General features: G+C 64.0%; 846 protein-coding genes, 4 tRNA genes, 2 other RNA genes, 12 pseudogenes and 1 riboswitch (1 of these 865 running past the window's edge). Of the genes and pseudogenes, 364 read left to right on the forward strand and 500 right to left on the reverse strand.

The features are described from left to right. The first annotated feature begins 8 nt into the window (after positions 1–8). Both ACOIX3_RS29700 and mobA read left to right on the forward strand, forming a co-directional pair. Positions 9–893, forward strand: coding sequence for a formate dehydrogenase accessory sulfurtransferase FdhD (locus tag ACOIX3_RS29700; protein WP_420965512.1), 885 nt, complete (start codon positions 9–11; stop codon positions 891–893). Then, on the forward strand, positions 886–1503 hold the full coding sequence (gene mobA / locus ACOIX3_RS29705) for a molybdenum cofactor guanylyltransferase MobA (RefSeq protein WP_420965513.1): 618 nt from the start codon (positions 886–888) through the stop codon (positions 1501–1503). The genes ACOIX3_RS29700 and mobA overlap by 8 nt, the downstream gene beginning before the upstream one ends. A gap of 54 nt (positions 1504–1557) precedes the next feature. Here mobA and ACOIX3_RS29710 read toward each other — a convergent pair whose 3' ends face one another. Both ACOIX3_RS29710 and ACOIX3_RS29715 read right to left on the reverse strand, forming a co-directional pair. Beyond that, on the reverse strand, positions 1558–2547 hold the full coding sequence (locus ACOIX3_RS29710) for a LysR substrate-binding domain-containing protein (RefSeq protein ID WP_420965514.1): 990 nt from the start codon (positions 2545–2547) through the stop codon (positions 1558–1560). 163 nt (positions 2548–2710) lie between these two features. After that, positions 2711–3847, reverse strand: coding sequence for a helix-turn-helix transcriptional regulator (locus ACOIX3_RS29715; RefSeq protein WP_420965515.1), 1137 nt, complete (start codon positions 3845–3847; stop codon positions 2711–2713). A 229-nt stretch (positions 3848–4076) separates the two neighbouring features. Here ACOIX3_RS29715 and ACOIX3_RS29720 point away from each other — a divergent pair, with 229 nt between their 5' ends. Then, positions 4077–5459 carry an FAD-binding oxidoreductase gene (locus ACOIX3_RS29720; RefSeq protein WP_420965516.1) on the forward strand — a complete coding sequence of 461 codons (1383 nt, stop codon included), beginning with the start codon at positions 4077–4079 and terminating at the stop codon, positions 5457–5459. Between the two features lie 105 nt (positions 5460–5564). On the opposite strand, the gene ACOIX3_RS29725 is transcribed toward ACOIX3_RS29720, so the two are convergent. Both ACOIX3_RS29725 and ACOIX3_RS29730 read right to left on the reverse strand, forming a co-directional pair. Further along, a complete protein-coding gene (locus tag ACOIX3_RS29725) occupies positions 5565–7127 on the reverse strand; it encodes a 2-isopropylmalate synthase (RefSeq protein ID WP_420965517.1) in 1563 nt (520 codons plus the stop codon). 421 nt (positions 7128–7548) lie between these two features. Beyond that, on the reverse strand, positions 7549–8118 hold the full coding sequence (locus ACOIX3_RS29730) for a bifunctional transcriptional activator/DNA repair enzyme AdaA (RefSeq protein ID WP_420965518.1): 570 nt from the start codon (positions 8116–8118) through the stop codon (positions 7549–7551). Positions 8119–8244: 126 nt separating this feature from the next. Between ACOIX3_RS29730 and ACOIX3_RS29735 the strand changes: the two genes are divergently transcribed. Together ACOIX3_RS29735 and ACOIX3_RS29740 are read left to right on the forward strand one after the other, a co-directional pair. Next, positions 8245–8670, forward strand: coding sequence for a nuclear transport factor 2 family protein (locus ACOIX3_RS29735; RefSeq protein WP_420965519.1), 426 nt, complete (start codon positions 8245–8247; stop codon positions 8668–8670). Between the two features lie 482 nt (positions 8671–9152). Continuing rightward, positions 9153–11360 (forward strand): spermidine synthase, encoded by a 2208-nt coding sequence (locus ACOIX3_RS29740; RefSeq protein ID WP_420965520.1) that lies wholly within the window; start codon positions 9153–9155, stop codon positions 11358–11360. 252 nt (positions 11361–11612) lie between these two features. Here the strand turns inward: ACOIX3_RS29740 and ACOIX3_RS29745 are convergent, their stop codons facing one another. The 11 genes from ACOIX3_RS29745 to ACOIX3_RS29795 all read right to left on the reverse strand — a co-directional run bounded on the left by ACOIX3_RS29745 (position 11613) and on the right by ACOIX3_RS29795 (position 24057). Next, entirely contained in the window at positions 11613–12554 is a 942-nt protein-coding gene (locus tag ACOIX3_RS29745) for a polyphosphate kinase 2 family protein (protein ID WP_420965521.1), read from the reverse strand. Continuing rightward, the gene (locus ACOIX3_RS29750) at positions 12520–13530 is read right to left on the reverse strand and encodes a branched-chain amino acid ABC transporter permease (RefSeq protein ID WP_420965522.1); all 1011 of its coding nucleotides are present in this window, start codon (positions 13528–13530) and stop codon (positions 12520–12522) included. Before ACOIX3_RS29750 ends, ACOIX3_RS29745 begins: the two co-directional genes overlap by 35 nt. After that, entirely contained in the window at positions 13527–14408 is an 882-nt protein-coding gene (locus ACOIX3_RS29755; protein WP_420965523.1) for a branched-chain amino acid ABC transporter permease, read from the reverse strand. The genes ACOIX3_RS29750 and ACOIX3_RS29755 overlap by 4 nt, the downstream gene beginning before the upstream one ends. A 184-nt stretch (positions 14409–14592) precedes the next feature. After that, positions 14593–15297, reverse strand: coding sequence for an ABC transporter ATP-binding protein (locus ACOIX3_RS29760; RefSeq protein WP_420971825.1), 705 nt, complete (start codon positions 15295–15297; stop codon positions 14593–14595). Between the two features lie 5 nt (positions 15298–15302). Beyond that, entirely contained in the window at positions 15303–16076 is a 774-nt protein-coding gene (locus ACOIX3_RS29765; RefSeq protein WP_420965524.1) for an ABC transporter ATP-binding protein, read from the reverse strand. Positions 16077–16097: 21 nt separating this feature from the next. Further along, the gene (locus tag ACOIX3_RS29770; RefSeq protein ID WP_420965525.1) at positions 16098–17408 is read right to left on the reverse strand and encodes an ABC transporter substrate-binding protein; all 1311 of its coding nucleotides are present in this window, start codon (positions 17406–17408) and stop codon (positions 16098–16100) included. 168 nt (positions 17409–17576) lie between these two features. After that, positions 17577–20687, reverse strand: a complete 3111-nt coding sequence (locus tag ACOIX3_RS29775; RefSeq protein ID WP_420965526.1) for a multidrug efflux RND transporter permease subunit — start codon at positions 20685–20687, stop codon at positions 17577–17579. Beyond that, positions 20684–21856, reverse strand: coding sequence for an efflux RND transporter periplasmic adaptor subunit (locus ACOIX3_RS29780; protein WP_420965527.1), 1173 nt, complete (start codon positions 21854–21856; stop codon positions 20684–20686). Before ACOIX3_RS29780 ends, ACOIX3_RS29775 begins: the two co-directional genes overlap by 4 nt. Positions 21857–22137: 281 nt before the next feature. Continuing rightward, on the reverse strand, positions 22138–22590 hold the full coding sequence (locus ACOIX3_RS29785; protein ID WP_420965528.1) for a hypothetical protein: 453 nt from the start codon (positions 22588–22590) through the stop codon (positions 22138–22140). 209 nt (positions 22591–22799) lie between these two features. Then, complete coding sequence (locus ACOIX3_RS29790) at positions 22800–23717, reverse strand: SDR family NAD(P)-dependent oxidoreductase (protein WP_420965529.1); 918 nt, start codon at positions 23715–23717, stop codon at positions 22800–22802. Between the two features lie 103 nt (positions 23718–23820). Next, positions 23821–24057: a DUF2798 domain-containing protein gene (locus ACOIX3_RS29795; protein ID WP_092115815.1), complete on the reverse strand. Its 237-nt coding sequence runs from the start codon at positions 24055–24057 to the stop codon at positions 23821–23823. A 72-nt stretch (positions 24058–24129) separates the two neighbouring features. On the opposite strand from ACOIX3_RS29795, the gene ACOIX3_RS29800 reads away from it, so the two are divergent. Together ACOIX3_RS29800 and ACOIX3_RS29805 are read left to right on the forward strand one after the other, a co-directional pair. Beyond that, complete coding sequence (locus ACOIX3_RS29800) at positions 24130–24681, forward strand: TetR family transcriptional regulator (protein WP_092115816.1); 552 nt, start codon at positions 24130–24132, stop codon at positions 24679–24681. Between the two features lie 328 nt (positions 24682–25009). Continuing rightward, on the forward strand, positions 25010–25576 hold the full coding sequence (locus ACOIX3_RS29805) for a RidA family protein (RefSeq protein ID WP_420965530.1): 567 nt from the start codon (positions 25010–25012) through the stop codon (positions 25574–25576). A gap of 97 nt (positions 25577–25673) precedes the next feature. Here the strand turns inward: ACOIX3_RS29805 and ACOIX3_RS29810 are convergent, their stop codons facing one another. After that, complete coding sequence (locus tag ACOIX3_RS29810; protein ID WP_420965532.1) at positions 25674–26375, reverse strand: NUDIX hydrolase; 702 nt, start codon at positions 26373–26375, stop codon at positions 25674–25676. A 42-nt stretch (positions 26376–26417) separates the two neighbouring features. Further along, the gene (locus tag ACOIX3_RS29815; RefSeq protein ID WP_420965533.1) at positions 26418–27443 is read right to left on the reverse strand and encodes an ABC transporter substrate-binding protein; all 1026 of its coding nucleotides are present in this window, start codon (positions 27441–27443) and stop codon (positions 26418–26420) included. A gap of 167 nt (positions 27444–27610) precedes the next feature. Here ACOIX3_RS29815 and ACOIX3_RS29820 point away from each other — a divergent pair, with 167 nt between their 5' ends. Then, entirely contained in the window at positions 27611–28060 is a 450-nt protein-coding gene (locus ACOIX3_RS29820; protein WP_420965534.1) for a cupin domain-containing protein, read from the forward strand. A gap of 370 nt (positions 28061–28430) precedes the next feature. Next, positions 28431–29756 carry a 4Fe-4S binding protein gene (locus ACOIX3_RS29825; protein WP_420965535.1) on the forward strand — a complete coding sequence of 442 codons (1326 nt, stop codon included), beginning with the start codon at positions 28431–28433 and terminating at the stop codon, positions 29754–29756. 194 nt (positions 29757–29950) lie between these two features. Here the strand turns inward: ACOIX3_RS29825 and ACOIX3_RS29830 are convergent, their stop codons facing one another. Continuing rightward, positions 29951–30676 (reverse strand): SDR family oxidoreductase, encoded by a 726-nt coding sequence (locus ACOIX3_RS29830; protein WP_420965536.1) that lies wholly within the window; start codon positions 30674–30676, stop codon positions 29951–29953. A gap of 16 nt (positions 30677–30692) precedes the next feature. Then, positions 30693–31577, reverse strand: coding sequence for an SDR family oxidoreductase (locus ACOIX3_RS29835; protein WP_420965537.1), 885 nt, complete (start codon positions 31575–31577; stop codon positions 30693–30695). 93 nt (positions 31578–31670) lie between these two features. Between ACOIX3_RS29835 and ACOIX3_RS29840 the strand changes: the two genes are divergently transcribed. Beyond that, positions 31671–32519, forward strand: coding sequence for a helix-turn-helix transcriptional regulator (locus ACOIX3_RS29840; protein ID WP_420965538.1), 849 nt, complete (start codon positions 31671–31673; stop codon positions 32517–32519). A gap of 462 nt (positions 32520–32981) precedes the next feature. Here ACOIX3_RS29840 and ACOIX3_RS29845 read toward each other — a convergent pair whose 3' ends face one another. Together ACOIX3_RS29845 and ACOIX3_RS29850 are read right to left on the reverse strand one after the other, a co-directional pair. After that, entirely contained in the window at positions 32982–33767 is a 786-nt protein-coding gene (locus tag ACOIX3_RS29845; RefSeq protein WP_420965539.1) for an ABC transporter permease, read from the reverse strand. Continuing rightward, positions 33767–34582 carry an ABC transporter ATP-binding protein gene (locus tag ACOIX3_RS29850; protein WP_420971826.1) on the reverse strand — a complete coding sequence of 272 codons (816 nt, stop codon included), beginning with the start codon at positions 34580–34582 and terminating at the stop codon, positions 33767–33769. Before ACOIX3_RS29850 ends, ACOIX3_RS29845 begins: the two co-directional genes overlap by 1 nt. A gap of 211 nt (positions 34583–34793) precedes the next feature. Between ACOIX3_RS29850 and ACOIX3_RS29855 the strand changes: the two genes are divergently transcribed. Next, complete coding sequence (locus ACOIX3_RS29855) at positions 34794–35717, forward strand: ketopantoate reductase family protein (RefSeq protein WP_420965540.1); 924 nt, start codon at positions 34794–34796, stop codon at positions 35715–35717. A 33-nt stretch (positions 35718–35750) separates the two neighbouring features. Here ACOIX3_RS29855 and ACOIX3_RS29860 read toward each other — a convergent pair whose 3' ends face one another. Both ACOIX3_RS29860 and ACOIX3_RS29865 read right to left on the reverse strand, forming a co-directional pair. Then, positions 35751–39524: a C2 family cysteine protease gene (locus tag ACOIX3_RS29860; RefSeq protein ID WP_420965541.1), complete on the reverse strand. Its 3774-nt coding sequence runs from the start codon at positions 39522–39524 to the stop codon at positions 35751–35753. A gap of 379 nt (positions 39525–39903) precedes the next feature. After that, a complete protein-coding gene (locus tag ACOIX3_RS29865; RefSeq protein ID WP_420965542.1) occupies positions 39904–40713 on the reverse strand; it encodes an IclR family transcriptional regulator in 810 nt (269 codons plus the stop codon). 128 nt (positions 40714–40841) lie between these two features. Here ACOIX3_RS29865 and ACOIX3_RS29870 point away from each other — a divergent pair, with 128 nt between their 5' ends. From ACOIX3_RS29870 to ACOIX3_RS29900, 7 genes are read left to right on the forward strand one after another with little or no spacing between them, the layout of a single operon-like run. Continuing rightward, a complete protein-coding gene (locus ACOIX3_RS29870) occupies positions 40842–42071 on the forward strand; it encodes an ABC transporter substrate-binding protein (protein ID WP_420971827.1) in 1230 nt (409 codons plus the stop codon). A 58-nt stretch (positions 42072–42129) separates the two neighbouring features. Further along, complete coding sequence (locus ACOIX3_RS29875; RefSeq protein ID WP_420965543.1) at positions 42130–43479, forward strand: aromatic ring-hydroxylating oxygenase subunit alpha; 1350 nt, start codon at positions 42130–42132, stop codon at positions 43477–43479. After that, positions 43476–44282, forward strand: coding sequence for an SDR family NAD(P)-dependent oxidoreductase (locus ACOIX3_RS29880; RefSeq protein ID WP_420965544.1), 807 nt, complete (start codon positions 43476–43478; stop codon positions 44280–44282). Before ACOIX3_RS29875 ends, ACOIX3_RS29880 begins: the two co-directional genes overlap by 4 nt. Positions 44283–44313: 31 nt before the next feature. Then, on the forward strand, positions 44314–44907 hold the full coding sequence (locus ACOIX3_RS29885) for a 3-phenylpropionate/cinnamic acid dioxygenase subunit beta (protein ID WP_420965546.1): 594 nt from the start codon (positions 44314–44316) through the stop codon (positions 44905–44907). A gap of 15 nt (positions 44908–44922) precedes the next feature. Then, on the forward strand, positions 44923–45117 hold the full coding sequence (locus ACOIX3_RS29890; protein ID WP_420965547.1) for a hypothetical protein: 195 nt from the start codon (positions 44923–44925) through the stop codon (positions 45115–45117). Between the two features lie 23 nt (positions 45118–45140). Beyond that, on the forward strand, positions 45141–45536 hold the full coding sequence (locus tag ACOIX3_RS29895) for a hypothetical protein (protein WP_420965548.1): 396 nt from the start codon (positions 45141–45143) through the stop codon (positions 45534–45536). 6 nt (positions 45537–45542) lie between these two features. Beyond that, the gene (locus tag ACOIX3_RS29900) at positions 45543–46751 is read left to right on the forward strand and encodes an FAD-dependent monooxygenase (RefSeq protein ID WP_420965549.1); all 1209 of its coding nucleotides are present in this window, start codon (positions 45543–45545) and stop codon (positions 46749–46751) included. Between the two features lie 33 nt (positions 46752–46784). Here the strand turns inward: ACOIX3_RS29900 and ACOIX3_RS29905 are convergent, their stop codons facing one another. The 4 genes from ACOIX3_RS29905 to ACOIX3_RS29920 form a co-directional block, all read right to left on the reverse strand. After that, complete coding sequence (locus ACOIX3_RS29905) at positions 46785–47054, reverse strand: DUF3551 domain-containing protein (RefSeq protein WP_420965550.1); 270 nt, start codon at positions 47052–47054, stop codon at positions 46785–46787. 77 nt (positions 47055–47131) lie between these two features. After that, entirely contained in the window at positions 47132–47404 is a 273-nt protein-coding gene (locus ACOIX3_RS29910; RefSeq protein ID WP_420965551.1) for a DUF3551 domain-containing protein, read from the reverse strand. Between the two features lie 41 nt (positions 47405–47445). Next, entirely contained in the window at positions 47446–48156 is a 711-nt protein-coding gene (locus ACOIX3_RS29915; RefSeq protein WP_223975565.1) for a hypothetical protein, read from the reverse strand. A 124-nt stretch (positions 48157–48280) separates the two neighbouring features. After that, on the reverse strand, positions 48281–49117 hold the full coding sequence (locus ACOIX3_RS29920; protein WP_092115836.1) for a metal-dependent phosphohydrolase: 837 nt from the start codon (positions 49115–49117) through the stop codon (positions 48281–48283). A 227-nt stretch (positions 49118–49344) separates the two neighbouring features. Here ACOIX3_RS29920 and ACOIX3_RS29925 point away from each other — a divergent pair, with 227 nt between their 5' ends. The 3 genes from ACOIX3_RS29925 (at position 49345) to ACOIX3_RS29935 (ending at position 52067) form a co-directional block, all read left to right on the forward strand. Beyond that, positions 49345–49560, forward strand: a complete 216-nt coding sequence (locus ACOIX3_RS29925) for a hypothetical protein (protein WP_074131807.1) — start codon at positions 49345–49347, stop codon at positions 49558–49560. Between the two features lie 168 nt (positions 49561–49728). Next, positions 49729–50517: an ATP-binding cassette domain-containing protein gene (locus ACOIX3_RS29930; protein WP_420965553.1), complete on the forward strand. Its 789-nt coding sequence runs from the start codon at positions 49729–49731 to the stop codon at positions 50515–50517. Next, positions 50514–52067 carry an ABC transporter permease/substrate-binding protein gene (locus ACOIX3_RS29935; protein ID WP_420965554.1) on the forward strand — a complete coding sequence of 518 codons (1554 nt, stop codon included), beginning with the start codon at positions 50514–50516 and terminating at the stop codon, positions 52065–52067. Before ACOIX3_RS29930 ends, ACOIX3_RS29935 begins: the two co-directional genes overlap by 4 nt. 10 nt (positions 52068–52077) lie before the next feature. Here ACOIX3_RS29935 and ACOIX3_RS29940 read toward each other — a convergent pair whose 3' ends face one another. Both ACOIX3_RS29940 and ACOIX3_RS29945 read right to left on the reverse strand, forming a co-directional pair. After that, the gene (locus tag ACOIX3_RS29940; protein ID WP_420965555.1) at positions 52078–53790 is read right to left on the reverse strand and encodes a sulfatase-like hydrolase/transferase; all 1713 of its coding nucleotides are present in this window, start codon (positions 53788–53790) and stop codon (positions 52078–52080) included. A gap of 170 nt (positions 53791–53960) precedes the next feature. Further along, positions 53961–54653 (reverse strand): TetR/AcrR family transcriptional regulator, encoded by a 693-nt coding sequence (locus tag ACOIX3_RS29945; protein ID WP_420965556.1) that lies wholly within the window; start codon positions 54651–54653, stop codon positions 53961–53963. A gap of 109 nt (positions 54654–54762) precedes the next feature. Here ACOIX3_RS29945 and ACOIX3_RS29950 point away from each other — a divergent pair, with 109 nt between their 5' ends. Then, positions 54763–55383, forward strand: a complete 621-nt coding sequence (locus ACOIX3_RS29950) for a hypothetical protein (RefSeq protein WP_420965557.1) — start codon at positions 54763–54765, stop codon at positions 55381–55383. Positions 55384–55405: 22 nt separating this feature from the next. On the opposite strand, the gene ACOIX3_RS29955 is transcribed toward ACOIX3_RS29950, so the two are convergent. Both ACOIX3_RS29955 and ACOIX3_RS29960 read right to left on the reverse strand, forming a co-directional pair. Then, entirely contained in the window at positions 55406–55639 is a 234-nt protein-coding gene (locus tag ACOIX3_RS29955; protein WP_420965558.1) for a hypothetical protein, read from the reverse strand. Between the two features lie 28 nt (positions 55640–55667). After that, positions 55668–56066: a lysozyme inhibitor LprI family protein gene (locus ACOIX3_RS29960; protein ID WP_420965559.1), complete on the reverse strand. Its 399-nt coding sequence runs from the start codon at positions 56064–56066 to the stop codon at positions 55668–55670. A 130-nt stretch (positions 56067–56196) separates the two neighbouring features. Between ACOIX3_RS29960 and ACOIX3_RS29965 the strand changes: the two genes are divergently transcribed. Further along, positions 56197–57216: an adenylate/guanylate cyclase domain-containing protein gene (locus ACOIX3_RS29965; RefSeq protein ID WP_420965560.1), complete on the forward strand. Its 1020-nt coding sequence runs from the start codon at positions 56197–56199 to the stop codon at positions 57214–57216. Positions 57217–57398: 182 nt separating this feature from the next. Beyond that, positions 57399–58505 (forward strand): DUF2336 domain-containing protein, encoded by a 1107-nt coding sequence (locus ACOIX3_RS29970; RefSeq protein WP_420965561.1) that lies wholly within the window; start codon positions 57399–57401, stop codon positions 58503–58505. Between the two features lie 162 nt (positions 58506–58667). On the opposite strand, the gene ilvC is transcribed toward ACOIX3_RS29970, so the two are convergent. The 8 genes from ilvC to miaA all read right to left on the reverse strand — a co-directional run bounded on the left by ilvC (position 58668) and on the right by miaA (position 66809). Then, positions 58668–59687, reverse strand: a complete 1020-nt coding sequence (gene ilvC / locus ACOIX3_RS29975; RefSeq protein ID WP_375776089.1) for a ketol-acid reductoisomerase — start codon at positions 59685–59687, stop codon at positions 58668–58670. Between the two features lie 151 nt (positions 59688–59838). Next, entirely contained in the window at positions 59839–60447 is a 609-nt protein-coding gene (locus ACOIX3_RS29980) for a LysE family translocator (protein WP_420965562.1), read from the reverse strand. 7 nt (positions 60448–60454) lie between these two features. After that, entirely contained in the window at positions 60455–61333 is an 879-nt protein-coding gene (locus tag ACOIX3_RS29985; RefSeq protein ID WP_420965563.1) for an EamA family transporter, read from the reverse strand. A 43-nt stretch (positions 61334–61376) separates the two neighbouring features. Further along, positions 61377–62072, reverse strand: a complete 696-nt coding sequence (locus ACOIX3_RS29990) for a class I SAM-dependent methyltransferase (RefSeq protein WP_212310478.1) — start codon at positions 62070–62072, stop codon at positions 61377–61379. Between the two features lie 3 nt (positions 62073–62075). Next, complete coding sequence (ilvN, locus tag ACOIX3_RS29995; protein ID WP_016841057.1) at positions 62076–62618, reverse strand: acetolactate synthase small subunit; 543 nt, start codon at positions 62616–62618, stop codon at positions 62076–62078. Between the two features lie 22 nt (positions 62619–62640). Further along, complete coding sequence (locus ACOIX3_RS30000) at positions 62641–63627, reverse strand: threonine dehydratase (protein ID WP_420965564.1); 987 nt, start codon at positions 63625–63627, stop codon at positions 62641–62643. Positions 63628–63641: 14 nt separating this feature from the next. Next, complete coding sequence (locus ACOIX3_RS30005) at positions 63642–65417, reverse strand: acetolactate synthase 3 large subunit (protein WP_420965565.1); 1776 nt, start codon at positions 65415–65417, stop codon at positions 63642–63644. A 462-nt stretch (positions 65418–65879) separates the two neighbouring features. Then, positions 65880–66809 carry a tRNA (adenosine(37)-N6)-dimethylallyltransferase MiaA gene (gene miaA / locus ACOIX3_RS30010; protein WP_420965566.1) on the reverse strand — a complete coding sequence of 310 codons (930 nt, stop codon included), beginning with the start codon at positions 66807–66809 and terminating at the stop codon, positions 65880–65882. Between miaA and serB the strand changes: the two genes are divergently transcribed. After that, the gene (gene serB / locus ACOIX3_RS30015) at positions 66808–67725 is read left to right on the forward strand and encodes a phosphoserine phosphatase SerB (RefSeq protein WP_420965567.1); all 918 of its coding nucleotides are present in this window, start codon (positions 66808–66810) and stop codon (positions 67723–67725) included. The genes miaA and serB overlap by 2 nt on opposite strands. 107 nt (positions 67726–67832) lie before the next feature. On the opposite strand, the gene ACOIX3_RS30020 is transcribed toward serB, so the two are convergent. The 12 genes and pseudogenes from ACOIX3_RS30020 to ACOIX3_RS30075 all read right to left on the reverse strand — a co-directional run bounded on the left by ACOIX3_RS30020 (position 67833) and on the right by ACOIX3_RS30075 (position 78353). Continuing rightward, positions 67833–69329, reverse strand: coding sequence for a Do family serine endopeptidase (locus ACOIX3_RS30020; RefSeq protein ID WP_420965568.1), 1497 nt, complete (start codon positions 69327–69329; stop codon positions 67833–67835). Positions 69330–69515: 186 nt separating this feature from the next. Beyond that, the gene (locus tag ACOIX3_RS30025) at positions 69516–69716 is read right to left on the reverse strand and encodes a DUF2065 domain-containing protein (protein ID WP_092115850.1); all 201 of its coding nucleotides are present in this window, start codon (positions 69714–69716) and stop codon (positions 69516–69518) included. 105 nt (positions 69717–69821) lie between these two features. Next, the gene (gene hflC / locus ACOIX3_RS30030) at positions 69822–70721 is read right to left on the reverse strand and encodes a protease modulator HflC (RefSeq protein ID WP_342727683.1); all 900 of its coding nucleotides are present in this window, start codon (positions 70719–70721) and stop codon (positions 69822–69824) included. Further along, a complete protein-coding gene (gene hflK / locus ACOIX3_RS30035) occupies positions 70718–71860 on the reverse strand; it encodes an FtsH protease activity modulator HflK (protein ID WP_212310485.1) in 1143 nt (380 codons plus the stop codon). The genes hflC and hflK overlap by 4 nt, the downstream gene beginning before the upstream one ends. Positions 71861–72004: 144 nt before the next feature. Next, on the reverse strand, positions 72005–72517 hold the full coding sequence (locus tag ACOIX3_RS30040; protein ID WP_420965570.1) for a dihydrofolate reductase: 513 nt from the start codon (positions 72515–72517) through the stop codon (positions 72005–72007). Next, positions 72517–73002 (reverse strand): GNAT family N-acetyltransferase, encoded by a 486-nt coding sequence (locus ACOIX3_RS30045; protein WP_420965571.1) that lies wholly within the window; start codon positions 73000–73002, stop codon positions 72517–72519. The genes ACOIX3_RS30040 and ACOIX3_RS30045 overlap by 1 nt, the downstream gene beginning before the upstream one ends. A gap of 8 nt (positions 73003–73010) precedes the next feature. Next, the gene (locus ACOIX3_RS30050; RefSeq protein ID WP_420965572.1) at positions 73011–73805 is read right to left on the reverse strand and encodes a thymidylate synthase; all 795 of its coding nucleotides are present in this window, start codon (positions 73803–73805) and stop codon (positions 73011–73013) included. Positions 73806–73982: 177 nt separating this feature from the next. Continuing rightward, a complete protein-coding gene (locus tag ACOIX3_RS30055; protein WP_420965573.1) occupies positions 73983–74963 on the reverse strand; it encodes a tripartite tricarboxylate transporter substrate binding protein BugD in 981 nt (326 codons plus the stop codon). Between the two features lie 137 nt (positions 74964–75100). After that, positions 75101–76615: a tripartite tricarboxylate transporter permease gene (locus tag ACOIX3_RS30060; RefSeq protein ID WP_420965574.1), complete on the reverse strand. Its 1515-nt coding sequence runs from the start codon at positions 76613–76615 to the stop codon at positions 75101–75103. A gap of 7 nt (positions 76616–76622) precedes the next feature. Further along, positions 76623–77072: pseudogene (locus ACOIX3_RS30065) on the reverse strand (tripartite tricarboxylate transporter TctB family protein); the annotation flags it as partial. 139 nt (positions 77073–77211) lie between these two features. Further along, positions 77212–77745 (reverse strand): chromate transporter, encoded by a 534-nt coding sequence (locus tag ACOIX3_RS30070; RefSeq protein ID WP_420965575.1) that lies wholly within the window; start codon positions 77743–77745, stop codon positions 77212–77214. Next, positions 77742–78353 carry a chromate transporter gene (locus ACOIX3_RS30075; protein WP_420965576.1) on the reverse strand — a complete coding sequence of 204 codons (612 nt, stop codon included), beginning with the start codon at positions 78351–78353 and terminating at the stop codon, positions 77742–77744. Before ACOIX3_RS30075 ends, ACOIX3_RS30070 begins: the two co-directional genes overlap by 4 nt. Before the next feature lie 111 nt (positions 78354–78464). Between ACOIX3_RS30075 and ssrA the strand changes: the two genes are divergently transcribed. The 6 genes from ssrA to ACOIX3_RS30105 all read left to right on the forward strand — a co-directional run bounded on the left by ssrA (position 78465) and on the right by ACOIX3_RS30105 (position 82233). Then, positions 78465–78830: a transfer-messenger RNA gene (gene ssrA, locus ACOIX3_RS30080) on the forward strand. Positions 78831–78974: 144 nt separating this feature from the next. After that, positions 78975–79496 (forward strand): SspB family protein, encoded by a 522-nt coding sequence (locus ACOIX3_RS30085; protein ID WP_420965577.1) that lies wholly within the window; start codon positions 78975–78977, stop codon positions 79494–79496. Between the two features lie 176 nt (positions 79497–79672). Then, complete coding sequence (fumC, locus tag ACOIX3_RS30090) at positions 79673–81088, forward strand: class II fumarate hydratase (RefSeq protein ID WP_420965578.1); 1416 nt, start codon at positions 79673–79675, stop codon at positions 81086–81088. Positions 81089–81363: 275 nt separating this feature from the next. Next, complete coding sequence (locus ACOIX3_RS30095) at positions 81364–81552, forward strand: DUF4169 family protein (RefSeq protein ID WP_173637960.1); 189 nt, start codon at positions 81364–81366, stop codon at positions 81550–81552. After that, a complete protein-coding gene (locus ACOIX3_RS30100) occupies positions 81549–81824 on the forward strand; it encodes a ribbon-helix-helix domain-containing protein (RefSeq protein WP_024580116.1) in 276 nt (91 codons plus the stop codon). The genes ACOIX3_RS30095 and ACOIX3_RS30100 overlap by 4 nt, the downstream gene beginning before the upstream one ends. A 55-nt stretch (positions 81825–81879) precedes the next feature. Further along, entirely contained in the window at positions 81880–82233 is a 354-nt protein-coding gene (locus tag ACOIX3_RS30105) for a VOC family protein (RefSeq protein ID WP_420965579.1), read from the forward strand. Positions 82234–82299: 66 nt separating this feature from the next. Here ACOIX3_RS30105 and ACOIX3_RS30110 read toward each other — a convergent pair whose 3' ends face one another. Both ACOIX3_RS30110 and ACOIX3_RS30115 read right to left on the reverse strand, forming a co-directional pair. Then, positions 82300–86031: an AsmA family protein gene (locus ACOIX3_RS30110; protein ID WP_420965580.1), complete on the reverse strand. Its 3732-nt coding sequence runs from the start codon at positions 86029–86031 to the stop codon at positions 82300–82302. Positions 86032–86237: 206 nt separating this feature from the next. Further along, complete coding sequence (locus ACOIX3_RS30115; RefSeq protein ID WP_420965581.1) at positions 86238–87470, reverse strand: cytochrome P450; 1233 nt, start codon at positions 87468–87470, stop codon at positions 86238–86240. Between the two features lie 171 nt (positions 87471–87641). Here ACOIX3_RS30115 and ACOIX3_RS30120 point away from each other — a divergent pair, with 171 nt between their 5' ends. Then, a complete protein-coding gene (locus ACOIX3_RS30120; protein ID WP_420965582.1) occupies positions 87642–88253 on the forward strand; it encodes a TetR/AcrR family transcriptional regulator in 612 nt (203 codons plus the stop codon). Between the two features lie 4 nt (positions 88254–88257). On the opposite strand, the gene ACOIX3_RS30125 is transcribed toward ACOIX3_RS30120, so the two are convergent. Next, the gene (locus ACOIX3_RS30125) at positions 88258–89550 is read right to left on the reverse strand and encodes an MFS transporter (protein WP_420965583.1); all 1293 of its coding nucleotides are present in this window, start codon (positions 89548–89550) and stop codon (positions 88258–88260) included. Between the two features lie 705 nt (positions 89551–90255). On the opposite strand from ACOIX3_RS30125, the gene ACOIX3_RS30130 reads away from it, so the two are divergent. The 3 genes from ACOIX3_RS30130 to ACOIX3_RS30140 are packed head-to-tail and all read left to right on the forward strand — an operon-like array spanning position 90256 to position 93984. Then, entirely contained in the window at positions 90256–92025 is a 1770-nt protein-coding gene (locus ACOIX3_RS30130) for an adenylate/guanylate cyclase domain-containing protein (protein ID WP_420965584.1), read from the forward strand. 43 nt (positions 92026–92068) lie between these two features. Beyond that, entirely contained in the window at positions 92069–92950 is an 882-nt protein-coding gene (locus tag ACOIX3_RS30135; protein WP_420965585.1) for a phosphatase PAP2 family protein, read from the forward strand. Next, positions 92947–93984 carry an A4/G1 family peptidase gene (locus ACOIX3_RS30140; RefSeq protein WP_420965586.1) on the forward strand — a complete coding sequence of 346 codons (1038 nt, stop codon included), beginning with the start codon at positions 92947–92949 and terminating at the stop codon, positions 93982–93984. The genes ACOIX3_RS30135 and ACOIX3_RS30140 overlap by 4 nt, the downstream gene beginning before the upstream one ends. A 60-nt stretch (positions 93985–94044) precedes the next feature. Here ACOIX3_RS30140 and ACOIX3_RS30145 read toward each other — a convergent pair whose 3' ends face one another. The 7 genes from ACOIX3_RS30145 to ACOIX3_RS30175 all read right to left on the reverse strand — a co-directional run bounded on the left by ACOIX3_RS30145 (position 94045) and on the right by ACOIX3_RS30175 (position 102710). Next, positions 94045–94788, reverse strand: a complete 744-nt coding sequence (locus ACOIX3_RS30145) for an ABC transporter ATP-binding protein (protein ID WP_420965587.1) — start codon at positions 94786–94788, stop codon at positions 94045–94047. Beyond that, positions 94769–96568 (reverse strand): ABC transporter permease subunit, encoded by a 1800-nt coding sequence (locus tag ACOIX3_RS30150; RefSeq protein ID WP_420965589.1) that lies wholly within the window; start codon positions 96566–96568, stop codon positions 94769–94771. The genes ACOIX3_RS30145 and ACOIX3_RS30150 overlap by 20 nt, the downstream gene beginning before the upstream one ends. Beyond that, positions 96568–97437, reverse strand: a complete 870-nt coding sequence (locus tag ACOIX3_RS30155) for a branched-chain amino acid ABC transporter permease (RefSeq protein WP_420965590.1) — start codon at positions 97435–97437, stop codon at positions 96568–96570. Before ACOIX3_RS30155 ends, ACOIX3_RS30150 begins: the two co-directional genes overlap by 1 nt. 19 nt (positions 97438–97456) lie before the next feature. Further along, on the reverse strand, positions 97457–98653 hold the full coding sequence (locus ACOIX3_RS30160) for an ABC transporter substrate-binding protein (protein ID WP_420965591.1): 1197 nt from the start codon (positions 98651–98653) through the stop codon (positions 97457–97459). A gap of 163 nt (positions 98654–98816) precedes the next feature. Next, positions 98817–99800, reverse strand: coding sequence for an NAD(P)-dependent oxidoreductase (locus tag ACOIX3_RS30165; RefSeq protein WP_420965592.1), 984 nt, complete (start codon positions 99798–99800; stop codon positions 98817–98819). A gap of 12 nt (positions 99801–99812) precedes the next feature. Further along, the gene (locus ACOIX3_RS30170; protein WP_420965593.1) at positions 99813–101669 is read right to left on the reverse strand and encodes a TRAP transporter large permease subunit; all 1857 of its coding nucleotides are present in this window, start codon (positions 101667–101669) and stop codon (positions 99813–99815) included. A 9-nt stretch (positions 101670–101678) separates the two neighbouring features. Beyond that, positions 101679–102710, reverse strand: a complete 1032-nt coding sequence (locus tag ACOIX3_RS30175; RefSeq protein ID WP_420965595.1) for a TRAP transporter substrate-binding protein — start codon at positions 102708–102710, stop codon at positions 101679–101681. 157 nt (positions 102711–102867) lie between these two features. Here ACOIX3_RS30175 and ACOIX3_RS30180 point away from each other — a divergent pair, with 157 nt between their 5' ends. Further along, positions 102868–103608, forward strand: coding sequence for a FadR/GntR family transcriptional regulator (locus ACOIX3_RS30180; protein ID WP_420965596.1), 741 nt, complete (start codon positions 102868–102870; stop codon positions 103606–103608). Between the two features lie 456 nt (positions 103609–104064). Here ACOIX3_RS30180 and ACOIX3_RS30185 read toward each other — a convergent pair whose 3' ends face one another. Beyond that, positions 104065–106110 (reverse strand): adenylate/guanylate cyclase domain-containing protein, encoded by a 2046-nt coding sequence (locus ACOIX3_RS30185; protein WP_420965597.1) that lies wholly within the window; start codon positions 106108–106110, stop codon positions 104065–104067. Positions 106111–106300: 190 nt separating this feature from the next. Here ACOIX3_RS30185 and ACOIX3_RS30190 point away from each other — a divergent pair, with 190 nt between their 5' ends. The 10 genes from ACOIX3_RS30190 to ACOIX3_RS30235 all read left to right on the forward strand — a co-directional run bounded on the left by ACOIX3_RS30190 (position 106301) and on the right by ACOIX3_RS30235 (position 115957). Beyond that, a complete protein-coding gene (locus tag ACOIX3_RS30190) occupies positions 106301–107032 on the forward strand; it encodes a cytochrome c biogenesis CcdA family protein (protein ID WP_420965599.1) in 732 nt (243 codons plus the stop codon). Positions 107033–107167: 135 nt separating this feature from the next. Then, entirely contained in the window at positions 107168–107632 is a 465-nt protein-coding gene (locus tag ACOIX3_RS30195; protein ID WP_420965600.1) for a DoxX family protein, read from the forward strand. A 96-nt stretch (positions 107633–107728) separates the two neighbouring features. Continuing rightward, positions 107729–109519 (forward strand): thioredoxin domain-containing protein, encoded by a 1791-nt coding sequence (locus ACOIX3_RS30200; RefSeq protein ID WP_420965601.1) that lies wholly within the window; start codon positions 107729–107731, stop codon positions 109517–109519. Positions 109520–109840: 321 nt separating this feature from the next. Next, positions 109841–110104, forward strand: a complete 264-nt coding sequence (locus tag ACOIX3_RS30205) for a hypothetical protein (RefSeq protein ID WP_021077199.1) — start codon at positions 109841–109843, stop codon at positions 110102–110104. A gap of 184 nt (positions 110105–110288) precedes the next feature. Next, entirely contained in the window at positions 110289–110546 is a 258-nt protein-coding gene (locus ACOIX3_RS30210) for a hypothetical protein (RefSeq protein ID WP_021077200.1), read from the forward strand. Between the two features lie 103 nt (positions 110547–110649). Further along, positions 110650–111549: a DUF692 domain-containing protein gene (locus ACOIX3_RS30215; RefSeq protein ID WP_420965602.1), complete on the forward strand. Its 900-nt coding sequence runs from the start codon at positions 110650–110652 to the stop codon at positions 111547–111549. Further along, a complete protein-coding gene (locus ACOIX3_RS30220) occupies positions 111546–112331 on the forward strand; it encodes a putative DNA-binding domain-containing protein (RefSeq protein WP_420965603.1) in 786 nt (261 codons plus the stop codon). Before ACOIX3_RS30215 ends, ACOIX3_RS30220 begins: the two co-directional genes overlap by 4 nt. Positions 112332–112343: 12 nt before the next feature. Then, the gene (locus ACOIX3_RS30225; RefSeq protein ID WP_420965604.1) at positions 112344–113120 is read left to right on the forward strand and encodes a creatininase family protein; all 777 of its coding nucleotides are present in this window, start codon (positions 112344–112346) and stop codon (positions 113118–113120) included. Then, positions 113117–114106 carry a hypothetical protein gene (locus ACOIX3_RS30230; protein ID WP_420965605.1) on the forward strand — a complete coding sequence of 330 codons (990 nt, stop codon included), beginning with the start codon at positions 113117–113119 and terminating at the stop codon, positions 114104–114106. The genes ACOIX3_RS30225 and ACOIX3_RS30230 overlap by 4 nt, the downstream gene beginning before the upstream one ends. Before the next feature lie 162 nt (positions 114107–114268). Beyond that, entirely contained in the window at positions 114269–115957 is a 1689-nt protein-coding gene (locus ACOIX3_RS30235; protein WP_420965606.1) for a SulP family inorganic anion transporter, read from the forward strand. Positions 115958–116211: 254 nt separating this feature from the next. On the opposite strand, the gene ACOIX3_RS30240 is transcribed toward ACOIX3_RS30235, so the two are convergent. Together ACOIX3_RS30240 and ACOIX3_RS30245 are read right to left on the reverse strand one after the other, a co-directional pair. Next, on the reverse strand, positions 116212–116604 hold the full coding sequence (locus ACOIX3_RS30240) for a hypothetical protein (RefSeq protein WP_420965607.1): 393 nt from the start codon (positions 116602–116604) through the stop codon (positions 116212–116214). A 32-nt stretch (positions 116605–116636) separates the two neighbouring features. Continuing rightward, on the reverse strand, positions 116637–118061 hold the full coding sequence (locus ACOIX3_RS30245; protein ID WP_420965608.1) for an FAD-binding oxidoreductase: 1425 nt from the start codon (positions 118059–118061) through the stop codon (positions 116637–116639). 160 nt (positions 118062–118221) lie between these two features. On the opposite strand from ACOIX3_RS30245, the gene ACOIX3_RS30250 reads away from it, so the two are divergent. Beyond that, positions 118222–118710, forward strand: a complete 489-nt coding sequence (locus ACOIX3_RS30250) for a thioesterase family protein (protein WP_420971828.1) — start codon at positions 118222–118224, stop codon at positions 118708–118710. 45 nt (positions 118711–118755) lie between these two features. Here the strand turns inward: ACOIX3_RS30250 and ACOIX3_RS30255 are convergent, their stop codons facing one another. Next, positions 118756–118929, reverse strand: coding sequence for a DUF1328 domain-containing protein (locus ACOIX3_RS30255; RefSeq protein WP_021077209.1), 174 nt, complete (start codon positions 118927–118929; stop codon positions 118756–118758). 292 nt (positions 118930–119221) lie between these two features. Between ACOIX3_RS30255 and ACOIX3_RS30260 the strand changes: the two genes are divergently transcribed. The 7 genes from ACOIX3_RS30260 to ACOIX3_RS30290 all read left to right on the forward strand — a co-directional run bounded on the left by ACOIX3_RS30260 (position 119222) and on the right by ACOIX3_RS30290 (position 125403). Further along, positions 119222–121825, forward strand: coding sequence for an ATP-dependent helicase (locus ACOIX3_RS30260; protein WP_420965609.1), 2604 nt, complete (start codon positions 119222–119224; stop codon positions 121823–121825). Between the two features lie 102 nt (positions 121826–121927). Then, a complete protein-coding gene (locus ACOIX3_RS30265) occupies positions 121928–122341 on the forward strand; it encodes a hypothetical protein (RefSeq protein WP_229166772.1) in 414 nt (137 codons plus the stop codon). Next, positions 122338–123030 (forward strand): OmpA family protein, encoded by a 693-nt coding sequence (locus ACOIX3_RS30270; protein WP_420965610.1) that lies wholly within the window; start codon positions 122338–122340, stop codon positions 123028–123030. Before ACOIX3_RS30265 ends, ACOIX3_RS30270 begins: the two co-directional genes overlap by 4 nt. Before the next feature lie 77 nt (positions 123031–123107). Then, positions 123108–123302, forward strand: coding sequence for a type II toxin-antitoxin system HicA family toxin (locus ACOIX3_RS30275; RefSeq protein ID WP_420965611.1), 195 nt, complete (start codon positions 123108–123110; stop codon positions 123300–123302). A 7-nt stretch (positions 123303–123309) separates the two neighbouring features. Then, on the forward strand, positions 123310–123600 hold the full coding sequence (locus ACOIX3_RS30280) for a type II toxin-antitoxin system HicB family antitoxin (RefSeq protein ID WP_420965612.1): 291 nt from the start codon (positions 123310–123312) through the stop codon (positions 123598–123600). A 121-nt stretch (positions 123601–123721) separates the two neighbouring features. Then, a complete protein-coding gene (locus ACOIX3_RS30285; RefSeq protein WP_420965613.1) occupies positions 123722–124645 on the forward strand; it encodes an ABC transporter ATP-binding protein in 924 nt (307 codons plus the stop codon). Beyond that, positions 124642–125403 (forward strand): ABC transporter permease, encoded by a 762-nt coding sequence (locus ACOIX3_RS30290; RefSeq protein WP_092115897.1) that lies wholly within the window; start codon positions 124642–124644, stop codon positions 125401–125403. Before ACOIX3_RS30285 ends, ACOIX3_RS30290 begins: the two co-directional genes overlap by 4 nt. A gap of 108 nt (positions 125404–125511) precedes the next feature. On the opposite strand, the gene ACOIX3_RS30295 is transcribed toward ACOIX3_RS30290, so the two are convergent. Beyond that, a complete protein-coding gene (locus tag ACOIX3_RS30295; protein WP_420965614.1) occupies positions 125512–125841 on the reverse strand; it encodes a hypothetical protein in 330 nt (109 codons plus the stop codon). A 289-nt stretch (positions 125842–126130) separates the two neighbouring features. Here ACOIX3_RS30295 and ACOIX3_RS30300 point away from each other — a divergent pair, with 289 nt between their 5' ends. Both ACOIX3_RS30300 and ACOIX3_RS30305 read left to right on the forward strand, forming a co-directional pair. Further along, positions 126131–126922: a L,D-transpeptidase gene (locus ACOIX3_RS30300; RefSeq protein WP_420965615.1), complete on the forward strand. Its 792-nt coding sequence runs from the start codon at positions 126131–126133 to the stop codon at positions 126920–126922. Positions 126923–127168: 246 nt separating this feature from the next. Further along, entirely contained in the window at positions 127169–128014 is an 846-nt protein-coding gene (locus ACOIX3_RS30305; protein ID WP_420965616.1) for a chlorophyllase/cutinase-like alpha/beta fold protein, read from the forward strand. A gap of 48 nt (positions 128015–128062) precedes the next feature. Here the strand turns inward: ACOIX3_RS30305 and ACOIX3_RS30310 are convergent, their stop codons facing one another. Further along, positions 128063–128620, reverse strand: a complete 558-nt coding sequence (locus ACOIX3_RS30310; protein ID WP_420965617.1) for a DUF308 domain-containing protein — start codon at positions 128618–128620, stop codon at positions 128063–128065. Between the two features lie 138 nt (positions 128621–128758). Between ACOIX3_RS30310 and ACOIX3_RS30315 the strand changes: the two genes are divergently transcribed. Next, the gene (locus ACOIX3_RS30315; protein ID WP_420965619.1) at positions 128759–129340 is read left to right on the forward strand and encodes a TetR/AcrR family transcriptional regulator; all 582 of its coding nucleotides are present in this window, start codon (positions 128759–128761) and stop codon (positions 129338–129340) included. Between the two features lie 3 nt (positions 129341–129343). Here ACOIX3_RS30315 and ACOIX3_RS30320 read toward each other — a convergent pair whose 3' ends face one another. The 3 genes from ACOIX3_RS30320 to ACOIX3_RS30330 form a co-directional block, all read right to left on the reverse strand. Next, positions 129344–131608 carry a spermidine synthase gene (locus tag ACOIX3_RS30320; protein WP_420965620.1) on the reverse strand — a complete coding sequence of 755 codons (2265 nt, stop codon included), beginning with the start codon at positions 131606–131608 and terminating at the stop codon, positions 129344–129346. Between the two features lie 110 nt (positions 131609–131718). Next, on the reverse strand, positions 131719–132114 hold the full coding sequence (locus ACOIX3_RS30325) for a DUF6915 family protein (RefSeq protein WP_420965622.1): 396 nt from the start codon (positions 132112–132114) through the stop codon (positions 131719–131721). Between the two features lie 6 nt (positions 132115–132120). Continuing rightward, a complete protein-coding gene (locus ACOIX3_RS30330) occupies positions 132121–132834 on the reverse strand; it encodes a hypothetical protein (RefSeq protein ID WP_420965623.1) in 714 nt (237 codons plus the stop codon). Positions 132835–133014: 180 nt separating this feature from the next. On the opposite strand from ACOIX3_RS30330, the gene ACOIX3_RS30335 reads away from it, so the two are divergent. Continuing rightward, entirely contained in the window at positions 133015–134622 is a 1608-nt protein-coding gene (locus ACOIX3_RS30335; RefSeq protein ID WP_420965624.1) for a phytoene desaturase family protein, read from the forward strand. Positions 134623–134895: 273 nt separating this feature from the next. Here ACOIX3_RS30335 and ACOIX3_RS30340 read toward each other — a convergent pair whose 3' ends face one another. Beyond that, positions 134896–135060 (reverse strand): Flp family type IVb pilin, encoded by a 165-nt coding sequence (locus ACOIX3_RS30340; protein WP_342727636.1) that lies wholly within the window; start codon positions 135058–135060, stop codon positions 134896–134898. Positions 135061–135231: 171 nt separating this feature from the next. Between ACOIX3_RS30340 and ACOIX3_RS30345 the strand changes: the two genes are divergently transcribed. Then, positions 135232–136116, forward strand: coding sequence for a 50S ribosomal protein L11 methyltransferase (locus ACOIX3_RS30345; RefSeq protein WP_420965625.1), 885 nt, complete (start codon positions 135232–135234; stop codon positions 136114–136116). A gap of 1 nt (position 136117) precedes the next feature. Continuing rightward, positions 136118–136621 carry a hypothetical protein gene (locus tag ACOIX3_RS30350; protein WP_420965626.1) on the forward strand — a complete coding sequence of 168 codons (504 nt, stop codon included), beginning with the start codon at positions 136118–136120 and terminating at the stop codon, positions 136619–136621. A gap of 358 nt (positions 136622–136979) precedes the next feature. Here ACOIX3_RS30350 and ACOIX3_RS30355 read toward each other — a convergent pair whose 3' ends face one another. Then, positions 136980–137165, reverse strand: coding sequence for a hypothetical protein (locus ACOIX3_RS30355; RefSeq protein WP_420965627.1), 186 nt, complete (start codon positions 137163–137165; stop codon positions 136980–136982). 187 nt (positions 137166–137352) lie between these two features. On the opposite strand from ACOIX3_RS30355, the gene ACOIX3_RS30360 reads away from it, so the two are divergent. Together ACOIX3_RS30360 and ACOIX3_RS30365 are read left to right on the forward strand one after the other, a co-directional pair. After that, the gene (locus tag ACOIX3_RS30360) at positions 137353–139182 is read left to right on the forward strand and encodes an aminopeptidase P family protein (protein WP_420965628.1); all 1830 of its coding nucleotides are present in this window, start codon (positions 137353–137355) and stop codon (positions 139180–139182) included. 314 nt (positions 139183–139496) lie between these two features. Then, the gene (locus ACOIX3_RS30365) at positions 139497–140774 is read left to right on the forward strand and encodes a multidrug effflux MFS transporter (RefSeq protein WP_420965629.1); all 1278 of its coding nucleotides are present in this window, start codon (positions 139497–139499) and stop codon (positions 140772–140774) included. 163 nt (positions 140775–140937) lie between these two features. Here ACOIX3_RS30365 and ligA read toward each other — a convergent pair whose 3' ends face one another. The 22 genes and pseudogenes from ligA to rsmH form a co-directional block, all read right to left on the reverse strand. Beyond that, positions 140938–143091 carry an NAD-dependent DNA ligase LigA gene (gene ligA, locus ACOIX3_RS30370; protein WP_420965630.1) on the reverse strand — a complete coding sequence of 718 codons (2154 nt, stop codon included), beginning with the start codon at positions 143089–143091 and terminating at the stop codon, positions 140938–140940. A gap of 7 nt (positions 143092–143098) precedes the next feature. After that, positions 143099–144769, reverse strand: coding sequence for a DNA repair protein RecN (recN, locus tag ACOIX3_RS30375; protein WP_420965631.1), 1671 nt, complete (start codon positions 144767–144769; stop codon positions 143099–143101). A gap of 13 nt (positions 144770–144782) precedes the next feature. After that, positions 144783–145691 (reverse strand): outer membrane protein assembly factor BamD, encoded by a 909-nt coding sequence (locus ACOIX3_RS30380; RefSeq protein WP_420965632.1) that lies wholly within the window; start codon positions 145689–145691, stop codon positions 144783–144785. A 256-nt stretch (positions 145692–145947) separates the two neighbouring features. Beyond that, a complete protein-coding gene (gene lpxC, locus ACOIX3_RS30385; RefSeq protein ID WP_420965634.1) occupies positions 145948–146910 on the reverse strand; it encodes a UDP-3-O-acyl-N-acetylglucosamine deacetylase in 963 nt (320 codons plus the stop codon). 351 nt (positions 146911–147261) lie between these two features. Continuing rightward, a complete protein-coding gene (ftsZ, locus tag ACOIX3_RS30390) occupies positions 147262–149046 on the reverse strand; it encodes a cell division protein FtsZ (protein WP_420965635.1) in 1785 nt (594 codons plus the stop codon). Positions 149047–149135: 89 nt separating this feature from the next. Then, positions 149136–150452 carry a cell division protein FtsA gene (ftsA, locus tag ACOIX3_RS30395; protein ID WP_342727628.1) on the reverse strand — a complete coding sequence of 439 codons (1317 nt, stop codon included), beginning with the start codon at positions 150450–150452 and terminating at the stop codon, positions 149136–149138. Further along, positions 150449–151456 carry a cell division protein FtsQ/DivIB gene (locus ACOIX3_RS30400; protein ID WP_420965636.1) on the reverse strand — a complete coding sequence of 336 codons (1008 nt, stop codon included), beginning with the start codon at positions 151454–151456 and terminating at the stop codon, positions 150449–150451. Before ACOIX3_RS30400 ends, ftsA begins: the two co-directional genes overlap by 4 nt. Continuing rightward, positions 151396–151664 (reverse strand): annotated as a pseudogene (locus ACOIX3_RS30405) (hypothetical protein); the annotation flags it as partial. The gene ACOIX3_RS30400 and the pseudogene ACOIX3_RS30405, both read right to left, overlap by 61 nt. Positions 151665–151790: 126 nt before the next feature. Continuing rightward, on the reverse strand, positions 151791–152777 hold the full coding sequence (locus ACOIX3_RS30410) for a D-alanine--D-alanine ligase family protein (protein ID WP_420965637.1): 987 nt from the start codon (positions 152775–152777) through the stop codon (positions 151791–151793). Further along, entirely contained in the window at positions 152777–153694 is a 918-nt protein-coding gene (murB, locus tag ACOIX3_RS30415) for a UDP-N-acetylmuramate dehydrogenase (RefSeq protein WP_420965639.1), read from the reverse strand. The genes ACOIX3_RS30410 and murB overlap by 1 nt, the downstream gene beginning before the upstream one ends. A 271-nt stretch (positions 153695–153965) precedes the next feature. Continuing rightward, positions 153966–155369, reverse strand: a complete 1404-nt coding sequence (gene murC / locus ACOIX3_RS30420; protein WP_420965640.1) for a UDP-N-acetylmuramate--L-alanine ligase — start codon at positions 155367–155369, stop codon at positions 153966–153968. Positions 155370–155556: 187 nt separating this feature from the next. Next, a complete protein-coding gene (locus tag ACOIX3_RS30425; RefSeq protein WP_420965642.1) occupies positions 155557–156396 on the reverse strand; it encodes a class I SAM-dependent methyltransferase in 840 nt (279 codons plus the stop codon). Positions 156397–156433: 37 nt separating this feature from the next. Beyond that, complete coding sequence (murG, locus tag ACOIX3_RS30430; RefSeq protein WP_420965643.1) at positions 156434–157534, reverse strand: undecaprenyldiphospho-muramoylpentapeptide beta-N-acetylglucosaminyltransferase; 1101 nt, start codon at positions 157532–157534, stop codon at positions 156434–156436. A gap of 104 nt (positions 157535–157638) precedes the next feature. Beyond that, positions 157639–158790 (reverse strand): putative lipid II flippase FtsW, encoded by a 1152-nt coding sequence (ftsW, locus tag ACOIX3_RS30435; protein ID WP_173638004.1) that lies wholly within the window; start codon positions 158788–158790, stop codon positions 157639–157641. A gap of 178 nt (positions 158791–158968) precedes the next feature. After that, the gene (locus tag ACOIX3_RS30440; protein ID WP_420965644.1) at positions 158969–159535 is read right to left on the reverse strand and encodes a DUF4291 domain-containing protein; all 567 of its coding nucleotides are present in this window, start codon (positions 159533–159535) and stop codon (positions 158969–158971) included. A 150-nt stretch (positions 159536–159685) separates the two neighbouring features. Then, positions 159686–161086, reverse strand: a complete 1401-nt coding sequence (gene murD, locus ACOIX3_RS30445; RefSeq protein ID WP_420965645.1) for a UDP-N-acetylmuramoyl-L-alanine--D-glutamate ligase — start codon at positions 161084–161086, stop codon at positions 159686–159688. 8 nt (positions 161087–161094) lie between these two features. Beyond that, complete coding sequence (gene mraY, locus ACOIX3_RS30450) at positions 161095–162201, reverse strand: phospho-N-acetylmuramoyl-pentapeptide-transferase (RefSeq protein ID WP_097674583.1); 1107 nt, start codon at positions 162199–162201, stop codon at positions 161095–161097. Positions 162202–162211: 10 nt separating this feature from the next. Continuing rightward, on the reverse strand, positions 162212–163645 hold the full coding sequence (locus ACOIX3_RS30455; protein ID WP_420965646.1) for a UDP-N-acetylmuramoylalanyl-D-glutamyl-2,6-diaminopimelate--D-alanyl-D-alanine ligase: 1434 nt from the start codon (positions 163643–163645) through the stop codon (positions 162212–162214). Further along, positions 163642–165099 (reverse strand): UDP-N-acetylmuramoyl-L-alanyl-D-glutamate--2,6-diaminopimelate ligase, encoded by a 1458-nt coding sequence (locus tag ACOIX3_RS30460; protein WP_420965647.1) that lies wholly within the window; start codon positions 165097–165099, stop codon positions 163642–163644. The genes ACOIX3_RS30455 and ACOIX3_RS30460 overlap by 4 nt, the downstream gene beginning before the upstream one ends. Positions 165100–165148: 49 nt before the next feature. Then, entirely contained in the window at positions 165149–166921 is a 1773-nt protein-coding gene (locus ACOIX3_RS30465) for a peptidoglycan D,D-transpeptidase FtsI family protein (RefSeq protein ID WP_420965648.1), read from the reverse strand. Beyond that, positions 166918–167370, reverse strand: coding sequence for a cell division protein FtsL (ftsL, locus tag ACOIX3_RS30470; protein ID WP_092115927.1), 453 nt, complete (start codon positions 167368–167370; stop codon positions 166918–166920). Before ftsL ends, ACOIX3_RS30465 begins: the two co-directional genes overlap by 4 nt. A 2-nt stretch (positions 167371–167372) precedes the next feature. Next, positions 167373–168368, reverse strand: coding sequence for a 16S rRNA (cytosine(1402)-N(4))-methyltransferase RsmH (rsmH, locus tag ACOIX3_RS30475; RefSeq protein WP_420965650.1), 996 nt, complete (start codon positions 168366–168368; stop codon positions 167373–167375). Positions 168369–168857: 489 nt separating this feature from the next. Here rsmH and ACOIX3_RS30480 point away from each other — a divergent pair, with 489 nt between their 5' ends. Further along, positions 168858–169721: an N-acetylmuramoyl-L-alanine amidase gene (locus ACOIX3_RS30480; RefSeq protein ID WP_420965652.1), complete on the forward strand. Its 864-nt coding sequence runs from the start codon at positions 168858–168860 to the stop codon at positions 169719–169721. A gap of 11 nt (positions 169722–169732) precedes the next feature. Continuing rightward, positions 169733–171067: an alpha-amylase family glycosyl hydrolase gene (locus ACOIX3_RS30485; protein ID WP_420965654.1), complete on the forward strand. Its 1335-nt coding sequence runs from the start codon at positions 169733–169735 to the stop codon at positions 171065–171067. 16 nt (positions 171068–171083) lie between these two features. Here the strand turns inward: ACOIX3_RS30485 and ACOIX3_RS30490 are convergent, their stop codons facing one another. Beyond that, positions 171084–171221, reverse strand: a complete 138-nt coding sequence (locus ACOIX3_RS30490; RefSeq protein WP_420965655.1) for a hypothetical protein — start codon at positions 171219–171221, stop codon at positions 171084–171086. A gap of 43 nt (positions 171222–171264) precedes the next feature. Here ACOIX3_RS30490 and ACOIX3_RS30495 point away from each other — a divergent pair, with 43 nt between their 5' ends. Further along, positions 171265–171489, forward strand: a complete 225-nt coding sequence (locus ACOIX3_RS30495) for a hypothetical protein (protein ID WP_092115929.1) — start codon at positions 171265–171267, stop codon at positions 171487–171489. Between the two features lie 81 nt (positions 171490–171570). Here the strand turns inward: ACOIX3_RS30495 and ACOIX3_RS30500 are convergent, their stop codons facing one another. Both ACOIX3_RS30500 and ACOIX3_RS30505 read right to left on the reverse strand, forming a co-directional pair. Then, positions 171571–172812 carry an RNA polymerase sigma factor gene (locus ACOIX3_RS30500; protein WP_420965657.1) on the reverse strand — a complete coding sequence of 414 codons (1242 nt, stop codon included), beginning with the start codon at positions 172810–172812 and terminating at the stop codon, positions 171571–171573. Between the two features lie 66 nt (positions 172813–172878). Then, complete coding sequence (locus ACOIX3_RS30505) at positions 172879–173235, reverse strand: YciI family protein (RefSeq protein WP_342727611.1); 357 nt, start codon at positions 173233–173235, stop codon at positions 172879–172881. Positions 173236–173382: 147 nt separating this feature from the next. Here ACOIX3_RS30505 and rnpB point away from each other — a divergent pair. Both rnpB and ACOIX3_RS30515 read left to right on the forward strand, forming a co-directional pair. Next, positions 173383–173797, forward strand: an RNA gene (gene rnpB / locus ACOIX3_RS30510) — RNase P RNA component class A. Between the two features lie 102 nt (positions 173798–173899). Next, positions 173900–174079 carry a hypothetical protein gene (locus tag ACOIX3_RS30515; protein WP_420965658.1) on the forward strand — a complete coding sequence of 60 codons (180 nt, stop codon included), beginning with the start codon at positions 173900–173902 and terminating at the stop codon, positions 174077–174079. Between the two features lie 19 nt (positions 174080–174098). Here ACOIX3_RS30515 and ACOIX3_RS30520 read toward each other — a convergent pair whose 3' ends face one another. Further along, complete coding sequence (locus tag ACOIX3_RS30520) at positions 174099–174830, reverse strand: alpha/beta fold hydrolase (RefSeq protein WP_420965659.1); 732 nt, start codon at positions 174828–174830, stop codon at positions 174099–174101. 210 nt (positions 174831–175040) lie between these two features. Between ACOIX3_RS30520 and ACOIX3_RS30525 the strand changes: the two genes are divergently transcribed. Beyond that, complete coding sequence (locus tag ACOIX3_RS30525; protein ID WP_420971829.1) at positions 175041–175784, forward strand: sulfite exporter TauE/SafE family protein; 744 nt, start codon at positions 175041–175043, stop codon at positions 175782–175784. 50 nt (positions 175785–175834) lie between these two features. Here the strand turns inward: ACOIX3_RS30525 and ACOIX3_RS30530 are convergent, their stop codons facing one another. From ACOIX3_RS30530 to ACOIX3_RS30540, 3 genes are all read right to left on the reverse strand, one after another. After that, entirely contained in the window at positions 175835–177634 is a 1800-nt protein-coding gene (locus ACOIX3_RS30530; RefSeq protein ID WP_420965660.1) for an ABC transporter ATP-binding protein, read from the reverse strand. A gap of 363 nt (positions 177635–177997) precedes the next feature. Further along, positions 177998–179587 carry a DHA2 family efflux MFS transporter permease subunit gene (locus ACOIX3_RS30535; protein ID WP_420965661.1) on the reverse strand — a complete coding sequence of 530 codons (1590 nt, stop codon included), beginning with the start codon at positions 179585–179587 and terminating at the stop codon, positions 177998–178000. Between the two features lie 50 nt (positions 179588–179637). Next, entirely contained in the window at positions 179638–180969 is a 1332-nt protein-coding gene (locus ACOIX3_RS30540) for an HlyD family secretion protein (RefSeq protein ID WP_420965663.1), read from the reverse strand. Positions 180970–181158: 189 nt separating this feature from the next. Between ACOIX3_RS30540 and ACOIX3_RS30545 the strand changes: the two genes are divergently transcribed. Both ACOIX3_RS30545 and ACOIX3_RS30550 read left to right on the forward strand, forming a co-directional pair. Further along, a complete protein-coding gene (locus tag ACOIX3_RS30545) occupies positions 181159–181806 on the forward strand; it encodes a TetR/AcrR family transcriptional regulator (protein ID WP_420965665.1) in 648 nt (215 codons plus the stop codon). Positions 181807–181943: 137 nt separating this feature from the next. Further along, the gene (locus ACOIX3_RS30550; RefSeq protein ID WP_420965667.1) at positions 181944–183014 is read left to right on the forward strand and encodes a helix-turn-helix transcriptional regulator; all 1071 of its coding nucleotides are present in this window, start codon (positions 181944–181946) and stop codon (positions 183012–183014) included. Between the two features lie 12 nt (positions 183015–183026). Here the strand turns inward: ACOIX3_RS30550 and ACOIX3_RS30555 are convergent, their stop codons facing one another. Together ACOIX3_RS30555 and ACOIX3_RS30560 are read right to left on the reverse strand one after the other, a co-directional pair. Beyond that, positions 183027–183401, reverse strand: a complete 375-nt coding sequence (locus tag ACOIX3_RS30555; protein WP_420965669.1) for a hypothetical protein — start codon at positions 183399–183401, stop codon at positions 183027–183029. Positions 183402–183468: 67 nt separating this feature from the next. Continuing rightward, the gene (locus ACOIX3_RS30560) at positions 183469–186405 is read right to left on the reverse strand and encodes an Ig-like domain-containing protein (protein WP_420965670.1); all 2937 of its coding nucleotides are present in this window, start codon (positions 186403–186405) and stop codon (positions 183469–183471) included. 372 nt (positions 186406–186777) lie between these two features. Between ACOIX3_RS30560 and ACOIX3_RS30565 the strand changes: the two genes are divergently transcribed. After that, the gene (locus tag ACOIX3_RS30565) at positions 186778–187620 is read left to right on the forward strand and encodes a GNAT family N-acetyltransferase (protein WP_420965673.1); all 843 of its coding nucleotides are present in this window, start codon (positions 186778–186780) and stop codon (positions 187618–187620) included. A gap of 162 nt (positions 187621–187782) precedes the next feature. After that, positions 187783–188076 carry a hypothetical protein gene (locus ACOIX3_RS30570; RefSeq protein WP_092115942.1) on the forward strand — a complete coding sequence of 98 codons (294 nt, stop codon included), beginning with the start codon at positions 187783–187785 and terminating at the stop codon, positions 188074–188076. A gap of 77 nt (positions 188077–188153) precedes the next feature. Here the strand turns inward: ACOIX3_RS30570 and ACOIX3_RS30575 are convergent, their stop codons facing one another. The 4 genes from ACOIX3_RS30575 to ACOIX3_RS30590 form a co-directional block, all read right to left on the reverse strand. Continuing rightward, complete coding sequence (locus ACOIX3_RS30575) at positions 188154–190826, reverse strand: flavin-containing monooxygenase (RefSeq protein ID WP_420965674.1); 2673 nt, start codon at positions 190824–190826, stop codon at positions 188154–188156. 375 nt (positions 190827–191201) lie between these two features. Further along, entirely contained in the window at positions 191202–191906 is a 705-nt protein-coding gene (locus ACOIX3_RS30580; RefSeq protein ID WP_420965676.1) for an SDR family oxidoreductase, read from the reverse strand. A 78-nt stretch (positions 191907–191984) separates the two neighbouring features. Continuing rightward, the gene (locus tag ACOIX3_RS30585; protein ID WP_420965677.1) at positions 191985–192305 is read right to left on the reverse strand and encodes a DoxX family protein; all 321 of its coding nucleotides are present in this window, start codon (positions 192303–192305) and stop codon (positions 191985–191987) included. 1 nt (position 192306) lies between these two features. Further along, entirely contained in the window at positions 192307–192687 is a 381-nt protein-coding gene (locus tag ACOIX3_RS30590; protein ID WP_420965678.1) for a DUF4267 domain-containing protein, read from the reverse strand. Between the two features lie 122 nt (positions 192688–192809). Here ACOIX3_RS30590 and ACOIX3_RS30595 point away from each other — a divergent pair, with 122 nt between their 5' ends. Further along, positions 192810–193400 (forward strand): TetR/AcrR family transcriptional regulator, encoded by a 591-nt coding sequence (locus tag ACOIX3_RS30595; RefSeq protein ID WP_420965679.1) that lies wholly within the window; start codon positions 192810–192812, stop codon positions 193398–193400. An 89-nt stretch (positions 193401–193489) separates the two neighbouring features. Here ACOIX3_RS30595 and ACOIX3_RS30600 read toward each other — a convergent pair whose 3' ends face one another. From ACOIX3_RS30600 to ACOIX3_RS30620, 5 genes are all read right to left on the reverse strand, one after another. Continuing rightward, complete coding sequence (locus tag ACOIX3_RS30600) at positions 193490–193684, reverse strand: hypothetical protein (RefSeq protein WP_420965681.1); 195 nt, start codon at positions 193682–193684, stop codon at positions 193490–193492. 140 nt (positions 193685–193824) lie between these two features. Next, a complete protein-coding gene (locus ACOIX3_RS30605) occupies positions 193825–194208 on the reverse strand; it encodes a response regulator (protein ID WP_212310576.1) in 384 nt (127 codons plus the stop codon). Between the two features lie 112 nt (positions 194209–194320). After that, positions 194321–195538 (reverse strand): extensin family protein, encoded by a 1218-nt coding sequence (locus ACOIX3_RS30610; protein WP_420965683.1) that lies wholly within the window; start codon positions 195536–195538, stop codon positions 194321–194323. Positions 195539–196348: 810 nt separating this feature from the next. Continuing rightward, positions 196349–196690, reverse strand: a complete 342-nt coding sequence (locus ACOIX3_RS30615) for a hypothetical protein (RefSeq protein WP_420965685.1) — start codon at positions 196688–196690, stop codon at positions 196349–196351. 103 nt (positions 196691–196793) lie between these two features. After that, positions 196794–197630, reverse strand: a complete 837-nt coding sequence (locus tag ACOIX3_RS30620) for a DUF2147 domain-containing protein (protein WP_420965686.1) — start codon at positions 197628–197630, stop codon at positions 196794–196796. Between the two features lie 183 nt (positions 197631–197813). On the opposite strand from ACOIX3_RS30620, the gene ACOIX3_RS30625 reads away from it, so the two are divergent. The 5 genes from ACOIX3_RS30625 to ACOIX3_RS30645 all read left to right on the forward strand — a co-directional run bounded on the left by ACOIX3_RS30625 (position 197814) and on the right by ACOIX3_RS30645 (position 202924). Continuing rightward, positions 197814–198578, forward strand: coding sequence for a DUF2147 domain-containing protein (locus ACOIX3_RS30625; protein WP_420965687.1), 765 nt, complete (start codon positions 197814–197816; stop codon positions 198576–198578). A gap of 310 nt (positions 198579–198888) precedes the next feature. Further along, positions 198889–199998, forward strand: coding sequence for a helix-turn-helix domain-containing protein (locus ACOIX3_RS30630; RefSeq protein WP_420965690.1), 1110 nt, complete (start codon positions 198889–198891; stop codon positions 199996–199998). Between the two features lie 108 nt (positions 199999–200106). Continuing rightward, a complete protein-coding gene (locus ACOIX3_RS30635) occupies positions 200107–200721 on the forward strand; it encodes a septation protein IspZ (RefSeq protein ID WP_420965692.1) in 615 nt (204 codons plus the stop codon). 155 nt (positions 200722–200876) lie between these two features. Then, positions 200877–201203 carry a hypothetical protein gene (locus tag ACOIX3_RS30640; RefSeq protein WP_420965693.1) on the forward strand — a complete coding sequence of 109 codons (327 nt, stop codon included), beginning with the start codon at positions 200877–200879 and terminating at the stop codon, positions 201201–201203. A gap of 158 nt (positions 201204–201361) precedes the next feature. Continuing rightward, positions 201362–202924, forward strand: coding sequence for a FecR domain-containing protein (locus ACOIX3_RS30645; RefSeq protein ID WP_420965694.1), 1563 nt, complete (start codon positions 201362–201364; stop codon positions 202922–202924). A 123-nt stretch (positions 202925–203047) separates the two neighbouring features. Here the strand turns inward: ACOIX3_RS30645 and ACOIX3_RS30650 are convergent, their stop codons facing one another. From ACOIX3_RS30650 to ACOIX3_RS30660, 3 genes are all read right to left on the reverse strand, one after another. After that, a complete protein-coding gene (locus ACOIX3_RS30650) occupies positions 203048–203875 on the reverse strand; it encodes a methyltransferase domain-containing protein (RefSeq protein WP_420965695.1) in 828 nt (275 codons plus the stop codon). Between the two features lie 113 nt (positions 203876–203988). Beyond that, positions 203989–204399, reverse strand: coding sequence for a hypothetical protein (locus ACOIX3_RS30655; RefSeq protein ID WP_420965696.1), 411 nt, complete (start codon positions 204397–204399; stop codon positions 203989–203991). Between the two features lie 79 nt (positions 204400–204478). Further along, entirely contained in the window at positions 204479–204784 is a 306-nt protein-coding gene (locus ACOIX3_RS30660; RefSeq protein ID WP_212310798.1) for a nickel-binding protein, read from the reverse strand. A 156-nt stretch (positions 204785–204940) separates the two neighbouring features. Here ACOIX3_RS30660 and ACOIX3_RS30665 point away from each other — a divergent pair, with 156 nt between their 5' ends. After that, positions 204941–206755: a winged helix-turn-helix domain-containing protein gene (locus tag ACOIX3_RS30665; protein WP_420965697.1), complete on the forward strand. Its 1815-nt coding sequence runs from the start codon at positions 204941–204943 to the stop codon at positions 206753–206755. On the opposite strand, the gene ACOIX3_RS30670 is transcribed toward ACOIX3_RS30665, so the two are convergent. Then, the gene (locus ACOIX3_RS30670; RefSeq protein WP_420965698.1) at positions 206756–207571 is read right to left on the reverse strand and encodes an NUDIX domain-containing protein; all 816 of its coding nucleotides are present in this window, start codon (positions 207569–207571) and stop codon (positions 206756–206758) included. Positions 207572–207704: 133 nt separating this feature from the next. Then, complete coding sequence (gene asd / locus ACOIX3_RS30675; protein WP_420971830.1) at positions 207705–208574, reverse strand: archaetidylserine decarboxylase; 870 nt, start codon at positions 208572–208574, stop codon at positions 207705–207707. Between the two features lie 34 nt (positions 208575–208608). On the opposite strand from asd, the gene ACOIX3_RS30680 reads away from it, so the two are divergent. Continuing rightward, entirely contained in the window at positions 208609–210273 is a 1665-nt protein-coding gene (locus tag ACOIX3_RS30680; protein ID WP_420965699.1) for an aminotransferase class III-fold pyridoxal phosphate-dependent enzyme, read from the forward strand. 318 nt (positions 210274–210591) lie between these two features. Here the strand turns inward: ACOIX3_RS30680 and ACOIX3_RS30685 are convergent, their stop codons facing one another. From ACOIX3_RS30685 to ACOIX3_RS30695, 3 genes are all read right to left on the reverse strand, one after another. Continuing rightward, positions 210592–211209 (reverse strand): hypothetical protein, encoded by a 618-nt coding sequence (locus ACOIX3_RS30685; protein ID WP_092115970.1) that lies wholly within the window; start codon positions 211207–211209, stop codon positions 210592–210594. 241 nt (positions 211210–211450) lie between these two features. Beyond that, positions 211451–212140, reverse strand: a complete 690-nt coding sequence (locus tag ACOIX3_RS30690) for a class I SAM-dependent methyltransferase (protein WP_092115972.1) — start codon at positions 212138–212140, stop codon at positions 211451–211453. A gap of 35 nt (positions 212141–212175) precedes the next feature. Further along, complete coding sequence (locus tag ACOIX3_RS30695) at positions 212176–213231, reverse strand: glycosyltransferase family 4 protein (protein ID WP_420965700.1); 1056 nt, start codon at positions 213229–213231, stop codon at positions 212176–212178. Positions 213232–213369: 138 nt separating this feature from the next. Here ACOIX3_RS30695 and ACOIX3_RS30700 point away from each other — a divergent pair, with 138 nt between their 5' ends. Then, positions 213370–214755, forward strand: a complete 1386-nt coding sequence (locus ACOIX3_RS30700) for a TAXI family TRAP transporter solute-binding subunit (protein ID WP_420965701.1) — start codon at positions 213370–213372, stop codon at positions 214753–214755. 111 nt (positions 214756–214866) lie between these two features. Further along, complete coding sequence (locus tag ACOIX3_RS30705; protein WP_420965703.1) at positions 214867–215649, forward strand: sulfite exporter TauE/SafE family protein; 783 nt, start codon at positions 214867–214869, stop codon at positions 215647–215649. A gap of 25 nt (positions 215650–215674) precedes the next feature. On the opposite strand, the gene ACOIX3_RS30710 is transcribed toward ACOIX3_RS30705, so the two are convergent. Then, positions 215675–216895 carry an acyltransferase family protein gene (locus ACOIX3_RS30710; protein WP_420965704.1) on the reverse strand — a complete coding sequence of 407 codons (1221 nt, stop codon included), beginning with the start codon at positions 216893–216895 and terminating at the stop codon, positions 215675–215677. A 248-nt stretch (positions 216896–217143) separates the two neighbouring features. On the opposite strand from ACOIX3_RS30710, the gene ACOIX3_RS30715 reads away from it, so the two are divergent. The 3 genes from ACOIX3_RS30715 to ACOIX3_RS30725 all read left to right on the forward strand — a co-directional run bounded on the left by ACOIX3_RS30715 (position 217144) and on the right by ACOIX3_RS30725 (position 221097). Next, complete coding sequence (locus ACOIX3_RS30715; RefSeq protein WP_420965705.1) at positions 217144–217833, forward strand: L,D-transpeptidase; 690 nt, start codon at positions 217144–217146, stop codon at positions 217831–217833. Positions 217834–218040: 207 nt separating this feature from the next. Continuing rightward, positions 218041–219609 carry a DUF4403 family protein gene (locus ACOIX3_RS30720; protein ID WP_420965707.1) on the forward strand — a complete coding sequence of 523 codons (1569 nt, stop codon included), beginning with the start codon at positions 218041–218043 and terminating at the stop codon, positions 219607–219609. A gap of 273 nt (positions 219610–219882) precedes the next feature. Continuing rightward, positions 219883–221097: an ABC transporter substrate-binding protein gene (locus tag ACOIX3_RS30725; RefSeq protein ID WP_420965708.1), complete on the forward strand. Its 1215-nt coding sequence runs from the start codon at positions 219883–219885 to the stop codon at positions 221095–221097. Between the two features lie 143 nt (positions 221098–221240). Here ACOIX3_RS30725 and ACOIX3_RS30730 read toward each other — a convergent pair whose 3' ends face one another. Beyond that, positions 221241–221393: a hypothetical protein gene (locus ACOIX3_RS30730; protein WP_092115984.1), complete on the reverse strand. Its 153-nt coding sequence runs from the start codon at positions 221391–221393 to the stop codon at positions 221241–221243. A 160-nt stretch (positions 221394–221553) separates the two neighbouring features. Next, positions 221554–221856, reverse strand: a complete 303-nt coding sequence (locus ACOIX3_RS30735) for a hypothetical protein (RefSeq protein ID WP_420965710.1) — start codon at positions 221854–221856, stop codon at positions 221554–221556. Between the two features lie 501 nt (positions 221857–222357). Between ACOIX3_RS30735 and ACOIX3_RS30740 the strand changes: the two genes are divergently transcribed. The 4 genes from ACOIX3_RS30740 to ACOIX3_RS30755 all read left to right on the forward strand — a co-directional run bounded on the left by ACOIX3_RS30740 (position 222358) and on the right by ACOIX3_RS30755 (position 228324). After that, on the forward strand, positions 222358–223419 hold the full coding sequence (locus ACOIX3_RS30740) for an HlyD family secretion protein (RefSeq protein WP_420965711.1): 1062 nt from the start codon (positions 222358–222360) through the stop codon (positions 223417–223419). Continuing rightward, complete coding sequence (locus ACOIX3_RS30745) at positions 223416–225767, forward strand: ABC transporter permease (protein ID WP_420965712.1); 2352 nt, start codon at positions 223416–223418, stop codon at positions 225765–225767. The genes ACOIX3_RS30740 and ACOIX3_RS30745 overlap by 4 nt, the downstream gene beginning before the upstream one ends. Continuing rightward, entirely contained in the window at positions 225754–226725 is a 972-nt protein-coding gene (locus tag ACOIX3_RS30750) for an HlyD family secretion protein (protein WP_420965713.1), read from the forward strand. The genes ACOIX3_RS30745 and ACOIX3_RS30750 overlap by 14 nt, the downstream gene beginning before the upstream one ends. A gap of 201 nt (positions 226726–226926) precedes the next feature. Continuing rightward, entirely contained in the window at positions 226927–228324 is a 1398-nt protein-coding gene (locus tag ACOIX3_RS30755) for a glycerophosphodiester phosphodiesterase family protein (RefSeq protein WP_420965714.1), read from the forward strand. A gap of 42 nt (positions 228325–228366) precedes the next feature. On the opposite strand, the gene ACOIX3_RS30760 is transcribed toward ACOIX3_RS30755, so the two are convergent. The 3 genes from ACOIX3_RS30760 to ACOIX3_RS30770 all read right to left on the reverse strand — a co-directional run bounded on the left by ACOIX3_RS30760 (position 228367) and on the right by ACOIX3_RS30770 (position 232951). Then, positions 228367–231435, reverse strand: a complete 3069-nt coding sequence (locus ACOIX3_RS30760) for an alpha-mannosidase (protein WP_420965715.1) — start codon at positions 231433–231435, stop codon at positions 228367–228369. Between the two features lie 229 nt (positions 231436–231664). After that, positions 231665–232201, reverse strand: a complete 537-nt coding sequence (locus ACOIX3_RS30765; protein WP_420965716.1) for a PRC-barrel domain-containing protein — start codon at positions 232199–232201, stop codon at positions 231665–231667. Between the two features lie 372 nt (positions 232202–232573). After that, on the reverse strand, positions 232574–232951 hold the full coding sequence (locus ACOIX3_RS30770) for a PRC-barrel domain-containing protein (RefSeq protein WP_342727561.1): 378 nt from the start codon (positions 232949–232951) through the stop codon (positions 232574–232576). A 288-nt stretch (positions 232952–233239) separates the two neighbouring features. Between ACOIX3_RS30770 and ACOIX3_RS30775 the strand changes: the two genes are divergently transcribed. After that, entirely contained in the window at positions 233240–233977 is a 738-nt protein-coding gene (locus ACOIX3_RS30775) for a response regulator (RefSeq protein WP_092115996.1), read from the forward strand. A 2-nt stretch (positions 233978–233979) separates the two neighbouring features. Then, positions 233980–235335 (forward strand): ATP-binding protein, encoded by a 1356-nt coding sequence (locus ACOIX3_RS30780; RefSeq protein ID WP_420965718.1) that lies wholly within the window; start codon positions 233980–233982, stop codon positions 235333–235335. A gap of 29 nt (positions 235336–235364) precedes the next feature. Here ACOIX3_RS30780 and ACOIX3_RS30785 read toward each other — a convergent pair whose 3' ends face one another. Further along, positions 235365–235559: a hypothetical protein gene (locus ACOIX3_RS30785; RefSeq protein ID WP_050403193.1), complete on the reverse strand. Its 195-nt coding sequence runs from the start codon at positions 235557–235559 to the stop codon at positions 235365–235367. Positions 235560–235936: 377 nt separating this feature from the next. Here ACOIX3_RS30785 and ACOIX3_RS30790 point away from each other — a divergent pair, with 377 nt between their 5' ends. The 8 genes from ACOIX3_RS30790 to ACOIX3_RS30825 all read left to right on the forward strand — a co-directional run bounded on the left by ACOIX3_RS30790 (position 235937) and on the right by ACOIX3_RS30825 (position 243176). After that, positions 235937–236464: a transglycosylase SLT domain-containing protein gene (locus ACOIX3_RS30790; protein WP_420965719.1), complete on the forward strand. Its 528-nt coding sequence runs from the start codon at positions 235937–235939 to the stop codon at positions 236462–236464. Between the two features lie 198 nt (positions 236465–236662). Continuing rightward, a riboswitch (TPP riboswitch) is annotated at positions 236663–236806 on the forward strand. After that, positions 236794–237807, forward strand: a complete 1014-nt coding sequence (locus ACOIX3_RS30795; RefSeq protein ID WP_420965721.1) for an FAD-dependent oxidoreductase — start codon at positions 236794–236796, stop codon at positions 237805–237807. Its footprint overlaps the riboswitch before it by 13 nt. After that, entirely contained in the window at positions 237798–237995 is a 198-nt protein-coding gene (gene thiS / locus ACOIX3_RS30800; RefSeq protein WP_420965722.1) for a sulfur carrier protein ThiS, read from the forward strand. The genes ACOIX3_RS30795 and thiS overlap by 10 nt, the downstream gene beginning before the upstream one ends. A 186-nt stretch (positions 237996–238181) precedes the next feature. After that, a complete protein-coding gene (locus tag ACOIX3_RS30805) occupies positions 238182–238964 on the forward strand; it encodes a thiazole synthase (protein ID WP_420965723.1) in 783 nt (260 codons plus the stop codon). After that, positions 238951–239559: a thiamine phosphate synthase gene (locus tag ACOIX3_RS30810; protein WP_420965725.1), complete on the forward strand. Its 609-nt coding sequence runs from the start codon at positions 238951–238953 to the stop codon at positions 239557–239559. Before ACOIX3_RS30805 ends, ACOIX3_RS30810 begins: the two co-directional genes overlap by 14 nt. A gap of 163 nt (positions 239560–239722) precedes the next feature. Beyond that, complete coding sequence (gene thiC, locus ACOIX3_RS30815) at positions 239723–241621, forward strand: phosphomethylpyrimidine synthase ThiC (RefSeq protein ID WP_420965726.1); 1899 nt, start codon at positions 239723–239725, stop codon at positions 241619–241621. 168 nt (positions 241622–241789) lie between these two features. After that, positions 241790–242485 (forward strand): hypothetical protein, encoded by a 696-nt coding sequence (locus ACOIX3_RS30820; RefSeq protein WP_420965727.1) that lies wholly within the window; start codon positions 241790–241792, stop codon positions 242483–242485. 88 nt (positions 242486–242573) lie between these two features. Beyond that, complete coding sequence (locus ACOIX3_RS30825) at positions 242574–243176, forward strand: hypothetical protein (protein ID WP_420965728.1); 603 nt, start codon at positions 242574–242576, stop codon at positions 243174–243176. 39 nt (positions 243177–243215) lie between these two features. Here ACOIX3_RS30825 and ACOIX3_RS30830 read toward each other — a convergent pair whose 3' ends face one another. Beyond that, a complete protein-coding gene (locus ACOIX3_RS30830) occupies positions 243216–244937 on the reverse strand; it encodes a flavin-containing monooxygenase (RefSeq protein ID WP_420965729.1) in 1722 nt (573 codons plus the stop codon). Positions 244938–245103: 166 nt separating this feature from the next. Here ACOIX3_RS30830 and ACOIX3_RS30835 point away from each other — a divergent pair, with 166 nt between their 5' ends. Continuing rightward, positions 245104–245499, forward strand: coding sequence for a hypothetical protein (locus ACOIX3_RS30835; RefSeq protein ID WP_420965730.1), 396 nt, complete (start codon positions 245104–245106; stop codon positions 245497–245499). 262 nt (positions 245500–245761) lie between these two features. Here ACOIX3_RS30835 and ACOIX3_RS30840 read toward each other — a convergent pair whose 3' ends face one another. Then, positions 245762–246307 (reverse strand): phosphohydrolase, encoded by a 546-nt coding sequence (locus ACOIX3_RS30840; RefSeq protein ID WP_420971831.1) that lies wholly within the window; start codon positions 246305–246307, stop codon positions 245762–245764. A 46-nt stretch (positions 246308–246353) separates the two neighbouring features. Here ACOIX3_RS30840 and ACOIX3_RS30845 point away from each other — a divergent pair, with 46 nt between their 5' ends. Further along, positions 246354–246869, forward strand: a complete 516-nt coding sequence (locus tag ACOIX3_RS30845; protein ID WP_420965731.1) for a mismatch-specific DNA-glycosylase — start codon at positions 246354–246356, stop codon at positions 246867–246869. Between the two features lie 126 nt (positions 246870–246995). On the opposite strand, the gene ACOIX3_RS30850 is transcribed toward ACOIX3_RS30845, so the two are convergent. Then, a complete protein-coding gene (locus tag ACOIX3_RS30850) occupies positions 246996–247430 on the reverse strand; it encodes a hypothetical protein (RefSeq protein ID WP_050403182.1) in 435 nt (144 codons plus the stop codon). Positions 247431–247634: 204 nt separating this feature from the next. On the opposite strand from ACOIX3_RS30850, the gene ACOIX3_RS30855 reads away from it, so the two are divergent. Genes ACOIX3_RS30855 through ACOIX3_RS30865 form a run of 3 tightly spaced genes read left to right on the forward strand, consistent with a single transcriptional unit; the run spans position 247635 to position 248929 of the window. After that, positions 247635–248060: a YeeE/YedE family protein gene (locus tag ACOIX3_RS30855; protein WP_420965732.1), complete on the forward strand. Its 426-nt coding sequence runs from the start codon at positions 247635–247637 to the stop codon at positions 248058–248060. 2 nt (positions 248061–248062) lie between these two features. Next, on the forward strand, positions 248063–248539 hold the full coding sequence (locus ACOIX3_RS30860; RefSeq protein WP_420965733.1) for a DUF6691 family protein: 477 nt from the start codon (positions 248063–248065) through the stop codon (positions 248537–248539). A gap of 3 nt (positions 248540–248542) precedes the next feature. Continuing rightward, complete coding sequence (locus ACOIX3_RS30865; protein ID WP_420965734.1) at positions 248543–248929, forward strand: RidA family protein; 387 nt, start codon at positions 248543–248545, stop codon at positions 248927–248929. Between the two features lie 460 nt (positions 248930–249389). Here the strand turns inward: ACOIX3_RS30865 and ACOIX3_RS30870 are convergent, their stop codons facing one another. Beyond that, a complete protein-coding gene (locus ACOIX3_RS30870; RefSeq protein ID WP_420965735.1) occupies positions 249390–250151 on the reverse strand; it encodes an SOS response-associated peptidase in 762 nt (253 codons plus the stop codon). A gap of 62 nt (positions 250152–250213) precedes the next feature. Between ACOIX3_RS30870 and ACOIX3_RS30875 the strand changes: the two genes are divergently transcribed. The 5 genes from ACOIX3_RS30875 to ACOIX3_RS30895 all read left to right on the forward strand — a co-directional run bounded on the left by ACOIX3_RS30875 (position 250214) and on the right by ACOIX3_RS30895 (position 252709). Further along, on the forward strand, positions 250214–250714 hold the full coding sequence (locus ACOIX3_RS30875) for a hypothetical protein (RefSeq protein ID WP_420965736.1): 501 nt from the start codon (positions 250214–250216) through the stop codon (positions 250712–250714). 44 nt (positions 250715–250758) lie between these two features. Beyond that, positions 250759–251178, forward strand: a complete 420-nt coding sequence (locus ACOIX3_RS30880; protein WP_420965737.1) for an NUDIX hydrolase — start codon at positions 250759–250761, stop codon at positions 251176–251178. Positions 251179–251263: 85 nt separating this feature from the next. Then, positions 251264–251641 carry a TIGR02301 family protein gene (locus tag ACOIX3_RS30885; RefSeq protein ID WP_050424352.1) on the forward strand — a complete coding sequence of 126 codons (378 nt, stop codon included), beginning with the start codon at positions 251264–251266 and terminating at the stop codon, positions 251639–251641. Next, entirely contained in the window at positions 251631–252287 is a 657-nt protein-coding gene (locus tag ACOIX3_RS30890; protein ID WP_420965739.1) for an HAD family hydrolase, read from the forward strand. Before ACOIX3_RS30885 ends, ACOIX3_RS30890 begins: the two co-directional genes overlap by 11 nt. Before the next feature lie 155 nt (positions 252288–252442). Beyond that, entirely contained in the window at positions 252443–252709 is a 267-nt protein-coding gene (locus ACOIX3_RS30895; RefSeq protein WP_097675200.1) for a hypothetical protein, read from the forward strand. 11 nt (positions 252710–252720) lie between these two features. Here ACOIX3_RS30895 and ACOIX3_RS30900 read toward each other — a convergent pair whose 3' ends face one another. Further along, positions 252721–254055, reverse strand: coding sequence for a dihydroorotase (locus tag ACOIX3_RS30900; RefSeq protein WP_420965740.1), 1335 nt, complete (start codon positions 254053–254055; stop codon positions 252721–252723). Between the two features lie 129 nt (positions 254056–254184). Here ACOIX3_RS30900 and ACOIX3_RS30905 point away from each other — a divergent pair, with 129 nt between their 5' ends. The 5 genes from ACOIX3_RS30905 (at position 254185) to ACOIX3_RS30925 (ending at position 259737) form a co-directional block, all read left to right on the forward strand. Then, entirely contained in the window at positions 254185–255066 is an 882-nt protein-coding gene (locus tag ACOIX3_RS30905; protein ID WP_420965742.1) for a YgfZ/GcvT domain-containing protein, read from the forward strand. Beyond that, positions 255063–255689 (forward strand): DNA-3-methyladenine glycosylase I, encoded by a 627-nt coding sequence (locus ACOIX3_RS30910; protein ID WP_420965743.1) that lies wholly within the window; start codon positions 255063–255065, stop codon positions 255687–255689. Before ACOIX3_RS30905 ends, ACOIX3_RS30910 begins: the two co-directional genes overlap by 4 nt. Further along, on the forward strand, positions 255686–256297 hold the full coding sequence (locus tag ACOIX3_RS30915) for a YfbR-like 5'-deoxynucleotidase (protein ID WP_420965744.1): 612 nt from the start codon (positions 255686–255688) through the stop codon (positions 256295–256297). The genes ACOIX3_RS30910 and ACOIX3_RS30915 overlap by 4 nt, the downstream gene beginning before the upstream one ends. Positions 256298–256420: 123 nt before the next feature. Then, a complete protein-coding gene (locus ACOIX3_RS30920) occupies positions 256421–256927 on the forward strand; it encodes a tyrosine phosphatase family protein (RefSeq protein ID WP_092116044.1) in 507 nt (168 codons plus the stop codon). 110 nt (positions 256928–257037) lie between these two features. Beyond that, the gene (locus ACOIX3_RS30925) at positions 257038–259737 is read left to right on the forward strand and encodes a DUF2339 domain-containing protein (RefSeq protein ID WP_420965745.1); all 2700 of its coding nucleotides are present in this window, start codon (positions 257038–257040) and stop codon (positions 259735–259737) included. Positions 259738–259765: 28 nt separating this feature from the next. On the opposite strand, the gene ACOIX3_RS30930 is transcribed toward ACOIX3_RS30925, so the two are convergent. From ACOIX3_RS30930 to ACOIX3_RS30965, 8 genes are all read right to left on the reverse strand, one after another. Beyond that, on the reverse strand, positions 259766–259999 hold the full coding sequence (locus tag ACOIX3_RS30930) for a DUF6894 family protein (protein WP_050403167.1): 234 nt from the start codon (positions 259997–259999) through the stop codon (positions 259766–259768). Between the two features lie 137 nt (positions 260000–260136). Next, a complete protein-coding gene (locus ACOIX3_RS30935; RefSeq protein ID WP_420965746.1) occupies positions 260137–260715 on the reverse strand; it encodes a hypothetical protein in 579 nt (192 codons plus the stop codon). Positions 260716–260902: 187 nt separating this feature from the next. Further along, the gene (locus ACOIX3_RS30940) at positions 260903–261889 is read right to left on the reverse strand and encodes an MDR family oxidoreductase (protein ID WP_420965747.1); all 987 of its coding nucleotides are present in this window, start codon (positions 261887–261889) and stop codon (positions 260903–260905) included. Between the two features lie 46 nt (positions 261890–261935). Next, positions 261936–263180, reverse strand: a complete 1245-nt coding sequence (locus ACOIX3_RS30945; RefSeq protein ID WP_420965748.1) for an MFS transporter — start codon at positions 263178–263180, stop codon at positions 261936–261938. Positions 263181–263367: 187 nt separating this feature from the next. Continuing rightward, the gene (locus ACOIX3_RS30950) at positions 263368–264849 is read right to left on the reverse strand and encodes a cell wall hydrolase (protein ID WP_420965749.1); all 1482 of its coding nucleotides are present in this window, start codon (positions 264847–264849) and stop codon (positions 263368–263370) included. A gap of 123 nt (positions 264850–264972) precedes the next feature. Then, a complete protein-coding gene (locus ACOIX3_RS30955; RefSeq protein WP_420965750.1) occupies positions 264973–265095 on the reverse strand; it encodes a hypothetical protein in 123 nt (40 codons plus the stop codon). Positions 265096–265263: 168 nt separating this feature from the next. Further along, positions 265264–268179, reverse strand: a complete 2916-nt coding sequence (gene ppdK, locus ACOIX3_RS30960) for a pyruvate, phosphate dikinase (protein ID WP_420965751.1) — start codon at positions 268177–268179, stop codon at positions 265264–265266. Between the two features lie 91 nt (positions 268180–268270). Then, positions 268271–268426: a DUF3096 domain-containing protein gene (locus ACOIX3_RS30965; RefSeq protein ID WP_084518327.1), complete on the reverse strand. Its 156-nt coding sequence runs from the start codon at positions 268424–268426 to the stop codon at positions 268271–268273. A 235-nt stretch (positions 268427–268661) separates the two neighbouring features. Here ACOIX3_RS30965 and ACOIX3_RS30970 point away from each other — a divergent pair, with 235 nt between their 5' ends. After that, the gene (locus tag ACOIX3_RS30970) at positions 268662–269021 is read left to right on the forward strand and encodes a DUF1236 domain-containing protein (RefSeq protein ID WP_342727526.1); all 360 of its coding nucleotides are present in this window, start codon (positions 268662–268664) and stop codon (positions 269019–269021) included. Positions 269022–269168: 147 nt separating this feature from the next. On the opposite strand, the gene ACOIX3_RS30975 is transcribed toward ACOIX3_RS30970, so the two are convergent. The 9 genes from ACOIX3_RS30975 to ACOIX3_RS31015 all read right to left on the reverse strand — a co-directional run bounded on the left by ACOIX3_RS30975 (position 269169) and on the right by ACOIX3_RS31015 (position 277204). Further along, complete coding sequence (locus ACOIX3_RS30975) at positions 269169–270269, reverse strand: hypothetical protein (protein ID WP_420965752.1); 1101 nt, start codon at positions 270267–270269, stop codon at positions 269169–269171. Between the two features lie 139 nt (positions 270270–270408). Further along, complete coding sequence (locus ACOIX3_RS30980; protein ID WP_420965753.1) at positions 270409–270780, reverse strand: GFA family protein; 372 nt, start codon at positions 270778–270780, stop codon at positions 270409–270411. Between the two features lie 2 nt (positions 270781–270782). Further along, positions 270783–271376: a class I SAM-dependent methyltransferase gene (locus ACOIX3_RS30985; protein WP_420965754.1), complete on the reverse strand. Its 594-nt coding sequence runs from the start codon at positions 271374–271376 to the stop codon at positions 270783–270785. A gap of 3 nt (positions 271377–271379) precedes the next feature. Then, positions 271380–273551: a glycine--tRNA ligase subunit beta gene (gene glyS, locus ACOIX3_RS30990; RefSeq protein WP_420965755.1), complete on the reverse strand. Its 2172-nt coding sequence runs from the start codon at positions 273549–273551 to the stop codon at positions 271380–271382. Continuing rightward, a complete protein-coding gene (locus tag ACOIX3_RS30995; protein WP_420965756.1) occupies positions 273551–274486 on the reverse strand; it encodes a glycine--tRNA ligase subunit alpha in 936 nt (311 codons plus the stop codon). The genes glyS and ACOIX3_RS30995 overlap by 1 nt, the downstream gene beginning before the upstream one ends. 181 nt (positions 274487–274667) lie before the next feature. After that, positions 274668–274859, reverse strand: coding sequence for a hypothetical protein (locus tag ACOIX3_RS31000; protein WP_420971832.1), 192 nt, complete (start codon positions 274857–274859; stop codon positions 274668–274670). 116 nt (positions 274860–274975) lie between these two features. After that, a complete protein-coding gene (locus ACOIX3_RS31005) occupies positions 274976–275911 on the reverse strand; it encodes a S49 family peptidase (RefSeq protein WP_420965757.1) in 936 nt (311 codons plus the stop codon). 245 nt (positions 275912–276156) lie between these two features. Continuing rightward, positions 276157–276873 carry a tRNA1(Val) (adenine(37)-N6)-methyltransferase gene (locus ACOIX3_RS31010; RefSeq protein ID WP_420965758.1) on the reverse strand — a complete coding sequence of 239 codons (717 nt, stop codon included), beginning with the start codon at positions 276871–276873 and terminating at the stop codon, positions 276157–276159. Positions 276874–276976: 103 nt separating this feature from the next. Next, the gene (locus ACOIX3_RS31015; protein WP_173638095.1) at positions 276977–277204 is read right to left on the reverse strand and encodes a DUF2007 domain-containing protein; all 228 of its coding nucleotides are present in this window, start codon (positions 277202–277204) and stop codon (positions 276977–276979) included. Positions 277205–277338: 134 nt separating this feature from the next. Between ACOIX3_RS31015 and ACOIX3_RS31020 the strand changes: the two genes are divergently transcribed. After that, on the forward strand, positions 277339–278349 hold the full coding sequence (locus tag ACOIX3_RS31020; RefSeq protein WP_173638096.1) for a polyprenyl synthetase family protein: 1011 nt from the start codon (positions 277339–277341) through the stop codon (positions 278347–278349). A 388-nt stretch (positions 278350–278737) separates the two neighbouring features. Here the strand turns inward: ACOIX3_RS31020 and ACOIX3_RS31025 are convergent, their stop codons facing one another. Beyond that, complete coding sequence (locus ACOIX3_RS31025) at positions 278738–279637, reverse strand: transglutaminase-like domain-containing protein (RefSeq protein ID WP_420965760.1); 900 nt, start codon at positions 279635–279637, stop codon at positions 278738–278740. 6 nt (positions 279638–279643) lie between these two features. Then, positions 279644–280483, reverse strand: coding sequence for an AraC family transcriptional regulator (locus tag ACOIX3_RS31030; protein ID WP_420965761.1), 840 nt, complete (start codon positions 280481–280483; stop codon positions 279644–279646). Between the two features lie 237 nt (positions 280484–280720). On the opposite strand from ACOIX3_RS31030, the gene ACOIX3_RS31035 reads away from it, so the two are divergent. Together ACOIX3_RS31035 and ACOIX3_RS31040 are read left to right on the forward strand one after the other, a co-directional pair. Further along, positions 280721–281962, forward strand: a complete 1242-nt coding sequence (locus ACOIX3_RS31035; protein ID WP_420965762.1) for an ABC transporter substrate-binding protein — start codon at positions 280721–280723, stop codon at positions 281960–281962. A 227-nt stretch (positions 281963–282189) separates the two neighbouring features. Beyond that, positions 282190–283293, forward strand: coding sequence for a mandelate racemase/muconate lactonizing enzyme family protein (locus ACOIX3_RS31040; RefSeq protein WP_420965763.1), 1104 nt, complete (start codon positions 282190–282192; stop codon positions 283291–283293). 110 nt (positions 283294–283403) lie between these two features. Here the strand turns inward: ACOIX3_RS31040 and ACOIX3_RS31045 are convergent, their stop codons facing one another. After that, on the reverse strand, positions 283404–283775 hold the full coding sequence (locus ACOIX3_RS31045; protein ID WP_420965764.1) for a hypothetical protein: 372 nt from the start codon (positions 283773–283775) through the stop codon (positions 283404–283406). Positions 283776–283970: 195 nt separating this feature from the next. On the opposite strand from ACOIX3_RS31045, the gene ACOIX3_RS31050 reads away from it, so the two are divergent. Continuing rightward, a complete protein-coding gene (locus ACOIX3_RS31050; RefSeq protein ID WP_029079022.1) occupies positions 283971–284195 on the forward strand; it encodes a hypothetical protein in 225 nt (74 codons plus the stop codon). 90 nt (positions 284196–284285) lie between these two features. Here the strand turns inward: ACOIX3_RS31050 and ACOIX3_RS31055 are convergent, their stop codons facing one another. From ACOIX3_RS31055 to ACOIX3_RS31065, 3 genes are all read right to left on the reverse strand, one after another. Beyond that, the gene (locus ACOIX3_RS31055; protein ID WP_342712494.1) at positions 284286–284423 is read right to left on the reverse strand and encodes a hypothetical protein; all 138 of its coding nucleotides are present in this window, start codon (positions 284421–284423) and stop codon (positions 284286–284288) included. Positions 284424–284454: 31 nt separating this feature from the next. Continuing rightward, entirely contained in the window at positions 284455–284889 is a 435-nt protein-coding gene (locus tag ACOIX3_RS31060; protein WP_092116082.1) for a cupin domain-containing protein, read from the reverse strand. A gap of 321 nt (positions 284890–285210) precedes the next feature. After that, a complete protein-coding gene (locus tag ACOIX3_RS31065) occupies positions 285211–285867 on the reverse strand; it encodes a glutathione S-transferase (protein ID WP_420965766.1) in 657 nt (218 codons plus the stop codon). A gap of 173 nt (positions 285868–286040) precedes the next feature. On the opposite strand from ACOIX3_RS31065, the gene ACOIX3_RS31070 reads away from it, so the two are divergent. Continuing rightward, positions 286041–287264, forward strand: coding sequence for a polyhydroxyalkanoate depolymerase (locus tag ACOIX3_RS31070; protein WP_176534909.1), 1224 nt, complete (start codon positions 286041–286043; stop codon positions 287262–287264). Between the two features lie 244 nt (positions 287265–287508). Beyond that, positions 287509–288297, forward strand: a complete 789-nt coding sequence (locus ACOIX3_RS31075) for an extracellular solute-binding protein (RefSeq protein ID WP_420965767.1) — start codon at positions 287509–287511, stop codon at positions 288295–288297. A gap of 236 nt (positions 288298–288533) precedes the next feature. On the opposite strand, the gene ACOIX3_RS31080 is transcribed toward ACOIX3_RS31075, so the two are convergent. The 5 genes from ACOIX3_RS31080 to ACOIX3_RS31100 all read right to left on the reverse strand — a co-directional run bounded on the left by ACOIX3_RS31080 (position 288534) and on the right by ACOIX3_RS31100 (position 294536). Continuing rightward, positions 288534–290270, reverse strand: a complete 1737-nt coding sequence (locus ACOIX3_RS31080; protein ID WP_420965768.1) for a protein kinase domain-containing protein — start codon at positions 290268–290270, stop codon at positions 288534–288536. 60 nt (positions 290271–290330) lie between these two features. Next, complete coding sequence (locus tag ACOIX3_RS31085; RefSeq protein WP_342727511.1) at positions 290331–291149, reverse strand: formate/nitrite transporter family protein; 819 nt, start codon at positions 291147–291149, stop codon at positions 290331–290333. Between the two features lie 486 nt (positions 291150–291635). Continuing rightward, positions 291636–292382 carry a transporter substrate-binding domain-containing protein gene (locus ACOIX3_RS31090; protein ID WP_420965769.1) on the reverse strand — a complete coding sequence of 249 codons (747 nt, stop codon included), beginning with the start codon at positions 292380–292382 and terminating at the stop codon, positions 291636–291638. Positions 292383–292537: 155 nt separating this feature from the next. Next, on the reverse strand, positions 292538–292963 hold the full coding sequence (locus tag ACOIX3_RS31095; RefSeq protein ID WP_420965770.1) for a DUF4399 domain-containing protein: 426 nt from the start codon (positions 292961–292963) through the stop codon (positions 292538–292540). A gap of 34 nt (positions 292964–292997) precedes the next feature. Then, the gene (locus ACOIX3_RS31100; RefSeq protein ID WP_420965771.1) at positions 292998–294536 is read right to left on the reverse strand and encodes an SUMF1/EgtB/PvdO family nonheme iron enzyme; all 1539 of its coding nucleotides are present in this window, start codon (positions 294534–294536) and stop codon (positions 292998–293000) included. Positions 294537–294563: 27 nt separating this feature from the next. On the opposite strand from ACOIX3_RS31100, the gene ACOIX3_RS31105 reads away from it, so the two are divergent. Next, entirely contained in the window at positions 294564–294722 is a 159-nt protein-coding gene (locus ACOIX3_RS31105; protein WP_420965772.1) for a hypothetical protein, read from the forward strand. Between the two features lie 25 nt (positions 294723–294747). Here the strand turns inward: ACOIX3_RS31105 and ACOIX3_RS31110 are convergent, their stop codons facing one another. After that, positions 294748–295938: an MFS transporter gene (locus ACOIX3_RS31110; protein WP_342727507.1), complete on the reverse strand. Its 1191-nt coding sequence runs from the start codon at positions 295936–295938 to the stop codon at positions 294748–294750. Between the two features lie 75 nt (positions 295939–296013). Here ACOIX3_RS31110 and ACOIX3_RS31115 point away from each other — a divergent pair, with 75 nt between their 5' ends. Both ACOIX3_RS31115 and ACOIX3_RS31120 read left to right on the forward strand, forming a co-directional pair. Further along, the gene (locus ACOIX3_RS31115) at positions 296014–296814 is read left to right on the forward strand and encodes a helix-turn-helix domain-containing protein (RefSeq protein ID WP_420965774.1); all 801 of its coding nucleotides are present in this window, start codon (positions 296014–296016) and stop codon (positions 296812–296814) included. A 158-nt stretch (positions 296815–296972) separates the two neighbouring features. Then, a complete protein-coding gene (locus tag ACOIX3_RS31120; RefSeq protein WP_420965775.1) occupies positions 296973–298337 on the forward strand; it encodes a malonyl-CoA decarboxylase in 1365 nt (454 codons plus the stop codon). 74 nt (positions 298338–298411) lie between these two features. On the opposite strand, the gene ACOIX3_RS31125 is transcribed toward ACOIX3_RS31120, so the two are convergent. The 8 genes from ACOIX3_RS31125 to ACOIX3_RS31160 form a co-directional block, all read right to left on the reverse strand. Next, positions 298412–299473: a hypothetical protein gene (locus tag ACOIX3_RS31125; protein WP_420965776.1), complete on the reverse strand. Its 1062-nt coding sequence runs from the start codon at positions 299471–299473 to the stop codon at positions 298412–298414. A gap of 169 nt (positions 299474–299642) precedes the next feature. Then, positions 299643–300812: a mandelate racemase/muconate lactonizing enzyme family protein gene (locus ACOIX3_RS31130; protein WP_420965777.1), complete on the reverse strand. Its 1170-nt coding sequence runs from the start codon at positions 300810–300812 to the stop codon at positions 299643–299645. Between the two features lie 172 nt (positions 300813–300984). Further along, the gene (locus tag ACOIX3_RS31135) at positions 300985–301251 is read right to left on the reverse strand and encodes a DUF3297 family protein (protein ID WP_420965779.1); all 267 of its coding nucleotides are present in this window, start codon (positions 301249–301251) and stop codon (positions 300985–300987) included. Further along, complete coding sequence (locus ACOIX3_RS31140; RefSeq protein WP_420965781.1) at positions 301248–301724, reverse strand: glutathione peroxidase; 477 nt, start codon at positions 301722–301724, stop codon at positions 301248–301250. Before ACOIX3_RS31140 ends, ACOIX3_RS31135 begins: the two co-directional genes overlap by 4 nt. A gap of 89 nt (positions 301725–301813) precedes the next feature. Further along, positions 301814–303205: an amidase family protein gene (locus tag ACOIX3_RS31145; protein ID WP_420965782.1), complete on the reverse strand. Its 1392-nt coding sequence runs from the start codon at positions 303203–303205 to the stop codon at positions 301814–301816. Between the two features lie 73 nt (positions 303206–303278). Further along, complete coding sequence (locus ACOIX3_RS31150; protein WP_420965783.1) at positions 303279–303845, reverse strand: c-type cytochrome; 567 nt, start codon at positions 303843–303845, stop codon at positions 303279–303281. A gap of 72 nt (positions 303846–303917) precedes the next feature. Beyond that, a complete protein-coding gene (locus ACOIX3_RS31155) occupies positions 303918–305192 on the reverse strand; it encodes a PQQ-dependent sugar dehydrogenase (RefSeq protein ID WP_420965785.1) in 1275 nt (424 codons plus the stop codon). A gap of 183 nt (positions 305193–305375) precedes the next feature. Beyond that, the gene (locus ACOIX3_RS31160) at positions 305376–305633 is read right to left on the reverse strand and encodes a DUF6894 family protein (protein ID WP_021080047.1); all 258 of its coding nucleotides are present in this window, start codon (positions 305631–305633) and stop codon (positions 305376–305378) included. A gap of 324 nt (positions 305634–305957) precedes the next feature. Between ACOIX3_RS31160 and pqqA the strand changes: the two genes are divergently transcribed. From pqqA to pip, 6 genes are all read left to right on the forward strand, one after another. Further along, complete coding sequence (gene pqqA, locus ACOIX3_RS31165) at positions 305958–306038, forward strand: pyrroloquinoline quinone precursor peptide PqqA (protein ID WP_035635412.1); 81 nt, start codon at positions 305958–305960, stop codon at positions 306036–306038. 179 nt (positions 306039–306217) lie between these two features. Further along, positions 306218–307147, forward strand: a complete 930-nt coding sequence (pqqB, locus tag ACOIX3_RS31170) for a pyrroloquinoline quinone biosynthesis protein PqqB (RefSeq protein WP_420965786.1) — start codon at positions 306218–306220, stop codon at positions 307145–307147. Between the two features lie 20 nt (positions 307148–307167). Then, on the forward strand, positions 307168–307923 hold the full coding sequence (gene pqqC / locus ACOIX3_RS31175) for a pyrroloquinoline-quinone synthase PqqC (protein WP_163150143.1): 756 nt from the start codon (positions 307168–307170) through the stop codon (positions 307921–307923). Positions 307924–307987: 64 nt separating this feature from the next. Next, positions 307988–308296, forward strand: a complete 309-nt coding sequence (gene pqqD, locus ACOIX3_RS31180) for a pyrroloquinoline quinone biosynthesis peptide chaperone PqqD (RefSeq protein ID WP_076865728.1) — start codon at positions 307988–307990, stop codon at positions 308294–308296. After that, positions 308293–309513, forward strand: coding sequence for a pyrroloquinoline quinone biosynthesis protein PqqE (pqqE, locus tag ACOIX3_RS31185; protein WP_420965787.1), 1221 nt, complete (start codon positions 308293–308295; stop codon positions 309511–309513). Before pqqD ends, pqqE begins: the two co-directional genes overlap by 4 nt. Further along, entirely contained in the window at positions 309503–310480 is a 978-nt protein-coding gene (gene pip / locus ACOIX3_RS31190; RefSeq protein ID WP_420965788.1) for a prolyl aminopeptidase, read from the forward strand. The genes pqqE and pip overlap by 11 nt, the downstream gene beginning before the upstream one ends. 471 nt (positions 310481–310951) lie before the next feature. Here the strand turns inward: pip and ACOIX3_RS31195 are convergent, their stop codons facing one another. The 3 genes from ACOIX3_RS31195 to ACOIX3_RS31205 are packed head-to-tail and all read right to left on the reverse strand — an operon-like array spanning position 310952 to position 316071. Next, entirely contained in the window at positions 310952–312145 is a 1194-nt protein-coding gene (locus ACOIX3_RS31195; RefSeq protein WP_342712509.1) for a DUF1501 domain-containing protein, read from the reverse strand. Between the two features lie 15 nt (positions 312146–312160). After that, entirely contained in the window at positions 312161–313705 is a 1545-nt protein-coding gene (locus ACOIX3_RS31200; protein WP_420965789.1) for a DUF1800 domain-containing protein, read from the reverse strand. A 35-nt stretch (positions 313706–313740) separates the two neighbouring features. After that, on the reverse strand, positions 313741–316071 hold the full coding sequence (locus tag ACOIX3_RS31205) for a caspase family protein (protein WP_420965790.1): 2331 nt from the start codon (positions 316069–316071) through the stop codon (positions 313741–313743). Positions 316072–316266: 195 nt separating this feature from the next. On the opposite strand from ACOIX3_RS31205, the gene ACOIX3_RS31210 reads away from it, so the two are divergent. The 4 genes from ACOIX3_RS31210 (at position 316267) to ACOIX3_RS31225 (ending at position 321890) form a co-directional block, all read left to right on the forward strand. After that, positions 316267–316938 (forward strand): hypothetical protein, encoded by a 672-nt coding sequence (locus ACOIX3_RS31210; RefSeq protein ID WP_420965791.1) that lies wholly within the window; start codon positions 316267–316269, stop codon positions 316936–316938. Positions 316939–317221: 283 nt separating this feature from the next. Further along, entirely contained in the window at positions 317222–319021 is a 1800-nt protein-coding gene (locus tag ACOIX3_RS31215) for an FAD-dependent oxidoreductase (RefSeq protein ID WP_420965792.1), read from the forward strand. Continuing rightward, complete coding sequence (locus tag ACOIX3_RS31220) at positions 318991–320838, forward strand: 2-oxoacid:acceptor oxidoreductase subunit alpha (RefSeq protein WP_420965793.1); 1848 nt, start codon at positions 318991–318993, stop codon at positions 320836–320838. Before ACOIX3_RS31215 ends, ACOIX3_RS31220 begins: the two co-directional genes overlap by 31 nt. Further along, on the forward strand, positions 320835–321890 hold the full coding sequence (locus ACOIX3_RS31225) for a 2-oxoacid:ferredoxin oxidoreductase subunit beta (RefSeq protein ID WP_244069643.1): 1056 nt from the start codon (positions 320835–320837) through the stop codon (positions 321888–321890). Before ACOIX3_RS31220 ends, ACOIX3_RS31225 begins: the two co-directional genes overlap by 4 nt. A 367-nt stretch (positions 321891–322257) precedes the next feature. Here the strand turns inward: ACOIX3_RS31225 and ACOIX3_RS31230 are convergent, their stop codons facing one another. The 3 genes from ACOIX3_RS31230 to ACOIX3_RS31240 all read right to left on the reverse strand — a co-directional run bounded on the left by ACOIX3_RS31230 (position 322258) and on the right by ACOIX3_RS31240 (position 327131). Further along, positions 322258–323802 (reverse strand): SpoVR family protein, encoded by a 1545-nt coding sequence (locus ACOIX3_RS31230; RefSeq protein ID WP_342727483.1) that lies wholly within the window; start codon positions 323800–323802, stop codon positions 322258–322260. A gap of 4 nt (positions 323803–323806) precedes the next feature. Beyond that, positions 323807–325075: a YeaH/YhbH family protein gene (locus tag ACOIX3_RS31235; protein WP_420971833.1), complete on the reverse strand. Its 1269-nt coding sequence runs from the start codon at positions 325073–325075 to the stop codon at positions 323807–323809. Between the two features lie 112 nt (positions 325076–325187). After that, on the reverse strand, positions 325188–327131 hold the full coding sequence (locus ACOIX3_RS31240; protein WP_092116153.1) for a PrkA family serine protein kinase: 1944 nt from the start codon (positions 327129–327131) through the stop codon (positions 325188–325190). A 508-nt stretch (positions 327132–327639) separates the two neighbouring features. Between ACOIX3_RS31240 and ACOIX3_RS31245 the strand changes: the two genes are divergently transcribed. The 8 genes from ACOIX3_RS31245 to ACOIX3_RS31280 all read left to right on the forward strand — a co-directional run bounded on the left by ACOIX3_RS31245 (position 327640) and on the right by ACOIX3_RS31280 (position 336509). Beyond that, a complete protein-coding gene (locus tag ACOIX3_RS31245; RefSeq protein WP_420965794.1) occupies positions 327640–328257 on the forward strand; it encodes a hypothetical protein in 618 nt (205 codons plus the stop codon). 40 nt (positions 328258–328297) lie between these two features. Further along, on the forward strand, positions 328298–328747 hold the full coding sequence (locus ACOIX3_RS31250) for a DsrE family protein (protein ID WP_420965796.1): 450 nt from the start codon (positions 328298–328300) through the stop codon (positions 328745–328747). A 218-nt stretch (positions 328748–328965) separates the two neighbouring features. After that, complete coding sequence (locus tag ACOIX3_RS31255; protein WP_420965797.1) at positions 328966–331812, forward strand: bifunctional transaldolase/phosoglucose isomerase; 2847 nt, start codon at positions 328966–328968, stop codon at positions 331810–331812. Positions 331813–331824: 12 nt separating this feature from the next. After that, positions 331825–332808: a phosphogluconate dehydrogenase (NAD(+)-dependent, decarboxylating) gene (gene gnd / locus ACOIX3_RS31260; protein WP_420965799.1), complete on the forward strand. Its 984-nt coding sequence runs from the start codon at positions 331825–331827 to the stop codon at positions 332806–332808. 119 nt (positions 332809–332927) lie between these two features. Then, positions 332928–334421 carry a glucose-6-phosphate dehydrogenase gene (gene zwf, locus ACOIX3_RS31265; protein WP_420965800.1) on the forward strand — a complete coding sequence of 498 codons (1494 nt, stop codon included), beginning with the start codon at positions 332928–332930 and terminating at the stop codon, positions 334419–334421. Between the two features lie 2 nt (positions 334422–334423). Beyond that, on the forward strand, positions 334424–335176 hold the full coding sequence (gene pgl / locus ACOIX3_RS31270) for a 6-phosphogluconolactonase (RefSeq protein WP_420965801.1): 753 nt from the start codon (positions 334424–334426) through the stop codon (positions 335174–335176). A 41-nt stretch (positions 335177–335217) separates the two neighbouring features. After that, positions 335218–335706, forward strand: coding sequence for a gluconokinase (locus tag ACOIX3_RS31275; protein ID WP_420971834.1), 489 nt, complete (start codon positions 335218–335220; stop codon positions 335704–335706). Beyond that, the gene (locus tag ACOIX3_RS31280; protein WP_420965802.1) at positions 335703–336509 is read left to right on the forward strand and encodes a Cof-type HAD-IIB family hydrolase; all 807 of its coding nucleotides are present in this window, start codon (positions 335703–335705) and stop codon (positions 336507–336509) included. The genes ACOIX3_RS31275 and ACOIX3_RS31280 overlap by 4 nt, the downstream gene beginning before the upstream one ends. 7 nt (positions 336510–336516) lie before the next feature. On the opposite strand, the gene ACOIX3_RS31285 is transcribed toward ACOIX3_RS31280, so the two are convergent. Both ACOIX3_RS31285 and malQ read right to left on the reverse strand, forming a co-directional pair. Continuing rightward, on the reverse strand, positions 336517–338325 hold the full coding sequence (locus tag ACOIX3_RS31285) for a glycoside hydrolase family 15 protein (protein WP_420965803.1): 1809 nt from the start codon (positions 338323–338325) through the stop codon (positions 336517–336519). An 18-nt stretch (positions 338326–338343) separates the two neighbouring features. Continuing rightward, positions 338344–340290, reverse strand: a complete 1947-nt coding sequence (gene malQ / locus ACOIX3_RS31290; RefSeq protein ID WP_420965804.1) for a 4-alpha-glucanotransferase — start codon at positions 340288–340290, stop codon at positions 338344–338346. A 203-nt stretch (positions 340291–340493) separates the two neighbouring features. Between malQ and ACOIX3_RS31295 the strand changes: the two genes are divergently transcribed. The 6 genes from ACOIX3_RS31295 to treY are packed head-to-tail and all read left to right on the forward strand — an operon-like array spanning position 340494 to position 354515. After that, positions 340494–342443, forward strand: coding sequence for an alpha-1,4-glucan--maltose-1-phosphate maltosyltransferase (locus tag ACOIX3_RS31295; protein ID WP_420965805.1), 1950 nt, complete (start codon positions 340494–340496; stop codon positions 342441–342443). Between the two features lie 10 nt (positions 342444–342453). Then, positions 342454–345759: a maltose alpha-D-glucosyltransferase gene (gene treS / locus ACOIX3_RS31300; protein WP_420965806.1), complete on the forward strand. Its 3306-nt coding sequence runs from the start codon at positions 342454–342456 to the stop codon at positions 345757–345759. Then, positions 345756–347903 carry a 1,4-alpha-glucan branching protein GlgB gene (gene glgB / locus ACOIX3_RS31305; protein ID WP_420965807.1) on the forward strand — a complete coding sequence of 716 codons (2148 nt, stop codon included), beginning with the start codon at positions 345756–345758 and terminating at the stop codon, positions 347901–347903. The genes treS and glgB overlap by 4 nt, the downstream gene beginning before the upstream one ends. Positions 347904–347906: 3 nt before the next feature. After that, positions 347907–349979, forward strand: coding sequence for a glycogen debranching protein GlgX (gene glgX, locus ACOIX3_RS31310; RefSeq protein ID WP_420965809.1), 2073 nt, complete (start codon positions 347907–347909; stop codon positions 349977–349979). Further along, the gene (gene treZ / locus ACOIX3_RS31315) at positions 349976–351727 is read left to right on the forward strand and encodes a malto-oligosyltrehalose trehalohydrolase (protein WP_420965810.1); all 1752 of its coding nucleotides are present in this window, start codon (positions 349976–349978) and stop codon (positions 351725–351727) included. The genes glgX and treZ overlap by 4 nt, the downstream gene beginning before the upstream one ends. Positions 351728–351731: 4 nt before the next feature. Then, on the forward strand, positions 351732–354515 hold the full coding sequence (gene treY, locus ACOIX3_RS31320; protein ID WP_420965811.1) for a malto-oligosyltrehalose synthase: 2784 nt from the start codon (positions 351732–351734) through the stop codon (positions 354513–354515). A 9-nt stretch (positions 354516–354524) separates the two neighbouring features. Here treY and ACOIX3_RS31325 read toward each other — a convergent pair whose 3' ends face one another. Then, entirely contained in the window at positions 354525–354833 is a 309-nt protein-coding gene (locus ACOIX3_RS31325) for a polyhydroxyalkanoic acid system family protein (RefSeq protein ID WP_420965812.1), read from the reverse strand. A 164-nt stretch (positions 354834–354997) separates the two neighbouring features. On the opposite strand from ACOIX3_RS31325, the gene ACOIX3_RS31330 reads away from it, so the two are divergent. Next, positions 354998–355162: a DUF3309 family protein gene (locus tag ACOIX3_RS31330; RefSeq protein WP_076865768.1), complete on the forward strand. Its 165-nt coding sequence runs from the start codon at positions 354998–355000 to the stop codon at positions 355160–355162. A gap of 421 nt (positions 355163–355583) precedes the next feature. On the opposite strand, the gene ligD is transcribed toward ACOIX3_RS31330, so the two are convergent. The 8 genes from ligD to ACOIX3_RS31370 form a co-directional block, all read right to left on the reverse strand. Continuing rightward, entirely contained in the window at positions 355584–358214 is a 2631-nt protein-coding gene (gene ligD, locus ACOIX3_RS31335; RefSeq protein ID WP_420965814.1) for a DNA ligase D, read from the reverse strand. Positions 358215–358412: 198 nt separating this feature from the next. Next, positions 358413–358652, reverse strand: a complete 240-nt coding sequence (locus ACOIX3_RS31340) for a DUF6496 domain-containing protein (RefSeq protein WP_420965815.1) — start codon at positions 358650–358652, stop codon at positions 358413–358415. 163 nt (positions 358653–358815) lie between these two features. Continuing rightward, positions 358816–359505, reverse strand: a complete 690-nt coding sequence (locus tag ACOIX3_RS31345; protein WP_420965816.1) for a response regulator — start codon at positions 359503–359505, stop codon at positions 358816–358818. Further along, entirely contained in the window at positions 359502–362213 is a 2712-nt protein-coding gene (locus ACOIX3_RS31350; RefSeq protein WP_420965818.1) for a DUF4118 domain-containing protein, read from the reverse strand. The genes ACOIX3_RS31345 and ACOIX3_RS31350 overlap by 4 nt, the downstream gene beginning before the upstream one ends. 39 nt (positions 362214–362252) lie before the next feature. After that, positions 362253–362858, reverse strand: coding sequence for a K(+)-transporting ATPase subunit C (locus ACOIX3_RS31355; protein ID WP_420965819.1), 606 nt, complete (start codon positions 362856–362858; stop codon positions 362253–362255). 113 nt (positions 362859–362971) lie between these two features. Next, positions 362972–365083 (reverse strand): potassium-transporting ATPase subunit KdpB, encoded by a 2112-nt coding sequence (kdpB, locus tag ACOIX3_RS31360; RefSeq protein WP_420965820.1) that lies wholly within the window; start codon positions 365081–365083, stop codon positions 362972–362974. Positions 365084–365109: 26 nt separating this feature from the next. Next, positions 365110–366813 (reverse strand): potassium-transporting ATPase subunit KdpA, encoded by a 1704-nt coding sequence (gene kdpA / locus ACOIX3_RS31365; protein WP_420965821.1) that lies wholly within the window; start codon positions 366811–366813, stop codon positions 365110–365112. A gap of 119 nt (positions 366814–366932) precedes the next feature. Then, positions 366933–367022 (reverse strand): K(+)-transporting ATPase subunit F, encoded by a 90-nt coding sequence (locus ACOIX3_RS31370; RefSeq protein ID WP_016846764.1) that lies wholly within the window; start codon positions 367020–367022, stop codon positions 366933–366935. Between the two features lie 598 nt (positions 367023–367620). Here ACOIX3_RS31370 and ACOIX3_RS31375 point away from each other — a divergent pair. The 6 genes from ACOIX3_RS31375 (at position 367621) to ACOIX3_RS31400 (ending at position 371968) form a co-directional block, all read left to right on the forward strand. Next, the gene (locus tag ACOIX3_RS31375; RefSeq protein WP_420965822.1) at positions 367621–368085 is read left to right on the forward strand and encodes a hypothetical protein; all 465 of its coding nucleotides are present in this window, start codon (positions 367621–367623) and stop codon (positions 368083–368085) included. 13 nt (positions 368086–368098) lie between these two features. Continuing rightward, a complete protein-coding gene (locus ACOIX3_RS31380) occupies positions 368099–368374 on the forward strand; it encodes a hypothetical protein (RefSeq protein WP_420965823.1) in 276 nt (91 codons plus the stop codon). A gap of 113 nt (positions 368375–368487) precedes the next feature. Next, positions 368488–368742, forward strand: coding sequence for a hypothetical protein (locus ACOIX3_RS31385; RefSeq protein WP_342712537.1), 255 nt, complete (start codon positions 368488–368490; stop codon positions 368740–368742). Positions 368743–368751: 9 nt separating this feature from the next. Continuing rightward, on the forward strand, positions 368752–369693 hold the full coding sequence (dapA, locus tag ACOIX3_RS31390) for a 4-hydroxy-tetrahydrodipicolinate synthase (RefSeq protein WP_420965824.1): 942 nt from the start codon (positions 368752–368754) through the stop codon (positions 369691–369693). Positions 369694–369812: 119 nt separating this feature from the next. Beyond that, on the forward strand, positions 369813–371210 hold the full coding sequence (locus ACOIX3_RS31395; RefSeq protein WP_420965825.1) for an NfeD family protein: 1398 nt from the start codon (positions 369813–369815) through the stop codon (positions 371208–371210). Then, positions 371207–371968, forward strand: a complete 762-nt coding sequence (locus tag ACOIX3_RS31400) for a slipin family protein (protein WP_420965826.1) — start codon at positions 371207–371209, stop codon at positions 371966–371968. The genes ACOIX3_RS31395 and ACOIX3_RS31400 overlap by 4 nt, the downstream gene beginning before the upstream one ends. On the opposite strand, the gene ACOIX3_RS31405 is transcribed toward ACOIX3_RS31400, so the two are convergent. Together ACOIX3_RS31405 and ACOIX3_RS31410 are read right to left on the reverse strand one after the other, a co-directional pair. Continuing rightward, complete coding sequence (locus ACOIX3_RS31405) at positions 371938–372129, reverse strand: hypothetical protein (protein ID WP_420965827.1); 192 nt, start codon at positions 372127–372129, stop codon at positions 371938–371940. The genes ACOIX3_RS31400 and ACOIX3_RS31405 overlap by 31 nt on opposite strands. A gap of 1 nt (position 372130) precedes the next feature. Beyond that, positions 372131–372406 (reverse strand): hypothetical protein, encoded by a 276-nt coding sequence (locus ACOIX3_RS31410; RefSeq protein WP_420965828.1) that lies wholly within the window; start codon positions 372404–372406, stop codon positions 372131–372133. Positions 372407–372664: 258 nt separating this feature from the next. On the opposite strand from ACOIX3_RS31410, the gene corA reads away from it, so the two are divergent. The 3 genes from corA to lon all read left to right on the forward strand — a co-directional run bounded on the left by corA (position 372665) and on the right by lon (position 376654). After that, complete coding sequence (corA, locus tag ACOIX3_RS31415; RefSeq protein WP_420965829.1) at positions 372665–373681, forward strand: magnesium/cobalt transporter CorA; 1017 nt, start codon at positions 372665–372667, stop codon at positions 373679–373681. Between the two features lie 178 nt (positions 373682–373859). Further along, on the forward strand, positions 373860–374267 hold the full coding sequence (locus ACOIX3_RS31420; protein ID WP_420965830.1) for an Hsp20/alpha crystallin family protein: 408 nt from the start codon (positions 373860–373862) through the stop codon (positions 374265–374267). An 11-nt stretch (positions 374268–374278) separates the two neighbouring features. Continuing rightward, positions 374279–376654, forward strand: a complete 2376-nt coding sequence (lon, locus tag ACOIX3_RS31425) for an endopeptidase La (RefSeq protein ID WP_420965831.1) — start codon at positions 374279–374281, stop codon at positions 376652–376654. 327 nt (positions 376655–376981) lie between these two features. On the opposite strand, the gene ACOIX3_RS31430 is transcribed toward lon, so the two are convergent. From ACOIX3_RS31430 to mobB, 4 genes are all read right to left on the reverse strand, one after another. After that, complete coding sequence (locus ACOIX3_RS31430) at positions 376982–377260, reverse strand: hypothetical protein (protein WP_420965833.1); 279 nt, start codon at positions 377258–377260, stop codon at positions 376982–376984. A gap of 89 nt (positions 377261–377349) precedes the next feature. After that, positions 377350–379002, reverse strand: coding sequence for an OFA family MFS transporter (locus tag ACOIX3_RS31435; RefSeq protein WP_420965834.1), 1653 nt, complete (start codon positions 379000–379002; stop codon positions 377350–377352). 335 nt (positions 379003–379337) lie between these two features. Beyond that, positions 379338–379607, reverse strand: coding sequence for a sulfurtransferase TusA family protein (locus ACOIX3_RS31440; RefSeq protein ID WP_420965835.1), 270 nt, complete (start codon positions 379605–379607; stop codon positions 379338–379340). Between the two features lie 56 nt (positions 379608–379663). Next, positions 379664–380191, reverse strand: a complete 528-nt coding sequence (gene mobB, locus ACOIX3_RS31445) for a molybdopterin-guanine dinucleotide biosynthesis protein B (RefSeq protein ID WP_420965836.1) — start codon at positions 380189–380191, stop codon at positions 379664–379666. Between the two features lie 238 nt (positions 380192–380429). Between mobB and ACOIX3_RS31450 the strand changes: the two genes are divergently transcribed. Next, positions 380430–382991, forward strand: a complete 2562-nt coding sequence (locus tag ACOIX3_RS31450; RefSeq protein ID WP_420965837.1) for a fused MFS/spermidine synthase — start codon at positions 380430–380432, stop codon at positions 382989–382991. A 114-nt stretch (positions 382992–383105) separates the two neighbouring features. After that, a complete protein-coding gene (locus ACOIX3_RS31455) occupies positions 383106–383417 on the forward strand; it encodes a hypothetical protein (RefSeq protein WP_420965839.1) in 312 nt (103 codons plus the stop codon). A gap of 445 nt (positions 383418–383862) precedes the next feature. Here the strand turns inward: ACOIX3_RS31455 and ACOIX3_RS31460 are convergent, their stop codons facing one another. Then, the gene (locus tag ACOIX3_RS31460) at positions 383863–385812 is read right to left on the reverse strand and encodes a molybdopterin biosynthesis protein (protein ID WP_420965840.1); all 1950 of its coding nucleotides are present in this window, start codon (positions 385810–385812) and stop codon (positions 383863–383865) included. Positions 385813–385821: 9 nt separating this feature from the next. Further along, a complete protein-coding gene (locus ACOIX3_RS31465) occupies positions 385822–386943 on the reverse strand; it encodes a molybdopterin-binding protein (RefSeq protein WP_420965841.1) in 1122 nt (373 codons plus the stop codon). A gap of 306 nt (positions 386944–387249) precedes the next feature. On the opposite strand from ACOIX3_RS31465, the gene ACOIX3_RS31470 reads away from it, so the two are divergent. Next, entirely contained in the window at positions 387250–388440 is a 1191-nt protein-coding gene (locus tag ACOIX3_RS31470; protein WP_420965842.1) for an ABC transporter substrate-binding protein, read from the forward strand. A gap of 73 nt (positions 388441–388513) precedes the next feature. Here ACOIX3_RS31470 and ACOIX3_RS31475 read toward each other — a convergent pair whose 3' ends face one another. Continuing rightward, entirely contained in the window at positions 388514–389482 is a 969-nt protein-coding gene (locus tag ACOIX3_RS31475; RefSeq protein WP_420965843.1) for a TAXI family TRAP transporter solute-binding subunit, read from the reverse strand. A gap of 119 nt (positions 389483–389601) precedes the next feature. Here ACOIX3_RS31475 and ACOIX3_RS31480 point away from each other — a divergent pair, with 119 nt between their 5' ends. After that, positions 389602–390570, forward strand: a complete 969-nt coding sequence (locus tag ACOIX3_RS31480) for a Bug family tripartite tricarboxylate transporter substrate binding protein (protein ID WP_420965844.1) — start codon at positions 389602–389604, stop codon at positions 390568–390570. 196 nt (positions 390571–390766) lie between these two features. Further along, positions 390767–390842: transfer RNA gene (locus ACOIX3_RS31485), tRNA-Ile, on the forward strand. A gap of 299 nt (positions 390843–391141) precedes the next feature. Here the strand turns inward: ACOIX3_RS31485 and ACOIX3_RS31490 are convergent. The 8 genes from ACOIX3_RS31490 to ACOIX3_RS31525 form a co-directional block, all read right to left on the reverse strand. Then, entirely contained in the window at positions 391142–392389 is a 1248-nt protein-coding gene (locus ACOIX3_RS31490) for an acyl-CoA dehydrogenase family protein (RefSeq protein ID WP_420971835.1), read from the reverse strand. 68 nt (positions 392390–392457) lie between these two features. Then, positions 392458–394134, reverse strand: coding sequence for an AMP-binding protein (locus tag ACOIX3_RS31495; protein ID WP_420965845.1), 1677 nt, complete (start codon positions 394132–394134; stop codon positions 392458–392460). Positions 394135–394254: 120 nt separating this feature from the next. Next, positions 394255–394965 carry a GntR family transcriptional regulator gene (locus ACOIX3_RS31500; RefSeq protein WP_420965846.1) on the reverse strand — a complete coding sequence of 237 codons (711 nt, stop codon included), beginning with the start codon at positions 394963–394965 and terminating at the stop codon, positions 394255–394257. 96 nt (positions 394966–395061) lie between these two features. Next, positions 395062–396603 carry a sugar ABC transporter ATP-binding protein gene (locus tag ACOIX3_RS31505; RefSeq protein ID WP_420965848.1) on the reverse strand — a complete coding sequence of 514 codons (1542 nt, stop codon included), beginning with the start codon at positions 396601–396603 and terminating at the stop codon, positions 395062–395064. Then, positions 396600–397718, reverse strand: coding sequence for an SMP-30/gluconolactonase/LRE family protein (locus tag ACOIX3_RS31510; RefSeq protein ID WP_420965849.1), 1119 nt, complete (start codon positions 397716–397718; stop codon positions 396600–396602). The genes ACOIX3_RS31505 and ACOIX3_RS31510 overlap by 4 nt, the downstream gene beginning before the upstream one ends. 3 nt (positions 397719–397721) lie before the next feature. Then, complete coding sequence (locus tag ACOIX3_RS31515) at positions 397722–399833, reverse strand: ABC transporter permease (protein ID WP_420965850.1); 2112 nt, start codon at positions 399831–399833, stop codon at positions 397722–397724. A 114-nt stretch (positions 399834–399947) separates the two neighbouring features. Continuing rightward, positions 399948–400970, reverse strand: coding sequence for a sugar ABC transporter substrate-binding protein (locus ACOIX3_RS31520; RefSeq protein WP_420965852.1), 1023 nt, complete (start codon positions 400968–400970; stop codon positions 399948–399950). 56 nt (positions 400971–401026) lie between these two features. Further along, entirely contained in the window at positions 401027–402013 is a 987-nt protein-coding gene (locus ACOIX3_RS31525) for an ABC transporter permease (protein WP_420965854.1), read from the reverse strand. A gap of 1542 nt (positions 402014–403555) precedes the next feature. Between ACOIX3_RS31525 and ACOIX3_RS31530 the strand changes: the two genes are divergently transcribed. Then, positions 403556–404527, forward strand: a complete 972-nt coding sequence (locus tag ACOIX3_RS31530; protein WP_420965855.1) for a hypothetical protein — start codon at positions 403556–403558, stop codon at positions 404525–404527. A 1094-nt stretch (positions 404528–405621) separates the two neighbouring features. On the opposite strand, the gene ACOIX3_RS31535 is transcribed toward ACOIX3_RS31530, so the two are convergent. The 3 genes from ACOIX3_RS31535 to ACOIX3_RS31545 all read right to left on the reverse strand — a co-directional run bounded on the left by ACOIX3_RS31535 (position 405622) and on the right by ACOIX3_RS31545 (position 408258). Beyond that, positions 405622–406191: a hypothetical protein gene (locus ACOIX3_RS31535; RefSeq protein WP_420965857.1), complete on the reverse strand. Its 570-nt coding sequence runs from the start codon at positions 406189–406191 to the stop codon at positions 405622–405624. A 2-nt stretch (positions 406192–406193) separates the two neighbouring features. Then, entirely contained in the window at positions 406194–406358 is a 165-nt protein-coding gene (locus ACOIX3_RS31540; RefSeq protein WP_420965858.1) for a hypothetical protein, read from the reverse strand. 1729 nt (positions 406359–408087) lie between these two features. Next, positions 408088–408258, reverse strand: a complete 171-nt coding sequence (locus tag ACOIX3_RS31545; protein WP_420965859.1) for a hypothetical protein — start codon at positions 408256–408258, stop codon at positions 408088–408090. Positions 408259–409102: 844 nt separating this feature from the next. On the opposite strand from ACOIX3_RS31545, the gene ACOIX3_RS31550 reads away from it, so the two are divergent. The 3 genes from ACOIX3_RS31550 (at position 409103) to ACOIX3_RS31560 (ending at position 410276) form a co-directional block, all read left to right on the forward strand. Further along, positions 409103–409282 carry a hypothetical protein gene (locus tag ACOIX3_RS31550; RefSeq protein WP_420965860.1) on the forward strand — a complete coding sequence of 60 codons (180 nt, stop codon included), beginning with the start codon at positions 409103–409105 and terminating at the stop codon, positions 409280–409282. A gap of 104 nt (positions 409283–409386) precedes the next feature. Next, the gene (locus tag ACOIX3_RS31555; RefSeq protein WP_420965862.1) at positions 409387–409557 is read left to right on the forward strand and encodes a hypothetical protein; all 171 of its coding nucleotides are present in this window, start codon (positions 409387–409389) and stop codon (positions 409555–409557) included. Between the two features lie 491 nt (positions 409558–410048). Beyond that, the gene (locus ACOIX3_RS31560) at positions 410049–410276 is read left to right on the forward strand and encodes a hypothetical protein (protein ID WP_420965863.1); all 228 of its coding nucleotides are present in this window, start codon (positions 410049–410051) and stop codon (positions 410274–410276) included. On the opposite strand, the gene ACOIX3_RS31565 is transcribed toward ACOIX3_RS31560, so the two are convergent. Next, the gene (locus ACOIX3_RS31565; protein WP_420965864.1) at positions 410273–410473 is read right to left on the reverse strand and encodes a hypothetical protein; all 201 of its coding nucleotides are present in this window, start codon (positions 410471–410473) and stop codon (positions 410273–410275) included. The two genes, ACOIX3_RS31560 and ACOIX3_RS31565, sit on opposite strands and share 4 nt — an antisense overlap. 149 nt (positions 410474–410622) lie before the next feature. Between ACOIX3_RS31565 and ACOIX3_RS31570 the strand changes: the two genes are divergently transcribed. Further along, positions 410623–410787 (forward strand): hypothetical protein, encoded by a 165-nt coding sequence (locus ACOIX3_RS31570; RefSeq protein ID WP_420965865.1) that lies wholly within the window; start codon positions 410623–410625, stop codon positions 410785–410787. Positions 410788–411139: 352 nt separating this feature from the next. Then, complete coding sequence (locus ACOIX3_RS31575; RefSeq protein WP_420965867.1) at positions 411140–411346, forward strand: hypothetical protein; 207 nt, start codon at positions 411140–411142, stop codon at positions 411344–411346. A gap of 84 nt (positions 411347–411430) precedes the next feature. Here the strand turns inward: ACOIX3_RS31575 and ACOIX3_RS31580 are convergent, their stop codons facing one another. The 9 genes and pseudogenes from ACOIX3_RS31580 to ACOIX3_RS31620 form a co-directional block, all read right to left on the reverse strand. Then, positions 411431–411682 (reverse strand): hypothetical protein, encoded by a 252-nt coding sequence (locus tag ACOIX3_RS31580; protein WP_420965868.1) that lies wholly within the window; start codon positions 411680–411682, stop codon positions 411431–411433. Next, positions 411679–411801, reverse strand: a pseudogene (locus tag ACOIX3_RS31585) (transposase domain-containing protein); the annotation flags it as partial. The gene ACOIX3_RS31580 and the pseudogene ACOIX3_RS31585, both read right to left, overlap by 4 nt. 471 nt (positions 411802–412272) lie before the next feature. Continuing rightward, positions 412273–413643: an HlyD family type I secretion periplasmic adaptor subunit gene (locus tag ACOIX3_RS31590; protein WP_420965869.1), complete on the reverse strand. Its 1371-nt coding sequence runs from the start codon at positions 413641–413643 to the stop codon at positions 412273–412275. An 8-nt stretch (positions 413644–413651) separates the two neighbouring features. Further along, positions 413652–415364 (reverse strand): type I secretion system permease/ATPase, encoded by a 1713-nt coding sequence (locus ACOIX3_RS31595; protein ID WP_420965870.1) that lies wholly within the window; start codon positions 415362–415364, stop codon positions 413652–413654. Positions 415365–415571: 207 nt separating this feature from the next. Further along, the gene (locus ACOIX3_RS31600) at positions 415572–427331 is read right to left on the reverse strand and encodes a VCBS domain-containing protein (protein ID WP_420965872.1); all 11760 of its coding nucleotides are present in this window, start codon (positions 427329–427331) and stop codon (positions 415572–415574) included. Positions 427332–427862: 531 nt separating this feature from the next. After that, positions 427863–428057 (reverse strand): hypothetical protein, encoded by a 195-nt coding sequence (locus ACOIX3_RS31605; protein WP_420965874.1) that lies wholly within the window; start codon positions 428055–428057, stop codon positions 427863–427865. A gap of 853 nt (positions 428058–428910) precedes the next feature. Then, on the reverse strand, positions 428911–429258 hold the full coding sequence (locus tag ACOIX3_RS31610) for a phosphatase PAP2 family protein (RefSeq protein WP_420965875.1): 348 nt from the start codon (positions 429256–429258) through the stop codon (positions 428911–428913). 66 nt (positions 429259–429324) lie between these two features. Beyond that, positions 429325–429471: a hypothetical protein gene (locus ACOIX3_RS31615; protein ID WP_420965878.1), complete on the reverse strand. Its 147-nt coding sequence runs from the start codon at positions 429469–429471 to the stop codon at positions 429325–429327. A gap of 118 nt (positions 429472–429589) precedes the next feature. After that, a complete protein-coding gene (locus ACOIX3_RS31620; RefSeq protein WP_420965879.1) occupies positions 429590–429793 on the reverse strand; it encodes a CsbD family protein in 204 nt (67 codons plus the stop codon). 243 nt (positions 429794–430036) lie between these two features. On the opposite strand from ACOIX3_RS31620, the gene ACOIX3_RS31625 reads away from it, so the two are divergent. From ACOIX3_RS31625 to ACOIX3_RS31650, 6 genes are all read left to right on the forward strand, one after another. Then, positions 430037–430525 (forward strand): ferritin-like domain-containing protein, encoded by a 489-nt coding sequence (locus ACOIX3_RS31625; protein WP_420965880.1) that lies wholly within the window; start codon positions 430037–430039, stop codon positions 430523–430525. A gap of 11 nt (positions 430526–430536) precedes the next feature. Then, positions 430537–431073: a DUF4142 domain-containing protein gene (locus ACOIX3_RS31630; protein ID WP_420965881.1), complete on the forward strand. Its 537-nt coding sequence runs from the start codon at positions 430537–430539 to the stop codon at positions 431071–431073. A 105-nt stretch (positions 431074–431178) separates the two neighbouring features. Next, a complete protein-coding gene (locus ACOIX3_RS31635; protein ID WP_420965882.1) occupies positions 431179–432384 on the forward strand; it encodes an MFS transporter in 1206 nt (401 codons plus the stop codon). A gap of 76 nt (positions 432385–432460) precedes the next feature. Continuing rightward, complete coding sequence (locus tag ACOIX3_RS31640; protein ID WP_420965883.1) at positions 432461–434248, forward strand: thiamine pyrophosphate-requiring protein; 1788 nt, start codon at positions 432461–432463, stop codon at positions 434246–434248. A 142-nt stretch (positions 434249–434390) separates the two neighbouring features. Further along, positions 434391–435143, forward strand: coding sequence for a DUF72 domain-containing protein (locus ACOIX3_RS31645; protein ID WP_420965884.1), 753 nt, complete (start codon positions 434391–434393; stop codon positions 435141–435143). Beyond that, positions 435109–435918 carry an MgtC/SapB family protein gene (locus tag ACOIX3_RS31650; RefSeq protein ID WP_420965885.1) on the forward strand — a complete coding sequence of 270 codons (810 nt, stop codon included), beginning with the start codon at positions 435109–435111 and terminating at the stop codon, positions 435916–435918. The genes ACOIX3_RS31645 and ACOIX3_RS31650 overlap by 35 nt, the downstream gene beginning before the upstream one ends. 82 nt (positions 435919–436000) lie before the next feature. On the opposite strand, the gene ACOIX3_RS31655 is transcribed toward ACOIX3_RS31650, so the two are convergent. From ACOIX3_RS31655 to ACOIX3_RS31680, 6 genes are all read right to left on the reverse strand, one after another. Then, the gene (locus ACOIX3_RS31655) at positions 436001–436213 is read right to left on the reverse strand and encodes a hypothetical protein (protein ID WP_092117690.1); all 213 of its coding nucleotides are present in this window, start codon (positions 436211–436213) and stop codon (positions 436001–436003) included. 14 nt (positions 436214–436227) lie between these two features. Further along, positions 436228–436401 carry a hypothetical protein gene (locus ACOIX3_RS31660; protein ID WP_420965887.1) on the reverse strand — a complete coding sequence of 58 codons (174 nt, stop codon included), beginning with the start codon at positions 436399–436401 and terminating at the stop codon, positions 436228–436230. 93 nt (positions 436402–436494) lie between these two features. Continuing rightward, the gene (locus ACOIX3_RS31665) at positions 436495–436653 is read right to left on the reverse strand and encodes a hypothetical protein (RefSeq protein ID WP_420965888.1); all 159 of its coding nucleotides are present in this window, start codon (positions 436651–436653) and stop codon (positions 436495–436497) included. A gap of 221 nt (positions 436654–436874) precedes the next feature. Continuing rightward, a complete protein-coding gene (locus ACOIX3_RS31670) occupies positions 436875–437129 on the reverse strand; it encodes a four-helix bundle copper-binding protein (RefSeq protein WP_420971836.1) in 255 nt (84 codons plus the stop codon). A 72-nt stretch (positions 437130–437201) separates the two neighbouring features. Next, the gene (locus ACOIX3_RS31675) at positions 437202–437762 is read right to left on the reverse strand and encodes a type 1 glutamine amidotransferase domain-containing protein (RefSeq protein ID WP_420965889.1); all 561 of its coding nucleotides are present in this window, start codon (positions 437760–437762) and stop codon (positions 437202–437204) included. A 67-nt stretch (positions 437763–437829) separates the two neighbouring features. Then, positions 437830–438060, reverse strand: a complete 231-nt coding sequence (locus ACOIX3_RS31680; protein WP_420965890.1) for a hypothetical protein — start codon at positions 438058–438060, stop codon at positions 437830–437832. A 186-nt stretch (positions 438061–438246) separates the two neighbouring features. On the opposite strand from ACOIX3_RS31680, the gene ACOIX3_RS31685 reads away from it, so the two are divergent. Continuing rightward, entirely contained in the window at positions 438247–439386 is a 1140-nt protein-coding gene (locus tag ACOIX3_RS31685) for an MFS transporter (RefSeq protein ID WP_420971837.1), read from the forward strand. Between the two features lie 15 nt (positions 439387–439401). Here ACOIX3_RS31685 and ACOIX3_RS31690 read toward each other — a convergent pair whose 3' ends face one another. The 6 genes from ACOIX3_RS31690 to ACOIX3_RS31715 all read right to left on the reverse strand — a co-directional run bounded on the left by ACOIX3_RS31690 (position 439402) and on the right by ACOIX3_RS31715 (position 443523). Then, on the reverse strand, positions 439402–440487 hold the full coding sequence (locus ACOIX3_RS31690) for a YihY/virulence factor BrkB family protein (RefSeq protein WP_420965891.1): 1086 nt from the start codon (positions 440485–440487) through the stop codon (positions 439402–439404). A gap of 2 nt (positions 440488–440489) precedes the next feature. Next, positions 440490–440993, reverse strand: coding sequence for a hypothetical protein (locus tag ACOIX3_RS31695; protein WP_420965892.1), 504 nt, complete (start codon positions 440991–440993; stop codon positions 440490–440492). 55 nt (positions 440994–441048) lie between these two features. After that, a complete protein-coding gene (locus ACOIX3_RS31700; protein ID WP_420965893.1) occupies positions 441049–441867 on the reverse strand; it encodes a mechanosensitive ion channel family protein in 819 nt (272 codons plus the stop codon). Positions 441868–441971: 104 nt separating this feature from the next. Beyond that, entirely contained in the window at positions 441972–442415 is a 444-nt protein-coding gene (locus ACOIX3_RS31705; RefSeq protein WP_420965894.1) for a hypothetical protein, read from the reverse strand. Positions 442416–442419: 4 nt separating this feature from the next. Continuing rightward, entirely contained in the window at positions 442420–442641 is a 222-nt protein-coding gene (locus tag ACOIX3_RS31710; protein ID WP_420965896.1) for a hypothetical protein, read from the reverse strand. A 33-nt stretch (positions 442642–442674) separates the two neighbouring features. Then, positions 442675–443523 carry a hypothetical protein gene (locus tag ACOIX3_RS31715; protein ID WP_420965897.1) on the reverse strand — a complete coding sequence of 283 codons (849 nt, stop codon included), beginning with the start codon at positions 443521–443523 and terminating at the stop codon, positions 442675–442677. Between the two features lie 278 nt (positions 443524–443801). On the opposite strand from ACOIX3_RS31715, the pseudogene ACOIX3_RS31720 reads away from it, so the two are divergent. Beyond that, positions 443802–444510: pseudogene (locus ACOIX3_RS31720) on the forward strand (HAD family hydrolase). A gap of 133 nt (positions 444511–444643) precedes the next feature. Here ACOIX3_RS31720 and ACOIX3_RS31725 read toward each other — a convergent pair. Together ACOIX3_RS31725 and ACOIX3_RS31730 are read right to left on the reverse strand one after the other, a co-directional pair. Beyond that, positions 444644–444805 carry a DUF2934 domain-containing protein gene (locus ACOIX3_RS31725; RefSeq protein ID WP_420971838.1) on the reverse strand — a complete coding sequence of 54 codons (162 nt, stop codon included), beginning with the start codon at positions 444803–444805 and terminating at the stop codon, positions 444644–444646. Positions 444806–444825: 20 nt separating this feature from the next. Then, complete coding sequence (locus ACOIX3_RS31730) at positions 444826–445005, reverse strand: DUF3606 domain-containing protein (protein ID WP_092117711.1); 180 nt, start codon at positions 445003–445005, stop codon at positions 444826–444828. Positions 445006–445551: 546 nt separating this feature from the next. Here ACOIX3_RS31730 and ACOIX3_RS31735 point away from each other — a divergent pair. After that, positions 445552–446741 (forward strand): annotated as a pseudogene (locus ACOIX3_RS31735) (catalase); the annotation flags it as partial. Positions 446742–446803: 62 nt separating this feature from the next. Further along, positions 446804–446962, forward strand: coding sequence for a DUF2934 domain-containing protein (locus ACOIX3_RS31740; RefSeq protein WP_420971839.1), 159 nt, complete (start codon positions 446804–446806; stop codon positions 446960–446962). A gap of 30 nt (positions 446963–446992) precedes the next feature. On the opposite strand, the gene ACOIX3_RS31745 is transcribed toward ACOIX3_RS31740, so the two are convergent. The 3 genes from ACOIX3_RS31745 to ACOIX3_RS31755 all read right to left on the reverse strand — a co-directional run bounded on the left by ACOIX3_RS31745 (position 446993) and on the right by ACOIX3_RS31755 (position 449707). Then, entirely contained in the window at positions 446993–447145 is a 153-nt protein-coding gene (locus ACOIX3_RS31745; RefSeq protein ID WP_420965898.1) for a hypothetical protein, read from the reverse strand. Between the two features lie 120 nt (positions 447146–447265). Further along, positions 447266–447940 carry an HAD family hydrolase gene (locus ACOIX3_RS31750; RefSeq protein ID WP_420965899.1) on the reverse strand — a complete coding sequence of 225 codons (675 nt, stop codon included), beginning with the start codon at positions 447938–447940 and terminating at the stop codon, positions 447266–447268. A gap of 255 nt (positions 447941–448195) precedes the next feature. Beyond that, complete coding sequence (locus tag ACOIX3_RS31755) at positions 448196–449707, reverse strand: CHAD domain-containing protein (protein ID WP_420965900.1); 1512 nt, start codon at positions 449705–449707, stop codon at positions 448196–448198. A 178-nt stretch (positions 449708–449885) separates the two neighbouring features. On the opposite strand from ACOIX3_RS31755, the gene ACOIX3_RS31760 reads away from it, so the two are divergent. The 4 genes and pseudogenes from ACOIX3_RS31760 to ACOIX3_RS31775 all read left to right on the forward strand — a co-directional run. Then, the gene (locus ACOIX3_RS31760; protein WP_420965901.1) at positions 449886–450188 is read left to right on the forward strand and encodes a plasmid stabilization protein; all 303 of its coding nucleotides are present in this window, start codon (positions 449886–449888) and stop codon (positions 450186–450188) included. Positions 450189–450260: 72 nt separating this feature from the next. Further along, a complete protein-coding gene (locus tag ACOIX3_RS31765; protein ID WP_420965902.1) occupies positions 450261–450521 on the forward strand; it encodes an SDR family oxidoreductase in 261 nt (86 codons plus the stop codon). Continuing rightward, a pseudogene (locus ACOIX3_RS31770) lies at positions 450518–451026 on the forward strand (SDR family NAD(P)-dependent oxidoreductase). The gene ACOIX3_RS31765 and the pseudogene ACOIX3_RS31770 overlap by 4 nt, the downstream one beginning before the upstream one ends. A 692-nt stretch (positions 451027–451718) precedes the next feature. Next, positions 451719–451913: pseudogene (locus tag ACOIX3_RS31775) on the forward strand (hypothetical protein); the annotation flags it as partial. Positions 451914–452291: 378 nt separating this feature from the next. Here the strand turns inward: ACOIX3_RS31775 and ACOIX3_RS31780 are convergent. After that, positions 452292–452687, reverse strand: coding sequence for a hypothetical protein (locus ACOIX3_RS31780; RefSeq protein ID WP_420965903.1), 396 nt, complete (start codon positions 452685–452687; stop codon positions 452292–452294). Between the two features lie 17 nt (positions 452688–452704). Beyond that, entirely contained in the window at positions 452705–452905 is a 201-nt protein-coding gene (locus tag ACOIX3_RS31785) for a hypothetical protein (protein WP_420965904.1), read from the reverse strand. A gap of 654 nt (positions 452906–453559) precedes the next feature. Here ACOIX3_RS31785 and ACOIX3_RS31790 point away from each other — a divergent pair. Further along, positions 453560–453997 (forward strand): hypothetical protein, encoded by a 438-nt coding sequence (locus ACOIX3_RS31790; RefSeq protein WP_420965907.1) that lies wholly within the window; start codon positions 453560–453562, stop codon positions 453995–453997. Here ACOIX3_RS31790 and ACOIX3_RS31795 read toward each other — a convergent pair. Continuing rightward, positions 453985–454212, reverse strand: a complete 228-nt coding sequence (locus tag ACOIX3_RS31795) for a hypothetical protein (RefSeq protein WP_420965908.1) — start codon at positions 454210–454212, stop codon at positions 453985–453987. The genes ACOIX3_RS31790 and ACOIX3_RS31795 overlap by 13 nt on opposite strands. A 74-nt stretch (positions 454213–454286) precedes the next feature. Between ACOIX3_RS31795 and ACOIX3_RS31800 the strand changes: the two genes are divergently transcribed. Continuing rightward, positions 454287–455690, forward strand: coding sequence for a TAXI family TRAP transporter solute-binding subunit (locus ACOIX3_RS31800; RefSeq protein WP_420965910.1), 1404 nt, complete (start codon positions 454287–454289; stop codon positions 455688–455690). A gap of 451 nt (positions 455691–456141) precedes the next feature. Beyond that, positions 456142–456336: a hypothetical protein gene (locus ACOIX3_RS31805; protein ID WP_420965911.1), complete on the forward strand. Its 195-nt coding sequence runs from the start codon at positions 456142–456144 to the stop codon at positions 456334–456336. A 961-nt stretch (positions 456337–457297) separates the two neighbouring features. Here ACOIX3_RS31805 and ACOIX3_RS31810 read toward each other — a convergent pair. After that, positions 457298–457639, reverse strand: a complete 342-nt coding sequence (locus tag ACOIX3_RS31810) for a DUF1236 domain-containing protein (protein ID WP_420965912.1) — start codon at positions 457637–457639, stop codon at positions 457298–457300. Positions 457640–457782: 143 nt separating this feature from the next. Between ACOIX3_RS31810 and ACOIX3_RS31815 the strand changes: the two genes are divergently transcribed. The 5 genes from ACOIX3_RS31815 (at position 457783) to ACOIX3_RS31835 (ending at position 461072) form a co-directional block, all read left to right on the forward strand. After that, a complete protein-coding gene (locus tag ACOIX3_RS31815; RefSeq protein ID WP_420965913.1) occupies positions 457783–458043 on the forward strand; it encodes a hypothetical protein in 261 nt (86 codons plus the stop codon). A gap of 702 nt (positions 458044–458745) precedes the next feature. Then, a complete protein-coding gene (locus ACOIX3_RS31820; protein ID WP_420965914.1) occupies positions 458746–459195 on the forward strand; it encodes an Hsp20 family protein in 450 nt (149 codons plus the stop codon). Between the two features lie 83 nt (positions 459196–459278). After that, positions 459279–459776, forward strand: a complete 498-nt coding sequence (locus ACOIX3_RS31825) for an Hsp20/alpha crystallin family protein (RefSeq protein ID WP_420965915.1) — start codon at positions 459279–459281, stop codon at positions 459774–459776. Positions 459777–459868: 92 nt separating this feature from the next. After that, complete coding sequence (locus ACOIX3_RS31830; RefSeq protein ID WP_420965916.1) at positions 459869–460399, forward strand: hypothetical protein; 531 nt, start codon at positions 459869–459871, stop codon at positions 460397–460399. A 454-nt stretch (positions 460400–460853) separates the two neighbouring features. Further along, the gene (locus tag ACOIX3_RS31835) at positions 460854–461072 is read left to right on the forward strand and encodes a DUF6894 family protein (protein ID WP_420965918.1); all 219 of its coding nucleotides are present in this window, start codon (positions 460854–460856) and stop codon (positions 461070–461072) included. Between the two features lie 180 nt (positions 461073–461252). Here ACOIX3_RS31835 and ACOIX3_RS31840 read toward each other — a convergent pair whose 3' ends face one another. The 7 genes from ACOIX3_RS31840 to ACOIX3_RS31870 all read right to left on the reverse strand — a co-directional run bounded on the left by ACOIX3_RS31840 (position 461253) and on the right by ACOIX3_RS31870 (position 467407). Then, on the reverse strand, positions 461253–461381 hold the full coding sequence (locus ACOIX3_RS31840) for a hypothetical protein (protein WP_420965919.1): 129 nt from the start codon (positions 461379–461381) through the stop codon (positions 461253–461255). Positions 461382–461955: 574 nt separating this feature from the next. Further along, the gene (locus ACOIX3_RS31845) at positions 461956–462999 is read right to left on the reverse strand and encodes an aldo/keto reductase (protein ID WP_420965920.1); all 1044 of its coding nucleotides are present in this window, start codon (positions 462997–462999) and stop codon (positions 461956–461958) included. A gap of 71 nt (positions 463000–463070) precedes the next feature. Continuing rightward, positions 463071–463361, reverse strand: a complete 291-nt coding sequence (locus ACOIX3_RS31850) for a DUF1330 domain-containing protein (RefSeq protein WP_420965921.1) — start codon at positions 463359–463361, stop codon at positions 463071–463073. A gap of 60 nt (positions 463362–463421) precedes the next feature. Further along, positions 463422–465005, reverse strand: a complete 1584-nt coding sequence (locus ACOIX3_RS31855; RefSeq protein WP_420965922.1) for an MFS transporter — start codon at positions 465003–465005, stop codon at positions 463422–463424. After that, positions 464992–466113: an HlyD family secretion protein gene (locus ACOIX3_RS31860; RefSeq protein WP_420965925.1), complete on the reverse strand. Its 1122-nt coding sequence runs from the start codon at positions 466111–466113 to the stop codon at positions 464992–464994. Before ACOIX3_RS31860 ends, ACOIX3_RS31855 begins: the two co-directional genes overlap by 14 nt. Before the next feature lie 62 nt (positions 466114–466175). Continuing rightward, complete coding sequence (locus tag ACOIX3_RS31865) at positions 466176–466721, reverse strand: hypothetical protein (RefSeq protein WP_420965927.1); 546 nt, start codon at positions 466719–466721, stop codon at positions 466176–466178. A gap of 59 nt (positions 466722–466780) precedes the next feature. Then, positions 466781–467407, reverse strand: a complete 627-nt coding sequence (locus ACOIX3_RS31870) for a cysteine hydrolase (RefSeq protein ID WP_420965929.1) — start codon at positions 467405–467407, stop codon at positions 466781–466783. Between the two features lie 401 nt (positions 467408–467808). On the opposite strand from ACOIX3_RS31870, the gene ACOIX3_RS31875 reads away from it, so the two are divergent. After that, on the forward strand, positions 467809–468321 hold the full coding sequence (locus tag ACOIX3_RS31875) for a winged helix-turn-helix transcriptional regulator (RefSeq protein ID WP_420965931.1): 513 nt from the start codon (positions 467809–467811) through the stop codon (positions 468319–468321). A gap of 42 nt (positions 468322–468363) precedes the next feature. Here ACOIX3_RS31875 and ACOIX3_RS31880 read toward each other — a convergent pair whose 3' ends face one another. Both ACOIX3_RS31880 and ACOIX3_RS31885 read right to left on the reverse strand, forming a co-directional pair. Further along, a complete protein-coding gene (locus tag ACOIX3_RS31880) occupies positions 468364–470553 on the reverse strand; it encodes a molybdopterin cofactor-binding domain-containing protein (RefSeq protein ID WP_420965933.1) in 2190 nt (729 codons plus the stop codon). A 4-nt stretch (positions 470554–470557) separates the two neighbouring features. After that, a complete protein-coding gene (locus ACOIX3_RS31885; RefSeq protein ID WP_420965934.1) occupies positions 470558–471037 on the reverse strand; it encodes a (2Fe-2S)-binding protein in 480 nt (159 codons plus the stop codon). A 394-nt stretch (positions 471038–471431) separates the two neighbouring features. Between ACOIX3_RS31885 and ACOIX3_RS31890 the strand changes: the two genes are divergently transcribed. Continuing rightward, entirely contained in the window at positions 471432–471680 is a 249-nt protein-coding gene (locus tag ACOIX3_RS31890) for a hypothetical protein (RefSeq protein WP_420965936.1), read from the forward strand. Here ACOIX3_RS31890 and ACOIX3_RS31895 read toward each other — a convergent pair. Then, a pseudogene (locus tag ACOIX3_RS31895) lies at positions 471673–472455 on the reverse strand (IS5-like element ISBj2 family transposase). The gene ACOIX3_RS31890 and the pseudogene ACOIX3_RS31895 overlap by 8 nt on opposite strands. A gap of 40 nt (positions 472456–472495) precedes the next feature. On the opposite strand from ACOIX3_RS31895, the pseudogene ACOIX3_RS31900 reads away from it, so the two are divergent. Together ACOIX3_RS31900 and ACOIX3_RS31905 are read left to right on the forward strand one after the other, a co-directional pair. Then, positions 472496–473962: pseudogene (locus ACOIX3_RS31900) on the forward strand (FAD-dependent oxidoreductase); the annotation flags it as partial. A 178-nt stretch (positions 473963–474140) separates the two neighbouring features. After that, on the forward strand, positions 474141–474536 hold the full coding sequence (locus tag ACOIX3_RS31905) for a c-type cytochrome (protein ID WP_420965939.1): 396 nt from the start codon (positions 474141–474143) through the stop codon (positions 474534–474536). 81 nt (positions 474537–474617) lie between these two features. On the opposite strand, the gene ACOIX3_RS31910 is transcribed toward ACOIX3_RS31905, so the two are convergent. Beyond that, positions 474618–475070: an OsmC family peroxiredoxin gene (locus ACOIX3_RS31910; protein WP_420965941.1), complete on the reverse strand. Its 453-nt coding sequence runs from the start codon at positions 475068–475070 to the stop codon at positions 474618–474620. A 70-nt stretch (positions 475071–475140) separates the two neighbouring features. Continuing rightward, positions 475141–475974: an enoyl-CoA hydratase/isomerase family protein gene (locus ACOIX3_RS31915; RefSeq protein ID WP_420965943.1), complete on the reverse strand. Its 834-nt coding sequence runs from the start codon at positions 475972–475974 to the stop codon at positions 475141–475143. 315 nt (positions 475975–476289) lie between these two features. Here ACOIX3_RS31915 and ACOIX3_RS31920 point away from each other — a divergent pair, with 315 nt between their 5' ends. Further along, a complete protein-coding gene (locus ACOIX3_RS31920; RefSeq protein WP_420965944.1) occupies positions 476290–476928 on the forward strand; it encodes a cysteine hydrolase family protein in 639 nt (212 codons plus the stop codon). A gap of 297 nt (positions 476929–477225) precedes the next feature. After that, positions 477226–478665, forward strand: a complete 1440-nt coding sequence (locus tag ACOIX3_RS31925) for an MFS transporter (RefSeq protein WP_420965946.1) — start codon at positions 477226–477228, stop codon at positions 478663–478665. A gap of 181 nt (positions 478666–478846) precedes the next feature. On the opposite strand, the gene ACOIX3_RS31930 is transcribed toward ACOIX3_RS31925, so the two are convergent. The 3 genes from ACOIX3_RS31930 to ACOIX3_RS31940 all read right to left on the reverse strand — a co-directional run bounded on the left by ACOIX3_RS31930 (position 478847) and on the right by ACOIX3_RS31940 (position 481381). Beyond that, positions 478847–480205 carry a tyrosine-type recombinase/integrase gene (locus ACOIX3_RS31930; RefSeq protein WP_420965948.1) on the reverse strand — a complete coding sequence of 453 codons (1359 nt, stop codon included), beginning with the start codon at positions 480203–480205 and terminating at the stop codon, positions 478847–478849. A 356-nt stretch (positions 480206–480561) separates the two neighbouring features. Then, positions 480562–480768: a hypothetical protein gene (locus ACOIX3_RS31935; protein ID WP_420965950.1), complete on the reverse strand. Its 207-nt coding sequence runs from the start codon at positions 480766–480768 to the stop codon at positions 480562–480564. 61 nt (positions 480769–480829) lie between these two features. Next, entirely contained in the window at positions 480830–481381 is a 552-nt protein-coding gene (locus tag ACOIX3_RS31940) for an MFS transporter (protein WP_420965952.1), read from the reverse strand. A gap of 75 nt (positions 481382–481456) precedes the next feature. Here ACOIX3_RS31940 and ACOIX3_RS31945 point away from each other — a divergent pair, with 75 nt between their 5' ends. Then, positions 481457–481972 carry a hypothetical protein gene (locus ACOIX3_RS31945; protein ID WP_420965954.1) on the forward strand — a complete coding sequence of 172 codons (516 nt, stop codon included), beginning with the start codon at positions 481457–481459 and terminating at the stop codon, positions 481970–481972. A 279-nt stretch (positions 481973–482251) separates the two neighbouring features. On the opposite strand, the gene leuD is transcribed toward ACOIX3_RS31945, so the two are convergent. The 6 genes from leuD to ACOIX3_RS31975 form a co-directional block, all read right to left on the reverse strand. Beyond that, positions 482252–482869, reverse strand: a complete 618-nt coding sequence (gene leuD, locus ACOIX3_RS31950; protein ID WP_420965956.1) for a 3-isopropylmalate dehydratase small subunit — start codon at positions 482867–482869, stop codon at positions 482252–482254. 3 nt (positions 482870–482872) lie between these two features. Then, positions 482873–484276, reverse strand: a complete 1404-nt coding sequence (gene leuC, locus ACOIX3_RS31955) for a 3-isopropylmalate dehydratase large subunit (protein ID WP_420965958.1) — start codon at positions 484274–484276, stop codon at positions 482873–482875. Then, positions 484273–485154, reverse strand: a complete 882-nt coding sequence (locus tag ACOIX3_RS31960; protein ID WP_420965961.1) for an isocitrate lyase/PEP mutase family protein — start codon at positions 485152–485154, stop codon at positions 484273–484275. Before ACOIX3_RS31960 ends, leuC begins: the two co-directional genes overlap by 4 nt. After that, positions 485151–486377, reverse strand: coding sequence for a 2-methylaconitate cis-trans isomerase PrpF family protein (locus tag ACOIX3_RS31965; RefSeq protein ID WP_420965963.1), 1227 nt, complete (start codon positions 486375–486377; stop codon positions 485151–485153). Before ACOIX3_RS31965 ends, ACOIX3_RS31960 begins: the two co-directional genes overlap by 4 nt. 10 nt (positions 486378–486387) lie before the next feature. Beyond that, positions 486388–487731, reverse strand: coding sequence for an MFS transporter (locus ACOIX3_RS31970; RefSeq protein WP_420965965.1), 1344 nt, complete (start codon positions 487729–487731; stop codon positions 486388–486390). A 99-nt stretch (positions 487732–487830) separates the two neighbouring features. Next, positions 487831–489255 (reverse strand): MmgE/PrpD family protein, encoded by a 1425-nt coding sequence (locus ACOIX3_RS31975; RefSeq protein ID WP_420965967.1) that lies wholly within the window; start codon positions 489253–489255, stop codon positions 487831–487833. A gap of 85 nt (positions 489256–489340) precedes the next feature. On the opposite strand from ACOIX3_RS31975, the gene ACOIX3_RS31980 reads away from it, so the two are divergent. Then, positions 489341–490258 carry a LysR family transcriptional regulator gene (locus ACOIX3_RS31980; protein WP_420965969.1) on the forward strand — a complete coding sequence of 306 codons (918 nt, stop codon included), beginning with the start codon at positions 489341–489343 and terminating at the stop codon, positions 490256–490258. 136 nt (positions 490259–490394) lie between these two features. Beyond that, the gene (locus tag ACOIX3_RS31985) at positions 490395–491573 is read left to right on the forward strand and encodes a 2-methylaconitate cis-trans isomerase PrpF family protein (RefSeq protein ID WP_420965971.1); all 1179 of its coding nucleotides are present in this window, start codon (positions 490395–490397) and stop codon (positions 491571–491573) included. 113 nt (positions 491574–491686) lie between these two features. Here ACOIX3_RS31985 and ACOIX3_RS31990 read toward each other — a convergent pair whose 3' ends face one another. After that, positions 491687–492616 (reverse strand): LysR family transcriptional regulator, encoded by a 930-nt coding sequence (locus ACOIX3_RS31990; RefSeq protein WP_420965973.1) that lies wholly within the window; start codon positions 492614–492616, stop codon positions 491687–491689. A 101-nt stretch (positions 492617–492717) separates the two neighbouring features. Here ACOIX3_RS31990 and ACOIX3_RS31995 point away from each other — a divergent pair, with 101 nt between their 5' ends. The 6 genes from ACOIX3_RS31995 to ACOIX3_RS32020 all read left to right on the forward strand — a co-directional run bounded on the left by ACOIX3_RS31995 (position 492718) and on the right by ACOIX3_RS32020 (position 498692). Next, a complete protein-coding gene (locus ACOIX3_RS31995; protein ID WP_420965975.1) occupies positions 492718–493743 on the forward strand; it encodes an ABC transporter substrate-binding protein in 1026 nt (341 codons plus the stop codon). A 36-nt stretch (positions 493744–493779) separates the two neighbouring features. Then, the gene (locus ACOIX3_RS32000) at positions 493780–495225 is read left to right on the forward strand and encodes an MmgE/PrpD family protein (protein ID WP_420965977.1); all 1446 of its coding nucleotides are present in this window, start codon (positions 493780–493782) and stop codon (positions 495223–495225) included. Continuing rightward, positions 495222–495899, forward strand: coding sequence for an ABC transporter ATP-binding protein (locus tag ACOIX3_RS32005; RefSeq protein WP_420965979.1), 678 nt, complete (start codon positions 495222–495224; stop codon positions 495897–495899). Before ACOIX3_RS32000 ends, ACOIX3_RS32005 begins: the two co-directional genes overlap by 4 nt. A 1-nt stretch (position 495900) precedes the next feature. Beyond that, positions 495901–496773, forward strand: a complete 873-nt coding sequence (locus ACOIX3_RS32010; RefSeq protein ID WP_420965982.1) for an ABC transporter permease — start codon at positions 495901–495903, stop codon at positions 496771–496773. A 16-nt stretch (positions 496774–496789) separates the two neighbouring features. After that, positions 496790–497653 (forward strand): isocitrate lyase/PEP mutase family protein, encoded by an 864-nt coding sequence (locus ACOIX3_RS32015; RefSeq protein ID WP_420965984.1) that lies wholly within the window; start codon positions 496790–496792, stop codon positions 497651–497653. Between the two features lie 292 nt (positions 497654–497945). Next, the gene (locus ACOIX3_RS32020) at positions 497946–498692 is read left to right on the forward strand and encodes a hypothetical protein (RefSeq protein ID WP_420965986.1); all 747 of its coding nucleotides are present in this window, start codon (positions 497946–497948) and stop codon (positions 498690–498692) included. A 112-nt stretch (positions 498693–498804) separates the two neighbouring features. On the opposite strand, the gene ACOIX3_RS32025 is transcribed toward ACOIX3_RS32020, so the two are convergent. The 5 genes from ACOIX3_RS32025 to ACOIX3_RS32045 all read right to left on the reverse strand — a co-directional run bounded on the left by ACOIX3_RS32025 (position 498805) and on the right by ACOIX3_RS32045 (position 507053). Beyond that, positions 498805–499056 (reverse strand): helix-turn-helix domain-containing protein, encoded by a 252-nt coding sequence (locus tag ACOIX3_RS32025; protein WP_420965987.1) that lies wholly within the window; start codon positions 499054–499056, stop codon positions 498805–498807. A gap of 958 nt (positions 499057–500014) precedes the next feature. Further along, positions 500015–501385 carry a serine hydrolase domain-containing protein gene (locus tag ACOIX3_RS32030; RefSeq protein ID WP_420965988.1) on the reverse strand — a complete coding sequence of 457 codons (1371 nt, stop codon included), beginning with the start codon at positions 501383–501385 and terminating at the stop codon, positions 500015–500017. Positions 501386–502252: 867 nt separating this feature from the next. Continuing rightward, positions 502253–502564, reverse strand: coding sequence for a DUF736 domain-containing protein (locus ACOIX3_RS32035; protein WP_420965989.1), 312 nt, complete (start codon positions 502562–502564; stop codon positions 502253–502255). Between the two features lie 715 nt (positions 502565–503279). Next, on the reverse strand, positions 503280–505271 hold the full coding sequence (locus ACOIX3_RS32040) for a ParB/RepB/Spo0J family partition protein (protein WP_420965990.1): 1992 nt from the start codon (positions 505269–505271) through the stop codon (positions 503280–503282). A gap of 537 nt (positions 505272–505808) precedes the next feature. Continuing rightward, positions 505809–507053: an IS110 family transposase gene (locus ACOIX3_RS32045; RefSeq protein WP_420965991.1), complete on the reverse strand. Its 1245-nt coding sequence runs from the start codon at positions 507051–507053 to the stop codon at positions 505809–505811. A 1506-nt stretch (positions 507054–508559) separates the two neighbouring features. Here ACOIX3_RS32045 and ACOIX3_RS32050 point away from each other — a divergent pair. Then, a pseudogene (locus ACOIX3_RS32050) lies at positions 508560–508979 on the forward strand (reverse transcriptase domain-containing protein); the annotation flags it as partial. Here ACOIX3_RS32050 and ACOIX3_RS32055 read toward each other — a convergent pair. Further along, entirely contained in the window at positions 508902–510674 is a 1773-nt protein-coding gene (locus ACOIX3_RS32055) for a recombinase family protein (protein ID WP_420965993.1), read from the reverse strand. The pseudogene ACOIX3_RS32050 and the gene ACOIX3_RS32055 sit on opposite strands and share 78 nt — an antisense overlap. Positions 510675–510814: 140 nt before the next feature. Continuing rightward, positions 510815–511087: a ribbon-helix-helix protein, CopG family gene (locus ACOIX3_RS32060; RefSeq protein ID WP_420965994.1), complete on the reverse strand. Its 273-nt coding sequence runs from the start codon at positions 511085–511087 to the stop codon at positions 510815–510817. 170 nt (positions 511088–511257) lie between these two features. Here ACOIX3_RS32060 and ACOIX3_RS32065 point away from each other — a divergent pair, with 170 nt between their 5' ends. Next, positions 511258–512466: a group II intron reverse transcriptase/maturase gene (locus tag ACOIX3_RS32065; RefSeq protein WP_420965995.1), complete on the forward strand. Its 1209-nt coding sequence runs from the start codon at positions 511258–511260 to the stop codon at positions 512464–512466. Positions 512467–512895: 429 nt separating this feature from the next. Next, positions 512896–513153: a hypothetical protein gene (locus ACOIX3_RS32070; protein ID WP_420965996.1), complete on the forward strand. Its 258-nt coding sequence runs from the start codon at positions 512896–512898 to the stop codon at positions 513151–513153. A 14-nt stretch (positions 513154–513167) separates the two neighbouring features. Here the strand turns inward: ACOIX3_RS32070 and ACOIX3_RS32075 are convergent, their stop codons facing one another. Then, positions 513168–513845 (reverse strand): NAD-dependent epimerase/dehydratase family protein, encoded by a 678-nt coding sequence (locus ACOIX3_RS32075; protein WP_420965997.1) that lies wholly within the window; start codon positions 513843–513845, stop codon positions 513168–513170. Between the two features lie 32 nt (positions 513846–513877). Next, the gene (locus ACOIX3_RS32080) at positions 513878–514801 is read right to left on the reverse strand and encodes a Ku protein (RefSeq protein WP_420965999.1); all 924 of its coding nucleotides are present in this window, start codon (positions 514799–514801) and stop codon (positions 513878–513880) included. A gap of 142 nt (positions 514802–514943) precedes the next feature. On the opposite strand from ACOIX3_RS32080, the gene ACOIX3_RS32085 reads away from it, so the two are divergent. From ACOIX3_RS32085 to dinB, 4 genes are all read left to right on the forward strand, one after another. After that, positions 514944–515336: a hypothetical protein gene (locus ACOIX3_RS32085; RefSeq protein WP_420966001.1), complete on the forward strand. Its 393-nt coding sequence runs from the start codon at positions 514944–514946 to the stop codon at positions 515334–515336. Between the two features lie 43 nt (positions 515337–515379). Beyond that, entirely contained in the window at positions 515380–515829 is a 450-nt protein-coding gene (locus tag ACOIX3_RS32090; protein ID WP_420966002.1) for a hypothetical protein, read from the forward strand. Positions 515830–515832: 3 nt separating this feature from the next. Next, positions 515833–516558 carry an SOS response-associated peptidase gene (locus tag ACOIX3_RS32095; protein WP_420966003.1) on the forward strand — a complete coding sequence of 242 codons (726 nt, stop codon included), beginning with the start codon at positions 515833–515835 and terminating at the stop codon, positions 516556–516558. A gap of 65 nt (positions 516559–516623) precedes the next feature. After that, on the forward strand, positions 516624–517658 hold the full coding sequence (gene dinB, locus ACOIX3_RS32100; RefSeq protein WP_420971840.1) for a DNA polymerase IV: 1035 nt from the start codon (positions 516624–516626) through the stop codon (positions 517656–517658). A 340-nt stretch (positions 517659–517998) separates the two neighbouring features. Here the strand turns inward: dinB and ACOIX3_RS32105 are convergent, their stop codons facing one another. From ACOIX3_RS32105 to ACOIX3_RS32145, 9 genes are all read right to left on the reverse strand, one after another. Beyond that, positions 517999–519348, reverse strand: coding sequence for an MFS transporter (locus ACOIX3_RS32105; RefSeq protein WP_420966004.1), 1350 nt, complete (start codon positions 519346–519348; stop codon positions 517999–518001). A gap of 113 nt (positions 519349–519461) precedes the next feature. Next, on the reverse strand, positions 519462–520514 hold the full coding sequence (locus ACOIX3_RS32110) for a leucyl aminopeptidase (protein WP_420966005.1): 1053 nt from the start codon (positions 520512–520514) through the stop codon (positions 519462–519464). Between the two features lie 59 nt (positions 520515–520573). Continuing rightward, complete coding sequence (locus ACOIX3_RS32115) at positions 520574–521386, reverse strand: alpha/beta fold hydrolase (RefSeq protein ID WP_420966007.1); 813 nt, start codon at positions 521384–521386, stop codon at positions 520574–520576. Continuing rightward, on the reverse strand, positions 521383–522099 hold the full coding sequence (locus ACOIX3_RS32120; RefSeq protein ID WP_420966008.1) for an isochorismatase family protein: 717 nt from the start codon (positions 522097–522099) through the stop codon (positions 521383–521385). The genes ACOIX3_RS32115 and ACOIX3_RS32120 overlap by 4 nt, the downstream gene beginning before the upstream one ends. Positions 522100–522131: 32 nt before the next feature. Beyond that, positions 522132–523343, reverse strand: a complete 1212-nt coding sequence (locus ACOIX3_RS32125) for an FAD-dependent monooxygenase (RefSeq protein ID WP_420966011.1) — start codon at positions 523341–523343, stop codon at positions 522132–522134. Positions 523344–523381: 38 nt separating this feature from the next. After that, positions 523382–523870, reverse strand: coding sequence for a (2Fe-2S)-binding protein (locus ACOIX3_RS32130; RefSeq protein WP_420966012.1), 489 nt, complete (start codon positions 523868–523870; stop codon positions 523382–523384). After that, positions 523867–524742, reverse strand: a complete 876-nt coding sequence (locus ACOIX3_RS32135) for an FAD binding domain-containing protein (RefSeq protein WP_420966013.1) — start codon at positions 524740–524742, stop codon at positions 523867–523869. Before ACOIX3_RS32135 ends, ACOIX3_RS32130 begins: the two co-directional genes overlap by 4 nt. Before the next feature lie 2 nt (positions 524743–524744). Further along, positions 524745–525194 carry a CoxG family protein gene (locus ACOIX3_RS32140; RefSeq protein ID WP_057017961.1) on the reverse strand — a complete coding sequence of 150 codons (450 nt, stop codon included), beginning with the start codon at positions 525192–525194 and terminating at the stop codon, positions 524745–524747. Positions 525195–525198: 4 nt separating this feature from the next. Beyond that, a complete protein-coding gene (locus ACOIX3_RS32145) occupies positions 525199–527457 on the reverse strand; it encodes a xanthine dehydrogenase family protein molybdopterin-binding subunit (protein WP_420966014.1) in 2259 nt (752 codons plus the stop codon). A gap of 294 nt (positions 527458–527751) precedes the next feature. Here ACOIX3_RS32145 and ACOIX3_RS32150 point away from each other — a divergent pair, with 294 nt between their 5' ends. Next, a complete protein-coding gene (locus tag ACOIX3_RS32150; protein WP_225159844.1) occupies positions 527752–528219 on the forward strand; it encodes a MarR family winged helix-turn-helix transcriptional regulator in 468 nt (155 codons plus the stop codon). A 45-nt stretch (positions 528220–528264) separates the two neighbouring features. Here ACOIX3_RS32150 and ACOIX3_RS32155 read toward each other — a convergent pair whose 3' ends face one another. Next, positions 528265–528717: a DUF736 domain-containing protein gene (locus ACOIX3_RS32155; protein WP_035632290.1), complete on the reverse strand. Its 453-nt coding sequence runs from the start codon at positions 528715–528717 to the stop codon at positions 528265–528267. A gap of 1118 nt (positions 528718–529835) precedes the next feature. On the opposite strand from ACOIX3_RS32155, the gene ACOIX3_RS32160 reads away from it, so the two are divergent. Beyond that, on the forward strand, positions 529836–531056 hold the full coding sequence (locus ACOIX3_RS32160; protein ID WP_420966015.1) for a tyrosine-type recombinase/integrase: 1221 nt from the start codon (positions 529836–529838) through the stop codon (positions 531054–531056). Between the two features lie 615 nt (positions 531057–531671). Here the strand turns inward: ACOIX3_RS32160 and ACOIX3_RS32165 are convergent. Beyond that, positions 531672–532763: an ABC transporter substrate-binding protein gene (locus ACOIX3_RS32165; protein WP_028342736.1), complete on the reverse strand. Its 1092-nt coding sequence runs from the start codon at positions 532761–532763 to the stop codon at positions 531672–531674. A gap of 196 nt (positions 532764–532959) precedes the next feature. On the opposite strand from ACOIX3_RS32165, the gene ACOIX3_RS32170 reads away from it, so the two are divergent. Beyond that, positions 532960–536373: a molybdopterin-dependent oxidoreductase gene (locus ACOIX3_RS32170; RefSeq protein ID WP_420966016.1), complete on the forward strand. Its 3414-nt coding sequence runs from the start codon at positions 532960–532962 to the stop codon at positions 536371–536373. Positions 536374–536540: 167 nt separating this feature from the next. Beyond that, positions 536541–537395, forward strand: a complete 855-nt coding sequence (locus ACOIX3_RS32175) for an AraC family transcriptional regulator (RefSeq protein WP_051448008.1) — start codon at positions 536541–536543, stop codon at positions 537393–537395. Here ACOIX3_RS32175 and ACOIX3_RS32180 read toward each other — a convergent pair. From ACOIX3_RS32180 to ACOIX3_RS32235, 12 genes are all read right to left on the reverse strand, one after another. Continuing rightward, the gene (locus ACOIX3_RS32180; RefSeq protein ID WP_420971841.1) at positions 537380–538084 is read right to left on the reverse strand and encodes an ABC transporter ATP-binding protein; all 705 of its coding nucleotides are present in this window, start codon (positions 538082–538084) and stop codon (positions 537380–537382) included. The two genes, ACOIX3_RS32175 and ACOIX3_RS32180, sit on opposite strands and share 16 nt — an antisense overlap. Before the next feature lie 7 nt (positions 538085–538091). After that, positions 538092–538817 (reverse strand): ABC transporter ATP-binding protein, encoded by a 726-nt coding sequence (locus ACOIX3_RS32185; protein ID WP_028342732.1) that lies wholly within the window; start codon positions 538815–538817, stop codon positions 538092–538094. Then, positions 538814–539851 carry a branched-chain amino acid ABC transporter permease gene (locus ACOIX3_RS32190; RefSeq protein WP_225159854.1) on the reverse strand — a complete coding sequence of 346 codons (1038 nt, stop codon included), beginning with the start codon at positions 539849–539851 and terminating at the stop codon, positions 538814–538816. Before ACOIX3_RS32190 ends, ACOIX3_RS32185 begins: the two co-directional genes overlap by 4 nt. Further along, positions 539835–540704: a branched-chain amino acid ABC transporter permease gene (locus tag ACOIX3_RS32195; protein WP_420966018.1), complete on the reverse strand. Its 870-nt coding sequence runs from the start codon at positions 540702–540704 to the stop codon at positions 539835–539837. Before ACOIX3_RS32195 ends, ACOIX3_RS32190 begins: the two co-directional genes overlap by 17 nt. Then, the gene (locus ACOIX3_RS32200) at positions 540704–541933 is read right to left on the reverse strand and encodes an ABC transporter substrate-binding protein (protein WP_028342730.1); all 1230 of its coding nucleotides are present in this window, start codon (positions 541931–541933) and stop codon (positions 540704–540706) included. The genes ACOIX3_RS32195 and ACOIX3_RS32200 overlap by 1 nt, the downstream gene beginning before the upstream one ends. Before the next feature lie 60 nt (positions 541934–541993). Then, on the reverse strand, positions 541994–542548 hold the full coding sequence (locus ACOIX3_RS32205; RefSeq protein ID WP_420966019.1) for a flavin reductase family protein: 555 nt from the start codon (positions 542546–542548) through the stop codon (positions 541994–541996). A 58-nt stretch (positions 542549–542606) separates the two neighbouring features. Then, positions 542607–542963 (reverse strand): VOC family protein, encoded by a 357-nt coding sequence (locus ACOIX3_RS32210; RefSeq protein ID WP_016841231.1) that lies wholly within the window; start codon positions 542961–542963, stop codon positions 542607–542609. A 25-nt stretch (positions 542964–542988) separates the two neighbouring features. After that, entirely contained in the window at positions 542989–544857 is a 1869-nt protein-coding gene (locus ACOIX3_RS32215) for an AMP-dependent synthetase/ligase (RefSeq protein ID WP_028342728.1), read from the reverse strand. A gap of 1 nt (position 544858) precedes the next feature. Further along, positions 544859–545572, reverse strand: coding sequence for an enoyl-CoA hydratase/isomerase family protein (locus ACOIX3_RS32220; protein WP_245288815.1), 714 nt, complete (start codon positions 545570–545572; stop codon positions 544859–544861). Between the two features lie 77 nt (positions 545573–545649). Next, complete coding sequence (locus ACOIX3_RS32225; RefSeq protein ID WP_028342726.1) at positions 545650–546804, reverse strand: LLM class flavin-dependent oxidoreductase; 1155 nt, start codon at positions 546802–546804, stop codon at positions 545650–545652. Between the two features lie 261 nt (positions 546805–547065). After that, positions 547066–547833 carry a creatininase family protein gene (locus ACOIX3_RS32230; protein WP_225159861.1) on the reverse strand — a complete coding sequence of 256 codons (768 nt, stop codon included), beginning with the start codon at positions 547831–547833 and terminating at the stop codon, positions 547066–547068. Then, positions 547834–548598 (reverse strand): enoyl-CoA hydratase/isomerase family protein, encoded by a 765-nt coding sequence (locus tag ACOIX3_RS32235; protein ID WP_028342724.1) that lies wholly within the window; start codon positions 548596–548598, stop codon positions 547834–547836. 349 nt (positions 548599–548947) lie between these two features. Here ACOIX3_RS32235 and ACOIX3_RS32240 point away from each other — a divergent pair, with 349 nt between their 5' ends. Further along, on the forward strand, positions 548948–549571 hold the full coding sequence (locus ACOIX3_RS32240) for an Lrp/AsnC family transcriptional regulator (RefSeq protein WP_016841238.1): 624 nt from the start codon (positions 548948–548950) through the stop codon (positions 549569–549571). A 65-nt stretch (positions 549572–549636) separates the two neighbouring features. Here the strand turns inward: ACOIX3_RS32240 and ACOIX3_RS32245 are convergent. Next, positions 549637–550583 (reverse strand): IS630 family transposase gene (locus ACOIX3_RS32245; RefSeq protein ID WP_420966021.1). Its coding sequence is split into 2 segments (ribosomal slippage): positions 549637–550235 and positions 550235–550583, totalling 948 coding nucleotides; the frame shifts between segments, so codons are not numbered across the junction. A gap of 709 nt (positions 550584–551292) precedes the next feature. Between ACOIX3_RS32245 and ACOIX3_RS32250 the strand changes: the two genes are divergently transcribed. Beyond that, positions 551293–551499, forward strand: a complete 207-nt coding sequence (locus ACOIX3_RS32250) for a hypothetical protein (RefSeq protein ID WP_125459174.1) — start codon at positions 551293–551295, stop codon at positions 551497–551499. Between the two features lie 77 nt (positions 551500–551576). Beyond that, complete coding sequence (locus ACOIX3_RS32255) at positions 551577–552413, forward strand: alpha/beta fold hydrolase (protein ID WP_080686847.1); 837 nt, start codon at positions 551577–551579, stop codon at positions 552411–552413. Positions 552414–552578: 165 nt separating this feature from the next. Here ACOIX3_RS32255 and ACOIX3_RS32260 read toward each other — a convergent pair whose 3' ends face one another. The 9 genes from ACOIX3_RS32260 to ACOIX3_RS32300 form a co-directional block, all read right to left on the reverse strand. Further along, positions 552579–553190 (reverse strand): TIGR00730 family Rossman fold protein, encoded by a 612-nt coding sequence (locus ACOIX3_RS32260; RefSeq protein WP_420966022.1) that lies wholly within the window; start codon positions 553188–553190, stop codon positions 552579–552581. Between the two features lie 169 nt (positions 553191–553359). Continuing rightward, positions 553360–554463, reverse strand: coding sequence for an ABC transporter substrate-binding protein (locus tag ACOIX3_RS32265; RefSeq protein ID WP_077230983.1), 1104 nt, complete (start codon positions 554461–554463; stop codon positions 553360–553362). A 20-nt stretch (positions 554464–554483) separates the two neighbouring features. Continuing rightward, complete coding sequence (locus ACOIX3_RS32270; protein WP_050994230.1) at positions 554484–555263, reverse strand: ABC transporter permease; 780 nt, start codon at positions 555261–555263, stop codon at positions 554484–554486. An 8-nt stretch (positions 555264–555271) separates the two neighbouring features. Next, positions 555272–556123 carry an ABC transporter ATP-binding protein gene (locus ACOIX3_RS32275; RefSeq protein WP_420966024.1) on the reverse strand — a complete coding sequence of 284 codons (852 nt, stop codon included), beginning with the start codon at positions 556121–556123 and terminating at the stop codon, positions 555272–555274. An 89-nt stretch (positions 556124–556212) separates the two neighbouring features. Next, on the reverse strand, positions 556213–556431 hold the full coding sequence (locus ACOIX3_RS32280) for a hypothetical protein (protein WP_125459128.1): 219 nt from the start codon (positions 556429–556431) through the stop codon (positions 556213–556215). A gap of 211 nt (positions 556432–556642) precedes the next feature. Beyond that, on the reverse strand, positions 556643–557281 hold the full coding sequence (locus ACOIX3_RS32285) for a TetR/AcrR family transcriptional regulator (protein WP_016844809.1): 639 nt from the start codon (positions 557279–557281) through the stop codon (positions 556643–556645). 194 nt (positions 557282–557475) lie between these two features. Then, a complete protein-coding gene (locus ACOIX3_RS32290; RefSeq protein ID WP_035632283.1) occupies positions 557476–559767 on the reverse strand; it encodes a xanthine dehydrogenase family protein molybdopterin-binding subunit in 2292 nt (763 codons plus the stop codon). Beyond that, positions 559767–560240, reverse strand: a complete 474-nt coding sequence (locus ACOIX3_RS32295) for a (2Fe-2S)-binding protein (RefSeq protein ID WP_016844813.1) — start codon at positions 560238–560240, stop codon at positions 559767–559769. The genes ACOIX3_RS32290 and ACOIX3_RS32295 overlap by 1 nt, the downstream gene beginning before the upstream one ends. A 9-nt stretch (positions 560241–560249) precedes the next feature. After that, positions 560250–561107 (reverse strand): FAD binding domain-containing protein, encoded by an 858-nt coding sequence (locus ACOIX3_RS32300; RefSeq protein WP_420966025.1) that lies wholly within the window; start codon positions 561105–561107, stop codon positions 560250–560252. A 249-nt stretch (positions 561108–561356) separates the two neighbouring features. Between ACOIX3_RS32300 and ACOIX3_RS32305 the strand changes: the two genes are divergently transcribed. Further along, complete coding sequence (locus ACOIX3_RS32305; protein ID WP_016844816.1) at positions 561357–562310, forward strand: amidohydrolase family protein; 954 nt, start codon at positions 561357–561359, stop codon at positions 562308–562310. A gap of 24 nt (positions 562311–562334) precedes the next feature. Further along, the gene (locus ACOIX3_RS32310) at positions 562335–563282 is read left to right on the forward strand and encodes an alpha/beta hydrolase (protein ID WP_063607104.1); all 948 of its coding nucleotides are present in this window, start codon (positions 562335–562337) and stop codon (positions 563280–563282) included. Between the two features lie 86 nt (positions 563283–563368). Here ACOIX3_RS32310 and ACOIX3_RS32315 read toward each other — a convergent pair whose 3' ends face one another. Beyond that, positions 563369–564796 (reverse strand): aldehyde dehydrogenase family protein, encoded by a 1428-nt coding sequence (locus tag ACOIX3_RS32315; protein WP_077230981.1) that lies wholly within the window; start codon positions 564794–564796, stop codon positions 563369–563371. A gap of 159 nt (positions 564797–564955) precedes the next feature. Between ACOIX3_RS32315 and ACOIX3_RS32320 the strand changes: the two genes are divergently transcribed. Then, positions 564956–565732, forward strand: a complete 777-nt coding sequence (locus tag ACOIX3_RS32320) for an aspartate dehydrogenase (protein WP_168388408.1) — start codon at positions 564956–564958, stop codon at positions 565730–565732. 71 nt (positions 565733–565803) lie between these two features. Here the strand turns inward: ACOIX3_RS32320 and ACOIX3_RS32325 are convergent, their stop codons facing one another. Together ACOIX3_RS32325 and ACOIX3_RS32330 are read right to left on the reverse strand one after the other, a co-directional pair. Next, a complete protein-coding gene (locus tag ACOIX3_RS32325; protein ID WP_077230984.1) occupies positions 565804–566274 on the reverse strand; it encodes a cupin domain-containing protein in 471 nt (156 codons plus the stop codon). Between the two features lie 330 nt (positions 566275–566604). Continuing rightward, the gene (locus ACOIX3_RS32330; protein WP_028342715.1) at positions 566605–567051 is read right to left on the reverse strand and encodes a CoxG family protein; all 447 of its coding nucleotides are present in this window, start codon (positions 567049–567051) and stop codon (positions 566605–566607) included. Between the two features lie 133 nt (positions 567052–567184). On the opposite strand from ACOIX3_RS32330, the gene ACOIX3_RS32335 reads away from it, so the two are divergent. The 5 genes from ACOIX3_RS32335 to ACOIX3_RS32355 all read left to right on the forward strand — a co-directional run bounded on the left by ACOIX3_RS32335 (position 567185) and on the right by ACOIX3_RS32355 (position 572102). Continuing rightward, the gene (locus ACOIX3_RS32335) at positions 567185–568096 is read left to right on the forward strand and encodes a dihydrodipicolinate synthase family protein (protein ID WP_050994232.1); all 912 of its coding nucleotides are present in this window, start codon (positions 567185–567187) and stop codon (positions 568094–568096) included. A gap of 234 nt (positions 568097–568330) precedes the next feature. Further along, the gene (locus tag ACOIX3_RS32340) at positions 568331–569488 is read left to right on the forward strand and encodes a thiolase family protein (RefSeq protein WP_420966027.1); all 1158 of its coding nucleotides are present in this window, start codon (positions 568331–568333) and stop codon (positions 569486–569488) included. Between the two features lies 1 nt (position 569489). Then, a complete protein-coding gene (locus tag ACOIX3_RS32345) occupies positions 569490–569924 on the forward strand; it encodes a Zn-ribbon domain-containing OB-fold protein (protein ID WP_016844824.1) in 435 nt (144 codons plus the stop codon). Continuing rightward, on the forward strand, positions 569921–571447 hold the full coding sequence (locus ACOIX3_RS32350) for a class I adenylate-forming enzyme family protein (RefSeq protein WP_028342713.1): 1527 nt from the start codon (positions 569921–569923) through the stop codon (positions 571445–571447). Before ACOIX3_RS32345 ends, ACOIX3_RS32350 begins: the two co-directional genes overlap by 4 nt. 43 nt (positions 571448–571490) lie before the next feature. Continuing rightward, positions 571491–572102, forward strand: a complete 612-nt coding sequence (locus ACOIX3_RS32355; protein WP_080583573.1) for a TetR/AcrR family transcriptional regulator — start codon at positions 571491–571493, stop codon at positions 572100–572102. A 570-nt stretch (positions 572103–572672) separates the two neighbouring features. Here ACOIX3_RS32355 and ACOIX3_RS32360 read toward each other — a convergent pair. From ACOIX3_RS32360 to ACOIX3_RS32370, 3 genes are read right to left on the reverse strand one after another with little or no spacing between them, the layout of a single operon-like run. Next, positions 572673–573800, reverse strand: coding sequence for an iron-containing alcohol dehydrogenase (locus tag ACOIX3_RS32360; RefSeq protein ID WP_420966029.1), 1128 nt, complete (start codon positions 573798–573800; stop codon positions 572673–572675). A 26-nt stretch (positions 573801–573826) separates the two neighbouring features. Beyond that, entirely contained in the window at positions 573827–574264 is a 438-nt protein-coding gene (locus tag ACOIX3_RS32365; RefSeq protein WP_092116247.1) for a cupin domain-containing protein, read from the reverse strand. Positions 574265–574267: 3 nt separating this feature from the next. Continuing rightward, positions 574268–575083 carry a helix-turn-helix domain-containing protein gene (locus ACOIX3_RS32370; RefSeq protein ID WP_420966031.1) on the reverse strand — a complete coding sequence of 272 codons (816 nt, stop codon included), beginning with the start codon at positions 575081–575083 and terminating at the stop codon, positions 574268–574270. A 30-nt stretch (positions 575084–575113) separates the two neighbouring features. Between ACOIX3_RS32370 and ACOIX3_RS32375 the strand changes: the two genes are divergently transcribed. Continuing rightward, complete coding sequence (locus ACOIX3_RS32375; RefSeq protein WP_420966032.1) at positions 575114–576319, forward strand: ABC transporter substrate-binding protein; 1206 nt, start codon at positions 575114–575116, stop codon at positions 576317–576319. A 153-nt stretch (positions 576320–576472) separates the two neighbouring features. On the opposite strand, the gene ACOIX3_RS32380 is transcribed toward ACOIX3_RS32375, so the two are convergent. The 5 genes from ACOIX3_RS32380 to ACOIX3_RS32400 form a co-directional block, all read right to left on the reverse strand. Continuing rightward, positions 576473–577033 (reverse strand): hypothetical protein, encoded by a 561-nt coding sequence (locus ACOIX3_RS32380; RefSeq protein WP_420966033.1) that lies wholly within the window; start codon positions 577031–577033, stop codon positions 576473–576475. 135 nt (positions 577034–577168) lie between these two features. Further along, on the reverse strand, positions 577169–578278 hold the full coding sequence (locus tag ACOIX3_RS32385; RefSeq protein ID WP_420966034.1) for an ABC transporter ATP-binding protein: 1110 nt from the start codon (positions 578276–578278) through the stop codon (positions 577169–577171). A 12-nt stretch (positions 578279–578290) separates the two neighbouring features. Continuing rightward, positions 578291–579112 carry an ABC transporter permease gene (locus tag ACOIX3_RS32390; protein ID WP_420966035.1) on the reverse strand — a complete coding sequence of 274 codons (822 nt, stop codon included), beginning with the start codon at positions 579110–579112 and terminating at the stop codon, positions 578291–578293. Continuing rightward, complete coding sequence (locus ACOIX3_RS32395; protein ID WP_420966036.1) at positions 579112–579963, reverse strand: ABC transporter permease; 852 nt, start codon at positions 579961–579963, stop codon at positions 579112–579114. Before ACOIX3_RS32395 ends, ACOIX3_RS32390 begins: the two co-directional genes overlap by 1 nt. 25 nt (positions 579964–579988) lie before the next feature. Further along, positions 579989–581002, reverse strand: a complete 1014-nt coding sequence (locus tag ACOIX3_RS32400) for an ABC transporter substrate-binding protein (RefSeq protein WP_420966037.1) — start codon at positions 581000–581002, stop codon at positions 579989–579991. A gap of 199 nt (positions 581003–581201) precedes the next feature. Here ACOIX3_RS32400 and ACOIX3_RS32405 point away from each other — a divergent pair, with 199 nt between their 5' ends. The 3 genes from ACOIX3_RS32405 to ACOIX3_RS32415 all read left to right on the forward strand — a co-directional run bounded on the left by ACOIX3_RS32405 (position 581202) and on the right by ACOIX3_RS32415 (position 582853). Further along, positions 581202–581726 (forward strand): thiamine pyrophosphate-binding protein, encoded by a 525-nt coding sequence (locus tag ACOIX3_RS32405; RefSeq protein ID WP_420966038.1) that lies wholly within the window; start codon positions 581202–581204, stop codon positions 581724–581726. 71 nt (positions 581727–581797) lie between these two features. After that, on the forward strand, positions 581798–582349 hold the full coding sequence (locus ACOIX3_RS32410) for a thiamine pyrophosphate-dependent enzyme (protein ID WP_420966039.1): 552 nt from the start codon (positions 581798–581800) through the stop codon (positions 582347–582349). A gap of 177 nt (positions 582350–582526) precedes the next feature. Continuing rightward, positions 582527–582853, forward strand: coding sequence for a hypothetical protein (locus ACOIX3_RS32415; RefSeq protein WP_420966040.1), 327 nt, complete (start codon positions 582527–582529; stop codon positions 582851–582853). A gap of 69 nt (positions 582854–582922) precedes the next feature. On the opposite strand, the gene ACOIX3_RS32420 is transcribed toward ACOIX3_RS32415, so the two are convergent. From ACOIX3_RS32420 to ACOIX3_RS32490, 15 genes are all read right to left on the reverse strand, one after another. Then, positions 582923–584320, reverse strand: a complete 1398-nt coding sequence (locus ACOIX3_RS32420) for an NAD(P)(+) transhydrogenase (Re/Si-specific) subunit beta (protein ID WP_092116272.1) — start codon at positions 584318–584320, stop codon at positions 582923–582925. 43 nt (positions 584321–584363) lie between these two features. Further along, positions 584364–584681 carry a proton-translocating transhydrogenase family protein gene (locus ACOIX3_RS32425; RefSeq protein WP_016841609.1) on the reverse strand — a complete coding sequence of 106 codons (318 nt, stop codon included), beginning with the start codon at positions 584679–584681 and terminating at the stop codon, positions 584364–584366. Positions 584682–584692: 11 nt separating this feature from the next. Further along, positions 584693–585817 carry a Re/Si-specific NAD(P)(+) transhydrogenase subunit alpha gene (locus ACOIX3_RS32430; protein WP_420971842.1) on the reverse strand — a complete coding sequence of 375 codons (1125 nt, stop codon included), beginning with the start codon at positions 585815–585817 and terminating at the stop codon, positions 584693–584695. Between the two features lie 354 nt (positions 585818–586171). Continuing rightward, on the reverse strand, positions 586172–586876 hold the full coding sequence (locus ACOIX3_RS32435; RefSeq protein ID WP_420966041.1) for an ABC transporter ATP-binding protein: 705 nt from the start codon (positions 586874–586876) through the stop codon (positions 586172–586174). After that, positions 586863–587669, reverse strand: a complete 807-nt coding sequence (locus tag ACOIX3_RS32440; protein WP_420966042.1) for an ABC transporter ATP-binding protein — start codon at positions 587667–587669, stop codon at positions 586863–586865. The genes ACOIX3_RS32435 and ACOIX3_RS32440 overlap by 14 nt, the downstream gene beginning before the upstream one ends. Beyond that, positions 587666–588700, reverse strand: coding sequence for a branched-chain amino acid ABC transporter permease (locus ACOIX3_RS32445; RefSeq protein ID WP_420966043.1), 1035 nt, complete (start codon positions 588698–588700; stop codon positions 587666–587668). The genes ACOIX3_RS32440 and ACOIX3_RS32445 overlap by 4 nt, the downstream gene beginning before the upstream one ends. Continuing rightward, positions 588697–589569: a branched-chain amino acid ABC transporter permease gene (locus ACOIX3_RS32450; protein ID WP_092116278.1), complete on the reverse strand. Its 873-nt coding sequence runs from the start codon at positions 589567–589569 to the stop codon at positions 588697–588699. The genes ACOIX3_RS32445 and ACOIX3_RS32450 overlap by 4 nt, the downstream gene beginning before the upstream one ends. A gap of 111 nt (positions 589570–589680) precedes the next feature. After that, positions 589681–590844 (reverse strand): ABC transporter substrate-binding protein, encoded by a 1164-nt coding sequence (locus tag ACOIX3_RS32455; RefSeq protein ID WP_420966045.1) that lies wholly within the window; start codon positions 590842–590844, stop codon positions 589681–589683. Between the two features lie 278 nt (positions 590845–591122). Continuing rightward, a complete protein-coding gene (locus ACOIX3_RS32460; protein ID WP_420966046.1) occupies positions 591123–592613 on the reverse strand; it encodes a pyridoxal-phosphate dependent enzyme in 1491 nt (496 codons plus the stop codon). 41 nt (positions 592614–592654) lie between these two features. Next, complete coding sequence (gene cofH, locus ACOIX3_RS32465; protein WP_420966047.1) at positions 592655–595060, reverse strand: 5-amino-6-(D-ribitylamino)uracil--L-tyrosine 4-hydroxyphenyl transferase CofH; 2406 nt, start codon at positions 595058–595060, stop codon at positions 592655–592657. Continuing rightward, the gene (gene cofC / locus ACOIX3_RS32470) at positions 595060–595752 is read right to left on the reverse strand and encodes a 2-phospho-L-lactate guanylyltransferase (protein WP_420966048.1); all 693 of its coding nucleotides are present in this window, start codon (positions 595750–595752) and stop codon (positions 595060–595062) included. The genes cofH and cofC overlap by 1 nt, the downstream gene beginning before the upstream one ends. 8 nt (positions 595753–595760) lie before the next feature. Then, positions 595761–596699 (reverse strand): 2-phospho-L-lactate transferase, encoded by a 939-nt coding sequence (cofD, locus tag ACOIX3_RS32475; RefSeq protein ID WP_420966049.1) that lies wholly within the window; start codon positions 596697–596699, stop codon positions 595761–595763. Then, entirely contained in the window at positions 596696–597469 is a 774-nt protein-coding gene (gene cofE / locus ACOIX3_RS32480; RefSeq protein ID WP_420966050.1) for a coenzyme F420-0:L-glutamate ligase, read from the reverse strand. The genes cofD and cofE overlap by 4 nt, the downstream gene beginning before the upstream one ends. A 3-nt stretch (positions 597470–597472) precedes the next feature. Next, on the reverse strand, positions 597473–598132 hold the full coding sequence (gene npdG, locus ACOIX3_RS32485) for an NADPH-dependent F420 reductase (protein WP_420966051.1): 660 nt from the start codon (positions 598130–598132) through the stop codon (positions 597473–597475). 21 nt (positions 598133–598153) lie between these two features. Further along, positions 598154–598930 carry a LamB/YcsF family protein gene (locus ACOIX3_RS32490; protein ID WP_420966052.1) on the reverse strand — a complete coding sequence of 259 codons (777 nt, stop codon included), beginning with the start codon at positions 598928–598930 and terminating at the stop codon, positions 598154–598156. A 255-nt stretch (positions 598931–599185) separates the two neighbouring features. Here ACOIX3_RS32490 and ACOIX3_RS32495 point away from each other — a divergent pair, with 255 nt between their 5' ends. Next, positions 599186–600373, forward strand: coding sequence for a diaminopropionate ammonia-lyase (locus tag ACOIX3_RS32495; RefSeq protein WP_420966054.1), 1188 nt, complete (start codon positions 599186–599188; stop codon positions 600371–600373). A 139-nt stretch (positions 600374–600512) separates the two neighbouring features. Here the strand turns inward: ACOIX3_RS32495 and ACOIX3_RS32500 are convergent, their stop codons facing one another. The 8 genes from ACOIX3_RS32500 to ACOIX3_RS32535 all read right to left on the reverse strand — a co-directional run bounded on the left by ACOIX3_RS32500 (position 600513) and on the right by ACOIX3_RS32535 (position 609938). Next, positions 600513–601271 carry a GntR family transcriptional regulator gene (locus ACOIX3_RS32500; RefSeq protein WP_420966055.1) on the reverse strand — a complete coding sequence of 253 codons (759 nt, stop codon included), beginning with the start codon at positions 601269–601271 and terminating at the stop codon, positions 600513–600515. A 53-nt stretch (positions 601272–601324) separates the two neighbouring features. Further along, a complete protein-coding gene (locus ACOIX3_RS32505; RefSeq protein WP_420966056.1) occupies positions 601325–602545 on the reverse strand; it encodes a xanthine dehydrogenase family Fe-S subunit in 1221 nt (406 codons plus the stop codon). After that, a complete protein-coding gene (locus ACOIX3_RS32510) occupies positions 602542–603381 on the reverse strand; it encodes an FAD binding domain-containing protein (protein ID WP_420966057.1) in 840 nt (279 codons plus the stop codon). The genes ACOIX3_RS32505 and ACOIX3_RS32510 overlap by 4 nt, the downstream gene beginning before the upstream one ends. Continuing rightward, on the reverse strand, positions 603378–605804 hold the full coding sequence (locus tag ACOIX3_RS32515; RefSeq protein WP_420971843.1) for a xanthine dehydrogenase family protein molybdopterin-binding subunit: 2427 nt from the start codon (positions 605802–605804) through the stop codon (positions 603378–603380). Before ACOIX3_RS32515 ends, ACOIX3_RS32510 begins: the two co-directional genes overlap by 4 nt. 156 nt (positions 605805–605960) lie before the next feature. Beyond that, positions 605961–607238: an ArgE/DapE family deacylase gene (locus tag ACOIX3_RS32520; RefSeq protein WP_342727405.1), complete on the reverse strand. Its 1278-nt coding sequence runs from the start codon at positions 607236–607238 to the stop codon at positions 605961–605963. A 35-nt stretch (positions 607239–607273) separates the two neighbouring features. Then, on the reverse strand, positions 607274–608227 hold the full coding sequence (locus tag ACOIX3_RS32525) for an LLM class flavin-dependent oxidoreductase (protein WP_420966058.1): 954 nt from the start codon (positions 608225–608227) through the stop codon (positions 607274–607276). A gap of 27 nt (positions 608228–608254) precedes the next feature. After that, entirely contained in the window at positions 608255–609025 is a 771-nt protein-coding gene (locus ACOIX3_RS32530) for a CoA-transferase subunit beta (protein WP_092116308.1), read from the reverse strand. After that, positions 609018–609938, reverse strand: a complete 921-nt coding sequence (locus ACOIX3_RS32535; protein ID WP_420971844.1) for a CoA transferase subunit A — start codon at positions 609936–609938, stop codon at positions 609018–609020. The genes ACOIX3_RS32530 and ACOIX3_RS32535 overlap by 8 nt, the downstream gene beginning before the upstream one ends. Positions 609939–610920: 982 nt before the next feature. Between ACOIX3_RS32535 and ACOIX3_RS32540 the strand changes: the two genes are divergently transcribed. Beyond that, the gene (locus tag ACOIX3_RS32540) at positions 610921–611493 is read left to right on the forward strand and encodes a hypothetical protein (RefSeq protein ID WP_420966060.1); all 573 of its coding nucleotides are present in this window, start codon (positions 610921–610923) and stop codon (positions 611491–611493) included. A gap of 57 nt (positions 611494–611550) precedes the next feature. Here ACOIX3_RS32540 and ACOIX3_RS32545 read toward each other — a convergent pair whose 3' ends face one another. The 7 genes from ACOIX3_RS32545 to ACOIX3_RS32575 form a co-directional block, all read right to left on the reverse strand. Beyond that, positions 611551–612522, reverse strand: coding sequence for a TRAP transporter substrate-binding protein (locus tag ACOIX3_RS32545; protein WP_420971845.1), 972 nt, complete (start codon positions 612520–612522; stop codon positions 611551–611553). 153 nt (positions 612523–612675) lie between these two features. Beyond that, complete coding sequence (locus ACOIX3_RS32550) at positions 612676–613404, reverse strand: class II aldolase/adducin family protein (protein WP_420966062.1); 729 nt, start codon at positions 613402–613404, stop codon at positions 612676–612678. A 120-nt stretch (positions 613405–613524) separates the two neighbouring features. Continuing rightward, positions 613525–615072: a threonine ammonia-lyase, biosynthetic gene (gene ilvA / locus ACOIX3_RS32555; protein WP_420966064.1), complete on the reverse strand. Its 1548-nt coding sequence runs from the start codon at positions 615070–615072 to the stop codon at positions 613525–613527. Positions 615073–615460: 388 nt separating this feature from the next. Continuing rightward, a complete protein-coding gene (locus tag ACOIX3_RS32560) occupies positions 615461–616651 on the reverse strand; it encodes a M24 family metallopeptidase (protein ID WP_420966065.1) in 1191 nt (396 codons plus the stop codon). Positions 616652–616670: 19 nt separating this feature from the next. Then, complete coding sequence (locus ACOIX3_RS32565) at positions 616671–618083, reverse strand: MFS transporter (protein ID WP_420966066.1); 1413 nt, start codon at positions 618081–618083, stop codon at positions 616671–616673. 18 nt (positions 618084–618101) lie between these two features. Continuing rightward, entirely contained in the window at positions 618102–618893 is a 792-nt protein-coding gene (locus ACOIX3_RS32570) for an alpha/beta fold hydrolase (protein ID WP_420966068.1), read from the reverse strand. An 11-nt stretch (positions 618894–618904) separates the two neighbouring features. Further along, entirely contained in the window at positions 618905–620524 is a 1620-nt protein-coding gene (locus tag ACOIX3_RS32575; RefSeq protein WP_420966070.1) for an FAD-dependent monooxygenase, read from the reverse strand. Positions 620525–620632: 108 nt separating this feature from the next. On the opposite strand from ACOIX3_RS32575, the gene ACOIX3_RS32580 reads away from it, so the two are divergent. The 7 genes from ACOIX3_RS32580 to ACOIX3_RS32610 all read left to right on the forward strand — a co-directional run bounded on the left by ACOIX3_RS32580 (position 620633) and on the right by ACOIX3_RS32610 (position 626374). Further along, positions 620633–621529 carry a LysR family transcriptional regulator gene (locus tag ACOIX3_RS32580; RefSeq protein ID WP_420966071.1) on the forward strand — a complete coding sequence of 299 codons (897 nt, stop codon included), beginning with the start codon at positions 620633–620635 and terminating at the stop codon, positions 621527–621529. A gap of 254 nt (positions 621530–621783) precedes the next feature. Further along, positions 621784–623157 (forward strand): aromatic ring-hydroxylating oxygenase subunit alpha, encoded by a 1374-nt coding sequence (locus ACOIX3_RS32585; protein WP_420966072.1) that lies wholly within the window; start codon positions 621784–621786, stop codon positions 623155–623157. After that, positions 623157–623672, forward strand: coding sequence for an aromatic-ring-hydroxylating dioxygenase subunit beta (locus tag ACOIX3_RS32590; protein ID WP_420966073.1), 516 nt, complete (start codon positions 623157–623159; stop codon positions 623670–623672). Before ACOIX3_RS32585 ends, ACOIX3_RS32590 begins: the two co-directional genes overlap by 1 nt. An 8-nt stretch (positions 623673–623680) precedes the next feature. Next, positions 623681–624004 (forward strand): non-heme iron oxygenase ferredoxin subunit, encoded by a 324-nt coding sequence (locus ACOIX3_RS32595; protein WP_420966074.1) that lies wholly within the window; start codon positions 623681–623683, stop codon positions 624002–624004. Between the two features lie 37 nt (positions 624005–624041). Then, positions 624042–625355: an MFS transporter gene (locus ACOIX3_RS32600; RefSeq protein WP_420966075.1), complete on the forward strand. Its 1314-nt coding sequence runs from the start codon at positions 624042–624044 to the stop codon at positions 625353–625355. After that, complete coding sequence (locus tag ACOIX3_RS32605; RefSeq protein ID WP_420966076.1) at positions 625352–625945, forward strand: MarR family winged helix-turn-helix transcriptional regulator; 594 nt, start codon at positions 625352–625354, stop codon at positions 625943–625945. Before ACOIX3_RS32600 ends, ACOIX3_RS32605 begins: the two co-directional genes overlap by 4 nt. Positions 625946–626092: 147 nt before the next feature. Next, entirely contained in the window at positions 626093–626374 is a 282-nt protein-coding gene (locus tag ACOIX3_RS32610) for a hypothetical protein (protein WP_050401090.1), read from the forward strand. 18 nt (positions 626375–626392) lie between these two features. On the opposite strand, the gene ACOIX3_RS32615 is transcribed toward ACOIX3_RS32610, so the two are convergent. Beyond that, positions 626393–626611, reverse strand: a complete 219-nt coding sequence (locus ACOIX3_RS32615) for a hypothetical protein (protein WP_420966077.1) — start codon at positions 626609–626611, stop codon at positions 626393–626395. Here ACOIX3_RS32615 and ACOIX3_RS32620 point away from each other — a divergent pair. Beyond that, complete coding sequence (locus ACOIX3_RS32620) at positions 626600–627553, forward strand: helix-turn-helix domain-containing protein (protein WP_420966078.1); 954 nt, start codon at positions 626600–626602, stop codon at positions 627551–627553. The genes ACOIX3_RS32615 and ACOIX3_RS32620 overlap by 12 nt on opposite strands. Before the next feature lie 7 nt (positions 627554–627560). Here ACOIX3_RS32620 and ACOIX3_RS32625 read toward each other — a convergent pair whose 3' ends face one another. Further along, entirely contained in the window at positions 627561–628430 is an 870-nt protein-coding gene (locus tag ACOIX3_RS32625) for a DUF2066 domain-containing protein (RefSeq protein ID WP_420966079.1), read from the reverse strand. A 203-nt stretch (positions 628431–628633) separates the two neighbouring features. Between ACOIX3_RS32625 and ACOIX3_RS32630 the strand changes: the two genes are divergently transcribed. Continuing rightward, positions 628634–629647 (forward strand): zinc-dependent alcohol dehydrogenase family protein, encoded by a 1014-nt coding sequence (locus ACOIX3_RS32630; protein WP_420966080.1) that lies wholly within the window; start codon positions 628634–628636, stop codon positions 629645–629647. Between the two features lie 9 nt (positions 629648–629656). Here the strand turns inward: ACOIX3_RS32630 and ACOIX3_RS32635 are convergent, their stop codons facing one another. Next, the gene (locus ACOIX3_RS32635) at positions 629657–630430 is read right to left on the reverse strand and encodes an enoyl-CoA hydratase-related protein (RefSeq protein WP_420966081.1); all 774 of its coding nucleotides are present in this window, start codon (positions 630428–630430) and stop codon (positions 629657–629659) included. 101 nt (positions 630431–630531) lie between these two features. Between ACOIX3_RS32635 and ACOIX3_RS32640 the strand changes: the two genes are divergently transcribed. After that, the gene (locus tag ACOIX3_RS32640) at positions 630532–632121 is read left to right on the forward strand and encodes a gamma-glutamyltransferase (RefSeq protein ID WP_420966082.1); all 1590 of its coding nucleotides are present in this window, start codon (positions 630532–630534) and stop codon (positions 632119–632121) included. A 469-nt stretch (positions 632122–632590) separates the two neighbouring features. Here the strand turns inward: ACOIX3_RS32640 and ACOIX3_RS32645 are convergent, their stop codons facing one another. Then, entirely contained in the window at positions 632591–633814 is a 1224-nt protein-coding gene (locus tag ACOIX3_RS32645; RefSeq protein ID WP_420966083.1) for a GAF domain-containing sensor histidine kinase, read from the reverse strand. Between the two features lie 261 nt (positions 633815–634075). Between ACOIX3_RS32645 and ACOIX3_RS32650 the strand changes: the two genes are divergently transcribed. Continuing rightward, positions 634076–634477 carry a PaaI family thioesterase gene (locus ACOIX3_RS32650; RefSeq protein WP_420971846.1) on the forward strand — a complete coding sequence of 134 codons (402 nt, stop codon included), beginning with the start codon at positions 634076–634078 and terminating at the stop codon, positions 634475–634477. 2 nt (positions 634478–634479) lie between these two features. Continuing rightward, positions 634480–635469 (forward strand): alpha/beta hydrolase family protein, encoded by a 990-nt coding sequence (locus ACOIX3_RS32655; RefSeq protein ID WP_420966084.1) that lies wholly within the window; start codon positions 634480–634482, stop codon positions 635467–635469. Positions 635470–635476: 7 nt separating this feature from the next. Here ACOIX3_RS32655 and ACOIX3_RS32660 read toward each other — a convergent pair whose 3' ends face one another. The 4 genes from ACOIX3_RS32660 to ACOIX3_RS32675 all read right to left on the reverse strand — a co-directional run bounded on the left by ACOIX3_RS32660 (position 635477) and on the right by ACOIX3_RS32675 (position 639298). Further along, positions 635477–636769 carry an NAD(P)/FAD-dependent oxidoreductase gene (locus tag ACOIX3_RS32660; RefSeq protein WP_420966086.1) on the reverse strand — a complete coding sequence of 431 codons (1293 nt, stop codon included), beginning with the start codon at positions 636767–636769 and terminating at the stop codon, positions 635477–635479. 192 nt (positions 636770–636961) lie between these two features. Further along, entirely contained in the window at positions 636962–637693 is a 732-nt protein-coding gene (locus tag ACOIX3_RS32665) for an amino acid ABC transporter ATP-binding protein (protein WP_097676801.1), read from the reverse strand. Continuing rightward, the gene (locus ACOIX3_RS32670; protein WP_420966087.1) at positions 637690–638343 is read right to left on the reverse strand and encodes an amino acid ABC transporter permease; all 654 of its coding nucleotides are present in this window, start codon (positions 638341–638343) and stop codon (positions 637690–637692) included. Before ACOIX3_RS32670 ends, ACOIX3_RS32665 begins: the two co-directional genes overlap by 4 nt. Before the next feature lie 187 nt (positions 638344–638530). Continuing rightward, the gene (locus ACOIX3_RS32675; protein WP_420966088.1) at positions 638531–639298 is read right to left on the reverse strand and encodes an ABC transporter substrate-binding protein; all 768 of its coding nucleotides are present in this window, start codon (positions 639296–639298) and stop codon (positions 638531–638533) included. A 180-nt stretch (positions 639299–639478) separates the two neighbouring features. Between ACOIX3_RS32675 and ACOIX3_RS32680 the strand changes: the two genes are divergently transcribed. Next, on the forward strand, positions 639479–640126 hold the full coding sequence (locus ACOIX3_RS32680) for a cupin domain-containing protein (RefSeq protein WP_420966089.1): 648 nt from the start codon (positions 639479–639481) through the stop codon (positions 640124–640126). A 175-nt stretch (positions 640127–640301) separates the two neighbouring features. Here the strand turns inward: ACOIX3_RS32680 and ACOIX3_RS32685 are convergent, their stop codons facing one another. Genes ACOIX3_RS32685 through ACOIX3_RS32695 form a run of 3 tightly spaced genes read right to left on the reverse strand, consistent with a single transcriptional unit; the run spans position 640302 to position 644113 of the window. Next, positions 640302–642569 (reverse strand): xanthine dehydrogenase family protein molybdopterin-binding subunit, encoded by a 2268-nt coding sequence (locus tag ACOIX3_RS32685; protein WP_420966090.1) that lies wholly within the window; start codon positions 642567–642569, stop codon positions 640302–640304. A 3-nt stretch (positions 642570–642572) separates the two neighbouring features. Beyond that, positions 642573–643619, reverse strand: a complete 1047-nt coding sequence (locus ACOIX3_RS32690) for an FAD binding domain-containing protein (protein ID WP_420966091.1) — start codon at positions 643617–643619, stop codon at positions 642573–642575. Next, entirely contained in the window at positions 643616–644113 is a 498-nt protein-coding gene (locus tag ACOIX3_RS32695) for a (2Fe-2S)-binding protein (RefSeq protein WP_420966092.1), read from the reverse strand. The genes ACOIX3_RS32690 and ACOIX3_RS32695 overlap by 4 nt, the downstream gene beginning before the upstream one ends. Positions 644114–644267: 154 nt before the next feature. On the opposite strand from ACOIX3_RS32695, the gene ACOIX3_RS32700 reads away from it, so the two are divergent. Both ACOIX3_RS32700 and ACOIX3_RS32705 read left to right on the forward strand, forming a co-directional pair. Beyond that, on the forward strand, positions 644268–644912 hold the full coding sequence (locus ACOIX3_RS32700; RefSeq protein ID WP_420966093.1) for a TetR/AcrR family transcriptional regulator: 645 nt from the start codon (positions 644268–644270) through the stop codon (positions 644910–644912). A 282-nt stretch (positions 644913–645194) separates the two neighbouring features. Beyond that, the gene (locus tag ACOIX3_RS32705) at positions 645195–648329 is read left to right on the forward strand and encodes a multidrug efflux RND transporter permease subunit (RefSeq protein ID WP_420966094.1); all 3135 of its coding nucleotides are present in this window, start codon (positions 645195–645197) and stop codon (positions 648327–648329) included. A gap of 6 nt (positions 648330–648335) precedes the next feature. On the opposite strand, the gene gcvA is transcribed toward ACOIX3_RS32705, so the two are convergent. Next, positions 648336–649214 (reverse strand): transcriptional regulator GcvA, encoded by an 879-nt coding sequence (gene gcvA, locus ACOIX3_RS32710; RefSeq protein WP_420966095.1) that lies wholly within the window; start codon positions 649212–649214, stop codon positions 648336–648338. A 112-nt stretch (positions 649215–649326) separates the two neighbouring features. On the opposite strand from gcvA, the gene ACOIX3_RS32715 reads away from it, so the two are divergent. Continuing rightward, complete coding sequence (locus ACOIX3_RS32715) at positions 649327–650769, forward strand: MATE family efflux transporter (protein ID WP_420966096.1); 1443 nt, start codon at positions 649327–649329, stop codon at positions 650767–650769. 11 nt (positions 650770–650780) lie between these two features. Here ACOIX3_RS32715 and ACOIX3_RS32720 read toward each other — a convergent pair whose 3' ends face one another. Continuing rightward, complete coding sequence (locus tag ACOIX3_RS32720) at positions 650781–652046, reverse strand: D-amino acid dehydrogenase (RefSeq protein WP_420966098.1); 1266 nt, start codon at positions 652044–652046, stop codon at positions 650781–650783. A 106-nt stretch (positions 652047–652152) separates the two neighbouring features. Beyond that, on the reverse strand, positions 652153–653481 hold the full coding sequence (locus tag ACOIX3_RS32725; RefSeq protein WP_420966099.1) for an aspartate aminotransferase family protein: 1329 nt from the start codon (positions 653479–653481) through the stop codon (positions 652153–652155). A gap of 148 nt (positions 653482–653629) precedes the next feature. On the opposite strand from ACOIX3_RS32725, the gene ACOIX3_RS32730 reads away from it, so the two are divergent. From ACOIX3_RS32730 to ACOIX3_RS32740, 3 genes are all read left to right on the forward strand, one after another. After that, positions 653630–654178, forward strand: coding sequence for a cupin domain-containing protein (locus ACOIX3_RS32730; protein ID WP_018273259.1), 549 nt, complete (start codon positions 653630–653632; stop codon positions 654176–654178). 67 nt (positions 654179–654245) lie between these two features. Next, on the forward strand, positions 654246–655781 hold the full coding sequence (locus tag ACOIX3_RS32735) for a lysozyme inhibitor LprI family protein (protein ID WP_420966100.1): 1536 nt from the start codon (positions 654246–654248) through the stop codon (positions 655779–655781). Positions 655782–655879: 98 nt separating this feature from the next. After that, positions 655880–656284: a DUF4864 domain-containing protein gene (locus tag ACOIX3_RS32740; RefSeq protein WP_420966101.1), complete on the forward strand. Its 405-nt coding sequence runs from the start codon at positions 655880–655882 to the stop codon at positions 656282–656284. A 42-nt stretch (positions 656285–656326) separates the two neighbouring features. Here ACOIX3_RS32740 and ACOIX3_RS32745 read toward each other — a convergent pair whose 3' ends face one another. Further along, on the reverse strand, positions 656327–657469 hold the full coding sequence (locus ACOIX3_RS32745; RefSeq protein WP_420966102.1) for a dienelactone hydrolase: 1143 nt from the start codon (positions 657467–657469) through the stop codon (positions 656327–656329). 699 nt (positions 657470–658168) lie between these two features. Beyond that, the gene (locus ACOIX3_RS32750) at positions 658169–659728 is read right to left on the reverse strand and encodes a porin (protein ID WP_420966103.1); all 1560 of its coding nucleotides are present in this window, start codon (positions 659726–659728) and stop codon (positions 658169–658171) included. 328 nt (positions 659729–660056) lie between these two features. Between ACOIX3_RS32750 and ACOIX3_RS32755 the strand changes: the two genes are divergently transcribed. After that, a complete protein-coding gene (locus tag ACOIX3_RS32755) occupies positions 660057–660548 on the forward strand; it encodes a MarR family winged helix-turn-helix transcriptional regulator (RefSeq protein ID WP_176529592.1) in 492 nt (163 codons plus the stop codon). A gap of 4 nt (positions 660549–660552) precedes the next feature. Here ACOIX3_RS32755 and ACOIX3_RS32760 read toward each other — a convergent pair whose 3' ends face one another. After that, positions 660553–661752 carry an MFS transporter gene (locus ACOIX3_RS32760; RefSeq protein ID WP_420966104.1) on the reverse strand — a complete coding sequence of 400 codons (1200 nt, stop codon included), beginning with the start codon at positions 661750–661752 and terminating at the stop codon, positions 660553–660555. Positions 661753–661895: 143 nt separating this feature from the next. After that, positions 661896–662315 (reverse strand): hypothetical protein, encoded by a 420-nt coding sequence (locus ACOIX3_RS32765; RefSeq protein WP_420966105.1) that lies wholly within the window; start codon positions 662313–662315, stop codon positions 661896–661898. A 290-nt stretch (positions 662316–662605) separates the two neighbouring features. Between ACOIX3_RS32765 and ACOIX3_RS32770 the strand changes: the two genes are divergently transcribed. The 4 genes from ACOIX3_RS32770 to ACOIX3_RS32785 all read left to right on the forward strand — a co-directional run bounded on the left by ACOIX3_RS32770 (position 662606) and on the right by ACOIX3_RS32785 (position 666256). Beyond that, positions 662606–662815, forward strand: coding sequence for a hypothetical protein (locus ACOIX3_RS32770; protein ID WP_173638244.1), 210 nt, complete (start codon positions 662606–662608; stop codon positions 662813–662815). 104 nt (positions 662816–662919) lie between these two features. Then, on the forward strand, positions 662920–663216 hold the full coding sequence (locus tag ACOIX3_RS32775) for a hypothetical protein (RefSeq protein WP_212316400.1): 297 nt from the start codon (positions 662920–662922) through the stop codon (positions 663214–663216). A gap of 299 nt (positions 663217–663515) precedes the next feature. After that, positions 663516–665648: a flagellar biosynthesis protein FlhA gene (gene flhA / locus ACOIX3_RS32780; protein WP_420966106.1), complete on the forward strand. Its 2133-nt coding sequence runs from the start codon at positions 663516–663518 to the stop codon at positions 665646–665648. A 407-nt stretch (positions 665649–666055) separates the two neighbouring features. Then, positions 666056–666256 (forward strand): hypothetical protein, encoded by a 201-nt coding sequence (locus ACOIX3_RS32785; RefSeq protein ID WP_420966107.1) that lies wholly within the window; start codon positions 666056–666058, stop codon positions 666254–666256. 220 nt (positions 666257–666476) lie between these two features. Here the strand turns inward: ACOIX3_RS32785 and ACOIX3_RS32790 are convergent, their stop codons facing one another. The 4 genes from ACOIX3_RS32790 to fliI all read right to left on the reverse strand — a co-directional run bounded on the left by ACOIX3_RS32790 (position 666477) and on the right by fliI (position 670058). Next, positions 666477–667451, reverse strand: a complete 975-nt coding sequence (locus ACOIX3_RS32790) for an anti-sigma factor (protein WP_420966108.1) — start codon at positions 667449–667451, stop codon at positions 666477–666479. A gap of 3 nt (positions 667452–667454) precedes the next feature. Next, positions 667455–668000, reverse strand: coding sequence for a sigma-70 family RNA polymerase sigma factor (locus ACOIX3_RS32795; protein ID WP_097676823.1), 546 nt, complete (start codon positions 667998–668000; stop codon positions 667455–667457). A 204-nt stretch (positions 668001–668204) separates the two neighbouring features. Then, on the reverse strand, positions 668205–668624 hold the full coding sequence (fliJ, locus tag ACOIX3_RS32800) for a flagellar export protein FliJ (protein WP_021081901.1): 420 nt from the start codon (positions 668622–668624) through the stop codon (positions 668205–668207). Between the two features lie 108 nt (positions 668625–668732). Continuing rightward, positions 668733–670058: a flagellar protein export ATPase FliI gene (fliI, locus tag ACOIX3_RS32805; RefSeq protein WP_420966110.1), complete on the reverse strand. Its 1326-nt coding sequence runs from the start codon at positions 670056–670058 to the stop codon at positions 668733–668735. Positions 670059–670425: 367 nt separating this feature from the next. Between fliI and ctrA the strand changes: the two genes are divergently transcribed. Next, a complete protein-coding gene (gene ctrA, locus ACOIX3_RS32810; RefSeq protein ID WP_016848562.1) occupies positions 670426–671127 on the forward strand; it encodes a response regulator transcription factor CtrA in 702 nt (233 codons plus the stop codon). Positions 671128–671194: 67 nt separating this feature from the next. Here ctrA and ACOIX3_RS32815 read toward each other — a convergent pair whose 3' ends face one another. Genes ACOIX3_RS32815 through ACOIX3_RS32825 form a run of 3 tightly spaced genes read right to left on the reverse strand, consistent with a single transcriptional unit; the run spans position 671195 to position 674270 of the window. Continuing rightward, a complete protein-coding gene (locus tag ACOIX3_RS32815; protein ID WP_420966111.1) occupies positions 671195–672778 on the reverse strand; it encodes a S53 family peptidase in 1584 nt (527 codons plus the stop codon). Positions 672779–672788: 10 nt separating this feature from the next. Beyond that, on the reverse strand, positions 672789–673976 hold the full coding sequence (locus tag ACOIX3_RS32820; RefSeq protein WP_420966113.1) for a hypothetical protein: 1188 nt from the start codon (positions 673974–673976) through the stop codon (positions 672789–672791). A gap of 36 nt (positions 673977–674012) precedes the next feature. Beyond that, complete coding sequence (locus tag ACOIX3_RS32825) at positions 674013–674270, reverse strand: hypothetical protein (protein WP_420966115.1); 258 nt, start codon at positions 674268–674270, stop codon at positions 674013–674015. 217 nt (positions 674271–674487) lie between these two features. Between ACOIX3_RS32825 and ACOIX3_RS32830 the strand changes: the two genes are divergently transcribed. The 4 genes from ACOIX3_RS32830 to ACOIX3_RS32845 all read left to right on the forward strand — a co-directional run bounded on the left by ACOIX3_RS32830 (position 674488) and on the right by ACOIX3_RS32845 (position 676840). Beyond that, complete coding sequence (locus ACOIX3_RS32830) at positions 674488–674892, forward strand: DUF350 domain-containing protein (RefSeq protein WP_024583958.1); 405 nt, start codon at positions 674488–674490, stop codon at positions 674890–674892. Positions 674893–674908: 16 nt separating this feature from the next. Then, positions 674909–675328, forward strand: coding sequence for a hypothetical protein (locus tag ACOIX3_RS32835; protein WP_420966116.1), 420 nt, complete (start codon positions 674909–674911; stop codon positions 675326–675328). Positions 675329–675424: 96 nt separating this feature from the next. Continuing rightward, positions 675425–675640 carry a hypothetical protein gene (locus ACOIX3_RS32840; protein ID WP_420966118.1) on the forward strand — a complete coding sequence of 72 codons (216 nt, stop codon included), beginning with the start codon at positions 675425–675427 and terminating at the stop codon, positions 675638–675640. A 42-nt stretch (positions 675641–675682) separates the two neighbouring features. Further along, positions 675683–676840 (forward strand): glutathionylspermidine synthase family protein, encoded by a 1158-nt coding sequence (locus ACOIX3_RS32845; protein ID WP_420966120.1) that lies wholly within the window; start codon positions 675683–675685, stop codon positions 676838–676840. Positions 676841–677001: 161 nt separating this feature from the next. Here ACOIX3_RS32845 and ACOIX3_RS32850 read toward each other — a convergent pair whose 3' ends face one another. The 6 genes from ACOIX3_RS32850 to chpT all read right to left on the reverse strand — a co-directional run bounded on the left by ACOIX3_RS32850 (position 677002) and on the right by chpT (position 683653). Next, positions 677002–677871, reverse strand: coding sequence for a CheR family methyltransferase (locus ACOIX3_RS32850; RefSeq protein ID WP_420966122.1), 870 nt, complete (start codon positions 677869–677871; stop codon positions 677002–677004). Beyond that, complete coding sequence (locus ACOIX3_RS32855; protein ID WP_420966124.1) at positions 677868–679028, reverse strand: protein-glutamate methylesterase/protein-glutamine glutaminase; 1161 nt, start codon at positions 679026–679028, stop codon at positions 677868–677870. The genes ACOIX3_RS32850 and ACOIX3_RS32855 overlap by 4 nt, the downstream gene beginning before the upstream one ends. A 131-nt stretch (positions 679029–679159) precedes the next feature. After that, positions 679160–679525: a response regulator gene (locus tag ACOIX3_RS32860; protein ID WP_018273268.1), complete on the reverse strand. Its 366-nt coding sequence runs from the start codon at positions 679523–679525 to the stop codon at positions 679160–679162. Between the two features lie 63 nt (positions 679526–679588). After that, positions 679589–680059: a chemotaxis protein CheW gene (locus ACOIX3_RS32865; RefSeq protein WP_092116429.1), complete on the reverse strand. Its 471-nt coding sequence runs from the start codon at positions 680057–680059 to the stop codon at positions 679589–679591. Positions 680060–680073: 14 nt separating this feature from the next. Further along, on the reverse strand, positions 680074–682803 hold the full coding sequence (locus ACOIX3_RS32870; protein WP_420966126.1) for a hybrid sensor histidine kinase/response regulator: 2730 nt from the start codon (positions 682801–682803) through the stop codon (positions 680074–680076). A gap of 202 nt (positions 682804–683005) precedes the next feature. Beyond that, the gene (gene chpT, locus ACOIX3_RS32875) at positions 683006–683653 is read right to left on the reverse strand and encodes a histidine phosphotransferase ChpT (protein ID WP_420966128.1); all 648 of its coding nucleotides are present in this window, start codon (positions 683651–683653) and stop codon (positions 683006–683008) included. A gap of 261 nt (positions 683654–683914) precedes the next feature. Here chpT and cysQ point away from each other — a divergent pair, with 261 nt between their 5' ends. Next, complete coding sequence (gene cysQ, locus ACOIX3_RS32880) at positions 683915–684742, forward strand: 3'(2'),5'-bisphosphate nucleotidase CysQ (RefSeq protein ID WP_420966129.1); 828 nt, start codon at positions 683915–683917, stop codon at positions 684740–684742. Here cysQ and ACOIX3_RS32885 read toward each other — a convergent pair whose 3' ends face one another. Then, the gene (locus ACOIX3_RS32885; RefSeq protein ID WP_097677238.1) at positions 684743–685207 is read right to left on the reverse strand and encodes a YHS domain-containing (seleno)protein; all 465 of its coding nucleotides are present in this window, start codon (positions 685205–685207) and stop codon (positions 684743–684745) included. Positions 685208–685360: 153 nt separating this feature from the next. Between ACOIX3_RS32885 and ACOIX3_RS32890 the strand changes: the two genes are divergently transcribed. The 4 genes and pseudogenes from ACOIX3_RS32890 to ACOIX3_RS32905 form a co-directional block, all read left to right on the forward strand. Further along, positions 685361–685966, forward strand: coding sequence for a DUF1134 domain-containing protein (locus ACOIX3_RS32890; protein ID WP_097677239.1), 606 nt, complete (start codon positions 685361–685363; stop codon positions 685964–685966). 152 nt (positions 685967–686118) lie between these two features. Then, positions 686119–687414, forward strand: coding sequence for a hypothetical protein (locus ACOIX3_RS32895; RefSeq protein WP_420966130.1), 1296 nt, complete (start codon positions 686119–686121; stop codon positions 687412–687414). Between the two features lie 130 nt (positions 687415–687544). Then, positions 687545–687619 (forward strand) — tRNA-Val (locus ACOIX3_RS32900). 557 nt (positions 687620–688176) lie between these two features. Then, positions 688177–688255 (forward strand): annotated as a pseudogene (locus ACOIX3_RS32905) (DUF736 domain-containing protein); the annotation flags it as partial. A gap of 435 nt (positions 688256–688690) precedes the next feature. On the opposite strand, the gene ACOIX3_RS32910 reads toward ACOIX3_RS32905, so the two are convergent. After that, on the reverse strand, positions 688691–690016 hold the full coding sequence (locus ACOIX3_RS32910; protein ID WP_420966132.1) for a DUF3422 family protein: 1326 nt from the start codon (positions 690014–690016) through the stop codon (positions 688691–688693). Positions 690017–690115: 99 nt separating this feature from the next. Further along, positions 690116–690241: a hypothetical protein gene (locus ACOIX3_RS32915; RefSeq protein WP_420966133.1), complete on the reverse strand. Its 126-nt coding sequence runs from the start codon at positions 690239–690241 to the stop codon at positions 690116–690118. 1203 nt (positions 690242–691444) lie between these two features. Between ACOIX3_RS32915 and ACOIX3_RS32920 the strand changes: the two genes are divergently transcribed. The 4 genes and pseudogenes from ACOIX3_RS32920 to ACOIX3_RS32935 all read left to right on the forward strand — a co-directional run bounded on the left by ACOIX3_RS32920 (position 691445) and on the right by ACOIX3_RS32935 (position 696091). Then, complete coding sequence (locus ACOIX3_RS32920; protein ID WP_420966134.1) at positions 691445–691771, forward strand: DUF736 domain-containing protein; 327 nt, start codon at positions 691445–691447, stop codon at positions 691769–691771. Positions 691772–692225: 454 nt separating this feature from the next. After that, a pseudogene (locus tag ACOIX3_RS32925) lies at positions 692226–692452 on the forward strand (IS630 family transposase); the annotation flags it as partial. Positions 692453–693600: 1148 nt separating this feature from the next. Then, a complete protein-coding gene (locus ACOIX3_RS32930) occupies positions 693601–695403 on the forward strand; it encodes an ABC transporter ATP-binding protein (RefSeq protein ID WP_420966135.1) in 1803 nt (600 codons plus the stop codon). Between the two features lie 334 nt (positions 695404–695737). Further along, complete coding sequence (locus ACOIX3_RS32935; protein WP_420966136.1) at positions 695738–696091, forward strand: hypothetical protein; 354 nt, start codon at positions 695738–695740, stop codon at positions 696089–696091. 258 nt (positions 696092–696349) lie between these two features. Here ACOIX3_RS32935 and ACOIX3_RS32940 read toward each other — a convergent pair whose 3' ends face one another. The 3 genes from ACOIX3_RS32940 to ACOIX3_RS32950 all read right to left on the reverse strand — a co-directional run bounded on the left by ACOIX3_RS32940 (position 696350) and on the right by ACOIX3_RS32950 (position 699054). Continuing rightward, positions 696350–697627: a type II toxin-antitoxin system HipA family toxin gene (locus tag ACOIX3_RS32940; RefSeq protein ID WP_420966137.1), complete on the reverse strand. Its 1278-nt coding sequence runs from the start codon at positions 697625–697627 to the stop codon at positions 696350–696352. Next, entirely contained in the window at positions 697602–697925 is a 324-nt protein-coding gene (locus ACOIX3_RS32945) for a helix-turn-helix domain-containing protein (protein ID WP_420966138.1), read from the reverse strand. Before ACOIX3_RS32945 ends, ACOIX3_RS32940 begins: the two co-directional genes overlap by 26 nt. Positions 697926–698283: 358 nt before the next feature. Further along, positions 698284–699054: an SDR family NAD(P)-dependent oxidoreductase gene (locus ACOIX3_RS32950; RefSeq protein ID WP_420966140.1), complete on the reverse strand. Its 771-nt coding sequence runs from the start codon at positions 699052–699054 to the stop codon at positions 698284–698286. A gap of 333 nt (positions 699055–699387) precedes the next feature. Here ACOIX3_RS32950 and ACOIX3_RS32955 point away from each other — a divergent pair, with 333 nt between their 5' ends. Next, positions 699388–699597: a hypothetical protein gene (locus ACOIX3_RS32955; RefSeq protein WP_420966141.1), complete on the forward strand. Its 210-nt coding sequence runs from the start codon at positions 699388–699390 to the stop codon at positions 699595–699597. A 1573-nt stretch (positions 699598–701170) separates the two neighbouring features. Here the strand turns inward: ACOIX3_RS32955 and ACOIX3_RS32960 are convergent. Beyond that, the gene (locus tag ACOIX3_RS32960; RefSeq protein WP_420966142.1) at positions 701171–701458 is read right to left on the reverse strand and encodes a hypothetical protein; all 288 of its coding nucleotides are present in this window, start codon (positions 701456–701458) and stop codon (positions 701171–701173) included. A 493-nt stretch (positions 701459–701951) separates the two neighbouring features. Then, positions 701952–702026: transfer RNA gene (locus tag ACOIX3_RS32965), tRNA-Gln, on the reverse strand. 233 nt (positions 702027–702259) lie between these two features. On the opposite strand from ACOIX3_RS32965, the gene ACOIX3_RS32970 reads away from it, so the two are divergent. Continuing rightward, positions 702260–704038, forward strand: a complete 1779-nt coding sequence (locus ACOIX3_RS32970; protein WP_420966143.1) for an acyl-CoA dehydrogenase — start codon at positions 702260–702262, stop codon at positions 704036–704038. Between the two features lie 720 nt (positions 704039–704758). Here ACOIX3_RS32970 and ACOIX3_RS32975 read toward each other — a convergent pair. Then, a complete protein-coding gene (locus ACOIX3_RS32975) occupies positions 704759–704914 on the reverse strand; it encodes a hypothetical protein (protein WP_420966144.1) in 156 nt (51 codons plus the stop codon). Positions 704915–705048: 134 nt separating this feature from the next. Then, on the reverse strand, positions 705049–705345 hold the full coding sequence (rpsU, locus tag ACOIX3_RS32980; RefSeq protein WP_420966146.1) for a 30S ribosomal protein S21: 297 nt from the start codon (positions 705343–705345) through the stop codon (positions 705049–705051). A gap of 495 nt (positions 705346–705840) precedes the next feature. On the opposite strand from rpsU, the gene ACOIX3_RS32985 reads away from it, so the two are divergent. Continuing rightward, positions 705841–706074 (forward strand): DUF6894 family protein, encoded by a 234-nt coding sequence (locus ACOIX3_RS32985; RefSeq protein WP_420966148.1) that lies wholly within the window; start codon positions 705841–705843, stop codon positions 706072–706074. Here the strand turns inward: ACOIX3_RS32985 and ACOIX3_RS32990 are convergent. The 5 genes from ACOIX3_RS32990 to ACOIX3_RS33010 all read right to left on the reverse strand — a co-directional run bounded on the left by ACOIX3_RS32990 (position 706071) and on the right by ACOIX3_RS33010 (position 710575). Next, positions 706071–707129, reverse strand: a complete 1059-nt coding sequence (locus ACOIX3_RS32990) for a lytic transglycosylase domain-containing protein (RefSeq protein ID WP_420966150.1) — start codon at positions 707127–707129, stop codon at positions 706071–706073. The genes ACOIX3_RS32985 and ACOIX3_RS32990 overlap by 4 nt on opposite strands. Before the next feature lie 857 nt (positions 707130–707986). Next, on the reverse strand, positions 707987–708679 hold the full coding sequence (locus tag ACOIX3_RS32995; protein WP_420966151.1) for a VOC family protein: 693 nt from the start codon (positions 708677–708679) through the stop codon (positions 707987–707989). Positions 708680–708720: 41 nt separating this feature from the next. Then, a complete protein-coding gene (locus tag ACOIX3_RS33000; RefSeq protein ID WP_420966152.1) occupies positions 708721–709122 on the reverse strand; it encodes a nuclear transport factor 2 family protein in 402 nt (133 codons plus the stop codon). Between the two features lie 41 nt (positions 709123–709163). After that, positions 709164–709850, reverse strand: coding sequence for a hypothetical protein (locus tag ACOIX3_RS33005; RefSeq protein WP_420966153.1), 687 nt, complete (start codon positions 709848–709850; stop codon positions 709164–709166). A gap of 29 nt (positions 709851–709879) precedes the next feature. Beyond that, positions 709880–710575 carry an alpha/beta fold hydrolase gene (locus ACOIX3_RS33010; protein ID WP_420966154.1) on the reverse strand — a complete coding sequence of 232 codons (696 nt, stop codon included), beginning with the start codon at positions 710573–710575 and terminating at the stop codon, positions 709880–709882. A 236-nt stretch (positions 710576–710811) separates the two neighbouring features. On the opposite strand from ACOIX3_RS33010, the gene ACOIX3_RS33015 reads away from it, so the two are divergent. The 12 genes from ACOIX3_RS33015 (at position 710812) to ACOIX3_RS33070 (ending at position 723359) form a co-directional block, all read left to right on the forward strand. After that, positions 710812–711702 carry a LysR substrate-binding domain-containing protein gene (locus ACOIX3_RS33015; protein ID WP_420966155.1) on the forward strand — a complete coding sequence of 297 codons (891 nt, stop codon included), beginning with the start codon at positions 710812–710814 and terminating at the stop codon, positions 711700–711702. Between the two features lie 25 nt (positions 711703–711727). Continuing rightward, a complete protein-coding gene (locus ACOIX3_RS33020) occupies positions 711728–712291 on the forward strand; it encodes a DinB family protein (RefSeq protein ID WP_420966157.1) in 564 nt (187 codons plus the stop codon). A gap of 116 nt (positions 712292–712407) precedes the next feature. Then, positions 712408–713136: an alpha/beta fold hydrolase gene (locus ACOIX3_RS33025; RefSeq protein WP_420966159.1), complete on the forward strand. Its 729-nt coding sequence runs from the start codon at positions 712408–712410 to the stop codon at positions 713134–713136. 240 nt (positions 713137–713376) lie between these two features. Next, complete coding sequence (locus tag ACOIX3_RS33030) at positions 713377–714138, forward strand: crotonase/enoyl-CoA hydratase family protein (RefSeq protein WP_420966160.1); 762 nt, start codon at positions 713377–713379, stop codon at positions 714136–714138. A gap of 76 nt (positions 714139–714214) precedes the next feature. After that, on the forward strand, positions 714215–715885 hold the full coding sequence (locus ACOIX3_RS33035) for a bifunctional metallophosphatase/5'-nucleotidase (protein ID WP_420966161.1): 1671 nt from the start codon (positions 714215–714217) through the stop codon (positions 715883–715885). A 108-nt stretch (positions 715886–715993) separates the two neighbouring features. Beyond that, positions 715994–716920 (forward strand): histone deacetylase family protein, encoded by a 927-nt coding sequence (locus ACOIX3_RS33040; RefSeq protein WP_420966162.1) that lies wholly within the window; start codon positions 715994–715996, stop codon positions 716918–716920. Positions 716921–717045: 125 nt separating this feature from the next. Then, complete coding sequence (locus ACOIX3_RS33045) at positions 717046–717297, forward strand: exodeoxyribonuclease VII small subunit (RefSeq protein ID WP_028334494.1); 252 nt, start codon at positions 717046–717048, stop codon at positions 717295–717297. Between the two features lie 542 nt (positions 717298–717839). Continuing rightward, on the forward strand, positions 717840–719768 hold the full coding sequence (dxs, locus tag ACOIX3_RS33050) for a 1-deoxy-D-xylulose-5-phosphate synthase (protein WP_420966164.1): 1929 nt from the start codon (positions 717840–717842) through the stop codon (positions 719766–719768). A 136-nt stretch (positions 719769–719904) separates the two neighbouring features. After that, the gene (locus tag ACOIX3_RS33055; RefSeq protein WP_420966165.1) at positions 719905–720468 is read left to right on the forward strand and encodes a nucleoside 2-deoxyribosyltransferase; all 564 of its coding nucleotides are present in this window, start codon (positions 719905–719907) and stop codon (positions 720466–720468) included. Further along, positions 720465–721238, forward strand: coding sequence for a TlyA family RNA methyltransferase (locus tag ACOIX3_RS33060; protein WP_420966166.1), 774 nt, complete (start codon positions 720465–720467; stop codon positions 721236–721238). Before ACOIX3_RS33055 ends, ACOIX3_RS33060 begins: the two co-directional genes overlap by 4 nt. Next, positions 721231–722472, forward strand: coding sequence for a class I SAM-dependent RNA methyltransferase (locus ACOIX3_RS33065; RefSeq protein WP_420966168.1), 1242 nt, complete (start codon positions 721231–721233; stop codon positions 722470–722472). The genes ACOIX3_RS33060 and ACOIX3_RS33065 overlap by 8 nt, the downstream gene beginning before the upstream one ends. Positions 722473–722525: 53 nt before the next feature. After that, the gene (locus tag ACOIX3_RS33070; RefSeq protein ID WP_420966170.1) at positions 722526–723359 is read left to right on the forward strand and encodes a nucleotidyltransferase domain-containing protein; all 834 of its coding nucleotides are present in this window, start codon (positions 722526–722528) and stop codon (positions 723357–723359) included. 84 nt (positions 723360–723443) lie between these two features. Here the strand turns inward: ACOIX3_RS33070 and ACOIX3_RS33075 are convergent, their stop codons facing one another. Next, positions 723444–724292 carry a DUF1194 domain-containing protein gene (locus tag ACOIX3_RS33075; RefSeq protein ID WP_173641407.1) on the reverse strand — a complete coding sequence of 283 codons (849 nt, stop codon included), beginning with the start codon at positions 724290–724292 and terminating at the stop codon, positions 723444–723446. Positions 724293–724548: 256 nt separating this feature from the next. On the opposite strand from ACOIX3_RS33075, the gene clpS reads away from it, so the two are divergent. After that, positions 724549–724854, forward strand: coding sequence for an ATP-dependent Clp protease adapter ClpS (clpS, locus tag ACOIX3_RS33080; protein WP_021076758.1), 306 nt, complete (start codon positions 724549–724551; stop codon positions 724852–724854). A gap of 6 nt (positions 724855–724860) precedes the next feature. Here the strand turns inward: clpS and ACOIX3_RS33085 are convergent, their stop codons facing one another. The 4 genes from ACOIX3_RS33085 to ACOIX3_RS33100 all read right to left on the reverse strand — a co-directional run bounded on the left by ACOIX3_RS33085 (position 724861) and on the right by ACOIX3_RS33100 (position 728848). Further along, positions 724861–725748, reverse strand: coding sequence for a DMT family transporter (locus tag ACOIX3_RS33085; RefSeq protein WP_420966173.1), 888 nt, complete (start codon positions 725746–725748; stop codon positions 724861–724863). 11 nt (positions 725749–725759) lie between these two features. Beyond that, a complete protein-coding gene (locus tag ACOIX3_RS33090) occupies positions 725760–726953 on the reverse strand; it encodes an adenylate/guanylate cyclase domain-containing protein (protein WP_420966175.1) in 1194 nt (397 codons plus the stop codon). 50 nt (positions 726954–727003) lie between these two features. Next, positions 727004–728092 carry a chorismate synthase gene (aroC, locus tag ACOIX3_RS33095; RefSeq protein ID WP_024580648.1) on the reverse strand — a complete coding sequence of 363 codons (1089 nt, stop codon included), beginning with the start codon at positions 728090–728092 and terminating at the stop codon, positions 727004–727006. A 156-nt stretch (positions 728093–728248) separates the two neighbouring features. Beyond that, a complete protein-coding gene (locus ACOIX3_RS33100) occupies positions 728249–728848 on the reverse strand; it encodes a histidine phosphatase family protein (protein ID WP_420966176.1) in 600 nt (199 codons plus the stop codon). 174 nt (positions 728849–729022) lie between these two features. Between ACOIX3_RS33100 and ACOIX3_RS33105 the strand changes: the two genes are divergently transcribed. Beyond that, positions 729023–729511, forward strand: coding sequence for a sigma-70 family RNA polymerase sigma factor (locus tag ACOIX3_RS33105; protein WP_338831213.1), 489 nt, complete (start codon positions 729023–729025; stop codon positions 729509–729511). A gap of 67 nt (positions 729512–729578) precedes the next feature. After that, positions 729579–730343 carry an anti-sigma factor family protein gene (locus ACOIX3_RS33110; RefSeq protein ID WP_173641401.1) on the forward strand — a complete coding sequence of 255 codons (765 nt, stop codon included), beginning with the start codon at positions 729579–729581 and terminating at the stop codon, positions 730341–730343. A gap of 390 nt (positions 730344–730733) precedes the next feature. Here ACOIX3_RS33110 and ACOIX3_RS33115 read toward each other — a convergent pair whose 3' ends face one another. After that, complete coding sequence (locus tag ACOIX3_RS33115; RefSeq protein WP_420966179.1) at positions 730734–731702, reverse strand: DnaJ C-terminal domain-containing protein; 969 nt, start codon at positions 731700–731702, stop codon at positions 730734–730736. Between the two features lie 107 nt (positions 731703–731809). Beyond that, positions 731810–732223, reverse strand: a complete 414-nt coding sequence (locus ACOIX3_RS33120; RefSeq protein WP_420966181.1) for an RT0821/Lpp0805 family surface protein — start codon at positions 732221–732223, stop codon at positions 731810–731812. Between the two features lie 108 nt (positions 732224–732331). Here ACOIX3_RS33120 and pdxH point away from each other — a divergent pair, with 108 nt between their 5' ends. Together pdxH and ACOIX3_RS33130 are read left to right on the forward strand one after the other, a co-directional pair. Beyond that, positions 732332–732973 (forward strand): pyridoxamine 5'-phosphate oxidase, encoded by a 642-nt coding sequence (pdxH, locus tag ACOIX3_RS33125; protein ID WP_420966183.1) that lies wholly within the window; start codon positions 732332–732334, stop codon positions 732971–732973. 37 nt (positions 732974–733010) lie between these two features. Next, positions 733011–733763, forward strand: coding sequence for an SDR family NAD(P)-dependent oxidoreductase (locus tag ACOIX3_RS33130; RefSeq protein WP_092124720.1), 753 nt, complete (start codon positions 733011–733013; stop codon positions 733761–733763). 137 nt (positions 733764–733900) lie between these two features. Here ACOIX3_RS33130 and ACOIX3_RS33135 read toward each other — a convergent pair whose 3' ends face one another. Further along, the gene (locus ACOIX3_RS33135) at positions 733901–734122 is read right to left on the reverse strand and encodes a hypothetical protein (protein ID WP_176532935.1); all 222 of its coding nucleotides are present in this window, start codon (positions 734120–734122) and stop codon (positions 733901–733903) included. 131 nt (positions 734123–734253) lie between these two features. Then, entirely contained in the window at positions 734254–735231 is a 978-nt protein-coding gene (locus ACOIX3_RS33140) for a magnesium transporter CorA family protein (RefSeq protein ID WP_420966186.1), read from the reverse strand. A gap of 362 nt (positions 735232–735593) precedes the next feature. Here ACOIX3_RS33140 and ACOIX3_RS33145 point away from each other — a divergent pair, with 362 nt between their 5' ends. Then, positions 735594–736271: a L,D-transpeptidase gene (locus ACOIX3_RS33145; RefSeq protein ID WP_420966188.1), complete on the forward strand. Its 678-nt coding sequence runs from the start codon at positions 735594–735596 to the stop codon at positions 736269–736271. 23 nt (positions 736272–736294) lie between these two features. Here the strand turns inward: ACOIX3_RS33145 and ACOIX3_RS33150 are convergent, their stop codons facing one another. Further along, positions 736295–737518, reverse strand: coding sequence for an extensin family protein (locus tag ACOIX3_RS33150; RefSeq protein WP_420966190.1), 1224 nt, complete (start codon positions 737516–737518; stop codon positions 736295–736297). Between the two features lie 76 nt (positions 737519–737594). Between ACOIX3_RS33150 and ACOIX3_RS33155 the strand changes: the two genes are divergently transcribed. Both ACOIX3_RS33155 and ACOIX3_RS33160 read left to right on the forward strand, forming a co-directional pair. Then, on the forward strand, positions 737595–739223 hold the full coding sequence (locus tag ACOIX3_RS33155; RefSeq protein WP_420966192.1) for a fatty-acid--CoA ligase: 1629 nt from the start codon (positions 737595–737597) through the stop codon (positions 739221–739223). 277 nt (positions 739224–739500) lie between these two features. After that, positions 739501–740358: a DUF1499 domain-containing protein gene (locus ACOIX3_RS33160; RefSeq protein WP_420966194.1), complete on the forward strand. Its 858-nt coding sequence runs from the start codon at positions 739501–739503 to the stop codon at positions 740356–740358. A 126-nt stretch (positions 740359–740484) separates the two neighbouring features. Here ACOIX3_RS33160 and ACOIX3_RS33165 read toward each other — a convergent pair whose 3' ends face one another. From ACOIX3_RS33165 to ACOIX3_RS33180, 4 genes are all read right to left on the reverse strand, one after another. Further along, positions 740485–741402 (reverse strand): MBL fold metallo-hydrolase, encoded by a 918-nt coding sequence (locus tag ACOIX3_RS33165; RefSeq protein WP_420966196.1) that lies wholly within the window; start codon positions 741400–741402, stop codon positions 740485–740487. A gap of 142 nt (positions 741403–741544) precedes the next feature. Then, a complete protein-coding gene (locus ACOIX3_RS33170; protein ID WP_420966198.1) occupies positions 741545–742759 on the reverse strand; it encodes an acyl-CoA dehydrogenase in 1215 nt (404 codons plus the stop codon). Between the two features lie 188 nt (positions 742760–742947). Beyond that, positions 742948–744024, reverse strand: a complete 1077-nt coding sequence (ribB, locus tag ACOIX3_RS33175) for a 3,4-dihydroxy-2-butanone-4-phosphate synthase (RefSeq protein ID WP_420966200.1) — start codon at positions 744022–744024, stop codon at positions 742948–742950. Positions 744025–744220: 196 nt separating this feature from the next. Beyond that, entirely contained in the window at positions 744221–745957 is a 1737-nt protein-coding gene (locus ACOIX3_RS33180; protein ID WP_420966201.1) for a cation:proton antiporter, read from the reverse strand. Between the two features lie 59 nt (positions 745958–746016). Between ACOIX3_RS33180 and ACOIX3_RS33185 the strand changes: the two genes are divergently transcribed. Both ACOIX3_RS33185 and ACOIX3_RS33190 read left to right on the forward strand, forming a co-directional pair. Next, complete coding sequence (locus ACOIX3_RS33185; RefSeq protein ID WP_420966203.1) at positions 746017–746559, forward strand: DUF3124 domain-containing protein; 543 nt, start codon at positions 746017–746019, stop codon at positions 746557–746559. A 61-nt stretch (positions 746560–746620) separates the two neighbouring features. After that, on the forward strand, positions 746621–747859 hold the full coding sequence (locus ACOIX3_RS33190) for a PLP-dependent aminotransferase family protein (RefSeq protein WP_420966204.1): 1239 nt from the start codon (positions 746621–746623) through the stop codon (positions 747857–747859). Between the two features lie 145 nt (positions 747860–748004). Here ACOIX3_RS33190 and ACOIX3_RS33195 read toward each other — a convergent pair whose 3' ends face one another. Beyond that, entirely contained in the window at positions 748005–749285 is a 1281-nt protein-coding gene (locus ACOIX3_RS33195; protein ID WP_420966205.1) for an amidohydrolase family protein, read from the reverse strand. A 232-nt stretch (positions 749286–749517) separates the two neighbouring features. On the opposite strand from ACOIX3_RS33195, the gene ACOIX3_RS33200 reads away from it, so the two are divergent. Beyond that, entirely contained in the window at positions 749518–749733 is a 216-nt protein-coding gene (locus ACOIX3_RS33200; protein ID WP_420966206.1) for a hypothetical protein, read from the forward strand. 93 nt (positions 749734–749826) lie between these two features. On the opposite strand, the gene ACOIX3_RS33205 is transcribed toward ACOIX3_RS33200, so the two are convergent. From ACOIX3_RS33205 to ACOIX3_RS33220, 4 genes are all read right to left on the reverse strand, one after another. Then, positions 749827–750645, reverse strand: a complete 819-nt coding sequence (locus tag ACOIX3_RS33205; RefSeq protein ID WP_420966207.1) for an aldo/keto reductase — start codon at positions 750643–750645, stop codon at positions 749827–749829. A gap of 165 nt (positions 750646–750810) precedes the next feature. Continuing rightward, positions 750811–752391, reverse strand: a complete 1581-nt coding sequence (locus tag ACOIX3_RS33210) for an alkaline phosphatase D family protein (protein WP_420966208.1) — start codon at positions 752389–752391, stop codon at positions 750811–750813. A gap of 298 nt (positions 752392–752689) precedes the next feature. Next, entirely contained in the window at positions 752690–753136 is a 447-nt protein-coding gene (locus ACOIX3_RS33215; protein WP_420966209.1) for a hypothetical protein, read from the reverse strand. 237 nt (positions 753137–753373) lie between these two features. Further along, positions 753374–756847: an indolepyruvate ferredoxin oxidoreductase family protein gene (locus tag ACOIX3_RS33220; protein WP_420966210.1), complete on the reverse strand. Its 3474-nt coding sequence runs from the start codon at positions 756845–756847 to the stop codon at positions 753374–753376. 221 nt (positions 756848–757068) lie between these two features. Here ACOIX3_RS33220 and ACOIX3_RS33225 point away from each other — a divergent pair, with 221 nt between their 5' ends. The 4 genes from ACOIX3_RS33225 (at position 757069) to ACOIX3_RS33240 (ending at position 759901) form a co-directional block, all read left to right on the forward strand. Beyond that, entirely contained in the window at positions 757069–758019 is a 951-nt protein-coding gene (locus tag ACOIX3_RS33225; RefSeq protein ID WP_420966212.1) for a hypothetical protein, read from the forward strand. A 47-nt stretch (positions 758020–758066) separates the two neighbouring features. After that, a complete protein-coding gene (locus ACOIX3_RS33230; protein WP_420966213.1) occupies positions 758067–758621 on the forward strand; it encodes a carboxymuconolactone decarboxylase family protein in 555 nt (184 codons plus the stop codon). Between the two features lies 1 nt (position 758622). After that, the gene (locus ACOIX3_RS33235) at positions 758623–759423 is read left to right on the forward strand and encodes an SDR family NAD(P)-dependent oxidoreductase (RefSeq protein WP_420966216.1); all 801 of its coding nucleotides are present in this window, start codon (positions 758623–758625) and stop codon (positions 759421–759423) included. A gap of 259 nt (positions 759424–759682) precedes the next feature. Beyond that, positions 759683–759901 (forward strand): hypothetical protein, encoded by a 219-nt coding sequence (locus ACOIX3_RS33240; RefSeq protein ID WP_420966218.1) that lies wholly within the window; start codon positions 759683–759685, stop codon positions 759899–759901. 135 nt (positions 759902–760036) lie between these two features. On the opposite strand, the gene ACOIX3_RS33245 is transcribed toward ACOIX3_RS33240, so the two are convergent. Together ACOIX3_RS33245 and ACOIX3_RS33250 are read right to left on the reverse strand one after the other, a co-directional pair. Then, entirely contained in the window at positions 760037–763219 is a 3183-nt protein-coding gene (locus ACOIX3_RS33245) for an efflux RND transporter permease subunit (RefSeq protein WP_420966220.1), read from the reverse strand. 23 nt (positions 763220–763242) lie between these two features. Next, entirely contained in the window at positions 763243–764487 is a 1245-nt protein-coding gene (locus ACOIX3_RS33250) for an efflux RND transporter periplasmic adaptor subunit (RefSeq protein ID WP_420966222.1), read from the reverse strand. A gap of 203 nt (positions 764488–764690) precedes the next feature. On the opposite strand from ACOIX3_RS33250, the gene ACOIX3_RS33255 reads away from it, so the two are divergent. Next, the gene (locus ACOIX3_RS33255) at positions 764691–765290 is read left to right on the forward strand and encodes a TetR/AcrR family transcriptional regulator (protein WP_420966223.1); all 600 of its coding nucleotides are present in this window, start codon (positions 764691–764693) and stop codon (positions 765288–765290) included. A 123-nt stretch (positions 765291–765413) separates the two neighbouring features. On the opposite strand, the gene ACOIX3_RS33260 is transcribed toward ACOIX3_RS33255, so the two are convergent. Genes ACOIX3_RS33260 through phnG form a run of 9 tightly spaced genes read right to left on the reverse strand, consistent with a single transcriptional unit; the run spans position 765414 to position 772381 of the window. Further along, positions 765414–766025, reverse strand: coding sequence for a pyridoxamine 5'-phosphate oxidase family protein (locus tag ACOIX3_RS33260; RefSeq protein WP_420966224.1), 612 nt, complete (start codon positions 766023–766025; stop codon positions 765414–765416). 35 nt (positions 766026–766060) lie between these two features. Further along, on the reverse strand, positions 766061–766657 hold the full coding sequence (gene phnN, locus ACOIX3_RS33265) for a phosphonate metabolism protein/1,5-bisphosphokinase (PRPP-forming) PhnN (protein WP_420966225.1): 597 nt from the start codon (positions 766655–766657) through the stop codon (positions 766061–766063). After that, entirely contained in the window at positions 766654–767808 is a 1155-nt protein-coding gene (locus ACOIX3_RS33270) for an alpha-D-ribose 1-methylphosphonate 5-triphosphate diphosphatase (protein WP_420966227.1), read from the reverse strand. Before ACOIX3_RS33270 ends, phnN begins: the two co-directional genes overlap by 4 nt. Positions 767809–767821: 13 nt before the next feature. Next, a complete protein-coding gene (phnL, locus tag ACOIX3_RS33275) occupies positions 767822–768520 on the reverse strand; it encodes a phosphonate C-P lyase system protein PhnL (protein WP_420966228.1) in 699 nt (232 codons plus the stop codon). A gap of 8 nt (positions 768521–768528) precedes the next feature. Next, a complete protein-coding gene (gene phnK / locus ACOIX3_RS33280; RefSeq protein ID WP_420966230.1) occupies positions 768529–769326 on the reverse strand; it encodes a phosphonate C-P lyase system protein PhnK in 798 nt (265 codons plus the stop codon). Continuing rightward, a complete protein-coding gene (locus tag ACOIX3_RS33285) occupies positions 769319–770203 on the reverse strand; it encodes an alpha-D-ribose 1-methylphosphonate 5-phosphate C-P-lyase PhnJ (RefSeq protein WP_420966232.1) in 885 nt (294 codons plus the stop codon). Before ACOIX3_RS33285 ends, phnK begins: the two co-directional genes overlap by 8 nt. Beyond that, positions 770200–771303, reverse strand: a complete 1104-nt coding sequence (locus ACOIX3_RS33290) for a carbon-phosphorus lyase complex subunit PhnI (RefSeq protein ID WP_420966233.1) — start codon at positions 771301–771303, stop codon at positions 770200–770202. Before ACOIX3_RS33290 ends, ACOIX3_RS33285 begins: the two co-directional genes overlap by 4 nt. Positions 771304–771306: 3 nt before the next feature. Next, positions 771307–771915, reverse strand: coding sequence for a phosphonate C-P lyase system protein PhnH (phnH, locus tag ACOIX3_RS33295; protein ID WP_420966236.1), 609 nt, complete (start codon positions 771913–771915; stop codon positions 771307–771309). 4 nt (positions 771916–771919) lie between these two features. Further along, positions 771920–772381: a phosphonate C-P lyase system protein PhnG gene (gene phnG / locus ACOIX3_RS33300; protein WP_420966238.1), complete on the reverse strand. Its 462-nt coding sequence runs from the start codon at positions 772379–772381 to the stop codon at positions 771920–771922. A gap of 116 nt (positions 772382–772497) precedes the next feature. Between phnG and phnF the strand changes: the two genes are divergently transcribed. Further along, a complete protein-coding gene (phnF, locus tag ACOIX3_RS33305) occupies positions 772498–773223 on the forward strand; it encodes a phosphonate metabolism transcriptional regulator PhnF (protein ID WP_092124688.1) in 726 nt (241 codons plus the stop codon). A gap of 37 nt (positions 773224–773260) precedes the next feature. On the opposite strand, the gene phnE (ACOIX3_RS33310) is transcribed toward phnF, so the two are convergent. The 4 genes from phnE (ACOIX3_RS33310) to phnC form a co-directional block, all read right to left on the reverse strand. Beyond that, entirely contained in the window at positions 773261–774109 is an 849-nt protein-coding gene (phnE, locus tag ACOIX3_RS33310; RefSeq protein WP_420966241.1) for a phosphonate ABC transporter, permease protein PhnE, read from the reverse strand. Then, positions 774106–774990 carry a phosphonate ABC transporter, permease protein PhnE gene (gene phnE, locus ACOIX3_RS33315; protein WP_420966243.1) on the reverse strand — a complete coding sequence of 295 codons (885 nt, stop codon included), beginning with the start codon at positions 774988–774990 and terminating at the stop codon, positions 774106–774108. Before phnE (ACOIX3_RS33315) ends, phnE (ACOIX3_RS33310) begins: the two co-directional genes overlap by 4 nt. A gap of 80 nt (positions 774991–775070) precedes the next feature. Further along, entirely contained in the window at positions 775071–776000 is a 930-nt protein-coding gene (gene phnD, locus ACOIX3_RS33320) for a phosphonate ABC transporter substrate-binding protein (protein WP_420966245.1), read from the reverse strand. A 75-nt stretch (positions 776001–776075) separates the two neighbouring features. Beyond that, positions 776076–776891, reverse strand: a complete 816-nt coding sequence (gene phnC / locus ACOIX3_RS33325) for a phosphonate ABC transporter ATP-binding protein (RefSeq protein WP_420966246.1) — start codon at positions 776889–776891, stop codon at positions 776076–776078. A gap of 210 nt (positions 776892–777101) precedes the next feature. Between phnC and ACOIX3_RS33330 the strand changes: the two genes are divergently transcribed. Genes ACOIX3_RS33330 through ACOIX3_RS33340 form a run of 3 tightly spaced genes read left to right on the forward strand, consistent with a single transcriptional unit; the run spans position 777102 to position 779655 of the window. Beyond that, positions 777102–777749, forward strand: a complete 648-nt coding sequence (locus ACOIX3_RS33330; protein WP_420966248.1) for a chloramphenicol acetyltransferase — start codon at positions 777102–777104, stop codon at positions 777747–777749. Between the two features lie 14 nt (positions 777750–777763). Then, entirely contained in the window at positions 777764–778936 is a 1173-nt protein-coding gene (locus tag ACOIX3_RS33335; RefSeq protein ID WP_420966249.1) for an alpha-D-ribose 1-methylphosphonate 5-triphosphate diphosphatase, read from the forward strand. A 20-nt stretch (positions 778937–778956) separates the two neighbouring features. Then, complete coding sequence (locus ACOIX3_RS33340) at positions 778957–779655, forward strand: DUF1045 domain-containing protein (protein WP_420966251.1); 699 nt, start codon at positions 778957–778959, stop codon at positions 779653–779655. 152 nt (positions 779656–779807) lie between these two features. Here the strand turns inward: ACOIX3_RS33340 and hemC are convergent, their stop codons facing one another. From hemC to ACOIX3_RS33415, 15 genes are all read right to left on the reverse strand, one after another. Beyond that, a complete protein-coding gene (gene hemC / locus ACOIX3_RS33345) occupies positions 779808–780818 on the reverse strand; it encodes a hydroxymethylbilane synthase (protein ID WP_420966253.1) in 1011 nt (336 codons plus the stop codon). Positions 780819–780883: 65 nt separating this feature from the next. Continuing rightward, positions 780884–781504 (reverse strand): bifunctional nicotinamidase/pyrazinamidase, encoded by a 621-nt coding sequence (gene pncA, locus ACOIX3_RS33350; protein WP_420966254.1) that lies wholly within the window; start codon positions 781502–781504, stop codon positions 780884–780886. Beyond that, positions 781504–782322 carry an aspartate dehydrogenase gene (locus ACOIX3_RS33355; RefSeq protein WP_420966255.1) on the reverse strand — a complete coding sequence of 273 codons (819 nt, stop codon included), beginning with the start codon at positions 782320–782322 and terminating at the stop codon, positions 781504–781506. The genes pncA and ACOIX3_RS33355 overlap by 1 nt, the downstream gene beginning before the upstream one ends. Further along, positions 782322–783740, reverse strand: a complete 1419-nt coding sequence (locus ACOIX3_RS33360; protein WP_420966257.1) for a M20/M25/M40 family metallo-hydrolase — start codon at positions 783738–783740, stop codon at positions 782322–782324. The genes ACOIX3_RS33355 and ACOIX3_RS33360 overlap by 1 nt, the downstream gene beginning before the upstream one ends. Before the next feature lie 143 nt (positions 783741–783883). Further along, positions 783884–784372, reverse strand: a complete 489-nt coding sequence (locus ACOIX3_RS33365; protein WP_420966259.1) for a Rid family hydrolase — start codon at positions 784370–784372, stop codon at positions 783884–783886. 19 nt (positions 784373–784391) lie between these two features. Beyond that, entirely contained in the window at positions 784392–784802 is a 411-nt protein-coding gene (locus tag ACOIX3_RS33370; protein ID WP_420966261.1) for a c-type cytochrome, read from the reverse strand. Continuing rightward, a complete protein-coding gene (locus ACOIX3_RS33375; RefSeq protein ID WP_420966263.1) occupies positions 784799–786391 on the reverse strand; it encodes an NAD(P)/FAD-dependent oxidoreductase in 1593 nt (530 codons plus the stop codon). The genes ACOIX3_RS33370 and ACOIX3_RS33375 overlap by 4 nt, the downstream gene beginning before the upstream one ends. 124 nt (positions 786392–786515) lie before the next feature. Continuing rightward, entirely contained in the window at positions 786516–787268 is a 753-nt protein-coding gene (locus ACOIX3_RS33380) for a hypothetical protein (RefSeq protein ID WP_420966265.1), read from the reverse strand. Between the two features lie 585 nt (positions 787269–787853). Further along, positions 787854–789074: an ABC transporter substrate-binding protein gene (locus tag ACOIX3_RS33385; RefSeq protein ID WP_420966266.1), complete on the reverse strand. Its 1221-nt coding sequence runs from the start codon at positions 789072–789074 to the stop codon at positions 787854–787856. 200 nt (positions 789075–789274) lie between these two features. Then, complete coding sequence (locus ACOIX3_RS33390) at positions 789275–790720, reverse strand: amidase family protein (protein WP_420966267.1); 1446 nt, start codon at positions 790718–790720, stop codon at positions 789275–789277. A gap of 41 nt (positions 790721–790761) precedes the next feature. Continuing rightward, a complete protein-coding gene (locus ACOIX3_RS33395) occupies positions 790762–792180 on the reverse strand; it encodes an amidase family protein (RefSeq protein WP_420966269.1) in 1419 nt (472 codons plus the stop codon). A 24-nt stretch (positions 792181–792204) separates the two neighbouring features. Further along, a complete protein-coding gene (locus tag ACOIX3_RS33400; RefSeq protein ID WP_420966271.1) occupies positions 792205–792999 on the reverse strand; it encodes a FadR/GntR family transcriptional regulator in 795 nt (264 codons plus the stop codon). Between the two features lie 73 nt (positions 793000–793072). Further along, the gene (locus ACOIX3_RS33405; protein ID WP_420966272.1) at positions 793073–793573 is read right to left on the reverse strand and encodes a hypothetical protein; all 501 of its coding nucleotides are present in this window, start codon (positions 793571–793573) and stop codon (positions 793073–793075) included. A 337-nt stretch (positions 793574–793910) separates the two neighbouring features. Then, positions 793911–795032, reverse strand: coding sequence for an ABC transporter permease subunit (locus ACOIX3_RS33410; protein ID WP_420966273.1), 1122 nt, complete (start codon positions 795030–795032; stop codon positions 793911–793913). A gap of 1 nt (position 795033) precedes the next feature. Beyond that, positions 795034–796146, reverse strand: a complete 1113-nt coding sequence (locus ACOIX3_RS33415) for an amino acid ABC transporter permease (RefSeq protein ID WP_420971847.1) — start codon at positions 796144–796146, stop codon at positions 795034–795036. A 195-nt stretch (positions 796147–796341) separates the two neighbouring features. Between ACOIX3_RS33415 and ACOIX3_RS33420 the strand changes: the two genes are divergently transcribed. The 5 genes from ACOIX3_RS33420 (at position 796342) to ACOIX3_RS33440 (ending at position 801451) form a co-directional block, all read left to right on the forward strand. After that, complete coding sequence (locus ACOIX3_RS33420) at positions 796342–797217, forward strand: MurR/RpiR family transcriptional regulator (protein WP_420966275.1); 876 nt, start codon at positions 796342–796344, stop codon at positions 797215–797217. Between the two features lie 5 nt (positions 797218–797222). Beyond that, the gene (locus ACOIX3_RS33425) at positions 797223–798572 is read left to right on the forward strand and encodes an aspartate aminotransferase family protein (RefSeq protein WP_420966276.1); all 1350 of its coding nucleotides are present in this window, start codon (positions 797223–797225) and stop codon (positions 798570–798572) included. 12 nt (positions 798573–798584) lie between these two features. Next, positions 798585–799595 carry an amino acid ABC transporter substrate-binding protein gene (locus ACOIX3_RS33430; protein ID WP_420966278.1) on the forward strand — a complete coding sequence of 337 codons (1011 nt, stop codon included), beginning with the start codon at positions 798585–798587 and terminating at the stop codon, positions 799593–799595. A 91-nt stretch (positions 799596–799686) separates the two neighbouring features. Beyond that, on the forward strand, positions 799687–800322 hold the full coding sequence (locus ACOIX3_RS33435) for an aspartate/glutamate racemase family protein (RefSeq protein WP_420966281.1): 636 nt from the start codon (positions 799687–799689) through the stop codon (positions 800320–800322). A gap of 298 nt (positions 800323–800620) precedes the next feature. After that, on the forward strand, positions 800621–801451 hold the full coding sequence (locus tag ACOIX3_RS33440) for a YiiG family protein (RefSeq protein WP_420966283.1): 831 nt from the start codon (positions 800621–800623) through the stop codon (positions 801449–801451). Positions 801452–801502: 51 nt separating this feature from the next. Here ACOIX3_RS33440 and ACOIX3_RS33445 read toward each other — a convergent pair whose 3' ends face one another. Beyond that, on the reverse strand, positions 801503–802807 hold the full coding sequence (locus tag ACOIX3_RS33445) for an MFS transporter (RefSeq protein WP_420966285.1): 1305 nt from the start codon (positions 802805–802807) through the stop codon (positions 801503–801505). 34 nt (positions 802808–802841) lie between these two features. Next, positions 802842–804038, reverse strand: a complete 1197-nt coding sequence (locus ACOIX3_RS33450) for a M20 aminoacylase family protein (RefSeq protein WP_420966286.1) — start codon at positions 804036–804038, stop codon at positions 802842–802844. Between the two features lie 98 nt (positions 804039–804136). Here ACOIX3_RS33450 and ACOIX3_RS33455 point away from each other — a divergent pair, with 98 nt between their 5' ends. Beyond that, a complete protein-coding gene (locus ACOIX3_RS33455) occupies positions 804137–805033 on the forward strand; it encodes a LysR family transcriptional regulator (RefSeq protein ID WP_420966288.1) in 897 nt (298 codons plus the stop codon). Between the two features lie 150 nt (positions 805034–805183). Here the strand turns inward: ACOIX3_RS33455 and ACOIX3_RS33460 are convergent, their stop codons facing one another. Next, on the reverse strand, positions 805184–806518 hold the full coding sequence (locus tag ACOIX3_RS33460; RefSeq protein WP_420966289.1) for an MFS transporter: 1335 nt from the start codon (positions 806516–806518) through the stop codon (positions 805184–805186). 315 nt (positions 806519–806833) lie between these two features. Here ACOIX3_RS33460 and ACOIX3_RS33465 point away from each other — a divergent pair, with 315 nt between their 5' ends. Continuing rightward, entirely contained in the window at positions 806834–808033 is a 1200-nt protein-coding gene (locus ACOIX3_RS33465) for a multidrug effflux MFS transporter (protein WP_420971848.1), read from the forward strand. A 196-nt stretch (positions 808034–808229) separates the two neighbouring features. Here the strand turns inward: ACOIX3_RS33465 and ACOIX3_RS33470 are convergent, their stop codons facing one another. Continuing rightward, on the reverse strand, positions 808230–808655 hold the full coding sequence (locus tag ACOIX3_RS33470) for a DUF983 domain-containing protein (protein ID WP_420966291.1): 426 nt from the start codon (positions 808653–808655) through the stop codon (positions 808230–808232). A gap of 81 nt (positions 808656–808736) precedes the next feature. Between ACOIX3_RS33470 and ACOIX3_RS33475 the strand changes: the two genes are divergently transcribed. The 3 genes from ACOIX3_RS33475 to ACOIX3_RS33485 all read left to right on the forward strand — a co-directional run bounded on the left by ACOIX3_RS33475 (position 808737) and on the right by ACOIX3_RS33485 (position 813216). Further along, positions 808737–810113, forward strand: a complete 1377-nt coding sequence (locus tag ACOIX3_RS33475) for a PLP-dependent aminotransferase family protein (RefSeq protein ID WP_420966292.1) — start codon at positions 808737–808739, stop codon at positions 810111–810113. Positions 810114–810218: 105 nt separating this feature from the next. Beyond that, on the forward strand, positions 810219–811517 hold the full coding sequence (locus ACOIX3_RS33480; protein ID WP_420966294.1) for a serine hydrolase domain-containing protein: 1299 nt from the start codon (positions 810219–810221) through the stop codon (positions 811515–811517). A 694-nt stretch (positions 811518–812211) separates the two neighbouring features. Beyond that, on the forward strand, positions 812212–813216 hold the full coding sequence (locus tag ACOIX3_RS33485) for a hypothetical protein (RefSeq protein WP_420966296.1): 1005 nt from the start codon (positions 812212–812214) through the stop codon (positions 813214–813216). Positions 813217–813659: 443 nt separating this feature from the next. Here the strand turns inward: ACOIX3_RS33485 and ACOIX3_RS33490 are convergent, their stop codons facing one another. After that, entirely contained in the window at positions 813660–814892 is a 1233-nt protein-coding gene (locus ACOIX3_RS33490; protein ID WP_420966298.1) for a rhodanese-like domain-containing protein, read from the reverse strand. Between the two features lie 247 nt (positions 814893–815139). Here ACOIX3_RS33490 and glgC point away from each other — a divergent pair, with 247 nt between their 5' ends. After that, entirely contained in the window at positions 815140–816402 is a 1263-nt protein-coding gene (gene glgC / locus ACOIX3_RS33495; RefSeq protein WP_420966300.1) for a glucose-1-phosphate adenylyltransferase, read from the forward strand. Continuing rightward, positions 816399–817853 (forward strand): glycogen synthase GlgA, encoded by a 1455-nt coding sequence (gene glgA / locus ACOIX3_RS33500; RefSeq protein WP_420966302.1) that lies wholly within the window; start codon positions 816399–816401, stop codon positions 817851–817853. Before glgC ends, glgA begins: the two co-directional genes overlap by 4 nt. Before the next feature lie 7 nt (positions 817854–817860). On the opposite strand, the gene ACOIX3_RS33505 is transcribed toward glgA, so the two are convergent. The 9 genes from ACOIX3_RS33505 to ACOIX3_RS33545 all read right to left on the reverse strand — a co-directional run bounded on the left by ACOIX3_RS33505 (position 817861) and on the right by ACOIX3_RS33545 (position 826646). Further along, positions 817861–818169 carry a hypothetical protein gene (locus ACOIX3_RS33505; protein WP_420971849.1) on the reverse strand — a complete coding sequence of 103 codons (309 nt, stop codon included), beginning with the start codon at positions 818167–818169 and terminating at the stop codon, positions 817861–817863. A gap of 155 nt (positions 818170–818324) precedes the next feature. Further along, positions 818325–819473, reverse strand: a complete 1149-nt coding sequence (locus ACOIX3_RS33510; RefSeq protein ID WP_420966304.1) for a serine hydrolase — start codon at positions 819471–819473, stop codon at positions 818325–818327. 533 nt (positions 819474–820006) lie between these two features. Then, positions 820007–820495, reverse strand: a complete 489-nt coding sequence (locus ACOIX3_RS33515) for a DUF417 family protein (protein WP_420966306.1) — start codon at positions 820493–820495, stop codon at positions 820007–820009. A gap of 154 nt (positions 820496–820649) precedes the next feature. Next, positions 820650–821867, reverse strand: a complete 1218-nt coding sequence (locus ACOIX3_RS33520) for an ABC transporter substrate-binding protein (protein WP_420966308.1) — start codon at positions 821865–821867, stop codon at positions 820650–820652. 27 nt (positions 821868–821894) lie between these two features. Further along, positions 821895–822869: an NAD(P)H-dependent flavin oxidoreductase gene (locus ACOIX3_RS33525; RefSeq protein WP_420966309.1), complete on the reverse strand. Its 975-nt coding sequence runs from the start codon at positions 822867–822869 to the stop codon at positions 821895–821897. A 2-nt stretch (positions 822870–822871) separates the two neighbouring features. Next, positions 822872–823645 carry a crotonase/enoyl-CoA hydratase family protein gene (locus tag ACOIX3_RS33530; RefSeq protein ID WP_420966312.1) on the reverse strand — a complete coding sequence of 258 codons (774 nt, stop codon included), beginning with the start codon at positions 823643–823645 and terminating at the stop codon, positions 822872–822874. Between the two features lie 9 nt (positions 823646–823654). After that, on the reverse strand, positions 823655–824446 hold the full coding sequence (locus tag ACOIX3_RS33535) for an SDR family NAD(P)-dependent oxidoreductase (protein ID WP_420966314.1): 792 nt from the start codon (positions 824444–824446) through the stop codon (positions 823655–823657). Beyond that, a complete protein-coding gene (locus tag ACOIX3_RS33540) occupies positions 824443–825993 on the reverse strand; it encodes a class I adenylate-forming enzyme family protein (RefSeq protein ID WP_420966317.1) in 1551 nt (516 codons plus the stop codon). The genes ACOIX3_RS33535 and ACOIX3_RS33540 overlap by 4 nt, the downstream gene beginning before the upstream one ends. Continuing rightward, on the reverse strand, positions 825990–826646 hold the full coding sequence (locus tag ACOIX3_RS33545; protein ID WP_420966320.1) for a TetR/AcrR family transcriptional regulator: 657 nt from the start codon (positions 826644–826646) through the stop codon (positions 825990–825992). The genes ACOIX3_RS33540 and ACOIX3_RS33545 overlap by 4 nt, the downstream gene beginning before the upstream one ends. Positions 826647–826743: 97 nt before the next feature. Between ACOIX3_RS33545 and ACOIX3_RS33550 the strand changes: the two genes are divergently transcribed. Further along, positions 826744–827163 carry a Zn-ribbon domain-containing OB-fold protein gene (locus ACOIX3_RS33550; RefSeq protein ID WP_420966322.1) on the forward strand — a complete coding sequence of 140 codons (420 nt, stop codon included), beginning with the start codon at positions 826744–826746 and terminating at the stop codon, positions 827161–827163. An 18-nt stretch (positions 827164–827181) separates the two neighbouring features. Continuing rightward, positions 827182–828321, forward strand: coding sequence for a thiolase family protein (locus ACOIX3_RS33555; RefSeq protein WP_420966324.1), 1140 nt, complete (start codon positions 827182–827184; stop codon positions 828319–828321). Between the two features lie 22 nt (positions 828322–828343). On the opposite strand, the gene ACOIX3_RS33560 is transcribed toward ACOIX3_RS33555, so the two are convergent. Further along, a complete protein-coding gene (locus ACOIX3_RS33560; protein WP_420966326.1) occupies positions 828344–828979 on the reverse strand; it encodes a TetR/AcrR family transcriptional regulator in 636 nt (211 codons plus the stop codon). A 251-nt stretch (positions 828980–829230) separates the two neighbouring features. On the opposite strand from ACOIX3_RS33560, the gene ACOIX3_RS33565 reads away from it, so the two are divergent. From ACOIX3_RS33565 to ACOIX3_RS33605, 9 genes are all read left to right on the forward strand, one after another. Further along, positions 829231–830541, forward strand: a complete 1311-nt coding sequence (locus ACOIX3_RS33565; RefSeq protein ID WP_420966328.1) for a phytoene desaturase family protein — start codon at positions 829231–829233, stop codon at positions 830539–830541. Between the two features lie 5 nt (positions 830542–830546). Continuing rightward, positions 830547–831401, forward strand: a complete 855-nt coding sequence (locus ACOIX3_RS33570; RefSeq protein ID WP_420966330.1) for an ABC transporter ATP-binding protein — start codon at positions 830547–830549, stop codon at positions 831399–831401. After that, positions 831398–832189 carry an ABC transporter ATP-binding protein gene (locus ACOIX3_RS33575; RefSeq protein ID WP_420966332.1) on the forward strand — a complete coding sequence of 264 codons (792 nt, stop codon included), beginning with the start codon at positions 831398–831400 and terminating at the stop codon, positions 832187–832189. Before ACOIX3_RS33570 ends, ACOIX3_RS33575 begins: the two co-directional genes overlap by 4 nt. Continuing rightward, a complete protein-coding gene (locus ACOIX3_RS33580) occupies positions 832189–834123 on the forward strand; it encodes an AMP-dependent synthetase/ligase (RefSeq protein WP_420966334.1) in 1935 nt (644 codons plus the stop codon). Before ACOIX3_RS33575 ends, ACOIX3_RS33580 begins: the two co-directional genes overlap by 1 nt. Next, positions 834124–834996: a branched-chain amino acid ABC transporter permease gene (locus tag ACOIX3_RS33585; RefSeq protein WP_420966336.1), complete on the forward strand. Its 873-nt coding sequence runs from the start codon at positions 834124–834126 to the stop codon at positions 834994–834996. Further along, positions 834996–836042, forward strand: a complete 1047-nt coding sequence (locus ACOIX3_RS33590) for a branched-chain amino acid ABC transporter permease (protein WP_420966338.1) — start codon at positions 834996–834998, stop codon at positions 836040–836042. Before ACOIX3_RS33585 ends, ACOIX3_RS33590 begins: the two co-directional genes overlap by 1 nt. 34 nt (positions 836043–836076) lie before the next feature. Next, positions 836077–837237, forward strand: coding sequence for an ABC transporter substrate-binding protein (locus tag ACOIX3_RS33595; RefSeq protein WP_420966339.1), 1161 nt, complete (start codon positions 836077–836079; stop codon positions 837235–837237). Between the two features lie 201 nt (positions 837238–837438). Further along, entirely contained in the window at positions 837439–838182 is a 744-nt protein-coding gene (locus ACOIX3_RS33600) for an NAD(P)H-dependent oxidoreductase (protein ID WP_420966340.1), read from the forward strand. Between the two features lie 132 nt (positions 838183–838314). Next, positions 838315–838527, forward strand: coding sequence for a hypothetical protein (locus ACOIX3_RS33605; RefSeq protein ID WP_420966341.1), 213 nt, complete (start codon positions 838315–838317; stop codon positions 838525–838527). Between the two features lie 87 nt (positions 838528–838614). Here the strand turns inward: ACOIX3_RS33605 and ACOIX3_RS33610 are convergent, their stop codons facing one another. The 9 genes from ACOIX3_RS33610 to ACOIX3_RS33650 form a co-directional block, all read right to left on the reverse strand. Continuing rightward, on the reverse strand, positions 838615–839808 hold the full coding sequence (locus ACOIX3_RS33610; RefSeq protein ID WP_420966342.1) for an acyl-CoA dehydrogenase family protein: 1194 nt from the start codon (positions 839806–839808) through the stop codon (positions 838615–838617). Continuing rightward, complete coding sequence (locus ACOIX3_RS33615) at positions 839805–840740, reverse strand: alpha/beta hydrolase (protein WP_420966343.1); 936 nt, start codon at positions 840738–840740, stop codon at positions 839805–839807. Before ACOIX3_RS33615 ends, ACOIX3_RS33610 begins: the two co-directional genes overlap by 4 nt. Position 840741: 1 nt before the next feature. Beyond that, entirely contained in the window at positions 840742–841491 is a 750-nt protein-coding gene (locus ACOIX3_RS33620) for an SDR family NAD(P)-dependent oxidoreductase (RefSeq protein WP_420966344.1), read from the reverse strand. Between the two features lies 1 nt (position 841492). Continuing rightward, positions 841493–842287 (reverse strand): enoyl-CoA hydratase/isomerase family protein, encoded by a 795-nt coding sequence (locus ACOIX3_RS33625; RefSeq protein ID WP_420966345.1) that lies wholly within the window; start codon positions 842285–842287, stop codon positions 841493–841495. Between the two features lie 13 nt (positions 842288–842300). Beyond that, entirely contained in the window at positions 842301–842798 is a 498-nt protein-coding gene (locus tag ACOIX3_RS33630; RefSeq protein ID WP_157340290.1) for an aromatic-ring-hydroxylating dioxygenase subunit beta, read from the reverse strand. Continuing rightward, the gene (locus ACOIX3_RS33635) at positions 842798–844057 is read right to left on the reverse strand and encodes an aromatic ring-hydroxylating oxygenase subunit alpha (RefSeq protein WP_420966346.1); all 1260 of its coding nucleotides are present in this window, start codon (positions 844055–844057) and stop codon (positions 842798–842800) included. Before ACOIX3_RS33635 ends, ACOIX3_RS33630 begins: the two co-directional genes overlap by 1 nt. 194 nt (positions 844058–844251) lie before the next feature. Further along, the gene (locus ACOIX3_RS33640; protein WP_420966347.1) at positions 844252–844749 is read right to left on the reverse strand and encodes a hypothetical protein; all 498 of its coding nucleotides are present in this window, start codon (positions 844747–844749) and stop codon (positions 844252–844254) included. Further along, the gene (locus ACOIX3_RS33645; RefSeq protein ID WP_420966348.1) at positions 844746–845729 is read right to left on the reverse strand and encodes a phosphotransferase family protein; all 984 of its coding nucleotides are present in this window, start codon (positions 845727–845729) and stop codon (positions 844746–844748) included. The genes ACOIX3_RS33640 and ACOIX3_RS33645 overlap by 4 nt, the downstream gene beginning before the upstream one ends. A gap of 80 nt (positions 845730–845809) precedes the next feature. Beyond that, on the reverse strand, positions 845810–847363 hold the full coding sequence (locus ACOIX3_RS33650; RefSeq protein WP_420966349.1) for an acyl-CoA synthetase: 1554 nt from the start codon (positions 847361–847363) through the stop codon (positions 845810–845812). Between the two features lie 202 nt (positions 847364–847565). Between ACOIX3_RS33650 and ACOIX3_RS33655 the strand changes: the two genes are divergently transcribed. The 7 genes from ACOIX3_RS33655 to ACOIX3_RS33685 all read left to right on the forward strand — a co-directional run bounded on the left by ACOIX3_RS33655 (position 847566) and on the right by ACOIX3_RS33685 (position 856190). Continuing rightward, positions 847566–848789, forward strand: a complete 1224-nt coding sequence (locus ACOIX3_RS33655; protein WP_420966350.1) for an ABC transporter substrate-binding protein — start codon at positions 847566–847568, stop codon at positions 848787–848789. A 54-nt stretch (positions 848790–848843) separates the two neighbouring features. Continuing rightward, a complete protein-coding gene (locus ACOIX3_RS33660) occupies positions 848844–849959 on the forward strand; it encodes a hypothetical protein (RefSeq protein WP_420966351.1) in 1116 nt (371 codons plus the stop codon). Next, positions 849959–850885: an acyl-CoA thioesterase gene (locus ACOIX3_RS33665; RefSeq protein WP_420966352.1), complete on the forward strand. Its 927-nt coding sequence runs from the start codon at positions 849959–849961 to the stop codon at positions 850883–850885. The genes ACOIX3_RS33660 and ACOIX3_RS33665 overlap by 1 nt, the downstream gene beginning before the upstream one ends. A 211-nt stretch (positions 850886–851096) precedes the next feature. After that, positions 851097–851330, forward strand: coding sequence for a hypothetical protein (locus ACOIX3_RS33670; RefSeq protein ID WP_420966353.1), 234 nt, complete (start codon positions 851097–851099; stop codon positions 851328–851330). Between the two features lie 292 nt (positions 851331–851622). Beyond that, a complete protein-coding gene (locus tag ACOIX3_RS33675; RefSeq protein ID WP_420971850.1) occupies positions 851623–853956 on the forward strand; it encodes a TonB-dependent siderophore receptor in 2334 nt (777 codons plus the stop codon). A gap of 1 nt (position 853957) precedes the next feature. Then, a complete protein-coding gene (locus ACOIX3_RS33680) occupies positions 853958–854983 on the forward strand; it encodes an extracellular solute-binding protein (RefSeq protein ID WP_420966354.1) in 1026 nt (341 codons plus the stop codon). Next, complete coding sequence (locus tag ACOIX3_RS33685) at positions 854976–856190, forward strand: PepSY-associated TM helix domain-containing protein (RefSeq protein ID WP_420966355.1); 1215 nt, start codon at positions 854976–854978, stop codon at positions 856188–856190. The genes ACOIX3_RS33680 and ACOIX3_RS33685 overlap by 8 nt, the downstream gene beginning before the upstream one ends. A gap of 9 nt (positions 856191–856199) precedes the next feature. On the opposite strand, the gene ACOIX3_RS33690 is transcribed toward ACOIX3_RS33685, so the two are convergent. Further along, positions 856200–856727 carry a DUF4269 domain-containing protein gene (locus tag ACOIX3_RS33690; protein ID WP_420966356.1) on the reverse strand — a complete coding sequence of 176 codons (528 nt, stop codon included), beginning with the start codon at positions 856725–856727 and terminating at the stop codon, positions 856200–856202. Between the two features lie 226 nt (positions 856728–856953). Continuing rightward, positions 856954–858582: an isocitrate lyase gene (locus ACOIX3_RS33695; RefSeq protein WP_420966357.1), complete on the reverse strand. Its 1629-nt coding sequence runs from the start codon at positions 858580–858582 to the stop codon at positions 856954–856956. Positions 858583–858726: 144 nt separating this feature from the next. On the opposite strand from ACOIX3_RS33695, the gene ACOIX3_RS33700 reads away from it, so the two are divergent. After that, a complete protein-coding gene (locus ACOIX3_RS33700; RefSeq protein WP_342727198.1) occupies positions 858727–860166 on the forward strand; it encodes a helix-turn-helix domain-containing protein in 1440 nt (479 codons plus the stop codon). A gap of 83 nt (positions 860167–860249) precedes the next feature. Here the strand turns inward: ACOIX3_RS33700 and ACOIX3_RS33705 are convergent, their stop codons facing one another. Beyond that, the gene (locus ACOIX3_RS33705) at positions 860250–860693 is read right to left on the reverse strand and encodes a nuclear transport factor 2 family protein (protein ID WP_420966358.1); all 444 of its coding nucleotides are present in this window, start codon (positions 860691–860693) and stop codon (positions 860250–860252) included. Between the two features lie 196 nt (positions 860694–860889). Further along, positions 860890–862119, reverse strand: coding sequence for an MFS transporter (locus tag ACOIX3_RS33710; RefSeq protein WP_420966359.1), 1230 nt, complete (start codon positions 862117–862119; stop codon positions 860890–860892). Between the two features lie 192 nt (positions 862120–862311). Here ACOIX3_RS33710 and ACOIX3_RS33715 point away from each other — a divergent pair, with 192 nt between their 5' ends. Then, positions 862312–862497, forward strand: coding sequence for a hypothetical protein (locus ACOIX3_RS33715; RefSeq protein ID WP_420966360.1), 186 nt, complete (start codon positions 862312–862314; stop codon positions 862495–862497). A 113-nt stretch (positions 862498–862610) separates the two neighbouring features. Here ACOIX3_RS33715 and serA read toward each other — a convergent pair whose 3' ends face one another. The 9 genes from serA to deoC all read right to left on the reverse strand — a co-directional run bounded on the left by serA (position 862611) and on the right by deoC (position 873597). Beyond that, on the reverse strand, positions 862611–863864 hold the full coding sequence (gene serA / locus ACOIX3_RS33720) for a phosphoglycerate dehydrogenase (protein ID WP_420966361.1): 1254 nt from the start codon (positions 863862–863864) through the stop codon (positions 862611–862613). Between the two features lie 354 nt (positions 863865–864218). Next, a complete protein-coding gene (locus tag ACOIX3_RS33725) occupies positions 864219–865310 on the reverse strand; it encodes an ABC transporter ATP-binding protein (RefSeq protein WP_420966362.1) in 1092 nt (363 codons plus the stop codon). An 83-nt stretch (positions 865311–865393) separates the two neighbouring features. Next, the gene (locus ACOIX3_RS33730) at positions 865394–866833 is read right to left on the reverse strand and encodes an extracellular solute-binding protein (protein ID WP_420971851.1); all 1440 of its coding nucleotides are present in this window, start codon (positions 866831–866833) and stop codon (positions 865394–865396) included. Positions 866834–866882: 49 nt separating this feature from the next. Beyond that, entirely contained in the window at positions 866883–867920 is a 1038-nt protein-coding gene (locus ACOIX3_RS33735; protein ID WP_420966364.1) for a carbohydrate ABC transporter permease, read from the reverse strand. Beyond that, a complete protein-coding gene (locus ACOIX3_RS33740; RefSeq protein ID WP_092124618.1) occupies positions 867917–868792 on the reverse strand; it encodes a carbohydrate ABC transporter permease in 876 nt (291 codons plus the stop codon). The genes ACOIX3_RS33735 and ACOIX3_RS33740 overlap by 4 nt, the downstream gene beginning before the upstream one ends. A 7-nt stretch (positions 868793–868799) precedes the next feature. After that, positions 868800–869723 carry a ribokinase gene (gene rbsK, locus ACOIX3_RS33745; RefSeq protein ID WP_420966365.1) on the reverse strand — a complete coding sequence of 308 codons (924 nt, stop codon included), beginning with the start codon at positions 869721–869723 and terminating at the stop codon, positions 868800–868802. Positions 869724–869727: 4 nt separating this feature from the next. After that, positions 869728–870183 (reverse strand): RbsD/FucU family protein, encoded by a 456-nt coding sequence (locus ACOIX3_RS33750; RefSeq protein ID WP_420966366.1) that lies wholly within the window; start codon positions 870181–870183, stop codon positions 869728–869730. Between the two features lie 98 nt (positions 870184–870281). Beyond that, positions 870282–872669 carry an aldehyde dehydrogenase family protein gene (locus ACOIX3_RS33755; protein WP_420966367.1) on the reverse strand — a complete coding sequence of 796 codons (2388 nt, stop codon included), beginning with the start codon at positions 872667–872669 and terminating at the stop codon, positions 870282–870284. A 10-nt stretch (positions 872670–872679) separates the two neighbouring features. Further along, positions 872680–873597 carry a deoxyribose-phosphate aldolase gene (gene deoC, locus ACOIX3_RS33760; protein ID WP_420971852.1) on the reverse strand — a complete coding sequence of 306 codons (918 nt, stop codon included), beginning with the start codon at positions 873595–873597 and terminating at the stop codon, positions 872680–872682. A 349-nt stretch (positions 873598–873946) separates the two neighbouring features. On the opposite strand from deoC, the gene ACOIX3_RS33765 reads away from it, so the two are divergent. Then, entirely contained in the window at positions 873947–874741 is a 795-nt protein-coding gene (locus ACOIX3_RS33765; protein ID WP_420966368.1) for a DeoR/GlpR family DNA-binding transcription regulator, read from the forward strand. A gap of 80 nt (positions 874742–874821) precedes the next feature. Here ACOIX3_RS33765 and ACOIX3_RS33770 read toward each other — a convergent pair whose 3' ends face one another. The 3 genes from ACOIX3_RS33770 to ACOIX3_RS33780 form a co-directional block, all read right to left on the reverse strand. After that, positions 874822–875973 (reverse strand): substrate-binding domain-containing protein, encoded by a 1152-nt coding sequence (locus tag ACOIX3_RS33770; protein WP_420966369.1) that lies wholly within the window; start codon positions 875971–875973, stop codon positions 874822–874824. Between the two features lie 73 nt (positions 875974–876046). Then, positions 876047–877039 carry an ABC transporter permease gene (locus ACOIX3_RS33775; protein ID WP_420966370.1) on the reverse strand — a complete coding sequence of 331 codons (993 nt, stop codon included), beginning with the start codon at positions 877037–877039 and terminating at the stop codon, positions 876047–876049. Then, positions 877036–878616 carry a sugar ABC transporter ATP-binding protein gene (locus ACOIX3_RS33780; RefSeq protein WP_420966371.1) on the reverse strand — a complete coding sequence of 527 codons (1581 nt, stop codon included), beginning with the start codon at positions 878614–878616 and terminating at the stop codon, positions 877036–877038. The genes ACOIX3_RS33775 and ACOIX3_RS33780 overlap by 4 nt, the downstream gene beginning before the upstream one ends. A 263-nt stretch (positions 878617–878879) precedes the next feature. Here ACOIX3_RS33780 and ACOIX3_RS33785 point away from each other — a divergent pair, with 263 nt between their 5' ends. Next, positions 878880–880712 carry a PQQ-binding-like beta-propeller repeat protein gene (locus tag ACOIX3_RS33785; RefSeq protein WP_420966372.1) on the forward strand — a complete coding sequence of 611 codons (1833 nt, stop codon included), beginning with the start codon at positions 878880–878882 and terminating at the stop codon, positions 880710–880712. 290 nt (positions 880713–881002) lie between these two features. On the opposite strand, the gene ACOIX3_RS33790 is transcribed toward ACOIX3_RS33785, so the two are convergent. Then, positions 881003–881079, reverse strand: a tRNA-Pro gene (locus tag ACOIX3_RS33790). A gap of 78 nt (positions 881080–881157) precedes the next feature. On the opposite strand from ACOIX3_RS33790, the gene ACOIX3_RS33795 reads away from it, so the two are divergent. The 4 genes from ACOIX3_RS33795 to ACOIX3_RS33810 all read left to right on the forward strand — a co-directional run bounded on the left by ACOIX3_RS33795 (position 881158) and on the right by ACOIX3_RS33810 (position 884739). Beyond that, positions 881158–882144, forward strand: a complete 987-nt coding sequence (locus ACOIX3_RS33795) for an L-threonylcarbamoyladenylate synthase (protein ID WP_212311615.1) — start codon at positions 881158–881160, stop codon at positions 882142–882144. A 111-nt stretch (positions 882145–882255) separates the two neighbouring features. After that, positions 882256–883683 carry an FAD-binding oxidoreductase gene (locus ACOIX3_RS33800; RefSeq protein ID WP_420966373.1) on the forward strand — a complete coding sequence of 476 codons (1428 nt, stop codon included), beginning with the start codon at positions 882256–882258 and terminating at the stop codon, positions 883681–883683. Positions 883684–883697: 14 nt separating this feature from the next. Next, positions 883698–884138: a GNAT family acetyltransferase gene (locus ACOIX3_RS33805; protein WP_420966374.1), complete on the forward strand. Its 441-nt coding sequence runs from the start codon at positions 883698–883700 to the stop codon at positions 884136–884138. A gap of 19 nt (positions 884139–884157) precedes the next feature. Continuing rightward, a complete protein-coding gene (locus tag ACOIX3_RS33810; RefSeq protein WP_420966375.1) occupies positions 884158–884739 on the forward strand; it encodes a GDP-mannose pyrophosphatase in 582 nt (193 codons plus the stop codon). 419 nt (positions 884740–885158) lie between these two features. On the opposite strand, the gene ACOIX3_RS33815 is transcribed toward ACOIX3_RS33810, so the two are convergent. Then, positions 885159–885599 carry a hypothetical protein gene (locus tag ACOIX3_RS33815; protein ID WP_420966376.1) on the reverse strand — a complete coding sequence of 147 codons (441 nt, stop codon included), beginning with the start codon at positions 885597–885599 and terminating at the stop codon, positions 885159–885161. Between the two features lie 259 nt (positions 885600–885858). On the opposite strand from ACOIX3_RS33815, the gene ACOIX3_RS33820 reads away from it, so the two are divergent. Then, on the forward strand, positions 885859–886113 hold the full coding sequence (locus ACOIX3_RS33820; RefSeq protein ID WP_092124604.1) for a hypothetical protein: 255 nt from the start codon (positions 885859–885861) through the stop codon (positions 886111–886113). Positions 886114–886197: 84 nt separating this feature from the next. Here the strand turns inward: ACOIX3_RS33820 and ACOIX3_RS33825 are convergent, their stop codons facing one another. Beyond that, entirely contained in the window at positions 886198–886671 is a 474-nt protein-coding gene (locus tag ACOIX3_RS33825; RefSeq protein ID WP_420966377.1) for a hypothetical protein, read from the reverse strand. Positions 886672–886795: 124 nt separating this feature from the next. Here ACOIX3_RS33825 and ACOIX3_RS33830 point away from each other — a divergent pair, with 124 nt between their 5' ends. After that, positions 886796–887563 carry an SDR family NAD(P)-dependent oxidoreductase gene (locus ACOIX3_RS33830; RefSeq protein WP_420966378.1) on the forward strand — a complete coding sequence of 256 codons (768 nt, stop codon included), beginning with the start codon at positions 886796–886798 and terminating at the stop codon, positions 887561–887563. Positions 887564–887733: 170 nt separating this feature from the next. After that, positions 887734–887994, forward strand: coding sequence for a helix-turn-helix domain-containing protein (locus tag ACOIX3_RS33835; protein WP_021076090.1), 261 nt, complete (start codon positions 887734–887736; stop codon positions 887992–887994). Between the two features lie 3 nt (positions 887995–887997). On the opposite strand, the gene ACOIX3_RS33840 is transcribed toward ACOIX3_RS33835, so the two are convergent. Further along, positions 887998–888984, reverse strand: coding sequence for a hypothetical protein (locus ACOIX3_RS33840; protein ID WP_420966379.1), 987 nt, complete (start codon positions 888982–888984; stop codon positions 887998–888000). A gap of 129 nt (positions 888985–889113) precedes the next feature. Here ACOIX3_RS33840 and ACOIX3_RS33845 point away from each other — a divergent pair, with 129 nt between their 5' ends. Continuing rightward, positions 889114–889641 carry a collagen-like protein gene (locus ACOIX3_RS33845; protein ID WP_420966381.1) on the forward strand — a complete coding sequence of 176 codons (528 nt, stop codon included), beginning with the start codon at positions 889114–889116 and terminating at the stop codon, positions 889639–889641. A gap of 56 nt (positions 889642–889697) precedes the next feature. On the opposite strand, the gene ACOIX3_RS33850 is transcribed toward ACOIX3_RS33845, so the two are convergent. Both ACOIX3_RS33850 and ACOIX3_RS33855 read right to left on the reverse strand, forming a co-directional pair. Continuing rightward, a complete protein-coding gene (locus tag ACOIX3_RS33850) occupies positions 889698–889925 on the reverse strand; it encodes a hypothetical protein (protein WP_420966383.1) in 228 nt (75 codons plus the stop codon). Between the two features lie 97 nt (positions 889926–890022). Continuing rightward, on the reverse strand, positions 890023–890289 hold the full coding sequence (locus ACOIX3_RS33855) for a DUF2277 domain-containing protein (protein WP_375776441.1): 267 nt from the start codon (positions 890287–890289) through the stop codon (positions 890023–890025). Positions 890290–890408: 119 nt separating this feature from the next. Here ACOIX3_RS33855 and ACOIX3_RS33860 point away from each other — a divergent pair, with 119 nt between their 5' ends. Beyond that, entirely contained in the window at positions 890409–890654 is a 246-nt protein-coding gene (locus ACOIX3_RS33860) for a DUF2188 domain-containing protein (protein WP_097672852.1), read from the forward strand. 117 nt (positions 890655–890771) lie between these two features. On the opposite strand, the gene ACOIX3_RS33865 is transcribed toward ACOIX3_RS33860, so the two are convergent. Next, positions 890772–891461, reverse strand: a complete 690-nt coding sequence (locus ACOIX3_RS33865; protein WP_420966385.1) for an ArsR/SmtB family transcription factor — start codon at positions 891459–891461, stop codon at positions 890772–890774. Positions 891462–891600: 139 nt separating this feature from the next. Here ACOIX3_RS33865 and ACOIX3_RS33870 point away from each other — a divergent pair, with 139 nt between their 5' ends. The 3 genes from ACOIX3_RS33870 to ACOIX3_RS33880 all read left to right on the forward strand — a co-directional run bounded on the left by ACOIX3_RS33870 (position 891601) and on the right by ACOIX3_RS33880 (position 893254). Then, positions 891601–892002 (forward strand): nuclear transport factor 2 family protein, encoded by a 402-nt coding sequence (locus ACOIX3_RS33870; protein ID WP_420966387.1) that lies wholly within the window; start codon positions 891601–891603, stop codon positions 892000–892002. Positions 892003–892309: 307 nt separating this feature from the next. Continuing rightward, positions 892310–892663, forward strand: a complete 354-nt coding sequence (locus tag ACOIX3_RS33875; RefSeq protein ID WP_420966389.1) for a hypothetical protein — start codon at positions 892310–892312, stop codon at positions 892661–892663. 177 nt (positions 892664–892840) lie between these two features. Beyond that, complete coding sequence (locus ACOIX3_RS33880; RefSeq protein WP_420966391.1) at positions 892841–893254, forward strand: hypothetical protein; 414 nt, start codon at positions 892841–892843, stop codon at positions 893252–893254. Between the two features lie 97 nt (positions 893255–893351). Here the strand turns inward: ACOIX3_RS33880 and bfr are convergent, their stop codons facing one another. Next, positions 893352–893840, reverse strand: a complete 489-nt coding sequence (gene bfr / locus ACOIX3_RS33885; protein WP_092126895.1) for a bacterioferritin — start codon at positions 893838–893840, stop codon at positions 893352–893354. A gap of 228 nt (positions 893841–894068) precedes the next feature. Then, positions 894069–894341 carry a (2Fe-2S)-binding protein gene (locus ACOIX3_RS33890; protein ID WP_420971853.1) on the reverse strand — a complete coding sequence of 91 codons (273 nt, stop codon included), beginning with the start codon at positions 894339–894341 and terminating at the stop codon, positions 894069–894071. A 383-nt stretch (positions 894342–894724) separates the two neighbouring features. Here ACOIX3_RS33890 and ACOIX3_RS33895 point away from each other — a divergent pair, with 383 nt between their 5' ends. Further along, entirely contained in the window at positions 894725–895030 is a 306-nt protein-coding gene (locus ACOIX3_RS33895) for a hypothetical protein (RefSeq protein ID WP_050422015.1), read from the forward strand. A 236-nt stretch (positions 895031–895266) separates the two neighbouring features. Further along, the gene (locus tag ACOIX3_RS33900) at positions 895267–895551 is read left to right on the forward strand and encodes a hypothetical protein (protein ID WP_092124594.1); all 285 of its coding nucleotides are present in this window, start codon (positions 895267–895269) and stop codon (positions 895549–895551) included. A gap of 85 nt (positions 895552–895636) precedes the next feature. Here the strand turns inward: ACOIX3_RS33900 and ACOIX3_RS33905 are convergent, their stop codons facing one another. Then, a complete protein-coding gene (locus ACOIX3_RS33905) occupies positions 895637–896869 on the reverse strand; it encodes a lytic murein transglycosylase (protein ID WP_420966393.1) in 1233 nt (410 codons plus the stop codon). A gap of 243 nt (positions 896870–897112) precedes the next feature. Between ACOIX3_RS33905 and ACOIX3_RS33910 the strand changes: the two genes are divergently transcribed. After that, the gene (locus ACOIX3_RS33910) at positions 897113–898231 is read left to right on the forward strand and encodes a toll/interleukin-1 receptor domain-containing protein (RefSeq protein ID WP_420966395.1); all 1119 of its coding nucleotides are present in this window, start codon (positions 897113–897115) and stop codon (positions 898229–898231) included. 30 nt (positions 898232–898261) lie between these two features. Here the strand turns inward: ACOIX3_RS33910 and ACOIX3_RS33915 are convergent, their stop codons facing one another. Both ACOIX3_RS33915 and ettA read right to left on the reverse strand, forming a co-directional pair. Next, positions 898262–898846 (reverse strand): TIGR00645 family protein, encoded by a 585-nt coding sequence (locus tag ACOIX3_RS33915; protein ID WP_420966397.1) that lies wholly within the window; start codon positions 898844–898846, stop codon positions 898262–898264. 244 nt (positions 898847–899090) lie between these two features. Continuing rightward, the gene (gene ettA, locus ACOIX3_RS33920; RefSeq protein WP_223969335.1) at positions 899091–900740 is read right to left on the reverse strand and encodes an energy-dependent translational throttle protein EttA; all 1650 of its coding nucleotides are present in this window, start codon (positions 900738–900740) and stop codon (positions 899091–899093) included. Between the two features lie 270 nt (positions 900741–901010). Between ettA and ACOIX3_RS33925 the strand changes: the two genes are divergently transcribed. Next, the gene (locus ACOIX3_RS33925) at positions 901011–901253 is read left to right on the forward strand and encodes a hypothetical protein (RefSeq protein WP_420966399.1); all 243 of its coding nucleotides are present in this window, start codon (positions 901011–901013) and stop codon (positions 901251–901253) included. Between the two features lie 125 nt (positions 901254–901378). Beyond that, positions 901379–902341 carry a D-2-hydroxyacid dehydrogenase family protein gene (locus ACOIX3_RS33930; protein WP_420966401.1) on the forward strand — a complete coding sequence of 321 codons (963 nt, stop codon included), beginning with the start codon at positions 901379–901381 and terminating at the stop codon, positions 902339–902341. Between the two features lie 75 nt (positions 902342–902416). On the opposite strand, the gene ACOIX3_RS33935 is transcribed toward ACOIX3_RS33930, so the two are convergent. Then, positions 902417–903652: a L,D-transpeptidase gene (locus tag ACOIX3_RS33935; RefSeq protein ID WP_420966403.1), complete on the reverse strand. Its 1236-nt coding sequence runs from the start codon at positions 903650–903652 to the stop codon at positions 902417–902419. 328 nt (positions 903653–903980) lie between these two features. On the opposite strand from ACOIX3_RS33935, the gene ACOIX3_RS33940 reads away from it, so the two are divergent. After that, a complete protein-coding gene (locus ACOIX3_RS33940) occupies positions 903981–904820 on the forward strand; it encodes a hypothetical protein (protein ID WP_420966405.1) in 840 nt (279 codons plus the stop codon). Between the two features lie 10 nt (positions 904821–904830). On the opposite strand, the gene sseA is transcribed toward ACOIX3_RS33940, so the two are convergent. The 3 genes from sseA to ACOIX3_RS33955 form a co-directional block, all read right to left on the reverse strand. Beyond that, positions 904831–905688: a 3-mercaptopyruvate sulfurtransferase gene (gene sseA / locus ACOIX3_RS33945; protein ID WP_420966407.1), complete on the reverse strand. Its 858-nt coding sequence runs from the start codon at positions 905686–905688 to the stop codon at positions 904831–904833. 167 nt (positions 905689–905855) lie between these two features. After that, positions 905856–906269, reverse strand: a complete 414-nt coding sequence (locus ACOIX3_RS33950; RefSeq protein ID WP_420966408.1) for a rhodanese-like domain-containing protein — start codon at positions 906267–906269, stop codon at positions 905856–905858. Positions 906270–906324: 55 nt separating this feature from the next. Then, positions 906325–907500, reverse strand: a complete 1176-nt coding sequence (locus ACOIX3_RS33955; RefSeq protein WP_166216842.1) for a vWA domain-containing protein — start codon at positions 907498–907500, stop codon at positions 906325–906327. A gap of 182 nt (positions 907501–907682) precedes the next feature. Here ACOIX3_RS33955 and ACOIX3_RS33960 point away from each other — a divergent pair, with 182 nt between their 5' ends. From ACOIX3_RS33960 to ACOIX3_RS33975, 4 genes are all read left to right on the forward strand, one after another. After that, positions 907683–909581 (forward strand): diguanylate cyclase, encoded by a 1899-nt coding sequence (locus tag ACOIX3_RS33960; protein WP_420966409.1) that lies wholly within the window; start codon positions 907683–907685, stop codon positions 909579–909581. A gap of 114 nt (positions 909582–909695) precedes the next feature. Next, positions 909696–909941, forward strand: coding sequence for a GlsB/YeaQ/YmgE family stress response membrane protein (locus ACOIX3_RS33965; protein ID WP_420966410.1), 246 nt, complete (start codon positions 909696–909698; stop codon positions 909939–909941). 105 nt (positions 909942–910046) lie between these two features. After that, positions 910047–910889 (forward strand): AAA family ATPase, encoded by an 843-nt coding sequence (locus ACOIX3_RS33970; protein WP_092124583.1) that lies wholly within the window; start codon positions 910047–910049, stop codon positions 910887–910889. Between the two features lie 72 nt (positions 910890–910961). After that, positions 910962–912464 (forward strand): flavin-containing monooxygenase, encoded by a 1503-nt coding sequence (locus ACOIX3_RS33975; RefSeq protein WP_420966411.1) that lies wholly within the window; start codon positions 910962–910964, stop codon positions 912462–912464. A gap of 212 nt (positions 912465–912676) precedes the next feature. Here ACOIX3_RS33975 and ACOIX3_RS33980 read toward each other — a convergent pair whose 3' ends face one another. The 6 genes from ACOIX3_RS33980 to ACOIX3_RS34005 form a co-directional block, all read right to left on the reverse strand. Further along, entirely contained in the window at positions 912677–914320 is a 1644-nt protein-coding gene (locus ACOIX3_RS33980; RefSeq protein WP_420966412.1) for a GMC family oxidoreductase, read from the reverse strand. Between the two features lie 28 nt (positions 914321–914348). Further along, positions 914349–914942: a GNAT family N-acetyltransferase gene (locus tag ACOIX3_RS33985; RefSeq protein WP_420966413.1), complete on the reverse strand. Its 594-nt coding sequence runs from the start codon at positions 914940–914942 to the stop codon at positions 914349–914351. A gap of 109 nt (positions 914943–915051) precedes the next feature. After that, positions 915052–915978 (reverse strand): SMP-30/gluconolactonase/LRE family protein, encoded by a 927-nt coding sequence (locus tag ACOIX3_RS33990; RefSeq protein WP_420966414.1) that lies wholly within the window; start codon positions 915976–915978, stop codon positions 915052–915054. A 576-nt stretch (positions 915979–916554) separates the two neighbouring features. Continuing rightward, positions 916555–917442 carry a 4-(cytidine 5'-diphospho)-2-C-methyl-D-erythritol kinase gene (locus tag ACOIX3_RS33995; RefSeq protein WP_420966415.1) on the reverse strand — a complete coding sequence of 296 codons (888 nt, stop codon included), beginning with the start codon at positions 917440–917442 and terminating at the stop codon, positions 916555–916557. A gap of 261 nt (positions 917443–917703) precedes the next feature. Beyond that, positions 917704–919491: a tetratricopeptide repeat protein gene (locus tag ACOIX3_RS34000; RefSeq protein WP_420966416.1), complete on the reverse strand. Its 1788-nt coding sequence runs from the start codon at positions 919489–919491 to the stop codon at positions 917704–917706. Between the two features lie 436 nt (positions 919492–919927). Further along, entirely contained in the window at positions 919928–921586 is a 1659-nt protein-coding gene (locus tag ACOIX3_RS34005; RefSeq protein ID WP_420966417.1) for an electron transfer flavoprotein-ubiquinone oxidoreductase, read from the reverse strand. 190 nt (positions 921587–921776) lie between these two features. Between ACOIX3_RS34005 and ACOIX3_RS34010 the strand changes: the two genes are divergently transcribed. Further along, on the forward strand, positions 921777–922598 hold the full coding sequence (locus tag ACOIX3_RS34010) for a uracil-DNA glycosylase (protein WP_420971854.1): 822 nt from the start codon (positions 921777–921779) through the stop codon (positions 922596–922598). A 110-nt stretch (positions 922599–922708) separates the two neighbouring features. Here the strand turns inward: ACOIX3_RS34010 and ACOIX3_RS34015 are convergent, their stop codons facing one another. After that, positions 922709–922746, reverse strand: the final stretch of a protein-coding gene (locus ACOIX3_RS34015; RefSeq protein ID WP_420966418.1) for a glycosyltransferase family 39 protein. The gene runs 1468 nt beyond the window's last position; only the last 38 of its 1506 coding nucleotides appear in the window; its start codon lies beyond the right edge, outside the window; the stop codon is at positions 922709–922711.

Consider the following 922746-nt stretch of genomic DNA (forward strand, 5'->3'; position numbering starts at 1 on the left):
GCCGACCTGTGACCAAGAAGACCACCGCGCCCGTTATTGTTCCAGACCCGGACGACCCGCGACTGACGGAGCGCGTCATCGGCATCGATCAGACCGGCGCGCCGACCGAGATCAGGGTACCGGTCGAGCGGCCGCTGACGCTGTACCTCAACGCGCAGGAGATCGTCACGATGATGACGATCAACGACTATCCCGAATACCTCGCGCTCGGCTATCTCCTGAACCAGAACATGCTGAAATACGACGACGTCGTCACCGAGGTCGAATATGACGACGATCTTCAGGTGGTGGTGGTCCGCACCGAGCACCACACCAATTTCGAGGCGAAGCTGAAGAAGCGGACGCAGACCTCGGGCTGCGCGCAGGGAACGGCGTTCGGCGACTTGCTCGAAGCCGTCGAGAAGGTCGCGCTGCCGAAGGCCGAACTGCGGACCTCCTGGCTCTACCAGATGACGCACACCATCAACACCATGCCGTCACTCTATCTGGAAGCGGGCGCCATCCACGGCTGCGTGCTGTGTAAGGAGAGCACGCCGGTCTGCTACACCGAGGATGTCGGCCGGCACAACGCCGTCGACAAGATCGCGGGCTGGATCTATCGCCACAATGTCGATCCGGCCGACAAGATCCTTTACACCACCGGACGGCTGACTTCCGAGATGGTGATCAAGACCGTGCGGATGGGGATCCCGATCCTGGTCTCCCGCTCCGGATTCACCGCCTGGGGCGTCGATCTGGCGCGACAGGTCGGATTGACCTTGATCGGGCGCGCGCGCGGCAAGCGCTTCATCGCGCTGTCGGGTGAGGGGCGGATCGTCTACGACCAGAACCTCGACTATGTCGAAGAGGAATCGATGCGGCACAAGCGCAAGGGCGAGGCCGACAATGACTGATATCCCGGGCGTGCTGCTGGCCGGTGGCCTCGCGCGGCGGATGGGCGGCGGCGACAAGCCGATGCGCAAGATCGCCGGCCGGACCATTCTGCAACGGGTGATCGACCGTCTCGCCCCGCAATGCGGCGGGCTGATCATCAACGCCAATGGCGACCCCGCGCGCTTCGGCGCCTTCGGCCTTCCGATAGTCGCCGACGATGTCGCCGATTATCCCGGCCCCCTCGCCGGCATCCTGGCCGCGCTCGACTGGACCGCGGCCAACCGGCCGGATGCGAAGTGGGTGCTGAGCGCTGCAGGCGACTGTCCGTTTCTTCCGCGTAATCTTGTCGCACGCCTGGAGCAGGCGCGTGCGGCGGAGAATGCCGAACTCGCGGTCGCCTCATCCGGCGGCCAGACGCATCCGGTCATCGGTCTCTGGAGCGTGCGGTTGCGGAACGAGTTGCGCCATGCACTGGTCGAGGAGGACGTGCGCAAGATCGATCGCTGGACTGCGCGTTATCCGCTGGCAACAGTCGAGTGGCCGACCGAGCCGCTGGATCCGTTCTTCAACGCCAACACCGTCGAAGACATCGCGGAAGCCGATCGCATCGCCGCACTCGACGGCGGATGAGACGCGCGCCTGCGCTTGCGTCTGGAACGGACATCCCCGGTTGCGAGCACGCAGCTAGCCGAGCTGTCTGCCGGCCCGCCCTCTCCGATCCGTTTCCACGGCGCGCAGATAGTCCAGCATCAGGCGGCCGGTTGCGGACAAATGCGCGGCATCGCGGACCACGATCTTCAGCTCGCGCCGCCCCCAATCGTCCCGCAATGGGATCGCACGAAGCCCCATGCCGGCGCCGACGACCGCGAAGGCGCGATCAGGAATCAGGCCAAGGCCCATATTGGCCTGCGCCATGCGGCAGACGGCATCGAAGCCGGGCACGTTGATGCGCAGCCGCATCGTCTTGCCGGCTTGCGTGGCCGCATATTGCGAGCGCAGATAGATCGAGCTCGCGGTGTGCAGGCCGATATGGTCGAAATCGAGCGTCTCGGTGAACAGCAGTTTCTCGCGGCCGGCCAGCGGATGGTCCGGCCGCATCACGACCACCAGATTGTCGTAACGATAATGGAAGGCCTCGAGCGCGCGGCTGTCGGCCTCGGCCGAGCAGATCCCGATCTCGGCGGCGCCCTCCTCGATGCCGCGCACCACCTGCCCGCTCGGCCGCTCCTGCAGATCGACGCGAAGCAATTCATGCGCCGCGAAGAAGGCGGAGAGGTCCTCGGGCAAATACTGCACGATCGCCGAGAGGTTGGCGAGCATGCGGACATGGCCGCGCACGCCTTGCGAATATTCCGACAGCTCGACCGCGATCTTCTCGACATTGAGCAGCGTGACCCGGGCGTGATGCAGCAGCGCCTCGCCGGCCGGCGTCAGCGCCATGCCCTTGGCGAGCCGCTTGAACAGCGTGACGCCGAACGCCAGCTCGAAATCGTTCATCCGCTTCGACACTGCGGAGGCCGCAATCCCCTCGCGGTGCGCGGCGCGGGTGAGGTTCTGCTCGTCGCAGACCGCGACGAACAGGCGGAGCGTGGTGAGATCGACGCGGCGGGTCAGCGCGGTCTCCGCGGGCGTGGCGGCGCGCGAGATGTCGACGTCGATGGAGGCAAGCGGCATGGGCGGCGTCCCCGGGAAAGACCGCAGGGTAGCGCTGGAGATGGCGCGGAAGATTCCAAAACAGTGCGAGATGAGACGGATTGTTGGGAAATGATTCCAACAATGAGCTCAGTCGGCAGATTCTATCCTAAGCCGATCCGTCAGGATGCCGCGGCGGGTTGACTCAGAGCCGTCCGGAATAACTTGCGAGCAGCTTCACGAGATCGGCCTGTCGCTTCGTGGCGGTCTTTTCATAGATGCGATGCAGATGAGTCTTGACGGTTTGCTCGGAAATGCCGAGCACCGGGGCGACTTCGGGCACGCCGCCGATCTCGACGATCGCAAACATGACCCGAACCTCCGCCGGCGTCAGCCTGAACTCGTCGGCGATAGCCTCGGGCGGTGACGGTAAATCCAGCGCGGCCTTGCGGACGAACACAGCCGCCGCTGCCGAGTAGGAAACTCCGGCCTTGCGGCGCGCGCCCGAGGTCAAGGGCAGCACGTGAGCGACGTAGCGCTCGCCGGTGCGCGCGGTCAGCGGCATTGCTATCCCCTTCTTTCCGACGGCCGCATCGCCCGCCTGGGCCGCCGCGAATATTTCAAGCAGATGCCGGTTGCCCTCGGGATCAAGCGCTGCGATCCGGCCGCGGTTGGAACGCAGCACATCGGCCTCGGCGATCAGGCGATGGGCGCTGGCATTGGCATGGATGATGCGGCCGGTCGAATCGACAATGAACATGCTCGAGACGAGTTCGTCGAGACTGTCCGCCAGCGCCGCTGCCTCGACGCGATGGAGATCGATGACCTTGCCAATCAGCATGGCGCGCCGGACGTGCGGCGTAATCAGTTCGAACCGCTGGCGCATGCGGTCGTCGACCTGGCCCTGCCCGGCGTGACGCATGGCGGTGAACAGCGCGCAGCTCGTCACGCCCTTCTCCAGGTTCGAAAACAGGCCGTCGGTCAGGCCTTGCGGCAACAGCCATTCGCGAAAGAAGCGCGTCCGAACGAACTCCTCGCAGGAAATCACGTCGGGGACGGCGACCGGCTGCTCCACTTCGAAAAAGACGACGCCCGGAAAGATCGGATTGATCTTGCCGTACCCCTCCCGATAGAGCTTGAAATAGTGCGGCGCGTCGGACTCGCGGCCCCACCAGAACAGCGCGTCCGTTGCCCTGCTGACCGAGTCCTGCGAATGCAGGCTGGCGGAGGCCGCGCCGATGTAGCCGCAGATGGTTTCAAACGCACTCGGCCACAGTGCCGGGTCGAGCGAAGCATCATAGATGTCGCCGATGACCCGCGACAGTTCGTCAGCTTCACGCATGTCGGTGGCTCCAGCCTGCTGAACCGACCCCAGCATCGTAGCACGTCCGGGGAGCCGGCAGCCAGCGCCTCAATCGATCGGGTGACGCGGCGGCCGCACCGATCCGGCAAGTTACGACCGTCGGGTGACCCGCATAACGCCAGCGACCGGCAGGGCCGCGTTCCGACACGGACGGGAGCACAGGGCCCTGTGGGGCAACCCAACTGACCCGTGAGATCAGGAGAGGATCATGCGTGACGAAGCCAAGATCAAGTTGCGTGAGAGCCTGCGCGGTACAGTCATCGAGCGTGGCGAGGCCGACTACGACGAAGCCCGTGCGCTCTATAATGGCATGATCGACAAGCGGCCATTGCTGATCGCCCGCTGCGCCGATGTCGCCGACGTGATCGCTGCGGTGACGTTCGGCCGCGACAATGACCTGCCAATCGCGATCCGCGGCGGTGGCCATAATGGGCCCGGCCTCGCCAGCGTCGATGACGGGCTGGTCATCGACCTCTCCGCCATGAAGGGCGTCCGCGTCGACCCGGTTACTCGCCAAGCGCGGGTCGGTGCCGGATGCACCCAGGGCGACGTCGACCATGCCACGCACGCGTTCGGCCTTGCGGTGCCGGCCGGCATCATCTCGACGACCGGGATCGCCGGCCTGACCCTGAGCGGTGGCCACGGCTATCTCACCCGCAAATACGGCCTCACCATCGACAATCTGGTCGAGGCCGACGTCGTGCTCGCCGATGGCAGCTTCGTCGTCGCCAGCAAGGACAACAACCCTGATCTGTTCTGGGCGCTGCGCGGCGGCGGCGGCAATTTCGGCGTCGTCACCTCCTTTGTGTTCCAGCTCCACCCCGTCAACATGGTGTTTGCCGGGCCGATCGCCTGGGACCAGAAGCAGGCGCGCACCATCATGCAGCGCTATCGCGACTTCCTGCCGGCAGCACCGGAGGAACTTGGCATTTTCCTCGGGCTCAAGACGGTTCTGTCCAGTCCGCCGTTTCCGGAAGAGCTTTGGGGAAAGCCCATCTGCCTCCTGATGTGCTGCTACGACGGCCCGGAGGATGTGGCCAGGAAGGCTCTGGCGCCGTTGCTCGACGCATTGCCGGCACCGTGGCTCAACTGGATGGGGACGATGCCGTATCCGGCGGTGCAGACCATGTTCGACGGGCTCTACCCCAAGGGCATGCAGTGGTATTGGCGTGGCGATTTCGTCAAGACGCTGCCGGACGCCGCGATCGACACCCATCTCGAGCAGGCCGCGCAAGCGCCAAGCGAATTGTCGCTCATGCATCTCTACCCGATCGACGGCGCGGTGCACCGCGTCGGCAACGGCGAGACCGCATGGAATTGCCGCGATGCGACCTGGTCGATGGTCATCGCCGGCATCGATCCGAATCCGCAAAAGGCGGGGCCGCTCACCCGATGGACCAAGGCCTATTGGGAAGCGGTTCACCCGTTCGATCTCGGCGGCGCCTACCCGAATTTCATGATGGATGATGAGGGCGACGCCCGCCTCAAGGCAACCTACGGGTCCAACTATGCGCGACTGGCGGCGGTGAAGCGCAAATATGACTCCGCCAATCTGTTCCGGGTCAACCAGAACATCAGGCCGGCCGCCTGATGCCGCGGCCCGCGATATCGCGAAGGTGATGGCTTCGCGAAGGTGATCCAACAAAAACGCGGCGCCGAGGCGCCGCGTTTCCGAATGCTTTGATCGAGCGAACCGTCAGCCCGCGACCTTGGACGCCGGGACGTCGCGCTGGCGCTTCATCACGATCTTGTTCAGCGCGCCGAGATAGGCTTTTGCGGACGCGACCAGCGTGTCCGGATCGGCGGCGCGCGCGGTCATCGAGCGGCCTTCGTGGGCGAGACGCACCGAGACTTCGGCCTGTGCGTCGGTGCCTTCGGTCACGGCGTGGACCTGGTACAACTCGAGCTTGGCCTCGTGCGGCACCAGACGCTTGATGCAGTTGAAGACGGCATCGACCGGGCCGTTGCCCTCGGCTTCCTCGATCTTGATCTGGCCGTCGACGTCGAGCTTCATGGTCGCGCGCTGCGGGCCATGGGTGCCGGCGATCACGGTCAGCGAGGCCAGCTTGATGCGGTCGTGCGCGGCCGCCATCTCCTGGTCGACCAGCGCCTCGATGTCCTCGTCGTAGATGTCCTTCTTGCGGTCGGCCAGCGCCTTCATCCGCGTAAAGGCATCCTCCAGCTGGTTGGCGCCGAGCTTGTAGCCCATCTCCTCCAGCTTGTGGATGAAGGCGTGGCGGCCGGAATGCTTGCCCAGCACCAGCGAGGACTGCTTCAGGCCGACCATCTCGGGCCGCATGATCTCGTAGGTCGAGGCGTCCTTCAGCACGCCGTCCTGATGGATGCCGCTCTCATGCGCGAACGCGTTACGGCCGACGATCGCCTTGTTGTACTGCACCGGGAACGAGGTGGCGGCCGACACCACCTTCGAGGCGCGGGTCAGCTGGGTGGTGTCGATCTTGTTCCAGTACGGAAACTTGTCGTTCCGTACATTGATCGCCATCACGATCTCTTCCAGCGCCGCATTGCCGGCGCGCTCGCCGATGCCGTTGACGGTGCACTCGACCTGCCGCGCGCCGCCGACGATGCCGGCCAGCGAGTTCGCCACCGCCATGCCGAGGTCGTTGTGGCAGTGCACCGAGAAGATCGCCTTGTCGGAGTTCGGCACCCGCTCGATCAGCGTCCGCATGAAGTGGGTGTATTCCTCCGGCACGGTGTAACCGACGGTGTCCGGGATGTTCACCGTGGTGGCGCCGGCCTTGATCACGGCCTCGACGATCCGGCACAGATAGTCCATCTCGCTGCGGGTGCCGTCCTCGGCCGACCATTCGACGTCGTCGATCTGGTTGCGGGCGCGGGCGACCATTGCGACCGAGGTCTCCAGCACCTCCTCAGGCGTCTTGTTCAACTTCACCCGCATGTGCAGCGGCGAGGTCGCGATCACGGTGTGGACGCGGCCGCGGCGGGCGAACTTGACGGCTTCGGCGCAGCGGTCGATGTCGGCCGGATGGGCGCGGGACAGCCCCGCGATGACCGAGTTCTTGGAGCGGCGGGCGATCTCGCTGACCGCCTGGAAGTCGCCTTCAGAGGTGATGGGGAAGCCAGCCTCGATGACGTCGACGCCCATATCGTCCAGCAGCTCGGCGACCTCGAGCTTCTCCTCGAAGGTCATGGTGGCGCCGGGGCACTGCTCGCCGTCGCGCAAGGTGGTGTCGAAAATGATGACGCGGTCCTTCTCGGACTTGTTCACGGTGGCCATGTCAGAAATTCCTTTAAGCTTCTGCGCCCGTCATGTTGCTCCTTGAGCAATTACTGGGCGATTATCAGGGTCCGGTGATCTCGTACAAACCCCTGAGTGCCCAGGCGCAAATGCCCAGCCGGCCCTCAGGGGCAGGTAAGAAGAAGGCCGCCAATAAGCAGGGTGGGCCGTGCGGCCGGGATCGTGGCGGTAGCCTCGGCCACCTCCCCTGAAATCCCATCGATTTGGCCGCGAATCAGCATTGCCAGACCCTGTTGAGCGCGGAATCCTCGGGCAAAACCGTTGACGGTTGGTTGCCGGGAGCGCTTGGACGCCGTCGTTCTAGACGATTATGGCAAGCCGCCGCAATGGGTAAAGATGGTCAGCGGGGTTGACCTATCGTGCCGCATGGCTCGGCGCGCCCGAGCCCGTTCCTGTCCCCTCACCTCCGCCCGCGCGACGACGCGCGCAGGCTCGACGGCGAGCGGCCGTAGAGACCGGCGAAGGCGGCGTTGAAACGGCGGACGCTGCCGAAGCCGGCGCGGAAGGCGATTTCGGTCATCGCCTCATCGGTGGTGTCGATCAGCCGCTTGGCGCGCTGCACGCGGCGGGTGGTCGCGACCTGCTGCGGGCTGGCGCCGACATGGCGCTCGAACAGCCGCCCGAGATGGCGCGAGGTGATGCCGAGCCGGTCGGCCAGGGCAGCAACCGAGCCGCGCTCGAGCGCGCCGCCGTCGATCAGCTTCAGCGCGCGCGCAACCGTGGAGCGCGTGCCGTTCCACGCCGGACAGAACGGCGCGGTTTCGGGGCGGCAGCGCAGGCACGGCCGATAGCCCGCCGCCTCGGCCGCGGCGGCCGTCGGATAGTAGCTGACGTTGCGCGGCAGCGGATGCTTCACCGGACAGACCGGCCGGCAATAGATCCGCGTGGTCTTCACCGCGGTGAAGAAGCGGCCGTCATAGCGCGCGTCGCGCCGCAGCCGCGCAGCGTTGCAGACCTTGAAGCTGAGCATGATCGGACACTAGCGCATTACGTGATCGGGGAAAGTGGCCTGCGGTGATGAGGTCCGATTCCGGCCAGCGCGAACCGCAGCACTGACCTAGATCGAGCCGATCGATCACCCCCTGGAGACATCGCCATGACCACCCCGACCACCAAGGAAATCGTCCTCAACGCTTGGCAGACGTTCAGAACCCGCGACGCCAACCTGATTGCTGCACTGTTCGCACCGGATGCCGAATGGATCGCGCCGGCCCGCAACGCCACCGCGGTCGCGCTCGATCACACCGATCACATGATCGGCGCGGATGCGATCGCGCGCTTCATCGCAACCGAGATGCACCGCCTGTTCTCCGAGGTCGACATCGCGTTCCGCGCCGTTCATGCCGACGGCGACTGCGTGATCGTCGAGGAGCGCATGCGCGCGACGCTGCCGGGCGGCCGGCCCTACGACAACGACTATTGCTTTGTCTTCGTGGTCGAGGCTGGCCGCATCAAGCAGGTTCGGGAATACATGGATACGCGCAAGGGCTGGCAGATGGTGTTCGGAGAGGCTGCGGTGTGAGTGGCGCGCCTGCGCCGACACTCTCGTGCTCTTGTGAGGGACGCACAGGCGAGTGGGTTCCCTCCCCCCTTGCGGGGGAGGGTTAGGGAGAGGGGTGGCCGCACGGGTGGTCTTTCGATGTGTATCTCTGCGACGCACGATCGAGATTGCGAAGGCGACACTCCCACGATGATCTCGCCTGGGGCTTACCCCGCTCCCCACCCTCCCCCGCAAGGGGGGAGGGAGCCGAAGAGAGTGCTCACCTCACGTGCCCCCTGTCACTCCTCACATGGATAGTCGATGCCGGGACAAGGCCGGCACAAAACACGAGCGCAGCGAAACCTTTCCTACACCATGACAGCATGCGCGACGTCGACCGGCGACGGCCGCGGCGCGTACGCGGCCGGGCAAATCAATCTTTGCTCAACTGGTTGCATCTAGTGTGCCGGCGGCGACCGGGTGTTAGGGCGCGTGCTTTGGTTGGTTAAGGAGATATCAGGATCATGCCCACGACGAACCTGGCCGATGGGCCCAATCAGCGCCAAGCGGGCTTCAATCTCTTCCTGGTCGGATTCCTGATCCTGTTCCTCGAACTGGCCTGCATCCGCTGGTTCTCGGCCAAGGTCGTGTTCCTGCAATTCTTCACCAATATCGTGCTGCTCGCGGCCTTCCTCGGCATGTCCTGCGGCTGCCTTGCCGCGCGGCGGAGCACCAACTGGCTTGCGCTGTTTCCAGGGCTCGCCCTCGTGACCTTCGCCGCCGTGGCCACGATCATGATGCTGTATTCCAACTGGGGCCAGTTCGCGGTCGATGTCGGCCACCAGGCCTCGCCGCAGGAAGTGTTCTTCGGTACCGAGTATCGCAACCCGGATCTCGCCAAGTTCGTCGTGCCGATCGAGGCGATCGCCGGGCTGTTCTTCGTGCTGATCGCGCTGATGTTCGTCGGCCTCGGCCAGACGCTCGGCCGCGCCTTCGACGCCTACCCCAACCGCGTCGCCGGCTATTCGCTGAATATCGGCGGCAGCCTCGCGGGCATCGTCGGGTTCTCGCTGCTGTCGTTCGCGCAGGCGCCGCCGGTGGTCTGGTTCGGCATCAGCTGCGCCGGCATCGTCTACCTGCTCTACCAGGACAAGGCGCTGTCGCTGCTGCGCCTCGCGACGATCATCGTCGTGGTGGGATTTACCGCCTACTACACCGATCGTTCCGACAGCCACGACATCCGCTGGTCGCCCTACTACGCCGTCGACCTCAACAAATCGAACGGCGTGATCACCGTCAACAGCATCGGCCATCAGGAAATGATGCCGTTCAGCGAACGCGGCTCGTCCTATTCGCTGATCCATCTCTTGCAGAAGCACAGCGGCGGCGCGCCGTTCAAGGACGTCATGATCATCGGCGCCGGCTCCGGCAACGACCTGGCGCACGCCTTGCGCTTCGGCGTCGAGCGCATCGATGCGGTCGAGATCGATCCCGTGATCCAGAACATCGGCATCCACAATCATCCCGACAAGCCCTATCAGGACCCGAGGGTGGTGCCGCATCTCGACGACGGCCGGCATTTCCTGCGCACCACCGAACGCAAATACGATCTGGTCGTATATGCCCTCGTCGACTCGCTGATCCTGCACAGCGGCTACGCCAACATCCGCCTCGAAAGCTATTTGTTCACCGAACAGGCGTTCCAGGACGTCCGCCGCGTGCTGAAGCAGGACGGCGTCTTCGTGATGTACAACTACTATCGCCAGGGCTGGATCGTGCAGCGCGTCGCCGAGATGGCCAAGCAGGTGTTCGGCTGCGATCCGCTGGTGCTGCCGCTGCCCTACAAGGAAACGCTGACCTCGTCCGAAGCGGTCGGCTTCACCACCATCATCGCGGGCTGCAATCCGCGCATCTCGACCGCATTCCGCGACCGCGGCCAGTTCTGGCTGAACAGCATTCCGCCGAAGAACCTGGCGGTCAACGGCTTCGACAAGCCGCAAGAAAAGGGACAGGACAAGGCTGCGGCCCAGCACGGCGACTGGGTGCCGCTGGCGCCGGCGAAGCTGGTGGTCGACAATGAAGGCGCCAAGCAATCGACCAGCGACGACTGGCCGTTCCTCTATGTCAGCGGCAGGCTAATCCCCGATCTGACCGTTCGCTCGATGATCCTGCTCGGCGTGCTCGGGCTTGGCCTCGTCTATCTGTTCAAGCCGAAGGGCGCCTGGCGGCCCAATAACCGGATGTTCTTCCTCGGCGCGGCCTTCATGCTGCTCGAGACCAAGGCGGTCGTGCAGATGGCGCTGTTGTTCGGCAGCACCTGGCTGGTCAACTCGGCGGTGTTCTTCACCGCGCTGCTGCTGATCCTTGCCGCCAATCTGTATGTGATCAAGGTGCCGTCGACCCGGCTGGCGCGGCACTATGCCGGGCTGCTCGCGCTGCTGGCGGTCTCGGTGCTGGTGCCGCTCGACACGTTCCTCAGCGGCGGCATCGTCTGGCGCTACGTGATCCCGTGCGTGCTGGCGCTCGGCCCGATGTTCTTCGCCGGCGTGATCTTCGCCCGCTCGTTCCGCGACGAAGCCAATCCCGATCAGGCATTCGGATCCAACATCGCGGGATCCGTCATCGGCGGCCTCGCCGAGTCATGCTCGACCCTGCTCGGCTTCCGCTATCTCCTGATCGTCGCGATCGGCTTCTATCTGCTGTCCGCCTGGATGCCGTCGCGGAAGGGATAGCGAGTAAGGGACGCACGGGCAGAACGGTTCCCTCCCCCTTGCGGGGGAGGGTTAGGGAGAGGGGGTACCACACGTCGCACTCTCTCCGATCGGTCTGTCGGCGACGCGTGATCGAAATTGCGAAGGGCAGCGCTCACGTCGATCATCTCGCCCGGGGCCACCCCTCTCCCCACCCTCCCCCGCAAGGGGGGAGGGAGCCAGACCAACGTGCTCACCTCACGTGACGGCGGCGCGAACGGCAGACGATGGGCGCTACTTCTTCGCCGGCGCCTTCTTCTCCGCCGCGTCCCTGCCCTCTGCCTCCAGCGCGGCGCGGACGCGCTTGAATTCGCTCAGGTCGGCCTTGTCGACCTCGGGGAATTTCAGTTCGAGCCGGTTGAGCGCATTGACGATGGTCGAGCCGATCACGACGCGGGCGAACCATTTGTGGTCGGCGGGCACGATGTGCCAGGGCGCGTCTCCGGTCGCAGTGCGGTGGATCATGTCTTGATAGGCGGCCTGGTACTTGGCCCACAGCGCGCGCTCGGTGACGTCGGCCATCGAGAACTTCCAGTTCTTGGCCGGCTCCTCGAGCCGGTCGAGGAAGCGCCGGCGCTGCTCCTCCTTGGAGACATGCAGGAAGAATTTCAGGATCATGGTGCCGTTGCGCGACAGATAGCGCTCGATCGCCGAGATGTCCTCGAAGCGCTCGCGCCAGATGTCCTTGGTCACCAGCTTCTTCGGGAGCTTCTGCTTGCCGAGCACCTCGGGATGCACGCGCACCACCAGGCACTCCTCGTAATAGGAGCGGTTGAAGATGCCGATGTGGCCGCGCTCCGGCAGCGCGATCATGGCGCGCCACATGAAATCGTGGTCGAGTTCCTTGGTCGAGGGCTGCTTGAACGAGGAGACCTCGCAGCCCTGCGGGTTGACCCCCTCGAACACGCTCTTGATCGCACTGTCCTTGCCGGCGGCATCCATGCCCTGGAAGATCAGCAGCAGCGACCAGCGGTCCTGGGCGTAGAGCTTCTCCTGGAAATCGTTGAGCCGCTTGCGGTTGGCCTCGATGATCTTGCCGCCGGCGTCCTTGTCGATGCCGCCCTTCTCGGCGGTCGGATACGACTTCAGGTGAAATTCGCCTGCGCCGTCGAAGCGGAACGGCGCGACGTAGGGCTTCAGTTCATCGGCGAGCGATGGGGACGGTTTGCTGCTCATGGCCTCTCGACGGCTTGCGTGGCGATTTGATCCGGTCGATCACGCTACCAAGAATGCCCTTGGGCAGGAAGATGATGAAAAGCACCAGCAGCACGCCATAGACCAGATTGTCCCAACCGACCGCCTTGGTGCCGAACGAGATGCGCAGCACCTCGGCCAGCACGATGGTGATGATGGCGCCGACCGTCGGCCCCAGCGCGACATAGACGCCGCCGACGATCGCGGCGAACACCATCTGCAGGGAGACCGCGATGCCGCTCACGGTGTCCGGCGAGATGAACATCTGGTACTGGCAGTAGAGCGCACCGGCGAGCGCGGTCATCAGCGCGCTGATCAGCGTGATCTTGAGCTTCTCGGCGGTGACGTTGACGCCGGCCGCTGCCGCGGCATCCTCATCCTCCGAGATCGCCTCCATGGCATGGCGGATCATGCTGCGGTCGATCGCGCGCCAGATCACGAGGCCTGCGACCCAGACCGCGAGCGCGATCAGATACCAGGTGATCTTGTCGTCGAATTGCAGCGCGAACAGCCCCTTGCCGCTCGGCGCGCGCTGCGGCGTGTAGCCGAGCGAGCCGCCGGTATAGTCGCGGGTCGCGGTGATGACCTGGAGCACGATGCCCGACAGCGCCAGGGTCACCAGCACGAAATAGTGCCCGGTGATGCGGAAGCGGAAGCAGGGATAGGCGACGATCAGCGCCAGCACGCCCGCGGTCGCCATGCTCAGGGGGATGCCGATCCAGGGCGAGACGCCGAGGTGGTTCCAAAGCAGCGCGGTGACATAGGCGCCGATGCCCATGAAGCCGCCATGGCCGAGCGAGACCAGGCCGAAGCGGCCCATGATCGACCACGAGGTGTAGGCGAACGACCAGATCAGGATCAGCACCAGCACGTGCAGGTGATAGGGGTCGCGGTGCACAAAGGGCAGCGCGACGAGCGCGAGCAGCGCGATGATCCAGCCGGCGAACTTGCTGTTCACGAGCGCCTCGCCAGCAGGCCCGCGGGCCGGATGAACATCATGACGATGAAGAAGGCGAACGCCAGCACGTAGCCCCATTCGAGATCGGAGAACAGGCCGCCGAGCGAGATGATCTCGGCGAACACGAAGGCCGCGATGAAGCCGCCGATGAAATTGCCGAGACCGCCGAGCACGCAGATCAGGAAGGTGATCGGCCCGAACGACAGCCCGACGAACGGATGCACGTCATATTGCAGCACCAAGAGGCAGGCGGCGAGCCCGGCCAGCCCGCCGCCGATCGCCGAGGTGACGAGATAGATGCGCTTGGGGTCGACGCCCATCAGCGGCATGATCTGGCGGTCCTGCGCGATGGCGCGGATCGCGGTGCCGGTGAAGGTGCGGGTCAGGAACAGATAGACGCCGATCATGCCGGCCAGCGCCGCGCCGAACGACAACAGTCGCGCGTAACTGAAATTCATCTCGCCGAGCGCCAGCACCGGCAGGCGGATGCCGAGATTGCGGAAGTCGATGCCGAAGGCGACGGTGGCAAAACTCTGCAGGATGAACAGCACGCCGCCGGTGGCAAGCAGCTGGTTGATCGGCGGCGCGGTCAAGAGCGGCGCGATGACCAGGAAATGCAGCGCGGCGCCGAGCAGCGCCACCAGCAGGATGACGAGCGGCGCGGCGGCCCAGTACGGCAAATGAAACACTTGCACAAGGTAGTACATGCCGTACATCCCGATCATCACGAGCTCGGCGTAGCAGATCCAGGTGACGTCGATGACGCCGAAGATCAGGTTGAGCCCGAGCGCCAGCAGCGCCAGCACACCCCCGAGCAGGATGCCGTTGATGACGGCCTCCAGCAGGTAGATGTCGAAGATGTCGAGGAAGGATTGCATGGTCACTCTGCCCCTAGACCGTGACGTCACTCGTTCCCGTCATCCTGAGGAGCCGCGAAGCGGCGTCTCGAAGGATGTACGGCCCGGCTGGTGGCCGTCGATCCTTCGAGACGCGGCGAACGCCGCTCCTCAGGATGACGGGAAACGGGGTGAACGCGCCTGCCAGATGTGATGTCATCATCCCCTACACCCCGAGATACGCCTGCTTGATGGTGTCGCTCGCCGCAAGCTCCGCCGCCGTGCCGGCGGCGCGGATGCTGCCGGCTTCCAGGAGATAGGCGCGGTCGACCACGCGCAGCACCTGCTGCACATTCTGCTCGACGATCAGCACCGTCAGCCCACTGGCGCGGATGCGCTTGACGAGCTCGAACACCTGCTGCACCACGACCGGCGCGAGCCCGGCCGAGGGCTCGTCGAGCAGCAGCAGTTTCGGGTTCGACATCAGCGCCCGGCCGATCGCGCACATCTGCTGCTCGCCGCCCGACATGGTGCCGGCCATCTGGTGGCGACGCTCCTTCATGCGCGGAAACAGCTCGAACACGAAATCGAGCCGCTCGGCGTAATGCGCGCGGGCGCCCGGCATGTAGGCGCCCATCTTCAGATTGTCGGCCACGGTGAGCCGCGGAAACAGCCGGCGGTTCTCCGGCACATGCGCAATCCCAAGGCTGACGATGCGATGCGCCGGCGTCCTGACGACGTCGGCCCCCTCCATCGATATCTTGCCGCTGCTCGGCCGGATCAGGCCGGAGATCACGCGCATCAAGGTGGTCTTGCCGGCGCCGTTCGGGCCGATCACGCCGACCGCCTCGCCCGCCTTGACGTCGAGGCTGACGTCGAACAGCGCCTGGAAGCTGCCATAGCCCGCGTCGATCGATCGGAGCTCCAGCATGCCGGTCACGCCCCGATCCGGCGGCGCGCCTGCTCGGCGACGGCGGCAGCCAGGCTCGCATCCGCATCGGTGCCGAGATAGACCTCGATCACCCTGGCATCGCCGGCGACATCGGCCGGCAGGCCTTCGGCGATCTTCTCGCCGTGATCGAGCACCATCACGCGATCGACCACGCGCATCAAGACACCCATGATGTGCTCGACCCAGATGATGGTGATGCCGAGATCGTCGCGGATCCGGCGCAGCATGTCGGCGGCCTGGTCCATCTCGGTCTCGTCGAGACCGCCGAGGCTTTCATCGGCTAGCAAGAGTTTCGGGCCGGTGGCGAGCGCCTTGGCGAGTTCAAGCTTCTTCAACCCGGCCGCGCCCAGCCCCTCGACACTACTATGCCGATCGGTCGGCAGACCGACCATCGCCAGCGCGCGTTCGGCCGCCTCCTCGGCCTTGCTGCGGCTGTGGCGGCCCTGGCCGTAGAAGCCGGCGAGCACGACATTCTCGAAAATGCTCAGGCGATGGAACGGCCGCGGGATCTGGAAGGTGCGGCCGATGCCGCCGACGATGATCCGGTGTGGGGCGAGGCCGGCGATCTCGCGGCCGTCGAACAGGATCGAGCCCTCGGTCGGCGGCAAGGTGCCCGACAGCATGTTGAAGATCGTGCTCTTGCCCGAGCCGTTCGGGCCGATCAGGCCGAGGATCTCGCCCTGCTCGACGCGGAACGACACGTTGTTGACGGCACAAAAACCGCCAAACCGCTTGACCAGGCCTTCGACGGCGAGCACGGCGTCCCTTTCGCGAGCGAGCTATTTGTAGCTGTAGGTGGTGCCGGCCGGCAGCGGCAGCACGGTCTCGCGCTGCATCTGGCTCTTCGGCCACACCACATAGGATTTGTCGTCGATATATTGCAGCACCACCGGAAACGAGCGCGCATTCTGCCCGGCGTACTGCTCGCCCTCGCCGTAGAACTTCACGCCGTAACCGAGCATGGTGCCGCCCTCGGGAATGTCGGTGTCGAGCGCGGCCTTGCGCAGCGCATCCGGATCGATGCCGCCATACTTCTTGATCGCGCGCGGCAGCACGTCATCCAGAAACACGTAGGCGTTGGCTGCGCCGATGCCGACATGGGCGGAGCGGATCGGCACGCCGGGCTTCAGCCGGTCAAACTCCTCGCCGACCATCTTGATCACCGGCGGCAGCTTGGCATCCATGCCGTTCTGGTTGGCGAGCCAGATCGAGATCGGATCGGTGTTGAAGAGATAATTGGCGTCGGCGCCGAGGCCTTCCTTCAGCTTCTCGTAGACGCCATAGCCCGCGCCGTGGCCGACGATGGCGCCGAACTTCAGCCCCTGCTCGCGCGCCTGGCGGAATAAGAGCGTAATGTCCGGATTGTAGCCGGTATGGAAGATCACGTCGGGCTTGGCACGCTTCAGCTTGGTCACCAGCGCCGACAGATCGGGCGCGGTCGCCGAATAGCCTTCCTTGAGCACGATGTTGAAGCCGGCTTTCTTCGCGCCGGCCTCGTTGCCCTTGGCGACGTCGACGCCATAGGCGCCGTCCTCATGGATGATGGCAACGCGGAGGTCCTTCGGCTCCTTGCCGAATTTGGACATGGAGTATTGCGCGATGAAGTCGGTCGTCATCATGCCGTACTGGTTGCCGGCGGCCTGCGGGCGGAACACGTATTTGTAGTTCTTGCCGTCGAACACGCCAGATGAAATGCAGGTCGTGATCCACATGAATTTCTTCATCTGGTCGACCCGGGCCGCCACCGGCACGCATTGCGCCGAGGAGAAGAAGCCCATCACCATGTCGACCTTCTCCTGCTCGAGCAGGCGGACGGCCTCGTTGATGGCGATATCGGGCTTGCTCTGCGCGTCGGCATAGACGGCCTCGACCTTGTACCCCTCGACGCCGGTCTTGGCGTAATGGTCGAGCATTATCTTGACGCCGGTATATTGCAGCTCGGAGCCGCCGCCGGCCAGCGGGCCGGTCAAATCGAAGATCACGCCGATCTTGATCTTCTTGTCCTGCGCATGCGCGGCACCGGCCACGCCCAGCGCCGCAAGCGCGACAGACAGACCCGCGAGCCAGCGGGCGGCCTTCCTGACCGGCATGCATCCCTCCCCAGAGATTGTGCACTGCATTTTTTGTTTTCGTTCGGCCCTATCACATGGGGAGCGGCCGATGATGTCAAGCGCGATGGCTGCGTCGCCACGGCGCAGGCGTGATCAAAGCTTCAGCAAATGGTCGCGGACGCACGGGCGGGTCGATAGCCAACCATTTCATTCCGCCGCGATCGCCGGTTCGACCGGGTGGGGAGCGACCTTACGGGCCCGGCTGCGGCTGAAGCGGTGCAGCGCGAGGTAGACCACCGGCGTCGTGTAGAGCGTCAGGAACTGCGACACCAGCAGGCCGCCGACGATCGCGTATCCGAGCGGCTGGCGGATCTCCGCGCCGGTCCCGTGGCCGAGCGCAAGCGGCAGGGCACCGAGCAATGCTGCGAACGTCGTCATCATGATCGGGCGGAAGCGTTTGAGCGCTGCCTGGAAGATCGCCTCCTCCGGGTCCATAGCCTCGGTCAGCTCGGCATGGATTGCAAAATCGATCATCATAATCGCGTTCTTCTTGACGATGCCGATCAACAGGATGATGCCGATCAGCGCGATGACGCTGAGCTCGAGGTTGAACGCCATCAGGATGAGAAGCGCACCGACGCCAGCCGAAGGGATCGTCGAAAGGATCGTGATCGGATGGATCAGGCTCTCATAGAGCGCACCGAGGATGATATAAACCGCGATCAGCGCCGCGAGGATCAGGAGAGGCTGGGTCTTGAGCGAATCCTGAAACGCCTGGGCATTGCCCTGGAAGGTGGTGATCAGGGTGGCCGGGACGTTGAGGTCGCGCTTTGCCTTCTCGATCGCCTCGACGGCCTCTCCGAGCGCGGTACCTGCGGCCAGGTTGAACGACAGCGTGATCGCCGGGAACTGGCTCTGATGGCTGACCGATAGCGACCGCACGGTGCGCTTTTGTTCGACCAGTGCGCTCAGCGGCACCTGCCGCCCGCTGCTTGATGGCACGTAGATCAGATCGAGCGCGTTGGGATCGAGCTGGAATTGCGGGTCGACTTCCAGGATCACCCAGTAACTGTTCTGCTGCGTGAAGTATTGCGCGACCTTACGCTGCCCGAACGCATCGTAGAGCGTGTCGTCGATCGCCTGGGTGGCGACGCCGAGCCGAGATGCCGTATCTCGATTGATCTCCAGTCGCAGGGTCGGACCAGCGATCTGCTGGTCGGTCGCGACGTCGCGCAGCAACGGAATTCCCTGCAAGGATCGAAGCAGGATCGGCGCCCAGTGATCGAGCTCGTCGAGATCGCTGTCCTGCAGCGTAAATTGATACTGTGTGCGGCTTGCTCGTCCTCCGACATTAATGTCCTGCGACGCCTGCATGAACAGGGCGATGCCCTGCACGGCAGCAAGTTTTGGCCGCAGCCGGTCGATGATCTGGCTCGCGCTGGCATCGCGCTGGTCGCGCGGCTTGAGATTGATGAACATGCGGGCGTTGTTCACGGTCTGGTTGACGGTGCCGGCACCGACCGCCGACATCACGCCGTCGATGCCGGGATCAGCCATGAGAACGCGTACCAGTTGCGACTGACGCTCCATCATGGCCGGATAGGAAACGTCCTGTGCGGATTCCGATACGGCCACGATGAATCCGGTATCCTGCTGCGGGAAGAAACCCTTCGGAATCAGGACATAGAGATAGCCGGTCAGGACGATGGTCGCGATGGTCGCGGTCAGCGTGAGCCGCCGGTGACGCAGCACCCAGCGCAGGCCGGATTCGTAACCCGCGAGCATGCCATCGAAGAACCTCTCGCTCAGCGCAAAGAGCCGGCCGTGCCGCTTGCCCTTTTCGTCCTGCAGCAATTGCGCGCACATCATCGGCGTCAGCGTCAGCGAGATGACGGCCGACACCAGGATCGCCACGCTTACCGTGACGGCAAATTCGCGGAACAGCCGCCCGATGATGCCGCCCATCAGCAATACCGGAATGAACACCGCGATCAGCGACAGGCTCATCGAGATGATGGTGAAGCCGATTTCGCGCGAACCCTTCAGCGCAGCCGCCAGCGGCGAGTAGCCCTGCTCCAGGTACCGCGCCACATTCTCAACCATCACGATGGCGTCGTCGACGACGAATCCCGTCGCGATCGTCAATGCCATCAGTGAGAGGTTGTCGAGGCTGTAGCCGAGGACATACATCACCGCAAATGTGCCCACCAGCGACAGCGGGACAGTGATGCCGGGGATCAAGGTGGCCCAGGCGTTGCGCAGGAACAAGAAGATCACCATCACCACCAGCGCGATGGTGAGCATCAACGTGAACTGAACCTCCGCGACCGAGGCGCGGATGGTTTGGGTGCGGTCGGTCACGACATGGACATCGACGGCCGACGGGATCGAGGCCTTCAGTCGCGGCAACGCCGCCTTGATGTGCTCGACGGTGTCGATGACGTTGGCGCCGGGTTGCCGCTGAATGATGAGGATAGCCGACGGTTGTCCGTTGAAGGTGCCGGACCCGCGAATGTTTTCGGCGCCATCGACCACGGTGCTGACGTCGCCGAGCCGGACCGGCGAGCCGTTGCGCCAGGCGACGATGACCGGCCGATAGCCCGCAGCATTGAACAATTGATCGTTGTTCTCAAGCGTGAAGCCCTGGTGCTGGCCGTTCAGCGTGCCCTTGGGGGCGTTGAGCGTGGCGGTCGCGATGGCCGACCGCAGATCTTCAAGGCTCAGGCCGCGGCCCGCGAGTTCGAGCGGATTGGCTTCGACGCGTACGGCGGGCTTTTGTGCGCCGGCGATCAGCACGGTGCCGACTCCGTCGACCTGGGAAAGTTGCTGCGCGAAAATATTGTCGGCAAGGTCGCTGACCGTCGTCATCGGCAGGGTATCCGACGTCATCGCCAGCACCATCACCGGCGGGTCCGACGGATTGGTTTTCCGATAGGTCGGCGGCGACGGCAGGTTCTTCGGCAATTGCCCGCCGGCGGCGTTGATCGCGGCCTGCACGTCCTGCCCGGCGGCATCGATATTGCGGTCAAGGTTGAACTGGATCGAGATCACCGATATTCCGATGCCGCTCACGGAGGTGAGCTGGGCTACGCCCGACATCTGCGCAAGCTGCCGTTCCAGCGGGCTTGCGACCGAGGAAGCCATCGTTTCCGGGCTCGTGCCCGGCAACTGGGCCGTCACCTGAATGGTGGGAAAGTCGACCTGCGGCAGCGGCGCGACCGGCAACAGCAAATAGGCGACGAGGCCGACCATTGCGAGACCCGACATCGCCAGCGCAGTTGCGATCGGACGTCGGATAAAGGGTTCGGAAATATTCATCGTGCGCCGCCTTCGTCCCGGCCCTGTGCGGTGGAGGCGGTGCGTTCTTTCGCAGGAGCCGCCGGCGAGGGAACGGGCGCGATGCGCGTGCCGGGCCGGAGCTTGTAGTGACCGTCCAGGACGATGGTTTCACCGGCAGCAAGGCCGCTCTCGACCAGCGCCTCGCCATTGCGGCTGGCGGCGATGCGTACCGGACGGGTTTCGACCGTGGAATCCTGCCGGACGACGAACGCGTAACTGCCGTTAGGTCCCGATTGCAGCGCGGATTCCGGCACGACCGGTCCGCGGCGAACGCCGAGCAGCAGGCGGACACTGACGAATTGGCCGGGCCAAAGCCGCCCGTCGAGATTTTGAAAGATCGCCTTGAGCCGGATCGAGCCGGTGCCCTGATCGATCTGGTTGTCGATCAGTTCGAGACGGCCTTCGGCAAGCTTGATGCGGTCGTCCTGATCATACGCCGATACGACAAGCGCCCCGCCCCGCATCGCATCGACGATCTCCGGGAGATATTTCTGCGGCAAGGTGAAGATCACGCCGATCGGCGCCACTTGCGTGATGACGACAAGTCCGCCCGGATCAGAGGCATGAACAATGTTGCCCTGATCGATCAGGCGAATGCCGGTGCGGCCGGCGAGTGGCGAGACGATCGTTGTATACCCCAGCTGCACGCGCGCATTGTCGATCACCGCCTGATCATGCGCGATCGCAGCCTGATATTGCGCGACCAGCGCTTCCTGGGTATCGACGCTCTGGCGGGTGGCGAACTCCTTGACCACGAGCTTGCTGTAGCGCTCCAGGTCCAGCCTGGCATTGGCGAGCAGCGCTTCGTCGCGCGCCTTGTCGGCCTCGGCCTGATGCAGTTGCGCCTGATAGGGGCGCGGATCGATCTGCGCTATCAGGTCGCCGACCCGTACATCCTGGCCTTCGCGAAAGGCGATCTTTTGCACCTCGCCATCGACGCGCACTTTCACGGTCACGGTGTTGTAGGCCTGGACCGTGCCTAGGCCTACGCGCGAAATCGCGAAGTCCTGATCCTTCACCACACCGGCGGTCACGGGCACAGGCCGCGCAGGTGCGGCATTCGCGGCCGGTTTCATGACGCTGGACGGAATGCCTTCGCGCCAAAGATAAATGCCTGATACCGCAAGTACGGCCGCAGACAGGCCCATAATCCATATCTTAGGAGCGTTCATCGTGTTGTCCTGTCATGGAAGGAACTCACTCGTCCTTCCGCCCGCGCGTCCCTTGGAACGCGGTTATTATTTATACGACGTATAACTTATACGATGTAAAAGCAAGGGCTGATGCCGCAGAACGCCGATCAGGAGGCTTGGCTCACGGGATCTTGAAGGCCGCCGACACCCGGTGGCAGTCGGACGGCGAGAAGGCGGAGCGCGACCACGCTGTGCACCAGCTCGAATACCGAGCATGGCCGCTCGGGGTTTCAGGGCTAGTCCACCGAGAAGAGAAAAGGACTGACTGAAACGAGCCGCGTTCCGTCGCTCGTTTGCTTCACTTGAAATTCGATCTCTTTTTCCGCGCTCGTATCCAGAACGCTAACGGACAGTATCGCAATGCACGTGACTTCTCGCGTTGCCTTGTCCCTTGACTTCACGAGTATCGTGCCATCCAGGCTGTAGGCAGCGCTTTTCTTTGCACCGTCCAAGATCGCCGATTTTTCAGTTTCCGATTTCGCAGCATTCATCATTGCTTCAAGCGAACTCGAGTATTTGAGAGTAAAGGTCACCAGCTTGTTATTTTGATCGTCCGAAAATGTCTTGAGTACCGAACTGCGGGCATTCGAAGAACGACACTCCTGCTCCGCAATTTGGTCCGCTTCGCCACAGCCGCTCAACAAGAGCAGCAGAACGAAGCGTGCCAGAAGCGCCTGCCCTTCCCTCATCGGTCTCATTGGACTGCCTGTGTCGGATTGCCCCGATACGCTTTGCGCCAGACCGGCGACAGAGCGTGACGGCGGGCAGATTGTTGCGCCGGAGTTTCGGTCGGCCGAGCCATTGCACGGCCTCGATCCAAAGCGCGCCATCCCGGCGCCGCAACGGTCGGATTCCGCTTCGGTCTGTGCCGAGCACCTCATCCAAGCGCCGGTCTATATTATTTGAATTCGGCGGCATGGAGCTTCACGAAATCGCGCGTGTTCACCGGTGCTTTGCCCGTGAGCTTGTATATGGTGTCCGTCATGCGGTCGTAACGCCCCTGCCGGTTCAACTCGGTCATGGCCGAGAGATGGCTGACGACGTGCTCGGGAAATCCCGCCCGCCGAAGGCCTTCGCTCCAGGCCGCGAGCGGGACGTCGCGATATCGGATGGGCCTGCCGAGCCCCTCGGAGAAAGCCCGCGCATGGTGGTTCAGATCGGCGGATTCCGGCCCCGTCAGATCGTAGATTCGTCCGATATGTGGTGCGGGATCGTCGAGGATGACAGCGACCGCGCGCGCCACATCGACCGCCGAGATCGGCGAGGTCTTGCCATCGCCCATCGGAAGCGCCAACTCGTCGGAGGCCCGCACGCCTGCGGCGGCGAGCATCAGAAAGAAGCCCTCGAGGAACACCGTCGGCCGCACCGTGACGACCGGCAGTCCCGACCAGGCCAGCGCCTGCTCCGCCAGCCAGTGCAGCCTGTGCTGCGGGCTGTCGGTGGTTTCGTTGATGCTCATCTGCGAGACCGTCATCTGCGACATGTTCACGAAAGCCTCGACGCCGTGGTGCCGCGCCACCGCGGCAGTGTTGATCGTGGCTTCCAGGTAAGCCGCCGAGACGGACATACCGAAATAGATGCGCCGGCAACCTGCGATGGCGCGGTGCATCGAGGCGAGGTCCGTCAGGTCGCCCTTGACGACCTCGGCGCCGAGCCGCCGCAAGGCTTCGGCGCGCGCGTCCTCCCGCCGAACCAGGGCGCGCACCTTGTGGCCATTCCTGAGCAGGAATTCGGTGAGGCTGCGGCCGATGCCGCCCACGGCGCCGGCTGCTCCGGTCACGAGAATCGGCTTGTCGTGCTTATGTTTCGTCGTCATGTTGCTGACCCTTGGGTTGCGTTCAAAGGACGAATTGGCGTGATATCTGTGATGTTCGGGGGCTTGAACCCGGAGACGGGGCGCATTGTGCTGCGGCCCGACCTCAGCGCGTCGGCAATCCGGCCTGTCGCATGACGAAGCGCTGGATCCGCGGGATGACGATGATCAACATCGGGACGATCACGACGTAGCTCGTTGCCGCGGCCTTCAGCCAGCGCAGGGCGAAATCGGGCTGGAACCCATAGTTCATGGCGAGGCCGACGAACGACATGCTGGTCGACGTGATCAGGCCGGTGATCAAGGAGATCGAGGGTCCAATCAGTTTCGGGGAAAGGGCCATTTGCTTGCTCCTGGGTACGGGGTTATTATTTAGACGACGTATAACTTATACAGCGTAAAAGCAAGAGGGCCGATGCCGAGAACTGCTGATCCGGAGCTGCCTCACAGGATCTTGAAGGCCGCCGACACGCTGTGGCAGTCGGGCGGCGAGGAGGCCGTGACGATCCGCGGCGTGGCCGCGGAAGCGGCCACCACGACGCCGACGGTCTATAGCTACTACGCCGACCGGGAGGCGTTGCTGACGGCGTTACGCGCGCTGGCTTTTCAGCGCTTCTCGGCCTACCTCGCAAAATCCCGCGACTTTCAGGACACCTGCGTACGGCATCTCGAGTTCGGCAGCACCCACCCCCGCGATTATGAATTGCTCTACGGGCGCGGCTGGATGGAGCGCGTCACCACGGGTGCGCAGGCCGGCGAGATCGAACGATACACCACCCATATCGTGCGCGCCGGTGTCGATGAAAGCAGGGCCGCGCACATCGCCTATCCGATCATGATGATGCTGCACGGCGTGGTGATGCATCGGCTGTTGAACAAGAAGCCGGGTCCCCTCGGCCGGACGATTGCGGCAGCCTGCCTTGACGCCTGCATGACCCTGCTCGAAAGTGCCCGGCAGGGGAAATAGCAGATTGCGATTTAGAACCCGCGGAGACGATTGAAGAAATCCATCACCATGTCGACCTTCGCCTGCTCGAGCAGGCGGGCGGCCCTCCTGCCCGGCATGAATCCCTCCCCAGAGATTGGGCACTGCATTTTTGCTTTCGTGCCGTCCTATCACAGGGGCAGCGGCCGATGATGTCAAACGCGATGGCTGCGTCGCCACGGCGCAGGCCTGCGCCAAGTTTCGGCGAAGCGCTGCCGACGACCTTTCAGACCGGAGAACTACGGAAGGAACCTTCGCTATTTCTGACTTATCCTGAGGCTTGCGAAGTAGCTGTCATTGGAGGCGACACATGACTCATATGCTTTGCAGAGCGAGACTCATCTCGTGGTTCGGTGCGTGCGTGCTTGGATTGGGAGCGTGGCTTGCCGCTTCGTCGGCTGCGGTGGCGCAGAATTCACCTTCTGCCGAGGCCAGGCTGAAGGAGTTGAATATGACGCTGCCGCCGGTGCCTGTTCCCGTCGCCAACTACGTCGATGCGGTCCGGGTCGGCAATCTGCTCTTCCTCGCGGGAAACACCCCGGCTGCCGACTGGAAGTACAAGGGCAAGGTGGGGAAGGACCTCACCGTGCAGGAAGGTTATGACACGGCCCGTCAGGTCGGCCTGATCATGTTGGCGAAGGTGCGCGTCGCACTTGGGAGCCTCGATCGCGTCAAGCGCGTGGTCAAGGTCTTCGGGATGGTCAATTCGGTCGACGGCTTTGGTGATCAGCCGAAAGTCGTGAACGGCTTCTCCGATTTGATGGTGGAGATCTTCGGCGAGGCGGCCGGCAAGCACGCGCGATCTGCTGTTGGAATGGCGGGCCTTCCATTCAACAACGCTGTGGAGGTCGAGATGATCGTTGAAGTGGCCGAATGATCAGCCAAACGTTGCTTCAGGTCACAAGCCGTCGATGACGACCGATCCAGACAACGACCGCTTCACCCTCAGAAGCTGGCTCTTATGACTACACACCCTACGCCGGCAGCTGCGTTTCGATGAACGCGGTGACGAAGCGCGGCATCGCGGAGTTGAGATCGGCGCGGCTGCGCACCAGATGGATGCCGGCGAGTTCGGGATTTTGCTGGCGCGCGAGATTGGCTTCGATGCGCGCACGCAGCGTGTCGGCGGGCATATCGACGCGCAGGATCTGCATCATTGCGAGCGCAACGCCGGTGTAGATACAGTGCCAATCGGCATCCGCGCGGCAATCCGCTGCGGTAAGCCCGGTCTCCTCCTCGAGCTCCCGCATCACGCTGCCGGCGATATCGACGCTCTCGCCGCTGATGTCGTCGAGATCGGGCGTGCCGGAGGGAAAATAGATCCGTCCGGCATTCGCGGTCTGCTCGCCCATCACGCCACACACGAAGGCGCCATCGCTCGAGAGCAGCGCGCCCATGCCGAAGCCGTTGAAGACCTCATTGTCCGGAAAGCCCCAATCGCGCCAGGCGAGGAAGCTTGCGAAATCGGTTTCGAAATAGCTCGCGCTGAGCCGCTCGCCGGCAAACACCGGATCGCGCCCAAGCAAGACGCGGCCGTTCCACAGGTTCGGGTTGAGCCGCTGTTGCTCGGCGAAATGCGCGTCGATCTCGCCGCGCCGCTCGTCCGCGAACGGCCAGGGACGCCGCTGCAGCGCCAGATCGAGCGCGGTGACGCGACAAATCAGCGGAGACTGCATGTCACTCACCGCAAACTCATTTCGGCATGATCTCCGCGCAAGCTATTTCGTGCTTCCGGTCGTCTTCTTGACCTGATCGACGTATTTGTTGGTGTAGGTCTTGGTGACGTCGATGCCGGCTTTCGCCACTTCCGGCGAGCCCTCGCTGAACACGGCGAGCACGGCTTCGGCGCCCTTGGGGTCCATCTTGCCGGTTTCCGAATACATCGGGATCGTGTTCTTCAGCGCCGCGAGATACTGCGCCCTGTCCTTTCCGACGATCTCGTCCGGCATCTTGGCCATGATGTCTTCGGCGGTGTGCGAATGGATCCAGGCCAGCGTTCCCATGATGGCATTGGTCAGCGCCTGCACCTCCTTCTCGTGGCCGTTGACCCAGGCCGCGGTCGAATAGAGCGCGCCACCGGGATATTCGCCGCCGAACACCGCAAGCGTGTCGTGCTGGGTGCGGGTGTCGCTCAGGATCTTGAGATCGGAATGGCTGCCCTGCAGCACAGTGACGGCGGGATCGAGCATCACGGCGGCGTCGATCTGGCCCTGCTCCATCGCCGCGACCGCGGTGGCGCCGAGGCCGACGCCGATCACGGCCGTGCCGGCCGGATCGAGGCCGTTCTTCTTCAGCATGTATTTCAGGAAGAAGTCGGTCGAGGAGCCCGGCGCGCTGACGCCGACCTTCTTGCCGGCGAGATCCTTGATCGAATTGATCTCGCCGGTGTGCTTGGGCGAGACCACCAGCACGAGGCCGGGATAGCGGTCATAGACCACGAAGGCCTGCAGCTCCTGCTTCTTGGCCGCGAGGTTGACGCAGTGGTCGAAATAGCCGGAGACGACATCGGCACTGCCGCCGAGCACGGCCTTCAGCGCATCCGAGCCGCCCTTGAGGTCGACCAGCTCGACCGCAAGCCCGGCCTTGTCATATTCGCCAAGCTGCTTGGCCAGCACGGTGGGCAGATAGCACAGGCAGGCGCCGCCCCCGACCGCGATGGTGATCTTGCTTTGCGCCGCGGCAAGGCCCGTGGACAGGGTCAGCGCCAGCAGCGTTCCGGCAAGCTTGCCCAGCAGTTTGTTCATGACGTCCTCCGTTCGACTGGCCGGCAAGATAGAGGAGCAGGCCTGCCTTGAGAAGGCGACTTTCCGGTTACTGGTCAAGCCTGCGGCCACGGCATAGCATTGCAGATACAGGAAATCGCCGAACAAGCACCAAGAATATTTCAAGGGAAACTCCAAGGGAGGTCTTCATGAATCGTATTGCAACCGCGCTGTCGATCGCCACTGCCTTCGCCGCCGGCTGTGGCGTCACCCATCTGCTGCGGCCGGCGCTCGCGGCCGAGAGCATCACCGCGCAGGTCATCCACACCGGCGAGATGGAGGGCGACAAGCTCGGCGACGCCAACAAGGTCGGCTTCCGCTCCAAGACGTTCGTCTCGGCCGACGGCGCCACCGTCTCGATCCAGGACGGCAACGTGCCGAAGCACATGCACCCCAACACCAACGAGATGCAATTCGTGCTCGAAGGCACCGGCACGGTCTGGCTCGGCGACAAGGAAGTGACGGTCAAGCCGGGCGATTTGATCGTGATCCCGAAGGGGACTCCGCACGGCGGCAACAAGCCGAACGGCCGCGCCATCAAGTCGATCGCGATCAAGACGCCACCGCAGGCGCCGGATGATACCAAGCTGTTGGATTGACGACGGTCCGTCGGCCGTCATCGCGAGGCGCGTCCGACCTTGCAAGCACCGTCACCCCCGCGCAAAGGCTTCGCCTTTGTCGCTGGAGGAGGCCGCGAAGCGGCCGTCTCGAAGGGTCGACGGCCCGACTGTGGCCGTCCATCCTTCGAGACGCGCGGAGCCTGTCATCGGGCCGCGCTTCGCGCGGACCCGTTGGCGCTCCTCAGGATGACGGGGCTGAGACCGTTGCGCGCGGCAAAGCGTTCTCCAAGCATACGCCAATCTGTTACTTCGGCAGCCGTTCCGTTGCATGACGATTGACAGATAATTCACTTGCCTCACCTCTGCTCACTCCATAATATGATGATCGTCATTTTATAGAGAGCGAACCATGAGCCTGGACGATCACCCCACGGTCAGGGCGGTGCGCGCGCGCAGCAGCCAGCACGTTCACGACGTCCCGGTTTCCTCGGAACTGCTCAAGCGGATCGCGCGCGAGTGCGGCGCCGATGACGTCGGCATCATCGAGTTCGACCGCGCCGCCATCGCACCGCAACGCGACTTCATCCGCAAGGTCTACGGCCGGACGCGTTCCCTGCTCGCGATCGTGTGCCACATGAACCGCGAGCCGGTGCGCTCGCCGTCACGCTCGGTCGCCAACGAGGAATTCCACGGCACCTACGATCACGTCAACGAAACCGCGCGCGCCATCGTTCGCGCGCTCGACGCGCACGGCATCCCGGCCTGCAATTCCGTCGCCGCCTTCCCGATGGAGATGGACCTGCCCCGGATCATGATGGTCCAGCACAAGCCGATCGCGGTCGAAGCAGGTCTCGGACGGATGGGAATTCATCGCAGCATCATCCACCCGAAATTCGGCAGCTTCGTCCTGCTCGGCACCGTCCTGCTCGGATCCGAGGTGGACGCCTATGACCAGCCGATCGACTACAATCCCTGCCTGGAATGCAAGCTGTGCGTGGCCGCCTGCCCGGTCGGCGCCATCAAGCCGGACGGCGGCTTCGATTTCCTGTCCTGCCACACCCACAATTATCACGACTTCCTCGGCAACTTCACGCAGTGGGTGGAGAAGGTCGCGGATTCCAAGGACGCGAAGGATTATCGCGCCCGCGTCCCCCGCACAGAGACGCTGAACATCTGGCAATCGCTGTCGTTCAAGCCGGGCTACAAGGCAGCCTATTGCATCTCGGCCTGTCCGGCCGGCGAAGATGTGATCGGCCCCTTCCTGCATGATCGGGACGCGCATTTCACTGAGGTGGTGCAGCCGCTGATCGACAAGGACGAGTTCGTCTATGTGCTCCCGGACACCGACGCCGAGGACACGGTGACGCGGCGCTTTCCGCACAAGAAGGTCCAGCATGTCACGTCCGGCCGCCATACCGGCAGCATCCAGTCCTACATCTTCTCGCTCTCGCTTGGATTTCAGCGCGGCAGGGCCCGCGGTCTGGATTTCGTGACGCATCTGCGCTTCACCGGGGCAAGCGCGCTGGATATGACGGTCGTGATCAAGGGCAAGGACCTGCAGGTGGTGCCGGGGCGTCATGTCGGAGACGCGGCGCTGAACATCACCGCCGATACCCAGGCATGGCTGCGCATCCAGAATCGCGACCTCGACCTGGCCGACGCGATTGCCTCAGGGCTGGTGAACTACAGCGATGAGAAGCTGTTCGCGGCCTACATGCGGTGCTTCCCGCTCTAAGTGGTTGCGTAGGGTGGGTTAGCCGAAGGCGTAACCCACCATCTCTTCGCCGCACAAAGTTGGCGGGTTACGCTGCGCTAACCCGCCCTCCCTCTCCACGTCATTGCGAGCGAAGCGAAGCAATCCATCTGTCCGCGCACGCAGATGGATGGATTGCTTCGTCGCTTCGCTCCTCGCAATGACGGCGTCGTGGGTCACACCAACAGACCACCGCCATCCACTGGAAGAGTCTGTCCGGTGACGTAGCTGTTCAGCATCAGATAGACATAAGCCGCGGCGGCCTCGCCCGGCGATGCCGCGCGCGGCAACGGCAAGCCTGCCACGTAGCCGCGCACCCTCTCCTTCGGCATCTGCTTGACGCGCTCGGTGAGAATGAGCCCCGGGCAAACGGCATTGACGCGGACCGGCGCAAGATCGACGGCAAGGCCCCGGGCCAGGCTCTCCATGGCACCCGCGGCCGCGGTGACAAACGGCATCCCCTTCTGCGGGCGGTGTGCCAGCAGGCCGCCAGTCAGCGTGATCGATCCGTTCGCAGCGATCACACGGCTGGCGTGCTTGACCGCCGCGAGCGAGCCCCAGAAACGAAGAGTGAGAGCCTCGCGCGCGGCGACGAGATCGAGATCCCGCGTGGCACCGAACGCCGGGAGGCCCTGATCGCCCGCCGTGATCGCGAGGTGATCGAAGGCGCCGACCTGCTCGAAGAAGCGCGACACGCTGGCTTCATCGCGCAGATCGACGGTCATGCCCGCAGATCCCGGCAGCCGCGCGACCGCGGCATCGACATTGGCCGCCTTGCTGGAGGCAATCACCACCTCCGCGCCCTGCTCCCGCGCCAGCGCAGCGACGGCGAATCCGATCCCCGACGATCCTCCGATTGCGATCACGCGCTTGCCGTCGAGCGACATCGCAGCATCTGCCATGGCTGGTCTCCACTTCTTACTGCGCTGAATAGGCCAGCTGATCGAGATCGGCGATCAAGCCCGGCCCGACCGGCTCCCATCCGAGCTTCTTGCGCGTCTGCGCGCTGGAGGCCGGCATGTCGTAGGCCGCGAAGGTGCCGAGCCAACCAAAGAAGGCCTCGGTCTCTTGCGGGGCGATGGATTTGGCGGGCAACTTCAGGCGACGCCCGATCGCTTCGGCAATCTCGCGCATCGGAACACCCTCTTCCGCGACCGCGTGATATCTTGCGTTCGGCTCGGCCTGTTCGATCGCCAGCCGGTAGAGACGCGCCACGTCGAGGACATGCGCCGCCGGCCAGCGATTTTGCCCGTCGCCGACATAGGCGCACGCGCCCTTTGCGCGGTACACCTCGATCAATGGGGTGATGAGACCCTGCCGGACCGGATCATGGACCTGGGGAAGACGCATGACCGATGCGCGGACGCCCTTCAGCGACAGAGCCGTCTGCTCCGACACGCGGGGAAACGGGAAGTCCGGCGATATCATCTGCGTCTCAATCGCAAGCTGGCCTGCCCCGGCCAATCCCGCCAATCCACCGGTCACGATCAGGGGCCGGTCCGATCCCGCCAGGACAGAACCCAGGGCTTCGATGGCGCAGCGGTCGATCTCGCAGCTCTTCGCGAAATTGGACCAGTCGTGAACGAAGCCCAGGTGAATGACAGCATCCGAGGCGGTTGCCCCCTTGCGCAAGCTATCAAGGTCCTCGAGCGAGCCGCGAAGAACCTCCGCACCGAGGGCAGAGATCGCGTTCGCCCCCTCGTCCGAACGGGCCATGCCAAGAACCTGATGTCCGGCGGCGATCAGGTCCTTGACGACGGGAGTGCCGATAAATCCGGTGGCACCAGTGACAAACACACGCATCAGCAAAGTCTCCAGGTTTCGTTGGAGACAAGTCTGGGCCCGCGCGCTATCCTGTTAAAGTAGTGACCTTATCATGGTATAATTTCTAACAGCATGAGCGCTTCAGTCGAACAGGAGAACCTGCTCGGCGCCTATCTGAAGGACCGCCGCAGCAAGCTCGATCCGGCCGTGTTCGGCTTTCCGCCGGAGCGGCGGCGCACGCCGGGGCTACGCCGCGAGGAAGTGGCGCAGCGCGCCAACATCTCGGCGACCTGGTACACGTGGCTCGAACAGGGCCGCGGTGGCGCGCCCTCGGCCGACGTGCTCGACCGCATCGCGCGTGCGCTGATGCTGACCGATGTCGAGCGCGAGCACCTGTTCCTGCTCGGGCTCGGACGCACGCCCGAGGTGCGCTACCACAGAAGCGAAGGCGTCACTCCGCGGCTGCAACGCGTGCTCGACGCGCTGGAGCCGCGCCCCGCCGTGATACGCACCGCGACCTGGGACGTCGTCGCCTGGAACAAAGCCGCGACCGTGATACTGACGGACTACGGATCATTGCCGCCGAGCGAGCGCAACATCCTGCGCTTCATGTTCCTCGATCCGCGCGTCCGTGCTGCGCAGCACGACTGGGCCAGCGTGGCGCGCTTCGTGGTCGGCGCCTTCAGGGTCGACGCCGCGCGCGCAGGTGCTGCCGCCGAGGTGCAGCCGTTCGTCGACGAACTCTGCCGGCTCAGCCCGGAATTCGCGGCGCTTTGGCGCGACAATGACGTTCGCACCCATGGCGAAGGCATCAAGCAGCTTCGGCACCCGATCCTCGGCCCGGTCAAGTTCGAATACTCCGGCTTCGCAGTCGATGGCCGGCCCGACCTCAGCATGATCGTCTACAATCCTGTTGATCCGGAGGTGGCGGAGAAGATCAGCGGGCTGATGGAGGCGGCACCGGCGCACGAACGCGCGTGATCGTCGCGCTTCTCACAAAACGAAACGCAAATTGCGTCGCTTCTCTGACACGACCTCAGGTATAGTCGCCCCACCACCGAGCCAACGGTGGGATTTGGGAGAAGATAGCCATGAAAGCCTCGTTACTCCTCGCGGGCCTAGCTGTCGCGATCGTGTCGATTGCCCCCGCAAATGCTGAGAACAAACCCAAACTCGCCAAGCAAGCGGCCTCGGGACCGGGCTGCTCAATCTCCGGTACCTGGCCCAATCCTACGCCGGTGGTTTGCTGGCCAGAGGGCGTCAAACGTTTCCACAGCTTCAACGAATGCAGGGAAGCCTTCCTCAGGTTAGGCCATGACCCCCAGGGCATCTCGTGGTTTTGCACCAGCCAGGGATACAAGAGCTGACGGTTTCGCGCCCGGAATGCGGTGAGGCCGCCTTCGTTCGCGGCCTCTTTCGTTCCGGACGTGCCGAGCTTGTGTGTTAATCCCGCGTCACGGCTGTCGGCCGCCAGACCAGCAGCCGCTTCTCCACGACAGTCACCGCCATGTCGATCAGGATGACGAAGGCCGACAGCACGAACATGCCGGCGAATACGCCGGCGACGTCGAACACGCCCTCGGCCTGCTGGATCAGATAGCCGAGGCCGGCCGCCGAGCCGAGATATTCGCCGACCACCGCGCCGACCACCGCAAAGCCGACCGAGGTGTGCAGCGAGGAGAACATCCACGACAGCGCCGAGGGCCAGTAGACATGGCGCATCAGCTGCCGCTCGTTCATGCCGAGCATGCGGCCGTTGTCGAGCACTGTGGTCGGCACTTCCTTGACGCCCTGGTAGACGTTGAAGAACACGATGAAGAACACCAGCGTCACGCCGAGCGCGACCTTGGACCAGACGCCGAGCCCGAACCACAGCGCGAAGATCGGCGCCAGCACCACGCGCGGCAGCGCGTTGACCATCTTCACATAGGGATCGAACACCGCGGCGACACGCGGCTGCCGCGCGAACCAGAAGCCGACCAGGATGCCGCTGCCCGAGCCGATCACGAAGGCGAGGATCGATTCCCACAGCGTGATCGCCAGATGCTTCCAGATCACCCCGGTCGAGAACCATTTTACAATCTGGCCGAAGACGTCGAGCGGATTGGAGAAGAAGAACGGCGGCAGCAACACCTTGCCGAAAACCGGCACGGTGGAAAAGAACTGCCACAAGGCCAGTGTGACGACGGCGACCAGAACCTGCAGCGACAGCAACGTCAAGCGTGACATCAGGCGGCTCCCGCCTGCGTCGACTGGACATAGCCCTTCATCACCTCGTCCTTCAGCACGCCCCAGATCTCGCGGTGCAGGGCATGGAAATCCTTCTCCATCCGGATTTCGGCGATATCGCGCGGCCGCGGTAGCGTGATGCGCCAGTCGCCGATGATGCGCGCGGAAGGACCGGCCGACATGATCACGACGCGGTCGGCAAGCGCGATCGCCTCCTCGAGATCGTGGGTGACGAACAGCACCGCCTTGCGGTCGGCGGTCCACAATTCCAAGAGCAGGTTGCCCATGATCTGCCGGGTCTGGGCGTCGAGCGGGCCGAACGGCTCGTCCATCAGCAGTATCTTCGGATCGCGGATCAGGACCTGGGCGAGCGCGACGCGCTTGCGCTGGCCGCCCGATAGCATGTGCGGATAGCGGCCGGCGAAGGCGCCGAGCCCGACCGAGGTCAGCCATTTCTGCGCACGCACGAGCGCATCGGAGCGTGGCGTACCCCGGATCTCGAGCCCGATCGCGACATTGTCGATCGCGGTCTTCCACGGGAACAACGCGTCGGCCTGAAACAGATAGCCCGCGTCGCGGTTGAGGCCAGTGAGCGGCTTGTCGAAAATCCGCGCCGACCCGGCCGCCGGTTTCAACAGCCCCGCGGTGACGTTGAGCAGCGTGGATTTTCCGCATCCGGTCGGGCCGACAATGGCCACGAACTCGCCATGCGCGACCGTAAGATTGGCCTGCTCGACCGCGGTATAGACGCGTCCATCCGCCAACCGAAACGCCACCGTCGCACCGTCAAGCGCGACCGCCGTCGGCTCCGTCATCGCCACGCATTCCTCCCGAACATCAGGCAAATGGCTTAGCGGTTCGCTCGGGCAAGTTCAACGCAGGAAGAGGACGCAGGCTGCGGTCACGCAGTTTTCAGACAAGCCGGGTTGCGCACGGCGCAACCGTGTTACGCACTGCGTAACCGGGGTTGCGCATCGCGCCGACATCGTCGAGGCTGCGGCCAACGCGGTGGACAAGGAGACAATCATGCGGATCGCAGTGGTCGGCGCCGGAGGCGTCGGCGGCGGCTTTGGTGCGGCGCTGGCGCACGCCGGCGCCGACGTCACCTTTATCGCGCGCGGCGCGCACCTCGCCGCCATGCGCAGCGAAGGCCTGAAGGTTCAGGGCGGCCGCGGCGAAACCCACCTGGTCCCGACCCAGGCGACCGACGACCCCGCAAGCGTCGGCCCGGTCGATATCGTGCTGTTCTGCGTCAAGCTGTGGGACGTCGAGAGCGCCGGCGAGCACATCAAGCCGATGGTCGGTCCCGACACCGCCGTGATCCCACTGCAGAACGGCATCGATGCGCCCGACCGGCTGATCCCGATCCTCGGGCGGAACGCCGTGATGGGCGGCGTGGCGCAGATCTCCGCCTCGATCATCAAGCCCGGCGTGATCAACCAGGTCGGCACCTTCATGCGGATGATCTTCGGCGAGCTCGACGGCCGCATCACGCCGCGCGGCAAGGCGCTGCTCGATCTCTGCCTGAAGGCCGGTTTCGATGCCACGCAGAGCGAGCAGATCAACACCGAGCTGTGGATGAAGTTCGTTGGCCTCGCCACCAATGCCGGCATGACCGCGGTCACGCGCCAGCCGATCGGCCGGCTGCGCGACGATCCCGACCTGCGCCCGTACTTCGTGTCAGCCTGCGACGAGATCATCGCCGTCGCCCACGCCAGCGGCATCAAGCTGCCGCCGGACCCGCTTGCGAAGGTGCTCGACTTCATCGGCCATGCGCCGCCGGCGATGAAGGCGTCGATGGCGCTCGATCTCGAGCGCGGCAACCGGCTCGAACTGCCCTGGCTGAGCGGCAAGGTGGTCGAGCTCGGCCGCAAGCTCGGCGTGCCGACCCCGACGCACGACTTCCTCTATGCGGTACTGAAACCCTACGCGATGGGCACGCCGGCGTAGGCAGGCAACCACGCGCCGGAGCAGCGGCCCCGCTCAGGCATGTTGCGGCGGGGCGAGCGTGGCGACCTGATCAGGATGCACCGTGATGGCCGTGCCGCCATGTCCATCGCTCGCGGCGACGAAGGTGGATGCCATGTAGTTTCCGAGCAAGGCGATGCTGGCGGCGTGGACGCCGTCCGAGACGGAGAGCGATCCGCCCGCGGTGTTGCCGGCAAAGCCCACGGTCTGCCCGGCCGCAAAATTGATATTGGCGAAATCGATCGCGTCGGCTCCCGTCATGCCGGCGACGGTGCCGGAGAAGTCGGCGGGGTCATCGAGCTTCAATGTCCCGGAGCTTGATGCAAAGGAGATTTGCGCCGAGCTCGCCGACGCAAGCTCGAGGGTCTGTCCGGCTGGAATGATCGAGGGATCGCTGATCGTGAAGGCGCCGGACCAGGCGCCCCAGACGGTTCCGTCATTGGCTTTGATCCAGAGCGTGTCGGTGCCCGATCCGACGTGATACGCGAGTTGGGCGAGCTGCGAGGCTGCGACGACGTTGTCCTGATTTGCTCCCAGCGCAACACCGTTCAGCGTGAAGTAGCCGCTCCCGCCTCCGCTATTCCAAACATCATACGATGTCGCGGAACTGCCGAACGGATCCGAATAGGTGAAGAGCGAGGACACCGAGAACGTCTGGCCTTGAACGGACAGCGTGTTTGAATTGGTCGGGGTCAGCACCGGACCCGTGTCCACCGGCGCAGTCACGGTGAAAGCACTTGACCATGATCCCCAGACGGTGCCGTCGTTCGCGCGGACCCATAGCGTGTCCGCGCCCGAGCCGGATTGATAGCTCAGCGACGCCAGCTGGGCTGCCGTGACGTAATTGTCCTGGTTCGGCGCGAGCGCCACCCCGCTCAAGACAAAGTGCCCGCCACCTGTGCCGGTGTCCCAGACGTCATATTGGGTCGCTGCGCTGCCAAACGGATCGCTGTAGGTGAACAGCGCCGAGGCTGCATAGCTTTGACCGTGACCAGCAACGATGCTCGACACCGTCTCCAGGGGTCCGCTGTCGACCGGCGCATTGACAGTGAAGGCGCTCGACCACGCCCCCCACACCGTGCCGTCATTGGCGCGGATCCAGAGCGTGTCGGCCCCCGAGCCGGATTGATAGGTCAATGACGACAGCTGCGCGGCCGTGATGTAATTGTGCTGATTGGCCGACAACGCCGACCCGTTCAGAAGGAAGTGTCCGCCGCCTGTGCCCGTGTCCCAGACGTCATATTGGGTCGCAGCGCTGTTGAATGGATCGCTGTAGGTGAATAGCGACGAGGCCGCATAGCTCTGACCGTGCGGCGCAACGATGTTCGACACCGTCTCAACGGGTCCGCTGTCGAGGGGAGCATTGACGGTGAAGGCGTTCGACCACGCTCCCCACACCGTGCCGTCATTGGCGCGGACCCAAAGCTTGTCGATACCGGAGCCCGACTGATAGGTCAGCGACGCCAGCTGGGCGGCCGTGATGTAATTGTCCTGATTGGCCGGTAGCGCCACGCCGTTCAGAACGAAGCTCCCGCCGACGGTGCCGGTATCCCAGACGTCATATTGCGTTGCAGGACTGTTGAACGGATCGCTGTAAGTGAACAAGGACGAGGCCGCATAGCTCTGGCCATGAGCCGCGACAATGTTCGACACCGCCTCGACGGGACCGCTGTCGACCGGCGCATTCACGGTGAAGGGGCTCGACCACGCGCCCCACACCGTGCCGTCATTGGCGCGGATCCAGAGCGTGTCGATGCCGGAGCCGGATTGATAGCTCAACGAGGCCAGCTGGGCGGACGTGATATAGTTGTCCTGGTTGGCGGGAAGCGCCACGCCGTTCAGAACGAAGTGTCCACCACCTGTTCCGTTGTCCCAGACGTCATATTGCGTTGCCGGACTGTTGAACGGATCGCTGTAGGTGAACAAGGACGAGGCCGCATAGCTCTGGCCATGCGCCGCGACGATGTTCGACACCGCCTCGACGGGACCGCTGTCGACCGGCGCGGTGACGGTGAAGGCGCTCGACCACTGTCCCCACACCGTGCTGTCGTTGGCCCGGATCCAGAGCGTGTCCGCGCCGGAGCCGGATTGATAGCTCAATGACGACAGCAGCGCGGCCGTGATGTAGTTGTGCTGATTGGCGGCAAGTGCCACCCCGTTCAGGACGAAGTGGCCGCCACCGGTGCCACTGTCCCAGACATCGTATTCTGCGGCTGCGAGGCCGAACGGGTCGTAATAGTTGAACAGCGACGACACGGCAAAGCTCTGGCCGTGCGTTGCCGTCACGTTTGCGGCCGTCACCACGGGACCTTGCGGGGTTGCCGTGAATTCGCTCCAGGCGCTCCAGGAGACGCCGTTGAATGCCTCCACCCACAGCTGGTCGCTCGCGGGACCGAACTGATAGGCAATGCTGGACCACTGTGAGGCAGCGACGTCGATCTCGACCCCGTTCGCCTGCGCCACCCCGCCCACGGTGAAGTGTCCGTTACCGGTGGAGTTCCAAAGCGCATATTCGATGATGGGCAGAGGACTGCCCGTCGTATAGAACATGGACGATGCCGCGACCGAGGTTTGCACGCGGCCGGTTATGTTCGATGCGACCACCGTAGGCGCGACGTCGACGGCGCCGGAATTGTCGATGACGAAGTCGCCGTCCTCGCTGGCGATCTGGGTTAGCGAGACTTCAAATTGCACATCCCAGTTCTGGCCGGGATAGCTGTTGCCCCATGGATTGCGAACGATGAAATTGCCCGTCGCGCTGTCATAGCCGACGACGCCGAACGCGTGATCCGGGACCAGCTGGATATTTCCGGCACTGTCATACGTGTACGGAGACGTTGAAGGAATCTCGAGAATGACGTCGTCGTGGCTGGAGAGTGCGGCGATATAGACGGACTTGCTGCTGTACCAATTGGACGCGCTGCTCAGATAATAGTTGACGCTCGTCGCGTCGGTCAGATTCTCGAAGACGTCCGTCGGGGGATCAGCGGAGATATTGTTGTAGCTGTTGACCGCCGGGTGCCCGATCTGGCCCGTTGCGCTGAGCTGCGCGTAGGCCTTCTCCACCAGGGCAACCCACATTGCCGTGGGCTGCTCATTGTAGTTGTGGCCATAGTCAAGCTCGGTGCCACTGACGACCGGAAACTCGTCATTGACGGTTTCCCATGTCTCCTGACCATTGACATAGAAGCGCACGCCATAGGTGCCGTTTCCATTGTCGACGATCATGGAGCTCATGACCTGAGGATGAAAGACGACGACGTCGATCAATCCCGACATCAACTCGCAATCGCCGTCTGCGCCCTGACAGATGTCGTTGACGGTGGCCGCGCCCGTCGAAGAATACAACGGCCCGACAACCGCGCTGTAGCCCTGCAATGTCCAGCCGCTCCCGCCTGCATCGGGCGGCAAAGTCGGATCCGGAAGATCGGTCCCCTGGAACCACTTTCCGATCAGTTCAGACATCTGCGTCGACGTCGTGCCGACCTGCAGATTGCCGAGCGTGACGTGAGCAGTGCCGCCCCCTGTCCAGGTGGCGTTCGCCGGATTCCCATCAACGAGCTGGTTGAAAAGATGGGAGACATAGTCCGATGTGGTGAGGCCGCTGTTCAGATTGGCCGCAATCAGCTGCAGCGAGTTCAGCTCATTCGCGGTGACACTCCCGCGATTGGCGACATCCGCCAGCAACTGGATGGCTTCAGCGTCGGTGAAGACGCCGTCCGCAGCAAAGTTGAGCATGTCGGACTTGATGCCGCTGTCGACGAGGGAATTGACCCAGCTTGCCGTCATTGAATTCCTTCGCAAATCTTGACGCGATACGATTGCTGTCGGCCAGGCCTGTCCTGGCGAGGTTGCACGCGTCCCGTCGCGACGAATCCAGCAATAGATTGCGTAACTATCGCCATAGTTGTGAACGAATTCGAGACGCGTGTCGATCTTGCCGACCGCTGCCAAAAGCCAAAGCAGCCCGCATGATCGTGAAGATTCGTTAACGTCTGCCTGATGCGCCGCCGACCACCCGGGATCGCGGCAGGGGTTGGCCCCGGTTCCCCAGGGAAGCCGAACCTGGTTCGGGTTCCCTGCAGAGCATCAGCCCGCGCCGCGATCCCTTCGATGCGCTGGCTCGCGCGGCATGAACGCAGGGCTGAGCGCCGTCCGCCCGATCGAATCACGCGCGTTCGGGAGCAGCCGGCTCGGCCCCCTGAAATCCCAGCAGAACTGAAATCTGCCGGCCGGCCTCGCGCACCAGCCTGGAAAATTCCAGCAGCTTCTGTTCGTCGATGCGCGCGCCCGGTCCGTAGAGGCCGACCGAACCGACGACGTCGCCGCGGTGATCGAAGCAGGGTGCGGAGACCGCGACCGTGCCGGCGAAGATCTCGCTGTGGCTGGTCGCGTAGCCGTTGCGCCGCGCAAATGCCAGGGCTTCCTCCAGCCGCGCACGGTCAGCGCTCTCAGGTATGGTGGCGAGGAGTTCGGCCTGCCGCGCCGGGTCCATGAAGGCCAGCATCGCCTTGCCGGTCGAACCCCGGGTCAAGCTCAAACTGTCGCCGACGCCGCGGCTGATCGAGAGCACGTGACGGCTCTGGCATTCGAGGATGCAGATGCCGCGATCCTCCTGGACGCGGAACAGCGCCGCGGTCTCGCCGGTCGCCTCGCGCAGGCCTTCGACAACCGGGCGTGCGATCACGACGACCTCGAGCCCCGTCAGCCAGACATGGGACAGCTTCATCACGCCGTGGGATAGCCGAAAGCGCTGCGGGTCGCCTTCGGCCTGGATCAGGTCGCGCTGCGCCAGCGTCTGCAGCAGGCGATAAAGCGTCGGCCGGCTCAGCCCGACGCGCTTCTGGATCTCGATCACGCTCATCGCCGGCTGATCGGGCGTGAAGCATTGCAGGATCGCGATCGCGCGGTCGACTGCGCGCACGCCTGACACCCCCTGCTCAGCGTCGTGAGCTTCCGCCTTCGGTTTCTTCGCCATCCGTCCACATCCGCAAATTCGACAGGGCGCGCTGCATCCAGCGCACTTGACCAATCGGCCTGCCCGGATACTATCTCATAATATGAGAATAATGTCCACTAAATGGACATCATAGAATGACGGGAGGATTGGAATTGCTTCAGACTGACGCCACGCGCAGATGGTCCGCGATCGCCGCGCTGATGCTCTCGACGTCGCTGGCGTATGCCGCGCCTGACGGCTCGGGCATCTCCGACGGCGTGGTGCGGATTGCGGTCCTCGGCGATTACGGCAGCGGCCGCGATCTCGGCGGGCCGGGTTCGGTGACCGCCGCCAGGCTCGCCGCTGCGGATTTTCACAACAAGGTGCTGGGCAAGCCGATCGAGATCATCTCGGCCGATCACCAGAACAAGCCCGACGTCGCGGTCGGGATCGCGCGGCAATGGTTCGACGTCGAGCATGTCGACGCGGTGACCGACCTTGCGGTGAGTTCGGTCGGCCTCGCCGTCGCCGGGCTCGCCACGCAGAGCAACCGGACCGCGCTGGTCTCGGGCGCCGCGACCTCCGATTTGACCGGCGACAAATGCTCGCCCGTCATCACGCATTGGGCCGATGACACCTACGCGCTGTCGGCTGGCCTGGTCGGCGAGCTGAGCCGCCGCGTCGGCAAGGAATGGTTCTTTGTCGCGGTCGATTATTCGTTCGGCACCGCGATGGTGAAGGATGCTTCGCGCGCGGTGACCGATGCCGGTGGCAAGGTCGTCGGCGCGGTGCGCTATCCCTTCAACACCACCGACTTCTCGTCCTTCCTGCTGGCGGCGCAGAGTTCCGGCGCCAAGGTGGTGGCACTGGCCGGCACCGGCGCCGACACCGTCAACGCGGTCAAGCAGACCCACGAATTCGGCCTGCAACAGGGCGGGCAGACCATCGTCGGCATGCTGACCTTCATCTCCGACGTCCATTCGATCGGCCTGCGCGATGCGCAGGGCATGTACATCGCGTCCCAATATTACTGGGATGACGACGACGGCACCCGCGCCTTTGCCAAGCGGTTCATCGAGATCGAGAAGCGCGAGCCGACCAAGCTGCAGGCTGCGACCTACGCCGCCGTGCGGCATTATCTGAAGGCGATCGAGGCCGGCGGCAGCGACGAGGCCAAGGCTGTCAATGCCGAGATGCGCAAGCTGCCGGTCGATTTCTTCGGCCGCCCCGCGCACGTCCGCAAAGACGGCCGCGTCGTCTACGACCTGTCGCTCTATCGCGTGAAGAAGCCGGACGAGAGCAAATATCCCTGGGACTACTACCAGAAGATCGCGGTCATTCCCGGCGACAAGGCGTTCCGCCCCGAGGGCACGGGCGGCTGCAAGCTCGACAAATAGGACGCACCACCATTCGCCGCGACGCACGGTCGCGCATGCAAGAAACAAGGAGGAGCCGATGCCGCTTCGCAACGATTTCGATCAGCTTGTTGACGTCAAAAGTGGCTTCATCAGCCGCGAGATCTTCGTGGACGCCGATATCTACCGGCAGGAACTCGACAAGGTCTTCACCCGCGCGTGGCTGCTGGTTGGCCACGAAAGCCTCGTGCCCAATCCCGGCGACTTCTACACCTCGCGGATGGGCGAGGAATCCGTCATCCTCTGCCGCGACAAGAAGGGCGAGATCCACGTCTTCCTGAATTCGTGCCGGCACCGCGGCATGAAGGTGTGTCGCTATGAGCAGGGCAACACCTCGCTGTTCACCTGCCCCTATCACAGCTGGACCTACACCACCGACGGCAAGCTGCAGGGTGTTCCGCTGCACCGGACGCTCTATGACGGCGTGCTCGACCGCGAGGCCAATTCGCTGGTCTCGGTGGCGAAGCTCTGCAACTACAAGGGCTCGATCTGGGCGACCTGGGACAAGGATGCGCCCGACTTCATCACCTATCTCGGCGACGCCAAGATCCATCTCGACCAGGCGCTCGACTGCCGCGACGGCCGCGAGGGCGGCTCCGAGGTGATCGGCGTCCACAAATGGGTATTCCCCGCCAATTGGAAATTCGCCGCCGAGAATTTCCTCGGCGACACCTATCACAATCCGAGCCACCGCTCGGTCGATCTGATCGGCATCGGGCCGAGCGCAGCCGCCGGCAAGAAGGGCCGCCGCGACGACGAACTGGAGAAGGCACAGCACGTCTGGATCAGCTTTCCGGGAGGCCACGGCGTGCACAGCGCGATCCAGCCGGAAGCCAACGAATACACCGAGTCCTTCCTCGACAATCCGATCCTCGAACAATACTTCCGGCACTGTTTCGAGGAGCGCAAGCGGCGGCTCGGCGAAGGGGCGCGGCTGTTGCCCTTTGTCGGCACGATCTTCCCCAACACCTCCTATCACGGTCGCCAGCCGCGCGGACTTTGCGCCTGGCATCCGCACAGCCCGACCTCGACCGAAGGCTGGCGCTTCTTCCTGGTCGACAAGGACGCGCCACAGGAAGCCAAGGACTATCTGCGCCACTACTACATGCGCTACTCCGGCCCGGCCGGCATGACCGAGCAGGACGACATGGAGAACTGGCTCTATGCGACCGCGGCGAGCACCGGCACCGTCGCGCGGCGCTATCCCTTCAACTATCAGCAGTCGATGGGCGCCTACGTCACCGATCATCCGCTCGGCGGCGATGTCTCCACGCAAGTCACCGAGCAGATCGCGCGCGGCTTCTACCGCCGCTGGTCCAGCTACATGCAGAGCGGCGACTGGCACGAGTTGCTTGGATCGCCCGCGGGCAACCGGGAGGCCGCAGAATGACCGCGCCGCGAAAAACCATCCTCGTCAGCGGCGGCACCTTCGGCATCGGCCGCGCGATTACACTCGGCCTCGCCCGCCGCGGCCATGCGGTGGTGGCGTTCGGCCTCGAGGCGCCACAGGTCTCGAGCATCGCGCAGAACGCCATTCCGGTCCTGCGCCAGCAGCTCGATCGCGAAGGCCTATCCGCCGAATTGATGGAAGCCGATGTGTCGCAATCGGGCGATGTCGGCAGAGTGGTCGCGCAGGCGATGGCGCGGTTCGGACGCATCGACGGCGTCGTCAACAACGCCGCGATCGGTCCGCTCGGCACCGTGCTCGACACCGACGAGGCGTTGTTCGATCGCATTATCGCCGTCAATCTGAAGGGACCGTATCTGACCAGCCGCGCCGCGATCCCCCACATGATCGCGCAAGGCGGCGGCTCGATCGTCAACATCGGATCCGGCGCCGGTTGGGGCAAGCCGAACATGGCGGTCTACAGCGCGAGCAAGGGCGGCGTTGTCGCGTTGAGCGCCGCGATGGCCTACGACTTCTTCCACCAGCGCATCCGCGTCAACACCGTGATCCCTGGTGGTGGCGGCATCGTCAGCGGCATGAGCCTCGGCCGGGTCGGCGGCGATGCGGCGCGCTTCGGCAAGGGCGTGCCTGGCACCGCCGCGGGCCGGGTCGCTAGTGGCGATGACATCGCCAATGTCGTGGCCTTCCTGCTGTCGCCGGAAGCCGAAACGCTGTCCGGCACGGTGATCGACGTCGGCTGCTTCGCGCAACAGGGCGGGCCGATTCCGCCCGCTCCGGCGACCTGACAACCCCGCGATCCCTGATGAGGAGATGCCGATGACGACGACGGTTCAGGATCACGACAAGCAAGCGCACCTTGCCGGCGCCACGATCGAGCGATCGGCGGCCTACTACCGGCTGAAGGCTGACGTCGAGGATTTCTACTACCACGAGGCCGATTTGCTCGATGACCGGCGCTTCCGCGACTGGCTCGAGCTGCTCGCCGAGGATGTCAGCTACTTCATGCCGATCCGGCGCAATGTGAAGTTCGGCCAGCAGGCCGCACGCGAGAACACCAAACGCGGTGAAGGCATCAGCTGGTTCGACGAAGACAAATGGACGTTGACCAAACGGGTCGAACAGATCCTGACTGGCGTGCATTACGCCGAGGAGCCGCTGTCGCGGATCACGCATATGGTCAGCAACGTACAGATCAAGGGCGGGCGGCCGGATATCGGTGCGGCCCGCGAGCTCGACGTCACCAGCCGCTTCCTCGTCTATCAAAACCGCGTCGAGTACGAGACCTACATCTTCGTCGGCCGCCGCAACGACACGCTGCGCCTGACCGACAATGGCTGGAAGATCGCGCGGCGCGAGATATTGCTTGAACAGAATATCCTGCTGGCCAAGAATCTCACCACGTTCTTCTGAGCAAGGTGTGGTGCGATGATTGACGTGACGGCGATCAAGGTGGGGACCCGGCTCAAACTGGAAGCTGATATCGTCGCCGAGGTGGTGGAGAACATGGAGGACGGCCAGTGGCTGCAGGTGCGCTATCTGGAGTCCCCTGCCCGTCCGGGCGATGTCGGCACGGTGGAGCTTTGCCATGCCCAGGACGTCGTCAAGGTGCTCAGCGACTAGTTCCAGCCAACGGACCATCGATCATGCTGCGATTTGAATACATGCCGAGCGATTTCCATCCGCTGTTCCTGTTCCTCGGCGAGGCCGCGGATATTGCCGCGCTGGCAAGGCTGTTGCGGCGCTTTGCCGAGAATCCGCAGGCCGTTGCCGTGGCGGAGCGGATTCCCGGCGCGGTCTCGCGCAACGAACTGGTGCTCGTGCCCGCCGACGAGGAATTCGGCATGCGCGATCTCGGCGGCCGATTTGCCTGGAAGCTGACGGATTGGCAGGCCGAACGGATCGCCGAGCGCATCGAGCTCCTGACGCCTGAGGATAACAAGTCCGGCTCGGAGCTCGTCGAGATCGGCAGCGAGGGCGAGATCCCGGTCAAGGTCTCGCGTGGCGAGTTCACCGATGACTTCCTTGTCACGCGCAGATAGCGGCGGATGGATCGCGTGAGCACAAACCGCAGGCCAAAAGTCCTGATTGCCGGCGCCGGGATCGGCGGCCTCGTCGCGGGGCTGGCGCTGCTGCAGCGGGGGATCGAGGTTGAGATCTTCGAGCAGGCATCGGAGCTGCGCGAACTCGGCGCCGGCGTCCAGCTCAGCGCCAACGGCACAAGGGTCCTGATTGCGCTCGGCCTCGAGCAACACATGCAGGCGATCGCCTGCGAGCCCTCGGGCAAGGAGATCCGGCTGTTCAGCACCGGGCGGACCTGGAAGCTGTTCGACCTCGGCGCCTCCTCGCGGGCGATCTATGGCGCGCCCTACTGGATGGTGCATCGCGGCGACTTTCACCGCGTGCTGGTCGACGCATTCAATGCGCGGGCACCGGAACGTCTGCATCTCAACAGCCGCTGCGCCGGTTTTGACGAGGACGGTGACGGCATCTGGCTGCGTCTCGCCAATGGCGAGCGGCGCCGCGGCGACGTCGTGATCGGCGCCGACGGCGTGCACTCCGAAATTCGCCGGCAGATCGGCGGCGACACACAACCATTCTTCTCGGGTGTGGCCGCTTGGCGCGGCCTGGTCCCGATGCAGCGGCTACCGGCCAGCCTCAGGCGCGACGTCGGCACCAACTGGGTCGGTCCCGGCGGCCACGTCATCACCTATCCGGTTCGCCGCGGCGAGCTGCTGAACTTCGTCGGCATCTTCGAGGGCGAGAGCTGGTCGGTCGAGTCGTGGACCGAACGCGGCACGCGCGAGGCCTGCGGCGATGCCTTTGCCGGATGGCATCCGGACATCCACACCATCATCGACAACCTCGATATTCCCTACAAATGGGCACTGCTTGGCCGCGACCCGCTCGGTCGCTTCGCCGTGGTGCGGGCCTGCGTGCTCGGCGACGCCGCGCATCCGACGCTGCCGTTCCTGGCCCAGGGCGCCAACATGGCGATCGAGGACGGCATGGTGCTGGCACGCTGCCTCGCATGCTTCCCACCCGAGGAGGCGCTGCAGCGCTATCAGGCCGCGCGGCTAACGCGGACGAATATGATCGTGATGAAGTCCGCCGAGAATGCCAGGCGCTTCCACAATCCGGCGCTCGCCGACGCCGCAGGCGCCGACGCCTATGTCTCGCGCGAATGGCAATCGGACCGGGTGCGCGAGCGCTATGATTGGCTGTTCACCTACGACGCCTTGAACGTGCCGGTCTGACGGCAGGCATTCGAGCTGCCTGGTGTTCCCGCATCAGTGGGCACGATGCCGTCCGCGATGTGCCCGGCGCTTCAGAGGCAATGGCGGCGCAAAGAAGGGATTCACCGAGCACATCGCGCCCCGGCCCGACGCCGACGCCTGGCACTGCGGGATCGAGGTGAAGCTGCAATCGATGTAGCTTCCGCCGAATTTGCCCTGATAGACGTGCATGCACACCGGATAGTTCGGATCGTAGGCCTGCCCGGCGGCAGGTCCGGCGAGGGCGACCGCGAATGCGGCGATCGCGAACAGTTTCAGGCGCATCGGTCTGTCCTTGTCGCTCGGAAGGTTTCCCCACAACAGCCGGAGTTAGTCAACTGCGCCAGCGACGCGACGGCGCGCTAGTCGGCGGGCTGACGCGGTCGTTGACCCCGCTCCCTGGTCGGCTTTTTTTGACCTTTGTAGAACGAATTGACCGAGCATGTCGCCGATCGTCCCGAGGCCGTTGCCTGGCATTGCGGAAGCGACGTGAAGCTGCAATCGATGTACTCGGGCGTCAGCCTGCCGCCATAGACTTCCAAGCAAACCGGATAATTCGGATCGTACATTTGCGCGGCGGCCGGCCCGGCGATGCCGACGCCGATGGCAGCGATGATGGTGAATTTCAAGCGCATCGAATTCTCCTCAAGCTTGCTCCGCAACGCCGGGCGCGCGGCTATCGCTGCTCGCCGGCCGGCTTGCCGTCGTCCTCACCTAGACAACGGATCATGAAGGCCGTGGTGTCCCGCGGCAGAACCTGCGCGGCTCGCGCCTTGAGGCGGCATTCGAGCTGCGCGATCTGGCGTGCCCGTTGCCGTTCCGACGGCAGCGTCGATTGCCGCAGCCGGCGCAAGGTCATCGGCGAGCCATCCGACTCGAAGCTCAACTCGTACCGCTTGCCGTTCTGGTCGGTGGCGGCGCAGGTGATGGTCGACACCTGCCGCGTGATGAAGCTTCCGACCTGGCGGCAGGAGCCCGTCGACATCTCGACCAGCGGCACCGGCAGGCCATCGACACGCGGACGGTCGCTCGACTTCAGCAACATGCGGTCGACCGCGAGTTCGAACAGATTGTCCTGGGTACGCTCGGTGCTCTCGCCGGAGAACGAGACGATGTGGCTCTTGTCGGCGGGATCGTCGAGCACGACGGTGAATTCGGAACGGCCGCGCAGGGTGTGGAAGTAGGCCACCGCCTTGCAGGTATAGCTGCGGCCGGCGACGCTGACATTGCGGCAGGTGCCGGACATCAACGCATACAGGTCAACGTCGTAGACCGGCCCGGCGGCAACGGCGAGCGCAGGCCAGCACACGATAGCGATCGCAATCAATTGAGCGAAACGGGAGATCATGCTGAAACGATCGAGAACACGGTCGATGGAGAGGTCCATGGCGCAAGGTCGCCGATTTCCACGGACTGTGCAACGATGAAGCAGGCCGAAATGTGGACGTCCCGCAAGCGACCGGGGAATGCAGGCGAGCCGTGCTGAAAGGCCGCGCCGCTGGTGCCGTGCGTCAGATTTGCGGGCCGGACAGGGTGACCTCGCGCTCGGCGCGGAAGACGTTGCTGTAGAGGTTCGCGATCCACTGACGGCCACTTGCCGTCATGTTCAAGCAGTTGATGGCGCCCTGGATGTGCGGCGCGACCATATTCCAGTAGAATTGCGGATAGCGGTCGACGATATCCGCCGGCGATTCATAGCCGAGCTGGCGGTTGATGCCGACTTCCTCGAACTCGTGATAGAGCGCGTTGGCTTTCCTGATGTAGTTGGGATCGCCGAGCTGTCCGATGAAATCAGCGGCCCGGACGATCGCCGCCTCGTCGTCATATTGCTGGCCTTCGGGTGCCGGAAACCGCGTGCCTTCGATGTTGCGTGCAACGCGCTCGCGATCGAGCGGGAGGACGGCCTCGAGCCTGTCGAGCACATAGAGCTTCGAGCGGTCGACGTGATACGGCATCAGGCCGGCATCCGACGAGCCGCGCGGCAGCACGACCTTCTTGCCGGAGGCATCGATGACATAGCCATCCGGTCCGTCGCCCTTCAGCAGGCCGCGCACATAGCCGATGTCGTGCGTCAGGCAGGCGATCATCGTGTGGGTGTAATCCTCCGCGGTGACATGGGTGTGCAGCGCGCGACCGCGAATGATATCATGCCCGGCCAACGTGACCAGCATGGTGTGCTCGACATTGTGGTAGAGCGCATCGCTGTTGCCGATGCATTCCAGCGCGATGCGCGCGGCGGCGGGCAGCAGTTCGCCAAATCGCGCCTGCGAAGCCCCAAAGGTGCGGCTGACCCATGTGGCGAGAAACTTCTCCAAAGCACCTGCCGCCAACTCAGGTAACGTCATCATCGATGCAGCCCCCGACCGCGCAACGTTCCTCGCTCGCCCCGATCTCACGTCGTAGTTGGGAATAACTATAGCGCATCTGCGGGCGTGCGGCTACGCGCCGCCGAGCGCGTGATTCGTTCCGCCGTACTTTCCCGGTCTTGCCGGCTGTGACACCAAAGCCGCTGATAATGGCATGAACCGTGCATGATTCGGTTCAGACCGGGTTAATCTTACGGACAAAGACCATCATGCTTGTTACGCTCGTCGCCATCCTTTGCAATGCTCAGCTCTGCATGGAAAAGGTCGTCACCAACAGCGACCAATCCGGCATCACCATGGGCGCCTGCGCTGTGAGTGCCCAGATCGGCATCGCCGACTGGCTCGCCAAGGGGCCGTATCACGATTGGCGCTTGCAGAGCTATAAGTGCATCATGGGCAAATACGTCCCCAAGAACGAAGTGTGATGTGTGCTCACAGCCCCCGAAGGGGCTGACCCGCTTCGCGTGCCCACCTGGAACAGCCTGCGAAACCGCGTGATGCAGGCGCGTGCACCTCGAGTCTAAGTCCATTTTATGGGCTATCACTGTCGTTCACGATGGTGAGACGTGAGGTCGCCCAGGAATGGCCCGAGAATGCCCGCAACGCCGCTGATTGCCTACGCGCATGTCGGCAAGAGTTTTGACAATGGTCGCGTGGTGGCGGTCGACGACGTCTCGCTTGACGTGGCCGAGGGTGAATTCCTGGCTGTTGTCGGCGGCTCGGGCTCCGGCAAGACGACGCTGCTGCGGCTCGCCAATCGCCTGATCGAGGCCGACCGCGGCCGGATCGCCGTCGAGGGCGAAGACGTCAGCCGCGTCGACCCGATCCTGCTGCGCCGCCGCATCGGCTATGTCTTCCAGAGCGGTGGGCTGTTTCCGCATCTCACCGTCGCCGGCAATGTCGGCATCACGCCGAAGCTGCTCGGCTGGCCGCAGGCCGAGATCTCGGCGCGGGTCGACGAGCTGCTCGACCTCGTGCGGCTCGACCGCGCGCAACATCGCGACCGCCTGCCGCACGAACTCTCCGGCGGTCAGCGCCAACGCGTCGGCGTCGCGCGTGCGCTGGCTGCGAAGCCACGCATCGTGCTGATGGACGAGCCGTTCGGCGCGCTCGATCCGCTGACCCGCGACGCGCTCGGCGACGATTATCGCGCACTGCATCGCGAACTCGGACTGACCACGGTCATGATCACCCACGACATGACCGAGGCGCTGCTGCTGGCCGATCGTGTCGCGGTGATGGGTGGCGGCAAGCTGCTCGCTTTGGGCACGCCGGCGGAGCTCGCGGCCAACACCGACGCCTATGTCGGCGAACTCTTGCGTACGCCGCGGCGACAGGCGGAACGGTTGGGCGCGCTGCTGCCGCGGGACGGCACCGCATGAGCGATCCACGCTGGAGCGAGGCGCTTGCGCATCTGCCCGACTATCTCGGCAATCATGTCCGAGTCAGCGTCGCCGCGCTGGCGCTCGGACTTCTGATCAGCCTGCCGCTTGCGCTCATCGCGCGCAACCGGCCGGTGCTGCGCGGCACGCTGCTCGGGCTTGCCAGCATCGTGCAGACCGTACCCGGTCTCGCGCTGCTCGCGCTGTTCTATCCGTTGCTGCTGGCGCTCACGGCGTTGACCGCGACGTGGCTCGGCTTCAGCTTCTCCGCCTTCGGATTCCTGCCCGCGGTGCTGGCGCTCGCGCTCTATTCGATGCTGCCGGTCTTACGCAACACCATCACCGGCCTCTCCGGCGTCGATCCGGCGGTGCTGGAGGCTGCCCAGGGCGTCGGCATGACGCCGCTGCAATCGCTCACCATGGTCGAGCTGCCGCTGGCGCTGCCGGTGATGATGGCGGGGATCCGCACCGCCGCGGTGTGGGTGATCGGCACCGCGACGCTGTCGACGCCGATCGGCCAGACCAGCCTCGGCAACTACATCTTCGCCGGGCTGCAGACCCAGAACTGGGTGTTCGTGCTGTTCGGCTGCTTCGCCGCCGCCGTGCTCGCGCTGGTCGTCGACCAATTGCTGGCGCTGATCGAGAATGGCCTGCGCAATCGCAGCCGCGTCCGGACCGCACTCGGCGGGCTCGGCATTGCCGCCCTGATCGCGGCGACGCTGGTGCCCGCGATCGCGCGGCCGCAGGCGCGCTACGTCGTCGGCGCCAAGACGTTCACCGAGCAATATGTGCTGTCGGCGCTGATCGCGCAGCGGCTGCAAGCGGCCGGGCTGCCGACGACGACCCGCGCCGGCCTCGGCTCCAACGTGATCTTCGATGCGCTCGCGGCCGGCGACATCGACGTCTATGTCGACTATTCCGGCACGCTGTGGGCAAACCAGTTCCACCACGCCGACATCAGGCCCCGTGCCGAGCTGCTGAGCGAACTGAAGACGACGCTGGCGAAGCAGGACATCACGCTGTTCGGCGAGCTCGGCTTCGAGAACGCCTATGCGCTGGTGATGCCGAGGAAGCGCGCCGATCAGCTCGGCATCCATTCGATCGCCGACTTGGCAGCGCACGCCGCGACGATGTCGATCGCCGGCGACTATGAATTCTTCTCGCGGCCGGAATGGGCCGGCATCCAGAAGGCGTATGGGCTGACGTTCCGTACCCAGCGCCAGATGCAGCCGGATTTCATGTATGCGGCGGTCGCCTCCGGCGAGGTCGACGTCATCGCGGGCTACACCAGCGACGGCCTGATCGCGAAATACGACCTGGTTACGCTCGCCGACGACAGGCACGCGATTCCGCCCTATGACGCGATCATGCTGCTGTCGCCAAAGCGGCGCAACGACGAGACTCTCAAGGCGGCACTGCGGCCGCTGCTCGACAAGATCGGCATCGCCGAGATGCGCGAGGCCAACCTGCGCGCGTCAGGCAACGACGCATCATCGTCGCCCGACGCCGTGGTGCGCTGGCTGTGGGAGAAGATTGGCGGAAAATCATAGGGTGACGCGCCTACAATCCCTTGATGATCCCCGCGTCGATCAGCAGGCGGTTGAAGCGGCGCGCTTCCGCGCCGTCCTTGCAGGCGTAGAACGCGCCGTTGCAGCGAAGCATGATCGCTTTCTGCTCCTCGAACGACGGATCGAGCGGAATGCCGGCGGCTTCCTGAATGACGAGCGGCAGATAGGCGGCGTCGATCGTGTCCATCACCGTCGGGCTCTTCACCGGTTCGAAGTTGATGGCGTCGATCGCGTAATAGGTCGCGTAGTAGCGCGGATCGTAATCCATCAGCTTCTTGCCGATGCCGGCCTCGTCGAGCCCGGGATCGAGCAGTTGTGGCGAGAACTCCGGCTGATGATCGCCATAGCGCACGATCAGGAACGGCTGCGCCGGAAACTTCTTCTTCAGCGCCGCGACGAAGCCGGCATAGTCGTTGGCGCTCAGCGCCTGCCGGCGCAGATATTCGTCGACCGAAGGCGTGTTGCCGGGCCGCTTCCATGCCGGCAGCAGCTCGGGGCGGAATTTCGTCTCCCACGGGAAATGATTGGCGGCGAGATAGACGAAGGTGAACAGCGGCGTGCTGAGCGTCTTCTGCTCGGCCATCAACTTCAGCGCCTTGTCGTAGAAGAAGCTGTCGGGCTCGACGTCCTTCGCATGCAGGTCATGCGCGTCGTAGAATTGCTGGATACCGGTCGTGGTCTGGAAGCTGCGCGCGCTCATGAAGGCGCCGAATGCCGGATAGAGCGACAGCGTGTCGTAGCCGCAGCGGCGCAGCGCCAGCGGCAGGCCGCGCTCGACCCGGCCCGATGCGATACGGGTGACGAAATAGGCGAACCGGCCGAACGAGCGCGAGGACAATCCCGCCAGCACGTTGTACTCGGTGAACCAGCTCGGCCCGCCATTGCTCTCGGCGAGGAATTTGCGTTCGACGCCGTCATAGGACTTGAACTGGCTGCCATAGCCCGGCGGAACCTTGACGCCCGAAGCGGCGCGGATGTCGAAGCTCGATTCATCATGGATCATGATGATGTTCGGCCGCCGCCCGGCCGGGTGGCAGGCGTCGACCAGCGGCATCTTGAGCTGGTCGCTCGCGCTCGGATCTGACTCCATGAAGCCATAGGCAACGAAGTCGGACACCGCGGTCACGCCGGAGCGCGCGAATTTCGACAGATAGCCGTCGTCGTAATAGCCGCGCCAGGCTTCATCCGGCCAGGCGAAAGCATAGCCCGAGAGCGCCGCCGTAAAGGCAAGGCAGGCGGCAGCGGCAGGCAGGCGGCGGATGCGGAACGGATCGAGCCACCACAGCGCATACATCAAGGGCAGCGTGACGAGGCCGGCGCCGATGATCGACCAGCGCAGGCTCGGAAAGATCGTGAGCAGGAACGCCGCGGTGTCGCGATCGATCACCATCAGGTCGACGAAGTTCGCGGTCATCTGCACCACGTCGTGCTTGAACCGCGACAGCAGCACCAGCACCACGACCAGCGTCAGCGACAGCGCGCCCGACAGCGCCGGCCGGCGTAGCAGCGCGATGAACAGGAAGTTCAGGATTCCCCAGGTGAGCAGGAAGCAGAGCCGCGAGCCGAAATCGGTCTCGGTCCGCAGCATCAGGATCAGCGCGCCGAGATGCGGGGCAGCGACCGCCATCAACCGCCAGATGCCGATCGCGGCGAGACCGCCGGCGAGCGCGGCAACGGAAGAGTTTTGCTGAGGCGCGGGCGCCATGGGCGGGACGCAATACAAACCCGGCGCAATGCCACGGCCTTGACTGGCAATGGCCAGGAGGCACACCGCACAGCCGGAGTCTGCGCGGTGTCATGAAAACGTAATTGAATCGTCATGAACGCGCAATGAATTTGCCCGCCCTGGGCAACGCCCGGCCGGCGCGGCGCGCCTCAGACCTTCGCCGCAGGCCTCGCGATGCCGGCGATGAAGAGGTCGACGATGTCAGCGGCCATCTGCTCGGCCTCCGCTTCGACGACGCCCCAGCGCGGTAAATGGCCGTCGATGTGCATTCGCGCAAAGCCATAGACCAGGGCGCGGCCGGCGATCTGGACCTGCTTCAGGTCACGCGCCCCGAGTTGACCGGCTGAAAATGCCTCCGCCAGCGTGCGCTCGGTCAGGCCGATCAACTCCGCATTGTCGCTGGAGACCCCGGCCGAGCGGTCGTGGTCGAAGAAGCGGCGGCTGGAGATGATCTCGAAATGAGTCGGGTTCTTCATCGCCCAGCGCAGATAGGCGATCCCAAGGCAGCGGAAGCGGCCGAGCGGATCGCCTGACGGCGCATCGGCCAGCGCCGCCTCGATCTCGGCGCGGAAGCGGCGCTGCGCCTCCTCGGCCACCGCATTCATCAGGGCATCCCGGCTCGGGAAATGCCGGAACGGCGCGCCCGGCGAAACCCCGGCACGGCGGGCCGCCTCGCGGACGCTGACCGCCTCCGGCCCGCCCTCGCCGACCAGCTGCATGGCCGCATCGATCAGCACCCGGCGGAGGTCGCCGTGGTGGTACGGCTTGGCCGCCCGCGCCGCGGCTGGACGGGGCTTGGCAGGCCGGCGTCCGATCGGCGGGTTTTTGGCGGGGCGGCGCATGGCGCACCTCTAGCATCACCCGCTTGTGAATGTAAGCGGTGATTACACGGATTGACCGCACGCCACCGCGAAATGTAACTGGCGATTACATCAACACGGGAGGCAGGATATGGCGACGCGTCGAAACTGGTTCGAGGGCTGGCGGCTGTTCGGCCTGCTCACACTGACCCTGATCGGGCTTTCGATCTGGATCGCCGCGATGCGGCAGTTCGAGGTCGAGGGCGTGCGGATGGTGATCCGCTTCACGGCGCGGACCTCGCTGCTGTTCTTCTGCCTCGCCTTCTCGGCCGCGGCGCTGGCGCGGCTCTGGCCGAATGCCTGGACGCACTGGCAGCGCCGCAACCGCCGCTATCTCGGCGTCACCTTCGCCGCCTCGCACGCCATCCACGCGGTCGCGATCACGGCGTTCGCAATGCTCGATCCGGCCGGCTTCGCCGCCGCAACCTCTATCGTTTCCTATATCTTCGGCGGTATCGGCTATCTCGTCATCATCGCACTGACCGCGACCTCGTTCGATCGCACCGCTGCGCTGCTGGGCCAGCGCGCCTGGCGCAGGCTGCATCTGATCGGCGGCTACTATCTGCTGCTGCAATTCACGGTCTCGTTCGGCAAGCGGATTCCCGAGATGCCGCTCTATGCGCTGTTCCTGGTGCCGCTCGCCGCGGTGTTCGCGCTCAGGATGATCAGCATGGCCGCGCGGCCTGCGCCACGTCAGGCACAGGCGAGCTGAGGCGCGACCGGGTCAGATCGGATCACACCAGGTGAAACTTGCGGCCGAGCCGGCGATGCACCGACAGCACCGCGCGATCGACGTCGCTGATCAGGCTGTCGCCGAGCACGACGTTCGGGATCTCCCAGTTGCGGCCGATCTGCGCATCGGGCAGCGCGGCGACCGTCGGCACGCGGGCGGTCTCGCAGCCGGGCTGGGCGCGCAGCGCCTCCTCGGCAAGCTGGGTCAATTCGTGCTGGCTCTTTCCGTCGGTCATGACCCCGGTCCTGACTCAGGATGATGGCTCACTGATGGCCGAGGTTCTCCAGTTCCTTGGCACGGACTTCCGTCATGCTGCGCATGCATTCGCCGGCATCGAGCCGGGCGATGGTGCCCTCGCCGAGGTCGTAATATAGGCAGTTCGCGTCGCGGTACTGGATCCATAACCGCTGCGCGGTGCGCAGCTGGTCGCGCTGCTTGTCGCCGACGGCATCCTTCAATGCCTGCTGATAGGCGACGTTCATCCGTTTGTCCCATTGCGCGGTCTTGGCCTTGAGGCACTCGACCATCTGGTAGGTGTTGCCGTCGCAGGACGGCTCGGGATCGCCCTGATCGCCAGCCCGGGCCGACGAGGTGGCGATGATGAAAATGGTCGCAACCAAGGGCACGAGCCTGCACACGCCTGTCGTGAGAGCCGATTTCATGCCGCCTTCCCTTTCGATGGGTCCCATAGCGCCATACGTTAGTGCCGCGGTAGCCCATCCCGTTCACATCGGTCGCACCGCGGCTGGCCTTCCCGATCCGCGCAGGATATTTCAGGGTATGGAGGGATTCATGCGGCGGACCGTGACGCCTGCAATCGTTTTGGCCGTGCTCGGCCTGCTCGTTGGTGGGCTGTTTCGCTACGCCTTCAACGAATCCAACGAAGGGTCCGTCGCGAACTATGTGCGCAGCGCTCTCGACGGCGCCGCCCTCACCCTGATCGTCTGGGCCACGCACCTCTATCTGACCATGCGCAGCGGCCGGCTGCGGCGTCTGCCGCTCATTGTCGATCTCATTGCCCGCTCTGTGATCATAGCCCTCGTCGTCGGGGTCGCCGCGATCGCGCTGGAGGTCATTCTGTATGGGCATGGGCTCGAGGCGAAGTGGATTCGCGAGACCTTCTTCAAGATCATCGGGGTCGGCCTGCTGCTGTCGATCCCGATCACGACGATCTATGAACTGGTCCGGATGATCGGCGGGCATACGCTGCTCAGCATCGTGCTCGGACGCTACCGCCAGCCGGTGCGCGAGGAGCGCGTGCTGCTGTTCCTCGACCTGGTCGGCTCGACGACCTTGGCGGAGGCGATGGGCGAGCTGCGCGTGCAGGAGCTCCTGACGCGCTTCTTCTTCGACATCGACGAGCCGATCGTGGCGCACGGCGGCGAGGTTCATGCCTATGTCGGCGACGAGGTGATCGTGACCTGGCCGGCCGGCGCGGGCCAGCCGTCGCGGCGTTATCTCGACTGCGTTTTCGCGATCGAGGACCGCCTCGCCAAGCGGGCCGACCATTATCGCAAGGAGTTCGGCGTGGTGCCGGCATTCCGTGCCGGGATGCATGCCGGCCCGGTCGTCATCGGCGAGTGCGGCGACTCGCGGCGGCAGATCGCCTATTTCGGCGATACCGTGAACGTTACGGCGCGGCTGCAGGCGCATTGCAAGGAGGCAGGCCGGCCGCTGCTGATCTCGGGCGAGCTGCGTCGCCTGCTGCCCTCGGACCCGGATTTTGCCATCGAGCCGCTCGGCTCGACGCAGTTGCGCGGGCGCGCCGCTTCGATCGACATCTTCGCCGTCACGCGGCTCGCATCGTCCTAAACAATCTCTTAAGGCGCGCTGCCATGGTGGCGAAAGCACCAATTGCGTCCTGTCCGGTCGTAGCCCGTTAAGGATGCGATGCACCCGTATTTGCACCGGGTTCCACCTTAACGCAGGTGTAAGACGACGCCATGCATGGTGCACGGACAGGTGTCATTCAACAAAAACAAGGTCGCCCATCGATGGCGCAACAAGCGTCACAATCGATTATTGCCGAACTCGAGGATGCGGTCCGGGACGGGACGTCAGCCAAGCGCGTGCAGACGCTGCGGCAGGTCACCGATCTGTTCCTGAACGACGGCGACCGCCTCAACGATGAACAGGTCAAGGTGTTCGACGACGTGCTCTGCCTGCTCGTCGCGCGCGTCGAGACGCGCGCGCGGGCCGAGCTCAGCAAGCGGCTCGCGCCGCTCGACTACGCGCCGTTTGAGGTGATTCAGCACCTCGCCTGGGACGACGACATCAGCGTCGCCGGCGACGTGCTGACCCACTCCAGCCGCCTCTCAAACGACGCACTGCGCGAGATCGCCGCCAGCAAGGGCCAGGACCATCTGTTCGCAATCTCGGCGCGGGAGAACCTGCCGGCGTCCGTCACCGACGTGATCATCGACCGCGGCGAGGACAAGGTGATCCGGCGTCTTGCCAAGAACGCCGGCGCGCAGTTCTCCGACAACGGCTATTCCTCGATCGTCGCCCGCGCCGAAGGCGACGACGAGCTGGTCGAGATCCTCGGGCTGCGCATCGATATTCCGGCCAAGCTGCTGCGCGACCTCTTGCAGCGCGCCAAGGATACGGTGCGCGCCCGCCTGCTCGCGATCGCATCGCCGAGGGCCCGCGAGGAGATCAGCCAGGTGCTGAACGACATCGCGCAGGAAGAGGCCGCCGCCCCGCGCCGCAACTACGGCATCGCCGAGGAGCTGGTCAAGCTGATGAAGCAGCTGAACGAGCTCGACGATGCGGCGGTCTACAAATTCGCCGAGGACGGCAAGTTCGACGAGGTCACGGTCGCGCTCGCCGTGCTCAACGACATGCCGATCGCGATGATCGAGCGCCTGATGCTCGGGCTGCGCTCCGACCTGCTGCTGATCCCGTGCCGCTCGGCGCGGCTCAACTGGCCGACGGTCGAAACCATCCTGCGCAAGCGGCCGCTGCCGCATCAGATCGACCATGCGACGCTCGAGATCGCGCACCGCGATTACCGGCGGCTGTCGCTGGAGACCGCACAGCGCACGGTGCGGTTCTGGCAGCTGCACAACAGGATCGAGAAGCAGCCGATGGCGGCCGGTTAGCTGCCGCGGCTTCCTCGTCGTGACAAAGAAAAAGGGTGGGCAACGCGCCCACCCTTTTTTAATTTGATGCGTAGGGTGGGTTAGCGAAGCGTAACCCACCGCGTCTCCGCGGAACGAATTGGTGGGTTACGCCTTCGGCTAACCCACCCTACACGCCCGAGCTTAGTTCTTGCTCTTGTCGACCAGCGCGCCCTTCTTGATCCAAGGCATCATGTCGCGCAGCTTGGCGCCGACTTCCTCGATCGGATGCTGGGCGAGCTTGGCACGGGTCGCCTTGAACGAGGTCTGGTTGACCTTGTTCTCCAGCATCCAGTCGCGGGCGAACTTGCCACCCTGGATGTCGGCGAGCACGCGCTTCATCTCCGCCTTGGTCTCGGCCGTGACGATGCGCGGACCGGTGACGTACTCGCCGTATTCGGCGGTGTTGGAGATCGAGTAGTTCATGTTGGCGATGCCGCCTTCATAGATCAGGTCGACGATCAGCTTCACTTCGTGCAGGCACTCGAAATAGGCCATCTCGGGCGCGTAGCCGGCTTCGACCAGCGTCTCGTAGCCGCCCTTGATCAGCTCGACCAGGCCGCCGCAGAGCACCACCTGCTCGCCGAACAGGTCGGTCTCGCACTCTTCCTTGAAGGTGGTCTCGATGATGCCGGCGCGGCCGCCGCCGATCGCCGAGGCGTAGGACAGGCCGAGGTCATGGGCGTTGCCCGACGAATCCTTGGCGATCGCGATCAGGCAGGGCACGCCGCCGCCGCGCTGATATTCCGAACGCACGGTGTGGCCGGGGCCCTTCGGCGCGATCATCAGCACGTCGAGGTCGGCACGCGGGTCGAGCAGGTTGAAGTGCACGTTGAGGCCGTGGGCGAACACGAGCGCCGCACCCTTCTTCATGTTGTCGTGCAGGTGCTCGCGATAGATGTCGCCCTGCAGCTCGTCCGGGGTCAGCATCATGACGAGGTCGCCCCACTTGGCGGCTTCGGCGACTTCCATCACCTTGAAGCCGGCGTTCTCGGCCTTCTTGGCCGAGGCCGAACCCTTGCGCAGCGCGATCGCCACGTCCTTGACGCCGGAATCCTTCAGGTTCAGCGCGTGGGCGTGGCCCTGGCTGCCGTAGCCGACGATGACGACCTTCTTGCCCTTGATCAGGTTCAGGTCGGCATCGCGATCGTAGTAAACTCGCATCGTATTTTCCTCGTTTTGAAGGGGGCCAAAATCGGCCGATGAGTCAGGCTTTCGGAAGGTCAGAACCGCCGGGCGCCCGCGAATTTCCGGCGTTGTCTAGAGCATTTTTCCCCTCAGGGGAAACCCCCATCTCGCATGGCGCGGTGCGGCATCATGCGTCCATGAAGACCGGGTAGAGCGAGGCCAGCAGGAGGATGGCCATCACCACATTGAAGACGCGGATCGCCCGGGGCGAGGTCAGGACCGGCCGCAGGGCGGTGCCGAACAGCGCCCAGACGATGCAGGACACCGTCCCGAGGGCCAGGCTCAGGCCGACCTGGATCGCGATGTTCCAGGGGAAGGCGGCAATCGCCGCATAGGCCGTAATGGTGCCGATCACCATCACCCAGCCCTTGGCATTGATCCACTGGAACATGGCCGCGCCCCAGAAGGTCATCGGGCCGCGACCGGGCTTGTCGTCCTTGTCCGCAGAGGGCGGCTCGGCCATGGCGATGATGGCCGCGAGATACACCAGATAGGCGACGCCGCCATATTTGAGAATCGTCTGCAGCACCGGATAGGCGATGAAGACCGCCCCGAGCCCGACGCCGACCGCACCGACCATGAAGGCGAAGCCGACCGTGATGCCGGCGATGTGGGGCACCGTGCGGCGGAAGCCGTAGGTCAGCCCCGACGACAGCAGCATGATGTTGTTGGGGCCCGGCGTGAAGAACATCACGACCGCAAACACGACAAAGGCGAACATTAGCGAATGCGACATGGTGCCCTCACGCGACCTTCGGCAGAGCTTTTGGCCGCTTCGACAGCAGCATCACGGCGATGCCCGCGATGACCGTGAGCATGCCGGCGAGCCGCAGCGGCCCGAACCTCTCGCCGAACACGATGCTGGAGGCGGCGGAGCCGACGAACGGCACCAGCAGCGCGAACGGCACCACCTGCGCCGCCGGATAATCCCTGAGCAGCCGGCCCCACAGCCAATAGGCGATGCTGGTGGAAACGGTGCCGACAAACAGCATCGAGACAATGCCGGCCGGTGACAGATGCGACAGCGCCTGCCACATCGGCTTCGCGCCCAGCGTCAGCAGCGACAGGCCGAACAACGGGATCGCCGCACACAGGCACAGCCATGCGAACAGGTCGAACATGCGCGCGCCCTGCGCCGGCCGCAGCAGCAGGTTTCCGATTGCGAACGAGATCGGCGAGATCATCAGGATGGCAAAGGCGGTGACGCTGAAATCGTATCCGACGGTGCCGCAGATCATCAGCAGGCCGATCGCGGCGATGGCGATGCCGACGGTCTGCAGCCGCGACGGCAATTCGCCGAACAGGACCGCGGCAAAGCCGATGGTGAACAGCGCCTGGCTTTGCACGATCACGCTGGTCAGCCCGACCGGCATGCCGTGGGCGATGGCGATGGATTGCGCAAGGAACTGACCAAGGAACAAGGTCAGGCTGATTGCGATCAGCAGCAGCCACGACACCTGGCGCGGCCTGCGCAGGAACAGACACGGCACGGCCGCGATGCCGAAGCGCAGCGCCGTCATCAATTCGGGCGGCAGCTCATCGAGCGCGATCCGGCTCGCGACGAACGCAAGTCCCCAGATCACCGCGACCATGACGGCGATGCCAACATCGGCCGGCTTCATTGTTCTTCTTCTTTGGTTCGGTTTGGCTCTGTCGATGCAAGCTCTAGATCTGTTCGTCCGGCTTCGGCTTGCGCAGCAGATAGGTGCCGTGCAGCGGCGCGTGATAGTCGGCGGCGACCAGGGTGAAACCGGTCTCGGTCAGCATGCGCTCCATCACCCAGCCGAAGGTCGAATATTCGTCGCGCATATGGGTCATGACGCTTTCGCGCTCGAAATCGTGGTTCTTGATCGAGAAATCGGCCCAGCCCTCGACATCGCGATCGACCCCGTCGGGCATGCTGACGAACACCATGTCGCGCAGATAGAAATTCGCGCCGGGCTTCAGCGCGTTGAAGATCCGCGACAGCGCCACCGCCTTCCAGAAGTCGGGCAGATGGTGCAGCGTGAACTCGCTGACGATGACGTCGTAGGAGTTCGGCTGATAGGCAAAGGACAACAGGCCGGCCGGCTGGGTCCGGATCTTCGCCTTGCGGTCGCGCGCATAGATTTCGGCAAGCCCGATCATCGCCGGCGAGATGTCGATGGCGTCGACCTCGGCGCCCATCAGCGCCGCCTCGGTCGCCAGCACGCCGTTGCCGCAGCCGATATCGGCGATCCGCCAGCCCGGCTTGACGCCGAGCATGGTCAGCGCCTGGCGGGCACGGACATCGCTGTCCTCGCTGACGTCATAGATCGAGGCAACCGCGGTATCGAGGCCGACCTGCCGCCGTTGCGTGTAGTACCAGTCGCGCGCCAACATGATTCACATCCCTTCCGGCCCACGCGTGATCGCGGCCACCCCGGTTCGTGACACCTCGACCAGGCCCAGCGGGCGCATCAGGTCGATGAACTGACTGATCTTGGACGAGTTGCCCGTGATCTCGAACACGAAGCTCTCGGTCGTGGCATCGATCACCCGGGCGCGGAACGCATCGGCCAGCCGCAGCGCCTCGACGCGGTGATCGCCACCGCCCCTCACCTTGACCATCGCAAGCTCGCGCTCGATCGAGCTGCCGGTCAGCGTCATGTCGACGACGCGGTAGACCGGGATCATACGGTCGAGCTGATGCTTGATCTGCTGGATCACCATCGGCGTTCCCGTGGTGACGATGGTGATCCGCGAGAGGTGTTTCTGGCTCTCGGTTTCCGAAACCGTGAGACTCTCGATGTTGTAGCCGCGGCCGGAGAACAGCCCGATCACGCGCGCGAGCACGCCGGGCTCGTTCTGCACGAGAACGGACAGCGTGTGCGTCTCGTTCGGATCGTGACGCTCTTCGAGGAAGTAGGCGGAGGCGGGCTGGTTCATTGGTCGTCCCCTTGCATTCTTTTCACGCCACCGCCCGCTGGGCAGCCGGCGCAGCATCCGTCCCGATCCAGGTCCGGAACAAATCGAAATCGATATTGCCGCCGCTCAGGATCAGGCCGACCCGCTTGCCGGCGAGCCTGCTCTTTTCCTGCAGCGCGGCCGCGAGCGCCGCAGCGCCGGCGCCCTCGGCGAGATTGTGGGTGTCGGTCCAGTAGGCACGGATCGCCTGCCCGACCTCGTCGTCGGTGACCTGCACGATGCGCGAGGCGCCCTTGCGGATCAGGGCGAATGCATCCGCGTCCGGAATCCGCGTCGCCATGCCGTCGGCAAGCGTGTTGCTGGTCTCGGTGGTCACGATCTTTCCGGTCGCGAACGACAGCGCATAGGACGGGGCCTCGGTCGACTGCACGCCGACGATCTCGGTCTTCGAGCCGAGCAGGTCGCGCGCCATGATGCAGCCGGAGATGCCGGAGCCCTGCCCGATCGGCACATAGAGAATGTCGAGATCGGGCGCCGCACGAAACAGTTCGAGCGCGTAGGTCGCGACACCCAGCACCAGGTCCGGGTGGAACGACGGCACCATGTGCAGGCCGGCGAACTGGGCACGGCGCTCGGCCTCTTCCCGCGCGGCCTGGAAGTCCTCGCCGTGCTCGACGAGCTCGGCACCAAACGCGTGCATGGCGCGGTTCTTCTCGACCGAGTTGCCGCGCGGCACATAGATCACCGCGGGCACGCCGTGGCGGCTCGCGGCAAACGCCAGGCTCTGGCCGTGATTGCCGCGCGTCGCCGAGATGATTCCGGGCACATCGGGCCGCTCGCGCTTCAGCCGCTCGAGATAGACCAGGCCGCCGCGCACCTTGAAGGCGCCGATCGGCGTGTGGTTCTCATGCTTGACCACGACCTCGGTGCCGAGCCGCTCGGCCAGTAACGGCCAGGCATACGCCGGCGTCACCGGCACCGCGGTGCCGACGATCCTGTGCGCGCGCTCGAGCTCGCTGAGATCAAACATGATCCACCCTCACCTCACACCAGCGCCTTGCCGCCGGCGAAGGCCTTCGCGGTGGCCTCATCGGTCGCTTCTTCCGGCAGCAGCATCTCGTTATGTGCCTTGCCCGACGGGATCATCGGGAAGCAGTTCTCCAGCGCCGCGACGCGGCAGTCGAACAGCACCGGGCGCTTGATCGAGATCATCTCCTTGATCGCGCCGTCGAGATCGGACGGCTTGGTCGCCCGCAGGCCGACGCCGCCATAGGCTTCGGCGAGCTTGACGAAGTCCGGCAGCGCCTCGGAGTATGAATGCGACAGGCGGTTGCCGTGCAGCAGCTGCTGCCACTGCCGCACCATGCCCATGTACTGGTTGTTCAGGATGAATATCTTGATCGGCAGCTCGAACTGAACCGCCGTCGACATCTCCTGGATCGTCATCTGCACCGAGGCGTCGCCGGCGATGTCGATCACCAGGCTGTCCGGATGCGCCACCTGCACGCCGACCGCGGCCGGCAGGCCGTAGCCCATGGTGCCGAGACCGCCCGATGTCATCCAGCGGTGCGGCTCCTCGAAGCCGAAGAACTGCGCGGCCCACATCTGATGCTGACCGACTTCGGTCGTGATGTAGGTGTCCTTGCCGCGGGTCAGCTCGAACAGGCGCTGGATCGCGTATTGCGGCAGGATGATATCGTTGTTCTTGCGGTAGGACAGCGAGTTGCGCGCGCGCCATTGCGCGATCTGCTGCCACCACGCCTTGATGTCGGGCTTCTTGGCCTCCGCCTTGAACACCTGCAGCAGGTCGCCGAGCACGTTGCCGGCGTCGCCGATGATCGGCACGTCGACGCGGATGTTCTTGTTGATCGAGGACGGGTCGATGTCGATGTGGATCTTCTTCGAGCCCGGCGAGAAAGCATCGACGCGGCCGGTGATGCGGTCGTCGAAGCGCGCGCCGACGCACAGCATGACGTCGCAATCATGCATCGTCATGTTGGCCTCGTAGGTGCCGTGCATGCCGAGCATGCCGAGCCAGTTCGGCCCCGACGCAGGATAGGCGCCGAGCCCCATCAGGGTCGAGGTGATCGGGAAGCCGGTCGCCTCCACCAACTGACGCAGCAGCTTGGAAGCCTCGGGACCCGAATTGATCACGCCGCCGCCGGAATAGATCACCGGACGTTTGGCATTGGCGAGCAGCGCCACCGCCTTGCGGATCTGGGTCGCATCGCCCTTCACGCGCGGCGTGTAGGAGATGTGAACGTCCGACTTGCGCGGCGGATGATAGGTGCCGGTGGCGAACTGCACGTCCTTCGGCACGTCGACCAGCACCGGACCGGGGCGGCCGGTGGTGGCGACATAGAAGGCCTCGTGCAGCACCCTGGCGAGGTCGTTGACGTCGCGCACCAGCCAGTTGTGCTTGGTGGCGGGCCGCGTGATGCCGACCGTGTCGCATTCCTGGAAGGCGTCATTGCCGATCAGGTGGGTCGGCACCTGGCCGGTGATGCAGACCAGCGGGATCGAGTCCATCAGCGCGTCGGTCAGCGGCGTCACCATGTTGGTGGCGCCGGGCCCCGACGTCACCAGCACCACGCCGGGCTTGCCGGTCGAGCGGGCATAGCCTTCGGCGGCATGGCCGGCGCCCTGCTCGTGGCGGACCAGGATGTGCTCGACTTCGCTCTGCTGGAAAATCTCGTCGTAGATCGGAAGCACCGCGCCGCCGGGATAGCCGAAGACATGCTGCACGCCGTGATCGATGAGCGCGCGCACGATCATCGCGGCGCCGGTCATCTGATTGGGATCGTGGCTCTTGTCGGTCATGGTTCGCTCCGGATGCGCTTGTTTTTGCGCGGCTTTTGTCAGTTCTCGTCAGTTCTGTTTCGGGCAATAAAAAGGGGCCCTAGAGGCCCCATGCACACCGCCCGAATTTGGATGGCCGCTAGCCATCCCCGGCGGTGTGCCTGGGTACGACGGCGATAAGCAGTTTGGTAATAATGTTGCGCACGAGGTGACCCAGTCTTCCCAAAGGTTGCGCGAACATAGCGGCCAAAGCCCGAATGTCAAGGCAAGGCAGCCAGTTTCGCGATTTTTGAAGTGTAACGGGGTTCCAGCCGTTCGGCGAGTGTTTTTGCGCGGCGCAACGCGCATGGCAGACGGGCGTGTTGTGCCCGGAGGCGCTTCTTGAGCCCGGAGGCGCTTCGGTAGCCTGGATGAAGCGCAGCGAAATCCGGGACCAGCGTCTCCGGGGGCGAGGTCCCCGGATTGCGCTCCGCTCCATCCGGGCTACGGGACTTGCTCCTGCAGCCACCCCCTCGCCGCCTCCGGCTCAACCCATTCGAATTCCGGCAGCTGGTGGCGAAACCAGGTGAACTGGCGCTTGGCGTAGTGGCGGGTGTCGGCCCGGCCGATTTCGGCGGCCTCCTCCCGGCTGATCTCCCCCTTGAGGTGCCGGATCAGCGCCGGCACGCCATGGGCCTTCATGGCCGGCAGCAGCGGATCAAGCCCGCGCGCGGCCAGCGCCGCGACCTCATCGAGCGCACCGGTATCGAGCATTGCGCCAAACCGCGCATCGATCCGCGCATAGAGAAGCTCGCGCTCCGGCGCCAGAAACAGCGCGTGGAATTGGCCCGGCGGCAGCAACGGCGGCAGGCCATCGCGATGCCAGTCCGGCAGCGGGCGGCCGGTGGCCTCGACGACCTCGAGCGCCCGCGCGATGCGGGTGCGATCGCGCGGTTTCAGCCGTTCGGCCGACACCGGATCGCGTGCCGCAAGCTCGGCATGCAGCGCCTCCACGCCGTGCTGCTCCAGCCTTGCGCGCACACCGTCGCGCACGTCAGGAGGGATCGGCGGCACCGCCGACAGCCCGCGCGTCAGCGCCTTGAAATACAGGCCGGAGCCACCGATGAAGATCGGCAACCGTCCCTGGTCACGCGTCTCGCCGAGCACTTTTGCCGCGTCGGTCACCCAGGCCCCCGCGGAGAAATTCACGCCGGCGTCGACATGGCCATAGAGCCTGTGCGGAACCTGTGCCTCCTCGGCGGTGGTCGGCCGCGCGGTGATGATCCGGAGGTCGCGATAGACCTGCATGGAGTCGGTATTGATCACGACCCCGCCGGTCCGCTGCGCAAGCTCGAGCGCCAGCGCCGACTTGCCGCTGGCGGTCGGCCCTGCGATAAGCACTGCCTTGTCCAACAATCCTGAATGCGCCTGCATGTCCCTCGTTGCCACGCTGATCTGCAATCCTGCAAGCCCCGCGCTCGACTCCACCATCGTCGACGGTGCGCGGGCCGTGCTGCCCTCACCGGGCCCGGCGCAGTGGCTGTTCAACGAGGTCGCCGTCGACATTCCGTTCGAGAGCCAAAATTCGAGCGGAGACGCCGGCAGGGACGAGATCAGGGCCATCGAGGAGCGGCTGCGCCAGGCCCGCGGCGACCTGCCGATCGACATTGTCGTGCAGCCTCGGCTCGGCCGGCGCAAGAAGCTTTTTCTGGCCGACATGGATTCGACCATGATCGGCCAGGAATGCATCGATGAGCTCGCCGACTTCGCCGGGCTAAAGGCCCATGTCGCAGCCATTACCGAGCGCGCGATGCGCGGCGAGATCGAGTTTGAATCGGCGTTGCGCGAGCGCGTGGCGCTGCTCAAGGGCTTGCCGGTGGGCGTCGTCGACGAGGTGCTGGAGAAGCGCATCACGCCAACGCCGGGCGGCCGCGCGCTGGTCATGACCATGCGCGCACACGGCGCCTATACCTGCCTGATCTCCGGCGGCTTCACCCTGTTCACCAAGGTGGTCGCGGAGAAGATCGGCTTCCAGGAGAACCGCGCCAACCAGCTGCAGGTCGCGGACGGCAAGTTGACCGGCGAAGTGGTCGAGCCGATCCTCGGCCGCGCCACCAAGCTCGCCACGCTGGTCGAGTTGACCGAATCCTTCGACCTCGACGACATCGACACGCTGGTCACGGGCGACGGCGCCAACGATCTCGGCATGATCCAGGCCGCAGGTCTCGGCGTCGCCTATCACGCCAAGCCCGCGGTCGCAGCCGCCGCGGCGGCGCGGATCGATCACGGCGACCTCACCGCGCTGTTGTATGCGCAGGGCTATCGGCGGGATGAGTTCGTCGAGAGCTAGCTGATCACTCGCTCGTCATGCCCGGGCTTGACCCGGGCATCCATCTCACTTCGCAAAGCTTCGTCAGGTCATGGATTGCCGGGTCAAGCCCGGCAATGACCACAGTCTTACTGCACCCCGAGCGCAACGAAGCGCAGTTCGCCGTCGCCGTTGGAGACCAGCAGCAGCACGGACTTCTTGCCGTCCTTCTTCAGCTGATCGAGACGCTTCTTGATGTCGGCGGCGCTGGACACCGCCTCCTGCGCCACCTCGACGATGACGTCGCCGGCCGACAGACGCTTCTCGGCAGCATCGGAGTTGCTGTCGACGCCGGTGACGATGACGCCCTTCACGCTGTCCTTGATCTTGTACTTGGTGCGCAGGTCCTTGCTCAGCGCCGCGAGGTCAAGGCCGAGCGCCTTCTGGGTCACCGGCTTCTCGGCGGTGTCGTCCTTGGGCTTGGCGTTGGCCTGCTGAACCTTGTCGTTGTCCTCGAGCCGGCCGAGCGTGACCTTGCGGGTCTCTTCGTTGCCCTTGCGGATAACGACGACGTCGACTTCCTTGCCGACCGCGGTGTCGGCGACGATGCGCGACAGGTCCTTCGGATCCTTGACGTCCTTGCCGTCGAATTTGACGACGACGTCGCCCGGCTCGATGCCGGCCGGCTTGGCCGGGCCCTTGTCGTCGACGCCGGCAACCAGCGCGCCACGCGCCGGCTTGATGTTGAGGCTGTCGGCGATCTCGTCGGTGACCTGCTGAATGCGGACGCCGAGCCAGCCGCGGCGCAATTCGCCGAACTTCTGCAGCTGGTCGACGACGCCGGCCACCGTCTTCGACGGCACGGCGAAACCGAGACCGATCGAGCCGCCGGTCGGGGAGATGATCAGCGTGTTGACGCCGATCACCTCGCCTTCGAGGTTGAACAGCGGACCGCCGGAATTGCCGCGGTTGATGGCGGCGTCGGTCTGGATGTAGCTGTCGTACGGACCCTGGCTAATGTCGCGGTTCTTGGCCGAGACGATGCCCGCGGTCACCGTGCCGCCGAGGCTGAACGGGTTGCCGATCGCGACCACCCAGTCGCCGAGGCGGATCTTGTCGCTGTCGCCGAACTTGACCGCGGTGAGCGGCTTCGGCGGCTTGAACTTGAGGACCGCGAGGTCGGTCTTCTTGTCAACGCCGACCAGCTCGGCCTTGATCTTGGTGCCGTCGTTGAGGATGACGTTGATCTCGTCGGCGTCCGCGATGACGTGGTTGTTGGTGACGACGATCCCCGCAGTGTCGACGATGAAGCCCGACCCGAGCGAGTTGGTCTTGCGCGGCTGGAACTCGCCGCTCTTGTCGCCGCCCTTGCCGGGCGGGCCGCGGCGGTTCTTGAAGAAGTCGTCGAAGAATTCCTCGAACGGCGAGCCCGGCGGCAGCTGCGGCATCGTCCGGTCCTTGGCCTCGATCGTCTGCGACGTCGAGATGTTGACGACGGCGTCGATCACCTTCTCGGCGATGTCGGCAATACCCTCGGGGCCGCGCGCGGACGCCGGCCCGGAGCTCAGCATGCTCGCAGCACCGATCGAGATCGCAGCTCCCATCATGCGGAGGCGACGGCTCAGGGCTGGTCTGGCAGCGATCATGTCGGAGTTTCTCCAGGCAAACGGGTTCAAATTAGCTGGTCGCAGTATGCGCCCGTGATCGTAGAGTGCGCCCGAACGGGCATATGGCGCAAGCATCTCACCCGGGCATTTCGGCGAAAAACCGGCTGCGAGAGGCTCACGATTATGTTCATTCCGACGCGATCTGCGCGGTGGAACAGGCAATGATCAGCGCCGCACCAGCCAGATCAGGATCAGTCCCGCAACCGCCGAGCCGATGCCGACGATGCGCAGGATGTTGTCGGGCGTGGCCAGCGCGCTCTTCATCGCCCGGCGCATCCAGGCGGGGCTTGCCGCAAACAGGATACCTTCGAGCACGAACAGGATTCCCAACCCGATGAGGAAGTCGCCGAACGCTATGGACTTCATCGGATGGCAGCCTCCCGCTCGATGCTTATTGTTGTTGAGTGGCGGCGACGCGGTATCCGCATCGCCGCCAAATCTTGATTCAAGTCGTGATGTTCAGTCGTGACGTTACTGTTTCGGCGCGGCGGCCGCCTCAGGCCCCTTGCCGTTCGCATTGCCGAAGTATCTGAAGAATTCCGAGTCCGGCCGCAACAGGAAACGTGTGTCGCCGGAGCGCAGACTATTCTCATAGGCCGTCATCGAGCGATAGAACGCGAAGAAGTCCTTGTCCTTGCCATAGGCCTCGGCGAACAGGCGGTTGCGCTCGGCATCGCCCGCACCGCGGGTTTGCTCCGCGGTCGAGTTCGCCTCGGCGACAATCACCGTTGCTTCGCGGTCGGCCTTGGAGCGGATCTCCTGCGCCTTCTGGTCGCCCTGGGCGCGGAACTCGGCCGCTTCGCGCTGACGCTCGGACTTCATCCGGTCGTACACCGCCTGGCTGTTCTGCTCCGGCAGGTCGGCGCGGCGGATCCGGACGTCGACGACCTCGATGCCGTAGCCGTCGGCCTCCTTGTCGAGCTGCTCGCGAATCCGTGCCATCAGCTTCTCGCGCTCGTCACGCACCACCGTGATGAAGGTGACCTCGCCGAGCACGCGGCGCAGCGCCGCGTTCAAGAGCGTGGTCAGCTGCAGATTGGCGGCCTGGATCGAGCCGACGCTGGTGTAGTAGCGCAGCGCATTCTTGATGCGATAGCGCGCGAAGGCGTCGACCACCAGCCGCTTCTGGTCGGAGGCGATCACCTCCTGCGACGGGTTTTCGAGATCGAGGATGCGCTTGTCGACGTTGATCACCGAATTCCACGGCGCCTTGAAGTGCAGGCCGGGATCGGTGACGACCTCAACCGGTTCGCCGAACCGCAGGACGATGGTCTGCTCGGTCTGCGCCACGGTGAACATCGAGCTGTATCCGACGGCCAGCACGATGAAGAGGACGATCAGGGACACAATGCCGGTGACAGGGGACCTCATCGGGTGGCTCCCTGCTGCTGGCCGGTCGTGGCCGGCGCTGCCGCCGGACGCCGCGGCGTCAGTTCGCCGAGCGGAAGATAGGGCACGATGTTCTGGCCCTGGCCGCCGTCATAGACCAGCTTCTCGGAGCTGCCGAGCACGCGTTCCATGGTCTCCAGATAGATGCGCTCGCGCGTCACTTCGGGTGCCTTCTTGTATTCATCATAGACTTTCAGGAAGCGTGCGCTCTGGCCCTTGGCCTCGGCGACCGCCTGCTCCTTGTAGCCCTCGGCGGCCTGCAGGATCTGCGCGGACCGACCACGCGCTTCCGGCACGATCCGGTTGGCGTAGGTCTGCGCCTCGTTCTGTTTGCGCTCGAGGTCGGAGCGCGCCGCTTGCACGTCGCGGAATGCGTCGATCACCTGCGCCGGCGGATCGACCTTCTGCATCTGCACCTGGGTGATCTGGATGCCCGCGCTGTAGTTGTCGAGCGTCTTCTGCATCAGCTCCTGGACGTTCTGCTCGGTGACGTTGCGCGCCCCGGTCAGGATCGGCTGGATCTGCGAGCGGCCGATCACCTCACGCATCGCGCTTTCGGCGACCGCCTTCACGGTGCCTTCGGGATTCTGGATGTTGAACAAATAGGCGCCGGCCCCGCCCGGCTTGATACGCCAGAGCACGGTGAAATCGACGTCAACGATGTTCTCGTCGCCGGTCAGCATCAGGCTCTCTTCCGGCACGTCGCGCATGGTGCGGCCGCGCCGTGCGGGATCGTCGATCAGGGTCATGCCGATCGAGATCGTGTTGACGCGCAGCGCCTTCGGCAGCAGCACCGTCTCGATCGGATACGGCAGGTGATAGCGCAGGCCCGGCTGCGCATCGCGGACGTATTTGCCAAAGCGCAGCACGACGCCGAGCTCTTCGGACTGGACGCGGAAGATCCCGGTGGCGAACCAGATCGCCAGCGCCGCGACCAGCACCAGCGCGATGCCCATGCCGCTGAAATGACCGCCGGGCAGCCACTGCTGCAGCCGGTCCTGGCCGCGCCGCAGCAGATCCTCAAGATCCGGCGGCCTTGGCCCGGCCGACTGCGGACCTGTGCCCCATGGCCCTTTCGGACCCGAGCCCCACGGCCCCCCGCCTTGATTTTTCCACGGCATCAAACGTCTCCTCGACAAGTCCGGACGGGACGCCCGGCCTCGAATGTCCGGCCCGGTTATAGGGGACCGCTCAGGCCCTTACAACGCAAGCTTCCTTGCCGGACGAGCTATGCGCCGGGGCATAATTGTCAATGCAAACATTGGTTAACCCCGGCCGCGCCGACGATATGTCACATAGGAGAAGTCGGCGCTGTCGTCCGGACCAGCCGGATTTCGCACGCGCGCGACCTCGTCCCACTCTTTCGCGACGATTGTGTCGAACCGTGTATCGCCGTCCGGCCGGGCGTGGACCTCGGTGATCTCCAGCCGGTCGGCCGTGCCCATCCATTGCGCATAGATCTCCGCGCCACCGATGACGGCAATTTCAGTGGCGAAACGCCGCAGCGCGTCACCAAGCGCAATTGCGCGGGCGTTTTCGAACGACGACGTGACGATGGCGCCGCGCGCGCGGTAGTTCGGATCGCGCGTCACCACGATGTTGGTGCGACCCGGCAGCGGCCTGCGCAGGGATTCGAACGTCTTGCGTCCCATCACGACGGGCTTGTTCAGCGTGATCGCCTTGAAACGTTGCTGGTCGGATTTCAGCCGCCACGGGATTGCGTTGGCATTTCCGATCACGCCGTTCTCGGCGACCGCGACAACGAGCACGATCTCCATCAGCGCGTTCCTTCCGCGAGCGCCGACAGCGCCGGGCCGGAGACGCGGCAAATCGTCCATTCGTCCATCATCTCGGCGCCGAGCGACTTGTAGAACGCGATCGACGGTGCGTTCCAGTCGAGTACTGCCCATTGCAGGCGCGACCAGCCATTGGCGAGGCATTGCTTGGCCAGATGCACCAGCAGCGCCTTGCCGATGCCCTTGCCGCGCAGTGCCGGACGCACGAACAGGTCCTCGAGATAGATGCCGTGGCGGCCGGCGAAGGTCGAGAAGTTGACGAACCAGACGGCGAAGCCGGCCGGCTCGCCGTTCCATTCGGCGATGTCGCAATAGAGCCGCGGGTTGGCGCCGAACAGCGCGTCGGCGATATCGGCCTCGCTGGCGTGAACTTCGTGCAGGAGCTTTTCGTATTCGGCGAGCTCGCGGACCAGCGAGAACACCAGTCCGGCCTCATCGGGCCGCGCACGGCGGATGGTCAGCGACATGCAATCCCTCAGACCGCGACTTCAGCCTTGATGTGCGGATGCGGGTCGTAACCCTCGAGTTTGAAGTCCTCGTAGCGGAAGGCGAAGATATCCTTCACGTCGGGATTGATCGCCATCGTCGGCAACGGCCGCGTCGGCCGCGTCAATTGCAGCCGCGCCTGTTCGAGGTGGTTCGAGTAGAGATGCGCGTCGCCGAGCGAGTGCACGAAATCGCCGGGCTTGAGGCCCGTCACCTGCGCCACCATCATGGTCAGCAGCGCGTAGGAGGCGATGTTGAAGGGCACGCCGAGGAAGACGTCGCCGGAGCGCTGATAGAGCTGGCAGGACAGTTTGCCGTTCGCGACATAGAACTGGAACAGGCAGTGACACGGCGGCAGCGCCATCTTGTCGACCTCGGCCGGATTCCAGGCGCTGACGATCAGCCGCCGCGAGTCCGGATTGCGCTTGATCATCTCGACCACGTTCGTGATCTGGTCGATGCTGCGGCCATCAGGCGCGGGCCACGAGCGCCATTGCGAGCCGTAAACCGGGCCGAGATCGCCATTGGCGTCGGCCCATTCGTCCCAGATCGTGACGCCATTGTCGTTGAGATATTTGATGTTGGTGTCGCCGGCGAGGAACCAGAGCAGCTCGTGCACGATCGCCTTCAGCGGCAACCGCTTGGTGGTCAGCATCGGAAAGCCGGCCGAGAGGTTGAAGCGCATCTGGTGGCCGAAGATCGACAACGTGCCGGTGCCGGTGCGGTCGTGCTTCTCGGCACCGTCGGCGAGGATGCGTTCGAGCAGGTCGTGATACTGGTTCATGGCGTTGGTTTCGGACCCTTCGGGGGAAGCGGCGAACTTAACGGCCGAGGCTGCCAACCGACATGCCGATTCGGCGGATTGCACCGATTATACCCTGAAAAGTGAGCACCCTTGTGCCAAACGACAAGGGGCGGAACCGGTGTTCCGCCCCTCACCTATCTGCTTGGTCGCCTTGGCTTAACTGGCCGGCTTGAGCACCGGGGTCCACTTCGCGATCTCGCTTTTGACGAGGGTCGCGAGCGCCTCCGGCGAGCGGTTGGCGGGCGCCGGGATCACGCTGCCGAGATCGAGCAGGCGCTTGCGAACGTTCTCATCGTCGAGCGCCTTGTTGGCCGCGGCATTCAGCGTGGCGATGATCGCGGGCGAAGTTCCCTTCGGCGCAAAGATCGCGTTCCAGGCCTGGGCCTGGAACGCCGGCAGGCCTGCCTCTGCCGTGGTCGGGACATTGGGCAGCGACGGATTGCGCTCGGGGGTGGCGACCGCATAGGCCTTGATGGTGCCGGCGTTGATCTGCGGCACCGCGTTGACGATCTGGTCGCACATGTAATCGACCTGGCCGGCGACCAGCGCGTTCATGGCAGGGCCGGTGCCGTTGAACGGCACGCCGACCGGCTTGACGTCGAGGATCGAGTTCAACAGCTCGCAGGAGGCATGCGAGACCGAACCGATGCCGGCATGCGCCGCGTTGACCTTCTCGGCATTGGCCTTCACGTAGGCGACGAATTCCTTCAGATCCTTCGGCGGGAAATCCTTGCGGGCAAGGATCAGGATCGGCGTGCCCGCGAGCAGCGCGACGGGCTCGAAATCCTTTTCCGGGTGGTAGGCGAGCTTCGGATAGAGCGGCACGGACGCCGCGTGCGTGCCCATATGTCCGGTGACGAGCGTGTAGCCGTCATTGGCGGCACGGGCAGCACGCGTCGTCGCCGTGGTTCCGCCGGCACCGACCACGTTCTCGATGACGATGCTCTGTCCGAGCGTCTGCGCCATGTGCGCGGTGACGATGCGCGAGATGACATCGGTCGGACCGCCGGCTGCGAACGGCACGATCATGGTGATGGTGCGGGTTGGATAGGTTTGCGCGGAGGCCGGCGCGGCGAATGCGCCGAGTGCGGCAAATGCCGAAAGGCATGCGCCCGCAAGCGAGCGAATGGACATCATCTCAATTCCTCCCGGGAACGTTTTGACCAAATAAAAATGCCGGCCAAATCGGCCGGCATTTTCATTTCATGAGACGACATCGAGTGTCGATTCGACTTCCGCCTGCGGCGCGCGGACGCAGGGCCGGCTGAGCATACTCAGCCCTCGGACTCCACGAACACTTCGTCGCGCTTCGCACGCAAGGTCGGCAGCACGGCAAGCACCAGCAGACCCGCCGCGATCGCCAGCAGCACCGCCGACAGCGGCCGCGACAGGAACACGCTCCAGTCGCCGCGCGAGATCAGCAGTGCACGCCGCAGGTTCTCTTCCATCAGCGGGCCGAGCACCATGCCGAGCAGCAGCGGTGCCGGCTCGAAATCGTGCTTGATCAGCCAGTAGCCGACCAGACCGAACGCGCCTGCGAGCACGACGTCGACCGGCGCGTTGTTCACCGAGTAGATGCCGATCGCGCAGAAGATCACGATCGAGGGGAACATCAGCCGGTACGGCACGCGCAGCAGACGGACCCAGATGCCGACCAGCGGCAGGTTGATGATGATCAGCATCAGATTGCCGATCCACATCGAGGCGATCATGCCCCAGACCAGGTCTGGCTGCTTCACCATCACCTGCGGACCCGGCACGATGCCATGAATGGTCATCGCACCGACCATCAACGCCATCACCGCATTCGGCGGGATGCCGAGCGTGAGCAGCGGGATGAACGAGGTCTGCGCCGCGGCGTTGTTGGCGCTTTCCGGCGACGCCACGCCCTCGATCGCGCCGCGGCCGAACCGCGACGGATCCTTGGCAATCTTCTTCTCCAGCGTATACGCGGCAAACGACGCGATCACGGCGCCGCCGCCCGGCAGGATGCCAAGGATCGAGCCCAGGATGGTGCCGCGCACGATTGCCGGCGCGGAATCAATCAGGTCCTTCCTGGTCGGCATCAGACCGGTGATCTTCTGCTGCACCAGATCGCGGCTCATCTCGGCGCCGGCATCGAGATTGCGGATGATCTCCGCGAAGCCGAACACGCCCATCGCCACTGTCGCGAAGCCGAGGCCGTCGGCAAGCTCGGGGATGTTGAAGGCCATGCGCGAGGCGCCGGTCTCGATATCGGAGCCGACCATCGACAGCAGCAGGCCGAACACGATCATCGCGATCGCCTTCAGCACCGAGCCCTTGGCCAGCACCACCGCGAAGATCAGGCCGAGCACCATCAGCGAGAAATATTCGGCCGGGCCGAACGCCAGCGCGAGCTTGGTCAGCGGTGCGCCGAGCACGGCGATCAGCACGGTCGCGACGCAACCGGCGAAGAACGAGCCGATCGCGGCGATCGCGAGCGCCGGGCCGGCGCGGCCCTGTCGTGCCATCTGGTGGCCGTCGAGCGCGGTGACCACGGAAGTCGCCTCGCCCGGAATATTGACCAGGATCGAGGTGGTCGAGCCGCCATATTGCGCACCGTAATAGATGCCGGCGAGCATGATCAACGCGCCGACCGGCGGCAGGCCGAAGGTGATCGGCAGCAGCATGGCGACGGTGGCGATCGTGCCGATGCCCGGCAGCACGCCGACCAGCGTACCGACCAGTGCGCCGATCAGGCACATCAGAAGATTGATCGGCGAAAGCGCAACGGCAAAACCGTGGGCGAGATTGGCAAACAGTTCCATCACGCCCTCACTGGATCAGGAAACGCGGGAACATCGGCATCGGAAGTCCCAGCACGTAAGGAAACAACAATGCGCAGCCCAGCGTCAGACAGGCACCGACGATGGTCGCCTCCAGCCACTTCGTCTCCTCCGAGCCGAGTGCCGCGATCATGAAGCTGGCAAATGCCGTGACGACGAGCCCAAGCGGCCGGATCGACACCGCAAAGAACACGATCGCTGCCGATACGAACAGCGGCCCGCGCCATGAATAGGCCGCGATATGGGGGCCGTCGCTCAGGAGCCCCATCAGCGCGACAGCGCCGCCGAGCAGCAGCAGCAGCACGGCGAACATGCGCGGCGCGGTTCCGGCACCAAACGAGAATCCGTGCATGCCCTGCAGATCGCTCGAAGCCCACAACGCAAACAGGGCAACCGCCATCATGACAAGCCCGCCGACAAAGTCCTGCGGACCGCGCACCCATTTCGGCAAGATCGATTTGACCGGCGCCTCGCTTGGCGTATCGCTCATGACTTCGCTTCCCCCGTCAGGGCTGTCCCGCCCGTTGTGATTGAATGGCTTGTGGTGCGTTGACCGAAAGCCTTGCTAGCGATTTTCGTCAGACAACGCCAGCAAAACCCAAGAGACCTCCGGCAAGCAACATCCATAAGGGATTGATCCGTGTCGCAAATGCAAGCGCGGCTGCGACAATGGTGATCAGGATCGCGATCCAACTTTGGTCTGATGTCTGCGCCACGATCAGGCCGGAGGCGGCCATCAAGCCGATCGACAGCGGAACCAATGCGGCCTGAATGATCGCCGGCCAGCGCGCGTCGCGCGAGCGATCGAGGAAGCGGCTCACATAATAGGCAAGCAACGCGGTCGGTCCGCACATCGCAACCGTCGCGGCCAACGCCCCGGCGACGCCTGCGACAGAATAGCCTATCAGCGTCACGATCAGCACGTTCGGTCCAGGCGAAAGCTGCGAGATCGCGAACACGTCGGCGAACTGCTTGTCGGTCAGCCAGTGCTGCACGTCGACGGCGGCGCGGTGCATTTCGGGGATCGCCGAATTGGCCCCGCCGACCGCAAACAGCGACATCAGGCCGAAGGTCCAGACCAGCGCTGCGATCGGGCTGGGTTCCGAGCTCATGCCTTCACCATGCGTCGCGCCAGGACCGTGGTCGCAATGCTGAGCGGGATCGCCACCAGCAGCACGATCTGGAGCGGCCATCGGATCAGACCGATCGCGACGAAAACCGCCGCCAGAATGATGAGGCCGGTGACATCACGCCGCTTCAACAGCGGCATCATCATCTTGAGGACGACGGCGAACAGCAGCCCGACCGCGGCACAGGCGACGCCGGCGAGTGTCCGGCGCAGGACGTCGATATCGCCGTAGCGGGCGTAGAGCGCGGCAAGGATGGTCGCGATCACCATCGGCGGCCCGACCAGCCCGGCGAAGGCCGCAAGCCCGCCGGCGATGCCGCGAAAGCGCGAGCCGAATACGACCGACAGGTTGACGATGTTCGGACCTGGCAGGAAATGGCACAGCGCGAAGGTCTCGTTGAACTCCTCCGCCGTCATCCAGCGGTGCTGCTCGACGATCGACCGCCGGGCCCAGACCAGGACCCCGCCAAAGCCGGCCAGCGACATCTTGGCAAAGGCCAGGAACAGCTCGAGCAGGCCGGGCTGCAGGGGCGGAGAAGGTGCGGAGGCATCCGGCGCCGGGGCGGCAACCGGCGGGGATTCCGGGGGCATGGGCAAAATCTAGAACGGCGCCAAGACAGCGCCAAGACCTGACCAAGACCCCTGGGCAAGACGCCGGCCAACCCAAATCGGCGTGTTTCACACCTGAACAAGCCTGAATCGGCTCTATTTTTCTTCGTTCGTGCCGCCTATATTGGGGGTGCCGGTTCGCCGGCTATGGAAATAAATGGCCGTCGCAATAAACCATTCGGACCCGGGGGCGGTACCCGGCGCCTCCACCAAAACCCATCCGAGCCTCTAGCTTCGGTGGGTTTTGGCGGGGGCGAAATAGGATCGACGAGGGCGTAAAGGGCGTGTTTTTTCTCGGTATGGTTCCGCCGTTATCGGGCTAATGCAATAGTTGCCAACGACAACTTTGCTCCGGTTGCTCAGGCTGCGTAACGCAGTTTGAAAGACCATCTTAAAGTCCTAACGGGTTAAGCTCCGTTAGGCGGGGTTCGGAGGCACCTGGCAACAGAAGCCTCCACTTTATTTCCCGATCGGGCGTCCGCCCGCATTTTCCGCTGCCAGCCCTGCTGATTTCCGGGTCCCGGCGGAGTAGCATGGCCAAAAGGGCGAGTCGGACGGGTCCGGCGATGCCTTGCCGGCATTTTTCGAAGCGACAGGAATACGATGGCGACCGATCACATCCGATATGACGTGCTGGCGCGCGACGCGCTGCGCGGGGTGCTGCGCCGGGTCTTGTCCGACGCCGCCGAACATGGCCTGCCGGGTGAGCACCATTTCTACATCACCTTCCTCTCGCACGGCGATGGCGTGAAGCTGTCGCCGCGGCTGCTCGCGCAGTATCCGGAGGAGATGACCATCATCCTGCAGCACCAGTTCTGGGATCTGGTGGTGACCGAGGACCGGTTCGAGGTCGGCCTGTCGTTCGGCGGGATTCCCGAACGGCTGAACGTGCCGTTCGCCGCGGTGACGCGCTTCCTTGATCCGTCCGCTCCGTTCGATCTGCGGTTCGACGTCTCGGAGGCCTTGTCCGAGGACGCCCCGCCCGCGACGGCACCGGCCTCTCCCCTTCCCGCACCGGCCGCCCGGGCGGCAGTCGAGCCCGAGACCGCCGAGACCGAGCAGGAGCCGGCGAAGCCCAGCGAAGGCGCCGAGGTCGTGCGGCTGGACCGCTTCCGCAAGAAATAATCTAAACACCGATCGATCCTCGACCTTGTAGGATGCATTGGAGGGCCGGGATGACAGATCGTCATCCCGGACTATCTTCTGCATGAACGTGCCTCCGCGCGGACGCTGTCGCGTTGCCGCGGCGAAAAGCCGGCGCACCGCCGGATCACGTTCTGATGACGCAACGGAGAGCATCCATGGCTCAATCGACGACACCATCCAACGCCGCCACCCGTAGCGAGACCGACAGCTTCGGTCCGATCGACGTCGCCGCCGATCGCTACTGGGGCGCGCAGACCGAGCGCTCGCGGCAGAATTTCAAGATCGGCCACGACCGGATGCCGATCGCGATCATTCATGCACTCGCCATCGTCAAGCTCGCGGCAGCCGAAACCAATCGCGAACTCGGCCAGCTCGATGCACGCCGCGCCGACGCCATCATCGGCGCCGCCAGGGAAGTGATCGAGGGCAAGCTCGACGATCATTTTCCGCTGGTGGTCTGGCAGACCGGCTCGGGTACGCAAACCAACATGAACGTGAACGAGGTGATCGCAAACCGCGCCAACCAGATGCTCGGCGGCGAGCTCGGCGCCAAGCAGCCGATCCATCCGAACGATCACGTCAACATGAGCCAGTCGTCGAACGACTCGTTCCCGACCGCGATGCATATCGCTGCGGCGGACCGCATCATCGCCGACCTGATCCCTGCCCTTACCGAGCTGCATCGGGCGTTGCACCAGAAGCAGGAAGCGTTTGCGAAGATCGTGAAGATCGGCCGCACGCATACCCAGGACGCAACACCGCTGACACTCGGCCAGGAATTCTCCGGCTACGCCGCGCAGGTCGAGAGCGGCATCGCCCGGCTGCACTCGGCGGTGAAGGAGTTGTTCCCGCTGGCGCAGGGCGGCACTGCTGTTGGCACCGGCCTCAACTCGAAGCCGGAATTCGCCAACGCCTTCGCCAGGCATGTCGCCGAGATCACCAAGCTGCCGTTCACCAGCGCGGCAAACAAGTTCGAGGCGCTGGCTTCCAACGACGCCTATGTGCTGGTGCATGGCGCGATCAATTCGGTGGCGACCGGCCTGTTCAAGATCGCCAACGACATCCGCTTCCTCGGCTCGGGACCGCGCTCGGGCCTCGGCGAGTTGATCCTGCCCGAGAACGAGCCGGGCTCGTCGATCATGCCGGGCAAGGTCAATCCGACCCAGTGCGAGGCCATGACCATGGTCTGCTGCCAGGTGTTCGGCAATCAGACCACGATCACCGTCGCCGGCAGCCAGGGCCATTTCGAGCTCAACGTGTACAAGCCCGTGTTGGCATATTGTATGATAAATTCCATTCAGTTGCTGTCTGACGTTGTCCGCTCATTTACTGAGCATTGCGTTGTCGGCATACGCGCCGACGAAAAGCGCATCAACGAGCTGATGCAGCGCTCGCTGATGCTGGTAACGGCGCTCGCGCCGAAGATCGGTTACGACAACGCAGCCAAGGTCGCGAAGTCGGCGCACGCGCACGGAACGACGTTGAAGGAAGAGGCTTTGCGGCTCGGATTCGTAACTGCCGACGAATTTGATCGCCTCGTGCAGCCGGACAAAATGACACACCCCGGCTGAAGCGAAGCGCGCAATGTCCGGATAATTACGGTCAGCGCGCGTGATATAATTATGGATCATAACGCCTAAAGGCTAAGGCTGTTTGCCTATCAGCTCTGCGCTGGCGCATGGTACAGACGTCTAGTTTTCGCAGAGCGAAACGGATTCTTTGATGCTATCACAAGCATCAAATGGGGATTCGGGATGGATATCGAGCCGGGCGCTTTGCGCGATCGCTCTTGCTTTCGTCACGATGCATCACCAATTCCGCTCTGGGGACGATGAGGACGACGAGCATGGGCGACGTGGTCAACCTGAAACGATTCAAGAAGCGCGGTGAGCGCGAACAAGCAGCAAAGCAGGCCGAAGCCAATCGTGCGCTATTCGGTCGCACCAAATCCGAACGAGCGCGTGACGAATTTCTCGGCGAGCGCAGTACGCGCGTGCTCGATCAGCACCGCATCGAAAGTGGTGACGCATCATGAAGTCTCCCGTCGTCAAGCGGTCGATCGTCGTCGCCGGTCACAAGACCAGCGTCAGCCTCGAAGAAGCCTTCTGGAACGGCATGAAGGAGATTTCCGGTCTGCGGAACATGACGCTGTCGGAGTTGGTCGGCGAGATCGACAACAACCGTCAGCAGGGCAATCTGTCCTCCGCGATCCGGCTTTTCGTGCTCGACTACTTCCGCTCGCGCGCCACCCCGGCGGTGCCGACGGATGTCAGGCCGCAACAGGTCGACACGCGCCAGCAGGCCTGATGGCCTTGCCGACCGTCGCTTCAGCAGACGGTCGTTCCGCCGCGTGGACTTCAGCATGAAGGTCAATCGCATCGTCGCGAACGTTGCCGCATCAGATGTCGCGGCAGCGAAGTCGTTCTATCACGACATCCTCGGCCTCGAGCCGCTGATGGATTTCGGCTGGGTTGCGACTTACGGTTCATCCGAAACGATGCAGGTTCAAATCAGCTTCGCTTCCGAAGGTGGCTCCGGCACGCCGGTGCCCGATCTCTCGATCGAGGTCGACGACCTCGACGAAGCGCTGCAACGGGTGCAGGCCGCCGGCATCGCGATCGAATACGGACCGGTGGACGAGCCGTGGGGCGTGCGGCGCTTCTTCGTCCGCGATCCCTTCGGCCGGCTGATCAATATTCTCCAGCACCGATCGTAAGCTCTGGATTCCTGTTCCGACGCGTTTTCGCCACGCGAACCGGTAACCCACTTCGCTCGACACTTTCTAGTTCTGCACCGCCGGCCGCGGCGGCGGATTGGCGACCTGCGGCGTCAGCGACAGCGGTGGCCGCAGCGGCCTCGACCTGGCCGCACCGGGCACCGGCTTGACCTCGATCGGCGGCGGCAGCGGGGCCAGCTGCGGCTGGCTCGCAACCGGCGCAGGCGGCACAAGCGGCACAGCGGGAGGTGCTGTGGCAGCCGGCGGGATGATCGGCGGCCGTGGCGCAACGATCTTCGGCTTCGCCGGCACGCGGCGCGGATCCGGGCCGGGCACCGGCAGATTGGCGGAAGGCACTCCCGCCGAATTTGGATTGGACGCGTCCGGCGCCGGCGCGGCGGGCGGCGGAAGGGCTGCCGAGGTCGGCGGCGGCGCGGGTTCGCCGCGCTCGATCGCGTCGAGCCGCTTGGTCTCCCGGTCGATCGCGCGCACCGCAAGCCACGACGACAACGCCGCAATGTCGATGCTGCGCGACAATCCGTCGGGTGTGCCCGCCGCCAGCAGCTGGATTTCCGGGCGGCTGGTGGCGGTGCCGACCTGCGTCGATGTCAGCGCGGTGCGGATGTCGGCCTGGTCGGCCGGAATGTCGTAGCCGCCGGACACGATGACGTTGGCACCGCTCGCCGCGAGCGTGGTGACGCCGATCCGGATCCGGCCGTCGCGAATGTTGAAGGGAATTTGCGCGGAAGCGACCGACAGCCCGCCGGCTGCGAGCACCGGTTCGACGATCTGCCTCAGCCGGGCGTCGTCGGTCGCCTGCCCGGAATCGCTGGCGCGGATCGCAACGTCGAACGCGCGCGGATCGAGCCCCGGAAGGTTCAGCCCCTCCAGCGTCACGGCGCCGCTGCCGGACAGCGCACCGATCAGCGCGGAGGCGCTGCGGCCCTGCGTCAACAACGTCATCTGCATCGAAGTGCGTGCCTTGGGCATCGCGAGACTACGGTAGCGCAAGGCCGAGCCGTCGACGCCCGAAAGCTGCACATTTGCATTCAAGGCGAGTCCATTGACGCCCTGCCGCGCATCGATGGAGGCGGTCGCCTCGCCGCCACCGATCTTGCCCTTGACGCCGTCGAAGGTCAGCGACTGCCCATCCGACCTGATGGTGCCGCTGACCGGCTGCAGCTCGGCGCCGCCCGGCAGCAGACCGTGCAGCGCTTCAAACGTGACCTTGCCGCGCCAGGCGCTTGTCAGTCCCTGGCCGAGCGGCTCCGTCGCATCGTGACCGGCCGCGCCAATCGCTGCCGCGAAAACCGGCGCCAGCGTGATCTGATCGAGGCCGACTTCGCCGTCGATGCTCTTCTGATCGGCGAGCGTCAACGCCAGCCGGCCGCGCAGCCGCGAACCAGCGACGATGCTGTCGAGATCGTCGAAGGTCAGCCTGTCACCCGCAAGCGCGACCCGCGACGACAGGCGGATGTTTGCCGCAGGATCGGATGATCTCAGACCGAGCAGCGGACTGAGGTCGGCGCTGCGGACACGGAGGCTGACGTTCGATTTGCTCTCACCGGCCCCATCCTTGGACCACGGCTCCGCCGTCCCTTCCGCATCCACGTCGAGTCCGGCGCCCCAGAGCCTCGCCTTGAGGCGCAACGGCGCCTGCCACGCACCGCTCACGTTGCCCTCGAATTGCGTCGGGCCCGCACCGGCTGCGACCGCGCGGTCAAGCCCAAGCAGCGCCAGCAGCGCATTACCGTCGCCGGCGGAGAATTTTGCTTCGGCGGTCACCTCGCTGTTGCGAAGTGCGTCGAGATCCAGCGCACGGATCGCAGCTACCAGCGGCGTCGCCGAGATCACCGTATTGCCCTTTAGCTGCTGCGTGTCGAGATCGACCGTCGCGCGCGCGCTGACGCGATCGGCGGCCTTGCCCTTGCCGAGGTCGAGCGCGAGCCTGGCACGGACCGGACCGGCATCCGCACGCAGCACGCCGAGCCGCGCGGCAAGCGCCGGCGCGAACGGCTGAACCACAGCGGTCAGCCGGCCAAGCGACGCGGCGGTCGCATCGACCGCGAGCTTGCCGGTCGAATTGACGCGATCGAAATTGCCGCTGCCGTCAAGCGTGACATTGTCGGGCTGACCGATCTTGACACGCTCGAGCACGATGGTCTTCGGGCTGTAGGCGATCTTCGCGAGCAGCGGCCGCAATTCCTGTCCCGAAGAGATCGCGCGCCCGACATCGAGCGTCAGTTGCGCCTCGTCCGGCCATTCGGCTTGCGGGCCGGCCAGCGAGCGGATGAACGTTGCGGTCGCATCGAGATCAAGCCGCTCCGCCTTCAACTGCGCCTCGACCTTCGCGCCGCTGGTCGCCTCGCGATGCACAACCGCGACGCGGCCTTCGACCGTGCCGCTCTCGATTTCCGCCTTCATCGCGTCGATCGAAAAACCTGATGACGACACCGTGACGTCGCCGCGCAACCGCAACGGCTTCTGGCTGCGGTAGGCGATGTCGCCCCGCCCCTGCAGCCAGCTCATCAGCGTATCGGGGTCGGACGATTCGATGTTGAGCGCGGTCTTGAAGCTGTTCGAGGCACCGGCCTGCGCGCTGGCGCCGCTCATCGAGACCCGCGTCGATCCCGGCGCGCGAAACTCCAGCCGGCGCACGGTCCATGACTTCGCATCCGATTGCAGCTCTGCCGAGACGTCCTGTAACGGGCGGCCGCCGAGCATGATCTGCTCGGAGGTGAGCTCGACCTGCGCCGGGATCGGGCTTTGCGGAAGACCCGACAACACCGCGCGCATCGCCGGCAGCACGCGCACCGGCTCGACATTGCCGTTATTGCCGTCCTTGGCGCTGTCCTTGGCGGCGAACTTGTCGCCATCGAGCTGTCGTGCCGAAAGCGCGGCGCGCAGCAGCGGCGACGCGCCGAACTGGAGATCGCCATTTCCTGCGAGCTTCAGCGCGCGGTCCTCGCCGCCATAGCTCACCTCGACCTGGTCGAGACGTGCTGCCGAATAATCCGATTTGATCCTGGCCGCGATCCGCCAGGGCGGCATATCGCTGCCGCCGCGCTGGCCCGGCGTACCCGCCAGCGTCACGCTCCCCTCGAACCGCGGCGCGCGGGCCTCGAAGGTCAGGATGCCGTCGAGGTCGGCCGACACCGGCCGCTGGCCGGGATCGATGTTGAAGTGCAGGCGGGTGCCGCTGCCGTCGGCGCTTTGCCCCGAGGAGATCCGAAACGGGTAGCGGTTGCCGTCGAACATGAAATTGCCGTCGCCGCGGACCGCGCCGGCAAGCGAGCGGACATCGCCGCTGAAGGCTATGTCGTTCAGCTCGAGCGTGCTGCGGCTTGCGGCATCGTGCAGCGCGACGCGGCCGGTCAGATTGAGACGGTCGATCGCCAGCGAAGCCAGGTTGAAGCTCCCGCTCGACGGCGACCAGTCAATCCGCCCCTTCGGATCGAGCCCGAGATCGAGCGACATGCCGTTGATGGTGAGTTCGTTGGCGCGCCACTCGCCACGCATCAGCGAGCTCAGGCTGAGCTCGACGTCGAGATTGGCGGCCCGGACCTTGCCACGGTCGCTGGCGCCGCCGACGGTGACGTTTTTCAACCGCAGCGAGGGCGCAGGCAGCAGACGCGCGTCGAGATTGCCGGCAACACGAACCGGCATGCCGATGATCTTGGACGCCTCCGTCTCGAACTGCGGCCTGAACTGGTTCCAGTCAACGAAATACGGACCGACCAGCGCGGCGACCAGTGCAAGAATGAAGGCGATTGCCAGGCCGAGCAGCGTCGTCTGCACGGTGTCTCCCTTTGAGCCCGCTCCGCGGCGCTGAACCCTCGGCCGGAGCAACCCAAATATAGAGACAAGTATGGCGAAGTCACAGCGGCTTTACCGCTGCGACGTCAGGCGGATGACGGTTTTCCGCTCAAGCGTGCGTGCACACCGGCCGTCGCGGCAGGGTTACTGCCCTGCCGCGCGTCCGGGATGTCACCACATCCCGGATGTCACCAGCTCGCAGGGAGCCGCTTCAGCCCGCGCAGCACGAAGGTCGGCCGCCACTCCGGATTTTCCGCGTCATCGAGCCGCAGGTCGGGGATCCGGCGCAGCAGCGTCGAGATCGCGATCTCAGCCTCGATCCGCGCCAGCTGGGCGCCGAGGCAGAAATGGATGCCGCCGCCGAACGACAGCGGCCTCACGTTCGGCCGCTGGATGTCGAGCTTCTCGGGATGGTCGGGATAGACGGCCTCGTCGTGGTTGGCCGAGCCCAGCAGGCACAGCACGCTCTCGCCCTTCGGGATGCGCTTGCCGCCGAGGTCCTCGATGTCTTCCAGCGCGACGCGGCCGGTCAGCTGCACCGAGGAATCGTAGCGCAGGAACTCCTCGATCGCATTGGTGATCAGGCCGGGATTGGCCTTCAGCAGCGCGAGCTGATCCGGGTTGCGGAACAGCGCGAGCAGGCCGTTGCCGATCAGGTTCACGGTCGTCTCATGACCGGCGCCGAACAGCAGGATGATGTTGGCGGTGAGCTCCTCGTTGGTCAGCTTCTGGCCGTCCTCCTCGGCCTGCACCAGTTGCGTGGTGAGGTCGTCACCGGGCTGCTTGCGGCGCAGCTCGAACAGCTGGTGGAAGTACATCGCGGCCATCGCGTTGCCGGCGTTGCCCTGCTTGATCTCCTCTGCCGTCAGCGGCACCGGCTCGAGCAGGCGTCCGCCGTCACGCGAGCCGTTGTAGAAGGCATCGCGATGCTCCTCGGGGATGCCGAGCATGTCGCAGATGATCGTCACCGGCAGGCGGAACGCGAAATCCTCGATCAGGTCCATCTTTCCCTGCGGAACGATGCGGTCGAGCGTCTCATCGACGACGTGCTGGATGCGCGGGCGCATGTCCTCGACCCGGCGCGCGGTGAACGCCTTGACGACGAGGCCGCGCAGGCGGGTGTGGTCGGGCGGGTCCTGCTGCAGCATCCAGTGGCTCATGCTGCGGATGACCGGCTCCTCCATGATCTTGGGGCCGTAGCGGCGGATCGAGCGCTCGACATAGTCCTTGCCGAAGCGCTTGTCGCGCAGCACGAGGCTCGCCTCGGCGTGCCGGCTCGCGACGAAGGCGCCGTGCGCGTTGACATGCATCGGATCGAGGCGGCGTAGCCGCTCATAATACGGATAGGGATTGCGAATGAATTCGGGCGCCAGTGGATTGAAAAGCGGCTCGCCGCTGGCCGGCTGAACTTGCTCGTTCATGGTGACCTCGTTCGTGCGCTACGCCGGTGCCTGCACTCTGGCGCGCCTTGGTGTCATCCTCAAGACCGCACCAACACGGGTGCGGCTGTTCTGGTTTTGGCAGCTCCGGCTTTATCAACCGCAACTCGATACACTCTTGTATCGAGTTGCATTCTGCCCTAAAATGCACCGATGTCAAGGGTTCGAACCAGACCGACACGGGACGACACCTGCGAGAAGCTGTTCGAGGCGGCGGCGCGGGTGTTCGAGGAACAGGGAATCGGCGGCGCCAGCATCGAGGCGATCGCGGCTGCGGCGGGTTTCACCCGCGGCGCCTTTTACTCGAACTTCAAGAGCAAGGACGAGCTGATCTTCGCGATGCTCGAGGATCACGTCGAGCAATCGATCCGGCGCAGCCTCGATTTGCTCGCCAAGCACAAGGACCTGGCCGACTTCCTGGAGGCATTGCGCACCGTCGACCGCAGCCGGCAGGATCCGCTCGGCCGCTCGCCTCTCCTGCATATGGAGATGATCCTGTTCGTGGCGCGCGCCGAGAAGCGTCGGCCCGAACTCGCCAAGCGCCTGCGCGCGCGGCGCAAGCTGATCGCCGACATCGTCGAGACCGCGCAGAAGAACAGCGGCAGGAACGCCAGGCTCAATCCGGACTGGACCGGCGCGATCGTGCTGGCGTTGGAAGATGGTTTCCGCCTGCACCGCCTGATCGATCCGGAGACCACTCCCGCCGACAGTTGCCTGCGCGCGATCACCGACCTGCAGCGGGCGATCGGCGTTTCATCCGCCTGATGCGTCAGGCCGCGCTGGCGACCTTGTGCATCTGCCCGGCGACGGCGCGGACCTTGCGGGGCGAAGCCTGCCAGATCGCGAATGCCGACAGCACGCTGACGGCAATGCCGAGCAGGAACGCGCTGGTATAGCTGCCCGAGAGATCGTAGAGCTGGCCCGTGATCCAGGGACCGGCGGCTCCGCCGGCGAGCGCGGCCAGCATCACGGTGCCGAAGATGCTGCCGTATTGCTTGCCCTGGAAGATCTCGAGCACCACTGGTCCCATCACCGATGTCAGGCCGTAGCCGAGCGCGCCCTGGGTGAAGACCATGAGATAGATCAGCGTCATGCTCGGCCAGTATTTCAAGGCGGCGAGCGCGGCAAAGCAGATCACGAAGCCCAAGCACGAGATCGCCCACACCCATTCGCGGCCGATGCGATCGGAGAGATGCCCGAGCCAGATCTGGCCGGGAATGCCGAGCAGGCTGACGACGCCAAGCGCCCAAACGCCGACATTGGAGCTGAAGCCGATGTCGAGCAGGAATTTGGTCTGGTGCACCTGCACCGCATACCAGATGTACAGGCCGCAGAAATAGCCGGTCGCAATCCACCAGAACCGCGCGGTGCGCAGCGCACGCGACAGCGTCCAGTCGGTGCCGGCCCAAACCGGATCGACAATGTTCGATGCCGGCCTCGCCGACGTCGCCGTCGGCGCCGCATCGCCGTCCGGCTGCAGGCCGATGTCCTCCGGCTTCTTGTGCAGCAACAGGTTGATCGGCGCGAGCACGACCAGCACCACGATCCCCATTGCGGTGCAGGCGGTGCGCCAGCCGGTGTGCTCGATCATGTGCTGCACCCATGGCAGCAGCGTCACCGAGCCGATGCCGACACCGGCGAAAGCGAGCCCGATCGCGAGGCCACGGCGGCGGATGAACCAGTTCGGCACGAACAGCGATTGGCCGGAATAGCCGAGGCAGACGCTGCCGGAACCAACCAGCACGCCGATGGTGAGATAGAGATGCCAGGGCTGCGTGGTCAGCGGCGCCAGCAGCAGGCCGGAGCCCATCAAGAGCACACCGAGCTCCATCACCGCGCGCGGACCGCTGCGGTCCATCAGCCGGCCGATCAGCGGGCTCGCGATCGCGGAAGCAACAAAGCCGAACGAGAATGCGCCCGCGGTAACGCCGCGCTCCCAGCCGAATTCGGAGATGATCGGCGGATAGAACAGCGAGAATGCCGTCCGTGCGTTGACGCCGATCGCCATCGTGACGAAGGTCACCGCGACGATGACCCAGCCGTAGAAGAAGGGAAGTCGCATGGGGGTCTGAGTTGCCAAGGTTGGAGGACGAATACCTGTTTCAGCCCGCGCCCGCTGACGGTCAAGCCCCATCGACCGATAAGGTGGCTTCAAGCAAGTGTATTCCACCGGACCGCGTCAATTCGCTCAAATCGACGGCCCAATTGTGTGAAGCAATTCATAGACAGTCAGGCTAGGCGCGGCAGACTTGCGCGCGATGTCGATACCTCGGCCATGTCAGCTGACCTTCTGTTGCCTGCCGGAATTCCGAGCACACTGCATCGGACGATTGGCAGCGCTGGATACGACGATGGCGGTCGCGCCAGCGGTAACGCCGCGCTCCCGGCCAAACTCGCTCATAATCGGAGGGAAGAAGGGAGAAACCCCATTCCCGCATTGACGCAGATCAATGGTGACGCGTTTCGCCGCGGCGATGATCCAGCCATGAAGCCAAGGGACGCATTTGCGTTGCATGTTCAAGGCGCGAATGCCTGCCTGGTCCGCACCATATGCACCCGACGGGCGGATCACGATTGCGCGCCCACGGACATCCCCTCAAAGGTTGCAAACATCATACTGTACCAGCGCACTTGGCTGGCACACCCTGCCGGATGGAGCCTTCCTTTATGATCTTGATGAAGATATCCTTTTGGCGTTGGTGTTCTGTATTTTTGTGCCAGATTTTAGTCGCATATCAGTAAATTTTGCAGAAGTATCAATAATATGATGACCCCATCGGTCCCGGAAGTTCGCCGACGCCTTGCGGCAATCCTTGCGGCAGACGTGGTCGGCTATACGCGCCTGATGGAGGCGCACGAGGAAAACACCCATACCCGGCTGATGCGATTGCGCTCGGAAGTCCTCGACCCGGGCGTCTCGGCGCAAAACGGTAGGATCATCAAGAATACCGGCGACGGCTTCCTTGCAACCTTCGATACCGCGCGCGACGCGACGCGGTGTGCTCTCTCGCTGCAGGAAGCTCTTGCCGTGAATACAGCCGGGATGCCCGCTGACGAGCGCATCAGCTTTCGCATCGGGCTGAATGCCGCTGACATCATCGTTGAAGAAGATGACGTCTATGGCGAGGGCGTGAACATCGCGGCGCGCCTTCAGAACTATGCGCAAGCGGGCGGCGTCGTGGTTTCGGGAGCCGTTGCGGAGCAGATCGGGCAAGACCTGGACGTCAGCGTGATCGACCTTGGCGATCTGCATCTTCGCAACATGGGTCGGCCTGTCCGCGTGTACGCGCTCCACCGACCGATGCAGCCCGCGAAGCTTGTCGGCGAAGCCCCGGTGGGCTCGGAACCTCGCCCCTCGATTGCCGTGCTGCCGTTCCGGATGAACCTGGCCACGCCGGAAGAGGGCTATTTCGCTGATGGTGTTGTTGACGACATCATTCGCGGCCTTGCCGGGCTCAAGGAGCTTTTCGTCGTATCGCGCGGGTCCAGTCTTGGCTTCAGCGGCCGCAACGTCGACGTGCGCGAGATCGGACGTCGGCTCGGGGTTCGCTATGTCCTCTATGGCGGGATTCAGAGGACGATGACCTCGGTCCGCATCGTGACCGAGCTCAGCGACGCCGAGTCGGGCGAAGTCATTCGTTCGGATTTGCACGAAGGCGACCTTGGCGAGCTGTTTGCGCTCCAGGATCGGATTGCCATCAATGTCGTAAGACAAATCGCGCCGCAGGTTCGCGAGCGCGAGCTTATGCGATCGATGCGCAAGCATCCGCAGAACCTGACCGCCTACGACCTCGTGTTGCAGGCGCTCGATCTGCTGTACCGGATGGACTACGATTCCTTCTCCAAAGCGCGTGGCCTGCTCGAGCAAGCCATTTCATACGACCCTAATTTTTCGTTGGCCTATTCCTACGTCGCGCTGTGGTACGTGTTCCGGATCGGGGAAATCGGATCGCCGGATCCCGAGGGTGACGTCATCGCCGGCGCCAGATACGCCAAGGAAGCGATCGATCGAGGCGGTGACGATGCATTCGCGTTGGCGGTGTATGGTCACGTCCAATCATTCCTGCTGCACGACTTTCAAGGCGCAAGGATAGCGCTGGACCGCGCCATTGCCGCCGGCCCGAGTTCAGCCATGGCCTGGACCATGGCAAGCGCAACATCCGGCTTTCTCGGTGACGGCCCTGCTGCCCTGCACCAGGGTGAGCAGGGCGTCCGGCTCTCGCCGCTCGACGCGCGCTCGTTCTGGCACGAGGGTTTGTTCGGCCAGGCTCACTATGTGAATGGCGATTATGAGCAGGCATTGGAGTGGGTGCGTGGCGCACTGAACCGCAACGGACTTATTCGCTTCAATCATCGCCTGCTCATCGTCACGCTCGGTGCCTTGGGCCGTCGTGAAGAAGCGGCGGAGGCGGCGCGCCGCTACCTGGAAATTCAACCTGGATTCCGCATTTCATCCTACGCGCCACGCTGCCCGTTTCGTGGCGATGCATTGGACACCTGGCTCGGCCACCTGCGATCGGCGGGGCTTCCTGATTGACTGCTATTGCTGACGACAACTGCCGACAGAGGGAGAGACGTCAATGACAGGCAACACGGGTAACACGGGCAATACCGGAAACACCGGCAATACGGGAAACACCGGCAACGTCGGAGGGGGTGGTTGGTTTATCTCAGACCGCGTCGACTTGCCGTTCGTCACGCGGCTCGACCCCTCGGGCACCGACGAGCTGGGCAGCCTGCGGCGGACGCCGCCGGCGCATTTCGGCAGCCGGCAATGGTCGGCAAACTGGTATGCGTGGCGTGTCCTGCATCAGTTCATCGCCAATGCCCCCGGCTGGGCAACGACCATCGATGCTGACGCCACCCTCACGCAGATCCGGACCGACCTGGTCGCCGGTTATGCCGCCCAGATAGATAACCTCGTGCTCGCCGCGCGGGACGAACGGCCGGATGCCATGGGACTGATCCTTTCGCAGGACGCTGAATTCTTCACGGATTTCCTGGCTGTGCTGACCGCGAGGCCCGGCTCGCATACGCAAACCTGGCGCCTCTTGAATATCGCGAGTTTGATTGGGTCCTTTGCGGCTTTGTATTTCAAGGACAAGTACGATCTGCCTCGGCCGTCGCAGATTTGCCCTGCATTGCTGCCGCCGATCCAAGTCCCCGGTCACTCATCCTGGCCAAGCGGGCATTCCACCCAGGCGCATTTCATGAAGAACTGCATGCTTAGGGTGTTCGCCGCGACGGCGATGTCTGCGGCTGACCACGCCGTATGGAAATCCGACCTGTCGATCCTGGCGGATTCGATCGCCAGAAACCGCGAGATTGCCGGCGTGCATTATCCGAAGGATTCGGAAGGCGGCGCCAGGATCGCGGATCTGCTGGACACCGTCATTCTGACACCAAACGTCGTGCCGATGTTTGACGCCGCAATCGCGGCTGCCGCAGGCGAATGGCAATGAGCACCCGGGACGGGCGGAGCCCCACATACGACATCGAAGGCCTGAAGAAGGTCATCAAGGATTCGACGACCAGCGTGCTTCCTCCCACCGGATTTCGCACCTTGGTCGCATCGCAGGACGAGCTGAAGGCGCTCGGTTTTCCAAGACGGCCGGACCCAGTGCTGCAGCCGGCCGAGTATGCATTCTGGCAGAAGATGTTTAGTCCGACGGTGGCGTTCGAGGCGTTCGATTTCCAAGTGCTTTCCCCCGTCACCGCGGGTCTCCGCCGATCTTTCGACCAATCGCCGCGGCGGGAAAGCAGCCTCAACTGGTCCGGTGCCTACATCACACCGAGGGATGGCACCGTATTCTCGTCGGTCTGGGGGAAGTTTCAGGTGCCGACACCAACCCAGCCGGCCAGCGGCCGGGCCAGCGAGACATATCACAGTTCGACGTGGATCGGCTTTGATGGACAACGTCGATATTACCGATCGACGCTGCCGCAAATCGGCACTGCGCAGAACATCGACCCCGCCACCGGCGCGGGCAGCCCGACGACCTTGTTCTTCGCGTGGTGGCAATGGTGGGTCAGGGGCGACCCGGCCCAGGCGCATCCCATCACGCTCGTGTCGCCGAAGATTCATGCCGGCGATCTGATCATGTGCCTCATGCAGGTCGCGCCGGATCGCACCCGCGTGTCGTTCGTGATCACGAACCTCACGACCAGTCGCTCCGTGCAGTTCTCTCAAACCGCACCCCTGACCCAGCTGGGGCAACCCTTCAGGATTCCCGGCGCAACGGCGGAATGGGTGATGGAGCGGTCGGCCCTCCCGGGAAATCCAACGCCGCTGCAGCTCCCGGACTACGGCACCGTGGTCTTCCACGACTGCGGCGCGTCCGCAATCAACATGGATACCGGAGCGACGGTGGAGCGCAATCTCTCCGGCGCGAAGCTCATCGACATGTACGTCGTGAAGGAGGGCCCGGAAAGGACCGAGAAGCCCTCCATCGCGAAGCCGATCGATTCGACGGAGTTTCTCACCTACTTCCGCTAGCGCGGCGTTCGACCGCGCTCAGGCTGCGAGACTCGGCGCTGACGAAGTTGGAACGGTGCCCTACGCCAGCGCGTGGCTTTCGTGGCCGAAATAAGCACGCTCGAGCCGGTGCGCGAGGTCGGCCTCGCCGGTCACAGCCTCCAGCGCGATCGTCCCCTGCACCAGCGCATAGACCCGATCGGCGCACGCCAGCGCCTTCTCCAGCAGCTGCTCGACCAGCAGCACCGAGGTGCCCTGCTCGCGCAGCCGGCCGATGACGTTGAGGACGCGATCGACCAGCACCGGCGACAGCCCCGCGGAAGGCTCGTCGAGCATCAAGAGCCGCGGCCGGCGGACCAGGCCCTGCGCCACCGTCAACATCTGCTGCTGCCCGCCCGAGAGTGCGCCGCCGCGCTCATGGCGCTTCTCGGCGATCTCGGGGAAGAACGAGAGCGCCTCCTCGACGCGTACGGCGCGTTCCGCGCGCGGCAGGTCGTAGCCGGCGAGCAGCAGATTGTCGGTCACGGAAATCTGCGTGAACACGCGATGGCCTTCGATCACATGCACGAGCCCGGCACGCGCGGCATCGCGCGGCGTGGCGTTGGACATGTCGCGTCCGCCGAACCGGACCTGCCCGGCATTGACCGGCAACAGACCCGACATCGCGCGCAGCAGCGTCGTCTTGCCGGCGCCGTTGGGGCCGAGCAGCGCAACGACCTCGCCGGCGGCGATCGTCATGTCGATGCCATGCAGCACGCGGATCTTGCCGTAGCCGGATTCCAGCGCACTCACTCTGAGCAGAGGTTCAGCCGCCAAGGTAAGCACTGACGACCTCCTTGTGGACGCGGATCTCCGCCGGCGTTCCCGCCGCCAGCGTGCGGCCGAGATTGAGCACGGTGACCTGATGGCAGATATCGAAGATCAAATCGGCATGATGCTCGACCAGCAGCACGCCGGTGCCGCGGGCGCAGACCGCCTTGATCAGGGTCGCCAGCCGCTCGATCTCGTCGTTGGAGAGACCCGCCGCGGGCTCGTCAAGCAGCAGGAAATCCGGATCGAGCATCAGCGCCCGCGCGATCTCGATGAAGCGCAGCTCGCTGTGCTGCAGCCGATCGGCGCGCGCATCGGCGAGCGCCTCGAGGCCAACAACTCCGAGCAGCGCCCGCGCCTTGGCGGCGAGCATGCGCTCGTCCGCGCCGTTGCGCGGCAATGCCAGCATCGCCTCGACGAAATTGGCCCTGCCCTCGATCGAGCCGCCGATCATGACGTTCTCCAGCACCGAGGCTTCACCGATCACGCGCGGCGTTTGGAAGGTGCGCGCGATGCCGCTGGCCGCGCGCTTGACTGGTTCGCCCGCGGGCAACGCCGCGTCGCCGAGCGTCATGGTGCCGGCCTTCGCGGCGTAATAGCCCGAGATCACGTTCAGCGTGGTGGTCTTGCCGCTGCCGTTCGGGCCGATCAGGCCGTGGATCCGGCCAGGCGCGACATCGAGGTCGAGGCCGTCGATCGCCTTCACATTGCCGAAGCTCAGCGCGATGCCGCGCAATTGCAGCGCCTTGCCGCCGTCGCGCCGGCGCACGATGTCGGCGAGCGCGGCCGGACGCGGAACGATGGCGCGGTTGCTGGCGAGCGGACGACGGTTGCGGAAATCGAGCAGCGCCGCGATGCCGCCCGGCATCACCAGTACGATCAGCAGCAGCAGCACCGCGTAGAGGAAGGTCGACCATGCCGCCAGCGGCGCGGCGATCTCGGGCAGGATGGTCAGGATGATGGTGCCGAGCATCGGCCCGAGGATCGAGCCGCGGCCGCCGATCAGGATCGCGATGAAGAACAGCACCGAGAGATCGAAGGTGAACGCATCGGGCGTGATGTACGTCTGCAGGGTCGCGAACAATCCGCCGGCGATCGCCGCCAGCGCACCCGCGAACAGGAAGATCGCGATCAGCATGTTCGGCTTGGAGATGCCGCTGGCCTCGGCGGCGACCTCGGCATCTCGCACCGCGATTAGGGCCCGGCCGAACCGGCTGCGCGCGATATTGGCGCTCATCCAGGTCGTGAACGCGGCGAAGCCGATACAGAGGCCGTAGAAGCCCCACGGCGTGTTGAACGGCGCCGGGAATTCGGGGCCGGTGATGCCGATGCCGCCACCGGTCACGCTCTGCCAGGCCAGCGCGATCTGGGTCACGATGGTCGCAAAGCCCAAGGTCGACATCGCGAAATAGAAGGTACGCAGGCGCAGTGCCGGCAGCCCGACGATAACACCGAAGATCGCGCCGATCAGGCCTGCGACCGGCAAGGCGGCGAACACTGGAATCGCCGGCATCACGTTGCCGGCGACCAGCACGCTGGTGGTGTAGGCGCCGAGCGTCAGCAGCGCGACATAGCCAATCGCAAGGTGGCCGGCGAAGCCGACCACCAGATTGAGGCCCGACACCAGCACCCAGTAGATCGCGGCGCGGGTGCCGATCAGCACCCAATAGTCGTTGCTGACGAAGGGCAGCAGCACCGCTACGACCAAGATACCGATGAACGGCACGATATGCGGCAGCGCCGCGCGCCATGCGCCGCTGTCGGTCCGGGGCGGCGTGGCTGCGACCGACGTCATCACACTCTCCGCGCGGTCGAGGCGCCGAACAGCCCTTGCGGCGCGGCGAGCAGCACCACGATGAACAGCGTGAACACCGCGACCGAGGAGAAGATGCCGCCGACCAGGAAGTTCGCCGCCTGCTGGAACAGGCCGAGCGCCAGCCCGCCGATGATCGCACCTCGGTTATTGCCGAGCCCGCCGAGCGCCACCGGTACGAAGCCGTAGAAATTGAGCAGCGCACCATTGGCGAAGAAAGCGAGCAGCAACTGCCCGCCGGAGAATCCGGCGATGCCGCCCACTACGCCGGCGAGCGCGTAGCTTGCGACGCGCAGATTGCGCTCCGGCAGGCCGAGCGCCCGCGCCGCGAAATTGTCCTCCGCGATGGCCAGGAACGCGCGGCCGACCAGGGTGCGGCGGTAGAGATATTCAAGGCCGATGATGGTGACGGCGCAGGCGGCGACCGGCAGCCAGAACTTCTCGTCCCAAATGCCCTCGCCGAATCCTGCGATGCGCGGGAACGGCTGCGGCTCGGTGCCCCATTTGATCGCGGTGACCTGCTGGATCATCAGTGCGACCGCCAAGGTCGACAGCACGTAGAGATGCTGGTCGAGGCTCTTGAGCACCGGCCGCACCGCGACGAATTCGGTGATGATCCCGATCACCGCGCAGCACAGCAGCGTCAGCACGAAGCCCAGGGCGATCGGCAGGCCGAGTTTCAGCGTGAACATCGAGCCGAACACGCCGCCCAGCATCGCAAGCTGGCCGGCAGTGAAGCTCATCACCCGCGAGGTCGAGAACATCGTGTTGTAGGTGACGCCGACCAGCGCGTAGATCGCGCCCGCCGCGAGACCGGATGCAAGGATCGAAGTGAGCATCGAGGCCAGCATCGGCTGCGCCCTCGCCCTGCTATGTGTATCCCGGCGCCAGCGCGAAGGTGCCGTCCTTGGCGGTCGAGGCTTCCGACATCACGATCTCTTCGGTCAAATAGCCATTATGCTGCGTCGGTGAGAAGCGGTAATTGCCGAAATAGCCGGGATAGGTCGACAGCGAATTCCAGTAGTTGACGATGCCGGCGCTGTCGGTCGAGCCGCTTTCCGCGACGGCTTTCGCGATCAGCTCGATGCAATCGATGCCGCCAGCGATCCACCACAACAGCGTGTCGTTCAACGCGATGTTGGCCTTGGTCAGCCGCGCGACCAGGTCCGCGCTTTTCGGCGGCAGCTTGCCGGCGCTGTCATAGCTGCAGCTCTTGTAACCGATCGCATAGACCTTCTTCCAATTCTCGGGCTTGGCGACCAGGCTCGCGAGCTCGCCCGAGGCCAGCGAGGGATGGCCGACGAAGGGAACGTCCCAGTTCATCGCAGCGCGGGTGTTGAACATGCGCGCCTCCATGCCGGTCGAGACGCTCCACACCACGATCGCCTCGGCGCCGGCGTTCTTGGCGCGCAGCATGTCCGGCGTCATGTCGGGCTGCGTGGCGTCGATATTGGCCTGATAGACCACTTCGGCACCGTCCTTCTTGAACGCCGCGACGGAGGCGCCGACCGCGGTGACGCCATAGCCGGTGGTGTCGCCGATCACGGCGATCTTCTTCACCTTGAGGATCTTGAGGCAATAGTTGCGCACGGCGTCGTCCCATTGATTGTTCGACGGCGCGATGCGGAACGCATTGGGAAACTTGACCGGATCGATCAGGGTCTCGACGACGCAAGGATGCAGGTCGGGCATCTTGGCGCGCGCCATGATCGGCGTCGTCGCCAGCGCCTCGCCCGAATTCAGCGGGCCCCAGATCGCGTGCACCTTGGCCTGGCTGATCAGCTCCTGCGTGGCGTTCACCGCCTTGGTCGGGTCGCCCTGGGTGTCGCGCATCACGAGCTCGATCTTGCGGCCCTTCACCCCGCCCGCGCCGTTGATGGCGTCGACCGCGAAATTGACGCCGCGGTTGAACCCGACCGTCGGCGCCGAGCTCGGCCCGGTAATCGCCGCGAGACAGCCGATCTTGATCGGTTCCGATTGTGCGATGGCAGGGGCCGGGAAGGAGAATGATGCGGCGCCGAGTGCGCCGGCACTGCCCAATAAAACGTCACGGCGTGAAATGGCCATGTGATGCACTCCCTGTTTCCCTCTCGGCGCCCGTCGTTTGTTGCGGGACGTCCGTTGATTGATTGTCCGCACGCTCTGGGGCCGCGGTTTGATAGCCTGAAGTTTGGGCTGGATGTGAAGGTCTTGTCCAGCCCCGCGGACGGCATTGGGATCGGCCGAACTTTCATGGCCGCGGCCGCCGCGTCCAGTGCTCGGCATTGACAGCGCCGACGGGTATCTCTCCCGCGACGATCATCGCGACCTGGCGCACGGTCTCCGACGATTGATGCTCGATGGCCTGCGGCGTCAGGCCGCCGACATGCGGGGTTGCAATGACATTGTGCAGCTTCGCGAGCTCCGGCGCCGGCATCTGGTCGGGCGCGCGACCGACATCCATCGCCGCGCCCGCGATGCGGCCCTCGCGCAGCTCGGCCGCCAGCGCCGCCTCATCGACGAGGTTGCCGCGCGACAGGTTGATGAAGAGCGCGTGCCTCTGCATCCGCGCCAGCGCGGCCTGCCCGATCAGGTTTTCGGTCTCCGCATTGGCGATCGCAAGGCAGACGACGTAGTCGGCATGCGCCAGGAGATCGTCGAGCGGCACATGCCGGATCGCGGCATCGTCTGACGTCACGAAGGGATCGGCGACCAGCACGTTCATGCCGAGCACCTTCGCGATTCCGGCAAGATAGCGCCCGATGCTGCCATAGCCGATGATACCGATCGTGCTGCCCGCGAGCTGGCGGCCCATCACGACCTCGGGCGCCCTGCCCGCGTGATACTCGGCGGTGGCGCGCGAGACGCCGCGCGACAGATCGACCATGAAGCCGAGCGCGAGCTCGGCGACCGACTGGACGAAGCCCGCGCTCGCCTGCGTCACCAGCACGCCGGCGGCGGATGCTGCCGCGACGTCGATATTGCGGATATCGACCGCGCAGCGCACGAAGGCGCGCAGCTTTGGCAGCAACGGAAAGATATCGCCGGGCCCTGGCGTCATGCGATCGGCGACGATGATGTCGGCATCAGCCGCGGCCTCCACCAGTGCTGCCGCGTCGAGCGCCTCGTCACCCTCATGCAGCTTGACCTCGGCAACAGCGCGCAGACCGTTCAGGCTGCGCTCGCCATAATAGTCGCGGCGCATCTGCGGCGTGTGAGCGAGAAGGACCTTCACGCTTCCATTCTCCTAATAGCCGAGCGCATGCGGCAAGGCCGTGCTGATGGCGGGCACGAAGGCGATCACCAGCAGGCACAAGAGCAGCAGGCCGAGATAGCCCGAGATCGGCTTGATGGTCTGCTCGATCGGCACATTGCCGATCAGGCAGGCGCCGTAGAGGCCAAGACCAAGCGGTGGCGCAAACAGCCCGAGCCCCATCGCGATCACAAGCACGACGCCGAAATGCAGGGGATCGATGCCGAGCTTGACGGCGACCGGCAGCAGCAGCGGGCCGAAGATGATCAGCGCCGCAGCGCCCTCCAGCACCGAGCCCATCACCACCAGCACCAGGATCGACAGCAGCATGAACAGCCAGACGCCGTGGCTGCCCGAGATCGCCAGCATGAGCTCGCCGACCGCATGCGGCACCTGCTGCAGCGTCAGGATGAAAGCGAGCGACTGCGCCGCCGCGACGATGAACAGCACCAGCCCCGAGCGAACAGCCGATTGCACGAAGCAATGCGCAAGGCTCTTGGCGCCGAGTTCGCGGAACAAGAGGCTGCCGACAGCGATGGCGTAGACCGCGGCAAAGGCCGAGATTTCAGTTGCGGTGGCGAAGCCGCTCTTGAAGCCGAAGAAGATCATGAAGATCAGCCCGAACGAGGCGATCGCGCCGGTCCACAGGCCGGAAACTGCGGCGCGCGGCTCGGCTTCCTCAGTCGCGGCGGGACGCTTGCCGAACACGATCGATACCGCGATCAGCGCCAGCGCCATCAGCGCGGCGGGCAGCATGCCGGCGACGAACAATCCGCCGATCGACAGATTGGCCACGAAGCCGAGGATGATCAGGTTGATGCAGGGCGGAATGGTTTCCGCCATCACCGCGGAAGCGGCGAGCAGCGCCACCGCCCCGCCCGGGTTCTGCCGCGAGCGGCGCGCCGCCGGGATCAGCACCGAACCGACCGCGGCGACATCGGCCATCTTGGAGCCGGAGATGCCGGAGAACAGCACCATCGACATCACCATCACGACATTGAGCCCGCCGCGCATCCGCCCGACCGCGCGCTGCAACAGCTCGATCAGCCGGACCGACATGCCGTTGGCTTCCATCAAATAGCCGACCAGGATGAAGAACGGGATCGCCAGCAGCACGAAATTGTCGATGCCGCGCGCCATCTGCTGGGCGAAGATCACGCCGGGCAGCGTGCCTTCGACCCAGATGAAGATCAGCGCCGCCAGCGCCATCGCAAAGCCGATCGGCAATCCGCCGAACAGCGTGAGGAAGAAGCCGATCAGCATGAACGTTTGCGATGACGGCACGGATGATGGTGCGAGTGCATCCCAGGCCAGATAGAGGCCGACGATAACAGCGGTCGCGACGATGCCTGCCGCCATGTCGCGCAGCGGCCGGCCGCACAACGTCTCGAACGCGAAGATCGTCATGAACGCCGCGCCGACGCCCATCGGATAGAACGTCCATTCCAGCGGCAGGCCGGAGCCTGAGGTCTGGCCGGTGGTCAGCCAGCCCATCTTGACGGCGTTGAACGCGACGGTGCCGGCGACGATGGTGACGAGCAGCGCACCGACCGCGTCGACGACGCGCCGCACGCCCGGCGGCAGCATGTCGACGAAGAAGGCGACGCCGAGATTCTCGCTGCGCGCCAGCGCGCTCGCCGCGCCGAAGAAGCTCGACCCGACCATCAGGCCGCGGGCGACGTCGTCGGACCACTCGACCGGCGCATTGAACAGGAAGCGGGCCAGCACCGAGACGCAGACCACCACGAGATCGGCGGCGAGCAGGATCGCGGCGACCGCGTCACTGATGGCGAGCAGCGGCGCCGTGATCCGGTCAGTGCTGCGGCTTGTCGCAACTGCGGCGACTGACATGCGCCGACCTCAGGCCTGGGTGGCGCGGATCAGATCGACGACGGCCTTCGCCTCGGGCCGCGCCTTGATGAAATTGTCGGTCTGCGGCAGCACGCGCTTGCGGAACGCCTCCTTGTCGCATTCGACGACCGTGACGCCCTTCTCGACCAGGGTCGCCAGTGCCTCCTTCTCCACCGCGAGCCCATGTGCGCGGGTCTCGATCGCGGCCTGCTTCGCCGCATCGAGAAAGCCTTCGCGCAGCTTGGGGGCCATGCGATTAAACGTGGTGTCGCTGAAATAGACCGCGAGCGGCGAGAAGATGTGCTGGGTCAGCGCGTAGTGCTTCGCCGTCTCGTAGAACTTGCTGGCGAGGATGGTTGGCGGATCGTGCTCGAGACCATCGAGCACGCCGGCTTGCAGCGCCGTATAGATCTCGCCGAATGCCAGCGGCGTTGCCGCCGCACCCATCAGCCGCAAACATTCGGTGATGATCGGGTTGGGCAGCGTGCGGATCTTCAGGCCGGCAAGATCTTCCGGCGTCTTCACCGGCTTCTTCGCCAGCACGCTGCGGGCGCCGAAATTGTAGGCCCACGCGATGATGTGGATGCTGCCGCCCTTGAGCAGCGCGTCCTCGATCGGCTTCGCCGCGCCGGCATCGAACGCCTTGGTCTGCTGCTGGTAGCTGGTGAAGAGATAGCCGAGATCGAACGTGCCGACCAGCGGCACGAGGTTCGCCGAGATCGACGAGCCCGAGACCATCAGGTCGATCACCCCGAGCTTCACCGAGTTGATGACGTCGATCTCCTGGCCGAGCTGGTTGTCGGGGAAGAAGGTGACCTCGATCTGCTCGCCGAGCCCGTTCGCCTTCAGGCTCTTGACGAGGCTGTCGTAGTAGACGCGGCCGTTGGCGTATTTGGGGTCGTTCGGAAGCGATGACGAGCACCGCATCTTCATGGTCGCGGCCTGCGCACGGCCGATGATCGTGGGCGCCGCGGCAAGCCACGCCGCAGCAGCAGCCGACGACCGCAACACGATGCGGCGGTTCACATGCTTCGAGATCATGATGGCTCCTCCCCAGGAACGGATCTTGTTGTCTCGGCCACCCGCCTTGTCGGCGTGAGCTTGGCATCCGTTTTGTCATAATGTATGACAAAACGTATTCGGTTGCGCAAGAGCACCGCGGCGGCGGTGCAGGCAACCAACCGCAGCGAGGCTTCCGATGTTCCAGACCTCCAACGCGTTGCGCCGGAGCGTGCACAGCCAGGTCGCCGACCGTGTCGGCAGCAGCATCGTGCGCGGCGAGATCGGCGTCGGCGAGACGCTGCCGCCGGAAATGCAGATCTGCGCGATGATGGATGTCAGCCGCACCGTGGTGCGCGAGGCGATGCGGACGCTGACCGGCAAGGGGTTGATCGAGTCGCGGCCGAAGAGCGGCACGCGGGTGCGGCCGCCTGAGCAGTGGAATCAGCTCGATCCCGACGTGCTGCGCTGGCACCTCGAGACCGCGGAGATCGATCGCTATCTGGCCAAGCTGTTCCAGCTGCGCTCGGCGGTCGAGCCCGCCGCCGCAGCGCTGGCGGCGAGCCATGCCGCAGAAGACGACATCGCCCGGATCCGCGCCGGATGCGACGGGATGGACGCGGCAAGGACCGACGAGGACTTCGTCGCCGCCGACATCATGTTCCATCAGGCGATCTATTTCGCGACCCGCAACGAGTTCTTCTGGCCGATCGCGCAGATGTTCGAGATCACCCTGCGCCAGAGCTTTACGATCGCAGCCCCCGGCTCGCACCGCCCGCGCGCGCTGATCGAGCACCGCGCAGTGCTGGACGCGATCGCCGCCGGCGATGCCGAGGCGGCACGCGAGGCCACGGTGGTGCTGCTGACGCATTCGGCCGACGATCTGGTGCGAATTCGGGGACGGGAATTCGAGACGGCACGTCCAGCCAAGCGACGCTGATGTTGGTGACGGTGGCCGTGATGAGCTCACTGCTTCCCCATGGTCGTCCTGGCGAAAGCCAGGACCCATAACCACCGGCTTGTATGGGAAGAGAGATCGAGGCCCCAGCATCGTCCGACAATTTGCATTTGGGGTAATGGGTCCTGGCTTTCGCCAGGACGACATCGGATGTGTGGCGCGATCTACATCCCAATCGTCGTCCCTGCGAAAGCAGGGACCCATAGCCACCGATGCAAATTGGTTTGCAGCGCTGGGGCCGCAGCTCGCTTCAACAACAAAACCCTGTGGTTATGGGTCCCTGCCTTCGCAGGGACGACGATGAGGATGGTTCTCGATTCAAGTTGCCACACCACGCGCTGTCATCGCCCGGGCGATGACGGGTGAGGATGAGGACGCAGCTTCGCATTCAGTTGCCCGTCGGGCTGCTTTGTCGACGCCAAAGCAACAGCAGCGCCGCTATTTCGACCGCGCCACCGTGGTGCCGTCCCACTCCTCATCGGTGGGGTTGGCGAGCTGATGCCTGCATCGCGCGATCATCTGTGTCGAGGCCGCATCCGTGCCCCGGAGTTGCAAGGACCTCTCGAACGCTGCGATCGCCGCGGTGAAATCACCGGCGCGCCAGGCCGCAAGCCCGGCCTCGTACGGCGCGATCCAGTCGCGTGCGATCGCGCCCTCGTCGGCCATTGCGATCAACTCGTAGATTTCCAGCCCGCCGGCGCGGCCGTAAACGGCGAGCCGGTCCAGCTCGCGGACGACGATGCGGTCGCCGGCCAGACGCCGCGTCTCCGGACCGATGATGATGGTCGATCCATAGACCTTGTTGGTGCTCTCGAGACGGCTTGCGATGTTCACGGCGTCGCCGATCACGGTGTAGTTGAGCCGCACCTCGGAGCCGATATTGCCGACCAGCATGTCGCCGGAATTGATGCCGATGCGGATCCTGACCGGCTCCCCCTTGTCGTCGGCGAGGCCGGCCTGCGCGACCGCGCGCTGGCAGGCGAGCGCCGCCCGGCAGCAGTCCGCGGCATGGTCCGGATTGGCGGCGGGAGCACCCCAGAACGCCATCACGGCGTCGCCGATGAACTTGTCGATGGTGCCGTTCTCCTGCTGGATCGCCGCGGAGACGATGTCGAAGTAGTACGACAGCAAGGGGATGATGCGATCGCCGAGCCGTTCCGACATGCCGGTGAAGCCGGCGAGGTCGACGAACATCACGCTCATCGGCCGCACCGCGCCGCCGAGCCGCGCGCCATTGCCGTCGCTGACCAGCCGCCGCACCAGATCGGCCGGAATGTATTTGCGGAACGCGGCGAGCCCCTGCGCCATGTCGCCGATCGCACCCGACAGGTTTTCGATCTCGGCAAGGCGCGACGGATGCCGCTCGACCTTGTCGAGGTCGAAGCGCTCGACATGCCTGATCTCGCCGACCACCTTGATCAGGGGCGCCGCGATCAGGCGCTGCGCCAGCCACGCCGACAACAGCCCGGCGGCCGCGATCAGCACCGCGAGCCCGATCAAGAGGTTGCGGATCGTCATCCGCACCGGGCCGAGGAATTCGGATTCCGGCACCACCGTCACCAGCGACCAGCCCGGGAACGAGATCGGGGTCAGCACCGCCTGATAGGCCTGCCCGTCCCGCATGACCTGGGACCGGTACGCCTCGCCCTCGCCGGGATCGTAGGCCTTGCCGGCCTGCCTGACCGCGGCGACCGCAACCGGCAGCAGCGGATGGTCGGTCTTCAGCGCATTCAGTTCGTCGGCGTCCTGATCCGGGGACGCGATCACGCCACCGTCGCGATCGAGCAGGAAGGCGCCCGCCGACTTGCCGACCGTGAGCTGCGAGAGGAAGTTCGACACCCGGGTCAATTCGATGATGATGGCGAGCACGCCGGTGCGCTCGCCGTCGACGTCGATCGGCACCGACAGCATCGCGGCCAGCCGCTCGCCGCGGGGCAGCGTCGTCAGCGTCGACCATTGCTGGTCGCGGGCTGCGATCGCATCGCGAAACCAGGGCTGCTCCGTGACCAGGTATTTGCCATCCTCGACGGTGCTGTCCCTGAGCTTGATGTCGATACCAGCATAATCGTATCGATCGGCCCGTAGCTTGCGGTCGGGCGAGATGGTCAGCATCTCGACGCCGGCGTCGCCGAGCTTGTGGGCGCCAAAAAACGAGCCGTCCGGCCAGCCGAACGCGACCCACGAAATGGTCGGTTGCGACTGCAGCTGCGACAGGAACACGAACTGCCGCTTGCGCGCGTCGCGGGCGTCCAGCACCTTCTCGGTCAACAGCGTCCGCACCGCCGTCATCGACGAGCGCGCTTCGGTCGTGATCGACTGCAGCTCGTCGCCGACCGCAGAGACGATCTGGTCGTTGATGGTGTCGGCCAGCGTCTGGCTCACCCGTTGTGCGGTGCGCCACCACAACAGATGCACGCCGACGGCGCTGACCACGATCGAGGTCAGGACGAGGGCGGAGATGGCGCTGCGGATGCCGATGCGCATCGATGAGGTCCGGATCAACGGTTGCTTTACCGCATTACGGAACATATTCGGGATTGTTTCACCAGCCCGGGACGCAACGCAGCCCCCGGACACGGGCCTGTGACCATAGTTGAATGCATCTGCGACGAAACTTCTGGATTGTTGGCAGCGTACACGCCAAGACAAGCCAGCTATCTTCGAAGGTTCCTTGATGCACGACGTCACGATCCCGGCCGCCTTGATCGCCGGTCTAGTCAGCTTCCTGTCGCCCTGCGTGCTGCCGCTGGTGCCGCCCTATCTGATCTACCTGACCGGTGCGACCATCGAGCAGGTCAACCAGGACGGCGCCACCGCGGCCTCCAAGCGCGCCGTGATGACGGCGGCGGTGATGTTCGTGCTCGGCTTCTCGACCGTGTTCGTCGCGCTCGGCGCCAGCGCCTCGATCGTCGGCGGGCTGGTGCGTGCCTGGTCGGCCGAGCTCTCGATCCTGGCCGGCATCGTCATCATCATCATGGGCCTGCACTTCCTCGGCATCACCCGGATCGGCCTGCTGATGCGCGAGGGGCGGCTGACCGCGCCCAAGCCGGTCGGGCTGTGGGGCGCCTATGTCATGGGGCTGGCGTTCGCGTTCGGCTGGACGCCCTGCATCGGGCCGATCCTGGCCGCGATCCTCTCGATTGCGGCCGCGGAGGCCACGGTGACCAAGGGCGCCGGCCTGCTCGCGGTGTATTCCGCCGGGCTCGGCATCCCCTTCCTGCTCGCCGCCTTCATGGTCAAGCAGTTCTCCTCGGTGTTCGCGCGGATGAAACGCCATCTCGACACCGTCGAGCGCGTGATGGGCGTGCTGATGGTGGTCACCGGCATCGGCTTCCTGACCGGCGCGGTGTCGGGCGTCAGCGTCTGGCTGCTGGAAACCTTCCCGGCGCTGCAAAATTTCGGCTAGGGCCCGTAACAAGCCCGCTATCCCGGGCGAAACTCCCACCATGACGCGGCCGTAGCTTTTGGCTCGTGCCGGTTGACGTGCGTTCGCACCGAACGCCGGCGCCGGCTGCGTGGCGGAATATTGGGAGGGTTTCGCATGAATTTCATCACAAACCTGCTGATTCTGCTCCCGGCGCGGATCGCGTCGTATTTCTCCTGGGCCGGACCGCTGATCATGCGGATCATCGTCGGCTACACCTTCATGCTGGCCGGCTGGGGCAAGCTCACCAACCTCGCCCAGGTCACCGAGAACTTCGTCGGCTGGGGCATTCCGTTCCCGACCATCCTCACCCCGTTCGTGTCCGGCGTCGAATGCTTCGGCGGCGCGATGCTGATCCTCGGCCTGTTCACCCGCATCCCCGCCGCGATGCTCGCGGTGGTGATGATCGTCGCGATCAGGTCGGCGAAATGGGGTGACGTCGACTCGCTGGAGACGCTGCTCGGGTTCGAGGAAGCGACCTACTTCGCCGCTTTCATGTGGCTTGCGATCGCAGGTCCCGGCGCCGCCTCGCTGGACCGCTTGCTGGTCAACGCGACCGAGGGCCAGAAGGCGCCGACCTGAGCGTAACCCGCAAGGCCGGCTCACAATGCCGTGACATGGCGAGCCCCGATCCCGGCGGCCCCGTAGCTCAAACGACCTCGCCTTCGGGAGCGCGCCATGAGACTTGTCCGCAGCATCGCAATTCTCGTGGCGTTGAGCGCGTCGCCCTCACTTGCGGCGGACGCCCCGGCATGGACCGGCTGGAGCCACGATCTGTTTGCGCGCGCCACGACCGAGCAGCGCTTCGTCATCCTCGATCTCGAGGCGGTGTGGTGCCACTGGTGCCACGTGATGGAGAAGACCACCTACGCCGACCCCAAGGTGCAGGAGCTGCTCGCGGCGAAATATCTCCCGGTCCGCGTCGACCAGGACGCCAATCCGGATCTCTCGAGCCGCTATGGCGACTGGGGCTGGCCTGCGACCATCGTGTTCGCGCCTGACGGCAGCGAGATCGCCAAGATCAGGGGCTATATCGAGCCCGAGCGGATGCAGGCGCTGCTCAAGGCCATCATCGACGATCCCTCGCCGGGCCCATCGGTCGGCGAGGCGTTCGAGATCAAGCCCGCCACCTCGGCCTTTCTCGGCAAGACGCAACGCGCTGAGCTGACCAGGACCTTCGACGAATCCTACGACGACAAGCTCGGCGGCTGGGGCGAGAACCAGAAATACATCGACGCCGACAGTCTCGACCTTGCGATCAGCCGGGCCGAAGCGGGCGATGCCACCGCAACACGGCGCGCAAGGCAAACGCTCGATGCCGCGGTCGCGCTGATCGATCCGGTGTGGGGCGGCGTGTTCCAGTATTCGGAAGGCGGCTCCTGGAGCCATCCGCATTTCGAGAAGATCATCTCGTTCCAGTCGCAATATCTGCGGCAATACAGCCAGGCCTACGCGCAGTGGAAGGAGGCGAAATATCTCGCGGCCGCGCGCGATGTCGAACGTTACCTGACCGATTTCCTGCTGAGCCCCGACGGCGCCTTCTATGTCAGCCAGGACGCCGATCTCAATCACGACGTCGACGGCCACGCCTATTATGCGCTTGATGATGCCGCGCGCCGCAAGCTCGGCCTGCCGCGCATCGACAACAACCTCTATGCGCGCGAGAACGGCTGGGCGATCTCCGGCCTCGTGGCCTATTACGACGCGAGCGCCGATTCGAAGGCGCTGGCGATCGCCGAGCGCACCGCGAAATGGGTGCTCGCCAATCGCGCGCTGCCGGACGGGGGCTTCCGCCATGGCGACAAGGATCGCGGCGGCCCCTTCCTCGGCGACACCGTCGCGATGGGACAGGCCTTGCTCGATCTCTACGCCGCGACCGGCAATCGCGACTGGCTGACGGCGGCGGTACGAGCCGGCGACTTCGCCGCCACGTTCCGTGACGAGGCCGGCGGCTTCCTCACCTCGAAAACATCGGAAGGACAAGCCGGCGTATTCGCCAGGCCCGCCAAGCTGATCGATGACCAGATCCAGGTCGCGCGCTTCATGAACATGCTCAATCGCTATGTCGGCACTGACGGTACCCGTGAACTGGCCGCGCACGCGATGCGCTATCTCGGTGCAGCATCGGCCGAGATGCCGCGGCCGATGCCAGGCGTGCTGCTCGCCGATGAGGAGTTCGCCACCGAGCCGACGCATGTCACCATCGTCGGACACAAGGACGACGCCCGCGCGCAGCGCCTGCATGCGATCGCGCGCGCCCTGCCCGCCCGCTACAAGCGGCTCGAATGGCTCGACCTGCGCGAGGGCAAGCTGCCCAACCCGGACGTCGACTACCCCGACCTCGGCGAGCCCGCGGCCTTCGCCTGCAGCAACCGCATCTGCTCGTTCCCGGCGTTCAGCGCCGAGGAATTGCAGGCGAACGTGGCGCAGATGGCGAAGCTGAAGCCGGCGCGCGCCGCGCAAAACTGATTAAAATGCAGACTGTGCAACGCAGCAAGCCGGTCGGCCTGGCGCAATGAAATACTCTTTGGCCGGCGGTGTTTGACATGGAGCGGGCGTCAGACCCGGCCCAAACAAAATTTTCTTTTGAAACGCTGTAACCAAACCGCCTGATACCCCGTAGCTGATCTTGGACGAGCACTCAAATCGCGGGAAGCACCGCACCGCGGACGCCCCTGCGATCTGATTGTTCTCCGAATGTCCATCCGTTGTGCGGTCCGGGATCGAACGATCGTCGGATGCTCACGGCGCCACATTTATTGCTTTTAAACAATCACCGAGGAGATCGTCATGAAGTTGAGTTCGAAGTCCGGCGCAACGCTCGCCGTCGCTGCGGCCACCCTGTTCCTCGCCGGCTCGGTGGTTTCGACCACCTCGACGGCCGCGAATGCCGCCACGGGCAAGTGCATGGCCGGCAATGCCTGCAAGGGCCAGAGCGCCTGCAAGGGCGGCGCCAATTCGTGCAAGGGCCTGAACGCCTGCAAGGGCACCGGCTTCTCGCTGAGCTCCGAAAAGCAGTGCAACGCGATGGGCGGCAAGTTCGTCAAGGGCTGATCGCACCATCCCAGGAGGCCCGGCGACGGCGCCGGGCCTTTTCACGCCACGGCGCGGATAAATGATCCCGGCACGGGGTAACCAAAGCGGACCATATCCGTAGCTATCTTTGGGTGCAGCCTTCGGCCAACTCAGACGGTTTGCAGGCGGCGCACCTTCAACCATCTTGCACAAGGAGACGCTCATGAAGCTTACAACCAAGTCCGGCGCCACCCTCGCCGCCGCCGCAGCGACGCTTTTCCTGGCCGGAGCCGTGGTGTCGACGCAGTCCTACGCTGCGAGCGAAGGCAAGTGCGTTGGCGCCAATGCATGCAAGGGCCAGAGCGCCTGCAAGGGCGGCAACCACGCCTGCAAGGGTCAGAATGCCTGCAAGGGCCAGGGCTTTGCCGAGATGACGAAGGCCGACTGCACCGCGGCGAAGGGCAAGTTCAAGGCCGGGTGAACGGATCGGACCAAGCGGGGCCCGGTGTAGGCCGGGCCTCGTTTCCATGATAGTTTTTTGAAGTTGGGCGCCACGATCCTGGCGCCGGAAGCGCGGAGCCGCCATGAACGTTGCGAGCCGATCACCGGACAAGTCGGTGCTCGCAGAGCGCCCGCTGCAATCGGCCAAGCCGCCCTTCCTCGGCTTCGGCCTCGGCCTGCGCGCCCAGCACTACGACGAGATCCTGAACGGCAATCCGCCGATCGACTGGTTCGAGGTGATCAGCGAGAACTACATGCTGCCGGGCGGCCAGCCGCTGCGCATCCTCGACCGGATCTGCGCGCGCTATCCCGTGGTGATGCACGGCGTCTCGCTGTCGATCGCCTCCACCGCGCCGCCGAACTTCGACTATCTGCAGGGCCTGAAGGACCTCGCGGCGCGCGTGCAGCCGAAATGGGTGTCCGACCATCTGTGCTGGACTGGCGTGCACGGCAAGAACCTGCACGACCTGCTGCCGATCCCCTATACGCAGGAGGCGCTCGATCACGTCGTGAGCCGGGTGCAACTGGTGCAGGATTTGCTCGGCCGCGCCATCGTGCTCGAGAATGTCTCGACCTATGTGCAGTTCAACAATTGCGAGATGACGGAGTGGGAATTCCTCTCCGAGCTGTCGCGCCGCTCCGGCTGCTGGCTGCTGTTCGACATCAACAATGTCTATGTCAGCGCCTTCAACCACGGCTACGATCCGATGGCCTTCCTCAACGGCATTCCGCCCGATCGCGTGGTGCAATTCCACATGGCGGGCCACAGCCATATGGGCACCCACATCATCGACACGCACGACCATCCGGTGTGCGAGGATGTCTGGGACCTCTATGTTGCGGCGCTGAAGCGGTTCGGACGCGTCTCGACCATGATCGAGCGCGACGACAACATCCCGCCGCTCGACGAATTGCTGCGCGAGGTCGAGCGCACCCGCGAGATCGCCGAGCAGGTGCTGCCGATGGGCGCGCCGGCGGTATGAGCGACTTCGCGCGCCAGCAGAGCGAGTTTCAGCACGCCATCCTGAGCGGCGACGACGGCATCCTGACCGAAATCCTCGACAGCCCCAAGGAGACGCGCGCAACGCTGTTCGGCGTCTATCGCCATGCCTACGGCTCGCGGCTGGTCGAGGCGATGCGCAACGACCACGAGCTGCTGCATCGCTTTCTCGGCGACGAGATGTTCGACGAAATGGGTCATGCCTACGTCAAGGCCCGGCCGTCCGAGCATCCGAACCTGCGCTGGTTCTCGCAAGGATTGCCGGACTTCCTGAAGGCCACCGACCCGTACAGCAACCATCCCGTGCTCGCCGACCTCGCCGCGCTGGAGAAGGCGTTGAACGACGCCTTCGACGCCGCCGAGGGCGCCGTGCTGGCGCTGGAGGCGATGGCTGGCTTCGCGCCCGAGCAGTGGAACGACCTGGTGTTCCAGCCGCATCCGAGCGCTGCGAGGGTCGACCTGTCGACCAATGCGGCTGCGATCTGGATGGCCCTGAAGAACGACGAGACGCCGCCCGAGGCGGAGGCGCTCGCCGAGCCCGCCCGCCTCCTGATCTGGCGCCAGGACACCACGCCGATGTTCCGCGAGCTGCCGACGGAGGAAGCGATGATGTGGGACGAAGCCTCCGATGGCGTTCCTTTCGGCGTGCTCTGCGAGATGCTCGCGACCTACGACGATCCCGACAATGCCGCAGCGCGCGGCGCCGGCTATCTGCATGGCTGGATCACGGCGGGACTTCTGATGGCGGCTTCCATCCGCAAATAGAGGGCCCGCGACATGGGCGCCGGCATCGCCAGCCATTGCATCGAACGCCTCACCTGGGACGAGGTCGCGCGGCGAATTGCGGCTGAGCGGCCGGCGATCCTGCCGATCGGCGCCGCGGCCAAGCAGCACGGCTTCCATTTGCCGCTCAACACCGACCGCTTACAGGCCGAGTGGTTTGCAGCGCATCTCGCCGAACGCTTCGATGCGCTGATCTGGCCGACCGTCACCTACGGTCACTACCCTGCCTTCGTCGCATATGCCGGCAGCGCCAGCCTGTCGGCCGCGACGTTCGAAGCCATGGTGCATGAGATCGCCGCCGGCATCCTCGACAGCGGCGTCCGCACATTGTTCGTGCTCAACACGGGGATCAGCACGCTGGCTCCGGTCGAACGCGCGCTGGCGCCCTTCGAGCCGGCGCGGGTGAGGCATCTGCGGCTCTACGAGGGCCCGCGCTTCCGCCGCATCGCCGAGCAGATCTCCGAGCAACGCCATGGCAGCCATGCCGACGAGCTGGAGACATCCCTGATGCTGGCGCTGGCTCCGGACGTGGTCGATCCGAAACGCGCCGAAGCCAGCCCCGCCCTGCGGCGCGAGGTGCCCGGCCGCCTGACGCCGTCGGACAGCACTTCGCCGAACTACAGCCGCTCCGGCAGTTACGGCGATCCGACGCTCGCGACATCAGCCAAGGGCGAGGCGCTGCTCGCGGCTATACTCGACGATCTCAGCGATCAGGTGACTGCGGCCCTTGGCGAGAACGCCAAGCCACAGCGGCGCGGCACGCCGCGATGAAGAGCATCCCGACCTATCGCGTGATCGCTGGCGCGATGCTGGTCGCGGCAATCCTCATCGGCATCGCATCGTGCCACGTCAGGGCGCAGTCCGAGTTCATGCGCGGCGAGGGCATGCCTTACGACGCCTTCGACCGGCTGCCCAAGACCGATCTCGACGTCGCCGGCGCCACCATCCATGTCGGGTTCGCACCCGGCGAGATGGCGCTGCCGAAGGACAAGATATTCGACTGGATCAAGGCGTCCGCCCGCGCCGTCTCGATCTATTACGGCCGATTTCCCGTCAGCTCGTTGCGGCTCTTGATCGTGCCGGTCGACGGTTCGCGCGTGCGCGGCGGCACCACATGGGGCTATCGTGGCGCGGCGATCCGGCTGCCGATCGGCCGCGACGCGGGCGTCGACGATCTCAAGCGCGACTGGGTGATCGTGCACGAGATGGTGCACACCGCCCTGCCCGATCTCGACGACCGCTATGCCTGGCTGTCGGAAGGGCTCGCGGTCTATGTCGAGCCGGTCGCGCGGGTGCAGGCCGGCGATCTCACGGCGCGGGAAATCTGGCTGGCGATGCTGCGCGACATGCCCAAGGGCCTGCCGCAGGCCGGCGACGAGGGCCTTGACAAGACCGACACCTGGGGCCGGAAATACTGGGGCGGCGCGATGTTCTGCCTGTTCGCCGATGTCGAGATCCGCAAGCGCACCGGCAACAAATTCGGCCTGCAGGACGCGATGCGCGGCGTGCTCGCCGCCGGCGGCAACCACGAAAAGGACTGGCCGATCGCGCGGGTGCTCTCGACCGCCGACAAGGCGGTCGGCGTCGACGTGCTGACGCGGCTGCACGACGAATGGGGATCGAAACCCGTGACGCCCGATCTCGCCGGACTGTGGCGCGACCTCGGCGTCAGGCTGCAGGGCGACAGCGTCGAATTCGACGACCGCGCACCGCTGGCCGATATCCGCAAGGCGATCACCGAAGCGCGCGCGCGCTGAAGCGCGCTTTTTTGAGCATGATCTGTACGGAAAACCGCTTCGCACTTTTCCGGATCATGCTGCAGCGCCCCGCTTCGCGGCTGCACACAGCCCAACTGCGCTGGATTTTGCCGGCACGATGTCGGACTATCGGCGAATCGCCGCAATCCTCACGGGAGACCGATGGCCGACGTTCATCAGACACCCGCCAACTGGCCGATCTTCCGTTCGCTCAGCGCGTTCCGTCCGGGCGACCTGCCGGGCGATCTGATCGCCGGGCTGACGCTCGCCGCGATCGCAATTCCGGAGCAGATGGCGACCGCCCGGCTCGGCGGCTTCTCGCCGCAGATCGGATTCTTCGCCTTCATGGCCGGCTCGCTCGGCTTTGCGATGTTCGGCGCCAACCGCTTCCTGTCCTGCGGCGCCGATTCCACGATCACGCCGATCTTCGCGGCCGGCCTGGCGCTGATGGCAACCGCTGGCTCGCCCGACTATCAGTCGCTCGCGATGGCACTGGCGCTGATGGTCGGCGCGATCATGATCGCCGGCGGCCTGTTCAAGCTCGGCTGGATCGCCAATCTGCTGTCGACGCCGGTGACGGTCGGCTTCCTCGCCGGCATCTCCGTCCATATCTTGGTCTCGCAATTACCCGGCGTGCTTGGCCTGACCACGCCGGACGGGCCGACGCTCTACAAGCTCGGGGTGCTCACCGAGAAGATCGGCCAGACCAATGCCTACACGCTGGCGATCGGCCTCGGCGTGCTGGCGCTGGTTGCCGGATCGGAGAAGATCAGCGCGCGGATCCCCGGCGCGCTGATCGGCCTTGTGGTGGCCACCATCGCGGTCGTCGCCGGCCATCTCGAAAGCAAGGGCGTCAAGGTGGTCGGCACCGTGCCCGGGTCGCTGCCAACGCCATCGTTTCCGGACATCGCACCGGAGCGATGGATCAAATTGTTGTCGCTGGCGATCCTGATCGCGATCGTCGTCATGGTGCAGACCGCGGCGACGACGCGCTCATTTCTATCAGATCCGGACAAGCCGGCCGACGTCGACCGCGACTTCCTCGGCGCCGGTGCCGGCAGCCTGCTCGCCGGCCTGTTCGGCGCCTTCCCCGTCAACGCCAGTCCGCCGCGCACCGGCATCGTCTCGGAGACCGGCGGACGCACGCAGCTCGCCGGGCTATTTGCCGCCGCCATCGTGCTCGCGCTGCTGGCGTTCGGTGCGACGCTGCTGCAGCACGTGCCTGATGCGGCGCTCGGCGGCGTCCTGCTGTTCGTGGCGCTGCGCATCATCCGCGTGAAGCAGATCGTCTCGATCTTCCAGCAATCGTTCTACGAATTCCTGCTGGTGGTGGCGACGGCGGCCGCGATCATCGTGCTGCCGATCGAACAAGGCGTCGCGGTCGGCATCGCGCTGTCGCTGCTGCACGGCATCTGGACCACGACGCGCGGCCAGCTGGTGGAATTCGTCCACGTGCCGGGCACCACGATCTGGTGGCCGACCGGCCCGCACGTCACCGGCGAACGCAAGCCCGGCATCGCCGTGGTCGGCCTGCAGGCCCCGTTGTCGTTCCTCAACGCGGAAGGTTTTCACAGCGGCGTGCTCAAGACCATCGGCCACGCGACACCCAAGCCGAAACTGCTGGTGATCGAGGCCAGCGGCATGATCGAGATCGACTTCACGGCGGCGCAGGCGCTGCGCGACCTGTTTCGCGAATGCCGCGATGACGGCGTGACATTGGCGGTGGCGCGGCTCGAATCCTCCCGCGCCCAGGAGGCGTTCGAGCGCTTCGATCTCTACGCCGTGCTGCCGAGGGACCACGTCTTTCACAGCGTCGATGAAGCGGTCCGTACACTGGGTGGGCAGGCGTAGATTTAGTCCGTAGCCCGGGTGAGCGGCTTGTCCGCCGTAGCTCGAAGAGCGAAGGCGGAAGCGATACCCGGGAAGACCGTTCCCGCATATCGCTTCGCTCATGCAGGCTACGCAGAGTCAGAACCAGAGATCGGTGAGATCAGCAGCCGCGTAGCCCGGATGAAGCGAAGCGTGATCCGGGATTCTCCCGCACGCTGATGAACCGTCCCGGATTTCGCTTCGCTTCATCCGGGCTACGGGGACTCGCCTTCAACTCAAGCCTGCTCATCCTCGAGCGTCGGATGCTCTTTCAGCACCTCCGCCTTGATCGAGCCCGCGTGGATGGCGCGGAACAGCGCGCGCCCCGTCTTGATGTTGTTGGCCTTCATGCAAAGACCGACGATCTCGCGCACTGCGGAATCCCGCACCAGCTCGTCGGAGATCTTCATCGCGGTTTCCATCGCGACCTTGGCGGCGCGCTCGTAGCGATCGCGCTCGGTCTGCTGCTTCTTCTGCGAGCGCTTGTCGGGCGCGCCGACCGCCTCGGCGCAGCCGGCGGCATCGCGGCAGATCGCACGGATCCTCTGCGCAGCCTCAATGTCGCCGAGCGGCTGCGCGACGGGATCGTCCCAGATATCCTTCCGCTTGGCCTTATTGAACAACCACATCGCAACGTCCCGTGGACGGAAGATCCGGTTGGTTATACGGCAGGAACGATCTTGCCCGGATTGAAGATGTTCTGCGGATCGAGCGCCTGCTTCAGCGCCCGCATCGCGTCGAGCGCCTCCGGACCGAGCTCGGCCTTCAGATATTTCTGCTTACCCTGACCGATGCCGTGCTCGCCGGTGCAGGTGCCATCCATGGCTTGCGCCCGTTCGACCAGCCGATGCATGAACTCCTCGCCGCGCGCCATCTCGTCCTTGTTGTTGACGTCGCAGACGAGCGAGCAGTGGAAATTGCCGTCGCCGACATGGCCGACGATCGGCGACAGCAGATTGAGCCGCTTCAGATCGTCCTCAGTCTCGGTGACGCAGTCGGCGAGCCGCGAGATCGGCACGCAGACGTCGGTTGCGACGACGCCGATGCTGTCGCCGGGACGAATCGCCTTCACCGACCAATAGGCATCGTGCCGGGCCTGCCACAGCTTGGTGCGGTCCTCCGGCTTGGTGGTCCAGGTGAACTCGCCGCCGCCACACTCGGCGGCAATGTCGCGGAAATTCTTCGACTGCTCGGCGACCTCGACCTCGCTGCCGTGGAATTCCAGCAGCAGCAGCGGCGTCTCCGGCAGCGACAGCTTTGAATAATTGTTGCAGGCCTTGACCTGCGCGGCATTGAGCAGCTCGATCCGCGCAACCGGAATGCCGGTCTGGATCGCGAGGATGGTGGCCTGGCAAGCGCCGCGCACGGTCTCGAACGAACAGGCGGCGGCCGCGATCGTGTCGGGGATGCCGCGGAGGCGGATGGTCAGTTCGGAGATGATGCCGAGCGTGCCTTCGGCGCCGATGAACAGATGCGTCAGGTCGTAACCGGCCGACGACTTCTTGGCCCGCGTGCCGGTCGTGATGATCTCGCCGTCGCCGCGCACCACCTTCAGCGCCAGCACGTTCTCGCGCATGGTGCCGTAGCGCACCGCGTTGGTGCCCGAGGCGCGGGTCGAGGTCATGCCGCCGAGCGAGGCATCGGCGCCGGGATCGATCGGGAAGAACAGCCCCTGGTCGCGCAGATGCTCATTCAGTGCCTTGCGGGTCACACCGGGCTGGATCACGCAGTCGAGGTCCTCGGCGTGCACCTCAAGCACCTTGTTCATGTCGCGCAGGTCGATGCAGACGCCGCCCGCCGGCGCGTTGACCTGGCCCTCCAGCGAGGTTCCGGTGCCGAAGGCAATGACGGGCACGCGATTTGCGGCGCAGATCCGCACCACGTCCTGGATGTCAGCGGTTTCCTGCGCCATCACCACCGCATCCGGCGGCTGGGTCGGCAGCCAGGTGGTGGTATGGGCGTGCTGCTCGCGCACGGCCTGCGACGTCACGAGCCGGTTGCCGAACCGCGCCGCCAGCGCGTCGATCGCGCGCTTCAGGGCCTGCGGCTCAGGTCGCGTCACATTGCTCGAAATCGTTGTCGCCACGTCGAATTTCCTCCCGGCTTTAGCCGACCGTGGCAAAGCTTGTATAAGGGGTCAAGAGAGCCTGGCTTGAAAAAGTGGACGCCGGAGTCACAGAAAAGTTCATGCTCGAACGCCAACGAACCGGGGACGGATGATGACTGCAGTGACTGCCACGAGCGAGATGCCACTACCGGCCGCCCCGTTCAAATCTTCCGTGATGCAGATCGAGCCGCAATGGATCGACTATAACGGCCACCTCAACATGGCCTACTACAATGTGATGTTCGACCGGGCCATCGACGAGATGTGGCTGCAGCTCGGCATCGGGCCGGCCTACATGAAGGAGCGGCAGTGCTCGACCTTCACTGCCGAGTGCCACGTCCGTTATCTGAGAGAGATTCATCTCGGCGATCCCGTACAGGTCTCGGTTTTCCTGCTCGGCGCCGACGAGAAGCGGCTGCACACATTCGAGGAGCTGCGCCACGCCACCGAGGGCTGGCTTTCCGCGACCTCGGAGAACCTCACGCTGCACATCGACATGGAGGCGCGCAAGGTGGCGCCGTTTCCGCCTGACATTCGCGCCCGCACTCAGAAGATCGTGGATAGCTATGCGGGCGTGCCGCGGCCCGAGGGCATCGGCCGCAACGTGGCGATGCCCTCGAAGAAATAACCAGCCCTTCGCTAGACCCAGCCCTTCGCTAGACCCGGCCTTTCGCTAGACCCTTGTGCGACCGCGCGCCAATCCGACCACCGCCGACACCAGGAACAGGATGATGGCGATGAAGAAGATCGCCTTGGCGATTTCGATCGAGGCGCCGGCGATGCCGCCGAAGCCCAGAATGCCCGCGATCAGGGCGATGACCAGGAATGTGACGACCCAGCTCAACATGATCAAACCTCCGCTCTAAATCCTTGCTCGTTTCCTGGCGCAGGCGTTTGCCCGGCGCCGCATTTGTTGAAACAATCCTGCGCGGAAACGCTGGTTCCTGACCGCGAAACCGGGAAATTTTCGCCGATTTCAGGAACCAGGCGGGTTGTGCACTGCTGCCAAAACCGTTCCAGTCGGCCGCGATAAAACCTGTCAAAACGGCCGGTCAGGCCCTATATGGCCTTCAATCCCTGTTAAGAAGGCTCCCCTTCACCGTCCCACGGTGCCATCGTGGGGCCGAGACGATTCGCCAATGACCGAGCCGAGCAAACTGCCCCATCACGGCGTTCCCGAGCACCAGCCGGTGGCTGGCGGCATCGCCGCGCGTGCGCGGGCGGCGGCGGGCGCTCCGCAATATCTCAACGGCCTCAACCCGGAGCAGCGCGAGGCGGTCGAGACGCTCGACGGGCCCGTGCTGGTGCTGGCCGGCGCCGGCACCGGCAAGACGCGCGTGCTGACCACGCGCATCGCGCATATCCTGAGCCAGGGCCGCGCGCGGCCGCAGGAAATCCTGTCGGTGACCTTCACCAACAAGGCGGCGCGCGAGATGAAGCTGCGGCTCGGCCAGATGCTGGGCCAGGCGGTCGAGGGCATGCCGTGGCTCGGCACCTTCCACTCGATCGGCGGCCGCATCCTGCGCATCCATGCCGAGTTGGTGCAGCTCAAATCCAACTTCACGGTGCTCGACGTCGACGACCAGGTACGGCTGCTGAAGCAGTTGCTGCAGGCCGAGAACATCGACGACAAGCGCTGGCCGGCACGGATGCTGGCCGGCCTGATTGACAGCTGGAAGAACCGCGGGCTGTCGCCGTCGCAGGTGCCGGCGGGCGAGGCCGCCTCGTTCGGCAACGGCAAGGGCGGCAAGATCTACGCGACCTATCAGGAGCGGCTGAAGATCCTCAACGCCGCCGACTTCGGCGACCTGCTGCTCGAGAACATCAGGCTGTTCCGCGAAAATCCCGACGTACTCCGGCAGTACCAGAACCGCTTCAAGTTCATCCTGGTCGACGAATATCAGGACACCAACGTGGCGCAGTATCTGTGGCTGCGCCTGCTGTCGCAGGCGCCGTCGCGGCCGGGGCGATCGCTCGCCGATGTCATTCCGGGCGACATCACCTCTCCCGTCATTCCGGGGCGCATCGAAGATGCGAAGTCTGGTGCGCAATTGCGCACCGGAGAATCTCGAGGAGAAGAGGACTCATCTCGAGATTCCGGGTCTGCGCTTTCAGCGCATCCCGGAATGACGGAGAATGCGGCACCACTGAAAAACATCTGCTGCGTCGGCGACGACGACCAGTCGATCTATGGCTGGCGCGGCGCCGAGGTCGACAACATCCTGCGCTTCGACCACGATTTCCCCGGCGCCAAGGTGATCCGCCTCGAACGCAACTACCGCTCCACCGGCCACATCCTGGCCGCGGCCTCGCATCTGATCGCACACAATGAGGGCCGGCTCGGCAAGACGCTGCGCACCGAGGACGTCGACGGCGAGAAGGTCACCGTCACCGGCTCCTGGGATTCGGAGGAGGAAGCGCGCGCGATCGGCGAGGAGCTCGAGGCGCTGCAGCGCGCGGGCGAAAACCTCAACAACGTCGCCATCCTGGTCCGCGCCTCGTTCCAGATGCGCGAGTTCGAAGACCGCTTCGTCACGCTCGGCCTGCCCTACCGCGTGATCGGCGGCCCCAGATTCTACGAGCGCGCCGAAATCCGCGATGCGCTGGCGTACTTGCGCACCATCAATTCGCCGGCCGACGATCTCGCCTTCGAGCGCATCGTCAACGTCCCGAAGCGGGGGCTCGGCGATGCCACCGTGCAGCTGCTGCACGACCATGCCCGCAAGCGCCGCATTCCGCTGTTCGAGGCGGCGCGTGCCGTGGTCGAGACCGACGAGCTGAAGCCGAAGGCGCGCGGCTCGTTGCGCGATCTCGTGATGCAGTTCGACCGCTGGCGCGCCCAGCGCGAGGTCACCTCGCATACCGAGCTCGCCGAGATCGTGCTCGACGAGAGCGGCTATACCGAGATGTGGCAGAAGGACCGCTCGGCGGACGCCGCGGGCCGGCTCGACAACCTCAAGGAGCTGGTGCGTTCGATGGAGGAATTCGAGAACCTGCAAGGGTTTCTCGAACATATCTCGCTGGTGATGGACCGCGACGGCGAGGCCGGCGACGAAGCCGTGTCGCTGATGACGCTGCATTCGGCCAAGGGCCTCGAATTCGATAACGTGTTCCTGCCGGGCTGGGAGGAAGGCCTGTTCCCGAGTCAGCGCACGCTGGACGAACAGGGCCGCGCCGGGCTCGAGGAGGAGCGCCGCCTCGCCCATGTCGGGCTGACCCGCGCCCGCCGCCGCGCAAAAATCTATTTCGCGACCAACCGCCGCATCCATGGCACCTGGTCGACCACGATCCCCTCGCGCTTCCTCGACGAGCTGCCGGCGCACAATGTCGAGATCACCGAATCCAAGGGCGGATCGGGCTGGGGCGGCAGCGGCGGCTATGGCGCCTCGCGCTTCGACAACCTCGAATCATTCGGCTCGAGCTATTCGACCCCGGGCTGGCAGCGCGCCCAGGCCAACCGCAATCGCGGCGGCGGGGGACGCAGCGGCGGCGGCTTCGAGGAGCGGCAGTCGTCCTTTTCCTCCGATAGCTTCAGCCGCACCAAGCGCGGCCCTGTCGTGATCGAGGGCGAGCTGGTGGCGAAGTCCACGGGCACGACGTCGGAATTCTCGCTTGAGGACCGGGTGTTTCACCAGAAATTCGGCTACGGCCATGTGGTGAAGATCGACGGCAACAAGCTGACCATCGCCTTCGAAAAGGCCGGCGAGAAGAAGGTGGTCGACAGCTTTGTGGAACGGGCGTGACCGAGCTGCCTTGCTTGGCGGCCTTCCTTGGCGGCCTTCCTTGGCGGCCTTCTCTGTTCGTAGCCCTTGACCATCGCTGATTTCACGGGTTGAGATGGCCTCATGGTCCGGGGTGGGTTTTTCCTTTTTGTCATCGCGCTCACTGCGCCGTCGCTGGCGGTCGCGGAGACGATCAGCTTTGGCGATTCCGCAGCGCAGCTCGCCAAGGCCTGCGGCGCCGACATCACCGCCAATTGCCGCGGCGTGAATCTCGACTCCAACCGCCTCAAGGAGTGCCTGTCGCGCAACCGCGACGTGATCTCGCCGCAGTGCAAGGAGAGCTACTTCTCCACCCTCGATGCGATCCAGAAGCGGATCGCGGCGCGCGTGACCGTTGCCAACGTATGCACCCGCGAGATCGTCAAGGTCTGCGGCGGCTCGACCAAGGAGACCAGCAAATCGGTGCCCTGCCTCGTCGGCGCCAAGGGCCTCAGCCGCAATTGCGCCCAGGCGATCAACGACGCGGGGTATCAATGATGCGCCTGACGACGCGAGGCTTGCGCGATCTTGATCTCTTGGGCGTGCTCGGCACGCTGGTCTTGCTGGCAATGCCGCTTGCGCCGGCTCTGGCGCAAACCGCCATCACGCGCGACGACGTCATCGCCAAGCTCAATCATTACGAGACGGACGCAACGATCGACGTCCCCGCATTGCGCCAGCAAGTGCTGGAACGATCGCGGTCGCGATCGAAGAACGAGCCGCCGCCGCAAAAGCGGCCGCCGATCGCCCCGGACCTGACCAACCTGCCGACATTCAATGCCGACATCCAGTTTGATGTCGACACGCCGATCGTGCTGCCCGACTCCTACCAGTCCGTCGGGCGCATTGCCGATGCGCTGACGCACTCTTCGCTGTTGCCCTACACCTTCCTGATCGTCGGTCACATCGAATCGACCGGACGGCGCGAGAACAACGTGCTGCTCAGCCAGCGGCGCGCCGACGCGATCCGCGACATCCTGGTCAACACCTTCAAGATCACGGCGAAACGCCTGCAATCGGTCGGGCTCGGCGAAGAGCAATTGCTCGACCCCGCCCGCCCCAACGCGCCGGTCAACAACCAGGTGCAGATCATGCTGGTCGCCAAGGTCGCCGATATCGCGCCGCCCGCGCACCCCGCCCCGGCGGCGGCCGCCAAGAAGCCGGCGAAACCGGCGAAGCGGCATTAAGGGATCACGAGCCTGCTCACTTAACGCTGCTCGACCCGGGCCAGACTGTCCGGCCCTTGGTTCTCGGAACTCGTCCCATGTTGACCAACAGCCGCGACATTATCCGACGCCTGGAGCGTGAGGGATGGAGCCTTGTACGGGTTGCCGGCTCCCATCACGTATTCAAGAACCCCGCCTCGGGGGAAACGCTGGTCGTTCCGCACCCAAAGAAGGACTTGGGAAAGGGCTTGGTGCGTGCCATTTATAAGGGAGCGGGTTGGAAACCCGATTGAGGCACACTTGACCCACTACGTCGCCATCATTGAGGATGCCGGACCGGATTACGCCGTGGGCGTCTGGTTTCCGGATCTGCCCGGCTGCACGTCGGCTGGGGATGATATCGACGAGGCGCTGCGCAATGCTCCCGAGGCGCTGGAGCTTTACGCCGAAGGCCTGAGGCACGACGGACATCAATTGCCTCGTCCCAGGACATTGACCGAACTGAAGGCCGACCCGGAGGTCGCCGACGACCTGAAGTCCTACATGGTCGCATTGGTTGAACTGCCCGTCAGAGCGCACGCCGCGGAATAAATTTCTGCCCCGGCGGGTGATTGCAGAACGGAACATGCGTCCCTATCTGGGCTGAACCCGCATCACGCCCCCGCCCGGGCTGCAATCCGCGCGCGCCCTTCCCTCACGCATCCGATCCTCCATGTCGCCGATCATTTCCGTATCCAATCTGTCAAAGACCTATGGCTCCGGCTTCAAGGCGCTGAAGGGCATCAATCTCGATATCGTCAAAGGCGAGATCTTCGCGCTGCTCGGGCCGAACGGTGCCGGCAAGACCACGCTGATCAGTATCATCTGCGGCATTGCCAATCCGAGCGAGGGCCGCATTTCGATCGGCGGACACGACATCATCGCCGATTATCGCGCGGCGCGGTCGATGATCGGGCTGGTTCCGCAGGAACTGCACACCGACGCCTTCGAGTCGGTCTGGGCGACGGTCAGCTTCAGCCGCGGCCTGTTCGGCAAGCCGAAGAACCCCGACCATATCGAGAAGGTGCTCAAAGACCTGTCGCTGTGGGACAAGAAGGACAGCAAGATCATCGAGCTGTCCGGCGGCATGAAGCGCCGTGTGATGATCGCCAAGGCGCTGTCGCACGAGCCGCAGATCCTGTTCCTCGACGAGCCCACCGCCGGCGTCGACGTCGAATTGCGCAAGGGCATGTGGGAAGTGGTCCGCACGCTGCAGGCAGCCGGCGTCACCATCATCCTGACCACGCATTACATCGAAGAAGCCGAGGAGATGGCCGACCGCATCGGCGTCATCAACAAGGGTGAGATCATCCTGATCGAGGACAAGGCGACCTTGATGCAGAAGCTCGGCAAGAAGGAGCTGACGCTGCAATTGCAGAACAAGCTCGATGCCATTCCGGCTGCGCTCGCCGCCTACAATCTCGAACTCTCCGACGACGGCCACGCGGTGACCTACGACTACGACACCAAGGGCGATCGCACTGGCATCACCAGCCTGCTCAACGATCTGCGCAATGCCGGCGTCCGGATCTCCGACCTCGATACCAAGCAGAGCTCCCTCGAAGACATCTTCGTCAGCCTCGTGAGGGCGCCATGAACTACCGCGCAATCCGGGCGATCTATCTGTTCGAAATGGCGCGCACCTGGCGCACGCTGCTGCAGAGCATCGTCTCGCCCGTGGTCTCGACCTCGCTGTATTTCGTGGTGTTCGGCGCCGCGATCGGCTCGCGCATCACCGAGGTCGAGGGCGTCAGCTACGGCACCTTCATCGTGCCGGGCCTCGTGATGCTGTCGGTGCTGACCCAGAGCATCTCGAACGCCTCGTTCGGCATCTACTTCCCGAAATTCGTCGGCACGATCTACGAGATCCTGTCGGCGCCGATTTCCTATTTCGAGATCGTGATCGGTTATGTCGGCGCCGCCGCCACCAAGTCGATCGTCCTCGGCCTGATCATCCTGGCCACCGCCGGACTTTTCGTACCTTTGCATATCCAGCATCCGGTGTGGATGCTGACCTTCCTGGTGCTGACCGCGGTCACCTTCAGCCTGTTCGGCTTCATCATCGGCATCTGGGCCGATGGCTTCGAGAAGCTGCAGATGATCCCGATGCTGGTGGTGACGCCGCTGACCTTCCTCGGCGGCAGCTTCTATTCCGTGAACATGCTGCCGTCGGGCTGGCGCACCATCACGCTGCTCAATCCCGTGGTCTATCTGATCTCCGGCTTCCGCTGGAGCTTCTACGAGATCGCCGATGTCAGCGTCGGACTGAGCCTCGGCATGACCGCGGGCTTCCTGATCGCTTGCATGGTGATCGTGGCCTGGATCTTCAGGACCGGCTACCGGCTGAAGAACTGACTTGCGCAGCTGTAGCCCGGATGGAGCGAAGCGCAATCCGGGACCTTTATCGCCAAGCCTGCAGAACCCGGATTTCGCTTCGCTTCATCCGGGCTACGCACCTCCCAATCAATAGCAATGGAAATGGCCGTGGCGGTAATAGCCGCGGCAGCGGTGGCCACGGCGGTAGCCGCGATCCGGGATACCGAACACGCCCTTGACTGCGCCCATGGCGCCACCGACGCCGGCGCCGACGGCCCCACCGACCACGCCGCCTATCGGACCGGCGGCCCGGTTACCCTCATAGGCGCCTTCGTGAGCCCCGCGGATGATGCCCTGGGCATGGCCGGCATGGGGGACGGTCGTCAGCGCCAAAGCGAGGGCGGCGGCCGCAAGCAGGAGCCGCGCGGAGAGGCCGGCTGGGACGACGGCCGCGGTCTTAACCTTGGTGTTGTTCATCTGGGTTCCTTGAAGCGTGACGCGAATGCGCCGTCTTGGCGGGATTGTGAAACGCCCATGCGGGCAAATGGTTGCATGGGGGTGACCAACTGGGGCCGTTGTCGCGGCCTGCTCGCGAAAATGTCAGTCCGCCGTGACAGGCCGGCCCGGCTTCGGCCTTGTTTGCGCCGCGTGCGGGATTAACGATGCACCAGGTCCGCCACTGGAACCAAATTTCGATTCCGGGCATATTGTTTGCCGGGGACGGAGAGCCACGGCTTTGTAATCAGGCCTGGAGGCCAAAGGTAAAATGCGTTCGTTCCTTATTGCATTCACTTCCGTAATGCTGTTCACGGCCGGCGCCGCGCAGGCCAAGGTCGATATCACCATCGACAAGGACAACCAGCAGATGACCGTCGCGGTCGACGGCGTCGCGCGCTATCACTGGCCGGTCTCGAGCGGCATCCCCTCGCGCGAAACGCCGAACGGCACCTTCCGCGCCTTCCGCATGGAAGAGGATCACTACTCCAAGGAATTCGACGACGCGCCGATGCCGCATTCGATCTTCTTCACCAAGATCGGGCACGCGATCCACGGCACCGACTCGGTCAACCGCCTCGGCACGCCGGCCTCGCATGGCTGCGTGCGACTGTCGCGCGACAACGCATCGACGCTCTACGCCCTGGTCCAGAAGGAAGGCGTGCTCAACACCACGGTGACGCTGACCGGTTCGTCCCAGGTCGCGCTGGCGCGCAATCCGCGCGGGCGCAACGGTACCGCCGTCGCCCGCCGCGCGCCGCAGCAGGACGAGCAGTATGGCACCGCCGCCGCCGGCGACCCTGTCGTCCTGACACCGCAGCCGCGCGAATATCCGGCGCAGGCCCGCGCCGATGATGGCTACATCTATCCGGCCGACGGCAGCTCGACTGCGCAGCGCTACCCGGCGCCGCCGTCAAGCCGTCGCGTCTACGACGCGCAGGCCTATGGCCAGCAGCAATATTACGGCAATCAGGGCTACGCGGCGGCGCCGCAAGGCACCTATCAGCCGCGGCCGTACTACCAGCAGCAGCGCAGCTTCTACGGCAACAACTACCAAGACTGAGACGCAGTCTCTCTTGATCCACTGACGGCGCCGCAGGCAGCGCGCCGTCAGTTCACGCTCCCCTCACCCGCTTGTGACCGTCGCAAAAGGCCTGCGCCGTCGCCCATCGTCGCGCCGTCATCTGATTGTAAAATTAGCCCGATATTCGGCGCTAAGAGCGCCCGGCCCCCGGAGGCCGATTCACGCGGAATGCCCATGAAACCAGGGCGAGAAGCGCGGGTCGCGTAGGCAATATCAGAGGTCGACATGAAACGGGGCATCATTGTCCTTTGCCTGTGCATCGTGGCGATGGCCGGCTATTTCACGACGGACAGATGGGCCATCCGCCACACCACGCTGACGTTCCACGACGTTCTGCGCGACGATCGCGACGTCACGGTCGAAGTCGCGGTGCGGCGCGACCGCCAAATGCAGGCGATGGCCGAGATGATCGAGCTGCCGGTCGCGATCCTGAGCCACGGCAACACCGTCAGGAACACCGAGTACTCGTTCCTCACCAACGTGTTCGCGTCACGCGGCTATCTCGTGGTCAGCATCCAGCACGATCTCGACAGCGATGCGCCGATGGTGACCAAGGTCGGCGAGGAATATGTCGGCCGCCGCATGCAATATAATCGCGGCGTCTTCAACATCATGTATGCGATCGACGAGCTGAAGAAACTCTATCCGAACGCAAACTATCGCGCGCTGACCTTGATCGGCCACTCCAATGGCGGCGACATCTCAATGTTCTTCGCCAGGCAGCATCCTGACCTGGTCAAGAAGGTCGTGACGCTGGATAATCTGCGCGTCCCCTTCATCACCGACAGCAAGATCAAGATCCTGTCGTTCCGCTCCAGGGATCCGGTGTTCAAGGCCGATCCGGGCGTCGTACCTGACGACGAGACCTGCGCGAAGCTCGGCATCAAGGTGGTCAGAACCGAATTCCAGCACAACGACCTCAGCGACCGCGGCCCTGACAGCGCGAAATCGTCGATCCAGGCGGGCGTGGAGCAATTCCTCGACGAGGACGGCGGCGAGAGCGCGCCGACGATGCCACTGCTCGCCGCTTCGACACCCGCCTCCGCGACGACAGCACCGGAGAAGAAATAGCCATCGCGGTGACGTCGACCGGCGCTCTCCGATGCTGCCTGGCAGTGCTTACGCACGCGCGCTGCGGTGGGCCCTGGCAACGAGCCAGATCGCCGAAAGCAGGAAATAGAACGCGCCGAATCCCGCATAGGGAGCGACGTCCAGAACCGTCGGCGCGACGGTGCCGATCGATCGGCTGATCATGTAGCCGCCGGCCAGTACCGATTGCGCACCACTGAGGATCATCGCCCATTGCGCGCCAACATGACGCCAGCGCCTGACGCCGGTGGACAATTGCAGCATACCCGCAAGGATCGCCCAAACCCCGAACACCGCCAGAACCGCATAGGTGTCGCGGCCGATCGCCAACATCACGGCGAGCGTTGTGATGGCACTGACCACGACATTCAATGCCTGGGACGGGTTGGCCTTCAGCCCGCCGTTGACCCGCGCGTCAGCCAGATTGGCGATGGCGTCCCATGCCGGATAGATCACCAACAGGAACGCGGCAGGGCCCGCTTGCCCGCTGAAAAGAACGGCGGCGGCGACCCAGGTGATCGAGAAGAGAGCGCGCCCGAAATAGTAGGATTGCAGCCAGCTGGATTGGACCGAAAGTCGGCTTTGCATTGATTGACTCCCATGTTTATCTACCTACTAGTAGGTATGTAAACGTCCAGGGTCAATCGGGCACAGGGACACCTTCTTGTGTCGAACAGGTGCGCCTCCCCGCCTTGACAACTTACCTATCGGAAGGTAGGCGCCGGCATGAACCCAATGATTTCGACTTCAGAGCGGATTCTCGACGTCGCGCAGTCTCTCATCGTGGCCGGCGGCTATAACGGGTTCAGCTATGCCGACATCTCGGATGCGATCGGCATCAGGAAGGCGAGCATCCACCATCACTTCCCGACCAAGGCCGAGCTGGTTTCGGCGCTGGTCGATCGCTACCGGCAACAGACCGAGCTGGGGCTGAAGTCCCTGCTGGAGCAGTCCGCCAGTCCGGCCGACCAACTGCAGTCCTATGCGAGCTTCTGGCAGGCGTGCATTCGAGATGCCACGCTGCCGTTCTGCGTCTGCGCGATGCTTGCCGGCGAGATGCCGATGTTGCCGGACGAGGTCGCATCGCGCGTCCGCGCCCATTTCCATCATCTTGCGCGATGGCTTACGTCGGTGCTGCGAGCAGGCGCAGAGCAGCGCCTGTTCCGGCTGGACAAGCGGCCGGAACAGGAAGCTCAAATGCTGATGGCATCGGTTCATGGCGCGATGCTCTCCGCGAGGGCGTTCGACGATCCCGAACTGTTCGCCGCGATCGTCAGCTCAGAGATCGCGAAGCTGCTGGATCGCTAGAGCCTACTGCTCGCCGTCGCGCAGGCGCCGGTACACCGCGCCCAGCACGTTCGAATAATCGTCGGTCCAGACCCGCTGCTTCTCGTTGGCGTCGGTCTCGGTCCAGACGTCTGATGATGCGAGCTTGCCGACGTCCTCCTCCTCGCGCGCGGAGACCACGACCGAGGTCGAGAAAATGTATTCGTTGTCGCGCCCGGAATCCTCGCTGTAGACCCAGCTTTTCATGTCGTTGGCATCGGCGATGCCGACCACGACGCTGGCAAGTTCAAGATGCCGGTTGGAGACATGCATCACGACCGCGCCCTGCGGTGCCAACTTCTCCTTGTAGATCGCCATCGCCTCTTCGGTCGCGAGATGGATCGGGATCGCGTCCGACGAATAGGCGTCGACGATGATGAGATCGTAGACGCCGTCCGGCTCCTTGGCGAAGGTCAGCCGCGCGTCGCCGATGACTGGCTTCAGGTTCGGCTCGCAGCTCTGGATGTAGGTGAAGTATTTCGGGTCGCGCGCGGTATCGACCATCGACTGGTCGATCTCGAAGAATCGCCAGTCCTCGCCGGGGGCCGAGGCGCAGGTCAGCGTTCCCGAGCCGAGGCCGATGACAGCCACTTTCAGCGGCGCGCCCTTGCGCTCGCGCATTGCGGTGATGGCCTGCCCGATGCCGCCGTCCTTGTAATAGTAGCTGATCGGTTCGGGCTTTCCGGTGACCGGCGTGCCGTCATCGTTCTTGAACTTCTCGGCGCCATGGATCGTGGTGCCGTGCATCAGCACGTGATACTGCCCGTTCGGCGTCACCACGATCTTGTGCACGCCGAAGAAGCTGCGCACGGTTTCGACGCGGCCGTCGTCGGATGGATAGGCGCGCAGCACCACCAGCGCGACGACGACGGTGGCGAAGATCTTCCAGCGAGTGGCGTTCAGCGCGAGCGCGAGCAGCGCCGAGAGCACGCCGACCGCGCCGATCACCCACACCCGGTGGTCGTCGAACCAGTTGAAGATGTCGCCGGCCGAATAGCTCGGCGCGATCAGCGCCACTGCCAGCACCGCAAGGAACGGCCAGTACCAGGCGCTCCAGCGCGGCAGCCGCTCCGCGCCGCCGGGCGGACGGCACAGCGCCGCGAGCGCCAGCAGGATCGGATATTCGGCGATCCATGAGAAGGTGAACGGCGCGATCAGCCCGGCGAACAGGCCGCCGACCATGCCGCCGAACGACAGTGCGACATAGAAGCCGGTAAGATATTTCGCCGCCGGGCGGGTGCGCGCGAGCTCGCCATGACAGGCCATCGCGATGATGAAGAAGCAGAGCTGATGGCCGCCGAGCGTGAGCAGCAAGTTCTGCTCGCCGCCGACCGCGAGCAGGATCACGACGCCGGCGATCGCCAGCGGCTGCGCCAGCAGCATCCATTTGTGCGGCAGCAGCGGCCGCGACTGGAACACCAGCACCCACGTCAGGAGATACAGCGACAACGGCAGCACCCAAAGCAAGGGAGCAGCCGCGACGTCGGTCGAGATATGCGCCGTCACTGCGATCAGCAGGCCGGACGGCACGGCAGCCAGGAAGATCCAGCGCGCCCGCCGCGACCAGGACGGCGCCAACGCGTTGGCATCATCGACTTGCGCGTCGCGTGCGGCCGCATAGGCCGGCGACCGCAAGAGCAGCACGCCGCAGCTTGCGATCAGAACGATCAGCAGGCCATAACCGCCGGTCCAGATCAGGTTCTGGGTGCGCAACGTGAACATCGGCTCGAGCAGCACCGGATAGGACAGCAGCGCCAGGAAGCTGCCGATATTCGACGACGCATAGAGAAAATACGGGTCGGGGCCGTTGGGGTGGCCGGTGCGCACGAACCAGGCCTGCAGCAGCGGATTGTTGGCGGCGAGCGCGAAGAACGGCAGGCCGATCGAGACCGCGAACAGGCCGAGCAGCCAGACCGCATAGCCCGAGGTCGGCGGCTCGCCCCAGCCGCTTTTGATCGAGAGCGGCAATGTCAGCAGCGCGACGACGAGCAGCACGAGATGCACCACGATCGGCACCACACGGCTGTTCAGCTTCATCAAGAGATGCGCGTAAGCGTAGCCGCCCAGCAGCAGCGACTGGAAAAACACCATCGCCACCGACCACACCGCCGGCGAGCCGCCGAGCCGCGGCAGCACCATCTTGGTGAACAACGGCTGCACCGAGAACAGCAACAGCGCGCTGACGAAGATCGCGGCGGTGTAGACAACCAGCACCAGCCGGTTTCGCGAGGCGGACGGCTCAGACGACATGAATACTCCCGGTCACGATCCGGCAGATCAACACCGGGCACATGCATTGCATTGAATCATAGGGCCACGCAGCGGGCAACACGGCCACCGATGCCAATCGCTTGAGCGGTTCAGCCTGTCACGACATCATCACTTGAACTTGCCGCGCCGGTGAGCGGCGCGGCCGCGTCCATCTGCGGCCGGAACGGCGTTCGTCCCATCCAGGGCTGCATTTCCAGATGTTGCAGCCAATCCTTGACCGACGGGATCCAGCCGAGATCGTCCTTGACGTGCTGCTCGCCAACCGTCCGCACCGGCACCTGCTTGCCGGCGCTGTTGGTCAGCGTCGCGCCGAAGATCCTCTCGCAGAGGAAGATGCCTTCGCTGTGATGACGCAGCGCGCGGTGCCGCACGTCGGCGAGATGCGCCTTGCTCTCGTCGAACCAGTCGTGGATCGGCAGGTAATCCTCGGCAACACCGCCGAACAGGCGCGCGGAACGCACGGCATGATGATAGGGATGCGCCATCGCAGGCTACCTCGTGATCTCTGCGTTGCGGGTCACCGGATCGGCGGCGGGATCGTCGGTCACGGTGCCGGCGTCGAGATCGACCGTGAACGCGCCGTACAGGACATGCTCGCCGGTGCCATAGCCGCTGCCGAGCAGCATGGTCGCAAACTCCGTGCACAGCCAGTCGTGAACAAAGGAGTCGACCTGGTCGTGCTCGCTCCTCTCGTCGTACCGGCGCGTCACCCCGCGCGCGACCAGCCGGTCGAGCAGTTTGCGCGCGACGAGTTGATCGACCAGTGCAGCGGTGTCGAAGCGCGTGCCGTCGTGAAGCGTGGCACTCTCGAGCCAGGTGAATCCCTCGTCATTGCCCCCGTCATAGCGACAGTAGAGTTGCCGCACGCCGAGATCGGTGAGCACCGGAACGACCGCAGCGAGCAAACGCTGCCGGACAAAGACGGCCTGGGCGGCGCGTGCGGCATGCCAGGCTGCCGTCGCCTGCGGATTTGGCGCAGCCGGAGACTTACGGCCGCGCAGGCGATCCCACAGGCTTGGTCGCGAGACCGGCACCGTGTCCGGCTCCGGCGGTTCGGGCGGGACGTCCAGAGAAAAATGCACGGGGTCGTGTTGCCCGCCATATTCCGGCGCCGGCAGATAGACGAACTGGTCGGCACGCGGCGGCGGCAGATCGGAATCGTCGTCGGGCCACTCGATTTGAGTTTGATCAAAAACAAACGGCATTTGCACTCCACGGTTTGGCAAGACTGAACGAACGTGGCGCCCTGCCTGCCCCGCCGGGGGCTCACGGCCCCACCATCGCGGTCGAATTATCGTATCCGGATCGGTACGGTTTTGTGACCCGCCGGATGCGAGCCATCGCGGATGGTGGCCGGATGAGATCATCCGGCCTATAGAAGCACCATGTCCAATCATGAAGTCGACGTCGTCATCATCGGTGCGGGGCACAACGGCCTCACCTGCGCGGCCTATCTCGCGATGGCCGGGCTCAAGGTCAGGGTCGTCGAACGCCGCAAGGTGGTCGGCGGCGCCGCCGTCACCGAAGAGTTCTGTCCGGGCTTCCGCAATTCGGTCGCCGCCTACACGGTAAGCCTGCTCAATCCGCAGATCATCTCCGACCTGAAACTTGCCGACCACGGCCTCAAGATCGTCGAACGCCGCGCGCAGAACTTCCTCCCCGCAACCGACGGCAGTTACCTGCTGACCGGCGAAGGCCGCACCCAGCAGTCGGTCGAAAGACTGAGCCAACGGGATGCGGCGACGATCGGCGTGTTCTCGGGGGAACTCGACGCGATCGCCGACGTGCTGCGCCAGTTCGTGCTGCGCGCGCCGCCGAACCTGGTCGAAGGCTTTGGCCTCGGCGCGGTGAGCGAGGCCTTCAACGCGCTCGGCACCGCCAACATCCTGCGGCGGCTGTCGCTCGAACAGCAGCGCAATCTGCTCGACCTGTTCACACGCTCGGCCGGCGAGATGCTCGACGAGCGTTTCGAGAACGACCTCGTCAAGGCGCTATTCGGCTTCGACGCCATCGTCGGCAATTATGCCAGCCCCTACGCGGCCGGCTCGGCCTATGTGATGCTGCACCATGCGTTCGGCGAGGTGAACGGCAAGAAGGGCGTCTGGGGCCACGCGATCGGCGGCATGGGCGCGATCACCCAGGCGATGGCGCATGCCGCGCGCAGCCATGGCGTCGAGATCGAAACCGATGCACCTGTCCGCGAGGTGATCGTCGAGAAGGATCGCGCCACCGGCGTCATCCTCGACGATGGCGAGACGGTGCGCGCCAAGTATGTCGTCTCGAACGTCAACCCGAAGCTGCTCTACACGCGCCTGGTGCCGGAAGGCGCACTGGCAAGCGAATTCCGCACGCGCATCGGGCGATGGCAGAACGGCTCCGGCACATTCAGGATGAATGTGGCACTCGGCGCCCTGCCCTCGTTCACCGCGCTGCCCGGCCCGGGCGATCACCTGACCGCCGGCATCATCATCGCGCCGAGCCTTGGCTACATGGATCGCGCCTGGCGCGATGCGCGTGAGTCCGGCTGGAGCCGCGCGCCGGTCGTCGAGGTGCTGATCCCCTCGACCCTCGACGACAGTTTGAGCCCGCCGGGTCAGCATGTCGCGAGCCTGTTCTGCCAGCACGTCGCGCCGCAACTGCCCGACGGCAAATCATGGGACGACCATCGCGAGGAGGTCGCCGACCTGATGATCGCAACCGTCGACGCGTATGCCCCCGGCTTCGCGGGCAGTGTGATCGGCCGCCAGATCCTGTCGCCGCTCGACCTCGAGCGCCAGTTCGGCCTGCTCGGCGGCGACATCTTCCACGGCGCGCTGACGCTGAACCAGCTGTTCTCGGCGCGTCCCATGCTCGGCCATGCCGATTACCGCGGGCCGCTGCGCGGTCTCTACCATTGCGGTTCCGGCGCCCATCCCGGCGGCGGGGTCACCGGCGCCCCCGGCCACAACGCCGCACGGGCCGTCCTCGCCGACCATCGCGCGCTGTTCGCATAGAGCGAACAGCGCATCGGGCGCGCCGATGGCGTGGCAAGCTGTGGACAGATCTGTTGAGAAGCTGTGGGTCGATCGGGTTCAGACTTGGTGTCCCTTGGCGGGACAATCGGTGAGCATCCCGGTGGACTGCCTGTGGAACTGAGGCGGACAACCCCGAGGACGACGCGCTGGATGTCGTGTGGACAGGCTGCGTACGGCGCTGTGGACAACCTGCCAAAAAGAAAACACCGGGCCTCGTTGCCCGGTGCTTGCTCGAGAACGCCGTCTGCGAAATTACTTGAGCGAGCTGGCGACCGTGTTGAACGTCCCGCTCAAGTTCGTGCCGACGCCATTCACCGCAGCGATGATGGCGATGGCGATGCCGGTCGCAATCAGTCCGTATTCGATGGCGGTCGCGCCGGATTCATTCTTCAAAAATCTAACGAAAAGAGTCTTCATTGCAGCCCTGCCCTGGGTTGTGATGCCTTGGAACGAAGGGAGTTCCCGAGTTCCTCCACCGTACTAATACGGCGGTATCTAAGGTTGTCTGAATCGGGAACCTATCAATTCTCGCGATATTCGATTGAATCCGGGTTGAAATTTTAACAAAAACCGCGCTACCGGCCTCCGATGACCCCATCCACACACCGCGCCAGCATCACCCTGCCAGACGAATCGACCGCAAAGCGTGTGGTCGACGCGCTCTCCGAGATGTATTTCGAGGATCAGGCGGCTTTTGCGGCCTTCGAGCGGCCGGATGGCCGCTGGGATGTCACCGTCCATTTTGCCGAGCCGCCGGACCAAACCTTGCTGCGCGAGCTGGTCGGACAGGCTGTGCGGCCCGATGTCGCATCAACTTTGGTATTTGACACCATCGAGGCGAAGGACTGGGTCAAGGCCAGCCTGGAAGATCTGATCCCGGTCGCGGCCGGCCGGTTTATCGTCCATGGCCAGCATGACCGGCACAGGATACCGCCGAACAAGCTCGGGATCGAGATCGAGGCGGCGCTCGCCTTCGGCACCGGCCATCACGGCACCACGCGCGGCTGCCTGCTGCTGCTCGACCACGTGCTGAAGGCCTATCAGCCCCGCCGGGTGCTCGATCTCGGCACCGGGACCGGTGTGCTGGGGATCGCCGCCGCCAAGGCACAGCATCGCAAGGTGCTGGCGAGCGACATCGACCCACCGTCGGTCAAGGTCGCCGCCGAGAATGCCCGGCTGAACGGGGCAGGACATCTGGTCGAAGTGATCCGTGCCACCGGCTTTGCGTCGCCGCGGTTTGCCGAGGACGGGCCGTTCGATCTGGTGCTCGCCAACATCCTCGCCAATCCGCTGCGCCAGCTGGCGGGGCCGATGGCCCGGCACCTCGCATCGTCGGCGCAGGTCATCCTCTCGGGCCTGCTGACCCATCAGGCGCCGGCGGTCATTGCCGCCTATCGCGCCCGCGGGCTGGTGCCGCTGCGGCATCTGAAGATCGAGGGCTGGAGCAGCTTGCTGCTGCGCTCGGTCAGGTGAAATGGCCGCGACCGGCAGACAGTGCGGTGACTGCACGCTCTGCTGCAAGGTGATGGCGATCGACGAGCTGGCGAAGCCGGCCAACGCATGGTGTGCCCATTGCAAGCCGGGGCGCGGCTGCCGGATCTATCCAAGCCGGCCGGCGGAGTGCCGCGCGTTCAGCTGCGTCTGGCTGGTCAACGAATTGCTGGAGGAGCACTGGAAGCCCTCCCGATCGAAGCTCGTCCTGACCACGTCGGACGATGGCCTCGAGGTCAGGTGCGATCCGGGCTTCCCGGATGCCTGGCGCAGGGAGCCGTTTCGCAACGAACTCCGGGAATGGGCGATATCCGGCGAGCCGCTCGACATGACGGTCGTCGTGATCGTCGGTCAGCGCATCACGCTGCTGACGCCGGAGCGCGAATTCGATCTGGGTGTCGTCGGCCCCGATGAGCGGATCGTGCGTGAACTCGAGGGCACCAGAGTCGTCAACGTGACCGTGGCGAAGGCGTCCGACCTGGAATAGACGTCAAAGGGGTAAAGACCAGAGCCTTGCAACGGCAGGCATCATCAAGCGTTGGTCCCGAATCCTGGCAAGGGAGACCATGCGCATGAATCGTACGGTTCGCGCTTTGACTATTGCGGCGATCCTCGCTGTCGTGTCTCCGGCGGTCGCCAACGAAGGGGCCGGCATTCGGCCCGTCAGCGACCGCAGCGATGCTGGCGAGCCCTATCGCGGTTACGCGATCGGGAGGCATGACAACCGGCCGCGGCTACGCAGCGGCGATCGCGAGCCTGGCTGGCCTAGCGGATCGTATCCTCTGGAGTACGAAGACCGGGACCGAGGCGTGTACCTCGGCCAGCGTCACGACGATTGAAGAATGCTAGGTGGATGGCTCAGAATCGCGGCCGTCCGTCTCGACCTTGTCCTGACCGGCTGCACGCCTGGCACGCGCCTCGACCAAACGGTCGAGCATTTGCACGATGACGCCACGTTGCTTCTGCTCGACCGGCGCGATCGGCCCGCGACGAACCGGCGGCGAAATCTTCTCAAACGTGAATGCAGGCATCGTGCATCTCCTCACCGTTGAGTTGAGACACTCCTGGACGCCCCCCGTACGCTTGATCGGCGATGGTGGACATCGTCCGGTCACTTCCACTATGCCATGATTCAAGCATAAGTTATGCCAAAAATGTGGTCATGCTTCAGCGCGTCGGCGCGAAGCTCATGCTGCATCCGAAGAGAGTGCAAAGGCAATGTTCGAAGCCCATTTCCAGACGTTCGAAGAGCCCGAAGGCGGCGTGGCGCTGACCGCGCGCTTAAGTGCATTGCGCGAGGAATTGGCGCGGCGCAAGCTGACCGGGTTCGTGGTTCCGCGCGCCGATCAGCAGCAGAATGAGTATGTTGCCGCGTCCGAGGAGCGGCTTGCCTGGCTGACCGGCTTCACCGGATCGGCCGGGCTCGCGATCGTGCTGGGCAAGGAAGCCGCCCTGTTCGTCGACGGGCGCTACACGCTGCAGGCCGGCAAGCAGGTCGATCGCAAGGCCTGGCAGGTCGAGCCACTGGTCGATCCGCCGCCGGAGCATTGGCTGACCCGGCATCTGGCAGCCGGCGACCGCCTAGGATTTGACCCCTGGCTGCACACTTCTGCGGCAGCCGAACGGCTGGCGGCGGCCTGCGCCAAGGCCGGCGCCGAGCTGGTCGCCGTCGACGGCAACCCGATCGATACGGTCTGGCACGAACGGCCGGCGCCGCCGCTCGGCCCGGTCGCGATCCACGGCGCGCAGTTTTCCGGCGAGATCGAGGCCGAGAAGCTGAAGCGCATCCGGCTCGAGATCAACAAGCTCGGTGTCGATGCGCTGGTGCTCTCCGACAGCCACGCGGTGGCCTGGACCTTCAACATCCGCGGCGCCGATGTCTCGCATACGCCGCTGCCGCTGTCCTACGCGCTGGTGCCGAAGGAAGGCCGCCCGCTGGTGTTCATCGATCACCGCAAGCTGTCCAACACGACCCGCGACCATCTCGAGCAATCCGCCGATGTCGAGGAGCCGGCGGCACTGACGCAGAAGCTCACCGAGCTCGCCAGGCGCGGCGCCTCGATCGCGCTCGACAACGCGACCGCGGCCGACGCGTTGAGCCGCCTGATCGCCGGCGCCGGCGGCAAGCCGGTGCGCGGCAGCGATCCGGTCAGCCTGCTGAAGGCGGTCAAGAACCTCACCGAGATCGACGGCACGCGCACGGCGCATCAGCGCGACGCGGTGGCGCTCGTGCGCTTCCTCGCCTGGATCGACCGCGAGGCGCCCTCGGGCCACCTCACCGAGATCGACACCGTCGAGGCGCTGGAAACCTTCCGCCGCCAGACCGGCGCGCTGAAGGACGTCTCGTTCCCGACCATCGCCGGCACCGGGCCGAACGGCGCCATCGTGCATTATCGCGTGACGCGCAAGAGCAACCGCCGCATCGAGCCCGGCGATCTCCTGCTGATCGATTCCGGCGCGCAATATGAGGACGGCACCACCGACGTCACGCGCACCATCGCGATCGGCCAGCCGACCGACGAGATGCGCGACCGCTTCACCCGCGTGCTGCGCGGCCATATCGCGATCGCCCGCGCGATCTTCCCCGACGGTACCACCGGCGCGCAGCTCGACAGCTTCGCGCGGCAGCATCTCTGGCAGGCCGGGATCGATTTCGAGCACGGCACCGGCCACGGCGTCGGCAGCTATCTCAGCGTCCATGAAGGGCCGGCGCGGATCTCGAAGCTCGGCACCACGCCGCTGAAGCGCGGCATGATCCTGTCCAACGAGCCCGGCTACTACAAGACCGACGCCTACGGCATAAGGATCGAGAACCTCGAGCTGGTGATCAGCACCGACATTGCCGGCGCCGAGAAGCCGGTCAACGCATTCGAGACGCTGACCCTGGCGCCGATCGATCGCCGCCTGATCGAGGTGAGCATGCTGAGCGAAGGCGAATTGAGCTGGCTCAACGACTACCATGCCCGCGTCGCGCGCGTGGTGCGCCCGCATCTCGACGACAACGCCACCAAGCTGTGGCTCGACGAGGCGACGGCGGCGCTGAAGTAGCGGCGAGGTTACGGTCCCCCTCTCCTCACACTCCGTGTCATCCCCCGCGAAAGCGGGGGATCCAGTACGCCGCGGCCTATCCGTTAAGCAATGACCGCCTCTGGAATACCGGGTCCCCCGCTTTCGCGGGAGGACGACAGCTGAGATCGCGGGGACGACAGCGGAGTTTGCGGCTGACGGCACCTGCACTTGTTGCGCGAGACGAAACATCACCACGCTTCGCCACCCGAAATCGCATGGGCGTATGCCGAAACACACGTATTCCGCGCGAACGGGCACGCTACAGTCGTTCCACAATGCTGGATCGGACCTGAATGCACGGCGTGATGGGCAAGCCGCCCGGCGCGGCCACAAATAACATCGCGACATCGAAGGTCATGCTGCTGATGCTCGTCGTGATGACGGGCGTCGCGCCGATCTCGCTCTACATGCTGGTTCCGGCGCTGCCGGTGCTGGCGACGACGTTCGGCCGCGACATCGGGATCGCGCAGATGACCGTGTCGCTCTACATGGTCGGCATCGCGCTGTCGCAGCTGATCATGGGGCCGCTGTCCGACAAGTTCGGCCGCCGCCCGGTGCTGCTCGCGGGTCTCGGCCTGATGGTGGTGGCCGGCATCGGCTCTGACTTCGCCGAGACCCTGCCGCAGCTGATCGCGGCGCGCTTCTTCCAGGCGCTCGGCGGCGCCAGCGGCATGGTGATCAGCCGCGCCATCATCCGCGATCTCTATCCGCGCGAGCGGGTCGGCGCCATGATCAGCCTCGTCGTTGCCGCGCTGATGATCGCGCAGATGGTGAGCCCGCTGACCGGTGGTCTGCTGGAGACCACATTCGGCTGGCGCGCGATCCTCTATTTCATCACCGCGGCATCGCTGATCACCACGATCTTCATCGCGCTGGCGCTGCCCGAAACCCGTCGCGACCGCGCCGACAGCTCCAGCTTCCGCGGCGACCTCGGCAAACTGATGCGCAGCCGCGCCTTCGTCGGCTATCTGCTGTGCCAGGTGCTGGCCTCCCAGATCATCTTCGCCTTCGCCGGCGGCGGGCCCTATATCGTGGTCACCCAGATGGGCCGCAGCAGCGCCGAATACGGCGCCTGGTTCGCGATGACGGGGTTCGGCTACTTCATCGGCAATCTCTTGTGCGTGCGCTTCGCGCCGCGCCACTCGCTGGAGAAGCTGATCTGGTTCGGTCTGGCACTGCAGGTCGGCGGCAGTCTCTTGAACCTGATCTGGAGTTTCGCCGGGCTGAACCAGGCGCCGCTCTGGCTGTTCGGCACCCAGATGATCGTGATGGTCGCCAATGCCTTCGTGATGGCCAACTCCGCCGCCGGCGCCATCAGCATCCGCCCCGAGGCCGCCGGCACCGCCTCGGGCGCCATGGGCTTCCTGCAGCAGGGCATCGGCTCGCTGATCTCGCAGTTCGGCGCCTATCTCGGCGGCCACTCGACCACCACGCTGCCGCTGACATCGGCGCTTTTCGCGATCTCGCTCGCCTGCGCCTGCACCATGATCTTCGTGGTGCCGCGGCGGAACGTGGTGGTGAGCGAAGAGCTGATCGCGCAGGCCGAGGAGGATGAGCAAGGGGTGATGTAAGGCGTGCGCTCGTACCGCGCCCTCGCCTCGTCATCCCCCGCGAAAGCGGGGGATCCAGTACGCCGCAGCCTATCGGCTCAACAATGACTGTCTCTTGAATACTGGGTCCCCCGCTTTCGCGGAGGACGACAGCGGAGAATGCGGCGACGACGCTGCGCGCACCTCACTCCTCGATCAGCTTCAGCCAGTCGTCTTCGGTCAGCACCGCAACGCCAAGCTCGCGCGCCTTGGTCAACTTTGACCCGGCCTCTTCGCCGGCGACGACATAGTCCGTCTTCTTTGAAACCGATCCCGCGACCTTGGCGCCGAGCCGCTCGGCCATCGCCTTGGCTTCGTCGCGGGTGAACTTGGTCAGCGACCCGGTGAACACCACGGTCTTGTCCGAGACCGGCGAGCTCTTGCGCGGCTGCTCGGCGGGCTTGACCTCGATCTGCTGCAGCAATTCACCGAGCGCCTTGACGTTGCGAGGCTCGGCAAAGAACTCGACCACCGCATCGGCGACGATCTCGCCGATGCCATCGATATCGTTGAGGTCCTGGTAGGCTTCGGTGGTGTTCTCCTCGTCCGTGCTGCCCTTGGCGGCGGCCAGCATCGCCTCACGGAAATTCTCGATCGTGTGGTAGTGCCGCGCCAGCAGCTTGGCATTGCCTTCGCCGACATGGCGAATGCCGAGCGCAAAGATCAACCGGTGCAGGTCGATGTTGCGGCGAGCATCGATCGCATCGAACAGGTTGCGCACCGAGGTTTCGCCGTAGCCTTCGCGCTCCATCAATTTGCTGGTCGAACGTTGGTCCCGCTCGCGAAGGGTGAAGATGTCGACCGGCGACATCACCAGTCCGTCCTCGTAGAACTCCTGGATCTGCTTCTCGCCGAGACCGTCGATATCGAAGGCAAGGCGCGACACGAAATGCTTCAGCCGCTCGACCGCCTGCGCCGGACAGATCAGCGCACCGGTGCAGCGGCGCACCGCCTCGCCCTCCTCGCGGATCGCGTGACTGCCGCACACCGGGCAGGTGTCCGGAAACTTGTACGGCTTCGCACTCTTCGGTCGCTTGTCCAGAACGACGCCGACGACCTGGGGGATGACGTCGCCGGCGCGCTGCACCACGACGGTGTCGTCGATGCGGAGATCGACGCCATCCCGGATCGGACTGCCGTCGTTGCCGATGCCCTTGATGTAGTCCTCGTTGTGCAGGGTCGCGTTCGAAACCACGACGCCGCCGACCGTCACCGGCTCGAGCCGCGCGACCGGCGTCATCGCTCCGGTGCGCCCGACCTGGATGTCGATGCCCCTGAGAACCGTCGTTGCCTGTTCGGCCGCGAATTTGTGTGCGATGGCCCAGCGCGGGCTGCGCGACACGAAGCCGAGCCGCTCCTGCCAGTCGAGGCGGTCGACCTTGTAGACCACGCCGTCGATGTCGTAGCCGAGCGAAGCCCGCTCCTCGCCGATCTTGTTGTAGAATTTCAGGACGTCATCGACGCTCTTGCAGAGCGTGATCAGCGGATTGACCACAAAGCCTGCCCTGTCCATCCATTCCAGCATGCCGTGCTGGGTGTCGGCGGGCGGCTCGGTCATTTCGCCCCACGTATAGGCGAAGAATTTCAGCGGTCGTGACGCCGTGATCGACACGTCCTTCTGGCGCAGCGAACCCGCTGCCGAATTGCGCGGATTGGCAAACACCGTGTCGTCGGCCGCGGCCTGTTTCTTGTTCAGCTCAAGGAAGTCCTTCTTGAGCATATAGACTTCGCCGCGCATTTCGCAGGCTGCCGGAACGTTGCGTCCCTTCAGGGTGTGCGGAATGTCCTTGATGGTCCGGACGTTGGCGGTGACATCCTCGCCGGTGAAGCCGTCGCCGCGCGTCGCGGCCCGGACCAGTTCGCCATTTTCGTAGCGCAGCGAGAGCGACAGGCCGTCGATCTTCGGTTCGGCGACCAGCGCCGGAATATGGTCGGCGTCCAGCTTGAGAAAGCGCCTGATGCGTTCGACGAATTCGGTGACGTCCTCGTCGCTGAACGCGTTGCCGAGCGACAGCATCGGAACGACATGCTGCACCTTGGCAAAGCCGCGGGCCGGCGCAGCGCCGACCGTCTGCGTCGGCGAGTCCTTGCTGACGAGATCGGGAAACCTGGCCTCGATTGCCTCCAGGCGCCGCCGCAGAGCGTCGTAGGCCGCATCGGATACGGTCGGCGCGTCCTTCTGATAGTAGCGCTCGTTGTGCCCCTCGATCTCGAGTGAAAGGCGCATGTGCTCGACCTTGGCCTGGGCCTTGGTGAGCTTGTCGACGTCGACCAGCGCTTTCGTCGCCTTGGCAGCCATGGGCAGACTAGCTCGCCGCCCTGAGCAGCCGTTCCGCCGCGGCGCGGGCCTCCGCAGTGATCTCGGCGCCGGCCAGCATGCGCGCGATCTCCTCGCGGCGATGGTCGGCGGCGAGCGCGTTGACGCGGGTGGCGACGCGCTTACCCTTGTCGAGCGCATCCTTGGAGATCAGAAGATGCTGGCTGGCGCGGGCTGCGACCTGCGGCGCATGCGTCACCGCCATCACCTGCACCTTGCCGGCGAGGCGTGCCAGCCGCGAGCCGATCGCGTCCGCCACCGCGCCGCCGACGCCGGTGTCGATTTCGTCGAACACCAAAGTCGGTGCCGAGCCGCGATCGGCCAGCACGACCTTCAGCGCCAGCAGGAAGCGCGACAGCTCGCCGCCGGAGGCGACCTTCATCATCAGCCCCGGCTTGGTGCCCGGATTGGTCTGGACCCAGAACTCGACGCGGTCGATGCCCTGCGGCCCCGGCGCGGCCGCATTGGCCTCGACCTGCGTCATGAATTTCGCACGCTCGAGCTTGAGCGGCGCGAGCTCGGCATTGACGGCCTTGTTGAGCTTCTCGGCCGCCTTGGTGCGCGCCGCCGACAGCTTTGCCGCCGCAGCAGCATAGCGCTTGTCGGCCTCAGTGGCGGCCGCTTCCAGCTTCTTCAGCTGATCGGCGCCGGCATCGATCAGCGCGACGTCATCAGCGTATTGCGCCGCCAGCGCCGCCAGCAAATCGACCGGCGTCGAATATTTGCGCGAAGCGGCGCGCAGCGCGAACAGCCGTTCCTCGATGCGCTCGAGCTCGGCCGGATCGAAATCGGTCGCCGCCAGTGCCGCGTGGAGATGCTGGTCGGCCTCTTCCAGCGCGTTGATCGCGATATCGATGGCCTTGACCGCCGGCTCGATCAGGCTGGGCGCATTGGCAGCACGCCGCTCCAGCCGCCGCACTGCCGCGGACAGCGCCGACACCGGCGAATGCGAGCCGCCGATCGCCTCCTGCGCCTCGCGCAGATCGGTCGCGACCTTCTCGCCCTGCATCATGGTGGTGCGGCGGTTGGCGAGCTCGGTCTCCTCGCCCTCCTTCGGCGCCAGCGTCTTCAGCTCCTGGGAGGCATGGCGCAGATAGTCGGCCTCGCGCGCGGCGCGCTCCATGCCGGCGCGATGCCCGTCGAGATCGGCGTTGGCGGTCCGCCTGATTTCCCACAGCGCTTCCAGCGCGGCGACGTCCTTCTCGTGGCCGGCAAAGGCGTCGAGCAGCTGACGATGGGTGGAAGCGTCGACCAAAGCGCGCTCGTCGTGCTGGCCGTGGATTTCGACCAGAACCGTGCCGACCGCCCTCAGGGTCTGCACGCTGATCGCCTGGTCGTTGATGAAGGCGCGGGTGCGGCCGTCGGCGAGCTGCACGCGACGCAGGATCATTTCACCGGTATCATCGAGGCCGTTCTCGGCGAGGATCCTGGCGGCCGGATGCCCCTTCGGGACATCGAACGTGGCGGTGACCTGCCCCTGCTCGGCGCCATGGCGCACCAGGCCGGCATCGCCGCGGCCGCCGAGCGCCAGCGCAAAGGCATCAAGCAGGATGGATTTGCCGGCGCCGGTCTCGCCGGTCAGCACCGCCAGGCCACGGGAAAATTCGATATCGAGCCGTTCGATCAGGACGATGTCACGGATCGATAGACGGGCCAGCATGCGAGGACAATTCCTAGCCGAGACCTATCTTCTTGAAGGTCCTGCTGATCCAGGATCCCTGATTCTCGCTCGGTTCGAGACCGCCGGACTTTACTAGATTATACGCGTCCTTGTACCAGCGGCTGTCCGGAAAATTGTGGCCGAGCACCGCGGCCGCGGTCTGCGCCTCGCCGGCGATGCCGATCGCCATATAGGCCTCGGTGAGCCGGTAGAGCGCCTCTTCGACGTGGCGGGTGGTCTGGTACTGGGTGACCACGGTCTTGAAGCGGTTGATCGCGGCGGTGAAGTCACGCTTCTCGATGTAATAGCGTCCGACCGCCATTTCCTTGCCGGCGAGCTGGTCTCGCGCGGCCTGGATCTTGTTCTTGGCCTGGGTGGCGTATTCGGAGGTCGGATATTTGCGCACCACCTCTTCGAGCGCCGCGATCGCCTTCTCGGTGCGGCTCTGGTCGCGCGAGATGTCCGGGATCTGGTCGAAATGCGATGCCGCGATCAGGTACTGGGCGTAGGACGCGTCCGGGCTGCCGGGATGCAGCGTCACGTAGCGGGTGGCGGAGCCGATGCAGCTGTCGTAGTCGCCCGCCTGATAATACGAATAGGCCGACATCAGGAGCGACTTGCGGGCCCAGTCCGAATAGGGATGCTGACGATCGACTTCCTCGAACTTCTTCGAAGCGGCCTTCAGGTCCTTCTTCTCGTTCATCATGTACAAGCCCTCATTGTAGAGCTTGTCCGCAGGCTCATCGACGAACGTGTCGTCCTTGGACATGAACTTGTCCCACAGCGCGCCGGTGCCGCATCCTGAGAGCGGCAACACCAGCACGATCAGGCCCGCCGCGAAACGCAGCGTGCGCGCGGCCTTGGTCAGGCCGGAGACGTCAGAAGAATTGCGTTGTTCGAGCGCCATACGCATTGCCGACATGGATTGTAAAACCTGACGCCTTTGATGCGGTTAACGGCGACCCCACTCCACCCATGAACCGCGATCACGGATGCAATATCTCTCGTGCCGTTGGCGCCGGATCAAGCAACCGCGGGCCTGTTTAACCGAAAAATGACCGTCGACCAACCGAATAGGGAGCCAATCCGCCGGGAATAAGGCGACCCGGCGACGCTCACAGCCTGCTGTGGCTATTACGGAAATTGGGCTGACCGGCTAGGCGATCAGGACTGGGCGATCAGGACACGTCCGGACCGTAGGCCGGGGCGACGAGGCCGCCCACCGCGCTTGCACCGGCCTCGACATGGCCGCGGACCGGGCGCCGGGCGGTCTCCGATTCGACCACGCGCCAGGCGCTGCGGTCGGCGAGCAGCGCCTTCAGCACCGCGTTGTTGAGCTTGTGACCGCCGCGAACCGAACGGTAGCTGCCGAGCAGTGGCAGGCCGGCCAGCGCGAGATCGCCGATCACGTCGAGCACTTTGTGGCGGGCACACTCGTTGGCGTAGCGCAGGCCCTCGGCGTTGAGCAGGCGGGCCTCGTCGAACACCACCGTGTTGTCGAAGGAGGCACCGAGCGCGAAGCCGGCGCCCCACAGCCGCGCCACGTCATTCATGCAGCCGAAGGTACGGGCCCGCGCCACTTCGCGGCGGAAGCCTTCCGGCGACAGATCGAAGGAATAGGTCTGGTGACCGATCACCTTGTTGGCGAAATTGATTTCGACTTCGGCGCGGAACCCGCCGGCGAACGGACGCAGCTCGCCCATCGCATCACCGATCTTGACCTGCACCGGCTTCAGCACCTGGATGAAGCGGCGGACGCCGGGCTGGGTCACAATGCCGGCCTGATCGATGGCTGCGACAAACGCTGCAGCGCTGCCGTCCATGATCGGAACTTCTGCAGCGTCGACTTCGATCGTGGCGTTGTCGACGCCCATGCCGCGCAGCGCGGCGAGAACATGCTCCGCGGTCGAAACCAGCGGCCCTTCGCGGTCACCCAGCACCGTCGCGAATTCGGTTGCGATCACAGCGTCGGCGGTGGCGGTAACTTCGCGGTCGGCACCGTCGAGACCAGTGCGGACAAAAATAAAACCCGCGTCGACAGGCGCAGGTCCCAGCGTGAGACTGACAGGAAGACCGGAATGAACGCCTACGCCAGTCACGGTGGCTTGCGACCGAAGCGTTGTCTGACGGCTGAACTTCATTCGATAATGCCCACTACCCGACTTCGCTCAACATCAAGTGGCCAAACTTCCCCAAGGCCGACTCGCATGAGCTCCCCAAGTCCCGGCAGACCATAGTCACAGCCCTAAAGCGCGCCAACTCACGCTTCTTTACCGATTGTTACCCCATCTCCGCCGCATTCGCGCCTAGGGTTAACCAAATTGCGGCAGCGAAAACGGCCGTCGGCGAGTGGCCATCTGACCACCGAAATAATAATTAATCATTTAAAATCAGTTGCTTGTTTACCTGGTGCAACCGCCTGCCCGCCAAAAGGAGAAGGCCCCGGCGGTTCCCCGCCGAGGCCTTCTTCGTCGCCAAGGTTGTAACAAACTTCAGTTTGCCTGCCGGCGCAGGAAGGCCGGGATATCAAGATGGTCGTCACCCTGTGGCGCCGGGGCAACAGGCGCCTGACGGCCATGGGCGTCCAATCCCTGCGGTGCCGGGCGCTTCGCATATTCCGATACCGGCGATTCGTTCGCCGAGATCTGCTGGGCGACGCTGCGGGCCGGCTTGCGGTCGGGCAGCGGCGGCATCGTCGGCATCGCAGGACCCGAGGCACGGGCCGCGATCGGCGGCTCGGTCTCTTCATCGCGGCGGCCGAGGCCGACATTGGCCAACCGCTGCAACAGAGACAGCCGGGTCTTCTGCGGGTGCTCCGCCTCGCCGTCACCGCTGGCCTGGCGAATCTCGGCCTGCGCCGGCATCGGCAGATCCTCGAACTTCGGCATCCGCGGGGCACGGACCGGCGACCGCTCCGCCGCCTGCGGGATGAAGGTCTCGGGCGGCATCGGCTCGTGCTGCTCGGCGCGGGCCGCCTCGTGGTCCGGGAACAGCGTCGGCTTCTGGGCGATCGGCCGCACGGTGACGTCACCGTACGACCCCGGCTGCATCGGCGCCTGAGCCGGTGCGCTGTCCGGGGCAACCGCGGCAGCGATTGCCGCGAGCGCGGCGCGCTCGACGGCCGGACGCTGCTGGGCTGCGGCGGTAGCTGCAATCGGAGCAACCGTCACGCCCGTCGGCGGTTCCAGCTTCTGGGCGCGCTCGGCCATGCGCTGATTGTCGGCACGCAGGCGAGCCGTCAGGTCGGCCAGCCGGCTCTCGGGCGAGCCGCCCGGCTGCTGCGCGGGAGCCTGGGCACGGGAAGCGATCGCGGCCTGCTCGATACCGGTTGCGACCACCGAGACGCGAATGACGCCATCGAGCGATTCGTCGAAGGTGGCGCCGACGATGATGTTGGCGTCGGCATCGACTTCTTCGCGGATGCGGGTTGCGGCTTCGTCGACCTCGAACAGAGTGAGGTCCTTGCCACCCGTGATCGAGATCAACAGGCCGCGGGCGCCCTTCATCGAGCTATCGTCGATCAGCGGGTTGGCGATCGCAGCTTCGGCCGCGGTCAGCGCGCGCTTCTCGCCGGTGGCCTCGCCGGTGCCCATCATCGCCTTGCCCATTTCCCGCATCACGGCGCGGACGTCGGCGAAGTCGAGGTTGATCAGGCCTTCCTTGACCATCAGGTCGGTGATGCAGGCGACGCCCGAATACAGCACCTGGTCGGCCATCGCGAAGGCGTCGGCGAAGGTGGTCTTCTCGTTGGCGACCCGGAACAGGTTCTGGTTCGGGATGATCAGCAGCGTGTCGACCACCTTGTGGAGCTCGGAAATACCGTGCTCGGCGGTGCGCATCCGGCGCTGACCCTCGAAGTGGAACGGCTTCGTCACCACGCCGACGGTGAGGATTCCCATCTCGCGGGCAGCCTTGGCGATCACGGGCGCAGCCCCGGTGCCAGTGCCGCCGCCCATGCCGGCGGTGACGAACACCATGTTGGCGCCGGTGAGGTGATCGCGCAGCTCGTCCATCACCTCCTGCGCGGCCGCAGCGCCGACATCGGGCTGCGAACCGGCGCCGAGGCCCTGGGTGACCTGGGTGCCCATCTGGATGATGCGCTGCGCCTTCGACATGGTCAGCGCCTGCGCGTCGGTGTTGGCGACGACGAAGTCGACGCCCTGCAACCCGGCGGTGATCATGTTGTTGACGGCATTACCACCCGCGCCGCCGACGCCGAAGACGGTGATCCGCGGTTTCAGCTCGCTGATGTCAGGGGGTGTCAGATTGAGTGCCATGGTTGCCTCTCTCGATTATGCGCGCGTTGGTTCGTCCCGGCCGCTGGCCGCAGGAGCTGGTGAAAATGCAATGAGCCGGGGTGTGGTCATCAGAAGCCCTCGCGAAGCCATCGTCCGACCTTTCCGAAGTAACCGTCTGTCCCTGTCCTGAGCTGCCGCGTACGCCGCGGTTCGACATGTTCAAGATGTGCGTATTGCGGATAGACCAGGAGGCCCGTCGGCACCGAGAACGAGGCGCCCTTCGCCTCGTTCGGCAGCCGGCCGAAGCCGAGCGGGCGGCCGATGCGGACCTGACGGTTCAGGATACGGGTGGCAAGCTCGACGGTGCCGGTGAGCTGCGACGCGCCGCCGCTCAGCACGACGCGCGCCCTCGGCTCTGCCGCAAAGGGAGAATCCGCGAGCCGGTCACGGACCATTTCGAAAATCTCCTCGGCGCGATGCCGGACAATGTTGGCGATCGTGGCGCGGGACACGATTTGCGGAGTCTCCCGATCGTCGCCTGCAGTGGGAACGGACATCAGCTCGCGCGAGTCCGAACCGCCGGTCAGCACCGTGCCGTATAAAGTCTTGATTCGCTCGGCATCCGCAATGCACGCGCCGATGCCGCGCGCAAGATCCATCGTGATGTGTTGCCCGCCGAGCGCAAATCCGGACGCGTGCACGAGGCGGCCGCCGGAGTAAGTCGCGATCGTCGTCGAGCCCGCGCCCATCTCGACGACGGCAGCACCGAGATCGGCCTCGTCATCGGTCAGGACCGACAGGCCCGCGACATAGGGGCTCGACGCCATGGCTTCGACGTTGAGATGGCAGCGCTCGACCACCAGCATCAAGTTCTTTGCAACCGTCGCGTCCGACGTCACCACATTCATGTCGACGCCGAACTGGCGCGCCACCATGCCTTTGGGATCGCGGATACCCTTGACGCCGTCGAGCGCGTAGCCGACCGGCAGCGCGTGCAACACGGTGCGGCCGGCGCCGGCGGCGTGGCGCATGCCGGCCGAGGTGACGCGGCTGATATCGTCCGCGGTCACCGAGCCGCCGTGGATATCGGCCGCGGCTTCAACCAATTGGCCATGCAGCCGGCCGCCGGAGACCGACAGCAGGACGGATTCGACACGGACCTTGGCCATGCGCTCGGCTAGCGCCACGGCATGGCGCACCGCCTTCTCGCATTCGGCGAGATCGACGACGGAGCCGGCCTTGACGCCGCGCGACTGGATCTGGCTGTAGCCGATCAATTCGACCGCATGGGTGCGGCCGCGCAGCGCCTCGTTCGGCGGCGACGGCCTGAGCCGCGCGATCATGCAGGCAATCTTGCTGGAGCCGACGTCGAGCGAAGCCACCATCGCGGTGCGCTTCTGCATCGGGCGGGTCTTCGGGGTCAAATTGCGATCGAGGCCGGTCATGCGGAATCACCGGCCTTCTTCTTGGACTTCTTGTCCTTGAACAGCTCGTCGCGCGCCTTGCCGGCTTCCTCGGACAATTGCACGATCAGCCGATCGGGCAGCCGCATGTCGACGGCGACGATGTCGCGCGAGAACAGTTTCTCGTCCTTGTCGAGCTTGGAGAGCGCGGCCAGCGCGTTGCCGACATCGTTCTCCGGCAAGCGGACGTCGAGGCCGTCCTTGAGGCGCAAGTTCCAGCGCCGCTCGCCGACGAAGATCGCGGCCTTGGTCACCGAGCGCACGTGCGGATAACGGTCGAGCAGCGCCAGGAAGTCCTGGGCCCTGACATCCGCGCCCTTGCCAACCACCAGCGGCAGATTGAGGAAGCGGCGCGAGACGTAGGGCTCGAGCACCGCGCCGTCGGAGGCGATCACCGACAGGCGGCCGTTCTGCTGCCACAGCGCGAAAGCGGTGCGCTCGACGATGTCGATCTGCAACCGGCCCGGATAGAGTTTGAGGATCGTGGCGTCGGCGATCCAGGGATTGGCCTTCAGCTTGGCGCGCACGGTATCGGCGTCGAGGAACAGCAGCGAGGAGCGGCCATTGACGCCGCCGATCGCAAGCACCTCATCCTGGCTCAGCTGCTTGCGGCCGTTGATGCCGACGGTGGTGATGCGGAAGCCTGCGGAATTGGCCAGCGCGTTGCGGGTGTCGCTGAGCGCGGTGGTGAACTCCTCGAGATGGCCGCCCCTGACGATGCCGAAGCCCAGGCTGCCGAACAGGATCGCGAGCGTCGCGACCAGGCCGATGCGGCGCGGCAGATAGCGTTCGACCAGCAGGATGTAGCGGTTCGGCGGCTCGCGATCGATCATCTGCGGCCGCCTGGCGGGACGCCGGCGGCGACGGGCGAGATAAGCGCCGACATACTCGCGCAGCAGCATCGCCGCTCCAATAGCGGCTGCTTTCAGGTCAGCTTGAGGCCCCAGCGATCGCAGCGATCGGGTGAGGCGTCCTGCACCATCCATTGCACGAGCTCGTCACATGTTGCGCCCGCAAACCCTGCGGGGTCCCGGCACAAATCACGTCTCGGCTAGACCGGTGGGATTAGAGAGGCCCCCTGTTCCCTGGTTGCGATCCTCGAAGCGGTAATCCGCGACAGCTCACGCCCCGGCAGCCAAGCGCTACATGCGCCGCCAGCGTTAACCTTCGGGCTTCCTGGTAAACAAATGGTAAAGGAGTTCAGCCTGGAGTGTATTTTGATCAACGCTCTGAATACTTTGCCGCGAACCCGTTAGCATTTTAGCAACAGCGCCCGGGTTCCATCCGGCCGAGTCGGCCGGGTTCCCGCCCGGTTGCCCCTTAACTCCTGGCGCGGCGGCGGCCGAGCTCGATCTGGTCGGCCAGGAAATCGGCAAAGGCGATGCCCTGTGCTTTCAAGGCCTTAGGGTACAGCGATGCCGCGGTGAGGCCGGGCAGCGTGTTGGTCTCGAGGTAGACCGGGCCATTGGCCGACACGATGAAATCGCTGCGCGAATAGCCGGTGCAGGACAACGCGCGGTGCGCCCGCAACGCATGGTCCATGATCGCGGCGCTGACCTCGGGCGCGAAACGGCCGGGGCAGATCTCCTGGGTCGACTTCAGAAGGTATTTGGCTGTGTAGTCGAAGCCTCCCTCCGCCGGCACGATCTCGATCGGCGGCAGCGCGAACACCGTGCCGTCGGATTGCTCGAGCACGCCGCAGGTCGCCTCCACACCCGACACGAACGGCTCGATCAGATAGTCTTCGTGCTTCGCCGCATTGCGGACCGCGACGAGGTCCTGCTTGGCGTTGACGAAGATCAGCCCGTAGCTCGATCCGTCCCTGGCGGGCTTCGCGATCAGCCTGCCGTGCTGGGCGAACGCCTCATCGAGCTGTGCGACCGATATGCCCTGCGGCGCGTTGAGGCCCGCGATCGCGGTGAAGCGCTTCGCCGACGGCTTGTCGAACGCCAAATGCGACGACGCCGAGCCGGAGCCGGTGAACGCGACGCCGCGCATCTCGCACATCGCCTGCAATTCGCCGTTCTCGGCGCGGCCACCGTGCAGGCCGAGCACCAGCACGCGCTGCTCGGCGCCTGCTTTGTCGAGTGCCTGATCGAGCGCGATGCCGCGACCATCGGGCTTGAAGTCGACCTCGAAGGGCCGCGTGTGGCCGAGCAGCTGTTCGGACGTCACCGCATGCACGGTGTCGTCGACGTCCCAGAACCAGAGCTCCGCGTCGGGCAGCGCGCGGTGCAGCGCCTGCGCGCTCGCCACCGAGACCAGCCGCTCCTTGTTGGTGCCGCCGAACAGAATGGTCACGTGCATCAGCTTTTCCCGATCCGCTTGATTTCCCAGTGCAGCTCAATTCCGCTGGTCTGCTTGACCCGTTCGCGCACCGTCTCGCCGAGGGTCTCGATGTCATGCCCGGTGGCGTTGCCGGTGTTGATCAGGAAATTGCAGTGCATCTCCGACACCTGCGCGCCGCCGACCTTGAGGCCGCGGCAGCCGGCGGCGTCGATCAGCTTCCAGGCGCTGTTGCCGGGCGGATTCTTGAAGGTCGAGCCGCCGGTCTTCTCGCGGATCGGCTGCGCGGTTTCGCGATGGGCCTGCACCTCGTTCATGCGGGCGCGGATCGCATCCGCATCGGTGATCCTGCCGCGGAAGCGCGCCGAGGTGAACACGATGGACGGATCGACGCCGGAGTTGCGATAGACGAACTTCATGTCGGCATTGCCGAACGAGTGCTTGGTGCCGTCACGGCAGATGCCGGTGGCCTCGATCAGCACGTCCTTGGTCTCGCCGCCATTGGCGCCGGCATTCATGCGCAGTGCGCCCCCGACCGTGCCGGGAATACCGAAGAAGAATTCCATGCCGCCGATGTTTGCCGCCGCCGCCGTCTCGGCGACGCGCTTGTCGAGCGCTGCGGCGCCGGCGGTGACGACATCGCCGGCCGCACTGGTCTCGCCGAACGCACGCGGCGCCAGCCGGATCACGACACCCGGCATGCCGCCGTCGCGCACGATCAGATTGGAGCCGACGCCGACGACATAGACCGGCAGCTCCTGTGGCAGGCGCTTCAGGAAATAAGCGAGATCATCCTCATCGGCCGGCGTGAACAGCACCTGCGCCGGACCGCCGACACGAAACCAGGTCAACTCGGCCAGCGACTGGTTCGCCAGCAGCCGCCCGCGCAGCTCCGGCATCGCGGCTTTCAGGTCGGGCGTGATGTCGGGGAAGGTCATGCTGCGACAACCGGCTCACGAGCTGGATTGAGATCGCGTTGCATTGCATCTCGCGTCAGCGCCCGGGGCTTACCCCTCTCCCCAACCCTCCCCCGCAAGGGGGGAGGGAGCCGGATGAGTGTGCTCACCTTACGTCGAGTCACAACCGCGCTTTGACTCGTTGCACGAGTTAGGCAGGCACCGGCGGAAGGGTTCCCTCCCCCCTTGCGGGGGAGGGTTAGGGAGAGGGGTGAGCCGCATGGGCGGTGCTCGTGATGAGCAACGAACATCATCACCCCAGCGCCTTCAATTGGTCGGGCAGTGCGTAGGCCCATTGCGTGATGTTGCCGGCGCCGAGGCAGACGACGAGGTCGCCGGACTTGGCAAGGCCGTGCACGATCTTCGCGAGCTCGCCCGCGTTCGGCAGCGGGACAACGTTGCGATGGCCGTGGGCGCGCAGGCCGGCGGCGAAATGATCGCGGTCGATTCCTGCGATCGGTGCTTCGCCGGCCGGATAGACCTCGGCGACCACGACCGCATCGGCATCGTTGAAACAGGTGCAGAATTCCTCGAACAAGGATTGCAGGCGGGTGTAGCGATGCGGCTGCACCACGGCGATGATCTTGCCGTTGGTGGATTCCCGCGCCGCCTTCAGCACGGCCGCGATCTCGACCGGATGATGACCGTAATCGTCGATCACGGTGATGCCGTTCGTCTCGCCGGTCTTGGTGAAACGCCGCTTGACGCCGCCGAAGCCGGCCATGGCCTGGCGGATCACATCGTCGGACACGCCGAGCTGATGCGCGACCGCGATCGCCGCCGTCGCGTTCGATGCGTTGTGGCGCCCCGGCATCGGCAGCATGATGTCGGCGATCTCGTGCGTCGCGCCGGTCTTGCGATCGCGGATCGCGACCTTGAACTTCGAGCCGCCGCCCATCGGCGTCAGATCCAGCAGCTGTGCATCGGCCTGCGGATTCTGCCCGTAGGTGATGATGCGGCGGTCCTCGATCTTGCCGACCAGAGTCTGCACCACCGGATGATCGGTGCACATCACGGCAAAGCCATAGAACGGAACGTTCTCGACGAAATTGCGGAATGCGTCCTGGATCGCCTCGAAGGTCTTGAAGTGATCGAGATGCTCGGGATCGATATTGGTGACGATGACGACATCGGACGGCAGCTTCAGGAAGGTGCCGTCGCTCTCGTCGGCCTCGACCACCATCCAGTCACCGGCGCCGAGCCGCGCATTGGAGCCATAGGCATTGATGATGCCGCCGTTGATCACGGTCGGATCGAGCCCGCCGGCGTCGAGCAACGTCGCCACCATCGTGGTCGTGGTGGTCTTGCCATGGGTGCCGGCGATCGCGACGCAGCTCTTCAGCCGCATCAGCTCCGCCAGCATCTCGGCGCGCCGCACCACGGGAATGCGCCGCGCGCGGGCCGCCATCAGCTCGGGATTGTCGCGCTTGATCGCAGTCGAGACCACGACGACGTCGGCGCCATCGACGTTCTCGGCGGTGTGGCCGACCGAGATCTTGGCGCCCTTCTTGCGCAGCCGGTCGAGGTTGTAATTGTCCGACGCATCGGAGCCCTGCACGGTGTAGCCGAGATTGATCAGCACCTCGGCGATGCCGCTCATGCCGATGCCGCCGATCCCGACGAAGTGAATGGGTCCGATCTCGCGCGGCAGTCTCATGATCCGATTCCTGATATCATCGTCCGTGCGCGCCTCACATCGGTCGCGCTGAGTACTGGATGCCCCGCTTTTCCCATGCGTGACAAGGGCTTTTTCCACCTTGCGGCCGTGGAAATGTCGCTGTTGTCAGCTACCGGCCGGTGCTGGTGATCTGACGTCACGGACATCTCCATCTCGGCCCCGGCGGCTACGCCGCTCCCGGCCGCACGGCGCGCGCGGCGAACTCATCCTGCATCTCGATGACGCGAAGATAATTGCGCAGCCGGTTGGTCTCGAGCGCGCGCACCAGCTTGTTCTGGTGATAGGGCAGCACGAGCTCGGCAAGCTGTGCGCTCCAGGCGGCGTTCATGTCGAACAACACCCCTAAGCCGAACACGGCCGGGATCTCGGCGAAGCCGAACTCCCTGCCCTGCGCCAGCTCCTCCGCCAGGAAGTCATCGATTGCGGTCATCACGCCATTGCGCGCACCGCCGGCGACGTTCGCGAATGCGGCGAAGCCCGCGCCGCGAAATCCACGGCCCTCGACCAGCACCGGGCGATCCAGTGTGGCGCCGGCGTCGTAACTGTGCGGATGGCGATACGCGGCAGGAATCTGGCCGGGCGCGTAATACATGTCGCGACGCCCGCAGGGCCAGCCGACATCGTGGACGAAGACCAGAACGGGCTTGCCGTCACGGCGGCTGATCGCCTCGATCTGCCGGAGCTCGTGATAGACCGTGTACCAATTGTGGTCGCCATCGACGATCCAGGCGTCGGCGGCATCAAGCTCGCCAAACGCATCGAGGCTGGTCTTCGCCAGGTGGCGCACATCCGGATTGGCGCTCACCCAATCGAGGAATTCGCGCTTCGGCGCCGGATCGACGCTGGTGAACCGGCCACCGCGGGCCCGGCAGTGATCGGCGAGCAGCCCCGACATGCCGCCATACTCCGCACCGATCTCGACGATGTTTTGCGCATCCGAAAGGCGCAGCGCTTCGAGGATCAAGTCCGAGAATTCCGAGACGGAGTGAATCAAAAGACCCGTCATGATCAAGTCTCCCCCGGCCTCCTGCCGGATTGGCGCATCAAATTCCGGCCACCTTGGCCACCAGATCGGCCAGCCGCTCCGCGGCATCGAGCCGCCCGACGCTGCGCGCGGCATCAGCCATCGCGGTCAGTCTCTCGGGCTCCGCGGCGAAGGCCGAAATTTCGGCCGCGAGCCGTTCCGGTGTGAAGTCGCCCTGTGTGATGCGCAGCGCGCCGTTCGCCTGCGACAGCACGCCGGCATTGGCGAACTGGTCCTGATCGATCGCGCCCGGCAGCGGCACCAGGATCGAGGGCCGCCCGATCGCGGCGAGCTCGGCGACGGTGCCGGCGCCGGAGCGCGAGATCACCAATTGGCTCGAGGCAAGCCGTGCCGGCAAATCGGCGAAGAACGGCGCGAGCTCGGCATCGATCTTGAGCCGGTCGTAAACCGCGCGCACCCGCGCCATGTCCTCTTCGCGCACCTGCTGGGTGATGATCAGGCGGCTCCACAGCGCGGGCGGAAGCTTTTCGATCGCCGGTGGCACGATGTCGCTCATCACCCGCGCGCCCTGGCTGCCGCCGACGACCAGCAGGCGCAGCGACCCGTTTACTTCGGGCGGCGTGTATTTCACCGCGGCGGCCGCGAGGATCGCCGGCCGCATCGGCGTGCCGACGGTGGTGGCCTTGCCGGCGAGCGCGGGATCGCGATCGAGCACGCCGGGCAGCGAGGTCGCGATCGCGTTGACGCGGCCGGAGAGGAAACGGTTGGCGCGGCCGAGCACCGCATTGGCATCGTGGATGATGCCGGGGACGCCGAGCATCCGCGCGGCGATCAGCGGCGGCAAGGTTGGGTAGCCGCCGAAGCCGACGACCGCCGACGGCTTCAGCCGGCGCACCACATTGGCGGCCACCAGCGTGCCGTAGCCGAGCATCAGCACGGTGCGCGCCAGCGATATCGGGTTGCGGCTGCGCACGGTCGCGCTCGGCACCAGCTCGATGCTCTCTTTGCCGAACAGGCCGGAGTAGCGCAGCGCGCGGCCGTCGGTCGCCAGCCGCACCCGCAGGCCACGCCGGATCAATTCCACGGCGAGCGCTTCGGCCGGGAACAGATGGCCGCCGGTGCCACCGGCCGCCAGCAGAATCAGGGGGGACTCAGCCATGGCGACAATTTATACCGTGATTGCGAGCGAAGCGACTTGTCCGCCGAAGTCTTGGCGAAGGCGGAAGCAATCCATGGCGCTCCCCGCGATGACGGTGTCATGCATCACGCGTAGGCGCGCCGGGCGCTGGCGCCTTCCATCGATTCGATCTCGGTACGCGGCCGCTGCCGCGTCAGCGCCAGCATCATGCCGACGCCATAGGCGAGCGACACGAACGAGGAGCCGCCATAGGAGATGAACGGCAGCGTCATACCCTTGGCCGGGATCAATTGCAGATTGACCGCCATGTTGATGGTCGCCTGCACCCCGAACAGGATCGCAAGCCCCGACGCCGCAAAGCGCGAGAACATATCCTCGGTGGCATAGGCGCGGGTCAGCGTGCGGATCACGATGAAGCCGAACAGCGCGACCAGCATCAGGCAGAGGATGATGCCGAACTCTTCCGCCGCCACCGCGAACACGAAGTCGGTATGGCTGTCCGGCAGGCTGCGTTTGGCGATGCCCTCGCCCGGCCCGAGCCCGAACCAGCCACCGTTCCAGAACGCTTCCATCGCGGTATCGACCTGGAAGGTGTCGCCGGAGGCAGGATTCATGAAGCGCTTGATGCGGCCGGCGACGTGCGGCACCAGCAAATACGCACCGAACAGGCCCGCGCCGGCGGCGCCGGCGAGCCCGAACACCCAGATCATCCGCATGCCCGCGATGAAGAACAGCGCGCCCCACACCGTGAGGATCAGCATGGTCTGACCGAAGTCGGGCTCCATCACCAGCAGCGTGACCAGCATCATCAGGAGCACCAGCGCCATCGAGGTCGCCGGCATCTCCGGCCGCTTGGTCGATTCCGCAAACAGCCAGGCCGCGACGATCACGAAGGCGGGTTTTGCGGCTTCGGAGGCCTGGATGTTGACGCCGAGCAGCGTGATCCAGCGCCGCGAGCCCTTGACCTCGGGCCCGATCAGCAGTGTCAGCACGATCAGCACGATCGAGACCGCGAACACGATCAGCGCGGTGCGCCGGATCTGCCGCGGCGTCATGAACGACACCCCGATCAGCACGATCAGCGACGGCACCAGGAACATGACGTGGCGGTTGAAGAAGTGGAACGGATCGAGCCCGATCCGGGTCGCGACCGGCGGGCTCGCCGCCAGCGACAGGATGACGCCGGCCAGCATCAACGCGGCGATCGCGACAAGCAGCAGCTTGTCGACGGTCCACCACCAGTCCGAGAACGGGGTGCGTTGGTCACGGGCGAGCATGGGCGTCCCCAGATGGCAGAGATAACGTCCATTCGTGGCGCAGGATGGTTTCCAAGGGGTTAACGGGATGGGTAACTTTTGAGGGAGGTGGTTGGCGCCCCAAGCACAGCTGTCGTCCCTGCGAAAGCAGGGACCCATACTCCGCGCGCAGGGAAAGCCGGGTGCCGATCGCACCGCCCTACCGAACGTAGGCATGCTCCATGGGCAACGCAGCTTGCGCCTGATCCAGTCGACCGCGCTCGACCAAGTCGTGGATCGTGTGCGCGAGTTCGGTCACGTCGGTGATCTTTCGAATCCACTGGCCGACATAGCGCTGCACCGCTTCGCCACCGATCCCAATCTGGATCGCACGATGCGGCAGCGGCTGAAGATGCAGGTCGCGCTCCGGGTCCCATTGAATTCGCACAGGCGAATTGGCCTTGAGCTTTTCCCAATCATCCTTGCTCATCGCTGGATCAGGATGACTTGGACAGCTATGCGCCAACGCCCACTCAAAGCCCTCGCGAGTGACGTCGATCGCAAGAATCCGGTTTTGCCCCGCGTCCTTGTAGCCCCATCCGGCGCGATACATCATCCAGAGAAATGATGGCTTGATCCAAGTCATTCGCGTCATGCTGAAGGGCGGCGAGACGAACGTGCCGGCGGCCAAGGCAGCATCGGCAATCTCGTTGTTGTAGGCCTGATAGACGCGGATTGTGTGCTCATCGTAGACGGCACGGATCTGGTGTTGCGGGATGTCATTCATGACCCGCAACTTACGTCCCGGAGCGGCATACGGCAATTCGGGAGCGCCGCGGCAGTTCGTAGGGCGGATTAGCCGAAGGCATAATCCGCCACTCAGCTTGCGGCACCAATGGCGGATTACGCTTTCGCTAATCCGCCCTACGGCGTGTCGTCACGCCACGGGCTTGACGCCGGGCATCGCCTGGACGATGTCGCGGAAGGCGGTGCCGCGGATTTCGAAATTGCGGTACTGGTCGAACGAGGCGCAGGCCGGCGACAGCAGCACGACGGCCTCCGCGAGCCCCGATGCGTCCGCATCGCGCGCGGCGCTGGCGATCGCGACGTCGAGCGTGCCGGACATCTCGTGCGGGACGCGCTCGCCGAGCGTCCCGGAGAATTCGGCCGCCGCCTCGCCGATCAGATAGGCCTTGCGGATGCGCGGGAAATAGCCGGTGAGGCCGGTGATGCCGCCGGCCTTCGGCTTGCCGCCGGCGATCCAGTAGATGTCGGCGAACGACGACAGCGCATGCGCGGCGGCATCCGCGTTGGTGCCCTTGGAGTCGTTGACGAACAGCACGTTGCCACGGCGGCCGACCTGCTCCATGCGATGGGCGAGGCCCGGGAAGCTGCGCAGGGCGTTCTGCAACACGTCGGTGGCGATCCCCATCGCCAGCGCACAGGCCGAGGCGCAAGCCGCGTTCTGCGCATTGTGCAGGCCGCGTAGCGAACCGATGCCCCCTAACCGCGCCACTTCGCTGCGCGCCGCGCCTGAGGCGCGCACGATTGTCTCGTGCTCGACATAGAGACCGTCGGGCAGCGGGTTCTTCACCGAGATGCGCAGCACGCGCTTGCCGGCGCGATCGAGCCGGTCGGCGATGTCGCGGCACCAGCCGTCGTCGACGCCGACGATCGCGGTGCCGCCCTGCTGCACACCGGCGACCAGCCGCTCCTTGACCGCGGCGTAATGCGCCAGCGTGCCGTGGCGATCGATGTGGTCCTCGCTGATATTGATCAGGATGCCGACCGAGGGATCGAGCGACGGCGCAAGGTCGATCTGGTAGGACGACATCTCGATCACATGGACGCGCCCCATCCGCGGCGGCTCGAGCGACAGGATGGCGGTGCCGATATTGCCGCCCATCTGGGTGTCGTAGCCGGCGACCTTCATCAGATGCGCGATCAGCGCGGTCGTGGTCGACTTGCCGTTGGTGCCGGTGATGGCAACGAACGGCGCGTTCGGCGCGTGACGGCGCCGCTCGCGGCAGAACAATTCGACGTCGCCGATCACCTCGACACCCGCCTCGCGCGCCTTCAGCACGCTCCAATGCGGCGCCGGATGGGTCAGCGGCGCGCCGGGGGTCAGGATCAGCGCGGCGAAATTCGCCCATGACACGGTGCGCAGATCGGCAGTGGTGAAGCCGGCCTGCGCCGCCTTGGCGACGTTGTCGGCACTGTCGTCGGCCGCGATCACTTCCGCGCCACCGGCCTTCAGCGCGTGGCAGCTCGCGAGCCCGGAGCCGCCGAGCCCGAACACCGCGACCGTCTTGCCCGAGAAGGAGGTGACCGGGATCATGGTGGCGCTCAGCGCAGCTTGAGGGTGGAGAGGCCGGCGAGCGCCAGCATCACCGAGATGATCCAGAACCGGATCACGATCTGCGGCTCGGTCCAGCCCTTCTGCTCGAAATGATGGTGCAGCGGCGCCATCCGGAACACGCGTTTGCCCGTCAGCTTGAACGAGGTGACCTGCACGATGACCGAGACCGCCTCCAGCACGAACAGGCCGCCGATCACCGCGAGCACGATCTCGTGCTTCACCGCAACCGCGGTGGCGCCCAGCATGCCGCCGAGCGCGAGCGAGCCGGTGTCGCCCATGAAGATCGAGGCCGGCGGCGCGTTGAACCAGAGGAAGCCGAGACCTGCGCCAAGCACCGCGCCGCATAGCACCGCCAGTTCGCCGGTGCCGGCGACGTAATTGATCTGCAGGTAATCCGAGAACACCGCGTTGCCGGTCAGATACGAGATCATGCCGAAGCTCGCGGCCGCGATCATGACCGGCACGATGGCAAGGCCGTCGAGGCCGTCGGTCAGGTTCACCGCATTGCCGGCGCCGACCATCACGAAGGCGCCGAAGATCACGAAGAACCAGCCGAAATTGATCACGAGGTCCTTGAAGAAGGGAATCACGAGCGACGTCGAGGACACGTCGCGCCCAAGACGAACGAGCGCGTAGGTGGCGGCGAGCCCGATCGCCGCCTCGATCAGGAGCCTGAGCCTGCCGGCGAAGCCGCTGTGCGACTGCTTCGTGACCTTCAAATAATCGTCATAGAAACCGACGAAGCCAAAGCCGAGCGTCACCGCCAGCACGATCCAGACATAGGGATTGAGCGGGTTGGCCCAGAGCAGCGTCGACACCACGAGCCCGGACAGGATCATCAGCCCGCCCATGGTGGGCGTGCCCTTCTTGGAGATCAGATGCGACTGCGGACCATCGGTGCGGATCGGCTGGCCTTTGCCCTGCCGCAGCCGCAAATGATCGATGATCCAGGGCCCGAACAGGAATACGAACAGCGCGCCGGTCACCATCGCGCCGCCGGTGCGGAAGGTGATGTAGCGGAACACGTTCAGAGCGCTGCGGAATGCCCCAAACCCCGGAACGGTGTTGGACAGTTCGATCAACCAGTAGAACATTCAAAAAGTCCTATACCGCTTCTTCGTGCGCGGCCTTGTCGGGGAAGCGCTTTTCCAGCGCGCTGACAATGAGCTTCATCTTCGATCCCAGCGAGCCCTTCACCATGATCACGTCACCGGCACGGACCGCGGCGACCGCCTGCGCTTCGAGCGCCGCCGAGCTCTCGGCATAGCCTCCCCGCTTGCCGGTGGAAAGGGCATCCCACAGATTCCGCATCAGCGGACCACAACAATATACGAGGTCGATGCGGTTGGCGGTCACGGCTTCGTTGAGGCCGCGGTGCAATTCCGGCCCGGTCGGTCCGAGCTCGAGCATGTCGCCGAGCACAGCGATGCGGCGGCCATGCGGTCCGGTCGGGGCCTGGCCGAGCACGTTGAGCGCGGCGCCCATCGAGGCCGGGTTGGCGTTGTAGCTCTCGTCGATCAGCGTCGCCTCGCCGTGGCCGACCTCGAGCGTGCGGCGAAGACCGCGGCCGGTCGGCGCCTCGAGCTGCGACAGCGACAGCGCCGCGCGCGCGATATCGGCACCGAGCAGCGAGGCGCCCGCGAGCACCGCGAGCGAGTTCATCGCCATGTGGCGGCCGGGCATGCCGATCTTGTAGGTGATGTCATGGTCCAAGATATCGGCATGCACCGCCGAGCAGGTCGCGTGCAGCGAGAGGTCGATCAGCCGCGCCTCGGCGCGCTTGTCGGCGCCGAACGAGACGATGCGCGAGACGCCGGCCTTCTTGGCCTGCTTCTGCAGCCGCGCGAATTGCCCGTTGTCGCGGTTGAGCACGACCGCGCCATTGGGCTCCAGCCCTGCGAAGATCTCTGCCTTGGCGTCGGCGATCGCCTCGATGCCGGAGAAGAACTCCAGATGCACCGGCTCGATCGTGGTGATGACAGCGACGTGCGGCCGCACCATCTTCACCAGCGGCGTGATCTCGCCGGCATGGTTCATGCCGATCTCGAACACCGCAAAACGCGCACTCGCCGAACAGCGCGCCAGCGACAGCGGCACGCCCCAATGATTGTTGAAGGATGCCACCGAGGCATGGGTCTCGCCCTGCGCCGACAGCACGCGGCGCAGCGCCTCCTTGGTCGAGGTCTTGCCGACCGAACCGGTCACCGCGATGATCTGCGCCTTCAGCCGCGCCCGCGAGGCATGCGCGAGCTCGACGAGGCCGGCGAGGACGTCATCGACCACCAGCAGCGGCGCGTCGGCCGGAAATTTGTCGCGCTGCGCGGCTTCGACCACGGCGAGCCCGGCACCCGCCTTCAGCGCCGCTGCGACGAAGGCATGGCCGTCATGGACGTCGCCCTTGATGGCAAAATACGCATCGCCCGGCGCGATGGTGCGGCTGTCGATCGAGAGACCGGTGACGCCCTCCGGCAATGCGCCTTGCATGGCGGCGCGCATCGCTTGCACCATCGCATCCGAGGTCCACAACATCGTGCTCATGCGCCCTCCTCGGCCAATGCATTCGCGACCGCCTCATGATCGCTGAACGGCAACGTCGTGCTGCCGACGATCTGCCCGACCTCGTGGCCCTTGCCGGCCACGACCAGCGCATCGCCGGGCTCGAGGCCGGCAATCCCGGCGCGGATCGCGGCGGCGCGGTCGCCGATCTCGCGCGCGCCCTTTGCGGTGGCCATGATCGCGGCGCGGATCGCCTCGGGCTTCTCGCTGCGCGGATTGTCGTCGGTGACGATGATGTGATCGGCATTCTCGGCGGCGATCGCGCCCATGATCGGACGCTTGCCGGCGTCGCGGTCGCCACCGGCGCCGAAGATCACGACCAGCCTGCGCTTCGCATAGGGCCGCAGCGCCTGCAGCGCCTTCGCGAGCGCATCGGGCTTGTGGGCGTAGTCAACGAAGATCGGCGCGCCATTGTGCTCTCCGACGAATTCGAGCCGGCCTTTGGCGCCCTCGAGATGTTCGAGCGTGCCGAACACGTCATTGGCGGCGCTGCCGGTGCCGATCGCAAGCCCCGCCGCGACCAACGCATTCTCGATCTGGAATTCGCCGACCAGCGGCAGCCGGATCGCGTGCTTGCGGCCGCGGTGCTCGATGGCGAGCTGCTGGGCGAAGCCTTCGATCGCAGCGTTCGTGAGCTTGATGCCCTCGGTGAGGTCAGCGTTGCGGCCGACCGTGATGATACGCAAGCCGCGCGCCCGTGCTGCATCGATCACCTCTCGCGAGCAGTCGTGATCGGCCGAGATCACAGCGGTGCCGCCGTCGGCGACGAGATCGCGGAACAGCCGGAGCTTTGCATTCAGGTAATGCGCGACATCGGGATGATAATCCATGTGGTCGCGGGACAGATTGGTGAAGCCGCCGGCTGCGATGCGCACGCCGTCGAGCCGATACTGGTCGAGGCCGTGCGAGGAAGCCTCGAAGGCGAGATGGGTGACGCCGTCGCGCGCGATCTCGTCGAGCTGACGATGCAGCGCGATCGGATCGGGCGTCGTTAGCGAGCCGTAGACGGTTCGCTTGTCCGAGACGAGACCGATGGTGCCGATGCTCGCGGAGGAGTGACCGAGCCGCTGCCAGATCTGGCGCGTGAACGCCGCCACCGAGGTCTTGCCGCTGGTGCCGGTCACCGCCGCGATCGTCGCGGGCTGGCGCGGATAGAATTTGGCGGCGGCGAGCGCCAGCGCGCGGCGCGGATTCGGCGTGATGACGAACGGAACGCGGCCGTGACCTTGCGGCAGATGGTCGCTGGCGACCGCGACTGCGCCGGCGGCAATCGCCGCATCGACGAAGCGCGTGCCATCGGTCCTGCTGCCGGCCAGCGCGAAGAACAGGTCGCCCGGCTTCACCGCACGGCTGTCGACCGCAAGCCCTCCGACGGCGATCGCGTCGGCACTCGGATCGATCGTGGCATCGGCGCTGAAGAGGTCGCGAAGTCTCATGATCTTCCAGTCTGGCCGGCGCCGTTCTGGCGCCGCGTGATGATACGCCTTACTGGGTTGTTCTGGATGCCGCAAGAATAAGGCGGTCGGACGGCGGCAGGTCGAAGCGCGGTTCAACGCCCAAAAGCGGCGCAATTCGGGCGATCACGTTGCCGCCGGTCGGCACCGCATTCCAGCCCGAAGTGATGAACCCATGTGTTTCGGGCGTCGTCTGCGGCTCGTCCAGCATAATCAGAATCTGGTACTTCGGATCGTCGGCCGGCATGATCGCGGTGAAGGAGTTGAGCACCCGCTTCTTGGCATAGCGGCCGTTGATCACCTTCTCCGACGTGCCGGTCTTGCCGCCGACATAGTAGCCCTTGACGTCGGCGGTCTTGGCGGTACCGATCTCGGCGTTGAGCCGCATCAGATAGCGCATCTTGTCCGACGTCTCGGGCTTGATGACCCGCTTTGCCAGCGCCATCGCTTCTTGCTCGGTGCGCTTCATAAAGGTCGGCGGAATCAAATAGCCGCCGTTGACCAGCGCGTTGATGCCCATCACCGCCTGCAGGGGCGCCACCGACAGGCCCTGGCCGAACGCGATGGTCACCGTGTTCAGTTCGCCCCAGCGGCGCGGCACCAACGGGGCCGCGCTCTCCGGCAACTCGGTGCGCAGCCGGGTCAACTGGCCCATCTTGGCCAGGAACGCCTTGTGCGCCTCGACGCCCTGGCCGAGCGCGATCCGCGCGGCGCCGATATTGGACGAGTAGGTGAACACTTCCTTGGTGTTGATGAAACGTCCGAGCGTGTGGCTGTCATGGATCGTGAACTTGCCGTAGTGCAGGTTCCCGCGCGCATCCCACATCGAGTTCAGATTGATCTTGCCGCTATCCAGCGCCATCGCCAGCGTGAACGCCTTGAAGGTCGAGCCCATCTCGTAGACGCCGGTGGTCAGGCGGTTGATGCGATCAGGATCGTGCGCCTCCTTCGGATTGTTCGGATCGAAATCCGGCAGCGACACCATCGCCACGATCTCGCCGGTGCGCACGTTGGAGACGAGGCCGGAAGCGGCCTTGGCCCTGAACTTCTCCTTCGCCTTGATCAGTTCGTCGCGCAGCGCATGCTCGACGCGCAGGTCGATCGACAATTCGACCGGCTTCTGCAGCCGGTCGGTGGCGAAGCCCGCGCGATGCAGATCGGCCAGACCGTTATTGTCCAGCCACTTCTCCATGCCGGCGATGCCCTGGTTGTCGATGTTGACGAGACCGATCAGGTGGGCGACCTCGTTGCCGGTCGGATAGACGCGCTTGTTCTCGCGCAGGAAGCCGACGCCGGGAAGGCCGAGGCGGTGGATGTCGAGCTGCTGCTTCGGCGTGATCTCGCGCTTCAGCCAAACAAAACCCTTGCGCGACGACAGGCGGTCGCGCACTTCGCTGGTGTCGAGATCGGGCAAGGCCGCGGTCAAGAGCTCGATCGCCTCGTCCTTGTCGATGAGGCGGCGCGGCTCGGCGAACAGGCTCGGCGCCTTGACGTCGGTGGCGAGAATTTCACCGTTGCGGTCGGTGATGTCGGGCCGGGCGGTTGCGATCGCGTCCTGCGAGGCGGTGCGCCGCGCGCCATGGCTGTCGGCACCGACGGCGAACAGCACCAGCCGTCCGGCCAGCACGCAATAGACCGCGGCAAAGGCGAGGATCGCAAGGCCGACGCGCGCGCGCGCCTTCGCGGCGCGGTCGACATTGCTTCCGTACAGCAGCGTGCGGATCAGCCGCGTACGCCAGGGTTCAGCGGATTTTACGGCCGGCTCGCTGGCGGGTGCCGGATCGGTCATGGCAGGTCCCGTCATTGCTGATCTCCCCCGCCCTGCTCGGAATCTTCTGCGGGCGCAGGCTGGTCGGCGGCCGGCTGGTCGGTCGCCGGCTTGTCAATCGATCCGGTCGTGCTGTCGGGCGCGGCGGCGGCCTCGATGGTGTCGATCATCGCGCCGATCGGATCGCGCGAACCGGGCCGCGTGAAGTTCGGCGGCCGCTCCGGCAGGTTCTTCAGGGAATCGTACTGGTTGGCGTTGACCGGTTTCAGCGGCAGATGCCGTTCGGCGAGCCCCTGCAGTCGCAGCGGCGCGTCGAGCTTGGCCCACTGCGCGCGCAAGGCGGCGATCGCGTTGCGCTGCTCGCGGATCTCGGCATTGAGCTGCAGCACGCGCTCGACGCGCGCGGTCGATTCCATCTTGATGCGGTAGACATAGGATGCCGCGAAGATCAGCATGCCGATGACGAGGAGATGGAGGAGGCGCATCGTCAGCCTCCCCGCTTCAGGTCGGATAGCCGCGGCCAGGACGGCAGGTCGTCGTCCGCATGCGCCGGCGCCGCAGTGCGCTCGGCTGCGCGCAGCTTGGCCGACCGGGCGCGCGGATTGGCCGATATCTCCGCCTCGCCTGGTGTCACCGGGCGCTTGGTCAGGATCTGAAAGCTCGGTGCGGATTGCGCCACTTCAGGCCGATGTCGCGAGCCGCCGGAAGCCTTGCCGCGCTCGGTGAGGAAATTCTTGACGATGCGGTCTTCCAGCGAATGGAACGAGACCACGGCAAGCCGCCCGCCCGGCTTCAGCACCCGCTCGGCCGCAGCCAGCGCGCGGTGCAGCTCATCGAGCTCTTCATTGACGAAGATGCGCAGCGCCTGAAAGGTCCGCGTCGCCGGATGAATCTCGTTCGGCTTGGCGCGCACGACTTTCCCGACGATGTCGGCGAGCGCCTCGGTCGTCGTGATCGGCGCGTCCTTGCGCGCGGCCACGATGGCGCGGGCGACGCCGCGCGAATGGCGCTCCTCGCCGAAGATATAGATGATGTCGGCGAGCTGCTTCTCGGAGGCGGTTGCGACCACATCGGCCGCGGTCGGGCCGCTCTGCGCCATCCGCATGTCGAGCGGACCGCCGAGGCGGAACGAGAAGCCGCGCTCGGCCTGGTCGAGCTGCATCGAGGAGACGCCGACATCCATCACGATGCCGTCAACCTGATCCACCCCCTGCGATGCGCAGACCTCGGCGAGATCAGAAAAACGATCCTCGACCAGCGTCAGCCGGCCGTCCGCACCGTCAACCAGATCGAAGCCGCCTGTTATCGCGGTGCGGTCGCGGTCGATGCCGATGACGCGCGTATCGGGGACATCGAGAATCATGCGGCTGTAGCCGCCGGCGCCGAAGGTCGCATCGACATAGATGCTGCCGGCGCGCGGCGCGAGATAGCCGACCGCCTCGCGGCCCAGCACGGAAACGTGACGGGGAGCACGCTCGCTCATGCGCCGCCCCCGGAGAGGGCCGCGTTGCTGGCATGCAAGCTGGCTGCGCGCCGACTCATTGCGTCTCGAATCCTCGCGCTGGCTGTTCCGGCAAAAAGGCCGCTGCGTGATCCCAGCGCCAACTCCCGTCCTCGGCCGCAAATCCTGATATCCGACCGGAATTGGGAGGGTTTCCATGGGATTTCGCGCAACAGCGGGCCGTGGCCGTCCTTTGGCCGTCCCCCGAAACCGGTTCGGCACTTCACCTCTCAGTAACGGCACTTAACGTTAAGAAAACGTTGATGATCGGTTAGCGGAATCGCGCGACTTTGATCCGCATTCGAGTGATAGCCTCGGCCCTCGCTCCGGGCATCATTGCGCGGCCCATGGGGCAGACCTGGAACCGGTAGGGCCGATTGCGCGGCCCGCACGGTAAAGGAATAGTAAACGCCTATTTGTTTATCCATATGTCAAAATGCCTACTCCTGGTTCGGGTTTTGAGTGATTCGTATGGCTTCTGGTTCGTCCTCGTCCGGCAACGCTGATTCGAAGCGTCAGCGCGTCCTTCCTGTTCCGAAGGGCGTGGCCGACGTGAAGACGTTCACGCCGGATTCCTCGATCGCCTCCGACGTGATCCCGTCGGTGAATTTCGGCGACCGCGCCAATGGCCGGCAACCCGACATGATCTTGCTGCACTACACCGGCATGCCCGATGTCGAGGGCGCGATCACCCAGCTCTGCACGGCCGGCACCGAGGTCTCGGCGCATTACATCGTGCTCGAGGACGGCCGCATCGTGCAATGCGTGCCGGAGAGCAAGCGCGCCTGGCACGCCGGCGTCTCCGCCTGGGCCGGCGAGGACGACATCAATTCCTGCTCGATCGGCGTCGAGATCATCAATCGCGGCCACGATTGGGGCTATCCCGACTTCCCGCTACGGCAGATCGCGGCCGTCATCGCGCTGTGCCGCGGCATCATGCTTCGCCGCAAGGTGGTCTCGCATCGCGTGCTCGGCCATTCAGATGTGGCGCCGGGGCGCAAGAAGGATCCCGGCGAGAAATTCCCCTGGCACTCGCTGGCCAATTCCGGCGTCGGGCATTGGGTGCAGCCGGCGCCGATCGTGCGCGGCGATGCGCTGCAGCTCGGCGCGATCAGCGACAGCGTCTCCAACATGCAGGCCGCGTTCCGGCGCTACGGCTACAACATCCCGACCAACGGCAAGTTCGATGGCCCGACGATGGAGGTCGTCACCGCCTTCCAGCGTCACTTCCGCCCCGAGCGGGTCGACGGGATCGCCGACCGCTCCACCATGGCGACGCTGCACGCGCTGCTCGAGAGCCTGCCGCCGGATGCTGCGAAGCCGGCGGTGGCGTAGGCAGTCCGCCGATGCAAGACTGGATTGAAACCGCCGTGTGGTGGCACGTCTATCCGCTCGGCTTCGTCGGCGCCGAGCGTGACGCACGGGCGGACGGCAGCGTCGCGCAGCGCCTGGACCGCTTGACGGCCTGGCTCGATTATGCGGTCGAGCTTGGCGCCTCCGGCATCCTGCTGGGGCCGATCTTCGCGTCCTCCACTCACGGCTACGACACCGTCGATCACTTCCGCATCGACCCGCGGCTCGGAGACGATGCGGATTTCGATGCCTTCATAGCCGCAGCCGACCGACGCGGCCTGCGGGTCGTCCTCGACGGCGTGTTCAATCATGTCGGCCGCAGCTTCCCGGCCTTCGAACGCGCGCTTCGCGGTGGACCGGCATCGCCGGACGCCCGCTGGTTCCGCTTCGCGTGGCCAGCAGACGGCCGCACGGATGAACCGCCGAGCTACGCCACCTTCGAGGGCCATAGCCATCTGGTCACGCTGAACCATGATGAACCCGTGGTGATCGACCACGTGACAAGGGTGATGAACCATTGGCTCTCCCGCGGCATCGACGGATGGCGCCTCGATGCGGCCTACGCGGTACCACGCACGTTTTGGAGAAAGGTACTGCCGGACGTGCGATCCAAGCATCCTGACGCCTACATCTTCGGCGAGGTGATCCACGGCGACTATGCGGCATTCGTGCACGAGACGGGCATCGATGCGGTCACGCAATACGAGCTTTGGAAGGCGATCTGGAGTTCGCTGAACGACCGCAATCTTTTTGAACTGTCCTGGGCCTTGAAGCGCCACGACGCGATGCTCGATCACTTCGTGCCGCAGACGTTCATCGGAAACCACGATGTCACGCGCATCGCTACACAGCTCCACGACGAGCGACATCTCGCCCATGCACTCGTCATCCTGCTGGCCTCAGCCGGCACGCCCTCGATCTACTCCGGTGACGAGCAGGCGTTCCGCGGCGTCAAGGAGCACCGGGCGGGTGGCGATGACGCCATTCGTCCGCCGTTTCCCGCGACGCCGTCCGACCTGGCACCATACGGCTGGCGTACCTATCGCCTGCATCAGGCGCTGATCGGATTGAGGCGACGTCATCGCTGGCTTCATCGCGCGCGAAGCCGCATTCTCGGGGTCCAAAACACCAACCTCTTGCTCGAGCTGTCGCACGCCGAGAGCCGGCTCTGGGTCGTGCTGAATATGGCAGACGAGCCCATCATGCGCGTGCTCGATGCAAGGGCTCATTGTATCGCTGGCGACAGCGTCGCATCACAAAGAGGACGCGGGACCGAGATCACCGTCCCGGGGCATGGCTGGAGCGTTGTGGAGCCCGATTTGCGCTGATGCTGCTGCGGCAAGATCACCCCATCGCCGCGAGCCGCCGCGCATGGAGCCGACACTGCGGCTCGCGCGGCGTCGCGGCGGTGGCGGCAAGATCAGCCTGCTGCGCGTTGCTTTTCCGGCCAAGTGCATGCGTAAAAATGGAACTTTTCGCCATATGCCGGCTTCTTAGTTGGGGCGGTCTGAGTGGAGATTCGTCCATGTTCAAAGCACTCATCAGCGGAGCTGTCGCTATCGGCCTCATCGCAGCTCCAGTCGCCGCAGGTGCGATGTCGACCCAGGACAAGTCCATGTCGACCCATCACAAGACCCACAAGGTCCATCACGCGCAGAAGAAGATGATGGCGCCCGGCACCACGACCGGCATGTCGAGTGGAACGACGACCGGGCAATCGACCGGTGCCAAGGCCAAGACAGGGTATTGAGCGTTCAACGCCGCGCGGCGCGCTGACGATCGTTGACGTGAACGGCGCACCCTCACGGACCACGCACGAGATGAGGCGATGTCAGCCCATCTCGGCGATCCGGCGCGCGTAGAGCCGCCGCAGCGGCTCGAGTTGCGTTGCGGCAGTGGCGGCAAGATAGGCCTGCCGCGCTTCGTCCTTGCGGCCGAGGCGGCGCAGCAGGTCGGCGCGCACCGCGGGCAGCTGGTCGTACCCCTTGAGGCTGCCGCGCGCGTCCAGCGCGTCGATCAGATCGAGCGCACGCGCCGGGCCGTCGACCATCGACACCGCAGCGGCATGATTGAGCTCGATCACCGGTGACGGGCTGATGCGGAGCAGCACCTCATAGAGACCGGCGATCTGCGGCCAGTCGGTATCCTTATAGCTGGGCGCCCGCGCATGCAGCGCGGCGATCGCAGCCTGCACCGCGTAGGATTGCGGCCGGCCCGGCATCTGCAGCGCCTCCTCGACCAGCCTCACACCTTCGGCGATCTGCCGGAAATCCCACAACGAACGGTCCTGCTCCTCGAGCAGCACGATGTCGCCGCCTGCGGTCTGGCGGCCGGCGCGGCGCGCATCGTGCAGCAGCATCAGCGCCAGCAGGCCCTTGATCTCGCCGCGCGCCGGAATCAGCCGATCGAGCAGCCGCGCTAGCCGGATCGCCTCACGCGCGAGATCGGGCCGCATCAGATCCTCGCCGGCGGTCGCGGCATAGCCCTCGGTGAAGACGAGATAGATCACGGCAAGCACGCCCTCAAGGCGCGGCTCCAGCGCCTCGCGCTCCGGCACCTCATAGGGAATGCCGGCGAGCTTGATCTTCTGCTTGGCGCGCAACAGGCGCTGCGCCATCGCGTCCTCGCTCGCCAGGAACGCGCGCGCGACCTGCGCCGTGGTCAGGCCGCACACCGTGCGCAAGGTCAGCGCAACCTGGACCTCGGCGGCAAACGACGGATGGCAGCAGGTGAAGATCAGCCTCAGCATGTCGTCGTCGAGCGTCGCATCGGCCGGCTCGGGCGATGGCTCCGCATCCAGCAGCAAGTGATGCGTCAGTTCCTGCTGCTTGCCGCGAAACGAAACCGCGCGGCGAACGCGGTCGATCGCCTTGTTGCGGCCGACATTGACCAGCCAGGCGCGCGGATTGGCGGGGAATTCGCCGATCGGCCAGCGCTGCAGCGCGACAGCGAAGGCATCCTGCAGAGAGTCCTCGGCCAGATCGAAATCACCGACGAGACGGATCAGCGTTGCGAGCGCCCGGCCCGCCTCGTCGCGGAAGATTTTCTCGACCTGGCTCGGGGTTATAGCCATCAATCGTTGCTCAACGGTCGTGCCAGACGGCGCGGCCGCGGCATTCATGATGCGATAATGGCGTCATCACGGGTTGTCGTAGATCATCACCGGCCTGACTTCGATCGAGCCGGTCTTGGCGCCAGGAATCCGCGCCGCGAGGCCGAGCGCGGTGTCGAGATCCTTGGCCTCGACCAGATAGTAGCCACCGAGCTGTTCGCGGGTTTCCGCGAACGGCCCATCGGTCGTCAGCGTCTTGCCGTCACGCACCCGCACGGTGGTTGCCGTCGACACCGGCTGCAGCCCGTCGCCCGCCTTGAAGTGCCCGCTCTGGATGATCGACTGGGTGTAGGCGCCGTACTCCGCCGTCACGGCCTTGCGGTCGTTAGCGGTCATGTGGGCGTATTCCGCGTCGCTCCGGTAGATCAGCAGCAAATATTGCATCTCGTCTCTCCTCTTGATCGGCTGGATCGCCGACACCCAGTCGAATGGGCGGCAGGTCAAACGACATCTTCAGGATAAATTATTTTGGCCTCCTTGGCCGCCGTTATCCGCTTGACGGATCGGGCGGAAACGCCCATTCCGTGGGGGTCAGTCGGCCGGACGGCCGCTCCCGCTGGTGCCGAAAGGCCGCGGGGGAGGAAAGTCCGGGCTCCATCGACATGCGGTGCCGGATAACGTCCGGCGGGGGCGACCCCAGGGAAAGTGCCACAGAGAACGAACCGCTCCCTCCTCGGAGGTAGCAAGGGTGAAAAGGTGCGGTAAGAGCGCACCGCGTTTCCGGCAACGGAGACGGCATGGCAAACCACACCGGGAGCAAAACCGAATAGGGACGGCAACGCGGTTAGTTCGCGCACGCGCGATAACACCGCAGGGCGATGTCAGGCCCGCTGTCCGGGTAGGTTGCTCGAGGCGAGGTGCAAACCTTGTCCCAGAGGAATGGCCGTCGCGTACCATTCGCAAGAATGGTGCCCTACAGAACCCGGCTTACAGGCCGGCTGATATTTTGGAGTATGAAGGGCTCGGCGTAACACGCCGGGCCCTTCGCCATATCGGACACCACGGTTGCATCCTATTTTGCTAAAGTGCCCGTCGCGGAGGAACGCAGATGGACCTTCAGAAGATCATGGCAAAGGCGCGAGATATCGCCAGGACCACCGGCACGATCACGACCGAACAACTCAACGGCCTGTGCCCGAACAGCATGGAGCCCGACGATATCGCAGCTCTCTTTGCGTCCCTGCGTGCCGAGGGCATTCAACTCAAGGATAGCGACTCAGAAAAGTAGAAGCCGTCGTCTTCGGACACTAGGCCACGATCTCCTGCAGCAGCGTCATCAGCGCTTCCGGCGCCGTGACGTTCGGCGAGTGGCTGGCGTCGATCTCGAGATAGCGCCAGCCGGCTTCGTTCTTCGTGCGTTTCGCGAATTGCCCGAACGTGTCCGCCGGCGTGATGCGGGTGGCGTAAATGTAGCTGCGCGGCAGGCTGGTCTCGCCATGTTGCAGCTTCAGCTTCTGCTCGAAGCATTTGATCGGCATGTCGACGCGGCGCGCAGTCAGCCATTCGACATCTGCCGGCGACGTGTCTGGCGGCGTCGGCATCGGCGGGATACGCCAGCCGTCGCCATTGCGCGCCGCCTCCCGCATCTTGTCGATCGCCACTTCGTTGAGATCGAACAGCGACTGGCCGTCGCGCGGCACGAAGGCGTCGATATAGATCAGCTGCGCGATGCGCTCGGGCACCCGGTCGGCGACGCCGGTCGCGACCATGCCACCATAGGAATGGCCGACCAGCACGATGTCGCGCAGATCCTCGTAGGAGATGACGCTGAGCATGTCCTGGATATGCGCCTCCAGCTCGAGCCCTTGATGCGCAAGGTGCGCGCGCTCGCCGAGCCCGGTGTAGCTCGGCGTGACGAGCCGGCGCCCGGCGGCCTGCATCAGGGGATGCATTTTCTTCCACGCCCATCCGGCTGACCAGGCGCCGTGACAGACCAGAAAGGTTTTTTGCGAATTCGCAGTCGACACACTCGCAGTCATGGGGGTGCTTCCATTCGATTATCGTCGATGAGCCGCGATTTTGAAGTGTACCCGCCGCTCGCGTCGTGTAAACGTCGCGGCAAAACATGATCGTCATTCCGGGATGGTCCGAAGGACCAGACCCGGAATCTCGAGATTCTCAGGCGCGCAATTGCGCGCCATAGTTCGATGCTTCGCATCGCCCCGGAATGACGACGAAGGAGAAAGCAACTGAACGCGGCAAGCTACGCGGTCCTGTTCTTCGGCGCGCTTGCCGGCGGCTTCGTTTCCGGTCTTGCCGGCTTCGGCACCGCGCTGATGGCGCTCGGCATCTGGCTCTATGTGCTGCCGCCGACGCTTGCGGTGCCGCTGGTGCTGGTCTGCTCGGTGATCGCGCAGGTGTCGACGCTGCCGTCGATCTGGAAGACCATCGACTTCCGCCTGGTCTGGCCGTTCGTCATTGCGGGCCTCGCCGGCGTGCCGATCGGCATCTTGCTGATCGCCCGCGCCGACCCCGAGGTCTTCAAGCTGACGATCGGCGTCTTCCTCCTGGTGTTTCCGGCCCTGCTGTTCCTGCAGCGCAAGCCGATGTCGATCGCGTTCGGCGGCAAATGGGCCGACGGCGCGATCGGATTTGCCGGCGGCATCCTCGGCGGCCTCGCCGGACTGTCCGGCCCGCTGCCGATCCTGTGGGCGAGCCTGCGCGGCTGGGGCAAGCAGCAGCGTCGCGGCGTGTTTCAGATCTTCAACTTCACGATCCTGGCGGCCGCGCTTCTGGTCCAGATCGCGAGCGGCCTGGTGAAGCCCGAATTGATCTGGCTCGTGGCCTGTGCGTTTCCAGGAACGCTGCTCGGCGCTTGGCTCGGCGCGCGCCTCTACCACGCGCTTAGCGACCGCAATTTTTCCGACGTCGTGCTGGTGCTGCTGTTCCTGTCCGGCGTGGCGCTGGTGTGGAACGGGCTGGCGCCGAAATAGCCGACAGCGCGCGGCTGACGGACATCGGTCCATCAGCCACGCGCCATCGCCTACTCCGCCGCCGCCTGGCCGAACTCAGTCGCCTGCCGCTCGAATAGGCCACGGTAGATACCGCCCTGCCGCGCGGCAAGCACCTCGTGCGTGCCCTGCTCGACGATCTCGCCGCGATCGAACACCAGGATGCGATCCATGCTGCGCACGGTCGACAGCCGGTGCGCGATCACGATCGAGGTGCGGCCTTTCATCAGCCGCTCCATCGCCTGCTGGATCAGCGCCTCGGATTCCGAATCGAGGCTCGAGGTTGCCTCGTCCAGGATCAGGATCGGCGCATCGGCCAGGAACGCGCGCGCCAGCGCCACGCGCTGCCGCTCGCCGCCCGACAGCTTGACGCCGCGCTCGCCCACCAGCGTGCCGTAATCCTTCGGCAGCCGCATGATGAAGTCGTGCGCATTGGCAAGCCGCGCCGCCTGCTCGATCGCCTCCATGCTGGCGCCCGGCCGGCCATAGGCGATGTTCTCCGCCAGCGTGCGGTGAAACAGGATCGGCTCCTGCTGCACGATCGCGATCTGGCTGCGCAGCGATTGCTGCGTCGCCTTGGCGATGTCCTGACCGTCGATCAGGATTTTGCCACTGGTGACGTCGTAGAGCCGCTGCACCAGCTTGACGAAGGTCGTCTTGCCGGAGCCGGAACGGCCGACCAGGCCGACGCGCTCGCCGGCATCGATGTCGACCGACAGCCCGTCATAGAGCGGCAAGCGATGGCCGCCATAGTGGAACGTGACGTCGTCGAACACGATGCGGCCGCCCTGGATGTCGATCGCCCTGGCATCATCCGCGTCGACGATGCCGAGCGGCTCGCCATGGATCTGCACCAGCTCCTCCATGTCGTTGACCGAACGCTGCAGGTTGTTGATGTGCATGCCGACATCCCGCAAGTAAGCGTGGATGATGTAGTAGCTGGTCAGCACATAGGTGACGTCGCCCGGCGTGGCATGACCCTGCGCCCATAGCAGGATCGCGCCGCCGATCACCGAGGCGCGGAAGCACAGCAGCACCAGGAGCTGCGCCGTCGAGGTGTGGTTGTAGCGGAGCCAGGTCCGCCGCACCCGCCGGCGCCAGCGGCTGATGACGCCGTCCAGCCGCATGTCCTCGCGCGTCTCGGCGCCGAACGACTTCACCACCGCGTTGCAGGTCAAGGCATCGGCCAGCGTGCCGCCGACCTTGGTGTCCCACGCATTGGAGACGCGCGCGGCAGGCGCGACGTAGCGCACCTGGAACACCATGGTCATCGCGACATAGATCACCGAACCCACGGCGATCACCGCGCCGAGTGATGGCCAGTGCAGCCCGAGCAGGATCATCGAGCCGAGCAGCACCACGAGCGACGGCAACAGCGCCATCAGGATGGTGTCGTTCAACAAGTCGAGCGCCCACATGCCGCGCGTGATCTTGCGCACGGTGGAGCCGGCGAACGAATTGGCGTGCCAGTCGGTCGAGAAGCGCTGCACGCGCATGAAGGCCTGCTGCCCGACATCGGACATCGTCTTCAGCGTGAACGGCACGATGGTCTGGATACCGACCAGCCGCAGCAGCAGCGACAGCGCGCCGAGGCCGACGATGGCGCCGAACGCCAGCATCGCCGCATGGCGCGCGGCGGCATCGGTGGCGCCCGCGGTCAACGCATCAACCAGATGGCCGGAGAACACCGGCATGAACAGGTCGGCCGCGGTCGCACCGAGGAAGCCCGCCGTCACGGCGAAGGCACGCAGCGGCTGCTCCAGCCAATGGCGGAACACGAATGGCAGGACGATCCGGATCGCGGCCGGTCGCTTGGTCGTCAGAGCGGTCATGGCACATTCCGGCCACGCTTCTGCAGCGCAAGCCGGCTCCATCTGAGGCGACAGGCGGACGGAATCCGGCCGCTTATGTCGCTGGAAATTGTAGATAACGTGTTGGGAAGTTTAGGTGATCGGGGATCAGGCCCGATCAGCGCCGGGAGCTAACGCGAAGCCGCGTCAAGCACCATCGAACGCGGGCGCGCGATCTGCGAAATAAACGACTTCATGCGCATCTCCCGGGTTCGAGTAAGGAATGCGCTGCTTATAAATGCATCACGCGCGATTGGCAAGATGACAAGCGCGTGAGTGCGTCAATGTGTCGGCGATGCAACGCTCTGCCCGCGACCGGGCGCACTGCGCGCGAAGCCGATGCACTCAATGCGCGTCGCCGCCGCCCGCGGTCATCGACGGCGGCTTGTTGACGAACAGCACCAGCAGGCTGAGGCCGACATAGAACAGCGACAGCATGAAGAAGGCGTCGCCGTAGCTCATCACCTGGGCCTGGCGGTGCACGAGCTGCGAGAGCTGCTTCATCGCCATGGTGGCGGAATCGCCCATGCCCTGCAGGCGCTGGGTGAAATTGTTGAGGGTCTCGACCGCGGTCGCGTTGCCCCAGGTCACGCGGTCCTGCAGCCGCGAGATATGCAGATCGGTGCGGTCGTTGAGCGCTTCGTTGATCAAAGCGAGCCCGACCGCGCCGCCGAGATTGCGCATCAGGTTGAACAGGCCGGAGGCGTTCTTGACGCGGTCCTGCGGCAGCGTGGCGAGCGCGATGTTGTTGGTCGGCACCATCGCGCACATCATGCCGATGCCGCGCAGGATCTGCGGCACCAGCAGCTCGTAGAAATCGTACTCGCGCGTGATCCAGGTCATCTGCCAGGAGCCGAGCGCGAAGGTGACGAGGCCGAAGGCGATGATGTAGCGCAGATCGACCTTCTGCATCAGCCGGCCGACCACCGGGGCCATGAAGAACATGGTGACGCCGGAGACGAACATGGTCTCGCCGATCATCAGCGCGCTGTAGCCGCGGATCTCGGCGAGATAGCGCGGATAGACATAGGTCAGGCCGTAGAGCCCGATACCGATGCAGAATTGCAGCACGCAGCCGACCGCGAAGTTGCGGTTGGAGAAGGCATAGAGATCGACGATCGGCTCCTCCGCGGTCAGCACCCGCCAGAAGAAGGCGACCGCCGAGACGAAGCCGATCGCGGCGCAGATCGCGACCGAAGTGTCCTGCAGCCATTCATATTGCGGGCCTTCCTCCAGCACATATTCGAGCGAGCCGAGGAAGCCGCCCATGAAGATCAGGCCCCACCAGTCGAAGCGCTCGAGCAGCGCGAAGTTCGGCTGGTCGAAATCGACCAGCGCCAGAACGCCGACGGTGATGATGACGCCGGGCACGATGTTGATGAAGAACAGCCAGTGCCACGACATCAGATCGGTGATGTAGCCGCCGACGGTCGGCCCGACGGTCGGCGCCAGCGTCGCGACCAGGCCGATGATCGGCGCCACGATGTAGAACTTGGAGCGCGGGAAGATGGTGTAGGCCGAGGCGAACACCGTCGGGATCATGCCGGCGCCGAGGAAGCCCTGCAGCGCGCGCCACAGGATCATCTGCTCGATCGAGGAGGCGAAGCCGCACAACAGGCTCGACGCCGTGAAGCCGAACGCCGAGATCGCAAACAACAGCCGGGTGCCGAGCGCGCGCGACAGGAAGCCGGACAGCGGGATCGCGATCACCTCGGCGATCAGGTAGGCGGTCTGCACCCACGACACTTCGGTCGACGAGGCCGACAGGCCGGCCTGGATTTCGGTGAGCGAGGCCGAGACGATCTGGATGTCCAGGATCGACATGAACATGCCGAACACCATGATGATGAAGGCGACCACCCGCTTGGGCTGGAGCCGTTCGGTCTCCGAGGCGCCGGTCATCATCGAGGGAGAGGCAGTGGTCGCGTCGGCCATGGGCTCATCAGGCTCCGCGCTTCGAACCCGCGGTCCGAAGCTTCAAGGCATCACTGCGGATGGATCATCATCGGCGCGTCGAGGTCGGTATCGGCGTCGGCATCGGCCGCGCCCTCTCGCGTGTCGACGGTGGTGTAGACCGACATGCCGGCGCGCAGCATGCCCTGCCTGGCGACGCTGTTCGGCACCCGGATGCGGACCGGCAGACGCTGCACGATCTTGGTGAAGTTGCCGGTGGCGTTGTCGGGCGGCAGCAGCGTGAACACCGAGCCTGCGGCCGGCGAGATGCTGTCGACGATGCCGGTGAACTTGCGGAAGCCGTAGGCGTCGACCTTAATCGTCACCCGCTGCCCGGTGCGGATGCGCTTGAGCTGGGTCTCTTTGTAGTTGGCGTCGATGAAGACGCCGTCGAGCGGCACCACATTGCCGAGCCGCTGGCCGACGTTGATGTAATCGCCGGTGTTGACGAGACGGTTGGAGAAGGTGCCGTCGACCGGCGCGCGCACCTGGGTGAAATCGAGATCGCGCTCGGCCTTGGCGAGCTGGGTCTGCAACTCGGCGAGCTGGGCGCGGGCCTCGGCCTGCTGCGCCTTGGTGACATCGACGTTGCTCTTTGCGGCGTCGAAGGCGGCCTGCGCCGACCGCACGGCGGCCGCGCCCTGATCACGGCCGGCTTCGGAGACTTCGAAGGTGGCGCGCGAGGCAAAGCCCTTGGTGCTCAGCGCCTGCTGGCGATCGAAATCGAGATCGGCGCGCTTCAGGCCGGCTTCGGCGGAGACGAGCTGCGCCTGCGCCTGCTCGACCGCGCTTTCGGCCGCAGCGACCTGGCGGCCGATGCGCTCGATCGTCGCCTGCTGGGTCGCGATCCGCGTGCGCGCGGCGTCGACCGCGATGCGATAGTCGCCGTCATCGATCCGGAAGATCACATCGCCGGCGCGCACCACCGCGTTGTCGCCGGGCAGGATCGCCGCGATATGGCCCGCGACGCGCGCGCCGAGCATGGTGTTGTTGGCGCGGACATAGGCGTCGTCGGTCGAGATGTAGAAGCGCCCGACCAACAGGTAGTAAGCGGCATAGCTCGCGGCGGCGAGCGCGAGCAGCCCGAGCACGCCCATCATCACGAATCTGCGCTTGCCGGACTTCGGCGCCGCGGCGGCGGGCGACGCCGCCGGCTGTTCGGGCGCAGAAGCGGGCGGCGCCTCGGCAGGACTCTTGTCGCCGGGACTCTTTTCGCCTGGACTCTTGGCTTCGTCGGCCCTTTTGGCTTCGTCAGCGCGGCCCTGCTCGCCGAGATCGGCGGATGCGTCGCGTGCCATCGCGTCCGCGGCCGTCTCAGGCCCGGAACGAACAATGCGTGCAGCCTGATCCCGTGCTGCGGCCATAACCGAGGCTCCCCACCAAAAATCTCGACGCGCGCAATGGCTGGAGAAGGGCCGTGCGGCGCATCGTCACTCCAACCATACCATTGACCGAACGGTTCGGTCAATCTACATTCCCGCCCAGCGGATTATAAGGCTTCGATTCTTCCCGGACTGATTCCGGGTTGAGTTCTTTCGCGAGAAGCTAAATCAATGGTTGCAGCGCCCCCAAACCCCCTCCACCTCGTCGTCGGCGACGAGGAGTCCTCGAAGCGCCGCCAGATCCTGGACGGCGCCCGCAAGGTATTCCTGGAGCTCGGCTTCGACGGCGCCAGCATGGGCGAGATCGCCCGCGCCGCGGGGGTCTCCAAGGGCACCCTGTACGTGTATTTCCCCGACAAGGCCGGGCTGTTCGCAGCGATCGTCGAGGAGGAAAAGCACGAGCAGGGCAAGGTCGCCTTCAACTTCGATCCGGCACGCGACGTCGACACCACCCTCCCCGAATTCGGCCGCGCCTATGTCGCGGTGCTGTGCCGGCCCGGCGGCGGCTCCGCGATCCGCACCGTGATGGCGATCGCCGAGCGGATGCCCGAGCTCGGCAGCCGGTTCTACACCCATGTGATCGCCCACACCGTCGACCGCTTCGCCGCCTATCTCGAGGCGCGCGCCGCGCTCGGCGAGCTCGAGATCGACGACTATCAGCTCGCGGCCTGGCAATTCATGCAGATGTGCCAGGCAACGCTGTTCCAGGCGTTCATCTTCCAGGCCAATCCGTCGCCCTCGCCGGAGCGGATCGCCACCGTCGTGGACAGCGCGACGCGCGTGTTCTTCGCGGCATACCGGCCGAAGCAGGCGGATTGATCCCCCGCCGTCGCAAGACAGGCGAGTAACGGTCCATCCGACTATTTCTTTTGGTAGGACCGCAACTTGGCGCTTGTCGCGCGACGCCACCTCGCGCGACAATTCCCTGCATGAACGGGGATATCGACCCAGATCAAATGTCCAGCGTGATGGCGCGGCTGGGGGAGGCAGTGGTCGACCCGACGGCGTGGACCGACATCATGACGTCGATCTGCGAAGCGGTGGGCGCAACCGGCGCCGTGCTGCTGCAAAGCGACGTGCGGACCCCGGACGTGCCGCGCACCGCGTCGACCGAAGAGATGGTGCAGTTCTACTTCGCACATAACTGGCATGAGCAGGATTCGCGCGCTCCAGGCGTTCCGCGAGCCATGGCCGGCGAGGTGATCACCGATCAGGACTTGTTGACGCCCGAGCAGATCCGCTCGGATCCGATGTACAATGAGGTGCTGTATCCGTTCGGCTTCAAATGGTTCGCCGGCATCGGCTTCTGGGCCGACAGCGCACCGTGGGTACTGACGTTGCAGCGCACCGGAGAGGAAGGACATTTCGAGACACGCGAGACACGGCTACTGGCTCAGCTGGGGCCGCGCCTGACGGAGACAGCGACACTGTCGACTGCGGTCGGCCGCATCGCGCTCGCCTCCATGACCGGCATTCTCGACCGGGTGCGGCAGCCGGCCGTCGCACTCGATCGCGCAGGCCTCGTGATCGATCGCAACGAAGCCGCCGATGCCGGCTTCGATGCGGACATCAGGATCAGGGATCGCCGGCTGATCGTGCGCGACAAAGCGGCACAGGCGCGGCTTGATCAAGTCGTCGATCTGATCCCCGGCGCACCCGAGCGCGCGGCGCTGCCGATCGAACCGATCGTGATCCGCCGTGCGCACAAGGGGCCGGTGGTGTTGCGCGTGTTGCCGATCGACGGTGCGGCACGCAACGTCTTCCTCGGCGCGCGGGCGATGCTGGTCTTCGTCAATTTGACGCCACGCGCGATGCCCGAGCCCGGCATGATCGCGCAGGCATTCGACCTCACGCCGGCAGAAGCGCGGCTGGTGGCGCTGCTCGCGGGCGGCCTCTCGATCGACGACGCTGCCGAACGGCTCGGGATCGTTCGCGACACGGCACGCAACCAGTTGAAGTCCGCCTTCGCCAAAACCGGCACGCACCGCCAGCCCGAACTGGTCAACCTCGTCCTTCGGATCGCCTGACAGAGATTCGACTCAATCCACAATGATGCTCACCCGCCCGATTTCGCCCAGCACGGCCGGGCGTTGACCGCCGTACGCGCCGCTCTTGAGCACGGCCGTATACGATCCAGCCGCGCGATAGACGTGCGTCCGTCGAAAGCCGCGGATCGGTGAGATCGTGTCATCAGTCCGGCCGTCGCCGAAATCGAGCACGACCACCCCCTCCGGCATCCCCGGCCCCATGCCGGTGAAGGTCACCTCGAGCGGCGCCGCGCCCGAGATCGGCGAAGCGGCAAGAGCACTTGTCGCGTTCATCTGCGTCGTCGCGGTCATGTCGATCACACCAAGGGTGATTGCGGAGATGGCAAATGCCGGCAAACGCCACGTCATTTCGAATGTCCCGATCATCCACCCGCCGCAAGCAGATTGCGGCGGGTGGTTTCATGAATCAAGCGGCAGGACGACCTCCTCCGGCTCAGACCAGATGGAAATCACCTGCGTGCGCTTGCAGCTCCGCCGCCTTGATTCCGGCAAAGGTGATCGTATCGCCGAACGCGTCCGTTATGACGGCGCCGGCGGCGGTATCGGCCGTGTGATTGGATAGCATGTCGTTCACGCTGGTGAAGATCGACTTGTCGAGTTGCACGGCGTCATTGTGCGCAACGAAATCGGTGATCACGTTGGTGCCGAAATGCGGGCGGAACAGGAACGTGTCCGGCCCGTTGTTGCCGGTCAGCGTGTCACCATCGCCGCCGATCAGGACGTCCGGGCCATTGCCGCCGATCAGGATGTCGTGCCCCGCCGAGCCGTCGAGCACGTCCTGGCCGTTGCCGCCATTCAATGTGGTATGGCTTCCGGCCTGGTAATCGACGCCGGGATTGAACACGACGATGCTCAGCGTCGACGACGCCGTTGCGCCATGCGGATCGGCAATCGTGTAGGCGAAGGTGTCCTGCGCGACGATCTGCGACGGCAAGCCCCCCTTGTTGGCGACATAGACATAGCTGCCGTCTGCATTCAGCGTCAGCGAGCCGTAGGTGCCGGCTATGGTGTGCCCGACATTGCCGGCCGCCCCGTCCACGGCGCTGACCACCGAATGACCCTGATCGTGGATGTCAGGATCGGTGTCGTTGGACAGCACGCCGTGCGACGCGTCGACCGACAGCGTCGACTTCTTCGCCGTGCCGTTGCTGTCCGCGACCGCGATCGGGGCGTCATTGGCGCCGTTGATGGTGAGGACGACATCCTGGGTGACGGCCCCGCCATGCGCATCGTCGATGATGACGGGCACCGTGACGGTGAGGCTCTCGCCGACCGACAGGAAATCGAGATCCTTGTCGACGATGCTGTAGTTCCAGTCGATCTTGCCTGCGTTGGTGTTGCCGGCCTCGGGCATGATCGTAAAGGCTGCCTCGAGCGAGGCGATTTGTGCCGGCGTGAGTTCCGACGTGTAGTCGTGCGTCGCGTCCTGCCAGGTCACCGTCTCGCCGGCGGCATCGATCGTCGCAGTCGGCCGGTCGTTGAGATCGGGATCGGTGAATGCGATCGTGCCGGAGGTCGTATCCGGCGTCGAACTTCCGGTGACGCCGGGCAATTCGCTGATCGTGCCCGTCAGGTTGGACAGTGCCGGCACCACCGACACGGGATCATTGGTGCCGGTGAAGACGACTGTGATCTGCTGGGTCGAAGTGTCACTGACGCTCGAGCCGGTGTGGTGGTCGGCCACCGTGACGTCGTAGACCACGGTCAGCGTCTCGCCAGCCGCCAGGAAGCCCAGATTCTTGTCCGCCAGGTCGAACTGCCAGTTGAGCGTCCCGCTGGTGCCGTCGACGCCAATCGAATCGGTCAGCGCCGTTGCGAGGGCCGCCTGCGTCGCGAGCGGAACCATGACGCCGCCGGACCAGGTCGCGGTATCAAACGCCTCACTCGCGGTGTGGGTGTCGCCGGCATTCGCATCGGTGAACGTCAGTGTGCCGAGAAGTTCCTGCAGCGAGGCGGAATTGGTGGTGTTGGCCAATTCGGTCAGCGGATGCGGGGATCCCGGATCGGGCGACAGCACCGGCGGACGGTTCAGCACTTCGGTCTCGTTGAATGTGCCGTCGGCGAACTCGAATTTCTGGATGTTGGTGACGGTGTCGGTGCCGTCAGGTGACCCGCCGCGCTGGTCGGCGATCTGGATCGCGCCGCTGCCGAGCAGGGTCGCGATGTATTGCAGCCGGCTGCCGCTGTAGACGACTGTGTTGGTGCCGCCCCCGCCATCGATCGTGTCGTTGCCGCCATTGCCGCGAAGCACGTTGTCGGCGGCGTTGCCGACGATCGTGTCGTTGCCCGAGCCGCCATTGGCGTCCTCGATCAGCGATGCGGTCTCGGTCGGGTTAGTCGGATCGATCAGCGCATTGGCGATGTTGCCGCGCGCGAAATACTCGGCACCGCCCGCCCCGTTATTGCCGAGATCGGCGCGCTGCGCGTGCGCCGCGCTGGTGTCCAGTATGGTCCAGGCGCCGGGATTGAGATCGATGGAGAGGTTGGTCGTGTAGTTGGAGAAGTCGTAAGTATCGGTGCCACCGCCATCCCACAGCGTCATGAGCACGAAATTGCTTTGCGGCGCGCCCTGCCCGACGCCATCGATGAACTCCTCGCCGGTGGTCGGGCTCCAGGTGTAGGTGGTATTGCCGTTGTGCGCCGTGGCGCCATAGTTCGCGCCGTACATGTACTGCAGCGCGGCGATGTCATCCTGCATGTAGGTGGTGGGATGATCGGGCGCGTTGTCACCATTGGTCGCATTGTCGCCAGGAAACTGGCTGTAGGTCATCACCGAGTATTCGTAGGAGTTGTGATCAGCCGGCAGCGCGGGGAACGTCACGCCGTGCCCGTCCTGCGTGACGTGGCCGTGCTTCAATCCGAGATTATGGCCGGTCTCGTGCATGATGCCGGCCGCATCCTGGAAGCTGCCGAGCACCGGATTGGTGTAGCCGCCGGTGACGAACCATGCGTCGCCTTGCGCGCCCATCGCGGAGAACGGGGCGCTGCCGTTGTAGCCCAGTTCGGGCGGATTGGCCTCCGCGGTGCCGGGCGCGTTGCCGGGGACGTGCAGTCCAGTGTGCAAGGCGACACTGCTGTCGTCGGTGTAGTCGATCTTGTCGGCATTGGCGTAGCGCAGCGTCGCGCCGGCGCTTGTCGTCTCGGTGAAGGTGAGGTTGGTGAAGCTTGCGACGTTGGCGAGCGCCGCACGCACCGCCGTCTGCTGTGCCGCGGTGAACGCGCTGAAATTGTCGATCTCCTGGTAACCGTATTCAGCGCTGCTGGTGGGAAACGAAAACGTCAGATCCTGCGCGCCGCCAGATCCCCACTCCCATCCCCAGAGAATGCCATCGATATCTTGATTGCCGGACAGATTAACAACTTGAGTCATGGGAAAACTCCGTCTTGGGTGAAATGAAAAACGTCCCCAATTCCGTTCAGTTGTCGTGCTGACGTGCGATGCAATCCTTTCTGTTGAGGGTGATTCCGATTTCGAAATTTGCGGCGCAAAGGCCGCTTGATCCGGGATTCACGAGCACCGCACCTGAAATCCGCGGCGGCGTACGAGATTGTTAGGCTTGCGGCAATTGCAAGTCAAACGTGTTTCTGTATATGACAAAACTATAAATTGTTAGACGAATTCGTCGAAAATTTTGTGCGTGCTCAAGCACCGTCTGTGGGCAGTCTCACTCTGTGAGGGTAGTGTGATCGTCACAAACAAGGAGGCACGGTCCGTGACTCCAATCACACGGGATCATCGTCGATGAGCGACCTCGTCATCCGACATATGCGGCCGGACGAGATCGCGCTCGCGATCGACTGGGCCGCCGCGGAGGGATGGAATCCCGGTCTCGCCGATGCGCCCTGCTTTGCCGCCGAAGATCCGCAGGGCTTCTTCATCGGCGAGCTGGACGGCCGGCCTGCGGCGGTGATCTCCTGCGTCAATTACGGCGCGCATTTCTCCTTCCTCGGCTTCTATATCGTGCGTCCGGATCTGCGCGGCCGCGGCCATGGCCTGAAGATCTGGAATGAAGCCATCGCGCATGCGCATCCGCGCGTGATCGGGCTCGATGGCGTGGTGGCGCAGCAGGCGAACTACCAAAAGTCCGGCTTCGCGCTCGCTTACGCCAATGTGCGCTACGGCGGCACGGTCGCAGCACCCTCAGCACCGAACGCCGGCATCGTCGCGCTGGCCGATCGGCCGATCGCGCTGGTCGAGGCCGATGACGCTACGGTGTTTCCCGCACCGCGCCCGGCGTTCCTGCGCGCCTGGATCAATACGCCGGGACATGTCGGGCGCGCGCTGATGCGCGACGGCAGGCTGGCCGGCTGGGGTGTGATCCGTCCGTGCCGCACCGGCCGCAAGATCGGTCCTCTGGTTGCCGACGACCGCGCCAGCGCCGAGACCATCCTGTCCGCATTGCTCGCGAGCGCAGGCAGCGGCGAGATTTTCCTCGATGTCCCCGCGGTCAACCACGACGCCGTGGCGCTGGCGCAAAGCCTGGGGCTGTCGCCGGTGTTCGAGACCGCGCGGATGTACACCGGCGCGATCCCGCCATTGCGGATCGATCGCGTGTTCGGCGTTACGACGTTCGAGCTCGGCTAGAGGAGCCCGTGCGTTCAAATGACGCATGCTCGCAAACGCGGTTCCTGTGAAACGGCTCATAACGCGATCATTCAACGATGGAATACACCTCTGGTTGAGCGAGAGAGCCAGTTCGGCGCACTTCCGCGCGCTGCGCTCGTCCGCAACAGAAGGAGGTGTCGCATGGCGTTCCTGTTTTTCAATTTCCGCAGCATGGGCCTCAGCGAGGCACTCGCCAATGTCGGCGAGCTCAAGGGCGTCGTCGCCAACACGCTGAAGCAGAACGGCTTCACCGATGTCGTCAATACCCAGTCGGAGGTCGCCGGCAACAAGAACGGCGTCCGCGTGTCCATCCTGCATCTGCACAATGTCGATCGGCAGTTCTGGCAGGTGTTCATGGCCGGCGGCGATACCGCGGCCACCAAGCAGACGCTCGACGACGTCGTGAACAAGGTCGAGCACCTCGCCTTCCTCTAGAGCCTTCGGTTCTGACTGAACCGGAGCTCTGGAGTCGTGCAAATCCCCGCGGGCAAGCCGCGGGGATTTGCGCTCCCCTAGTTCGCCGCCGCGTTGACCCGCGGCGCGGCGACGTTGTCCTGCTCCAGCTCCTCGGGCAGTCCGGCGAAGCGTCGCAGCGCCTTCGCCATCTTCACGCGGCCGCTGACGCCGGTGATGATGACGTCGACCATCACGAACGACGAGTGGAAGTGGCCCTGCGCCTTGAGCTGCTCGACCTTGACGCCGGCTTTCGCGAGCGCGTCGCCATAGGCATTGCCCTCATCGCGCAGCGGATCGAACTCCGCAGTCGCGATGAACGCCGGCGGCAGGCCTTCGAGCTTGCCGCGCAACGGCGCGACGCGCGGATCGGTGCGGTCGGCCGGCGAACAGTACAGGTCCCAGAACCAGAACATCAGGCCGCGGGTCAGGAAGTAGCCGGCCGCGTTGTCGACATAGGACGGCCGGTCGAACGAGGAGTCGGTGACCGGGCAGATCAAGAGCTGGCCCGCGATCTCGGGCCCGCCCCGATCGCGCGCGAGCTGGCAGGTCACGGCCGCGATGTTGCCGCCGGCGCTCCAGCCTGCGACCAGCACCGGCCCTGCCCTGCCGCCGAGCTCGGCGGTGTGGGCTGCGATCCAGCGCGTCGCCGCATAGCCGTCCTCGGCCGCAGCCGGGAAGCGATGCTCGGGCGCGTGGCGATAGCCGACGCTGACGATGATCATGCCGGTGCGCCGGCACAGATCGCGGCAGAACGGATCGTCCGACAGCTCGTCGCCGAGCACCCAGCCGCCGCCGTGGAAATACACCACGATCGGATGCGGCCCCGGCGTCGCCGGCCGGTAGAGCTTGTAGGGCAGCGGACCGTCGGCGCCCTGCAGCATGCCGGTGCCGACCTCGCCGACCGGACGACCGGCAGGACGGCCCCTGTTGAACTCGTTGAGGAAGTCACGCGCGCCCTGCGCGCCCATCGTCTCGATCGGCGGCAGGTTCATCTCACCGAGCATGCCCAGCACCAGCCGCACATCCGGCTGCAAACGCACCACCTCGCCGTCATTGCACTGCTCGGCAACGCCCGGACCCGAGAGCTTGAAGCCGAGCATGCCGCGCCCGACCACCTCGTTGCAGATGCTGCGATACGGACCGACGCCGCCGGTATAGGGCATCACGCCCTGCGGCTTGCCGGGCACGTTGGCGCCCGTGTACCAGGTGTTGGCGAGCCGATGCAGCGTCAGCGTCGCGCAATCGGCCATGTGGCGTTCCCAGCCGGCCTGCGCGGTCTCGGTTGCTTCCATCGTGGTAAAGCCGGCGTCGCGCAGCGCGGCGATGCGGTCGACCACCCAGTCGACATGCTGCTCGATCGACACCGCCATGTTCGACAGCACCGACGGGCTGCCGGGACCGGTGATCATGAACAGATTGGGGAAGCCTGCGACGGTGACGCCGAGATAGGTCTGCGGCCCGTGCGCCCAGACATCCGACAGCGACTTGCCGCCACGGCCGGAGATCGGATGCACCGCCATGATCGCGCCGGTCATCGCGTCGAAGCCGGTGGCGAACACGATGACGTCGGCGTCGAAGCTGCGCTTGTCGGTCGAGATGCCGCCGGCGGTGATCGCCTTGATCGGCTCCTGCCGCAGATTGACCAGCGTCACGTTCGGACGGTTGTAGGTCGCGTAGTAATTGGTATCGAGGCAGGGACGCTTGGCGCCGAACGGATGATCGTGCGGGGTGAGCGCCGCGGCCGTCTCCGGATCCTTGACCACGGCACCGATCTTCTCGCGGATCAGATCGCCGACCAGCCGGTTGCCGTCGACATCGACCGCCTGGTCGGCCCAGAGCTGGGTCAGGATGTGGACGAGATCGCCGGCCGCCCACGCCTTCTCGAACCGCTCGCGGCGTTCGGCGTCGCTCAATTGCCAGCTCACCACGGTCTGCTGCGGATACGGCACCCCGGCCATCGACCAGCGCGCCTGGTCGCGATAGGCCGCGCGGTCGGTCTCGAAGAAGCTCTTGCGATCTTCCGGCGCCGGACCGTTGCCGGCGGGCAGTGCGAAGTTCGGCGTGCGCTGGAACACGGTGAGCTGCGCGGCCTGCTCGGCGATCAGCGGGATCGACTGAATGCCCGACGATCCGGTGCCGATCACGGCAACGCGCTTGCCCTTCAGGTCGACGCCCTGGTGCGGCCAACGGCCGGTGAAATAGATCTCGCCTTTAAAATCCTTGACGCCGTCGATCTCCGGCGGCTTCGGCGACGACAGACAGCCGGTCGCCATGATATAGTGGCGGCACGAGACGTTGGCGCCGTTGTCGGTCGCAATCTGCCAGCGCGCGGTCGCATCATCCCAGGTCGCCTGCGTGACCTTGGTGCCGAACCTGATGTCGCGGCGCAGATCGTAGCGGTCGGCGACGAAGCCGAGATAGCGCAGGATTTCCGGCTGGGTCGCGTACTTCTCCGACCAGGTCCACGCCTGATCGAGTTCGGGATCGAACGTGTAGCTGTAGTCGATGGTCTGGATGTCGCAGCGCGCACCGGGATACCGGTTCCAGTACCAGGTGCCGCCGACATCGGCGCCCTCTTCGAGCGCAACAACCGAGAAGCCCGCCTTGCGCAACCGATGCAGCAGATAGAGACCGGCGAAACCGGCGCCGACGACCGCGACGTCGACCTGCTGCGTGGTTCCGCTGTGCGTGGAGTCCGAAGCGCGTGCTGCAACTGCTGCGTCTGGCATGCCATTCCTCCCGGATGTTTTGATTTGACGGAAGGCTAGCCCTGCGTTTTCAGTTTGTCATCACGACAAACGCAATCTGAGGTCGCCGCAATTATGGCGTGCGCGGCCTGGAGCAAGATGCGTAGCGTGTGGACGCAAGTGGTGACGACGCAATGGGTACGAACGGCGCCACACACTTCGATGTCGTCCCGGCGAAAGCCGGGACCCATACTCCGCAGCGGATGTTGTGGACGCGACTCGTCGTTCCACCGAGGCGCAACAATGACCATCGGTGGTTATGGGTCCCGGCTTTCGCCGGGACGACACCGAATATTTGGTCCCGCTTGTGGATCACGAACTCACTTGTTCTCAGAATAACTGGACCCGCATTGTGCGCTACACCGACCGCATCAAGCCGCCATCGACCCGGATGTTCTGGCCGGTGATGTAGCCCGCGCCGTCGGAGACGAGGAAGGCGATCGTCGCGGCGATCTCCTCCGCCTTGCCGTAGCGCTTCATCGGCACGCTGTCGCGGCGCGCGTCGGTTGCCGGCAGGCTGTCGATCCAGCCGGGCAGCACATTGTTCATGCGGACGTTGTCGGCCGCGTAGCTGTCGGTGAACAGTTTTGTGAACGCGGCCAGCCCGGCGCGGAACACGGCGGAGGTCGGAAACATCGCGCTCGGCTCGAAAGCCCAGGCGCTGGAGATGTTGACGATCGCGCCCGACTTCTGCGCCTGCATGTGCGGTGCGACGAGCCGTGTCGGGCGGATCACGTTCATCAGATAGACGTCGAGACCGGTATGCCACTGCTCGTCGGTCAATTCCAGCACGCCTGCACGCGGGCCGTGGCCGGCGCTGTTGACCAGCGCATCGATGCGGCCCCAGCGCGCCATCACGCCGTCGACGGCGCGCTTCAGATCGTCGTTCGAACGGTTCGAGCCGGTGAAGCCGATGCCGCCGAGCTCGGCGGCCAGCGCCTCGCCCTTGCCCGACGACGACAGGATCGCAACGCGAAATCCATCTGCGGCAAGCCGCCGCGCCGCCGCCGCTCCCATGCCGCTGCCGCCCGCGGTGACGAGTGCGACCTTCTCTGTTGTCATGATCGAGATCCCATTGATGACGAAACTGACCCAAGGTCTATCATCAGGGATCGCGCGGCGCGACAGGCGGGGCGGCGCTCAGGACGAGGTCGCGGCGAGCGCGATCAAGCCGACAAAGACGCCAAGTGGCACAAGATGAGAAAAATCACGGTGGCGAAGAACGGTGAAAACCACGGCCGCAATGATGGCCACCCCAAGCACGAGGCCAGCAACCCGACTGACGGGAATTGCAATCAGAACCGCGCTGATCATCTCCAGTCCACCGGTCAAAATGCCCCACCAGCGCGGGTAGCCCCACCGAGCGAAATCGCTTTGCGTCGCCGACGTGCTGATCGCGTTGAAGAGGCCTGCGCCAAAGAAGCCGGCGGCGAGCAGCCAGATTGAAAGAGCATGCATCATCTCAGGGCACTCCAATGATCAGACGCATGGCCGCAAGGACCATGATCACCGCCGTGAGACCGTGAATGCCGAAGGCGCCTTTGGTGGAGCCTTTCGCTGCAAGAATGAGCAGCATATCCCCGATGGGGATGATGGCTTCAACCAGCAGGATGATGCCGACCTCGCGCGGCGCGCCGAACACCATGAACGCCAAGACGGCCAGTCCCGCCACAATGTCGCGCACCCCCTTGAGTCGAAGCCACCAGGCGATGTTGGTGCCATTTTCAGGAAGCGGCAGGCCGAAACTGCGTGTCGCGGTTGTCGGGCTCGCGACATAGAGGGTGCCGATCGCGATAATTCCCAGGGCCAGCAGCAACCCCGTTCCGAGCGCAAGCCAATGCATCACCCGTCCTCATCTAGCTTAAGAACAATATCTAGCACTGCTAGATATATAGCATTGCTAGAATGTCAAGCATCGGTATGATATTGATATATCTGGGCCTTCCAGGTGCGGGAGATCGAGGATTGGGTACCACGGAGCGAAAAGGCAGGGACCGGGCTGCGCGCGAGCATCGCATTGTCGCGGCAGCGCGGGCGATCGCAGAGCGCGAAGGATGGGATGCCGTTACGGTCCGCCGTCTCGCCGACGAGATCGAATATAGCCAGCCTGTGCTCTACTCACATTTCAAGAACAGGGATGCGATTGTTGCGGCAGTTGCAGTCGAGGGCTTCAAAGAACTCACGGTCGCACTTCGCGAAGCAGCGAGCGGATCGACAGGACGAAACGCCCTCAAGAATGTCGCCCTGGCCTATCTCGCCTTCGCGCTGGATCGTCCCGCGCATTACGACGCCATGTTTGTCCTGCCAACGGATTTGCGGTTCGCCGAAGCTGGCACCAGACCCGAACTGCGGGCCGGTTTCGAAGCACTCGCGGCGGTCGTCGCGCCGTTTTGCGTCGAGGTAGCTGATGTGACCGAGACTTTTTGGGCAGCCCTTCATGGGCTCGCTGCACTCGAACGTTCAGGCAGAATTCGGCCCGGCGCGCGCAACGAGCGCATCGCGCTAATTGTGCGAGCGATCGTCGTGTCAGGAAAAAGCCCGCGTACTGGCGGCTGAGGCCGCTCGGTCGAAGGACTGTTTCGGCGCATTGGGATGATGGCTGTGCGCTTATGAGTCTACACGCTCACCTGCCGCGCCGCGTCCCACTACTTCCGGAACACCTGCTTCGAACAGGCGTCGAACCTGGCCACTGGCCGGTCCATCTGCCACAGTTCGACATCATGGCGGTCGACAAGACGGCTGGCCGATGTGACGGCCTGATCGTCATCGCTGCAATCCATGTTGACCACGCCGATGGATCGGCTGTGCGGTCCGACGATATAGGCGCGATACGTCGTCATCTTCGTTCTCCGGCTGTTGCCGCGAAGATGAGCGCGAGGGCGTAGGAATTCGAGAACAGCCGTGACGGGATCTTATAAAGACGGAATAGGCGCCCGCCCCGAACAGTCCACCACGCGCGGCAGGCCGCTCGAGACCGCCGTCAGGCCGGCGCGCCGTTCTTGAGCAGCTTCGTCAGGGCCGCGACCAGCTCGTCGGGCGAGAACGGCTTGTTGAGGAGCACGCTGTCCGGCACGCCCCGGGTCGGCCATTCGTCGCCGCCGCCGCCGGTGATGTAAAGCACAGGGAATGACGGATCGATCTCGCGGGCGCCGCGCGCCACCCGCCAACCATCGAGCCGGCCAAGCAGGCGGATGTCGGTGACCAGCGCACTGTATTTGGTTCGGAACGCCTTCAGCAGCGTCAGGGCTTCCTCACCCGAGCCTGCGATCGCCGGCTCATAGCCGCCGTCCCTCAGGGCGTCCTCTACCATCATCTGAAGATCACGATCGTCTTCGATGACGAGAATGATCGGCACGTCTTGCAAAGCCATCCCCCAGAAATCAGCCGGGTGCGCCCGGTTCAGCGAGCATATGCAGCAAATAGTGGCTACCGTTTGCACGGCACCCCCAGTACAAATACGGGTATCAGACGCGTCCCTATTCGTCGGCGAATTCGTCTTCTTCGTTGACCCCCGCCTTACCCCGCGGAGCCGGCTTTCTGCCGCCAAGCGATCCTGTGACATAAGGTTCGCGCGCTGCATAGGGGCTACGGCCGCCGGCGCGCGCCGCGACCTCGTCGCCGGAGACGGCGGCGGGCTGGCAGATCAGACGCCGGCTGGCCCGGCGCATCAGATCCACATGGATGTGGTCGTAGTGATAGACGTTGGAACCCGGCGCCAGCACCGTGGTGAATTGCTGGCAGGCGGCGGCCTGGACATCACGCAGGAAGCCCTGCTCTTCCGGCAGGCCCTTCCAGCCATCCTTCACCGAGATGCGTCGGCCGTCGGAGAGCGTGAAGGCCGCGATATCGAGCGCATTGCCGAAGGCGTGCTCGGAAATATGCGCGTGCGAATTGCCGTTCATGCCGCGGCAGGAATAGGCCGAGATCTGCTTGATCTCGACGACGCGCGCGCCGAACCAGCGCTGCGCCGCCGGCTGCACGGAATCGGCGAGCCAGCGCTCCAGCACCGAGACGATCGGACACGCCAGCGTTGCTGCAGGCTTCACTGCAACCGGACCGACCGTCATCACCGGATTGCCGTTCGACGGGCCGAGCCGTGGCGGCGGTGGCGCGCCTGGCGGTTGCTGCGAATACGGCGCAGGTGAATAAGGCGCGGTCGCGCCCTCGCGCTGCGGATTACTGCGCAGGCCCGGATAATAAGGTCGCTCGCCGCTGGCATCGGGCGAGCCGTCCGGCGGCAGATCGATCTCGCCCTGCTGCGGCGGGACGCCGGGCGCCGACAGCGACACCGGTCCGTTCGGTTGGCTGCCATAGTTCGGCTGGCCGACGGCCTGTTCGGGGTACGGCGCCTGCGCGGGCGGCGGGCCCGGCTGACGATTGATCGGCCAACGCGGCTGGTTGCCGACCGACGCCGGTGGACGCAAACTGTCGTCGGCAAATCCGTAAGCCGAACCGGCTTCGCCGAGCGCGGCGACCTTGAGCGGAAACTCGGCGCCGCAGACGCCGGGGCCGGAAATCGGATCGATGCGGACGAGGTCCGGGCCTTCCTTGACCGCGCCTGATTTCAGGCAAGCGGCCTCGGCCTCGGCCCGCCACGGTTCGCGCTCGGCAGTCTGAAACAGACCGCGGCCGCAACCAGCAAGCGACACAAGGACAAGGGAGCCGACGAGATACAAACGAACTCCACGCGTCATGGCGCGGAGGTTCTGCGAATTTGATTAAAGACTCTTCAACGCATTTCGACTGATTGATTTCAGGTGTCTTTAACCATGCCTCGGAACCCGGCAGGGCAATTCGCGCGACCGCATCGATTTCGTTGTGTCATCAACTGTGGCGAATGCTCCGCATCACGTCGCAGTGGAGCGACGCCACCGCATTGTTGTGATCGAGAAGACATGGAGGTTCCATATCCTGCGGTATCGTCATTCACCTCTTGATTGTGTTTCCAAGCACCACAATCCTGCTGAGATCCGACAGACGGTATCCGGGACCGGCACCCTGACCGCAACCCGCAACGCCGCGGAATTTATTTGCGGGTGCTTCAACGCCTTGATTCGCCGCCTGTTTGAGCCACGCATCGCAATGCGGCATTGCAGGGGAACAGCGAGCTTGGCAGCAAGGCTGACTTTTTCGGCCAGGAACCTCTTGCTAGCTTTTGCGTTAGTGCGGGCAGCGTTGTGAGCCAAGGGAGCTTACCAATGGATTTCGCGAGTCCTCTGCTGAGCAAGCTGAGCATTGTGGCCGCGTACATCGCGTTCGCCTTCGTCGGCGCCATCATTCTCGGCGTGTTCTAAAGCATTCGACCAGGCCATGAGTTCAGCGCCCGGCGGCCGCCCCCGCCGGGCGCTTTTGGTTTTCTCGTCGACGCTACCACCCCGTCACCCTGAGGAGCGCGAAGCGCGTCTCGAAGGGTCGACGGCCACCAGCCGGGCCGTTCATCCTTCGAGACGCCCGCAAGCGCGGGCTCCTCAGGATGACGGTGATAGACTGCACATCGCCTACCCTCAAAAATTCGAGCAGCTCGATCCGGTGATGCCGCCGATCGTAAAGTCGTGGCAGACGAGGCCGGGATTGTCGGGATCTGGGTAGCCGTCGTCGCGACGGCGCGGCTCGCGAATGGTATGGCTGAAGCGCCAGCCGCGGGTACGCATGCAGCTCTTGTATTGCCGCGACGTCGGCGTGCCGTTCTGCGGCGCGCCGAGCTCTGCATCGCAGACCGCGGCGTCGGCATGCAGCGCGTCGTCGCCGCGCTTCTGTTTTGACATGTTGGTGTAGATGTCGTTGTCGGCATGGGCGGCGGCGACGCTGCCGGCGAGCAGCAGCGCGACCAGGCTCAGGCGTTTCATGTTTGCCTCCATCGCTTGCGAGGACAGTGCTGACCTCCATCGGTCGCGCGCGAGGCGGCAAACGGTTCGAAGGCATCCGGTTACAAATTGGACAGCTGCGCGTTCAGGAGCGCGGCTCGCCCCGGAGTTGCCCCTGCGTGATCACGCGCTGCCGTGGATGCGAGACGCGGACCCAGTCGGCGCCGGTGCAGTAGACGCGGCCGAGCGCGCAGGACGAGACCCGCAGCCTGTCGGCGCCCTTCAACTCGATCGTGCCGTAACGGATGTTGCCGCTGTCCTGGCTGGTGACGCCGCCATTCCAGCGCGCCTCCGTCTTCGGCTTCATGTTGATCAGCACCGCTTCACCGAGATCGCGCGTGGTCCTGTCGAGCGCATAGCCGCACAGCGCCGTGCCGCAGCGCCGGATGCGCACCAGATTGTCGGCTTCGGTCTGCCAGTCGCCGACCGGACCGTCGTCGGGTTCGTCGGCCTCGCGCGAGACGCGTATCACCGGCGGAGCCGGACGCGCGGGCACCGCGGCGGGCGGCGGAGGCGGAGGCGGAGCTGCGACGTCCGGCGGTGGCTGCGGCGTCATCACCCGCGGCGGCGACGGTGCAGACGGTGGCGGAGCGGCAGCAGGCGCGACTGGGGCGGGCTTGTACACGATGATCGGTGGCGGCGCAGGAGGCGCTGCCGGCACGGGCGCGGGCAGCGCGCTCACGGCCGGCGTGGCAGGGATCGCTGCCATTGTCGCCGGCGCGGGCACCGGCTTCAGCGTGCGGCCATTGTCACCGCCGTCGTCGCGCCTGGAGCCGCTCGAGACCGAGACGCAGGACAACGCGCGGCAGCGCGTCGAATCCAGATGGACGCGGTGGCCGCCAATCGAGAACGAGATGCCCGCGCCGGCATGGGCGAACGGCGTGAACAGCATCAGCGCGACGAGCAGGCAGAAGCGCTTCATCGAAGCCTCCAAAACATCCGATGACGCTAGAGGCGCCGTGCTCGCGGCGCAGTGATCTCCGTCACCGTGGCGAGCCATGCGGCTTCGCCCGGCAACGTGATGCACATCACGGAAACGGGAGCCGGCGGCACGTAGCGTCCGGACCAATCGATCCAGCCCCGCTCAACGCCATGGAGACTCAAGATGAAGAAGCTCGTTGCGATCGCCGCGCTGCTGATGGCCACCACATCGGCGCATGCCGGCGGTACCGGCATCACCTTCCAGATCGACGGCCAGCGCATCCATGTCGAGGCGCCGCGCAATTGCAGCGCGCTGTCCTGCATCCGCATCTCGGCGCCGGGCTACAACGGCACGATCGGCGGCATCAGCAAGAATCTCGGCTCGAAGTCCGACGACGATGACGATGTCGCCTCGACGAGCTCGCCGTCACCCGCGCCGCCGGCCGCACCTGCACCTTCACTTGCGCCGGTTCAGGCCGCTGCGCCGCAGCCGGCCGCTGCCGCGGTCCCGCCGCCTCCGCCGCCCCCTGCGCCACCGGCAATGGTTGCGACCACGGCCCCCGCGCCGGTTGACGCCGCACCCGCTGCGCCTGCACCGGCCCCGGTCGCCACGCAGCCCGCGCCGCAGCCGCAAGCCGCTCCGGTTGCCGTCGCACCTGCACCGGCGACCGGACCGATCGGCGTCTGGGCCACCGAGGAGAACAAGGGCAATGTCCGCGTCGAAGCCTGCGGCACCAATCTGTGCGGCTATTCGGTGAAGAGTAACGAACGCATCCTGATCAACATGAAGCCCGACGGCAGCAAGTGGAGCGGCCGCATCCACGATCCCGACTCCGGCCGCAACTACGACTCGACGATCGCGATGAAGGGCCCGAACGCGATGCGCGTACAGGGCTGCGCCTTCGGCGGCATGTTCTGCGGCGGCCAGACCTGGAAGCGGGTCAGCTAGGCCTTCGATCTCCGAGAAGGAACCGGTTGGCGTACCTCATCACGGCCGTCGTCCCTGCGAAAGCAGGGACCCATACGCCGCGGCGGATGTGATGAACGGGACTTGTCGTTACAGGGCGTTCGACAATGCCCATTGGTGGTTATGGGTCCCTGCTCCCGTGCGCAATTGCGCACTAGGCAGGGACGACACCGAGTTTGTGCATGGGGCGGTGTCCAGGTGATTGCCGGTCCGGCGGTCGCTTCATGTCGATCGCCGGACGCGCTATAAGCGTCGCCGTGTCGAGGTTGAACGAACCTGCGGGCGGCTTGCGATGGCGATGACGGCTCTTGAACTCGGTCTGCGGGGCGCGGTGGTCGCGCTGTTCCTGGTGGTTTGCGCGGTGCTGCTGCTGCGTTACGCGGCGGTGCATCGCGCCGCGCATCTCGGTGCCGCGATGGGCGTTGCCGGCGCCGCCTACGCGATCACGACCGCACCGTTCTTTCCCGCATCGTCATTCGGCTGGAGCTCTCCGTTCATCGCCTTCGCGATGGGCTCGCCGGTGATCTTCTGGCTGTGGGCGCGCGCGATGTTCGACGAGCGGTTTGCCCTGCGGCCCTGGCACGCGGCGGTATGGACGCTGGTCGCCGGCCTTGGCGTCGTGAGCCACAATTGCTGGACCATCTGGCCCGAACTCGCCGGGCCGTGCGGCCGCGCCCTGGCGCTGGCGACGATCGCCTTCGCCGGGCTCGGGATCGCGCAAATTCCGAAGGGATGGCGCAGCGCCGTAACGACGGCACGCGGCCGTATCCGGATCGCGCTGCTGATCGGCATCGGCCTTCAGATGATGTTCGCCGCCGCGGCCGGGCTCGCCGCGATTCCGACCCGTTCCATCAGCCTCAGCGCGGCGCTCGCCCTTGCCGCGTTCGCGCTGATTGCGATCTGGATGATGCTGTTCGATCCGCCCGAGAGCCAGCCGGCGGTTGCCGGCGCCGGCGGCGGAAGGGGCCAGGCCGCACCGGTCGCGCGTTCGCTCGCCAATGCCGGCCCGCCCGCCTCCAGCCAGGCCGCGCTCAATCACCTCAAGCATCTGATGGCGACCGAGCGGACCTACCGGCAGGAGGGGCTGACCATCGGCGTCTTGGCGGTCAAGCTCGGCATGCCGGAATACCGGCTGCGGACGCTGATCAACGACGGGCTCGGCCACCGCAACTTCAACGCCTTCCTCAACCGCTATCGGCTCGACGAAGCCAAGGCGGCGCTCGCCGATGCCGGCCAGGCCGAGGTGCCGGTGCTGACGATTGCGCTCGATGCCGGGTTCCAGTCGCTGGCGCCGTTCAACCGCGCCTTCAAGGCGGACACCGGGCTGACGCCGACCGAGTTTCGGCGCCGGGCGGCGGCTGCGCAAACCACGGACGCTGCGGAAATCGCTCGGTCGGAGTGAGAATTCACTCCTCGATTTCAGAAATCGATAGGCTTGCGGCCCCACAATCTGCCTAGCTGTGCCGACACGAGCGCGGATCGCGCCACGGCAAGCGGAGTTTGACGGCCGATGAAGCATTTTTTCACCGCGGCAAGATTGCTCGCCCTCGACCTGGCGTCGACCCTTGTCTTTCTTGTTCTGTTCCTGCTGACCCACAACACCGCGCTCTCGGTCGGTATCGGCATCGCGTTCGGCGTCACGCAGATCGGCATCCAGATCGTGCGCGGGAAGCGGATCGACACCATGGAATGGCTCAGCCTGTTCCTGGTGGTCACCGCCGGCACTGCGACATTGCTCACGAATGACCCGCGCTTCGTGCTGTTCAAGCCGAGCGTGATCTACGCCATCGTCGGCGTCGTGATGCTGAAGCGAGGCTGGCTCAACCGCTACCTGCCCGAGATTGCGCAGACCGTCGTGCCCGACGTCGCCGTCATGGTCGGCTACGTCTGGGCCGCCCTGATGTTCACCTCCGCCGCCGTGAACGCCTTCGTCGCGCTGACCTGCGAGATCACGACATGGGCTGTGGTGATGCCGATCTTCGGCATCGTGAGCAAGATCGTGGTGTTCCTCGGCGGCTTTGCCGCGCTTCGGCTGACCGCCAGACGCCGCATCCGCGCCATGCCCGAGGCCCAGCGCGAGGCCGTGCTCGCGCTCGAGGGGGCTCCGGCGGCGGCGACACCGTAGGCGCTGACGTTACCCGTCGGCGTGTGGTTAACGAAACAATCCGGCGTGCGACGAAACCATTTTGCCGTGCGCACGAAGAATTGCCGAAACCAAGCCTGCCTCATGATGGCCTCGACGACGCGCTGCAACGGCGCGCTCACCACAAGGGGGACATCATGGCTTTCACCGCTTCGACGCTTCGTCACGGCAAACTGCTGGCGGCAACCGCGTTCACGTTCGGTCTCTTGACCTCGGCGTCCTATGCCTACACCGACGAGCAGCAGCAGATGTGCACTGGCGATGCGATGCGGCTGTGCAGCTCGGAAATCCCCGATGTCGATCGCGTCACCGCCTGCATGGTCCGGCAGCGCGCGCTGCTCAGCGACGGCTGCAAGGCGGTGTTCCACTACGTGCCGCCGGCGACCGCCGCGCAGCCTGCAAGCTATGCGCCCGCGGCCAAGCCGGCGAAGCCACTCAACATCACTCCCCACAAGCGCGGCTAACCAAAACCCCAACAACGACCGAGCGCCGCGCTTCCTTCCGGGAGTGCGGCGCTTGATCGTTCGGGGCCGCCATGACAACAAGGCAGACCCGTTCATTCGGCATTCAGCCTGACGCGGCTCAATTGCCGATCCCCAATGCCTCCCGGGAATCAATGGTGATGCGCCGCGCCTTCCTTTACGCGCTCCTGCTTGGTGCCGGCGTCACGATCGGTTGGCATACAACGGCCAATGCCGCACCGGACCTGACGCAGCTCGCGCAAGCGCAGCCTGGACAGGCACCCTCAACCGCCCCGGCGCCGAGCGCGACACCGTCAACGCCAGCGCCTGCCACGCCTGCACCCGCTCCGGCCGCCGCGCCGCAGGCCACCGCGCCCGAGCCGATCGGCAATGTCGCGACACTGACCGGCACCGCCACGATCACGCGCAACAACACCACGACGCCGCTTCAGATCCGCGACGACATCTTCGCCAATGACGACGTCGCAACATCGGCGACCTCCTCGCTCGGCATCACCTTCAACGACGGCACCACGTTCAACCTGCGGGCCAACGCCAGGATCACGATCGACAATTATGTCTACGAGGACGGCGGCCAGCAAAACAGCGCGCTGTTCAACGTCGCCAAGGGCACGGCGGCGTTCGTCGCCGCCGCCGTCGCCAAGACCGGCGACATGAAAATCTCGACGCCGACCGCAACGCTCGGCATCCGCGGCACCACCGGCCTTGTCGAGGTGCCCGAAGGCGCGACCGCGACCAGCAACAATGTCGGCATCAAGCTCTATCCCGACGCCGACGGACACGTCGGCCGCATCGAGGTCAACGACCGCGGCGGCGCCTCGCTCGGCGTGCTGACACGCGGGGCGAGCGGTTTTGCGATTCGTCCCGGCACCGGCGGCGCGCGCTTCGCCGCGGTGCCGCTGACGATCTCGCCGCAGCAGATGACGCGCGATCAGGGTTTCGTGCGCGCGGTGCATTCCGCGCAGACGCTGGGCCGCCAGGTGGTGACCGAGCAGCGCGACTTCCGCCGCGCCAATCCCGACTTCCGCAGGGCCAATCCGGCCGCGCCCTATCCGAACCGCGGCCAGCCGGTGCAGCCGAACCCGCAGCGCCAGAACGGCCTGCCGGGCCAGAACCGCAACGCGCCGCAGCAGCCTGGTCAGCAAAACCGTCCGGGCCAGTTGCAGCAGCCCGGCCAGCCGAACCGCCCAGGCCAGCCGCAGCAACCGGGCACGCGACCGGGCACACCTGGCCGGCAGGGCTCGCAGCAGCAGCCGGGCACGCAGCAGCAAGGCGGCGCACAACACGCGCTACCCGGCCAGCCCGGCGGCACGACGCTGCCGCACACGCCCGGCGTCCAGACGCCAGCCGGACAACGGCCTGCGGGACAACAGCCCGCGCGCCAAGAGCCCGCGCGTCAGGGCGGCGCGACACAACCCGGCGGCCAACAATCGCCTGCACGTCAGGGCGGCTTGCAGCCCGGACGCACACCGGTGCCGGGCGGCGTGCGCCAGCCGGGTCAACCGGGCGTGCCGCGGCAGGGCGCGGCCCAGCCTGCGCCGCCGACACCCGGCCAGACGCGGCCCGGCATTCAGCAGGCTGCACCGGGTCCGCGTCCGGGCATACAACGGCCCGCAGTGCAGGCACGCCCCGCCTTCCAGCTACGGCGTGCACCGCCGCCGCGCGCCGCGAGGCCGCCGCCCAAGGACAAGCGTCACAATTGATCGATCGCAGCAATGTCATGCTCACCTGAGCTTCTCGGACGAGCTTCTGCGATCCAACGCGCGAGCGTGGCACCGGCGAGAACGCCGGCACCACACTCCAATCGACGAACTGCAAACCGCAGATCAGCCCTGCCTGGTGATAACAGCTTCCAGATATTCGCTGGGGATGACCAGCGTTCCATCCTTGGCGACATTGAACTGGTCCATCAGGCCGAACAGGTCGGCGGCGAGCATCTGCTGCTTGACGGCATCGATCGATCCGAAGGCTTTCAGCACCGGACCGTAATAGGTGCGGAAGATGTCGAGGAAATGCTCGCGCGACCTGTAACGGAAATTGAAGTGCTTGCGCTTGGCGTCAACCGCCGCCTGCGGGCCGAACAGCACGGCAAGGTGCGCCTCGGTGCCCCATAGCGCGGGAGATTTCACGCCAGGCGCCGGCGGCACATATTTGCCGATGGTCTTGAACACCTGGCCGATGAAACCCTCCGGTGTCCAGCTCGCAAGGCCGATCTTGCCGCCGATGCGGCAGACACGGCGCAATTCGTTTGCCGCCTGCTGCTGGTCGGCGGTGAACATGACACCGAAAGTCGACAGCACGACGTCGAAGCTCGCATCCGCAAACGGCAGCTTCTCCGCGTCCGCTTCCTGGAACGTAACCGGCAGCCGCTCCGCGGCCGCCCGCTCGCGGCCGCGCTCGAGCAGCGCTCCGACGTAGTCGGTCGAGACCACGTCGGCAAAACGCCGCGCCGCGGCCAGCGTCGCATTGCCGTTGCCGGCGGCGACGTCGAGCACCATTTGATTGCTCCGCAGGTCGACTGCCTCGCAGAGCATTTCGCCGACGATCTGAAGCGTGGTGCCGACGATCGCGTAGTCGCCCGAGCTCCAGGTGGCTTGCTGGCGCGCCTTGACGGCGGCGAGATCGACGGTGGGCATTTCGGTCTGAACGTTCATGTGTATCTCCTTCTGAAAATGTGTCGTGCGGCTGGCGGCGAACCCGCTGGCTTCGCCTGAAGTCCGCGAGTTGCGCCAAAGGGCGTCGTGCAATGACGTCAATGTGCTGCGAGCTAGCTGCGATGGTCGAGAAGGGCCGGGATGGTGGATGCGGCAACGATGCTCCAATCCGAACGGTGCCTGCAGCCGTGCCCACTGCGCTGAGACCAAACCGCCCGCTGCGCCTGAGCTGCACCGTGCTCCCGAACCACAGGCTCCTCCGCTCGCGTGAACACGGGTGACGACAGACCCGCGATCATCAGCCCGAGCAGCGCGCTTCGAATGATCGGCCGAGAGCCGCGGTTGCCGGCGCTCCTCGACCGCCCGCCGCCGAGATTGCGCGACATCAGGCAATTTGCCTGCCGCTCGCGGCGTGCAAGCATCCCCGCGACCGACTGATTGACGACCCGGCGGATGCGCAAAAGCAGAATGGAAAAATGCCTTCGCACCGGATTGTAGAAGGACTCCATGAATGAAATCGACATCATTGTTTCCTTGATCGAAGTGTGATGGCGCCCCGGATAATGGTTGGGCCGGAATGCGCCATGCGACGCCTCGCAGGCGTCATTCGGCTGCAATGGGCGGTTGGACGGGATCACCACGCACCACCACGGTGGTCGCGACCTTGTAGAATTCCTCACCCGGCATGCCGACGCAGCGCGCGTGATCCCGGATCGAGTCACCGTCACGCGCCTCGTAGATGCAGAAAGTGCCAATGCGACCATCTGCCTCATGCACGACGTAGCTGCGGATCCAGCGGACGCGGTCCGGCATCTGCTCGTCGCCGATCCTGGCGGACGTTGCGCCGGCAAGCTCCAGCTCGCCCATGTTTGCCCAGGCGCTCGGACGGCGAATGACATAGAGTTCCATCGAAATCTCCTCAGTTTACGACTGTTGGACGGCGGGCCACGATGATCTCGGGCCATGATGAGCTATAGGCGCTGTCGATGCCGACTGTCCTTACCGCGGACTGATCATTGTCTGATCTTTGCCTGAACCTTTTCCGGCGCCCCCGGACCCATACACATGGCATTCTCATTTGGACTGTTCGAGCTTGATGAAGCTGGACGCGTGCTGCTGTGCGCGCGGCAGGAAGTCGCTTTGCAGCCGCGTGTGTTCGATCTGCTGGTCTACCTTGCCCACCACCGCGACCGTGTCGTCTCCAAAGACGAGCTGCTCGAAGCTGTCTGGCCGGACGTCACGGTCACCGACAACTCGCTGCAGCGGGCGGTGAGTTCGTTGCGCGCCGCGCTGCGCAAGGGCGGCATGGAGGGCGCGATCCGGAATCTGCCGGGCAAGGGATATCGGTTGTTCGTTGATTCCGAGATCAGGCAGCCGGAACGCATTGACCACAAGCAAGTCGATGACGCCGTCGGCGCAATCGGAGCAATCGGTCTTGCCCGACGCGCAGCGGCCGGACAATTGTGGCTGCAGGCAACCACCCTGTTCGCGAGCGCGGATGAAGACGGCCGGCTCAACGCTGAAGACTTGCACCAATGGGCGCTTGCCCTGCAATGCCTCGGCAGGACCGCAGCAGCGATTCCGATTCTGGTTCGCGCGGTCGCCGCGCGCAGCGAGGCCGGCGACGTTGCCGGCGCAGCGGTCGACGCGATCACCCTCTCCGGCCTGCATTTCGAGAGCGGTCAGGCCGCGATCGGAAAGGGCTGGCTCGCGCGCGCGGAAGATTGGGCCTCGAGGCTCGACGATCCTCCGACGACGGCGCTGCTGTTATGGATGAAGTCGAAACTGGCTGCCTTCGATGGCGAGCCGGAACAGGCACTCGCGTTGGCCGACGCGGCCTACACGGCAGTCAGATACAAGGATGCGCTCAACATCGAAGCGCTGAGCCTGGCCTATCGCGGCTTCTATCGGCTATGCCTCGGCGACACGCATGGCGGACTGGCCGATCAGGATCATGCCGCCGCGGTCGCACTGTCCAGCAACAATCTGGATCCGATCATGGGCGGCAGCCTCTACTGCAACATTCTCTGGGCAGCCCGGATGTTCGGAGATTGGGCGCGGGCCGACCAGTGGACGCGGAGCTACCAGAATTTCTGTTCGAGCAGCGGCATGGAGCTGACAGGTTCATGCCAGCTGCACCGCTCCGAGGTGCTCGGCATCAGGGGCTCGCTCGACGAAGCGCTGGCTCGGATTCAGGACGCGCTCGCGCGCCTGACCAGCGATGCGCCGTGGTCGATGGGCGATGCCAACCGGGTGCTGGGCGATATCCTGGCTGCGATCGGCAATGACGACGCAGCGCTTGAAGCCTACGACAGGGCTTACACGATGGGTTGGTGCCCGGAGCCTGGCCGCGCGATGTTGCTGCTCGCAAGAGGCGAAGCGGAGGCTGCCCATGCGAGCCTCGAACGGAGCCTGATCGGCAAGACCTGGTGGACCCTGCAGCGACGGGGAATCCTGCTCGCACATCTGGCGCTGGTTGCTGCACACACGCATCGGAACGGCCAGGCCAAGGCATTGATCTGCGAACTTTCGGGAAGTCCGGATCGCTGGCCGATGCCCTCGATCCGCGCGCTCACCAACGAAGCGCAGGCGATGCTCGCGCTTTCCCGGCAGGACCATGAAGCAGCCATGCGACATCTCCATCTCGCCCGCCAGCTGTGGTCCAGCATCGAGGGACGGGTCCAAATCGTGCGGCTGAGGCTGCAGATTTCGAGGCTCCAGCTGGAGCGCGGCGACGTTCGCGGCGCCGCGGCCGAAGTTCATGCGGCACAGCTTCTGGCAAATGAATTGGGTTCGCCCAAGCGCGTTGCCGAATGTCTTGCCTTGCAGCACGACATCGACGCCTGGCAGCCAACCGCCCGACGTCAGATGTGCGGCTGATCAGGCCGCGCGGCGCAGCCAGTCGCGCACGCGCTCGATCAGGTTCTTGCGCGGGATGGGCTGCACGGCCGTGGCAACGGGTTCGATCTCGCGCGCGGATGACGGCGGCGCTTCGGACGTCGCCGCTGCCGGCGCCCCCGCAATATCGGACGTCTCCACCGTGACCCCCACCTCAGCGGGCGCCGGCGCGTCAACGACGACCGGCGTCTCGGCATCCACGGTCACTTCAGTGACCAAGGACGCTTCAGCGACCGCCGGTATCTCTGCGGCAGTCGGAGCTTCAGGGTTAGCAGGCGTATCGATGACCACGGGCGCGCCAGCGACCGGCTCGTCTTCGGCAAGCCGCGCGCGCCGTCGCTCCGCGGCCGCAACCCGCAACTGTGCGCGCCGCTCGCGCTCGGCGTTCGCCGCGGCCTGCAACGCGATCGGGCCGACATTCTCCAGGAACGCACGTTCATAGCCGCGCGACAGGCGATCGAGCGCTTCATCGAGCGGCAGCCAGTCGACTTCCCTGACGTCGCTCATCAACGCGCGCACCGGCTTGCCGCCGGCATCCATGCGCCAGTAATGCACCACCTTGGAACGGCCGCCTGAATCATAGACCAGCGTGCCGAGGAATTCGTGCACCTCGACGTCGTGGCCGGTTTCCTCCAGCACCTCGCGCTCGGCGGCGGCGCGCGGCGTCTCGCCATCGTCGAGCTTGCCCTTGGGCAGCACCCACTCATTGCGCTTGCGCAGGCGCACGACGGCGAAGCACTGCGGTGCGTCCCGCCGCAGCACAATGCCTCCCGCCGCCAGAACAGGCGTCCGCGCCATCTCGTGTCCATCAGTTTGCGATTTAGGATCGTCGCGCGACGATCCCGGCCATTCTAAAGCATGATCCGGAAAAGTGGAAACCGGTTTTCCGAGCAGATCGTGCCCAAAAAATGGCGCGCAGGAAACAGCGAGATCAGTTCGTGGGCTTTTTCAACAACGGCTCGCCGCATTTGATCCGCGTTCCCTCCGCGACATTGTCGCAGAATTCGAAATTGCCGGGCGCGAGCACGATGATGGTCGAGCCGTGCTCGAACCAGCCGAGCTCATCGCCCTTCTTCACATGCGCGTCACAGGGGAAATCCACCGGGCCGCGCGACTGCGCGTTCAGCGTGACGTCGAGGAAATGCAGGCGGAGGCTGGCGACGAGGATCGCGGCGACCGGAACCAGCGTCAGCGCCTCGCCGGTCGGAAGCTTCGCGCGCAGCACCGCGCGCTCGTTCTTGCAGAACAGCCGCTCGACCCGCTTCAACGCGATCGGATTGACGTTCCAGACGTCGCCGTGAATGAACGTGACCTTGTCGATCGCAAGATCGTACGGCGCATGGAAGCGGTGATACATGCTCGAGGTCAGCCGCAGCGTGACGAAGCGGCCGTTGCTGTGCTGCTCCACCAGCGCGGGATCGCCGACCAGATCGAGCAGCGAATAGGGCGCGCCCTTGACCTGGAACAACTGCCCATCCTCGATCCGCCCATGCGCGCCGATGATCGCATCCGACGGGCTCGCGATGATGGCGGGATCGGCCGCCGCCGGGCGCAGGCCGGGCTTGAGCTCGCGGGTAAAGCAATCGTGCAAACTCTTGAACTCGGTCTTCTTGGCCTCTGACAGATCGAGGTCGGAGAACAGCTTCCAGCAGGCGATTGAGGCGTCGCGCACCAGGGGGTTCTCGACCTTGGAGAACCAGCCCATGAAGCGGGTGATCGCCGCCCGCGGAATCCGGTTGGTTAGCAGGAAATTGAGGTCTTCCTGCTGGGTGAATGCCGAGATAAGGCCCTTGACTGTCATGAATTTGTTAGGTGCCGAGGCTAGCGCTTCTGTCATGGAAACATCCCTTCCGATTCTCTCGCTGTCCGCCGCCGCGCTCGCCGGCGCCGCCGCAGCTTTCCCCAAAATTCAGGCCCGCCTCGCGCTGTCGCGCGCCAAGCACCGCTCGCTGACCGGACATTCCAAGATGTCCAAGATGGTGGCGCGCATGGTGCCGCACTACGAATTCGACATCGACGAGTTCTTCCGCTCCGACGGAGCACCGAAGGACGTCGCGATGCAGCGGCAGGACGGCTTCTTCCGCCTCGCCGGCCTCTACGCGGATCGCTACCCCAAGGGCCGCGCGCTGACCGCCGAGGTGACGGAGCGGATCTCCGACCTGCAGTTCACCGAAACCTACCGCGTGCCGTTCCAGTACAGCCGCCTGGTGCGCGAGCATCTCGGCACCTCGGCCTTCGTCAAGTCTTCCAGCGGCGTCACCGTCACCGACCTCGACGGCAATGTGTCCTACGACCTGACCGGCTCCTACGGCGTCAACATCTTCGGCAACGACTTCTACAAGGAGTGCATCGCCGAGGGTGAGAAGCGGGCGCACGCGCTCGGCCCCGTGCTCGGCCCCTACCACCCGATCATTGCCGACAACGTCAAGCGCCTCTGCGAGATCTCCGGCCTCGACGAGGTCTCGTTCCACATGTCCGGCACCGAGGCCGTGATGCAGGCGGTGCGGCTCGCGCGCTACCACACCAAGCGGACGCATCTGGTCCGTTTCGCCGGCGCCTATCACGGCTGGTGGGGCGAAGTGCAGCCCGGCGTCGGCAACCCGGTGTCGCCGCACGAGACCTTCACGCTCGCCGACATGTCGGAGAAGACGCTGCACGTGCTGCGTACCCGCAAGGACATCGCCTGCGTGCTGGTCAATCCGCTGCAGGCGCTGCATCCGAACGGCAACGCGCCCGGCGATTCCGCGCTGGTCGATTCGTCGCGCTCCTCCCGATATGACCGCGCCGCCTACAGCGAATGGCTGAAGCAGCTGCGCGAGGTCTGCACCGAGCGCGGCATCGTGCTGATATTCGACGAGGTGTTCGTCGGCTTCCGCCTCGCCGCTGGCGGCGCCCAGGAATATTTCGGCGTCAAGGCCGACATGGCGACCTACGGCAAGAGCCTGGCCGGCGGGCTTCCGGTCGGCGTGGTGTGCGGCCGCAAGGACCTGATGCGCCGCTTCCGCGACGACCGGCCGGCCGACATCTGCTTCGCCCGCGGCACCTTCAACTCGCATCCCTACGTGATGACGGCGATGGACGAGTTTCTGAGCCGGCTTGCCAGCCCGAATTTCCGCTCGATCTACAACGGGCTCGACGAGACCTGGAACGGCCGCGCCACGGCGCTCAACGACCGGCTGAAAGCGCAGGACCTGCCGGTTCGGGTCGGCAACATCTCGTCGATCTGGACGGTCTCTTACACCGAGCCGTCCCGCTACAACTGGATGCTGCAATACTATCTGCGGGCCGAGGGACTGGCGCTGAGCTGGGTCGGCACCGGCCGGCTGATCTTCAGCCTGAACTACACCGACGCCGACTTCGCCGAGGTCGCCGACCGCTTCGTCGCGGCAGCCGAGAAGATGAAGCGCGACGCCTGGTGGTGGCACAAGGAAGGCCTCACCAACAAGAACATCAAGCGGCAGATCCTGAAAGAGATGGTCGCCGTGAGGTTCGGGCGCTAAGCCCCGGTACTGCCCTCTCGCTCCATCGCCCCGCGCTCTTGTCCGCCGAAGCCCGCCTTCGGGCGAAGGCGGATGCGGGGAGAGGGTTGGGGTGAAGGGCTGCATCCACAAAATCGGTAACAGACGGACTCGCGGTGAGCCCCCCTCACCCGGATTGCATCTGGCGATGCAATCCGACCTCTCCCCGCAAGCGGGGCGAGGTGAACTGCGCGTGGGGTCGAGAAGGCTCAACGAGAAAGTATCCGCTGTGGTCCCAAGACGTAGATGCCCGGGACAAGCCCGGGCATGACGCATATCGGAAAGATATTGGAGCAACGATCAGGCGTGCTTGACGTGCTTCTCGAGACCCGGATCGATCAGCTCGCCCTTCATCAGGAACAGCGGCGCCTTGTGATAGAGCTTCAGGTCATGGAAGGGGTCGGTGACGATCTTGGTCATCCAGACGAGGCCGGTCTCGATGTCGCGGATGAAGAACAAATGGATGGTACGGAACAGGAGACCGCCGATGCCGACCACGAGCCAGACCTTGGCGACCTGACGGGTGAAGTCGCCCATCGTGACCCAGGGCTTGAACAGACCGAACAGGGTCGGATCGAAGTACAGCACCATCGGCGACAGCGCCCAGATCGCCATCAGCACGACCTTGCGCTGCAAATTGTAGCCGACCTTGATGTCTTCCTTGTGCTCGTGGGTCGCCTGGTTGACGTGGTCATACCCCTTCGGCTCGAAGAAGAAGTGACCGGCCTGGCGCGAGGTCATCGAGACCAGCCAGCCGACCAGTGCCGACACGACCGGATCGAAGAACAGCATCACATAGGCGAACAGGAAGCTCAGCGCGCTGACGAAGTGCAGGCTCTGGTTGATCCGGCTGTGATGGTAGAAGCGATGGTCATCCCAGCGCTGGGTACGGAGCTCTTGCAGAAAATTCTTGATCATTGGTTCCCCCAACATCTTTCGGGACAGGATTTACAGGGATTCGATGTATCGCGTGTGACATCATCATAATGACATATGACAATGCGGAGCGACGCCTTGACGCAACCGGAGAAGGGTCTTGCCTCATCCCGGCGAGGTTTGCGGGGATGAGGCGAAGGAGATCGTAGCCTCCTGGCTAGGGGGGCGCTGTGCGCCACCTCACCCGGGAGGACCGGCGGGCTGGGCCGCCTGGCCAGCCGCCTCAGGCGGCTTTGGCGACGTCCGCCTTGCGGAAGCGGACCAGCGAGAAATGGCCGAGCGGCGGGATCAGGCGGCGCTCCGCGAGCTCCATGCCGCGCGCGCCGGCCAGCCACTTGGTGTAGCGCGACCAGGCGAATTCGGCGGTCCGGAACCCGAGCGGGCGCACCACCGGCTGCAGCTTCTGCTCGATAAAGCGGCGGACGCCGGCATCGGCGCTGACGCGGGTCAGGATGATCAGTTCGCCGCCCGGACGCACCACGCGGGCGAATTCGTCGAGCGCAGCTTCCGGGTTCGGCACCGCCGACAGCACGTACTGCGCCATCACCACGTCGAACGAATCGTCGGGGAATTCGAGCTTCTCGGCGTCCATCACCGCGAGGCCCTCGACATTCTTCAGACCCTGCTCGGCAACCCGCTTCTTGGCCTTCTCGAGCATCGCCTCGGAGATGTCGGTGCCGAAGATGCGCACGTTCTGGCTATAGAGCGGCAGCGAGATGCCGGTGCCGACGCCGACCTCGAGCACACGGCCGCCGATCTTGTTGGTGGCCTGGATCGCAGCCTGCCGGCCCTTGCTGAACACGCCGCCGAACACGAGGTCGTAGATCGGCGCCCAGCGGTCATAGGCCTGCTCGACCGTTTCGCGGTCGAAGTCCATGGAACGGTCGGCGCCCAGCTTGATGATTTCAGCCATAGATTAGGTCTCTCGTCTTTCGTTCGTTTGAGCTGTTAATTCGGAACCGCACTGCGGCCGGCGACGCGGCGGGCGGGCCGCGGCGCGCGGCTCGGCTGCAACGTGGCCAGATTGCCGATGAACTGACGCGCACTGTTTTCCCAGGAACGCTCCAACGCAAAATTGCGGCAGTCGGCGCGCGACATGTTCAGCGCGCGCAGGCAGGCGCTGCGCAGATCGTTGTCGATCGCGCCGATCGGATGATCCGCGATGACGTCCTTCGGGCCGGTGACCGGGAACGCCGCAACCGGCGTGCCGCAGGCCAGCGCCTCGAGCTGCACGACGCCGAAGGTGTCGGTCAGGCTCGGGAACACGAAGACGTCGGCGGCGGCGAGGTGCGAGGTCAGATCCTGGCCCTTCTTCTCGCCGAGGAAAATCACGTCGGGATATTTCTGTTCCAAGGCCGCCCGCTGCGGGCCGTCGCCGACCACGACCTTGGAGCCCGGCAGGTCCAGCGACAGGAAGGCGTCGAGATTCTTCTCCACCGCGACGCGGCCCATGGTCATGAAGATCGGCCGCGGCAGATCGAGCAGCGCCGGCTGGTCGGGATTGAAGATCCTGGTGTCGACGCCGCGGGTCCAGAAGCCGAGCTTGCGGAAGCCGCGCTCGGCAAGCTCCGTGCGCAGCGAGTCGGTCGCGACCATCGTCATCGATCCGGCCGCGTGGAAGTGGCGCAGCACGGCATAACCGACGCTATCGGGAATTCCGGTGCGAACCGAAACATATTCCGGGAAGCGCGTTGTATAGGAGGTGGTGAAGGCGAGCTTGTTGCGCTGGCAATAGCCGCGCACCGCCCAGCCGATCGGTCCTTCGGTCGCGATGTGGATCGCCTCGGGCGCGGCCTCCTCGATCCGGCGCGCGATCTCGCGGCGGTTCGGCAGCGCCATGCGCAGGCCCGGATAGGTCGGCACGCCGACGGAACGGAAGCCGTCGGGGGTGAGGAATTCGATCTCGGCGCCGAGGGTCGCTGCGCTGCGCGCAAGCGACGTCAGCGTCCGAACCACGCCGTTGACTTGCGGATGCCAGGCATCGGTCGCAACGAGTATGCGCATCGCAGGAGACCCAAATCGTTAATCTTGATTCTGCTCGCACGACGTTCTGACATGGATGTTTCAAACGTATGACGTCATCGAAATGTTAGGTTGTTTTTCACGGCGAACTGCCGGTTTTTCGTGTAACATGACAGCCAGATGTCAGAGCAGCAGAGTGAACATCCCGGCACCACGCGCCGCAGGCTCAAACGGCGAAACTCGTCGCTCCTGATCCTGGCGGCCGGCATCTTCGTGTTCGCCGTCGCCGCGGGCCTGCTGTTCTACGGGCTGCGTCCGGTGACGCTGAAGATCGCGGTCGGCCCGACCGGCAGTGACGACGTCAAGCTCATCCAGGCGTTCGCGCAGGCCTTCGCGCGTGACGGCAATTCGGTGCGGCTGAAGCCGGTCACGACACAGGGCGCCGCCGAAAGCATCGCGCTGTTCACCGCGAACAAGGTCGACCTCGCGGTCGTGCGCGGCGATCTCAGTCTGCCGGCGAGCGCCGAGGCGGTTGCGGTCCTGCGCAAGAATGTCGTTGTGCTGTGGGCGCCGTCGGGCGGGAAAGGCAAGCCGCGGTCTGCGAAGATCAAGAGCATCGACGAACTCCCGGGCCACAAGGTCGGTGTCGTCGGCAGCACCCCGGCCAACGTCACGCTGCTGCGCGTGATCCTGACCGAGTCCGGCATCAACCCCGACAAGGTCACGATCAGCCAGTTCGCCGTCAACAAGGTCGCCGATCTCGCGCGCGATCCCTCGCTCGACGCCTACATGACCGTCGGGCCGCTCGACAGCAAGATCACGGCGGACGCAATCGCGGCGACAGCGGCGGCGCGCGGCGAACCGAAATTCCTCCCCGTCGATGTCTCGGAAGCGATCGCGCAGAAGCATCCGCTCTATGAGTCCGAGGAAATCGCCGGCAGCATCTTCTCCTCTTCGCCGGCCCGGCCCGAGGACAAGATCGAGACCGTCGGCGTCAATCACCTGATCATCGCGCAACATGCGCTGCATGAGGCAACCGTCGGCGCACTCGATCGGCAGTTGTTCACGCAGCGGCTTCAGGTCGCGCGCGACGTACCGGCGGCGGCCAAGATCGAGAAGCCGGACACCGACAAGGATGCGGCGCTGCCGGCGCATCAGGGCGCGGCCGCCTATATCGACGGTACCGAGCGCACCTTTCTCGAAAAATACTCCGACTACATCTGGGGCGGCATCCTGCTGGTCTCCGGCCTCGGCACCGCGGGCGCCTGGTTGCGCCACTACGTGAAGCGCGACGAGCGCGAGCGTTACATCACCCATCGCGACGGCCTGCTGACGCTGATCTCGCGGGTGCGCGGCGCCGAGACGCCGGAGGAGCTCGCGGCAATGCAGAGCGATGCGGACGCGCTGCTGCGCGAGGCGCTCGATTGCTACGACGACGGCGCGATCGAGGACGGCGATCTCTCGGCGATCGGGCTGACGCTCGAGCAATTCCATCACGCCGTCTCCGATCGCCGCTCGGTGATCAACGGCGACCGGTCGGGCGTGCCGAGGATGCGCGTAAGCTAGGCGCGCAGGCCGATTGCACCGAGAGCAATGTGCACCGAGAGCAATGTTTGGATTGCGCGTGCATGCGCGCGTCGCCATGTTGAGCACGACCACAGCGCTCGGCACAACACCATGATCACGTCCATCATCGCAGACCTGCCCGCGCCGTTCGTGCTCGCGGTCGCGCTGGCCGGCGTGTTCCTGATCTCCTTCATGAAGGGCGCGTTCGGCGGCGGCTTTGCCATCGTCGGCATTCCACTGCTCTCGCTGGCGATGGACCCGATTGCGGCCGGCGCGCTGCTTGCGCCGTTGTTCATCGTCATGGACCTTACGGCGCTGCGGTTCTGGCGCCCGAGCACCTGGTCGCGGGTCGACCTCGCGATGCTGCTGCCGGCGCTCGTGGTCGGCATCGTGCTCGGCTATTTCGCGCTGCGCGATCTCGACCGGCATGCCGTCGAGATCGTGATGGGCCTGGTGACGCTGGCGTTCGCCGCGTTGTGGTTCATCGGCGGCGGCGAGATCAAGCCGCGGCCGCGCTCGGCGATCAAGGCGACGCTCACCGGGCTCTCTTCCGGCGTCACAACGATGGTTGCTCATTCGGGCGGACCACCGCTTGCGATGTACCTGTTGCCGCTCGGCATGCCGAAGGCGCTCTACGCCGGCACCACCAGCCTGTTCTTCACGGTCGGCAATTTGCTGAAGGCCGGTCCGTGGCTGGTGCTCGCCACGCCGTCGCGAAGCCTGTGGATGCTGATGGCGCTTTGCGTGCCGGCCGTGCCGGTCGGCGTCTGGGCCGGTTGGCGGCTGCACGAACGCCTCGACCAGCGCGCGCTGTACCGCGCCTGCTACGCCATTCTCGTCATCACCGCGGCCAAGCTGCTGTGGGACGGACTGGCCGGATACGTCCAGCTCTGAGCGCAGGCGACGTTGTTGCTGCCCGTCAGGAAGATCGCGCGCTCCGGCTGCCGCTCACGCTGACGGCGAGTGGCCCGATCCCCTCGAGCGTTCGGGCCATATCGTCCGGCTCGAGCCGCTTGCGCGCCACGAACGAGAAATGGCGGCGCAGCTTCAGGACCGGCTTCTCGATCCAGTGCCAGGAGAACGCCGCGAACGCTGTGATCAACACCAGCGCGACGGCGAACTGGACCATCAGCGACGCGTTCGGCAGCCAGACCTTCACCACCTGCTGCATGGGAAAGCCGTACAGATAGATCCCGTAGGAATAGTCGCCCCTTGAAAACAGCGGCAGCCGCGGCAGCTTCGAGACACCGAGGAATACGGTGATGTAGACCAGCGCCGGAGCAATGACGGCATTGAGGACGGGCTGGGTCATCCAGGCCGCCGGCCCAAGCAGTACGGCGCCGAGGCAGAGCGCACAGCAGGCGGCGAGAATGCGCCGGTCATAGGGGATGCGGTCACGGTAAAGGTAGACCGCGATTGCGAGCAGACAGGCGACCGGCAACTTCGCACCGCGTCCGAGAAACAGCGCCGTGCTGAAAATCTTGTCATGCAACGTGCCCGCGACGCCGGCAGGCAGCTGGGGCGGCGTTGCGGCATGCCCCGTGAACTGCACGGCAAAGCCGATACCGACCAGCACGACGACACCGGTCACGATCATGGCCGGCTTGCGCAGCAGCCCCAAGACCATGATGACCGCCATGACAGCGTAGCAGCCATATTCGAACGGCACCGTCCACAGCGAACTATTGACCTCCGGCGCGGGATTGCCGCCGAACACGCCCGGCAGGGTGTAGTTCACGAGGCCGACAACGTTCGTGAAATATTTCCAGGTGCCGGCGCTGGCGAAATAGTCCCAGAGCGGCAGCGTCGTGAAGATCGGTCCGAGGATCAGCGCCGACAGCACGATCTCGACCGCCAGCGCCGGAATGATCCGCAATCCGCGATTGATCAGGAATTCCTTAACGCTGAGCCGCAGCCCACTTGCGGCGATCAGGAATCCGCTCAATGCGAAAAACATCACGAGGATGGCAAATTGCGGAAACCAGAAGACCCCCGTCGAATCGGAGTCGCCGCGCCCGGTAGCAACATAGGACGTATGCCCCGCGACAACGGAGATCGCGAGCGCAACGCGGAGAAAATCGAACCCCGGACCAAAGCCTTTCTGCTGATCCAGCATGCTGCCGATCGAAGGCGCTGGCATGATTTCCACTCCATTCCGAACCACGCCTTCGGACAGCAAGCGCCGTGCCAGGAATGATGTCTTGAGATGGGACAGCCGCCGGCAACGCGCCCTTAACCCTGCGACGAAACACCGACGAAACAAATCCCTAACGGCACGAAACCATTTTGGCGATTTCGTGCAAACGTCCTGAAACGCCTCACCTGTACTGGTTTGAGCCAACGACGCGCCGGAACGGGCGCGCAGGGCGCAAACAACAGGGGTCGACAATGTTCAATTCCATCAAGCTGAACGCACGTCTCGCTGCCGCCGCCTTCGGTGCGCTGGCGATTGGCACCGTCGCTTTCTCGGGCTCCGCCGCGGCCGCTCCGCTGCCGCTGTTCCCCTTCATCCTGACGCCGCCGACCGAGGCGGTGCAGCCGCCGGTGCAGTCGATGCCGCAGGCGCAGGACGAAGACCGTTCCGTTGAATTGCCCGCCCGGCTGCGCCGCCAGGTCGTGGCCTATCCGACCCGCGAGGCGCCCGGCACCGTCATCATCGATACCCCGCACACCTATCTCTATCTCGTGCTGGGCAACGGCCAGGCCATGCGCTACGGCATCGGCGTCGGCCGCGACGGCTTCACCTGGTCGGGCACCCAGACCATCACCAAGAAGGCGGAGTGGCCGGATTGGACCCCGCCGCCGGAAATGATCGCCCGCCAGCCCTATCTGCCGCGCCACATGGCCGGCGGCCCCGGCAACCCGCTCGGCGCCCGCGCCATGTATCTCGGCGGCACCGTGTACCGCATCCACGGCACCAACGCGCCGGAGACGATCGGCACCCACGTCTCCTCCGGCTGCCTGCGCCTCACCAATGAGGACGTCACCGACCTCTATTCGCGGGTCAACGTCGGCACCAAGGTGATCGTGCTGCCGATGACCGACCGCCGCGCCGACCTCGGCTCGGCCGTCCGCTAGGCCCGACACATTCAGACATTGACGACGGCTCCGGCATCATGCCGGGGCCGTTGTTGCGTTCATAATCGTTAACGTCCGGATCGTTAACTTACAGGTGATCTCGGGCGACCGGCCCGCCTCCGCCCCCGAAGCAGCTTGATCCCGCCACACTGGCGCCCTCGTCGGCGGGCCTGTACAACCCGTCAAGTTGATTCATCCGGGGGAATGATGCGTCTACCGATGCATCCAAGAACAATCGCGCTCGGGCTCACGGTGGTGCTGGTCTCGTTCGCGATCAGCCTCAAGGCCATGGATTGGCTCGCGCCGAGCGTCACGGTGCAGGCGCCGCCGCTGGTGCAGCTGCCGCCGCTGCCGCAGGCGCCGCGGTCCTCGACGGTCGTGGCGCAGGTCTCGGTCGCGCTATCGGCGATCCGCGATGCCGCCGAACGCGGCGCGCCGAAGACCTTCGGCGGCAAGGCCGACAACCCGGTCCAGCAAATCCTGCAGAATGCCGACATCGGCTGGACCGCCTCGCGCGGGCCGATCGCAGCGACCGGCGCGCAGGACGTGCTGACGCTGACGACCCCGATCAACGGCACGCTGAAGGTCACCGGCGCGCTGTCGGCGCAGGCGACCGGCGCGGTCAGCAACGCACTCGGCAGCCTGCTCGGCGGCAACGTCGCCAAGCAGATCGGCGCGGTGAATATCAAGAACATCAACGCCAATGCCGACATCAAGGGCAGCGTCACGCTGACCGCGCGGCCGAAGCTCGGCGCGTCCTGGCGGATCGAGCCGAACCTGCAGGCGCAGGTCAATCTCGGCGACACCAGCCTGTCGGCCGCCGGCGTCCGCATCAGCGTGCCGGCCCAGGTCAAGCCTGTCATCGACAAGGCCGTCGCCGACCAGATTTCCGTGGTCGAGGCGCGGTTGCAGAACAATCCGGTGTTCCAGAACGCCGCCCGCACGCAATGGGTCAAGGCCTGCCGCTCGATCCCGCTGCAGGGGACCGGCGGCACCGCGTCGATGCCGCCGATGTGGCTCGAGCTGCGGCCGACCCGCGCGATCGCCGCGCAGCCGAAGGTCGATGCGTCCTCGCTGATCCTGACCATGGGGATCGAGGCCGAGACGCGGATCACGGAGACGCAGACCACGCCGAACTGCCCGTTCCCCGATAAGCTCGCGATCGTGCCGCCGATGCCGAGCCAGGTCTCGGTCGGCCTGCCGGTCGACATGTCCTTCACCACGCTGACGCAGCTCGTCGAGGCGCAGTTGAAGGGCAAGACGTTCCCCGAGGACGGCTCCGGCCCGGTCGATGTGACCGTCAAGAGCGCGAGCATCGCCGCCTCCGGCGACCGGCTTTTGATCTCGCTTCTGGTGCACGCCAAGGAGAAGAAGAGCTTCTTCGGCTTCGGCGCCGAGGCGACCGTGCACATCTGGGGCCGGCCGCGGCTCGACCAGGCGGCGCAGACGCTGCGGCTGACCGACGTCGAGCTGGCGGTCGAGTCCGAAGCCGCGTTCGGCCTGCTCGGCGCCGCCGCGCGCGCGGCGATCCCGCATTTGCAGCAGGCACTCGCCGACCGGCTGGTCGTCGACCTCAAGCCATTCGCCACCAACGCACAGCGGAAGATCACCGCCGCCATCGCCGACCTGCAGAAGAACGAGGAAGGCATCCGCGTCGACGCCGACGTCAACAGCATCCGCCTCGCCGGCATCGCGTTCGATTCGAAGACGCTCCGGGTGATCGTGGAGACCGACGGCACCATCAAGGCCGCCGTCACCGCGCTACCGGCGCTGTAGGACGCAGCTCGAGCGGATTGCTCTTTTACCTCACCCCGCTTGCGGGGAGAGGTCGGATTGCGAAGCAATCCGGGTGAGGGGTACAGGTCTCACTACAATCGCCACTCGTGGAGAAGGCCCCTCACCCCAACCCTCTCCCCGCGAAGGGCGGGGAGAGGGAGAAGACTCGGTCCGCCGCATGCCCAAAAAGTCGTCTTTGCGACAGGTTGCCGCACCGGATAGAAGGTGCCTCGTGGAAGCAACCTCGAACGAAAAATCAGGGAGAGAAACACGATGAAATCGCTCTTGGCCGCAGCAGCGGCCGGCCTCGCGCTTGCGGTCTCCGGCACCGCGGCGAACGCCCAGATCTCCGACGACGTCGTCAAGCTCGGCGTGCTCACCGACATGTCGAGCCTCTATGCGGACGCCACCGGCAAGGGCTCGGTCGCCGCGGTCGAGATGGCGGTCGCAGATTACGGCGGCAAGGTGAAGGGCAAACCGATCCAGGTCGTCGTGGCCGATCACCAGAACAAGCCCGACGTCGGCGTCAGCATCGCGCGCAACTGGTACGACAACGACAAGGTCGACGCGGTCCTCGACGTGCCGACCTCGTCGGTCGCGCTGCCGATCTCGGCCCTGACGCGCGAGAAGAACAAGATCCACATCAATTCCGGCGGCGGCTCCTCCGATATCACCGGCACCGCCTGCTCGCCCAACACCGTGCACTGGACCTACGATACCTACGCGCTGTCGAACGTCGCCGGCAAGGCGATGGTCAAGCGCGGCGAGGACACCTGGTTCTTCGTCACCGCCGACTACGCCTTCGGCATGGCGCTGCAGCGCGACGCCGCCAACGTCGTCAAGGAGACCGGCGGCAAGGTGCTCGGCGAGGTCCGCCATCCCCTCAACTCGTCCGACTTCTCGTCCTTCCTGCTGCAGGCGCAGGCCTCCAAGGCCAAGGTCGTGGCGCTGGCGAATGCCGGCGGCGACACCACCACCGCGCTGAAGCAAGCCGCCGAGTTCGGCCTGAGCCAGGGCGGCCAGAAGCTGATCGCACTTCTGATGGAAATCACCGACACCCACGCACTGGGCTTGAAGGCGACCCAGGGCCTGATCGTCACCGACGCCTTCTACTGGGACATGAACGACGAGACCCGCGCCTTCTCGAAGCGCTTCAACGAGAAGGTCGGCCACATGCCGACCATGATCCAGGCCGGCCTCTACTCGGCGACTATGCATTACCTGAAGGCGATCGAAGCGATCGGCACCGACGAGGCGCCGAAGGTGATGGAGCAGATGCGCAAGACGCCGGTCAACGACTTCTTCGCCAAGAACGGCCATATCCGGATCGACGGCCGCATGGTGCACGACATGTACCTGTTCGAGACCAAGAAGCCCGAGGAATCCAAGGGCGAGTGGGATCTCTACAAGCTGATCGCCACCGTGCCCGGCGACGAAGCCTTCCGTCCGCTCGACAAGGGCGGCTGCCCGCTGGTGAAGTCGAACTGACGAACACGTTGCCGCGCGCCGGGTCGCGCGGATGTGCGCCTGATGACAGCCAACAAGAAATGCGCCCGGCTGGCACCGGGCGCATTTTTCTTTCCGCGTTTCTTTCCGCGGCAGGTCCCGGCAATCGCCCGCGTCAGCCGGCGCTATTCGCCATTCGCGCGCGGGATCATCCAGGTCGAATACGTCTGCCAGACGCCGTCGCCCTGATTGCGTTGATAGGCGATGAAATCGGCATGGTCACCGTGCACGAGCTCATAGCGATAGTACCTTGAGAGGTCGTCGATCTGCTTGGTCATGGAACGTCTCCGTCATAAGAAGAAGCTGCTCTATTTCGACGTAGTCGAGCCGCGTCGGCGATCAATAGGATGATTATTATCATTCAATCACAGGCGCGAGAGCTGGTCTGATCCGGTTTGAGGATGTGGGCCAATCGACGCACATCCTCTTCGCTGGGCCTCAACGCCCGGCACGATGCGCACTGCGGCGCGGCATATGGACGACGCCGATGCCGCTCTCCTGCGCCTGCAGCGCCTGCAGCACCGCGGGCGGCAGCAGCACCAGCTTGGCCGCCGGCGTCGGCGCGCCGTTGTTGAGCACGTCGCGATACGGATACAGCGCCTGATAGGCTGCCGGCTCGGAGATCGCGGCCTGGGCCGAGGCGGCGGTCGCCGTGATGGCCGACAGCATTGCCGCCAGCGCGATGGTTCTGAAGGTCCTGGTTCTGAACGTCCTGGCGACGTGGGAAAGCCTGGTAGTCATGGTAACGCTCCCGCGATTTACATCGCATACGATTAATTCGCTCGCGCCTGATAAAGGCATGGCGCGGCCGGTCTTCAAGTATCACGATTTAATCGGATGCGATTTATTCGGGCACAGGGCTTCAAATATCCGTGTGACCGGCGATGCCATGCGCGGCCCGCAATGGCGGCCTGCTCGGGCCACGCGGCAGCGGCGCGAAAGTCAGCGGGCACGCTGGCGGTCGCAGGCGCGAACCCCGGCGGAACGTGGGTTCACTGCAGGATGGTTCGTCACATGCGGCGAGCACGCGGGCTCCGCGCTTCAAAGCGCCCGCGGCCGGAATTGTGCATGCAACCGCGCGTCGATGCGGCGCACATCGCAACGATATCGCTTGCGCAACACTGGACGCGGTTGCTTCGGTCAGATTCGAGCCGGATCGGACAGGCTGCCGAGGTTGGCAGGATTTAACATCCACGCCATAGTGAATGACTATCCTGGTCATGAGCCAATGTGGGGTCAGCTATGGACGTGTCACCTTCTGGTAACGAGAGCCGAAGCACGTCGGAGCCGCCACAGGCAGCACGCGAGGACAACGCGCACGCTGCGACACGCACACCGGCCATCATTGTCGGCGTCGTTGCCGCGATCATCGTTGCGCTGTCGATCTATTATCTGCTGCGGCCCGAGCCGCTGCTCGTGCAGGGCGAGGTCGATGCGACGCGGCTCGATATCGCCGCGCGCGTCGACGGACGGGTCAAGGACATCCCGGTCGAGCGCGGCCAGAACGTCGCCGCGGGCGCCGTCCTGGTGAAGATCGACAACCCGGAAACGCTTGCAAAGCAGGACCAGATGCGCGCCGCCAAGGCCGTTGCGGATGCGCAGCTCGCCAATGTCATGGTTGGAACGCGGGTGGAAACGATTGCCGCGCGGAAGGCGGAAATGGAGCGCGCGGAGGCCGCGCAGGTGCTGGCGCAGAAGACCTTCGATCGCGCCAAGACGCTGACCGAGCAAGGCAACGCGCCGCAGGCCCGCCTCGATCAGACCACCGATGCGCTGCACGAAGCCGAGCGCGGGCTCGATCAGGCGAAATCGGCCTATGAGCAGGCGGTCAACGGCTACACCAAGGAAGAACGCGCGATCGCGAAAGCCAATGTCGAGAAGGCCGAGGCCGACATTCAGAGCGTCCAGTCGGTGATCGATCAGCTCGCGGTCTACGCGCCGGTCTCAGCGCAGGTCTATCAGCGCAACGTCGAGCCCGGCGAGTTCGTCTCGCCGGGCGTGCCGCTGGTGACGCTGATCAATCTCGGCGATCTGTGGATCCATTTCGATCTGCGCGAGGACCTCGTCAAAGGCCTGAAGGTCGGCGACAAGTTCGACGTCCGGATTCCGGCGCTCGACGACCGCCATGTCACGGTCGAGGTCAAGCTGATCGCCACCAAGGGCGAATATGCGAGCTGGCGGGCGACCCGGGCCACCGGCGATTTCGATCTTAGGACATTCTCGATCCGCGCCTACCCGGTGCAGCCGGTGCCCGAGCTGCGGCCGGGCATGAGCGCCTATCTCGACTGGCGGTCGCGCCAATGAGGCTGGCATCGCAGCCCGGATTCTGGCGGGTCGCACAGCGCGAATGCCGGTGGCTGTTGCGCGACCGCGTCGCCTTGCTGCTGATCTTCGGCGTGCCGCTGTTCGCCTTCGTGGTGCTCACGACCGTGTTCAGCCAACCGGTGATCCGCGGCCTCGGCGTCACCATCGTCGACACCGACAAGTCGGATACCTCGCGCGCGCTGACGCAACAGGTCGCGGCGTCGCCGAGTCTGCGGATCGTCGACGACTCCGGCTCACTCGCGTCAGCCGTGCAGGACATCCGGTCCGGCAAGGCGATCTCGGCGATCTTCATCCCGCCGAATTTCGAACGCGACCTGAAGGCGGATCGCCGTCCGCAGGTGGTCGGCTTCTACAACCAGCAATTCCTGACCGCGGCCGGCATCGCGTCGTCGGGCCTGAACGATGTGCTGTCCGCCGCCGCGAGCGCGGCCGCTCCCGCCAACCGCGCCGCCCCCGCCCCGGCGTCGATGGGAACGCTATCGGCGGAGACCATCGCGCTGGTCAATCCGCAGAAGAACTACGCGCAATTCCTGCTGCGCGCGCTGCTGCCGACGATCATCCACGTCGTGATCACGCTCGCCGCGGGCTATTCGGTTGGCTCCGAATTCCGCCGTCGCAACGCGCGCGAGTGGCTCGAAAGCGCCGGCGGCGATCCGATCGCCGCGCTCGCCGGCAAGCTCGCGCCGCTGTTCGTGATCTTCATCCTGATCATGCTGGCCCAGCCGCTGATCCTCGAGGGCGTGCTGCAGATTCCCTTCAAGGGCGACGCGCTGTTGATGATCGCCGCGGGCCTGCTTCTGATCATCGCCTATCTGTCGCTCGGCGCGCTGTTGCAGCTTCTGGTCCGCGACCTCGCGACCGGGCTCGGCCTTGCCGGCCTGATCGCCTCCCCTGCTTTCGGCTATGCCGGTGTCGGTTTTCCCAGCATCGGCATGAATACGTTTGCGCAGGTCTGGAGCGCGATCCTGCCGCTGCGCTGGTACATGGCGGTGTTGATGGGACAGGCGGCGCGCGGATTGCCGGCCTCGGAATCGGCAATTCCGTTCGCGGCGCTCGCAGGACTCACGCTGCTGTTTGCCGCGCTCGCATGGTGGCGCATGGCGAGCCTGACGCGCCGCGGCTGGTTTGCGACGGCGCGGCCCGAGGGGCCGCCAGCGAGCGAGCCGGCGCCATCGGGCGTCGGCGGCGCCTTCCTGGCGGAGTGGCGGCGCGTGCTCGGAACGCGCAGTGCCTTCAGCCTGCTGTTCCTCGCCCCACTGGTCTACGGCATCTATTATCCGCAGCCTTATCTCAACCAGATCCTCCGCAAGCTGCCGATTGCGGTCGTCGACAATGATCTCAGCGATCTCTCGCGCCAGATCGTCGAGACGCTCGATGCCAGCGGCACATTGAGCGTCACGGTGCGCGCCCGCACCCTGGCGGAGGCAAGCACCGCGATCGACCGCGGCTATGCATTCGCCGCCGTGCAGATCCCGCCCGGCACCGAGCGCGACGTGCTCAAGGGCCTCACCGCGCACATCCCGGTCTACGCCGACGCCACCTATCTGTTCATCTTCCGGTCGACCGCAGGCGCCGTCGCCACCGCGATCGGCATGCTGACATCCGAACTGGTGTCGCGGGGTGCCCGCTCCGACGCAAGCCTGGTCAAGGCGAAGCTCGCGAGCCTCAGCCCGGCCAACGTTCTGCTGCAACCGATCTTCAACCCGGTCGGCGGCTATGCGAGCTACATCGTCCCGGCGGCGTTCATCCTGATCCTGCAACAGACGCTGCTGATCGGCGCGGCGATGCTGACCGGCACGGCGCTGGCGAATTCCCGCAGCACTGTTGCGAACTCTCGCAACTTGGTCGCGGGCGTGTTCGGGCGCGGCGTTGCCCATCTGACCATCTATCTGCCGGCGCTCGCGCTCTATCTGATCGTGCTGCCGCGGATCTATGGTTTCTCGACGCTCGGGCACCTGCCGCAGATCTTCGCGCTGGCGACCGTCTTCCTGCTGGCGACGAGCTTCCTGGGACAGGCGATCGGCGCCTGGTTCACGCGACCGGAAAACGCCACCATCCTGCTGCTGGCGACCAGCCTGCCGCAATTCTTCACCGCCGGCTTCGCATGGCCGCGCGAGGCCATCCCCCCTGCGGCCACGGCACTCGGCCGGCTGTTCCCGGCCGACTCGGCGATCGACGGCCTCGTGCGAATCAACCAGCTCGGCGCCAGCATCTGGGAGGTCTCGCATGACTGGCTCAGGTTGTGGTGTCTGGCGCTCGGCTATTTCGTGCTCGCCGTGATCTCCGCGCTGGTGTTCAAGAGAGGACAGCAACATGCCCAACGCTAGGCGCGCAGCCATGATCGTGATCCCGCTTGTGCTCGTCGCGGGTGCGCTGATCTACGCCGAGAGCCGCGCGACGCCGGCGCCCGCAATCGTCGGCGTGGTCCGCTCGACCGAGGTCAGGATCGAGCCGGAAGTGAACGGCCAGTTGGTATCGATCGCGGTCGAGAAAGGCGCGCAGGTGCACGCGGGCGACGTCCTCGCCAAACTCTCCGCGGTCGAGTTGACCGCACAGGCCGATCAGGCGAGGGCCGCGCATGCTGCCGCGGTGGCGAGCCGCAACAACGTCTATGCCGGCGTACGCCGCGAGCAGATCGACTCGCTGAAAGCTGCGATCTCCAAAGCCAATTCGCGCCTCGACTATGTGGAGACCCAGCTCAGGCGGATCACCACGCTGGCGAGCCAGAGTTTTGAAACCCAGCAGGCGCTCGACCAGGCGGAGAACGACGTTGCCGCGGCGCGCGCCGGCGTGGCGGCGTCCCAGGCGAATTACGATGCGGGTGTGGCAGGGCCGACCAAGGAGGAGCGCGCCATCGCCGACGCGCAGGTGCAGGCGGCCGCGGCTGCCGTCGCGGTGCTCGAGCGCCGTCTCGACAAGATGGTGCTGCGCGCGCCGGTCGACGGCGTCGTCAGTGTGATCGCCGCCGAAGTGGGCGAGAACGTGCGTGCGGGCCAGCCGATCCTGATGATTGCGGCGACCGGCAAGCAATGGCTATCGTTCAACGTGCGCGAGGACCATCTCGACGGCCTTGCGATGGGCAAGACGGTGAGCGTGATACCGAACGTTTCCGGCGCCGCCGCCAAGGCTGCCATCACCGAGTTGCGGCCGCTCGGGGTGTTTGCCACCTGGCAGGCCGAGCGCGTGATCGGCGATCACGACCGCAACACGCTGCGCCTGCGTCTTGACCCCGTAGGCGCCGCGGAAGGCCTCGAACCCGGCATGAGCGTCCGGATCGAACGTTGACAACACGCCGCGCTCGGCCGCGAGCCGCAATGAGGTGCGAGCTGTCGCCCTCCGGCGCGTCGCGGCAGCTTGTGTCGGCCCGCCTCGCCGAATAGTCATCGGACTGTCAGAAGATTGCGACAAGAAGACAACGGCGTCGGCCCTGTTCGGCTTGGCCTTATGGCATCGCCCCGATGCCACGCAAAAGATGGAGATTTGGCCGTGAGGCAGATTCGTTCGCGACGGAAGGTGCATGTTGGCGCGATGCTGCTCGGCGCGGCGGCCTTGGCGGTCCTGCTGCCGTCGATGGCTTCAGCGCAAACCGCCTCGGCGCCGGCCGGCGCCAAGCCGTTCCTAACCGTCGACGGCAAGCTGCCGCTGGTGATCGGGCATCGCGGCGTCCCGGGCCTGGTGCCTGAGGAGACCGAGGCCTCGTATGAGCTGGCCGCCGACCTCGGCACCGACGCGCTCGAAGAGGACCTGCATCTGACCAAGGATTGCGTGCTGGTGGCACGCCACAATCCATGGCTCGGCGACAACACCAACGTCGCCGAGGTGGCGAAGACCAATGCGGAAGTCGCCAAACGCAAGCGCACGGTGCCCGGCGTTGCCGCCAAGGTGAAGTGGGCGCAGACGCCGACCAGCGGGCCGGCCGAATACCCCACCGACCTGATCGATCCGGCCGATCCAAAATCGGTGCTGAAGGCGCTGATCGTCGACGGCGACGATCACACCAATGATTGGTCGATCACCGACTTCACCATGGCCGAGCTGAAGCAGTGGATCGCCGGCACCACCTACGATGCGGCCAACGAACGGCCGAAATTGTTCAACGGCAAGTTTCCGGTCATCAGCTTCCAGGATGTCATCGACATCGCCAAGGCCAAGAGCAAGGCGACGGGGCGTTCGATCTCGGTCTATCCGGAAACCAAGAATCCGACCTGGAACAATGCCCAGGCGATCGCCAATGGCTGCGGCGCGCCCGGCAGCCACCCGCTCGAGGATGCCCTGATCAAGATCACCAGGGATAACGGCCTCAACGCGAAGGACGCGCCGATCATCGTTCAGAGCTTCGAGCCCGGCAGCCTGAAATATATGCGCAGCCACGGACTGGAAACGCGGCAGGTCCAGCTCATCGACGGCAACGGCGTCGACTTCAAGACCGGCAAGGTGCTGCTCAACAACATCGCGAATTCCCGTCCGTACGACTGGACGGTCGCGGGTGACGGCCGCACCTTCGATGCGATGCTGACGCCCGAGGGCCTCGCGGAGATCAAGACCTATGCCGACGGCATCGGTCCGTGGAAGGCCTATATCGTCCCCTACAAGATCTCACCGTGGAAGGACAACAACGCCGACGGCACGCCCTACAAGGGATCGACGGCGGATGCCTCGACACAGGAGGCCACCAGCGTCATTGCCGACGCGCACAAGCTCGGCCTGTTCGTGCATGTCTTCACGTTCCGCAACGAGAAGAAATATCTGGCTGCCGACTATCGCGGCGACCCGAGCCTGGAATATCTGAAGTTCTTCCGTCTCGGCGTGGACGGGGTGTTCACCGATTTCACCCACACCGGCGTTGCCGCCCGCGCTGCTTACCTGCGTGAACTGGGCTGGTGACGCCGCAGCAAGGCGCGCCCGGCATCACCGAGCGCGCCTGCATCACTGCCGGAAAACCCGCAGCGTCACGATCTGGAACGGCCGCAGTGACAAACGGCAGCTCCGCGCTTCGGTCGGAATGGCCGCGATGCGATCTTCCAGCGTGTTGCTGATCCACACCGACGAGATGTCGGCGCCGAAATCGAGCGTCGCGGCGGCGCGGACGCCTGCACTCTCGTAGAGCCGCACCACCCAGCCTTCGCCATCCTCGGCGGGTTTGATCGTATCGACGATCACGTTGGCCGGCGCCGCGGTCAGGAACGACTGCCGCAGCGGCGCATGCGGCTGCCCCTTGGCCCAGAGCATCGGACGCTCAAAGCACAAAGCGCGCCCGACCGTGTCGGCCGTGCGCCAATCACCCTGGTGGGGATAGATCGCATAGCGCATCCGGTGACGTCCGATATCGGCCTGTGGATCAGGCAACTCGGAGCCGCGCAGCAGCGTCAGCGCGAGCTGGTTGCCAAACGCCGAATAGCCATGACGGCAATCGCTGAACAACGACACGCCGAAATCCGGCTCGGCGAGATCGGCCCAGCGATGACCTGGCACTTCATACTTGGCCGCATCGGCATCCGTGTTGGCATGCGTCGGCCGCTCGGTTGCGCCGAACATCGTCTCATAGGTCGCGTTCGATGCGCGGCAGGCCACGGGGAACATGATCTTCAGTGTCGTCTTGCGCTCCTGCCAATCGACCGTCGTCTCGAATTCGAGACGATCAGCGCCGGCATCGAGACGGATCACCTGGGAGAGCCCGCTCGCGCGTCCGAGCGAGCGCTCGAAACGAAGCTCACCACGCAGTCCGCTATCCGACAGCACCTCGCAACTCACCTCCCCTGCCGCGTCGCGCGCGGTCTCCAGCGCGAACGGATCGATATCCCATGCCTCGAAATCGAGCGGCCTGTCATCGAGCAGCAGCAAGCGCGCAGCCGGTGATGCGAACGTCTCGCGCCCGGTCGAGACATGCAGCAGCGATCGGACAAGCCCGGTGCGATCAATTCGCGCCGTCAGCCGCGCATTCGACAGCACGAAGCCGTCTGGATCGGGGTAGACGGCAACGCGCTCTTCGGTCGTCGTGATTTCTCCAGCCGCAAACGGCGCGGCGACAACATGGCGCAGCACTCCATCGGGATCGGACATCACCTCGGCGCGGGCCCGGCCCAGCGTATTGATTGGCGTCCAGCCGGCGGCGTCGAGATCGCAGAGCGTCGCCAGCACGGCTTGCGTGCGGCGCCTGGCCTCCTCCTCAACGCCGGCGAGTTCGACCTCCGCCCGCTCATAGACCTCGCGAATGCTGCTGCCGGGGATGATGTCGTGGAACTGGTTGACCAGCAGCGTGCGCCACAGATCTTCGATCTCCTGCGCGGACGGCGCCGGTTGCTGCCAGGCCGCAGCGACCGCGGCCACGAATTCGAGTGCCTGAAGGCCGGCCTCGCAGGCGCGGTTGAGGCGCTTGGTCTCGGCCTGCGTGGTGTAGGTGCCGCGATGATATTCGAGATAGAGCTCGCCCTCGATCGTCGCCAGATCCTGCGCTGACATCGCCAGGCGGTCGAAGAATTCGTCGGCGGTGCGGATTTGAATCCGCGGCAGGCCCTGCAGATCCTTCATCCGCCGCAACGCCTCGAGCATCGTCTCATCGGCGCCGCCACCGCCGTCGCCATATCCGAACAGGTAGAGCGCGTCGGGCGATCGATCGGCGTCCTTGTAATTGGAGGCGTGATAGCGGAGTTCGGCAAGCTGCACCGATCCGTTGTAGGTGTCCGCCGGCGGGAAATGTGCCAGCACGGTGCTGCCGTCCAGTCCACGCCAATGGAAGCTGTGATGCGGCGGCGTGGTGAACCTGTTCCACGACAGCTTCTGGGTGAGAAAGCGCGACATCCCCGCCGACTGCATCAGTTGCGGCAACTGGGCGTCGTAGCCGAACACGTCGGGATTCCAGAACACGGTGGAGCGCGCGCCAAACACGCGCTCGAAGTAGCGTTGGCCATAGAGGAACTGCCGGCAGATCGACTCGCCCCATGGCAGGTTGCAGTCCGGTTCGATCCAGCTGCCGCCGACTGGAATCCACTGCCCGGCCGCGGCCTTGGCGCGGATTCGCGCGAACAGGTCGGGGTCGTTCTCCTCGATCACAGCGTACTGATAGGCCTGCGAGCAGGCGAACTTGAAATCGGGATAGCGGTCCATCAGCGCGACAGCCGTGGAGAAGCTGCGTTGCGCCTTGCGGCGGGTTTCCGCCAGCGGCCACAGCCACGCGGTGTCGAGATGGGCGTGGCCGATCGCCGACATCTCGTGGGCAATGGTGCCGTTGCGCGCCGCCAGCAAGGTGGTGAGGATCTCCCGTGCCGCCGGCCAGGTCACGCGATCGTCGGGATCGGCGATGTTGCAAACGCGGTTGAGATCGTGCAGCAGGCGTCCCGCCCAGGTCCGATCCAGCGCCGGCTGCGCGGTTTCGCCAACAGCTCCGTACGACCTGCTCTTTATCGTGGGATCCCGATCGGCCTCGAGCTGGCGAAGCACTTCGTAGTCGAAATAGAACGCGGAAGCCTCGGGGTCGAAGCGGCGCAATTCGCACGCCGCCAGCGCGTAGGCTTGCGGGTCGTTCCAGAACGCACCGAACAGGCCGTTGCAGGCAATTTCCACATGGAAGCTGACGGTCTCTCCGCCGCGCGCCGACTGAACGAGCGGCGCGGTGTGACGGCCGGGGTTGAGGCCTTGCGACGAGCGGCCGTCGAGCCAAAGCAGCGCTTCCGAGCGGCTGTCCCAATAGAGATCGACGCGCGAGCCGGCCCAGGCTTCCGGTACGACCGCCACGACCCGCACCCAGTAGGTCGCCCAGAGCGGCCCCAGCGTCTCGCCCAATGCGACCGGCCGGTAATCGAGCTCGAGGGCTTCCGCAAGGCTGATCCGCTCAGTGGGACCGGCGATTTCGAGCGAGGTGACCGGCGCGCGGTCGGCGTGCATCTTCTGTTGCAGCCGCTCGGCAAAGCTTTCCAACCGGCGCCGCGTGTATTGCGGGTAGCGGCCGCGAATCCTGGCTACCGCGGGATTGTCGCTCTCTCGATCGGTTTCATTCATCGGGTTCTTCAGCCAGTTGACGAAAGAGTACCTAAGCGCAATTCAAGGATTGATAATAGCAATGGCGTCTCGCCGACCTCACCTTACCAAAGGTGCACGGGCGCGATATCCAAAACTGCTTCCTGCCTACTCGTTTCCCTACTCTCGACCGGGGCCTTTATCCGCAAGTCAACAAAAAGCGCGCCCGGCAGTACCGGGCGCGCTGGTCTCTTGCAGGACGCGATGTGCGTTACTCGGTCGCGTATTTGAACTCGGGCATCGCCTTCAGCTCATCCTTGCTCGCATTGTACACCGCGTGATCGGGATACCAGGGATTCGGCTTCGCCGCTGCCGCCGCAGGTGCCGCGCCCGTGGTGGTTGGCGGCGTCTTGGCCGTACCGCCGGCGTTACCGCCGGTGTTCGATGCACCGGTATAGGCGATCGGCTCACTGACGAACTTCACCTTGTCGAACGGCACGGCGACCAGATGCTCGCCGACGCCAAGGAAGCCGCCGACGCCGATCACGACCGCCTTGATGGAGCCGCCCTTGTCCATCAGGAGATCATTGATCGAACCGACGCTCTCGTTATTGTCGTTGTAGACACTGAGGCCGGCGACCTTCGACGCGCGCCAGTTACCTTGATACGAGGTGGCAGACGTGGTCGACGTTGTCGTCGACGCCGCAGGTGACATCTTGTCGCCCTTGTCGGTGGGTGTCTGTGCAATCGCGACGGTTGCAAGCAGGGCGGAGCCGGCCACGCCGGCGATGATGGATTTGACCAACATTGTTGCGCTCTCCTCGGTTCGCAAAATCGATGCTGGGAAAACCCGTGATGTCCGCGACCGTTCCTAATGAACCTGCGCTCAAAAGCCGCCCTAATGCTTGGGAACGCCATGCCGGGAACGCCGTGGAAGCGACGCGGCAAGCCAGAGGGTTGCGCAACGCATGGAACGTTGCGGTCCTTGACGAGAGCAATCGTGATCTCTCAAGTAGGCTGCGGTTGAGCCTCACGACTGCGCCGGACGCGCAGTCCCTGATGTGACGATGTTTGGCTCACTAAGTCGTCCCGGCGAACCGCGCCTGGCCAAAATCATCCGCACGCGCATGTCGCAGCGCGCCCCGCGCCACGGAAGCTGATCGAGCGCGACGTGTTGCGCTCAGAAGCCGCCCCAATAAGGCGGCACGCCGTAGAAGCGATGCAGCTCGACTTCCTGCGAGCGGTCGCCCCAATCGAAATCCTTGTCGGCGCGGAACGACGGCGCGCGCTTCAACTCGTCATCCTCGATGTCGAGCTCATAGGCCTCGAACTTCGGATTGTAGTGCAGCCGTCCCCACGGCAGCGGAAGCAGATTGGTCCCGATACCGAGGAAGCCACCGAAGCTCAGCACCGCGTACGACACCTTGCCCGAGATCTTGTCGATCATCAGCCGCTCGATATGGCCGATCATGTCGCCATTGGCGCGGCGCACCGCCGTGCCCTCGACGCGATCGCTTGCAATGAGCTGATGCGGCCTTGCCCTGACCTCGACAGCCATCTCACCCTCCTGGCCTGAAAGAGAAACAACGCATCGCCTGGGGAACGGGTTCCGGCGCTGGATATGACAGCCGCCCTTCCCTTTTCCCGGCTACCGTGGCGCCGCGGCACCGACGTGCGGCATCGGAGACTTCCGCCCGTTATTTCAACGGATTAGGCTTGATGACAGAACGCTAACTTTTCTCAACAGCGCCGACCTGTTAACTCGTTATGCCGGGCAAGATTCCAGAAATGCACTGAAACAAAATTCCTGAGCCGCTTCCCCCGAATCACGGACAAAAGAGTCGGTATGACCCAGGCTGCGCCCAATATCCTCGTCGTCGAGGACGACCGCGAAACGCGGTCTCTCATCGCAAAATATCTCCGCACCAATTCCTGCAATGTCACGACCGCCTCCGACGGCCGCGAAATGGCCAAGGCCATGACCGATCACCGCGTGGATTTGCTGGTGCTCGACGTCATGCTGCCGGGCGAGGACGGCCTCAGCCTGTGCCGCAAGGTGCGCGCGGAGTCGCAGACGCCGATCATCATGCTGACCGCGCGCGGCGAGGACGTCGACCGCATCCTCGGCCTCGAGATGGGCGCCGACGATTATTTGGCCAAGCCGTTCAACCCGCGCGAGCTGCTGGCGCGGATCAACGCGGTGCTGCGCCGGCAGGCTGCCGCGCGCAACGCCAGCGCGATCGAGGGGGCGACCACGCTGACCTTCCTCGGCTGGCGCATCGACATCCGCCTGCGCGAGCTGCGCAACCCCGAAGGCGCACGTGTTGCAATGACCAGCGCCGAATTCGACCTGCTGCGCACCTTCTGCGAACGGCCCGGCCGCGTGCTGTCGCGCGACAGCCTGCTCGACCTGACGCAGGGCCGCAGCGCCGGCTCGTTCGAGCGTTCGATCGACGTCTTGGTCAGCCGTATCCGACGCAAGATCGAGCCCGATCCGCAGGAAGCCACCATGATCAAGACGGTGCGGTCCGGCGGCTATGTGTTCACTCCGAGGGTGGAGGCGGTTGCCGCCACGAGCAACTGACCATGAAGCTGCTGCGCGTGCTGAGTCTGCGGGGGATCGGCGCCCAGATGGCGGCGCTGGTCGTCGTCTCGATCGTCACGCTGCACCTGATCATCACCGCCACCTTCCTGATCCATCGCCCGGACCGGCCGGAGCCGTCCGACCGCTGGCACACCCAGCTCGCCGCCGCCGCACAACTGCTCGGGCACGCCCCGGCGTCGGAGCGGCCGCGGCTCCAGGCCGACGTCATCAGGGCCTTCCCGCAGCTTGCGATCGCTGACTTCACGTCCGATACCAGCGCCCTCACCGAGACCGATTCGCCGAGCCTGCACGCGCTGCGCCGGCTCGGCGCCGGCTATCGCGTCTTCGAGCTGCCGCGCGAGGCGGGGACCACGCCGCATGACGGCGAGATCCGCCGCGTCGCGATCCGCCTGCCCGACGGCAGCATATTCGCCGCGAACCTGATGCCGGACCAGCACATGCGGCCGTTCTGGGGCGGGCCGTGGATGATGACGGTATTGTTCGCCGTCATCAGCGTCACCCTGCTCGGCCTGTGGGCGGCATGGGCGCTGACGGCGCCACTGTCATCCTTCGTCAAGGCCGCGGAGACCTTCAGCCTGAACGGCGCTGCCGCGCCGCTGCCCGAACGCGGCCCCGAGGAGATCCGCTCGCTGGCCAAGGCGCTGAACCGGATGCGCGAGCGCATCACGGCATTGATCGACGACCGCACCAAGATGCTGGCCGCGATCAGCCACGACCTGCGCACGCCGATCACGCGGATGCGGCTGCGCGCCGAATTCATCGAGGACGAGACCCATCGCCACCGCATGCTGCGCGACCTCGACCAGATGCGCTCGATGCTGGAATCGGTGCTGTCGTTCCTGCGCAACGACCGCAAGCTCGAGGAGATGACGCTGGTCGACATCGCGAGCACGCTGCACCTCGTCACCGACCAGTTCGCCGACATGGGACACAAGGTCAGCTACGAGGGGCCGCAGCACGCGATGGCGACCGCGCGGCCGGCCGACCTGCATCGCAGCATCACCAATCTGGTCGACAATGCCGTGCGCTTCGGCGGCGAAGTCGCCGTTCGCCTCGACGTCAAGCCGGATCGCCTCGTCATCGACATCGAGGATGACGGCCCCGGCATTTCGGACGCGCACAAGGCAAGCGTGCTGGAGCCGTTCGTGCGCGGCGACCAGGCGCGCAACATGGATGAGGCCGAAGGCTTCGGCCTTGGCCTGTCGATCGCCAACGCCATCGTGCTCGCGCATGGCGGCACGCTGTCGCTGCACGATCGCAAGCCGCACGGGCTGGTGGTCCGGATCGAGCTGCCGGCGCGGCAGCAGCAATTGCAGCCGCGGAAATCCGCGGCCTGATCAGACCGATTTGATCGGCAGCAAGCGCGTCAGGCGGCGAGCGGCGTGAGCTGCGCCGTGTCGTAGATCGCGATCGCCTCGAAGCGGTAATTGCAGGCGCGGCAATTCCACAGGAACGACGTGCGCCCCTCGCTGTGCTCCACCCAATCGGGCCGGGCAATCGGCTTGCCGCATTGCGCGCAGGGATTTTCGCGAGGCATGTAGCCGGTGTCCTGTCGGACCATGGCGCATCTCCCGAATGTTGTTTCTTGCGTGCTTTTGAATGGACAGACGTGCTGACTCAACACGCTCCCTGTCGCTGACGAGTGTAAACCTTCATCGCGTCGTTTGCACGACAATCCGCTGTGGATAGTGTGCGGCAAAAGGCGGCCAAGAAAATCGTAGAAGAAAATCGGACGCAAAAACAATTTTCGGCTGAGACGATTGAAGCAAACAATTTGAAGCATCTGTCTGCGCAAGCGCATCGCCCGCTTCACCCGCACCCGGACGATCGCGGACGCAGAACGTTCGCTGATGCGAAGGTTTTGCCACATTCCTGCCCGCTCGCCGTACCAATGAGACCGCAGAACCGACGCGCGTTTGATCACCCGGGCGACCCGAGATGAAGACCCTTCAGAGCCTTAGCTGCCTTGCCGCCGCGATTGCGGTGCTGGCGTCCTGCGCCGGTGCGCATGCACAATCGCGGGCGCAATATGAGGCGATGGTGGCGGCGGAGGCCCAGGCCAATTTGGTGCCGGAAGAGCTGGTGCATCGCGTCATCGTCCGCGAGAGCAAGTACCATCCGCAGCTGATCGGGCGCGGCGGCGCCATCGGGATGATGCAGATCAAGCTCGCGACCGCCCGCGGGGTCGGCTACACCGGTACCGCCGAAGGTCTGCGCGACGCCGCGACCAACCTCAAATACGGCGTCAAATACCTCGCGGGCGCCTATCGCGCCGCCAATGGGGATTTCGACCGAGCCGTGCGTTATTTTGCTGGCGGCTATTACTATGTCGCAAAGCGGCAGCGCGGCGGTCACCTCAAGGAGGCGATCCATGGCGGCGCGGGTGCGCCGCCGAAGGCGCTCGCCAAGCAAGAGCAAATGTCGGCCGAGACCGCCGAGCCGAAGCCAGAACAGGCTTCCAAATAGCTGCTTGCGTGGCCGGACGCGGTGCAGCCCGCAAGCGTTGCTCCGCAGAGCCGGGACCTCCGTTTCGAGAGAATGGCCCCCGGCTCGGCAGCGCACCGCTGTCGCGCGGTACTGCGTCCGGGGCACGCGCGCTCTGCGCATGCCGCGGCACAGGTCCTGGCATACAAGTTGACACATCCGCCCATCAGCCTACATTAGGGGCGTTCCGAGGGGTGCTCCGAAGGAGGAGCTGAGATACCGCAAGCTTGGACTTCGCCATCACGGCGATCAGTTCGGGACCGCGGTGACCCTTTGAACCTGATCCGGGTCATGCCGGCGAAGGGACAGGGATGTATCAGACGTCACAACCGCGGGGGGATTCCCCCGTCTCCATCATCGGCGCAGGCATAACCGGCGCCTGGCATGCGTTGTTGCTCGCAGAGGCCGGACGTGCCGTCACCCTGCATGAGCGCAGTGACGCTGCGATGACGCAATCCACAAGCTACTTCGCCGGCGGCATGCTGGCGCCGTGGTGCGAGGAGGAGGCCGCCGAGCCGGTGATCACCCGTCTCGGTATTCGCTCGCTCGACCTGTGGCGACGGCATTTTCCGGAAACGGCGTTCAGCGGCTCGCTGGTGGTGGCGCATCCGCGCGACCGCGCCGATTTCGAGCGCTTCGCCCGCCTCACGTCAGGTTATCGCCGGCTCGACGCCGACGGCGTCCGCGAACTCGAACCGTCGCTCGAGGGCCGCTTCGGTAGTGGCCTGTTCTATCCCGAAGAGGGCCATGTCGAGCCGCGCCGCGTGCTGCCGCGGCTGCATGCCGCGATCGCCAAGGCCGGCGGCGCCATCAAGTTCGGCAGCGACGTCGAGGCGGATGATCTCGACGGCCTCGTGATCGACTGCCGCGGTCTTGCCGGGCGCGACCGCGAGCCGAGCTTGCGCGGCGTCAAGGGCGAGATGATCGTCATCGAGACCGCCGAGGTCGAATTGTTGCGCCCGGTGCGGCTGATCCATCCGCGCTGGCCGCTTTACGTGATCCCGCGCGGCGACGGCCGCTTCATGCTGGGCGCGACCTCGATCGAGGCCGAGGACAACGGCGTCAGCGTGCGCTCGGCGCTGGAGCTGTTAGGGGCCGCCTATGTGGTGCATCCGGCGTTCGGCGAGGCGCGCATCGTCGAATTCGGCGCCGGCCTGCGCCCGGCGTTTCCGGACAATCTGCCCAAGATCAAAATCGAGCAGGAACGCATCACGGTGAACGGACTCTACCGTCACGGCTTCCTGCTGGCACCGGCGCTGGCCGAGCTGACGCTCGCCTTTCTTTCGCGCGGCGAAATCGACAATGAGGTGATGCAATGCGCGTGATGATCAACGGCGAGCAGCGGGAGATCGCGGCTTCCAGCGTCGATGCGCTGCTCGCCGAGCTCGACTACGAGGGAACGCATTTCGCGATCGCAGTGAATTACGACGTGGTGCCGAAGGGCCGCTGGGCCGAGACCCATCTCAAGGCCGGCGACGAGATCGAGATCATCACGCCGCGGCAGGGAGGGTGATGATGGCTAGCGCACACTCCCTCCTCCCGTCGTCCCTGCGAAAGCAGGGACCCATAACCACGACCGGTTATTGTCTGAAAGAACGTCGCCCAGCGTGCCCCATTGAAGGGCCGCGGCGTATGGGTCCCGGCCTTCGCCGGGACGACGAGCTGAGTATGGGGCTGAGAGCGGAGAGACACTGACACCATGGTCACCTTCTACGGCAAATCCTTCCCGTCCCGCCTCTTGATCGGCACCGCGCTGTATGCCTCGCCCGCGATCATGCAGGGCGCGATCCGCGCCTCGGGCGCCAGCATCGTTACCGTATCGCTCCGCCGAGAAGCGGCGGGCGGCAAGACCGGTGATGCGTTCTGGGCGCTGATCCGCGAGCTCGGCGTCACCGTGCTGCCGAACACCGCGGGCTGCCGCAGCGTGCGCGAGGCGGTCACCACCGCAAAGCTCGCGCGCGAATTGTTCGGCACGCCCTGGATCAAGCTCGAGGTGGTCGCCGACAACGACACGCTGCAGCCCGACGTGGTTGGCCTGGTCGAGGCCGCCACCATCCTGATCAAGGACGGCTTTGAAGTGTTCCCCTATTGCACCGAGGATCTCTCGGTCGCTTCGCGCCTGGTCGAGGCCGGCTGCAAGGTGGTGATGCCGTGGGCAGCGCCAATCGGCAGCGCGAAGGGCATCACCAACCGCGATGCCTTGAGGCTTTTGCGCGACCGCCTGCCCGACATCACGCTGGTGGTCGACGCGGGCTTGGGTGCGCCGTCGCATGCCGCGGAAGCGCTCGAGCTCGGCTACGACGCCGTGCTGCTCAACACCGCGGTGGCGAAAGCCGCCGATCCGGTTGCGATGGCCAACGCCTTCCGGCTCGGCGTCGAAGCCGGCCGCACCGCCTATGAAGCCGGGCTGATGGAAGCCCGCGACTTCGCCTCCCCCTCCACCCCTGTCGTTGGGACCCCGTTCTGGCATGCCGTATCCTGATCCGTTCTATCCCGTCGTCGACAGCATCGAATGGGTCGAGCGACTGACCAAGCTCGGCGTCGGCACCATCCAGCTGCGCGCGAAAGAGCTCGACGATGCCGAGGCGCTGCAGATCGTCACCGACGCGCTGGCGGTGACCAGGGGCACGGGCACAAAACTCGTCGTCAACGATTATTGGCGCGCGGCTGTTGTCGCCGGTGCCGAGCATCTGCATCTCGGCCAGGAAGACCTCGCCGACGCCGACCTCTCTGAAATCCGCAAGGCAAAACTCACGCTCGGCGTCTCCACCCATGACGATGCCGAGCTCGCGACCGCGCTCGCGGCCAAGCCCGACTACGTCGCGCTCGGCCCGATCTTCTTCACCACGCTGAAGTCGATGCGGTTCGCGCCGCAGGGCATTCCGAAGATCACCGAGTGGAAGAAGCGCATCGGCGCGATCCCCCTTGTCGCGATCGGCGGCATCAAGTTCGAGCACGCCGCCGAGATTTTCGCCGCCGGCGCCGATTCGATCGCCGTCGTCAGCGACGTCACCCAGAACGCCGACCCCGACGCACGGGTGCGGCAGTGGCTCGGCCTCCGTGCGGAGGCCGCGTGATGCTGGGTATTGCACCCTATTCGACCCGTCACCCTGAGGAGCGCGGCACGCGCGTCTCGAAGGGTCGACGGCCCGGCTCGTTCATCCTTCGAGACGCGCTTCGCGCTCCTGAGGATGACGAGAACCACGACATTCACGCACACGAATTAAACCGGAGGATCCCATGAACATCCGCTCCAACCCCGACACCACGCTCCCCGCCGTCACCACCGGCTCGCTGCCCTCCTCGCGCAAGATCTTTGCGACCCCGGAGGCCGCGCCCGACATCCGCGTGCCGCTGCGCGAGATCATCCTGTCCGAGGGTGCCGGCGAGCCGAACCTGCCGGTCTATGACACCTCCGGCCCCTACACCGATCCGGCCGTGACGATCGATGTCAACAGCGGCCTGCCGCGCAATCGGCTCGCCTGGGTCAAGGAGCGCGGCGGCGTCGAGGAGTATGTCGGCCGCGACATCAAGCCGGAGGACAACGGCAATGTCGGCGCATCGCACGCCGCCAAGGCGTTCACCGCGCACCACAAGCCGCTGCGCGGCCTTGACGGCCACAAGATCACGCAGCTCGAGTTCGCCCGCGCCGGCATCATCACCAAGGAGATGATCTACGTCGCCGAGCGCGAGAATCTCGGCCGCAAGCAGCAGCTCGAGCGTGCTGAGGCCGCCCTCGCCGACGGCGAAAGTTTTGGCGCTGCGGTGCCGGCCTTCATCACGCCGGAATTCGTCCGCAGCGAGATCGCGCGCGGCCGCGCCATCATTCCATCGAACATCAACCATGCCGAGCTCGAGCCGATGATCATCGGCCGCGACTTCCTCACCAAGATCAACGCCAATATCGGCAACTCGGCGGTGACCTCGTCGGTCGAGGAAGAGGTCGACAAGATGGTGTGGGCGATCCGCTGGGGCGCCGACACCGTGATGGACCTCTCGACGGGGCGCAACATTCACACCACCCGCGAATGGATTTTGCGCAACTCGCCGGTGCCGATCGGCACCGTGCCGATCTACCAGGCGCTGGAGAAGTGCGAAGGCGATCCCGTCAAGCTGACCTGGGAGCTCTACAAGGACACCCTGATCGAGCAGTGCGAACAGGGCGTCGACTATTTCACGATCCACGCCGGCGTGCGGCTGTCCTACATCCACCTCACCGCCAACCGCGTCACCGGCATCGTGTCGCGCGGCGGCTCGATCATGGCGAAGTGGTGTCTCGCACATCACAAGGAGAGCTTCCTCTACACCCATTTCGACGAGATCTGCGACCTCATGCGCAAGTATGACGTCTCGTTCTCGCTCGGCGACGGCCTGCGCCCCGGCTCGATCGCCGACGCCAACGACCGCGCGCAGTTCGCCGAACTCGAGACGCTCGGCGAATTGACAAAAATCGCCTGGGACAAGGGCTGCCAGGTCATGATCGAGGGCCCCGGCCACGTGCCGATGCACAAGATCAAGATCAACATGGACAAGCAGCTCAAGGAATGCGGCGAGGCGCCGTTTTATACTCTCGGGCCGCTGACCACAGACATCGCGCCGGGCTATGACCACATCACCTCGGGCATTGGTGCCGCGATGATCGGCTGGTTCGGCTGCGCGATGCTCTGCTACGTCACGCCGAAAGAGCATCTCGGCCTGCCCGACCGCAACGACGTCAAGGTTGGCGTCATCACCTACAAGATCGCGGCCCACGCGTCTGATCTGGCCAAGGGCCATCCCGCCGCACAGCTGCGCGACGATGCGCTGTCGCGTGCCCGCTTCGACTTCCGGTGGCAGGACCAGTTCAACCTCGGCCTCGACCCCGAGACCGCGAAGAACTTCCACGACGAGACCCTGCCGAAGGAAGCCCACAAGGTCGCGCATTTCTGCTCGATGTGCGGCCCCAAGTTCTGCTCGATGAAGATCACCCAGGACGTCCGCGACTACGCCGCGACGCTCAACGATCCAACCGGCGTCGGGGCGTCGATCTCAGGCACCATCGAGGACGGCATGGCGACGATGAGCGCCAAGTTCAAGGAGATGGGCGAGAACCTGTATCTCGATGCGGAGAAGGTGAAGGAGAGCAATCGGGTGCTGTGAGAAGACGCCCTCGCCGCTCGTCATGCCCGGGCTTGACCCGGGCATCCATTAGAGAATGAGAAGCCGGGCGAAAGCCCGGCTTTCTGTTGCGGATATAGACTACTTAAGATAGTACGTAATTCTCGTGATTACCCTTCGTTTGAAAATCTATTTTGAAAGACCATTTCGATGACGAATCGAAAGCTTACTGTGCGCCTCCTGATCGCTGCGATCGCGGTCATAGTGATCTTGGCCGTTTCGTTTGCAGAATATTTCACGAGAGACCCGAGCAACAAGACAACCTTTGTCGGAAGTAACGCGACTCTCTTTGCGCTACTAGTTGCCGCCTACCTGACATACGTCTTTCAGCAGCGTGGCAAGTTTGTCGACGAATTGCGCGGTTGGTGGAATGAGATCGTCGAAGCGAAATCTGCCTTCTTCATCTATTGCGACAAGGAAAATCCGACAGAAGACGAATACTTGAGAGGATTTTATGCGCTCTCCACCTCCATGGATACGCTCCGTCTCATCTACTGCAACGTTGGGCGAGCGCAAGAGAACTCCAAAGGATACTATCCATTCGAGCAGGTCCGGGACATCATGGACGTCGCGCGATCCGTCGCACACAAGAGAAAACCAACGCAAGAAGCGCGATCGGACGCCAAACAGGCGATCAGTCTGATCTTTCAATCCCTAAGACACGCGATTCAAGCCGAAGCAAACGCATCGATGCCGGATGATCCAACCCTCTTTAGCAGCGACTATCGAGCTAAGTACTTGGCTGAAATCAAACAAGAGATCGGGCTCGATATTACGAAGATCAGAGAATTCAACAAGAAGGAGGACTATTCTTCTCGCCGTGAGAAACAAGCGAACGTCGTGTGAGCGCACTAGGTCGTGAGCGTGACTGTACATGCCGCTCCCTTAGAAGAACTATCACCCGCTAGCGATTCAAGCATTCTGTAGGTCGAAAGTGCTTCCGGTCAGCAAAGACATACTCAATACAGTTGCATTCTTTCAAACAACGTTCTCGATCGTCATAGCTCTCTCCATTGGTGAGGCGTTTAAGCAATTTGTGGCTGATAAGGCCGATAAACCCGAAGACCGAGCCATCCATTGGGACCGGTTACCCGCGCTTTTGGCCTTTCTGCTCTTGGCCCTCCCATTTTTTCACGGAATGAATCGCTATTTCTTCCTAGCCTATACGAACGCAGATACAGTTCCGCAAACATACGGGCTCTATCTCATATTTGATGGGATATCGTTCATGTCTATGTCAGCCCTGTTCTTCGCTATGTCGCGATCACTACCAGCTGTCCAATGGCGACGTTTCTTTTGCCTCACGCTGCTGTTACTTTTCGTCGATTCTGTCTGGATTGCGGTGGCTGTAGAATCTAGAGGATTCCCAGTCCTTCTTTGGCAAGTCTTGAATGCCATACTTGCTATAACGTTGGTTGCTCTACTTGCGCGAGATCCCGAAAAGCCGGCTCTGTTCGTCACCGCCTGCGCATTCACCACGGCCGCAACCACCACCGTCAGCTACATCGCTAAATGGGCCGTTTTCTTTCCCCATTAGCTGGCGAAACAGAGAGCAACCGGACGAACCAAGCGACATCTAGACCTTTGTTTCCGTCCCATGCTTACGGAGTTCGCGGTTGCCTCCCCGGTCTACGCCGACGCGCTTGTGACGATCGCCAGCGCCGCCACGCGAGCTGCCGCTAAACTCAATCTCCCGATACCCCTCCGCCGCCACGCCGTTGATGATCCCCAGGAACTTCGGCGTCCCACCGTTGTAGACGAAGTAGCGCACCGTCCCCTCCTCATGGCCGGGGACGTTGGAGTTGTAGCCGGTGAACCAGCCCTTGGCTTTGCGCATCAGCATGATCTCGTACATTTTCGCGACATGCGCGGTCCAACGCTCCTGCGCTTCCAACGTGGCGTCGGCGCGGGTCAGGCCGCGGTCCCACATGTATTGCAGGAGATTGGTGCACCAGTTGACGCCGTTCTCGATGCCGCGCGGGAAGTTGGTCGAGGCCGACGCGCTTTGCGGGCCGGTCGGCATCAACAGGTTCGGGAAATCGTGGACCATCATGCCGAGGAAGGTCGACGGCGCGTGCTTCCATTTGTCGGCGAGCTTTTCGCCGCCGATGCCTGATATGTCGATCAGATCATAGGCGCCGGTGATGGCGTCGAAGCCGGTGGCGTAGACGATGATGTCGAAGTCGTAGTCGCGCTCGGTGGTGCGCAGGCCGCTCTCGGTGACGCGCACCAGCGGCGTCTCGCTGAGATCGACGAGATGCACGTTGTCGCGATTGTACGCCTCGAAATACCGGGTCTCCAGCGGCAGGCGCTGCACGCCGAAGCCGTGATCCCGCGGGATCAGTTTCTCGGCGACCTTCTGATCGTTGACGCGGCGGCGGATGCGACCTGCGATGTATTCCGACAGCTCCGCATTGGCGGCCTCATCCATGAAGATCTCGCGGAAATTCGCGAGCCAGATGCCGAAGCCGGGCTCGTCGTAGAGCCTGTCCCACAGCGCAAGGCGCTCCTCGCGGCTCACCTCGTAGAAGCCGCGCTTGTCGGGGCCGTGCACGAAGCTGCCGGGCGTCAGCGCGCAGGCGGCGAAGATCTCGTCATAGCGCGCGCGGATGTCGGCCATCTCGGCCTCCGAGATCTCGGAGTTATTCAGCGGCGCGCTCCAGTTCGGCCGGCGCTGGAACACGGTGAGCTCACCGACCTTGTCGGCGATCTCGCCGATCACCTGAATGCCGGTCGCGCCGGTGCCGATCACCGCGACCTTCTTGCCCGCGAGATCGACCGGCTCATGCGGCCAGTAATAGGTGTGAAACGAGCGGCCCTTGAAGTCGGAGACGCCGGGCACGCGCGGCATGGTCGGCGCCGAGAGCAGCCCGATCCCCAGCACGACGAAGCGGCAGGTCAGCTCGCGACCGTCGCTGATCCTGAGCTGCCAGAGATCGCGCGTCGCGTCGAACTGCATCGCCTCGACCTTGCAGCCAAACTGCATGTGCCGGCGCAGGTCGAACTTGTCGGCGACGTAGTTGAGGTAGCGCAGATTCTCGGGCTGGCCGGAGAAGCGCTCCTTCCAGTGCCACTCGTCGAGCAGCTCGCGCGAGAACGAGAAGCCGTAAGTGTAGCTTTCGGAATCGAAGCGGCAGCCCGGATAGCGGTTCCAGTACCAGGTGCCGCCGAGATCAGGCGCGGCTTCGAGCACGGTGGCGTCGATGCCGAGATCGGCGAGCCGCTTGATCTGGTAGATGCCGGCGACGCCGGCGCCGACCACGATCACCTCGTAATGGGTCTTCGGCTCTCCCGTCATGTCCTGCTCCCAAAATTCTTCTTGATCTGTTGGGCTGGATTACAGACCCTTTTGCCTGATCAGGCAACCGGGCGCGACGTGCGAAGCGGTCACGTAACTTGCGTTGAGGCGCTGCCTGCACCACATCGATCACTGCAATTCGACGCGCGCAATCCGGACGAGCGACATGGACGACAATCTGACCGGCGTCTGGGACGGCAGCTATGTTCAGCCGAGCGGCATGGTCACGTTCCTGGCGACGCTGATCGACGCCGGCGGCGCGATCGGCGGCAGCGTGACCGAACCATGCGTTGCGCCCGGCTGCCCGATCAGCACGCACAATGCCTCGCTCTCGGGTCACCGCTCCGGCAGCGCGGTGACGTTCGTCAAGCGCTACGAACCATCGGGCTACGGCTATGACACCGTCCACTATGAAGGCGCTGTCAATGCCGACGCGACGGAGATCGACGGCCGCTGGAGCATCCGCGGCACGGCGTTCTCGGGACGGTTCTTGATGGTGCGCTCGAGCCGGCCGGCGCAAGCGGTGGCGGCGGAAGACGAGATCAAGGAGCCGGTGCGTTAGCGCCTGATGAGATCAGGGCAATCGAGCCGCGACCTCGCCCTGCTTTCGGCAGGCAATCGCATATGGCTACGGACCTGTCCCGTAGCGCGGGGTGAGGCGCGCCTGCGTCATTTCGGAATAATAGAATAGTGCGACTGATTTGCCCGACATGTCAAGTGGCCGCGTCGAATGCCGGCACGCCGCCGGCTACTGTGCATGGGGTTGTTTTCGATATTTTGGCAATGCGCCCCTGCGGAGGCAGGCCATATGCGGTTGGAGCCACTCACCCCAGCGCCGCGATCTCACGCGCGAGGTTGTCGCGGGCGCGGCGGTCATAGATCGCGTCGAAACCGGCATCGGGGAAGATCACCTGGCGTGCAGCGAAGTGGCGAAGCACCTTGGCGCGGCCGGCGCGATAGTCGGCATCGGCGACATGGATGAACTCCTGCCGGATCGCCGCGGCATAGGCATCGTAGCGCGCGGGCTCGGCGCCGAGAATGCTGAGGTCGATCGAGATCAGGATCGCGCCGAGGCGATCGCCGATTTGGACATCGTGCGTCTTCGTCAGACGGATCAGGCGGCCGACCTCGCCGCCGATCCCGGCGCGAACGTGTTGTTCGGCGAGCTGCGCGCTGCGCTCCTCATTGTCCGGCCGGGTCGGATCGTAGACGACATCGTGCCACCAGATCGCTTCCGACAGGATCTCGTGCTCGGCCGCGGAAAGCCCGTCGACACGCGCGAGCGCCGCGAGGCTGTCCTCGATATGCGCGAGGTTGTGATAGTGGCGGCCGGGCGCCGTGTAGGCGGCGACCAATTCTTCGCGGGTCATCGCCGAGGTATATGACGGGAGCGACGGAAATGGTAGCGGTCGGGTCATGCCCGACAGCGACACTCACCGCCTCCCCGACCAGCTCCGCGCCGAACTGCGGCTGGTGTTCGTCGGCACCGCGGCCAGCACGCGCTCGGCCGCGGTCGGGCATTACTACGCGCATCCCGGCAACCGCTTCTGGCGCGCGCTGCATGAGGCCGGCGTCACGCCGCGGCTTTATCGGCCGGACGAGTTCGCGGCACTGCTCGAACTCGGCATCGGCTTCACCGATCTCTCCAAGACCGGCGCCGGGATGGATCACGAGATCGCGCGGGGCTCGTTCGATGTCGCGGGCTTCAGGACGAAGATCGCGAAGGTTCGGCCGAAGACCATCGCTTTCACCAGCAGGAAGGCGGCGAGCCTGTTTTACGACAAGCCGACCAGCGCGCTTGTGCTCGGCCGGCAGCCGGCCGTGAGCGGTTTTCCAGATGTGTTCGTGCTGCCGTCGCCATCGGGTGCGGCCTCGGGGCACTGGACGTTGCAGCCGTGGCGTGAGCTGGCGCAGTGGATCGCAGGTTTGTAGGGTGGGTAGAGCGCCTTGTCCGCCGTAGCTCAACGAGCGAAGGCGGAAGCGTAACCTGCCATCTTCAATCGCGGATATAAGTCGGTGGGTTACGCCTTCGGCCAACCCACCCTACGCACCGCGCCCTTACTCCTTCAACGTGATCGCAAGCCCGCTGAGATCGACATTGGCCATCAGCCCGATCTGCTTGCCGCTCAATTCGAGCACCGCGCCGTTCTGGTTGGTCAAGAGGATGCCGCGCACGCCGGCGCCGAGCGCAACGCCCATGCCCGCGGCGGCATAGACGCCGGCGATATCCTGGGCGCGGCGGATGTTGCGCACCCGCCCCTGCAACGTGGTCTGGGAGCCGCCGAACACGAGGCCGTAATCCAGCCCGCCCGCCGTGAGCCCGTAGGTCTGCCCGTGGAAGGTCAGAACGCCCTTGCCGGCGGAGCCGCCGAAGATCCAGCCGCCCTTGAAGATGACCAGCGTCACCGCGCCCTCGTCGGCCAGTGCAGCAGACGATCCGGTGAGCAGCGCCAGCGCGAACAGCACGGCGCGGGCGGCGGATGACAATCTCATGGGGAGTTCTCCGGACGAAGTGAAGCGAATCGCGGCAATCCAATCGGGCGGCGGCACGTCGAAATGCCGGCAAAACACGCGGGATTGCGCTTGTTCCTGTTGTTGCGGAGTCTATCATCGCCCATGTAGTCGCGCGACCATTGGCGCCCGCGCCCAGCGCTTTGCGCCATCGCTGAGGAGTTTGCGCAACAGGGACCCGCACCGATGCACGATTTCACCCCACTTTCCGGCCTTCTCGGCGGCGCACTGATCGGGCTCGCCGCGGCGCTGCTGATGCTGCTGACCGGGCGGATCGCCGGCGTCACCGGCATCGTCGGCGGCCTGCTCCAGCCCGATACCGCCGAGCGCGGCTGGCGCATCGCCTTTATTGCGGGGCTGATCGCGGCGCCCTTGATTGCGGCGCTATTCGGCGCGCCGCTGCCGCGGCCGGCGATGAATGCGAGCCTTGTGGTGATCGCGATCGCGGGCCTTCTGGTCGGGTTCGGCACAAGGATGGGCAATGGCTGCACCTCCGGCCACGGCGTCTGCGGCTTCGCGCGGCTGTCCGGCCGCTCGATTGCGGCCACGTTCATCTTCATGACGGCGGCGATCGTGACCGTTGCCATCGTCAGGCACGGGATCGGAGGTTAGCGATGCCCCTTCTCGCAAGCTTCGTGTGCGGCCTGATCTTCGGCGCGGGCCTTCTGATCTCGGGCATGACCGATCCGCAGAAGGTGCTCGGCTTCCTCGATCTGTTCGGCGCATGGGATGCGACGCTTGCCTTCGTGATGGCGGGTGCGGTCGCGGTCGCGGCATCAGGCTTTGCGATCGCGCGGCGGCGCACCGCGCCTGCGTTCTCGGCGCGCTTCCTCTGGCCCGACCGCAACGACATCGACGCGCCGCTGGTCGGTGGCGCAATCCTGTTCGGCATCGGCTGGGGCCTCGCCGGCATCTGCCCCGGCCCCGCGCTGGTCAATCTCGCCGGGCTCTCGCTGCCGATCGTGGTGTTCGTCGCCGCGATGCTGGCCGGCATGATCGGCCAGAATCTGTTCGGCAAGAATCTCTTGCGCCGCCGCACGCCGGCGCCGCGCCTCGGCAATCCACCTCTTCCATCTCGCGCAGACGGGTGACCCATGACTGAGATCAAGCACTTCCCTCCTCCGCCCGGCGTCACGGCGCCGCCGCTCTCGTTCGGCGCCCGCGTCGGCGAGTTGCTGTTCATCTCGGGCATTCCCGGCTTCGACGCCAACCGCGAGCTGCCCGATGGCTTCGAGGCGCAATTCGCCAACGTCGTCACCAATTTCAAGCGCGTGCTGACAGAGGCCGGCGCGACGATGCGCGATCTCGTCAAGGTCAACGTGCTGCTGACCCGCGCCAGCGACGTCGCGACGATGAACGTCCTCTATGCCGGCGCGTTCGGCCCCGCGCCCTATCCCGCGCGCACCACCTGCGTCGTGGTGGCGCTGCCCAATCCGAAGATGCTGATCGAGATCGAAGGCGTGGCACAGGTCAAGGGGTGACGGTCGTCTGTTATCGCCCGGCTCGACCGGGCGATCCAGTACGCCGCGGTCTCTCGGCTCAAGCACTAGCCTGCCTTCGCGGGTGATGACACCGCGTGATGTAGCAGCTTGAATCGAGAACCATCCTCATCGTCGTCCCTGCGAAAGCAGGGACCCATAACCACAGGCGGTCATCATTGAAAGACGGCGGAACGACGAGTCCCGTTCACAACACCCGCCGCGGAGTATGGGTCCCTGCTTTCGCAGGGACGACGATTGTTGATGCATCCCGCGCAATACATTCATCGTCGTCCTGGCGAAGGCCAGGGCCCATTACCCCACATCTCGATTGCTGCGCGACGCTGGGGTCGCGTTCCCGTTCACAATCACATTCGGTGGTTATGGGTCCTGGCTTTCGCCAGGACGACGATGCGGCTGGAGCTCAATCCCAGCGTAAGCAGCGTAGCCGTGCAGACATTCGCTAAAACAACGACCCCTGCCCGTCGTCCTCGCGCGCCGGCGCCTTGCGCGCTGCTCCCTTCTTCGCCGCCGGCGCGTCTTCCGCGGCCATTTCTTCCGCGGTCATAGGCAGCAACAATTGCGCGTCATCGTTGGCGACAGCGTTGACCCGCATCGTCACCTGGTGCCAGGCGAACTCGCCGACGTCAGGCCCCTTCAGCATCGGCTTCACGTCGTCGACATCGTTGGGCAGGCAGTCGAGCCAGCGCACGAATTGCTCGGGCCGGATCGTGACGGGCACGCGGTGATGCAGTTGCGCGAGGTCGGGGCTCGCGGGCGCAGTGACGATCGCGACTGTGTCCTGCTCCTCGCCGTTCGGTCCCATCCAGGTTTCGGCCAGCGCGGCGAAGGCGAGCGGATGGCCGTCGCGGCGATGGATGAAGAACGGCCGCTTGCGGCCGCCGGCATCGTGCCATTCGTAATAGCCGTCGGCCGGGATCAGCGCGCGGCGCCGCTTGATCGCATTCTTGAACGCCGGCTTCTCCCGCACCGTCTCGGAGCGGGCGTTGATCAGCAGCGAGAACGTGCGGGGATCCTTGACCCAGGACGGGATCAGGCCCCAGCGCATCAGTTGAAAATGCCGGCCGCCATTTTGCAGCAGCACGACCGGAATCGGCTGGGTTGGCGCAACATTATACCGCGGCGGAAAATTCGGCTGCTCGATGTAGCCGAACATCTCTCGCAAGGCCGCCGGCGGCGAGGTAATGACAAAGCGTCCGCACATATCCTGTCCAGGGTGGTATCCGTTTATTCCGCCTTAACTTGGACCGTTAAAGACTGCGACCAATGACCTCAACGGCCGCCATAGCGGGCTCTTCCCCGCGACCGACGTACCCCGACGAGGCGCGGGCGGCGCTGTTGCGCGCCGCCAACATCAATCCTCGCACCGGGCTTGCGACCGACTACCTCAATCACTTCAACGAAGCCATCATGCTGCTGGAGATGGTGCCGGACCTGCCGGAATGCGCCAGCGATTTCCTGGAATGGCAGCCACTGTCCTATGCCGAGCATTTCACCGCGTCCAACTTCAAGGCGCGCGACCTCGCGATCGAGGCCTATGAGACCGCGGACGCCCGAATCCGGGCCGAATTCGACCAGCTCACCGCCAACATGACCAGTATCCTGACCGAGGTCGGCGTGGCGATGCGGCAATTGCATCAGGACAAGAGCCGGGTCGCGCTCGCCGAGCAGGCGATCGTCTGGGTCAAGCCGCTGGTGATGCAGACCGCCGGTGTCATCAACGGCGCTGCCGAGGCCGATGTCGACCGCATCATGGCGGGCGCCTGATTTATCGGGCATGATGAAGCCCTGAAACCTGGTCACTGATTGCCTTGAGCTCTGCCGAACCTCCGATCCGCCCACAGCTCGCCGTGTCAGGCGTGATTTTCCGCGATGGCAAGGTGCTGCTGGTGCGCCGCGCCCGCTCGCCGGGCAAGGGCTTCTATTCGCTGCCGGGCGGCCGGGTCGAGTTCGGCGAGACCCTGCACGCCGCCCTGCATCGGGAGATCGACGAGGAGACCGCCCTGCGGGTCGATATCCTGGGGCTGGCCGGCTGGCGCGAGGTGCTGCCGACCGGTCCCGGCACCGGGCACTATCTGATCATGACGTTTGCGGCGCGCTGGGCCTCCCGCGAGCCTGTGCTGAACGACGAGCACGACGATTTCAAATGGCTGGCACCGGAGGAGATCGGCGATCTCAAGGTCACCGGCGGTCTCCATGAGGTCATTGCGGCCGCCCGGCGGCTGGTCTGAGGCCGGTTTCGGGGCGGTATTGGAGCCTTGCCGCCTTGCCTCGGGCGCATTGAGGGGGCATACCACGGCGATTCCGGAACCCCTGATGATCAGAGCCTTTCTCGCCGTTGTGATCCTGATGTCGGCATGCCTCGCGACGCCCGCCCGCGCGCAGGACGCGGCTGCGCCATTCGACGGCGACCTGCAGCGGCTGGCCGAGATCCTCGGCGCCCTGCACTACCTGCGCGGCATCTGCGGCTCCAACGAGGGCGCCAAATGGCGCAACGAGATGCAGGCGCTGATCGACGCCGAAACCCCCTCCGGCGACCGCCGCGCCCGCATGGTCGCCGGCTTCAACCGCGGCTACAACGGCTTCCAGCAGACCTACCGGACCTGTACGCCGGCTGCCTCGGTGGCGATCCGCCGCTACATCGAGGAAGGCTCGAAGATCTCGCGCGACCTGACGGCCCGCTATGCCAACTGAGCGCGCGATCTTCTTCGACCTCGACGGCACCCTGACCGACCCGAAGCCCGGCATCACCGGCTCGATCCAGTATGCGCTGGCCAAGCTCGGCCGGCCGGTTCCGTCGCAGGACGAGCTGACCTGGTGCATCGGGCCGCCGCTGCGCGCGAGCTTTGCCATGCTGCTCGGCGGTGAGGAGCTCGCCGACCGCGCGGTCGAGCTCTACCGCGAACGATTTGGTGATGTCGGGCTGTTCGAGAACAGCGTCTATCCCGATATCGCGGACGTGCTGGCGGAGCTGCGGCAGGCGCCGGGGCGCATCTACGTTGCGACCTCGAAGCCGCACGTGTTCGCGACGCGGATCGTCGCGCATTTCGGCCTCAGCCGGTATTTCGACCACGTGTTCGGCTCCGAGCTCGACGGAACCCGGGTCAACAAGGTCGACCTGCTGGCCTATGCGCTCGAGCAGACCGGGGCCGATCCGGCTAGGGCCGTGATGATCGGCGACCGCAGCCACGACGTGATCGGCGCTGTCAGCAACGGCATCCGCGCGATCGGCGTCACCTATGGTTACGGCACGCCGGAAGAGCTGGTCGGGGCAGGCGCCAGCCATCTGTGCGCCTCGCCGCGCGCGGTGCTGGACCATATCCACAGCTCATTTGGTTGATCGCGGCGGCGCTATCCGGAATTCCCCTTTAAATGCCGTGCCCGGCGTTAACCTTTTCGAAAGATGTGGGCTAGGCGGTACCCGCATGCGTGATAAATCTCGCGCGTCGCAGTGGTTCGCTCCTCGGACCGCGCGCATTCATTTTGCAGAGTTTCATGCGCCATCCAGCGTCTTCCCCCCATCACCAAGACCCCCGTCCCGATCACGAGCAGAAGCAGGCGGCGCTGGGCTACCTGAACGAGGCCTGGGCGGAAGCGCGTCACGACGGCGTCGATGGCGACTGCCTGGCGCAGGCGAGCCTGTTTGCGGCGCTCGCTGAGCTCGTCGGCACCTATGGCGAAGACGCGGTGGCGAAGTTCGCCGAGGGCCTCGCCGCGCGGGTGCGCAACGGCGAGTTCTCACTGGCATTGGCCAGACAGTAACCGACCAAACGCTACGGCTTCAGCGTCTCGAGGAAGCGGACCGGCTCGCCGGTCGACGGCGTCGTCACCTCGCCCTGCCACATCACGCGCTTGCCACGCACGAAGGTGCCGACCGGCCAGCCCTGCACCCGCACGCCGTCATAGGGCGTCCAGGCCGCGCGCGAGGCGATCCATTTGTTGGTGATGGTCTCGCTGCGCTTCAGATCGACCACGGTGAAGTCGGCATCGTAGCCCGCCGCGATGCGGCCCTTGCAGGCGATGTTGAACAGCCGCGCCGGACCCGCGCTGGTGAGATCGACGAACCGAGCAAGCGACAGCCGCCCGGCGTTGACGTGATCGAGCATCAACGGCACCAGCGTCTGCACGCCAGTCATGCCTGACGGCGAGGCCGGATAGGTCTTGGCCTTCTCCTCCAGCGTATGCGGGGCGTGGTCCGAACCCAGCACGTCGATAATGCCCTGCTCGATGCCGTACCAGATGCCGGCACGGTGATCGGCCGAGCGCACCGGCGGGTTCATCTGCGCCAGCGTGCCGAGCCGCTCGTAGCACTCCGGCGCGGCCATGGTGAGGTGGTGCGGCGTCGCCTCGCAGGACGCGACATCCTTGTGGTCGCGCAGATACAGGATCTCTTCCTTGGTCGAGATGTGCAGCACGTGGATGCGCTTGCCGGTCTCGCGCGCGAGCTTGACCAGGCGCTCGGTCGCCATCAGCGCCGCGGTCTCGTCGCGCCACACCGGATGCGAGCGCGGATCGCCCTCGATCCGCAGCGGCTTGCGGTCGTTGAGGCGATACTCGTCCTCGGCGTGGAATGCGGCGCGGCGCCGGATCACCTGGAAGATCCGCCGCAGGCTCTCGTCATCCTCGACCAAGAGTGCACCGGTGGAGGAGCCGATGAACACCTTGACGCCGGCGCAGCCCGGCGCGCGCTCAAGCTCCGGCAGGTCCTGCACGTTCTCGCGGGTGCCGCCGATGAAGAATGCGAAGTCGCAATGCATGCGATGGTGGCCGCGCTTGACCTTGTCGGTGAACGCCGCTTCGGTGACCGTCAGCGGGTTGGTGTTCGGCATCTCGAACACAGCGGTGACCCCGCCCATCACGGCGCTGCGCGAGCCGGTCTCGAGATCTTCCTTCTGCGTCAGCCCGGGCTCGCGGAAATGCACCTGGGTGTCCATCACGCCCGGCAGGATGTGCAGACCCTTGCAGTCGATCACCTCGCCGGCCGAAGCTTGGCCGAGCCCGCCGATCGCGGCGATGCGGCCATTGGTGACGCCGATATCGCGCACGCCCTCGCCGTCCTGATTGACCACGGTGCCGGATTTTAGAATGGTGTCGAAATGCTGATTCATCGGTCCTCGGCGCCCGCTTTCGGCTGTCGCGCGGGCCTTGTTCGGCGCACTCTAGCGCCTTAGCTTGGCAGGGGATATCCGCGCTCCGCGTGTTTCCCAAGGAACTTGGAAAAAGAGCCAATTTTGCGAATGAAAGCAGCGTTTCTTCCAGATCGCGGCGTGGTCAAAGTCTCTGGCGAGGACGCCCGCAACTTCCTCAACGGCCTCATCACGACCGATGTCGAGCAACTGGCCCCGGGGCAGGCCCGGTTTGGTGCGCTGCTGACGCCGCAGGGCAAGATCATCGTCGATTTCCTGATCACCGAGATACCCACAGGCCATGGCGGCGGCTTCCTGATCGACGCGCCGCGCCCGCTCGCCAAGGGGCTTGCCGACAAGCTCGGCTTCTACAAGCTGCGCGCCAAGGTCGTGGTCGAGAACCTCTCCGACAGTCTCGGTGTGCTGGCAGCCTGGGACGGCGAGCCGGCGGCGATCCCTGATCTCGCCTTCGCCGATCCGCGCAATGCGGCGCTCGGCTGGCGCATCCTGATCCCGGAAGATCTGAAGCAGAAACTCACTGACCTGATCGGCGCCGATCTCGTCGACAGCAGCGCCTATGAGGCGCATCGCATCGCGACCGGCGTGCCGCGCGGCGGGCTCGATTTCATGTATGGCGACGCGTTCCCGCACGAGACCAATATGGACCGCCTCAACGGCGTCGATTTCGACAAGGGTTGCTATGTCGGCCAGGAGGTGGTGTCGCGCATGCAGCATCGCGGCACGGCGCGCACCCGCACGGTGAAGATCATTCTCGACGGCCCCGCCCCCGAGACTGGCGCGACGATCCAGGCTGGCGACAAGCAGGTCGGCACCATGGGCTCGACCGCCGGCGAGAAGGGCCTCGCGCTGGTGCGCATCGATCGCGTCGCCGATGCGCTCGACGCCGGCCTGCCGCTCACCGCGGGCGGGCTCGCGCTTCACCTCGCCGATCCGGATGCTGTCCGCACCACACCCAAGAAGACCGTCGCATGAGCCGCACTGCGCAACTGCACCCCGACGGCAAGACGCGCTGCCCGTGGCCGGGCGAGGACGCGTTCTACGTCGCCTATCACGACAATGAATGGGGCGTGCCGGAATATGACGACCGCGCGCTCTATGAAAAGCTGATCCTCGACGGTTTCCAGGCCGGACTGTCCTGGATCACGATCCTGCGCAAGCGCGAGAATTTCCGCAAAGCCTTCGACGATTTCCAGCCCGAGAAGATCGCGCGCTACACCGACAAGAAGGTGCATGCGCTGATGAACGACGCCGGCATCGTTCGCAACCGCGCCAAGATCGAAGGCACGGTGGCGAGCGCCAAGTCGTATCTGGAGATCATGGAGAAGGGTCCCGGCTTCTCGAAATTCCTGTGGGACTTCGTCGACGGCAAGCCGAAGGTCAATCAGTTCAAGACCACCGCGTGCGTGCCGGCCTCGACGCCGGTCTCGATCAAGGTCTCCAAGGAGCTCGGCGCCCGCGGCTTCAAATTCGTCGGCCCCACCATCGTCTACGCCTTCATGCAGGCGACCGGCATGGTCAACGATCATCTCGTGACCTGCTTCTGCCACAAGGCCTGCAGCGGCAAGCTCCGCACACCGCGGCTCAAGAAGAAATGACTGCGCGTCGATCGACCGAGACCACTCGCGCCTGGCAGCGGATGTTGTCGGGGCGCCGGCTGGACCTGCTCGATCCGTCGCCGCTCGATATCGAGATCGTCGACATCGCGCATGGACTGGCGCGGGTCGCGCGCTGGAATGGCCAGACCTCTGGCGCGCACATCTTCTCGGTGGCCCAGCACACACTGCTGGTCGAGGCCGTGATGCGTCAGCAGATGCCGCGCGTCGATATCGGCCATCGTCTCGCGGCACTGCTGCACGACGCGCCGGAATATGTCATCGGCGACATGATCTCGCCGTTCAAGGCCGTGCTTGCCGGTGAATACAAGGTGGTGGAGAAGCGGCTTTTGGCGGCGATCCATATCCGCTTCGGCCTGCCGGCGGTGCTCGCGGACGAGATCACCCAGCAGATCAAGGCCGCTGATCGCGGCGCCGCCTATCTCGAGGCGACGCATCTGGCGGGGTTTTCGCAAGCCGAAGCCAGGCGGCTGTTCGGCCGCGATCCGGAATTGCCGGAAGCCACCGAACGCGACTATCTGACGCCGTGGACCGCTGCGAGGGCTGAAAAGCAGTTCCTCGAACGCTTCAAGACACTACACGCGTCGTAGGCGCGGCACCGCGAAGGCGGCCGCCGGTTGCGCCGCAAAACGAAGGGCCGGCATTGTGCCGCCCGGCTTTGCCCCCCCGGGAGCAGCCGTTATAGTCGGGCGCACCGATAGCCAAGGACCATCATGCTTCACGTCTGCTCGCTCGCCGCGCTCCCCGACACGGTTCGTGCCACCGGCGCCAGCCATGTGCTGACCGTGATGGCCAATGTCGATCAGGTACAGCGGCCGCCCTCCGTGCTTCCAGCCAACCATCTGAAAGTGTCGATGGACGACATCATCGAACAGATGGACGGATTCGTTGCCCCCAATGAGACGCATATCGAGCGGGTGCTGGCCTTCGTGCGCGGCTGGGATCGCCGCGCGCCGATGGTGGTGCATTGCTACGCCGGCATCAGCCGCTCGACCGCAAGCGCCTTCGCCACGGTCTGCGCGCTCAATCCGCACCGCGACGAAATGTCCATCGCCCGGCTGATCCGCGAGGCCTCGCCGATCGCGGCGCCCAACCGGCTGATCGTCAGCCTCGCCGACAAGGCGCTGGGCCGCGAGGGCCGGATGCTGCGCGCGCTCGATGCGATGGGCCCCGGCAGCATGAGCGTCGAAGGCCGGCCCTTCCACATCGACCTGGACTAGCACGGCTGGCCGCGGCCGATCGCTTGAACTTCCAGTCCTCTCAACTGCACTACTAGGTTGCGACGGGCGGCCGGCTGGCCGATGGTCCGGCGCGTCCCGCCGGAGGCCCGATGTTCGATTCGCCGTTCGAATTCCTCACGCTCGTCATTGCCATTGTCGCGATCATCTTTGCGCGCAAGGCGCTGGGCCAGATTGCGGTGCTGCAGCGCCGGCTGGATGCGGTCGAGGCCGCAGGCGTGGCCGCCGCGCGGACGGCCGTGCCGCCGCCGCTGACGCCGCTCGAGGCGTTCGAGCAGACGCTTCCGGCGGCGCCTCCCATCGCGCCACCGCCGCTGCCCGAAGCGGCGGCGAGCCAGCCGGATGCACATGCTGAGGCAGCCACGGACGCGGCTAGCGTCGCCCCACCGCCACTGCCAGAACCGCCCGCCCTGCCGCCCCCGGCGCCCGGCTTCGAGGAGACGCTCGGCACGCGCTGGGTGGTGTGGATCGGCGGCCTGACGCTCGCGCTCGGCGGCTTCTTCATGGTGCGCTATTCGATCGAGGCCGGGCTGCTCGGCCCCGGCGTGCGCACGCTGCTCGGCGGACTATTTGCGCTCGCTCTGCTCGGCGCCGGCGAGTGGGCGCGGCGCCAGGAAAGCATCTCCAATATCGCAGCGCTGCCGATCGCCAACATTCCGGCGATCCTCACCGCCGCCGGTACCGCGGTGGCGTTCGCGACCGTCTACGCCGCCTATGCGCTGTATGATTTCCTGGCGCCGGCAACCGCCTTCATCCTGCTCGGCATGGTCGCACTTGGCACGCTCGCGGCCGCGCTGCTGCACGGGCCGGCGCTGGCCGGGCTCGGCATCGTCGGCGCCTTCGTCACGCCGATCCTGGTCTCGTCCGACAAGCCGGACTTCTGGTCGCTCTACATCTATCTTGCCATCGTCACAGCGGCGGCGTTCGGCCTCGCGCGGATCCGGCTGTGGCGCTGGCTTGCGGTCACGACGATCGCCTTCGCGCTGCTGTGGACCTTCCCCTGCCTGCAATGTGGGCCGGAGATGATCGCGCCGCACGTCTTCCACGTGATCGCGGGCTTCGTGCTGGCGGCGCTGCTGGTGGTCTGCGGCTTCATGTTCGGCCCCGACGGCAAGGAGATCGAGCCGATCTCGTCCGGCTCGCTCGCGGCCTATCTGTTCGGCGCGATGCTGATCGTGCTCAACAGCGCGCATGCCGACAGCGCGATGATCGGCTTTGCGCTGCTGACGGCGGGCAGCCTTTTCGTCGCCTGGCGCGCGCCGGCCGCTGCCGGCGCGATCGTCGCCGCGTCGGCCTTCGTCTTCATCGTGTTTGGCGAGTGGGCCGTGCGCCGCAACGTCGACATGCTGGTGCTGCCGGGCGGTGCGATCCCGGGCATCGGCCCCTCCGCGACCGACGGCTCGGTCTCGCTGCATCTCGTCACTGCCGCGCTGTTCGCGGCCGCCTTCGGCATCGCCGGCTTCCTCGCGCAATTGCGCTTTGCCACCACGAAGATCACGGTGACCTGGGCCGCCGCGGCCGTGTTCACGCCGGTCGCGCTGCTGGTCGCGCTCTATGCACGCATCGCGCATCTCGATCGCTCGATCCCGTTCGCGATCCTCGCCGTGCTGCTCGCCGCCGCCTACGCGGCCGCGACCGAAGCGCTGACCCGGCGCGGCGAGCGGCCGGAGCTGTCGCCCTCGATCGCGCTGTCGGCCACCGGCGCCCTCGCCTCGCTGGCGCTGGCGCTGACCTTCGCACTCGACAAGGGCTGGCTCACCATCGCGCTGGCGCTGGTGTCGATGGGCACGGCGTGGCTGTCGGTGCAGCGGCCGATCCCGTTCCTGCGCTGGCTTGCCGCGATCCTGGCCGGCATCGTGGTGCTGCGCATCGGCTACGAGCCGCGGATCGCGGGCGACGCCGTCGGCACCACGCCGATCTTCAACTGGCTGCTGTGGGGCTATGGCGTTCCGGCGCTGTCATTCTGGGCGGGAGGCCATTTCCTGCGCCGCAATGGCGACGACGTCCCGCTGCGCATGGTCGAATCCGCTGCGATCCTGTTCACGGTGCTGCTCGCCTTCATGGAGATCCGCCACGCGGTCAACGCCGGTGACGTCTATCGCGATAGCGCCGGACTGACCGAAGTCGCGTTGCAGGTCGGCGTGACGCTCGCGTTGGCGATCGGGTTGGAGCGGCTGCGGCTGCGCAGCGGCAGCATCGTCCACAATGTCGGCGCAGTCCTGCTGACCGCGTTCGCCGGGCTTGCCAGCCTGTTCGGGTTGTTGGGGCTGGAGAACCCGATGCTGTGGTGGCAGGACGTCGGCGGCAGTTTCATCAATCTGCTGCTGCTCGGCTATGCATTGCCGGCCGTGCTGGCGTTGCTGCTGTCCTACGCGGTGGCGGGGCATCGTCCCGCTACATACGCCAACACGATCGCCGCCGGCGCGCTGGTGCTTGCGCTCGCTTACGTCACGTTCGAAATCCGCAGGCTCTATCACGGACCGGTGCTGACGCGCGGCGAGACCACGGGCGCCGAGCAATACACCTATTCGATCGCCTGGCTGATGTTCGGCGTCGTGCTGCTCGGCATCGGCATCGTCGTCAACTCGCAGCGGGCGCGGCTCGCCTCCGCTGCGGTGATCGGGCTGACGATCCTGAAGGCTTTCCTGGTCGACATGTCGACGCTCACCGGAGTCTACCGGGCGCTGTCGTTCATGTGCCTTGGCATCGTGCTGGTCGCGATCGGCTGGCTGTATCAGCGGATCCTGTTCCGCAGGCGGGTCGCTCCGCCTGTCCCGCAGGCAGAGGCTTGAAGCTTGGTGTCCTGAACGGCGAAAAGCCTCAGTCGACGGATTCGGCAACCAGCCGAATCCTGAACACGGGCTTACGGCTCTCGTCGAGCAGCTCCATGTGCCATTCGCTGTCTTGCTTCATGTTGCGCGAAATGCTGCCAAGGAAATTACCGCAGACCTTGGTCATCTCGGCCCATGCCACGTCACGGCTCTCGAACTCCGTCGCGTGATCGGACGCACCAGCGTAATCGCCATCACTGATACGGAAAAAATATTGCGCCATATGACTACTCAAATCGGTGTCCCCGTCATCCCGCCTGTCGGCGAACGCTAGGATATTGAGTAGCTATCAACGCGTGGCGACCGCCATCCGTATGACTACGGCTCGGCAGCTATTCCCGCTAACGCGCAGATGAAACGTTAGTCGGTGGAGCGGCGCAATTCCGGCGCGCTCTCGACCTTGGTGGGCTCGGCCTTGACCGGCTCGAGCTTTGCCCTTTCGACCTGCGGTGTCTCGACGCGCGACACCTCGGTCGGCGAGGCATCCGCGGATCGGGTGCGCGGGTGCAGCGAGCGCGGACGCGCCACCGCACGTGCCATCAGCATCTGCTGGCCGCCCTGGTGATGGAAATCGCAGTAGGCGAAGCCCATGCCGGAGACCGAACCGCGGAACGTGCGGTCGTCCTGCTTGTCGAGATTGAAGCACGGTTCGAACGGAATGCCCTTCAGCGAGGCGCAAACGCTCTGACCGCGGATTTGCAGCGTATTGCCGGGCAGGCGCACGTGGCGGATCGGTCCGGAGCCGGAGAACTGGATCGAGCCTGTCGCGCCGAGATCGTCGAGGATACGGCCGGCACCCCTTGTGCCGTCGAAACAGGTGAAGGCGAACACCTTGCCCGCGACGAACTTGCGGGCCTCATCGGCGTTCATGCTGCCTGCGAATGCCGGCACGACCATTGCTCCGGCCGTGACGGCCCCCAACACCAAACGCGCAAGCATGAGCTACTCCACTTACGAGCGCGGGCACCCGCTCCTTGTTGAGCATGATCCCCGCAACCGACGCTTCACGACGTCTGCGCGAGGACACCCGGCCCCCCGGGATCATGCCGCAAGTCTCTTTACCCGCTGCTTACCATACCAACCGTGGCAACATTGGAGCAGCTTGGTTGGTAAAGTCTGAACGTCCTCAGACTATTTTTACCACGATCCGGCCGCGGACCTGGCCACCGAGAATTCTTGCGCCGTACCCCATGACGTCGTCCAAGGCGATTTCATGAGTGATATCAGCCAGTTTTGCCTTGTCCAGATCGCTGGCAAGACGGCGCCAGGCGGTCCTGCGGAGCTCGATCGGGCACATCACGGAATCGATGCCGAGAAGGCACACACCCCGCAAAATGAAGGGCGCGACCGACGACGGCAGGTCCATGCCGGCCGCCAGACCGCAGGCCGCGATGGCACCGCCATACCTGGTCATCGAAAGCAGATTGGCGAGCGTGGTCGACCCGACACTGTCGACGCCGCCGGCCCAGCGCTCCTTCGCAAGCGCCTTGGGGGCGCCTGACAGCTCGGCGCGATCGATCACCTCGGTGGCACCGAGACCCTTGAGATAGTCGGCCTCCGACATCCGCCCGGTCGAGGCGATGACGTGGTAACCGAGCTTCGAGAGCACGGCGATCGCGACCGAGCCGACGCCGCCGGCGGCGCCCGTCACCACCACCGGGCCGCTCTTCGGCGTGAGACCGTGCTTCTCCAGCGCCAGTACCGAAAGCATCGCGGTATAGCCGGCGGTGCCGACCGCCATCGCGTCGCGGGCCGAAATGCCGTCCGGCAGCCGCACCAGCCAGTCGCCCTTGACGCGGGCCTTTTCCGCATAGGCGCCAAGATGGGTCTCGCCCATGCCCCAGCCGTTGCAGACGACCTTATCGCCCGCCTTCCAGTCGGGATGGCTGGAGTGTTCGACGGTACCGGCGAAATCGATGCCGGCGATCATCGGGAAGCGGCGCACCACCGGCGCCTTGCCGGTCAGCGCCAGGCCGTCCTTGTAGTTCAGCGTCGACCATTCGACGCGGACAGTGACGTCGCCGTCCATCAATTCCGCGTCGTCGAATTGGGTCAGTGCGGCGGTGGTACCCTTGTCCGCCTTGTCGATCCTGATTGCCTTGAACGTTGCCACGATGAGCACTCCCCGTAATCTTGGTTTCGGGGGAGTGTTTAACCCATCAGGCAGGCTGCGCAACCGGGCGCACGACCGGCTTTTCGACGATCGGCAGGTTGATCAGCGCCGACAGCACGCCGAACAGCACCGACAGCCACCAGATCGGCGTGTAGGAACCATACTGCTCGAACACGACGCCGCCGAGCCAGACCCCGAGGAAGCCGCCCACCTGGTGGCTGACGAAGGCGAAGCCATAGAGCGTTGAGAACCAGCGGGTGCCGAACATCAGTGCGACCAGCGCCGAGGTCGGGGGCACGCTCGACAGCCACAGCAGCCCCGAGACCGCGCCGAACGCGATCGCCGAGAACGGCGTCACCGGGAACGAGATGAAGGCGACGGTCGCCAGCGCGCGCGAAAAGTAGATCACGGAGAGCAAATAGCGCTTCGGAAAGTGGTTCTGCAGCCAGCCGACGCTGAGCGAGCCCACGATGTTGAACAGGCCGATCGCCGCGACCACCCAACCGCCGGTGGTCGCCGCAATGCCGCGGTCGGCCAGATAGGCCGGCAGATGGATCGTGATGAAGGCGAGCTGGAAGCCGCAGGTGAAGAAACCGAGCACCAGCAGCACATAGGAGCGATGGCCGAAGGCTTCGGCAAGCGCGGTCTTGAACGACTGCTGGTCGGCGGCCGGCACCTCGCCGGTCTCGGTGGGTGGCGTCACAAGCGCGAGCGAGAGCGGCACGATCAACAGCATCAGCGCGCTGAACACGACGAGCGCGGTCTGCCAGCCGAAATTGTCGATCATCGCAACGCCAAACGGTGCGAACAGGAACTGGCCGAACGAACCGGCGGCGGTGCCGGCGCCGAGCGCGATGCCGCGCTTCTCCGGCGGCAACAGCTTGCTGAACGCCGCCAGCACCAGATTGAACGACGAGCCCGACAGGCCGAAGCCGATCAGCACGCCGGCGCTGATGTCGAGCGACAATGAGGTGGTCGAGTAACGCATCAGCAGCAGGCCGGCGGCGTACAGCAAGGCGCCGACGACCATGACGCGCAGCAGGCCGAAGCGATCGGCAATGGCGCCTGCGATCGGCTGGCCGAGCCCCCACAACAGGTTCTGCAGCGCGATGGCAAGGCCGAACACGTCGCGGCCCCAGGCGAATTCGCGGCCCATCGGCTGCACGAAGAAACCGAGGCTGGAGCGCGGGCCGAAACTCAATAGCGCGATCGCGCAGCCGCAAACGATGATGACAAGCGGCGTGCGCCAGCCGCCGGACGTCGGTCGGAGATCCCCGCTGGTAACGGCCATGCTGTCCTCCCCCGCAACTGGCGGGGGAACCGCCCCGCAAAACATTACCGGGAGTTAATGCATCTGCATGGAAAGCCCAAGAGGCGGCGGAGAAAAATGTTCGCTCGCAAGGCAGCTCTGCAGAATCCGCGAGGATGACGAGCGTCATTCCGAGGCATGGCGAACCCGGAATGGAAGGCTGGAGGCGTTATCGTTTGGCGCTGGCCAGCTCGGCCGAGCTCTGGGCGGCTTCGGCGAGTTGCGCCGAGATCTTGGCGGTCTCGGCCGGATTGCCCCAGCTCGGGGCGTCGCTGCCGTCGCCCCAGGCGCGCGGGCGATAGAAGGTGTGGACGCCGAACTTGTACGTCTTCTTCATTTCACTGACCCAGGACGGCCGCACCCAATAGGCGTGGTAGTGGGTCGAGCGATCGACTTCCGGCAGCCACAATTTGCCGTCGAGGATCGCCTTCGAGATCTTCTTGGCGCGGTCCCACATGTCGGGCTCGCGGACCACGTCGGGGATGTTGTCGCAGGCGAAGGTGAACTGGCAGGCATAGTGGCGGTTCTTGTTCTGGTAGACCACGCCGCACACCGTCTCCGGATATTTGCCGGAGAAAGCGCGGTTCAGCACCACCTGGGCGACCGCGATCTGGCCGCGCACCGCTTCGCCGCGCGCCTCGAAATAGACCGCCTCGGCGAGGCACTTCTCCGACTTGGCGCGCGATTTCTCGTCGAACAGGCCGAGCCGTTCCGCCGGCGTCTTGGTGTGCTGGTCGTCGGCGTTGACCTCGCCCTTCGGCGCGATGCTCTCGCCCATCTCGCCGGCCTTGACCGGGCCGTCGGCATCGACCGGCAGTGACGCCATCACCTTCAGGTCGGGATCGGGCTGCGCTGCGGGCGCAACGACCACCGGCGCCTCGCCGGGCTGCCAGCGTTCGAGATTCTCGGGCGTGCCGAGCGACGAGCCGAAGAACAGGCTGGCGGTCTTGAATGCAAACGGGTCGCGCGCATGGGTTGCATCGGCAGGCGGCGCAGCGGCAGGCTTTGCGGGCACAGGCTTCAGGTCATCGAGCGGACTGGCCTCGAGCGACATCGACACGTCGTATTGCTGCGACGACGGCTTCACATATTGCGGCAGTGGCGGCGCCCGCAGCGCCTCCTGCAATTCGGGATCGAGCGGCGCGTTGTCGGCCGGCGCGGTCGCGGTCTTCATGCCCTTGACCGACGAATTCGATGTCGCGGGATCCTCGTTCGCCGGCGCCGGGTTCGCGGGCTGTGCAGGATCGACCTGGTCAGGCCGTCCGACGACGAGACGATCACCCTTCAGGGTGCGATCGACTTTGGGAAAATCGGATGCCTGGTAGCGCGGCGGCGTTGCTGTGATCGGGTCGCGCGTCACCGTGCCGGTGATGTCGGCGCTCGGACTGTCCAGCCGTGCGAGCAGGATTTGCGGGTCCTGCGGCGCGGAAGTTCCGATCGGACGGCCGAAGCTGTAGGTCGCGACCTGGATGGAGCCGACCGCGGAGGCGAAGACGCGCTTCTGCCAGCGCTCGGCGACGCCGGGCTGCCGGGCCAAAAGCGACGCAATATCCTGATATCCGAGCTCGGTCGGCATCAGTGCGAAGATGCCAAGACCGAGACCGAAGAGCGCAAGACGTGCGCCCTTCGGCTGGTTACGCGACACAAACATCGTACGCTCACGCAACGCTTACTGAGTGCAATCGAACGCGGTACATCCGCGCAATTCGACCTTTCCCGTTGCTAACTTGTTTAGGTTGCCGCGAAGTTAATCAGCGTTGCACGCGCGCTACACTCAAGCGATCGCGCGGGTGTTGCGCGTTGCATCACGCGCCTTGGTAAATGCGCGGCGCATGAAAGTCGTAAACACCGGGTCAACGAGGATGGTGAACAAAGTGTTGCAGGCGGTGACCGCCAACGCCTCGTCATTGCGAGGAGCGAAGCGACGAAGCAATCCATGTCGCGGCAAGCGGCACGATGGATTGCTTCGCTCCGCTCGCAATGACGCCATTTGCTGAAGCACGCGACAAAACAAAATGGCCGGGACTTGGTCCCGGCCATTGTCGTTATCGAATTGTTCGATCGCTTACGCCTGGCTGGCGATCTCCTTGCCGAGCGCGGCCTGGGCTGCGGCGAGACGCGCGATCGGCACGCGATAGGGCGAGCACGAGACGTAATCGAGCCCGACCTCGTGGCAGAACGCGACCGACGCAGGATCGCCGCCATGCTCGCCGCAGATGCCGACCTTGAGGTTCGGCCGTGTCTTGCGGCCGCGCGTCACGCCGATCCTGACCAGCTCGCCGACGCCGTCGCGATCGACCGAGATGAACGGATCGATCTCGAGGATGCCCTTGGCGACATAGGTGCCGAGGAAGCTCGCGGCGTCGTCGCGGCTGATGCCGTAGGTGGTCTGCGTCAGGTCGTTGGTGCCGAACGAGAAGAACTCCGCGGTCTCCGCCACCTCGCCCGCCATCAGGCAGGCGCGCGGCAGCTCGATCATGGTGCCGACCTGGTAGGTCAGCTTGACGCCGGTTTCCTTCATCACCGCGTTGGCCATCGCATCGATCCGCGCCTTGACCAGATCGAACTCGGCCTTGGTCGCGATCAGCGGCACCATCACCTCGAGGCCGACCGGCTTGCCGGTGCGCTTGCCGGCTTCGACGGCCGCCTCGAAGATCGCGCGGGCCTGCATCTCGGCGATCTCGGGATAGGCGATCGCGAGACGGCAGCCGCGGAAGCCGAGCATCGGGTTGAACTCGGACAGTTCGCGGGCGCGGTCGGCGAGCTTGCGCGGATCGGTGTTCATGGCGCGCGCCACTTCCTCGATCTCGGCCTGGGTATGCGGCAGGAACTCGTGCAGCGGTGGATCGAGCAAGCGGATCGTGACGGGCAGGCCCTTCATGATCTCGAACAGCTCGACGAAGTCGGCGCGCTGCATCGGCAGCAGCTTCGACAGCGCGGCGCGGCGCGACTGCTCGTCTTCGGAGAGGATCATCTCGCGCACGGTGCGGATGCGGGTCTCCTCGAAGAACATGTGCTCGGTGCGGCAGAGGCCGATGCCTTCGGCACCGAACTTCACCGCGGTGCGCGCGTCATCGGGCGTGTCGCCGTTGACGCGGACGCCAAGCTTGCGGACCTCGTCGGCCCAGCCCATCAGCGTGCCGAACTCGCCGGACAGCTCCGGCTCGATCATCGGCATGCGACCGGCCAGCACCTGGCCGACCGAGCCATCGATGGTGATGACGTCGCCGGTCTTGAAGGTGCGCGAGCCGATGCTCATGGTGCCACGGCCGTAGTCGACACGAATGGTGCCGCAGCCGGAGACGCAGGGCTTGCCCATGCCGCGCGCGACCACCGCCGCATGCGACGTCATGCCGCCGCGGGTGGTCAGGATGCCTTCCGCGGCGTGCATGCCGTGGATGTCTTCCGGGCTGGTTTCGATGCGAACCAAAATCACCTTGCGGCCGTCGGCCTGCAGCTTGGCCGCTTCGTCCGACGAGAACACGATCTCGCCCGAGGCAGCGCCAGGCGACGCCGGCAGGCCGGTCGCGATCACGTCACGCTTGGCAGCGGGATCGATGGTCGGGTGCAGCAGCTGGTCCAGCGAGGCCGGATCGATCCGCGTCACCGCATCCTTGCGGGAGATCAGGCCTTCATTGGCGAGCTCGACCGCGATGCGCAGCGCCGCCTTGGCAGTGCGCTTGCCGCCGCGGGTCTGCAGCATCCACAGCTTGCCCTGCTCGACCGTGAACTCCATGTCCTGCATGTCGCGGTAGTGTTTTTCGAGCTGCGTGTAGATCCGCGTCAGCTCCTTGAAGGCGACCGGCATCGCGGCCTCCATCGACAGCTTGTCGGAGCCGGATTCCTGGCGCGCCTCTTCGGTGATGTCCTGCGGCGTGCGGATGCCGGCGACGACGTCCTCGCCCTGCGCATTGATCAGGAACTCGCCGTACAGCTTGCTCTCGCCGGTCGACGGGTTGCGGGTGAAGGCGACGCCGGTCGCCGAGGTCTCGCCCATGTTGCCGAACACCATCGCCTGCACGTTGACCGCGGTGCCCCAGGATTCCGGGATGTCATGCAGCTTGCGGTAGGTCACCGCGCGCGCGTTCATCCAGGATGAGAACACGGCACCGATCGCGCCCCACAGCTGGGCGTGCGGATCCTGCGGGAAGTCGTGGCCGGTCTCCTTGGCGACCGCCTCCTTGTACTTGCCGACCAGCTCGACCCAGTCGTCGCCGGTGAGGTCGGTGTCGAGCGAATAGCCCTGGCCGTCCTTGAAGGTGTCGAGGATGTCCTCGAAGTGATGATGCTCGAAGCCGAGCACCACGTCCGAATACATCGTGATGAAGCGGCGATAGCTGTCATAGGCGAAGCGGCGATCGCCGGAGAGCTCGGCGAGCGCTTCGACCGTGCGGTCGTTGAGGCCGAGATTGAGCACGGTGTCCATCATGCCCGGCATCGAGGCGCGCGCGCCCGAGCGGACCGAGACCAGCAGCGGATTCTTGGCGTCGCCGAAGGTCTTGCCGGTCAGCTTGCCGACATAGTCGAGCGCCTTCTCAACCTGTGCTTTCAGTTCCTTCGGATACGTCTTGTCGTGGTCGTAGAAGTAAGTGCAGACCGAGGTCGGGAGGGTGAAGCCGGGAGGCACCGGAAGGCCGAGATTGGCCATTTCCGCGAGGTTGGCGCCCTTGCCGCCGAGCAGATTGCGCAAGGTCGCCTGGCCCTCGGCCTTGCCGTCGCCGAACGTATAGACCCACTTGCCGGCCTTGATCGCCGGCGGAGCCGCCTTTTTCGCAGCGGTGACGGCCTTTACCGGCGCCTTGCCGGCGGGCTTTGCAGCCGGCTTCGCGGTCGATTTGGCGGCGGGCTTCGGCGCCGGCTTCGGGGCGCTCTTCTTCAGCGCTTTGCGCGCCGGCGCGGCCTTCCGGGCCGGTGCCGAGGACTTTGATTTCGCTGCGGTTTTCTCGGCAGTTTTCTTGGACTTCGCGACGGCTTTGGCCATGTCAGACAACAATCCGAAAAGAGGGGTCGAAGATGCGCGCCTTACACCATTTTGGGGGGTTCCGCGCAAGCCGCGAAACCCCGCTTTCCCGCTACAGGTGCAGCCAGCGCAGCAGGCCCATTCCCACGAGCCCGACGAAGATCAGGTAGATCGCGACGATGTAGTTGAGCAGCCGCGGCATGATCAGGATCAGGATGCCTGCAATCAGAGCGACAATGTGCGGCAAATGCCCAGCGGTGATGACCATTGAAGAGTTCTCCGGCGGTTTTTGGAGGAGCGAATCGAGCGGCAGTTTATCCGCTGCGGGGGTTTCCACATCAAGACGTCCTTCACCGCCTGAGAGTTCCCGCAACTCACGAAAATTGCTCCAAAATGCCGCGTATGTGGCGGCGGTTTTTCCGGAACATCACCACACCAGATGCATTGGCTCGGCGTGCGCATCGGCGAAGGTCGGCGCGCGCATTTAAAGAATGGAGCGAGCCATGCGAAACAGAATACTTGCCGTTGCAGCGGTTGCTGCTGCGATCACGGTGCCGGCTGTTGCCGCACAGGCCCAGACCGTCGGCGTTGTCCGCGGTGGCCCGCCGGTTGCAGTCGAGGATGACGAAGGCATTGCGGTCGAGCAGCGCCCGGCATTCCGAGAATACATCGTGCGCGAGCGCGTGCCGAACTACACCGTTCCGGATCGCGTCGTGATCGGCACCGTGCTGCCGGATGCCGGCGTAACCTATTACGACGTGCCGCAACGGTTCGGCGCGACGCCCTATCGCTACACCGTCGTGAATGGCGAGACCGTTCTGGTCGAGCCGCGTTCGCGGCGGATCGTTCAGGTGGTCGAGTAGCTCAGTTCAGCACGATCGCCTGAACGAACAGTCCGGGCGCCGCGCAAGCGGATGTGCGCGAAGTTCGACCGGACCAGAAAGCCCCGCCCGGCCTCCCCACCGGGCGGGGCTCTTCTGTTGCCACGTGATGAGTTCCGACGTCGCGATCTACGACTTCAGGATCGAGAGCAGCGTCGAGGTCGACTTGTAGTTTTTGATCGCGGCGTCCTGGAAATCCTGCGTCCAGTTGGCAGCCTGGCGTTCCTCCGCGCTCATCGAGGAATATTGCTTGAGGATGCCGAGGCTGAACTGGCGCGGATCGCCGGCGGACTGGCTCTGCTTCAGCGCATCGAGCACCGCAAGCCGGGTCCGCGTGTTGAGTTCGTGCTTGGCCGCGAAGATCTCCTCGCCTGAAAACTTCTTGTCCTGGTTCAGCGAGATCGCTGACAGCGAGCGGTTGTCGAGCGAGGACAGATCGGCGAGCTGCCCGGTCTTGCGGCGGGAATCGTACACCAGTTCCTTGCCGCTCTTCGCCGCCTCGCTCTTCTGCCGATCGAGGAAGGCGCGCGCATCGCTCGCCACGCTGCCGAAGTCGCGTGGCTTACCCGTCGTGGGAGATGTGGTTCCCGTCAGCGCGGCCGCGATCGGGTCGCCTGAAATTCCCGTCGGCGCCTTGTTTGGATCCTGTTGCGTCGCCTGAACCCCCTTCAGCACCGCGGCGCGCTGACCGGCCCAGGTCGCGGTCGCCTTTTCCTCATCGCTGGCGCCGTCGAGATAGTCGAGCGCCGACTTGTAGCTGACGCTGTAGTCGCCGGTCAGGCGCGTGGTCGCAAGCGACGGCGCCAGGGCCTTGTCGAAGCGCTGCTTCAGCTCGGTGGCGGCGACCGCCTGCTCGTCCGGCGTGAACTTGCCGCCATTGTTGGTCGAGATCGCAAACAGCGAGCGGCGATCCAGCGTCGAGAGATCGATCGTGGTCTTGCCGTCGACGATCGGCTTCTTCACCCCTGCGGCCGTGTAGAGCCGGTCGAGCGCGACGCGCGCGTCATGGGTGACGGTCGCAAAATCCGGCAGCGGCGCCTTGGCGAGTTGCGCGCGGGCGGCGTCCGACAGCGTGAGGTTGGTCGCGGCGCTCGATGTCGCGGGCGCCGACAGGTCGCCGGCGCTGCCGTCGCCTGACAAGGTCGCCGCCAGCGAGGGCGTCGCGGCGGCCCGCGCATAGGCCGAGCCATATTGGGCGTAGGGATTGGGCGTGGTGCCGATCGAGGTCATCGGGGAGGTCCCTGCATTGGCGCGAGGGGCGATTTCTTAAGAAATCGTTGACTCGCCAGGACCCTCGCAGGGCATGGTTAACAAATTGCAAATCATTTCCAGATATTTCCAGCGCGACACATATCGCCACGGTGGCCGCTTACCTGTCGACGACCCACGTGTGGCGGCGCTGCGTAAAGACCGACTGCGACGGCGCGGGAAAATCGGGATCCGCGAAGGCGCCGACCGCAACGCCGATCAGATCCGGCGCGCGACCGGGTTCCCAATAGACCGACGATCCGCAATTCGGGCAGAAATGAAACACCACTGGAGACCCGCTGCCGCCGATGCGGCTGTATTCGCGCGCCTCGCCCTGCGGCTCGACATCGGCGCGCGGAAAGAACGCCGCGACGCCATAGGTGCTGCCGGTCCGCTTCTGGCACTCGAGACAATGACACAGCGATATCGTGAGGGGCTCGCCCTGACAGGTGACGCGGAGCTGTCCGCAGGCGCATGTCGCGAGCCTTGCCATCATCACCCGCCCTTGCTGGCGACCAGCCGGTGAATGACCTTGCCGGACGAGGCGCTGACGACTTCCGCGTCGAACAGCAATTCGGCCGCCGCCAGTTCAGCCCGCACCAGCGCGGTATCGAAGGCTGCATAGAGCCGGCCATGCGCATCCCGCGCGTCGTCACCCGCGGTGACGCGCCAGCTCAGATAGAAGATGCCGCCCGGCTTCACGATGTCGAACATGCGGCGCACCGACGGCACGATCAGCGCGTGATCGAGATGCATGATCACGGTCTCGCACAGCACATTGTCGAAACTGTCGGCGGCGATGCCGGATAGTTCAGGCAATTCGGCGCGCACAAAGCGCAGCGCCGGATAGCGGGTGCGAGCTTCCGCGAGCAGGCCCTCGGAGGCATCAAAGCCCTCGGCCGGGAAGCCGTTGGCATTGAGCCACGCCACCTCGCGGCCGCTGCCGCAGCCGATATCGGCGGTCGCACCGCCCTTGATGAAGAATTGCCCGACGATCTCCTGCAGGTCACGAGGTGCCGGCTGCTCGTGCCAGTCCTGCGCAAACGCCGCCGCCTCCTTGTCGTAAGCGGCGAGCGTTGCGCGGTCCATCGGTCACCCCTCGATCCGGGAGAAATCCGCCACCGCACGCGTCGCGGCGCGGATCTCGTTGAGCAGCTTCAGGCGGTTTTCGCGCACCTTGGGGTCATCGTCGTTGACCTTGACCTTGTCGAAGAACGCATCAACCGCCGGACGCAGCTTGGCCATCGCGCTCATCGCACCGGCGAAGTCTTCTTTTGCAACCGCGGCAGAGGCCTCGGCCTTCACCTGATCGATCGCCGCAGCCAGAGTCTTCTCTTCGTCGAGCCTGTAGAGCGCGGCGTCGGGCGCGCCATCAAACGTACGCTTGTCCTTCTTCTCCTCGATGCTGAGGATATTGCTGGCGCGCTTGGTTCCCGCGAGCAGGTTCTTGCCGTCGTCGCTGTCGAGGAATTTGCCGAGCGCCTCGACGCGGCGGACAATGCGCAGGAGATCATCGTCATCGTCGAGCGCGAATACTGAGTCGACAAGATCGTGCCTGGCGCCCTGTTCGCGCAACTGGACTTTCAGGCGATCAGCGAAAAAGCCCAGCAACTCTAGCGAAACATAGTACCTCTCCGACCGCGCGGGCCCGGTGTCTGGCTTTTGCGAGAGCAGATGCGCAGCGTAGGCTTCCGTATTTTCCTCCCCCGGCAGTTTGGGCGGGAACAGCGCACACGCTTCGTCGAAGAGCTTGAGCAAGTTCAACGGACGATTAAGAGTCAGAATAGTTCTCACCACGCCAAGCGCTGCTCGTCTCAACGCAAACGGGTCCTTCGATCCGGTCGGCTTCTCATCGATTATCCAGAACCCCACAAGCGTGTCCAGCTTGTCCGCCAGTGCCACGGCGACGCTCACCGGATCAGTCGGGACGCGATCGGTCGGCCCCTGCGGCTTCCAGTGCTCCTCGCTCGCCGCGGCGACCGACGCATCCTCGCCCTGCGCCAGCGCGTAGTACTTCCCCATCAGGCCTTGCAACTCGGGGAATTCGCCGACCACTTCAGTCAGCAAATCCGCTTTCGCGAGGCGCGCGGCGCGCTTCGTCTTCTCGACATCTGCGCCGACCAGCGGCGCGATCTCGGCGGCGAGACGTTCGATCCGCTTGATGCGCTCTGCCTGGGTGCCGAGCTTCTCGTGGAACACGATCTGCTCGAACTTCGGCAGCCGATCTTCCAACCTGGTCTTCAGATCGGTCTCGTAGAAGAATTTCGCGTCCGACAGCCGCGGACGGATCACGCGCTCGTTGCCGGCGACGATGGTCTTGCCGCCGTCGGGCGCCTCGATGTTGGCGGTCAGCACGAACTTGTTGGTCAATTTCCCGGTCTTGGGGTCTTTGACGACGAAGCACTTCTGGTTGTTGCGGATGGTGGCGCGGATCACCTCATCCGGGATCGACAAAAATTCCTTCTCGAACGATCCCATCATCACGACCGGCCATTCGACGAGGCCTGAAACCTCATCGAGCAGCACCTGGTCCTCGACCAGCTCGAGGCCCTGCGCGAACGCCAGCTCCTTGGCGTCCTCGAGGATGATGTCCTTGCGGGCCTGCGGATCGAGGATCACCTTGGCCGCCTTCAGCTTGGCCTCGTAATCCTCGAAGCGGCGCACGCTGATCGCGCTAGGTGCCATGAAGCGATGGCCGTAGGTGGTCTGCCCGGCCTCGATGCCGTCGACCGAGAATTTCACGACATCGGGCTCCTCGGTCTCCAGACCGAAGGTCGCGGTGATGGCGTGCAGCGGCCGCACCCAGGTCAGCGCGCCTGATTTGGCCGAGCGCGCGCCCCAGCGCATCGATTTCGGCCAGGGGAAGGTGCGGATGATCACCGGGATCATGTCCGCGATCACGTCGATCGCGGCCCGGCCGGGCTTCTCGATCAGCGCGATGTAAAAATCGCCCTTCGGGTCTTTCTGGATCTTCGCTTCATCCAGCGACTTGAGACCCGTCGCTTTCAGAAAGCCCTGCACCGCCGCATCCGGGGCGCCCATCTTCGGGCCGCGACGTTCGGTCTTCAAATCGGGCTGGCGCGCGGGAATGCCGTGCACGGTCAGCGCAAGGCGGCGCGGGGTCGCGAACGCCTTGGCGCCTTCATAGACGAGGCCCTCGGCGACCAGCTTTTCGGTCACCATGCGGCGCAGATCGTCCGCCGCTTTGGCTTGCATGCGCGCGGGAATTTCTTCGGAGAACAGTTCGAGGAGGAGATCGGGCATCAGACCGCCCTGCCCGTTTCAGTGTGGATCCATGCCTCGCCGCAGGCCTTCGCCAGATCGCGCACGCGGCCGATGTAGCTCTGCCGCTCCGTCACCGAGATGACGCCGCGGGCGTCGAGCAAATTGAACACGTGGCTCGCCTTGATGCACTGGTCGTAGGCCGGCAAGGCCATCAGATGTTCCTTGATGTTGCTATTCTCGCGCCATCCGGCGGCGAGGTATTTGCGGCAGGCCTCTTCCGCCATCCTGAATTGCTCGAACAGCATCGCGGTGTCGGCGTATTCGAAATTGTGCCGCGAATATTCCTGCTCGGCCTGCAGGAAGACGTCGCCATAGGTGACCTTCTCGGCACCCTCGCGGCCGTTGAAGTTGAGGTCGTAGACCCGGTCGACGCCTTGCACATACATCGCGAGCCGCTCGAGCCCGTAGGTGAGCTCGCCCGCGACCGGCGCGCATTCGACGCCGGCGACCTGCTGGAAGTAGGTGAATTGCGACACTTCCATGCCGTCGCACCAGCATTCCCAGCCGAGACCCCAGGCGCCGAGCGTCGGGCTCTCCCAATCATCCTCGACGAAGCGGATGTCATGGACGGCAGCGTCGATGCCGATCGCAGCCAGCGACTTCAGGTACAGCTCCTGAAGGTTCGGCGGCGACGGCTTCATGATCACCTGGAACTGGTAATAGTGCTGCAGGCGGTTGGGGTTTTCGCCATAGCGGCCGTCCTTGGGCCGCCGCGAGGGCTGCACATAGGCCGCGTTCCACGGCTTTGGCCCCAGCGCGCGCAGCGTGGTCGCGGGATGGAAGGTGCCGGCGCCCATTTCCATGTCGTAGGGCTGCAGGATGACGCAACCCTGCTCGGCCCAGAATCGCTGGAGAGCCAGGATGAAGCCCTGGAACGAACGTTCCGGGCGCATGTGGTCAGGCAGGGCGTCCATCGTCAGTACAGGTCTCGCGAGGGGGGTTGTGAAGCGCGCGGGACCGTATCGGCGGCTGCCAATGGAATCAAGGCGATGGGGGATGTTGAGCGTCATTCCGGGATGGTGCGCTAGCACCAGACCCGGAATCTCGAGATTCCGGGTTCGATGCTGACGCATCGCCCCGGAATGACGAAGGAGGCTAGCCCGGACGATAGGCTCCGGTCACGGGGTCGCGGCGCAGGGTCTTGATTTCGCTCGCGCGCGTGGCCTCGGCCACGCGGGACAATCGCGCCTCTTCCAGTTCCTGGTTGATCCGGACGGCGGTCTTGTATGCCCAGCGGACCACGGCCAGGCCACCCAGGACGCCTGCGAATGCAATCAGCGGCGGCATCGGTCGATCCTTGTCGTTCACGTCTGTCAGGCCCCCAATGGAAGGTATTCTCGCGCAAGGCGGCCTGCGCCGCAATCGCGCTTTTGGGGCTAAATGGCGCGCTCAAATCCCCGTGTTCACAGCCCGAATTTGGCCCAAATCGCCCTCGTTTCGACCGCCGAGATCAAATCGTCCGGCAAGCTTGCCAGCCCGTCCAGCGCCGCCATCGACCCCGCCCCCGGCGCCCGCCGGCCGAGCAGGCCGGACAGCATGCCGCTGGCGGGCGCGATCACCGGGGTCAGCACCTTCTCGCCATAGCGGGCCCGCAGCGTCGCGCGCAGGTCGCCGATGCCATCGGCAAGCCCGAGCCCGATCGCGGTCTCGCCCGCCCAGTATTCGCCGGTGAACAACTCCTCGTCGGGCCCCTTCAGGCGGCTGCCGCGGCTCTGTTTCACCAGCGCGATGAAGATCGCATGGATCTCGCGCTGGATCGACTTCAGCCGGGCGACGTCATCGGGGTTTTCGGGAAGGAACGGATCGAGCATCGCCTTGTGGCTGCCCGCCGTATAGAGCCGCCGCTCGACCCCGATCTTCTTGATCAATCCTTCGAGGCCGAAGCTGCCGCCGACCACGCCGATCGAACCCAGGATCGAGGACGGGTCGCAATAGATCTCGTCGCCGGCGCAGGCGATCATGTAGCCGCCGGAGGCCGCGACGTCCTCGACGAACACCAGCACCGGCAGCTTCTTCTCCGCGGCCAGTTGCCGAATGCGCAGATAGATCTGCCGCGACTGCACCGGCGAGCCGCCCGGCGAATTGATCACCAGCGCCACCGCCTTGGCATTCCGAGTGCCAAAGGCGCGCTCCAGCATCTTGGCAACGCCCGCGAGCGACATGCCGGGCCGCAGCGGCGTCACCGCGCCGATCACGCCCGACAGCCGCACCACCGGCACGACAGCCATGCCGCGCCGGAAACGTGCCGGCAACATTCCCTGCGCGCGTTCGAGCCATCCCGAACGTCCTCCAGAATGCGCTCCAGAATGTCCTTGGCGATCACTTGTTTGTTCACTCATGCCGTTACCTCGAATTAACCACTTTTTATCACGCCAGTGTCATTGGATTTCGTGGAACGCGTTTTGCATTTTGTCATTGGGGTTGCAACGCGCGGGCGGAGAGGGAGCCATGAAGATCTACCTGCTGATTTTGCTGATCGGTACACTTCTGACCGCGATCCATTTCACATCCAGGCCTGAACGCCAGTCGGAAACGGCCTCGCAGTGATTTAGTGCCAGTACGACGCGGGCAGCATCCCTGCCCGTTAGCGCCGCGCCAGCGGCAATTCCCCTTTCCCAGCCAAGATCTCCTGCACCCATTTATTGGGCACACCTGACTCTTCATTGAGCAACAGCGCGGCATGAAGCCGCGTCGGCGCCCGGCCGCCCTTGGTGGCCCGCACCAGGATTCGGATCGCCGGCGAGGCCGCCTCGCCGTGAACCGGCAGGATCTCGAGGCTGCCAAAGCCGCGGTCCAGCGCGGCCAGCACCTCAGCAATCCCGTCGGCCCGCCAGATCATCGCAAGCTGCCCGTTCGACTTGAGGATCCGCCGCGCCACGTGAACCCAGCTAGCCAGCGTGGTCGCGGTCGCGACATGGGCGCGCTGCCGCACGCCGTCCGGCGAGGCGCGGTGCCTTGAGGGATCGTTGAACGGCGGGTTCATAAGCACGACGTCGGCGCTGTCCGGTCCAAGGCCCGCGTCGTCGAACGCTGAAGCGCCGGCCTCGACATCGAGCACGATCACCTCGGCCATGATCGCGTTGGCGCTGGCGTTATTCCGGGCAAGCTCGGCCAATGCAGGGTCGATTTCGACCAGAACCAGATCGATCCCGCTCACCCGCCGTGCCACCGCGAGCCCGGCGGCGCCGACGCCGGAGCCGAGATCGACGACCCGGTCGGCTGATCGCGCCGGCGTCGCCGCGGCCAGCAGAATCGCGTCGTGGCCGGCGCGATGGCCGCTGCGGGGCTGCCGCAGCCGCAATTGCCCGCCGAGGAATCCGTCTTCGGTGATCTCGGCGGCCGGAGACTCGTTTTTGGACGCGTTTTCTTGACGCGAACCGGGGCCTACTTCGCTTGAAAACGCTCTACTCATCGGCCCGCAATTCGTGGCCCAGGCCGGCATCGGTCAGGAGCTGGCGGGCCTCGTGGTTGTCGTCCTCGTGCACCAGGATCCGCCGCGGCAGCACGCCGAGCGAGCCCTCGATGATGCTCATGTTCTGGTCCAGCACCAGATGATGGATGTTAGCGCTGTCGAGCAGCGCGCCGACGGCGGAGACCAGCACCACGTCATTGGTCCGTACCAATTCCCGCAAAATCCACTCTCCTCTCCGCCCGGCTGTGCGGCCAATGCGTCACATGTCAACAACTTCGTGGCCTTGCCGCACACCTTCGCAGTTTCTATTGTTATAGCTGAGCTAGTGCGAATTCGGCAAAATTGGAGACCAGCGTGGCGGTTATTGTACCCTTCGAAAGCCCGTCCAATGCTTCGATCGACGGGCTGGTGGGACTTGTCGCCGCCGACATGGAGCGCGTCAACGCGACCATCCTTTCGCGGACCGGCTCCGAAGTCACCATGATCCCCGAGGTCGCCAATCATCTGATCTCCTCCGGCGGCAAGCGGTTGCGCCCGATGCTGACCCTGGCGATGGCCCAGCTCGCCGACTACACAGGCGACGGCCATATCAAGCTCGCCGCCGCGGTCGAGTTCATGCACACCGCGACCCTGCTGCATGACGACGTGGTCGACGAGAGCGAGCTGCGCCGCGGCAAATTGTCCGCGCGGATGCTGTGGGGCAACGAGGCCAGCGTGCTGGTCGGCGACTTCCTGCTCGGCCAGGCGTTCCGGATGATGGTCGAGGTCGGCTCGCTGCGCGCGCTCGACATTCTCTCCGCCGCCGCCGCCACCATCGCCGAGGGCGAGGTGATGCAGCTTGCCGCCGCCAAGAACACCGCGACCACCGAGGACGAGTATCTCGCCGTGATCCGCGGCAAAACGGCGGAGCTGTTCGCCGCCGCCTGCGAGGTCGGCCCTGTCATCGCCAACCGGCCCAAGGCCGAGCAGACGGCGTGCCGCTCGGTCGGCATGAATCTCGGCATCGCCTTCCAGCTGGTCGACGACGTGCTCGACTATGGCGGCAAATCCGCCAAACTCGGCAAGAATGTTGGCGACGATTTCCGCGAGGGCAAGATCACGCTCCCGGTGGTGCTCGCCTTCCGCCGCGGCAACGACACCGAGCGGCAGTTCTGGATCCGCGCACTGGAGCGCGGCGAGATCGGCGCGGCCGATCTCGATCACGCGATCGGGCTGATGACCAAGCACCGCGCGCTGGAGGACACCATCAGCCGCGCTCACCACTACGGCGCAATGGCGGTCGACGCGCTGGCGCTGTTCCCGTCCTCGCCGATGAAGACGGCGCTGGAACAGGTCGTCGCGTTCTGCCTCGCAAGATCGCATTAAGCGCGCCACGCCCACAACCGTCGTCCCTGCGAAAGCAGGGACCCATACGCCGCGGCGAGAGTCGTGAACGGCAGTCGCCGTTCCGAAGTGTTCAAACAATAACCACTCGTGGTTATGGGTCCCTGCTTTCGCAGGGACGACAGCGAGTGTGTTGCGCTGCCCGTCGCAAAATATCGTCGTCCTGGCGAAGGCCAGGACCCATAGCCACCGAATTTCATTGTGAAAGAGATCGTGGCCCCGGCGTCGCGCAACAATTGCCATTTGGGGTAATGGGTCCTGGCTTTCGCCAGGACGACATCGAGTTTGTTGGACCGCCTGCGAGCCGCAGCTTCGCATTCTCGCGACATGGTCCGACGGGCTCGAAGTCCGACGCGCCCGCGACCTGCAGCTACAGCTCCTGCACGCAGTCGAGCACGGCGTTGAACACGGCCCTGGGAATACGCACCCGCTCATCGCGATCGAGCGCACCGAGTTCATCGACGTGAGCATCGGGCTCACGACTGACGATTGCCAGCCGGTCGAAAAAGGCGAGATCGAGTTCGCTGTCCTGCATGCGCATGGCGCCCCAAACGTCCCACGGCAGCATCTCGCGATTGTTCAGCGCGCAGATGTCGCGGACAAGATTGCCCGCAATGAACCAAAGCCCGTGCATGTCGAGGATGCCGAAGGCGCCGGGATCGCGGCTCCCCTCGCGGCAGAGCGACCAGGCATCGCCGGCAACGAGGAACTGGTCTCGGGGGACATCGGCTGCATCGAACCCGATCCCGAACAGCTCACGCTGCCGATCGTCGATCTGGGAATCGAACAATACCCAACATTGCCTGTCTTCGTTCCAATACTCCGTCACCCAATGGTCGAGGTATTTTCCGGCTTCGAAATAGGCGCCGAACCCGCAACGGGCACGCGCCGGAATGCCCTGGGTGCGCAACATCGCCACATGAAGCAGCGTGAAGTGCCTGCACACGCCGACCTGCCGTTCGTTGACGGCACGCGCCGCCGCAAGCGGCCGCGCATCGCGCGTCACGATTTCATCCAGCATCGTCTCGACGGGGCGGACCTGTGATTGCGCTTGCTGGTCGCCGCCGAGCGTAACCCCATAGGCCGGCGCGATGTGCTGATGGATCAGCAGGCCCTGCACGGTCGCCGCAAGCGCACCGGCGCCCCGCGGCAGGCCATCGAATAGAGCCGCGTGACGCCCCGGATCGCTCATGGCAACCGGTGTTTCGTATCTGTCGACGTTCATCTGAAAGGTCTCCCGCAAGTCTCGTCTCCCGCGCAACCACCACACCGGCCGCTACTCCTCGACCGGCACCCAGATCTCCAGCCCGCCATTACCGCTGTTCTTGTCGAACTTGTCGTCGTAGCGCTCGAAGTTCGGCGCGTCCGCAACCTTCATGCCGGACTGCGGCAGCCAGCGATTCCAGATCGTGTTGACGGTGCGGCGGATGGTCGAGATGTGGTCGGCGTGCGTGAACACCACATATTTCTGCGCCGGGATCCGGACCCGCGCGAACTCGCGCGGCAGGTCGGAGAAATCGGCGACCTCGACACCTGCGATGTAGTCGAAATTGCCGGCATCGTCGCCGTTGCAGCCGACACCATAGGCAACGTCACCGACCTGGCGGGGAACATGCGCGAATTGCTGGTGGAAACCGTGCCACTGGTTCGGAATGCCGGCCGTGCTGTCATTGGTGTGGTTGTAGCGCTCGCCGACGCCGGCGACGAGGAATGCGTTGCCGATCGCGATGCGCGGCGGATCGATGTGATCGAGAGCGGTCGAGATCATGGTAATCGGCTCCTGAAGCTTGAGCTTGGTCAGGCACGTCGTCGCGCGCACCGTCTCCGGCGTGACGCCGAAATGGTCGCGAAACGCGCGGGTGAATGCCTCGTGGGAGCCGTAGTCCGCATCCAGCGCGAGCGTGAGAATGTCCGGCGCACCGGCGGCGAGCTCGCGCGCGGCCTCGCTCAACCGCCGCGCCCGCACGTAGCGCATCACCGAAAACCCGGTCGCCTCCGCGAACGCCCGCACCAGATGGAAGCGCGAGACCCCGGCGACAACAGCGATATCATCGAGCGTCAGCGACGTGCGCAGGTGGCTTTCGATGTACCAGAGCGCCTTCTGGGCTGGATTCATGGACGACGGCCTTCCTGCAAAGCTCAGGCATCATGCACGGCTGCCGCGCGCGGCATTTGACAGTCCTTGCTGCGCAGCGGCGAAACTGTGGTTCCGCTCTGCGAAATTTTACTGCAAAGCCGTCGCTGGCAACACCGCTGCAATCGTGCATACTCGCAGTTGCATCGATCCGACGGCTCACCAAGCTGCCCGAAAATCAAGACTGCACGAGCCGCGGCCAGCATGTCAGGGAGGACAATGATGCATCACCACCGCCTGAGCTATGTCAACTGCGTCAAGTCTGCGGCGCTTGCGGGGCTTTTGACGATCGCCGTCGCCAGCGCCGCCAACGCCCAGAAGAAATACGATCCGGGTGCGACCGACACCGAGATCAAGGTCGGCAACATCATGCCCTATTCGGGCCCGGCATCCGCCTACGCCACGATCGGCAAGACGGAAGCCGCCTATTTCAACAAGGTCAACAGCGAGGGCGGCATCAACGGCCGCAAGATCAACTTCGTCTCCTACGACGACGGCTACAGCCCGCCGAAGATGGTCGAGCAGGCCCGCAAGCTGGTCGAGAGCGACGAGGTGCTGTTGATCTTCAATCCACTGGGCACGCCGGGCAACACCGCGATCCAGAAATACATGAACGCCAAGAAGGTGCCGCAGCTGTTCGTCTCCACCGGCGCCGCCAAGTGGAACGATCCGAAGAATTTTCCATGGACCATGGGCTGGCAGCCGAGCTACCAGGTCGAGGCGCGGATCTATGCCAAATACATCCTGCAGAAATATCCCGGCAAGACCATCGGCGTGCTCTACCAGAACGACGATTTCGGCAAGGACTACCTGATCGGCCTGCACGACGGGCTCGGCGAAGCGGCCAAGAAGCTGATCGTCGTCGAATCCTCCTACGAGACCACGTCGCCGACGGTGGATTCGCAGATCGTGCAGATCAAGGGCGCCAACCCCGACATCTTCGTCAACATCGCAACGCCGAAATTCGCGGCGCAGGCGATCAAGAAGGCCGCCGAGCTGGATTGGCATCCGGTCCAGTTCCTGACCAACGTCTCGGTCTCGATCGGCGGCGTGATGAAGCCGGCCGGCTTTGAGGCGAGCCAGGACATCCTGTCGACCCAGTATCTGAAGGATCCCGCGGATCACGAGTGGAAGAACGATCCAGCCATGAACGAGTGGCGCGCCTTCATGACCAAGTGGTATCCCGAGGGCGACCAGAACGACGCCTCGACCGTGTTCGGCTACGGCGTCGCCAAGGGGCTCGAGCAGGTGTTGCGGCAATGCGGCGACAACCTCACCCGCGAGAACCTGATGAAGCAGGCGGCCAGCCTCAACTTCGAGATCGGCATCTACCTGCCCGGCACCAAGATCAAGACCGGACCGGACGACTATGCACCGATCGAGCAGTTGCAGATGATGCGCTTCAAGGGCGAGAGCTGGGAGCGGTTCGGCCCCGTGATGAGCGGCGAGAAGAGTTCGTAGCAGCCTTCTCCACAGCTTCGGAGTTCGTGATGCCCGGCGCCACGCCGGGCATCCACGTCTTCGACACGATTCACGAGCAACACTTGCCACGAGCAAGACTTGCCAGAAGCAAGAGCTGCGATGGCTGGAACCCAGACGCCGAAGCAACACCGTCCAGGCTGCCGCATCCGGCCCTCACGAGCTTCAGGGACATCCTGCTACATCCTGCGATCGGAAGGACAACAACAATGAAGATCACCGACGTCCGCGCCCACCACATCCGCATTCCCTATGATGCAGGCCCTGCCAGCTTTCGCCAGGGCGCGTCCGCGATCTCGGCGCTCGACATGGTGCTGGTCGAGGTGTCGACCGATGCCGGTCTGACCGGCTGGGGCGATGCCTTCGCCTATGTCTGCCCGAAGACGAGCAGCATGGCGGTGGCCGAGATGATCGCGCCGCAGGCGCGCGGCCTCGAAGTGCCCGACGCGGCCAACATTCCCGCCGCGATGGAGCAGATCCAGCGCAATCTGCATCTGTTCGGCCGCTACGGCATCACGATGTTTGCGATCTCGGCGCTCGACATCGCGCTGTGGGATCTCGCCGGCAAGGTGAAGGGCGTACCGCTGCATCAATTGATCGGCGGCGCCAAGCGCAGCGCGATTCCGGCCTATGCGAGCCTGATGCGGATCGGCAATCCGGCGCACATCGCCGCCGAATGCAAGAAGGCGATCAAGCTCGGTTACGCCGCGATCAAGCTGCACGAGACCACCGTGCCGGCGGTTGCCGCGGCGCGCGAAGCGATCGGCCCCGGCGTGCCGCTGATGGTCGACATGAACTGCCCGCTGGATGGGCCGGCGGCGATCCAGTTCGCCCGCGACTGCAAGCAGGCCGCGCCGATGTTCCTGGAGGAGCCGGTCTGGCCGCCGGAGGATTTTGCAACGCTCGCGGAGGTGCGGAGAGAAGGCCGGCTCGATATCGCCGCCGGCGAGAACGCCTGCACGGTGCATCAATTCCGCCAGATGATGGCCGCGGGCGCGGTCAGTCACGCCCAGCCATCGGTGATCAAGGTCGGCGGCGTCACCGAATTTTTGCGCGTGGCGGTCCTCGCCGACGAGTTCGGCGTCCAGGTAATTCCGCACTCGCCCTATTTCGGGCCGGGCTTCCTTGCCACGCTGCATCTGATGGCGATCCGCGACGAAGGCCTGATCGAAATGTTCTTCATGAAGCGCCCCGCCTGCCTGTGGGGCGACCGCATCGACGTCGACGCCCGTGGCCATGTCGCCGTGCCGCAAGGCCCCGGGCTCGGCTACGAGCCGGATCGCGATGTGATGGAGACGTATCGGGTGGCGTAGAAGGCGCGACTACGCCCGATCCGTCATTGCGAGGAGCGAAGCGACGAAGCAATCCATCGCTCCGCATGCGTGGTGGGATGGATTGCTTCGCTTCGCTCGCAATGACGAAGCTACTTCGTCCCGTCCTTCGCCACAGGCGTCGCATCCTTCGCCGGCGGCGCGTCGGCTTTCTTCTTCAGGTCTTCGGTCAGCTTGACCTGCGCCGCCTGCAAATCGGTGACGAGCTTCTGCAAGCCCGCAATAGTGCTCTTCAGGCTCTCGATCTGCCGGTTGGCGGCGTCGAGCTTCTGCTGGTGATCCGATGTGAGCTTGCCGATCGTCTTCTGCAGGAAATCGACGTTGCTCTGCAGGCAGCTGGTGCGACGCTCCATGGTTTTCTCGACGGTGCAGATCTCGACGCCGGGAACGTCCTGCGCATGCGCGGTTCCGACGACGCCGAGTGCAAGCGGCACGAGCAAGGCAACAACGAAACGCGCGATCATCGGCATCCTCAATCACATGCGTCATTCACAGTTTTGTGCTCGCGACGCTGAAAGCCAGGCACACATACCACACTGAAACCGCATTCAAGCGGTGTGCTTGACCCATTACCGGGACTACTCGTGGGGACGGGGGCCTTCGGAACTTGTTTGGTTCGACCCCTTTTGGCTCGACCTTGGGCAGTGGAGACAGATCGTATGGCTACGCGCGAAAAACGGCTGGCGCAATTCGACGGCAATGGCGAACCTTCGCCGGAACAACGCGTGGAAGTGCTTTGTGAGGATCACAGCGGAACGTATCAGCTGCCGTTCGCCTGCCGATTCATCGACGGCCAGTGGCGTAATGACACAACCGGCGGCGCGCTGGAGGTCAATGTCATCGCCTGGCGCATGCCGCGCGTGAAGCAGGCGGGCATGGCCTGAGGGGCGCGTTGGCGCGCGCTGTTTCAAAACGCGACGCGCACGCGAGGCGTTTTAAGATTTGGAACGCGGATGGAACGAACCGCGTCCGAATCACTGATCGAGCGACGTACTCCGTTGTTCACGGCTAGATGTGGTCATCAGCCCGAGGCGGCGCACCACATACAGAAGCATGACGATCGGCCGCAACCAGCGGCCGACGACAAAGGTTAATTCCTCCGCGGACGACATTTGCGGTCCCTCCTCTGATCCTCCTTGGCGATCATTTCCATGGCGTCACCGGCGGCACCGCCTCGGTCGCCGGCGGCACATCCACGGTCTTGAAATCGGCGGGGCTGACGATCTCGAGGTATTCCATGTCCTTCGAGTAATCGAACAGATAGTGGGTGATGCCGGGCCGCTGATGGATCACGTCGCCGGCCTCGACCAGCGTCTCCTTGTCCTCGTACATGAAGCGCGCCCAGCCCTTGGTCATGATGACGATCTGAAAATCGCACAGATGCTTGTGCCAGCCGGTGCCCTCTTCCGGCGGCAGGTCGGGATTGGCCTTGACCAGATGGCAGATCACCTGCCCGCCGGTGGCATCGGCGATGCCGAGATCGCGATACAGGAAGAAGTCGCGCAGACCTCCGCCCTTGAACTCGGTGTCACCGGGTTTGACGTGGGAAAATTTGCTGACGGCGGCGTGCTGGTTCATTTCAAGCCTCCACGGTTCTCGTGTTCGCGAGATCACGGCGCCGGCTCAGCGTCCAAATTTTCGGCAGCGTCGCATCGTCGCGGTCACAGCTCGCTTGTTGCTATGCGAAATCCTTGCCAGCCCGGTTGTGCTGCGGCGATCGGTCCCGCCATGCGCCGCCGTCGCAGCGGAAGCACTTGGAGCAAAGCCTGAATTTGCGTTCGGCGCGGGCTGCGCCCGATCGCCGCGCGGCACCGATGCCGGGCGCCGACGGCACGTCCATTGAGCAAGGCCTGCCTGGAGCTTGAGCCGCCGGCGCCGGCAGGCCTTGGCGCACGCTGCCTAATATTCGACCTCGAGCTCCTCGACGTCGGCAGGCTCGGCCTTCGCCGCCTCGATCCATTCCCGCATCTCGGGCATCGCCATGATGGTCCTGGCATACGCCGCGAGAACGGGGTCGAGCTTGACGTCATAGGTCATGAAGCGGGTCACGACGGGGGCATACATCGCGTCCGCCATGGTGCGGCGTTCGCCGAACAGGAACGGTCCGCCGGACATGCCGAGGCAGTCGCGCCAGATGGTGCAGACCCGGTCGATATCGGCCTGCGCGCGCGACCAGATCTTGAAGCCGGGAAAATGCCCCTTGAGATTGACCGGCAGCGAGGAGCGCAGCGTGGTGAAGCCGGAATGGATTTCGCCCGAGATCGAGCGGCAATGCGCGCGCTGGATCCGGTCCTCGGGCAATAGCCCGGCGTGCGGCATGACCTCGTTGAGATACTCGCCGATCGCCAGCGTATCCCAGACGGTCGCGCCCTCGTGGCGCAGGCAGGGCACCAGGATCGATGACGACAGCAGCAGCAGTTCGGCCCGCGCCGAGGCGTCATCGGGCGCGGTGACCACCTCCTCGAATTCCAGCCCGGCGAATTTCACCAGCAGCCAGCCGCGCAGCGACCAGGACGAATAATTCTTGCTGCTGATGGTGAGTGTCGCTTTCGCCATATCGGATCCTCACGCCTGAACGCGTCCTTAGCCCCCGGTGACCGCGCGCCGGTCCAACCGCCGCGCCCCGAAGCCGTTCATTTTTGCAGCAAGCCACGTGCCAATTTGCCGGGCAGCCCGCCCCCTCTCTGGCGTCGATATTGCATATCCAGCCGGGCCAGGGGCGGATGCGTATGATGTCAATGATGTACCAAGCCTATCAGAACCACATGGACCTCACGGCGCCATGGCGGACCGGGGCTGCAGCGGCGCTGAAATACCTCAATCTGGTGCCGCAGGGCGCCGCCGACCGGGTGTACGGGCGGCTCGCGGCGGCGCTCGAGCTGATCTCGCGCTCCACCCTGACCTACGCCCGTCCGGACTACGCCATCGGCAGCGTGTCCGCCGGCAACCGGGAATACCAGGTGACCGAGGAGGTCGCCTATGCGACGCCGTTCGGCTCGCTGCTGCACTTCAGGAAGGTGGACGGACCGGAGCAGCCACGGCTGCTGCTGGTGGCGCCGATGTCCGGCCATTTTGCCACGCTGCTGCGCGGCACCGTGAAGACGCTGCTGCAGGACCATGACGTCTACATCACCGACTGGCACAATCCGCGCGACATCCCGCGCAAGGAGGGCCGCTTCGGGCTCGAGGACTACACCGACCACCTGATCGACTTCCTCGGCCAGCTCGGCCCGCGCGCGCATATGGTGGCGATCTGCCAGCCCTCGGTGTCGGCGCTGGCCGCTGCCGCGGTGATGTCCGAAGACAATCATCCGGCCCGGCCGGCATCGCTGACCCTGATGGCCGGACCGATCGACACAAGGATCCTGCCGACCAAGGTGAACGAATTCGCCAAGAGCAAGCCGATCAAATGGTTCGAGGACAATCTGATCAACTACGTGCCGATGCAGTGCAAGGGCGCGCTGCGTCAGGTCTATCCCGGCTTCGTGCAGCTCACGGCGTTCGTCTCGATGAATCTGGAGCGCCACATCAAGCAGCACATCGACCTCGCCGACCATCTCGCCAAGGGCGAGACCGCCAAGGCCGAGGTGATCAAGACCTTCTACGACGAGTATTTCGCCGTGATGGACCTGCCCGCGGAATTCTATATCGAGACCGTGCGCGACGTGTTTCAGGAGCATCTGTTGCCGCAGGGCATGCTGATGCATCGCGGCCGCCCGGTGAACCCGGCGGCGATCCGGCGCATGGGCCTGATGACGGTGGAAGGCGAGAAGGACGACATCTGCTCGATCGGCCAGACGCTCGCCGCCCAGGACCTCTGCACCGGCGTGCGCACCTACCGCAAGGTGCACCACATGCAGGCCGGCGTCGGCCATTACGGCGTGTTCTCCGGCAAGCGCTGGAACAACGAGATCTACCCGCTGCTGCGCGATTTCGTGCATGTGAATTCGTGACGGATTCCGCGTAGCCCGGATGAAGCGAAGCGCAATCCGGGGAAGTGTTTCCGCGGAGAGGCCGGTCCCGGATTACGCTGCGCTTCATCCGGGCTACGAAATCTCGCCTCCCGACACTGCTCCATCCGCATCATTGCGCTCCTCGCAATGACGGCGGCGCAACCCTAGCCACACCTCCCCTCGCACAGTAGTCTCCCCGCCACGACGACCCACGCGCCCCAAGAATCGTCCAGGGAGAAACTCCATGCGCGCCGCTTTCCGTGCCCTCACGCTCGCCGTCATCGGCGCCCTCGCCCTCACGTCAGCCGCATCCGCCGCCGAAGTCCATGTCATGATCTCCGGCGGGCTGACCGCGGCCTACAAGGCGCTGGTGCCGGAGTTCGAGCACAAGACCGGACACAAGGTGGTGACCGCCTTCGGACCGTCGATGGGCACCACGACCAACGCCATTCCGGTGCGGCTGGCGCGCGGCGAGCCGGCCGACGTGCTGATCATGGTCGGTTATGCGCTGGGTGACCTGATCAAGCAGGGCAAGGTGGCGGCCGACAGCCGCGTCGACCTCGTGAAGTCGCCGATCGGCATTGCGGTCAAATCAGGCGCGCCAAAGCCGGACATCAGCTCGGCCGACACCGTCAAGCAGGCGCTGCTTTCGGCGAAATCGGTCGCCTATTCCGACAGCGCCAGCGGCGTCTATGTCTCGACCGAGATGTTCGCAAAACTCGGCATCACCGACCAGATGAAGGACAAGGCGCGGATGATCCCGGCAACCCCGGTCGGCGAGATCGTCGCCAAGGGCGAGGCCGAGATCGGCCTGCAGCAGATCTCGGAGCTGAAGCCGGTTGCCGGCATCGACATCATAGGTCCGTTGCCGGAGCCGTTGCAGAAGATCACGGTGTTCTCCGCCGGCATCGCGATCGCCTCGAAGGAGCCCGAGGCCGGCAAGGCGCTGATCAGCTTCCTCGCCTCGCCGGATGCGCGCGACGCGCTGGTCAAGAGCGGGCTGGATCCGATCGCCGCCGGCGCGACGCATTAGCTGCGTCCACGTCTCTCTCCTCAAGTCGTCCCGGCGAAGGCCGGGACCCATAACCACCGATGGCGATTACTGCGCGCCGATGGAACGACGAGTTCTGCCCACAACATCCGCCGCGGCGTATGGGTCCCGGCCTTCGCCGGGACGACAGTGGAGCACGTGGCGCCGCTCACACCTCCAGCGACAAAGGCGAAGCCTTTACGCGGGGTGACAGGGATAGGTTGGCGAAATTTGGGCCGCTACCGCAAATGATGCGCGCCGTAGGCGAGCAGCACCACCACGACGAGCGCCAGCACCAGCGTCGTAGACTTCCAGAACAGCACCGGGTTGCGCTCGATCAGCGGCGTCGATGACGTCGTCAGATATCTTGCGTTGGGATTGCGCAAGTCGAACAAGAACTCCGAGAAGGTGTCGTAGCGCTTGAGCGGATTGGTGTGCACCGCGCGCTCCAGCGTGCCGTCGACCCAGGCCGGAATCTCGCGGCCGCGATGCGCGGCCGGACGATAGACCAGCCGGTTGAAGTCGGACCGGGTGCGGGCGCGCGCGATCTGCGCGCCGTAGGGCAAGCGGCCGGTCAGCATCTGATAGGTCACGACGCCGAGCGAGAACAGGTCGGAACGCGCGGTGCCGCCCTCGCCGAGGAAATATTCCGGCGCGGTGTATTGCTGGGTGCCCAGAATGTCCTCAACATCAGCCGGCGCCGCATCGGCAACGCCCGAGATCCGCGTCGAACCGAAATCGATGATCTTCACCGTACCGGTCCCGTCGATCATGATGTTGTCGGGCCTGACGTCCTGGTGCAGCATCTCCTTGCGGTGAAAGGCGCGCAGCCCTTTTGCAATTTGCTCGGTGATGTCGCGCACTGTCTCCAGCGCCGGTGCGGGATTATCGATCATCCACTGCGTCAGGGTCTGGCCGTCGATATACTCCATCGCGACATAGAGGAAGTTGCGCTTGCGCTGCGGCAGAAACGGCTTCAGCACATGCGGGCTGTCGATCCGCCGGGCGACCCATTCCTCCAGCATGAAGCGCTTCAGATAGGCGCCATCGTCACGCAGGTCGATCGAGGGGATCTTGATCGTGACCGTGGTGCCGCTCTCCTCGTCGACCGCGAGATAGATGTGGCTGCGGTGCGATGCATGCAGCTCGCGGACGATGCGGTAGCCGTCGAACAGCATCCTTGCATCGAGCAGCGGCGGCAGCGGCAGCTCGGTGGGCTGGCCGAACACCTCGCTGGCGTCGCCGTCGGGCAATTCGTCGATCCGGATGATCTGCGCGGTGAGATTGTCCGGGCTGCCGTTCTGATAGGCCTGCTCGACGATCGACTTCGCGGCGGCATCGAGATCGGCCGCGCCATCCCTGATCGTCTTCGCGAGCTGCCGCGCGGGGACGTGCTCGTAGATGCCGTCGGTCACCAGCAGGAAGGTGTCGCCGCGCTCCAGCGCGAGATTCTGGTAGTCGATCTCGAGCTGCGGATTCACGCCGAGCGCGCGGCCGAGATAGCTCTGCTGCGAGGAGATCACGACGCGGTGGTCGTTGGTCAGTTGCTCGAGGCTGTTGCCCGCGACGCGGTAGATCCTCGAGTCGCCGACATGGAACAGATGCGCCGTGGTCGAGCGGATGACCAGCGCGCTCAGCGTGCAGACGTAACCCTTGTCCTTGTCGTAGGGGTTCTGGCTGCGCCTGGTCTGCGCGTGGAGCCAGGAATTGGTGGCCTCCAGCACCCGCTGCGCCGAGGTCTTCACCGACCAGGATTCCGAGGTGCAGTAGTAATCGGTCAGGAAGCTCTTGACCGCGGACTCGGCGGCGATGCGGCTGACGCTGCTCGAGGAGATGCCATCGGCAAGCACCACGGCGATGCCCTTCAAGCCGAGCAGCGGCTCGTCGGGGATCAAGACGCCGTGGAAATCCTGATTGGTGTCCTTGCGGCCCTGATCAGAGAATTGCCCGACCGATATTGTCAGCGCGCGCGGCATCGCCCGTCCCAATGCGAATGGGGCCCTCCGTGACAGGAGAGCCCCATAAGCCGGCCAGGATCAAGCCGCGAGGCGCTGGCGCTTCGGCGCCGTCTTCACATGCGTCGTGTAGAGCGTGAGCCCGGTGAAGGCGAGGCCGCCGGCGAGGTTGCCGAGCACGGTCGGGATTTCGTTCCAGATCAGGTAGTCCATGATCGAGAACTTGGCATGGAGCATCAGTCCCGACGGGAACAGGAACATGTTCACCACCGAATGCTCGAACACCATGTAGAAGAACACCAGGATCGGCATCCACATCGCGATGACCTTGCCGGGCACCGTCGTCGAGATCATGGCGCCGACGACGCCGGTGGAAACCATCCAGTTGCAGAGCATGCCGCGCATGAACAGGGTAGCCATGCCCGCCGCGCCATGCGCCGCGTAGCCCAGCGTTCGCGCTTCGCCGACGTTTCCGATGGTCATGCCGACCTTGTCGGGCTCCTGCGTGAAGCCGAACGTGGTCACGAACGCCATCATGAACGCCACCGTGAGCGCGCCGGCAAAGTTGCCGATGAAGACGAGGCCCCAGTTGCGCAGCACGCCGCCGAGCGTGACGCCGGGGCGCTTGTCGAGCAGCGCGAGCGGCGAGAGAACGAACACGCCCGTCAGCAGGTCGAAGCCCAGCAGATAGAGCATCACGAAGCCGACCGGAAACAGCAATGCGCCGACGAGCGGCTGGCCCGTGTTGACGTTGATCGTCACGGCAAACCAGGCCGCCAGCGCGAGGATCGCACCGGCCATGTAGGCGCGGATCACGGTGTCGCGCGTCGACATGAAGATCTTGGATTCGCCGGCGTCCACCATCTTGGTGACGAATTCGGACGGTGCGAGATAGGCCATTCGTAAAATTCCCCTTGCGCAATTCGGCCGCGCCGGTTGCTTGCCGGAAGCGACGCGGGTTGGTTGAATTGCTCGTCCGTCCGGGGAGTGAGTTAGGGGGGTGCAACGATTGCTCGCGGCGCCCGGGCGGGGCGCCTTGATCCCCTCACCTCGGCCTGCATTGGCTTCGGCAATCCGGAGGACGGCAGTCGTCATTGACTGGTGCAATTAAAGCAATGCACATGCCAACTGGGGGCGCTGGCGGACGGCTTTAAATCCCTGTTAATCCAATGAGTTAGATAGGTGGCGCAGGAACCGCCCCGCGCGATGGCGCGGAATTATGCAGCATGCCCAGATGTCACCCAGTGCGCGCCTTTCCATCACCGTCATCCTGAGGAGCGCGCTCTTGCGCGCGTCTCGAAGGATGCACGGCCCGGCTGGTGGCCGTCGACCCTTCGAGACGCGCTACGCGCTCCTCAGGGTGACGGGACAGGAATGTGCGCGACTTCACTTCGCCTCGGTGCGCACCGGCGAGCCCTTCAGCCCGTTATTGTCATAGGCCTTGCGCAGCGTGCCGTTGGCGATCGCGTCGGTCATGAATTTGGTGGCGAACGCGGCGGCCAGCGGATGGTCGAGCGGCACCGCAACCGCAGTGACGGTCTGCTTGAAGGTCTCGTCCAGCACGCGGGTGCCCGGAATCTTCTTGGCCATCGCATTGAGCTGATCGCGCGACAACGCGAAGGCGTCGATTTCGCCGCTCTTCAGGAGATTGAAGATCTCGTCATAGGTCTGATAGCCCATGACCTTGGCGTGCTTGAGATGCGCGATCGCCCCGCGCATCGTGGTGGTGGCGTTGACGGCCGCGACCTTGACGCCGTCCTGGTCCAGCAACGCGAAATTCGTGATCGTTGAGCCCGACTTGACGATATAGGTGGCGTCGGCGACCTCGTAGATCGGCCCGAACGTCATCCTGGTCTCGCGCTCGGGATCCTTGGGCAGGAAGGTGATGTCCCAGCTGTTGCTCGACGCCGCATCGGTGATCTGGCCGGAATTCTGGTGCACGACATAGTCGACGGGAATGCCGAGCTGCGCCGCCATCTCCCTGCCGAGATCGACGGGAACGCCGGCATAGCCGTTCTCGGTCCGGGTCGACCAGAACGCGCCGCCCGCCGGGCTGATCGCGATCGCGACCCGGAGCTTTCCGGTTGGCGCGATCTGATCCTTCAAGGCGTCGGCATTGGTGGATGTTGCCATCGTCATCACTCCCAGAACGAGGCCAGCCAGACGCAGCAGTCGCGACAACATCGGATGCCCTCCACGCCGGGTCTTGCGCCCAGCGGCGCGCAACAAACCGCACGAGGCCGCTTTGCGCAAGCGGCGGTTCGCGCAAGGGAGCTATCCGCATCGGCCTATTTGACCCGGATGGTGATTTTTTCGGAGACGACCGGCGGGTTGAATGGATAGTGCTTGGCGTCGCCGAGCACCAGCTGCAAGGTGTGCTTGCCGGGCGCCAGATCGAGCTGCGTCTCGGTCTGGCCCGCACCGAAGTGCTGGTGAGACTTGTCCGACGGGATCGGCTCATTCGGATTGAGCGGCTCATCCACATCGATCAGAAGATGGTGATGGCCACTGTTCGGAAATTCGTCGCCGGCATGGGTGACGCCCATGTTGCGCAGCCCAAAGCGGCACGCGAACGGGCTTTTGACCTTAGCTCCGTCGCGCGGCCAGATGAAATACAGCTTGGTGTCTTTCCCCGCCGGCTTGTTCTGCGCGGTGGCCGGACCAGCGAGCAATGTCAGTGCCGCAGCGAGCATGATCAGGCCTGCACTTTTCATAACCCCTCCAAACCTGGCGCTTGCAGACGATCTCTCAGGGAGACAGCGCGACCCGGAAACCGTGGGTCGGATAGCGAACATTGGTGTCGTAATTGTCGCGATTGGCCGGACGGACGTAGCGCGCGTCATTCTTCCAGGAGCCGGAACGAATGACATGGGAGCCGCAGTCGCCGCCGGACCACACCGCGCCGTCGGCCGGGGCGCCCTGGTAGTTCCTGTGCCAGCAATCCTCGACCCACTGATCGACGCTGCCGCCCATGTCGTAAAGACCGAACGGATTCGGCTTGAGGCTGCCGACCTTGACCGGCTGCTCGGCGGCACCGGCGCCACCGCAATCCTTGCAACTGGCATTGCCCGATTGCATCTGATCGCCCCACCAGTATCTCGATTGCGTTCCGCCACGCGCCGCATATTCCCATTCGGCTTCGCTCGGAAGCCGGTAAGCCTTCTTCGTCCCCTCGGCGAGCCAGGCCACATACTGTTTCGCATCGCTCCAGCTGACATTGGTGACGGGAACGTCGTCTTTGCCACTGGCTGTGAAGCCGCACGCCTTGGCCGCCGCGCAGGCATTCCATTCCCGCACGGTGACTGGATATTTGCCCATGGCGAACGGCTTGACCGTCACCTTGCGGATCGGCCGTTCCGAGGGATCGTCATTGCTCCCCATCGAGAAGCTGCCGCCCTGGAGCGAGACCATTTCAGGCTCCGGCACCGACGCGGCGGGAGTTGCAGGGGGCGCGGCTTGAGGCGAGGCTTGCTGCGTCGGTGCGGCACCTGGGACCGGACTTGCAGCTTGGCCAGGAGCCGGGCTCGGTGCCGGCTGCTGAACGGCCGGCGATGCGGCCGGTGACGGAGGCACCTGCGCCACGTCGATCAGCTTGCTGCGCGGTTGCGCCAGCATGTACCAAAGCACGCCGCCAGCGATGACTGCGACCGCCAGTCCGAGCAGCGTAAGCAGGATGGACTCACGGCGCCGGCGCGTCCTCTGGTACGCGGCAGCGTCCGGCAACACGCGATAGACCCGGACCGGATCGGTGATGTTCTTGACCTTCTTGTCGCCGAGCGATTCATACCCGCAGACCATCTTGTGCTTGATCTGCTCGTAGATGCCGCCGGAGATGAAGACTTCGCCGGGCGCTGCAATCCCTTCCAGACGCGAGGCCACATTGACGCCGTCGCCAAAGATATCGTCGGCCTCGATGATGACGTCGCCGAGATTGACGCCGATCCGGTACTCGATCCAGTGATCTCTCGCGATCGCCGCGTTGCGGCCGATCATGTTCTGCTGAATCACGATGCTGCAACGGACGGCCTCGACCGGGCTGTCGAACATCGCGATGAACCCGTCGCCGGTTGTCTTGACCAGCTTGCCGTGGTGCTCGGAAATGGTGGGCTCGATCAGATCGCGCTCGATCCGCTTGACGCGGTTGTGGGTGCCCTCTTCGTCGAGCTCCATCAGGCGGCTGTAGCCGGCGATGTCGCCGGCAACGATCGCGGCGAGGCGGCGCGGCATCGATTCGCCGGGCGGTGGCTTGCCCGGCTTGCCGGATCTGAAGTCGCGAATTTCGCCCATGGCTTCGGCTGCTCCACAAACCACAAAATGGCAGTGATCGGCGCAACCGGCGCCTTCGGCCCGAAGGCCCATGTGGAGCGTATCACACCGCCGGGACCGGACAAGTTTGCGGACGGAATGGTGCGGTGCGCGGAAAAGCGCCATCCGCTGCTGGCGGATGGGCGCTTGGGGCTTGTTTCAGCTTGAAATGGTGCGGCAAACCGCCAGCACGTCAGTTCACCTGGGTGGCGGGCGTCCGGATCTCGCGCGGCAGGATGATCGCGGCCGCAATCGCCAAGAGGCACAGCGCCGCGAACGCGCGCAGCATCATGGAGAAGCCGCCCTGGTCGTACAGCCAGGCCACCAGGCCGACGGAGGCGCCCGCCGCGGTGAAGCCGACGAAATAGCGCACCGCGTAGGCGCGCGAGCGCCATTCCTCTGTGGTGTACTTGCCGACCATGGCATCGTTCACCGTGACCTGGCCGAACGCGCCCATCACGATGCCGATCGAGACCACGATCAGCGGCAGGTTGGACAGGCTCGCCGCCAGATATAGAAACGGCGCCAGCATGAACGACAGCGGCAGCGCCACCGTCTTCAGCGAATGCCTGTCGAGCAGCTTGCCGATCGTGTACTGCGTCATCGCGCCGAACACATAGACCCCAGCCGCGATCACGCCGAGCAGGGCCGGGCTCCTGGTCAGATCGGCGAGCCGTTCGGCGAACAGTTTCGGCAGCGCCACCGTCACCGCGTTGAACGTGGTCGAGATCGCGATCACCACGATCAGCAGCGACAGCACCACCCGCCACATGTCTTCCTTGGCGACGCGCACCTGGGCTGCGGCCTGCCTGGAGCCCTTGCGGTCCTCATGCACCACCGTCATCGCAAAGGCGATGCCGACCAGTACGGTGACCGTGCCGGGCACGATGAAGGCCCAGCGCCAGCCGAGATACTGGCCGATCACGCCGGTGACCAGCGCCGAGGAGGCGACGCCGAGATTGCCCCAGACGCCGTTGATCCCCATCTGGGCGCCGAGCTTCTCGGCATAGGATACGATCATCGCGGTGCCGACCGGATGGTAGATCGAGGCAAAGATGCCGATCGCCAGCAGTGCTGCGCCGAGTTGCAGCGGTGTCTGCACGAAGCCGACCGAGATCATCGACAGGCCGATGCCGACGAAGAAGATCACCATCATGTGGCGGCGGCTCCAGCGATCGCCGAGCCAGCCCGTGATCAGCGAGCCGGCGCCGAAGGCGATGAAGCCCGGCGTCGCATAGGGCAGCAGTTCCGAATAGGCCATGCCGAGCGCCGGGCCCATGATGATGACGGCGGCCGCGAAAATCAGCATCGCGTAGTGATCGATGAAATGGCCGGCGTTGACGAAACTGATCACCCGGCTTGGACTATTGGTGGGGCTGCTCATGAGGCACGTCTCTCACGCGATTCTTCAATTGCTCGAAAATAGGTTATAGGTCCTTGTCCTGACGGGATGTCGCCAATGACTATCGCTGAGCCGCCAATAAGAGCCCTCCACAAGGACCGGCGCGTCACCGGTGACGGGGTGCACATGGTCGCGCGCAGCTACCAAAAGGGCGTCCGCCTCGACCCGCACATGCACCGCGAAGCGCAACTGGTCTATGCCGCGAGCGGCACCATGCAGGTGACGACGCCGAAGGGCCGCTGGCTGGTGCCGCCGGACCGTGCGGTGTGGGTCCCGGCCCTGCTCCCCCACGCGATCGACGTGCTCGCCGATATCGAGATGCGCACGCTGTATTTCGACCGGGCCTGGCTCGCGCGCGAGAAGCGCAGCGACAGCCTCGGCCATGAATTCGTGGTGCGGGTGTCGCCGCTGGTGCACCAGGCGATCCTTGCGCTGTTCGACGCGGCATGCGGACGCGAGCGCACCGATCTCCTGATCAGGCTCGTGATGCTGGAACTGCACCAGGCCGAGGATTCCGCGACCTTCATCCCGCTGCCGCAGGAGCCGCGCTGCCGCCGCGCCGCCGACATCGTGCTGGCCGATCCGACGAGGGACCATGAGATCGATGCGCTGGCGCGCACGGTCGGCACCTCGGCGCGGACGCTGTCGCGCCTGTTCTCGGCGGAGACGCAACTGTCCTTCAAGAGCTGGTGCCAGCGCGCCCGCATCGCGGCCGCGATCGAACGCCTGTCGACCAACGCGAATATTTCGGTCAAGCAGGTCGCCTCCGACCTCGGTTATTCCAGCGTGCCGGCATTTTCCCATGCGTTCCGCCAGGTTACCGGCAAGACACCGACCGCGTTCGCGGAGAAAACGTGAACGGGGTTTGTCACCGCCTGCAGCTCTGACGAATTGTACCGTTGTCGCCCTGCGACATATTTCCGTACGATCCATGCGCTTGATTGCAGTCCTCCCGACCTTAAATCCCGTGTAAGGTCCGGCTTCACTGAATACGACCCGCTGGATACGAACTGCCCATGGCCAACGCCTTCTTCTCCGATCTGCTCTCGACGATTTCCGAACGCGGCCGCGTCCTGCTCGGCCGCGCCAGCCCGGCCGACGACAAGCAGGATGCGTCCGAACTTCTGGAATTGTGCGAGGCGCTGCTGTCCGGCCGCGGCGAGGCCTCCGGCACCGCGATGGCGCGCGAGGTGCTCGACCGCTACCACCATCTCGATGCCGCCGGCCGCCTGTCGTTCTTCCAGACGCTGGCCCGCGATTTCGGCCCCGATCACGCCAGACTGGCGCAGGCGATCGAGAGCTGGCGCGCCAAGGCGGATGACAAGGCCAATGGCGGCGACGCCAGCGACCTGCATTTCGCCTCCGAGCCGCGCCGTCAGGAATTGATTCGCCGGCTCAATCGCGCGCCGGGCGGTACCGGCGAGCTGGTGTCGATCCGATCGGATCTGCTTTCATTGATGAAGGGCAACAAGGACCTCGCCGCGCTCGACCGCGACGTGGTGCATCTGCTCTCGTCGTGGTTCAACAGGGGATTTCTCGTGCTGCGCAGGATAGACTGGTCGTCGCCGGCCAATATTCTGGAGAAGATCATCCGCTATGAGGCCGTGCACGAGATCCGCGACTGGGACGATCTGCGCCGCCGCATCGATCCGGTGGATCGCCGCTGCTACGCGTTCTTCCACCCGGCGCTGGCCGACGAGCCGCTGATCTTCGTCGAGGTCGCGCTGACCGAAGCCATCCCGGGCGCGATCGCGCCGCTGCTTGCCGAAGAGCGCGAGCCGGTGCCGGTCGAGCGCGCCCGCACCGCGGTGTTCTATTCGATCTCGAACACCCAGCGCGGCCTTGGCGGCATCTCGTTCGGCAGCTTCCTGATCAAGCAGGTGGTCGAGGAACTGCGCCGCGAATTGCCGAAGCTCGACAATTTCGTGACGCTGTCGCCGGTGCCGGGCTTCATGCAATGGGTGAAGCAGGCCGATGACGTGCCGCTTACCGATGAGGACCGCCAGCTCCTGGAAAGCCTCGGCAAGCCCGACTGGTTCGAGAACGCCGAGCTCGCCACGCAGCTGCGCGCCGTGCTGGAGCCGCTCGCCGCCTATTACTTCCTGAAGGCGCGCACGCCGAAGGGACGGCAGATCGATTCGGTCGCGCGCTTCCATCTCGGCAACGGCGCCCGGCTGGAGCGGATCAACTGGCTCGGCGACCTCTCGCCCAAGGGCCTGCGCGAATCCGCCGGCGTCATGGTCAACTACCTGTACCGCCTCGACGACATCGAGAAGAACCACGAGGCCTATGCCAACAATGGCGAGGTGATCGCCTCGAGCGCGGTGAAGAAGCTGTTGAAGGGCGAAGGCCGGCGGCTGCTGGACATGCGGCTGTCGTAGGCGACAGCCACTCTCCGTCCGCTATCGCGAGAGCACGATCACAGCCGTCATGAGGCCCGGGCTTGTCGCGAGCCTCACGCCGTTGCAGATCGCGGTCGCAGCCCCGCCGGTAGATGCGCCTCGAGCCAGGCGGCGATCGCACGCTCGTTGCGATGGTAGAGCAGGCCTGCGGCGATCACGGCAATTCCGATCAGCGACAGCGAGAACGGAAACCACAGCGAGTCCTTGAAGACGACGTCGGCGAGATGTCCGAGATAGATGCAGATGCCGAACGCGCCGAACACCGCATAGGCGCGCCGCATCAGGATCACCGCGACCGCGACGAGACCGATATTGAGCAGGCAATAGACCGCCTTCGAGAGTTCGGTTGACCCTTCGGACGCGGTAATGCCGCCCCAGAACGCCATCAGGCCGAACAGATGCAGCCAGAACGCAAAGTCACCATTGCGGCTGCGATAGTCGACGATCCAGGCCACCGCGAGCACGGCCAATCCGAACCACACCGACACCCGGCGCCGCGTCTCGAAGTCGGCATAATTCGTTCCGCTGAACCATGGCGCCAGATCCATCGACATGAACCACAGCGCGAACGCGATGATCGCGACGATGAAGGCGAAGCGGAAGTAGCGCAGCGCGACGATGCCGGCGGCAACGGTCGCGATCTCCATGAAGATCCAGCTGCCCTTCACCCAGATGTAGAAATCCTGCACGGTTCCGGGCTTGCCGAACTTGCCCCACCAGCCGAGCTCGTCCTGGATGCCATAGACCGCAAGCGGCGCCATCGAGACCGCGATCGCGATCAGCAAGCCGCCGGGAACCCGCAGATCCCGGCCGTACCAGAGATGGTGGCCGGCCACGGCGAATGCGGTGGCGTAGGCGATCGCGCAGGCCGTCAGCGCCCGGCCGCCCATCTGGGTGAAGGCCAGGGTCGAGAACAGGCCCATGGCGCCGATCACGATCAGCGCGCCGGCGTACCAGAGCACATGGGCGGCATCGAACCTGGCCGCAGGGCTTGCATCGCCCGCCGCGCCCTGCCCGTCATGGCTCGCCAGGAAGGCAAGCAACCGGTCCAGATCAGCGGCGCTGATCACCCCGGCATCGGCGGCGTCCCGGAGATTCTTCGCTGAATATGGCATGCGGTGATCCTCATGGCCGGTTCCGCGCCTCCCCCAATGACCCGGATAGAGGCGCCTCTCCTGCATGAGTATACCGGAACGTGAGCAACGTTCAATATTTTATTGAGCAGCGCTCAAAATAGTTTCACAGGCGGACGCGAGCCTGCCGGGCCGGCCGGATGGGCCGCGCCTACTCCGCCAACGCCTTCATCTCCTTGTAGAGGTCCGACTTGCCCTCGAAGCCGATGCCGGGAAGGTCGGGCATGACGATGTGGCCACCCTCGACGCGCACGCCGTCCGGGAACCCGCCATAGGGCTGGAACAGGTCGGGATAGCTTTCATTGCCGCCGAGGCCGAGGCCGGCCGCGATGTTGAGCGACATCTGGTGGCCGCCATGCGGGATGCAGCGGCTCGGCGACCAGCCGTGGTTCTTCAGCACCGCGAGCGTGCGCTGATATTCGCAGAGCCCGTAGGACAGCGCGCAGTCGAATTGCAGCCAATCACGATCCGTCCGCATGCCGCCGTAGCGGATCAGGTTGCGTGCGTCCTGGTGGCTGAACAGGTTCTCGCCGGTCGCCATCGGGCCGGGATAGAACTCGGCCAAGGCGGCCTGCAGCGCGTAGTCGAGCGGATCGCCGGCCTCCTCGTACCAGAACAGCGGATACTCCCGCAGCATCTTGGCGTAGGCGATCGCGGTCTCCAGATCGAAGCGGCCGTTGGCGTCGACCGCGAGCTGCGCCTCACTGCCGATCTCCTTCAGCACCGCCTCGATGCGCTCGCGATCCTCGGCGAGCGACGCGCCGCCGATCTTCATCTTCACGACGTTGTAGCCGCGGTCGAGATAGCCGCGCATCTCCTTACGCAGCGCGCCGAGATCCTTGCCCGGATAGTAGTAGCCGCCGGCGGCGTAGACGAACACCCGCGGATTGGCGGTCAGACCGTGACGCTCGGCGAGCAGCCGGAACAGCGGCTTGCCCGCGATCTTCGCCACTGCGTCCCACACCGCCATGTCGATGGTGCCGACCGCGACCGAACGCTCGCCATGGCCGCCCGGCTTCTCGTTCGACATCAGCGTCGACCAGACCTTGTCCGGATCGAGGTTGGTGCCGGAGGCATCGAGCAGCGATTTCGGATCGGCCTCGAGCAGCCGCGGCGCAAAGCGCTCGCGGATCAGACCGCCCTGCCCGTAGCGGCCGTTGGAATTGAAGCCGTAGCCGACCACCCGCCTGCCGTCGCGCACCACATCGGTGACCACCGCAACCAGGCTCGTGGTCATCTTGGTGAAGTCGATATAGGCGTTGCGGATCGGCGAGGAGATCGGCTTTGTCACCTCGCGGACGTCGACGATGCGGACGGACATGGGAGTTGCCTTCTGTGTTGGGGCCCCGCTTCTCTCCTCCGTCATTGCGAGGAGCGAAGCGACGACGCAATCCATGTCTCAACAAGCGGAGGAATGGATTGCTTCGCGGAGCCTGTCATCCGGCGGCGCTTCGCGCCGACCGGGTGGCTCGCAATGACGATTGACTGCAGCGTCAGGACTTCGCCTTATCCCGGAAATACGGCTCGACCGGCCCGTGCACCTTGATGGTCAGCGGATTGCCGTAGCGGTCCTTGGCGTTGCCCGCGGTGACCCGCACCCAGCCTTCGCTGATGCAGTACTCCTCGACATTGGTCTTCTCGGCACCCTTGAAGCGGATGCCGACATCACGCGAAAGAATCTCCGCATTGTAGTATGGGCTGTTCGGATCGACCGAGAGGCGGTCGGGAAACTGGTCATTGGTGTCGTTGTCGTCGCTCATAGCAGCGCCTCGATTTCCTTCTTCAATCCTTCGGGCCGGGCGGTCGGCGCATGCCGCGCCACGACCTTGCCGGAACGATCGACCAGGAACTTGGTGAAATTCCATTTGATCGCCGGCCCGAGCAGGCCCGACTTCTCACGTTTCAGGTGCTCGTACAATGGATGCGCGGCTGAGCCGTTGACGTCGATCTTGGCGAACATCGGAAACGTCACGGCGTAGTTGGTCTCGCAGAACGCGGCGATCTGCTTCGCATCGCCCGGCTCCTGCGCGCCGAACTGGTTGCAGGGAAAGCCCAGCACGGCAAAGCCGCGCGCCGACAGGCCAGCGTGCAGCTCCTGCAGGCCCTTGTACTGCGGCGTGAACCCGCAGGCGCTCGCCGTGTTGACGATCAGCAGCACCTGCCCCTCGAACCGCTGCAGCGGCACCTCGTCGCCGGTGAGCGACTTGGCGGTGAAATCGTAGACGGTTGCCATAGTTCTCCTCACTTGCGCATGATCTCCGCGCAAACGCGTTCCGCGTTTGTCGCGAGGGAAAACCGGTACCCACTTTTCCGGATCATGCGCTAGATCACCGGATCGATCGGCGACGACGGCGTGCCGCCGGCTTCCACCGCTTCGCCCGCGGCAAGACAGAGATCCTCGCGGTAGCGGCCGGCGACCAGCTGCACGCCGACCGGAATCCGCCCAACGAGTCCGGTGGAGACGACCAGCCCGGGAAGACCCATGAACGGGATCGCGATCTGCGGCAGCTGCGCGTGCCAGACCCGCGCGAACGACGCCTCGTCCTTGCGGTCGAGATGATCGGGGAACGGCAGCTCGCCGGAGACCGGCATCAGCAGCACCGGATATTTGTCGAGGAAGGCGAACCATTCGCGGGTCAGGGTCGCGCGGCGGGTCAGCGCCTGCGACAGGTCGAACGGATGCACTTTTGAGCGGACGCCGCGCAGGCAGGCCAGCGCGCCGGGATCGCCCTCGCGTTCCGCGAACGCGAGTTGGGCCTCGTAGCCGTCACCGAGCCAGAGCCGGGTCTGGATCTCGGCCGCCTCACGCAGAGACGGCGTATCGGCGATCTCCTCGACGATCCAGCCGGCGTCTCGCAAGCGCTTGCCGGCATCGGCCACCGCGGCGACAACTTCCGGCACCGGGTTGAGGCCATCAGGGTTGAGGCACATCGCAACGCGCTTCTCGCGCGGCGGTCCCTCGAGCGGCACCGGCGCGTACCAGGGATCGCGATAGTCGGGCGCCGACATCGCCGCGAGCGAGATGCGCAAATCGTTGACGGTGCGCGCCAGCGGGCCCGACACCGCGCTGATCTGCGGGCCGATCGGACGCTCCGGCAATGCCGAATTGAAGGCAGGGATGCGGCCCATGCTCGGCCGCAGGCCGTGCACGCCGCAGGCATAGGCCGGATAGCGGACCGAGCCCGCGATATCGGTGCCATGCGCAATGTGGCCGATGCCGGCGGCAACCGCGGAGCCGGCGCCGCCGGATGAGCCGCCCGGCGTGATGCCGGGATTGCGCGGGTTCTTGGTGTCGCCGTGAATGAGGTTGGTGGTGAACCAGCGATAGGAGACCGCCGGACAATTGGTGCGGCCGAGCAGCACCGCGCCGGCCTTGCGCAGATTGGCGACCACCGGATTGTCGGCCTTGGCGATGAGGTCGCGCTGCGCCTTCAGCCCGTTGGTGGTGGCGTAGCCCTCCTGATCGACATTGACCTTGATGGTAACGGGCACGCCGGCCAGTGGCCCGACTGCCTCACCACGCGCAATTGCCGCATCGATCGAGGCTGCCTGTGCCAGCACGTCGTCCGGCCGGTGATCGACCACCGCGTTGATCTTCGGGTTGACCGCGTCGAGCCGGGCGAGCCCGGCCTCGGCCGCTTCCTTCGCCGATACCTTCTTGGATTTGATGAGGGAGGCGAGTTCAGCCGCCGACAGACGCCAAAGATCCTGCATAAGAACACTCCGTGTGACGGACGCGTTTTAGCGCCGCACGAAGGCCAAGACCAGACGCCCGCCGCCTGATGTTTCAGCGGACATGCGCGATGTAATAGGCAAGGTCGCCGATCTGCTCCTTGGTGACCGTCTGCATCACGTCCGCCATGGTGGCGTCGTAGCCGTGGCGGCTGTTGTCCTTGTATTCGGCCAGCGTCTTGGCGAGGTAGTCCTCGCGCTGGTTGGCGATGCGGGGGACGTTGTCCTTGCCCGAAAAATCGGTATTGTGGCAGCTATTGCAGCGGTTCTGCTGCGCCAGCGCCTGGCCGCGCGCCATCCGCGCCGGGTCGCCGGCATCCGTAGGTGGCGTGGGCTTCGGCAAGGTGGCGATGAAATCCGAGAAGGTGCGCAAATCGTCGTCGGTCATCGGTTTCGCCATCTCGTTCATCGGGTCGAATACCCGCAGTTTCTCGCGAAACATGAACAGCTGGATCAGCGCATAGGGCGCCTGCTGGCCGCCGAGCGAGGGCGTATTCTCGGTTTCCGACGTGCCATGCTCGCCATGGCAGGCAAAGCACGCGACAGTGCGTTCCTGGATGGTCTCGGCATTTGCGGAGAAGCTGAGAGCGGCCAGCGCCGCGGCGAGTGCGAGCTTACGCATCGGTCCATCCTTGCGTGCAGTTCAAAAGAAAATCGGGGGCAGCGGACGCTGCCCCCGATCGCTGGTTTCAGCTTACTGATTGGCGACCTTCGGCTTGCCGTAGCTGACGCGATAGACCGCGCCGTTCCAGTCGTCGGAGACCAGCAGCGAGCCATCCTTCAGCAGCATCACGTCGACCGGGCGGCCGACATACTTGTTGTCCTCGAGGAAGCCGGTCATGAACGGCTCGACCGACTTCACGGTGCCGTCCTTGTTCAGCTTGACGACGACGACGTCACCGCCCTGCTTCTGCGACTTGTTCCAGGAGCCGTGACGCGCGACGAAGATCGCGTTCTTGTAGGCCTTCGGGAACTGGCTTCCGGTGTAGAAGCGCATGCCGAGCGAGGCGGTATGCGGACCCATCAGGCCGACCGGCGCGGTGTAGTCCTTGCAGTTCTTGCCCCAGCCGAGCTCCTGGTCGATGATGTTGCCCTGGTAGCAGTAAGGCGCGCCGAAATCCTCGCCCGCCTTGGTGACGCGGTTGAGCTCGTCTTCCGGCACCGTCTCCGACAGCCAGTCGCGGCCGTTGTCGGTGAAGTACATCTGCTTGGTCTCGGGATTCCAGTCGAAGCCGACCGAATTGCGCACGCCGAGCGCGTAGACCTCGGCGCCGGAGCCGTCGAGATTCATGCGGCGGATCTGACCGTGGTCGGCGTCGTGCAGCACGTTGTTGCCGGGCTGTCCGACCGGGACATAGAGCTTGTTGTCGGGGCCGATGGCGATGAACTTCCAGCCATGCGCCTCGTCCTTCGGCAGCTTGTCGTAGATGACGGTCGGCTTCGGCGGGTTGTCCAGATTGTCCTCGATCTTGTCGATCTTGGAGACCTTCGAGAGCTCGGCGATGTAGAGCGTGCCGTCCTTGAAGGCGACGCCGTTCGGACGGTAGAGGCCGGAGGCGATCACCTTGACCGAGCGTTTGCCGTCCTTGTTGACGATCGCATAGACCTTGTCGACGAGCCGGCTGCCGACGAACACGGTGCCCTTGTCGCCGAGCGCCAGTGAACGCGCATTGGCCATGCCCGCGGCATAGACCTCGACATTGAAGCCGGCCGGCACCTTGAGCTTGGCGAGCGGCAGCTTGTCCGGCGCGGACGGCAGCGGCGGCGGTGCCACCGGCGCGAGCTTGGCGGCGGCTTCATTGTCCGGACGCCCGATCATGGGCGAGCCCGGCGGCAGCGGCTGGGCGGCCGGTGCAGCACCAGCTGCCGGCGCGGCCGCCGGCTGTTGCGCCGCAGCGGAGAGCGTGAACGCTCCCAGCATGGCCCCCGCGAGCAGCAGGCCGCGCGGTGCGAATGAGTGTTTTTTCATGATGGTCTCCCCTGGGTGGAAGCCGTTGTTGATTGCGCCATTGACCTCGACCGGCGCCATTCGGCTGTCCGTTCATAGTCTTGCGAATTTGTCCGGACAATTGCAATCGGAAACATGCTGACGTCGGCCAACGCATGGTTGTGGCCACGCGACCTTGTCGGCGTGTCTCAGTGCCGGTCTCTCTCAGTGCCTCGTCATCGAATGATCCGGACGATCGAGAATCGCCTCGGTGAACGGAAACTCCAGCACGATCTCGCCCTCGTCGTCGGTCACCTCGATCACCGCGCTGAGCAGCGCGCCGTCGGCCCCCTCGGTCTTAAGCAGTTCGCGAATCATCGCCCGCGCCATCTCCCATGCGCGATCCGGATCGCGCAGGATTTCACCGTCAGGGTCGGAGATCAGCTCGTCGCCGATACGGGTGTTGAAGAAATAGCGTGGCATCGGCAGAACTCGGCTCGGTTAGTTGCTTCCCGTCACAGGGAAGCACAGAATCGTCATCAGGACCTTCGGAGGACCGCAAGGCTCCTGTCTCATAGTCCAAGATCACCATTCACCGTGTGGCGAACAACAGGAAAAAGGTCTGATCCCACCGGGTTTTGACGGGAAATGCGTGCACAAATTTGTGAGTGGATCGGATTTGCTTCCCGCAGTGCAGCATGCACCTCAGCAGGGCAGCTTGCCAAAAATTTAAGTGGCGAACTTTTCCAACCACAGTAGTTTAACTGTAGGGCGGAAAGTTCGTCCGGTTGCAACAAGGAGAGCCTAATGGCCTGGAAAGCACCGAAGATCGTCGAAGTGTCGGTCGGCATGGAAATCAACATGTATATGTGCGCCACCCGCAAGTAAGCGGCAGCGCCCTATACACGTTTAGCGTTTTAGCGCAGGTGGACATCCGGGCGTAACGCGCTCCCGAACATGGGGGTGTGTTCCAAAGCCGGGGTCCACCTCGTAACGTTTCTGGGTCCGGGTTATTTTCTGGGTCCGAGTCATTTGGGTCCGAGTTAAACGTCTCCAGGGGACGGATCATGCTTCGTGTCGTCGTCCTGGGTGCCGCGGCGGGTGGCGGCATTCCGCAGTGGAACTGCGGATGTGCGGTCTGCAGGACGGCACGAAGCGACCATCCCGAATTGCAGAGCACGCAAGCCTCGATCGCCGTCAGCGGCGATGGCACGCACTGGTTCCTGGTCAACGCTTCCCCGGATCTGCGTCAGCAGCTGATCGCGACGCCCCAGCTGCATCCGAAGCACGGCGCCTTGCGCCACAGCCCGATCGCCGGCGTCATCCTCACCAATGGCGAGATCGACGCCGTCACCGGGCTGTTGTCGATGCGCGAGGGCTCGCCGTTTGCGATCTACGCGCATGAGCGGGTGCTGGCGATCCTGCGTGCGAACAGCATCTTCAACGTGCTGAGCGAGAAGAACGTCGCCCGCCGGCCGATCGCCGTCGACCAGCCCTTCGAGCCGGCCCTGCCCGACGGGTCGCCGTCCGGGCTCGAGGTGCTGCCGTTCGAAGTTCCCGGCAAGGGCGCGTGGTATCTCGAGGGCAAGACGCACCCGGCGGGCGCCGACGGCGTCGGCGATACGCTTGGCCTGCGTATTGCGGATAAGCGCAGCGGCAAATACTTCTACTTCTTGGCTGCCTGCGCCCGGGTGACCGACGACCTGAAGTCACGGCTCAAGGGCGCGCCGCTGGTGTTCTTCGACGGCACGGTGTGGCGCGACGACGAGCTGATCGCGGCGGGCCTTGGCAACAAGACCGGCCAGGGCATGGGACATATCGCAATGTCGGGCGATCAGGGCGCGATCGCCAGCCTCGCCGGGCTCGACATCGGACGAAAAGTGTTTTTGCATATCAACAACTCCAACCCGGCGCTGCTTGGGACCTCGGCCGAACGCAAGGCGGCCGAACAGGCGGGCTGGCAGATTCCCTCCGACGGAACGGAGATCGTGCTGTGAATGTCGTGCTGACCTCAGGAATGACCGCGCTCTCGATCGGCAAGGGCATCACGCTCGACAGTGCCGAGGAGATGGAGGCAACGCTGCGCACGATCGGCGCGACGCGCTATCACAGCCTGCATCCGTTCCACCGCCTGCTGCATGGCGGCAAGCTCAACAAGGGCCAGGTCCAGGCCTGGGCGCTGAACCGCTACTACTACCAGAGCACGATCCCGCTGAAGGACGCGATGGTGATCTCGCGCTTCCGCGATCGCAACACACGGATCGAATGGCGCCATCGCATCGAGGATCATGACGGCGATCTCGGCAACGAGGGCGGTATCGAGCGCTGGCTGAAGCTGACCGAAGGCCTCGGCCTCGACACCGCCTATGTCGAGTCCACCGAAGGCATCCTGCCGGCGACGCGCTTTGCCGTGGAAGCCTATGTGCATTTCTGCCGCGACCGCACGCCGCTCGAAGCGATCGCCTCCTCGCTCACCGAATTGTTCGCGCCGAACCTGCACGAGGAGCGCATCTCGGGGATGCTGAAGCACTACGACTTCGTCAATCCCGACATCATGAGCTATTTCAGCCGCCGCCTCACCCAGGCGCCGCGCGACGCCGGCTTCGCGCTCGACTACGTCAAACAGCATGCGAGGACGCCAGCCGAGCGCGAGGCGGTCTGCAACGCGCTGATCTTCAAGACCAACGTGCTGTGGGTGCAGCTCGACGCGCTCTATCACGCCTATGTCGACGGCCAGATTCCGCCCGGCGCCTTCGTGCCGAAGACGAGCTAGAGCATGATCCGGAAAAGTGGGAACCGGTTTTCCGAAAGATCATGCTCAAATAAAGAGACGTAACATGGCCAGCCGCAACATCAGCGTCAGCGAGACCAGCCGGCCGAAACTGCCGCGCCATACCAAGCTGAAATTCGACGAGACGCGGCAGGTCTGGGTAATCCTGGCACCGGAGCGCGTGCTGGCGCCCGATGAAATCGCGGTCGAGGTGCTGCAGCTCTGCGACGGCGTGCGCAGCGTCGCAGAGATGGTGGACCAGCTCGCCGAAAAATACGCCGCCCCACGCGAGGCGATCGCGACCGACGTGATCGCGATGTTGCAGGATCTGGCCGACAAGGGCTTTCTCACCGAAGCGCGCGAGAGCACAGCATGACTGACACGCTCGCCGGCAACAAGACAACGACGGCAGGCTCGACCGACGGGCTCGCGGTGCTCGAGCAAACGCGCTCGGCGGCCGAGACTTACGGCATCCCGCTCGCGGTGCTGCTCGAGATCACCCACCGCTGCCCGCTGCAATGCCCGTATTGCTCGAACCCGGTCGAGCTCGACCGCGGCTCGACCGAGCTCACCACCGAGGAATGGAAGAAGGTGCTGAGCGAGCTTGCCGAGCTCGGCGTGCTGCAGATCCATTTCTCCGGCGGCGAGCCGACTGCGCGCAAGGACATCGTCGAGCTGGTGCGGCACGCGACCGATGTCGGGCTCTATTCCAACCTGATCACCTCGGCGGTGCTGCTGACCAGGGACAAGCTGTCGGCGCTGGCCGATGCCGGCCTCAGCCATGTGCAGATCAGCTTCCAGGGCAATGAACCCATGGTTGCCGATCGCGTTGCCGGCCTCAAGGACGCGCACCGCAAGAAGCTCGAAGTCGCGAAATGGACGCGCGAGCTTGACATGCCGCTCACGGTGAATGCCGTGATGCACCGGCAGAACCTGCATCAGCTCTCCGATATCATCCAGATGGCGGTCGACCTCGATGCTGATCGGCTCGAAGTCGCCAACGTGCAGTACTATGGCTGGGCGCTGAAGAACCGCGCCGCGCTGATGCCGACGATCGAACAGATCGAGGAGACCAGCCGCATCGTCGAGGAAGCGCAAGTGCGCCTGAAAGGCACGCTCGCGATCGACTATGTGGTGCCGGATTACTACGCGCTGCGGCCGAAGAAATGCATGGGCGGCTGGGGCCGCCAGTTCTTCAACATCTCGCCGGCCGGCAAGGTGCTGCCGTGCCACGCCGCCGAGAGCATCACGGGACTGGAATTCGAGTCGGTGCGCTCGAACCATTCGATCGCCTGGATCTGGCAGAACTCGGAGGCCTTCAACCGTTATCGCGGCACGGGCTGGATGCCGGAGCCGTGCAAGAGCTGCGAGTTCCGCGAGGTCGATTACGGCGGCTGCCGCTGCCAGGCGTTTGCGCTGACCGGCGATGCCGGCAACACCGACCCGGCCTGCGCGCTGTCGCCGCGGCATGAGGAGATCTTCAAGCAGGCCGAGCAGGAATCCGCCGGCGCGCAGAACCGCTTCCTCTACCGCAACTTCGCCGGCGGCACGCTGGAGACGGACGACGGCCGGGACCAATCCAATGGCGCCTGACGCCGATGCCGGCAAGGCCGCGAAGCGCGCCGACCCGTTTGCTCCGCTGACGTCGGAATGGCTCGATGTCGGCGACGGCCACGACCTGCACGTCGAGAGCGTCGGGCGCGAGGGCGGCATCCCCGCAGTCTATCTGCATGGCGGCCCCGGCAGCGGCTGTCAGCCCGATCATCGCCGCCTGTTCGATCCCGAGCGCTTTCACGCCGTGCTGTTCGACCAGCGCGGCTGCGGCCGCAGCCGGCCGAAGGGCAGCCGCGACAACAACACGACGCAGCATTTGATCGCCGACCTGGAAAAGATCCGCGAACGCTTCGGCTTTTCGCGCTGGATGGTGGTCGGCGGCTCCTGGGGCGCGACGCTGGCGCTGGCCTATGCGCAGGCGCATCCCGAGCGGGTCAGCGGGCTGGTGCTGCGCGCGACGTTTCTCGGCACAAGCGAAGAGCTGGAAGACGTGTTCCTGCGTGCCCTGCCGCGCTTCTATCCCGGCCTCTCCGAGGATTTTCTCAACTTCCTGCCCGAAGACGAGCACGCGGCGCCGCTTACGGCCTATTACCGCCGCATCCTCGATCCCGATATGGCCGTGCATGCACCGGCCGCACGCGCCTGGCACGACACCGAACGCACGTTGTCGGAGCACACGCCGAAGCAGACGCGGCTCGACCTGACGAAGACAGCAGGCGCCCTGCCCTCGACGCCGTTCATGGAAGCGCACTACTTTGCCAACAACTGCTTCATGCGGCCGAACCAGCTGATGGATGAGGCCGGCAAGCTCGCCGGCATTCCCGGCATCCTGGTGCAGGGCCGCTACGACCTGCTGTGCCCGCCCGCCACATCGCACGCGCTCGCCGCGCGCTGGCCGGGCAGCGAGGTCCGCATCATCGATGGCGCCGGCCACATCCTCTACGACCCCGGCATCCGCAACGCCGTGATGAAGGCGATCGCGGATTTGGCCGCGAAGGCAGAGTGAAGTCCGACAGCCGCAGCGACGGGACTGCGTCCCTTCGTCCCGCTCTTGCTGGCGCTGGCCTCAAACTGATGCCGGGACTAAGAGTACAGTTCGAACCCGGCTCGGCCAAAATCAGCAGACGTCCCCGTCTCGTCTAAGATTAGCCAGTCGACCGTCAAAGCGTACCTCAATGCGGCTTCGAACTGAGCTGGAGTACCGCCAGCTTGCCGGAACCGGTCCCGAAGCAATTCGATCGGGACCCATGGCTTCGCACCGGTCGAAATCGAATAAACCGTTCCAAGCAATATGCAGTCTGCGACGTAATCTGGATCGTCAAAATGTGCGGGATCTGGTTTGTTCACCTAGGCATTGCACCATTTCTGAATAATGGAAAAATACCCCTGAGTTGCCCGACGAGTCAAGTTGCCGGGTCGAACACCGGCAACCGGCTACTTTGCATGGGGTTGTTTTCGATATTTTGGCAGCGCCCCTTCAAACCAGGTTCAGGTCCTTCGGCTTGATGCCGGTGAAGATGCGTTCGAGGCTCGCCTGCTGCAGGCCGTAGACGTGCTGGATCAGGCCGGCGAAGAATGCCTTGTAGTCGGTCAGAACCGGAAAATCGCGGTTCTGGAACAGCGTCGCCTGTGCGACCTGGACCTGCTCGCCGGCCATGCGTCCGCCGTTGATGCCGCCGCCCATCACCCAATAGACGCTGCCATGGCCGTGATCGGTGCCGCGGTCACCATTCTCGCGGAAGGTGCGGCCGAATTCGGAGATCACGACCACGACCGTGTCGCGCCACATCGCCGGGCCGATCTCCTCGGAGAAGCCGGCGAGGCCCCTGCCGAGTTCGCCGAGACGGTCGGCGAGATAGCCGGTCGCCGCGCCCTGGTTGACGTGGGTGTCCCAGCCGCCGACGTCGACGAAGCCGAGGTTGAACTGCTCGCGCATCAGGCGGCCGATCCGCCGCGCCGACAGCTCGAAGCCACGCGGCGACACGGCGCCGCGGTTGGCCGCCATCATCTCCTCGGAGACCGATTTATAGACGTCGTCGCGGACCCGAAAGCCTTCCGACACCGAATTGGCGAGATCGCCCTTGGCATACATCTCCCGGATCAGCCGCGCCTGCCGGTCGTCGACACCCGGCTTGCTGACGCTGGCGATGCCGATGTTCGGGATCTGGTTCTGGCCACGGAAGATCAGCGGCAATTGATCAGTGAAGGAGATCGGCTTCACCCGCGTCAGCTCGGTCGCCAGCCGGCTCATGAAGCCGGAGCGGTAGTCGCGGCTGCCGCCGACCGCCTGGCCGAGCTCGATCGTGTCCTGGGTCTCGAAATGGCTGCGCGAGAGATCATCGCTGGTGCCGGCAAACGGGACGAATGCGATCTCGCGCTTCGCCCACAGCGGATAGATCGAATCGCGCAGTGCCGGATGCAGCCCCCATCCGGCGTCGAGCGCGAGCGCCGCATTCGGATTGCCGGCGTCGGGCCGCGCCACCGCAAGCGTCGGGCGCGAGGCGTAGTAGAACTCGCTGCCGACCGGCACCACCACATTGGCGGCGTCGTAGGCGCCGCGCAGGAACACCACGAGCAGGCGCGCGTCGGTCGCGGGCGCCGCCCAGACCCGGCCGGCAAGGGTGAGCGAAGCGGAAGCGGCGAAGGCCTTGATCAGTTCGCGGCGGTTCATTGGCGAACCTCCCTTTCAGTGCATGAACTCGGGTGACGACAGAAACAGCGTGTTCCAGTCCTGCGGCGAGACGGCCTGGTCGAGCGCGGCGAGCGTGGTCGGGCTCAGCGTCTGCTTGATGTTGCTGAAATAGAGCCCGTTCATCACGAGCGGAAACGCCGGCTGGTCGACGGCGTTGGGCTCGTTCGGCTTGAACAGCCCGGCCGATCCCGAGCCGATCGCGCGCGCGATCTCGAAACGCAGCATCATCTGCCCGGGACCGTTCCAGGCCGCCGACAGCATCGAATAGCCGTCGGGCGTCTCGTGATTGAACAGGCCCTCGGACAGCCGGTTGAGCCAGCCCTGGATCGGCAGCGTGTTGAGGACGACCTTGCTGTCGTAGGCGAGCCGCACCGACGACATCACGTAGAGCATCGGGTCCTTGAACTTGGCGCCGCCCTTCAGGCTGGTGGCGAATTCCGGCGCATGAACCAGCGTCGCCATCACAGCCGCGATATCGCCGTCGGTCTTCTGGAAGGTCTGCGCCATCTGTTGCAACAGCGCGGCCGGGGGATTGTCCGACACGAAATAGGTCGCGAGCTGCTTTGCGATATGCGCAGCGGTCGCGGGGTGACGGCAGAGGATATCGAGGGCTTCATCGACTTCGGCGAGGCCGCGGCCCTTGATCTGATGGCCGAGGAAGGTCTTGTCGCCGAAATCGTGGCGCGCCGGATTGAACTCGAAGGCGCCCTCGCGGACCAGCTGGGATTGCTGCTCGGGCTTCAGCTTCGGATCCTCCGACTTGAAGTCGATGCCGACGCCGGTGAGGATCCGCGCCAGCGCCTCGACATCGGCCTGGGTGTAGCCGGAGCCGACGCCCATGGTGTGCAGCTCCATGATCTCGCGGGCGTAGTTCTCGTTGAGGTGGCCGGCGGCGTTGTCGGCGTTGTCGAGGTAACGCAGCATCACCGGATGATGCAGCGTTGCCGAGAGCAGGTTGCGGAATTTGCCGAGCGCGTTGGCGCGGATCGCGCGATCCTCGTAGTCGCCGACCAGCACGCGGATGTTGGCCTTGTACTGGTGGACATTGAAGTGGTTGAACCAGAACCAGGTCAGGCGCTCGCGCAATTGATCGGGCGCATAGAGCGCGTGCAGGATGGTGCGGGCCGCGGCCTGCCTGGCGCGGTCGTTCATGGCCTGCTGATAGACCTGTTGCGCCGCCTTCTTCTGCTCCGGATCGGCGACCTGGTTGGCGGATTTGCCCTGCTGGTCGAACGAGGCCGCAATGTCGAACGGGAAGCGGTGCACGTCCGGCATCGCCTCGATCTGCTTCTGGACGGCGGCCGGCAATGCGGTGTTGGCCGGATGCAGTTGCTCCTGCAGCCAGCGTTCGGTGCCGACCTCGCGCAGATGCGCCGCGCTGGAGGCACTGACGCCCCAGGTCAGGCGGTCGAGCAGCGCGATGTCCTGCGCCGCGAGTTCGGCCGCCCGCACCGGCTGGTGGAACACCACCAGCCCCGCGATCGTACCGATCATCAGTTTCGCGGCTGTCCGCGCTCCGAGTGTGGCCGTGATGCTCATGAAGGCTGACCTGCCCGGCTCATGGTGTCATGCCCTCAGTGTTTGCATTTGCCGGGAGGGCATGCCGGCGCGGCTCGAGGTGCTGCTGCGGCGGGCCTTGGCGGCGGTGCCGGCCGCGGCGGCGGCGGTGCTGCGCGTTGCGCCTGCACTGCCGGCCGTGGTGGTGGCGGCGGCGCGGCACGCGGGGCCGGTGCGGGTGCCGGGCGCGGCGCAACGGCTGCGGCGCGGGGTGGCGGGGGAGCCGCGCGGGGCGGAGCTGCGACACGCGCCGGCGCGGGCCGGGAGACCGGTGCCGGCGACACCGCGGCGTGCGCGGGTGCCGAACGCGCCGCCGGCGTCTGCCGTGCCGGCGGCGTGCGGTTCGCCGGCGACGGCGCCGTCGCGGGCTTCACGTTCGCGGTCGGTGCCGTCGCCGTGAGCGGCTGCTGCCTCCCGGGCTTGCCGGCGGCCGCGGGCGAGGCCGGCGCGTTGGTCGCGGGGGCAACGCCGGGCTTCGTTGGCGGAGCCGGCTGCGCGTTGGCGGGCGCCATGGCTGTCGCCGGCTTGCCTGGTGTCACCGCGTTCGGCTTTGCCCCAGGCTGCGCGGCCCCAGGTTGCGCGGCACCGGGCTGCAGGGTGCCGGGCTGCACGGCGCCGTGCTGCTGCGTCGGGCTGGCCGGCGCGGTCGCCGACTGCGGCAGCGGCGGTCCATTCTTGGCGCCCGGCAAGGTGTGCGCACCCGGTGCGCCCGGCGCACCCATCGCATTCGGCGCGGCGGCTGCGTTCGGCGCGGCGCCGGGCGCTCCCATGGCCGCACCTTGTGCAGGCGTCACGACTTGCGGACCGCCCGGCCGTGCCAGATTGGCGCGCTGCACCGCTGCAGCCGGCAGTTGCGGCGCGGCCGTGACCGGTGCGCCGCCCATTGCCGCCGTCACGCCGGCCGCGTTGAGCTGCGCCGGCGTCGGGTTCGGATTGTTGATGACCGTGTTGATAACGGTCGTGTTGTGGATGTTGTTGAACACGATGTTGTTCTGCGGCGGCACGACATAGGCCGGTGCGGCGACATAGGCCGGCATTGCCACGAAGAACGGCGTCGGCAGCACGAACAGTCCGATCGGCGGCGGCGGTGGCGGCAGCACCACGAAGTCGGGCGGCGGCGGCGGCAGGAAGAACACCGGCGGCGGCGGCGGCGGCGCGAAGTCGAACACCGGATCGCTGTAGTAGAGCACCGGGCGGTCGACATAGACGACCTCGTCGGGCGGCGGCGGCGGCACGTCATAGTCGAGCGCCGTGAACTGCGGCGGCGGCTCCAGCGCGGCCGACAGATAAGCGAGCCGGCGCCGGGCGTCATATGCATGCGGGCCGCGCGGATAACGCCGCAGATACGACCAATACGCATCGGCCGTGTCGGCATTGTAGGTGCGCCGCCAGGTGATGGCCTCGCGCCGTGCCGCCACGATCGCGCGCACGCGCCTGGCCAGCGGATCGGTCGGATAGGCCTGCAGATAATCCTCGTAGCCTTGCAGCGTGTCGCGCTCCAGCGCCGCGGCATAGGCGTCGTGCGCCGGGAAATCGCGGATCGGCTTGGTGCGCAGTCCGGCATCGACCTGCTGCGGCGGTGCGTCCGGCTTGCGCTCGAAGAACATGAAGGGCGCGTCGACCTTCTGGGCATTCCACGGGATCTCGGCGCCCTTGGTCATCTCGTTGACGCGGAGGCGAACGCGGTCGAACACCTCGGGCAAGGTCAGGCCGCCGGCGCGAATCATTTCCGCCAGCGCTTGTGCGTAGGGCCCGTAAGGCGGCGCACCGTCAGGGGCGACGGTGCCGGGCGCCGAATTGAAGGCGATCAAGAGCTTCGGATCGGGATCGACCAGCGCAAGGCCGCCGGCCAGCGGCTGGCCGTCCTTGGCGAAGGGATTGCTGCGCGCCGCATCGAGCACGATCACGCCGGCCTTGATCGGCAATGCCGAGAGTTGATGGCTGTAATCGGAGATGCGAATCGCCTCGACCGGGATGTCGGTGTCGCGGGCGATCTTGGCATCGACCGGCACGAAGTAGTTCTCGCCGGTGAGCTGCACGCCATAGCCGGCAAGGTAGACGAAAGCCACGGCATTGGGCCCGGCGTCCTGCACCTTCTGGATGAAATCGCGGAACGACTTGCGCAGCGTCTCGCTATCGAGATCGCGCGCTCCGACCACGTCGAAGCCTGCGGCCTGCAATGTCTGCGCGATCAATCCGGCGTCGTTTGCGGCGGTCTGCAACGCGCCGGCCTGATAGGCACCATTGCCGACCACGAGCGCGAGACGTTTCTCCTGATCCTGCGCATGGACCGGAAGCGACGAGAGCGACACCAGACCGACGATCAATGCCCACAGAATGCGCGTCATAGTGGTCGTCCCTTTTCTTCTCGAGAGTTGGCGTTACGGATGGAAAGGCTACTTCCGTGAATGCGCGCTGAACAGGATTGCGGCAATTGTGGCAATCCTTGGTCTGCACGGTCGCGGGCACCCCGGAATCGGCTTCCCGGGCGCACGCTATCAGGCGATATTACGCAGATAAAACAGGCAAAAAAGGAGCACTCGATGCCAATCGCCGGACAAGGCATGCTGCTGACCTCGATGGATATCGACAGCTTACACGAAGCTGAATTCAACCGCTGGTATGATCGCGAGCATCTCGAAGAAAGAGTCGCGATCGACGGCTTCCTGGAGGCCCGCCGCTACGTCGCCCATGACGGCAAGCCGAAATATCTCAGCCTCTATTCGACCGCGACCTTCGAGGTGCTCGAAAGCCCCGCCTATCGCAAGGCGCTCGCCAACCAGACCGACCGGTCAAAGACCAACATCGCGCGCTTCCAGAACATGATCCGTGGCGTCGCGCGCATCACGATCAGCCGCGGCGTCGGCCGAGGCGCAGCCCTCGGCATCATCCGCCTGCGCCCGCCGGCCGAGGGGGCGGACAAACTTCGCGCTGCGTTGCGGGAGCAATTCGATCCAGCTTCGCGCGACGGCATCATTTCGATGCATCTGCTCGAGAACGACCCAGTGCTGTCGAAGCCGCTGACGCCGGACGCCGGGAAAGCCGATCCCGGTGCCGGCGACTGGTTCGTGCTGATCGACGCGACCGATGTCGGCGCGGTGCCTGCGGCCGCAGCAGGCATCACCTCCAACGCAGCCCTGAAGCCGCTGGTGGTCACCAGCGGCGTCTACCGGCTGTTGTGGGATGTCGCGAAGAGCGATCTTCCGCGCGGTTGAAGCAAACGCGCAACGTTTGCGTGGACATTCATACTCAAACAAGAGCGGCGCGCCGGTGCAGATCATGCTGCACCGCCGCATAACGCAAACGAGATTAACGCTACACGCGCATCAGCCGCGCGAAAGCTGATGATCGGACAATTTAGCCTTTGCCTTCTCTGGAACGGCTCTAATAAGATAAGCCTATGATCCAATTCAAAAACCAGAACAACGCCACGTGAGCGTTCGTCGTCAACGATAAGGCCGCGCGGGCAGGCATTTTTCGCGCGGGTCAAAGGTAGGAATGAAACCGACTGATATCTCGGCGCCGGATTACTTTCACAAAGTAGTCGATTGCCAATGGGCTTGCCCCGCACACACCCCCGTTCCCGAGTACATCCGGTTGATTGCTGAGGGGCGCTACAGCGACGCCTACATGATCAATTGGCAGTCCAACGTGTTCCCCGGGATTCTCGGGCGCACCTGTGACCGTCCATGCGAGCCGGCGTGCCGCCGCGGCCGGGTCGAGGACACTCCGGTCGCGATCTGCCGCCTGAAGCGCGTCGCCGCCGACTTCAAGGACGACATCAAGGACCGGCTGCCGAAGCCGGGACCGACGAACGGCAAGCGCATCGCGCTGGTCGGCGGCGGCCCTGCCTCGCTGGCCGTGGCGCGCGATCTCGTTCCTCTCGGCTATCACTGCACCGTGTTCGACGGCGATCCCAAGGCCGGCGGCATGATGCGCAGCCAGATTCCAAAATTCCGCCTGCCCGACAACGTGATCGACGAGGAGACCGGCTACATCCTCGACCTCGGCGTCGAGTTCAAGGGCGGCCAGCGCGTCGACAGCCTGAAGCAGCTGCTCTCCGAGAACTATGACGCGATCTTTGTCGGAAGCGGCGCGCCGCGCGGCCGCGAGCTCGACATTCCCGGCCGCAAGGAGGCCGCCGCCAACATCCATATCGGCATCGAGTGGCTGGCCAACGTGTCGTTCGGCCACGTCGAAAAGATCGGCCGCCGCGTCATCGTGCTCGGCGGCGGCAACACCGCGATGGATTGCTGCCGCACCGCGCGCCGCCTCGGCGGCGAGAGCGTCAAGGTGATCGTCCGCTCCGGCTTCGAGGAAATGAAGGCCTCGCCGTGGGAGAAGGAGGACGCGCTTCACGAGGACATCCCGATCCTCAACTACATGGTGCCGGTGGCATTCAAGCATGTGGCCGGCAAGCTGATTGGCGTCACCTTCCAGAAGGTGAAGGCGGAATACGACGACAAGGGCCGGCGCAATCTGGTGCCCTCGGGCGAGCCGGACGAGACCGTGTCCTGCGACGATGTGCTGGTTGCGGTCGGCCAGGAGAATGCGTTCCCCTGGATCGAGGCCGATTGCGACATCGAATTCGACAAGTGGCACATGCCGAAGGTCGACCCCAAGACGTTCGTCTCGACCAATCCGAAGGTGTTCTTCGGCGGCGATGCGGCGTTCGGGCCGAAGAACATCATCTGGGCGGTGGCGCACGGCCATGACGCCGCGCTGTCCATCCACCGGATGCTGTCCGGCGAGGACATCAACGAGCGCCCGCTGCCCGAGGTGCAGATCTCCTCGCAGAAGATGGGCATCCACGAGTGGAGCTACGACAACGACATCTCCGCCGACAAGCGCTTCAAGGTGCCGCATCGCGACAAGGTGATCGCGCTGAAGGACATCCGCGCCGAAGTCGAGCTCGGTTACGACCTCAAGCTCGCGCTCGGCGAGGCGCAGCGCTGCCTGAATTGCGACGTGCAGACGGTATTCTCCGCGCCGCTCTGCATCGAATGCGACGCCTGTGTCGACATCTGTCCGATGGACTGCATCAGCTTCACCGAGAACGGTGAAGAGGATGATTTGCGGCAACGTCTGAAAGCGCCCTCGCCGCATCACGACCAGGCGCTCTACGTCTCCGGCGACCTGAAGACCGGCCGCGTCATGGTGAAAGACGAAGACGTCTGCCTGCATTGCGGGCTGTGTGCCGAGCGCTGCCCGACCGGCGCCTGGGACATGCAGAAGTACCTCATCGATATGGTTCAAGCGGGATCAACATGTCAGTCCAAAGCCCGATCAGCAGCGTAAACGACTTCGTCGTCCGCTTCGCCAACGTCAACGGTTCGGGCTCGGCCTCCGCCAACGAACTGTTCGCGCGCTCGATCCTGCGCCACGGCGTGCCGGTGTCGCCGCGCAACATCTTCCCCTCCAACATCCAGGGCCTGCCGACCTGGTATGAAGTGCGCGTCACCGAGGACGGCCACCTCGGCGCCCGCGGCGGCGTCGACATGATGGTGGCGATGAACCCGCAGACCTGGGACAAGGACGTCGCCTCGATCGAGCCCGGCGGCTACCTGTTCTACGATTCGACCAAGCCTATGCCGACGTCGAAATTCCGCGAGGACATCACGGTGATCGGCGTGCCGCTGACCGCGATCACCAACTCGACCTATACCGATCCCAGACAGCGCCAGCTGTTCAAGAACATCATCTATCTCGGCGCGCTCTGCGCGCTGCTCGACCTCGATCCCAAGGTCGTCGAACAGCTGGTCGGCGAGCAGTACAAGGGCAAGGAGAAGCTGCTCTCCTCCAACGTCCATGCGCTGCATCTCGGCCGCGACTGGGCGCTGCAGAACCTGAAATGCCCGACCGGGCTGCGGGTGAAGAAGTCCGACAAGGTCGGCGACCGCATCTTCGTGGAAGGCAACAGCGCCGCCGCGCTCGGCGCCGTCTATGGCGGCGCCACGGTGTGCGCCTGGTATCCGATCACGCCGTCATCGTCGGTGGCGGAAGCCTTCACCAGCCACTGCAAGAAGTATCGCCACGATCCCGAGACCGGCAAGGCGAAATACGCCATCGTGCAGGGCGAGGACGAGCTCGCCTCGATCGGCATCGTGATCGGCGCCTCCTGGAACGGCGCGCGGGCCTTCACCGCGACCTCGGGTCCGGGCATCTCGCTGATGACCGAGTTCATCGGCCTGTCCTACTTCGCCGAGATCCCGGCCGTGATCATGAACATCCAGCGCGCCGGTCCCTCGACCGGCATGCCGACCCGCACCCAGCAATGCGACGTGATCGCCTGCGCCTATGCCTCGCATGGCGACACCAAGCACGTGCTGCTATTCCCGGAAGATCCGGCGGAGGCGTTCGAGTTCGCCGCGGCCTCCTTCGATCTCGCCGAGCGGCTGCAGACCACGATCTTCCTGATGCTCGATCTCGACATCGGCATGAACCATCGGCTGTGCCGCCCGCTGAAGTGGGACGACGCCAAGCAATATGACCGCGGCAAGGTGATGACGGCGGAGATGCTCGAGGAAGGCCGCGACTTCGGCCGCTATCTCGACGTCGACGGCGACGGTATCCCATATCGCACCTATCCCGGCACGCATCCGACCAAGGGCTCCTACTTCACCCGCGGCACCTCGCGCGACCGCTACGCGCGCTATTCCGAGGAAGGCGCTGTCTACGCCGACAACATGCAACGCCTGGTGCGCAAGTTCGAGACGGCGCAGGACATGGTGCCGCGGCCGCTGCAGGCCAATGCAGCGAAGCCGACCAAGTACGGTGTGCTCTATTTCGGCTCGACCTCGCCCGCGATGGACGAGGCGATCGGAATCCTGGAGGCGCGCGGCCATCAGCTCGACCGCATGCGCATCCGCGCCTTCCCGTTCCACTCCAGCGTGGCGAGCTTCATCGCCGATCACGACTTCGTCTACGTGGTCGAACAGAACCGCGACGCGCAGCTCCGCCAGCTGATCGTCAACGAGAACGGCATCGACCCGGTGCGGCTGGTGCCGATCCTGCACTATGACGGCACGCCGATCACCGCGCGCTTCATCGCCAATTCGATCGGCGACCACCAGGATCATCTCAAGGTGACCCCTCTCCGCAAGGCCGTGACATGACCTACATTGCAAAGCCGAAGTTTCATCATCCCGGCCTGAAGAAGAACGAGCTGGGCTATACCCATCGCGACTACGAGGGCAAGATCTCGACCCTGTGCGCCGGCTGCGGCCACGATTCGATCACCGCCTCGATCATCGAAGCCTGCTACGAGCTCTCGATCGAGCCGCACCGGGTGGCGAAGATTTCCGGCATCGGCTGCTCGTCGAAGACGCCGGACTATTTCCTCGGCAATTCGCACGGCTTCAACTCGGTGCACGGCCGCATGCCGTCGGTGCTGACCGGCGCCAATCTCGCCAACCGCGACCTGATCTATCTCGGCGTCTCCGGCGACGGCGATTCCGCCTCGATCGGCTTCGGCCAGTTCGCGCATTCGATCCGGCGCGCCGTCAACATGACCTACATCGTCGAGAACAACGGCGTGTACGGCCTGACCAAGGGCCAGTTCTCGGCCACCGCCGACCGCGGCTCGAAGTCGAAGAAGGGCGTCACCAATACCGACAACGCGATCGACCTGGTCGCGATCGCGCTGCAACTCGGCGCCACCTTCGTGGCGCGCAGCTTCTCCGGCGACAAGACGCAATTGGTTCCCTTGATTGCCGCTGCGATCCGCCACAAGGGCGCGTCCTTCATCGACGTGATCAGCCCCTGCATCGCCTTCAACAACCACGCCGGCTCGACCAAGAGCTTCGACTATGTCCGCGAGCACAATGACGCGGTGAACCGTCTCGACGTGCTGGTCGGCCGCGAGCCGATCAGTGTCGACTATGCGCCCGGCACCGTGCAGGTGGTCGAGCAGCATGACGGCTCCAGGCTCGCGCTGCGCAAGCTAGACGCCGACTACGATCCGCACGATCGGCTCGGAGCACAGACCTTCCTGCAGAAGCACGCGGCCAAGGGCCAGATCGTCACCGGGCTCCTTTACGTCGATCCGGATGCCGAGGATTTGCACACCCATCTCGACACCGTCGAGACGCCGCTCAACACGCTGGACGAACAGGCGCTCTGCCCAGGCTCGGCCGTGCTGGACAAGATCAACGCCAGCCTGCGCTGAGCATTCATTCTCGCCGTCACGATGACGCGGCAAGGACGTGCAAGCTCGCTGTCGTCCCTGCGAAAGCAGGGACCCATAACCACCGATGCAGATTGTCGGGCGACGCTGGAACGACGAGGTTCGTTCATAACAGAAGCCGCGGCGTATGGGTCCCTGCTTTCGCAGGGACGACAGCGGAGTTCGTGACGGCTACCTGTCCGCGCGCCGGCAATCACGTTCGCGCGCAGAACGTCATGCGTTCTCATATCCGAAAATGTTGCCGGGATGTTCATGATGTGAGCCTGCGCTGGGCACGAAGGTTCACCGAGCAAGATTTGCATTCCGCGCGACGGTCGGCGCCGCGCTCATCTCCGCGAGAGCATCATGCTTAGGCAGCGACCGCAGCCGCGCGCGGGCTGACGACGTACTCCTTCAGCACCTTGTCGGTGCCGTCGAGTTCGGTGAGTGCCACGTCGTAGGACCACAGATCGGCGAGATGCTGCAGCACGCGCCGCGTGTCGGTCTCGTTGAGCTGCGCGCCCTTCACGGTGGTGTGACGCAGCATCAGGCGGCGGTCGCCGTCGAGATCGACATCCACGACCTCGATATTGGCGTCGACGAAGCCGACGTCGTATTGCCGCGCCAGCTCGCGGCGCACCCGGCGGTAGCCACGCTCGTCATGGATCGCATCGACCTTGATGCCCTGGCTTTCGGCGGGGTCGTCGTGCAGATGGAACATGCGGAAGCGCCGGATCAGCGCCGGGCTGAGGAACTGGTTGATGAAGCTCTCGTCGCGGTAGTTGCTCCAGATCTCGCGCAGCACGCCCTCGACGTCGCCCTTGCCGGCGATGTCGGGGAACCAGGCGCGGTCCTCGTCCTCCGGAGTCTTCACGATCCGCTCGATGTCCTGCATCATGGCAAAGCCGAGCGCGTATGGATTGAAGCCGGAATAGCGGCGATCGTCGAACTCGGGCTGAAACACCACATTGGTGTGCGACTGCAGGAATTCGAGGAAATTGCCGTCGGTGAGCCGGCCCTGCTGATGCAGCCGGCTCATGATGCGGTAATGGACGTAGGTCGCGGTGCCCTCGTTCATCACCTTGGTCTGGCCCTGCGGGTAGAAGTACTGCGCGATGTGACGCACGATGCGAATGAGCTCGCGCTGCCAGCCTTGCAGGCGCGGCGCGGTCTTCTCGAGGAAGTAGAGGATGTTCTCCTGCGGCAGGCCGAGCAGCGCGCGGCGTCGCTCGGCGCTGAGCGTCGCCTTGCTCTTGGCCTTGGTGTTCGGCACCGTCCGCCACAGATCGTTGAACACGGCCTCCTCGTGCTGCCGGCGCTCGCCGGCGCGCTTCTCCTCGGCACGCAGATCGAGCGTCTTCTTTCCGGGATAGCGGTCGACACCGTGCGACATCAGTGCATGCGCGGCATCGAGCGTCCGCTCCACCGTCTCGCGGCCATGGCGATCCTCGCAGACCGCGATATAGCCCTTGGCGAATTCGAGATAATCGAGGATGCCTTCGGCGTCGGTCCACTGCTTGAACAGATAATTGTTCTTGAAGAAGTGATTGTGCCCGAACGCGGCATGCGCGATCACCAGCGTCTGCATCGTCGCGGTGTTCTCCTCCATCAAATAGGAGATGCACGGCGAGGAATTGATCACGATCTCGTAGGCGAGGCCCATCAAGCCCTTGCGATAGGACGCTTCCTGGAAGGCGAACTGCTTGCCGAACGACCAGTGCTTGTAGAACAGCGGCATGCCGACCGACGAATAGGCGTCGAGCATCTGTTCGGCGGTGATCACCTCGATCTGGTTGGGATAGACGTCGAGCCCGAGCTCCTTGCGTGCGACCTCCTCACAGGCGTCGTGAATTCGCTGCAGCGTCGGGAAATCCCAGTCGGCGCCATCGAACAGCAGTTCGCCGGAAGACCCCATTAAACTATACCCTTTCCTGGCTGGTGCGGCGCTTGAACAGGTCCTGGAACACCGGGAAGATCTCGCCGCGCTCGCTCACCTTGCGCATCGACAGCGGCTGGCCCTCGTTGCGCAGCCGCTCATAGAGCGTCCAGAGCGAGGAGTCCGGCATGTCGAAGGTGTAGTTGGCGGCCTCACCGACCTCGAGATAGGCGAAGAACTGGCAGACCGGCAGGATCTTGTCGGTCAACAGATGCCCGGTCACCCCGCTGTCGGAGGTCATGTTGTCGCCGTCCGAGGCCTGCGCGGCGTAGATGTTCCAGTCGGCGGGACGGAAGCGGGTTCGAACGATGTCGTGCATCGCAACCAGCGCGCTCGACACCAGCGTCCCGCCGGACGCCGGCCCATGGAAGAACGTATCCTCGTCCACCTCCTCGGCGCGGTCGGTGTGCCGGATGAACACGATCTCGACGTGCTTGTAGCGCCGCTTCAGGAAGACGTAGAGCAGCATGTAGAACCGCTTCGCCAGATCCTTCATGTGCTCGGACATCGAGCCCGAGACGTCCATCAGGCAGAACATCACGGCCTGCGCCACCGGCTTCGGCACCGTCTCGAAGCGGCGATAGCGGATGTCGATCGGATCGATGAACGGGATCCGCTTGACCTTGGCCTTCAGCGCTTCGAGCAGCGCCAGCAGTTCGCGACGCCGCGTCTCGTCCTCGCACGCCGCAAGCTCGGCTTCGAGCGCCTCGACCTCGTCCTTGCGCGGCCGGCGCAGCGCCACGCGGCGCGCCAGCGCCCGGCTCACCGTGCGGCTGATCGAGATGTTGGCGGGCGAGCCGGATGTCGCATAGCCTGCGCGCCGGATGCCCTCGCTCTCGGTTTCCGCAAGCTTGCGCTTGGCAAGATCAGGCAATTCGAGGTCGTCGAGGAAGAGGTCGACGAACTCCTCGCGGCTGAGCACGAAGCGGAAGGCATCCTCGCTGTCGCCCTCGCCCGCGCCGGAGCCCTTGGCACCACTCTGGTTGGGGCGCTGCAGCCAGTCGCCCTCGACGAACTTCTTGTTGCCGGGCAGCACCATGTCACGCGTGCCGCCCTCGCGCCGGAACCGCGGCTCATCCATGCCGTCCAGCGGGATGGTCACCTCGCCGCCCTCCAGGACATCCTTGATGTCCCGGTCCTGCGACGACTTCTTGACGGCACCCTGCACCAGCGCCTTGGCGCGCCGCAGGAAGCGCTGCCGGTTCTCCAGGCTCTTGCTACCCGGATTCAACCGCCGATCGACGATATGCATGACCACGTTGCATCTGCCTCACGCCGGATGCGATCATGACCAGTCGCATCGCATTTTTATTGGACGGAACGAGACGAGACGGAAAGCCGCTGCCGGCTCTCCGGATCGTGCACTAGCCGGCCTGCTTCACCCGCATGTACCACTCGACGAGCCGGCGGACCTGGCGCTCGGTATAACCGCGCTCCACCATCCGCTCGACGAACTCGCCGTGCTTCTTCTCGGTTTCGCCGTCCTTCTTGGAGCCGAACGAGATGACCGGAAGCAGATCCTCGACCTGCGAGAATATCCGCTTTTCGATCACGTCGCGAACCTTTTCGTAGGAGGTCCAGCTCGGGTTCTTGCCGTTGTTGTGCGCCCGCGAGCGCAGCGAGAACTTGACGACCTCGTTGCGGAAATCCTTCGGGTTGGCGATGCCGGCCGGCTTCTCGATCTTTGTGAGCTCCTGGTTCAGCAGCTCACGGTTCATCAGCTGGCCGGTGTCGGGATCCTTGAAGTCCTGATCCTCGATCCAGGCATCGGCATAGTCGACATAGCGGTCGAACAGGTTCTGACCGTAGTCGGAGTAGGATTCCAGATAGGCCTTCTGGATCTCGTTGCCGATGAACTCGGCATAACGCGGCGCGAGGTCGGCCTTGATGAATTCGAGATAGCGCTTCTCGGTCTCGTCAGGCAGCTGCTCGCGGCGGATCGCCATCTCCAGCACATACATCAGATGCACCGCGTCGGCGCCGACCTCGGTGGTGTCGTGATTGAAGGTCGAGGCCAGCACCTTGAAGGCAAAGCGGGTGGAGACGCCGTCCATGCCCTCGTCGACGCCGGCAGCGTCCTTGTATTCCTGCACGCTGCGCGCCTTCGGATCGGATTCCTTCAGGCTCTCACCGTCATAGACCCGCATCTTGCCGAACAGCGTCGAGTTCTCGTGCTTGCGCAGCCGCGACATCACGGAGAAGCGGGCCAGCGTTTCCAGCGTGGCCGGCGCGCACGGCGCGGCGGCAAGCTCGGAGGTCTGGATCAGCTTCTCGTAGATCTTCTGCTCCTCGGTGACCCGCAGGCAGTACGGGACCTTGATGACGCAGATGCGATCGATGAAGGCCTCGTTGTTCTTGTTGGTCTTGAAGCTCTGCCACTCGGCTTCGTTCGAGTGCGCGAGGATGATGCCGGTGAACGGGATCGCACCGATGTTCTCGGTGCCGATGTAGTTGCCCTCCTGCGTCGCCGTCAGCAGCGGGTGCAGCATCTTGATCGGCGCCTTGAACATTTCGACGAACTCGAGCACGCCCTGGTTGGCGCGGTTGAGGCCGCCGGAATAGCTGTAGGCGTCGGGATCGTTCTGGGCGTAGGTCTCGAGCTTGCGGATGTCGACCTTGCCGACCAGCGAGGAGATGTCCTGGTTGTTCTCGTCACCGGGCTCGGTCTTGGCGACCGCGATCTGGCGCAGCCGGGAGGGCTGGATGCGCGCGACACGGAATTGCGAGATGTCGCCGCCGAAGGCCTCGAGCCGCTTGTAGGCCCAGGGCGACATCAGCCCGCTCAGCCGGCGGCGCGGAATGCCGTACTTCTCCTCGATCATCGGCCCGAGCTGCTCGGGGTCGAACAGCCCGAGCGGGCTCTCGAACACCGGCGACAGTTCGTCACCCGCCTTCAGCACGTAGATCGGATGAATTTCCATCAGCGCCTTGATGCGCTCGGCGAGCGACGACTTGCCGCCACCGACCGGTCCGAGCAGATAGAGGATCTGCTTGCGCTCTTCGAGGCCCTGTGCGGCGTGGCGGAAGAAGCCGACCAGGCGTTCGATCGTGTCCTCCATGCCGAAGAAGCCGGCGAAGGCCGGATACGACCTGATCGTACGGTTCAAAAAGATACGGCCAAGGCGTGGGTCCTTGGCCGTGTCGATCATCTGGGGCTCACCGATCGCCGCTAATAACCGCTCGGCCGCATTGGCATATCGCATCGGATCGCTTCGACACGACTCCAGATACTCGGCCATCGACATGTCGGTCTGGCTTCGCGCTTCAAACGACCTTGCGAAGGCGTTGAACAAAGAATCGTTGTACATGATCCCTCTCTCCACGATATGTATCGCCGCACGACTGACACGAGTCGCAACCAGAGCGTCCTAGGATCGAATCAGCGTCGGCACGCTGGGTCCATTGGACACTCGACCGACTCATTTCGGCAATGCACGGCGCGTGCAGCCTCTGCCTTATCAACAGGCAGGAAGCTTAATGGTTCATCAATATCCCCCGTTGGTAACCTGATTTTAGCGGTTGTAACCCCTCAGCCACATCCGTGGTTTACCGGGGCCCAGGCTTCCGAGGTGGACATCCGAGCGGGGCAACTTCCCCGTCCGAAGATGAACGTTGGCCTCCCTCAAAAGGTGTGACTGTCCAGCCTTGGCGTCAAGATGTGCACGTCACAGACTCGCATGAACAAACTGTCAGGCAAGGTTGAACGTGCCTCCTTGTCGCCGCGACTAAGGCAACGAGCCCGCGCAGTTCCGCGCGGCACCATTGCCGCGCTGTAAAGATGACACCTTGGAGGCGCGGGCTATTCCCGAGGCGGTCATGAAGCAGACGTTCCTCGTTGTCGCACTTGCCGCCGCAGCCTGCGCCGGCGCGGCGTTAACCGTCGAGGCGCAGGAAGGCGTCGACAAGGCCAAGGCGTCCGCCTTCGACAACAGGATGTTCGCCGGCCCGCCCGGCGCGAAAGCCTATGCCTGCTTCGTGCGGCGCTACGATGCAAATCATCTGGCGCAGCATCCGAAGCAGAAGGTCAGTGCGATGAAGCTGCTCGTCGCCGCAGAAGATGCGCCGGAGGACAAGACCACCAACTACTCGTTCCGGCTCGGCGTCGCCTACCGCCATCGTCCCGGCAATTTCGACTCCAGCGGCTACTGCAACCATGCGATCGCGACCGAATCCGGACCCGAAATACGCTTCGAATGCGGCGTAGATTGCGAGGGCGGCGGTATCAGCGTCGCGTTGTCGAAGGACGATAAATCCGCGATCGCACGCCTGAGCAGCATCAGGATGTGGAATCGCAACAAGCCCGACGATGACGCGAGCGAAGAGCTGCTTGCCGGCGCAGACGACAAGATCTTTCGCGTCGATCGCGCGGACTCGAGCGAATGCGCCGAACTTGTGACTGACCGCAAGGAACTCGCTGCGCTCCGCCACAAGTGATAGGCTTCGGTCCTGTCAACAATATCGCGCGAGGGACGCCATGCACCGACGCAGCATCCTGTGGGGCACCCTCTCGGCGATCGGCGCTGCCTTTGCAGCGTCGCGGGCGAACGCCGCTGCTGAGACCTCACCACCGGGAAAGCTGAAGGTGGTCTATCACCTCGACGACCTCGGCAAGGTCAGTTTCGTGATCGGCAACATCCAGAACCATCTCGACGGCGTCGGCGGCCCCGGCAATGTGACGATCGCGCTCGTGGTGCACGGCCAGGCGCTGAAGGCGTTCCATTCGGCGACCGCCAATCCCGACCTGTCGAAGCATGTCGGGCTGCTCAGCAAGGACGGCATCGAGCTTGCCGCCTGCGGCAACACCATGAAATCGCAGAACATCGGCCTGAACGACCTGCTGCCCGGCTTCGTCGCCGCCGAGCGCGGCGGCGTGGTCCGCCTCGCCGAGCTGCAATCCCAGGGCTACCTCTACCTGCGGCCCTGACGCACGGCCGCGCGCCGGCAACGCGTCATAAAAATGTGCCGAGATCAGGGTCTGCTCGCACCCGCATCCGAGGGGATCGAACTGTTGTGAATGGCGTTATCCCTTGGGAATGCTGATATTCCGCCCGGGCCCCCAGCCATGTTGACAATCCGCCTCCACCCCCGAAAGCTGCCCGGGAACCCAAAAATCGACCCTCGATCGAACGAGAACAGGCACCCATGAACCCCGTCAAAGCACTCGAAAATCACCGCCAGGCCGTCTGGCTGGACTTCCTTGCCCGCGGCTTCGTCGCCAAGGGCGACCTGAAGCGGCTGATCGAGACCGACGGCGTCAAAGGCGTGACGTCCAACCCCTCGATCTTCGAGAAGGCGATCGGCAGCTCGGACGAGTATGACGGGGCGATCGGCAAGGCCCTCAAGAAGGGCGACCGCTCGGTCGCCGACCTGTTCGAGCACCTTGCGGTAGAGGATATCCAGCACGCCGCCGACGTGCTGCGCCCGGTCTACGACCAGAGCCATGGCGGCGACGGCTTCGTCAGCCTCGAAGTGTCGCCGTATCTCGCCATGGACACCAAGGGCACGATCGCGGAGGCCGAGCGGCTCTGGAAGGACGTCCACCGCAAGAACCTGATGGTCAAGGTGCCGGCGACGCCGGAGGGCCTGCCGGCGGTCGAGTACCTGATCGGCGAAGGCATCAGCATCAACATCACGCTGCTGTTCTCGCAGAAGGTCTATCGCCAGGTCGCGGAAGCCTATCTCAAGGGCCTGGAGAAGTACGTCGCCAAGGGCGGCGATCCCTCCCATGTCGCAAGCGTCGCCAGCTTCTTCGTCAGCCGCATCGACAGTGCCGTCGACAAGCAGCTCGACGAGAAGATCGCGCGCGCCAACGACCCCTCGGAGAAGGAGCGGCTCGCGGCGCTGAAGGGCAAGGTCGCGATCGCCAACGCAAAGCTCGCCTACCAGGACTACAAGCGCCTGTTCTCAGGCCCGCGCTGGGACAAGCTCACCGCCAAGGGCGCCAAGCCGCAGCGGCTGTTGTGGGCGTCGACCGGCACCAAGAACAAGGACTATAGCGACGTGCTCTATGTCGAGGAGCTGATCGGCCCCGACACCGTCAACACCGTGCCGCCGGCAACCCTCGATGCGTTCCGCGACCACGGCAAGGTCCGCGACAGCCTCGAGGAGAATGTCGAGGACGCCCGCCACGTGCTGGAGGAGCTGGAGAAGTCCGGCATCTCGCTCGATGCGATCACCGAGGAGCTGGTCAAGGACGGCGTCAAGCTGTTCGCCGACGCGGCCGACAAGCTGTACGGCGCGGTCGCCCACAAGCGCGCGACCTCGCTCGGCGGCGGCATCGACCATCAGAAGCTGGCGCTCGGCACCACGATCGAGAAGGCGCTCGAGAAGAGCACCGAGGAATGGCGCGCGTCGGCCAAGATCCGAAGGCTCTGGCACAAGGACAAGTCGGTCTGGACCGGCGATGACGAGGACAAATGGCTGGGCTGGCTGACCAGCGCTGCGACCGCCGACGTTGCCGACTATGAGGATTTCGCCAAGCGCGTGAAGGGACAGAACTTCACCGACGCCGTCGTGCTCGGCATGGGCGGATCGAGCCTCGGGCCGGAGGTGCTGGCCCAGACCTTCCCGCACAGATCCGGCTTCCCGCGGCTGCACGTGCTCGATTCCACCGACCCGGCGCAGGTCCGCGCGATGGAGGAGTATGTCGACATCGCCAAGACGCTGTTCATCGTCTCCTCCAAATCCGGCGGCACCACCGAGCCGAACGTGATGAAGGACTATTTCTTCGACCGGGTGGCCAAGGCGATCGGCAAGGACAAGGCCGGCCACCGCTTCATCGCAGTGACCGATCCCGGTTCGTCGCTGCAGAAGGTCGCGATCAAGCAGGGCTTTGCCCGCATCTTCTACGGCGACCCTGCGATCGGCGGCCGCTATTCCGTGCTGTCGCCGTTCGGCCTGGTGCCGGCGGCCGCCGCGGGCATCGACGTCCGCAGCCTGCTCGGCCATACGCTGGCCATGGTGCGCTCCTGCGGCGCCGACGTGCCGCCACAGGAAAACCCGGGCGTCCAGCTCGGGCTGGCGATGGGCATCGCCGGGCTCGAAGGCCGCGACAAGGTGACGATCTTCGCCTCGCCCGAGGTCGCCGATTTCGGCGCCTGGGCCGAGCAGCTGATCGCGGAATCGACCGGCAAGGACGGCAAGGGCCTGATCCCGATCGAGGGCGAGACCATCGGCGACGCCGCGGTCTACGGCAACGACCGCTTCTTCATCGACCTCCGCACCGAGGGCGAGCACGACGCCGCGCATGAGGCCAAGCTCGCCGCGCTCGAAGCCGCCGGCCATCCCGTGGTCCGGATCGTGATGAAATCGATCGACCATATCGGCCAGGAGTTCTTCCGCTTCGAGATCGCGACCGCGGTGGCAGGCGCGATCCTCGGCATCAACCCGTTCAACCAGCCCGACGTCGAGGCCGCCAAGATCAAGACGCGCGAGCTGACGGCAGCGTTCGAGAAGACCGGGTCGCTGCCGGCCGAGCGGCCGGTGGTGTCGGCGGATGGCGTCGAGCTCTACACCGACGCGCAGAACGCTGAGGAGCTGCGCAAGGCCGGCGCCAATGGCGACCTCAATTCCTGGATCAAGGCCCACCTCTCGCGCTCCGGCCGCGGCGACTATGTCGCCCTGCTCGCCTATATCGAGCGCGACGGCGACACCATCGACGCCATGCAGGCGATGCGGCTCAAGGTGCGCGATGCGAAACACCTTGCGACCTGCGCCGAGTTCGGACCGCGCTTCCTGCATTCGACCGGACAGGCCTACAAAGGCGGGCCCGACAGCGGCGTGTTCCTGCAGGTGACGGCCGACGACAGCAAGGACCTGGCCGTACCCGGCCAGAAGGCGAGCTTCGGCGTGATCAAGGCGGCGCAGGCGCGCGGCGATTTCGACGTGCTCACCGAGCGAGGCCGGCGGGCGCTGCGCGTGCACCTCAAGGGCGACCTCACCTCCGGGCTTGCGGCACTCGATGCCGCGATCTCGGCCGCACTGAACTGACGGAGGCGAGCAATGCAACTCGGCATGATCGGCCTCGGGCGAATGGGCGGCAACATCGTCCGCCGCCTGATGACCCAGGGTCACACCACCGTGGTCTACGACAAGGATCCGAAGGCGGTCGCGGCGCTCGTCGCCGACAATGCCACCGGTTCCTCGTCGCTGGAGGATTTCGTCCTCAAGCTGGAGGCGCCACGCACCGCCTGGGTGATGCTGCCGGCCGGCAAGATCACCGAAGCCACCATCGAGGCGCTGTCGAAGCTGATGCAGCCCGGCGACGTCATCATCGACGGCGGCAACACCTTCTGGCAGGACGACGTCCGGCGCGGCAAGGCGCTCAGGGAGCGCGGGCTGCATTACGTCGACGTCGGCACCAGCGGCGGCATCTGGGGCATCGAGCGCGGCTACTGCATGATGATCGGCGGCGACAAACCCGTCGTTGACCGGCTCGATCCGATCTTCAAGACGTTGGCGCCCGGCATCGGCGACATCCCGCGCACCTCCGGCCGCGACGGCCGCGATCCGCGCATCGAGCAGGGCTACATCCACGCCGGTCCTATCGGCGCCGGGCATTTCGTCAAGATGATCCATAACGGCATCGAATACGGCCTGATGCAGGCCTATGCCGAAGGCTTCGACATCCTGAAGAACGCCAATATCGAGGCGCTGCCGCCCGAGCATCGTTTCGATCTCGACATCGCCGATATCGCCGAAGTCTGGCGGCGCGGCAGCGTGATCCCATCCTGGCTGCTCGACCTCACCGCCTCGGCGCTGGCGCAAAACCACACGCTCGACAATTACTCCGGCTTCGTCGAGGATTCCGGCGAAGGCCGCTGGACCGTCAATGCCGCGGTCGACGAGGCGGTGCCGGCCGAGGTTCTGACGGCGGCGCTCTACACCCGCTTCCGTTCGCGCAAGGATCACACCTTCGCCGAGAAGATCCTCTCGGCGATGCGCGCAGGCTTTGGCGGCCACAAGGAGCCGCCGAAGAAGGCCTAAAAGCGTTTTCAAGCGAAGTGGGCACCGGTTCGCGTGAAGAAAACGCGTCAAGACAAGAATCGAGAGCTCGGTTCCGATACAATCGGAACGGAGCTCTAGAGATAACCGCGGAAGGTCACGTGCAGAAGAAACCCGATCCTTGCTCCTTCATCATCTTCGGCGCCACCGGTGATCTGACACACCGGCTGGTCGTCCCGGCGCTCTACAATCTCGCCGCCGGCAATTTGCTGCCGGAAAAATTCTGCGTCGTCGGCATCGTCCGCAAGGGCATGTCGAGCGAGCAGCTGACCGACAGTCTGTTGCAAGGGTTGCGCAAATTCGCCACCCGCCCCGTGGACGAGGCGATCGCAAAGCGGCTGTTCGAATGCGTCACCGCGATCGAAGCCGATCCGCGCGATCCGGCGTCCTTTGATGCGATGAACGAGCGGCTCGACAAGCTCGAGACGGCGCGCGGCACCGGCGGCAACCGGCTGTTCTATCTCGCGACCCCGCCGAGCGCCTTCCTGCCGATCAGCGAGCAGCTCGGACGCACCGGCATGCTGGAGGAGAACGGCGCCTGGCGGCGGCTGATCATCGAAAAGCCGTTCGGCACCGATCTGGCGTCGGCGAGGGCGCTGAATGCCGCGCTGCTGAAGCTGATGGACGAACACCAAATCTACCGGATCGACCATTACCTCGGCAAGGAAACCGTCCAGAACATCCTGGTGCTGCGCTTTGCCAACGGCATGTTCGAGCCGATCTGGAATCGCAACCACATCGACCACATCCAGATCACGGTCGACGAGAAGCTCGGCGTCGGCCATCGCGGCAGTTTCTACGACGCCACCGGCGCGCTGCGCGACATGGTGCCGAACCATCTGTTCCAGCTGCTGTCGCTGGTGACGATGGAGCCGCCGGCGCGGTTCGACGCCCATGCGGTGCGCTCGGAGAAGGCCGAGGTGCTGAGCGCGATCCAGATCCAGAGCGAGCAGGAGGCGCTGTCCAACTCGGTGCGCGGCCAGTATCGCGGCGGCCGGATCGGCGACAGCGAGATCGAGGACTATCTCAAGACGCCGGATGTCAGGCCGGACAGCTCGACCGAGACCTATGCCGCGCTGAAGCTGACGATCGACAATTGGCGCTGGGCCGGCGTGCCGTTCTACCTGCGCACCGGCAAGGCGCTGACCAGCAAACGCACCGAGATCGCGATCAAGTTCAAGCAGGCACCGTTCGCGATGTTCCGCGATACCGCGGTGGATCGCCTGTCGCAGAACTACCTGGTCATCTCCACCGAGCCGACCGAAGGCATCGAGCTGCAATTCAACACCAAGGTGCCCGGCCCGGCCATCAACATCGACGGCGTCGAGATGAAGTTCCGCTACAAGGACTACTTCAAGGCCGAGCCGTCGACCGGCTACGAGACGTTGATCTACGACTGCATGATCGGCGACAATCTGCTGTTCCAGCGCGCCGACAGCGTCGAAGCCGGATGGCAGGCGGTGCAGCCCTTCCTCGACGCCTGGAAGACTGCCGGCGGGCGCGGCCTGCAACCCTACAAGGCCGGCAGCGAAGGCCCGGAGGCGGCCAACGCGCTATTGACGCGCGACGGCCGCAGTTGGCGGAAGCTGAGCTGACCATGACCACGAGCGGCGAGCGCAAGATCATCACGGTCGCCGATCCGGCCGCACTGGCGCAGACCGCCGCCGAACGGGTGATCGCCAGGTTCGACCAGAACAGCGGCCGGATCGCGGTCTGCCTCACCGGCGGCTCCAGCCCCAAGGCGCTCTACCAGCTGCTGGCGACACCGGACCATCGCCGGCGGATTCCGTGGGACCGCATCGACTGGTTCATCGGCGACGAGCGCCTGGTGCCGCGCCAGGACAAGCTGCACAATATGAGCATGGCGCGCCAAGCCTTCCTCGACCGCTGCGCTCCGGCTGCGAATGTCCATCCGATCGCAACCGACACCGCCGATCTCAGGGATCCCGACGTCAGCGCGGCGCTGTACGAGAACGAGCTGATGGCCTTCTACGGCGCCGAACAGCTCGATCCGAAGCGGCCGCTGTTCGACCTGGTGCTGATGGGCATCGGGCCCGACGGCCACACCGCCTCGCTGTTTCCGGGCTATCCCGCGGTCGAGGAGACCCAGCGCTGGGCGGTCGGGGTGCCCAAGGCCAATGTCGAGCCGTTCGTGCCGCGCGTCACCTTGACCCTGCCTGCCCTCGCCTCCTGCCGCGAGATGCTGTTCGAGGTCGCGGGCGAAAACAAGCGCGCGATCTTGACGCGCCTGTTCGCAGGCGAGAACCTGCCGGCAAACCGCGCGCGATCGCTGGGCGAAACCGTCTGGCTGATCGACCAGGCCGCGCTGCCGGAGGATTCTCTTGGGTGACTCTCTTGGGTGACGGGCAAAACCCCTGCGCACTGGTCGTGATGGGCGTGTCGGGCTCGGGCAAGAGCACCATCGCCGACCGCCTTGCGATCAGGATCGGCTGGCGCTTCGAGGACGGCGACAGCTTTCATCCCCCGAGCAATGTCGCGAAGATGCATTCCGGCCAGCCGCTCACCGACGAGGATCGCTGGCCCTGGCTGCGCGCCATCGCCAATGAGATCGACCGCACGTGCGGCGTCCGCGAACGTGCCGTCATCGCCTGCTCCGCGCTGAAGCGCGCCTATCGCGACATCCTGGTGCATGGCCGCGACGATATCCGCATCGTCTTCCTCGACGGCACGCAGGAGCTGATCGCCACGCGGCTCGCCGCGCGCAAGGACCATTTCATGCCGCCGGGCCTGCTCGCCAGCCAGTTCAAGACGCTGGAGCCGCCGACGCCCGACGAACGCCCGATCACGGTTGCGATCGACCGTTCGGTCGACACCATCGTCGAAGACATTGTCAGTCAACTGAAACTGGACCGCTCATGACCCGCATCGCCCTTGTCGTATCCGATGTCGACGGCACGCTGCTCACCAAGGACAAGACCTTGACCGATGGCGCTCTGACCGCGGTGCGCAGACTGCACGAGGCTGGCATCGGCTTCACCATCGTCTCCAGCCGGCCGACCATCGGGATGGGCTTCCTCGTCACGCCGCTCGCGATCACACTGCCGATCGGCGCCTTCAACGGCTCCTCGATCGTCGATCCGCAATTGAAGCCGATCGAGCAGCATTTGATCCCCCCAGCCGTCGCCAAACGCTGCATCGACCTGCTCCGCGAGCGCGGCATCGACATCTGGCTGTTCACCAACGACCGCTGGCTGACGCGCAATCCCGACGGCGAGTACAACGCGCACGAAAAGCGCGCGATCAAGCATGATCCGACCATTGTCAGCGATTTCACGCCCTATCTCGACCGGGCCTGCAAGATCGTCGGTGCGAGCTCGGATGCGCCCTTGCTGCAGCGCTGCGAGGCGGAGATGCAGCAGATGGTCGGCAATGATGCGACCGCGGTCCGCTCGCAGACCTACTATCTCGACGTCACTCCGCCCGGCCACGACAAGGGCACCTTCGTCGAGGGCATCGCGAAGCGCCTCGGCGTGGCGCTGGAGAATGTCGCCACCATCGGCGACATGCAGAACGATCTGCCGATGTTCGCGCGAAGCGGCGTCTCGTTCGCGATGGGCAATGCCAGCGATGACGTGAAGGCGCGCGCCACCCATGTCACCGAAACCAATGAGCACGACGGTTTCGCGCGCGCGATGGATGTCGTGCTGACGATGGGCCGCTAGACCGCGATCAGGTCGACCGCTGCACTACCGGCTTCTCGGCGTCGGCCCTGGCGGCGCTGAGATTGTGCGCCGTGTTGATCAGCGCGATATGGGTCAGCGCCTGCGGAAAGTTACCGGTCTGCCGGCCGGCGTCGGAGTCGAACTCTTCCGCCAGCAGCCCGAGATCGTTGGCGACCGCGACCACGCGGTCGAACATGGTTTGCGCCTTGTCGAGATCTCCCGCCAGCACATGGGCGTCGGCGAGCCACAGGCTGCAGGCCAGGAACGCGCCCTCGATCGGCTGGATTTCGTCGGACACCTCGCGCGGATCGTGCCGCAGTACGAACCCGTCGCGCATCATGTGCCGCTCGACCGCCGCGATCGTGCCGCGGATGCGCGGATCGGACGGCGGCAGGAAGCCGACCGACGGCAGCAGCAGCAGGCTGGCGTCGAGCAGCTTTGAGCCATAGCTCTCGACGAAGCTGTTGAGACCAGGGTCGAAGCCCTGCCGGCAGACGTCGCGATGAATGGCCTCGCGCAGCACCCGCCATTTGACCAGCGGTCCCTTGAAGCCGAACCGCTCCGCGCTCTTGATGGCGCGGTCGAAGGCAACCCAGCACATCACCTTGGAGGACACGTAGTGTCTAGGCGTGCCGCGGCGCTCCCAGATGCCGTGATCCGGCTGGTCCCAGACGTCGGCGAGATGGGCAACGACGGTGCATTCGAGCGACCAGTTCTCCTCGTCGAGCTTCAGCTTGGCCATACGGGACTGGTGGAAGGCATCGATCAGCTCGCCGTAGACGTCGAGCTGCAGCTGCGCATGCGCGGCATTGCCGACGCGGACCGGTTGTGCCCCCTCATAGCCGGGCAGCCATCCGGCTTCCCATTCCAAGAGGCGCCGCTGCCCGAGGATGCCGTACATGATCTGCATGTTGGCGGGGGCGCCGGCCGCGGCCCGCAGCAGCCAGTTGTGCCAGGCGGCCGCTTCCTCGGTGTAGCCCGAATTCATCAGCGCCAGCAGCGTAAAGGTGGCGTCGCGCAGCCAGCAGAACCGGTAGTCCCAGTTGCGCGCGCCGCCGAGTTTTTCCGGCAACGACGTGGTCGGGGCCGCGACGATGCCGCCGGTCGGCCTGAAGGTCAGCGCCTTCAGCGTGATCAGCGAGCGCATCACGAGGCCGCGCTGATAGCTGCCGTCATATGTCGAACGGCTGCACCATTCCTTCCAGTATTGCTCGGTATCCTTCAGTGCCGCCTCGGGATCGATCGGCTCCGGCACCGGCTGATGCGACGCACCATATGTCAGGACGAACGGCACGGTGTCGCCTTCGCCGACCTCGAACTCGGCGATCGTGGTCAGGTCCTTGCCCGATGTCTTCACCGAGGTGCGCAGCACGGTCATGTCCTGGCCGCTGATCGCCAGCAGCCCCTCGCCGTCCGGGTTCTTCTTCACCCAGGGAACATCGACGCCGAAGCCGAAGCGGATCACCAGCTCCATGTGCATCTTGACGCGGCCGCTGATGCCACGAACCAGGCGGACCACGTCGGAGGCATGGCCGCGCGGCGGCATGAAGTCGATCAGCGCGACGACGCCGTCCTCGGTCTCGAACCGCGTCTCCAGGATCAGCGTATCGTCCCAATAGCGGCGGGAGGTCTGCCTGATCGCCCCGGCGGGCGCCAGAAGCCAGCGGCCATTCCGCGACGTGCCGAGCAGCGCCGCGAAGCAGGCGTCGGAATCGAACGCCGGCCAGCACAGCCAGTCGATCGAGCCGTCACGGCCGACCAGCGCTGCGGTCTCGCAATCGCCGATCAGTCCATAGTCTTCGATACGAGAAGCCACGCGCCGTGCTCCGCGTTGTCAGGCGTGCGACCGCTCGCGGGTTGCACGCTTGAGCGCGTCGGTGTCGATCGCCGACGCGAGATGCTCGATCGAGACCGGCAGCCGCCGTTTCCAGTTCGGATGCTCGTAGACGGTGCCGGGGATGTTCGGCTGCTCGACGATGCCAAGCAAATCCTCCATCGAAACCGCCATCATCCGCGATCGTGTCCGGGCCATGAAGTTCACCACCGAATAGAAATCATTGTGGTGGATGTCGTGCCGGCGCAGCACGTCGTCGAGATGGCCGAGCGCATCCCAGCGCCCCTGGTCGGTCTCGCCGGGATCGATCCCGAGCGCGCGCTTGGTCTTGAGGTCGCTGAACGAGCGCCAGCCGGCGTAGGTCGAGAGGTCGTGGGTGTTGAACGTCACCAGCGCGTTCGGCAGATAATAGTCGGCGTTGCGGAAGACGCCCTGGTCGTCGGTCTCGAACATCATCACGAGGTAAGACCAGATGCCCCAGCCGTTCATCTGCTCGCGGAAACCCGGGGGCACGGTGCCGAGGTCCTCGCCGATCACGACGCAGCGGCTTGCTGTGCTCTCCTGCGCGGTCGCCGCCAGCAGCGCCTCGAACGGCATCAGCACATAGGCGCCGTTGGCGGGCCCGAAGCCGCGCGGCACAAGATAGAGCCGCTTCAGCCCGAAGGCGTGATCGAGCCTGATCGCGCCGGCGTGGCGCATCGAGGCGCGCAGCATCTGCCGGAACGGCTCAAACGAGCGCTGCTCGAGGCCCGCGGCATTGAAGCCGGCAAGGCCCCAGTCCTGACCCGCGGTGTTGAGCGGGTCCGGCGGCGCGCCGACGCCGAGATGACGCGAGATCGCGATCTGCTCATTCCAGGCGTCGAAGCCATCCGATTGCACGCCGACGGCGACGTCGAGATAGAGCCCAACCCGCATGCCGAGCTTGTGCGCGAGCGCCTGGCAGGCGCCGAGCTGCCGGTCCGCGGTCCATTGCACGAATTCGACGAACTCGACCTCGGCGGCGGTGTCGCGCGCCCGGCGCAATTTCGCGCACGCCGTGTCACTGGGCTGCCGCCACTCGTCCGGCCATTCCCACCACGGCGTGTTGAATTTGTGCCGCATGACCTCGAAGCAGGCGAAGCGCGACAGCAGCACGCCCTGCTCCTTGCGATAGGCCTCGAAATCCTGCCAGCGACCGAGGCCTGGATTTGCCTTGAAGGCCGCGAAGGCCGCACGCAGCGCGGGCCATTTCAGCGCCGCGGCACCGACATAGTCGACCACGTCACGGCTGCGGAGCTGCGCCAGCGCGGCTTGCGTCTCGGCATCGGCGCGGAATTCGGGAATCTTCGCGACGTCGATATAGAGCGCGTTGAGGAACAGCCGGCTGTTCGGCGAGTATGGGCTGCAATCGCCGGGCCGATCGTCGAACAGCGCATGCAGCGGATTGAGCCCGATGCCGTCGGCGCCGAGCCGATGGGCGAATTCGAGCAGGCCCTGCAGATCGGTGAAGTCGCCGATGCCCCAGTTGCGCGCCGACCGCACGCCATAGAGCTGGACCGCGATCACCCAGCAGCGGTCGAACGCGCCGCCGAATGCGCCGTCCGGCGCCACCAGAAGCGGCACCTCCTCGCTGCCCGATGCGTCCTTGAGCTGCAACCGGTGCACGCCCTCGGGCAAGCCCGACGGCCACGTCACACTCCGCTCATTCGCCTCGCCTTGCGCGAGCACCGCAGTGCCGTTGGTGAGCTTCCATTGCACCGGAAGCCGAGCCGCCTCGGCGAGCTGAGTCTGTCCGCCATGGCCGCCTCTGACCACCACGGGATCGGCGATCATCCGACGCGGCGTCTGGGGCGGCAGCGCCGCGAGGATCGCCGTCAGCGCCTCGGGGGTTGTCACACGGCGGTGACCGCTACCATCGATATACTCGGTCTGGATTCCCAGGGTCTGGGCTTTGGCGTAAAGGTCCATTCGGCACGCTGCTTGCTCGCAACGGTATTGGGATCGTTGCTAAATTGTACAGATACGGGAAAGGGATAGTTGATGTTCAACGCTCTACCCTATCCGGCGTTCCCACCGGGAACCATTGCCCGGCGAGCGGCTTTCTATATGGGTCTGGCGTGCCTCCTTCCCGGCGCCGGGACTTCATTTGCCTATTCAATGGCGGCATCACCGTGAACAAAACCGCCCGGCCTGTCGAGAGTGCCCACAGCACTTTTCATATTACCGATGTCTATCCGTCGGTTGATGGCGGCCGCTTTGCGGTCAAGCGCATCGCAGGCGAACCTGTCGAGGTGTGGGCCGACATCTACCGGGACGGACATGAGGTGATCGCAGCGGCATTGGTGTGGCGACATGAGGGCGACGGCGAATGGCAGCACGCGCCGATGACGCTGCACAGCGACGACCGCTGGGGCGGCACCTTCGTGCCCGACCGGCCCGGCCGCTACAGCTTCGCGATCGAGGCCTGGACCGACGAATTCGCCAGCTGGCGACATCGTTTCGAGCAGAAGCAGCGCGACGGCGGCGACCACACGCTGGATGCCGTCGAAGGCGCGGGCATGCTGACCCGGGCGCAGGCCGGTGGCCCGGCCGCGGCCGCGGTCATCATCAGGCAGTGCGAAATCTTTCTGCAGACCGGCGAGCCGGGCGCGCTGCTCGCACCCGAATTGCGTGAGGCGATGGCCGGCAGCCAGTTTCGCCGCGACCTGGTGCGATCGCAGCTCTATCCCCTGACCGCCGACCGGCCGCGGGCGCGCAGCGGCGCGTGGTACCAGATATTTCCGCGCAGCCAGGGCAAAACGCCGGGCGTGCACGCGACCTTCAGCGACTGCATCGCGCGGCTGCCCGATATCGCGGCGATGGGCTTCGACGTCGTGCTGCTGGCGCCGATCCACCCGATCGGGCGGACCCATCGAAAGGGCCGCAACAATGCCGCCATTGCGCACGTGAGCGATCCCGGCAGCCCCTACGCGATCGGCGCGGCGGAGGGCGGCCACGACGCGGTGCATCCGGAGCTCGGCACGCTCGACGACTTCCGCGCTTTCGTGGCGGCATGCCGGGACCATGGCCTCGAGGTGGCGCTCGATTTCGCCGTGCAATGCTCGCCCGATCATCCCTGGCTCACGGCGCATCCGGAATGGTTCAAGCGGCGTCCGGACGGATCGATGCGCGCCGCCGAACATCCGCCGCAGCGCTGGGACGATGTCGTCAACCCGGATTTCGGATCCGAAGATGCCGCCGCGCTATGGCGCGCACTGCGCGATATCGTGCTGTTCTGGGTCGAACAGGGCGTGAAAATCTTCCGGGTCGACAATCCGCACACCAGGCCGCTGGCATTCTGGGAATGGCTGATCCGCGAGGTGCAGGACAGCGATCCGGACGTGCTGTTCCTCTCGGAGGCGTTCGCGCGGCCGAAGCTGATGAAGGGTCTCGCCAAGCTCGGCTTCACGCAGTCCTATACTTACTTCACCTGGCGCACCCAGCGCCTCGAGCTCGAAGCGTATCTCGGCGAGTTGATATCCTATCCCGATCGCGACTTCTTTCGGCCGAATTTCTTCGTCAACACACCTGACATCCTGCCCTTCCACCTGCAAAGCGGCGAATCCTGGATGTTCAAGTCGCGTCTCGCGCTGGCCGCGACGCTTTCAAGCAGCTACGGCATCACCAGCGGATTCGAACTGCTCGAGCACACGCCGGTGCCCGGCCGCGAGGAATATCTCAACTCCGAGAAATACGAGATCAGGGTTCGCGACTGGGATCAGGCCGGGAACATCAAGCCCTATATCGCGGCCCTCAACCAAATCCGGCGCGGCAATCCGGCCCTGCAACAATTCGCCAACCTGCGCTTTATCAATGTCGATGACGGCGGCGTGATCGGCTTCGTCAAGGAGGCGGCCGATCAGGGCAATGTGATCGCGGCCGCGATTGCGTTATCGTCCGAGCCCCGCGACGTCTGGCTTCCGCTCGGCGACGTCACGGTCGGCCGTGGCGACGCCCGCCGCCCCGTCACGGCCGTGGAAGACCTCGTCACCGGCGCGCGTCATGCGCTCGAATGGGGAGGCATCCGCCTGCGTCTGGATCCTGCGCGCGATCCCGCGTTGCTGTTGCGCTGTGTCGCCTGAAGGAGCCGTCATGAACGTATTCTCCTCCGTCAATAGCCGGGAGAAGGTCGCGACCGAGACCGCGGACCAGCTGTGGTACAAGGACGCCATCATCTACCAGCTGCACGTCAAGGCGTTCGCCGACAGCAACAATGACGGCATCGGCGACTTCACGGGCCTGACGGATAAACTCGGCTATCTGCAGGAGCTCGGCGTCACCGCGCTATGGCTGCTGCCGTTCTATCCCTCGCCCGGCCGCGACGACGGCTACGACATCGGCGACTATGGCGACATCAATCCCGATTTCGGGACGATGAAGGACTTCAAGCGCTTCATCCAGGAAGCCAAGCGGCGCGGCCTGCGCGTCATCACCGAGCTCGTCATCAACCACACCTCGGACCAGCACGCCTGGTTCAAGCGCGCGCGCCGCAGCCCGCCGAATTCGAGCGCGCGCAGTTGGTACGTCTGGAGCGACACCGACCAGAAATACCTCGATACCCGCATCATCTTCACCGACACGGAAAAGTCGAACTGGACCTGGGATCCGGAAGCCGGCCAGTTCTACTGGCACCGCTTCTTCTCGCACCAGCCGGACTTGAACTTCGACAATCCGCGTGTGGTGCGCGCCATCGTACAGGTGATGAAGCGCTGGCTCGACACCGGCGTCGACGGCTTCCGGCTCGACGCCATTCCCTATCTGTGCGAGCGCGACGGCACCAACAACGAGAACCTGCCGGAGACGCATGCCATCATCAAGCGGCTGCGCCAGGAGCTCGACGCCTATGCCAAGGGCAAGATCCTGCTGGCCGAGGCCAATCAATGGCCGGAGGACGTGCAGGAATATTTCGGCCATGGCGACGAATGCCACATGGCCTATCACTTCCCGCTGATGCCGCGCATCTACATGGCGATCGCCCAGGAAGACCGCTTTCCGATCACCGACATCCTCAGGCAGACGCCCGACATTCCGGCAGCCGCCCAGTGGGCGCTGTTCCTGCGCAATCACGACGAGCTGACCTTGGAGATGGTCACCGACGTCGAGCGCGACTATCTGTGGTCGACCTATGCCAACGACCCGCGCGCCCGCATCAATGTCGGCATCCGCCGCCGCCTTGCGCCGCTGATGGACAACGACCGGCGCAAGATCGAGCTGATGAACTCGCTGCTGCTGTCGTTCCCCGGCACGCCGATCATCTATTACGGCGACGAGATCGGCATGGGCGACAACATCTATCTCGGCGACCGCAACGGCGTGCGGACGCCGATGCAGTGGTCGCCGGACCGCAACGGCGGCTTCTCGCGTGCCGACCCGGCGCGGCTCTACGCGCCGATGATCATGGACCCGGTCTACGGCTACGAATCCGTCAATGTCGAGGCGCAGTCGCGCAGCCTGTCGTCGCTGCTGTCGGCGACCAAGCGGCTGATCGCGGTGCGCAAGTCGACGCTTGCCTTCGGGCGCGGCACCATGACCTTCATCCGCCCCGAGAACCGCTCGGTGCTCGCCTATGTCAGGCAGTACCAGGGCGAGGCGATCCTGTGCGTCGCCAATCTGTCGCGCTCGGCGCAGGCGACCGAGCTTGACCTCTCCGCCTTCAAGGACCGTATCCCGCTCGAGATGCTGGGACGCACGCGCTTCCCGGCGATCGGCGAGCTGCCCTACATGATCACGCTGGCGCCTTACGGCTTCTACTGGTTCCAGCTGCAGGAGCGCGACAAGTCCGAGCCGGTGAAGCCGCGGGCGGTGCCGGAGTTCGAGACGCTGGTCGTGCCGCTCGGTTCGACCTGGACGTCGCTGGCGCGGGAGCGCGGCGTGTTCGAGCACGACGTGCTGCCCGGCCATCTCGCCCGCACGCGCTGGTACCCGGAGCATTCCGCGAAGGCGATCCAGCCGACGCTGGTGTCCGCGATCCCGTTCTGCGACATCGGCGACAACCGGCCCTGGCTGATCTTCTTCGAAACCACGGAGCGCGGCAACACCAGCCGCTACGTGCTGCCGATGCAGATCGAATGGGTGCGCTTCGACCGCGAGCGCTACAACCCGCGTGCCTTTGCCGCGGTCCGTCAGGGCGCGCGCGAGGGCACGCTGCTCGATGTCTCAACCGACCAGATTTTCACCGGCCTGTTCCTGCGCAACTTGCGGGAAAATCTCACGGTCGACGAGGGCGAGCAGGGCCTGAAGCTCGAATTCCGGCCGACCAGCCGCTTCTCCGACCGCCCGGTGCGGCAGCCCGAGCGCATCCGCGTCTTCGAGAACGATCAGCCGCATTCGACCGCGCTGGTCGACAATGAGTATGTCACCAAGATCTACCGGAAGCTCGAGGTCGGCATCAATCCGGAGATCGAGATGGGCCGCTTCCTCACCGAAGTGATCAATTTCCCCAACACACCCGCATTGCTGGGCACATCGGAACTGGTGGAGGGTGACAATCGCAGCGCGATCGCGGTGCTGCACGCCATGGTGGTCAACCAGGGCGACCTCTGGACCGTGGCCGCTGCTCACCTCGATCGCCTCGTCGAGCGGCAGCGCCTGCTGGCGGCGAGCGAACATCCGGAGGAGAACGGCGATCATGCGACTTACCTGCGCCACCTGTCGCACAGCGGCAAGCGTCTCGCCGAGTTGCACATCGCGCTCGCCAGCAACCGCGAGCAGCCGGATTTCGCGCCCGAACCGACCAGGCCCGAAGATCTGCAGCGCTGGAGCGACGAGATCATGGCGCGCGCCGAACGCGTGTTCGACACGCTGAAGCAGCGGCGCGGCTCCCTGAAAGAGGCCGACCGGCTGCTGGCCGATCAGTTGCAAGCCCAGCACGACATGCTGCCGGAGCGGCTCAAGGCGCTGCTGCCGCGCGAGACCGACGGGTTCAGCATCCGCCATCATGGCGACCTGCATCTCGGCCAGTTGCTGGTCGTCAAGGACGACGTCTTCATCATCGATTTCGACGGCGGACCGGGTCGCACCATCGCCGAGCGGCGCCGCAAGGCACCGGCGGCGCGCGACGTCGCCGGGCTGATCCGCTCGATCGACTATGCCGCGACCGTCGCGCTGGAACGGGCCCTCAAGGTCGCCCCCGACGAGAGCGGCAGGCTGAGCCTCGCTTTGGCCGAATGGCGCGACCAGGCCGCGGATGCCCTGCTGGCGGCCTATCGCGAGACCATGGCCGGCCAGCGGCTGTGGCCCACTGATGCCAGGGCGGCCGACCGCCTGCTCAACTTTTTCCTGCTTGAGAAAGCCTTCTACGAGATCGAGTATGAGCTGGCCAACCGGCCGGACTGGCTCCGCGTCCCACTGACTGGCCTGTTGAGACTCCTGGCCCAACAGCCGCACGAGGTTGCATGACCAAACTGCCCGCCGAGGCCTATGCCATCATCGAGGGCCGCCATTCCGATCCGTTCCACTATCTCGGCCTCCACGCCGAGGGGGATCGCAATGTCGTGCGCGCCTTCCTGCCTGACGCCGCCAATGTCGAGGCGATCGGCGAGCATGGCGAGACGGCGCCGCTGGCCAAAATCCATGACGCCGGCCTGTTCGCAGGTCCCCTGCCGAACGGCTCGACGCGCTACCAGCTCCGCGCCCGCTTCGGAGACAACGTCGTCGAACTCGAGGATGCCTACCGATTTCCGCCGATCCTGAGCGATTTCGACCTCTATCTGCTCGGCGAGGGGACGCATCTGCGCGTCTACGACACGCTCGGCGCCCATCCGATGACGCTCGACGGCGTCGACGGCATCGGCTTCGTGGTGCTGGCGCCGAATGCGCGGCGGGTCAGCGTGGTCGGCGACTTCAATTTCTGGGACGGACGGCGGCATCCGATGCGGGTGCGCGGCCCGGGCTACTGGGAGCTGTTCATCCCGCGCGCGCGCGTCGGCGATCACTACAAGTTCGAGATCATCGGGCGCAACGGCCAACATCTGCCGCTGAAGTCCGATCCGCTGGCGTTCGCCGCCGAGGTGCGCCCGAAGACCGCCTCGATCGTGATCGACGAGCGCAAGATCCCGCATCCGCGCCCGGCGCCCGATCGCGTCAACGCTCTGAGCTCGCCGATGTCGATCTATGAGGTTCATCTCGGATCGTGGCGCCGCAAGGGCCGCAACGAGTGGCTGACCTATCGCGAGATGGCGGAGCAGCTTCCGGCCTACGCCAGCGACATGGGCTTCACCCATATCGAATTCCTGCCCATCACCGAGCATCCGTTCGACGGCTCGTGGGGCTACCAGCCGACCGGCATGTTCGCGCCGACCAGCCGCTTCGGCTCGCCCGACGATTTCGCCGCGTTGATCGACGCCTGCCACCGCGCCGGCCTCGCCGTGCTGCTCGACTGGGTCCCTGGGCATTTCCCCGACGATCCGCACGGTCTCGGCAATTTCGACGGCACCGCGCTCTACGAGCACGCCAATCCGCTGCAGGGCCGGCACCTCGATTGGGGTACGCTGATCTATAATTACGGGCGCACCGAGGTCACCAACTTCCTTGTGTCGAACGCGCTGTTCTGGCTCGATCGCTACGGCATCGACGGGCTGCGCGTCGATGCCGTCGCCTCCATGCTGTATCTCGACTACAGCCGTCCCGCCGGCGGCTGGATCCCGAACAAATATGGCGGCCGGGAGAACATCGAGGCGATCGACTTCCTGCGCCGCTTCAACACCGAACTCTACGCGCACTTCCCGCAGGCGATGACGGCGGCGGAGGAATCCACGGCGTGGCCGCAAGTGTCGCGTCCGGTCGAATATGGCGGGCTCGGCTTCGGCTACAAGTGGAACATGGGCTGGATGCACGACACGCTGAGATATATCAGCAAGGACCCCATCCATCGTAAATTCCATCACGGTGACATCCTGTTCGGCCTGCACTACGCCTTCTCGGAGAACTTCATCCTGCCGCTGTCCCACGACGAGGTCGTGCACGGCAAGCGCTCGATCCTCGGCCGCATGCCCGGCGACGACTGGCAGCGCTTCGCCAACCTGCGCGCCTATTACAGCTTCATGTTCGGCCACCCCGGCAAGAAGCTTATGTTCATGGGCTGCGAGTTCGGCCAGGAGCGCGAATGGAATCACGACCACTCGATCGATTGGCATTTGCTGCAACAGCCGAGGCATAGCGGCATCCAGAACCTGGTCCGCGACCTCAACCGGCTCTATCGCGCGCTGCCGGCGCTGCACGAGCTCGACTGCGATCAGGCCGGCTTCGAATGGGTCATCACCGACGACGCCAGCAACAATGTGTTCGGCTGGATCCGCAAGGGCAACGATGCGCGCGCCCGCTGCCTCGTGGTCCTGAACTTCTCGCCCAATGTCTACCGCAACTATCGCGTCCGGGTGCCGTTCGCGGGCAAGTGGCACGAGGTGTTCAACTCGGATTCCTCCCATTACGGCGGCACCAATGTCGGCAATATCGGCGAGGTCCGTGCCTCGGAGGGCGCCACGCCCGAGCTGAGCCTGACCATTCCGCCGCTGGCAGCGATCTTCCTCGTACCGGAAAGCTGATTGATGCGACTGACCGGGGGTACGTCCGCACGGCTCGGTGCAAGCTGGGACGGCAGAGGCACCAATTTTGCGCTGTTCTCGGCGAATGCGGAGAAAGTGGAGCTGTGCCTGTTCGACGGCCAGGGCCGCCGCGAGCTCGAGCGGATCGAGATGCCGGAACGCACCGAGGATGTCTGGCACTGCTATCTCAACGACGTCTCGCCGGGCCAACTTTACGGCTATCGCGTCTACGGGCCCTACGCGCCGGAGCGCGGCCACCGCTTCAACGCCAACAAGCTGCTGCTCGATCCCTATGCCAAGCGGCTCGCCGGCCGGCTGGTGTGGAGCGATGCGCATTTCGCCTACCGCACCGGCAGCGCCCGCGAGGACCTTTCCTTCGACCGCCGCGACAATGCCCGCGGCATGCCGAAGGCGGTGGTGGTCGACGAGACGTTCAACTGGGGCCGCCGCGAGATCCGGCCGCACATTCCGTGGGCAGACACCATCATCTACGAGGCCCACGTCAAGGGCCTGACCCAGAAGCGCGAGGACGTGCCGCCGAACCTGCGCGGCACCTATGGCGGCCTGTCATCGCCGGCGATGATCGACCATCTCAAGCGGCTCGGCGTCACCACCATCGAGTTGTTGCCGATCCACGGCCTGATCGACGACCGCACTCTGGTCGAGAAGAAACTTTCGAATTACTGGGGCTACAACACCATCGCCTTCTTCGCGCCGGAGGCACGCTACGCCCAGGACAATGCGCTCGACTCGTTCCGCACCACGGTGGCGCGGCTGCACGACGCCGGCATCGAGGTGCTGCTCGACGTCGTCTACAACCACACCGCCGAGGGCAACCATATGGGCCCGACGCTGTGCTTCCGCGGCATCGACAACGCCTCCTATTACTGGCTGAACCGCGAGAACCCGCGCTTCTATGACGACTTCACCGGCTGCGGCAGCTCGGTCAACCTCACCCATCCGCGCGTGCTGCAGATGGTGATGGACTCGCTGCGCTACTGGGTCGAGGTCTGCCATGTCGACGGCTTCCGCTTCGATCTCGCCACGACCTTGGCGCGCGGACCGAACGGCTTCGATCGCAACCATCCCTTCCTCACCGCGATCCGCCAGGACCCGGTGCTGGCGACCGCCAAGATGGTCGCCGAGCCCTGGGACCTCGGTCTCGGCGGCTACCAGGTCGGCGCGTTTCCGTCGCAATGGTCGGAGTGGAATGACCGCTATCGCAGCGCGATGCGGCGCTACTGGAGCGGCGAAGGCAGCCTGGTCGGCGATATATCCGGCCGCATGACGGCGTCCTCGGATCTGTTTCACCACGACAACCGCGCGACCCGCGCCAGCGTCAATCACATCACGGTGCATGACGGCTTCACGCTCGCCGATCTCTTCAGCTACAACGAGAAGCACAATGAGGCCAATGGCGAGGACAATCGCGACGGCTCCAACGACAACCACAGCAACAATTGCGGCCATGAAGGCCCGACCGACGATCCTGCCATCATCGCGCTGCGCCGCCAGCTCAGGAAGAACGCGCTGGCCTGCCTGCTGCTCGCACAGGGCACGCCGCTGATCCTTGCCGGCGACGAGGTCGCCAACACGCAAGCCGGCAACAACAACGCCTATTGCCAGGACAATGAGACCGGCTGGATCGGCTGGGAGAACCTCGGGACCGATGACGACGCCATCGCCTTCATCGGTCACCTCACCGCGCTCCGCCAGCGCTTCGGCCAGATCCGCTGCCAGAGCTGGCTCGACGGCCGCCGCGCCGACGGCAGCTATGGCGTGATCTGGCTGACGCCATCAGCGGAGGAGATGAAGGAATCCGACTGGAAATTCCCGGAAAGCCGGTTCCTCGCCTACGTGCTGGGGCCGATGGAACAAGGCCAGGCGCCGATCTTTATCGTGCTCAATGCCGCGCCGCAGGAGATCGTGTTCAGGATGCCGCGGATGGCGGAATACAGGAGCTGGCAACAGGTCTTGAACACGACCAAGGCAGAACAAACGGCCGAGCAATTTGCAGCCGGCGCCGACACCACGGCACCGCCGCGTTCGGTGCTGGCATTCGCAGGCTCCGCATGAGCGCGCAGCACTTCGGAGCCGAACTGACCGCGGACGGTGCGCGCTTCCGGCTCTGGGCGCCGGCGGCCAAGCGTGTCGACCTCCTGCTCGACAAGCCGCATGCGCTCACGCGCGATGCCGCCGGCTGGCACATCGCCGAGATCGCAGGCGCGCGCGCCGGCACGCGTTACAAGTTCCGCATCGATGACGACGTCGACGTGCCTGATCCGGCCTCCGCGTTCCAGCCGGACGACGTGTTCGGCCCGAGCGAGGTGATCGATCACTCAGCCTTCAAATGGCGCGCGACGGAGTGGCGCGGCCGTCCCTGGCATGAGGCCGTCATTCTCGAGGCCCATGTCGGGACCTTCACGCCGGAGGGCACCTATCGCGCCATGATCGACAAGCTCGATCATCTGGTGGCAACCGGTATCACCGCGCTTGAACTGATGCCGCTGGCGGATTTCGCCGGCCGCCGCAACTGGGGCTATGACGGCGTGCTGTGGTATGCGCCCGACAGCGCCTACGGCCGGCCCGAAGACCTCAAGGCCCTGATCGACGAAGCGCATCTGCGCGGGCTGATGGTGATGCTCGACGTGGTCTACAACCATTTCGGCCCCGAAGGGAACTACCTCGGCCGCTATGCGCCCACCTTCTTCAGCGACGCGCATACGCCCTGGGGTAGCGCGATCGATTATCGCGTGCCCGAGGTGCGCGCGTTTGCGATCGGCAGCGTCGTCAGCTGGCTGCGCGACTATCGCTTCGACGGGCTGCGCTTCGACGCGGTCAACACCATCGTCGAAGCCGGCGAAATCTCCATCCTGCATGACTTCAGCAAAGCTGCCGGCAAGCTCGCCACCGAGACCGGCCGGCACATCAACCTCGTGCTCGAAAACGGCGACAACATCGCGAGCCTGCTCGATGCCGCCGAGGATCCGCCGCACGGCAAATTCCGCGGCCAGTGGAACGACGACTATCATCACGCCTGGCACGTGCTGCTGACCGGAGAAAGCCAAGGCTATTACGGCGACTACCGCGCGCCGAAGCAGGACCTCGCGCGCGCACTGTCGTCCGGCTACATCTACCAGGGCGAAGTTTCGGAGTTCTGGGGCGGCAAGGCCCGCGGCGAGCCGAGCGGCGCGCTGTCGCCGACCTGCTTCATCAACTTCCTGCAGAACCACGACCAGATCGGCAACCGGCCGCTGGGCGATCGGCTCGAGAGCATCGCAAGGCCGGAGGCGATCGAGGCCGCGCTGGCGGTCACATTGATCGCACCGACCACGCCGATGCTGTTTATGGGCGAGGAATGGGGCGCGACGACAGCCTTCCCGTTCTTCTGCGACTTCAAGGGCGACCTCGCCGACGCCGTCCGCGCCGGCCGGCGCAAGGAATTCGCCTGGGCCTATGCCAAGTACGGCGACGACATACCCGACCCGCTTGCCGAGGAGACGGTACGATCGGCCGTGCTCGACTGGGCGGCGCTTGGCCACGATCCCGCCCGCGCGCGGCTGGCGCTGGTGCGCGACCTGCTCGCCGTGCGCCGGCGCGAGATCACGCCACACCTAATCGGGGCACGCTTCGGCGGCGACCGCGTCACGGGCGATCTTTTGACCGCGCATTGGCGGATGGGCGACGGCCGCACGCTGTGGCTCACGGCCAATTTGTCGGATCGGGATATCACCGGCACAGCGGAACCGAAGGGAACTGCGATCTGGGGCGGCGCGTTGTCGAGCGACCTCCCCGGCTGGGCGGTGCGCTGGCACATCGGATAGCACAATGCCTCCGGCGATCCCGATCGCAACCTACCGACTGCAACTCACTGCCGATTTCGACTTCGATGCCGCCGCCGCCGTGGCGCCATATCTGAAGGCACTCGGCATCAGCCATGTCTATGCCTCGCCGTTCATGAAAGCGCGCAAGGGCTCGACCCATGGCTATGATGTCGTCGACCACACCAAATTCAATCCGGAACTCGGCGGCGAAGCAGGCTTTGCGCGGTTCAGCGATGCGCTGAAGCAGAACGACCTCGGCCTGATCCTGGATTTCGTGCCGAACCATGTCGGCGTGCACTTTGCTGATAATCCGTGGTGGCTCGATGTGCTGGAATGGGGACCGGTGTCGCCGCACGCGATCTCCTTCGACATCGACTGGGACCTCTTGCCCTATCGCGCGCGCGGCGGCGTGCTGCTGCCGATCCTCGGCTCGTCCTACGGCCAGGCGCTGGAGCGCGGCGAGATCGAACTACGCTACGACGCGAGCGAAGGCAGTTTCTCCGCCTGGTATTTCGAGCACCGCCTGCCGATCGCGCCGGAGCGCTATGGTGAGGTGCTGCGGACCACCGTCCGCGAGGCGGGCGCCGAAGACAGCGCAGCCGGGCGCGCGCTGCTCGAGCTCGCCGCCAGGTATCGCGGGCTGCGTCACCCGAACCGCAAGGAAGCGCCGGCCCTGAAGGCGGCGATCAAGTCGATTGAGGGCAGTGCCGAGATCATCGCGCGCGGGCTCGATGCCTATCGCACCAGTGAGGACCGGCCGACTCAGACACTGGCGCTGCATCATCTCCTGGAACGGCAGCACTACAAGCTCGGCCACTGGCGGCTTGCCTCCAGCGACATCAACTATCGCCGCTTCTTCGACGTCAACACCCTGGCCGGCCTCAGAGTCGAGGACGCCGCCACCTTCGAGGCGAGCCATAGTCTCGTGAAGCGACTGATCGCGGAAGACCGGCTGCAGGGCCTGCGGCTCGACCATATCGACGGGCTACGCGACCCCGCCCAATACTTCCAGCGCCTGCGCCGCCTGATCCGCTCCGCGCAGGGCGCCAAGGCCAAGCTGATCTACATGGTGGTCGAGAAGATCCTCGGCGAGGACGAAAGGCTGCCGAAATTCAGCGGCGTCCATGGCACCACCGGCTATGAATGGATGAACACGATCAGCCAGACGCTGGTCGACGGCGGCGGCCTCGATCCGCTCAACGAGATCTGGCGCCAGATCAGCAACCAGTCGCCGAATTTGACGCCGGTGCTGCGCGCGGCCAAGCGCCGCGTGCTGGAGACCTTGCTGACCAGCGAATTCACCGTGCTGGCGCGGCTGCTCGCGCGTATCGCCAGCGGTCATTACTCGACCCGCGACTTCTCCGCCGACAGTTTGCGGCAGGCGCTCGAGCTCTATGTGCTGCACTTCCCGGTCTACCGCACCTATCTCACCGCCTCGGGACCAGCCGCGCATGACCGCGCGCTGATCAGCGCGACCATCGAGCGCGCCCGCGCCGACTGGTTCGCCGCCGACGAAGGCATCTTCGACTTCCTGCGCGATGCCCTGACCATGGACCTCTTGAAGCCCGGCCGGCCGCCGCACGGTGCACCACGGATCCGGCGCTTCGCGCTGAAGGTGCAGCAGTTCACCGGACCGATGATGGCGAAGTCGCTGGAGGACACGACGTTCTATCGCTACCATCGCCTGCTCGCACTCAACGAGGTCGGCGGCGATCCGGCGGCGAGCGCGATTACGCCCGCGACCTTCCACGCCATGATGCAGACCCGCGTCCGCGAATGGCCGCACGGCATGACGGCGACCGCGACCCACGACACCAAGCGCGGCGAGGACGCCCGCGCCCGGATCATGGCGCTTGCGGAGATCCCCGGCGAATGGACCAGCGCGGTGGCGCGCTGGAAGGTGCTCAACGCGCCGCATCTGGTGCTCGACGGCGAGATGCGCGCCCCGTCGGCAACGTTCGAATACATGCTGTATCAGGCCCTGCTCGGCGCCTGGGACCCGGACGACGCATCGCTGGTCGGGCGCATCCAGGCCTATGCGCTGAAGGCCGCGCGCGAAGGCAAGCAGGAGACCAGCTGGCTCAATCCGCACGAAGCGTACGAGGCAGGCGTGAAGACCTTCATCGCGCGGATCCTCGATCGCACGGTCTCGCCTGAATTCCTCGATGCGCTGGCGACGCTGACAGTGCGCACCGCGCTGATCGGCGCGCTGAACTCGCTGAGCCAGATCACGCTGAAGGCGACGATGCCGGGGGTGCCGGATTTCTACCAGGGCACCGAAAGCTGGGATCTTTCGCTTGTCGATCCGGACAACCGCCGTCCGGTCGACTTCGCCGCACGCGCGGGCATGCTCGCGGCGCTGGAGGCGCCGGATTGGGACGCGCTGGCGCAAAGCTGGCGCGATGGCCGCCTGAAGTTCGCATGGACGCGGCAACTGCTGCGGCTGCGCAACGAGCTGCCCGAGGTCTTCAGCAGCGGCGACTACCGGCCGCTCACGGTTAGTGGCCCGCATCGCGATCATGTCATCGCCTTCGCACGGCGCCATGGCCGCGAGGCGATCATCGTCGTCGTGGCCAAATCATTTGCCCCGTTCACGCAGGGCGGACGCAGCTGGCCGCGCGCTGAGGCCTTTGACGGCGAGATCGACCTCGCTGGATACGCGCTCCCGGGCGGCGACAGCAGAATTCAGCTCTCGACGCTGTTCGCCAGGCTGCCGGTCGCGGTGCTGAAGGCGAGAGCCGTCGCTGGAGCCAGGCAAGCTTCAAGGCGTGTGCGCGCGCACGGCTAGCGCCGCGCGTCAGCGCTTGGTCAGCAGCAACTGCCCGCTCTTCTGAATGGCGACCTGCGCGACCTCGGCGAAGCGTTGCAGCAGCCACGGCAGCGTCACCTCCAGGCGCACATGGGTATCCTCGACATCGAGATGTCCGGCGGCGACCTGTCCCAGCGCGCGGACGCGGAAGCTCATGCGGTTATTCTCCCAGCGCTCTTCGTCGACGCTCATCACAGGCACGCTTGCCGCTGCGCGCGACAGGCCCGTCTTCAGGCGGCGCATCGCCTCGTCGCGGCCGAGGCTGTGGGGAATCGAGACAATCAGCGGAGCCGACATCGCGGTGCACTCCTCCATGGATTCCGTTGATGTAATTCTGTTCCACCGCAAATGGAAGATCACACAGTTTTATCGCACCGCTCAAATCGGAACCTTCATAGTTGCGGGTTGTTTCCTCCCCCGAAGGGCAGAGACGACAGGCCCGTGGGCTGAGGAGAACTGAGATGTCACTTGGAACGATCATTCTTATCATTCTGGTCATTGCACTACTTGGCGGCTTCAGCGGCATCGGCGGCGGACCGTTCTACGGCACCGGCTATTACGGCGGCGGCGGCCTCGGCCTCGTGATCGTGATCCTGCTGATCTTGCTCCTGCTGGGACGCCTGTAGCGCCGAGGCGCGTGTTGCGCACGACTCCGCATCAACAACTGTCATCACCCGCGCAAGCGGGTGATCCAGTATTCCAGAGACGTCAGCGATTGAATCGATGAGCCGCGGCTTCTCCCAGCGTCGTCCCTGCGAAAGCAGGGACCCATACTCCGCGGCGGATATTGTGAACGGACGCGTCGTTCCGGCATCATCCAACAACTACCATTCGTGGTTATGGGTCCCTGCTTTCGCAGGGACGACGATGAGGGTGGGTCGCAATTCAAGATGTCAAGCAGCGGTGTCATCACCCGCGCTCGCGAAGGCGGGTGATCCAGTATTCCAGCGGCGTCAATGTTGAACCGACAGACCGCGGCGTACTGGATACCCCGCTTTCGCGGGGTATGACGACCAAGCCAGCGGCACAAGCTTACCTAAACGTTTGCTAATGCGCCGCGAGCTTCTTCATCGCCGGCTTGATCGACGAGGCCGCGTCCTCATAGCCATCCCACGCCTTGCTCTTGGCGAGCAGCGCCGGCACCGACCGCACCGTGTATTTCTTCGGATCGAGGTCGCCGCGCACCTGGCTCCAGGTCAGCGGCATCGACACCGTCGCACCCGGACGCGCCCGCGGCGACAGCACCGCGACCGCGGTCGAGAGCCGGTCGTTGCGCAAATAGTCGAGGAAGATCTTTCCGGTCCGCTTGGCCTTCGACATGTTGATCAGATAGCGCTCGGGATCGTCCTGCGCCATCCACTGGCAGATGCCTTGCGCAAACGCCTTGGCTTCCTTCCACGTCACCTTGTCCTTCGCACTTGAGAGCAGCGGCGCCACGACGTGAAGGCCCTTGCCGCCGGTGGTCTTGCAGAAGCTCTCGAGACCGACCGCGGTGAGCCGCTGGCGCATGTCCTTGGCGGCGTCGATCACGTCGGAGAACGCGACGTCGGGCGCGGGATCGAGATCGAACACCAGGCGTCCCGGCGTGTCATAGGCATCGGGCGCGCAATTCCAGGGATGCAGCTCAAGTCCGCCGAGCTGCGCGACCGCGGCCAGACCCTCGACCTGGTCGATCTGCAGGTAGGGTTTGCGGTCGCCGGAGACCTTGGCGAGCTTCAGGAGCTTCGACGTGCCGGCCATCGCGTGGCGCTGGAAGAACGTCTCGCCCTTGATGCCGTCGGGGGCGCGCACGATCGAGCATGGCCGGCCCTTGAGATATCCGATCATCCATGCGCCGACCGCCTCGAAATAGTTCGCGAGGTCGAGCTTCGTCACCGGCGCGCCGTCGCCGGCATCCGGCCACAACGCCTTGTCCGGGTGGGAGATGGCGACACCCATGACCGCGCTGGATTTTGCTTTCGCCATCGGCTTCACCACTTTGGTTACGACCGGCCGCTCGGCCTCGACCTCATGGGCCGGCTTGTCCTGGCGCAGGCCCTTGAACGCCGCCTGGCGGATATTGCCGGCGTCGGTCCAGCCGGCGAACTCGATCTCGGCGACGAGCTCCGGCTTCAGCCAGTGCACGTCGCGGGTCTTCTTCGGCGCGTCCTTGCCACCGAACGGGCTGGTGTCGGATGCCGCAGCGATCAGCGCCGGCATGATGCGGCGGACCGTGTCCTGGCCGAAGCCGGTGCCGACGATGCCGACAAACTCCAGATGATCGTCGCGATAGACGCCCGCCATCAGCGAACGGAATTTGCCGTTGGTGGTCTTCCAACCGCCGATCACCACCTCATGGCCGGCGCGGATTTTCGCCTTGGTCCAGCCATCGGAGCGGCCGGAGCGATAGGCGCCGTCGAGCCGCTTGGAGACGATGCCTTCCAGCCCAAGCTTGCGCGCGGAATCCAGCACAGCGTCGCCGCGCTCCTCGAAATGCTCGACATAGCGGATCAGGGCATTCTTACCCTTGCGCGCGGCGAGCAGCGCCTGCAGCCGCGCCTTGCGCTCGGCGAGCGGCAGCGGGCGGAGATCCTCGTTGCCGGCAAACAGCAGGTCGAACGCGTAGAAGATCAGCTGGTCGGTCTTGCCGTCGGACAATGCCGCCTGCAGCGTCGAAAAATGCGGCATGCCGTTCTCGTCGAGCGCCACGATCTCGCCGTCGATCAGCGCATCCGGCAGCTTGCCGGCCTCCTTCACGATCGCGCCGAACTTGTCGGTCCAGTCGAGCCCCTTGCGGGTCTTCACCACGGCCTCGCCGTCCTCGACGCGGAGTTGCACGCGATAGCCGTCGAACTTGATCTCGTGGCACCAGCCCGCGCCGTTGGGCGGACTCTCGACCGCGGCGCAGAGCTGCGGCGAAACGAAATCCGGCATCTCCGCCACCTGCTTCGGTTGCGCCTTCGGCCTCGTCTTCAATTGCGCTTTCAATTCTTCTTTTGGTGCCGGCGCCTTGGTCCTGGCGCGCGCATCCGCGGCCATGCCGTGATTGGACTGCCAGACCGCATCTGCTTTGGCCCTGCCGTCGCCCTTGGCCAGCATGAACGGCTTCGGCGCCCGGCCTTTGCCGGCTGCGATCTCTGCCATCGAGCGGCCGGAGGCGACCGAGCGGTCCTCGTCGAGGACCGCCTCGCCATTGCCATCAACGGCGTATTCGTCGCGATGCTTGATCAACAGCCAGTTGGTCCGCTTGCCGCCAAAGCGGTCGTTCTTCATCCGCACCAGCACCCAGCTGCCGCGCAGCTTGTCGCCATGCAGCGTGAACTTAAGGTCGCCCTTCTTGAAGCCACGCTCGGGATCGTCCGATTCCCAGGTGCCACGATCCCAGAGCTGCACCGTGCCGCCGCCATACTGGCCTTCCGGAATGGTGCCTTCGAAATCGCCATAGTCGAGCGGGTGATCCTCGACCTCGACGGCGAGCCGCTTGTCATGCGGATCGAGCGAGGGCCCGCGCGTCACCGCCCAGGACTTGAAGACGCCGTCGAACTCCAGCCTGAAATCATAATGCAGCCGCGTCGCGTCATGCTTTTGGATCACGAAGCGCCGCTGCTTGCCGGGCGCTACCTTGATGTCGCCCGCCGGCTCATTGGTCTTCTCGAAGTCGCGCTTCTTGCGATAGGTGGTGAGATTTCTCAGCGGCACGTCCAGGCCTCGGCGCGAACCACGGCCGCCGCGAGCCTGCGGCCATCAGGAACCAAAACCTACGGTATCCGTTCAAGTTCCAAACTCAAGCTGTTTGGATGACTTGACCGACGCGTCATGGCCGGGCTCGACCCGGCCATCCACGCTTTGGATGGATGCCCGGGTCAAGCCCGGGCATGACAACCGGAGTGACAGGCGCTAGCGCTTCCGCGCAGTCTTGTTCTTTGCAGCCTTCCGCTTCTTCGCGGTCTTCTTCTTGGACGCCTTCTTCGGCACCTTCCGCCCCTTCGCGCGGGCCTCTGACAAGCCGATCGCGATCGCCTGCTTGCGGCTCGTCACCTTCTTCTTGGAGCGACCGCTGCGCAGCGTGCCGGCCTTGCGCTTCTTCATCACGCGCTCGACATCGCTTGATGCCTTCCGCGAGTATTTTCTTGCCATGGCTTCTCTCCCGATAACGGAAAACAAGCCTTGATGGGAGTGAAAGTTCCGACAGTGTCGTCGCCCGGCTGGACCGGGCGACCCAGTATTCCATAGACCGTGGCGATTGACCCGAGAGGCCGCGGCGTACTGGATGCCCCGCTTGAAGCGGGCATGACAACGCCTAGTCCGCCGCGCGGAGCCGATAGCCGATGCCGGTCTCGGTCAGCACGAATTGCGGACGCTCAGGATCGGCCTCGATCTTCTGGCGGAGCTGGCGCACATAAACGCGCAGATATTGCGCGTCGGTCAATTCGTCCCACAATTCCTTCAAGAGGAAGCGATGGGTCAGCACCTTGCCGGCGTGCTGCACCAGCACGCGCAACAGGTCATATTCCTTCGGCGACAGCTTGACCTCTCTGTCACCGACCTTGACGATCCGGCGCACCAGATCGACCGAGAGATCGCCGGAGCGGAACACCGGCCGCTCGCCCTGCACCTGCAACTGGTGCCGTAGCGCCGCGCGCAGCCGCGCCAGCAATTCATCCATGCCGAACGGCTTGGTCAGATAATCGTCGGCGCCGAGATCGAGCGCCTGCACCTTGCCGGCCTCGTCACCGCGGCTCGACAGCACCACGATCGGCACGCTCTCGTTGCGGCCGCGGATCATGCGCAAGAGATCGTGGCCCTGGATATCGGGCAGTCCGAGGTCGAGGATGATCAGCGCCGGCCCCTCGCCCAACATCTCCAGCGCCAGTTTGCCGTTAGACGCCTCGAGAATGTCGTAGCCCTGCGTGCTCAGCCCCATCCGCAAGAGCTTGCGGATCGGCGGCTCGTCGTCGATGACCAGGACTTTTATCGGCGTCGCGTTCATGCAGCAGTGTCCAGCGCGTTGGTGTCGGCCGTAACAGGCAGGCGGATGGTGATGACGGCGCCGCTCCGGTCGGAACGGTTGGCCGCCGCGATCGTGCCGCGCATCGCCTCGACGAAGCCGCGCGAGATCGCAAGGCCGAGGCCGGTGCCGGGGCGGACATGGTCGCCCTTCTCGGCGCGATAGAACTTGTCGAACACGCTGTCGAGCTCGGCGGCCGGAATGCCGTTGCCTTCGTCGAGGATCTGCAACGCGATGGTGTCGCGGTCGCGCGCGCCGCGGATCGAGATCGTGGTGTCCGCGGGGGCGTATTTGGCGGCGTTGTCGAGCAGGTTGAACAGCACCTGCTCGAACAGCACGGCGTCGAGCTCCAGCATCGGCAGGTCGGCGGCGAGCTCGAGCGACACCCGGTGATGCACCAGGATCTTGGCGGCGCGGCGCAGCGCGCTGCCGACGATCTCGCCGACATCGTGCCGCGCGGTGTTGGGCACGATCGCGCCGGATTCCAGCTTGGTCATGTCCAAGAGATTGGCGATGAACCGATTGAGCCGCTCGGATTCGTCGATCACCGTGGCGAGCAGATCATGCTTCTGGGCATCGCTCAGGCTGGCGCCGAGATCGCGCAGCGCCGAAGCCGAGCCGAGCACCGAAGCCAACGGCGTCTTGAGGTCGTGCGAGATCGAGGTCAGGAGCGCGCCGCGCAGCCGGTCGGATTCCACCGTGCGCTTGACGCGATCCATGTCCTCGACCAGCAGCACGCGCTCGATTGCGAGCGCGCCTTGGTCGACCAGGGCATCGAGCAGCCGGCGCTGGTCCGGCGTCAACAAGGGCCCAGTACGGTCGTCGTCGATGCCGATCACCCCGATCGGGCCGCGGCCGGTGCGCATCGGCAGGAACAGCCGCTTGCCGCCCGGCAGCGTGTCCGAGCCGCGGCCGGCCGGGCGATCGTTGCCCCAGGCCCAGTTGGCGGCGGCGAGATCGGCCTGATCGAGCTGGTCCTCCGGCGGATAGCCGCTCTTGACGGTCAGCATCCCGCCCTCCGGCAGCAGCAGCACCACGCGCACCTTGAGCATCAGGGCGATCTGGTAGGCGGTCGCCCACAGCACGTCGTCGAGCGTCGCGGTGCCGGCGAGTTTGCGGCTGAAGGCATAGAGCGACTCGGTGGTGCGGACCCGGCCGATCGCGGTGTCGGCCTGGACGCGCACCCGCGCCGCGACGTTGGAGACCAAAAGCGCGATCAGCATGAAGAAGAAGAACGCCGCGACATTGGTCGGGTCGGTGATTGTGAAGGTATAGACCGGCGGCAGGAAGAAGAAATTGTAGCACAGCGAGGCCGCGACGCTGGCCAGCAGCGACGGCCACAGGCCGTAGCGCGCCGCCGCACCGACGACGGCGGTGATGAAGACGAGGTCGACATTCTCGATGCCGAAGAATGGCTGGATCAGCTTGGCCGCGCCGAGCCCGATCGCCGTCAGCAGCAGCGCCATCAGATAGGGCCGCGGGTTGAACGGCTCCTGCCGCTGCGCGGTCTGCACCGCCGCCTTGCCGACCGGTAGCTCGTCGCCGGCGATCACGTTGACGCTGATATTGCCGGCCCGGCGCACCAGATCGTGCACCACCGAACCGCGCGTCAGCTCGAACCAGCGCGACCGCGTCGACTTGCCGATGATGATCTGGGTGACGTTGTTGGCCTGGGCGAAATTGATGACGTCGTCGGCGATGCGGCGGCCGACGCCGGGAAGGGTCAGCGCCTCGCCGCCGAGCGATTCCGCGAGCCGCATGGTGTCGGAAAGCCGGTCGCGCTGCTCGTCGTTCAGTTGCAGGCTGCGCCGGGTCTCGATGCTGACGGCGGTCCATTGCGCATGCAGCCGGTCGGCCAGGCGCTTGGTATAGCGCACGAGCCCGGCCGCGCGCGGATCCTCGCTCAGGCAGACCAGGATGCGCTCACCCGCGGCCCAGGGTCCCTGGATGGCATTGGCCTGCATGTGGGTGAGCAGCTGCTCGTCGACCCGCTCGGCGGTACGGCGCAGGGCCAGCTCGCGCAGCGCGGTGAGATTGCCCGGCGAGAAATAGTGCTCCAGCGCGCGTTCGGCCTGCTTCGGCACATAGACCTTGCCCTCCTTCAGCCGCTGGATCAGGTCGTCGGGCGTGAGGTCGATCAGCTCGATCGCATCGGCGCGATCGACCACCGAGTCGGGCACCGTCTCGCGCACCCGCACATGGGTGATCTGCGCGACGACGTCGTTGAGGCTCTCGATGTGCTGGATGTTGATCGCGGTGTAGACGTCGATGCCGTGCGACAGCAGCTCCTCGACGTCGAGATAGCGCTTGGGATGCCGGCTGCCCGGGGCATTGGTGTGGGCGAGCTCGTCGACCAGCGCGAGCTGCGGCCGCCGCGCGATCAGGGCGTCGAGGTCCATCTCCTCGAGCGTCTGGTCGCGATAGGCCAGCCGCTTGCGCGGTATCACCTCGAGACCCCGGAGCAGCGCCTCGGTCTCCACCCGTCCGTGGGTTTCGACGACACCGACCACGACGTCGACGCCCGCCTTGAGGCGGGCGTGGGCGCTCGAGAGCATCTCGTAGGTCTTGCCGACGCCGGGGGCGGCGCCGATGAAGATCTTCAGCCGCCCCGATCGATCGGTCTCCCGGCGCGCCGCCTCCAGCAGCGCATCCGGCGAGGGTCGTTTATTGGGGTCACGCTGATTGGCCATACCGCAATATAGTCATCCTGCGAGAGCGGGCCTACTCCCCTATTTTGCCTTTGCCGCGTCGAGCGCCAGGTTGAGCGCAAGAACGTTAACGCGGGGCTCGCCGATGATGCCGGCGAAGCGACCCTGCGTGTTCTGCGTCACCAGCTCGCGCACCGCGTCCTCCGACATGCTGCGCGCCTTGGCGACCCGCGGCACCTGGAACAGCGCAGCGTCCGGCGAGATATCGGGATCGAGGCCGCTGGCCGAGGTGGTCACGAGATCGACCGGCACGCTGGCAGTCGGATTTTCCGCCTTCAGCTTCTCGACATCCTCCTTGACCCGGTCGTTCAGCGCCTTGCTGGTCGGGCCGAGGTTGGAGCCGCCGGAATTGGCCGCGTTGTAGGGCGCCGGCACGGTCTTCGTCGAATCGTTCGGATCGGGCGCGACGGTCGCCGACGGCCGGCCGTGGAAGTACTTATCCTCCTTGAACTCCTGCCCGATCAGGGCGGAGCCGATCACCTTGCCGTCCTTCTCGATCAGGCTGCCCTGCGCCTGCTTCGGAAAGATGACGCCGGCGATCGCCGTCATGGCGAGCGGATAGGCAAGACCCGTGATCGCGGTCAGCAGGACCAGCACAAGGATGGCGGGACGGATTTCTCTAAGCATTGTCGGTCTCCTCAGTCTGCTTCGTCATTGCGAGCGAAGCGAAGCAATCCACGGTTCAGCACGGGGATCGATGGATTGCTTCGTCGCTTCGCTCCTCGCAATGACGGTTGTGGTTACGCAAGGCCCAGGGCGGCGACGATGAGGTCGATCGCCTTGATGCCAATGAACGGGATGATGATGCCGCCCAAGCCGTAGATCATCAGGTTGCGGCTGAGCAGCGCGCCGGCACCGACCGCGCGATACTTGACGCCCTTCAGCGCCAGGGGAATCAGCGCAATGATGATCAGCGCGTTGAAGATGATCGCGGACAGGATCGCGCTTTGCGGGCTCGCCAGGTGCATGACGTTCAGCACCTGAAGCTGCGGATAGAACGCGAGGAACATCGCCGGGATGATCGCAAAGTACTTTGCGACGTCGTTGGCGATCGAGAACGTGGTCAGCGCACCGCGGGTCATCAGGAGCTGCTTGCCGATCTCGACCACCTCGATCAGCTTGGTCGGGTTGGAGTCGAGGTCGACCATGTTGCCGGCCTCGCGGGCCGCCTGGGTGCCGGTGTTCATGGCGACGCCGACGTCGGCCTGCGCGAGCGCCGGCGCATCGTTGGTGCCGTCGCCGCACATCGCGACCAGCTTGCCCTTGGACTGCTCGTCGCGGATCAGCTTGAGCTTGTCCTCGGGGGTTGCCTGCGCCAGGAAGTCGTCGACGCCGGCTTCGGCTGCGATCGCGGCCGCGGTCATCGGATTGTCGCCGGTGATCATCACGGTGCGGATGCCCATGCGCCGCAATTCGGCAAAGCGCTCGCGGATGCCGCCCTTGACGATGTCCTTCAGGTGCACGACGCCGAGCAGCTTGCCGTCCTTGGCGACCGCCAGCGGCGTGCCGCCGGCCTTGGCGATCTCATCGGCGATCGCCTGGATCTCGCGGGCTTCGGCGCTCATCGTCGCGGCGACCGCACGGACGGTATTGCCCGATGCGACGGTGCGGGGCGAGCCGCCGTCGACATAGGCGAGGATGGCGTCGACCGCGCCCTTGCGGACCGACGAGGTGCCGGCATCGATGCCGCTCATCCGGGTCTGCGCGGTGAACGGCACGAAGGTCGCGGCAAGCTCGTGCATGTCGCGGCCGCGGATGCCGTATTTCTCCTTGGCCAGCACCACGATCGAGCGTCCCTCCGGCGTTTCGTCGGCGAGCGAGGCAAGCTGTGCTGCGTCGGCGAGGTCCTGCTCGGAGACGCCACGGATCGGACGGAACGCGGTCGCCTGGCGGTTGCCGAGCGTGATGGTGCCGGTCTTGTCCAAGAGCAGCGTGTCGACGTCGCCGGCGGCTTCCACCGCGCGGCCGGACATCGCCAGCACGTTGAACCGCACCAGGCGGTCCATGCCGGCGATACCGATCGCCGACAGCAGCGCGCCGATCGTGGTCGGGATCAGCGTGACGAACAGCGCCACCAGCACCACGACCGAGATCGAGCCGCCGGCATAGGCCGCATAGCTCGGGATCGTCACCGTCGCGAACACGAAGATGATGGTGAGGCCCGCGAGCAGGATGTTGAGCGCGATCTCGTTCGGCGTCTTCTGCCGCTCGGCGCCCTCGACCAGTCTGATCATGCGGTCGATGAAGGTCGAGCCCTGCGCCGCGGTGATGCGGACGCGGATCCAGTCCGACAGCACCTGGGTGCCGCCGGTGACCGCCGAACGGTCGCCGCCAGACTCGCGGATGACAGGCGCGGACTCACCGGTGATCGCAGCTTCGTTGACCGAGGCGACGCCTTCGATCACCTCACCGTCGGACGGGATGTTGTCGCCGGCCTCGACCAGCACGACATCGCCGACCTTCAGTGACGTGCCGGGCACCATGCGATAGGTCCGGTCGGTGCCAGTGAGCAGCTTGGCCTGGCTCTCGGTGCGGGTCTTCTTCAGCGATTCCGCCTGCGCCTTGCCGCGGCCCTCGGCGACGGCTTCGGCGAAATTGGCGAACAGCACCGTGAACCAGAGCCAGATGATGATCTGGAAGGTGAAGCCGAGGTTGGCGCCGCCGCTGACGAGATCGCGCACGAAGATGATCGTGGTCAATGCGGCCACCACCTCCACCACGAACATCACGGGGTTCTTCATCATCAGCCGGGGATCGAGCTTGACGAAAGCCGACCAGATCGCCGGCACCAGGATTTTCGGGTCGAGCATGGTCGACGCCGTCACCTGTTTCTGCAGTTTCATGGTTTCCATGGATGTCACTCCGGACGTATTCAAAATCAGAACAGGGTGTTGGCGTTCATGGCGAGGTGCTCGACGATCGGCCCGAGCGCGAGCGCCGGGAAGAAGGTCAGGCCGCCGATGATCAGGATCACGCCGATGACGAGGCCGACGAACAGCCCGCCGGTGGTGGGGAAGGTGCCCGCCGAGGCAGGGATCGACTTCTTCTCGACCAGCGATCCCGCGATCGCCATCGCCGGCACGATCATGAAGAAGCGGCCGACGAACATCGCAGACGCAAGCGTCAGATTGTAGAACAGCGTGTTGCCGGTGAGGCCCGCAAAGGCCGAGCCGTTATTGCCGGTCGAGGACGTGTAGGCATAAAGCACCTCCGTGAAGCCGTGCGGGCCTGCATTGGCCATCGAGGCCACTGCCGACGGCAGCACCACGCCGACCGCGGTCCAGCCGAGATACATCAGCGGCAGCACCAGGATCGCGAGCATCGCCATCTTGACCTCGCGCGCCTCGATCTTCTTGCCGACATATTCCGGCGTGCGGCCGACCATCAGGCCGGCAACGAAGATCGCCAGCACGACGAACAGCAGCATGCCGTAGAAGCCGGCGCCGACGCCGCCGATGATGACCTCGCCGAGCTGCATGTTGATCAGCGGGATCATGCCGCCGAGCGCGGTGAAGCTGTCATGCATGGCGTTGACCGCGCCGCAGGACGCCGCGGTGGTGACGACGGCGAACAGCGAGGACGCGACGATGCCGAAGCGGACCTCCTTGCCCTCCATGTTGCCGCCGGTGAGACCCAGCGCCTGCAGCGCCGAGGTGCCGTTGGCCTCGGCCCAATAGGTGACGGTGACGCCGGCGACGAACAGGATGCCCATCACGGCCAGGATCGCCCAACCCTGGCGCTCGTTGCCGACCATCCGGCCGAACACGTTGGTCAGCGCGGCGCCGAGTGCGAATATCGAGATCATCTGCACCAGGTTCGACAGCGCGGTCGGATTCTCGAACGGATGCGCAGCGTTGGCGTTGAAGAAGCCACCGCCATTGGTGCCGAGCATCTTGATCGCAACCTGCGAGGCCACCGGCCCGAGCGCGATGGTCTGCTTGCCACCCTCCAGCGTGGTGGCGTCGACATAGGCGCCGAGGGTCTGCGGCATGCCCTGCCAGACCAGGAACAGCGCATAGACGATGCAGATCGGCAGCAGGACGTAGAGCGTGCAGCGCGTGACGTCGACCCAGAAATTGCCGACCGTGCGCATCGACGAACGGGTGAAGCCGCGGATCAGCGCAATCGCCAGCGCGATGCCGGTCGCCGCCGACAGGAAGTTCTGGTGGGTCAGGCCCAGCATCTGGACCAGATAGGACAGCGTGCTCTCGCCGCCGTAGTTCTGCCAGTTGGTGTTGGTGATGAAGGAGATCGCGGTGTTGAAGGAGAGATCCTCGGCAACCGCCGTCTGGCCGGCCGGGTTGAACGGCAACACCGCTTGCAGCCGCATCAGGCCGTAAATGAGAGCGAAGCCGCCGACATGGAACAGCAGCATGGCGACCGTATAGGTCAGCCAGTGCTGCTCGCGCCGCTCGTCGACGCCGCCGACCCAGTAGATGCCGCGCTCGACCGGGCGCAGCACGGGTGAGAGGAAGGTGCGCTCGCCGTTGAACACGCGGGTCATGTACCAGCCGAGCGGTTTGACCAGCGCGACCACGATCGCGCAGAACAGAATAATTTGAATCCAACCGATGACGGTCATTGCGTCAAACCTTTCGAATGGGTGCGAAGCGCAGCAGCGACGCGAACATGCCGAGCAACAGCCCGGTCAACACCGCGTCGGCCAACAGAATTGTGCAAAGCGCTGACATCGCGGGCCGCCTAGAAGCGTTCGGGCCGCAGCAGTGCGTAGGTGAGGTAGAACAGCAGGCCGAGCGAGACGAGGCCGGCGAGCGAGTAATCGAAGATCATCGCCGCCTCCCTTAAAGCCGTTCGCAGGCGTAGGCGTAGCCGATGCCGGCCGCGAAGAAGCCGATCGCGAGCGCCGCCATGAGAATGTCCATCATGAGAGACTCCTATGCATCCGAGGGGCGCGGGCGACCGTATAAGCGCTCCGCGCCGGATGACCGTGAGGTGCCATCCGGGGCATAGGATTTCGAGATGTGACGCATAAGGACGTTATAGGAATCCCATAAGTGGCGATCCGCTCTCCGCCGTCGTCCTGCACCAAATCGACCTGAAGATGCGTACTGCGTCACCCTCCCCTGGAGGGGGAGGGTCGGTTCGCATGGAGCGAAGCGGAATGCGAAACGGGGTGGGGTGATCTCTCAGCACGGGCACTGTCAGACGCGGAGGCACCGTCACCCCACCCCGCTTCGCATCGCTGACGCGATGTGAAGCGACCCTCCCCCTCCAGGGGAGGGTGAAGGGCCCGTTCCATTTTTATGGAATCCCTATATCTCCGCCGCTCGCCTCATCTCGTTTTCAAATGGCTATCCGGCCATTTTGGGCCTGCGGCCAATACCTTGAGCCTAGCCTTCTGGGGCCGCGCCTTCGACGAGATGACGCCATGACAATGCTCTCCCAACCCACCTCCACCGACCTCGGCGAACGGCTGCGCGATGCCTATACAGTGACCGCCGAGTTCATGGCCGACATCATCAGCCAGACCTGCCGGCGCTTTCCCTCGGCTGGACAAAGCGGCAAGAGCGCCCGTGTCGAGCGCCTGATCCAGTCCGGCGCATGGACCGACGCCGCGATCGCGCTGCTCGACCTCGAGCTGCCGCAATGGCAGATCCGCCGCCTGGTCTATGACGAGGGCGAGTGGCATTGCGCGCTGTCGCGCGAACGCGAGCTGCCCGACTGGCTCGACCAGTCGATCGAGACCCACCATGCGGATCTTGCGCTCGCGATCCTCAGCGGCTTCGTCGAGGCGCAGCGAATCTCGGCGCCCGAGAACCGCACCAGCGTGCCGACCGTCCGTCGCGGCATCAGCTCGCTCTACGAGCCGCTCTTCGTCGACAACATCGGCTGATGGCGGCGCCGTCGTGAACGCGAAACAACTGCCGCAGCAGCTGCAGTCGGTCCAGGTCATGGTCCGGTTCGGCTTCCGGCTTGCCATCATGATCGGCTTTGCCGTGTTCGCCGGCGCAGGCTTCGGCAGGGGCCTCGTCACGCTGCTCTGGATGTCGGCGCTGATCTGCGCGCTCGCCGGTATCGCCAAACGCGAGATGCCGTTCGCCACAAATCTCAATCATTGGGACGAGATGACCGCCTATGTCGCGCTGTGCGCGCTCGGGACCGGCATCGTCCAGCACATCTAAGCCCACCCCTCAAATCCTATGCCGCTCCTATGAAGTCGGCCGTCCTCCGCGCTCGATTTCATATCCCGCAAAACAGACATTAACGCGTGACTTCCATCTGAAGGACTATCACCGTGAAACTCGTCGAACCTCCCTCGTGTAGCGCTGTGTCCACCATCGTCTTCATCGGCCGCAACCACCGCGGCCAGTGGGTCGCCCAGCAGCAGAACGGCCTCTATGGCGGCCTGTTCGTCAACCGCGCCCAGGCCGTCAAATACGCGCTGTTCGAGAACGGCCAGCACCCCGAAATGATCGTCGAGCTGTCGCGCGAGCTCGAGCTCGATATGCGCGGCGAGACCGTGCCTCTCCCCGCCAGCCGCGTGGCCTGAGCCACCCCCATGACTGCGAAGGTCATTGCGAAGACGGTTGCGAAAGCGGATTCAGCGGCATGGCTGTCGGGCTTCATCCCCGACCTTCCGACCCCCTTCAACCACCATGACGAGATCGATACCGATGCGTTCGGCCGGCTGTGCGAGCGCCAGATCGCGGCCGGCGCCACGGCGCTGGTGGTCGGAGAGACCGCGGGTGAAAGCTCGACGCTTGAGCCTGCGGAGCGCGCCCAGCTGGTTCGCATCGCAGCCCACATCGCGCGCAGGCGGGTCCGCATCATCGCCGGCGCCGGGTCGAACGCGACCGATCGTGCCGTCACGTTCACGCGCGCGGCGGAAGCGGCCGGCGCTGAAGCCATCATGTCGGTCGTGCCGTATTACAACAAGCCAATGCCGCAGGGCATGGCGGCGCATTTTCGCGCCGTCGCTGCGGCCACGACACTGCCCGTGATCCTGCACGACATCCCGTCGCGGACGGTGAAGGGGCTGGCGGACGAGACGCTGGTTGAGCTCGCAGCATCGCCGCGCTTCATCGGACTGCGAGATGGCAGCAGCGATGTCGCCCGCCTCAGGCGCCTGCGTCCACGCCTGCCGTCGACGTTCCGGATGCTGACCGGCGACGACACCATGTCGCTCGCCTATATGGCCGCCGGCGGTGACGGCTGCATCTCGTCGATCTCGAACGTCGCGCCCGATCTGTGCGTGGCGGTGGCCCGGCACCTGCGTGAGGGCCGGCTGTATCAGGCGCGCGAGCTGCATCAGCGGCTGGTGCCGCTCGCGACGCTGCTCGAGCGCGAGCACCCCGCCGCCCTCAAATTCGCACTGGCGCTGTTGGGGTTCATGCAGCCCGCGACACGGCTGCCGATCGTTCAGCTCAACGGACCGGCGAAGGCCGAGATCGCGCGGGCGATGACCGAAATCGCCGACGAATATCTGGCCGTCGCGCACTGAGCGTGCCACAACGCAGGCCATCGCAACGCACAATGGAATCAGCCCGCCGCGTCCGTGACACCGCGCCATATTGAGGTTCCGGAACGGCATCCCATATCCACGGCAAGGGAGTGCTTGCCGTGCAGACCTTCAAGGCGGCTCTCGTTGTGGCGATCGCCCTGGTCGCTCTGGTTGTTTCCATTGGTCCCGGTACGGCCGCGGACAACAACCGTCTTGCCCTGACCATTTCAATCGACGGAGCGATCGGGCCGGCATCGGCCAGCTACGTCAAGGACGGCCTGGCGAAGGCCGCCGAGCGGCACGCCGAGATCGTCATTCTGCGCCTGAATACGCCAGGCGGTCTCAGCACCAGCATGCGCGAGATCATCACCGACCTGCTGGCCTCGCCCGTTCCCGTCGTCGGCTATGTTGCGCCCTCCGGCGCCCATGCCGCGAGCGCCGGGACCTACATTCTCTATGCGACCCATCTCGCAGCCATGGCGCCCGGCACCAATATCGGCGCCGCGACGCCGGTGCAGATTGGCGGCCCGATGCCGGGTCTGCCGGGCAGCACCCCGGACAAGGACGGCACGGACCAGAAGGACGGCGGCAACCCGTCCACGACCAAGGATACCATGACGGCGAAGGTGACGAACGATGCCGTTGCCTTCATCCGCAGCCTCGCCGAACTGCGCGGCCGCAATGCCGACTGGGCCGAGAAGGCGGTCCGCGACGCCGCCACCCTCTCCGCCAACGCGGCGTTGCAGGCCCATGTCATCGAGTTCACCGCGCATGATCCGGCCGACCTGCTCAGGCAAGTCGACGGCCGGACGGTGGAGCTTGCCGGCGGCAGGACGCAACGCCTGGCGACCAAGGATACCGTGATCGAAGCCATCGATCCCAACTGGATCTCGCGCGTGCTTGCTGTGATCACCGACCCCAACATCGCATTCGTTCTCCTGATGGTCGGCATCTACGGCCTGATCTTCGAATTCATGTCGCCCGGCGCCGTAGCGCCCGGAGTTGTCGGGACGATCTGCCTGCTGCTCGGCCTCTACGCGCTCAACATGCTGCCGATCAACTACGCCGGCTTCGCCTTGATGCTGGTCGGGATGGCGCTGCTCGCGATCGAAGCCTTCAACCCGACTGTCGTGATCGGCCTTGGAGGCATCGTCGCCTTTGTGCTGGGAGCCGCCATGCTGTTCCGGATCGAGGCGCCCGGATACCACCTGTCATGGTCGCTCATCGGCATCGTCGCGGCGATGTTCGCAGGGCTCATTCTGGTCGTGCTCGGGGCGCTGCGCCGCGCGCGCAACGGTCCGTTCCGGACAGGTGCGCAAGCCATGCGCGGGCTACCGGCCGAGGTGCTCGACTGGTCCGAGACATCAGGTCACGTCTTCACCAATGGCGAACGCTGGCAGGCGCGCGGTACCGAGGCGTTCAAGGCCGGAGAGACGGTCGAGGTGGCCAACATCGTCGATTTGACGCTGGTGGTACGGCGTGCGCCGGCGTCCGCCGGCGAAGGAGGTACAGCATGATGCTTGATTATTTCACCTATGCCGCGGTCGTCCTGCTTGTCATCATCTTCCTGACCCAGGCCGTGCGCGTCCTGCGCGAATACGAGCGCGGCGTCATCTTCACACTCGGCCGCTTCACCGGGGTAAAGGGCCCGGGGCTCATCATCCTGATTCCGATGGTGCAGCAGATCGTGAAGGTCGACCTCAGGGTGATGGTGCAGGTGGTGCCACCGCAGGACGTGATTTCCCGCGACAACGTCTCGGTCAAGGTCAACGCCGTCCTCTACTTCCGCATTGTCGATCCCGAGCGCGCCATCATCAAGGTCGGCGACTACATGGCTGCGACCAGCCAGTTGGCCCAGACCACGCTGCGCTCGGTGCTCGGCAAGCACGAGCTCGACGAGATGCTGGCGGAACGCGACAAGTTGAACGCCGATATCCAGGAGACCCTCGACAAGCAGACCGACGTCTGGGGCATCAAGGTCACCGCGGTCGAGATCAAGGACATCGATCTCAACGAAACCATGGTGCGGGCAATCGCCAAGCAGGCCGAGGCGGAACGGCTGCGGCGCGCCAAGGTGATCAACGCGATGGGCGAGCAGCAGGCCGCCGAGAAGCTGGTCGAGGCCGGCCGGATCCTCGCCCAGGAGCCGCAGGCGATGCAGCTCCGCTATTTCGCGGCGCTGCATGACATCGCCGGCGAGCGCTCCTCGACCGTGGTCTTCCCGCTCCCGATGAACCTGCTCGATCACCTGATGCGGCGAAGCGAAGCCACCTGACCCGGCTGATGCTTGGCCCGCCACGCAGGTCCCGGGCCGCGCATGTAATGCGCCTCGGGCCGGTAGCCGCTGATCGGCTCCTCGCCGATCCAGGCGAGGAATTTGAGCATTCCTTCTGCCACGCGACGCAGCAGGGCAGCGATGAATGAAGCCGCGCGCATCTCAGTAATCCCACTTCTCGCCGAGCACGACCGGCGGGCGCGGATATTTCTCGGCATCGCCGCCGAGCATGCCGACATGGAGATGGCTGCGCGCCCAGTCCTCATGGCCGCGATGCAGCAACAGCTCGTTGCGCAGCCGATGGATCTTGGCGGCGGCGATGGCGCGGTGGATGGTTCTGAAAGCAAGGCCGATCCGCCGGATCGTCCGCCGCAGCGTCAGCGGCATGGCACCGGCCGAACCGTGCGGCCGGGCATCGTGGTAATTGAGCAAGGTCATGTCCCACCTTCCTGTTGGCGGCGCGCGCGAGCGCACCGCGTCACCCAAGAACATGCTGGGACGGCCGTAGGAATTCGAGAGGACCCGCCGCGGTGCGGCATAGGGGCCGCATAAAGACCGGCCACCCCGCAGTGGGCACGGGCCGTGCCCCACGCGCCGGAACGCAACGCCTCTGCGTGTGTTGACCGGCGTCCATTCAGTGCTAGCCTTTTGGCAAGCAATAGCGTCAAGCGGGTCCGATAACCGAGGGTGGAGATCATGAACCTCGTATCGCCAACTGTCGCAACCGCCGGACCCGTCCCCTCCGATGGCGTGATCGCGGCAGGCGTCTACGTCGAGGGACGACGCGTTGCCAATATCGCGATCGATGAAGCAGCGGACTGGCGCAACAAGCCGGATCATGTGGTGTGGATCGGCCTGCACGAACCCGACATGACGCTGCTGAGCAGCCTGCAGCGGCAATTCCAGCTGCACGACCTCGCCATCGAAGATGCGGATCACGCGCATCAGCGGCCGAAGATCGAGCAATACGGCGATGCGCTGTTCATCGTGGCCCGCACCGCGCAGCTCGACGGCGAAAGTATCGCGTTCGGCGAGACGCATCTGTTCGTCGGCGAGGGATACATCGTCTCGGTCCGACACGGCGCCTCGACATCCTACACGAGGGTCAGGGAGCGCTGCGAGAGCTGCCCACGCGCGCTTGCCCGGGGCGAGGACTACATCCTCTATGCCATCCTCGACTTCATCGTCGACAACTACTCGCCGGTGCTCGAGGCGATCCAGGACGAGGTCGAGGCGATGGAGGCGGAAGTGCTGGCGAGCGCGATGACGCGGGCGCAGATCGAGCGGCTCTATCTGCTGCGGCGGGATCTGCTGCGGCTGCGCAACGCGATTGGACCGCTAGTGGAGGTCTGCCGCAGGCTGGAACGCGACGATCTGCCGATGGTGCGCGTCACAATGCGCCCGCTGTTCCGCGACGTCACGGACCATGTCCGCACCATCCAGGAACGGATCGACTCGCTGCGCGAGGTGCTTGCCTTTGCGTTTGAAGCAAGCCTGCTGGTCGGTCAGGCGCAGGAAACGGCGATCTCCAAGAAGCTCGCCTCATGGCTTGCGATCGTTGCGGTGCCGACCGCCGTCGCCGGTATCTACGGTATGAATTTCAAGTACATACCGGAGCTGCAATGGGAGTATAGCTATTTCGTCGTGATGGGCCTGATGCTGGCCGCATGCGCCGGGCTGTTCTGGCGATTCAGGCGTTCCGGCTGGCTGTAGGCGGCGATCCGAACATCGAGCCAGTCTGGTCTGGGCAAAGCCCAGCGGCGCAGCGCGACCATGTGCAAATGACCAACAATTTGGACAATTTTTCCCTCGAACGACCCCGCCCGAAGCCGGTTTACCGTCGGCGGCAAGACCGGTAACGTCGCTTCCCAATGCGACGTGGAGAGTGCCCATGCGGCCCAAGGATCAGATCAACTGGATGCTGACGGATGCGATCGAGGCGCTCGCCCGCGCCGAGCGGTTGCACCAGAGCTTCCTCAATTTGCAGCCCAGCGCGGGCGGCAGCGAGCCGAGCTGGGAACCACCGATGGACGTGATCGAGACCGAGGAGGAGATCCTGATCCTGGTCGCGCTGCCGGGGGTCGACCCCGACGAGGTCGAGGCCGCGCTCGACGGCGGCACGCTGGTGATCTCCGGCCGCCGCATCCTGCCCGCTGAGCTGCGCAACGCCCGCATCCTGCGCCTCGAGCTGCCGCAAGGCCGCTTCGAGCGCCGCATCACGCTGCCGACCGGCCGCTACACCATCAGCCGCTTTGCCGCGCATGGCTGCGTCGGCCTGCGGCTCGGAAAATCGAGCTGAGGGATTTCGACATGGCCGCAACAGACATTTCAAATCCGGCGAGCTCGGCGCCGATCCCGAGCGACGCAACGATCATCGTCCCGGTGCGCAACACCGTGCTGTTTCCGGACGTCATCATCCCGATCACGATCGCGCGCGCGACCTCGATTGCCGCCGCCCAGCAGGCGGTGCGCGAGCAGCGGCCGATCGGCATCCTGCTGCAGCGTAATCCCGAGGCCAACGATCCCGGACCCGACGGGCTCTATCGTGTCGGAACCGTCGCCAACATCGTGCGCTACATCACCGGCGCCGACGACAGCCATCATCTGGTCTGCCAGGGCGTGCAGCGCATGCGCGTGCTCGACTACCTGCCCGGCACCCCGTTCCTGGCGGCGCGCGTGCTGCAGATCCCCGAGCCGACCACGACCTCGCCCGAGATCGAGGCGCGCTTCCTCAACCTGCAGCGCCAGGCGCTGGAGGCGGCGCAATTGCTGCCGCAGACGCCGCCCGAATTGATCGCCGCGCTGCAGGGCACGACCTCGCCGGCGACGCTGGCCGACCTCGCGACCTCCTACATGGACATCAAGCCGGCGGAGAAGCAGGACATCCTGGAAACCGTCGATCTCGTGGCGCGGATGGACAAGGTCTCGCGGCATCTTGCCGAGCGCATCGAGGTGCTCAGACTGAGCCAGGAGATCGGGCAGAAGACCAAAGCCGTATTCGACGAGCGGCAGCGCGAGGCGATCCTGCGCGAACAGATGGCGACCATCCAGCGCCAGCTCGGCGAAGGCGACGGCAAGGCCGCCGAGGTTGCCGAACTGACCAAGGCGATCGCAGAAGCCAAGATGCCGCCGGAAGCCGAAAGCCAGGCGCAGAAGGAATTGCGCCGCTACGAGCGGATGCCGGAGGCGGCGGCCGAATCCGGCATGGTGCGCAGCTATCTCGACTGGCTGATCGACCTGCCCTGGAGCATTCCGGAGGAGAAGCCGATCGACATCGCGGAAGCGCGCAAGATCCTCGACCAGGACCATTATGGGCTGGAGAAGATCAAGAGCCGCATCATCGAATATCTCGCGGTGCGCAAGCTCGCGCCCGGTGGCAAGGCGCCGATCCTCTGCTTCCTCGGGCCGCCCGGCGTCGGCAAGACCTCGCTCGGCCAATCGATCGCGCGCGCGATGTCGCGCCCGTTCGTGCGTGTCTCGCTCGGCGGCGTGCATGACGAGGCCGAGATCCGCGGCCACCGCCGCACCTATATCGGCGCGCTGCCGGGCAACATCATCCAGGCCATCAAGAAGGCCGGCGCGCGCAACTGCGTGATGATGCTGGACGAGATCGACAAGATGGGCCGCGGCATCCAGGGCGATCCGTCGGCCGCGATGTTAGAGGTGCTCGACCCCGAGCAGAACGGCACCTTCCGCGACAATTATCTCGGCGTGCCGTTCGACCTCTCGCGCGTCGTTTTCATCGCCACCGCCAACATGCTCGACGGCGTCCCCGGCCCGCTGCTCGACCGCATGGAGCTGATCAGCCTCGCCGGCTACACCGAGGACGAAAAGCTCGAGATCGCCAAGCGCTACCTGGTGCGGCGCCAGCTCGAGGCCAACGGGATCAAGGCCGATCAGGTCGAGATCGATCCGGACGCGCTGCGGCTGATCATCAAGAGCTACACCCGAGAGGCCGGCGTCCGCAATCTGGAGCGCGAGATCGGCAAGGTGCTGCGCAACGTCGCGGTGCAGATCGCCGATGGCAGCACCAGCCACGTCACCATCGCACCGAAGGACATCGTGTCGCTGCTCGGCCAGCCCAGGTTCGAGAACGAGATCGCGATGCGCACCAGCATCCCGGGCGTTGCCACCGGGCTTGCCTGGACGCCGGTCGGCGGCGACATCCTGTTTATCGAGGCCTCGCGCACCCCAGGCCGCGGCGCGCTGATGATCACCGGACAGCTCGGCGACGTGATGCGCGAGAGCGTGCAGGCCGCGCTGACGCTGGTGAAGAGCCGCGCCTCGCAGCTCGGCATCGACCCCGCGGTGTTCGAGAAGAGCGACATCCACGTCCACGTTCCCGCCGGCGCCACGCCCAAGGACGGCCCGAGCGCAGGTGTTGCGATGTTCACCGCCCTCACCTCGCTGCTGACCGATCGCACCGTGCGCAGCGACACCGCGATGACCGGCGAGATCTCGCTGCGCGGCCTCGTGCTGCCGGTCGGCGGCATCAAGGAGAAGGTGGTCGCGGCCGCGGCGGCGGGCCTGACGCGGGTGATGCTGCCGGCGCGCAATAAGCGCGACTACGACGACATCCCCGCCGGCGCCCGCGCCAAGCTCGAGTTCATCTGGCTGGAGCGCGTCGACGAGGCGATTGCGGCCGCGCTGGAGCCGGCCAAGGCGACACCCGCCGCGGCGGAGTGATCCGCGGGCGGAGGGATGAAGCTCCACGTCGATCATCTCGCCCTGGGCTTGCCCCTCTCCCCGACCCTCCCCCGCAAGGGGGGAGGGAGCCTGACGAGCGTGCTCACTTCACATGCAGATGGTCTCATCGGATCAATGGATGGACGACAATGATTGGTTTGTTCGCGCCGTTCACCGTCTCACAGCGCTAACGCCCAACATCGAGCCGAACGTAAGGGAATCACCGGCGGAAGGGTTCCCTCCCCCCTTGCGGGGGAGGGTTAGGGAGAGGGGTACCGCGCGGCGTACTCTCTCCGCTCAAGTTCAGCGCATTGGAAGCGGTCGCGCTCAGCTCTTGGCCATGCAGTCCGAGATATAGAACCAGCGGTCGTCGCCGGTCAGTCCCTTCTGCTTCACCTCTTTGCGGCAGGCCTTGAGCTTGGGCTTGTTGGCGCGCCACTGCTCCTTCATGGCCTTCAATTTATCCATCGTCAGCTTGATCTTCGACGGCTTGGCCGTGGTGGTGGCGGCCGGTGCGGGTGCTGCCGGCGCCGCGGTCTGGGCTGACGCGGCATGAAGCCCTACGGCGAGCAGCGCGGCGGCAAGGCAAATCCGGGTGCGAAACATTGAAATCCCCCAATCCGATTTCTGTTCAAGGAATAGAGCGAATGCCGCGGGCGCCGGGAATCGGCGGCCCGCGGCGATGATGGTCGCGATCAGAGGATTTTGACCGCGCTGAGCAGCGTCATGTAGATGCCCCAGGCCAGCGGAATGCCGACGAACAGCCAGAACAGCGCCGCTCTGCCGTCCAGACCGCCCTTACCGATGCCGAACGATCCGGTCGCGCCGTTGCCGCCGGTTGCCGTCGCGGCCTGCAGCTTCGCCACTTCGGCGTCGCTCATGTGCCACTTCGGATCGACCGGCTTGATCATGTAGTTGCAGATGAAGCCGGCGATCAGCATGCCGCACAGGATGTACATCGTCGTGTTGTAGAGCTGATCGCGCGGCACGCCGGCGGCAAGCTGGAATTCGCGGAGGTAATTCACCACGACGGGACCGATGATGCCCGCCGTCGACCACGCCGTCAGCAGACGGCCATGGATCGCGCCGACGAACTGGGTGCCGAACATGTCGGCGAGATAGGCCGGCACGGTGGCGAAGCCGCCGCCATACATCGACAGGATGATGCCGAGGCCGAGCACGAACAACAGCTTCGAGCCCATCGCGGCGAAGGTCGGCGCCAGTGCGTAGAGCACGATGCCGAGCACGAAGAACGTGTAATAGGTGTTCTTGCGGCCGATCTTGTCCGACAGCGAGGCCCAGAAGAAGCGGCCGCCGATATTGAACAGCGAGAGCAGGCCGGCGAAGCCGGCGGCGATCGCTGCGATCTGCGCCTTCTGTGCGGCATCGAGCGCATTGAAGCCGACATTAGGCAGCCCGATCAGCTTGCCGGCGAAGATCTCCTGCAACATTGGCGAGGCCATGCCGATCACGCCGATGCCCGCCGACACGTTCAAGCACAGCACACCCCAGATCAGCCAGAATTGCGGCGTCTTGTGCGCGTTATCGAGGTGAACGTTCTTGGTCGAGATCATCGCGTTGGATTTGGCCGGCGGCGTCCAACCGTCCGGTTGCCAGCCGCTGGGCGGCAAGCGATAGCGGAACGCGCCGATCATCATGAACACGCAATAGATCGCGCCCATGGTGAGGAAGGTCTCCCAGACGCCGACCGAGGTCGGGGTCTTGAAGTAGCTCATCAGCTTGTCGGCGAGCGGCGCACCGATCATCGCGCCGCCGCCAAAACCCATGATGGCCATGCCGGTCGCCATGCCGCGGCGATCCGGGAACCATTTCACCAGCGTCGACACCGGCGAGATGTAGCCAAGGCCAAGCCCGATGCCGCCGATCACGCCGGAGCCGAGCCACATCAGCCAAAGCTGATGGGTGACGATGCCGATCGCGCCGAGCACGAGGCCGCCGCACCAGCACAGCGCGGCGACGAAGCCGGCCTTGCGCGGTCCGACCTTCTCGAGCCAGCCGCCCCACACCGCAGCCGAGACGCCGAGCACGACGAAGAACAACGTGTACATCCACCCCAAGCTCGCGACCTTCCAGTCGCAAGTCGTCGTGAACAATTCCTGCACCAGCGAGATATCGGGGCACGCCTTCGGCGCGGTCAGCCCGATCGCCCGCGACAGCGGCAGCCAGAACACCGAGAAGCCATAGGCCATGCCGATGCACAAATGGATGCACAGCGCCGCCGGCGGCACCAGCCAGCGGTTGAAGCCGGCGGTCGCGATCGTGTGTTCCTTGTCGAGGAAACCTGCGCCTGCCGTGGATACGCGTGCGGCGCTGCTCACTGTGGTCATTGACTCCTCCCCTGCAGCCGCCGTTGTCAGGCGCGTCTGCGTCTTCGATCCCGTCTCAGCCCGGTCTCAGCCCTTTGCGGCCACCGTCAGGCGGCTGCTCCGCACATTTCCTCGATGCGCCGGGACCAACCACGCGCATTCCGCAAATGCTAACCCCCAAATACGACCCGATATGCCCGGCCGTGCCGTCCCTGATCTGGACGCAGGCCGGCCGTTGTCTGTCGCTGTGCCCACATCTGGGCACAGCTCCATCTCCGCAACCCGGGAGGAGATTATCAATTCGCGCAGAATGGAAAATAGGTGTCGATTGGCAAAAGGTAGATATCAAGCCGGATCTAGCGCGTACGCGGCGCTGCAGCATTTGAATTATCTATCGTTCCATTCGCCTTCTCGATCAGGAAAACGATCCGGACGTCGCTTCGTTCGGTGATCTCGACCCTGTCGCCGGTCTCCTGGATGAGGGCCGGGATATCGATCACCGAAAGCGGGTCGGTGCAGTGCACTTCGAGGAAATCTCCCGCCGTCACGCTCTTGAGCGCCTTGCGCGTCTTCAGCGCGGGCAGCGGGCATTTCAGGCCGGTGAGATCGAGCTTTGTCGTGGTCATGGTTCGACCATGGCGAAGCCGTCCAGCATCGTCAACGGCGGCACCTTCTCACCCTATCAGCTCTCCGCCGCGGCCGAAGCCAGCACGTCGTCGACCGGAATAGCGGAGCGCAGCATCAATTCGGCGACGTCCTCGATGTCGTCGAGATGCGCGACCGCCAGCCTGGTTTCGACCGCGACGTCGCTGGCGATCCCGACCACGCGCGGGTCGTCGGGGAACAGCAGCGGCTTGCCGTTGGCGGCGCGATACACCTCGATCTTGTTGACCGGCTCGCGCTTAAAGCCCTCGACCACGACCAGATCGACCTGCGCCATCTTGGCGAGCAGTTCCGGCAGCCGCGGCTCGCTGGCGCCGCGCAGCTCATGCATCAGCGCCCAGCGCCGCGTCGAGGATACCAGCACCTCCGTCGCACCGGCCTGCCGGTGCACCCAAGAGTCCTTGCCGGGCACGTCGACATCGAATTCGTGATGGGCGTGCTTGATCACGGAGACGCGCAAGCCCCGGCCCAGCAGATAGGGGATCACCCGCGACAGCAGGGTGGTCTTGCCGGCTCCGCTCCAGCCCGCGAGGCCTATCACCTTCATACGCAATCTCCGCAGACATATAACGTCCAATGCTGCTTATATCAGCCTTGACGCAATGTCATGCCAGCCCCGCCGGCGGATGGCGATCGATCAGGCTCCCGGCCGGGGAGGATCGGCTTGGGAAAGCTCCCGGAGCAGCTGCGCCCGCGGCAGCGCAAACGCCAGCAGACCGCCCCATAAGGGCAATATTAACGGCATTTGCCGTACCAGTTCTCCCGATCAATGGGAGGCCTGTCCAGTGCCCAATCGTGATGGTGTTCGAGACGCCATAAGCCTGAAGAACCGGGTTCTGGTCACCACGATCTTCCTGGCGTCGGGCGCGGCATCCCTGATCCTCCAGGTTCTCTGGTTCAAGCAACTGCAATTCGTGCTGGGAAGCGCGACCGTCTCCGTCAGCGTCACGGTGGCGAGCTTCTTTTTCGGTCTCTCGCTGGGCAGCGCTTTCGGGGGCCGGATCGCCGACACCGTCAGCCGCCCCCTGAAGATCTACGGGTTTCTCGAACTCGCGCTTGCCGTCGTCTGCCTGGCGGTGACCGCGTTCCTGTCGCACTGGTCGACATGGGTGGGCTGGCTGTCGCCCATGCTGGACCTGGAGTCTCCACTCCGGTTGCCGCTCATGGTCGCGCTGTCGCTCGCCATCCTGTCGCTGCCGACGATGCTGATGGGCGCGACCCTGCCCTTCCTCGTGAAGTTCCTGACCCGCACGCAAACCGACCTCGCCAATCGCATCGGTCTGCTCTACGGGTTCAACACCCTGGGCGCCGCGATTGGCACCCTGGCCGTCGGCCTTGTCCTGATGGGCCTCTGGGGGATCACAGGATCGAGCCTGGTCGCGGCAGGCCTGTACGTCTGCGTCGGCGGCGTGGCCCTGCTCCTCGCGCGCGACGCAAGGCACCTGTCGCCGGTCGCGGCGGAAGCACCGGCGCAAACCGCCGGGCCGGGACGTCGCGGAACGTCCATCCTCGTCGCGATCTTCGCGTGCTCCGGATTCGTGTCCATCGCCTATGAAGTCGTCTGGTTCCGCTTCCTGACCAATGTCAGCACCTCGAGTGTCTACGCCTTCTCGGGCATGCTCGGCGTTTACCTGCTTGGGCTAGTGATCGGCGCCCTGATCTGCGCCAGGCTGCTCGCACCCCGCAAGGATCAACTGCTGCGGTACTTCGCCGTAACACAGCTGCTCATCGCGGTTGCGGCCACGCTGACCGTCGGAATCCTCGGCAAGGCGCGCACCGTGGAAGCCGTGCTGTCTCCTATCGTATCGAGCCTGGTTCCAGTCCAGGCGCAGGAGCTCTTGGGAGGTGATGTTTCATTCTTCCTGATCTGTGCCGTTGCCCTCCTGCTGCCGACTACGCTGATCGGAATCAGTTTTCCCCTGGCCAGCGAACTGACGGTGATGCAGATGAGCGCGCTGGGCCGCCGGATCGGCACGCTCTACGCCTTGAACACGACCGGCGGCGTGCTGGGCTCCCTGTCGGCCGGGTTTCTTCTGATCCCCTATCTGGGCAGCCAGGGCGCGCTCACCGCCCTGATTGTTCTGAACGTCCTGCTCTTTGTCGCGACGACCGTATCGCAACCGGGTCTTCTGAAAGAAAGCAGCCTGTGGCGGCAAGGGGCAGTCGCCGCAAGCATCATCGCGGTAGCGCTCCTGCTGTTCACCCCGCACTATCTGGAACGGGTCCTGACCGCGATCGAAGGCGGCAATGTCCTCGAGCTGCGCGAAACCAAACAAGCAACATTTGCGGTGGTCGAGTATCGCGAGAAGGCGGCGGGCACCTATCAGCAATTGGTGGTGAATTCGAAGAGCTATGCGAACAACCGTCCCGAGGGCCGACGCTACATGGCCGCGATGGGGCACTATCCCATTCTGCTGCACCCGGACCCGGTTGAAACGGCCGTCGTGATTTGCATCGGGACCGGCACCACCGTGGGTGCGGTCAGTACCCATCAGGAACTAAAATCCATCGACGCGGTCGATCTGGCCTCGACGGTTTTCGAGGTTGCGCCGCGTTTCGTGCCGATCAACAAGCAGTTCTATCAAAATCCCAAGGTCCATCAGATCGTCGCGGACGGGCGCCACTTCCTGCTGGGAACCAACGAGACATTCGACGTCATCACCCTCGAGCCCCCGCCACCCCATGACGCCGGCGTCATCAACCTCTACACAGAGGAATTCTATGCGCTGGCAAAGCAGAAGATGCGCCCTGGCGCCGTTCTCGCGCAGTGGGTGCCGCTGGATTTCAACCGCGGCATTCTTGCGAAGATGATCCTCAAGGCGATGATGGGCCAGTTCAAGCACGTCTCGCTGTGGTTGCCGTCCAGAATGGAAGGCGTGGCCATCGCCTCCGATGAACCGCTGACAATCGATCCTCGCGTGCTCGCCACGCGCATGTCGAAACCTGGGGTGGCTGAAGACCTGACAGCCAACGGCCTGGGCTCGCCCGAGGATTTCCTTGCGACGTTCATCGCCGCCGACGAAAAGCTCGCGGCCTTTGTCAGGGATGTGCCGAGCCTCACGGATGATCGGCCGCGTCTCGAATATTACAACTGGTATCCGCTGAGTTCGGTCAGCGTGGACGAACTGAAGCGCCTCCGCGAGCCCGTGGAAACTTATCTTGCCGACAAGTCCATCGACGAGGCCCGTCTCGACACCGCGCGCACCGTGGCCAATGCGATTCTGGATGAGCACCAGGCCACGGCCGAGGGTGACAAGTCCGCCGCCCGTGCCGCGCTTCGCCTGGCCGTCAAACTCGATCCGGATAATTCCTATGTCGGCTTCCTGGACCGCAAGCTGCGCGAGTGATCGGGCAACCTGCTCGCGGAGCGCCTTCGGCGGCTTATCCAGCGGATATACCTCGAAGTTTCCAATGCACCGGGCGCCCGGAACACGATATTGTGGCGTACCGGAGCACCACCTATGCCTCGCTCGCCTTCGATCGTGCCGCACCAAATCGACCACGACACCTATCTGGTGCTGAACGATTTCGGCCGGCTTGGCCGCGCCTGGTGCGAAACCGATGAAGAAGGCACCGACCGGAAAACGCTGATCCGCCGCCTGCTGGATGACCAGTACAGCCGTCCGGTCCGCATCATAGCCTTCAATACCAGCGAAGGATGGTCGCGCGACGTCACGACCGATATTGCCGACGAACTGCGGCGCCGTTTCGTCGAATACGATGAGGTCCCGCGCTCCGTGCTGGAGTTCGTCGAGACCGCCATGCGGCACTGAGCCGGATCCGCGGTCGCACCGAGACCTGCGGCAAAGCAACCCGACGGGCAACTCAGCAAAACCCTGTCAACCATGATGCAAAGCTCGGGCAACTCTTGTCGCGAGAACGCGAATGTTTGACTCACGGGCCGTGCAACAAATTCAGTGTCGTCCCGGGCTTGACCCGGGACCCATAACCACAAATGGAAGTTGTTGCGCGGCGCCGGGGCCGCAGCTCTCTTCAACGACACGACCCTGTGGTTATGGGTCCCTGCTTTCGCAGGGACGACGATTGAGAATGTAGGCAATGCCACACATTCACTGTCGTCCCGGCGAAGGCCGGGACCCATTACCCCAAATCTCAATTGTTGCGCGGCGCTGGGGCCGCAGCTCTCTTCAACGACACGACCCTGTGGTTATGGGCCCTGCTTTCGCAGGGACGACAGCGGTGAATGTCGTGGATCGCCTAGGCCGGCCTGAACCCCGCCGCTGTCAACGCGGCGCGGCTTTCGTCCGATGCCAGCGCGTCGAGAAAAGCCTGTACCGCCGGCCGCTGCTTTCGCACTGTGACCAGCGCGAAGTCGTAATGCTCTTCGGCAAGCGGAATGAAACCGAGCCCGGACGCGCGGGCGACCGGCGCAATGGTCATGCCCCAGTCGGCGCGATGCTGCGCCACCGCGGCCGCAACCGCATTGTGCGAGCGCGGCTGATTCCAGTAACCGTCGGGCCGGCTGCCTGCCAGCAGGCGATCGATCAGGATGCGGGTGCCGGCACCCTGGTTGCGGTTGACCATGATGCAGGCGGGATCGGCGAGCGCGGCGCGCACCGCCTGTTCTGCGCTCAAGCCGGCAAAGCGCGTGTCGTCCTTGCGGAACACGATGCCCTGCATGCGCCGCCAGCCCGGCACGAGCTCGAGACCGTCGGCGAGATAGGGCGTGTTGTAGGTCTCGGTCTTGTCGTCGAACAGATGGATCGGAGCGAGATCGCATTCGCCGCGCCTGGCCGCCGCAAGCCCGCCGAGACTGCCGACCGCGATCGAACGCACCACAAGGCCGGTATGCGCCAGCGGCGCGGTGACGAGATCGAGCCCGGTGCAATGGCTGCCGACGATGACGAGATCGGGCACCCGCACATGCGGCGTGAACAGCGTCACCTCGGTGTCGCTGCCGGCCGGCAACTGATCGGCCAGCGCCTCGATCTTCAGGAAGCCGTCGGCCTGCGCGAACGACGTGATCGCGCCCGATCCCTTGCCGCTCGGATAGGCGATCAGGCCGTCGGCGCCTTCGACCAGCGACACCATCACGAACTCGGTGCGCCCGAGCTCGGAGGCGATCCGCACCGGCACCTTCGCCGCCACCTTGGCATCGGAGCGCGGCGGCAGGCCGGCCATCCGCCGCAGCACCGGCACGATCATGTCGTGGAAGGTGAACATCGCGGAGGTCGGAAAGCCCGGCAGGATGACCACCGGCTTGCCGTCGCAGACCGCAAGGCAGAGCGGCTTGCCCGGCTTCAGCGCAACGCCATGCGCGATGATGCCGGGCTTGCCGAGCCTGCCGATGATCCGGTGCGAGACGTCGCCCGCGCCCTTGGAGGTGCCGCCCGACAGCACCAGCATGTCGCTGTCCGCCAGCGCCTTGCGCATCGCGGCTTCCAGCATCGCCTCATTGTCCGCAATCGCGCCGAGGAACGACGCGTCACCGCCATTCTCGGCAATCGCCGCGGTGACGATCGCACCATTGGTGTCGTAGATCGCGGCCGGCCGCAGCGTCTCACCGGGCTGCACCAGTTCGTCGCCGGTCGAGAGGATCGCAACGCGCGGACGGCGCACCACCTGAACGTCGGCAATGCCGCAGGCCGCGAGCATGCCGATCTCGCGCGACCCGATCATCGTTCCGGCGCGCAACAGCGCCTCGCCGCGCGCGATGTCGGAGCCGGCATAGGACACGAACTGCCCGGGCGACGCCGCGCGCCGGACCTCGATGGCGTCATTGCCGGCGGGTTGGGTGTGCTCGACCATCACGATCGCATCGGCGCCGCGCGGCACCGGACCGCCGGTCGCAATCGCGGTCGCGGTGCCCGGCAGCACCGGCCCGGTCGGCGCGGTGCCGCACGAAATGATCTCGTCATTCAGCGCGAGGTGCACCGGCGCGCCCTCGGCGGCGGACGCGAGATCGACGGAGCGCATCGCAAAGCCGTCGACATTGGAGCGATCGAACGGCGGCACGTCGATCGGCGCCAGCACGTCCGCCGCCAGCGCGCGCCCGAGCGCGTCAGCGAGCAGCCGCGTCTCGGACGCCAATCGGAGCGGGAACAGCGCCGCCTCGAAGCGCGCGATCGCCTCCTCGCGCGACAGGATGGTCAGGAACTGATCCTGCTCGACGGATGGGTTGGGTTTCGGCGTGAAAATATTGGTCATCTCGGGAACTCACTCCCGCAACATATAGGCATCGACAACCGTGCCCGCAGCAAAGCCCTCGGCAGCGCCAGGCACGATCAGCAGGGCTTCGGCGCGCGCGATGGCATCGAGCGACAGGTCGGCGATCGCAAGCGGGGTCCAAAAATCCTGCTGAGGACCCTGCTGACGCGTCAGCAGCACAACCTCAGCGATACCGACGCCGGAGGCGATCTTGCGTTCCAGCGGCAGCGCCAATGTCTGACGCGGCCGACGGCCGGACAGGCGGTCGAGCACCGGAAGCGCAATCGCCCACCAGGCCGCGAAAGCCTGATCCGGCGCCCCCGGCAACGCAACGACCGGCGTCGCATCGATCCGGCCGACCGCTGCGGTGCGCCCGGGCTGCAGCGCAATGCCGTGCGCGAGCAACGTGCCGCACCTCGCCAGCGCATTCACCGCCGCATCGGTGTGACCAACGCCGGTGCCGCCGATCGTGATGATGAGATCGCAACCATCTGCCTCGAGCGCGTTTGCAATCACCCCCACATCGGGCGCCGCCTCGGCATAGACGATCTCAGCGCCCGCGAGGCGCGCGGTGTCAGCGATCAGTTGCGCGGTTAGCTGACCGTTGCAGATGTTGACGATGCGAAGCCGAGGCCGCCGGACGCGCAACAGCTCCAGTCCGGCCGCGCATGCGAGCAGCAGGCCGCGCGGCAGCACCAACTCTCCCGCCGCGATCACGGCACGCCCAACCGCAATGTCGCTGCCGGCACGCCGGACGCCCTGCCCCGGGATGGCTTCGGCGAGCACCTGCGGCAACGGACCGGAGGTGTCGACGGCATCGGCATCGACCACACAGTCGGTGCCGTCGGGCATCGCCGCACCGGCGGCGACCCAGACCGGAAGTCCGGCCAGCGGCAGCGGCGCATAGGACGACGCGCCGACCAGATCATTGGCGCGCATCGCCCAGCCGTCGCCGACGGCGACATCGTGCAACGGGTATGCGCGCAAGACCGGCATCTCGGCGGCAATGCAGCGCAAGGCGTCGGCCGGCGGCAGCTCGATCGGCTGGACCGGCACGAGGTCGCGCAGCACGGCGGCCAGCGCCGCATCGAGCGGGGTGAGCGAAGCCGGAAGGCGCTGGGCGGTGATCATGGCCCGCTATGGACTGAATCGGCCCCGAAAGAAACCGGCTTGCGCCGTGCCGCGGCACCGTCATTAGGCCGATGGCGCGTTGACGCGGACCCCAAACTAGTTGCAAAAGAAACCAATATGACCGGGTCCCGGAGGCCCGGCACAACCATAATGGCCAATGCGCCAGTTCAGGAGGGAGACAGAATGATCGCCACCAGAGCGTTTTCGAGCGAAGTGGGTACCGATTCGCGTGAAGAAAACGCGTCAAAACAAAAATCTGGAGCGCCGTTCCGATTCAATCGGAACGGCATTGGCTCCAGACTAGCCGTGTTCGGGACGCTCGCAGCCGCGCTGCTGGCCTCCTCGGCCGTATCGGCGCAGGTATCCGACGACATCGTCAAGATCGGCGTGCTGACCGACATGAACGGCCCGGCCTCGACGCCGACCGGACAGGGTTCGGTCACCGCCGCGCAGATGGCGGTCGACGATTTCGGCGGCAAGGTGCTCGGCAAGCCGATCTCTGTGATCGTCGGCGATCATCAGCTCAAGCCTGATATCGGCGCGACCATCGCGCGGCGCTGGTATGACGTCGATCAGGTCGACCTGATCGTCGACGTGCCGGTGTCGGCGGTCGGGCTCGCGGTGCAGAACATCGCCAACGAGAAGAAGAAGCTGTTCATCACGCATTCGACGGGCGCGACCGACTTCCATGGCAAGTTCTGCTCGCCCTACGCGATGCAGTGGGTGTTCGACACCCGCGCGCTCGCGGTCGGCACCGCACAGGAGGTAGTGAAGCGCGGCGGCGACAGCTGGTTCTTCATCACCGACGACTATGCCTTCGGCCACTCGCTGGAGAAGGACGCCTCAGCGATCGTGACCAAGACCGGCGGCAAGGTGCTCGGCGCGGTGCGGCCGCCGTTTGCGACGCCCGATCTGTCGTCCTTCATCCTGCAGGCGCAGGCCTCGAAGGCCAAGATCATCGGCATTGCCGGCGGACCGCCGAACAACACCAACGAGATCAAGACCGCCGCCGAGTTCGGTGTCTTCGCCGGCGGGCAGCAGATGGCGGCGCTGCTCGCCTTGATCACCGACATCCACTCGATCGGCCTGTCGGCCGCGCAGGGCCTGTTGCTGACCACCTCGTTCTACTGGGACATGGACGACAAGACGAGGGAATGGTCGAAGCGCTATTTCGCCAAGATGAACCGGATGCCGACGATGTGGCAGGCCGGCGTCTATTCCTCGGTGACCGCCTATCTGAACGCGATCAAGGACAGCGGCACCGACGATCCGCTCAAGGTCGCGGCCAATATGCGCGAGAAGCCGGTTGAGGATTTCTTCGCCCGCAACGGCAAACTGCGCGAGGACAATCTGATGGTGCACGATCTCTGGCTGGTGCAGGTCAAGACCCCGGCCGAGTCAAAGTATCCGTGGGACTACTACAAGATCCTCGCCAAGATCTCCGGCGAGGATGCGTTCGGCCCGCCGGATCCGGCGTGTCCGCTGGTGAAGAAGTGAGATAGGCGAACAGCGAACAGGGAGTAGCGAATAGGTGCGATCGTCAGCTATTCGCCACTCACCATTCGCCGCGCTAGCGAGCTACCCCAATCTCACGAAAATATTTGAGCACGCCGGGGTGGATCAGGTTGATATCGGGCGCGGCGGCGACGGTGTTCGCTGCCGTGGTCTCGCAAGCCTGGGCAAGCTTCTTGCAGAAGTCAGCCTCGACGCCGTGCAGCGTCTTCGCCAATCGGTAGGCGACATCGTCGGGCAACGTCTCGCGCACCAGGATGTAGCTCCAGGAGCCGACCGAGGCGATTGCTACGGTCTGCTTCGGGTAGCTGCCGGCCGGGATCGTCAGCGGCTTCAGGAAGGTGTGCTTGGCGCGGATGCGGGCGATCTCGTCCGCGGTCGGCGCGATGAAGCGCGCACCGGTCGCGCTCTCGGCCATCTTGCTGAAGCCAGGCCAGCCGATGCCGGCGCCCCACAGCGCCGCAGCGCGGCCGTCCTCGACCATCGCGGGCCCATCGCCGGCGCGATCGAGATAGATCGACTTGAAGTCCTCGTCCTGCTTCAGCCCGATGCCGTCGAGGATGTAGCGCGACAGGATCGGCAGGCCGGAGCCCTTGGCGCCGAACGCGACGGGCTGGCCGACCAGGTCCTGGATCGTCTTGTAGGGACTGTCGGCACGCACCACGAACATGCCCGGGCTCGAATACATCGCGGTGAGGATCTTCAGCCTGGTGGCCGGCGGCCGGCCGATGCCCATGAAGGCCTCGTAGGACGGCTCGCCGGCAACGGTTGCGATGTCGACGCTGCCGGCCTCGAGCAGCGGGATGTTCTCATTGGAGCCCTTGGTGTTGCGCGGTTCGATCGACAGCGTCGCATCGGCCGCGTTCATCACCTCGGCGAAGGCATTGCCATAGAGCGGAAAGCCGCCACCCGGCGTCGCCGTGGCGAAACTGATCGTGGTTTTGGAAATGGTCTTGCCCCCCTCTTGCGCCGCCGCGCCGCCCGCGAGCAGCAGCGCGCTTGCGCAGATCATAACAGCGAATTTCATCCCGAGCCTCAGGCATTGCACATGAGCGCGACTATCGTCGCACGGGCGGGGTCGTAGGCAAAGCCAGCGTTTTGTGAAACCATGACGGCAACAGTCACAAGAAAATGACGGGAGAGACGATGTTCCGGTTCGCACGCGCCGCGTTGCTTGGTTTGATTTGCTGCCTTGCCTCGATTGCCCCCTCCTCCGCATCCGACTATCCGAACCGTCCAGTGCGTTGGCTGATCGGCTTTGCCGCAGGCGGCCCGGTCGACATCGTGGCGCGCATCATGAGCCAGTGGCTGTCGGATCATCTGGGCCAGCAATTCGTGGTCGAGAACCGCGCCGGCTCCGGCGGCAACATCGCCGCCGCCGCCGCGATCAACTCGCCGGCCGACGGCTACACGCTCCTGTTTGTCGCGCCGAACAACGCGATCTCGACCTCGCTCTACAAGAAGCTGCCCTACGATTTCCTGCGCGACACCACCCCGGTCGCCAGCATCATGCAGCTCACCAACATGCTGGTGGTCTCGAACGCGATGCCGGTGAAGACGGTTCAGGAGTTCATCGACTACTGCAAGGCCAATCCGGGCAAGATCGCCTACGCTTCGTCCGGCAACGGCACCTCGGTGCATATGTCGGCCGAGCTGTTCAAGGCGATGACCAAGTGCGACATGCAGCACGTGCCGTATCGGGGATCCGCGATCGCCTTCCCCGACATCATCTCCAACAAGGTGCAGCTGATCTTCGACAATCTGCCGTCGGCGCTGGAGCAGTCGCGCGGCGGCAGCGTCCGGGCGCTCGGCGTGACCTCGCCGCAGCGCTGGCCGGGCGTGCCCGACGTGCCGGCGATCGCCGAGACCGTGCCGGGCTTCGAGGCGGTCGGCTTCTACGGCATTTCAGCGCCGAAGGGCACGCCGCCGGAAGTCGTCGATACCCTCAACAAGGCGGTCGGCGAGGCCCTGAAGGACCCCAAGCTGGTGGCGCGCCTCGCGGAGGTCGGCGGCATTCCGAAGCCGATGACCCCGGCCGAATTCGGCAGACTGGTCGCCGACGAGACCGAGAAGTGGCGCAAGGTGGTGGAGTTCGCCGGCGTCTCGGTCGACTGAGGCCGCCGATCGTGGAGCGCGCCGGATGGTCACGGTAGATGGCTGCCCGGCCGGTGTTCCGGCGATGCCGTCCGTGAGACGCGGCGGCACGGCGGCGGAGGCGCGGGCCGGGGGGGTGGCATTGCCGAAACCCCACGCACCCTGTAAACGGAGCCCGCACCGTTGCCGGCCGCGCCCCGCGGCCCGCAAGGCGGCGGGGCCTGTAGCTCAATGGTTAGAGCCGGCCGCTCATAACGGTCTGGTTGCAGGTTCGAGTCCTGCCGGGCCCACCAAGGAAATCAATACCCTAGCTCGTTTCTGTTGGCGCCAGCGGGATGGCCGCACCAGAAACCGCACCAGATACGTGCACTTTTCGTTCGTGGGCGGTTCGCACTCCGCCCACCATTAAAGAAACTGAGAGAGGGTGAACGAGCTAACTGGCGGCGATCGCTCCGCGCGTCATCGCGGCAAAGAATCTCGCCTCGGCAAGATTGCCGCGTTTCCAACACCGCGATGCTTGCTCGCGGCAGTGTGGGTGGACCCGGCAGTTTCGACACGTGGTCGGCGAGCCCCCTCACCTTCCGGACCCCATCTAGGGTAGACTCTTTGGACGTGGCCACAGGCCTCCTTCGGACCATGATTCGGATTCTTCTGGGGACATCGGATCGGCATCGCCGCCGGTCTGCGCGGGATCGGAATTGAGCCAGCGGTGCAGCTCGAGCTTGCCTATCTGGTTGCGGTGGACTTCGTCGGGTCCGTCGGCTAGCCGCAGCAAGCGGGTCGTAGCGAGCGCCGCAGAAAGGAAATGGTCGTTGTTGGTTCCACCCCCACCGAAAACCTGTATTGCCCAGTCAACAATCGTCTGCGCCATGTTTGGCGCGACGACCTTGATCATCGCGATTTCCTGCCGCGCGGCCTTGTTGCCGACCGCATCCATCATATAGGCCGCTTTGAGAGTCAGCAGGCGGGCCTGCTCGATCTTCATGCGCGCTTCGGCCAAGCGCTCAAGCGTAACCGTTTGCTCGGCGAGAGGCTTGCCGAAAGCAACACGCTTCAGCGCTCGCCGGCACATGCGCTCGAGCACGCGCTCGGAAAGGCCGATCAACCGCATGCAATGATGGATGCGCCCAGGCCCAAGCCGTCCTTGCGCGATCTCAAATCCACGCCCCTCCCCAAGCAGCATATTGGTGGCCGGCACGCGCACATTGGTAAACATCACCTCGGATGCACGATCCGGCACACCATAGAATCCGAGCACCGGCAGCGAACGGACGACGTGCACGCCTGGCGTATCTTTCGGTACAAGAATCATCGATTGGCGCTTGTGACGGTCAGGGTGCGCCGGGGCGGTCTGCCCCATGAAGATGATGATCTTGCACCGCGGATCGGTGGCACCGGTCGTGTACCACTTCCGGCCATTGATCACGTAGTCGTCGCCGTCACGCACGATCAGGCTCGCGACATTGGTCGCGTCCGATGAGGCAACGTCAGGCTCGGTCATCGCAAACGAAGAACGAATCTCGCCCGCGAGCAAGGGTTTCAGCCAGCGTTCCTTTTGCGCCTCCGTACCGTAACGGAGGATCGTCTCCATATTGCCCGTGTCCGGTGCACTACAATTGAAGACCTCGGGAGCAAGATGCGAGCGTCCCATGATCTCGCACAGCGGCGCATAGTCAAGATTCGTCAGCCCGTCCTCGTGAGCAGGCAGAAACAGGTTCCACAAGCCGGCCTGTTGTGCGAGCAGCTTCAGTTCCTCGACAACCGGATGCACGGCCCAGGGGCCGAGGCGCTCGCCCTCTTGATAGTATCGGCGCTCATTCGGATAGATGTGCTCCGTCATGAAGCGCTCGATACGGGCGGCCAATTGCTGGCTGCGTTCGCTTTGGGTGATATCCACGTAAATTCTCCTTATCGGCAGCGCAGCCCGTCCCTGAGCGTGTTTCGGGTAATTTTTCCGGATTCTGTCTTCGGCAGATCGTCCAACACGCGAATGTCAACGGGGCATTTGTAGGCTGCCAGCCGCTCGCGACAGAATCGGGACAGCGCGGCGACATCGATTACCGTGCCGGCTTGGACGGACACGAACGCCACCACCGTTTCTCCCCGATAGGGATCGGCCACGCCAACAACGGCTGCCTCGCGCACCCCCGGAAAGCCGTAGATCACGTCCTCAACCTCACGTGGCCAGACCTTGAAGCCGGAGGCGGAGATCATGTCTTTCTTGCGGTCCACCAGATAGAACCAGCCGTTCTCGTCAAAGAAGCCGACGTCGCCACTATGCAGCCAACCATTGGTCAGCACCTCGTCGGTTTCCGCCGGCTTTCTCCAGTAGCCCGCCATCACACCCGAACCGCGCACTACCACTTCACCATGCTCGCCGGGCCCGAGCGGGCGACGCTCGTCGTCAACGACGATCGCATCGACGGCGTGCGTCGGCCTGCCGATCGACAGTGCGCCGGATTCGGGATCGACGGGAATCGGACCTTCGTTGGGCGCAAGGTGACTCGCAGAGGTCAGTTCAGTCATTCCATAAGAGCTGCGGATCGCCTGCCCAAACCGTTTCGCGAACGCGTCGATGACCGAGGGAGCAATCGGCGCGCCGCCGGAATAGAGATGCACAAAGCTCTCGAAATGGCGGCTGGTCGCGTCGGCCTGGTTCATGAGCGCGATGAACGCGGTGATGGCGCCGACGATGAATGTCGGCTGCCATTCAAGAAAGGCATCCAGCGCGACCTGCGGCTGAAAGCGATAGGTCAGCACCATCGCCGCGTGCGCGGCGAAAGCCGCGACCATCTGGATCTCGAAGCCGGTGACGTGGAACAGCGGCGCGACACCAAAGATCCGCGACAGGCCGTTCAGCTCAAAATGATCGCGACAGATCAGCGCCGTCGCCACCAGATTGCGATGCGTCAGCATCGCACCCTTGGGAACGCCCGTGGTTCCGGACGTGTAGAGCAGCAGACCGACGTCGTCCGAGGTCAGAACCGCCGCCGGCGGGGCCGGTTGGTCTTCGGCGAGGATCATGTCCAGCGCATGAGCCTGCGGCGCTCGGCCCGGCTCCGGCAGCACGCGGACATCGTTTCTCATTTGGAATTCACGAGCGGCGGTCCAGAGCACCAGTTCGGGATCGACCGTATTGGTCGCCGGGAAAACATTGTCCCATTGATCATCGTGGCAAATCACCGCCTTGGGTTCGCAGTCCTTGAACAGCTTCTGAAGCTCCGGCGTGCGGTACATCGGGTTGAGGGTGACGACCATGGCCCCTACCTTCCAGACCGCTATGCTTGCGATGACGAATTGCGGCACATTCTGAAGAATGACGGCGACCCGGTCCCCCCGTCCAACCCCTTTGCGCGCGAACACACCGGCGAGCCGGTCGCTGTACCGGTCAATATCGCCATAGGTCTGCGTCGCATCGAAATAGAACAGTGCCGGTGCCTTGCGCGGCGCGGCACGAAATAGATCGAGCGCCGTCAGCGTTCTGTGATCGGGAACAGCGACAAGCGCATCCCCGCGACGCGCCCGCAGCCTGCCTGCGGCTTCCTCATAGGCGCGCAGCCGCGACGCGGAATCGGAGTCGGCCATCATCCTTGTTGCCCGTTACCGCCGTGGTCGCGACGATGCCGGCCGTCGTGCCCGGCCCTGCGGCTCTGATAGCCGGTCGCTATCATTATCGTATCGCGGACAACGCCGTTGCTCCGGAAACTAATCATTGGACCTTTTTCCTCGATAGACCGACCCGAGGCGGGCGTGCGGCGACGCGGCGCGGTTCGCAAGGCGCGGTTGGGCCGCCCCACTCTCTTTCGCCTGAATGACAACGCGCGTGCGCCGGATGTGGAGACGTACCAACGCCTGCGCGGCGTCGACGTCGCGCGCCCGGATCGCATCCATGATCAGGACGTGCTGGGGATCGGAGAACGGAAAGCCATCCTTGGCATAGGTTTCGCTGACGAATTGTCGCCGGAAATGCTGCGTGCTGTTCCAGAAGCGCTCGACCATCGCCAGCAGTTGCGGCATCCGCGCGCGCGAATAGGTGCGCAGATGAAACTCCCGATCAAGCTGGATGTATTCCTCAAGCGTTGTGACCTGCTCGAGTTCGCGTACGATGCGGTCAAGCGCCTCGATGTCCTCGTCGGTCAGGTTCGGAACGCTTTCGCCGATGGCCAGCGGTTCGACAGCTTCGCGGATCTTGTAGATCTCGATCGACTCCTCTGAATTGACGTCGGCAATCCAGGCACCACGGTTCGGCGCCATCACGACCAGCCCCTCGTTCTCGAGCTGCTTCAGTGCTTCGCGCACGGGAATGCGACTCGCTCCGAAATGCGCCGCGAGAAGCTCCTGCCGGATCCGCGTGCCCGGCCGCATCTCCCCGCTCAACACCGCGCTGCGGATTTCGCTTGCGATCCGTTCGCTCATCAGCCGACCGCTATCGGGATCGTCTTCATTGGCGTCGCGCGCCGTGTCGTCCCAATGGGGAGGCCGCTGATAGGCACTCATGAAAGGCCCTCCTTATCAGTGAATGGCCGCGTACATGATCTTGTCTTCGGTCGCATCGGCCCGCGTCATTTCCTCGACGATACGCCCACCACGCGCGACCAGTATCCGATCCGAGATCGCCAGGATCTCCGGCAAATAGGAAGAGATCACGACGACCGCCTTGTTCTCGCCCGCCAACCCGCGGATTGCCTGGTGGATCTGCGGAATGGCGCTGACGTCGACCCCTCGCGTCGGCTCGTCGAAGATGACCACTGTCGGTCCCTGCGCCAGAGACTTCCCCACCACGACTTTCTGCTGATTGCCACCTGAATATTCCACAATCTTCAACGTTCGCTTGAGCGCCGAGATGGAAAGTGCCGAGATCCATCGATCGGCAATGCGCTTCATCTCGCGCGCGGAGTAGAGGAATCGCCTGATGCGCGGAGACGACAGATAGCCAAGATAGATATTCTGATCCACCGTCATTGTCTCGAAGAAGCCGTCAACTTTCCGATCCTCGGTGATATATGCTATTCCGTCGCGCACTGCCTGCCGCGGCACCCGGTAGCGGACGGGCTTGTCCCGCAGATAGATCATCCCGCCGCGCAGGAAGTTGCGCTTGCGCGCGCCGCTGACGATCTGCGCGATCTCGGAACGTCCCGCGCCGACCAGTCCGAAAATGCCGACGACTTCCCCGTTGAAGACAGAGAAGGACATATTCTTGACGATGCTGCCCATCGTCACATTCTCGACCGAAAGCACCTTCTCTCCGCGCGCCGAGTGCGGCTTTGGCGCATCTGGATCGGCGCCGTGGGTCGCGTACTGAGCTGCGGTTTCCTCGCGGCCAACCATCATCCGCACGAGCGAGTCGCGGGTGACGTCCTTTGCGGGCATAGTGGCGACGAGCTTGCCGTCCCGGAGTACGGTGATGCGATCGGCGATATTGAGTGCCTCTTCCAGCGCATGCGAGATAAAGATGATCCCGGCGCCTTTCTCTTTCAGGGTGTTGAGAAGATGGAACAGATGCTGCGTTTCTTCGGGCGTAAGCGACGCAGTCGGTTCATCGAAGATGAAGACCTGTGCATTGTGGCGCACGGCACGCACGATCTCGACCATCTGCCGCTTGGCAGTTCCAAGATTCTCGACCAGCACCAGCGGATCGACATTGAAGTTCATTGATTGCAACGACTGCGTCGCCGCAATATTGATCTTGCTGTAGACAGTAACCCACTTCTCCATGCCGAGTTCGAGATTCTGCGCGACCGTCATTGACGGCACCAGACTGGACTCCTGGTAGACCATCGCGACGCCGCCCTCGAGCGCCTCCTTTGGCGAGGCAAACGAGACCTTGCGTCCGCGGATCATGTAGTCCCCGGAGGTCAGGACGATTGCGCCGGCGATCGCCTTGCACAGCGTCGACTTTCCCGCACCGTTTTCGCCCAGCAGCGCGTGGATTTCGCCCGGCCGCAGATCAAAATTAACGCCATCGATCGCATGCAGACCGCCATAGACTTTGCTGCCATTGAAGACCTGCAGCAGCGGGGTGCCTGCCTGTTGTTCCGCCCGCATGGCGCTCATCCTTCCTGCGCGCCGCGACCACGCGGCAGTTCAACCAGGCAATCGCGTCCCTTGGACACCGCGAGCACGCGCGAGCCAATCGGGCGGACGGCGGTTACTCCGTGGACTCGACCATCGACCCGGCTGTGCAACGTCTCCACCGCCATGCCCTTGGCGTCCAGCCGTGCAACGAGACCATACGAACGCGGCGGCGCCCACGGCTTCTGAATGCCGAGCTTCTTGATGCGGCCGATCTGGGTCGGCTCGCGCGGATTAAGGCGACCATCCAGCACCGGCCCGATCCACAGCTCCGATGGTACTGTCCGCATCATTTCTTTGCAGAATGCCCGTTCGCGTAAGACGAATTCCGTCAGCTGCGTGCGAAGCGCGAGGAAGGCCATCCAGACCTCTCCGTCCGCACCGCGGCCAAGCCGTGCCGGATAGCCGGTATAGTTCTTGACGATCACGCGTCTCTCACCGCCGGCGCGTGGAAAAGCAGTCAGACGATGAGCCCAGGATTCGGCGACCCAGACCTCATTGCCGTCGCTGGAAGCGACCACGCCAAGTGGCCATGCAAGCTTGTCCGCACGCACGCTCGCGCCACCGAGCGAGGCATCGCAAGCGATGAGCCGGCCCGACGGGCCGCGATTCTGCATCAGGTCGGTAAGCCAGAGGTCAGCCTGGTTGGTGCGCGAACCATCGGTCAGATAGATCGCCCCATCGGGGGCTACCGTCACCGACAATGCACAGGCAATCCTCTCACCAGCGACGCTTTCGAGCTTTGCGACGATCTTCCCGACTGGCGAAAGCGCCACCAACCCAACCCCAGAGACGCAAGCCAGCAGTCTGCCATCCGGCGTGCTGGCAAGTCCGCCGACCGGCCCTTCGAGTGTTGCTAACACGGCGCGCTTGTCAAAATCATCCCCAGTACAACGCAGGATGCTGTTGCCGGTCGAGACATAGAGCGCACCGTCCTGCCCGAACGCGATGTCATCCGGCCGTTCGATCTCCGCGCCGAGCCGGCGAGCGCCATCGAGCCGCTGGTTCGGGGAAAACGCGCCGTCGAGCACCGGAATGCCATGAAGCTCCCGGTTCGGGAACAACACGCGATCGACGATATCGCCAAGCAGAGACATGGCTCAGGCCCCTCCCCAATAGGACTTGTGCGCTTCCCAGGTCGGATCAGCGTCCTGGAGGCGGATACGGCCAATGCGGTTGTTCTCGAGACCCCCGATATAGAGGTAGCCCTTGTGTTCACGGACCGAGGTGATCGTCGGATGCGAAAGCCCGCCCGGATCCCAGAGCGATTCGGTCACGACGCCATTGTCGTCGAACTTGGCCACGCAGCCGTAATTGATCCCCGGGCACAGCCACTCGTCCGGCGGTATCTGCTTGACCATACGGGTGCGGAAAACGGGATTGCGCATGGCAAGGTCATACACGGGCGTGCGCAGGCCGACGAAGGCGAGCCAATATTTACCATCCGAAGCGCGGTTGATGTTGTCGCAATAGCCCGGAAGGTTGTCGATCAGGATCTCGCTGGTGCCTGCCTTCGGGCCGGCGATCCAGTAGCGGTTGACCTGGCACAGCCAGGTGCTTGCCCACAGCACCGACCGGCCGTCATGCGAAATGCAGATGCCGTTGGGGAACGTCAGGTTCTTGAGGACGGTCTTGGTGATGCCGGTTTTCGGATCGTGGCAGATCAGGCGGCCGTTGCCGCGGCCTTCAAAGCCGTCGAGCGCCCAGTCGGTCAGTTCGTAGCGCGTCGAGGCTTCGCTGAAGTAGATCTTGCCGTCGGGCGCTACGTCGAGATCGTCGGCGAGATAGAGCCGCGAATCGTCCTTAAGGCGTGTACGCGTGCGTGTGGTGCGGTCGGTCACCTTGAAGACCGATCGATCGGGCTTGACGCCATACACGCCCATCCCGGCGATGCAGACAAGGAGGTTCTGATCCCGATCGAATGCCAACCCGAGCGGCCGGCCGCCGATGCGCGCGAACTCTTCGCGAACGGTATAGTCAGGCGCGAGAAAGCGGATGATCGAACCGTTGCGGTTGACCGTGTAGAGGTTGTCTCTGCGGTCGAGGATGACGTCCTCCGGGCCCTCGATCATGTTGAGCGCGATCGCTTCCGCGTTCTTCAAGCGGTCGTTCTCCGCGAACGGGGTGCCGCTGCCGCGCTCGACCGACGGCGGCGGCTCGAAATCAACCCAGCTCGGGGTGACGTAGACCTTCTGCAGCACCTTGCCCTTGTTCTTGACCCACTTCACGTTGAAACCGACCGCAAGCAGCAGGATGATGCCGATGATTGCGGTCGTCAGGTTGCCAGAGATGCCCAGCCGCACCATGCCGCTGGTCAGCATGAAGATGATCGCCGCGCCCATGACGGCGCGCGCGATGGTGCCACGGCCGCCGGCAAGGCTGATACCGCCAAGAACCACAGCGGCCAGCGCATTGATCTCCCAGCCGACGCCGGTGTCGGTGCCCGAACTGCTCTGCCGTGCTGCATAAAGGATCCCCGCCAGTGCCGCGATTGCCCCGGACATCACATAGGCCGAGAACAGCACGCGCTTAACGTTGACGCCGGCGTGGCGGGCCGCCTTGCGGCTCGATCCGACCGCCATGATGTGGACGCCGGGCTTGATACGGGTGAGAAATAAGTGTGTTCCGACGGCAAGCAGGATCAACACCAGCATGTTGACGGGAATGCCGAGAGCTCTGCCCGACCCAATGAAATCCCACGTACTGGAGCCGCTATCGATGCTTGCGAGTTCGTCCGTGAACGCAACTGTCACTTTGTTGTAGGCCGCGCGGACGATGATGAGGACGACCAGGGTCGTCAAGAACGGCCGGGTCTTGCCGTAGGCAATCAGGCCGCCGTTGATCGCACCCATTGCGGCGCCGAACAGGATGACAAGGACGATCATCACCGGCAGCGGCAGTCCGACAATGAGATATAGATAGAGCGCGAGGAAGTTCGACATCGCGAACACCGCGCCGACCGACAGGTCGATGCCGCCCGACAACACGGAGAAGGCCATCGCGACCGCGACCATCCCCTGCTCCGCGAAATTCCGCATCAGCTCCTGAAGGCTGCCCGCCGTCAGGTAACGCGGGATCATCACCGCGAATGCCAGGAACACCACGATCGTGAGCGTGAATGGAATGATCGGCTCCATCCACCGCTTCTCAAGCAGCTCGCCCAGGAACAATTGGGGCGAATGGCGGTGCCAGGCTCGTTGCAGGCTTTTCATCAACAGACTCCGGCGGGTTCGGCGCAGGCGCGGCCGAACGGCGGGACGACGCAGGGAATGGGGATCGGCAACTCCGGGATGCCCGCGCCGCAGGGGGCGCGGGCGCCGGAACGTTTACTTCGCGCCCTTCGGGATGCTGAAGCAGTACATCCGGTCGTCCTTCGACTTCACCCAGGCGGGGGTCGTGTAATAGGCGACGTTCTTCGAGCCCGGTTTGTCGCCGCTCTGCAAGAGCGCGATCACCGCGTCGGCAATGGTCTGTCCCTGCACGTCGGCGCGATACGACAGGTTCGCGGAGAACGCGCCCTGTTCCAGCAGATCGCAATCCGCGGGCTGTCCGTCGCTGGCAACGAACACCTTTACCTTGTCGCCCATGTTGGCCGCCTTGATCGCCTGCGCTGCGCCGGCAGTTTGCGGTCCCCAGACGCTGAGGATCCCGCACAGCTTGGGGTGCTGCTGCAACACGGTCGTCGTGATATCACCGGCCTTGTTGGCGTCCCAGCCTGTCGGCTGCGACGACACGACCTTGATCGACGGGTCAGTCTTGAACACTTCCATGGCGCCGTTCTTCATGTCGAGCGAATAGGCTGCGGTCGCCTCGCCTTCGAGGATTGCGATCTCCCCCGAGCCCTTGCCGCTGCCGCACTGGTTGATCACCTCGCGAGCGATTTTGGTGCCGAGATCCTTGGCATCGACGCCGACATAGGCGTCGCTGAGGGTGTTCGACGCCATGTTGACCTGCACGACATAAATGCCTGCGTCCATCGCTCGCTTGAGCTCCTTGGCGAGCAGCGTAACGTTCGGATTCTGGACCACGAGCACATCAGGCTTTTCGTTGATATAGTCGCTGACGGTCTGCAGCTGTATGTCGGACTTCATGTTGGCGTCGCGCGTGACGAGCTTGATGCCGTAATCGTCGAAACGATCTTTCATCACGCGTGTCCATTCGGATTCCAGAACACCCATCCAGACTGGCGACCAGGCCACCGTCTTGCCTTTCAGCGCCTTGTCGAATTTCTCGCGCAACTGGTCGCGCGGCCCGGCCGCCTGCGATGGCGCGGCCACCAGCATGGCGGTCGCCACCATCGCCGCCAACCCAATGCCGGCAAGCGCCTTCTTCTGCACTGTTTTCGTCATGTTTGTTCCTCCCCTATGTCGGCCGATTTTTGCGGCCCGTTGATGGATGCAGAGCTTCAATCGCCCTGCTTCGACGTCTCCTCGTCGCGCGGATGCAGCCGGGAATCGAGCAGGATCGCGATCAGCAGCACTATTCCCTTGACGATGTTCTGGGTCTGCACGTCCATGTCCATGATGGTCATGCCGTTCAACAGCACGCCGATCAGCAACGTTCCGGCGATGACACTCATCACATTGCCGCGGCCGCCGACGAGGCTGACGCCGCCGAGCACCACGACCATGATGACATCGAAAATGATCGTCGATTCCGCGACCTGGAGATGCATCAGTGCCGTCTGCGCGACCATCACAACGCCGCCGATGTAACCGATCGCCGCGCACAGCGCGTATTCGATCATGGTCAGTGGACGGGTCGGCAGACCGGTCTGGCGCGCCGCGTCGGGGTTGTCGCCATGCGCATAGACGAAGCGGCCGATCACGGTGCGCGACAGGAAGAGATGCACGACGACCGCAGTCGCCGCGAAGATCAAGATCGAGATCGGGACACCACCCCAGATGTTTCCGCCCAGCCGCAGGAACTCGTCGTGCCCCTTGGAAAGATAGACGACATAGTGCTGCACAGCCGTGGTGCGTACGACCCCCAATACCGCAAGGCTCGACGCCAAGGTCGTCAGCAGCGGTGGCATCTCGATTACCGAGATGAGGAACCCGTTAAGCGTTCCGATGGCGATCGCCATCACGAAGCCGACCAGCAGCGCCACCGGCGTCGTATAGCCCGAGTTCATCAGAATGATCGCGATCGCCGTGGAGGCGGCGAAGGAAGCAACTTGCGACAGATCGAGTCCACGCCCGATCACGACGACCGCCATGCCGAGCGCGAGAATGCCGAGTATCGAAATGTTGCGCGCCAGCGCGAACAGATTGCCGAGCGTCAGGAAGCCCTTCAGGAAGATCGAGAAAACGACGATCAAGACCGCGCACATCGCCAGCACGGCCGTTGTCTGCGTCAATTTCGGCCCGCGCGCTCCCGAACTGCCGGTCACCGGGTCCTCCCAAGGTTGATTTTTGTTCTAGAAGGAAACTGGACAAAATGTATCCAAAAGTCAACTTCGGTATCCAAATGGCCAAGTGACGGGATATCTCGCGCAAAGAATCGCGGCCACCGAGATCGACAACATAGTAATTATTATCAGTCAGTTACGGAGAATAACCTGCAATATTCGCAATGTCCAAAGGCGACACTATATCGAAAGCACGGAGCCGAAAAAGATAGATTGGATACATTCAACTCTACAGACTGCGCGGTCTGTCCGCGGCAAGTGAGATAGATGCCGAGCCGTATATTCGACGGGGGTGGTGCCGCGAGGTCGCCAGTCGGGCGGGAATCTGTGTGCACCCGATTATGGAGGGTGTGCCGCCGAGCGACACGCCACGAACGCGAATCTTAATGGCAACTTCCAAAGACGGATTGCCGCAACGATCTACTCGCGTTCATCAACGCTAGTGCGTGTCCGCGATTGCCAGGCGCCGCTGGGTCCGGCCTATCGACTGGACATAGCCCACCGGCACAACTGGACGTGGGTTTATGGTGCGCTCGGAGGGCGTTCGCATTTGCTACGATTTCAACTGCTTATCCCATGATGAGGATCGAACGGTCCCTATCGACCTCAAAGGGGCGTTGCCGACCCCGCGGCCCTGCGTCCCGAACGTAAATAGCAACCGAAAAAACCAACAAAAACAATGAAATTCGGTTCTGATTGACCACCGTTATCGCTCTTTGTTCACGGGGTTTCGGTGGTCAATCGGTGGTTGGCATCTGATTCCAGACGCGAGTGTTGCTTGTCAAATCGACTACCAACGAATCCGATGGTGGGCATAATGATCCGTCGGCAGTTGCAGATCCGTCGGGGGTTCGAGTCGAGAGACCGCTACCGCCTTTCCCCACACCCATCCGAACCGCGATACATCATTCAATCTTCCGCATGAAGCGCGCACGTGGTGCCAACTGTCCCACACGTTCCCTGTCCGGATCGCGGCATAGCTGACAACATCGACAGTCGGGCCAACGCGTGCTTGTCGGCTGCGACCGGTCCCGCCAGCATCGGGTATCGTTAGACCCGGCGATTAGGAAGGGCTCCGATCTCGTCGCTGAATGGCGGAATCAAAATCCGCGAGGATTTTGAGCAGTATCAACGTCGGTTCTGAATTACAGGCCATTTCGGCGGCTAATCAGATCAAGAGGTTACTGCGCAATTCAGAACGCGCGTAGGGACAGACAACGTGACTGGACCTGACGACAAGCCACCACGAGCGCCATGATCCGCCGTTGAGGCGCCTAAGCGCCAAACGGTTATAGCTCGCCAGCGGGCGCTCTGGGACCGTGCGGTGGTTTTCATTCTGGGTCTTCGTGGTCTCCTTTCGGGGTGTACTCCCGCGCGCCACACGCCCACCGAAAGTATCCCTGCGCTTGTTGTGAATGGGCTTGCCTGCGCTTTTTGGTTGCGGGAAAATCTCATCTGTTTGTTGGGGCATATTTTATGAGTGCGATACGTATTGGGAGCGCGGCAGCTTGCGCGTTTTGCGCGATGTTCTTCGCCCTCGGTCCAGGTCAATCGGCCGAGATCAAGAGCGGCGTCGGCAAGTCGGGCCAGGCGACCATCTGGATCACCGGTGAGATCGTGCCTGGCGATTTCGACAGGTTTTCAGCAGCGGTGAAGCAGGCAAACGACAGCGGCAAGTATGTCGCGAATGTCCGCCTGGATTCTCCCGGCGGTAACTTGCTCGAGGGGGCGAAGATCGCGGACGCGATCAGGTTTGGCAAAATGTCGACCAACGTCGGGAAGACGGCATTCTGCGCATCGGCCTGCTTCCTCATGTTTGCCGCCGGATCACAGAAGAACGTAAGCTACGGCGCTCAAGTTGGTGTTCACGGCGCCTCCGGTGAGAATGGCGAGGAGACGGTTGCCTCGGGGGCAGCAACGGTCTCCATGGCCAAGATGGCGAAAGAGCTCGGCGTTCCGCCAGCGATCATCGGGAGAATGGTTGTGACCGCGCCGAGCGACATGGTCTGGTTAAGCTCGCAGGATCTCCAGTCGATGGGCACCACCATGATGGGGAAGCCAAGTCAAACCGCCGCCACAGGCGCGCCGATGCCTCTGGAGTCGGGCCAGGTCGCGAGGCAGACGCCTCAACAAACACGGCCGAGTGATCCGATGAGCCTATCGCCGACGTCGAAACCCAACGCGCCGCCGTCATGGGATGACTTCGTCACTAAGGTTGTTCAACTGTCGGCCCAGCAAAACGGCGGGCGAGCAAACACGATGAGGGCCTGTCAACCGGAGCTGAAGGTCTGCAACAACGCCGTCATGTTCAAGATGGACGGTACAGACGCGATGATCAAAGTCACGAGAGATATGAACGACAGGATCATTGGCAGAGAATTGTGCACCTTCAATGGCCCTGGCGACATCCGCATCTGCATGGATTGGGACACCGAAAAAAAGCACCGCGATATGAAGGACGCGCGCGGCGACTGGATCAAGGTTGCGGACGAATAGACTTCGTGCGTTCTAGCAGAGCGGTGTTTCCCCGCCACGTGCCGTGCAGCACCGTCGATTTGGACGTCGCGCCATGACCGCTCCGCTCCTCGCAGCCGTTACCGTGTTGCTCTGTCTTGCAAGACCGGCAGCCGCGGAGTGCGGAGAGCGAGGCGGCCCCGGTTATCGTGGTCCGAATGGCAAATGCGTCGGGTGAGCTGAGATGGGTCGCATATGCGGTAATCCACCTGCCACGCGATGCAGAGCTGAAGCCGTGGCTCCGAGCGCCGCCGAGGCTGCTGGTCACGGTGCAAAGATTGAAGAACTGCGTCAGCCAGCGAAGAAGTAACAGGGGCGTCTGCGGAGAGCGGGTCATTTTGATTGTAGCAGTCGTCAGCGCTGGAAAGTTGGGGGTCCAAGCGCTGAAATGGATCAGAGATGGATCGCAGCGTTGGCTGCTGGAACTTCGGCTTACCCCCAAGCCTCGCCCTCAATGAGGACCAATAGGTCTTGTCAAAACCGGGAGAGATTTTGGGGTGCAGCATTTTTGCGTTTTGTGACTGCCCCAACTGAGGCGGCCTTACTTTTCGTCTAGTTCGACAAGCTGCTGTTCCAGATCGGCAATGATCCGCCGCAGCCTCCTCAACTCCGGATTAGAGGCGGCGTTAGGCTCCGCAGTGAGCCGCTGCTCCACGAGGCGATACCGCGTGAGTCTGGTCTCGATTCCTGCTCGTCTGTCGAATGGCATAGTTCCTTACGTAGCCACACGATCGTTAAATTCAAATTGGGCGAGCTGGAACTCCGTCACGGAGAATCCCCGGAAGGCCCAAGCTGTTGCGGCACCGCAGGTTGATTTTGATCAAGAACGAATTGCGACCTATCGAAATCTATATTGCCCAGAAAAGTGAATAGGGTTTCTCAGTAGTCCTACCGAGAACATCGGCCAAGCCGGTGCTGTCCGTCTTTATGCCCTCGTGTCCTAAGTTGATTTTGAGAGTGTTCCTGATTCCGATTAAGCGAACGGAAACCATGGCTTGGCCGATGTTCTCGGTAGGACCACGTTTCAGGCGACGAATTCCGACTCCTGAGAACGCGCGCCTGAATGTAAGGCCGCCTCAGTTGGCGGCCTCCTCGTCGTCGTCATCGTCTTCAAGGACCGCCTTTTGAGCTTCGGGCAACTTGATGAGCTTGCCGATCTCCTTCGGCCCCATCTGGACTTCCACTAGCAATCGAACGTTGGTCTCTCGGCCAACCTTGTTTCGCATCCATTCGATTTCGCCCATGGGAAGGGCTTTGGAGCCGGATTGCTGAAAGAAGCGCTTCGCCGTTTCGGCGCAAGAGCCGTCTTGGTTCACGCCATCGACAGAAATGCCATGGCGTTCTACCTCAAGTACGGCTTCATCGAATTTCCATGCGGCACGCAATGGACACCATTCAAGTAGGTCTTGGATAACGAGCCCCCAAAGAAACGGCCCCAGCGCCCTTGGAGGTCGATGCTGGGGCCGCTTCGCCGCTCCGCCGAATCGAAAGGGGCCGCCCGCGATGCGGCCCCTTGCCGGGAAAAAATTCTCGAAAATGAGATCGGGATTGAAATGTCTAGCCCCGGCAACGATTAAGCTAAAGTTTTCCACATCAAATGTGGATTCCGGGAAACCACGGGGATGGCGCCGGGCCGTGCGGCCCATGGCTAGCCGTTCTCCCTCTCTGCCACCCGCTTTCTGATGATAGTGAGCCGTGCGCTAACCGCCGCCTCGGTTCGTCCCAGTTTCTGAGCGATCTCGCGCTGCGACAGTTCGGTCTCCCGGATCATCCGCATCAGCCGTTCTTCTTCCTCTTGCAGCCACGCCGGCAATGGATTCTCCAAAATTGTCCCGCACTAGAATGCTAGCCACGATTGCAGATTATGACAGCCTCTGTCTGCCCGGTATTTCCCGGGCTGTCCTAATTCTCCGCAGCGAGTGTCCGAATTAGGACAGCACCCGTTGTTCTCGGTAGGACTACTGAGAGACCCTATTCCATGTTCTGGGCTTATAAATTTCCATAGGTCGCAATTCGTTCTTGATCAAAATCAAAGATCGGGGAGCCGATAATTTCAGGCTCATGGCATGAAGCGGGACGCCATCACCATAGCTGGCTGCGCCTCGATAGCGCTTACTGCGCTGATCCTGATCGTCGTCTTCTCGATGTAGGCCCGGGGTTCGCCGTGGGTAAACGGAGTTCCTGCTGATCTGCTATAGTCCGGGATACCCAAGGGCGAACCGGAGGGCCGGACCATGAAAATGAAGTCGCTACTGGTATCGTTTGCGGTGCTGTCGAGCCTTCTCGCCGTGAACAGTTCCAGCGCAGCCCAAGACAGCCCAACGCCGCAGCAACCAGGGGGTGCCGTGCCTGAGCCTGCGATGCCTAAGGTGCCGGCCAACGCTACCGGCGGCAGACTGCACTATGACGTGCCTTGCCGAGTTTCGTCAGTGGGCACATGCATTACTGGACCACCGCCATATAGGCCAAGGCCCTGATTTTTAAAGCCTCGGGAAGACGGGGGCGTTCGGGAGCGCTCTGCGACAATGCGCAATTACAAGGATTATATCCTTGGGGATGATGGCCACATCATCGACCGCGTGGACCTTCCATGCGACGACGACGAGACCGCGAAAGACAAGGGCAAGGAAGCTCGCCATCGGGCAGGCGGTAGAGTTGTGGGACGGCGATCGGAAGATCGCGACGTTTCAGGCGACCAATCCCGAATCCTGAGAACGCGCGCCTGAATGTAAGGCCGCCTCAGTTGGCGGCCTCTTTCATCGAGAGCCCCTTACCGTCGTCTTTGTCGCGCTCATACCCGAAATCAAATTGGTATTGCTCGCCGAACCTCGGGTAGTGGGTAGCCATGCGCCAACCCGCCCGGCGAGCGATAGCTACGCTGGTGACTACCCTGCGCGGTCCCAAGAAAGGCCCGTAGGCGCACGGCTGGAATAGGGTTACGAAGTTTGACAAGTTTGGCCATACTGAGGACCATGCGAGGGCGAGCTTGACGAAGGAAAGATTGAGCAAAGACGCTGCGGACGCGTTCCGGCTTCTTCGGGCCTTTCGCTCGATCCGGGACCCGGCGAGCCGCCAACGGGTTGTCGAAACGGTCGAAGCGATGGCGGCGGGACGCCCGGACAAGCCCGACGAAGCCGATGCTAACGAGGCAAAGCATACCGGACGGTGAACGATGGACCGTCCCCGGCTGGAGTTTCATAGATCACTACGTCGGCCGGTCCCATAAGCTGGCGCATGGCATTGCAGGCCATTGGGTGCCTGTTCTGATCCGGGCTTACTATACGATGTAGTTCGCCTGCGTTGATCTCGATATGCGGACGCCCTTGTCTGGCCGCCCGACCGATTTGAGCCTCGGCCTCTTCGCGGAATTCTTCCGTGGTGGGCATGGCACGCCCTCATTCCAATCGATTGGCAAGCAACTACTTGATCAAAATGTAATTGCCCACTCTAGCAGGTTGCCGCGGCTTCACAACCTTAGTTAGCAGCGATTGATTATTCGCGTTCTCCGAATTCGCCCGACGAGGCCTCATGTCCCATTTGGGTCATTGACGTAGGACACGCACGCGATTGATCTGGTCGATCAATTTCGGTGGCCATGACAGTCTCAGAGAAAATAGTTCGCGCTGTTCGCGAGCAGCCAGGCCGATCGACTCTTCGGAGAGAACGCAGCAATACAGCGCGTCAACCCAACGTGCCGAAAGCTGGTCGCGCACGGCTTTCTCTTGCGTCATGGCAAGGGTTGGCGCGCTGATCCATTCCGTTATCACCCGGCGAAGTCGTCTCGTTAAGCCTCCTCGCCCGCTTGCAACTTGTCCGCCAGGAAGGCTGGTCCTCGCATTGCGGAATTTCCTGTCACCGCATGGCAACATGCGCAATGTTCCATCTACCGGAACAGCATTTTAGACTCCACTCCTCAAAATCCGTGAGGCAGCCTCAATCTCAACCGGGGCTGGAAGTATTATCATTGCACTGACAGGCAATTTTCCCGGACAGGCCGCAGTGCACCTGCGCACTGCGGCCTTTTTCCATTAAGGGCAAAAGTTCTTGCGCCAAATACTAGTGCTTTTGATCATTGATGCAATAGCGGTCGCTGCTATCGTGATCGGGGTAATTTGGGTCCTCATCGACCATCTAGGCCGCCGGTCTAAGAAGCGACTCCAACGTTGAGCGATGACGCCGCTAAAAAGGGCACTTTGGGCGCTCCAAGGAAGATTTGATGATTGTCTATTTTTCATGCCGCGGCTGCGCCGCGGTTTATTCTGCGGTTCAAGAGCGGAGCGCCGCTTCCGTGATCAGCTCGGGCCTCTTTAGCTGCCTACGTTGCGGGAAGCCCGTCCATCATTGGAGCGGACTCTATTGTTTCACTGACTGGAAACCCGCGATCACAGAGGCGAATTGATAACCGATCCTGTTACCCTGCAAATGACCCGCGAAGGTATCACACCTAGACGACGCTGCCGGACAACAAAATTAGTTCTGCTCAATAACAATGTTCACCACGAACTAATCCAAAGAGTAGCGTGGTTGGTCCCTCAGTAAGCGTTCAGGGAAACCGCTATGACAGCTTTGCTGGCTAAGCTGGAACGATTTGAGAATCTCGCTACGAAGTGCGACTTGATCGCTGGCCGGCAGGCGGATGGAAGCAAGCGAGAGCTCTACCTGCGCCTGGGGGCGCACTACCGCCAGCTGGCCTGCGACATGCGCAGTGTCATTGCGACGGTCGATGCCGCCGCGTGATGGCGTTTAATTCCACGCCTTGACCAATCTCTTGTTGAGCAAGCCGTCACAACCGCGATTGCTGGCGGCTGCTCACCGCGCGCGATCGGCGCGATTATCTGCGCATGCCGTGGCGTCGCAAACCCGCTCACTTCCTCCGCTATTGGAGCGGCCCGGTCGATCGCAACGCCGGCTTCAAGACGGTGCTGGTCTTCTGCGTCGGCTGTGAGCATCACAACGGCCGACTGAAGCTGGCCGATCTGCCGGATTGGGACTGGATATCTCGGCGCACCTGAAGTGCTGCACCGCCTGCAGCAAGGTTGGCTGGGTCGATACCCGAATGGACTGGGGCGAGGTCATCGACTTCGCCCGAGGCGTGTCGGGAGCGCCTTCACGATAGCAGCGCCGCCGTAGTATCCTGGCTTTGGTGCCGACGGTCGGAAATCCGCTTTGCGGAGCTGCTGCCGCCGGGGTCCCTCCACCGGGGCCCGCCGAATGAGGACCTGCAGCCCCTCCGGCACCGCCGCCTCTTGCGTTCGCCCTCTGGTTGAGGAAAGTTGTCGGTCAGAGGGGGAGCGGATGAAGGCACTTCTTTGGGGCATCGCTCTGGGCTTGTTGTCGCCAACGTTGTGGCGTTTCTCGCTGGCACGCGCGAAGGCCTGGGCGGGCCGCGCCGAGGCTCGGCGGGGCGTGCTTTGGTGGTTCTCCGTGTGGCTGAATGGAGTTCCTGAGTGACAAGCGCTCGAATCGAGACTCATACTCGGGCATGCCACACTTGGACACTTGCTTGGGTATTCTGCGCCGGTTGATCGCTGAGGGCGACGTGAACGGCATTCCACCGGCTGAGCGTGCCATCACCGAATATCTGGAAGCAACGCCTGTGGCCGCCCGCAGAAGCGGGCTTCGCCTGCTTCAGGAAGACGTGCTGAAGCAGCGCGATGCCGTTACCGGAGATCGGCACGATTTCGCCGAAACCGTCAACGCCTACATTGAGAGGATGCTAGGTTCGTTTTAGCGCCGATCGGGCGGCCCCTTCAGCGCCAATAGGACGGCGGCGGCGGTAATCGATGCGAGCAGTGAGGCGACCTGCACGACGAGCAAAACCTCTTCGTCCTGACCGAGCCGGATTCCCAGACCCGTTCCGGCCAAAAGCGTCGTGACGGAGAAGATGATCAGGGTGCCAACAAGCACCCACCCGAACATTTCCTTCACATAGGTGCCCGCGCTGGATTAATCTCCGGTTTATTCGGAACTGGGGGAAGCAGCATGCGCCCGCAATCCGTTCTCGCTATAGCCGTCTTGGTTGCCATGCTCGGGCTTGGGGCACTTGTCTATGAGTACGTGCCTCATTAGGACCGGCCATGGCCAAGATGATTAAGTCTCTTCGCAAACAGGCTGACAAGGCAGAGCGCGCGGCCGCCTCGTCGCTCGACCCGGAATCGTCGGCCGGTCTGATGGCCCTTGCCAAAGGTTATCGGGCACAGGCTGACATGATCAAATCGAAGAAGAGAAGGAAGGCTCGGTAACGGCCTAGCGGTTGAGGACGTCGGAGAACTTTAGTGGTGCGGCCCAATACAGTGTATCACATTCTATTGCTGGTCTGGCTGGCCGCCGCTGTCGGTTGCGTAGGCTATTTCGTCATTTTTGGATAGCAAAGGGACCGCCTCGGTCGACGGTGCGCTGTAAGGTTAAGGTCCGTGTCAGCCGTGCCGCGTACCATCGGGACCATGAACCGCGATCTGCTCGATTTCCGTCTCTGGCTTGTCTGGACGGCATTTGTCGCCACCGCATTGGTCTATATGTTGGTCACATAAAGAGGCTAGCACCCGCGAACGGCCGCCGATTCGTAAATGCGCCCCAAATACCTATATTCCGGCTATGCCGATCACCCGAAAGCCGCTCGAGATCCCGCTAGAGGTGGCCCGCCAGTTCGCGGCCAAGATGCGGCTGTTCCACGCGGAGGACAGCCCACTTAAGCGAGACGAGATTGCCGCGGAGACGCGGTCTATTCTACTCCAGCAAATGCCCAAAGGCGCGAAGCTACGGCTTGCCGACGTGCTCGAACTGTTCCGGCTGATGCGATAACCGCGCCACGCTGCATTCTGTGCGACGATACCGGCTGGGTCTGCGAGAACGTACGCATCCGGCGTGGGCCGCAGGCTGGTTGGATCATTCCCGTTGCCAGCGCGTGAGCAGCTTGGGGTTTTCTTTGTAGAACCTGACGAGCTCGATCAGGTTTTCGATGCCAAAGTCGGTGAACGCCTGAACACCATCTTCGCCGACGCCATAGACCCCGATCAGGCCGTCCTCGATCTCCATTTCGATGGCAATGTCGCGCAGCCAATCTTCGTCTTCACCGAGGTCCTTTGCGACCTGGGTGATGGTGGTGACGTGATGAACCTTGTTGACGTGCGTGGTCATGCCGCTCGAGCAGAGATTGCTGATCCCGGCGTCCAATTCCAGGGCAGCAGCTCGTCCAGCCGATGAGCTGGGTGGGCGGCGATGCGGGCAAGGATATCCGTGAGCCATGCCTGCGGATCGCTATGACAGAGCCGTCCATGAAGACCATAGTGTCTAAGGTTACTCGACCGCCCTGGACGGCAATGACCCGCGTCTCAATTTCAGGCTGGTTACCGAGGACGGCGGGTCGTCGACCGCGGATGGACCGACGGTCGTGAAGCGAACCAATACAGGCGGCCATCCTCATGTCGGAGCGCGTCGGCGCCGAAAGACGATCTCCCCGCCGCCAAGTTCATGTGGGGTCAAGGTCGTCAGCGCGCGCATAAATTCGGAGTCGAACATGGCAGATCGAGAACATCGCGCGTGCATCCGAAAGAGCGAGTGCGCACCTGATCTTGTCCTCCTGATCATGTTGCCTGTTTGGCCGGATCACCGAGCATCATGATTTCCGCTGGCGACGCAGAGTACAACCATTGATCACCTCTGTGCGGCCATGGTTGCCCACCCGTTGCTAGACCGAGTGCAAACATTGCGAGACTCGTCCTTTGCGATCATTTCTGCCGGAATGACTGGTTGAACGACATCACCAGGGGCCCGACGATGTAGTCAAACGCGGTTCTCTGAACCGTCGGGATCATTACCGTTGCCGGCATCCCGGGGTAAAGATGAATGTTGGGCATGGTCGCCAGCTCGTCCTGGTCGATCCGAACGAAGGCCGTGTAGTAAGGATTGTTGGTCTTGGGATCTGTCAGGCGGTCAGCCGAGACCAGGATGACGTCGCCATGGATAATCGGAACGATCCGCTGTTTGTAGGCGGTTAGATGAACTTCTGCGCGCGTGTTCGGGTGCACATCGCTGATATCCTCGACGGCCACCTGGGCTTCGATTGTGAGCGAATCCTCATCTGGCACAATGTCCAGGATCTTGTCGCCGCGCTGGATCACGCCTCCCATCGAGAACACGCTAAGGCCAACCACGCGTCCGGTATAAGGAGCGCGAATTTCCATCCGGCCCAGCACCGCCTTGGCGTTCATTGCCTTCGGGATGACCTCCAGGAGCTTGGCCTGGGTGTCGCGCAAGTCCTTCGTGACGTCGGTCATCCGGTCGTTGTCGAACTGTGCGATCTGCTGTTCCTGCTCTGCAATCGCCTGGCGCGCCTTGGCGATGCTGGCATTCGCATCCGCGATCTGGCCTTCGAGACCGTACGCCGTCCGCTCCAGTTGCAGGATACGCGGACGGGCGATCAACCCTCGCTCGACGAGCGGAGCGACGTCCCTGGCCTCCTTGCGCACGGAGTCGATCTGGTTGGTGAACGATTTCACCTGCGCTTCCGCGCCAACGATCTGGGAGCCCAGCTGGTTGATCTTCTCGCGGACGACGCTTCGTTGCCCCTCCAGCGACGCCCGGCGGGTGTCAAACTGACTGAGCTGCCCGTTCCAGACGCTCTTGAAATAGGGATCGTCAGAGCGCGCCTTCAGATCTGGCGGCATGACAAGCTGGGAGCCATGGTCAAGCTCGGTCAGCAATCGGACTTCCGTTGCTCGCAGCACGGCATATTGCTGGGTCAGCACCTCATGTTCGGCGCGAGCCTGGGTCTCGTCGAGGACGATCAGCAAATCGCCTGAGTGCACCTTGTCGCCTTCCCTAACGTGCAATTCCTTGACGATACCGCCATCGAGGTGCTGGAGGCTCTTACGGTTGCCATCGACCTTCACCACGGCGTTGGCGACCACCGCCCCGTTGAGCGGCGCAGTCACCGCCCAGGTGCCGATGCCGCCGAAGAAGATGGCGATGATCAGCCAGCCCGCTACGGCGACGCCGCGAATGGAGTCGTTTGGCCCGTCATCCCTGTTCGCGCGCCTTGTCCGGCGTGGGGCGGCTCCGGGGCGCATCGACAGGTCTGCGACATCAAGCAATGCCATGACTTTTCCTAGCCCGCCGCGCCCCGAACTGCCGGAACCGGCACGGGCCGGGTCAGACGCGACAGGATTTCCTGGCGGGGTCCAAACATCTCGACGACGCCCTCACGCAACACCAGAACCTTGTCGACCACGCCGATGGTGGCCGGCCGATGGGAAATGATCACCACCGTGGCGCCACGTCGCTTCAACTGCATGATGCACTCGGCGAGCGCCGCATCGCCTTCGGAATCGAGGTTGGAACTCGGCTCATCGAGCACGACCAGGCTCGGATGGCCGTAGACCGCGCGTGCGAGGCCGATGCGTTGACGGTAGCCACCTGACAGGATCGCGCCCCCCTCACCGACCTGGGTGTCGTAGCCGTCAGCGAGCCGCAGGATCATCTCGTGCACATCGGCCATTTGCGCTGCCAGAATGATGGCCTTGTCGTCTCCGTTCTTGAACCGGCAGATATTGGCTGCGACCGTATCGGCAAACAGCTCGATATCCTGCGGCAGATAGCCGAGATGTTCGCCGAGCGATGACCTGATCCAGGTCGAAACATCGGACCCGTCAAGGCGAACGACACCTGCAGACGGCGCCTGAACGCCCACGATATGCCGCGCAAGCGTGGATTTGCCGGCGCCGGAGGGGCCAATAATTCCGAGGACTTCACCCGGTTCGACCTGGAATGTGACCCCGCGCAGAATGGGCCTTGATGTCCCGGGCACGGCAAACGACAGCCCTTCGACCGACACCCGCCCCTCGGGCCGCGGCAGGGTCAGTCCCGATTGACGCGGTGGATTGGCGGCCAACAGCTCGCGCACCCGCAGGAATGCACCGCGAGCGGAGATGAGGCCGCGCCATGACCCAACGATCTGTTCGACCGGCTGCAGGGCGCGGCCAAGCAGGATGCTGGCGGCAAACATGGCGCCAGCGGTGGTGAGCCGCTCGATCACGAGATAGGCGCCGAGACCGAGAATCAGGGATTGCATCGAAAGCCGCAGGAAGCGAATCACGCTCTGCATCGTGGCCGCGCGATCGCTTGCGGCAACCTGGCGCTCGAGCATACGGTCACGGTCACGGCCCCAGCGCTTCAAGAGGCCGGCGGTCATCCCCATTGCGCGCACCACTTCGGTGTTGCGCAGGCTCATCTCTGTGAAACTGTAGTTTCGATTTGCCGCCTCGCTGGATTCGGAAAGCGGAGGCTTGACGATCCATTCGTTGAGAAGGGCCATCAGGACCAGGACGATCGTGCACCCCAGCGCAAATGCGCCCAGGAACGGGTGCAGGGCGAAAATCACCGCGATATAGATCGGCGCCCAAGGCAGGTCGAAGATCGCGTGAACTCCGGACCCGGTGATGAACTGGCGGAAGGTGTCGAAATCGCGCAGCAACTGGCTGCGCGCGCCGCCGATCTTTGTCGAATGGTCAATGATGGCGGTCATCACTCGCGGCGCGATCTTCCGATCGAGGCGGATGCTAGTGCGTGTCAGCACACGAGCGCGTACCGCATCGAGACCCGCGAGCGCCATGAACGCCAGCAACAACGCCAGCGTCAGCATCAGCAGCGTGATCTCGCTGGCGCTCGAGATCACACGGTCATAGACCTGCAGCATGTACAGGGGGCCGGCCAGATAGAGCAGGTTGATGGCCAGGCTGAATATCGCGCCAGTGACAAAATAGCTCTGGCAGGCTTGCAGCGACTGCCGCAGTTCGTCCGCTTTTTTACGGGGGATACTCACGCGGAAATTGGCCGGAGCCACCCTCTAAACATGATCGCTGGCCGCCCCTGGGCGGCAGTCGAAGGATTCAAATAAATCAATCATCCAATCCCTCCATTTAGCATGGCCGACAGCCGCGTTGATAGCCGCCGCCGGCGCAAAACAGGCAGGAGGGTAAATATACGGGGTTCGCCTTCTCCCCAGTTGGTTCTCTTCCGTTCACTACGCTCAAGCGATGTGGTGCGGATCATAGGTGATCACCGTGCCGTTCGTGGTGCCGGCCTTCTCGGCGAAGCCGGCCGGATCATATTGACCGAGCAGGACGATATTCGCCGTGTGAGCTCCATCCGACACCGTCAGGGTGCCGCCGGTCGCCGCCTGGTTCTCCGTGAAGCTCAACGTGGTGCCAGTACCGAAGCTGACGCCCTTGATGTCGATGTCGTCATTGCCATCGAGGCCGCTCACCGTGCCGGAGAAGTGGAAGGCGTCATCCAGGATCAGGTGGCCGGCGGCGGTCGTGTCGAAGGTGACGCCTGCCGCCGAGGCTGCCCCGAACTCGATGGTGCCGGCCCCGCTGATCAAAGCGTTGCCATTGCCGGTCACCTCGCCCTCTGCTGCGACCGCGCCGCCATTGGCCCAGATCAGGCCGCTGTTGGCCACCGCACTGGCGAGCACCAGCCCACCCGTACCGGTCGCTTCCAGCGTGCCGGCGTTGGCGATCACGTTGGCGCCGGTATCGATCACCAGGGCATGGGTGCCTGTGGCGTCGATGATGCCCTCGTTGCTGAGCGTCAGGCTGCCCTGCCCGATCTGGCCCGCGCCGCTAATCAGGTTGTCGACGTTGTCGAGCGTGACGTTGGGGGCCGTACCGGCAATGACGTTGTGGTCATCGTCGGACAGGACCACGTGACCGCCGCCGTTGAGCGTGATCCCGGTCTGGATCAGCTGCAGCAGCGTGTCGTCGCCGGAAGCCTGCAGGTCGATCTCGCCGGTGTTGTGGATGACGCCGGACAACGGCAGCATCGCGCCGTCGCCGATGGTCATTGGACCGGGATTTTCGACCGTCGGCGTCACGTCGAACTCGAAGTTTGCTGCGGTCAGGTCCGCCGCATGCACGCCGTCGAGCGTGATTGTCTGGCCATCAGCAAGCGTGACCACGGCGTTTCCGTTGGCGTCGTCGGCGGTGTGGGCCTGGACATCGGCAAAGTTCTGCCAGCCGTAGCTGATCAGGTCGAGAGTGTCGGCTGAGATGTCGAAGCTATGGATGACATCATTGCCGATCGGTTGAGAGAAGACGAACAGGTCGTTGCCGCTTGATCCGGTGAGATGGTCGTTTCCGGACCATGCAAATATCGGCGAGCCCGGTGCATATGCTTCCACGTTGTCCGGCACGGAGCTGTTGCCGATTGTCCCGTCCGGGTTCGTCCAGGTGAGTGATAGGTGAAGCACTGCCGCGCCTGTGAAGTTGGCCGGCGTATTAACGGTCAACGCTCGCAAGTCGCCAGTCTGCAGCGACCAGGAACCATCCGCATTTTGGGTAGCGCCATTGAGTGTCCACCCAGGGAGAAGATCCGAGGCAGAAACAGTCACGAGCGAGTCGTCGGGCGCCTGGCTGTCCAGACCAAGATTTATCGGGGCGCCAGAGATACCGGCAGGCTGCGTAGCGTAGGCGCTAGTGTAAACCACGAAATCCGACGCACTTAGACTGGTGACTCCCGCAAGTGTAGTGATGTTGTTTAGGGTGGCTACTTGCACCCGATTGGCTGAGTCGTTCCAGTTATCATCAAACCAAATTTCGGCATGGTTGGTAGTTGAATTAAATACGACTACGTAGTCGTTTTTGGTTTGAGGGTTGCCTCCAGTCAGAGTCTGGATATCTGTCGTTGTGTCTGAATTTTGAAGGACGATGACTTTATTAGCCTCGTTGTTAGCGATGTTAGTTATCGAGGTACGTGTTTTATCGAAATCTGCAGTGGAGAGTGTTGCACCTGCAGCGGAGGCCGTCGTGTTGGCAAACGACACGGCACCAGCACCCGTTCCGCCGAGGAATCCAATTGTATCTTGATTACCGACTACTTTGCTGAAATCCGTAATCGTAGCAACTCCACCTCCATTAATCTGCAGCCGGAATTGATCGTTGCCACTACCGCCAGTCAGGGTGTCGGCACCTCCAATCCCATTCAGAACGTCGGCACCCGACCCACCTATCAGCGTATTGGCTCCGGATGTGCCTGTCAGGACTAGGCCAGTGGTGCCGGTATAATTCGTCGCGTCTATCGTTTCGAATCCGGAAATGCCTCCTGACAGCAGTGCGCCTGAACTGTCCAAAAAGTGACCTGTGCTCAGGTTAATTCTCGCGACGGCCAAGGTTCCCGAGCCGGTCAGCACCAGTTTATCCGTGCCGCTGCCGCCTGTTAGGCTGTCGCCAGCAAGCAGTGTGCTTGCTGTCGCATTGACGACATTCGTGCCGCTGCCGCCACTCAGGCCGATCGTGTCGGTGCCGGTCCCAAGCGTAATGGTCGCGTTCGAGGCACCGGTGCCGCCCGTCACTGTATCGGTACCGTTGCCGAGCGTCACCGCAATGGTGCCGCCGTTCCGCAATGTGAGGGACGTCGCCGCGTTGTCGACTGTCACCTTCTCAAATCCGGTGAACGCCGCCAGACTGTTCAGGTTGAACGTCCCGCCGCCGCTCAGCGCAAGCGTATCCGTCGCCCCCGTGCCGCCGGTCAGGCTGTCCGTCGAAACCAGGGTAGCGCTCGTCGCATTGACGACGTTCGTGCCGCTGCCGCCACTCAGGCCGATCGTGTCGGTGCCGGTCCCAAGCGTAATGGTCGCGTTCGAGGCACCGGTGCCGCCCGTCACTGTATCGGTACCGTTGCCGAGCGTCACCGCAATGGTGCCGCCGTTCCGCAATGTGAGGGACGTCGCCGCGTTGTCGACTGTCACCTTCTCAAATCCGGTGAACGCCGCCAGGCTGTTCAGGCTGAACGTTCCTCCACCGCTCAACGCCAGCGAGTCCGTGCCCGACCCGCCGGTCAAGCTGTCGGTGCTGTTCAACGTCGTGCTGGTCGCGTTCACCGCGTTGGTGCCAGCAACGAACGAAACAGTGTCGACCCCAGTACCAAGTGTTGCGGTGTTACCTGAAGACGCTACGCCAATGAAGTTGAGCGTACCTCCCGTACTACCTAGTGTTATGAGATTGCTGTTTCCCGAGAAGGCAATGGTGTCGTTGCTTCCCTCGGTAACCGTAATCGTCTGACTGCTGCCGCCGAGTTGAAGATCGACAAAGGTCGATCCCGTTAGATCAACCTGTTCGAAGTTTGGCAACCCAGTAGCCAGTCCGCCAAGAAGGCGCGCACCGCTCGACCCCACCCCCGTCACGACCAATCTATCGATTCCGCTGCCGCCCGTAAGACTATCAGCAAAGCCGGAGAGAGCCGTAGCGGTTGCATTGATGGTGTTGCTGCCGCTGCCGCTGCCCAAGTTGACCGTGTCTGTACCCGTTCCGAGGGTGACAGTGGTGTTCGCAACGCCTGTGCCGCCGGTCACCGAATCAGTGCCGTTACCCAAGGTGACATTGATCGTCGCCGCATTCTTCAGCGTCAGCGTCGTATTACCGTTGTCGACTGTGATGTTCTCAAATCCGGTAAACGCGGTGAGGCTGTTCAGATTGAAACCGCCGCCACCGGTCAGGGCGAGCGTATCGGTACCCGAACCGCCGGTCAGGCTGTCGCCGTTGTTAAGCGTCGAGCTGATCGCATTCACCGTATTGGTCCCGGAAGTGAACGACACCGTATCGTTGCCGGTACCCAGCGTGATCGTGTTGCCGCTGCCGGCGTTGACCGTCAGGTTCTGACCGTTCTTCAAGGTCAGGCTGTCGCCGGTGCCGCTCAGCGTCACATTCTCGAACCCGCTGAACGTCGCCAGACTGTTCAGATCGAACGTCCCGCTGTTGCCGGAGATCGCCAGCGTGTCGGTGCCGGTGCCGCTAGTCAGGCTGTCGCTACTGTTCAGGGTCGCGCCGGTTCCAATCGCGCCGTTTACAGTATTGGTACCGGAAGTGAACGATACCGTGTCGTTGCCGGTACCCAGCGTAATCGTGTTGCCGCTGCCGGCGTTGACCGTCAGGTTCTGACCATTCTTCAGCGTCAGGCTGTCGCCCGTGCCGCTCAGCGTCACATTCTCAAAGCCCGTAAAGGTCGCAAGACCGTTGAGATCGAACGCGCCGCTGCTCCCGGAGATCGCCAGCGTGTCCGCGCCGGTGCCGCCAGCCAGGCTGTCGCCGCTGTTGAGCGTCGCGCCCGTTCCAATCGTACCGCTTACGGTATTGGTACCGGATGTGAACGAGACAGTGTCATTGCCCGTGCCCAGCGTAATGGTGGTGTCGCTCCCGGCATTGATCGACAGGTTCTGACCGTTCCTTAGCGTCACGTTCTGACCGGAATATCCGGCCAGATTGATGAATTCAAATCCGGTAAAAGCAGCTAGGGTGTTGAAGTCGAAGGCGTAGGCTGGACCCGAAATATTCAATGTATCGATTCCGCTGCCTCCAGTGAGGCTATCGCCGGCTCCCAGCGTGCCGCCATTTACACTTCCGATGACGGTATTTGTTCCGCTTGTGAACGTCACGGTATCGTTGCCAGTGCCCAGCGTTATTGTGTTGCCGCTGCCGGCGTTGACCATCAGGTTCTGACCAAACTTCAGCGTCAGGCTGTCGCCGGTGCCGCTCAGCGTCACATTCTCGAACCCGCTGAACGTGGTAAGACCGTTCAGGTCGAACGTTCCGCTGTTGCCGGAGATCGCCAGCGTGTCGGTGCCCGTGCCGCCGGTCAGGCGGTCGCCGCTGTTCAGCGTCGCGCCCGTTCCGATCGTCGCATTCACCGTATTGGTACCGGAAGTGAACGACACTGTATCGTTGCCGGTACCCAGCGTAATGGTGTTGCCGCTGCCGGCGTTGACGGTCAGGTTCTGACCGTTCTTCAAGGTCAGGCTGTCGCCGGTGCCGCTCAGCGTCACATTCTCGAACCCGCTGAACGTGGCCAGACCGTTCAGGTCGAACGTTCCGCTGTTGCCGGAGATCACCAGCGTGTCAGTGCCCGTGCCGCCGGTCAGGCTATCGCCCGTGTTGAGCGTCGCGCCCGTTCCGATCGTCGCGTTCACTATATTGGTGCCGGAAGTGAACGACACAGCGTCGTTGCCGGTACCCAGCGTGATCGTGTTGCCGCTGCCGGCGTTGACCGTCAGGTTCTGACCGTTCTTCAGCGTCAGGCTGTCGCCCGTGCCGCTCAGCGTCACATTCTCAAAGCCCGTAAAGGTCGCAAGACTGTTGAGATCGAACGTGCCGCTGCTCCCGGAGATCGCCAGCGTGTCCGTGCCGGTGCCACCCGTCAGATTATCGGCTGCAAGGAGTGTTGCCCCCGTCCCGATCACCCCATTCACCGTATTGGTGCCGCTGCCGGCGCCGAAATTCACCGTGTCGGTGCCAGTGCCAAGTGTTACCGTGGCACTGGCAGCCCCGGTGCCACCGGTTACCGTGTCGGTGCCGTTACCCAGCGTGACGTTGATCGCCGCCGCGTTCTTCAGCGTCAGTGTCGTATTGTTGTTGTCGACCGTGACATTCTCGAAGCCGGTAAACGCCGCCAGGCTGTTCAGGTTGAACGTGCCGCCGCCAGTCAAGGCCAGCGTATCCGTGCCGGTGCCGCCGGTCAGGCTGTCGCCGCTGTTCAGTGTCGTGCTGGTTGCATTCAACGTATTGGTGCCAGACGTAAACTGCACCGTGTCATTGCCGGTGCCCAGCGTGATGGTGTTGCCGCTGCCGGCATTGATCGTCTGGTTCTGGCCGTTCTTCAGCGTCAGGCTGTCGCTCGTGCCGCTCAGCGTCACGGTCTCGAACCCGGTGAACGCCGCGAGGCTGTTCAGGTTGAACGTCCCGCTGTTGCCGGAGATCGCCAGCGTGTCCGTGCCGGTGCCACCGGTGAGATAGTCACCACTGTTGAGCGTTGCGCCGGCTCCTATTACTCCATTAACAAGATTTGATCCTGAGACGAAGAAGACTGTGTCAGTAGCTGTCGTGAGCGTTACGGGGCTCGTGCTGACAAGTGAAATCGAAGCCATTGCTGAGGCGGTTGAGAACGCCGTCGATCCGCCGTTGAGGCTAGCGTTACCAAGCGCACCGTTCGAGCCGGTCGTTTGATCCCACGCCTCGAATGTGATTGCGTTTGTGATTGTGCCACCGAAACCCGCGGAGGGCTGGAAGTATATGCGCGTAAATCCATCAGCTGCCAGCAAGCGCGCCGAGCTCGCGCTGATACTTCCCAGGCTTGACCAGTGACTGCCGTTATCAATCGAATACCACCACGTACCGTTCGATGTATCCGCCGCAGTTATGGCTACACCTGTTGACGCATTGGCGTCCGCATCGGAAACGTTTGCCCCGAGATTGACGAGAGAAGAAATGAGTGTCCCTACTGCTCCCGAGGGGGCGCCCGAACCTGGTGACTCCGTGTTCAAGACCTGCGAGGTGGTTGACAATACCGGCGCATCATTGGTGCCGGTGATGGTGATGGTGACCGGCTTGGTCGAGCTCAGCCCGTTATTGTCGGTGACGGTGACGTCGTAGACCACGGTGAGCGTCTCGCCCGCGGCGAGGAAGTCGAAATTGCTGTCGGCTGCGCTGAAGCTGAAGCCGACCGAGCCCGCGCCCGTGCCGGTGCTGTCGGTGCTGACGGTGGTGCTCAGCGCCGAGGCCAGCGTCGCGGCCAGGCCGCTCGGCAGCGTGCTGCCGCCCGACCAGGTCGTCGAGTGCACCAGGTTGGCAACCGAATGCGTGTCGTTGAGGTCGACGTCGGTGAAGCTCAGCGAGCCGCCCGTCGTATCCGCCGCGCTGCTGGCGGTGGCGCCGGCGACCTCGGTGATCGCGTGCGGGCCGGAGGCGTCAGCCGCCACGACCGGCGCGTCGTTGGTGCCGGTGATGGTGATGGTGACCGGCTTGGTCGAGCTCAGCCCGTTATTGTCGGTGACGGTGACGTCGTAGACCACGGTGAGCGTCTCGCCCGCGGCGAGGAAGTCGAAATTGCTGTCGGCTGCGCTGAAGCTGAAGCCGACCGAGCCCGCGCCCGTGCCGGTGCTGTCGGTGCTGACGGTGGTGCTCAGCGCCGAGGCCAGCGTCGCGGCCAGGCCGCTCGGCAGCGTGCTGCCGCCCGACCAGGTCGTCGAGTGCACCAGGTTGGCAACCGAATGCGTGTCGTTGAGGTCGACGTCGGTGAAGCTCAGCGAGCCGCCCGTCGTATCCGCCGCGCTGCTGGCGGTGGCGCCGGCGACCTCGGTGATCGCGTGCGGGCCGGAGGCGTCAGCCGCCACGACCGGCGCGTCGTTGGTGCCGGTGATGGTGATGGTGACCGGCTTGGTCGAGCTCAGCCCGTTATTGTCGGTGACGGTGACGTCGTAGACCACGGTGAGCGTCTCGCCCGCGGCGAGGAAGTCGAAATTGCTGTCGGCTGCGCTGAAGCTGAAGCCGACCGAGCCCGCGCCCGTGCCGGTGCTGTCGGTGCTGACGGTGGTGCTCAGCGCCGAGGCCAGCGTCGCGGCCAGGCCGCTCGGCAGCGTGCTGCCGCCCGACCAGGTCGTCGAGTGCACCAGGTTGGCAACCGAATGCGTGTCGTTGAGGTCGACGTCGGTGAAGCTCAGCGAGCCGCCCGTCGTATCCGCCGCGCTGCTGGCGGTGGCGCCGGCGACCTCGGTGATCGCGTGCGGGCCGGAGGCGTCAGCCGCCACGACCGGCGCGTCGTTGGTGCCGGTGATGGTGATGGTGACCGGCTTGGTCGAGCTCAGCCCGTTATTGTCGGTGACGGTGACGTCGTAGACCACGGTGAGCGTCTCGCCCGCGGCGAGGAAGTCGAAATTGCTGTCGGCTGCGCTGAAGCTGAAGCCGACCGAGCCCGCGCCCGTGCCGGTGCTGTCGGTGCTGACGGTGGTGCTCAGCGCCGAGGCCAGCGTCGCGGCCAGGCCGCTCGGCAGCGTGCTGCCGCCCGACCAGGTCGTCGAGTGCACCAGGTTGGCAACCGAATGCGTGTCGTTGAGGTCGACGTCGGTGAAGCTCAGCGAGCCGCCCGTCGTATCCGCCGCGCTGCTGGCGGTGGCGCCGGCGACCTCGGTGATCGCGTGCGGGCCGGAGGCGTCAGCCGCCACGACCGGCGCGTCGTTGGTGCCGGTGATGGTGATGGTCACCACCACGTTCTGGGTCGTGGTGCCGCCATGGCCGTCATTGATGGTGACCACATAGGTCGCCGTCAGGGTCTGGCCGGCCGCCAGGAAGTCGAAGGTCTTGTCCTGGGCGCTGTAGTTCCAGGCCACGCTGCCCGAACCCGTGCCGGTCGAATCGGTCTTGGTCAGTGCCAATGTGCTGGCTGATGTCAGCGCACTGATCTGACCGCCGCTCAGCGGGCCGCCTGACCATGCGAAGCTCGGCGTGCCCTGCGTGACGGTGTGGCTGTCCGACAGGTCGACGTCGGCAAAGGCGATGGTGCCCGACGCGCTGTCCGTTGTGGTCGAGCCGGTGACCCCGGCCGCCTCGTTGAAGGCTCCACTCGCCGTCGTCCCGGCCGAGATCGTCGGCGCGTCGTTGGTCCCGGTGATGGTCACCACCACGTTCTGGGTCGTGGTGCCGCCATGGCCGTCATTGATGGTGACCACATAGGTCGCCGTCAGGGTCTGGCCGGCCGCCAGGAAGTCGAAGGTCTTGTCCTGGGCGCTGTAGTTCCAGGCCACGCTGCCCGAACCCGTGCCGGTCGAATCGGTCTTGGTCAGTGCCAACGTGCTGGCGCTCGCCAGGGCGCCGGCCTGGCCGGTCGTGAGAGCGCCGCCTGACCATGCGAAGCTCGGCGTACCCTGCGTGACGGTGTGGCTGTCCGACAGGTCGACATCGGCAAAGGCGATGGTGCCCGATGCGCTGTCCGTTGCGGTCGAGCCGGTGACCCCGGCCGCCTCATTGAAGGCTCCACTCGCCGTCGTCCCGGCCGAGATCGTCGGGGCGTCGTTGGTGCCGGTGATGGTCACCACCACGTTCTGCGTCGTGGTGCCGCCATGACCGTCACTGATGGTGACCACATAGGTCGCCGTCAGCGTCTGGCCGGCCGCCAGGAAGTCGAAGGTCTTGTCCTGGGCGCTGTAGTTCCAGGCCACGCTGCCCGAACCCGTGCCGGTCGAATCGGTCTTGGTCAGCGCCAATGTGCTGGCTGATGTCAGCGCACTGATCTGACCGCCGCTCAGCGGGCCGCCTGACCATGCGAAGCTCGGCGTGCCCTGCGTGACGGTGTGGCTGTCCGACAGGTCGACGTCGGCAAAGGCGATGGTGCCCGACGCGCTGTCCGTTGTGGTCGAGCCGGTGACCCCGGCCGCCTCATTGAAGGCTCCACTCGCCGTCGTCCCGGCCGAGATCGTCGGCGCGTCGTTGGTCCCGGTGATGGTGACGACCACGTTCTGGGTCGTGGTGCCGCCATGGCCGTCATTGATGGTGACCACGTAGGTCGCCGTCAGGGTCTGCCCGGCCGCCAGGAAGTCGAAGGTCTTGTCCTGGGCGCTGTAGCTCCAGGCCACGCTGCCCGAACCCGTGCCGGTCGAGTCGGTCTTGGTCAGTGCCAGCGTGCTGGCGCTCGCCAGGGCGCCGGCCTGGCCGGTCGTGAGAGCACCGCCCGACCACACAAAGCTCGGCGTACCCTGCGTGACGGTGTGGCTGTCCGACAGGTCGACGTCGGCAAAGGCGATGGTGCCCGATGCGCTGTCCGTTGTGCTCGAGCCGGTGACGTTCGCGGCTTCCGTGATCGCGCCATTCGCCGTGGTCGATCCCGCAACGATGGTCGGTCCATGGTTCGGCATCCCGAACGTCAGTGTCGTCGAGGTAACGAAACCGTTCTGATCAAGCGTCGAAATGGTAAAGACGTCGGTCGGTGTCGCAAAGGACGTCACGGCGTAGCTGTAAGTGCCATCGGCATTGACCGTTAGCGTGCCGTCTGCGCCGGCCACCGTATAGGAGGTCGGAAGGGTCGCGGTCCCGTGGAGGTATTGCGCAACATTGAGCGACGGATCCAAAGAGGTCGCGGTCGTGCTTCCATTGCCAGCGGCGACGCCCACGATTTTGTACGTGTCGGTGAAGCTCGTCGAGCTGGTGCCGACTGTGTTGGTGAAGAGATTGTTGAGCGAGCCGGTGTTCGAACTCGCGCCGAGCCCCAGGTTGATCGTTGCGGGATTGACGATCTGAATCTGGAGCGCTTCCCAACCATTGAGAACGAGGCCACCGCCCGTGGTCGAGACCCCGGTGCCGGAGGTCCCGGCGGCGAAATTGAACGAATACGTCGCGCCGCCACAGCCCTGGTTCGCGGCCAACCAACTCGCATATGCCGTCAACTGCGACCGGATGAGCGCGTATTCGTCCGCAGTTAGGACGATGCGAACCGTATCGGTCCCGCCGCCGCCATTGTACCTGTCGACATCACCGGCCAGTGACTGCAATGCACCGGAGACGACTCTATAATGATCGGAAAGCGCATAGATCGCGAGAGCGCCGCCGTTGCCTGCATTTATGGTGTCGCTGCCGGCCCCTCCGATGATAACGTCGGTGCCATTTCCGACGTTGATTGTGTCGTTTCCGGCGCCGCCATAGATGATATTGCTGCCGTTGCCCGCATTGATGGCATCCGATCCGCTGCCACCGACAATGACATTGGTCCCGTTGCCGTCGCTGATGGTATTGGTGCCGGTGGTATTGGCTGCATAGATCAGGTTGCCGCCATTGCCGTCGCTGATGGTCGCGTTGCTGCCGCTGACGATGATCGTGTTGGAGCCGTTGCCGTCGCTGATGGTGTTGTTGCTGCCCGAGACCGTGATGGTATTGGTGCCGTTGCCATCGCTAACGGTATTGTTGCTTCCAGTTACGGTGACGGTGTTGGTCCCATTGCCGTCAGAGACGGTGTTATTGCTGCCCGTTACCGTGACCGAATTGGTCCCGTTGCCATCGCTGACCCTGTCGTTGCTTCCGGTCACGGTCAGCGTGTTGGTGCTGTTGTTGCCGGAGATCGCGGTGTTGTTGGTGTCCAGCACGCCCGCATAGGCCCCCTGCCCGGTGGCCGTGATCGGCGGCTCTGCAAGAGTTGAGTCGTCAAGCGACGAAATATCCCAGCTGCCGCCGCGCGCGGCGGCACCGACCCGCTGGGCCGAAGCCACCACCTTGGCGCCGGTTGCGGCCGCGATCGCGTCGATGAACGCCGCGCCGTACTCACCCTGCGCGACCGCGCAGCTCCACAACCGCAGTTCGCCGCCCTGTGTGATCGCGCTGCCCAGATCCGCCAGATCACCCGCGACACGATCCATGGCGTCAAGCGACAGCAGCCCGGCCGAAAAGGCCATCGTTCCAGGCTGTCCGTGGGCGACAATGTGGATTGCGTTCAGTTCGCTCCTGGCCTGGACCGCCCGTGCCATCTGGCGGACAGCCGGTTCATCGTCCGAGAGCAAGATCGCTTCAACATCGGGCCGGATGCCGGCAAGCAGCGTTTCGAGGTCATCGATGCCGCGGTCGATGAAGGCGATCTCGCGTTTAAAGCTTGCACCAGTGAACGTTCCCCATTGGCAATGATTGAGCCGGACCCCCGCGATGGCCGCCGAAGTGTTCGAAGATACTGAAGCCACTTTGGATTGAGCGATCATGATGCTGTCCTGCAATTGGCTGGTGCTTAAAAAGAGCGATGAGATTGCTGCCGGTAACGACCGCGATTCAAACGGGGCGTGCGGGGCGATTGGCGGCGCCTCTGTCGGGACGACGGACACATCCGACGCCGGCTGAGCAATCAACGCCGGCGGATGGTTCGTTATGGAACGTAAGGGCAAAAGATCGATCGACGTCGAAGAGGCAGAACTCGAAAGCTCGTGCAGGCGCGCTTCAACCTCGTCCCAGTTGATCGGCAGCTTGGCTTTCCGGACGAAATAAACGCGACCCAATACACACACTCCCAAAAACTCTGCCGACGCAGAGCAGGTGTGGTTGCAGTCGAAAATCAATTCATCAAACCGCCTAAACGCTCGTTCAAAAAATCTGTGAACGTTTCGGCCGACAAGCAATTGGAGCGACGTTTATATTATTTGCTCGTCCGCCGTGCTGTGAAAGACCTCGAACACACTACCCTGCCCGCTTCGGTGCGGCTCTGAGCACCGCACGCATGAAAATTCTTGTCTTTAAACTGCTTTGTCGTGGGGAGGCTTGCGCTCCTGTCCGCGAAAAATGCGGGCAAGCATCCCAAAATCTAATTTAGATGCAATTTGCCGTAAATTTGCGCGGCCGTCCAGCGCCGCAGGAGGTTCCCCCTCTTAACATTAATGATGAACCGACAACGGGTTCCTCCGCCGCACACAGGGCATCCGTAGCTTTACGGAGCGCCATCTAAAAAAGCAGTATCTAAGGCTCGCTTCGCAGCAAAGCCCTACGTGCGAGATGAGCGCTAAGCTGGTTTGGCGAACGGGTCTTTGCTGCCGTTAAGCCCTATCTTCACGCCGACTATTCATCAGGCTTTGCTTTATATGTTCCGCTTCTTCCTTCGTCAGCTTCTCAGCGAAGCGGCCATCCTTTTTTAGCTGCGCTGGTCCCTTGAGCTTTCGATCGTAGACCATCCAGTCAGTGCTTCCTCTCCGGACGATGAACCTGGCCTGTGGAGGCGGTGTGTCGATCATCGATACCTCTCGATTTCGTCAGGCCCCGATTTCAAATACACACACCGGGCGACAGTTTATTCCTGAACCGGGACACTGAAATCTCCTGCACCAGCTAAACTGCAAGGCCTATGCCGATAATGCCCTACGTTCTCGGCGAACCATTGCCTCGCTCGTCCGGCTTAACCCTGTCATGCCAATTCGGGACGATGTTCACAGCGCCTGCTGTTCCGCAGACGGTGCACATCAACCGACACGCGACCAAGGCTGATCTTGGGACAGGGCATCAAGCCTGAAGTCGACTAAGCGACCGCACCCCGCCATGGCATTGGATGCTGCAAGTGACGTGACCGTCCGCAAGCAATTTCCGCGGGGCTACCAAGCGGAAAGGAGCGGCCGGACCATTTCGTGTAGCGAAGCATGACCCGGATTGATTCCGCAACAGCCGGGCTGATGCAAATTATCAAGACCTTGGGGCAGAGAACGGCACCGAGCCACTGCAAGTCGTGGTGGCCATCAGCTTGGCTTGACGTACTCGACCGCGATGGCCGCTTTCCCGACCTCGTCCGACAACCTCTGGAGCACTTTCGCGACAATTGTCCGGGTTAGGTTTGGTTCCCGCGAGATCAGCAACGGGGGCGCGATGCGCCCGGCCTTTGCTGTCGGAACTGTGGTTCTTTCGGACCGTTACCCTCTGTCGACCTGACCGGTATTGCACCGGTATTGCAATGTAGTGCCGAGGTGTCGCCTTGGATGCACAAACCCGCCAACATAGGCCGTGCGTCGAACGGGGCGCGCCTGGCTCAAGCAGCCGCTGCATGTCGATGCAGAGATGGACCGCATGAGCAGGCGGCTGAGAAACTGTGCCATCGGCTCAGCTCCGACCGCGGCTCCCATATCCTGTCACGCGCCGTATCAGCAGCTCAAGCGCAACCCCTATCGCCGAGCCCACTGCGACATCACTCGCCCAATGCGCCAGCAATAGAACGCGCGTGGATATCAGGCCCACTCCAAGAGCCCAGACGATTCCGCGCTGGCCGAGGGGAAGCCGGCTCGCCGCGGAAGTGATGGCGCCGACCTGAATGGCATGTCCGGACGGAAAGGCATCCATCGCCTTGCCCGAGATCGGAATGCCGTGAAGATGCCCGAGCACCGTGAGCCCGTCCGGCCGCTCCTGATTGAAGACGGATTTGAGGAGGTGCGGAACCAGCGATGCGACCACGGCCGTAGCCAACAGGTGATCGCTTGCCAGGCGCTGCTGCGGCGGCCTGCTGCGGCACAGCAACCATCAGCCCAGTGTCAACGCGCAGACGACATGCTCGTCGGCAGCCCACGTCAGGACCGAGGCCGCGCGCTCGGTCGGCGGCGTCGTGTTGCGCGAGATCGCGCGCGCAAGGGCAACATCGGGCCAGGTCGGTGGGACTGTTATCGGCATGGACGCCTGTGGTTGAAGCGGTAACAGAGTCCAAACGCATCGCATTGGCCCACGTTCCACATACGGATAGCGCCAAAGAAAAGGCCCCGCAAAGCGGGGCCACCGGAGTTGATCTGACTCACCATTTTTGGCGATCGTACCAGTCGTTCACCTCCCTCGCGGCTTGATCCTTCGCATAACCGTAGCGTTGCTGCAGACGGCCCTCCAGCTGATCCTGCTTGCCAGCGATGACGTCGAGGTCATCGTCGGTGAGCTTCCCCCACTGCTCCTTAACCTTGCCCTTGACCTGCTTCCAGTTGCCTTCGACACGATTCCAGTCCATCGCGGTTCTCCCTTGAAAGATGAGACCGATCAACGGGCAGCCTGAGGCTTCGTTCCTTGACGGACTTGCGGCAAGACTTCGCAACCTTGCGGCAAGAGTTCGCAAGCCGGCCACGAGGCGTATCGTAATGCGCCCCGCGACGCGACGACAAAGCGCCTCGCCACGACGCGATCGAAGATAGGAACTTGCTTTCTGCGCGCGTGTTGGGACGTCCGAACCATCCACCAATGAACGGAGCGACCGATGTCGGAGAAAGATCTCAGCGCCCTCTTCCTCGATACCCTCAAGGACATCTATTACGCCGAAAAGCAGATCCTCAAGGCGTTGCCGCGCATGGCCAAGGCGGCTGCGTCCGACCAGCTTCGTGCGGCGTTTGACAAGCATCATGACGAGACCGAAGGACAGATCGAACGGCTCGAACAGATCTTCGATCTGATGGGCAAGCCGGCGCGCGGCAAGAAGTGCGATGCCATCGAGGGCATCCTCGACGAAGGCAAGGAGATCATGGAGGAGTACGCCGACACGCCGGCGCTCGATCCGGGCCTGGTCTCCGCAGCCCAGGCGGTCGAGCATTACGAGATCGCCCGTTACGGCACGTTAAAGGCCTGGGCGGACAAGCTCAGCATGAAGGACGCCGTCAAGCTCATCGACCAGACCCTCGCCGAGGAAAAGAAGACCGACGAAGCGCTCACCAAGCTCGCCATCAGCGCCATCAACGCCGAAGCGGCCTGAGGAGACGAGCGATGAAGCGAACCATTCTAGCGATTGCCATCGGCTGCGGGTTGACCTTGCCGGTACTGGCCCAATCGGTGGGTGAGAAAACCGGCGTCAACTCCGTCCTCGGCGTCGCGCCGAAGACGGAGGATTTCATCAAGGAAGCCGCCACGAGTGACATGCTGGAGATCGAGGCGGCGAAGATTGCCCAGCAGAAAGGAAATGCGGGCGAAAAGAATTTCGCCGATCAGATGGTGACCGACCATACCAAGACCAGTACGGAGCTGAAGGAGTTGGTCAGCGGCGAGATGAAGTCGGCATTGCCGATCGGCCTCGACTACAGCTCCGAGAAGAAGCTCGGGCGGCTGCGCGATGCCAAGGCGAGCGATTTCGCCAGTGAGTACGATCCGATGCAGGTCAGCGCCCACAAGGATGCCGTCTCGCTGTTCGAACGCTACGCCAAGGGCGGCGACGATCCGAAGCTGAAGGATTGGGCCGGCAAGACCCTGCCCGCGCTCCAGCACCATCTCGCAATGGCACAGGACCTGGAGAAAAACCGAAAGTAGTCGCCGATCGCCGACAGCCGCCGATCTGGCTGCCGGCGGTTTCGTCTGGAACGAACGCCCCGACCGCGGATTGCCTCGCTATTCCGGCTTCATGAGGCAATTCGAATGGCGCAGCTTGACGCCATGCGCACCCCACGGGTGGAACTTCGGCATACGGCGGCGTTCGCCGCGGTGGGGATGCTGCTTGCCACAGCCTTCGGCCTCAGCACCCTGATCACGCCGCTGTACCTGATTTATCAGAAGGCCTTTGGCTTCTCGCAGATCACTCTGACGCTGATCTATGCGGCCTATGCGATCGGCAATATCGCCGCACTGCTGTTGTTTGGCCGTGCATCCGACCGTGCCGGCCGGCGGGTGACGGCATTGTCGGCGATTGTGCTCCTGATCCTCGCCGCTCTGGTCTTCCTTTTCGCCCGTGGCATCGCCTGGCTCTACATGGGCCGCATCCTCAGTGGCCTTGGGATTGGCCTTGCCAGCGGCACCGGCAATGCATGGCTCGCTGAACTCGTCGGCGGAGCTGACAAAGGGCGCGCGGCCATCATAGGCACCAGCACCAATTTCCTCGGCCTCGGTGTCGCGGCGCTGCTGTCCGGGCTGCTCGCACAATATGCACCATGGCCGTTGCAGCTGTCGTTTGTTGTTTATCTCGTCGTCGCGTGCGCGGTCGCCGCGCTGATCTGGCGTACCCAGGAGACCGTGCGCAATCCCGACCGGTGGCACATTGAGGTTCGCCCCAGATTGGGGTTGCCGCGGGAGATCCAGGCGCAGTTTGTGGCCCCTGCAATCACCGGCTTCGGCTTGATGGCGCTGGTCGGCTTTTATGCCTCGTTGATGCCCGCGATTCTGGCGCATGACCTTCATATCGAGAACCGTGCCGCCGGCGGTGCGCTTTTGTTCGAGCTCGCCATTGTCGTCGGGCTGGTCATCGTGGCAACGCAGACGCTCGCCAGCCGGACCTCGATGCTGTGGTCGCTCGCGCTGATGATCCCCGCAGCCGGAGCGATCGTCACCGCGCAGGTTTCCGCATCGGTACGGGTCATGCTCGCGGCCACCACTGTTGTCGCTATATCTGCCGGGCTTGGTTATCGCGGCAGCCTTCAGGTGGTCAACCAAATCGCGCCCGACGACGAGCGCGCCGCTGTGGTTTCGACCTATTTCGTGTGCTGCTTCATCGGCAATGCGCTGCCGGTGATCGGCGTCGGCGTGCTGTCGAGCCTTACCAATACTACCGTCGCCGACATCGCATTTTCGAGCATGATCGCGGCCTTCGCGGTGGTCGCGCTGATCTTCGGTCTGCTCCACCGGCGCTGATTGCGGAACCCCTTGGATAGGAACGGCGGGCCGGTCGAACCGTTCAGCCCCGAACGTCAGCCCGAGGTGGCCTCTCATGTCCAAAACTGTCAGCGACTTCATCGTCCACCGCCTGCACGATTGGGGTGTGCGGCATATCTTCGGCTACCCGGGCGACGGCATCAATGGCGTATTTGGCGCACTCAATCGCGCAGGCGGCCGCATCGAATTCATCCAGGCGCGTCACGAGGAAATGGCCGCGTTCATGGCGTCGGCTTACGCAAAGTTCTCCGGGCGTCTCGGCGTATGCATTGCGACATCGGGGCCGGGAGCCTCTCATCTCACAACCGGCCTCTATGACGCCCTGCTGGACCATCAGCCGGTGCTCGCCCTCGTCGGCCAGCAGGCGCGCAATGCGCTTGGCGGCCAGTATCAGCAGGAACTCGACCTCGTCTCCATGTTCAAGGACGTGGCTAGTGCCTATGTTGCCCAGGCCTCTACGCCTGCGCAGGTCCGCCATTTAATCGACCGCGCCGCGCGCATCGCGCTGGCCCGGCGCACCGTGACCGCGGTGATCCTTCCAAACGACCTTCAGGAAGAGACTTACCAGGACCCGCCGCGCGCCTATGGCACACTGCGCTCCAGCATCGGATACACCCCGCCCCGCGTCGTGAGGCATGAGACTGACCTCGGCCACGCCGCGGACATTCTTAATGCGGGAAAGAGGGTTGCCATGCTGATCGGAGCCGGCGCGCTTGGTGCGACCGACGAGGTCATCGCTGTCTCGGACCGGTTGTCAGCCGGCTGTGCGAAGGCGTTGCTTGGAAAGGCCGTCCTGCCCGACGACCTTCCTTGGGTCACCGGCTCGATCGGACTGCTCGGCACCGAGCCGAGCTACGACCTGATGATGGAGTGCGACACATTGTTGATGGTCGGCTCCGCCTTCCTCTACTCCGAATTCCTGCCCAAGGAAGGCAGCGCCCGCGGCGTGCAGATTGACATCGATGCCAGCATGCTGTCGATCCGCTTTCCGATGGAGGTCGGCCTGGTCGGCGACGCCGCCGAGACACTGCGCGCCTTGCTGCCGAGGTTGCAGCAGAAGAGCCAGGACGGATGGCGCAAATCGATCGAGGGCAAAGTGCGCGAGTGGTGGACGACACTAGAGGATCGCGCGCGGCAGCCCGCCAAGCCGGTCAATCCGCAGCGCGTCACCTGGGAGCTGTCGCCCCGCATTCCCGACCGCGCCATCATCACCAGCGATTCCGGCTCCTGCGCCAACTGGTTTGCTCGTGACCTCAAGATGCGGCGCGGCATCAACGCCTCGCTCTCGGGCGGCCTCGCCTCGATGGGAGCAGCGGTCCCCTACGCGATCGCGGCGAAATATGCTGCCCCCGACCGTCCCGTGATTGCCCTTGTCGGCGACGGCGCGATGCAAATGAACAATATGGCAGAGCTGATCACGGTCGCGAAATACTGGCGGCAGTGGAAAGACCATCGTTGGATCGTCTGCGTGTTCAACAATGAGGATCTCAATCAGGTCACCTGGGAGCAACGGATCTTCAATGCCGACCCGAAGTTCGAAGCGTCGCAGCGGATCCCAAACATCTCCTATTCCCGCTTTGCTGAGATGGTCGGACTGCGCGGCATCTATGTCGATCGACCCGATCTCGTCGGGCCGGCCTGGGATCAGGCCCTCGCAAGCGACGTTCCGGTGGTGTTGGAGGTGAAGACCGATCCGGAGGTGCCGCCACTGCCGCCGCACATCACGCTGGAGCAGGCCAAGAACTTCTCCATTGCCCTGGCCAAGGGCGACCCCAACGAAGTTGGCGTGATCCGTGGTGCCGCACGGCAGGTGCTGGAGACGATCCTTCCAGGCAAAGAGTAACACGACAGTTGAAGGTATGGGTCGGGAACGAACGCGTCCACTCCGCTGCGCTCGACGGTCTCGGTGCTGGGGTGGAAAGCTGGTATTTGCCAGTCGCAGCGGATCACCAAAGGCGACTTCGTAAACTAGCCCGGACCATGGCATGACGCGCATCCTGATTGGTACCTCCGGCTGGCACTATTCGTCCTGGCGCGGACCATTCTTTCCCAAGGGGTTGCCGCTCAAGCAGCAGCTCGACTATTACGCGACCCAGTTCCCGACCACGGAGCTGAACGGCGTGTTCTACCGCACGCCGACGGCGAAGGCGGTCACCGGTTGGCACGATGCGACGGGTGCGGATTTCGTCTTCGCCTGGAAGGCTTCAAAGTTCATCACGCACTGGAAACGCCTCTCCGCGAACTCGGTCAACAGCCTTGAATTGCTCGAAGACCGTCTATTATTGCTGCGCAACAAGGTGGGTCCGATCCTGTTTCAGCTTCCGCCGAATTTCACGATCGACGCCGATCGGCTGGCGTCGTTCCTGAAATTGCTGAAGCGGCGACGGCGCCATGCCTTCGAATTCCGTCACCCGAGCTGGTACTCGCCGCGTATCCTGAAACTCCTGGCGACCCGCAACATCGCACTCTGCATTTCCGATCATCACGACGCGCCGGCGCCTTGGAAGCGAACAGCCGACTTTGTCTATGTCCGCGGCCATGGTCCAGGCGGCCGATACAGCGGCCACTACAAGCCCGCCGAGCTGTCCGAGTGGGCGAAGCGCATCCGCGGCTGGAAGCGGCAGGGAAACGACGTATATGTCTATTTCGACAACGACCAGAAAAGCGCGGCGCCGGCCGACGCCAGAAGGCTTTGCGAACTGCTTGGATCTGCGCCTCCGCGACGGCCGACCCGATAGGAACGAACAAATCCACTCCGCATTGGCTCCCAGCAAAGGAACCGACACGGGATATGCCGCTTCATCCTACCTGGACCGACATAGCCATCCGCCTCGCCCTGACTGTTCTGGCGAGCGCCATCATCCGAGCGCCATCATCGGCTTTGACCGCGGTGCGCGCGGGCATGCCGCCGGGCTCAGGACCACAATTCTGGTCGGCCTCGCCGCTTCGCTGTCGATGATCCAGGCCAATCTCCTTCTCACCCTCGACGGAAAGGACGCGGGCTCTTTCGCGGTCATGGACCTGATGCGGCTACCGCTCGGCATTTTGACAGGCGTCGGCTTCATCGGTGGCGGTACGATCCTCAAGAGAGGCGATCTTGTGACCGGCGTGACGACGGCCGCGACCCTCTGGCTCATAACGGTGATTGGCCTGTGCCTCGGTGGCGGCGAGCTCGCGCTGGGCTGCGTCGCAACCGTCATCGGGGTTGTCACCCTCTCGGTTCTTAAATGGGTTGACCAGGCGATCCCGCGGCGCCACCGCGCGGCCCTGACCGTGACCTGTGAGGCCGATTTCGGCGTGATCAATGCGCTCCCAACGCTGATCGAGCCGCTGCACTACAGCAGCCGATTTCAGGAGCAGCGACGCCATGACGGCACCGCCTACGTCGACTATCTCTTTGAGATCTCGTGGCGACGTCCCGAAAGGGCTCCTCCGCCGGTCGAACTTTTACAATTGCTCGAAACGCACTACGTCATCAAGTCGTTCGAACTGACCACCGAGAATGGCAAGTAGTGCGCCGTTGGGCGCGCCAATTATGTCAGCTCCAACTACTCAGCCGGCTTGCCGAGCGTGACGAATTCCTGCGCGAGCGGTATCAGCTTGCGCGCTTGGTCAGAGCTGCCTCGCCCTCCTCGCGTCCGGGCACGCTGACATGGACCTCGTGCCCCATCCTGATCGCCAGCGCCGCAGCAGCTGCCGCCGACTCGAACGCCGCCTCCTTGGTGGCATATCCGCCGTTGACATTGCCATCATGCAGAACGCCCCATTCTTCGCCCGCGGCGACCACCGCATATTGAGCCAATCCCATCATGTCCTCCTAAGTCAGGGAAAGCACTGTGTCATGTCTTCATTCCGCTCATACCTCTCGCCGACAATTTCGTCGCCGGTCTGAACTGATCGCCTGTTGCGGAAATGATGCTGCATCACAGCGAAAATCAGGGCGGTCAGCAGCACAAGCGCTGCGATGCCGTAGATGATTTCCAGACCCATATCCATAGGTCACTCCAGATATTGCTGAACGCCCGGCTGAGGACGTTACCTGTTCGGCGAACGTCGCGATCATAGACAATGGCCATTGGTTCGCCCGTGTCATTGCGTGTTCGATTCATGCCATTTTTCAAGGTCCGGCTTCTCGTCTCCGGAGCGCTGCTCCTTCTCGGGATTGCCTTTCCAAGGCTTGTCAGTTTGCGTATGCGAACCCCAGTCGCTGGAACGCCCGGGATCCTGCGTCACGGGTTTTTTGTTCATGACAATCTCCTCAACAGGAGAAGCCCTGACACTCCGATGTGTTCCAAAACCCGCTGTTCAGGGCCCATCCACGACCGCCGAGACGACGCCGGCGAGGCGGGCTGGTCCCTCGGCGTGGTGCTAACGCGTCGGTGATCGCACTGCTGATCATCATTCTCGTCAACGTCTTGATGAGACAAATGCGAATTAACGTGTCGGCTGTCAAACGATGAAGGCTGCTGTCAAGCTGCCATCCTCCGGCACGATTCTGCGCACGCACCGCACATCACGACACATTCGTCCATGCCGCCGACGCGTTCACAATCCTCGCTGCATTCGCTGCAAATCTCCGCGCATTTGCAGCATATGTGCTTATGATGCGGGGAGTTGATCAACATGAAATGAGCCGCCGTCCGGCACATCTCCGCGCAGCCCATCATCAGGCGAAAATGCGCCGGCTCAACGTGCTTGCCGCCGGCGACGGGGCAATGGATCATCGCCGTGGCAAGGCAGGTCTTGTAACAGAAAAGACAGGGTCTCAACGCATCGGTTCATTTCTCCCCACCACCTCACGCTGCGCTACGCTGGGTATGCCGGCCTTCCCTCACCTCCTCGATGATCTTAGCGCTGAAGGCCTCAAGATCGCCGGGGTTTCGAGACGTCACGACGCCCTGGTCGACGACGACCTCGGCGTCCTGCCAGATTGCGCCGGCATTCGCCACGTCGGTCTTGATCGACTTGTAGGAGGTCATCCTACGGCCCTTGGTTATCCCGGTCTCGATCAACAGCCAAGGCGCATGACAGACAGCTGCGGCGATCTTCTTCGCCTCGAAGATTTCCTTGATGAACTTCAGCGCCTTGGGTTCGACACGCAGCAGGTCTGGATTGATCTGCCCGCCCGGCAGGACGACCGCGTCGTAGTCGGCGGCTGCCGCTTGATCCAGCGTCTTGTCGACCTTGACCGCACGTCCCCAATTCTTCTTGTCCCATCCCTTGATCTCGCCTGCGGCGATCGACACGATTTCGACCGTGGCGCCGGCCTTCGTCAAGCGATCGCGCGGCACTTCGAGCTCCGACTGTTCAAAGCCGTGCGTTGCGAGGATAGCAATTTTCTTGCCATTCAAATTCATGAGTTGCTCCGTTGGCGTTTTTCACCAGTTCATGATCAACGCGAAGCGGCACAGTTATGCGGCACAGCTATCTGACGTTCTGCGATGGCGAGCGTAATGCCTCCGTCAGCAACCGTCGCAGGTAGCGCAGGCCGTCATAGGTCAGCCTGGTTTCTCTCACCTCGCCCTGGGCGACCTGCGCCTCGAGAAACGTCTCAAGCTCGGGAAGCGCACAATCGAACTTATCTGCGATACCCATTAGCTCGCAGGTTTCCTTGATGCGTTCGATCGGTCTTTCCAGCACGTTGACCTGAACCATTTGGCTTAAGCGCGCGCGCTATTATTGGTTCCTATGCACATCGCCGCTTGCGCGGTTGCGGAAAAAATAGCATCCGCCTCGGCATCATTCAGCGATTACGTGCGTTCATGGAACATGCGCCATCGCCAGGCAAAAGCGTCCGCCGCACCTCCACATCTGTGGCCGCTGCTTGCCGTCAATTTCTTCATGGCGGACATGCAGTCGGGGATTGGGCCGTTCGTCGGGATCTTCTTGCAGATGCATGGCTGGACCAGCGGCCTGATCGGGACCGCACTGACGCTCGGCAATATCGCGGGCATGCTGATCACGACCCCGATCGGCGGCTGCATCGACACCACGAACCACAAGCAGGCGTGGGTGATCGTGCCCGGCGTCGCCGTCGTGGTGGCATCAGCCGTCATCCTGCTGTCGCAAACATTCTGGGCCGTTGCACTGTCCCAGGTCGCAACATCGATCGCGGGTGCAGCCATCGTTCCGGCGGTCACCGGTATCACGCTCGGCATCGTCAAGCAGCGCGGCTTTAACCGGCAGAACGGTCGCAACCAGGCCTTCAATCACGCCGGCAATATGACCGGCGCCGCGGCATCTGGCTATCTCGGCTGGCAATATGGCTACGGGGCAGTCTTCCTTCTCGCCGCCCTGTTTGGTGCGATCACGATCGCCTGCGTCCTTTTGATCCCGTCCGACAGCATCGATCACCGTGCGGCACGCGGAAAGGAAGATGATCCCGAAAGTCAGCCTCACGGATTTGCCGTGCTGGTTAAGCACAAGCCGCTCCTGGTGCTCGCGGTCGCGTTGGCCGTATTTCATCTCGGCAATGCAGCAATCGTACCGCTCTACGGCCTTGCCGCGGTTGCCGGCGGTCATGCTGATGGTCCGAGCTTTGTCGCAACCACGATCGTGGTGGCTCAGGGGGTGATGGTCCTAGCATCGATCGCCGGCATGCGCGCGGCCGAGCGCCGGAACTACTGGCCTGTCCTGCTGCTGTCGTTCCTGGCCTTGCCCATCCGCGGCGTGCTCGCTTTTTTTCTGTCCGGCTGGTGGGGCGTCCTGCCGGTGCAAATCCTCGACGGCATCGGCGCCGGCCTGCAAAGTGTCGCCGTACCTGGAATGGTTGCGCGATCGTTGAACGGAACAGGGCGTATCAATCTCGGGCAAGGCGCGGTCATTACCGTCCAAGGCGTTGGCGCGTCGCTTAGCCCCGCACTCGGCGGCTGGATCGCACAATGGATCGGCTATGGCCCAGCCTTCTTGGTGCTCGGTGGACTGGGGCTCCTGTCGGTTGCGATCTGGATCGCTTTCCGGTCAACCGTGCGGCGGTATTAGACAGCGAGCCTCTTGCTACGACACCCTGCCAACCGTATCCGTCATTCTTGCGCCCCGCGTCCCGAGTGGCTTGCCTCGGCCCTCGGTCGAATCGATGGCGGTCTGATGCTCGATCTCCGAGTTCAATTCCGCCCCGCACAGCACGATGATGGCGGACATCCACATCCAGGTCATCAAGCCAATGGCCGCGCCGAGCGAGCCATAGGTCGCGCTGTAATTTTCAAAGTTGGCAAGATACCAGGAGAGCAGCGCGGAACCGATCAGCCATAGCACAGCCGCCGCGACGGCGCCGACGCTGAGCCATTGCCAGCGCGGCTGGGTTCGGCTGGGGCCATAGCGGTAAAGCACCGCAAGCGCGGTGAGGAGCAGGAGCACCAGGATCGGCCACCGTCCGAACCGGACGATGAGCTCGGCCCGTGCGCCGAGGCCAACCTGCTGTAGCAGAAGGGGCACGACGACCACCGCTCCGACCATCAGCATGATCGAGACGAGGGCTGCGACGGTGAATGAGAGGGACATCAGGTTGAGCTTGAAGAAGCCCCGCTTCTCCTTCTCCTCGTAGACGACGTTGAGCGCATCGAAGATCGCCTTCATGCCGGCATTGGCGCTCCAGATCGCAATCAGCAGACCGACCGCAAAGGTCAGACCGAGCGTCGAGGTGCCCTTCGCCAGCACACGAGCGATCTGGTCCTGGACGATCGCGAATGAGCCTTCCGGGAGCATCAGCGCCAGACTCTGCAGATTGGACGAGATCGTGGACGGATCGGCGAACAGGCCGTAACTCGAGACCAGCGCGGTGATGGCCGGGAAGATCGCCAGCAGGCCGTAGAACACGACGCCGGCGGCGGTCGCCAGCAGCCGGTCCTCCTCGATCTGCTGATAGGTTCGCAGCAGAATGTCCTTCCAGCCTGCGGCCGGAATCTGGATCGGCGCCTCAGCCGGCCGTCCACGATCCTGCGTTTCGGCCAATGCGGGCTCGACACCCTGCTCCCGTTCGACCGGCGTCGCCGATCGCGACACATGTCGATAGATCGCCACGGTTGCCAGAGCCGTTGCACCGGCAAGCATCAGGTCGTTTGACCAACTGGAGCGCCGCGCCATCGCTAGTCCTGGATGGCGTCGTGCCGACGCCTGAGGCGCGATGCGGCGAACCAGCCGACGAGCATGATTGCAGCCCCGGCGGCCAGTGTCCGTGTCGTGAGATCGACGCTTGCCCCCGATCCCGACCCGGAGGTGACGATCAGCCGCGCCGCGACGGGCACGACGATGGCGCGCTTGAGCATGTCCGCCTGCCGGCTGGGGCGCGGCACCGCCGGCGCTGGACGTGCGAGCAGCATGCGCCCCGCCAGCAGTCCTACAAGCCCGAGGAGCAGGAAGGCGCCTCCGACCACGGCGTATGCGATCCAGATGTCGTAATGCAGCTCAAGGGCATGGAAGCCCGCGGCAACCCCGATCCCGAACGCAACCAGCAGCGAAACCGCGGCGACCAGCAGAAATCCGCACGCCACCGCGTAGCCGGTCACCAGGTGGGCGATCCATCGTCGCACGTCTCCGAGATAGGAGCGAAAGACCAGGCTCAGCGAAGGCGATCGGGTGTTGGCGCCCATGGCGGTATCCACTGCAAACCGGCATCCGACAACCCGGCAGGATCATCGACGTTCCCTACCCCGCCGCTTGAGACGGCTCCGGCCGGGCGGTGCCGGAATCGGTGAGCACGGCAGTGACGAGGTCCATGAGCCGCTGCCTGACGGCGTCGGCGTCGGTCGGTTTCGTCTTTGCGCTGACCGTCAGCTCGACGATGGGGTGCGCGGCATCGGAGATGTCGACCACTTTCGAGACATGCACTTCAGGCGCAGGCTGTGCCTCGATCCGGGAGTCCTCGCGCAGATGTTTCAGAAGTTGCTCGCCGATCCGCTTGATCGGCCGCCCCGCGCGGTCCGGAAACGACACCTTCACCTCGCCCGTGCCGGGATAGGTGCTGTGATTGATGATCGCGCTACCCCAAACCGATCCGTTGGGCAGCAGGATCTGGGTGTTGCCTGATGTGATCAGCTCGGTCATGAACAGCGACAAGGCCTGCACCTTGCCGGCCTTGCCGGCGACCTCGACGTCATCGCCGATCCGAAACGGTCTGAACAATAGGAGCATCACACCAGCAGCAAGGTTTGACAATGTCCCCTGCAAGGCCAGCCCAATCGCCAGTGATGTGGCGCCGAGTACCGCGACCAAGCTTGCCGTCTGAATGCCGAACAGCTGCAGCACGGCGATACCGACCACCGCGAGCACCGCATAGCGAGCAAGGCTGGACAGGAACACCGTCACCAGGGCGTCGACACGGTGCGTGGCGGCGAGCACCCGCAATACGAAGCGTTGCGCGATGCCCGATGCGTGCCATCCGAGGACAAAGAGCAGGATCGCAAAAACGGCGTTCAGTCCGTAGAGGACCAGCGTCGCCTGCAATGTTTCGAAATTGAGCGCCATCGGCCCTCCCTGCGGCGAAAACAACCGACGCGGCCGCCCCCGCAACTTCAAACGCGTCGGGGAAAACCACGTTCCCGCCGCGTGGCCGGCCGCCAACCGAGTGCTTAGCTGATCGGAGGGAGATTTGCGCGCGGCGGCAGGGAACTTGAGAACGGCCTCGCAACCATGAGGGTCGCGCGCTCGTCGGTTTCGAGCGCGATCTTCTGGGCGAGCATCACGTCCCCCGGCACCAGACAACCGACCGGCCGGAAGCACCAGCCAATCACAACGCGGCCTGTGTCGTCTATTTCATAGACGTTGGTCGATGTCCCGTAGCAAATTCGATATCGCTTGCCGGACTCCGAGCCGACGACGTCGAAGCGGTTGCATTTCTCGAACTGCGAGCGCTGCTCGGGCGACAACCATGCGGACATCAGCGCCAGCCCGCGCGCCTCGTTTCGTTCGCGGGCCTGCCAGCGCTCCCGGATCGCGGACAACGTCGCCCCCAGCGTGCCGACGGCGCGGCGCAGTGCGGACAGCAGAGGCACGGCGCGCGGGCGGGCCATCATGGCCTTAGCCGCCGACCAGCCTTGGATAGAACAAGGTTTCCTCGGCGGTCGGATCCAGCGCGCGGACGAGCGCGGCTTCGCCGGACGATTTCCGCACTGCGGCGGTGTAGCCATCCGACGTTAGTTCGGCGAAGCGCGCGTTCGCCCGGGCGAGTTGCTCGCTGTCCCTCGGATCGAAATGATGGCGAGTGTCGCCGGTGTGGTCCATGATCAAGATCGCTGCCATCTCTGTCTCCCTCGAGCACGTTCAATCAACGATTCAAACGATCGGTACGGCGGTGGTTGGCCTACCACCCATCCATTCTGGCAGTGGTGCGCCATCGCGGTGGCGACCTCCCGCGCAGGCCGCAACCCAAGCGGCGACCGCGCCGCACAGCAGCGCCGCCGCGGCAGAGAATGCCAGGATCACCGAACTCCGCCGCGACCGCTGGATGGCGGTTCTGGCATCACCCATGACGCTGTCGACGCGCCTTTCGGCGTCGGCAGCGGGCAGCCCGGTCGCAGCCGCGACCTGCTGGATCAGATAGCTGTGATCCTCGGTGCTCACGCCGCTATGGCCAGAGCTGGTCAGCAGGATGCGGCCTGCCTCAGCCCGTTCGTACCCGATGTCAATATTGGCCGGACGCCGTGGCGACCGGTACAGGCGATCCAGCTCCGCACTCAGCAACGGCTCCGCCGCCGTGGCAGACGGCCGGTTCTGGATCGTCGGACGCGCGGCCGACAGTCCGACCAGCGCGACAACCGCCGTGCCCACGATGACGGCAAGCGCCCAGGCGGTCAGACCATGAAGCCCGTCGCTGCTTTCGATCACATCGGCCGGCGTTGCGCCGATCACGCGCTGCGCACGGCCAGCAATGTAGCCGCCGACGCCGAAGCTGACCAGCGCCTGCAGGATCAGGTACAGGCCGGACAGCAGCGCTAGCGCAGACGATGCATCGCGCCATGACGGTGAGCTTGAGCTGACGCCAAGGCCGATCGCAGCGCCGAAGCTGATCAAGATCAGCGATAGAGCCGCCGCGGCGAGCGCACCCGCGAAGACCGGGCTCCATTGCAGTCGCAAGCCGCCCTTATTGTCGACGACGTCGGCAACACTTTGGTGACTGTCCATGATGCGCCTACCGCAATCCAAAGAACGACAGCACCGCAAGGATGACCACGATCAGTCCCACCAGATAAATCAGCTGGTTCATGCAAGTCTCCTCCGCTCAATTCGTCCTGACAATCTGGCCAGGAAGCCAAAGTTCCTATGCGAGCCAATGAGCACGATGCGGGAATGAAAACTGGCGAGCGGATAGTAACAGTCGCAGAAGAATCGCGCGACTTCGCGAAAGCGGGCCGCAGACCAACTGGAAACCGGCCATCTCGACTGAAGCGCCATCGCACGGGATGAGCACTTCAGAGTCACTTGCTACCTCGCAGGAGGACTTTGAGTTGCCAAGAGCCGCCATCTTCGATTTGGACGGAACGCTTGTGGACTCGGTGGATGTTCATGCGATTGCATGGCAGGAAGCTATGCTCAAATTCGGCCACGACGTGAGCTTCGAGCAGGTTCGAAGCCAGATTGGCAAAGGAGGAGACAAGCTCATTCCCGTCTTTCTGTCGGCAGACGAGCAACGGGACCACGGCAAGGAATTGGAAGAATGGCGCGGCAATCGCTTCAAGACAAAATACCTGCCGCTGGTGCGTCCCTTTTCGGCGGTTCCAGATCTACTGCGGAGCGCGCGCAACATCGGACTTCGGATCGCTATCGCCTCCTCGGCCAAGGGAGATGAACTCGACACGTACCTCGATATCGCTGGCATCAGTGACTTGGTCGACGTGACGACTTCTTCCGATGATGTAGAGGAATCGAAACCTGCGCCGGACATCTTCGAAATTGCTCTCCGGAAGCTCAAGATCGAAGGATCCGATGCTGTCGCAATCGGTGATACGCCTTACGATTCCGTCGCAGCGCGGAAGGCAAACATCTTGACTATTGGCGTCCTTTGCGGCGGGTTTACTGAAAGCTCACTAAGGCAAGCCGGATGCGCCGACATTATATCCCGGACCGGCCGCGCTGTTCGTTTGTTTCAGAAACTCACTTCTTGCAAGATAACCGGAACGACGGATCATATGGTCCGCCAGTGGGCCGAACAGCGCGAGAAGTTCAGGCGCGATCATCCGCCAAGGCAGGCATGGACAGTTGCCTTGCCCAACCGATGCGGCTCAAAATCGGAGAGGTGAGTTGGTCACCCCGGAATCGTGGTCTTGTTGGGTTGGTCGGTCTCCGCTGGCGCGTCAGGGCTCTCGCTTTCTGCATTTAACTCAACTTCCGCCGCGTGCCAGAATTCGGCGTCCCGGCCTTCTGGCTTCCCCTCTCTCTCCCAGAGTAGGTGTGCATAGTCTCGTATCTGCTATTCGGTCGCCATGCCTACTCCTTAATGCCCAACTCTTTGCGCACCGTCGCCGCAGAATTCCCGACCTTGTCGACGGCCTTCTGAAGTTCTTCCTTCGACACGCCAAGCGCATGGGTCCAGTATTTGACCTCGAAGGGCTCGTGCATGTTTATCTTCGAGCGGTCCGGCTGTTCCTTTTTCGTTAGATTGTCCATCGGACCTTCGCTACGCATGCGGGACGACTTTGGCCCACGCACATATCAATGCGTCGACCGCGATAGCCTTTTCATCACCGATGAAATTCGGTGAAAAGTTGCCTAACCGACTTCGCTACTTCCGCGGTTAGATCAGCCACCTTCTCCAACTATTCCTCCCGGAACGACCGACCAACGCGGCCTAAAAACCTTTGTTCCTCGCGTCGATTGAGGGCCAGAAGAATGGGATCGATCGGTGGACTGGACAAAGTGCACGCATTGCGGTCAGCGGCTCAAGCCCATGATGTCTCTGGATCAGCGCACCGACCTGACCTGCCTACGCTGCGGTAAGATTGAGCAACGATCGGACAAGCAATGTCAGGTCATCAGCCAGACGATCGAGATTTCCAAGGCCCGAAGAGCCACAGGCGTTCGAAGAAACAAGCGTCCGGCGATCGGCACCCGATGCAGTTGCAAGCGCCGCTGACCAAGGTCGGCGCCCGAATAGGAACGTAGCGCGTCTCCCCGGATTTACGACTTCTTAGTTCGTCCTCCAGGAAACAAACAATGGCGAAGACAACGAAGGCAACCCGCGAACCCGGCGGGACGGCGACCATCCACGACCAAAAGCTCGAATGTGGTGAAGGAGGCGAACTCCATCAAATCGCATCATTAAGGTGCCTGTGCTCACGACGGCACAGGGCGGTCCTGTTTCCGACGACCAGAACACTCTGAAAATCAGCCCGCGCGGTCCCACGCTGCTCGAGGACTTCCACTTTCGGGAGAAAATCTTCCACTTCGATCACGAACGGATTCCCGAGCGGGGCGTGCATGCGCGCGGCTATGCGGCGCACGGCTTCTTCGAGAACTACAAGCCGCTATCGAAGTACACCAGGGCTGACCCATTCCAGCGCGCCGGTGAAAAGACACCTGCCTTCGTCCGGTTTTCGACCGTGGCCGGAAGCAAGGGCTCCTTCGACCTTGCCCGGGACGTCCGGGGCTTCGCCGTCAAGCTCTACACGCAGGAAGGGAACTGGGACATCGCCGGCAACAGCATGCCGGTTTTCTTCATCCAGGACGCAATCAAGTTTCCCGATCTGATCCACGCCGTAAAAGAGGAACCTGACTGCGCGTTTCCACATGATCATGTGGGTGATGTCCGATCGTGCGATCCCGCGCTCGTTTCGCTTCATGGAAGGTTTCGGCACGATCCGCTCCTCCAAGGGCGCAACTTCTCGTACCTCGACACCCAGCTCAAGCGCTTGGGAAGCCCGAATTTCACTCACATTCCGATCAATGCGCCTAAATGTCCGTTCGCTAACTTTCAGCAGGATGGCCAAATGGCCATGCGCAATCCGGTCGGGCGTGCCAATTACCAGCCGAATTCCTTCGGCGAAGGCCCGAGAGAGTCGCCACAGCACGGGTTCACGCCATTCGCCGACGTCGAGCAAGGGCCCAAACGTCGTTTGCGTGCCGAGAGCTTCGCAGACCATTACAGCCAGGCCCGTCAGTTTTTCATCAGTCAAACCATGGGTGAACGGGCGCACATCGCCGCCGCTCTGACGTTCGAACTCAGCAAGGTCAAAACGCTCGCGATCAGGGAACGGATGGTCTCGCATCTGCTGAACATCGATGGGACGCTGGCCAACAAGGTCGGCGGCAAACTTGGTCTGCAGAAGATGCCAAAACCCGCGGACGCTGCGGCGGCAACACGTCAGGACCTCGATCCCTCCCCGGCGCTCAGCATCGTCGAAAAGCTGCGCGTCTGGGGACGCGAGCCCAACGTCAAGATGCCCCAAACTAAAAGAGAGTCAGCGGCCTGGACGACAAGCTTCGACAACGCGCCTACGCGCTTTGGGAGCGGAGCGGCAAGGCCGACGGTTCGGAAATGGATTTCTGGCTGCAAGCCGAACGCGAAGTCGGCGCGAGGCGGCGCCTGAACCGTTGCAAGAACTCTCGGCTCTCGCCGATTTGGTGAGCTTCACAGCGCGCTTTTGGAGTACGGCGGTCAGGTCCTGAAGAAGATCATCCAAACGCCGGCCAGGATGATTACCGCCATCCCGAGGCTGACGGTCAGCAGCACCAGCATGCTCGGACCTCGTTCAGCTTGACGCGCTTCGGTTGGTGTTTCGACAATGCGCCCGTCCTCAAGCTTGGCCATTCGTGATCCCTCCTGATCGGGATCAAGCGGCAAGGCTTGTCATTCGTTCCTACGTTAGGAACTGCAATAACAACGCCGCGGCTGCTTTTCGCTCGAGACCTATGAAGGCCAAAAACTCGATCAGCGCCGTCCCCCGACCTCGTCAATCCTGCGCAACAGGTCGGCCGGGTCGTCGTAGACACGGAACGCGCCGGATTGCCTGAGTTCGTCCGGTCCATACCCGCCGCTCAGGAGACCGACCCCCAGTGCACGGCAACGGATGGCCGCCATCATGTCCCAGACGCTGTCGCCGACCACGATGGCAGTCTCGATCGGCGCGTTAAGCCGCGCGGCCGCGGCAAGAAACAAATCTGGATCCGGTTTGGCATACTTAACTTGATCCCGCGTCACAACCGAGGTTCGTGCCGGATCGACGCCCAGCGACGCAAGATTGACGGCGGCAGTTTCCATTCGACCGCTGGTCGCGATCGCCCACGGAATTCCAGCTTCCGACAACCATCGCAAAAGTTCGCGTGAGCCCGGCAGGGGGCGGACCTGGCTTGCCTGTTGCTGGTAAAAGGTCGCATGCGCGCGCCGTAGACGGTCGATCCGCTCCGCGCTGATCTCGATGCCGATCTCCCGGAGGAGTTGATTGGTGAAGAGGCCACCGCTCATGCCGATTTTGCGATGGATACGCCAGACCGATAGTTCGATTCCTTCGGAATCGAGTGCATGCTTCCAGGCCAGTACGTGCTGATAGACGCTGTCGACCAGCGTACCGTCGAGATCAAACAGAAAGACTGGCTCGATGCGCATGCGAACTCTCCGTCACAGATAGGCTTGCACCCTCACCCAGGGGCGACATAGGACTCATCGAGACGTAATCAAGGTGCTGGCCTTTGGCCAAATGGAATGTACGCTTCAGTCCTCGCCTTGCCGCTGCAATCAGTGAAGCGCACTTTTCTGCACGGGCCGCGAAATCTTAATGGCTGCAAATGTCGTGGGATCGAATTCAATCGCGCTATTTAAACACTCCACGAGAGGCCGCGGAGGTTCCGCGGTCGACTGCGCCTAACAAGGCTCACTGCGCAATCGGCGCAACTGGCCGATTTCTCTGGACGCCGCCTTCATCAAACCCCTTGCCGCCTCGCGCTCCCGACCAACCACAAACCCGGACACGAATGCCTGAGCCCTCCGATTGGCGCGAGGGGCGTTCAGTGCAGCTTTCGTCCCCATCTCGCGATGCGCCAAAAAGTCATTTAAGGAGCCAAGGGCCGATTGAATTCTTTTAAGCCGGTCGGAAAGCCCCGCGAGTTCCTTGTGATCGCTATGGGCGTAAAGGCTCTTAAAGAACTCGACGGCATACCGGATCTTCTTTATTCTTATGCGTAGCTTGTGGCGTTGCGTCGGATCGAGTTCCTGCAAGCGTTTGCCTTGTTTGCGTACCTTCCTGATGCGCCGGGCGAGCAATGCTGCCGCATATGGACCAATCAATCGCTCGTCATGGGCTGGCGCCCTGCTGGTCTCGATCCATTCGAGCACATCGAGCAAAAGACGACGAAACCGGGCCGACGCGACCGCCCGTCCAGCGCGCCTGAAGGCCGCAAGCCGTTGAGCGGCAAACTTCTTCTCGATAGCGCGGTAGCCGCGTTTTGGCACGGTCTCGTGCGCGACGGGATGAACGCGCTCTTTCAAGAATACGTCGATTTCACGAGCTGGCGCGAGCTCGCGAGTGAGCCATTCAAGCTCAGTCTTGATCTGCGCGGTATTCATTCGCGGAAGGACATCGTTGAAGAGCGAGATGGCAGCGCGCGTTCGCCGCAAGCCTACCCGCATCTGATGAACTGCCTCTGAATCAAGTGCCCGCACGGCATCCGCATTGCATGAAAAATGCCGGAGCGTCGCAAACGCAATCATGCGGAAGGCTCTGTTTGGCGCTAACTCACGATCCAGCTGAATAGGTGCCGCATGCACCGCTCCTTCGCCGTCATCTTCAAGGAGCCGATAGCCCTTCTCGGCCTTCGATCGCAAGTCGAGCTCGGCGGCGGTCTTGCGGTCGAACTTTCGCGCCAACGAAAACAGATCTGACGGACGTCCGGATTTCAATTCAAGCTCGAATTCGGCAATCGGTTGCGAGCGGCCGCCGGCGGAAATCTTGCCGCGATCAACCGCGAGCTCAATCTCGCTGCGGCGGGTTCGAATTGTCTGTGCGGCACGACGAATTGAGGTGCGAAAGACCGGCTTCAGCTTCCTGGACAAGTTCTTGGCGTTGAAGTCATCGAGCGGCGTACCGTCTGCTTTGGTAATGTCCGGCTTGAGGCGATCGACCTCAGCCTCCCATTCGCCGCGCGGGAGGTTTCCTGAGGCATTAGACTTTACCGTTTGCACAAACTTGTTGTCGACCTGACGCACCCTCAGCGTGACGTCACTCCGCTCGAGCTTGCGCTTGTTCGTATCGAAATACGTCGAGACAAGGTGTTGCTTGGACCAATCGGCGCCCCGCACACCGGGGACGCCGCCCTTCGTCATGGCCGCTAACCCGCGGGGAGAAGCTTGGAACTTCAATTCGGTTTCGACGCTCATCGTCGATTCAAAAGACGCAACCACAGAAAGGTTCCCACGGTCGCTGCGTGAGGTCTTCTTGACTGTGACTGCGCGACGGGAATTGGGCGCTGCTATCGGACCGCAACTTGTCATCACGATTGGAACCGACTGGCCTTCCCCAGTTTTGAACGTAATACTTCAATCGAGGGAGAACCCCATGCCCCGCGGCGACAAGTCTAGTTACACTGAAAAGCAAAAGCGCCAGGCCGAGCACATCGAGGAAGGCTACGAGCACCGTGGCGTTCCGGAGAAGGAGGCCGAGCGGCGCGCCTGGGCGACCGTGAACAAGGAGACCCACGGCGGCAAGAAGAGCGGCTCCGGCCGCGGGACGGAAGAAGACCATTCGCCGTCAAAGAAAGGCGGCCGTCTCGGCGGCGCCGCCTCGGCCAAGCGGCCGGCCGCGGAACGGTCGCGATCAGCCAAGAAGGCGGCGCGGACCAGAAAGCGGCGCGCTGCCTGAGAACGCGTAGATCGACAGCGGCTTCTCGGCGCGAGAATTGCTGTCGTTGCCACGGAACAGCGGGATTCCTCTATGAACGATAGGTTCCAGGAAAAGGTCATCATCGTTACCGGCGCAGCGTCTGGCATCGGCGAAGCAACAGCTCGCCGGTTCGCGGCCGAGGGCGCCAAGGTCGCGTTGGTCGGCCGCAACAAGGACGCCCTCGAAAAGGTCGCCAAAAGTCTGCCGGCCGACCGGACGATAGCCCATGCCGCCGACGTGTCGGATTCAGGGCCGTCAACGCAACGGTGGCCGCAGTGGTCGATCGCTTCGGCCGGCTGGACGTCTTCGTGAATAACGCGGGTGTCCATGAAGGCGGCGACCCGGCGAACATCAGCGACGACAGGTGGCGGAAAGTCCTGTCGACCGATGTCGATGGCGTGTTCTACGGCTGCCGCGCGGCCCTACCCCATCTTGAGAGGACCAAGGGCTCGATCGTGAACACGGCATCGGTCTCGGGGACAGGCGGTGATTGGGGCATGAGCCCCTACAATGCGGCGAAGGGCGCCGTCGTCAACCTAACGCGCGCGCTCGCGCTCGACCTCGGCAAGAAGGGCGTCCGCGTGAACGCGGTCTGCCCGAGCCTCATGCGCACGGCTATGACGGAAGACATGATGGACGACAGGGACTGCTCGCGAAGTTCGCCGAGCGGATACCGCTGGGCCGCGTCTGCGAGCCAGAGGAGGTTGCCGCCGTGATGGCCTTCCTCGCGAGCGAAGACGCGAGCTTCATGACCGGCGCTAATGTGGCGGTCGATGGTGGCGTATCCGCCTCAAACGGGCAGCCGCCGCAGGAGTAGCCATGGCGCGCCAGTCGCCTTCCTACTTCGCGAAACGGCGTGTCGTCGAGGCGACCATGACCGAGCCAAATCTGCCCCGTCAGCCACCTTGCAAATCAGCACGGAAAGCCTGTCCGTCCGCATAGGACGAAATACGGACGACGGGCTATCGTCCCTTGTGATGAATTTGCGACTCTAGTGAAGCGCACGGGGGCGATTCTGAACTCCTCTGCGAAGGACTTCGGGATGTTCCGCGTAGTCCGGCACCATATCGGCATGGCGCCTCACGGCGGGACTTTCGCCCCTCTTGTCGCGGGGATAAGACGTAGTCCGTCGCATCTGAGGCCGGTGTCCGACATAGATTTCATTGTGAAGTAATCACGAGCACGGCCGTCGGCCCTGCTCGATCTTTAAAGGAACGCCGCGCCTTCTATCCGGTTGTTTGACTGTCAACCTTGCGGGAGAAGCAGACGAAGGAGGAAGCAGTCATGCGGATACCCACTCTAATGACGCTCGTCTTCGCGGCCACGGCGCTTGGCCTTCCGGCAGCCGCCCAGCAGACGAATCCCGGGCAGAACCTTCAGAGCGAAGCCGACAAGGGCGCGAAAACCCAGAACTCAGGCGCATCGGGCTATGTCGGAGAACAAGAAAAGCCGGGTGCTGCCGCTCATCCGCCTGGTGAGCCGAATTCGGCCGCCGCAAGCACAAGTCCGGCAACGGCGCCCAGCGCCCAGAATTCCGGTGCCGGCATCAGCGGCTCAGCTGGCAACAAGAACGGGCCTGCCGCACAGAAGGGCACAGTCGGATCAAGCCAGCAAAACCTCTCGGTGCAGGAGCAGGATCCCTCGAACATCAAGGGCCTTCCGGGCGGCAAGAGCGGACCCGCCACCAAGCAATCACCCCGGTAAAGCGTCGGACTATTTGTTGTCTTGAGGAACAGGTGCCGCTGCGATCGTAGCGGCACCTATGGGTGCGCGAGGCCAAAACCCGCCCAAACTGATGAGCCATCCGATGATGTCCGCAACCTTCGCGCGTCCGCGATACGACGTGAGATCCAGTTCGCAAGCCTAACCAGCAAGGGTGGCCAGGATGCCCGCGCCCACCTCTCCTGGAAGGGATTCGTAGATGAACGCCGGAGGAAAGAACGCAAATCCCCACTGTCACTCGCTGCCGATGTCGAAGCGCTCAAGATCATCGCGACCTTCTGCGGTCCGGGACTGATCTTCGTGCTCAACGCCATGAGCTGCGGCCTGGATCTCGTCGCCTTCCGACGGCGCACACACAGTCTAGGAAGCGCTCGCCCGCGCGCGTTCGCGCCCCGCGCGGCGACGCTCTCGACGCTCGCGTCGCCGCCTTGCCCGCTCAGCGGGCTGCGGCAGCGCCGCATCTACCTTCTCGACCGGCACCGTCTCTATCGGCTGTTTGGCGCTGTGGCGCGCCTCCATGAATTCGAGAACGACGCGCCCCTTGGCGGTGATCTTCCAACCGCCGTTCTCGCGCGCCACGAGGCCTTGGGAGAAGATGTCGAGGCCCGGCACATGCGCAGCCAGTCGCCTGGTGCGATCGGCCCAGTCCGGGCCGCTGGTCGCCAGGATCGCCATGTCGCGCTTGAGGTCGGCTATCCCGGCAAATCCATCCGGGTGGCTCACCAGAATCTTCAGCACCGTGACCTGAAAATTCACCCCTCGTCCTCGGCCGGTCAACGCCACATAGTCGGTGCTTGCGAGAGAGCTTGGCGTCCAACCCGCTTCAGACCTTCGGGCGACACCTCTCCGCAGTTGGCAGCTTCCAAAATCTTCGAGGCGACGTGGGTGCGCGTCCCGATCTCGCGTTGCGAAACGCTCTCGCAGACTTCGTCGAGAACCGCGCGCAAAAGTGCGGTGGTAGCCGTATCGAACATGAAATGCCCCCTTGAGGGAAAGCCCGATCCTAGCGTAACTTTTCGCTCAGGGAATCTGGAATCTGGGTCAAAGTAATTGCCCTAGTCCCAAGGCGGCCGACGCCTCAGTCTGGCATGCCACTAAGACAAGATCGTCTTGGCACGCCGATCCGTCGTCTCATTCACCCAGGCCATGCTTGAGGCAGCCAAGCATTACGAGAACCACAATGATCGTTCCGACGGGGTCTGGGGCGCGCATGTTAGGCCGCCTTGAGTGTGGATTAGATTAGCTAACGCAAGTTTGGGACGGTTCGGTTCAAGCATCACAGGAACGGTGCGCCTGTATGGGAGAGACAGTCGCACTCGATATCGTGAGCCGACCGAAATGGACCCTATCAACGAGCTTTATATGCGATGCAAAAGTGCTCGCGACAGCCCGGTTGCCCGTTTGAAGCCACCTCGTCTCATAAGGTCAAGATCACCACGATGAACCCTTCTCAACATGCTGGCCCGGAGAGCGATAGCGAGCGCCCCCGCGCACAGTCATTGAGAGACCAGCAGCGATTGACCGTACACGGATTCGAGCGACGCTGCCCTGGCGCCGAGCTCCCATTGCCCCGCGCCGCCGGGGGGGCAGCAGCAACCATTGCCTATTTTTCCCGTTATCGGAGGGGCATGCCTAATGTGAAAGGAGTTCCGATGAAGAAGATTGCAATGTCGGCGCTGATGGTCGGCGCACTTGGTCTAGCCTCGGTGGCCACGACGTCTCCTGCCGAAGCTCACTGGCGAGGTGGCTGGGGCGGCTGGGGACCGGGTATCGCCAGCGGATTGGTTGCGGGTGCTGTTATCGGAGGGCTTGCCTCCTCGGCGTACGGCTGGGGACCCAGCTATGGCTACTACGGCGACCCCGGCTACTATGGAGCCGGCTATTATGACGGTCCCTATGGCTACGACGAACCCTATCGCTGGGGCGGCGGCTACACTACGACTTACTACTCGGCGCCCCTATCTTACGGCTACCGTTATCGCCGCGTCGTGCGCCCCGCCTATGCCTATTACCGCGGATCCTATCCGGTCGTACTGCACCGCTGGCATCGCCATCACCACTGGTGACCGGTCCATCCGAACGCAACCAAGGCCGCGCACCCGAAGGCACGGCCGCCTTTTTCATTGGGGCCGGCCTTCCGCTCACTAGTCGCCGAAGAACGGGTTGTGCCGTCGGAAAGCCAGCCGAAGGATTGGCCATCGGCGCCCGAAGTATTCTTCTCAGTCAAATCCAGGCCCGCCGTGAACTTGTTCTCGCGCGCGCGACGGAACATTCCGGTCATACACTGGTTCGTCCAAGTTATCGGCGGCGCACTTATAGTTCCCAAGTGGGCGTTTGTTCACGTAGGTTCTGCTGATGTCACCGTACGGTCCAGTCAGGAGCGCCCACGATCGACGCCAACGACGGCTACTGATCGTGCTGGCATTGGGATTTGCTGTTTTTGGCGCCGCTGCGGCCGCCCTCTTCTACGTCTTGCAGCCCGAGACTCTCCGGATCGCCGTCGGGCCCGCTGGCAGCGACGATCATCAGGTGGTCGAAGCGATGGCCGAGGCTTTCGGGGAGGAAAGCAGGACCGTCAGGCTCTCCCCGATCACGACCGGAGGAGCGGCCGAATCCCTGGCTCTGCTGGGCGCCGGCAAAACCGACTTGGCAATCGGTCGCGGCGACCTCGGCATGCCGGCCGACGCGCAGACACTGGCGGTCCTGCGAAAGAACTACGTCGTCCTGTGGTCGCTTTCCGGGGGATCTCGCAAGGACTCCAAGAAAAAGGCCGCCGGGAAGATCGGAGAGATCGCCGATCTGGCGGGTCGAAAGGTCGGCATCATCGGAAGGACCGGAGCCAACCTCGCACTGCTGCGGACCGTTCTCGTTGCCTCCGGTGTGGGGCCGGACAACGTTGCGACGGTCCAATTCGGGACCGAAGAAATCGAAAAACTTGCGCAAGACGCGACCCTCGATGCCTATCTCGCCGTCGGTCCGCTCGACAGCAAGGTTACTTCCGCCGCGATCGCCGCGACTTCGCGATCGCGCGGAGCTCCGAAGTTTCTTCCGGTCGAAGCATCCGAGGCGATCGCTCTGAGGAACGCCCGCTATGAAGCGGAGGAAATTCCCGGCAGTGTCTTCAACGCGAAACCGGCTTGGCCTGAGGACAAGGTCGAGACCATCAGCGTCAACCATCTCATCCTGGCCAGAAATGAACTGTCCGAAGCCAAGGCGGCGGCCTTCTACCGACAGCTTTTCGCTGTCCGCGACGCGATCACGCAACGTGTCGCCGGCGCCGCGCACATCACGAAGCCCGAGACGGAGAAGGAGGCGGAGCCCTCGGTGCACCGCGGCGCCGCAGCGGTCATCAACGGGACCGAGCGGACTTTTCTGGACAAGTACAGCGATTACTTCTGGTTCGCTTTGCTTCTTCTTTCCGGGATCGGTTCGGCCGCCGCCTGGCTGCGTCGCTATCTGAACCGGGACGAACGGGACGACAACACCAGACACCGCAACCGCATTCTTGCCGTGGTCTCGGACCTTCGGAATGCCGGGTCCGAACAGGACATTCTAACATCGCAACATGAAGTCGACGCGATCATCGGCGAAACCCTGAAGTGCTATGATGAGGGAGCGATCGAACAAGATGACTTGACCGCATTCGGCCTGGTCCTTGAACTGTTCGATCATGCCGTCGCCGAAAGGCGAGCGGCGCTGCAGAGCGGTCCCACCGATCAAGCAAGATCTCCGGGTCCAACCATTGCCTCTCGCCGGTAGGCGCACCCGGCACATGAGCAGCATCAACCGAAAAACGGACTCTCCATCCGGACGCGCAAGAGTAAAGGCCGCGTTAGTGGCGCGAACCCGGCACCCTTCGAGACAAACGTTCCATACCCTCTTGGAGCACTGGCGCCCGCTATAGAAACAAGTGTTCACTTTGTAACTTAAGCACTCGCCTGGCTAGCGGGGCGAAGTCGATGACCGCAATCCTGCAGAAAGTCCAAGAGATCGAGAACCAGCCGACCAAGACCTGTCGGTGCGGCAAGCCGCAGGATTTGGTCCGGACCATGCTGAACATTCGCACCGGCAAGCACGTTCGCATATTCGAATGCAGTGCTGGTGAACGAACCTGGGATGATTATGCCACGCATAGCTCCATCCCCGGAGCGGGTCGGTTTCCCGTAGCTTTCCGGTGCAACTGGTGCACGCGATTTGTTAGGCCGTACACATGCCTAGCACCTTCACACATAGAGGAATCGCCTTCACCGTGACGCGCCGCTATGACGATCAGTTTGAGATCGTCATTGAACTAGATGGCCAGTCGATACAAAGCGCGGTTCGAACCCGGCTGCCCGAGCTGGCAAAACGCCGCGCTGAAATGCTCATCAATCGCAAGCTAAAGGATCAGATCAGGCCAGCGTAAACGCTATCTGCCGGTTCAGTTTTCGCAGCCAACGCTCCCAGGCGCCTGTTTTCCCCACATGTTCCGATAGATCTAATCCAGCTCTTGCCGGGACCAGTTTTTCAATCCGAGCAAATCTTCGAGACCAGACCGGCAAGGGCCGCACGCGGGCGGCCCCTTTCGATTCCAGCAGGCTTCCCCCTCTCGGGGTCAGCCTGGGGACTGCGGTGGGATCAGCGATGCGATCATCGTGGCCGCTATCAGAAACGCTGGCCCGCAGCCGACCACAGCAGCCAGCTAAAGCTCCGCATCGGGAAACATCTCGTAGTCGCAATGCACGGACGCTCTCTATCCGCCTGCTCGAAAGGAACGGCCCCAGCGAAGGCTCGAACTAGGGCCGAGATTTCACCTGGTCATCATCCGGCATCGCCTAATGCCGTGCGGCACCGGACATATGGTTATTCGGAGGAACGTTTGATGAGAGCAGCGAAAGTAACCTTGACGGCAGCCTTTGTCTTTGGATCGATTGCGGCCGCATCCGCGCAGGGTGGAGGCGGCGGTGGTGGTGGTGCAGGCGGTGGAGGTGGCAATTCCCCCGCAGCGAAGAGCGGTCAAGGCGCTACCAGCAGTCCAGGATCCCCTAACCCCGGCGCGACCCTGAACGACACCAAGGAGCGGCGCGGATCCGGCACGATGACCTCAAGCCGATCCCACAAGCACCGCAAGCACCATAGGACGATGTGACATGACGCCGTGCGCACCGCTCGGGCCGCGGTGCCCATAGCCTTCTTCGGTGTGCTCGGCTTGGCAGTTTTGCTTGCCAGTGTAGCTGGACTTGTCGCCGCGCGGCATCATGGTCGGATCCGGCTGGATTGAGGCTCCGGAAGTAACGTATGTGAATCGGAACGAAAAAGAAGCCACCTCAGTTGGTGGCTTCTTCCTTTTGCAGGAAAACAATCACCGGAGCAGTCGTCCGCGATCGTCAATCGACTTCCTGTACGACGGTCCGGGTCTCGGGATCGACGAGCATCACGCGATCGCCAGAATAGATATAGCGATACCGAGTGAGCGAAGGCCCCCAATCGGCGGGCACTGCTTCGAGCTCGACTTCGCGCGGCACAGGTGAACCGACGACGATCCTCTCCCGCGTTTCCACCGGGCGAATCTTGTGCTCGGTCACGTAGTCGTGGATACGCGTGCGGTACTGCGGTTCGATCTGCACAGTGGCTGCGTGTCCGGCACCGGTCGTGCCGACAACCGTCTGAGCGAAGGCACCTGTTGACGCCAATATAGTAGCGATGGAAACCAGGAACAGCTTTCTCATGTGGTCCTCCTCTCCGCTGTATGCAGAGTTTCAAGAACAATGAGCAAATTGGATTGTTCCTCATCAGAATCCAGATCACCAGCTAGGCGCGTCCTCGCCTCCCTCGAAGGTTGTTTGTGGTAGCGTAAATCGGCCCAGCCGAAGTGAGCATCATCATCACCCTCTCCAATGTTAATCCCGGCCGGCTATCGAAGGCGCTGCTTGCCGCGGCGTCGATCAGTGCAACATTCCTGATCGGGGTGACACTCTGGACGGCGACGGCGATTGAGCGGTTCCTGGGAAAGACCGGAATAAAAGACCGGAATAAACGTCATAATCCGCATTCTGGCGCTCATCGTAGCGGCGATAGGCGTGCACTTCATAATGCGGGCCTTCGAAGCGAATTGCCCCGATTGGCGGGCTGAGATTCTGCCGCGGCCAGCTGCCGGCAGGCTCCGAGCCGGCGGCAGGAAGACCCGCGCGCAACCGGCTGGGGCGCTTTCCCGCCGGCTGCTTGCGGGCTGATCGTCCGCCCCTATGCGATTGTGGCGCGTCAGCGTAGGCCCCGAATCCAGGGTGTGACGTTGAACGAAATTCGAGACAAAGCCAAGAAATGCAATCCGGTGGGCGGCTCAGCTTTGCCCATTGAGCGCAAGCTGGTCCGCAAGGGCAACTGAGCGGTGGCGGTTGATGGTGGAGCGAATGGAATTGCCGTAATGGGCTGGCACGGATTTTGACAGATGTGCCTTCCCGGGGGTGGCTCGACACCGCTGCCCTCTCGAACAAAGTGCAAACGCGCCTCCAATCCCGTCTGGTACGCGGAGCGACAATGCCCCCGCATTGAGTGGGCTCAGCGCAGATCGCCCGTCCCCGTCGTGCGCTTGGTGGGCAAATTGAACGAACTCGGTTCCGGTGCGGGCTGGAATAGCCGAGCCAAACCAAGCCAAAAAAAATTTACAGCTACCCTTGAAACTGAATGCCGGTTTTCTAATTGGATTTTTGCCGCTTTCGGGCGGGTGCCGGGCGCCAGGTTGGGCTCGGCAGAGCGAACAGGGCGCCGGACAGGTGTCTTGCACCATATGTCTTGCGCTCCTTCGTATCCATCTTGCTCTCAGGAGGACTTGGCTATGAGGACATACGATTTCACCCCCCTATGGCGTTCGAGCATCGGATTCGACCGCCTCTTCGATCTTCTCGACGAAACCCAGCATCGGTCCGAAGACAATTACCCGCCCTACAACATCGAGCGGCTCGGCGAGGACCGTTACCAGATCTCGGTGGCACTGGCCGGCTTCAGTCAGGATGAGATTTCCGTGACGGCCGAGCAGAACGTACTGACCGTAGAGGGGCGCAAGGGCGATAAGGACCAGCACGAATTCCTCTATCGGGGCATCTCGGCGCGTCCTTTCAAGCGGCAGTTCAACCTTGCCGATTACGTCCAAGTAAAGACGGCAATGTTCGACAATGGTCTGCTGCGGATCGAACTCGTGCGCGAAATCCCCGAGGCCATGAAGCCTCGGCGCATCGCCATCGAAGGTGACGCTCCCGCCGGGCAAATTACGCAGAAGGCGGCCTGAGCCCGCTTCATGTTGGGTCAAATCACGCACGGACGATAGCCGCCCGTGTGCTGACCAGCTGCATGTCAAGTTAGGAGGATATCATGGGTATTCGGGATCTGGTTCCCTGGACCAAAGGTCAAGAACTCTCAACCAGACGCGAGGCGTTCGATCCGTTTCTCACGCTCCATCGCGAGATGAACCGCCTGTTCGATGACGCCTTCCGCGGCTTCGGCTCTTTCGGTCGCATCAACACTCCGCTGATGGAGGGCCAGTTCAGCTGGCCGCGCCTGGAACTGAGTGAGACCGACAAGGAGCTCGCGGTTTCTGCCGAACTTCCCGGCCTCAGCGAAAAGGATGTCCAGGTTGAAATCGCCAATGGCGTCCTTTCGATCCGCGGTGAACGGAGAGCCGAACGCAACGACGATTCCAAGTTCGTCAGCGAGCGATACTACGGATCTTTCGAGCGACAGATTTCGCTTGATGGCATCGAAGAAGACAAGGCGAGAGCCGAGTTCAAGAACGGCGTCCTCACCGTCACGCTACCGAAGTCCGAGCAATCGAGATCGAGCGTCAAGCGCATTGCGATCAATAGCAACTGACATCTGAGGTCGGCGGCGCGTAAACCTCGCCGACCTCATCCTAAACTCGTATCAACCCGTCTCTGGACGAAAGGAGAAATAGGAGACACGACATGAGCCACGTCAATCGCAATGCCAACATCATTGATCCCCTTTTCCATCCGGTATCCCACTACAATTCACCCGGAGATTTACTGCAAGATGCTCGGCTTTCGACAGACGAGAAGCGCGTCATCCTCTCTTCCTGGGCGTCGGATATGTACGCCGTCGAGTCCCAGCCGGCTCTTCGGGAAGTGCCCGGCATCCCACATAGATTGCGCCTTGCCGACATCCTGGCCGCGCTGAAGCGTTTGGACGAGGAGAATGACCCGCCGCCTCGCGGCGGAATGGCGATGCCGCTGCCTCGTTTCAGCAAACTTGTTTGCGCTGTTTCCGATCCGGAACGGCATGCTGCGACGAGGCGGCGTCGGCCGTTGAGAATATCTCGCGCCAATGCTCGGTGGACCCGCGAAGAAAATGTACGGCGATACCGGCGACTGTTGGACACTCACCTGACTGACGCTGAACGCAACTTCATCAGGCGGCGTCTTGTCGGGGAATTAAAGGGCTTGATCGCCTCCAGGAGCGAGCGTCTCACAAACTGAGTCCGGGGTTTCGACGGTGTACGACTGCGAAACTGTCTATGAAGGCAAGAAAAGATGGCAGCAGATCCGCTAGCTCAAGCGAAGATGGGTATGGAAGCCCTTGCGCTGTGTATCGCAGGCGTCTTGTGCGAACGTGACCCGTCTCTTTTGCCCGTATTGCAGGAGAGTGCGAGGATGCTTCATCGCATTCTCGATGGTCGTGGAGATCATGAGGCGGCAGCAATGATCGGCGCATTTGGTCGAGCACTAATCAAGCGTCCTCCAATCCCAAATTGACAATAGCGACGAGCCAGAAGGGTCCAAAGAACGTTCGACCTGAGTGTTCAAGGTGGAAGGAACGATTGGAGAGACATTTGATCTGTGATTTTGTCTCCATGCCAATCATGTGCGGAGCCTCGCAGCTTCGTCGCCGCGAAGGCTCATAGCGCGGTTCGATCCAGATTGCTTCCGGACGATGAGACGCTACTTCTTCGATATCCGGGAGGGCGATGAACTCGCGGTCGACGAGGAAGGCATCCTCCTGCCCGATATCGAGGCAGCGAAATCGTTAGCTGACGTTGTGCGCGATCGAGCCAGTGCCAATAGGTCGCGTCAAGTCACCATCGAGGTGCGAGATGAATCTGGGGCCATAGTGGCAGAGCTCAGTCTTCAACGTCCGGCGCGAAGGCATTGATTGACGATAGGCCACCCACGACCGCGTCGGTCGTTTCTGGTGGGAACAACGTTTTTGCGTGGGCGCTGGTCTATTCCAGCGAGAGAGTGGCCCGAGCGCGATTAATCGCTCTCATCATCGATAACCAACGGCCGGGTCGTTGCGGTGATCCGCCGCGTCCGCGGCAGCGACGAGATCGCATCAAACGGCAAATTCATCTTCGTCAGCGAAGCGCTCGTCGACCAGCCTGTACAGACTGTCGAACTCGAGAGCGGCGACCACGTCGTTACGACCCTGGACGCCGGCCTCATCGACCGCTACGGTCTTCACCCAGCTTCGCTGCGCCTCGTGAGGGGCCGTGCGAGCCGGGCGAACAGACCGCTTAACCAAAACTGTCAAGAACGTTTGTCGACAGCCATCTCGACGTCCCTCCCCCAACCCGCACTAAGGGGTACGCAGTCACTAGGCGGTAAAATCGCAGAGCTAGTCCCAATCCGTTCGAACGATCGGATAGAGGACAACAGTGCAGCGGCGGAGAGAGTGTCAGTCAATCCCCGTTGAAGGATAACGCATTCGACCTTCGCAGACCAAACCCCACCGTTTGAGCTTCCACCGGAAACTGGCGCTTTGCCCCCAACTTTTCATGGAATCCATCGTGGCACATCCAACTACTGGCCAAACCCTTCAATACCCGTCGGCAGCCTACAGCAGGATCGGTAAGCGTTTCCCTCCGAAGGCAAAGGTCACACGTTCGAATCATGTCGGGTGCGCCATTTTTCCTTTATCTTATAACGCGATATGCGCGCTCGAACCGAAACTGCAATTCAGTCTCATTCAAGCGAGTAAGCAATCTGGGGAAATCGTCGTCGAGAGTAGATGGCTTCGCAACTGACGATGTCGCGCGTCATCGCTGCGGCTTCCCGGCGTTCCTGCCTTCGTTTAAGGCGGGCCACTCGTTCTGATGCCAGGCCGGATAAGCGGGGGAGATGTCGCTGGCTGCGTCGAGCACATTGAGCTGATCGCCGGAGAGCGTCCAGCCCACCGCCCCGATGTTCTGCGCGAGTTGTTCCTCGTTGCGGGCGCCGACGATGACGCTTGCCACAGTGGGCTTCTCGATAAGCCAGTTGAGCGCCACCTGGGTGACGGTCTTGTCGGTTTCAAGCGCGACCGCGTCCAGCGCGTCGACGATCCGGAACAGGCGCTCGTCGTCATAGCGTGGACCGGTGCCGGCGATGTCACTGGCCCGCGTGCCGGGCTGTGCGGGCCGTCCGCGTCGGATCTTGCCGGTCAGCTTGCCCCATCCGAGCGGGCTCCAGACAACGGCCCCGACTCCCTGGTCGATGCCCAGCGGCATCAGGTCCCATTCGTAATCCCTATTCAGGAGCGAGTAGTATACCTGATGTGCGACGTGGCGCTGGTAGCCGTAGCGATCGGCCGTGGCGAGCGATTTCATCAGATGCCAACCCGAAAAATTGGAAGCTCCGACATATCGGATCTTGCCGTGATGTATCAGCCGATCGAGCGTTGAAAGCGTTTCCTCGACCGGGGTATTGCAGTCCTGTCCGTGCAGTTGAAAGAGATCGATATGATCGATGCCGAGGCGTCTCAACGAACCGTCGACCGCATCGATCAGATGCTGCCTTGAGGAACCATAGTCGTTTGCGCCATCGGCCGTTGGGAACGTGGCCTTGGTCGAGATCAGTAGTCGATGCCGCTTTCCCATGATCGCCTCACCGAGGATCGTCTCGGCCATTCCGTCAGAGTAAACGTCGGCCGTATCGAACATGGACACGCCGTGATCGAGGCAAACATCGATCAACCGCGCGGCGCCGCCGGCATCCGTCGATCCCCAGGCTTTGAAGAAGTCGTTGCCGCCGCCGAATGTAGCGGTACCGAAGCTGAGTGCCGGAACCCGAAGTCCGGAACGGCCGAGGCGACGGTGGATCATGATGTTTGTCCTTGACGATTATCGATGGAAGAAAATGGCCAGCCCGGCTGGCGCGAACAGGAGTTCGGGCTTTAATCGATGCCCTGGACGATAAAGGCCCGGTAATCCGCTCCTGCGTGCCGATGCGCGGCTGCTGCCCGGTAGGAGGGGCTGTCGTAGTAGGCCTTCGCCTCTTTGAAGGTGGGAAATCGGAGCACAACGGATCCTTCGATTGCCGTACCTTCCAGAACCTCGAAGTCGCCATATCGGGCGAGCATCGTCATGTTGTGACCGACGGCGGTCGCCGGCGCTAACCCGCCATAGACGTCGAGCTCGCTTTGGTCGATGGTGCGTTCGCGCGTGAAAATTAGATATGCGGACATGCTGCCTGTTCCTCTCCGTTGCGGATCGCCTCGTTCGGCGACCTGTTGGTGGAATTGCGGTTATTCTTGTTCTGGCGATAGCGGCCCCGGTGGGGCGACGCCGATCATCGCGGCGCAGGCAAGCGCTGCGATCGCGCACCACACCGTTAGCCAGAAGCCGTCTACGTAGGCCATGGTGTTGGCTTGCCGTTGAACAGTTGCGGCCAACATCGCCGCGCCTCGCGCCTGCGCCACACCCGCACCATGCGAAATAAATCGACCGGTCAAGCTCGCAAGCGCGTGGGAAACATCGGCGCTTCCTGCAGAAATCTTTAGCCCGATCAGGTTCGAGTCGACCTGCTCGCGAATACGCAACCAGGTGCCCATCAGCGCGACACCAGTTTCTGCCCCGCCTAGTCGCATCACTTGGATGTAGGCGGAGAATGCGGTCGCACGCGTCGGATCGGAGTTCGAGAGCACAATTATGATAATCGACAGCAACGTGAAGGACTGGCCCACCGATTGCAAAAGCACCATCGGGATGAAGTCGTTCAATGACCAATCGTGTGTGAGCTCGGTACCGAGCAGTCCAGCGGCGGCGAACGACGCCAGTCCAGCAACGAGCACCAGCCGAACATCGTGGTGCCTGATGAGATAGATCGAAAGGGGGACAAGGAACGCCATTGGCAGGATGGCGAAGGTAAGAAATAACGGGCCTGATTGTTGCGGCCGCAGCTGCCCTATAGTCGCGAGAAAGTTCGGTGCGAGCGAGGAGTTCGAAATGCTGGTGAACGTATATAAGAGTGTGGCAGCAAGTGCGAAGCCGATATTGCGGGAAAACAGCACCTCGAAATGCGCCCATGGATGCGCGACAAGCGACTCGTTGACGAAAAAGCCAGCGCAGAGCAATCCGCCGCCGCCGAGCAAGCCGACGACGGCGCCGGAGCCTAGCCAGTCCAGCCGATTGCCTTGGTCAAGCCCGGCATAGACCATCGCCATGCCGACGCCGAGTAGAAGCATGCCGCCCCAGTCGGCTTGCTTGAGCAGGTCCTTGTCGACGACTTCATGGGACGTCCCAAGATAGACGAAGAGCCCCATCAGGGGCGCGACGAATACGTCCTGCCAATACATCCATTGCCAGCCGACATGATCGACATAGAAACCGGCGAGTGAAATCCCGGAATTCGTCGAAAAGCCCACCCGTATGCAGTAGATGGCGATCGTCGGCAGCCACCACTTGATGGGAAGGTTGCGGAAGATAATCATCAGCGTCGCCGGCACGAAAGTTCCAAGAAGGATTCCGTGGACGAAGCTGAGCGCCAACAGGGAATTGTAATCCTTGACGAATGGAATGAGCAGCGAGATCACGGCATAGACCAGGCTGGGAATTCCGAGCACGCGGCGCAACCCGAATACCGTCGCTAACCACGCAACTGCCGGCGCGATCAGGATTTGCGACGCGGAAGTGGTCGTGCTGAGCCAGGCGCCCTCATCGAAACTGAGCGACATTGCGCCGCGGATGTCGGGCAACGCCAGTGAGAACAGCCGCGTGTCGAAGCTGGCCAAGAACGATCCAATCAGGACTGCGCCGACCGCAAACAGCGGTTGGAACCCAACTATGCCAGCAGAAACCGGTCCACTTTTGATGACGTTAGCTTGCGCCATTGGGTCCTGCGATCGACTGGTCTGTGCGGATGCGGGTCGTCGCTGACATGCCAGGCAACAGGCGCTCGATAAGTGGTTGTCCTGGATCTATTTCTATGCGCACCGAAATGCGCTGCACGACCTTGGTGAAATTTCCCGTGGCGTTGTCGGGCGGCAGAAGCGCGAATTGCGAACCGCTTGCCGGCGAAATTCTTGCCACGCGCCCGTGGAGCGGCTGGTTTGAAAAGCTGTCTACGACAATCTCGACACGCTGACCGGGCTTGACCCTGGTCAGTTGGGTCTCCTTGTAGTTCGCGACGAGATAGACTCTGGGCAGAGGTACGACATCGATCAGGCTGCTTCCTATATTCACGTAGTCACCGGGCTGCACCTGCCGTTCACCAACGACGCCGTCGAATGGTGCGACAATTTTTGTGTAACCCAGGCGCAGCCTTGCCGCGCCAAGGGTAGCCTGCGCCCCGAGCAGGTCCGCGGCGCGCTGCAACTTGGTTCCCGCAAGCACCTCCAATTGGTGCCTTTGTGCGGCGATGACCGCGGCGCTTGCCTTCACGTCCGCCTGGGCCTTGGCGTAGGCAGCGACGGCCTGTTCGGATTTCTGGCGCGTGCCGGATTGCGTCAGCGTGAGCGTCTGCTGTCGCTCCTGCTCCTGCCGAGCCTCGGTCTCGAGCGCCAGGGCGGACAATTGCTGTGTTTCGGCCTGCGTGATGGTCGCGGATTGCAGCTTCGCCTGATTTTCGAGATTGTCGAGCGCTGCACGTGCGCTTGCCACGGCTGCTTCGGCTTGGGCGACCTGGGCTTCGTAATCCGCGGAGTCAATCTGGATCAGAAGGTCGCCGACACCAACATGCTGATAATCATCGATGTTGACCGCTTTAACCTCGCCGGCAACCCGGCTGCTGAGCCTGGTCATCTGCGAACGGACATAAGCGTCGTTCGTAGTCTGTACGGAGAGCGCGCCGGTCCAACCGTCCCAACTCAGCGTCGCCACTAACGCGAATCCCGCGACGGCGGACACCGCGGCCAGCGGCGCAGCGACGCGGCGCCAAGGCCGGTGGTCCGGCCGCGGCATCACGAATGCAGCGACCGTCACAGAATCCGTCTGGGCCATGATTTTTTCTTTCAATCAGTTCGATTATAATCTGCCACCCACGGCGGATCTTCAAAGCAGGGCTATCTCCCGTCCCCGGCGACTAACGCCGCTTTGAGATTTTTGGCTAACGAGGGCGGATGAAAGCGTTTGACGCCGAAGTACCCCAGCACGATGAACACGGCCATCAAGACCAATTGTGCAGCTAAAAACGGCGGCTCGGATTGGGTTGGCGCCAAAGCCGCTAAGAACGATACTTTCTGGAAAGCCTGAACGACCGCAATGAACGAGTTCAAATACAGAGCAACGACCGCGCTAGATACGTAAATCCAGCGCCATCGTCCCTGTAAATGGCCAATGTATTGCGCCGAAAGGGCTACAGATAGAACCACCAGCGAAAGAACCCCTATGACGTGCGGTGGTCCGAAGCTGGCAGAGTGGAAGAAGAAACCCGTTACGCTGGTAGCTATTGTTGCAACTAGAAAAAGCGCATTCCAGTCACGGAGCCACCTGCCGAACAACATCGCGCCAATGGTCACAAATCCAGCGAGGGTTCCAACAAGACTGATCAAGACGTGGAGCAGCGTGAAACTTGAGGTCGAGAGTCCCAATATCATCTTCGTGTCCATTTCTTTCAATGCCCGAAACCTGAATAGACGATGTGTTCGAGAGGCCGTTTTATCCGCGCTTAAACAGCCAGTTGCTCCAGCAGTTCCTTAGTGTTCAGCATGGCGTGTGCGAACATGGGAGCATTCGTCGCGGCAGCTTTCATTCCTTCGACGCTGAACGCCGCCGTACCATCCATCACCAGCGTAACGTGGTATCCCAGTTCCATGCCAAAGCGCGCAGTTGACTCGATGCAACTGTTGGCGATCAGTCCGACGAATATGAGCTTCTGAATACCGTGCTGCTTGAGCTGCAGGTCGAGGTCGGTATTCGCGAAACCGCTCTGCGCCCAGTGCTCCTTGACAATAACGTCTCCCTCTTGGGGACCGAACTCGGCATTGAACTGGCCGCCCCAGGTTCCAACTTCAAACGCCTTGAGGGGCTTATTCTGCTCCTGAAACATGTTGACGTGCTGCCAGCCGTCATAGTCATGACCGTGAGCATCGGAACGGTGATGAGGAACGATGAAGACCTGGATTCCGGCCGCACGCACAGCCGGAATCAGCTTTCGAAGGTTGGCGAACATGCCTGAAGCGTCGGCGGTCTCCTTGATCGCGTTGTAGAGCTTACCGCCTTCGCTCATGAAATCGTTGTAGGGATCGACGATCAGGAGTGCCGTCCGGTCGGGGGCGTATGTTTTCGCGGTCATGGTGTCCTCGCGTTTCGGGGTTCGATCGGAGCCGATGCCAGGCGATCGCATGTTGCTCGTCCATGAGGGCGCAGCTCTCATCGGCTTCGGCACGCGGCAGCGTGGAAATCAAGTGGCGGCAGGCTTTAGAGCGCGCGGCTCCCAATGTCACTTCACTATATGAAGCCACGTTGGACCGGAGTCAAGGTCACTTTAATTTATGAAGCTACTTTCAGGCGGGCACGCAGAGGACGCTTCGTCCGCGGGCGAATTGCGCTGGATACTGCCGTGAATTCCTCGCGTTTTCCTTGACAAGGCTCACAAAACTGTCGCAATAGAGACAAAACTTCAAATAGTGAAGTCTCAAATTGCATATCCGAAGCCTAACAATTTCGCTTCAGACCGGAATGCAGGAGGTAACGATGAGTTGGGATGACGTGTCCGACACCGAATGTCCGATCGCCCGCGCGTGTTCGGTCGTGGGCGACCGCTGGACCCTGTTGATCCTTCGCGAGTTGATTATGGGTACCCGGCGGTTCGACGACTTGCAGGCACAAACTGGAATGTCGTCCCACCTCCTCTCGACGCGGCTGAAGCGGCTCGAAAAGGACGGGGTTGTCGAGCGAAGATTATACAGCGAGAGGCCGCCCCGATACGAATACCGACGCACGGACAAAGGCAAAGAATTGGATCCCGTGATACTTCTGCTGCGGCAATGGGGCATGAAGTATGGAGGCTTCGGAGCCAAGGACGAGCCGGCCGCCCATATGATCCACAAGAAGACCGGAAAGGTCATCGATGCCGACTGGCGGATGCCATCCACGGGCAAGAAGTTCACGTTCGATGACACCCGAAGCACGATAAGCAAGCGGTGGACTAAAGAGCGCGAAGCGAGACGAACGGCGTTTCGGGCGGCGAAAGGGCTTTCCGAATAGGGCAGCCGGGATCTGCAGCGGCCTGCCCCTCTCATGCGCTAATCAAGAGGACTTCAGCTGCGACGGATCGATCGGCAGTTTGCGCAGCCGCTTGCCGGTCAGATCAAATATTGCATTGACGACGGCGGGCGCGATGGAGGCCGTGCCGGGCTCGCCGATGCCGCCGGGCTCCTCGTGGCTATCGACCAGGTGAACCTCGATAATGGGCACCTCGTTGATGCGCATCGCCTGGTAGGTGTCGAAATTGCTCTGTTCGACGCGACCGTCCTTCAGCGTGATCTCGCCATAGAGCGCCGCGGTAAGTCCGAACAGGATGCCGCCTTCCATCTGCGCCTTGATGGTGTCGGGGTTGATCATCTGGCCGCAATCGACGGCGCAGACCACGCGCTCGACCCTGACCTGACCATCCTTGCCGACCGAGACCTCGGCAACCTGCGCGATGTAGCTGCCGAAGCCGAACACCAGGGAGACGCCGCGACCTTTGCCCGCCGGCAAAGGCTTGTCCCAGCCGGCCTTCTCTGCGACGATATCGAGTACCGCCTTGGCGCGCGGCGATTTGTCCAGCAGCACGCGGCGATAGGCGATCGGATCCTGCTTGGCGCTGGCGGCCAATTCGTCAATGAAGCCTTCGACCATGAAGGCATTGTGCGTGGTGCCGACGCCGCGCCACCAGCCGGTCGTAAGGCCGATCGGCGGCTCCTGCCGGACGTAATCGACCAGCAGATTGTCGAAGCTGTAGGGACCGAACCCGGCCTCGACCGCATCGGCGTCGAGACCGTTCTTGAACGCCGGCGGTGCCCAGCGCGCCAGGATCGAGGAGCCGGCGACGCGATGGCTGAAGGCGATAGGCTTACCCTTGGCGTCGAGGCTGGCCCGCAGCGTGTCGTAATAATACGGACGATAGACGTCGTGCTGGATGTCTTCCTCGCGGGTCCAGATGACCTTGACGGGGTAGTCGACCTGCTTGGCGATTTGCACCGCCTGGGTGACGCCGTCGACATCGAGCCGCCGGCCGAAGCCCCCGCCTAGCAGATGATTGTGCACGTTGACCTTGTCGAGCGGCAGGCCGGTGACGGCCGCGGCGGTTGCCTGCGCCCGGGTCATCACCTGGGTGCCGACCCAGACGTCGCAGCCATCGTTGCGGACGTGCACGGTGCAGTTCATTGGCTCCATCGCGGCATGGGCTAGGAACGGCATCTGATAGACCGCGTCTAGCTGGGTCGCTGCCGCAGCCATGGCCTTCACAATATCGCCCTGCTTGACGGCCACGACGCCGTCCTTGGCGGAGGCGTCCTTGAGCTGCCGCACGATGTCGGCGTTGGATACCTTGGCGCTGGCGCCCTCGTTCCATGTGATGGCGAGCGCCTCGAGTCCCTTTTTCGCCGCACCCATGTGGTCGGCGATGACAGCCACGGCGTTGTCGAGCTTGACGATCTTCAGTACGCCCTTGACTGCCCTCGCCTTGCTGTCATCGACGCTGCCGAGCTTGCCGCCGATCACCGGACAAGCCGAGACGGTCGCGACCTTCATGCCCGTCACTTTGGTGTCGATACCGTATTCGGCGGTGCCGTTGACCTTGCCGGCGGTGTCGGTACGCCTCGCCGAGGTGCCGATCAGGGTAAAATCCTTGCGGTCCTTCAGGGCGACATCGGCCGGCACAGGCAATTTCGCGGCCTGGTCGACGAGCTGGCCATAAGGCAGCTTACGGCCTGTCGAGGCGTGGATGACTTCCCCCTTGATCGCATGGCAAGACGCGGTATCGACCTTCCAGACTTCCGCCGCGGCAGAGATCAGCATCGCCCTTGCGGTAGCGCCGGCCATGCGCAGTGGCTTCCAGAAGCCGCGCACCGAGGTCGAGCCGCCGGTGACCTGAAAACCCAGCAGCGGATTGCCGTACAACTTGTCGTCCGGCGGCGCGTGTTCGAGGTTTACCTTCGACAATTCGATTTCGAGCTCTTCGGCGATCAGCATCGACATCGAAGTGTAGGTGCCCTGCCCCATCTCAACCTGATTCATGACCAGCGTCACCTTGCCGTCGCGGCCGATACGCACAAAGGCATTGGGCGCGAAGCTCGCCGCGTCGGCAGCTTCCGCACCACCTATCCAGCCCGGCATACTGACACTCAGTACCAACCCACCGCTGGCGGCGGCGCCGGCGATGAGAAATGTGCGGCGCGACGGGCGCATCGACGAAGCCGTATCGTCTTCGCGATCGATCAATTTATCGAACATGATGTTAGCCCTTCTGTCCGGTAGCAGCCGGCGCCGCAGCGGCGTGCTTGATGGCTTCGCGAATCCGGACATAAGTGCCGCAGCGGCAGATGTTGCCCGCCATGGCATCGTCGATGTCACCGTCCTTCGGGCTCGGATTGCTCGCCAGCAGCGCGGCGGCCGACATGATCTGGCCGGACTGGCAGTAGCCGCATTGCACGACTTCGAGATCGAGCCAGGCCTTCTGGATCTTCGCCCCAGCCGGCGTCTCTCCGACGGCCTCGATGGTTGTAATCTTGGAGTCAGCGACGCTGTCGATCGGGGTGACGCAAGAGCGAATCGCGCTACCGTCCTGGTGGACAGTGCAGGCGCCGCAAAGAGCCGCGCCGCAGCCGAATTTTGTGCCGGTCATTCCGAGTACGTCGCGCAGAACCCATAGCAGCGGCGTATCGCTATCGACGTCTACCAAATGGTCTACGCCGTTGACGTTGATCCTGTAGGTCATGAGATATCTCCAAGAGAGCCGGGCCGTTTGTTGTTCCGCCGTCGAGACCAGGCAATGACCGGGGCGTCGCGAAGACATGTCGATTGCAGTAGCTTCAATTTTTAGAGTTATCAATAGCAAACGTCCGGCAAAACTGCTCATTCGAGAGGCAGTTACTTTATTTTTTGAAGCGACATTGACGTTCGTCGAGCGGCGCCTCATATGCGGGTAATGCCGGTCTAGACTGCTTTCCCTGATGGCCAGCTCTCACTAGAAGCGACGCCCTAACATCGATTTCGTATTGCCCGCGGTTACCAGTTGCCGCAGCATTCCAAAACCGAAACCGAGAAGCCGGCTAAAATCGATTCAGCTCTCGAAAAGCAGATGGATCGCAATAACAGCGCTCGGAGCAATGATGTCGCTACAGTTCAGTCTCGATGAGGCCCCAACACCACTTTTTTCCGCTCGTCCTCGGTATGACCAGACTTTTCCTGTGCTTACAGCGACCGAGATCGGACGAATCCGCAAGTTCGGCGACATTAGAAGATACAAGCATGGCGAACAAATGATCCGGACCGGTATGGCACATCCGGGGATGTTCGTGCTGTTGTCTGGAACAATTGCCATTACCCAGCGTGACGGATTAGGGTTGAGACTCAATTGAGCCAATATGCGACGAGAGCGGCGAGATGAACAGCGGCCAAAAAATTACGGCCGAGCTTGTCATATCGCGTGGCGATGCGCCGGAAGTCCTTGAGCCTGCAAAAGCAGCGTTCGATGACATTTCGTCCTTTGTAGGCGCGTTTGTTGAAGCGATGGATGACGACACGGTTAGATTTATTGGGGATTACGGGCTTGGCGCCGCGACGAATGATTTCGCCGCGAAGCTTGTCGCCATCATACCCTTTGTCGGCGAGGAGCACGCTCATGGGTGGCGCGAGCGCCAGGACATCGGGAGCCGCAGCGATATCGGCATACTGGCCTGGAGTCAGATGCAGGACGACCGGCCGGCAGAGCGGATCGCTCAGCGCATGGATTTTTGTCGTGCGGCCTCCGCGCGAGCGGCCGATTGCTTGATTGTGCTCCCCCCTTTTCCGCCGGAGGCACACCGGTGAGCTTTAATCGAGGTCGAGTCGAGCGACAGTACGACGCCGTCTTCGCCAGGTTTGGCCAGCGCTTCGAAGATTGCGCACCATCGTCCTCGCTTGGCCCAGCGATTGAAGCGATTGTAGATCGTCGTGTAAGGGCCGTATTCACGTGGACAATCACGCCATCGTGCACCCGATTGCAACATGTGAATGATGCCGCTGACGATGCGTCGGTCGTCGTCCCGATCCGGCCCCGTCAGTCCCCTCGGCAGATGCGGTTCGATACGCGCCCATTGCCTGTCGTTCAGCCAAAACAAACCATCGCGCATTCTCTCGCCCCCGAATCAACACGTAGGCAAGAGAATCACGTGTCGCTATTTAGGTACAGACCCTAGGGAATGTCACTCCGAGGGCCGAGCACAGCGCGGGCCAATTCGCGGCCGAGATAGGCCAACTTTCGGGTCGGGTCGCATTGGTCGACGGACATGCCGAAGGGGACGTTGAAGCCCTGTTGATTCCTGCGGAGCGCCTTCGCGCACTGCTCGTCGCCGAAGCTGATCTAGGCGAGCGCATCATGCGCGCACTGATTCTGCGACGGGTCAACCTGATCCAGGGCGTCGGAGGCCTTGCGATGATCGGCTCCTCGACATCAAGCGGCATGGTCCGACTCCAGAGCTTCCTGACCCGCAACGGCCTGCCGCATCACGTGTTGAATCCTGCGGACGACAGGGATGCCGCCGATATAGTGGCGCGGTACGCGCCGTCGGCGCAAGAGTTGCCGCTGGTGGTTGCGCCTGACGGCACGGTGCTTCGAAACCCAACGATTTCCGAACTCGCGCGCGCGATCGGAATGCTCGACCATATCGTCAGAGGCAAGCTTTACGATGTCGCAGTCATCGGCAGCGGTCCCGGCGGCCTGTCGACGGCGGTTTATGCCGCGTCGGAGGGCCTCTCGGTCGCCGTGTGCGATGCGCGCTCTTTTGGCGGTCAGGCCGGCGCAAGCGCGCGGATCGAAAATTATCTGGGCTTTCCAACAGGGATATCGGGCCTGGCGCTGACCGCGCGTGCCTTCAACCAGGCACAAAAGTTCGGCGCCGATATGTTGATCCCCATTTCCGTAACATCGATCGACTGCCAACGCGCAAGTGGCGCATTCACGCTCCAACTGAACGACGGCGAAACCCTCCGCGCAAAGGCAGTGGTGGTCGCGAGCGGAGCGCGTTACCGCCGTCCCGACATCGATAATCTCGCCAAGTTCGAGGGGCGCGGCATCTGGTATTGGGCATCCCCGATCGAAGCGCAGCTTTGCAGGCAACAGGAAGTGATCCTTGTCGGTGGAGGCAACTCAGCGGGGCAAGCGGCTGTTTTCCTCGCGGGTCACGCCGCAAAGGTCCGAATGATGATCCGTGGCAACGGCCTCGCCGCCAGCATGTCCAGCTACCTGATCGACCGAATCGCGGCGACGCCGAACATCGAGTTGATGTACGCCACCGAGATTGCAGCGCTTGAGGGCGACGAGATCGTGGGGCTGGAACGCGTACGCTGGCGCAATCGCCTGTCAGGCGAAGAATCTGCTGGCGAGATTAAAAACGTGTTCCTGTTCGTCGGCGCTGATCCGGCGACCGCCTGGCTGGATTCCTGCGGTGTCAATCTGGACCGCGGCGGTTTCATAATTACCGGCGCGGCCGCAGAAGGGCGTGACGTGCAGTCCCTGGAAACATCGATACCAGGCGTGTTCGCAATCGGCGACGTCCGGTCCGGCTCGGTGAAGCGGGTTGGCGGGGCAATCGGCGAAGGCGCGCAGGTGGTGGCCGCGCTGCATGGATACCTGGCCAATTCGGCGGCGGCTCCTCCGTAGCGGATGAAGCCCGACCACCGCTCCGGCTACCTTCAGCCTCTGCAACCCGCTTCACGAACTCCAGAAGCTAACTGCAGCGGGCGGTTCCGAACTTCTACCCGGATTTCGATTCCAAGAAAGCGGAGACGCAATAACGCGTCGCTGCCATGCAGCGCCTAAAAGCAGAGAGACCCCTCGGATGAAACGACAAGCCCTTTTCGCGCTCATCTTGAGCGGCGCATCGACCCTGCTGGTATCAAATTCGGCAGCGCAGGACGCCTCCGCCGGCAAGTCGTCGTTCAACAAATGCCTGCCGTGCCATGCCGTCGGGGAAGACGCCAAAAGCAAGGCCGGTCCGCAGCTCAACGGCCTGGATGGCCGAAAAGTCGGTGGGATACCTGACTATTCATACTCGGCTGCGTTGAAATCTTCGGGCGTTTCCTGGGACGAAGCTCAATTCAAGGAATTCATCCAGGATCCGAAAACGAAATTTCCCGGAACCAAGATGATGATGGCGGGCATCAAGAAGAACACCGAGGTGAACGACCTTTGGGCATACGTCAAGCAGTATGACAAGGATGGCAAGGTCAAATAGCGGATTCGACTGACCGGAGAGGCGCTGTTACTTTGACCGAACTCTCCGGCGACTTTCCGCAGCGGTCGTCGGAGACTCCCCTCAGGCCGGGGCGCCAGCGTTCGCAGTCGCCCTCAGTGTGGCCGACGAAGTGATGTCACACTTCAGAACTCTTGAAATAGTGCAATTATTCCTGGCCTGCTGCACGCAGTAGTCAAACTGCTCCTTGGAGATGTTGGGAACGCTGGCTTCGACCGTAATATGCAAACTTTTTATCGCTGGGTGTCCTACGACCGAATCACCGAATTCGATTGAGACTGAGGTGCTAATGCTTTCAGCTTCAAAGCTGATCATTCCAAAATTGTTGGCCAAGGCTTGATTGAAGCAGCCGGCGTGGGCAGCGGCGAGCAGTTCTTCAGGACTCGCGCCGGGGGCTCCTTCGAAACGGCTCGAAAACGTATATGGCACATCTTTCATTGTCTTTGTCTGGGTTGAGATCGTTCCATTTCCCCGCTTCCAGGAACCGTTCCATGTCGAGTATCCCGTCGCTTTCATGATGGTTATCCTTCAATATCTAATCAGGGCCGTGTGATTGGTCATTCCAATCAATCACTCCGACCCGTTGTTAGGACTTAAGACGGACGAGTGCGTCGGCGAATTCGCGCTCAAGTGTGCTTCTCGTCTGCATACCTCCGTCGAGGAGCTCCTTGGTGCGCGCTTGGGCGCGTGGTTGTACAATTGTCTCCTGGAACAGCGCGCCGTCGGTGCGGACATCCGCGAGAGGCGAAAGTGAGATGTCGTTGACCCTCCTCTTGATTGCGGTAACGCCTGCCGGCGGGAACTTAGCGATACGGAAGGCGAGCGCCTGGACGAACGGCCCCAGGGCAGCTTGAGGCATCGCGCGGTTCACCCAACCGTAACGCTCTGCCAGATCGGCGTCGTAATCACCTGACGATAAGATTACTTCCATCGCCCGACCGCGACCAAGCAACCGCGTCAAATGCTGGATGCCGCCAGCACCTGGGACGGCGCCCAGTCCGGCCTCGATCTGGCCAAAGATTGCCCGCTCACGCGAGGCAAAGCGCATGTCGCAGGCCAAGGCAAATTCACTACCGGCACCGCGGGCGATCCCCTCCACCTGCGCAATCGTGATCTGGCGGACTTCGCTCAACCGCCGAAGCAGACCGCCAAGTGATCCGCTTGCCGAGCCGCTAATGCGGGCGGCCTCCTTGGTATATTCGGCAACCCTCGCAATATCGACATGCGGCGAGAAGAATTCCTCGTCGGCACTCGCGAACACGACGACACGCACGTCTTGGTCCTGCTCCAGACGGTCCAAAAGATCAATCAGGTCACGGACCAACTCGGGCCCGATCAAATTGATCGGGGGGTTATCGAAGGTCGCGAACAGCACGCCGGAATCGACCCGCACTCGGATGGTTTGTAATTCATGGGTCATGAAGCTCTCCGTGTCGGCACCCCCAAGCATCGATGCGGGTTCATCTCACGTTGCTGCGATGTGGATTGACCAAGCGGGGCAAGCCAGCTATAGACACTTCAATATTTGAAGTCAATAACTTCAATCCACAACCAGGCGAGATGACCGCGTCGCTTCTGTTGTTCCCGCGGACTTAGCAGTGTCAACACGATGATGCGCTGAGCAAGATAACTCCTCGAAAGTTGAAAAACGAAAAAAGTGAGATGTCGGCTCTGTAGTAACACGCGAGCGCACGAACGCTCGGTGATTTCTAAAACCTCCTGAAGGAGACGCCCTATGACTAATTCCATCTATCCAACCGACGTTTCTGCACTCGTGCTCGTCGATGTCTTGAACGATTTTCTCGCAAAGGACGGTAAGATCAATAGCTGGATCCAGGATCAGATTGAAAAGGTCGATTTCATCCGGAATATGACACGCCTCATCTCGGGAGCAAGAACCGCTGGCCTGCAGATTGTCTACGCACCGCACGGCTTACACGAACATAGCTTCGACGATGTAAAGTACGTCCCGCTACGCATGCAGACGGCGATGAAAGACCACATTTTCTGGAACAATGAATTTGGTTCAGATTTTTACGAACCGTTTCACCCCCGCAGCGGCGACATTGTCGCCGGCCGACATCGCACGTTTAACGCTTTCATGGGAACAGACCTCGATGCGCAACTAAAAAAGCGAGGGATCGAAAAGCTGATACTTGCGGGGCTGACTTCGCAAACCTGCGTGGAAGGCACCGGCCGACATGCGACCGAGGCTGGCTATCACCTGACGTTCATCAAGGACGCCGTGGCGGAATTCACACCCGAGGCGCACCGCGCGGCTGTGGATATTTCTTATCCAACTTTTGGGCACGAGGTTCTGACGGTTGATGAATTCCTGGCGTTGGTGCGCGAGGCAGTTGGGAACGCGACATGACGTAAGAGTCCGACGTGCCAAGGGAACGGAGAAGGCCTCCTCCACAAGAGGAGCTTTCTACGCGATGTCTCCGGGAACGAAGGCACGTTGCTATGGCTGGTAATCCGAAATCCTATAACCTTCCATTGTGCGAACGGCCGCTTCGCGCTTGAAGCGGTTACGCGCACGCCATCTCTCAGGTTCTGCGTGAGCGCCGGTCGAGAGGATCGGACTGCCACACATCCAATCGTTAGTGCCAAAGCGGCTCCGCTTTCTGCAGCTGGTTCTCCCAGGGTATGCGGCCTACATAGAATGCAAATGAGCAACGCCGTTCACGTTCCCTTTGACGCCGCGACCGTGCAAACAGCCGAATGTACGCGTTCGCCTGCATACCCTCGCCTCGTTGTCGCGACGACGATCCTGGCATCGAGCTTGGCGTTCATCGATGGTTCGGTCGTGAACGTTGGACTACCGGCGATCGGTCAGAGTTTTCATGCGGACGCCACCGGGCTCCAGTGGGTCGTCAATGCCTATTTGCTTCCCTTGAGCGCGCTACTTTTGCTGGGAGGAGCAGCGGGAGACCGGTTCGGGCGCCGTCGTCTCTTGATCGCGGGCGTTGCGCTGTTCGGTCTTGCTTCTCTGGCTTGCACGGCGGCGCCGACTCTTGTCCTGTTACTGATTGCCCGTTTCGTGCAAGGTGCAAGCGCGGCCATGCTGATGCCGAATAGTCTCGCGATCCTGGGCCAGAGTTTCTCCGGAGAGGCGAAAGGCCGCGCGATCGGCATATGGGCGGCGACCGGGGCCGCCGCGGGCGCGATCGGACCTGTCCTTGGCGGGTGGCTCATCGATGCCGGCAGTTGGCGCCTCGCTTTTCTGATCAACGTTCCGCTGGCCGCAACTGCAATCGCGCTGGCATCCCGCTACGTCGACAGGGACATCGACGACACGGCCGGCAGTCTCGACTGGCTGGGCGGAGCGCTGGCTACAGCCGGTTTGGGCCTCGCGACCTGGGCGTTGACCGAAGGATCCGGGCGGGCCTGGTCGCCCTCCACCTTCGTCATCCTCGGAGCGGGCCTAATCTTCTCGCTCCTGTTCCTCGCTGCGGAGCGACGGCTGGGCGACAATGCCATGATGCCGCTCTCGCTGTTTGGATCTCCGAGCTTCGTCGGCCTCACGCTTTTGACACTCCTGCTGTACGGCGCTCTCGGCGGGTTGTTCGTACTGGTGCCCTATGTGTTGATCCAGGCGGGTGGGTACACCGCGACGCAGGCCGGCGCCGCGCTCCTGCCTTTGCCACTGGTAATCGCCGTGGCATCGCCTGCCGCCGGCGCGCTGGCGGCCCGAATAGGTCCACGATGGCTGTTGATCACAGGACCGGTGATCGTCGCGGCCGGTTTTCTCCTGATGCTGCGGATCGAATCTGCCACAAGCTACTGGCTGGGGGCGCTTCCCGCGATGGTCGTGATTTCTTTGGGAATGGCTTGTGCGGTCGCCCCGCTTACGACAGCAGTGCTGATGTCCGTCGACAGTCGCCACACCGGAGCAGCGTCCGGCCTGAACAGCGCAGTAGCGCGTACTGGCGGGTTGGTCGTGACAGCCCTTATCGGACCAGTGATAGCGTCATCCGGATCTGCTTTGCTTTCGGCTTTTGATGTCGCCGCCGCGGTCGGAGCCGTCCTCTGCTCCGCAGCGGCGGTGAGCGCTGCTACATTGATCGCCCCGGCGGCGAAAACCCGACCGTCGGTACAACGATTATGACCGTGCTCACCGTCGTCCTGGTCTAAAATCCCGAGAATGCCGATCCAACTTATTCTAAGTTTGGGTCATCCCACCAGCAGGACTCCCATTTCCGTTGTCAGCACAAACCGGCGGGATGTCCTGACGAATGCCCGCTTTGCGCCAGAACCGGCCGTTCGATAACCTCGCATTGCGTCTAGGATTATGCTGCTAAACGGCGCTCCTCCTCGGCCACCTCTTGATCACCACCTGAAGCCCTCTTAAGAAAACGAGCCAGGGCAGCCTTTCGTGAATCGCGGTCTAACGCGTATGCGGTCTGCTTGAACTCAATGCCGTCAAGGAGGCCTTGAATGTAGCCCGAGATCGTGTCCGCGGCCATGATGAGCGCGGTGTCAAGCGTATGGATGTATTTGCTCGTCACCGAACCTTTGGCATGGCCGACCAGAGCGGCGATTGTTACCTCGGTAAAGCCGAGATCGTTGGCTATGCTCGCGAAGCTATGACGTAGGACATGCGGTGTCACATCCGACAGCGGGGAGTCCTCGAAGATGTGCTTCCAATGGCTCGGGAAGCTGCCGAACGCGTTGTCCTCACCCCGACCCGGGAAAACGTACGTGCCAACATCGTCAGTACGCCGTCGCTCGAGATACTCGACGACAGGCAACCCAATGGGACGGATGGATTCACCCTCCTTGCTGTCCTCCAACCGCAAGCAACTCGCCTCGGTGTCCGCCTCCGTCCATTTCAAACCGATCATCTCGCTACGCCGGCAGCCGGTCAGCGCAAGCTGACGAACGATGTCCAGGATGGTGGTGTATTTCTCCTGCTCGGGGGCGTCGCGGAGCATCCGACCGAGTATTCGATACTCCGCCTCCGACAGTCGACGCTTCCGCACGTTGTCCTTCGGCTTGCGGATGCCATGGGCCGGGTTGCTTTCGATAATGCCCGCTTCGACGGCGTAGGTAAGGATGCCGCCAAGAAGACCGACGGTGCGCGTCGCCGTTCCAGCACCGCCTCGGACGATGGCCTTTCCCCGCAGCTTCTTGGTCTTGACCGAAACCCGCGTTTTCCCGGCCATAATGTCTTTGAGGACCTTGTTGATGTCGGTCTTGGTGAGATCCTTGACCCGCCTGGTTCCTAGGAGCGGAATGATGTGCCGCTCAATACGGCCCGTGTCGGTGGTGATCGTTGAGACCTTCTTCGGTCGCCCGCCTTTCCCAAGGATGAGGCCGGCCTGCAGATCCGCGAAATAGCGGAGGCACAGTTCCTTCACAGTGATCGCCTTGTGATCGAGCTGGCGATCTTCGACGGGATCATCACCCCCAGCGACCCGACCGAGTTGCACCCTCGCCTCTCGGCGTGCGGTCTCTGGCACCCAAGCTCCGTGAAGCCCGATGGTGTAGCGACGTGAGCGGCCTTTCGTCCGATACTGGATGACATAGCTGCGCTTGCCCGAACTAAAGACCCGGAGTCCGAAGCCGGGCAATTCGTCATCCCAGATCAGGTAGTCCTTTTCTCGAGCATCCGCCGCCTCGACAACCCTTTTTGTGATCTTGACCATGACGTTCCTTCGTTCCGGGCGAGATCTCCCCAAGTAAGCAACGCGTAAGCAGGCGGGAGAAAATCGGTGCGGGGTTTCGGATAGGAACGTCGCTGTTGTTGTTGAGAATATCCAGTTGCTTCAGCCGGATAGCGTGGTGTAGCGTGCCCTATCGCACTTTTCGGACGGGTACGTTATCTTGCTCCGAAGGCAACGGTCACACGTTCGAATCGTGTCGGGTGCGTCAGATTCTGTATATTTTGCAGTTAGATGCGGGCACGCGGTCACGGTCATCTCCTTTGGGCGAGTAAGCACCGCGGAGGAAATAGCAGGCACCGGTTTGCCACCAAAGCGCGTTGCGGCGCGCCACTCCGCTGTCAAGCAACTCCTTCGCAGTTCAGCTCGCGCAGAGCCTTATCCACCCAAGAGGAATCGTGCGTCCCCGCCATTATGTTGGCGATTTGCTTATGCTCCGCCTCGTACTTTGCTGTAGCCGCCTTTATCAACTCGTCCACATCGCCAAACGGTACGCAGAGCAGTCCATCGTCATCTCCGATGATAAGATCACCTGGCTCGATCACCATGCCATCAATCGCGATCGGAGCGTTAATCTCGCCAACGCGCTGTCATCTGCTCGTTCGTCCGTCAGACACCCGAGACCAAAGCTGCCTTCATGTTGCCTTCCGTTTCCGTGTCGACCTTAAAACCCCTTGCGGATAAATCACGACCCAGGGTCTCGGGAAGCAGAAGCGAGGAGAGAATGAAGATAGTCGCAGCGGGAAGGGCCACGGCGACCATGCCGTTCAGCAGGCTTCCGCCTAGATGCCCGGCCGCAAGCGGTACAATCACGGGGGCTATGCTGCCAAGCCCACGACCTCCCATATAGAATGTAGACACCGCCGTCGCACGCAGGTTCACCGGATAGAGTTCGGAAATCCAGACGCCGGTCACACCCAGCGCCACGTTGCCAATGCCGAAGCCGATGTAGAGCCAGAACATCGGCCATTCGGTCTTCGATCCGGCGTAGAGCTGACTGCCCCAGACTGCCATACCAACCAGAGACCCGACCCAAAACAGCGCGGGCACGAGAGCTCCGAAGCGGCGGCCAGCTCTGTCGTTGAAAAAGCCGTTCGCGAGGTAGCAAATGCCGCTGACTACGGAGAGCAGGACGGCGGTCGTACGGACGACATCCTGCACTACACGTTCCTGCGGCTTGGAGATGCCCACCGTTTCGGGCCACCCCACCTGCGCCAGATCGTTCGGAAGATGGCTGTGCAGATTGCCACCGAGAAAAGCCAGGGCAATACGACCGTCACGGTGCCTGTCCATCCGGAGTTCGCCGAGAGCCTCAGGTCGGCTCGAGCAGCAAACATCATTGGTGCGGAGGTTTTCACCGGCAAGCTCGTGCGCGGCCGCGTCCTTCCGATGAACAAGAAGGCATGGGCGGCCAAGTTCAAGAAATATGCGGTCCTGGCCGACGTCAACGAGCCGAAGAAGAGCTGCCACGGCGTGCGCAAGGCCCGGGCCGAAGTTGCGGCCTATGCCGACTGTACGGAGAGCCAGATGATGGCAATGTTCGGCTGGACCGATCCCAAGATGCCCGCCCATTACATCGCTCAGGCGAATCGAGAGCGGCTCGGCATCAGCGGGATGGAGAAAATCGTCACATTCGATCAGGGTCAGTCACTCGACGACCGCTTGGACCTGCCGGGCGGGAACGGCACGCGAACACCACGTGGGAACGGAGTGGTAACTTTCCCGGGTAACATCTGGAAAAAAACCCAATAATTTCAACGTGAAATGTGCGTTTGTGGTGCGCTCGGAGGGCGTTCGCATTTCCTGTAGCTTCAATGAGTTGCAGGGGCGGAAAACGAGTTAGGGTGCATTTCGCGCTCTAAAGTGCCTTTCGGCCCTGTCATACTGCGGGCAGGGCGCAGCGGCAGGATTTGAACCTGCATTCTCTTCGACCGCGCCAAACCTAAGTAGAAATCGAAGGCTCTATGGGTATCTTCCGGCCGCTGTTCCTGAATGCCTCACGACAATAGCCTGTGATAGCGCCAGCCACTATCAGGCGCCCGACAACACCCAGACCCAGCCGCGAGCGGCGCGGTCGTACTGTTGCCAGGCAACGATGTCGTCCCGCTGCCGCGGCGTCAGCTCGATCTCGTCGATCCCTTCGAGCAATGTCTTCCGCCGGGCGGCATCAATCTCGAAGCCGATCTGCTGGCCATCGGGCAGTGCGATGGACTGGCTGACCAGGTCGACCGTCAACGGCTCGCCCTCCCCGGTCTGCGCCGAGATCGCCGTAATCGCCGGTTCCGGGAGGGCGACCGGCAGCATGCCGTTCTGAAAGCAGTTGTTATAGAAGATGTCGCCAAAGCTCTCCGCGATGACGCAGCGCAGCCCTGCCGCCATCAGCGCCCAGACCGCGCCCTCGCGTGATGAGCCACAGCCGAAGTTCGCGCCGGCAATCAGGATCGGCGCAACGCGGAACGCCGGCCGATTGAGCACGAAATCCGGATCCTCGCTACCATCCCTGCGATAGCGCAACACTTCCAGCGCATAGCGCCCGAGTTGTTCGCGCGGGACCGACGTCAACCGCTCGATGCGGATGATGACATCGGTATCGACATTGGCGCGCGGCAGCGACGCAGCGGGACCAGTGACCTCGGTGAACGGCTGCATCGCTCAGAGCCTCCGGACGTCGGTGATCATTCCCGTCACCGCGGCGGCCACCGCCATGGCGGGGCTCGCGAGATGGGTTCGTGCGCCCGGTCCCTGCCGGCCGACGAAGTTGCGGTTCGAGGTCGAGACGCAGCGCGCGCCCGCGGGCACCTGCTCGCCGTTCGCCGCGACGCACATGCTGCAACCGGGCTCGCGCCATTGAAAGCCGGCAGTCTTGAAGATGGCATCGAGGCCCTCGGCCTCCGCCTCCCGCTTCACCTTCTCCGAGCCCGGCACGATCCAGGCATGGAGCCCCGCAGCGACATGCCGGTCGCGCGCAAGCTTGGCGGCCTCGCGCAAATCGGACAGCCGCGAATTGGTGCAGGAGCCGATGAACACCCAGTCGACCTTGGTGCCCGCGATCGGCCGTCCCGGCGTCAGCGCCATATAGTCCAGCGCCTCCTGCCACGCCTTGCGAGTAACGACATTGGGCGCGGTGGCCGGATCGGGGATCGCCTGATCGATCGCGATCGCATGTTCCGGGCTGGTCCCCCACGTCACGGTCGGCGCGATGTTATCGGCGCGGACGATCTCATCGCGATCGTAGCTTGCGTCGGCGTCAGCGTGAAGCAAGCGCCAATGCATCAACGCATCGTCGAACGCCTTACCCTTGGGCGCGAAACGACGCCCTTCGACATAGCGGAACGTGGTCTCATCGGGGGCGACGAAGCCGATCTTGGCGCCGAGCTCGATCGACAGATTGCACAGGGTCATCCGTCCCTCGACGTCCATCGCCCTGATCGCTTCACCGGCATATTCGACGGCATATCCGGTGCCGGCCGACGCGCCGAGCTTGCCGATCAGATGCAGGATAAGATCCTTGGATGTCACGCCTTTGCCGGGCCTGCCTTCGAACCGAACGCGGAGTGACTTGGGCTTGCGCTGACGCAGCGTCTGCGTGGCCAGTGCGTGCGTCAGCTCGGACGAACCGACGCCGAAGGCCAGCGCACCCAGCCCGCCATTGGTGCAGGTGTGGCTGTCGCCGCAGATCAGCGAGACGCCCGGCAGCGTGATGCCGAGCTCGGGCGCCATCACATGCACGATGCCCTGCCCCATGTCGCCGAGCTCGAAATAGCGGATACCGGCCTTCTGCGAGAGATCGCGCAATCCCGCCCAGAGTCTTGCTCCGGGCTCAAATGTCTCACCGGTTCGCCCCGGCCGGGTCGAGACGACGTGATCCGGTGTTGCGAAGGCAAGCTCGGGGTTTGCGACGGTCAGCCCCTTCTGCGCCAGCGCCGCGAGGCCCGCAGTGCCCGAGAGGTCATGCAGCAGATGGCGGTCGATGTGCAGCAGCGACCAGCCATCGCCGAGATCGGCGACCACATGCAGGTCCCATAATTTGTCGAGCAGCGTCTTCGCCATGGTCATTCCGCCGCCCGTGGCGCAGCCGCATCGCGGAACCTGGTCGAAAGCGCGATCCATTCGTCGGAGCCGAGCCGGCGGAACCGCTCGCTGACCGGCATGACGCCCGCCGAGCTCGGCGGCGCGTTGGTCTCCTTGACGCCACGCAGCACGGAAATGCAGGCCTCGGTCGACGCGACCAGCAGCAGGCTCGGCAGGATCGCGAGCGCGTAGCCGATCGATTGCGCCGTTGAGAAATCGATATCCGGCGTCTTGCCGCCGCGCACCACATTGAGCAGGCACGGCCCTTTCACCAGCTTCGGCACGGCCTGCAGCTCGTCCATGGTCTGCACCGCCTCGACGAAGGCCATGTCGGCACCGGCCGCGACCGCCGCATTGGCGCGCGCAATCGCCTCGTCAAAACCAACGACCGCGCGGGCATCGGTCCGCGCGATAATGACGAAATCCTGATCGCGCCGCGCCGCGACGGCCGCACGGATCTTGGCAACGAATTCGTCGGCCGAGATGATCTCCTTGCCGTCGAGATGGCCGCAGCGCTTCGGCGCGACCTGGTCCTCGATATGAATGCCGGCAACGCCGCGGGCCTCATATTCGCGTACCGTGCGCGTGACATTCAGCTCGTTGCCATATCCGGTATCGGCATCGGCGATCACGGGTATATTGACCGAGCGCGCCAGGGTTGCCGCATTCGCCACCATCTCGGTCATCGTGACCAGGCCGAAATCGGGATAGCCGAGCGTCGCCGCGGTGCCGGCCCCGGTCATGTAGACCGCCGGGAATCCGGCGCCCTCGACCAGCTTTGCCGTCATGCCGTCATAGGCGCCGGGTGCAAGAATGATTTTGCCGGAACGCATCAGATTCCGAAACGCCGTGGTCTGTTTCACGTGGCTCTCCCAATTCTAACTTTGCCGGCGCTGCCGGCGGCTATGTCTGTGAAAGTCGAAGTCGGTACGTAGACCGTGCCATCCATGATGTGGCGCGCGGTGCGGCCGAAGCCGAGCTCATCGAATGCGACACCGCCGACCGTATTCGCAGCGCGCGCCTTGACGCGAACCTGCATGATGCCGAGCGGGTGGCCGATCCGCAGCGTATCGCGACCGTCCGGCGGCGCACCGAGCGCCTGATTGACCAGCGAACCGGGAATTCGTGACGCCGCCGCCGTGCACATCGATCCGGTCCCCGCCATGCTCTCGTGGCATTTGTTGAAGAACACCAGCCGCGCCCGCAGATCCATGTCGGAGGCAAGCACATGCTCGCGCCGCATATTGGCGTAATCCGCTGGCGGCGCGACCAGCACCAGCAACGGTCCTCCCGTCGCTTCGGCTGATGGTTCGCTGCCGCCCCGCGAAAACCCCATCCGCTCCGCCGATTTGCGGCGGATATCCTCCAGCCGGGTGAGCAGCGGGCGGTTGCCATTGATCGCATCGGGAAGCTCGCTGCCCGTGAGGCCGACATCGCTGGCGCGAAAGAACGCGCAGGGATTGCCGACGTCACACAGCGTCACCTCGATGCGATCGCCGCCTTCGAGCTCCAGCGTGTCGACGGCATTCTCGGTCGGCAGCATCCGCCCGGTGCGGGCGCCGAGCGTGAGATGATAGTCCATGAAGATCTCGGCGCCGGTCCCGGGCACCCCGTCGATGGCGAAATCGCCGGTCACCTTTGCCCGTCCGCCCTGGACCGGGACACGCGCGATCAGAACCTTGTCGGTGTTGGTGTTGTAGATGCGGACGACGGTGACGGGCGAGACGACCTCGACAAGGCCTGCGTTGATCGCGAATGGCCCGACGCCGGCGGAGATGTTGCCGCAATTGCCGCTCCAATGGATCGCATCCTGCTCGACCTCGAGCTGGCCGAAGGTGAAATCGACGTCGGCATCGCCTCGCGACGAGCGCTTGATGATCGCGATCTTTGACGTGATCAGCCGCGAGCCGCCGAGACCGTCGATCTGCACCACGTCGGGTGTCCCCATGACCCGCTTCAGCACCCGGTCGCGCAGCGCACCACGCGGCGGCAGATCGGCCTCGTGGAAATAGACGCCCTTGCTGGTCCCGCCGCGCAGGATGGTGCAGGGAATGCCGGTCTGCTCGGGCAACACGCGTTGGTTCATCCGTTCCTCCTCAGGATTTGTTCGGCACGACGGCCAGCGCTCGCTCGGGCACGAGCTCCGGAGTCTGCGAGGCTGCCTGTTCGAGCGACACCTGTTTGGTTTCCGGCCCGAACAGCTGCACCGCGATCGCCTCGATCACCAGCAGCGCTGCGAGCATCGACACGATCGCGGCAAGCCCGCCATTGGCGTAGAGGTAGACCACCAGGAACTGCACGGCCGACGTCGCCAGCCGTCCGGCGGCGCCGCAGAGCCCGGTGCCACGCAGCCGGTAGCGCGTCTCGAACAGCTCCGGCACATAGACCGTGTACGCGATCGTGTTGGTCACTCCGAGCGCTACCGCGAGCACGAAGCTGGTTGCGATGAATGCGTCGCCCTGGGTAAAGATCAGGGCGATCCCGAGCAGGGACGAGAGCAGCGCGAACAGCGTGATGCTCGGCTTGCGACCGACCCAATCCGTGAGCACGACGCCGGCGCCCGCTCCGACGACCTTGCCGACCGTCATCACCATGACGATCTGCAGCGACGATCCCAGGGTCATGCCCTGCTGCACGAAGATGGTCGGCAACCACTGCAGGAAGCCGTACAGCGTGAAGCCGACCGTGATGTTGATCAGGATGCCGATCAGCGTTCGGCGCAGCACGGGGCGCGAAAACAGGACGGCCGACGAAATCGGTTCCTGCGGCCGCACCGGCGCGGGCGGTGCGGCTTCCGGCAGCGGACCGCTTGCCGCAACGCGCGCCTCGATCTCGGACAGGACCTGGTCCGCCTCTTCGATGCGGCCGACGCTTTCCAGCCAGCGCGGTGATTCCGGCATCGACCGCCGCGCCAGCCAGATCAGCAGCGCCGCGATGCCCGGAATCGCGAACATGTAGCGCCAGCCCACGGCCGGGATCACGTAATAGGCAATGACAAGCGACACGAAGGAGGCGAAGTTGGCGATCATCGCCATCAGGGCCACCCAGCGACCGCGGTTCTTCGCAGGCAGGAATTCCGCCAGCGTCGCATAGCCGACGACGACCTCGGCGCCGAGGCCGAGCCCCATCACGAAGCGCAGACCGATCAGCACGGTCATGTTGGGTGCGAAGGCCGCGGCGAGCGATGCAATGCCGAAGATCGCGAAGTTGAGCTGGTAGCAGAAGCGCCGGCCATAGCGGTCGCCGAGCACGCCCGCGAACCATGAGCCGATCAACAATCCAAGGAAGGTCACCGACAGGAAGGTCGCATTGACCGACATGGTCGACCATCCCTCCTGCACCAGTGCCGCCAGGATGCTGCCGCCGGAATAGAGCTCGAACAGATCGACGAACATGCCGGCGGTCACCAGCGCCACCAGCCGGTAGTGCCAGCGGCTCATCGGCAACCGATCCAGCCGATTTCCGGCATTCGCGCTCATTGCGCCCGACGCAGGCGGCATGCTCCCTCCTCCAATGTGTTGTGTGGTGGTCGGCGCGATCTAGCTCTGCGGCGCCGCGGCGGCCCTGCGCAGGTCTTTGACGAGTCCGGACATCGCGGTCGCCGGGCCCATCGTCCTGACGGCCTGCTCGATGGCCGCAGCCTTCGCGCTGCCGTAGACCGGCTCGGCCAGCGAGAGGAATTTTGCCGTGAGGCCGTTCCAGTCCAGCGGCCGCTCGGGTTCGCCGAGCGGAGTGTCGATGGTCCGCGACAGCATGATCCCGTCGATCTCGACGGTGAATGACGATCCGATCTTCTTCATCGCAGGATCGACATGGGTCGTGATGCGCTGCGCCAGCGCGACGATGTCAGGCGCACCCAGCCGCTGATAGCTCGACCATTCGAGCTTGCCGTCGAGCCAGGCGGCGGCGGTCTGGAAATAGACGCTGAACTGCGCGTCGACATTGTTGCGCGGATCTAGCTTGGCGGGTGAGCGCTCGCCGACGATCTTCATTGCCACCGGCGACAGGCCGATGCGGATCCTGGCGCGCGTCAGGTCCGCCGCTGCGACCTGCTGCCGTAGCTCGATCGCGGCATCGATGGCCGAATGGGTGAAGCGACAGGATGGATACGGCTTGATCGCTGTGCGCAGCAGCGTCCACTGGGTGCCCAGACCATCCGTGAGGATGCCCGGCTGCGGCGCGCCGGTGAAGCTCGTCAGCACGCCATAACGCCCCTCGATCGCCGCGGCGGCGCCGATCACACCGGCCTCCGCCATCGTGACACAGAGAAACGCATCATGTGCGGCGAAGCCTGGGTGCAGCCGCTTGTTCCACGAGCCGTTCTCGAGATACTGCATCGAACCCGAGGCCTTGCTCAGCGCCAGTCCGAACGCGTTGCCGATGATGGCGGGGTCGAGCCCACGCAGTTTCGACACGGCTGCGACGGCTCCGAAGATTCCGGCGATCGCCGTGATGTGGAAGCCGCGGTCATAGCCGGCGATGGTAATCGCGCCGCCGACCCGGCAATAAACTTCATAACCGACGGCCAGCGCCTCGAAGAACGCGGTGCCCGTCGCGTCAACGCGCTCGGCCTCGACCAGCGCCGCCGAGATCACGGGTGCGCCGGGATGGCCCTGATTGGTGTCGTCGAAATCCAGCGTATGCGCATAGGCGCCGTTGAGCAGCGCCGCGTATTGCCAGGAATAGCCGCGCCCCTCGCCGATCACGGTGCCGGGTCCATCGGCTGCATCGAGCCGCGCGATCGCGGCGCGGATCGCCGGGCTGCTTTCGCCGTGCAGGGAGGCAAACGCCGAGTTGCCGACGTAATCGAGGAAGCAGCCGCGAAGCACGCGCACCGCCGGCTCCGGGAGGCCGGCAAACGATGTCCGCGCGACGAAGCGCGTCAGCGCATCGGTGGCGCCGACGCGATCGATCGCGGCATCGTTCTGCAGGTTTTGCGGCACGGGTTGAATAAGGCCTTGCATGCTTCGCTCCCGGAAGAAATCGTTTGACTCACACAACACCCGGAGCTTTCTTTCAACAATCCGGAAAGATCGGATCAATTGATAGATGAAACTGATCAATATCGAAGCCGCCGATTTGCAAAGCGTCCTGGCGATCGCCGAACTCGGCAGCTTTCGCGCCGCCGCGCTGGCGCTCGGCTGTTCGCAGCCGGCGATCACGGCGCGGATCCAGCGCGTCGAGGCGATCCTCGGGTTGAAGCTGTTTCACCGCACCACGAGGCGGGTGACGATCACCGAAGCCGGGCAACGGCTGAAGCTGCGGGCGGAACGCACGGTCGCAGACCTCGCCTCCATCGTGCAGGAGTTCAACGACGAGGCGCAGCTCAAGCGCGGCCGGGTGGTGCTCGGTGCCACCTCGACCGTCGCCGCCGGCCTGATTCCCACGGCGGTCAAGCAGTTCAAGGAAGAATGGCCCGGCGTCGAGGTGATCGTGATCGACGACTTCTTCGGCCGCGAGCTCGGCCGGCTCGCCAGCGGCGAAATCGATTTCGCGGTGATCCCGTTCGATCCGGAGGAGCGGCAGTTCAATTTCCAGAAACTCCTCGACGACGCCTTCATGGTGATGGTGCCGAGCGGCCATCCGCTGAGCGCGCAGCGCTCGGTCGAGCTGCGGGATTTGGTGAAATACCCGATCATCAGCTTTCCACCGAACTCGACCGCCTGGGGCAATCTCGCGCGGGTCTTTGCGGACGCCGGTTTGCCCTATGAGCCGATCCTGCTGACGCGCAACATCTTGACCAAGACGGCGATGGTGCGCGCAGGACTTGGCATCTCGTTCATCGCCGGCCTGGTCACGCCGCAGCTCAACCTCGACGGACTCAAGCTGCTGCAACTCAGGGGTCGCAAGGCAACCCGGGAGATCGGCATCGCAACGCTGCGCGGCAAGCCGTTGCAGCCCGCGGCGCAGGCCTTCGTCAAGCTGCTGCGCGCGCGTGTCGCCCGGACCGCGCGCGCTTCGCGGTAGCCGCTCGCGGCCAGCGGATTATTGTTCCGGCGGCGTGAATAATCGATCAGCCGATTGCTATTGTTGGTGGACCCGCGCGCCCGCATCATGTCCTACCGACGCGGCACCTCCGCGTGAGCGGAACAGGACCAATCCCATGACAGAACCCGATCAGGTCGCCATTCGCTGCACCATCCTGCGCGGCGGCACCAGCAAGGGTGTCTATCTGCTCGAGCACGACATTCCGCCGCCCGGCGCGGCCCGCGATCGCCTGCTCAAGCGAATCATGGGAACACCCGATATTCTCCAGATCGACGGGCTCGGCGGCTCGCGCCTGATCACCTCGAAGATGGCGATCATCAAGCGCTCGGCGCGGCCCGATGCCGACATCGATTACACCTACGCCCAGGTGGTGCTCGACCGCGACCTCGTGATGTACAGCTCCAACTGCGGCAACATCTCCGCCGGCGTCGGGCCGTTCGCGATCGATTCCGGTCTTGTCGAGATCACCGAGCCGGTGACGCGGGTGCGGATCCACAACACCAACACCGGCAAGATCCTGGTCGCGCATGTGCCGGTCGCCGGCGGCCGCGCCAAGGTCGCCGGCGATTTCGCGATCGACGGCGTGCCCGGCACTGGCGCCGAAATCCGGATGGATTATGCGGGAACGATCGGCGCTAAGACCGGCAAGATGCTGCCGACCGGCCGGGCGGTCGACAGCATCACGCTGGAAACCGGCGCGCGGCTCGAGGTGACGATCTGCGACGTCGCCAATCCGGCGGTGTTCGTCGAGGCGCACGCCATCGGCCTCGATGGCAGCGAGCTGCCGGAGCGCTTCGCCTCCGATCCTGATCTGATCGATCGGCTCAGGGAGATCCGCGGCAAGGCAGCCGAGACCATCGGCTTCTGCAGCGACTGGCGCGAGGTCGACCAGCAGTCGCCGGCACTGCCGCTGATGATGATCGTTGCCCCGCCCGCGCCCTACACCAACATGCGAGGGCAGCCGGTCGATGCGGCGACGACCGATCTGCGCAGCCGCATGGTCTGGTACAACCGCTGCCACGAGAGCATGGCCGGCACGGGATCGATGTGTACCGCGGCGGCGTCGCGGATCCTCGGCTCGATCGTCCATCGCACCATCGGCGATCTGGCCGCGCAGTCCGATCGTTTGCGGATCGGACATCCGCTCGGGGTCATGACGGTCAATGTGTCGGCGAGGCCGGCCAACCTTCCCGGCGGGGTCGCCTTCGAGGCGCTCGGATTCAGCCGCACGGCACGCCGCATCATGGACGGCCTGGTCTATGTGCCGCGGGACGTTCTCGCGGACAGCCCATGACAAAGCTGCGCGCATTTCGCAAAGACGCAGCAGTAGAATGGCCTCCGATCGGCATATCGAAGGCCATATGAGCTCGCAGTGACTTGCTACGAGTGAAGCTAAGACATTACACGCTAGACGCCGTGCTCCTGCATGTGGCTTCCGAACGTTACTGCCGAAGTCGAGCCACTGGGTATTCTGTCGATGAAACCCGTGACCACCGACGAACCCTCGTTGCTGCGGTGAGCAACGCCAAGGTCGGCACAGAGACGAGGTGAACTCAAGTGCACATAGCTTACGGCGTCGGACCGGCTGGTCATCATGCACTCGGGCACGATGGTGATGCCGAGCGACGCGGCAACGAAATTGATCGTCGAGGATATCTGAGGCGCACGCTGGGCAATCAGCGGACTAAAACCGGCTCTCTCGCAGGCCGTCAGGATCATGTCTGAAAGACCGAGGCGCGTCGCGCGTGGATAGAGGATGAACTCTTCGCCCTTCAGCTCGATCAGCCGGAGCGATCTTCGTCCCGCAAGGCGATGACGCTTGAGAACGGCAACTACCATTCGCTCGCTGTGGAGCGGCCGGAATATGAGATCGTTCCCTCGTGTCACCGGCGGCCGGACGAAGGCCACATCGATGCGTCCCTGTCGCAGCAGCTCCGCCAATTGCGCGGTACGGGCCTCCTCGAATGACAATTCCACGTTCGGAAAGTCGTGCCGATAGCGCTGGAGGGACGACGTCACCAGCGTGCTGAAGGAAGCGGACTCCGTAAATCCGATCCCGAGCCGTCCGACCATGCCCTTGGCGCTTGACTGGCTTCGCGCCACCGCGCGGCCGACTCCGTCAAGGATACGCTGCGCATCCTCGAAGAATACGCGGCCGGCATCCGTCAATTCGACGCGGCCGGGCAGGCGATGAAACAGCTTCAGTCCCAACTCGGCTTCCAGCGCCTTGATCTGCTGGGTCAGCGGCGGTTGCGCGATGCCAAGGCGCTGTGCCGCGCGCGTGAAGTGCAACTCCTCCGCGGTGGCGACGAAATAACGAAGATGGCGCAGCTCCATCGGCGATATCCAAAACGTATCGGACCCCGCCCTTTAATATATTGGACATAGGAGGGGCCGCAAGCTTTAACCGAACCAACCACAAGAATCCGGGAGGACCCATGAAGATCGCGCTGCGTGCACTGACCGCCTCGCTCGCTCTGAGCATCACCATGGCGTTAACGACAATAAGCCACGCGGCAGCGGCGGAGGCGGGTGAAATCCGCGTGTCGCGAGGCTACAGCGTCCTCTATCTGCCGCAGATGGTGATGCAGAGGAATGCGCTGATCGAAAAGCACGCCCGCGCGCTCGGGCTCGGCGACGTCAAAGTCACGTGGCGGGTCCTCGACGGCGGGAACGTGATCAATGATGCCTTGCTGTCGGGCACCTTAGATGTGGCGGCCGTCGGCACGCCCGGCTTTCTGATCCTTTGGTCGAAGGCGCTCGGCAATCCCTCGGCCGAGATTGCCGGCCTCAGCGGCATCAGTTCGACGCCGATGTATCTGAACACGATCAATCCGAAGATCAAAACGCTGACCGACTTCGGTTCCGGAGACAGGATCGCGGTCGCCGGCGTGAGGAGTTCGCTACCGGCCGGAATCCTGCAAATGATGGTCGCTCACGAATTGGGTCCCGCCAATTATGCACAGCTGGATAAATTCACCGTCGCGGTCCCCTATCCCGATGCGACGGCGGCGATGCTGAGCGGCAAGACGGAAATCAATGCCCATGTCGCCTCACCCCCGTTCTCGTTAATGGAGCTCGACAATCCCAATATCCGGCGCATCGCAAACTCGGCCGACATCCTAGGCGACATGACACTGGTGATGTCGGCTTCGCCGAAACGCTTCCACGACTCCAATCCGACGCTGTGCAAGGCCTATGTCGAGGCGCTGGATGAAGCCAATCACCTGATCGCCACTGATCCGCAGTCGGCCGCCGACCTCTACAATGAGGCCTCCGCCACCAGGGTGCCGAAGGAAATGATGCTTCGTATCCTCTCGGACAAGGACACCCATTTTTCGATCGCTCCTTCAGGCATCGCCCGCTGGGCTTCCTTCATGAAGAGCATCGGCCTGATCCGCCAGGACGTCACCGATTGGAAGCAATTCTTCTATCCGGAAAGCCATGCTTTGGCCGGAAGCTGAACCGGTCCGGAACGCATCCTCAAAGAAAAGATCCTCATGAGCAGCTCACAGCCCTCCCTTCTGCCTCACGCCACGCGCGAACTCGCGAGCTTCGCCGCCATAACCGGATTCGCCGACATCCCAACCGAGGTGATCGAACGCATCAAGCTTAGCTTGATCGACGGGCTCGGCGTGTGCCTGCATGGCGCGACCCTGCCCTGGACGCAAAAGGTCTGCGAGTTGGCGCGAGAGGAAGGGGGCAATCCGCTCGCCTCGATCTGGGGAAGCGGGCATCGTACCTCGACGACGAATGCGGTGCTGGTCAACAGTACCGCCGGCCACGCCTTCGAGATGGATGACATCCACAAGGAATCCATCCTTCATCCCAATTCGCTGGCCGTGCCGATCGCACTGGCGTTGGCCGAAGCCGATCCCACTGTCACCGGACGGGATATCGCCACGGCCCTGGCGGTCGGCTACGAGGTCGGCCTGCGCGTCGGCAATACCGCGACGATGTCGCTGTTTCTGAACGGTTTCCATCCGCAGGGCACGTCGGGGACTTTCGTCGCGGCGGCGACCGCCGGAAAAATGCTGCGGCTCAATGCCGAGCAGATGCAGAACGCGCTCGGCATTGCCGGATCGATGGCTGCCGGCCTGATGGCGTCGCAGGAAGGCGCCATGGTGAAGCGCCTCCATACCGGCCGCGCGGCGCAAGGCGGTCTTCTCGCTGCGCTCCTCGCCAAACGGAGTTTTACAGGGATATCCGACGTCGTAGAAGCCGGCTATGGCGGATTCCTGAGCTCGTTCTCACGCACGCCAAATCCTTCGCGCTTGCTGGAAGGAATTGGAGAGGACTGGGAAGCCGGCAAGGTCGGCTTCAAGATGTATCCCAACGTGACCAGCATCCACGCTGCGCTCGATGCGATGCGGTCGATCCTTACCGAGGAGAAGCTTGAGGCGGCGGATATTGCGGAGGTACATGTCGGTTGCGGCCACATGACTTTCGTGCACACGGCCTGGCCGTACCGGCCCGCCGGTGTCACGGCCGCCCAGATGAACATGTATTACGGCCTCAGCGTCATGGCGCACAAGAAAGACGTGACCGCGGCAGATTACGGCGAGGCCGATATCGCGAGCCCGCAGCTCCTGGACTTCATGTCGAAGATCAAGATCGAGGAGGATGCAGAGCTCGAGGCGAGCGGCCCGTCTCTCCGCCATGCCGCGCGCGTCCGCGTGCGGACCATCGACGGGCGTTCATTCGCACGCGAAATCCTGCACCGGCGCGGCAGTCCGGAGAATCCGGTCAAGTGGGGTGATATCGAACGCAAGTTCAACGCCAACATTGCCGGGCTTCTGGCGCCGAACCTTGGAAGGATCCTGCTCGATTCCTGCGGGACCCTCGAGAAGCTTGCGAACGTCACAGCCATCAACGACATCCTTGCAGCCACCTTTCCGGTGACGACGGCGCCAGTGTCGAAGCAACCAGCTGAAGCGCGTCGATGACACCGGCGCTCGCCAGCCCGTCAGCCCTGCTCGGCTGCGGCAAGTCGACCCTTTTGAAAGCCATCGGCGGATATCTGCATCCCGCCGAGGGCAGCATCCGATTGGCCGGACGAGAGATCGCCAAGCCCGGCCCGGACCGGATGATGGTTTTCCAGGAATTCGACCAACTATTTCCCTGGCTGACAGTGACGCAGAATGTCGCTTTTGCGCTAACAAATGGCGTCGGCATGTCGCGGGAGCTTGCGATCAAGAAGGCGCGCGATTTCGTCGGCCGAGTGGGCCTGTCACAATTTGCCGATGCCTTCCCTCACGCGCTGTCCGGCGGCATGAAGGCGCGTGTCGCCATCGCCCGGGGCATGGCAGTCGAACCGGAAATTCTGCTGATGGATGAGCCGTTCGCCGCGCTCGACGCGCTGACGCGCGCGCAGATGCAGGACGATCTCTTGCTGCTATGCCGGCAAACGAAAACGACGATCATCTTCGTCACGCATTCGATCAGCGAAGCCATCAAGCTTGGCAATCGAATCCTGCTGCTTTCGCCGCATCCGGGCCGCGTCAAGGCCGAGCTTGGTGGTGACGGCAAGGATGATATCGATCCGTCAAGCGGATTGAAGAAGTCGGAGAAAATCCACCGTCTGCTGTTCTCCGAAGACCGAAGAGCGGAGGTCGACTAGCATGGAGACGAACGCGACGACGATGCCGGAGCGGCGTGACGTCATACGTGAAGTTCCCGACGTCACCGTCGTTTCCGAACGAAGCCTTTCGGTCTGGGAGCGACTCTACAATATCGATGGAACGCGGCGCGGCGCGGTCATCCTGATGCTGGCGCTAGCGTGGGAATTGTACGGACGCTGGCTCAACAATCCCCTGCTCTTTCCAACCCTCGCCCAGACGCTGGAAGCACTCTGGTCCGGTCTTTCGACCGGTGAGTTGACCCGTCATGTCCTTGCTTCGCTGCAGACACTGCTGATCGGTTACATCGCGGGAGTAGCACTTGCGGCCATGCTTGCCGTCGCAGCGATCACCTCGCGCTTCGGCACCGACCTGCTGACCACGCTGACGTCCATGTTCAACCCATTGCCGGCAATCGCCCTATTTCCACTTGCGCTAATTTGGTTCGGTCTTGGCGTATCGAGCATCGTGTTCGTGCTGATTCACTCGGTGTTATGGGCCGTTGCGCTCAATACCAACGCCGGCTTTCGCGGCGTATCCAGGACGCTGCGCATGGTCGGACGGAATTGCGGGCTTTCCGGGCTCTCCCTTATCGGCAAGGTCATCCTACCGGCGGCTTTGCCGAGCGTGCTGTCCGGATTGAAGATCGGCTGGGCGTTTGCCTGGCGCACCCTGATCGCGGCGGAGATGGTGTTCGGCGTTGCCTCCGGCGATGGTGGGCTTGGCTGGTATATCTTGCAGAGCAAGAACTCGCTGGAGACACCGAGCGTCTTCGCGGGTCTGCTTGCGGTTATCATCGTCGGCCTCCTCGTCGAACTGATCCTCTTTCGCGCGATCGAGCGGAGCACCATTGATCGCTGGGGAATGCAGCATTGAAGACGGAGCATTAAGGATGCGCAACACGACACGACTGAAGCAGATGATGGCAAAGCGGGAGGGGCTTACGGTCCCCGGCGTCGCCAATGCCCTGTTTGCGAGAGTCGCCGAAGACCTCGGATTTCCTGCGATCTATGCGACCGGCGCCGGAATTGCCAACATGCATCTGGGCGCGCCCGACATCGGGCTAACGACCTTGACGGAAGTCGCGGCCGCAGTTGCGGCGATGGCAGATACGGTCTCGGTCCCGGTAATCGTCGATGCCGACACCGGCTTCGGCAATCCGGTCAACATGGTTCGCACCGTCCGTGTGCTCGAACGCGCCGGAGCCGCGGGGCTTCAAATCGAAGACCAGGTCTTTCCGAAGCGATGCGGGCATTTTGCCGGAAAGGATGTCATTCCTCTGGACCAGATGGTCCAGAAGATAAAGGCCGCGGTGGATAGCCGCGGCGATCGGGACCTGCAGATCATCGCCAGAACGGACGCCCGCGCGGTCGAGGGTCTCGATCGCGCGATCGAAAGAGCGCTGCGCTTTGCGGAAGCCGGCGCCGATGTGACGTTCGTGGAGGCGCCACTATCCCTCGCCGAACTCGAGCGGATCGCCCGCGAAGTGCCCGTTCCGCAGGTTGCGAATATCGTCCACGGTGGACGAACACCGGATCCCGGACGGGCCGCTTTTGCGCAAATGGGTTTTGGCATCGTCCTATATGCAAATGCCGCCTTGCAGGCGGCATTGCGCGCTTCAAGCCAGATCCTCTCGATCTTGAAGCAAGACGGCAGCCTGGAGAACGGATCTGGCTTGTTGGCAACGTTCGAGGAGCGCCAACGATCGGTCGCCAAGGATGCATGGGACAAGCTCGAACGAAGATATCGCGATTGATCCGTGAACTCGACCGGCAGAACGCTTCAGTCTAGCGTGTGCCCAGAAATGGCTTGGGCACAACAAGCACACACACCGCGCCTGTCGCGGTGATTGTCAAAAATGCGGAACGAAGAAACCTCGACGGCACATGCGGGTTTGTGGTGCGCTCGGAGCGCGTTCGCATTTACTGCGACTTCAAAGACTTGCAAGACCGAGATGCACAGCAAAGTGCATTTCGGGACCACCCTGTTCTTCAGCGTGGCCAAGTGTCCAAAATCATCAAAGAGAGCCCCGTTGAGCCCAAATCTGCGTGAAAGAGGACGTTCTGCTGCAACTGGCCCTTGCCAAACAATATGCCCACCACGCCCGATTTGCCGGCACACCGCGCCAAGCCGTGAGCGATGGCTACTCGGCGGTGGACGCGATACTCTCAGCCCTCTTGGTTCACAGCGGTCAGGAGCCACCGCGAAACCATAAGCTGAAGCTGGAAACGGCTCAGAAGGGCTTCCCAACAGCGTTTGCGGCGGAGGTCATCCACTCCGACCACGGGTCGAGCTATTCGCCTGGCGCCGATTGGGCGAGCCTTGAAGAGTTTTATAAGCAGTGGCTGGCCTCGCGTTACGAAGAGTTCGATATGGACCCTGGCGTCGCCTCCAGCAGGGTCCGTGAGGCCAATGCTGCCGTCAGCGCGGGTATCCGGTTTCTTGCGAAAGCAGAGAGGATAGATGCTGACGCCCTTGATGAGGCCGCTTCGGTGCGCGCGTTCGGCTATCAATACTCTGAGACGTCGAATGCCGTGGGCGACGTCCACGATCTACTATTTGACCAAGCCGAGCGTTACGGGGAAGAGCACGGGTCGCGCCTACGGACGACGTTGAGCAACCGCTTCACGATGCGTGGATTGCCCTGCACGTGCGCCGCGTGTGCTAGCAGCGGAGCCATGCGATCGGCCATATCAAGCGCGCGGCGCAGGTCTGCATCATCCTTCTCGCCGACACTCTCCAATGCGTCATCGATTGCGAACGGCTGGTCGTGTATCCAAGATCGCCTAAAGTAATGATAACAAAGGGATTGCTGTCGAAATTGATAGTTAGTAGTCGGGAAGACAGCCGCCCGAATCCTGGTCGCTCTGGATCGGTCCGTGCGGCGAGGTGGATTTATAGCCACGCTCAGGGACCTCTTCTCCGAGATGAGGACGCAAGTAGTAGCTTGTCAGGTGTCACGTTCAAAGCTCTTGCGATTTTCGCCAGGACTACGATTGTCACGTTTCTTTGGCGGCGTTCGACCTGGCTAATATAGGTCCGATCCACCCCCGCCTCATGGGCTAATTCTTCTTGCGACAGCCCAGCCGTCTTTCTGAGCGACCTGACGTTGTCAGCCACGACTCCGATTATTCCTTGATCGTCCTTCCCGACGGGCATCGGCCCAAAGAACGTCGGAGACGACTATCGATCCACGGACTTTGAGTCCCATTTTTTAGCCGCAAATGTTGACTATCGTCTACATTATTGCTTGATCTAGCTGCTCTTCGAGGATCAATGGCCACCTGCAAGATCGCTTTCCACAATAACGACTTGGCTCCCGAAGCCTGCGCACGATGACTGACATAGCGGAAGCGTTTTGGGAGGTTGGCGAATTGGGACCTTTGGGTCCCATGTCGTACCGCGCCGGCTATCGCCTCCGGACGGCTATTATCTGCAATGTGGAGTTACCTGCAGCGATCGTGGAGACCGCCATCTTAGCCAAGTCAACGCTTGCGATGACGATCACTCCCGACGGACACGTTAGATCGAGCATAGATGGAAGTGCGGGCTCCACGTCGAGAGCAGAACCGATCGACCAGCTCATCGCCCAGTTGCTTTCAGTCGAAAATCTGCACCTCGAGGAGATCTCGGCGACAGATTTGGCTTTGCTGTTGGAGCGGCTTGAGCGGTCGGTAGAACTTGTCCTACAGTTTATGAAACATGGGTCGAATTAGACCCCCTAGTGTCTGCGAAACGCGTTGCGGTCAGAATTGCTGTTGTGGGATTCGCCGCCGCGCTGGTTGGAACGCGAGACGGTGACAGCTTACGCGACCGGATCCAATCTGACCGGATGAGGGAATCCGCCGCCGCGCAGAACTGGCCATTGCCCACGCCGATTGGGTCATCTGGCCTCATTTGCATCAAATGCCGCGGCGGCGTCCGCACGTTCGCCAAAGAAGTTGACGCGGTATGGTGACCTCAATGTTCTTTGGGGCATCGATCCTGTGCCTGCTGCGACCAGCAAGCACGCCCAAGTGCAATTCTTCGAGGCGCGCGGCCGCGCTCCGCGGGACTTACGAGCGATCAGGGTCGCAAACGCCGACTAAGCTAGGGGCTCGCGACGACAGAACGCCACCTAAGTTGCCTGCGAGCTCGGTTGGTACCGATGCTCTACCTCGGACTTAATCGCGTCTTCAGTCACCAAGTGCTTGCTGCCGATACTAACTCCCTCGATGTTGCCTGCAGGCCCGCGAACGAGGCGGCAATCGCCGAAGGCCTGCGCCGACGCAACGATCGCCTCGTCGATCCCGGACGGGCGTAGTTCGGTCGCATCCAAGAATGGGGATAGTTGGCCCGACGCCGCAACTAGCACCTTGTCTTTGCCGGGCAACAAATCCAACGGACCCCACAGGGTCCACCAGCGGCCACGCCAGTGAGCCGTCTCAGGTCCCGGGGCACCGAGACCGTGGATGGTCGTTAATACGTGGATCACGCTCTCGAACCACACGTTCGCGAGACCGTCTATGGCATTGGTGAGGATGCTGATGGCAATATCTTGTTCCGGCAGAACCACGGTGCGCGTCAGCGTTCCCTGAAACCCACCGGCATGACCGACCCAACTCCACGGTCCCGGCGGACCGGAAATCGTGCCCAGACCGTAGTAGCGCTCGAGTTGTGAGTGGGCATCCCGCCAATGGCGTCGGGTCATCTCGCGGCGGCTTGCTGCAGTCAAAATGCTCGATTGGGCGCCGGGAGAAAGCTGGCCGAAAAACCGTGCGAGGTCGCCGGCAGTTGCCGTAAAACCTGTCGCCGAGGCCATATCGTTCGTCAAATTATCCCCGGGGATCACAAAGCGCCGGCCATAGGGTTGGCGCGTCGAGTGGCCACGGGCGAATGGGCTACAGACGGTCGGATCGAAGTCAGGCGTCGTCTCTTTGAGGCCGGCTGGGGCAACGACCTGATCATGGATCCACGGGCCATACGGCTCACCCGTTACCTTCTCGATGACTTTGCCCAGCAGCGCGAAACCGTGATTGGAGTATTTGAACGTGACGCCCGGTGCGAGCGGCTGTGGCGCGGACAGATCCGCGCGAAACTCCGCCTCGCTCAGGAAAGGCCGGCGGTCCGAGAACTGGCCGCTGTCAGGCCCGTCGCGGGTCAGGCCGGCGACATGCGAAAGCAGTTGCGAAATGGTGACGTCAGAGACCTCCGGCGTCAGATTTGCCAGATACTCACCCAACCGGTCGTCAAGGCGGATCTTATTGCGCTCGCGCAACAACATAATCCCCGCCGCCGTGAACGTCTTCGAATGCGAGGCGACGCGAAAGCGATGACGAGAGGTGAGTGGCTCGCGGGTTGCAAGATCGGCCATGCCGCTCGCGTGTTCAAGCAATACCTGACCTTTGTGAGCGATCGCCAGCGAGACACCTGGCTGATCGAATAGTTCCCGCTGATAGTCAATCCATGTGGGGATATAATCGAGCGCAGAAGAGAGCCAGTCTGACATGGGATGCTTGAAACCTATCGGAGGTGAAACCTGCGGGCCGTTCAGGGACACATTGCAGGCTGGATCGAACCCACGGTCAAGCCTCAATTCAAACCCGAGTCTTATCGTCCTATTTCGCTAGTCCTTTCGAAGTGCGCACTTACCTCCGAGAAGCTTCGATGGATGCAAAATAGTAGCGCCGATCGAAGCGGTTCTGAGAACAGTTGACGTGCCTTGGAAGCGACCGTCGCTCGGCCGCCTCCATCGACATGAAGGCTCATTCCGAAAATTTTCGCATGCGCCGTTGTCGGCGAGATTCCGGAATCTTCCATACAACAGACCCGGACGCAGCACGTTGACGGCTTTCACGCGGAGACTGAGTCACTTGAATACGTTGTGGCGACATCGCGCCCAGCACTATCTCCAACTCTTGGATGTGCAGACAACCACTTAGCCGCCTTTCGGCGACAGTGCTTTTATCTTGCCCTACACCCTACCCCGCTCCGTCCTCATGCCTGGTTGGCTTGGCTTTGCTCAAGCTGCCAAGTCGACCCGTCGCGTGTTTGATCGAAGCGGCCCGAAGCAGTGCCCTTTCGCTCAACAAACGGACGCCAATTCGAGCTCAGAGAGCACGCGCGGCGACGTCATTCCCCTTCGCGACACTGGCGCACTGTCACGCCCCGGGATCGAAAATCGGACCTCGATCCGACGCGAAATCCCGTTCGCCGAGCCCAAAACGCCGCCCCAAAATCCGTCCGATCGATCGCATTTTGACCCGCCGCGAAGCCCGTTCTCCGAACGCAAAATGCCTTTCCGCGCTCTCCCAAAGCGGGGCAAGAAACGAAAAAGCCCCGCCTCCGAAGAGGCGGGGCCGATGGTTCCGGCCAGTCAGTCGCCGCTGCGGCGCGACCAGATCAGGCTGAATCCCTCCTCGCCTTCGACCTTCACCAGCGAGGCGTAGATCGGGGCCGGGAAGCTCGGATCGTCGAGCTTGAGCGAGAGATATTCGCGATCGCTGTCGCGGACGGTCTTCTTCCAGGCCGCGCCGAACTCGGTCGTACCTACGAAGATGCGGTAGTCGGGAGCCTTGTCGTTGTCCTTCTCGGATGCAACGAGCTTGGCCTTGATGTTGAGCGTCAGCGTCTTGATCGAGCCGGTGTAGCCGGTGTCGGAGGCGGTGAAGATGCCGATGGTCGCCATGATAATCTCCGTCTGTTTTGCTCGGGCCGCGTCCATCGCAGCCTCGATGGCGATCCCTGGCCCGGGGAGCGATCGGCCCGCAGCCGCAAGGCCCGCAGCGCCAGCGGAGGACGGCGAGAGCCTGCTTTTTTTGCCTTGCGCGAGGAATGCCGCCGCTTGGAGGCAGGGGAAAAAAGCAGGCGTGAGCTGTTGCGGGAAGGCGATCGAGGCCCTTGCCGTCCTCCGGGCTTGATCAGCCCAATCGTGACTGCGTTGGAAGCGCGCCCACAACGGAGCTGACGGGATGACCATGGTGACCGCCCCTGCACCGCATCAGACACCAGCTGGATCGGTCGAAAATTGAAGCGACATCCGCGCATCAATCGCAGCGAGGACCCAGCCGGATCAACACAAGGCCCCCGGCCATCTGTTCGCACGGGAACCGATCGTACCGCCAGAATTGTCCGCCCGAATGCGTTTGCGGTACGCGCCGTCAAGCCACGATCCGCGCTTCCCGGCCCCGATCTATGCCTCTCTGGTGAAGGTCGAAGGAGCCGCGATACGGCCTCCCTGGCCGCCGCAATCGGCGTTGATCGGACGGATCGTGTCCCCGATCGGAGGGAGCTCTTGCGTGGGAAATCGCCGCTTTGCATCCATGAAATAGGCCGCGCACCTGATGGTGCGCGGCCGAAATTTTGACCCCGCCGGGGCCGCCCGCGCGGCCCCGGCGCAGGCTTCACTCCGCCGCTTGCGAATGCGGTTCGCTGCCTTCCGCCTCGCTTCGCACGTCGGTTGCCCCCTGTGGCACGACCGTCCGCAGCAGCGACGGCAGCCAGTCAGTTGCGGCCAACAGCTGCTCTGCGGCCTGCGCCATGTCGGCCTTCTTCATGTCCGACAGGCGCTCCGCCGCCTCCCCGCCGACGGCTTCGCGGACGGCCGCCAGAATGCCAGCCTTGGTGATGCGGCCGAGATAACTGCGCACCGTCGGACGCCAGTAAGCGGTCATGTCGAGGGCCACCGCGTCGGCCAAGCGCCTAGCCGCGGCCAGCGCCCGCGGCCTCCGGTCAAATGGCAATTTGACCGTATTGACCGTCAGGGAGACGCAATGCGCGAACAGCGCCATGCGGCTATCGTGGTCGAGTTCGGCCACGAATTCCCACAGTCCGGCGACGTCCTTGGGCATCTGCCGCGCCCAATTGGCATGGCGATCCGACCACATCTTGCCTGCCGGTGTGTCCTCGATCCCGTCCGCGTGCGCGGCCAGATCGGTCTTCACCGGCTGGATGCCGACCACATGCGCGGCCGCCCCGACATAGAAGATTTGGGCGGCGAGCGCGTGGGTAAGCGCCACGACGGCAACGTCGGGCTGCTCACTCAGATTGAGGCGCAGCCCCAAGGTTCGGTGCGCGGTCAGGTCGCGAATGAGCGCGTCGGAGAGCGTCTGGTCCTCGTCCTCCTCGTCGTCCTCACCGTCCGGCGCGTCGTCCTCGCCTCCCCGGTCCTTCTCATCCGGCCCCTCGGCGTCGCCGTCCGGGCCGGTTTCAGCCTCGGATTTCTCATCACCGGGACGGATAAAGCCGCGCTCGATCCGGACCGCGCCATCGTGATTGAGGACCACGAACGCGCCGCCGCGCGCGACGTCGGCGGGATCGTAGGCCTGCCGCTTTGCCTCCAGCCGCTCGATTTCGGCCTCCAATCCGCCGAACCGCGTGTCCACCTCGTCAGGCAGTTCCTCGGCCGCCTGATGCTGCTCGGTCAGCCGGTCGAACTCGGTCTGCACTGCCTGAAGGGCGACCTGATCCTCCGCCGAAAGCTCGACCGGATGCGGGTAGACGCGCCGCATGCCGTGGGCATGCGGGAAGTCGAGATGAGCTTCGGTCCACCGCCATCCCTCGGCCGCCCGCAAGGCATCCGCCTCGCGATTGAGCCTTGCCGTCACCAGCAAATCGAGCAGTGAGACGTCTTCCAGATAGCCGCCACGATCCTCGGTGAAGAGGTCGCGCAGGATCGTGCCGCCCGCTTCCGTGTAGGCCTCGAGCCCAACATAACGCGCGCGGCGATCCGTGGCGGCGACATGGGTTTCGGTGAGCAGACGGCGGATGGTCGAGGCATCCGGGTCAAAGGGCAGGCGCTCACAGAGGGCTTCCTGCCGGGCATGATCATCCGTGATAGCAAACGCCATCAGCTGCTCAAGCGTCAGATCGCCATCACGATAGAGCTGCACCAATTTGGGCGAAACCGCTCCCAATCGGAGCCGCTGCCGCACCACATGCGCCGTGACGCCGAAGCGCGCCGCGATCTCCTCCGCGCCGAGCCCGCGCTCGTCCGCGAGCTTCCTGAAGGCCTCGAACTGATCAGCCGGATGCATGTTTTCCCGGGTGACGTTCTCGTCCAGGCTGATTTCGTGGGGATCGTTCGCGGTATCGACGATGCAGCGGATCGGCTCGCTCCTCCTGATCTCCTTGCGCTGCACCCGCAGCAGCTGGGCCAGCCGCCTGCCCTCACCGATGGTCACGCAGAAGAACCCCGTCGCCGCCCCTTCGCCATCGACCTCCGGTTCAACGACCAGATTCTGCAAGATACCCTTGGCCGCGATGCTCGCCGCCAAGGCCTCGATCGCCGCATCGCTGTGCGGCGTCTTGCGCGCGTTCTTCGGCGACTTCTTGAGCTTGTGGAGCGGAATGCGAACCTCCGTTCCATCAGGTATTCCAATTGATTTAGCCGACATGATCGATCTCCTTTGCTTCCATGGGTGCAAGGCGCACTCCGCGCCTGCGCCCCTGCCCGTCGGCGAGACCGGGGGTAGCAAGCGCCAGGGCGACCCGGGCGGAGGGGACTCCCCACCTTTTGCAAGAGCCTTTTTCTCGCAAGTTCGGCCAAACATTTGCAGCTTCCCGTTCTAAACCTTTTGGGCAGGGTGAAGAGCGCAACATCGCGCTCGAAGCCCTGCCTCGCGGCGAGCAGCGGGTGTGCAAACGGAGCGAGTGCGTTCGCGGGGAACCGGCTGCAGGGAGCGTGCTATTTGTCGCCCATAACGTCACTGAGAAGCGACCGAAGCTGGGCGGAAGGCACTCCGAAGTGCGCTGAGGGCGGAGCCCTAAGTCTTCGCCGCGGGAGCGCAGCGACGCGCAAAACAACGCCGGCCCGGCGACAACACTCATAAGTGCCATCGCTCGCTGATGTGAAGAACGACTGGTTACATCCGGGCCTGTCGTCGTCGCGACGCTACGCAATTTGGAAGCTTCGCGTCTCGCCGACGGCAGGATCAGGCCGCCGCGGACTGCGGCGGCCGGCCGTTGTCGAAGAGTTCGCCGGTCCTGAGCATGGCACAAGCAACGCCAATCAACCTGCTGCCGATAGATCGGAGCGCGCGGGCATGGGAATGTCCACGCTTGCGTAAGGCGGCATATCGATTGCGTGTTTGGAAGTCATGCAGCACGGCAACGCGTGCCCAATGATAGACAGCAGTCCTCAGACGGTGCGGACAAGACTGCCTCATGACCACGACAATTTGCTTACCGCTGCGTCTCGTGACGGGCACGACGCCCGATGGTCCCCGAAGCGCCTGAGCGTCTCGGCGAACGATCGCATCGTGTCCTTCGGACAGAAGTGCCGCGAGGACGATCGTTCCGATTCCAGGCATCGACCGCAAGATCTCGGGATCGGCGTGAGGCGCGATGCCGGTCGCTGATGGAAGTTCGGCCACCGCCGAACAGAGGCGCTCGAGTTCCTTCATGGCAAGCTTCATCTGCTGCATAACCAGCCGCAGACGGCCTAGAATGAGCTCGCAATGCGCCACGCAGGCTTCCGTGACACCGGATGCAACGGATATCGGTGTGCTGCGGAGATGATTGAGCAAGGTGTCCGCAGTCCACCTCTTTACTTTACTCTCCTTAAGACGCCTTGCGATCGTCGACGTCCTCACGGCCTGTGCCCTTGTCGGTGTGGGGATCAGATCCCAAAGATCCAAAATCCACTGCTGCGACCAGTCTTCCGCGAGCTCGAGCATTTGCGGAAAATAGCGCCAGAGCTGATGACGAAAGCGGTTGGCCAGGCGATTGCGTTCGGCGGACAAGTCCTCCGTCATGCGCGACCACTCACGTAGCTGAATGATCGTCGGATGCACTGGCTCCAGGAATCGATAGAAACGCCTATCGGTCCGCAGAGCATCAGCGAGCACGAACGCGTCGAGCCGATCATCCTTGGCGCCTGCCATGGTGAAGCGATCTCGAAATCGATCAAGCTGCTTTGGATTTAGCGCATGAACCAGGAAACCTGAATCCATCAGGCTCTCGACGACTGGCCCGTGCGGGACTTCGATGCCAATCGCGATCCGGCCTGGTTCGGCCCCGGTCGTACGCAGAATCCAGTCAGCCAGTTCAGCCAACCCGTCACCGCTATGTTGGAATGAGCGATGGCCGAGCTTAGCTCCTTGGGCATCCAAAGCGTATGCGTAGTGCGTCGCCGATGCCCAATCGACGCCGACGTATGCAGCTATGTCTTCCATCATTCCCCTTCCTTTCTGCGTGGTCGGGCAGCTGCGATCCTCGCCGGCCCTGTTCTGGCGCTCAAAGGCGCAACTCCCCACGGGGCGTCGACCGCAGCTAATCCGCCGGGGCACTCGTCCCCTCTAGGCGCTCACGGCGCAGGATCGCCAGGTGGCTCCCGACGAATCAGCCCGTAGGCCGACGATAGCCCCGTGAGGAGCATCCTGATTGGAACAGGGATCGCCCGCCCGATGAGGGCCGCTTCGCGAGAAGCGGGTCTGCACAAGCGTGCGCCTATGTGGTCCCAACTCGTCAGTGTGAAAAAGCGCGGAAGACCGGGGAGACCGCTCGGGTCGGCGCCGGCGCAGCCGGCGCTTTACCCTGGCGCGCGCGAGGGGCAGCGCCCATTAGCCCTCAACAACGAGAACGCTGAGCAACTCGGAAGAATTGAAATCAAGCCAAGAGTGATAAAATCAAAAAGGCAGCCGACGAGAGGGCAGTGATAGCGACGCGGGCATGCAATGACCGCGGGCACCGAGGCGACTGCAGTCGCGAGACCGGTTAACAAGGTACCCGAACGCGGGACAGCGATAGCGACGCCGGCATGCAATGACGGTGGGGCCCGCGGGCGAGTGCCTCCGGCGAGCGACACATTATATATTGCGATGTATTGCACGCTTGATTCTCACATGTTCGCGCGAGGGATCGCAGCCGGATGGCGTGCGCCGTTGAGGCGTGGAGAAGAAGGGAGTGTTCGAAAGAATGGAGCCTGCTGGTTATGGCTCTTACTTGCCCGGCTTACCGGTGTCGGAAGCGACTGAGACTCCGAAAGGAGAACGGGACCAGAGCATGCCGGGAAACGTCTTGAAATCGGGCGCCGCAGCCCGGTGGAGAGCACAAAGTAAGGTGTGCATGGTGAAAGCTGTATTGCCTGAATCCCAGTTTCCAGTCGCCAAAGGGCTGGCAGTAGCGAACGCGGCTGACACGCTACGCCACGCGGGGCAGATCGCACCGGCCAGTGCGAACTGCCACCAGTCCGCGTGGGACGACCACCATCCGTGGGTCAAGGAGACGAATGGGACACCTAAACACACCGCAACTCCCCGCACACGCAACTACGGGATCGCCTGCAACAGGTTCTTTCGAGGACCTGTATGGCGACGGAGCCGTCATAGTACCCAAATGCCCGGCGTAACGGCCGGGACAGCCGCCGCGAGGCGGACGATCATGCGTATAAGGCCGGGCGACCGGACCGAAAGCGCCTCCGATCGGGGGAAGGACGATGCCGCGAATAACGGCATGTGCAGTATGCGTAGAAGAGATTCTTCGACGGAGAGGTTCTGCTGATGCAGGCCGGTACCATCCAGAGAAGAATTGAATCACTGCCGACTTTGTCGCGGTCGGGTAAGCGCGTAAATGGCCTTCACCGCCTGATGAGATGTCCGCATCTCTTCGAGTGGGCCTACGAAAAGGTCTCCCGCAACAAGGGAGCTCTGACGCCCGGTGTAGACGGCAAGACCTTCGACGGCATGTCGCTGGAGAAGCTCGCCGACATCGCCAGGCGCGTGGCAGATGGCACTTATCGCTTCCGGCCAGTCCGGCGGGTTTATATCCCGAAGGACAACGGCAAGACACGACCGCTGGGTATCCCCACGGTGGAAGACCGGCTCGTTCAGGAGGCGGTCAGGATTCTACTCGAAGCGATCTATGAACCTGTGTTCCTCAACGAATCACATGGGTTCCGCCCGGGGCGATCCTGTCACACCGCACTCAAGCTCATCAAGAAAAGTTGGACGGGCTGCAAGTGGCTGGTCGAAGTGGATGTGCGTGGGTTCTTCGACAACATCGACCATGACATCCTGCTTGGGCTTCTAAGGAAGCGGATCGATGACGATAAGTTCATTGGTCTGATCGAAGGAATGCTCAAAGCAGGCTACATGGAAGATTGGGTCTATGGACGCACTTACAGTGGCACGCCGCAGGGCGGCGTTATGGCTCCTCGAACGCAAAAGGTAACTTTGCGTAGCCGGCAGTGCAGCGTCCGCACTGCCGGCTGGCGGGCCGTCCCCCGGTGCCATGGGCAAAGGGATGCAGTGCCGGATGATGATCTTGTCGTCGCCGACGAGGATTTCCTTGACGAGAAGCCGCAGGACGCGCTGGCGTTCCAATACGTCGAGGGTTCCCGCCGACGACCGCAGTCGCGTAAGGAACGTGGCCAGCGTTTCAGCGAGGCGCAGGTAGGCTGCACGGTCGACTGACTGGTCGACGACCGCCTGCAGTTCGGCGTTGTCGGCTTGTTCGCGCCGCCGCAAGTTCGGCATGCGCTCGCGCAGTTCGTCCAGCGAGAGAAGGCCGTCCTGATAGGCGGTGAGCAAGCGATCGATGCTCTTGCGGATGCGAACGAGATCGCGGCGGAGAGCCTCCTCACGGCGTTTGGTCGGGTCGGCTTCTCGCGCCGCTGCGAGCCGTCGGTCGAGTTCGTTATGGATGAGTTCGGGATCTTCGAGCAGCCGCACGATTTCCGCCCAAACAACCCCGTCCAGAAGATCCTGACGCACTGGACGGTTGCTGCAAACGGGGCCGGATAGTTGCCGCCAAGCGTCTGAGCCGAGACATCGATAATAGTGGATCGCGCGTGCGCTCGATCGCGTCGATGTGCGATAGAGAGCGTAGCCGCACTTGGCGCAGCTTACGAGACCTTGCACGACGCTGGGCGTGACGGTCCGCCGCGGCGCATGAGTCTTGTTGGTCTCGAGCCGCTCCTGCGCGAGCGCAAAGGTCTCTTCGCTGACGATCGGCGGCACGGCGATCGTGATCCAATCCCCTCGCGGCTGCTCGTGGCTGGCGCTGTTGCGAGTGGCAATGCCGCCACGCATCCGTATTGGCCGCGTGATCCGTTGGCGCGGTGCAAGCGTCGTCTTACCAAAGCAGGCTTGGCCTTTGTACGCCGGATTTCGCAGCATTCCCCAAACCGTCGAGCGCTCCCACCGACCGCGTCGCTTGCAGGTGGGGATTGCCTGTTCGTTCAAGAGGCGAGCGATGGCGCCGATGCTGAGCCCCTGAACGGTGTATAGTTCGAACATCCACCGTACAATGCGAGCCTGCTCTTCGTCGATCTGGTAGTACGCAGCCGAGTGATCTGTCTTGCGGATAAAACGATACCCGAACGGAGCGCCGCTCAGTACGCTGACTTCGCCCTGACGAGCGCGATGTCGTTTGCCGCGGCGCGAGCGCTCCAGAATCTGGGCTCGTTCATATTCCGCGATCATTCCCTGGAACTGCACGAGCAATTCGTCCTCAGGCGTCGAACCGCGCGGCGCGCGCACAAACAGGGTCTCGACGCCGGCGCGGGCGAGCTCCTCGATCAAGAGAATCTGGTGCGCGTATCGTCTGCTCAACCGGTCGGGCGCATAGATGAGGACGGCCTCGATCAGCCCCTCGGCAGCAAGATCGCGCACCCGCTCAAGGCCGGGACGGATTAGGTTCGCCCCACTATAGCCGTCGTCCTCGAAGACCCACTCCTTCGGCACTTCGAATTGCCGCGCGCGGGCGAACGCAACCAGCGCCGCCGTCTGACTGGCGATCGTGTTCTCCTCCCTTTGTTTGTCCGACGATACACGAGCGTAAATTGCTGCCGTCTTCATCGTCTGCTCCCGTCACCTTTGCGCTGCCCACCACCCGGACCCGATCAGGAACCAGAATGTCGTAAGCCTGTTCGAGCTTGGCAGCGAGCAGCCGATCGAATGCGAACTCTAGATGGATGGCACGACGTATCGGTCGCTGCTCAACCATGCCTGCGCTTCACCACCAGGAAAGCCGCCACGGCCTGCCTGACGACCTCGCTTGTCGTGACGCCGCGCGCTGTTGCGTGAGCACGCAGACCGCGCGCGAGGCTTTCCGGCATTTTGAGCGTGATCGTAACCGAGTTCTCGGCCGCCAACGGCGGCGCACCCGCTCGCGCCAGTTCGAGGTAGCGATAGGCTTGTCGTCGCGACAAGCCAAACGTGCGCGATAAAGCCACAGCGGCCTCCGCCATGCCGATCTCGTCCGCGAGCAAGCGCCGCGCGGCTCTCAGTCGTTCGGCCTTTTGCACTCGCGTCGAACGAATCATCTGACATGTGGGTATTACCTTTTGCGTCTCAAATCAACCACGCACCGTCCACGCCAGCCCACAATCGCCCGTTCGAAGCGGAAGTTATCTTTTGCGTTCAGGGAGCCGTCTCGCCCTTGCTCGCCAACATCTATCTGCACGAGCTGGACCAGCACATGCAGATGATGAAGGCGGACTTCGACAAAGGCCGTGAGCGACGTCCATTCCCGCGCTACGTGGCGTTGGAACGGCGCGTCCTCAGTCTCCGCCGGAAGATTGAACGGCTCCGTGCCGAAGGCACGGATCGGGCCGAGATCGATGCTGCATTTGCGGAGATCAAAGCCATCAATAAGGAGCGACGGAAAGTGCCTTCCGTCGATCCGATGGACCCCAACTTCAAAAGGCTCCGCTACTGCCGCTATGCCGACGACTTCCTCATCGGCGTGATCGGGAGCAAGCGGGAAGCGAGTGAGATCATGGCTTGCGTCGAACGATTCCTGACGGAGACCTTGAAGCTCGCCGTGTCGCCCGAGAAAAGTGGGGTTCACGCCGCTTCAAAGGGAGTGACCTTCCTGAGCTATCGCATCTCGACATACACATCCTACGGGGCTGGACGAAAATCCGGCCGCAAGGGACCGGCTGGACGGACATGGCGCGTGATGCGTCGGCCGACCACCGGCAATGTCAGCCTGCGGGTGCCGCGCAAGGAAGTCACCAAGTTCTGCAAGCAACACGGCTATGGCGATCTCGCCAAGAAGACCGGCAGTCCGCGCGAGCAGTTCCTGGTAACCAGCGACGTTGCAACCGTCCTCGCCTATAACTCAGAGTTCCGTGGGTTTGCGAACTACCACTCGTTTGCCGACGACATCAAGAGCGCCTTGGGATTGCTGGAGCTTGTCGTGTTCCGCAGTCTTGTGAAGACGCTGGCGATGCGGCATCGGACGACGAGAGCAAGAACCATGGCGCGTCTGTGGAAAGGCACGGACTACGAGGTTAGCTCCGTGGTCCGTGGTAAGCTTCGCAGCATCAAGCTGTGGAGACTGAAACATCTCACCCGAGCCTACTGGACAAGTCCGACTATCGACAACGTCACGGCAGGTGCGTGGTGGGTCAAAAGCCCAAATGATCTGATCAATCGACTTAACGCTCGCGAATGCGAAGCGTGCAGCGATTCGACGGGACCATTCGAGATGCATCATCTCCGTCGCCTAGGTGACCTGCGAAGCGGATCGCTGACGGTCTGGAAACGGTCCGGTTGGCGGCGCAAGACCATTGTCCTGTGCCCGTCATGCCGTGCAGCCGTCTCCGGTCGAGAGCATGCGCGTACGGAAAGCCGTGTGCATTGAAAAGTGCCCGCACGGTTTGGGGGGAGGCGTAGGGATATCCTCTTCGAGGTGTCTCGCGCCTACCCTACCGAGACGTCACGCGGCTCGGTTCACAAGAGCTCGCTGCGGCCATCGCCGCACGCGCCCGGACAAGGACATGATGACTAGGTTTGACGAACCTGGACCTCCTTTCCAGCCACTGTCATCGCGTCAATGATCTGCTCGTTGGAGAGCTTTTCTTCAACCTCCTCTCCCTCGTGACGTGATGCCTTCCCGTGGGAGCAACTCAGTCTTCAGTCGTTATCCCTTGCGGGCGCGCAAAGCCGGAGCGAGCAGAGCCCCGACTCATCGGACTTCAATCATCAAGCTCAAACCGTCGCGAGTCCCAGCCACGTGATAGGAGGGGAACGAATGGCGGACACAGCGATTCGTCCGTCAGGAGCTACATCGATGCTGATGACGAGGAAACGAAGCCCGGCGATACGGACTTTGCGCGGATGGGCGATCCATGTGCTCCAGGAAGCGGGCGCCGTCCGCGAGTGCGAGGAGCACGGCTGGATGCAGGATCGCGCCGATCCGCATGCGCGGGATCGGGCCCTCGATATCGCCCGCAAATATCCACCAGCTGGCATCTCCGCTGACGAAGCGGTGGCCGTGGTTCGCGAGGTGCTGGATTCGATCGGCGATACTTGCCCCGAATGTCCCTGATCAGGAAACGACGGCTATCTGAGCGTACGAGACATCTGTCTCATGGCCTCGTTCTCGAAATGGACGACCCCGGTTTGGGTCGACCCACCGATGAACTCGGCGACAAAGGCGCGGGCGATATCGTCCTGCTCGATCGCGCCAAACCTCCCAGGAATCAAACGGCCGAGCCAGGCGACATAGCCCGGCGTGTGCGCATTGCCTGAGATGATTCCCGGGCGAAAAATCGCGAGGCGTTGGAAGCCGACCGCTTGAACCGTCTCTTCCTTGAGCCCCATGATCCGGACATAGCGGATCCTGCTTTTCGGGGTGCTTCCCACGGCCGACAGCAGAGCAAACCGTGTGATACCTGCGGCGCGGCAACCGCGGGCAAAGCCGCCGACCACGCCGATCTCAAGCGCCTTCAGCTCCTCCTCGCTCCATTTCAGGCTACCTTGTCCGACGCCGACACAGCATGCCCCAAAGACGGGATCGCCCTGCGCAATCATGCTTTGCGCAAGCTCGGTCACATCTGACGGAAGATCAGCAGCTGCCGTATCCAAAACCACCTGCCGCACACGCTGATCGGCGGGCAGAGAAATCGCCCTGCGATTGACCATCACGACCTCAGCGCAGGACGGCTCCGCCGCCAGGGCACGCACCACCGCAGCGCCCACCTGCCCCGTGCCGCCGATGATCAAGACACGGAATGCCATGCCATCACTATATCAGCCCGGATCAGCCGGACCTAGGCTGACTTCCGCTGCGGCCTTGCTGCCGGCTTCTTTGCCGCAGCTTCCTTCGCGGGTTTCTTGCCGGCGATCGGCATCAGCATTTCCTTTTGACCGCTTGCGGCCTTGCGCGGCTTCCTGGCCGGCTTGGCTGCTTGTGCGGCCTTTTCGCCGCCAATGCTCTTGCGCAGCGCGTCCATCAGATCGACGACGTTCTCGCCACGCGGCCGCTCCTTCGCGGCAATCGGCTTTCCGGCGCGCTTCCTGTTGATGAGGTCGATCAGGGCGGTTTCGTACTGGTCCTGGAACCTGTCCGGCTCGAAGTGAGCCGCCTTTTGATTGACGATGTGCCTGGCGAGATCGAGCATGTCCTTGGTGACTTTGACATCCTGGATGTCGTCGAAATACTCGCCCGCGGAACGCACCTCATAGGGATAGCGCAGCAGCGTTCCCATCACCCCCTTGTCGAACGGCTCGAGCGCGATGATGTGCTCGCGGTTGGTCAGCACCACGCGCCCGATCGCGACCTTGTTCATTTCGCGGATGGTTTCGCGGATCACGGCGAACGCATCGTGCCCGACCTTGCCGTCAGGACACAGGTAATAGGGCCGGATCAGATATCGCGGATCGATCTCGCTGCGGTCGACGAACTCGTCGATCTCGATGGTTCGCGTCGATTCCAGCGCGACGTTCTCGAGCTCCTCCCTGCTCACCTCGATGAAGGTGTCGTCGTCGACCTTGTAGCCTTTGACGATGTCCTCGTTGGCAACCTCCTCGCCAGTGTCGGCATCGACCTTAGCGTATTTGATCCGGTGGCCTGTCTTGCGGTTGAGCTGGTTGAACGAGACCTTCTCGGATTCGGACGTGGCCGGATACAGCGCGACCGGACAGGTGACGAGGGAAAGACGCAGGAAGCCTTTCCAGTTAGCGCGGGGGGCCATGGGAACTCCGATACTGATGCCGGATTCAAGACGATCCGCAGGCCCTGGTTCCGACAGCACAGCCTCCCCAACCGGACAATTTTTTCTTCGCGGCCAGGCCCGGGCAGACTCGACATTTGTTCTTGTTATGTTCTAATTCGCCATGACCGACCGACCCGCGAGCTGGCGCATGCCGACCCCGAAGCAAATGGAAAAGCTGGCCGAGGACGCCCGCAGGCCGGCTCCTTCAGCTCCGGCTCCTGATGCATCACTCCCGGCCGAGTACTGGGAATCGGTGCTCAAGGATCCTCGGGCCGGCGTAACCGATGCCCGGATGCGGCAACGACGTCTCTGCGAATTTCAGCGCCACATCCTTCGCGTCTCCTGCCGCCGCTGCGAGCGGATCGTCGAAATCCAGACCGCCGATGCAGTCCGATTGTATGGCCGCAACGCGATCTGGAAGGATGTCGCGCAGCGGCTGCTCGACAACACCTGCCAGCAACGAACTGGCAGGCACGAGGAAGACGGGTGCTGGCCGGCATTCGAAACGCCGTAGCCCGCTCCAGGTCGCCGATCCTCTCTTCGCGCCGGGATGTCGGATGGCCCCGAAGTATCACCCTACGCCGCTGTCAGGCGGCGACCGCAGGGCTCTGAGCAAGGAGCTTGGCAAGGCGCGAGCAATGGCCAATATCCTGGCCACCCGATCGGCAGAAATGCGGGCAAAGGGGGAAGCACTCATCCATCAGGCGGACAAGCTGCTGTGCGAGAGCTGGAACGAACGCATGTGGTCAGACGGAGAGCCGATCGATCCGTCCCCGACAATCGACCAGGCCGTGAATGGAGGCTTCGCTTGGCTCGCAATCAGGTGCGAAGGTTGCAAGACACCAAGTGACGTTGACCTCGCGGCGATGAAGAATCCGCGGGCCACCTTCGTGCATGATCTCGCCAGCCGGCTGCGCTGCCGAAAATGCACCACGGCGGGCCGGCGTCCCTCTGCGACTCTGTTACAACTGGCGGGGCAGCCGCGCCACCCTCGGACCAAAGCCTGACCGATGTGCAATCTCTACTCGATCACGACCAATCAGGCCGCCATCGCCGCGCTGTTCCGCGTCGTGAACCGGTACGTTGGCAATCTGGCGCCGATGCCGGGGGTTTTTCCCGATTACAAGGCGCCGATCGTGCGCAATGGGGCCGAGGGCCGCGAACTCGCGACGGCACGGTGGGGAATGCCGTCTTCGCAGCACGCCATGATGGAAGCAACCAGGAAACGCGCGGCGAAGCTCGAGGCGAAAGGTAACCCCGTCGATTTCAAGGAACTGCTGCGGATGGAGCCGGACGGCGGCACGACCAATATCCGCAACGTGAAGAGCAAGCACTGGACAAGATGGCTCGGCCCCGAAAAACGCTGCGTGGTGCCGTTCAACTCCTTCAGCGAGTTCAACAAGGCCGAGGGTGGTGATATCTGGTTCGCGCTCGACGAGACCCGTCCCCTCGCCTGCTTCGCCGGTATCTGGACCAGTTGGACGTCCGTCCGGAAGGTCAAGGAAGGCGAGACAACCAACGACCTCTACGCGTTCCTGACGACGGAGCCGAACGCCGAGGTCGGCGCCATTCACCCGAAGGCAATGCCGGTGATCCTGACGACGCCAGCAGAAGTCGACGCATGGATGACGGCACCTCCGGACGAGGCACTGAAGTTGCAGCGGCCGCTTGCCGACGGCACCCTCCAAATCGTCGCCCGCGGCGTCAAGGAAGATACGGCTGGGCTAGCCACGTGACCATCGAGATCGATGACGACCAGGCAATTGCGCCGGTCCGGCAGCGCAAGATCATCCACATCGACATGGACGCTTTCTATGCGTCCGTCGAGCAGCGGGACAATCCAGACCTCCGCGGCAAGCCGGTCGCCGTCGGAGGGTCCAGCGAACGCGGCGTCGTAGCGGCGGCCAGCTATGAAGCGAGAAAGTTCGGAGTTCGTTCGGCCATGCCGTCCGTCACGGCAAAACGACAATGCCCCGATCTGATCTTCGTCAAGCCGCGCTTTGAGGTCTACAAGACCATCTCGCAGCAAATCCGTGAAATCTTCGCGGAACACACGCCGATCATCGAGCCCCTGTCACTCGACGAGGCGTATCTCGACGTGACCGACAATTTGCAACGCATTCCATGGGCGCGCGATCTCGCGCTTGCTATCCGGGCCAAGATCAAGGCCGAGACAGGTCTCAATGCTTCGGCCGGCATCTCATACAACAAGTTTCTGGCGAAGCTCGCCTCGGATCACCGCAAGCCGAATGGCCAGTACGTCATCACGCCCGAGATGGGCTCGGCATTTGTGGAAACCCTGCCCGTCGGAAAATTCCACGGCATTGGTCCTGCGACCGGTGCCAAGATGAATGCCCTGGGCCTCTACACGGGGCTCGATATGCGCAATCAGTCGCTCGAATTCATGCAGGCCAATTTCGGCAAGGCCGGTGCGTACTACTATTGGATCTCGAGGGGCGTCGATACTCGTGAGGTCCGCGCGGATCGAATTCGGAAGTCGGTCGGCGCAGAGACTACTTTCTCCAGCGATTTGACCGAATTCCAAACATTGGCCGCCGAACTGCAGCCACTTATCGACAAGGTCTGGCGGCACTGCGAAGACAAGGCAGCGCGTGGCCGAACGGTGACCCTCAAGGTAAAGTTCAACGACTTCGAAATCATTACGCGCAGCAGGTCGGTACCTGCCGCGGTTTCGAGCCGCGCGGAACTCGCACGACTATCGATCGCGCTGCTTCAGAACGAGATACCCTTTTCCAGGTCAGTCCGGCTGTTGGGAGTTTCGCTTTCGTCCTTACAAGGCGACGATGCGGCGCCGCAACTTGACCTGCCGATCTGAAGGTCGCGGCTGACACGTCGGACGTCGTCAATTCCGGACGATACGTCCTTATCACCACGCTGTGGAAACCCAGATTGCCGACGCGGTTCTATTGCATGGCCGCAACAAGGTCTGCAAGGACGCCGCGCATCGGCCGGTCGACAACACCTGCCACCGGCGCACCGGCAGGCATGAAGAAGACGGTGCCGGCCAACATTTGATTCGCTGGTGTGCGTGTCTCGATCAGACGTCATTTGTCCGTATCGACGGCCCAGTCACGGATTGCATCTTCCGCGCCGAGCCGACGAGATGAGCGCGACAAGCTCTCATCTCGCCGGCTGCGCGTCATTTCACGGGTGCATCATACGCTCGAGGCCGGCGCAGCCTTCATCGCAGGCTCCGATTCCGCGTCGGCCTCGAAGCCCTTCGCGGACAGATCGCGACCCAGCGTTTCAGGAAGCAGAAGAGAAGCAAGAATGAAAGTAGCTGCGGCAGGAAGGGCCACGACGACCATGCCGTTCAGCAGGCTTCCGCCGAAATGAGCAGCCGCAAGGGGTACGATCACTGGCGCGATGCTGCCAAGGCCGCGTCCGCCCATATAGAATGTAGACACCGCCGTTGCGCGCAGGTTGACCGGATAGAGCTCCGAGATCCAGACGCCCGTCACGCCGAGCGCAACGTTGCCAATACCGAAACCGATATAGAGCCAGAACATCGGCCACTCGGTCTTCGAGCCGGCGTAGAGCTGACTTCCCCACACCGCCATGCCAACCAGGGATCCGACCCAAAACAACGCCGGCACGAGGGCACCGAACCGTCGGCCAGCCCTGTCGTTGAAAAAGCCGTTGGCGAGGTAGCAGATGCCGCTGACCACCGAAAGAAGAACCGCCGTGGTGCGAACGACGTCGCCCGGCGTGTGCATGTCCCGGAGCAGCAGCGTCGGAATGAAGGAGACTACGCTGTAGTAGCAAAGCATGTAGCTCATCAACCACACGAAGGCAGTGACGGTCTGCCGCGCCAGACCATTGCGGAACAAGTCTGCAAGGGGAAGAGTGCGGGCCGCGGCCGTAACCGGACCGGCCTTGCGTTGCGCCTCGTACTCCAGCCAGATCTTCGACTCAGGCATGAAGAAGCGAATGAAGATGATCAGCAGGATCGGCACTCCGCCGCTCAGCAAGCCGATACGCCAGCTCCACTCGTCGCTGAACGTCGCGATAAGCCAGATTCCGACGATCGAGGCCGTGGACGATGCAATCACGGCACAGCCCTGAAGCGCAGCCGCGCCCAGGCCTCGACTGCCTTTCTTCCAGGCCTCGTTGAAAAGCACCATGCCAACGCCGTACTCGCCGCCAAGACCGATGCCGGTGATGAACCGCAGCACCGCAAGCGACCAGTAATTCCATGCGGACGCGGAAATAATCGCCGCGACCGAGAACAGCGCGATGGTGAGCTGAAGCGAGGTCTTCCGGCCAAGGCGATCACCGATGACGCCGAACAGGGCCCCGCCGATCGCCGATCCGAATAGTGTCAGGGCCTGCAGAGAGCCGATCTCTGTCAACGATAGCGACATCGACCGCTGAATCGCGGGCAAAAGAAACGGAAAGATCAGGACATCGTAGAAGTCGAGAATGTATCCCAGCATTGCCGAGATCATGATCGAATAGCGTTGCCTGGCCGTGTAATCTTCCGCGCCTGAGACGGTTTTAGACATGCAATGCGTTCCCCGTTGAAAGAGCTGAACAGTGGATGATCGTCGCCGAAGCGCTTTACGTGTCATTTTGGGAGCCGTAACTGCAGCTCCGGGCCCCGATTCGATGGCCAGGCCTAGCGGCCGGGTGTCCTCAACTCCGGGTAGGCAAATTCGCCCTCGTCGAGAATGTGGACATCGTCGAGCCAGAGACTGCAGCCGCGAAGCGGGATATCGAGATGGCACGGCGTGTCGTTCGTGCCGCCAAGCTCGGTATTCGGTCCGGTCGAAAACAGAACGTTTCCATAAAAGGAAAGCGCGTTCATGATGTGCTCCGACGCGAGCTGCTGAGATGCAGCTATGTGGTGCCAATCGGCGCGCTCATTCGATCCCCACCCGATATGCGAGATTGCCCAACCCCGCGGATCGCCGAAACTGTCGATATAGCTCCTGATAAGCGTCGCGTCGGTGCCCTCGCCCTCGAGGTCGACGATGTAGCCGTCCTTGATGGTCAGCGTGACCGGAGACTGGATGTAGCGCTTGAATGCGCAGAGAATGTCGCCCGGCATCAGAACGACAGTGCCGTTGACGTCCCCATCCGTGGCTTGCGTGAAAGCAAATCCTGACGGGAAATGATCCCAGCGGCCCGGCTCATCGGTGTATCCGTACTCGGAAATGACCGGATACTGCTTTAGGCCGTAAGTCACATCTGTTCCGCCCGGCGACGTGATGCGCATGGTTCTGGCCGACTGCAGGAGCGTTCGTGAGAGCTCAGTTCGCCGGCGGAGATCCTCGGTCGGGAACATCTTTTTGAGAATGTGGAACGGCTCCATGACGCGCAGAATGCGCGTGCCTGCCTCCTGAATCTCGAGCTGCTCGCGTGAGAACAGCAGACCCAGAAGATCAATCACCATATCCACGCGCTTGAGCGTGTCGATCGCTGGCTGGTTGCCTGTCAGCGCGTGTCTGCCCTGCTGGCCCGCAACCTTGCTCTGGCCGTACTTGGGAACATTGAGGTGGAAGGTTGTCGCGCCGAGGCTCCGCGCGGCCAGCATGAACGTCTGGGCATATTCCGACTGCTCTTCGTCGCCGCTCAGGACAGCTACGACCTCGCCTTCCCTGACCTTGCAGAGTGTAAGCTCGGCCTTGAAGAGTTCGAGCATTTCAACATCGATGCGTTGCCGGGTCATCTTCAGTCATCTCCTTTGCCAGGCATGTATTCGCGACGCTTCAACCGGCCTCTGGGCGGTCAGGCGAGGACGTCTCTGACGATCGAAAGGAATCCTTCCGTGTCGTCGATGTGCATTTGGTGACCCGCGCTCTCCAGCCGCTTGATCTCGATGGACGGCAATAATCTTTGAATCTCTCTTTCATCTTCGGGGCGTATGACATCGCCCTTGCCGGCAACGAGCAGCGAAGTGCGGACGCTGAGGTTGGCGAGGTCATTGTGAATGTCATCGTGATGAAAACCCTTGTGACTTTCGATCAGGGCGCGCTCGTCGCAGGTGTGCATCCACTCGGCCCGGGCACGAATGTGCCTCTCGGGCCAGCGCGGCGCGGACGGGCTTCGCAGAGCCGCGTCCGCTTCTCCGAGGCTTGCGCTATGAAGCAGCTTGAGAAGAGGTCCGATCGCACTCGGGTAGGCGCGACGTCCAGGGCCGGAGACCGGTGGATCGACCAGGATCAACTGTCTTATGGACGATGGCCGCCAGCGCGCGGCACGAATGCCGATGCGGGCCCCCATGGAATGGCCGAGCAAGGTATACGTGCCTATTTCCAGCGCCTCGGCGAACGAAACCAGATCGGAGGCGCAGGCATCCAGCGAATAATTGAGATGCGGTCCGCTTTCGGAAAGGCCGCGCCCCCGGACATCGAGCACATAGACGTCGTGTCCAACGCACAAACGTTCCGCGATGAACGCCCATTGTGCCGCCGTCGTCGAGATGCCCGGGACGATGACGATGGCGGGCCCGGCTCCGCCGAACCGCAGGTAATGCTGGCGGATGCCGTTCGCACGCACATGAGCGCCGTAAAGCAGACCGGAGACCGGGGCGACCTTCATGTCGGCCGATCCTTGGTACGATCATCCGCCAGCGCGCGAAGCCGCTCGATGGCTTCCCAGGTCGGCATCACATCTGCGTACTTGCTGGCTATATCGAACAGGTTGACCGCGTGCGAAGTCGGCGAACGATCGTAGACGGCGTCGCTCGGCACGATCGATTTGAAATTCAGCGCGCACGCATCGACTACCGATGCCCTGACGCAGCCGCTGGTCGTGCAGCCGGTCACGACCAGCGAATCGATCCCGGCCCCGACGAGATACGTCGTCAGCGGGGTGCCGAAGAATGCGCTTGCCTGCGTCTTTGGCAGCAGCAGTTCCCCCGGCTCTGGAGCCACCTCGCGAACAAAGTCGTAGCCCTCGGGCGGAATTTGCATGATGCCCGGAATTTTTGCCGCGAATGCCCCCTGGTCATGGCTGACCTTGCTGGCGACATGCGGAAATATCACCGGCCATCCTCTCCCGCGAAACAACCTCATCAGTTCGGAAATCTGCGTTATGGCCTGCCAACCGGCCTCACCGCAGCTGGTTGGATATTGCTTGATCGCGTCGCGGATCGGCATCGGCCGGTCACCGACCGAGCGGTACTGCACGTCAATCACCAGGAGCGCGGGCCGCCTGCCGAATCCAGCCGCGCCACCCAACCCTGCGATGGCATAGGTCTCGCGCTCTTCGAGCGGTATTACGTCGTCCCAGGGCTTCTCTTTGCCGATCATCGTTGTACGCCGGTGCTCGTGGAGGAGAGATGTCAATGAAGAGGAACGGCGGTCGCGTCGTACTGGTAGATCCAGTCGTAACGAGCGGCGGTCGCTTCCGGCGCCCACTGGGTCCTGATGTAGTCTCCCGCCGTTTCGGCCTTGCACAGCGCCGGGTTATGGAAGATCGGCAGCATCCCGGCAGCGGACTTCACGACCCTGGTTGTGCGATCAAGTCGCAGGCTCTGGTATGTCTGGAAAGCTCTCGCGAGATCGTCGGGATGCTGCTCGAAGCAGCGGGCGAGAACGGACGCGTCCTCCAACGCCATGTTCACTCCCTGACCGAGATACGGCAGCATGGAATGGCAGGCATCTCCAAGAAGCGTGACCCGTCCTTGCGACCAACCAGCCAGCGTAGGCCGCACGAACAGGCCCCATTTGTGAAGGCTATCGACGTTGCTGACGAGCGCGATGATGTCGGGATGCCAGCCTAGGAAGTCTTTCAGGCACTCCTCGACAGAGCCCTTCTCCGACCACGATTCCAGGAGCCAGTCGTTGCGATCGACCTGACCCGAGAACGTCATCAATTCCGTGTTCTGCCAGCGGACCGGATATGCCGTGACATGCGCGGTCGGCCCGATCCAGGTAGACACCACGGGCTCGCGCTGATGCGGCTCGAGGCGGTCGACCGGCACAAGACCACGCCAGGCGATTGCATTGGTGTACTGGCTCTCGATCTGGCCGATCAGACTGGTACGAACCTTCGAATGGGAGCCGTCGGCGCCCATCAAGGCGCGACCTTCGATCTCACGGCCATCTGCGAACTGCGCCCGAACTCCCTCGTCGCTCTGGCTGAACCCGACAACATGGGCGTCCAGATGGATGGCGTCCGCCTTCAATCGCCGCACACCGTCGACAAGGATCTTCAGCAGATGCGCGCGCAGCAGCAGATAGGGTTGGTTCCGGGCCGCGTCGGAGCTCCGATTGTAGAGGGACCACGTTTCACCCGTGTTCCAGAGCCGGATGGAACGTCGCTCTGCCGCGATGCAGTTCTGCTCGACTTGCTCGGTGAGACCGAGATCACGAAGAACACGCACACCGTTCATGGAGACCCAAAGGCCGGCGCCTACCTCGCGTAACTCGGACGCCTGCTCGAAGACGTCGCAATCGATGCCGCGTCGAAGCAGCGATAGCGCCATCGCCAGACCGCCGATGCCAGCGCCTGCGATAAGGACACTCGTTCTTTTGACCTGATCAATACTCATGATATCTCCAGAAGGTAGCTGCGCTGCCTCGCACGGATTCAAACGGCATCCTGCGAGACCTGCTGGACCGCAAGGCTCTTCACGGCTTCGAAAATCTTGGTGTAACCGGTGCAGCGGCAAAGATTGCCGTGCAGGTAGTGGCGGATTTCCGCGTCTGTCGGGTGTGGCGTGGCCTTCAAGAGAGCCGTGACCGCCATGATGAAGCCGGGCGTGCAGAAGCCGCACTGCAGACCGCCATGAAGCACGAACGCCTCCTGGATCCGGGATAGTCCGTCCGGCGGCGTCACACCCTCGATTGTGGTAACCTCGCGCCGATCCACATCGACGGCGAGCGTTGTGCAGCTCGAGATCGGTTCACTGTCGAGAAGGACCGTGCAAGCGCCGCATACTTCCATGTCGCAGGAACGTTTCGTTCCCTTCAGGCCCAAACGATCTCGGATAAGATCGATCAAGAGCACATGAGCCGGGACGTCGACGGCGATCGTCTTGCCGTTCAACGAGAACGAGATGGCCAACACCTGTGTCATTTCAGCCAGCTCGTCCCGGCGATGATCGCCTCATCGGCGTTACGCAGAAGAAGCACGCCTGCAAGGTGACGCTTGTAATCGGCCCCGCCATGCCGATCCGCGTTAACCTCAAGCTGATCCAGCGCCGCGGGAAGAGCTGTCTCAATCACCCGACGAGCCTCTGCCACCGCTACGTTTCGGAGGGCACCTTCGACGGCCGTCAAAGGCTGTGGCCGCGAACCAAGCGCGCCGACCCGCACACGGGCGCTTCTGATCGTGCTCCCGCCGGCGTCCAGTGACCAGGCCATCGCGACGTTCACTGAGGGCCTCTCACCATGCTTGAACCGGCGATAAGTTACCGGTCCCGCGGGCCGCGGGAACACGATGACTCTCAGCAGCTCGTCAGGCTCGCGCACAGTTTCCATTTCGCTTCGAATGAAATCATCGGCGTGAATTTCACGCGTGCCCTTGGATCCCTCGAGCACCAGTCGTGCGTTCAAGGCCGCGAGCATCGTCGGCGGATCGGCGTGGGGCTCTCCGAAGCAGAGATTGCCGCCGATTGTTCCAACGTTCCGGACCCTGATGTTCGCCACCTCCGCGCAGAGCGATGCCAGCGCCGGCACGTGCTCGCGGATGACGGAATCGCCGCTGATCTTCCTGTGCGTGCAGCGCGCGCCGATCTCGATCTCGTTGATGTCGTTGACGGCGATGCAATCGAGCCCAGGGATGCCCTTGATGTCGATGAGGCGGTCCGCACGGATGACGCGCATTTTCATCGCGAGCAGCAACTCGGTCCCGCCGGCGTAGAACATGCCGTCGCTGGAATCCCCGACGGCGCGCACGGCGTCGGCGATGGTCGAAGGCCGCTCGAATTGGAAGGGTGACGGCAGCATGGTCAGGCCGCGCCCAGCATTTCTTTGAGCCGCTTCTCGAACTCTTCGAAGTTCTGATCGACCCGGCGCTTGATGATGCCGAACCCCATGGTCGCAAGGCGGCCCTGCACGTCGACTTTCGCGTCCACGGCAAATGTGGACCCAGACCCTTCCTGCGTGACGGTCACGTCGAGAACAACCGCCAGCCGCGTTCCTGTGATCTTGTCACGGCCCGTAGCTCGGGTGCGCACGTGAGACGGCTCGGTAATCGATTCAACGATGATGTCAGCCGGCACTTCGAGCTTGAATGGACCGATCTTCTGCCTGACGGTCGCTTTGTAGGTTGCAAGCCGCTGGATTTCCTCGACGCTTTCGCACCCGGGGATGCAACTTGATATGCGTGGAACGTCGAGCAGCGTGCTCCAAAGCTGCGCCGGCGTCGCTGGCACCGCCATAGACATGTTGAATTCCATGAATTCAGCTCCTCTTCTGTAGCGCGCGCCACACTTTTTCGGGTGTCATTGGCAGATCGGTGATTCGGATGCCGTAGGTGGAGAACAGCGCGTTGGCGATCGCCGGTGCGACTGGAAGGATTGCTCCCTCGCCCATTCCCTTGGCGCCGCCAGGCCCCGGGCCGTCGCCGTTTTCGACAAGTATCGTGTCGAACGAGGACGGCACGTCGGAGATCCGCGGGATCGAATAATCGATCGGCGTCGCGTTGACGGGTTGCCCGTCCTCGAACTCGAGGGCCTCGTAGAGCGCGTGACCGAGCCCCATGACGGCGGCGCCCTCGTCCTGACCTTCCGCAGCGACGCGATTGATCACACGACCGACGTCGGCGGCGCTGGCGTACCGAGGCACACGGATCTCGCCGGTTTCCTCATCGACGACGATCTCTGCGAGACCCGCGGATGTTTCCCAGAACAGAGGTGACTCCGCCAGGGAGCCCTTCTTCGAACGCGGCGTGATGGCGCCGCGGCCGACGACTTCTCCCGAATCGACACCCAGGCTGCGATGAAATATCTGATGGAAAGTGAGAACTTCCGAACCGGTCGAGACGCCTCCTTCGACGAGTGACAGGCCGTCGCGGGGAAGCTCCCAGACCTCGGCAACCATTTCGAGAATCTGATCGGCCGCGTCGAGAGCGGCGCTCTCGACGGAGAGGCCAACGACGACGGTCGAGCGGCTCGCGCCGGTACCCCAATCATATGGGGCGACCGCCGTATCGGAGCGCAGGACGGTGACCGCAGAAACCGGCTGCTTCAAGGTTTGCGCGGCGATTTGGGCCATCGTCGCGTGCGCACCCTGACCAACCTCGATGCTCGCGACTGAAACGAGAATCGACCCATCGATCTTGAGACGCACGATCGCATTGCTGATCGGCGTGTTCGCCGGATCGGTTGCGGCAACGGCCAATCCGCGTGCCTGACGATTGGACGCCTTCGTCTCCGATGCGAACGATTGCGCCACCCGGCCAATCAGCTCGCTCATGTCCATGTCGAGCGCGCGCAGATCGGGGCGGATGCGCTCGCCGCGCGGGACCAAGTTGAGCAAGCGGAACTCGGTCGGATCCATTCCGATTGCCGCAGCCACATTGTCCATGTGCGATTCCTTGGCCCATACGGCTTGCGGGCCGCCGATTGAGCGGAATGCCGCGCCAGGGACGGTGTTCGTGTAGACCGCACATGCCTCGAGGCTCAGATTCGGCGCCACATATGGCCCCATGATGCGATTTGCCGATTTCGTGGCGACCGCCGAGCCCGTATCTGAATACGCGCCGCCGTCGAGCAGAAGCCTGGCGCTCTTCGCGAGGATCCGTCCGTTGGCGTCGACCGCGGTTCGAATCGTGATGTCTGCGCCAAGCCTTCGACAGGTCAGCATCGATTCGGCCATGGATTGAGCGACACGAACCGGGCGCCGCACCTTCCAGGACGCGGCAGCGACCAACGGCTCGATCTTGACGGAGGCCTTGCCGCCGAATCCCCCGCCAACAAACGGAACGATTACGCGGACCTTGGCCAATGCCAGCCCAAAGAGTCTGGACAGGACCTTCTGAACCGCGGTCGGCGTCTGCGCACCGGCCCAGACCGTCAGGGAGTCCCCCTGGAAGTCGGCGATGACCGCATGCGGCTCCATCGCGAAATGCGAGATCGCCGGAAAAGTGAAGCGGTCTTCGTGAACGTACGCCGCGACCGCCTCCGCAGCGTCGACATCTCCGACGTTGTTCCTGTAAGTGTGAAAAATGTTGCTGTTCGGTGTCGGCCTGGCGCCGCCCTTGAAGTAGAAGTCTTCGAGGTTTTCGTGATGCTCATGGATGAGCGGCGCATCCGCCATCATCGCTTCACGGATGGTCGTTGCATGAGGGAGTTCATCGTACGCGATGTCGACAAGCTCCGCGGCGGCTTCGGCGATCTCGGTGGTCTCAGCGATCACCACGGCGACCGGCTCGCCCACATACCGGACTCGGTCGATTGCCATGATCGGCCGGTCCTTGAGCACGACACCCCAGCAACCGAACGAGGCGACATCTGCTCCGATGAGCACGTCGACGACGCCGGGTACGGACCTGGCGACGCTCGCGTCAATCGACGAGATGCGCGCGTGAGTAGCCGGCGAACGAACCACAAAGCCGTGCAGCATCCCGGGGATCACGAGGTCGGTAACGTATTCTGCCCGCCCCGTAACCTTCTCGATGAGGTCGGGTCGTACGGCGCTCATGCTGTCAGTCACCGACATGCTCGGATCCGGGGTGCGAGGTCGCCGCCGATGGCCAGGAAGCCTGCGCGGCTCCTCCCAGGGGGCAATCCTCAATCCCTATCGCATTTATCACTTGTATGCAAGCGCTACACTTGCACACAAGTGATGGCACACACGTTCCGGCCCACCGAGTTGATAGGGCTCGCGGTCAGACGGCATGGATTCTTGGGGGCAACGAATGTACACAAATGATCAACTCGGGACTTCCGAGGCCGAGCCATCCAGCTTTGTTCAAGCCGAGCCACGGCCAAGTGCCGCAAGAGGACGAAAATCGTGCAACCGAAAACCAAGACGGCTCCGACGGAGAAGCCGAAAGAGGCCGCACAGTCTTACAGGTTGGACGATGCACCAGGATTCCTGTTGCGCGTAGCGCTCCGTACCCACACATCGATCTTTGTCGCGAAAATGATCGAAGAACTGACCCCGCCCCAATTCTCGACGCTGGCAAAACTGAGGGAAGTCGGATCATGTTCTCAAAATCACCTGGGACGACTGATCCACTATGATTCAGCAACGATCACTGGCGTCATCAATCGCCTCAAATCGCGCGGGCTAATCAAGAGCTCCAAGGATCCTTTGGATCCACGACGACGGCAGATCGAATTAACGGACAAAGGGAGGCGGACGGCGGACGCTGCGATCGAGACCATTGGCGAGATTTCCGGCGAGACATTTGCCCCATTGACCCGAGAAGAATTTCGGACTCTGACAGAGATCCTCAAGAAAATCATACGCCGCTGAGCCCCACAGCGCTGAGCCGGCTGACAAGCTGATCCCGCAAACGCTTCAGCCGCCGAGCAAAAAAATGGCCCGGCACGAGCCGGGCCAAGTCCAGGGAGGAAGCGAAGGATGTGGATCCTTCGCAAACGCCGAACGCGGATCTCGATCGAAGACAGCCCAACGAACGATCTCAGCGACAGAACTATCTGGTATGCCGCCCGGCATTTTGTGCTGAAGAAGACGGAATTGCACTGGTTTCCGGCATTTTCGCGTGACAAGGCCGGGATAAGCCGCATCGGCGGGCGCCATGCTGCATGGACCGGAGGCTAGTTGGTCCATGCGCCGGATCCAGCCGGCCCCGATCTCGGCTCCGTGCGCGATGATGCGGAAATCTGGCTGAGCCTCAGTCGACTTGCCGCTATTGGGAACGATGTCGATGTGGGCGCGGATGGACAAGGTCTTGAGCTCACCCCTGTAGCCGCCGTTGTCCGTGCGGGTGACGAATCCGATTGCAGTCATGGTCTGTCTCCTTCGCTCTCGCAGGGCCGATCCCTCGCGATGGCGAGACCGTCATGGGGAGCGAAGTGCCATTGAACCCATCGGGGCGAAGCGCAGCGGCGCACCCGAGAGAGCGGCCTTTTTGCAGCGAAGCGGCCGCGAGGAGCCGGTCTGCCGGCGGGGAAAAAAGGAGCTGGCGAGGGTTTCGGATGGCGGGGCGCTTCCCATAGGTCGTCACGTCCATAAGCAGGGAAGTCGTCCGCGGAAGGAGCCAAAGATGGACACTGAACGCATCGAAGACGCTGAACCAAGCGTCTCAGGCGGCGCGTCAGGCCAATGCACAACCTGTCAGATCTGCCAGTATCGGCGAGACGCCCGGCCTGGTAGAATCGCGCGAGGCATATCGAGCAGCCGACGAATGTCATTGAGTCGTGAGACTGTCGGTATTTAGCCAGCGGATCAGCGAGGGAGCCAATCGCCTCACTTAAGCGAGCCGACTTCGCGCGCGTGAATTAGAAGGAGCACGCATCACCCAGTCAAAGCTAAGTTGGCCCCAAAAGCGGATGGAGCATATCGAAAAAGTGATCGACATCCGCATCTAGGACAATGTTGGCGCGCCTGTCCCGAGCCTTCTTCGCAGCCGCGCTAGCCTGCCCAAACTGCCGCTTGTCGCAATTGAGCTGCCGTCCACGAGCCGATTGTATGTGTCGATGGGCACAGATGACCTCGAGACGTCTAGCTCGCGTGGAAGAATGCCTCCTGGCGATTGCGCTGAGCGGCGCGGTACTCCCGATCATTGCGGGCGAGCACCAGCGCCTCCGATCCTCGTCCGGCAATTCAGGCCAAGCACACGCTTCAGGGGACCAGAAAAAGAACAATGGCGTTCGCGTGAAACTCGATCACCGTTAGTGCTTCGCAGATTGCGATTTCGCTAACATGGCTGACGTCTCAAATCGCCGGGAGACCATTGGCCAGCACGACCCTCTCCGGCTTTCTGTGGCCGCGGCCGTGGCATTCCCGGATGGTTCGATGACCGCTTCCGGATTGCGCCGAGAGAACGCTCGCGGGCGACTCATCATCGAGCGCATCGCCGGCAAGGACTACACGACACTTTTTCATATTGAGCGAATGAGGGAATTATGCCGCGTCGAAGCAAGGGGGCCCGGCTCCAGCTCAAAGCCGCCCGACGAGACAAGGCCGGCAACGTCACCCATAGAGCAACCTGGATCATCCGGGACAACGGCCGGGATATCGGCACAGGCTGCGCTGCAGATGAAATTACGGCCGCCGAGCAAACGCTGAAGGATTACATCGCATCGAAGTACACCCCCAAGCGCAAGGCCCAGGACATTGAATCGATCCCGATCGGCGATGTGCTCTCGATCTATCTCGATGCCGAGCTCGCCAAGCTCCGCGACCGATTCAAGATCGCCGAAGATCAAGAAGAGGCAATTCCCGGCATACGCAAGTTCAAGAAGCGGATTGGTCGGCTGAACGACTGGTGGGGCGCGAAAATGCTTGCTGACGTCGACGGCGAGCAGTGCCGTCAATTCGCAAGGGAGCGCGGCAACAAAGGAGGCTCACGGCGCGATCTCGAAGACCTGCGCGCCGCCATCAATCATCACGCTGCGGAGGGCTACCATCGGGGTATCGTCAAGATCACGTTGCCGGCAAAGGGCGAACCCCGCGATCGGTGGCTCACGAGATCCCATGCCGCGAAGCTGATCTGGACGTGCTGGCGGTACCGCGAGATGCAGAGAATGTCCCGGGGGTCATTGAAGGGCCAAAAGGTCGCGACAGGAAAACGGCCTTTGCGTCACCTCGCCCGGTTCATCCTGATTGGCGTTTACAGCGGCTCCCGCGCCGGAGCGATCGCAGCGGCCTCACCTATTCCGGCAGTCGGCCGCGCGTTCGTCGATCTGGAGCGCGGCATTTACTACCGGCGCCGCCAGGGCGACGCAAAGACCAACAAGCGGCAACCGCCGGTGCCGATCCCGCCTCGCCTGCTTGCGCACCTCAGACGGTGGCACCGGATCGATCATCACGCAAAGCACTTCGTGGAGTTCAATGGAAAGCCCGTTACCTCGGTGAAGACGGCGTTCAAGACCGCGGTGCGACTGGCCGGCTTTGGCGCGGGTATTTCGCCCCATACGCTCCGGCATACGGCAGCGACCTGGCTGATGCAGCGCGGCGCCGATCCCTGGCAGGCGGCGGGCTACCTCGGCATGTCGCTTGACGTCTTGCTCAATACCTACGGTCATCATCACCCCGATTATCTCGCGGACGCGGTCGAAAAGATCGCCAAGCGAGAGAGGAAGCTCGGGGGCAGTTTCGGGTCGGTGCTGCCACTCCGTAGATAGAAGATGCAGTTCACGTGACTTGGATTGCTAGTGGAGCCTGGATGATGGCCTCAAGTCCCCCACGTCCGAGGCGTTTTTTGTTCTCGGCGGAGAGAGTGTCAGTCAATCCGCGTTGGAAGATAAGGCGTTTTTGATCCTCCAACGCCAAAACCCACCATTTGAGCTACGGCGAATGCCTGCGTCTTGCTTGCAAACAGTTGAGCCTCAGGTGGCAGCAGAAAGCGACGGCTGCTCGATCCTCCAGATCAAACGGCTTTCCTGGGCGAGGATAAGATGCTCGGAGGCTCTAGGCCGGCCGGTCCGAATCCTTGTCGCGTGCGGCGTGCCGCCGCTCGAACTTGCCCATGTTGGGGAAGCCCCCAAAGATGGCTGGTTGAGGCCCGACCGCACTCGTGAACATGCCGAGCGGACGTTAGAGATATTTAGCCAGCGCCGCCATCGCGAAACGGCCGAACACACCGGTGAACTCGACCATCTTCCGCAGGCGGATGATGTCGATGCGCAGATCGACAAACGCATGCACGGTCATCGGACGGCTCGCATGTCATATCTCCGCGCACCCCAATCCACTCGACCGCGCCAGCCGCCATTACGTCAAGCGCGGTGATCGCCCAGTTAACGAACCGATCCGAGGTCAAACTCTTTCGCTTGCCTGATGACGGCATCACGATCGTAGTTGTTGATCTCGTCGATCAGGTCATTAGTGTACATTCGCGAAGTCGGAACGGGGCGGGCTATCTGCCCTCCTGCCAGCAGAAAGCTGCTCAAGTTTTTCCAATCTTCTTCAACGAAGAGACCGTTCTTTCCGTTGGTCTTGGCACTTCTCCACCCTGGACTTCGTACCTCGAGGATCTTCAGACCTTGAGCGAGGGCCTGCTGCGCACCCAATTCCCCAGGACGGCTCTCCGGATAGACTTTCCAGGTGATCATGACGGCCGCCACCGGATTGGCGTTGGTGAAATCGATCGCCTTTGATACCGCTCGCGCAAATCCGATCAGCATTTGCGGATTGTTCTTGATGACGTCGTTCTTCGCCAAAAGCGACAGATCCGGCAGCGCATCCAGATTCTCACCGACATCGAGATTCCGGAGAGCGAGGCCGCTGAGTCCGAACCGGACGTTGGCAACATCCCAGAACGCGATCGCATCGACGATCTTTTGCCGAACGGCGCTCACGGCTTGGGAGCCGACCCCGATCGGAATGAACGTAACGTCCCTGTCCGGGTCCAGCCCCGCTGAACGCACATAAGCTTTGCCGTAAGTGACGCCTCCACTTCCCAATGAAGGGATACCAATCTTCTTTCCTCGGAGGTCCGCGATCGATCTGATGTTGCTGTCCGCCGGCACGGACATGGACCAGATATTGCGATAGCTGTAGTCGTAGAAGTAGCGGACATCCAATGGCGCCGCTGAATTCTCTTGCATGCCGATCACGGCCTGCGAAGGACTCGCAGCACCTAGATTGGCGTTGCCGGAGGCGACTTGAATTGCGATCTCGTTCGAGCCGCCGACGGTCAGCAGATCGACGTCGAGCCCTTCCCGGCTGAAATAGCCCAGATACTTGGCGACGATGAAGGGCGCCTGCGCTTCATCCATATTTCGCACCCCGATCAAGGCTTGGACCTTGTCGGCCGCGAACGCGGGCTGGCCACAGTGCACGCCAAACGACACCATCCAGGCAAAAAGAACCAGTCGCAGATTACCCATGCCCGCCCTCCCGTGAATGGCGGATTGATACACTTGTTGACCGATTAGTCAACATGGCATAAGATCGACGTACTTCGTCGGTGAACATGCTTGCTGGCTCAACCGGTTCGTACCTCGCGACTTTTTGTGCCGCTCCGGAACAATTGCTTGCGTCAAAGAGCGCTCCAAGAGCGCGCTACACTCACGGAAATCGGCAATGGGAGAGATCCGAAGCTTCTGCACGCTGTGCGGCTCGCAATGCGGAACGATCAATGTCGTCGAGAACGACCGGCTGGTCGCCGTGCGAAATGATCCCGGCCATCCGACCGGGCACGCCGTCTGTCCAAAAGGCCGGGCCGGTCCGGAGATCGTGGCCGCAAACAATCGAATCCTCTATCCGATGCGCCGCACCCGGCCAAAGACAGATCCCGATCCAGGGTGGGTACGTATTTCCTGGGACGAGGCGCTCGATCTTTGTGCGGGAAAGTTACTCGATATCCGGGAGCGCTACGGGGCCGAAGGAGTCGCTTTTGCTGTAACGACGAAAAGCGGAACCGGTATCGCCGACAGCATCGAATGGATTGATCGGTTCGTTCGCTTGTTCGGAAGCCCGAACATCGCGAGTTCGACTGACGTTTGCAATTGGCACAGGGACGTGGCGCATCGGTTCACTTTCGGCGTCGGCATGCCGACTGCCGACTATGCGCATGCGGGGCTGATTATCCTCTGGGGGCACAACCCCACCAGCACCTGGCTGGCTCAGGCGGACGCAATTGCGCGCGGCCGCGCGAATGGCGCAGCCATGATCGTCGTCGATCCGCGAGCGACCCCGCTCGCCATTGACGCAGACGTTTGGCTCCAAGTCCGACCGGGCACTGACGCCGCTCTGGCGCTCGGCGTGTCAAATCTCTTGATCCAGGAAGGAGGGGTCGACCTGGAATTTCTCAGGCGGTGGACCAATGCGCCGATGCTCGTGCGTGAGTCCGACGGACTGCTGCTAAGGGCGCGGGATCTCCGGGATCGCGAAGGTGACGAGACGGCACAGCAATTCGTGGCGTGGGACGTTCGGACCGACGAACCTTGCATCTATGATGCGGCCCGCCTGCTTGACGTCGATACCGCTCGCCGATTTGCCCTGACCGGCCGGTATGAAGTCCGGGGTCATCACGGCGAAGCGATCGCGTGCAGGCCTGCCTTTGATCACTTCCAGCGGGCCTGTGCCGCTTGGACACCCGAGCGGGTCGAGCAGGTAACCGGCGTTCCACGCACAAAGCTGAAAGCCGCCGCATCGCTGATGGCGAGCCACAGCAAGATTGCCTACCACGCCTGGACAGGCATTGGCCAAGGCAGCAACGCGACGCAAATAGAGCGTGCGGTCGCCACGCTCTACGCTCTTCGCGGATCGTTCGACGAGATCGGTGGCAACCGCATCCTGGGCAGGCAGCCCGCGAACAAGGTCGACTCGACGGACCTCCTCGTCGAGACGCAATCGTGCAAGACGCTCGGACGCGACATCCGTCCGATGGGACCAGCAGCCGAAGGACGCGTGAAGCCGCTCGACGTCTACCGCGCCATCGTGACCAGCGATCCTTATCCGATCCGTGCGCTCGTCGGCTTCGGATCCAATCATCTCCTCACGCAGGGAGACACCGACGAGATTCGCCGAGGGCTGGAGGTCGTAGAGTTCTATGTCCACACCGACATCGTAGAGACTCCGGTGGCCCGTTATGCCGATGTCCTGCTCCCGGCAAGCACTCCATGGGAGCGGGAAGGTCTACGCTTCGGTTTCGGCATTAGTGAAGCCGCCCAGAACCTGATTCAGTTGCGCCCGGCCGTCTTGACCCCGCGGGGAGAAGCACGCTCCGATCTGGAAATCGTATTTGCCCTGGCTGAACGTCTGGGCATGGGCGACAAGTTCTTCCACGGCGACATCGACGCTGGCTGGAACTACATGCTGGCTCCTCTCGGGATCACCGTCCAGGATCTGCGGGCGAATGACGGCAAGATCGTTCGTCCGATCGAACATGCCGTACGCAAATATGGCCACGTTGATGCCAGGGATCGCGTGGCGGGCTTCCAGACTGAAACAAGACGGGTCGAACTCTACTCCGAACTGCTGCTCCGAAATCATCAATCTCCTGTGCCGATCCATGCGGAAGAGCACGTCGATCGGTCACTCTATCCGTTCACACTGATCAGCATGAAGAACGGCGTCTTCTGCCATAGTCAACATCGCGGGATCGCCTCGCTCAGGCGACGCGCCAGCCGACCGACAATCCGATTGCATGGGAGTGTTGCGCGCCTGAAGAACATCAACGACGGGCACAGTGTCGAAGTCACGAGCCGTCACGGCTCCACGCGGTTCGTCGCCGAGATCGACGATACTCTCGCATCCGACGTACTGGCCGCCGACTTCGGCTGGTGGGAGGCCTGTGAACCGCTCGGCAAGCAGTCGTACGCGCTGACAGGGGCGGCCAGTTCCAATTTCAACAGCCTCGTCTCTGCCGAGACACGCGATCCGGTCAGCGGCTCCGTCAACCATCGGGCGATCGCGTGCGACGTCCGATGTGTCGGCGATTTGGGCAGCCGCTCATGGCAGGGGTTTCGGCGTTTCATCGTGTCGGATCGGCATGCGGAATCGGACTCAGCCCTTGCCATTTCGCTGTCACCGCAGGAAACCGGCGCGCTGCCCGACTACGAACCCGGCCAGTACGTACGTATCAGGGTGGCACGTCCCGACACCGGTGAACTTCTGACGCGCGCCTATTCATTGACCGGAGCGGCGGGCATCAGAAATCGATCGGAATACAGGATCTGTGTGGGTCGCGCGTCAGCCGGCGCCAGTGACGCCTCAACCTCACTCTCGTCTCTCATACATGAGACCTTGAAGGTAGGAGATATGGTCGAGGTCGAGGCTCCGAGCGGCGCCTTTACGATGCCGACGGTATCATCCGTTCCGCTGATCCTGATGGCAACAGGCATCGGCATCACTCCGTTTATGAGCCTTCTGAATTCGCTCGATGGCGATCAAATGCCTTCGGTCACCTTGTTGTACGGCAACAGGAACGGCTCGGAGCACGCATTCAAGCGCCAACTTCGAGCTCTTGCACAACGGTTGCCGAGACTTGTTGTCAGAACTTTCTATAGTCGACCACGCGCTTCGGATGTTCCTGGAGCCGATTTTGATGTCCACGGTCGCCTCGATGCCGCTCAGATCGACGCCTCACTGGTCATGGAGCGCCCGCGATTCTATCTATGCGGCTCCGATACAATGGTCACGTCGACAACGAGGAGCCTGGTTTCCTTCGGTGTGCCAAAATTCGACATTCACACCGAAGTATTCATCTCGCCGACGAACACGCTCGAAAAAGGCCTGGGCCCTTGCTCGGTCTCGTTCAAGCGATCGGGCATTTCGTTCCAGTGGGGTCCCAAGGACGGCACGCTGCTCGAATGCGCGGAGCGATTGGGCATACGCGCTCCAAGCGGCTGTCGGGTCGGGCAGTGCGAGAGTTGTGCAGTGCGCGTGCTGGCTGGAAGCACAAGGCAGCTCTCTGGTGCAGTCCCGGAAGATTCCGGCACGGTGCTCACGTGCCGAGCGGTCCCATGCAGCGATCTCGTTCTCGATCTCTAGGCGCATGTTCGCCCTCAGCGACGTGCCGCAGGCAACAGCGCCGCTTTTCGGCTGGCTGTACTGGCGTGGAGCAGCTATGCTGTGTTGGAACGCCGTTGCGAGCCGACCCAGCGACCGGCCGCTCAAGATGTGGAAGGTTGATTCCCGGGCCCAAGCGAGCGAACGCGATGCAGATATCCGCCGCCGATGACGACTATGGCCTTCCGAGGCTGAAACTTCCCGATCTCCGGATCAACTATACTCCCATCGATCCCGACTATTTCGATCGCCCCGTCGTCTCGATGTGCATCGAGACCAGACAAGACGACGACGAGCTGCCCCTGCACTCGCACAAGAAGGGACAATTGGTGGTCGCCTCGCGCGGATCGGTCATGTGCCGGGCGCCAGGGGGACTCTGGATTGTTCCTCCTCAGGGGGCGGTCTGGATTCCCGCCGGGGTACTGCACAGCAACTGCGTGTCCGATTTCGGCAAAATCTACGTCGTCTTCATCGAGCCTTCCGCAAGCAAGCTTCCGGATTTTTGTTGCACATTCACGATTTCACCTCTCGTTCGAGAGCTGATCCAGCGTCTTGCGGCATTTCCGCCCCTGTATCCGGTCGAAGGCCCGACCAGCCGGCTCGGCCGCGTCCTTCTCGACGAACTCGTGCAGATGTCGACAGAGCAGATGTACCTGCCGATTTCCGCAGATAGTCGCCTCCAGCAACTTGCGGCTTCATTGTTGCACGAGCCCGGAGACAGGAGCACGCTTGATGAATGGGCCGCACGTTACGCAATGAGCGAGCGTACGCTTGCGCGTTTGATCGTGAAGGAAACCGGAATGACATTTGGCCGCTGGCGGCAGCGGCTCCACATCCTGGTCGCGCTGCAGCGCCTGTCCGCGGGCGCGTCCGTCCAGACCGTCTCACTCGATCTCGGGTACGAATCTCCGAGCGCGTTCATTACGATGTTCAAAAAGACCCTGGGAAAGAGCCCGCGCCGCTTCCTTACAGAGCGCACATCCTTCGACTACAGCCCCAGATAGGCGCGCCTTACATCCTGGTTGGAAAGCAAGCCCGCGCCGGTTCCCTCGAGAACAATGCTGCCATTCTCGAGAACATAACCCCGATCTCCGATGGCGAGGGAGCTCGCTACGTTCTGCTCCACGAGCAGAATCGTTATCCTGTTTCTATGCAGCTTCTTGACGACGTCGAACATCACGGTCGTCAGCGCGGGTGAAAGTCCGATCGAAGGCTCGTCGAACATGATCATCTCCGGTTCGGACATCATCGCCCTGCCGATGGCAAGCATCTGTTGCTCGCCGCCCGACAGCGTTCCTGCCGACTGTCGCCGCCGCTCATCCAGACGCGGAAACAATTCATACACCCGCCGCAGATTGGCGTCCCGGCGGCCCCGCGCTCGTTTCAACGATCCTCCGATCAGAAGATTGTCCTCTACCGAGAGATTCGGGAACACTTCGCGCCCTTCGGCGACCTGGGCGATGCCGAGCTCGCAAATCTCCCAGGGCGACATGCCCACGATGTCTCTGCCCCGCCAGGCTATCCGCCCCCTTGTCGGGCAGACGATACCCGCAATTGTGCGGATCAAGGACGTCTTTCCGGCACCGTTGGCTCCGATGACGCAGATCAGCTCCTCTGCCTGCACGGCAAGAGAGACGTCGTTGAGAGCGGCCGATCCGGCATAGCCGACGTTTAGCCCTTCGACGGCCAACAGGGGTTCCTTAGCCACGGAAGCCGTCCCCAAGATATCCGGCCAGAACCTCGGGATGCTTCACGATATACACGGGGGCTCCCTCGGCTATTTTCGCGCCGTGATGCAGAACAACGACATTCTCCGCCGCCTCCATCACAATTCGCATGACGTGCTCGACGAGCATTATCGTCAGTCCGCGCTCTACCAGGCGACGGAGAACGCGAACGACGGCCGCGGCCTCGGTTGGACGGAGCCCGGCCATCACCTCGTCAAGCAGCAACAGGCGCGGCCGTGTCGAGAGAGCCTTTGCCGTTTCAAGCATCTTTCGATCGGGAAGCGTCAGTTGGCTGATCGACGCGTTGGCCTTTGGCGCAAGACCGACCGTCTCCAGCGTATCCAGGGCGGCCTCCCTCGCTTCGGAGACCTTTCTCGTCCAACTGAACGCTCCGACCATCGCGTTTTCCAGCACGGTCATATCGCGCATCGGCCGGACGATCTGGAACGTCCGCCCAATGCCCAGACGGCATACCGCCTCCGCGCCGCGTCCGGAGATCGTCTCGCCTTCAAAGCGTATCGTACCGGCAGTCGGCCGGAACGCCCCGGCAATCATGTTGAAGCAGGTCGTCTTGCCGGCCCCGTTGGGACCGACGAGAGCCGTGATGGAGCGCTCCTTCAAACTGAAGCTGACGCCGTCGACCGCAAGCAAGCCGCCGAAGCGCTTCGAAACATTGTTGAGCTCGAGAAGCGCGGTCATTGTCCGACCTCCTGGGTCTGGACAATTCGACTGCGAATTGATCGTACTTCCTTCTTCGCCTCAAAGTGGCCGAGCAGCGCCGGCCACACGCCATCCGGCAGCAGCCAGACGACACCGATCAGAACGATGCCGTAGGCGACATTGTTCAATCCGGGCAGACCAATGGTGTCGCTGAAGGAGCTCATCAGGTGATCCAGGGGGATTATGATGAGCGCCCCGAGCAGCGGACCGAACGCCGTTCCCAGACCACCCACGATCGGCCCGATCAGGACGTCGACGGAAATCCCCATTCCCATGATCGAGTCGGGAAAAATCGATCCCTGGACCAGGGCCAGAAGACCACCGCCAATCGCAGCCCATGCTCCGGAGATCGATACAACCAGAACCTTGTGAAGGAAGGTCCTTACTCCGAGCGCCCTTGACGCATCTTCGTCATCGCGCATCGCTCGCCACACATATCCCAGAAAGGACTTCCTGATGAGCGCCGTTACGCCTACACCGACCGCAACGGCGGCGAGCGCGACAAAATAATAGAAGCGAGCGCCGCCGCGCAGCATCAGCAGGGAACTCTCGCCGGACTGAGCCGGAAAGAACAGGCCCTGCATTCCCCCCACAAAATCCCAACCGCCGAACATCACTCGGGCAAATTCAGCTGCGGCGATCGTCAACAGGCCGAAGTAGATTCCCCGCACCTCGAAGCGGAAGCTCAACCAGGCGAGCGCAGCACCGACCGCGCCGGCGATCACCGATCCCACGAGCAGCCCGAGCCAGGGGCTAAGGCCATACTTGATATCGAGCACCGCAACGGAATAGGCACCGATTCCGACAAACAGGGCGTGCCCTATGGATAGCTGCCCACCCAGACCAAGCATCAGGCTCCAGGATTGCCCGATAAAAGCGAAAATGAATACGATCGTCAGCAGAGAGACCAAATATGAATTGAACACGGCGCCAAGCAGCGCGAGTGCGGCGAACAATGCCATGCCGGCTGCCGCGCCGACGAAGTCGGGGCGAGACTCAAATCTCTTTTGCACCGAAGAACCCTCTTGGACGCAGAATGAGCACCACGATCAGCAAGGCATACGACAAGGCAGTCTTCATGGACGGTGCGACAATGAGTGCGGCAACGGCCTCGGTCACGCCGATCGTCAAGCCGCCGATCAGAGCCCCGACGAAGCTTCCAAGGCCTCCGACGATGACGGTCACGAACGCCAGCAGCGTGAAATCGACAGCGAGATAGGGCTGCGCATCGAACAGCGGCGAGATCAGCGCGCCGGCGAAGCCGGCACACGCAGTGCCAATTCCAAACGTGATCGCATAGATCTTGGGAATTGGGATCCCGACGATCAAACCGCCAAGTCGATTGTCGGCCGCCGCTCGAATGTATCTACCGAACAAGGAGTATTTGAGAAATGCGGCCAAAGCCAGGATCAGAACGGTCGTGGCACATGCAGCCTGCAAGCGCGCCAGATCGATCCGAATGCCTCCCAAGGAGATCGTTTCAAAGGACAACTGCGACACGGAAGGGTGCGGATCCGGCCCGAACCAAAGAAGCTGGATTCCCGTGAACAGGAGCGAGATGCCGATGAACAGGATGAACTGCACATGATGCGGTCGGGTGACGAACCGCGTCACCACTACGCTTTCCAGGTAATAGCCGACCGCGAACATCAGGATGCCGGCCAGCAACGCAGCCAGGATAGTCGGCATGCCCCACCAAAGTCCGGTGCAGTACCCGATGTAAAGGCCGAACACCACCATCGCGCCGTGGGCAAAGTTCACGACCCTGATCACGCCGAAGATGATCGTGAGGCCGAGTGCGATCAGCCCGTATACCAAGCCTATCAGGACCCCGCTTATGACCACATTTGCCCAGAGCAAGGCCATTAGCGGACCTCGAACGGCTTGAGCGGATACTGCAGGCTTGCGTCGGCGATAGCCCGCGGCGAAATCACCTTCGGCATTCCGCCTTGTCCCTGCAGCATCGTAACGGCACTATTGATGTTCTGTCCGTTCTCGTCGAACTTGATCTTGCCGCTGTACATCAGGACCGGATTCAGGTCGGTTTTCCTGAGAGCGGCATGGATTTCCGAGGAGACTGACGAATTTGCCCGGATGACCGCGTCGGCGACGATCTGGACCGCCTCGAAGGCACATCCGGAATTTGCGTCCAGCCACTCGTTTGGATAGCTGGCCTCAAAGCTCTTGATGATTGCGGCGGTGTCCGGCGCCTTCGGGTTATACCAGACGGTCGACAGGATGGCGCCGTCTCCATATTTGCCGAGCGCGTTATAGTACGCCTTGTCCTGCACGCCGTTTGAGTTCGGCGAAAAGATCAGCTTGGGATTCCACCCCTGCTTGATGCATTCGCGGGTGATCATGATAGCGTCGTTGACGCGCGTCACAGACACCAGCGCATCCGCTCCCGAGGCCTTTGCCTTCGCGACCTCGACGGAGAGGTCCCGCGCCTTTTCGTCGTAGGGAATGTATTCGGCGATCTTCAGCGGTACATCGACCTCTTTCCACGCCTGATCGATGCTCGCGGCCGTCGACTGCCCCATCGTGTTGTTGAGGTGCAGCACTGCAGCGCTCTTCGGCGGATTTTCGACACTCGAAAGGATCGCCTTCAATTCGAGCAACGATTGCCGAACGATCGTCAGCGACGTCGGATAGAAACGAAACACCTGGGTGAATCCCTGCGACGTGACCTGGGTGGCGCTCGCAATGTGCACGACCATCGGAACCTTGGCGGCTTCGGCCGCCTGAAGCGCCGAAATCGTAGCGCCCGAGTCCCATGCTCCAATGAGGACGGTGCAACCCTGCCTGATCAGATTGTCCGCAGCGATTCGGCCGTTTTCCGGTTTGCTCTGCGTATCCGCGTGAACGATTTCCATCTCGACGCCGAACCGCTCCTTGGCGAATTTGGCGCCAAGATTGATTCCGCGCACGCAAGCCTGGCCCGGGAAGGCCAACACGCCGCTGCTGGGCATGATCGAACCAACCTTGACGGTGCGAGATGCAGCGCTCGCATGCCATGGCATCAAGCCGGCGGCGAGGCCCATTCCGCTCCCGAGAACGGTGCGCCGCGTCAAATCCTTGCCGAGGATATTCCCCATCTGCCTTGCTCCCTCGCTGCTGTATGTTTATGGACGGTGATCGCTGCTCCCGAAGCAGGCTCATCGACCTGCTTCGGGAAGCACTTGCGGAATCGCGAACCTGCCATGCCGGTAAATCAGCCCTTCGTAGTGGTCCTGATGGACCTCGCCGAGAACCGCGCCGAAGAAGACCGTGTGGGTCCCCACCGGATGCATGCCGATGACCTGGCAGTCGAAGCTGCACAGCGAACCGATCAGGATCGGTGAGCCAGATACCAATTCCGTCCAACTGCCCTCGCTGAAGCGAATGTCCCCCTTGCTTCCATCAAGCCCTGCGAACTTTTGCGCGAGGTCCACATGGCTCGCGGTCAACAGGTTCCAACCGAAACATCCGGTCCGGACGATCGTGTCATGAGCTCCGGCCGACTTGTTGACGCACACCAGGACGGTCGAGGGGTCGACTGAAAGCGATGACGCGGCAGTGACCGTCAAGCCATGCCGTTCCGGCGCGCGGCCGGACGTCACGATCGATACGCTCCCGCTGACATTTCTGAGCGCCGTCTTGAAGGAAGCACCGTCGATCAGTCGAGCACCTTCGAGACCCTTTGTCGGGTCGACCGACATCAACTCATTCATCACGTCCGGCTCCGCGAAATGGTGTCGAGGCCTCAGTAAAGTCCCTGTACGCATCATGCTATCGATCCGCTTTGGCAGCTTCGAAGAACTGGATGACATTGCTCTCGGGATCGCAAACTTGCGCCACGCGTCCGTGACCGCCCATGTCCCGAACGGGAGCAACAAGCGTCGCGCCCGCAGCGATGGCGCGTTCGACTACCGATTCCAGCTGCTCGACTTCAAAAACCACGACCGCGTTTGCAGATGGAATCGAGGCGGACTCTTCCATTCCGGAAACGCAGAAGGCCGCACCCTCGCTCCGGAACTGGATCCAGCGTTCACCATCCGCAAAGCGAATGGTGAGACCGGTATTCGCGTAGAACTCCGCAAGCTTCGCCGGTTGACTGGCGGTGAGATAGACGTGCTTGACCTTCATTTTGCACCGATGCTTTCCGCGCCGATTATCCGACCTGCGCCTTGATCAATTTCTCCTCGGATTCGTCATAGAGCGTGTCGATCAGCGCTCGATATCGCTCCATCAGCTGCTTGCGGCGCTTCTTTCGCGTCGGCGTCATGACACCATTCTCGGGAGAGAGCTCCTCGGGAAGGATACGGAAGGCCTTGATCTGCTCGGCGCGTGCCAGGCGGTTGTTCGCCTTTGCGACCTCGCCTTCGATCATCCGGATGACGATCTCGGATTTTGCGAGGTCGGCGTATTGCGCGATGTCGGTGTCCCGCGACCTGGCCCAATCCATCGTCGCCGTGGCGTCGACCTCGATAAGAGCCGTCAGGTATTTCTTGCCCTCGCCAATGACGGCGGCTTCGGAAATGTAGGGGCTCTGCCGAATTTCGTTCTCGATCTGGGTCGGGCTGACCGACTTCCCCCCGGACGTGTTGATGATCTCCTTCTTCCGATCGACGAGCTTGAAGCTTCCATCCTGCGCGATTTCGGCGATATCGCCGGTATACAGCCATCCGTCTCGCAGCGCGGATCTGGTTTCCTCGGGTTTGTTCCAATAGCCAGTAAACAAGCCCGGTCCTCGAACGATCATCTCGCCGTCTTCCAGCACCGCGGTTTCCCAGGCTGGATCCTGAACGGGAATGCCGACGCTGCCGGCCTTCGGCCAGTCCACCATCTGGACGAGATTTCCGCCCACCATCTCGGTCTGCCCGTAGCACTCCTTGAGATTCAACCCCCAGAGCTGCCAAAGCGTCATGACCTCCGATGGCATCGGCGCGGAAGACGTATAGGCGATCTTCAGTTCGTCGAAACCAACCTCCGCCAAAAGCGGACCGAAGATGTGCCTGCGACATGCCGCGAACAGATCGCTGAGATACTGGTCCGGCGTCCGCCCCGCCTGGCGGTCATCGAGCGCCTTGCGCGCGATCCGCATCGCCAGTTGGTAATCTTTCCTTTGCTTGGCGCTGGCCGAGTGCACCACGCTGAGGATCTGGGTTGCGAATCTCTGGTAGAAGCGAGGCGGAGCCATGTAGTACGTCGGCTTGGCTTCCCGGATCGTCTGCGCGAACCCCGCGGTCGTTTCCCCGAAGTGAGGAACGGCTCCGGACAGCAATGGCAACGTGGTTGCCTGGGCTCGCGCGACCGTGTGCGACATCGGCAAATGAACCACGAGCCGCTGGGTTTCGGTCCGAATGGTCGGATGGAATGTCGTCTGCACGTGGCCACCTGCGAGCAATGACAGGTGCGTCAGCATGGCGCCTTTGGGATACCCCGTGGTACCCGACGTGTAACCAATGCTCGCCAGTTCGTCCGTTTTGGCAACTGCGACCTGCTCACGAAGAAAGGCGTCGCAATCGAATGAAACAGGCTCATAGAACTCGGCAAACGAGACGATGTTCTTCGCCCTGAGCTCGCCGGTCCACGACGGATCCATCACGACGATTTTCTCGAGCGTCGCCGCGGTGCTGGCTGCCAGCAGCGTCCGCAACTGCGTCTCGTCTCCCACGAAGGCAAAACGGGCTCCGGAATCACCGAGGTAGTAGTTCACCTCCTCGACGGATGAAGTGAAATACACGCCCACGGTCACGGCGCCGGCGCACATGGTCGCCATGTCGGCGAGCAGCCATTCCTGGGACACGTCTCCCATGATGGCGACGCGATCACCACGCGCGAGTCCCGCCATCTGGAGGGCACCCGCCAGCCGGCACACCTTCGTCGCATAGTCGTGCCACGACACCGATATCCATTCGCCGGCGCGCTTCTGGCGATATGCGACGGCCGTTGGTCTCTCGATGCGTCGGGCTTGCAGAAGCTGCGGAAGAGTTACCGAAGCAAGCTGGGCACCGGACGTAATGGACCCGACATTCATGTCACCGCTCCGCGAAACGCCTGCGCTTCTCCGCAAAGGCGGCTACCGCTTCGCGACGCTCGGGCGTAGCGAACGTAAGGGTTTCCAGGGCGGTGGACGTGTCCAACAGGAGATGCGCGAACTCCTTGACAATCTTGTTCACCGAATACTTCGTCCAGATGATTGCTTCTCGTGGACCGCTCGCCAGCATTTCCGCGTATTCGATCGCCACCTCGCGGACATCACGATCGGAAACGGCTTCGTTGATCATGCCCATCGCAACAGCCTGCTCGGCGGACACGAAGGCGCCCGTCATAAGATAGTGCTTGGCGCGGACCGGACCGATCAGAAGCGGCCAGATGACCGCACCACCATCGCCCGCCACGACGCCGGCCGTGACATGGGTATCGGCAAACCGGGCGGTGGATTGCGCAAAGATCACATCGCACATCAGGGCAAGCGTTGCGCCGAGACCGACGGCCACGCCATTGACGGCGGCAATGATTGGAGCCTCCACTTCTAGCATGTTGCGGACCAGGTGGCGTCCGCCGCGGGTCGGCGACGGGATCGGGCTCTTGTCCAGCGTCTTCTGATCGCCACCGGAGCAAAAACCACGGCCGGCTCCGGTCAGCACGATCGCCCGGACCGATTTGTCCCGATCGAGATCGACGAACACCTGCTCGAGCTCGTCATGCATGTCCCAGTTGATCGCGTTGAGGATCTCGGGACGGTTCATCGTCACGACCGCGACACCGCTCGGGCGCTTCTCGATGAGGAGATATTCGTACTTCGATTCTAACATGGACCTGTTCCTTACACTGCCTTCTTCGAGGACCCGGAGTTCTGCGGCCGCATTGCCCGGATCGTGTCGAGAATTTCCTCGGTGGGACGGACAACGTTGTTCTTGTCGTTGAAATGCGGGATCACGTAGCGCCCCACCATGTCGATCGCCTCCATGATCTTGTGGTGAGGTACCGAATCCAGGTGCAGAAGCACCTCATCCACACCGAGCGCTTCATACTGTTCGAGCTGGCGAATGACGGTATCCGGAGCTCCGCACACGGTCGTGGCGGAGTGATTCAGGAGATAGTCCCAGTCTCGCCCGGCGCGCTCCATCGACGGGACGCTCTCGCTCATGTAGGAATAGTCGTCCGCAAGCTTCGCCAGGCGCGGATACGCATCCGTCGAGATCCGCGCATAGTGCATGAGCGGTTCAGCGTAATCGTCCTTGGCTTTCTGATCGGTGGGACCGATGCCGAGGAATAGCGGGATGCCGATGCGGGGACGATCGAGCGGGCCCTGTTCGTCGCGCTTCCAGGCGCCGCGATAGGCGGCGAGCAATTTCTTCTGGACTTCCCAGCCCTGATAGATCGAGTGGCTCATCACGGCCAATCCCTCGGAGCCCGCCCAGTTGTGGCTGCGCTCGCTGGTGGCCGCTATGCCGATCACCGGGTACGGCTTCTGGACCGGCTTCGGCACAAGTTGACGCGGAGGGATCTGGTAGTATTTGCCCTCAAATGTGAAAATGTCTTCGCGCATCGACTTGCGGAGAAGCGCGATTCCTTCTTCCATCTGTGCGAGCGTTTCAGCCGGATCGACATTGAATGCCCGCATGGCAATCGTCGTATTCGCGCGCCCGCCATAAAACTCCATGCGACCGTGCGAAAGGATATCGGTGACCGCCAGACGCTCCGCGGAGCGCAGCGCGTGATTGATCCGCTGAGGCATGAGGGTAACGGCGGAACGCAGCTTGACGCGCGACGTCACCGCGGCGAGGTACCCGTAGACGACCTCCGGTGCCGAGCTGGAAATGCCGCCAAGCGCAACATGCTGCTCAGAGAGCGCGACGCAATCGAAACCCACCTTCTCGGCGAGGCGAACCTCATCAACGAGTTCATGAAGCCGCCGGGCGTAGCTTTGCCCGACCTGAGTTTCCTGCTCCGACCAGAACCCAAATTTGAGTGCCATTCTGCTGTCCTTCCGGCGTACCTGATGGACGAAACAATGTTGCAGAACCGGCGAAATTTTCCTCCGAATACGGCTCGTCGACGCCCGACTTTCAAAATTTTGTGCTGTCTGTGAACATGGGCTCGCCAGTGGCGCGCACGGAGCCGTCTTTCGCCGTGGGCTTCACGGCCTGCTCTCGACGGCGCACACGTCTTGACGACGAGCCTTTTCCGCTCGTTCGGATGCGCAAATCTCAAGCTGTGCAGGAAGGTGTGAAGCGGGTCAGTCTTCGAACGCGTCGACCAGGAGGTCGGCTATGTGCTCAAGACAGCTTTCCCCGATCGCAACCGTCGAACCACGAGGATCTCCGAGGACCCCGTTCTGCGTGACGGAGGAAATGCCGTTCCTCCACATCAGCTCCAGCTGGTGCTGCGACAGCAGACCGATGTGGCCTGGTTCGAAACGATCGATACGTACGCTGTCTGGACGAATCTTCATCATCAGTGACGTTTCGGCGATGTCGGCGTGGCCGCCTACCGCGGCTTCATCGCCACCGGCAGCGGAGACCGCTTCCCGCCACCCCTTCATCCACGCCTCGGAATCGACGAAAGCATCGATCCGTGCTCGTCCTTCAACGCTCCCGCGAAGGCGCGGCATCATGTCCCTGAGGACCGGGAAGTTGCCGATATGGCCAGAGAAGAAGATGATTCTGGAAAAGCCGTGCCGCATCAGGCTGGCACAATAGTCCGAGCACAACGCCTCGAGCGTTTCGGGACGTATCGATATGGTGCCGGGAAACGTCAGATGATGGGAAGAGCAGCCGACCCTTATTGTCGGGGCAATAAGCGTTCGACCGAGGCGGCGGGCGACCAAGGTGGCGAGGGCTTCCGCATGGTCCGCATCCATGCAAAGCGGCAGATGGGGTCCATGCTGCTCCACGGCCCCGCAAGGTACGACCACAGTGTGGAACCCGCTGCTCAGAGCCATCGAGACATCTTCGAATGTCATGAGCTCCAGGCGCAGATCGCCCATCCATCCAGGCTCGCTCATTCAGACCTTCTTGTTCTTCGCCAGAAAGCGGGCTCTGGCTTCGGCAGAACCCTCTTCGTCCAGATACGCCGGCAGATCCGCGATCGTCATGTCGTCTAGTTCACCGTCACTCATCTGACCGGTGAGATTCAAAGACCGCTTTATCGCCGCGAACAGCTTTCTGTCCTTGCTTCGGAGCTGACGACAAATCGATCTGGCTCTGTTGGCAACCTCGTCCGTGTCAACGATTTGATCGACCGCACCCAGTCTGAGGGCTTTTGACGCGTCGATCAACTCTCCCCAATACAGCAACTCCTTGGCAGCCCGCTGGCCGAGCATTCGCCCCGCTTGACGCATGCCCTTCACGGCGGGAAGCAGCCCATGATTGATCTCCGGGAACCCGACCTGGCATTCGGGATTTGCCACCACGTAATCTGCATGCAGCAGAAACTCGAAGGCTCCTCCCACGGCGTAACCGCGAACGGCACAAATGAATGGGCTCGGATACCTTTCCATTTCACACAGCAGCGCGTGAAACATCCTTAACCGTGGCGTTGCCACCTCGACGGTCGCGATCTCCTTGATGTCGCCGCCGGCGCTGAAGAAGCGATCTCCACGTCCCGTCAGGACGATACCCGGCGGAGCCTCATCTCGTGCGAAGGATTGAATTCGATCCAGAAGGACGGAGATCAGGTCAATATTCAGAGCGTTCGCCGGCGGACGATTCATCGTCATCACAACCACGTCGGCGTCGCGATCTATCAGCAGAATATCGGAGCTTGCCATGCTTGCAGGCTAGCCAAAATTCCCCTTGGTAATCTGCCGAATCTGCTGATCGTTTTCAGATACGGCAACACAAACATTCGCCGGAGCTTCCCCAATCCGCAGGTTCTGCCGCTTCGGCGCGGATTCACCTATTCTATGTGGGATCGATTTTTCTCACGATTCCAACGCCTGATAAGCAACATGGATACCGATCAGATTGTCAGTTTTTAGATACAAGTCGGCATTTTGTCGAAATTCCGCAACCGAGGGAAGCGTTAGCATCGCTGTCATCGAGATGTCACCGTGCGGAGCAACGCGCGGGACGGGAGGCCTCGACAGTCGTATCGTTTGCCCATAGGAGGACTACAGTATGACCGTGGTGGCGCTGGACAGAATCGATATCAAGATCCTGAACGAATTGCAGCAGAACGCGAGCCTGACCAACGTCGAACTCGCCGCTCGAGTTAACCTCTCTCCTTCACCCTGCCTCGCCCGGGTCAAAAACCTCGAAAAGCTTGGCGTGATTGATCGCAGAATTACAATCCTCCATGCCTCCGTGCTGGGTCTTGGCGTGACCGCATTCATCCAGGTGAGGCTCGAAAAGCAAGTACAGAACTCACTCGATAACTTCACCCGTGCAATCGATCGCATGGAGCAAGTGATGGAATGCTATCTCATGACTGGTGATAACGACTATCTGCTCCGCGTCATGGCTTCGGATATTGAGGACCTCGAAGATCTCATCGTAAACAAGCTATCGCGCATTTCGGGTGTATCCAGCATCAAATCCAATCTTGCCTTGAAGAAGATCTCGTACAAGACGGTGCTCCCGATCGACACGACGCGCCCTGTCCAGATCAGACCGTGTCAATCGACGGCGAGGTATGGTGCCGCCAAGGCAAAGTGCGAAGCCACTGCCCTTCCCGCAAGGCCAGAGCATAGCGTGACGTTCGGATTGTCGCACGCGGATAAGCCGTCGGTAGGTGCAAGCTGAGCCAACCAGGAAACTCACAACGATCAGATCTGGTAGACAATCGTTTCCGCTAGAGCATTTTCCGATCACGTTGCGTCGTAACCAGCCGCGACGAGATAGTTTTGACACTCCTCGGGTGAGAAGCGTTTGAGAGCGTTGGCGATTGCTTGCCAGAGATCAGGCATGGTGCGCGCTGCGGCGGCCCGCAACAGCGCCTTCAGTTTAGAGAAGGCCATTTCGATCGGGTTGAAGTCTGGACTGTAGGGCGGAAGATAGAGCAGGCTTGCTCCGACCGCCTGGATGGCCTCTCGAACACCATGGACCTTGTGAGCGGGCAAGTTGTCCATGATAACGGTATCGCCCGGCCGCAGCGATGGGGCGAGCAATTGCTCGACGTAGGCCAGGAAAGCGTCGCCATCCATTGGGCCGTCCAGAACAAGCGGCGCGATCAGACCGTCGGAGCGCAATCCAGCGGTGAATGTCGTCGTCTTCCAATGTCCGTGTGGGATAGCTGCACGACATCGCTCGCCGCGTGGCGAGCGCCCGTGAAGCCGCGCCATTTTGGTGTTGGCGCTGGTTTCGTCGATGAAGACGAGACGCTCAGGGTCAAGATCGATTTGCCCTTCGAACCACTCCTCACGCGCGGCATTTATATCGCCGCGCCGTTGCTCGGCGGCGTGCGCTGTCTTTTTTTAAGTGTGATCTTTCTGCGCTGGAAAAAACGCCAGAGCGACGCGATGCCAGTCGATATTCCACGACGTTTCAACAGTTCTCGCAACTCGGCGAGCGTGATATCCGGCTTCGCGGTCACCGCCTCCAGAATCAATTGCGAATGCGCTTCGATGCGCTGCGATTTGCGGTCACCGCCCTGGCGTTTAGGAACGATGTCGCCAACTTCCTTGAGGCGACCGCGCCAGCGGATCGCGCTGGCCGCGCTGACACCAAAGCGCTCGGCAGCCTGTCGACAGGACATGCCACCGTCAATCGCGGCTACCACCCTTTGGCGAAGATCAACCGAAAGCGCCCTGGCCATACATGCTGACCTCCCTCGCCAGCATGCAGCTTGAATCTGACTCGCGCCGTTTTGGGAATCCCCACCCGATTCATTCCGGTCGGAAAATGCTCTAGGATTCCATGAACGTAGACAGATCCACCGCACTTGGGTCTAATCCCTGCAGAGCCCCTCGGCCTTCTTCACCAAAGCCCGCAATCGAGGCGTGGTTCAAGTGGGCTTCAACTTGGTGCCATGCGGACTACAGACGCCACGAAGCCAACTGGCCCCCTGGACGTTGCGGATCTACATGGGATCATTTGACCGATTTAATCTACGTATCAGCCCGGCCCGTATTTCTCCTCCCGCCGACGCGCCACCCGTGAAGTTCATCACGGCGCCGCCCCAACAACACCAACGCCGCTCGCTTTAATTCCGGCTTCATTTTCGACCCTGTCGCACAAATTGAGTCATCGCTAATGAGTGCCAGCAACCCGCCGACGATTCGGTACGCTGTACCGAGGTGCATTTGCCATGAATCATGTTGACCATACCGTCAACACAATCTAGCAATATACGCGCCGCGCGATCCCGAGGGATGAAGGGAGCCCACGTTACCGTTTTAGAGCGGAGAAATCCGCGCGTAGACCGGAGGCTGTTTGGTGTGTGACGGTTGGACAGACCCTCCTCAGACCCGTCGACGAATGGTCCAAGCGGCCGCCACTGGCGACTATTGCTTCGGAGACACTAGATGACTTCTCAAAAACTTCGGCGAGTATTTGAAGCACTGAGGTGCGGGCTGGCCAAGCAGCTGGAAGCGTTGCAGCGCAACTTAGCTCAATATCCGCCTATCGATCACCCGATGGACGTCTCGGAATACGAGATACTGAGCAGCGTTTGGGCCGCCCATACCGGCCAGCTTCGCAGCCGACCTCGGGGTGGCGAATTGGAGCATTAAATCGCTCGCGGCGGCCCGTCGGATTGCCTTCCGATGCCCGACCGACTTCCGTACGACAGCTACTTGGGGAAACATTTATGAAACGACGTGACGCGCTCAAAATTGCTGGTGCAACTGCTTTTTCTGTCATCTCCGCCTCTGCAGTATCGGCAGAAGCGTCTCCGCCGACCAGGCAGAAGATAATTATGGTCCACGGATCATGGCACTGGGGCGCTTGTTTTGAAAAAGTCAGCAATTTTCTGGCTGAAGCGGGTTGCGCTGTGGCCACGCCTGACCTCAAGTCACACGGATTCGACGAGAGCCGATATGATAGCTTTTCGACTATGGGAGAATATGTGCAGCCCGTAGAGAAAATGCTGCAAGAGTCAAGAGAGCCTGTCGTATTGCTCGGCCATAGCATGGGCGGCGCCACATTGACTTATCTAGGGGAGAAGTATCCGGAGAAGATTTCGAAGCTAATCTATCTTACAGCGTTCATGGTCCCCCAAGGAAAAACGGTCTTGGATTATACTAAAGCAGATGCCACTAATCCTCAGAAAAGGGAAATCCTGGCGATAGTTAAGTTAGTTGGCGACGGTCGCGGTCTCGAGCTCGATACAACCCGGCGCGACCTCGTGAAGGCTGCGTTTTACGGCGATTGTAGCGACCATGACGTCAATATAGCTATCAAGAATTGCGTGCCCATCACTAGCACCGTGCCCTACGCTGTAGTGTCAGAGATAACAGCCGATCGGTTCGGCAAGATCCCTCGCGTTTTTATCGAATGTTCAATGGACAAAGCGATTCCAATTGAAAGCCAACGTCAAATGGCCGCTGATGTACCCGGCGCGAAGATCATTAGCATCGATACCAGCCATTCTTCCTTCTTCTCTAGGCCGGCAGAGCTCGCCCATATTATTTTAGAGAACACATAGTCACTAGGCCGTGTACTTATAGACCAGCGGGGCATGTGGCTGGTGGTGACTATGTCCACTTTGCTCCTATAGCGACCAAGTTCGTGCGGCAGCGCAGCATGTCGCTATGGGCCAACATCAGAAGCCAACGGCACCTGGCCTCATGACGTCTGAGGACGTTGAGATCTACATCTTGTCGATGATCGACGAACCACCGGCTTTGGGCGCGCCATCTTTAGCAGCGGCAGCGACAATCGCAGGGATGACATCCTCGGCACGATCGACGACCATGGGCTGAAGCAGGTGGTCTCTATGAAGGAAACCTGCGTTGCGTATGTGGTTCAGCATCGCCATCATCGGCGCCCAAAAGCCTTTGATGTTCACCAGGACCATCGGCTTGCGGTGCTGCCCAAGCTGGGCCCAGGTCATGATTTCCACGATTTCTTCGATGGTGCCGATGCCACCCGGAAGCGCCACGAAGGCATCAGAACGCTCGAACATTCTGTGCTTGCGCTCGTGCATGGTGTCGGTGATCGTCAAGTCTTCGAACGTCTTGAGCGCGTCGGTCGTCGTTTCCCAGTTGGTGAGAAATCTCGGAATGATCGCGCCGACCTTGCCGCCGTTGTCCAATGTGCCGCGAGCAACTGCGCCCATCACGCCATGGGTTCCGCCGCCATAGATCAGCGTTAATCCCGATGCAGCAAGTGCGCGTCCCAATCGTTCGCCTGCCTCGACGTAGGCAAGATCGTGTCCGGGCGAGGAACCGCAATAGACGCAGACTGCTTTGATCTTGCTCATGTTGGCGATAACCTTTCCGACGAGCGCCGTCACAAGGGCTCGATATCCGTCGTCTTCGCCCTAACATGCCCTATCCCGTTTCGAGGGAAAGCGATGCGCTATATTCAGTTTGGCACGGGTAGCCGTACAAGGCCTCTCGCAATCAGTATGGCGCCGAGCGTGACGATCCTCAATCGCCCTGGAGCTTGGAGCTTCCGTCCTTCTTCGCATCGTTGATGATGGCGGTTCGATCGTAGTTGTTGATACTATCTATGAACTGGTTCGTTAGAACGTGATCGACGGCTATGGGAGCCGGTAAGACCTTCTGGTCGACAAAGAAGTTGATTAGCCGATTCCAATCGTCGGAGACAAACGTCCCGTGTTTGTCACCAATCTTAGGCGTATTCCAAATGCCGAGCCGTGCCTGATTGACGGTTATTCCTTCCTCAAGCGCTGCAGCGCTGTCTGGGTTTTTGGAGGCAGCCTCGGGATACGCTTTCCAAGTGATCAGAACCGCAGCTTTGGGATTTGCCATCGAGTAGTCGTAGCCCTTTGCAACGGCCCGTCCAATTCCCGTTAACATCTTTGGATTGCTCTCGATCGTCTGTGTGCGGGCCAGCAAGCCCACATCCGGCAGCGCGCGCAGATTTTCCGCCACCGGTAGCTCGCGAATGCCGAGACCGGAGAACTTGAACTTGGCGAGCGCGGCATCCCAGTAGACGGCCCCGTCGACAAACTTCTGACGGATCGATGTGACGGCCTGCGCTCCAACACCTATCGGCAGAAAGGAAACATCCTTGTCGGGATCCAGGCCGGCGGCCTGCACGAACGCGCGACCAAACGTCGTACCGGCGCTCCCCATCGATTGGACGCCCAGCTTCTTGCCTTTCAGGTCGCCGAGCGCCTTGATCGGACTATCAGGTAGGACGGCGACCGACCAGATGTTCGAATAGTAGAGCCCGTAGAAGTATCGAATGTCGAGCTTTCCGGACTGAACCCCAACCAGAGCTTCACCTGGCGAGGCGGCGCCGACTTCCGCGTTGCCCGCCGACACTTGTATCGCCGATTCGTTGGAGCCGCCGACCGCGATCAGCGTAACGTCGTAGCCTTCGGATGCGAAATAGCCCTTTTCCTTGGCGACGACGAATGGTGAGAACGCTTCGTCGATATTGCGAACTGGAATCAGCAAGCGTACCTTTTCCAGGGCGCTCGCACTCTGCATTCCGCCGAAATAAACGATTATCGCGGTGGCAGCCGCCCCTAATAGTCCGCGCTTACGCAACATGGTCGACATCGGCTATCTCCTAAATTGTTTCACGTCATGACTGGCGCATCGCTACGCCTGATCCAGAAGATGTACCTGCGTGCGGCATACCTCATCAGGCCGTGCATCACCAGGCCGATCGCCGATAAGATGATCAACACGGCAAAGACGCCGGAAACGTCCATGCTGAAGTTCAGCGTAACCACCAGGTAGCCGAGCCCCACCTGAGCGCCAACGAACTCCCCAACGATGGCGCCGATAACAGCAAGGACGGCAGCGATCTCGAGGCCGGCAAAGATCAACACCAATGCCGACGGAATCCTCAGACGCATTAGGGTCTGCAATTTGGTGGCACCGAATGCCTTCATCATGTCGAGCTGATCTTTATCGGTGGAGTGAAAGCCGGCGATCACGCTGACCAACACCGGGAAGAAGCAGACGAGTGCCGTGATTACGATTTTCGACGTCAAGCCATAGCCGAACCAAATGATGAAGAGGGGCGCAATGGCGACCTTCGGCAAGGTTTGCAGCGCGACGAGATAGGGGTAGACCAGTCGCTCAAAAACCGGAATGAGCGAGATCATCGCACCGATAATCAAGCCTGCGGCGCAGCCGAGCACAAAGCCGCTCAGGACCTCGACCAACGTTGCCCAGAGATGCGGCCAGATCATTCCGCTCGTGACCAGCGCATACAGCCTGAACACTATCGAGCTCGGGGCGGGAAGCACGATGGGCGAGACCGCGAATAGGCGGCAAACGCCTTCCCAGAATGCGATCACCGCTACGGCGACGGCGATTGACTGCAACAGGTGGGCTCGCGATGGGGTCATTGGACTGCTCATAGCGATGTCGTCGTCAAGGATTGTGCTCCGAAGATATTCCGGATGTGATCGCAGATCTCTCCGAAGCGTGGAGTTGCCATTGTCTGCAGCGGACGCGGCCGGCCAACGTCGACGTCGATGATCTCGGATATCCGGCCCGGTCGCGGCGACATGACCACGACACGGTCGCCGAGCAGCACCGCCTCCGGGATGCTGTGAGTGATGAAGATGACGGTCTTCTTTTCTTCGGACCAGACCCGCATCAATTCCATGTTCATCGCTTCGCGCGTCATTGCATCGAGCGCGCCGAACGGCTCATCCATCAGCAGGATCCGCGGCTCGCGCATCAATGCCCGGCAGATCGAGACACGTTGCTGCATGCCGCCGGACAGTTCGAAGGGGTACTTCTGCGCGAAGTCCTTCAGCCCCATGAATGCCAGCAGGCGCTCGGCGCGCCTTACCGTCGCTTCCGATCGATCGCTCTTGAGGTGTGCCGACAACAGGACATTGGCCAATACGGTGTTCCATGGCAGGAGCGTCGCTTGCTGGAACACCACGCCGACGTCCGGGCGCGGCCCAGTGATCTGTGTCTGGTCGCATTGAATGACGCCTGACGATGCGCCTTCGAGACCCGCGAGGATGCGTAGCAGCGTCGTCTTGCCGCACCCACTCGGACCAACCACCGAAATGAACTCGTTCTCCTGGATATCGAGATCGACGTTTGTGAGCGCGTTTACGGTTTCGCCGGAACGCGTCCTGAACCGTTTCTCAAGACCAGCGATGTGAATCATCGGCGGTTTCGATCCGCCAGCGTTCGGAACCAGAGCGCCATATGCGCCACCCTCCACGTTAGCTTTCAAAGCAATCATTGTTTCCTTCCCACAGGGCTGACAGTCGCTCTCGAGGGGAGCAAGAACTACGCCAAGGCGCCACATGCGCCGTTTTCTATTTCTGTTGACTATTCAGTTAACTGAATTTTTGAATTTGTCCAGCGTGAAATTTGGGCTGCCTTGATCGCGACAGGATCGCCCGATCGCGCGCTTATGTTGAGATGCTCGTGGAGCCGGTCGCCGCCAGTGATCGCACGTACATTCGAGTTTGCCGCAAGAGGCATCCGGAATGCCCTCGCCTTGCGCTCTGGCGGTTGGGCAGCTTCAACTTCCAATGTTGCCAGCATGGTGATCTGCTGCGGGCGAGCTGGCGCGCCACAGTTCGCTGGTTCCGCTCAAGAGCAGATCTTGGCGAGCGGATCGAGGGCGTTAGACCGAGATGGACCTCTACGTAGACCCTGCCAGCTGCACTCTTTTCAAGCGTCTCGCTTGATGCACGATCAAGAAATGCCTTGTAAGAAGCAGCTCATCTTCCTTCGAACAGGGTGAAACGAATGCTTAGCCAGGGGTCTCTGCGAGCGCTTTGACGTTTGATTTCCGTTCTAACGCCGCGCCGGGATCCAACACGCAATACTGCAGGACGAGATTCGTAACGTGCTTGAGCCAATGTTCTCGCGACGATGCTGAGCTCAAGTCTTTATTGAGCGCATTTTCCAGCGTGTATTGGTTGGAGAGGTAATGATAGCACAGCGACGAGAGTGTCAGATACACGACTGCGGGGTCCAAACCGGAACGAAAAGTTCCGTCTCGACTACCGCGCTCCAGGATGAAACTGAGAGTTTCAACGAGCGGATTGTAGAGCTCCCGGATCCGCTTCGACTTGCGGATATATTTTCCGCGGTGCTTGTTCTCTTCGTTCAGCAGGCGGATCGCATTCGGATTGCTCTCGAGCGCCACGAAGGTGTGCTCGATCAGCTGCTTCAGCGCAAGCACAGGATCACTCGCGCGCACCGAAAGATCGCTCTGTTGATTACGAAAGTCTTCGTACATCCGCTCCAGGGCGGCGACAAACAAGCCTTCCTTGGATTTGAAGTAGTAGTACAACATGTTCTTGCTGAGACCGCAGCGCTCCGCGATGCGGTCAACCCGTGCGCCCTCGAACCCGATGCGGGCGAATTCTTCGATCGCCAGCTTCAAGATCTTCTCGCGTACGCGAGCCGGATCACTGCTACGACGCGCCAAGACGCGGCTCCCTTCGTCTACAAGAGCAATACCCTGGAAGCATTCATTTCGCCAACGGCCTTTGCATTCACCGACGCTCAGGCTGGGGACGCTCCCATTTTGCTGCACGAACAGAGCGCAACCGCACCCGAAAATCAAATGCAAAATGACTAGGTTTTAGCGTGCGATGCCTCCGCCTCCTCGACCAGTTGCCAGATCCGCGGCGGCGACAGCGGCAGCTGCATCGGTTGAACATTGAGATGGGACAGCGCGTCCGCCACCGCGTTGGCCATAAGCCCCCCCACCGGAATAAGCCCACCCTCGCCGGCGCCCTTGGCACCGAGCGGGTTGTTCGGGCACGGCCTGAGCTCAAGCGTCACCGAATCCAGTTTCGGAAAGTCCGAGGCGGTGGGCAGCAGATAGTCGGCAAAAGAGCCCGTCAGGAGCTGTCCTTCGTCGTCATACACCAAGTGCTCGAGGAAGGCGCCGCCGAGGCCTTGAACCATCGAACCGATAGCCTGACCGTGCAAGGTCAGCGGATTTATCATGCGGCCAACATCCTCGACCGACATGACCTCTATCACCTTGACATGACCCGTGCCTGGATCGACGGCGACGTGCGCAGCTTGCGTGCCATAAGCCCAGGTATATTTTTTATTGAAGAATTCGGCCTCGACCTCAAGGGGGGCTTCCGACAGATCCGCAAACGAAAGCTGGTTCCCATCGAAGCTGGCGCGTTCGCTATCGACGATCACTTCCTCCGGCTTGCAGCCGAGCCGCTCCGCTGCCGTTTTCCTGATCAGCTCCTTGAGCTTTTCGGCGCCCAACAGAATGGCCGAGCCGCCCATCACGGTCGAACGAGAGTGATACGCCCCGTAACCATCTTTCACGTAGGCGGTCGATCCATGAAGGATCGTTATCTTGTGGTAAGGCATCTCCATCGCGTCGGCCGCGATCTGGGCCATGATGGTTTCCAGGCCCTGCCCCACCGAGGATGATCCCATATACACCGACAGCGCACCGTCGGTTTCCAGCACCAGGCGCACTTCTTCCTTTGGCCCCGCCGCGCCACCCTCGATGAAGCTGCCGATCGCGATGCCGTGGTAGTAACCGTCGATCAACTTACCACTCAGCTTTTTCTTTTCTTCCCAGTCGAATTCTTTCAAGCAGCGGTCAAAAACGGTGTGATAATCGCCACTATCGAGCTCGGTCGAGCTGTCGTAGGGCGTGATCGAAGGCAGCGGATAAGGCATTTGCGCGTCGGCCACCAGATTGCGACGACGAAGTTCGATCCGATCGATCTTCAAGTCCTGGGCGGCCAGATCGATCATGCGTTCGCGGACGAAATCGGTCTCGTAGCGCCCTGGGCCGCGATAGGTCCCGCACGGCGTCTTGTTGGTGGTCAGCATCGAGCTCTTCAGGTCGACATGCTCCATGCAGTATGGACCGCACATATATTGCGCGATATTCCGTGGACCGACCGATCCGTTGGTGCGCACGTAGGCGCCGATATCCGACCAGATTTGCCCACGCAGACCTATGAAGCGACCGTCACGCGTCGTCGCGAATTCGACGTCGCATTCCATATCGCGCGCGTGGTTGGCGCTCATGAGGTGTTCGCGGCGATCCTCAGTCCATTTCACCGGACGGCCTACGATGCGCGCGGCTGCAGGGATGAGGTAGTCTTCCGGGTAGAACTCGCCACGCGAACCAAAGCCGCCACCGACATCGACCTCGATGAGATCCACCGCCTCGATCGGCAGGTCGAGCTGGGCGGCAAGCGTGCGGCGGTTATGCCAGGCAGTCTTTGCCGCGCCCCACACCGTCAGTTTCCCGGCCACCGCATCCCATTCGGCCACGAAGCCTCGCGGCTCCATGAACATTGCAGCGTGGCGTTGGACCTTGAACGTCTCCCGGCGGATGTAGTCCGCGTTCTTGAACGCATCGTCGGCATCGCCGCGAAACGCCTTCCAGGTGATCGCGACGTTGGAACCATGATCTTCGAACAATACGGATCGCTTGGCTTCGGCATGCTCGCGATTGGCCACGGCTGGCAGCGGCTCGATATCCAAAATGATATGCTCCAGCGCATCCTCAGCCATGGCCGCGCTGTCGGCAATCACGACCGCGACAGGCTCACCGACATAGCGGACTTTGCCATCGGCGATCACCGGCTGATGAAACGTTTCGAGCTGCGGCAACGGCTGCAAGCGCAGCGGAATCCGCGGAACGTTGTCCCCCAGATCCTTGCCGGTCAGTACGCGATGTACCCCTGGCAGCGCGAGCGCCGCGCTGCTATCGATCGATTTGATCAAGCCGTGCGCCGTCGAACTCCGCAAGATCACCGCATAAAGCTGGTTCGGCCGGTTGACGTCTGCGACGTACGTGCCCCTGCCGCGAAGCAGGCGCAAGTCTTCGACCCGCTCCATCGGGCGGCCAATATACGAGTTGGAGGCCTTCATCACTTGCTCCCGGGAACCTGGTAAGAACTGCGCGCTTCGAGCACCGCCTCGACGATCGGGACATATCCCGAGCATCGGCAGAGGTTGCCTGAAAGGACTTCTCGTATCCGCTCCTCGTCCGCATACGGCTCATGGCTCAACAGCGCATGCGCCGTGGTGATGAAGCCTGGCGTACAGAAGCCACACTGCAATCCGTGATGCTTGCGGAACGCGGTCTGCAATGGCGTCAGTTCATCTCCGGAAAGCCCCTCGACCGTTACAACTCGCTCGCCCTGTGCCTGGACTGCGAGCATAAGGCAGGAGCGGACGGCCTCATCGTTCACCAGCACCGTGCAAGCGCCGCAGACGCCGTGCTCGCATGCCAAGTGGGTACCGGTTTGGCCAAGATCGTCCCGGATGCAATCGGCAAGCGTGGTACGAGGTTCAACGTCGGCACTGACGGGTTTTCCGTTGAGGCTGAATTCGATCTTCATCTAAAACTCCTAAACGGCCGACTTCTTTAAACCGCGACTGAGCAGCGTCGCGACAAGGGCTGCACGGTATGCGCCAGGCGCATGAATGTCGCTCGGCGGATCGACGGTTTGCCGTGCCTTTGCCGAAGCCATCGCAATCAACTTATCGGTCACCTGATTGCCATTCAGCACCGCTTCGGCTTCGGCGAGCCGGATTGGCCGGTCGGCGATCCCAATCGCGCCGATATGCGCATCGGTGATGTGGCCGCCGCCATCGAGATCGTAATGAAGAGCAACGCCAGCCATCGCGAAATCGCCCTTGCGACGCGCAAATTCGAGGAATGCCCACCGTCGTTCCGCCGGCCACGCCGGCAAATGCACCTCGGTGAGAATTTCGTCCGGCTCAAGGCTGGTCTCCAGCGGACCGGTGAAGAAATCCGCCGCCGCCTCGACGCGCGTGCCGGCGGGGCCGACGATCGTCATGCGCGCATCGCAAGTCAGGGCGACGCCGGGCATCTCGGCCGATGGATCGGCATGCGCCACCGAACCGCCCACGGTGCCGCGATTGCGGATCTGGTAGTGGGCAACGTGCTTGATGGCTTCGGCGAGCAGCGGATGGCTGACCGCGAGCCGCCGGTCATTTTCGATATCGCACCACCTCACTTTTGCACCCAGCCGGACGCCGTCCGCCTCGATCCGGATCGCAGCGAGGTCTTTCAGGTGCCTCAAATCCACGAGCAGCTCAGGTGCAGCCAAACGATATGCGAGCATCGGCATCAGGCTCTGACCGCCGGAAATCACCTTGGCATTTCCGTTGCGCGAAGCGAGAAGGCTGACGGCCTCAGCCAGTGTCGAGGGCGCGGCGTATTCGAAAGCGGGCGGCTTCATTCTGTCTCCACCAATGCGCGATGGGCCGACTTACGGTCTGCATCGCGACCCAATAAGAACGAAAAGGAGCGCTCGCAATTCGCTCGGCCCAGCCATCGCCGGATCAGCGCTTCACGGCGTGGCCGGACTATGTCTTATGTTGACTATATAGTCAACAAACGAATAGGCTTTGGACGCAACCGGAGACGGCCCGTGGATCGACCTCACCGGAGCCAGCGCCGGCCAGAGGTACAAAAAGAGGCATTCGCCATGTTCAACGATACACCAGTGATCGCCATCGAGGAACACTATTGGGACCCCGAGATGGCGCGGCATTTCCCAGCCGGCGAGAACAACTCTCATGTGGCCGATCAGCTTGCCGAGATCGGCGACACCAGGCTGCGTGCGATGGATGAGGCGGGAATCGACGTCCAGGTGCTCTCCCATGGAGCGCCCGCAGCCCAAAAGCTGCGGCCTGAAATCGCGGTCGACTTAACGAAACGGGTCAATGATCGCCTTGCGGAGGCGTGCGCCAGACATCCCGGTCGATTTGCCGCGTTTGCTGCTCTGCCGACACCGGTGCCCGAGCAGGCGGCGCGGGAACTCGAACGCTGCGTCAATGAGCTCAAGTTCAAGGGCGCAATGATCCACGGGCTAACCAACGGCCTGTTCATCGACGACAAACGCTTCTGGCCAATCTTCGAGGTCGCCGAAAAGCTCGATGTGCCGATCTATCTGCATCCCTCGGTGCCACATTCCGAGGTCACCAAGTATTATTACGAGGACTATGCGCGCGATTTTCCCACGGTGATCCGGCCGGCTTGGGGATTTACCGTTGAAACGGCGACCGCGGCGATTCGGCTCGTGTTGAGCCGTGCGTTGGAAAAGTACCCAAGGCTACAGATCATCCTCGGCCACTTTGGCGAGACCTTGCCGTTCTTGCTCTGGCGCATTGACCAGGCCTTGGCCCGCCCTGGTCAGGAAGGCTTGGGCTTCCGTAGGCAGTTCAGCCAGCATTTCCACGTGACCTGCAGCGGCTTCTTTTCGACGCCGGCGTTGACCTGCACCATGCTCGAGCTCGGCATCGACCGCATCATGTTCGCCGTGGATTACCCTTACGTCGACAATAAGGATGGAATGAACTGGATCCGAGAACTTCAGCTTTCGATCGACGACAAACGTAAATTGGTCGGCAATAACGCCAGACGACTGCTCAAGCTGTAACTGGCGAACCAGCGAAGACACACGATGGTACGCCGACTGATGACCAAGCGCCCCGAGATCCCTTCCGATCTCCGCGTCCTGATGGCCGAGATTGGCCCAAAGTGGGCGAGCGACACCACGGGCCATGTGAGGCTGATGGTGGAGGAATTCAGCCGGGTGTTGAAGTCTTCACCGAAAGACGGGATCCAGGCTGAGACGGTGAGATATGGAACGCACGAACGGCAGGCGTTCGAGGTATTCCAACCGGCTGACGGCAGTTCCACAACGCGGCCCGGTCTGATTTTTGTCCATGGCGGCGCGTTCACCGAGGGCAGCCGCCATCGCAGCACGGAGATATACGCGAACGTACTCTATTACTTCGCGCGCCACGGGATCGTCGGCATCAACGCCGGCTATCGCCTGGCGCCCGACGCGCGGTATCCCGAAGCCACCCGGGACATCGCGGCCATCGTGCATTGGATGCGGAACAACGCGGCAAACCTGGGTGTCGACCCCAATCGGATATTTCTGATGGGACACTCCGCCGGCGGCGCTCATGTCGGAAGCTATGCCTATGATAGACGGCACCAGCCCGCGACGGGGCATGGCCTCGCGGGCGTTCTGATCGTCAGCGGCCGCGTACGGGCGGATGCGAGAGCGGACAACCCCAATGCCAAGCGTGTCACCGAATATTACGGGCCTGACGTTTCGACCTATGACGATGTCTCGCCCGTTTCGCATGTCGATAGTTCTAGTCCGCCGACCTTCGTCGCATGCTCCGAGTTCGAAAATCCGCTGATCGACGTATACTGCTTCGAGCTTGCCCACCGACTGGGGGCGGCGAAGGGTCATGCACCGCCGTTCGCCTGGATGAAAGGCCACAATCACACGTCGATCATCGCGCACTTCGACACCGCCGAGGACGTTCTGGGCCAGGCCTGCCTCGACTTTATCGCTGAAACGTGCGACGCGACCTCGGTTCAACTCGCCTGATGCAAGATCGCGTCACGGCCCCCTTTCTGAGGGCGTTCACCTGGTCCCCGGGTTTCTGCGTCTGCCGGAGCCCGATCGCGATCTGCTCAAGGTAGCCGAATGCCGGTGAATTTCGGCTGCGTGTATTCCTCGAACGCGTAGGGCAGCCCCTCGCGTCCAACTCCGGATCGACCGACGCCGCCAAAGGGATAATTGTCGAGCCGGAAGCGGCTCGCTTCGTTGATCCAGAGTGAGCCGACGTGGACTTCCTCGGACATCCGCAACGCGTTCGCGAGGCTTGACGTAAAGCACGATCCCTGCAGACCGAACTCACAATCATTCGCTATGCGGATCGCATCATCGATATCGCTGGCGCGCATCACCACAACGACGGGTCCGAATACCTCTTCCCTGATCAACCGGGTGCCTACGGGCGGATCAACCACGATCGTCGGCGGAATTATGCAATCGACCACTTCACCGCAGGTCTCGACCCGACAACCGCGACCACGCGCGTCATCGATCATCGCGGTGATCCTTGCGGCTGCGCGCGACGAGACGACTGGACCGAGATCGGTGTCAGGTAGCGTCGGGTCGCCCACTTTGAGGCGCTTTGCCGCATCAATGAAGCGTCGAAGGAATGCGTCGAATACTGACGCTTCCACAATGATGCGCTGCGTCGAGATACATTGCTGACCGCTCGCCTCGAACGACGACGGAACGATGCGCTTCACCGCATCCTCGAGATCGGCATCGGCAAGAACGATGTTTGGTGAGTTTCCACCCAGCTCGCCGATAAATCGCTTCGCGCCGGCTGCCCGGGCCAGCGCATCCCCTGCGGCAGTGCCTCCGGTCAAGGTGACGACATCGACATCGGAGTGAGCGGCCAAGCCAAGCGCCTCCTCGCGATCACCGGGAAGGACTTGCACCAGCCCCTCCGGGACGCCGCCGGCGATGAAAGCCTTGGCGATTGCTCCAGCGATCTCCGTGCCTTCCAGGCATGGCTTGATGATGACCGCGTTGCCGGTAATCAGCGCGGGAGCAAGCTTTTGCACCAAGAGGTTCGAGGGCGCGTTAAACGGCGTGACCGCAGCCACCACGCCATACGGCACGCGACGAGTAAAGCCGAACAACGCCGCGCCGTTGGGCACCATGTCGACCGGCACCAGCTCGCCTTTCAAGCTGTGCAAATGCGTCGCACAGGCGCGGACAAACGCGACACTGCGCTTGACCTCCATTTCGGCTGCCTTACGGGGTTTGCCGATATGAGCGATGGTCATCTCGACGAGGTCGACGGCCACGCTCTCCATTGCAGCTGCGGCCCCGCTGAGCCATGCGGCGCGCTGATGGGCGGGAGTTCTGAGATACGTCCGGAACGCCGTTTTCGCTACGCGCACACTGCTCGCGAGCCGAGCCGGACCGCCAGGTCGTACGTTGAAAGCGACGCCGCCGCTGTAAGGGTTTCTCACAGGGAATACCTGATCCATTGCGGACGCTGCCGTCGAAGCCGAGGTACCGACATCAGTCGTGGTCATCTTCTTCTTCCCGTTTGAGTGAAGCCGCCCAGGAGCGCGACCTCGATCGCGCGGAGTTTTCGGCACGGCTTGCGTGCAGAAGCCGAAAGCTTGACACTATGTTGACTATATAGTCAACATGATTTGGAGATGCGTAATCGTCCGGGATTGGAGGCCATCATGAGGGTTGCGGTCATTGGTTTCGGGGCGATCGGAAGCTTTGTCATCGAGCATCTGCAAGCCGATCGGTCCATCGAGGTGAGCGCGGCGTTTTCGCTCCCACGCCCCGAAGCGTGTTCAGTTCCCGTCGTCGACAGCCTCGAAGCTCTCCTGGCAACCGGCCCCGAACTGGTGGTCGAGTGCGCGGGTCACGGGAGCTTGCGCGACGTTGGCGAAGCCATCCTCCGGCACGGAACGGATCTTCTGGTCGCTTCAGTCGGCGCGTTGGCAGATTCGGTACTTGAGCATGCGCTGCGAAAGGCAGCAGCGGATGGAGGCGGCCGCCTGCTGATACCAGGCGGCGCACTCGGCGGCATCGATGCGGTCAGCGCCGCTCGTGAAGCCGGCCTCGATTCGGTGGAATATTCCGGCCGCAAGGCGCCGCAGGCTTGGAAAGGTACCCGGGCGGAGCAATTGATCGATCTGATCTCCGTCAGGCAGGCGACCGCGTTTTTCGAATCCGATGCACGAACGGCCGCGCTCCAGTTTCCGCAGAATGCCAACGTCGTCGCGGCACTGGCGCTGGCCGGGCTCGGCTTCGAGAAAACGAAAGTGCGCTTGATTGTCGATCCTGCCGCCGACGGCAACAATCACTCGTTTGTGGCGCGCGGCGCGTTCGGCGAGATTTCGGCTTCGATTCGATCAGCGACCTTGCCGTCTAATCCGAAAACATCCGTGCTGGCGCCGTACAGCTTGATCCAAACGATCAAAAAGCGGGCCGGCCTGATCCTTGCGTGATCCGCCGGCCCGAGTTCAGCGCCATCCCCTCCGTCACAGAAAGGCTCAGGCGCTCGGGAGAAACTGGCCTCCTACGACGCCTTCAAGTGCTCATCGCGGCGCTTGTAGAGCTCGTCATCCGCGTACCCCATCGTTTCGGGCTTGGCGCGACCGAGCATGACCTGGAAGTAGACGGGCTCGAGACTGTTGTTATCGTAGCCGTGGATCACACCGGCCGGACAGGAAATGCATTCCCATGGACCCAGGCGTTTGCTGATCTTGCGGCCATCTTCGTCCTGCACGAAGACGTCGAGGTGCCCCTGCAGGACAAAGAATACTTCTTCGACCTCATGGGTATGAGCGGCATTGCCCTGCCCGGGAGGGACGAACATGATCGAAAGAGTGAAATTCCCGGGCGGGATCGCCGCGACGTCGTTGTGCTTGCCCGAGCCGCCAGCGCCGATGAAGCGGTGTTGCGCGCGCTTGAAGCCTTCGATCTTGGCGTCCTCGAACGCCGCCCAATCCGCGCGGCGGTCGGCATAACGCGCGACGTAGCGATCCATGATCTGCTCCAATGAAGCCGATTCAAGCTCCTTCGAGCGAGCGTGCCTTGCCGTAGCCATCTAGTTCTCCTGTCTTCAAAACAATCTGGTTTCGCCTAGCGTCGGCGGGCACCGGCCCAACCTTTCGCATATCGCCTTAGATGGAAAAGCCGACCACAACTGGTGCCGCCACGTCATCCGGGTTGTACTCTATGTTGACTAACTAGTCAACATAGAGGCAGACTGGCGGTCTTACCGGAGCTGCTGCTCACCGCGTCGATCTGCGCTGCCCTCTAGGATCGTCTCGGGGGACGTCGGTTCGTGGAATGCGTGATCGGCCCGTCAAATGACTCAGATCTGTACTTCTTTGGCAAAGTTGCCGAAAAACTGGTCTGCCAGTTTTTTGGCCGAGCCAAGGATCAGGCGCTGCCCCAACTGCGCAAGCTTCCCGCCGATTTGGGCTTCGACATTGTAAGTCAGCAGCGTGCCACCGTCCTTTTCAACCAAAAGCACCGTCGCACCTCCTTTGGCGAAGCCGGCGACTCCGCCCTCTCCTTCACCGGAAATCTTGTAGCCATTGGGCGGGTCGAGATCGCTAAGCGTTACGCGTCCCTTGAAGCGGGCCGACACCGGGCCGACCTTCATTTTGGCGACCGCACGAAAGCCGCCGTCGTCCGTCGGTTCAAGCTCCTCGCAACCGGGAATGCACGCCTTGAGCACCTCGGGATCGTTCAACTTCGCCCATACCGCCTCACGAGACGCCAGAAGCTGGACTTCGCCGTTCATGGTCATGGCCATGCAAACCATCTCCTCTGTTCGCCACCCCTCCGCAGAGCCGGGGCCAGATTGTTTCCGCCGCATGATGTCCTTAGTTGACCAAATAGTCAACATAGGTATACTTTGCGGCAGATGCACCTGGGCGGAGCGGTCTATGACGAAGTTTCGAGGAGTGTTTCCCTATCTTCCGACGCCGCTTCGAAGCGACGGGACTGTCAATGGTCCCGCGTTACGGGCCATTTGCGATGATCTGATCAAGGCCGGCGTGCATGGTCTCGCAGCTCTCGGTTCGACGGGCGAATATGCCTATCTCAATGCCGACGCTCGTGCCGACGTCGTGCGACACACTGCCGATGCGACCCAAGGGCGGGTGCCTGTTATCGCCGGCGTCGCAGCCACCACGACTCGCGAGGCCATCCGGCAAGCCAGGCGCTGCAAGGAACTGGGAGCTGACTGCATCCTCCTGGTACTCGAGTCATACTTCCCGTTGGATGAGAGGCAAATCGAAAGCTACTTTCGTGCCGTTGCGGATTCGGTCGCTTTGCCACTCTTGATCTACACAAATCCCCAGTTCCAGAAGACCGACCTTTCGATTGACGTTATCGAACGCCTCGCCAACCATCCCCAAATTCAGTATGTGAAAGACGCCTCCAACAACACGGGGCGGCTCCTTTCAATCATGAACCGATGCCCCCAACTTGGCATCTTTGCAGCTTCTTCTCACGTTCCGGTCGCCGTCATGATGCTGGGAGGATTGGGATGGATGGCAGGTCCGGCCTGCATCCTGCCCCGCACGAGCGTCAGACTTTATGATCTGTCAGTCGCCGGGCGCTGGGAAGAGGCGGCTGCTCTTCAACGCCGGCTATGGCGCGTCAACGAGGTCTTCGCAAGGTTCAACCTGGCAGCCTGCATCAAGTATGGCCTTGGCTTGCAGGGATACGACGTCGGATTGCCCGCTGAACCGCAGTCTCCCCTGTCTGAAGCAGCAGGCGCCGAAGTTTCCGACATCCTCAAGGAATTTGGTGAACTCGGCACACTGATCTCTGAAAGCGCGCCCACCTCCTGAGGGTTCGATCTCAGTCATTTTTCGCTGGCCGCGCTGCCCGTCCGCGCCGGCACTCGTCAAACGCAGAAACGGAATCCGCGTGGTGGCCTGCTTCGACGGAAGCGTGAGGCGGACAACCGGGCCCACTGGATGTCGCGGAAGCAGCCGCCTGTCCTGCCGGCGCGCATCCAATTTGTACACTTGTACGACTATTCGTACAGATGTACAGTTTGCTGTCGACGGATAGAGGGCGCCATGAGAGACGTTGCGATCGTAGGGTACTCTGAAACAAAAATAGATGTCCGCACCGGGCGTACATCCTATGAGCTTGCGGGAGACGCTCTCGACGAGATCTTGGTCCGGACCAATGTCGATAAGTCTGAAATCGATGGGCTTTCCGTTTCGGAGACCATGAGCGAGAGCGCGAATCCATTTTGGGCGCAATACATGGCGGACGTACTGGGCATCTCGCCGAGCTGGCTCGAACTGATGGGATTGGGCGGCGTATCGAGCATCGGCGGCGTAGCGCGGGCAGCAATGGCGATCCGCGGCGGCATGTGCTCGATTGCGTTGGTTCTTGCAGCAGACGCGCAATCCAGTGGCGCGACGCCGGAGCAAGGTGCACAGCGGCACGAGTTTCAATATCCAACCGGCTTGCGCGGACCTGTCGGCGCCTTCGGCATGATCATGCGCCGCTATGACCATCTCTACGGCTTGAACAGGGACGCATTGGCAAAGCTGGCGGTCACCCAGCGGCAGCACTCGATCTTGAATGACAATGCTTGTCCGCGCCTGCGCAAGCCGATGACCGAGCACGACTATCTGAATTCGAAGTTGGTCTCCGACCCGCTGCGTGTGCTGGACAGCGTCATGGTCTGTGATGGTGCGAATGCCGTTCTGGTGATGTCGGCAGCGGAAGCGACGAGGCGGGGTCTCAAGGCGGTCTATCCGACGGGCTACGCGGAAAGGACGCACTACAAGGTGACCGAGCCGATGACTGAAATCATGGATTCCGGGTTTCTTGAGGTCGGCCCGCGGGCGCTCAAGCAGGCCGGGCTCGAAGCTTCGGACATCCAGTCGTTCCATCCATACGACGACTTCATTATCGCCATCATGTTGCAGCTTGAGCAGATTGGCTTCTGCCCACAGGGTGCGGGTGCGGATTTCGTCCTGAGCCGGGACTTGACGTTCAAGGGCGATTTGCCCCTCAACACCGGAGGCGGTCAGATATCTGCGGGTCAACCAGGTCTCGCGGGCGGCGGGCTCAATCTGGTTGAGGCCGTTCGGCAAATGTTTGGTGACGGCGGCCCGCGCCAAATCAAGAGAACCCGGAATGCTATGGTGACCGGCATCGGCGGCATTCCCTACGCGCGCAACTGGTGTACGTCCGGCGTGATGATCCTGGAGCAATAATATGATCAACGACAACATCAAGCCCCAGCGTCCACTGCCGAAGATCGGCTCCTATCTCGATACAAAGGAGTTTTGGGGCGGGGCCAAGCGCGGCAAACTCATGCTGCAGTTCTGCACACAGACGCAAAGATACCAGCACTATCCGCGGCCGATTAGTCTCTATACCGGCCGACATACGATCGAATGGCGCGAGACCTCGGGAAAGGGCACAGTCTATTCGTGGACGGTAACGCGCTCGCCCTGGCCCGGTCATGAGGCGCGGGTGCCTTACCTGTGTGCCTATGTCGACCTCGCGGAGGGAGTGCGGTTTCTGTGCAATCTCGTCGATTGTTCAGAGGACGAAGTTGTCATCGGCATGCCGGTCGAGGTTCGCTGGGACCGGCTAAACGACGAGACCGTCTATCCCGACTTCGCTCCTGTACGGGTCGCGCCGTGAAGCTTGCATCTTATCTGGCTGCGCAAGCGCAGGCGTTCCCTGACAAAGCCGCACTCGTCTGCGGCGAGACCCGCGTGACGTTTCGTCAATTGTACGAGGACAGTGATCGTATAGCGACCGCACTGCGGAAGTCGGGCGTTGCTATCGGTGATCGGGTGGCAATGTGCCTGCCCAATTGCTGCGAGTTCGTCACAGTGTTCTTCGCGATCGTGAAGAGTGGCGCGCTGGCGATGCCGATCAACATGCGATTGTCGACCAACGAGATTGCGACCATCTTTGCTGACGCGGCGCCAGCCGCGGTCTTCTTCAGCGAAGGCGAGCGTGAAGTGGTCGATCATATCTGCCGTGGAGGCGCCGTCCGCCGCTTCGTGGTCGGGCCTTCCGACGACCCGACTGAACTTTCCATTGCGTCGATGCTCGCATGTCAACCGGAACCAATTGAACTGCCTTCCGAGCACGACGATTGCATGATTTCCTACACGTCCGGTACGACTGGACACCCCAAGGGCGTCATCACCACGCAGGCGAACTATATCGTCGGAAACGGCTTCCTGAACGCGATGTATTGGAAGCTGTCGCCCGATGATCGCATCGTCGTGACGACGCCGCTTGCGCATCGCACGGCATTTGCACGGGTCGGCAACATGGCCGTGTTGGGCGCGACACTGTATATCATGCCGCGCTTTGACGTGAATGAAGCGATGCAACTGATCGAGGCCGAAAAGATCAGCTTGATTTCGATCGTTCCGACCGTCGGAAGAATGATGTTGCCCGTCATCGAGGCTGAACCGACCCGATTCAGTTCATTGCGCGTGCTGGTCGCAACGGGCGAGGCCTTTCCAGCCGAGATCAAGCGGCGTTTGCTAAAGGCGCTGCCGAAGCTCGAGATATTTTCATTTTTCGCAATGACGGAGGCCGGCTCGCTGGCGATGCTCAAGCCGGACGAACAGTTCGACCATGGGGCTTCGGTCGGTCGCGTCACTCCCGGCGTCGAAATGCGCCTCGTCGATGCAGACGGACAGACGGTCAACACCGGCGAAGCAGGCGAGATTTGGGTCAGATGCGGGTTGCCCGGACAATATCTGCTGTTCAGGACTTACTTCAATCAACCGCAGGCGATGCGAGACGCCTTCCAGGAAGGCTGGTTCAAGACAGGCGATATCGGCCGTTTCGACGCGGATGGATTTCTCTATATTGTCGACCGCAAGAAGGACATGGTGCTATCCGGCGGATACAACATCTACTCCAAGGAGGTCGAGCAAGTGCTGCTCCGATATAGCGGGGTTGCCGACGCCGCCGTCGTAGGCGTCCCCGACGACGTTTACGGAGAAGCCGTTGCCGCGTTCATCGAGCCTGAGGTGGATGTGATGCTCACCGAGGACGAATTGATTCGATGGTGCGCCTCTGAGCTGGCGAGCTACAAGAAGCCGAAGCACGTGGTGTTCTTGCGCGAATTGCCGAGGAACAGTACCGGCAAGGTGATCAAGACTGAATTGCGGACGCTATTCCGCTTACGACACTGACACGCCAAGCGTGGCTACCTAACGCACGAGCGCAACAACGCAAATGAGCGTCAATTCCTTCAAACGGACACCACCGCCTGAAACTCGCGGGCAATTGCAGCAGAAGCATATTGCCGGCGTGGTGTATGATCTCATTGCGGAGCAAGGGATCGAGAATCTCACGATGCGACAAGTTGCCGATGCTGCCAAGGTAAGTCTGGGCACCATCACGTACCATTTTCGCAGCAAGGAAGCATTGATCGCCGCTGCGCTGGAATCTGGTTATGAATTGCCGGACGACTGGGATCAGTATAAGGGCTCGCCAGCTGCCCAGCTTCGCCGCATTGCTCTATCCTACGCATTGCAGTCGCCCAAGGAGCGTTGGTGGCGATTCTGGATAAACTATGTCGCAATGAGCACCCGCGACGCTGAAATTCAGGCGATTCAAACCAGACGCTTCGACAAGCAGCGCCGGTTCTGGATCAAGCTCTTCAGGGAAGGCAAGGAGCTCGGCGAAATCCGTGGCGACCTACCGGTCGAAGAGACCGTCGATCGGATGCTGGTCGAGGTGCATGGTCATGTCATTCTGCAATTGGTCAAGCCCAATCCGAGAATGCGGATGGATGCGCGCGAGGCAATAAACAGGATGATCGACGCGATCCTCGACAAGCCGTAATTGCACATCCGTATTTGGTCGGCACCGCGGCTCGCGTTCGCGCTTTCCGGCGCGAGGGCTTCCTGTTCGTTGGTCGGGATCTGCGCTGGCAGCTGCTGGAGCGAGGCCGATCGCGGCCGCACCACCGGCGTGATGGGTGCCGCCACTCGTGGAACATTGAGCGCTGGCGGCGAGCACTGGATTCGCGACGCGCGGCCCGTCGAACGATGCCGATCGGCAGGTCCGCGGTATGTCGTTGATGTGAAGGGCGCAAAGGAGCTGGCGGAGAGAGTGGAAGTCGAACCTACGAGCCAGGCCGTTCGGCGGTCGGGATCGGAAGCTCGGCCAACCGCACCAGTTTCGCACCAGAAACGATCCCTCCAAGAGCGATAAACGCGGCCAACCATCACAAAAAATGCTGAAAAATCAACGGCCGCATCCCTTGTCCTGCCGCTCATAACGGTCTGGTTGCAGGTTCGAGTCCTGCCGGGCCCACCATCAGATCAAAGCCCTGGCTCCGGGACCCCATGCGTGCTGCATCGATGGAGCCGTCCGGCATCGCGCTCGCCGCATCATCTCGCCGCGGTCCACTCACTCCCAGGCCGCCTGGAAAATGGCGCGGTAGCCGTCGGCATCCACCGGACGCGGATTGGTGGCGGTGGAATGATCCCTCGCCGCCTTCTCCGCCATGTCGTCCAGCACCGAGGCCGGCACACCCATGGCGCGCAGGCCGCGCGGCAGATTGAGCTCGGCATTGAGCGCATCGAAGAACGCGGCGATGTCGGCATCTTCGGGCAGACCGAGCGCCAGCCTCAGCCGCGGCAGCTTGGCTGCGATCGCCGGAGCATTGTAGCGCATCACCGCAGGCATCAGCACCGCATTGAGTGTGCCGTGATGCAGGCTCGGCGATGCGAGGCTGCCAAGCGCGTGCGACAACCCGTGCACCGCGCCGAGGCCTTTCTGGAAGCACAGGCCGCCCTGCAGCGCGCCCATCATCACTTCGGCGCGGGCGTCGCGGTCATCGCCCGCCCTCACCGCCTGCTTGAGATGGCCGACGATGCGCGCCGCGCCATCGAGCGCGATCGCATCCGCCGGTGGATTGAAGCGCGGCGACAGATAGGTCTCGATGCAATGCGACAGCGCGTCCATGCCGGTCGCGGCCGTCAGTGCCGGCGGCAGGCCGAGCGTCAGCAGCGGATCGCAGATCGCCCGCGCCGGGATGAGATGCGGACTGATCAGGCCGACCTTGCGGCCGTCCTCGAGCGTGATGAGGGCGGCGCGGCCAACTTCGCTTCCGGTGCCGGCGGTGGTCGGAATCGCGATCAGCGGCGCGACGGCGGCGGTGATCCGCGCCACACCGCCATCGATCGCGGCATATTGCGCCAACGGGCCTGCATGGGTGGCGAGCAGCGCCACCGCCTTGGCGAGATCGATCGGCGAGCCGCCGCCGAGCGCGACGAGGCCGTCGCATCCGGCCTCGCGATAGCGTGCGAGCGCCTGCAGCGTCGCACGCTCGGTCGGATTCGGCGGCGTCGCGTCGAACACCACAGGAGCAGTGCCGAGCGTGGCGGTCACGCGCTCCGCCAGGCCGGCCGCGACGATGCCGCGGTCCGTGACGAGCATCGGCCGACGGATACCGAGCGCTGCGATCTCGTCGCCGAGCGCGTCCGCCTCGCCGAAGCCGAAGCGAATGGTGGTGAGATAGGTGATCAGCGCCATGGCTTGTCGTCCGTTGCGCCGATCGATCAGAGGTCGGTGCGTTCTTCGGCGATGTCGCGACGCTGCTCCATGTTGAAGCGCCCCGCATAGATCGGCCGCCCGCCGGTGGTCGGACCCGGATATTGCACGATCAGGATATCGCCGCCGGTCGCGGTCTCGAACTTGCCTTCGAAATGCGGGTCCGGATGAAAGATCATGGTGCCCGGCGTGTAGAGATTGTCGTCGATCCTGAATTCGCCGCTCAGGATGTACCAGACCTGCGCGAACTCGTGATTGTGGATCGGATGATGTGCGCCCGGCTCCAGCCGCAGGATGCCCGCGTTCGGCTCGGTCGGCCGCTCCGGCCGCGGGTGGAACAGCATCTTGCCGGTCTCGCCAGGCCAGCGGATGGTCTCCCACTCCACATCGTCGATGTGCTTCGCCTCATACGGCAGGTGCCTGCCGGTCGCGGTTGCGGTCTGCATGGATCAGTCTCCTTGGGGCTTGCTCTTGGGTGATCGAGGTGGGGCGGCGGCGCTCGGCACGCGCCACCAGTCGAAATGCTCGGCCTTCTGCGGCGACTTCGCGACCACCATCAGGATGCGCGCTTCGTCCTCGCTGATGTTGTCGGCGCGGTGCGGCAGCTCGGAATTGAGGAAAATGCCCTCACCGGGCGCCAGATCGAACACCTCGGCGCCGACGTGGAAGCGGATGCGCCCGCTGATCACGTAGCAGTATTCCTGTCCCGGATGCGACACCATCAGGTCCATCCGGTTCTTGCGCGGGAACGAGAGGTGAAACACCTCCAGATCATCGTTCGGCATGCCGCCCGCGAACAATCGCCAGCGATAGCCGGTGCTCGGGATGCTCTGGTCTTCGCCATCGTCGCCATGGCGATGCAGCGTGACGTGGCTGCGCGACTGGTCCTGCGGTGCGGCGAACAATTCGCTGACGCCAATGTCGAGCGCCTGCGCGATCTGGATCAGATTGGCAACGGAGCTCGACACCTGCCCGCGCTCGAGGCGCGACACGAAGGCGTCGGACAGCCCGGTGGTGTCGGCCAGATCCTTCAGCTTCATGCCACGCTCCTCCCGCAGCGAGCGAATGCGTGCTCCAAGCCTCGCCAGCGTCTCGTCCTGCGTTTTCATTGCTCCGACCCTCTCCTTAATTTGCTTCCTTGTCAATAAAAATTGCTCTACAAGCAATTTTCGTTGTGCTCGATGTTGAAATCGCGGGAAATACCAGTGGTTCTCCGCACCGATGCACAAGCGAATTGCGTACCACGCAACAAAACCAAACAGCAAACAACACGACCTCCGGAGGAGCACCCGACCATGACAACCACTCTCAGGGCCCTATGCGCGGCGATGACCGCGACGCTGCTGCACATTCACGTCGCGCACGCCGCGATGTCCGACAATGTGATCCGCATCGGGGTCCTCAACGACCGCTCCGGCGCCTATGCCGACCTCGGCGGCGAAGGCTCGGTCGTCGCGGCGAAGATGGCGGCGGAGGAGTTCGGCAACAGCATCGGCGGCGTGCCGGTCGAGATCGTCGCGGCCGATCACCAGAACAAGCCGGACATCGGGCTTGGCATCGTGCGGCGCTGGTTCGACACCGAGAAAGTCGACGTCGTTGCCGACATTTCCAATTCCGGCGTGGGTTTCGCGGTGACCGCTCTCGCCAAGGAACGCAACAAGATCGTGCTGAACGCGTCGGCCTCCTCCGACTTCACCGGCAAGGCCTGTACCCGGACCTCGTTCCAGTGGGTCTACACGAGCTATACCAACGGCTACGGCCTCGCGCGGGCGCTCACGGCGCAGAAGCTCGACAGCTGGTTCCTGATCACGGTGGACTATTCGTTCGGTCACGCCTTCGCCGCCGACATGCGCCGCGCGGTCGAGAACGGCGGCGGCAAGGTGATCGGCGAAGTGCGCCACCCGCTCAACACCGCCGACTTCAGTTCGGTGCTGCTGCAGGCGCAGGCGTCCGGCGCCAAGGTGATCGCGCTGGCCAACGCCGGCGCCGACATGACCAACTCGGTGAAACAGGCGGCCGAGTTCGGCATCACCCGCGGACAGGCATTGGTGGCACCGACCGTGTTCCTCACCGACGTCGACGCGATGGGCCTTGCGGCCGCACAGAACCTGCAGTTCGTCACCGCATACTATTGGGACCGCGATGCCGAGTCGCGGGCGTGGGCCAACAAGTTCTTTGAGAAGGTTGGGCGGATGCCAACCATGACCCAGGCCGGCGTCTATTCAGCCGTGCGGCACTATCTGCGTGCGGTGCAGGCCGCAAACTCCGACGATGGCCTTGCTGTCGCAGCCAAGATACGCGAATTGCCGGTTGCCGATTCGTTTGCTCGCGGCACGGTCCGTAGCGACGGCCAGTTCGTGCACGACATGTACCTGGCGCGCGTCAAGACACCGGCGGCCTCGAGCCGACGCTGGGACTACTACGACATCGTCGCAACGATTCCCGCCGAGCAGGCCTTCCGCCCGCTCGGCGAGGGTGGCTGCGAGCTGGTGTCGCAGTGACGACGCAGGCGGACGGTGGCCAACACCATCGTCCGTCATCGCCCATAGCGGCCTGTGTGCAGGTTGGCGGGCGGCGTCTCCTGGGCCCGCCAGGCGCACCTTCGCCATCGAAGCCTCAATTCGATAGACCGCCGTCCAGCTCAACTGCCGAAGTCAGTTGCGCGCTTCCCGCCGAAGAAATTGAGCAATCGGCATCAAGGCGTCGATCGAGGGCAAACCTGCGCGCGCCTCACTGCATGACGACCAGGGATAGGGGATAGCCGAAAGCCATTGCAGGACAGACGCCTGATAGCTCGCCGGCAGCACACACATGAACTCGATCTTGATGAGCAGCCGCTTGACGCGACCGTCACCGGCGGCATCAAAATCCCAGGTGTACTCGCCGCAACCGACGCGTACCTCGCCGTCGGACTTGTTTGACATCCCCACCAGCCAGTCGCATTGAAACCGTGGAAGACGATTGGACTCAGGGCACGAGAGGCAGAAAGTGCGCACATTCTCATACTGCGATCCAAAGTTTCGTACGAGAACGTCGGTGACGCTCTCCAATCCGTGAGCCGAGCTTGGAAACGAGATCGCGTCGGTCAGGAGCTGCATCTGGAGCTCACACTCCTGCACGAACGCACGCTTCATGAGCTGGGGCAGGTTTCGGTCCTTTGCCTCGATGTACGTGCTGATCGCCTCGGCTGCGGTGATCGATTGGGGCTCACTCAACATTCTCTCCACAGTTGCGCGACCAGATACAATGACGCCGCAGGAAACAACAAGATGGGCGCCGCTAGACCGGCCTCACAATACACCGCAAGCTTGATTTCTTCACGCTCACGCCTCTGCGAAAGACGATTGGATTCAGGCTGCCGGAAATGCCGAGCACCGATCTGTCTGAATGGCAATGCCGACAGGCGCCCCCATTGGCCAGCGCAGAACGGCCTGCTCGCCCGGGGATCGCACCAGCAGCCGCTCCCCGGCGCCTCCAGCGCACTCGATCTGAAGATCGACGTGGCCACCCTGGTAGATCTGAGCCACAACGCTGCCCTTGATGGCGCACGGCTCCTCGGGCGCCACAACGCTGAACTGTTCGGGGCGGACGAACAGGTCAACCGCCGCGGACTTCTCGAGCCCGGAAAGGCTCTCGCCCGGCACGTTCACCAGCGCATCGCCGAGCGCGACAATCGCTTGCCTGGCCTGCATGCTCACAAGCTGGCCACGCAGCCTGTTGTTATCGCCGACGAAGCCGGCCACGAACGGGTCCGCCGGGCTGCGATAGACGTCAACAGGGCTTCCGAGTTGCCTGATCCGGCCCTCGGACATGACCGCCACGCGATCGGACATGCTCAAGGCCTCGCCTTGATCGTGCGTCACAAAGATCGTGGTCAGACCCAGCTTGCGCTGAATTTCCCGCAGCTCCACCTGCATCGAGGTCCGCAGGCTCTTGTCCAGCGCCGAGAACGGCTCATCGAGCAGCAGGACGGTCGGGTTAATGACGAGTGCGCGCGCGAGCGCAACGCGCTGCTGTTGGCCGCCGGACAATTGCCGGGGCTTGCGGTTCTCCATGCCCTTCAGCTTGACAAGCGCCAGCGCATCGGCGACCCGTTTGTCCCGCTCACCCTTGGGGACCCGCCGCGTCTTCAGGCCGTAGGCGACGTTTTCCGCCACACTCATGTGCGGAAACAGCGCGTAGTTCTGAAACATCATGCCGATGCCGCGCTGGTAGGTCGGAATGTCATTCACGCGCTTGCCTTCGATCGAGATCGAACCGCCGTCCGGCCCCAGAAAGCCCGCGGCCAGCTTGAGCAGCGTTGTCTTGCCGCACCCCGATGGACCAAGCAGCGTCACGAACTCGCTGCGGCCGACGCCGAGCGTCACGGCGTTCAGGGCCACGACATCGTCAAATCGCTTGGTCACGGCGTCGAAATGGACCGCCGTTTGCTCCCCTTCAACATTCGCAGACGGCTTCAAGATCCGTGCTCCCTAGTGAGACTGCTCGATATTGAGGACCTTGCCGAGCCCGAGGAACGCATTGGCAAAGGCGATCAAGGCCGCGGTGCCGACGATATACATGACCGATAGTGCCGCCATCGACGGATCGGCGAACTCGCGCACATAATTGTACATCGCGACCGGAAGCGTTTGGGTCCGCTGCGAGGTCACGAACAGCGAGGCCGTGAACTCGTTGAATGAGAGGATCGCTGCGAACAGCCAGCCGCTGACGAGCCCGGGCAGCAACAGCGGCAGGGTGACGGTGGTCAGGACGCGAAGCGGTCCGGCGCCGAGGCTCGCAGCAGCGTGTTCGTAACTCTGGTCGAGATTCCTCAGCGAGACATACACGCTGCGCAGAACGAACGGCAGCACCAGGATAACGTGGCAGATCACGACGACCGCAAAACCGCGGCTCAGGCCGACTTGCGCCGCGAGGATGAGAAAGCCGAGCCCTACCGTGAAGTGCGGAATCACCAACGGCGAGATGAGGACTCCCTCGATGGCGGACTTGAGCGGAAACTTGTAGCGGTCGATGACAAAAGCGAACATGCCGCCAACGCACAGCGCGATCGTCGAGCTCCAGGCCGTGACGATCAGGCCGTTGAAGAACCCTTGCCGGAAGTCTTCATAGGCGAGGGCCCTACCGAACCATCGCCACGACCAGGCCTGCGGCGGGAATGACAGGATGGGCTTGTCGTTGAACGCGGCGATCGTCACGACTGCCGCCGGCAGCACAAGAAAGGCGATGATGACGAGCACCGTCAGCAATCCGACCCAGCCGAGCACTCTCTGATAGGTCGAGCGCGGAATCATCAATGCACCTCGATGTTCTGAAGCGGTCGGGACGCAAGCTGAAGCAGTCCAAGCACGAGGGCGGTCAAGGCCAGCCCAGCCACGCACAATGTCGCGGCGAAGGGAAAGTTGAAGCTCGAAAATCCAAGCTGGTAGACCAGATTGGAGATCATATTGACGCGGCCGCCGCCGATGAGTTGCGGCGTGGCGAATGCCGAGAACGTCCAGGCGAATGCCGTCGTGGTGCCGGCGACCACGCCCGGCAAGGACAGCGGCAATGTCACGGTCAGGAACACCCGAATGGGACCGGCTCCCAGGCTTTCAGCCGCTCGGGAATAGTCGCGGTCGATATGGGACAATCCGGCGGCCAGCATGATGACCATGACCGGCAGCGTGACGTGCACGAGCGCAACCACAACGCCGAATGGCGTGAACATCAGCTGCAGCGGCTTACCGATGAGGCCGAGCGACATCAGCAAGGAATTGATGAAGCCATTGTTGCCCAGGACGATGATCCACGCATAGGTGCGAACGACCTCGCCCAGAAACAGCGGCGTCACGACAATCACCAGGAGAACGGAGCGCAGGATCGGCTGTTCGACGCGCACAAGTGCATAGGCCAGCGGATATCCGACGATCAATGTCACGACCGCGGTCATCGCGCACACGACGACGGTATCGAGAAACACGCGCGCGTAGAGCGGCTTGAGAAGGTCGGCGAAATTCGCCAGCGTAAATCCGCCGGGGTCGAGCGATCCCGGCACGTAGGCCCTGAGGCTGTATTGCAGAACAGCAACCATCGCCGCGAGGAACCCGATCGCACAGAGCGCCGCCGGCGCCGTGAAGATGCGCAGAAATGGCTGCTGATTCATGATACCGGACCGATCTGGCAACGGATCAGTTCATGATGTTTTCGGCGAACCATTTGCGCCATTCCGCCGTCTTGTTAGCGCGCAGCTTGGCGTCGATGTTGATCTGCTGCTTCCATTGCTCCGCCGACGTGAAGACGCCCGGAAGCTTGGCGATTTCAGGATCGATCTTCGCGTTGAGGACTGCCGGGCTTCCCTTCTTCTGCTTCGAGATCTCAGCCTGAATTTCTGGGTCGTAGAGCGCGTTGATGAACTTGTATGCGAGGTCAACCTTCTTTGACCCCTTCATGATCGCGACGGTGTCGATTCCCAGCACCGCGCCCTCTTTCGGCATCGCGAGCGTGATCGGAATGCCCTGCCCGATCATGTAGTAGGCGTTCATCGAAAGCACGATCTGCACCGGCGTCTCGCCGCTCGCGAGCAGTTGCTGGCTGTTGGCGTCATTAGTGTAGAACGCCTTGAAGTTTGGCTTGAGCGCCTTGAGCTTCTCCTCGCCTTGTTCCCAATGGGCCGGGTCGGCGCCGGCAAGAATGGCGGCGACCGCAATGATGTGGCTGGGATCGAAATCCGGAGCGGCGAGCTTGTCCTTCAGCTCCGGCTTCCAGAGATCATTCCAGCTTTCGAACTTGGTGTCCTTGATCAGATCGGGGCGGTAGCCGATCGTGTAGACATAGGCCCAGGCGCCGAGATGGTAGGGACTGATCCGCGCCTCGTCCGCGAGGTTCTTCGCATTGGGGATCTTCGAGGTATCGATCGTCTCGAACAACCCGTCATTGGCATAGAGCCACCCGACATGCGACGTCGTGAACGTCACGTCGCTGTCGGGATTTCCCTTGGCGAGCTTTTCCTTGTTCAGTCGATCGATGGTGCCGCCGGTGATGAATTCGACAGGGACGCCGGTTTCGGCGGTGAATTTCCTGGCAACCGTCTCGGCCACCAGATCGCGCCAACTGCCGCCCCAGATACTGACAACGAGCTTGTCTTGTGCGTGAGCCGGCAAAGCAATCAGAACAGCGATCAACACGGACCAAAGGCGAAGCATAGCTGCAGTCTCCCTCCAGCGAGGGAATGCAGCGCCCGGCTCCAGCTGCAATCCTCGGTCATGAAATTAAACTTATCATCTGCTTAATAGTACCTTTTATCAGGCACCTTACCGACCCGCAATAGTTTTATCTTATCGACAATAGTACCTTTTGCGAATAGCCTGCGCGCCACGTTGGTTGAAATCACGGAGGCAGTCGATGACGACATCGACGGAAGCTTTAGAGGCCCATCGGCCGTCTGCCGTTCTCAATACGCTCAAGCGTCTTGGTTTCGGCACCGTCGTCTCTGTCCCCGACAGCTGGCTGGGCGAAATCCTTATTCGCATCGACCAGGAGCCGGGCATGACGCTGGTGCGCGCAACCCATGAAGAGGAGGCGCTTGCGATCGCTTGTGGCAGCCGGCTCGGTAGCGTTCGCACCGCCCTGCTTGTGCAGAATGCCGGTGTGCTCAGCATGGGTGCGGGCATGGTGTCGCTCGCGCAGCGCTATCAATTTCCGCTGCTGATGCTGGTGTCCTATCGGGGCACGCCCGATGATCCGGTCTTCTATCATGTGCCGAAGGGCCGAGCGACGGAGCCGGTCTTCCGCGGCATCGGCCTCGCCCATGCCTGCACCGATCGATACCGCCCGATCGGTCCGCAGGTCGAACATGCCGCGACCTATGCGGAAGAAGCTTCTTGTCCGTTTGCCCTGCTGATGGGTCGGGAGGATATCCAGTGGTGACCAACGCACGACCGACCCGGGCGGATTACTACAGGGCGCTTGCCGGCAGCCTGCCGTCCCGCGCGCTCGTTGTGACGTCGCTCGGCAATGCTTCGTATTTGTGGGCATCGCTGCATCACGCACCGGAGAACTTCTACTTCGAAGACGCCATGGGACTGACACTCCCGCTGGCGCTGGGCCTGGCCATCGCTCAACCGGATCGTCCGGTCATCGCTGTCGAAGGCGATGGCGCCCTGCTCATGCATATGGGAACGCTCGTCACGATTGGCGCGATGAACCCGTCAAATCTCACCATCCTCCTGATCCAGAACGGCGTTCACGCAGCTTCAGGCGGTCAAGCCTTGACCAACGCGACGCTCGATCTGGCACAGCTGGCGCGGGCCTCGGGAATCAAGCACGCCGAGAACCTGAATGCGCCGAGCGCACTCGCCGCCGGCATCGCCGCGGCCGAAAAGCGCGATGGCGTCGGAGTCCTGGTTCTGGCGACGGAGCCCGACGTCGAAGTCGTGCGGCCGCCGATCTCACTCGATCCGATCGCGACAAAGCATCGCTTCATGGCTGCGATTGAGGCACCACGTTACATCCCGACAATGTTCGGCGGCGGGATGCTCGAGCGGCCCTAGCCAGCCGGCATTTGCCTTGCGCAAATCCATGGCGGCCGCTTCGTTGCCGAAGCGGGCCGCTCTTTTTTGGCACTCCGACATACCGCCGGGCTGTCGGACGACGCTGCGATCTTAGGCACAGGACGTCGAATCTTTGAACTTGTCCGCCGTTCATCACTTAGTACGATGTGTAGGACCATGGACTATTCGCCGGTTCGCTCGCTCTTGATGAGGACGACGACAACGATGCAACGCAACCACGACGCCTTGCGGATCGATGTGGCCGCGTCGATTTCCGTCGGCATGCCCGTTATTCACTTCAGTGACGGCGGCTCCCCGGTCCAGACGAATAAGTTTGGTCAGACAGCGGCTGCGGGTCAGCCGCAACACGGCGAGCGTCGAATGCCGGTGGTCCAGGCCTTGCTGATGCGGATTTGCTCGTCATCCGGTGAGGCATGGCCATCGCTCGAGCTCATCCTGGGCCGCACGCTATCGCCGCGGGACCCGATCGGATCCGGCGCTTGATAGGCCATCTGCTTCCGGGTTAGCCAATCGCAAGGCCCTGGCACGGGCGAGCGCCATTCGCTGCCTGCCTTACATCGCCTTGACGATGTTCTCGGTGACCTTCTTGGCGTCGCCGAGCAGCATCATGGTGTTGTCGCGGTAGAACAGCGGGTTGTCGATGCCGGCATAGCCCGACGCCAGTGAGCGCTTGATGAACATCACGGTGCCGGCCTTCCAGACCTGCAGCACCGGCATGCCGTAGATCGGCGAGGTCTTGTCCTCTTCGGCAGCCGGGTTGGTGACGTCGTTGGCGCCGATCACAAAGGCGATGTCAGCCTGGGCGAACTCCGAGTTGATGTCCTCGAGCTCGAACACCTCGTCATAGGGCACGTTGGCTTCGGCCAGCAGCACGTTCATGTGGCCGGGCATGCGCCCCGCCACCGGGTGAATGGCGTATTTCACCTCGACGCCTTCCTTCTTCAGGATATCGCCCATCTCGCGCAGCGCGTGCTGGGCCTGCGCCACCGCCATGCCGTAGCCGGGCACGATGATGACCTTGGAGGCGTTCTTCATGATGAAGGCGGCATCGTCCGCCGAGCCGAGCTTGGCGGGCTTCTGCTCGCCCGAGCCGCCGCCGGCGGCTGCGGTCTCGCCGCCGAAGCCGCCGAGGATCACCGAGATGAACGAGCGGTTCATCGCGTGGCACATGATGTAGGACAGGATCGCGCCCGAGGAGCCGACCAGCGCGCCGGTGATGATCAGCGCCGAGTTGCCGAGCGTGAAGCCGATGCCGGCCGCGGCCCAGCCCGAGTACGAGTTCAGCATCGAGATCACGACCGGCATGTCGGCGCCGCCGATCGGGATGATCATCAGGACGCCGAGCGCCAGCGCGATGATGGTGATCAGCCAGAAGTCGAGCGCGCTGCCGCTCATCACGAGGCCGACGATGAAGAACACCAGCGCCAAGGCGAGCACGATGTTGATGACGTGGCGGAACGGCAGGATGATCGGCGCGCCGCTCATCCGGGCCGACAGCTTCAGGAACGCGATCACCGAGCCGGTGAAGGTCAAGGCGCCGATCGCAACGCCGAGCGACATCTCGACCAGGCTCTGCGGATGGATGTTGCCGGGCGTACCGATGTCGAACGCTTCAGGCGCGTAGAACGCGCCGGCGGCGACCAGCACCGCGGCCATGCCGACCAGCGAGTGGAATGCGGCGACGAGCTCCGGCATCGAGGTCATCGGCACCCGGCGCGCGATCACAGCACCAATGCTGCCGCCGATCGCGATCGCGACGATCACCAAGAGCCAGGCGACGCCGTCGGCCGGCGGATGGCTCGCCAGCGTGGTGGCGACCGCGATCGCCATGCCGATCATGCCGAAGAAATTGCCCTGGCGCGACGATGCCGGGCTCGACAGGCCGCGCAGCGACAGGATGAACAGCACCCCCGCCACGAGATACAGAACAGCAGCCAGATTGGCGTTCATCTCAGGTCCCCCTTTGTCTTCGTCACCCCGAGGTGCACGCCGCTCACTTGGCTTTCTTCTTGTACATCGCCAGCATGCGCTGGGTGACCAGGAAGCCGCCGAAGATGTTCACGCAGGCGAAGATCAGCGCCACGAAGCCGAAGCCGCGGGCCCAGCCCGATCCGCTCGACACCATGCCGACGCCGACCGCGAGCAGCGCGCCGACCACGATCACCGACGAGATCGCGTTGGTCACGCTCATCAACGGGGTATGCAGCGCGGGGGTCACCGACCACACCACGAAATAGCCGACGAATACCGCAAGAACGAAGATCGACAGCCGGAACACGAACGGATCGACGGCCTGCGCGAGATGCTCCATGGCTTCTCTCCTTACTTCGGCTGGAAGTTGGGATGGATGACGGCGCCGTCCTTGGTCAGCGCGGTGGCCTTCACCAGCTCGTCGTCCCAATTGACCGCGAGCGCCTTGCTGGCCTTGTCGACCATGGTCTCGATGAACGAGAACAGATTGCGCGCATAGAGGCTCGAGGCAGAGGCCGCGACGCGGCCGGCGACATTGGTGTAGCCGACGATCTTGATGCCGTCGGTCTCGACCACCTCGCCGGGCCTCGCGCCCTCGACATTGCCGCCGCGCTCGACCGCGAGGTCGACCAGCACCGAGCCGGGCTTCATCGACTTGACCATCTCGCCGCTGACGAGCTTCGGCGCCGGGCGGCCCGGGATCAGCGCGGTCGTGATCACGATGTCCTGCTTCTTGATGTGCTCGGCGGTCAGCGCGGCCTGCTTGGCCTGGTACTCCTTGGACATCTCCTTGGCGTAGCCGCCGGCGGTCTGCGCGTTCTTGAACTCCTCGTCCTCGACGGCGAGGAATTTGGCGCCGAGGCTCTCGACCTGCTCCTTGGTGGCGGGGCGCACGTCGGTCGCGGTGACGACGGCACCTAACCGCCGCGCGGTCGCGATCGCCTGCAGGCCGGCGACGCCGACCCCCATCACGAACACCTTGGCGGCCGGAATGGTGCCGGCGGCGGTCATCATCATCGGGAAGGCGCGGCCGAACGCTTCGGCGCCCTCGATCACCGCCCGGTAGCCGGCGAGGTTGGCCTGCGAGGACAGCACGTCCATCACCTGGGCGCGGGTGATGCGCGGCATCAATTCCATCGCAAACGCCGACACGCCGGCATCAGCCATCGTCTTCAGCGCGGCCTCGTTGCCATAGGGATCCATGATCGCGATCACCAGCGCACCGCGCTTGTACTTCGCGAGCTCCGAGGCCTCCGGCCGCTTCACCTTGATGATGATGTCGGCGTCCTTGAGCGCATCGGCGCTGACGGTCGCGCCCGCCGCGACAAGCTCCGAATCGGGCAGCCCCGACTTGACGCCCGCGCCCGGCTCGACCGCGACCTCGGCGCCCAGCGCCTTGAACTTCTTGATGGTATCGGGCGAGACCGCAACCCGCGGCTCGGACGCATCGATTTCCTTGGCAACGGCGATCTTCACGCTCACAGCACCACTCTTGAGAACTAACGAGGTCATTCACCAAATCGGCGACGCAAGCACGGCATTTCCCAGAGGATCGTCCTCGATCCCTGGGTGGCCGCCTGCGCCGCAGGGATTTGCCGGCTTGGCAACGCCGACGCATCAATCGCGCCGCGTCTCGAGCCCAAAGGAGACAATTCCGCCGGGCTCGAAGTCGGCGCATCGTTGCGCAAGCTTGACGATCTCAGCGCGAGCTTTTCGATCCCGCACCCTCATGAACGACGCGAGAAGCACCAGGCATTCGTCGGAACCCACCTCGTCCCTCGCTCGCGCCGCACCGCCCATGAAAGTCCCGTCATTCCTGCTCACCGACCGTCATCCGCCCAAGTAGGCAGATCGCACGTGCTCATCGTCGATGAGATCCTTGCCGCTGCCGGAAAGAACGATGGAACCGGTCTCCAGAAGATAGGCGTAGTCGCACATCTCGAGCGCCGAGTAGGCGTTCTGTTCGACCATTAGGACCGTGGTCCCGGATTTCCTGATGCTATCGATGATCGAGAACACCTGTTCGACGATGTTGGGCGCGAGGCCAAGCGATGGCTCGTCGAACATCATGAGCCTGGGCTTGGACATGATCGCGCGACCGATCGCCAGCATCTGCTGCTCGCCGCCGGATAGTGTCCCGGCAACCTGATGCCGGCGCTCGGCCAGTCGCGGAAACACCCCGAAGATCCGCTCCCGATCCGCCGCGATCTCGCGACGGTCGGAGCGCAGATACGCACCCATATCGAGATTTTCGTCGACGGTCATGTCAGGGAATACCCGCCGCCCCTCGGGGCAATGAGCGATGCCCTTGCTCAGGATTTCCCGCGCCGAGCACTTCGTAATGTCGTGCCCGTCGAACGTAATCCGTCCTGCCGCCGAAGGCAGGATTCCCGAGATCGCCCGTAGCGTCGTGCTTTTGCCGGCACCGTTCGCTCCGATCAGCGCGACCAGCTGCCCCTGCCCGATCGACAAGGTGACGCCTTTGAGGGCTTCGACCTTGCCATACCGGCAAACAAGACCATTAATGTGCAGCATGCCGGCTGGCTCCTTCACCCAGATAGGCACGAATGACCTCGGGATTGCCGCGGATCGCCGCGGGCGGCCCTTCCGCAATGATGCGGCCGTAGTTGAGCACGACGATGCGATCGGAGACGCCCATCACCATCGGCACATCGTGTTCCACCAGCAGGATCGACATGCCGCGGCCGTGCAGCTTGTTGAGCAACTCCATGAACCGGGCGGTTTCCGTCGCGTTCATGCCCGACACCGGCTCATCCAGCAAAAGCATCGACGGGTCTGTTGCAAGCGCAAGCGCGACGCCGAGCAAACGCTGGTCGCCGTAAGACAGCGACCCGGCGAGTTCGTCGGCACGGCGCGCTATCCCGACGATCTCGAGCAGTTCGCGCGCAAGATTCCTCAACTCCGCCTCCGCTCGCCCTTCGCGCGGCAGCGCCAGCAGCGTATCCAGCAGTGTCGACCGGCTCCGTCGATGCAGGCCGATCATCACGTTCTCGAACACGGTCACGCTCTGGAACACGCTGGTGCGCTGAAAGGTCCGCGCCAGGCCGAGCGAGGTGACTTCATGCGGCTTGAGGTTGCTGAGCGAGTTATTCTTATAGCGCACCTCGCCCTTGGTCGGTCGCAGAAAGCCGGTGATGACGTTGAAGGCAGTCGTCTTGCCGGCGCCGTTCGGTCCGATCAGGCTGACGATCTCACCCTGGTTGACGACGAAGCTCATATCGGTGATCGCAATCAGTCCGCCGAAATGCACGGCGATATGTTCAACGGACAGAACCGGCTGCGGAGCGTTGGAGGGCATGGTGCTCATGGCGTGTCGTGCATCTTGGCTTGGAGAGGCTCCGGATCCGCGCGGGTGCTGGGTGCCGCGAACCACTTCTCGATGGCAGGAACGATCCCCTTCGGCAACACGAAGACGATGATGATCATCAGCAGGCCATAGAGGATCCACTGGATCTCGGGGGTAGCGAAAGAACGGGCCGCGACGGGAATGAAGCCGAAGATGAGGCCGCCAACGATAGGTCCCGCAAGGGTCCCCTTGCCGCCCGAGATCACCATGATCACCATCGTGACCGTGTAGAGAAACGCAAACACGTCGGGATCGATGATCTTGAGGTAATGGGCGTAGAGGCTGCCGGCGGCCCCCGCGATGCCGGCCGAAAACACCGCGGCCAGCACCAAATAGCGGGTCACGTCGATCCCGACCGAGACTGCGAGCGACTCGTTCTCCTTGAGCGCAATCATTGCGCGCCCGACGCGGGAGTAAACCAGACGTTGGATGACGATGTAGGACACCACAAGGACGGCAAGCACGAGATAGTAGTTGGATTGCTTGCTGTAGAAATCGAGATAGCCGACTCCGGGCAGCCCCAGCGTCATCGGTGGAATCGAGGTCAAGGCCAGCGGGCCTTGGGTCAGCTCGACCCAGTTGAGCGCGACCAGCCGGACCACTTCCGCAAAGCTGATGGTCACGATGACGAAGTAGGCACCCCGCACCTTGAAGGACAGCTTACCGACGGCATAGCCGCAGAGCGCTGCAACCAGGGTGCCGATCACAAACCCGGTCCAGACCGGCCAGGGTTCGTGAACCACGCGGATACCGCCGATCAACTCGACATCGAAGCCCAGCGACACCAGCGCGCTGGTGTAGGCTCCAATGCCAAAGAACGCGACGTGACCAAGGCTCAGCTGTCCGGTGTATCCGAGCAGGAGATTGAGGCTCATCGCCGCGACAATGAGGATACCCGTCGTGATGAAGGCGTTCAGCAAATACGGATCGTGCAGCCAAAGCGGGACGGATGCGAACGCAGCAAGCGCGATATAGGGGATCAAGCGCTTCATCCGATCCGCTCCGCGCGTGCAAACAGGCCGGTCGGCTTGAAGAGCAGCACGACGATGATGATCAGAAAGCCCATGGCATCGCGGTAGCCCGACGAAACGTAGCCGGCACCAAGCTCCTCGGCCAAAGCCAACAGGAAGCCGCCGATGGTGGCCCCGCCAATGCTGCCGAGGCCGCCCAGGATGACGATGGCGAACGCCTTCAGCGAAGCGAGATTGCCCATTTGCGGGGAGATGACGTAGACGGGTCCGAGCAATGCGCCCGCCGCTGCCGCGAGGCTCGAGCCGATCGCGAACGTCGCCATGTAGATGAACTGGATGTTGACGCCCATGAGCGAAGCCGCATCACGATCCTGGAAGGTGGCGCGCATCGCCTTGCCGAGTTTTGTGCGGTTGATCAGGAGATAGGACACGCCGATCAGGGCAAGGGCCGCGCAGAAGACGAACAGGCGCAACCAGGACACCGAAATCGAACCGATGACGAGCGGAAGTTCCGGGAACGGCGTCGAAACCGACTTCGCGACGCCACCCCAGACGAACTGCTCGCCATTTTGCATCACGATCATGGCGCCGATCATGACCAGCATGGTCGTATCAATGTCCGCGCCACGCATCGGGCGCAGCAAGACGACCTCGATCAGCGCACCGGCAAAGCAGCCCAGGACGACCGCCACGATCAGCGCAAGAAAGAAGTTCAGGCCGAGCATCACGCCGACGAAATACAGCGCATAGGCCCCGAAGGAGTAAAGCTCACCGTGCGCGAAATTGACCACGCGCATGATGCCGAAGATGAGCGTGAGCCCGATGCCCAGCAGCGCGTAGGTGCTGCCCAGGATGAGCGTGTTGACGATGTGTTGCAGAAGCTCGGTCATGCTGATTTTTTCGGTCGAAAGACCGCTGATCCTCTCTTCAGAGCATGTACAATGGGCGAGGCAATGCCAAGGCGCCACCAATCATGGTGGCGCCTTCTGCGATCGTCGAGCTCAGGAGCCCGACAGGACGATCTTTTCGTTCTCGATCTTGATCAGATAGAGGTTGGGCATGCTCTGGCCGCTTTCCTTGCCGGCCGGCCCCTGCTTCTGGAACTTGATCTGACCGTTCAGGCCGGCAAAGTCGGTCGTCCATAGTGCGTCGGTGATCGCCGCAGGCTCTGCCTTGCCGGCCCGCTGGATCGCATTGGCGATCGTGCGAATTCCGTCGTAGCCGCGGAAGCTCTCGGTCGCGCCGGCGACCGCGTAGCCACGCTTTTTCCACTCGCCGAGGAAATACTTCGTTGCCGCCGGGTCCGGGGTCTTGTCCGGATACCAGGGCGCGAAGGTCGTCAAATGCATGGAGCCGTTCGCTGCGGCGCCGGCCTGCTCGATCAGCTGATCCGGATTCTGCGAGCCGCCGGTGGTGACGATCCGCTTGGTGATGCCGAGCGCTGCGGCCTGCTTCAACACCAGGGTGAGCTGCTCGACTGCGGTCGTGACCATGATCGTGTCCGAGTCGGTTGCCTTGATCTTGGCAAGCTGCGCGCTCATGTCCTGGGCGGCCTGATCCATGATCTCCACGAGGCCGACCTGAATGTTCTGGGCCTTCATGATCTTGCCGAAGTCCTCGGCCGATCCACGGCCCCAGTCATTGTTGATGACGAGGAAGTCCGCCTTCTTGATGCCGAGTGACGGCATGATGGACTTGAACTCGGTCGCCTCGACCGACGATGGCGGCGAGATGCGGAAGATGTAGGAATTACCCGACGTCGTGATCTTGCTCGAGGACGAGGTCTCCACCACCATCGGGACCTTGTATTCCATCAGCTTCGGCATCACTGCGAGGGTCAGGCTCGAGCCCCAGGCGCCCATGATCACGGGCACCTTGTCGCCGGTGATCAGCTTCTCGGCGACGGCCGCGGCCTCCGTCGGATTGCTCTTGTTGTCCTCGATGACCAGCTCGATCTTGCGACCGAGCAAGCCGCCCTTGGCATTGATTTCGTCGGCGGCGATCTTGGCGCCGTTCACGACATAGGTACCGGAAGCGGCGAACGGACCGGTGAGCGGCTCATTGACACCGATCTTGATGGTCTGTGCCGCGGCGCCCGTCGCCAGTGCGGTCGACATTGCCGCGGCAAGGGCCGCGCCCGTAATCAATCCGTGTGCTCGCTTCATCTTTCCTCCTGCGCTCGCTTGAGCCATGCCTAGGGAACGAAACACCAGTGCAGCGCGCCAGCTTATGGGTGCTGGCCATTCGTCACCGCCGGGATGATCCTATCATCCTATTCTTAGTATCTTAAAGATACTTCTAATCCGCCGTCAAGCAGGCGCCCTGCTCTATTTTTGTTTTCGCAGTGCCCTCATTTGACGCAGCCGCTCATCATTTGCGCGATTGCTTTCGCCCTTGACCAATTTCGAAACTCCTTCGACAGACACGATGCCGCGCGTGCCGATCAGGCGTTCGCCAAATTCGCCTCCTTGTTGAACTCGATGGTGAGTTGATCCCATTCGCCCAGACTGTCCTGAATTTTGCTCCAGAAGGACTGCGAACGGCGCCGCTCGAAATCGGCAACTGAGACCCCCTGCTGCTCGACCCAGGTGTAGTAGCCCAGGTTGAAGACGGCACGGCGCGACAGCTCCGTCAGCTCGACGACATTGTCGGAGGCGGCGCCGAGCAGGCAGGCGCCGAAGATTTCGGCGGCGTTCACCTGATCAAGGCCACGCGCATAGTGCTCCTCTTCGAATTGCCTGCGTTCGCTCCCGTACATGGCAGCACTGTCCGTCGCCACGGTGATAATGGCCTTCTCGGGCCCGTAATTCATCTGCTTTGCCAGCTTGATCGAGGCGATGATGTTGGCGAGCCCGGAGATGCCGATATGGTCGAAGGCGCGCACCAGCGCGGGTTCGAGGCCGCGGCGCGTCTCGAGATAATCGCGGCCCGCCTTCGTGCCGAACAGCAGATTAAGCTGGTCCGTGGTTCGGTCCGAGACCCCGACAACGAAGTCGAGGTTCATGACATTGTGGATGAGCGGGATGTGCTTGTCGCCGATCCCCTGGATGTTGTGCTCGCCATAGCCATTGTTGAGCATCGTCGGGCATTCGAGCGCCTCGACGGCAACGACCTTCGAGCCCCAGCGTCTCTTGAGAAAATCACCCGCGGCGATCGTCCCCGACGATCCTGTTGCCGAGACGAAGGCCGCCAGTTCGTGGTTATCGTCCTGGTTGAACGCCTTGAAGGCATCTTCCGCCGCGCGCCCCGTGCATTCATAGTGGATGAGATAGTTCGAAAACGACGAGAACTGGTTGAGAATGACGTTGCTGTCGTCGCGCCTGAGCTCCGCGCACTTGTCGTAGATCTCCTTGACGTTGCTCTCGGTGCCGGGTGTCCGGATGATGTCGCCTGGGTCCATTACCCACTTCTCGAGCCACTCGAAGCGCTCGCGGCTCATCCCTTCGGGCAAGACGGCAACGCCGCGACAGCCGAGGATCCGCGAAACGGCGACACCGCCGCGACAGTAATTGCCGGTGGAAGGCCAGACAGCCTTCTGTTTGGATGGATCGAACCGCCCGGTCACGAGCTGCTCGATCAAGGCGGCATAGGCCGGCAGGACCTTGTGCGCGCCGATCATCGGAAAGCGATCGCCGAGCAGCACGATGATCTTGGCATCGACGCCGGTGATCTCCTTTGGCAGCACGATATGGCCGGGTACCAGGTCCCTGCCCCTGCGGTTTTCCGCATTGTACCAGTGCATGCGCCAGAGGTTCGCGGCGCTCGGCTCATCTGGCCCGACCGCCGCAATATCCTCCCACACCTTGGCCGACGGAAGCGGCGGGTGCGCGAGTTGCGAGAAGGTCGGCAGCGTCAGATTAAGTTTGCGCGCTTGCGCCGCGGCTTGCCGCAAGCCTTTCCTGTCGACGACATTCGGCTCGATTACAAACGCCATTTCCAATCATCCCTGTTGAATCTCGCGGCCTTCCGGGTCCTTTAGCACCCCGCGGATCGCATGCCCGTGCTGGCCTGCCGCTCATGGACCGCGTCAAATGAACGCTGCCTCCGAACGTCATCCGCGACGCCGTACGTCGTCGTGCGCTGACGCGGCACACGGCCGGCCGAAATGATGATCGATTCGAGCGCCTGCGGCGTCATTTCCTGGCCGTACGAGGCGCCGGCCGATCGCGAGATGCTCTCATCCATCAGCGTGCCGCCGAGGTCGTTGACACCGGCCGAAAGGCAGTGCCGCAGTCCCTCCGGTCCCATCTTGACCCAGGACGCCTGGATATTGGTGATGTGCGGGTTGAGGACGAGGCGCGACACCGCGTGCATCAAGACCGCCTCGCGGAATGTCGGCCCCGGTCGTGCCCGGCCCTTGAGATAGACCGGCGCCTCCATGTGAACGAACGGCAGCGGCACGAGTTCGGTAAATCCACCGGTCTCCGCCTGCAAGCGCCGCAGCCGAAGCAGGTGCCGCGTCCAATGGTCGTAACGCTCGATATGGCCGAACATGATGGTGGCCGTCGATCGGAGCCCGATCGAATGCGCCGTGCGCATGACGTCGAGCCACTGCTGGGTCCTGATCTTGTCCGCGCAGAGCGTCTCGCGCACCTCGTCGTCGAGGATCTCGGCGGCCGTTCCCGGCAGGGTTCCCAGGCCGGCCGCCTTCAGCTCCTGCAGGAATTCGGCAACGGAAATGCCAAGCGTGTGCGCGCCTTGATAGATCTCGAGCGGCGAGAACGCATGGAGATGCATGGCCGGGACGGCGCCCTTCACGGCCCGACAGACATCCAGATATTTCTGCCCCGTGTAGGAAGGGTGGATGCCGCCCTGCATGCACACTTCGGAGGCGCCGCGGTCCCAGGCCTCGGTGACCCGCTGCGCGACTTCGGACATATCGAGGTCGTAGGGACGCCCGCGCAGATTCTCGCTCATCTTCCCCTTCGAGAAGGCGCAGAACTGGCATTTGAAGGAGCAGATATTGGTATAGTTGATGTTGCGGCATACGACGTAGGACACCACGTCGCCATTGACGCTGCTCCGCAATTCGTCGGCCGCCCGGCAAACGCTGGTGAAGTCACTCTCGTGAACGCGGAACAGCTTGACGATCTCGCCCTCCGAAAGCTCATCGCCGCGCTGGGCCCTGGCAACGACCGACGTGACTTCGCTGCCGTGCGCGGAGCGCGGCGCGGATTTCAACCATCCGAGCTCGCGCGATGGAAGCCCGCCGATGTGGCCGGGGTGCCAGTCGTCGGTGCGCGGAAATCCGTCGCCGTCGATGCGATCGAGGACCGACTTCAGCAGCTTGTTGTCGAGCCAGCGCGAGGGATAGCGCGCGAAACCCGGATAGATCGGCAGCCGCTTCTCGAGCCGCTTGCCGGTTGACCGCGTTGCAGCCTCCAGCAGCCGCAGATGCGGCCACGGTGCTTCAGGATTGACGTGGTCCGGCGTGACAGGCGATACGCCGCCCCAATCGTTGATCCCTGCCGCGACGACGCGCCCCAGCGCTGCCGGGCTGAGGTTCGGCGGCGCCTGAATGTTCATCTCCGGCTCGAATATCAGGCGGGCGACAGCGATGGTCCACAGATGATCGTCGACGGAAGGCGCCGGCGCATCGGCCATGCGTGTCCCGACCTTCGGCCGGAAGTTCTGGACGATGATCTCCTGCAGATGGCCATGCGCGTCATTCAGGTCCCGCAGCGCGAGTAATGCATCGATCCGTTCGGCCCTGGTCTCCCCGATGCCGATCAGGATTCCGGATGTGAACGGAATGGCCTGCTCACCGGCCGTCTTGATTGTCTGCAGCCTGACGGCCGGCACCTTGTCCGGCGATCCGAAGTGCGGGCCCCCCTTCGCGCAAAGCCGATCGGACGCGGACTCCAGCATGATCCCCTGCGAGACCGACACCTTGCGCAGCATGGCGAGATCGAGTTCGCTCATGATCCCGGGATTGACGTGCGGCAGCAGGCCGGTTTGCTCGAAGACGGCCTTGGCGACTTCGGCGAGATACGAGAGCGAAGATTCGTGGCCGAGCCTTGTCAGCTCCTCACGCGCGACGCGGTAACGAAGCTCCGGCTTGTCGCCGAGCGTAAACAGTGCCTCGTGACAGCCGGCCTCCTTGCCGGCCTTCGCGATGGCGACCGCTTCCTCGATCGAGAGATACGGCTTCACGTTCGAACGCGGCGCGTGAGCGAACGTGCAGTAGTGACAGACATCGCGGCAAAGCTGGGTGAGCGGGATGAACACCTTGGGCGAATAGGTGATGACATCGTCATGCGCGGCATCCCTTCGCCTGGCGGCGGCCACCAAGAGTTCGTCGATCTCGGCAAGATCGATCAGCTCGTAGGCTTCGCTTCGGGACAGGCGACGGTCGAATGGGAGATTCAAGACGGACGTCATCAGAACAGCCTCACGGGAACGGGATGGTCGTCGCTGCCGAAGCGTTCGGCAATTTTGAGCTCATCAAGAAACGAACCTGTCGTTCCGAGGTTTTGCGACGAGATCAGATACGGACCAAAATCGATCGGGCAGTCGATGTCCTTGCCGATGCCGTGCGACTTGAACACGCTGCAGCTCAGTTGCCGCTGCCGCGCCAGGGCGCGGTGCGCGCGAAAGCTGTCTTCGCCAAACCGAGGCTCCAGCATGTCGGGCGACCGCATCGCCAGGGCATTTGTGCCACCGTCGTAAAGCGCGGGTACGAGCACGATCGGCGTGTGGTCCAGCAACCGGATGACGTGTTCGAAGTCCTCCGGCCGGGCGAACGGAATATCGGCGGGCACGACAAGAACCCGCCGCTCGTATGGTTGGAACGCATCGAGGCCACGCTGTACCGCGGCGTTAACGCCGGTCTCGGCCTCATCAAAGATCATGGCGGCGCCAAAGCGCTTGGCGATCGCAAACGCTTCCGGATCGGCGCTCACCACGGCGATACCGGCCAGCGAGTGCGTATCCCGAAGGTTTCCGAGAACATCGCACAGCATGGCTTGCGCCAGCTTTGCGCGCTCGGTCGCCACGAGGATGTCGCCCAGCCTGCCTTTTGCTTGACTGAACCGCTTGACAGGCACCAGGGCCCAGGTTTCGGAATCGTCCATCGCTCCGCTCAGCTGTTTAGTCGATCGAGAAATCGGAGACACTCGCGTGCCAACTGAACACGCTCATCCTTCGAGCGCATGATCGTGTTCGTCACATGCACGGGAATGCCGATCGCATCGGCGTCGGCCTGGTCTTCGCGATCCATCACCAGACCATCGAGGAAGCCATAATGCCTGACGATCGAGGCGCAGTTCGTGGCGACGCCGAGCTCGTTCATGATCTTTGCGGTCGGCCCCTTGATGGCGCGGCCGCCGACCAGCGGCGAGATTGCAACGATGAGAGCCTTCGCTGCATCCAGGGCAGCCCGGATACCGGGCACAGCCAGGATCGGATCGATGCTGAGATACGGGTTCGACGGACAGACGATGATGGCATCGGCGGCATCGATGGCCCGCAACGCGGTGCTGGTCGCCGTTCCACCGCTGGGGCTCAGGAATTCGATCTTCCTCACCTCGGGCCGCGCCTGCAGCTCGACGAAATAGCGTTGAAACGCGAGCTTCTGATCGGCCGTCACCACGATCGTCGCAAACGGATCGTCGGTCATCGGCAAGATGCTCGCTTCGATGCCAAGATGCGATGCAATCCTGCCCGTGAAATCGGTCAAGGTCACGCCGGCGCTCAGCGCGCGCGAGCGCAGGACATGCATGGCAAGATCGCGGTCTCCCAAGCGAAACCAGGTCTCGCCCTTCAGGCCGCCGAGCGACTCCATGAAGTTCCAGCTTTCGCCGGCTCGCCCCCAGCCGCGCTCTTCGTCGGCAAGCTCGCCCAGCGTATAGACCACCGTGTCGATGTCCGGCGAGATCGTGAGGCCGAGATGCTCGAAGTCGTCGCCTGTGTTGACGATGACGACGAGCTTGGCGCCCAGCAGGCGATTGAGGCCATAGGCAAGCTTGGCGCCTCCGACTCCGCCGCAAAGCGCAACAACGTTGAGGTCAGCGCCACTCATCGGAACATGTCCTGGCTCTTGGGTCGCGCGAGCGCGGCCGCGGGTGAGACCGCACCATCAAGCGTGAGGCCACGGACGAGGATGATCGGCATCCCCTCGCCCGCCTGCCCCATCAGGAGCGAGGCGGCGCCGGCGATCTCATCGGCGATGGCGATCTCGGTGACGCGCATCGCCCGGCCGAACATGTCGGGGACGCCGATTTGGCTCAACAGCGAGGGAATGCCGGAGGCACCGATCGCCACGCCGACGACACCATTGCGCCAGGGACGGCCAAAACTGTCGTTGATGATGATTCCAAGATTGAGGCCGCCGGCTGCGTCCAGCGCGACCTTCAGCCTCTGCGCGGATCCGTCGGGATCTTCGGGCAGCAGCAGGACGCGCTCTTGGCCCTCACGGTGTTCGATGTTCGATTGATCGATGCCGGCGTTGGCCATGACGAAGCCGAGCCGGTGCGCGGCGATGACGACGTTCGGCCTGCTCTTGACGACCTCTGTGGACTCGCGCAGCACGACCTCGAGGAAGCGCGGATCCTTGCCGACCGTCGCCGCGAGTTCGAGCGCCTCGGGCGACGGCTCGACGTCGCTCAGCCGAACGTACCGCCCTTCCGACTTCGAAACGATCTTTTGCGCAACGACGAGGATGTCGCCCCGCTGCAGCTCGAGCGACATCCCGGCGAGGCTCTGCCTGATGAGCGCGGCAAGATCCTCGCCCGGCTCGACGCGCCGAATGTCCTGCAGGGCGATGTATTCGACTCGCGTCCCCACAGGCATGGATCAGGCACCCGGGGTAGCGGGCAGGCCGGTGATGCGGATGCCGGCGCCGGGCACCTTGTAGCGCCGATTGATCCCGATCAGCACGGATGTGAGCGCCTCGGCGGCCGCCGAGTTTGCCAGCACGCCGCCGTCGATGCCGGCCGATGCGACTTCATTCGCGAGACCGATGACGACGTCGCGCGCCGCCTTGTCGTCGCCAAAGACCAGAACGTCACAATCCGCCCGGCTGCCCTGATGCAGTTTGGTCGCACCCACATTGTGGAAGGCGGAGACGACCCGCACGCCGGGTCCGAGCAACTGCTGCGCGATCTGCGCGGCCGAGCCGGCGGACGGAAGCTGGACCACGGATACTTTCGGCGGCACCAGCGGGACTGCGGCATCCACGACGATCTTGCCCTGAACCACGTCCTTGACTTCGTTCAGCGTCGCATCATGGCTCGCGAACGGCACGGCAACGACCACGATGTCGGCAGCCCGCGCGGCGGCGGAATTGTCATCGCCCGCGACGTCGCCGGTCATGGTCTGGGCCGCGCTCCTGGCCTTCTCCGCGGAGCGTGAACCGATAATGACTTTGTAACCGGCGGCAAGCCAGCATTTCGCGAGGCCGGATCCCAGGTCACCGGTTCCTCCAAGGATGGCAATCGTCGGTTTCGTGTTCATGTCTCGGTGGCCTTTCCGGGATTAGTCGAGGGGCATTTCGGTGAGCGGCACGAGCTTGACGCCGGCCTTCTCGAGGCCCTCGCGCACCGCACGGGCCGTGGCAACGCCCGTGGGCTCGTCGCCATGGACGCACAGCGAGTGGACCTTGCATGTGATCTTCTTGCCGTTGCGGGAGGTGATGGTGTTGTTCAGCACCATATCGAGCACCTGCCGGGTGGCGATCGCCGCGTCCTTGATGACCGAGCCCGCGATCTTGCGCGATGTCAGATTGCCGTCGTCGTCGTACTGGCGATCGCAGAAGCCTTCGATTGCGACGGGCAATCCGAGCTTGCGGCCGGCCTTCTCCATCTCGGACCCAGCGAGAGCCACGTAGATGATGCGCGGATCGACAGCCTTGATGGCGCGGCCGATCGCAAGCGCGTATTCGGCATCTTCGGCGGCCATGTTGTTGAGCGCGCCGTGCGGCTTGAGGTGGGTGACCCGCTCGCCTTCGTAGGCCGCCATCGCCTGCAGTGCGCCAATCTGGTAGGCGACCATGTATTCGAGGTCATCGGGGCGCATATCGATGCGCCGACGCCCGAAGCCCCAGAGATCGTTGAAGCCGGGATGAGCGCCGATCGTGACGCCGAGGCGCTTGGCTTCGCGCACGACGTTGCGCATCACCCGCGGGTCACCGGCGTGGAAGCCGCAAGCGATATTGGCCGATCCGATGATCTTGAGGATTCCGGCATCGTCACCGACGTCGTAGGCGCCGAACCCTTCGGCCATGTCGGCGTTCAAGTTGATCGATATGGTCATCCGTCACCTCGTCTGCTTGAGCTATAATGTCCTATCATTAGTAAGACAATCCCTATTTCGAACAATTTTTACGGCTTTTCCGAAGATCGCTTTGGAGCGGCGACAGCAGACGGCCGTCTCACGAGAGACGTATTGAACCATCATCCCAATGATAGTATGTATCCCCAACTCTGGCAAGCTACGCTGCCCGATCGCGACACGTCCGATCGGCGGCGGCAGCTCCCACCAAACAACTCATCGCGAAGGCCGGTTCGAATGTTCCTGTCGAATACAAGTTCATCTCACGACCAACCGCTCGACCCGGCGGATGCCGCCACGCTGGCGCGTGAAGAAGCCAGCGAAGTCGAGCGCTTTCTCGCCTTCCGACCGAACCACGCGGAAACGCCGCTGCGATCGCTGCCGGCGCTCGCCCGCGAATTCGAGGTCAAGTCCATCCATATCAAGGACGAATCGCATCGGCTCGGCCTCGGCAGCTTCAAGGCTCTGGGCGGATCCTACGCTGTCGTCAGGCTACTGCTGGAGCATGCCGGCAACAAGCTGGGCCGCGCGGTGGATATCAGCGAGATCGGGACGCCTGCGATACGCGAGATCGCGCGCAGCTTGACGGTCGGCTGCGCCACCGATGGAAATCATGGGCGATCGGTCGCGGCCGGCGCGCAGATGGTCGGAGCCAAAGCGGTCATCTTCGTGCATTCCGGCGTCACGGACGAGCGCGTGCAGGCGATTGCCCGCTTCGGAGCGGAAATCGTGCGGGTGCCCGGCACCTACGACGACTCCGTCGCGGTCGCCGACAAGGTCTGCCAGGACAATCATTGGATCGTCGTCTCTGATACGTCCTGGCCCGGCTATGAGCGCATCCCCGGACTGGTCATGCAGGGCTATACGGCGATGCTGAACGAGATCCTCCGGCAGCAGCCGGAGGCGCCCACCCATGTCTTCATCCAGGCCGGCGTCGGCGGCCTCGCAGCCGCGGTCGCGGGCTACTTTGATGTCGTCTTTGGCAAGAGCCGGCCGACATTCGTGGTCGTCGAGCCCGAACGGGCTGCCTGCCTCTATCAAAGCGCCATCGCGGGCGCGCCGATCAAGATCGCCCATGGCGAGCCGACGATCATGGCGATGCTGGAATGCTACGAGCCTTCTCTGGTTGCCTGGCGCATCCTGTCGCGGAAGGCGGACGCATTCATGATGGTCAGCGAAGAAGGTGCCGCGGCAGCGATGCGCCGCCTCGCCCATCCGACGGGCGATGATCCAGCCATTGTGGCCGGCGAAAGTGGCGCAGCCGGATTGGCCGGCCTTTGGCGCGCCGCCAAGAGCAGTACTGCGCGTGAATCGCTGGGCTTGAACCAGGCATCGCGCGTGCTGCTGATCAACACTGAAGGTGCGACCGATCAGAAGCGCTACACGGAAATCGTGGGCGCTTCGCCGGCCAGCATCCTCGCCTAGAGTATATTCGGTTCTGATTACATCAGAACCGAAGCTCTGGATTCTTGTTTCGACGCGTTTTCTTCACGCGAACCGGTGGCCACTTCGCTCGAAAACGCTCCAGCGCGGATTCGGAGCGGGCCTTGCGCCCGCGCCTTCGTCAGGCCTTCGTTCGCTTCTTCGATTTTTCGAGAAGATCGGAACGGAGCGCGAAGCAACTGCGATGATAATGGATATTGGCGACGTAAACGGCAATGTCGTTGCTGTCGACCAGCACCAGGCGACAATCGGCGGTTGGTTCGCCGAGGCCGATCTTGAGCAGTTCGGCGGTTTCGGGATCGGCCACGCCGATCGTCACAACCTGATGAGCATGGGCGAGCGTGATGTCGTCCATCTCCATGATTTTCGTCAGCGCGGCCGTGTGGGTGAAGCGCTTGCGGTCCTTGAGATAGAGGTTGCGCGCCAGATGGAGGTTGACGACCGAAAACGGCTCGTCCTCGTTGTATTGCACGCTTCTGAGAAACGCGTAGCTGGCGGCGGGCCGCCCTTCATGCGCGGCGAGCCGGGGCGGCTCCGCATTTTCCTCGACATAGACGCGCTTGAGGACGTTGTTCCTGACGGAATCGACCATCGACTCGAAATCATTGGCCAGGTTCAGCCAGTGACGATTCTTGGGTCTTCCGGACACGAACGTCCCGCGTCCCTGCTGCGCGTCGAGGAGCCCCTCGTTCCGCAACATCTCGATCGCCTGCCGGATCGTAACGCGCGCGACGCCGAATTCGGTTTCGAGCTCCTCGATGGTCGAGATCTTGTCGCCCTCTTGCCATCGCCCGGACTCGACCCGTTGGCGCATGACCGATGCAACCTGCACGTAGAGGGGGACCCGGCTGCGCTCGTAATTTGGGACTACCTTATTCATGATAGTAAGATAGTCCATTTCATCGCCAAAGGCGAGTTTTTATCGCCGAACAACTAGGATCGTCGCAAGAGCCATCGAAGCGCTCGTCTCACATAATCCAACGCCATCGATCGCATGAGCGCGCCGGCGTCGAATTCCCCAACCATGGCCGGCTCGCCCTCGCCTCCACCTGATCGATGGGAGAGCCGCGTCTCGAGGTTCTGGACAAAGACAGCGATGATTCGTCCGGCCACGTCCTGGATCAAACCAGAGCGGCTGAACTGCGCCAGGGCCCCGGTCAAGGTGAAGCCAATGCTGAGATCGACCTTGGTTTGGTTTTCCACGTCAGCCGGCTTGACGGCATAGCCGATCAGGCCGCGGGTTGACGAGTTGCTGCGCTTGTCCTTGCCTGCACCGACAATCGTGCCCGTGCGGCTCGCATCATCGCGCGTCACATCGGCGATGCCTTGAAATTCGGCAGAGATCGGCCCGACCTTGATCTTGATCTGGCCGTCGACGTGACCGTCGACCGGCTCTCCGGCCAGCGATGCGCCCGGCAGGCAGGCCGCGACCGCGCCGATGTCGGAGAAGAAATTCCAGACGTCATCGACCGGATGCCCGACGGTGAAGCTCTGCGTGAACGTCGTTTGCGGCTTCCAGCTCGTATCCCTGAGCGAGGCCGCCGCCGCTGCCGGAGCTTCCGCCTTTATCGCCGTTGGTGCGGCGGTTGTCTTGGGCCGAGCCGCAGCCGCGGTCACCGCGGTCGCATTGCCGGAGCCCGAAGGCCCAAGACGCGTCCGGTTTCCGTTTGGAATCGCCGCGATCCCTCGCCCCCGGCGGTCTGCGATCACACCCTGGATGGCGCGCACGATGCCGACATAGCCGGTGCAGCGACAGAGGTTTCCGCTCATGGCCACGCGAATATCGCGCTCGCTGGGGTCCTGCATGCGCAGCACGACATCGCGCGCCGAGACAACCATCCCCGGCGTGCAATAGCCGCATTGCAGGCCGTGCTCCCGCGTGAAGGCCGCACGCAGCTCACGCGTGATCTCGTCGTCGTCGAGCCCCTCGATCGTCGTGACGTCGGCCTGCTGGCAAGCCAACGCGAAGGTGATGCAGGAGCGCGTGGGCACACCATCGACGAGCAGTGTGCATGCACCGCAGACGCCGTGCTCGCAGCCCAGATGGGTGCCGGTCAGATTGAGCTTCTCACGGAGAAAGTCCGCAAGATGCGTTCGCGGCTGGATCTCCACGCTGACGGCGCTGCCGTTGACGTTGAGGTTGCAGGTGCTCATTGCGGCCGTGCCTGCTCGATCGCGCGGCGCAGCGCGGCGACATGGGTTTGCTTGTCCAGGGGATCGACCATCCCTGCCTTCTCCAGAATCTCGTCGACGGCCCGGCCGTCGAAACTGTCGCTCGGACGCGGCGCGCGGCCGTCGCCGATCACATTGCCTGCCTTGGCAATGACGATCGGACGGCTCTCCGTCGCGCCGATCACCGCACGGCTGATGCCGCGATCAGGGTCGGTCATGAAGGCGCCGATCGCGTGGGCAAATTCGCCCGTCTTGCGGCAGCTCTTGTAATAGCCCCAGCGCGCCGATTTGCTCAGTCGCGGCACCACGACGCGAACGAGAACTTCACCAGGGCGCAGGTCGGCTTCGAGCGCGCCGACCATGTAGTCCTCAACGGCCACGGTCCGCTCCCCGTCCGGACCGCGCAGCACGACTTTCGCCCCAACCGCGGCGAGGATCGAGTGCCAGTCGGCCGACGGATCGGCATGCGTCAAGCTTCCGCCGATGGTGCCGCGATTGCGCACCGCGCGGTATGCGATGCCGTTGGCGACCGTCGGCAGCGCACCGCGGGTGACGTCGGTGACGCGGAGGTCCTCGATATCGGCATGCGTGACGCACGCCCCGATCGAGATTTCGTCCGCGCCGTCAGTGAAACAACGGAGCTCTTCGATCCCGGTCAGGTCGACGATCAGATCGGGCTGCACGAGCCTGAGGTTCAACATCGGCCCGAGTGACTGGCTCCCGGCCATCATCTTGACGGTTCTGCTGTCGTCGGCGATGAGCCTGATCACCGCATCGACTGCATCGGGACGCGCATAGTCGAAATTGACAGGTTTCACGCCGGCAACCCTTCCGCCAGTTCGGGCGCCCTCGCCTTGCGGCTCTCGGCTGCGGCCCGAATGGCCTCGAGGACACGCCGTGGCGTCATTGGCGTGTGCAGGACCTGGGCTCCAAGAGGCCGCAATGCGTCATTGACCGCATTGCCGATTGCTCCGGGAGGCCCAATGGCACCGCCCTCGCCGATGCCTTTGACACCGAACTCCGTATACGGCGCCAACGTCTCCATGTGGCCGAGCTTGGGCGCCGGCACCTCGGTCGGGCCCGGCAACAGATAGTCGGCAAAGGTCGATGCGAGCGGCTGCCCCGACGTGTCAAAGTTCATCTCTTCATACAGTGCGGTGCCGATGCCTTGCGCCAGCCCGCCATAGATTTGCCCGTCGACAACCATGGGATTGATCAACTGGCCACCGTCTTCGACGACGACGTAGTCGATCAGCTCGATATCGCCCAGCTCCGGATCGACGGCGACCACCGCGATATGGGTCGCGTAGCTGAACGTGCCAGAATCGCGCGCCGGCTTGTAGCCGACGGTGACCTCAAGGCCTCTCGGATCGACCGTCGCCGGCAGATCCTGCGGCCTGCGATACCAGGTGTGCGCGATTTCATCGATTTTCACGCTGTTGGAAGGACCGACGACCGCGCCGTTCTCGAGTCTGACGTTCTCGACTTCGGTCTGCAGCAGATGCGCGCCAATCCCCTTGATGAGCTTCGCGAGTTCACGCGAGGCCGTCGCAACCGCGCCGCCGGACATCACCGCGCAGCGCGATCCCCAGCTGCCCGTCGAGTACGGCGTGTACTCGGTATCGCCGTGAACCAGCTTGATGCGCGCGACATCGATGCCAAGGATCTCGTGCGCGACCTGCGGAAGCGTGGTCTCCATGCTCTGACCATGCGAATGCGCGCCGATGCGAAGCTCGAGGCCACCGTCGGGAGTCATCCGCGCTGTCGCCTGTTCGTGTCCCGGCACCATCGGGATGCCCCAGCCTGCGTAGACCGACGTGCCGTGCGCGCCCTGCTCGCAATAGACTGATAGCCCGACCCCGATCAGCCGGCCGTCCGGCTCGCCCTTCTTCTGGCGCGCGCGGAGGCCTGCCAAATCGATCTTTGCCAGAGCCTGTCGCAGCGATTCCGGATAATTCCCGCTGTCGAAATGCTTCTTGGTGATGTTGTCGAACGGCATCTGTTCCGGCCGCACCAAATTCTTGAGCCTCACCTCGTACGGCTCGAGACCGCATTCGTGTGCGATCGCGTCCATCATCAGTTCGATCGCATAGCAAACGCCGGTTCGGGCAACGCCGCGGTAAGGCAGGATCGGGCACTTGTTGGTGGACACCGACCACGTGCGGCAGCGATAGGATGGGAAATCGTACGGGCCGGGCAGAATGCTGGCGATCTGCGCAGCCTCCAGGCATGCCGAAAACGGATAAGACGAATAGGCGCCCGAATCGACCGAGGCCTCGCATTCGACACCGCGCAATTTCCCGTCGCGATCGGCATAGACGGTGATGTTATAATGATGCTCGCGGCAATTCGCGCCTGCCGTCAAATGCTCACGGCGATCCTCGATCCAGCGCACCGGATAGCCGCAGCGCATGGCGAGCCAGCCAAGACAAACATCCTCCGTCAGCACGATACCCTTGTAGCCGAAGCCGCCGCCGACATCGGGCGAAACGATGCGGATCTTCAGCTGCTCGAGATTGAGGCACTCCGATAGGCCGTTGCGCACGATGTGCGGCTGCTGATTGCCGGTGTAGAGGACGAGCTGGTCCATCCGCTTGTGCCAGACCGCAACCGTGCCGCGGCCTTCCATCGGCGCCATACTCTGCCGCGCGGTCGATATCTCGCGCGTGATCTTGATCGGAGCGTCGTAGGCCGCTTCCATGTTGATGTCGACGAACGTCTCGAGGAAGACGTTGTCGCCCCACTCCTCGTGCACCAGGGCCGAGCCCGGACGCCGCGCCAGCAGCATGTCATGCACGGCCGGCAATTCCTCGAAATCGACTTCGACCGCAGCCGCAATGTCCTCGGCTTCCGCGCGGGTATCGGCGACGCACATCGCGATCAATTCGCCGACTTGACGGACCTTCTCGAACGCGAGGATCGGCTGATCGGAAGGCTTGAAGCCCGGCAGTCCGGACACAGCGCGGATGGGACGCGTATCGGCCGCGATATCCGACGCAATGAACACGCTGCTGCGGAGGTGCGGCGGGATACGGATATCCTTGATCCGCGCATGTGCAAGCGGACTACGGACGAACGCAACGTCGCGCATGCCGGGCAACCGAATATCGCCGACATATTCGCCTCGTCCGCGGAGAAAGCGATCATCTTCCTTTCGGGGAACGGAAGCTCCAACGCCTTGCTTTGCCACTCCGTCTCCCCTCTTGTCGTCCGTGTCCGGAGCGATCGACGGCTCGAACATCAAATTCATTCTATTATTGCAAAGATAGCATCAGTAGGATTGACCGTCGAGTCTCGAGAACCCTCCCGCGTGCGACAATAGCGAGTTCGCACCACCGACGCCGCCAAAAAAAGGGGCCCCAACCATGGGCCCCTTCCCGATCGATCCGGCCCTCGATTACTTGGTTGGGGCGGAATTGCACCAGTCGTGGATGCTGAGCGCCATGACCTTGATGGCCGTCAGATAATCATCGATCGACACATACTCGTCGTTCGCATGCATGACCGCCGTCGAACCGGGTCCGAAGATCACGGTTGGCGTATTCGCGTACTTGTTCAGGAACCGCGTATCCGCCGCACCCTGGCGCCCCGAGATCGTCGGCTTCTTGCCGGTCACTTCCGTATAGACGTCGCAGACGGTCTGCACGATCGGATGCTGAACCGGAATCTCCGAAGCCTCGGCGTCATAGCCGACGAACTTCACCACGGGCGGATGGTCCTTCATCCAGGGATCCTGAGCCGCAACTTCGGCGATCTTCTTGACGAGGCTCTGCTTGACGCCCTCGTGGTCCTCGCTCGGAACCGTACCGATCGATCCCTTCAGAACGGCGCTCGCCGGGAAGGCGCTCGGATAGTTGCCGGCCTGGAAGCTGCCGATGATGCAGGGCAAGGAGTCGATGGCGCTCGGGTAGAGCGCGTGCTTGACGTTCGCAACGCGCTCGTCTTCCAGCTCCTGCACGGCCTTCACGATCTTGTTGCCGAGCTCAATGGCGCTGATGCCGAGGTAGCGCTGCTGGATACCGGCGGGCTTGCCTTCGATATCGATCTGGAACCAGATGCGCCCGATGCAGGCCGGCTGCACGAACAGGTCGCTGGTCTCGCCGGAAATACCGGCATCCGCCTTGTATCCGCGGATGACGGTGTCGAGCGTGCCGTGTCCGCTGACTTCCTCGTCGATGACGATGTTGATCATGACATCGCCCTTCGGAGTGAGCCCAAGCTCCTTCAAGTACTGGACCGCGAGCACGTGGCTGGCGACGCCGCTCTTCATGTCGCACGAACCGCGGCCATAGATGCGCCCGTTCTTGATCGAGGCCGACCACGGATTGTCGCTCCATCCCTCGCCGTTGCCGACGGGGATCACATCGGTATGGCCGTTGAGAAGCAGCGAGCGGCCGCCGCCGGTGCCCTTCAGGGTCGCAACGATGTTGGGACGGTTCTCGTAGCCGCGGTCGACCGGGCGATAGCCGGGATGCTTCTTGAGCTCGTCCCAATTGGTCTCCCACATGTCGACCTCCAGACCGACCTCGGTCAGGTAGCCGTGCATATGCTTCTGGATCGCGGCTTCGTCGCCGGTCACGCTCGGGATCGCGACCATATCCTGGAGGAACTTGATCGCGTGATCTTTCGAAGCGTCAACCTTGTCGATGATCTTCTTGCGTACGGGGTCAGTCATCTGCTTGTCGCCTGTGTTGAGCATTTCCGGGTTCGTTACTTGGCGCGCAGGCGCGGGATGATCTCGCGCGCGATGGTCTCGACCTGGTCCGCCTGATACTTGTACGGGACGAAGATGATCTTCTGGACGCCGAGCGCGATATGCTCGCGAAGCTGGGCGACGCACTCATCGACCGAGCCCATGATGGCGCTCTCGCGGCTGCATTCGCTGTGAGCCGGGAAATCCCACTCCTTGTTGAGCCAGTCCATCATGTCGGCTTCGACCGCCTGCCGCGATTTGCCGATCATGATCGGCAGCTGCGAGGCGTTCTTCAAAGTCGACGGATCCTTGCCGCCCTCCTTGGCGAAGTTGATGATCTTGTCCCAGGACTTCTTGAAGTCGGCCGGACGATAGAAGTAGGTGAGCCAGCCGTCCCCGTTCAGAGCGGCGCGCTTCAGCACGGGATCGGCGTATCCGCCGATCAGCAGCGGAATTTGCGGCTGAGCCGGCTTGGGATACATCACCGCCTTCGAAATGTTGTGGCGCATGTATTCGCCGGTAACCGACTCTTCGGTCCACAGCCGGCGCATGATCTCAAGATTTTCATCCATGATCTTGCCGCGCTTCTCGAAGGGAATGCCGAGCGCGTCGAACTCGCGCTTGTACCATCCGGACGCCATGCCCATGATCAGGCGGCCTTCGGACAGTTGATCCATGCTCGAGAGCTGCTTGGCGAGCGCCACCGCGTTGCGCAGCGGCAGCACCAGGATGCCGGTGCCCATCTTGATCCGCTTGGTGCGCGCGGCAATGCCCGTCAGCGTCGTCAGGGAATCGATGATCGGGAAGTTCGGATCGACGCCGAGAAGCATGTGATCCCAGACCCAGACCGAATCGTAGCCGAGCTCCTCGACCCGAACGCCGTACTCGACGAGCGCCCGGGCGTTGGGCATTTCGGGATAGGCAGTGAAGTTGCGCGCGGCAATACCAAACGTGTTGGCGAGCGTGGTCATCAATAGATCTCCGGACTTGGTGTAGCTTTAAGCGGTGAAGAGACGGTCGGGATCGAGCATCCGCAGCGTCTCGAGTTCGTGATCGGTCGGCGGCGACGTGACGTGGAGGTTCTCGTCGAAGTCGAGCCTGAAGCCGGTATTGTCCTGTACTTCCTCGCGGCTGACGCCGGGATTGAGCGCCAGCACCTTGATGCGCCGGGTCCTGTCGTCGAAGCCGAACACGGCGAGCTCGGTGATCACGCGCCACATGCCGCCGCTGGGCAGGCCCGAGTCGCGCCGGCTGGTGCCGCCGCGGATGAACCCAGGGCTGGTGATGAAGTCGACCTTTTCGACGAAGCGCCGCTTCTCGTGCTTCATCGCGACGATCATGTTGGTCAGGCTGGAGATGTCATTGCCGCCGCCGGTACCCGGCAGGCGCGTCTTCGGCTTGGCCGGGTCGCCGATGAACGACGAGTTCAGATTGCCGAACTGATCGATCTGGGCGCCGCCCATGAAGCCGACATCGACGTAACCGCGCTGGAGCAGCAGCAAGACATCGGCGCTGCCGAGGACCATGTTGGCGCGCTTGGTGCAGCGCTGGTCGTTGGTCGACGGCGGCAGTTTGCCTGGCTCGACGAAGGCGCCGACCACGCCGCCCTCGAACAGAATGGTCAGGGCCGGACAGCGGGTGCGCTGGGCCAGGGTTGCAGCGAGCAGCGGCACGCCGATGCCGGCGAAGACCACCTGCCCGTCCTGCAGCTGGCGCGCGCTCAAGATCGCGAGAATTTCGCTTGCGGTGTAGCGCTGCGCCTCAGTCATTATAGATGCTCCTGCCCTTCTGCGTTGCCTCCAACACCTCATCCATGCCGATCAGCGAGAGATATTCGTTCCAGGACTTCGGGCTGTAGAAATAGCGGTCGAGATATTCCTGCATGCCCTTCACGGGATCCGCGTTGACCTGCGTGACATAGGCCTCCATGTGCCGCATCATCGGTTCATAGAGGCCGTAGCACTCGTGCGGCGCCGATCCGTAGGGAACCTCGACCACGGCATCGACGCAGAAGAACGGAATTTTCGTCTGGTCCGGCGCGCGTCGGATCTGGTCGTTCGAGACGATCCGCTCGGTCGTGAGGATCACGCTGTTGGCAGCGAGCGCGAGATCGATGTCCATGAATTGCAGGCCGTCGATCTGGGCGTTGCCGTAGGGGTCGCAGCGCTGGACGTGGATCAGCGCGACGTCGGGGTTGAGCGCGGGGACCAGGAGCAGCTTCTCGCCGGTGAACGGACAATCGATCTGCTTGGCTTCGGGACGCTGACCAACGATATCCGACCCCAACATGGCGCGGGTCGGCAGGAACGGAACGCCCATGCCGCCGGCGCGAAAGCGCATGCCGACAGCCATGTGGCTCCATTCCTCATAGCGCTTGCCGCCATTTTCCACGTGATGCCGCATCACCTTGGACAGGCCCCAGAGAATCCCCTGGGCGAACCAGCTGGTGACGACGTGGTTCGCGATGCCGGATCCGAACACGAGGTCGCCGTCCGTCGAGACGATGCAGCGCGAAATCGAAAGGTCCTTGCGATGCTGGCGGATCAGCTCCCAGAGCAGCGCCATCGGCGTGCGGGACATGGTCGACCCGCCAACACCCACCTTCATGCCATCTTGGACGAAGCCTGCCGCTTCCTCGAGCGACACCACCTTCTCGCGCAGGCTGCGGTCGCGCTGCGCCATCTTCTCTCTGAGCCGCGTGTACGGCTCCACCAGGGTATCCGGCAAAACATCCTCCTTGTCGGCAACCGGCGGCGGCTGAGGAGCGAACCGCAGGCCCTTCCTGCCAATTGGACCTATCGTACTAATGTTAGTCCCATACGTCTAGCAGAATCTTCGCGACCCAATCGTGGCGGATACCGCTGCCGCGACATGCCATGGGCGAAGTAAATGGCCATCGAAGGACCGCAGCAGTCCCTGCTGCGGGAGACGAGTTGTTGCGTCCGGCGGCAGTTGCTCGTCGCGTCATCGCCGCCCTTCGGCCGGATGGTTGAGAACATCCGGATCACCAGGCAACTCGGCAAGGCCGACCATTCCTTGACGCGAAACAGGCCGAAGCACTTGAAATGGCGCTACGGCATCATAGTGCCGCTTGGCGATCGCAAATCGTGAGTCGAACGCGCGAGCTCGCTCATGTCTCAGATGATCCGCGATGGAAGACGACAGGCCGGCTGCACGTGAGACGAGCAGCGCGCACTCTTCCAACTTGACGGTCCCGCCTATCACGGTTCCGGCTAGCGGCTACGCGAGCGGACGGAACTGCCGCATGGTTGACCTGGCCAGCTCAAAATGTCGGCTCGACGCGGAGGGTATTAGGACCATAAGCCGATAGATAGGATGTCCTGCCCAGCTCGCGGCTCTTGGCACAGATCGTGCTTATGAGCCAACGTCGCTTTCGAAAGCCTCGCCATGCGCACAGGCGTCAACAAGAACCAACAAGAGAGGATGGACCGTGGAGCATTATCTTACCTCGACACCAGATCATCTTCATTGGGGACTGTGGGATGGTCGGCTCAGTCCCGTCATCAGAATTGCATCCGGTGATCGGGTGACGATCGAAACGCTATCGGCCGAGCCGGATGAAGCCTTCGATCTCGTGAGCGACCCGGTCGAACCGCTTGGCTGCAGCGACATCCCCGCGTCCTACGGAGCCGCACCGCGGCTATTGACCGGACCGATCCACATCGAGGGCGCCGAACCGGGCGACGTGCTCGAGGTTCGTGTCCTCGATGTCCGCCTGCGATCGGACTGGGGTTGGAACATGAGGGCCCCGACGAGCGCTGCGCGGGAAACCTCATTGGACTTTTGCTGCCGGCATGTCCCGCTCGATCGCACGCGCAATGTCGCGCGCCTGCCCTGGGGACGGGAGCTGAGGTTGTCGCCGTGCTTTGGCAACTTTGGTGTCGCGCCGCCGGCGAACTGGGACCCCCGCAAGCCGAACGAAGCGAACGGCTTCAGCGGGCGCATCGACGACAGGGATCTCGGCGTCGGATGCACCGCCTATTTCCCGATCTTCGTTGCAGGCGCATTGTTCTCGGCGGGTCATGGCCACGCGCTGCTCGACGATGGAGCCGCGCAGCTCTCCGCTATCGAAACGGCGCTCGCCGGCACATTCGAATTTCACATTCGCCGCAACCTGCATCTTGCGACCCCTCGGGTCGAGACCACATCCGCGTCGGCCAGTTCATCGACTGTCAATGCGCATGCACCGCAAGGCCGCAGCCGACGCACGAACTAGTGTTGCACGCCGCGCTCAGCGCCTTGGCTCATCGCCGCCAGTGCATGACGCCACCGTCTACTGCTGCTGCAACGCCCGCTCGACGATAGCCACGGCTTCCGGAGGAGCCTTGGCCTTCCACATTGCGATTGGTGCCGACGCACCTTGCTTGAGCGCGGCGAGAACAGCAGCCGGCGCCGGCTCTGCGATCTCAACCCCATTGGCACGCATGCGCGCATAGTTCTCGGCCGTGCGATTGGCCAGAAGCTGGAACTGGCTTTGTTCCGTCTCGGCAGCCACCTGCATCACCTGGCGTTGAACCGATTCCGGGAGCGCTTCAAAGGCATCGGTCCTGACAAAGGCAACCGAGATCGGAATCGCATAGTTGATCGCCGTGAAATGGGTCAGATCCTGCCAGAGCTTTCGGCCGGCCCCGCCGTCGCCCGACGTCAGGATGGCATTCAGGTCGTGGCTTTTTACCTTGGCGATTGCCTCGTTGAACGGAAGATACTCCGCCGTTGCACCGACCGCGCGCATGACCTCGGCCGAATTGTAGTCATACGTCCGCGCGGCAATGGATCGCAGGTCCGTCGGCGTCGAGATCGGCTGCACGCTCCAGAGGCCGGTGGACGGCCAAATGGTGATGTACAGGAGCTTGAGGCCGCGTGCGGCCAACGCCTTCTCGTAGAGTGGCCGCGCGCGCTCATTGATGGTCCGCGCCGCCTCGATGGACTGGACGACAAACGGCAGCGACGGCAGACCAAACACCGGATCGGACGCTTCGAGCGGCCCCGCAAATGCGTCGCCACCGGCAATCCGCCCCTCCTGAGCCGCACGCAACATTTCGCCGGAGCTGATTTTCAACTCGTTATCGAACGCATTGCGGACCGTAACGTATCCGTTCGTCTGCGCTGACACGAGCTCCGCGAATCTTGCCAAGCCAACTCCCGAGATATTGCTTCGAGGATATTCCGTCGCCATCTGCCACGCCACTTGAGCGGAGGCAGGTGCGCTGAAGAAGACTGTCGACGCGATGAGAAGCGCCGCCATGGCAGACCGCAGGCCTGCCCAACTGGTCGACCAAGGCAAATCAGAATCGGAATCGAGCACCGGAAATGTCCCGCAGGCACAGTTTGACTTCGATCAGTCTTGCCTATGCTGACGGGGCCGTCAAACATGCCGTCCCGGACCGGCGAGCGCCCATCATCGCTTGCTGCTGCGCCGTTTCTCGGCGCGGCGCGGCGCCGCCTTTGCCGTCGCGCGGGCCTTGCTCGGCTTTGGCGTTTGCAACCCGTAGGTGGAGAACCCCTTCGCGGTGTCGGCGATCTCCTCGTCGCTCAGGATGATCCGCGAGTCGAGCGCAAGCGAGAGGTAGTACTGCCGCGCGAGGGTCTCGAGCTCGACTGCGAGCCACATCGCCTTGTCGAGATTGGCGCCGAGCGCGATCATGCCGTGATTGGCGAGCAGGCAGCCATTGCGACCCTCCAGCGCGGCAATCGCATGATCGGACAATTCCTTGGTGCCGTAGCGCGCGTAGCCGGCGCAGCGGATGTCGGTGCCGCCGAATGCCGCTATCATGTAGTGGCAGGCCGGGATCGGCTTCCGTGCGATCGCGAGCACGGTCGCATAGGTCGAGTGGGTATGGACGATGGCGCCGGCATCGGGGCGGGCGCGCGCGATGTCGAGATGAAAGCGCCATTCGGTGGACGGCTGCAGCGGCCCCTCCCACGTGCCATAGTCGCCCTCGAGCGGCATCGACGCGATCATCTCCGGCTTCATCGAATCATACGGGATCGCCGAGGGCGTGATCAGCATCCTGTCCTTGTAGCGGGCGGAGATGTTGCCTGATGTCCCCTGGTTGAGACCCGACGCATTCATCCATCGGCACTTGGCAATAACAGCCTCGCGCAATTGTCGTTCCTCACGGGTCATACGGACTGCCTTTCTCTTCAGCACGAATTGCCTCTTCAGCACGGATTGCGTGGCGGCTCGCCGATGTCTAGCACCGCCAACCGTCCTCTTTACTCTTGATCAGCGTAGGACCTCGCCGCTTCATCCCTTCTCGGCAGAGAGAAACAGGCGATAGGCCGGATTCTCGCTCTCGTTCCAGTAGGGGTAGCCGAGCGCGTCGAGCGCCTGAACGAACCGCGCGCGCTCGGAAGGCTTGACCTCGATGCCCGCCAGGATGCGTCCGTAGTCGGCGCCGTGATTGCGGTAGTGGAACAGCGAAATGTTCCAGTCGGGCGCCAGGCTCTCGAGGAATTTCAGCAACGCGCCGGGACGCTCGGGAAACTCGAAGCGGTAGATCACCTCGTCCTTGAGAAGCGGCGCGCGACCACCCACCATGTAGCGCACATGGTCCTTGGCCATCTCGTTCTCGCTCAGATCCAGGATCGGATAGCCCTCGCGCCGAAGCAGCTCCATGACTTCCCGCTTCTCGGCCTCGCCGCGGCTCAGCGCGATACCGACGAAGAGCTGCGCCGGCGCGGTCGTCTCGGCAAAGCGGTAGTTGAATTCCGTGATGGCCCGCGAGCCGAGGATGCGGATGAAGTGCCGATAACTGCCCGGCTTCTCCGGCACCGTCACCGCAAGCAGCGCCTCCCGATGCTCGCCGACCTCGGCGCGATCGGCGATGGTGCGCAGCCGGTCGAAATTCAGATTGGCCCCGCTGTTGACGGCAATCAGGCTTCCCTCGCTGAGCGCGCCGCGTTCGGCATAAGCCTTGAGGCCGGCGAGCGCCAACGCCCCGGAGGGCTCGGCAACCGATCGCACGTCATCGAAGATATCCTTGATGGCGGCGCACATGGCGTCGGTGTCGACGGTGACGACCTCGTCGAGCAGGTCGCGGCAGAGCCGAAACGTCTCCGTTCCGACTTTGCGGACCGCGACGCCGTCGGCAAACAAGCCGACCTGATCCAGCGCGACAACGCTGCCCTTGGCGAGCGCTGCCGCCATCGAGGCTGCGTCGGCCGGCTCCACGCCGACGACCTTGATCGAGGGATTCAGGAACTTCACGAAGGCGGCGACGCCGGCCGCCAGCCCGCCCCCGCCGATCGGCACGAAGATCGCCTCGATCGGATCGGGATGCTGCCGCAGGATTTCCATCCCGACGGTCCCCTGGCCGGCAATCACGTCGGGATCGTCGAACGGATGCACGAAGGTCAGGCCGCGCGCGACCTCGATCTCCCTGGCCTTGGTCTGTGCGTCGTCGAACGTGTCGCCATGCAACACGACATCGCCGCCCAGACGCCGGACGGCTTCGACCTTGATGGCGGGCGTCGTCCGCGGCATCACGATGGTCGCGGGAATGCCGAGCTTGCGCGCCGACAGCGCCACACCCTGCGCGTGATTGCCCGCCGACGCGCAGATGACGCCCTGTCTCCGCTGCGCGTCCGGCAGCCTGACGATCTTGTTGTAGGCGCCGCGAAGCTTGAACGAGAAGATCGGCTGAAAATCCTCCCGCTTCAGCAGGACGGCGCGCGACAGGCGCTCCGAGAGCCGCGGCATCGGATCGAGCGGCGTCTCGACCGCCACGTCGTAGACACGGGCGGTCAGGATGCTTTGGGCGTAGTCGTGAAGCGCGTTGGCGGCAGCGGTCATCGGGTCGCTTTGTCGATGGGGCGGCAATCGATACCGGTTGCACCTGCCCATCGTCGGCGCCGCCTCGCGAGCAGACGGCGCCGGAGCCGTCGCTGCTTCCAGGTCGAAGCATCGCACGACCGGAGGCTCGCGTGAAGCAAAGACCGCCGGATCAATCGCCCGGCCGGGCGCATATGAAGTCATTTGGGCCGTCGCGGGGGGCGCTGCCAAAAATATCGAAAACAACCCCATGCACAGTAGCCGGCGGCGGCCGGCTCGACCGGACCACTTGACATGTCGGGCAACTCAGGGGTACATTTCTAGTATTCCGAAATTCGCCAGCGAGCGCCTCCAGCACTGCAGCTGAATCGGTGACCCAGCCAAAAATGCGGCCCTGGCGTTGACCGGTTCAAGCCATGAGATGCGACGAATTCCACCCCCTGCCTTGGTCACCGGGCGCTTCCCAGCCCACCTCGGAGACGAGCAGCGTGTCCTCGAGCTTGATGTAACCGCGCGTTGGATGCAGCAGCGCGGTTTCGATCGAGATCACCATCCCGGATTCGAGCGGCCGGTCGGCGTCATACGGCGCATAAGGGACCGGGCCGGTCGCGGTGAGGCGCGGCGCTTCGTGACTGACAAGCCCGATGCCGTGTGCGGTGAAGTCGAGCACGGCGCGATGCGGAGAGACTTTGACGGCCGCCTCGCCCGCCGCAATGATGTCACCTCCCATGGCGCCCGGCCGGATCGCGCGCCGGGCCACCTGCTGGATGTCCTCGATCTGTTGCAGCAACTCGCGCAGCTCGCTGTCGGGCTCACCCAGAATACCCATGCGGCTGAGGTCGCCGATATAGCCCCGGTAGTTTCCGCCGGAATCGATCGAGATCACGTCGCCCTCCGCAAGACGCTGGTTCGACGGCGCGCGGTTATGGCTCTTGCCCGCGGCAATCAGGCAATATTCGAAGACGAGATCACGTTGCTGCTCCTCACGGCGCAGACGGGCAACGACGTCGTTCTTGGTCATGCCCGGCGCGCACAACTTGAACGTGGCCATCATCGCATCGACGACCCGTTCGGAAGCCTCCCTGATGAGATCCAGTTCAGCCGGAGACTTGACGGCACGAAGCCGCTCCAGCGTGAAATGGGCCTCGCGGAGCTCGACGTCGCCAAGGCCGGCACGCAGATGATCCCTGGCGTCAGCCGGCAGGAAGCCGGCCTCAATGCCGACGCGCCTGGCGGAGCCTCCAAGCTTTCTCACATGGTCAATGGCGAGGCCGATCGCATCGATCGTTCCCCACGCGCCCGCTTTAACGTTCGGCGCCGAAATCCGTCCGAGCTCATGCTCGAATTTCTCCATCCGGTTGCCGATGTAGACGGAATTTTCAGGGTGTCCTTTCTGATAGACGAAGACAGGCAGATAGCGGCTGGTGCCGATCGCCTCCATGACGTCGAAGAAGAAGAAGCGATATCCGCCGAGCAGGTACTGCACATTGTGACGCGAGGTGACGACCAAAATGTCGAGCCCCGCCTCATCCATCAGCCGATCGAGTTTTGCGGTATCGAACGGTGCCGCCGTTGCGACCATGTCGTGCGCATTGTCCATGATATGACCTTCCGTCTCATCAAGTTGCCGTTTTTGCCGCCAGCGGCTTCGGTGCAGCGTTCGAGCCTGCGTTGTCACCAAACAGAACCACCGGGCGTCCGTGCGGCTCGACGCCGAGGAACGTAAACGCAAGTCCGATCAGGAGGCCCGCGCCGGCAAGGAAGAAAAACGCCGGCATCACGGCCGCGGAGGTCGCTCCGGGATGCACGACATTGTCCGCGCCGGCGATCAATGCGAGACACAGCGGACCTACGATCTTGCCGACGCCGTTCGAGAGCTGGGCAAGGCCGACCGCGCGTCCCGAAAGCTGGACCGGAAAGATCTCCGCAGGATAGGGCCCGATGTTGGAGAAACCACCGTCGAAGAACACGGCGCCGACGATCAGGAAGACCAGGAACAGCGGCACCGAGCCGGCAAAGTCGTTGTGGAAATAGGCCGCCAGCGCCAGCGAGACCGCGGTGCCATAGCCCATCAACTGACCACACGGCTTGCGGCCGATCCGGTGCGCCAGAAAGGCAAAGCCGGTCCGGCCAACAACGCCGGCGAGGCTGACATAGATGAACATCTTCGCCGCATCCTGGGGCGCAACGCCAAGCAGCAGCGCCACGATGGTCGGTCCCCACAGGAAGACACCGTAATTCGCCGTGCTGGCGCCGAACCAGATCAGGACTGTCAGCCAGAAGCGCCGCTGCTCGGCAAACAGATCGGCAAATGTCGCCGGGTTCGCCGGCGGCAGCGTGGGCAGGACAAATGACTCGCCGCCGACCTGATAGAGCTTTCGGATATTCGACTGCGCCTCACGCACACGGCCCTTGCTGATCAGCCAGCGCGGCGATTCCGGCATGATGATCATGGTCAGGATTGCGAGGATGATCGGCAGGAATCCGACCGCCGCCAGGCCGCGCCAGCCGACCAGCGGCAACAGGAAGCTCGCCGTCAACGATGCCGACAGTACGCCAAAGGCGACCGGAACCACCACGAGGCTCGTAACCAATGTGCGATGGCGGGTCGGTGCGAATTCGACGATGGCAGGAACTGCCGCCGCCGCGCCCGCGGCAAGGCCGAAGCCGACGAAAAAGCGCAGGATCGCAAACGCAATCCAGCCGTCTTCCGGAATGAACGCGATCGCGCCCGAGGTCAGGCCGCAAACTAGAACACCGGCAACCGCCAGCGGCTTGCGCCCGAAGCGATCAGCAAGGACGCCCGCGGCGAACGCCCCCAGCATCGCCCCGATACCGGCGCTCATCAGCATGATCGAGGTCTGGCCGAACGTCAGGTGCCATTTCGGCGCCAGCACCGAGACCAGAAACCCGACCACAAAGAAATCGAAGAAATCCACCACGCCGGAGATGGCGAAGATGATGATCGATAGCCAATAGCGCGTCGTCACCGGCGCTTCGTCGAACGGCACAGCGCTCGCTTGGTCAGCCATGGTCTCCCCCTGTTGTTGTCAAGCCGCCTTCTTTTTTGAATTCAGAAATGCCGTCACCGCCTCCGCCACCCGCTCGGGAGCCTGGATCGATGCGACATGGCCGACGTTCGCGATGGTCTTCGTCTCGACGCACGCAAGGTCGCGGGCGAGCGCAAATGTCTCGGCATTCGGGATCAATCGGTCGTCGGCACCCGCCAGCAGCAAGGTCGGGCGATCAAAGCCCGTCAGATCGGCGGCGACGGGCTGCGCGAGCAAAGCGCCGCGTCGCGCCTTCTGGCCGTCGTCGCGGTTCGAGCCACGAAAGATGTCGACCAGCTCGGGCCGCGCGCGCAGATAGTCCGGCGGGAAGAAGAACTCCGCGATCCTCGGCGCGTTGCCTGCGGTGTCCGCGCGGTACGACGCGAGTGTGCGGAAGACATCCGCATTGACGTCCAGCGGGCTCCTGTTGACCTTCCAGGTGCTGCTCAGGATCAGGCGATCGATGCGGCCGGGATGGCGGGCCGCCAGCACCTGCGCGATCTGGCCGCCCAGCGAGGTCCCGAAGACATGGACACGATCGTAGCCGAGCCCCCTGATCAGGGCGGCGGCATCGTCAGCCAGGTCGGCCAGCGAATAGGACGACGGAGGATTCCTGGTGGCGCCGGAATCGCGCTGGTCATAAGCGATCACGGTAAAATGCGCCGCCAGCGCCGGCGCAAGACCGTCGAACATCGAATGATCGGCCTCGCCGCCATGCAGCAGCACGATCGGCTCGCCGCGTCCGGTTTTCTCGAACGCCGTGACGACGCCTTTGGATTCGAACGATTGCATGGGAGCCTCCGCTAATGCAGCAACGTCGAGAGCGCGCCGGCCAATTCCTTCGCCGGATCCGACGGCACCCACGGCATCCGCCACGCGACATGTCCATCGGGGCGCACCAGCGCGGCGCCGCGCATGCCCAGCTGGAATCCGTCCGCGGGGTCGGCTGACGGCAATTGCTTGAGCGAGAGCGGCAAGCCGGTCTTCTCCGATACCTGCTTCCCTGCCTCCAGCCACTCGCTGCCGAGCGGCCCCGTGACGACGGTGAATTCCTTGTCGAACCAGTCGAGCGTCGATGTCTTGCGCGAGGGCTCGAGCCACATATGCGGAAAGCGCGCGCCGGGCCGGTCGGTCGGCGTGTAGTAGCGGGAGTTCAGCGCCTTCGCGACGGTGCCGTCGGGGATTACAGCGCCCTCCTCGTAATTGTGTCCGAGGTTCTGCCCGATGCTGTGCAGGTGGTTGTCCATATCGTTGATCCAGAACCTGATCCGGTCCGGGTTGCGCGACCGGACGGCGTCGTCGGTCAGCCCAAATCGCAGCCGATTGCCGTAGCTGAAATTGGCATTGGATTGCGCGATCGGTCGGCGCTCGCTGGAATAGCTGTCGAGCAGCTTTTCGTCCGCGAGTCCCTTCAACACGAAGGCGAGCTTCCAGGCGAGATTATGCGCGTCCTGCACGCCGGAGTTCAGGCCGAAGCCGCCGGTCGGCGGAAAGCGGTGCGCGCAGTCGCCGACCAGAAACACCCGGCCCTTTCGAAAGGTCTCGGCCACCTGCATGCTGACGCGCCAGATCGAGCGGTTGAGAAGCGTGACGTCGAGATCCGGAATGCCGACATGGCCGCGCGCGATCTCGATGAATTCCTGGTCGGTCCACGGCCGCTCGCGATCGTCCTTGGTCAGGCCGATTTGCGTCACGGTCAGCCAGCGATCCCGGCCATTGGTGTTCAAAATGGCGGCGCGCGGCAGATCGGGCCTGTCCGGGACGATGATGAAGCCGGCGGCCTCGCGCGCGATCGGCAACCGCGACAGATCGGCCCGCCAATACTCGTTCGACATCACCGCCAGCGTGGACGGTCCGACCATCTCGATCCCGGCGTTGCGCCGCGTCTGGCTGCCTGCGCCATCAGCGGCGATCAGATAGGTCGCCGTCCATTGCGTCACCTCGCCGGTCTTTTCGCAACGCGTCGTGACGTTGACGCCGCTGTTGGTCTCCTCGAACGATTCACAGGCCGTGTTGAACAGGACCGTGGCGTGCTTGGACTTCTCGACCACGCGCAGGATTTCCTCCTCGACGGCATCCTGGGCGACCAGGCTCTTCCAGGCGGGCGTATGTCCGACATTCGGCTCGGGACGGGTGCGGCCGAACTCGTGACCCGCGATGCTGTCGAGGAACACGAACATGTCGGAGTTGTCCTGCAGGCCGCGCTCGCGGATCGCCTGCTCGATCCCCCACTGCCGAAAGATCTCCATGGTGCGGACCCAGCAGCCGCGCGACTTGGGATGATCCGTTGTCGTCGGGCTCTTCTCGACCACGACGCAGTCGATGCCGAAGCGATCGAGCAGCAATGACATCGCAAGGCCGACCGGCCCGCCGCCGGCGATGAATACGGACGTCTGGCGTGCCTCATCGGTGGCGATGCCCATCCTCGTCTCCTCCGTTTGATCCTTGGGAAGGAGACTGCTCCCTTTTTGGTATCTCACAAGAATATGTTTGATATGGTATCCATCTCGATTTGAGATGGAGCGCCCCACATGGACCTGCGGCAGATTCGCTATTTCGTTGCCGTCGCCGAGCGTGGCGGCTTTGCCGCGGCCGCGAGCACGCTGAACGTCGCCCAGTCGGCGCTCAGCCGCCACGTCAAGGAGCTTGAAGACGAGTTAGGCGGCGCCTTGCTCGAACGCGGCGCGCGCGGGGTCTCGGTCACGGAATCCGGCAGGGTGCTGCTCGCGCGCGGGCGTTGGCTGCTTGGGACAATCGACGACATCAAGGCCGAGGTGCGCACGGAAAATCGGGAGCCCAGCGGTACGGTCCGGATGGGCGCGCCGCCCAGCCTCGGCGATATCCTCTACCCGCCGCTTGCCCAGACGTTCGTGAAGCAATTTCCACGCGTGCGGCTCGAGCTCAGTGAAGTCTTGACGGAAAACGCATCCGAGCGCCTGCTGCGCGGTGAGCTCGATCTGGCGATCGTGACGACGCCGCCGCCCAACGACCACCTCGACTATGAACTGCTCATGGTCGAACAGGTGTTCCTGATCGGGCCGGCGCGCGATCCGCTGCTGAAGCGCGGCAGACTGACCCGCAAGGAGTTCGACGCCCTGCCATCCGCTGTCGGCCCGCTCAGCCGCAACCCGTTCCTATCGACAACGCTCTGCGCGGTTCGGGTCGACAACAGCACGCCGATGAAGCGCATGGTGGCCGCGGGCCTCGGCTATGCATTGCTGCCGTTCTCCGGCATTCACCAGGAATTTGCTGCCGGTACGCTAGCGGCAGCGCTGTTGCCGTGGATGCGCGCCGACCGCGTCCTTGCACTACCGCGCGGACGGCCGGTGAGCCGGGCAACGCGTGAAGCGATTGCCGCCTTGAAGAAGATCTGCCGCACCTTGATCGATGACGGGATTATCCTGACTGCGCCGGCACGCAAGGCCTGAACGCGCCACTCCAAACGATCTGCTCATTCCGTGCTGGTGCCCTCCGCGCGGGTCCCATTCGCTGCATCCGCCCGGCCGTTCCAGACGACCGGCCTGGCCCCACCGCGCCCGGCTCAGGATTTCCGGTCGACCAATCATCTTGACCATAGTTGTCATGACAACTATAGAGTCGTTCCAAGATTGGCGATCAAGCCGGCTGTTCCCCCCGTGGAACGCACCTTGCAGCCGGCGGGGCAGGTCGAAGGGAGGACGTGATGAACGCTGCTTCGCAGAACCACGCGGCACGGCTGCGGGAGATTTCCCGGCTGATTGACGACCGCCCCAGCGAACGCATCTTCCAAGTCGATCGCCGGATCTTCAGCGATCCGGACGTGTTCGACGCCGAGCTCAAGCATGTCTTCGAGGCCACGTGGAATTTCATTGGCCTGGAATCCCAGGTCGCGCGGCCCAATGATTTCGTCACCACCCATATCGGCCGGCATCCGATTCTCGTAATGCGGAGCTCCGAGGGCAAGGTCGGCGCATTCCTCAACACCTGCCGGCATCGCGGCACGATCGTCTGCCCCTTCAAGCAGGGCCGGCAGAAATTCCATGTCTGCCGCTATCATGGCTGGGCCTACGACTCGAGTGGACGCAACATCTCGGTGACGGAGGAAGCCAGCGGGCAGTATCCGCCGTCGTTCTCGAACCAGAATCACGACCTGCTCCCGGTCGCCCGGCTCGGCTCGTATCGCGGATTCCTGTTCGCAAGCCTCTCAGCCGACGTACCGCCGCTGGAGGAGTTTCTCGGTGACACCCGCGCCTTCCTCGACCTCATCATCGACCAGAGCGACAGCGGTGAGGTCGAGTTCGTGCCGGGCGCCAGCACCTACACGTTCGATGCGAACTGGAAACTGCAGTTCGAGAACGGTCTCGACTACTATCATTTCGCGACCACCCACAGCTCCTACGTCGATATCCTGAAGAAACGCAATGCCACCGCCGGACCGGACGCCGGTTTCACGGTTGAGCCGGAGGGCGAACAGGAAGGGCAAGGCAGCTTCAGTTTCGACTATGGCCATGCCGTCAACTGGTCGATCAAGCGGACGCAACTCTATGGCCGTCCGCTCGGCATGGATCCGGCGCGTCTCGATGCCGTGCGGCAGCGCGTCGGCAGCACCCGCGCCAAGTGGATGCTTCGGCAACGCAACCTCACGATCTTTCCGAACCTCCAGGTCATCGACATCCTGTCGGCGCAGGTGCGGACCTGGCGGCCGCTGGCACCGGACAAGACCGAGATGGTGTCGCATTGCCTCGCGCCGGTCGGCGAGAGTGCCGCCGCGCGCACGCTGCGGATCCGCAACTACGAAGACTTCTTCAACGCGTCGGGGCTCGCGAGCTCCGACGACAACGTGATGTATGAATTCTGCCAGACCGGCTACGACGCGACGTCAGCCGCGCCCACGCAAGGCTATCTGCGCGGCGTTGCGGAGGTCGGTCACGGCGAGAACGCGCATACGCGCGAGCTCGGCATAACGGCGTCCGAATGGTCGTTCGGCCCCACCAGTTTCGGCGGCGAGACCAATTTCCACCCCGGTTATCGTGAGTGGCGCAGGCTGTTGCAGCACGCCGCGGGGGAGACGGCGTGATGGCTGACAGCTCAACCAAGCAAACGGATGCTCAGGCGGTCGCGGCCGCTGTCATCTTCCGCGAGGCCCGCCTGCTCGACACCGGCGAATGGACCGACTGGGTCGCGATGTACAGCGAGGATGCCGTCTACTGGGTACCGGGATGGCTCGACGAATACACCACCACCAACGATCCCGATACGCAGGTCTCGCTGCTCTACCACGATGCCCGCCGCGGACTGGAAGAGCGGATCGCGCGCATCGAGTCGCGCAAATCGATCACCGCGCTGCCGTTGCCGCGCACCGTGCACCAGATCTCGAACGTGGAAGCGTCCGAAACCGGGCCTGACGAGATCACCTGCCACTCGGTGTTCTCGGTCCACGTCTACGACCCACGTGTCGCCAAGGAGCATCTGCGCCACGGGCGCTATCAGCACACGCTGAGGCGTGACGGCGAGACCTGGAAGATCGCACGCAAGGTCATCACGCTGGTCAATGACCGCGTCCCGACCGTGCTCGATTTCTACAGCATTTGAGAAGACACATGACGGATCAGGGAATCTGGCACGAAGCTGCCGCACTTGGCGCGCTGAACGAAGGCGAGCCCCACGGCATCGAGATCGCCGGCCACCACATCGCGCTCTATCGCGTCGGCAATGAGTACTACGCCACCAGCAACATCTGCACCCATGCGGAGGCGCTGCTGTCCGACGGCATGCTGGAGGGTTGCGAGATCGAGTGCCCGCTACATATGGGCCGCTTCGACATCAGGACCGGCGAAACGCTGAGCAGTCCGGTCGAGATCGACATCCAGACCTATCCCGTGCGCGTGGCAGGCGACAGGCTGGAAGTCTGCCTGCCGGCATAAGACAACCATCAAAAATCAAAAATCGGGGGAAGCTGGGATGACCGAAGTCGTGATGGACAAGGCGGCGAGTGTGACCGCCGATCCGGAGATCGAACGCAGCACCATCCGCAAGGTCGCGCTGCGCCTGATGTGGTTCGTGATGGCGATGTACTTCCTCGCCATTCTCGACCGCGGCAACATCTCGTTTGCCGCGCTGCAGATGAACAAGGAGCTCGGCCTCAACGCCGAGATGTTCGGCATCGCGGTCGGGATCATGTATTTCACCTATTCCATCTTCGAGATCCCGAGCAATCTCATCCTCAGCAAATACGGCGCGCGCGTCACGCTGACGCGGATCGCGATCCTGTGGGGCATCGCCACGGTGCTGATGGCCTTCACGCAGGGACCGCTGAGCCTCTATGCATTCCGCGGCTTCCTGGGCTTTGCCGAGTCCGGCCTGTTTCCCGGCGTGATGCTGCTGCTCAGCCTCTGGTTTCCGTTCAGCTACCGCGCCCGCTACAACGCGATGTTCAACTATGCGGTGCCGATCTCCTATATCTTCGCCTCGCTGATCTCCGGCGCCATCCTCGAGCTGAACGGAACGTTCGGCATTTCGGGCTGGAAATGGCTGTTCATCCTCGAAGGCGTGCCGCCCATCATCCTGGGGATCGTCGGCATTTTCTACCTGACCGACCGCCCGCAGCAGGCGAGCTGGCTGTCGACGGCACAGCGCAACTGGCTGACCGGCGCGCTGGAGCGCGACGCCAAGGCAACCGGGGTGGTGCATGCCGAAGGCGTGCTCAGGACCATCACCAAGCCGATGGTGCTGCTGTTCGGCCTGTGCAATTTCGGCCTGTTCTGCGGGCTGGCGTCGCTGTTCCCGTGGCTGCCGCAGATCATCAAGTCGTTCGGCCTGCCGAATTCGCAGGTCGGCTTCGTGACCGCGATCCCGCCGATCGCCGGCCTGATCGGCATGATTGGACTGTCGCGGCACTCCGATCACGTCGGTGAGCGCTTCTACTATGCCGCGACGACCTTCGTGATCGCCGCAGCGGGCTTCGCGATCGCGGCCTTTTCCACATCGCCGGTCTGGATCATCATCGGATTCATGGTTGCCAATGTCGGCGTCTATGGTACGCAGGCCGTGTTCTGGACCATTCCGCAGTCCTACATGTCGCGGCAGAGCGCGCCGGGAGCGATCGGCCTCGTCGGCATGATCGGCAGCATCGGCGGTGCGACGATCCCGATCGTGATCGGACGCGCCAAGGACGCTTCGGGCAGCTTCACCACCGGATTCCTCGTGGTCACAGGCGTTCTCCTCGTCGCGGCGGTCCTGGTCTTGATCGCGCGCACACACCTCGTGAAAGAATGAAAAGCCGGACTGCTCCAAGTCGTACCAAAGTCGCTGACGCGCGCCGCGCCCCGCAGGAGGACGCGCGCTCGGAGCTGGTGATCGATTTCGAACGCTATGTGCCGACGGTGCTGTCGAGCCTGGTCGCGAAGTTGCGCGCGAATGCCAACGCGTTCTTCCCGCAAGCGTACGGCGTCTCGCTCGCGGAATGGCGGGTGCTGTCCTTTCTCAGGGAACATGAGCCCGCCAGCGCCTACGACATCTGGACCAACGCGCAGCTGGACAAGGCCGTCGTCAGCCGCGAGACCACCTCGCTGAAGAAGAAGGGGCTGATCGAGCTGACCCCGGTCAGGGGCAGCGCTCGGAACCGGAGCGAGATCCGGTTAACAGCTCAAGGCGTGGCACTGCTCGACCGCAGCCTCGACGAGATCCTGCGCCGGCACAGCAACCTCACGGCCGGCCTCGACGCCAGGACGCTGGACACCTTCTTCCGTGTCGTTGATCGCATCGAGCACCGCATTCCTCACATGGCCGATCCATCCGAACATGCCGCGCCGGCCCATGCGCCGGTCAAGCGCATTGCGAAGCGGAGATCGCCGAGCGGCGCGTGACAGCGGCAGGCCGGGACGGCGGCGATCGCGCAGATCGAAATGCGAGTCACGGTGCGGTGAGTGCACGAAGGAACCGGCCGTAATTTAGGTTTCAGTAAGCAAGTTGTAGCTAAAGTCGATCAGTGAGTTGCGTATAGGAGACTTCCAGTGATCGACTTTGACGAACTTCGTAGTATCGCCGCGGATGTTCGTATCTTTATCGATGCTTCGGAAGACAAGGGTGGCGCGTTGAAGGCCATCGTCGACGCCTACGATGTCGTCCTCGGCATTTTCCCCGCCGGCCCCGGAATGGACCTTCACGTGGTCAAGGGCACCGAGGTCCTCAATCACATCGCGCAGACCCAGGCCTCGTCGGGCTTCACGCATACCGCGATCGCTTTCCAGACCCGCGAGCAGGCTGTTGCGCTCGAGCACCTGATGGCGGCCTAGCCACCGGCGCAGAGCCGCTCACGACCGCGCATTTTGCTTTGAGATCAAACGATTGCCCGCCATGCGGCGGGGCGATATGCACTTTGTGCCAATCTCGTCCCCAAGGCGCGCGCGGTCCTGGCAAATCGACGTCCCGCCCATCAATCCCGTGCCGTCGTCCACGTTGCCTTCCTGGGCAAAACCGGCAAAAATCCCGCCCACGATTCCGCCGTGGGACGCATGGATATGGGCCAGCACCTGACGGTTCACAGCGGCGAGCTTGACGGCTTCGAGGGACTCCACGACGCCGTCAAAGGCTCGCATGTCGAGGTCATGCAGCTTGAGCGCGGCAAGCTGCGCGGGACGTTGTCCCACGTCGGGATCGGCGATTTCTCGCTCAGCATCGGCGCATTCAATGTCGGGGTCCGCACCCAGCGTACTTCGGCCGATGACAAGCTGATCATCGGAATGCTGCTGAACGCCACGGATCGCGTCACGCATTGGGCATTCGACATGCAGCCGGCCGACGTGCTGGTGATCCCTCCGTCGGTCGAGCATGACGGCGTCTTTCACAAGGCCTCGTCCTATGCCGCCATTCGCTTCGACATGGCCGATCTGCCCGACATATTCGGCGGCGAGCCGCGGCTCGCCGATGCCGAAACATGGAGCGTCAAGAACCATTTTCGCGCGGACCGCACGATCGGCATGAGCGCGGCGGACAGGCTGCCGCAAATCATCGCGCATCTTGCGCGGTATCCGGACGCCTTGTCGGAGGCGTCGGCCGAGTTCTGGAAACGTGCGATCATCGACTGCGTGACGGCGACGGTCGTTACGTCGATGCCGCCTGATGGAACCAGCTATCTGCCGTCGGCAATGAAGCTGGTACGTGACGTTGAGGACTATCTGCTCGCCGCGGGCGCCCGCCCGGTCCATGTCTCGGAAATCTGCACCGAGCTCCGGCTGTCGCGCCGCAGCCTGCACCGCGCCTTCCACGAGGTGTTCGGCGTCGGCCCGGTGACGTTCCTGCGCTACAAGCGGCTCTGCACGATCCGCTCGATCCTGCGCGAAAGCACGCCGGAGCAGACCACCGTTTCCAAGGTTGCGATCGAACAGGGCTTCATCGAGCTCGGGCGCTTCTCGCAATACTACCGCGCGATGTTCGGGGAGTACCCGTCGCAGACGCTCGGCTACGCCGGCTAAAGCAAGCTCATTTCGATCGTCCCGGATCGCCATTGCCGGACAGCACCTGCGCAGCGCCGCCGATGCCGCGCCGGAAGGCCTCATCGAAGGTGACGCCGCGAAACCGCCATGTGTAGTCCTTGCCGCGCCACGCCATCCGCCATTGCGTGGCCCAGCCGAGATCCTTGTCATCCCAGACCAGCCGTCCGACCAGAATGGCCTCACCGCCCCGCGGCGCCACGATCGCACTTAACTGCGCGGGCGGCGTCTCCAGGAGGCCGGCGGCCGTGAGATTGGCGCCCGTCAGAGCGGCCGTCTCGGGCAGCACGAAGCGCATGCCGCGCTTGCCGGCCGCAGCCGCGAGCGCATCGCGCTGCAGATCGGACTGCGTCCCGTCCGATGTGACGATGTAGTCCTTCGGGCCGTGCAGCATCTCGACGAAGACGCCGAGCGCCGGCCGCTGCGATTGCCACGGCTTGAGGCCAAGCTTGGCGAGAATGCCGTCGATCTTGCTCTGGTCGAAAGCCACCGTCAGGTCGTAAGGCCGGTCGCGGGTGCCCTGCTCGTCATGATGCGGCTTGCCGGCATACTGGTCGTGATAGTCGAAACTTCTGACGAACTCCCCGGCCTTCGCTTTGTATGCGGCAAGCCTGCGGTCGCTTGCCAGCATCGGCTGGCCCGAGACCTTGATCAGGACGTCCTCCAGACATGCACCGAAGCCGATGATGCGGTTCGGCTCGCCCTGACCGGTGACGACGGTCTGCGCGCGGTAGAGATTGTCATCCGCCGCCGCGATCCCACCGCTGCACCAGATCAATGCAACGGCAAGCAGCGCTCCGAACACACCACGCGCGAACGCGGCGATCGGATTGCGTTTCGTCTCAAGCAAGGCAGCCATCGTCACCTCCGCTCGGTCACGGCACATTGGCGGTATTCTTCGGCAGCGCCAACATGTTCGGACATGGGCGCCATTCGATCGGCCGCACGGCACGCTATGGCCACGCGCCGCAAGCCTGACATATGCTCGGTGGATGCGCGGCGGCGCCCGGAGCGCCGCCCAAGACAAGAAGATCGACGAGAACAGCCAGCAGGAGACGTCCCGTGAAATGCTATGAGTTGCAAGGCCCCGGCGGCGTCGACGCGCTTGCGCTGGTCGACAAGCCGGTTCCGCAGGCCGGCCCCGGCGAGGTCTTGGTGCGGCTGAAGGCGGCAACGCTGAACTATCGCGACCTGCTCACGGTCAAGGGCGGCTATGGCTCGCGGCAGAAGTTTCCGCTGGTGCCGGTCTCCGACGGCGCCGGTGTCGTCGAGGCGGTCGGCGCCGGGATCAGGAGTTTCGCACCCGGCGACCGCGTGATCGGCAGCTTCTTCGAAAGCTGGCTCGGCGGCGAGCCGAGCGAAGCGCGGATGCGCGCGGCGCTTGGCGGCAGCGTCGACGGCGTGCTGACCGAGTACCGGGTCTTCCCGGCGCACGCGCTGGTGCGCACGCCGGACCATCTCAGCGACATCGAGGCCGCGGCGCTGCCGTGCGCCGGCCTCACGGCATGGAGCGCGGTGGTCAAGCTCGGCGACATCAAGCCGGGACAGACGGTGCTGACCCAGGGCACCGGCGGCGTCTCGCTGTTCGCGCTGCAATTCGCCAAGATGTGCGGCGCCCGCGTCATCGCGACCTCTTCGAGCGATGCCAAGATCGTCCGGCTGAAGCAGCTCGGCGCCGATGTCACGCTCAACTACAAGACCACGCCCGACTGGGGCAAGAAGGCGCGCGAGCTGACCGGGCGCGGCGTCGACCTCGTCGTCGAGGTCGGCGGCGTCGGCACGCTGAACGAGTCGATCCGCGCGACGAAGATCGGCGGCACGATCGCCTTCATCGGCGTGCTCGCCGGTCCCGCCTCCTCCGACACTAGGCTGCCGCTGATGGTGATGCAGCAGCAGCGGCTGCAGGGCGTCACCGTCGGCTCGATCGAGGATCTGCAGGCGCTGTGCGACGGCATCAGCATGCACGGCGTCAAGCCCGTGATCGACAAGGTGTTCGCGTTCGACCAGGTCAAGGAGGCTTTCGCCCACATGGCGAGCGGCGCGCATTTCGGCAAGATCGCGATTGCGATCGGCTAGCATGCTTGCCTAACGCCCCGTGAACTGGGCCTTGCGCTTCTCGACGAAGGCCTGACGGCCTTCCTTCGCGTCGGCGCTTTCGCGGATCACCATCTGCAGCTCGATTTCGCGGCGGAACTGATCGGCGTAGCTTGCGTGCTCGCTCTCCTCGAGCAGCTGCCGCGTCGCGACCAGCGCGCGCGTCGGGCCATCGGCGAGGCGGCCAGCGAGTGCTTTCGCCTCGTCCAGCAGCCTTGCGTCATCGACCACGTCGCGCACCAATCCCCACTCCTTGGCCCGCTCGGCCCACAACGGCTCGTTCAGCAGCATCAACTCGAGCGCGCGCTGGCGCCCGATCAGGCGCGGCAAGAGCCAGGTCGAGCCGAGGTCGGGCACCAGGCCGATCCGGCTGAACACCTGGATGAAGCTCGCCGAGCGCGCGGCCAGGATGATGTCGCCGGACATCGCAAGGCTGAAACCGCCGCCGGCCGCGACGCCGTTGACCGCGACCACCACCGGCATCTGGCACTCGCGCAAGGCCTGCATCGCCGGCCAATAATGCTTCATCACGCCGGTATAGATATTGTCGCCGAGCGAGTTGAACGCCTTGAGATTCTGCCCGGAGCAGAAGCCGCGCCCCTCCCCGGTCAGGACCAGCGCGCGGATGCCGGGCTCGACGCCCATCTCGCCGATGGCGCGTGCGAGATCGCCGAGCAGTTCCGGCGTCATGGCGTTCAGGCTGGCGGGATCGTTCAGCGTCAGAATGCCGACCTTGCCGTCCCGCTCACGCTTCACACTGCTCATTTTCCGCTCCCCGAAATTGGTTCTTGTTGCACTGACAGTGCCAAGCTTGGCATGCTACGCCAACGCGACCCGCCCGCAACAAGAACAGCGAAAGCAACGCCATGTCCGACCAGTTCTCCAACTCGCAAGTGATCCGCAAGCCGGCCGTCAGCGCCAAGGGCGGCATCGTCGCCGCGCAGTCGCGCAAGGCGGCCGAAGTCGGCGCGGAGGTCTTGGCAGCGGGCGGCGATTGCGTCGACGCCGTGATTGCAACCACCTTTGCCCTTGGCGTGCTGGAGCCGTGGATGAGCGGCGCCGGCGGCGGCGGCGCGATGGTGCTGTACCGCGCCAAGGAAAATCGCGTCGAGGTGATCGACTACGGCATGCGCGCGCCGGACGGCCTGCGCCTGGAGGATTATCCGCTGACCGGTGGCGCCGCCTCCGACCTGTTCCCCTGGGCGCGGGTCAAGGATGACCGCAACCTGCACGGCCCCGGCTCGATCGCGGTGCCCGGCGTCGTCGCCGGCATGGAGGAGGCGCATCGCCGCCACGCCAAAATGCCGTGGAAGGACCTGCTGGCGCCGAGCGTCAAGCTTGCCGGCGAAGGCCTGCTGGTGGATTGGTGGACCACCGACATGATCGCAAGCTCGGCCGCGGATCTGCGGCGCTATCCGGCCAGCGCCGCGGCGTATCTGCTGGACGGCCTGCCGCCGAATGCGCAATGGGGCATCAAATCGGTGGTCCGCATGCCGCAGGACAGGCTGCAGGCGACGATGGCGCAGCTTGCCGCGGCGGGCTCGCGCGATTTCTACGAGGGCGACCTGGCGCGCAGCATCGCCGACGACATCCAGGCCGCCGGCGGCGCGCTGTCGGTGCGCGATCTCGCCGCCTTCCGCGCCCATCTGCGCGAGCCGCTCAAGATTCCCTATCGCGGCGGCATGGTCTACGCGACGCCGGAGCTGACCGCGGGTCCGACCATGGCGCGCACGCTCGGCCTGTTGCAGAAGGCGCTCGAACCTGCACAGGGCGGTCCGGATGCGACCGCTTACACCGCCTACGCCGAGGCGCTGCAGGCCGCCTATCGCGAGCGGCTGAAGGACATGGGCGACGTCGACGGCCGCCGCGCGCTCGGCGCGGAGGCGATTGCCCCAAGCTGCACCACGCATTTCTCGGCGGTCGACCGCGACGGCAACATGGCCGCGGTGACGCAGACCCTGCTGTCGACCTTCGGCTCCAAATTTGTGACGCCGAACACGGGCCTCACCATGAACAACGGCATCATGTGGTTCGATCCGACGCAAGGCAATCCGAACTCGCTTGCGCCCGGCAAGCGCTGCCTGACCAATTACACGCCCGTCGTGGCCGAGGCGGCCGATGGCCGCCGTCTCGCCGCCGGCGCATCCGGTGGCCGCCGCATCCTGCCCGCGGTGTCGCAGCTGCTCTCCTTCGTGATGGATTTCGGCATGGATCTCGACGCCGCGATCCATCAGCCACGCATCGACGCCAGCGAAGGCAATGTCGTAATCGGCGATGTCCGCCTGCCGCAAGCCGTGCGCGAGGCGCTGCGCGCCAGCTTCGACTATGCGGAGGCACGCATCCAGACCCAGCCCAAGAAGTTCGCCTGCCCCAGCGTCGTGCTGCGCGACGGCACCACAAACAGCGGCGCCACCGAGCCGTTTCATCCGTGGAGCGATGCAATCGCGGAGGGGTAAATTGTGCGCACAGCTCTCTTCCCACCGTCGTCCCTGCCTAGTGCGCAATTGCGCACGGGAGCAGGGACGACGACGAGGATGGTTCTCGATTCAAATTGTCACATCGCGCACCACCGTCGTCCCAGCGAAGGCCGGGACCCATAACCGCCGCGTTCGGTGATGAACGGGATAGCGGCCCCAGCGTCGCGCATCGATTGAGATCTGGGGTAATGGGTCCCGGCCTTCGCCGGGACGACGACGAGGATGGTTCTCGATTCAAGTTGTCACGTCGCGCACCACCGTCGTCCCGGCGAAGGCCGGGACCCATAACCACCGCGTTCGGTGATGAACGGGATAGCGGCCCCAGCGTCGCGCAACGATTGAGATCTGGGGTAATGGGTCCCGGCCTTCGCCGGGACGACACTGAAGATGGGGCACGGCCGGTGCGTCATACGTACGCATTCTCGCGACGCCACCGGGCATGGTCCGATCAGCAGCGCGGGATCCGAAAGGTGAACCGTGTTTCGGCAGCGGAGGACGTCACCTCGAGCTTGCCGTTGTGGGCACGCGCAATTTCCGCGGCGATGTAGAGGCCCAAACCCAGGCCTTCGTAGGTGGACTGGTGCGCAACGCGAAAGAACGGCTGGAACAACCTCTCGATAACCGCCGGAGGGATCGGCGCCCCGCCATTCGCGACCGACAACTCAAAGCCCTCGCTGTCGGTTGCCGCAGACACCCTGATCGGCGAATTGCCATCGCCATGCTTCAGGGCATTGCCGACCAGGTTGGACAGCAATTGCGCGATCCGGGCCGGATCGGAATTGATGCCGCGATTGATGGCGAAATCGGTCTGGATCACGCGATCGGGCCACGCCGCGCGCAGTTCATTGACGACCTGCTCAAGCGCCGGCAGCAATTGCGCGTCGGCGCTGCGCTTCAATTTGAAGCCGCCGCCCAGACGGGCGCGCGCGAAGTCCAGGACATCGTCGATCAGGGTCGCCATGCGCTTCACGCTGTTCTGAAGCAACCCGACATAGGTCATCGACTTTTCGTTGAGCGGCTCCTTCAGCAACAGCCTCATGCCCGCGTCGATCGAGGCGAGCGGATTGCGCAAATCGTGCGCGAGCACCGCGATGAATTGTTCGCGAATCTCGTCCGCCTGCTGGTGGTTGAGCAGCGCGGCCTCGCTGGTTGCGACCCTCTCCTGCGCCTGCAAATGAAACGCGATCAGCGAGGCGAACAATCTGAACATGTTGACGACTTCCGGCGTGTTCAGTTTCGCCGGGTGCGGATCGATTGCACAGAGCGTCCCGAAAAACGTGCCATCGGCGAGGACGATCGGAATCGAGATGTAGCTTTGAAATCCGTACATCGCTGGCGTGCGGTGATCGCGAAAGGCCGGATCCTCGGCAACGTGGTCGATGACAACGCCGTGTCCGCTCGCCCGGATTTCGTCGCAGATCGTGGTCTCGACCTTCAGCTCATCGCCGGGCTTCAGTCCGAATGAAATGTTGTCCCGCACCGCGCAGGCAATCCAGCGGCTTTCCGTGACCCTCGCCACCGCGGCAAAGCCCATGCCTGTGCTGCGGCACACCACGTCGAGGATGGTCGGAACTGCGTCGATCCGGCCAATCGCCAGGATGTCAGCCTTCAGGTCAGCGGGGAGCTCTGTCGTCGCGGCGGCCGACGAGTCTTCCAAGTCCGTGGCAATCAAATCGGGAATTCGGATTTACCTCACGCAAACACCGTAAAAAATGCCCGGTCATGGGTCACGCACCATGGGGATCGTCAATGATCTCAGCATGGCCCCAAACTTCGACCGCTGTCCACATCTAAAGCTGGTTCCCTGATTTCCCAAGCTCGGATCGCACCGACGCCGCAGATAAATCAGCGATTGACGCTTTCGCGATGACGCGCCGAGGGACATTGCAGGACGCAACTGGGCTGATACATTTCGCCGCAACAACGGACGATGGTGACCGGCTTGAACGATGCAAGTGCAGACGTGCCGCCCGGCGCTCAGCTCCTGGGACGCGAGTGGCTGGGCTTCGACGGCGAAATCACCTCGATCCGCTTCGTGGCGCAGCCGCTGTTCACCAACCGGCATGGAACGATCCAGGGCGGCTTCCTTGCGGCGATGCTGGATTCGGCCACGGGCCTCGGCGCCCTCGCTGCGCTCCCGTCAACCAAGACCGTGGTGACCAGAACCCTCACCACCCGGTTTCTCAAACCGGCGCGCGTCGGTCCGATCACAGCCAAGGCCAAGGTCGTCTCGCAGACCGACCGCGACATGATCGTCGAGGCCGATCTGATCGACGCCGACGATTTGACGGTTGCCAGCGCCACGGCCGAGTTGCGGATTCTGGACAAGCGATAGCCATGCGTTGTGCTCCCCTCGTGCTGTCAGCCCTGTTGCTGCTTGCGGTCTCTGCGACGCACGCCGCCGGACTCCGGCACTTCGACGTTCCCGCCGGTCCCGACGGGCCTGCGATCAGAGGGGTGGCCTGGCACCCCTGCGCCGAGCCCCCGCACGAGATCGATGCCCGCGGCGGCAGAACGTTCTTCGGCGTCAACGATTGCCCGATCGTGGGAGACAAGCTGCCGCTGATCGTGATCTCGCATGGAAGGCGCGGCTGGCTCGGCGGCCACCATGACACGGCCGCAGCGCTTGCGGATGCCGGCTTGATCGTCGTGACGATCAATCATCCGACCGATACCGAGCGCGACACCAGCGGCACCGACAGCCTTGCCGTCACGGTCGAGCGGCCCGCCGACATCAAGCGTGCGATCGACTACGCACTCGGAGGCTGGCCCGATGCAGCTCGCATCGATGCCGGACGCATCGGTCTCTATGGCTTCTCCTGGGGCGGCTATACAGGTCTCGCGGCGATCGGCGGTGAGCCCGATCTCCGCAAGGGCTTGCCGAACTGCCAGACGTCGAGCTTGCGGGCCTGCAAGGAGCTCGAAGGCGGAGAAAAGCCGAGCGGACCGGTCGTCCACGATCCGCGGATCAAGGCCGCGATCATCGTCGATCCCTTTCCCGTGCTGTTCTTTGCCGCCGAGAATTTGAAGGCCGTGACGATCCCGATTCAATTGTGGAGCTCGGACCCCGCGCAGAATGGCGACGGTCTGTCCGGCTGCTGTGCCGCCGCCATCAACGACCGGCTGCCGTCCAGAACGGACTTTCACCTGGTGAAGGATGCAAAGCACTTCTCCTTCCTCGCGACCTGCACGTCGGAGGAGACAGCCAAGATGGCCGCCATCTGCACCGACGCGCCGGGCTTCGATCGCGTCGCCTTTCATCAGCGCTTCCACGCCGCGGCCATCGCGTTCTTCAGAACGCATTTGGGCGAGACCGGAACGCGATAGCGCGTAGCTACACCCCGAGCTTGTCCCTGACCCGCCCGGTCAGCACCGCCGTGGTAACGCCGACGCGCCAGAAGGCGTGCATCGGGATCGGCTTGATGCCGGTCACGGGCATGTCGATCTCGGCCTTGGGACCCCCGATCAGTCGGCGGGCGAGTTGCGCGCCCATCGCGGTCGAGAGCGCGACGCCGCGGCCGTTGCAGCCGAGCGAGATCAGCAAATTCTCCGCGGGCGCGTGGACATGCGGATAGTGATCGGCGGTGATGGCGAGCCGGCTGTTCCAGCCATGCGTCCAGTTGACGCCCTTGAGCTGCGGCCACAGCCGCTCGGCGTAGCGGATCAGATAGGCGACGTCGGTCGGCTTGCTGATCCAGCGCATTGGGCCGCGGCCGCCCATCAGCAGCCGATTGTGCTGGTCGATGCGGTAATAGACCGTGATATGGCCGCTCTCGTAGAGCACCGGACGGCCCGGCATGATCGAACGCGCGACCTCGTCGGACAGCGGCGCGGTCGCCGCGATCGACGAGAATACCGGCACGATGGTGCGGCGAAGCGCGGGCCAGAGATCATCGGTAAAGCCATTGGTCGCAAGCAGCACCTTGTCGGCATGCACGATTGCGCGCGGCGTCTCGATCCGCCAACGGCCGCCGTCACGGCGGAGCGACAGCGCCGGCGTCTCGCCATGGACGGCAACGCCTGCGCCGATCGCGGCGCGCGCCAGGCCGCGCGCGTAACTCAGCGGATGCAGGTCGCCGCCGCGCGCATCGAGCATGGCGCAGAGGTAACGGTCGCTGCCGGTCATCTCGCGCATCTCAGCGGCGTTGAGCAGCTTGACCGGCATGCCGCGCCGGACGCACTGCTTGGCCGTGGTCTCGATCGCGGCGGCGCTGGCCTCATTGTAGGCGGCGCGCAGCGTGCCGTTCTGCCGCGCCTCGCACGGAATCTGGTAGCGGCGGATCAGATCGTGCGTGAAATTGGTGGTGCCGTAAGAGAATTCGATCATGCGGCGGCCGAGATCGGCGCCGAAATCCCGTTCGATCTGATCCGGGTCGTGCTTCAGCCCGGGGTTGGTCTGTCCGCCATTGTTGCCCGAGGCGCCCCAGCCCGGCTCCTGTGCCTCCAGCACGGTCGCAAGCACGCCCTGCTCGGCAAGATGCAGCGCGGTCGACAGGCCGGTGAACCCGCCGCCGATGATCGCGACCGGCACGCTCTTGTCTGATGTCAGCGGTGGCGTCGGCGTCGCTTCCACCGCGGTGTCGGCGTAGAGGCTCGGTGGCAGCGGCAGGCGGGTGGGTGGGGTCATGACGAGAGCTCAGTTTTGACCTCTCCCATCGGGAGAGGTCGGCGCGCGGCGCCGGGTGAGGGGTTCAGGTCCCGCGAGAGAGCGTAACCCCTCACCCGGATTGCATCTAACGATGCAATCCGACCTCTCCCACAAGGGGAGAGGTGGACCGTCAATGCTGAAACGACCTGACCAAGCGGCATCACGAACTGATCACAGCGGGTGCAGCACGCGGCGCAGGAAATCCTGGGTGCGCGGATGCTGCGGTTGGTTGAGGACGGATTTGGCGGCGCCCTGCTCGACGATGACGCCGCCGTCGATGAACAGCACGCGGTCGGCGACGTCGCGGGCAAAGCCCATTTCATGGGTGACGACCACCATGGTCATTCCGTCGTCGGCGAGCTTGCGCATCACCGAGAGCACCTCGCCGACCAGTTCGGGATCGAGCGCCGAGGTCGGCTCGTCGAACAGGATCGCCTTCGGCTGCATCGCCAGCGCCCGCGCGATCGCAACGCGCTGCTGCTGGCCGCCGGAAAGCTTTGGCGGATGCACCTCGGCCTTGTCGGCGAGCCCGACCTGCGCGAGCAACGCGCGGCCGCGCGCGATCGCCGCCTCGCGCGGCTCCTTCTTCACATAGAGCGGCCCCTCGATGACGTTCTCGAGCGCGGTGCGATGCGGAAACAGGTTGAAGCGCTGGAACACCATCGAGACCTGGGTGCGGATCGCCACGATCGAGCGATTGCCCTGATCGACGCGCGCGCCCTCGACGCTGATCTCGCCGCGATCGTAGCTCTCGAGCCCGTTGATGCAGCGCAGGATGGTCGACTTGCCGGAGCCGGACGGGCCGATGATGCAGACCACTTCGCTCTTGGCGACCGAGGCAGTGATGCCCTTCAGCACCTCGACCTTGCCGAAGCTCTTGTGGACGTCGTTGAGCTCGATCATTTGCGGTTCGCCTTGTTCTCGAAGTGCCGAACCAGCAGGATGAGCGGAATGCTCATGGTGAGGTACATCAGCGCCACCAGCGTGAACACGCTGGTGTTCTTGAAGGTCGAGGAGGCGATCAGCTTGCCTTGCAATGCGAGCTCGGCGACGGTGATGGTGGAAGCCTGCGAGGAATCCTTCAGCATCATGATCATGATGTTGCCGTAGGGCGGCAGGATGATCCTGACCGCCTGCGGCAGCACCACGCGGCGCATGGTGAGCCACCAGCCCATCCCGATGGTCTGCGCCGCCTCGATCTGCCCCTTGTCGATCGCCTCGATGCCGGCGCGGAAATTCTCCGCCTGATAGGCCGAGTAGGCGATGCCGAGCCCGATGATCGCGGCCTGCAGCGCCGACAGCGCGATGCCGAAATCGGGCATCACGAAATAGATGTAGAACAGCAGCACGATGATCGGGATGCCGCGGATCACATTGATCACCGCAGCGCTGAGGCCGGTGAGGATGCGAATTCCGGACACCCGCATCAAGGCCCATACCAGCCCGAGCACCGTCGAGAGCAAGAGCGAGCCGACGGTGACGACGATGGTCAGCCAGACCCCCTGCAACAGGATCGGCACGAACTCGACGGCGTCATGGAAGAATTTTTGCATCGGCCCAAACGTGTTCCAGTCCCATCACATGCACGAATACATCCCCCGTCATCCTGAGGAGCGGCGTCTTCGCCGCGTCTCGAAGGATGAATCGGCCCGGCTGGTGGCCGTCGACCCTTCGAGACGCGCTACGCGCTCCTCAGGGCGACGGGTCGCTCTTCCCTAACCCGGGCGGAATGAAGCGCTCTCACGACGCGCTGGCCTTCTGGCCCCATTTCTCCAGGATCTTCGCGATCGTGCCGTTGGCCTTCAGCTTCGCCAGCGAAGTGTTGATCTTGGCCAGCAGTTCGGTGTCGCTCTTGCGGATGCCGATCGCGACCGTGCCGACGGTGACGGGCTTGTAGCCGTCGACCAGCCGCACATCGGCGAAATTGCCCTGCTGCAGATTGTAGGCGAGGATCGGATAGTCGGCGAAGCCGGCCTTGAGGCGGCCGGCATTCACGTCGCGCAGGATGTCGGGAATGGTGTCGTAGACCTTGACCTCGCTGAACAGCCCGGTCTTCTTCAGCGCGTCGACGAACGCGGTGCCGACCTGGGCGCCGACCACAGTGCCCTTCAGATCCTCCTGCGTGGCATAGGCCTTGGCGTCGGACTTCGGCACCACGAGGCCTTCGCCATAGGTGTAGACCGGCTCGGAGAAGTCGATCACCTCCTTGCGCGCGGCGGTGGCGAACATCGCGGCCGCGATGATGTCGATCTTGTTGGCGGTCAGCGAGGGGATCAGTGCCGAGAACTGCATCGGCTCGATCTGCACGGAGAAGCCAGCGTCCTTGCCGATCTCGGTGGCGAGATCGACCATGATGCCCTGGATCGAATTGGTCTTGGTGTCGAGGAAGGTGAAGGGGATGCCGGTCGGCGTCGAGCCAACCTTGAGCACCTGCTGCGCCCCTGAAGGCGCGCTCACGGCAAGGGCAAGCGCCGCGACTGCGGCCTGGACGAGACGCTGAAACGACATCGCACACCTCCCGAAGCTGGCCTCGGCGCCGCATCGCCCTGCTTTTCGAGCTAGGTGTTGCGGGCGACGCCGTTCCGGCCTATTTTCACCAATATGAAATTGTGGTCACGAAACCGCCGCCATTGCAAGCGGTTTTCATGCACATGAAGGAAGCGGACTGACGTGAGCGGCGGCAAGAGAATGCGCAAAGGCGCGGCAGCGAAGCCCGTGACAGCACGCCGCGCGGCCAAAAAGCCGGTCAAGAAGCCGGCCGAGCCTGCGATGGATCTCGCGGTCGGACGCCGCATCCGCGACCTGCGCCGCACCAAGCAGATGTCGCTGGAGGTGGTCGCCGCGCGTACCGACCTGTCGATCGGCTTCATCAGCCAGATCGAGCGCGGCCTGTCGTCGCCCTCGCTGCGCGTGCTGGCAACGCTGGCCGACGTGCTCGGCGTCGGCATCGCCGCGCTGTTCGGCGCGACGCCGAAAGACGACAGCGCCGGCGGCGTCGTGACCCGCGAGGTGCAGCGCGCCGAGCTGAAGCTGTGGCGCACCGGAATTTCAAAGCAGCTGCTGAGCCCCGCCGGCAGCGAGAGCCGGCTCAATTTGTTCCTGGTGCATCTCGAGCCCGGCGGCAACACCGGCGACGAGTTCTACACCCATGACGGCGAAGAGGCCGGCCTCGTGCTATCAGGCGAGATGATTCTGACGGTCGACACCGAGACCTGGACGCTGAAGCAAGGCGACAGCTTCCGCTTCGCCAGCCGGCGTCCACACCGGTTCTCCAATCCGGCGCGCGATGCCAACGCGGTGGTGCTGTGGGTGAACTGCGTAACGCAGGCGGGGTGACGCCCCGCTCTCTCCGTTCGTCGTCCCGGCGAAAGCCGGGACCCATAACCACAGGGTTGCGTTGTTGAAGAAGGCTGCGGCCCCAGCATCGCGCCATAACTCACATTCGTGGTTATGGGTCCCGGCTTTCGCCGGGACGACACCTGTTATTACGGAGCCCTCACGTCAAGACGCATCACTTCAACCCCATCACGATCCCCTCGATCTTGATCGGGAAATTCCGCACGCGGATGCCGGTGGCGTGGAAGACGGCGTTGGCGACTGCGCCCGCGCTGCCGGTGATGCCGATCTCGCCGACGCCCTTGATGCCGAGCGGGTTCACATGCGGATCATGCTCGTCGACCGTGATCACCTCCATCGGCGGCACGTCGGCATTCACGGGCACATGATACTCGGCGAGGTTCGCATTGAGGATGCGCCCCGAACGATGGTCCATCACCGCCTCCTCGTGCAGCGCGAAGGAGAGGCCCCAGATCATGCCGCCGTAGAGCTGGCTCTGCACCATCAGCGGATTGATGATGCGCCCCGCCGCGAACGCGCCGACCAGCCGCGTGGCGCGGATCTGGCCGAGCTCCGGATCGACCTTGACCTCGGCAAACACCGCGCCATGCGCGTGCATCGCATATTGCGACTGCGCCGCCGCATCGGCTGCGCCGGTGCCGGTGGCATCGACCTCGGCGAGGCCGGCGCGCGCCAGGATGTCGGCATAGCTTTCGCTGCGCGCATCATCGTCGCGGCGATGCAGCCGGCCGGCCCGCGCCACCACGCCGGCATTGCCGGCGCCGAACAACGGCGAGCGCTGGTCCGCGGTCGCGAGCTCGGCGAGTTTAGCGATCACGGCAGCGCCGGCGTTGTGGATCGCGGCGCCGACGGTTGCGGTATGCCCTGAACCGCCGGCAATGCCGGCATCGGGCAGATCGGAGCTGCCGGAGCGGAACGTCAGCTGATCGAAATCGAGACCGAGCGAGTCGGCCGAGATCTGCGCCAGCGCGGTCCAGGCGCCCTGCCCCATGTCGTGCGCGCCGGTCTCCATCACGCCTCTGCCATCGGCGCGGATCACCGCGCGCGCATTGCCCTGGAACATGATGGCCGGGAAGGTCGCGGTGCCGACGCCCCAGCCGACCAGAAAGCCGTTCTCGTCACGCATCTGCTTCGGCTGCAGCGGACGCCCCGCCCAGCCGAACCGTTCGGCGGCCTTGGCGTAGCACTGGCGCAGCGCCTTGGAGGAAAACGGCTTGCCGGTGGTCGGCTCGACCTCGGCGTAGTTCTTCAGCCGGAACTCCAGCGGATCGATGCCGCAGGCGAACGCCGCCTCATCGATCGCGCTTTCCAGCACGATCGATCCGGTCGCCTCGCCCGGCGCGCGCATGAACAGCGGCGTGCCGGTGTCGACGCGCACCGCCTCGTGCGCGGTGCGGATCGCAGGACTCGCATAGAGCGTGTGCGAGGCGTCAGCGGCGGGCTCGTAGAAATCGTCGAAGCTCGACGTCGTGATCCGCGCCTCATGATTGATCGCGGTGAGCGCGCCGGCATCGTCGGTGCCGATCCGGATGCGCTGGCGAGTCGGCGGACGATGGCCGACCGGCCCATACATCTGGCTGCGGCGCAGCACGAGCTTGACCGGACGGCCGATCAACTTGGCGGCCATGATGCCAAGCACCTGCGGACCGGAGATCAGCCCCTTGGAGCCGAAGCCGCCGCCGAGGAACGGGCTGTTGATGTGGATGTTGCTAGGCGGAATGCCGAACAGCCCGGCGATGCGCATCTGTGCGAACCCCATGCCCTGGCTCGGCGTGTCGATGAACAGGCGGTCGCCGTCCCACACCGCGACGATCGCATGCGGCTCCATCGCGTTGTGATATTGCGCCGGCGTCTCGTAGGTCGAATCCGTCAGCTTCGCAGCCGCAGCCATGCCGGCATCGATGTCGCCATGGCGGACTTCAGCGGGATTGCCGATCCCGACCACGGGCGGTGCGTAGGCCTCGCCGGCGTCGAGGCCGACGCGCGCGATTTCGACCTGGTAGCGCGGCGACAGCAGCGCCGCGCCTTCGGTCGCGGCTTCCAGCGTCTCGGCGATCACGACCGCGATCGCCTGGTTGGCGTAGCGCACCTTATCGCTCTGCAACAGCTCCATGCGGAAGGCGAACGGATTCCCCTTGGCGTCCGGGTCTTCGGCAAGCTCGGGCTTGTGCGCCGGCGTCATCACGTCGACGACGCCGGGATGGCGCTTGGCGGCGGCGACGTCGAGCGCGGTGACGCGGCCGCGCGCGATGCAGCTGGTCGCGATCACGGCATAGACCATGCCGGGCGGATGATTGTCGGCGGCATAGCGCGCCTTGCCGGTGACCTTCAGCACGCCGTCGGTGCGGGTCATCGGCTGGCCGATATTCGAGCCATGCCGGATATGGGCGGGGTCGCGGGTCAGACTGAGTTCAACCGTCATGCGTTACGCTCCTGCAACGGATGAGAAGGGAGAGCCGGGCAGCGCGGCAATACGGTCCGGCGTGCCTGCGGCGGCAAGGGTGAGCGCGCGCACGACGATGCGTTGCGCGAGCTCGATCTTGAAGGCGTTGTCGCCGGACGGCTTTGCGCCGGCGAGCGCGGCGCACGCCGCCTCGCGATAGACAGCCGCATCGGGCGCGGCGCCGGCGAGCACCTGCTCGGCCTCGCGCGCCCGCCACGGCTTTGCCGCGACGCCGCCGAGCGCGAGCCGGGCTTCGCGGATCTTGCCGTCCTCGATGCGCAGGCTAGCTGCGGCCGAGACCACGGCGAAGGCATAGGACGTGCGCTCGCGCACCTTGATGTAGCGGGCGTGCCTGGCAAAACCTTGCGCCTCGGCCGGCAGCCGCAGCGCGACGATCAGGTCGCCGCGCTCCAGCGCGGTCTCGCGCTCCGGCGTCTCGCCGGGCAAACGATGCAGCGCCTCAAGCGGCAGATCGCGCCGGCCGCCCTTGCCCTCGATCTCGACCACCGCGTCGAGCGCGACCAGCGGCACGCAGAAATCCGACGGATGGGTGGCGATGCAGCCCTCGCTCCAGCCGAGCACCGCGTGCAGGCGGTTCTCGCCGTTGAGCGCGTCGCAGCCGGCGCCCGGCCAGCGCCGGTTGCAGGCGCTGCCGGCGTCGTAGAAATAGGCGCAGCGCGTCCGCTGCATCAGATTGCCGCCGACGGTCGCGGCATTGCGCAGCTGTGCCGACGCGCCCGACAGCAGCGCTTCGGCGACCGCGGGATAGTTGCGCGCGAACGCGGCGTCATGGGCGAGATCGGCGTTGCGCACCAGCGCGCCGATGCGCAAGCTACCGTCGGCGAGCTGCTCGATACGATCGAGCCCGGGCAGACGCGTGACGTCGACGAGACGGCTCGGCCGGCTGACGCCGCCCTTCATCAGATCGAGCAGGTTGGTGCCGGAGGCGAGATAGCTCGCGCCCTTCTCAGAGGCCGCCGCAACAGCGTCCGCGACGCTGGCCGGCCTGACATAATCGAAATTCATCATGCGGAGCGCCTCTGCTTGCTGGCGGTCATGTTGGATTGTGCCTCGAGCACGGCTTCGGTGATCCCCTGATAGGCGCCGCAGCGGCACAGATTGCCGCTCATGCATTCGCGCACGCGCTCGGGGTCGTCGCCGGCCTGCCCTTCCTGGATCAGGCCGATGCCGCTCATGATCTGGCCCGGGGTGCAGAAGCCGCACTGGAAGCCGTCATGGGCGATGAAGGCGGCCTGCACCGGGTGCAGCTCGCCGCCGCGCCCGACGCCTTCGATGGTGGTGATCTCGGCGCCGTCATGGCTGACGGCGAGCGCGAGGCAGGAATTGATGCGGCGGCCGTCGACCAGGATGGTGCACGCGCCGCATTGGCCGCGGTCGCACCCCTTCTTGGTTCCGGTGAGGTCGAGCCGCTCGCGCAACAGGTCGAGCAGGGTGACGCGGGGGTCGTCGAGGGCAATATCCCGGCGGACACCGTTGATGGTGAGACTGATGGAGAGATTCATGCAAGGCGCTCCGATCCGTGTATGGTCGGGTTGAATCGAGGCAACGCGAACCCGTGGCCGCCGATGCATGATCGGCGCGCCTTGTCAGGCCCGGTGCTGGTCGCCATATACGGAGGCATCCTCCGTTTACAAGGGAGGGTAAAAAGAAAAAGGAATGGCCACCTCATCACCAGAAATTGTCCGCAAGCCGCGCGCCGACGCCGTGCGCAATCGCGAGCGCGTGCTGGAAGCGGCCAAGGCCGTGTTCTCGGCCGGCGGCAGCGAGGCGAGTCTGGAGGCGGTCGCGCGCCATGCCGGCGTCGGCATCGGCACGCTGTATCGCCACTTCCCGACCCGCGAGGCGCTGTATGAGGCGGTCTATCGCCGCGAGGTCGAGCAGCTCGGCGATCTTGCCGAGCAACTGCAATGCGCCCCCGAGCCGGTCGAGGCGCTGCGGCGCTGGCTGCGCGCCAATGTGGAATTCGTCGCCACCAAGAAGGGCATGGTCGCAGCGCTCGCGCTGGTCGCGCACGGCTCGACCGAGCTGCACGCCTATTCGTTCGACCGCCTTACCAAAGCGATCGGCACCCTGCTCGCGCGCGCCGTCGCGGCCGGCGCGATCCGCAACGACATCAGCGCCGAGGACGTGCTGCGCGCGCTGATCGGCATGTGCTACATGCACGACCAGCCGGGCTGGCAGACCACGGCACTCAGGCTGTTGGATGTGTTCGTGGACGGGCTGCGGGTGCAGCCGGCGGCCAAGGCAGCATCCACGGCGAAACCCGCGAAGAAGAAGGCCGACCGGCCGCGCTCGTCGTAGCTGCTACAAATTTATCGTCATCAGAAATACTCCGCGCGAAGGCGACGTGTTGGGCGTGCGGACTCCGGCCATTGAACGAAGGTCGAATGGGCGATCCGGTGTTTCCATTCGCGCGTCGTCCCCGGGAATGACTATGCTGGCAAAAAACAGGTAGACGCGAGAGCCAACTCCGCGATCTGCCGATTGGCCATGGCGAGGAAACGCGCGTTCGCGCTCGAGCTTTCGAGGACGACTCCCGCCGTTCGGGAAAAGATGCGCCTGCCGTTCATTTGGATTGCCGAAATGAACGAGAGCATCTCATCTCCGTTTATCCGCTACCCTATCGGCACCTCGCTGCTGATGGCCGGCATTCTGTTCGTCGGCATCGTCGCCTATCCACTGCTGCCGGTCGCGCCGCTGCCGCAGGTCGACTTTCCGACCATCCAGATCTCGGCGAGCCTGCCCGGCGCCAGCCCCGAAACCATGGCCTCCTCGGTTGCGCAGCCGCTGGAGCGGCAATTCGCGCAGATTCCCGGCATCGCGCAAATGACCTCGACGAGCTCACTCGGGTCGACCGCGGTCACCATCCAGTTCGATCTGAACCGCAACATCGACGGCGCCGCCAACGACATCCAGGCGGCGATCAATGCCGCCGGCGGCCAGCTGCCCAAGAACCTGCCGTCGCCGCCGACCTATCGCAAGGTCAACCCGGCGGACTCGCCGATCCTGCTGTTGTCGGCGACCTCCGACACCCTGCCTCTGATCAGGGTGAGCGACGCGGTCGACGCCCAGCTCGGGCAGCAGATCAGCCAGATTTCCGGCGTCGCCCAGGTGTTCATCGGCGGACAGCAGAAGCCCGCGATCCGGGTGCAGATCGATCCCGCCAAGCTGGTCGCCAAGGGGCTCTCGCTGGAAGACATCCGCAGCCAGATCGCCATCACGACGGTCGACAGCCCGAAGGGCAACATCGACGGCGCCAGCCGCGCCTACACGATCTACGCCAACGATCAGCTGCCGGACGCCAAGGACTGGAATGACGTCATCGTCGCCTACCGCAACGGCGGCCCGTTGCGGATTCGCGACATCGGCCAGGCCGTCGCCGGGCCGGAAGACATGAAGCAGGCCGCCTGGGCGGACGGCAAGCGCGGCGTCTTCCTCGTCATCTTCAAGCAACCCGGCGCCAACGTCATCGGCACGGTCGACAGGATCAAGGCGCAGCTTCCGAGACTGATTGCCGCGATTCCGCCCGCCATCAAGATCAAGATCATCAGCGACCGGACACTGACCATCCGCGCCGCCGTCGAGGACGTGCAGATCACGCTGCTGATCACCATCGTTCTGGTCGTCATGGTGATCTTCATCTTCCTGCGCAGCTTCTGGGCCACGGTGATTCCCGCCGTCACCGTGCCGCTCGCGCTGCTCGGCGCCTGCGCGCTGATGTGGGTGTTCGGCTATACGCTCGACAACCTTTCGCTGATGGCCCTGACGATTGCGGTCGGCTTCGTGGTCGACGACGCCATCGTCATGCTGGAGAACATCACGCGCTACGTCGAGCAGGGCGAACGGCCGCTTGCCGCGGCGCTGCGGGGCGCCGGCGAGATCGGATTCACGATCCTGTCGATCAGCATTTCGCTGGTCGCGGTGCTGATCCCGCTGCTGCTGATGGGAGGCGTCATCGGCCGGCTGTTTCGCGAGTTTGCGGTGACCCTGGCGATGGCGATCTTCGTCTCGCTGGTGGTGTCGCTGACGCTGACGCCGATGATGGCATCGCGCTTCCTGCGCGCGCGTGGCGAAACGAAACACGGACGGCTCTACCAATGGAGCGAAGCGGCATTCGACAGGATGCTACATGGCTATGAGCGCGGCCTCGATCTGGCATTGAGCTGGAGCCGGACCACGCTCTGCATCTTCTTCGCGACGTTGGCACTGTCGGTCTATCTGTTCGTGATCATTCCCAAGGGATTCTTCCCGCAACAGGACAACGGCTTCCTGAACGCCGTGTCGGAGATGGCCCAGGACATCTCGTTTGCCGACATGAAGCAGCATCAGGAAGAGCTCAGCCGGATCGTCCGGGCCGATCCCGCGGTCGACAGCATGGCCGAGTTCATCGGCGGCGGCGGCACCGCGCTGAATTCGGGCCGCATGTACATCACGCTGAAGCCGCACGAGGAGCGCAACGCGGACGCGCAGCAGATCATCGCGCGGCTGCGGCCGAAGCTCGAGGCGGTCGAGGGTGCACGGCTCTACATGCAAGCGTCGCAGGACGTCCGGCTCGGCGGCCGCGCCACCCGGACGCAATTCGAATACACACTGCAGGACGCCAACCTCGCCGAGCTGAACCAATGGGCGCCGAAGATCCTGGCCAGCATGAAAACCCTGCCCGAATTGCGCGACGTCGCCACCGACCAGCAGACCGAGGGAACGACGCTGACGATGACCATCGATCGCGACACCGCGTCGCGCTACGGCATCCAGCCACAATTGATCGACGATACGCTGTACGACGCGTTCGGCCAGCGCCAGGTGGCCCAATACTTCACCCAGCTCAACAGCTATCACGTCATCCTGGAGATCCTCCCCGAGTTGCAGGGCAAGCTCGACACGCTCAACAAGCTCTACATCAAGTCGCCGGCGACGGGCGACGAAGTCCCGCTCTCGGTGTTCTGCAAGTGGACGACGGTTCCGGTGCGCCCGCTCGCAATCGCCCACCAGGGGCAGTTTCCTGCGACCACCATCAGCTTCAACCTGGCGCAAGGGGTCGCGCTCGGCCAGGCCACCGACGCGATCCAGGACGCCGTCGCCAATCTGGGGGCGCCGGCCACGCTCAGTTCGAGCTTCCAGGGCACCGCGCAGGCGTTCCAGCAATCACTGAGCTCGGTGCCGCTGCTGATCCTGGCCGCGCTGGTCGTGGTCTATCTGATCCTCGGCATGCTCTATGAAAGCTACATCCATCCGCTCACGATCCTGTCCACCCTGCCATCGGCCGGCGTCGGTGCGCTGGCGATCCTGATGGCGTTCGGGTTCGACTTCAGCCTGATCGCGCTGATCGGCATTATTCTCTTGATCGGGATCGTGAAGAAGAACGGCATCATGATGGTCGACTTCGCGATCGCCGCCGAACGCGAGGAGCATTTGTCGCCGCGTGAATCGATCCGGAAGGCGGCGCTGTTACGTTTCCGCCCGATCATGATGACGACGATGGCCGCCCTGCTCGGCGGCGTGCCGCTGATGCTGGGCACCGGAACAGGCGCGGAAATTCGTCAGCCGCTCGGCTATGCGATGGTCGGCGGCCTGATCGTGAGCCAGGCGCTGACGCTGTTCACGACGCCGGTCGTGTATCTCTATCTCGACAGGTTCTCGAACGCGCTTTCGAATTGGACGGCGACGAAACGAGACGACGATGTCGAACCGTCCGTGGACCGCGATGCCGCCGAATAGCGCAGCTCAGGCGCGTTGCGCCTCTTCCACCAGCCAGTCCCGGAAAGCGACCAGCGCGGGATTGGACTCCGAGGACGTCGGATAGACCGCATAGTGGCAATAGGCCACGCGCAGACTGTGGTCGGACAGGCGCACCAGTTTCCCCGCCAGCATGTCCGATCGTGTGATCGAGAGGCGCCCGAGCGCAATGCCCTGCCCGGTTACGGCCGCCTCCATCAGCGCGTTGGTATCGGTAAAGGACGTGCCGACGATGTCTCGGTCGAGCTTCAGACCCGCCGACTTGAACCAGGCGCGCCATGACAGATTACGGTCGATCAGGAGCGGCTCCGACAGCATCGCAACCGGATCTTTCGGTAATCGGCCGCCGTTGAGGCTCGGGCTGCACACCGGGAAAAACTCTTCACCGAACAGCTTGATGGCGCGAAGCCCCTTCCAGTCGCCGGTGCCGAACCGGATCGCGATGTCGACGCCATCGGATTTGAAGTTGGCCAGCGCCTGACCGGTCTTGATGTGCAGGTTGATGGTGGGATAGCGGGCCGTGAAGCGCGACAGCCGCGGAACCAGCCAGCGCGCCGCCATCACCGGCAACAGGCTCACGGTCAGCTCGGCGTCGGCGCGACGCGTATGAAGGCTGCCGAGCGCCGCATTCAATTCCGAAAACGCGCCCTTGACGCCGGCCTGCAGCCGCAGCCCGGCCGGCGTCGGCACCATCCGGTTGCCCTTCCGCTCGAACAGCGTCAGGCCGAGCTCCTCTTCCAGCTGCCGGATGCGCTGGCTCACCGCGCTGTGCGTCACATGCAGCTCGCGCGCAGCTTCCGAGTAGCTGCCGTGACGGCAAGCCACCTCGAACACGCGCAGGGTCTCCAACGGCGGCAACGGGGCCATTCGGCGATTGTTAGGAACGCTAACAAGTGCTGTCAAATCATATCGTTCGCTCCGTCGCCGCGCCGGGACTAGTTGAGCGGGTGCCGAGACCGCGCACCCTGGAGCACCTGCGATGTCCTCTTCCGCCGTTCTATTGCGCCGAACCGAAGCACCGTCCGACGCGCGTTGCCCGCAGCGTAACGTAAACGCGCCGCCGCGCGCCGCGGCCGCCGATCTCGATCCGCGCACCCGCATGCTGCTGGAGCAGCCGATCGCGCCGCTGATCCTGCGGCTTGCGCTGCCCAACGCCACCGTCATGACCGTGCAGATCCTGATCGGCTTGCTGGAGGTCTATTTCGTCTCGCGCACCGGCGTCGATGCGCTTGCCGGCGTGGCGCCGGTGTTTCCGCTGGTGTCGCTGGTGGTGGCGATCGCGCAGGGTGCGATCGGCGGCGGCTTCGTCACGACGGTCGCGCGTGCGCTCGGCACCGGCCGGATCGGCGACGCCAGCGACTACGCGTGGTACGCCGTGGTGCTCGGCGTCCTGCTCGGCCTCGCGACATCGGTCGTGATGCTGACATTGGGCTCGCAGCTCTACGGCACGATGGGCATCTCGGGCAACGCGCTTGCGATCGCGCTGTCCTATTCCGGCATCATTTTTGCCGGCGCGATCCCGATCTGGCTGTTCAACCTGCTGCTGGCCGTGGTGCGCGGCACCGGCAATCTGCTGGTCCCGGTCATCGTGGTCTGCAGCGGCGCGTTGATCCTGCTGCCGCTGTCGCCGGCGCTGATCTTCGGCGCGTTCGGCCATCAGGGCCTCGGCCCCTCCGGCGGCGCGGTCGCGATGCTCGTGTACTACGCGTTCGGAACGCTGGCCTATGCGATCTACCTCTGGGGCCACTTTGGCGCGCTGAAGCCGTCGTTTCGCATCCCGGCGCTCTCGCTTGCGCCAATGCTGGCGATCCTTCGCGTCGGCGGCATGTCGGCCGTCGTGTCGGCCACCACCAATCTCACGCTTGCGATCGTCACCGCCTATGTCGCGATCGGCGGCGTCGAGGCGCTGGCCGGCTACGGCGCGGGCTCGCGGCTCGAGTTTCTGCTGGTGCCGCTGGCCTACGGCATCGGCGGACCGGTCGGCATCATCATCAGCGCCAATCTCGGCGCCGGCCGGATCGACCGCGCGGTGAAGACGTCATGGATCGGGATTGTGATGGCCTGCACGCTCACGGAGCTGATCGGGCTGGCTGCGGCGGCCTTCCCCGAAGCCTGGATCGGGCTGTTCAGCCAGGACCCCGCCGTGCTGCAGATCGGCGCAGAGTATCTGCACCGCGTCGGACCGTTCTTCGGCTTCTTCGGACTCGGCTACGTGCTCTACTGCGCCGGCCAGGCGACCCGGCGAATGGAGGCCTCTGTGCTCGCCGCGCTGCTCAGGGCCGCGATCGCCGTCGCCGGAGGCTACGCGGTGGTCGCGTTGAAGGCGGACGTCACCTGGAATTTCGCAGCCGTCGCAGTCGGCATGGTCGCGTTCGGCCTGTTCGCACTGCCGTCGCTGATCCGGCGAGCGGGCTACGAATAGCCCGCTCGCTTTCACCCGAACCTGACATCGTAGCGATTGATCGACAGCTCCTTGGTGTCGATCTCGGGCTTCTTGCCGGAGAGCATGTCGGCCAGCACCCGGCCCGAGCCGCAGGCCATGGTCCAGCCGAGCGTGCCGTGGCCGGTGTTGAGGTGCAGGTTGGCGAACCGTGTCGCGCCGATCACCGGCGGGCCGTCCGGCGTCATCGGGCGCAGGCCGCACCAGAAGGTGGCCTTGGGCAGGTCGCCGCCGCGCGGAAACAGATCGGTCAGCGAGTGGTCCAGCGTCGCGCGCCGCGCGTCGTAGAGCTTGGTCGAATAGCCCGAGATCTCGGCGGTGCCGCCGACCCGAATGCGGTCGCCGAGCCTGGTGATCGCGACCTTGTAGCTCTCGTCCATCACGGTGGATTCAGGCGCGCCGGATGCGTCCTTGATCGGCACCGTGATCGAATACCCCTTCACCGGATAGACCGGCAGCGAGATGCCGAGCGGCCGCACCAGATGCGGCGAGTAACTGCCGAGCGCCAGCACATAGGCATCCGCGGTCATCAGGCCGGCGCTGGTCGCAACGCCGGTGATGCGAATGGCATCGGCGTTCAAGCCGTCGATGCCGACATTGAAGTTGAAGCGCACGCCGATCTTCTCGGCCTCCAGCGCGAGCGCCTGGGTGAACATGTGGCAGTCGCCGGTCTCGTCATGCGGCAACCGCAGCCCGCCGGCGAATTTCTGCTTCACGCCGGCCAGCGCCGGCTCGGCCTTGATGCAGCCCTCACGGTCGAGCACCTCGAACGGGACGCCGTATTGCTTCAGCACAGCGATGTCATCGCCGGTGTGGTCGAGCTGGGCCTGCTCGCGAAACAGTTGCAGTGTGCCCTGCGCACGTTCGTCGTAACGGATGCCGATGTCATTGCGCAGCGCCTGCAGGCAGTCGCGGCTGTATTCCGCGATCGGGATCATCCGGCTCTTGTTCACCGCGTAGCGCGACGTGGTGCAGTTGCGCAGCATCTTCAGCAGCCAGAGCCACATCACGGGATCGAGCTTCGGGCGGATCACCAGCGGGCCGTGCTTCATCAGCAGCCACTTCACCGCTTTCACCGGCACGCCGGGGCCGGCCCAGGGCGACGAATACCCCGGCGACACTTCGCCGGCATTGGCAAAGGAGGTTTCGAGCGCAGGCTTCGGCTGACGGTCGATCACCGTCACCTCATGGCCGGCGCGCGCAAGATAATAGGCCGAGGTGACGCCGATCACGCCACTGCCGAGAACAAGGACCTTCACTTTTCCTCACATCCTGCAGCGAAAACGCAATCGCCGCTGCGAAACCACTCTGCTTCGCAACGGCGACAGCAATTTGTAGAGCTAGCTATAATTTAGCTAGCAATTATCAGGCCACGCGCTTGATGGCGTCGCTGAGGATCGAGACGATGTCGTCGATATGCGACTTCTCGACGATCAGGGGCGGCGACAGCGCCAGCGAGTCACCGCTCATGCGGAAGTAGAGGCCGCGATTGAAGCAATCGACCATGACGTCGTAGCCGCGCGCACCGACGGCCCCATCACGCGGCGCGAGCTCGATCGCGCCCATCAGGCCCTGGTTGCGGATGTCGACGACGTTCGGCAGGCCCTTGAGCGAGTGCAGGCCATCGCGCCAGTAATCGGAGAGCGAGGCGCCGCGGGTCAAGAGACCCTCGTCCTTGTAGATATCGAGCGTGGCAAGACCCGCCGCGCAGGCCACCGGATGCGCCGAATAGGTGTAGCCGTGGAACAGCTCCATGGCGTTGTCCGGACCGACCATCAGCCCGTCATGGACCTGGCGGCTGGCGAACACCGCGCCGCACGGCACGGTGCCGTTGGTGATGCCCTTGGCGGTCGTCATCATGTCCGGCGTCACGCCGTAGAAATTGGCGGCGAACGGGGTGCCGAGGCGGCCGAAGCCGGTGATGACCTCGTCGAAGATCAACAGGATGCCGTGCTTGGTGCAGAGCTCGCGCAGGCGCTGCAGATAGCCCTTCGGCGCCGGCAGCACCGCGGTCGAACCGGGCACCGGCTCGACGATCACGGCCGCGATGGTGTCTGCGCCATGCAGCGCGACCATCCGCTCGACGTCGTCGGCGAGCTCGGCGCCGTGGTCCGGCTGGTCCTTGGCGAAGGCGTTGCGGGCGAGATCATGGGTATGACGGATATGGTCGACACCGGGCAGATGGGTCGCGAACTGGCGGCGGTTGGCGACCATGCCGCCGACCGACATGCCGCCGAAGCCGACGCCGTGATAGCCGCGCTCGCGGCCGATCAGACGGGTGCGGGTCGGCTGGCCGGCGGCGCGATGATAGGCCAGCGCGATCTTCAGCGCGGTATCGACCGATTCAGAGCCCGAATTGGTGAAGAAGATCCGATCCAGCCCCTTCGGGGCGATCTCGGCGAGGCGCTCGGCAAAATCGAACGCCAGCGGATGGCCCATGTTGAAGGAGGGCGCGAAGTCCAGCGTGGACAGCTGGCGCTCGACAGCGGCCGCGATCTGCGGGCGTCCATGGCCGGCGTTGACACACCAGAGACCGGCGGAGCCGTCGATCACCTGCCGGCCGTCGACCGAGGTGTAGTACATGCCCTTGGCGGAGGAGAACAGCCGCGGCGCTTTCTTGAACTGCCGATTGGCCGTGAAGGGCATCCAGAACGAATCGGTCTTGATGGTGTTCGGAATCTGATGAACGGTCACGGTGCACTCCATGGGCTGGGGATGCGTAGTCGGACCACTCTTCACGGTACTCAACAAGTCCTTTTCTGTCGCACAGCAAGCCATTGATCTTGTTGAGGCGGTCTGCGACTATTTGTTCGATCCGCAACACCTGCAACAGGGATCTGTCATGAGCGTCGACATCGGCGGTCGGCTTCGATTCATCCGCGCGCGGCACAAGCTGTCGCAGCGCGAGCTCGCCAAGCGCTCCGGCGTCACCAATTCGACGATTTCGCTGATCGAATCCAACCAGATGAACCCGTCGGTCGGCGCGCTGAAGCGGATCCTCGACGGCATTCCGATGGGGCTTGCGGAATTCTTCGCGATCGAGCCGGAGCGGCCGCGCAAGGCGTTCTACCGCGCCGATGAGCTGACCGAGATCGGCAAGAAGCCGATCTCCTACCTCCAGATCGGCGACAGCCTGTTCGGACGTGCGTTGCAGATCCTGAAAGAGCGCTACGAGCCCGGCAGCGACACCGGCCGGGTGCCGCTGGTGCATGAGGGCGAGGAAGGCGGCATCGTGGTCTCGGGCCGGCTCGAGGTCACTGTCGACGACGAGCGGCGGGTGCTCAACGCCGGCGACGCCTATTACTTCGAAAGCCGCCGCCCGCACCGCTTCCGCTGCATCGGCGCCAAGCCGTGCGAGGTGATTTCGGCCTGCACGCCGCCGACATTTTGAACCCGGCGCAGGCGCTGCGCGACCCAAGCCGCAAGGGCCGCATGTCGCGGCCTCGCGGGTGACGTCGATGCCTTGCTCCCCACGGCTTGCGGCCGCCGTCGCGGCCATCTTGGTCCTTGCGCCCGGCGCGTCGGCTGCGATGGACGATTTCCTGCGCGCATCGAGCAGCGCGCCGACCGCGATCAGCCTGTGCGGCGCTGGCGGCGACGCCCGGATCAAGACCGCCGACTGCAAGAAGGCCGGCACCGACAAGCTCGTGGCGCAGATCGACAAGGCGTTCGACGCGGCGCTTCCCAAGCTGCCGGCGAACGTCAAGCCGCTGTTGAAGCGCGACCAGGCCTGGTTCAACGAGATGATCATCGACGCCGCGGAAGTGCTCGCCGATACCGACGAGGACGAGCTGAAAGCAGGTTTCGCCGCGACCTTGCGCCGCCGCGCGGCCGCGCTCGAGGGCATCGCATCCGGCCGTCCGGGCCTGTCAGGCAACTGGGTCAATGCCTTCGGCCACCTCACGCTGACGCCGACCGAGGGCGGCGCCTACCGCCTCGCCGCCGATCTGCGCGGCGACTATGGCGGCGACCGCAGGCGAACCTGCAAGCTGACCGCCGATCTGAAGCCCTCGGGGACTGCCTGGCTCTCCGGCCCCGTGGTGATCGAGGTGGAGACGCCGCCCGACAAGCCCAAGACCGACGTGGCGACCGATGCCGCCGCCTCAAGCAAGCCGCCGTCAATCAAACTCCGCCGCCAGGGCGAGACCTTGCGGGTCGTCGGCACCATCGATGACGAGGAGTTTGACGGGCTCAACGACTGCTCGTCGATGTGGCAGGTCACCGGCAGCTATTTCGCCGCCGGCAAGGATGCGGCATCCGACAAGGCCGACACCGCGTTCGTCGCGCCGACCTTCGACTGCAGCAGGCCCGAGACCGCGACCGACGAGGAAATCTGCGCCGATCCTGATCTCGCCGACAACGACCAGCGGCTGAACCGCGCCTGGAAGGCGTTGCAGCCGCGGCTCGACGAGGCGACGCGGCGCGCGCTGATCGAGGACCAGCGCAACTGGGTGAAGAGCCAGACCGAACAATACCCGGAATTCCTGCATCCGGCCTGGAACAAGCAGAGCTCGCAGGTCCACTTCACCGTCGATGCGCGCGATCACGTCAACGGCTTGCAGCGCGAACGCCTGGCGCTGCTCGAAGGCTTTGACGACAAGCGCAGCGGGCTTGCCGGCATCTGGCTGGCCTATAACGCCGTCATCAAGGTCACCGTTGAGAAAGACGGCACGCTGAAAGCGGCCGGATGGAAGTGGGACCAGGGTGACTGGAAGGCCGGCTGCGACTACGAGATGACGGGCAAGATCACCGGCGGCGCGTTCCGCTCCGACGAGCAGCGCAAGAATCCGGATACGCTCGAGCGCGACCATGCGATGCTGATCGTCAACCGACAGGACGATGCCTTCGCCAGGAAGCGCACCGGGAAGGACGGCAGCGAAGACAGCGCCGACGAGGCAAAATGCAAGCGCCGGCTCGACAACTCCTCGACCGCGCGGCTGTTTCCCGCCCGTCCCTCGCCCGACATCGACAATTTCAAGGGCTCGATCCGCTGACGGAGGCGAGACCGCGCGCCAACGGAACGCCATCCCAACCGACGGAAACCGGCGCGTGGTAGGATGCGTATCTGCTGGCACCCGACATGGAGCCCCGCATGCGCGTGATCGCCCTCATTGCCGCCGTTCTGGTCGCCCTCGCCTCGCCCGCCATCGCCGACGACGTTGGTGCCGCGCAGGACGTGATCCGCGCCCAGGAGCAGGCGTTCGGCCGCGACGACGCCGCGGCGGCCTATTCCTATGCCGCGCCCGCGATCCGGCAGATCTTTCCGCAGGCCGATATCTTCATGTCGATGGTGCAGAACCAATACGCGCCGGTCTATCGCCACAGGAGCTTCGAGTTCGGCGAGGCGCGCAGCGAAGGCGACCGGATCGCGCAACGCGTTCAGATCATCGACGCCAATGGCGAGGCGTGGGAGGCGCTCTACACGCTGGAGCGGCAGGCCGACGGCAGCTTGAAGATCACCGGCTGCTCATTGCTGAAGGCCGGCCAAGCAGTGTGACCGCACGGATCGGTCCGCAACGGTCACCTTCAACGAGTCGCTTCAGGACAAGCCCTTTCGCAGCCGGAGCCTGTCTTCAAGCCAGTCGAAGATGACTTCATTGGCCAGTGTGGGGTTGTCGATATGCCCCTGCATGGCAGCGGTCTCGGCGCGCCGGAACAGGATCAGGCTGGCGTCGCGATGAATGCTGCTCAATTGGTTGCCGAATTCGATCAGGGCGCCCGGAAGGAGCCAGCCGCCCTCACCCGCGGTGACGAGGAGCGGACAATCGATGCTTCGCGAGATCGCGTTGGCTTCATCGAGCCATCCGGCCTGCTCACCGTCGCCTGCTTGCCGATAAAAGAAGCTCTTCTCGTGCGAGTCCCAGATGCCCGCGTCGCAAACTGCCGCGGCAAACCGGGCATCACTTGCGGCTGCGCGAGCGACCAGGGACGAGTTGCAGGCATCCGCCACGATGGCGATCCGCGTGCTGTCGACACCGGGCTGCTCCGAAAGAAAGTCGAGCACGCGGCTCATCGCCGCTTCGAACTTGTGGCCCTCGAGCCGTTCCGGCGACAAGGCGGTCTGGATCCCCAGCAGATCCACGGCGAGAAGCGAGAACCCGCGCTCGTTGGCATGACCTGCGTATTTGGTGATCAACTCTTCCTTGTAGGAACCCGGCTCGCCTATGCACACGATGACGGGTCCATCGTCGCGCAAGGTTGACGGTAGGTAGTAGGCTTGAAGAGACAGGTCTTCGGTCCAGGGAATCGAGAGCACCTGGCCGGCCGGAAGGCGGGTCTTCAAGAAGCTGGTTGCGCATCGCCGCATGCCGTCGACGGCACGGTTCAGCCAATCGTTGGCATATCCGGGAGGCCTTACGGCAGCGTGAAAGTAGGTGGTCGCCCGAAGCCAGTTGCGGCGGGCGGTGACCAGATTGTTGTTCAGCAACGAAAGCTCAGCTCTCGCCTCGTTCAGTTCCGCGGTCTTGATCCACTCTTCCGACCACGAGCTCTCCGAGGCAAGGTTGATCTTGCTCAAGGTCAGCCAGCATTCGGAGACCGTCGAGCCGCCTTCCTGTGCGGCGGCCAGCAGCTTGATGAACTCCGCCGACAGATCCTCGCGATCCGGCCAGGCAGGCCAGCCCTTGTCATCGAACTCGACGCTGCTTGACGAGGCTCCACGCGCCCCACAGTGGTCATGCATGTTTCGTCAACTCGTTCGCACCCGGCTCCGCTGCCGGTACGCGTGAAAGGTACGAGTCCGCCCGTTGGGGTCGACGAGCCGCCGCTTCGGTCGCCGCGAAAAAACTGGCGCCGAAATCGCAAACGCCAATCACGCGGCTCTCCCAAGAAATTATTCCAATTGGGCTTCATATAATTGAAGTAATTCGGCGGCGGCAAATGTTGATATGGCGGCGCAGGAATGCGTTGCGCTTATGCCTGAGGGCCGAATGTTGCTGCAGCAATCGTTGCCGAGCAAATGCTCGGAAATGTTCCGGATACCGCCAACTTGCCTGTCTCGCGTGGCGAACTTGCCGCCGGCGCGCTCACGGAATCGCGAGAACCGGCATGCAACCACTCACTCAGCCGTGACTTCGCAAGGAGAGACCGCTTGAGCGCGTGCTGGCTTATCCCCGCACCGCTAGACGGGTGCGGTGTTGCCGTCCTTGACGTACCGCCTCAAATGAAAAACCTCCGGCAGGGCATTGCCGGAGGTTCTGGAGGTTAGTTCATGAAGAAGTCTGATATCTCCTCGTCATGGTCGGCAGAGCAACCGACGCTTGGTTTGTACATGATAGACTAATGTTAGTAAATCATACAATAGACTCTTCTTTCAAAATCAAAGCCTCGACAGTTTCCCGTCGAGGCTTTGGGTAGCAATCAAGTCCGGATCAACCCGGCTTTACCAGTTGCGCTGCGCGCGCAGCAGCAACATGTAGGTATCCTGGTTGCTGAGAGAGTAGACGGCGGCCGGCTTGCCGATCGCAGCGCTACCCGGATAGGTGATGGTGCCGGCGTAGTTCTGATCCAGATGGGTGTAGGTGAAGTCAGCCGAGAAGGTCAGGTTCTTCACCGGGGTCCACTGGGTCTGCGTACCGATCTGAGCAACGCTGTAGTCGGGGTTGCACGAGGTCAGATTCGAGGTAGCGCCGATTAGCACGCCGAACGATCCGCCCACGCCAGTCCCGCCGGGGCCGCAGATGTAGCCCTTGGCGGTGCTGTTGTAATTAACCTGGGCCCACGCACCGTAGACACTGGTGTTCCAATAGGGATTCCAGTTGTGGACGTATGCACCGCGCACGCCGTACGTCGTGATCAGCTGCTGCGAGCCGCCGCTGACGAACACGCTGTCCGGCGCGATGCCGAAGCCGATGCTCTGATAGGCACCGGGAACGCTGGTGTTGCCGAAGGAGGTGAACGCACCGGCACCCGAGAGATCCTGGATGTTGTAGCGCGTTGCGCCGTTGGTATAGACGCCCTGGACGTTGATGGTGTCGCCAGGTCCGGTCGGGATGTTCTTGATCGACAGGGCCAACTGACCCGCCCAACCCCACTTGTCGTCCGGATGACCGGTCAACTCGGTGGCGCCGTAGTAGGCCGCGTGATTGTCATGCGCCGCGAACGACGCCTGGAACAGACCCCAGGCCTGGTCGACGCGGAGAGACGCGACCAGATCCGGAGCGATCGTGCCGGCATAGTCGCTCGCGCCGTAGGGACCGAGCGCGCCGGTACCGACCACACCGAGATTCTGCACGCCGGCCTGATAGTAGGCCGACTGATCCTGGGCCGACAGGGCCAGCGACACGCCGTTGCCGAACTGCGCGGTGTAGGTGAACTGGTTCACACCGGTGATCGTGCCGCCGCCGCCGACGAGACCATCGAAGTTGTTGCCCGGATAGTTGGCCCACGGCGCCGAGAACTGCGACACCGCCTTACCCATGGTGAAGCCGGCGAACTGGACGAAGGCGTAGTAGACGCCGACCGTGCCGGCGGCGACACCGCCTGCACTTGCGTTGTTCGGGGCAGCAGACGTTCCGATCGGCGAGTAGACCGTCGAGCCTGCCGCGGCGCCCGCGCCATAGCTGTCCGAGGTCCAGCTGAAGGTCGCATCGAAGAAGGTACGGACCACGCCGTATTCGGTCGCGGTGCGGGTGTCGACGTTGAGGTCTTCACGCGAGCGCCAGGTGTAGCCGTTGGTGAAGCGGTTCTGTGCGCCGCCAGCGCCGGCGTAGTTGCCGGTGTGGTCCGAGTTGGTGTTCGCCAGAACGTCCATGCGCAAGTAGCCGCCCAGCTTGATGCAGGTGTCGGTGCCCGGAATAAAGTAGAAGCCCGGACCATAGAGCGAGCAGACCTTCACGTATTCGACTGCCTTGGCCTTGACCGGAAGGTCGGCCGCCATGGCTCCACTGCTCGCGGCGAGAGTTGCCACCGAGCCCAACAAAAGGCCCTTTACGATCTTCATGCTATCCTCCAAGTGATGCCTTCAAGTGATGCCTTGCTCTGCTGGCAAAGCGACAAACGTTCCCCTCCCGAAAACCGCTGCGGCGCAGCCATTTTCAAGATGCTCGTGGTCAACTCGGCCACTGCAGGCGTGAGATGGTGGATGCCCCCCATCTCCGACGGGGAACAATGCAATCGGGTAGTCACATATTCAACTTATATTAGTTAGTCATTCTATGTTTGCACAGCCATGTGTCATTCAGGCAACGCATCGACGAACATTTTCGTCACGGCGCCCGCTTCAAAAATTGCTCGATATCTGTGAAGATGAATTTTTGTTAAGGTAGGTCATGACCGAGCGCAAATCGACCGACAAACTGCAGGACGCGGCTGAGCGATTGGCTTGGGAGATCGTGTCGACCAGCATCCGCCTCGACGAGTTGCGCAGCATCTGGGCCAAGATGATCGGAATCACCGGTCCGCAATGGATGATCATGACGGTGCTGGCGAATGCCGAGGACCGCAGCGTCGGCCTGCCCGTCGGCGCGGTGTCGAGGGCACTGCGCGTCGATCAGTCGTTTGTGGTGACGCAATCGAAGCTGCTCGAAAAGAAGAACCTCGTGCGCCGCAAGAGTTCGACCGAGGATGCCCGGGTCGTGAACCTGTCACTGACCGAGCACGCCAAGAAGCAGATGGCGAACCTGTCCGCGCAACGCAAAGAGTTGAACGAGTTCGTCTATGCCGACCTCGATCTGCGGGAGCTGCTGCAACTGACCGGCAAGATGGATTCCATCAAGAGCCGGCTGGAAAAGGCGATCGCGAGAATCTCGGTCGATCTTTAGTGGATCACGCGATCGCCAGCCGCTGCCGCGACCGCATCATGAGCAGCAGGATGATGCTGACATTGAGCAGGTTCCAGGCGAGACCATTGGCGAAGGCCGCGGCATAGGAGCCGGTGGTGTCGAAGATCACGCCCGAGATCCAGCCGCCGAACGACATGCCGAACACCGAGGCGAAGATCACGATGCCGATCCGGGTCGCGGCCTCGGAGGCCGGCATCGCCTCGCGGACGATGATGGCGTAGCTCGGCACGATGCCGCCCTGGAACAGGCCGAACATCGCCGAGATGACGTAGAGCGAGGTCAGGCTGTCGAAGAACAGGTAGAACAGCAGCGCCGCGCCCTGCGCGATCGAGCCGATCAAGAGGGTGCGGATGCCGCCGATCCGGTCGGCGAGGAAGCCGGAGCCGATCCGGCTGATGATGCCGAAGCCCAGCATCAGCGACAGCATCTCGGCGCCGCGCGCCACGCCGTAGCCGAGATCGCCGCAATAGGCGACGATGTGAACCTGCGGCATCGACATCGCCACGCAGCAGGAGATCGACGCGAGCGACAGGATCGCGGTCAGTGCGTTGGTGGAGAGCCGCATGTCGACCCGCGGCGGTGCCGCGTTGACATGGCTGCGCCGGGTCGCCGCGCCCATCAACAAACGCAGCACCACGAGCGCAAGCGCCATCGCGATCGCGGTGAAGATGCCGATCGCGATATGGGTGGTGCGCCAGCCGACGCTCTGCATGCCGAAATTGACCAGCGGCGGCCATACCGTGCCGCCGACATAATTGCCGCTGGCGGCGATCGCGACCGCAAGGCCACGGTAGCGCTCGAACCAGTGCGAGGCCTCCGCCATCAGGGGACCGAAGGTCGCGGCCGACGACAGGCCGATCGCGAAATGCACCAGGATGAAGGCCCAGATCGACGGCGCATAGCCGGCGCCGATATAGCCGAGGCCGAGAATGCCGATCCCGGCGCCGATCGCCGCGACGATGCCATAGCGATCGCTGATCTTGCCGGTCACGACCTGGCCGAGGCCGAAGCCCAGCATCACCATCGTGAAGGCGAGCGACGCCGTTCCGCGGGTCGCGCCGAAGTCGGTCTGCACCGCCGGCAACGCCACCACGACCGACCACATGCCGACGCTGCCGAGCGAGCCGATCACCACGGCTATGGCAAGGCGCAGCCATGCCCGGCGCGAGTCGGGAATGAACACTGCGGCTTCAGGGGAAAATTCAGAAGAAATTACCACGGCACGCGGAACTTCGTCGGCATTTGCCTGCGGGTCAAGCCACATGCCGAGAGATTAGGCATGCGCCAGCAAGGGGACGCGCCACTTACACCGGCGCGTGAGGCGGCTCAATTGCCGTAGTTGGGATCCTGCGCCTGGAACGGACCGCACTTCGCGCCGATGCCGAAGCGCTGATCGAAATCCACGGTGCCGCCGCCGACCGGTATGCGGGTCGGCGGCAAGCCGCGCGTGTACTGGTCGACGGTGACGGACTTCTTGTCCGCGCTCATCGTCACATGCACCGGCTCGAGGTCCTTGCCCTTGTTGAGCTCGGTCAGATCGAGCGTGTAGTAGCCGTCCGCCGTCTTGCCCGCGGCCATGCCGCCATGCGGCGCGAAGACGACGGATTGCGGCAGGTAGACCTCCATCAGGACGCCGTTACCCTTGCAGGCGATCATGCGGATCATCCAGGCCCGGTCGTCCGGCAGCGTCACGGCGGACGCCCGCACCGACAGCAGTGCGATCGCGGCAGCAATGCCTGCTGTCATGGTTCGACCTGCCCGGTTCGACATGGATGCCTCTGGCGGCTGATGGCGTTGCTGGCGTTTGGTCGTCGGCCCGGCCGCGAAAGTTCAATCCGCATCGTGCACCGCAGCGATCGCAACGGACCGATCAAGCGGGAATATCATCCGTCGAACCGTGATCCATGCTGATGAGAAAAACTGCTACAATGCGAGCCGGTTCACATTGGCGGCTCGCCGTCCGGACCTATCATCCGCCCGGATGGCGCGCAGCTCGCAAGGTAAAGGATCGAAGCGCATATCGTCGGAGGATCGTCATGCATTCGTCGTCAGCAGAGTGGTTACCCGTCGCGTCGGCGCCGTCGGACCGGGAGCTCGAGGTCTGTGTCCTCGACTATGACGGCATGGTGCACGCGTTGATGTTCCCGTGCCACCGGGACGGCGCCGAATGGGTCGACCATGCCGGCAGCAGGCATCTCGACATCCAGCCGACGCATTGGCGCCGATGGATGCTCTCAGCCAATTGACGCCGCCATGATCGGCCTCGGCCAGCCGACGCCGATCTCGCGCCGGTCCGGATATTGAGCTAGACTTGCCACGTGAGGTTCAAGGGTGGGCCAGGAGGCTCGTCATGGAATCACACGTGATCCCTTTCGAAAATCGCTGGACCAACGGCAAGCATGCCTGGGAGTGGCATTGCGAGCTCGAGCGGCTGGGCGTGCCGACGGTCCGCACGATGTATTGCGAGCATGAGACGCACTATCGCGACGAGCTTGCGGTGGTGTTCGACATTCCCGCGGGCTTTGTCCACGACTGGCTGGCCTTCCACGACCGGCGCGCCGCCCGGCAGCAATTGCTGTGGCGTGCCAGCGTCATCACGCTCGGCCTCATCGCCGCATCGGGCGTCGTGCTCGGCGCGCTGAGATAGAGGCAGCGAACCCGCCGCTGGAACGGCCGGGCGGTCCCGCCGCCCCTCGCGGCCGAAAATCCCCCATGCCCGGTGCCTGCGACGACCCGCGCCCCCCCGCAAAACGCACTTATTAACCCTTTGCTAACCATACACCCGGCAAGAATTGCCGAGTGAAGTTGAGTGTCGTCGAACGCGTCTAACGGGCGGAGATCCCCGTGAACGCCAGCGCGGTGCCTCACTTTCGGAACGGCGGCCCTGCGGCCGTCGCGCAGACGCTTGGCGGCCGCGGCCGCCAGTCGCGAGGGAGAGCGGCTACCATGGTCGACGTCACGGCGGGTCAGGGCACGGCAGGCAAGGGCGGATTGCCGAGCCTCGGCGAGATCGGCGACATCTTCAAGCGCGGCGATCTCGCGCTGGCGCTCGGCGTCCTCACCATCCTGGTGGTGCTGATCCTGCCGCTGCCATCGATCGTGCTCGACCTGTTTTTGGCGGTCTCGATCACGATCTCGATCCTGATCCTGATGACCTCGCTGTTCATCCAGGCGCCGCTGGAATTCTCGTCGTTTCCGACCATCCTGCTGATCTCGACCATGATGCGGCTGTCGCTGAACATGGCCTCGACCCGGCTGATCCTGAGCCACGGCCACGAGGGCACGGCGGCTGCCGGGCACGTCATCGAGGCGTTCGGCAACTTCGTGATGGGCGGCAACTTCGTGATCGGCATCATCGTGTTCGCGATCCTGGTGATCGTGAACTTCGTGGTCATCACCAAGGGTTCGGGCCGCATCGCCGAAGTCGCGGCGCGCTTCCAACTGGACTCGATGCCCGGCAAGCAGATGGCGATCGACGCCGACCTGTCCGCCGGACTGATCGACGAGAAGGCCGCCAAGGAGCGTCGCAAGGCGCTGGAAGACGAGAGCGGCTTCTTCGGCGCGATGGACGGTGCCTCGAAATTCGTCCGCGGCGACGCCATCGCCGGCCTTTTGATCGTCGGCATCAACATCGTCGGCGGCATCATCATCGGCGTGGCCCAGCAGGGCCTCTCCTTCGGCGAAGCCGCCCGCACCTACACCGTGCTGACCGTCGGCGACGGCCTCGTCACCCAGGTGCCGGCGCTGATCGTCTCGACCGCGGCCGGCCTCCTGGTCTCCAAGGCCGGCATCACCGGCGCCGCCGACAAGGCGCTGATGCGTCAGCTCTCCGGCTATCCGCAGGCGCTCGGCATGTCGGCCGGCGTCATGCTGGTGCTGGCGCTGCTGCCGGGCATTCCGACGCTGCCGTTCCTGGCGCTGGGCTCCGGCGCCGCGGCGCTGGCCTGGAACGCGCGCAAGAAGAAGCGGGTCGCCAACGCCGCCGAGGCCGCCGCCGCTGCCGCCCCCGCTGCAGCCGCGGCCGCCGCCGCTGCCGCCGCGGAAGAGCCGATCGCCGCCGCGCTGAAGATCGACGACCTCAAGATCGAGCTCGGCTACGCGCTGCTGCCGCTGGTCAACGGCCCCGACGGCACCGACCGCCTCACCGAGCAGATCAAGGCGCTGCGCCGCTCGCTCGCGATCGAGATGGGGTTCGTGATGCCGGCGGTGCGCATCCTCGACAATGTGCAGCTCGAGGCCAACAGCTACGTCATCAAGATCAAGGAAGTCGACGCCGGCACCGGCAAGATCTGGCCGAGCCAGTTCATGGTCATGGACCCCTCCGGCAACCAGGTGCAGCTGCCGGGCATCCACACCATCGAACCGACCTTCGGCTTGCCGGCGACCTGGGTCGATGCCGGCCTGAAGGAAGAGGCTGCGCTGAAGGGCTACACCGTGGTCGACGCCGCGACCGTGCTGTCGACGCATCTGACCGAGCTGCTCAAGACCAACATGGCGGACTTGCTGTCCTACGGCGAGGTGCAGAAGCTGCTGAAGGACCTGCCGAAGGAGCAGGGCGAGCTGATCAAGGACATCGTGCCGAGCCAGGTCACGATGTCGGGCATCCAGCGCGTGCTGCAATTGCTGCTCGCCGAGCGGATCTCGATCCGCGATCTTTCGACCATCCTCGAGGGCATCGCCGACGCGCTGGCGTTCTCGCGCAATCCGGCCACCATGGTCGAGCATGTCCGCGCCCGGCTGGCGCGCCAGATCTGCGCCCAGAACACCTCGCCGAACGGCTATCTGCCGCTGATCGCGCTGTCGGCGCGCTGGGAGCAGGCGTTCGCCGAGTCGATCGTCGGCCAAGGCGACGACCGCAGCCTGGCGATGCAGCCTTCGAAGCTGTCGGAATTCATGACCGCCGTGCGCAACGCCTTCGAGCAGGCGGCGCGCGAAGGCGAGGCGCCGGTGCTGGTGACCTCGGCCGCGATCCGGCCGTTCGTTCGCTCACTGGTGGAACGGTTCCGCTCGCAGACCACCGTTTTGTCGCAGGCCGAGATCCATCCCCGGGCCCGGCTGAAGACCGTCGGCAGCGTGTAGAGCTTCTTGTTTGGACGCGTTTTCTTCACGCGAACCGGCGTCCATCCCGCATCGAGTGCGGGACAGGCTTCGCTCGAAAACGCGCTAGCCGGCGCAAATCATTTGCGTTTTCGCCTGTGCTTTCTCGCCACAGGCAACTGATTTATGTGGAACAGTCCGGAACGGCCCCATCTCAGGTAACATGATCCGGCTTCCAAGCAAGCTACTGATATTACATCCAGTTAATGTGGATTTTGGAAGCCGGAGACGGTTTTTGATCGCGCCCGATCACGTCTCATCACGCTCTTGTGATGACCCCTAGGGAACGGAATCGGCAAATCCTACGTTGGTGGGGCACGAGACGTTGAACCGGGCAGAACACCAAACCGACAAATTTACTGAGAGCAGGAAGGCGGCAGGAGACTTCCATGAACCACTCGATCTACAGCGCTGATCGTACGACGCACCTGAAGATTGTGGTCGTGGCCTTGGTCGCCGGTATTCTGGTCGCTGGTTTCGGCATCACTGCGCACAATTCGTCGGACGAGGGTTACACCCAGACGGCACGTGTCATGAAGGCCGGCAAGCCGGTCGCGATCACGAGCACGAGCAGCTCGCTGGTCCGCTAACAGGAGAGTTTCACGAATTCACGTAGTGTTCTTTACAGCCCCCCAAAGTCGCTGCGTGGATATTTAAGACCCCCAACTACCCCCAAGTTGACTATCGAAAACGCCCGCTCCCCACGGGCGTTTTCTTTTTGTGCGGATGGTGGATCGTCGCCATGGCTTTATCCACGTCATTGCTGTGACGGAGCGCCCTGCATTCAGACGCTTGCAGCAAGGCGCAGATTTATCGCGGCGTCGAACCCGACGCAGGCGGCACGGTCTCGATCAGCTTGCCGGTGAAGATCGGCGCAGAAGTCGGCTGGCCATTCGGCGAACCGCCGGCCTGCTCGACCGTCACCGCATAGGTCGCGCCGTTGATCACATCGGGATCGTAGCCCGACAGCACCGGGCGCGCGGTGAAATCGTCAGCGCCGATCACGCCGAGCGAGCGCGGCTGCGGCAGTCTGTCGGAGATCAGCCAGAGCTCAAAGCTCTTGCCGGGCTCGGATGGGGCGCCGACCTTGCGCACGGTGAAATTCTTGGTCGCGCCGTCGATGGTCATGATGAAGGCCGGCCCGCCATTCTGTCCCTGCAACAGCGCGACATACTGCGCCGACGGCGCGAGCGCCGGCGCCGGCGTCTTCACTTCCACCGTCTGGATGCGCGGCTTCGGACGGATCGCATTCGGCAACGCGTCGGGCCGGTAGATCTGCAGGCCGAGCGTGACCAGCAGCGCGGCCGCGATCGCGGTCGCCGCCGAGGCGATGCCGCGCCAGCGCTTCACGCGGCCCGCAAGCGCGATCATGTTGGTGCTGTCGTTGACGCCAAAACGTGGCTGGATTGGTGGCCGCCGAATCTCGACCGGCTGTGGGATTTCTGATGGCTGAGCAGGCTCCGGATCGAACGCCGAGCCGAATCCAGGATCGTCGGTTATCGGCGGTGTCACGGACGCGGCCGGCGTCTCGGGCAGCACCAGCGGCGCCTGCGGCGCGCCGGCATGGCCGATCGCCGCCTTGATGTTTTCCCAGACCACCGGGCGCGGCTCGACCAGGCCGACCATCTGGTTCAGCGGCCCGAGCCTGAACTCCCAGGCCTGCACGAGCGCGGCGAACTCGGTGTCGACGGCCATCATGGTCTCGACCTGCGTACGCTCGTCGGCATCGAGCGTACCGAGCGCATATTCCGCGGCGAGCGCGATATGGTCTTCGCTATAGGCCATCAATCAGAGTCCAAGACACTCCCGGATATCCATCAGGCTGCGGCGCAGCCAGGTCTTCACCGTGTTCACCGGTGTCTCGAACTTTGCGGCGAGCTGCTCGCGGCTCCAGCCATTGTAATAGGCGAGCAGCACGAGCTTCTGACGATCGGGCTCCAGACGACCGACGCACTCCAGCAACCGCTTCAACTCTTCCGTCATTTCCCGTCGCGCCAGCGGATCGGGCGAGTCGGCGGCGACTTCCATCGCCGCAGGCTCATCTTCCAGCGAGGACTCGCCTCGCTTGCGCACGACATCGATGGCGCGGTTGCGCGCGATCGACGCCATCCACGTAATCGGGGACGACAGGGCCGGGTTGAACTGCCCGGCGCTGTTCCAGATCTTGACGTAAGCCTCCTGAATGACCTCCTCGGCGAGGTCCTGACGCCGCAAGATACGGAGCACAACGCCAAAGAGTTTCGAGCGGGTCGCGGCGTACAGCCGCTCAAAGGCGGCCTGATCCCCCTTCGCGACGGCGGCGATCAGCCAGACGAGCTCAGCCGGCGTCAGCATTCAGCGCCCTCCAAGCCTGCATCCCCCATCGCCCCATTGCCACCGCGCCGCCGATCATCATCTGGTCTGGACCGGTGGTAGCATATTTTGGGACAGCACGATCCGCCAAGTGGCCGACGAGAGGCCGGCTTGTGGACAGCGTCCAACAAAAAGCCCGGGCGATCGGCCCGGGCTCTCAAGATGGTCAGCGGAGGGAGCGAGGTATCAGGCGATCACGCCGAGCCGGGCCCGCATCAGGCCGATCGAATCCATGTCGGCTTGCTCGCGAGCGCTCTCCTCCGCGCGTTCGCGCGCCTGGTCGCGCTCGTCAAGCAGCTCGACCTTCTTCAGCTCCTCGAAGGCTTCCGACAGCAGCGCCTTGGCGTCGTCGAGCTGGGCACGCAGCTCGTCGGCCGAACGGGTCAGGTTCTCGCGGCGCTGGATCGCGGCCTTGGCGTAGGTCGGATAGGCGAAGTGCGAGGGATCATTGATCCCGGCGCGCTCCTGCTCGGTCTGGATCTCGCGCTCGAGCTCGACGGACATGCGCTGGAAGTCGGCGATCATGCCTTCGATCTGGGTAACCCGACGGCGCTTTTCATCGACCTGAAACTTCTTCAGGCGGATCAGCGTTTCACGTGACTTCATCGACTCATACTCCCCAGAAGTCCCAATTCTGAACGCGGGACAGAACCGGCTCCCCCCTGGGCCCCGCCGGCATAACTATGGTGTGCCGGGGATGATGGCCTGACAAAGTTAGCGTTCCGTTTCCAAACCCGACAGGATTTGAGCGAGTTGCCGGTAGCCGTCGCCAAGGCTGGTGGCCTCGTCCTTGGCCTGGCGCAGGAAGCTTTCCAAGGGCTCGTGCAGCCGGATCGCCTCGTCGACCTCGGGGCTGGAACCCGGCCGGTAGGCACCGAGCCGGATCAGTTCCTCCATGTCGGCATAGGTCGCCATCACCTGCCGCGCCTTGTTGATAAAGGGCAGGAAGTCGGGGTCGGCGGACTTCGGCATGGTGCGCGAGACCGACTTGAGGATGTTGACCGCGGGGTAGCGGCCGCGCTCGGCGATCGCCCGCTGCATCACGATATGGCCGTCGAGGATGCCGCGCACCGCGTCCGCGATCGGCTCATTGTGATCGTCGCCGTCGACCAGCACGGTGAAGATCGCGGTGATGGTGCCGACGCCGGTGCCCGGCCCTGCCCGCTCCAACAACTTCGGCAATTCGGTGAACACGGTCGGCGTGTAGCCCTTGGCGGTCGGCGGCTCGCCTGCCGAGAGGCCGATCTCGCGCTGCGCCATCGCAAAGCGCGTCACCGAGTCCATCAGGCACAGCACGTCCTGGTCCTCGTCGCGGAAATATTCGGCGATGGCGAGTGTCAGATACGCCGCCTGGCGCCGCATCAGCGCCGGCTCGTCCGAGGTGGCGACCACCACGACCGAGCGCGCCAGCCCCTCCTCGCCGAGATCCTCCTGGAGGAATTCCTGCACCTCGCGGCCGCGTTCGCCGATCAGCCCGATCACCGAGATCGCGGCATCGACATTGCGCGCCAGCATCGACAGCAGCACCGACTTGCCGACGCCGGAGCCGGCGAAGATGCCGAGCCGCTGGCCGCGGCAGCAGGTCAGGAAAGTATTAAGGCCGCGCACGCCGAGGTCGAGCGGCGGACCGACCCGCCTGCGCGAATGCGCCGGCGGCGGCGAGTTGCGGTAGGACATCGGCGAGGCGCCCTGTTGCAACGGCCCCTTGCCGTCGATCGGCTCGCCCATCGCGTTGACGACGCGGCCGAGCCAGGCCGGCGACGGCCGCACCTGGCTCGCCGCATTGGCGATCACGGCGCGGCACCCGCGCCTGACGCCCTCGAGCCCGCCGAACGGCATCACCACCGCGTTCTCGCCGGAGAAGCCGATCACCTCGGCCGGGATGAAGCGGCCGGCGCCGACGTCGATCACGATCCGGGCGCCGACCGACATCGCGTGAATGGGGCCGGCGATCTCGACCATGAGCCCGCGGACGCCGACCACACGGCCATAAATATTGACGCCGTCGATGTCGCCGATCTGCTCCGCGAGCGCCTTCATTGCGAAAACCTTAAGTTTCCGCAATTTTGCGCCGGCCGCTTAACTTCGTGTTTACCCGCATCATTAATCATTGCGTCACTGTCTTTGGTGACTGAGGTCGCTCGCCCATCAGAAGAAGGGCGAGTCGCGAGAGTCGGTTAGGCCCGGCTCTTAATGTGGAAACTGAACGAGCGCGGTTAGGAAAAGCTTCTTCTACGCAATATCTTAGGGCGATTCGACAAAAATTGCACGGTTAGAGCTTGCGTCGAGGAATCAGTTTTTGTTAACCATATCTCGTCAGGATCCGAATCAGTTGTTCAAAGGCGTTTTGTGAGTGCCGCAAGTGCGGCCGACCTGACGCCCGGAGCGGCGACTATAGGGGACTGGCATGCGCGTTTTGCTGATTGAAGATGATAGCGCCGTCGCGCAGTCGATCGAATTGATGCTCAAATCCGAGAGTTTCAACGTCTACACGACGGATCTCGGTGAAGAAGGCGTCGATCTCGGCAAGCTTTACGACTACGACATCATCCTGCTCGACCTCAACCTGCCCGACATGTCCGGCTACGACGTGCTCAAGCAGCTCCGGGTTTCGAAGATCAAGACTCCCATTCTGATCCTCTCCGGCCTCGCCGGCATCGAGGACAAGGTCAAGGGTCTCGGCGTCGGCGCCGACGACTACATGACCAAACCCTTCCACAAGGACGAGCTGGTCGCCCGCATCCACGCGATCGTGCGCCGCTCCAAGGGTCACGCCCAGTCGGTCATCCAGACCGGCGATCTCGTGGTCAATCTGGACACCAAGACGGTCGAGGTCGGCGGTCAGCGCGTGCACCTCACCGGCAAGGAGTACCAGATGCTGGAGCTGCTCTCGCTCCGCAAGGGCACCACGCTCACCAAGGAAATGTTCCTCAACCATCTCTACGGCGGCATGGATGAGCCGGAGCTGAAGATCATCGACGTCTTCATCTGCAAGCTCCGCAAGAAGCTCGCCAACGCCTCCGAGGGCCGCAATTTCATCGAGACCGTGTGGGGCCGCGGCTACGTGCTGCGCGAGCCGCACGAGGCCGACGAGCGCATTCCCGCCTGACGCTTCGCTTTCTACAGCAAACCTCCTGGACCCCGCCGCAAATGGCGGGGTTTTTGTTTTTGGGAGGTTACGCCACCGGGATCGCGGTCAAAGCGGCGAGCAGATCCGCGCCCTTCGGAACACCGAGCCCGGTGCAGGCGCTCCAGCCGGGGCCGGCATCGTAGCCCTTGCCGCCGACGCGGTTGTTGCCCTGCACGACCGCACGGAATGCGCCGGGGTTGGAATAAAGCGCAGCGTTGAGAAAGCCGATCTGCTCGCCGCGCGCGGCGACAGCTATTGCGACCAAAGCGGCCCATAGCGGCGTCGCGGCGCTGGTCCCGCTCATCGGCATCGCCTCTCCGTTGACGATGATGCGGTAGCCCGGGCTCGCCGCGGCCGCGCAGGCGACATCCGGAACGCCGCGCCTGATAGCGCCGTCGTTCTGCGATTTCGGCAGCGTCAAATGCGACTGATAGTCGGGGACCGGAAACGCGTCGCTGATGCCGCCGCCGGTGCCGACCGCGCCGGCATTCCAGACCGCCTCCGCTGCGGCTGATCCATTGCCCGCGGCTGGCACGGGCTGGGTGCCGCCGCAACTCGTCGCATAGGGGCTCGAGGCGGGAAACCAGACATGAACCTTGCCGTCGGTCAGGCCGCTCGTCGCGAGCTGATCACCGGAGGCGAACAGCACGCTGACGCGCAGCCGCGCGGCATCGGCCAGCACGGCCTGCATCGCGTCGCGCCCCGGCCCGGTCCAGTATTTCTCGGCACTGCCCCAGCTGACGGAGACCACCTGGGGCGCATGCTCTTCATCGAACACCGCTTGATGGATCGCGTCGGTCAGACCCGCGGCGGAGTTCTCGGCAAAGTAGACGACGATCTTGCTCTTCGGCAGCAGGCCGGCGAGCACCTGGAGATCGAGCGCGATCTCCTGATCGGCGACATCGTTAGTGCCGAAGCCGCCATTGCCGGTCGGCGGCACATTGACGACCACCGGCGGAGGCCGGTTCATGCCGGCCACCGCCATGGCGAGATCGCTCGCGAGATAGCCGCCGCCGAGAGCGATGATGCCGACACAGATCGACGACACGTCGCGATCCAGCGGAATGCCGTAGAGGGCCGCGATGTCGATCGGCCACAGCCCGTTGCCATCGCCCGCGTCAGCCTGGGCCTGCACCAGCGGCGTCCTGGTCCGCAGCGGCCGCTGATCGAAGCCGAGAATGGCGCGGGTCCATGGCGCGATCTCGGCCGGAACCGTCAGGCCGCCGACGCGCGCGCGAAACGTGCGCTCGCCGTCGCGGTAGGTGCGAAGCGTCGCGCCGAAGATCTCGGCCATCTGCCGCGCCGTGCCTTCCAGCTCGACCGTGCGCGCGACGGGATCGCTGCCGCCGACGGTCAAGTCCCGCTCTGCCGCCAGCCGCACCACGCGGGCGACGGCGCGGGCATGGCTGCGATGGCGCTGCGTCGCGAGCTGGTGCCGCGTGATCGGCCGGGCGAGCCGGGCGAGATCCCCGGTGCTGCCCGTCGGAAACTTGTCGGGGGTGCGCCGCTTCACATAGACCACGATGGGGATCCGCTCGTCGGGATCGACATCGCCGACCAGCGTCGCACCAACAGGCGCGGCACGGTTGCTGCCGGCTAGCGGAACCCTGCGCTCGGAGGTGCCCGCCATCAGTGCCGTCTCACTTTCCGGCACATGGGCTCGGCTGCGCCGGATTCTGCGTATCGTCGTAGGCGCAGAACGGGATCGACCAGACGAAGTCTGCCGCGGTCGCGATGCGCGTGAGACCGGGTTTGCCTTCGAAGATCGGCGGCTGGCCTGAGAACTTCCAGTACCATTCGGGCAGCAGCGGCCCGAGCGGAGCAACCGGGCCATTCGGACCGAACGACAGGAATCCCGCCTGCGACGACGGCGTGCCGTTGGCCTTGAAGGCCGCGCGGCCGTGGCAGGTGATGCAGGACGAGGTCGCGACGAAGCCGTCCTCGGTGACGGAATTGCCGACCCGGATGTCGAGCCCGACATTGTCGACGAAATCCACCTGCGAGCCCTTCAGGCAATAATTGTTGTAGACGGGATCGATGTCCGCGCTCGACAGCATCGCCGTCAGCGCGGCCGTCTTCACGCAATCCGGATAGCCCTGGCCGGCGGTCCGGTTCGACGGCACCAACGCGGTCTGCGCGCCGAAATTGTCACGACAGCCGATGATGTCGCAGCGACCCGGATTGAACCGGTGCTCGAATGTCGCCCAGGTCCAGTTCGGCACCTGCTTGCTGATCACATGCATCGAGACCAGGGCGTACTGCACGCCGGCCGCGCTGTTGACGTGATAGAGTTGCGGCACCTGCGCCAGCGTCACCTTGTTGTTGGTGAATTGCGGTATGTCGCTGACCGGCAGCCAATTCCCCTTCACCTCGATGGAATCCACCGGGAACGACAGCGCCTTGCCGAAGGCGGCCTTCACGCCCGACAGCTTGTAGAGGTTGTTCTGGACGATGAAGTCGAACGTCGGCTTGTTGTGACGCGTCTCCTCCATCTGCCCCTGCGCTGCACCCGGCGGCAGCGCCGGCAGCAAGCCGCCGCTCTGCTGCACGCCTTCCCGTGCCACCTGCGGCAGGATCGGTGGACGCAGCGACGGCGGCGTCGGCGCCGCCGGAAACTGCGGATTGGGCTGGAACAGATCGGTATCGCTCGCCCAGGTCTCGAACGTCGAATTGCTGCCGCCGGCGCGGGTGTTGGCCTGGATGAAGAGCTGCCAGGCGACCTGATCCGGCGCGGTCATCGCGGCATTCGGCGGCGATTGCGCCGCGGCCGGAAGCGCGGGAAGCACAAGCAGACCACAGACGAGCAATGTGTCGATCGACCTTCTCATCTTGCTCTCCACATCGGGTTCATGGTTGGAATCCGTTCATGGTTGGAATCCGTCCCCCATCCAGCTCGCATAGGTATCGAGCGCGTCCTGCGACCATCGGTGACCGGGCGGCATGAAGCCGGACGACAGCGCCGCGAAGACGCGGCGTGCATTGGCGTGATCGGCAAAGTCATCATTAGCGGCCGGGTCGCAGATCCAGTCGGCGTCGCCGAGCCGAACGCCCTTTGGGGTCATGCAGGCGATGTCGCCCGGTCGAAACATCGGCAGGATGTCGTTGCCAAAACTGGTCGTCATCGGGATCACCGAACCCATTCGCGACATGCACTTCTGGTTGCATATCGTATAGACGACTATCGCGGGAGCCGCTGTGAAGCGGCTCACACCGCCGCGCAGCAATTTTCCGGCGGCCGTCCGCGGCCACCGTCGCCCACAGGTTGGATCGAACCGAAGCTTCGCGAACCGCGACCAATCAGCTATAGGATGACCATCTAGGGCTGTTCGGGCGCATCACATGATCCTGCAATCCCTCGCCGGCCTGCCGGCGTTCCTGGTCTATTTCTGCACGGCGCTGATCGCCGTGGTCGCCTACCTCTTCGTCTACACCCGCGTCACCCCGCACGACGAATTCCAGCTGATCCGCGACAACGATCCGGCGGCGGCGATCGCGCTGGGCTTGAGCCTGCTCGGCTTCGTGCTGCCTGTTGTCAGCGCCATCGCCCATTCCGCCAACGTGGTGGATTGCCTGATCTGGAGCATCATCGCGCTGATCGTGCAGATCATCGTCTATTACATCGTGAAGATCCCGGTGCCGAACCTGTCGGCGCGGATCGCCTCCGGCGAGATGGCGGCGGCGATCTGGCTCGGGCTGTCCTCGCTGGCCGCAGGCGCGCTGAACGCGGCCTGCATGATTTACTGAGCCATTGAACCGAACCATGGCGCGCAAACCAAACCCGGAATTCGGCAAACGGCGGCCAAGCGTGCCGGCGGTGGCGACGCGGCCGGAGCCGCCTTCCAAGCGCTCCAATCATGTCGCGCTGCTGATGATGGGCACACTCGCAGTCGGCGGCGGCGCCTACGCGCTGATGCCGCGTCAGAATTGCCAGCCTGTCCCGCCGCCGCCTCCGGGCGTCACCGCGCCGGTCCCCTTGCAACCCGGCGCCGATTGCGCGCCGCGCAGCTCGTCGTCCGGGTCGGGTGGCGGTGGTGGTGGCGGCTCGTCGCGCAGCAGCTTCTACAGCGGCAGCTCCTCGTCCGGCGGCTCTTCATCCTCGTCGAGTTCATCGTCAAGCTCGTCGGTCAGCCGCGGCGGCTTCGGCTCGTTCGCGCATGCGTTCGGCTTCGGCGGTGGCTGACAAGCACTTTGCCGTGTCGTCATGCGCTTTCGCTTGCCCGGCGATCGGAGCTGATGGACACTCGGCGCGGCTGCGCAGAAGGCAAGGATCGCGTCCATGAAACGCTCGCGACGGGTCTGGCTGAAATTGATGGGAAGCGTCGCGATCGGCGCAGCCTCGATGGGCCTGACGCCAGGCCAGGCCCGCAGTCATCACCATGCGGGGCACAAAGCCAAGCGGAAGCCCGAGCAGATATCACCCTCCGGAGGCTTCGGCGACGCGCCACGCAGCATCGCCCGCTACGACAACGGTCTCGCACATGGCGGCGGCTGACACCGAGCCGACACGCATCGTCTGAAGATCACGGACCCCTTCATGCAACGCATCGCATGTTCCGAGCGCGACGACTGGCAGGCAACCGCCGAAAGCGCCGGCTTCACCTTCCACACCATCGACGGCGAACGTTACTGGGACGAGCGCGCCTATTACGCCTTCACGCTCGACGAGATCGAGCGCGATATCGAGGCGCCGACCGGCGAGATCGACGCGATGTGCCTCGAGCTCGCCGGGCGCGCGATCAAGGACGAACAATATCTGCGCCGGCTGAAGATTCCGGAAGCGTTCTGGGACCTGATCGCGGCGAGTTGGCGCCGCAAGGAGCCGAGCCTCTGCGGCCGGCTCGACCTCAAATTCAGCGGCAGCGGCCCGGCCAAGCTGCTCGAATACAACGCCGACACGCCGACCTCGATCTTCGAGGCCGCGGTGTTTCAATGGACCTGGCTCGAACAGGCGATCGAACGCAACATCATCCCGAAGCGCGCCGACCAGTTCAACTCGATCCACGAGGCGCTGATCGAGGCTTGGAAGACGATCGGCGCGACCCACCCCTTGCATCTCACCGGACTGACCGGCAATGCCGAGGATGCCGGCACGCTAGCCTATCTCGAGGACACCGCGGCGCAGGCCGGGCTGAAGACCACGCTGCTCGACATCGAGCAGATCGGACTGCGCAGTGACGGCCAGTTCGTCGACCTCGACGAAAGTCCGATCGCGCTCGCCTTCAAGCTCTATCCATGGGAGTGGATGTTCCACGACGCGTTCGGCAAGAACCTCAGCTCGGCGCCGACGCAATGGATCGAGCCGCCCTGGAAGGCGATCCTGTCCAACAAGGGCATCCTGCCGCTGTTGTGGGAGCTGTTCCCGAACCACCCCAATTTGCTGCCGGCCTATTTCGAGGACGACCCGCAGGCCGCGCAGCTCGGCACCTCGTTCGTGCGCAAGCCGATCTATTCGCGCGAGGGCGCCAATGTCGAGCTGGTCAGCGCCGGCATCACGCTGGTCGCGGAAGAAGGCCCCTACGGCGCCGAGGGCTTCATCCGGCAGGCCCTCGCGCCGCTGCCGAATTTCTCCGGGCAGTACCCCGTGCTTGGCAGCTGGCTGGTCGACCACACGCCCTGCGGGCTGTCGATCCGCGAGGACGAGAACCCGATCACCGGCAACACATCGCGCTTCCTGCCACACGCGATCTTGTGAGGACGTCGAGAACCTTTGTCCCGTCATCCTGAGGAGCCGCGCAGCGGCGTCTCGAAGGATCGACGGCCCGGCCGGTGGCCGTTCATCCTTCGAGACGCGCTACGCGCTCCTCAGGATGACGGTATTGGCAGCATCGCCACCTCTAATTCGGAAAGGCCTCGCTAGCGCGCCGCGGACGCAACCGCCTTCAGCACATGCGCGGCGCCGGCGCGCGCGACTGGCGCGGTGCTGGGCTGATAGAGCCCGCGGCGGTCGGGATAGGGCCTGAACAGATTGGTGATGCCGACCACGGATTCCGCCGCGCCAAGCGCCAGCACGCCGTCAGGCTCGAGCATCCGGGAGATCTTGCCGAAGATGCCTGCCTTGGTCTGCTGATCGAAATAGATCAGCACGTTGCGGCAGAAGATCACGTCGAAAGTACCGAGATGCGAAATGTCCTGCAGCAGATTGAGCTGGCGATGCTGCACCATGCCGCGGATATCGGCGTTGAGCTGCCAGAGCTCGCCCTTCTGCACGAAGTGCTTGACCAGCAGCTGGATCGGCAGGCCGCGCTGCACCTCGAACTGGCTGAACAGGCCGGCTTTGGACTTTTCCAGCACCGCCTGCGACAGGTCGGTGGCGATGATCTCGATGCGCCAGCCGGTGAACAGCGCGGTCATTTCCTTCAGCAGCATCGCGATCGAGTAGGGCTCCTGCCCGGTCGACGAGGCCGCGCACCAGACGCGCAAGCTGCGGCGCGCGGCGCGCGCCTGCGCCAGCGCCGGCAGCACCGCTTCCTTCAGATGATCGAACGGGATCTTGTCGCGGAAGAAGAAGGTCTCGTTGGTGGTCATCGCCTCGACCACCTCCGACGTCAGCATCTCGGCGCCGCCCCTCATCCGTTGGACGAGCTCGGGAATGCCGGCGAGGTTCGACCGGCGCGCCAGGGGCAGCAGGCGGCTCTCGACGAGATATTGCTTGTCGGCCGACAGATCGAGGCCGGAGCGTTCCTTCAGCAGCTTACGCAGATACTCGTAGTCCAGCGGCGTCACGAACGGTCTCCCGCAAACACGCGAACGAGCTTCGATGCGATCTGATTGAGTGGCAGCACGGCGGCGCAGATGCCGGCATGGACCGCAGCACCGGGCATGCCCCACACCACGCTGCTCGCTTCGTCCTGGGCGATCACGCTGCCGCCGGCAGCAACGATGTCCTTGCCGCCGCGCATGCCGTCGGAGCCCATGCCGGTCAGGATCACCGACATGATGCTGCCCTGCCAGACATCGATCGCGGAGGTGAACATCGGATCCACCGCGGGCTTGCAGAAATTGACCGGCGGCCCGTCGTCGAGCGCGATCGTGGCATCGATGCCGTGACGGGCGATCCGCATGTGGCGTCCGCCCGGCGCCAGATAGATCTGACCCGGCCTGATGCTCTCGCCGTCGATCCCCTCATGCGCCGGCCGTTTGCTGGTGCGCGCCAGATGTTCGGCGAGAATGGTGGTGAAGGTCGGCGGCATATGCTGGGTGATCAGCACCGGGACGCGATCGATCACGGGGCCGATCTCTGCGACCAGTGTCATCAGCGCCTGCGGGCCACCGGTGGAGGAGCCGATCAGCAGCACCTTCGGCTGCAGCAGGCCGAACGAACGGCGCGCGACCTGGGCGGGCGCCGCAGTTGGGGCCAGCCCCGGGCGCGGCTTGTCGTGCCCGGGCGCAAGCGGCGGGCTTGCCGTGGTATGCACCGGGCTGCGCCGCGCCTTGGCGCCGAGATGACGGATCTTCTGGATCAGGTCGTGGCGGAAGGTTTCCGCAGCGGTGGCCTCGCGCGTGCTCTCCGGCTTCGGAATGTAGTCGGACGCGCCGAGCGACAACGCCTTCAGGCTGATCTCCGCGTTGCGGCGGGTCAGCGTCGAGGCCATGATGATGACGAGATCGCGCTTCTTCGCCAAGAGCTGCGGCAGCGCCGAGATGCCGTCAAGGTCGGGCATCTCGATATCGAGCACCGCAACGTCGGGGTTGAAGCGCTCGAGCTGGTTCACGGCATCGAGGCCGGTGCGCAGCGAGGCCACGACCTCCATGTCGGGTTCGGCGCCGATCCAGCGCGAGATCATCCCTCGGATGACCACGGAATCGTCGACGACCATCACCCGCACCTTGTCGGAACGGGTCGATGTCGGGACCGCAGTACTTGTCAACGCAACACTCATGACTTCACCAGCGACGCAACACGACGCACAACAACCGTTGAGCCGAAGGCTTCTGCCGCCGGATCGAACGTAGAAACCTAAATCAGCATGATCTTCTCGGAAAACCGGTTCCCACTTTTCCGGATCATGCTTTAGATCAAACCGACTTCCTGGAACTTCGCGGTGACGATGTCCCGGTCGAACGGCTTCATGATGTATTCGTTGGCACCGGCATGCAGCGCGCGCGCGATATGCGCGACGTCATTCTCGGTGGTGCAGAACACGACCTTCGGCTGATCGCCGCCGGGCATGCGGCGGAGATTGCCGAGGAACTCGTAGCCGTCCATGACAGGCATGTTCCAGTCGAGCAGCACGGCCTCGGGCATCGCGCGCTTGCAGGCCTCGAGTGCCTTGGCGCCGTCCTCGGCCTCGACGATCTGGAAATCGAGCCCTTCCAGGATACGGCGGGCAACCTTGCGAATGACGCTTGAGTCATCGACAACAAGACATGTTCTCATCTGCGACCTCTACTTCCTCATCCCCGGAGGGATGTTTCAGTTCTTCGATTCAGTCGGCCCGTCTCAGGCCGCTTTGGCATCAGGCACCAGTTCGAGCACGCGATCGACATCGAGGACGACCATGAGCTGTCCGTCGAGGCGATGGACGCCGCCGGCGAGCCTCGCCATGCGGGGATCGAGGTTGACCGGGTTGTCCTGGCGGCTGTCGTCGGGCAGCCGCAGCACCTCGCCGATCTGGTCGATCAGGAGGCCATAGGATTCGCCGCGCTGGTCGACGCCGACCGCCATCGGCGGCTTGCCGTCGTCGGCCTTCGGCAGGCCGAGCCGGGCGCGCATGTCGACCACGGTGACGATGCGGCCGCGCAGATTGAGCACGCCGGCGATCTCGCTGGAGGCCAGCGGCACCCGCGTCAGCCGCTCCGGCATGAACACGTCCTGCACCCGCGAGATCGGCAGGCCGAACAGCTGTCCGCCGATCACGGCGGTGACGTACTCGGCCATTGCGCCTTCACTGGTCTCGGTCTTGCTGCTCATCACTGTTGTTTCCCTTAAGCCGCGCGGCGCAGTTCGGCGGTCTGCTCTTTCAGCGCCGCGATCAGCCCGGGACGATCAAACTTGGCGACATAGTCGTGGAAGCCGGCCTGCCGGCCGCGCTCGATCGCCGCCGGCGACACCATCGCCGACAGCGCGATGATCGGGAGCCCGGTGAGGTTGTGGTCGCTTCGGATGTTCTCGGCGAACTCAAAGCCGTTCATCTCGGGCATCTCGATGTCGGTCAGCACGACGTCGAAGGCCTGTCCCGAGCGCAGCGCGGCGAGCCCTTCCTGGGCATTCGGCGCGGTCCGCACCTTGTAGCCGGCGGCTTTCAGCACCGGCGCCAGCATGTTGCGGAAGAACGCGCTGTCGTCGACCAGCAGCACCGACTGCGCCGAGGCCGACGGGCGCATCTCCTTGCGCGAGAACCAGTCGGCAAACGCCATCGGCAGGAAGTGGCCGACGTCGATCACCTCGGTGGCCTGGCCCTTGATCACGGCCGAGCCCAAAATGCCGTCCTGCGAGCCCGCTACTTCGATGTTGAGCCGCTCCTCGACGATGTCGATGATCTCGTCGACCACGAGCCCCATCGAGCGGCCGTCGTCGGCGAACACCAGGATCGGCTGCGCCCCTTGCGTCTGCACCTCGACGCCTATCATCTGCACCAGCGGCATCAGCTGCTCGCGGTACTGCACCATGTAGCGGCCGTTGGAGAGCTCGATCTTGTCGGTTGCGATCTCTTCCAGCCGGGTGACGAGGCCGAGCGGCACCGCCTTGGGCTGCGAGGTGCCGGCGCGGAACACCAGCAGCGAGGTCAGCTGCTCGCCGCTCGTGGCATGGCCGCTCGCATTGTCGTCGGCCATGTCATGGGCCGAGGAGCCGGACGCGCCCAAGGCCTTGGCAATCCCGTTGGGGTCGATGATCATGATGACGGCGCCATCGCCCAGAATGGTGTTGCCGGAGAACATGTCGATGTGCCGCAGCTTGGTCGACATCGGCTTGACCACGATCTCCTCGGTGTGGAACACGCCGTCGACCACGATGCCGAAGGTCTGGCTGCCGACTTGGGTGACCACGATGAAGCCGTTCTCGGCATCTGAGGTGGCGCCGTCGTCGATCTTGAGCAGCTTCTTGAGGTGGATCAGCGGCAGCAGCTTGTTGCGCAGCCGCAAGACCGCGGTGTCCTTGATCCGCTCGATGCGGTGCTCGGAGTTGGCGCGGGCCCGCACCAGCTCGACCACCGAGAGCTGCGGGATGGCAAAGCGGTCGCCGCCGGCTTCCACGATCAGCGCGGAGACGATCGCCAGTGTCAGCGGGATCTTGATGGTGACGGAGGCGCCCTCGCCGGCCACGCTCTTGATGTCGATGGTGCCGCCGATCTGGTCGATATTGGTGCGCACCACGTCCATGCCGACGCCGCGGCCGGACACCGAGGTGACTTGCGCCGCGGTCGAGAAGCCCGGCGCGAAGATGAACTTGTGGATCTGGGCCTCGGTCATCTTCTCGAGCTCAGCCTCGGTGACGAGACCGTTCTGGAGCGCCTTGGCCTTGATCCGCTCGGTGTTGAGCCCGCGGCCATTGTCGGCGATGCAGATGATGATGTGGCCGCCTTCGTGATAGGCGCTTAGGCGAATGGTGCCCTGCTCGGGCTTGCCGCTGGCGACCCGCTCGGCGGTGGTCTCCAGGCCATGATCGGCGGAGTTGCGCACCATGTGCGTCAACGGATCCTTGATCAGGTCGAGCACCTGGCGGTCGAGCTCGGTGTCGGCGCCGTGCATCTCCAGCTCGATCTGCTTGCCGAGTTCGCCGGAGAGATCGCGGACGATGCGCGGCAGCTTCTGCCAGGCATTGCCGATCGGCTGCATGCGCGTCTTCATGACGCCTTCCTGCAGCTCGGCGGTGACGTTGGAGAGCCGCTGCAGCGGCACCTTGAACTCGGTGTCCTCGTTGCGGCGTGAGATCTCCAAAAGCTGGTTGCGGGTCAGGACCAGCTCGGAGACCATGGTCATGAGGTGTTCGAGGGTATCGACGTTGACCCGGATCGACTGGTTGGCGATCTTGTCGCCTTCCTGGACAACATCCTCGGTGGCGGCCTTGCGGGCCGGCTTCTTTGCGGCCTCGGCCGGCTCGGCTGCGGGGGCAGCGGCGACGGGCTTGGCGACCGGCGCGGGCGCGGGCGCTGCGACTTCGATCTCGGTCTCGCGGAAGGCGCGCTCGAGCTCGTCGAGCGAGACCTCGCCCGGACGCAGCGGGCGCTCCAGCGTCTGCACCACCAGCGTGCCTTCGGTCATCGCCGCCTGCACGGATGGAGATTCAACGACAGGCACATCTTCTTCAGCAGCAGCCTCACCGGCCACCATCGCGGCCATGCCGCGCTCGACCATCGCCTCGAGCTGATCGATCAGGTCGCGGTCGTTGCCCTCAGGCTCGGCCTCGGTCGCCTCGAGCCCGCCGAGGATCTCCTTGATGCGGTCGATCGAGGACAGGATCAGCGTCACGGCTTCCGCCTTCACCGGCATGCCGTCGCGGAATTTGCCCATCAACGTCTCGCCGGCATGCGCCAGCGCTTCCAGCCGCGGCAGCCCGAGGAAGCCGCAGGTCCCCTTGATCGTGTGCACAAGCCGGAAAATATTATCCAGGATCTTCGCGTTGTTCGGATCCTGCTCGAACTGCACCAGCTGGTTGTCGACCGTGTCCAGGCTCTCGCTGCTCTCCGTCAGGAACTCGCGCAACAGATCGTCCATGAAACCAACCTTCGAAAAACGCCGAAAACGCTGCGGCGCGCGACATCGACGCGCCGGCCGGAACTTAGGTCAGCTTCTCCGCAAAGCGTTTAAGTTTGGTTGAGTAATTGGAAAAGAACGGGATCAACAAAGAGATAAGGCCGCACGATCGAATCGCGCGGCCGGTCGTAACCTTTGCTTAATGATGTTCCCGCGGCCGCGTTCAGGACGCCAAGATAACGACCTTGTCGCCGTCGAGCGCGAGCGTCACTTTCAACCCGCAGGCATCAGCCAGTAGGCGCGTGTAATGCGGCTGCACGGCATGCGCATCGACCGTGTTCGACGAGCTTGCATTGAGCAGGTCGACGATGTTCTGCGGCACCCGCGCATGGAGGCCCGCGGCCAGGATGCGGAAGCTCATCGTCTCGCCCTCGCCGACCGGATCGATGGTGAGCGTGCCGCCGCGCGGGATGGTCTGCTGCGCGATGACCAGCATGTTCAACAGCAGCTTGACCCGGTTCTTGGGCAGCAGCAGCCGCGGCAAATTCCAGGTCAGCGTCACCTTGCCGTCCTCGATATGCCCCTTCGCCATGTTCTGGGCATCGCCGAGATCGATCTGCGCGCCGGAGGAACCCGCGGCACCGAACGCCAGCCGGCAGAACTGCAGCCGCGCCGAAGCGGTCTTGGCGCTCTTGCGGATCAGATCGAGCGCGAAGTCGCGGTCTTCGGGCTTCGGGTTGTCGTCAAGCACCTCAAGCCCATTGACGATCGCGCCGACCGGACTGATGAGATCGTGACAGACCCGCGAACACAACAGCGCCGCGAGTTCGAGTGCATCGGGAGCGGGACCGGGAGACGAAGTGCCAGACATCAATTGTTTCCTGGAAAGCCGCACGCCGCGGGAGGAGTGCGAATCACGCATGCCTGTGGGCTTGATACACCGCGCAGACGGATGCTGCCAGCTTGCGGCGGGACTGATAAAGCATGATCCGGACCGGAACGGCCGCGTTAGCGCAAAGTGGAAACCGGTTTTCCGAAAAGATCATGCTCAAACAAGGGGATGAGGTCGCGATGCAATGCCTTGCATCGCATCGCGATCTCAGGGAACACGAACAGGATATGAGACCCGCCCATGAATAAGGCACAGCCGTCCCTGATCGGCTGCGAAGCCGCCGCCACGCTGCTCGAATCGCTGACCGAACTGGTGATCCAGGCCGGCGAGGCAATTCTTGCAGTCAACCGATCCGCCATGAACGTCACAGGCAAGAGTGACGGATCGCCGGTCACCGAGGCCGATCTCGCCGCCGACCACATCATCGTCGAAGGGCTGACGCGGTTGACGCCGCATGTGTCGCTGCTGTCGGAGGAGCGCGTCCACCTGGCGACCCCGCCCTACAAGGACAGTTTCTTCCTGATCGATCCGCTCGACGGCACCAAGGAGTTCGTGGCCGGCCGTGACGAGTTCACCGTCAATGTGGCGCTGGTCACGCAGGGCGTGCCGCTGCTCGGCATCGTCGGTGCGCCCGCGCTCGGCTTGATCTGGCGCGGCATCGTCGGCAAGGGTGCGGAGCGGTTGACGCTGCAGAATGGCACGGTTTCGCAGGCGGTGCCGATCAAGAGCCGTCCCTGCCCGCCACGCGGCGCACCCTGGACCGTTGCGGTCAGCCGTTCACACGGCGATGCGCGCACCGAAGCCTTCATCGATGAACGCGGCGGCGCGGTCCGCGCCGTGCTGGGCTCGGCCGTCAAGTTCGGCCGTGTCGCCGAGGGCGAGGTCGATATCTATCCCCGCCTCTCGCCGACATCCGAATGGGATGTGGCGGCGGGTCACGCGGTCGTCGTTGCGGCCGGCGGCAAGGTGACCGATTCGAACGGGCGCCCATTGCATTTCGGGCTCGGCCGCGAAGACTTTCTGGTGCCGGAATTCATCGCGTGGGGCGACCCGGCCGCGGCGGCGTGATTACTGCGCGAGACTTTCTTCCAGCTCCGGCCAGCGCGCCGCGGCTTCCTTCAGGAAGCGCGCGGGATCGGCGGCAAAGGCGTCGCGGCTGTGTTCCCGGTTGAACAGATAAAGCCTGTTGCCGACGACGGCCCAGAAGCGCGGATTGCCGGCGCAGGTCACGCCCCGTACCAGATCGGTCGGATCGTAGCCGCCGAACTGCGGGCCATAGATTTCAGGATGTGCCACGAACGAGGCACGGTTGCCTTCGTTGCGGAAACGCCAGACCGCACCGCTGTCGGCGGCCTCATATTCCGGCCGTCCCTGGGTGGCGGCGGCATCGGTGAAATAGGCGACGGGATCGAATCCCTCGATCGCAAGGCCGGAGTAGCGGTTCGTCACCACGCGCTCGGTCGTCGTGGCCTGAACAGGCAAAGAGGGCCCGATGGCCGTCAAAATGCCCGCCAACAGGCCGAAAAACGCCATGCCCCGGCACGATCCATATCTTTCCTGCCGTTGTGCCGTCATAGTTGATACCGATAACATCCGAGTCGAGGGGACACTGGGCGCAACCTAGAGCCGTGCCTGTTGGCATCAGGTTAAAGGGCAACGCCCGGATTTCGATAGCAGGGGTTCTTAATGACTTTCGCATCACGCCTTGCCGCGGTCGCGTTTGCCGCGCTGATGTGCTGGAGCGCAGGGGCGTCCGCGCAGCAGCCCCCACCACCGCAATATCCACCGCCGCAGCGTGAGCCGACACCGTATACTTACGGGCCCGACGAACTGGTCGGCGCCGGACACAAGTTCTTCGGCAACGTCTCGCGCGGGCTCGCATCGGTGATCGAGCGCGCGGTCAGCCAATGGGGCCTGCCCAACGGCTATGTGCTCGGCGAGGAAGGCTCCGGCGCTTTCGTGGCCGGGCTGCGCTATGGCGAAGGCACGCTCTACACCAAGAACGCCGGCGACCTCCGGGTCTACTGGCAGGGTCCTTCGGTCGGCTTCGACTGGGGCGGCGACGGCGCCCGGACCATGACGCTGGTCTACAACCTGCCTTCGACGCAGGCGATCTATCAGCGCTTCGTCGGCATCGACGGCTCGGCCTATATCGTCGGCGGCTTCGGCATGACGGCGCTGACCGCCAACAACATCGTGCTGGTGCCGATTCGCTCCGGCATCGGCCTGCGGCTCGGCGCCAGCGTCGGCTATCTCAAATTCACCCCGCGCGCGACCTGGAACCCGTTCTAGGTCGCGGCGCCGATCGGGTGATTGTGCCGGGCGCTCCGGGGCGGTTAGCGATTCAGGTTAACGCGGCAAACGGGCTGGCCTTTGGCCGGCCCGCCGTGGCATTGTGATTAACAAATCCTTCTTTCCTTCTGCTTTCTTTGGAGTGACCCTTCATGATCGAGCCGATCATGTACGCGGCGATCGGTTTCCTGATCTCGATGCTGTGTGGCCTGATGATCGTTCCGCTGGTGCATAACCGGGCGGTGCGGCTGACCACGCGCCGCATGGAGGCAGCCACCCCGCTGTCAATGGCCGAGATCCAGGCCGACAAGGACCAGCTCCGCGCCGAATTCGCCATGTCGGCCCGCCGGCTCGAGATGAGCGTCGACCAGCTCAAGAGCAAGACCACGAGCCAGCTCGCCGAGCTCGGCAAGAAGACCGATGCGATCAACCGCATGAAGATCGAGCTCGGCGAGAAGAACGCCGCGATCTTCGCGCTGGAGGCGCGCGAGAAGGCGATGAAGGAGCAGCTTCGCGCCACCGAGGAAGAGTTTTCCGCCAAGACCGAGCTGTTGCGCAATGCCGAGCAGGCGCTGACCGACAAGCAAGGCGAACTCGGCAAGATCAACGCCGAGCTCAGCGACCGCGCGATGACGGCGGACAGCCGCCAGGTCGAACTGGTCGCGGTGCGGACCCAGGTCGAGGAGTTGAAGAACCGTGTCGGCGATGCCACCAGGGAGTTTGCCGCAACCGAAGCCCGCCTCGCCCAGGAGCGCAACCAGTCGGAAACCGCAACGCGCGAGCTCACCGACGCGCGCGGCCGGGTCGAGAATCTGAGCCAGCGGGTCACCGATCTCGACCGCCAGCTGATCGTCCAGGTCAAGGAAGCCGAGATGCTCGGCAACCGCGTCACCGACCTCGAGACCCGGCTTGCGACCCAGGGCAAGCTGCTTGCCGAGCGTGAATTCGAGAACGGCCAGCTCAAGCAGGCCAACGCCGCCGCCGAGCGGACCGTACAGGAGCTGCGCGAGGAGATCGCGGCGACAAGCGGCGGCAAATCGTCCGTGCTCGAGAAGCTGCGCCAGGAGAAGGCGGCGATCGAGGAGCAGCTGCGCATCGCCCGCGACGATCGCGGCAAGCTGCAGCGCGACATCAACGCGATCCAGCAGCAGGCCGAGAGCTCCTGGGCGACCGAGCGGATGGAGAACGCGCTGCTGCGCGAGCGCATCAACGACATCGCCGCCGAGGTGGCCAAGCTCGCGATCCAGCTGGAAGGCCCCAATTCGGCGATCGAGGCCATGCTGGCCGCGGAGCCGACCGTGCCGGCCAAGGCGGCCGCCAAGCCCGCCAACGGCGTCGCAAATGGCGTCTCGCCGGGCAGCGGGATGCCCGAAGGCGGCGGCACGCTCGCCGAGCGCATCCGGGCCCTGCAGTCACACGCCTCCCGCGCCCGCCAGCAAGGCGCCTGATTCCCGCAGGTCTTGATTCGTGAAGGGTTTGGCTTGACACCCCTACCCGGCACTTCGTAAATCGCACGCTCTGACGAAGCGCCACTTTTCGACCGGCCGCCGACCAGCGGCCATTGGCATGTCACATCCCGGACGCATAGCTCAGCGGGAGAGCGTTCCCTTCACACGGGAGAGGTCCAAGGTTCGATCCCTTGTGCGTCCACCATTAATTCCAATAAATCAATAAGTTACAAGCTTCATTCCCTTAGCGTGTGCCCGGAAATAGCTGGGGCACAATGGGGACACACATCACGCGAGGTGTAGACCGGAAGACATCGGCGCCAAGTAGGAGCCCGATCAGTCTGCATAGGCCGCTCTGACGAAGGCCGAGCCAATGCGTCAGGAGCACCATGGCGCGTCTGCGGTCCAGAACCCGCGCGCTCAGCAAGCGTTCGATGACGGTTCGAAGGTCGGATTCCGCGATAGGAGGGGGCAGTTTCCCCTTCCAGCCCGGGGGGCAGTTTTCCCGTCGGCCCGGCTGGTAGCGTGATTGCCCCATTCCATCGGCAGGGTTGAGTGCGCCTCGCCGTGAAAGGATGGTCGTGATCGTCGATGGCGCCGCGACTTTTGTCATGCCGCGCCTGCGAAGCTCGCCTGCGATGCGCCGGCCGCCCCATGGCGGATGGCTGGCGCGGACCGACAATATTGCGTCCTCGATCTCTATGGGCGTCTTTGACGGGCTGCGCCGCGGCCGGCGTGAGAAATCGTCCCTCTGTACCCATCACCGCTCCGATCTTCGCCAACCTTCGCCGACGAGGACGGTGATGGCTTCAGCCTGATCTGGTCCCGCCCCAGCCGTCGACGGCGACTGAGCCGATCCGCAATGGCTCGCCCGGCTGGCCCGGGCGGGGCATCGCTCAGCTCAAGAACTGGCCGCGATGCGTCGCATGGCGTCGCAGCGATTGAGCTGACGGGGATCTTGCATTTGAGGAAGGAAGTTGACGGCAAAGGGCGATTTTGTGCCCCTCATCCGGCCGTCCCTGAACGCCGGGGTGCTGGAGGACGGTCTGATCAGACCGATGGAAGAGAACCTTCAGGGTGGGCCGCTCTCGCCTTTCCTCGGTAATTTTCGTGCTCGACGATCTCAAGGAGTTGACTCGACGTGGCATCGGTTCTGCCGCTATCCCGACCAATCAAAGCACGAATTACGGGCTAACCAGTCCGGGCTTTAGCGGCGGCGTCGCACCACGACTATGCGAGCTTCGTAGGACGGACGCACTGAGTCCCTCAAGGAGCTTTAGTCGCAAGCCACCGAGGGCGCGTCGTCGTGCTTGAGGTGTCGCTTTCGGACATTGTAACTCACTAGCCAGATCACGCCGACCGCGATCGGCACGAAGATTGCGGTCAGGAACGAGGGCTCAACTCGCAGTCCGACGTCGTGCGCGCCCTTGGCAAGATAGCTAAACAGGCTGACCACGTAATATCCGATCGCCCCGACCGACAATCCCTCGACCGTGCACTGCAGCCGAAGTTGCTGCCTCGCGCGCTCGTTGATAGCGTGCAATAGGTCACGATTCTGTCGTTCTATTTCGACGTCGACACGGGTTCGCAACAGATCGGCGGTACGCGCGAGCTTGACCGACAGAGTCGCCTGACGATCCTCCACGGTCGCGCAGGTTCGCATCGCCGGAGCCATGCGACGCGCCAGAAACGACGACCAGGTCGGATAGCCCGAGACATCGTTGCCTTCAATGATGGACAGTCGCGACTGGACCAGCTCGTTATAGGCCCTGCTGGCGCCGAAGCGAAACAAGCTACCAGTCGCACGTCTTTCGAAGGAGGCGGCCAACGCCGTCAGCTCGGCAAGCAGATGGTTGTTGAATTGCAGTCCCGCACCGCTTTGCATTTTTTCGAGCGCGTCAACAAGACGGCGGTCGATGCGATCAACAGACGGAGCAAGCTCAAGGGCCGCCGACAGGCCAAGCAGCGCCAACAGACGGTAGGTCTCGATTTCCAGGAGCCGTTGCACCAGCGCTCCGAGATCGTGCGACGTCAACCCGAGGTCGCAGACGAGGATTCTCGTGAAGCCTTTTTCGTCCACGCGGAAGTCTGAGGCGGCAACGCCTGTACCGCTCTTTGTGGCAACCATGGCCAGGCTATTCTTGTCAAAAATCTGTTCGGCGCGCTTGGTCGGCGAGGCGTCACGCTCCACTTCTAACCTGATCGCGACCAGCAATTGTCCCGTTTGCCGCAACGCGAGGATCAGCGATCGGACGGTATCATCAACTTTGCCGAATAGGTGGGCGGCAGGGCCATTTGCGTTAGTCCAGATCCAGGTGAATGTTGTGAATTCCGAATGCTGCTCCCAGCGTAACATGGCGGGCCCGATCACAACCTGATGATGTTTCGCCGATTGCTCAGGCGGCGGAAGATTGCGCTCCAGGCAGAAATCGATAAAGCGGCAACGATCGCTTGCGGCCGCCTCGCCCTGCGCAAGAAAAGCGAAGTGGATCACGCTAAATGGCGAAACAAGGCGTATGAAAGGGCGCGCGTGCACTTCGCCGAGCACGGCGTCGCGTTGCGGATGTGGCTTGAAGGTTCGCAGATCCAGTTCATCGATCATGTATTGACGCCTCGCTTCAGAGTAAGCAAGCAACCGTCAGCCTTGACGCCGGGAGGCATTGGCGGTGCTGGAAAACGGGTGCGCGCGGCAAGCCACCGATCAAGTCATGTCGACGATCGATGCCGAGGCCGCCTTCAGCGTGGGAAAGAGGTCTTGCTGGAGCAGGATCAAGCCAAGCAGATTGAGGCGGAACAGCCCCATCCAGCTTTCGACTGACGCCGTCAACGGCGTCTGCCGGGTACGGTCCGGTGTCTATGGCGAAATGCCGGCATTGTGGATCAATGCGTGTAGCGGTGCGCCAGCAAGTCGTTCCGCGACCTCGGCGGTGGCGTGCGGCACCGTCCGACGAATGCCTAGATCGACGTGGACATGGTTGTCTGTCTCCGAATCCCAAGGACATCGCCCGCCACCGAAGGGTTGCCGCGTGCAAGTGACGATACGCCGGCCCTCTTCTGAAAACGGGTTTCTGATGGCATGACCAACGCCGCGCGAGGGCGTAGCAAGCAGGAGCGTCTTCCGTTCTCGCAGCGGCGTGGAGACAGGCGACCTCCGGTGCGGCAACCGCATTGTCGATTAATAGACCGAGGCCCAAACGCGATTCCCATCTTGTTGCCGCTGCCCCCTGGCGCGCAGCCGGTGCAGGATTTGGGCCAGCACCATAGAAGGGGCAAGCTCGCTTTTTTTGGCGCAATGTGGCTTTCGAATACAGTCGGAGGCGGGTTTCAGACATGAAGCGCGCTTGTATTCTGACAGAATGCGCGCGTGGCGCAGGCCACCGGGAATTGCCTGTTTCGGCAAGATGATCGCTCGCCCGGCCGCTGCCATTGTGTGAACGACGACGCTGTGGTCGGATTTGTCGATGCTGAGCCCGGAGAGTGACCTGACCGCGCCCGGACCCGCGAGGCAAGGCTTGGCGATGGGCTGATAACGTCACATCGCGTGAGGTTGACTGGATCACGCACCCAGAGCGCTCGCCGTCATCGTCTTTGAAGCTGGACCGAGAGTGGCCTAGGCGTCGAGGCTCGACCGATCATCGCAGAGAGGCAGGTTCGTGGCGGTCATTGTGAGGGGCATCGACCAAACGGCGGCGGCTCACAGACACGGCCGACGCCCCTCGTGAGCGGAGCATGTGGCCGAGGCGGTGATCGCGGAAGCGGAAATTTGCGCCTGTCAGCACAAAGAGCCAATGACTACTAAATTCGTTGGGCTGGCTTCTCGGCGGGACTCGCTATCGCCACGCCTACGGCGCAACAGCGGCGTCGCAACTTTCTTCCCCTACCGGCTGCGCCGTCATTCCTAGCGAAACAAGAAAGTTCCTCCTTTGCTGTCCAGCCCCTGCGGGGTGCGCCGTCGATCGCCTCCGGCCTGTCGACCACCATCGAGGCCGCAAGGTGCGGGCTCGGAAAACAGAGATCAAGGAGAACTACCATGGCGACCATCGGCACCTTCAAGAAGACCGGCGACAACGAGTTCACCGGCGAAATCGTCACTCTCTCAGTCCAGGCCAGGAACGTCCGCATCGTCCCCGAAGCCAGCCGCTCGGGCGACAACGCCCCCAGCCACCGGGTCTACGTCGGCCGCGTGGAGATCGGGGCCGCCTGGTCCAAGCGCTCCAACGAGGGCCGCGACTATCTGGGTCTCAAGCTCGACGATCCGAGCTTCACCGCTCCGATCTTCGCCAACCTCTTCGACGACGAGGACGGTGAGGGCTTCAGCCTGATCTGGTCCCGCCCCAGCCGTCGCAACGGCGACTGACCCGACCCAAGATGCCTCGCCCGGCTGGCCCGGGCGGGGCATCGCTCAGCTCAAGAGCTGGCCGTAGACGACCTTCGGTCAGGGGCGACGGAGCAGGTGTGCGCGGTGGAGCAGATCCGGATCAATTGCGGGGGCCCGTCCCGTTCTGATTGGACGTCTTTCATGGCCTCCAGCACGCTGTCGACAATGTCATCCCATGCGGGACAAATTGCGACAAGTCGGTCCAGTACCGTGGGATCCCGTTCGATCTGGCCGAGCGCCTGAGCGCGCCACTGCTCGTTGAAGCTGCTCATCAGCCCCAGGCATTCGACGACCGAACTATCGGGCCGCAAGTGCTCCAACGTCACCGTTTAATTAGATCGGTTGTGTCGACGTTCAGCGCTTCCGCAATCCGGCCAGTACCGTCACGCTGGCCGACACGTCGGCGCGTTCGATTGCGCCGACGCAACGGGGCACTCAATCCTCCTGGTTCAATCAGGTCGCACGCTTCTTCGCCCTCATCACCCAACGCGGCCATCCGTCGTGGCTCACTCGACTCCGCCGCGACCTCGTCAAAAAATCGATCGCTTCATCCGCACCGACTATGCAAATTCACAGCCCTTCGTCTGGACCGCTACCGCTGACCGCATTCTCAAGAAACTCGCGCGACTTTGTCAGCGAATTTCCGGGACTGAACACTAGCACCGTAGCGATACATGTTCCGTAACCAGCCGCGGCATGACACCGATGGTCGTGATCGCATCTTTTCGTTCTGTTTGCGCCTACGGAGACGCTGATTCCTACTGCACGTACAGATTCCATTTTCGTACACGCTTAGGACATCACGCTGGAGAGCGCACAGCCGCTCGATCATGCTGTTTGTCGCCTCACAGCAGATCGGCGGGCGGACGCGGTACGTCCCTCAGTTGCGTCCGGTCCGGCCATCACAGGGCGGGTATCGGTGATGGAGCCGTCGCATTCAGCGAACATCAAAGGGGATATCTCCTCCTGATCGAGCACGTGGACCGCCGGTCTCGCTCACCAGACTCCTCGGCAACCTCGTGTGGGGACTATTCGTCCGAGCCATAAACCGGCAGGCGGATGCCTCGCCTTCCGTCTTTGCTCTTTCCAAGCTTCGGCTCCGGATCGCTTCGCATGGCGGGGAAATGAAATACACGATGCGATTCTCTCGGGCAAAGGGCCTTCAGTAGTCGCAAGTCCGACGAAAGTGTCCGAGTCTGCTTCCGCGAGTGTCCTAATTAGAACAGCGCCACTCGGCGCCGTGATGCCGGTCATGCCGATCGAAGCGCTTGAAAGCCTAACCATCCTCATTCCCCTCCAGGGCTCTCAGTCGGGTTCACCGACGTGAAATTATCGCCTCGAGACTTAAAACCTTGGCACGGCTTGTGCAGACCCCTCCTGCACCGGCTCCATGAATGTTCCTGACCGGTGGCGGAGGGCAAATGAATCGCAAATACTCTCACATCATTTGAACAACGAGCAGGCTACGCGTTGTCCGAAACGAAGCGCGGCACCATAGGCAGCTTTGTTGCTAGCCGAGTCTGTTGGTGGAATCGCATTTCCAAAGGATCGGCACGCGCCACTAGGAATGTTCGAGACCGCTCGCCGGTCGGCGCACTTGAACGAGATCAAGCCAACGGCGAAGAGACGACTCTCCAATTCTATTGGACGTTCTCAACCAAGACGCTCCACAATGGAAAGAAGGCTATTCTGGTAGCACTGATTGCGGTGAGCGACGTGATTTTCAACGACGCTCGCGGCAGGATTCCGCTTGCGCATCGCTTCAGATGGAGCCTGCCTGCCCGGCAGACACGTGGCCGGTTTGTGCCATGACCTCTCAGACGACCAAGCGCGCCGCCGCGATGCGGATGGTGATCCCGTTCGTGTTCAGACATTGGCTTGAGCAGCCGCTACGCGCCGCTGTCGTGATCGCAGGCTTCCTCGGCGCGACCGTCGCCGACCTGTTCATGCCGGTCTATTCCGGCCACCTGGTCGACGCGTTGACCGCGGGCGCCGTCGATTCTACCGCATGCCGCGCGGCGCTGACCGCGTTCGGCGCGATCGTCGCCCTCGGCCTGCTGCAGGTGATCCTGCGGCTGACCGGCCTGCAGGCGATCGTACCGTTTACGCTGAAGACGATGTCCGATGTCGGACAGCAGGCCTTCATGCGCGTGCAGCGCTTCTCGACCGACTGGCACGCCAATTCGTTCGCCGGCTCTACAGTGCGCAAGATCACGCGCGGCATGTGGGGGCTCGACCTGTTGAACAACACCATCCTGGCGGCGCTGTCGCCGTCGCTGGTGGTGCTGCTCGGCTCTATGATCCTGCTCGGCCTGCATTGGCCGCAGCTCGGCGCGGTGGTCGCGATCGGCGCGGTGATCTATGTCGCGATGACGATGAGGCTCACGGTCCGCCACGTCGCGCCGGCCGCCCGCGTCTCCAACGCATGGGATACCAAGGTCGGTGGCACGCTGGCCGACGCCTTGACCTGCAACGCGGTGGTGAAGTCGTTCGGTGCCGAGGCGCGCGAGGACGCGCGGCTCGACGGCGTCATCAGCCGTTGGCGCCGGCGGGTGCGGCGGACCTGGCTGCGCTACACCCACACCGCGGCCGCTCAGCTGATGGTGCTGCTGTGCTTCCGCACCTCGGTGATCGGCGGCGCGATCCTGCTGTGGGCACAGGGCGCCGCCACGCCGGGCGACGTTACCTATGTCTTGACCAGCTACTACATCATCCACGCGTATCTGCGGGATGTCGGCATGCACATCAACAACCTGCAGCGTTCGGTCAACGACATGGAGGAACTGGTGCAGATCCATGGCGAGCCGCTCGGCATTGTCGATGCTGATGATGCCAGGACGATCGACATCCAGGGCGGCCGCATCGTGTTCGACGACGTCACGTTCCATTATGGCGGCCATCGCTTGCCGCTCTATGACGGGCTGTCGGTCGACATCGATGCCGGCGAGCGCGTCGGCCTCGTTGGGCGCTCCGGCTCCGGCAAGACGACCTTCGTCAAGCTGGTGCAGCGGCTCTACGACGTCTCCGGCGGCAAGATCCTGATCGACGGTCAGGACATCGCCAAGGCGACGCAGCAATCGCTGCGCAGCCAGATCGTGATCGTGCAGCAGGAGCCGATCCTGTTCCACCGCACGCTGGCGGAGAACATCGCCTATGGCCGGCCGGGCGCCGGCATGGAGGCGATCGAGCAGGCGGCGCGGCTTGCCAATGCGCACGACTTCATCATGCGGCTGCCGAAGGGCTACGGCACGCTCGTGGGCGAGCGCGGCATCAAGCTGTCGGGCGGCGAACGGCAGCGCGTGGCGCTGGCGCGCGCGTTCCTGGCGGATGCGCCGATCCTGATCCTGGACGAGGCGACATCGAGCCTCGATTCGGAATCCGAGGCGCTGATCCAGCAGGCGATGGAGCGGCTGATGAAGGGCCGCACTTCGATCGTGATCGCGCACCGGCTGTCGACCGTGCGCAGCATGGATCGCATCCTGGTGTTCGATCAAGGCAAGTTCGTCGAGCAGGGCACCCATGCCGCCCTCACCACGCGGCCGGGCGGCATCTATCGCTCCTTGTTCGAGCGTCAGGTCACGGAGTTCGGCCGGATCGACGCGGCGGACTGAATTGGTGGCGCGTGGCTGGCGGAGCCCACCGTCATGATCATCGACGTTCGTCATCGGCATCGAGGCTCGACCGGTCATCGCAGAGAGGCCAGGTTCGTGGCTGTCGTTGTGGCGGAATCGACCAAACGGCGGCGGCACACGGACGCGGGCAGCGACTCTCGTGAATGGGGCGTGCTGCGGAGGCTTGATGGCGGAAGCGAAATCCGTCCATCGCCAGGAAAGAGAGCCAATCGCCATTGATTCGTCGGGCCGGACTCTCTTGGCTCGCAAACCGCCCCGTTCTCCTTGATGTCAGCTCCGTCAGGCCGAGCGCACCGAACGGCCTCTTCGATGGATGAATCTGGCCGAAGGCCGGCTGAAGCCTCGACCGCCTATGGCGCAGCAGCGGCGTCACAACTTTCTTCCCCTGCCGGCTGCGCCGTCATTCCTCGCGAAACAAGAAAGTTCCTCCTTTGCTGTCGAGCCCCTGCGGGGTGCGCCGCCGATCGCCTCCGGCCAGTCGATCACCATCGAGGCCACAATGGACGGCCTGGCGGCTCGGCTTGGGGAGGGCCATGATCATGGAAAGGCATCTACTGCTGTCTCCCAACTTTTGGGTGGACTGGTTAGCGTGGATTTCAGGCGCTCACAAAGAATCGAGCCGACTGCAGTCGAAGACGACGTCATCCATGTGTGCTGGTTTCGCTGAAATACGAGATGTGGGGGCTCGAGAAGCGGAAGCGGGACGAGTATCTCGGGGCGGTTGCGATCCCCTTTTGTGATGGCGACACCGTAGAAGGCGTCTTCGATACGGCCATCGCAGTCGCCGCCTTTGGGGAACGAAGTGAAACGATTTCACACCGGCGGAGTCGACTACAACCGAATCCGCCGGGCCTACGCAAAGTACGTGGAGCGTTCAGAAGCGCAATCAGCGCGACCGCGGATCTAGATCTGGGCAGCACCAAGCTCAGGGGTTAGCCGGGGAAGGCCTCGGAACGTGGCCGGGATCTAGAACCGGGCTCATCTCCTCGATTTTTGCATCGATCTTACTAAGAACAGCGGCCGGAACGACTTCCCGCTCTGGGAGCTGCCACCAATGGTCGTTCACCAACGATACGACCTCCTCGACGGCTGAGATGACCGCCGGTTCAGGTAGCCGGGCGCGATTGGCGAACTTTCGCCAGCGGTCCGGAGTAAGCGCTTTGAAGGATTTCTCTCCTCCTAAAGAGAGCGCCATATCGTCCTTCGGAAAATAAGCGGCGGTTGATAGGACGTCGTACACGGGGGCGATGGCCGGAGTGCAACCATCACCTGGGTATATTGTGGACCAGTTCTTCAAGTGCATGTCGCCGTTGCCGACGAGCGCGGCAAGTGCCAGTCGGCGAACGAATTCGAGTGCGGCATCGGTCGAAACCGCCACGTTCAGCGCGGAGGCGATGTCGTGGTATGATGCGTCATCGTATTTTTTGGATGGCTGCCGACCAAAGATCTGAGCGAAGTCTTCGATGTGAATTCGGGTACCTTTGGCCCCACGGTCGAACCGCTTCACCAGCAAGACCTTGCCGGTCGACAGCGTATTGAATTCTTCGGGAATTCCCTCGAAATCGGATTTTTCGACAAGCTCGCGTTCCGGCACATCCATTCCGAGGACTTCGGACAGCGCCAAAATGGCGAGTTCGTTTTCGGACAATCCGACAAGATTGGCCGAGGGGAATTTTGCGATGTACTGACCTTGCTCGTCGCCGATAGGCAAAGTCAGTCCGCCACCCTTGCCCGTGTTTTTCATCACGGAGAGCTTCATCTGAACTCCCGCCAAGGAAAACCGCGCTTTGATCTCACGTGGATTGTCTTGAACGGCTATCGTGGTGCTGCCGTCGCTCGGCACGACGCGCACTGCACCTGGCAGGTCTTCGCCAAGCGCCGCCAGGAGGTCGAAATCGTTTCCTTGCCTCACTGCTCCCGCGTGGTGCTTTTCCATCGCCTCGCGAAGCTTGTCCTCGGGCAACATATTCGCGAAGAACGCGGGCAGCATGTGTGCTGCGGGCTTCGGATCCTTGCGAAGGCCACCATCGGCGGAGCGGAGCGAGAGGCTTAGTATCGGGGGCTTCGCCATAGCTCGATAGGCCGGATCGAGACTGAAAGCATTGAAATCGCCTGGCGTACGCACGACCGTTCCGACCTTGAGGTCTTGAAGGAACACGTCCAGCGACTGAATGGTGTTAGGGGCGCGGACCCGGGTGCTCATCATCATCATCCATATCGGTGGTGAACGCTGGTCGGTCCTCGTCTTCGGACGGTCGAAGAAGTGCGTTGACGCCGGGCACCATGGCCTGTGGGATCAGCATTAGCTCCATGCCGAGGGCGCGCGCGACGTTAATCAGCGTAGTCGCCCGCGCAGCGGCGCTGCCCTGCTCAATATCGCGGTAACGCGGCCGGGAAATGCCCGCCCGTTCGGCCACCTGCTCTTGAGTCAGGCCCGCTTGCTTTCTTGCATCCCGGAGGAGGCGTCCTAGCTGTTGGGTTGCTTCTGAGTTCCGTTGCATGATCTGTTTACGTATCTTAATTCTTCAAAAAGATATGCAAAGGTATCATTTATTGCAAACCTCGTCAAGACTTAGATCTGTTTACGTATCACGGAACAATAAAAAGATCCTCAAACGTATCTTCAAGGCCAAAGCGCGGTTCCCCAATGCCTAAGGCAATCTTCGACCAGCGCGGGGCGAACACCGCGTCCGCATGGACTTCCATGGCTCCCGCCGCCCACAAAACAGCTGCAGAGCAAAGTCTTCGACGGCGCCGGCGACACGCCAAAATCAAGGAATTTTTTTCATACTTTTTTCAAGTGCAGGCAATAGGTCCGCCGCGGGCGGTTTTGCCCCAGAGCAGATCCACGCTGGTTACCTACGCCAGTAGTTTAACTCCGGTCAGCTTGCCCAACTTATCGATGAGTTCGTCCTGGAAGCTCGGATCAGTCGCCTCATTAGCCGGCTCTTGCTGCCGGAGTTGATGCCAGTAGCGGCCGCTAACTAGCGCGGCTGGATCGTCGCTCACGGCCAGCCAGGCTTGCGTCTTCTGACCCGTTTCGACATCTACCGGGGCGCCCGCGCCACCCATCTTCGTGCGCGCCCAGCCTGGATCGACCGCGTTGCTTAGGACGCTTGGCCAGCGTCGCGCCAGCGCGGACGCAAGCGCGACGAGGTGCAGCTTGCTCTCGGCGTAGGCCCTCGCCGAATCCCAAGACCTTTTCGTCCAATCAAGGTCATCCAACGAGCCTTCCCCGCCACGATGCAGCCCGCTGCTGAGATAGACCAGTCTACCGGGGCGCTCGATAAGTGCCGTCAGCAAGTAGGGCGCAAGAGTATTGATCGCCAGCGTTCCAGCGTGCCCTTCCGGAGTCGAACCACGACTCCGCTGTGTGTAGACGCCAGCGTTATGGATGATCGCATCCATGCGCCCGATCGCGTTCAGTTGGTCCGCGATGCCTTTCGTCTCGGCGCCCCCCAGCAGGTCCCCGACCACAACTCGTTCGGAACGCAACGCGAGCTCTCCGAGGGCTGCGGCGCGATCTGCCGATCGCGCGTGCACCACCACTCGATGCCCCTGATCGAGAAGCGACCGCGCCGCCGCCCGGCCGAGACCATCCGTACTGCCGGTAATGAATACGATCGCCATGCGCTGCACCTCCGGATGTTTCCGAACGCAGTCTACAGCACCGACGCACCACTTCCGATACCGCTCGTCACTGACCTTCTCCAACCAATCTACGTTCGTTCCGGCGGTGGGTGGCTAGTGGGGCTATTTCGGCCACTTACCAAAACCTGCCGCGTATCCAGAAGCCACCATTCCCATGGTCAATATCCTTCGGTCGGAAATCCCGCGTTAAGGGTCAGAGAGGTTTCAAATCGCAAGGATTTGCCAACCATAGATGCTTTCCAAGCCGGCCGCTAACCAATCGAAAATCGATCCGCCTCATGTTCGCGTCTGGAAGCTGAATGGGGAAATCACATGACAGGATCGGCAATTCTGGAGAACGTGCGTCGCTACCGCGCAATCGCTTCGCTGTGCCGTCAAGCCGCAGCATTCCGCCCAGTCCAACGAATCTCATTGCTGACACAGGCCGACGAATGGGAGCAGAGAGCGGTTGGTGAGATCGAAGAATACTTTGACGCCCAAGACTCTCTGATACCCGCTCAGCTCTCAAGCAGCGTCAATTGACCTAGAGCTCAGTGCGAAAGCGGACACGCTTGGCACGTCAGGGGGACAAAGTCGCCTAGGTGCTTGACTATTGTCCCACGAGCTAGTCAAGCGCGGCGAGATCAACCCCGACCATCCGGCTTTGTGGGGTGTTGCAAGGCGCTTCCCGGCCTCAATGCTTGAATGAGCGCCAGATTCTTGCTCGCGATGATCGAACTCTTTGCTGCGACCTCGCGGTTGACATCACAAATATGATCAGCGTCGGTTAGTACCCGCGCTGGCAGGTCCGCCTGCCCCAAGAGAACTGCCGCAAATCGCGGGCGTAAAGGCTAACCATAGGCGCGCCGCACCCGCCAACTGCTTCCAAAGGGTCCCCTTTCGATCACCGGGCCCCTTTTGGCCGACCTGAGGCCCCTCAGTTTCGCTGCGGGAGCTTAAGGGGGCTGAGAGAATCGACAACCACGTCCGCATGATGAGCAAGGTCTTGCATCCTGTCTAACGACCTTCATGTCCTCGAAGGAACTTTCTAGATGTCGTGATCCGGAGTGCTTTGGTACCGTTTCTCGAAAGGGTTTGGTCCCCCTATTTGATACAAGCGCTTTGTTCGCTGGCGGCGCGCAGCCACAGGAATACTTATTATAAGCGCTTGCTGCGACCCCGACGCGGCTCGGCAATCCATCCCTTTAATACGATCTACTATCTTGTTGCGCGATCTCGCTGCCATCGCGGTTTCGAGCGTCAGCGGCGATCTGCAAGATGCATCGGCACCACACGACTGGACGCCATTCCGGTAGCTCAAGTTTCGACGGTTCATGCCACGTTTTGCCGTAATTCCTGCTGGTTCCTGGCCACGTCGTATGTCAGCTGCAGTCGCAGCCGGGTATTGCGGCGAACCAACCGCTGAGGCCTTCCTCAAGCGTGTCGGGAAGGAGTATCCTTTGCCCCGCGTAAAGGAAGGGCGCCGGCAGCTATGGCTCAGGGACGATCTGGACGCGGCAATTCTGCCGCGGGAAATGGCCTTCACAACCGACATCGCCGCGGATTTGTGAACGTGGAGCTACCCCGCTACGTCATCCCGAAGAAACTGGCGTCCGGAAAGACAGCATTCTACTACAACCTTCCCACGCGATATCGGAAGATGGGCTGTCCAGTGCCGAACGAACCGTTGGGCACCGACTACGCCAAAGCGTGCGGCGCAGAGGGCCGGGCGGCGACGCTGAACGGTCTGTTCGAGGAATGGATGGACGCCCTCAAGGGACTCCCCATATCGAGCGAAGCTGCACCCCGGATCGGCACGATTGATTGGCTCTTCCGAGAATACAGACAGAGCCGCGCCTACCTCGAGAAGGTCAAGCCGCGATCGCGCCGGAATTACGAATGGAACATGCGCGAGATCTGCGACACATTGACCAAGCGTGGCGACCGCGTCGGCAGCCGGCCGATCAAGTCTGTGACGCCGCTTGGAGCGGACAAGCTGTACGATACGTTCGTCAAGGGCCGCAAAGGCAACCGGCTGCGCACCGCCGAAAAGCTGGTCGTTCTCTGCCGCAAAGCCTGGCGTGTGGTGCATCGGCTGCACCCGGCCGAGTTTCCATCAGACATCCCGAACCCTTGGCTGGGCGTCACCATGGCGACCCGGGTCAAATTGGTGAAGCATGCCGTCACGCGAGAACAGGCCTACAAGTTCGCGCACGGCTGCGTGGAGCGCGGCGAGCCGGAGTGTGGTGCTGCGGCGGTTATCTGCTTCGAGTGGCTGCAGCGCCCGGAGAACGTGATTGCCGGCCACATCAAATGGACCGACTACCGGACGGGCCCGAAACCGACGATCCGGATCGAGCACCACAAGACCGGCGCCGTAATCGACCATCCCCTGGAGGATCAACTGCCCTCCGGAGAGATCGTCAAATTCTATGAGGAGGCCGAGGCAGTGCTCGCCAAGCTGACGCGCCGCGGCGTGCAGATGATCTTGCGGGAGATCGTCCCCAAGCGCCGCGGTTCAGACGAGGGTAAGAAGACCGTCGTCAAGCCCTACTCGTTCTCCGGCATGCAGAAGATCGTCCAGCGCATGCGGAAAGAGATAGGCCTACCCGAAGAGTTCACCCTGGACGCTTGCCGGCACGGCGGCATGACTGAGCTCGAGGAGGCCGAACTGACCGAGGGACAAGGCCGCGCCCTATCAGCCCACCGAACCCGAGAAAGCTACGCCGGGTATGCCAAACGAACCGAAGCCCGGATGCTGTCGGCGACTCGGAAACGCCACGCGCACATGCTTGCAAACCAAGCGGCAACAGATGTTCAGAATGAGGGGGCGGACCGCATTCAGAATGCCGGATCGAAACAAAGGCAGAACAACCTGATAAATCAAGGCGATAGACTGGCTGGGGCGGGAGGGATCGAACCTCCGAATGGCGGAATCAAAATCCGCTGCCTTACCGCTTGGCTACGCCCCAACGCGCCGATCGAAGGCCACGCCGGTCTATAGGGTGAGTCCGGCCTTTTCAACAGGGCGGCGCGTGAAAAGGCAGGAAAGCCGCAGGTTGATTGCCGGCACCCTTATTATAGGGCGACTTATCGGGCGACGCTGCGGTGGCCGAAACAGACCGGGCGATGTCCGCTCGGACAGTTGAGAGGCCGCTGGTTTCATGGGAAGACAATTTCCAAACGCCTCGTCGGGAGTAACGCCATGACCTACCGTGCGCCGATCAACGATATCCTGCTGTCCCTCAATCACGGCGCGGGGCTCGCTGCCGCCGTGGCGGCCGGCCACTACGGCGACTTCGACGGCGACATCACCGCTGCCGTCCTGGAAGAAGCCGGCAAGTTCGCCTCCGATGTGCTGGCGCCGCTGAACAAGGTCGGCGACGAGCACGGCATCAAGCTCGACAACGGCAAGGTGACGACTGCGCCCGGCTGGCCCGACGCCTATCAGCGCTGGACCGCCGCGGGATGGAACGCGGTGTCCGGGCCGGAAGCGTTCGGCGGCCAGGGCCTGCCGCTCGCGATCAACGCCGCCTGCACCGAGATCTGGAGCGCATCGAACGTCGCCTTCGGCCTCTGCCCGCTGCTGACGCTGTCGGCGATCGAGGCGCTCGACGCGCATGGCAGCGCCGAGCTGAAGAAGACCTATCTCGAGAAGCTCGTGACCGGCGAATGGACCGGCACCATGCAGCTCACCGAGCCCAACGCCGGCTCCGACGTCGGCGCACTGCGCACCCGCGCCGAGCGCGCGCCTGACGGCACCTACCGCATCAAGGGCACCAAGATCTTCATCACCTATGGCGAGCACGACATGACCGACAACATCGTGCATTTCGTGCTCGCACGATTGCCCGATGCGCCCGCCGGCACCAAGGGGATCTCGCTGTTCCTGGTTCCGAAATTCATGGTCAATGCCGACGGCTCGCTCGGCGAGCGCAACGACATCCATGCGAGCGGCGTCGAGCACAAGCTCGGCATGCACGCCTCGCCGACCTGCACCATGACCATGGGCGACAAGGGCGGCGCGATCGGCTTTCTGATCGGCGAGGAAAACGCGGGCATGCGCTGCATGTTCACGATGATGAACCAGGCCCGGCTCGGCGTCGGCCTCGAGGGCGTCGGCATTGCCGATCGCGCCTATCAGCAGGCGCTGGCCTATGCGCAGGAACGCCGCCAAGGAAAAGCGATCGGCCACAAGGGCGACGGGATGGATCCGATCATCGTGCATCCCGACGTCAAGCGCATGCTGATGCAGATGCGCAGCATGACGGCTGCGGCGCGCACGATCTGCTACGCCACCGCGGTCGCGCTCGACGTCTCGGTGCGCGCCAAGGACGCCAAGGTGCGCGCGGACGCCGCGGCACGCGGCGCGCTGCTGACCCCGATCGCCAAGGCGTTCTCCACCGACATCGGCAACGAGGTCGCCTATCTCGGCGTGCAGGTCCATGGCGGCATGGGCTTCATCGAGGAGACCGGCGCCGCGCAGCATTACCGCGACGCCCGCATCACCTCGATCTATGAGGGTACCAACGGCATCCAGTCGATCGACCTCGTCACTCGCAAGCTCGGCGCCAATGGCGGCGCTTCGGTGTGGGCGCTGCTCGACGAGCTCGCCGCCACCATCAAGCAGGTCGAGACCTCCAACGATCCGGCATTCGGCACCACGGGCACCAAGCTGCGCGACGCCCATGCCGCGCTCGAGCGCACCAGCCAATGGCTGCTCGAGCGGCTGGCCTCCGCGCCGAACGAGGCGCTGGCCGGCGCGACGCCCTATCTGCGGCTGTTCAGCGCCGCGCTCGGCGGCTGCATGCTTGCCGGCGAGGCGCTGGCCGCCAAGGCGAACGGCGAAGCCGAGCCGCAGCGCTACGTCGCGCTGGCGCGCTTCTTCGCCGAGAACATCTCGGTGCAGGCGCCATCGCTGGAGAAGACCGTGACCGAGAGCGCCGAGGCCATAACCGGCGCGGATGCGGTGCTGGCGGGGTAGGACGCTTTCCGCTGCGATCGCGGGAGAAGGCCCAAAGCGCCGTACTCGCCATAGGCCCCTCCCGCTCGTTTGATGCATACATGCTGTCGTCCCTGCGAAAGCAGAGCCCATACTCCGCGGCGGAGGTTGGCAGGCGGGACTCGTCATTGTCGTCCTGGCCTAGTGCGCAATTGCGCGCCGCGGCCAGGACCCATAACCACCGCATTTGATTGTGAACGAGATCGTGGCCCCAGCGTCGCGCTGCAATGCTCATTTGGGGTAATGGGTCCTGGCTTTCGCCAGGACGACAGCGAATGGTTGGCATTGCCCACATCCTCGATCGTCGTCCCTGCGAAAGCAGGGACCCATAATCACAGGGTCGCGTTGTTGAAGAGGGCTGTGGCCCCAGCGTCGCGCAACAAGCAGCATTCGTGGTTATGGGTCCCTGCTTTCGCAGGGACGACAGTGAGTGTGTTGCGCGATCTCGGGCAAGTTCGGTGTCATCACCCGCGCATGCGGGTGATCCAGTATTCCAGAGACGCCGGTGCTTGAGCCGAGAGGCTGCGGCGCACTGGATAGCCCGGTCAAGCCGGGCGATGACAGCTGAAGATGAGGACGGGGGCTTGCGCCGCCGGGCAAATCAATGATTGGGCTTCCGCCATCCCCGTCGGCACCGACTAGGACCCCCGTCGCCTGCCAATCGGTTTCGCCGTCACGGCAAAAAGCCGCACGACCCTTTTGTCAACGATCCCGGCGAGACGAGCGAAACTCCCTGGGACCGTCCAGCAGATCATGCTTGCGGGCAGACTGATCGATCCGGCTGGCCGAATGATCTGTCATGGCGTTGATGGCCGTGCCGGCCAGGTTCTGCGCGCGCTGCCGGCGCTTCTCGTCCATCGATCGAACATCCCGGCCTTCGGCTCGCCGACGACAGTGTTCGTCAGAGATGCGTTCCTGGAGACATCCATCGCCTCGATAAGGTCGCTGCTTCATCTTGCACGCTCCCTCCAACAGGATTGCGGTACGGAGGACTAACTCTCTCGGGGGCCGCTGGTTCGCGGCGGCAACTGACTGAGTGCCGGAAATTTCGGTGCCAGCAATCTGGGCTTCTTCGGCGGAGCGGCAATCAATCCGTCCCGTATCGCCTGCTTGCGGGCAAGCTTGCGGGCTCGCCGCGCGGCCTCGGCTTTCTCCCGAATCTTTCTTTCCGAAGGCTTTTCGAACGAGCGGCGGCGCTTCATCTCTCTGAAGACGCCTTCGCGCTGCATCTTCTTCTTCAGAACGCGCAGTGCCTGGTCGATATTGTTGTCCCTGACAAGAACCTGCAACGGATCACCTCTCGCGGTAGAAGACAGTCAAGCGCACAAACACGAATGCCCGCTCTATCGGTGACAGAGCGGGCCGCACTGCCATTCCAGTACATCCGTGAAACGGCAGCCGATCAACAAGGTGACGAAAGCTTCAGCCGCGGTGCTGATAGCACCGCGCCTTCCCTTTCATCCGACGATGTCTTTGAAAAAGGGTCCCCTGGGACCGATCTACAAGGCTCAAGGCCAGTCGATACAATACAAGTATACACTTATCTCAGCTATGCAAGGTGCAATTGCCAGTTCCGGGGTTTATCTCGCTCGCTGCAAGCGTTCGAGATCGTGGCCGGAAGACGATAGCGGGCTCGAGCGAGCGCGTGAGCGGTTCCTTGAATCGATATCATTGTTGAGTAGCAAATTCGGACCTGCTGACGCAGAGTGCGGCGCTGCCGGGTGAATTCAGCGCGCCGGCACTCGAGAGCCTGGGCAGCTCCCATCGCAAAGAGGGAGCCGCAATTGGCAACCCGCTATTATTTCGACATCCGCAACGGCGAGGAACTCTATGCCGACAGGCAGGGCATCGAGCTGCGCGACGAGGAGACTGCCGCCCACGAAGCGATGCAGTCGTTGCTCAGCATGGCGAAAGACAACCCGCCCTCGGACAAACACAGTCTGCTGGCGTTCGAGGTCCGCACCGACCAAGGGCCGTTGTTTCAGGTCAGCCTCAATCGGGGCATAACGAGGCACTAGTTTCGAAAGACGAGGCAGCGCCCGCCGATTGCCTCCAGCCGCGCGCAGAGCTGGTTGGCGCGTTCGCGCGTCGTCTCGGCAACCCGGAGCAGATACCAGGTTGCCGAGCCAGGCCCCGCCATACGCGCTCTCAGGACGAGCGGCGCGCGATCGCCGAGCACGGATGCAAAGCGCTTCTGAAGCTGCTGGTAGTCGGCGAGGACCCTGGATTGCGACGGACCGCCGGCCAATTGGAGTCCCCAAGGTCCCCACGCCGCTTGCTGTGCAATTGTCACGGCCTCTCTCGGGGCCGCAGGCAGCGCCCTGATGAGCATGCCGCGCACGATGTCACCGCAGGCCATGGCAGCGTCGGTGTGGACTCGGTCCTCTACCGAGCCCTGCGCCCATTCCTCGGCAGACTTGCCGGTAATGATCCTGACATAGGCGCGTGTTTCGCCCGGCAGATTTCCACGTCCCGCCAACCAATCCTGAACGCGCCGCGGGCCGCCATTATAGGCAGCCGCCGCAAGGCCAAGATTGCCGAATTGCGCGCGCAGTTCGCGAAGCCAGCGGGCGGATTCCTGCAAGGCAGGCAGTGGCTCGAACGGGTCAGCCAGGCCGCGCCAGCGCGCGGTGCCGGGCATGAATTGGGCAATTCCCTGGGCACCGGCCGGACTAACTGAACCCGGATCGAAATTGCTTTCCTGCCAGATCAGCCGGACGAAGAAATCCGGCGGCAAGCCGTTCTCCAATGCGGCCTGCTCCAATGCCTTGCAGTATTGTTGCGGCCCGTCGAGCTTCGAAGGCGGTGGCGCCGGCGACGGAACGGATGAGGATTGATGGTCTGACGCCGACCGATCGGCCTGACCATTGTTCTCTCCGATGTTCGTACTTGGACGAGATGTTTCCGTCTGAGCTGACCCTGCGTCTTGCGCGGCCGGTTTCACGGCCGGGTCGCCGACAGGTTCGGCGCTTGCCAAGCGGACGAACAGCAGAAGGCAGACCGAGCCGATCGCCGCTCGTGGAAATCGATGAACCAGCTGCGGCCTGAAAATCGACTGCATGAAAGCGATCATCACCGGGAGTATCTGTTCACCCGATCATAGCATCAGCACCGCCTGGCCGGCAGAAATCTGGGATGCGGACCTCATCGGGGTTATCTTGACGTAAATCCGGAACATTTTTGGCGGGTGGATGGAACAAACGGAGCTATGCTCGCCTTGTGAGTTCGCGCAATTCCGCGCGGGAGGAATATCTCGGTGAGATATGTTCAGTGGATTACTGCAGGGGTGTCGTTATTGATTTTGGCGTTTGTCAGCCCTGCGTCCGCGAGGTTGGGAATAGCGCCGATTGCGGCCCAAGACGCAGCCGTCATTCAGGTAAGGGGCGGCCATGGACACGGCCACGGACATGGCGGTTGGCACGGCAATCGCGGTCATCACTACGGATGGTACCGCGGCCGGGGCAACTGGAAGCACCGTCACTGAAGCTGTCCGGGAGTTGCGACCAAGGGGCCAAATCTCGAAGTCGCCGGGTAGACCGGCGACTTCAATGCAGGCTTGATCCTCTACTTGCGCTTGTCGTTCATGCGATCGCCCGGCGTATATTCAGACGCGCCCTTTGCCCGGCCTACCGTGCCTTTGTCGTGCATACGATCCCCGGGGCTGTATTCAGACGCGCCGGGCCCGGTGCTGCTCTTCGAATTTTGCATCTCATGGCCCGGGCTGGACTGCGAAGCGCCCGGAGATGCCGTTCCGCCGCCGCTCTTCGGCGTCTGCGCCACAGCGAATGAGGCTGTGCCAAGCAGCAATGCGGTTGCGACTGCAATTGCCTTTGTCATTGCGGTTCCCTCTCTTGGAAGCCCCTTTCAGCCAACAGCGGAAGAAGCCGGTTCGTTCCGCCGCGTCGCCCCAGGGGTCGGACGCATTGACGTCTAGTGATCGGACAGGCTTCCGACGATCGATGCGCGGCGGGACAGTTCGATCCAGTTGCCGTCCGGATCGAGGATCATGGAAATCCGCGCGACCTCGCCAAGCGTCACCGGCGCGAGGCCCTCGCGCACGCCCTTGGCGCGCAGTCCGTCGTGCACGGCGTCGATATCGGCGACTTGCAGCGTGATGTAGCGCCAGCCGCGCGCACCTCGAACCGGATCGACGGTCGCGGCCCGATCTTCCCTGAGCAGGATCAGGCTCTCGCCGAGGCGAAACGCCGGACCGCTCGACCAGGATTGCTCGGCGAAGCCGAGAATGTCGCCGTAGAATTTGCGATGCGCGGCGAGGTCGCGCACGGCCATGGAAACGGCAATTTGGGTGATGCCGTCATGTCCGGGCGCCACCAGGCAAACGCCGTTGCCGTCGGGATCAGCCATGCGCTCCGGCGCTCCAACGCCGTCTCGCGTAACGATCAGTTCGCGATAGCCGCTCGGTGCCGCATCCGGCAGCGGCTCGACATGATGGTTGAGCTTGATGACCGACCCATGCGCGTCGTGCCGGTACTGCTTCTGCCCGCGCCGGATCGGTTGCACATGATCGAAGCGAAGCCCGGCGTCCCGCTGCCAGAACCGCAGCATCGGCTCCAGATTGTTGGTGGAAAGGCCGACGTCGATCACGTTCTTTGCGAGTTGCATGTCCGGTCTCCCCAGCCGCCGTGCGCGCTCGCTGGGCCGGCTCAGCCGGGAAAGCGATCGCCGAACATCGGCAGGCCGCTGCGCGACTGTTCGCGCGTCGCCTCATCCTGGATGACGTCCCAGTGCTCGGCGAGCACGTCACCCTCCATGCGCACGATGTCGGCGACGACCCATGCCGCCGGCAGGCCATGACCGCTGAACCGGCCGTGCAGAATGACGAAATCGCCGCTCGCCGCGCCGACATGGTTCTCATAGCGCAGCGTCGCGGGCAAGCCCTCGACGAGATCGAACAGCCCGTCCCGGCCGGGCGCAATATGCGCGCTGTGCTGGACGTAGCGCGGCGACCAGAGCCGCTCGGCGGCGGCATAGTCGCGCTTGTTGAACAGAGTATCGAACGCGTCCAGCACGAACTGGACGCGGCGATCTTGGTTCGACGCGTTCATGGCTTCGTTCCCTTGACGATATCAGGGCTACTTGATCAGAATTACTTGCGCACCAGCGGGATCTGCAGATTGGTCGGCCGGTTCTGCTCGGCGTCGAAGCCGCGGCCGTCGACATTGCGAGCGCCCCAGAACAGCAGGTCGCCCCTAAGATAGACCAGGTCGTATTCCATGAAGTTAGTGCCTTCCTTCAGCGCAAACGGCGCGAAGGACTTGCCGAAGATGCTCTGCGGCGCGTCGACCGCCCACGGCGCGTAGCCGGCAGAGGCGATTTTGTTGAGCACATCGGCAAAGCCCTGCGCCAGCGGCGTGACCTCGTAGGCCTCGTCGGCGACGAAGTCGACCTTCTGCGCGCCCGGTGCGATTGGATGCGCGCCCTGCCACTGCATGTGCCCGACGATCCTGATCCGCGCCAGCGGCACCTTGCCATACGGATCGGCCGAGTTGACCACCACGAGCTCGAACCGGTCGGAGGACTGATAAATGAAGGCGCGCTTGAGATAGAACGGCTTGATCGAGCCGTCGGGATTCTTGCTCGGCCGGATCTCGGGCGCGATGCTTTCCCAGTTTCCGGCAAGTGCCTGCTTGATCGTTGCGATGTCCGTATCCATGGCGCTTGCCCTCGTTTGATTGCCGGAAGATTGCGCGGCGGCGCTGCCGAATCCGGTCAGCACGCTGCCGGCACCGGTCAGCACCAATGCCAACAACGCCACGGCAATCCCCTTCGACATGTGCGTGATCCCTGAAGTAGCCGAGGCGCTCAGCGCTGTTGAACGGCAGCCGCGGCCTTGCGGATGACATCGAGCACGAGGCCGGGTTGCGACAGCATCGGCACGTGACTGCTGTCGGCCTCGACGACGGCGGCGCCCATGCGTTTTGCGACGAAGTGCTGCAACTCGGGATGCACGGTGCGGTCCCGCCTCGCCACGACATACCAGCTCGGCTTCGCGCGCCACGTGGTGCCCTCGACCTTCTGGTCGAACAGATCGGGCACCGGGACGCCTTGCGTTGCCCAGACCAGCGCCTGCTCCTGCTCTGAAAGGTCGCCGGCAAAACAGACGGTGCCGCTCGGCTTCAGCCAGATGCGCCCGTCGGCGACCTCGATATGCGAGAACACGTCGGTGACCGGAAACTTCGCTTGCAGGCTCTGCGACGTCTCGTCGGCGTCGGGCGCGAGTGCTGCGATGTAGACGAGACCGGCGACGCGCGGATCGGCGCCGGCTGCGGTGATGACGGTGCCGCCATAGGAATGGCCGACCAGGATCGCGGGGCTGCTGACCGGTCCCAGCGCGGCCGTCACGGCCGCAACGTCGGTCGCGAGCGCGTCGAGGCCGTATTGCGCGGCGATCACCTCGTGTCCCTCGGCCTGAAGTGACGGGATCAGCTTGCCGAAGCACGAGCCGTCGGCCCAGAGCCCGTGAGCGAACACAATGCTCGGTTTATTTTGCTTGGACATGGTTGGCTCGCTGTCATGTTGTGGTCACGCCGTCTTCACGGCTCGCCGCTGTGTCGAGCCGGACAGACCAGACGAGATGGGCTCTGCCTGCGAGGCAGATCCCGTGATCGGAATACGCTTCGCTATAGAGGGCGCTGGCCGACTTGAAAAAGACTTTGTAAGCTGGCCCCATGCCTGCGAGACATGCCCGCGAGAGCTGGCAACGCGACTTGGCAGGCGGTGATTGGGGGATTGTGATGGAGCTCCGGCATCTCCGCTACTTCGTTGCCGTGGCCGATGCCGGCAGCCTGACGGTTGCCGCCGAGCAGAAGCTCCACACCTCGCAGCCTTCGCTCAGCCGGCAGATCCGCGATCTCGAGGAGGAGGTCGGTGTGCAACTGTTGAATCGCGGCGCGCAGGGCATCGAGCTGACCGCGGCCGGCAAGGCATTCCTCGACCATGCCCGCATGGCGCTGTTGCAGGCCGAGGCCGCCAAGGAAGCGGCGCTGCGCGCAGCCCAGCCGCCGAAGCCTGTCTTCTCGCTCGGCTTCCTGTCGGGCGCCGAAATCGATCTGCTGCCCGAGGTGACCCGCGTGTTGCGCGAGGAATTTCCCGGCATCGACATCCGCCTGTCGAGCGACTACTCGCCCTTGCTCGCCAAGGCCCTGATGCGGCGCAAGCTCGATGCGGCCTTCATGCGCGCCGACGAGAGCATGGAGGATCTGGCGCACAAGCGCGTGCGCACCGATCCGCTGGTGTTCGTGTTTCCGAGCAACCATCGGCTGGCGGCGCAGTCAGCCGTCGCGCCGGAAGACATCGCGGGCGAGACCTTCTATCTGCCGTCCAAATCCGCGCCGGCGGTGCGCCGCGTCGTGCTGGACTATTTCAACCGCGTCGGCATCGATCCGAGGCCGGAGCACGAGGTGCACAATGTCGTGCACGCGATATCGATGATCACCTCGACGCATGGCGTGATGCTGCTGCCGGCCTACACGGCGCGCTATCTGCCCGATAGCATCACGACGCGGCCGGTGCAGGGCGAGGCGCCGACGCCGGATCTCGTGATCGCCTATCACAAGGCCAACAAATCGCCGATCCTGAAACTGTTGCTGTCGCGGGTCGGCCGGCTGGCCGCGGCGCCGGCCTGATCCCTTCAATCCAGTGAGGACCGAAATGCCCGCAGGCCTCGTTCAGACCTTTCGCGCCTTTGCTTACAACAACGCCTGGGCCAATCATCGCCTGCTCACGGCATGCGGCGGTCTCAGCCAGACGGAGTTCGCCGCCGCGCGGACCGGATTCTTCCCGAGCCTGCAGGCGACGCTGAACCACATCCATGTCATCGATCTGTTCTACGTCGACGCGCTCGAAGGTGGCTGGCTCGGGCCGAAGGCGTGGGCGAACGAGGTGCCCTACCCGTCAGTGGCGGCGCTGCAAGCAGCGCAAGGCGCGATCGACCAGCGCCTGATCGCTCACTGCGATGCGCTGACGCCTGAACGGCTCGATGATGTGGTCAAGGTCAATCGCGACAGCTCGGTGCAGACCGAGCGGCGCGACCGCCTGCTGATGCATCTGTTTCAGCACCAGATCCATCATCGCGGCCAGGCCCACGCCATGCTCTCCGAGACCACCGTCAAGCCGCCGCAGCTCGACGAATTCTTCGCCGCCGGCGAGGCGCCGCTCCGGGCGGCCGAGTTCAAGGACCTTGGCTGGAGCGAAGCCACGGTCTGGGGCGGCTGAACGCCAGGTTCCGCACGCGATCGGGCGGCGGCGCGGATCGGTTCCCGATCCGGAACAAGGTCTTGAATCCCGGCGCCTCCGCGCTCACCTCAGGTGAAACGTGGGGATCTCCAGACATGCCATTCGCCAATCACCGGGGCCAGCGCATTCATTACACCGTTGAGGGGTCCGGGCCGCTGATCGTGCTGCAGCACGGCCTGCTGCTCAACGCCACCAGCTGGAAGCAGTGCGGCGTGGTCGACGCGCTCGCCGATCGCTTCCGCGTCGTCTGCGTCGATTCGCTCGGACATGGCCTGAGCGACAAGCCCGCTGATCCCGAATTCTACGATCAGGAACAACGCGCCGGCGATATCGTCGCCGTGATCGACGATCTCGGCCACGAGCGCGCCCATGTGGTCGGACATTCGATGGGCGGCTGGGTGGCGGTCGGCGTCGCCCGGTTCTTCCCGGCGCGGCTGGCGTCGCTGGCAATCGGCGGCTGGGACTTCCTCACCGGGCTGCCGCGCAGCAACGCCGGCCCGCTGACGTATGGCGCCTTCATGACGTTTGCACGCCGTACCGCGCCGCAGCTCACGGGATGGGTCACGTCCGACCTCGAGGGCGGCGTGCGCGCCTGCTTCGATGCGCTCGGCCAGATCGACGGCGCCAGGGACGCCGTGCTGTCCTCACGCGTGCCGGTGCTGCTCTGGAACGGACAGGACGACGCACCGCATGTGCCGATGCAGCGCTTTGCCGCGGAGAACGGCTTGGACGCAATGTCGGTCCCCGGCGATCATCTCGGCGCCCTGGTTCATCACGGTGTGGAGGTTGGCCGGGGGATCGGCTCGTTCGTCGGACGCGGCTGAGCCGAGTACGATGCAGGGTTACGTACGACGGCGCCGGTTGGGCTTGCGCACCGGCGACCTGGAAATCGCGAAACTCCGGTTAACTGCATTGCGCCGTTCTCATGCTCGCCCGCAGGGAAAAGCGGAGCAGAACACGCTGGAGCCCTTGGGGCTTGCACGGGATCATGTAGGATAGCGGTCACGACCTCCGCCGGCGACGCTGCCGGCCGACCCTCGGACCGCTTACTCTGGGACTGCTTGATGACCGCGCATGTCATAGTCACCGACGAAGCCGCCACACGCGTGATCCGGCTGCGCAGGCCCGAGAAGAAGAACGCGATCACCGAGGAGATGTTTCGCGCGATCAGCGATGCGATCGATAAGGCGCAGAACAATCCGAAGATCCGCTGCTTGATCATCACCGGCGGCTCCGGCGTGTTCACCGCGGGCAACGACATCGAGGACCTGCTCGCGCAGGGCACCTCGACCGGCGAGACGCCGCCCGCCTCCGACCTGGTCAAGTTCCTGTATTCACTGGCCCACAATGTGAAGCCGATCATCGCCGCCGTCGACGGCGTCGCGATGGGCATCGGCACCACGATGCTGTTTCACTGCGACTATGTGCTGGCGAGCAAGGCCGCGCTGTTCTCGACGCCGTTCTCCAATTTCGGCCTGGTGCCGGAAGGCGCCTCCAGCCTGCTGATGCCACGGACGATGGGCCATCAGCGCGCCTTCGCGATGCTGGTGATGGGCCGCACCATGTCGGCCGACGACGCCCGCGTCGCCGGTTTCGTCAACACCGTGGTGGCGCCGGGACATGCCGAGGTCGAGGCGCACAAGGTGGCGCGCGAGATCTGCGCGCTGCCGGCCGAGGCGGTGGCGATCTCGCGCCGCCTGATCCGGCTGCCGCCCGAGGACGTCACCCGCCGCATCGAGCAGGAGAACCATCTGTTCAGCGAGCGGATGCGCTCCAACGAGGCGGTCAGCGCCTTCAAGGCCTTCATGGCGCGCACGAAGGATTGAAACGAAGCGTCGCAAAATTGTAGTGGCGTCGCGCCATGATCGTGTGTTCCATGATCGTGCACGCCATGGACAGGTCATGAGACAGCCCCGCCTTACGCCCCTCGCCGCGCTCTACGCATTCGGACTGGCCGCGGCAGGCCCCTGCCTGGCGCAGACCACAGCGCCGGTGAGCCTGCGCATTCTCGCGATCAACGATTTCCACGGCTATCTGCGGCCGCCGCCGAGCGGCATCCGCATCACCGATCCCGCTGACGCGACCAAAAAGATCATGGTGCCCGCCGGCGGCGCCGAGCGATTGGCCACCGCCGTTAAGCAACTGCGTGAAGGCCACAAGAACAATATCTTCGTCGCGGCCGGCGACCTGATCGGTGCGAGCCCGTTCTTGTCGGCGATGTTTCACGACGAGCCGACCATCGAGTCGCTGTCGATGATGGGGCTTGCGATCTCGTCGGTCGGCAATCACGAATTCGACGAGGGCAAGGACGAGCTCCTGCGGATGCAGAATGGCGGCTGCCACCCGGTCGACAAGTGCCAGGGGCCGCATCCCTTCCTGGGGGCCAAATTCCGCTATCTGGCCGCCTCCACGATCGACAAGGCCTCCGGCAAGCCGGTGTTTCCGCCCTACGAGATCAAGGAATTCGACGGCATACCGGTCGCGTTCATCGGGCTGACGCTGAAGAACACGCCGAACCTGGTGTCGCCGGCCGGCGTCGCCAGCCTCGACTTCCGCGACGAGGCCGAGACCGTCAATGCGCTGGTCCCCGAGCTGAAGGCGAAGGGCGTCGAGGCGATCGTGGTCTTGATCCACGAGGGCGGCTTTCCGACCGGCGACTATAATGAATGCCCCGGCATCTCGGGACCGATCGTCGACATCGTCAAGAAGTTCGATCGCGCGGTCGACGTCGTGATCTCCGGCCACACCCACCAGGCCTATGTCTGCGAGATCGACGGACGGCTCGTCACATCAGGCGACAAATACGGCACGCTGGTTACCGCGATCGATCTTCAGCTCGATCCGAAAAGCCATGACGTGATCAACGCCAAGGCCGACAACACCATTGTGAAGATCGGCGGCACTGCCAAGGACCCGGAGCAGAGCGCGCTCCTGGAATCCTACGACCGGCTGGCCGCGCCGATCGCCAACCGTGCGGCCGGCTCGGTCACGGAAACGCTGTCGCGCACGCCCGCCGAGACCGGCGAAAGCGTGCTCGGCGACATCGTCGCCGACGCGCAGCTGCGCGCGACCAGCTCCGAGCCGAATGGCGGCGCGGTGATCGCCTTCACCAATCCCGGCGGCGTGCGCACCGACATCGTCAAGCGCGAGGACGGCGCCGTCACCTATGCCGACATCTTCGCCAGCCAGCCGTTCCGCAACCAGCTCGTGACGATGACGCTGACCGGCAAGCAGCTCAAGGACGTGCTGGAGCAGCAATGGGCCGACCCGAAACGGCCGCGCGCCCTGCAGGTCTCGAAGGGCTTTGCCTATGCGTGGGATGCGAGCAAGGGCGACGGCGCGCGCATCATCGCCGCGCGGATGTCGCTCGACGGCAAGCCGATCGACCCGGCCGCGAGCTATCGCGTCACCGTGAACAACTATCTCGCCGAGGGCGGCGACGGCTTCACGGTGTTCAAGGAAGGCACGGCGCAGCAGTTCGGCATCTACGACGTCGATGCGCTCTATGCCTATTTCAAGGCCAACAGCCCGGTCGGCCCGGCGGCCGGCAAGCGGATCGAGCGGATCAATTGAAGTGCGGGCATGGAACATCCGTGGGCCGGAGACAGGCCTTTCCGGCGAGCCGGTAACGGCCTAAATTAGACGTTCCTCGCACGCGCCCCCAATGCGCCGGGAATTTGCATGACACTGCTTCTGACGCACACTGCCTGCCTCGATCACCTGACCCCACCCGGACATCCCGAACGCCCCGACCGGCTGCGCGCGGTTGCCGAGGTGCTCGGCGAAGACCGCTTCAAGGCGCTGGTGCGCGACCTCGCGCCGGAAGGCGACCTTGACAGCGTGCTGCTCTGTCACGGCGAGCACTATGTCGGCGAGTTGCGCCACATCGCGCCGACCTCCGGCATGATCTACATCGACGGCGACACCTCGATGTCGCCGGGCACCTGGGAAGCCGTGATGCGTGGCGTCGGCGGCGCAGTGGCGGCGACCGATGCGGTGATGGAGGGCAAGCACCAGAACGCCTTCGTCGCGGTGCGCCCGCCCGGGCATCACGCCGAGAAATCGACGCCGATGGGCTTCTGCTTCTTCGACAATGTCGCGATCGCCGCGCGTCACGCGCAGCGCAAATACGGCATCAAGCGCGCCGCGATCATCGATTTCGACGTCCATCACGGCAACGGCACGCAGGATATCTTCTGGGCTGATCCGACCGTAATGTACTGCTCGACGCATCAGATGCCGCTGTTCCCCGGCACCGGCGCGGTCGGCGAGCGCGGCGAGCACGACACCGTCGTCAACGCGCCGCTGGCGCCCGGCGACGGCGGCGCCAAATTCCGCGCAGCCTTCGAGAACCTGATACTGCCACAGCTCGAGAAGTTCTCCCCCGAACTGGTCGTGATCTCGGCGGGCTTCGACGCGCATCACCGCGATCCGCTGGCCTCGATCAACCTGACCGGCGAGGATTTCGGCTGGGTCACGCGCAAGCTGATGGACCTCGCCGACAAGAGCGCCGGCGGCCGCGTCGTCTCCGTGTTGGAGGGCGGCTACGACCTCGAGGGGCTGAAAGAGTCGGTGGCATCTCACGTCACCGCATTGATGGGCAGGTAAATCCCCGCCACAATACCCCCGCAAAAATTCGATTGATTCTGCGCCGGGGCAAGCATGGCCTGCGACAGGTCATGTTTGGACGACAAGATCCGATCACGGTCTGATCGGCGCACCGGGAACACATAATGGCCGAAAACACTCAAGCCGACGTCAAGAAGCTCTCCTTTGAACGCGCGATCGAGGAACTCGAATCGATCGTCAAGCGGCTCGAGGACGGCAAGGTCCCGCTTGAGGAATCGGTCGCGATCTATGAGCGCGGCGAGGCGCTGAAGCGGCGCTGCGAGGAATTGCTGCGCCAGGCCGAAGCCCGCGTCGACAAGATCACGACCGACGCCTCGGGCCAGCCGACCGGCACCGAACCGCTCGACGTGCAGTAGCGCCGCGAGCCGCGCCCCTGCGACAGGATGTCCGCCGCGGCGGGCAATTGTTGCTGCCTATTTCCGGCAATCCATCACGCCGCCGGGTGACCGCGGCGACCGGCTGCGGCTGCGAATCCGGCCGATCCGGACCCGCCGGCTGCCGCTAAAATGGCCAAATTGGAACCCGCTTTTGGCCCCAGGCATTGAAAAGTCTAGGTTTTTCAAGACGGCGCATAGGAACCCTGCGCCGCCTATCGGGTTGGCTTTGGTTACGGCTTTGGTGTAATGCTTCCAGTTCTATGGGCATTTGAGGGTGGCGGGCGGCCCGAATTATTCGGGCGGCATGCGTCTCAAATGGTTCGACAAAACTGAACCGGGACGGGTGAAGAGCGACCAAGGTGATGCATATCACGTGGTCCAATCCGGAGTGAATCTAGGCTTACAACCAGGCAGGGCCTGCCGGGACGGCACCCAGTGTCTGGAATTCGCTGCGCGGTGAGCGCGCCAACCCATCTCGCGTCGGGCCGTTCGTTCCGACAGGCAAAAATTGGAAATTCGCTGTGACCACATTTAGTAAAACGCCGCTTCTTGACACTATTCACACGCCGGATGACCTGCGCAAGCTGAAGGTCGAGCAGGTGCGGCAGGTTGCCGACGAGCTCCGCCAGGAAACCATCGACGCCGTGTCGGTGACCGGCGGCCATTTCGGCGCCGGCCTCGGCGTGGTCGAACTGACCACCGCCATCCACTACATCTTCGACACCCCGCGCGACCGCCTGATCTGGGACGTCGGCCACCAGGCCTATCCGCACAAGATCCTGACCGGTCGCCGCGACCGCATCCGCACCCTGCGCACCGGCGGCGGCCTCTCCGGCTTCACCAAGCGCACCGAGAGCGACTACGATCCGTTCGGCGCCGCGCACTCCTCGACCTCGATTTCGGCCGGCCTCGGCATGGCCGTGGCGCGCGACCTCTCCGGCGGCAAGAACAACGTTATCGCCGTAATCGGTGACGGCGCGATGTCGGCGGGCATGGCCTATGAGGCCATGAACAACGCCGGCGCGATGAACTCGCGCCTGATCGTGATCCTCAACGACAACGACATGTCGATCGCCCCGCCGGTCGGCGCGATGAGCGCCTATCTGTCGCGCCTTTACTCCGGCAAGACCTACCGCTCGCTGCGCGAGGCGGCCAAGCAGATCAACAAGCGCCTGCCGAAGATCCTCGCCAACCGCGCCAACCGCGTCGAGGAATATTCCCGCGGCTTCATGATGGACGGCGGCACGCTGTTCGAGGAGCTCGGCTTCTATTATGTCGGCCCGATCGACGGCCACAATCTCGACCATCTGCTGCCGGTGCTGAAGAACGTCCGCGACATGGAGACCGGGCCGATCCTGGTTCACGTCGTGACCCAGAAGGGCAAGGGCTACGGTCCTGCCGAGGCCTCCGCCGACAAGTACCACGCCGTCGTCAAGTTCGACGTCGCGACCGGCACCCAGGCCAAGGCCAAGCCGAATGCGCCGGCCTACCAGAACGTGTTCGGCCAGAGCCTCGTCAAGGAAGCGCAGAAGGACGACAAGATCGTCGCCATCACCGCGGCGATGCCGTCGGGCACCGGCGTCGACATCTTCAACAAGGCGTTCCCGGACCGCACCTTCGACGTCGGCATCGCCGAGCAGCACGCGGTGACCTTCGCCGCCGGCCTCGCCACCGAAGGCTACAAGCCGTTCTGCGCGATCTATTCGACCTTCCTGCAGCGCGGCTATGACCAGGTGGTCCATGACGTCGCGATCCAGAGCCTTCCGGTCCGCTTCGCGATCGACCGCGCCGGTCTGGTCGGCGCCGACGGCGCGACCCATGCCGGTTCGTTCGACAACGCCTATCTCGGCTGCCTGCCGAACTTCGTGATCATGGCGGCCTCCGACGAGGCCGAAATGGTTCACATGGTGGCGACGCAGGTTGCGATCAACGATCGTCCGAGCGCGTTGCGCTATCCGCGCGGCGAAGGCCGCGGCGTCGAGATGCCGGAAGTCGGCATTCCCCTGGAGATCGGCAAGGGCCGCATCGTCCGCGAGGGCAAGCAGGTCGCGCTGCTGTCGTTCGGCACCCGCCTCGCCGAGTGCGAGAAGGCCGCCGACGAGCTTGCCGCCCACGGCCTCTCCGCCACCATCGCCGACGCGCGCTTCATGAAGCCGCTCGACGAGGAGATGATCATGAAGCTCGCCCGCGACCACGAGATCCTGATCACCATCGAGGAAGGCTCGATTGGCGGCTTCGGCTCGCATGTCATGCAGTACCTGTCCGACAACGCCATGCTGGACAGCGGCATGCTCAAGTTCCGCTCGATGATCCTGCCCGACGTGTTCCTCGACCACGACTCGCCGGCGGCGATGTATGCCCGCGCGGGTCTCGACGCCAAGAGCATCGTTGCCAAGGTCTTCGAAACCCTCGGCAAGGACTACAAGACCGAGACCGTCAAGCTCGCCTAGAGCCTTTCCGTTCCGATTGAATCGGAACGGAGCTCTGGATTTTTGTTTTGACGCGCTTTCTTCACGCGAAGTCGATACCCACTTCGCCTGAAAACGCTCTCATTGCTCGGGCGGTGCCCCTGGTGCCGGCAAGTCCATGAAAATCTATCTGGCAGGTCCTGACGTGTTCCTGCCGGATGCCGTGGAAATCGGCCGCCGCAAGGCGGAGGTGTGCGCCTATCACGGGCTGACCGGGCTCTATCCTCTCGACAACAGCATCAGTCCCACCGCCGCCGGCGCCTCACTCACCATCTTCAAAAGCAACGAGGCGATGATGGAGTCGGCTGACGCCGTGATCGCCAATTTGACGCCGTTTCGCGGCCCCAGTGCCGACGCAGGCACCGTCTACGAACTCGGCTACATGGCGGGACGCGGCAAGCTGTGCCTCGCTTATTCGAACGATCCCACGTCCTACGCCAATCGCGTGGCGCGGCTGCAGCAGGTCGTGCCGGCATCCGACGGACGCCTGATCGACGCGGAGGGACTGACGGTGGAAGAGTTTGGCTTGCCAGACAATCTGATGATGATGCATGCGCTCGAGCTGCACGGCAGTCCGCTGGTGACGCCGAGGGAGCCTGCGGCCGACCTCTGGCACGACCTCACCTCCTTCGAGACCTGCGTGCGGCTCGCCGCCGCGCAGCGCCGGCAGGCCGCCAAGTGACCAAGCAAGTGACCAAGCCGGGCGACAACGACAACGACGCATCCGCCGGCAAGCGCATCGACGTGCTGCTGGTCGAGCGCGGCCTGTTCGAAAGCCGGGCCCGGGCCCGCGCCGCAATCGACGCCGGCCTCGTCACCGCTGACGGCAGACAAATTGCGAAGGCATCCGAAATCGTGGCGCCCGGCGCCGAACTCACGGCCGAGCCGGCGCATCCCTATGTCTCGCGCGGCGGCGTCAAGCTCGCCGGCGCGCTCGAGCACTATCCGATCGACGTCGAGGGCCATGTCTGCCTCGATGTCGGCGCCTCGACCGGCGGCTTCACCGAAGTGCTGCTCGCCAATGGTGCGAGCCTCGTCTTCGCCATCGATGTCGGCCACGGCCAGCTGCATCCTTCGCTGCAGGGGCATCCGAAGATCGTCTCCATGGAGGAGACCGACATCAGGAATTTCGAGGGCAAACGCCTGCCGGCGCGGCCCGATGTCGTCGTGATCGACGTCAGCTTCATCTCGCTGAAGCTGGTGCTGCCGGTGGCGCTGTCGCTGGCGGCGGCGCCGATGCATCTGTTGGCGCTGATCAAGCCGCAATTCGAGGCGGCGCGCAAACATGCCAAGCGCGGCGTCATCCGCAACGCGATGGTGCACCAGGAGATCTGCGACGATATCGCCGCCTTCGCCGCCTCGCTCGGCTGCACCGACATTCAGGTGTTCCCGTCATCGATCACCGGTGGCGACGGCAACATCGAATTCTTCCTCGGCGCGCGCCGTGGCTGAGCTTCTCACCATCGACCATGTCGGCCATCGCGGCGACGGCGTCGCGATCGATGGCGCGCAGTCGATCTTCGTGCCCACCACGCTGGCCGGCGAAACGGTCGAGGTCGACGACGTTCCGGGCAATCATCCCGACCGGCGGCGGCTGCTGCGGGTGACGCAGGAAAGCCCCGAGCGGATCACGCCGTTCTGCCCGCATTTCGGCGTCTGCGGCGGCTGCGCGATCCAGCACTGGAATGACGCGCCCTACCGCGCCTGGAAACGCAACATCGTGATCGAGACGCTGGCGCAGGCAAAGGTCGCGGCCGAAGTCGCACCGCTGCTCGACGCCCATGGCGCGGGCCGCCGCCGCATCACGCTGCACGGACGCATGGGGACCCATGAGGTGCTCAAGGTCGGCTTCGCTGCGGCCGGTTCGCACGACATCATCCCGGTCGACCGCTGTCCGATCCTCGATCCGGCGCTCGACGGCGCGCTCGAGGCGGCCTGGGCCACAGCCGAACCGCTGATCTCGATCGGCAAGCCACTCGACATCCAGGTGACCGCGACCCTCAATGGCCTCGACATCGATGTGCGCGGCTCCGGCGCGCTGCCGACCAGCCTGATCACCACTTTGTCGCGGGTCGCCGAGAAACACCGGCTGACACGTCTGACACGGCATGGCGAGCTGGTGCTGCAGCGCGGATCGCCCGAGATTGCGATCGGAAAGGTGAAGGTCGTGCTGCCGCCGGGCTCGTTCCTGCAGGCGACCGTCAAGGGCGAGGAGACGCTGGCGGCGCTGGTTCGCGAGCATTGCGGACGCGCCAAGCACATCGCCGATCTGTTTTGCGGCGTCGGCCCGTTTGCGCTCCGCCTCGCCGAGAAGGCGCGGGTCACCGCGTTCGACAGCGACGCCGGCGCGATCACGGCGCTGCAGAAGGCTGCGCAATCGACGCCGGGGCTGAAGCCGCTCAAGGCCGAGGCGCGCGACCTGTTCCGCCGCCCGCTGATGCCGCAGGAATTGCGCGATTACGACGCCGTCGTGTTCGATCCACCCCGGCAAGGCGCGCAGGCGCTGGTCACCCAGCTTGCGGCGAGCAAGGTGCCGGTGGTCGTCGCGGTGTCCTGCAACGCCGCAACGTTTGCGCGCGACGCAAAAATCCTGATCGACGGCGGCTACAAGATCGCTGGCGTCACCCCGGTCGATCAGTTTCGCCACACGGCGCATGTCGAGCTGGTGGCGCGCTTCGCACGCTGAGACATTGCTGCGACTATCGCAGCCCGCGGCGGTCTCGCTATAATCCGCATCGCATGTCCCACGATCCGCTGCTCGCACGTATCATTCCCGTCCTTGCCGGCGTCCCGGGCGTCGCCGCCATCGTGCTAGGTGGCTCGCGGGCGCGCGGCACGGCGCATGACGCCTCCGACACCGATCTCGGCCTGTACTATCGGGATAGCGCCGCGCTGGATGTCGATCGGCTGCGCACGGTGGTGACCGGCCTGGTCGATGATCCCGCAGCTGCCCAGGTGAAGCCGGTCGGCGAATGGGGCCGGTGGATCGTCGGCGGCGCCTGGCTTCCGATCGGCGGCCGCAAGGTCGATCTGCTCTACCGCAGCATCGACCAGGTCACGATGGTGATCAATGCCTGTCGGAACGGCGAGATCAGCATGCACTACCAGCCGGGCCATCCGCACGGCTTCTGCTCGGCGATCTGGATGGGCGAGGTCGCGCTGTGCCGGGTCCTGCACGATCCCGATGGCCTCGTCGCGGCCCTGAAGGCAAAGACCGCACCCTACCCGCCCGCCCTGCGCGCGGCGCTGGTCCGGCGCTTTCAATGGGAAATCCTGTTCGCGATCGAGAATGCCGAGCTCGCGCTGCCGCGCGGCGACAGCACGCATGTCGCCGGCTGCGCCTATCGCGTGCTGGCGTGTATCGGGCAGGTGCTGTTTGCACTGAACGGGCAGTATCTGATCAACGAAAAGGGCGCGCTGGCGCAGGCAGCGAATTTTCCGGTGACGGTTCGCGGCCTCGCCGGGCGCGTTGCCGAGGTGTGGCGGCAGATCGGCGCCGCCGAGCACACCGCCGCGATGCAGACGCTCCGCGAACTCGAGAGCGACGTTCGAAAGATTTGTAGGGCGGGTTAGCGCAGCGTAACCCGCCATGTCTTGCGCAAGAATCGGTGGATTACGCCTTCGGCTAATCCACCCTACGAAGCGTCGTGGTCGTCGCTACCGCCCCCAGCGATCCTGCCAGATCTTCTCGCCGATCGTGCAACTGACCCGCGGCTCCTTCTCGGCAGTTCGCACGATCGGGCGCTCGGGGGTGCGGCCGGCGACCTCGAGCAGCAGCTTGGTGCGGATCGCTTCCTTGAACTTCTCGCGATCCTTGATCGACACCACGAAGGAGCCAGGCCCGCCGATCACGCAATCCTCGTAGTAATAGTCGAGATTTTCGATATCCATCGTCGAATAGGACGGCTCCTTCACCATGATCGGCAGGCCGTTGATGACGATGCCCTTGTCGAGCGCCGCGTCGCGCGCCGGCGTGATCGGCGTGCCGTTGTTGTTGGGGCCGTCGCCGGAAATATCGATCACGCGGCGCAGGCCGCGATGCGGATTCTCGTCGAACATCGGGATCGCGAAATAGATCGCGCCCGAGATCGAGGTGCGCGAGGCGCGGCGCACCGGCGTCTTCATGATCTCGGCGGAGACTGCATCGGCGGACTCGGGGCCGTCGATCACCCGCCAGGGAATGATGACCTTCTGGTCGTTGGAAGCGGCCCATTCGAAATAGGTGATCGAGATCTTGCCGTTCGGGCCGGCCTTCAGCGCCTGCAGGAACTCCTTGGAAACGATCGCCTGCGCATAGCCCTCGCGCTGGATCGCGAGCTCGTCCATATCCATCGAGTAGGAGACGTCGACCGCGATGATCAACTCGATGTCGACGCTCGGCGTGGATTCCTTTTCGGCCAACCGGCCTGTCTGTGTTCCCGGGCCGGGCGCGGCAACACCGGCCACATCGCCGCTGGCCAACATGCCCGCGACAAGCACCGCTCCGATCGAGACATACCAGCGCATTGCGGCCCTCCCGTCGTGTCGTGTCATGGTGACACGCAAATCAGGCGGCGAAAAGCGCAGATATCATCTGTCCTTCACATTCAAGTTAGAGACCTGCAAGTTAGAGGCCTGCGAGTTAGACGCTTGAAGGCTGGACATCACTTGCCACGCATGCGGCAACGCGCCGTGCCGTTGCCGCAATGACGCCGTGCAAATCGAACGGTTCCAACACGTGCGGGAAGACGGTATTCTTACGGGGCAATCGCGAGGGAGTGCGATGCCCGATACCGTCGTCAAGCCGAAAACCAGGACAAAGACCAAGGTCGAGCGGCCACGCCTGCACAAGGTGATCCTGGTCAACGACGACTACACGCCGCGCGAATTCGTCGTCACCGTGCTGAAGGGCGAATTCCGCATGACCGATGACCAGGCCTACAAGGTGATGCTGACCGCGCATCAGCGCGGCGTCTGCGTGGTCGCGGTCTTCACCAGGGATGTCGCCGAGACCAAAGCGACGCGCGCCACCGACGCCGGCCGCGCCAAGGGTTATCCGCTGCTGTTCACCACCGAGCCCGAGGAATAGCGGACATCACCGTTCCGCCGGCCGCGCGAGCTGTGCCCGCTGGCTCAGCGCAATGTCGGCGACGACCGCCCCCATCACCAGCGCGCCGCCGATCAGGGCGCGCAGCGACGGCACCTCGGCAAACGCCAGCCACACCCAGAACGGCATCAGCGGCGTTTCAAGCGTGGCGATCAGCGACGCCTGCGCTGATGGCAGCAACCTCGAGCCGACCGTGAACAGGGTGAGGCCGAGACCGACCTGGCATACGCCGAACATCGCGAGCACGCCGAGATCGGCGCCGGTGACCGCACCGATGCCGAGCCCCAACGGCAAGCTCACGGCGCTGCCGAGAAAGTTCGAGAGCGCCGCGGCGGCAATCATCGGCGTCCCCTTGTGCCGCCGGATCACCACCGTCATCAGCGAAATCGCCAGCACCATCACGCAGGCAAGGCCGATGCCTCTGTAATCCGCGATGCCGCCGGCGCCGCTCACGGTGATCGCCACACCCGCGAGCGCGACAAGGCTTGCCAGCAATGTGCCGGGCCGCGCCCGCTCACCGAGCCAAAGCCGGGCGATCGCGGCCGCCGCAAACGGCTGCATCGCGATGAGAATGGCGACATTGGCGACGCTGGTCAGTTGCAGCGCCGGAATGAACGTCACCATGCCGAAGGTCGAGAGGCCGGCCACCAGCCATCCGCTCAAAGGCATCACGACGAGATCGCGCGCGCCGCGCCAGCCCTGCGTGGCGACCAGGAACAGCGCGATCGCGCCGCCACCGAACAGCCCGCGCCAGAACAGGATGGTCCAGGAATCGAAGTGCAGCAGCCGGGTGAAGAACGGCGCAGTGCTCCACGCCGCCGCAGCCGCGACGACCAGCGCGATCCCGGTGCGATGTTGCGCGTTCGTGTCAGTCACGTACGCTGCCCTTAGCCGGCAGCTGCGACCGGCGCCTCGTCGAACAGGCCGTAGACCCGTTCGGCCTTGGCAAATCCCGCGATCGGAAACTCGCCGAGATCGCTCCAGCCGCCGTCGTGAATGCCGGCGAAGCGCTCGGAGGCGACGACGGTGCGGCCGAGGCGGCCGGCGATCTTCTCGAGCCGCGCAGCGAGATTGACCGCCGGACCGATGCAGGTGAAGTCGAGCCGGTTGCCGCCGCCGATATTGCCGTAGAGCACGCGGCCGAGATGCAGCGCGACGCCGAAGCGGAAGCGCTCGACCGCGTCGCCATTGGGATATTGCAGCGCCTCGACGCCGGCGCGCGACTCGCGCGCCGCCTCCAGCACCCGCGAGCAGACCTGCGCCTCGTCGCCGAGATACTCGTCGACCGGAAACACCGCGAGCAGGCCGTCGCCCATGAACTTGAGCACCTCACCGCCATGGTCGCGGATCGCGGTGACCTGGCAATCGAAGTAGAGGTTGAGGATCTCCACGACGGTTTCGGACGGCAAGCGGTCGGACAGCGCGGTGAAGCCGCGCAGGTCGGACAGCCAGATCGCCGCATCCATCGTATCGGCGCTACCGCGCCTGATCTGGCCGCCCAGGATCCGCTCGCCGGCGCGGTTGCCGACATAGGTATCGAGCAGCAGCGTGGCGGTGCGGCGCAGCGTGACGATCTCGATGTAGCGCGACAGCGGGACAGTGATCGAGCGGATCGCATCGAGCTGCTCGTCGGTGAAGCCGCCCGGTTGCCTGGTGGTCCAGCTCGACGCGTTCGGGGGGCCGTCGGTATTGATCAGCGGCACCGCGATGTAGTCGGTGACGCCCTCGGCCTGCAGGTCCGCCACGATCGGAAAGCGTGTGCTGGCGGGGTCGTCGAGGCGCGCACGCACCTCAACGCCCTGCTTGAGGACGATCGCCAGCGGGCTGACGGCAAATTCCGGGGCGTCCAGGATGTTGTGATCAACGCTGCCGGTGTCAACCTCGGCGCCCGGCTTCCAGATGAAATGGCGGCCGTAGATCTCGGGATGCAGGGTACGGACGAAGACGCCGACGCGCCACAGCGGCAGGCCGGCCCGCACCAGGCGTTCGCAGCATTCCGCCATCATCTGCGCCGGGGTCGGTGCCGAGCGCGCGCCGCCGATCATCCATTCGATGATGTCCCGAAGCTCCGACGCGTTCATGGCATTCCCCAGGCGAGCACCCGATCCGGTGACGACCATTATATAGGGGATCAGCGCCCGGTCTGCCCGCGGTCGCGCAGAAAATGATCGGCCAGCACGCAGGCCATCATGGCCTCGCCCACCGGCACCGCGCGGATGCCGACGCAGGGGTCGTGGCGGCCCTTGGTCAGGATGTCGGTATCGGCGCCCTTGCGGTCGACGGTCCGGCGCGTGGTCAGGATCGAGGACGTCGGCTTGACCGCAAAGCGCACCACCACCGGCTGGCCGGTCGAGATGCCGCCGAGCACGCCGCCTGCATGGTTGGACAGGAAACGCGTTCCGTTGTTGCCGGTCCGCATCTCGTCGGCGTTCTCCTCGCCGGTGAGCTCGGCAGCGCCGAAGCCTGCGCCGATCTCGACGCCCTTGACCGCGTTGATGCTCATCATCGCGGAAGCGAGGTCGCTGTCGAGCTTGGCATAGATCGGCGCGCCGAGCCCGGCCGGCACGCCCTCGGCGACGACCTCGATGACGGCGCCGATCGAGGAGCCGCTCTTCCTGATGCCGTCGAGATAGCTCTCGAAGAACGCCGCCTTGTCCTTGTCGGGACAGAAGAACGGGTTGTTGGCGATCTCGTCCCAGTCCCACTTCTCGCGGTCGATCTTGTGCGGGCCCATCTGCACCAGCGCGCCGCGCACCTTCACCTCGGGCAGGACCTTGCGCGCGATCGCACCGGCCGCGACGCGGGTCGCGGTCTCGCGCGCGGAGGAACGCCCGCCGCCGCGGTAGTCGCGCAGGCCGTATTTCGCCTCATAGGTGAAGTCGGCATGGCCGGGGCGGAACTTGTCCTTGATCTCGGAATAATCCTTCGAGCGCTGGTCGGTGTTCTCGATCAGGAGCGCGATCGGCGTCCCGGTCGTGACCTGCACGCCGCTTTCCGGATGCGCCATCACGCCGGACAGGATCTTCACCGCATCCGGCTCCTGGCGCTGGGTGGTGAAGCGCGACTGGCCGGGCCGGCGGCGGTCGAGGTCGTGCTGGATCTCCTCCACCGTCAGAGGGATCATCGGCGGGCAGCCGTCCACCACGCAGCCGATCGCGACCCCATGGCTCTCGCCGAAGGTCGTGACGCGGAACATATGGCCGAAAGTATTGAAGGACATGGCGTGTCGTAACGCGCGCAGGCAGCGGGGTCAAACTTCGACTTCGTCATGGCCGGGCTCGTCCCGGCCATCCACGTCTTGGCTTCCGCTGCAGCCGCAAAGACGTGGATGCCCGGGACAAGCCCGGGCATGACGGAGGATGGTTGAACTGCGCCCTTAACTATATTTCCGCAGGCCCGCCGCGCCGAACACGTAGACCGCGCCCTGCTCGATGGTGAGGTCGGCCGCGGAGGCCGGGGTCTCGAAGCCGAGCGCCACCATCAGCGCCCGCGCCGTGCCGCCATGTGCGACGGCGACGGTGTCCGACGTTACCGAGCCGTACCACTCGGTCATCCGCGCCTGTACGTCGACATAGCTCTCACCGCCCTCCGGCGACACCGTCCACTTCTCGGCCAGGCGGCGGGCATAGACGACGGGGTCGGCGGCCTGCGCTTCTGCCAACGTCGAGCCTTCCCACGACCCGTAGGCGATCTCGCGCAGCCGCGCGTCGAGGGCGTAGTCGCCCGGCGGCAGGCCAAGCTCGGTGCGCACCAGCTCCATGGTCGCGCGCGCCCGGAGCAGCGGGCTTGCGACGAACGGCAGCGTCGTCTTGTCACGGCCGTCGCGCGCCAGGAGATCGGCGAGGATGCGGCCGGCATGTGCCGCCTGGGCGCGGCCGCGCTCGTTAAGAGCAATATCCTGCACGCCCTGAAGCCGGCCTTCGGCGTTCCATGAGGTCTCGCCGTGGCGGATGTAGTAGATCGTTGGCACCGGCATTCGCTTCGAAATTTTCTGGCCCGGAGGTACACCAGCACTTTGGCTGGCGACAAGCCCAAATCGGCCGCAGCCGAGGCGCTATGCGCGCAGCTCGGCGCAACCGGAATAGCCACGCCGTTAGGGTGTTATGTTTGATAAGGCGGCTATCGCCGCTACCATCGAAGACTGGGATGCATGACCGCGTTTCGTCAAAGTGTCGAAGCCATGATTCCAGCGCTCCGCCGCTATGCGCGCGCGCTGGTGCGTGACTCGGATATCGCCGATGATTTGGTGCAGGACACGCTGGTGCGCGCGCTGCGCTCGGAGCGGCTGTTTCTCGGCGGCGACGTCAGGAGCTGGCTCTATACGATCCTGACCAATCTGAACAAGAACCGCAGGCGCTCGCTGGCGCGGCGGCCGGCCTTCATGCCGCTGCTCGACAACAATGCCGACGCCAGCGGCACCGAGGCGGAGGGACGCGACATCGAGCGCGCGCTGTCGACGCTGGTCGAGGAGCAACGTTCGGTGCTGCTGCTCGTGATGCTGGAGGGCATGAGCTACCGGGAGGTCGCCGACATCCAGGGCGTGCCGATCGGCACGGTGATGTCCCGCCTCGCCCGCGCGCGCGCCCATGTGCGGGCCTCGATCGAGGGCCAGCGCCCGACGCTGAGGCGAGTGAAATGATAATGTGCGCGAATACAGGTGTTACGCATGAACGTTTTTCGAACAAGATTTGGCAGAGACCATTGATATGACCGACCCGAATATCCCCGTCACCGAAGACGAGCTGCACGCTTACGTCGACAACGAGCTGCCGGCCGAGCGCCGCGGCGATGTCGAGGCGTGGCTCGCCGCGCATCCCGACGACGCGGCGCGGGTGCAGTCATGGCGCGCGATGGCCGAGACATTGCATGCGCGCTACGACACGGTGCTGGATGAGGCGGTGCCGAAGCGACTCGAACTCGAGCGGCTGGTGCGCCAGCCGCGCCGCTGGGTCTATGGCGCGGTGGCGGCGACGCTGATGGCCTTCATCGCCGGCGGTGGCGTCGGCTGGATCGCGCGCGGCGCCGCGGCGACGCCGTCGGCCTTCCAGAGCTTCACGCTCGACGCGCTGGATGCGCATCGGCTCTACGTGGTCGAGGTCCGTCATCCGGTCGAGGTGCCCGGCAGCGAGCGCGATCATCTGCAGCAATGGCTGACCAAGCGCTGCGGCTGGGACGTCCGCGCGCCCGACCTTACCGGGCTGAAGCTGGTCGGCGGCCGCCTGCTGCCGGGGCCGAGCGGGCCGGCGTCGTTCCTGATGTATGAGAGCACGTCCGGCGAGCGCTTCACGGTCTACACCGCCAAGGCGAAAACCGAGGCGACCCAGATGCGCTATGCCGTCCAGGGCAGCGACGGCGCGCTGTTCTGGGCCGATCGCGGCGTCGCCTATGTCGTCAGCGGCGGCACCGACCGGACGCGCCTGACCCAGGTCGCGCAGGCGGTCTACGATCAGATGGAGAAGAACGGCGGCTGATTTCCCGTAGATTTACGGGAGATCAGCCGCCGCCATTGTGCCGTTTCGAGTAAGTGAATCCAGCCTCACTCAGTGTCCCAATTCCGACATTGAAAATTTCGATTCGCGTCATGGACGCGTCTCATTGTCGTACCGGATGCTCACGCGAAGATGATCCGCGCCCGATCCGCCGATCGGCGCACGCGGCCTCGATTGGGGTTTTGTGTACCGCGCTGGTCCCCCTCTCGAGGCCGCACTCTTTTTCCGGATCCGATCTGCACGCCGCAGATTTTGGACTTCGGACGGCCGGTCACCCTTTGACGCCCTCGCAACGCCCGCGTCTACCCCGATAGAGTCCGGGGTAGTTGCAGTTTCGCGTCTTTCGCGTCTTTTGGGGCGCGATCTCGGCGGTCAGCCGAGATCGCTGCGCGGATTGTAGGAATTTCGCTCCCGCCACGTCTGCATCAATGCCTCAAGCTCGGCATCGTTCCCGTCGGGAAGGATGATGCGGGTCGTGACATAGAGGTCGCCGACGGCGCCCGCCTTCGACAGCCCCTTGCCCTTGAGGCGGAAGGTACGGCCGCTGGAGGTGTTCTTCGGGATCGACAGTTCGACGGCGCTGCCGAGCGTCGGCACCCGGACCTTGCCGCCCAGCACCGCCTCGTAGAGGGTAATGGGCAGATCGATCCGGAGATCGTTGCCGTCGACCTTGAAGAACGGATGCGGCGCGATCGAGATCGTGATCAGGAGGTCACCGGGCGGGTGGCCTTGCGCGGTGTCGCCCTGCCCCTTCAGCCGGATCTGCTGGCCTGCGGTGACACCGGGCGGAATCTTGACGTTGAGCTCACGGCCGGTCGGCAGGCGGACGCGCTTGTCGCCGCCCCCAGCCGATTCCTCCAGCGACACCGTCATGGCGACCGAAAGATCGAGATCGACGCCGACCCCGCCGCCTTCGAATTCAAACGGGCTGGCTCGCCCCCCGCGCGCGCCACCGCCGCCACGCGCGGCGTTGCCGAACATGCTGTTGAGGATGTCCTCGAAGCTGCCGCCGCCCACGCCGCCGCCGGGGCCGGCGCCGCCGCGGAAGCTGTACTCGAAGCCACCGGGACCGGCACGGCCGCCGGCACCGCCGCCGCCGGGGAAGCCCTGGAAGCGCGGCTTGCCGTCTGCGTCGATCTCGCCGCGGTCGAACTGCTTGCGCTTGTCCTCGTCGCCGACGATCTCGTTGGCCGTGTTGATCTCCGCAAAGCGGGCAGCCGCCTTCGGATCGTTCTTGTTGTTATCAGGGTGATGCTTCTTGGCGAGCTTGCGATAGGCGCTCTTGATCGTCGCAGCGCTGGCGCTCCGCTGCACCCCCAAGACCTCATAGGGGTCGCGCATCCGTCACGTCTCCTTCACGGGAAAATCAGTCCTGGGGACCCATCGGGCCCACTTTGCCCTTATGTGGGGGCTCAGTGGCATTTTTGCAACTAGATCGGGACCGGGTGTCAGCCGGAACTTCTGCTCCAAGGCTTCAGGCTCTGGATCTGCCAGCGCCCCTGTCCAGCCTTGCAAGCGGCGCCCTGGAGCCAAGTCTCGGTGGCTCCATTAACATAGCTGGCGAGAAAATCCCGGCACGTCTTGCCGTCCTCGCCCGAATAGGCCTGAGCCAGCGGCGTCACCGAGCCGCGTGCGCCGGTCTGGGGATTTTCCCAAGGCTGGCTGGAATCCTTGTCGCCTTTGGTCAGCACGTCGGAGGCGGCGTTGCGGGCGAAGGCGAGATCGCTGTCGGTCGGCATCACCGCGTTGACCTGGGTCGGGTTGATCGAGCCCGTCACATCCTTGTCGTCCATCTTGGCGAAAGCATCGGTGCGCGACAGGCTGCAGCCGCTCGCACCGACGCCGATCAGGATCAAGGTCACCACCGCGCCCGCGGGGTGGATCGCCGATAGGCCAACGCGCCCCCATGCCCTATATAGGGCTAGAAACGCGCTCTCGGACGCGGGCGAATGCAAATCGGGACTCCTGACATGACCGACACGACCTCCATCAAACACCCGACACCGTTAACATCGGGTGATTTCACCGCGGCGGAGGAGCCGTTCGCCCTATTCGGCGAATGGTTTGCGGAAGCGGTCAAGTCCGAGCCGAACGATCCGAACGCGATGGCGCTCGCAACCGTCGATGCCGACGGGCTGCCGGACGTGCGGATGGTGCTGATGAAGGGCTTCGATGCCGACGGCTTCGTGTTCTACAGCCACATTGCCAGCGCCAAGGGCCGCGAATTGGCCGCAAACCCCAAGGCCGCTTTACTGTTTCACTGGAAATCGCTTCGCCGTCAGGTGCGCATCCGCGGCGCGGTGACGCAGGTCGCGGACGCCGAGGCCGACGCCTATTTCGCCACGCGGCCGAAGCAGGCGCAGATCGGCGCCTGGGCCAGCAAGCAATCGCAGCCGTTGGAGAGCCGCTTCGCATTCGAGCAGGCGATCGCCAAGGCCGGCGCGAAATACGTCATCGGCGAGGTGCCGCGTCCGCCGGGCTGGAGCGGCTGGCGGATCACGCCGCAGCGCATCGAGTTCTGGCACGACCGCCCGTACCGCCTGCACGACCGCATCGAATTCCGCCGCGATGGCGCCGGCAGTGCATGGTCGAAGGTGCGGCTCTATCCGTGACGACGACAGCTTAAAAGACGCCAACCTGAAAGACACCATGTCCCCTCCTTCCAACGCGCCGCGCCGTACCCTGCTCCTGACCGGTGCCAGCCGCGGCATCGGTCACGCCACCGCGATCCGGTTTGCTTCCGCCGGCTGGCGCGTCATCACCTGCTCGCGGCATGCATTCCCGGAAGTCTGCCCCTGGGGCGCCGGACCGGAAGATCACATCGAGGTCGATTTCGGCGACCATGACGACACCGTTCGCGCGATCAGCGAGATCCGCAAACGGTTGGTGAACGACGAGTTGCACGCGCTGGTCAACAATGCCGCGATCTCGCCGAAGGGTGCGGGCGGCGCGCGGCTCGGGACCATGGACACCGATATCGAGACGTGGCTGCACGTGTTCCGCGTCAACTTCTTCGCGCCCATCATGCTGGCCCGCGGACTGATCGACGAGCTCAGGCACGCCAAGGGCGCGGTGGTGAACGTCACCTCGATCGCCGGCTCGCGCGTGCATCCGTTCGCCGGCGTTGCCTATGCGACCTCGAAAGCCGCGCTGGCATCACTGACGCGGGAAATGGCATCCGACTTCGGCCGCGTCGGCGTGCGCGTCAATTCGATCGCACCGGGCGAGATCGATACTTCGATTTTGTCGCCGGGCACCGAGAAGATCGTCGACCAGCAAATCCCGATGCATCGCCTCGGCACTCCGGACGAGGTCGCCAAGATCATCTACGTGCTGTGCACGGAAACCAGCTCCTACGTGAACGGCGCCGAGATCCACATCAACGGTGGCCAGCACGTCTGAGCTTTGGCTTGGATGAGAATGAGGGGGAAAGAGGTTCGAGGCGATCCCGGCCGCCGCCGCGGCCGTACTCCAAGGATTGCTTCGATTGCAGGCGTAACGACGCAGACGAGGCTTCTGCCTCCAAAAGGCCTCAGCCTCTAGTCCGCATAAAACCGACGAGATTTCTTCTCAAGCGGCTGCAGCGCGATGTCATTCAACGCGCTGGAGCAATCGTCTTCGTCTTCACCATCAAGCAACGCAGCGCCACAGTAACGGCAAAGTCTCGGCGAGATCGCCTGCACCTTGCCTGCTGCGCGGTCGTGTTGATAGCGCGCAAAGTCGATGACGTTACGCCGTGGCGTTATGATCTTCTCAACCATTGCTGTCCTCCGGCTTCGAGGCGGGCGTTATCGCAGACAAGTTTCGCCCAAACGTTCAGCGCAACGCTCAAATTTTAGCAGAGGAAATAAGGCAGAAAGCGCGTCCCAAAACGCGACGTGTGGAACCAGTGCTACAGCCACTTTTTCCACTTGAAGATCCAGTACGGCACAACAGCCGCGATCAGCATCAGCACCAGCGCATACGGATAGCCGTGCGCCCACTCGAGTTCCGGCATGATCTTGAAATTCATGCCGTAGATCGAGGCAATCAGCGTCGGCGGCATCAGCACCACCGCCATCACCGAGAACAGCTTGATGATGTTGTTCTGTTCCAGATTGACCACGCCGAGCATGGCGTCGAGCACGAAGGTGATCTTGTTGGAGAGATAGGAAGCGTGGTCGGTCAGTGAGGCCACGTCACGCTGCATGGTCTTGAGCTGCTCGCGCATGTCCTTGGACCATTTCACGCCCTCCACGATCGCCGAAAGGAACGTGACGAGGCGGCCGATCGAGACCAGGCTTTCGCGGACCTTCGAGGTCAGGTCGCCCTTGCGGCCGATCGCGATCAGGATCTGCGAATATTGCTTGGCGTGGCCGTGGCGCTGGCTCTCCGGCTCGAAGATGTCGTGGGAGACCTGGTCGATGTCGGCCCCGCAGCGCTCCAGGAGGTCGGCGCAGCGGTCGATCACCGCATCCAGCAGTTCCATCAGCACCTGCTCTCCGGTGATGCCGGGCGCACAGGAGCGCGCCAGCTTGTTCTCGACCAGCGCAAACGGCTTCGGCAGGTCGTAACGCACCGTGACCAAGCGATGGCTGGTCAGGATGAAGGTGACCGCCGTGGTGCGCGGCATATCGGTGTCAGACTGGCACATCAGCGTTGCGGTCATGTAGCGCGCGCTGTTCTCGATATAGAGCCGGCTGGAGATCTCGATCTCCTGCATGTCTTCCCGGGTCGGAACCGCGATCCCCGCGAGCTTCTCGACGGCCCGGTCCTCCTCGACGGTCGGGTTCACCAGGTCGACCCAGACCGCGCCCTCCGGCAACGCGCCGAGGTCGGTGACGGCGGCCTTCTTGAGGGAGAAATCGGAGGGAACGAACACCGACAGCATCACGAACTCCGAGACACAGGATTGGAAACAGGGCTGGCAAGACCCGTCGACTTAGCGCGATTCTGGCTGGCGCTTCATGACCGGGCGATTAACCGGACATCCACCTTTGTGGCGGCCAGGCGGCGGTGAATGTGACGTTGAAGCGGCTTCGATTGAGCAACCGTTGCCTGTTTGCACAAAAACTGGCCCCACACCAGAAGACTTGCGGCAAAAAAGCCACAGGCGACGTCCCGCGATGCGGGAAAGGCATCTAAACTCTGGGAATAATGGCACGTTTCGGCAATAATGCCCCACATGGAATCGTGGCGTTTAGGGCGTAATCGTGGCGCTTTGAGACGCGGATTTTCGATTGGAACGTAATCATGTCGTCGTTCAAAGTTACCTTTGGGATCCTGGCCGCAGGCCTGATGTTGTCGGGCTGCATGCAGGCCACAACCTATGAGGCCACCAACACCGCTGCCTTCAAGCCGCATGACAAGGAACTGCTGGCCAAGACCACCTACGTCAAGACGCCGGTCGCCGAGCCGTTCCGCCGCGCCATCGTCGAGTATCACCGCAAGGAAGCCGCCGGCTCCATCGTGGTCGATTCCGACAACCATTACCTCTACTACGTGATGAACGACGGCAAGGCGATCCGCTACGGCATCACCGTCGGCGAAGAAGCGATGGCCTGGTCCGGCATCGCCAAGGTCGGCAGCATGACCGAATGGCCGGCCTGGCATCCCACCCCCGGCGAAATCTCGCGCCTCGGCGTTCCAACCTTCGTGGCACCGGGCCCGGACAATCCGATGGGCTCGCGCGCGATGTATCTCTACTCGGGCGGCAAGGACACGCTGTTCCGCATCCATGGCACCAACCAGCCGGAATACATCGGCTCGTCGATCTCCTCGGGCTGCATCCGCATGACCAACGAGGACGTCATCGACCTCTACAACCGCGTCAAGCTCGGCACCATCGTCGTGGTCCTGGAGCCGAAGCACGGCGACTCCCCCTACAAGCCGCAGATGGCGCTGCAGGGCGGCGGCAACGTCCCCTACTGATCCCAGTCACGTCGCAATCGCGATCAAAGGCGCCGGCTTTGCCGGCGCTTTTTTGTTGGCTGCGGCTTTGTCTCGGCAGCGCCGTCGGGCGCGGCCGCATCATCTGATTTCGCCGCATCCGGCTCATCGGCCTTGCCGCGGTCGGCTTCGGATCGGTCCGGCTTGGATGAGTCCGGCTTGGATGAGTCCGGCTTGGACGCGTCCGATTTTGCGGCGACATCGCGCGGCGGCGCCTCTTCGGGACGCTCGGCCGGCAACAGCGGCGCGACACGCGGCATCGGATCGTAAACGTTCCACTGACAGATCCGGTAATTGTTGCGGCGCTCCGTCAGATCGAGATGGATGTGGTCCTCGTGGTACCAGTCCGAGCCCGGGCCGAGCACGGTGGAGAAGCGGGCGCAGACCGAATGCAGCACGGTCTCACGCAGCTCGCGCGGCACGCTGCGGTCGGTCAGCGAAATCGACTTGCCGTTGGCGAGACCGAACGCGCGCACGTCGAGCGCATTGGCGCGGCCATGTTCGGAGAGCTGCGCGCCGGCGACGCGATTGCGGCCGCGGCACTCAAACGAGTCGAAATTGTCGAGATTGCTGATCCCGCCCCCAAGGCTCTGCGCCAGCGGCGCGATATCGGTGCGGACCCAGTCGGCAACCGCACTTGCCATCTTGCAGCGGAGGATCGCCGCGGGCTTGACCGCGACCGTGCGCTTGTCCGGCAGCACGATGGCCTCGAGCCGCACCAGATCCTCGCCGCCGCAGCCGCCGACGCCGTGGATATCCGGAATGCTCGGCGCGATCGCGATCTCCTCGGTGAGGGCCTGTCGGCAGGCCGAAAGCTGCGGCCTGGGCGGCTCGGCGGGCTTGGCTGCTTCGGCTGGCCTGGTCGTCTCGCCGGGCCTGGCAGCCTCAGCAGGCGCGGCCGGTGGCGGTGCCGCAACCGCCGGCGGCTCGGGCTCCGCGGCCACAGGCGCGCGAGCTGCCGCAGGCGCGTCTGCTGCCGGCGGCGCCTCTGCCGGACGCGGCTTCGGCAGCGGCACCGCTGAGCGCCGGACCGCCTTGTGCGCCCTCTGCGGCCGGACACCGAACAAATCGTCCCACGGAGAGGTCGGCATGCCACGGGCGGCCTGCGCGGGCCCCGCTTGCATGCCAAGCCAAAGCAGCGTGACGGCAGCGGTAACCATTGCCGCGCCCCCGCGACGAAAGGCGCCATCAGGCCATTTTCGGCTTGCTTTCTCCGCGCTACAGTTCATGTCAGTTCCATGATTTTACTGCCGGCCGTCCAAGATGCCGGCGGATCATGCGTGAGGATCGAGGAGGGATTTGCGTATGCTTGGCTTGATGCAAGATTGGCCCTTGCTATGTCACAAGATTATTGAGCACGCCGCCAAATATCACGGCACGCAGGAAGTCGTGACCCGGTCGGTCGAAGGCCCCATTCATCGCACCAACTACGCCCAGATCCACGCCCGCGCGCTGAAGGTCTCGCAGAGCCTGGAACGCGACGGCATCAAGCTCGGCGACCGCGTCGCCACCATCGCCTGGAACACTTGGCGCCACCTCGAAGTCTGGTACGGCATCATGGGGATCGGCGCGATCTGCCATACGGTCAATCCACGACTGTTTCCGGAACAGATCGCCTGGATCGTCAACCACGCCCAGGACCGCATCGTCATCACCGACCTCACCTTCGTTCCGGTGCTGGAGAAGATCGCCAGCCAGCTGCCGAGCGTCGAGCGCTACGTGGTGCTGACCGACAAGGCGCATATGCCGCAGACCACGCTGAAGAACGCGGTCGCCTATGAGGACTGGATCGCGGCATCCGACGGCAGGTTCGCGTGGAAGACCTTCGACGAGAACACCGCCGCGGCGATGTGCTACACCTCCGGCACGACGGGCGATCCCAAGGGTGTCCTCTATTCGCACCGGTCCAACGTGTTGCACGCGCTGATGGCCAACTCGAAGGACGCGCTCGGCACCTCCGCGTCGGACACAATGCTTCCGGTGGTGCCCTTGTTCCATGCCAACAGCTGGGGCATCGCGTTCTCCGCGCCGTCGATGGGCACCAAGCTGGTGATGCCAGGCCCGAAGCTCGACGGCGCCTCGGTGTACGAGCTGCTGTCGACCGAGAGGGTCACCCATACCGCGGGTGTCCCGACGGTGTGGCTGATGCTGCTGCAATACATGGCCGCCAACAATGTCAAGCTGCCGGACCTGCAGATGGTGATCTGCGGCGGCTCGGCGATGCCGCGCTCGATGATCAAGGCATTCCTCGACATGGGCAGCCAGGTGCGCCACGCCTGGGGCATGACCGAGATGAGCCCGCTCGGCACGCTGGCGACGCTGAAGCCGCCGTTCACCGATCGCAGTGGCGAGGAGCGGCTCGACATCCTGCAGACCCAGGGCTACCCGCCGTTCGGCGTCGAGATGAAGATCACCGACGATGCCGGCAAGGAGCTGCCGTGGGACGGCAAGACCTTCGGCCGTCTCAAGGTCTCGGGCCCCGCGATCGCGAAAGCCTACTTCCGCGTCGATAGCAACATCCTCGACGATGCCGGCTTTTTCGACACGGGCGACGTCTCGACGATGGACGAGCACGGCTACATGCGGATCACCGACCGCTCCAAGGACGTGATCAAGTCCGGCGGCGAATGGATCTCCTCGATCGATCTCGAGAACCTCGCGGTCGGCCACCCGGCGGTGGCGGAAGCCGCCGTGATCGGCGTCCATCACCCCAAATGGGACGAGCGGCCGCTGCTGATCGTGCAGCTCAAGCAGGGCCAGAGCGCCACGCGCGAGGACATCCTGAAATTCATGGACGGCAAGATCGCCAAATGGTGGATGCCCGACGACGTCGCCTTCGTCGACGGCATTCCCCACACCGCGACCGGCAAGATCCTGAAAACGGCGCTGCGCGACCAGTTCAAGGATTACACGTTCCCGACCGCCGCGGCGTAGGGCGAGCTGTCATCCTCCCCTGGAGGGGGAGGATCGGTTCGCATGAAGCGCAGCGAAATGCGAATCGAGGTGGGGTGACAGTCCCTCCACTGAGACAGGTGCCCGTGCTGAGGGATCACCCCACCCCGCCGCTCATTTCATTCGCGTCGACCCTCCCCCTCCAGGGGAGGGTAATCAACCCAAATCCCTTGAATTCGCCGCAGGTCCGTGGTCTCACACGGTCATTGGCGGCGGCTGAGGTCGCCCAAGGACATCTCAACCGGCAGATTTTTCGACGATGGCGCGCAGGTTTTCCGCTCCCTACCAGCAGGAGCCCGTGTCCGGTCTCGCCACCTGGTCGCGCAACCTCGCCATCTTCTCCGTCGTTGCGGTGGTGGTCTCGATCCTGATCGTCCGGTTCGGGTTCCTGGAGGTCAAACCGGCGCTGGCGACCTTCTTCGGCGCGCTGGGCCTGGCCGGCCTGTCGATCCTGCTCGGACTGGCCGCCTTCGCCGCGATCTGGCAGAACGGCACCCGCGGCATGGGCCGGATCCTGCTCGCGTTCCTGATCGACGCCGCGATCCTCGGCTACCCGGCCTATCTCACCTATCAGTACCGCAAGCTGCCGCGGATCTACGACGTCACCACCGATGCGATCGACCCGCCGAAATTCGAGGCGCTGGCGCGGCTGCGCACCGGCGAAGGCACCAACCCGGCCGCCTATGCCGGCCTCTATTCGGCCGAGAAGCAGCGCGCCGCCTATCCCGATATCGAAACCGTCGAACTGGAAACCCCGGTCGACCGTGCCTATGAGATGACCCTGCGGCTGGTGAACCGCCGCAAATGGCTCGTCATCGACGCACGCGCGCCGCAGCCGCCGCGCCGGATCGGCCGCATCGAGGCGGTGGCCCGCACGCCGATCATGGGTTTCCGCGAGGACGTCTCGATCCGGGTCACGCCCGACGACGAGGACTCGCGCGTCGATATCCGCTCCGCCTCGCGCTATTTCGACGCCGATCTCGGCAGCAACGCCGCGCGGGTCAAGAAGCTGATCGAGGACCTCAACTCCGCCGCCGACAACGAAAACGCCAAGCCGGCGAAGAAGGCGGCCCCGGTCGCGCCGAAGGCGCCACCGGCGAAGTCGGTGAAGAAATAATCTCCCCCGTCATTCCGGGGCATCGCGCAGCGATGAACCCGGAATCCATTTCACTACATTACTTGCGGCACGATGGATTCCGGGCTCGCGCTTCGCGCGCCCCGGAATGACGAATCGAGGGAGTCGTTACGCCATCCGGTACGTTCCGCCGATCACCGGATCGCCATCCGTCGCCACGATGCCGCGCGCGACCAGGTCCTCCAGATGCGCCAGCACCGAATAGCCGGCGGCATTGGCGAGGCGCGGATCGAGTCCAATATAGATCGCCCGCACCATGGTCGGGATGTCGGCCTCGCCCTTGCCGAGGCGGTGCAGGATCGATGCCTCGCGCGCCCGGCGATGCCGCGCCAGGAAGCGGACGTAGCGCGGGCCCTCAGGAATCTCCGGGCCATGACCCGAGAAATAGAGCTGCTCGGACCGCTGCTCCAGCCGCTCCAGCGAGGCCATGTAGTCGATCATCGAACCGTCCGGCGGCGCCACGATCGAGGTCGACCAGCCCATCACATGGTCGCCGACGAAATTGATGCTGCGCTCGGCCCACGCGAACGCCAAATGATTGGCGGTGTGACCGGGGGTGGCGACCGCCTCCAGCGCAAAGCCACTGCCCTCGATGAGGTCGCCGTGCTTGACCTCGATGTCGGGCCGGAAATCGCGGTCGGCGCCGGATTCCGGATTGTGCTTCTCGCTCTCGAAGCGCGGGCGCGAGGCGCGGTGCGGCCCCTCGGCATAGACCGGCGCGCCGGTCGCGGCCTTGATCCGCGGCGTGTTCGGCGAATGATCACGATGGGTATGGGTGACCAGGATATGCGTCACGGTCTCGCCCTTGACCGCATCGAGCAGCGCCTTCGCATGCGCCTCGTCGTCGGGACCGGGATCGATGATCGCGACCTTGCCCTGGCCCACGATGTAGCTGACCGTGCCGGTGAAGGTGAACGGGCTCGGATTGTTGCAGAGGACACGGCGCACGCCGGGCCGGACCTGCTCGACCACGCCGGGCTTCAGCGGAAATTCGCGGTTGAACGGGATGTCGTCGTTGTCGGCCATGGCTTCTGTCCGTGATGTCCGGCTTCTCTTTGACCTCGTCATGCCCGGGCTTGTCCCGGGCATCCACGTCTTCCTGTGCGAGCCCCAAGACGTGGATGGCCGCGACAAGCGCGGCCATGACGACGTTTGGGTGGGCGCCGCTTTACGAGAACGCCTGGATGCCGGTGATCGCGCGGCCGAGGATCAGCGCGTGGACGTCGTGCGTGCCCTCATAGGTATTCACCGTCTCGAGGTTCGCGGCGTGGCGCATCACGTGATACTCGATCTGGATGCCGTTGCCGCCGTGCATGTCGCGCGCCATGCGGGCGATGTCGAGCGACTTGCCGCAATTGTTGCGCTTGACGATCGAGATCATCTCGGGCGCCATCTTGCCCTCGTCCATCAGGCGGCCGACGCGCAACGAAGCCTGAAGGCCGAGCGCGATCTCGGTCTCCATGTCGGCGAGCTTCTTCTGCACCAGCTGGGTGGCGGCGAGCGGCCGGCCAAACTGCTTGCGGTCGAGCGTGTATTGCCGCGCGCGGTGCATGCAGTCCTCGGCGGCGCCGAGCGCGCCCCAGGAGATGCCGTAGCGGGCGCGGTTGAGGCAGCCGAACGGACCCTTGAGGCCGGAGACGTTGGGCAGCAGTGCGCTTTCCGGCACCACGACGTTGTCGAGCACGATCTCGCCGGTGATCGAAGCGCGCAGCGAGAGCTTGCCGCCGATCTTCGGCGCCGACAGGCCCTTCATGCCCTTCTCCAGGACGAAGCCGCGGATCTGGTTGTCATGCGCGGCCGACTTGGCCCACACCACGAACACGTCGGCGATCGGCGCATTCGAGATCCACATCTTGGCGCCGTTCAGCTTGTAGCCATCGGCCACCTTCTCGGCCCGGGTCTTCATGCCGCCGGGGTCGGAACCGGCATCCGGCTCGGTCAAGCCAAAGCAGCCGACCCATTCGCCGGTCGCGAGCTTGGGAAGATATTTCTTGCGCTGGTTCTCGTCGCCATAGGCGTAGATCGGGTACATCACCAGCGACGACTGCACCGAGTTCATCGAGCGATAGCCGCTATCGACGCGCTCGATCTCGCGCGCCACTAGGCCATAGGCCACATAGCTCGCATTGGCGCAGCCATATTCCTCGGGCAGCGTCACGCCGATCAGGCCGAGCTCACCCATCTCGTTGAATATCTCGCGGTCGGTCTTCTCTTCCAGATAGGCCTTGGTGACCCGCGGCAGCAGCTTGTCCTGCGCATAGGCCCGCGCCGTGTCGCGGATCAGCCGCTCGTCTTCGGTGAGCTGGTCGTCGAGCAGGAACGGATCATCCCACTGGAAGCTGGCGGCAGCCGGCTTGTCCTTGGCCTGGGGGCGCACGCTCATGAAACATCCTTTCGCATCGTCTCTCGGAAATTGGCGGATAAATTAAAGCGCTATGCTGCGAAGCGCAATTGAATTGGGATCATTGTCATTCCGGGGCACACGATAGCGTGAACCTCAGGCGCCATTGCGCCCCGGAGAATCTCCAGATTCCGGGTCTGGTCCTTCGGACCATCCCGGAATGACAACAGTCAGCACTCCAATCTCTCGTTCGACACGATCTCGATGCCGAAACCGGACAGACCCTTGTAGTCGTGCACCGAAGAGGTCAGGTGGCGGATCGAGGTGATGCCGAGATCGCGCAGGATCTGGGCGCCGACGCCGACCTCGCGCCACTGCTTGTTGCGATCGGCCTCCGCCGACTTCTGCTCGCTCACCGGCTGGACCGGAACACCGGCGGCACCGTCGCGCAGATAGACCAGCACGCCGCGGCCAGCAGCCTTGAAGTGCCGCAACACGGCTTCCATGCGCGCCGGACCGGTGAAGAGGTCCGTCACGATATTGGGCTTGTGCAGCCGGGTCAGCACGTCCCGGCCGTCGCCGATGCCGTTATAGACGAAGGCGGCATGCATGATCTCGTCGAACGGCGAGCGATAGGCATAACCCTGCAGGGGGCCGATCGGGCTTTCGGTGGTGAAGGTCGCGACCCGCTCGATCAGTTTCTCGCGCGCCTGGCGATAGGCGATCATGTCCGCGATCGTGACATGCTTGAGCTTGTGGGCGGCGGCGAATCTCGCGACCTGCTCGCCCTTCATCACGGTTCCATCGTCGTTCATCAGCTCGCTGATGACGCCGACCGGCGGCAGGCCGGAGAGCCGGCACAGATCGACCGCGGCTTCGGTGTGGCCGGAGCGCAGCAGCACGCCGCCGTCGCGCGCGATCAGCGGGAAGATGTGGCCGGGGCGCGCAAAATCATTGGCGCCGGCATTGGGATTGGCGAGCGCGCGGCAGCAGGAGGCGCGTTCGTCGGCGGAGATGCCGGTGCCGCCATCGGGCTTGTAGTCGATCGAGACGGTGAAGGCCGTGGTGTGGTTGGACTCGTTATGCGCCACCATCGGATCGAGCCGGAGCCGGCGGGCGTCCTCGGTGGTGATCGGCGCGCACACGATGCCGGAGGTGTGGCGGATGATGAAGGCCATCTTTTCCGCCGTGCAGAACGACGCCGCGACGATCAAATCGCCCTCGCCTTCCCGATCGTCATCGTCGGTGACGACGACGAGTTCACCCTTCGCAAAGGCTTGCAGCACTTCCTGGATCGTATCGGCCATTGTCCTGACATCTCGTTATATGCAGGCAGTGGATTAGCCGGGTTCCGATGTCAGCGCCAGTATCATTATGCAACCCGCCATGCGTCCGGCAGGCATACCAGGACGGTGACAGGAGCCTGTAGCCCGGATGGAGCGAAGCGCAATCCGGGACATTTCCGCGTGCGCGGTCCCCGGATTTCGCTTCGCTCCATCCGGGCTACGGCAGCACCTCGCGCCGGTCGCTGAGCTGGGCATCCAGCTCGGCGCGCTTGTCGTCGAGCAGGCCGGCGTCGGCGGCCTCGATCACCGAATAGAGCTCGCCGGCGTCGCTGAGCCGGGTCACCGTCACGTAGTCGGCGCCGGCGTCGTAGAGGTCGTCGACGCCGGTCAGGAGATCGGCGGTGGCAACAACCTTCGCGGTCGGATTCAGGGCGCGGACGTGACGCACCAACTTCTCGTTGTCGGCGCCGACCAAGAGGAAATCCGGCACGCTCAGGATGATGATCTCGGCATTGCCGATGCCGGCATGAACCAGCGTATCGACATTGCTGATGTCACCATAGATCACATGCATGCCGCGGTCGGTCAGCGTGCGGAACACCAGCGGGTTGAAGTCGATGACGCTGATCTGCTCGAGCAGCGACTGGTTCTGCCGCTCGATCTGGCTGATCAGCGCGCTCGCGGCGCGGAAAAAGCCGAGGATGACGATGCGCCGGATATCGCCATGTCCCTCCGCCTCCTGCCCGGACTCGCCGCCGCCCTCGCGTCGATGGTCGAGATCACGCAGCCCGATCCGCTTCAACGGACCGATCAGGCCGCGCACGATCTGATCGCTGCGGGCCATCGCGAAGGTCGAGAGCACCGCCAACACCACGAAGGCGAACGAGGCCGCATTCGCGGTTTCGGTCCCGATATGGTTGGCGGCAACGCCGGTCTGGATCACCACCAGCGAGAACTCGGAAATCTGCGCCAGATTGATCGCCGGCAGCAGGCTGGCGCGCAGGCCCTGCTTCATCAGATAGAGCGGCGTGAACGTCGTGACCAGACGGCTCACGACCGTGAAGGCCGCGATCACAAGCGCAAGCCAGATCACCTGTAAGCCCGGGATCGGGATCGTCATGCCGAGCGCGACGAAGAACAGCGTGATGAAGAAATCCCGCAGCGTCGTGACCTTGGCGGTGACGTCAAGCGCGTAGGGAAAGGTCGAGATCGAGACGCCGGCGACCAGCGAGCCCATCTCGCGCGACAGATGCAGCCGCTCGGCGATCTCGCCGATCAGAAAGCACCAGGCGAGAGCGCCGAGCAGCACGAGCTCGGGCCGGCGCGCGATCTGGTGGAACAGCCGCGGCAGCACGTAGCGGCTCAGCACCAGCGCGGTCGCGACCAGCACCGCAACGCGGGCGATCGACAACAGCACGACGCTGATCTGCAGATTGTCCAGGCTCGGCTGCACCGCCAGGAACAGGATCGCGAAGATGTCCTGCAGTACCAGCACGCCGAGCGTGATGCGGCCCGGCAGCGTATCCAGCTCACGCTTCTCGTAGAGCACCTTGACGATGATGACGGTCGAGGAAAGCGCGCAGGCGACGCAAAGGTAGATTGCATCGAACTTGCCGCCGCCGATCGCAAGCCCGATCCCGGCAAAGAACGCCACGCCGATCAGGCAGCCGACGATCAGCTCGCCGGCGCCGGCGAACAGGATGACCTTGCCGGCACGGATGATCTTCTTGAGGTCGATTTCCAGCCCGATCATGAACAGCATGAAGATCAGGCCGAGCTCGGAGATGACGCTGATCGACTCCTGGGACTTGACCCAGCCCATGCCGAATGGACCAATGAAAAAGCCGGCGATAAGGTAGGCCAGTATCAGCGGTTGCCGGGAGAAATGGGCGAGCAGCCCGATCCCCCAGGCAAACAGGATACAGAGCGTGATATCGCGAATCAGTTCATGCATGCGTCAAAGACTTCCTGTTGCCGCAACCTAGAGGGCCGGGCGTGAGGATCAACCGAGCAATGTGTCACATCCGCGCAGGCGGCATTTTTCTGGCAGTTCTGCTCTGCCTGCTCACCGCGCGCATGACGGAGGCGCTAGCACAATCCTCCGGAAGTATTGAACAAAATTTCGCGAACTCGCTGACCGCGGTGCCGTCGGAAGGCCTCACCGCGTCAGGTGCATTCTACGTGCCGGTGTATTCCAGCGTGTCGATGAGCCAGGGCAAGCTCAGGGCCGATTTCTCGGTGACGCTGAGCGTGCACAACGCCTCCGAGACGAGGCCGCTGGTGCTGAAGCGGATCGCCTATTTCGACACATCAGGCAGGATGGTGGAGAGCTACCTCAAATCGCCGGTCGCGCTAAAACCGTTTGCGACCGTCGAGGTCTCGATCGCCACGACCGATACCCGCGGCGGCACCGGCGCGAACTTCGTGGTCGATTGGGCAGCCGCCGGCGAGATCGCGGAACCGGCGGTTGAGGCATTGATGGTCGGCAGCGTCGGCGCCGGGCACTATGCCTTCATCAGCCAAGGCCGCCCGATCAGGCTGACCGGCAAGAACTGACTTCATGGAAGGCCGCCTCCCCCAGGCCTTCTCAACGACAACAACACGGAGCGAAACGTCCATGTCCACCTCAGCCCAGTTCGACTTTGCACCGCTGCTTCCGGCCGGCCTGCCTGCGCCGGCCGCGCGCTGGACCGGGCTCGCCAAATACAGCTTCGTCGGCGGCAACAACGATCCCGATCAGGTCCCGGTCGACGGGCTGCTGGAGGCGGTCAACGCCGTGCTGAAGCGCGAGGGCAGGAATCTCGCGACCTACAACCTGGCGCACGGGCCGCAGGGCTATCTGCCGCTCCGCCAGTTCCTCACCGAGAAGCTGAAGCGCGATGCCGGCATTGCCTGCACGCCGGACGAGATCATGATCGTCTCCGGCTCGCTGCAGGCGCTCGACCTCGTCAATCACACCTTGCTCGCCAAGGGCGACACCGTGCTGATCGAGCAGGAGACCTATCAGGGCTCGCTGAACCGGCTGACGCGGCTCGGCGTCAACGCGGTCGGCATTCCCCTCGATGGCGACGGCATAAGGATCGATGCGCTGGCCGCAGCGCTCGCCGATCACAAGCGGCACGGCATCACGCCGAAATACATCTACACCATCCCGACCGTGCAGAACCCGACCGGCTCGATCCTCCCCGAAGGTCGCCGCGCCGAGATGTTGAAACTGTCGAAAGAATACGGCGTGCCGATCTTCGAGGACGATTGCTATGCCGATCTGATCTGGAACGGCGAACGGCCGCCGGCGATCTATGCGATGAGCAAGCATGGCGGCGTGATCCATATCGGCTCGTTCTCGAAATCGATCGCGCCGGCGCTGCGGGTCGGCTTCATCGTCGCGCCCTGGGAGATCATGTCGCGGATGCTGCCGCTGAAGACCGACGCCGGCTCCGGCGCGCTGGAGCAGATGGTGCTGTCGGAATATTGCGCGCCGCATTTCGCGACCCACGTGCCGCGGCTGACCCGTGGCCTGCGCGCCAAGCTCGACACGCTGATGGAGGCACTGAACGAGCAGTTCGGCACGTCGGCCGAGTTCGAGGCGCCGAAGGGCGGCATCTTCCTCTGGGTCAAGCTGCCCGACCATGTCGACACCATGAAGCTCTATCAGGCGGCGCTGGCAGCCGGGGTCTCGATCAATCCGGGACCGGAATGGTCGACCAGCAAGGCGCATTCCGGCAGCCGGCTCCGCCTCTGCTTCGCCAGCCCCTCGCACGAGCAGATCCGCGAAGGCGTCGCGGTGCTGGCCGAAGTGTGCCGCAAGGAGTTCGGCGTGCCCGCGCGCAGCAGCAATGTGGAGAAGCGCGGCTAGCGTTCCCCGCGCGGCGGGATGGATTGCTTCGCTTCGCTCGCACTGACGAGATGGCCTCGCCCCGTCATTGCGAGGAGCTCGCGACAAAATTGCAAAGCAATTTTGCGCTGAAGCGACGAGCAATCCATGCCTCCTGCCTGCCCCCTTACCGCACCGAAAACGGCGCCTGATACGGCCGGCCGAATGGCACGCCGTTGACCACGGTCTGCATCGGCTTCAGCTGCAGATTGCCGTCGCGCTTGTTGTTGCGGGTGTCGACGAAGGTGACCGGGCCTTCGATGAGATCCATGATCGCGACGTCGCCGGGCGCGCCGCGCTGCAGCGTGCCGATCTTCGGGGTGCGGTTGATGATGCGCGCCGGCACTGAGGTTGCCATCGCCACCACCTGATCCAGAGAAGAGCCCATCGCCAGGAACTTGCTCATCACGTTGGGCAGGAACGGAATGCCGGGCGAATTGCCGGAGAAGACGTGGATGTCGGACGAGATCGTATCTGGCGTGCAACCGGCCGGGATCGCGATCTCGGCCACCGTGAAATCGAAGCTACCGCCGCCATGGCCGACATCGAACAGCACGCCGCGCTGCTTGGCCGCGAGCGCCGCCGGCAACAACTTGCCGTCCTGCACGATGTTGGTGAAGGCGCCGGACATGTTCGGCGCGCCGGAATAGGCATGGGTGAGGATATCGCCCGGCCGTAGCAGATCGAGGATGTCAGACATCAACTCCCTGGTCTCGACGCCGCCGATATGCACCATCATCCGCGCCGGCCAGCCGCACATCTCGCAGGCCTGGATGCCGCGCTTCAGCGGCTCGATGCCATGCTTGAAGATGACGTTCTCCGACATCCGCACCTTGACCCCGATCAGGAAGTCCGGGTTCTCCGCAAGCGCCATGGCGCAGGCTTCGACCTGCGCATTGTCGATGTTGTAGAGCTCGGCCACCGGGAAGGCCGACAGGCCGTTGTTGGCAATATGGACGAAGGCATAGATCCGCGTCCGCGACTGCGCGACGATAAAGCGGCGCAGCGCCGCGAGATTGTTGACGCCGGCATCGCCGGCCGAGACCACGGTCGTGGTGCCCTGGAATTGCACCAGCTCGTCGGCGGGAATACCGATCGCCGATCCATACGGGTAGACGTGGCAGTGCAGATCGACGAGGCCTGGCATCACGAGCTTGCCCGAGGCGTCGATGGTCTTGACGGCGCGCGCCGCCGGGATCTCGTCCTCGATCGCCTCGATCAGACCCCAGCGGATGCCGATGTCGCGCTTGCCGCGCAGCGACTGGCTGGGATCGATCACGTCGCCGCTTTTGATCACGAGGTCGAACTTGTCGTCCGGTCCCATCGCCGCAGCGGCCGGCCCTGCTATGACAGCAGCAGCGGCCGATCCCGTACCTTTCAAGAAATCCCGGCGTGAAAATTCACCCACGGCAACGTCCCCCCGAACATTGATTTTATGGCGTGATGATGCGTCGGACACCGTGGTTAGGCAAGACCACCGAAAGAGGCGGTAACGCTCACGCGTCGGTTGTGCAGCAAACACACGGCGAGGGTTGCGCTGCGATGGTTGCTGAACAAGCGTTCAGAAAACTCACCCGGTTCCCTGAGGAACGTTTCGATACCTGCACGGTTTCCTCCTCGCATCATTTGAGGAGGATGAGATGAAGAAATTTAGCTTTGTTCTTGCGGCGATTGGTGCCCTTGCAGTGGCCATTCCGTCGATCGCGAGCGCCGAGACCGTCGTGATCAAGCGCGGCCATCACCACTGGGATCGCGGCTGGGGCGCGCGCGCCGAGATGCGCCACGACCGTGGCTGGCATCGCGGCTGGCATCACGACCATGACCGCGCGGTGGTCATCAGGCGGGATCGCTATTAAGCGCCGGCACACACGAAAGACCGACACAACGGAAAATGGCTCCTCGCGGAGCCATTTTCTTGTTCTGCGTCCTTATCCAGATGCGCGCCGATCTCAATCCCACGCCGGAGCAAAGCCCGGATTGACGCAGCGCATGTCCTTGCGCAGCGCAGCGATCGCCTTGCGGTCGTCATCGTCGAGCTCAACCTTCAGCGCGTCGAGATTGGCCTTTTGGCTTTCGGCGCGCGAGGCCTTTGGAATCGCCGCAACACCGTTCTGGTCGAGCAACCATTTCAGCGCCACCTGCGCAGCGGTGGCATCATGCTTGGTGCCGATTTTCGCCAGCGTCTCATCGGTCGCGAAACGGCCCTGCGCCAGCGGACAATAGGCCACCAGCGGGATCGATTTCGCGGCGAAATATTTCCGCACCGGTGTCTGGTCCAGCATCGCGTGATATTCGATCTGGTTGCAGGCGATCGGCGCCTTGATGTCTTCGACCACGGTCTTGAGCAGCGCGGTGGTGAAATTGGCGACGCCGATCGCGCGGGTGCGGCCCTCCTGCTTCAGCTTCGTCAGCGTCTCGAACACGGCCGGCAGCTTCATGTTCCGCGACGGCCAGTGCACCAGGTAGAGATCGACATGATCGAGCCGCAGCTTCTTCAGGCTCGTGTCGAACGCTCTCCGGATCGCGTCCGGCGCCAAATTCTCGTGCCAAACCTTCGTGGTCACGTGCAGGTCCTTGCGCGCGACCTTCGCGTCGGCGATCGCGGCTCCGATCGCCTCCTCATTGCCGTACATCTCGGCGGTGTCGATATGCCGGTAACCGAGCCCGAGTGCGCTCTCGACCGCTGCGCGGCAGGCATCGCCCTGCATGCGGAAAGTGCCGAGCCCGAGCTGCGGCAGGCTGATGCCCTGTGTCTGCAGATTGTCCATGGATAGCTCCTGACGCGTGGGGCGCCGATGTCATCGACGACGTCACGCCAGCAAATCGTCTGGTAGGAATGAAATTGGCAGAACTGCCAGCACGCAGTCTGCCCGCAAACCGACCCTTCGGGCAAGGCGCCCGCAAATCAAGATGTCGCGACGGCTTTCGCGAGCCTAGATATGCTGCGCCATGATCTGGCCGGGCCGCGCGTCCGGCCGCGGCTCGATGACGACCGACCAGAGATCGTGATTGTCGACGTCCTTCAGCGTCACCTTCATCACGCCGGTCCTGCCGTCGATGTCGACGCGGCCGAAGAATTGCAGGCCGAAGCACGGCGCGAGATTGTCGCCCTGCTCGGCCGAGCAGCCCTTCTGGTACATCGCCTTCGGGCCAAAGGTGTTGTCGAGCTCGCCCGGCGACCAGGTGCCGGCATGCAGCGGGCCGGAGACGAACTCCCAGAACGGCTCGAATTCCTGGAACACCGCGCGGTTCGGATCGTAGTGATGCGCGGCGGTGTAGTGCATGTCGGCGGTGAGCCACACCGTGTTGCGGACGCCGGCGCGCTTCATGAAGGACAGGAGGTCAGCGATCTCGTGCTCGCGCCGCTCCGGCGAGCCGTCGCCGAGCGCGACGGCATCCAGGCTGACGAGGCCGATCGGCAGATCCGCGGCGATCACCTTCCAGGTGGCATCCGACGCCACCAGCTCCCGTTTCAGCCAGGCGAGCTGGCTCTCGCCGAGGATGAACGCCTGGTCCGGATCGCCCTGCTTGTTCCAGCTGGAATCGCGGTAGGAGCGCATGTCGATGATGAAGACGTCGAGCAGCGGCCCGTAGGGGATCTTGCGATAGACCCGGCCGTCGCGCTCCGGCATCAGCCGCATCGGCATGAATTCGTGGAAGGCGCGCCGCGCCCGCGCCACCAGGCGCGAGCTGCCGTCCGTATCGTAGCCGGTCGCGTCAGCGGTGCCGATTGGCGACCAGTCGTCGGCCACCTCATGGTCGTCCCACTGCGCCAAGACAGGCACCTCGGCGTGGAAGGCGCGGAAATTCTCGTCGAGCCAGTTGTATTTGTAGTTGCCGCGAAACTCTTCGAGGCTGTGGGCGACCACCGATTTCTCCTCGGTGACGATGTTGCGCCAGACTTCGCCGTTCGGCAGCGTCTGCTCCGCCGGCACCGTGCAATCGGCATAAATGTGATCGCCGGAATGGATGAAGAAGTCCGGACGCTCGTTCAGCATGGTGCGGTAGCTGCGCAGGCCGCCGCGCGCGGGGTCGATGCCCCAGCCCTGCCCCACCACGTCGCCGGACCAGACGAACGAGACCGAGCGGCGGTCCAACGGCGCGGTGCGGAAGTGCCCGACGCGGCTTTCACCCGCAATGCCGTCGCGATCCTCGAAGCGGATCCGGTAGAACAGGTCCTGTCCCGGCGGCAGACCATCGAGCAGCAGCTTTGCGGTGAAGTCGCGGTCGGGCAGCGCATCGGCGGACGCGGTGCGCAGGATGGTGGCGAAGCTTTCGACCGCGGCGCATTCGATATGCATGCGCGCGGCGCGATCGGTGCGGGCCCAGATCACAGCGGAATCGCTGGCGACGTCGCCGGACTGGATGCCCGCGATTGCGGGCCGATCGGCGGCGCGGCTCAGATATGGCTTTGCCAGCGCGCCCACTCCTGCCAGCGCGGCCGTCGATGCCGAGCGCACCAGAAGCTGACGCCTCGTGAGGCCTCGCCCCCTCGCGGAGATCGCTGTCGGCATCGAATAACCTTCGTCGAATCGCAACGAAGGTTTTGCCTGCGCTGTTTGACTCCGCCCTTACGGTTTCTTGACTCTGCGCCGACGGTTTTGCGACGGCGGGATGACTCGGGGGATGAGACGGCTATCGGAACAACAGCGGCTTACGCGTCATCCTGAGGAGGCGCGCAGCGCCGTCTCGAAGGATGAATCGGCCACGGACGGGCCGTGCATCCTTCGAGACGCGCGCACGAGCGCGCTCCTCAGGATGACGGGTTTGGGATTGGCGCACCTTGAGAGAGCACAGGCGCGGCAGGCACTCTCACCGCTGCCAGTTGCAGATGCCGCCGGTGCGGCACGGCCAGGTCTGGATCCTGGTGTCGCGGGCTTCCGCATCGAGCGGGTTCGAGTGGCGCCGGGCGAGCTTGGCCCGGGCGGGAACGTGCGCCGCTGCGCGCTTGCGCTCATGTGGCGCCGCGTCACGCGGTTCCGTCACCCTACTTGTGCGCACCGCCTTCTGCGGCTCGACCTTCGGCTGATCGACCCGCGGCTCGACATTGGCGTGCTGATCCGGGCTGCGATCGGTCTTGGCCTCGACCGGAACCGGCTGGAACTGCGCCGGCGGGCCAAGCGGCTTCGGCGACAGCACGGCCTGCGAGAGGTCGAGACTGAAGAACTCGCTCGGGCGGTAGTCGTCGGCAAACGCCACGCCACCCAACGCCAGGCACGCGGTGCAAACAGTTGCAACAAAAGCGTTTTTCAGGACCATCAAAGGGCCTCCTGAAATCACTCGAACAGAACGGCCGTTATGTAGGGGCCCGGCCGCGCGAATCCAGCCGCGGCTCGCGGGCAGGGTTACCGGTCAACCAAGGCGGCCGTGGAAAGTTCCCGCTGCCTACCACCTGGAACGCCGTTCCGATGGTATCGGAGCGGGTTTCTAGGTTGGTGTTTTGAACGCGTTTTCTTCACGCGAACCGGTAGCCACTTCGCTCGAAAACGCTCCAGCCTACTCGGCGGCCTGCGCCAACGGCTGGCCGATCGCGCGCTCCAGCCGCGCGCATTCGGTGCGGTAGCGCGCGACGTTGCCTTCCTTGATGTGGCCGTAGCCGCGCACCAGGTCCGCGGCCTTCGCCAGCGCCACCAGGCGCGGCAAATCGAGCGGCTTCTTGCCGTCGAGGTGGCGCAGGATCATCGCCGCGTAATCCACCGGCAGCGCGCGCTCCCTCTTGCGCTCGGCGGTGTAGCCGAAGATGTCGAACGCGGTGCCGCGCAGGCCCTTCAGCCCCGCCAGCAGGCCGAACGCCTTGAAGATCCACGGCCCGAACTCGCGCTTCTGCAAACGCCCGGTGACGGGATCGCGCTGCGCCAGCAAGGGCGGCGCCAGCAAGACCTTCAAACCGGAATTGCCCTCGAACTGCTCCCTCAAGGCCTTGCTGAACTCGCCATCGGAATAGAGCCGCGCGACCTCGTATTCGTCCTTGTAGGCCATCAGCTTGAACAGGCCCTTGGCAAAGGCCTCGGTCAGGTCCTGCGAGCCCGGCGCTGCCGCAGCTTCGGCGGAGCGGACGCGCGCAACGTCGTCGAGGTAGCGCTTGGCGTAGGCCGCGTCCTGATAGTCGGTGAGGAATTTGGCGCGGAACGCGATCGCCTCATCGAGCGTCTTCTTCGCCGGCGCGGCGCCAGCGTTCTTGAAGCGGGCGGCGCTGACCACGCGCGGCAGATCATGCGCGGCGAGCCGGCCCCACGAGAACGCGGTCTTGTTCATTTCGATCGCGGCGCCGTTGAGCTCGATCGCCTTCAGGATGGCCTCGAGCGACAGCGGGATCGCGCCGCGCTGGAACGCGAAGCCGAGCATGAAGGCGTTGGTCGCGATGCTGTCGCCCATCAGCGCGGTGGCAAGCCCGGTGGCATCGAGGATGTCGAGATCATCCGGTCTCACCGCGCCGTTCAGCGCGTCGCGCATCGAGCTGGCCTCGAAGTCGATATCGGGATCGATGACGAAGCTCGCGGTCGGCAACAGGTCGGCGTTGACCACCGCGCGGGTGACGCCGCGCTCGGCGCGGCTCAGCGCCGGGACGCTGGTGGCGACGACGAGGTCGCAGCCGAGGATCAGATTGGCATTGCCGGGCGCGATGCGGACCGTGGTCAGCATGTCGGATGTCGGCGCGAGCCGCACGTGGCTCATGACCGCGCCGTTCTTCTGCGACAGGCCGGTGAAGTCGAGCGTCGAGCAGGCGAGCCCCTCGACATGCGCCGCCATGCCGAGCAGCGCGCCGATGGTGATGACGCCGGTGCCGCCGATGCCGGTGATCAGGATGTTGTAGGGGCTGCTCAACGCGGCCGCGGGCGGCGCCGGCAGGTCCGCGAACAGCGCCTTGGGATCGGCGGCGGTGCGGTCGGCCTTGCGCAGCTTGGGATCCTGCACCATCACGAAGCTCGGGCAGAAGCCCTCGACGCAGGAGAAATCCTTGTTGCAGTTCGACTGGTCGATGCGGCGCTTGCGGCCGAGCTCGGTCTCCAGCGGCTGCACCGAGACGCAGTTCGACGCGACCGAGCAGTCGCCGCAGCCTTCGCAGACGCGCTCATTGATGAAGACGCGCTTGGCCGGATCGGGAAACAGTCCGCGCTTGCGGCGGCGGCGCTTCTCGGCAGCGCAGGTCTGGTCGTAGATCAGAACGGTGAGGCCCTCGATCTCACGCAGGGTGCGCTGCACGGCGTCGAGCTCGCGGCGATGATGGATGGTGGCGCCGGAGGGGAAGTAATTGGCGGGATATTTGTCGGGATCGTCGGAGACGATCGCAAGCTTCTTGGTGCCTTCCGCCGCGACCTGATGCGCGATCTGCGCCACCGTGAAGCCGCCTTCGGCCGGCTGGCCGCCGGTCATTGCGACTGCGTCGTTGTAGAGGATCTTGTAGGTGATGTTGACGCCGGCGGCGGCCGCCGCGCGCAGCGCCAGCAAGCCGGAATGCGTATAGGTGCCGTCACCGAGATTCTGGAACACGTGCTGTTCGCTGGTGAACGGCGCCTGCCCGATCCAGCTCACGCCCTCCGCACCCATATGCGAGATGGTCTGGGTGTTGCGGTTCGGTACCGACAGCGCCATGCCGTGACAGCCGATGCCGGCCATGGCGCGGCTGCCGTCGGGAATCTTGGTCGAGGAGTTGTGCGGACAGCCCGAGCAGAAATACGGCGTGCGCTGCAGCTTGATTGTGCCCGTGCCCTCGGCCGGGCGATCGAACGCCTCGAGTTTGGCCAGACGCTGCTCCAGCAGCGGGCTGTGGTGACCGAGCCGGCGCAGCCGCGCCACCACGGCGGCCGCCACCATGGTCGGCGTCAGCTCGCCCTCGCTCGGCAACAGCGGCGCGCCGCTCTCGTCGCACTTGCCGACCACCGATGGACGCCTGGAGGCGTCCATGTTGTAGAGGATGCGGACCAGCTGGTCCTCGATGAAGCCGCGCTTCTCCTCGACGACCAGCACGTCCTGCAGGCCTTCGGCAAAGTCGCGCGCGCCGCGGGCTTCCAGCGGCCAGGTCAGCGCCACCTTGTAGATGCGCAGGCCCAGCGCCTGCGCGTCGGCATCGGTGATACCGAGATCAGCCAGCGCCTGGCGCAGATCGAGATAGGCCTTGCCGGTCGCCATGATGCCGAGCCGCGCCGGCTTGGAATCCAGCACGATGCGGTCGAACCGGTTGGCGCGGGCGAAGGCCGCGACTGCCTCCATCTTGGGCCCATGCAGCCTGCGCTCGGCCTCCAGCGGCGGATCCGGCCAGCGGATCGACAGCCCGCCGGGCGGCATCTCGAAATCGTCGGGCATGATGATCTTGATGCGATCGGGATCGCTGACGATCGAGGCCGAGCTTTCGACGGTCTCCGAGATCGCCTTGAAGCCGACCCAGCAACTGGAATAGCGCGACAGCGCAAAGCCGAGGATGCCGAGGTCGAGATAGTCCTGTAGCGTCGCCGGATTGACCACCGGCATCAGCGCCGAGGCGAACACCTGCTCGCTCTGATGCGCCAGGGTGGAGGACTGACAGCCATGGTCGTCGCCGGCGAGCGCAATCACGCCGCCATTCGGCGAGGTGCCCGCGGAATTGGCGTGCTTGAGCGCGTCGAGCGAGCGGTCGACGCCGGGACCCTTGCCGTACCAGATGCCGAACACGCCATCGACCTTGGCGCCGGGGAACATGCCGACCTGCTGGCTGCCCCACACCGCGGTCGCCGCCAGGTCCTCGTTGAGGCCGGGAACGAAGGCGATGTCATGCTCCCTGAGGAACGATTTCGCCCGCCACAGCGCGTGGTCGTACATGCCGAGCGGCGAGCCACGATAGCCGGAGATGAAACCCGCGGTGTTCAGCCCGTGCGCGCGGTCGCGTTCGCGCTGCAACATCGGCAATCGGACCAGAGCCTGGGTACCGGAGAGGAAGATTCGTTTCGTATCCAACCGGTACTTGTCGTCCAGTCCAACTTCCATCAACGCCATCAGTTTCAGGCTCCCCGCCGATCAGGTCACGCCGGTCCGAACCGGTCTCATTGCCTTGCCCATGATCATGCATCAGCATGCACTGATTTTGTTATGCATGAACAGCCCCGTTCCATGGCCGCAGCACATATCTCATGTTGCGCATGCGAGGCCTTGTCGCTCTGCGAGGCTTGCCGAACCCCGGCTTCTTTGAAACGGTGGCGCGCAAAGGGAGACCAAGGATGATTAAAGTCGAATCCGCATTCACGACGGAAATCGTGGAGAACGGCAATCTGCTGGTGGGTCCCTGGCGCAGCCCGAAGCAGATGCTTCAGGCCCAGACCTACGACGCCCACGCCTCGATTCACGACGATGCAACCGCGCAGAAGCTCGGCTTCCGCGGCGGCACGATCGAGGGACCGACCCATTTCAGCCAGTTCGCGCCGCTGTGCGAGCGGATCTGGGGCCGCGCCTGGTTCATGACCGGGTGCCTGTCGGCGCATTATCGCAATCCGGTGTTCGAGGGCGAAGAGGTGCAGGCCCAGATCGAGAAGCCGAAACCGGGCCAGACCGTTTGCACGATCGGAATGATCAAACCCGACGGCACCGAGATCCTGCGCGGCACCGCCTCGATCGACGGTGACGGCACGGAGACGGCGCTCGCCCACAGGCTTGGCGAATTGAAGCCGCTGGCCGATCCCGTGATCCTCGCCGACATCAAGGTCGGCATGAAGACGTCCCGGCAGGCGATCAAGATGGATTTCGACCAGAACATGGGCGATCTCTATCCGTTCTCGCTGGCCGACAAGCTCAAGGTGATCACCGAGCCTTCGGACTATTATTCGCTGGAGTACAATCCCTGGGGCCGCGCCATCATCCCGATGGAGATGCTGAGCGTGCTGTTCCAGTACCGCGCGCGCGAGGACCGGCTGCCGGTCCGTGGCCCGGCCGTCGGGCTGTTCGCCGATCAGGAGATCCGGCTAGTGCGCGGGCCACTGTTCCCGGGCGAGACCTATTGGGTCGAGCGCGAGGTCGTTGCGCTCTCGGGCAGCAAGCGCACCGAGAGCATGTGGGTGCGCTCGACCGTGTTCGATGCCGATGGCGCCGTGGTCGCCACCATGCTGCTCAACGGCGCCAGCATGAAGGACTCCTACGCCAACTACGAGCAAGAGCACAAAGCCCTCTACGGCTGAAGCAACAGCCGCCCGTTCCGCAAGCCGCCGAACCAAGGACAACAACAATGGCCCGCCTGCCCTATCTCGAAGCCGATCAGGTCGCCCCCGAATATCGCGACATGCTCAAGCGCAACACCAATCTGCACAAGCTGCTGGTGAACTCGCCCGACATGGCGCGCGCCTTCAACGGCATCGGCGGCTACATCCGCTTCAAGAGCAAGCTCGACCCGCGGCTGCGCGAGCTCGCGATCCTGCAGGTCGGCTGGCTCGAGAAGTCGGAATACGAGTTCACCCATCATGTGAAGATCGGCAAGGAGTTCGGCGTCACCGACGAGGACATCAAAGGCCTGATCGCGGAAACCTCTGGCGCGCCGTCGAGGCTCGAACCGCTGGCGAAGGCGATCCTGAGGGGCGCCCGCGAGATGGTGCGCGAGCTCGCGATGTCGGAGGCGACCTTCGCCGAGATCAAGCGAGAGCTGTCCGACGAGCACATGACCGACCTGGTGCTGACGATCGCGTTCTACTGCGCCGTGGTGCGCGTGCTCGCCACCATGCAGATCGACAATGAGCCAGCCTACAAAGAGGTACTGCAGCAGTACCCGATCCCGGGAGTGAAGTGAGATGCGCCTTAAAGATCGCGTCGCCATCGTCGTCGGCGCCGGCCAGAGCCCCGGCGAGGGCATCGGCAACGGCCGCGCCACCGCGCTGACCTTCGCGCGCGAAGGCGCCAAGGTGCTGTGCGTCGATCGCAATCTGGCGTCGGCGCAGGAAACCGTCGACCTGATCGCGGCCAAGGGCGGCACCGCTGTCGCTTTCAAGGCCGACGTCACCAAAAATGCCGACATCAAGGCGATGGTGGCGGATGCGCATGGCCGCTGGGGCAGCGTCGATATCCTGCACAACAATGTCGGCGTCAGCCTCTCCGGCGGCGATGCCGAGTTGCTCGACATCACCGAGGAGGCGTTCGACCGCTGCGTCGCGATCAACCTGAAGAGCTGCATCCTCGCCGCCAAGCATGTGATCCCGATCATGCGCCAGCAGCAGCGCGGCTCGATCATCAACATCTCGTCGATGGCCGCGATCACGACCTATCCTTACGTCGCCTACAAGGCGACCAAGTCGGCGATGATCGCCTTCACCGAACAGCTCGCCTACCAGAATGCGCAATATGGCATTCGCGCCAACGTGATCCTGCCGGGCTTGATGAACACGCCGATGGCGGTGGATACGCGCGCACGCGAATTCAAGAAGAGCCGCGCCGAGGTCGAGGCCGAGCGCGACAGCAAGGTGCCGCTGCGTCACAAGATGGGCACCGGCTGGGACGTCGCCAATGCCGCGCTGTTCCTCGCCTCGGATGAGGCGAATTTCGTCACCGGTGTGACGCTGCCGGTCGATGGCGGCGCAAGTGTGCGGCGCGGTTAACCAGCCGCTTTAGCCGGTTAATCCTCGCGATTAACCCGGTTAATCGAGACGATTAACCGGTCTGACGGTGTGCGGTTAATCTCTGTGACAACATCACGTGTTGTTGCGCCGCAATGATTCGAAAAACTTGAAGTATTCCAATGACACGGCGATGTGACGGCGCGTCCACATAAATCGAAATCCTGACTCGTTGTGGTCGCACGAAATTCATCTGCGCTCTGTATCTCGCACCCCAAGAACTTCTGGAGTGCCTGGACCAATGAGCGAAGAATTCGAACTCAGACCCGATCAGTGGAATGCGCTGAAAGCATTGCGGGCTCCCGCAGCAAACCCGTCACGGCTGAACCGGTTCGCCGTCGAGAGCCTCATCACGCTCGGTTATGTTGCGATGCGTGGCGATTCGTTTGAACTGACGCCCGCGGGCCGCAAGGTGCTGGTCCGCGGTTCGTCACTTCTGCTGCTCGATATCGCAGCCTGATCCTCTTCAAACTGACACGAACGAGAGCTTCAGTTTTGATTCGATCAAAACCGAAGCTCTCGTTTCTTGTTTTGACGCGTTTTCTTCACGCGAACCGGTACCCACTTCGCTCGAAAACGCTCTGCACACGCGGCATCATGCCGCGTGTGCTTTTCCGGGGATGGTCGCCTCGCCATGCTGCGTCAGCGGCTTCATGCCGGTGACCGTGCGCAGCAGCACATAGAACACCGGCGTCAGGAACAGGCCGAACACGGTGACGCCGATCATGCCGGAGAACACCGCGACGCCCATCGCGCGCCGCATCTCCGAGCCCGCACCGGTCGACAGCACCAGCGGCAACACGCCCATGATGAACGCCATCGACGTCATCAGGATCGGCCGCAACCGCAATCGGCTGGCCTCGATCGCAGCGCGGATCGGTGAGCGCCCGGCGAATTCGAGCTCGCGCGCGAATTCGACGATCAGGATGGCGTTCTTGGCCGACAATCCGACCAGCACGATCAGGCCGATCTGGGTGAAGACGTTGTTGTCGCCCTTCGACAGCCAGACGCCGAACATCGCGGCCAACAGGCCCATCGGCACGATCATGATGATCGAGAGCGGCAGCGCCAGGCTCTCGTAGAGCGCAGCGAGCACCAGGAACACCAGCAGGATCGCGAGCGGAAACACCCAGATTCCGGAGTTGCCGGCGATGAACTCCTGATAGGTCAGGTCGGTCCATTCGAAGGCAAAGCCCGGCGGCAGCGTTTCGGCCGCGATCCGTGTCGCCACCTCTTGCGCCTGGCCGGACGAAAAGCCCGGCGCCGCAGCGGCGTTGATGTCCGACGACAAGAAGCCGTTGTAGCGGATCGCACGCTCCGGACCTGCGCTCTGCCGGACCTTCAGCAAGGCCGACAAAGGCACCATGTCGCCCGACGACGAGCGCACCTTGAGCTGCCTGATGTCGTCGGCCCGCGCGCGGAACGGCGCGTCCGCCTGCACATAGACCGAATAGGTGCGGCCGAATTTGTTGAAGTCGTTGACATAATAAGAGCCGAGATAGATCTGCAGCGTATTGAAGACCTCCGTGACGGGCACGCCGAGCTGCAACGCCTTGGTGCGGTCGATGTCGGCGAACAGCTGTGGGACATTGACCTGGAAGCTCGAGAACGCACCGGCGATCTCCGGCGCCTTCTGGAGCGCGCCCATGAACGCCTTGGTGGCGTCGTTCAGCGCCTCATAGCCGAGGCCGGCGCGGTCCTCGATCTGCAGCTTGAAGCCGCCGATGGTGCCGAGGCCGTTGACTGGCGGCGGCGGGAACATCGCGATGAACGCGTCCTGGATGCCGGCATATTTCTTGTTGAGCGCCGCCGCGATCGCCGGACCGCTGAGTGACGGATCCTTGCGCTCGTCGAACGGCTTCAGGGTCGAGAACACGATGCCGGCGTTGGAGGAGTTGGTGAAGCCGGAGATCGACAGGCCGGGAAACGCCACCGAGCTTTCGACGCCCGGCTGGGTCAGCGCGATGTCGCTCATCTTGCGGATCACTTCCTCGGTGCGGTCGAGCGTGGCGCCGTCGGGCAGCCGGGCAAAGCCGACCAGATACTGCTTGTCCTGGCCCGGCACGAAGCCGCTCGGCACCTGCTTGAACAGCACGCCGGTGAGGCCGATCAAGAGCACATAGAGGCCGATCACCACGGCCTTGCCATAGATCACCTTGGTGACGGTACGGCCGTAGTTCGCCGAAGACTTCGTGAAGACCTTGTTGAAGCCGCGGAAGAACCAGCCCAGCGACTTTTCCATGCCCCGGGTCAGCCAATCCTTCGGCTCGTCATGCCCCTTCAAGAGCAGCGCCGACAGCGCCGGCGACAGCGTCAGCGAGTTGATCGCGGAGATCACGGTCGAAATCGCAATCGTCAGCGCGAACTGCTTGTAGAACTGTCCGGTGAGGCCGGAGATGAAGGCCAGCGGCACGAACACCGCGATCAGCACCAGCGCGATCGCGATGATCGGGCCGGAGACTTCGCGCATCGCCTGGTTGGTGGCATCGCGCGGCGACAGGCCGGATTCGATGTTGCGTTCGACGTTCTCGACCACGACGATGGCGTCGTCGACCACGATGCCGATCGCCAGCACCAGGCCGAACAGGCTGAGCGCGTTGATCGAGAAGCCGAACACATGCATCACCGCGAAGGTGCCGACGATCGACACCGGGACCGCGATCAATGGGATGATCGAGGCGCGCCAGGTCTGCAGGAACAGGATCACCACCAGCACGACGAGCGCGATCGCCTCGAGCAGCGTGTGGATGACGGCCTCGATCGAGGACCGCACGAATTGCGTCGGATCATAAACGATCTGGTACGACACGCCTTCCGGCATGTTCTTCTTGATCTCGGCCATCGTCGCGCGGACATGGTCGGAGATCTCCAGCGCGTTCGAACCCGGCGCCTGGAAGATCGGGATCGCGACCGCCTGCTTGTTATCGAGCAGCGAGCGCAGACCGTATTCGGAGGCGCCGAGCTCGATCCGGGCGACGTCGCGCAACCGAACCACCTCGCCGGCCGAGCCGGTCTTCACCACGATGTCGCCGAACTGCTCCTCGGTCGACAGCCGTCCCTCGGCGTTGACGGAGAGCTGGAGGTCGAGGCCCTTGACGCTGGGCGAGGAGCCGACCACGCCGGCGGCGGCCTCGACGTTCTGCGCCTGGATTGCGCGAACGACGTCGCTTGCGGTCAACGCATGTTCGGCGGCCTTCTGCGGATCGACCCAGACCCGCATCGAATAGTCGCCGGCGCCATAGAGCTGGACGTCGCCGACGCCGTCGATCCGCGCCAGCCGGTCCTTGACGTTGAGCACTGCGTAGTTGCGCAGATACGTCATGTCGTAGCGGTTGTTCGGCGACAGCAGATGCACGACCATGGTGAGGTCGGGCGAGCTCTTCTTGGTGATGATGCCGAGCTGGCGCACCACGGCCGGCAGGCGCGGCTCGGCCTGCTGCACCCGGTTCTGCACCAGCTGGGTCGCCTTGTCGGGGTCGGTGCCGAGCCGGAACGTCACCGTCAGCGTCATCGCGCCATCGGTCGTCGCCTGGCTCGACATATAGAGCATGCCCTCGACGCCGTTGATCTGCTCCTCGATCGGGGTCGCGACCGTCTCGGCGATCACCTTCGGATTGGCGCCGGGATAGGTCGCGCGTACCACGACCGACGGCGGCACCACGTCGGGGTATTCCGAAATCGGCATCGCCACCAGCGAGATCAGGCCGGCCAGGAAGATCAGGATCGATAGCACGCCGGCGAAGATCGGCCGGTCGATAAAGAATTTTGAGAGGTTCATGGCTCCGCCCCCGCGTGCAGCGCCTAGCGCTGCACGACGTGCTGGTTGGTTTCAGAGGATGCCTGTTGCATGCCGCGCGCGCCCATCTCGGCGACTTCCATCTTCAGAAGTGCGCCGGGACGCACGCGCTGCAGGCCGTTGACGACGATGCGGTCGCCGGATTTCAGGCCGGCGGTGACGATCCGCAGGCCATCGACCGCGCCGCCGAGCGTAACGGAGCGGTACACGGCGCGGCTGTCGTCGCCGACCAACATGACGAACTTCTTGTCCTGGTCAGTGCCGACGGCGCGTTCGTCGACCAGCACCAGCGTCTGCTGCTGGGGCTGGCCCATGCGCACGCGGGCGAACTGTCCCGGGATCAGCCGGCCGTCTTCGTTCTTGAACACGGCGCGGACGCGGATGGTGCCGCTCTGCCCGTTGACCTGGTTGTCGATCAGCTGGATGCGCCCCTTGGCGCTGAGGCCGCCCGACGTCACCATATCGACCGGGATCTGATCGAGATTGCCGCGCTTGCCGGAGGCGTCCGCGATCGAGTTCAGCGCGCGCAGCACGACCTCCTCATCCGCATCGAAGCTCGCATAGATCGGATTGACCGAGACCAGCGAGGTCAGAACCGGCGACGAGGTGCCCGCCGCGACGAGATTGCCGACGGTGACCTCGATCCTGCCGACCCGGCCGTCGACCGGTGCGCGCACCTCCGTGTAGTCGAGATTGAGCTTTGCGGTCTGCAACGCGGCTTCGGCGGCCTTGACGTTGGCAATCGCCTCGCGATTGGTGTTGTCGCGCTGGTCGAAATCGCGCTTGGTCACGATGTTGTTGCCGACCAGTTGCGCGCCGCGCTCGACCTCGTTTGCGGCAAAGACCGCTCGGGCCTTGGCGGCCTCGAGCTGCGCCTGCGCCCGGTCGACCTCGGCCACGTAGGGTGCGGGATCGATCTTGAACAGGATGTCGCCGGACTTCACCAGCGCGCCCTCGGTGAAATTGGTCGAAAGGATCGCGCCGGCCACCCGTGGCCGCAGCTGGACGCGGTCGACGGCTTCGAGCCGGCCCGAGAAGTCATCGAACAGGGTGGTCGGGCGGGGCTGGATCACGGAGACGGTCACCGGCACCGCCGGTTCAGCGGCGGCGGCGGCCGCGGTCGCCTGCGCAGCGTGGAAATAGTGGCCGGTCGCGATCGAGCCGGCCACCGCGAGGGCGCCGAGGACCACGACTCCGCCGACGATTCGTCGGAAACGGCCGGAACGGGGATTTTGGGTTGACGAGGGCATTCACGCGCTCCAGATATCTGTAGTGTTCGCTACAGATGTGGAGCTGGACGCCGGTTCGCAAGATACTTATGTATCGAGCACTATGAATTTATTATCTCATTCGTGGGGAAATGGGAAGACGCGGAAAAACATCACGTGCAACAAGAGGATAAGTCAGGGACAATCCGTCACAGAAACGGCGCCCGGCTTACGGAGCAACGAAAATGGGAATGGGACGCCCCCGCGCCTTCGACGCGGACGCCGCTTTGGACCGGGCCATGGACGTATTCTGGCGCCACGGTTACGAGGGCACGACGATCGCGCAGCTCACCGAGGCGATGAGCATCAATCCGCCCAGCCTCTACGCCGCCTTCGGCAGCAAGGAAGGCCTGCTGAAGGCCGCGCTCGACCGCTATTCCGAAAAGCGCGACGCCTGGATGGAAAAGGTTGTGAGCGCCTCCACCGCGCGCGAGGTGGCCGAACGATTCCTGATGGAGCACGCGGACGCCCAGACCGATCCCGCCAACCCGCCCGGCTGTCTGCTGGTCCAGGGCGGCCTTGCCTGCGGCACCGGCTCGGAAAATGTTCCATTCGAACTGGCCGCGCGCCGCACCCACACGGAAGATCAGTTGCGCGAACGCTTTGTCCGCGCCAAGGCCGAACGCGATTTGGACGAAAACGCCGATCCGGCCATGCTTGCCCGCTATCTCTCCGCAGTCACATCGGGCATGTGCGTGATGGCCTCCTCGGGCGCCGACCGCAACGCGCTACGCGAGATCGCGGCGGTGTCGCTGAAGGCTTTCGATGAGCAGGCAAAGGCCTGACCCCGTCATTGCGAGGAGCGACGGCGACGAAGCAATCCACGCCTCCCCACGTGCGGTGCCAATGGATTGCTTCGCTTCGCTCGCAATGACGGCCACAAGGGTTCGCAGCCGCGCGCGACCAATTCACCACATCGTCTGTCGCGCGCGCTCCGGCCATTCGCGATCGTATTTCTCGCCGCCGACCGTGTGCTCGCTCATCTCGGCGAGGATCTGGCCTGGCGTCGGCAGCGCCTTCGAATCGACCCGCTTGTCCGGATTCCAGAGGTCGGAGCGCACGATCGCGCGAGCGCACTGGAAGTAGATTTCGTCCACATTCATCACGATCACCGTGCGCGGCGCCTTGCCTTCCATCTTGAAGGAGGCGAGCAGCTCTGGCTCGGCCGTGACATAGGCGCGGCCGTTGACGCGCAGCGTGCTGCCCGAGCCCGGGATCAAGAACAGCAGCCCGACACGAGGATCGCGCACGATGTTGCGCAGCGAATCGCAGCGATTGTTGCCGCGGCGATCCGGCATCATCAGCGTCTTCGGATCATTGATGCGCACGAAGCCCGGCAGGTCGCCGCGCGGCGAGCAGTCGAGCCCCTCGGGGCCCGAGGTCGCAAGCGACACGAAGGGAGACTTCTCGATGAGCACACGATAGAGCGGCGTCACGTGATCGGCGACCTTCACGGTCGACGCGTCGTTCGGGAAGCCGTAGATCGCCTCAAGCTGCTCGATCGTGGAAATCACCGACATTCGTGCTGTTCTCCTTTGTGGCTGGTCGTCTCTTGCTATTCGTCCCAGCGCTCGCCCTTGATGATGCGGACAAGCTGTCGCGCGTGATAGTCGGCGGTGCCGGAATTGACGATGGTGAAATCGGGCGTCGACGTGCTCTCGTCGACGGTGCGGGCCAGCCGCTGTGCGAGCAGGCCGTCGCTGCTGCGCGCCCGCGCAGCCAGCCGTGCCGCCAGCACATCCGGCGGCGCCGTGATCGACACCACGACGGCATTGGCATACTTGCGGCGTGCCGCCGCGATCACCGTGCGCGAGACGTTCGCGATCACGGTGCGCCCGGCGCGGATCTCATCATTGATCGCGCGCGACAGCGCATAGCGATGGCCGTGCGCTTCCCAGTGCATGGCGTAATCGCCGGCGGCGACCGCACGCTGGAAGGCCTCCGCGCTGACCTCTTCATTGTCTTCCGACGCCGAGGCCTGGCGGGTGATCAGGCGGCGAGGAAACACGACATCACGGTCATCGGCGCAGGCCGCCTTCGCCAGCCCCAGCAGCGTGTCCTTGCCGGCGCCGCTCGGGCCGACCACCAGGATCAACCGGCCTGGACCGACCGTGCTGGCCTGCTGTCCGGCGACGACGGACGCACCGGTCACGCGACCCTCCCCCCTTCGCGCCAGACGCTGCGCACGACAGGCAGATCGCGCGCGACGTGCACGCGGATCAGATCGGCGCGCCTGCCGACCGCGATCTCGCCGCGATCGGACAGGCCGACCGCTTCGGCGGGCGTCTTGGTCACGGTGCGGACAGCGGAAGCGAGATCGATCGCCGGCACATGCCGCGGCAGTTGCAGGGCGGCCATCAAGAGGCTGGAGGGGATGTAATCCGACGACAGGATATCGAGCATGCCCTCATTGGCGAGATCGACGGCGGCGATATTGCCGGAGTGCGAGCCGCCGCGCACCACGTTTGGTGCGCCCATCAGGATGTCGATGCCGGCGGCGTGCAGACCGCGCGCGGCTTCCATCGTGGTCGGGAATTCCGCGACCGCGACCTTGTCGTTGACGGCGTCGACCACGTTTTCGTCCGTGGTGTCGTCGTGGCTCGCGAGCGGAATCTTGTATTGATGTGCCAGCGCGACGATCGCGCGGGTGTTCGCCACCGCATATTCCTTCTGATAGGCGAAGCGCCGCGCGAACAGCACGTCGAGCTGGGCGTCGGTCATGCCGCCGCCCTTGCCGCGGTAGTAATCGCGCAGCTTGACCTCGTCGCGGAACTGGCGCTGGCCCGGCGTATGGTCCATCAGCGACATCAGCCGCACGTCCGGCCGCTCGATCAGCTCCTTGGCCTCGGCGACGACATCGGGCATCGGCACCTCGCAGCGCAGATGCAGGAAGTGATCGGCACGCAGCAGGTCCTCCTCGCGCGCGGCCGAGATCGCCGCCGCCAGCACGCCGGCGCGGCCGTCGACGTCCTCGGCGCCGTCCTCGCGCCAGACCCGCAGCGAATCCAACACCGTGGTGATGCCCGAGGTCGCGAGCTGCCCGTCATAGGAGATCACGGCGGCGACCGGATTCCAGAACACCTTCGGCCGCGGCACGTAGTGCATTTCGAGATGGTCGGTGTGCAGCTCGATCAGCCCGGGCATCAGGAGATCGCCGCCGGCGTCCTCGGCGGCCTCGGGCGCCCTGCCCTCGCCGAATTCGGCGATCTTGCCGTCAACGATCGCAACCCAGCCCTGCTCGATCACGCGATCGGCGAGGACCAGCCGGGCGTTGCCGATGATGGTGTCTTGCTTGGCAGTCATTTCAAACAGTCCTTCAGGCAGCAGCGGCGAACGAGGTCACATCGACGATACGGTCGGCAATCAGATGGCGGATTTCGTCGTCATGGACAATCGCGACCATCGCGACGCCCTTGGTCTTTTTCTCCGCAATCAGCTCGACCACCACTGCGCGATTCGCCGCATCGAGCGAAGCGGTCGGCTCGTCCAGCAGCAGAATCGGCAGGTCCGAGATGAAGCCGCGCGCGATGTTGACCCGCTGCTGCTCGCCGCCGGAGAAGGTCGAGGGCGGCAACGTCCACAGCCGCTCCGGAATGTTGAGCCGACGCAACAGTCTCCCGGCGCGTTCGCGGGCTTCCTCGCGCGCCACGCCGTTGGCGATCAACGGCTCGGCGACGACGTCGATCGTCGCCACCCGCGGCACGGCGCGCAGGAACTGGCTGACATAGCCGATCGTCGAGCGGCGGATGCTCAACACCTGGCGCGGCTCGGCGGTCGCGAGGTCAACAACCTTGCCGTGGTGGCGGATGCCGATCCGGCCGCTGTCGCAGCGATAATTGCCGAAGATCATCTTCAGGATCGAGGATTTGCCGGCGCCCGACGGGCCCGACAGCACCACGCATTCGCCGGGATCGGCGTGGAACGAGACGCCGCGCACCACCGGCAGCTCGACGCCGCCTTGTAAATGCATGGTGAAGGTCTTCTCGGCGTTGGCAAGTTCGATCATCGCGGTCATTGGCAAGCTCATGGCGGCAGTATCGAGGAAACGAGCAGCTGGGTATAGGGCTCGCGGGGATCATCGAGCACCTGGTCGGTGAGACCGGTCTCGATGACACGCCCGCCCTTCATCACCATCACGCGATGCGACAAAAGGCGCGCGACCGCGAGATCGTGGGTCACGACGATGGCGGCAAGGCCGAGCTCGCTGACGAGATTGCGCATCAGGTCGAGCAGGCGCGCCTGCACCGAGACGTCGAGACCGCCGGTCGGCTCGTCCATGAACACCAGCCGCGGCTCGGTGACGAGGTTGCGCGCGATCTGCAGCCGCTGCCGCATGCCGCCGGAATAGGTCTTCGGCGCATCGTCGATGCGGCCGACATCGATCTCGACTCGATCGAGCCAGGTCGATGCGGTGTCTCTGATACGACCGTAGTGATTCCAGCCGACCGCCATCAGCCGCTCGCCGACATTGGCGCCGGCAGAGACGCCCATCCGCAATCCCTGCGCAGGATCCTGGTGCACAAAGCCCCAGTCGGTGCGGAACAGGAAGCGCCGCTCGGCCTCGCCGAGCTCGGCAAGATCGCGCAGCACGCCGTCGCGCATCCGGTAGGACACCCGTCCCGCGCTCGGCGCGAGCTGCGCGGAGAGCAGTTGCAGCAAGGTCGACTTGCCCGAACCGGACTCGCCGACGATCGCAAGCACCTCTCCGGCATAGAGCGCAAACGAGACGTCGCGGCAGGCCGGGAGCCGGCCGTAATTCTTGCCAAGCCCCTCGGCCACCAGCAGCGGCTGATCATTGTCGAGGCTCGAGAGCTCAGACATGCGCCTTCTCCTTGTGCGGCGCCGCGCTCTCGGTGCCGTGATGGCCGGCGGCCTGGCGCTGCTCGCAGAAGTCGGTGTCGGAGCAGACGAACATCCGCCCGCCCTTGTCGTCGGTGACGATCTCGTCGAGATAGGAATTGTCGGCACCGCACAGCGCGCAGGCTGCGTCGAAGCGGTAGCGCGTGAACGGATGATCTTCGAAATCCAGCGAGACCACCGTGGTGTAGGGTGGGATCGCGTAGATGCGCTTCTCGCGGCCGGCGCCGAACAGCTGCAGCGCCGCGCAATTGTCCATCTTCGGATTGTCGAATTTCGGCGTCGGCGACGGGTCCATCACGTAGCGTGCATTCACCTTCACCGGATAGGCGTAGGCGGTCGCGATATGGCCGAAGCGCGCGATATCCTCGTAGAGCTTAACGTGCATCAGCCCGTATTCGGCGAGCGCGTGCATCCGCCGCGTCTCGGTCTCGCGCGGCTCGAGGAAGCGCAGCGGCTCGGGGATCGGCACCTGATAGACCAGCACCTGCCCGGCGTGCAGCGACGCCTCGGGAATGCGGTGCCGGGTCTGGATCACGGTCGCGTCCGTGGTCGAGGTCGTGGTCGCGACACCCGCGGTCTTGCCGAAGAACTTGCGGATCGAGATCGCGTTGGTGGTGTCGTCCGAGCCCTGGTCGATCACCTTCAGCACGTCGTCGGGACCGAGGATCGCGGCTGTCACCTGCACGCCGCCGGTGCCCCAGCCATAGGGCATCGGCATCTCGCGGCTCGCGAACGGCACCTGATAGCCGGGGATCGCGATCGCCTTCAGGATCGCGCGGCGGATCATCCGCTTGGTCTGCTCGTCGAGATAGGCGAAATTGTACGTCGGCGCGTTCATTCCGCGGCCTCCTGCAGTTCCACGGCCTCGTTGGCTTCCGCGAACTCCCGCCGCAGCTTGCGCAGCAGGCCGAGCTCGGACTGGAAGTCGACGTAATGCGGCAGCTTGAGATGCTCGACGAAGCCGGTCGACTGCACATTGTCGGAGTGCGACATCACGAACTCCTCGTCCTGCGCCGGCGCCGCCGCCTCCTCGCCGAGTTCGCGTGCGCGCAGCGCGCGATCGACCAGCGCCATCGACATGGTCTTGCGCTCGCTCTGGCCGAAGGCGAGGCCATAGCCGCGGGTGAAGCACGGCGCCTCGGTCGTCGAGCCCTTGAACTGGTTGACCATCTGGCACTCGGTGAGCTCGATCGAGCCGAGCGGGACCGCAAAGCCGACGTCTTCGGCTGCGAATTCGACCTCGACCTCGCCGAAGCGGATCTCGCCGGCGAAGGGATGGTTGCGGCCGTAGCCGCGCTGCGTCGAATAGCCGAGCGCGAGCAGAAAACCCTCGTCGCCGCGCGCCAGATTCTGCAGCCGCAGATCACGATCGGCCGGGAAGTTCAGCGGCTCGCGCGTGAGGTCGCCGACCGCAGCATCGCTATCGGCCTGCGGCGACGATTCGATCAGGCCGTCACGGCCGAGAATGTCGGTGACCCGCGGCGTTGCCGCCTGCGAGGCTTCCGCGGTCGCCGGCTGCTCCGGCACAAAACCTTCCGCGAGCTGCGGATCGAGCAGGCGATGGGTGTAATCGAAGGTCGGCCCCAGGATCTGGCCGCCCGGAACGTCCTTGAAGGTCGAGGAGATCCGTCGCCGCACCTGCATCGCGCCGGTATTGACCGGCTCGGTGGCGCCGAAGCGCGGCAGCGTGGCGCGGAAGGCGCGAACCAGGAAGATCGCCTCGATCATGTCGCCGCGCGCCTGCTTGATCGCGAGCGCCGCAAGCTCGCGGTCGTAGAGCGAACCTTCGGTCATCACGCGGTCGACGCCGAGCGCGAGCTGCTCGGAGATCTGCGCCAGCGTCACCTCGGGCACATCGCGATCGCCGCGCCGCTCATGCGCCAGCAGCCGATGGGCGTTCTCGATGGCGCGCTCGCCTCCCTTGACGGCTACATACATCGCTCACACTCCGCTTGCGATCAGCCGCGTGGTGCGCGGGATCGCGACAATCTTGTCGTCATGGACCAGCACGACGTCGATGCCGCGCGGGAACAGCGCTTCATTGATCGACAGCCGCTGGAACAGGTCGCGCGGCTTGATCATCGCCTGCAACAGCGCGCTGCCGTCGATGCCGGGCCCCTTCAGCTCGAAGGCCGGACCCTGCGTCAGGCTGTCGACCTGCAGGATCAGCGTGGTCGAGCGGTCAGGATATTCGTTGCTGCCGAACGCGAAGCGCTCCAGCGCCGGCAGGTTCGCGGCATCGCCGATCAGCGCGAAGCTCGCGATCGCGGAATCGGCGATCACCGGCGCGCTGGCGTGAAACTTCAGCCAGCGGGCGACATCCGGCGTCGCCGACATCGCGGCATCGAGCCAGATCGGCGTGTCGTGATCGAATAGCGTCAGCGCGATCGCGGCCGCGCCGCGCATCATGCCGGCGGGCGTTCCGACATCAGCGGCGACGCGCTGCACGCTGCCCGGGCGCGCCATCGCATCCATCACGGAGCGAAACGTGGACTGCGCCGACAGCACCTTGTCGGCAAACCCTGCGGGCATTTCGGCAATCGTCGTCATTGCATCACCCCTCACCGCGCACCATCGTGTAGAAATCAACCCGCGTCGCCGCGGTCTCCGCGGCCTTGCGACTGCGCTCGGCATTCATGGCGGCACGCAGCGGCGCGATCACCTTGGCCTCCACCTCGCCGGACAGCTCCGCGGACTGCACCATGGCGTCGCACAGCGCGATCATCTGCGCCTTGTGCGCATCGCGGCCGAGCGTGTAGCCGAAGCCGACTTCGCCGGTCGCAAGCCGCACCGCCGCGCGCGACACCGTCGCCTCGCCGACATTGAACGGCGCACCGTCGCCACCGATCCGCCCGCGCATCATCACGAGGCCGTTCTCCGGCTCGCGCAGGTTCTCATGCGTGGGCACCGCGATCGCCGCCAGCCTGCCTGCGATGTCGGCCGCGGCGGAGTGCGCCAGCACCGTCATTGCGGCCTTGCGCTGGGCCTGTTTGCTGTCGGGTCCGGTCGAACTCATGGTCGAATTCATGGGCAACCTTGCTTGTATCAAGTTGTCTATGATAATAGACAACTTGATAGCCGAGCGCCATGACTGTTTCGTGACAAACCGAAGATTTCTGGTATCACCGCGCGATGAGCATGCAGGAAAGTTCCGGCGTCGCCTTGTGGCGGCAGGTCGCTGACGGCATCGAGCGCGGCATCGCCGACGGCCGCTTTGCCGCGGGCGAAAAGCTGCCCGGCGAGATGGAGATCGCCGAGACTTACCGAGTCAACCGTCACACCGTGCGGCGGGCGCTCGCCGCACTCGCCGAGCGCGGCCTGGTGCGCGCCGAGCGCGGCAGCGGCACCTATGTCGAAGCCCAGCGCCTTGCCTACCCGCTACGCTCACGTACGCGATTCTCAGAGATCGTTGGCGCCGGCGGCCACGAGCCGCGCGGCCAGCTGATCGATGCAGGCAGCGACGTCGCCAATCGCGAGATCGCGCGCGAGCTCGGCCTGAAGATCGGCGCGCCGCTGATCCGGATCGAGGCGGTGCGGCTCGCCGATCGGACGCCGATCTGTGTTTCGACCACCTGGCTGTCGGCCGAGCGCTTTCCCGATGCCGGCAGCGTGTTCGCCGACGTTCGCTCGATGACGAAGCTGCTCGGGCATTACGGCGTCAAGGATTACCACCGCGCCTCGACCCGGATCACAGCGGCGATCGCCGATGCGACCGACGCCGCACGGCTCGATCTGCCGCTGGGCCGGCCGGTCCTGGTGGTCGACGCGACCGACGTCGACATGCTGGACCGCCCGCTGGTGACCAAGCGCTCGCGCTTCGCCGCCGAGCGGGTGGAGTTTCTCGTCGAGAATAGCTGACCTCTCTGCTCCCTCGCCCCGCTCTTGCGGGGGGAGGTTACACCACCGCCCTTTGGCCGATGATGGCAAAGCGCAACTTGCTCGAGATGAAATCGATCGCGGCGACCGCGATCAGGATCATCAGGATCAGGAACGACACCTTCTGCCATTCCAGCACGCGGATCTGCTCGGCGAGCTGCAGGCCGATGCCGCCGGCGCCAACGATGCCGATGATGGTGGCCGACCGCGTGTTCGATTCGATGAAGTAGAGCACCTGGCCAGCGATCACGGGCAACACCTGCGGCAGCAGGCCGAAGCGGATCTCATGCAGCGCGTTGCCGCCGGAGGCGCGGATGCCCTCGACCTGCTTGCGGTCCGCCGCTTCGATCGCCTCCGAGAACAGCTTTCCGAACGCGCCGAAGTCGGAGACCATGATCGCCAGCACGCCGGCGAACGGGCCGAGGCCGACGACGTTGATCCAGACCAGCGCCCAGATCAGCGTATCGACGCCGCGGATCGAGTCCAGGAAGCGGCGCACCGGAAAGCGGATCAGGTTTGAGGGGATGATGTTGCGCGCCGCCAAGAGACTGACCGGCAGCGCAAAGAGTGCCGCAAGCGTCGTGCCGAGCAGCGCGATCGACAGCGTCTCGCCGAGCGCCTGCATATAGAGCGGGAACGACGCGCCGGGATTCGGCGGGATCATCATCATGGTGATCCAGCCGAGCTGGCTCATCCCTGAGATCAGCTTCGCTGGCGAGAAGTCGAGATCGACCAGGCCGTATGCGAAGATCGCGAGCGCTGCCACGATCGTGGCCGGCATCGCCAGCCGCGCCGACGCGGGGCGTTCGAACACGCCAGGGTATTTCGCACGCAAGTCCGCGGTGTCCGGCTTCGGCAGCTGGCTCATCGCCGGGTCTCCTTGCCGAACAGCCGGCCGCGCAGCCAGCCGGTCGAGATGTCGATGATGAAGACGGTGACGATGATGGTGACGAGGATCGCGCTGACGTCGGAATAGTAGAACTTGCGGATCGCGACCACGAGTTCCTGCCCGATGCCGCCAGCACCGACGAAGCCCATCACCGACGCCTCGCGGACATTGATCTCGAAGCGGAGCAGCGCGTAGCTGGCGTAGCCCGCCGAGACCTGCGGCAGGATGGCAAAGCGCATGCAGGACAGCCAGCTCGCGCCGGTGGAGCGGATGCCCTCGACCGGCTTCATGTCGGCATTCTCGACGATCTCGGCGAACAGCTTGCCGAGCGCCCCGGTGGTGTGGATCGCGATCGCCAGCACGCCGGCCATCGGCCCGAGGCCGAACGCGATCACGAAGATCAGCGCGAACACGATGCCGGGCACGGTGCGGGCGAATTCGAGCAGGCGACGGATGATGAAGCGCACCCATGGTCCCGGCGAGGTGTTCTGGGCGGCAAAGAAATTCAGCGCAAAGGCGAGCACAGCACCGGTCAGGGTGCCGACATAGCTGATCAGCAGGGTCTCACCGAGCAGCCGCAGCCATTTCTTCAGGCCCCAGAACCATTCCACCGGATCGGTCCAGACCCGCGCGCCGGAATCCAGCGTCAGGATGCGGTCGAAATAGCTGACGAAGTTGCCGAAATAGGTGAACAACGTGTGCAGGTTCACATCGGCGCCGAGCGCTGCGATAAACAGCGCCGCGCAGAACACCGCAGCTGCCACCGTCGCCTTCAGCCGCTTGCGCGCGACCGCCTTGCGATAGGCATCGTTCAGCGTCGCCAATTGCTGTGCTGGAAGGATGGAAATGGCGGTCGCCATCGATGCGGGCCGGTCTGCTCGAGGGATGAACGAAAAGGGCCGGGTTGTCGAACCCGGCCCCGTTCAGCGGCGATGTGCGATCAGGAGCCCTTCTTGCGCAGGGCGTCGACGAACTTGATCAGTTCGATGGTCTTGTCGTAGTCGGCGTTGGTGACCGGCTGCCACGGCAGGTTCTTGCCGTCGGACAGCTTCTTGAAGGCTTCCGGGTCCTTCTTCGGCATGTCGAGGAAGGCCTGCTTGATCTTCGCCTTCATGTCGTCGGGAAGGCTCTCGAGATAGGCGTAGGGCGAGTTGATGATCAGGTCGGACTTCACGATGATGCGGAAGTCTTCCTTCTTCAGCGGCGTGCCGTCGCTCGACTTCACCATGTTCTTGGCGAGCATGCGGGTCAGGTTGGAATCGTCGTCGGCATTCCACCAGTTGGCGGCGACGTCGACGGTGCCCTGCGCCAGCGCCAGCACGGCGTTCTCGTGGCTGCCGGTGAAGACCACCTTGGAGAAATAGGTCTCCGGATCGATCCCCATCTGGTTCAGCTTGAAGCGCGGCATGTTGTTGCCGGAGGTCGAGTTGGGATCGACCAGGCCGATATTCTTGCCCTTGAGGTCTTCGACCTTCTGGTACGGGCTCTTGGCGAGCACGTAGAACACCGAATAATAGCCCTTCGAACCGTCGGCATTGACGTCGATCACGAACGCGTCGGTCTTGACGCCGGTGAGGCGGGCGCGGGCGAACGACGCCGGGCCGTAGTAACCGATCTGGATGTTGCCGGCGCGCTGGCCCTCGATGACGGCTGCGTAGTCGTTGGCGACGCGCAGATTCACCTTGATGCCGAGTTCCTTCGACAGATATTCGGTAAGCGGGCCGTAGCGTTCGGTGACGCCGGAGCCGTTTTCGGCTGGGATCACCGCGAAGGTGATCTCCGGATACTTGGTCTTCCAGTCCTCGGCCGAAGCCGAGCCAGCGAATGCCAGCGCGGCGGCGCCGGCCAGAACGATGCGACGAGTGATCATGTTACCCCTCTTTGGTAGTTACGCCTATTGGCCGGGCGAAATGCCCGGTTGCCCTGTTTTTCGAAAATGCGCCGCTCAGGCCGCGGCTGCGGTGCCGAGCGCCGGAGCAGTTGCGCCATCGGGCACGGGCAGCGGGGCCGCGCCCATGACGTCATTGGCCTCGAGGTCGTAGAGCTCGCGGGCAATATGGTCGGTCAGCGCCGCGGGGGCGCCGTCGAACACCACGCGCCCCGCCGCCATGCCGATCAGGCGGTCGCAATAGCTTCGCGCCAGGTCGAGCGAGTGCAGATTGCAGAGCACCGTGATGCCGAAATGCTTGTTGATGCGCAGCAGCGCATCCATCACGATCTTGGTGTTGCGCGGATCGAGCGAAGCGATCGGTTCGTCGGCAAGGATGATGTCGGGTTCCTGCACCAGCGCGCGGGCAATCGCGACACGCTGCTGCTGGCCGCCGGAGAGCTGATCGGCGCGCTGCGCCGCGAGCTGGGCGATGTCGAACTGCTCGAGCGCGGACAGCGCAAGCGCCCTGTCCTGCTCCGGCCAGACTTGCGCCAGCGAACGCCACGACGGGATCTGCGCAAGCCGGCCCATCAGCACGTTGGTCAGCACGTCGAGACGGCCGACCAGATTGAACTGCTGGAAGATCATCGCCGAACGCGCCCGCCACTGCCGCAGCGCCTTGCCGCGCAGCGCGGTGACATCGGTGCCTTCAAACAGGATACGGCCGGAGGTCGGATCGGCGAGACGGTTGATCATCCGCAGCAAGGTCGACTTGCCGGCACCGGAGCGGCCGATCACGCCGACAAAGCTGCCCGGCGCGATCGAAAAGGATGCGTTGTCGACTGCGGCTTTTGTGCCGAACCGGCACGTCAAACCATCCACCACCAGCATGTAATGCTCCAACCGCGCCGCGTTGAGCCATCGCTATCCCCGGTGTTTAACAGTTATGTGACGTGACGTTGCAGTGCGGCGATCGTCCACACCCCTCCCTTGCCGTTCCCTTGCCGTCATCGCAACGTCATGATGTTGTCATCAAGCGTCCTGATGACGAGCGCGCATCTCCCCGGAAGCCAAAGATTTACACGATTTGCGGAGGCCCTGATGGCCGGAAAAACACTCTCGGTTGTGCCGACGATCGACCCGACTGCGTCGGTACGCGAGAGCAAGCTCGGCCAATATACCGAGGTCGGCGCGCGCACCATCCTGCTTGAAGTCAGCATGGATGACTATTCCTACGTCGTGAACGATAGCCAGATCACCTACACCTCGATCGGCAAGTTCTGCTCGATCGCAGCGATGACCCGCATCAATCCCGGCAACCACCCGATGCATCGTGCGACCCAGGCGCATTTCACCTACCGCGCCAGCGCCTATTTTCCCGGCGAGAGCGACGACACCGACTTCTTCAACTGGCGACGTGCGCATCACGTGCATATCGGCCATGACGTCTGGATCGGTCACGGTGCGATCCTGCTGCCGGGCCGGAACGTCGGAACCGGCGCTGTCGTCGCCGCCGGCGCGATCGTGACCAAGGATGTGCCCGCCTACACCATCGTTGCCGGAAATCCCGCGCGTCCGGTGAAGCGACGCTTCTCCGAGACGGCAGCGGATCGCCTTGCCGCGCTCGCGTGGTGGGACTGGGATCACGAAACACTTCGTCGTGTGCTGCCCGACTTTCGCGCGCTCGCGGTCGAGGAATTTCTCGACAAGTACGAGGCCGAGGCCGTATCCCAATCACGGAATCAATAACGGAGCACCGTATCGTGACGGACATTTTCATCGAGGGCGGACGCGCGCTGGTTGACGGTGCCTTGGTCGAGACCTCGCTGCGGACCTCAGGCCGCGACATCGGATCACTCGGCGCCGAACAGAGCCGCGCCGCGCTCCACATCAATGCCGGTGGCCTACTGGTGCTGCCCGGTATCATCGACCTGCACGGCGATGCGTTCGAGCGGCAGATGATGCCGCGCCCCGGCGTCGATTTCCCGACCGACGTGGCGCTTGTTGACAGCGACCGGCAGGCAATCGCCAACGGCATCACCACCGTGTTCCATGGCACGACCTGGTCGTGGGAGCCCGGCCTGCGCAGCGCGGAGAATGCGCGCAAGCTGCTCGATGCGATCGAGGCGCTGCGGCCGCAGCTCGCCGCCGATACGCGCTTCCACCTGCGTCACGAGACCCACAATCTCGAAGCCGAAGCCGAGATCATTCAATGGCTCACCGAGGGCCGCATCGACCTGTTCGCCTTCAACGACCACAGCAACGTCAAGCCGAAGAAGCGCAACCAGCTGGCCGAACGCACCGGGCTCTCCATCGAAGCCGTCAACGACATGCTCGATCGGATCGTGGCGCGCCGTCCCGAGGTGCCGGCGTCGATCGCGCGGCTGGCTGCCGCTGCACGTGCGGCAAACATCCGCATGCTCTCGCATGACGACAACACCCCGGCGATGCGCCAGGAGTTTCGCGCGCTCGGTGCCACGATCGCCGAATTCCCCGTCAATGAGGAGACCGCGCGCGACGCCGCCGCTGCCGGCGACTTCATCGTGTTCGGCGCGCCCAATGTGGTGCGCGGCGGCAGCCACACCGGCTGGACCAAGGCATCCGACATGATCGCACAGGGCCTCTGCTCGGTGCTGGCGTCGGACTACTATTATCCGGCACAACTGCTCGCCGCGTTCCGCCTCGCCGCCGATGGCATCCTGCCGCTCGCCAAGGCCTGGGACCTGATCTCGTCGGCGCCGGCACGCGCGGCGGGGCTTGCCGACCGCGGCGTGCTCGCCGCCGGCAGCCGCGCCGACATCATCGTCGTCGACGACAAGGCGCCGCTGCGGCCGCGCATCGTCGCCGTGATCGCGGCCGGACGGTTGGTGCATCTGGCAGACGCGAGCTGCCTTGTTCATTCGCTCGCCCCGCGCAAAACGGTTGCGGCAGCATAGTCAGGACCTATTCTGCCGCCATGGCCAACACTCCGCGCTACGCGATCTATTATGCGCCGTCACCCGACAGCGCCCTGCACCGCTTCGGTTCGGCGCTGCTCGGCTACGATGCCGTGTCAGGCGACGACCTGCCGTTTCCCGATGGCGTCGCGCCCGACTGGCGCGAGGTGACGGAGGATCCGCGCAAATACGGCTTCCACGCCACCCTGAAGGCGCCGACCGCGCTCGCCGACGGCAGGAACGAGTCCGAGCTGCTCGATGCGTGCGCTGCCTTCGCCGGCCGCGCGCGGCGTATTCCGGTGATCGAACCGGTTGTCGATGCCATCAGCGGCTTCATCGCCGTGATCCCGGCGAGCCGCTCGGATGATCTGCAACAGCTCGCCGCCGATTGCGTCACCGCGTTCGATACGTTCCGTGCGCCGCTCACGCCGCAAGATCGCGCGCGGCGCAGGCCCGAACGGCTCACGGAGCGGCAACGCGACTATCTCGATCGCTGGGGCTATCCTTACGTCATGGAGGAATTCCGCTTCCACATGACGCTGACCGGGCGATTGAGCGACGAGCGGCGCGGCCCGATCATGGCGCGGCTGCGCGAGCGGTTCGCGGCGATCGAGCTTGCGCGGCTCACGATCGACCGCATCGCACTATTCAAGCAAGCCGACCCGGCATCGCGCTTCCGCATCATCGACAGTTGGCCGTTGCAGGCTGATCGGGATTAGGCCCCCCACACCGGTGTCGTCCCGGCGAAAGCCGGGACCCATAACCACCGTCAGTAGTTGTTCAAGCGAGCTGCGGTCCCAGCAACGTCCCAAAACCAACATTCGTGGTTATGGGTCCCGGCTTTCGCCGGGACGACGTGGGATAGATATCGCTATTCGTCCACCCTTGTCCGCGCGATGATCTCGGCGGCGCCCTTCACGAGCAGCTCCATGCCGACGGCGCGGCCGAGCTCGCGCGGCCGGTCCGCCGGCCCGCGCCGCGTCACCTCGATGAAGCCGGCACCGGCCTCGTCGAGCACGGAGGCGCGCAGCGTCAGCTCGTTTCCAACGAGCGTGGCGTGGCCGGCGATCGGCGAATTGCAATGGCCGTTGAGCACCCACAGCACCTCGCGCTCGGCCTCGGCCGCAAGCCGCGACGGCGCATCGTCGATACCAGCGAGCCGCGCCCGCGTCGCCCAGTCGGCCTCGACGCATTCGACCGCGACGATGCCCTGACCGACCGCCGGAAGCATCTCGTCGACGGAGAAATCATGCGCGATACGCGCGGTCATGCCGATGCGCTCGAGGCCGGAACGCGCCATCACCAGCGCATCCGCCGGCCCCACCTCGCCGCCATCGGGCAGCCGCTGCTTGGCACCGCGATCGAGTTTTGCAATTCGCGTGTCGGCGGCGCCGCGATAATGGATCACGGTCGCCTCTGGAAACAGCCGGCGCAGGTAGGCGGCGCGGCGCACGGCATTGGTGCCGATCATGAAGCCCTTGCCGCGCGAGGCGCGAAACGCATCCAGCGTCAGGCCCGGCCGCAGCACGAGGCTGTCATTGGCCGCATCGCGCGCCAGCATCGCGGCGAGGACGAGACCCGGCGTCTCCTCATTGCCCGGCACGTCCTTCAGCGAATGCATTGCAGCCTGCAACGTGCCGGCACGCATGGCTTCGCGGATCTCGGCGACGAAGGCGCCGCCCTTGCCGCCGTGACGCAATAGCTTGCTGGTCTGGTCCTGGTCGCCGCGGGTCTCGAACTTGACGATCTCGACGGCAAGGTCGCCCGCCGAGGCGCGCAGCAGCCGCGCGACCTCGTCCGTCTGCGCGAGCGCCATCGCGCTCTTGCGCGTTCCTATCCGCAAAACCTGTCCCGACACGAAAGCTCCGCTGCGCGTGATCATCAACGGCTGGGGATTAGAACAAAAGGCCAGTCAAAACAATGGTTTTTGCCCCGGCCCGGCCACGCTCAGGGAATCTCCTCAACGAGCGCCACGCCGGCCTCGCGCATCGCCACCGTGGCGGCAGCAAGCGAGCCGCCGAGATCGATGGCGCGGCAGCCAGACAGCACGACCGTGGTCTCGAAGCCGAGCCGCCGTGCATCGAGCGCCGAATACTGCACGCAAAAATCCGTCGCGAGCCCGGCCATCACGACGCGCCTGAGGCCGCGCTCGCGCAGATAACCGGCGAGCCCAGTCGGGGTTGTCCGGTCGTTCTCGAAGAACGCCGAATAGGAATCGATTGCGCCGCGAAACCCCTTGCGGATCACGAGTTCGGCCCGGTCGGTTACGAGGTCGGGATGAAACGCGGCGCCGGCGGTGCCCTGGATACAATGATCCGGCCACAGCGTCTGCGGCCCATAGGGCATGGTGATCGAGGAGAATGGCGCCGCGCCCGAATGCGAGGTCGCAAACGAGCTGTGGCCCGCCGGATGCCAGTCCTGGGTCAGCACGACATGGTCGAAGCGCCCGGCGAGCCGGTTGACGACAGGCACGACGGCATCGCCATCGGCCACCGCCAGCGCGCCGCCAGGGCAGAAATCGTTCTGCACGTCGATGATCAGCAAGAGATCGTCGGGCCCGATCTTCATCACGTCCCGATCCGCAAGGACGCGCGCAGCTTGCGCAGGCAGGCGATCACCGACAGCGCGGTGATGCGGCCGGTCTTCGGATTCTCCGAGGGGATGTTCTCGATCATCATCGAGAACCGCGCGGAATCGGAATCGACCTCGATGCGGTGGGTGTTGCGCGTCACCGTCGGATCGGCCCAGATCTCGACCCTTGTGCGATCGGGGCCGATGCCGGCGAGCGACAGCGCCACCGCGACGTTGAGATTGGCCGGAAAGCCCTTTGCCGCGTCGCGCGCGCTGCCCTCGAAGATGCGCAGCGGCTCGGTGATGCCTTCGATCCGGATGTTGTTCGCGACCAGATGCGGCGCGCCGACGAGGCCCGCGACCGGCTTCCGCGTCACCAGCCTTGCCGAATGGATGGTCCCGACCGCGGCCGCGGTCACGGCATCGAGCCCGATCAGCGCGCCGGTCGGCACGATGATCTGGCCGCCATGCGCCTTCGCGAGGTCGACCAGGTCCTCGTTCTGCAACAGTGCGCCGACGCTGAGCACGACCGCGGTCTTGCCGCGCGCGACCACCGGCGCCACGATCGAGCGCACCAGTCTGCTCGGCGCGCACTCGACCACGATGTCGGCGACCTCGGCCAGCTGCTCGATCGGCACCAGCTTCGGCGCAGACTTGAGCCCTTCGATCCAGCTGCGGTGCTTGTCCGGACTGTTCGCCGACACCGCAACCAGGGTCAGGCCCTCGATGCCCTGATCGAGCGCCTTGACGACGTCGGTGCCGATCGCGCCGAGGCCGGCGACCGCAACCCGTGTCTTCGTCTTTCCGTCAGCCATCATTTCCCGCCGGCGAGCATCTTGACCAGGCGATAGAGGTACTCCTCGCCCTCGTAGAACGACTTGACGAGCACGCGCTCGTCCTTGCCGTGAGCCCGGTTGTCATCGACATCGGATCCCAGCCCGGAATGGCCGTAGGTCGGAATTCCGGCATTGCGCAAATAGCTGCCGTCGGTGGCGCCGGTGCTCATCACGGGGACGATTTCGGCATTCGGCCAGAACTCCTTCGACAGCTTCTCGACCGATCCCATGATCTCTTCGTTCAAGGGCGACGGCGGGCTCAGCACGGCCTTGCCGGTCGGGGTCACCTCGATCTGCTTGTCGGCGAGCACGCGCTCGATCGTCGCCTGAACGCCTTCGACCGGCTCGCCGGGCAGGATCCGGCAATTCACCTTGGCGGTTGCAAGCTGCGGCAGCGCGTTGATGGCGTGGCCGCCCTCCAGCATGGTCGCGACACAGGTGGTGCGGAGCTGCGCATTATAGCCGGGATTCTCCGACAATCGCGCCAGCGCTGCCGGATCGGGCTGCGGCGCCAGGATCGCCTTGATATCGTCGGCGTGCGACTTGTCGACCTCGGCGGTCTTGGTGAAATAGATCCGCGTCGTCTCGTTGAGATTCATCGGGAAGTCGTATTTGGAGAGCCGCACCAGGCCCTCGGCGAGCCGATAGATCGCATTGTCCTTGCGCGGCAGCGATGAATGCCCGCCGCGATCCTTCACGGTGAGCTGATAGCCGATCGAGACCTTCTCGCTGGTCTGCACGCTGTTGCGGATCGCCTTGCCGTTCTTCAGGCCGACGCCGCCGCCTTCGTTGAGCGCGAACTCGGCGTCGATCAGGTCGCGGTGGTTCTTGATCAGCCATTGCATGCCGAGACCGTTGGCATCGAGGATCTCCTCGTCGGTCTCGAGCGCGACGATGATGTCGCGGTCGGGCTTGTAGCCCTCCTTCTTGTAGCGGATCAGATTGGTGATGAAGGCCGACGCCATGTATTTGTCGTCGCCCGAGCCGCGGCCGTAGAAATAGCCGTCCTGCTCGGTGAGCTTGAACGGATCGACCGACCAGTCCTCGCGGTTGGCGGGCACGACATCGATATGGGCGACCAAGAGGATCGGCTTGCGCGCGCCGGAGCCGTGCAGCCGCGCCACCAGATTGCCCTTGTGCGGCGCGGGCGAAAACACATGGACATCGCTCTCGGGGAAGCCCGCCGCGCGGAGCCGCGCGCCCATCGCCTCCGCCGCCTTCTGCGTATCGCCGGTCGCGGTGGTCGTGTTGATCTCGACCAGCTCCTGGTAGATGCCGCGGGCAAATTGCTGCTGTTCGGTCAGTCCCTGCGCGCTGGCGCCGGACGCCAGCAGGACCGGCGCGAACGCCGCCGCGATCTGCAGCGATCGAACCATGTTTCGGGCCTTGTGCGCCATCGTGCTCTCCCAGAATTCCACCACCTGATTGGAGATGAATTCAGACAGGCGACACGCACTTTGGCAAGACGGCGAGCCCCTCAATTTCCGCGCGCATGCTCCGCGCTTTCGCGCACGCTATTTGGAGTCCTTATTTGGCGTCCTTATTTAGCCTCCTTGACCGCAATCACCTCGATCTCGACCAGGAAGCCGGGATTGGCGAGTGCGGCGACGCCGACCACCGAGCGCGCCGGCAGGTTCGGCTGGCTGCCGCCGAAGAACTGGGTGTAGCCCTCCATGAAGGCCTTGAAGTCCATCGGCGCGGCCGTGTTGTGCACCAGGAACACCTGCATCTTGACGACGTCGCCCATGCCGAGCCCCTGGCCTTCCAGAATGGCCTTGATGCGGTTGAAGACACCGACGGTCTGGGTCTTGGTGTCGCCATAGGCCTGCGGGCTCGACGGATCGGCGTCCTTGTTGATGACCGGCGGCACCTGTCCGCTGACGTAGACTGTCGTGGTGTTGCCGGTGACGGTCACGGCCTGCGCGATCGGGAATGTCGAGTTGGGAATCGGATGCCTGACCACGTCAGCCGAGGCAGCGGTCGCCATCGCCGACAGCGCGGCGCCCAGTACGATACCGATGAATTTCATCGAACTCTCTCCAAATTGGTTAGCGGCGGGCGTCCTGGACGTCCTTGGGTGTCACCGCGTCCTGATAGGTGTTGCCGAAGTGCGTCCGCAGATAGTTCACAACGGCGGCGACCTGACCATCGGTCATCATGTCGCCGAACGCCGGCATGCCGCGGCGGCCGTTGACGACAAGGTAGATCGGATAGCTGCCGGTCTCGAGATTCTTGTTGCCGGCGAGCGAGGGATAGGTGCCGGCGCCGCTCGCGCCCGTCGCATCCGGCATGTGGCAGCCCTGGCAGACATTGCCGAACAGCTCCTCGCCGGTCATTTCCACGAAACGGTAGCCCGAAGAGAAGGTGCGCTTGGTCACCCCGCTGTCCTGCCCGAGGGCCGCGGTCGCCGACAGCAGTACGAGCGCCGCGATCACCGATGTTCCTGTCCGCACCATCATGTCTTCACCACGCGTTCGTGCAATCGGGTAATCGCATCGAGCGCCGACAGGATCGCGCCCTCCTGCCAGGCCGGCAGCTGCGAAGCGTGCTCGCCCGCCAGCGCGATGCGGCCGTCGATCTGGCAGAGATTGCGGTAATGCTGCGCCCGCCCGGCCTCGGTCCATTCGCCGGCGCAGCCGAGCGTGAACGGCACGCGATGCCACGCCACCGCGACACCGTTCTCGAACTCGCTCTTGTACTGCGGATGGATCTTGGCGCCGAACTCGACCGCGCTGGCGACCCGCTCGGCCGGCGTCATCGCCGTGAACTCGAAGGAATTGGCGCCCTCATACAAATAGGCGCCGAGCAGCACGCCGCGGCCGCCGCGGTTGAAGCCATAGTTCGGATAGCCGATATTCCGGATCGGCAGGTCGGTGTAGCTGATGCCGCCATAGATCGCCTCATCCTCTTCCCAGAACCGCCGCTTGAACTGCAGCCCGACCTTCACCGAGGCGGCGTAGGGCAAGGAATCGATCGCATTCTTCATCGGCCCGCTGACGTCGAGCGGCAGCTGGCTCAGGATCGGCAGCGGGATGGTGCAGATGCACCAGTCGGCGGTCGCCTGCTGCACCGCGGACGGACTGGCGGTGTCGACATAGCTCACGGTGACGCCGGAGCCGTTCTGCTGGATCTGCGTCACCTTGGCATTGTAGCGGATGAGATCGCCGACCTCGCGCGCGAACGCCTTGCCGATCATGTCCATGCCGCCGACCGGCTGGAACATGGTGGTCTGGAAGTCGTAGCGTGCATAGGACTGCAAATAGCGCCACATCCGCGACCGCAGCAGTTCCTGCAGCGAGATCGGGTCGCTGGGCAGCGGATCGCCCATCAAGCCGCCGCCGGGATCGCGCGCATAACCGCGGAACTCGGCGGAGCCGAGATTGGCATTGTACTTGTAGTCGCGATCCAGCGCGCCCCAGTCACGCAGCGACTGCAGCAGGATCTCCTGGTCTTCCTTGCTGACGAACTCGTCGAGCCTGCCCTGCTGCGTGACTTTCCCGAGCAGCTCCGACACCTGGCCCTGGAAGTCCGCCTTGATGCTGCGAAAGCGTTGCGGCTTGCCGTCGAACGCACGCGTCGCGTGCAGATAGGCATTGTGGTTGAGCTGGATGAAGGGTTCCAGCGTCACGTTGAGCCGGCGGCAGTAATCGAGCAGCGCGCGGTGATGATAGGGAATCCGCCACGGGCCGGGATTGAGATAGAGCCCCTGCTCGAACTGGCAGGTCTGCTTGAAGCCGCCGAGCTCGGTAAAGCTGTCACCGCCGCGGATCGACCAGTTGCGGCCGCCGGCGCGGTTGTTGAATTCGAGGATCTGGACCTTGTAGCCGGCCTTGCGCAGTTCCAGCGCCGCCGTCATGCCGGCAAGCCCAGCGCCGAGAATCAGCACCGAAGCGCCCTTCACGTCGCCCGCGAGCTTGAGCGGCCCCTTGTAGGCGGACTCGGATGCGAAGCCGAGGCTCGTCATCGCCTGATACATCGCCGAACTGCCGGCGATGGTCCCGATCAGCGCCAGCAAATCCCGCCGCCTGATCACAGATTGGTTCTGCACCCGCGTTCACCCAGCCGATGATTTCGATGGCGAAGGGAAACGGTTGACGCGACCTGTGTCAAGAAAGGGCACGCGCTTACGCATGTGCCCACACGCGCTTTTGATGCATCACGCGACCGAACCATCACATGACGCGTTCGAGTTGCACACGCCGGCAATCCATTTCATAGTCGAGTCCAACCACCGGCGGCCGGTCGAAATGCCAGGTCAGGCCGTTGCGAAGCACGCCACGGCGGCCGAGCTCGCTTTCGAGCACCGGGTAGGCATCATGTACGGTGTAGAGCTGCACCGCGGTGGTGTCGCGCCAGGAGGCACCGAATGCGCTCATCCGGCGCTCCATCTCGTTAGCCACGAATTTCGCCTTCGCCAGGATGCCAGCCGGGCTGGTGTCGCCGAGCGCGACAGTATGATCGCGATAGTTGGCCTTTCCCTCGACCGACTCGCCGCTGCCGGCGACGACGAAGCTCGTCGGTGCATCCTTCGCCGCCGGCACCGTGTAGCAGAAAGCGTGGAACGACGGCTCGGCGGGCCGATCGAGCTTTGGACAGACGTTGCTGCGCGCCACCGGATTGACGCCGTCGCGCATCACGCCCCAGGCGACCAGCGTCTTGATGTAGATTTCGTTGAACGCCTTGAACCCATCCTCGGTGAACGGCGCCGGCGAGCGCAGTTCGCAGGCCGCGAAAGCGGTCAGCGGACGGCCCGCGCCCCTGATGATCTCGGCAATCCGTTCAAACCCTGCGCTCAAGGGTACCGGTTCAGAGAACCTGACCCGCTCGATGGCATAACCGGGCAGCGCACCGACGCCGCAGGAATACTGACTGACGCCGAGCATGAAGCGGTAGCCGCCGTCGGGAGCCTCGATGGTGTTGGTCATGGTGCCTCTGTTGGATGCGGTCGTCGCGATGGTGTTCTGCCAGGGAGGATACGCTCGAATATTGCGATGTCATCACAGCTGTCGTCCCTGCGAAAGCAGGGACCCATACTCCGCGGCGGGGATTGTTGAAGGGACTCGTCGCACGAGCATTGCCGCAACAATCAGCATTTGTGGATATGGGTCCCTGCTTTCGCAGGGACGACACCGAATGCTTTGCGCAGCCGCCGAGCCAAACGTTCAGGTTATCGCGGAATGATTTGCCGAGGCCTGCATCATGTTCCTCCTCGAAGAGGGCGCAGGGAAAGCGGAGGGGCTTGCACGGTCGGGCAACGCATTGGCCGCGCGCACGTGAGGGACGCACCGGCGGCCGGGTTCCCTCCCCCCTTGCGGGGGAGGGTTAGGGAGAGGGTGCCACACGGCGCGCTCTCTCCGAATTCGTCACAGCGATGAGTGAACGCGATTGCGCGGTTGGTCCCCTGATCGTTCAGCTCGCCCGGGGCCACCCCTCTCCCCACCCTCTCCCGCAAGGGGAGAGGGAGCCTGAGAGGCGTGCTCACTTCACAGCATTCCGCGGCGTCTTGCGCCCTAATGTGCCTTGGCGAGGTAGGGGCAACCGCCTTCATCGAGCGGACGGAAGGCCTGGTCGCCCGGCACCGTCGCGAGATATTCGTAGAGATCCCATTTGCCCTTGGACTCTTCCGGCTTCTTGATGCGCATCAGGTACATGTCGTGCACCATGCGGCCGTCCTCGCGCACCACGCCGTTCTGGGCGAAGAAATCATTGACCGGGGTCTTGCGCATCTGCGCGATCACGGTTTCCGAATCCGCCGAGTTGGTGGCAGCGACCGCCTTGAAATAGTGCCGCAGCGCCGAGTTGACGCCGGCCTGGTAGGCCGTCGGCATCGCGCCATGCCGCTTGAAGAACTCCTGGGCGAAGACCCGGGTCTCGGGCGTGCGGTCCCAGTAGAAGGAATCGGTGAACAGCAGATCGTGCGCATGCGCGAGGCCGAGCGCAGGCACGTCGGTGAGCGTCACCTGCAGCGCGACGAGCTGCATGCTGGCGCGGATGTTGAACTCGTCGGCCTGCGACACCGCGTTGCGGAAGTCGGAGCCGGCATTGGCGAGCGCCAGGATCTTGGCGCCGGAGGACTGGGCCTGCAGCAGGAAGGACGAGAAATCGGCGGTGTCGAACGGATGCCGAACCGCGCCCAGCACCTTGCCGCCGGCCGATGTCACGGCCTTGCTCGCGTCGCGCTCCAGCGCCTGGCCGAACGCGTAGTCGGCGGTGAGAAAGAACCAGGGCGTGCCGCCGCGCGCGACCACGGCCTTCGCCGTCGCGTTCGAGGAAGCATAGGTGTCGTAGGTCCACTGCACGCTGGTCGGCGAACATTGCTTGCCGGTGAGGTCGGATGAGCCGGAGCCCGAGATCAGGAACAGCTTCTTGCGTTCGCGCGTCACGGTCTGGATCGCGAGCGCCACCGCGGAATTGACGCCTTCGGCGATCACGTCGACACCCTTGTTGTCGATCCAGTTGCGCACGATGCCGGTCGCGACGTCAGGCTTGTTCTGGTGATCCGCCGAAATAATCTCGATCTTGCGTCCACCGACCTTGCCGCCGATTTCCTCCGCGGCCATTTGCGCCGCGATCACCGATCCCGGACCATTGCCATCGGAATATTGCCCGCTCATGTCGGTGATGATGCCGACCCGCAGGACACCGTCCTCCGCGCGAGCAGCGCCGGCGGCAAAGGCGAGACACGCGGCGGCAATTGCGAGCAGCACAGGCGAGCGTTTCGTGATGGACATTTCGTTCCCAAGGTTCGGATGGTTCGGACGAACTCCTGAAGCAATCAGGGATCGCCGACAACCCCGTGGCCGGCATGGCGCTCTGCGATTCCGCGCACAAATTCCGGGAGGAGGAACATGGCGCGTCGCCGGTCATGCGAACGCCGCGACGAGATTTCGCCGCGGCGTTGCTTACAGTGCTGAATGGTGTCGAGACCGCCTCAGCGCCGCTCCCACAATTGTCTTGCCAGGATGCCGACCTTGCGCTCGATCGCCTCGGCCGCATCGAGACACATGTCCTCGCGATAGCGCGAGCCGACGATCTGGACGCCGACCGGCAATCCCTCATGCAGCCCGACCGGCACCACGGCCGCCGGCAGCCCCAGCACGTTCATCGACGAAATGAAGCGCAGATCGTTCCAGAACAACTCCTTGACGCGCTGGTCGCCGCCGAGATCGGCATTGACCTCCGGTGTCTGGCGCACCGAGGTCGGCATCAGCACCAGCGGATATTGTTCAAGGAACGTCATCCAGTTCCTGATGTGGCGCGACCGCTCGGCGATCGCCTTCATGTAGCCGGCCTGGTCCAACGGATTTGCCAGCGCCATGAAGCCGTGGAACGTCTTCTGGAAGTCGGCGCTGGAGGTCGCCAGCATCTGGTCCTGCTGCAGGATGCGGGTCTCGGTCATGATCAGGTCGCACCAGAGCTGCCAGACCTTGTTGAGATCGGGCACCTCGACCTCGCTGACCGCATAGCCCGCATCGGCCAGATGATCGGCCGCCTTGCGCTGAAGCGCGATCACGCCGCGATCGGTCGTCATGTCCTCAGGGATCTTTGCGAGCGCGACCTTGATCGGTGCGGCCGGCTTCGGCCCCGTCAATGGCGCCGGCACGTACCAGGGATCGCGCGGGTCGCGCTGCGCCATCACCTCGAGGCCGAGGCGCACGTCGGCGACGTGGCGCGCCAGCGGTCCCTGCGACGACATGAACTGCGCCATCAGCGGCCGTTCCGCCGTGGCGCTGGGATTGAACGCCGGAATCCTGCCCTGGGTCGGCTTGATGGTGGCGATGCCGTTGCAGTGCGCCGGCCAGCGCAGGGAGCCGCCGATGTCGTTGCCATGCGCGATGGTGCCGATGCCGGCCGCGATCGATGCGCCGGCGCCGCCGGATGATCCGCCGCAGGTCACGTCCGCGTTCCAGGGATTTCGTGTCAAGCCGTGCAGCGGATTGTCGGTGAAGCCGCGCAGCGAGAATTCCGGGGTGTTGGTCAGGCCGATGATAACAGCGCCGGCCTTCTTGAGATTGGCCGTCACCGGCGAGTCGCCCGGCGCGATATTGTCCTTGAAGGCGACCACGCCGTTCGAATTGGCCTGGCCTTCGACGTCGATGTTGATCTTGATCGTGACCGGCACGCCGTGCAGCGGTCCCACGGCGCCGCCCTTCCCTTTGCTCGCCGCCAGCGCTTCGTCCGCCGCCTTGGCCGCCTTCAGCGCAGCGTCGCCGAGATCGACGACAACGGCGTTGAGCGCCGGATTGGCCGCGTGCATGCGGTCGAGATGGGCACGAACCACCTGCTCCGATGTCACTTTGTTGCTCTTGATGGCCGCCGCCGTCTCCACGGCGGACCATTGCCAGATCGGTGCATTCGTCACGTTGTACTCTCCCATGATGCTCAGTGTTTGTTGTTGGTTTCGAAATCCGTGTGCCTTCAATCGCGCGGGTCGATCGGCGTCAGCGTCGACGCGCGCGCCTCGATCACCTCGGCGACGGCGAGACAAACATCCTCGCGGAAACGGCCGGCGATCACCTGCACGCCGACCGGCGCGCCGCCGGCGGTCCCCGTCGGCACCACGACCGACGGAAAGCCGAGCGCGGGGACCGCAAGCAGCGGCCGCTGCGCATCGAGCAGTGCGCGCACCACCGTTGCGTCTTCCTGATCCTGATCGAAGCGGAACGGCAATTGCGCCGAGACCGGCAGGATGATGACCGGGCAGCGCTCTTGGAACAGCTGCCAGGCCCGCACGATCGAAAGCCGCTGCTCGAAGCAGGCCAGCACCTGATCGCCGTCGAGTTCAGGCGCATAGGCAATATGGCAGTCAAGATTGTAGCGGCTGCGATCGTCGCCGAACTTGCGGATCATCGGCGCCAGCACGCGTCGCTCCTCATTGATCACGAGGCGATGCCAGAGATCGGCCGCCTCCGCGAGCCGCGGCGGCGAGGTCTCCTCCACCGCAAAGCCGGCCTCCGCGAGCCAGCGTCCGGCGGTACGCACCGCTGCGCTGACCTCCGGCGCCTCGTCGCCGAACGGCGCCGCCGCGATCGCAACGCCGACCGGACGCTTGAGTGGCGCACCTTGCAAGGGCACCGGCAGCCATGTGCCGTCGCGCGCGTCCGCCTGCGCCATCGCGGCGAGGCCGGTGCGCAGATCGGCGACCGAGCGCGCGAGCGGCCCCTGCACCGACATCATCTGCGACGTGATCGGACGATCTGACGTCGCCGACGGATTGAATGCAGGAATTCGTCCCGGCGTCGGACGCAGGCCGGCGACGCCGCAGGCATAGGCGGGATAGCGGATCGAGCCGCCGAAATCATTGCCGTGCGCGATCGCGCCCATGCCGGAGGCCACGGCCGATGCGGCGCCGCCGCTGGAGCCGCCCGGCGTCAGGTGCCGGCTCCACGGATTATAGGTCGCGCCGTGCAGATCGTTGTTGGTGAACCAGCGGTGCGAGAAGGCCGGCGTGTTGGTGCGCCCGACAATGACGGCGCCCGCTTTGCGGAAATTCGCGACCACCGGGTTGTCCTCGGCGGCGATGACGTCGCGGAAGGCGACGACGCCGTTGGTGGTGGCGTGGCCGCGCTGATCGACATTGACCTTGATCGTGACCGGCACGCCGTGCAGCATGCCGAGCTCCGCGCCGGATTTCACCGCGGCATCGGCAGCATCTGCCGCCACCAGCGCTTCGTCGGCAAGCACCTCAACGATGGCGTTCAACGCCGGATTGACCTGCGCGATCCGGTAGAGGCTGGATTGCACGGCTTCCCGGCTCGAGATCACACGCGTCGCGATCGCGCGCGCCAGATCGACAGCCGACCAGCTCCACAACTCATTCTCGCGCCGCGTGACCATGACCGCTTCCTCCAACGCTGTTGTTCAGTCGAGCCGCAACGGCTGGTAAAACACCGGCAGATCCATGCGGCGGTCTTCCGCGGGGACCACCACGGCTTCGGCGCTCAGCACATGGTCGAGCATCACGCGCCGGGCGCGCGCGGCATTGCCGGAGCGGAACGCGGCCATCAGGCGCTTGTGAAACTCGATGTTCTCGCAGGTGAAGCTGGATGCGAATTCCTGCACACCGAGCTTGCCGATCAAATGCCGGATCGCCTCGTTGACGAAGCGGGCGACCAGGCCGAGCAGCGGATTGGGACAGGCCTCGATCAGGATGTCGTGGAAGTCGATCTCGGCGTGGCGGTGGTGCTCCCAGTCCGCGATGCCGCCGGGATGATGCTCCTGCACCGCGATCGCCTTGTCGAGTGCGGCGAACTGCTCCGCGGTGAGGTGGCCGACCACGCTGAAGGCGAGCTCCGGCTCGATCAGGCGGCGGATCTGGTAGATCTGCGCGGTAGAGATCGACTGGAAATAGAAGTAGTTGCTGAGCAGGCCGACGATCCGGTTGATCGACACCGGCGCCACCCGCGCGCCACCGCCGGGACCGGTGGTGTTCTGCACCAGCCCCTGCACTTCCAGCGATTTGAGGGCCTCGCGGATGGTCGAGCGGCTGCAGCCGAACATCTCGATCAGCTCAACCTCCTGCGGCAGCCGGTCGTTCGGCTGCAAGCCGGCCTGGAAGATGTGGCTACGGATCAGATCGGCGACGGCGTCCGAGCGTTTGCGCTTGATCGAGGCGCGCCGCGACGGGTCCAGAGAGGGAAGAGCCGATTTATCCATTTTATGATCATAAATAGGACCGAGGTGGCTTGGCAAGCCCTCGGTGGCCCAACCGGGACGGTCTTGAAGCCGGCTATTGGTTCGCCGTGAGGCGCATCCGGCGACAGAATCCCTCAATGAACCCCGCGAGCGCTTCGAAATTGGCGAGCAGCCTTTCAGCCAGTTCTCGATCAACGGATCCGGGGACAAACGATTCCGTCAGACGCCTTTGACGATCTGCCCAAGCCCGGCATGTTGCGGCCTTGGCTTCGGCAAACGCAACTTGCTCGCTTCGGCGGACGAGCCTGTCTTCTTGCTCAAGCGATCGCCTGCTGGGGATTGATCTCGTATTGGCTGGAACGCCCGGACGCTTGAGCAGATCCAGGTCGTGATCCGTGTTTGCGCGCGCGATGGCCTCATTCATGTATGTGCCTCCCGCCAGCCGCAGTCCTGGTCGGCGCGGCTTAGCTTCAGGACTCAAGAACTGCTCGATCTCTGTCAGCAGGTCACGAAGCTCATCGGTCGAGAACCCCTGCAGGGCGTCGTCGACCTGGCTTCGGGCGCTCTCCGGATAGACGGCGTTGTCTTCGGCCATTGGCGTACAGCAAAATCGAAATAAGCCTGTCAGGCAGGCACCATGCATTCCTATCAAAAAGGTAACGGCAGCCTTTGCGCGGCGCTCAGTCCAAATCGGACGACGCCCACGCGGACAATGATTTTTGTCATCGCGCGCGTTCGCGAATCGAATGGCACTCAAAATAGGTTAGGGACGGAACAGCGCCTAGTGCACTCTGTGCCAGCCGCGCTCCGCGCCAGCCATCGGCCAAGTCTTGGTTGCCGCATCCTTAAAGCCGGAACACGCCGTTGCAAAAATCAGAGCAGGCGACTGCGGATGAATGTGAGCGAAGCGAGCGATGGAGAATCCGGATCGCTCAGCCTTGCGTGCGCTGTGCCTCGAGGCCGCGGCTGTAGCGCGACATCGCAAAGCAGAACACGAAGTAGATCACGCCGACGAAGACGTAGACCTCGACGCTGAACGACTGCCAGGCCGGATCGACGATCGCGGTCTTGGCGGTGGTCAGGAGATCGAAGATGCCGATGATCAGGACCAGGCTGGTGTCCTTGAAGAAGGCGATGAAGGTGTTGACCAGCGGCGGGATCACGTGGCGGATCGCCTGCGGCAGCACGATCAGCGCGTTCTTCTCCCAGTAGGACAGCCCGAGCGCGTCGGCGGCCTCATACTGTCCGCGCGGCACCGCCTGCAGGCCGCCGCGCACCACTTCCGCAAGGTAGGCGCCGGCATAGAGGATGAAGGCGATCTGCGCGCGCAGCAGTTTGTCGATGTTGACGCCGTCGGGCATGAACAGCGGGAACATCACGCTCGCCATGAACAGCAGGCTGATCAGCGGCACGCCGCGGATCAATTCGACATAGAGCACGCAGAGCGAGCGGATCGCCGGCAGCTTCGAGCGGCGGCCAAGCGCGACCAGGATGCCGAGCGGGAAACCGAACGCCAGACCGAAGGTCGCGAGGATCAAGGTCACCGGCAGCCCGCCCCAGCGGTCCTGTGTGACAAAGGACAGCCCAAGGAAGCCGCCCCACATCAGGCAGCCGATCGCGATCAAGGCTGCGGCCCACAGCAGGAACAGCTCCTTGCGCCAGAGGCTGCGGCGGCTCGAAATCGCGAACAGCGCGATGAAAATCAGGACCGCGAGCGCCGGCCGCCACTGCTCGTCGAACGGATAGGTGCCGAACAGGATGAAGCGGTACTTCTCGGGGACGACGGCCCAGCAGGCGCCGACGCCGCGCAGCGCGCGGCAGGCGCTGCTGTCATTGCCGGAGACGATCCAGACCGCGTTGGCGATGCCCCATTGCCAGAGGCCGATGCAGGCCTTGCCGAGCACGAACAGCAGCAGCAGCGTCATGATGCTGGACGGGATCGAGGCGAACAAATTGGCACGCAGCCACGCGGTGAGATGACCGCCGAGCGCCCGCGGCGCCGGCCGCGGCCCGATCGGCAGCGGATCCTGCGGAAGGTGGGCGACCGAGCTCATCTCAGCGCTCCACCAGCGCGATCCGCGCGTTGTACCAGTTCATGAACAGGCTGATGCCGAGGCTGATGGTGAGGAACACCATCATGATCAGCGCGATCGACTCGATCGCCTGCCCGGTCTGGTTCAGCGTGGTGTTGGCGATCGAGACGATGTCCTGGTAGCCGACCGCGACCGCGAGCGAGGAATTTTTCGTCAGGTTCAGATACTGGCTGGTCATCGGCGGGATGATGACGCGCAGCGCCTGCGGCAGCACGATCTGCTGCAACACGAAGCTGCGCTTCAGCCCGAGCGCCTTGGCGGCATCCGACTGCCCACGCGGCACCGCCTGAATGCCGCTGCGCACGATCTCGGCGATGAACGCCGAGGTGTAGGTGACGAGCGCGATCAGCAGCGCAAAGTATTCCGGCGCCAAGGTCAGCCCGCCGACGAAGTTGAAGCCGCGCAGCTCCGGCAGCATGATGCTCCAGCTCGCTCCCAGAAGCCACGACACCAGTGCGGGCAGCGCGACCACGAGGACGAGTGCGTAGGGCCAGGCCGGCCGCGCCTTGCCGTCGAGCATCTGCTGCGCGATCAGGCGGCGCCTGACGAGATGGAGCACGACGAGGCCTGCGACCAGCGCAAGGATCGTCCACCAATTGGCCTCCTGCAACGGGACCGACGGCAATATCAGCCCGCGGTTGGAGAGGAACACGCCCTCGACCGGCTTCCACGCCTGGCGCGCCGCCGGCAGGCCCTGCATCAGCACGTACCAGAACAGCAGCTGCAGCAGCAGCGGCAGATCGCGCAGCACCTCGACATAAACCGCGGCAAGCCGCGCCAGCAGCCAGTTCGACGACAGCCGCGCGATGCCGACCAGCGTGCCGATCACGGTCGCCAGCACGATGCCGATCACGGCGACGCGCAGCGTGTTGACGATGCCGACGATGAAGGCGCGCAGGTAAGTGTTCTTCGGCGAGTAATCGATCCAGGAATCCGCGATCGGCATGCCGGCTTCGCGGCCGAGGAAGGCAAAGCCGGTCGAGATGCGTCGCACCGAGAGATTATGGACCGCGTTCGACCACAGCCAGGCGACGATGGCGACCGCGATGGCGACCACCAGGACCTGCCAGAACAGGCCGGCGACGCGGGGATCGCTGAGCGAAAGCCGCCAGGACCGACCTGGAGCCCGGGCGGGGGAGCGTTTCGGCGTCGATGTCGTCACAGCACAAGGATCCCAGTGAGAAGCGATCTTCTGCCATGCGCAAGAGCGTATTCGGGGCTGCGCACTTCATATGTTGCACCAAATCGACATTCGTGCAACATATGTTTCATGGCCCAGGCTCAGCCGAAACCATCGCCCCTGAACGAATTGTGCAGCGCGTTGCCGTCGCTGCCGATGCGTTTGCAGGAGGTCGGGCGTTTTGTCGCAGCCAATGATTACGACGCCACCACCCGCTCGATGCGCGATCTCGCCTCGGTCGCCGGCGCCGATCCTGCATCCTTCACCCGTCTTGCCAAGGCGCTCGGCTATTCCGGCTGGGACGAATTGCGCGCCGCACTCACCGAGGCGCGACGGCCGGCGCAGGCCTCGCCGTTCTCCGGCCGCGCCAAGGGCCGCCGCGCCGGGCCGAATGCCGATGTCAAACTGGTGCACGACAAGATCGAGGCCGAAGCCGCGGGGCTGGCGCGGATTTCGGCGAGCGCGATCGCGGACGCCGCGCGTGCGCTGCACGCCGCTGATAGAATCTGGATCACGGGCTTTCGCAGCTGCCGCAGCGTTGCGGAACTCCTGACCTACCAGCTTCGCCTGTTCCGCCCCGACGCCGTGCAGCTGGTCGGCGGTTCCGGCCCGTTCGATCTCGACCACGGCGCTTTCCGCTCAGGCGACGCCGTGGTCGTGATCGGCTTTGCGCCCTACACATTGGTCAGCGTCGAGACCGCGCGTGCGGCGCATCAGGCGCACGCCACGCTGATCGCGATCGCCGACACGATCAGTGCGCCGATGGCTGAGGGCGCCGATCATCTCCTGCTGTTCGAGGCCGCCTCCTCTCCCGGCTTCTTCCCGAGCCTGACCGGCGCGATCGCAGTCGCCCAGTCGCTGGCCGCCGTTGCCTTCACGCTGGGCGGCGCGGGCGCAAAACGCAAGCTGGAGCAGACCGAGGGCCGGCTCGCCGCGATGTCGCAATATTTTGTCGAGAAAGGATAAGTATCATGGCAGCCAACAAGAGCCGCGTGATGCATCGCAGCCTGCGCGAGACCCCGCCGAAAGCAATCGGCGGTGACGGCGTCTGGCTGATCGCGGAGGATGGCCACCGCATTCTCGATTCCTCCGGCGGCGCCGCGGTGTCCTGTCTCGGGCATCAGCATCCGCGGATTCTGGCCGCGATCGCAAAGCAGGCGTCAAAACTTACCTATGCGCATACCGGCTTCTTCTCGTCGGAGCCCGCGGAAGAACTCGCCGAGCGGCTGGTTGGCCACGAGCCCGGCGGTCTCGGCTATGTCTATTTCGTCAGCGGCGGATCGGAGGCGATCGAGGCCTCGATCAAGCTGGCGCGGCAATATTTCATCGAGCGCGGCGAGCCGCAGCGCGCCCGCTTCATCGCGCGCCGCCAGAGCTATCACGGCAACACGCTCGGTGCGCTGTCGGCCGGCGGCAATGCCTGGCGCCGCGAGCCCTATGCGCCGCTGCTGTCGCCGTCGTTCAGCCACGTCACCCCGGCCTTCGCCTATCACGAGAAGCGCGACGATGAATCGGAGGTCGCCTTCGTCGCGCGGCTCGCCGCCGAGCTCGAAGCGGAATTCCAGCGGCTCGGCCCCGAGAACGTTGCCGCCTTCATCGCCGAGCCCGTGGTCGGCGCCACCGCCGGCTGCGTGCCGGCGCCGGAAGGCTACTTCAAGGCGGTGCGCGAGATCTGCAACCGCCACGGTGCGCTCCTGATCCTCGACGAGGTGATGTGCGGCATGGGCCGCACCGGCACGCTGCATGCGTGGGAGCAGGAAGGCATCTCGCCGGACATCCAGGCGGTCGCCAAGGGCCTCGGCGGCGGCTATCAACCGATCGGTGCGATGCTTGCGAGCGGTGCCATCGTCGACACCGTCCGCAACGGCTCCGGCGCGTTCCAGCACGGCCACACCTATCTGGCGCATCCGCTCGCCTGCGCCGCCGCGCTCGAGGTGCAGAAGGTGATCAGCGAGGAAAAGCTGCTCGACCAGGTCAAGGCGCGCGGCCGCCAGCTCGAGCAGCGGCTCACCGAACGCTTCGGCAATCACCGCCATGTCGGTGACATCAGGGGCCGCGGCCTGTTCTGGGGGATCGAGCTGGTCGCCGACCGCGGCACGCGGCAGCCGTTCGATCCCAAGCTGAAGTTGCATCAGCGGATCAAGTCCGCAGCGTTCGCCGGTGGGCTCGGCTGCTATCCCTCGGGCGGCACCGCCGACGGCCAGCGCGGCGACCATGTGCTGCTCGCCCCGCCCTATATCGCTACTTCCGGCGACATCGACATGATCGTCGAAAGGCTCGGCGCTGCGGTAGATGGCGCGTTGAAAGATGTTGGTCATTAGGAGGAGGACAGGATGAGGAAAACATTGATCGCGGCGAGCCTGCTCGCCGCAAGCATCGCGAGCGCAAGCGCGGCGACGCTCGACACCATCAAGCAGCGCGGCACACTGGTGTGCGGCGTCTCGACCGGCTTTGCCGGCTTCTCGGCGCCGGACTCGCAAGGCAATTTCAAGGGCCTCGATGTCGACTATTGCCGCGCGCTTGCCGCCGGCGTGCTCGGCGATGCCAATAAGGTGCGCTACGTCGCGCTGACCGCGCAGAACCGCTTCACCGCGCTGCAGTCCGGCGAGATCGACGTGCTGTACCGCAACTCGACGCAGACCTATCTGCGCGGCACCACGCTCGGCCTGCGCCAGGGCCCGGTCAATTTCTACGACGGCCAGGGCTTTGTGGTGAAGAAGGATCTCGGCGTGAAGGAGCTGAAGGATCTCAAGGGCGCCACGGTCTGCGTCGCGCAGGGCACCACGCATGAGGTGACGCTCGGCGATTACGGCCGCGCCAACGGCATCGACTGGAAGCCGCTGGTGTTCGACCGCCCCGACACCATGTATCAGACCTTCTTCGGCGGACGCTGCGATGCCATGACCCAGGACGCCTCGGCGCTCGCCGGCGCGGTCGCGACCGCCGCGCCAAAGGCGGAAGATTACGTCGTGCTGCCGCAGACCATCAGCAAGGAGCCGCTCGGCCCGTTCACCCGCAACGGCGACGAGGTCTGGAGCGACATCATCACCTGGCTGCATTACGGCCTCGTCGAAGCCGAAGAGCTCGGCGTCACCCAGGCCAATGTCGACGAGATGACGAAGTCGCAGGTCCCGGCGATCCAGCGCCTGCTCGGCGCGTCCGGCGATCTCGGCAGCCGGCTCGGCCTCGACAACAAATGGCTGGTCGCGGCGATCAAGGCCGGCGGCAATTACGGCGAGATCTTCGAGCGCAATGTCGGCAAGGCGAGCCCCTTGAAGCTCGAGCGCGGCCTCAACGGCACCTGGAGCAAGGGTGGCTTGATGTACGCGATCCCGTTCAAGTAACGGATCACCTCGCCCCGCATACGGGGAGAGAGCCCCTCACCCCAACCCTCTCCCCGCGAAGAGCGGGGAGAGGCAGAAGGAAACAGCGGCCATGCGCATCACCCTCATTCATGCCCTGAAGCACTCGATCGTCCCGATCGAGGCATCATTCGCAAGGCATTGGCCGGAGGCACGGCTGATGAACCTGCTCGACGACAGCCTGTCGGCCGATCTTGCGCGCGACGGCAAGCTCAGCGAGCGGATGACCGAGCGTTTCCTCACCATGGGCCGCTACGCCGTCAGCACCGGCGCCGACGGCGTCCTGTTCACCTGCTCGGCGTTCGGCCCCTGCATCGAGGCGGTGGCGCGCGCGCACGCGCCGATGCCGGTGCTGAAGCCGAACGAGGCGATGATCGAGCAGGCGGTCGCGAAGGGGAAGCGCATCGGCCTGCTCTCGACCTTCCCGCCGACGCTGGTGTCGATGCCGCCGGAATTTCCAGCGTCGGTGACGCTGGTGCCGAAACTCGCCGAGGGCGCGCTGGCGGCGCTCGATCGCGGCGACCGCGCCGAGCATGATCGCATCGTGGTCGAGGCAGCCAGGGATTTGCGCGACTGCGATCTGATCGCGCTCGCGCAATACAGCATGGCGCCGGCGGCCGAGCGCGTCGCCGAGGTCACCGGACGCGAGGTGCTGACGACGCCCGACAGCGCGGTCAAGAAGCTGAAGGCGCTGCTCGGAATCAAGTAGGCGCGCCCATCATCGCCGGGTTCCGGCGGTAGTGGCTTTCGGCCCGTAGCCGACAAACAAATCTGTCGATAGTGTGCCGCGCGGCCTCGGCGGAGGCTCGTGACGTAATCTTCTGCTGTCACATTATTTTCCCAGGCTGAGGCGGCCGACTTCCGGCCGAGATGAGGGCAAACTCCCGATGCGAAATACCTCTTTCCTTGTGATTGCAGCCATCGTTGCGCTTCTCAAACCGGCGGCCGCCCAACAGTCCCCGCCTGCGTCATCGGCGAGCGCCTCCTCCGCGCAATTGACGCAAAAGGTGAACGCCTATGTCGGGTGCATCAACCGTCTTTCGGCGCGATCATACGAATCCCGCGAACGCTACTTTTCCTGGGCCGCCAAAAGCGGTCCCACCGGCAAGGAGCGGATCATCTACGGCACTTACACGATCTACGACACGTCCGACTGCAAGACCAGCGTCGCAGCCGCCAATGCAATGGACCCGCATGATGCCGGGCTTGAAGCGGCTGCGAATGCATATGTTGCGGCCGTCACCACGCTCGAGCCGCTGTTGAAGGAGGCGGACGACTACTACACCCAGGAGAACTACAAGGACGACAAGATGGCCAAGGGCAAAGCGTTCCATCCGCGCCTGGTCGCGGCATGGGATGCGTTTGCCGGCGCCGACAAGGCGCTGCGCGCCGGCGTCGAGGCGATCAATGACAATCGCGCAGCCGAGCAGCTGGCCGCGATCGAGGCGAGCGAAGGCCGCAAGTCGCACTACTATGTCGAGGCCCTGATGATCCAGGCCAAGCGCGTGCTTCGCGCGCAGCAGGCCGACAAACCCGATCTCGACGCGATAACCCAGGCGCTCAACGAATATGAGGCCACCGTGAAGGCAACCGAGGAGGCCTCGGGCAAGGACGGTGACGTCAAGCTCGGCTCGATGTTCATCGGCAGCGCCAAATCATTCCTCACCACGGCGAAGCAGCTCATGCGCCGCGTTCGCGACAAGGTGCCCTACAGCTCCGGCGAGAAGATGATGCTGAGCAACGCCGGCGCGGGCTGGATGGTGGAAGGATCGCCGGCCCGGCTGATGCGCGACTACAATCAGCTCGTCGACGGCTACAACCGCGGCGCCCGCATCTGAATCCACCCTGCAAAGTTGCGAGCACCGCGCCAGCGGGCTCCCGGCTGCCGCCTACTTCGTGACGTCGACGTCGCGGGTCTCGGGAATCATCCACATCGCCCAGAGCGTGATGAGGCTGGTGACCACCATGTACCAAGCCGGGGCCAGCGGGCCCGCGACACCGAGCAGCCAGGTGATGATGAACTGCGTCGTGCCGCCGAACAGCGTGACGCCGATCGCGTAGATCAGCGAGGTGCCGGTGGATCGGAAGGCGGTCGGCATCAACTCCGGGATGGCGACCAGGCTCGCCGCGCCGCTCATCGCCGCCAGGAGAGCGGTGGTCCCGGTCACAAAGAGCAGCGTCGCGGCATTCGGGCTCGCATGCAGCAGCATGAAGAGCGGGATGACGAGAACCGTGAGAACGACGCGAGGCCAGATCATCAGCGCCTTGCGGCCATAATGGTCCGACAGGTAGCCGGCCGCGAGGGCAGCAATAAAGGTGATCAGGCCGCCGACGAGCGTGCCGGTCTGGGCCAGCGTCGCGGGCAGCTTCAGCGTGTGGATGGCGTAGGTCGTCATGTAGTTGCCGACCTGGGCCGAGACCGCGCCGGCCAGAAGGAGCAGGATCCCGAGAATCAAATAGCGTCGATACCCGGAAACGACCGTGGCAACGATTTCGGCTCCGCTCTTCCCGGACTCGTCCTCGTGGGTCTCGGGCAGCTTGCGGCGCATATACACTGCGATCGGGATCAGGATCAGGCTCACCAGAAAGGGCACGCGCCAACCCCAATCGGCGAGCTGGGCCTCGGTCAGGTTGGCCGAGACGAGCACGCCACACAGGCCCCCGACGAGAACCGCGATGCCCTGACTGGCGATCTGCCATGACGCATAGAGGCCACGCTTGCCGCTCGGTGCGCCCTCGACCAGCAGCGACGTCGACGGTCCGACCTCCCCGCCGATGGCGAGACCCTGCAGCAGCCGGCAGATCAGGATGATGATCGGCGCCGCCATCCCGATCGAGGCGTAGCTCGGCGTCGCCGCCAGTCCCAGTGTGCCGACGGTGATGAGCGCAACCGTCAGGATCATGGCCGGCTTGCGGCCGGCCTTGTCCGCGAAGGCTCCGATCACCACGCCGCCGAGCGGCCGGGTCAGGAAGCCGACGCCGTAGACCGCGACCGACGCGAGAAGACTTGCGGCCTCGTTTCCGACCGGGAAGAAGGCCTTGCCGATATAGACGGCAAAGAAGGCGTAGATCACGAAGTCGTAGAATTCGAGCGCGTTGCCGGCAATGGCGGCGGCGACTGCGGTCTTCGTGATCGTCGGCTTCTCGTCGGCGGAATCCGGCAACACTGCGCCACTCGCGATGTTCGCGCTCATGTCTTTCTCCGTGTCGGTTGGTCCCTGGGATCCGTCAGGACTGCGGGGCTTGGCTGAGGAAGCGCTCGGCGAGCATCACCCAATAGGCGCTGCCGACCGGAATGTTGGCGTCGTTGAAGTCGTAGCCGGGATTGTGCACGGGGACGCCGCCGGTCTCGCCGGGCATGCCGTTGCCGACCAGGAGATAGCAGCCCGGCCGCGCCTCCAGCATGAATGCGAAATCCTCGCTTCCGGTCAGGGCCTCGCCCTGCGGGACCACCTCGGTCTCGCCGACGCGCGCACGGCCGACCTCACGGGCGAATTCGGTCTCGGCGCTGGAATTGACGAGCGGCGGATAGCCCTTGCAGTACTGGATGTGGGCCCAGCAGCCGTAGCTTTCGGCTTGTGCGTGGACGAGAGCGGTGATGCGCTGCTGAAGCAATTCGCGCACCTCGCGATCGAGCGCCCGGACGGTCAGTTCAAGCTTCGCACCGTCAGGGATGACGTTGTTGGCGGTGCCGGCCTGCAGCACGCCGACCGTGACGACGGCAGTCCGGTTCGGGTTGACGTTGCGTGCGACCACGGTCTGCAACGCCATGACGATGCTGGACGCGGCAACCACCGGGTCGACGGCAAGATGGGGCACCGCGCCATGGCCGCCCTTGCCGATGAGCGTGATCAGCACCTTGTCGGAGGACGCCATCATCGGACCGTCGCGGAAGACGAGGCGGCCCTGCGGGTAGCCCGGCATGTTGTGCATGCCGAAGACGGCGTCGCAGGGATAACGCTCGAACAGGCCGTCGGCGATCATCCGGGCAGCGCCGCTATCGGCAAGCCCGTATTCCTCGGCGGGCTGGAAGATCAGATTCACCGTGCCGTTGAAGTTGCCGCGCTCGGCCAGAACCTTGGCGGCCGCGAGCAGCATCGTGGTGTGGCCGTCATGGCCGCAGGCGTGCATCACGCCCGGCTTGGTGCTGGCATGGCCGAGGCCGGTCGCTTCCACGATCGGCAGGGCGTCCATGTCGGCCCGCAGGCCGATCGCGCGCGGGCCGTTGCCGCGGCGAAGCTGGCCGACGACACCCGTGCCGCTGATGCCGCGCTCGACCTGGTAGCCCCAGTCCGTGAGCAGCCCCGCCACGAGCTCGCTGGTGCGGTTTTCGTCGAAGGGCAATTCGGGATGGCGATGCAGGTCGTGCCGGATGGCCGTGAACGTATCGGCCTGACTGCGGATGAGCTGAAGCACCTCGGTCATAACGTCCTCCCGTTATGGCCGGATCGTCAGGTATTGACCTGCTATGTGTCCAATGCATAGTTCATTTGAACTTGATGCCGATTGGTTATGGATTTCGGATGAACCTGCAAAAGCTTCGCCACTTCGTGGCCCTGGCGGAGGCCGGGACCTTTACCCGGGCGGCGGAGCGCATCCACCTGACCCAGCCGGCCCTGTCGCGCAGCATTGCCCAGCTCGAGGCCGAGCTCGGCCTGAAACTGATCGACCGGATCGGCAAGAAAAACGAGATCACGGCTTTCGGCCGGGCGGTGCTTGAACACGCGCGGCATGTCGTATTTGAGGCCGACGAGCTCTCCCGGGTCGTCGCCATGCAGCGCGGCGGCGCGGGAGGGCGAATTCGCGTAGGGCTCGGCTCGACCCCAAGCGCCGTACTGGCGGCGCCGCTGTTGGCCTACGCGACGCGCCAGCAACGCAGGCTCCGCTTGACGCTGGCGCGCGGACCTATTCCGCAGCAAGTCACCGCTTTGCGCGAGCGCCGCCTCGACATGCTGGTCGTCGAGAGCAGTTCCATCCCGCCCACGTCCGATCTCAGCCTTGAAATTCTGCCACCACTTCGGGTGGGCTTCCTGGCACGACGCGGCCATCCGGCGGCGCGTCGGAAACGCCTGTCATTCAGCGATGTCGCCCTCTATCCACTCGCATCGACGATCCACTCTGAAGCGCAGACGAGGGGGCTGATCGCGAATTATGGACCTCGGGCGCATCCCGATGAAAGCCTTACGATCGTGTGCGAGGATATCGCGAGCATGATCGATTGCGTGGTGAGCACGAACACGGTCTATTTCGGCATCGTGGCGCCCGCGCGCGAAAAGATTGAGGCGAAACTACTGGTCGAGCTTCCGGTTCGGCCCGAAATCAAACCCTCCCTGTTTGCGATCGTTCGCCTGCCCGGACGTTCAGAGCCGCCGGCGCTATCCGCGATACGCGATATCGTCTACAAGCAAATGCGGGATTGAAGGGCGATGCGCGGCGGCTCGCGCCGCTGCGTAGGGTGGATTAGCCAACGGGTCCGCCCGAAGGGCGGCCCAATGACAGGCTCCGCGTAATCCACCGCGACGCAGAAACGATGGCGGATTACGCCTTGCGGCTAATCCGCGCTACAGAGCCTACGCCCCCACGTCATTCACGTTCAGATCGACACCCTGCGGGTCCTTGATGGTCGACACCGTGATCAGCGAGATCAGCGACAGCACCGCGATATAGACGCCGACGCGCCAGGACTGGCCGTAGGTGCCGATGATCCATTGCGCGATCATCGGCGCAAAGGCGCCGCCGAAGATGGCGCCGAGTGCGTAGCCGATCGAGACGCCGGAATAGCGCACCTTGGCCGGAAACAGCTCGGCATAGAGCGCCGCCTGCGGGCCATAGGACAGGCCGAGCGCGATGGTGAGGCCGACCGCGCCGACGAAGAACAGCAGCAGGTTCTTGCTGTCGATCAGGAACCACATCGGCACCGCCCACAGCACCATCAACCCGTAGCCGATCTGGAAGCAGCGCACGCGGCCGATCTTGTCGCCAAAGATGCCGCCCAAGAGCGTGAAGATGAACCAGCTCACCGCCGCGAGCGTGCCGATCAGCAGCAGCTGCTCCGACGGCATCTTCAGCGTGTTGGTGCCGTAGCTGATGATGAACGCGATCAGGATGTAACCGGCCGCATTGTTGGCCATGAAGATCAACGCGGTGCGCAGGATCTCCTTCGCATGATTGCGCATCAATTCCCGCAGCGGCGCGGAGGATTCCTTGTGCCGGCGCTGCATCGCCAGGAACACCGGGGACTCTTCGACCGTGCGGCGGATCATGATGCCGACGACGATCAGGAGGATCGAGAGCAGGAACGGAATCCGCCAGCCCCATTCGATCATCGCCTGCTTGCCGAGCGTCGCGGTCAAGACCCACAACACGCCGGTTGCCAGGATCATGCCGAGCGGCGTGCCGATTTGCGGGAACGAGCCGAAGAAGCTGCGCTTGTCGCGAGGTGCCGATTCCACCGACATCAGCGCCGCGCCGCCCCATTCGCCACCGGCCGAGAAGCCCTGCAGGATGCGGAGAAGAATCAGGAGTGCCGGCGCCCAGGCGCCGATCTGCGCGTAGGTCGGCAGCAGGCCGACCAGCGCGGTCGCAGCGCCCATCAACAGCAGCGTGACGACCAGCATGTTCTTGCGCCCGAAGCGGTCGCCGAGATGGCCGCAGACGATGGCCCCGAGCGGGCGGAACAGGAAGGAGAGGCCGAGCGTCGCGAACGAGACGATCTGCGCCAGCAGCGGATTGTTCGCATTCATCGGCGCGAAGAACAGCGCACCGAACACCAGGCCGGCCGCCTGGGCGTAGACGAAGAAGTCGTACCACTCGATGGTGGTGCCGACGAGCGTTGCGGTGAGGACCTTGCGCTCCTCATCCGACAGCGTTGCGCCGCGCGAGCGCGCGGAGATTTCGATGGACATGTGGCCTCCCCAAACCCGTTTTTGGCCGTACGGGCATGATCGGCCGCGATGCGCCTGCCCCGCACGGATGCTGGTACCGGGATAGCAGAGCTTCCGGCGCGGGACGAGTAAAATAGTTGCAGCAGCAACGATAGCGCGCCAACCAACGTCCTCGGGGCCGGTTCCATGACCCGGCTACCTCACCCGCCGCCGACGGTCTCCCATCCCAAAACGCCGATTGTGCAATGCAACAAGACCGCTATGCTGGCGGCCTCCAAGAGGTTTTAAGTGTCTGACATCAATGCCGATGCCTGGGTGTCCTCAGGCCACCGCCCGATGGGCTTTCCGGAATTCGTCGTCGTCATCGCCTCCATCATGGCGCTCAACCCGCTGGCGATGGACATGATGCTGCCGGCGCTGCCGAACATCCGTTCTGCGTTCCAGATCGCCGACGCCAACCGTCCGCAAATGGTGCTGTCGATCTTCCTGGTCGGCTTCGGCGTCGGCCAGTTCGTGATGGGCCCGCTGTCGGATCGTTTCGGCCGCCGCCCGGTGCTGCTCGGCGGCATGACCGTCTACACCATCGCCGGCCTGCTCGCGATCATGGCGCCCTCGTTCGAGACGCTGCTCCTGGCGCGCGCGCTGCAAGGGCTCGGCACCGCGGCAACCCGCGTGATCGCGACCTCGATCGTGCGCGACTGCTACGCCGGCCGGCGGATGGCGAGCGTGATGTCGCTTGCGATGATGGTGTTCATCGCGGTGCCCGTGATCGCGCCGTCATTCGGACAGGCGGTGATGCTGCTGACGCATTGGCGCGGCATCTTCGTGCTGTTGATGATCTACGGCGTGATCGCGCTGGCCTGGAGCGCGATGCGGATGCCGGAGACGCTGCCGCTCGAACTGCGCAAGTCGCTGGCGATCCCTGAGGTACTGTCCGCGTTCCGCCAGACCGTCACCAACCGCCAGACGCTCGGCTACGCGCTCGCCGCCGGCGGCGTGCAGGGCTCGCTGTTTGCCTTCGTGTTCTCCTCGCAGCAGATCTTCACCGAGGTCTTCAAGCTCGGACATTACTTCCCGGTCGCATTCGCCGCGTGCGCGGTCGGCGTCGCGATCGCCGGCTTCCTCAATTCGCGCATCGTCGGCCGCATCGGGATGCGCGTGATCTCGCACGCCGCGCTGACCGGTTTTGCCGTCGTCGCCGGCGCGCTGTTCCTCGCGGTGAAGACCGACACGCTGTCGCTCCCGCTGTTCATGGTACTGGCGGGCCTGATGATGTTCGCGTTCGGGCTGATGATGGCGAACTTCACGGCGCTCGCGATGGAGCCGCAAGGCAAGATCGCCGGCACCGCGTCCTCGCTCTACGGCACCATCACCACCTTGCTCGGGATCGGCGTCGGCACCACGATCGGGCAAGATTACGACGGCACGCTGCTGCCGTTCGCCACCGGCTTCTTCCTCTGCACGCTGGCCGCGCTCGCCGTGGTGCTGGTAACGGAAAAGGGCCGCATGTTCCGGCCGCATCACCGTCCGATTTGATGAAGTAGCCCGGATGGAGCGAAGCGAAATCCGGGGTTCGTCACACTGGCACAACTGCCCCGGATTGCGCTTCGCTCCATCCGGGCTACGCTTCTAATTTGCTGCAGGGCTGTAGCCCGCATGAGCGAAGCGATATGCGGGGCCGCTGTTCCCGGATGTCGCTTCGCTCATCCGGGCTACGCTTCCGTAGTTGGTTTCAGGCTTCGCGAGCTCGCCCGGCATTGGTCCGCGCCCGCACTGGCGCGGCCGCACGTCGCGTCGCCGCGAATCCCTCCATGCCCAGCTGCCACTGCAGGCCGACGATCGCGCCCTTGGTCGGCTGCAGCAGTCCGAGCGCGCTGAACAGCGTGAACGGCAGCCAGATCGCGAGTTGCAGCCAGGCCGGCGGCGCGTAGGTCATCTCCACCCAGAGCAGCGCCGGCACCACGACGTGGCCGACCACGACGATCACGAGATAGGCCGGGAAATCGTCGGCGCGCTGCGGGGTGAAATCCTCGCCGCACACCTCGCAATGATCCGCCACCTTGAGGAAGCGGCCGAACAGATGGCCGCGCCCGCAGTTCGGGCACTTCATGGTGAAGCCGCGCAACATCGCCTTTGGCAGGGAAACCGTCTCGGTCATTGTCGTTGTCCTTGACCTGATCTGCTGACCCATACAATATGCATTGTGGAGCATACAATCAAAGACAAAGCGCTGGATTGCATGGATTGGGTCCCTACAGTTTCGGAATGGCACGGCCCGATGTTCCTGCGCATCGTCGATGCGCTCGCCGCCGATATCGCGAGCGGCCGGCTGGTCCGCGGCCAGCGGCTGCCGACCCATCGTGCGCTGGCGTCGGCGCTCGATATCGATCTCACCACGGTGACGCGCGCCTATGGCGAGGCGCGGCGGCGCGGGCTGCTCGACGCCCGGGTCGGCCAAGGCACTTTCGTCTCGGAGACCACCGCGCGCGCGGCGTCCGATCTGCCCGCCCCCGTCAACATCGACCTGTCGATGAATTTGCCGCCGCAGCCGGTCGAGGCCAATCTCGACCTGCGGATCGCGCAGGGGTTGGCGACCATCCGCTCCGAAGCCGGGTTCTCCGCCTATCTCGGCTATGCGCGTCCCGGCGGCACCGCTGACGAGCGCGACGCCGGCGCCGCGTGGCTGCAGCCGCGCGTGCCGCAGGCATCGGCCGACCGGATCGTGATCTATCCGGGTTCGCAGGCGATCATCTTCAACGCCCTGCTGGCGCTGACCTCGCCCGGCGATGTCGTGCTGACGGAGGCGTTGACGTTTCCCGGCATCAAGGCCGCGGCCGCGCGGCTCGATGTCCGCCTCGTTGGCGTTGCGATGGACGCGGAGGGCGCCCGCCCCGACGCGCTCGACGAGGCCTGCCGCAAGCACAAGCCGAAGGCGGTCTATCTGGTGCCGACGCAGCAGAACCCTACGACCGCAACGATGGACGCGGCGCGCCGCAAGGCGATCGCCGAGATCATCCGAAAGCGCGGCTGCGTCCTGATCGAGGACGACGTCTACGGCCCGCTCGAACCGCAGGTGGCGCCGATCGCAACCCTGATCCCCGAACGCACCTACCTTGCGGCGAGCATCGCCAAATGCATCGCGCCGGCCTTGCGCGTCGCCTATCTGCTGGCGCCCGATGCCGGCGCCGAGCAGCGGATGCGCGCCGGTATGCAGGCCACCATGCAGATGCCGCCATCGCTGATGGTCGCGCTCGTCACGCAATGGCTGCGCTCCGGCGTCGCCGCCGACATTATCCGCGCCATCCGCAACGAGGCGGCGGCGCGCCAGCAGCTCGCGGCCCGCTTCCTCAAAGGCGTCACCTATGCGGCGCGGCCGGCGAGCCACCATCTCTGGATGCCGTTGCCAAAACATTTCGACGGCACCGACCTGCTGTCGCATCTGATGCGCAATGGCCTGGCCGTGGTCGGCGAAGATGCCTTTGCGGCAGGCGACGCCGCGCCGCGCGGGCTGCGCGTCTCGCTCGGCGCCGCGCGCAACCGCGCCGAACTGAGCCAGGCGCTGCAGGTGCTGTCGAATGCCGTGCGCACGCCGGTCGGCGCCACGCAAATTGTGTAAATTTCGACCATCGCCAGGGAATAAATTCGCCCGAAAATGATTATGGTGCGGGGGCGCTTACGCTAAAACTACGGCGTTCAGGGCATCAGGCAGGGGCGGCTTTCAATGTCATGCAGATATGATCGGACAGCGCGGCGTGCCGTGCGGACGCTTCGTGGGGCTGCGACCGCGATCGCGTGTCTTGCACTTGTCACATCAAGTGCGGCGCGCGCCACCGACGCCCCTGCCCCGTCGCCGGAGAAGCTCGAACGCATCACCGCGTTCTTCGACAACGAGGTTGCGACAGGAAAAATTCCAGGCGCCGCCATCCTGATCCAGCAGCACGGCAAGCCGGTCTATCTGAAGACCTTCGGCTATCGTGACGTCACGACCAAGTCGCCGATGCGGCCGGACACCATGTTCGCGCTGCATTCGATGACCAAGCCGATCACCAACACCGCCGCGATGATGCTGGTCGACGAAGGCAAGCTGTCGCCGCAGGATCCGTTGTCGAAATACATTCCGGCGTTCGCCGACGTGAAGGTCGGCATCGAGCCGGATGGCGGCAACGATCTCGGCAAGCTCGAGCTGGTGCCGCCGATCCGCCCGGTCACCATCGAGGACCTGATGCGGCACACCTCGGGCATCACCTACGAATATATCGGCGCCGACTGGATCCAGAAGCTCTACCGCGCAGGACATCTGTTCGACGGCAAGTTCGACAACAAGGAATTCGCCGCGCGGCTCGCCAAGCTGCCGCTGTCACGACAACCCGGCACGATGTGGCGCTACGGTCATTCCACCGACGTGCTCGGCCGGGTGATCGAGATCGTCGCCGGCAAGACGCTCTATCAGTTCGAGAAAGAGCGCATCTTCGATCCCCTGAAGATGAACGACACAAGATACGTGCTCGATGCGGAAACCGAACGGACGCGGCTGGCCGAGCCGTTGCCGTCGGACACGATCCTGATCGAGGGGGAGAACGACCGGCGTGCGCATCCGGAGTGGGAATCCGGCGGCGGCGGCCTGGTGTCGACCATTCTCGATTACGCGCGCTTCGCGCAGATGCTGCTCAATGGCGGCGAGCTCGACGGCAAGCGTTATCTAAGCCCTGCCGCCTTCAAGACCATGACGACGGACCATATCGGACCGGGCTCCGGCGTCGGCCGCGACTACTGGTACTTTCCCGGCGACGGATTTGGTTACGGCTACGGCATCGCCGTGCGCACCGATCCCGGCATTGCCAAGCCGCCGCCGCCCGGCTCGATCGGCGAGTTGAAATGGGACAGCGGCAGCGGTACCTATTTCGGCGTCGATCCGAAGCTCGACATGATCTACATCATGCTCGAGCAGACCCAGAACGAACGCCAGCGCATCACGCCGGCGTTCAGGAAGCTGGTGTACGACGCGTTTAGCCCGGATTGAACGGGCTGGTTATTTCCGTCATTGCGAGAAGCGAAGCGACGAAGCAATCCCAAATCCCAAGCCTATGGGCACATCCGCACCTGAGTGGCGACGGTCAACCATCTAGAGTGATGATCTCCTGCGAGTTTGGGAACGCAAAGCCCGCCACACACACTCCACGGTCGTCCCTGCGAAAGCAGGGACCCATACTCCGCAGCGGATATTGTGAACGGAACCCGTCGTTCCAGCAACGCAAGATAATCAGCATCGGTGGTTATGGGTCCCTGCTTTCGCAGGGACGACACTGAGATTGTTGCATCAACACATCCCGCCTCACGACTTCCGCCGAACCGTCTCCTGCCTGCGTCGTGCTGCGGCCCCGATCAGGCTCGCGGTGCATTCGTTGCAGACGAACGCACACTCGTCGGTAAACAAGCCGTTCCGTGGATCGAGTCCGATCGCACCATCGTCGGCAAGCCCATCGATGACGCCTGCGCAGCACACGCATTGGTGGCGCGCCGCCAATTCCCGCTCCATGACGCGCCCTCCGGCGCTCGCTGCTTCCCTCTCGCTATATACTATCGTATATATCGAGACGACAAGGCAGGCGGGCGAACAATCCGGTCGGGAACCCTGCAGACAACAACCATCGACCGGAGACGATCGCCTCACAATTCCTGCCTGGTCCAACCAGGTTCATTGAGGAAACGCGATCATGACGAAAAAGAAAGGCGACGCGGGACATCCGCGCGCAACGGGAGAACTGCTCAAGATCCGCCGCGCTTCTCTAGCGGGCGCTGCTTCCATCATCCTTGCGCTTGGCATAGCCGGCGCGGCGCACGCCGAAACGGCTCCGGTCGGCGTCCCCGACAAGAGTTTTCCGGAGAGCGTGACCTCGACCTCCGACGGCACGCTTTTTGTCGGCAGCTTCAACCATGGCGGCGTGACCAAGATCACGGGCGGCAAGGCCGAGCAACTGGTCAAGCCGGGTGCTGCCGACAGCCGCTCGACGCTGGGTGTGCTCGCCGACGAGAAGAGCGGAACGCTCTATGTCTGCTCAAACGACATCAGCGCCATGGGCGTCGCGGGTCCGAGCGATACCAAGGGCGCCTGGCTGAAGACCTTCGATCTCAAGAGCGGCGCGCCGAAGGGCAGCTTCGCCCTGAGCGATCCGAAATCGTTCTGCAACGACATCGTGGTCGGTGCCGACGGCACCGCCTATGTCAGCGATTCCTTCGCGCCGTTTGTTTACAGCCTGAAGCCCGGCGGCACGGCGCTGGCGACGTTCGCGACCGATCCGCAGCTCGCGCCGGCCAAGGACGGTGTCGGGCTCGACGGCATCGCGATCGGCGCCGACGGCAACCTCTATGTCACGACCTTCATCCCGGCCAAGCTGTTCAGGATCGAGATGAAGGACGGCAAGGCCGGCGCCGTGACCGAGCTGAAGCCGTCGCGGCCGCTCGACCACGCCGACGCGCTGCGCGCCCATGGCGGCGGCTTCCTGCTGATCGAGGGCAACGGCAAGCTCGACAAGGTCACGGTGAAGGGCAGCGAGGCCACCATCGACACCATCAAGGATGGTCTGGCCGAGCCGGTCTCGGTGACGCAGGTCGGCGATGTCGGCTGGGTCGCCGAGGGCAAGCTGTCCTACGTGATCGGCGACAACAAGGGCAAGGACCCCGGCCCGTTCAAGCTGACGCCGGTGGCGCTGCCGAAGTAGCACGGGGCATATTTAGCCGCGTCATTGCGAGGAGCGATAGCGACGAAGCAATCCATCTGGCCGCGGATGCGGTAGCGATGGATTGCTTCGCTTCGCTCGCAATGACAGGGATGGGCCGCGGCTCCTCGGCTCGAGCACTGTGGTCTCTGGAATACTGGATCACCCGCATGCGCGGGTGATGACACTGCGTGGTGTGACGCCTTATCGAGAACCATCCTCATCGTCGTCCCTGCCTAGTGCGCAATTGCGCACTAGGCAGGGACGACGATGGCTTGCACTATTTCTGAATAATAGAACAATACCGTTGAGTTGCCCGACGAGTCAAGTTGCCGTGTCCGCCGGCAGCCACCGGCTACTTTGCATGGGGTTGTTTTCGATATTTTGGCGGCGTGCCCCAGCAACTCGGCACCGATGCGGTCGCACCGCCGTCACCATGTCATCCGCTAGATCACGTAGAACCCATGCGTCGCGTCGCGGCGCAGCTGGTCCACCAGACCGTACTCCCAATCGAGATAGGCCTGCATCGCCTGCTCTGCGACGCCGGTGCCTTCATAGGGACGCCGGTAGCGGTGCGCGGGATCCGGCCTCGGCACAACGCGCGGCGGCCCGACTTCGAGTGGGGCCTCATAGCCGCCGTCGAGCACGTATACCTCCCAGCCCATCTGTGCGAGCCAGGACGCCGTCATATCGGCGCGGATGCTCTTGTCGTCGGTCAGCACGATGCGCGCGCCGCGCACCGGCGCGGCCATATCGATTTCCTGCACCAGCTGGCCGCCCGCATAGTGGCGGAAGCCGGCAAGGTGACCGGCGGCGTACTCCTCGGCGTCGCGGACGTCGAAGCGATACAGCGTGCGGTGTGCGTCCTTTTCCAGCGCCGCGAATTCAGCCGCGGCGATGCGGCGGACGCCGGCGCGATAGGCGACGTCGCGCGCATTGTCGGCGGCGCCCGCGAACGGCCCGACGCCGCCGCGCTTGCCGGCGCCATGTTCGAGCTCGTGTTTCGCGAGCGTCCAGCCGATCGTGCCGTTGCGCAGCGCCCGCACCTTGTTCGGCAGCCCGGCATTGATCAGCGACTGCGCGCCGATGATCGAGCGGGTGCGGCCGGCGCAGTTGACGATGATGGTGGTGTCGGGACCGGGCGCCGCGCTCCCTGCGCGCAACACCAGCTCCGCGCCGGGCACGCTGACCGAGCCCGGGATATTCATGGTGGCATATTCGTCGAAACGACGAACATCGAGGATCGCGATGTTGGCCTTGTCCGCTATCAGGGCGGCGACCTCGTCGGCGCTCAGTGACGGCGTGTGCCTGCGCGACTCGACCAGCTCGCCGAAGGCCTTGGCGTAGGAATTGACGTCCTCGAACACCTCGTAGCCGGCCGCCTTCCAGCCCTGCAGGCCACCGGTAAGCGCCGCAACGTTGCTGTAGCCCAGCGCCTGCAACGCGCCGGCCGCGGCAGCGACCAGTCCCTCGCCATTGTCATAGAGAACGATCGGCACATCCCTGCGCGGCAATCGCAGCTCGGCTTCGAGCGCGATCCGGCCGGCGGCCATGTTGGCGGCAAACAGCGGATGGCCTGTGGCGAAGTCGGCCTCATGCCTGACATCGAGCAGCGCGATCTCCTGGCGCAGCAGCAGTGTTGCACGGATGGTCTGGGGCGTGACGGAAGAAACTGTCATGAGATGCCGGCCTTGGGCAGGAAATGCGCAGGCCTGCTCTAGGCCGAAATCGCGCGCCGTCAATAGCCTTAACCAGCCCGCAACCCCGATCTTCGGAGGCCGGGATTCAGGGAACGAAAATCCGCCATCCCGCTTTGCCCAACCGGGGCGCGCTTGCTAACGTTCCAATCGGCCCCGTTGGCGCCCGATCAGGCCTTCCGGACAAGAGAAGGTAGCGGGGCCAGCCTGAAGTTCTGGGAGGATGACCATGAGATCAGTCGGAAATGAACCATTGTCGCGTCACGCCCTCGCCTATGTGCTGGCCGGCGGACGCGGCAGCAGACTTCAGGAGCTCACCGACAGGCGCGCCAAGCCGGCGGTGTATTTCGGCGGCAAGTCCCGCATCATCGATTTCGCGCTCTCCAACGCGGTGAACTCAGGCATCCGCCGCATCGCGGTGGCGACCCAGTACAAGGCGCACAGCCTGATCCGGCATCTGCAAGGCGGCTGGAACTTCTTCCGCCCGGAACGAAACGAGAGTTTTGACATCTTGCCCGCAAGCCAGCGCGTCTCGGAGACCAATTGGTATCTCGGCACGGCGGACGCCGTGTATCAGAACATCGACATCCTCGAGGCGCACGGCACCAAATACATCCTGGTGCTCGCCGGCGACCATATCTACAAGATGGACTACGAGGTGATGCTGAAGCAGCATGTCGAGAGCGGCGCCGACGTCACGGTCGGCTGCCTCGAAATGCCGCGCGCGGAATCCTCAGGCTTCGGGATCATGCATGTCGACGACAACGGCCTGATCCAGTCGTTCCTGGAGAAGCCGGCCGATCCGCCGCCGATGCCCGGCAAGCCCGACAAGTCGCTCGCCAGCATGGGCATCTACGTGTTCGACTCGCAATTCCTGTTCGACGAATTGCGCCGCGATGCCGCCGATCCGAATTCCAACCATGATTTCGGCAGGGACATCATTCCCTATATCGTCAAGCACGGCCGCGCGGTGGCGCATCAGTTCAACGATTCCTGTGTCCGCTCCGGCGACGATCCCCGCTCTTACTGGCGCGATGTCGGCACCGTCGACGCCTATTGGGGCGCCAATATCGATCTCACCGACGTCGTGCCGGAGCTCGATCTCTACGACCGCGCCTGGCCGATCTGGACCTATGCCGAGATCACCCCGCCCGCCAAATTCGTCCACGACGAGGACGGACGGCGCGGCCAGGCGGTGACCTCGCTGGTCTCGGGCGCCTGCATCATCTCGGGCGCGGCACTGCGCCGGTCGCTGCTGTTCACCGGCGTCCACGTCAATTCCTACGCCAATGTCGAGAACGCGGTGATCATGCCCTATGTGAATGTCGGCCGCGGCGCGCGGCTCAGAAACGTCGTGATCGATCGCGGCGTGCGGATTCCGGAAGGGCTGGTGGTCGGCGAGGATCCCGAGTTCGACGGAAAGCGCTTCCGCACCACCGAGAACGGGATCACGCTGATCACGCAACCGATGATCGACAGGCTCCCGACATGACGCCCATCCGCGTCCTCGCGGTCGCCTCGGAAGTCTACCCGATCGTCAAGACCGGCGGCCTCGCCGACGTGGTCGGCGCGCTGCCTGCGGCGCTGAAGCAGCACGGCGTCGCGACGCGGACGCTGGTGCCCGGCTATCCCGATGTGCTCAAGGCGCTTGCCTCGGCGGAGACGCTGCTGCACTGGGGCGAATTCTACGGCGGGCCGATCCGCGTGCTCGGCGGCACCCATGACGGCCTCGATCTTGTCGCGCTCGACGCGCCGCACCTCTATGCGCGCCCCGGCAATCCCTATGTCGGTCCCGACGGACGCGACTGGCCCGACAACGGCATCCGCTTTGCGGCGCTGTCGCGGATGGCGGCCGAAATCGGCCGGGGTGCGATCGAGGGCTTCGTCCCCGACGTCGTGCATGCGCATGACTGGCAGGCCGGCCTCGCGCCAGCCTATCTGCATTATGGCGGCCAACCGCGGCCGGGCACGGTGATGACCGTGCACAACCTCGCCTATCAGGGGCAATTCTCGCCGGACATGCTGGCGGCGTTCGGCCTGCCGGGCGAGGCCTACTCGCTCCACGGCGTCGAATATTACGGCACCATCAGTCTCTTGAAAGCCGGCCTGCAATTCGCCGACCGCATCACCACGGTGTCGCCGACCTATGCGCAGGAGATCCAGAGCGACGAAGGCGGCATGGGGCTCGGCGGCCTGCTCCGCGAACGCGCCGACGTGCTGAGCGGCATCCTCAACGGCATCGACATCGATGTGTGGAATCCGGCCACCGATCCCAACATCGCGGCGCACTTCAGCGCCGGGCAGATCGCGGAGCGCGCAGCCAACAAGGTGGCGCTGCAGCGACGGTTCGGGCTCGAGCCGGCGCCGGATGCGATGCTGCTCGGCGTCATCAGCCGGCTATCATGGCAGAAGGGCCTCGACCTGCTGCTGGAGAACATTCCGACATTGCTCGGCGAAGGCATCCAGCTCGCGCTGCTCGGCAGCGGCGATCGCGATCTGCAGGATCGCTACGCCGGGCTGGCGCGCGACAATCCCGGGCGGATCGCGGTGGTGATCGGCTATGACGAGGCGCTGGCGCATCTGATCCAGGCAGGCTCCGATGCGCTCGCGGTGCCGTCGCGCTTCGAGCCGTGCGGCCTCACCCAGCTCTGCGCGCTACGCTACGGCGCGGTCCCGATCGTTGCCAATGTCGGCGGCCTTGCCGACACCGTGCAGGGCTTCGACGAAGCCGCGGTCACCGGCAGTGCTGCGACCGGCGTCAAGTTCGCACCCGTGACCTCGGAAGCGCTCGCCCATGGCTTGCGCACGGCGAACCTGCTGTTCAACGACAAGGTGACCTGGCGCCGGCTGCAGCAGGCCGGCATGGCCACCGATGTCTCCTGGCACAATCGCGCCGGCCGCTACGCCGCGCTCTATCGCGAGCTCGCCGCCGCGCGAGGATGACGCGCGATCAATTCAGCAGATCGCAGGACGCGATGCGGTTGATGTCGGCGAGGCGGCGGTCGGGATTGCCCTTGAGATCGAGGCTTGCGACGAGATCGAGCAGGCGGCCATAGGCGCGGTCGGCGACCGTGACCGGCAGCGGCTCCTCATCGAAGGCCTCGATGTAATTGCCGACGAGACCGCTCAGCAGCCGGCACATCGCCCGCTGCTCGGGCTGATGCCGGCTCAAGGTCTCGAGTTTTTCCTGGAGGGTTCGGTAGGTTCGCAGGCCATGGGGCTGCTGCGAAAGCCAAGTATGCAGATCAGGAGCGTGCAAATCAGAATTTTGTAAATCAGTCACATCAGCCTCTTCAAGCAGGAGAAGAAGCTACCGGTTTATATAGCCGATCACGGTTCCGCGCCATGACGATTTTTGCATGCATCCCCTGCCCGGCCGCGCTGGCCGTGTCATCGGGTTGGCACGCGGCACCGCTAGTGTATCTGGGTTTTGATGAGATTCGCGAGTGCCGGCAGGATCCCGTAGCGCGCGATCTCGTGCGGATAGTCGCCCCGATTGGCGAGCAGTACGATGCCGAACCGGCGCGCCGGCACCAGGCCGATATAGGCCGAGGCATTGTTGAGGCCGCCGGGCTTGTCGATGACGGTGACACCGTCCAGCCGCACGTGCTCCCACGCCATCGCCTGCCCGAACGTCGCATCGACACGAAAACTCTCGCGCATGGTCACCTGCAATGCCGCGCGCAATTCGGGATCGATCACCGCGCCGTCGAGACAGGCGCGCAGCAATATGCCGAGATCGCGCGCCGACGAGAACATCTGGCCGGTGCCGGGAAAATCGTAATAGCTCTGCTGATTGCCGGGCGAACCGATCGCCGTGCCGTCATGGGAGTAGCCCTGGACCATGCGCTGCATGATCTCCGGCGCCATCGCCGCGCGATTGTCCTCGCCACGATCCGGAATGAAGGTCGAGGTCATGCCGAGCGGCTTGAGGATACGGCTCTCGATCAACGTCGCGATCGGCATGCGATAGCGCTGCTCCAGCACCAGCTGCAGCAGGACATAGCCGGCATGGCTGTAGATGCGCTGCTTGCCGGGCTGCACGCCTTCAGGAGGCATCCAGGCATTGAGCATCGCGATGAACTGATCGCGGCTGAAGGCCTCGTTCGGCCAGGGCGGATGATCGGTCGGCAGCAGCAGCCCCGATGTATGGTTGACGAGTTCGCCGACCGTGACGCGGCTGATGTAGCTGCCGTGTAACTCCGGCAGATACTTGCCGACGGGATCGTCCAGCCGCAATTCGCCGCGCTCGGTGCCGAGTGCGACCAGTGTCGCCTCGAACAGCTTGCGCAGCGAGGCGAGATTGAACAGCGTGTCCGAGGTGACCGGCCGCTTTGCCGCAGTGTCGGCGAAGCCGTAGTTGAAGAAGGCGACCCGGCCGCCCGCATAGACCGCCGCGGCGAGGCCGCCCGGATCGGACGCAGTCGCGGTCGGCGCCAGTTCCGCCGTCACGATGTCCCTGATCTGCGCATCCATGTCGGAATCAGCCCGCGCCCCCGTCAGCACGCTGGCGCCAACGGCAAGCAGGACGGCCGCGATCCGGACGAAGAGCCATTGTCTCATGTAGAACGAATTCGCGAGGATGTTTGCGATGTGACCCGCAGGCGGACCTGTTCAGCCATCGAGAAATGGCGACATCGCGATCCTAGCGGTGGAACCCACGCGTCCGAATTCACGATCGCGCGTCTTGCACCGTTACCCATTGCGGCTGGGGAACGGGCGGCCCGATCGCTGTTCCGGCGGTCAATCCCGGAACCCACGATCGCGACCGCCCTCCCACTCCAGCCACGGCGCGGGAACTGCAATGGAACTAAAAAATGCGGGGCGCTTGAAAATACGAGAAACGCGCAGCGACGGAGAGGCAATACTGACACTTCCCGGGCTCGCCGCCGATATGTCTGACTTCGTCACATTCCGCTCCCAACCGGGGGACGGTTTCTTACTAGCAACAATTCGTCAATCAAGGGTTGCATAGGCCCATGAGATTCGATTTGCAAGACACGGCTGCGTGCGACGGATTGTCCTGTTCCCGATGCAGGACGCGCGCGATGCCGCGATTAAGCATGGCTTAACTATCGAACGCGCGGCGCGCGCGCCTATCCGGTCCGCGACCGGACGATCGACCGCGGCAACGACGCCAGCAGCAGCACCAGGCAGACGCAGAGCAGCACGATGTCCTTGAACAGGAACTCGCCGGCCAGGTTCCAGGCCATCGGGTCGGTCGACAGGCTCCATTTCACCACCCCGGGCGTCGTGAAGAAGAACGACCACGTCACTGCAAAGGTGACCACGCCCATCAATGCGCCGATTGCGGACAGGATCGGGCTGAACGCGCCGGCGGCAAGCAGCACGGCGATGCCGAACTCGGTGATGCCGAGCACATATGCCTCGCCGCGAAGGCCGAACACCGACAGCCACGAGACGAACGGGCTGTTGCTGATGAATTGCACGATGCCTTGCGCCGATTGCAGCGTGAACTTCTGCATGCCGAACGACACGAAGATCACCACCATGACCCAGCGCAGGATCGCGAGCAGACGATAAGACCCCTCGCCTTGTTCGGCGATGTTGAACGATAGATTCATGCGGATGTTTCTTCCCTCGCTGCGGTGCCACCATCAGCCGCGGTTGCGGCGTTCGTGGCAGGATTACGCAGCGCGCCCCGGGCGCGTTACGCGCGGGAGGGCGTCACATCCTTCACAAGGATGTGCGGACGAGGTGATCGACAGGGCCGCAGCCTCAGGCTGCGGTGAGCAACGCGCCGACCTTCTCGTAGGCTTCGCCCTTGAACCGCATCAGCTGGAACTGCTTGATCGGCACATAGTCACTCGGCGTGGTATTGAGGGTGATCCCGGGAATCAGCAGCGGCGCGGCGAAGCTCTTCAGGTTGGTCGCCTGGTGCAGGATATTGGCCCGCGTCAGTTGGTCGCCACATTGCCTGATGACATGGGCAGCGGTTGCCGCGGCGGTGTAGCCGATGGCGTAGAGGTCGTCGGCGCGATCGGCGTTCGGGACGTAGCGGTCGAGGAACGCCATGTATTGCTTCATGTCCGGCGTGTCGGCCCAGAGCGGATTGCCGGGGTCCTGTCGCGTCGCAAAAGCGAGAATGCCCTGCGCGGTCTCGAAGCCGGCGGGCTTGAGCGTCGCGCGGACCGAGGCATTGCCGGCACCGAGAAATATCTGGGGCCGCCATTCGAGCGCGGCCATCTTGCGCAGCGCCTGGCTCGCCATCTTCGGGATGGTGATGAGGAACACCACGTCGGCGCCGGACAATTTGATCTGGACGATCTGGGAATCGATGGTCGGATCGCCGACCGAATAATTCAGCTCGGACGTGATCTGCGCGGTCCTGGCACCTAGACCGGTCTTCAGGCCAGCCAGCGTTGCCTTGCCGGCATCGTCGTTCTGATACAGCAGGCCGATCTTCGCATCGGGCATGGTGGCGGCGATGTAGCGGCCGACGACACCTCCCTCGATCTCGTAGGTCGATCCGCCGACCATGGTCCATGGATTGGCCGCCGGGTCCGACAGCTTGCTGGCGGCCGCCGCAAGGAACAGCTGCGGGACCTTGCGTGCGTTCATGTATTTCTGCACGGCGATGTTGCCCGGCGTTCCCATCGCGCCCGCGATGAACAGCACCTCATCGCCCTCGACCAGGCGCCGCGCTGCTTCGACCGATTTCGGCGGGCTGTAGGCGTCGTCATAGTTGATGAACTTGATCTTGCGGCCGTTGATGCCTCCACCGTCATTCAGCATGCGGAAATAGGCATCCATGGCGTTCGCAAGCACACCGAACGACGACACCGGGCCGCTGAGCGGGCCGAACTGCCCGATGCGGATTTCCTGATCGCTGGCACCGGGATCATAGGAGGCGCCGGCAAACGCCTTACCGCCAATGGATACCGCGAGCCCAGCCGCTGCCGTCCCGAGCAGCGTTCGACGGCTGATCGTCTTCATCGGTTTCCTCCACTGGATTTGGACGCCTTATGCGGCGCCTCTTTCGAATGCCACGTGATATTGCGCGGCGACCTCGTCGACGATGTCGGCCGCTCCCGTCACCGCGTGCACGCCGGAGACCGAATGACCGGCGCTCCAGACCTCGATCCAACGCCGCGGTGCTGCCGCGTCGCCCTTTCCGCCGAACTTTTCACGCGCGCGCGCCTCCGACACGGACTCGTCGAGATTTGCCGGATCGAGACCCGCGGCGACGATCGAGGGCCGCAGCATGCTGGCCTCGAGGCCGGTGAAGGCCTTCGTCAGCATGATGTCGTCGAGCGTGCTGTCGACCAGCATTCTCCGATAGGCATCGCTCGCCATGCTCTCGCGCGCAACGATGAAGCGCGTTCCCATATAGGCGAGATCGCAGCCGAGCAGCCGCGCCGCGGCGAGCGCGGTGCCGTCCGTCACGCCGCCAGCGAGCACGACCGGACCGTCGAACATGGCGCGCACCGCGCGCACAAAGGCGAATGGATTGGCCCAGCCGGTCTGCCCACCGGCACCGGCGGTGAGCAGGATCAAACCGTCGGCGCCCGCCTCGATCGCCTTCTCGGCATGCCGGAGCGACGCGATGTCCGCCAACACGAGACAGCCGACATCGTGCAGCGGCGCGACCGCCGCCGCCGGCGACCCCACGCTGGTGATGACCATCTCGACCTTGTGCCTGACGAGACAGGCGAGATCATCCTTGAAGCGCGGCTGGCGGATGATGAGGTTCGGGCAATGCGGCGCGGCCGGCCGGCCGAGATCGGCGACATTGCGCTCGATCTGGGTGAGCCAGGCATCGAGCTCCTCGACCGAGCGGGCGTTCGCGGTCGGAAACGCGCCGATCGCGCCGGAGCGGCAGACCGCCGTCACGAGATCGACGCCGGAGACGCGCAGCATGGGAGCTGCGATCAGCGGCAGGCGAAGCCGATCTGCGATCGCAGCGGGGAGCGCGCTCCGGCGGACAGCAACCTGCATGATCAGCGACCCTTCCAGACCGGCTTGCGCTTCTCGGCGAACGCATTCAGCCCCTCGGTGCGATCCTCGGATTTCAGCGCGCGTTCTGCGATCGGCCCCTGTGCGGTCCAGCCCTCTTCATCGGTCCAGTTCGCGGCCTGGAAAATGATCTCCTTCGACGCGGCGAGCGCGGTCGGGCCATTGACGAGGAGCTCGTTGGCGAAGGCAACCGCCGCCTCCAGCGCCTGTCCGGGTTCGACGAGCCGGTTCACGAGGCCGAGGCGTTCGAAGTACTCCGCGCCCTTGAACTGCCCGGTCAGCGCCAGTTCCATGGCGACGTGATAGGGAATCCGCTTCGGCAGCCGGAACAGGCCGCCGCCGATGGCGACGACATTGTGCCTGACTTCCGGCAGGCCCATCTTGGCGTCACGTGCGGCAACGATCAGATCGCAGGACAGGCAGAGCTCCAGCCCGCCGCCGACGGCATAGCCCTCGACGGCCGCGATCAGCGGCTTGCGCGGCGGCCGGCGAAACAAGCCGAAGCCGCCGCGTTCGGTCACACCGCGCTCGCCGCGCGCGACCGCCTTGAGATCGGCGCCGGCCGAGAAGTTGCCGCCCGCGCCGGTGATGACGCCTGCGAACAGCGCGTCCTCCGCGTCGAGCAGGTCCATCGCATCGCAGATGCCGCGCGCCAGCGCAGCGTTGCACGCGTTGCGCGCTTCGGGACGGTTCAGGGTGACGACGAGGATGTGGCCGCGCCGTTCGGTCAGAACGACCTGTTCGCTCTCAGTGGTCATCGCTGCGCCTCACAATGCGAAGGTAAAGCCGCCATTGACCGGATAGGTCTGGCCGGTGATCCACGCGCTCGCATCGGAGGCAAGGAACAGCACCATGTTGGCGACGTCAGACGGTAGGCCCGGACGGCGAATGACGTACTTCTCCATCATCTTCTTCTGCCGCTCGGGATCGGCCTTTAGCCGCGCCTCGATCGCGGGCGTCAGCGTCGCGGCAATCGCCACGCAATTCGCCGTGATGTTGTGGCGGCCGAGCGAGCGCGCGACCGCGCGGGTGAAGCCCGCGGCGCCAGCCTTTGCGCCCGAATAGACCTCGAGGCCGGCCTCGCCGGCGCGGCCGGCGTCCGAGATGATGGTGACGATGCGACCGCCCTTGCGCTCGATCATCCGCGGGATGCAGGCCGAAGCGCAGTTGATGACGCCGTAGAGGTTGACGCCGATGAAGCTGTTCCAGACCTCCGGGCCGGTTTCCCAGAACGGCTTGCGCGCATCGGGATCGGGGGTCGCGCCGGCGTTGCCGGCATTGTTGATGAGCACGTCGATCGGACCGAAAGCCTGCTCTGCCTTGCCGACCATCGCCTTGACCGAGGCGAGATCGGTGACGTCGGCCTGCACCGCGATCGCCTTGCCGCCGGCGGCGTTGATCTCCCGCGCGACCTGTTCGGCGCGATCGAGGAAGTAGTCGTTGACGACGATGCCGGCCGCGTTGTGCGCGGCGAAATGCAGCGCGATCTGGCGCCCGACGCCCTGGCCCGCACCGGTGATCAGCGTCACCTTGCCGTTCAGATCAAGAATATCACTCATACGTTTCTCTCCCGTCCCTTCCAGTAGGGCTCGCGCAGTTCGCGCTTGAGCAGCTTGCCCATGGTGTTGCGTGGCAGTTCATCGACGATCGACAGCGTTTTGGGCCGCTTGTACGAAGCAAGATGGTCGCGGCAGAAATCGAGGATCGCGGCCTCGTTGGTCATGTGGCCCGGCTTCAGCTCGCAGAACGCCTTGACCTGCTCGCCGAACTCCTCGTCGGGGATGCCGATGACAGCGACGTCCTGCACGTCGGGATGCCGGAGGATCGCGGCCTCGATCTCGGCCGGGTAGATGTTGACGCCGCCGGCGATGATCATGTCCTTGGCGCGATCGGTGATGAACAGATAGCCGTCGTCGTCCAGCATCCCGACATCGCCGACGCGGAAATATCCGTCGTCGTCGCGCGTGTCGGTTCCGAGCGGCTTGCCGTTCAGATAGGAGCGGATCGTCACCGGCGTCCTGATCCAGATCTCGCCGGACTGGTTGCGCGGCAGCTCGCGCCCCTCAGCATCGCGAATCGAGATGTCGACATGCTTGTGCGGGCGGCCGCTGGATCCGGGCTTGCGTTCCTGCATCTCCGGCGGCAGGAAGCTGATCATGCCGACTTCGGTGGCGCCGTATCCTTCGCCGAGCACGCCTGAGCCGAAATAGCGGATGATCCAGCGCTTGAGCTCGTAAGGCACCGGCGCTGCGCCGACCGACAGCGCTCGGATCGACGACACGTCGTAAGCATCGAGCACGTCCTTCGGCAGCGCCGCGAGGCGCTTGTACATGGTGGGAACGCCGGTCCAGTTGGTGACGCGGTGCTTTGCGATCAGGCGAAGCGCGCCTTCCGGATCGAAGCGGCGCATCAGGATGACCGGATTGCCGAGCTGGATCGCGCCCCAGACCTGCGACGGGCCGGCGCCATGATGCAGCGGCAGCGTCAAAAGCGACACGCCGCCCGGCTCACCGCGCCGGGTCTGCGCCACGTCGCGGAGATATTCGCTGGTGCGTTGATCCATCTGCACGCCCGGCTGCACTGCCGACACCACGCCCTTGGGTAGGCCGGTGGTGCCTGAGGTGTAGAGGATCAGCGGCGGCCGGCCGGTGGAATGCAGCGGCGGCTCGGCGGGCGCGTCGAGCAGTTCGGAGAATGCGACGAAGCCGGGCGACGCCGAACCGATCGAGACCGCAAGCTTGATCGGCAGCCCCTCAAATGCGGGCTTCAGCGCCGCCGGATCGTCATCGTCGCAGACGATGACCTGGGCGCCGCTGTTGGACAGCACATACTGCGTCTCCGACGGCGTCAGCCGCCAGTTCAGGCCGAGCAGCGAGCAGCGCAGCTTGCCAATCGCCTCGCTCAGGATCGGCCACTCGATCCGAATCTGGGTCCGCAACACCACAATGTCGCCGGCGACGACGCCGCGGGCCGCAAGGCCGTGCGCTACGCGGTTCGCGGCATCGTTGAGCTCAGACCATGTCATCCGCTGATCGCCCTCGACGAAGGCGACATCGTCGGGGCGGTTGGCGGCCCAGTATTCGACGCTGTTCGGCAGGACGCTCATTTCGTCAGCCTCCGTTCCAGCGTCGCGATGAAGTGCGCGCTGATGACCTCGAGATCCAGTCCCTCCGGATCGACCAGCCACTGCGCCACCGATCCGCGCAGCGTGGCGTGGATGAGCGCGCTTTCGATCTCCGGATCGATATCGGCGCGCAACCGGCCCTCGGCCATTCCCGCCCGCAGGGCGGCCGCGATCTCGCCTCGGGTTTCGCGATTGAGTTTCGCTACGGTGGCCGTGATCGGCGGCACGGTGAGCGCGCCGGCCAGCACGGCGTGAAAGGCGCGCGCCATGACAGGATTCCGCGCCGGCATCACGAAGTAGTATCGGCACGACGCAAGCAGGCTGTCGTAACCGGTCAATCCCGGCGCGGACGCGCGGCGCTCGGTGATGAAGGATTCGATGATGTAGGTGCCGAGCGCCGACAGCAGATCGGCCTTGGTCTTGAAATAGTGCGACGGCAGACCGCGGCTGTAGCCGGCGCGCTCGCCGGCCTCCGCCAGCGTGATCGCCTCGAGCCCGTTTTCGGCGACGATCAGAGCTGCCGCTTCGAGGATCCGGCGCTCCGCTTCATCGCGCCGCTCGACCTGGGTCCGCCGGGACACCGACACGGGCGCGTCATCTCGCTGCTCCTGCGCGCGTCGAACTGCTCGTGCCATTCAGCTTCGCTCCCTTTGCCGTGCGGCGACTTCTTGCTTGCATTCAAGCTAGAATAATGTTTGTTGGTCAGTCAACAAGTTTCTTTGGAGGAAACGCATGCAACCGAACAAGCTGCTGAAACCAGGGCGGTATTCCGCAGCACCTCATGACCAGGCGGGGGCGACAGTTCGCCTCAAGGGCGGCCGCTGCCACTGCGGATACGTCTTCTTCCCGATGCAGACCTATGGCTGCGAGCGCTGCGGCAGCCACGGCGATGCGCTGACGCCTTGCGAACTCTTGGCCAAGGGAACGCTGCTTGCGGAAGCAACCGTTCACCTCCACGCCGACAAGAACCGCCCGGCTCCCTTCACCATCGTCAAGGTCGCGCTCGACGACGGCCCTGTCATTCGCACCCTGCTGGCCGACGACAGCGCACCGGTTGCGCCGGGCCAGCGCGTGACCGGCAGGCTCGCCGCAATCGGACAGAACGAGAGCGGCGAGACCGTGCTCGATCTCCGCTTCAGCATCGCATCCTAATTGATCCGGAGGTTCGTCATGACACGATCACTCAACGAGCTGCGGCCGGTCTACGTCGTCGGCATCGGCTGGCATCGCTACCAAAACCCGAGCGAGACGCCCTATGTGGAGCTTGGCCTCACCGCGATCCGCGCCGCGCTTGCGGATGCGCGCATCGAATGGCCCGTGGTGGAATCGACCTACGTCGCGACCGCGCTGCTCGGCATGGCGTCGGGGCGGCCGATGCTGCGCCATCTCGGCGCGACCGGCGCGCCGCTGATGCATGTCGAGAATGCGTCGGCCTCCGGATCGACCGCGTTCCGCCATGCCTGCATCGAGGTCGCGAGCGGCATCTCCGACGTTGCGCTGGCAATTGGCGTCGACAAGCGCAATCCGGTGCGGCGCCCGGACACCGGCCTCGGAAACCTCACCGAGGACGCCATCGTCCCCTTCACGCATTTCGCGCTGCTGACCAATGAATACGCGGTCCGCCACAACGCCTCGACCGAGGACATCGCGCTGGTCGCGGTGAAGAACCATCGCAACGGCGCCAAAAACCCCAATGCGCAGCGGCAGCAGGAGCGCACGCTCGACGAGGTGCTCGGCGGTAAGCGGGTGTCGGGATCGCTGACGTCGTTGCAATGCACGCCGATCGGCGAAGGCGCCGCCGCCGTCATCGTCGCATCCGAGGACGGCATTCGCAGATTAGGCATCGACGCCGGCCGCGCCATTCGCACCACGGCCTCGGTCGGCCGCAGCGAGCGGGTCTATCCGCCCGGCGCCGGCTTCGACGCGGCGCTCACCAAGGAGACCGCCGAGCTCGCATTGGCGCAAGCTAAACTCTCACCGAAGGATCTCGACATCATTGAGCTGCACGACGCCTTCACGGTTGAGGAGCTGCACTACATCGAAAGCATCGGCCTCTGCCCCGAAGGACATGGCGTTCGCATGCTGAAGGAAGGTGCACTCGATATCGCCGGCCAATGCGCGATCAATCCCTCCGGCGGCCTGATTGCGATGGGACATCCGATCGGTCCCACCGGTATCGGCCAGATCGGCGAGATCGTGATGCAGCTGCGTGGCGAGGCCGGCGCGCGCCAGCATCGCGGAGCGCGGATTGGGCTGGCGCATATGGTCGGCGTCGGCGCGGTCTGTTACGTGCACATCCTGCAACGGTGACGCCGCTCGAAGACGCGCCAGCTCACGCGCGCTGGCGCAGCGGCCGCGCGGCGTCCTTGGCGGGCACCGGCATGGTGAAGCCGTACAGGAACAGGTCCACCACCATGTCGGCGAACTCGCTGGGATCGACGCCGCCCTTCGGGTCGTACCAGGTGTGGCTGAAGTTCAGGATCCCGAACAGCATCATGCTGTAGATCTTCTTGGTCCGCTTGACGATCTTGCCTTCCTTGTCGAGCTTGACGAGGAGATCCGAGACCGTATCGACCAGCTGGCGCTCCAGCGCCTTGATCGCATCCTGCTCGGTCTCGCCGAGGAACGAGAGGTCGTTGAGGATCACGCGCTGCTCGTCGCTGGAGCGCGCATTCAGCGCGACGATGGCCTGGATCGCGGCGCGGAACTGCTCCAGCGTCGCCGTCTTGCCCGCCATCGCGGTCTCGACATCGGCGATCATCTCGCGGATATGCGCATCGAGGATCGCGAACAGGATCGCTTCCTTCGAGTCGAAATAATGATACAGCGCGCCGCGCGACAGCTTGCAGGCATCCGCAAGGTCGGCGATCGAGGCGCGCATGTAGCCCTGCCGCGCGAACAGGCCGCAGGCGGTGGTGAGGATGCCCCGCTGGATCTCGTCGTAATTTTCTGAGCGCGTCCGCGCCATACCCGTTTCTCTCGTACACCATCGGCGCCGCCGGAATCGGACGACACCCGTCTCTCTATACTACTGCCGTTCCACGCCCTCCTCCCCTTTGCGGGCGCCATCCACCAGAACTCTTCCATCGCTCGCCACGACGCGCGACCTGCGTCAAAAAATAATTTGAACGACCGGTCGGATTATATTAGAGTGCCTGCCATCAAGCAAGCAGATTGCGCACGCCGGAACCAACCCGGCGGCATCGAGGGAGGCTGCGCGTGGATTTTCATAAGGTCGATGCTGTCGTGATCGGAGCCGGCGCGGGCGGGCTGTGCGCCGCGGCGCGTCTTGCCCATGGCGGGCTGCATACGCTCGTCGTCGATGACAAGGACCGGCTCGGCGGGCGCGCCTCGACCGAGGAGATCGACGGCTTCAAGGTCAATATCGGCGCGATCGCGATCGAGTTCGGCGGCGTGTTCGAGGAGACCTTCCACACCGTCGGCGCGCCGCTCGATATCCGCGCGCCGGAGCCGGCGAGCTCGTTCTTCATCGACGGCAAGGTGATCGATGTCGGCCGCGGCGGCTGGTCGCTGCTGCTCGGGCAGCTCACGAAACAGGCCTCGCGCATCCTGGAGAAATTCGCCGATGCCCGCTCCGGCAACCTTCCCGACGGGCGGCAATCGACCGAGGACTGGCTGAAGGGCTACACCAGCAACGCCACGGTGCACGCGCTGTTCCGCAATCTCTGCGCGGCGATCTTCGCCTGCAACGCCGCCGAGCTGCCGGCCCGCGCCTTCCTCACCTATTTCACCAGCAAGGGCGCTTTCAAGAAGTTCGGCTTCTGCCCGCAGGGCACGATCGGCGTCTGGAACAGTCTGGGCGGCGCGATCCGGCGCAACGGCGACATCTGGCTCGGCACGCCGGCGACCACGATCCACACCGCCAACGGCCGCGTCGAAGGCGTCACCGTGCTCAGGAACGGCGAGAAGGTACGGATCGACACCGACCTCGTCATCAGCAACGCCGGACCGAAGGCCACCGTCGCGCTCGCCGGCAGCGAGGCCTTCCCGGCCGATTATATCGCCAAGGTGAAGAACGACCTTCGCCCGGCCGCCAATATCGTGATCAATTTCGCGAGCCGCGAGCCGCTGATCAACCATCCCGGCATCGTCACCTTCGGCAAGACGCGCCGGCTCTGCAACATGGCGAACCTCTCCGCCACCTGTCCCGAGCTCGCGCCGCCCGGCTGGCACCTTTACGTCGCCTACGCCGTTCCGGTGCCGGCGCTCGGCGATTTCGACTCCGATGCCGAGGTCGCGCTCGCGCTCGAGGATCTTCGCGAGCAGTTCGCCAATTTCGACCAGGCAAAGATCCTGTCGATCCGGGTGATGCGCGACGACTGGCCGGCACAACGCAGCTGCGCCGGTTACGACCTGCCGCGCGAGACCGGCATCGAGGGCCTGTGGTGCGTCGGCGATGCGGTGAAGCAGTACGGCAATGGCGGCACCCAGGCTTGCGCCGAGACCGCCAAGATCGTGACCGATGCGATCTTCGCCGCGCGCCCACGCCGATCGGTCGGCCGGGTCTGAGCGCGATGCCGACGACCATCCCGCATCCGACGGCGCAGGCAGCGCCCCAGGCCGCGCCGGCGCCGGAGTGCCTGCTCGAATTCCGCAATATCCGGATCGTCTACGACAATGCGATCGAGGCGATCCGCGATGTCTCGATCGCAGTGCCCAAAGGCAACATCGTCGCCCTGCTCGGCTCCAACGGCGCCGGCAAGTCGACATTACTCAAAGCGATGTCCGGCATCCTCTATACCGAGGAAGGCGTGATCGAGAACGGCAGCATCCGCTTCCGCAATGACGAGGTGCATCACCTCGCGCCAGATGAACTGGTGCGCCGCGGCATCGTGCAGGTACCGGAAGGCCGCCGCGTGTTCGCGGCGCTGACCATCGACGAGAATTTGCAGATGGGCGGCTACACCAGGACCGGCGCCGAGGCGCGTGAGCGCCGCGACAAGGTGTTTGCGCTGTTTCCGCGGCTCTACGAGCGGCGCGACCAGATCGCCGGCTACATGTCCGGCGGCGAGCAACAGATGCTCGCGATCGGCCGCGCGCTGATGACCGATCCGGTGCTGCTGGCGCTCGACGAGCCGTCGCTCGGCCTCGCGCCGCTGATCATCGACCGCATCTACGAGGTGATCGTCCGCCTGCGCGACGAGCTGAAGATGACCGTGCTGCTGGTCGAACAGAACGCGCAGCGCGCGCTCGATATCGCCGATTACGGCTACATCCTGGAGACCGGCCGCGTCGTGCTCGACGGCACGGCCGCGAGGCTCACCGCCAACGAGGACGTCCAGGAATTCTACCTCGGCGTCTCCTCCACCGGCCGCAAGAGCCTGCGCGACGTCAAACATTACAAGCGCCGCAAGCGGTGGCTGTCGTGACCGCGCTGCTGGCGATCGAGAACCTCTCAAAACGCTTCGGCGGCTTGCAGGCGGTCGCCGATGTCAGCCTTGAGGTCTCGCCCGGGGAGATCTGCAGCGTGATCGGCCCGAACGGCGCCGGCAAGACCACGTTGTTCAACATGATCTCGGGCGTGCTGCGGCCGAGCGGTGGCCGGATCACCTTCGACGGCATCGACCTTTCGACCATCTCGCCGTGGAAATTCGCCGCCGTCGGCATCGGCCGCACCTTCCAGAATCTGGCGCTGTTCAAGCACGGCACCGTGGTCGAGAACATCCTGACCGGCCGCCACACCCATCTGCGCTCGACCGTGCTCGACGCCGTGGTGTTCTTCGGCCGCACCCGCAAGGAGGAGATCGCGGCCCGGCAGCGCGTCGAGCACATCATCGAGTTCCTCGAGATCGAGCATATCAGGGACGCCGTGGTCGGCACGCTGTCTTACGGCCAGCAGAAGCGCGTCGAGCTCGCCCGCGCGCTCGCCTGCGAGCCGAAATTGCTGCTGCTCGACGAGATGGTCTCCGGTATGAACCAGGAGGAGACCGAGGATATCGCGCGCTTCGTGCTCGACATCCGCGACGAGCTCGGCATCACCGTCGTGATGATCGAGCACGAGATGCGCATCGTGATGGACATTTCCGACCGCATCCATGTGCTGAATTTCGGGCGCAAGATCGCCGAAGGCACGCCCGACGAGATCAGGCGCGACCCCGCGGTCGCGGAGGCCTATCTCGGCGGCCAGCGCGCCGAAGCGATGAAGGCGGGCGCGTGATGTCGACGATGGACAGCCTGCGCACCGCTCATCCGCCGCTGCGGGCCAACGCCGCGCACAGCGCACCCGCGGCAGGCGCCGACGCGCTGCAGGCGGCGCTTGCGGATGCCGCCATCACCATCCCGCAATTGCTGCGGCAACGCGCCGCCATGCATGGCGAGGCGCTGGCGCTGCGCGAGAAGGACTACGGCATCTGGAATCCCCACTCCTGGCGGCACTATTACGAGACCGCGCGCGCGGTCGCGCTCGGCCTGCTCGCGCTCGGCATCAAGCCGGGCGACCGCGTCGCCATCGCCGGCGAGAACACGCCGGAATGGTTTTACGCCGATCTCGGCGCCCAGATGATCGGCGCGGTCGCGGTCGGCATCTATCCGACCAATCCCTGGGTCGAGCTGCAATATATCGTCAAGCATTCCGGCGCCCGCATCGTCGTCACCGGCGATCAGGAGCAGACCGACAAGGTGCTCGACGCGATGGCCAACAATGGCGGCCTCCCGGATCTGGAAGCCATCGTCTGCATCGACATGAAGGGCCTGCGGCACTACCGCCAGCCGGAGCTGACGTCGTTCGCCGCCTTGTGCGAGCGCGGCAAGGCCTACGCCGAGGCGAACCCGGAAGCCAACGCCAGCCTCGATCGCCTGATCGGCCAGGGCGCGCCCGACGATGTCTGCATCCTGGTCTATACGTCGGGCACGACGGGCCCGCCCAAAGGCGCGATGCTGACCCACCGCAATCTCGTCTACGCAGCCTATGCTTACGCCAAGACCGTCGGCATCGCGGACAAGCCGTTCGAAGCGGTGAGCTATCTGCCGTTGTGCCACGTCGCCGAGCGCTGCTACGGCACGGTGACGCATCTCGTACTCGGCGGCACGGTCTCCTTCGCCGAATCGATCGACACGGTCGCGATCAATATCCGCGAGATCGCGCCGACGTTTTTTGTCGGCGTGCCCCGCATCTACGAGAAACTGCAACAGGGCTTTCTGTTCAGGCTCGGCGAGAGCGGCCGGCTGCGGCAGACCTTCACCAGGGCCTGCCTCGCCTGGGGCCGCACGCTGTCCGATCGCCGGCAGGCCGGCAAGGAAGGCTTGCTCGATCGCGTCGCCTACGGGCTGCTCTATCTCCTGATGTTCCGCAATTTGCAGCGCCACCTCGGCTTCGCTTACAGCCGGCACCGGCTGTGCGCCGGCGCCTCGATCTCGCCGGAGACGCTGCGCTTCTTCGACATCATCGGCCGCCCGGTGTCGCAGGGCTACGGCCTCACCGAAAGCGGCGGCGTCGCCTTCATCCAGACCGAGGGCCATCACCGGATCGGCGGTTGCGGCATCCCCCTGCCTCAGACCGAATGGAAGTGCGATGCCGACGGTGAGATCCTGCTGCGCAACCCCGGCGTCTTCAAGGGTTACTTCCTCGACGAGAAGGCCTCGACGGCTTCGCTCGAACAGGGCGGCTGGCTGCGCACCGGCGACATCATCGACATCCTCGACAATGGCGAGATCGCCGTGGTCGACCGCAAGAAGGCGATCATCATCACCGCCGGCGGCAAGAACATCGCCCCGTCGGAGATCGAGAACGCGCTGAAGGACTCCGAATTCATCAAGGAAGCGATCGTGGTCGGCGAGGCCAAAAAGTATCTCGGCGCCATCGTCCAGGTCGATTACGACAATGTCGGTCGCTGGGCGCGCGACCGGGCGCTCGCCTACACAAACTACAAGTCGCTGTCGCGGCTGCCTGAGGTGCACGAGCTGGTCGAGCGCATCGTGGGCGAGACCAACAAGCGCTTCGCCCGGGTCGAGAATATCCGCCGCTTCGCCATCCTCGAGAAGGAGCTCGACCACGACGACGGCGAGCTGACCGCCACGCAGAAGGTGCGCCGCGCCATGATCGAGAAGAAGTTCGCGCGCGAACTCGCCATCATCTACCAGGCGGAGGCCTGAATGCAGTATCTCATCCAGCTTCTGATCTCCGGGCTCGCGATCGGCGCGATCTACGGCCTGATCGCGATGGGCTTTGCGGTGATCTACAAGTCCACCGGGCTGGTCAATTTCGCGCAGGGCGAGATGACCATGATCACGGCCTACATCGCCTGGACCATCTCGACCACGGTCAGCGGCAATGTGTTCGTCGTCGCGCTGGGCGCCATCCTGGCGGCGGTCGTGCTCGGCCTCGTCATCGAGCGCCTGGTGATGCGGCCGATGCTGGGCGAGCCGGTGTTTGCGACCGTGATGGTCACGATCGGGCTCGCCGTGATCCTGCGCTCGGCCATCAATTTCATCTGGGACGCCTACCCGCACGGGCTCGATATCGGCATGGGCCGGGGCATCGTGCATCTCGGCGGCATCGGCGTGCGCACCGGGCAGATCGCCGTCATCGTCACGCTGCTGGCGTTACTCGCGGCGATCTGGGCATTCTTCCGCTACAGCAAGGTCGGTGTCGCGATGCGCGCGGTCGCGGCCGACGACCGCACCGCGCTCTTGATGGGCATCAGCGCCACCAAGGTTCACGCGCTGGCGTGGGCCGCGTCATCCGTGATCGCCGGCATCGGCGGCGTATTCTTCGCGCTGTCCTACGATCTGTCGCCGGCGATGTTCCAGCTCGGGCTGAAGGCGTTTCCGGCCACGATCCTCGGCGGGCTTGACGCCGTGCTCGGCTCCGGCCTCGGCGGTCTCCTGATCGGCATCACCGAAAACCTCGCCGGCGGCTATCTCGGCTCCGGCATGAAGGAGGTCGCGGGCTTTGCCATGATCATTGTCGTGCTGATGGTCCGCCCGTTCGGCATCTTCGGCGAACGCGACATCGAGAGGGTCTGATGCGCACCGGCGATTACAAACAGAGCTATAGCGAACTGGTCGCGCTGGTCGATTCCCCGCCGGTGTGGCTCTGGTCGGCCGTGCTGTTGCTGGCACTGATCGCAGCGCCCCACCTGCTGAATTCCTACGCGTTGTCGTTCCTGATGATCATCCTGATCACAATGACCGGCGCGCTCGGGCTCAACATCCTGACCGGCTACACCGGCCTGATCTCGCTCGGCCATGTCGGCTTCCTCGTCACCGGCGCCTATGCCTATGCGGTACTGGTGTCCCGATATCACATGCCGCCGCTGGTCGGCTTCCTCGGCGCCGGCGTGGTGCCGGCGCTGGCGAGCCTGATCGTCGGCGCGCCGTCGCTGCGGCTGAAGGGGCTCTACCTTGCGATCACAACGCTCGCCTTCTCCTTCATCATCAACACCGTAATCCTGGAGATGCGCTGGCTGACCAACGGCGCGCGCGGCATCCAGGTGCAACGGCCGGAGATCCTCGGCATCAGCTTCGACAGCGATGCGGCCTTCACCTATCTCTGCCTCGCCTTCGTAACCTTGACGCTATTCGCCACCCTCAACATCCGCCGCAGCCGGGTCGGCCGCGCCTTCGTCGCGATTCGCGACAACGACACCGCGGCACGCGTCATGGGGATCAACCTGCATGCCTACAAGCTGTTCGCCTTCGTCACCTCGGCCTTCATCACCGGCATCGCCGGCGCGCTCTATGGCATCTATCTCTCCTTTGTCAGCGTCGAGGGCTTTCCGTTCCTGCTCTCGATCGAGGCGCTGGCGATCCTGATCGTCGGCGGGCTGGGCTCCGCGCTCGGCGCCGTGCTCGGCACCATCCTGATCGTGCTGCTGCCGGAGGCGACCAGGCTCCTCTTTAGCCTGTTCAGCGCACAGATGGACGCGACCTTCACGACCGGCGCGCAGGAGCTGAAGAGCATGCTCTACGGCCTTGTCATCATCCTGTTCCTGCGCTTCCAGCCGCGCGGACTGGTCGGTGCCTGGCACGACATCAAGCGGACCTGGGTGCACTGGCCGCTGCGCTACTAACCAAAAAAAGACACAACACCATGAGGAGGAGACCATGATCAGACGTCTGGTGGCGGCCTCGCTGCTGCTTTCCACGGCCTGCCTTGCCATCGACCCCGCTGCTGCCGCCGACCCCGGTATCACCGACACCGAGATCCTGATCGGCGACGTCGAGCCCCTGACCGGGCCGCCGGCGCTGCTCGGCGTCGCGGCCTCGATCGGCCACAAGATCGCGATCGCCGAGGCCAACGCCGCCGGCGGCATCAGCGGCCGCAAGATCAAATACGTGCTGGAGGATGACGGCTACGTCACCGCGCGCACCATCCAGGGCGTCAAGAAGGTGATCGACGTCGACAAGGTGTTCGCGATGATCGGGATCTCCGGCTCGGGCCAGTCGATCGCGGTCATGCCGGTGCTGGAGAAATCCGGTATCCCGACCGTGATCGACGTCGCGCCGGTCAAATTCCTGTGGGAGCCGCCGCGCAAGAACGTGTTCGTGGTCGGCCAATCCTACGAGGAAGGCATCATCCACCTCGTCAACTTCCTGGCCGACAAGAACTCCGGCAAGAAATGGGGCCTGATCACCCAGGACGACGACTACGGCATCACCGTGCGCGACGGCTTCGATACCGTCGTCAAGGCCAAGAAGCTGAACGTGGTCTACAGCGGCAACTACAAGAAGGGCCAGCAGGACTTCTCGTCCGACATGCTGCAGCTGAAGGATTCCGGCGCCGAGGTGTTCCTCGCGGGCGGCATCATCGGCGAGAATATCGCAATGATGAAGGAGCTCGAGAAGCTCGGCATCAAGCCGGTGACCGGCATCTTCTGGCCCGGCCGCATCGAACCGGTGCTGAAGCTGATGGGTCCGGCAGGTGACGGCATCTACGCGGTCGACTACGTCGAACCGTTCGCCGGCGCGGCCGGCAAGGCGTTCCTCGAGAAGGCCAAGCCGCTGGTGTCGGAAGCCGAATTCAAGGGCATCAACCGCTACACCATGACCGGCTATGCCGCCGCGAAGGTGCTGATCGCGGCGATCGAGCGTTGCGGCAAGCAACCGACCTGGGCCTGCACGATCTCGGAGCTGGAGAAGACCAAGGATGTCGAGACAGGCGTGATGGCGCCGATCAGCTTCGGCGCCGGCGTCCGCTTCTCGAACCAGAAACTGCAGATCATGCAGGCCGATACGGCGACGCTCAGCTTCAAGCCGGTGCAGTGAGCTGCTTCCGCAAACTCATTCCACCTCTCCCGCTTGCGGGGGAGGTCGTATCGCATCGGAGATGCGATACGGGTGGGGGCTCTCCCCACGCAAAGAGTGTCTCATGCGGAGATACCCCCACCCCAGCCCTCCCCCGCAAGCGGGAGAGGGAGCAGAGCGCCGCCGCGGCGACGCTGAGCTTCAAATCGGTGAGGTGAAGAGATGAAGGTCCTGATCGTCTTTGCTCATCAGGAGGCGCAGTCGTTCAATGCTGCGCTGCTGGCCCGGTCGGTGGCGGAGCTGACCGCGCTGGGGCATACGGTCAGGATCTCCGATCTCTACGCCATGCGCTTCAACCCGGTCGCGACGGCTGAGGACTTTGGCGCGCGGCGGTTCCCCGACCGGCTGCAATATGACCGCGAGCAGAAGTACAATCTGCAACATGGGGCGCTCAGCGGCGACATCGCCGCCGAGATCGAGAAGCTGCTGTGGTGCGACCTCCTGATCCTGCAGTTTCCGCTGTGGTGGTTCTCCGTTCCCGCCATCATGAAGGGCTGGATCGACCGCGTGTTCGTCAACGGCGCGGTCTATGGCGCCGGCCGCCGCTACGACACCGGTGGCCTCGCCGGCCGCCGCGCCATGGTCGTGACCTCGACCGCCGCCTATCCCGGAATGTGCGCACCCGACGGGCTGGTCGGCGCGCTCGACGTGGTGCTGTGGCCGATCCAGAACGGCACCCTGGCCTATGCCGGCTGCAAGGTGCTGCCACCCTTCGTGTCGTATTCGGTGAACTTCGTCGACGAGGCGACACGGCATCGCTATCTCGACGACTATGCCGAACGGCTGCGGCGGCTCGAAACCACCGAGCCGTTGTTCTTCCATCCGCTGGCGGATTTCGGCGAGGACTGGCGGCTGAAGCCGGGGATCGCGGCGCAGACGGTCGGCCAGGGCAAGCCTATCGGCTAAAGCATTTGCTCCGACCACACGCAACGTAACGGTGCATGGATTTCATACATTTATCGTTGTGCGAAGGTTCGTTTGTTAAAATTTGGACGGCATTCCTGAAGCGCCGCACGGCCGCAAGGTGGAGACGTTCAAATGCATGGCGATTGGATATCGGTTTTGCTCTCGTGGTGGCCGTTCGTCATGCTCATCGGCGCATATATTCTGATTGTTCGCTTGAATCGCCAACGCTCCGCCTCTGGGCTCACAGCCATCGAGCTTTGCGAGCAACAGGTCGCGGAAACCCAACGAACGAATGCTATCCTCGAGAAGATCGCAGCGGCCCTCCATAAGGACACGGTGAACTGAACCGACAACGCGGCAGTTTGCTCGGATTTGGGCCATAGCGAAACCGGCGCTCGGCGGCAGATGCGATAGAGGTCGCGCCGGCACCCCTCACATCCGCTTCGCCACCTCTTCCAGCATCACCTCGGTGGCGCCGCCGCCGATCGTCAGCACGCGGGCGTCGCGCACCATGCGTTCGATCGGGGTGCCGCGCATGAAGCCTGAGCCGCCGTGCAATTGCAGGCAGCCATGCACGACTTCGTGCAGCACCTCCGGCGACAATGCTTTCACCATCGAGACCTCGCGCAAACACTCCTGCCCCGCCGCCGCAAGCTCGGCGGCCTGATAGGCCAGCGCTCGCGCCGCTGCCGCCTTCGCGGCGAGTTGGGCAAGCTTCAGCCGCACGCCCTGCTGGTTCCAGAGCGGGCCGCCGAACGCCTGCCGCGTCTTCACATAGTTCGTCGTCAGCTCGATCGCCTTGGCGGACTCGCCGGCGCAGATGCCGCCGATGCAGATGCGCTCGTTCTGGAAGGTCTCCATGATGCCATAGAAACCCTTGTTCTCCTCGCCGAGCAGGTTCTCAGCGGGGACGCGCACGTCCTGGAGCGATATCTCGGCGGTGTCCGAGCAGAGCCAGCCATGCTTGTCGAGCTTGGTTGCCGTGATGCCCGGCGTGTTGCGCTCGACGATGAACAGCGAGATGCCGCGGCTGCCCTTGGCGTGCGGATCGGTGCGCGCCGCGACGATCAGGATGTCGCCATAGACCGCGTTGGTGATGAACATCTTGGCGCCGTTGATCACCCAATGACCGCCGTCGCGCCGCGCACGCGTCTTCAGGCCCGCGACGTCGGAGCCGGCATCGGGCTCGGTCACCGCGATCGAACAGACCGTCTCGCCGCGGATAATCGCAGGCAGGTATTTCTGCTTCTGCTCCGGCGTGCCGCGCAGGCTGATGTGCACCGCCGACATGTCGGTATGCACCAGGATCGACGAGGTGAAGCCGCCGAAGCTCGAGCGTCCGAGCTCCTCGGCGAATACCATCGAGGCCAGCGGCCCCATGTCGGTGCCGCCATATTCGGCCGCATGGCGCATGCCGAGGAAGCCGAGCGCGCCCATGCGGCGATAGATCTCGCGCGGAATCTTGCCGTCGCGCTCCCACGCCTCGGCATGCGGCACCACTTCCTTCTCCACGAAGCGGCGCACCTGCTCACGCAGCATGCGCAGCTCCTCGGGCAGGTTGGGCGGCTCCGGGAAATGGAATGCGGTCTCAGAGAGCTGGCGCGGATCCGAGGTCATGACGTTCATTGTGGCGCCCTCTCATGGCCGATGTGAAGATGGTTGCGCAGAAAAACTGCGAGCGATGCGATTGCCTCTCGCGCCTGCGGAATCTCGGGGAACATCTGGAAGACGTGGATCATGCCGTCCCAGACCTGGAGTTCGACGTCGCCGCCGGCAGTCTTGGCGCGCGCAGCAAGGTTCACTGAATCGTCGCGGACGGTTTCGCGGTCCCCGACCTGAACCAGAAGCGGCGGCAGGCCGGTGAGATCGGCATAAAGCGGCGAGACCAGCGGATCGCTGACATCGCCGTCCTTGCCGAGATAGTTCTTGGCGAGCGCCAGGATCATCGCGCGCTGGTGGATCGGATCGGCCTCGGCCCTGCTCTCATAACTCGCGCCGGAAGCCGTGAGATCGGTCCAAGGCGACATCAGCGCGCCGGCCGCCGGAAGAGGCAAGCCGCGCTCCCGCGCCGCCAGCATCGCAACGAGTACGAGATTGCCGCCAGCGGAGTCCCCGGCGAAGGTAATATCGGCCGGACGCAGTTCCAGATCGCGCAGATACCGATAAGCCGTCAGTGCATCATCGAGCGCGGCGGGGAAACGATGCTCCGGCGCAAGGCGATAATTGACCGAGAGCACGCGGCAGCCGGATGCGTCGGCAATCCGCGCGGCCAGGCCGCGATGCGAGGCCACCGAGCCGATGCGAAAGCCGCCGCCGTGAAAATAGAGGATCGCCTTGTCGCGCGGTGAGCCGGACGGCACCAGCCATTCGCCGTCGACGCCACCGGCGGAAACCGGCTGGCAGGTCACTGGCACCGAGCAGCCCGCAAAGGCGTCATCCCAGTCGCTTCGCATCTGTGCCACCGACGTCTCGCGGGTCCAGCCGCGATAGATCGCACGCAGGCGCTCGATCGCGCGATCGACCGGCGTGATGGCGATATCGCCGCTTGTGCTGGCCATCTCAGCCGCCGATACCCATCCCGCCGGACACGCCGAGCGTCTCGCCGGTGATGTAGGCGGCCTGGTCGGAAGCCAGGAACAGCGCGGCGGCCGCAACCTCCTCCGGCTCACCGAGCCGGCCGAGCAGCGTCGCGCCGGTCATCGCCTGCAGGATCTTGTCGCCGCCCTTTGCCACCGCCTGCTCCAGCATCGGCGTGCGGATCGGTCCCGGCGCGATCGCGTTCGCGGTAATGCCAAAGCGTGCATTCTCGCGCGCGATACTCCTGGTGAAGGAGATCACACCGCCCTTGGCCGCAGAATAGACCGCGCCGCCCTTGGAGCCGAGCCGCGCCGCCTCCGAGGTGACATTGATGATGCGGCCGAACCGCGCCGCCTGCATCGCCGGCAGCGCGGCGTGCGTACAAGCGAGCACCGAGGTGAGATTGACCGCGATCAGGCGGGCCCAATCCTCTGCCGTGGTGTCGGTGAAGAAAGCGTGCTGATCGACGCCGGCATTGTTGACGACGATGTCGAACGGGCCGTCCTGCGCCATCACGGCCTTTACGGCGGTGGCATCGCTGACGTCGAGCCCGGCTACGCCGGCGCCGGTCTCGCGCGCAAGTTCGGATGCTGCCGCGACGTCGAGATCCGCGATCACGACCCTGGCGCCCGCGCCGGCAAAGCTGCGCACGATCGCAGCCCCAATGCCGCGCGCGCCGCCGGAGACGAAGGCGCGGCGGCCATCGAGACGTCCGAATGGCAACGTCGCCACGTCAGCGCCCCGTGAAGACGGGTTTGCGCCGCTCGATCACGGCAGCAAGCCCTTCGCGCGCATCGGCCATGCCCGAGAGCTCGGCCACGGTGCGCGCCTCTTCCGACAGGCATTGCTCGATGCTGGTGCCGGTGCCGGCCCAGACCAGCCGCTTGGTCGCCGCCAGCGCTTTCGGCGCACCGGCCGCGAGTTCGCGCGCCAGCGCGAGCGATGCATCGGCGAGTTCGGCATCGGGCACGACCTTGGTGACGATGCCCATCTGCAGGGCTTCGGCAGCCGGGATTACCGGGTTGGTCAGCAGGATCGACATCGCGCGTCGCAAGCCGACCAGCCGCGACAGCGTCACGGAGACACCGGCATCCGGCGCCATCGCCACCCGCGTCGCACCGGCGAGGAATTTGGCCGATTCCGCCGCGATCACGATGTCGGAGGCGCAGACCAGGCCGAAGCCGCCGCCGCCCGCCGCAAAGCCCTGCACCGAGGCGATCACCGGCGCCTCCAGCCGCAGCAATCCGGTCACCGCATTCTGCAGATACGCGGTCGCCTGGCGGATATAATCGGGCAGCTTCTCGCCCGTGGAGGCAAAGGCGCGGACATCGCCACCCGCGCAGAAATTGGTGCCCTCGCCGCTCAACAGCACGACGCGCAAATCCGGATGGCCGTGGCAGACCATGATGGCGTCGCACAACGCACTCAACAGCTCAGCGCTCATGCCGTTGGCCGCGTCCGGCCGGTTGAGCCGCAGCCGCGCGATGCCGTCGGTGATGTCGAGCAGGACGGGGCCCTTGTCGATCATGGCAAAACCTTCCCTAGACCAGGAATGACAGCGTGTAGATCGCCTTGTCGTTGTTGACGAGGATGACCTTCTTGCTGGCCATCCGCAGTTCACCATCGACATGGCGCAGCCGGTATTCATTGCGCGCCGCCCACAGCGTGTCGTCGCGCAGACTCGACTCGAAAATCAGGCTGTTGCTGGCGACAGCGATGTCGCCATCGTCCGGCTGCTCGTCCATCAACTCGATGTTGGAGATCAACCGGCGCAGGTTCGACTGCGGCGTCTGGGTGAAGTGCTTGCCGGTCATCAACTGCCGAACCCGCAGCGCGATCCGCGAGCGGTTGTCATAGATGATCGACATCTGCCGCTCCGGGTCGATGTCGGCGCCGTTGGCCGGCACCCAATAGACGCCGTCGTCGGTCCACAGCTTCTCCCAGGCCTCGTATTGATGCTCGTCCTGCAACCGCGCCTCGCGATAGAGGAATGCGGTGATGGCGCTCATCAATGTGGCGCTGCTCTCGCGCGACAGCATCAGTTAGGCTCCATCAGCTTGCGGTAGTGGGTCCAGATGCCGCGCGACGGCACCTCGTCGGTGACGTGGCCGACCGTGAAGCCGAGCTCATCCTGCCGCTGGCGCTTCTCGCCGCGGCCGAGGAAGATCCATTCCGGATTGCGCGCCTGCACACCGCGGTGGCAGCGCTCATACATCTCGGAATCATCCGCCAGCAGGAACCCGGCCGGGCCGACCGAGCCCATGGTCTGCTGGCGCAACCTGCGGTTCAGATCTGGCGCGCCCTTGAATTGCAGCGCCGTGACGTGCTGCACGCTGTCGTCGACACCGAGCGGCTGGATCACGAACATCTGGATCTCGGCGATGAACAGGTTCGGAAAGATCATCACATGCGGCGTGCCGTCGATCATGATCTCGCGCGCTGCGGTGTCGCCATAGGTGGCCTTCATGCGCGCGGTGTAGTCCGGCAGCCGTTCCTCGCTGGTGCCGAACCAGCTCATCGGCGCTTCGCGCTTGCGGAACTCGGGCCGCAAATCGATCTCGGTATGGCCGTTGCCGTAATCGCGAGTCAGCGCGGTCGATGCGCCGCCATAGAGCTTGCCGATCATGCTGTCGGCGACGCCGAAGATCGAGGTGTGGACGAAGGCCGGGTGATAGCCGTCGCACTCATTCTCCAGGATGAACTTCCAGTTCGCTTTCACGCGATGCTTGAGGAAGCCCGCGGTGATCTCGACCTCGCCCTCGGGCGAAGTGCGCACCAGTCGATCGATGGTCTCGGCGGCGCCGCCGAGATGCTCCTTCAGGGTCGGGCCATCGGCCGCGAACGAGCCGAACACGAAGCCGCGGTAGGACTCGACGCGCGTCACCCGCCCGAGCGCCAGCTGCGACTTATCCTGTCCTTCGTAACCATCAGGGAAGGCGTAGCCGACCAGCCGGCCGTCATTGGCGAAGGTCCAGGAGTGGAACGGACAGGTGAACGAGCGCGCATTGCCGCGCTCAAAGGAACAGACTTGATTGCCGCGATGCGAGCAGCGGTTGAGCAGCAGATTGACCTTGCCCTGCTCGTCGCGCGTCATGATCACGGATTGCGGGCCGATCGACTTGACGACATAGTCGTTGGCGTTCGGCACCTCGCTCTCGTGTCCGACATAGACCCAGGTCCGGTACCAGATGTTCTTGAGCTCGGCCTCGAAGATCTCAGGATCGGTGTAGAGCGATCCGTGCACCCGGTCGGGCCGGATCAGCCGCTCCCATGGCGAGACGCCGGTCATCATGTTCATCGCTCCGTCTCCCTCGCCGGCCGCTTGCCGCGGATGCTTTCACCGGTCGTCAATAATAATCCGAACGACCGTTCGGTCAATGAATAGCACGTGCGCCGCCGGCCGGCAAGCTTCTTTGCAAACACCGCGGCTAAGTTCCAGAGTAACGCGCAACCATGCAATCCCCGGTGGACCGCTGCGTGACTGCCTCAGCCCTACGCCGCGCCGCCATCGCCGCCTGCGATCTGCTGCAGCATCGACTTCGGCGTCGTCGCGAGTTCGATCTTGAGCTGGTCGCAGATCGCCCGGCGCAGCAGCTGCTCGATCCCGGTCGCAAGATCACGATTGGCTGCGCGCGCGTCCGCACCGCTCGCCCAGAGCAGAAGCTGCCCCAGCCGCCGGTCGCCATCGTCGCGCAACGCCTCGATCGCGGCAGCGTCGGACAAGTCGCTCGGGAGGCGCGGCGTCGCCGGAATCTCCGGATGCGCAGCGCCATCCGCCATCCGTTTGACCGCAGCAAAAGTATCGTCCTGCAGCCGCACCTGCTCCAGCAGCGGCCCGGCCTTCCAGTCGGCCGCGAGCTTCAGCCCGTTCAGCGCGTAGATCGCGGAGAACACCTGACCGCGGACGAAATCGTCGTTGCTGTTCGGTACGACATGGCTTTGCAGGGCATCGATGATGCCGTCGATCAACCGCTCGAAGGATGCACTCATGCCGCGGCCTCCAATGCGCGCTCGAAGGCCCGCACGATCGAGGGCATCTGGCTTGCCATCACGGCAAGCCGCATGTCGTTGAAGCGATCGACCTCGAAGGCGCGCACCGCGCACATCTGGATCGCCGCCGCCTGATACAGCGCGTAGGCCTCGTAGAAGGCGAGGCTCTTGTCCGAGACCGCAATGCCGGAGGCGCGTTGATAGAGATCGATCACCTCCGCGCGCTCGAGCACGCCATAGAGCTTGCGGCTCCTGGCGTTGAAGGTCGGCATCATCGCCCAGGCCAGATCCTCATGGGGATCGCCGAGGTGAGTGAGCTCCCAATCGAGGATGGCAACGATCCGGCCACTCTGTTCGATGAAGTTCCCGATCCGGTAGTCGCCATGAACGATGGTGCGGCATGGCGGCTGCAGGCAGTTATCCTCAAGCCAGCGTCCGCCCCAATCGAGCAGCGGATAATAGCGCGCCGTCGGACGCGCCAGCGACGCGCGCCAGCCGGCGATCGCGCGAACTTCGGCGCGTTGACCGCCCTGTTGCAGCGATGCGAACGGCGTTCTGCCCGCGTCGATCCGGTGCAGCGACGCCAGGATCTCGACGAACTGCCGGGCGATCGCGCGCTTGTGGTCCGAATCGATCTCGCTGGCCGCCCAGGGTGCGGGAACGTCGCCCTCGACATGCGCGCAGATGAAGAAAGGAAAGCCGATCTCGGCGCCGTGCTGTTCTGATGACACCAGCGCCGGAACCGGCACGCCGCTGCCGGCCAGCGACTGCAACGCATGGACCTGCGGCAGCACCGAGTAAGGCGCAAACAGCCCGTTCGGCGGACCGACGCGCAGGATCAGCTTGCGATCCCCTTCAGCGGAGCGGGCCACAAAAGCATAGGTGATCCAGGAGAAGCCGGACGATTTGCGGCCGAAGCTCATGATCTCCGTCCGGCTCCCTGAGATCCGCGACAGATGCTGCGCGAGCGCAGCGCGCACTGCATCGTCATTAACTGTGATCGGACGAACAGGCTCCGGCGCGGCCGGCGCATCATCGGATCGTTTGGCAGCGTCCTGCATCAATTGACCGACCTCGTATAGCCCTGCCACTTCTCCTCGCGCAGCGCCGACTTCATGATCTTGCCGGAGCCGGTCAGCGGCAGCGGCTCGAGGCGAATGTCGACCGAGCGCGGGCATTTGTAACCCGCGATCAGGGTGCGGCAATGCGCGATCACCATGTCGGAATCGAGCCGTGCGCCGTCCTTCGGCACGACAATGGCGTGTACCGCTTCGCCCCATTGCGGATCGGGCACCGCGATGACGGCGCATTCCCTGACCTGTTCGTGCTGGAAGATGGCGTTCTCCACCTCGCCGGAATAGACGTTCTCGCCGCCGGAGACGATCATGTCCTTGAGGCGATCGACGATATAGACAAAGCCGTCCTCGTCCATCCAGGCGCCGTCGCCGGTGTGCAGCCAGCCGTTGCGCAGCACCCGCGCGCTCTCTTCCGGCTTGCGCCAGTATCCGAGCATCACGCCGGCGCCGCGGATCGCGATCTCGCCGACGGTGCCGCGCGGCACCTCGTTGCCCGCGAGATCGATAATGCGGACTTCGACGCCCGGCGCCGCCCGCCCTGCCGATTTGCGCTTGCCCGCCAGCGGCCCTTCCAGCGCGTGGTACTCCCAGGGCAGGATCGTCGCCAGCGCCGCGCTCTCGGTCATGCCGTAGCCCTGGTGAAAGCGCCAGCTCGGCAGCACCCGCATCAGCTTGACCAGCAGCGCATCCGGCATCGGCGAGGCGCCATATTCGCAATCCCTGACGCTGCTCAGATCATACGTGCCGAAGGACGGATGATTGAGCATCATGTTGAGCATGGTCGGCACGAACAGGCAGTAATCCACCCTGTGCTCGGCGATGGTCCGCATCGCGAGCTCAGGTTCGAATTTCGGGATGGTAACATGCGTGCCGCCCACCAGCGTGAGCGCGATCATCGGCGAGGTGCCGGCCAGATGGAACATGCCGGCCGAGTGCAGATACCGCGTGTCTTCGCGGAACCGCAGCGCATAGATCCAGACCAGCGATTCATAGATGATGTTGGCATGCGACAACATCACGCCCTTGGGGAAGCCGGTGGTGCCGCCGGTGTAGAAGATGCCTGCGAGATCGTTGTAGGCGCCGGATGCATCCTCGATCGGCGCATGCGCAACAAGCTCGTCATAGCCCTGCATGCCGTCGGGAACCTGTCCCTCGTCCAGATAGACCATCGCGGTGATTGATTTCGCGCCACGCAGGCCTGACGCGATCTCGGCAAAGGCCTTGTCGACCAGCAGCAGTTTTGGCGTGGAATCGTCGATCGCATAGGCATTCTCGGCGACCGCCCAGCGGGTGTTGAGCGGCACCGCGACCGCACCGGCCCAGGCGATGGCATAGAGCGCCTCGATGTAGAGGTCGCTGTTGTGCGCGAGGATCGCAACGCGATCGCCGGCCTCGACGCCGAGCCGCCGCAGTCCACCCGCGGCACAGGCGACGCGCCGGCCGATCTCCTTCCAGCTTCGCGACCGTCCCGCGTGGATGGTGCCGGGCGCATCCTTGCGCAACTGCACCGCCGAGATGAGCGCCTGCGTCAGCTTCATGTTTCCTCCTCACCGCCATGCGGCCGCGCGCGCCTGCGGATGTTTCCGTCATGCGTGAACCCGATACGCCGCCCGGAGATTTCAGTTGATAATCCGGACAGACGGTCTATTATTACACAGCCAGCGCGACGGGTAAAGCCCTTGAAGGCACCGCCGCAGGGATCAACCAGCCCCGCAAAAGAGGGCGTCATGGGAGGGGAAGATGCGGAAGCCAATCACAACGCTTGCCGTGTGGGCGTTCGCGCTCACCGGCGCGCTCGGAACAGCGAACGCCCAGAAGGCCTATGGTCCCGGGGTCAGCGACACCGAGATCCTGCTCGGCGCCAATGCGCCCTACAGCGGACCGGCGTCGATCTATGCAAGCTTCCCGAAGACCATGCTGGCCTATTTCACGATGCTGAACGAGACAGGCGGCATCAACGGCCGCCACATCAATTTCGTAACCCGCGACGACGCCTATAGCCCGCCAAAAACCGTCGAGGTGACGCGCGCGCTGGTCGAGAACGACAAGGTGCTCGCGATCATGGCGCCGTTCGGCACGCCGACCAACGCCGCGATCCAGAAATACCTCAACAGCAACGGCGTTCCGCAGCTCCTCGTGCAGAGCGGCGGCACCCGCTGGAACGATCCCAAGCAGTTCCCCTGGACGACGCCCTACTCGCCGACCTACGTCAACGAATCCCGGATCATCGCGCGCTACGTGCTGCGCGAGAAGCCCGACGCCAAAATCGGCGTGCTGCTGCAGGCCGACGACATCGGCAAGGATTTTGTCCTTGGCCTGAAGGAAGGGCTCGGCGCGAAAGCCGACACGATGATCGTCAAGGAGGCGATGTATCAGTCGACCGAGCCCACGATCGACTCGCAGATCGTGAATCTGAAGGCATCCGGAGCCGACACCATCCTGATCGCCGCGCAGAACAAATTCGCTTCGATGGCGATCCGCAAGATCCACGAGCTCGGCTGGAAGCCGCTGATCTTCCTCGGCTCGACCGCGAATTCGATCGCCGGCGTGCTGGTGCCAGCGGGGATCGAGGCCGCGACCGGCATCCTGACCACGACATCCTACAAGACGCCGAATGATCCGGCTTGGGCCAACGACAAGGGCATGGCCGATTATCTCGCCTTCGCCGCGAAATACATGCCGGGGATGGACCCGAACGACGTGATCGCGGTCACCGGCTACACCACGGCGCAGCTCGGGGCGATCATCCTGCAGCGCTGCGGCGACAATCTCACGCGGGAGAACGTGCTGAAGCAGGCCACCAACCTCAGCGGCATCGAGTTGCCGATGCTGCTTCCGGGTATCACGATCCAGACCACGCCGCAGGATTACGCGGCGATCACCGAACGCCGCTTCGCCCGCTTCGACGGCAAGACCTGGGTGCTGTTCGGCGACATCGTGGGCGCGGGCCCGGCCAAGGACTGATCCCGCGCCGCGCATCCGATTGACCGAACCGGCTCAAACCTAAGGACAAGAACAATGCTGACAGCCCAGGACGATCTCATCGGCCATCAGACGCCGCAGCCGTTTGCCAAGGCCGGCGGCGGCGATATCAGGTTCACTGAGCGCTACTGGTACACGGCGCATCCGATCGATGGCCGCGAGCTGCTGATCGATATCGGGCTCGGCTATTACCCGAACCGCAACGTGATGGATGGATTTGCCGGCATCACGATCGGCCGCCGCCAGCACAATTTCCGTGCCTCGCGCCGGCTCGGGACCCGCCCGCTGGAGACCGAAGTCGGCGGGCTCAGGATCGAAATCGTCGAGGGCATGGGCCTGCATCGGCTTTCACTTGCTGAGAACCCATCCGGAATCAGCTTTGCACTCGAATTCAAGGCAAGCTTTCCGGCGGCACAGGAGAAGCAGAATTTTCGCGAGCGCAACGGCGTCGTCGAGGAAGACCTCGCGCGCGTCTCGCAATTCGGCCGTTGGCGCGGCTGGATCGTCGCCGACGGCAAGCGCTACGATATCGGGCCGGAACTGTGGTGGGGACAGCGCGACCGCTCCTGGGGCCTGCGCTCCGAGATGCGCACCGACGAAACCAGGCCGCCGGTCGCGACCCATCGCAATTTCTTCTGGACCTGGTCGATGTTCCAGTTTCCGCAGTCGGCGCTGTCGATCTTCATCAAGGAGCGCACGCCGGGCAAGCCGCATTACCTCTCGGGCACCGAGTTCCGCCGCGAAGCCGACGGATCGGTTTCGCATCGCGAGGTGACCTCGGTCGAACACAAGATCGAATGGGCCGACGATCCGCTCGGCCAGACCATCGCGGTGGCCGACTTCACCTTCGTCTTCGAGCGCGGCGAACCTCGTCATGTCAGAATGCGTGGGTTGCCGATCCGATTTTATCTGAAGGCCGGCATGTATGGCGGCCTGCAGGGCTGGACCCATGGCGACGACCGCGGCGAGAACCATGCAGCCCACGACATCTGGAACCTCGACGACGCGGCAACGCGCGCCGTCGCACGCACGCTGTCGGACCATGTCGTCCGGCTCGAAAGCGGCAACGAGACCGGATTCGGCATCAGCGAATATGGCGTCGCCGCCGGCTATCCGCTCTATCCGGGACCGCAGAAATTCCCGGCGATGTAATGGACGGGCAGGACATCCACGCCGCGGAGGGCACCGATACCGCGTGCGATCCGTGGGACGACAAGGCAGCCGAGGCGCTGGTCTCGCTCGAGACCATCGCGCCGCTCCGATATCGCAGCCGGTTCGGCGACGGCAATCTCAACGGGCGCTCTTACGGCGGCCAGATCCTCGGCCAGGCGATGATGGCAGCAACGCTCAGCGCGCCCGAAGATCGCCCGGCGGCGATGCTCCAGCTCCTGTTTCTGCGCGGCGCCGATCCCGCCCGGCGCATCACCTTTGACGCGCAGGTTCTGCAGGACGGCAAACGCTTCTCCTCCCGCCACGTTGTAGGCAGCCAGGGGGACGGCCGTACCGTGCTGAGCGCGCAGGCCACGTTCTGCGCAGCCCAGCCGGGCCCGCGGCACGCGGTGCCGTTTGCGCCGCCGGAAGATCCCGAAAGCCTGCCCGATCTGAGCATGATCCCCGATGAGCTGATGGCGCAGTTGCGGCCGCTCGGTCCCTATTCGCAGCACATCAAACCCAGCATGGATTTCCGCATCCCCGAGATTGAACGTCAGCTCTCGGCCGCGACGGCAGAGCCGCGCCTGCGCTTCTGGATCAGATGCCGGCAGCCACTGGCCGCCGGTTCCCGCGCCCAGGCCGCGGTGTTCGCCTATCTCTCGGATTGGTGGCTCAACTTCTCCAGCGTCGGCGGCCATCTCCGCGACCTGCAAGCGCGCGCGCCGCTCTATCTGTCGAGCCTCAACCATTGCATCTGGTTTCATCGTGCATTCTCGCCCGACGCCTGGATGCATGTCGAAACCGAGAGCCCATGCGCCGACGGCGGCCGCGGGCTGTCGATCGCCCGCGTCCATGACCGCGATGGGGCGATGCTCGCGACCTCGATCCAGGAAACCCTGATGGTGCATCCGGATGGCGATGCGTAGGTCACGCTGCGACAGTTGAGACGGCGCCGTGATCGCGGCTGAGTTGCAGCCGCTGTTCGTCGCCGGTTCCGCCCTCTGTTGAATCCGGGCAACACCGCCGGACAAAATGCGCAATCGTGCAGATTGCGCGTTTAGAACCACGACTGTGCCGCATCTCGGTCCAATCCTGCCTGCGGGTGGCGCAACAAAAACACGATTGGGGAAAACCTACATGCAGCAGGCACCGTCGGGCGCACGGAGCGCGGAACCGTCTGGCTATGTTCTCTACTTCCAGCTTGCCAGCAATGGCGCGAGACGCGCGTGCAGTCTGACGATCCAGGCGGAAAGTGCCAACGAGGCGGCGCGGATCTTCCGCGAGAACTGGACCGCAATCGAATCAATGGCGCGCGACGGCGTCAGCACGGGAATGGTCGGCTCGGCGCCCGTCCTCCTGGCGATGTCGTGAAGCGCACCGCGCCACATGAGTCATCCTACGCTTGAGGCGTGACAGGACAACGACCGCTGACCTCAGGCAAGGATCGCGCGACCATTTGACGCGCTGACGCGACATCAAGTCATGAGATGCAAGTCATGAGATGCAGGGCTCGCGCACGCGCGCGGGCCCTGCTTTGTCTTAGAACGATTCAAATCCTATCCGGTTAGAGGGATTCAAGTCTGCTCCGGTTCTTTTCGCGCGCGCCGACTGCTAGAGGCGCGGCGTGAATAGGTTTGCGTGAATCGGAAGTGCAAGAGTGCCTGTGAATGCTGATGGCCGGGTTGTCGGCGACCGTCGAACTGCCGCCGACAAAGGCCGCACCCACCTGCTGATCGGCGCAGCATTCCTGCTCGCCGACATCTCCTCGGCGGTGACGCCGGCGAGCGCCCAATCGAGCGTCGCCTTGCCGCCGGTCACGGTCGAGCAACCGACACAGAAGCGCAAGCCCGCAGCCAGTTCGGCGCGGTCGGCACAGCGAACGCAGTCGGCCGCCGCGGCACGGCAGCGCAGCCGGAATGCCCAGCCGACGCCCCCGACACCGTCGGAGCGCGCGGCAGCTGCCGCCGCCGTGTTGAACGAGGCCAAGCTGCACTATCGCGCGATGCCGAGCTCGACCACCTTGCGCAGCGGCGCCTCGCCGCTCGACACTTCGCAGACCGTCAACGTCGTGCCGGAGCAGGTGCTGAAGGATCAGCTGCCGCGCAATCTTGACGACGCGCTCGCCAATGTCAGCGGCGTCACCCAGGGCAACACGCTGGCCGGCACCCAGGACGCGGTGATGCGCCGCGGCTTCGGCGACAACCGCGACGGCTCGATCATGCGTAACGGCATGCCGCTGGTGCAGGGCCGCAGCCTTGATGCTGCGGTGGAAAGCGTCGAAGTGCTGAAGGGCCCGGCGTCGCTGCTCTACGGCATCATGGACCCCGGCGGCATCGTCAACACGATCAGCAAGCGCCCCGAGCTCTATCAGCACGGCTCGGTCACCCTGCTCGGCTCGACCTTCGCCAACAACAAAAACGGCGCCGACGGCACTATCGACATCACCGGCCCGATCGGCAATGGCGGCCTCGCCTATCGCTTCATCGGCTATGGCGTGAGCGAGGACTATTGGCGCAATTTCGGGCGCCATCGCGAAATGCTGGTGGCGCCGTCGCTGGCCTGGTACGGCGAGAACACCACCGTCCAGCTCAACTACGAGCACCGCGAATTCATCACGCCGTTCGACCGCGGCACCGCGTTCGATCCCGTGACCAAGGCGCCGCTGGCGATCCCGGCGACGCGGCGGCTCGATGAGCCCTTCAACAACGTGTGGGGCACCTCCGACCTGATGCAGGCCTCGGTCGAACACCGGCTGAACCAGGACTGGAAGCTGTTCGCGGCCTACAGCTACAACACCGAGACATTCAGCGCCAACCAGCTCCGCATCACCGGCATCAACACCAAGACCGGCGTCGAGACCCGCAGCAATGACGGCACGCAGGGCTCGCTCAGCAATGCGAGCTACGGCACCTCCTATCTGCAGGGCAATATCTGGCTCGGCGGTTTCCGCAACGAGGTGCTGTTCGGCGGCGACGGCCAGTATCGCACGATCTACCGCGACAATCTTATCCGGCAGGCGACGCCGACCTTCAACTTCTATAATCCGGTCTATGGGCTGATCACGCCGGGCACCACGGTGTCCGCCACCGACAGCGCGCAGACCGACAAGCTCGGCCAGTGGTCGCTGTTCTTCCAGGATACGCTGCATCTGACCGAGCGCTTCGCGCTGGTCGGCGGCGTGCGCTACATGGAATACGACCAGATCGCGGGCAAGGGACGGCCCTTCATCACCAACACCAACGTCTCGGGGGACAAGGCGCTGCCGCTCGGCGGCGCGATCCTCAAGCTCACCGACGAGGTCTCGCTGTATGCGAGCTACACCCAGTCGCTGAAGCCGACCTCGACTATTGCACCGCTCACCGGCGGCGTCGTGATCGGCTCCAACATCGCGCCCGAAGAGGGCACCCAGTGGGAGACCGGCGTCAAGTTCGACTTCAACAAGCGGATCTCCGGCACGCTTGCGCTTTACGATATCGACAAGAAGAACGTGCTGGTTTCGCAGCTCAACGCCACGACCGGCATCGTCGAGTACCGCACCGCCGGCAAGGTTCGCTCGCGCGGCGTCGAACTCGACGTCACCGGCAGGCTGACCGACAATTGGAGCATGATCGGCAGCTATGGCTATACCGATGCACGCGTCACCGAGGATCCGACGCTCGCCGGCAACGCCCTGCAGAACGTCGCGCTCAACACGGCCTCGCTCTATTTGGTCTATGATTTCGGCACCACCCTGCCCGGCCGGCTGCGTCTCGGCGGAGGCGCGCGCTATGTCGGCGACCGACCCGGCGACGCCACGAACAGCTTCGTGCTGCCGGCCTACACCGTCGCGGATGTCTTCGCGACCTATGAGACCAAGGTCCAGACGTTCCCGGTGGTCTATCAGTTCAACGTCAAGAACCTGTTCGATACCGTCTACTATCCCTCGGCCGTCAGCAATCTGGCCGTGGCGATGGGCGACGCGCGGCGCTTCTCGCTCTCGGCGACGGTGAAATTCTAGCATGGCCACGGCACGGACAGCGATCGGACTGCTGGCCGTCTTAGCGGCGCTCGCGTGCGCCTGCACCCCGGTCCGGGCCGACGAGCTCACGCTCTACTCGACCCGCGAAGCCAATCTGGTCGAGCCTGTCGTCGCGGCCTTCACGGCAGCGACCGGCACCCAGGTCAAGACCATCTTCATCGAGGACAGCCTGGTCAAGCGCTTGACATCGGAAGGCGACAATTCGCCGGCGGATGTCCTGCTCACCATCGGTCTCGACAAGACGACCCAGCTTGCGGCGCGCGGGCTGACGCAGGCGATTGCATCGCCGGCGCTTGCCCCGGCGGTGCCGGCGAACCTGCGCGGCAACAACGGCCAGTGGATCGCGCTCGCCATCCGTCCGCGTGTGGTGTTCGCACGCAAGGACGACCCGCTCGCCGCGATCACCTATGAAGAGCTTGCCGACCCAAAATGGCGCGGCAAATTGTGCATGCGGCAGGCCGCGCACCAGAACAATGTCGCGCTGATCGCCGCCTATCTCGCGCATCATGGGACCGATGCGACGGAGAGCTGGCTCGCCGGATTGAAGGCCAATCTCGCCCACAAGCCAACTGGCAAGGACAACGACGTGGTCCGCGAGATCGCGGAAGGGCGCTGCGACATCGGGATCGGCAACACGGTCGCGCTCGCGCAGCTCCGTGACGGCCGCGAGGGCAATGACTTTCGCACATGGGCGGGCGCCGTGAAGGCGGTGCCGACTGCGTTTGAAGGCGGCGGCAGTCACGTCAACCTGACGGGCGCCGCGATCGCCCGGCACGCACCGCATCCGGCCGCGGCACGCGCGTTCCTCGAATTCCTCGTCACACCCGAGGCCCAGTCGATCTTCTCCACCGCCGAGCTGGAATACCCCGCGCGTGCGACCGCAAAGCGGGCCCCGATCGTCGAGGGAATCGGAGCGTTCGCTGCCGATGCTCTCCCCATCGACGAGATCGCCGCGCATCAAGCGGCCGCAATCGCACTGATCCGAAAGGCCGGATTCGATGAATGATATCCGCCGCCCGATCAAGGCCGCGCTGCTGCAGGTCCACTCCATCGCCGGCCTCGCGCTGGCGCTGCTGTGGGCGGTGGTCGGAATCACCGGCGCGACGATGGCGTTCGAAGACGAGATCGAGGCCAGCCTGAACAGCCACATCATGCGCGTCGACGTCAGTGCGACGCGGCGGCTGACACCGGATGAGCTGGTCGCACGGCTGCAGTCGGCCGGCGACTTCGGCAGGGCCGCCGCCGTGGCGATGGCGAGCGACCCGTCGGCGGCCGTATGGATCCGTTTCGCCCGCGGCGAAGGCGGCGCACGTCCCTCCTCGGTCTATGTCGATCCCTATGACGGACATGTGCTCGGCTCGCCGCGCGGCGAGGACTTCTTCGCGACCGTCCGCAAGCTGCATCGCTGGCTGCTGTTGCCGGGGGACGGCAATGGCATCGGCCGCAAGATCACCGGGTCAGCCGCGCTCTGCCTGATCGTGATGCTGATATCAGGCCTCGTGCTGCGCTGGCCGCATCGCGCGCGCAGCGTGAAGATGTGGCTGAAGCCAAACCTGGGCCTGCGCGGGCGCGGCCTGCACCGCTCGCTGCACGCCGTGATCGGCACCTGGGTGCTGCCGGTCTATCTGGTGATGACGCTGACCGGCCTGTGGTACTCGTTCGAGTGGTACAAGGCCGGCGCCAACTGGCTCCTGGCGCGGCCTCAAGCCGCGGATGCGGCGATGCAGCCGAAGCCACCGCGCGGCGCAGCTGCGGCCGCGGGCAAGGGCGAAGCCAAAACCGAAGCGAAGGCCGAAGCAAAGCCGCTCGCCTTCGATCGTGTCTGGACCACGTTCCTGCAGCAGGAGAACAACGACTACGGACGGGCCCTGCTGACCCTGCCGGCCGGCGCGGGCACCGCGGTGCGCGTGCGGTCATGGTCGCGGGGTTCCACGCTTGAGAGCGTGCGCGACGAATTCCGGATCGATGCCGTCACCGGGCGCGTCATCTCAGCGGATCGCTACGCGGACAAGACGTTTGGCGAGCGCGTCCTCGCCGGCGTGCTCGACATCCACCGCGGCGCCATCCTGGGTTGGCCCGGCAAGCTCGCCTTCATGCTGGCCGCCGCCATGATGCCGCTGTTCGCCGTGACCGGTCTGCTGCTCTATCTGTCCCGCCGCAGACACCGGCGCCTCGCGCGACAGCCGATGGGCCACCTCGTTCCGGGTGAATGAACCTCGCGATCAGCCGAGGCCGCGCGCCGCGAGCCGGGCGCGCAACCCGGCATCCGTTTCCGCCGCGAGCGCGAGCAACCCGCGATAGGGATCGCCCGATATCCCGAGCACGGCGGCGAACGCAGGCTCGGTCTTGAGGCCATCTGCCCGCAACTTGCCGACGGCTCGCCGCAGCCGTCCGTCATCAAGCGCGAGCAGCCGCCGCTCCACCTCGAAATGGATCCAGCCCTGCTGCTGATCGACCGGACGCAGGTCACCGAACAGCTCGAACGGCCAGCCATCCCACACAAAGCGGGCAATCGCCGGCCGCGTTCCCGAGGTCCATCGGTAGAGCACGAAATCATCGGCCGATTGATAGTGGGTGCAAACGATGACCGCGAAAGCATCCGGATCGGGCGCGTGGCAGACGATATCGATGTCGCTGCCCGGCACGGCAAGGCCGAGCGGCAGCGTTCCGACGATGCGGGGATCGAACGGCTTGAGCCGCTCCATCACGGCGGAGCTGGTGACGGCGGATGCATAGTGCCCGATAGTCATCGCGCGGCGTGCCCTCAAGGTCGCAGCGATGCCATACCACGCTGGCGTGGAATGAGGGAACCTCGACAAGCCGGGCGAAGCCTGACGGGAACGGTCTTGCAAACGCTACGGGGCGATTTCGACCGCGTCACCGCCGTCGAAACCGCCCCGCCAAACGAGCAGACAGGCGAGACTGCCTCGCAATCCCGCCTGTCCAGCCGATAGTCGCTTTGACCCGTTCGATCGACTAGCCGAACTGGTTCATCGTGTTGTGGACGCCGCCCGCCTTGAGGGCGGCCTCACCGGCGAAGTACTCCTTGTGATCGTCGCCGATGTCGGAGCCCGCCATGTTCTGATGCTTCGCACAGGCGATGCCCTGACGGATTTCCGCGCGCTGCACGTTCTTGACGTAGCCAAGCATGCCCTGCTCGCCGAAATACTCCTTCGCGAGATTGTCGGTCGACAGCGCAGCCGTGTGATAGGTCGGCAGCGTGATCAGGTGGTGGAAGATGCCGGCGCGCTTGGCCGAATCCGCCTGGAAGGTACGGATACGCTCGTCGGCTTCGATCGCCAGCGGCGTGCCGTCGTATTCCACCTTCATCAGCTCGGCGCGGTTGTACTTGCTGACATCCTGGCCGGCTTCCTTCATCGCGTCGTAGACCTGCCAACGGAAGTTGAGCGTCCAGTTGAACGACGGCGAGTTGTTGTAGGCGAGCTTCGCGTTCGGAATGACCTTGCGGATGCGATCGACCATCGAGGCGATCTGCTCGATATGCGGCTTCTCGGTTTCGATCCACAACAGGTCGGCGCCGTTCTGCAGCGAGGTGATGCAGTCGAGCACGCAGCGATCCGCACCGGTGCCGGGACGGAACTGGTAGAGATTGCTGGGCAGACGCTTCGGACGCATCATCTTGCCGTTCTGGTTGAGGATGACGTCGCCATTGCGCGCATTGGCAGCCGTCACCTCCTCGCAGTCGAGGAAGCTGTTGTACTGGTCGCCGAGGTCGCCGGGCTTGTGGCTCACGGCGATCTGCTGGGTCAGACCGGCACCGAGCGAGTCGGTACGGGTCACGATGATGCCGTCTTCGACGCCGAGCTCGAGGAACGCATGGCGGCAAGCGCGGATCTTCGCGATGAACACCTCGTGCGGCACGGTGACCTTGCCGTCCTGGTGGCCGCACTGCTTCTCGTCGGAGACCTGGTTCTCGATCTGCAGGGCGCAGGCACCCGCCTCGATCATCTTCTTGGCGAGCAGATAGGTCGCCTCGGCGTTGCCGAAGCCGGCGTCGATGTCGGCGATGACGGGCACGACGTGGGTCTGGAAGTTGTCGATCTTCTCGATCAGCGCCTTTTCCTTCGCCTTGTCGCCTTCCTTGCGGGCGGCATCGAGCGCGCGGAAGATATCGTTGAGCTCACGCGAATCCGCCTGGCGCAGGAAGGTGTAGAGCTCTTCGATCAGCGCCGGCACCGAGGTCTTCTCGTGCATCGACTGGTCGGGCAGCGGGCCGAACTCGGAACGCAGCGCCGCGATCATCCAGCCGGACAGATAGAGGTAGCGGCGATCGGTATTACCGAAGTGCTTCTTGACCGAGATCAGCTTCTGCTGCGCGATGAAGCCGTGCCAGCAGCCGAGCGACTGGGTGTACTTGGTGCTGTCGGCGTCATAGGCGGCCATGTCGGCGCGCATCAGCGCAGCCGTGTAGCGGGCGACATCCAGACCGGTCTTGAAACGGTTCTGCAGGCGCATGCGCGCCACGGCCTCGGCGGTGACGCCGTTCCAGGTGTCCTTGGTCTTGAGGAGCGCTTCGGCCGCCTCAAGCTCGCTCTGATACGAAGCCGGCCCCTGGATGCTGATCCCGCGCGGTTGGAAGTTCATGTCCGTGATCCCTTCGGTGACGAAATAACTGGTCTCTTTGTAAGGCCAGCCTCGCCGGGAGCTAGACCTGGCGCGGAAAACTTGTCATAACTTACAAGAAACTGATGTATTGTTGTAAGAATCTTACAAGCCTTGGATGAGGCAATGGTAACCTCAAGCGCCCGTTCCGTTTTCATGGGCCCGCGGCTGCGGCGGCTGCGGCGCGATCTCGGGCTGACCCAGGCCGACATGGCGGCCGATCTCGAAATCTCCGCCCCCTATGTCGCGCTGCTGGAACGCAATCAACGGCCGGTGACGGCGGATATGCTGCTTCGCCTGGCCCGTACCTACAAGATCGATCTGGCCGATCTCGCCGGCGACGGCGGCGCCGATCACACCGCGCGTATGCAGTCGGTCTTGAAGGAACCGATGTTTGCCGACATCGACATCCCCGCGCTCGAAGTCAGCGACCTCGCGGTCAGCTATCCCGGAATGACTGAAGCGTTCTTGCGGCTCTACACAGCCTATCGCGAAGAGCAGCTGGCGCTGGCGGAGCGACGGGCGCCGGACCTGGTGGGTGGCGGGTCGCACCCGGGTCAGGAGAATTTTGACGCCAACGATCCCGTTGCGGAAGTCAGGCGCTTTCTCGCCGCGCGCCGCAACAATTTTGCCAATCTCGACGATGCCGCCGAGCGTCTCGTCCATGAACCGGCCGGACCAGCCGGATTTATCGAGCGGCTTCGCGAGCGTCATAAGCTCCAGGTCCGCTATCTGCCGCCCAACGTCATGCTCGGTTCGGTCAGGCGACTGGACCTCCATCGCAGACAATTGCTGCTCGAGGATTCGCTCGATACCGCGGGCCTCAATTTCCAGCTGGCCAAGCAACTCGCTTATCTCGAACTGGAAGGCGAGATCAGCGCGGCGGTGGAAGACGGCAAGTTCACCAGCAAGAGCGCCGAGTTGCTGGCCCGCCGCGCACTCGCGGCCTATGCCGCGGCCGCGCTCATCATGCCTTATTCCGTGTTTGCCAAAGCGGTCGAGACGCGTCGTTACGATCTGGAGGCGCTGGCACGCCAGTTCGGCACCAGCTTCGAGCAGATCGCGCACCGCGTCACGACGCTGCAGCGGCCGGGTCTCGAGAAGGTGCCGTTCTTCCTGATCCGCGTCGATCCGGCCGGCAACATTTCCAAGCTGCTCGATGGTGCCGGCTTTCCGTTTGCCAAACACGGCGGCGCCTGTCCGCTATGGTCGGTCCACGATATCTTCAAAACGCCGCGCCAGATCGTCACGCAATGGCTCGAATTGCCCGACGGACAGCGGTTCTTCTCGATCGCCCGCACCGTGACTGCCGGCGGCGGCGCGTTCGGCGCCATCCGCGTCGAGCGGGCAATCGCGATCGGCTGCGCCGCCGAGCATGCGGGCCAGCTGATCTACACGCGCGACGGACAAGGGCCGAACGCGGATGAGCCGACCCCGATCGGCGTCGCCTGCCGGGTCTGCCATCGCCCGAGATGCGCGGCGCGGTCGGCGCCGCCGATCGGACGCGAGATTCTTCCCGACGATTTCAGGACCTCGAGCGTCCCGTTCGGCTTCTCGGCGGATTGACGAAGGGCCTGCGCGGCGAGCAAATCGCATTCGACAGGTCATGTCATGGCGGATGACAAGAGGAGTTCTTGGCTAGCGTTCATTCAGCCGGGAGGAAGACTCCTGCATACCGCTGCGCCGCGACGAGGATCTATTCTTGAAAAGAATGGATGGTCACAAAAAATGAAGTTCTCCAGAACGAGGCCGTTGCCGTCGACTTTTATGCGATCGCAGCCCTCGAATTTGAAGCGGCCATCGGCGTCCGTTCCTGTTGCGGTCCAGCGAACGAAATAGAGATTGCCCGATTGCGCATGTTCCGGCACTTCCAACTTCCAGTCCGGACAAATCGTCAGAATATCAGCGATGACACCGAGATAAAGATCCGGGTCCGTGATGTCTCCGATCGGCCTTGGCCAGTGACCGATGATGTCACCAGCCATCACTTGACGAATTGTTGGCACGAACGAAAGAACCGGTGCGGCCCAGAATGTCTTAAACCCCTCAACTGTCCATTGGCTCGAAGGGATTGTTGCTGCCGGCTGAGTCACTTGCTTGCTCCTATCCTGTAATCCTGCGGAAGGCGAAACGTCTTATGGTGCGTCAAGACGAACACACAGATGCGTTTGAGCAGTCCGCCGGTGGATCAGCAATTACCCGCCAGGTAAGAGCCTCAGCTCGCGCGGCATCGTTCTCGGAACTCCTGACGCCATTGCTCGATTCAACCACAACCGTTCCGCGCGCCTGTCAGCTGGACATACAGCTCTCAGCAGGGCGCGCACGCCGCTTCCTCGGTACTCCAGCAATGATGAACGCCGCCATGAGCTGAAGCGCCGCAGCAGTCGCAAAGGCTAGCGTGTAGTCTCCTAGATAATCTCGCAACATGCCGAAGATTACTGGAGCCAACGAATAGATCGCCTGATTTATGGCCGCTGCCTTTGCAACGACATCTGCCACTTCCCCCTCACGAAAGAGTTGCTGCGCTATCAATGGGAGCAACGTGTTGGTGTTGCCCGCTCCCGCGCCAAAAATCACGCAACCGAGGCCAAGCATGATCCAGTCGGTACCAAAGGCGAGGAACGACGTGCCGATAGCCTGAAGGACGAAATTTCCTGCCGCAATCGTGCATCGATCTCTACTGCCCAGAACTTGCACAAGCAGAAAACGACCGGCGATCGCGCAAAGTGCCGTCAAACTCACCGCGTAAGCCGCCAGCTCGATCGAGACCTGCGAAGACATTCGCGAAACGAGGTGGGCGAATAATCCCATCTGCGAAAATAGACTGAACGTGAATGCGGTGGTCAGCCAAAGATATCGCCTGTCCTGCAGCAATCCCGAGCGCTCCGGGGTTCGACGCCCTGCGTTTGACAAGGGTGAAGCTTCCAGAGGACTGGAGGAAGCGGTCAGGCTGCTTGCAGGAGCTGGCGCGACATATAGGCTGATGAGCGGTCCAAGAACCAGGACCATCGCGCCTACGATAACGCAAGCGGCGAACTCCAATCCCTTGCTCGATATGAGGGCCGACCAGACTGGAACGAAAACAAGACCACTGACGCTTGCGCCATTCAACGCGTAGCTCAACGCCTTATGCCGATCCTCTTTGAACCACGGCGTCAGGATCGCGTTCACCGCTGGCCCGCTCGTACCTGCCCAGCCGATGCCCCCGAGGAAGGAGGCCAGGAACATTTGCCACGGAGACTGCGCGTTCGCCCAAATCAAGAGCGCAACTGCCGCAAATGCGACGCAAGCGAGTGTGACACGCGCCGCCCCGGCTGCCCGGTACCAGTCGGGTGATAACCAGATCATCACAGCACCGATCAAGAACTGAGCGGTTATTGCGGACGAGACGAGTGATATCGACCAACCGCGATCCGCATGCAGAACTGGTAAACAGACGAACGGACCGTAGAAGCCACTTGTCCAACCGAACGTAGCGATGACAAAAGCCGCGGTTGCGACTTTCCAGCGGAAAGGCATCGAGTTGGTACCTGTAGCGCGCGTTGTTGACGACGGAGGATCAGCTGGCAGGCTGAAATAGCGCGACGGTCACCAGCGCTGTTGCGATCATCGTGTCATTGCCTGTGACGCTCACATCGGCCAGGATTCAAAGCAATTACGTCTAACGTAATGCCGTAGCCCAAGACCCATGGCACGACGCCGGTCGCCTATTTGCGACGGGTCCAGCTTGAAGCTATCCACGAAGAGCTGTCGCGGCCGGAGAGCCTGCTTCCGATCAGCGAAGTTGCGTTGAAGTGGGGCTTTACCCCTATGGGCCGGTTTGTCGCGTCAAACCGGTCGGCTTTCGGCCTGTATCCCTCCGATACGGTCCGCCGCGCGCGAGGGCTCTGCGCCTAGAGCCTCGTCCGTTCTGATTGAATCGTAACGGGGCTCTAGATTTCGGATCCGACGCGTTTTCTTCACACGAATCGTTGTCCAGCTCGCTGGGAACCGCTGCAACGACCGCTCGATCACCCCTGCGGCCGGTTCGCGTCATACAGCACCCGCACCCGGATCGTGCCGTCAATGTCTTTCAAATCGGCCAGCAGTCCCTCGCCCTCGCCGCCGACCACGTCGGTCTCGAGCACGACATAGCCGACTTCCGGATCGGTCTGCAGATATTGCGCCAGGATGTTGATCCCGTGCCGGGACACCGCGTCGTTGACCTGACGCATGACGCCCGGAACGTTGCGGTGAACATGGATGAAGCGGGTGCCGGTCGGCCGCGCCGGCAATTGCACCTGCGGAAAATTGACCGCCCCGAAGGTCGACCCGACGTCGGAATAATCGATCAGCTTGCGTGCGACTTCGCCGCCGATGCGATCCTGCGCCTCTTCCGTCGAACCGCCGACATGCGGCGTGAGGATGACGTTGGGCAGGCCCTGCAGCGGTGAGACAAAGCGCGCCTCGTTCGACACCGGCTCGACCGGGAACACGTCGACTGCGGCACCCGCCAGTCGACCCTCACGCAGGGCGCTCGCGAGCGCATCGAGATCGACCACGGTGCCGCGCGAATTGTTGATCAGATAGGCCTCGGGTTTCATCAACTGGAGCTGGGCTGAGCCGATCATGTTGGCGGTGGTCGGCGTCTCCGGCACATGCAGCGATACGACGTCGCTCGCTGCGAGCAACGCGTCAAGCGATTCAGCGGGCTCGGTGTTGCCGTGGCGGAGCTTGTCGGTCTGATCGAAATAGATCACGCGCATGCCCATGGCTTCGGCGAGGTTCGACAGCTGCGAGCCGATGTTGCCGTAGCCGACGATGCCCAGCGTCTTGCCGCGCACCTCACGGCTGCCTTCTGCAGACTTGTCCCAGCCGCCGGCATGTGCGGAAACCGAACGCGGAAAGATCCGGCGGAACAGCATGACGATCTCGGCGATGGTCAGCTCCGCCACGCTGCGGGTGTTGGAGTATGGCGCGTTGAATACGGGGATTCCGAGCTTTCGCGCGGCGTCGAGATCCACCTGATTGGTGCCAACCGAAAAGCAGCCGACAACGAGCAATCGGTCGGCGGCCTCGAGGATTTCCGCGGTCAACTGGGTCCGCGACCGAATTCCCAGCATATGGATGCCCGACAGCGCTTGCTTGAGCTCTTTGGGCCCCAGCGCCTTGGGCAGACGTTGCAGCTCGGTATAGCCGTTGGCCTCGAACATCCGGACTGCGGAATCATTCACGCCCTCCAGCAGCAGCACGCGTATTTTGGTCTTGGGCAGCGACAACATCATCAAGATCCGGGCTCGTAGGTTCGGGCAGGTTAGGCACGAACGCAGTTTCGACGGATCAGGTGATAACATGGAAAACAATCGCGTCAGAAGCCGCCATGGGCGGTGCGCCCTGCGATTTCCGACGAAGCCCCCTCGATCCGCGCCTCCAGACACCGAGCGGGAACCGATTCGGCCAAATGTCTTGGGCTATTTCGCCGGCAAAGGCCCCGTTTCGGCTCCTGGGAACAGCCGCTCCGCTCACCGGCCGGAGCTCAATCCCAGTCGCCTTAGCTCGGCGCCGAAGGTTACGTCTGGAGCGCTGGTCTCACTTCGCGGCTCCGATGACCGCAATCCTGTTGCCGTCGCCAGAGCAAATCAGGAAATGGCCATCCCTGACGCCTTGTCGAACAAATGCGTTCGCTCGAGATCGAGCGCAACGTCGATGACATGATCCGGCTCCGCGGCAACGCCGACCGGCATTTGCGCGGTGAACGCAGAGCCGGCGACGGTTCCGATCACCAGCGTGTGCGGCCCCAGCGGCTCCACGTCTCTCACAAGCAACCGGACGGAAGAACCCGCCGGCGCGCCTTGCTGCAACACATGATCGGGCCGCACGCCGAGCACCACCGGCTTGCCGACGCTTGCTGCGTAGGTCGCCTCTCGGGACTTCGGCACGCGCAACGCCGTGCCCGATGGGGCGGTGAAGCTGAGCGCGCCGTCGCGGGCGACGATCTCGCCATCGATGAAGTTCATGCTGGGCGCACCCATGAAGCCTGCGACGAACAGGTTAGAGGGCTTCTCGTAGATCGTAATCGGATCGGCCGCCTGCTCGATCCGGCCTTTGTTCATCACCACGACGCGATCGGCCATCGTCATGGCTTCGACCTGGTCGTGCGTGACATAGACGATCGTCTTGGCGAGACGGCGATGCAGCGCCTTGATCTCGGTCCGCATCTCGATGCGGAGCTTGGCGTCGAGATTGGACAACGGCTCGTCGAACAGGAACACGTCCGGGCTGCGCACGATGGCACGGCCGATCGCGACGCGCTGGCGCTGTCCGCCGGAGAGCTGCTTCGGACGGCGTTGCAGGTACTGCTCGAGGTCGAGCACACGCGCCACGTCATTGACGGCCTTCTCGATGCTGGCGCGAGATTCGCCCCGCACCTTCATGCCGTAGCCGATGTTCTCGCCGACCGTCATGTGCGGATAGAGCGCGTAGTTCTGGAACACCATCGCGCAATTGCGGAGGCCAGGGCGCAACTGCGTGACGTCGCGGTTGCCGATGCGGATGGTTCCGCTGGTGACGGCCTCCAGCCCCGCGATCATGCGCAATGTCGTGGTCTTGCCGCAGCCGGACGGGCCGACCAGCACGACAAACTCCTCGTCGGCCACGTTGAGGTCGAGCCCTTCGATGATCTTGTAGGGCCCGTATGCCTTGCTGACGTTCTCGATCTCGACGTGCGCCATGGAATCCTTTTCCGTCCTTTCGTCGACGGCTGGTCAAGCCCCGGATGACGCTCGCGCATCATCCGGGAGGTCTCACTGGAAAGCTAGTTCTTGGGCGGGAGGCCCATCGCCGCGCGATAGGCGGCAAGCTGCTTGGCCCGGCCGAACTCGTCGGTCAGGCGATTCCACTCCTTCGCCATCGCGTCGAGCGCCGCCTGCGGCGTGGTCTGGCCGGCCAGCGCCTTGCCGAGTTCGATCTCCACCACCTCGGTATAGGAGAAGTAACCCGGCAGACGCATGTCGAGCGCGACGTTCTTGGCGTTGATGGAGTCCGATTGCGCGCCGAGATATTCCTTGGCCTCTTCCGGCGAGAAGATCTTGCTCCACAGTTGCAGATTGGCGGTGTGCGATTTGCGATAGGGATTGACGCCGCTGCCGCCGGTGATAGCCGCCTGGCCCGACACTTCGGGGCTCGTCAACGTCTTGACGAAGTCCCAGGCCGCCTGCTGGTTCTTGCCGGCCTTCGGCACCGCGATCTGCCAGCCGCCGAATGCCATGAACGGGCCCGGAAGCACGCTCGGGAATTTGTCCCATTTCTTGGTCTTGGCGTTCCAGATCTCGTCCGAACCGGGCAGCATCGCCGAGCCGACCTTGCCCGAGATCTTCGACTGCTTTGGGTCGGCCGCGATCACACCGGTGTCGCCCCAGCCGATCGATTCCGCCACCTGGCCACCGGCCACGGCCGCGTTCACCTCGCCGAACGAGAAGTTCAGCGCGTTGGGCGGCCCGAGCTTCGATGCGCGGATGTATTCCTCGAGCCCCTTCACCCAGCCCGGATTGTTGATCTGCGCATCCATCGTCTCGGGGTCGAAGAACATCGCACCCGGATAGTTCGGACTGTTGGCGTAGGCCGCCGCATGGCTGAAGAAGAACCAGAATTGCTGACCGCCGCGACGGAACGCTTCCGCCGTTCCCCACAGGCCCTTGTCGGGCCGCTGGAAGAACTCCGCAATGTCGAGATACTGCTTCCAGGTCTTCGGCGGCGCGAGGTCATAGCCGTACTTGGCCTTGAAGGCGTCCTTCTCCTTGGGATCGCTGAACAGGTCGGTGCGGTACGTATAGGTGTGGACGTCGCCGTCCATCGATTGCGAGTAGATCTTGCCTTCCCACACCATCAGGCGTTCGCGATAGGCCGGCTCGATATCGTCCCAGTCCTTGCCGGACTGCATCTCCTTCGGCATCTCGCTGAGATAGGGGACGAAATCCGGCAGCCAGGCCGGCGCGAAGCTGACCAGGTCGAACGTCGCGTCCGACGCGGTGAGCGAGGTCGCGATTTTCGGATAGAGCTCGGACCACGGAAACTCGACGACATTGACCTTGCCGCAGGTCTTCTTGGCCCATTCGTCCGCGCCGAGCTTGAGCGCGGATGCGATATACGGTCCGGTCTGCGACGCCACCGTCAGGGTGACGCCGGTGTAATCCGGGCTACAGGCAGCATTCGCCTGGCTCGCGGCGCAGGCTATCGCGAGCGAGGTGGTCAGCATCAGGAACGTCCGTCGCAACATCGTCTAGTCCTCCCTACAAGGTTTTTTGCTATTTGATGGCCCCGAGCAGCAGGCCCGACCGCATCATCCGGCTGAGCAGGCCCGCCATGATCATCATGGGAACGATTGCGACGAGCGCCGCAGCTGAGATCGCCCACCATTCGTCGCCGCGCTGGCTGTTCTGTCCCGCCACGAGGATGGGCAGCGTCTGCCACCTGGAATTGGTCAGGAACAGCGCGAACAGAAACTCATTCCAGACGAAGGCCAGCGTGATCATCAACGTCGCCAGCAGCCCGTTCATCGACATCGGCACCACGATGCCGAAGAAGATGCGCCAGCTCGGCACGTTGTCGACCATCGCGGCCTCCTCGACCTCGATCGGCACCGCCTCGAAGAAGTCGCGCATCAGCCAGACCACGATCGGCAGCGAGAAGGCGACGTAGCACAGCGTCAGGCCGACGAAGCTGTCGATCAGCTGAAAGCCGAGCCGACCGATCTCGCTGTAGAGCAGATACAACGCAAAGGCCGTCACGATCGGCGGGAACATGCGCTGGCTGACGAACCAGAACAGGATGTCCTCGTTGCCGAGGATCGGTCCGGGCAACGGCAGGCGATTGGCGACGACAGCAGCGATCAGCGCGATTGGAAAGGCGAGCAACAGCGCCTGCGGCCGGGTAAATCCGAACGTCGCATTGAACAGCAGATAGCCGCCGAGCGCGAGCAGGAAGAACACGAGGCCTGCACCAAGGCGCACCTTGAATTCGAATCGCACCAGCGCGTAGGCCGCCATTGCGCCGATCGCGGTAGCGATGGCTGCCGCCGACAGGCCGACGATGGTCGAATTCAGGAAGGTGTGGAAGAACTCGCCGCGGATTCCCTGATAGAGATCGATGAAGGGCTGCAAGGTCGGCGTGAAGTCGATGAACGGCAGATAGGTTGGTCCGCCGACCACGCCCGGCGGCGTCTTGAACGCGGTGACCACCACCCAATAGAGCGGAAACACCGTGATCAGGCACCAGACGAGGACGCCGACCGTAACCAGGCGGCGGCTCCATGGCGACAATCCGGTCAAGCCCTGCCCGCTCATCGGCGCTTCTCCAGATGAGGCCGCAGCAGCGCCAGATAGGTGACGCCGATGATCGTGATCGCGATCAGGAACAGGAAGCTGAGCGCCGACGTGTAGCCGAGATTGAACTTCTTGAAGCCTTCCTGATAGGCGAACAGCGTCAGCGTCTCGGTGTCGACGCCCGGCCCGCCGCCCGTCATCACGAACACCGTGTCCATGATCTTATAGCTCTCGATCAGGCGGATGAAGACGATCGCGGCCGAGATCGGCAGCAGCATCGGAAAGGTGATCCCCCAGAACTGCTGCCAGGCGCTGGCATTCTCGAGCTCGGCAGCCTCGTAGACGTCTTCGGGCAGCGTCTGCAGACCGGCCAGCATCATCAGGATCACGAACGGGGTCCACTGCCAGACCTCGACGGCGATGATGCAGGCGAGCGCCCAATGTCCGTTGGTGAGGAACGGCAGGTTGACCAGGCCGAACTTCGACAGGAATTGGTTGAGCGGCCCCATGGTCGGGTTGAACATCATGCGCGCCACCAGCGCGACGGCGACGGGTGCGAGCAGCATCGGCAGCAGCAAGGCGACACGAAACAGCCGCTCGCCCGGCACGCGCGCGTTCAGCGCCAGCGCGACGCCGAATCCGATTGCGTATTGCAGCCCGACCGCGATGAAGGCAATCAGCGTCGTCGTGAAGATCGCATTCCAGAACCGCGGCTCCTGCAACAGCGTGGCATAGTTGCCGAGCCAGACCACCCGCGGCGGGATCGGCGGAATCAGGCGGTAGCTCAGGAAGCTCGTGGTGAGCGAATAGATCAGCGGAAAGATCGAGATCGCCAGCACGACGAGCACCGCCGGCCAGATGAAGACATGCTTGATCGGATCATTCCGCATCATCGCGCGATCATCCCTTCAGCAGCGCGTCGATCTCCGCGCGCCGCGGCATCGCAGGCGCGGTGCCCGGTCGCGTCACCGAGATTCCGGCCGCGGCCGAACCGAACCGGGCAGCCTCGAGCGGATCGGCGCCATCCGCGAGCGCCGCCGCGAAGCCGCCGACGAAGGCGTCGCCCGCCCCCGTGGTCTCGACCACCTTGCCGGCGGCGAAGGGCGGCACGTGCAGCGAGCGATCCCGCGCATGAAACAAGGCGCCGCGTTCGCCGAGCGTGATCAGCGCCGTTCCGGCGCCCTTCGCCAGCAAGGCATCGCCGGCGCGGCGGGCGCCGGCGAGATCGCTCACTGCGATGCCGGTCAGCGTTTCGGCCTCGGTCTCGTTGGGGACGACATAATCGCAGAGCGCAAACAGGCCAGAGTCGAACTTGATGGCCGGCGCCGGATTGAACACGGTGATGCTGCCGGCGGCGCGCGCGATCTCAAGCCCGCGCCGTGCCGCATCGACCGGCTGCTCGAGCTGTGTCACGAACACGCGGCTGTCGCGAATCGCATCCGCCACCGCGTCGACATCGGCCGGGCCGATCCCGCCCGCCGCACCCGGCACCACGATGATCGCGTTATCGCCGCGCGTCTCGTGGACATAGATGAACGCAGCTCCGGTCGGCGCCTCCGCCGTCCTGGCCACGCGCGGCCGGATTCCCTCGGCCTGCCAGGTCTTGATCGCAAGCTCGCCGAAGGCGTCGTTGCCGATCCGGGAGATGAAGCTCACGCTGGCCCCTGCCCTCGCGGCCGCGACAGCCTGGTTGGATCCCTTGCCGCCGGGCCCCATGGCGAATCCCGATCCGGCGATCGTCTCGCCGATCGCCGGCATGTTGCCGGCGCGGAACGCCAGGTCGACGACGAAGACGCCGAGGACGGCGACGCCATTCTTGCTCATGTCGTCACTCCCCGTCCGGCGCGATCACGCCCTTGCTGAACAGGAAGCAGCCGTAGAAGCGCCGCTCGCCGGTCGCGATCACGCAATAGGCCGTCTTGGCCTTCTCGTAGAAGGCATGGCGCTCGACGCCGACGAGCGGCCAGGATCGTCCTTCGGCGCGGTCGATCGCGGCCTGCACCTCGCGCTGCACGGGAGGCACTTCCTGGGCCTGGCCGACGATCTCCATGCGGATCGCGGCGTCGTCGACAAAGGTATCGAGCGGCATCACCGAGAGAACGGCTTCGACCGCCTTGGCGGCACTCACATTGTCGATGCGCAGCAGCCGGCCAAGCACGCTCTGGCGGGCGATCGAGTCGGCCGGAAAATTGGTGTCGCACACCACCAGGCGATCACCGTGCCCCATCGCCCGCAGGGCGTAGAGCACGTCGGCATTGAGCAGTGGATTGATGCCCTTGAGCATGTTGCGTCCCTCCCTTGTCGTCAAAATCCCCGAACTCTGACGGTCCGGATCCCCCTCCCTATCACCGCAAGGTGACGTCCCTTTCGCCGGGAAGCGCTCTAGTCGCCATACGGAATCCAGATGTTCTTCACCTGCACAGCATGGCGGAGCAGGATCGGGCCCTCGCTCGCGGCCTTGTCGTACCAGTCGAGCGCAAGGCCATGATCGACCAACGTACGCTTGAGATTGCCGATCGAGTACCGTTCGGCCACCGTCGAGGCGTCCTGCGACCCAAATGCCCAGAGCGCATCGACATCGTCATGCTCGGCAAGCACCTTGACCAGCTCATCGCGATCGCCAGTGACGATGTTGACCACGCCGCCCGGCACGTCCGATGTCTCGAGCACCTGGTAGAAGTCGGTCGCGGCGAGCGGATGGCGCTCGCTCGGCACCGCGACGACCCGGTTGCCCATCGCCACCAGCGGCGCGACCAGGCTGATGAAGCCGAGCAGCGGCGCCTCGTCGGGACAGGCGACACCGACCACGCCGATCGGCTCATGCATCGCCAGCGCCACGCCGCGCAGCGGCGGCGCATGGATGGATCCCTCGAATTTGTCGGCCCAGGCGCCATAGCTGAACAGCCGCTCGATGCTGGCATCGACCTCGGTGCGCGCCTTTGCTGCCGACACGCCGGTCATGTCGGCGATGCGGCGGCTGAACTCGTCGCCGCGCGCCGAAAGATTTTCGGCAAGATAGTAGAGGATCTGGGCGCGATTATGCGCCGTCGCCCGCGCCCATCCCTCGGCGGAGCGCGCCGCGGCGACCGCATTGCGGATATCCTTGCGATTGCCCTCGCCGGCCTCGCCGAGACGGCGGCCTTTCGGCGAGAGCACTGCGCGCGAATAATTGCCGTCCGGACGGACCTGCTTGCCGCCGACGAATAGCTTGGCGGTTCGATCGATCGGCGGCACGTCGAAGCCGGCGCTGGCGCCGGACGCCGTCGGCAGCGGCGATGCTTTGGGCCGCGCCTCGCGCCCGCTCCAGGCCTTCGGCTTGAGATACTCATACATGCCTTCGCGGCCGCCCTCGCGGCCGAAGCCGGACTCGCGATAACCGCCGAAGCCGACGCTGGCATCGAACAGATTGGTGGCGTTGACCCAGACCACGCCGGCCAGGAGTTTCGGCGCAATGTCGAGTGCGAGCCCGATCGTCTCGCTCCACACGCTGGCGGCAAGGCCGTAGCGCGTGTTGTTGGCGAGCATCACGGCCTCGTCCGGTGTGCGGAACGTCATCGCCACCAGGACCGGGCCGAAGATCTCTTCGGTCGCAACCGTCGAGGACGGATGCACGTTCCAGAGCAGGGTCGGCGGATAGAAGCATCCTTCCGTCGGCATCGCGCCGGACGCCTGATATTTCTCGGCGCCTTCCTTCACCCCGGTCTCGACCAGCGCCTTGATCCGCTCGAGTTGCACCGGCGCGACCACCGCGCCCATGTCGATCGCCTTGTCGAGCGGCATACCGACGCGAAGCGTCTCCATGCGGCGGATCAGGCGCCTGCGGAAGGTCTCCGCAATGCTCTCCTGCAGCAGCAGCCGCGATCCGGCGCAGCACACCTGGCCCTGGTTGAACCAGATCGCGTCGACCACGCCTTCCACCGCGCCATCGATGTCGGCATCGTCGAACACGATGAACGGCGACTTGCCGCCGAGTTCGAGAGTCAGCGATTTTCCGGTCCCCGCAGTCGCCTGACGGATCAGCCGCCCGACTTCGGTCGAGCCCGTGAAGGCGATCTTGTCGACACCGGGACTTTCGACCAGCAGCGCACCGGTGGCGCCGTCGCCGGTGACGACGTTCAGCACGCCCGGCGGCAGGCCGGCCTCGGCCGACAGTTCGGCGAACAGCAGCGCGGTGAGCGAGGTGAACTCCGCCGGCTTCAGCACCACCGTATTGCCCGCGGCGAGCGCCGGCGCGATCTTCCAGGCCAGCATCAGCAGCGGGAAATTCCACGGAATGATCTGCCCGATCACGCCGATCGGCACCTGATCGGCAAACTCGCGGTCCTGCAGCTGCGCCCAGCCGGCGTGATAGAGGAAATGGCGCGCGGCGAGCGGCACGTCGAGATCGCGGGTTTCCCGGATCGGCTTGCCATTGTCGATCGCCTCCAGTACGGCGAACAGCCGGGCGTGACGCTGCAGCATGCGCGCCAACGCATAGAGATGACGCGCGCGGCCGTGGCCGCCAAGCTTTGCCCAGGCCACCTGCGCGGTGCGGGCGGCGTTGACCGCGGCCTCGACATCGGCAGCGTCGCCCTGCGCGATGCGCGCCAGCGCCTTGCCGGTGGCAGGCTCGGCAGTCGTGAGGTGTTTGCCCGCATGCGGCGCTGTGAACTTGCCGGCGATGAAATGCCCGAACGTGGCGCCATGCCGCGCCAACCAGGCGCGCGCCTCGCCGTCCGCCTCGGGCGCGGGGCCATACTCCATGGTCTCGAAATAATTTGCGACGCTCATCGCTGGAGTCTCATCCCACGGGGTGGCGGTTGAAAGCCGAGTAGTGGCCGGTCACGTGATGCTCGAGCTGCCGTTCGATGTCGGCGAGCAGGCTGGAGGCGCCGATGCGGAATAGATCCGGCTCGAGCCAGTCGCGTCCCAGCTCCTCCTTCATCAGGAACTGGTAGTTGAGCACGTCCTTTGCCGTCGAGATGCCACCGGCCGGCTTGAAGCCGATCTTGTAGCCGGTGCGCTCCTGATAGAGGCGGATCATCCGCAGCATCGCCAGCGTCACGGGCAGGGTCGCGTTGACGCCTTCCTTGCCGGTGGAGGTCTTGATGAAGTCGGCGCCGGCCATCATGCAGACCATCGAGGCCTTTGCGACATTGCGCAACGTCTTGAGATCGCCCGTGGCCAGGATCGTCTTCAGATGCGCGTTGTCGCAGACCGCGCGGAAATCCCGGACCTCGGCATAAAGCGCCCGCCAATCGCCGGTCAGCACGTGCTCACGCGTGATGACGATGTCGATTTCCTGCGCGCCATTCCGGACCGATGCCTCGATCTCTTTCAGCTTTAGCTCATGCGGCACGAGGCCTGCGGGAAACCCGGTCGAGACCGCGGCGACCGGAATGCCGGATCCATCGAGCGCTTCGACAGCGGTGCCGACGAACCGATCGTAGACACAGACCGCTCCGGTATGCAGCTCGCGCCCGGCAAAGCCGAGCTGCTCGAGAATGTCGCGGCGCACGGGCGCCTTGGCCTTGGCGCAGAGCCGCTTCACCCGTTCGGCCGTGTCGTCGCCGTTCAACGTCGTGAGGTCGATGCAGGTGACCGCCTTGAGCAGCCACGCCGCCTGTGCGTCCTTCTTCACGGTTCGCCGGCCTGGCAGGCTCGCGACCCGCCGTTCGGCGGCCGACAGGTTGATCCTGATGTCGTCGACCCAATCCATCTCGAGCGCACGGCCGCTGTTGCGCGGCAGCGGATGCAAATGCTCGCCGCCCGGGGAAGGCGATTGCACGGCCAACGGGGACGGATTCTGGATGAAGACGCTCTGCGTCATGGAAACGCCTTGCGGTCCTAGCGAATCGACGAGGTGGCCAGATAGATTGAATGTGTCGATCGCAACATGTGATCCTCCCCTGACCTTGCCGCCGGGTTTGCCGCGTGCCGAGGACGATATCGTCTCGACACCGGATCAGCCCGCCGGACTGGATGTTACTATTGTAACAAATCGACGTTGATAAACTCACAACATTGTAAGATCATTGTCAATCGGATAAGCAAGCTCGGCGATCAAAATGGCTGAAACCTCCAACGCACGACCAAGCGAGACACGCGTCCAGCGCCTGCAGAGGCTGCGCCGCGCCGTCGAATCGAGTGGTGCGCTGCACCTGAAGGACGCCGCCGAGCTCCTCAAGGTTTCCGAAATGACGGTGCGGCGCGACCTTGCCGGTCCGGAGGCCGCGCTCGCTTTGCTCGGCGGCTACGTCGTCAATGCGGCGTCGCCGACCGGCATCAAGTACACGTTCGAGCAGGAGATCGACCAGCACACCCAGGACAAGCGCCTCGCCTGCCGGGCTGCCGCCGCCTCCATCAACGAAGGCGATACGATCTTCATCGACTGCGGCACCACAATGCAGTCGCTGGCGGACTGCCTGCCCGAGGATTTGCCGCTCTCGGTGATCTGCTATTCGATGAACGTGGCGTCGATCGTGACGCGCCGGCCGGGCACACAGGTGATGCTGATGGGCGGGCTCTATCATCCCTCATCGCAGTCCTTTGCGTCGGACGACGGCCTGTCCTATCTGCGGCGGCTCGGGATCAACAAGGCCTTCATTTCGGCGGGCGGCGTGCATTGGACCCGCGGCGCGAGCTGCTCGAATTTTCACGAAGTCGCCGTCAAGCAGGCCGTCATCGAGACCGCGATGGAGAGCGTCCTGGTGATCGACGCGAGCAAGCTCGGCAGTCTCAAATCGGCATTCTTCTCCGACATCGCCGCGTTCTCGCGGATCATCGTCGGCGGCGCGGCGTCATCGGAGATGCGCAAGCACTTCCGCAGCCTTCCTGTCGAGTACGTGACCAGCGCAACCTGATCCGAGCGGGGGCTGGCACGCCCGGATCAGGCTGCTCACGATGCGCGGGCTCGCGGGACCACGCATCGAACTCGTGCGGCTCAGTTGCAGGCAGGCTTTGCCTTGTTGCAGGCGTCAGTCAGTTCCGGCGGCGGCTCCTTCTTGAACACCGTCTTGTAGGATTCCAGCACGTTCGACTGCGTCACCGGCAGCGACTGCACACCGACCCAGGCCGGCGTCTCCTTGCCAAGCAGCGCATTCATCATCGCCATCGCCTCCGCGACGCCCTGGTCATAGGGTCGCTGCGAGCCGGTCGCCTTCAGCGGCCCGCCCTTGGCGATCTCGATCGCCGATTGCAGGCCGAGATCGACGGTCGTGACCGGAATGTCGATGCCCTGCGCGCGCATCGAGCTCAGCGTATCGAGCGCCGGCTGATCCCAGACCGCGAACACGCCTTTGACATCCGGATTGCCGGTGAGGAAGTCGCCCGCGATCTGCGACACCTTCGGCGGGTCGGTGAAGTCGACCTGCTTCATCTTGAGGTCGGGACGGTTCTTCTGCATCCACTCGCGGACCCCCTTGGTGCGCTCGTTGGTGCTGAAATAGTCGACGCCGAAATTGACGAGGCCGATAGTGCCGCCCTGCGGCATGCAGGAGGCCAGAATCTGGGCCGCGATCTGTCCGTTGCCCAGGTTGTCCGCCGAAATCATCGAGGCGTATTCCTCGGGATGCTTGAGGCCGGTCGGGATGCTGTCCATCAGCACGAGCTTGATGCCGGCCTTGGCGACCTTCTTGTAGGTCGGCGCGGTCGCGGTGAAATCGACCGGGATCGAGATGATGCCGTCCGGATGCTGCTGGATGGTGTTCTCGATGTCGGCGATCTGCTTGTCGACCTGATATTCGGCGGACGCGACGCCGGTCACCATCACGCCGTACTTCTTCAGCGTGTCGGTGATGCCCTGGATCTGCAGTTGCGCCCAGTCGAGGTTGACGGTCTGCATGGAAATGCCGACCTTGAAATGCTTCTCCTTGATCTTGGCGGCGTCGGCGTCCGACAGCGCGAGCACCTCCGGCGACGCGGCCTTCTCGCCATGCGGCCCCTGACCGACGATCGATTTCGGTCCAAGCGTCGCGAGATCGACGCCCTTGACGCAGCTTGCCGGCACTTCGGCGCGGGCCGCGGGGGCAATCGAAATGGCCGTCGCCGCAATCAGTGCGGTCAGCGGCAGGGTTTGTCGCAAGATTGGCTTCATTGTTTCCTCCCTTTTTGGTCGCCGATTGACCGGAGGCCGGCGACCTTGCCCCTACATTTTTCCGGATCGTTCTCTAGCGTTTCGTGAAGGCGACCGCGGCCACGATGATCGCTCCCTTGATGACGAGCTGCATCGGCGAGCTGACGCCCAGCAGCACGAGGCCGTTGTTGAGCGTGCCGATGATGAGGCTGCCGAACAGCGTTCCCAGGATGTAGCCGCGCCCGCCGAACAGGCTGCAGCCACCGAGGATCACGGCGGCGATGACGTCGAGCTCCATCCCCTGCACGACGTCGGGCCGCGCAGCATGCGAGCGCGCCGACAGCACCAGCGCCGCAAGCCCGGCCAGCGCGCCGGTCAGCACGAAGGCCGCCGTCGTCACCCATTTGGTGTTGATGCCGGAATAAAGCGCCGCGGTCGGATTGCCGCCGACCGCATAGATGCGGCGGCCGAACACGTTGTAGTGCAGCAGCAGGATGCCGACGATCATCGCCACCAGCGTCCAGGCAATCGGAACGGGGATGCCCAGGAACGTGCCTTCGCCGAAGATCGCAAAGTAAGTCTCGTTGGTGATGATGACCGGCTTGGTGTTGGTCACCATCATCGCCAGCCCCCGCGCCATGCTCAGCGATCCCAGCGTGACCAGGAACGACGGGATCGAAAGCTGCGTGGTCAGAATGCCGTTGATCAGTCCGACCAAGGCGCCGGTGCCGAGCCCGGCAATCGCGCCGACGATCCAGCTGTTGCTGATCTGGCTCATGGCGAGCGCCGCCGCCATGCCTGATAGCGCCAATGTCGATGCGACCGACAGATCGATCTGGCGTGCGATGATCACGAAGGTCATGCCGACCGCGATGATCGACACCAGCGTCGTCTGGCGTCCGATATTGAGGAAATTGTCGAGCGACAGGAACCAGGGCGAGGACAGGCTGAACACGACCAGCAGCACGACGAAGGCGATGTACAGCATGTAGGGCCGCTCGCCGCGCAACAGGTTCTGCAGCAGCTTGCGGCGACGATCGGTTCGGGTCGACGAGGCGACGACATTGGGCGCGGTCAGTTCGGTCATGCGGGCAGCTCTTGCAATACGCCTTGTCCGGAGGCCTGGTACATCTGCAGGAGATGGTGGAGCTCTTCGGCATCGTCGATCTCGCCGCGCGCAAGCGTTCGCGCCACGCGTCCATCGACGATCACGGAGATGCGGTCGCAGAGCTCGATCAGTTCGACGAGATCCGAGGAGACGATCAGGACGCCGCTGCCGTCGCGGGCGGCGTTGCGGATCACGCCGTAGATTTCCTCGCGTGCGCCGACGTCGACGCCGACCGTCGGTTCGTCCAGCAGCAGCACGCGCGGCCGCGGATCGTTCCATTTTCCGAACACGACCTTCTGCTGGTTGCCGCCGGACAGCGTCCTGACCAGGCTGGAAGCGCCGTGCGCCTTCACCGAAAGCCGCGCGACCGCGGCCTCCGCGCGGCGGGCAGCGGCGCGCTGCTGCATGAAGCCCCAGCGCGAGAAATGCGGAATCCGCGGCAAGGTGATGTTGCGCTCGATCGAATGGTCGAGCACCAGGCCCTGCACGTGCCGATCCTCCGGCACCAGCGCGACGCCCTGATCAATTGCATCGGCCGCGCTGTTCGGCAGCCACGGCCGGCCCTCGATCTCGAGCGTGCCGCGCTCGGCCGGCCGAAGTCCGAAGATCGTCTCCAGAATCTCCGTGCGCCCGCTGCCGATCAATCCGGCAAGGCCGTGGATCTCCCCCTTCATCACCGACAAGTCGACGGCCGACAGCCGGTCATTCGACACGCCCGACAGGGACAGAACCGGCGACGGATCGAACGCACGCGTTGCCGCGGGCGCGGCGCGCGATGCTGCCGGCGCCAATCGATCGGTGCCGATGATGGCGTTCACCAGCCGCTTCATGTCGGTATCGGCGGTGACGAACGTGCCGGCGTTGGCGCCATCGCGCAGCACGGTGACACGCTGCGAGATCTCGAACACCTCGTTGAGCCGATGGGTCACATAGATCACGCCGACGCCGCGGCGCGTCGCCTTGCCGATCGCATCGAACAGGATGCGGACCTCGTCCGACGTCAGCGAGGATGTCGGCTCATCCAGGATCAAGAGCCGCACCTCGCCCATCAACGCCTTGGCGATCTCCGTCATCTGGCGGTAAGCGAACGGCAGCGAGCCCACCGTCGCTTTGGTATCGAGGGGAATGCCGAGTTCGCCCAGGAACGCCTCGGCCCGGGCCATCAGTTCGCGCTTCCGGACGAAGCCGAACCGCGCGCGCGGCTCGCGGCCGAGCAACAGATTGTCGGCGACGCTCAGGGATTCGACGAGGCTGAGGTCCTGATAGACGACGGCGATCCCCGCTTCGCGCGATCTTGCCGGGCTGTCGAACGTCGCCGGTTTGCCGGCGATCTCGATGGTGCCGCTGTCGGCGGCATGAACGCCGCTGAGGATCTTGATCAGCGTGGATTTTCCGGCGCCGTTCTCGCCCAGCAGCGCGTGCACCTCGCCGGAGACGACCTCGAGGTTGACGTCGCGCAGCGCGCGCACGCCGCCGAAGCGCTTGCTGATGCCACCGACCGTCAAAAGCGACGCCGACGGCTGAGGCTCTGCCGCGATCGAACCGGACAATTCCATTTTCCTCCCATCGCCGCGCGGAACGCTGATGCGATGATGACATCTTGTTATTTTTGCAACTTATTGTGTTATAATTCTATCACATCGGGCAGCCTGTCAATGGGAGATCACGCCGTCAGGCGCTCGAATTGGGGGCGGCCGGTCGCGATCAGGCCCGGCACCGCCCGGCACACGCCTCCGGCCTCCCCATGCGCAATGGAAGCCGGCAGGTTGTGCTACGCTGCAGTCGCTCATCTCATCAAAGCCAACGCCGGTGAACCGCGATGAAACTGAGTGCTGCGATTGCCGTCGTCCTGATCTGGTCGTGCCTTCCTGCGACAGCGCAGCAAGGCGGAGCCGCCCTCTACGCGCAACGCTGCGCGCAGTGTCACGACAGCAGCAACACGGATATCCGCGCGCCGAGCCGGGCCGCGCTGCAATCGAAGTCGTTCGATGAGGTTCTGGGTGCGATCACCACAGGCGCGATGTCATCCTTCGCGCAGGGGCTGAGCACCGACGAGCGGGCGGCGATCGCCTCACTCGTCACCGGCAAGGCCGCTTCGCATGCGTCGGCCGACAGTGCGGGCCAATGCGCGCAGGGCGAGACCGGTTTCCCGCAAGCGATCGATGGGCCACGGTGGAACGGCTGGGGCGTGGATCTCAACAATAGCCGGTCTCAGCCGGCGGCGATGGCCGGCCTCACGCCAGACCAGGTCCCGCGGCTGCGTCTGAAGTGGGCCTTCGGGTTTCCTAACACGTCCACTGCCTACGCTCAGCCGACGGTCATCGGCGGCTTGCTGTTTGTCGGCGGCGGCGACCGCAAGGTCCACGCCCTCGACGCCAAGACCGGATGCACCCGCTGGGTGTTTCCGACCGACGCAGCGGTCAGGGCGGCCATCAGTCTTGTCCCGATGGATAATGGCCAGTCCGCCATCGTCTTTGGCGATGTGCTCGCCAATGTCTACGCCGTGAATGCTGCGACCGGCGCGTTGATCTGGAAGAGTAGGGTCGAGGATCATCTGGCCGCCCGGATTACCGGCGCGCCAACGTTCCATTCCGGCGTTGTCTATGTCGGGGTGTCATCGATCGAGGAGGCCACGGGATCCCGGCCCACCTACCAGTGCTGCACGTTTCGCGGCAGCGTCGTTGCGCTGAAGGCCGAAACCGGTGCGCAGATCTGGAAGACCTACACCATCCCTGAAGCACCGCATCCCACAAGGACGAACGCGATCGGGACCCAGCTGTTCGGTCCGGCCGGCGCGTCGGTCTGGTCCGCGCCGACGATCGATGTTCAGCGCCAGGCGCTCTATGTCGCGACATCGAACAGCTATGCCGACCCGGCAACCGACACCAGCGATGCCATCCTCGCGTTCGATCTCGCGACCGGGCGAATGCTCTGGCATCAGCAGGCGACGCCGAAGGACAGCTTCGTTGTGGCGTGCTTCGGCACCGACCAGAGCAACTGTCCGCAGGACCGCGGTCCCGACCACGACTTCGGACAATCGCCCATTCTGGTGACCTTGCATGCCGGACAACGCGTGCTGGTGATCGGCCAGAAATCCGGCGTGGTGCATGCACTCGATCCCGACCATGAGGGCAAGATCCTGTGGCAGACGCGGATCGGCCAAGGTGGCCCTTTGGGAGGAACCGAGTGGGGCTCCGCCGCGGACCAGGAGCGAATCTATGTCGCCAACTCGGACGTGCGGTTCCTGAGGGACGGCTCGAGGCGTCTCAACTCAAGCGAGGGCGGTGGCCTGTTCGGACTTGATCTTGCGACCGGGAAAATCGCGATGCAGGTGGCGCCGGTTGCCTGTGGCGATCGCCCCCAGTGCAGTCCCGCCCTCTCCGCAGCAATCACCCTCATTCCCGGCGTCGTCTTCTCGGGTGGCGTGAGCGGCTTCTTGCGCGCCTACGCCACCGATGATGCGCGGCTGCTTTGGGAGATCGACACCGCGCGCGACTACACCACGGTGAATGGCGTTCCGGCCCGTGGCGGCGCCATGGACGGCCCCGGCGCGGTCGTCGTCGACGGCATGCTGTATGTCAATTCCGGCTACGCGCAATGGGGCGGCCTGCCCGGCAACGTTCTGCTGGCCTTCGAGGTCGGCAACCCCTGACAAACGCGATGTCAGCATTTGCGACGGCACGTTGAGCACTACTCGCCACGGGCTATTCGTGCTTTGATGTCGGCCAGGATCGGCTGACAGGTCCGACGGGAGGCCTTCTGGTGCTTGGTGACGTGCTACGCAACATCACGTCAGGCGCCTTTACCCTCGCGCCCAACAATCGTCGCGTATCAGGTTCCGAGCGGCGTCGAATCGAATCGACGGACATGGCTGCCGCGCCGCAAATCGATGCGCATTTCGTTGCACACAAAAAACGCAGAAACTATAAGTGCTTGAAAGAATGGTCGGAGTGGCAGGATTCGAACCTGCGACCCCTGCGTCCCGAACGCAGTGCTCTACCGGGCTGAGCCACACTCCGACTAAGAGGCCGGCTTATAGCGTCGGGTTTCGGGGACCGCAAGGGACCACAGGCAACCAATTGAGGAATTGAGTCACAGTGGATACAGGCCTGAAAACGCACATTTTGCCCGCCGGCGCCGCCGCCACGGCGACCGCGGCCGGGGTTCTGGCCGAGGGCGGCCTGGTGGCGTTTCCGACCGAGACGGTTTATGGCCTCGGCGCCGACGCCGGCAACGCTGCCGCGATCGCCCGGCTCTACCAGGCCAAGGGCCGGCCGGCCTTCAATCCGCTGATCGCCCATGTCGCCGATCTCGGCGCCGCGCGCCGGATCGCCCTGTTCGACGGGCAGGCCTTGCGCCTCGCGGAAGCGTTCTGGCCCGGTCCCCTCACCCTGGTGCTGCCGAAGGCGCTCTCCTGCCCGGTTGCCGAGCTCGCGACCGCCGGGCTCGATACGGTCGCGATACGCATTCCAGCCCACAAGGTGGCGCGCGACATCATCAAGGCGTTCGGCGGTGCTGTGGTAGCGCCATCGGCCAATCTCTCCGGCCATGTCTCGCCGACGACGGCCGAGCATGTGAACGGCGATCTGGCCGGCCGGATCGACATGATCGTCGACGGCGGCCCGGTCGAGGTCGGCGTCGAATCCACCATCGTCGGCTGTTTCTCCGATCCCGTGCTGCTGCGGCCGGGCGGGCTGACGCGCGCCGAGATCGAGCGCGTGCTCGGCCATCCGCTGCAATCGCCGCCGCCCGATGCGGAAGGCGACGCTCAGCCGATCGCCCCCGGCATGCTGGCCTCGCATTATGCGCCGCGGACACCAGTCCGGCTCAATGCCAGCGACGTCCATGTCGGCGAAGCCTTGCTGGCGTTCGGACCGGCCAAGGTCGGGCGGCGCGAATGCGCCTCGGTGGAGATGAACCTGTCCGAGCGCGGCGATCTCGCCGAGGCCGCCGCCAATCTGTTCGGCTACCTTCGCACGCTCGACACGAGAAACGCAGATGCTATCGCCGTGATGCCCATTCCCGAGGACGGGTTGGGCGAAGCCATCAATGACCGGCTGCGCCGCGCAGCGGTTGGGCGGTAACAAGCATGACCCGGAAAGGTGCGAGCCGGTTTTCGCCGCGACAAACGCGAAGCGTTTGCGCAGAGGTCATGCATCAATAAAGATCCCGACTGAGTGAAAGACCAAGAAAAAATGAACATCGTCCAATCAGCGGTGCCGCCGCTTCCGCCCGATTTGCTTGCAAAGTTCCGCGCTATCGTCGGCGACAAATATGCCGTGACCGATGCCGCCGACATCGAGCCTTACGTCACCGAGGAGCGCGACCTGTTTCACGGCCGCTCGCCGCTGGTGCTGCGCCCGGGCTCGACCGCCGAAGTCGCTGCGATCTGCAAGCTTGCGAGCGAGCACAGGATCGCGCTGGTGCCGCAGGGCGGCAACACCGGCCTGGTCGGCGGCCAGACACCGCATCATGGCGAGGTCGTGGTGTCGCTGCGGCGGCTCGACAACATCCGCGACATCGATGTCGAATCCAACACCATGACCTGCGAGGCCGGCGTAGTGCTGCAAATCGCGCAGCAGAAGGCAGCCGACGTCGACCGGCTGTTCCCGCTGTCGCTCGGCGCGGAAGGCAGCTGCACCATCGGCGGCAACCTCTCGACCAATGCCGGCGGCACCGGAGCGCTCGCCTATGGCGTGGCGCGCGAGATGGCCCTCGGCGTCGAGGTCGTCCTCGCGGATGGCCGCGTGCTCAACGCTTTGTCCAAGCTGAAGAAGGACAACACCGGCTACGATTTGCGCAACCTCTTCATCGGCGCCGAAGGCACGCTCGGCATCATCACCGCCGCAACGTTGAGGCTGTTTCCGAAGCCGCGCGCGGTCGAGACCGCCTATGTCGGCCTGAAGTCGCCGGCGGCGGCATTGAAGCTGCTGTCGATCTCGCGCAACGAGGCGGCGGGCAGCCTGACGAGCTTCGAATTGCTCGCCGACATCGCGGTCGATTTCTCGATCCGCCACGGCATCGATATCCGCGATCCGCTTGAGAGCAAGCATCCCTGGTACGTGCTGATGGAATTGTCGTCGTCGCGCGACGATGCCCGCGACGCGCTGGAGGCGATCCTCGCCCAGGGCATGGAGGACGGCATCGTCGATGACGCCGTCATCGCCGCCAATCTGAGCCAGCGCCAGGCGTTCTGGAAACTGCGCGATGAGATGTCGGCGGCGCAGAAGCCGGAGGGCGGCTCGATCAAGCACGACATCTCGGTGCCGGTCGCGGCCGTTCCCGCCTTCATCGCGGAGGCCAATGCAGCGGTCGTGAAGCTGATCCCTGGCGCGCGGCCGGTGCCGTTCGGCCATCTCGGCGACGGCAACATCCACTACAATGTCAGCCAGCCGGTCGGCGCCAATGCGGCCGACTTCCTGGCGCGTTGGCACGACGTCAATGCCGTCGTGTTCGAGATCGTGCTGCGGATGGGCGGCTCGATCTCGGCGGAGCACGGCATCGGCGTGCTCAAGCGCGACGAGCTGCCCGACGTCAAGGACAAGGTCGCGATCGAGCTGATGCGGCAGGTCAAGGCGATGCTCGATCCGCTCGGCATCATGAACCCGGGCAAGGTGCTGTGACCGTGCAGGCGACAATGCCCTCCTCTCTCGCCATTGCAGAGATCACCGACGCCGACGTCGCCGCTGTCGTCGCGCTGTGGCAGGCGTGCGGCCTGACCCGGCCGTGGAACGATCCTACTGCCGACATCGCGCAGGCGCGGCGCGGACCGAGCTCGGCCGTGCTGGTCGGCCGCAGCTCGGACACGATCGTCGCAACCGCGATGGTCGGTCATGACGGCCATCGCGGCTGGGTCTACTACGTCGCGGTCGACCCCAACCTCCAGGGCAAGGGGCTTGGCCGCACCATCATGGCGGCGGCCGAGGACTGGCTGCGCAATGCCGGCGTGCCGAAGCTGCAATTGCTGGTACGGCGGGAGAACGCCAAGGCCGGCGCATTCTACCAATCGCTCGGCTATGAGGAGTCGACCTCGGTGATGCTGGCCAAATGGCTCGACGGTCGCGAAGCGACGTCGTAACGGAATTGAGGATCGACGCATGAGCATCGCCGACCGCGTCCGCGTCAAGGACGTCCAGCTGCTGTCGAAGCGCCGCTACGAGCTGAAGAGCGCGACATTCGACTACCGCCGTAGCAACGGCGAATGGCAGACCCAGGTGCGCGAGGTCTATGACCGCGGCAACGGCGCGGCGCTGTTGCCCTACAATCTCAAGACCCGCACCGTGGTGCTGGTGCGCCAGTTCCGCTATCCCGCGTTCGCCAACGGCTATGACGATCTCCTGATCGAGGCCGCCGCCGGCATGCTCGACGATGCCGCGCCGGAGATGCGCATCCGCGCCGAGGCGGAGGAAGAGATCGGCTACCGGCTCGCGCATGTGCGCAAGGTGTTCGAAGCCTTCATGACGCCGGGCGCGGTGACCGAGAAGCTGCATTTCTTCGTCGCCGAATACGACGCCACGATGCGCATCGGCGATGGCGGCGGGCTCGCCGACGAGGGCGAGGACATCGAGGTGCTGGAGCTTGCGATCGACGACGCGCTCGCCATGATCAGCGATGGCCGCATCGTCGACGGCAAGACCATCATGCTGCTGCAATACGCAGCGCTGCATCTGTTCAAGTGAGCGCCACGCGGTCCCGGCCTGGACCGAGGCGGCTCGCGCCATCAGCTAGACAAAATATCGAAAAACAACCCCATGCACAGTAGCCGGCGGTGGCCGGCGCCCGACTTGACACGTCGGGCAACTCACGGATACGCTTCCAATATTCCGAAATTGCGCAGGCGTACGCTGGCCCCTGGGGCCATTTCCGTTCCGATGGAATTGGAACGGGGCGATAATGCTCTAGCCCCGTCATCCCCGCGCAATGGCTATGCCATTGTCGCTGGAGGTGCGAGCGAAGCGAGCCTCGAAGGATCGACGGCCCCGCTGGTGGCCGATTCATCCTTCGAGACGGCCGCGTTGCGGCCTCCTCAGGATGACGGGGATGGTCTGAATCCGGCTCAACGATCAGCTGTCGCTGGCGCCGCTCCACACCGTCAACTCTACCGCATCGTGATCGCAAGCCCGCTCAGATCGGCGTTGGCCATCAGGCCGACCTGGTGGCCGGTCAATTCGAGTACCGCGCCTTTCTGGTTGGTCAGCACGATCGCGCGCGCGCCGCGGCCGAGGGCAAGCCCGGCGCCCGCCGCGCCATAGACGCCGGCAACGTCGGATGGACGGTTGATGTTGCTGACGCGGCCGCGCAGCACGGTCTTCGAGCCGCCGAACACCAGGCCGTAGTCGAGACCGCCGGTGGACAGCCGATAGGAGCGGCCGCGGAACGTCAGCACGCCGCTGCCGCCGGAGCCGCCGATGAACCATCCGGCCTTGTAGATCGTGAGCGTCACGAAGCCGCTGTCGGCGCGCGCTGCGGTGGAGAACGCGAGGCCGGTGAAGGCCATCAATGCGACCAGCGCGGCGCGAAGGGTGGATGAAAGTTTCATGTGCGGTCTCCCCGGGATTTGCTCACGTCGATTTGCTCGCGTCGCGACGCGGGCGCGAATCGCAACGCGCCGACTGTAGCAAGCGCGTCGTCCGGCGCAATTTGGCACATCAGGCGCCCATTGGTGACGGGAATGTCCGCGCAAGCGGCGTTGAACCTGTTCCAGGGGTTGCAACACTCACTGCATGTCCGGGGCGATCGGCCCCTGAGCTCCAGGATTTCCCCGCGGAGCATTCACTTTTTCAAACCGGAGATTTTCCATGCGTCGTCTTGCGATTGCCTGTGCCGCCATCGCCGCCACTGTGTCCGTGCTTGCCGCGGCAAGCCCGGCCAGCGCCACGCCCTATCATCTGATCCGTTGGCAGGACACCGGTTTCTGCCAGATCTGGGACCAGAGCATTCCGACCACGCCGTGGCCGGCGAACTTCGCCGTCGTCAGCGAGGAGCTGCCGACCTTCGACGCTGCGTTCAGCTACAAGACCGGCCTCCTCAACAACGGCACCTGCTCGTTCTGAGCGCCCCCGATCACGCACAGGGCGGACACGCGGCAACAACGCGGCGTCCGCCCTTGCGCCGTCAGGCCATGACGCCATCGCGCGTCAATGATGCTTGATCAGCACGTCACGCGCAGCGGCGAGCTCGAGGAATGCCGGGCCGTTGCCGCCACCGTCGGGATGCACCGTCTTGGCGGCGCGCTTGAACGCCTGGTGGACCTCGGTCGCCGCGAGGCGCCGGCCGAACGGCAGGCCAAGCAATTGCCGGCAGCGCTCTTCCTGCGTCAGCGCCTTCGGCGTCAAGCCACGCCGGCCGAATTGCGGCGCGGACAGCATGTGTAGCGCATCGCTGACGATGCCGAGACGGCGCAGCGCCATCGATCTGGTCCGGCGGTCGGCCGATTTCAGCGCCGCCTGGCGCAGGATCGGCAGCACCTGTGCGGCCGCATGCCGCAGCGTGTCGTCGATGTCGGTCGTGGCGATCTCGGCGATCATCTTGGCCATTTCGCGATAGTCGGGATCAGTCGCCGCGCAGAAGCGCGCGATCGCGACCTTCCACTGTCTGATATGCTGGTCCATGATCGGTCCGTACTGTCATCCGAATCCGGATAACAGCAACGCGCAAACGCGGCTTGGCGTTTCGGTTGGCGCAGTTTTGAATAGTGTTGTCGACAACGCTCATAAATCAGAACGAGGAAACACCATGGCCCTTCTCGACAATCACATCGCCGTCATCACGGGGGCGGGCTCGGGCATCGGCCGTGCGATCGCCGCGGGCTACGGCCGCGAGGGTGCGCGCGTGGTGCTGCTCGACATGAACGGCGATGCGGCGGCGGAAGCGGCCAAGGAGATCCGGAACGCCGGCGGCAAGGCGGAGAGCTTTGCGCTCGACGTGACCAATCTCGACGCCTGCATCGCGATGGCGAAGCAAATCGCCGACAAGGTCGGACCCGTCTCGATCCTGGTCAACAATGCCGGCATCGCGCGCCGCAACGGCATGCTCGGTGCCGACGAGGCCGTGATCAAGGATTGGGAAGACATCATCTCGATCAATCTCACCGGCGTCTTCAACGTGACGCATTCCTTCCTCGCACCGCTGCGCAAGAACAAGGGACGCATCGTCAATATCGGTTCGATCCAGTCCTTCGTGCATTTGCGCACCCCGAGCTCGCCGGCCTACACCGCCTCCAAGCACGGCGTGCTCGGCTTCACCAAGGCATTGGCCGCCGAGCTCGGCAAGGACGGCGTGCGCGTCAACGCGATCGGCCCCGGCTTCATCGAGACGCCGCTGAACGAGAAGGTGCGCGCCAGCAATCCCGACCTCGTGAAAGTCTTCATGGACCACACCCCGCTCGGCCGCGCCGGCAAGCCCGAGGACATCGTCGGCCCCGCGATCTTCCTCGCCTCAGACCTCTCGGCCTATGTCTCGGGATCGATCGTGATGGTCGATGGCGGCTACCGGACACTGTGACGGATGGAACCGCAATCGTGGCGATTTCTGGGTATTTTGCTTACAAAGCAGGGAGTTAGCGGCGCGTTAAGGAATTGTTAACCAAACCGGCACACCGTGGATCTACGGGGTAGTTGGTTTCTCGATGTCTCCGCCTCATCGACGAGGCGGGCGTTGATCGGGAGGAGTTCATGTCTTACGCGTCCACCGTACCATCGCCGGAAGCACTGCTGCCGTCGCTGGCTCCAAATGAAATCGTCCCATTGCTGATCGGCGCGACCGTCGATGAAGTCGAGCGGGAACTGGTGCTGCAAACGCTCGCGCGCTGTGACGGCAATCGCACCCGAGCCGCGCGCGTGCTCGGACTTTCGGTCCGGACCTTGCGGAACAAGATCCGCGAATATTCGGCCGATGGCATCGACGTGCCGCACAGCGAGCACGCCGCGGCGTAGGGATCAGATCGGTAGATCGATCGCAAGACGCCGCCAGCGCGACAGCAACGCTCTGTCGTCCTCGCCGAGGCAGGGTGCGAGATGCACGTGGGTCGCCGCAGTCAATTGCAGCGTCTGGCCCACCAGTGCGGTCGCATAATCCCAATAGTCGCGCCGGCCGTTCGGATCCGGCGCGACCAGGGATTTTGCCAGGATCTCGACATAGATCGCGGTGGCAGCCTTGTGCCAGAGTTGACCTGCGCGCACCTCCGCAGAGGCCGCGCCGGTCCGCGCCTGCCACATCAGCCAATAGTTCTCCTCTCCATTTGCCCAATCCGATGACGGCGGAGACGGATCAAGACATGGCGAGCGGCACGCGAGTGGCCGCATCGTGCGCGCGTCGCAGAACACGGCATAGTCGAGCTTGTCGTACCAGTTTACGCGCAGCAATCGGCGGATCTCGTCCTGCTCGCCCGCCGCGAGCTGCCGCCTGCCCGTCCGCTCGAGGTCGGACATGATCGCGGCCACGCGATCGCGATCGAATGGCTCGACCTCGAGCACCACGCCAATGTTGCACGGAAACAGCGCATCCAGCATGGCGACCATCTCGCGATAGAACGCGCGCGCCAGGCCGCCGCCGCGCCACGCCTTCGCGATGCCGACGTGGTTGCAGAAGATCAGGCCGCTTGCGTGATCGTAGGTGAAGAAGCCGAGCCCGACCGCGCGCGTGGCGCCGGCGCGCAGGATGAGGCAGCGCGAGTCGAGACGATACGACATCTCCTCGCCGCAGACGCTGAAGTGACGCCGTTCGCCGACATCATCCGACAACAGCCAGCGCACAATGTCGTTCGCGCTGTCGCGCTCGCTCGCTGGAAACAGCTCTTCATAGAGCTCGAGCACACCCGTGCTGCGAAAGGCCGCTTCGTCAAGCACATCGTGTCGCGTCACGACGATGTCGAGCGGTTGCGGTTCGCCCGCGGCTTCGCGGTACATGCCCTCCAGAACCCGCAACACGCCCTCCGTTGTCATATGCGCATGGAATTATGACTGTTGATCGCTTGCATCGGCGTCGGCAGGCAGAATTGAAGCCGTGCTCCAACCTCTGTTACAAGCGGCTTCAAATCGCGACGGAGCATAGCAGTGGCTGACGAGACAGTTTCCCGCCAGGGGTCACGAGGGGCGCAGGGGCCGCAGGGCCGTCAGGGCGAGCCGGGAAAGCCCGGACCGCAGGGACATCCGGGGCGGCCGGGGCCGGAAGGTGCGCGGGGCAAGCCGGGTCCGCAGGGCAAGGCCGGCGTGGTCGGAAAGGCCGGCCCCCAGGGCAAGCCGGGGGCGCAAGGCAAGGCTGGCGCGCAGGGTCCGCGCGGCGAAGCTGGTCAACAGGGCCCGCAGGGTCCGGCCGGCCCGCGCGGTGAAGCCGGCCCGCCCGGCCAATTGCCGTCGATCGAGCAGGTGATGCCGTGGCTGCACATGATCTTCGACGCCTGGGAAGACTACAAGCGCACCAAGGAGCGTGAAGCCGCCGAGCTCGCCGAACGCGATGCCGCCGAGCGCGCGGCAGCCGAGGCGATCGCCCTTGACGTCGACGCGATCGATTTCGCTGAGGATGACGACGAGGACGACGATCACAAGAAAAAGAAGAAGCACCGCAAGAAGGACAAGAAGTAACCCTTCCTGTCATCACGCAGCGACACGGCCAGCGAAATCCGTGTCGCGCTCGATGCTCACCGCTCCGCGCCGGGATTGGCTGGAGGATCGGACGGCCGGGCGAGCTGCATGAGCTGGAAGACCCAGCGCATCGCGTAGTACCAGGCAACACCCGCGAACGCCCCGCAGGCCGACAGGATGATGACGTTGGCGAGGTCGATCGTGCCGCTCGACCACAGCATGCCGCAGGTCCAGAGCACGGCAAACGCAACCGAACAGAATGTGAGCAGGGCGGCAGGCTTCATGGCGTTTGCTCCAGGACCGGGGGAACGGCCATAGTGCCCGCGGGCGTGGCGCCGCACCGTGACCTGCATCACGAAATGCGCGAGCCTCAGCCTCGCCTCAGCCGAACCGCAGCCGCGAACGCTCCCTCGCCTTCTCCGCCTCGATCTCGCGATCGCGCGCCGGCGACGTGGTCTGCAACGAAATCAGGAGCCTGCGCGCGGCGTCCGAGACCTCGGTCACGGCAAGGTTGAAGGCGGCCTCATTGGCCTGCGACGGCTTGTTGAAGCCGGACAGTTTGCGCACGAATTGCAGCGCCGAGGCGTGGATCTCGTCCTCGGTGGCGGGCGGCTCGAAGTTGAACAGCGTCTTGATATTGCGGCACATGTCGGTCTCCCTCGCCCGCACCTCGGGGCTTGTTGCTCAAAGACGATCGGCTGCTGCAAAATACGACATCGTGGTCTATTCTGGCAGCCTCATCGTCCACGATGGAAACGAGGTCCCGGATGAGCCACGTGATCTACAAGGTCGTCCAGCACGATGGCGGCTGGGCCTATACCGTCAACGGGGTGTTCTCGGAACCGTTTCCAAGCCATGCCGCGGCGCTTGCCGCCGCCCGGCGCGCCGCCAACGAGCAGCGCGTTCCCGGGCGCACCGAGGCGATCCAGTACGAGACGTCGGACGGCAAATGGCTGACCGAAACCGCCTCCGGCAACGACCGCCCGGAGACCGAGGTCGAGGACGGCCGGTAGAGCGTTTTCGAGCGAAGTGGACACCGGTTCGCGTGAAGAAAACGCGTCAAAGCAAGAATCTGGAGCTTCGGTCTGATTCAATCAGAACTGAAGCCCTAGTTTCACGGTCTCGCGGCGTCAGAATGGAACCTCGACGCCGAGCCGGTCGAAGAACGCCCGCCCCCGGTCGGTGATCCGCAACGCGCGCGGAATCCGATGCGGCGCAACGCCGCGCATCGCGACCAGCCGCGCCAGCACGGCATTGGCGAACGGACCCGCGAGATGCGGCACGCGCTCGGTCCAGTCATTGCAGAGCCGCAGATGCGGCTGCCGCGCCGGATCGAAATCGATCTCTTCGGCGCGGCACCAGGCCAGCCCCTGCTCGGTCACGCGACCATCGCGGCCGTCGATGACGACGAGGCGGCGCCGCACCAGCGCATTCGACAGCAGCACGCCGAGCTGGCCCGCCAGGTGATGGTAGCAGGTGCGCGATTGCCTGAGCTGCTCGGCCGGCATCGCACGCTTGCGCCCGGCCGTGGCTTTCGCCGCAAGATCGACCAGGTTCTCGATCAGCGCCGCGACGTCGTCGTCCCTGATCCGGTAATATCGGAACCTGCCCTGTGCCCACACCGACAGCACGCGCGCATCCACCAGCTTCTGCAGATGCGCGCTGGCGCCCTGCGGCGAGATGCCGGCCACCGCAGCGAGCTCGCCGGCCGGCAGCGCCTTGCCGTCGGCCAGCGCGCTGACCATGGCCTCGCGCACCGGATCGCCCAATGCCTCGGCGATCCGCGAAAATCCCGTCTGCACCGATTGGGATGATCTCACCGCATCGTCCTCCAGATCGCGCAACAACGTCCTAGCCGCATTCACCGTGCCGTGAAACTCATTTCAGTTTTTCCTGAAACGTTGCGACAGCCCGATCCGCTCAAATCGACGGCAGTCAATACGACGCAAGGGAACAATCATGACAGCCCGCAATACCGACGCGGAACGCATCTACAAACTCTGGGACGAGGCCCTCGGCAACAAGGACCTCGAGGCGGCGCTGGCGCTCTATGCGCCCGACGCCTCGATCGAGAGCCCGCTCGTCCAGCATTTGATGCAAACCAACGACGGGATCGTCCGGGGCCGCGAGGCGCTGCGCGAATTCATCACGCGCGTGTTCCGTACCAACCCGCCGCAGCGGCGGCGCTTCAAGCAGGGCTTCTTCAGCGACGGCCGAATTCTCACCTGGGAATATCCGCGCCAGTCCCCGGATGGCGACCAGATGGATCTCGTCGAGGTCATGGAGATCGAGGACGGCCTGATCCAGCGTCACCGGGTCTATTGGGGATGGTATGCGCTCAACGTGCTGAGGGCGAGCTGAGCACATCTTGCCAGCCGCGCGGCGCAGCGCTCGGACAACGCCTCTCCGTCATGCTAGGCTTGCGTCGCAGCGGCTGGACAAACGCGCCGTGCGTGAGGAGAAGCACCGTGATCCGTTTGAGTGCGGCACGCACGAAGAAACCGGTCTGAGCACCACGATCCCGCACTGCATCACGGACAACAGCGCTGTCTCGCTGATTCTTTGGGCATGCATCTCGTGCGCGGTTCGTGCCTAATCGCACCAACATCGGATTCGCGCGCGAGGCGATGCGCGCGTATCACGCACAAGGTTGTCGCGGAGGGATGCGATGCGAAGGCTCACGCATGGCGCGATGATTGCGTGGCTCGCCGTGATGGCGGGCGCAGCGCTGGCGTTCGACAACGGCCAATACGACAACGTGCCGCCCGATATCCGTGCCTGGTTCAAGAGTGTGATCGCGCCGAACGGCGTGCCGTGCTGCGATATCTCCGACGGCCATCGCACGAGCTATGATGTTCGGGGCGGCGCCTATTGGGTGCCGATCGAGGGCGAATGGATGATGGTGCCGGAGCGCGCGATCATCCGCGATCGCGGCAACCCGGTCGGCGAGGCTGTGGTGTGGTACGTGCACCACCGCGGCAACATCATCATCAGCTGCTTCGTTCCGGCGGACGCGGTTTGACGCGCCGCCACGCAGTCGCGCCAATTTGAAACAGATACCTCCTGTTAACCTTACTTTTTAACCAATAATTAAGGATGAGTTTGCGGGCACCCTCAGGCGCGGCCTAGCGTCTGCAGAAATGCTCCGTAACCGCGAGTGGTGCCGGCCATGGCTTGTCGAACAATGGCTCATCGAACAATGGCGTATCGAACATATGGGGCGCTGATGGCGTCCCTCGGCGTTGCAGCGCTGCTGCTTGCTTCCTCGACCGCGACCTATGCGAGATCCGGGACGGCGCCGCGCGGTGCGTTTTCCGCGCACCATCCGGCTTTCCGTCATCATATGCGGGTGCCCGGCATCGTGTTGCCGGGGACAAGCGGATATTACGAGGACGCCGTCGCCGGCGTTCCCTTCGCCGCCGAGGTCCCGGCGCCGGCGTCGAACGACGTTCGCTATACCTACACCCAGGACGTACCCTGGGATTGGGCGCATCGCTATCCGCCGGCCGTGGTGCCGTCGGATCGGCCTTATGTGTCGAGCTGCCCCACCGAGAGCGTGACGGTGCCCGGCCGCGACGGCGATCGCACCATCAACATCATCCGCTGCTACTGACCGATCACGCGATCCGGATCGCGAAAACGAAAGAGGCCGCCCGCAAGGCCGGCCTCTCGCATTTTTGCAAGCCAGTCTCCGAGCGCGAAGAGGCCGATCAGGACTCCTCGCCCTTCAGATGACCGACGTGCTTCTGGGTGTAGAGCTCAAGACCGATACGCTTGATCAGGTCGAGCTGGGTCTCGAGGAAGTCGATGTGGTCTTCCTCGTCCTTCATCAGCTGCTCGAACAGGTCGCGGCTGACATAGTCCTTGACGCCGTGGCAGTAGGTCGCCGCCTCCTGATAGAGCGTGCGGGCGCCGATCTCGGCCGCCAGGTCACACTCGATGATCTCCTTGACGTCCTGGCCAATCTTCAGGGGATCGAGCACCTGCAGGTTCGGGAAGCCGTCGAGGAACAGGATGCGATCGACGAATTTGTCGGCGTGCTCCATCTCCTCGATGGACTCCTTGCGCCAGACCTTGCCCATCTCCAGGAGGCCCCAATTGTTGAGCATCCGGTAGTGCAGCCAGTACTGATTGATGGCGGTCAGTTCGCTGCGCAGCCCCTTGTTCAGATAATCGATGACCTTCGGGTCGCCTTGCATGATCCACTCCACCTGTCGCGGCCAAAACCGGCCAGCACTGAATTTAGAACGCTTCTAAATCAGATTGTGGGAGAGAGCAACCCTTCGCGGAAGCAGCGCGTGGATAACCGGATTCGGGGGATTTGCGGAGGCAGAGCGTTTCGGGTGACGCGGCAGCCGGATCGCATGAAGAAGACGCATCGAAACGGGAAAGCTTCGGTTCTGCGTCGATCAGAACCGGAAATGGCCTTAGCAGGCCGCGAGCGCGAATTCGGCCGGTTCGGCGTCTTCATTGGCGGCGTGCGGATGGCCGCTGTGGGGGCAGCCCGAGCAGCAGGCCTTGGCGCAGGGGCCAAGCGCCTCGTCGATGATCGCCTTGATGGTGCGCGCGCAGCGGCCGCATTCGGCGCTACAGCCGAGGCAGCCATACACCTGCTTGGCATTTCGTGTCACGGACCCGCCGCCATGAACGGCATTGCGGACATCGTGGTCGCTGAGGACGTTACAGGAACAGACAATCATCAGATGAGGCGGGTCCAACGGGTGATGCTCGCCAATATGGATATTGTCGGCCCCGGCCGGATGCAAAGGGAAAAGCCGGTTCTTGTAGCAATTCCAAACTGATGCGGGATTCATATTGGAATGAATCTAAATCGGGCGACCGCCTTTCGGGAATAGGAAGCCCATCAGGCCGGCCTACCGGGCCAATCCCGGCTTCCACCCGCTCCAAGCACCGGTTCACTGCGGCTACAGGCTTGTGCGTTGCAAGATATGCCAAAAGCTGCAAGCATTTGGACGCGAATACGGCAGCGTCGTTCATTGATCATTCAAGCGGAATATGGAACCCTTCAGGCGAGACAGATCGCCACGTACGCTGTCGCTGCTCCCGTGAGAAAGGTGAGGTCATGAAGAAGACATTGCTGGCGCTTTGCGCCGCCGCCACTCTGGCGGTTTCGGCTGTGGCGGTGCCCGCCCCCGCCCAAGCACAACGCGGTGTCGCCGCTGGCGTCGCTGCGGGATTGATCGGTGGCGCCATCGTCGGTGGCGCGATCGCTTCGCAGAACGGCTATTACGGTCCGGGCTATGGCTACTACGCGCCCGGTCCGGCTTATGTCGCCGAGCCCGGTTACGGTCCCGATTGCTTCTGGCAGCGCCAGCGGTTCTGGGACGGCTACACCTGGCGCGTTCGCCGAGTCCGCGTTTGCGATTGATCGCCGTTCATCTCGATTAATTCGAACCAGATGTCCCGGAGAACCGACTGTTTGTCCGGGACATCTGCTGTAGAAGGCCAGAAAAAACCGCTTTTCTACGCGATGAGCCTGCGGACGTTTACTTTCGGTTGACTGTTCTGCGCTGTTTAGCAAGACAGCAGTTCGAGATCAGCGTGTGAGTCACCTAAACCCGGCGCCGAACCACGACGCCACCACCTTCCAGGAGAGCCAAAGACATGAAGAAGACTTTAGCTGCCCTTGTCGCCGTTACCACGATTGCCGGTTCGCTGGCGGTTGCACCGGCTGCCAAGGCTGGTGACGGCGGGGCCATCGCGGCCGGCGTTGCCGGTGGCCTGATCGGCGGCGCCCTGCTCGGCGGCGCGATCGCAGGCGCCCGTCCGGCTCCGGTCTATGTTGCACCGGCACCGGTTTACGTCGAAGAAGCTCCGTGCCGCTGGGTTCGTGAGCGCTTCTGGGACGGCTACGGCTGGCGCTTCCGTCGCATCCAGGTTTGCGACTGATCGATCGACGCTATTCAGCATCACCCTCGAAAACCCGGCCTTACGGCCGGGTTTTTGTTTTTCCACCACCAGGCAGGCTTGCAGGTCAGCGCTGCCCGTTCATCGCGCGCAGCACCGCCTCGCTCGGCCAGCAATCGACCTTCAGCCCGGCCTGCTTCTGATAGGCGCCGAGCGCGGCGCGGGTCTGCATCCCGGCCTTGCCGTCGAGCTTGTCCTTGTAGAGACCGATCTTCGTCAGCTGCTGCTGCATCGCCTCGACATCGGCGGAGCGCAGCTGCTTCGATGCCGACCATGGCGTCGCGAACGGCTGCGGGCTCGTCATGCGGTCGGCGAGATGGCCGACGAACAGCACGTAGAGATCGGAGAAATTGTACTCCTTGATCACGAAGTAGTTCGGGGTGGTCAGGAAGGCCGGACCGTAGATGCCTTCAGGCTGCAGCAGCGAAGCCGATTGCGCCTGCTCGGTGGCGCTGAGCCTCGCGCCGCGCACCGGCACGAAGCCTGCCCGCAGCCACTGGCTAATCGGTTTTGTCACTTCAGGCACGCCGATCGTGCAATCGGCGTTGGCCGGCGCCTGCACCTCATAGGCCCAGCGCACGCCCGGCTGCCAGCCCTTGTTGACGAGCTGCTGCGCGGCGGAGGCGAGCGCGTCCGGCACCGAGTGCCAGATGTCGACCCGGCCGTCGCCATCGAGGTCGACGCCGTGCTTGTAATATTCCGATGGCAGGAACTGGGTGTAGCCGGTCGCCCCGGCCCAGGATGAGCGCAGCTCCTTGCGCGTCACGGCGCCCTCACTGAGGATCTTCAGCGCGAGGATGAACTCGGTGCGGTACTGATCCTTGCGGCGACCGACATAGGCCTGCGTCGCCACCACGCGCAGCGTGTCGTAGGGCAGCGAATAGCGGCCGTAATCGGTCTCGCGGCCCCAGATCGCCAGCACGATGGTGGGGGGAACGCCGAACCGCTTCTCGATCGCGTCGAGCGACGGACGATACTTCTGCAACAGCCGCTGCCCCTCGGTGGCAAGCCGCGCGATCGAGGCTTCCTTGATGTAGTCGGCCGGCACCTGAACGAACTCGGCCTGCGCCGGCGCGCCGGTCTTCGGACGTCCGGGAAGGATCAGGTCGGGCAGCTTGTAGTCGGGCTCGAGGGAGCGCGTCTCACGATCGAAGGTTTCGCGCGACACGCCGGCAGCCTTGGCTTCCGGCCACAGCGAGGCGATGAACTGGGTGAACGCGGCGTCGGCGGCGTATGCGGGCTGTTGCAGCGGCGCACACAGCAGCACCGCGAATGCGACGATGGTGGCTGGCCATTTCATGATCGATCTCACCTAGTGTCCCAAATCCGAAGTTCGTATCATTCGCCGCACCTTCGGAGCGAACTTCGGATCCGATAAGGACACTAGCAAACTTATGATTCTAGTGTGCTTTATGAATGCGAAGTTGGTGAAAGCGGCTGCCGCGAAATCGCACGAACTTCGCATTCAGCACACCAGCGGAAACAGGTATTGCAACGCAGATTCGGCAATGTCAGAATTCAATTCTGGGTGGTAAGTTTTGCCATGCGCATATTTTTGTCATTTCCCTCCGAATTGGAATCGCAGGCTGACAACATCGCTCAGTCCCTGCGCAATTGCGACCATGACGTTTTCTTTTCGCACGACGATCTCCCGCCGGGCGACAGCTTCGATGCGCGCGTCGAAAAAGCCATCGAAAGCAGCGATTTTATGGTGTTCCTGATCAGCCCGGCATCGGTGACCAAGGGACGCTACACCTTGAGCGAGCTCGCCTTTGCCCGAGCCAGGTGGCCGAACCCGAGCAATCGCGTGCTGCCGGTGATGATGGCGCCAACCCCGCTCGACCAGGTCCCGGCCTATCTCAAGGCGGTCACGATCCTGGAGCCGCAGGGCAGTGCCGCGGCCGAGACGCGAGCCGCGGTGGACCGCATGCTGGCGGCCGAGCGCGCGCAGTCGCGCGGCCGATCCAGTTGGCCCTTCGTCGTGCTGGCGCTTTTCTCGGTTGTCGGCAGCTTCATTACCGTGAGGTATGCCACCGGCATTCTGCAATATTCGTTCGTGGATTCCACGCCGACCGGTGGGATAACGATCCTGCCCGGTGTGATATTTGGATTGGTGGTCGCGATCTGCAACTTCATCTTCGGCGTCAAGGACCGGTTCCAGCTGGCACTGGTGGTTGCGGTGACGGCAGCGGCCTGGATCGCGGCCTACGATGCCAGCAGCGTCACGCTTCAATCACTCGGCCAGTATTCGAAAGCTGTCGCCACTGCCGCCGCTGATGCCGGTACCGCCGACACAACCACCACCCCTGCCGAGGTCAGGGACACGCTCGGCAATAATCCGTTCATGGGCTACGTCATCGGCTGCGTCGGAGGAGCCGTTGGCGGCGCGATCACAATCCTTGGCGTCCTGCTGATCAATCCCGGCTTCAGGCGGCTCGACAGCGTTGTCGTGAACTGGATCGCTGCCATAGCGGCCGGAGCCGTTTACGGCGCGATCGTCAAATTTCCGGACTGGCTGGCCTGGCTGGTGCTGTTCGGCGTCTGGCAGACCTCATTCATCCTCGCGATGGCGCGCGGATTCCCGCGCGGGGCCGCGGAAATCCCGGAATGGCTGGGCAAGATCACCGCGCCGGCATTGTTCGGCCAGCGCGCGGCGCGATGACGCCGCGCCGGCCATTATTAGCTGTCCCGGCTAATGCCCGCCCTGCTGCTTGGCGCCCTCGATCGAGTCGTTCGACAGCCTGTCGACGATGGCGATGCCGATCGCCGACAGGATGAAGACGCAGTGGATGATGGTCTGCCACATCACGCCGGTCTCGGTGTAGGTGCCCTTGCCGGACGACAGCGCGCCGGCCTCGATGAAGGTGCGCAGCAAGTGGATCGAGGAGATGCCGATGATCGCCATCGCCAGCTTGATCTTCAGCACGCTGGCGTTGACGTGGCTGAGCCATTCCGGCTCGTCCGGATGTCCCTGCAGATTGAGGCGGGAGACGAAAGTCTCGTAGCCGCCGACGATCACCATCACCAGGAGGTTCGAGATCATCACGACGTCGATCAGGCCGAGCACGGCCAGCATGATCTGCTGCTCGCTGAAATCGAAGGCATGGGCGAACAGGTGCCACAGCTCCTTCAGGAACAGCACGACATAGACGCCCTGGGCGATGATCAAGCCGACATAGAGCGGCAATTGCAGCCAGCGCGATCCGAAGATCAGCATGGGAACGGGACGCAGCGGCCGGCCCTTGGAGCGGGCGGGCGCGTCTGAAAGTGCGGACATGTTGGGGTGCTCGCGGAATTGAGAATTGCGGAGCGCTCTATCTACGCAATCCCGCGCGCTTGAAAAGCGACAACTGGCCGCAGATTGCGCCGCGATGCCGTCACGATCCTGCAAATGAAGGGCATCGTGATGCTTGCCCTATCCACTCGTCATGGCCGGGCTTGTCCCGGCCCTCCACGTCTTTGCATCCGGGAAGCAAAGACGTGGATGCCCGGCACAAGGCCGGGCGTGACGATATCTTGGATCAGCGCGTCAGCTTCTTGTACTTCACGCGATGCGGAATAATGCTGTCCTGGCCGAGCCGGCGCATCTTGTCCTTTTCGTAATCCTGGAAGTTGCCCTCGAACCATTCGACATGGCTGTCGCCCTCGAAGGCCAGGATGTGGGTCGCGATGCGGTCGAGGAACCAGCGATCATGGCTGATGATGACGGCGCAACCGGCAAAATCCTCCAGCGCCTCTTCCAGCGCGCGCAGCGTGTCGACGTCGAGGTCGTTGGTCGGTTCGTCGAGCAGCAGCACGTTGGCGCCCGACTTCAGCATCTTGGCGAGATGCACGCGGTTGCGCTCGCCGCCCGACAGCGCGCCGACCTTCTTCTGCTGGTCGGCGCCCTTGAAGTTGAACGACGAGCAATAGCCGCGCGAGTTGACTTCCTTCTTGCCGAGCAGGATCAGCTCGTTGTTGCCTGAGATCTCCTCCCACACCGTCTTCTTGCCGTCGAGCGCGTCGCGCGACTGGTCGACATAGCCGAGATGCACGCTCTCGCCGACGGTGATGGAGCCCTTGTCGGGCTCCTCCTGCTTGGTGATCATTCTGAAGAGCGTGGTCTTGCCGGCGCCGTTGGCACCGATCACGCCGACGATGCCGCCCGGCGGCAGCTTGAAGGTGAGATCGTCGATCAGCATGCGGTCGCCAAAACCCTTGCTGAGGCCTTCGAAGTCCACCACGTTCTGGCCGAGACGCTCGGCGACCGGAATCGTGATCTGCGCGGTCTGGGTCTGCTTTTCGCTGGCCTGCTTCAGCAGGTCCTCATAGCGCTGATAGCGCGCCTTCGACTTGGCCTGGCGTGCCTTGGGGGACGACGCAATCCACTCCTGTTCGCGGGCCAGCGTCTTCTGGTGGGCGGCGTCTTCGCGGCCTTCCTGCTCGAGCCGCTTCTGCTTCTGCACCAGCCAGGACGAATAGTTGCCCTCATAGGGAATGCCGCGGCCGCGATCGAGCTCGAGGATCCAGCTCGTGACGTTATCGAGGAAGTAGCGGTCGTGGGTCACGATCAGGATTGCGCCGGGATAGTTGCGCAGATGGCCTTCCAGCCATGACACCGACTCGGCGTCGAGATGGTTGGTCGGTTCGTCCAGCAGCAGCAGTTCCGGCTGGTCGAGCAGCAGGCGGCATAGCGCGACGCGGCGGCGTTCACCGCCCGACAGCTTTGTGACATCGGCATCGTCAGGCGGGCAGCGCAGCGCGTCCATCGCCTGGTCGACCTTGCTGTCGAGATCCCACAGGCCCTGCGCCTCGATCTCGTCCTGCAGTTTTGTCATTTCGTCGGCCGTCTCGTCCGAGTAATTGACAGCAAGCTCGTTGTAGCGGTCGAGGATCGCCTTTTGCTTGGCGACGCCGAGCATGACGTTCTCACGGACGTTGAGTGCGGGATCGAGGTGCGGCTCCTGCTCGAGATAGCCGACGCGGGCGCCCTCGGCGACCCAGGCCTCGCCGTTATACTCCTTGTCGAGGCCGGCCATGATCTTGAGCAGCGTCGACTTGCCCGAGCCGTTGACGCCGAGCACACCGATCTTGGCGTCCGGGTAAAAGCTCAGATGGATGTTATCGAGCACCTTGCGGGTCGGATACGCCTTGGTCAGACCCTGCATGAAATAGATGAACTGGCGAGCCATCCGCTGTCCCTGGAATTGATCCGATTTGTGGAAATTTTGCTGTGGCCGATGTAACGGCCGGCCCCCGAAAGCGCAACCGCGGGGCGGTCGTTTTCCATCCGTTCACCACGTTCCGTCCATTCGCCACGGGTGATTACGGGTTCGACACCATGTGCACGCCGAATCACGACAATTGAAACTATCTTTTAATAAATCAGGCCAAAACTCGTTCTCAACGCCGAAAACGGCGATTTTCGCGGCAGAACCGCGACAAACAGTTGAGGCCACGTCATGGCTACCATCATTTCAGCCCCTCTTTCGCGTCCAACGACCAAACGCGAGGCGACGCTGTTCGCCGAATTCAGCGCCTTCTGGCGGGCTTTCGTTGCCAAGGCTTTCCATCCCTACCGGCCGGAACTGCACTATATGCGCGGCCCGGGTCCGGCCTGCCGTGCCAAGCAGATGGCGCTGTCGCCGGCGGTCCGCTCGATGCTCGTCGATATCCGCACTGCGAAGACGCGCAAGCCATCCTGAGCCGTGTGACAATCGCCGCATTTTGAAACTGCGGCCGCTTGCGCGCCTGCCGATTGCGCGCGACCATCCGGGGCTCCCCGACGGTTGATTGTCCGCCGTCGCCTCACCCTGAATGGACCCTTCCGATGACGCGGCTCCGCTGTGCAATCCTCGACGACTATTTCGACATCGCGCTTTCGCTGGCCGACTGGCCGGCGATCACGGACCGCGTCGAGGTCGTCGTGTTCGACAAGCCGTTCGCGAGCGAGGCGGAGGCAGCGGCCAAGCTGAAGGACTTCGAGATCATCTGTGCGATGCGCGAGCGCACGCCGTTCCCGCGCAGCCTGTTCGACGCGTTGCCGAAGCTGAAGCTCATGATCACGTCGGGCATGCGCAATGCCGCGATCGACATGGAGGCCGCCAAGGAGCGCAACGTGGTGCTGTGCGGCACCCAGTATAGCCGCGATCCCACCGCGCCCCTGACCATGGGCCTGATCCTGGAATTGACCCGCGGCATCGGCCGCGAGAATGCGCGGATGCACGCCGGCGAGGCCTGGCAGAGCTTTGCCGGCACCGAGATCGAGGGCAAGACGCTCGGCGTCATCGGCCTCGGCAAGCTCGGCAGCAAGGTCGCCGGCATGGCCAAGGTTTTCGGCATGAACGTGATCGCCTGGAGCCCCAACCTGACGCCGGAGAAATGCAAGGAGGCCGGCGTCGGCTACGCCAGCAAGGACGACCTGTTCGCAACATCAGACATCATCACCATCCATGTCGTGCTGAGCCCGCGCTCGCGCGGACTGGTCGGCGCCGCCGATCTCGCCCGCATGAAGCCATCCGCCTATCTCATCAACACCGCACGCGGGCCGATCGTCGACGAAGACGCCCTCCTTGTCGCACTGCGCGAGAAGAAGATCGCCGGCGCCGGCATCGACGTGTTCTCGGTCGAGCCGCTGCCATCAGACCACCCGCTCCGCAAGCTCGACAATGTCGTGATCACGCCGCATCTCGGCTATGCGACGCGCGAGAGCCTGCAGGCGCATTATCAGCAGATGGTCGCGTGCATCGACGCCTTCACCAGGGGCAGCGAGCCGCCGCGGCGGCTGGCCTGAGATCGGACATCGATCGGCAAATAAAAAAGGCGCGCTGTTCGCGCGCCTCTTTCAATGATGAGTTTGCCGGTTGGCTTAGCGCACCGTGACCGGCGCGGGCAGCGGCTGGACCGAGGTCGGCTGCGTGCCGGGCAGCGGCGCGGCCTGAGCGGGGGCCATCGGGTTGGGCGGCGGCGCGGCGGAAGCCGTCGTCGTGCCCGGGGCTGCGCCGCCGGGCAGCACAACCACGCGGGTGCCGACCTTGGTGCGTTCAAACAGGTCCGAGACGTCCTCGTTCAGCATACCGATGCAACCCGACGAGACGAACTTGCCGATGGTCGACGGCTGGTTGGTGCCGTGAATGCGGTACACGGTCGAGCCGAGATACATCGCGCGGGCGCCGAGCGGGTTGCCGGGTCCGCCGGCCATGAAGCGCGGCAGATAGGGCTGACGCTCGATCATCTCCGTCGGCGGATGCCAATCCGGCCACTCGGCCTTGCGGGTGATCTTCTGCACCCCGGTCCAGGTGAAGCCGTCGCGGCCGACGCGGACGCCGTAACGGATCGCCCGGCCATTGCCCAGGATGTAATAGAGGTAGGTGTTCGGCGTATCGACAACGATCGTGCCTGCCGGCTCCTTGGTCGCGAACGCCACTTCCTGGCGCCGCAGATTCGGGGCCAGTTGCGCCGGGCCATCTTCCGGCTGCTCGTCCGCCGGCAGCGCCGCGATCTGCAACGGCTTGCCATTGGCATCGACCGGCGCCTGCTGCTGCGGCACCGCTCCGGTCACGCCTTCGGGCGGACGCATGCCGCCGCGATCGTCGCCGTAGGACACGCCTGCGGCCGGAACGCCATTGTCGCGATTGGCTTGCTGTGCGCCCGGACGATCGCCATAGATCACCGGCGGCGGCCCCATCGGCCGGCCGTAGCGCGGATCATCGGGCGACATCACCGGACCGGACGGCGCACCGCGGTCGGAGTAGACCGGCTGGGAATTCATCGGGCGGCCGTAGCGCGGATCGTCCGGCGACATCACCGGACCGGACGGTGCACCACGATCGGAATAGACCGGCGCATTCATCGGGCGGCCATAGCGCGGGTCATCCGGCGACATCACCGGGCCGGGCGGCGGCAGCGCGGCCGAATTGCGCGGCGCGTCTTCATCGTCGAGCGAGTCGAAATCCGGCATGTTGCCCTGCGAGTAGGGCTGCGGCGCGGCCGAATAGACCGGGCCCTGGGGAGCCGGATAGCTCTGCTGCGCACGCGCAAGCGAGGTTCCCGCCACGCCGAGAGCCGCGGCAGCGCAAATCGTCAGAATGCGGTTGATCATCATTGCTCTGTTATAGTCCCCAAGCCACACCGGACTGTTAACGGCCCAATGCAGGAAGATAGCGGCGCATTCAAGACAAATCCGCGAAATCCGGGCCATTTCGGGCATTTGTGATGTGCCGTCAACGCTGCGGCAAAGATGTCTCATGGGTCGGGAATGTTTGTCCACCTGCCCAAAGTCATCAATCACCCGCATTTTGTAACAAACAGTCTTCGAGGGTTGCGATATCTTCGAATCGGCCTGATTCGCGCTCGCGACGCCGGCTTTCTTGTGTGGTCACCGCGTTCCCTCGACATCAGAGACCCTCCCGCAGAAGGGGGAACCCGCGCCCATGCTCCCCGGCCTTCGATTCTTGTTCGCCGCGATCGTGCTGGCCACGTCGCTTCTGGTGTTCGGGTTAGGGGCAGCCGCGCTGTTTCGCGCGGCGCATGAGGAATTCGCCAGCATTCCGGCCCGCCGGGCTCCGCCCGAGCCGCAATTCGCGCAGCAGCCCGAGGCCCCACCGGTGCTCGCCATGATGCGGGTCGAGCCATCAGCCGCGGACAAGGCGGTGGCCGACAATCCAGCGCCGTCGACACCGTCCGAGCCAGTCGCATCCGAGCCGGCAGCTCCTGCCGAAGCCGCGCCTCCGGCCGAGCCGGCGAAGGTCGCCGCGGTGAAGACGGATGATCCGTCGCCTGCCCCGCCGAAGCTGGAAGCCCAGACGGTCGAAACTCCTGCGCCAGCGCAGTCCGCCGAGGTCGCTCCGCAGCCTCCGGCCGCGGATTCCTCGCCCGCATCGCAGCCCGCACCGGTTTCCACGGAAGCGGCACCGATGCCAACCGAGGCCAAGGTCGCCGCGGTGACCGATCCGCCTGTCGCAACCAACGAACCCGCGCCCGCCGCACCGGCACCCGCGATGGCCGCACCGGAGCCGGCACCGCCGCCGTCACCCCAGGCCATCGCAGCCGCGACCAGGATCGCAACGCTGGGCGGACCCGAAGTTGTTGTCGAAGCGCCGGCCGCGCCGAAGGCCACCGAGGCGAAGAAGCCGGAGCGCAGTGCGACCAGCAAGCCGGCACATCGCAAGGAGCGCCGGCGGATCGTCCGCGCGCCGCCGGTGCGGCAGGCGGTTCAGCAGCAGCTCGACCCGTTCGGCAACCCGACCTTGGTGCCGCTTACGCGGCGCTAGAAGGTATTTCTCAAGCCGGTCCCGTCGCGATCGGCGGGCCGCTCGCCTGTCCCCATTCCGACCATGAGCCGTCATAAAGCGCGGTGTCGGTGACGCCGATCCGATAGAGCGCAAGCGTCAGTACACCGGCCGAAACACCGGAGCCGCAGCTCGTAATGATCGGCGCATCGAGCTTCACGCCGGCACCGCTGAACGACTTGCGCAGATCGTCGAGCGGCTTCATCTCGCCGGTCGCGGCATCGAACAGTTGGTTGTAGGGCACGTTGCGGGAGCCCGGGATGTGGCCTGCGCGGATGCCCGGCCGCGGCTCCGGCGCGCGGCCCTCGAAGCGCTCGGCGGCGCGCGCATCGATCACCTGCTCGGCACGGCTTTCGACATTGGCAATCATCTGCTCGATGCTGCGCACGCGCTTCGGATCGTAGCTCGCCTTGAACGTCGCGGGCTTCGCCTTCACCTCGCCGCTCTCGATCGGCCTGCCCTCGGCGCGCCACTTCTTCAGGCCGCCGTTGAGAATGCGCACGTTGCGATGGCCATAGGACAAAAACATCCACCAGGCGCGCGGGGCGGCGACCCAGCCACCGGCGTCGTAGATCACGACGGTGTCGGCATTGCTGACGCCGAGCCCGCCGATGTCGCGGCCGAACTGCTCGGCGCTCGGAAACATGTGCGGCAGCGGATTGGCATGATCGGACACCGCGTCGACGTCGAAGAACACCGCGCCGGGCAGATGCGCGGCAAGATGGTCGTCCTTCGGCAGCGGCAACACGCCGGGCAGCTTGAAGGTCGCGTCGAGCACCTTGACGTTGGCGTCGCCGAGATGCGCAGCCAGCCATTCGGTCGAAACGAGCGGATCGTCGGTGGTCGTCATCTTGCCTGTCTCTCCATCGTCATTGCCGGACTTGATCCGGCAATCCATCTTGCTTCGAAACGATGGACACGCGGATCCCGGCTACGCAAAAGGCTTCGCCGGGCTCTCGGTGAAGTGGCCGCCGAAGCTTCTTAGCGAAGGCGGCAAGCCCGCGTGTGACATCCTGCTCAGCCCTTCTTCTTGGGCTCCCACGCCTCGATCGGACCGCCCGCCTCGCGCCAGGCGGCGAAACCGCCGCCGATATGGGCGACCGGCTTCAGGCCCATATCCTTCGCGGTCTTGGCGGCGAGCGCCGAGCGCAGGCCGCCGGCGCAGTGGAAGATGAACTTCTTGTCTTCCTGGAAGATCGGCTTGGCGTAGGGGCTGTTCGGATCGATCCAGAACTCGAGCATGCCGCGCGTGCAGGAGAATGCGCCGGGGATCTTGCCGTCGCGCTCGATCTCGCGCGGGTCGCGGATGTCGACGATCACGACGTCGTTCTTGCCGATCAGCGTGATCGCATCGGCCGCGCTGATGGTCTCGATCTCGGCATTTGCCTCGTCGATCATCACCTTGATGCCGCGGTGGATGTTCTGGGGCATGGGGCTCTCCCTGGATGTTGTTGGCGCGCCCGTCGGCGCGCGACGCCTTGCGCGTTTACCGCACCAGCTCCCGCATCGCGTGCTCCAGACCCTCGATCGTGATCGGATACATGCGCTCGGAGAACAGGCGGCGGATGATGGTGGTCGATTCCGAATAGTCCCAGTGCTTCTGCGCCACCGGATTGAGCCACACCGCATGCGGATAGGTGCGGGTGATGCGGTCGAGCCAGACCGAGCCGGCCTCTTCGTTGACATGCTCGACCGAGCCGCCGGGCACCATGATCTCGTAAGGCGACATCGAGGCGTCGCCGACGAACACCACCTTGTAGTCGTGCGGATACTTGTGCAGCACGTCCCAGGTCGGCGTGCGATCGGTGAAGCGCCGCTTGTTCTGCTTCCAGACGCCTTCATAGAGGCAGTTGTGGAAGTAGAAATATTCCATGTGCTTGAATTCGCTCTTGGCGGCCGAGAACAGCTCCTCGACCTGCTCGATATGCGAATCCATCGAGCCGCCGATATCGAAGAACACCAGCACCTTGACCGCGTTGCGCCGCTCGGGCCGCATGTGCACGTCGAGATAGCCGTGGTTGGCGGTCTCCTTGATCGTGGTGTCGAGGTCGAGCTCGTCGGGGGCGCCGGTGCGCGCGAACTTGCGCAGCCGCCGCAGCGCGACCTTGATGTTGCGAATGCCGAGCTCGACATTGCCGTCGAGATCCTTGAACTCGCGCTTGTCCCATACCTTCACGGCGCGGTTGTTGCGGTTCTTCTCCTGCCCGATCCGCACGCCCTCGGGATTATAGCCGTGGGCGCCGAACGGCGAGGTGCCGGCGGTGCCGATCCACTTGCTGCCGCCCTGGTGACGGCCCTTCTGTTCCTCGAGCCGCTTCTTCAAGGTCTCCATGAGCTTGTCCCAGCCCATGGCCTCGATCTGCTTCTTCTCTTCCTCGGTGAGATATTTCTCGGCGAGCTTCTTCAGCCACTCCTCGGGGATCTCCGCCTTGCCCATGGCGTCGAGCAGGCTCTCGAGCCCCTTGAACACGGTGCCGAACACCCGGTCGAACTTGTCGAGATTGCGCTCGTCCTTCACCAGGGCGGCGCGCGACAAATAGTAGAAGTTCTCGACGGTCTGTTCGGCGAGATCGGCGTCAAGCGCTTCCATCAAGGTCAGATATTCCCGTAGCGTCACGGGGACCTGGGCGTCGCGCAGCGATGTGAAGAACTGCAGGAACATATTTACTTAAATCGCCCGCCCCGCCGGTGCCGTCAAGGGCCCCTGCCCCGGTTGCGGCTGCGGATCAGCCATTCACTTTCACTTAACCACCCCGGCCAGCTTCGGCTCCCGGCGGCGAAACGTGACGTTAAGATGGGACGTTGATCACTGGAGGTAGCACGCTGCCCGTGGACCCGATCGACTTGCCCAATAGCCCTGCCAAGCTGCCGAAACTGTTCTCGCCGACGGCGATCGTCGCCGCCGTGGTGACGGCGATGAGCATATTCGTGCTCGGTCTCTTGATCTGGAAGGCGGTCGAGGCCCGCACAATGGCGCTCGCCCAGGGCGAGCGCGACATCCGCAACCTCACCCATTCGCTGGCGGAACACGCCTCGCATTCGGTCCAGGCGATCGATGTGGCCATGAACGCCATGGTCGACCTGCTGAAATACCAGAAGCCGCGCGTCGACCGCTTCAACGCGGCCTTGCGCAAGACCGCGGATGCGCTGCCGCAGATCCGGGAAATCGGCGTGATCGATCCTGACGGCAACCGGATCTACTCGTCGGCCGCGGAACTGCCGGCCCACAACAATGCCGACCGCAGCTATTTCATCGGCCATCGCGACTCGCCGGACGCGACCCTGCATATCAGCGAGCCGTTGCAGTCGCGGCTGACCGGGCATCCGACCATCGTGCTGTCGCGGCGCGTCACCCGGGAAGATGGCAGCTTCGGCGGTGTGCTGTTCGCGACCATCGAGAGCAGCTACTTCGACAACTTCTACCAGGCCTTCGAATTCGGTCCGTACGCCGGAATTACCCTGCTTCGTCTCGACGGCATCGTTCTGGCGCATTGGCCGGCGGGCAAGTGGAACAAGGACGTTTCCGCAGCCTTCAAGGCGCAGATCGAGCAGGACCGGACCGGCTATACCAAAACCACATCGCCATTCGATGGACGCGTCAAATATCTCGGCTTCGAGCGCGCGTCGCAATATCCGATCGTGATCACCGTCGCCCTGCCGGAAGCCCAGGTGCTCGCCGCATGGCATCAGGATCTGCGCAACGACCTGTTTGTCGCCGTGATCCTGATGGGAAGTGTCATCCTGTTCGCCATCCTGCTCGGCAAGGAGTTCGCCAAGCGGACCAAGGTCGCGCGGATGCTCAGGGAACGCGAGGCGCGCTACCGGCTGCTTGCCGACAACATCGCCGACGTCGTGATCCTCTTGGACCGCGACGGCCGCTTCCTGTTCGTGTCGCAGTCGGTCGAGACCATCCTCGGCCGCAGGCCGGACGATCTGATCGGCAAATCCTGCTTCGAGTTCGTGCATCCCGATCACCTCGCCGACGTCGCCAAGGCGACATCGGAATTGACCAACTGGACGACCACCAAGACCGTCGAATTCAAGACCTTCCGCGCCGACGGGACCGAGGTCTGGGTCGAGATCAACTTCAAGCTTGCCGGGATCGCGGAAGGCCATCATGCCATCGAGGTCGTCGGCGTGCTGCGCGACGTGACCGAGCGCCGCAAGATGGAGGATGAGCTCAACGCGCTGAACATCCGCCTGGCGGAGCTTGCGACGACCGACGGCCTGACCGCGCTCGCCAACCGCCGCAGCTTCGACAGCGCGCTGCCGCGCGAGTTCCGCGACCGCGAGCAGATCTCCCTCATCATGCTCGATATCGATCACTTCAAGGGTTTCAACGACACGCAGGGCCATCAGGCCGGCGACGAATGCCTGAAGCGCGTGGCGGGCGTGATCGCGGACGCCACCATCAACACTACGGCGCTGGCGGCGCGATACGGCGGCGAGGAGTTTGCGATCATCCTGCCCGGCGTCGGCGAGCAGGATGCGCTGAAGGTCGCCGAAGCGATGCGCCTCACGGTGCGATCGCTGGCGATCGCCAATCCGCCGGCGCGGCGCGGCGTGGTCTCGATCAGCCTCGGGATCGCCAGCCGGTCGGCTGCGACCGCGAGCGAGAGCGAATTGCTCGGCCAGGCCGACCTTGCGCTCTACGAGGCGAAACGCTCGGGGCGCGACCGCACGGTGCTGGCCTCGTCGCTCGCGGGTGACAATCATTCCGCAGGGCGGAAACAGTACGCCTGACATACTATGCGCCCGGTGCCGTTCAGGGTACCGCTGCGCTGCGGAATCCGCCCTAGACCGCCCGGCTTTTTCAATTACAATTGCGCCTGACAAGACATTGGGCAGGACGTTTGAATGGGCATCATTGCGGCACTGGTGATCGGTGCGATTGCCGGCTGGCTCGCTGGGCTGATCGTGCGCGGCGCGGGCTTCGGGCTGATCGGCAACATCGTTGTCGGCATCATCGGCGCGCTGGTGGCGAGCTGGCTGCTGCCGCAACTCGGCATCAGCCTCGGCGGCAGCGCGATCCGCGACATCGTCAACGCGACGATCGGTGCCGTCGTCGTGCTGGTGATCCTGTCGCTGATCAGGCGGGCCTGATCGAACAATTTGCATTTCCGGCGGCCGCTGCGAGAGCGGTCGTTTCATGTTGAGGCCCAAGGTGAGACCCATGCGGCCAACGAACGAAGCAAGGCAAACAGATCGATGAAATTCACGGGTACCAAGGACTACGTCGCCACCGATGACCTCAAGGTCGCCGTCAATGCCGCCATCGTGCTCGAGCGCCCGCTGCTGGTGAAGGGCGAGCCCGGCACCGGCAAGACCGTGCTGGCCGAGGAAGTCGCCAAGGCGATCGACGCGCCGCTTTTGACCTGGCACATCAAGTCGACCACCAAGGCACAGCAGGGCCTCTATGAATACGACGCGGTGTCGCGCCTGCGCGACAGCCAGCTCGGCGACGCGCGCGTGTCCGACATCAAGAACTACATCAAGCGCGGCAAGCTGTGGGAGGCCTTCACCCACGAGAAGCGCCCGGTGCTCCTGATCGACGAGATCGACAAGGCCGACATCGAATTCCCCAACGATCTGTTGCTCGAACTCGACCGCATGGAGTTCCACGTCTACGAGACCGGCGAGACCATCAAGGCGAAGCTGCGCCCGATCGTGATGATCACGTCGAACAACGAGAAGGAACTGCCGGACGCGTTCCTGCGCCGCTGCTTCTTCCACTACATCAAGTTCCCCGACGCCGACACCATGAACAAGATCGTCGACGTGCACTTCCCCGGCATCAAGAAGCGGCTGGTGGAAGAGGCGCTGCGGATCTTCTTCGAGGTCCGCGAGGTGCCGGGCCTGAAGAAGAAGCCCTCGACCTCTGAGCTGCTCGACTGGCTCAAGCTGCTGCTGAACGAGGACATCACGCCCGAGATGCTCAGGGAGCGCGATCCGCGCAAGCTGATCCCGCCGCTGCACGGCGCGCTGCTCAAGAACGAGCAGGACGTGCACCTGTTCGAGCGGCTGGCGTTCCTCAGCCGCCGCGAAGTCTAGTTCACGCAAGCGCCGGGGCATTCGCTCCGGCGTTTCGCTCACCGGCTCCAACCAACAAGAAGACCAGGGAAGATGAACGTCCAGACCCAAATCCGCGCCGCCGAGCCCGTCACGACCGAGCACTTCGACGTCCTGATCGCGGGCGCCGGCATCTCCGGCGTCGGCGCCGCCTACCACCTCACCACGCAATGCCCGGGCACCAGCTTCGTGGTGCTGGAGACGCAGAAGACCTTCGGCGGCACCTGGTCGACGCACCGCTATCCCGGCATCCGCTCCGACAGCGACCTGCACACCTTCGGCTATCGCTTCAAGCCGTGGACCAGTGCCCCGATCGCGAGCGCGGCCGAGATCCTGAAATACATGGGCGAGGTGATCGACGAGAACGATCTCGCCCGCCACATCCGCTATCGCCACACCATCACCGCGGCGGAGTGGTCGAACGAGACCAATCTCTGGACCATCGATGCCACGCGCATCGACACCGGCGAGCAGCTGCGCTTCACCACCAACTTCTTCTGGATGTGCCAAGGCTACTACCGCCACGACGCGGGCTATACGCCCGAATGGACCGACATGGCGAAGTTCAAGGGCACCATCATTCATCCGCAAACCTGGCCCGACGATCTCGACTACAAGGGCAAGCGCGTGGTCGTGATCGGCTCCGGCGCAACGGCTGCGACCCTGATCCCGGCGATGGCCAAGGATGCAGGCCATGTCACCATGCTGCAGCGTTCGCCGACCTATTTCCGCACCGGCCGCAACGCGATCGAGATCGCCGAGGAGCTGCGCAGGCTGCAGGTCGACGAGGCCTGGATCCACGAGATCACCCGCCGCAAGATCCTGTTCGAGCAGGACGCCTTCACCAGGCGGACCTTCGCCGAGCCCGAGGGCGCCAAGAAGGACCTGCTGGCGGCGGTCGAGGCCGTCCTCGGCAAGGACTACGACATCGCCACCCACTTCACGCCGCGCTACCGGCCGTGGCGGCAGCGCATCGCCTTCATTCCGGATGCCGACCTGTTCCACGCCATCAAGGGCGGCAAGGCTTCGGTCGTCACTGACGAGATCGAGCGCTTCACCGAGAAGGGCATCCTGCTCAAGTCCGGCACGGAGCTCGAGGCCGACATCATCATCACCGCGACCGGCTTCCACCTCTCCGCCAATGGCGGCATCGACTTCGCGATCGACGGCAAGCCGCTCGAGTTCAAGGACACGGTGACCTATCGCGGCATGATGTTCACCGGCGTGCCGAACCTCGTCTGGGTGTTCGGCTATTTCCGCGCCAGCTGGACCTTGCGCGTCGATCTGGTCGGCGACTTCGTCTGCCGCATGCTCAAGCACATGAAGGCGACCGGCGTGAACAAGGTGACGCCGGCGCTGCGTCCCGAAGACCACAACATGCCGCTGCTGCCGTGGATCGATCCGGAGAACTTCAACCCCGGCTACATGATGCGCGGCATGCACCTGCTGCCGAAGCGCGGCGACAAGCCGGAGTGGCAGCACAACCAGGATTACTGGGCGGAGAAGGACGAATTCCCGGCGATCGACCTCGAGGACAAGGCGTTCGTCTACGGCTGAGGTCCTGATAGCAGTCCGGTCATCCCTGAGCTGCTAACGGCCACACACTCCTCTGTCGTCCCGGCGAAAGCCGGGACCCATACTCCGCGGCGGATGTTGTGGACAGGACTCGTCATTTCGCCGGCACGCAACAACGACCATCGGTGGTTATGGGTCCCGGCCTTCGCCGGGACGACGACGCCGAACGATCAGCGTCTCACGCATCAACTCTCTCACGCATACTCCGGCAGCTTCGCAGCCGCCTCGGGCTGCTTGCCGCGGATCATGTCGGAGGCCTTGTCGGCGATCATCAACGTCGAGGCGTTGAGGTTGGCTGAGATCATCCGCGGCATGATCGAGGCGTCGATCACGCGCAGGCCCTCCATGCCATGGACCCGAAGCTGGTCGTCGACCACGGCCCAAGACGCGTCGGCCGGACCCATCCGGCAGGTGCAGCCGGGATGGAAGGTGGTGGTGCCGCGCTGGGTTGCGGCTGCGAGCAGCTCCTCGTCGCTCGTGACCTTCGGGCCGGGAAAATCCTCATAGGCGAAATACGGCTTGAGCGGCTCGGAGGCGAGCAGCCGGCGCGCCAGCTTCATGCCGGCGACGACGACGCGGCGGTCGATCTCCTCGGCAAGATAGTTGGTCTGGATGATCGGCGGCGCGAACGGATCGGCGGAGCGGATGCGGACATAGCCGCGGCTCTCCGGCCGCTGCTGCCAGGAGGCCACCGTCATGCCGGGCTCGTCCTCGAGCTGGCCCTGCACGCCTTCCTTGTAGCTCGCCGGCGTGAAGGTGAGCTGCAAATCGGAGCTCTCGGTGGTCTCGCCGGAATGCCAGAAGCAGTAGACCATGGTCGGCGACAGCGACAGCAGCCCGCGCCGCGTCGTCGCCCATTTGATCGCCTCGCCCCACAGGCTGAAACCGCGGCGCAGCTCGTTGATGGTCCGGATGTTCTTGACCCGCGCCACCGAGCGCGGCGCGTAGTGATCCTGCAAGCCCTCGCCGACACCGGGCAGCGCATGGCGCACCTCGATGCCGTGCGACCGCAACAGCTCGGGCGAGCCGACGCCGGAGAGCTGCAACAGCTGCGGCGAGTTGTAGGCGCCGCCGGAGAGGATGACCTCCTTGGTGGCGCGGATCTCGAGCGGATCGCCGTGCTTGCCGCCGCGGTTGTAGCGCACGCCGACCGCGCGCTTGCCCTCGAAGATGATGCCGGTGACATGGGCATGCGTGCGCACATCGACATTCGGCCGCTTTCGCGCCGGATGCAGGAACGCGGTCGCGGCGCTGACCCTGAGGCCGTTCAGGATGGTGCGTTGGCAGTACGACACGCCCTCCTGGATCTGTCCGTTGTAGTCAGGATTGCGCGGAATGCCGAGGCTGACCGCGCCGGCCATGAAGGCTTCGCAGAGCGGATCCTGCCAGTCCATCGTGGTGACGGTGAGATTGCCGTCGCGGCCGCGATAGGTGTCGTCGCCCTCACCGATCCGCCGCTCCATGCGCCGGAAATAGGGCAACACGTCGGGATAACCCCAGCCGCGATTGCCGAGCTGCGCCCAGGTGTCGAAATCCTGGCGCTGGCCGCGGTTGTAGATGTGGCCATTGATCGAGGACGAGCCGCCGAGCGTCTTGCCGCGCGGCGCGTAGATGCTGCGCCCGCCCGTGTAGGGACCCACCTCCTGCTGATAGGCCCAGTTCACGCTCTTCATATGGAAGGTCTTGATGAAGCCGGCCGGCAGATGGATGTAGGGATGCCAGTCGCTCGGCCCCGCCTCGAGCACGCACACCCTGACAGCAGCGTCTTCACTCAACCGGTTGGTCAGCACGCTCCCGGCGGAGCCTGCGCCGATGATCACATAATCGAACGTTTCCATCGTCTCGCTTCTGGCGCCGACCAAAGTGTCAGCGCGGCTTTTCGTTGAGTTGATAGTTGAGATGCGCCTTCACCGTCGGCCATTCGCTGGCGATGATGCTGTAAACCACGGTGTCGCGCAACGTACCGTTGGGCGCGATCTGATGGCTGCGCAGGATGCCGTCCTGCTTGGCGCCCAGACGTTCGATGCCGCGCCGGCTCTGGTGATTGAAGAAATGCGTGCGGAACTCGACCGCGATGCAATCGAGCTTTTCGAAGGCATGTTGCAGCAGCAGCAGTTTGCACTGCGTGTTGACCGCGCTGCGCTGCACACGCTTGGCGTACCAGGTCGAGCCGATCTCGACGCGGCGGTTCGGCGTGTCGACATTCATGTAGGTCGACATGCCCGAGACGCGGCCGTCGGCATCGAACACCGTGAACGGCAGCATCGATCCGGCCGTTTGCAATCCGAGCCGGCGGTCGATCTCCTTGGCCATGTTCTCCGGCTGCGGAATGGCGGTGTACCAGAGTTGAGAGAGATGGCCGTCCTTCACTGCGTCGACGAGACCGTCGCGGTGATCGTGCGAAAGCGGTTCGAGCCGCGCATGTGCGCCGCGAAGGGTGACCGGTTCAAGCCAGGGCATTTTTGATTCCTTTCCGTCATTGCGAGGAGCGAAACGACGAAGCAATCCATTCTCTCCGTGTTCGTGGCTGCATGGATTGCTTCGCTTCGCTCGCAATGACGTTCTTACGTCACTTGTTCAAGAAATTCAGCGGCAATCCGGGCCGCGACCAGTCCATCGCGATCAGCTCGCCCTTGCCGGACAGCGTGATGTAGGCGGTCTTCAGGTCGGGTCCGCCGAAGGCGATGTTGGTGGTGACGCGGTCGCCGGTCGGCACCTGCTCGACCACGGTGCCGTCGGGCGCGATCACCGAGATGCAGCCCGAGATCAGCGTCGCGACGCAGACATTGCCGGATGCTTCGACCGCGAGCGAGTCGAACATCTGGTAGCCGCCGAGGCCCGCGATCGGCTTGCCGCGCTCGCCGCGATAGATCACGTCGCGCGGCTTGATGGTGCCGGGCTCGGACACCTCATAGGCCCATAGCCGCGCCGTCGGCGTCTCGGCGATGTAGACGGTCTTCTCGTCCGGCGACAGGCCGATGCCGTTGGCCGGCAGGATGCCGTGCACGGCCTCGACAATCTCGCTCATGCCGGGCTTCAGATAATAGAACGCGCCGACATCCATCTCGCGGGCGCGGCGCTTGCCGAGATCGGAGAACCACAGGCCGCCGTGCCTGTCGAACACCAGATCGTTCGGCCCGCGCAGCTCGTGCTCGCCGCACTTCGTCACCACGGTCTCGACCTTGCCGGATTGCAGATCGACCCGCTGGATCGAGCCGCCGAGATAATCCTCCGGCTGCGGTCCCGGCATGATCATGTTGCGGGTCGGGATCCAGGAGAAGCCGCCATTGTTGCAGATGTACATCTTGCCGTCGGGGCCAAGCGCCGCGCCGTTCGGGCCCCCCGGCACCTTGGCGACGATCTCCTTGCGCCCGTCGGGATACACCCGGGTCAGCCGCTGGCCGCGGATTTCGACCAGCACGACCGAACCGTCGGGCATGACGACGGGACCTTCGGGAAATTCCAGATCGGTGGCGAGAACTCGGATATCGGCCATGGCATCCTCCCGGCTCATTGGCTGCAGGCGGATTTTCGAACGGTCCCGCACGCGCAACGTTGTTGTTTCATCCTGTTATGGCAAACGGGGTTTGGCTTGCCAAGCAATCAGGGGCGCAACGCTGCCCGGCGTTGCGGTGGGATGATGCCGCAAATGCCCCTGTCGTCCCTGCGAAAGCAGGGACCCATACTCCGCAGCGGATATTGTGAATGGGACTCGTCGTTCGGGAGTCGCTCAACAATGACGGCCTGTGGTTATGGGTCCCTGCTCCCGTGCGCAATTGCGCACTAGGCAGGGACGACCCCGAACAGGTGGCACTGTCAGTGAGTCAAACTTCCGCGCTCTCGCGACAAGACTGTCCGAGCTTTGCTTCACGCATGAGGATTGACAGGTTTTGCCGAGTTGCCCGTCAGGTTGTTTTGTCGCACCCTTCCCCGTCATTCCCCGGTGCGCAATTGCGCACCTGAGGGCGCGCCTTTTGGCGCGAGCCCGGAATCCATCAGGCCACACAAGATGTGGATCAATGGATTCCGGGCTCGTGCTTCGCACGCCCCGGAATGACGGCGGAGAGAAACGCTAGCTCAGCGCACCCGCATGCATCCACCAGCCGGGATGCGCGGTGCGGAGCTTTTCGCCGGCGGCCTGGGCGTCGGTGTCGGTTCCGAACACGGCAAAGCAGGTCGCGCCGGAGCCCGACATGCGCACCAGGCGAACGCCTTTGGTGTCACGCAGCGCGGACAAGACGTCGCTGATGACGGGCTCGATGCGCGCGGCGGGGGCTTCGAGATCGTTGGTGCCGCGCGAAAGCGCCGCGATCCAGTCGTCGACCGCGTGGCCGGCGTCCGGCCAGGACGATCCCTGCATCACGACATCGGTGGCGCCGATCAAAAGCTCGCCATGGCGCAGCCCGAGCGCATTGAAGACATCCTTGGTCGCAACCGGCACGCGCGGATTGACCAGCACGCACGGCATTTTCGGCAGGTCGAGCGGCAGCAGGCCCTCGCCGACGCCCGTCATGTCGCAGGCGCGCGAGGCGACGCAGACCGGCACGTCGGCGCCGGTCTGCAGCGCGACCTCCATGATCCTGCTATCGTCGAGCGAGAGCTCGTTGAGCCGCGCCAAAAGCCGCAGCGCGGCCGCGGCATCCGCCGAGCCGCCGCCGATGCCGGCCGCAACGGGCAGCACCTTCTCCAGCGTGAAGTGGCCAACCTCGAGATCCGCGACGCGCTCGCCGAGCAGCCGCGCGGCCTTGAGCACCAGATTGTCTGAGGTATCGCCGCAGGCATCGGCGAGCGGCCCCAGCATCGAGAGCGACAGCTCGGGCCCCGGCTCGAGCGTGAGACGATCGGCGCAATCGGCAAACGCGACGACGCTCTCCAGGTCGTGAAACCCATCGACGCGCCGTCCGACAACCTTCAGCGTCAGGTTGACCTTGGCACGCCCTTCTTCAATCAGCGCCGGCACGGCGATAAACCCCTAAAAACAAACATGTGTTGCGATTAGCGTAAATCGCCTCACGATCCTATCCCTTTGTTTGCACGGAAATTCCGCCTCCGCTCGTCATGCCCGGGCTTGACCCGGGCATCCATCAGCCGAAAATTCATCTCACGACGGGGATGGATGGCCGGGTCAAGCCCGGCCATGACGATGTGGAAACGTCGATGCCCGGGACAAGCCCAGGCATCACGTCTCAATTGGCAATGCACGCTGGCGGCTATACCGGGCTCAACCGCCCTTGCCGTCGTCGTCCTTCTTCTTGTCGGCGGAGGCGGCGTTCGAGGTGTCGTCCGGCAGGCCGTTGTCGATCTTGGCCTGGATCTTCGGCAGCTCTTCCGGCTCGGGCTTGAGGTCGCGGGCATGCGCCCACTGGAACTTGGCTTCCAGCGTGCGGCCGACGCGCCAGTAGGCGTCGCCGAGATGGTCGTTGATGGTCGGATCTTCCGGCTTCAGATCGATCGCGCGCTCGAGGTTCTTCACCGCCTCGTCGTAATTGCCGATCCGGTAATAGGCCCAGCCGAGGGAATCGACGATGTAGCCGTCGTCAGGACGCTGATCGACGGCACGCTTGATCATCTTCATGCCTTCGTCGAGGTTGATGCCCTGGTCGATCCAGGAATAGCCGAGATAGTTCAGCACATGCGGCTGCTCGGGCTGCAGCTCGAGCGCCTTGCGCATGTCGGCCTCGGCCTTGTTCCACTGCTTGGAGCGCTCCTCGCAGATGCCGCGGTAGTAATAGGTGACCCAGGCGTTCTTGTCGCCGCCGGCGGCCGGCAGCGCGTCGATCGCCTGCGAATAGGTGGTGGCGCAGTCGGCGAACTTCTTGCGGCCGCGCTCGATATTGCCGAGCGCGAGGATCGCCTCGATGTCCTTCGGCTGATCCGTGGTGACTTCCTTGAGGATCTTGATCGCCTCGTCGCTGCGGTCGGCGGCGTCGAGATTGGTCGCGAGCTGGATCTGCGCGTTGCGCTTCAGCGGCGAGGACGCCGGCATCCGCTCATAGACCTTGATCGCCATCTGCGGCTTCTTCACCGATTCATAGAGATCGGCGAGCGACAGCAGCGCCAGCGGATGGTTGGGCTGCAGATAGAGCGCGAGTTGCAGATAGACCAGCGCGAGATCCTCGCCGCCGCGGCGGGTCAGCGTCGCGCCGATGCCGTACAGCGCCTCGGCGGCGCCGGCCTGCGGTGAATCGATCAGCGGCGGCAGCTTCTTGCCGGCCTTGGTTTCCTTGATGCCTTCCAGCACCAGCGGATGACGCGGCAGCTTCTTGTCGAACGCCTCGTACATCGCGGTGGCGGCAGCGGCATCCTTGTTGCGCGAGGTCCAGCGCGCATATTCGTCGACCGTGCGCAGCATCGAATCGTCGAGCTTGTAGACCTTCTCGAAGCGGGCGCCGGCATCCTTCTCCTTGCCGGACAGCTCGTAGATCATGCCGGCGTGCAGATCCTTGAAGATCGGATACCACTCGGGGCCGGTCAGCTTGTCGATCGAGGCGACTGCGCCCTTGCTGTCGCCGGCGCCATAGGCCGCCCAGGCCGACAGCAGCGTCGCCACCAGGTCGGTGATCGGACCGCGGACCGACTGGTTGATGTTGGACTGCGCGGCGGCGTATTTCTTCAGCTTGAGGTCGCGCACACCGACCACGAGGCGGGCGACGCGGTTGGCCTTGTCCTGGGTCAGGATGCGGTCGGCGAGCTTCACCGCCTCGTCGATGTCGCCGTCGGCGAGCGAGGAGATGAAGGCGCGGTCGAGCAGCTCGGAATTCTTCGGATCGGTGCGCAGCGCCGAGCGGTAGAACGCCGCAGCCGAGGCCGCATCGCGCTCGACACTGGCGTGGCGGGCGGCCAGATAGCTGCCGGCGGTGGTCAGCGACTTCAGGTCGGTCTTGCTTGGGAATTGCGCAGCATTGTCGGTCGGATGGTCGGGTGTCTGCGCCGCAAGCTGCGCAGGCACGGCAAGCGCCGCGGCAGCAAGAACGGCAATCGTCAGGCGGTTGAAACGGGTGGACAGCATCACGGTCGCCTTGCTCCAGGGGTTTAAGGCCACGAAGGATTTACGGCCAAGATCTTCGCGACAAGATCCTGCGATCAGTCTCAAAATGCGAACCCAAGCGGCGGCATCCCGGCGAGCGACAATGCCGCTTTTGGCGTTTATCCGCAAGGATCGCCCAGAGGTAACCCATGCCGAATCGATTGGCAGATTAGGCCGTTAGGCCTGCCGATCCAGCCAGCCCACCGCAAGACCCTCCCACTATGGCGGTATCGTGACCGGCCCCGGCATATTCGCGCGCGGAAGCAAAAAGCGCCGGATACTGGCGCCGCGCCCCCCTGTTCCACCTCACCATTGTATCCGGCGGTGCAATCCGGCCGCTCCAGACGAGGAGAGGACGAGCGAACGCTGCGACCGGCCTCACGCAAATGTGGTCGGCCGCGTCAGCTTCACCTTGGCCTTACATCGCCTCGTAGTTCGGTCCGCCGCCGCCCTCCGGAGGAACCCAGGTGATGTTGCCGTTGGGGTCCTTCACATCGCAGGTTTTGCAGTGGACGCAGTTCTGGGCGTTGATCTGGAAGCGCGGGGTGGCGCCCTCCTCGACCCATTCATAGACACCGGCCGGGCAATAGCGGTTGGAGGGACCGGCGAACACGTCATGCTCCGACGTCTTCTGCAGGTTCATGTCGGCGACCTTGAGATGGACCGGCTGGTCCTCCTCATGGTTGGTGTTGGACAGGAACACCGACGACAGCTTGTCGAACGAGATCTTGCCGTCCGGCTTCGGATAGGCGATCGGCTGGTGCTGCTTCGACGGATCGAGCGTCTTGCGGTCGGGCTTGGCGTGCGACTGGGTGCCGAACAGCGAGAAGCCGAGCGTGTTACACCACATGTCGAAGCCGGAGAGCGCCATTCCGAGCAGGTTGCCGAACTTCGACAGCAACGGCTTGGCGTTGCGGACCTTGAACAGGTCCTTGCCGATCGCGGACGAGCGCCAGGCATTCTCGTACTCGACGAGCTCGTCATTGGCGCGACCGGCGCCGAGCGCGGCCGCGACATGCTCCGCGGCAAGCATGCCGGAGCCCATCGCATTGTGGACGCCCTTGATGCGCGGCACGTTGACGAAGCCGGCCGCGCAGCCGATCAGCGCGCCGCCCGGGAAGGAGAGCCGCGGCACCGACTGGTAGCCGCCTTCGGTGATGGCGCGCGCACCATAGGCGAGCCGCTTGCCGCCCTCGAACAGCTCGCGGATATCGGGATGCGTCTTCATGCGCTGGAATTCGTCGAACGGCGACAGATAGGGGTCGTTGTAGTTCAGATGCACGACGAAGCCGACCGCGACGCGGTTGTCGTCGTAGTGATAGAGGAACGAGCCGCCGCCGGTCTTGTCGTTCAGCGGCCATCCCAGCGTATGCTGAACCCGTCCCTTGCGGTGCTTGGCCGGATCGATCTGCCAGACCTCCTTCAGCCCGATGCCGAACTTCGGCGGCTCGGAGTTGGCGTCGAGCTTGAACTTCGCGATCAGCTGCTTCGACAGCGAGCCGCGCGCGCCTTCGGCGAACAGCGTGTACTTGCCGAGCAGCTCCATGCCGCGGGTATAGGAATCCTTGTGGCTGCCGTCCTTGGCGATGCCCATGTCGCCGGTCGCGATGCCGCGCACCGCGCCCTTGTCGTCATAGAGCACCTCAGTGGCGGCAAAGCCCGGATAGATCTCGACGCCGAGCGCTTCCGCCTTCGGCGCCAGCCAGCGGCAGACATTGCCGAGCGAGCCGATGTAGTTGTGATGATTGTGCATCAACGGCGGCATGATGAAGTTCGGAATGCGGAACCAGCCTTGCGACGTGGTCCAGTAGAAGCGGTCTTCCTTGACCTGCGTCTTCAGCGGACAGTCCGCGTCCTCGCGCCAGTCCGGAACGAGCTTGTCGAGCCCGACCGGATCGATCACCGCACCCGACAGGATGTGCGCGCCGACCTCGGAGCCCTTCTCCACCACGACGATCGAGAGCTCGGGATTGAGCTGCTTCAGCCGGATCGCGGCCGACAGGCCCGACGGGCCGGCGCCGACGATGACGACATCGAATTCCATAGACTCGCGCGGGGGAAGGTCTTCAGCACTCATGATCTTGATCTCAGCCCATTGAGAACGCTTCTAAGCTTTTCAAAAGTCGTTGTTTCCGATTTTTGGCGGAAGGACAACCATGGAATTGCGCTCCCATGGCTTTGCACGGCCCGGATACCTCAAGAGAATAATCTTTTCCGAAATCGAGCCTCCACTTTTCTCCGCCATGCTCTAGATTGCGCCGATGGCCCTGATGCCCGAGCCCACCCCTACACTGCAGCAATTGCTCGCCTTTTACCTCGAGGCCGGGGTTGATTGCGCGCTCGGCGACGAGCCGATCAACCGGCTGGAAGAGCCCGAGCCAGTTCCCGCCCCCGCCGCGCCGCGTCCGGCTGCACTCAATCCGCTGCGCCCGCCACCGATGCCGGCCGTTCCGCGCAGCGAAATCACCATCGCGCCGGACGCCGCGATCGCGTCCGCGCGCGAGGCCGCGCGAACCGCGCCGACGCTGGAGGCGCTGCGTGGACTGATGGAGACATTCGACGGTTGCGCGCTGAAGCACACCGCGACCCGGCTGGTGTTCGCCGATGGCAATCCACAGGCGCGCGTGATGTTCGTCGGCGAGGCGCCGGGCCGCGACGAGGACATCGAGGGACTGCCGTTCGTCGGCCGCTCCGGCAAGCTGCTCGACCGCATGATCGCGGCGATCGGGCTCGATCGCAGCAAGGCCTATATCGCCAACGTCATTCCGTGGCGGCCGCCGGGCAACCGCACGCCGACGCCGCAGGAGACGCAGGTGTGCCTGCCCTTCATCCAGCGCCATATCGAGCTGGTGAATCCCGACGTGCTGGTGACGCTCGGCAATCCCTCGACGCAGGCGCTGCTCGGCACGCGCGAGGGCATCATGCGCACGCGCGGCAAATGGATCGACTACGACACCGGCACGCGCTCGATCCGCGCCGTCGCCACCTTCCATCCGGCCTATCTGTTGCGCTCGCCGTCCTACAAGAGACTGTCGTGGCAGGATTTGCGCGCGATCGCGAAGGTGCTGCAAGCCGCAACGGCTTTGTAGCTTCGTAGCCCGGATGGAGCGCAGCGCAATCCGGGACTGACCGTGCAAGTTGAGGAAGCGGCCCCGGATTTCGCTACGCTTCATCCGGGCTACGGCTCCGGATGAAATCCCTACCCCTTCGGCCGCACGATCGCCCAGCCGATTCGCA

This window comes from Bradyrhizobium sp. B120 (assembly GCF_049075665.1).
Lineage (GTDB): Bacteria > Pseudomonadota > Alphaproteobacteria > Rhizobiales > Xanthobacteraceae > Bradyrhizobium.

Coding starts and splice junctions, on each gene's coding strand:
- mobA (WP_420965513.1), top strand. CDS start 886: ATGACTGATATCCCGGGCGTGCTGCTGGCCGGTGGCCTCGCGCGGCGG.
- ACOIX3_RS29710 (WP_420965514.1), bottom strand. CDS start 2,547: ATGCCGCTTGCCTCCATCGACGTCGACATCTCGCGCGCCGCCACGCCC.
- ACOIX3_RS29715 (WP_420965515.1), bottom strand. CDS start 3,847: ATGCGTGAAGCTGACGAACTGTCGCGGGTCATCGGCGACATCTATGAT.
- ACOIX3_RS29720 (WP_420965516.1), top strand. CDS start 4,077: ATGCGTGACGAAGCCAAGATCAAGTTGCGTGAGAGCCTGCGCGGTACA.
- ACOIX3_RS29725 (WP_420965517.1), bottom strand. CDS start 7,127: ATGGCCACCGTGAACAAGTCCGAGAAGGACCGCGTCATCATTTTCGAC.
- ACOIX3_RS29730 (WP_420965518.1), bottom strand. CDS start 8,118: ATGCTCAGCTTCAAGGTCTGCAACGCTGCGCGGCTGCGGCGCGACGCG.
- ACOIX3_RS29735 (WP_420965519.1), top strand. CDS start 8,245: ATGACCACCCCGACCACCAAGGAAATCGTCCTCAACGCTTGGCAGACG.
- ACOIX3_RS29740 (WP_420965520.1), top strand. CDS start 9,153: ATGCCCACGACGAACCTGGCCGATGGGCCCAATCAGCGCCAAGCGGGC.
- ACOIX3_RS29745 (WP_420965521.1), bottom strand. CDS start 12,554: ATGAGCAGCAAACCGTCCCCATCGCTCGCCGATGAACTGAAGCCCTAC.
- ACOIX3_RS29755 (WP_420965523.1), bottom strand. CDS start 14,408: ATGCAATCCTTCCTCGACATCTTCGACATCTACCTGCTGGAGGCCGTC.
- ACOIX3_RS29760 (WP_420971825.1), bottom strand. CDS start 15,297: ATGCTGGAGCTCCGATCGATCGACGCGGGCTATGGCAGCTTCCAGGCG.
- ACOIX3_RS29770 (WP_420965525.1), bottom strand. CDS start 17,408: ATGCCGGTCAGGAAGGCCGCCCGCTGGCTCGCGGGTCTGTCTGTCGCG.
- ACOIX3_RS29775 (WP_420965526.1), bottom strand. CDS start 20,687: ATGAATATTTCCGAACCCTTTATCCGACGTCCGATCGCAACTGCGCTG.
- ACOIX3_RS29780 (WP_420965527.1), bottom strand. CDS start 21,856: ATGGGCCTGTCTGCGGCCGTACTTGCGGTATCAGGCATTTATCTTTGG.
- ACOIX3_RS29785 (WP_420965528.1), bottom strand. CDS start 22,590: ATGAGGGAAGGGCAGGCGCTTCTGGCACGCTTCGTTCTGCTGCTCTTG.
- ACOIX3_RS29790 (WP_420965529.1), bottom strand. CDS start 23,717: ATGACGACGAAACATAAGCACGACAAGCCGATTCTCGTGACCGGAGCA.
- ACOIX3_RS29795 (WP_092115815.1), bottom strand. CDS start 24,057: ATGGCCCTTTCCCCGAAACTGATTGGACCCTCGATCTCCTTGATCACC.
- ACOIX3_RS29800 (WP_092115816.1), top strand. CDS start 24,130: ATGCCGAGAACTGCTGATCCGGAGCTGCCTCACAGGATCTTGAAGGCC.
- ACOIX3_RS29805 (WP_420965530.1), top strand. CDS start 25,010: ATGACTCATATGCTTTGCAGAGCGAGACTCATCTCGTGGTTCGGTGCG.
- ACOIX3_RS29810 (WP_420965532.1), bottom strand. CDS start 26,375: ATGCAGTCTCCGCTGATTTGTCGCGTCACCGCGCTCGATCTGGCGCTG.
- ACOIX3_RS29815 (WP_420965533.1), bottom strand. CDS start 27,443: ATGAACAAACTGCTGGGCAAGCTTGCCGGAACGCTGCTGGCGCTGACC.
- ACOIX3_RS29820 (WP_420965534.1), top strand. CDS start 27,611: ATGAATCGTATTGCAACCGCGCTGTCGATCGCCACTGCCTTCGCCGCC.
- ACOIX3_RS29825 (WP_420965535.1), top strand. CDS start 28,431: ATGAGCCTGGACGATCACCCCACGGTCAGGGCGGTGCGCGCGCGCAGC.
- ACOIX3_RS29830 (WP_420965536.1), bottom strand. CDS start 30,676: ATGGCAGATGCTGCGATGTCGCTCGACGGCAAGCGCGTGATCGCAATC.
- ACOIX3_RS29835 (WP_420965537.1), bottom strand. CDS start 31,577: ATGCGTGTGTTTGTCACTGGTGCCACCGGATTTATCGGCACTCCCGTC.
- ACOIX3_RS29840 (WP_420965538.1), top strand. CDS start 31,671: ATGAGCGCTTCAGTCGAACAGGAGAACCTGCTCGGCGCCTATCTGAAG.
- ACOIX3_RS29845 (WP_420965539.1), bottom strand. CDS start 33,767: ATGTCACGCTTGACGTTGCTGTCGCTGCAGGTTCTGGTCGCCGTCGTC.
- ACOIX3_RS29850 (WP_420971826.1), bottom strand. CDS start 34,582: ATGACGGAGCCGACGGCGGTCGCGCTTGACGGTGCGACGGTGGCGTTT.
- ACOIX3_RS29855 (WP_420965540.1), top strand. CDS start 34,794: ATGCGGATCGCAGTGGTCGGCGCCGGAGGCGTCGGCGGCGGCTTTGGT.
- ACOIX3_RS29860 (WP_420965541.1), bottom strand. CDS start 39,524: ATGACGGCAAGCTGGGTCAATTCCCTCGTCGACAGCGGCATCAAGTCC.
- ACOIX3_RS29865 (WP_420965542.1), bottom strand. CDS start 40,713: ATGGCGAAGAAACCGAAGGCGGAAGCTCACGACGCTGAGCAGGGGGTG.
- ACOIX3_RS29875 (WP_420965543.1), top strand. CDS start 42,130: ATGCCGCTTCGCAACGATTTCGATCAGCTTGTTGACGTCAAAAGTGGC.
- ACOIX3_RS29880 (WP_420965544.1), top strand. CDS start 43,476: ATGACCGCGCCGCGAAAAACCATCCTCGTCAGCGGCGGCACCTTCGGC.
- ACOIX3_RS29885 (WP_420965546.1), top strand. CDS start 44,314: ATGACGACGACGGTTCAGGATCACGACAAGCAAGCGCACCTTGCCGGC.
- ACOIX3_RS29890 (WP_420965547.1), top strand. CDS start 44,923: ATGATTGACGTGACGGCGATCAAGGTGGGGACCCGGCTCAAACTGGAA.
- ACOIX3_RS29895 (WP_420965548.1), top strand. CDS start 45,141: ATGCTGCGATTTGAATACATGCCGAGCGATTTCCATCCGCTGTTCCTG.
- ACOIX3_RS29900 (WP_420965549.1), top strand. CDS start 45,543: ATGGATCGCGTGAGCACAAACCGCAGGCCAAAAGTCCTGATTGCCGGC.
- ACOIX3_RS29905 (WP_420965550.1), bottom strand. CDS start 47,054: ATGCGCCTGAAACTGTTCGCGATCGCCGCATTCGCGGTCGCCCTCGCC.
- ACOIX3_RS29910 (WP_420965551.1), bottom strand. CDS start 47,404: ATGCGCTTGAAATTCACCATCATCGCTGCCATCGGCGTCGGCATCGCC.
- ACOIX3_RS29915 (WP_223975565.1), bottom strand. CDS start 48,156: ATGGACCTCTCCATCGACCGTGTTCTCGATCGTTTCAGCATGATCTCC.
- ACOIX3_RS29920 (WP_092115836.1), bottom strand. CDS start 49,117: ATGATGACGTTACCTGAGTTGGCGGCAGGTGCTTTGGAGAAGTTTCTC.
- ACOIX3_RS29925 (WP_074131807.1), top strand. CDS start 49,345: ATGCTTGTTACGCTCGTCGCCATCCTTTGCAATGCTCAGCTCTGCATG.
- ACOIX3_RS29930 (WP_420965553.1), top strand. CDS start 49,729: ATGCCCGCAACGCCGCTGATTGCCTACGCGCATGTCGGCAAGAGTTTT.
- ACOIX3_RS29935 (WP_420965554.1), top strand. CDS start 50,514: ATGAGCGATCCACGCTGGAGCGAGGCGCTTGCGCATCTGCCCGACTAT.
- ACOIX3_RS29940 (WP_420965555.1), bottom strand. CDS start 53,790: ATGGCGCCCGCGCCTCAGCAAAACTCTTCCGTTGCCGCGCTCGCCGGC.
- ACOIX3_RS29945 (WP_420965556.1), bottom strand. CDS start 54,653: ATGCGCCGCCCCGCCAAAAACCCGCCGATCGGACGCCGGCCTGCCAAG.
- ACOIX3_RS29950 (WP_420965557.1), top strand. CDS start 54,763: ATGGCGACGCGTCGAAACTGGTTCGAGGGCTGGCGGCTGTTCGGCCTG.
- ACOIX3_RS29955 (WP_420965558.1), bottom strand. CDS start 55,639: ATGACCGACGGAAAGAGCCAGCACGAATTGACCCAGCTTGCCGAGGAG.
- ACOIX3_RS29960 (WP_420965559.1), bottom strand. CDS start 56,066: ATGAAATCGGCTCTCACGACAGGCGTGTGCAGGCTCGTGCCCTTGGTT.
- ACOIX3_RS29965 (WP_420965560.1), top strand. CDS start 56,197: ATGCGGCGGACCGTGACGCCTGCAATCGTTTTGGCCGTGCTCGGCCTG.
- ACOIX3_RS29970 (WP_420965561.1), top strand. CDS start 57,399: ATGGCGCAACAAGCGTCACAATCGATTATTGCCGAACTCGAGGATGCG.
- ilvC (WP_375776089.1), bottom strand. CDS start 59,687: ATGCGAGTTTACTACGATCGCGATGCCGACCTGAACCTGATCAAGGGC.
- ACOIX3_RS29980 (WP_420965562.1), bottom strand. CDS start 60,447: ATGTCGCATTCGCTAATGTTCGCCTTTGTCGTGTTTGCGGTCGTGATG.
- ACOIX3_RS29985 (WP_420965563.1), bottom strand. CDS start 61,333: ATGAAGCCGGCCGATGTTGGCATCGCCGTCATGGTCGCGGTGATCTGG.
- ACOIX3_RS29990 (WP_212310478.1), bottom strand. CDS start 62,072: ATGTTGGCGCGCGACTGGTACTACACGCAACGGCGGCAGGTCGGCCTC.
- ilvN (WP_016841057.1), bottom strand. CDS start 62,618: ATGAACCAGCCCGCCTCCGCCTACTTCCTCGAAGAGCGTCACGATCCG.
- ACOIX3_RS30000 (WP_420965564.1), bottom strand. CDS start 63,627: ATGTTTGATCTCAGCGAGCTCGAGCGCGCGCACAGGATCGTCGGCACC.
- ACOIX3_RS30005 (WP_420965565.1), bottom strand. CDS start 65,417: ATGACCGACAAGAGCCACGATCCCAATCAGATGACCGGCGCCGCGATG.
- serB (WP_420965567.1), top strand. CDS start 66,808: ATGTCCCTCGTTGCCACGCTGATCTGCAATCCTGCAAGCCCCGCGCTC.
- miaA (WP_420965566.1), bottom strand. CDS start 66,809: ATGCAGGCGCATTCAGGATTGTTGGACAAGGCAGTGCTTATCGCAGGG.
- ACOIX3_RS30020 (WP_420965568.1), bottom strand. CDS start 69,329: ATGATCGCTGCCAGACCAGCCCTGAGCCGTCGCCTCCGCATGATGGGA.
- ACOIX3_RS30025 (WP_092115850.1), bottom strand. CDS start 69,716: ATGAAGTCCATAGCGTTCGGCGACTTCCTCATCGGGTTGGGAATCCTG.
- hflC (WP_342727683.1), bottom strand. CDS start 70,721: ATGAGGTCCCCTGTCACCGGCATTGTGTCCCTGATCGTCCTCTTCATC.
- hflK (WP_212310485.1), bottom strand. CDS start 71,860: ATGCCGTGGAAAAATCAAGGCGGGGGGCCGTGGGGCTCGGGTCCGAAA.
- ACOIX3_RS30040 (WP_420965570.1), bottom strand. CDS start 72,517: ATGGAGATCGTGCTCGTTGTCGCGGTCGCCGAGAACGGCGTGATCGGA.
- ACOIX3_RS30045 (WP_420965571.1), bottom strand. CDS start 73,002: ATGTCGCTGACCATCCGCCGTGCGCGGCCCGATGAGGCCGGACTGGTG.
- ACOIX3_RS30050 (WP_420965572.1), bottom strand. CDS start 73,805: ATGAACCAGTATCACGACCTGCTCGAACGCATCCTCGCCGACGGTGCC.
- ACOIX3_RS30055 (WP_420965573.1), bottom strand. CDS start 74,963: ATGATGTCCATTCGCTCGCTTGCGGGCGCATGCCTTTCGGCATTTGCC.
- ACOIX3_RS30060 (WP_420965574.1), bottom strand. CDS start 76,615: ATGGAACTGTTTGCCAATCTCGCCCACGGTTTTGCCGTTGCGCTTTCG.
- ACOIX3_RS30070 (WP_420965575.1), bottom strand. CDS start 77,745: ATGAGCTCGGAACCCAGCCCGATCGCAGCGCTGGTCTGGACCTTCGGC.
- ACOIX3_RS30075 (WP_420965576.1), bottom strand. CDS start 78,353: ATGCCCCCGGAATCCCCGCCGGTTGCCGCCCCGGCGCCGGATGCCTCC.
- ACOIX3_RS30085 (WP_420965577.1), top strand. CDS start 78,975: ATGGCGACCGATCACATCCGATATGACGTGCTGGCGCGCGACGCGCTG.
- fumC (WP_420965578.1), top strand. CDS start 79,673: ATGGCTCAATCGACGACACCATCCAACGCCGCCACCCGTAGCGAGACC.
- ACOIX3_RS30095 (WP_173637960.1), top strand. CDS start 81,364: ATGGGCGACGTGGTCAACCTGAAACGATTCAAGAAGCGCGGTGAGCGC.
- ACOIX3_RS30100 (WP_024580116.1), top strand. CDS start 81,549: ATGAAGTCTCCCGTCGTCAAGCGGTCGATCGTCGTCGCCGGTCACAAG.
- ACOIX3_RS30105 (WP_420965579.1), top strand. CDS start 81,880: ATGAAGGTCAATCGCATCGTCGCGAACGTTGCCGCATCAGATGTCGCG.
- ACOIX3_RS30115 (WP_420965581.1), bottom strand. CDS start 87,470: ATGAACGAGCAAGTTCAGCCGGCCAGCGGCGAGCCGCTTTTCAATCCA.
- ACOIX3_RS30120 (WP_420965582.1), top strand. CDS start 87,642: ATGTCAAGGGTTCGAACCAGACCGACACGGGACGACACCTGCGAGAAG.
- ACOIX3_RS30125 (WP_420965583.1), bottom strand. CDS start 89,550: ATGCGACTTCCCTTCTTCTACGGCTGGGTCATCGTCGCGGTGACCTTC.
- ACOIX3_RS30130 (WP_420965584.1), top strand. CDS start 90,256: ATGACCCCATCGGTCCCGGAAGTTCGCCGACGCCTTGCGGCAATCCTT.
- ACOIX3_RS30135 (WP_420965585.1), top strand. CDS start 92,069: ATGACAGGCAACACGGGTAACACGGGCAATACCGGAAACACCGGCAAT.
- ACOIX3_RS30140 (WP_420965586.1), top strand. CDS start 92,947: ATGAGCACCCGGGACGGGCGGAGCCCCACATACGACATCGAAGGCCTG.
- ACOIX3_RS30150 (WP_420965589.1), bottom strand. CDS start 96,568: ATGACGTCGGTCGCAGCCACGCCGCCCCGGACCGACAGCGGCGCATGG.
- ACOIX3_RS30155 (WP_420965590.1), bottom strand. CDS start 97,437: ATGCTGGCCTCGATGCTCACTTCGATCCTTGCATCCGGTCTCGCGGCG.
- ACOIX3_RS30160 (WP_420965591.1), bottom strand. CDS start 98,653: ATGGCCATTTCACGCCGTGACGTTTTATTGGGCAGTGCCGGCGCACTC.
- ACOIX3_RS30170 (WP_420965593.1), bottom strand. CDS start 101,669: ATGTCAGTCGCCGCAGTTGCGACAAGCCGCAGCACTGACCGGATCACG.
- ACOIX3_RS30175 (WP_420965595.1), bottom strand. CDS start 102,710: ATGATCTCGAAGCATGTGAACCGCCGCATCGTGTTGCGGTCGTCGGCT.
- ACOIX3_RS30180 (WP_420965596.1), top strand. CDS start 102,868: ATGTTCCAGACCTCCAACGCGTTGCGCCGGAGCGTGCACAGCCAGGTC.
- ACOIX3_RS30185 (WP_420965597.1), bottom strand. CDS start 106,110: ATGCGCATCGGCATCCGCAGCGCCATCTCCGCCCTCGTCCTGACCTCG.
- ACOIX3_RS30190 (WP_420965599.1), top strand. CDS start 106,301: ATGCACGACGTCACGATCCCGGCCGCCTTGATCGCCGGTCTAGTCAGC.
- ACOIX3_RS30195 (WP_420965600.1), top strand. CDS start 107,168: ATGAATTTCATCACAAACCTGCTGATTCTGCTCCCGGCGCGGATCGCG.
- ACOIX3_RS30200 (WP_420965601.1), top strand. CDS start 107,729: ATGAGACTTGTCCGCAGCATCGCAATTCTCGTGGCGTTGAGCGCGTCG.
- ACOIX3_RS30205 (WP_021077199.1), top strand. CDS start 109,841: ATGAAGTTGAGTTCGAAGTCCGGCGCAACGCTCGCCGTCGCTGCGGCC.
- ACOIX3_RS30210 (WP_021077200.1), top strand. CDS start 110,289: ATGAAGCTTACAACCAAGTCCGGCGCCACCCTCGCCGCCGCCGCAGCG.
- ACOIX3_RS30215 (WP_420965602.1), top strand. CDS start 110,650: ATGAACGTTGCGAGCCGATCACCGGACAAGTCGGTGCTCGCAGAGCGC.
- ACOIX3_RS30220 (WP_420965603.1), top strand. CDS start 111,546: ATGAGCGACTTCGCGCGCCAGCAGAGCGAGTTTCAGCACGCCATCCTG.
- ACOIX3_RS30225 (WP_420965604.1), top strand. CDS start 112,344: ATGGGCGCCGGCATCGCCAGCCATTGCATCGAACGCCTCACCTGGGAC.
- ACOIX3_RS30230 (WP_420965605.1), top strand. CDS start 113,117: ATGAAGAGCATCCCGACCTATCGCGTGATCGCTGGCGCGATGCTGGTC.
- ACOIX3_RS30235 (WP_420965606.1), top strand. CDS start 114,269: ATGGCCGACGTTCATCAGACACCCGCCAACTGGCCGATCTTCCGTTCG.
- ACOIX3_RS30240 (WP_420965607.1), bottom strand. CDS start 116,604: ATGTGGTTGTTCAATAAGGCCAAGCGGAAGGATATCTGGGACGATCCC.
- ACOIX3_RS30250 (WP_420971828.1), top strand. CDS start 118,222: ATGCCACTACCGGCCGCCCCGTTCAAATCTTCCGTGATGCAGATCGAG.
- ACOIX3_RS30255 (WP_021077209.1), bottom strand. CDS start 118,929: ATGTTGAGCTGGGTCGTCACATTCCTGGTCATCGCCCTGATCGCGGGC.
- ACOIX3_RS30260 (WP_420965609.1), top strand. CDS start 119,222: ATGACCGAGCCGAGCAAACTGCCCCATCACGGCGTTCCCGAGCACCAG.
- ACOIX3_RS30265 (WP_229166772.1), top strand. CDS start 121,928: ATGGTCCGGGGTGGGTTTTTCCTTTTTGTCATCGCGCTCACTGCGCCG.
- ACOIX3_RS30270 (WP_420965610.1), top strand. CDS start 122,338: ATGATGCGCCTGACGACGCGAGGCTTGCGCGATCTTGATCTCTTGGGC.
- ACOIX3_RS30275 (WP_420965611.1), top strand. CDS start 123,108: ATGTTGACCAACAGCCGCGACATTATCCGACGCCTGGAGCGTGAGGGA.
- ACOIX3_RS30285 (WP_420965613.1), top strand. CDS start 123,722: ATGTCGCCGATCATTTCCGTATCCAATCTGTCAAAGACCTATGGCTCC.
- ACOIX3_RS30290 (WP_092115897.1), top strand. CDS start 124,642: ATGAACTACCGCGCAATCCGGGCGATCTATCTGTTCGAAATGGCGCGC.
- ACOIX3_RS30295 (WP_420965614.1), bottom strand. CDS start 125,841: ATGAACAACACCAAGGTTAAGACCGCGGCCGTCGTCCCAGCCGGCCTC.
- ACOIX3_RS30300 (WP_420965615.1), top strand. CDS start 126,131: ATGCGTTCGTTCCTTATTGCATTCACTTCCGTAATGCTGTTCACGGCC.
- ACOIX3_RS30305 (WP_420965616.1), top strand. CDS start 127,169: ATGAAACGGGGCATCATTGTCCTTTGCCTGTGCATCGTGGCGATGGCC.
- ACOIX3_RS30310 (WP_420965617.1), bottom strand. CDS start 128,620: ATGCAAAGCCGACTTTCGGTCCAATCCAGCTGGCTGCAATCCTACTAT.
- ACOIX3_RS30315 (WP_420965619.1), top strand. CDS start 128,759: ATGAACCCAATGATTTCGACTTCAGAGCGGATTCTCGACGTCGCGCAG.
- ACOIX3_RS30320 (WP_420965620.1), bottom strand. CDS start 131,608: ATGTCGTCTGAGCCGTCCGCCTCGCGAAACCGGCTGGTGCTGGTTGTC.
- ACOIX3_RS30325 (WP_420965622.1), bottom strand. CDS start 132,114: ATGGCGCATCCCTATCATCATGCCGTGCGTTCCGCGCGCCTGTTCGGC.
- ACOIX3_RS30330 (WP_420965623.1), bottom strand. CDS start 132,834: ATGCCGTTTGTTTTTGATCAAACTCAAATCGAGTGGCCCGACGACGAT.
- ACOIX3_RS30335 (WP_420965624.1), top strand. CDS start 133,015: ATGTCCAATCATGAAGTCGACGTCGTCATCATCGGTGCGGGGCACAAC.
- ACOIX3_RS30340 (WP_342727636.1), bottom strand. CDS start 135,060: ATGAAGACTCTTTTCGTTAGATTTTTGAAGAATGAATCCGGCGCGACC.
- ACOIX3_RS30345 (WP_420965625.1), top strand. CDS start 135,232: ATGACCCCATCCACACACCGCGCCAGCATCACCCTGCCAGACGAATCG.
- ACOIX3_RS30350 (WP_420965626.1), top strand. CDS start 136,118: ATGGCCGCGACCGGCAGACAGTGCGGTGACTGCACGCTCTGCTGCAAG.
- ACOIX3_RS30355 (WP_420965627.1), bottom strand. CDS start 137,165: ATGCCTGCATTCACGTTTGAGAAGATTTCGCCGCCGGTTCGTCGCGGG.
- ACOIX3_RS30360 (WP_420965628.1), top strand. CDS start 137,353: ATGTTCGAAGCCCATTTCCAGACGTTCGAAGAGCCCGAAGGCGGCGTG.
- ACOIX3_RS30365 (WP_420965629.1), top strand. CDS start 139,497: ATGCACGGCGTGATGGGCAAGCCGCCCGGCGCGGCCACAAATAACATC.
- ligA (WP_420965630.1), bottom strand. CDS start 143,091: ATGGCTGCCAAGGCGACGAAAGCGCTGGTCGACGTCGACAAGCTCACC.
- recN (WP_420965631.1), bottom strand. CDS start 144,769: ATGCTGGCCCGTCTATCGATCCGTGACATCGTCCTGATCGAACGGCTC.
- ACOIX3_RS30380 (WP_420965632.1), bottom strand. CDS start 145,691: ATGTCGGCAATGCGTATGGCGCTCGAACAACGCAATTCTTCTGACGTC.
- lpxC (WP_420965634.1), bottom strand. CDS start 146,910: ATGAAGTTCAGCCGTCAGACAACGCTTCGGTCGCAAGCCACCGTGACT.
- ftsZ (WP_420965635.1), bottom strand. CDS start 149,046: ATGGCACTCAATCTGACACCCCCTGACATCAGCGAGCTGAAACCGCGG.
- ftsA (WP_342727628.1), bottom strand. CDS start 150,452: ATGACCGGCCTCGATCGCAATTTGACCCCGAAGACCCGCCCGATGCAG.
- ACOIX3_RS30400 (WP_420965636.1), bottom strand. CDS start 151,456: ATGGATGGTGCAGGACGCCTCACCCGATCGCTGCGATCGCTGGGGCCT.
- ACOIX3_RS30410 (WP_420965637.1), bottom strand. CDS start 152,777: ATGCACGTGACCATTCTGTTCGGCGGCACCAACAAGGAGCGGCTGGTC.
- murB (WP_420965639.1), bottom strand. CDS start 153,694: ATGACCTTCCCCGACATCACGCCCGACCTGAAAGCCGCGATGCCGGAG.
- murC (WP_420965640.1), bottom strand. CDS start 155,369: ATGAGACTGCCGCGCGAGATCGGACCCATTCACTTCGTCGGGATCGGC.
- ACOIX3_RS30425 (WP_420965642.1), bottom strand. CDS start 156,396: ATGACGGGTCTTTTGATTCACTCCGTCTCGGAATTCTCGGACTTGATC.
- murG (WP_420965643.1), bottom strand. CDS start 157,534: ATGGCTGAGTCCCCCCTGATTCTGCTGGCGGCCGGTGGCACCGGCGGC.
- ftsW (WP_173638004.1), bottom strand. CDS start 158,790: ATGCTCGCCCGTGACCAACGCACCCCGTTCTCGGACTGGTGGTGGACC.
- ACOIX3_RS30440 (WP_420965644.1), bottom strand. CDS start 159,535: ATGAATGACATCCCGCAACACCAGATCCGTGCCGTCTACGATGAGCAC.
- murD (WP_420965645.1), bottom strand. CDS start 161,086: ATGATCCCGGTCACCTCCTTCTCGGGCAAGACGGTCGCGGTGTTCGGG.
- mraY (WP_097674583.1), bottom strand. CDS start 162,201: ATGTTCTACTGGTTGATCGAACTGTCCAACACCGTTCCGGGGTTTGGG.
- ACOIX3_RS30455 (WP_420965646.1), bottom strand. CDS start 163,645: ATGAGCACGATGTTGTGGACCTCGGATGCGATGGTGCAAGCGATGCGC.
- ACOIX3_RS30460 (WP_420965647.1), bottom strand. CDS start 165,099: ATGAGACTTCGCGACCTCTTCAGCGCCGATGCCACGATCGATCCGAGT.
- ACOIX3_RS30465 (WP_420965648.1), bottom strand. CDS start 166,921: ATGACGGGACCTGCCATGACCGATCCGGCACCCGCCAGCGAGCCGGCC.
- ftsL (WP_092115927.1), bottom strand. CDS start 167,370: ATGCGCCTCCTCCATCTCCTCGTCATCGGCATGCTGATCTTCGCGGCA.
- rsmH (WP_420965650.1), bottom strand. CDS start 168,368: ATGAGCGAGCGTGCTCCCCGTCACGTTTCCGTGCTGGGCCGCGAGGCG.
- ACOIX3_RS30480 (WP_420965652.1), top strand. CDS start 168,858: ATGGCTTCTGGTTCGTCCTCGTCCGGCAACGCTGATTCGAAGCGTCAG.
- ACOIX3_RS30485 (WP_420965654.1), top strand. CDS start 169,733: ATGCAAGACTGGATTGAAACCGCCGTGTGGTGGCACGTCTATCCGCTC.
- ACOIX3_RS30490 (WP_420965655.1), bottom strand. CDS start 171,221: ATGGCGAAAAGTTCCATTTTTACGCATGCACTTGGCCGGAAAAGCAAC.
- ACOIX3_RS30495 (WP_092115929.1), top strand. CDS start 171,265: ATGTTCAAAGCACTCATCAGCGGAGCTGTCGCTATCGGCCTCATCGCA.
- ACOIX3_RS30500 (WP_420965657.1), bottom strand. CDS start 172,812: ATGGCTATAACCCCGAGCCAGGTCGAGAAAATCTTCCGCGACGAGGCG.
- ACOIX3_RS30505 (WP_342727611.1), bottom strand. CDS start 173,235: ATGCAATATTTGCTGCTGATCTACCGGAGCGACGCGGAATACGCCCAC.
- ACOIX3_RS30515 (WP_420965658.1), top strand. CDS start 173,900: ATGGACCTTCAGAAGATCATGGCAAAGGCGCGAGATATCGCCAGGACC.
- ACOIX3_RS30520 (WP_420965659.1), bottom strand. CDS start 174,830: ATGACTGCGAGTGTGTCGACTGCGAATTCGCAAAAAACCTTTCTGGTC.
- ACOIX3_RS30530 (WP_420965660.1), bottom strand. CDS start 177,634: ATGACCGCTCTGACGACCAAGCGACCGGCCGCGATCCGGATCGTCCTG.
- ACOIX3_RS30535 (WP_420965661.1), bottom strand. CDS start 179,587: ATGGCCGACGCGACCACTGCCTCTCCCTCGATGATGACCGGCGCCTCG.
- ACOIX3_RS30540 (WP_420965663.1), bottom strand. CDS start 180,969: ATGGCCGCAGCACGGGATCAGGCTGCACGCATTGTTCGTTCCGGGCCT.
- ACOIX3_RS30545 (WP_420965665.1), top strand. CDS start 181,159: ATGGTTGCAGCGCCCCCAAACCCCCTCCACCTCGTCGTCGGCGACGAG.
- ACOIX3_RS30550 (WP_420965667.1), top strand. CDS start 181,944: ATGTCCAGCGTGATGGCGCGGCTGGGGGAGGCAGTGGTCGACCCGACG.
- ACOIX3_RS30555 (WP_420965669.1), bottom strand. CDS start 183,401: ATGATCGGGACATTCGAAATGACGTGGCGTTTGCCGGCATTTGCCATC.
- ACOIX3_RS30560 (WP_420965670.1), bottom strand. CDS start 186,405: ATGACTCAAGTTGTTAATCTGTCCGGCAATCAAGATATCGATGGCATT.
- ACOIX3_RS30565 (WP_420965673.1), top strand. CDS start 186,778: ATGAGCGACCTCGTCATCCGACATATGCGGCCGGACGAGATCGCGCTC.
- ACOIX3_RS30570 (WP_092115942.1), top strand. CDS start 187,783: ATGGCGTTCCTGTTTTTCAATTTCCGCAGCATGGGCCTCAGCGAGGCA.
- ACOIX3_RS30575 (WP_420965674.1), bottom strand. CDS start 190,826: ATGCCAGACGCAGCAGTTGCAGCACGCGCTTCGGACTCCACGCACAGC.
- ACOIX3_RS30580 (WP_420965676.1), bottom strand. CDS start 191,906: ATGACAACAGAGAAGGTCGCACTCGTCACCGCGGGCGGCAGCGGCATG.
- ACOIX3_RS30585 (WP_420965677.1), bottom strand. CDS start 192,305: ATGATGCATGCTCTTTCAATCTGGCTGCTCGCCGCCGGCTTCTTTGGC.
- ACOIX3_RS30590 (WP_420965678.1), bottom strand. CDS start 192,687: ATGCATTGGCTTGCGCTCGGAACGGGGTTGCTGCTGGCCCTGGGAATT.
- ACOIX3_RS30600 (WP_420965681.1), bottom strand. CDS start 193,684: ATGACGACGTATCGCGCCTATATCGTCGGACCGCACAGCCGATCCATC.
- ACOIX3_RS30610 (WP_420965683.1), bottom strand. CDS start 195,538: ATGACGCGTGGAGTTCGTTTGTATCTCGTCGGCTCCCTTGTCCTTGTG.
- ACOIX3_RS30615 (WP_420965685.1), bottom strand. CDS start 196,690: ATGAAACGCCTGAGCCTGGTCGCGCTGCTGCTCGCCGGCAGCGTCGCC.
- ACOIX3_RS30620 (WP_420965686.1), bottom strand. CDS start 197,630: ATGAAGCGCTTCTGCCTGCTCGTCGCGCTGATGCTGTTCACGCCGTTC.
- ACOIX3_RS30625 (WP_420965687.1), top strand. CDS start 197,814: ATGAAGAAGCTCGTTGCGATCGCCGCGCTGCTGATGGCCACCACATCG.
- ACOIX3_RS30630 (WP_420965690.1), top strand. CDS start 198,889: ATGGCGATGACGGCTCTTGAACTCGGTCTGCGGGGCGCGGTGGTCGCG.
- ACOIX3_RS30635 (WP_420965692.1), top strand. CDS start 200,107: ATGAAGCATTTTTTCACCGCGGCAAGATTGCTCGCCCTCGACCTGGCG.
- ACOIX3_RS30640 (WP_420965693.1), top strand. CDS start 200,877: ATGGCTTTCACCGCTTCGACGCTTCGTCACGGCAAACTGCTGGCGGCA.
- ACOIX3_RS30645 (WP_420965694.1), top strand. CDS start 201,362: ATGCGCCGCGCCTTCCTTTACGCGCTCCTGCTTGGTGCCGGCGTCACG.
- ACOIX3_RS30650 (WP_420965695.1), bottom strand. CDS start 203,875: ATGAACGTTCAGACCGAAATGCCCACCGTCGATCTCGCCGCCGTCAAG.
- ACOIX3_RS30655 (WP_420965696.1), bottom strand. CDS start 204,399: ATGTCGATTTCATTCATGGAGTCCTTCTACAATCCGGTGCGAAGGCAT.
- ACOIX3_RS30660 (WP_212310798.1), bottom strand. CDS start 204,784: ATGGAACTCTATGTCATTCGCCGTCCGAGCGCCTGGGCAAACATGGGC.
- ACOIX3_RS30665 (WP_420965697.1), top strand. CDS start 204,941: ATGGCATTCTCATTTGGACTGTTCGAGCTTGATGAAGCTGGACGCGTG.
- ACOIX3_RS30670 (WP_420965698.1), bottom strand. CDS start 207,571: ATGGCGCGGACGCCTGTTCTGGCGGCGGGAGGCATTGTGCTGCGGCGG.
- asd (WP_420971830.1), bottom strand. CDS start 208,574: ATGACAGTCAAGGGCCTTATCTCGGCATTCACCCAGCAGGAAGACCTC.
- ACOIX3_RS30680 (WP_420965699.1), top strand. CDS start 208,609: ATGGAAACATCCCTTCCGATTCTCTCGCTGTCCGCCGCCGCGCTCGCC.
- ACOIX3_RS30685 (WP_092115970.1), bottom strand. CDS start 211,209: ATGATCAAGAATTTTCTGCAAGAGCTCCGTACCCAGCGCTGGGATGAC.
- ACOIX3_RS30690 (WP_092115972.1), bottom strand. CDS start 212,140: ATGGCTGAAATCATCAAGCTGGGCGCCGACCGTTCCATGGACTTCGAC.
- ACOIX3_RS30695 (WP_420965700.1), bottom strand. CDS start 213,231: ATGCGCATACTCGTTGCGACCGATGCCTGGCATCCGCAAGTCAACGGC.
- ACOIX3_RS30700 (WP_420965701.1), top strand. CDS start 213,370: ATGTCAGAGCAGCAGAGTGAACATCCCGGCACCACGCGCCGCAGGCTC.
- ACOIX3_RS30705 (WP_420965703.1), top strand. CDS start 214,867: ATGATCACGTCCATCATCGCAGACCTGCCCGCGCCGTTCGTGCTCGCG.
- ACOIX3_RS30710 (WP_420965704.1), bottom strand. CDS start 216,895: ATGCCAGCGCCTTCGATCGGCAGCATGCTGGATCAGCAGAAAGGCTTT.
- ACOIX3_RS30715 (WP_420965705.1), top strand. CDS start 217,144: ATGTTCAATTCCATCAAGCTGAACGCACGTCTCGCTGCCGCCGCCTTC.
- ACOIX3_RS30720 (WP_420965707.1), top strand. CDS start 218,041: ATGCGTCTACCGATGCATCCAAGAACAATCGCGCTCGGGCTCACGGTG.
- ACOIX3_RS30725 (WP_420965708.1), top strand. CDS start 219,883: ATGAAATCGCTCTTGGCCGCAGCAGCGGCCGGCCTCGCGCTTGCGGTC.
- ACOIX3_RS30730 (WP_092115984.1), bottom strand. CDS start 221,393: ATGACCAAGCAGATCGACGACCTCTCAAGGTACTATCGCTATGAGCTC.
- ACOIX3_RS30735 (WP_420965710.1), bottom strand. CDS start 221,856: ATGACTACCAGGCTTTCCCACGTCGCCAGGACGTTCAGAACCAGGACC.
- ACOIX3_RS30740 (WP_420965711.1), top strand. CDS start 222,358: ATGGACGTGTCACCTTCTGGTAACGAGAGCCGAAGCACGTCGGAGCCG.
- ACOIX3_RS30745 (WP_420965712.1), top strand. CDS start 223,416: ATGAGGCTGGCATCGCAGCCCGGATTCTGGCGGGTCGCACAGCGCGAA.
- ACOIX3_RS30750 (WP_420965713.1), top strand. CDS start 225,754: ATGCCCAACGCTAGGCGCGCAGCCATGATCGTGATCCCGCTTGTGCTC.
- ACOIX3_RS30760 (WP_420965715.1), bottom strand. CDS start 231,435: ATGAATGAAACCGATCGAGAGAGCGACAATCCCGCGGTAGCCAGGATT.
- ACOIX3_RS30765 (WP_420965716.1), bottom strand. CDS start 232,201: ATGTTGGTCAAATCCATCATCGCCGGCGTGGCCGGCTCCGCCCTGCTT.
- ACOIX3_RS30770 (WP_342727561.1), bottom strand. CDS start 232,951: ATGGCTGTCGAGGTCAGGGCAAGGCCGCATCAGCTCATTGCAAGCGAT.
- ACOIX3_RS30775 (WP_092115996.1), top strand. CDS start 233,240: ATGACCCAGGCTGCGCCCAATATCCTCGTCGTCGAGGACGACCGCGAA.
- ACOIX3_RS30780 (WP_420965718.1), top strand. CDS start 233,980: ATGAAGCTGCTGCGCGTGCTGAGTCTGCGGGGGATCGGCGCCCAGATG.
- ACOIX3_RS30785 (WP_050403193.1), bottom strand. CDS start 235,559: ATGGTCCGACAGGACACCGGCTACATGCCTCGCGAAAATCCCTGCGCG.
- ACOIX3_RS30790 (WP_420965719.1), top strand. CDS start 235,937: ATGAAGACCCTTCAGAGCCTTAGCTGCCTTGCCGCCGCGATTGCGGTG.
- ACOIX3_RS30795 (WP_420965721.1), top strand. CDS start 236,794: ATGTATCAGACGTCACAACCGCGGGGGGATTCCCCCGTCTCCATCATC.
- thiS (WP_420965722.1), top strand. CDS start 237,798: ATGCGCGTGATGATCAACGGCGAGCAGCGGGAGATCGCGGCTTCCAGC.
- ACOIX3_RS30805 (WP_420965723.1), top strand. CDS start 238,182: ATGGTCACCTTCTACGGCAAATCCTTCCCGTCCCGCCTCTTGATCGGC.
- ACOIX3_RS30810 (WP_420965725.1), top strand. CDS start 238,951: ATGCCGTATCCTGATCCGTTCTATCCCGTCGTCGACAGCATCGAATGG.
- thiC (WP_420965726.1), top strand. CDS start 239,723: ATGAACATCCGCTCCAACCCCGACACCACGCTCCCCGCCGTCACCACC.
- ACOIX3_RS30820 (WP_420965727.1), top strand. CDS start 241,790: ATGACGAATCGAAAGCTTACTGTGCGCCTCCTGATCGCTGCGATCGCG.
- ACOIX3_RS30830 (WP_420965729.1), bottom strand. CDS start 244,937: ATGACGGGAGAGCCGAAGACCCATTACGAGGTGATCGTGGTCGGCGCC.
- ACOIX3_RS30835 (WP_420965730.1), top strand. CDS start 245,104: ATGGACGACAATCTGACCGGCGTCTGGGACGGCAGCTATGTTCAGCCG.
- ACOIX3_RS30840 (WP_420971831.1), bottom strand. CDS start 246,307: ATGACCCGCGAAGAATTGGTCGCCGCCTACACGGCGCCCGGCCGCCAC.
- ACOIX3_RS30845 (WP_420965731.1), top strand. CDS start 246,354: ATGCCCGACAGCGACACTCACCGCCTCCCCGACCAGCTCCGCGCCGAA.
- ACOIX3_RS30850 (WP_050403182.1), bottom strand. CDS start 247,430: ATGAGATTGTCATCCGCCGCCCGCGCCGTGCTGTTCGCGCTGGCGCTG.
- ACOIX3_RS30855 (WP_420965732.1), top strand. CDS start 247,635: ATGCACGATTTCACCCCACTTTCCGGCCTTCTCGGCGGCGCACTGATC.
- ACOIX3_RS30860 (WP_420965733.1), top strand. CDS start 248,063: ATGCCCCTTCTCGCAAGCTTCGTGTGCGGCCTGATCTTCGGCGCGGGC.
- ACOIX3_RS30865 (WP_420965734.1), top strand. CDS start 248,543: ATGACTGAGATCAAGCACTTCCCTCCTCCGCCCGGCGTCACGGCGCCG.
- ACOIX3_RS30870 (WP_420965735.1), bottom strand. CDS start 250,151: ATGTGCGGACGCTTTGTCATTACCTCGCCGCCGGCGGCCTTGCGAGAG.
- ACOIX3_RS30875 (WP_420965736.1), top strand. CDS start 250,214: ATGACCTCAACGGCCGCCATAGCGGGCTCTTCCCCGCGACCGACGTAC.
- ACOIX3_RS30885 (WP_050424352.1), top strand. CDS start 251,264: ATGATCAGAGCCTTTCTCGCCGTTGTGATCCTGATGTCGGCATGCCTC.
- ACOIX3_RS30890 (WP_420965739.1), top strand. CDS start 251,631: ATGCCAACTGAGCGCGCGATCTTCTTCGACCTCGACGGCACCCTGACC.
- ACOIX3_RS30895 (WP_097675200.1), top strand. CDS start 252,443: ATGCGCCATCCAGCGTCTTCCCCCCATCACCAAGACCCCCGTCCCGAT.
- ACOIX3_RS30900 (WP_420965740.1), bottom strand. CDS start 254,055: ATGAATCAGCATTTCGACACCATTCTAAAATCCGGCACCGTGGTCAAT.
- ACOIX3_RS30905 (WP_420965742.1), top strand. CDS start 254,185: ATGAAAGCAGCGTTTCTTCCAGATCGCGGCGTGGTCAAAGTCTCTGGC.
- ACOIX3_RS30910 (WP_420965743.1), top strand. CDS start 255,063: ATGAGCCGCACTGCGCAACTGCACCCCGACGGCAAGACGCGCTGCCCG.
- ACOIX3_RS30915 (WP_420965744.1), top strand. CDS start 255,686: ATGACTGCGCGTCGATCGACCGAGACCACTCGCGCCTGGCAGCGGATG.
- ACOIX3_RS30920 (WP_092116044.1), top strand. CDS start 256,421: ATGCTTCACGTCTGCTCGCTCGCCGCGCTCCCCGACACGGTTCGTGCC.
- ACOIX3_RS30925 (WP_420965745.1), top strand. CDS start 257,038: ATGTTCGATTCGCCGTTCGAATTCCTCACGCTCGTCATTGCCATTGTC.
- ACOIX3_RS30930 (WP_050403167.1), bottom strand. CDS start 259,999: ATGGCGCAATATTTTTTCCGTATCAGTGATGGCGATTACGCTGGTGCG.
- ACOIX3_RS30935 (WP_420965746.1), bottom strand. CDS start 260,715: ATGCTTGCGCGTTTGGTGTTGGGGGCCGTCACGGCCGGAGCAATGGTC.
- ACOIX3_RS30945 (WP_420965748.1), bottom strand. CDS start 263,180: ATGGCCGTTACCAGCGGGGATCTCCGACCGACGTCCGGCGGCTGGCGC.
- ACOIX3_RS30950 (WP_420965749.1), bottom strand. CDS start 264,849: ATGTTTGTGTCGCGTAACCAGCCGAAGGGCGCACGTCTTGCGCTCTTC.
- ppdK (WP_420965751.1), bottom strand. CDS start 268,179: ATGGCCAAAGCCGTCGCGAAGTCCAAGAAAACTGCCGAGAAAACCGCA.
- ACOIX3_RS30965 (WP_084518327.1), bottom strand. CDS start 268,426: ATGGTCATCACCGCTGGGCATTTGCCGCACATTGTCGCTCTGATTGCA.
- ACOIX3_RS30970 (WP_342727526.1), top strand. CDS start 268,662: ATGCGAAACAGAATACTTGCCGTTGCAGCGGTTGCTGCTGCGATCACG.
- ACOIX3_RS30975 (WP_420965752.1), bottom strand. CDS start 270,269: ATGACCTCGATCGGCACCACGCCCAATCCCTACGCCCAATATGGCTCG.
- ACOIX3_RS30980 (WP_420965753.1), bottom strand. CDS start 270,780: ATGGCAAGGCTCGCGACATGCGCCTGCGGACAGCTCCGCGTCACCTGT.
- ACOIX3_RS30985 (WP_420965754.1), bottom strand. CDS start 271,376: ATGGACCGCGCAACGCTCGCCGCTTACGACAAGGAGGCGGCGGCGTTT.
- glyS (WP_420965755.1), bottom strand. CDS start 273,551: ATGCCCGATCTCCTCCTCGAACTGTTCTCCGAAGAAATTCCCGCGCGC.
- ACOIX3_RS30995 (WP_420965756.1), bottom strand. CDS start 274,486: ATGGACGCCCTGCCTGACCACATGCGCCCGGAACGTTCGTTCCAGGGC.
- ACOIX3_RS31000 (WP_420971832.1), bottom strand. CDS start 274,859: ATGCCGCCGCTGATTGCATTCGCAGGCGTCCTGGGTGGCCTGGCCGTG.
- ACOIX3_RS31005 (WP_420965757.1), bottom strand. CDS start 275,911: ATGAGTGAACAAACAAGTGATCGCCAAGGACATTCTGGAGCGCATTCT.
- ACOIX3_RS31030 (WP_420965761.1), bottom strand. CDS start 280,483: ATGAATCCAGCCCAGAAGGCGCTCTGGTACATCGAAAGCCACCTGCGC.
- ACOIX3_RS31035 (WP_420965762.1), top strand. CDS start 280,721: ATGATGCATCACCACCGCCTGAGCTATGTCAACTGCGTCAAGTCTGCG.
- ACOIX3_RS31040 (WP_420965763.1), top strand. CDS start 282,190: ATGAAGATCACCGACGTCCGCGCCCACCACATCCGCATTCCCTATGAT.
- ACOIX3_RS31045 (WP_420965764.1), bottom strand. CDS start 283,775: ATGATCGCGCGTTTCGTTGTTGCCTTGCTCGTGCCGCTTGCACTCGGC.
- ACOIX3_RS31050 (WP_029079022.1), top strand. CDS start 283,971: ATGGCTACGCGCGAAAAACGGCTGGCGCAATTCGACGGCAATGGCGAA.
- ACOIX3_RS31055 (WP_342712494.1), bottom strand. CDS start 284,423: ATGTCGTCCGCGGAGGAATTAACCTTTGTCGTCGGCCGCTGGTTGCGG.
- ACOIX3_RS31060 (WP_092116082.1), bottom strand. CDS start 284,889: ATGAACCAGCACGCCGCCGTCAGCAAATTTTCCCACGTCAAACCCGGT.
- ACOIX3_RS31065 (WP_420965766.1), bottom strand. CDS start 285,867: ATGGCGAAAGCGACACTCACCATCAGCAGCAAGAATTATTCGTCCTGG.
- ACOIX3_RS31070 (WP_176534909.1), top strand. CDS start 286,041: ATGATGTCAATGATGTACCAAGCCTATCAGAACCACATGGACCTCACG.
- ACOIX3_RS31075 (WP_420965767.1), top strand. CDS start 287,509: ATGCGCGCCGCTTTCCGTGCCCTCACGCTCGCCGTCATCGGCGCCCTC.
- ACOIX3_RS31080 (WP_420965768.1), bottom strand. CDS start 290,270: ATGCCGCGCGCGCTGACAATATCGGTCGGGCAATTCTCTGATCAGGGC.
- ACOIX3_RS31085 (WP_342727511.1), bottom strand. CDS start 291,149: ATGGCCTATCTCGCACCGTCCGAATTCGTCACCAAGATGGTGGACGCC.
- ACOIX3_RS31090 (WP_420965769.1), bottom strand. CDS start 292,382: ATGGCAACATCCACCAATGCCGACGCCTTGAAGGATCAGATCGCGCCA.
- ACOIX3_RS31095 (WP_420965770.1), bottom strand. CDS start 292,963: ATGAAAAGTGCAGGCCTGATCATGCTCGCTGCGGCACTGACATTGCTC.
- ACOIX3_RS31100 (WP_420965771.1), bottom strand. CDS start 294,536: ATGGGCGAAATTCGCGACTTCAGATCCGGCAAGCCGGGCAAGCCACCG.
- ACOIX3_RS31105 (WP_420965772.1), top strand. CDS start 294,564: ATGGCAGTGATCGGCGCAACCGGCGCCTTCGGCCCGAAGGCCCATGTG.
- ACOIX3_RS31110 (WP_342727507.1), bottom strand. CDS start 295,938: ATGAGCAGCCCCACCAATAGTCCAAGCCGGGTGATCAGTTTCGTCAAC.
- ACOIX3_RS31115 (WP_420965774.1), top strand. CDS start 296,014: ATGACTATCGCTGAGCCGCCAATAAGAGCCCTCCACAAGGACCGGCGC.
- ACOIX3_RS31120 (WP_420965775.1), top strand. CDS start 296,973: ATGGCCAACGCCTTCTTCTCCGATCTGCTCTCGACGATTTCCGAACGC.
- ACOIX3_RS31125 (WP_420965776.1), bottom strand. CDS start 299,473: ATGCCATATTCAGCGAAGAATCTCCGGGACGCCGCCGATGCCGGGGTG.
- ACOIX3_RS31130 (WP_420965777.1), bottom strand. CDS start 300,812: ATGTCCGTCCGCATCGTCGACGTCCGCGAGGTGACAAAGCCGATCTCC.
- ACOIX3_RS31135 (WP_420965779.1), bottom strand. CDS start 301,251: ATGAGCGACGACAACGACACCAATGACCAGTTTCCCGACCGCCTCTCG.
- ACOIX3_RS31140 (WP_420965781.1), bottom strand. CDS start 301,724: ATGGCAACCGTCTACGATTTCACCGCCAAGTCGCTCACCGGCGACGAG.
- ACOIX3_RS31145 (WP_420965782.1), bottom strand. CDS start 303,205: ATGCAGGATCTTTGGCGTCTGTCGGCGGCTGAACTCGCCTCCCTCATC.
- ACOIX3_RS31150 (WP_420965783.1), bottom strand. CDS start 303,845: ATGCGTAAGCTCGCACTCGCCGCGGCGCTGGCCGCTCTCAGCTTCTCC.
- ACOIX3_RS31155 (WP_420965785.1), bottom strand. CDS start 305,192: ATGAAAAAACACTCATTCGCACCGCGCGGCCTGCTGCTCGCGGGGGCC.
- ACOIX3_RS31160 (WP_021080047.1), bottom strand. CDS start 305,633: ATGCCACGCTATTTCTTCAACACCCGTATCGGCGACGAGCTGATCTCC.
- pqqA (WP_035635412.1), top strand. CDS start 305,958: ATGGCCTGGAAAGCACCGAAGATCGTCGAAGTGTCGGTCGGCATGGAA.
- pqqB (WP_420965786.1), top strand. CDS start 306,218: ATGCTTCGTGTCGTCGTCCTGGGTGCCGCGGCGGGTGGCGGCATTCCG.
- pqqC (WP_163150143.1), top strand. CDS start 307,168: ATGACCGCGCTCTCGATCGGCAAGGGCATCACGCTCGACAGTGCCGAG.
- pqqD (WP_076865728.1), top strand. CDS start 307,988: ATGGCCAGCCGCAACATCAGCGTCAGCGAGACCAGCCGGCCGAAACTG.
- pqqE (WP_420965787.1), top strand. CDS start 308,293: ATGACTGACACGCTCGCCGGCAACAAGACAACGACGGCAGGCTCGACC.
- pip (WP_420965788.1), top strand. CDS start 309,503: ATGGCGCCTGACGCCGATGCCGGCAAGGCCGCGAAGCGCGCCGACCCG.
- ACOIX3_RS31195 (WP_342712509.1), bottom strand. CDS start 312,145: ATGAACCGCCGCGAACTGATCAAGGCCTTCGCCGCTTCCGCTTCGCTC.
- ACOIX3_RS31200 (WP_420965789.1), bottom strand. CDS start 313,705: ATGAGCATCACGGCCACACTCGGAGCGCGGACAGCCGCGAAACTGATG.
- ACOIX3_RS31205 (WP_420965790.1), bottom strand. CDS start 316,071: ATGACGCGCATTCTGTGGGCATTGATCGTCGGTCTGGTGTCGCTCTCG.
- ACOIX3_RS31210 (WP_420965791.1), top strand. CDS start 316,267: ATGCCAATCGCCGGACAAGGCATGCTGCTGACCTCGATGGATATCGAC.
- ACOIX3_RS31215 (WP_420965792.1), top strand. CDS start 317,222: ATGAAACCGACTGATATCTCGGCGCCGGATTACTTTCACAAAGTAGTC.
- ACOIX3_RS31220 (WP_420965793.1), top strand. CDS start 318,991: ATGTCAGTCCAAAGCCCGATCAGCAGCGTAAACGACTTCGTCGTCCGC.
- ACOIX3_RS31225 (WP_244069643.1), top strand. CDS start 320,835: ATGACCTACATTGCAAAGCCGAAGTTTCATCATCCCGGCCTGAAGAAG.
- ACOIX3_RS31230 (WP_342727483.1), bottom strand. CDS start 323,802: ATGGGGTCTTCCGGCGAACTGCTGTTCGATGGCGCCGACTGGGATTTC.
- ACOIX3_RS31235 (WP_420971833.1), bottom strand. CDS start 325,075: ATGCATATCGTCGATCGGCGGTTGAATCCGGGTAGCAAGAGCCTGGAG.
- ACOIX3_RS31240 (WP_092116153.1), bottom strand. CDS start 327,131: ATGTACAACGATTCTTTGTTCAACGCCTTCGCAAGGTCGTTTGAAGCG.
- ACOIX3_RS31245 (WP_420965794.1), top strand. CDS start 327,640: ATGAAGCAGACGTTCCTCGTTGTCGCACTTGCCGCCGCAGCCTGCGCC.
- ACOIX3_RS31250 (WP_420965796.1), top strand. CDS start 328,298: ATGCACCGACGCAGCATCCTGTGGGGCACCCTCTCGGCGATCGGCGCT.
- ACOIX3_RS31255 (WP_420965797.1), top strand. CDS start 328,966: ATGAACCCCGTCAAAGCACTCGAAAATCACCGCCAGGCCGTCTGGCTG.
- gnd (WP_420965799.1), top strand. CDS start 331,825: ATGCAACTCGGCATGATCGGCCTCGGGCGAATGGGCGGCAACATCGTC.
- pgl (WP_420965801.1), top strand. CDS start 334,424: ATGACCACGAGCGGCGAGCGCAAGATCATCACGGTCGCCGATCCGGCC.
- ACOIX3_RS31275 (WP_420971834.1), top strand. CDS start 335,218: ATGGGCGTGTCGGGCTCGGGCAAGAGCACCATCGCCGACCGCCTTGCG.
- ACOIX3_RS31280 (WP_420965802.1), top strand. CDS start 335,703: ATGACCCGCATCGCCCTTGTCGTATCCGATGTCGACGGCACGCTGCTC.
- malQ (WP_420965804.1), bottom strand. CDS start 340,290: ATGGACCTTTACGCCAAAGCCCAGACCCTGGGAATCCAGACCGAGTAT.
- treS (WP_420965806.1), top strand. CDS start 342,454: ATGAACGTATTCTCCTCCGTCAATAGCCGGGAGAAGGTCGCGACCGAG.
- glgB (WP_420965807.1), top strand. CDS start 345,756: ATGACCAAACTGCCCGCCGAGGCCTATGCCATCATCGAGGGCCGCCAT.
- glgX (WP_420965809.1), top strand. CDS start 347,907: ATGCGACTGACCGGGGGTACGTCCGCACGGCTCGGTGCAAGCTGGGAC.
- treZ (WP_420965810.1), top strand. CDS start 349,976: ATGAGCGCGCAGCACTTCGGAGCCGAACTGACCGCGGACGGTGCGCGC.
- treY (WP_420965811.1), top strand. CDS start 351,732: ATGCCTCCGGCGATCCCGATCGCAACCTACCGACTGCAACTCACTGCC.
- ACOIX3_RS31325 (WP_420965812.1), bottom strand. CDS start 354,833: ATGTCGGCTCCGCTGATTGTCTCGATTCCCCACAGCCTCGGCCGCGAC.
- ACOIX3_RS31330 (WP_076865768.1), top strand. CDS start 354,998: ATGTCACTTGGAACGATCATTCTTATCATTCTGGTCATTGCACTACTT.
- ACOIX3_RS31340 (WP_420965815.1), bottom strand. CDS start 358,652: ATGGCAAGAAAATACTCGCGGAAGGCATCAAGCGATGTCGAGCGCGTG.
- ACOIX3_RS31345 (WP_420965816.1), bottom strand. CDS start 359,505: ATGAACGCGACGCCGATAAAAGTCCTGGTCATCGACGACGAGCCGCCG.
- ACOIX3_RS31350 (WP_420965818.1), bottom strand. CDS start 362,213: ATGGCCAATCAGCGTGACCCCAATAAACGACCCTCGCCGGATGCGCTG.
- ACOIX3_RS31355 (WP_420965819.1), bottom strand. CDS start 362,858: ATGCTTAGAGAAATCCGTCCCGCCATCCTTGTGCTGGTCCTGCTGACC.
- kdpB (WP_420965820.1), bottom strand. CDS start 365,083: ATGGAAACCATGAAACTGCAGAAACAGGTGACGGCGTCGACCATGCTC.
- kdpA (WP_420965821.1), bottom strand. CDS start 366,813: ATGACCGTCATCGGTTGGATTCAAATTATTCTGTTCTGCGCGATCGTG.
- ACOIX3_RS31370 (WP_016846764.1), bottom strand. CDS start 367,022: ATGATCTTCGATTACTCGCTCGCCGGCCTCGTCTCGCTCGGCCTGCTG.
- ACOIX3_RS31375 (WP_420965822.1), top strand. CDS start 367,621: ATGACAATGCTCTCCCAACCCACCTCCACCGACCTCGGCGAACGGCTG.
- dapA (WP_420965824.1), top strand. CDS start 368,752: ATGACTGCGAAGGTCATTGCGAAGACGGTTGCGAAAGCGGATTCAGCG.
- ACOIX3_RS31400 (WP_420965826.1), top strand. CDS start 371,207: ATGATGCTTGATTATTTCACCTATGCCGCGGTCGTCCTGCTTGTCATC.
- ACOIX3_RS31405 (WP_420965827.1), bottom strand. CDS start 372,129: ATGCGCGCGGCTTCATTCATCGCTGCCCTGCTGCGTCGCGTGGCAGAA.
- ACOIX3_RS31410 (WP_420965828.1), bottom strand. CDS start 372,406: ATGACCTTGCTCAATTACCACGATGCCCGGCCGCACGGTTCGGCCGGT.
- corA (WP_420965829.1), top strand. CDS start 372,665: ATGAACCTCGTATCGCCAACTGTCGCAACCGCCGGACCCGTCCCCTCC.
- ACOIX3_RS31420 (WP_420965830.1), top strand. CDS start 373,860: ATGCGGCCCAAGGATCAGATCAACTGGATGCTGACGGATGCGATCGAG.
- lon (WP_420965831.1), top strand. CDS start 374,279: ATGGCCGCAACAGACATTTCAAATCCGGCGAGCTCGGCGCCGATCCCG.
- ACOIX3_RS31430 (WP_420965833.1), bottom strand. CDS start 377,260: ATGTTTCGCACCCGGATTTGCCTTGCCGCCGCGCTGCTCGCCGTAGGG.
- ACOIX3_RS31435 (WP_420965834.1), bottom strand. CDS start 379,002: ATGACCACAGTGAGCAGCGCCGCACGCGTATCCACGGCAGGCGCAGGT.
- ACOIX3_RS31440 (WP_420965835.1), bottom strand. CDS start 379,607: ATGACCACGACAAAGCTCGATCTCACCGGCCTGAAATGCCCGCTGCCC.
- mobB (WP_420965836.1), bottom strand. CDS start 380,191: ATGAAGGTGATAGGCCTCGCGGGCTGGAGCGGAGCCGGCAAGACCACC.
- ACOIX3_RS31455 (WP_420965839.1), top strand. CDS start 383,106: ATGCCTCGCTCGCCTTCGATCGTGCCGCACCAAATCGACCACGACACC.
- ACOIX3_RS31460 (WP_420965840.1), bottom strand. CDS start 385,812: ATGACCAATATTTTCACGCCGAAACCCAACCCATCCGTCGAGCAGGAT.
- ACOIX3_RS31465 (WP_420965841.1), bottom strand. CDS start 386,943: ATGATCACCGCCCAGCGCCTTCCGGCTTCGCTCACCCCGCTCGATGCG.
- ACOIX3_RS31475 (WP_420965843.1), bottom strand. CDS start 389,482: ATGAAATTCGCTGTTATGATCTGCGCAAGCGCGCTGCTGCTCGCGGGC.
- ACOIX3_RS31480 (WP_420965844.1), top strand. CDS start 389,602: ATGTTCCGGTTCGCACGCGCCGCGTTGCTTGGTTTGATTTGCTGCCTT.
- ACOIX3_RS31490 (WP_420971835.1), bottom strand. CDS start 392,389: ATGACGGAGCACATCTATCCGAATGAGCGCCGATACTATCAAGAGGGC.
- ACOIX3_RS31495 (WP_420965845.1), bottom strand. CDS start 394,134: ATGGCCGACTCCGATTCCGCGTCGCGGCTGCGCGCCTATGAGGAAGCC.
- ACOIX3_RS31500 (WP_420965846.1), bottom strand. CDS start 394,965: ATGAGCGAACGGATCGCAAGCGAAATCCGCAGCGCGGTGTTGAGCGGG.
- ACOIX3_RS31505 (WP_420965848.1), bottom strand. CDS start 396,603: ATGAGCGCCATGCGGGCGGAACAACAGGCAGGCACCCCGCTGCTGCAG.
- ACOIX3_RS31510 (WP_420965849.1), bottom strand. CDS start 397,718: ATGTCTCTGCTTGGCGATATCGTCGATCGCGTGTTGTTCCCGAACCGG.
- ACOIX3_RS31515 (WP_420965850.1), bottom strand. CDS start 399,833: ATGAAAAGCCTGCAACGAGCCTGGCACCGCCATTCGCCCCAATTGTTC.
- ACOIX3_RS31520 (WP_420965852.1), bottom strand. CDS start 400,970: ATGACGAAAACAGTGCAGAAGAAGGCGCTTGCCGGCATTGGGTTGGCG.
- ACOIX3_RS31530 (WP_420965855.1), top strand. CDS start 403,556: ATGTTCTTCGCCCTCGGTCCAGGTCAATCGGCCGAGATCAAGAGCGGC.
- ACOIX3_RS31535 (WP_420965857.1), bottom strand. CDS start 406,191: ATGGGCCGCACGGCCCGGCGCCATCCCCGTGGTTTCCCGGAATCCACA.
- ACOIX3_RS31550 (WP_420965860.1), top strand. CDS start 409,103: ATGACAGCTTTGCTGGCTAAGCTGGAACGATTTGAGAATCTCGCTACG.
- ACOIX3_RS31555 (WP_420965862.1), top strand. CDS start 409,387: ATGCCGTGGCGTCGCAAACCCGCTCACTTCCTCCGCTATTGGAGCGGC.
- ACOIX3_RS31570 (WP_420965865.1), top strand. CDS start 410,623: ATGGCCAAGATGATTAAGTCTCTTCGCAAACAGGCTGACAAGGCAGAG.
- ACOIX3_RS31575 (WP_420965867.1), top strand. CDS start 411,140: ATGCCGATCACCCGAAAGCCGCTCGAGATCCCGCTAGAGGTGGCCCGC.
- ACOIX3_RS31580 (WP_420965868.1), bottom strand. CDS start 411,682: ATGACCACGCACGTCAACAAGGTTCATCACGTCACCACCATCACCCAG.
- ACOIX3_RS31590 (WP_420965869.1), bottom strand. CDS start 413,643: ATGGCATTGCTTGATGTCGCAGACCTGTCGATGCGCCCCGGAGCCGCC.
- ACOIX3_RS31605 (WP_420965874.1), bottom strand. CDS start 428,057: ATGATCGACACACCGCCTCCACAGGCCAGGTTCATCGTCCGGAGAGGA.
- ACOIX3_RS31615 (WP_420965878.1), bottom strand. CDS start 429,471: ATGCCGATAACAGTCCCACCGACCTGGCCCGATGTTGCCCTTGCGCGC.
- ACOIX3_RS31620 (WP_420965879.1), bottom strand. CDS start 429,793: ATGGACTGGAATCGTGTCGAAGGCAACTGGAAGCAGGTCAAGGGCAAG.
- ACOIX3_RS31625 (WP_420965880.1), top strand. CDS start 430,037: ATGTCGGAGAAAGATCTCAGCGCCCTCTTCCTCGATACCCTCAAGGAC.
- ACOIX3_RS31630 (WP_420965881.1), top strand. CDS start 430,537: ATGAAGCGAACCATTCTAGCGATTGCCATCGGCTGCGGGTTGACCTTG.
- ACOIX3_RS31635 (WP_420965882.1), top strand. CDS start 431,179: ATGGCGCAGCTTGACGCCATGCGCACCCCACGGGTGGAACTTCGGCAT.
- ACOIX3_RS31640 (WP_420965883.1), top strand. CDS start 432,461: ATGTCCAAAACTGTCAGCGACTTCATCGTCCACCGCCTGCACGATTGG.
- ACOIX3_RS31645 (WP_420965884.1), top strand. CDS start 434,391: ATGACGCGCATCCTGATTGGTACCTCCGGCTGGCACTATTCGTCCTGG.
- ACOIX3_RS31655 (WP_092117690.1), bottom strand. CDS start 436,213: ATGGGATTGGCTCAATATGCGGTGGTCGCCGCGGGCGAAGAATGGGGC.
- ACOIX3_RS31660 (WP_420965887.1), bottom strand. CDS start 436,401: ATGGATATGGGTCTGGAAATCATCTACGGCATCGCAGCGCTTGTGCTG.
- ACOIX3_RS31665 (WP_420965888.1), bottom strand. CDS start 436,653: ATGAACAAAAAACCCGTGACGCAGGATCCCGGGCGTTCCAGCGACTGG.
- ACOIX3_RS31670 (WP_420971836.1), bottom strand. CDS start 437,129: ATGATCCATTGCCCCGTCGCCGGCGGCAAGCACGTTGAGCCGGCGCAT.
- ACOIX3_RS31675 (WP_420965889.1), bottom strand. CDS start 437,762: ATGAATTTGAATGGCAAGAAAATTGCTATCCTCGCAACGCACGGCTTT.
- ACOIX3_RS31680 (WP_420965890.1), bottom strand. CDS start 438,060: ATGGTTCAGGTCAACGTGCTGGAAAGACCGATCGAACGCATCAAGGAA.
- ACOIX3_RS31685 (WP_420971837.1), top strand. CDS start 438,247: ATGGCGGACATGCAGTCGGGGATTGGGCCGTTCGTCGGGATCTTCTTG.
- ACOIX3_RS31690 (WP_420965891.1), bottom strand. CDS start 440,487: ATGGCGCGGCGCTCCAGTTGGTCAAACGACCTGATGCTTGCCGGTGCA.
- ACOIX3_RS31695 (WP_420965892.1), bottom strand. CDS start 440,993: ATGGGCGCCAACACCCGATCGCCTTCGCTGAGCCTGGTCTTTCGCTCC.
- ACOIX3_RS31700 (WP_420965893.1), bottom strand. CDS start 441,867: ATGGCGCTCAATTTCGAAACATTGCAGGCGACGCTGGTCCTCTACGGA.
- ACOIX3_RS31705 (WP_420965894.1), bottom strand. CDS start 442,415: ATGATGGCCCGCCCGCGCGCCGTGCCTCTGCTGTCCGCACTGCGCCGC.
- ACOIX3_RS31710 (WP_420965896.1), bottom strand. CDS start 442,641: ATGGCAGCGATCTTGATCATGGACCACACCGGCGACACTCGCCATCAT.
- ACOIX3_RS31715 (WP_420965897.1), bottom strand. CDS start 443,523: ATGGACAGTCACCAAAGTGTTGCCGACGTCGTCGACAATAAGGGCGGC.
- ACOIX3_RS31730 (WP_092117711.1), bottom strand. CDS start 445,005: ATGGACAATCTAACGAAAAAGGAACAGCCGGACCGCTCGAAGATAAAC.
- ACOIX3_RS31745 (WP_420965898.1), bottom strand. CDS start 447,145: ATGGCCAAGCTTGAGGACGGGCGCATTGTCGAAACACCAACCGAAGCG.
- ACOIX3_RS31750 (WP_420965899.1), bottom strand. CDS start 447,940: ATGCGCATCGAGCCAGTCTTTCTGTTTGATCTCGACGGTACGCTGGTC.
- ACOIX3_RS31755 (WP_420965900.1), bottom strand. CDS start 449,707: ATGAGCGTCGAAACCGAATTGAAGTTCCAAGCTTCTCCCCGCGGGTTA.
- ACOIX3_RS31760 (WP_420965901.1), top strand. CDS start 449,886: ATGCCCCGCGGCGACAAGTCTAGTTACACTGAAAAGCAAAAGCGCCAG.
- ACOIX3_RS31765 (WP_420965902.1), top strand. CDS start 450,261: ATGAACGATAGGTTCCAGGAAAAGGTCATCATCGTTACCGGCGCAGCG.
- ACOIX3_RS31785 (WP_420965904.1), bottom strand. CDS start 452,905: ATGTTCGATACGGCTACCACCGCACTTTTGCGCGCGGTTCTCGACGAA.
- ACOIX3_RS31790 (WP_420965907.1), top strand. CDS start 453,560: ATGCCTAATGTGAAAGGAGTTCCGATGAAGAAGATTGCAATGTCGGCG.
- ACOIX3_RS31795 (WP_420965908.1), bottom strand. CDS start 454,212: ATGACCGGAATGTTCCGTCGCGCGCGCGAGAACAAGTTCACGGCGGGC.
- ACOIX3_RS31800 (WP_420965910.1), top strand. CDS start 454,287: ATGTCACCGTACGGTCCAGTCAGGAGCGCCCACGATCGACGCCAACGA.
- ACOIX3_RS31805 (WP_420965911.1), top strand. CDS start 456,142: ATGCCTAGCACCTTCACACATAGAGGAATCGCCTTCACCGTGACGCGC.
- ACOIX3_RS31810 (WP_420965912.1), bottom strand. CDS start 457,639: ATGAGAAAGCTGTTCCTGGTTTCCATCGCTACTATATTGGCGTCAACA.
- ACOIX3_RS31820 (WP_420965914.1), top strand. CDS start 458,746: ATGAGGACATACGATTTCACCCCCCTATGGCGTTCGAGCATCGGATTC.
- ACOIX3_RS31825 (WP_420965915.1), top strand. CDS start 459,279: ATGGGTATTCGGGATCTGGTTCCCTGGACCAAAGGTCAAGAACTCTCA.
- ACOIX3_RS31830 (WP_420965916.1), top strand. CDS start 459,869: ATGAGCCACGTCAATCGCAATGCCAACATCATTGATCCCCTTTTCCAT.
- ACOIX3_RS31835 (WP_420965918.1), top strand. CDS start 460,854: ATGAGACGCTACTTCTTCGATATCCGGGAGGGCGATGAACTCGCGGTC.
- ACOIX3_RS31845 (WP_420965920.1), bottom strand. CDS start 462,999: ATGATCCACCGTCGCCTCGGCCGTTCCGGACTTCGGGTTCCGGCACTC.
- ACOIX3_RS31850 (WP_420965921.1), bottom strand. CDS start 463,361: ATGTCCGCATATCTAATTTTCACGCGCGAACGCACCATCGACCAAAGC.
- ACOIX3_RS31855 (WP_420965922.1), bottom strand. CDS start 465,005: ATGGCGCAAGCTAACGTCATCAAAAGTGGACCGGTTTCTGCTGGCATA.
- ACOIX3_RS31860 (WP_420965925.1), bottom strand. CDS start 466,113: ATGGCCCAGACGGATTCTGTGACGGTCGCTGCATTCGTGATGCCGCGG.
- ACOIX3_RS31865 (WP_420965927.1), bottom strand. CDS start 466,721: ATGGACACGAAGATGATATTGGGACTCTCGACCTCAAGTTTCACGCTG.
- ACOIX3_RS31870 (WP_420965929.1), bottom strand. CDS start 467,407: ATGACCGCGAAAACATACGCCCCCGACCGGACGGCACTCCTGATCGTC.
- ACOIX3_RS31875 (WP_420965931.1), top strand. CDS start 467,809: ATGAGTTGGGATGACGTGTCCGACACCGAATGTCCGATCGCCCGCGCG.
- ACOIX3_RS31880 (WP_420965933.1), bottom strand. CDS start 470,553: ATGTTCGATAAATTGATCGATCGCGAAGACGATACGGCTTCGTCGATG.
- ACOIX3_RS31885 (WP_420965934.1), bottom strand. CDS start 471,037: ATGACCTACAGGATCAACGTCAACGGCGTAGACCATTTGGTAGACGTC.
- ACOIX3_RS31890 (WP_420965936.1), top strand. CDS start 471,432: ATGTCGCTACAGTTCAGTCTCGATGAGGCCCCAACACCACTTTTTTCC.
- ACOIX3_RS31905 (WP_420965939.1), top strand. CDS start 474,141: ATGAAACGACAAGCCCTTTTCGCGCTCATCTTGAGCGGCGCATCGACC.
- ACOIX3_RS31910 (WP_420965941.1), bottom strand. CDS start 475,070: ATGAAAGCGACGGGATACTCGACATGGAACGGTTCCTGGAAGCGGGGA.
- ACOIX3_RS31915 (WP_420965943.1), bottom strand. CDS start 475,974: ATGACCCATGAATTACAAACCATCCGAGTGCGGGTCGATTCCGGCGTG.
- ACOIX3_RS31920 (WP_420965944.1), top strand. CDS start 476,290: ATGACTAATTCCATCTATCCAACCGACGTTTCTGCACTCGTGCTCGTC.
- ACOIX3_RS31925 (WP_420965946.1), top strand. CDS start 477,226: ATGAGCAACGCCGTTCACGTTCCCTTTGACGCCGCGACCGTGCAAACA.
- ACOIX3_RS31930 (WP_420965948.1), bottom strand. CDS start 480,205: ATGGTCAAGATCACAAAAAGGGTTGTCGAGGCGGCGGATGCTCGAGAA.
- ACOIX3_RS31935 (WP_420965950.1), bottom strand. CDS start 480,768: ATGGTGATCGAGCCAGGTGATCTTATCATCGGAGATGACGATGGACTG.
- leuD (WP_420965956.1), bottom strand. CDS start 482,869: ATGCAGCCGTTCACCGAGGTCACTGGTCCCGCTGCGTCGCTGCCGCGC.
- leuC (WP_420965958.1), bottom strand. CDS start 484,276: ATGACCATGGCGAAGACGCTGCTCGACAAATTATGGGACCTGCATGTG.
- ACOIX3_RS31965 (WP_420965963.1), bottom strand. CDS start 486,377: ATGAACCAACGCGTGTTGCCCGAGCAGACCGGCATTCCCTGCACCATC.
- ACOIX3_RS31970 (WP_420965965.1), bottom strand. CDS start 487,731: ATGAGCCGCTGGCACTACCGGCTGGTGGCGCTGGTGACCGCCGGCATG.
- ACOIX3_RS31975 (WP_420965967.1), bottom strand. CDS start 489,255: ATGCAAGGCCTTATTCAACCCGTGCCGCAAAACCTGCAGAACGATGCC.
- ACOIX3_RS31980 (WP_420965969.1), top strand. CDS start 489,341: ATGAAACTGATCAATATCGAAGCCGCCGATTTGCAAAGCGTCCTGGCG.
- ACOIX3_RS31985 (WP_420965971.1), top strand. CDS start 490,395: ATGACAGAACCCGATCAGGTCGCCATTCGCTGCACCATCCTGCGCGGC.
- ACOIX3_RS31990 (WP_420965973.1), bottom strand. CDS start 492,616: ATGGAGCTGCGCCATCTTCGTTATTTCGTCGCCACCGCGGAGGAGTTG.
- ACOIX3_RS31995 (WP_420965975.1), top strand. CDS start 492,718: ATGAAGATCGCGCTGCGTGCACTGACCGCCTCGCTCGCTCTGAGCATC.
- ACOIX3_RS32000 (WP_420965977.1), top strand. CDS start 493,780: ATGAGCAGCTCACAGCCCTCCCTTCTGCCTCACGCCACGCGCGAACTC.
- ACOIX3_RS32005 (WP_420965979.1), top strand. CDS start 495,222: ATGACACCGGCGCTCGCCAGCCCGTCAGCCCTGCTCGGCTGCGGCAAG.
- ACOIX3_RS32010 (WP_420965982.1), top strand. CDS start 495,901: ATGGAGACGAACGCGACGACGATGCCGGAGCGGCGTGACGTCATACGT.
- ACOIX3_RS32015 (WP_420965984.1), top strand. CDS start 496,790: ATGCGCAACACGACACGACTGAAGCAGATGATGGCAAAGCGGGAGGGG.
- ACOIX3_RS32025 (WP_420965987.1), bottom strand. CDS start 499,056: ATGCCCGTCGGGAAGGACGATCAAGGAATAATCGGAGTCGTGGCTGAC.
- ACOIX3_RS32030 (WP_420965988.1), bottom strand. CDS start 501,385: ATGTCAGACTGGCTCTCTTCTGCGCTCGATTATATCCCCACATGGATT.
- ACOIX3_RS32035 (WP_420965989.1), bottom strand. CDS start 502,564: ATGGCGACCATCGGCATCTTCACCGCCTCCGACACCGGCTACACCGGC.
- ACOIX3_RS32040 (WP_420965990.1), bottom strand. CDS start 505,271: ATGTCGGCTAAATCAATTGGAATACCTGATGGAACGGAGGTTCGCATT.
- ACOIX3_RS32045 (WP_420965991.1), bottom strand. CDS start 507,053: ATGATGGAAGACATAGCTGCATACGTCGGCGTCGATTGGGCATCGGCG.
- ACOIX3_RS32055 (WP_420965993.1), bottom strand. CDS start 510,674: ATGAAGACGGCAGCAATTTACGCTCGTGTATCGTCGGACAAACAAAGG.
- ACOIX3_RS32070 (WP_420965996.1), top strand. CDS start 512,896: ATGCTGATGACGAGGAAACGAAGCCCGGCGATACGGACTTTGCGCGGA.
- ACOIX3_RS32075 (WP_420965997.1), bottom strand. CDS start 513,845: ATGGCATTCCGTGTCTTGATCATCGGCGGCACGGGGCAGGTGGGCGCT.
- ACOIX3_RS32080 (WP_420965999.1), bottom strand. CDS start 514,801: ATGGCCCCCCGCGCTAACTGGAAAGGCTTCCTGCGTCTTTCCCTCGTC.
- ACOIX3_RS32085 (WP_420966001.1), top strand. CDS start 514,944: ATGACCGACCGACCCGCGAGCTGGCGCATGCCGACCCCGAAGCAAATG.
- ACOIX3_RS32090 (WP_420966002.1), top strand. CDS start 515,380: ATGGCCCCGAAGTATCACCCTACGCCGCTGTCAGGCGGCGACCGCAGG.
- ACOIX3_RS32095 (WP_420966003.1), top strand. CDS start 515,833: ATGTGCAATCTCTACTCGATCACGACCAATCAGGCCGCCATCGCCGCG.
- dinB (WP_420971840.1), top strand. CDS start 516,624: ATGGACGCTTTCTATGCGTCCGTCGAGCAGCGGGACAATCCAGACCTC.
- ACOIX3_RS32105 (WP_420966004.1), bottom strand. CDS start 519,348: ATGTCTAAAACCGTCTCAGGCGCGGAAGATTACACGGCCAGGCAACGC.
- ACOIX3_RS32110 (WP_420966005.1), bottom strand. CDS start 520,514: ATGACCCGGCAACGCATCGATGTTGAAATGCTCGAACTCTTCAAGGCC.
- ACOIX3_RS32115 (WP_420966007.1), bottom strand. CDS start 521,386: ATGAAGGTCGCCCCGGTCTCCGGTCTGCTTTACGGCGCTCATGTGCGT.
- ACOIX3_RS32120 (WP_420966008.1), bottom strand. CDS start 522,099: ATGATCGGCAAAGAGAAGCCCTGGGACGACGTAATACCGCTCGAAGAG.
- ACOIX3_RS32125 (WP_420966011.1), bottom strand. CDS start 523,343: ATGAGTATTGATCAGGTCAAAAGAACGAGTGTCCTTATCGCAGGCGCT.
- ACOIX3_RS32130 (WP_420966012.1), bottom strand. CDS start 523,870: ATGACACAGGTGTTGGCCATCTCGTTCTCGTTGAACGGCAAGACGATC.
- ACOIX3_RS32135 (WP_420966013.1), bottom strand. CDS start 524,742: ATGCTGCCGTCACCCTTCCAATTCGAGCGGCCTTCGACCATCGCCGAC.
- ACOIX3_RS32140 (WP_057017961.1), bottom strand. CDS start 525,194: ATGGAATTCAACATGTCTATGGCGGTGCCAGCGACGCCGGCGCAGCTT.
- ACOIX3_RS32145 (WP_420966014.1), bottom strand. CDS start 527,457: ATGTCGGTGACTGACAGCATGAGCGCCGTACGACCCGACCTCATCGAG.
- ACOIX3_RS32155 (WP_035632290.1), bottom strand. CDS start 528,717: ATGACTGCAATCGGATTCGTCACCCGCACGGACAACGGCGGCTACAGG.
- ACOIX3_RS32160 (WP_420966015.1), top strand. CDS start 529,836: ATGCCGCGTCGAAGCAAGGGGGCCCGGCTCCAGCTCAAAGCCGCCCGA.
- ACOIX3_RS32165 (WP_028342736.1), bottom strand. CDS start 532,763: ATGGGTAATCTGCGACTGGTTCTTTTTGCCTGGATGGTGTCGTTTGGC.
- ACOIX3_RS32170 (WP_420966016.1), top strand. CDS start 532,960: ATGGGAGAGATCCGAAGCTTCTGCACGCTGTGCGGCTCGCAATGCGGA.
- ACOIX3_RS32175 (WP_051448008.1), top strand. CDS start 536,541: ATGCAGATATCCGCCGCCGATGACGACTATGGCCTTCCGAGGCTGAAA.
- ACOIX3_RS32185 (WP_028342732.1), bottom strand. CDS start 538,817: ATGACCGCGCTTCTCGAGCTCAACAATGTTTCGAAGCGCTTCGGCGGC.
- ACOIX3_RS32195 (WP_420966018.1), bottom strand. CDS start 540,704: ATGGCCTTGCTCTGGGCAAATGTGGTCATAAGCGGGGTCCTGATAGGC.
- ACOIX3_RS32200 (WP_028342730.1), bottom strand. CDS start 541,933: ATGGGGAATATCCTCGGCAAGGATTTGACGCGGCGCACCGTTCTCGGG.
- ACOIX3_RS32205 (WP_420966019.1), bottom strand. CDS start 542,548: ATGAATGAGTTGATGTCGGTCGACCCGACAAAGGGTCTCGAAGGTGCT.
- ACOIX3_RS32210 (WP_016841231.1), bottom strand. CDS start 542,963: ATGAAGGTCAAGCACGTCTATCTCACCGCCAGTCAACCGGCGAAGCTT.
- ACOIX3_RS32215 (WP_028342728.1), bottom strand. CDS start 544,857: ATGAATGTCGGGTCCATTACGTCCGGTGCCCAGCTTGCTTCGGTAACT.
- ACOIX3_RS32220 (WP_245288815.1), bottom strand. CDS start 545,572: ATGAACCGTCCCGAGATCCTCAACGCGATCAACTGGGACATGCATGAC.
- ACOIX3_RS32225 (WP_028342726.1), bottom strand. CDS start 546,804: ATGGCACTCAAATTTGGGTTCTGGTCGGAGCAGGAAACTCAGGTCGGG.
- ACOIX3_RS32230 (WP_225159861.1), bottom strand. CDS start 547,833: ATGAGCGAGCCTGGATGGATGGGCGATCTGCGCCTGGAGCTCATGACA.
- ACOIX3_RS32235 (WP_028342724.1), bottom strand. CDS start 548,598: ATGGCAAGCTCCGATATTCTGCTGATAGATCGCGACGCCGACGTGGTT.
- ACOIX3_RS32240 (WP_016841238.1), top strand. CDS start 548,948: ATGACCGTGGTGGCGCTGGACAGAATCGATATCAAGATCCTGAACGAA.
- ACOIX3_RS32250 (WP_125459174.1), top strand. CDS start 551,293: ATGACTTCTCAAAAACTTCGGCGAGTATTTGAAGCACTGAGGTGCGGG.
- ACOIX3_RS32255 (WP_080686847.1), top strand. CDS start 551,577: ATGAAACGACGTGACGCGCTCAAAATTGCTGGTGCAACTGCTTTTTCT.
- ACOIX3_RS32260 (WP_420966022.1), bottom strand. CDS start 553,190: ATGAGCAAGATCAAAGCAGTCTGCGTCTATTGCGGTTCCTCGCCCGGA.
- ACOIX3_RS32265 (WP_077230983.1), bottom strand. CDS start 554,463: ATGTCGACCATGTTGCGTAAGCGCGGACTATTAGGGGCGGCTGCCACC.
- ACOIX3_RS32270 (WP_050994230.1), bottom strand. CDS start 555,263: ATGACCCCATCGCGAGCCCACCTGTTGCAGTCAATCGCCGTCGCCGTA.
- ACOIX3_RS32275 (WP_420966024.1), bottom strand. CDS start 556,123: ATGATTGCTTTGAAAGCTAACGTGGAGGGTGGCGCATATGGCGCTCTG.
- ACOIX3_RS32280 (WP_125459128.1), bottom strand. CDS start 556,431: ATGCTGGCAACATTGGAAGTTGAAGCTGCCCAACCGCCAGAGCGCAAG.
- ACOIX3_RS32290 (WP_035632283.1), bottom strand. CDS start 559,767: ATGAAGGCCTCCAACTCGTATATTGGCCGCCCGATGGAGCGGGTCGAA.
- ACOIX3_RS32295 (WP_016844813.1), bottom strand. CDS start 560,240: ATGAAGATCGAATTCAGCCTCAACGGAAAACCCGTCAGTGCCGACGTT.
- ACOIX3_RS32300 (WP_420966025.1), bottom strand. CDS start 561,107: ATGAAGCCGCCCGCTTTCGAATACGCCGCGCCCTCGACACTGGCTGAG.
- ACOIX3_RS32305 (WP_016844816.1), top strand. CDS start 561,357: ATGTTCAACGATACACCAGTGATCGCCATCGAGGAACACTATTGGGAC.
- ACOIX3_RS32310 (WP_063607104.1), top strand. CDS start 562,335: ATGGTACGCCGACTGATGACCAAGCGCCCCGAGATCCCTTCCGATCTC.
- ACOIX3_RS32315 (WP_077230981.1), bottom strand. CDS start 564,796: ATGACCACGACTGATGTCGGTACCTCGGCTTCGACGGCAGCGTCCGCA.
- ACOIX3_RS32320 (WP_168388408.1), top strand. CDS start 564,956: ATGAGGGTTGCGGTCATTGGTTTCGGGGCGATCGGAAGCTTTGTCATC.
- ACOIX3_RS32325 (WP_077230984.1), bottom strand. CDS start 566,274: ATGGATCGCTACGTCGCGCGTTATGCCGACCGCCGCGCGGATTGGGCG.
- ACOIX3_RS32330 (WP_028342715.1), bottom strand. CDS start 567,051: ATGGCCATGACCATGAACGGCGAAGTCCAGCTTCTGGCGTCTCGTGAG.
- ACOIX3_RS32335 (WP_050994232.1), top strand. CDS start 567,185: ATGACGAAGTTTCGAGGAGTGTTTCCCTATCTTCCGACGCCGCTTCGA.
- ACOIX3_RS32340 (WP_420966027.1), top strand. CDS start 568,331: ATGAGAGACGTTGCGATCGTAGGGTACTCTGAAACAAAAATAGATGTC.
- ACOIX3_RS32345 (WP_016844824.1), top strand. CDS start 569,490: ATGATCAACGACAACATCAAGCCCCAGCGTCCACTGCCGAAGATCGGC.
- ACOIX3_RS32355 (WP_080583573.1), top strand. CDS start 571,491: ATGAGCGTCAATTCCTTCAAACGGACACCACCGCCTGAAACTCGCGGG.
- ACOIX3_RS32360 (WP_420966029.1), bottom strand. CDS start 573,800: ATGGCGCTGATCACCTATCTCACCACCATTCGCTTCGGCTTCGGCGAG.
- ACOIX3_RS32365 (WP_092116247.1), bottom strand. CDS start 574,264: ATGCAGACCGCAACCGCGACCGGCAGGCACCTGCCGTATGAGGCGAAG.
- ACOIX3_RS32375 (WP_420966032.1), top strand. CDS start 575,114: ATGACAACCACTCTCAGGGCCCTATGCGCGGCGATGACCGCGACGCTG.
- ACOIX3_RS32390 (WP_420966035.1), bottom strand. CDS start 579,112: ATGATTCCGCGCTCGACCTATCAGAGAGTGCTCGGCTGGGTCGGATTG.
- ACOIX3_RS32395 (WP_420966036.1), bottom strand. CDS start 579,963: ATGAATCAGCAGCCATTTCTGCGCATCTTCACGGCGCCGGCGGCGCTC.
- ACOIX3_RS32400 (WP_420966037.1), bottom strand. CDS start 581,002: ATGCTTCGCCTTTGGTCCGTGTTGATCGCTGTTCTGATTGCTTTGCCG.
- ACOIX3_RS32405 (WP_420966038.1), top strand. CDS start 581,202: ATGACGACATCGACGGAAGCTTTAGAGGCCCATCGGCCGTCTGCCGTT.
- ACOIX3_RS32415 (WP_420966040.1), top strand. CDS start 582,527: ATGGACTATTCGCCGGTTCGCTCGCTCTTGATGAGGACGACGACAACG.
- ACOIX3_RS32420 (WP_092116272.1), bottom strand. CDS start 584,320: ATGAACGCCAATCTGGCTGCTGTTCTGTATCTCGTGGCGGGGGTGCTG.
- ACOIX3_RS32425 (WP_016841609.1), bottom strand. CDS start 584,681: ATGGAGCATCTCGCGCAGGCCGTCGATCCGTTCGTGTTCCGGCTGTCG.
- ACOIX3_RS32435 (WP_420966041.1), bottom strand. CDS start 586,876: ATGCTGCACATTAATGGTCTTGTTTGCCGGTATGGCAAGGTCGAAGCC.
- ACOIX3_RS32440 (WP_420966042.1), bottom strand. CDS start 587,669: ATGAGCACCATGCCCTCCAACGCTCCGCAGCCGGTTCTGTCCGTTGAA.
- ACOIX3_RS32445 (WP_420966043.1), bottom strand. CDS start 588,700: ATGAAGCGCTTGATCCCCTATATCGCGCTTGCTGCGTTCGCATCCGTC.
- ACOIX3_RS32450 (WP_092116278.1), bottom strand. CDS start 589,569: ATGACCGAGCTTCTGCAACACATCGTCAACACGCTCATCCTGGGCAGC.
- ACOIX3_RS32455 (WP_420966045.1), bottom strand. CDS start 590,844: ATGAAGCGAGCACACGGATTGATTACGGGCGCGGCCCTTGCCGCGGCA.
- ACOIX3_RS32460 (WP_420966046.1), bottom strand. CDS start 592,613: ATGGCGTTTGTAATCGAGCCGAATGTCGTCGACAGGAAAGGCTTGCGG.
- cofH (WP_420966047.1), bottom strand. CDS start 595,060: ATGACGTCCGTCTTGAATCTCCCATTCGACCGTCGCCTGTCCCGAAGC.
- cofC (WP_420966048.1), bottom strand. CDS start 595,752: ATGGACGATTCCGAAACCTGGGCCCTGGTGCCTGTCAAGCGGTTCAGT.
- cofD (WP_420966049.1), bottom strand. CDS start 596,699: ATGAGTGGCGCTGACCTCAACGTTGTTGCGCTTTGCGGCGGAGTCGGA.
- cofE (WP_420966050.1), bottom strand. CDS start 597,469: ATGCCTGTGGGGACGCGAGTCGAATACATCGCCCTGCAGGACATTCGG.
- npdG (WP_420966051.1), bottom strand. CDS start 598,132: ATGAACACGAAACCGACGATTGCCATCCTTGGAGGAACCGGTGACCTG.
- ACOIX3_RS32490 (WP_420966052.1), bottom strand. CDS start 598,930: ATGACCATATCGATCAACTTGAACGCCGACATGGCCGAAGGGTTCGGC.
- ACOIX3_RS32495 (WP_420966054.1), top strand. CDS start 599,186: ATGTTCCTGTCGAATACAAGTTCATCTCACGACCAACCGCTCGACCCG.
- ACOIX3_RS32500 (WP_420966055.1), bottom strand. CDS start 601,271: ATGAATAAGGTAGTCCCAAATTACGAGCGCAGCCGGGTCCCCCTCTAC.
- ACOIX3_RS32505 (WP_420966056.1), bottom strand. CDS start 602,545: ATGAGCACCTGCAACCTCAACGTCAACGGCAGCGCCGTCAGCGTGGAG.
- ACOIX3_RS32515 (WP_420971843.1), bottom strand. CDS start 605,804: ATGTTCGAGCCGTCGATCGCTCCGGACACGGACGACAAGAGGGGAGAC.
- ACOIX3_RS32520 (WP_342727405.1), bottom strand. CDS start 607,238: ATGACTGACCCCGTACGCAAGAAGATCATCGACAAGGTTGACGCTTCG.
- ACOIX3_RS32525 (WP_420966058.1), bottom strand. CDS start 608,227: ATGACCACGCTCGCCAACACGTTTGGTATTGCCGCGCGCAACTTCACT.
- ACOIX3_RS32530 (WP_092116308.1), bottom strand. CDS start 609,025: ATGACTGAGGCGCAGCGCTACACCGCAAGCGAAATTCTCGCGATCTTG.
- ACOIX3_RS32535 (WP_420971844.1), bottom strand. CDS start 609,938: ATGGCGCAGCGCGACCGCAGCCTGCGCGAGAAGGTGGTGTCGCTCGAG.
- ACOIX3_RS32545 (WP_420971845.1), bottom strand. CDS start 612,522: ATGGCGGCGCTTCTCATCGCGTCGACAGTCTTCTTCAGCGCACCTGCC.
- ACOIX3_RS32550 (WP_420966062.1), bottom strand. CDS start 613,404: ATGACCCGTGAGGAACGACAATTGCGCGAGGCTGTTATTGCCAAGTGC.
- ilvA (WP_420966064.1), bottom strand. CDS start 615,072: ATGACCGCTGCCGCCAACGCGCTTCACGACTACGCCCAAAGCATCCTG.
- ACOIX3_RS32560 (WP_420966065.1), bottom strand. CDS start 616,651: ATGGACAATGCGCACGACATGGTCGCAACGGCGGCACCGTTCGATACC.
- ACOIX3_RS32565 (WP_420966066.1), bottom strand. CDS start 618,083: ATGGCTGACCAAGCGAGCGCTGTGCCGTTCGACGAAGCGCCGGTGACG.
- ACOIX3_RS32570 (WP_420966068.1), bottom strand. CDS start 618,893: ATGCAATCGTTCGAATCCAAAGGCGTCGTCACGGCGTTCGAGAAAACC.
- ACOIX3_RS32575 (WP_420966070.1), bottom strand. CDS start 620,524: ATGGGCATCGCCACCGATGAGGCACGCCAGACGTCCGTATTCATCGCC.
- ACOIX3_RS32580 (WP_420966071.1), top strand. CDS start 620,633: ATGGACCTGCGGCAGATTCGCTATTTCGTTGCCGTCGCCGAGCGTGGC.
- ACOIX3_RS32585 (WP_420966072.1), top strand. CDS start 621,784: ATGAACGCTGCTTCGCAGAACCACGCGGCACGGCTGCGGGAGATTTCC.
- ACOIX3_RS32590 (WP_420966073.1), top strand. CDS start 623,157: ATGGCTGACAGCTCAACCAAGCAAACGGATGCTCAGGCGGTCGCGGCC.
- ACOIX3_RS32595 (WP_420966074.1), top strand. CDS start 623,681: ATGACGGATCAGGGAATCTGGCACGAAGCTGCCGCACTTGGCGCGCTG.
- ACOIX3_RS32600 (WP_420966075.1), top strand. CDS start 624,042: ATGACCGAAGTCGTGATGGACAAGGCGGCGAGTGTGACCGCCGATCCG.
- ACOIX3_RS32605 (WP_420966076.1), top strand. CDS start 625,352: ATGAAAAGCCGGACTGCTCCAAGTCGTACCAAAGTCGCTGACGCGCGC.
- ACOIX3_RS32620 (WP_420966078.1), top strand. CDS start 626,600: ATGGGCCAGCACCTGACGGTTCACAGCGGCGAGCTTGACGGCTTCGAG.
- ACOIX3_RS32625 (WP_420966079.1), bottom strand. CDS start 628,430: ATGGCTGCCTTGCTTGAGACGAAACGCAATCCGATCGCCGCGTTCGCG.
- ACOIX3_RS32635 (WP_420966081.1), bottom strand. CDS start 630,430: ATGAGCAGTGTGAAGCGTGAGCGGGACGGCAAGGTCGGCATTCTGACG.
- ACOIX3_RS32640 (WP_420966082.1), top strand. CDS start 630,532: ATGTCCGACCAGTTCTCCAACTCGCAAGTGATCCGCAAGCCGGCCGTC.
- ACOIX3_RS32655 (WP_420966084.1), top strand. CDS start 634,480: ATGCGTTGTGCTCCCCTCGTGCTGTCAGCCCTGTTGCTGCTTGCGGTC.
- ACOIX3_RS32660 (WP_420966086.1), bottom strand. CDS start 636,769: ATGACCCCACCCACCCGCCTGCCGCTGCCACCGAGCCTCTACGCCGAC.
- ACOIX3_RS32665 (WP_097676801.1), bottom strand. CDS start 637,693: ATGATCGAGCTCAACGACGTCCACAAGAGCTTCGGCAAGGTCGAGGTG.
- ACOIX3_RS32670 (WP_420966087.1), bottom strand. CDS start 638,343: ATGCAAAAATTCTTCCATGACGCCGTCGAGTTCGTGCCGATCCTGTTG.
- ACOIX3_RS32675 (WP_420966088.1), bottom strand. CDS start 639,298: ATGTCGTTTCAGCGTCTCGTCCAGGCCGCAGTCGCGGCGCTTGCCCTT.
- ACOIX3_RS32680 (WP_420966089.1), top strand. CDS start 639,479: ATGCGCAAAGGCGCGGCAGCGAAGCCCGTGACAGCACGCCGCGCGGCC.
- ACOIX3_RS32685 (WP_420966090.1), bottom strand. CDS start 642,569: ATGACGGTTGAACTCAGTCTGACCCGCGACCCCGCCCATATCCGGCAT.
- ACOIX3_RS32690 (WP_420966091.1), bottom strand. CDS start 643,619: ATGATGAATTTCGATTATGTCAGGCCGGCCAGCGTCGCGGACGCTGTT.
- ACOIX3_RS32695 (WP_420966092.1), bottom strand. CDS start 644,113: ATGAATCTCTCCATCAGTCTCACCATCAACGGTGTCCGCCGGGATATT.
- ACOIX3_RS32700 (WP_420966093.1), top strand. CDS start 644,268: ATGGCCACCTCATCACCAGAAATTGTCCGCAAGCCGCGCGCCGACGCC.
- ACOIX3_RS32705 (WP_420966094.1), top strand. CDS start 645,195: ATGAACGAGAGCATCTCATCTCCGTTTATCCGCTACCCTATCGGCACC.
- gcvA (WP_420966095.1), bottom strand. CDS start 649,214: ATGGCCCCGTTGCCGCCGTTGGAGACCCTGCGCGTGTTCGAGGTGGCT.
- ACOIX3_RS32715 (WP_420966096.1), top strand. CDS start 649,327: ATGTCCTCTTCCGCCGTTCTATTGCGCCGAACCGAAGCACCGTCCGAC.
- ACOIX3_RS32730 (WP_018273259.1), top strand. CDS start 653,630: ATGAGCGTCGACATCGGCGGTCGGCTTCGATTCATCCGCGCGCGGCAC.
- ACOIX3_RS32735 (WP_420966100.1), top strand. CDS start 654,246: ATGCCTTGCTCCCCACGGCTTGCGGCCGCCGTCGCGGCCATCTTGGTC.
- ACOIX3_RS32740 (WP_420966101.1), top strand. CDS start 655,880: ATGCGCGTGATCGCCCTCATTGCCGCCGTTCTGGTCGCCCTCGCCTCG.
- ACOIX3_RS32745 (WP_420966102.1), bottom strand. CDS start 657,469: ATGCATGACCACTGTGGGGCGCGTGGAGCCTCGTCAAGCAGCGTCGAG.
- ACOIX3_RS32750 (WP_420966103.1), bottom strand. CDS start 659,728: ATGAAGATCGTAAAGGGCCTTTTGTTGGGCTCGGTGGCAACTCTCGCC.
- ACOIX3_RS32755 (WP_176529592.1), top strand. CDS start 660,057: ATGACCGAGCGCAAATCGACCGACAAACTGCAGGACGCGGCTGAGCGA.
- ACOIX3_RS32765 (WP_420966105.1), bottom strand. CDS start 662,315: ATGACAGCAGGCATTGCTGCCGCGATCGCACTGCTGTCGGTGCGGGCG.
- ACOIX3_RS32770 (WP_173638244.1), top strand. CDS start 662,606: ATGCATTCGTCGTCAGCAGAGTGGTTACCCGTCGCGTCGGCGCCGTCG.
- ACOIX3_RS32775 (WP_212316400.1), top strand. CDS start 662,920: ATGGAATCACACGTGATCCCTTTCGAAAATCGCTGGACCAACGGCAAG.
- flhA (WP_420966106.1), top strand. CDS start 663,516: ATGGTCGACGTCACGGCGGGTCAGGGCACGGCAGGCAAGGGCGGATTG.
- ACOIX3_RS32785 (WP_420966107.1), top strand. CDS start 666,056: ATGAACCACTCGATCTACAGCGCTGATCGTACGACGCACCTGAAGATT.
- ACOIX3_RS32790 (WP_420966108.1), bottom strand. CDS start 667,451: ATGGCCTATAGCGAAGACCATATCGCGCTCGCCGCGGAATATGCGCTC.
- ACOIX3_RS32795 (WP_097676823.1), bottom strand. CDS start 668,000: ATGCTGACGCCGGCTGAGCTCGTCTGGCTGATCGCCGCCGTCGCGAAG.
- fliJ (WP_021081901.1), bottom strand. CDS start 668,624: ATGAAGTCACGTGAAACGCTGATCCGCCTGAAGAAGTTTCAGGTCGAT.
- fliI (WP_420966110.1), bottom strand. CDS start 670,058: ATGAAGGCGCTCGCGGAGCAGATCGGCGACATCGACGGCGTCAATATT.
- ctrA (WP_016848562.1), top strand. CDS start 670,426: ATGCGCGTTTTGCTGATTGAAGATGATAGCGCCGTCGCGCAGTCGATC.
- ACOIX3_RS32815 (WP_420966111.1), bottom strand. CDS start 672,778: ATGGCGGGCACCTCCGAGCGCAGGGTTCCGCTAGCCGGCAGCAACCGT.
- ACOIX3_RS32820 (WP_420966113.1), bottom strand. CDS start 673,976: ATGAGAAGGTCGATCGACACATTGCTCGTCTGTGGTCTGCTTGTGCTT.
- ACOIX3_RS32825 (WP_420966115.1), bottom strand. CDS start 674,270: ATGACGACCAGTTTTGGCAACGACATCCTGCCGATGTTTCGACCGGGC.
- ACOIX3_RS32830 (WP_024583958.1), top strand. CDS start 674,488: ATGATCCTGCAATCCCTCGCCGGCCTGCCGGCGTTCCTGGTCTATTTC.
- ACOIX3_RS32835 (WP_420966116.1), top strand. CDS start 674,909: ATGGCGCGCAAACCAAACCCGGAATTCGGCAAACGGCGGCCAAGCGTG.
- ACOIX3_RS32840 (WP_420966118.1), top strand. CDS start 675,425: ATGAAACGCTCGCGACGGGTCTGGCTGAAATTGATGGGAAGCGTCGCG.
- ACOIX3_RS32845 (WP_420966120.1), top strand. CDS start 675,683: ATGCAACGCATCGCATGTTCCGAGCGCGACGACTGGCAGGCAACCGCC.
- ACOIX3_RS32855 (WP_420966124.1), bottom strand. CDS start 679,028: ATGAGTGTTGCGTTGACAAGTACTGCGGTCCCGACATCGACCCGTTCC.
- ACOIX3_RS32860 (WP_018273268.1), bottom strand. CDS start 679,525: ATGAGAACATGTCTTGTTGTCGATGACTCAAGCGTCATTCGCAAGGTT.
- ACOIX3_RS32865 (WP_092116429.1), bottom strand. CDS start 680,059: ATGAGCAGCAAGACCGAGACCAGTGAAGGCGCAATGGCCGAGTACGTC.
- ACOIX3_RS32870 (WP_420966126.1), bottom strand. CDS start 682,803: ATGGACGATCTGTTGCGCGAGTTCCTGACGGAGAGCAGCGAGAGCCTG.
- chpT (WP_420966128.1), bottom strand. CDS start 683,653: ATGTCTGGCACTTCGTCTCCCGGTCCCGCTCCCGATGCACTCGAACTC.
- cysQ (WP_420966129.1), top strand. CDS start 683,915: ATGAATAAGGCACAGCCGTCCCTGATCGGCTGCGAAGCCGCCGCCACG.
- ACOIX3_RS32885 (WP_097677238.1), bottom strand. CDS start 685,207: ATGGCGTTTTTCGGCCTGTTGGCGGGCATTTTGACGGCCATCGGGCCC.
- ACOIX3_RS32890 (WP_097677239.1), top strand. CDS start 685,361: ATGACTTTCGCATCACGCCTTGCCGCGGTCGCGTTTGCCGCGCTGATG.
- ACOIX3_RS32895 (WP_420966130.1), top strand. CDS start 686,119: ATGATCGAGCCGATCATGTACGCGGCGATCGGTTTCCTGATCTCGATG.
- ACOIX3_RS32910 (WP_420966132.1), bottom strand. CDS start 690,016: ATGATCGATGAACTGGATCTGCGAACCTTCAAGCCACATCCGCAACGC.
- ACOIX3_RS32920 (WP_420966134.1), top strand. CDS start 691,445: ATGGCGACCATCGGCACCTTCAAGAAGACCGGCGACAACGAGTTCACC.
- ACOIX3_RS32930 (WP_420966135.1), top strand. CDS start 693,601: ATGACCTCTCAGACGACCAAGCGCGCCGCCGCGATGCGGATGGTGATC.
- ACOIX3_RS32935 (WP_420966136.1), top strand. CDS start 695,738: ATGAATCTGGCCGAAGGCCGGCTGAAGCCTCGACCGCCTATGGCGCAG.
- ACOIX3_RS32940 (WP_420966137.1), bottom strand. CDS start 697,627: ATGAGCACCCGGGTCCGCGCCCCTAACACCATTCAGTCGCTGGACGTG.
- ACOIX3_RS32945 (WP_420966138.1), bottom strand. CDS start 697,925: ATGCAACGGAACTCAGAAGCAACCCAACAGCTAGGACGCCTCCTCCGG.
- ACOIX3_RS32950 (WP_420966140.1), bottom strand. CDS start 699,054: ATGGCGATCGTATTCATTACCGGCAGTACGGATGGTCTCGGCCGGGCG.
- ACOIX3_RS32955 (WP_420966141.1), top strand. CDS start 699,388: ATGACAGGATCGGCAATTCTGGAGAACGTGCGTCGCTACCGCGCAATC.
- ACOIX3_RS32970 (WP_420966143.1), top strand. CDS start 702,260: ATGACCTACCGTGCGCCGATCAACGATATCCTGCTGTCCCTCAATCAC.
- ACOIX3_RS32975 (WP_420966144.1), bottom strand. CDS start 704,914: ATGGACGAGAAGCGCCGGCAGCGCGCGCAGAACCTGGCCGGCACGGCC.
- ACOIX3_RS32990 (WP_420966150.1), bottom strand. CDS start 707,129: ATGATCGCTTTCATGCAGTCGATTTTCAGGCCGCAGCTGGTTCATCGA.
- ACOIX3_RS32995 (WP_420966151.1), bottom strand. CDS start 708,679: ATGCAACTCGCAAAGAACGTGATCGACGTCGGCCTTTCCACCAACAAT.
- ACOIX3_RS33000 (WP_420966152.1), bottom strand. CDS start 709,122: ATGAACGCGTCGAACCAAGATCGCCGCGTCCAGTTCGTGCTGGACGCG.
- ACOIX3_RS33005 (WP_420966153.1), bottom strand. CDS start 709,850: ATGTCGAAGGGGATTGCCGTGGCGTTGTTGGCATTGGTGCTGACCGGT.
- ACOIX3_RS33010 (WP_420966154.1), bottom strand. CDS start 710,575: ATGTCCAAGCAAAATAAACCGAGCATTGTGTTCGCTCACGGGCTCTGG.
- ACOIX3_RS33015 (WP_420966155.1), top strand. CDS start 710,812: ATGGAGCTCCGGCATCTCCGCTACTTCGTTGCCGTGGCCGATGCCGGC.
- ACOIX3_RS33020 (WP_420966157.1), top strand. CDS start 711,728: ATGCCCGCAGGCCTCGTTCAGACCTTTCGCGCCTTTGCTTACAACAAC.
- ACOIX3_RS33025 (WP_420966159.1), top strand. CDS start 712,408: ATGCCATTCGCCAATCACCGGGGCCAGCGCATTCATTACACCGTTGAG.
- ACOIX3_RS33030 (WP_420966160.1), top strand. CDS start 713,377: ATGACCGCGCATGTCATAGTCACCGACGAAGCCGCCACACGCGTGATC.
- ACOIX3_RS33035 (WP_420966161.1), top strand. CDS start 714,215: ATGAGACAGCCCCGCCTTACGCCCCTCGCCGCGCTCTACGCATTCGGA.
- ACOIX3_RS33040 (WP_420966162.1), top strand. CDS start 715,994: ATGACACTGCTTCTGACGCACACTGCCTGCCTCGATCACCTGACCCCA.
- ACOIX3_RS33045 (WP_028334494.1), top strand. CDS start 717,046: ATGGCCGAAAACACTCAAGCCGACGTCAAGAAGCTCTCCTTTGAACGC.
- ACOIX3_RS33055 (WP_420966165.1), top strand. CDS start 719,905: ATGAAAATCTATCTGGCAGGTCCTGACGTGTTCCTGCCGGATGCCGTG.
- ACOIX3_RS33070 (WP_420966170.1), top strand. CDS start 722,526: ATGTCCCACGATCCGCTGCTCGCACGTATCATTCCCGTCCTTGCCGGC.
- ACOIX3_RS33075 (WP_173641407.1), bottom strand. CDS start 724,292: ATGCGCTGGTATGTCTCGATCGGAGCGGTGCTTGTCGCGGGCATGTTG.
- clpS (WP_021076758.1), top strand. CDS start 724,549: ATGCCCGATACCGTCGTCAAGCCGAAAACCAGGACAAAGACCAAGGTC.
- ACOIX3_RS33090 (WP_420966175.1), bottom strand. CDS start 726,953: ATGAACGCGTCGGAGCTTCGGGACATCATCGAATGGATGATCGGCGGC.
- aroC (WP_024580648.1), bottom strand. CDS start 728,092: ATGTCCTTCAATACTTTCGGCCATATGTTCCGCGTCACGACCTTCGGC.
- ACOIX3_RS33100 (WP_420966176.1), bottom strand. CDS start 728,848: ATGCCGGTGCCAACGATCTACTACATCCGCCACGGCGAGACCTCATGG.
- ACOIX3_RS33105 (WP_338831213.1), top strand. CDS start 729,023: ATGACCGCGTTTCGTCAAAGTGTCGAAGCCATGATTCCAGCGCTCCGC.
- ACOIX3_RS33110 (WP_173641401.1), top strand. CDS start 729,579: ATGACCGACCCGAATATCCCCGTCACCGAAGACGAGCTGCACGCTTAC.
- ACOIX3_RS33115 (WP_420966179.1), bottom strand. CDS start 731,702: ATGCGCGACCCCTATGAGGTCTTGGGGGTGCAGCGGAGCGCCAGCGCT.
- pdxH (WP_420966183.1), top strand. CDS start 732,332: ATGACCGACACGACCTCCATCAAACACCCGACACCGTTAACATCGGGT.
- ACOIX3_RS33130 (WP_092124720.1), top strand. CDS start 733,011: ATGTCCCCTCCTTCCAACGCGCCGCGCCGTACCCTGCTCCTGACCGGT.
- ACOIX3_RS33135 (WP_176532935.1), bottom strand. CDS start 734,122: ATGGTTGAGAAGATCATAACGCCACGGCGTAACGTCATCGACTTTGCG.
- ACOIX3_RS33140 (WP_420966186.1), bottom strand. CDS start 735,231: ATGCTGTCGGTGTTCGTTCCCTCCGATTTCTCCCTCAAGAAGGCCGCC.
- ACOIX3_RS33145 (WP_420966188.1), top strand. CDS start 735,594: ATGTCGTCGTTCAAAGTTACCTTTGGGATCCTGGCCGCAGGCCTGATG.
- ACOIX3_RS33150 (WP_420966190.1), bottom strand. CDS start 737,518: ATGAACTGTAGCGCGGAGAAAGCAAGCCGAAAATGGCCTGATGGCGCC.
- ACOIX3_RS33155 (WP_420966192.1), top strand. CDS start 737,595: ATGCTTGGCTTGATGCAAGATTGGCCCTTGCTATGTCACAAGATTATT.
- ACOIX3_RS33160 (WP_420966194.1), top strand. CDS start 739,501: ATGGCGCGCAGGTTTTCCGCTCCCTACCAGCAGGAGCCCGTGTCCGGT.
- ACOIX3_RS33165 (WP_420966196.1), bottom strand. CDS start 741,402: ATGGCCGACAACGACGACATCCCGTTCAACCGCGAATTTCCGCTGAAG.
- ACOIX3_RS33170 (WP_420966198.1), bottom strand. CDS start 742,759: ATGAGCGTGCGCCCCCAGGCCAAGGACAAGCCGGCTGCCGCCAGCTTC.
- ribB (WP_420966200.1), bottom strand. CDS start 744,024: ATGGCCGATACGATCCAGGAAGTGCTGCAAGCCTTTGCGAAGGGTGAA.
- ACOIX3_RS33180 (WP_420966201.1), bottom strand. CDS start 745,957: ATGCATGAACTGATTCGCGATATCACGCTCTGTATCCTGTTTGCCTGG.
- ACOIX3_RS33185 (WP_420966203.1), top strand. CDS start 746,017: ATGTGTCACATCCGCGCAGGCGGCATTTTTCTGGCAGTTCTGCTCTGC.
- ACOIX3_RS33190 (WP_420966204.1), top strand. CDS start 746,621: ATGTCCACCTCAGCCCAGTTCGACTTTGCACCGCTGCTTCCGGCCGGC.
- ACOIX3_RS33200 (WP_420966206.1), top strand. CDS start 749,518: ATGAAGAAATTTAGCTTTGTTCTTGCGGCGATTGGTGCCCTTGCAGTG.
- ACOIX3_RS33205 (WP_420966207.1), bottom strand. CDS start 750,645: ATGGACAATCTGCAGACACAGGGCATCAGCCTGCCGCAGCTCGGGCTC.
- ACOIX3_RS33210 (WP_420966208.1), bottom strand. CDS start 752,391: ATGCCGACAGCGATCTCCGCGAGGGGGCGAGGCCTCACGAGGCGTCAG.
- ACOIX3_RS33215 (WP_420966209.1), bottom strand. CDS start 753,136: ATGGTCCTGAAAAACGCTTTTGTTGCAACTGTTTGCACCGCGTGCCTG.
- ACOIX3_RS33220 (WP_420966210.1), bottom strand. CDS start 756,847: ATGGCGTTGATGGAAGTTGGACTGGACGACAAGTACCGGTTGGATACG.
- ACOIX3_RS33225 (WP_420966212.1), top strand. CDS start 757,069: ATGATTAAAGTCGAATCCGCATTCACGACGGAAATCGTGGAGAACGGC.
- ACOIX3_RS33230 (WP_420966213.1), top strand. CDS start 758,067: ATGGCCCGCCTGCCCTATCTCGAAGCCGATCAGGTCGCCCCCGAATAT.
- ACOIX3_RS33235 (WP_420966216.1), top strand. CDS start 758,623: ATGCGCCTTAAAGATCGCGTCGCCATCGTCGTCGGCGCCGGCCAGAGC.
- ACOIX3_RS33240 (WP_420966218.1), top strand. CDS start 759,683: ATGAGCGAAGAATTCGAACTCAGACCCGATCAGTGGAATGCGCTGAAA.
- ACOIX3_RS33245 (WP_420966220.1), bottom strand. CDS start 763,219: ATGAACCTCTCAAAATTCTTTATCGACCGGCCGATCTTCGCCGGCGTG.
- ACOIX3_RS33250 (WP_420966222.1), bottom strand. CDS start 764,487: ATGCCCTCGTCAACCCAAAATCCCCGTTCCGGCCGTTTCCGACGAATC.
- ACOIX3_RS33255 (WP_420966223.1), top strand. CDS start 764,691: ATGGGAATGGGACGCCCCCGCGCCTTCGACGCGGACGCCGCTTTGGAC.
- ACOIX3_RS33260 (WP_420966224.1), bottom strand. CDS start 766,025: ATGTCGGTGATTTCCACGATCGAGCAGCTTGAGGCGATCTACGGCTTC.
- ACOIX3_RS33270 (WP_420966227.1), bottom strand. CDS start 767,808: ATGACTGCCAAGCAAGACACCATCATCGGCAACGCCCGGCTGGTCCTC.
- phnL (WP_420966228.1), bottom strand. CDS start 768,520: ATGACCGCGATGATCGAACTTGCCAACGCCGAGAAGACCTTCACCATG.
- phnK (WP_420966230.1), bottom strand. CDS start 769,326: ATGTCTGAGCTCTCGAGCCTCGACAATGATCAGCCGCTGCTGGTGGCC.
- ACOIX3_RS33285 (WP_420966232.1), bottom strand. CDS start 770,203: ATGAACGCGCCGACGTACAATTTCGCCTATCTCGACGAGCAGACCAAG.
- ACOIX3_RS33290 (WP_420966233.1), bottom strand. CDS start 771,303: ATGTATGTAGCCGTCAAGGGAGGCGAGCGCGCCATCGAGAACGCCCAT.
- phnH (WP_420966236.1), bottom strand. CDS start 771,915: ATGACGACGATTGCCGAAATGCCCGCAGGGTTTGCCGACAAGGTGCTG.
- phnG (WP_420966238.1), bottom strand. CDS start 772,381: ATGAGTTCGACCGGACCCGACAGCAAACAGGCCCAGCGCAAGGCCGCA.
- phnF (WP_092124688.1), top strand. CDS start 772,498: ATGAGCATGCAGGAAAGTTCCGGCGTCGCCTTGTGGCGGCAGGTCGCT.
- phnE (WP_420966241.1), bottom strand. CDS start 774,109: ATGAGCCAGCTGCCGAAGCCGGACACCGCGGACTTGCGTGCGAAATAC.
- phnE (WP_420966243.1), bottom strand. CDS start 774,990: ATGGCGACCGCCATTTCCATCCTTCCAGCACAGCAATTGGCGACGCTG.
- phnD (WP_420966245.1), bottom strand. CDS start 776,000: ATGATCACTCGTCGCATCGTTCTGGCCGGCGCCGCCGCGCTGGCATTC.
- phnC (WP_420966246.1), bottom strand. CDS start 776,891: ATGCTGGTGGTGGATGGTTTGACGTGCCGGTTCGGCACAAAAGCCGCA.
- ACOIX3_RS33330 (WP_420966248.1), top strand. CDS start 777,102: ATGGCCGGAAAAACACTCTCGGTTGTGCCGACGATCGACCCGACTGCG.
- ACOIX3_RS33340 (WP_420966251.1), top strand. CDS start 778,957: ATGGCCAACACTCCGCGCTACGCGATCTATTATGCGCCGTCACCCGAC.
- hemC (WP_420966253.1), bottom strand. CDS start 780,818: ATGATCACGCGCAGCGGAGCTTTCGTGTCGGGACAGGTTTTGCGGATA.
- pncA (WP_420966254.1), bottom strand. CDS start 781,504: ATGAAGATCGGGCCCGACGATCTCTTGCTGATCATCGACGTGCAGAAC.
- ACOIX3_RS33355 (WP_420966255.1), bottom strand. CDS start 782,322: ATGGCTGACGGAAAGACGAAGACACGGGTTGCGGTCGCCGGCCTCGGC.
- ACOIX3_RS33360 (WP_420966257.1), bottom strand. CDS start 783,740: ATGGCGCACAAGGCCCGAAACATGGTTCGATCGCTGCAGATCGCGGCG.
- ACOIX3_RS33365 (WP_420966259.1), bottom strand. CDS start 784,372: ATGAAATTCATCGGTATCGTACTGGGCGCCGCGCTGTCGGCGATGGCG.
- ACOIX3_RS33370 (WP_420966261.1), bottom strand. CDS start 784,802: ATGATGGTGCGGACAGGAACATCGGTGATCGCGGCGCTCGTACTGCTG.
- ACOIX3_RS33380 (WP_420966265.1), bottom strand. CDS start 787,268: ATGACCAACACCATCGAGGCTCCCGACGGCGGCTACCGCTTCATGCTC.
- ACOIX3_RS33385 (WP_420966266.1), bottom strand. CDS start 789,074: ATGTCCATCACGAAACGCTCGCCTGTGCTGCTCGCAATTGCCGCCGCG.
- ACOIX3_RS33390 (WP_420966267.1), bottom strand. CDS start 790,720: ATGGGAGAGTACAACGTGACGAATGCACCGATCTGGCAATGGTCCGCC.
- ACOIX3_RS33395 (WP_420966269.1), bottom strand. CDS start 792,180: ATGGTCACGCGGCGCGAGAATGAGTTGTGGAGCTGGTCGGCTGTCGAT.
- ACOIX3_RS33400 (WP_420966271.1), bottom strand. CDS start 792,999: ATGGATAAATCGGCTCTTCCCTCTCTGGACCCGTCGCGGCGCGCCTCG.
- ACOIX3_RS33405 (WP_420966272.1), bottom strand. CDS start 793,573: ATGGCCGAAGACAACGCCGTCTATCCGGAGAGCGCCCGAAGCCAGGTC.
- ACOIX3_RS33410 (WP_420966273.1), bottom strand. CDS start 795,032: ATGAGCTCGGTCGCCCACCTTCCGCAGGATCCGCTGCCGATCGGGCCG.
- ACOIX3_RS33420 (WP_420966275.1), top strand. CDS start 796,342: ATGGCCCAGGCTCAGCCGAAACCATCGCCCCTGAACGAATTGTGCAGC.
- ACOIX3_RS33425 (WP_420966276.1), top strand. CDS start 797,223: ATGGCAGCCAACAAGAGCCGCGTGATGCATCGCAGCCTGCGCGAGACC.
- ACOIX3_RS33430 (WP_420966278.1), top strand. CDS start 798,585: ATGAGGAAAACATTGATCGCGGCGAGCCTGCTCGCCGCAAGCATCGCG.
- ACOIX3_RS33435 (WP_420966281.1), top strand. CDS start 799,687: ATGCGCATCACCCTCATTCATGCCCTGAAGCACTCGATCGTCCCGATC.
- ACOIX3_RS33445 (WP_420966285.1), bottom strand. CDS start 802,807: ATGAGCGCGAACATCGCGAGTGGCGCAGTGTTGCCGGATTCCGCCGAC.
- ACOIX3_RS33450 (WP_420966286.1), bottom strand. CDS start 804,038: ATGACCGAGGTGCTTCAGCTCATCCGCAGTCAGGCCGATACGTTCACG.
- ACOIX3_RS33455 (WP_420966288.1), top strand. CDS start 804,137: ATGAACCTGCAAAAGCTTCGCCACTTCGTGGCCCTGGCGGAGGCCGGG.
- ACOIX3_RS33460 (WP_420966289.1), bottom strand. CDS start 806,518: ATGTCCATCGAAATCTCCGCGCGCTCGCGCGGCGCAACGCTGTCGGAT.
- ACOIX3_RS33465 (WP_420971848.1), top strand. CDS start 806,834: ATGGGCTTTCCGGAATTCGTCGTCGTCATCGCCTCCATCATGGCGCTC.
- ACOIX3_RS33470 (WP_420966291.1), bottom strand. CDS start 808,655: ATGACCGAGACGGTTTCCCTGCCAAAGGCGATGTTGCGCGGCTTCACC.
- ACOIX3_RS33475 (WP_420966292.1), top strand. CDS start 808,737: ATGGATTGGGTCCCTACAGTTTCGGAATGGCACGGCCCGATGTTCCTG.
- ACOIX3_RS33480 (WP_420966294.1), top strand. CDS start 810,219: ATGTCATGCAGATATGATCGGACAGCGCGGCGTGCCGTGCGGACGCTT.
- ACOIX3_RS33485 (WP_420966296.1), top strand. CDS start 812,212: ATGACGAAAAAGAAAGGCGACGCGGGACATCCGCGCGCAACGGGAGAA.
- ACOIX3_RS33490 (WP_420966298.1), bottom strand. CDS start 814,892: ATGACAGTTTCTTCCGTCACGCCCCAGACCATCCGTGCAACACTGCTG.
- glgC (WP_420966300.1), top strand. CDS start 815,140: ATGAGATCAGTCGGAAATGAACCATTGTCGCGTCACGCCCTCGCCTAT.
- glgA (WP_420966302.1), top strand. CDS start 816,399: ATGACGCCCATCCGCGTCCTCGCGGTCGCCTCGGAAGTCTACCCGATC.
- ACOIX3_RS33510 (WP_420966304.1), bottom strand. CDS start 819,473: ATGAGACAATGGCTCTTCGTCCGGATCGCGGCCGTCCTGCTTGCCGTT.
- ACOIX3_RS33515 (WP_420966306.1), bottom strand. CDS start 820,495: ATGAATCTATCGTTCAACATCGCCGAACAAGGCGAGGGGTCTTATCGT.
- ACOIX3_RS33520 (WP_420966308.1), bottom strand. CDS start 821,867: ATGAAGACGATCAGCCGTCGAACGCTGCTCGGGACGGCAGCGGCTGGG.
- ACOIX3_RS33525 (WP_420966309.1), bottom strand. CDS start 822,869: ATGCAGGTTGCTGTCCGCCGGAGCGCGCTCCCCGCTGCGATCGCAGAT.
- ACOIX3_RS33530 (WP_420966312.1), bottom strand. CDS start 823,645: ATGACCACTGAGAGCGAACAGGTCGTTCTGACCGAACGGCGCGGCCAC.
- ACOIX3_RS33535 (WP_420966314.1), bottom strand. CDS start 824,446: ATGAGTGATATTCTTGATCTGAACGGCAAGGTGACGCTGATCACCGGT.
- ACOIX3_RS33540 (WP_420966317.1), bottom strand. CDS start 825,993: ATGAGCGTCCTGCCGAACAGCGTCGAATACTGGGCCGCCAACCGCCCC.
- ACOIX3_RS33545 (WP_420966320.1), bottom strand. CDS start 826,646: ATGGCACGAGCAGTTCGACGCGCGCAGGAGCAGCGAGATGACGCGCCC.
- ACOIX3_RS33550 (WP_420966322.1), top strand. CDS start 826,744: ATGCAACCGAACAAGCTGCTGAAACCAGGGCGGTATTCCGCAGCACCT.
- ACOIX3_RS33555 (WP_420966324.1), top strand. CDS start 827,182: ATGACACGATCACTCAACGAGCTGCGGCCGGTCTACGTCGTCGGCATC.
- ACOIX3_RS33560 (WP_420966326.1), bottom strand. CDS start 828,979: ATGGCGCGGACGCGCTCAGAAAATTACGACGAGATCCAGCGGGGCATC.
- ACOIX3_RS33570 (WP_420966330.1), top strand. CDS start 830,547: ATGCCGACGACCATCCCGCATCCGACGGCGCAGGCAGCGCCCCAGGCC.
- ACOIX3_RS33580 (WP_420966334.1), top strand. CDS start 832,189: ATGTCGACGATGGACAGCCTGCGCACCGCTCATCCGCCGCTGCGGGCC.
- ACOIX3_RS33585 (WP_420966336.1), top strand. CDS start 834,124: ATGCAGTATCTCATCCAGCTTCTGATCTCCGGGCTCGCGATCGGCGCG.
- ACOIX3_RS33590 (WP_420966338.1), top strand. CDS start 834,996: ATGCGCACCGGCGATTACAAACAGAGCTATAGCGAACTGGTCGCGCTG.
- ACOIX3_RS33595 (WP_420966339.1), top strand. CDS start 836,077: ATGATCAGACGTCTGGTGGCGGCCTCGCTGCTGCTTTCCACGGCCTGC.
- ACOIX3_RS33600 (WP_420966340.1), top strand. CDS start 837,439: ATGAAGGTCCTGATCGTCTTTGCTCATCAGGAGGCGCAGTCGTTCAAT.
- ACOIX3_RS33605 (WP_420966341.1), top strand. CDS start 838,315: ATGCATGGCGATTGGATATCGGTTTTGCTCTCGTGGTGGCCGTTCGTC.
- ACOIX3_RS33610 (WP_420966342.1), bottom strand. CDS start 839,808: ATGAACGTCATGACCTCGGATCCGCGCCAGCTCTCTGAGACCGCATTC.
- ACOIX3_RS33615 (WP_420966343.1), bottom strand. CDS start 840,740: ATGGCCAGCACAAGCGGCGATATCGCCATCACGCCGGTCGATCGCGCG.
- ACOIX3_RS33625 (WP_420966345.1), bottom strand. CDS start 842,287: ATGATCGACAAGGGCCCCGTCCTGCTCGACATCACCGACGGCATCGCG.
- ACOIX3_RS33630 (WP_157340290.1), bottom strand. CDS start 842,798: ATGCTGTCGCGCGAGAGCAGCGCCACATTGATGAGCGCCATCACCGCA.
- ACOIX3_RS33635 (WP_420966346.1), bottom strand. CDS start 844,057: ATGAACATGATGACCGGCGTCTCGCCATGGGAGCGGCTGATCCGGCCC.
- ACOIX3_RS33640 (WP_420966347.1), bottom strand. CDS start 844,749: ATGAGTGCATCCTTCGAGCGGTTGATCGACGGCATCATCGATGCCCTG.
- ACOIX3_RS33650 (WP_420966349.1), bottom strand. CDS start 847,363: ATGAAGCTGACGCAGGCGCTCATCTCGGCGGTGCAGTTGCGCAAGGAT.
- ACOIX3_RS33655 (WP_420966350.1), top strand. CDS start 847,566: ATGCGGAAGCCAATCACAACGCTTGCCGTGTGGGCGTTCGCGCTCACC.
- ACOIX3_RS33660 (WP_420966351.1), top strand. CDS start 848,844: ATGCTGACAGCCCAGGACGATCTCATCGGCCATCAGACGCCGCAGCCG.
- ACOIX3_RS33665 (WP_420966352.1), top strand. CDS start 849,959: ATGGACGGGCAGGACATCCACGCCGCGGAGGGCACCGATACCGCGTGC.
- ACOIX3_RS33670 (WP_420966353.1), top strand. CDS start 851,097: ATGCAGCAGGCACCGTCGGGCGCACGGAGCGCGGAACCGTCTGGCTAT.
- ACOIX3_RS33680 (WP_420966354.1), top strand. CDS start 853,958: ATGGCCACGGCACGGACAGCGATCGGACTGCTGGCCGTCTTAGCGGCG.
- ACOIX3_RS33685 (WP_420966355.1), top strand. CDS start 854,976: ATGAATGATATCCGCCGCCCGATCAAGGCCGCGCTGCTGCAGGTCCAC.
- ACOIX3_RS33690 (WP_420966356.1), bottom strand. CDS start 856,727: ATGACTATCGGGCACTATGCATCCGCCGTCACCAGCTCCGCCGTGATG.
- ACOIX3_RS33695 (WP_420966357.1), bottom strand. CDS start 858,582: ATGAACTTCCAACCGCGCGGGATCAGCATCCAGGGGCCGGCTTCGTAT.
- ACOIX3_RS33700 (WP_342727198.1), top strand. CDS start 858,727: ATGGTAACCTCAAGCGCCCGTTCCGTTTTCATGGGCCCGCGGCTGCGG.
- ACOIX3_RS33710 (WP_420966359.1), bottom strand. CDS start 862,119: ATGCCTTTCCGCTGGAAAGTCGCAACCGCGGCTTTTGTCATCGCTACG.
- serA (WP_420966361.1), bottom strand. CDS start 863,864: ATGATGTTGTCGCTGCCCAAGACCAAAATACGCGTGCTGCTGCTGGAG.
- ACOIX3_RS33725 (WP_420966362.1), bottom strand. CDS start 865,310: ATGGCGCACGTCGAGATCGAGAACGTCAGCAAGGCATACGGGCCCTAC.
- ACOIX3_RS33730 (WP_420971851.1), bottom strand. CDS start 866,833: ATGCTGACCACCTCGCTCGCGATAGCCTGCGCCGCGAGCCAGGCGAAT.
- ACOIX3_RS33735 (WP_420966364.1), bottom strand. CDS start 867,920: ATGAGCGGGCAGGGCTTGACCGGATTGTCGCCATGGAGCCGCCGCCTG.
- ACOIX3_RS33740 (WP_092124618.1), bottom strand. CDS start 868,792: ATGATGCGGAATGATCCGATCAAGCATGTCTTCATCTGGCCGGCGGTG.
- rbsK (WP_420966365.1), bottom strand. CDS start 869,723: ATGAGCAAGAATGGCGTCGCCGTCCTCGGCGTCTTCGTCGTCGACCTG.
- ACOIX3_RS33750 (WP_420966366.1), bottom strand. CDS start 870,183: ATGCTCAAGGGCATCAATCCACTGCTCAATGCCGACGTGCTCTACGCC.
- ACOIX3_RS33755 (WP_420966367.1), bottom strand. CDS start 872,669: ATGAGCGTCGCAAATTATTTCGAGACCATGGAGTATGGCCCCGCGCCC.
- deoC (WP_420971852.1), bottom strand. CDS start 873,597: ATGGATTGGGTCGACGACATCAGGATCAACCTGTCGGCCGCCGAACGG.
- ACOIX3_RS33765 (WP_420966368.1), top strand. CDS start 873,947: ATGGCTGAAACCTCCAACGCACGACCAAGCGAGACACGCGTCCAGCGC.
- ACOIX3_RS33770 (WP_420966369.1), bottom strand. CDS start 875,973: ATGAAGCCAATCTTGCGACAAACCCTGCCGCTGACCGCACTGATTGCG.
- ACOIX3_RS33775 (WP_420966370.1), bottom strand. CDS start 877,039: ATGACCGAACTGACCGCGCCCAATGTCGTCGCCTCGTCGACCCGAACC.
- ACOIX3_RS33780 (WP_420966371.1), bottom strand. CDS start 878,616: ATGGAATTGTCCGGTTCGATCGCGGCAGAGCCTCAGCCGTCGGCGTCG.
- ACOIX3_RS33785 (WP_420966372.1), top strand. CDS start 878,880: ATGAAACTGAGTGCTGCGATTGCCGTCGTCCTGATCTGGTCGTGCCTT.
- ACOIX3_RS33800 (WP_420966373.1), top strand. CDS start 882,256: ATGAACATCGTCCAATCAGCGGTGCCGCCGCTTCCGCCCGATTTGCTT.
- ACOIX3_RS33805 (WP_420966374.1), top strand. CDS start 883,698: ATGCCCTCCTCTCTCGCCATTGCAGAGATCACCGACGCCGACGTCGCC.
- ACOIX3_RS33810 (WP_420966375.1), top strand. CDS start 884,158: ATGAGCATCGCCGACCGCGTCCGCGTCAAGGACGTCCAGCTGCTGTCG.
- ACOIX3_RS33815 (WP_420966376.1), bottom strand. CDS start 885,599: ATGAAACTTTCATCCACCCTTCGCGCCGCGCTGGTCGCATTGATGGCC.
- ACOIX3_RS33820 (WP_092124604.1), top strand. CDS start 885,859: ATGCGTCGTCTTGCGATTGCCTGTGCCGCCATCGCCGCCACTGTGTCC.
- ACOIX3_RS33825 (WP_420966377.1), bottom strand. CDS start 886,671: ATGGACCAGCATATCAGACAGTGGAAGGTCGCGATCGCGCGCTTCTGC.
- ACOIX3_RS33830 (WP_420966378.1), top strand. CDS start 886,796: ATGGCCCTTCTCGACAATCACATCGCCGTCATCACGGGGGCGGGCTCG.
- ACOIX3_RS33835 (WP_021076090.1), top strand. CDS start 887,734: ATGTCTTACGCGTCCACCGTACCATCGCCGGAAGCACTGCTGCCGTCG.
- ACOIX3_RS33850 (WP_420966383.1), bottom strand. CDS start 889,925: ATGAAGCCTGCCGCCCTGCTCACATTCTGTTCGGTTGCGTTTGCCGTG.
- ACOIX3_RS33855 (WP_375776441.1), bottom strand. CDS start 890,289: ATGTGCCGCAATATCAAGACGCTGTTCAACTTCGAGCCGCCCGCCACC.
- ACOIX3_RS33860 (WP_097672852.1), top strand. CDS start 890,409: ATGAGCCACGTGATCTACAAGGTCGTCCAGCACGATGGCGGCTGGGCC.
- ACOIX3_RS33870 (WP_420966387.1), top strand. CDS start 891,601: ATGACAGCCCGCAATACCGACGCGGAACGCATCTACAAACTCTGGGAC.
- ACOIX3_RS33875 (WP_420966389.1), top strand. CDS start 892,310: ATGCGAAGGCTCACGCATGGCGCGATGATTGCGTGGCTCGCCGTGATG.
- ACOIX3_RS33880 (WP_420966391.1), top strand. CDS start 892,841: ATGGCGTATCGAACATATGGGGCGCTGATGGCGTCCCTCGGCGTTGCA.
- bfr (WP_092126895.1), bottom strand. CDS start 893,840: ATGCAAGGCGACCCGAAGGTCATCGATTATCTGAACAAGGGGCTGCGC.
- ACOIX3_RS33890 (WP_420971853.1), bottom strand. CDS start 894,341: ATGATTGTCTGTTCCTGTAACGTCCTCAGCGACCACGATGTCCGCAAT.
- ACOIX3_RS33895 (WP_050422015.1), top strand. CDS start 894,725: ATGAAGAAGACATTGCTGGCGCTTTGCGCCGCCGCCACTCTGGCGGTT.
- ACOIX3_RS33900 (WP_092124594.1), top strand. CDS start 895,267: ATGAAGAAGACTTTAGCTGCCCTTGTCGCCGTTACCACGATTGCCGGT.
- ACOIX3_RS33905 (WP_420966393.1), bottom strand. CDS start 896,869: ATGAAATGGCCAGCCACCATCGTCGCATTCGCGGTGCTGCTGTGTGCG.
- ACOIX3_RS33910 (WP_420966395.1), top strand. CDS start 897,113: ATGCGCATATTTTTGTCATTTCCCTCCGAATTGGAATCGCAGGCTGAC.
- ACOIX3_RS33915 (WP_420966397.1), bottom strand. CDS start 898,846: ATGTCCGCACTTTCAGACGCGCCCGCCCGCTCCAAGGGCCGGCCGCTG.
- ettA (WP_223969335.1), bottom strand. CDS start 900,740: ATGGCTCGCCAGTTCATCTATTTCATGCAGGGTCTGACCAAGGCGTAT.
- ACOIX3_RS33925 (WP_420966399.1), top strand. CDS start 901,011: ATGGCTACCATCATTTCAGCCCCTCTTTCGCGTCCAACGACCAAACGC.
- ACOIX3_RS33930 (WP_420966401.1), top strand. CDS start 901,379: ATGACGCGGCTCCGCTGTGCAATCCTCGACGACTATTTCGACATCGCG.
- ACOIX3_RS33935 (WP_420966403.1), bottom strand. CDS start 903,652: ATGATGATCAACCGCATTCTGACGATTTGCGCTGCCGCGGCTCTCGGC.
- ACOIX3_RS33940 (WP_420966405.1), top strand. CDS start 903,981: ATGCTCCCCGGCCTTCGATTCTTGTTCGCCGCGATCGTGCTGGCCACG.
- sseA (WP_420966407.1), bottom strand. CDS start 905,688: ATGACGACCACCGACGATCCGCTCGTTTCGACCGAATGGCTGGCTGCG.
- ACOIX3_RS33950 (WP_420966408.1), bottom strand. CDS start 906,269: ATGCCCCAGAACATCCACCGCGGCATCAAGGTGATGATCGACGAGGCA.
- ACOIX3_RS33955 (WP_166216842.1), bottom strand. CDS start 907,500: ATGTTCCTGCAGTTCTTCACATCGCTGCGCGACGCCCAGGTCCCCGTG.
- ACOIX3_RS33965 (WP_420966410.1), top strand. CDS start 909,696: ATGGGCATCATTGCGGCACTGGTGATCGGTGCGATTGCCGGCTGGCTC.
- ACOIX3_RS33970 (WP_092124583.1), top strand. CDS start 910,047: ATGAAATTCACGGGTACCAAGGACTACGTCGCCACCGATGACCTCAAG.
- ACOIX3_RS33975 (WP_420966411.1), top strand. CDS start 910,962: ATGAACGTCCAGACCCAAATCCGCGCCGCCGAGCCCGTCACGACCGAG.
- ACOIX3_RS33980 (WP_420966412.1), bottom strand. CDS start 914,320: ATGGAAACGTTCGATTATGTGATCATCGGCGCAGGCTCCGCCGGGAGC.
- ACOIX3_RS33985 (WP_420966413.1), bottom strand. CDS start 914,942: ATGCCCTGGCTTGAACCGGTCACCCTTCGCGGCGCACATGCGCGGCTC.
- ACOIX3_RS33990 (WP_420966414.1), bottom strand. CDS start 915,978: ATGGCCGATATCCGAGTTCTCGCCACCGATCTGGAATTTCCCGAAGGT.
- ACOIX3_RS34000 (WP_420966416.1), bottom strand. CDS start 919,491: ATGCTGTCCACCCGTTTCAACCGCCTGACGATTGCCGTTCTTGCTGCC.
- ACOIX3_RS34005 (WP_420966417.1), bottom strand. CDS start 921,586: ATGAGTGCTGAAGACCTTCCCCCGCGCGAGTCTATGGAATTCGATGTC.